Source organism: Pseudomonas azerbaijanorientalis (assembly GCF_019139795.1).
GTDB classification, from domain to species: domain Bacteria; phylum Pseudomonadota; class Gammaproteobacteria; order Pseudomonadales; family Pseudomonadaceae; genus Aquipseudomonas; species Aquipseudomonas laurylsulfatiphila.
The window spans coordinates 2,569,826-3,492,571 of record NZ_CP077078.1 but is presented as its reverse complement, the minus strand read 5'-3'; the positions used below and the strand labels follow the sequence as shown (position 1 = coordinate 3,492,571).

The 922,746-nt window shown below is 58.7% G+C and carries 805 protein-coding genes, 5 tRNA genes, 33 pseudogenes and 2 riboswitches (2 of these 845 only partly in view); of the genes and pseudogenes, 459 read left to right on the top strand and 384 right to left on the bottom strand.

Annotation, left to right across the window (positions count from 1 at the left end; translation table 11 throughout):
- Positions 1 to 729, top strand: partial view of a site-specific integrase gene (locus tag KSS91_RS15550; RefSeq protein WP_217835301.1) — the 3' portion only. 180 nt of this gene lie to the left of the window's left edge; the window shows 729 of its 909 coding nt (coding positions 181–909); the start codon falls outside the window, past its left edge; its stop codon occupies positions 727 to 729.
- A 4-nt stretch (positions 730 to 733) separates the two neighbouring features.
- On the opposite strand, the gene KSS91_RS15545 is transcribed toward KSS91_RS15550, so the two are convergent.
- The 10 genes from KSS91_RS15545 to KSS91_RS15500 all read right to left on the bottom strand — a co-directional run bounded on the left by KSS91_RS15545 (position 734) and on the right by KSS91_RS15500 (position 12,561).
- On the bottom strand, positions 734 to 1,804 hold the full coding sequence (locus KSS91_RS15545) for an ABC transporter ATP-binding protein (protein ID WP_217835300.1): 1,071 nt from the start codon (positions 1,802 to 1,804) through the stop codon (positions 734 to 736).
- Positions 1,801 to 3,399 carry an ABC transporter permease gene (locus KSS91_RS15540; protein WP_217835299.1) on the bottom strand — a complete coding sequence of 533 codons (1,599 nt, stop codon included), beginning with the start codon at positions 3,397 to 3,399 and terminating at the stop codon, positions 1,801 to 1,803. Before KSS91_RS15540 ends, KSS91_RS15545 begins: the two co-directional genes overlap by 4 nt.
- Positions 3,400 to 3,402: 3 nt before the next feature.
- Positions 3,403 to 4,416 carry an iron ABC transporter substrate-binding protein gene (locus KSS91_RS15535; protein WP_217835298.1) on the bottom strand — a complete coding sequence of 338 codons (1,014 nt, stop codon included), beginning with the start codon at positions 4,414 to 4,416 and terminating at the stop codon, positions 3,403 to 3,405.
- A gap of 510 nt (positions 4,417 to 4,926) precedes the next feature.
- The gene (locus tag KSS91_RS15530; protein WP_217835297.1) at positions 4,927 to 5,484 is read right to left on the bottom strand and encodes a PqiC family protein; all 558 of its coding nucleotides are present in this window, start codon (positions 5,482 to 5,484) and stop codon (positions 4,927 to 4,929) included.
- A 17-nt stretch (positions 5,485 to 5,501) separates the two neighbouring features.
- On the bottom strand, positions 5,502 to 7,178 hold the full coding sequence (locus KSS91_RS15525) for a PqiB family protein (protein ID WP_217835296.1): 1,677 nt from the start codon (positions 7,176 to 7,178) through the stop codon (positions 5,502 to 5,504).
- The gene (locus tag KSS91_RS15520; protein ID WP_015095269.1) at positions 7,159 to 7,815 is read right to left on the bottom strand and encodes a paraquat-inducible protein A; all 657 of its coding nucleotides are present in this window, start codon (positions 7,813 to 7,815) and stop codon (positions 7,159 to 7,161) included. The genes KSS91_RS15525 and KSS91_RS15520 overlap by 20 nt, the downstream gene beginning before the upstream one ends.
- Positions 7,812 to 8,408, bottom strand: a complete 597-nt coding sequence (locus tag KSS91_RS15515) for a paraquat-inducible protein A (protein ID WP_095967089.1) — start codon at positions 8,406 to 8,408, stop codon at positions 7,812 to 7,814. The genes KSS91_RS15520 and KSS91_RS15515 overlap by 4 nt, the downstream gene beginning before the upstream one ends.
- 255 nt (positions 8,409 to 8,663) lie before the next feature.
- Positions 8,664 to 9,965 (bottom strand): NAD(P)/FAD-dependent oxidoreductase, encoded by a 1,302-nt coding sequence (locus tag KSS91_RS15510; protein ID WP_217835295.1) that lies wholly within the window; start codon positions 9,963 to 9,965, stop codon positions 8,664 to 8,666.
- The gene (locus KSS91_RS15505; RefSeq protein WP_217835294.1) at positions 9,962 to 11,050 is read right to left on the bottom strand and encodes a polyamine ABC transporter substrate-binding protein; all 1,089 of its coding nucleotides are present in this window, start codon (positions 11,048 to 11,050) and stop codon (positions 9,962 to 9,964) included. Before KSS91_RS15505 ends, KSS91_RS15510 begins: the two co-directional genes overlap by 4 nt.
- A 152-nt stretch (positions 11,051 to 11,202) precedes the next feature.
- Complete coding sequence (locus tag KSS91_RS15500; RefSeq protein WP_217835293.1) at positions 11,203 to 12,561, bottom strand: glutamine synthetase family protein; 1,359 nt, start codon at positions 12,559 to 12,561, stop codon at positions 11,203 to 11,205.
- 162 nt (positions 12,562 to 12,723) lie between these two features.
- On the opposite strand from KSS91_RS15500, the gene KSS91_RS15495 reads away from it, so the two are divergent.
- Positions 12,724 to 13,656 (top strand): helix-turn-helix domain-containing protein, encoded by a 933-nt coding sequence (locus KSS91_RS15495; protein WP_015095265.1) that lies wholly within the window; start codon positions 12,724 to 12,726, stop codon positions 13,654 to 13,656.
- Here the strand turns inward: KSS91_RS15495 and KSS91_RS15490 are convergent.
- Both KSS91_RS15490 and KSS91_RS15485 read right to left on the bottom strand, forming a co-directional pair.
- Positions 13,653 to 14,249: a cupin domain-containing protein gene (locus KSS91_RS15490; RefSeq protein WP_217835292.1), complete on the bottom strand. Its 597-nt coding sequence runs from the start codon at positions 14,247 to 14,249 to the stop codon at positions 13,653 to 13,655. The genes KSS91_RS15495 and KSS91_RS15490 overlap by 4 nt on opposite strands.
- 201 nt (positions 14,250 to 14,450) lie before the next feature.
- Positions 14,451 to 16,412: an oxidoreductase gene (locus KSS91_RS15485; protein ID WP_217835291.1), complete on the bottom strand. Its 1,962-nt coding sequence runs from the start codon at positions 16,410 to 16,412 to the stop codon at positions 14,451 to 14,453.
- 317 nt (positions 16,413 to 16,729) lie between these two features.
- Here KSS91_RS15485 and KSS91_RS15480 point away from each other — a divergent pair, with 317 nt between their 5' ends.
- From KSS91_RS15480 to KSS91_RS15335, 30 genes are all read left to right on the top strand, one after another.
- A complete protein-coding gene (locus tag KSS91_RS15480) occupies positions 16,730 to 17,779 on the top strand; it encodes an ABC transporter substrate-binding protein (protein WP_102673541.1) in 1,050 nt (349 codons plus the stop codon).
- 74 nt (positions 17,780 to 17,853) lie between these two features.
- Positions 17,854 to 18,642, top strand: a complete 789-nt coding sequence (locus KSS91_RS15475; RefSeq protein WP_217835290.1) for a class II aldolase/adducin family protein — start codon at positions 17,854 to 17,856, stop codon at positions 18,640 to 18,642.
- A 208-nt stretch (positions 18,643 to 18,850) separates the two neighbouring features.
- On the top strand, positions 18,851 to 19,498 hold the full coding sequence (locus KSS91_RS15470; RefSeq protein WP_007974341.1) for a TetR family transcriptional regulator C-terminal domain-containing protein: 648 nt from the start codon (positions 18,851 to 18,853) through the stop codon (positions 19,496 to 19,498).
- Positions 19,499 to 19,590: 92 nt separating this feature from the next.
- Positions 19,591 to 20,307 (top strand): response regulator, encoded by a 717-nt coding sequence (locus tag KSS91_RS15465; RefSeq protein ID WP_015095260.1) that lies wholly within the window; start codon positions 19,591 to 19,593, stop codon positions 20,305 to 20,307.
- Positions 20,308 to 20,312: 5 nt separating this feature from the next.
- On the top strand, positions 20,313 to 21,086 hold the full coding sequence (locus KSS91_RS15460) for a substrate-binding periplasmic protein (RefSeq protein ID WP_217835289.1): 774 nt from the start codon (positions 20,313 to 20,315) through the stop codon (positions 21,084 to 21,086).
- Entirely contained in the window at positions 21,083 to 23,338 is a 2,256-nt protein-coding gene (locus KSS91_RS15455; protein ID WP_217835288.1) for an ATP-binding protein, read from the top strand. The genes KSS91_RS15460 and KSS91_RS15455 overlap by 4 nt, the downstream gene beginning before the upstream one ends.
- Before the next feature lie 208 nt (positions 23,339 to 23,546).
- Entirely contained in the window at positions 23,547 to 24,971 is a 1,425-nt protein-coding gene (locus tag KSS91_RS15450; RefSeq protein WP_217835287.1) for an amino acid permease, read from the top strand.
- Between the two features lie 357 nt (positions 24,972 to 25,328).
- Positions 25,329 to 26,120: an enoyl-CoA hydratase/isomerase family protein gene (locus tag KSS91_RS15445; RefSeq protein WP_217835286.1), complete on the top strand. Its 792-nt coding sequence runs from the start codon at positions 25,329 to 25,331 to the stop codon at positions 26,118 to 26,120.
- A 40-nt stretch (positions 26,121 to 26,160) separates the two neighbouring features.
- A complete protein-coding gene (locus tag KSS91_RS15440; RefSeq protein ID WP_007974349.1) occupies positions 26,161 to 27,321 on the top strand; it encodes an acyl-CoA dehydrogenase family protein in 1,161 nt (386 codons plus the stop codon).
- 18 nt (positions 27,322 to 27,339) lie between these two features.
- Positions 27,340 to 29,439: an acetate--CoA ligase family protein gene (locus KSS91_RS15435; protein ID WP_217835285.1), complete on the top strand. Its 2,100-nt coding sequence runs from the start codon at positions 27,340 to 27,342 to the stop codon at positions 29,437 to 29,439.
- A gap of 10 nt (positions 29,440 to 29,449) precedes the next feature.
- Positions 29,450 to 31,057: a 5-guanidino-2-oxopentanoate decarboxylase gene (locus tag KSS91_RS15430; protein WP_217838429.1), complete on the top strand. Its 1,608-nt coding sequence runs from the start codon at positions 29,450 to 29,452 to the stop codon at positions 31,055 to 31,057.
- Between the two features lie 24 nt (positions 31,058 to 31,081).
- Positions 31,082 to 32,272 carry a pyridoxal phosphate-dependent aminotransferase gene (locus tag KSS91_RS15425; RefSeq protein WP_217835284.1) on the top strand — a complete coding sequence of 397 codons (1,191 nt, stop codon included), beginning with the start codon at positions 31,082 to 31,084 and terminating at the stop codon, positions 32,270 to 32,272.
- On the top strand, positions 32,265 to 33,680 hold the full coding sequence (locus KSS91_RS15420; protein ID WP_217835283.1) for an aldehyde dehydrogenase family protein: 1,416 nt from the start codon (positions 32,265 to 32,267) through the stop codon (positions 33,678 to 33,680). Before KSS91_RS15425 ends, KSS91_RS15420 begins: the two co-directional genes overlap by 8 nt.
- An 87-nt stretch (positions 33,681 to 33,767) precedes the next feature.
- On the top strand, positions 33,768 to 34,478 hold the full coding sequence (locus KSS91_RS15415; protein WP_217835282.1) for an NAD(P)H-dependent oxidoreductase: 711 nt from the start codon (positions 33,768 to 33,770) through the stop codon (positions 34,476 to 34,478).
- 320 nt (positions 34,479 to 34,798) lie between these two features.
- A complete protein-coding gene (locus tag KSS91_RS15410; protein ID WP_015095248.1) occupies positions 34,799 to 36,145 on the top strand; it encodes an outer membrane beta-barrel protein in 1,347 nt (448 codons plus the stop codon).
- 87 nt (positions 36,146 to 36,232) lie between these two features.
- Entirely contained in the window at positions 36,233 to 37,543 is a 1,311-nt protein-coding gene (locus KSS91_RS15405) for an ABC transporter substrate-binding protein (RefSeq protein WP_015095247.1), read from the top strand.
- Positions 37,544 to 37,568: 25 nt separating this feature from the next.
- Positions 37,569 to 38,294 carry an ABC transporter ATP-binding protein gene (locus tag KSS91_RS15400; RefSeq protein WP_015095246.1) on the top strand — a complete coding sequence of 242 codons (726 nt, stop codon included), beginning with the start codon at positions 37,569 to 37,571 and terminating at the stop codon, positions 38,292 to 38,294.
- A gap of 3 nt (positions 38,295 to 38,297) precedes the next feature.
- A complete protein-coding gene (locus tag KSS91_RS15395) occupies positions 38,298 to 38,990 on the top strand; it encodes an ABC transporter ATP-binding protein (RefSeq protein WP_102674791.1) in 693 nt (230 codons plus the stop codon).
- 2 nt (positions 38,991 to 38,992) lie between these two features.
- Positions 38,993 to 39,856: a branched-chain amino acid ABC transporter permease gene (locus KSS91_RS15390; RefSeq protein WP_015095244.1), complete on the top strand. Its 864-nt coding sequence runs from the start codon at positions 38,993 to 38,995 to the stop codon at positions 39,854 to 39,856.
- Complete coding sequence (locus KSS91_RS15385) at positions 39,856 to 40,884, top strand: branched-chain amino acid ABC transporter permease (protein ID WP_217835281.1); 1,029 nt, start codon at positions 39,856 to 39,858, stop codon at positions 40,882 to 40,884. Before KSS91_RS15390 ends, KSS91_RS15385 begins: the two co-directional genes overlap by 1 nt.
- 184 nt (positions 40,885 to 41,068) lie before the next feature.
- Positions 41,069 to 41,998: a LysR family transcriptional regulator gene (locus tag KSS91_RS15380; RefSeq protein WP_217835280.1), complete on the top strand. Its 930-nt coding sequence runs from the start codon at positions 41,069 to 41,071 to the stop codon at positions 41,996 to 41,998.
- A 240-nt stretch (positions 41,999 to 42,238) separates the two neighbouring features.
- Positions 42,239 to 42,733 carry a cupin domain-containing protein gene (locus tag KSS91_RS15375; RefSeq protein WP_217835279.1) on the top strand — a complete coding sequence of 165 codons (495 nt, stop codon included), beginning with the start codon at positions 42,239 to 42,241 and terminating at the stop codon, positions 42,731 to 42,733.
- 48 nt (positions 42,734 to 42,781) lie between these two features.
- Entirely contained in the window at positions 42,782 to 43,801 is a 1,020-nt protein-coding gene (locus KSS91_RS15370; RefSeq protein ID WP_015095240.1) for a hydroquinone dioxygenase large subunit, read from the top strand.
- Positions 43,802 to 43,894: 93 nt separating this feature from the next.
- Positions 43,895 to 45,358, top strand: coding sequence for an aldehyde dehydrogenase family protein (locus tag KSS91_RS15365; protein ID WP_217835278.1), 1,464 nt, complete (start codon positions 43,895 to 43,897; stop codon positions 45,356 to 45,358).
- 8 nt (positions 45,359 to 45,366) lie between these two features.
- Positions 45,367 to 46,434, top strand: a complete 1,068-nt coding sequence (locus KSS91_RS15360) for a maleylacetate reductase (RefSeq protein WP_217835277.1) — start codon at positions 45,367 to 45,369, stop codon at positions 46,432 to 46,434.
- A 37-nt stretch (positions 46,435 to 46,471) separates the two neighbouring features.
- Positions 46,472 to 47,344 carry a dioxygenase family protein gene (locus KSS91_RS15355; RefSeq protein ID WP_217835276.1) on the top strand — a complete coding sequence of 291 codons (873 nt, stop codon included), beginning with the start codon at positions 46,472 to 46,474 and terminating at the stop codon, positions 47,342 to 47,344.
- A 3-nt stretch (positions 47,345 to 47,347) separates the two neighbouring features.
- A complete protein-coding gene (locus KSS91_RS15350; protein WP_015095236.1) occupies positions 47,348 to 47,665 on the top strand; it encodes a YciI family protein in 318 nt (105 codons plus the stop codon).
- Positions 47,662 to 48,027: a Rieske (2Fe-2S) protein gene (locus KSS91_RS15345; RefSeq protein ID WP_015095235.1), complete on the top strand. Its 366-nt coding sequence runs from the start codon at positions 47,662 to 47,664 to the stop codon at positions 48,025 to 48,027. The genes KSS91_RS15350 and KSS91_RS15345 overlap by 4 nt, the downstream gene beginning before the upstream one ends.
- A gap of 55 nt (positions 48,028 to 48,082) precedes the next feature.
- On the top strand, positions 48,083 to 48,538 hold the full coding sequence (locus KSS91_RS15340) for a YMGG-like glycine zipper-containing protein (RefSeq protein WP_015095234.1): 456 nt from the start codon (positions 48,083 to 48,085) through the stop codon (positions 48,536 to 48,538).
- Positions 48,539 to 48,821: 283 nt separating this feature from the next.
- Positions 48,822 to 50,438: a mechanosensitive ion channel family protein gene (locus KSS91_RS15335; RefSeq protein ID WP_217835275.1), complete on the top strand. Its 1,617-nt coding sequence runs from the start codon at positions 48,822 to 48,824 to the stop codon at positions 50,436 to 50,438.
- Between the two features lie 83 nt (positions 50,439 to 50,521).
- Here KSS91_RS15335 and KSS91_RS15330 read toward each other — a convergent pair whose 3' ends face one another.
- The 10 genes from KSS91_RS15330 to KSS91_RS15285 all read right to left on the bottom strand — a co-directional run bounded on the left by KSS91_RS15330 (position 50,522) and on the right by KSS91_RS15285 (position 58,768).
- Positions 50,522 to 51,022, bottom strand: coding sequence for an outer membrane beta-barrel protein (locus KSS91_RS15330; RefSeq protein ID WP_095966010.1), 501 nt, complete (start codon positions 51,020 to 51,022; stop codon positions 50,522 to 50,524).
- A 70-nt stretch (positions 51,023 to 51,092) separates the two neighbouring features.
- Complete coding sequence (locus KSS91_RS15325) at positions 51,093 to 52,688, bottom strand: EAL domain-containing protein (protein ID WP_217835274.1); 1,596 nt, start codon at positions 52,686 to 52,688, stop codon at positions 51,093 to 51,095.
- Between the two features lie 240 nt (positions 52,689 to 52,928).
- On the bottom strand, positions 52,929 to 53,945 hold the full coding sequence (locus KSS91_RS15320; RefSeq protein WP_015095229.1) for a helix-turn-helix domain-containing protein: 1,017 nt from the start codon (positions 53,943 to 53,945) through the stop codon (positions 52,929 to 52,931).
- Positions 53,946 to 54,050: 105 nt separating this feature from the next.
- A complete protein-coding gene (locus KSS91_RS15315; protein ID WP_217835273.1) occupies positions 54,051 to 54,383 on the bottom strand; it encodes a hypothetical protein in 333 nt (110 codons plus the stop codon).
- Positions 54,384 to 54,561: 178 nt separating this feature from the next.
- Positions 54,562 to 54,852, bottom strand: a complete 291-nt coding sequence (locus tag KSS91_RS15310; RefSeq protein WP_217838428.1) for a hypothetical protein — start codon at positions 54,850 to 54,852, stop codon at positions 54,562 to 54,564.
- Between the two features lie 180 nt (positions 54,853 to 55,032).
- Positions 55,033 to 55,515, bottom strand: a complete 483-nt coding sequence (locus KSS91_RS15305; protein WP_217835272.1) for a hypothetical protein — start codon at positions 55,513 to 55,515, stop codon at positions 55,033 to 55,035.
- A complete protein-coding gene (locus KSS91_RS15300) occupies positions 55,512 to 56,333 on the bottom strand; it encodes a winged helix-turn-helix domain-containing protein (RefSeq protein ID WP_217835271.1) in 822 nt (273 codons plus the stop codon). Before KSS91_RS15300 ends, KSS91_RS15305 begins: the two co-directional genes overlap by 4 nt.
- Before the next feature lie 763 nt (positions 56,334 to 57,096).
- Positions 57,097 to 57,438: a hypothetical protein gene (locus tag KSS91_RS15295; protein WP_102674799.1), complete on the bottom strand. Its 342-nt coding sequence runs from the start codon at positions 57,436 to 57,438 to the stop codon at positions 57,097 to 57,099.
- 83 nt (positions 57,439 to 57,521) lie between these two features.
- Positions 57,522 to 57,983 (bottom strand): hypothetical protein, encoded by a 462-nt coding sequence (locus KSS91_RS15290; RefSeq protein ID WP_095966019.1) that lies wholly within the window; start codon positions 57,981 to 57,983, stop codon positions 57,522 to 57,524.
- A 104-nt stretch (positions 57,984 to 58,087) separates the two neighbouring features.
- Positions 58,088 to 58,768 carry a DUF3313 domain-containing protein gene (locus tag KSS91_RS15285; protein ID WP_217835270.1) on the bottom strand — a complete coding sequence of 227 codons (681 nt, stop codon included), beginning with the start codon at positions 58,766 to 58,768 and terminating at the stop codon, positions 58,088 to 58,090.
- Between the two features lie 245 nt (positions 58,769 to 59,013).
- Between KSS91_RS15285 and KSS91_RS15280 the strand changes: the two genes are divergently transcribed.
- Positions 59,014 to 59,814, top strand: coding sequence for a transporter (locus tag KSS91_RS15280; RefSeq protein WP_437179755.1), 801 nt, complete (start codon positions 59,014 to 59,016; stop codon positions 59,812 to 59,814).
- Positions 59,815 to 59,848: 34 nt separating this feature from the next.
- Entirely contained in the window at positions 59,849 to 60,241 is a 393-nt protein-coding gene (locus KSS91_RS15275) for a GFA family protein (protein WP_217835268.1), read from the top strand.
- A gap of 118 nt (positions 60,242 to 60,359) precedes the next feature.
- On the opposite strand, the gene KSS91_RS15270 is transcribed toward KSS91_RS15275, so the two are convergent.
- Positions 60,360 to 60,698 carry a hypothetical protein gene (locus KSS91_RS15270; RefSeq protein ID WP_217835267.1) on the bottom strand — a complete coding sequence of 113 codons (339 nt, stop codon included), beginning with the start codon at positions 60,696 to 60,698 and terminating at the stop codon, positions 60,360 to 60,362.
- 293 nt (positions 60,699 to 60,991) lie between these two features.
- On the opposite strand from KSS91_RS15270, the gene KSS91_RS15265 reads away from it, so the two are divergent.
- Genes KSS91_RS15265 through KSS91_RS15245 form a run of 5 tightly spaced genes read left to right on the top strand, consistent with a single transcriptional unit; the run spans position 60,992 to position 66,035 of the window.
- On the top strand, positions 60,992 to 62,458 hold the full coding sequence (locus KSS91_RS15265; protein WP_217835266.1) for a c-type cytochrome: 1,467 nt from the start codon (positions 60,992 to 60,994) through the stop codon (positions 62,456 to 62,458).
- Positions 62,459 to 62,501: 43 nt separating this feature from the next.
- Positions 62,502 to 64,277, top strand: a complete 1,776-nt coding sequence (ctaD, locus tag KSS91_RS15260) for a cytochrome c oxidase subunit I (protein WP_217838427.1) — start codon at positions 62,502 to 62,504, stop codon at positions 64,275 to 64,277.
- Positions 64,274 to 64,966 carry a cytochrome c oxidase subunit 3 gene (locus tag KSS91_RS15255; protein ID WP_217835265.1) on the top strand — a complete coding sequence of 231 codons (693 nt, stop codon included), beginning with the start codon at positions 64,274 to 64,276 and terminating at the stop codon, positions 64,964 to 64,966. Before ctaD ends, KSS91_RS15255 begins: the two co-directional genes overlap by 4 nt.
- 6 nt (positions 64,967 to 64,972) lie before the next feature.
- A complete protein-coding gene (locus KSS91_RS15250; RefSeq protein ID WP_217835264.1) occupies positions 64,973 to 65,704 on the top strand; it encodes a heme-copper oxidase subunit III family protein in 732 nt (243 codons plus the stop codon).
- A gap of 13 nt (positions 65,705 to 65,717) precedes the next feature.
- Positions 65,718 to 66,035, top strand: a complete 318-nt coding sequence (locus tag KSS91_RS15245; protein WP_217835263.1) for a cytochrome C oxidase subunit IV family protein — start codon at positions 65,718 to 65,720, stop codon at positions 66,033 to 66,035.
- A 32-nt stretch (positions 66,036 to 66,067) separates the two neighbouring features.
- Here KSS91_RS15245 and KSS91_RS15240 read toward each other — a convergent pair whose 3' ends face one another.
- Both KSS91_RS15240 and KSS91_RS15235 read right to left on the bottom strand, forming a co-directional pair.
- Positions 66,068 to 66,628, bottom strand: coding sequence for a magnesium transporter (locus tag KSS91_RS15240; RefSeq protein WP_217835262.1), 561 nt, complete (start codon positions 66,626 to 66,628; stop codon positions 66,068 to 66,070).
- Positions 66,629 to 66,748: 120 nt separating this feature from the next.
- Entirely contained in the window at positions 66,749 to 67,039 is a 291-nt protein-coding gene (locus tag KSS91_RS15235; RefSeq protein ID WP_217838426.1) for a hypothetical protein, read from the bottom strand.
- Positions 67,040 to 67,325: 286 nt separating this feature from the next.
- On the opposite strand from KSS91_RS15235, the gene KSS91_RS15230 reads away from it, so the two are divergent.
- A complete protein-coding gene (locus tag KSS91_RS15230) occupies positions 67,326 to 67,874 on the top strand; it encodes a cytochrome b (RefSeq protein WP_217835261.1) in 549 nt (182 codons plus the stop codon).
- A 13-nt stretch (positions 67,875 to 67,887) separates the two neighbouring features.
- On the opposite strand, the gene KSS91_RS15225 is transcribed toward KSS91_RS15230, so the two are convergent.
- Positions 67,888 to 68,697 (bottom strand): helix-turn-helix transcriptional regulator, encoded by an 810-nt coding sequence (locus KSS91_RS15225; RefSeq protein WP_217838425.1) that lies wholly within the window; start codon positions 68,695 to 68,697, stop codon positions 67,888 to 67,890.
- Positions 68,698 to 68,794: 97 nt separating this feature from the next.
- On the opposite strand from KSS91_RS15225, the gene KSS91_RS15220 reads away from it, so the two are divergent.
- Together KSS91_RS15220 and KSS91_RS15215 are read left to right on the top strand one after the other, a co-directional pair.
- Positions 68,795 to 69,751, top strand: coding sequence for a threonine dehydratase (locus KSS91_RS15220; protein ID WP_217835260.1), 957 nt, complete (start codon positions 68,795 to 68,797; stop codon positions 69,749 to 69,751).
- Between the two features lie 111 nt (positions 69,752 to 69,862).
- Positions 69,863 to 70,558 (top strand): tRNA (adenine(22)-N(1))-methyltransferase, encoded by a 696-nt coding sequence (locus KSS91_RS15215; protein WP_302469549.1) that lies wholly within the window; start codon positions 69,863 to 69,865, stop codon positions 70,556 to 70,558.
- Between the two features lie 28 nt (positions 70,559 to 70,586).
- Here the strand turns inward: KSS91_RS15215 and KSS91_RS15210 are convergent, their stop codons facing one another.
- Positions 70,587 to 71,570, bottom strand: coding sequence for a GlxA family transcriptional regulator (locus tag KSS91_RS15210; RefSeq protein ID WP_225923687.1), 984 nt, complete (start codon positions 71,568 to 71,570; stop codon positions 70,587 to 70,589).
- 197 nt (positions 71,571 to 71,767) lie between these two features.
- On the opposite strand from KSS91_RS15210, the gene KSS91_RS15205 reads away from it, so the two are divergent.
- Positions 71,768 to 72,559 carry a cysteine hydrolase family protein gene (locus tag KSS91_RS15205; RefSeq protein ID WP_217835257.1) on the top strand — a complete coding sequence of 264 codons (792 nt, stop codon included), beginning with the start codon at positions 71,768 to 71,770 and terminating at the stop codon, positions 72,557 to 72,559.
- Positions 72,560 to 72,659: 100 nt separating this feature from the next.
- Here the strand turns inward: KSS91_RS15205 and KSS91_RS15200 are convergent, their stop codons facing one another.
- Both KSS91_RS15200 and KSS91_RS15195 read right to left on the bottom strand, forming a co-directional pair.
- A complete protein-coding gene (locus KSS91_RS15200; RefSeq protein WP_263986888.1) occupies positions 72,660 to 73,853 on the bottom strand; it encodes a DUF2252 domain-containing protein in 1,194 nt (397 codons plus the stop codon).
- Positions 73,854 to 74,089: 236 nt separating this feature from the next.
- A complete protein-coding gene (locus KSS91_RS15195; protein ID WP_217835256.1) occupies positions 74,090 to 74,374 on the bottom strand; it encodes a hypothetical protein in 285 nt (94 codons plus the stop codon).
- A gap of 392 nt (positions 74,375 to 74,766) precedes the next feature.
- Between KSS91_RS15195 and KSS91_RS15190 the strand changes: the two genes are divergently transcribed.
- The 12 genes from KSS91_RS15190 to KSS91_RS15135 all read left to right on the top strand — a co-directional run bounded on the left by KSS91_RS15190 (position 74,767) and on the right by KSS91_RS15135 (position 86,178).
- Positions 74,767 to 75,414 carry a hypothetical protein gene (locus KSS91_RS15190; RefSeq protein ID WP_041474871.1) on the top strand — a complete coding sequence of 216 codons (648 nt, stop codon included), beginning with the start codon at positions 74,767 to 74,769 and terminating at the stop codon, positions 75,412 to 75,414.
- Between the two features lie 791 nt (positions 75,415 to 76,205).
- Positions 76,206 to 76,643 (top strand): Ohr family peroxiredoxin, encoded by a 438-nt coding sequence (locus tag KSS91_RS15185; protein ID WP_217835255.1) that lies wholly within the window; start codon positions 76,206 to 76,208, stop codon positions 76,641 to 76,643.
- 78 nt (positions 76,644 to 76,721) lie between these two features.
- Positions 76,722 to 77,174 (top strand): Ohr family peroxiredoxin, encoded by a 453-nt coding sequence (locus KSS91_RS15180; protein ID WP_015095201.1) that lies wholly within the window; start codon positions 76,722 to 76,724, stop codon positions 77,172 to 77,174.
- A gap of 126 nt (positions 77,175 to 77,300) precedes the next feature.
- Positions 77,301 to 77,759, top strand: coding sequence for a MarR family winged helix-turn-helix transcriptional regulator (locus KSS91_RS15175; protein WP_015095200.1), 459 nt, complete (start codon positions 77,301 to 77,303; stop codon positions 77,757 to 77,759).
- Positions 77,760 to 78,103: 344 nt separating this feature from the next.
- A complete protein-coding gene (locus KSS91_RS15170; RefSeq protein WP_217835254.1) occupies positions 78,104 to 79,834 on the top strand; it encodes a cytochrome c3 family protein in 1,731 nt (576 codons plus the stop codon).
- Positions 79,835 to 79,883: 49 nt separating this feature from the next.
- Positions 79,884 to 80,561: a thermostable hemolysin gene (locus tag KSS91_RS15165; protein ID WP_217835253.1), complete on the top strand. Its 678-nt coding sequence runs from the start codon at positions 79,884 to 79,886 to the stop codon at positions 80,559 to 80,561.
- On the top strand, positions 80,551 to 82,032 hold the full coding sequence (locus KSS91_RS15160; protein WP_217835252.1) for an AMP-binding protein: 1,482 nt from the start codon (positions 80,551 to 80,553) through the stop codon (positions 82,030 to 82,032). Before KSS91_RS15165 ends, KSS91_RS15160 begins: the two co-directional genes overlap by 11 nt.
- Positions 82,029 to 82,703 (top strand): iron-containing redox enzyme family protein, encoded by a 675-nt coding sequence (locus tag KSS91_RS15155; RefSeq protein ID WP_217835251.1) that lies wholly within the window; start codon positions 82,029 to 82,031, stop codon positions 82,701 to 82,703. The genes KSS91_RS15160 and KSS91_RS15155 overlap by 4 nt, the downstream gene beginning before the upstream one ends.
- Positions 82,690 to 83,499, top strand: coding sequence for an SDR family oxidoreductase (locus tag KSS91_RS15150; RefSeq protein ID WP_217835250.1), 810 nt, complete (start codon positions 82,690 to 82,692; stop codon positions 83,497 to 83,499). The genes KSS91_RS15155 and KSS91_RS15150 overlap by 14 nt, the downstream gene beginning before the upstream one ends.
- Positions 83,496 to 84,140: a tetratricopeptide repeat protein gene (locus KSS91_RS15145; RefSeq protein ID WP_217835249.1), complete on the top strand. Its 645-nt coding sequence runs from the start codon at positions 83,496 to 83,498 to the stop codon at positions 84,138 to 84,140. The genes KSS91_RS15150 and KSS91_RS15145 overlap by 4 nt, the downstream gene beginning before the upstream one ends.
- Positions 84,141 to 84,151: 11 nt before the next feature.
- Positions 84,152 to 84,814, top strand: coding sequence for a response regulator (locus KSS91_RS15140; RefSeq protein ID WP_217835248.1), 663 nt, complete (start codon positions 84,152 to 84,154; stop codon positions 84,812 to 84,814).
- Complete coding sequence (locus tag KSS91_RS15135) at positions 84,811 to 86,178, top strand: sensor histidine kinase (protein WP_217835247.1); 1,368 nt, start codon at positions 84,811 to 84,813, stop codon at positions 86,176 to 86,178. Before KSS91_RS15140 ends, KSS91_RS15135 begins: the two co-directional genes overlap by 4 nt.
- A gap of 107 nt (positions 86,179 to 86,285) precedes the next feature.
- On the opposite strand, the gene KSS91_RS15130 is transcribed toward KSS91_RS15135, so the two are convergent.
- The 3 genes from KSS91_RS15130 to pdxR (KSS91_RS15120) all read right to left on the bottom strand — a co-directional run bounded on the left by KSS91_RS15130 (position 86,286) and on the right by pdxR (KSS91_RS15120) (position 90,294).
- Positions 86,286 to 87,551, bottom strand: coding sequence for an MFS transporter (locus tag KSS91_RS15130; protein ID WP_217835246.1), 1,266 nt, complete (start codon positions 87,549 to 87,551; stop codon positions 86,286 to 86,288).
- A gap of 51 nt (positions 87,552 to 87,602) precedes the next feature.
- Entirely contained in the window at positions 87,603 to 88,673 is a 1,071-nt protein-coding gene (locus tag KSS91_RS15125; RefSeq protein ID WP_217835245.1) for a sugar phosphate isomerase/epimerase family protein, read from the bottom strand.
- 112 nt (positions 88,674 to 88,785) lie between these two features.
- Positions 88,786 to 90,294, bottom strand: a complete 1,509-nt coding sequence (gene pdxR / locus KSS91_RS15120; RefSeq protein WP_217835244.1) for a MocR-like pyridoxine biosynthesis transcription factor PdxR — start codon at positions 90,292 to 90,294, stop codon at positions 88,786 to 88,788.
- A 341-nt stretch (positions 90,295 to 90,635) separates the two neighbouring features.
- On the opposite strand from pdxR (KSS91_RS15120), the gene potE reads away from it, so the two are divergent.
- Both potE and KSS91_RS15110 read left to right on the top strand, forming a co-directional pair.
- The gene (gene potE / locus KSS91_RS15115) at positions 90,636 to 91,982 is read left to right on the top strand and encodes a putrescine-ornithine antiporter (RefSeq protein ID WP_217835243.1); all 1,347 of its coding nucleotides are present in this window, start codon (positions 90,636 to 90,638) and stop codon (positions 91,980 to 91,982) included.
- Between the two features lie 42 nt (positions 91,983 to 92,024).
- Complete coding sequence (locus tag KSS91_RS15110; protein ID WP_217835242.1) at positions 92,025 to 92,930, top strand: amino acid ABC transporter substrate-binding protein; 906 nt, start codon at positions 92,025 to 92,027, stop codon at positions 92,928 to 92,930.
- Positions 92,931 to 93,095: 165 nt separating this feature from the next.
- Here the strand turns inward: KSS91_RS15110 and KSS91_RS15105 are convergent, their stop codons facing one another.
- From KSS91_RS15105 to KSS91_RS15095, 3 genes are all read right to left on the bottom strand, one after another.
- The gene (locus tag KSS91_RS15105; RefSeq protein ID WP_217835241.1) at positions 93,096 to 94,640 is read right to left on the bottom strand and encodes a methyl-accepting chemotaxis protein; all 1,545 of its coding nucleotides are present in this window, start codon (positions 94,638 to 94,640) and stop codon (positions 93,096 to 93,098) included.
- A gap of 224 nt (positions 94,641 to 94,864) precedes the next feature.
- Positions 94,865 to 95,401 carry a P-loop NTPase family protein gene (locus KSS91_RS15100; RefSeq protein ID WP_217835240.1) on the bottom strand — a complete coding sequence of 179 codons (537 nt, stop codon included), beginning with the start codon at positions 95,399 to 95,401 and terminating at the stop codon, positions 94,865 to 94,867.
- Between the two features lie 629 nt (positions 95,402 to 96,030).
- Positions 96,031 to 97,368, bottom strand: a complete 1,338-nt coding sequence (locus KSS91_RS15095; protein WP_015095184.1) for an MFS transporter — start codon at positions 97,366 to 97,368, stop codon at positions 96,031 to 96,033.
- Positions 97,369 to 97,605: 237 nt separating this feature from the next.
- Between KSS91_RS15095 and KSS91_RS15090 the strand changes: the two genes are divergently transcribed.
- Complete coding sequence (locus KSS91_RS15090) at positions 97,606 to 98,172, top strand: nucleotidyltransferase family protein (protein ID WP_225923686.1); 567 nt, start codon at positions 97,606 to 97,608, stop codon at positions 98,170 to 98,172.
- 73 nt (positions 98,173 to 98,245) lie between these two features.
- On the opposite strand, the gene KSS91_RS15085 is transcribed toward KSS91_RS15090, so the two are convergent.
- On the bottom strand, positions 98,246 to 101,566 hold the full coding sequence (locus KSS91_RS15085; protein WP_225923767.1) for an Ig-like domain-containing protein: 3,321 nt from the start codon (positions 101,564 to 101,566) through the stop codon (positions 98,246 to 98,248).
- Between the two features lie 362 nt (positions 101,567 to 101,928).
- Between KSS91_RS15085 and KSS91_RS15080 the strand changes: the two genes are divergently transcribed.
- Positions 101,929 to 102,090 (top strand): DUF2986 domain-containing protein, encoded by a 162-nt coding sequence (locus KSS91_RS15080; RefSeq protein WP_217835238.1) that lies wholly within the window; start codon positions 101,929 to 101,931, stop codon positions 102,088 to 102,090.
- Between the two features lie 53 nt (positions 102,091 to 102,143).
- Here KSS91_RS15080 and KSS91_RS15075 read toward each other — a convergent pair whose 3' ends face one another.
- Entirely contained in the window at positions 102,144 to 103,466 is a 1,323-nt protein-coding gene (locus tag KSS91_RS15075; RefSeq protein ID WP_217835237.1) for a DUF1329 domain-containing protein, read from the bottom strand.
- A gap of 439 nt (positions 103,467 to 103,905) precedes the next feature.
- Here KSS91_RS15075 and KSS91_RS15070 point away from each other — a divergent pair, with 439 nt between their 5' ends.
- The 4 genes from KSS91_RS15070 (at position 103,906) to KSS91_RS15055 (ending at position 108,375) form a co-directional block, all read left to right on the top strand.
- Complete coding sequence (locus tag KSS91_RS15070) at positions 103,906 to 104,136, top strand: hypothetical protein (protein WP_217835236.1); 231 nt, start codon at positions 103,906 to 103,908, stop codon at positions 104,134 to 104,136.
- A gap of 228 nt (positions 104,137 to 104,364) precedes the next feature.
- Positions 104,365 to 107,301: a sensor domain-containing phosphodiesterase gene (locus tag KSS91_RS15065; protein ID WP_217835235.1), complete on the top strand. Its 2,937-nt coding sequence runs from the start codon at positions 104,365 to 104,367 to the stop codon at positions 107,299 to 107,301.
- Positions 107,279 to 107,755, top strand: a complete 477-nt coding sequence (locus tag KSS91_RS15060) for a GFA family protein (RefSeq protein ID WP_225923685.1) — start codon at positions 107,279 to 107,281, stop codon at positions 107,753 to 107,755. Before KSS91_RS15065 ends, KSS91_RS15060 begins: the two co-directional genes overlap by 23 nt.
- Before the next feature lie 41 nt (positions 107,756 to 107,796).
- Positions 107,797 to 108,375: an eCIS core domain-containing protein gene (locus tag KSS91_RS15055; RefSeq protein ID WP_217835234.1), complete on the top strand. Its 579-nt coding sequence runs from the start codon at positions 107,797 to 107,799 to the stop codon at positions 108,373 to 108,375.
- 108 nt (positions 108,376 to 108,483) lie between these two features.
- On the opposite strand, the gene KSS91_RS15050 is transcribed toward KSS91_RS15055, so the two are convergent.
- The gene (locus tag KSS91_RS15050) at positions 108,484 to 109,767 is read right to left on the bottom strand and encodes an MFS transporter (protein ID WP_217835233.1); all 1,284 of its coding nucleotides are present in this window, start codon (positions 109,765 to 109,767) and stop codon (positions 108,484 to 108,486) included.
- Positions 109,768 to 109,902: 135 nt separating this feature from the next.
- On the opposite strand from KSS91_RS15050, the gene KSS91_RS15045 reads away from it, so the two are divergent.
- Complete coding sequence (locus KSS91_RS15045) at positions 109,903 to 110,361, top strand: winged helix-turn-helix transcriptional regulator (RefSeq protein ID WP_217838422.1); 459 nt, start codon at positions 109,903 to 109,905, stop codon at positions 110,359 to 110,361.
- A 58-nt stretch (positions 110,362 to 110,419) separates the two neighbouring features.
- Here KSS91_RS15045 and KSS91_RS15040 read toward each other — a convergent pair whose 3' ends face one another.
- From KSS91_RS15040 to KSS91_RS15030, 3 genes are all read right to left on the bottom strand, one after another.
- Positions 110,420 to 110,878 (bottom strand): metallophosphoesterase family protein, encoded by a 459-nt coding sequence (locus tag KSS91_RS15040; protein WP_217838421.1) that lies wholly within the window; start codon positions 110,876 to 110,878, stop codon positions 110,420 to 110,422.
- 72 nt (positions 110,879 to 110,950) lie between these two features.
- Complete coding sequence (locus KSS91_RS15035; protein ID WP_126045908.1) at positions 110,951 to 111,406, bottom strand: glycine zipper 2TM domain-containing protein; 456 nt, start codon at positions 111,404 to 111,406, stop codon at positions 110,951 to 110,953.
- Between the two features lie 83 nt (positions 111,407 to 111,489).
- Positions 111,490 to 112,188 (bottom strand): potassium channel family protein, encoded by a 699-nt coding sequence (locus tag KSS91_RS15030; protein ID WP_217835232.1) that lies wholly within the window; start codon positions 112,186 to 112,188, stop codon positions 111,490 to 111,492.
- A 236-nt stretch (positions 112,189 to 112,424) separates the two neighbouring features.
- Here KSS91_RS15030 and KSS91_RS15025 point away from each other — a divergent pair, with 236 nt between their 5' ends.
- The gene (locus KSS91_RS15025) at positions 112,425 to 113,198 is read left to right on the top strand and encodes a ParA family protein (protein ID WP_217835231.1); all 774 of its coding nucleotides are present in this window, start codon (positions 112,425 to 112,427) and stop codon (positions 113,196 to 113,198) included.
- Between the two features lie 57 nt (positions 113,199 to 113,255).
- Here the strand turns inward: KSS91_RS15025 and KSS91_RS15020 are convergent, their stop codons facing one another.
- Positions 113,256 to 114,428, bottom strand: a complete 1,173-nt coding sequence (locus KSS91_RS15020) for an acetyltransferase domain-containing protein (protein WP_217835230.1) — start codon at positions 114,426 to 114,428, stop codon at positions 113,256 to 113,258.
- A gap of 227 nt (positions 114,429 to 114,655) precedes the next feature.
- Between KSS91_RS15020 and KSS91_RS15015 the strand changes: the two are divergent.
- From KSS91_RS15015 to KSS91_RS15000, 4 genes and pseudogenes are all read left to right on the top strand, one after another.
- Positions 114,656 to 115,467 (top strand): annotated as a pseudogene (locus KSS91_RS15015) (ABC transporter substrate-binding protein).
- Positions 115,464 to 116,309 carry an amino acid ABC transporter permease gene (locus tag KSS91_RS15010; protein WP_217835229.1) on the top strand — a complete coding sequence of 282 codons (846 nt, stop codon included), beginning with the start codon at positions 115,464 to 115,466 and terminating at the stop codon, positions 116,307 to 116,309. Before KSS91_RS15015 ends, KSS91_RS15010 begins: the two are co-directional and overlap by 4 nt.
- 37 nt (positions 116,310 to 116,346) lie before the next feature.
- Positions 116,347 to 117,729, top strand: coding sequence for an LLM class flavin-dependent oxidoreductase (locus KSS91_RS15005; protein ID WP_217835228.1), 1,383 nt, complete (start codon positions 116,347 to 116,349; stop codon positions 117,727 to 117,729).
- A 38-nt stretch (positions 117,730 to 117,767) separates the two neighbouring features.
- A complete protein-coding gene (locus tag KSS91_RS15000; protein ID WP_217835227.1) occupies positions 117,768 to 118,604 on the top strand; it encodes an MliC family protein in 837 nt (278 codons plus the stop codon).
- A gap of 57 nt (positions 118,605 to 118,661) precedes the next feature.
- On the opposite strand, the gene KSS91_RS14995 is transcribed toward KSS91_RS15000, so the two are convergent.
- The 4 genes from KSS91_RS14995 to KSS91_RS14980 are packed head-to-tail and all read right to left on the bottom strand — an operon-like array spanning position 118,662 to position 120,488.
- Complete coding sequence (locus KSS91_RS14995; protein ID WP_015095164.1) at positions 118,662 to 118,844, bottom strand: DUF1289 domain-containing protein; 183 nt, start codon at positions 118,842 to 118,844, stop codon at positions 118,662 to 118,664.
- Between the two features lie 2 nt (positions 118,845 to 118,846).
- Complete coding sequence (locus KSS91_RS14990; protein WP_217835226.1) at positions 118,847 to 119,218, bottom strand: hypothetical protein; 372 nt, start codon at positions 119,216 to 119,218, stop codon at positions 118,847 to 118,849.
- A 39-nt stretch (positions 119,219 to 119,257) separates the two neighbouring features.
- Positions 119,258 to 120,193 carry a CDF family Co(II)/Ni(II) efflux transporter DmeF gene (dmeF, locus tag KSS91_RS14985; RefSeq protein ID WP_217835225.1) on the bottom strand — a complete coding sequence of 312 codons (936 nt, stop codon included), beginning with the start codon at positions 120,191 to 120,193 and terminating at the stop codon, positions 119,258 to 119,260.
- 19 nt (positions 120,194 to 120,212) lie between these two features.
- On the bottom strand, positions 120,213 to 120,488 hold the full coding sequence (locus tag KSS91_RS14980) for a metal/formaldehyde-sensitive transcriptional repressor (RefSeq protein WP_007974809.1): 276 nt from the start codon (positions 120,486 to 120,488) through the stop codon (positions 120,213 to 120,215).
- Positions 120,489 to 120,573: 85 nt separating this feature from the next.
- Between KSS91_RS14980 and KSS91_RS28790 the strand changes: the two are divergent.
- Positions 120,574 to 120,678 (top strand): annotated as a pseudogene (locus KSS91_RS28790) (LysR family transcriptional regulator); the annotation flags it as partial.
- Here KSS91_RS28790 and KSS91_RS14975 read toward each other — a convergent pair.
- The 5 genes from KSS91_RS14975 to glnH all read right to left on the bottom strand — a co-directional run bounded on the left by KSS91_RS14975 (position 120,677) and on the right by glnH (position 124,982).
- On the bottom strand, positions 120,677 to 121,582 hold the full coding sequence (locus KSS91_RS14975; protein ID WP_126045891.1) for a MurR/RpiR family transcriptional regulator: 906 nt from the start codon (positions 121,580 to 121,582) through the stop codon (positions 120,677 to 120,679). The pseudogene KSS91_RS28790 and the gene KSS91_RS14975 overlap by 2 nt on opposite strands.
- A gap of 187 nt (positions 121,583 to 121,769) precedes the next feature.
- A complete protein-coding gene (locus tag KSS91_RS14970) occupies positions 121,770 to 122,819 on the bottom strand; it encodes a C45 family autoproteolytic acyltransferase/hydrolase (protein ID WP_217835224.1) in 1,050 nt (349 codons plus the stop codon).
- Between the two features lie 9 nt (positions 122,820 to 122,828).
- Positions 122,829 to 123,551, bottom strand: a complete 723-nt coding sequence (glnQ, locus tag KSS91_RS14965; RefSeq protein ID WP_217835223.1) for a glutamine ABC transporter ATP-binding protein GlnQ — start codon at positions 123,549 to 123,551, stop codon at positions 122,829 to 122,831.
- Positions 123,548 to 124,204, bottom strand: coding sequence for a glutamine ABC transporter permease GlnP (gene glnP / locus KSS91_RS14960; protein ID WP_102700415.1), 657 nt, complete (start codon positions 124,202 to 124,204; stop codon positions 123,548 to 123,550). Before glnP ends, glnQ begins: the two co-directional genes overlap by 4 nt.
- A 34-nt stretch (positions 124,205 to 124,238) precedes the next feature.
- Positions 124,239 to 124,982, bottom strand: coding sequence for a glutamine ABC transporter substrate-binding protein GlnH (gene glnH, locus KSS91_RS14955; protein WP_217835222.1), 744 nt, complete (start codon positions 124,980 to 124,982; stop codon positions 124,239 to 124,241).
- Positions 124,983 to 125,341: 359 nt separating this feature from the next.
- Here glnH and KSS91_RS14950 point away from each other — a divergent pair, with 359 nt between their 5' ends.
- The 3 genes from KSS91_RS14950 to KSS91_RS14940 are packed head-to-tail and all read left to right on the top strand — an operon-like array spanning position 125,342 to position 127,696.
- Positions 125,342 to 126,670 carry an aspartate aminotransferase family protein gene (locus KSS91_RS14950; RefSeq protein WP_217835221.1) on the top strand — a complete coding sequence of 443 codons (1,329 nt, stop codon included), beginning with the start codon at positions 125,342 to 125,344 and terminating at the stop codon, positions 126,668 to 126,670.
- A gap of 12 nt (positions 126,671 to 126,682) precedes the next feature.
- Complete coding sequence (locus KSS91_RS14945; protein ID WP_217835220.1) at positions 126,683 to 127,282, top strand: carboxymuconolactone decarboxylase family protein; 600 nt, start codon at positions 126,683 to 126,685, stop codon at positions 127,280 to 127,282.
- Positions 127,283 to 127,315: 33 nt separating this feature from the next.
- The gene (locus KSS91_RS14940) at positions 127,316 to 127,696 is read left to right on the top strand and encodes a hypothetical protein (RefSeq protein WP_126045886.1); all 381 of its coding nucleotides are present in this window, start codon (positions 127,316 to 127,318) and stop codon (positions 127,694 to 127,696) included.
- On the opposite strand, the gene KSS91_RS14935 is transcribed toward KSS91_RS14940, so the two are convergent.
- Together KSS91_RS14935 and KSS91_RS14930 are read right to left on the bottom strand one after the other, a co-directional pair.
- Positions 127,642 to 128,550, bottom strand: coding sequence for an AraC family transcriptional regulator (locus tag KSS91_RS14935; RefSeq protein ID WP_217835219.1), 909 nt, complete (start codon positions 128,548 to 128,550; stop codon positions 127,642 to 127,644). The genes KSS91_RS14940 and KSS91_RS14935 overlap by 55 nt on opposite strands.
- A gap of 123 nt (positions 128,551 to 128,673) precedes the next feature.
- Positions 128,674 to 128,937 (bottom strand): hypothetical protein, encoded by a 264-nt coding sequence (locus KSS91_RS14930; RefSeq protein WP_217838482.1) that lies wholly within the window; start codon positions 128,935 to 128,937, stop codon positions 128,674 to 128,676.
- A 513-nt stretch (positions 128,938 to 129,450) separates the two neighbouring features.
- Here KSS91_RS14930 and KSS91_RS14925 point away from each other — a divergent pair.
- The 11 genes from KSS91_RS14925 (at position 129,451) to KSS91_RS14875 (ending at position 143,933) form a co-directional block, all read left to right on the top strand.
- Positions 129,451 to 130,719, top strand: a complete 1,269-nt coding sequence (locus KSS91_RS14925; RefSeq protein ID WP_217835218.1) for a cystathionine gamma-synthase family protein — start codon at positions 129,451 to 129,453, stop codon at positions 130,717 to 130,719.
- Positions 130,720 to 130,855: 136 nt separating this feature from the next.
- Positions 130,856 to 132,292, top strand: coding sequence for an amino acid permease (locus KSS91_RS14920; protein WP_015095152.1), 1,437 nt, complete (start codon positions 130,856 to 130,858; stop codon positions 132,290 to 132,292).
- Positions 132,293 to 132,343: 51 nt separating this feature from the next.
- Positions 132,344 to 133,234 (top strand): LysR substrate-binding domain-containing protein, encoded by an 891-nt coding sequence (locus KSS91_RS14915; RefSeq protein WP_015095151.1) that lies wholly within the window; start codon positions 132,344 to 132,346, stop codon positions 133,232 to 133,234.
- A gap of 18 nt (positions 133,235 to 133,252) precedes the next feature.
- The gene (gene thrC / locus KSS91_RS14910; RefSeq protein ID WP_217838420.1) at positions 133,253 to 134,641 is read left to right on the top strand and encodes a threonine synthase; all 1,389 of its coding nucleotides are present in this window, start codon (positions 133,253 to 133,255) and stop codon (positions 134,639 to 134,641) included.
- Positions 134,638 to 135,075: an Lrp/AsnC family transcriptional regulator gene (locus KSS91_RS14905; RefSeq protein ID WP_217835217.1), complete on the top strand. Its 438-nt coding sequence runs from the start codon at positions 134,638 to 134,640 to the stop codon at positions 135,073 to 135,075. Before thrC ends, KSS91_RS14905 begins: the two co-directional genes overlap by 4 nt.
- 115 nt (positions 135,076 to 135,190) lie before the next feature.
- Positions 135,191 to 136,231, top strand: coding sequence for a homoserine dehydrogenase (locus tag KSS91_RS14900; RefSeq protein ID WP_217835216.1), 1,041 nt, complete (start codon positions 135,191 to 135,193; stop codon positions 136,229 to 136,231).
- A 12-nt stretch (positions 136,232 to 136,243) separates the two neighbouring features.
- Positions 136,244 to 137,662: an aldehyde dehydrogenase family protein gene (locus KSS91_RS14895; protein ID WP_217835215.1), complete on the top strand. Its 1,419-nt coding sequence runs from the start codon at positions 136,244 to 136,246 to the stop codon at positions 137,660 to 137,662.
- Between the two features lie 303 nt (positions 137,663 to 137,965).
- Positions 137,966 to 139,183 (top strand): DUF3422 domain-containing protein, encoded by a 1,218-nt coding sequence (locus KSS91_RS14890; RefSeq protein WP_217835214.1) that lies wholly within the window; start codon positions 137,966 to 137,968, stop codon positions 139,181 to 139,183.
- 659 nt (positions 139,184 to 139,842) lie between these two features.
- A complete protein-coding gene (locus tag KSS91_RS14885; RefSeq protein ID WP_007971558.1) occupies positions 139,843 to 140,283 on the top strand; it encodes a CBS domain-containing protein in 441 nt (146 codons plus the stop codon).
- A gap of 565 nt (positions 140,284 to 140,848) precedes the next feature.
- The gene (locus KSS91_RS14880; RefSeq protein WP_217835213.1) at positions 140,849 to 142,570 is read left to right on the top strand and encodes a type I secretion system permease/ATPase; all 1,722 of its coding nucleotides are present in this window, start codon (positions 140,849 to 140,851) and stop codon (positions 142,568 to 142,570) included.
- Complete coding sequence (locus KSS91_RS14875) at positions 142,563 to 143,933, top strand: HlyD family type I secretion periplasmic adaptor subunit (RefSeq protein ID WP_217835212.1); 1,371 nt, start codon at positions 142,563 to 142,565, stop codon at positions 143,931 to 143,933. The genes KSS91_RS14880 and KSS91_RS14875 overlap by 8 nt, the downstream gene beginning before the upstream one ends.
- A 247-nt stretch (positions 143,934 to 144,180) precedes the next feature.
- Here the strand turns inward: KSS91_RS14875 and KSS91_RS14870 are convergent, their stop codons facing one another.
- The 5 genes from KSS91_RS14870 to KSS91_RS14850 form a co-directional block, all read right to left on the bottom strand.
- Positions 144,181 to 149,796, bottom strand: a complete 5,616-nt coding sequence (locus tag KSS91_RS14870; protein WP_217835211.1) for a putative Ig domain-containing protein — start codon at positions 149,794 to 149,796, stop codon at positions 144,181 to 144,183.
- Between the two features lie 326 nt (positions 149,797 to 150,122).
- Positions 150,123 to 150,578, bottom strand: coding sequence for a YeeE/YedE family protein (locus KSS91_RS14865; protein WP_217835210.1), 456 nt, complete (start codon positions 150,576 to 150,578; stop codon positions 150,123 to 150,125).
- A gap of 2 nt (positions 150,579 to 150,580) precedes the next feature.
- Positions 150,581 to 151,015 carry a YeeE/YedE family protein gene (locus KSS91_RS14860; RefSeq protein ID WP_217835209.1) on the bottom strand — a complete coding sequence of 145 codons (435 nt, stop codon included), beginning with the start codon at positions 151,013 to 151,015 and terminating at the stop codon, positions 150,581 to 150,583.
- 51 nt (positions 151,016 to 151,066) lie between these two features.
- Positions 151,067 to 151,465 (bottom strand): hypothetical protein, encoded by a 399-nt coding sequence (locus tag KSS91_RS14855; protein WP_217835208.1) that lies wholly within the window; start codon positions 151,463 to 151,465, stop codon positions 151,067 to 151,069.
- 99 nt (positions 151,466 to 151,564) lie between these two features.
- Positions 151,565 to 151,960 (bottom strand): hypothetical protein, encoded by a 396-nt coding sequence (locus tag KSS91_RS14850; RefSeq protein WP_217835207.1) that lies wholly within the window; start codon positions 151,958 to 151,960, stop codon positions 151,565 to 151,567.
- 519 nt (positions 151,961 to 152,479) lie between these two features.
- Between KSS91_RS14850 and KSS91_RS14845 the strand changes: the two are divergent.
- A pseudogene (locus KSS91_RS14845) lies at positions 152,480 to 152,758 on the top strand (hypothetical protein); the annotation flags it as partial.
- 343 nt (positions 152,759 to 153,101) lie between these two features.
- On the opposite strand, the gene KSS91_RS14840 reads toward KSS91_RS14845, so the two are convergent.
- Entirely contained in the window at positions 153,102 to 153,899 is a 798-nt protein-coding gene (locus KSS91_RS14840; RefSeq protein WP_217835206.1) for a CPBP family intramembrane glutamic endopeptidase, read from the bottom strand.
- Positions 153,900 to 154,109: 210 nt separating this feature from the next.
- On the opposite strand from KSS91_RS14840, the pseudogene KSS91_RS28255 reads away from it, so the two are divergent.
- Positions 154,110 to 154,256 (top strand): annotated as a pseudogene (locus tag KSS91_RS28255) (AbrB/MazE/SpoVT family DNA-binding domain-containing protein); the annotation flags it as partial.
- A gap of 32 nt (positions 154,257 to 154,288) precedes the next feature.
- Here KSS91_RS28255 and KSS91_RS14830 read toward each other — a convergent pair.
- Positions 154,289 to 155,254, bottom strand: a complete 966-nt coding sequence (locus tag KSS91_RS14830) for an endonuclease (protein WP_217835204.1) — start codon at positions 155,252 to 155,254, stop codon at positions 154,289 to 154,291.
- 514 nt (positions 155,255 to 155,768) lie between these two features.
- On the opposite strand from KSS91_RS14830, the pseudogene KSS91_RS28250 reads away from it, so the two are divergent.
- A pseudogene (locus KSS91_RS28250) lies at positions 155,769 to 156,209 on the top strand (hypothetical protein); the annotation flags it as partial.
- 107 nt (positions 156,210 to 156,316) lie between these two features.
- The gene (locus KSS91_RS14825; protein ID WP_217835203.1) at positions 156,317 to 156,775 is read left to right on the top strand and encodes a cupin domain-containing protein; all 459 of its coding nucleotides are present in this window, start codon (positions 156,317 to 156,319) and stop codon (positions 156,773 to 156,775) included.
- Between the two features lie 86 nt (positions 156,776 to 156,861).
- On the opposite strand, the gene KSS91_RS14820 is transcribed toward KSS91_RS14825, so the two are convergent.
- The 4 genes from KSS91_RS14820 to KSS91_RS14805 all read right to left on the bottom strand — a co-directional run bounded on the left by KSS91_RS14820 (position 156,862) and on the right by KSS91_RS14805 (position 162,152).
- A complete protein-coding gene (locus KSS91_RS14820; RefSeq protein WP_217835202.1) occupies positions 156,862 to 158,202 on the bottom strand; it encodes an OprD family outer membrane porin in 1,341 nt (446 codons plus the stop codon).
- A 212-nt stretch (positions 158,203 to 158,414) separates the two neighbouring features.
- Entirely contained in the window at positions 158,415 to 159,599 is a 1,185-nt protein-coding gene (locus KSS91_RS14815; RefSeq protein WP_217835201.1) for a M20 aminoacylase family protein, read from the bottom strand.
- A 4-nt stretch (positions 159,600 to 159,603) separates the two neighbouring features.
- Positions 159,604 to 160,893 (bottom strand): MFS transporter, encoded by a 1,290-nt coding sequence (locus tag KSS91_RS14810; protein WP_217835200.1) that lies wholly within the window; start codon positions 160,891 to 160,893, stop codon positions 159,604 to 159,606.
- A 335-nt stretch (positions 160,894 to 161,228) separates the two neighbouring features.
- Positions 161,229 to 162,152, bottom strand: a complete 924-nt coding sequence (locus tag KSS91_RS14805) for a LysR family transcriptional regulator (protein ID WP_007980464.1) — start codon at positions 162,150 to 162,152, stop codon at positions 161,229 to 161,231.
- Between the two features lie 383 nt (positions 162,153 to 162,535).
- On the opposite strand from KSS91_RS14805, the gene KSS91_RS14800 reads away from it, so the two are divergent.
- From KSS91_RS14800 to KSS91_RS28785, 4 genes and pseudogenes are all read left to right on the top strand, one after another.
- Positions 162,536 to 163,879, top strand: a complete 1,344-nt coding sequence (locus tag KSS91_RS14800; protein ID WP_217835199.1) for an MFS transporter — start codon at positions 162,536 to 162,538, stop codon at positions 163,877 to 163,879.
- Positions 163,880 to 163,898: 19 nt separating this feature from the next.
- Positions 163,899 to 165,110: a benzoate/H(+) symporter BenE family transporter gene (locus tag KSS91_RS14795; RefSeq protein WP_217835198.1), complete on the top strand. Its 1,212-nt coding sequence runs from the start codon at positions 163,899 to 163,901 to the stop codon at positions 165,108 to 165,110.
- 50 nt (positions 165,111 to 165,160) lie between these two features.
- Positions 165,161 to 166,429 (top strand): OprD family porin, encoded by a 1,269-nt coding sequence (locus KSS91_RS14790; RefSeq protein ID WP_217835197.1) that lies wholly within the window; start codon positions 165,161 to 165,163, stop codon positions 166,427 to 166,429.
- A 479-nt stretch (positions 166,430 to 166,908) separates the two neighbouring features.
- Positions 166,909 to 167,310, top strand: a pseudogene (locus KSS91_RS28785) (methyl-accepting chemotaxis protein); the annotation flags it as partial.
- A 21-nt stretch (positions 167,311 to 167,331) separates the two neighbouring features.
- Here the strand turns inward: KSS91_RS28785 and KSS91_RS14780 are convergent.
- Positions 167,332 to 167,559, bottom strand: a complete 228-nt coding sequence (locus tag KSS91_RS14780) for a DUF2790 domain-containing protein (protein WP_217835195.1) — start codon at positions 167,557 to 167,559, stop codon at positions 167,332 to 167,334.
- A 118-nt stretch (positions 167,560 to 167,677) separates the two neighbouring features.
- On the opposite strand from KSS91_RS14780, the gene KSS91_RS14775 reads away from it, so the two are divergent.
- Positions 167,678 to 168,616 carry a LysR family transcriptional regulator gene (locus KSS91_RS14775; protein ID WP_217835194.1) on the top strand — a complete coding sequence of 313 codons (939 nt, stop codon included), beginning with the start codon at positions 167,678 to 167,680 and terminating at the stop codon, positions 168,614 to 168,616.
- Positions 168,617 to 168,673: 57 nt separating this feature from the next.
- On the opposite strand, the gene KSS91_RS14770 is transcribed toward KSS91_RS14775, so the two are convergent.
- From KSS91_RS14770 to KSS91_RS14755, 4 genes are all read right to left on the bottom strand, one after another.
- Positions 168,674 to 169,600 (bottom strand): helix-turn-helix domain-containing protein, encoded by a 927-nt coding sequence (locus KSS91_RS14770; RefSeq protein WP_007980479.1) that lies wholly within the window; start codon positions 169,598 to 169,600, stop codon positions 168,674 to 168,676.
- Positions 169,601 to 169,777: 177 nt separating this feature from the next.
- Positions 169,778 to 170,320 carry a VOC family protein gene (locus KSS91_RS14765; RefSeq protein ID WP_217835193.1) on the bottom strand — a complete coding sequence of 181 codons (543 nt, stop codon included), beginning with the start codon at positions 170,318 to 170,320 and terminating at the stop codon, positions 169,778 to 169,780.
- The gene (locus tag KSS91_RS14760; RefSeq protein WP_217835192.1) at positions 170,317 to 172,212 is read right to left on the bottom strand and encodes an oxidoreductase; all 1,896 of its coding nucleotides are present in this window, start codon (positions 172,210 to 172,212) and stop codon (positions 170,317 to 170,319) included. The genes KSS91_RS14765 and KSS91_RS14760 overlap by 4 nt, the downstream gene beginning before the upstream one ends.
- Positions 172,213 to 172,342: 130 nt before the next feature.
- Positions 172,343 to 173,245, bottom strand: a complete 903-nt coding sequence (locus KSS91_RS14755; protein ID WP_007980482.1) for a LysR family transcriptional regulator — start codon at positions 173,243 to 173,245, stop codon at positions 172,343 to 172,345.
- Positions 173,246 to 173,579: 334 nt separating this feature from the next.
- Between KSS91_RS14755 and KSS91_RS14750 the strand changes: the two genes are divergently transcribed.
- From KSS91_RS14750 to KSS91_RS14730, 5 genes are all read left to right on the top strand, one after another.
- Positions 173,580 to 174,917 carry an MFS transporter gene (locus tag KSS91_RS14750; protein ID WP_217838419.1) on the top strand — a complete coding sequence of 446 codons (1,338 nt, stop codon included), beginning with the start codon at positions 173,580 to 173,582 and terminating at the stop codon, positions 174,915 to 174,917.
- Positions 174,918 to 175,092: 175 nt separating this feature from the next.
- Positions 175,093 to 176,376 carry a salicylate 1-monooxygenase gene (salA, locus tag KSS91_RS14745; protein ID WP_217835191.1) on the top strand — a complete coding sequence of 428 codons (1,284 nt, stop codon included), beginning with the start codon at positions 175,093 to 175,095 and terminating at the stop codon, positions 176,374 to 176,376.
- An 80-nt stretch (positions 176,377 to 176,456) separates the two neighbouring features.
- Positions 176,457 to 177,395, top strand: coding sequence for a catechol 1,2-dioxygenase (gene catA / locus KSS91_RS14740; RefSeq protein ID WP_217835190.1), 939 nt, complete (start codon positions 176,457 to 176,459; stop codon positions 177,393 to 177,395).
- A 48-nt stretch (positions 177,396 to 177,443) separates the two neighbouring features.
- Positions 177,444 to 178,589, top strand: a complete 1,146-nt coding sequence (locus KSS91_RS14735) for an NAD(P)-dependent alcohol dehydrogenase (protein ID WP_217835189.1) — start codon at positions 177,444 to 177,446, stop codon at positions 178,587 to 178,589.
- Positions 178,590 to 178,616: 27 nt separating this feature from the next.
- Positions 178,617 to 180,068, top strand: a complete 1,452-nt coding sequence (locus tag KSS91_RS14730) for an aldehyde dehydrogenase (protein ID WP_217835188.1) — start codon at positions 178,617 to 178,619, stop codon at positions 180,066 to 180,068.
- Positions 180,069 to 180,123: 55 nt separating this feature from the next.
- Here KSS91_RS14730 and KSS91_RS14725 read toward each other — a convergent pair whose 3' ends face one another.
- From KSS91_RS14725 to KSS91_RS14710, 4 genes and pseudogenes are all read right to left on the bottom strand, one after another.
- Positions 180,124 to 181,107, bottom strand: a complete 984-nt coding sequence (locus KSS91_RS14725) for an LLM class flavin-dependent oxidoreductase (RefSeq protein WP_217835187.1) — start codon at positions 181,105 to 181,107, stop codon at positions 180,124 to 180,126.
- A gap of 44 nt (positions 181,108 to 181,151) precedes the next feature.
- Entirely contained in the window at positions 181,152 to 181,958 is an 807-nt protein-coding gene (locus KSS91_RS14720; protein ID WP_217835186.1) for a sugar phosphate isomerase/epimerase family protein, read from the bottom strand.
- Positions 181,959 to 181,973: 15 nt separating this feature from the next.
- Positions 181,974 to 182,763, bottom strand: a pseudogene (locus KSS91_RS14715) (sugar phosphate isomerase/epimerase family protein).
- Positions 182,760 to 183,776, bottom strand: coding sequence for an LLM class oxidoreductase (locus KSS91_RS14710; protein WP_217835185.1), 1,017 nt, complete (start codon positions 183,774 to 183,776; stop codon positions 182,760 to 182,762). The pseudogene KSS91_RS14715 and the gene KSS91_RS14710 overlap by 4 nt, the downstream one beginning before the upstream one ends.
- A 157-nt stretch (positions 183,777 to 183,933) precedes the next feature.
- Here KSS91_RS14710 and KSS91_RS14705 point away from each other — a divergent pair, with 157 nt between their 5' ends.
- Entirely contained in the window at positions 183,934 to 184,815 is an 882-nt protein-coding gene (locus KSS91_RS14705; protein WP_217838418.1) for a LysR family transcriptional regulator, read from the top strand.
- 77 nt (positions 184,816 to 184,892) lie between these two features.
- Here the strand turns inward: KSS91_RS14705 and KSS91_RS14700 are convergent, their stop codons facing one another.
- From KSS91_RS14700 to KSS91_RS14685, 4 genes are read right to left on the bottom strand one after another with little or no spacing between them, the layout of a single operon-like run.
- Positions 184,893 to 185,294: a DoxX family protein gene (locus tag KSS91_RS14700; RefSeq protein WP_008017967.1), complete on the bottom strand. Its 402-nt coding sequence runs from the start codon at positions 185,292 to 185,294 to the stop codon at positions 184,893 to 184,895.
- Between the two features lie 17 nt (positions 185,295 to 185,311).
- Positions 185,312 to 185,983, bottom strand: coding sequence for an alpha/beta hydrolase (locus KSS91_RS14695; protein WP_217835184.1), 672 nt, complete (start codon positions 185,981 to 185,983; stop codon positions 185,312 to 185,314).
- A gap of 12 nt (positions 185,984 to 185,995) precedes the next feature.
- The gene (locus tag KSS91_RS14690) at positions 185,996 to 186,817 is read right to left on the bottom strand and encodes a DODA-type extradiol aromatic ring-opening family dioxygenase (RefSeq protein ID WP_217835183.1); all 822 of its coding nucleotides are present in this window, start codon (positions 186,815 to 186,817) and stop codon (positions 185,996 to 185,998) included.
- A gap of 19 nt (positions 186,818 to 186,836) precedes the next feature.
- A complete protein-coding gene (locus KSS91_RS14685; RefSeq protein WP_217835182.1) occupies positions 186,837 to 187,466 on the bottom strand; it encodes an NADPH-dependent F420 reductase in 630 nt (209 codons plus the stop codon).
- A 109-nt stretch (positions 187,467 to 187,575) separates the two neighbouring features.
- Between KSS91_RS14685 and KSS91_RS14680 the strand changes: the two genes are divergently transcribed.
- The gene (locus KSS91_RS14680; protein ID WP_217838417.1) at positions 187,576 to 188,475 is read left to right on the top strand and encodes a LysR family transcriptional regulator; all 900 of its coding nucleotides are present in this window, start codon (positions 187,576 to 187,578) and stop codon (positions 188,473 to 188,475) included.
- Positions 188,476 to 188,502: 27 nt separating this feature from the next.
- On the opposite strand, the gene KSS91_RS14675 is transcribed toward KSS91_RS14680, so the two are convergent.
- The 5 genes from KSS91_RS14675 to KSS91_RS14655 all read right to left on the bottom strand — a co-directional run bounded on the left by KSS91_RS14675 (position 188,503) and on the right by KSS91_RS14655 (position 192,290).
- Complete coding sequence (locus tag KSS91_RS14675) at positions 188,503 to 189,456, bottom strand: alpha/beta fold hydrolase (RefSeq protein ID WP_217835181.1); 954 nt, start codon at positions 189,454 to 189,456, stop codon at positions 188,503 to 188,505.
- 54 nt (positions 189,457 to 189,510) lie between these two features.
- Positions 189,511 to 190,878, bottom strand: a complete 1,368-nt coding sequence (locus KSS91_RS14670) for an MFS transporter (RefSeq protein WP_217835180.1) — start codon at positions 190,876 to 190,878, stop codon at positions 189,511 to 189,513.
- Between the two features lie 91 nt (positions 190,879 to 190,969).
- A complete protein-coding gene (locus KSS91_RS14665) occupies positions 190,970 to 191,584 on the bottom strand; it encodes a nitroreductase family protein (protein WP_007970836.1) in 615 nt (204 codons plus the stop codon).
- Positions 191,585 to 191,654: 70 nt separating this feature from the next.
- A complete protein-coding gene (locus tag KSS91_RS14660) occupies positions 191,655 to 192,008 on the bottom strand; it encodes a putative quinol monooxygenase (RefSeq protein ID WP_217835179.1) in 354 nt (117 codons plus the stop codon).
- Between the two features lie 84 nt (positions 192,009 to 192,092).
- Complete coding sequence (locus KSS91_RS14655; protein WP_217835178.1) at positions 192,093 to 192,290, bottom strand: tautomerase family protein; 198 nt, start codon at positions 192,288 to 192,290, stop codon at positions 192,093 to 192,095.
- 166 nt (positions 192,291 to 192,456) lie between these two features.
- Here KSS91_RS14655 and KSS91_RS14650 point away from each other — a divergent pair, with 166 nt between their 5' ends.
- Positions 192,457 to 193,359: a LysR family transcriptional regulator gene (locus KSS91_RS14650; protein ID WP_217835177.1), complete on the top strand. Its 903-nt coding sequence runs from the start codon at positions 192,457 to 192,459 to the stop codon at positions 193,357 to 193,359.
- Between the two features lie 268 nt (positions 193,360 to 193,627).
- Here the strand turns inward: KSS91_RS14650 and KSS91_RS14645 are convergent, their stop codons facing one another.
- Entirely contained in the window at positions 193,628 to 194,566 is a 939-nt protein-coding gene (locus tag KSS91_RS14645; protein ID WP_225923766.1) for a LysR family transcriptional regulator, read from the bottom strand.
- 310 nt (positions 194,567 to 194,876) lie between these two features.
- Here KSS91_RS14645 and KSS91_RS14640 point away from each other — a divergent pair, with 310 nt between their 5' ends.
- The 8 genes from KSS91_RS14640 (at position 194,877) to KSS91_RS14605 (ending at position 203,050) form a co-directional block, all read left to right on the top strand.
- Positions 194,877 to 195,392 carry a flavin reductase family protein gene (locus KSS91_RS14640; RefSeq protein ID WP_217835175.1) on the top strand — a complete coding sequence of 172 codons (516 nt, stop codon included), beginning with the start codon at positions 194,877 to 194,879 and terminating at the stop codon, positions 195,390 to 195,392.
- 59 nt (positions 195,393 to 195,451) lie between these two features.
- Positions 195,452 to 196,438 (top strand): ABC transporter permease, encoded by a 987-nt coding sequence (locus KSS91_RS14635; protein WP_007979549.1) that lies wholly within the window; start codon positions 195,452 to 195,454, stop codon positions 196,436 to 196,438.
- Positions 196,439 to 196,495: 57 nt separating this feature from the next.
- Positions 196,496 to 197,446, top strand: a complete 951-nt coding sequence (locus tag KSS91_RS14630; protein WP_217835174.1) for a sugar ABC transporter substrate-binding protein — start codon at positions 196,496 to 196,498, stop codon at positions 197,444 to 197,446.
- Positions 197,447 to 197,469: 23 nt separating this feature from the next.
- Positions 197,470 to 198,969, top strand: coding sequence for a sugar ABC transporter ATP-binding protein (locus tag KSS91_RS14625; RefSeq protein ID WP_217835173.1), 1,500 nt, complete (start codon positions 197,470 to 197,472; stop codon positions 198,967 to 198,969).
- Positions 198,970 to 198,998: 29 nt separating this feature from the next.
- Positions 198,999 to 199,796, top strand: a complete 798-nt coding sequence (locus KSS91_RS14620; RefSeq protein WP_217835172.1) for an SDR family NAD(P)-dependent oxidoreductase — start codon at positions 198,999 to 199,001, stop codon at positions 199,794 to 199,796.
- A gap of 202 nt (positions 199,797 to 199,998) precedes the next feature.
- Entirely contained in the window at positions 199,999 to 201,102 is a 1,104-nt protein-coding gene (locus KSS91_RS14615) for an LLM class flavin-dependent oxidoreductase (RefSeq protein ID WP_217835171.1), read from the top strand.
- Between the two features lie 79 nt (positions 201,103 to 201,181).
- Positions 201,182 to 202,066 (top strand): transketolase, encoded by an 885-nt coding sequence (locus tag KSS91_RS14610; RefSeq protein ID WP_217835170.1) that lies wholly within the window; start codon positions 201,182 to 201,184, stop codon positions 202,064 to 202,066.
- Between the two features lie 3 nt (positions 202,067 to 202,069).
- The gene (locus tag KSS91_RS14605; RefSeq protein ID WP_217835169.1) at positions 202,070 to 203,050 is read left to right on the top strand and encodes a transketolase family protein; all 981 of its coding nucleotides are present in this window, start codon (positions 202,070 to 202,072) and stop codon (positions 203,048 to 203,050) included.
- A 292-nt stretch (positions 203,051 to 203,342) separates the two neighbouring features.
- Here the strand turns inward: KSS91_RS14605 and KSS91_RS14600 are convergent, their stop codons facing one another.
- Entirely contained in the window at positions 203,343 to 204,248 is a 906-nt protein-coding gene (locus KSS91_RS14600; protein ID WP_217835168.1) for an NAD-dependent epimerase/dehydratase family protein, read from the bottom strand.
- 148 nt (positions 204,249 to 204,396) lie between these two features.
- Between KSS91_RS14600 and KSS91_RS14595 the strand changes: the two genes are divergently transcribed.
- Complete coding sequence (locus KSS91_RS14595; RefSeq protein WP_116582741.1) at positions 204,397 to 205,317, top strand: LysR family transcriptional regulator; 921 nt, start codon at positions 204,397 to 204,399, stop codon at positions 205,315 to 205,317.
- A 120-nt stretch (positions 205,318 to 205,437) separates the two neighbouring features.
- Positions 205,438 to 206,220: an SDR family NAD(P)-dependent oxidoreductase gene (locus KSS91_RS14590; protein WP_217835167.1), complete on the top strand. Its 783-nt coding sequence runs from the start codon at positions 205,438 to 205,440 to the stop codon at positions 206,218 to 206,220.
- A 63-nt stretch (positions 206,221 to 206,283) separates the two neighbouring features.
- Here the strand turns inward: KSS91_RS14590 and KSS91_RS14585 are convergent, their stop codons facing one another.
- The 6 genes from KSS91_RS14585 to KSS91_RS14560 all read right to left on the bottom strand — a co-directional run bounded on the left by KSS91_RS14585 (position 206,284) and on the right by KSS91_RS14560 (position 211,987).
- Complete coding sequence (locus KSS91_RS14585; RefSeq protein WP_217835166.1) at positions 206,284 to 207,453, bottom strand: M20 aminoacylase family protein; 1,170 nt, start codon at positions 207,451 to 207,453, stop codon at positions 206,284 to 206,286.
- A gap of 25 nt (positions 207,454 to 207,478) precedes the next feature.
- Positions 207,479 to 208,711 carry a diaminopropionate ammonia-lyase gene (locus KSS91_RS14580; protein ID WP_217838416.1) on the bottom strand — a complete coding sequence of 411 codons (1,233 nt, stop codon included), beginning with the start codon at positions 208,709 to 208,711 and terminating at the stop codon, positions 207,479 to 207,481.
- Positions 208,712 to 208,801: 90 nt separating this feature from the next.
- On the bottom strand, positions 208,802 to 209,578 hold the full coding sequence (locus KSS91_RS14575) for an amino acid ABC transporter ATP-binding protein (protein ID WP_217835165.1): 777 nt from the start codon (positions 209,576 to 209,578) through the stop codon (positions 208,802 to 208,804).
- Positions 209,571 to 210,236 carry an amino acid ABC transporter permease gene (locus KSS91_RS14570; protein ID WP_217835164.1) on the bottom strand — a complete coding sequence of 222 codons (666 nt, stop codon included), beginning with the start codon at positions 210,234 to 210,236 and terminating at the stop codon, positions 209,571 to 209,573. Before KSS91_RS14570 ends, KSS91_RS14575 begins: the two co-directional genes overlap by 8 nt.
- Positions 210,237 to 210,244: 8 nt before the next feature.
- Positions 210,245 to 210,886: an amino acid ABC transporter permease gene (locus KSS91_RS14565; protein ID WP_007979518.1), complete on the bottom strand. Its 642-nt coding sequence runs from the start codon at positions 210,884 to 210,886 to the stop codon at positions 210,245 to 210,247.
- Between the two features lie 117 nt (positions 210,887 to 211,003).
- The gene (locus KSS91_RS14560; protein WP_225923684.1) at positions 211,004 to 211,987 is read right to left on the bottom strand and encodes a transporter substrate-binding domain-containing protein; all 984 of its coding nucleotides are present in this window, start codon (positions 211,985 to 211,987) and stop codon (positions 211,004 to 211,006) included.
- A 260-nt stretch (positions 211,988 to 212,247) separates the two neighbouring features.
- Between KSS91_RS14560 and KSS91_RS14555 the strand changes: the two genes are divergently transcribed.
- Positions 212,248 to 212,712: an Lrp/AsnC family transcriptional regulator gene (locus tag KSS91_RS14555; protein WP_007979515.1), complete on the top strand. Its 465-nt coding sequence runs from the start codon at positions 212,248 to 212,250 to the stop codon at positions 212,710 to 212,712.
- A 90-nt stretch (positions 212,713 to 212,802) separates the two neighbouring features.
- Here the strand turns inward: KSS91_RS14555 and KSS91_RS14550 are convergent.
- From KSS91_RS14550 to KSS91_RS14540, 3 genes and pseudogenes are all read right to left on the bottom strand, one after another.
- Positions 212,803 to 213,291, bottom strand: a pseudogene (locus tag KSS91_RS14550) (proline racemase family protein); the annotation flags it as partial.
- 978 nt (positions 213,292 to 214,269) lie between these two features.
- Complete coding sequence (locus KSS91_RS14545; RefSeq protein WP_217835163.1) at positions 214,270 to 214,539, bottom strand: hypothetical protein; 270 nt, start codon at positions 214,537 to 214,539, stop codon at positions 214,270 to 214,272.
- Positions 214,529 to 214,861, bottom strand: coding sequence for a hypothetical protein (locus KSS91_RS14540; RefSeq protein WP_217835162.1), 333 nt, complete (start codon positions 214,859 to 214,861; stop codon positions 214,529 to 214,531). The genes KSS91_RS14545 and KSS91_RS14540 overlap by 11 nt, the downstream gene beginning before the upstream one ends.
- Before the next feature lie 717 nt (positions 214,862 to 215,578).
- Between KSS91_RS14540 and KSS91_RS14535 the strand changes: the two genes are divergently transcribed.
- Genes KSS91_RS14535 through KSS91_RS14525 form a run of 3 tightly spaced genes read left to right on the top strand, consistent with a single transcriptional unit; the run spans position 215,579 to position 221,182 of the window.
- Entirely contained in the window at positions 215,579 to 217,576 is a 1,998-nt protein-coding gene (locus tag KSS91_RS14535) for an ABC-three component system protein (protein ID WP_217835161.1), read from the top strand.
- Between the two features lies 1 nt (position 217,577).
- The gene (locus KSS91_RS14530) at positions 217,578 to 218,177 is read left to right on the top strand and encodes an ABC-three component system middle component 1 (RefSeq protein WP_217835160.1); all 600 of its coding nucleotides are present in this window, start codon (positions 217,578 to 217,580) and stop codon (positions 218,175 to 218,177) included.
- A complete protein-coding gene (locus KSS91_RS14525; protein ID WP_217835159.1) occupies positions 218,174 to 221,182 on the top strand; it encodes an AAA family ATPase in 3,009 nt (1,002 codons plus the stop codon). Before KSS91_RS14530 ends, KSS91_RS14525 begins: the two co-directional genes overlap by 4 nt.
- 210 nt (positions 221,183 to 221,392) lie before the next feature.
- On the opposite strand, the gene KSS91_RS14520 is transcribed toward KSS91_RS14525, so the two are convergent.
- Both KSS91_RS14520 and KSS91_RS14515 read right to left on the bottom strand, forming a co-directional pair.
- Positions 221,393 to 221,596, bottom strand: a complete 204-nt coding sequence (locus KSS91_RS14520; protein ID WP_217835158.1) for a hypothetical protein — start codon at positions 221,594 to 221,596, stop codon at positions 221,393 to 221,395.
- A gap of 3 nt (positions 221,597 to 221,599) precedes the next feature.
- Entirely contained in the window at positions 221,600 to 222,667 is a 1,068-nt protein-coding gene (locus tag KSS91_RS14515; protein WP_217835157.1) for a DNA-binding protein, read from the bottom strand.
- 196 nt (positions 222,668 to 222,863) lie between these two features.
- Here KSS91_RS14515 and KSS91_RS14510 point away from each other — a divergent pair, with 196 nt between their 5' ends.
- From KSS91_RS14510 to KSS91_RS14500, 3 genes are all read left to right on the top strand, one after another.
- Positions 222,864 to 223,808 (top strand): tyrosine-type recombinase/integrase, encoded by a 945-nt coding sequence (locus tag KSS91_RS14510; RefSeq protein ID WP_217835156.1) that lies wholly within the window; start codon positions 222,864 to 222,866, stop codon positions 223,806 to 223,808.
- Positions 223,809 to 224,160: 352 nt separating this feature from the next.
- Entirely contained in the window at positions 224,161 to 224,382 is a 222-nt protein-coding gene (locus tag KSS91_RS14505; protein ID WP_217835155.1) for an AbrB/MazE/SpoVT family DNA-binding domain-containing protein, read from the top strand.
- Entirely contained in the window at positions 224,382 to 224,789 is a 408-nt protein-coding gene (locus tag KSS91_RS14500; protein ID WP_217835154.1) for a hypothetical protein, read from the top strand. Before KSS91_RS14505 ends, KSS91_RS14500 begins: the two co-directional genes overlap by 1 nt.
- An 85-nt stretch (positions 224,790 to 224,874) precedes the next feature.
- Here KSS91_RS14500 and KSS91_RS14495 read toward each other — a convergent pair whose 3' ends face one another.
- Entirely contained in the window at positions 224,875 to 225,336 is a 462-nt protein-coding gene (locus tag KSS91_RS14495) for an Xre family toxin-antitoxin system antitoxin (RefSeq protein WP_217835153.1), read from the bottom strand.
- A gap of 439 nt (positions 225,337 to 225,775) precedes the next feature.
- On the opposite strand from KSS91_RS14495, the gene KSS91_RS14490 reads away from it, so the two are divergent.
- Positions 225,776 to 226,663: a Fic family protein gene (locus KSS91_RS14490; RefSeq protein WP_217835152.1), complete on the top strand. Its 888-nt coding sequence runs from the start codon at positions 225,776 to 225,778 to the stop codon at positions 226,661 to 226,663.
- Between the two features lie 83 nt (positions 226,664 to 226,746).
- On the opposite strand, the gene KSS91_RS14485 is transcribed toward KSS91_RS14490, so the two are convergent.
- Positions 226,747 to 227,364: a hypothetical protein gene (locus tag KSS91_RS14485; RefSeq protein ID WP_217835151.1), complete on the bottom strand. Its 618-nt coding sequence runs from the start codon at positions 227,362 to 227,364 to the stop codon at positions 226,747 to 226,749.
- 462 nt (positions 227,365 to 227,826) lie between these two features.
- On the opposite strand from KSS91_RS14485, the gene KSS91_RS14480 reads away from it, so the two are divergent.
- The 5 genes from KSS91_RS14480 (at position 227,827) to KSS91_RS14460 (ending at position 236,045) form a co-directional block, all read left to right on the top strand.
- Positions 227,827 to 228,054: an AbrB/MazE/SpoVT family DNA-binding domain-containing protein gene (locus tag KSS91_RS14480; protein ID WP_225923683.1), complete on the top strand. Its 228-nt coding sequence runs from the start codon at positions 227,827 to 227,829 to the stop codon at positions 228,052 to 228,054.
- Positions 228,055 to 228,632: 578 nt separating this feature from the next.
- The gene (locus KSS91_RS14475; protein ID WP_154860029.1) at positions 228,633 to 231,050 is read left to right on the top strand and encodes a tellurite resistance TerB family protein; all 2,418 of its coding nucleotides are present in this window, start codon (positions 228,633 to 228,635) and stop codon (positions 231,048 to 231,050) included.
- Positions 231,047 to 232,342, top strand: coding sequence for an ATP-binding protein (locus KSS91_RS14470; RefSeq protein ID WP_110746292.1), 1,296 nt, complete (start codon positions 231,047 to 231,049; stop codon positions 232,340 to 232,342). The genes KSS91_RS14475 and KSS91_RS14470 overlap by 4 nt, the downstream gene beginning before the upstream one ends.
- Positions 232,317 to 234,560 carry a DEAD/DEAH box helicase gene (locus tag KSS91_RS14465; RefSeq protein WP_217835149.1) on the top strand — a complete coding sequence of 748 codons (2,244 nt, stop codon included), beginning with the start codon at positions 232,317 to 232,319 and terminating at the stop codon, positions 234,558 to 234,560. The genes KSS91_RS14470 and KSS91_RS14465 overlap by 26 nt, the downstream gene beginning before the upstream one ends.
- 327 nt (positions 234,561 to 234,887) lie before the next feature.
- On the top strand, positions 234,888 to 236,045 hold the full coding sequence (locus KSS91_RS14460) for a phospholipase D family protein (protein WP_217835148.1): 1,158 nt from the start codon (positions 234,888 to 234,890) through the stop codon (positions 236,043 to 236,045).
- A gap of 469 nt (positions 236,046 to 236,514) precedes the next feature.
- On the opposite strand, the gene KSS91_RS14455 is transcribed toward KSS91_RS14460, so the two are convergent.
- The 4 genes from KSS91_RS14455 to KSS91_RS14440 are packed head-to-tail and all read right to left on the bottom strand — an operon-like array spanning position 236,515 to position 241,352.
- Complete coding sequence (locus tag KSS91_RS14455) at positions 236,515 to 237,564, bottom strand: hypothetical protein (RefSeq protein WP_154860026.1); 1,050 nt, start codon at positions 237,562 to 237,564, stop codon at positions 236,515 to 236,517.
- On the bottom strand, positions 237,564 to 239,099 hold the full coding sequence (locus KSS91_RS14450; RefSeq protein ID WP_217835147.1) for a hypothetical protein: 1,536 nt from the start codon (positions 239,097 to 239,099) through the stop codon (positions 237,564 to 237,566). Before KSS91_RS14450 ends, KSS91_RS14455 begins: the two co-directional genes overlap by 1 nt.
- The gene (locus tag KSS91_RS14445) at positions 239,100 to 239,906 is read right to left on the bottom strand and encodes a hypothetical protein (RefSeq protein ID WP_154860024.1); all 807 of its coding nucleotides are present in this window, start codon (positions 239,904 to 239,906) and stop codon (positions 239,100 to 239,102) included.
- Positions 239,907 to 239,915: 9 nt separating this feature from the next.
- Positions 239,916 to 241,352, bottom strand: a complete 1,437-nt coding sequence (locus tag KSS91_RS14440; RefSeq protein ID WP_217835146.1) for a hypothetical protein — start codon at positions 241,350 to 241,352, stop codon at positions 239,916 to 239,918.
- A gap of 442 nt (positions 241,353 to 241,794) precedes the next feature.
- Between KSS91_RS14440 and KSS91_RS14435 the strand changes: the two genes are divergently transcribed.
- The 3 genes from KSS91_RS14435 (at position 241,795) to KSS91_RS14425 (ending at position 243,615) form a co-directional block, all read left to right on the top strand.
- Entirely contained in the window at positions 241,795 to 242,760 is a 966-nt protein-coding gene (locus KSS91_RS14435) for an endonuclease (RefSeq protein ID WP_154860022.1), read from the top strand.
- 267 nt (positions 242,761 to 243,027) lie between these two features.
- Positions 243,028 to 243,309, top strand: a complete 282-nt coding sequence (locus tag KSS91_RS14430) for a hypothetical protein (protein WP_217835145.1) — start codon at positions 243,028 to 243,030, stop codon at positions 243,307 to 243,309.
- Between the two features lie 63 nt (positions 243,310 to 243,372).
- Positions 243,373 to 243,615: an AbrB/MazE/SpoVT family DNA-binding domain-containing protein gene (locus KSS91_RS14425; RefSeq protein ID WP_217835144.1), complete on the top strand. Its 243-nt coding sequence runs from the start codon at positions 243,373 to 243,375 to the stop codon at positions 243,613 to 243,615.
- Between the two features lie 75 nt (positions 243,616 to 243,690).
- On the opposite strand, the gene KSS91_RS14420 is transcribed toward KSS91_RS14425, so the two are convergent.
- Positions 243,691 to 247,482, bottom strand: a complete 3,792-nt coding sequence (locus KSS91_RS14420) for a YobI family P-loop NTPase (protein WP_217835143.1) — start codon at positions 247,480 to 247,482, stop codon at positions 243,691 to 243,693.
- Between the two features lie 102 nt (positions 247,483 to 247,584).
- Between KSS91_RS14420 and KSS91_RS14415 the strand changes: the two are divergent.
- Positions 247,585 to 248,073: pseudogene (locus KSS91_RS14415) on the top strand (histidine phosphatase family protein); the annotation flags it as partial.
- Positions 248,074 to 248,193: 120 nt separating this feature from the next.
- Here KSS91_RS14415 and KSS91_RS14410 read toward each other — a convergent pair.
- The 4 genes and pseudogenes from KSS91_RS14410 to KSS91_RS14395 form a co-directional block, all read right to left on the bottom strand.
- On the bottom strand, positions 248,194 to 248,772 hold the full coding sequence (locus KSS91_RS14410; protein ID WP_217835142.1) for a plasmid pRiA4b ORF-3 family protein: 579 nt from the start codon (positions 248,770 to 248,772) through the stop codon (positions 248,194 to 248,196).
- Positions 248,748 to 249,203 (bottom strand): annotated as a pseudogene (locus KSS91_RS14405) (sensor domain-containing diguanylate cyclase); the annotation flags it as partial. The gene KSS91_RS14410 and the pseudogene KSS91_RS14405, both read right to left, overlap by 25 nt.
- Before the next feature lie 378 nt (positions 249,204 to 249,581).
- Positions 249,582 to 250,952 (bottom strand): heavy metal sensor histidine kinase, encoded by a 1,371-nt coding sequence (locus tag KSS91_RS14400; protein WP_217838414.1) that lies wholly within the window; start codon positions 250,950 to 250,952, stop codon positions 249,582 to 249,584.
- Entirely contained in the window at positions 250,949 to 251,620 is a 672-nt protein-coding gene (locus tag KSS91_RS14395; RefSeq protein WP_130209077.1) for a heavy metal response regulator transcription factor, read from the bottom strand. The genes KSS91_RS14400 and KSS91_RS14395 overlap by 4 nt, the downstream gene beginning before the upstream one ends.
- A gap of 145 nt (positions 251,621 to 251,765) precedes the next feature.
- Between KSS91_RS14395 and KSS91_RS14390 the strand changes: the two genes are divergently transcribed.
- The 5 genes and pseudogenes from KSS91_RS14390 (at position 251,766) to KSS91_RS14375 (ending at position 255,631) form a co-directional block, all read left to right on the top strand.
- Positions 251,766 to 252,269, top strand: coding sequence for a GlcG/HbpS family heme-binding protein (locus KSS91_RS14390; protein WP_217835141.1), 504 nt, complete (start codon positions 251,766 to 251,768; stop codon positions 252,267 to 252,269).
- A gap of 10 nt (positions 252,270 to 252,279) precedes the next feature.
- Positions 252,280 to 252,690 carry a hydroxyisourate hydrolase gene (gene uraH / locus KSS91_RS14385; RefSeq protein ID WP_217835140.1) on the top strand — a complete coding sequence of 137 codons (411 nt, stop codon included), beginning with the start codon at positions 252,280 to 252,282 and terminating at the stop codon, positions 252,688 to 252,690.
- A 764-nt stretch (positions 252,691 to 253,454) separates the two neighbouring features.
- Positions 253,455 to 254,228: pseudogene (locus tag KSS91_RS28780) on the top strand (PAS domain-containing protein); the annotation flags it as partial.
- Positions 254,229 to 254,261: 33 nt separating this feature from the next.
- Complete coding sequence (locus tag KSS91_RS28775; protein ID WP_225923764.1) at positions 254,262 to 254,771, top strand: methyl-accepting chemotaxis protein; 510 nt, start codon at positions 254,262 to 254,264, stop codon at positions 254,769 to 254,771.
- 71 nt (positions 254,772 to 254,842) lie between these two features.
- Positions 254,843 to 255,631: an EAL domain-containing protein gene (locus KSS91_RS14375; protein ID WP_217835138.1), complete on the top strand. Its 789-nt coding sequence runs from the start codon at positions 254,843 to 254,845 to the stop codon at positions 255,629 to 255,631.
- A gap of 591 nt (positions 255,632 to 256,222) precedes the next feature.
- On the opposite strand, the gene KSS91_RS14370 is transcribed toward KSS91_RS14375, so the two are convergent.
- Complete coding sequence (locus KSS91_RS14370) at positions 256,223 to 257,152, bottom strand: LysR family transcriptional regulator (RefSeq protein WP_217835137.1); 930 nt, start codon at positions 257,150 to 257,152, stop codon at positions 256,223 to 256,225.
- A gap of 179 nt (positions 257,153 to 257,331) precedes the next feature.
- Here KSS91_RS14370 and KSS91_RS14365 point away from each other — a divergent pair, with 179 nt between their 5' ends.
- The 7 genes from KSS91_RS14365 to KSS91_RS14340 all read left to right on the top strand — a co-directional run bounded on the left by KSS91_RS14365 (position 257,332) and on the right by KSS91_RS14340 (position 263,905).
- Positions 257,332 to 258,402: an alpha/beta hydrolase gene (locus KSS91_RS14365; protein WP_217835136.1), complete on the top strand. Its 1,071-nt coding sequence runs from the start codon at positions 257,332 to 257,334 to the stop codon at positions 258,400 to 258,402.
- An 82-nt stretch (positions 258,403 to 258,484) separates the two neighbouring features.
- Positions 258,485 to 259,615: an MFS transporter gene (locus KSS91_RS14360; RefSeq protein ID WP_217838413.1), complete on the top strand. Its 1,131-nt coding sequence runs from the start codon at positions 258,485 to 258,487 to the stop codon at positions 259,613 to 259,615.
- Between the two features lie 25 nt (positions 259,616 to 259,640).
- Positions 259,641 to 260,129, top strand: a complete 489-nt coding sequence (locus KSS91_RS14355; RefSeq protein ID WP_225923682.1) for a cyclophilin-like fold protein — start codon at positions 259,641 to 259,643, stop codon at positions 260,127 to 260,129.
- 79 nt (positions 260,130 to 260,208) lie between these two features.
- Positions 260,209 to 260,706 (top strand): (R)-mandelonitrile lyase, encoded by a 498-nt coding sequence (locus KSS91_RS28235; RefSeq protein WP_225923681.1) that lies wholly within the window; start codon positions 260,209 to 260,211, stop codon positions 260,704 to 260,706.
- Positions 260,707 to 260,811: 105 nt separating this feature from the next.
- On the top strand, positions 260,812 to 261,444 hold the full coding sequence (locus tag KSS91_RS28230; RefSeq protein ID WP_225923680.1) for a carboxymuconolactone decarboxylase family protein: 633 nt from the start codon (positions 260,812 to 260,814) through the stop codon (positions 261,442 to 261,444).
- 761 nt (positions 261,445 to 262,205) lie between these two features.
- Positions 262,206 to 263,744 carry a cryptochrome/photolyase family protein gene (locus KSS91_RS14345; RefSeq protein WP_217835135.1) on the top strand — a complete coding sequence of 513 codons (1,539 nt, stop codon included), beginning with the start codon at positions 262,206 to 262,208 and terminating at the stop codon, positions 263,742 to 263,744.
- The gene (locus KSS91_RS14340; protein WP_217838411.1) at positions 263,741 to 263,905 is read left to right on the top strand and encodes a DUF2256 domain-containing protein; all 165 of its coding nucleotides are present in this window, start codon (positions 263,741 to 263,743) and stop codon (positions 263,903 to 263,905) included. The genes KSS91_RS14345 and KSS91_RS14340 overlap by 4 nt, the downstream gene beginning before the upstream one ends.
- Before the next feature lie 12 nt (positions 263,906 to 263,917).
- Here KSS91_RS14340 and KSS91_RS14335 read toward each other — a convergent pair.
- The 3 genes and pseudogenes from KSS91_RS14335 to KSS91_RS14325 form a co-directional block, all read right to left on the bottom strand.
- Positions 263,918 to 264,445 (bottom strand): annotated as a pseudogene (locus tag KSS91_RS14335) (IS21 family transposase); the annotation flags it as partial.
- A gap of 244 nt (positions 264,446 to 264,689) precedes the next feature.
- Entirely contained in the window at positions 264,690 to 265,826 is a 1,137-nt protein-coding gene (locus KSS91_RS14330; protein WP_217835134.1) for a nickel/cobalt efflux protein RcnA, read from the bottom strand.
- Positions 265,827 to 265,833: 7 nt separating this feature from the next.
- The gene (locus tag KSS91_RS14325; protein ID WP_128871858.1) at positions 265,834 to 266,127 is read right to left on the bottom strand and encodes a metal-sensing transcriptional repressor; all 294 of its coding nucleotides are present in this window, start codon (positions 266,125 to 266,127) and stop codon (positions 265,834 to 265,836) included.
- Between the two features lie 513 nt (positions 266,128 to 266,640).
- On the opposite strand from KSS91_RS14325, the gene KSS91_RS14320 reads away from it, so the two are divergent.
- Both KSS91_RS14320 and KSS91_RS14315 read left to right on the top strand, forming a co-directional pair.
- The gene (locus tag KSS91_RS14320) at positions 266,641 to 267,378 is read left to right on the top strand and encodes a HupE/UreJ family protein (protein ID WP_217835133.1); all 738 of its coding nucleotides are present in this window, start codon (positions 266,641 to 266,643) and stop codon (positions 267,376 to 267,378) included.
- 12 nt (positions 267,379 to 267,390) lie between these two features.
- Complete coding sequence (locus KSS91_RS14315) at positions 267,391 to 268,026, top strand: transmembrane anchor protein (RefSeq protein ID WP_217835132.1); 636 nt, start codon at positions 267,391 to 267,393, stop codon at positions 268,024 to 268,026.
- A 554-nt stretch (positions 268,027 to 268,580) separates the two neighbouring features.
- Here KSS91_RS14315 and KSS91_RS14310 read toward each other — a convergent pair.
- On the bottom strand, positions 268,581 to 268,796 hold the full coding sequence (locus KSS91_RS14310; protein WP_217835131.1) for a hypothetical protein: 216 nt from the start codon (positions 268,794 to 268,796) through the stop codon (positions 268,581 to 268,583).
- A 413-nt stretch (positions 268,797 to 269,209) separates the two neighbouring features.
- Here KSS91_RS14310 and KSS91_RS14305 point away from each other — a divergent pair.
- From KSS91_RS14305 to KSS91_RS14290, 5 genes and pseudogenes are all read left to right on the top strand, one after another.
- A pseudogene (locus KSS91_RS14305) lies at positions 269,210 to 269,320 on the top strand (NAD(P)H-binding protein); the annotation flags it as partial.
- A gap of 196 nt (positions 269,321 to 269,516) precedes the next feature.
- Positions 269,517 to 269,708, top strand: a complete 192-nt coding sequence (locus tag KSS91_RS28225) for a hypothetical protein (RefSeq protein ID WP_225923679.1) — start codon at positions 269,517 to 269,519, stop codon at positions 269,706 to 269,708.
- 252 nt (positions 269,709 to 269,960) lie between these two features.
- Positions 269,961 to 270,248: pseudogene (locus tag KSS91_RS28770) on the top strand (PAS domain-containing protein); the annotation flags it as partial.
- 342 nt (positions 270,249 to 270,590) lie between these two features.
- Positions 270,591 to 271,532 (top strand): annotated as a pseudogene (locus tag KSS91_RS28765) (methyl-accepting chemotaxis protein); the annotation flags it as partial.
- Between the two features lie 24 nt (positions 271,533 to 271,556).
- Positions 271,557 to 274,289: an EAL domain-containing protein gene (locus KSS91_RS14290; RefSeq protein ID WP_225923678.1), complete on the top strand. Its 2,733-nt coding sequence runs from the start codon at positions 271,557 to 271,559 to the stop codon at positions 274,287 to 274,289.
- 144 nt (positions 274,290 to 274,433) lie between these two features.
- Here KSS91_RS14290 and KSS91_RS14285 read toward each other — a convergent pair whose 3' ends face one another.
- The 3 genes from KSS91_RS14285 to KSS91_RS14275 all read right to left on the bottom strand — a co-directional run bounded on the left by KSS91_RS14285 (position 274,434) and on the right by KSS91_RS14275 (position 278,761).
- Positions 274,434 to 275,474, bottom strand: coding sequence for a GGDEF domain-containing protein (locus KSS91_RS14285; RefSeq protein WP_217835129.1), 1,041 nt, complete (start codon positions 275,472 to 275,474; stop codon positions 274,434 to 274,436).
- Between the two features lie 187 nt (positions 275,475 to 275,661).
- On the bottom strand, positions 275,662 to 277,227 hold the full coding sequence (locus KSS91_RS14280; protein WP_217835128.1) for a GGDEF domain-containing protein: 1,566 nt from the start codon (positions 277,225 to 277,227) through the stop codon (positions 275,662 to 275,664).
- A 601-nt stretch (positions 277,228 to 277,828) separates the two neighbouring features.
- Positions 277,829 to 278,761, bottom strand: coding sequence for a universal stress protein (locus tag KSS91_RS14275; RefSeq protein WP_217835127.1), 933 nt, complete (start codon positions 278,759 to 278,761; stop codon positions 277,829 to 277,831).
- A 1,196-nt stretch (positions 278,762 to 279,957) separates the two neighbouring features.
- On the opposite strand from KSS91_RS14275, the gene KSS91_RS14270 reads away from it, so the two are divergent.
- Entirely contained in the window at positions 279,958 to 280,863 is a 906-nt protein-coding gene (locus KSS91_RS14270; RefSeq protein ID WP_225923677.1) for a patatin-like phospholipase family protein, read from the top strand.
- 136 nt (positions 280,864 to 280,999) lie between these two features.
- On the opposite strand, the gene KSS91_RS14265 is transcribed toward KSS91_RS14270, so the two are convergent.
- From KSS91_RS14265 to KSS91_RS14225, 9 genes are all read right to left on the bottom strand, one after another.
- Positions 281,000 to 281,365 (bottom strand): histone-like nucleoid-structuring protein, MvaT/MvaU family, encoded by a 366-nt coding sequence (locus tag KSS91_RS14265; RefSeq protein ID WP_217835126.1) that lies wholly within the window; start codon positions 281,363 to 281,365, stop codon positions 281,000 to 281,002.
- A gap of 769 nt (positions 281,366 to 282,134) precedes the next feature.
- Complete coding sequence (locus tag KSS91_RS14260; protein ID WP_217835125.1) at positions 282,135 to 285,221, bottom strand: efflux RND transporter permease subunit; 3,087 nt, start codon at positions 285,219 to 285,221, stop codon at positions 282,135 to 282,137.
- Positions 285,218 to 286,336: an efflux RND transporter periplasmic adaptor subunit gene (locus KSS91_RS14255; RefSeq protein ID WP_217835124.1), complete on the bottom strand. Its 1,119-nt coding sequence runs from the start codon at positions 286,334 to 286,336 to the stop codon at positions 285,218 to 285,220. The genes KSS91_RS14260 and KSS91_RS14255 overlap by 4 nt, the downstream gene beginning before the upstream one ends.
- An 82-nt stretch (positions 286,337 to 286,418) precedes the next feature.
- Positions 286,419 to 287,036, bottom strand: a complete 618-nt coding sequence (locus tag KSS91_RS14250; protein WP_217835123.1) for a TetR/AcrR family transcriptional regulator — start codon at positions 287,034 to 287,036, stop codon at positions 286,419 to 286,421.
- Positions 287,037 to 288,575: 1,539 nt separating this feature from the next.
- A complete protein-coding gene (locus KSS91_RS14245) occupies positions 288,576 to 288,719 on the bottom strand; it encodes a hypothetical protein (RefSeq protein ID WP_217835122.1) in 144 nt (47 codons plus the stop codon).
- A gap of 207 nt (positions 288,720 to 288,926) precedes the next feature.
- A complete protein-coding gene (locus tag KSS91_RS14240) occupies positions 288,927 to 289,283 on the bottom strand; it encodes a hypothetical protein (protein ID WP_217835121.1) in 357 nt (118 codons plus the stop codon).
- Positions 289,284 to 289,332: 49 nt separating this feature from the next.
- Positions 289,333 to 289,737, bottom strand: a complete 405-nt coding sequence (locus tag KSS91_RS14235; protein ID WP_217835120.1) for a DUF6957 family protein — start codon at positions 289,735 to 289,737, stop codon at positions 289,333 to 289,335.
- Positions 289,738 to 289,850: 113 nt separating this feature from the next.
- Positions 289,851 to 290,579, bottom strand: coding sequence for a metallophosphoesterase (locus KSS91_RS14230; protein WP_217835119.1), 729 nt, complete (start codon positions 290,577 to 290,579; stop codon positions 289,851 to 289,853).
- Positions 290,580 to 290,582: 3 nt separating this feature from the next.
- Positions 290,583 to 291,086, bottom strand: a complete 504-nt coding sequence (locus KSS91_RS14225; RefSeq protein ID WP_217835118.1) for a hypothetical protein — start codon at positions 291,084 to 291,086, stop codon at positions 290,583 to 290,585.
- A 327-nt stretch (positions 291,087 to 291,413) separates the two neighbouring features.
- Between KSS91_RS14225 and KSS91_RS14220 the strand changes: the two genes are divergently transcribed.
- Entirely contained in the window at positions 291,414 to 291,872 is a 459-nt protein-coding gene (locus KSS91_RS14220; RefSeq protein ID WP_217835117.1) for a helix-turn-helix domain-containing protein, read from the top strand.
- A gap of 421 nt (positions 291,873 to 292,293) precedes the next feature.
- Here KSS91_RS14220 and KSS91_RS14215 read toward each other — a convergent pair whose 3' ends face one another.
- Genes KSS91_RS14215 through KSS91_RS14200 form a run of 4 tightly spaced genes read right to left on the bottom strand, consistent with a single transcriptional unit; the run spans position 292,294 to position 297,410 of the window.
- A complete protein-coding gene (locus KSS91_RS14215; protein WP_217835116.1) occupies positions 292,294 to 293,817 on the bottom strand; it encodes a hypothetical protein in 1,524 nt (507 codons plus the stop codon).
- Positions 293,814 to 294,806, bottom strand: a complete 993-nt coding sequence (locus tag KSS91_RS14210) for an AAA family ATPase (protein ID WP_217835115.1) — start codon at positions 294,804 to 294,806, stop codon at positions 293,814 to 293,816. Before KSS91_RS14210 ends, KSS91_RS14215 begins: the two co-directional genes overlap by 4 nt.
- A gap of 10 nt (positions 294,807 to 294,816) precedes the next feature.
- The gene (locus tag KSS91_RS14205; protein WP_217835114.1) at positions 294,817 to 296,811 is read right to left on the bottom strand and encodes a hypothetical protein; all 1,995 of its coding nucleotides are present in this window, start codon (positions 296,809 to 296,811) and stop codon (positions 294,817 to 294,819) included.
- Entirely contained in the window at positions 296,808 to 297,410 is a 603-nt protein-coding gene (locus KSS91_RS14200) for a hypothetical protein (protein ID WP_217835113.1), read from the bottom strand. The genes KSS91_RS14205 and KSS91_RS14200 overlap by 4 nt, the downstream gene beginning before the upstream one ends.
- A gap of 464 nt (positions 297,411 to 297,874) precedes the next feature.
- On the opposite strand from KSS91_RS14200, the gene KSS91_RS14195 reads away from it, so the two are divergent.
- The 4 genes from KSS91_RS14195 to KSS91_RS14180 all read left to right on the top strand — a co-directional run bounded on the left by KSS91_RS14195 (position 297,875) and on the right by KSS91_RS14180 (position 302,934).
- Positions 297,875 to 298,480, top strand: coding sequence for a class I SAM-dependent DNA methyltransferase (locus tag KSS91_RS14195; protein WP_217835112.1), 606 nt, complete (start codon positions 297,875 to 297,877; stop codon positions 298,478 to 298,480).
- Between the two features lie 291 nt (positions 298,481 to 298,771).
- On the top strand, positions 298,772 to 299,680 hold the full coding sequence (locus KSS91_RS14190; protein ID WP_217835111.1) for a peptidyl-prolyl cis-trans isomerase: 909 nt from the start codon (positions 298,772 to 298,774) through the stop codon (positions 299,678 to 299,680).
- Positions 299,680 to 300,678, top strand: coding sequence for a HupE/UreJ family protein (locus KSS91_RS14185; RefSeq protein ID WP_217835110.1), 999 nt, complete (start codon positions 299,680 to 299,682; stop codon positions 300,676 to 300,678). Before KSS91_RS14190 ends, KSS91_RS14185 begins: the two co-directional genes overlap by 1 nt.
- Positions 300,679 to 300,717: 39 nt before the next feature.
- Positions 300,718 to 302,934, top strand: a complete 2,217-nt coding sequence (locus KSS91_RS14180) for a DUF3604 domain-containing protein (RefSeq protein ID WP_217835109.1) — start codon at positions 300,718 to 300,720, stop codon at positions 302,932 to 302,934.
- Between the two features lie 99 nt (positions 302,935 to 303,033).
- Here the strand turns inward: KSS91_RS14180 and KSS91_RS14175 are convergent, their stop codons facing one another.
- Together KSS91_RS14175 and KSS91_RS14170 are read right to left on the bottom strand one after the other, a co-directional pair.
- Complete coding sequence (locus KSS91_RS14175) at positions 303,034 to 304,935, bottom strand: potassium transporter Kup (RefSeq protein ID WP_015095085.1); 1,902 nt, start codon at positions 304,933 to 304,935, stop codon at positions 303,034 to 303,036.
- Positions 304,936 to 305,128: 193 nt separating this feature from the next.
- Positions 305,129 to 306,004 carry a LysR substrate-binding domain-containing protein gene (locus KSS91_RS14170; protein WP_217835108.1) on the bottom strand — a complete coding sequence of 292 codons (876 nt, stop codon included), beginning with the start codon at positions 306,002 to 306,004 and terminating at the stop codon, positions 305,129 to 305,131.
- A gap of 122 nt (positions 306,005 to 306,126) precedes the next feature.
- Here KSS91_RS14170 and KSS91_RS14165 point away from each other — a divergent pair, with 122 nt between their 5' ends.
- The 9 genes and pseudogenes from KSS91_RS14165 (at position 306,127) to acs (ending at position 317,515) form a co-directional block, all read left to right on the top strand.
- Positions 306,127 to 306,477: a RidA family protein gene (locus KSS91_RS14165; RefSeq protein WP_217835107.1), complete on the top strand. Its 351-nt coding sequence runs from the start codon at positions 306,127 to 306,129 to the stop codon at positions 306,475 to 306,477.
- Between the two features lie 46 nt (positions 306,478 to 306,523).
- On the top strand, positions 306,524 to 307,915 hold the full coding sequence (locus tag KSS91_RS14160) for an FAD-dependent oxidoreductase (protein ID WP_217835106.1): 1,392 nt from the start codon (positions 306,524 to 306,526) through the stop codon (positions 307,913 to 307,915).
- 254 nt (positions 307,916 to 308,169) lie between these two features.
- Positions 308,170 to 309,336, top strand: a complete 1,167-nt coding sequence (locus KSS91_RS14155) for a 2-aminoethylphosphonate--pyruvate transaminase (protein ID WP_015095082.1) — start codon at positions 308,170 to 308,172, stop codon at positions 309,334 to 309,336.
- A 272-nt stretch (positions 309,337 to 309,608) separates the two neighbouring features.
- Positions 309,609 to 310,949: an MFS transporter gene (locus tag KSS91_RS14150; RefSeq protein ID WP_015095081.1), complete on the top strand. Its 1,341-nt coding sequence runs from the start codon at positions 309,609 to 309,611 to the stop codon at positions 310,947 to 310,949.
- Positions 310,950 to 310,988: 39 nt separating this feature from the next.
- Entirely contained in the window at positions 310,989 to 311,816 is an 828-nt protein-coding gene (gene phnX / locus KSS91_RS14145; protein WP_007970212.1) for a phosphonoacetaldehyde hydrolase, read from the top strand.
- 75 nt (positions 311,817 to 311,891) lie between these two features.
- Complete coding sequence (exaC, locus tag KSS91_RS14140; protein ID WP_217835105.1) at positions 311,892 to 313,412, top strand: acetaldehyde dehydrogenase ExaC; 1,521 nt, start codon at positions 311,892 to 311,894, stop codon at positions 313,410 to 313,412.
- A gap of 185 nt (positions 313,413 to 313,597) precedes the next feature.
- Positions 313,598 to 314,623, top strand: a pseudogene (locus tag KSS91_RS28760) (HAMP domain-containing protein); the annotation flags it as partial.
- 144 nt (positions 314,624 to 314,767) lie between these two features.
- Positions 314,768 to 315,481: a methyl-accepting chemotaxis protein gene (locus tag KSS91_RS28755; protein ID WP_437179753.1), complete on the top strand. Its 714-nt coding sequence runs from the start codon at positions 314,768 to 314,770 to the stop codon at positions 315,479 to 315,481.
- A gap of 78 nt (positions 315,482 to 315,559) precedes the next feature.
- The gene (acs, locus tag KSS91_RS14130; protein ID WP_217835103.1) at positions 315,560 to 317,515 is read left to right on the top strand and encodes an acetate--CoA ligase; all 1,956 of its coding nucleotides are present in this window, start codon (positions 315,560 to 315,562) and stop codon (positions 317,513 to 317,515) included.
- A gap of 33 nt (positions 317,516 to 317,548) precedes the next feature.
- Here the strand turns inward: acs and KSS91_RS14125 are convergent, their stop codons facing one another.
- Both KSS91_RS14125 and KSS91_RS14120 read right to left on the bottom strand, forming a co-directional pair.
- A complete protein-coding gene (locus KSS91_RS14125) occupies positions 317,549 to 318,322 on the bottom strand; it encodes a hypothetical protein (RefSeq protein WP_217835102.1) in 774 nt (257 codons plus the stop codon).
- 16 nt (positions 318,323 to 318,338) lie between these two features.
- On the bottom strand, positions 318,339 to 319,157 hold the full coding sequence (locus KSS91_RS14120; RefSeq protein ID WP_217835101.1) for a DUF2092 domain-containing protein: 819 nt from the start codon (positions 319,155 to 319,157) through the stop codon (positions 318,339 to 318,341).
- 350 nt (positions 319,158 to 319,507) lie between these two features.
- On the opposite strand from KSS91_RS14120, the gene KSS91_RS14115 reads away from it, so the two are divergent.
- Entirely contained in the window at positions 319,508 to 320,575 is a 1,068-nt protein-coding gene (locus KSS91_RS14115; protein ID WP_217835100.1) for an alpha/beta fold hydrolase, read from the top strand.
- Positions 320,576 to 321,154: 579 nt separating this feature from the next.
- Here the strand turns inward: KSS91_RS14115 and KSS91_RS14110 are convergent.
- The 8 genes from KSS91_RS14110 to fdnG all read right to left on the bottom strand — a co-directional run bounded on the left by KSS91_RS14110 (position 321,155) and on the right by fdnG (position 331,356).
- Positions 321,155 to 321,886: a hypothetical protein gene (locus KSS91_RS14110; RefSeq protein ID WP_217835099.1), complete on the bottom strand. Its 732-nt coding sequence runs from the start codon at positions 321,884 to 321,886 to the stop codon at positions 321,155 to 321,157.
- 375 nt (positions 321,887 to 322,261) lie between these two features.
- A tRNA-Sec gene (locus tag KSS91_RS14105) sits at positions 322,262 to 322,357 on the bottom strand.
- Positions 322,358 to 322,376: 19 nt separating this feature from the next.
- A complete protein-coding gene (gene selB / locus KSS91_RS14100) occupies positions 322,377 to 324,284 on the bottom strand; it encodes a selenocysteine-specific translation elongation factor (protein ID WP_217835098.1) in 1,908 nt (635 codons plus the stop codon).
- Complete coding sequence (selA, locus tag KSS91_RS14095; RefSeq protein ID WP_217835097.1) at positions 324,281 to 325,711, bottom strand: L-seryl-tRNA(Sec) selenium transferase; 1,431 nt, start codon at positions 325,709 to 325,711, stop codon at positions 324,281 to 324,283. The genes selB and selA overlap by 4 nt, the downstream gene beginning before the upstream one ends.
- A gap of 51 nt (positions 325,712 to 325,762) precedes the next feature.
- Complete coding sequence (fdhE, locus tag KSS91_RS14090; RefSeq protein ID WP_217835096.1) at positions 325,763 to 326,689, bottom strand: formate dehydrogenase accessory protein FdhE; 927 nt, start codon at positions 326,687 to 326,689, stop codon at positions 325,763 to 325,765.
- Between the two features lie 3 nt (positions 326,690 to 326,692).
- Complete coding sequence (locus tag KSS91_RS14085; RefSeq protein ID WP_217835095.1) at positions 326,693 to 327,358, bottom strand: formate dehydrogenase subunit gamma; 666 nt, start codon at positions 327,356 to 327,358, stop codon at positions 326,693 to 326,695.
- Positions 327,355 to 328,290, bottom strand: a complete 936-nt coding sequence (gene fdxH / locus KSS91_RS14080) for a formate dehydrogenase subunit beta (RefSeq protein WP_217835094.1) — start codon at positions 328,288 to 328,290, stop codon at positions 327,355 to 327,357. Before fdxH ends, KSS91_RS14085 begins: the two co-directional genes overlap by 4 nt.
- Positions 328,291 to 331,356 (bottom strand): formate dehydrogenase-N subunit alpha, encoded by a 3,066-nt coding sequence (fdnG, locus tag KSS91_RS14075; protein ID WP_217835093.1) that lies wholly within the window; start codon positions 331,354 to 331,356, stop codon positions 328,291 to 328,293.
- Between the two features lie 356 nt (positions 331,357 to 331,712).
- On the opposite strand from fdnG, the gene KSS91_RS14070 reads away from it, so the two are divergent.
- Entirely contained in the window at positions 331,713 to 332,867 is a 1,155-nt protein-coding gene (locus tag KSS91_RS14070; protein ID WP_217835092.1) for a MalY/PatB family protein, read from the top strand.
- Positions 332,868 to 333,562: 695 nt separating this feature from the next.
- Positions 333,563 to 334,924, top strand: a complete 1,362-nt coding sequence (locus KSS91_RS14065; RefSeq protein ID WP_217835091.1) for a cation:proton antiporter — start codon at positions 333,563 to 333,565, stop codon at positions 334,922 to 334,924.
- On the opposite strand, the gene KSS91_RS14060 is transcribed toward KSS91_RS14065, so the two are convergent.
- The 3 genes from KSS91_RS14060 to KSS91_RS14050 are packed head-to-tail and all read right to left on the bottom strand — an operon-like array spanning position 334,902 to position 340,724.
- Complete coding sequence (locus tag KSS91_RS14060; RefSeq protein WP_217835090.1) at positions 334,902 to 336,821, bottom strand: hybrid sensor histidine kinase/response regulator; 1,920 nt, start codon at positions 336,819 to 336,821, stop codon at positions 334,902 to 334,904. The two genes, KSS91_RS14065 and KSS91_RS14060, sit on opposite strands and share 23 nt — an antisense overlap.
- A 16-nt stretch (positions 336,822 to 336,837) precedes the next feature.
- Positions 336,838 to 339,123, bottom strand: a complete 2,286-nt coding sequence (locus KSS91_RS14055) for an ATP-dependent DNA helicase (RefSeq protein WP_217835089.1) — start codon at positions 339,121 to 339,123, stop codon at positions 336,838 to 336,840.
- Positions 339,120 to 340,724 (bottom strand): VRR-NUC domain-containing protein, encoded by a 1,605-nt coding sequence (locus tag KSS91_RS14050; RefSeq protein ID WP_225923763.1) that lies wholly within the window; start codon positions 340,722 to 340,724, stop codon positions 339,120 to 339,122. Before KSS91_RS14050 ends, KSS91_RS14055 begins: the two co-directional genes overlap by 4 nt.
- Before the next feature lie 259 nt (positions 340,725 to 340,983).
- On the opposite strand from KSS91_RS14050, the gene KSS91_RS14045 reads away from it, so the two are divergent.
- The gene (locus KSS91_RS14045; protein ID WP_217838409.1) at positions 340,984 to 341,208 is read left to right on the top strand and encodes a YgdI/YgdR family lipoprotein; all 225 of its coding nucleotides are present in this window, start codon (positions 340,984 to 340,986) and stop codon (positions 341,206 to 341,208) included.
- A 137-nt stretch (positions 341,209 to 341,345) separates the two neighbouring features.
- Positions 341,346 to 342,017 (top strand): MliC family protein, encoded by a 672-nt coding sequence (locus KSS91_RS14040; protein WP_217835087.1) that lies wholly within the window; start codon positions 341,346 to 341,348, stop codon positions 342,015 to 342,017.
- A gap of 46 nt (positions 342,018 to 342,063) precedes the next feature.
- Here the strand turns inward: KSS91_RS14040 and KSS91_RS14035 are convergent, their stop codons facing one another.
- From KSS91_RS14035 to KSS91_RS14020, 4 genes are read right to left on the bottom strand one after another with little or no spacing between them, the layout of a single operon-like run.
- Positions 342,064 to 343,149, bottom strand: a complete 1,086-nt coding sequence (locus tag KSS91_RS14035) for a polyamine ABC transporter substrate-binding protein (RefSeq protein ID WP_217835086.1) — start codon at positions 343,147 to 343,149, stop codon at positions 342,064 to 342,066.
- A 44-nt stretch (positions 343,150 to 343,193) separates the two neighbouring features.
- On the bottom strand, positions 343,194 to 343,535 hold the full coding sequence (locus KSS91_RS14030; protein ID WP_015095054.1) for a cupin domain-containing protein: 342 nt from the start codon (positions 343,533 to 343,535) through the stop codon (positions 343,194 to 343,196).
- Between the two features lie 43 nt (positions 343,536 to 343,578).
- Positions 343,579 to 344,985 carry an NAD(P)/FAD-dependent oxidoreductase gene (locus KSS91_RS14025; RefSeq protein ID WP_217835085.1) on the bottom strand — a complete coding sequence of 469 codons (1,407 nt, stop codon included), beginning with the start codon at positions 344,983 to 344,985 and terminating at the stop codon, positions 343,579 to 343,581.
- Between the two features lie 52 nt (positions 344,986 to 345,037).
- Positions 345,038 to 345,853, bottom strand: a complete 816-nt coding sequence (locus KSS91_RS14020) for a helix-turn-helix transcriptional regulator (protein WP_102673826.1) — start codon at positions 345,851 to 345,853, stop codon at positions 345,038 to 345,040.
- Positions 345,854 to 346,119: 266 nt separating this feature from the next.
- Between KSS91_RS14020 and KSS91_RS14015 the strand changes: the two genes are divergently transcribed.
- Positions 346,120 to 346,392 carry a DUF1652 domain-containing protein gene (locus KSS91_RS14015; RefSeq protein WP_007970606.1) on the top strand — a complete coding sequence of 91 codons (273 nt, stop codon included), beginning with the start codon at positions 346,120 to 346,122 and terminating at the stop codon, positions 346,390 to 346,392.
- 190 nt (positions 346,393 to 346,582) lie between these two features.
- On the opposite strand, the gene KSS91_RS14010 is transcribed toward KSS91_RS14015, so the two are convergent.
- A complete protein-coding gene (locus KSS91_RS14010) occupies positions 346,583 to 349,057 on the bottom strand; it encodes a UvrD-helicase domain-containing protein (protein WP_217835084.1) in 2,475 nt (824 codons plus the stop codon).
- Between the two features lie 279 nt (positions 349,058 to 349,336).
- Between KSS91_RS14010 and KSS91_RS14005 the strand changes: the two genes are divergently transcribed.
- The gene (locus KSS91_RS14005) at positions 349,337 to 350,032 is read left to right on the top strand and encodes a pirin family protein (protein WP_095966748.1); all 696 of its coding nucleotides are present in this window, start codon (positions 349,337 to 349,339) and stop codon (positions 350,030 to 350,032) included.
- Between the two features lie 174 nt (positions 350,033 to 350,206).
- On the opposite strand, the gene pgm is transcribed toward KSS91_RS14005, so the two are convergent.
- From pgm to KSS91_RS13985, 4 genes are all read right to left on the bottom strand, one after another.
- Positions 350,207 to 351,853 (bottom strand): phosphoglucomutase (alpha-D-glucose-1,6-bisphosphate-dependent), encoded by a 1,647-nt coding sequence (gene pgm / locus KSS91_RS14000; RefSeq protein WP_217835083.1) that lies wholly within the window; start codon positions 351,851 to 351,853, stop codon positions 350,207 to 350,209.
- Positions 351,854 to 351,964: 111 nt separating this feature from the next.
- Positions 351,965 to 353,365: an aminotransferase-like domain-containing protein gene (locus KSS91_RS13995; RefSeq protein ID WP_217835082.1), complete on the bottom strand. Its 1,401-nt coding sequence runs from the start codon at positions 353,363 to 353,365 to the stop codon at positions 351,965 to 351,967.
- A 40-nt stretch (positions 353,366 to 353,405) separates the two neighbouring features.
- Positions 353,406 to 354,896 (bottom strand): hypothetical protein, encoded by a 1,491-nt coding sequence (locus KSS91_RS13990; protein WP_217835081.1) that lies wholly within the window; start codon positions 354,894 to 354,896, stop codon positions 353,406 to 353,408.
- Between the two features lie 565 nt (positions 354,897 to 355,461).
- Positions 355,462 to 356,484, bottom strand: coding sequence for a zinc-dependent alcohol dehydrogenase family protein (locus KSS91_RS13985; protein WP_217835080.1), 1,023 nt, complete (start codon positions 356,482 to 356,484; stop codon positions 355,462 to 355,464).
- Between the two features lie 269 nt (positions 356,485 to 356,753).
- On the opposite strand from KSS91_RS13985, the gene KSS91_RS13980 reads away from it, so the two are divergent.
- From KSS91_RS13980 to KSS91_RS13905, 16 genes are all read left to right on the top strand, one after another.
- Positions 356,754 to 357,668, top strand: a complete 915-nt coding sequence (locus KSS91_RS13980; protein ID WP_225923676.1) for a LysR family transcriptional regulator — start codon at positions 356,754 to 356,756, stop codon at positions 357,666 to 357,668.
- A gap of 182 nt (positions 357,669 to 357,850) precedes the next feature.
- A complete protein-coding gene (locus tag KSS91_RS13975) occupies positions 357,851 to 358,522 on the top strand; it encodes a GntR family transcriptional regulator (RefSeq protein ID WP_225923675.1) in 672 nt (223 codons plus the stop codon).
- Between the two features lie 114 nt (positions 358,523 to 358,636).
- Entirely contained in the window at positions 358,637 to 359,569 is a 933-nt protein-coding gene (locus KSS91_RS13970) for a 4-hydroxyproline epimerase (RefSeq protein ID WP_217835078.1), read from the top strand.
- Positions 359,566 to 360,681 carry an NAD(P)/FAD-dependent oxidoreductase gene (locus KSS91_RS13965; RefSeq protein WP_217835077.1) on the top strand — a complete coding sequence of 372 codons (1,116 nt, stop codon included), beginning with the start codon at positions 359,566 to 359,568 and terminating at the stop codon, positions 360,679 to 360,681. The genes KSS91_RS13970 and KSS91_RS13965 overlap by 4 nt, the downstream gene beginning before the upstream one ends.
- Complete coding sequence (locus tag KSS91_RS13960) at positions 360,674 to 360,910, top strand: 2Fe-2S iron-sulfur cluster-binding protein (protein ID WP_007994312.1); 237 nt, start codon at positions 360,674 to 360,676, stop codon at positions 360,908 to 360,910. Before KSS91_RS13965 ends, KSS91_RS13960 begins: the two co-directional genes overlap by 8 nt.
- A complete protein-coding gene (locus KSS91_RS13955) occupies positions 360,907 to 362,163 on the top strand; it encodes an NAD(P)/FAD-dependent oxidoreductase (protein WP_217835076.1) in 1,257 nt (418 codons plus the stop codon). The genes KSS91_RS13960 and KSS91_RS13955 overlap by 4 nt, the downstream gene beginning before the upstream one ends.
- 74 nt (positions 362,164 to 362,237) lie before the next feature.
- Complete coding sequence (locus tag KSS91_RS13950; RefSeq protein ID WP_217835075.1) at positions 362,238 to 362,987, top strand: AraC family transcriptional regulator; 750 nt, start codon at positions 362,238 to 362,240, stop codon at positions 362,985 to 362,987.
- Positions 362,988 to 363,397: 410 nt separating this feature from the next.
- A complete protein-coding gene (locus tag KSS91_RS13945; protein WP_217835074.1) occupies positions 363,398 to 364,216 on the top strand; it encodes an ABC transporter substrate-binding protein in 819 nt (272 codons plus the stop codon).
- Between the two features lie 10 nt (positions 364,217 to 364,226).
- On the top strand, positions 364,227 to 366,005 hold the full coding sequence (lhpI, locus tag KSS91_RS13940) for a cis-3-hydroxy-L-proline dehydratase (protein WP_217835073.1): 1,779 nt from the start codon (positions 364,227 to 364,229) through the stop codon (positions 366,003 to 366,005).
- Positions 365,998 to 366,663: an amino acid ABC transporter permease gene (locus tag KSS91_RS13935; protein WP_217835072.1), complete on the top strand. Its 666-nt coding sequence runs from the start codon at positions 365,998 to 366,000 to the stop codon at positions 366,661 to 366,663. The genes lhpI and KSS91_RS13935 overlap by 8 nt, the downstream gene beginning before the upstream one ends.
- A 10-nt stretch (positions 366,664 to 366,673) precedes the next feature.
- Complete coding sequence (locus KSS91_RS13930; RefSeq protein WP_217835071.1) at positions 366,674 to 367,324, top strand: amino acid ABC transporter permease; 651 nt, start codon at positions 366,674 to 366,676, stop codon at positions 367,322 to 367,324.
- Positions 367,317 to 368,039 carry an amino acid ABC transporter ATP-binding protein gene (locus KSS91_RS13925; RefSeq protein ID WP_047530195.1) on the top strand — a complete coding sequence of 241 codons (723 nt, stop codon included), beginning with the start codon at positions 367,317 to 367,319 and terminating at the stop codon, positions 368,037 to 368,039. The genes KSS91_RS13930 and KSS91_RS13925 overlap by 8 nt, the downstream gene beginning before the upstream one ends.
- Before the next feature lie 117 nt (positions 368,040 to 368,156).
- The gene (locus tag KSS91_RS13920; RefSeq protein ID WP_217835070.1) at positions 368,157 to 369,185 is read left to right on the top strand and encodes a trans-3-hydroxy-L-proline dehydratase; all 1,029 of its coding nucleotides are present in this window, start codon (positions 368,157 to 368,159) and stop codon (positions 369,183 to 369,185) included.
- Between the two features lie 126 nt (positions 369,186 to 369,311).
- Positions 369,312 to 370,229: a dihydrodipicolinate synthase family protein gene (locus KSS91_RS13915; protein ID WP_095966736.1), complete on the top strand. Its 918-nt coding sequence runs from the start codon at positions 369,312 to 369,314 to the stop codon at positions 370,227 to 370,229.
- Between the two features lie 73 nt (positions 370,230 to 370,302).
- Positions 370,303 to 371,697, top strand: coding sequence for a fosfomycin efflux MFS transporter AbaF (gene abaF / locus KSS91_RS13910; protein WP_217835069.1), 1,395 nt, complete (start codon positions 370,303 to 370,305; stop codon positions 371,695 to 371,697).
- A gap of 153 nt (positions 371,698 to 371,850) precedes the next feature.
- The gene (locus KSS91_RS13905; protein ID WP_217835068.1) at positions 371,851 to 373,431 is read left to right on the top strand and encodes an aldehyde dehydrogenase (NADP(+)); all 1,581 of its coding nucleotides are present in this window, start codon (positions 371,851 to 371,853) and stop codon (positions 373,429 to 373,431) included.
- A gap of 247 nt (positions 373,432 to 373,678) precedes the next feature.
- On the opposite strand, the gene KSS91_RS13900 is transcribed toward KSS91_RS13905, so the two are convergent.
- Positions 373,679 to 374,686, bottom strand: a complete 1,008-nt coding sequence (locus tag KSS91_RS13900; RefSeq protein WP_217835067.1) for an Ldh family oxidoreductase — start codon at positions 374,684 to 374,686, stop codon at positions 373,679 to 373,681.
- Positions 374,687 to 375,146: 460 nt separating this feature from the next.
- On the opposite strand from KSS91_RS13900, the gene mexE reads away from it, so the two are divergent.
- From mexE to KSS91_RS13885, 3 genes are read left to right on the top strand one after another with little or no spacing between them, the layout of a single operon-like run.
- Positions 375,147 to 376,400, top strand: a complete 1,254-nt coding sequence (mexE, locus tag KSS91_RS13895) for a multidrug efflux RND transporter periplasmic adaptor subunit MexE (RefSeq protein ID WP_217835066.1) — start codon at positions 375,147 to 375,149, stop codon at positions 376,398 to 376,400.
- 12 nt (positions 376,401 to 376,412) lie between these two features.
- Entirely contained in the window at positions 376,413 to 379,592 is a 3,180-nt protein-coding gene (locus KSS91_RS13890; protein ID WP_217838350.1) for an efflux RND transporter permease subunit, read from the top strand.
- Positions 379,592 to 381,013: an efflux transporter outer membrane subunit gene (locus tag KSS91_RS13885; RefSeq protein ID WP_217838349.1), complete on the top strand. Its 1,422-nt coding sequence runs from the start codon at positions 379,592 to 379,594 to the stop codon at positions 381,011 to 381,013. Before KSS91_RS13890 ends, KSS91_RS13885 begins: the two co-directional genes overlap by 1 nt.
- A 206-nt stretch (positions 381,014 to 381,219) precedes the next feature.
- Here the strand turns inward: KSS91_RS13885 and KSS91_RS13880 are convergent, their stop codons facing one another.
- The 5 genes from KSS91_RS13880 to KSS91_RS13860 all read right to left on the bottom strand — a co-directional run bounded on the left by KSS91_RS13880 (position 381,220) and on the right by KSS91_RS13860 (position 388,748).
- Positions 381,220 to 382,185, bottom strand: a complete 966-nt coding sequence (locus KSS91_RS13880; RefSeq protein ID WP_217838348.1) for an HlyD family secretion protein — start codon at positions 382,183 to 382,185, stop codon at positions 381,220 to 381,222.
- 4 nt (positions 382,186 to 382,189) lie between these two features.
- Positions 382,190 to 382,390, bottom strand: a complete 201-nt coding sequence (locus KSS91_RS13875) for a DUF1656 domain-containing protein (protein WP_015095039.1) — start codon at positions 382,388 to 382,390, stop codon at positions 382,190 to 382,192.
- A complete protein-coding gene (locus KSS91_RS13870; protein WP_217838347.1) occupies positions 382,380 to 384,515 on the bottom strand; it encodes an FUSC family protein in 2,136 nt (711 codons plus the stop codon). Before KSS91_RS13870 ends, KSS91_RS13875 begins: the two co-directional genes overlap by 11 nt.
- 85 nt (positions 384,516 to 384,600) lie before the next feature.
- On the bottom strand, positions 384,601 to 387,696 hold the full coding sequence (locus KSS91_RS13865) for a hypothetical protein (RefSeq protein ID WP_217838346.1): 3,096 nt from the start codon (positions 387,694 to 387,696) through the stop codon (positions 384,601 to 384,603).
- On the bottom strand, positions 387,615 to 388,748 hold the full coding sequence (locus tag KSS91_RS13860) for a hypothetical protein (protein WP_217838345.1): 1,134 nt from the start codon (positions 388,746 to 388,748) through the stop codon (positions 387,615 to 387,617). The genes KSS91_RS13865 and KSS91_RS13860 overlap by 82 nt, the downstream gene beginning before the upstream one ends.
- A gap of 385 nt (positions 388,749 to 389,133) precedes the next feature.
- On the opposite strand from KSS91_RS13860, the gene KSS91_RS13855 reads away from it, so the two are divergent.
- From KSS91_RS13855 to KSS91_RS13845, 3 genes are all read left to right on the top strand, one after another.
- A complete protein-coding gene (locus KSS91_RS13855; RefSeq protein WP_217838344.1) occupies positions 389,134 to 390,189 on the top strand; it encodes a HEAT repeat domain-containing protein in 1,056 nt (351 codons plus the stop codon).
- Between the two features lie 184 nt (positions 390,190 to 390,373).
- Entirely contained in the window at positions 390,374 to 391,876 is a 1,503-nt protein-coding gene (locus KSS91_RS13850) for an ATPase domain-containing protein (RefSeq protein WP_217838343.1), read from the top strand.
- On the top strand, positions 391,873 to 393,543 hold the full coding sequence (locus KSS91_RS13845) for a response regulator (RefSeq protein WP_217838342.1): 1,671 nt from the start codon (positions 391,873 to 391,875) through the stop codon (positions 393,541 to 393,543). The genes KSS91_RS13850 and KSS91_RS13845 overlap by 4 nt, the downstream gene beginning before the upstream one ends.
- A 4-nt stretch (positions 393,544 to 393,547) precedes the next feature.
- Here the strand turns inward: KSS91_RS13845 and KSS91_RS13840 are convergent, their stop codons facing one another.
- From KSS91_RS13840 to KSS91_RS13820, 5 genes are all read right to left on the bottom strand, one after another.
- Positions 393,548 to 393,925, bottom strand: a complete 378-nt coding sequence (locus KSS91_RS13840) for a response regulator (protein WP_007970583.1) — start codon at positions 393,923 to 393,925, stop codon at positions 393,548 to 393,550.
- Positions 393,926 to 394,002: 77 nt separating this feature from the next.
- Positions 394,003 to 395,184 (bottom strand): hybrid sensor histidine kinase/response regulator, encoded by a 1,182-nt coding sequence (locus tag KSS91_RS13835; protein WP_217838341.1) that lies wholly within the window; start codon positions 395,182 to 395,184, stop codon positions 394,003 to 394,005.
- The gene (locus KSS91_RS13830) at positions 395,178 to 395,771 is read right to left on the bottom strand and encodes a chemotaxis protein CheB (protein WP_015095031.1); all 594 of its coding nucleotides are present in this window, start codon (positions 395,769 to 395,771) and stop codon (positions 395,178 to 395,180) included. The genes KSS91_RS13835 and KSS91_RS13830 overlap by 7 nt, the downstream gene beginning before the upstream one ends.
- Positions 395,768 to 396,601, bottom strand: a complete 834-nt coding sequence (locus KSS91_RS13825) for a CheR family methyltransferase (protein ID WP_217838340.1) — start codon at positions 396,599 to 396,601, stop codon at positions 395,768 to 395,770. The genes KSS91_RS13830 and KSS91_RS13825 overlap by 4 nt, the downstream gene beginning before the upstream one ends.
- On the bottom strand, positions 396,601 to 400,092 hold the full coding sequence (locus tag KSS91_RS13820) for a response regulator (RefSeq protein ID WP_217838339.1): 3,492 nt from the start codon (positions 400,090 to 400,092) through the stop codon (positions 396,601 to 396,603). The genes KSS91_RS13825 and KSS91_RS13820 overlap by 1 nt, the downstream gene beginning before the upstream one ends.
- Positions 400,093 to 400,349: 257 nt before the next feature.
- Here KSS91_RS13820 and KSS91_RS13815 point away from each other — a divergent pair, with 257 nt between their 5' ends.
- From KSS91_RS13815 to KSS91_RS13770, 10 genes and pseudogenes are all read left to right on the top strand, one after another.
- A complete protein-coding gene (locus KSS91_RS13815; RefSeq protein WP_095966718.1) occupies positions 400,350 to 400,712 on the top strand; it encodes a response regulator in 363 nt (120 codons plus the stop codon).
- A gap of 74 nt (positions 400,713 to 400,786) precedes the next feature.
- The gene (locus KSS91_RS13810; RefSeq protein ID WP_217838338.1) at positions 400,787 to 402,091 is read left to right on the top strand and encodes a glycosyltransferase; all 1,305 of its coding nucleotides are present in this window, start codon (positions 400,787 to 400,789) and stop codon (positions 402,089 to 402,091) included.
- 203 nt (positions 402,092 to 402,294) lie between these two features.
- Positions 402,295 to 403,170: a PI-PLC domain-containing protein gene (locus KSS91_RS13805; protein WP_217838337.1), complete on the top strand. Its 876-nt coding sequence runs from the start codon at positions 402,295 to 402,297 to the stop codon at positions 403,168 to 403,170.
- Positions 403,171 to 403,348: 178 nt separating this feature from the next.
- Positions 403,349 to 404,227 carry a phosphatidylinositol-specific phospholipase C domain-containing protein gene (locus KSS91_RS13800; RefSeq protein WP_217838336.1) on the top strand — a complete coding sequence of 293 codons (879 nt, stop codon included), beginning with the start codon at positions 403,349 to 403,351 and terminating at the stop codon, positions 404,225 to 404,227.
- Positions 404,228 to 404,335: 108 nt separating this feature from the next.
- Positions 404,336 to 404,623 (top strand): annotated as a pseudogene (locus KSS91_RS13795) (cupin domain-containing protein); the annotation flags it as partial.
- 204 nt (positions 404,624 to 404,827) lie between these two features.
- Positions 404,828 to 405,328 carry a hypothetical protein gene (locus KSS91_RS13790; RefSeq protein ID WP_217838335.1) on the top strand — a complete coding sequence of 167 codons (501 nt, stop codon included), beginning with the start codon at positions 404,828 to 404,830 and terminating at the stop codon, positions 405,326 to 405,328.
- Positions 405,319 to 406,076 (top strand): annotated as a pseudogene (locus KSS91_RS13785) (FGGY-family carbohydrate kinase); the annotation flags it as partial. The gene KSS91_RS13790 and the pseudogene KSS91_RS13785, both read left to right, overlap by 10 nt.
- A gap of 13 nt (positions 406,077 to 406,089) precedes the next feature.
- Positions 406,090 to 407,034: a carbohydrate kinase family protein gene (locus KSS91_RS13780; RefSeq protein WP_217838334.1), complete on the top strand. Its 945-nt coding sequence runs from the start codon at positions 406,090 to 406,092 to the stop codon at positions 407,032 to 407,034.
- A 289-nt stretch (positions 407,035 to 407,323) separates the two neighbouring features.
- Positions 407,324 to 407,590 (top strand): DUF2790 domain-containing protein, encoded by a 267-nt coding sequence (locus KSS91_RS13775; protein ID WP_217838333.1) that lies wholly within the window; start codon positions 407,324 to 407,326, stop codon positions 407,588 to 407,590.
- A 91-nt stretch (positions 407,591 to 407,681) separates the two neighbouring features.
- The gene (locus KSS91_RS13770) at positions 407,682 to 408,077 is read left to right on the top strand and encodes a hypothetical protein (protein WP_217838332.1); all 396 of its coding nucleotides are present in this window, start codon (positions 407,682 to 407,684) and stop codon (positions 408,075 to 408,077) included.
- On the opposite strand, the gene KSS91_RS13765 is transcribed toward KSS91_RS13770, so the two are convergent.
- Complete coding sequence (locus KSS91_RS13765; protein ID WP_217838331.1) at positions 408,074 to 408,340, bottom strand: DUF1652 domain-containing protein; 267 nt, start codon at positions 408,338 to 408,340, stop codon at positions 408,074 to 408,076. The two genes, KSS91_RS13770 and KSS91_RS13765, sit on opposite strands and share 4 nt — an antisense overlap.
- Positions 408,341 to 408,634: 294 nt before the next feature.
- Here KSS91_RS13765 and eco point away from each other — a divergent pair, with 294 nt between their 5' ends.
- Positions 408,635 to 409,117 (top strand): serine protease inhibitor ecotin, encoded by a 483-nt coding sequence (gene eco, locus KSS91_RS13760; protein ID WP_015095019.1) that lies wholly within the window; start codon positions 408,635 to 408,637, stop codon positions 409,115 to 409,117.
- A gap of 31 nt (positions 409,118 to 409,148) precedes the next feature.
- On the opposite strand, the gene ilvA is transcribed toward eco, so the two are convergent.
- On the bottom strand, positions 409,149 to 410,162 hold the full coding sequence (gene ilvA, locus KSS91_RS13755; protein ID WP_217838330.1) for a threonine ammonia-lyase, biosynthetic: 1,014 nt from the start codon (positions 410,160 to 410,162) through the stop codon (positions 409,149 to 409,151).
- Between the two features lie 246 nt (positions 410,163 to 410,408).
- Between ilvA and KSS91_RS13750 the strand changes: the two genes are divergently transcribed.
- A complete protein-coding gene (locus tag KSS91_RS13750) occupies positions 410,409 to 410,744 on the top strand; it encodes a DUF2834 domain-containing protein (protein WP_217838329.1) in 336 nt (111 codons plus the stop codon).
- 133 nt (positions 410,745 to 410,877) lie between these two features.
- Here the strand turns inward: KSS91_RS13750 and KSS91_RS13745 are convergent, their stop codons facing one another.
- Both KSS91_RS13745 and KSS91_RS13740 read right to left on the bottom strand, forming a co-directional pair.
- The gene (locus KSS91_RS13745) at positions 410,878 to 411,801 is read right to left on the bottom strand and encodes a magnesium transporter CorA family protein (RefSeq protein WP_217838328.1); all 924 of its coding nucleotides are present in this window, start codon (positions 411,799 to 411,801) and stop codon (positions 410,878 to 410,880) included.
- A gap of 7 nt (positions 411,802 to 411,808) precedes the next feature.
- The gene (locus KSS91_RS13740; RefSeq protein ID WP_225923751.1) at positions 411,809 to 413,395 is read right to left on the bottom strand and encodes a RimK family ATP-grasp domain-containing protein; all 1,587 of its coding nucleotides are present in this window, start codon (positions 413,393 to 413,395) and stop codon (positions 411,809 to 411,811) included.
- Positions 413,396 to 413,488: 93 nt separating this feature from the next.
- Between KSS91_RS13740 and KSS91_RS13735 the strand changes: the two genes are divergently transcribed.
- Entirely contained in the window at positions 413,489 to 414,589 is a 1,101-nt protein-coding gene (locus KSS91_RS13735; RefSeq protein ID WP_217838327.1) for a GNAT family N-acetyltransferase/peptidase C39 family protein, read from the top strand.
- 96 nt (positions 414,590 to 414,685) lie between these two features.
- Here KSS91_RS13735 and KSS91_RS13730 read toward each other — a convergent pair whose 3' ends face one another.
- Both KSS91_RS13730 and KSS91_RS13725 read right to left on the bottom strand, forming a co-directional pair.
- Positions 414,686 to 415,837, bottom strand: a complete 1,152-nt coding sequence (locus KSS91_RS13730; protein ID WP_217838326.1) for a PQQ-dependent sugar dehydrogenase — start codon at positions 415,835 to 415,837, stop codon at positions 414,686 to 414,688.
- Positions 415,838 to 415,900: 63 nt separating this feature from the next.
- The gene (locus KSS91_RS13725; RefSeq protein WP_217838325.1) at positions 415,901 to 416,248 is read right to left on the bottom strand and encodes a hypothetical protein; all 348 of its coding nucleotides are present in this window, start codon (positions 416,246 to 416,248) and stop codon (positions 415,901 to 415,903) included.
- Positions 416,249 to 416,441: 193 nt separating this feature from the next.
- Between KSS91_RS13725 and ku the strand changes: the two genes are divergently transcribed.
- A complete protein-coding gene (ku, locus tag KSS91_RS13720; RefSeq protein WP_217838324.1) occupies positions 416,442 to 417,302 on the top strand; it encodes a non-homologous end joining protein Ku in 861 nt (286 codons plus the stop codon).
- 50 nt (positions 417,303 to 417,352) lie between these two features.
- Here the strand turns inward: ku and lpxO are convergent, their stop codons facing one another.
- The gene (gene lpxO, locus KSS91_RS13715) at positions 417,353 to 418,252 is read right to left on the bottom strand and encodes a lipid A hydroxylase LpxO (RefSeq protein WP_217838323.1); all 900 of its coding nucleotides are present in this window, start codon (positions 418,250 to 418,252) and stop codon (positions 417,353 to 417,355) included.
- A 488-nt stretch (positions 418,253 to 418,740) separates the two neighbouring features.
- Between lpxO and KSS91_RS13710 the strand changes: the two genes are divergently transcribed.
- Together KSS91_RS13710 and KSS91_RS13705 are read left to right on the top strand one after the other, a co-directional pair.
- Entirely contained in the window at positions 418,741 to 420,327 is a 1,587-nt protein-coding gene (locus KSS91_RS13710; RefSeq protein WP_033044478.1) for an ABC-F family ATPase, read from the top strand.
- Between the two features lie 269 nt (positions 420,328 to 420,596).
- Complete coding sequence (locus KSS91_RS13705) at positions 420,597 to 421,784, top strand: MFS transporter (protein WP_217838322.1); 1,188 nt, start codon at positions 420,597 to 420,599, stop codon at positions 421,782 to 421,784.
- Between the two features lie 84 nt (positions 421,785 to 421,868).
- On the opposite strand, the gene KSS91_RS13700 is transcribed toward KSS91_RS13705, so the two are convergent.
- Positions 421,869 to 422,906: an alpha/beta hydrolase family protein gene (locus KSS91_RS13700; RefSeq protein ID WP_217838321.1), complete on the bottom strand. Its 1,038-nt coding sequence runs from the start codon at positions 422,904 to 422,906 to the stop codon at positions 421,869 to 421,871.
- 168 nt (positions 422,907 to 423,074) lie between these two features.
- Positions 423,075 to 423,686, bottom strand: a complete 612-nt coding sequence (locus KSS91_RS13695; RefSeq protein ID WP_015095007.1) for an FMN-dependent NADH-azoreductase — start codon at positions 423,684 to 423,686, stop codon at positions 423,075 to 423,077.
- 131 nt (positions 423,687 to 423,817) lie between these two features.
- Between KSS91_RS13695 and KSS91_RS13690 the strand changes: the two genes are divergently transcribed.
- Together KSS91_RS13690 and KSS91_RS13685 are read left to right on the top strand one after the other, a co-directional pair.
- On the top strand, positions 423,818 to 424,726 hold the full coding sequence (locus tag KSS91_RS13690) for a LysR substrate-binding domain-containing protein (RefSeq protein ID WP_217838407.1): 909 nt from the start codon (positions 423,818 to 423,820) through the stop codon (positions 424,724 to 424,726).
- Positions 424,723 to 425,082 carry an MmcQ/YjbR family DNA-binding protein gene (locus tag KSS91_RS13685; protein ID WP_217838320.1) on the top strand — a complete coding sequence of 120 codons (360 nt, stop codon included), beginning with the start codon at positions 424,723 to 424,725 and terminating at the stop codon, positions 425,080 to 425,082. The genes KSS91_RS13690 and KSS91_RS13685 overlap by 4 nt, the downstream gene beginning before the upstream one ends.
- Before the next feature lie 8 nt (positions 425,083 to 425,090).
- Here KSS91_RS13685 and KSS91_RS13680 read toward each other — a convergent pair whose 3' ends face one another.
- Both KSS91_RS13680 and KSS91_RS13675 read right to left on the bottom strand, forming a co-directional pair.
- Positions 425,091 to 425,522: a DUF1294 domain-containing protein gene (locus tag KSS91_RS13680; protein ID WP_217838319.1), complete on the bottom strand. Its 432-nt coding sequence runs from the start codon at positions 425,520 to 425,522 to the stop codon at positions 425,091 to 425,093.
- Complete coding sequence (locus tag KSS91_RS13675) at positions 425,519 to 426,349, bottom strand: undecaprenyl-diphosphate phosphatase (protein ID WP_217838318.1); 831 nt, start codon at positions 426,347 to 426,349, stop codon at positions 425,519 to 425,521. The genes KSS91_RS13680 and KSS91_RS13675 overlap by 4 nt, the downstream gene beginning before the upstream one ends.
- 234 nt (positions 426,350 to 426,583) lie before the next feature.
- Here KSS91_RS13675 and pnuC point away from each other — a divergent pair, with 234 nt between their 5' ends.
- The 8 genes from pnuC (at position 426,584) to fapF (ending at position 432,860) form a co-directional block, all read left to right on the top strand.
- Positions 426,584 to 427,147, top strand: a complete 564-nt coding sequence (pnuC, locus tag KSS91_RS13670) for a nicotinamide riboside transporter PnuC (protein WP_217838317.1) — start codon at positions 426,584 to 426,586, stop codon at positions 427,145 to 427,147.
- Positions 427,144 to 427,668, top strand: a complete 525-nt coding sequence (locus tag KSS91_RS13665; protein WP_217838316.1) for an AAA family ATPase — start codon at positions 427,144 to 427,146, stop codon at positions 427,666 to 427,668. Before pnuC ends, KSS91_RS13665 begins: the two co-directional genes overlap by 4 nt.
- Positions 427,669 to 428,022: 354 nt before the next feature.
- Positions 428,023 to 428,460: a functional amyloid chaperone FapA gene (gene fapA / locus KSS91_RS13660; RefSeq protein WP_496197741.1), complete on the top strand. Its 438-nt coding sequence runs from the start codon at positions 428,023 to 428,025 to the stop codon at positions 428,458 to 428,460.
- Position 428,461: 1 nt separating this feature from the next.
- Positions 428,462 to 429,076 (top strand): fibril amyloid subunit FapB, encoded by a 615-nt coding sequence (gene fapB, locus KSS91_RS13655; RefSeq protein ID WP_217838314.1) that lies wholly within the window; start codon positions 428,462 to 428,464, stop codon positions 429,074 to 429,076.
- Between the two features lie 64 nt (positions 429,077 to 429,140).
- Positions 429,141 to 429,977, top strand: a complete 837-nt coding sequence (gene fapC / locus KSS91_RS13650; RefSeq protein ID WP_217838313.1) for an amyloid-like fimbrin subunit FapC — start codon at positions 429,141 to 429,143, stop codon at positions 429,975 to 429,977.
- Between the two features lie 61 nt (positions 429,978 to 430,038).
- Complete coding sequence (gene fapD, locus KSS91_RS13645; protein WP_217838312.1) at positions 430,039 to 430,719, top strand: fibril amyloid maturation endopeptidase FapD; 681 nt, start codon at positions 430,039 to 430,041, stop codon at positions 430,717 to 430,719.
- A 26-nt stretch (positions 430,720 to 430,745) separates the two neighbouring features.
- Complete coding sequence (gene fapE, locus KSS91_RS13640) at positions 430,746 to 431,507, top strand: fibril amyloid subunit FapE (protein ID WP_217838311.1); 762 nt, start codon at positions 430,746 to 430,748, stop codon at positions 431,505 to 431,507.
- 45 nt (positions 431,508 to 431,552) lie between these two features.
- On the top strand, positions 431,553 to 432,860 hold the full coding sequence (gene fapF / locus KSS91_RS13635; protein ID WP_217838310.1) for a fibril amyloid transporter FapF: 1,308 nt from the start codon (positions 431,553 to 431,555) through the stop codon (positions 432,858 to 432,860).
- 237 nt (positions 432,861 to 433,097) lie between these two features.
- Here the strand turns inward: fapF and KSS91_RS13630 are convergent, their stop codons facing one another.
- A complete protein-coding gene (locus KSS91_RS13630; RefSeq protein WP_217838309.1) occupies positions 433,098 to 434,423 on the bottom strand; it encodes a sigma-54 dependent transcriptional regulator in 1,326 nt (441 codons plus the stop codon).
- A gap of 343 nt (positions 434,424 to 434,766) precedes the next feature.
- Between KSS91_RS13630 and KSS91_RS13625 the strand changes: the two genes are divergently transcribed.
- The 3 genes from KSS91_RS13625 to nhaB all read left to right on the top strand — a co-directional run bounded on the left by KSS91_RS13625 (position 434,767) and on the right by nhaB (position 438,189).
- On the top strand, positions 434,767 to 435,033 hold the full coding sequence (locus tag KSS91_RS13625) for a hypothetical protein (protein WP_217838308.1): 267 nt from the start codon (positions 434,767 to 434,769) through the stop codon (positions 435,031 to 435,033).
- A 285-nt stretch (positions 435,034 to 435,318) separates the two neighbouring features.
- Positions 435,319 to 436,608 carry an NHL repeat-containing protein gene (locus KSS91_RS13620; protein WP_217838307.1) on the top strand — a complete coding sequence of 430 codons (1,290 nt, stop codon included), beginning with the start codon at positions 435,319 to 435,321 and terminating at the stop codon, positions 436,606 to 436,608.
- Positions 436,609 to 436,686: 78 nt separating this feature from the next.
- A complete protein-coding gene (gene nhaB, locus KSS91_RS13615) occupies positions 436,687 to 438,189 on the top strand; it encodes a sodium/proton antiporter NhaB (RefSeq protein WP_217838306.1) in 1,503 nt (500 codons plus the stop codon).
- A 99-nt stretch (positions 438,190 to 438,288) separates the two neighbouring features.
- Here nhaB and zwf read toward each other — a convergent pair whose 3' ends face one another.
- Positions 438,289 to 439,803 carry a glucose-6-phosphate dehydrogenase gene (gene zwf, locus KSS91_RS13610; RefSeq protein ID WP_102673777.1) on the bottom strand — a complete coding sequence of 505 codons (1,515 nt, stop codon included), beginning with the start codon at positions 439,801 to 439,803 and terminating at the stop codon, positions 438,289 to 438,291.
- Positions 439,800 to 440,780, bottom strand: a complete 981-nt coding sequence (gnd, locus tag KSS91_RS13605; RefSeq protein ID WP_217838305.1) for a phosphogluconate dehydrogenase (NAD(+)-dependent, decarboxylating) — start codon at positions 440,778 to 440,780, stop codon at positions 439,800 to 439,802. Before gnd ends, zwf begins: the two co-directional genes overlap by 4 nt.
- Positions 440,781 to 441,053: 273 nt before the next feature.
- On the opposite strand from gnd, the gene KSS91_RS13600 reads away from it, so the two are divergent.
- The 4 genes from KSS91_RS13600 to KSS91_RS13585 all read left to right on the top strand — a co-directional run bounded on the left by KSS91_RS13600 (position 441,054) and on the right by KSS91_RS13585 (position 444,818).
- Entirely contained in the window at positions 441,054 to 441,236 is a 183-nt protein-coding gene (locus KSS91_RS13600) for a DUF6026 family protein (RefSeq protein ID WP_007970071.1), read from the top strand.
- Positions 441,237 to 441,435: 199 nt separating this feature from the next.
- On the top strand, positions 441,436 to 443,172 hold the full coding sequence (locus tag KSS91_RS13595; protein ID WP_217838304.1) for a phosphoethanolamine transferase CptA: 1,737 nt from the start codon (positions 441,436 to 441,438) through the stop codon (positions 443,170 to 443,172).
- A 153-nt stretch (positions 443,173 to 443,325) separates the two neighbouring features.
- Positions 443,326 to 443,535 carry a hypothetical protein gene (locus tag KSS91_RS13590; RefSeq protein ID WP_015094988.1) on the top strand — a complete coding sequence of 70 codons (210 nt, stop codon included), beginning with the start codon at positions 443,326 to 443,328 and terminating at the stop codon, positions 443,533 to 443,535.
- 224 nt (positions 443,536 to 443,759) lie between these two features.
- Positions 443,760 to 444,818, top strand: a complete 1,059-nt coding sequence (locus tag KSS91_RS13585) for an IS110 family RNA-guided transposase (RefSeq protein WP_217838401.1) — start codon at positions 443,760 to 443,762, stop codon at positions 444,816 to 444,818.
- Positions 444,819 to 445,200: 382 nt separating this feature from the next.
- Here the strand turns inward: KSS91_RS13585 and KSS91_RS13580 are convergent, their stop codons facing one another.
- The 3 genes from KSS91_RS13580 to zapE all read right to left on the bottom strand — a co-directional run bounded on the left by KSS91_RS13580 (position 445,201) and on the right by zapE (position 447,525).
- On the bottom strand, positions 445,201 to 445,692 hold the full coding sequence (locus KSS91_RS13580; RefSeq protein WP_015094987.1) for a GNAT family N-acetyltransferase: 492 nt from the start codon (positions 445,690 to 445,692) through the stop codon (positions 445,201 to 445,203).
- Positions 445,693 to 445,809: 117 nt separating this feature from the next.
- On the bottom strand, positions 445,810 to 446,391 hold the full coding sequence (locus KSS91_RS13575; protein WP_217838303.1) for a DinB family protein: 582 nt from the start codon (positions 446,389 to 446,391) through the stop codon (positions 445,810 to 445,812).
- Between the two features lie 15 nt (positions 446,392 to 446,406).
- Complete coding sequence (gene zapE, locus KSS91_RS13570; RefSeq protein ID WP_217838302.1) at positions 446,407 to 447,525, bottom strand: cell division protein ZapE; 1,119 nt, start codon at positions 447,523 to 447,525, stop codon at positions 446,407 to 446,409.
- A 158-nt stretch (positions 447,526 to 447,683) separates the two neighbouring features.
- On the opposite strand from zapE, the gene KSS91_RS13565 reads away from it, so the two are divergent.
- The gene (locus KSS91_RS13565) at positions 447,684 to 448,736 is read left to right on the top strand and encodes an aldo/keto reductase (RefSeq protein ID WP_217838301.1); all 1,053 of its coding nucleotides are present in this window, start codon (positions 447,684 to 447,686) and stop codon (positions 448,734 to 448,736) included.
- 116 nt (positions 448,737 to 448,852) lie between these two features.
- Here the strand turns inward: KSS91_RS13565 and speB are convergent, their stop codons facing one another.
- The gene (speB, locus tag KSS91_RS13560) at positions 448,853 to 449,812 is read right to left on the bottom strand and encodes an agmatinase (protein ID WP_217838300.1); all 960 of its coding nucleotides are present in this window, start codon (positions 449,810 to 449,812) and stop codon (positions 448,853 to 448,855) included.
- Between the two features lie 17 nt (positions 449,813 to 449,829).
- Positions 449,830 to 450,921, bottom strand: coding sequence for a polyamine ABC transporter substrate-binding protein (locus KSS91_RS13555; protein ID WP_217838299.1), 1,092 nt, complete (start codon positions 450,919 to 450,921; stop codon positions 449,830 to 449,832).
- Positions 450,922 to 451,022: 101 nt separating this feature from the next.
- Between KSS91_RS13555 and KSS91_RS13550 the strand changes: the two genes are divergently transcribed.
- The 3 genes from KSS91_RS13550 to KSS91_RS13540 all read left to right on the top strand — a co-directional run bounded on the left by KSS91_RS13550 (position 451,023) and on the right by KSS91_RS13540 (position 454,339).
- The gene (locus KSS91_RS13550) at positions 451,023 to 451,913 is read left to right on the top strand and encodes a LysR family transcriptional regulator (protein WP_217838298.1); all 891 of its coding nucleotides are present in this window, start codon (positions 451,023 to 451,025) and stop codon (positions 451,911 to 451,913) included.
- A 164-nt stretch (positions 451,914 to 452,077) separates the two neighbouring features.
- Positions 452,078 to 453,184, top strand: a complete 1,107-nt coding sequence (locus tag KSS91_RS13545) for an enoyl-CoA hydratase/isomerase family protein (RefSeq protein WP_217838297.1) — start codon at positions 452,078 to 452,080, stop codon at positions 453,182 to 453,184.
- A 3-nt stretch (positions 453,185 to 453,187) separates the two neighbouring features.
- On the top strand, positions 453,188 to 454,339 hold the full coding sequence (locus KSS91_RS13540; protein ID WP_007970104.1) for an acyl-CoA dehydrogenase family protein: 1,152 nt from the start codon (positions 453,188 to 453,190) through the stop codon (positions 454,337 to 454,339).
- A gap of 116 nt (positions 454,340 to 454,455) precedes the next feature.
- Here the strand turns inward: KSS91_RS13540 and KSS91_RS13535 are convergent, their stop codons facing one another.
- From KSS91_RS13535 to KSS91_RS13510, 6 genes are all read right to left on the bottom strand, one after another.
- Positions 454,456 to 455,229 (bottom strand): enoyl-CoA hydratase, encoded by a 774-nt coding sequence (locus KSS91_RS13535; RefSeq protein WP_217838296.1) that lies wholly within the window; start codon positions 455,227 to 455,229, stop codon positions 454,456 to 454,458.
- Positions 455,230 to 455,353: 124 nt separating this feature from the next.
- Positions 455,354 to 456,481, bottom strand: coding sequence for an acyl-CoA dehydrogenase (locus KSS91_RS13530; protein WP_126045725.1), 1,128 nt, complete (start codon positions 456,479 to 456,481; stop codon positions 455,354 to 455,356).
- A gap of 143 nt (positions 456,482 to 456,624) precedes the next feature.
- On the bottom strand, positions 456,625 to 457,818 hold the full coding sequence (locus tag KSS91_RS13525; protein ID WP_015094978.1) for an acetyl-CoA C-acyltransferase: 1,194 nt from the start codon (positions 457,816 to 457,818) through the stop codon (positions 456,625 to 456,627).
- 12 nt (positions 457,819 to 457,830) lie between these two features.
- On the bottom strand, positions 457,831 to 458,592 hold the full coding sequence (locus tag KSS91_RS13520) for an SDR family NAD(P)-dependent oxidoreductase (protein ID WP_217838295.1): 762 nt from the start codon (positions 458,590 to 458,592) through the stop codon (positions 457,831 to 457,833).
- Positions 458,593 to 458,605: 13 nt separating this feature from the next.
- On the bottom strand, positions 458,606 to 460,270 hold the full coding sequence (locus KSS91_RS13515) for an AMP-binding protein (protein ID WP_126045723.1): 1,665 nt from the start codon (positions 460,268 to 460,270) through the stop codon (positions 458,606 to 458,608).
- A 136-nt stretch (positions 460,271 to 460,406) separates the two neighbouring features.
- Positions 460,407 to 461,330: a carbon-nitrogen hydrolase family protein gene (locus KSS91_RS13510; protein WP_217838294.1), complete on the bottom strand. Its 924-nt coding sequence runs from the start codon at positions 461,328 to 461,330 to the stop codon at positions 460,407 to 460,409.
- Positions 461,331 to 461,414: 84 nt separating this feature from the next.
- Here KSS91_RS13510 and KSS91_RS13505 point away from each other — a divergent pair, with 84 nt between their 5' ends.
- The gene (locus tag KSS91_RS13505) at positions 461,415 to 462,323 is read left to right on the top strand and encodes a LysR family transcriptional regulator (protein ID WP_217838293.1); all 909 of its coding nucleotides are present in this window, start codon (positions 461,415 to 461,417) and stop codon (positions 462,321 to 462,323) included.
- 9 nt (positions 462,324 to 462,332) lie between these two features.
- Here KSS91_RS13505 and KSS91_RS13500 read toward each other — a convergent pair whose 3' ends face one another.
- Entirely contained in the window at positions 462,333 to 462,587 is a 255-nt protein-coding gene (locus KSS91_RS13500; RefSeq protein WP_007970091.1) for a hypothetical protein, read from the bottom strand.
- Between the two features lie 164 nt (positions 462,588 to 462,751).
- On the opposite strand from KSS91_RS13500, the gene KSS91_RS13495 reads away from it, so the two are divergent.
- Entirely contained in the window at positions 462,752 to 463,069 is a 318-nt protein-coding gene (locus tag KSS91_RS13495) for an ElaB/YgaM/YqjD family protein (RefSeq protein ID WP_217838292.1), read from the top strand.
- A 139-nt stretch (positions 463,070 to 463,208) separates the two neighbouring features.
- On the opposite strand, the gene KSS91_RS13490 is transcribed toward KSS91_RS13495, so the two are convergent.
- The gene (locus tag KSS91_RS13490; protein WP_217838291.1) at positions 463,209 to 464,249 is read right to left on the bottom strand and encodes an Ldh family oxidoreductase; all 1,041 of its coding nucleotides are present in this window, start codon (positions 464,247 to 464,249) and stop codon (positions 463,209 to 463,211) included.
- 234 nt (positions 464,250 to 464,483) lie between these two features.
- On the opposite strand from KSS91_RS13490, the gene KSS91_RS13485 reads away from it, so the two are divergent.
- Both KSS91_RS13485 and KSS91_RS13480 read left to right on the top strand, forming a co-directional pair.
- Positions 464,484 to 469,310, top strand: coding sequence for a M35 family metalloendopeptidase (locus KSS91_RS13485; RefSeq protein WP_217838290.1), 4,827 nt, complete (start codon positions 464,484 to 464,486; stop codon positions 469,308 to 469,310).
- Positions 469,311 to 469,547: 237 nt separating this feature from the next.
- On the top strand, positions 469,548 to 470,549 hold the full coding sequence (locus tag KSS91_RS13480) for a FecR family protein (RefSeq protein ID WP_217838289.1): 1,002 nt from the start codon (positions 469,548 to 469,550) through the stop codon (positions 470,547 to 470,549).
- 57 nt (positions 470,550 to 470,606) lie between these two features.
- Here the strand turns inward: KSS91_RS13480 and pvdQ are convergent, their stop codons facing one another.
- On the bottom strand, positions 470,607 to 472,955 hold the full coding sequence (gene pvdQ / locus KSS91_RS13475) for a bifunctional acylase PvdQ (protein WP_217838288.1): 2,349 nt from the start codon (positions 472,953 to 472,955) through the stop codon (positions 470,607 to 470,609).
- Positions 472,956 to 473,204: 249 nt separating this feature from the next.
- Between pvdQ and KSS91_RS13470 the strand changes: the two genes are divergently transcribed.
- A complete protein-coding gene (locus tag KSS91_RS13470; protein WP_217838287.1) occupies positions 473,205 to 473,576 on the top strand; it encodes a fe2+ zn2+ uptake regulation protein in 372 nt (123 codons plus the stop codon).
- An 8-nt stretch (positions 473,577 to 473,584) separates the two neighbouring features.
- Here the strand turns inward: KSS91_RS13470 and KSS91_RS13465 are convergent, their stop codons facing one another.
- A complete protein-coding gene (locus KSS91_RS13465) occupies positions 473,585 to 473,773 on the bottom strand; it encodes a hypothetical protein (protein WP_015094967.1) in 189 nt (62 codons plus the stop codon).
- Between the two features lie 156 nt (positions 473,774 to 473,929).
- On the opposite strand from KSS91_RS13465, the gene KSS91_RS13460 reads away from it, so the two are divergent.
- From KSS91_RS13460 to KSS91_RS13415, 10 genes and pseudogenes are all read left to right on the top strand, one after another.
- Positions 473,930 to 474,067: a hypothetical protein gene (locus KSS91_RS13460; RefSeq protein WP_217838286.1), complete on the top strand. Its 138-nt coding sequence runs from the start codon at positions 473,930 to 473,932 to the stop codon at positions 474,065 to 474,067.
- Positions 474,068 to 474,164: 97 nt separating this feature from the next.
- Positions 474,165 to 474,344 (top strand): annotated as a pseudogene (locus tag KSS91_RS13455) (aldo/keto reductase); the annotation flags it as partial.
- A 334-nt stretch (positions 474,345 to 474,678) separates the two neighbouring features.
- The gene (locus KSS91_RS13450; RefSeq protein WP_095966660.1) at positions 474,679 to 475,125 is read left to right on the top strand and encodes a DUF411 domain-containing protein; all 447 of its coding nucleotides are present in this window, start codon (positions 474,679 to 474,681) and stop codon (positions 475,123 to 475,125) included.
- The gene (locus KSS91_RS13445; protein WP_217838285.1) at positions 475,125 to 475,559 is read left to right on the top strand and encodes a YqaA family protein; all 435 of its coding nucleotides are present in this window, start codon (positions 475,125 to 475,127) and stop codon (positions 475,557 to 475,559) included. The genes KSS91_RS13450 and KSS91_RS13445 overlap by 1 nt, the downstream gene beginning before the upstream one ends.
- A gap of 85 nt (positions 475,560 to 475,644) precedes the next feature.
- Positions 475,645 to 476,706: an alpha/beta fold hydrolase gene (locus KSS91_RS13440; protein ID WP_217838284.1), complete on the top strand. Its 1,062-nt coding sequence runs from the start codon at positions 475,645 to 475,647 to the stop codon at positions 476,704 to 476,706.
- A 13-nt stretch (positions 476,707 to 476,719) separates the two neighbouring features.
- Positions 476,720 to 477,673, top strand: a complete 954-nt coding sequence (locus KSS91_RS13435; RefSeq protein WP_217838283.1) for a D-2-hydroxyacid dehydrogenase family protein — start codon at positions 476,720 to 476,722, stop codon at positions 477,671 to 477,673.
- A gap of 260 nt (positions 477,674 to 477,933) precedes the next feature.
- Positions 477,934 to 478,470, top strand: coding sequence for a tetratricopeptide repeat protein (locus tag KSS91_RS13430; RefSeq protein ID WP_217838282.1), 537 nt, complete (start codon positions 477,934 to 477,936; stop codon positions 478,468 to 478,470).
- 66 nt (positions 478,471 to 478,536) lie between these two features.
- Positions 478,537 to 479,019, top strand: a complete 483-nt coding sequence (locus tag KSS91_RS13425; RefSeq protein ID WP_437179752.1) for an RNA polymerase sigma factor — start codon at positions 478,537 to 478,539, stop codon at positions 479,017 to 479,019.
- Positions 479,019 to 479,780 (top strand): anti-sigma factor family protein, encoded by a 762-nt coding sequence (locus tag KSS91_RS13420; protein ID WP_217838281.1) that lies wholly within the window; start codon positions 479,019 to 479,021, stop codon positions 479,778 to 479,780. Before KSS91_RS13425 ends, KSS91_RS13420 begins: the two co-directional genes overlap by 1 nt.
- 124 nt (positions 479,781 to 479,904) lie before the next feature.
- Positions 479,905 to 480,132: a hypothetical protein gene (locus KSS91_RS13415; RefSeq protein ID WP_217838280.1), complete on the top strand. Its 228-nt coding sequence runs from the start codon at positions 479,905 to 479,907 to the stop codon at positions 480,130 to 480,132.
- Positions 480,133 to 480,211: 79 nt separating this feature from the next.
- Here the strand turns inward: KSS91_RS13415 and KSS91_RS13410 are convergent, their stop codons facing one another.
- A complete protein-coding gene (locus KSS91_RS13410; RefSeq protein ID WP_217838279.1) occupies positions 480,212 to 481,510 on the bottom strand; it encodes an ATP-binding protein in 1,299 nt (432 codons plus the stop codon).
- A 4-nt stretch (positions 481,511 to 481,514) separates the two neighbouring features.
- Positions 481,515 to 482,216, bottom strand: coding sequence for a response regulator (locus KSS91_RS13405; RefSeq protein ID WP_007970971.1), 702 nt, complete (start codon positions 482,214 to 482,216; stop codon positions 481,515 to 481,517).
- 294 nt (positions 482,217 to 482,510) lie between these two features.
- Between KSS91_RS13405 and KSS91_RS13400 the strand changes: the two genes are divergently transcribed.
- The 10 genes from KSS91_RS13400 (at position 482,511) to KSS91_RS13355 (ending at position 494,641) form a co-directional block, all read left to right on the top strand.
- Positions 482,511 to 483,668 carry an efflux RND transporter periplasmic adaptor subunit gene (locus KSS91_RS13400; RefSeq protein WP_217838278.1) on the top strand — a complete coding sequence of 386 codons (1,158 nt, stop codon included), beginning with the start codon at positions 482,511 to 482,513 and terminating at the stop codon, positions 483,666 to 483,668.
- Between the two features lie 15 nt (positions 483,669 to 483,683).
- On the top strand, positions 483,684 to 486,782 hold the full coding sequence (locus KSS91_RS13395; protein ID WP_217838277.1) for a multidrug efflux RND transporter permease subunit: 3,099 nt from the start codon (positions 483,684 to 483,686) through the stop codon (positions 486,780 to 486,782).
- Between the two features lie 178 nt (positions 486,783 to 486,960).
- Positions 486,961 to 487,602 carry a DUF1345 domain-containing protein gene (locus KSS91_RS13390; protein WP_217838276.1) on the top strand — a complete coding sequence of 214 codons (642 nt, stop codon included), beginning with the start codon at positions 486,961 to 486,963 and terminating at the stop codon, positions 487,600 to 487,602.
- Positions 487,603 to 487,678: 76 nt separating this feature from the next.
- Positions 487,679 to 488,518, top strand: a complete 840-nt coding sequence (locus tag KSS91_RS13385; protein ID WP_217838275.1) for an AraC family transcriptional regulator — start codon at positions 487,679 to 487,681, stop codon at positions 488,516 to 488,518.
- 53 nt (positions 488,519 to 488,571) lie between these two features.
- Positions 488,572 to 489,180, top strand: a complete 609-nt coding sequence (locus tag KSS91_RS13380) for a LysE family translocator (RefSeq protein WP_217838274.1) — start codon at positions 488,572 to 488,574, stop codon at positions 489,178 to 489,180.
- A gap of 140 nt (positions 489,181 to 489,320) precedes the next feature.
- A complete protein-coding gene (locus KSS91_RS13375) occupies positions 489,321 to 490,346 on the top strand; it encodes a LacI family DNA-binding transcriptional regulator (RefSeq protein WP_302470062.1) in 1,026 nt (341 codons plus the stop codon).
- 145 nt (positions 490,347 to 490,491) lie between these two features.
- Positions 490,492 to 491,274, top strand: coding sequence for a sugar phosphate isomerase/epimerase family protein (locus tag KSS91_RS13370; RefSeq protein ID WP_217838273.1), 783 nt, complete (start codon positions 490,492 to 490,494; stop codon positions 491,272 to 491,274).
- Complete coding sequence (locus tag KSS91_RS13365; RefSeq protein ID WP_217838272.1) at positions 491,267 to 492,295, top strand: sugar kinase; 1,029 nt, start codon at positions 491,267 to 491,269, stop codon at positions 492,293 to 492,295. The genes KSS91_RS13370 and KSS91_RS13365 overlap by 8 nt, the downstream gene beginning before the upstream one ends.
- 48 nt (positions 492,296 to 492,343) lie before the next feature.
- Positions 492,344 to 493,642: an MFS transporter gene (locus KSS91_RS13360; protein ID WP_217838271.1), complete on the top strand. Its 1,299-nt coding sequence runs from the start codon at positions 492,344 to 492,346 to the stop codon at positions 493,640 to 493,642.
- A 21-nt stretch (positions 493,643 to 493,663) separates the two neighbouring features.
- Entirely contained in the window at positions 493,664 to 494,641 is a 978-nt protein-coding gene (locus tag KSS91_RS13355) for a 2-hydroxyacid dehydrogenase (RefSeq protein ID WP_217838270.1), read from the top strand.
- A 126-nt stretch (positions 494,642 to 494,767) separates the two neighbouring features.
- Here KSS91_RS13355 and KSS91_RS13350 read toward each other — a convergent pair whose 3' ends face one another.
- From KSS91_RS13350 to KSS91_RS13340, 3 genes are all read right to left on the bottom strand, one after another.
- Complete coding sequence (locus tag KSS91_RS13350) at positions 494,768 to 495,955, bottom strand: pyridoxal phosphate-dependent aminotransferase (RefSeq protein WP_126045696.1); 1,188 nt, start codon at positions 495,953 to 495,955, stop codon at positions 494,768 to 494,770.
- A gap of 228 nt (positions 495,956 to 496,183) precedes the next feature.
- Positions 496,184 to 497,326: a glycerate kinase gene (locus KSS91_RS13345; protein ID WP_217838269.1), complete on the bottom strand. Its 1,143-nt coding sequence runs from the start codon at positions 497,324 to 497,326 to the stop codon at positions 496,184 to 496,186.
- A 239-nt stretch (positions 497,327 to 497,565) separates the two neighbouring features.
- Positions 497,566 to 498,687 carry a sugar diacid recognition domain-containing protein gene (locus KSS91_RS13340; RefSeq protein ID WP_217838268.1) on the bottom strand — a complete coding sequence of 374 codons (1,122 nt, stop codon included), beginning with the start codon at positions 498,685 to 498,687 and terminating at the stop codon, positions 497,566 to 497,568.
- A 170-nt stretch (positions 498,688 to 498,857) separates the two neighbouring features.
- Between KSS91_RS13340 and KSS91_RS13335 the strand changes: the two genes are divergently transcribed.
- From KSS91_RS13335 to rarD, 3 genes are all read left to right on the top strand, one after another.
- Positions 498,858 to 500,168 (top strand): MFS transporter, encoded by a 1,311-nt coding sequence (locus KSS91_RS13335; protein WP_217838267.1) that lies wholly within the window; start codon positions 498,858 to 498,860, stop codon positions 500,166 to 500,168.
- A 184-nt stretch (positions 500,169 to 500,352) separates the two neighbouring features.
- Positions 500,353 to 501,366, top strand: a complete 1,014-nt coding sequence (locus KSS91_RS13330) for an aldo/keto reductase (RefSeq protein ID WP_217838266.1) — start codon at positions 500,353 to 500,355, stop codon at positions 501,364 to 501,366.
- Positions 501,367 to 501,565: 199 nt separating this feature from the next.
- Positions 501,566 to 502,447, top strand: coding sequence for an EamA family transporter RarD (gene rarD, locus KSS91_RS13325; protein ID WP_015094940.1), 882 nt, complete (start codon positions 501,566 to 501,568; stop codon positions 502,445 to 502,447).
- A 127-nt stretch (positions 502,448 to 502,574) separates the two neighbouring features.
- On the opposite strand, the gene hppD is transcribed toward rarD, so the two are convergent.
- Together hppD and KSS91_RS28210 are read right to left on the bottom strand one after the other, a co-directional pair.
- Positions 502,575 to 503,651, bottom strand: coding sequence for a 4-hydroxyphenylpyruvate dioxygenase (gene hppD / locus KSS91_RS13320; protein ID WP_007979060.1), 1,077 nt, complete (start codon positions 503,649 to 503,651; stop codon positions 502,575 to 502,577).
- Between the two features lie 250 nt (positions 503,652 to 503,901).
- A pseudogene (locus tag KSS91_RS28210) lies at positions 503,902 to 504,033 on the bottom strand (EamA/RhaT family transporter); the annotation flags it as partial.
- On the opposite strand from KSS91_RS28210, the pseudogene KSS91_RS13315 reads away from it, so the two are divergent.
- From KSS91_RS13315 to KSS91_RS13305, 3 genes and pseudogenes are all read left to right on the top strand, one after another.
- Positions 504,024 to 504,314, top strand: a pseudogene (locus KSS91_RS13315) (LysR family transcriptional regulator substrate-binding protein); the annotation flags it as partial. The pseudogenes KSS91_RS28210 and KSS91_RS13315 sit on opposite strands and share 10 nt — an antisense overlap.
- 109 nt (positions 504,315 to 504,423) lie before the next feature.
- Positions 504,424 to 505,956 carry an EAL domain-containing protein gene (locus tag KSS91_RS13310; protein WP_217838265.1) on the top strand — a complete coding sequence of 511 codons (1,533 nt, stop codon included), beginning with the start codon at positions 504,424 to 504,426 and terminating at the stop codon, positions 505,954 to 505,956.
- A gap of 233 nt (positions 505,957 to 506,189) precedes the next feature.
- Positions 506,190 to 506,552: a histone-like nucleoid-structuring protein, MvaT/MvaU family gene (locus tag KSS91_RS13305; RefSeq protein WP_008065377.1), complete on the top strand. Its 363-nt coding sequence runs from the start codon at positions 506,190 to 506,192 to the stop codon at positions 506,550 to 506,552.
- A 163-nt stretch (positions 506,553 to 506,715) separates the two neighbouring features.
- Here KSS91_RS13305 and KSS91_RS13300 read toward each other — a convergent pair whose 3' ends face one another.
- The gene (locus tag KSS91_RS13300) at positions 506,716 to 507,234 is read right to left on the bottom strand and encodes a DUF4946 domain-containing protein (RefSeq protein WP_217838404.1); all 519 of its coding nucleotides are present in this window, start codon (positions 507,232 to 507,234) and stop codon (positions 506,716 to 506,718) included.
- Between the two features lie 144 nt (positions 507,235 to 507,378).
- Between KSS91_RS13300 and gloA the strand changes: the two genes are divergently transcribed.
- Positions 507,379 to 507,900: a lactoylglutathione lyase gene (gloA, locus tag KSS91_RS13295; RefSeq protein WP_217838264.1), complete on the top strand. Its 522-nt coding sequence runs from the start codon at positions 507,379 to 507,381 to the stop codon at positions 507,898 to 507,900.
- A gap of 176 nt (positions 507,901 to 508,076) precedes the next feature.
- On the opposite strand, the gene ahpF is transcribed toward gloA, so the two are convergent.
- From ahpF to KSS91_RS13280, 3 genes are all read right to left on the bottom strand, one after another.
- Complete coding sequence (gene ahpF / locus KSS91_RS13290; RefSeq protein ID WP_217838263.1) at positions 508,077 to 509,639, bottom strand: alkyl hydroperoxide reductase subunit F; 1,563 nt, start codon at positions 509,637 to 509,639, stop codon at positions 508,077 to 508,079.
- 133 nt (positions 509,640 to 509,772) lie between these two features.
- Positions 509,773 to 510,336: an alkyl hydroperoxide reductase subunit C gene (ahpC, locus tag KSS91_RS13285; protein ID WP_217838262.1), complete on the bottom strand. Its 564-nt coding sequence runs from the start codon at positions 510,334 to 510,336 to the stop codon at positions 509,773 to 509,775.
- A gap of 138 nt (positions 510,337 to 510,474) precedes the next feature.
- A complete protein-coding gene (locus KSS91_RS13280) occupies positions 510,475 to 511,413 on the bottom strand; it encodes a site-specific integrase (protein ID WP_217838261.1) in 939 nt (312 codons plus the stop codon).
- A 296-nt stretch (positions 511,414 to 511,709) separates the two neighbouring features.
- On the opposite strand from KSS91_RS13280, the gene KSS91_RS13275 reads away from it, so the two are divergent.
- Positions 511,710 to 512,720, top strand: coding sequence for a DNA-binding protein (locus KSS91_RS13275; protein WP_217838260.1), 1,011 nt, complete (start codon positions 511,710 to 511,712; stop codon positions 512,718 to 512,720).
- Here the strand turns inward: KSS91_RS13275 and gorA are convergent.
- Both gorA and galU read right to left on the bottom strand, forming a co-directional pair.
- The gene (gene gorA, locus KSS91_RS13270) at positions 512,717 to 514,075 is read right to left on the bottom strand and encodes a glutathione-disulfide reductase (RefSeq protein ID WP_217838259.1); all 1,359 of its coding nucleotides are present in this window, start codon (positions 514,073 to 514,075) and stop codon (positions 512,717 to 512,719) included. The genes KSS91_RS13275 and gorA overlap by 4 nt on opposite strands.
- Positions 514,076 to 514,205: 130 nt before the next feature.
- Complete coding sequence (gene galU, locus KSS91_RS13265; RefSeq protein WP_007975949.1) at positions 514,206 to 515,045, bottom strand: UTP--glucose-1-phosphate uridylyltransferase GalU; 840 nt, start codon at positions 515,043 to 515,045, stop codon at positions 514,206 to 514,208.
- 290 nt (positions 515,046 to 515,335) lie between these two features.
- Between galU and KSS91_RS13260 the strand changes: the two genes are divergently transcribed.
- Together KSS91_RS13260 and KSS91_RS13255 are read left to right on the top strand one after the other, a co-directional pair.
- Positions 515,336 to 515,524: a hypothetical protein gene (locus tag KSS91_RS13260; protein WP_217838258.1), complete on the top strand. Its 189-nt coding sequence runs from the start codon at positions 515,336 to 515,338 to the stop codon at positions 515,522 to 515,524.
- A 137-nt stretch (positions 515,525 to 515,661) separates the two neighbouring features.
- Positions 515,662 to 515,943, top strand: coding sequence for a hypothetical protein (locus tag KSS91_RS13255; RefSeq protein WP_217838257.1), 282 nt, complete (start codon positions 515,662 to 515,664; stop codon positions 515,941 to 515,943).
- An 11-nt stretch (positions 515,944 to 515,954) separates the two neighbouring features.
- Here KSS91_RS13255 and KSS91_RS13250 read toward each other — a convergent pair whose 3' ends face one another.
- The gene (locus tag KSS91_RS13250; RefSeq protein ID WP_007975952.1) at positions 515,955 to 516,185 is read right to left on the bottom strand and encodes a hypothetical protein; all 231 of its coding nucleotides are present in this window, start codon (positions 516,183 to 516,185) and stop codon (positions 515,955 to 515,957) included.
- Positions 516,186 to 516,257: 72 nt separating this feature from the next.
- Complete coding sequence (locus KSS91_RS13245) at positions 516,258 to 516,614, bottom strand: hypothetical protein (protein ID WP_217838256.1); 357 nt, start codon at positions 516,612 to 516,614, stop codon at positions 516,258 to 516,260.
- Positions 516,615 to 516,815: 201 nt separating this feature from the next.
- Here KSS91_RS13245 and KSS91_RS13240 point away from each other — a divergent pair, with 201 nt between their 5' ends.
- From KSS91_RS13240 to ada, 5 genes are all read left to right on the top strand, one after another.
- A complete protein-coding gene (locus KSS91_RS13240) occupies positions 516,816 to 517,118 on the top strand; it encodes a DUF1883 domain-containing protein (RefSeq protein WP_007912251.1) in 303 nt (100 codons plus the stop codon).
- Positions 517,119 to 517,155: 37 nt separating this feature from the next.
- Positions 517,156 to 517,323 (top strand): hypothetical protein, encoded by a 168-nt coding sequence (locus tag KSS91_RS13235; protein ID WP_008020806.1) that lies wholly within the window; start codon positions 517,156 to 517,158, stop codon positions 517,321 to 517,323.
- A 117-nt stretch (positions 517,324 to 517,440) separates the two neighbouring features.
- Positions 517,441 to 518,145: a 2OG-Fe(II) oxygenase gene (locus tag KSS91_RS13230; RefSeq protein WP_217838255.1), complete on the top strand. Its 705-nt coding sequence runs from the start codon at positions 517,441 to 517,443 to the stop codon at positions 518,143 to 518,145.
- Complete coding sequence (gene alkB / locus KSS91_RS13225; protein ID WP_217838254.1) at positions 518,135 to 518,815, top strand: DNA oxidative demethylase AlkB; 681 nt, start codon at positions 518,135 to 518,137, stop codon at positions 518,813 to 518,815. Before KSS91_RS13230 ends, alkB begins: the two co-directional genes overlap by 11 nt.
- 87 nt (positions 518,816 to 518,902) lie before the next feature.
- Positions 518,903 to 519,967 (top strand): bifunctional DNA-binding transcriptional regulator/O6-methylguanine-DNA methyltransferase Ada, encoded by a 1,065-nt coding sequence (gene ada, locus KSS91_RS13220; protein ID WP_217838253.1) that lies wholly within the window; start codon positions 518,903 to 518,905, stop codon positions 519,965 to 519,967.
- Here the strand turns inward: ada and acuI are convergent, their stop codons facing one another.
- Positions 519,968 to 520,951 carry an acrylyl-CoA reductase (NADPH) gene (gene acuI / locus KSS91_RS13215; RefSeq protein ID WP_217838252.1) on the bottom strand — a complete coding sequence of 328 codons (984 nt, stop codon included), beginning with the start codon at positions 520,949 to 520,951 and terminating at the stop codon, positions 519,968 to 519,970.
- A 213-nt stretch (positions 520,952 to 521,164) separates the two neighbouring features.
- On the opposite strand from acuI, the gene KSS91_RS13210 reads away from it, so the two are divergent.
- The 8 genes from KSS91_RS13210 (at position 521,165) to KSS91_RS13175 (ending at position 527,137) form a co-directional block, all read left to right on the top strand.
- Positions 521,165 to 522,232, top strand: coding sequence for an NAD(P)H-dependent flavin oxidoreductase (locus KSS91_RS13210; protein WP_217838251.1), 1,068 nt, complete (start codon positions 521,165 to 521,167; stop codon positions 522,230 to 522,232).
- A 124-nt stretch (positions 522,233 to 522,356) separates the two neighbouring features.
- Positions 522,357 to 523,124, top strand: a complete 768-nt coding sequence (modA, locus tag KSS91_RS13205) for a molybdate ABC transporter substrate-binding protein (RefSeq protein WP_225923750.1) — start codon at positions 522,357 to 522,359, stop codon at positions 523,122 to 523,124.
- A gap of 1 nt (position 523,125) precedes the next feature.
- The gene (gene modB / locus KSS91_RS13200) at positions 523,126 to 523,806 is read left to right on the top strand and encodes a molybdate ABC transporter permease subunit (protein ID WP_015094922.1); all 681 of its coding nucleotides are present in this window, start codon (positions 523,126 to 523,128) and stop codon (positions 523,804 to 523,806) included.
- A gap of 3 nt (positions 523,807 to 523,809) precedes the next feature.
- A complete protein-coding gene (modC, locus tag KSS91_RS13195) occupies positions 523,810 to 524,889 on the top strand; it encodes a molybdenum ABC transporter ATP-binding protein (protein ID WP_217838250.1) in 1,080 nt (359 codons plus the stop codon).
- Positions 524,890 to 524,964: 75 nt separating this feature from the next.
- Positions 524,965 to 525,990, top strand: a complete 1,026-nt coding sequence (locus KSS91_RS13190) for a DNA topoisomerase IB (RefSeq protein ID WP_217838249.1) — start codon at positions 524,965 to 524,967, stop codon at positions 525,988 to 525,990.
- A 72-nt stretch (positions 525,991 to 526,062) separates the two neighbouring features.
- On the top strand, positions 526,063 to 526,284 hold the full coding sequence (locus KSS91_RS13185) for a hypothetical protein (protein WP_217838248.1): 222 nt from the start codon (positions 526,063 to 526,065) through the stop codon (positions 526,282 to 526,284).
- Between the two features lie 130 nt (positions 526,285 to 526,414).
- Positions 526,415 to 526,645: a hypothetical protein gene (locus tag KSS91_RS13180; protein WP_007975977.1), complete on the top strand. Its 231-nt coding sequence runs from the start codon at positions 526,415 to 526,417 to the stop codon at positions 526,643 to 526,645.
- 207 nt (positions 526,646 to 526,852) lie between these two features.
- Positions 526,853 to 527,137, top strand: coding sequence for a hypothetical protein (locus KSS91_RS13175; protein ID WP_041474854.1), 285 nt, complete (start codon positions 526,853 to 526,855; stop codon positions 527,135 to 527,137).
- 16 nt (positions 527,138 to 527,153) lie between these two features.
- On the opposite strand, the pseudogene KSS91_RS13170 reads toward KSS91_RS13175, so the two are convergent.
- A pseudogene (locus KSS91_RS13170) lies at positions 527,154 to 527,408 on the bottom strand (TetR/AcrR family transcriptional regulator); the annotation flags it as partial.
- 174 nt (positions 527,409 to 527,582) lie between these two features.
- Between KSS91_RS13170 and KSS91_RS13165 the strand changes: the two are divergent.
- A complete protein-coding gene (locus KSS91_RS13165; RefSeq protein ID WP_217838247.1) occupies positions 527,583 to 527,777 on the top strand; it encodes a hypothetical protein in 195 nt (64 codons plus the stop codon).
- A gap of 122 nt (positions 527,778 to 527,899) precedes the next feature.
- Here the strand turns inward: KSS91_RS13165 and KSS91_RS13160 are convergent, their stop codons facing one another.
- Complete coding sequence (locus tag KSS91_RS13160) at positions 527,900 to 528,505, bottom strand: transglycosylase SLT domain-containing protein (protein ID WP_217838246.1); 606 nt, start codon at positions 528,503 to 528,505, stop codon at positions 527,900 to 527,902.
- A gap of 175 nt (positions 528,506 to 528,680) precedes the next feature.
- On the opposite strand from KSS91_RS13160, the gene KSS91_RS13155 reads away from it, so the two are divergent.
- The gene (locus KSS91_RS13155) at positions 528,681 to 529,739 is read left to right on the top strand and encodes an IS110 family RNA-guided transposase (RefSeq protein WP_217838401.1); all 1,059 of its coding nucleotides are present in this window, start codon (positions 528,681 to 528,683) and stop codon (positions 529,737 to 529,739) included.
- Positions 529,740 to 530,590: 851 nt separating this feature from the next.
- Here the strand turns inward: KSS91_RS13155 and KSS91_RS13150 are convergent.
- Entirely contained in the window at positions 530,591 to 532,138 is a 1,548-nt protein-coding gene (locus KSS91_RS13150; protein ID WP_217838245.1) for a phospholipase D family protein, read from the bottom strand.
- Positions 532,139 to 533,214: 1,076 nt separating this feature from the next.
- On the opposite strand from KSS91_RS13150, the gene KSS91_RS13145 reads away from it, so the two are divergent.
- The 7 genes from KSS91_RS13145 (at position 533,215) to KSS91_RS13115 (ending at position 538,894) form a co-directional block, all read left to right on the top strand.
- On the top strand, positions 533,215 to 533,787 hold the full coding sequence (locus KSS91_RS13145; RefSeq protein WP_217838244.1) for a hypothetical protein: 573 nt from the start codon (positions 533,215 to 533,217) through the stop codon (positions 533,785 to 533,787).
- Positions 533,788 to 534,101: 314 nt separating this feature from the next.
- A complete protein-coding gene (locus tag KSS91_RS13140; protein WP_217838243.1) occupies positions 534,102 to 534,659 on the top strand; it encodes a hypothetical protein in 558 nt (185 codons plus the stop codon).
- The gene (locus KSS91_RS13135; RefSeq protein WP_217838242.1) at positions 534,656 to 534,997 is read left to right on the top strand and encodes a hypothetical protein; all 342 of its coding nucleotides are present in this window, start codon (positions 534,656 to 534,658) and stop codon (positions 534,995 to 534,997) included. Before KSS91_RS13140 ends, KSS91_RS13135 begins: the two co-directional genes overlap by 4 nt.
- Positions 534,939 to 535,679 carry a hypothetical protein gene (locus tag KSS91_RS13130; RefSeq protein ID WP_217838241.1) on the top strand — a complete coding sequence of 247 codons (741 nt, stop codon included), beginning with the start codon at positions 534,939 to 534,941 and terminating at the stop codon, positions 535,677 to 535,679. Before KSS91_RS13135 ends, KSS91_RS13130 begins: the two co-directional genes overlap by 59 nt.
- A gap of 61 nt (positions 535,680 to 535,740) precedes the next feature.
- Positions 535,741 to 536,022, top strand: a complete 282-nt coding sequence (locus KSS91_RS13125; protein WP_217838240.1) for a ParE family toxin-like protein — start codon at positions 535,741 to 535,743, stop codon at positions 536,020 to 536,022.
- Positions 536,023 to 536,049: 27 nt separating this feature from the next.
- Complete coding sequence (locus KSS91_RS13120; RefSeq protein WP_217838239.1) at positions 536,050 to 536,553, top strand: glycine-rich domain-containing protein; 504 nt, start codon at positions 536,050 to 536,052, stop codon at positions 536,551 to 536,553.
- 868 nt (positions 536,554 to 537,421) lie between these two features.
- Positions 537,422 to 538,894: a DNA/RNA helicase domain-containing protein gene (locus tag KSS91_RS13115; protein WP_217838238.1), complete on the top strand. Its 1,473-nt coding sequence runs from the start codon at positions 537,422 to 537,424 to the stop codon at positions 538,892 to 538,894.
- A 379-nt stretch (positions 538,895 to 539,273) separates the two neighbouring features.
- Here the strand turns inward: KSS91_RS13115 and KSS91_RS13110 are convergent, their stop codons facing one another.
- The 6 genes from KSS91_RS13110 to KSS91_RS13085 all read right to left on the bottom strand — a co-directional run bounded on the left by KSS91_RS13110 (position 539,274) and on the right by KSS91_RS13085 (position 545,097).
- On the bottom strand, positions 539,274 to 540,149 hold the full coding sequence (locus KSS91_RS13110) for an SEC-C metal-binding domain-containing protein (protein WP_217838237.1): 876 nt from the start codon (positions 540,147 to 540,149) through the stop codon (positions 539,274 to 539,276).
- Positions 540,150 to 540,153: 4 nt separating this feature from the next.
- A complete protein-coding gene (locus KSS91_RS13105) occupies positions 540,154 to 540,546 on the bottom strand; it encodes a hypothetical protein (protein WP_217838236.1) in 393 nt (130 codons plus the stop codon).
- Between the two features lie 321 nt (positions 540,547 to 540,867).
- Entirely contained in the window at positions 540,868 to 541,083 is a 216-nt protein-coding gene (locus KSS91_RS13100) for a KTSC domain-containing protein (protein ID WP_217838235.1), read from the bottom strand.
- The gene (locus KSS91_RS13095; protein ID WP_217838234.1) at positions 541,076 to 543,007 is read right to left on the bottom strand and encodes an ATP-binding protein; all 1,932 of its coding nucleotides are present in this window, start codon (positions 543,005 to 543,007) and stop codon (positions 541,076 to 541,078) included. The genes KSS91_RS13100 and KSS91_RS13095 overlap by 8 nt, the downstream gene beginning before the upstream one ends.
- Positions 542,997 to 544,196, bottom strand: coding sequence for an SIR2 family protein (locus KSS91_RS13090; RefSeq protein ID WP_217838233.1), 1,200 nt, complete (start codon positions 544,194 to 544,196; stop codon positions 542,997 to 542,999). Before KSS91_RS13090 ends, KSS91_RS13095 begins: the two co-directional genes overlap by 11 nt.
- Before the next feature lie 409 nt (positions 544,197 to 544,605).
- Complete coding sequence (locus KSS91_RS13085; RefSeq protein ID WP_217838232.1) at positions 544,606 to 545,097, bottom strand: hypothetical protein; 492 nt, start codon at positions 545,095 to 545,097, stop codon at positions 544,606 to 544,608.
- A 612-nt stretch (positions 545,098 to 545,709) separates the two neighbouring features.
- Here KSS91_RS13085 and KSS91_RS28625 point away from each other — a divergent pair.
- Positions 545,710 to 546,177 carry a DUF4236 domain-containing protein gene (locus tag KSS91_RS28625; RefSeq protein WP_217838231.1) on the top strand — a complete coding sequence of 156 codons (468 nt, stop codon included), beginning with the start codon at positions 545,710 to 545,712 and terminating at the stop codon, positions 546,175 to 546,177.
- Here the strand turns inward: KSS91_RS28625 and KSS91_RS13075 are convergent.
- From KSS91_RS13075 to KSS91_RS13020, 12 genes are all read right to left on the bottom strand, one after another.
- Positions 546,063 to 548,537 carry an AICE element replication initiation protein gene (locus KSS91_RS13075; RefSeq protein ID WP_225923749.1) on the bottom strand — a complete coding sequence of 825 codons (2,475 nt, stop codon included), beginning with the start codon at positions 548,535 to 548,537 and terminating at the stop codon, positions 546,063 to 546,065. The genes KSS91_RS28625 and KSS91_RS13075 overlap by 115 nt on opposite strands.
- Before the next feature lie 122 nt (positions 548,538 to 548,659).
- The gene (locus KSS91_RS13070; protein WP_217838230.1) at positions 548,660 to 548,881 is read right to left on the bottom strand and encodes a helix-turn-helix transcriptional regulator; all 222 of its coding nucleotides are present in this window, start codon (positions 548,879 to 548,881) and stop codon (positions 548,660 to 548,662) included.
- Between the two features lie 76 nt (positions 548,882 to 548,957).
- A complete protein-coding gene (locus tag KSS91_RS13065) occupies positions 548,958 to 549,614 on the bottom strand; it encodes a hypothetical protein (protein ID WP_217838229.1) in 657 nt (218 codons plus the stop codon).
- The gene (locus KSS91_RS13060; RefSeq protein WP_217838228.1) at positions 549,611 to 550,924 is read right to left on the bottom strand and encodes a tyrosine-type recombinase/integrase; all 1,314 of its coding nucleotides are present in this window, start codon (positions 550,922 to 550,924) and stop codon (positions 549,611 to 549,613) included. Before KSS91_RS13060 ends, KSS91_RS13065 begins: the two co-directional genes overlap by 4 nt.
- Before the next feature lie 160 nt (positions 550,925 to 551,084).
- Positions 551,085 to 551,171, bottom strand: a tRNA-Leu gene (locus KSS91_RS13055).
- A 195-nt stretch (positions 551,172 to 551,366) separates the two neighbouring features.
- A tRNA-Cys gene (locus tag KSS91_RS13050) sits at positions 551,367 to 551,440 on the bottom strand.
- Between the two features lie 47 nt (positions 551,441 to 551,487).
- Positions 551,488 to 551,563, bottom strand: a tRNA-Gly gene (locus KSS91_RS13045).
- 63 nt (positions 551,564 to 551,626) lie between these two features.
- Positions 551,627 to 552,187: a CDP-diacylglycerol--glycerol-3-phosphate 3-phosphatidyltransferase gene (gene pgsA / locus KSS91_RS13040; protein ID WP_015094913.1), complete on the bottom strand. Its 561-nt coding sequence runs from the start codon at positions 552,185 to 552,187 to the stop codon at positions 551,627 to 551,629.
- Between the two features lie 32 nt (positions 552,188 to 552,219).
- Positions 552,220 to 554,043: an excinuclease ABC subunit UvrC gene (uvrC, locus tag KSS91_RS13035; RefSeq protein ID WP_217838227.1), complete on the bottom strand. Its 1,824-nt coding sequence runs from the start codon at positions 554,041 to 554,043 to the stop codon at positions 552,220 to 552,222.
- Between the two features lie 2 nt (positions 554,044 to 554,045).
- Positions 554,046 to 554,687: a response regulator transcription factor GacA gene (gene gacA, locus KSS91_RS13030; RefSeq protein WP_008015884.1), complete on the bottom strand. Its 642-nt coding sequence runs from the start codon at positions 554,685 to 554,687 to the stop codon at positions 554,046 to 554,048.
- 136 nt (positions 554,688 to 554,823) lie between these two features.
- Positions 554,824 to 555,258 (bottom strand): GNAT family N-acetyltransferase, encoded by a 435-nt coding sequence (locus KSS91_RS13025; RefSeq protein WP_217838399.1) that lies wholly within the window; start codon positions 555,256 to 555,258, stop codon positions 554,824 to 554,826.
- Positions 555,258 to 556,016, bottom strand: a complete 759-nt coding sequence (locus tag KSS91_RS13020) for a carbon-nitrogen hydrolase family protein (protein WP_217838226.1) — start codon at positions 556,014 to 556,016, stop codon at positions 555,258 to 555,260. The genes KSS91_RS13025 and KSS91_RS13020 overlap by 1 nt, the downstream gene beginning before the upstream one ends.
- A gap of 627 nt (positions 556,017 to 556,643) precedes the next feature.
- Between KSS91_RS13020 and KSS91_RS13015 the strand changes: the two genes are divergently transcribed.
- Positions 556,644 to 557,723: a 3-deoxy-7-phosphoheptulonate synthase gene (locus KSS91_RS13015; protein WP_217838225.1), complete on the top strand. Its 1,080-nt coding sequence runs from the start codon at positions 556,644 to 556,646 to the stop codon at positions 557,721 to 557,723.
- A 57-nt stretch (positions 557,724 to 557,780) separates the two neighbouring features.
- Here the strand turns inward: KSS91_RS13015 and KSS91_RS13010 are convergent, their stop codons facing one another.
- On the bottom strand, positions 557,781 to 558,845 hold the full coding sequence (locus KSS91_RS13010; protein WP_217838224.1) for a hypothetical protein: 1,065 nt from the start codon (positions 558,843 to 558,845) through the stop codon (positions 557,781 to 557,783).
- Between the two features lie 338 nt (positions 558,846 to 559,183).
- Between KSS91_RS13010 and KSS91_RS13005 the strand changes: the two genes are divergently transcribed.
- From KSS91_RS13005 to KSS91_RS12950, 12 genes are all read left to right on the top strand, one after another.
- Positions 559,184 to 560,065 (top strand): esterase/lipase family protein, encoded by an 882-nt coding sequence (locus tag KSS91_RS13005; RefSeq protein WP_217838223.1) that lies wholly within the window; start codon positions 559,184 to 559,186, stop codon positions 560,063 to 560,065.
- Positions 560,066 to 560,172: 107 nt separating this feature from the next.
- Complete coding sequence (locus tag KSS91_RS13000; RefSeq protein WP_104447325.1) at positions 560,173 to 560,454, top strand: peptidylprolyl isomerase; 282 nt, start codon at positions 560,173 to 560,175, stop codon at positions 560,452 to 560,454.
- Between the two features lie 135 nt (positions 560,455 to 560,589).
- Entirely contained in the window at positions 560,590 to 562,458 is a 1,869-nt protein-coding gene (locus tag KSS91_RS12995; RefSeq protein ID WP_217838222.1) for an extracellular solute-binding protein, read from the top strand.
- Complete coding sequence (locus KSS91_RS12990) at positions 562,458 to 563,519, top strand: microcin C ABC transporter permease YejB (RefSeq protein ID WP_217838221.1); 1,062 nt, start codon at positions 562,458 to 562,460, stop codon at positions 563,517 to 563,519. The genes KSS91_RS12995 and KSS91_RS12990 overlap by 1 nt, the downstream gene beginning before the upstream one ends.
- Positions 563,519 to 564,541 (top strand): ABC transporter permease, encoded by a 1,023-nt coding sequence (locus KSS91_RS12985; protein ID WP_007974697.1) that lies wholly within the window; start codon positions 563,519 to 563,521, stop codon positions 564,539 to 564,541. The genes KSS91_RS12990 and KSS91_RS12985 overlap by 1 nt, the downstream gene beginning before the upstream one ends.
- Before the next feature lie 13 nt (positions 564,542 to 564,554).
- A complete protein-coding gene (locus KSS91_RS12980; RefSeq protein WP_217838220.1) occupies positions 564,555 to 566,132 on the top strand; it encodes an ABC transporter ATP-binding protein in 1,578 nt (525 codons plus the stop codon).
- Between the two features lie 140 nt (positions 566,133 to 566,272).
- Complete coding sequence (locus KSS91_RS12975; RefSeq protein ID WP_217838219.1) at positions 566,273 to 567,688, top strand: sigma-54 interaction domain-containing protein; 1,416 nt, start codon at positions 566,273 to 566,275, stop codon at positions 567,686 to 567,688.
- Between the two features lie 285 nt (positions 567,689 to 567,973).
- A complete protein-coding gene (locus tag KSS91_RS12970; RefSeq protein WP_217838218.1) occupies positions 567,974 to 569,365 on the top strand; it encodes a GntP family permease in 1,392 nt (463 codons plus the stop codon).
- Positions 569,366 to 569,372: 7 nt separating this feature from the next.
- Positions 569,373 to 570,146 (top strand): 3-hydroxybutyrate dehydrogenase, encoded by a 774-nt coding sequence (locus tag KSS91_RS12965; RefSeq protein WP_217838217.1) that lies wholly within the window; start codon positions 569,373 to 569,375, stop codon positions 570,144 to 570,146.
- Between the two features lie 221 nt (positions 570,147 to 570,367).
- A complete protein-coding gene (locus KSS91_RS12960) occupies positions 570,368 to 572,323 on the top strand; it encodes an acetoacetate--CoA ligase (RefSeq protein WP_217838216.1) in 1,956 nt (651 codons plus the stop codon).
- A gap of 191 nt (positions 572,324 to 572,514) precedes the next feature.
- The gene (locus KSS91_RS12955) at positions 572,515 to 575,052 is read left to right on the top strand and encodes a PAS domain-containing hybrid sensor histidine kinase/response regulator (protein ID WP_217838215.1); all 2,538 of its coding nucleotides are present in this window, start codon (positions 572,515 to 572,517) and stop codon (positions 575,050 to 575,052) included.
- A gap of 68 nt (positions 575,053 to 575,120) precedes the next feature.
- On the top strand, positions 575,121 to 575,396 hold the full coding sequence (locus KSS91_RS12950; RefSeq protein ID WP_007898282.1) for a peptidylprolyl isomerase: 276 nt from the start codon (positions 575,121 to 575,123) through the stop codon (positions 575,394 to 575,396).
- 105 nt (positions 575,397 to 575,501) lie between these two features.
- Here KSS91_RS12950 and KSS91_RS12945 read toward each other — a convergent pair whose 3' ends face one another.
- From KSS91_RS12945 to KSS91_RS12935, 3 genes and pseudogenes are all read right to left on the bottom strand, one after another.
- Positions 575,502 to 576,719, bottom strand: a complete 1,218-nt coding sequence (locus KSS91_RS12945) for an amino acid deaminase (protein ID WP_217838214.1) — start codon at positions 576,717 to 576,719, stop codon at positions 575,502 to 575,504.
- Between the two features lie 39 nt (positions 576,720 to 576,758).
- Positions 576,759 to 576,971, bottom strand: a pseudogene (locus tag KSS91_RS12940) (IclR family transcriptional regulator); the annotation flags it as partial.
- An 87-nt stretch (positions 576,972 to 577,058) separates the two neighbouring features.
- Positions 577,059 to 577,448: a RidA family protein gene (locus KSS91_RS12935; protein WP_015094895.1), complete on the bottom strand. Its 390-nt coding sequence runs from the start codon at positions 577,446 to 577,448 to the stop codon at positions 577,059 to 577,061.
- 365 nt (positions 577,449 to 577,813) lie between these two features.
- Here KSS91_RS12935 and KSS91_RS12930 point away from each other — a divergent pair, with 365 nt between their 5' ends.
- Together KSS91_RS12930 and KSS91_RS12925 are read left to right on the top strand one after the other, a co-directional pair.
- Entirely contained in the window at positions 577,814 to 578,545 is a 732-nt protein-coding gene (locus KSS91_RS12930; RefSeq protein WP_217838213.1) for a hypothetical protein, read from the top strand.
- 309 nt (positions 578,546 to 578,854) lie between these two features.
- Complete coding sequence (locus KSS91_RS12925; protein WP_217838212.1) at positions 578,855 to 580,078, top strand: NADH:flavin oxidoreductase/NADH oxidase family protein; 1,224 nt, start codon at positions 578,855 to 578,857, stop codon at positions 580,076 to 580,078.
- A gap of 122 nt (positions 580,079 to 580,200) precedes the next feature.
- Here the strand turns inward: KSS91_RS12925 and KSS91_RS12920 are convergent, their stop codons facing one another.
- The 4 genes from KSS91_RS12920 to cobW all read right to left on the bottom strand — a co-directional run bounded on the left by KSS91_RS12920 (position 580,201) and on the right by cobW (position 586,946).
- Complete coding sequence (locus KSS91_RS12920; protein WP_217838211.1) at positions 580,201 to 580,746, bottom strand: vWA domain-containing protein; 546 nt, start codon at positions 580,744 to 580,746, stop codon at positions 580,201 to 580,203.
- A gap of 119 nt (positions 580,747 to 580,865) precedes the next feature.
- A complete protein-coding gene (locus tag KSS91_RS12915) occupies positions 580,866 to 581,873 on the bottom strand; it encodes a magnesium chelatase ATPase subunit I (protein WP_217838210.1) in 1,008 nt (335 codons plus the stop codon).
- A gap of 150 nt (positions 581,874 to 582,023) precedes the next feature.
- Complete coding sequence (gene cobN / locus KSS91_RS12910; RefSeq protein WP_217838209.1) at positions 582,024 to 585,872, bottom strand: cobaltochelatase subunit CobN; 3,849 nt, start codon at positions 585,870 to 585,872, stop codon at positions 582,024 to 582,026.
- A gap of 3 nt (positions 585,873 to 585,875) precedes the next feature.
- Positions 585,876 to 586,946, bottom strand: coding sequence for a cobalamin biosynthesis protein CobW (cobW, locus tag KSS91_RS12905; protein WP_217838208.1), 1,071 nt, complete (start codon positions 586,944 to 586,946; stop codon positions 585,876 to 585,878).
- 102 nt (positions 586,947 to 587,048) lie between these two features.
- Positions 587,049 to 587,261: riboswitch (cobalamin riboswitch) on the bottom strand.
- Between the two features lie 195 nt (positions 587,262 to 587,456).
- Positions 587,457 to 587,682: riboswitch (cobalamin riboswitch) on the top strand.
- Positions 587,683 to 587,804: 122 nt separating this feature from the next.
- Between cobW and KSS91_RS12900 the strand changes: the two genes are divergently transcribed.
- From KSS91_RS12900 to cobM, 4 genes are all read left to right on the top strand, one after another.
- Entirely contained in the window at positions 587,805 to 587,996 is a 192-nt protein-coding gene (locus KSS91_RS12900) for a CbtB domain-containing protein (protein WP_217838207.1), read from the top strand.
- Between the two features lie 11 nt (positions 587,997 to 588,007).
- Entirely contained in the window at positions 588,008 to 588,715 is a 708-nt protein-coding gene (locus tag KSS91_RS12895; protein WP_007974649.1) for a CbtA family protein, read from the top strand.
- Positions 588,712 to 589,125, top strand: coding sequence for a cobalamin biosynthesis protein (locus tag KSS91_RS12890; protein WP_015094887.1), 414 nt, complete (start codon positions 588,712 to 588,714; stop codon positions 589,123 to 589,125). Before KSS91_RS12895 ends, KSS91_RS12890 begins: the two co-directional genes overlap by 4 nt.
- Before the next feature lie 84 nt (positions 589,126 to 589,209).
- Entirely contained in the window at positions 589,210 to 589,956 is a 747-nt protein-coding gene (cobM, locus tag KSS91_RS12885; RefSeq protein ID WP_217838206.1) for a precorrin-4 C(11)-methyltransferase, read from the top strand.
- 141 nt (positions 589,957 to 590,097) lie between these two features.
- Here cobM and nfuA read toward each other — a convergent pair whose 3' ends face one another.
- Positions 590,098 to 590,682 carry a Fe-S biogenesis protein NfuA gene (gene nfuA / locus KSS91_RS12880; RefSeq protein ID WP_007912592.1) on the bottom strand — a complete coding sequence of 195 codons (585 nt, stop codon included), beginning with the start codon at positions 590,680 to 590,682 and terminating at the stop codon, positions 590,098 to 590,100.
- Between the two features lie 219 nt (positions 590,683 to 590,901).
- Positions 590,902 to 593,199 (bottom strand): fatty acid cis/trans isomerase, encoded by a 2,298-nt coding sequence (locus KSS91_RS12875; protein WP_217838205.1) that lies wholly within the window; start codon positions 593,197 to 593,199, stop codon positions 590,902 to 590,904.
- Positions 593,200 to 593,355: 156 nt separating this feature from the next.
- Here KSS91_RS12875 and metH point away from each other — a divergent pair, with 156 nt between their 5' ends.
- Both metH and KSS91_RS12865 read left to right on the top strand, forming a co-directional pair.
- A complete protein-coding gene (metH, locus tag KSS91_RS12870; RefSeq protein ID WP_217838204.1) occupies positions 593,356 to 597,066 on the top strand; it encodes a methionine synthase in 3,711 nt (1,236 codons plus the stop codon).
- Positions 597,067 to 597,259: 193 nt separating this feature from the next.
- Positions 597,260 to 597,478: a DUF2970 domain-containing protein gene (locus KSS91_RS12865; RefSeq protein ID WP_007980782.1), complete on the top strand. Its 219-nt coding sequence runs from the start codon at positions 597,260 to 597,262 to the stop codon at positions 597,476 to 597,478.
- A gap of 6 nt (positions 597,479 to 597,484) precedes the next feature.
- Here the strand turns inward: KSS91_RS12865 and KSS91_RS12860 are convergent, their stop codons facing one another.
- Positions 597,485 to 598,570: an ABC transporter substrate-binding protein gene (locus KSS91_RS12860; RefSeq protein ID WP_217838203.1), complete on the bottom strand. Its 1,086-nt coding sequence runs from the start codon at positions 598,568 to 598,570 to the stop codon at positions 597,485 to 597,487.
- A 522-nt stretch (positions 598,571 to 599,092) separates the two neighbouring features.
- Between KSS91_RS12860 and KSS91_RS12855 the strand changes: the two genes are divergently transcribed.
- Together KSS91_RS12855 and KSS91_RS12850 are read left to right on the top strand one after the other, a co-directional pair.
- On the top strand, positions 599,093 to 600,751 hold the full coding sequence (locus tag KSS91_RS12855; RefSeq protein ID WP_217838202.1) for a nitrite/sulfite reductase: 1,659 nt from the start codon (positions 599,093 to 599,095) through the stop codon (positions 600,749 to 600,751).
- Positions 600,735 to 601,229: a DUF934 domain-containing protein gene (locus KSS91_RS12850; protein ID WP_007976503.1), complete on the top strand. Its 495-nt coding sequence runs from the start codon at positions 600,735 to 600,737 to the stop codon at positions 601,227 to 601,229. The genes KSS91_RS12855 and KSS91_RS12850 overlap by 17 nt, the downstream gene beginning before the upstream one ends.
- Positions 601,230 to 601,281: 52 nt before the next feature.
- Here KSS91_RS12850 and KSS91_RS12845 read toward each other — a convergent pair whose 3' ends face one another.
- A complete protein-coding gene (locus KSS91_RS12845; RefSeq protein ID WP_217838201.1) occupies positions 601,282 to 605,169 on the bottom strand; it encodes a dermonecrotic toxin domain-containing protein in 3,888 nt (1,295 codons plus the stop codon).
- A gap of 350 nt (positions 605,170 to 605,519) precedes the next feature.
- On the bottom strand, positions 605,520 to 606,542 hold the full coding sequence (gene sohB, locus KSS91_RS12840) for a protease SohB (RefSeq protein ID WP_126045583.1): 1,023 nt from the start codon (positions 606,540 to 606,542) through the stop codon (positions 605,520 to 605,522).
- Between the two features lie 201 nt (positions 606,543 to 606,743).
- On the opposite strand from sohB, the gene KSS91_RS12835 reads away from it, so the two are divergent.
- The 5 genes from KSS91_RS12835 to KSS91_RS12815 all read left to right on the top strand — a co-directional run bounded on the left by KSS91_RS12835 (position 606,744) and on the right by KSS91_RS12815 (position 611,184).
- Positions 606,744 to 607,454, top strand: a complete 711-nt coding sequence (locus tag KSS91_RS12835) for a histidine phosphatase family protein (protein ID WP_217838200.1) — start codon at positions 606,744 to 606,746, stop codon at positions 607,452 to 607,454.
- Positions 607,455 to 607,518: 64 nt separating this feature from the next.
- Positions 607,519 to 607,833: an SCP2 sterol-binding domain-containing protein gene (locus KSS91_RS12830; protein WP_015094878.1), complete on the top strand. Its 315-nt coding sequence runs from the start codon at positions 607,519 to 607,521 to the stop codon at positions 607,831 to 607,833.
- A gap of 159 nt (positions 607,834 to 607,992) precedes the next feature.
- Positions 607,993 to 608,856 (top strand): LysR family transcriptional regulator, encoded by an 864-nt coding sequence (locus tag KSS91_RS12825; RefSeq protein WP_217838199.1) that lies wholly within the window; start codon positions 607,993 to 607,995, stop codon positions 608,854 to 608,856.
- A gap of 106 nt (positions 608,857 to 608,962) precedes the next feature.
- Positions 608,963 to 610,108 (top strand): sterol desaturase/SRPBCC family protein, encoded by a 1,146-nt coding sequence (locus KSS91_RS12820; protein WP_217838198.1) that lies wholly within the window; start codon positions 608,963 to 608,965, stop codon positions 610,106 to 610,108.
- On the top strand, positions 610,105 to 611,184 hold the full coding sequence (locus tag KSS91_RS12815; RefSeq protein WP_217838197.1) for an SMP-30/gluconolactonase/LRE family protein: 1,080 nt from the start codon (positions 610,105 to 610,107) through the stop codon (positions 611,182 to 611,184). Before KSS91_RS12820 ends, KSS91_RS12815 begins: the two co-directional genes overlap by 4 nt.
- 275 nt (positions 611,185 to 611,459) lie before the next feature.
- On the opposite strand, the gene KSS91_RS12810 is transcribed toward KSS91_RS12815, so the two are convergent.
- Positions 611,460 to 611,693, bottom strand: a complete 234-nt coding sequence (locus KSS91_RS12810; RefSeq protein WP_015094874.1) for a DUF465 domain-containing protein — start codon at positions 611,691 to 611,693, stop codon at positions 611,460 to 611,462.
- On the opposite strand from KSS91_RS12810, the gene KSS91_RS12805 reads away from it, so the two are divergent.
- Both KSS91_RS12805 and KSS91_RS12800 read left to right on the top strand, forming a co-directional pair.
- Entirely contained in the window at positions 611,692 to 611,868 is a 177-nt protein-coding gene (locus KSS91_RS12805) for a hypothetical protein (protein WP_217838196.1), read from the top strand. The genes KSS91_RS12810 and KSS91_RS12805 overlap by 2 nt on opposite strands.
- A 43-nt stretch (positions 611,869 to 611,911) precedes the next feature.
- Entirely contained in the window at positions 611,912 to 612,433 is a 522-nt protein-coding gene (locus KSS91_RS12800; protein ID WP_217838195.1) for a DUF4142 domain-containing protein, read from the top strand.
- 175 nt (positions 612,434 to 612,608) lie between these two features.
- Here the strand turns inward: KSS91_RS12800 and KSS91_RS12795 are convergent, their stop codons facing one another.
- Positions 612,609 to 614,720, bottom strand: coding sequence for a hybrid sensor histidine kinase/response regulator (locus tag KSS91_RS12795; RefSeq protein ID WP_217838194.1), 2,112 nt, complete (start codon positions 614,718 to 614,720; stop codon positions 612,609 to 612,611).
- A gap of 220 nt (positions 614,721 to 614,940) precedes the next feature.
- Positions 614,941 to 615,630 (bottom strand): GntR family transcriptional regulator, encoded by a 690-nt coding sequence (locus KSS91_RS12790; protein WP_007973313.1) that lies wholly within the window; start codon positions 615,628 to 615,630, stop codon positions 614,941 to 614,943.
- A gap of 141 nt (positions 615,631 to 615,771) precedes the next feature.
- On the opposite strand from KSS91_RS12790, the gene KSS91_RS12785 reads away from it, so the two are divergent.
- The 7 genes from KSS91_RS12785 to KSS91_RS12755 all read left to right on the top strand — a co-directional run bounded on the left by KSS91_RS12785 (position 615,772) and on the right by KSS91_RS12755 (position 623,148).
- A complete protein-coding gene (locus tag KSS91_RS12785) occupies positions 615,772 to 616,857 on the top strand; it encodes an ABC transporter ATP-binding protein (RefSeq protein ID WP_104448379.1) in 1,086 nt (361 codons plus the stop codon).
- A gap of 1 nt (position 616,858) precedes the next feature.
- Positions 616,859 to 617,776 (top strand): ABC transporter permease, encoded by a 918-nt coding sequence (locus KSS91_RS12780; protein ID WP_015094870.1) that lies wholly within the window; start codon positions 616,859 to 616,861, stop codon positions 617,774 to 617,776.
- Positions 617,773 to 618,561, top strand: coding sequence for an ABC transporter permease (locus KSS91_RS12775; protein ID WP_007995935.1), 789 nt, complete (start codon positions 617,773 to 617,775; stop codon positions 618,559 to 618,561). The genes KSS91_RS12780 and KSS91_RS12775 overlap by 4 nt, the downstream gene beginning before the upstream one ends.
- Before the next feature lie 16 nt (positions 618,562 to 618,577).
- On the top strand, positions 618,578 to 619,660 hold the full coding sequence (locus tag KSS91_RS12770) for an extracellular solute-binding protein (RefSeq protein WP_217838193.1): 1,083 nt from the start codon (positions 618,578 to 618,580) through the stop codon (positions 619,658 to 619,660).
- A gap of 132 nt (positions 619,661 to 619,792) precedes the next feature.
- The gene (locus KSS91_RS12765) at positions 619,793 to 620,989 is read left to right on the top strand and encodes an amidohydrolase family protein (RefSeq protein ID WP_217838192.1); all 1,197 of its coding nucleotides are present in this window, start codon (positions 619,793 to 619,795) and stop codon (positions 620,987 to 620,989) included.
- Entirely contained in the window at positions 620,986 to 622,473 is a 1,488-nt protein-coding gene (locus KSS91_RS12760; protein ID WP_217838191.1) for an amidohydrolase family protein, read from the top strand. The genes KSS91_RS12765 and KSS91_RS12760 overlap by 4 nt, the downstream gene beginning before the upstream one ends.
- A 12-nt stretch (positions 622,474 to 622,485) precedes the next feature.
- On the top strand, positions 622,486 to 623,148 hold the full coding sequence (locus tag KSS91_RS12755) for a flavin reductase family protein (RefSeq protein WP_217838190.1): 663 nt from the start codon (positions 622,486 to 622,488) through the stop codon (positions 623,146 to 623,148).
- 120 nt (positions 623,149 to 623,268) lie between these two features.
- Here KSS91_RS12755 and KSS91_RS12750 read toward each other — a convergent pair whose 3' ends face one another.
- The 5 genes from KSS91_RS12750 to KSS91_RS12730 all read right to left on the bottom strand — a co-directional run bounded on the left by KSS91_RS12750 (position 623,269) and on the right by KSS91_RS12730 (position 629,608).
- On the bottom strand, positions 623,269 to 626,367 hold the full coding sequence (locus KSS91_RS12750; RefSeq protein WP_217838189.1) for an error-prone DNA polymerase: 3,099 nt from the start codon (positions 626,365 to 626,367) through the stop codon (positions 623,269 to 623,271).
- Positions 626,343 to 627,758: a Y-family DNA polymerase gene (locus KSS91_RS12745; RefSeq protein WP_217838188.1), complete on the bottom strand. Its 1,416-nt coding sequence runs from the start codon at positions 627,756 to 627,758 to the stop codon at positions 626,343 to 626,345. The genes KSS91_RS12750 and KSS91_RS12745 overlap by 25 nt, the downstream gene beginning before the upstream one ends.
- Before the next feature lie 7 nt (positions 627,759 to 627,765).
- A complete protein-coding gene (gene imuA / locus KSS91_RS12740) occupies positions 627,766 to 628,383 on the bottom strand; it encodes a translesion DNA synthesis-associated protein ImuA (RefSeq protein ID WP_217838187.1) in 618 nt (205 codons plus the stop codon).
- Positions 628,383 to 629,000, bottom strand: coding sequence for a transcriptional repressor LexA (gene lexA, locus KSS91_RS12735; protein WP_217838186.1), 618 nt, complete (start codon positions 628,998 to 629,000; stop codon positions 628,383 to 628,385). The genes imuA and lexA overlap by 1 nt, the downstream gene beginning before the upstream one ends.
- A gap of 443 nt (positions 629,001 to 629,443) precedes the next feature.
- Positions 629,444 to 629,608 carry a hypothetical protein gene (locus tag KSS91_RS12730; RefSeq protein ID WP_217838185.1) on the bottom strand — a complete coding sequence of 55 codons (165 nt, stop codon included), beginning with the start codon at positions 629,606 to 629,608 and terminating at the stop codon, positions 629,444 to 629,446.
- A gap of 651 nt (positions 629,609 to 630,259) precedes the next feature.
- Between KSS91_RS12730 and KSS91_RS12725 the strand changes: the two genes are divergently transcribed.
- Positions 630,260 to 630,979, top strand: a complete 720-nt coding sequence (locus tag KSS91_RS12725; RefSeq protein ID WP_217838184.1) for an AAA family ATPase — start codon at positions 630,260 to 630,262, stop codon at positions 630,977 to 630,979.
- Positions 630,980 to 631,048: 69 nt separating this feature from the next.
- Here the strand turns inward: KSS91_RS12725 and KSS91_RS12720 are convergent, their stop codons facing one another.
- The 10 genes from KSS91_RS12720 to KSS91_RS12675 all read right to left on the bottom strand — a co-directional run bounded on the left by KSS91_RS12720 (position 631,049) and on the right by KSS91_RS12675 (position 640,544).
- Entirely contained in the window at positions 631,049 to 631,327 is a 279-nt protein-coding gene (locus tag KSS91_RS12720) for a DUF971 domain-containing protein (protein WP_217838183.1), read from the bottom strand.
- Positions 631,324 to 632,286 carry a HEAT repeat domain-containing protein gene (locus KSS91_RS12715; protein ID WP_217838182.1) on the bottom strand — a complete coding sequence of 321 codons (963 nt, stop codon included), beginning with the start codon at positions 632,284 to 632,286 and terminating at the stop codon, positions 631,324 to 631,326. The genes KSS91_RS12720 and KSS91_RS12715 overlap by 4 nt, the downstream gene beginning before the upstream one ends.
- Positions 632,283 to 633,131 (bottom strand): ABC transporter ATP-binding protein, encoded by an 849-nt coding sequence (locus KSS91_RS12710; protein WP_217838181.1) that lies wholly within the window; start codon positions 633,129 to 633,131, stop codon positions 632,283 to 632,285. The genes KSS91_RS12715 and KSS91_RS12710 overlap by 4 nt, the downstream gene beginning before the upstream one ends.
- Positions 633,131 to 633,913: an ABC transporter permease gene (locus KSS91_RS12705; RefSeq protein WP_102699700.1), complete on the bottom strand. Its 783-nt coding sequence runs from the start codon at positions 633,911 to 633,913 to the stop codon at positions 633,131 to 633,133. Before KSS91_RS12705 ends, KSS91_RS12710 begins: the two co-directional genes overlap by 1 nt.
- 138 nt (positions 633,914 to 634,051) lie before the next feature.
- A complete protein-coding gene (locus KSS91_RS12700; RefSeq protein ID WP_217838180.1) occupies positions 634,052 to 635,458 on the bottom strand; it encodes an ABC transporter substrate-binding protein in 1,407 nt (468 codons plus the stop codon).
- A gap of 241 nt (positions 635,459 to 635,699) precedes the next feature.
- Positions 635,700 to 635,945 carry a 4Fe-4S dicluster domain-containing protein gene (locus tag KSS91_RS12695; protein WP_003180418.1) on the bottom strand — a complete coding sequence of 82 codons (246 nt, stop codon included), beginning with the start codon at positions 635,943 to 635,945 and terminating at the stop codon, positions 635,700 to 635,702.
- Between the two features lie 26 nt (positions 635,946 to 635,971).
- Positions 635,972 to 637,702 (bottom strand): fumarate reductase/succinate dehydrogenase flavoprotein subunit, encoded by a 1,731-nt coding sequence (locus tag KSS91_RS12690; protein ID WP_007973338.1) that lies wholly within the window; start codon positions 637,700 to 637,702, stop codon positions 635,972 to 635,974.
- Entirely contained in the window at positions 637,699 to 638,451 is a 753-nt protein-coding gene (locus KSS91_RS12685; RefSeq protein WP_217838179.1) for a GntR family transcriptional regulator, read from the bottom strand. The genes KSS91_RS12690 and KSS91_RS12685 overlap by 4 nt, the downstream gene beginning before the upstream one ends.
- 220 nt (positions 638,452 to 638,671) lie before the next feature.
- Complete coding sequence (locus KSS91_RS12680) at positions 638,672 to 639,640, bottom strand: Gfo/Idh/MocA family protein (RefSeq protein WP_217838178.1); 969 nt, start codon at positions 639,638 to 639,640, stop codon at positions 638,672 to 638,674.
- Between the two features lie 16 nt (positions 639,641 to 639,656).
- Complete coding sequence (locus KSS91_RS12675; protein ID WP_217838177.1) at positions 639,657 to 640,544, bottom strand: Dyp-type peroxidase; 888 nt, start codon at positions 640,542 to 640,544, stop codon at positions 639,657 to 639,659.
- Between the two features lie 279 nt (positions 640,545 to 640,823).
- On the opposite strand from KSS91_RS12675, the gene KSS91_RS12670 reads away from it, so the two are divergent.
- Positions 640,824 to 642,449, top strand: coding sequence for an NADP-dependent glyceraldehyde-3-phosphate dehydrogenase (locus tag KSS91_RS12670; protein WP_217838176.1), 1,626 nt, complete (start codon positions 640,824 to 640,826; stop codon positions 642,447 to 642,449).
- Positions 642,450 to 642,493: 44 nt separating this feature from the next.
- Positions 642,494 to 643,534 carry an FUSC family protein gene (locus KSS91_RS12665; protein ID WP_217838398.1) on the top strand — a complete coding sequence of 347 codons (1,041 nt, stop codon included), beginning with the start codon at positions 642,494 to 642,496 and terminating at the stop codon, positions 643,532 to 643,534.
- A 15-nt stretch (positions 643,535 to 643,549) separates the two neighbouring features.
- Here KSS91_RS12665 and KSS91_RS12660 read toward each other — a convergent pair whose 3' ends face one another.
- Positions 643,550 to 644,443: a DMT family transporter gene (locus tag KSS91_RS12660; RefSeq protein ID WP_015094849.1), complete on the bottom strand. Its 894-nt coding sequence runs from the start codon at positions 644,441 to 644,443 to the stop codon at positions 643,550 to 643,552.
- 136 nt (positions 644,444 to 644,579) lie between these two features.
- Here KSS91_RS12660 and KSS91_RS12655 point away from each other — a divergent pair, with 136 nt between their 5' ends.
- Positions 644,580 to 645,017, top strand: coding sequence for an Lrp/AsnC family transcriptional regulator (locus tag KSS91_RS12655; protein ID WP_095966836.1), 438 nt, complete (start codon positions 644,580 to 644,582; stop codon positions 645,015 to 645,017).
- A 56-nt stretch (positions 645,018 to 645,073) separates the two neighbouring features.
- Positions 645,074 to 645,403 carry a YceK/YidQ family lipoprotein gene (locus tag KSS91_RS12650; protein WP_217838175.1) on the top strand — a complete coding sequence of 110 codons (330 nt, stop codon included), beginning with the start codon at positions 645,074 to 645,076 and terminating at the stop codon, positions 645,401 to 645,403.
- A gap of 60 nt (positions 645,404 to 645,463) precedes the next feature.
- Here KSS91_RS12650 and KSS91_RS12645 read toward each other — a convergent pair whose 3' ends face one another.
- A complete protein-coding gene (locus KSS91_RS12645; protein WP_015094846.1) occupies positions 645,464 to 646,135 on the bottom strand; it encodes a Bax inhibitor-1/YccA family protein in 672 nt (223 codons plus the stop codon).
- Between the two features lie 123 nt (positions 646,136 to 646,258).
- Between KSS91_RS12645 and KSS91_RS12640 the strand changes: the two genes are divergently transcribed.
- Together KSS91_RS12640 and KSS91_RS12635 are read left to right on the top strand one after the other, a co-directional pair.
- Positions 646,259 to 646,346 (top strand) — tRNA-Ser (locus KSS91_RS12640).
- Positions 646,347 to 646,549: 203 nt separating this feature from the next.
- Positions 646,550 to 646,759, top strand: coding sequence for a hypothetical protein (locus tag KSS91_RS12635; RefSeq protein ID WP_217838174.1), 210 nt, complete (start codon positions 646,550 to 646,552; stop codon positions 646,757 to 646,759).
- Between the two features lie 128 nt (positions 646,760 to 646,887).
- Here KSS91_RS12635 and KSS91_RS12630 read toward each other — a convergent pair whose 3' ends face one another.
- The 4 genes from KSS91_RS12630 to KSS91_RS12615 all read right to left on the bottom strand — a co-directional run bounded on the left by KSS91_RS12630 (position 646,888) and on the right by KSS91_RS12615 (position 651,515).
- Positions 646,888 to 648,075: a helix-turn-helix domain-containing protein gene (locus tag KSS91_RS12630; protein WP_217838173.1), complete on the bottom strand. Its 1,188-nt coding sequence runs from the start codon at positions 648,073 to 648,075 to the stop codon at positions 646,888 to 646,890.
- Entirely contained in the window at positions 648,072 to 648,767 is a 696-nt protein-coding gene (locus tag KSS91_RS12625) for a hypothetical protein (RefSeq protein ID WP_217838172.1), read from the bottom strand. The genes KSS91_RS12630 and KSS91_RS12625 overlap by 4 nt, the downstream gene beginning before the upstream one ends.
- A gap of 532 nt (positions 648,768 to 649,299) precedes the next feature.
- Positions 649,300 to 650,439 (bottom strand): hypothetical protein, encoded by a 1,140-nt coding sequence (locus KSS91_RS12620; protein WP_217838171.1) that lies wholly within the window; start codon positions 650,437 to 650,439, stop codon positions 649,300 to 649,302.
- Positions 650,440 to 650,456: 17 nt separating this feature from the next.
- The gene (locus tag KSS91_RS12615; RefSeq protein ID WP_217838170.1) at positions 650,457 to 651,515 is read right to left on the bottom strand and encodes a DNA-processing protein DprA; all 1,059 of its coding nucleotides are present in this window, start codon (positions 651,513 to 651,515) and stop codon (positions 650,457 to 650,459) included.
- Positions 651,516 to 651,957: 442 nt separating this feature from the next.
- On the opposite strand from KSS91_RS12615, the gene KSS91_RS12610 reads away from it, so the two are divergent.
- Genes KSS91_RS12610 through KSS91_RS12600 form a run of 3 tightly spaced genes read left to right on the top strand, consistent with a single transcriptional unit; the run spans position 651,958 to position 653,928 of the window.
- Positions 651,958 to 652,311 (top strand): hypothetical protein, encoded by a 354-nt coding sequence (locus KSS91_RS12610; RefSeq protein ID WP_217838169.1) that lies wholly within the window; start codon positions 651,958 to 651,960, stop codon positions 652,309 to 652,311.
- A 59-nt stretch (positions 652,312 to 652,370) separates the two neighbouring features.
- Positions 652,371 to 653,294, top strand: a complete 924-nt coding sequence (locus KSS91_RS12605) for a DNA-processing protein DprA (protein ID WP_217838168.1) — start codon at positions 652,371 to 652,373, stop codon at positions 653,292 to 653,294.
- Positions 653,287 to 653,928 (top strand): hypothetical protein, encoded by a 642-nt coding sequence (locus KSS91_RS12600; protein ID WP_217838167.1) that lies wholly within the window; start codon positions 653,287 to 653,289, stop codon positions 653,926 to 653,928. The genes KSS91_RS12605 and KSS91_RS12600 overlap by 8 nt, the downstream gene beginning before the upstream one ends.
- A gap of 213 nt (positions 653,929 to 654,141) precedes the next feature.
- Here KSS91_RS12600 and KSS91_RS12595 read toward each other — a convergent pair whose 3' ends face one another.
- The 25 genes from KSS91_RS12595 to KSS91_RS12475 form a co-directional block, all read right to left on the bottom strand.
- A complete protein-coding gene (locus tag KSS91_RS12595) occupies positions 654,142 to 654,936 on the bottom strand; it encodes a DNA adenine methylase (RefSeq protein ID WP_217838166.1) in 795 nt (264 codons plus the stop codon).
- A gap of 202 nt (positions 654,937 to 655,138) precedes the next feature.
- Positions 655,139 to 656,173 (bottom strand): phage late control D family protein, encoded by a 1,035-nt coding sequence (locus KSS91_RS12590; protein ID WP_217838165.1) that lies wholly within the window; start codon positions 656,171 to 656,173, stop codon positions 655,139 to 655,141.
- A 53-nt stretch (positions 656,174 to 656,226) separates the two neighbouring features.
- On the bottom strand, positions 656,227 to 656,433 hold the full coding sequence (locus KSS91_RS12585; RefSeq protein ID WP_217838164.1) for a tail protein X: 207 nt from the start codon (positions 656,431 to 656,433) through the stop codon (positions 656,227 to 656,229).
- Positions 656,408 to 657,265 carry a phage tail protein gene (locus tag KSS91_RS12580; protein ID WP_217838163.1) on the bottom strand — a complete coding sequence of 286 codons (858 nt, stop codon included), beginning with the start codon at positions 657,263 to 657,265 and terminating at the stop codon, positions 656,408 to 656,410. The genes KSS91_RS12585 and KSS91_RS12580 overlap by 26 nt, the downstream gene beginning before the upstream one ends.
- Positions 657,266 to 657,274: 9 nt before the next feature.
- On the bottom strand, positions 657,275 to 659,623 hold the full coding sequence (locus KSS91_RS12575) for a phage tail tape measure protein (RefSeq protein WP_217838162.1): 2,349 nt from the start codon (positions 659,621 to 659,623) through the stop codon (positions 657,275 to 657,277).
- A gap of 142 nt (positions 659,624 to 659,765) precedes the next feature.
- On the bottom strand, positions 659,766 to 660,074 hold the full coding sequence (locus tag KSS91_RS12570) for a phage tail assembly protein (protein ID WP_217838161.1): 309 nt from the start codon (positions 660,072 to 660,074) through the stop codon (positions 659,766 to 659,768).
- 11 nt (positions 660,075 to 660,085) lie between these two features.
- Positions 660,086 to 660,589, bottom strand: coding sequence for a phage major tail tube protein (locus KSS91_RS12565; RefSeq protein ID WP_217838160.1), 504 nt, complete (start codon positions 660,587 to 660,589; stop codon positions 660,086 to 660,088).
- Between the two features lie 12 nt (positions 660,590 to 660,601).
- Positions 660,602 to 661,765, bottom strand: a complete 1,164-nt coding sequence (locus tag KSS91_RS12560; RefSeq protein WP_217838159.1) for a phage tail sheath C-terminal domain-containing protein — start codon at positions 661,763 to 661,765, stop codon at positions 660,602 to 660,604.
- 102 nt (positions 661,766 to 661,867) lie between these two features.
- Entirely contained in the window at positions 661,868 to 662,455 is a 588-nt protein-coding gene (locus KSS91_RS12555) for a hypothetical protein (protein WP_217838158.1), read from the bottom strand.
- Positions 662,455 to 664,764 carry a phage tail protein gene (locus KSS91_RS12550; RefSeq protein WP_217838157.1) on the bottom strand — a complete coding sequence of 770 codons (2,310 nt, stop codon included), beginning with the start codon at positions 664,762 to 664,764 and terminating at the stop codon, positions 662,455 to 662,457. The genes KSS91_RS12555 and KSS91_RS12550 overlap by 1 nt, the downstream gene beginning before the upstream one ends.
- On the bottom strand, positions 664,757 to 665,368 hold the full coding sequence (locus KSS91_RS12545) for a phage tail protein I (protein ID WP_008020742.1): 612 nt from the start codon (positions 665,366 to 665,368) through the stop codon (positions 664,757 to 664,759). The genes KSS91_RS12550 and KSS91_RS12545 overlap by 8 nt, the downstream gene beginning before the upstream one ends.
- Entirely contained in the window at positions 665,365 to 666,252 is an 888-nt protein-coding gene (locus tag KSS91_RS12540) for a baseplate assembly protein (protein ID WP_217838156.1), read from the bottom strand. The genes KSS91_RS12545 and KSS91_RS12540 overlap by 4 nt, the downstream gene beginning before the upstream one ends.
- Positions 666,249 to 666,575, bottom strand: a complete 327-nt coding sequence (locus KSS91_RS12535; RefSeq protein WP_043302559.1) for a GPW/gp25 family protein — start codon at positions 666,573 to 666,575, stop codon at positions 666,249 to 666,251. Before KSS91_RS12535 ends, KSS91_RS12540 begins: the two co-directional genes overlap by 4 nt.
- 13 nt (positions 666,576 to 666,588) lie before the next feature.
- On the bottom strand, positions 666,589 to 666,810 hold the full coding sequence (locus tag KSS91_RS12530; RefSeq protein WP_217838155.1) for a hypothetical protein: 222 nt from the start codon (positions 666,808 to 666,810) through the stop codon (positions 666,589 to 666,591).
- A 57-nt stretch (positions 666,811 to 666,867) separates the two neighbouring features.
- Positions 666,868 to 667,428 carry a phage baseplate assembly protein V gene (locus KSS91_RS12525; RefSeq protein WP_217838154.1) on the bottom strand — a complete coding sequence of 187 codons (561 nt, stop codon included), beginning with the start codon at positions 667,426 to 667,428 and terminating at the stop codon, positions 666,868 to 666,870.
- Complete coding sequence (locus tag KSS91_RS12520; RefSeq protein WP_217838153.1) at positions 667,395 to 667,946, bottom strand: hypothetical protein; 552 nt, start codon at positions 667,944 to 667,946, stop codon at positions 667,395 to 667,397. Before KSS91_RS12520 ends, KSS91_RS12525 begins: the two co-directional genes overlap by 34 nt.
- Positions 667,939 to 668,265 carry a hypothetical protein gene (locus KSS91_RS12515; protein ID WP_225923747.1) on the bottom strand — a complete coding sequence of 109 codons (327 nt, stop codon included), beginning with the start codon at positions 668,263 to 668,265 and terminating at the stop codon, positions 667,939 to 667,941. The genes KSS91_RS12520 and KSS91_RS12515 overlap by 8 nt, the downstream gene beginning before the upstream one ends.
- A gap of 35 nt (positions 668,266 to 668,300) precedes the next feature.
- Positions 668,301 to 668,621 (bottom strand): hypothetical protein, encoded by a 321-nt coding sequence (locus tag KSS91_RS12510; protein WP_217838151.1) that lies wholly within the window; start codon positions 668,619 to 668,621, stop codon positions 668,301 to 668,303.
- Between the two features lie 68 nt (positions 668,622 to 668,689).
- Positions 668,690 to 670,756: a ClpP-like prohead protease/major capsid protein fusion protein gene (locus KSS91_RS12505; protein WP_437179751.1), complete on the bottom strand. Its 2,067-nt coding sequence runs from the start codon at positions 670,754 to 670,756 to the stop codon at positions 668,690 to 668,692.
- Entirely contained in the window at positions 670,719 to 672,269 is a 1,551-nt protein-coding gene (locus KSS91_RS12500; RefSeq protein ID WP_217838149.1) for a phage portal protein, read from the bottom strand. Before KSS91_RS12500 ends, KSS91_RS12505 begins: the two co-directional genes overlap by 38 nt.
- Positions 672,266 to 672,478, bottom strand: a complete 213-nt coding sequence (locus KSS91_RS12495) for a DUF6148 family protein (protein ID WP_116583236.1) — start codon at positions 672,476 to 672,478, stop codon at positions 672,266 to 672,268. Before KSS91_RS12495 ends, KSS91_RS12500 begins: the two co-directional genes overlap by 4 nt.
- A complete protein-coding gene (locus tag KSS91_RS12490; protein ID WP_217838148.1) occupies positions 672,469 to 674,550 on the bottom strand; it encodes a phage terminase large subunit family protein in 2,082 nt (693 codons plus the stop codon). Before KSS91_RS12490 ends, KSS91_RS12495 begins: the two co-directional genes overlap by 10 nt.
- Positions 674,513 to 675,067, bottom strand: coding sequence for a terminase small subunit (locus KSS91_RS12485; RefSeq protein ID WP_008015854.1), 555 nt, complete (start codon positions 675,065 to 675,067; stop codon positions 674,513 to 674,515). The genes KSS91_RS12490 and KSS91_RS12485 overlap by 38 nt, the downstream gene beginning before the upstream one ends.
- Positions 675,068 to 675,228: 161 nt before the next feature.
- Positions 675,229 to 675,969 (bottom strand): hypothetical protein, encoded by a 741-nt coding sequence (locus tag KSS91_RS12480; RefSeq protein WP_217838147.1) that lies wholly within the window; start codon positions 675,967 to 675,969, stop codon positions 675,229 to 675,231.
- A gap of 80 nt (positions 675,970 to 676,049) precedes the next feature.
- Entirely contained in the window at positions 676,050 to 676,373 is a 324-nt protein-coding gene (locus KSS91_RS12475; RefSeq protein ID WP_217838146.1) for a phage holin family protein, read from the bottom strand.
- 691 nt (positions 676,374 to 677,064) lie between these two features.
- On the opposite strand from KSS91_RS12475, the gene KSS91_RS12470 reads away from it, so the two are divergent.
- Positions 677,065 to 679,509, top strand: a complete 2,445-nt coding sequence (locus KSS91_RS12470; RefSeq protein ID WP_217838145.1) for a hypothetical protein — start codon at positions 677,065 to 677,067, stop codon at positions 679,507 to 679,509.
- A gap of 121 nt (positions 679,510 to 679,630) precedes the next feature.
- Here KSS91_RS12470 and KSS91_RS12465 read toward each other — a convergent pair whose 3' ends face one another.
- Genes KSS91_RS12465 through KSS91_RS12425 form a run of 9 tightly spaced genes read right to left on the bottom strand, consistent with a single transcriptional unit; the run spans position 679,631 to position 684,854 of the window.
- Entirely contained in the window at positions 679,631 to 680,020 is a 390-nt protein-coding gene (locus tag KSS91_RS12465; RefSeq protein ID WP_217838144.1) for an antiterminator Q family protein, read from the bottom strand.
- A gap of 4 nt (positions 680,021 to 680,024) precedes the next feature.
- Complete coding sequence (locus tag KSS91_RS12460; protein ID WP_217838143.1) at positions 680,025 to 680,345, bottom strand: hypothetical protein; 321 nt, start codon at positions 680,343 to 680,345, stop codon at positions 680,025 to 680,027.
- Between the two features lie 39 nt (positions 680,346 to 680,384).
- The gene (locus KSS91_RS12455; protein ID WP_217838142.1) at positions 680,385 to 681,662 is read right to left on the bottom strand and encodes a tyrosine-type recombinase/integrase; all 1,278 of its coding nucleotides are present in this window, start codon (positions 681,660 to 681,662) and stop codon (positions 680,385 to 680,387) included.
- A complete protein-coding gene (locus tag KSS91_RS12450; protein ID WP_217838397.1) occupies positions 681,659 to 681,868 on the bottom strand; it encodes a hypothetical protein in 210 nt (69 codons plus the stop codon). Before KSS91_RS12450 ends, KSS91_RS12455 begins: the two co-directional genes overlap by 4 nt.
- A gap of 29 nt (positions 681,869 to 681,897) precedes the next feature.
- Positions 681,898 to 682,398, bottom strand: a complete 501-nt coding sequence (locus tag KSS91_RS12445; RefSeq protein ID WP_217838141.1) for a hypothetical protein — start codon at positions 682,396 to 682,398, stop codon at positions 681,898 to 681,900.
- Positions 682,398 to 683,180: an ATP-binding protein gene (locus KSS91_RS12440; protein ID WP_217838140.1), complete on the bottom strand. Its 783-nt coding sequence runs from the start codon at positions 683,178 to 683,180 to the stop codon at positions 682,398 to 682,400. Before KSS91_RS12440 ends, KSS91_RS12445 begins: the two co-directional genes overlap by 1 nt.
- Entirely contained in the window at positions 683,161 to 684,012 is an 852-nt protein-coding gene (locus KSS91_RS28205) for a phage replication initiator YdaU family protein (RefSeq protein ID WP_225923746.1), read from the bottom strand. Before KSS91_RS28205 ends, KSS91_RS12440 begins: the two co-directional genes overlap by 20 nt.
- A gap of 1 nt (position 684,013) precedes the next feature.
- A complete protein-coding gene (locus KSS91_RS12430; protein ID WP_217838139.1) occupies positions 684,014 to 684,508 on the bottom strand; it encodes a YmfL family putative regulatory protein in 495 nt (164 codons plus the stop codon).
- 40 nt (positions 684,509 to 684,548) lie between these two features.
- Positions 684,549 to 684,854 carry a Cro/CI family transcriptional regulator gene (locus KSS91_RS12425; protein WP_411736617.1) on the bottom strand — a complete coding sequence of 102 codons (306 nt, stop codon included), beginning with the start codon at positions 684,852 to 684,854 and terminating at the stop codon, positions 684,549 to 684,551.
- Here KSS91_RS12425 and KSS91_RS12420 point away from each other — a divergent pair.
- The 7 genes and pseudogenes from KSS91_RS12420 to KSS91_RS12390 form a co-directional block, all read left to right on the top strand.
- Positions 684,849 to 685,631, top strand: coding sequence for a LexA family transcriptional regulator (locus tag KSS91_RS12420; protein ID WP_217838137.1), 783 nt, complete (start codon positions 684,849 to 684,851; stop codon positions 685,629 to 685,631). The genes KSS91_RS12425 and KSS91_RS12420 overlap by 6 nt on opposite strands.
- A 162-nt stretch (positions 685,632 to 685,793) precedes the next feature.
- Positions 685,794 to 686,042, top strand: a complete 249-nt coding sequence (locus tag KSS91_RS12415; protein WP_217838136.1) for a DUF1654 domain-containing protein — start codon at positions 685,794 to 685,796, stop codon at positions 686,040 to 686,042.
- A 322-nt stretch (positions 686,043 to 686,364) separates the two neighbouring features.
- Positions 686,365 to 686,814 carry a tellurite resistance TerB family protein gene (locus tag KSS91_RS12410; RefSeq protein WP_217838135.1) on the top strand — a complete coding sequence of 150 codons (450 nt, stop codon included), beginning with the start codon at positions 686,365 to 686,367 and terminating at the stop codon, positions 686,812 to 686,814.
- Entirely contained in the window at positions 686,811 to 687,014 is a 204-nt protein-coding gene (locus KSS91_RS12405) for a hypothetical protein (protein WP_217838490.1), read from the top strand. Before KSS91_RS12410 ends, KSS91_RS12405 begins: the two co-directional genes overlap by 4 nt.
- Before the next feature lie 65 nt (positions 687,015 to 687,079).
- Positions 687,080 to 687,280: a carbon storage regulator CsrA gene (gene csrA, locus KSS91_RS12400; protein WP_217838134.1), complete on the top strand. Its 201-nt coding sequence runs from the start codon at positions 687,080 to 687,082 to the stop codon at positions 687,278 to 687,280.
- 149 nt (positions 687,281 to 687,429) lie between these two features.
- Positions 687,430 to 687,702, top strand: coding sequence for a hypothetical protein (locus tag KSS91_RS12395; protein ID WP_217838133.1), 273 nt, complete (start codon positions 687,430 to 687,432; stop codon positions 687,700 to 687,702).
- Positions 687,699 to 688,151, top strand: a pseudogene (locus tag KSS91_RS12390) (hypothetical protein); the annotation flags it as partial. The gene KSS91_RS12395 and the pseudogene KSS91_RS12390, both read left to right, overlap by 4 nt.
- 65 nt (positions 688,152 to 688,216) lie before the next feature.
- Here the strand turns inward: KSS91_RS12390 and KSS91_RS12385 are convergent.
- Positions 688,217 to 688,933 (bottom strand): DUF2971 domain-containing protein, encoded by a 717-nt coding sequence (locus tag KSS91_RS12385; protein WP_217838132.1) that lies wholly within the window; start codon positions 688,931 to 688,933, stop codon positions 688,217 to 688,219.
- Positions 688,934 to 689,220: 287 nt separating this feature from the next.
- Between KSS91_RS12385 and KSS91_RS12380 the strand changes: the two genes are divergently transcribed.
- The gene (locus KSS91_RS12380; protein WP_150756586.1) at positions 689,221 to 689,463 is read left to right on the top strand and encodes a DUF4224 domain-containing protein; all 243 of its coding nucleotides are present in this window, start codon (positions 689,221 to 689,223) and stop codon (positions 689,461 to 689,463) included.
- A gap of 1 nt (position 689,464) precedes the next feature.
- Positions 689,465 to 690,514: a tyrosine-type recombinase/integrase gene (locus KSS91_RS12375; protein WP_217838131.1), complete on the top strand. Its 1,050-nt coding sequence runs from the start codon at positions 689,465 to 689,467 to the stop codon at positions 690,512 to 690,514.
- A 254-nt stretch (positions 690,515 to 690,768) separates the two neighbouring features.
- Here KSS91_RS12375 and KSS91_RS12370 read toward each other — a convergent pair whose 3' ends face one another.
- Positions 690,769 to 691,728, bottom strand: coding sequence for a universal stress protein (locus KSS91_RS12370; RefSeq protein WP_217838130.1), 960 nt, complete (start codon positions 691,726 to 691,728; stop codon positions 690,769 to 690,771).
- A 322-nt stretch (positions 691,729 to 692,050) separates the two neighbouring features.
- Here KSS91_RS12370 and KSS91_RS12365 point away from each other — a divergent pair, with 322 nt between their 5' ends.
- On the top strand, positions 692,051 to 692,476 hold the full coding sequence (locus KSS91_RS12365) for a potassium channel family protein (RefSeq protein ID WP_015094832.1): 426 nt from the start codon (positions 692,051 to 692,053) through the stop codon (positions 692,474 to 692,476).
- A gap of 71 nt (positions 692,477 to 692,547) precedes the next feature.
- Here the strand turns inward: KSS91_RS12365 and KSS91_RS12360 are convergent, their stop codons facing one another.
- Entirely contained in the window at positions 692,548 to 693,432 is an 885-nt protein-coding gene (locus KSS91_RS12360) for a universal stress protein (protein ID WP_217838129.1), read from the bottom strand.
- Between the two features lie 261 nt (positions 693,433 to 693,693).
- Here KSS91_RS12360 and fnr point away from each other — a divergent pair, with 261 nt between their 5' ends.
- Positions 693,694 to 694,437 (top strand): fumarate/nitrate reduction transcriptional regulator Fnr, encoded by a 744-nt coding sequence (fnr, locus tag KSS91_RS12355; RefSeq protein WP_217838128.1) that lies wholly within the window; start codon positions 693,694 to 693,696, stop codon positions 694,435 to 694,437.
- Positions 694,438 to 694,522: 85 nt separating this feature from the next.
- Here fnr and KSS91_RS12350 read toward each other — a convergent pair whose 3' ends face one another.
- Positions 694,523 to 695,434, bottom strand: a complete 912-nt coding sequence (locus KSS91_RS12350) for a universal stress protein (protein ID WP_217838127.1) — start codon at positions 695,432 to 695,434, stop codon at positions 694,523 to 694,525.
- Positions 695,435 to 695,659: 225 nt separating this feature from the next.
- Here KSS91_RS12350 and KSS91_RS12345 point away from each other — a divergent pair, with 225 nt between their 5' ends.
- Positions 695,660 to 696,223, top strand: a complete 564-nt coding sequence (locus KSS91_RS12345) for a GNAT family N-acetyltransferase (protein WP_217838126.1) — start codon at positions 695,660 to 695,662, stop codon at positions 696,221 to 696,223.
- Between the two features lie 53 nt (positions 696,224 to 696,276).
- Here KSS91_RS12345 and KSS91_RS12340 read toward each other — a convergent pair whose 3' ends face one another.
- The 3 genes from KSS91_RS12340 to KSS91_RS12330 all read right to left on the bottom strand — a co-directional run bounded on the left by KSS91_RS12340 (position 696,277) and on the right by KSS91_RS12330 (position 698,939).
- Positions 696,277 to 697,200, bottom strand: a complete 924-nt coding sequence (locus tag KSS91_RS12340; protein ID WP_217838125.1) for a universal stress protein — start codon at positions 697,198 to 697,200, stop codon at positions 696,277 to 696,279.
- A 384-nt stretch (positions 697,201 to 697,584) separates the two neighbouring features.
- Positions 697,585 to 697,827, bottom strand: coding sequence for a hypothetical protein (locus tag KSS91_RS12335; protein WP_217838124.1), 243 nt, complete (start codon positions 697,825 to 697,827; stop codon positions 697,585 to 697,587).
- Positions 697,828 to 697,865: 38 nt separating this feature from the next.
- Positions 697,866 to 698,939, bottom strand: coding sequence for an NAD(P)-dependent alcohol dehydrogenase (locus tag KSS91_RS12330; RefSeq protein WP_217838123.1), 1,074 nt, complete (start codon positions 698,937 to 698,939; stop codon positions 697,866 to 697,868).
- Between the two features lie 264 nt (positions 698,940 to 699,203).
- Between KSS91_RS12330 and KSS91_RS12325 the strand changes: the two genes are divergently transcribed.
- Positions 699,204 to 700,124: a universal stress protein gene (locus KSS91_RS12325; protein ID WP_217838122.1), complete on the top strand. Its 921-nt coding sequence runs from the start codon at positions 699,204 to 699,206 to the stop codon at positions 700,122 to 700,124.
- 21 nt (positions 700,125 to 700,145) lie between these two features.
- On the opposite strand, the gene KSS91_RS12320 is transcribed toward KSS91_RS12325, so the two are convergent.
- The 3 genes from KSS91_RS12320 to KSS91_RS12310 form a co-directional block, all read right to left on the bottom strand.
- Positions 700,146 to 701,345, bottom strand: a complete 1,200-nt coding sequence (locus KSS91_RS12320; protein ID WP_217838121.1) for a patatin-like phospholipase family protein — start codon at positions 701,343 to 701,345, stop codon at positions 700,146 to 700,148.
- A gap of 316 nt (positions 701,346 to 701,661) precedes the next feature.
- On the bottom strand, positions 701,662 to 701,943 hold the full coding sequence (locus tag KSS91_RS12315) for a hypothetical protein (RefSeq protein ID WP_217838120.1): 282 nt from the start codon (positions 701,941 to 701,943) through the stop codon (positions 701,662 to 701,664).
- A 598-nt stretch (positions 701,944 to 702,541) separates the two neighbouring features.
- Positions 702,542 to 704,677 carry a calcium-binding protein gene (locus KSS91_RS12310; RefSeq protein WP_217838119.1) on the bottom strand — a complete coding sequence of 712 codons (2,136 nt, stop codon included), beginning with the start codon at positions 704,675 to 704,677 and terminating at the stop codon, positions 702,542 to 702,544.
- A gap of 500 nt (positions 704,678 to 705,177) precedes the next feature.
- On the opposite strand from KSS91_RS12310, the gene KSS91_RS12305 reads away from it, so the two are divergent.
- From KSS91_RS12305 to KSS91_RS12285, 5 genes are all read left to right on the top strand, one after another.
- On the top strand, positions 705,178 to 706,284 hold the full coding sequence (locus tag KSS91_RS12305; RefSeq protein WP_217838118.1) for an acyltransferase family protein: 1,107 nt from the start codon (positions 705,178 to 705,180) through the stop codon (positions 706,282 to 706,284).
- A gap of 268 nt (positions 706,285 to 706,552) precedes the next feature.
- Positions 706,553 to 707,113: a lipid-binding SYLF domain-containing protein gene (locus KSS91_RS12300; protein WP_217838117.1), complete on the top strand. Its 561-nt coding sequence runs from the start codon at positions 706,553 to 706,555 to the stop codon at positions 707,111 to 707,113.
- A 232-nt stretch (positions 707,114 to 707,345) separates the two neighbouring features.
- Positions 707,346 to 708,560 carry a sodium/glutamate symporter gene (gltS, locus tag KSS91_RS12295; protein WP_217838116.1) on the top strand — a complete coding sequence of 405 codons (1,215 nt, stop codon included), beginning with the start codon at positions 707,346 to 707,348 and terminating at the stop codon, positions 708,558 to 708,560.
- A gap of 163 nt (positions 708,561 to 708,723) precedes the next feature.
- A complete protein-coding gene (locus tag KSS91_RS12290; protein WP_263986913.1) occupies positions 708,724 to 709,491 on the top strand; it encodes a helix-turn-helix transcriptional regulator in 768 nt (255 codons plus the stop codon).
- 62 nt (positions 709,492 to 709,553) lie between these two features.
- The gene (locus KSS91_RS12285) at positions 709,554 to 710,675 is read left to right on the top strand and encodes a threonine aldolase family protein (protein WP_367617155.1); all 1,122 of its coding nucleotides are present in this window, start codon (positions 709,554 to 709,556) and stop codon (positions 710,673 to 710,675) included.
- 79 nt (positions 710,676 to 710,754) lie between these two features.
- Here KSS91_RS12285 and KSS91_RS12280 read toward each other — a convergent pair whose 3' ends face one another.
- From KSS91_RS12280 to KSS91_RS12265, 4 genes are all read right to left on the bottom strand, one after another.
- A complete protein-coding gene (locus KSS91_RS12280; RefSeq protein ID WP_217838113.1) occupies positions 710,755 to 711,012 on the bottom strand; it encodes an Atu4866 domain-containing protein in 258 nt (85 codons plus the stop codon).
- 15 nt (positions 711,013 to 711,027) lie between these two features.
- Positions 711,028 to 711,765 carry an SDR family oxidoreductase gene (locus tag KSS91_RS12275; protein ID WP_217838112.1) on the bottom strand — a complete coding sequence of 246 codons (738 nt, stop codon included), beginning with the start codon at positions 711,763 to 711,765 and terminating at the stop codon, positions 711,028 to 711,030.
- A gap of 132 nt (positions 711,766 to 711,897) precedes the next feature.
- A complete protein-coding gene (locus tag KSS91_RS12270; RefSeq protein ID WP_217838111.1) occupies positions 711,898 to 712,821 on the bottom strand; it encodes an NADP-dependent oxidoreductase in 924 nt (307 codons plus the stop codon).
- A gap of 74 nt (positions 712,822 to 712,895) precedes the next feature.
- A complete protein-coding gene (locus KSS91_RS12265) occupies positions 712,896 to 713,336 on the bottom strand; it encodes a DoxX family protein (protein ID WP_217838110.1) in 441 nt (146 codons plus the stop codon).
- A gap of 154 nt (positions 713,337 to 713,490) precedes the next feature.
- Between KSS91_RS12265 and KSS91_RS12260 the strand changes: the two genes are divergently transcribed.
- Complete coding sequence (locus KSS91_RS12260; protein WP_217838109.1) at positions 713,491 to 714,393, top strand: helix-turn-helix domain-containing protein; 903 nt, start codon at positions 713,491 to 713,493, stop codon at positions 714,391 to 714,393.
- Between the two features lie 44 nt (positions 714,394 to 714,437).
- Here KSS91_RS12260 and KSS91_RS12255 read toward each other — a convergent pair whose 3' ends face one another.
- Positions 714,438 to 715,202, bottom strand: a complete 765-nt coding sequence (locus KSS91_RS12255) for an SDR family NAD(P)-dependent oxidoreductase (RefSeq protein ID WP_217838108.1) — start codon at positions 715,200 to 715,202, stop codon at positions 714,438 to 714,440.
- A 246-nt stretch (positions 715,203 to 715,448) separates the two neighbouring features.
- Here KSS91_RS12255 and KSS91_RS12250 point away from each other — a divergent pair, with 246 nt between their 5' ends.
- From KSS91_RS12250 to KSS91_RS12235, 4 genes are all read left to right on the top strand, one after another.
- The gene (locus KSS91_RS12250) at positions 715,449 to 716,366 is read left to right on the top strand and encodes a LysR family transcriptional regulator (RefSeq protein ID WP_217838107.1); all 918 of its coding nucleotides are present in this window, start codon (positions 715,449 to 715,451) and stop codon (positions 716,364 to 716,366) included.
- Between the two features lie 141 nt (positions 716,367 to 716,507).
- Positions 716,508 to 716,927, top strand: coding sequence for a nuclear transport factor 2 family protein (locus KSS91_RS12245; RefSeq protein ID WP_126045534.1), 420 nt, complete (start codon positions 716,508 to 716,510; stop codon positions 716,925 to 716,927).
- 105 nt (positions 716,928 to 717,032) lie between these two features.
- Complete coding sequence (locus KSS91_RS12240; RefSeq protein WP_015094806.1) at positions 717,033 to 717,332, top strand: DUF4189 domain-containing protein; 300 nt, start codon at positions 717,033 to 717,035, stop codon at positions 717,330 to 717,332.
- Between the two features lie 160 nt (positions 717,333 to 717,492).
- Positions 717,493 to 719,232: a dipeptidase gene (locus KSS91_RS12235; RefSeq protein WP_217838106.1), complete on the top strand. Its 1,740-nt coding sequence runs from the start codon at positions 717,493 to 717,495 to the stop codon at positions 719,230 to 719,232.
- 458 nt (positions 719,233 to 719,690) lie between these two features.
- Here KSS91_RS12235 and KSS91_RS12230 read toward each other — a convergent pair.
- Positions 719,691 to 720,219 (bottom strand): annotated as a pseudogene (locus tag KSS91_RS12230) (GNAT family N-acetyltransferase).
- A gap of 3 nt (positions 720,220 to 720,222) precedes the next feature.
- Complete coding sequence (pdxR, locus tag KSS91_RS12225) at positions 720,223 to 721,707, bottom strand: MocR-like pyridoxine biosynthesis transcription factor PdxR (RefSeq protein WP_217838105.1); 1,485 nt, start codon at positions 721,705 to 721,707, stop codon at positions 720,223 to 720,225.
- 116 nt (positions 721,708 to 721,823) lie between these two features.
- Here pdxR (KSS91_RS12225) and KSS91_RS12220 point away from each other — a divergent pair, with 116 nt between their 5' ends.
- Entirely contained in the window at positions 721,824 to 722,588 is a 765-nt protein-coding gene (locus tag KSS91_RS12220) for a sulfite exporter TauE/SafE family protein (RefSeq protein WP_217838104.1), read from the top strand.
- A 176-nt stretch (positions 722,589 to 722,764) separates the two neighbouring features.
- Positions 722,765 to 724,891, top strand: coding sequence for a TonB-dependent receptor family protein (locus KSS91_RS12215; protein WP_217838103.1), 2,127 nt, complete (start codon positions 722,765 to 722,767; stop codon positions 724,889 to 724,891).
- A 46-nt stretch (positions 724,892 to 724,937) separates the two neighbouring features.
- On the opposite strand, the gene KSS91_RS12210 is transcribed toward KSS91_RS12215, so the two are convergent.
- Positions 724,938 to 725,768 carry an oxidoreductase gene (locus tag KSS91_RS12210; protein WP_217838102.1) on the bottom strand — a complete coding sequence of 277 codons (831 nt, stop codon included), beginning with the start codon at positions 725,766 to 725,768 and terminating at the stop codon, positions 724,938 to 724,940.
- Between the two features lie 130 nt (positions 725,769 to 725,898).
- Here KSS91_RS12210 and KSS91_RS12205 point away from each other — a divergent pair, with 130 nt between their 5' ends.
- The 4 genes from KSS91_RS12205 to KSS91_RS12190 all read left to right on the top strand — a co-directional run bounded on the left by KSS91_RS12205 (position 725,899) and on the right by KSS91_RS12190 (position 730,769).
- A complete protein-coding gene (locus KSS91_RS12205) occupies positions 725,899 to 726,810 on the top strand; it encodes a LysR family transcriptional regulator (RefSeq protein ID WP_217838101.1) in 912 nt (303 codons plus the stop codon).
- Positions 726,811 to 726,848: 38 nt separating this feature from the next.
- On the top strand, positions 726,849 to 728,126 hold the full coding sequence (locus KSS91_RS12200; protein ID WP_217838100.1) for a tyrosine/phenylalanine carboxypeptidase domain-containing protein: 1,278 nt from the start codon (positions 726,849 to 726,851) through the stop codon (positions 728,124 to 728,126).
- 172 nt (positions 728,127 to 728,298) lie between these two features.
- Entirely contained in the window at positions 728,299 to 729,849 is a 1,551-nt protein-coding gene (locus tag KSS91_RS12195) for a DUF3300 domain-containing protein (protein WP_217838099.1), read from the top strand.
- Between the two features lie 80 nt (positions 729,850 to 729,929).
- The gene (locus tag KSS91_RS12190) at positions 729,930 to 730,769 is read left to right on the top strand and encodes a DUF2950 domain-containing protein (RefSeq protein WP_049810800.1); all 840 of its coding nucleotides are present in this window, start codon (positions 729,930 to 729,932) and stop codon (positions 730,767 to 730,769) included.
- A 30-nt stretch (positions 730,770 to 730,799) separates the two neighbouring features.
- Here KSS91_RS12190 and KSS91_RS12185 read toward each other — a convergent pair whose 3' ends face one another.
- Entirely contained in the window at positions 730,800 to 731,303 is a 504-nt protein-coding gene (locus KSS91_RS12185) for a GNAT family N-acetyltransferase (protein ID WP_217838098.1), read from the bottom strand.
- Between the two features lie 144 nt (positions 731,304 to 731,447).
- Here KSS91_RS12185 and KSS91_RS12180 point away from each other — a divergent pair, with 144 nt between their 5' ends.
- The 4 genes from KSS91_RS12180 to arsH are packed head-to-tail and all read left to right on the top strand — an operon-like array spanning position 731,448 to position 734,308.
- Complete coding sequence (locus KSS91_RS12180; RefSeq protein WP_126045525.1) at positions 731,448 to 731,795, top strand: metalloregulator ArsR/SmtB family transcription factor; 348 nt, start codon at positions 731,448 to 731,450, stop codon at positions 731,793 to 731,795.
- A 23-nt stretch (positions 731,796 to 731,818) separates the two neighbouring features.
- Positions 731,819 to 733,102, top strand: coding sequence for an arsenic transporter (locus tag KSS91_RS12175; RefSeq protein WP_217838097.1), 1,284 nt, complete (start codon positions 731,819 to 731,821; stop codon positions 733,100 to 733,102).
- A gap of 28 nt (positions 733,103 to 733,130) precedes the next feature.
- Positions 733,131 to 733,601, top strand: coding sequence for an arsenate reductase ArsC (locus tag KSS91_RS12170; RefSeq protein ID WP_217838096.1), 471 nt, complete (start codon positions 733,131 to 733,133; stop codon positions 733,599 to 733,601).
- A gap of 11 nt (positions 733,602 to 733,612) precedes the next feature.
- Positions 733,613 to 734,308 (top strand): arsenical resistance protein ArsH, encoded by a 696-nt coding sequence (gene arsH, locus KSS91_RS12165; RefSeq protein ID WP_217838095.1) that lies wholly within the window; start codon positions 733,613 to 733,615, stop codon positions 734,306 to 734,308.
- A gap of 144 nt (positions 734,309 to 734,452) precedes the next feature.
- Here the strand turns inward: arsH and KSS91_RS12160 are convergent, their stop codons facing one another.
- The 3 genes from KSS91_RS12160 to KSS91_RS12150 all read right to left on the bottom strand — a co-directional run bounded on the left by KSS91_RS12160 (position 734,453) and on the right by KSS91_RS12150 (position 737,272).
- Positions 734,453 to 735,277, bottom strand: a complete 825-nt coding sequence (locus KSS91_RS12160; protein ID WP_217838094.1) for a hypothetical protein — start codon at positions 735,275 to 735,277, stop codon at positions 734,453 to 734,455.
- A gap of 264 nt (positions 735,278 to 735,541) precedes the next feature.
- The gene (locus tag KSS91_RS12155; protein ID WP_217838093.1) at positions 735,542 to 735,928 is read right to left on the bottom strand and encodes a YkvA family protein; all 387 of its coding nucleotides are present in this window, start codon (positions 735,926 to 735,928) and stop codon (positions 735,542 to 735,544) included.
- A gap of 129 nt (positions 735,929 to 736,057) precedes the next feature.
- Positions 736,058 to 737,272: an aldose 1-epimerase family protein gene (locus tag KSS91_RS12150; protein WP_217838092.1), complete on the bottom strand. Its 1,215-nt coding sequence runs from the start codon at positions 737,270 to 737,272 to the stop codon at positions 736,058 to 736,060.
- 303 nt (positions 737,273 to 737,575) lie between these two features.
- On the opposite strand from KSS91_RS12150, the gene KSS91_RS12145 reads away from it, so the two are divergent.
- On the top strand, positions 737,576 to 738,709 hold the full coding sequence (locus tag KSS91_RS12145) for a pyridoxal-phosphate-dependent aminotransferase family protein (protein WP_217838091.1): 1,134 nt from the start codon (positions 737,576 to 737,578) through the stop codon (positions 738,707 to 738,709).
- A gap of 90 nt (positions 738,710 to 738,799) precedes the next feature.
- On the opposite strand, the gene KSS91_RS12140 is transcribed toward KSS91_RS12145, so the two are convergent.
- Positions 738,800 to 739,630, bottom strand: coding sequence for an alpha/beta fold hydrolase (locus KSS91_RS12140; RefSeq protein WP_095966903.1), 831 nt, complete (start codon positions 739,628 to 739,630; stop codon positions 738,800 to 738,802).
- A 247-nt stretch (positions 739,631 to 739,877) separates the two neighbouring features.
- Here KSS91_RS12140 and KSS91_RS12135 point away from each other — a divergent pair, with 247 nt between their 5' ends.
- Positions 739,878 to 740,357 carry a MerR family transcriptional regulator gene (locus KSS91_RS12135; RefSeq protein ID WP_217838396.1) on the top strand — a complete coding sequence of 160 codons (480 nt, stop codon included), beginning with the start codon at positions 739,878 to 739,880 and terminating at the stop codon, positions 740,355 to 740,357.
- A gap of 15 nt (positions 740,358 to 740,372) precedes the next feature.
- On the opposite strand, the pseudogene KSS91_RS12130 reads toward KSS91_RS12135, so the two are convergent.
- Positions 740,373 to 741,106, bottom strand: a pseudogene (locus tag KSS91_RS12130) (hypothetical protein).
- Between the two features lie 599 nt (positions 741,107 to 741,705).
- Between KSS91_RS12130 and KSS91_RS12125 the strand changes: the two are divergent.
- From KSS91_RS12125 to KSS91_RS12105, 5 genes are all read left to right on the top strand, one after another.
- Positions 741,706 to 742,557, top strand: coding sequence for a sugar phosphate isomerase/epimerase family protein (locus KSS91_RS12125; protein ID WP_217838090.1), 852 nt, complete (start codon positions 741,706 to 741,708; stop codon positions 742,555 to 742,557).
- 14 nt (positions 742,558 to 742,571) lie between these two features.
- Positions 742,572 to 743,642, top strand: coding sequence for an isopenicillin N synthase family dioxygenase (locus KSS91_RS12120; protein WP_015094782.1), 1,071 nt, complete (start codon positions 742,572 to 742,574; stop codon positions 743,640 to 743,642).
- Between the two features lie 45 nt (positions 743,643 to 743,687).
- Positions 743,688 to 744,482 carry an ABC transporter substrate-binding protein gene (locus tag KSS91_RS12115; RefSeq protein ID WP_217838089.1) on the top strand — a complete coding sequence of 265 codons (795 nt, stop codon included), beginning with the start codon at positions 743,688 to 743,690 and terminating at the stop codon, positions 744,480 to 744,482.
- A gap of 64 nt (positions 744,483 to 744,546) precedes the next feature.
- Entirely contained in the window at positions 744,547 to 746,094 is a 1,548-nt protein-coding gene (locus KSS91_RS12110) for an amino acid ABC transporter permease/ATP-binding protein (RefSeq protein WP_217838088.1), read from the top strand.
- The gene (locus KSS91_RS12105; protein ID WP_217838087.1) at positions 746,091 to 746,879 is read left to right on the top strand and encodes an SDR family oxidoreductase; all 789 of its coding nucleotides are present in this window, start codon (positions 746,091 to 746,093) and stop codon (positions 746,877 to 746,879) included. Before KSS91_RS12110 ends, KSS91_RS12105 begins: the two co-directional genes overlap by 4 nt.
- Before the next feature lie 173 nt (positions 746,880 to 747,052).
- Here the strand turns inward: KSS91_RS12105 and KSS91_RS12100 are convergent, their stop codons facing one another.
- Entirely contained in the window at positions 747,053 to 748,030 is a 978-nt protein-coding gene (locus KSS91_RS12100) for a LysR family transcriptional regulator (protein WP_217838086.1), read from the bottom strand.
- 394 nt (positions 748,031 to 748,424) lie between these two features.
- Between KSS91_RS12100 and KSS91_RS12095 the strand changes: the two genes are divergently transcribed.
- The 14 genes and pseudogenes from KSS91_RS12095 (at position 748,425) to KSS91_RS12035 (ending at position 763,982) form a co-directional block, all read left to right on the top strand.
- On the top strand, positions 748,425 to 748,754 hold the full coding sequence (locus KSS91_RS12095) for a DUF485 domain-containing protein (protein ID WP_015094777.1): 330 nt from the start codon (positions 748,425 to 748,427) through the stop codon (positions 748,752 to 748,754).
- A complete protein-coding gene (locus tag KSS91_RS12090; protein WP_217838085.1) occupies positions 748,751 to 750,400 on the top strand; it encodes a cation acetate symporter in 1,650 nt (549 codons plus the stop codon). The genes KSS91_RS12095 and KSS91_RS12090 overlap by 4 nt, the downstream gene beginning before the upstream one ends.
- A 173-nt stretch (positions 750,401 to 750,573) precedes the next feature.
- Positions 750,574 to 751,824 (top strand): OprD family porin, encoded by a 1,251-nt coding sequence (locus KSS91_RS12085; protein WP_217838084.1) that lies wholly within the window; start codon positions 750,574 to 750,576, stop codon positions 751,822 to 751,824.
- A 287-nt stretch (positions 751,825 to 752,111) separates the two neighbouring features.
- Positions 752,112 to 753,815 (top strand): AMP-binding protein, encoded by a 1,704-nt coding sequence (locus KSS91_RS12080; RefSeq protein ID WP_217838083.1) that lies wholly within the window; start codon positions 752,112 to 752,114, stop codon positions 753,813 to 753,815.
- A gap of 105 nt (positions 753,816 to 753,920) precedes the next feature.
- The gene (locus tag KSS91_RS12075) at positions 753,921 to 755,429 is read left to right on the top strand and encodes a CoA-acylating methylmalonate-semialdehyde dehydrogenase (protein WP_015094773.1); all 1,509 of its coding nucleotides are present in this window, start codon (positions 753,921 to 753,923) and stop codon (positions 755,427 to 755,429) included.
- An 87-nt stretch (positions 755,430 to 755,516) separates the two neighbouring features.
- Positions 755,517 to 756,407 carry a 3-hydroxyisobutyrate dehydrogenase gene (mmsB, locus tag KSS91_RS12070; protein ID WP_217838082.1) on the top strand — a complete coding sequence of 297 codons (891 nt, stop codon included), beginning with the start codon at positions 755,517 to 755,519 and terminating at the stop codon, positions 756,405 to 756,407.
- A gap of 2 nt (positions 756,408 to 756,409) precedes the next feature.
- Positions 756,410 to 757,498, top strand: coding sequence for an enoyl-CoA hydratase/isomerase family protein (locus KSS91_RS12065; protein ID WP_217838081.1), 1,089 nt, complete (start codon positions 756,410 to 756,412; stop codon positions 757,496 to 757,498).
- An 18-nt stretch (positions 757,499 to 757,516) separates the two neighbouring features.
- Positions 757,517 to 758,668, top strand: a complete 1,152-nt coding sequence (locus KSS91_RS12060) for an acyl-CoA dehydrogenase family protein (protein ID WP_217838080.1) — start codon at positions 757,517 to 757,519, stop codon at positions 758,666 to 758,668.
- Positions 758,669 to 758,734: 66 nt separating this feature from the next.
- Positions 758,735 to 759,505 (top strand): annotated as a pseudogene (locus tag KSS91_RS28750) (cache domain-containing protein); the annotation flags it as partial.
- A gap of 30 nt (positions 759,506 to 759,535) precedes the next feature.
- Positions 759,536 to 760,363: a methyl-accepting chemotaxis protein gene (locus tag KSS91_RS28745; protein ID WP_437179750.1), complete on the top strand. Its 828-nt coding sequence runs from the start codon at positions 759,536 to 759,538 to the stop codon at positions 760,361 to 760,363.
- A complete protein-coding gene (locus KSS91_RS12050) occupies positions 760,360 to 761,043 on the top strand; it encodes a TetR/AcrR family transcriptional regulator (RefSeq protein ID WP_217838078.1) in 684 nt (227 codons plus the stop codon). The genes KSS91_RS28745 and KSS91_RS12050 overlap by 4 nt, the downstream gene beginning before the upstream one ends.
- Positions 761,044 to 761,397: 354 nt before the next feature.
- Positions 761,398 to 761,976, top strand: a complete 579-nt coding sequence (gfa, locus tag KSS91_RS12045) for an S-(hydroxymethyl)glutathione synthase (RefSeq protein WP_217838077.1) — start codon at positions 761,398 to 761,400, stop codon at positions 761,974 to 761,976.
- Between the two features lie 330 nt (positions 761,977 to 762,306).
- Positions 762,307 to 763,116 carry a glycosyltransferase family 2 protein gene (locus tag KSS91_RS12040; protein ID WP_217838076.1) on the top strand — a complete coding sequence of 270 codons (810 nt, stop codon included), beginning with the start codon at positions 762,307 to 762,309 and terminating at the stop codon, positions 763,114 to 763,116.
- 62 nt (positions 763,117 to 763,178) lie between these two features.
- Positions 763,179 to 763,982, top strand: a complete 804-nt coding sequence (locus KSS91_RS12035) for a 2OG-Fe(II) oxygenase (protein ID WP_015094749.1) — start codon at positions 763,179 to 763,181, stop codon at positions 763,980 to 763,982.
- A 366-nt stretch (positions 763,983 to 764,348) separates the two neighbouring features.
- Here the strand turns inward: KSS91_RS12035 and KSS91_RS12030 are convergent, their stop codons facing one another.
- Together KSS91_RS12030 and KSS91_RS12025 are read right to left on the bottom strand one after the other, a co-directional pair.
- On the bottom strand, positions 764,349 to 764,684 hold the full coding sequence (locus KSS91_RS12030; RefSeq protein ID WP_225923744.1) for a hypothetical protein: 336 nt from the start codon (positions 764,682 to 764,684) through the stop codon (positions 764,349 to 764,351).
- Between the two features lie 206 nt (positions 764,685 to 764,890).
- Complete coding sequence (locus KSS91_RS12025) at positions 764,891 to 765,823, bottom strand: universal stress protein (protein ID WP_217838074.1); 933 nt, start codon at positions 765,821 to 765,823, stop codon at positions 764,891 to 764,893.
- A 1,180-nt stretch (positions 765,824 to 767,003) separates the two neighbouring features.
- Here KSS91_RS12025 and KSS91_RS12020 point away from each other — a divergent pair.
- Together KSS91_RS12020 and KSS91_RS12015 are read left to right on the top strand one after the other, a co-directional pair.
- Positions 767,004 to 768,551, top strand: a complete 1,548-nt coding sequence (locus KSS91_RS12020; RefSeq protein WP_015094744.1) for a TerC family protein — start codon at positions 767,004 to 767,006, stop codon at positions 768,549 to 768,551.
- A gap of 379 nt (positions 768,552 to 768,930) precedes the next feature.
- Positions 768,931 to 769,905 carry a TerC family protein gene (locus KSS91_RS12015; RefSeq protein ID WP_302470005.1) on the top strand — a complete coding sequence of 325 codons (975 nt, stop codon included), beginning with the start codon at positions 768,931 to 768,933 and terminating at the stop codon, positions 769,903 to 769,905.
- A gap of 54 nt (positions 769,906 to 769,959) precedes the next feature.
- Here KSS91_RS12015 and KSS91_RS12010 read toward each other — a convergent pair whose 3' ends face one another.
- Complete coding sequence (locus KSS91_RS12010; RefSeq protein WP_217838073.1) at positions 769,960 to 770,895, bottom strand: LysR substrate-binding domain-containing protein; 936 nt, start codon at positions 770,893 to 770,895, stop codon at positions 769,960 to 769,962.
- Between the two features lie 90 nt (positions 770,896 to 770,985).
- Between KSS91_RS12010 and KSS91_RS12005 the strand changes: the two genes are divergently transcribed.
- Positions 770,986 to 771,936, top strand: coding sequence for a DMT family transporter (locus KSS91_RS12005; RefSeq protein ID WP_217838072.1), 951 nt, complete (start codon positions 770,986 to 770,988; stop codon positions 771,934 to 771,936).
- Between the two features lie 47 nt (positions 771,937 to 771,983).
- Here KSS91_RS12005 and KSS91_RS12000 read toward each other — a convergent pair whose 3' ends face one another.
- Genes KSS91_RS12000 through KSS91_RS11990 form a run of 3 tightly spaced genes read right to left on the bottom strand, consistent with a single transcriptional unit; the run spans position 771,984 to position 775,823 of the window.
- A complete protein-coding gene (locus KSS91_RS12000; protein ID WP_126045480.1) occupies positions 771,984 to 773,411 on the bottom strand; it encodes a GGDEF domain-containing protein in 1,428 nt (475 codons plus the stop codon).
- A gap of 23 nt (positions 773,412 to 773,434) precedes the next feature.
- Positions 773,435 to 774,394 carry an alpha/beta fold hydrolase gene (locus KSS91_RS11995; RefSeq protein ID WP_217838071.1) on the bottom strand — a complete coding sequence of 320 codons (960 nt, stop codon included), beginning with the start codon at positions 774,392 to 774,394 and terminating at the stop codon, positions 773,435 to 773,437.
- 16 nt (positions 774,395 to 774,410) lie between these two features.
- A complete protein-coding gene (locus tag KSS91_RS11990) occupies positions 774,411 to 775,823 on the bottom strand; it encodes an NAD(P)/FAD-dependent oxidoreductase (RefSeq protein WP_217838070.1) in 1,413 nt (470 codons plus the stop codon).
- A gap of 476 nt (positions 775,824 to 776,299) precedes the next feature.
- Between KSS91_RS11990 and KSS91_RS11985 the strand changes: the two genes are divergently transcribed.
- Together KSS91_RS11985 and KSS91_RS11980 are read left to right on the top strand one after the other, a co-directional pair.
- On the top strand, positions 776,300 to 776,578 hold the full coding sequence (locus KSS91_RS11985; protein WP_217838069.1) for a DUF2790 domain-containing protein: 279 nt from the start codon (positions 776,300 to 776,302) through the stop codon (positions 776,576 to 776,578).
- 261 nt (positions 776,579 to 776,839) lie between these two features.
- The gene (locus KSS91_RS11980; RefSeq protein ID WP_217838068.1) at positions 776,840 to 777,493 is read left to right on the top strand and encodes a hypothetical protein; all 654 of its coding nucleotides are present in this window, start codon (positions 776,840 to 776,842) and stop codon (positions 777,491 to 777,493) included.
- A 79-nt stretch (positions 777,494 to 777,572) separates the two neighbouring features.
- On the opposite strand, the gene KSS91_RS11975 is transcribed toward KSS91_RS11980, so the two are convergent.
- Positions 777,573 to 777,872 carry a hypothetical protein gene (locus KSS91_RS11975; RefSeq protein WP_217838067.1) on the bottom strand — a complete coding sequence of 100 codons (300 nt, stop codon included), beginning with the start codon at positions 777,870 to 777,872 and terminating at the stop codon, positions 777,573 to 777,575.
- Positions 777,873 to 778,092: 220 nt separating this feature from the next.
- A complete protein-coding gene (locus tag KSS91_RS11970; protein WP_217838066.1) occupies positions 778,093 to 778,734 on the bottom strand; it encodes a response regulator in 642 nt (213 codons plus the stop codon).
- A 348-nt stretch (positions 778,735 to 779,082) separates the two neighbouring features.
- Here KSS91_RS11970 and KSS91_RS11965 point away from each other — a divergent pair, with 348 nt between their 5' ends.
- Entirely contained in the window at positions 779,083 to 783,945 is a 4,863-nt protein-coding gene (locus KSS91_RS11965; RefSeq protein WP_217838065.1) for a response regulator, read from the top strand.
- Positions 783,942 to 785,072, top strand: a complete 1,131-nt coding sequence (locus KSS91_RS11960; protein WP_217838064.1) for an ATP-binding response regulator — start codon at positions 783,942 to 783,944, stop codon at positions 785,070 to 785,072. Before KSS91_RS11965 ends, KSS91_RS11960 begins: the two co-directional genes overlap by 4 nt.
- Positions 785,073 to 785,120: 48 nt before the next feature.
- On the opposite strand, the gene KSS91_RS11955 is transcribed toward KSS91_RS11960, so the two are convergent.
- Together KSS91_RS11955 and KSS91_RS11950 are read right to left on the bottom strand one after the other, a co-directional pair.
- Positions 785,121 to 785,375, bottom strand: a complete 255-nt coding sequence (locus tag KSS91_RS11955) for a DUF1652 domain-containing protein (protein ID WP_217838063.1) — start codon at positions 785,373 to 785,375, stop codon at positions 785,121 to 785,123.
- A 179-nt stretch (positions 785,376 to 785,554) separates the two neighbouring features.
- Entirely contained in the window at positions 785,555 to 791,500 is a 5,946-nt protein-coding gene (locus KSS91_RS11950; protein ID WP_217838062.1) for a peroxidase family protein, read from the bottom strand.
- A 77-nt stretch (positions 791,501 to 791,577) separates the two neighbouring features.
- Here KSS91_RS11950 and KSS91_RS11945 point away from each other — a divergent pair, with 77 nt between their 5' ends.
- Entirely contained in the window at positions 791,578 to 793,065 is a 1,488-nt protein-coding gene (locus KSS91_RS11945; RefSeq protein ID WP_217838061.1) for a sensor histidine kinase, read from the top strand.
- Here the strand turns inward: KSS91_RS11945 and KSS91_RS11940 are convergent.
- Positions 793,062 to 793,766 (bottom strand): response regulator, encoded by a 705-nt coding sequence (locus KSS91_RS11940; RefSeq protein WP_015094728.1) that lies wholly within the window; start codon positions 793,764 to 793,766, stop codon positions 793,062 to 793,064. The genes KSS91_RS11945 and KSS91_RS11940 overlap by 4 nt on opposite strands.
- Positions 793,767 to 794,497: 731 nt before the next feature.
- Between KSS91_RS11940 and KSS91_RS11935 the strand changes: the two genes are divergently transcribed.
- The 3 genes from KSS91_RS11935 to KSS91_RS11925 all read left to right on the top strand — a co-directional run bounded on the left by KSS91_RS11935 (position 794,498) and on the right by KSS91_RS11925 (position 795,942).
- Entirely contained in the window at positions 794,498 to 794,794 is a 297-nt protein-coding gene (locus KSS91_RS11935) for a hypothetical protein (protein ID WP_217838060.1), read from the top strand.
- Between the two features lie 197 nt (positions 794,795 to 794,991).
- A complete protein-coding gene (locus KSS91_RS11930) occupies positions 794,992 to 795,645 on the top strand; it encodes a hypothetical protein (protein WP_217838059.1) in 654 nt (217 codons plus the stop codon).
- A gap of 90 nt (positions 795,646 to 795,735) precedes the next feature.
- Positions 795,736 to 795,942, top strand: coding sequence for a co-regulatory protein PtrA N-terminal domain-containing protein (locus KSS91_RS11925; RefSeq protein ID WP_015094726.1), 207 nt, complete (start codon positions 795,736 to 795,738; stop codon positions 795,940 to 795,942).
- A gap of 815 nt (positions 795,943 to 796,757) precedes the next feature.
- Here the strand turns inward: KSS91_RS11925 and KSS91_RS11920 are convergent.
- The 6 genes from KSS91_RS11920 to KSS91_RS11895 form a co-directional block, all read right to left on the bottom strand.
- A complete protein-coding gene (locus KSS91_RS11920; protein WP_217838489.1) occupies positions 796,758 to 797,300 on the bottom strand; it encodes a hypothetical protein in 543 nt (180 codons plus the stop codon).
- Positions 797,301 to 797,701: 401 nt separating this feature from the next.
- Positions 797,702 to 798,451: a hypothetical protein gene (locus tag KSS91_RS11915; protein ID WP_126045467.1), complete on the bottom strand. Its 750-nt coding sequence runs from the start codon at positions 798,449 to 798,451 to the stop codon at positions 797,702 to 797,704.
- A 102-nt stretch (positions 798,452 to 798,553) separates the two neighbouring features.
- Positions 798,554 to 800,221, bottom strand: coding sequence for a DUF5666 domain-containing protein (locus KSS91_RS11910; RefSeq protein WP_217838058.1), 1,668 nt, complete (start codon positions 800,219 to 800,221; stop codon positions 798,554 to 798,556).
- Positions 800,218 to 801,060, bottom strand: a complete 843-nt coding sequence (locus tag KSS91_RS11905) for a DUF6502 family protein (RefSeq protein WP_217838057.1) — start codon at positions 801,058 to 801,060, stop codon at positions 800,218 to 800,220. Before KSS91_RS11905 ends, KSS91_RS11910 begins: the two co-directional genes overlap by 4 nt.
- Positions 801,061 to 801,391: 331 nt before the next feature.
- Entirely contained in the window at positions 801,392 to 801,823 is a 432-nt protein-coding gene (locus tag KSS91_RS11900; protein WP_217838056.1) for a YMGG-like glycine zipper-containing protein, read from the bottom strand.
- Positions 801,824 to 802,065: 242 nt separating this feature from the next.
- Entirely contained in the window at positions 802,066 to 802,656 is a 591-nt protein-coding gene (locus KSS91_RS11895) for a CGNR zinc finger domain-containing protein (protein ID WP_217838055.1), read from the bottom strand.
- Between the two features lie 129 nt (positions 802,657 to 802,785).
- On the opposite strand from KSS91_RS11895, the gene KSS91_RS11890 reads away from it, so the two are divergent.
- The 7 genes and pseudogenes from KSS91_RS11890 (at position 802,786) to KSS91_RS11860 (ending at position 816,756) form a co-directional block, all read left to right on the top strand.
- A complete protein-coding gene (locus KSS91_RS11890) occupies positions 802,786 to 803,667 on the top strand; it encodes an alpha/beta fold hydrolase (RefSeq protein ID WP_217838054.1) in 882 nt (293 codons plus the stop codon).
- Positions 803,668 to 803,682: 15 nt separating this feature from the next.
- Positions 803,683 to 803,766, top strand: a pseudogene (locus KSS91_RS11885) (aldolase); the annotation flags it as partial.
- Between the two features lie 79 nt (positions 803,767 to 803,845).
- Positions 803,846 to 804,649 carry a 2-oxo-tetronate isomerase gene (otnI, locus tag KSS91_RS11880; protein ID WP_217838053.1) on the top strand — a complete coding sequence of 268 codons (804 nt, stop codon included), beginning with the start codon at positions 803,846 to 803,848 and terminating at the stop codon, positions 804,647 to 804,649.
- Positions 804,650 to 804,701: 52 nt separating this feature from the next.
- Positions 804,702 to 805,157 carry a VOC family protein gene (locus KSS91_RS11875; RefSeq protein ID WP_217838052.1) on the top strand — a complete coding sequence of 152 codons (456 nt, stop codon included), beginning with the start codon at positions 804,702 to 804,704 and terminating at the stop codon, positions 805,155 to 805,157.
- A 206-nt stretch (positions 805,158 to 805,363) separates the two neighbouring features.
- Positions 805,364 to 806,800, top strand: coding sequence for an NAD(P)-binding protein (locus KSS91_RS11870; protein ID WP_217838051.1), 1,437 nt, complete (start codon positions 805,364 to 805,366; stop codon positions 806,798 to 806,800).
- Positions 806,801 to 807,003: 203 nt separating this feature from the next.
- A complete protein-coding gene (locus tag KSS91_RS11865) occupies positions 807,004 to 815,679 on the top strand; it encodes a glycoside hydrolase family 94 protein (protein ID WP_217838050.1) in 8,676 nt (2,891 codons plus the stop codon).
- Positions 815,680 to 816,033: 354 nt separating this feature from the next.
- Positions 816,034 to 816,756: a Crp/Fnr family transcriptional regulator gene (locus KSS91_RS11860; RefSeq protein ID WP_217838049.1), complete on the top strand. Its 723-nt coding sequence runs from the start codon at positions 816,034 to 816,036 to the stop codon at positions 816,754 to 816,756.
- 190 nt (positions 816,757 to 816,946) lie between these two features.
- Here KSS91_RS11860 and KSS91_RS11855 read toward each other — a convergent pair whose 3' ends face one another.
- Together KSS91_RS11855 and KSS91_RS28195 are read right to left on the bottom strand one after the other, a co-directional pair.
- The gene (locus KSS91_RS11855) at positions 816,947 to 817,474 is read right to left on the bottom strand and encodes a hypothetical protein (protein WP_217838048.1); all 528 of its coding nucleotides are present in this window, start codon (positions 817,472 to 817,474) and stop codon (positions 816,947 to 816,949) included.
- A 379-nt stretch (positions 817,475 to 817,853) separates the two neighbouring features.
- Positions 817,854 to 818,486 (bottom strand): DUF6988 family protein, encoded by a 633-nt coding sequence (locus KSS91_RS28195; RefSeq protein ID WP_225923743.1) that lies wholly within the window; start codon positions 818,484 to 818,486, stop codon positions 817,854 to 817,856.
- A 680-nt stretch (positions 818,487 to 819,166) separates the two neighbouring features.
- On the opposite strand from KSS91_RS28195, the gene KSS91_RS11840 reads away from it, so the two are divergent.
- The 3 genes from KSS91_RS11840 to KSS91_RS11830 all read left to right on the top strand — a co-directional run bounded on the left by KSS91_RS11840 (position 819,167) and on the right by KSS91_RS11830 (position 821,218).
- Entirely contained in the window at positions 819,167 to 819,364 is a 198-nt protein-coding gene (locus KSS91_RS11840) for a hypothetical protein (protein ID WP_217838047.1), read from the top strand.
- A 217-nt stretch (positions 819,365 to 819,581) separates the two neighbouring features.
- Positions 819,582 to 819,989, top strand: coding sequence for a hypothetical protein (locus KSS91_RS11835; protein WP_217838046.1), 408 nt, complete (start codon positions 819,582 to 819,584; stop codon positions 819,987 to 819,989).
- 764 nt (positions 819,990 to 820,753) lie between these two features.
- On the top strand, positions 820,754 to 821,218 hold the full coding sequence (locus tag KSS91_RS11830) for a hypothetical protein (RefSeq protein WP_217838045.1): 465 nt from the start codon (positions 820,754 to 820,756) through the stop codon (positions 821,216 to 821,218).
- Positions 821,219 to 821,944: 726 nt separating this feature from the next.
- Here the strand turns inward: KSS91_RS11830 and KSS91_RS11825 are convergent.
- The 3 genes and pseudogenes from KSS91_RS11825 to KSS91_RS11815 all read right to left on the bottom strand — a co-directional run bounded on the left by KSS91_RS11825 (position 821,945) and on the right by KSS91_RS11815 (position 824,015).
- Positions 821,945 to 822,310: a hypothetical protein gene (locus tag KSS91_RS11825; protein WP_217838044.1), complete on the bottom strand. Its 366-nt coding sequence runs from the start codon at positions 822,308 to 822,310 to the stop codon at positions 821,945 to 821,947.
- Positions 822,311 to 822,357: 47 nt separating this feature from the next.
- A pseudogene (locus KSS91_RS11820) lies at positions 822,358 to 822,552 on the bottom strand (transposase domain-containing protein); the annotation flags it as partial.
- A gap of 95 nt (positions 822,553 to 822,647) precedes the next feature.
- Complete coding sequence (locus tag KSS91_RS11815) at positions 822,648 to 824,015, bottom strand: tetratricopeptide repeat protein (RefSeq protein WP_217838043.1); 1,368 nt, start codon at positions 824,013 to 824,015, stop codon at positions 822,648 to 822,650.
- Between the two features lie 314 nt (positions 824,016 to 824,329).
- Between KSS91_RS11815 and KSS91_RS11810 the strand changes: the two genes are divergently transcribed.
- The 3 genes from KSS91_RS11810 to KSS91_RS11800 all read left to right on the top strand — a co-directional run bounded on the left by KSS91_RS11810 (position 824,330) and on the right by KSS91_RS11800 (position 826,279).
- The gene (locus tag KSS91_RS11810) at positions 824,330 to 824,872 is read left to right on the top strand and encodes a DUF3455 domain-containing protein (RefSeq protein ID WP_217838042.1); all 543 of its coding nucleotides are present in this window, start codon (positions 824,330 to 824,332) and stop codon (positions 824,870 to 824,872) included.
- Positions 824,873 to 824,978: 106 nt separating this feature from the next.
- The gene (locus KSS91_RS11805) at positions 824,979 to 825,545 is read left to right on the top strand and encodes a sigma-70 family RNA polymerase sigma factor (RefSeq protein WP_437179743.1); all 567 of its coding nucleotides are present in this window, start codon (positions 824,979 to 824,981) and stop codon (positions 825,543 to 825,545) included.
- A complete protein-coding gene (locus tag KSS91_RS11800; RefSeq protein ID WP_217838040.1) occupies positions 825,542 to 826,279 on the top strand; it encodes an anti-sigma factor in 738 nt (245 codons plus the stop codon). Before KSS91_RS11805 ends, KSS91_RS11800 begins: the two co-directional genes overlap by 4 nt.
- A 47-nt stretch (positions 826,280 to 826,326) precedes the next feature.
- Here the strand turns inward: KSS91_RS11800 and KSS91_RS28740 are convergent.
- Positions 826,327 to 826,473, bottom strand: a pseudogene (locus KSS91_RS28740) (KUP/HAK/KT family potassium transporter); the annotation flags it as partial.
- Between KSS91_RS28740 and KSS91_RS11795 the strand changes: the two are divergent.
- Positions 826,456 to 826,596, top strand: a pseudogene (locus KSS91_RS11795) (DUF1289 domain-containing protein); the annotation flags it as partial. The pseudogenes KSS91_RS28740 and KSS91_RS11795 overlap by 18 nt on opposite strands.
- Before the next feature lie 675 nt (positions 826,597 to 827,271).
- Here the strand turns inward: KSS91_RS11795 and KSS91_RS11790 are convergent.
- On the bottom strand, positions 827,272 to 828,987 hold the full coding sequence (locus KSS91_RS11790; protein ID WP_225923742.1) for a cyanophycinase: 1,716 nt from the start codon (positions 828,985 to 828,987) through the stop codon (positions 827,272 to 827,274).
- A gap of 339 nt (positions 828,988 to 829,326) precedes the next feature.
- Between KSS91_RS11790 and KSS91_RS11785 the strand changes: the two genes are divergently transcribed.
- From KSS91_RS11785 to KSS91_RS11775, 3 genes are all read left to right on the top strand, one after another.
- Complete coding sequence (locus KSS91_RS11785; RefSeq protein WP_217838039.1) at positions 829,327 to 830,103, top strand: ABC transporter substrate-binding protein; 777 nt, start codon at positions 829,327 to 829,329, stop codon at positions 830,101 to 830,103.
- 58 nt (positions 830,104 to 830,161) lie between these two features.
- Positions 830,162 to 831,274, top strand: a complete 1,113-nt coding sequence (locus KSS91_RS11780; RefSeq protein ID WP_217838038.1) for a succinylglutamate desuccinylase/aspartoacylase family protein — start codon at positions 830,162 to 830,164, stop codon at positions 831,272 to 831,274.
- Between the two features lie 69 nt (positions 831,275 to 831,343).
- Positions 831,344 to 832,270 carry a MurR/RpiR family transcriptional regulator gene (locus KSS91_RS11775; protein WP_217838391.1) on the top strand — a complete coding sequence of 309 codons (927 nt, stop codon included), beginning with the start codon at positions 831,344 to 831,346 and terminating at the stop codon, positions 832,268 to 832,270.
- Between the two features lie 357 nt (positions 832,271 to 832,627).
- On the opposite strand, the gene KSS91_RS11770 is transcribed toward KSS91_RS11775, so the two are convergent.
- Positions 832,628 to 833,092 (bottom strand): Imm30 family immunity protein, encoded by a 465-nt coding sequence (locus KSS91_RS11770; protein ID WP_217838037.1) that lies wholly within the window; start codon positions 833,090 to 833,092, stop codon positions 832,628 to 832,630.
- Positions 833,093 to 833,473: 381 nt separating this feature from the next.
- Positions 833,474 to 834,061 (bottom strand): TetR/AcrR family transcriptional regulator, encoded by a 588-nt coding sequence (locus KSS91_RS11765; RefSeq protein ID WP_217838036.1) that lies wholly within the window; start codon positions 834,059 to 834,061, stop codon positions 833,474 to 833,476.
- Between the two features lie 149 nt (positions 834,062 to 834,210).
- Here KSS91_RS11765 and KSS91_RS11760 point away from each other — a divergent pair, with 149 nt between their 5' ends.
- The 4 genes from KSS91_RS11760 (at position 834,211) to KSS91_RS11745 (ending at position 838,173) form a co-directional block, all read left to right on the top strand.
- Positions 834,211 to 835,311, top strand: a complete 1,101-nt coding sequence (locus KSS91_RS11760; protein WP_217838035.1) for an alkene reductase — start codon at positions 834,211 to 834,213, stop codon at positions 835,309 to 835,311.
- 52 nt (positions 835,312 to 835,363) lie between these two features.
- Positions 835,364 to 836,152, top strand: a complete 789-nt coding sequence (locus KSS91_RS11755) for an SDR family NAD(P)-dependent oxidoreductase (RefSeq protein ID WP_126045454.1) — start codon at positions 835,364 to 835,366, stop codon at positions 836,150 to 836,152.
- A gap of 84 nt (positions 836,153 to 836,236) precedes the next feature.
- Complete coding sequence (locus KSS91_RS11750) at positions 836,237 to 837,106, top strand: alpha/beta fold hydrolase (RefSeq protein ID WP_217838034.1); 870 nt, start codon at positions 836,237 to 836,239, stop codon at positions 837,104 to 837,106.
- 68 nt (positions 837,107 to 837,174) lie between these two features.
- Positions 837,175 to 838,173 (top strand): NADP-dependent oxidoreductase, encoded by a 999-nt coding sequence (locus KSS91_RS11745; protein ID WP_217838033.1) that lies wholly within the window; start codon positions 837,175 to 837,177, stop codon positions 838,171 to 838,173.
- A 298-nt stretch (positions 838,174 to 838,471) separates the two neighbouring features.
- Here the strand turns inward: KSS91_RS11745 and KSS91_RS11740 are convergent, their stop codons facing one another.
- Positions 838,472 to 838,909: an NUDIX hydrolase gene (locus tag KSS91_RS11740; RefSeq protein WP_217838390.1), complete on the bottom strand. Its 438-nt coding sequence runs from the start codon at positions 838,907 to 838,909 to the stop codon at positions 838,472 to 838,474.
- Positions 838,910 to 839,131: 222 nt separating this feature from the next.
- Here KSS91_RS11740 and KSS91_RS11735 point away from each other — a divergent pair, with 222 nt between their 5' ends.
- Positions 839,132 to 839,938, top strand: coding sequence for a lytic transglycosylase domain-containing protein (locus tag KSS91_RS11735; RefSeq protein WP_217838032.1), 807 nt, complete (start codon positions 839,132 to 839,134; stop codon positions 839,936 to 839,938).
- Between the two features lie 31 nt (positions 839,939 to 839,969).
- Here the strand turns inward: KSS91_RS11735 and KSS91_RS11730 are convergent, their stop codons facing one another.
- The 10 genes from KSS91_RS11730 to KSS91_RS11685 form a co-directional block, all read right to left on the bottom strand.
- Complete coding sequence (locus tag KSS91_RS11730) at positions 839,970 to 842,528, bottom strand: efflux RND transporter permease subunit (protein WP_217838031.1); 2,559 nt, start codon at positions 842,526 to 842,528, stop codon at positions 839,970 to 839,972.
- Positions 842,529 to 842,557: 29 nt separating this feature from the next.
- Positions 842,558 to 843,634, bottom strand: coding sequence for a WD40/YVTN/BNR-like repeat-containing protein (locus KSS91_RS11725; RefSeq protein WP_217838030.1), 1,077 nt, complete (start codon positions 843,632 to 843,634; stop codon positions 842,558 to 842,560).
- A gap of 169 nt (positions 843,635 to 843,803) precedes the next feature.
- Entirely contained in the window at positions 843,804 to 845,162 is a 1,359-nt protein-coding gene (locus tag KSS91_RS11720) for a DUF1329 domain-containing protein (protein ID WP_217838029.1), read from the bottom strand.
- Between the two features lie 38 nt (positions 845,163 to 845,200).
- The gene (locus KSS91_RS11715) at positions 845,201 to 847,027 is read right to left on the bottom strand and encodes a DUF1302 domain-containing protein (RefSeq protein ID WP_217838028.1); all 1,827 of its coding nucleotides are present in this window, start codon (positions 847,025 to 847,027) and stop codon (positions 845,201 to 845,203) included.
- Positions 847,028 to 847,206: 179 nt separating this feature from the next.
- Entirely contained in the window at positions 847,207 to 848,214 is a 1,008-nt protein-coding gene (locus KSS91_RS11710) for a YeiH family protein (protein ID WP_217838027.1), read from the bottom strand.
- Positions 848,215 to 848,217: 3 nt separating this feature from the next.
- A complete protein-coding gene (locus tag KSS91_RS11705; protein WP_217838026.1) occupies positions 848,218 to 849,492 on the bottom strand; it encodes an MFS transporter in 1,275 nt (424 codons plus the stop codon).
- 61 nt (positions 849,493 to 849,553) lie between these two features.
- Positions 849,554 to 851,134 (bottom strand): acyl-CoA carboxylase subunit beta, encoded by a 1,581-nt coding sequence (locus tag KSS91_RS11700; RefSeq protein WP_217838025.1) that lies wholly within the window; start codon positions 851,132 to 851,134, stop codon positions 849,554 to 849,556.
- The gene (locus KSS91_RS11695) at positions 851,131 to 852,690 is read right to left on the bottom strand and encodes a class I adenylate-forming enzyme family protein (RefSeq protein WP_217838024.1); all 1,560 of its coding nucleotides are present in this window, start codon (positions 852,688 to 852,690) and stop codon (positions 851,131 to 851,133) included. The genes KSS91_RS11700 and KSS91_RS11695 overlap by 4 nt, the downstream gene beginning before the upstream one ends.
- A gap of 65 nt (positions 852,691 to 852,755) precedes the next feature.
- Positions 852,756 to 853,466 carry a GntR family transcriptional regulator gene (locus KSS91_RS11690; RefSeq protein WP_225923760.1) on the bottom strand — a complete coding sequence of 237 codons (711 nt, stop codon included), beginning with the start codon at positions 853,464 to 853,466 and terminating at the stop codon, positions 852,756 to 852,758.
- Positions 853,467 to 853,471: 5 nt separating this feature from the next.
- Positions 853,472 to 853,696: an acyl-CoA carboxylase biotin carboxyl carrier protein subunit gene (locus tag KSS91_RS11685; protein ID WP_126045442.1), complete on the bottom strand. Its 225-nt coding sequence runs from the start codon at positions 853,694 to 853,696 to the stop codon at positions 853,472 to 853,474.
- Positions 853,697 to 853,892: 196 nt separating this feature from the next.
- On the opposite strand from KSS91_RS11685, the gene KSS91_RS11680 reads away from it, so the two are divergent.
- The 10 genes from KSS91_RS11680 to KSS91_RS11635 are packed head-to-tail and all read left to right on the top strand — an operon-like array spanning position 853,893 to position 864,277.
- Complete coding sequence (locus KSS91_RS11680; RefSeq protein WP_217838022.1) at positions 853,893 to 854,360, top strand: acetyl-CoA carboxylase biotin carboxyl carrier protein; 468 nt, start codon at positions 853,893 to 853,895, stop codon at positions 854,358 to 854,360.
- On the top strand, positions 854,360 to 855,769 hold the full coding sequence (gene accC / locus KSS91_RS11675) for an acetyl-CoA carboxylase biotin carboxylase subunit (RefSeq protein ID WP_217838021.1): 1,410 nt from the start codon (positions 854,360 to 854,362) through the stop codon (positions 855,767 to 855,769). The genes KSS91_RS11680 and accC overlap by 1 nt, the downstream gene beginning before the upstream one ends.
- The gene (locus tag KSS91_RS11670; protein WP_217838020.1) at positions 855,766 to 857,160 is read left to right on the top strand and encodes an acetyl-CoA carboxylase biotin carboxylase subunit family protein; all 1,395 of its coding nucleotides are present in this window, start codon (positions 855,766 to 855,768) and stop codon (positions 857,158 to 857,160) included. The genes accC and KSS91_RS11670 overlap by 4 nt, the downstream gene beginning before the upstream one ends.
- Before the next feature lie 3 nt (positions 857,161 to 857,163).
- Complete coding sequence (locus KSS91_RS11665; RefSeq protein WP_217838019.1) at positions 857,164 to 858,663, top strand: hypothetical protein; 1,500 nt, start codon at positions 857,164 to 857,166, stop codon at positions 858,661 to 858,663.
- 7 nt (positions 858,664 to 858,670) lie between these two features.
- Positions 858,671 to 859,087, top strand: a complete 417-nt coding sequence (locus tag KSS91_RS11660; protein ID WP_126045437.1) for a Zn-ribbon domain-containing OB-fold protein — start codon at positions 858,671 to 858,673, stop codon at positions 859,085 to 859,087.
- A gap of 8 nt (positions 859,088 to 859,095) precedes the next feature.
- Entirely contained in the window at positions 859,096 to 860,625 is a 1,530-nt protein-coding gene (locus KSS91_RS11655) for an AMP-binding protein (protein ID WP_217838018.1), read from the top strand.
- Positions 860,622 to 861,794, top strand: a complete 1,173-nt coding sequence (locus KSS91_RS11650) for a thiolase C-terminal domain-containing protein (protein WP_217838017.1) — start codon at positions 860,622 to 860,624, stop codon at positions 861,792 to 861,794. The genes KSS91_RS11655 and KSS91_RS11650 overlap by 4 nt, the downstream gene beginning before the upstream one ends.
- A gap of 8 nt (positions 861,795 to 861,802) precedes the next feature.
- Positions 861,803 to 861,961 (top strand): hypothetical protein, encoded by a 159-nt coding sequence (locus KSS91_RS11645; protein WP_193601727.1) that lies wholly within the window; start codon positions 861,803 to 861,805, stop codon positions 861,959 to 861,961.
- Complete coding sequence (locus tag KSS91_RS11640) at positions 861,958 to 863,499, top strand: acyl-CoA carboxylase subunit beta (protein WP_217838016.1); 1,542 nt, start codon at positions 861,958 to 861,960, stop codon at positions 863,497 to 863,499. Before KSS91_RS11645 ends, KSS91_RS11640 begins: the two co-directional genes overlap by 4 nt.
- Before the next feature lie 43 nt (positions 863,500 to 863,542).
- The gene (locus tag KSS91_RS11635) at positions 863,543 to 864,277 is read left to right on the top strand and encodes an NAD(P)H-dependent oxidoreductase (RefSeq protein WP_217838015.1); all 735 of its coding nucleotides are present in this window, start codon (positions 863,543 to 863,545) and stop codon (positions 864,275 to 864,277) included.
- Between the two features lie 188 nt (positions 864,278 to 864,465).
- Here the strand turns inward: KSS91_RS11635 and KSS91_RS11630 are convergent, their stop codons facing one another.
- The 5 genes from KSS91_RS11630 to KSS91_RS11610 form a co-directional block, all read right to left on the bottom strand.
- Complete coding sequence (locus KSS91_RS11630) at positions 864,466 to 865,785, bottom strand: outer membrane protein transport protein (protein WP_217838014.1); 1,320 nt, start codon at positions 865,783 to 865,785, stop codon at positions 864,466 to 864,468.
- A 163-nt stretch (positions 865,786 to 865,948) separates the two neighbouring features.
- A complete protein-coding gene (locus tag KSS91_RS11625) occupies positions 865,949 to 867,850 on the bottom strand; it encodes an acyl-CoA synthetase (RefSeq protein ID WP_217838013.1) in 1,902 nt (633 codons plus the stop codon).
- Positions 867,850 to 868,806 (bottom strand): fumarylacetoacetate hydrolase family protein, encoded by a 957-nt coding sequence (locus KSS91_RS11620; RefSeq protein ID WP_015094698.1) that lies wholly within the window; start codon positions 868,804 to 868,806, stop codon positions 867,850 to 867,852. The genes KSS91_RS11625 and KSS91_RS11620 overlap by 1 nt, the downstream gene beginning before the upstream one ends.
- A gap of 175 nt (positions 868,807 to 868,981) precedes the next feature.
- The gene (locus KSS91_RS11615; RefSeq protein ID WP_217838012.1) at positions 868,982 to 870,073 is read right to left on the bottom strand and encodes a VOC family protein; all 1,092 of its coding nucleotides are present in this window, start codon (positions 870,071 to 870,073) and stop codon (positions 868,982 to 868,984) included.
- 85 nt (positions 870,074 to 870,158) lie between these two features.
- On the bottom strand, positions 870,159 to 870,773 hold the full coding sequence (locus tag KSS91_RS11610; RefSeq protein ID WP_015094696.1) for a TetR/AcrR family transcriptional regulator: 615 nt from the start codon (positions 870,771 to 870,773) through the stop codon (positions 870,159 to 870,161).
- 348 nt (positions 870,774 to 871,121) lie between these two features.
- On the opposite strand from KSS91_RS11610, the gene KSS91_RS11605 reads away from it, so the two are divergent.
- Positions 871,122 to 872,360, top strand: a complete 1,239-nt coding sequence (locus KSS91_RS11605) for an NADH:flavin oxidoreductase/NADH oxidase family protein (protein ID WP_015094695.1) — start codon at positions 871,122 to 871,124, stop codon at positions 872,358 to 872,360.
- 18 nt (positions 872,361 to 872,378) lie between these two features.
- Here the strand turns inward: KSS91_RS11605 and KSS91_RS11600 are convergent, their stop codons facing one another.
- Together KSS91_RS11600 and mhpA are read right to left on the bottom strand one after the other, a co-directional pair.
- A complete protein-coding gene (locus tag KSS91_RS11600) occupies positions 872,379 to 873,026 on the bottom strand; it encodes a TetR/AcrR family transcriptional regulator (protein WP_217838011.1) in 648 nt (215 codons plus the stop codon).
- A gap of 2 nt (positions 873,027 to 873,028) precedes the next feature.
- Positions 873,029 to 874,687: a bifunctional 3-(3-hydroxy-phenyl)propionate/3-hydroxycinnamic acid hydroxylase MhpA gene (gene mhpA, locus KSS91_RS11595; RefSeq protein WP_217838010.1), complete on the bottom strand. Its 1,659-nt coding sequence runs from the start codon at positions 874,685 to 874,687 to the stop codon at positions 873,029 to 873,031.
- 385 nt (positions 874,688 to 875,072) lie between these two features.
- Here mhpA and KSS91_RS11590 point away from each other — a divergent pair, with 385 nt between their 5' ends.
- From KSS91_RS11590 to KSS91_RS11565, 6 genes and pseudogenes are all read left to right on the top strand, one after another.
- On the top strand, positions 875,073 to 877,970 hold the full coding sequence (locus KSS91_RS11590; protein WP_217838009.1) for an AAA family ATPase: 2,898 nt from the start codon (positions 875,073 to 875,075) through the stop codon (positions 877,968 to 877,970).
- A gap of 114 nt (positions 877,971 to 878,084) precedes the next feature.
- Complete coding sequence (locus KSS91_RS11585) at positions 878,085 to 878,300, top strand: hypothetical protein (protein WP_015094691.1); 216 nt, start codon at positions 878,085 to 878,087, stop codon at positions 878,298 to 878,300.
- The gene (locus KSS91_RS11580) at positions 878,297 to 879,937 is read left to right on the top strand and encodes a TolC family protein (protein ID WP_225923741.1); all 1,641 of its coding nucleotides are present in this window, start codon (positions 878,297 to 878,299) and stop codon (positions 879,935 to 879,937) included. Before KSS91_RS11585 ends, KSS91_RS11580 begins: the two co-directional genes overlap by 4 nt.
- Positions 879,938 to 879,967: 30 nt before the next feature.
- Complete coding sequence (locus tag KSS91_RS11575; RefSeq protein WP_217838008.1) at positions 879,968 to 881,080, top strand: efflux RND transporter periplasmic adaptor subunit; 1,113 nt, start codon at positions 879,968 to 879,970, stop codon at positions 881,078 to 881,080.
- Complete coding sequence (locus tag KSS91_RS11570; RefSeq protein WP_217838007.1) at positions 881,077 to 884,172, top strand: efflux RND transporter permease subunit; 3,096 nt, start codon at positions 881,077 to 881,079, stop codon at positions 884,170 to 884,172. Before KSS91_RS11575 ends, KSS91_RS11570 begins: the two co-directional genes overlap by 4 nt.
- A gap of 255 nt (positions 884,173 to 884,427) precedes the next feature.
- Positions 884,428 to 884,766 (top strand): annotated as a pseudogene (locus KSS91_RS11565) (lytic transglycosylase domain-containing protein); the annotation flags it as partial.
- 124 nt (positions 884,767 to 884,890) lie between these two features.
- Here KSS91_RS11565 and KSS91_RS11560 read toward each other — a convergent pair.
- Both KSS91_RS11560 and KSS91_RS11555 read right to left on the bottom strand, forming a co-directional pair.
- Positions 884,891 to 885,325, bottom strand: a complete 435-nt coding sequence (locus KSS91_RS11560; RefSeq protein ID WP_015094687.1) for a GFA family protein — start codon at positions 885,323 to 885,325, stop codon at positions 884,891 to 884,893.
- Positions 885,326 to 885,396: 71 nt separating this feature from the next.
- Positions 885,397 to 886,338, bottom strand: coding sequence for a carbon-nitrogen hydrolase family protein (locus KSS91_RS11555; protein WP_217838005.1), 942 nt, complete (start codon positions 886,336 to 886,338; stop codon positions 885,397 to 885,399).
- Between the two features lie 103 nt (positions 886,339 to 886,441).
- Here KSS91_RS11555 and KSS91_RS11550 point away from each other — a divergent pair, with 103 nt between their 5' ends.
- The 4 genes from KSS91_RS11550 to KSS91_RS11535 all read left to right on the top strand — a co-directional run bounded on the left by KSS91_RS11550 (position 886,442) and on the right by KSS91_RS11535 (position 889,570).
- Positions 886,442 to 887,143 carry a winged helix-turn-helix transcriptional regulator gene (locus tag KSS91_RS11550; RefSeq protein ID WP_217838004.1) on the top strand — a complete coding sequence of 234 codons (702 nt, stop codon included), beginning with the start codon at positions 886,442 to 886,444 and terminating at the stop codon, positions 887,141 to 887,143.
- A gap of 95 nt (positions 887,144 to 887,238) precedes the next feature.
- Entirely contained in the window at positions 887,239 to 887,691 is a 453-nt protein-coding gene (locus tag KSS91_RS11545; protein ID WP_217838003.1) for a thiol-disulfide oxidoreductase DCC family protein, read from the top strand.
- 113 nt (positions 887,692 to 887,804) lie between these two features.
- On the top strand, positions 887,805 to 888,677 hold the full coding sequence (locus KSS91_RS11540) for a GNAT family N-acetyltransferase (protein WP_217838002.1): 873 nt from the start codon (positions 887,805 to 887,807) through the stop codon (positions 888,675 to 888,677).
- Positions 888,677 to 889,570 (top strand): polysaccharide deacetylase family protein, encoded by an 894-nt coding sequence (locus KSS91_RS11535; protein WP_217838001.1) that lies wholly within the window; start codon positions 888,677 to 888,679, stop codon positions 889,568 to 889,570. Before KSS91_RS11540 ends, KSS91_RS11535 begins: the two co-directional genes overlap by 1 nt.
- Before the next feature lie 254 nt (positions 889,571 to 889,824).
- On the opposite strand, the gene KSS91_RS11530 is transcribed toward KSS91_RS11535, so the two are convergent.
- Positions 889,825 to 890,235, bottom strand: a complete 411-nt coding sequence (locus tag KSS91_RS11530; protein ID WP_217838000.1) for an arsenate reductase ArsC — start codon at positions 890,233 to 890,235, stop codon at positions 889,825 to 889,827.
- Between the two features lie 249 nt (positions 890,236 to 890,484).
- Between KSS91_RS11530 and KSS91_RS11525 the strand changes: the two genes are divergently transcribed.
- Both KSS91_RS11525 and KSS91_RS11520 read left to right on the top strand, forming a co-directional pair.
- Positions 890,485 to 891,270, top strand: coding sequence for a CHAD domain-containing protein (locus KSS91_RS11525; protein ID WP_225923739.1), 786 nt, complete (start codon positions 890,485 to 890,487; stop codon positions 891,268 to 891,270).
- 102 nt (positions 891,271 to 891,372) lie between these two features.
- A complete protein-coding gene (locus tag KSS91_RS11520; RefSeq protein ID WP_217837999.1) occupies positions 891,373 to 891,552 on the top strand; it encodes a hypothetical protein in 180 nt (59 codons plus the stop codon).
- A 479-nt stretch (positions 891,553 to 892,031) separates the two neighbouring features.
- On the opposite strand, the gene KSS91_RS11515 is transcribed toward KSS91_RS11520, so the two are convergent.
- From KSS91_RS11515 to KSS91_RS11495, 5 genes are all read right to left on the bottom strand, one after another.
- Positions 892,032 to 893,228 carry an ABC transporter permease gene (locus tag KSS91_RS11515; protein WP_217837998.1) on the bottom strand — a complete coding sequence of 399 codons (1,197 nt, stop codon included), beginning with the start codon at positions 893,226 to 893,228 and terminating at the stop codon, positions 892,032 to 892,034.
- Positions 893,228 to 894,439 carry an ABC transporter permease gene (locus tag KSS91_RS11510; protein WP_217837997.1) on the bottom strand — a complete coding sequence of 404 codons (1,212 nt, stop codon included), beginning with the start codon at positions 894,437 to 894,439 and terminating at the stop codon, positions 893,228 to 893,230. The genes KSS91_RS11515 and KSS91_RS11510 overlap by 1 nt, the downstream gene beginning before the upstream one ends.
- Positions 894,439 to 895,125: an ABC transporter ATP-binding protein gene (locus KSS91_RS11505; RefSeq protein ID WP_015094670.1), complete on the bottom strand. Its 687-nt coding sequence runs from the start codon at positions 895,123 to 895,125 to the stop codon at positions 894,439 to 894,441. Before KSS91_RS11505 ends, KSS91_RS11510 begins: the two co-directional genes overlap by 1 nt.
- Positions 895,122 to 896,273: an efflux RND transporter periplasmic adaptor subunit gene (locus tag KSS91_RS11500; protein ID WP_217837996.1), complete on the bottom strand. Its 1,152-nt coding sequence runs from the start codon at positions 896,271 to 896,273 to the stop codon at positions 895,122 to 895,124. The genes KSS91_RS11505 and KSS91_RS11500 overlap by 4 nt, the downstream gene beginning before the upstream one ends.
- 897 nt (positions 896,274 to 897,170) lie before the next feature.
- Positions 897,171 to 897,545 (bottom strand): hypothetical protein, encoded by a 375-nt coding sequence (locus KSS91_RS11495; RefSeq protein ID WP_217837995.1) that lies wholly within the window; start codon positions 897,543 to 897,545, stop codon positions 897,171 to 897,173.
- A 539-nt stretch (positions 897,546 to 898,084) separates the two neighbouring features.
- Between KSS91_RS11495 and KSS91_RS11490 the strand changes: the two genes are divergently transcribed.
- The 5 genes from KSS91_RS11490 (at position 898,085) to KSS91_RS11470 (ending at position 905,034) form a co-directional block, all read left to right on the top strand.
- A complete protein-coding gene (locus KSS91_RS11490; RefSeq protein ID WP_217837994.1) occupies positions 898,085 to 899,254 on the top strand; it encodes a PAS domain-containing sensor histidine kinase in 1,170 nt (389 codons plus the stop codon).
- A gap of 468 nt (positions 899,255 to 899,722) precedes the next feature.
- Positions 899,723 to 901,123: a GABA permease gene (gabP, locus tag KSS91_RS11485; protein ID WP_217837993.1), complete on the top strand. Its 1,401-nt coding sequence runs from the start codon at positions 899,723 to 899,725 to the stop codon at positions 901,121 to 901,123.
- Positions 901,124 to 901,232: 109 nt separating this feature from the next.
- The gene (gene gbdR / locus KSS91_RS11480; RefSeq protein WP_437179741.1) at positions 901,233 to 902,345 is read left to right on the top strand and encodes a choline metabolism transcriptional regulator GbdR; all 1,113 of its coding nucleotides are present in this window, start codon (positions 901,233 to 901,235) and stop codon (positions 902,343 to 902,345) included.
- A gap of 92 nt (positions 902,346 to 902,437) precedes the next feature.
- Positions 902,438 to 903,301 (top strand): OST-HTH/LOTUS domain-containing protein, encoded by an 864-nt coding sequence (locus KSS91_RS11475; RefSeq protein WP_217837991.1) that lies wholly within the window; start codon positions 902,438 to 902,440, stop codon positions 903,299 to 903,301.
- A gap of 278 nt (positions 903,302 to 903,579) precedes the next feature.
- The gene (locus tag KSS91_RS11470; RefSeq protein ID WP_217837990.1) at positions 903,580 to 905,034 is read left to right on the top strand and encodes a TrkH family potassium uptake protein; all 1,455 of its coding nucleotides are present in this window, start codon (positions 903,580 to 903,582) and stop codon (positions 905,032 to 905,034) included.
- A 239-nt stretch (positions 905,035 to 905,273) separates the two neighbouring features.
- Here the strand turns inward: KSS91_RS11470 and KSS91_RS11465 are convergent, their stop codons facing one another.
- On the bottom strand, positions 905,274 to 906,209 hold the full coding sequence (locus KSS91_RS11465; RefSeq protein WP_217837989.1) for a LysR family transcriptional regulator: 936 nt from the start codon (positions 906,207 to 906,209) through the stop codon (positions 905,274 to 905,276).
- 116 nt (positions 906,210 to 906,325) lie between these two features.
- On the opposite strand from KSS91_RS11465, the gene KSS91_RS11460 reads away from it, so the two are divergent.
- From KSS91_RS11460 to KSS91_RS11450, 3 genes are read left to right on the top strand one after another with little or no spacing between them, the layout of a single operon-like run.
- Positions 906,326 to 906,745, top strand: coding sequence for an ester cyclase (locus KSS91_RS11460; protein ID WP_217837988.1), 420 nt, complete (start codon positions 906,326 to 906,328; stop codon positions 906,743 to 906,745).
- 3 nt (positions 906,746 to 906,748) lie between these two features.
- Positions 906,749 to 907,837: an SDR family oxidoreductase gene (locus tag KSS91_RS11455; protein WP_217837987.1), complete on the top strand. Its 1,089-nt coding sequence runs from the start codon at positions 906,749 to 906,751 to the stop codon at positions 907,835 to 907,837.
- 17 nt (positions 907,838 to 907,854) lie between these two features.
- The gene (locus tag KSS91_RS11450; protein WP_126045393.1) at positions 907,855 to 908,397 is read left to right on the top strand and encodes a histidine phosphatase family protein; all 543 of its coding nucleotides are present in this window, start codon (positions 907,855 to 907,857) and stop codon (positions 908,395 to 908,397) included.
- A gap of 270 nt (positions 908,398 to 908,667) precedes the next feature.
- On the opposite strand, the gene KSS91_RS11445 is transcribed toward KSS91_RS11450, so the two are convergent.
- On the bottom strand, positions 908,668 to 909,021 hold the full coding sequence (locus KSS91_RS11445) for a BON domain-containing protein (protein WP_217837986.1): 354 nt from the start codon (positions 909,019 to 909,021) through the stop codon (positions 908,668 to 908,670).
- Positions 909,022 to 909,304: 283 nt separating this feature from the next.
- Between KSS91_RS11445 and KSS91_RS11440 the strand changes: the two genes are divergently transcribed.
- From KSS91_RS11440 to KSS91_RS11425, 3 genes and pseudogenes are all read left to right on the top strand, one after another.
- The gene (locus KSS91_RS11440; RefSeq protein ID WP_217837985.1) at positions 909,305 to 910,813 is read left to right on the top strand and encodes a sensor domain-containing diguanylate cyclase; all 1,509 of its coding nucleotides are present in this window, start codon (positions 909,305 to 909,307) and stop codon (positions 910,811 to 910,813) included.
- Positions 910,814 to 911,610: 797 nt separating this feature from the next.
- Positions 911,611 to 912,195 (top strand): annotated as a pseudogene (locus KSS91_RS11430) (3-keto-5-aminohexanoate cleavage protein); the annotation flags it as partial.
- Positions 912,196 to 912,453: 258 nt separating this feature from the next.
- Entirely contained in the window at positions 912,454 to 913,023 is a 570-nt protein-coding gene (locus tag KSS91_RS11425) for a hypothetical protein (protein ID WP_015094646.1), read from the top strand.
- 189 nt (positions 913,024 to 913,212) lie between these two features.
- On the opposite strand, the gene KSS91_RS11420 is transcribed toward KSS91_RS11425, so the two are convergent.
- Entirely contained in the window at positions 913,213 to 913,977 is a 765-nt protein-coding gene (locus KSS91_RS11420) for a tetratricopeptide repeat protein (RefSeq protein ID WP_217837984.1), read from the bottom strand.
- A gap of 859 nt (positions 913,978 to 914,836) precedes the next feature.
- Positions 914,837 to 915,796 (bottom strand): DMT family transporter, encoded by a 960-nt coding sequence (locus tag KSS91_RS11415; protein ID WP_126045387.1) that lies wholly within the window; start codon positions 915,794 to 915,796, stop codon positions 914,837 to 914,839.
- A gap of 184 nt (positions 915,797 to 915,980) precedes the next feature.
- Here KSS91_RS11415 and KSS91_RS11410 point away from each other — a divergent pair, with 184 nt between their 5' ends.
- Positions 915,981 to 916,859 carry a LysR family transcriptional regulator gene (locus KSS91_RS11410; protein WP_217837983.1) on the top strand — a complete coding sequence of 293 codons (879 nt, stop codon included), beginning with the start codon at positions 915,981 to 915,983 and terminating at the stop codon, positions 916,857 to 916,859.
- 139 nt (positions 916,860 to 916,998) lie between these two features.
- A complete protein-coding gene (locus KSS91_RS11405) occupies positions 916,999 to 917,508 on the top strand; it encodes a YkgB family protein (protein ID WP_217837982.1) in 510 nt (169 codons plus the stop codon).
- Positions 917,509 to 917,553: 45 nt separating this feature from the next.
- Here the strand turns inward: KSS91_RS11405 and KSS91_RS11400 are convergent, their stop codons facing one another.
- Positions 917,554 to 918,399 (bottom strand): helix-turn-helix transcriptional regulator, encoded by an 846-nt coding sequence (locus KSS91_RS11400; protein ID WP_217837981.1) that lies wholly within the window; start codon positions 918,397 to 918,399, stop codon positions 917,554 to 917,556.
- Positions 918,400 to 918,523: 124 nt separating this feature from the next.
- Positions 918,524 to 919,480, bottom strand: a complete 957-nt coding sequence (locus KSS91_RS11395; protein WP_217837980.1) for an AraC family transcriptional regulator — start codon at positions 919,478 to 919,480, stop codon at positions 918,524 to 918,526.
- A 199-nt stretch (positions 919,481 to 919,679) separates the two neighbouring features.
- Between KSS91_RS11395 and KSS91_RS11390 the strand changes: the two genes are divergently transcribed.
- Both KSS91_RS11390 and KSS91_RS11385 read left to right on the top strand, forming a co-directional pair.
- On the top strand, positions 919,680 to 920,633 hold the full coding sequence (locus tag KSS91_RS11390; protein ID WP_217837979.1) for a diiron oxygenase: 954 nt from the start codon (positions 919,680 to 919,682) through the stop codon (positions 920,631 to 920,633).
- Between the two features lie 74 nt (positions 920,634 to 920,707).
- Positions 920,708 to 921,142, top strand: a complete 435-nt coding sequence (locus KSS91_RS11385) for an MAPEG family protein (protein ID WP_217837978.1) — start codon at positions 920,708 to 920,710, stop codon at positions 921,140 to 921,142.
- 98 nt (positions 921,143 to 921,240) lie between these two features.
- Here KSS91_RS11385 and KSS91_RS11380 read toward each other — a convergent pair whose 3' ends face one another.
- Positions 921,241 to 922,383, bottom strand: coding sequence for an acyl-CoA dehydrogenase family protein (locus tag KSS91_RS11380; protein WP_217837977.1), 1,143 nt, complete (start codon positions 922,381 to 922,383; stop codon positions 921,241 to 921,243).
- A gap of 12 nt (positions 922,384 to 922,395) precedes the next feature.
- A protein-coding gene (locus tag KSS91_RS11375; protein ID WP_217837976.1) for an acyl-CoA dehydrogenase family protein crosses the window boundary here: on the bottom strand, positions 922,396 to 922,746 show its 3' end. It continues 843 nt past the right edge of the window; the window shows 351 of its 1,194 coding nt (coding positions 844–1,194); its start codon lies beyond the right edge, outside the window — the gene reads right to left on this strand; it ends in the stop codon at positions 922,396 to 922,398.

The window sequence follows — 922,746 nt, the reverse complement described above, 5'->3', positions numbered from 1 at the left end:
CGTTCAGATGGCTATGCGCCGAACACGTCTTCACTGTATGTCAACGCGGTGCGCGGGGTGATGAACGAAGCGTGGCGCATGAGCCTGATCTCGCAGGAGCACCTGTTGAAGATGCGCTCGGTGAAGGGCATCGCCGGTACACGGCTGTCCCAGGGACGCAACCTCAGGCGTACGCTGATCCAGGAACTGATGGCCGTCTGCGCCGCCGATCCGCGGCCACAAGGCTTGCGGGATGCGGCGATCATCGGGATTTTGTACGGCTCGGGAATGCGCAAGTCCGAATCGGTGAACCTGGAGCTGAATCAGGTCGACTTCACCCAGCGCAGCCTGCAGGTGACGGCCAAGGGCAACAAGCAGTTGATCAAGTACGCGCCGGCCTGGGCTTTCGCCAAACTGCAAGCCTGGCTTGAACTGCGCCGCTCCCTGCTCAAGGAAGGCGAAACGGACGATCCGTTCCTGTTCAATCGCATTCGCCGTGGCAGCCATATCACCCGTGAGCGCATCACCAAGCATGCGATCTACTACATCGCCCGGCAACGGGGGGCGCAGGTCGGAGTGAAAATCATGCCCCACGACTTCCGGCGTTCATTCATCACCCGGGTGATCGAAGAGCATGACTTGTCGATTGCGCAGAAACTGGCGCACCACAGCAACATCCAGACTACGGCCAACTACGATGTGCGCGACGACAACGAGCGGCGTCGGGCAGTGGATCGTTTCGACCTGTGAACGATTACAGCTCGCTCAGCACGTGGGCGTGGCCAATGGTCGAGACCTGAACCGCGCTGCCGGCGGGTGGTGCGTACATGCCGGAGCTGCGCACCAGCAGTGATCGGCCCGGTTGCTCGCGGGTGGTCAATGACTGGAGTTCGACCGTCAGCGTGCAAGTGTTGCCGCTGAAATCCCGATCGGTGACCACGGCCCGGCAACCATCGGCTTGCGGGTCGCCGGGAAGGATACCGGCCAATTGCAGCTGTTCAGGGCGCAGCATGATCTGCGCCGAGTTGTTGTTGCGGTGGTTGTTGACCGGGATCCGCCCCAGGTCGCAATGAGCCCAACCGGCCTCGATGCGCGCCGGCATCACCACGGCATCCCCCAGGAACAGGGCGGTCTGTTCGTCTTCGGGATAGCGGTAAAGGTCCAGCGGATGCCCTGACTGTACCAGTCGGCCCTGGCGCATCACCGCCAGCTGGTCGGCGAACGACAGGGCTTCACTCTGGTCATGGGTGACCAGGATGGTGGTGACGCCCGCGTCTTCCAGCAGCCGCGCGACCATCTTGCGCATCGCGGCGCGCAATCCGGTGTCGAGCGCCGAGAACGGCTCGTCCAGCAGCATCAACCGTGGTTGTTGTGCCAATGCCCGGGCCAGGGCCACGCGTTGTTGCTGGCCGCCGGACAATTCGTGAGGCCAGCGCTCGGCCATCTTCGCGTCCAGCGCCACGCTGTCCATCAGTTCGGCGACGCGCTGTTGTTTTTCAGAGCCCTTGGTTGCCAGGCCGAAACCGATGTTCGCCGCCACGGTCATGTGCGGAAACAGGGCGCCGTCCTGCGGCACGTAGCCGATCAGGCGTTGATGGGCCGGTACTTCGTGGGTGCCGTCGACCAGGGTCTGGCCATTGAGCGACAGGCGCCCGGAATCGGGGAATTCGAAGCCGGCAATCATTCGCAGCAAGGTGGTTTTGCCGGAGCCGGACGGGCCGACGATGACCGTGCGACTGCCGCTTGGCACCGACAGGCTGACGTTGTCCAGCGCGCAATGGGCGCCATAGGACTTGTAGAGGGCATTGAGTTCAAGTGTGTTCATCGGCCAGCCGTTTTTTTCGATTGGTGATAAAGAAGTCCGGTCAGCGGCAGCGACAGCACAACCATCAATAAGGCGTAGGGCGCCGCGGCGGCGTAATCGATTTCGCTGGTCATGGCCCAGAATCCGGTGGCCAGGGTGCGCGTGCCGTTCGGGGCCAGCAGCAGGGTGGCGGTCAATTCGTTGGTGATCGCCAGGAACACCAGCGCCGCACCGGCGGCAGCCCCCGGGGCGGCCAGGCGCAAGGTGATCAGCCACAGTGCCCGGGCTGGCGAACGGCCAAGGCTGCGGGCGATGTTCTCCAGTTCCACCGGGGCCTGGGCAATGCCGGCGCGCAGGCTGACCAGGGCGCGGGGCAGGAACATCAGCAGGTACGCCAGCAACACGGTGAAGGTGGTCTGGTAAATCGGCCGGGCAAAATGGATCGTGACGGTGACCAGGGCCAGCGCCACGATGATTCCGGGCAAGGAACTGGTGATGTAGTTGCAGCTTTCCAGCACGCGTTGCATACGGCTGGGGTAACGGATCGACAGCCAGGCAATCGGGATCGCCGCGAAAGTTGTGAGCGCGGCACCTGCGACGCCGAGCAACAGGGTTTGTTCCAGAGCAGGCAACAACTCGGCCATGTCCCAGACTTCCCCGCCGCCGGCGATCAGCCATTTGCCCAAGGTGATCAAGGGCACGCCCAGGGCCAGGGCACAGGTCACGATTTGCAGCGTCAACGAGAGCAGGGTGGACGCCGGTTTCAGGCACACGACCCGTTGCTCCCGGGCGCTCCCCGAACCGACGCGAGCGTAACGTGCCGAACCCCGGGCGGCGGACTCGGCCGTCAACATGGCCAGGCAACACAGCGCCAGCACACTGGCCAGCATGTGCGCCGCTGCGCCGTTGAAGGTCGATTTGAACTGGTCGAAGATCGCGGTGGTAAAGGTGTCGAAGCGGATCATGGCGTACAGGCCATACTCGGCCAGCAGGTGCAGGCCGACCAGCAACGCGCCGCCGCAGATCGCCAGGCGCAATTGCGGCAACACCACACGGAAAAACACTTTCCAGGGTTTGAGCCCCATGGACTCGGCGACGTCTTCAATGGCTGGGTCGAGCCGGCGCAACGTGGCCGCCACCGGCAAATACAGGAACGGGAAGTAGGCGATGACCGAGACCAGGACACCGGCAAACAAGCCGTGAATCGGTGGCACCAGGCTGACCCAGGCGTAACTGTGAACGAACGCAGGCACCGCCAGCGGTGCGGTGGCCAGCAACGACCACCAGCGCCGCCCTGGCAGATTCGTGCGTTCGGTCAGCCATGCCAGTGTCACTCCCAGTGCCACGCACAAGGGAATCGTCAGCAGCACCAGCAACAGGGTGTTGACCAGCAGTTCACCGACCCGAGGGCGGAACACCAGGGTCACGACGGTTGACCAGCCTGTCTGCAGGGACACGCCGATAACGTAAGCGATCGGTAGCAGTGCCAGTAATGAAACCAGCATCGACAAACCGATCACCCATACACCGCCACGCCCGGCAAATAGTCCGCGGGATCGTCGACGCAATGGTGCGGGAGTCGCCTCGGCGACTCCTGCAGGCAGGGTTTCAGGCATCAATTAGAGCAGTCCGGCCTGTGTCATCAGCTCCACGGCTTTTTTGCTGTCGAGTTTTGAAGCATCGACAGTCGGCGCATCGAGCTGATTCAGAGGCACCAGTTTAGGGTTGGATTCAGCGCCTTTGCCGACGGCGTATTCAAACGACTTGCCGTTCTTCAGCACAGCCTGGCCGTCCTTGCCGGTAATGTACTTGAGGAACGCCTGGGCTTGTTCCTTGTGTTGGCTGGAAGCGAGGACGCCGCCGCCGGAGATGCTGACAAAAGCGCCCGGATCCTTGTGCTTGAAATAGTGCAGGGCGGTGTTCTTGCTGTTTTCCCCGGTCTTGGATTGATCCACCAGGCTGTAATAGTGGTAGATCACACCGCTTTCGATCTGCCCGGCATTCACCGCCTTGAGTACTGCGCTGTTGCCACGGTAGCTGGTGTAGTTGGTTTTCATCCCCTTGAGCCATTCCAGCGTGGCGGCTTCGCCCTTTTGTTGCAGGATGGCCGCGACTATGGCCTGGAAGTCAGCACCGCCTGGCGACGCGCCCCAGCGACCTTTCCAGCTTGGGTCGGCCAGGTCCATGATCGATTTCGGCAAGTTGGTTTCCGAGAGTTTGCTCGGGTTGTAGACAAACACCGTGGAACGCGCGGCGATCCCGACCCATTTGCCGTGGGCCGGACGATAGGCCGGGTCGACCTGCTCCTGCGTGGCTTTGTCGACAGGTGCGAACAGCCCGGCGTTGTCGACCAGCACCATGGCCGGGGAGTTTTCGGTCAGGAATACATCTGCCGGAGAGGACACGCCTTCCTGCACGATCTGATTGCCCATTTCGGTGTCATCGCCGTTGCGCAAGGTGACAGGGATACCGGTTTCCTGGGTAAAGCCCTCGACCCAGGCCTTGGTCAGGCCTGCATGTTGCGCGTTGTACACCACGATGCCGACGGAGTCGGCAGCATAGACCTGGCCAACGCTCAGCAAAGCGGTGGCCAGCAGGGCTTTTTTCAAGAACGAAGGGATTTTGGGAATCATTCTGCGGGCTGCTCCTGGTGCATTTTTTGAAAGTCATGCGCATTGAAACGCCAGTTAACCAATGCGAATCATTTGCATATCTGGAATTGCAGGGAATGTAGAGATCCAAATGAGAAAATAACGTCAAAAAAACCGTTAATACATGTAATTTTCATTCAGATTAGCAGCACTGTGCCAGCCGTGGTGCGACTCGTCGATTAAACGATGTCGTCGATCAGAACGTGACGCTGCCCACGACTGCCTTTTTCAATCACCCGATGCCAGTTGCTGCTGGCCCCGCGCGGAGTTCATCGGGGTTGCGAAGCGATAGCTCGGTGATTGCCGGTGTGCCGAGGAACGGGTCGCTGAAACTACTGTAGGAGCCAGCCTGCTGGCGATGGACTCCAGTGCGCCGCGTTCATCCAGCTCACCCGCGTTATCGTTAACCACCATCGCAGGCAAGCCAGCTCCCACAAGGGACCGTGCCCAAGCTGAAACTGTAGGACCCAGCTTGCTGGCGATGGATGGTCTTCAGGACGAAGGGCAGTTCGCCTGGGGGCGGGTGGCCGCCTGGCTGATCAGCGCGGCCAGGCGTTTGATGTTGTTTTGGTGGGCAAGTACCAGTTCATCGACACTTGCGCCTGACGGCGTTTGCAAGGTGCTGCGGCAAATCACCTGGGCCTTGTTGCCGGGCTCGGCACTGCGCAGACGCCATATCACGTCCATTAGCGCGTATTGACCGGGAACAGAGTCAAAACGCTGCACATCGACCCGCACCGAATACCTGCCCTGTACGGGACTGTTGCCCAGTTGATCGGCCAGCGCACTGCTCAATTCGTCGACGAGGGTTGCGCCCCACCAATGGGTTTCGAGGATCGCCAGGCCACTGTTGCCCTCGCGAATGACGATCTGCGCACGATCGACCTGGGGCGGCAAGCTTATCGTCTCGATCTGAATCACTCCGGCGGTGGTCGTGGAATGATTGCCCACCTGGGCCGGGGTCAGGGTATGGAACTGAATCGGGTCACTGCGGCAAGCGGTGAGCAGCAACAACGCGGTGAACACTGTGAATTTCAGCGGAAAAGCCATGGGTGTTGCTCCTGTGCTCAATTGCGCGGTGGCCCTTGCAGATCCATGGGCGGGGCATTGTTCGGGCGGCCGCGAAGCAGCGATTCCGGATGCCGTCCGAGGTAATCCGAAAGATCACGCAAGGATCTCGACGTGCGTCCCAGTTCATCCAGTGTCTGCCCCAGTTTTTCCCGTTGCGGCGAGTCGTCGGCCAAGGTCGAACCGGCGGATTTCAGGGTCGTATTGGCGGTTTCCAGCGTCTTGCTTAAGTCCGCCAGAGTGGTTTGCACGCCGGGCATGATCTTGCCGTTGAATTGCGCCATGCCCTTGCGCAGTTCGACGAGATTGCCATCGAGATTGCCGGCGATTCGCTCGATCGGCAGTTTGTTGATCTTGTCGACCATGGCTTCGAGTTTTTCCTGCAACTGCTCGAGGCTGCCGGGAATGGTTGGAATCATGACCGGACGCGCCGTTGTATCGAAGGCGACTTTTTCTGCCTTGGGGTAGAAGTCCAGGGCAATGTACAACTGGCCGGTCAGGAAATTACCGGTGCGCGCCTGGGCACGCAGGCCGTTTTCGATAAAGGTGCCGATCAGCCTTACGCCACCGGCTTCGTCATTGGGGTCATGATTGAGCGCCTTGAGCATCTTTTCGTGGGCCTTGCCCAGGCGTTGCGGGTAAATCACGATGCCGACGTTGACCGGAAAGGAACGAAGCTTCTCGTCGTAATCCAGATTGACCGACACCACCTTGCCGATTTCCACACCGAGGAATTCCACCGGCGCATCGACCTTGAGCCCGCGCATTGCCTGGTCGAAGCGCATGGCCAGGTACTGCGGCTTGCCGTTTGGCGGGGCGAGGGCGGTTTGCTGGTCGTCGAACAGTTCGTAGGCGTACTCCGCAGCGGCCGGTTTATCGCCAGGGCTGTAGTCGGGTGCGCGGAAGGCAATGCCGCCCACCAGCAGGGAGGACAGCGATTCGGTCTTGACCGCAAAACCGTTGGCGCCGACGTTCACGTCAATGCCGCTGGCGTTCCAGAAACGCGTGTTTTCAGTAACGTACTTGTCGTTGGGGGCGTGGATGAACAGCTCGATGTTCACGCCTTTGCCATCCGGGTCCAGCGCATAGGCCACCACCTGGCCTACCGGGATCTTGCGGTAGTAGACCGGGGAGCCGATATCCAGGGACCCCAGGTCCTGGGTGAACAGGGTGAAACGCTTGCCCGGTTCGCCGTAGGTGATGGGTGGCGGGTTTTCCAGCCCCGTGAAGCGTTTTGCCCGGCCGTTGGCCTGGCCGATATCGGCGCCGATGTAATCGCCCGACAGCAGGGTGTCGATGCCGGATACGCCGCCAGCGCCAATGCGCGGGCGCACGACCCAGAATTGCGAATCCTCGCGGGTAAAGCTTTCGGCCTGCTTGGCCAGCTTGATGGTGGCGTTGACACTCTTCTGGTCATCGCTCAGTTCCACATCCGAGACTTGGCCAATCACCACATTACGGTACTTGACCTCGGTTTTATTCGCCGTCAGGCCGCTCCCTGTCTTGAATGTGACAACGATGGTCGGGCCTTGCTGCAGAATGCTGTGAACCACCAGCGAAATACCCACCAGCACCGCGACGATCGGCACGATCCAGACCAGCGAAACGCTGAAACGGCGGGTCTTGATCGGTGCCTGCCCAGGGGCTTGCGGCCCGTCAGTGGCTTGCGACTTCATCCGTGACCTCCTCATTGTGCGGGTTTTCCCGCTCTTTATCCCAGATCATGCGTGGATCGAAACTCATTGCCGAGAGCATGGTGAACACCACTACCAGACCAAAAAACAGAATGCCCGGGCGCGGCTCGATGTCGGCCAGGGCCTGGAATTTCACCAGCGATGCCACCAGGGCCACGACTATCACATCGAGCATCGACCAGTAACCGATGACCTCGACGAAGCGGTACAGCGTCGAACGCTCTTTGCGTGCCCACGCGCTGTCGCGCTGGACGGTGACCAGCAGCAAGGTGATGGCGACGAACTTGATGCCCGGCACCGCGATACTGGCAATGAAAATGATCAGGGCGATGTCCCAGGCCCCGGCTTCCCAGAACTCCAGCACGCCGCTCATGATCGTGCTGTCGGCACCATGGCCGACCATCTCGGTGTTCATCACCGGCAACAGGTTGGCCGGGATGTAAAACACCAGGGCCGCGATCATGTAGGCCCAGGTGCGGGTCAGCGAATTGGTTTTGCGCCGGTGCAGCGGCGCACCGCAACGCTCGCATTCGTGAGGCTCACCCGTCATGTCGCAAGCCAGGCCGCAGGTGTGACACAGGCACAGGTTGAGCTCGTCGGCGTACGGAGGCGTGCTCATACAATGTCCCATAGTTCGCGGATGTCGCGCCCGGCGATGCGGATCATCATCAGGCTCAACACGGCCAGGGCAAACAACCCGATACCGGGCAGCACATCAAGCAGGCCGGCGAGTTTGATCACGGCGACCATGGCGCCCAGCAGGCAGACCTCGAGCATGCTCCAGGGCCTCAGGGTTTCCAGCCAGCGCATGCAGAACCTGAAGCCCGGTGAGCGTTGCCCGGCGAGTGCGAAGCCCAGCACCCAGATCAGCAGCAACAACTGGAAGATCGGCGCGATGATCATGGCGATCGCCGCCACCATGGCGATGAAGGTAATAGGCCCCAGGCTCAGGGCCAGCACCGAGTCCCAGAGGGTGGCGCTGTGCTTCGAGCCTTTGAGGCTGATGCTCATCACGGGATAGAAATTGGCGAAAATCCACAGCATCAGCGCGGTAAAGGTCAACGCAAGACGCTGCTCCACTGTCAGGCCGTTATAGCGCTGAAGCACGCCGCCGCAGCGCGTACACAGGGTTTTCTGATGTTTGGCGAGCGTCACTTTTTGGTAAACGCTGTCGCAGTGCTCGCAGATGATCAGCTGATCGGTAGTTGCCATGGGTCAAGCTCAACAAGAGGCAGGAAATTCAGAGCACCCCCTCAATATAGAAGTGCCTCGCGATTGAGCAAATCGAAAGTCGAAACAAGGGGATGGGTAGATGAGCGAATACGCAGAACCCTGTGGGAGCGGGCTTGCTCGCGAAAGCGGTGGGTCAGTCGACATCAATGTTGAATGTCCGACCGCTTTCGCGAGCAAGTCGGATCGCCGCACCGCCGCTCCCACAGTAGGCAGGGGGCACCCGGGAGGATTGTGTCAGCCGAGCATTTCCCGCATCCGATACCAGAACATGCCAAGGGCCAGCAGCGGCGAGCGCAGGGCGCGTCCGCCGGGGAAGGTCATGTGCGGCACGGCGCTGAACACGTCGAAGCCTTTGCTGTGTCCGGCATGGATCGCTTCGCCCAACAACTTCGCGCACCAGTGGGTCACGTTCAGGCCATGGCCGGAGTAGCCCTGGGCATAGAACACGTTCGGGTGCTGGCTCAGGCGCCCGACCTGCGGGAAGCGGTTGGCCGAGATGCCGATCATGCCGCCCCACTGATAGTCGATGCGCGTTTTGGCCAGTTGCGGGAACACCTTGAGCATCTGCGGGCGCATGTAGGCGGCGATGTCCGCCGGGTCGCGCCCGGAGTAATGACAGGCACCGCCGAACAACAAACGCCGGTCAGCCGAGAGCCGGTAGTAGTCCAGCCCGACTTTCTGGTCGCACAGCGCGACGTTGTGCGGGATCAGTTGCCTGGCGGCGTCTTCCGACAAGGGTTCGGTGGCGATGATGTAGCTGCCTGCCGGGAGCACCTTGCCGCTGAGCTTCGGTTCCAGCTCTTCCAGGTGGGCATTGCAAGCCAGCACCAGCGTGGCCGCACGCACGGTGCCCCCGGCACAGCGCACCTGCACCGTGCTGCCGTGGATCAATTCCAGCACCGGGCTTTGCTCGAAGATCTGCACGCCAAGGGACTCGGCGACTTGCGCTTCGCCCAGTGCCAGGTTCAACGGATGCAGGTGGCCCGAGCCCATGTCGACCAGGCCGCCCGCGTAAACGCCGGAGTTCACCACCTGCTCGCGGATCTGTCCAGGTTCGATCAGGCGCGTTTCATGGGCGTAACCGGAATCGAGCAATTGGGCGTGTTCGGCCTTCAGCCCGGCAAAATGCGCCGGGGTGTTGGCCAGTTCACAGAAGCCCCAGCGCAGGTCGCAATCAATGCCGTGTTCGCGGATGCGATTGGCCACGACTTGCACCGATTCGACCCCGGCCTGTTCCAGGTACTGCACGCCTTCGGCGCCCACATGTCGGGCAAAGCCGCTGACGTCATGGCCGATGCCGCGTATCAACTGGCCGCCGTTGCGCCCGCTGGCGCCCCAGCCAATCCGCCGGGCCTCCAGCAGGACCACCGAGAGCCCGCGCTGGGCCAGTTCGATGGCGGTGTTGATGCCGGTGAAACCCGCGCCGACCACGCAGACATCGGCCACCAGGTCCGAGGCCAGCGCGGGACGCTGCCTCATGCCCTTGGCGGACGCTGCGTAATAGGAGTGAGTATGTTCCTGGGTGTACTGATTCATTTGTTGGACTTCACTTTGCTCCACGAGCGGGTCATCAGGCGCATGATCGACTGTGGCGGCGTGGTGGAGATGTAGAGTTTGTCGAGGACCTCCTGGGGCGGATACACCTCGGGGTTGCTCACCAGTTCGGGGTCCATGTACTGCTTGGCGGCCGGGTTCGGGTTGGCGTAGCCGACCGACGCGCTGACCTTGGCAATCACTTGCGGATCCAGCAGGTAGTTGATGAAAGCGTGGGCTTCTTTCTGATTGCTGGCGTCGGCGGGGATGGCCAGCAGGTCGAACCACAGGTTGGCGCCTTCCTTGGGAATGGCGTAGGCGATGTTCACGCCGTTGTTGGCTTCCTTGGCGCGGTTGGCGGCCTGGAACACGTCGCCCGAGTAACCGAACGCCACGCAGATGTCACCGTTGGCCAGGTCCGAGACGTACTTGGAGGAGTGGAAGTAGGTGATGTACGGGCGGATCTCCAGCAGCTTGGCTTCGGCCTTCTTGAAGTCTTCGGGGTTTTCGCTGCGCGGGTCCATGCCCATGTAGTTGAGGACCGCCGGGAACACCTCATCCGCCGAGTCCATCATCGACACGCCGCAGGCACTGAGCTTCTTGATGTTTTCCGGTTCGAACAGCACGGCCCAGGAGTCGATCTTGTCGATGCCCAGCACCGCCTTGACCTTGTCGACGTTGTAGCCGATGCCGTTGGTGCCCCACAGGTAGGGCACCGAGTGGGCGTTGCCCGGATCGTTTTTCTCCAGCAGCGCCAGCAGTTTCGGGTCCAGGTTCTTGAAGTTCGGCAACTGCTCGCGATCGAGCTTGAGGAACGCGCCGGCCTTTACCTGGCGGGCGAGGAAGTGGTTCGACGGCACGACCACGTCATACCCGGTGCGACCGGCAAGCAGTTTGCCTTCCAGGGTTTCGTTGGAATCGAAAACGTCGTAGATCACCTTGATCCCGGTCTTGGCCTGGAAGTCGGCGAGGGTGGTTTCGCCGATGTAGTCGGTCCAGTTGTAGACACTGACCTGGGGTTGAGCCTGGGCAACGGCGCTGAACAGAACCGCCAGTGCGGCCGGGACCACGGATTTCAGTAGACGCATATCGATACCTTCTTGGAATTATTGGATTCTTCAGGTGATTCTTTAGTGGTCTGTCGGCCCTCATCGCGAGCAAGCTCGCTCCCACAGGGGAACGCATTTCAAATGTGGGAGCGAGCTTGCTCGCGATGGGGACATTACGGACGGTGAAGATCTCAGACGCTGAGCATCAGAAACTCACGCTCCCACGAACTGATCACGCGCTTGAAGTTCTCGTGCTCGGCGCGTTTGACCGCGACGTAGCCCCGAACGAACTTGCTGCCCAGGTAGCGGCTGATGGTGTGGCACTCTTCCATCTGGGTCAGGGCGTCTTCGATGGTGATCGGCAGGCGAAGATTGCGACGCTCATAGGCGCGGCCCTGTACCGCGGCGCTTGGCTCGATACGCTCGACCATGCCCAGGTATCCGCACAGCAGGCTGGCGGCGATGGCCAGGTACGGGTTGGCGTCGGCGCCCGGCAGACGGTTCTCCACGCGCATGGCGTCCGGGCTGGACGTCGGTACGCGCAGGCCGACGGTGCGGTTTTCTTCGCCCCATTCGACGTTCACCGGTGCCGAGGTGTCCGGCAGGAAGCGGCGGAACGAGTTGACGTTCGGTGCGAACATCGGCAGCACTTTCGGGATGTACTTCTGCAAGCCCCCGATGTGATGCAGGAACAGCTCGCTCATGTTGCCATCGGCATCGGCGAAGATCGGCTGGCCGGTGGCAATGTCCACCACGCTCTGGTGAATGTGCATGGCGCTGCCAGGCTCGTCGCCGACCGGCTTGGCCATGAAGGTTGCCGCCACGTTGTGCTTGAGTGCCGCTTCACGCATGGTGCGCTTGAACACGGTGATCTGGTCGGCCAGGTCCAGTGCGTTGCCATGACGGAAGTTGATTTCCATCTGCGCCGGGCCGTCTTCGTGGATCAGCGTATCGAGGTCCAGGCCTTGCAGTTCGCACCAGTCGTAGACGTCTTCGAACAGCGGATCGAATTCGTTGGCCGCGTCGATGGAGAACGACTGGCGACCGCTTTCGGCGCGGCCCGAACGGCCCATCGGCGCCTTGAGCGGCAAGTCCGGGTCTTCGCAGCGCTGGGTCAGGTAGAACTCCATTTCCGGCGCGACAATCGGCCGCCAGCCTTTGTCGGTGTACAGTTGCAGGACTTTCTTCAGTACGTTGCGCGGCGACAGTTCGATCGGGTTGCCGAACTTGTCGAAGGTGTCGTGAATCACGATGGCGGTCGGCTCGATGGCCCATGGCACCACGTAGACGGCGTCGGCGTCCGGCTTGCAGACCATGTCGATGTCGGCCGGGTCGAGCAGGTCGTAGTAGATGTCATCGTCGACAAAGTCCCCGGTTACCGTTTGCAGAAGGACACTTTCCGGCAGGCGCATGCCTCGCTCATGCAGGAACTTGTTGGTCGGTGCAATTTTGCCGCGTGCAATGCCGGTCAGGTCGCTGACAACGCACTCGACTTCGGTAATCTTGTGATCTTTCAGCCAAGTGAACAGCTGATCGAAAGGGACATTCATAAAGACCTCGTTATTGGTTTTATTAACGCCAGGAGAAGCCGGTTTCATCCGCCGGACACTTCCCCTGTAGCGCGTTGAGGTCTATCTTGGGCGACCCTTGCGGTTCCATCTATCCACTTTAAGCAGCACAAAGCGCACCAAAAGAGTGCGTAAGGTCATCCCATGACAGGTTCCAACGCCCTCCAGGTCCAAGCCTTCAACACCGCCGATGTCGCCGAGCAAATCCGCGCCACACCGGGTTGGACTCAGCATTACCAGCAGATGTCGCCGGGGCATTTCGCGGGGCTGGTGCGCTACCTGGATCTGCAGGGCGTGGAGATTTACGAAGAGTCGATGAATACCCGGGTCGAGCAGAATTTCAGTGCGCCCCAGGGCTCGTTGTCGTTCTGTTTCGATCGCGGCGACAACGCGCTTTACGTATTGAATGGCGAAAGTCGCAACATCTGGATCACCCCGGAGAACTACCAGGAAATCGCCGTGGTGTTCGGGCCGGAGTTTGTAAAACGCCACAGCCTCGACATCGCCCGGCTCGAAGGGCTGTTCATGGCGCCGCTCAACTCGCAGCAGAACGCGCTGTTCTGCCGCTGGCTCAGCGGGACCCTGACGCGGCTGTCGCAGACCTTCGATCCACCGAGCCGCGAAGCGCTGACCCAGCAACTGCTGGAAGATTGTCTGTTCATTCTCGACAACGCCTGTGTCGGCCTCGACCAGGGCGCATTGCAGCGCCGTGCCGGAGAGCGGGCGATCATGAAGCGGGTAGGGGAATGGGCGGCGGACACCCCGGAAGAACACCTCAACCTGCTGGAACTGTCCCAGGTGGCCGGGGTTTCACTGCGCCAGTTGCAGCATGCGTTCAAGACCTACACCGGCATGGCGCCGACCCAATGGCTGCGCCTGCGCCGCCTCAACAGCGCCCGCCGCGAACTGCTGAGCCGCACACCCACGCAAACCACCGTGGCCGAAGTGGCGATGCACTGGTCGTTCTGGCACCTGGGGCGGTTTTCCAGCAGCTATCGCGCGCTGTTCAAGGAACTGCCGAGCGACACCCTCAAGCGCGCGAGTGTCACTCCGTCAATCGGGCGCGGCCGGCGTTAAAACGTCGGCGGTGTAATCACCCAGATCACCACCGCGTCCACATCGCCGGGGTTGCCGTAGCGGTGCGGCTCCTGGCTGGAAAAGCTGAAGCTGTCACCTTCATTGAGCTGGAAATGGCGCTCGCCAACCCACAGTTCGAAGCTGCCGGACAGCAGAAAGCCGGCTTCTTCGCCGTCGTGGCTGTAGCTTTGCTGGCTGTAGGTGCCGGGCGGGAACCGTGAGTGGAGCATTTCCAGTTGGCGGTTGGCTTGTGGCGTCAGCAACTGATCGACGATACCGTCTTCGTAATGCACGTTCAGGCGGCTGTTCTTGCGCACCACGACGCCATCGTCTTCGGGGGCGGTGACCGCTTCACTGGCGAAGAACCACTGGATGGTGACACCGAGGCTGCGGGCAATGTTGAACAGCGCCGGAATCGACGGGTAGGCGAGGTTGCGCTCCAGCTGGCTGATGTAGCCGGCGGTGAGTTCGCTCTGTTGCGCCAGTGCCGCCAGGGTCATGCCCCGGCGTTTGCGCAGGCCGCGAATGCGCGTGCCGAGGAAATGCGGTTCGGCGTTGCCAGGGGCGGGCGGGGTCTTGCTGTTGTTGCTCATGGAAAGTTCCGAACCGGGAAGGGGCTTGAGCGAATGTCTATCAGTTGAGCACAGACCCTGTGGGAGCGGGCTTGCTCGCGAAGGCGTCGTGTCAGCAAATATTGGTGGTGACTGACACACCGCTTTCGCGAGCAAGCCCGCTCCCACAATGGATTGCACTAGACTCACGGTCTTGCATAAAGCCCCGGAGTATAAACAGCCTTAAAGCTCCCACGCGACTTTCAGGCCTTCATAAATCGCTTCTTCGGCGGTGCGCGGCGCCAGGCAGTCGCCGATGCGGCGAAACTCCACCAGCCCTTGCAACTCGGCGCCCAACGTATCCACCGGTTGATGACCCTGGCACAGCACCAGCGTATCGATGTTCTCCATCAGCATCGGCTCGCCGCTGGCGGTGTGTTGCAGGTAGACCGTGTTGTCATCGCAGCCATACAGCCGCGCGTACGGCGTGATCGGCACGCCCAGTTTATGCAGCTCGCCGGCCAGTTGATCGCGCACGTACAGCGGCAGGTTTTCCCCGCAGTGGGTGCCGTTGACCGCCAGTTGCACCTGATGCCCGGCACGCACCAGGCGCTCGGCGATGCCGGGGCCGATCCAGTCGCAGCGCCAGTCGACCACCACCACCGAGCGGCCGATCTGTACCTCGTCGCGCAACACCTGCCAGGCGTCCACCACCTGCAATTCACCGCCGCGCTCGAAGGTTGGCCAGTAGGGCTCGGCACCGGTGGCGACGATCACCATGTCCGGTTTTTCCTGCTCCACCAGCGCCCGGTCGACCCGGGTATTGCGCACCACGCGCACGCCGGCCAGCTGCATTTCCCGCTGCAGGTTGGTGCTGGCGCCGCCAAACTCGCTGCGCCGTGGCAGCAACTGCGCGAGCAACACCTGGCCGCCCAGTTGTGAACCAGCCTCGTACAGGGTCACGTCATGTCCGCGCTGGGCGGCGACAGCGGCGGCTTTCATCCCGGCCGGGCCGCCGCCGGCGATCATGATGCGTTTGCGATTTTTCGCCTGTCGGCGTTCGGCAAAAATCAGCTCGCGACCGGTTTCCGGGTGCTGGATGCAGGAAATCGGCAAGCCCTTGTGGAAGTGCCCGATGCACGCCTGATTGCAGGCAATGCACGCGCGCACGTCTTCGACGCGGCCGGTGTCGGTCTTGTTGGGCATCTGCGGATCGCAGATCAGCGCTCGGGTCATGCCGCAGACATCGGCCTGGCCGCGAGCCAGAATCAGCTCGGCTTCCTGGGGCTGGTTGATGCGCCCGGTGACGAACAGCGGAATGTTCAAACCGGCCTTGAACGTCCCGGCTTCCTTGGCCAGGTACGCCGCTTCGATCGCCATGGGTGGCACGATATGCACCGCGCCGCCCAGGGAGGCCGAAGTCCCGGCGACGATGTGCACGTAATCGAGCTGCGCTTGCAGTGACTGTACGGCGGCCAGGGATTCGTCTTCGGTCAGGCCTTCGGGGTCGCGCTCGTCGGCAGAGATGCGCAGGCCGATGATGAACTGCTCGTCGGTCGCCGCACGCACGGCAGCGATGATTTCACGCAGGAAACGCAAGCGCTGTTCCAACTCGCCGTTGTAACCATCGGTGCGCCGGTTGACCCGCGGATTGATGAATTGCGCCGGCAGGTAACCGTGGCTGGCAACCACTTCGACGCCATCGATCCCGGCCTGATGCAGGCGGCGGGCGGCAGCGGCATAACCGGCGACGATCTCGTCGATCATGGCCTGGTCGAGGGCGCGGGGCATTACCCGGAAACGTTCGTTGGGCACTGACGAGGCCGAATAGGCCACCGCCAGCAGACCATCGCTGGACTCCATGATCTCCCGACCCGGATGGAACACCTGGGACAACACCAGGGTGCCGTGGGCATGGCAGGTTTGCGCCAGTTTGCGATAGCCCTCGATGCACGCATCGTCGGTAGCCATCAGCACATGGGAGGTGTAGCGCGCACTGTCGTGCACACCGGCCACTTGCAGCACGATGAGCCCGGCACCGCCTTCGGCACGGGCCCGGTGATAGGCGATCAGTTGTTCATTGACCAGGTTGTCGGTGGGCATCGAGGTGTCGTGACCGCTGGACATGATGCGGTTTTTCAGGCGCTTGCCACGGATTTCCAGGGGTTCGAACAGGTGCGCGAAGGCAGGTGTCGAGGTCGGCATGGTGCGGGTACTCCAGGCAGGCTGACCTGTGTAGGAGCGAGCTCGCTCGCGATGGACGTCAACGATAACGCTGGGTACCTGACACCCCGCGGCGTTCTCAGGTCCATCGCGAGCAAGCTCGCTCCTACAGAGGTAACAGGTTTTTAGTGCTGTTATTATTGCGCTATAGAAATTTACCTTCAGTAAAAAATCAACTTGTTTTTTTACTGTGGCGTGGAGTAATTTCATTTCGAGCCCGCTCCCGGGCCGTACCTCACAACAATAAAAAAGGGCTGCGCCGGCCTCTGTCCGGGCGGCACCTGCAAGAGGAACCCTTGATGAAATCGCACACGCTCAAGCACGGTTTTTATCCCTTGGTGTTGTCCGTGGCCATGGGCCTGGGCAGCGCTCAGGCAGCATCGGACATGGTGGTGGTCGGATACGGCGGAGCCGGACAAAAAGCCCAGGACGTGGCGTTCTTTCAACCCTTCGCCGCCGTGGATCAAAGCAAGGTGATCCAGAGCGAATACAACGGCGAGATGGCCAAGATCAAAGTGATGGTCGACACCGGCAACGTCGACTGGGACGTGGTGCAGATCGAAGGCCCGGACCTGATGCGCGGCTGCGAGGAAGGCATGTACGAGCGCCTGGACTGGACCCGCCTGGGCCACGCCGACCAGTTGATCCCCGATGCGGCACAGGAGTGCGGTTCCGCCGCACTGGTGTGGAGCGTGGCGATTGCCTACGACACCGACAAACTTGCCCAGGCCCCGACCTCCTGGGCAGACTTCTGGGACGTGAAGAAAACCCCCGGCAAGCGCGGACTGCGTAAACGCGCGGTGTACAACCTGGAGTTCGCCTTGCTCGCGGACGGCGTGAAAACCGAAGACGTCTACACAGTACTTGGCACCCCGCAAGGCGTGGACCGGGCATTCGCCAAACTCACTGAACTCAAGCCCTATATCCAGTGGTGGGAAGCCGGGGCGCAACCGCCGCAGTGGCTGACCGCCGGCGACGTAGTGATGACCTCGACCTACAGCGGACGCATCGCCGACGCCGCGCAAAAAGGCAGTCACCTCGGCCTGGTCTGGCCCGGCAGCCTGTACGGGATGGACTACTGGGCGATCATCAAAGGCTCCAGGCACGTGGATCAGGCCAAGCGATTCATCGCCTTCGCCAATCAGCCGGACGCCCAGGTCAACTACGTGCAGCAGATCCCCTACGGCCCGACCAACATCCAGGCCGCCGCACGGCTGGACGACAAACTGGCGCAATGGGTGCCTACGGCGCCGCAGAACCTCAAGGGCGCGCTGGCGATGAACGTCGGCTTCTGGGTCGATCATGGCGAAGAGCTGGAAGAGCGCTTCAACGCCTGGGCCAGTAAATAAATGCGCATGGCTGGACGTGCCCAAGCGTCCAGCCTTACTGTCTGCCCAGCCGATCAGCCTGGAGAACCACGACAATGAATAAAATCGCCAGCCACCTGGCCCCTGAGCGCAGCGCCACCGAGCAGCGCCTGCGTGAGGAACTGGCGGCCTGCTATCGCCTGATTGCGCACTTTCGCATGACCGATCTGATCTTCACCCACATTTCGGTGCGCATTCCGGGGCCGGAGCATCACTTTCTGATCAACCCCTACGGGCTGATGTTCGACGAAATCACCGCGTCCAACCTGGTGAAGATCGACCTCGATGGCCACGCTGTGGAGCCATCGCCGTACCCGGTCAACCCGGCCGGTTTCGTGATCCACAGCGCCATCCATGGTGCTCGGGAAGACGCGCAGTGCGTGCTGCACACCCACACCAGATCCGGGTGCGCAGTGGCGGCGTTGAAGTGCGGGTTGTTGCCGGTGAACCAGATTTCCATGGAGTTCTACGGTCGCGTTGCCTATCACGACTACGAAGGGGTGGCGTTGGACTTGAGCGAGCAACAAAGGCTGGTGGCGGACCTGGGCGACAAGTCGGTCCTGATGCTGCGCAACCATGGTCTGCTGACCGTGGGCGAGACCGTGAGCCAGGCGTTCCTGCGCATGTACTACCTGGAAAAAGCCTGCGAAATCCAGTTGGCCGCGCAAGCTGCCGGTGAAGTTGTTCTGCCGTCGCACGAGGTCTGCGCGCACACCGAGCGGCAGTTCAATGATCCGGGGCGGCCGTTGGAGGAAGGGGAGTTGAACGATCCGGATGCGATGCAACTGGCCTGGGCGGCGTTGTTGCGGATGCTGGATCGGGTGGCGCCGGGGTATCGGGACTGATCCAGACCCTATGTTGTTTGAACTGGCCTCTTCGCGAGCAAGCCCGCTCCCACAGGGGAATGCATTCCAAATGTGGGAGCGGGCTTGCTCGCGAAGCAGGCGCCGCGGTCCATCTGACTGGAGACAAGGCCCACTCTTGCTGTACAGTCGTTCAGCCCGCCGCCAACCCGCGCCGGCCCAAACGATTGAACCAAGGAGCGTGTCGCCCATGAACCAGGAAGCCCGTTTTTCCCGCATGGAACCTGAGTTGCGCAAAGCCAACCTGATCGAGGCGACGCTGGTGTGCCTCAAGCGTCACGGCTTCCAGGGCGCGTCGATCCGCAAGATTTCCGCCGAGGCCGGGGTCTCGGTGGGGCTGATCAGCCATCACTATTCCGGCAAGGATGAACTGGTGGCCGAGGCCTACATGGCGATCACCGGGCGGGTCATGACCCTGTTGCGCGACGCCATGGAGCAGGCCGCACCGAATGCCCGGGAGCGTTTGTCGGCGTTTTTCCGCGGTTCGTTTTCCGCAGAACTGCTTGATCCGCAACTGATCGATGCCTGGTTGGCGTTCTGGGGCGCGGTGAAAACCGCGGAGGCGATCAACAAGGCCCACGATCATTCCTATGGCGAGTATCGCGCCATCCTGCGCAAGGTGCTGGCGGAACTGGCCCAGGAGGAGGGGTGGGAGAACTTCGACGCCGACCTCGCCGCCATCAGCCTCAGCGCCTTGCTCGATGGCCTGTGGCTGGAGTCCGGGCTCAACCCCGGGACCTTTACCCCGGAGCAGGGCATCCAGATTTGCGAAGCCTGGGTCGATGGTTTGCAGGCCGGTGGACGCCAGCGCTTTTGCGTGCAGACGAGCGACTGTTGATCAGTTGTTCAACACTGGATACTCTCTGGCGCCGATGCAGGAAAACACTCTAATAAGAAACTGGCCTTCGGGCCTGAGCCGGACACCAAGCGATGACTCCTCGGGTACTGATCGTCGATGACGATCCGCTGATTCGCGATCTGCTGCACGCCTACCTGTCCCAGGAAGGCTACGACGTCCATTGCGCCGCCACGGCGGAACTGGCTGAAACCTTCCTCGCCAGCCAGACCGTCGACCTGGTGATGCTCGACATCCGCCTGCCGGGCAAGGACGGCCTGACCCTGACCCGCGAGCTGCGGGTGCGTTCGGAAGTCGGGATCATCCTGATCACCGGGCGCAACGACGAAATCGACCGCATCGTCGGCCTCGAATGCGGCGCCGATGACTACGTGATCAAACCCCTCAATCCAAGGGAACTGGTGTCCCGGGCGAAAAACCTGATTCGCCGGGTACGTCATGCGCAGATACCACAGCCGGCCGTTGCGCAGGCCAAACCGGTCAAGCAGTTCGCCGATTGGGCACTGGACACCGACCGCCGTCGCCTGATCGATCCATCGGGCAACGAAACCCTGCTGACTCACGGCGAATACCAGTTGCTCAGCGTGTTCCTGCGCAACAGCGGCCACACCCTCAGCCGCGACCAGTTGATGGACCAGATCCGCAACCGCGAATGGGTGCCCAACGACCGCTCCATCGACGTGCTGGTCGGACGCCTGCGTCGCAAATTGCACGACGATCCGGCCGAACCGCAGTTGATCATCACCATTCACGGCGCCGGTTACCTGTTCACCGCCGGCGTGGCGGCCTGAACCGGATGGCGCGATGGCTTTGCCTGCTGGCGCTGCTGGTGGCCGGCCATGCCGTCGCGGCGGACAAGGTTCGTTATTGCGATTACCCGGTGTACCCGCCGGTCTCCTGGAGCGATGGCAAACAGGTGCGTGGCCTGGCGCCGAGCGTGGTGAAAAACCTGTTCGGTCAGTTGGGGTACGAAGTCGAGATGGTCGTGCTGGGCAACTGGAAACGCTGCCTGCTGGACGCCGCCGAAGGTCGGGTCGACGTCGTGCTGGCCTACAGCACCGCGCAACGGGAGCAGAGCATGCTGTTCTCGACGGTGCCGGTATTGCGTGAAGAAGTGGCGCTGTTCATCAACCGTCAACACCCGGTGAAATTCGAACAACTGGACGACCTGGCCCATTACCGCGGCGGCCTGTTGTTCGGTGAGAGCTACGGTGTGGAGTTCGATCGCATGGTCGCGCGCAACAACAACATCGAATGGGTGTCCGACAGTCACCAGAACTTCGGCAAGCTGATTCGCGGGCGCATCGACTTCATCACCCAGGAGCGGCGAACCGGCCAGTTGTACGTGGAAAACCTGCCCGGCGGCCAGGACATCGTCGCCTTGCCCAAAGCCTTGAGCGTGGACTATCTGCGGGTTGCCGTGTCGCGGCGCTCGCCCTTGGCCAATCGCATGCCCGAGATCAACGCGCAATTGCAGCGCATGGTCGATGCCGGCGACATCGAGCGCTGGCTCAATGAAAGCGAAGTGACCTACCGCGACATGATCAACCTGCCGGCGGATGCGCAATGATTGGTGCGCGTCCCGGTGGACTGTTGCGACGCCTGTTGCTGTTCATTCTGTTGTTCAGCCTGTGCTTCACCGTGCTGGCCAGCAGCGTGCAACTGTACATCGAGTATCGACGGGAAATGCGCGACATCGATTCGCGCATGGAACTGATCCGCGCCGGCTACCTGGCCAGTCTGGAACGCAGCCTGTGGGACTTGAACCAGGAGCAGTTGAACGTGCAGTTGCGCGGGCTGGTGGACTTCTCCGACGTCGCCCGGGTGCACTTGACCAGTGCCGATTTCGACCTGATACAGGGCAATCCCGAGCCGGTGGGGCCGCTGCGTATCGAGCGCTTTGCCCTGGACTATCAGCCGCCGTCCGGCCCGTTGCGCCACCTGGGCGAACTGGAAGTCAGCACCGACCTGGGCGCGGTGTACCAGCGTCTCTACGCCACCGGTTTGACCAGCCTGTTGTGGATGGCAGTGTTTCTCTGCGGTCTGGCCGTGGCGTTGTCGGGTTTGTTTTATCGCCTGGTGACCCGACACCTGAAAGTCATGGCCGAGTTCGCCCGGCGCATCGCCGCCGGTGAATGGCAGGAACCCCTGCAACTGGACAAGCGCCGCGGCAGCGACGAAATCGACACCGTGGCCCATGCCCTGGACGACATGCGCCGGGCGATCCTGCACGACATCGAGCGCCGGGAAAGCGATCGCCTGGCCTTGCAGGACAACCGCGACGAGCTGCTGAAAATGGTCGAGCGCCGCACCGCCAGCCTGATGCGCGCCAAGGATGAAGCGGAAGCGGCCAACCTTGCCAAGTCGCGTTTTCTGGCGACCATGAGCCACGAACTGCGCACGCCCCTCAACGGCATCCTCGGCATGGCCGAACTGTTGCGCGGCGCGCGCCTGGATGCGCAGGATGGCAAGCGCCTGGATGCCTTGCACAAGGCCGGCGAAGGCTTGCTGACGATCCTCAACGAAGTGCTGTATTTCGCCAAGCTGGAGGAGGGCGTCAGCCATCCCGAGCCGGTGGATTTCTCGCTGCGCCAGTTGCTCGACGAGGTGCTGACACTGCTCGAACCGCGAGCGTTGAATAACGACACGATCCTCAGTTGTCGGGTCGACCAGCGGATCGCCGAACATCACCACGGCGCCGAGCAGTTCCTGCGCCAGGTGCTGAGCAACCTGTTGGCCAACGCGATCAAGTTCACCGAGGGCGGCGAAGTCAGTGTCCAGGTGGCGCTACTCAGCGAAACCGGCGAACAGGCGGGGCAGCGGCTGCGGCTCAGTGTCACTGACGACGGCATCGGCATTGCCCCTGCGATGCAGGCGAAGATTTTCGAACGTTTCACCCAGGCCAGCGAAGAAGTCGCGCAACGTTTTGGTGGCACCGGATTGGGGTTGGCGATCTGCAAACACCTGGTGGAGCAGATGGGCGGCTGCATCGGCGTGGACAGCGAAGAGGGGCGCGGCAGTTGTTTCTGGTTCGAGCTGTCCCTGCAGCCGGCCAGCGGCGTGGCTGAGGCCCCGCCGGTTCGGGCGGCGGGGCCGGCACTGGATATCCTGGTGGTCGAAGACGTGGCGCTCAACCGCGAAGTGGCCAAGGGGTTGCTGCAGCGCGACGGCCACCGGGTGTGGCTCGCCGAAGAGGCGGAACAGGCGCTGCAACACTGCACAACGCAGGTTTTCGATTTGCTGTTGCTGGACGTGCATCTGCCGGGCATCAGCGGTGTCGAGTTATGCCGGCAGATCCGCCACAGCGACGGGCCGAACCGCCATACGCGCATTTTCGCCCTGACCGCCAGCGTGCAACCGGCACTGGTGCGCAGTTATCTGGAGGCCGGCATGGACGGTGTCCTGGCCAAACCCTTGAAGCTGGAAAACCTGCGCCAGGTGCTGGAAGGGCGTACTCAAATCGCCGGGGCGTTGATGAGTGATGAAGCGATGGACTGGCCGTTGTTGCAGACCCATCGCACCTTGCTCGGTGAGCAAAAGGTCCAGGGCCTGCTGGCGGTGCTGCGCGACTCGATCCTTCAACACCGCGATGCGCTGCATGAAGCCATGGCGGCCGATGACTGCACCGAGGTCGCGCAACTGGCGCACCGTCTGGCCGGCAGCTGCGACTCCCTGGGTTTCAGGGCCCTGGCCAGCACCTTGAGGACGCTGGAAACCCTGGCGTTGGCCAACGATGAGTCGGACATCCAGCGCATGAACCCGGCGCTGGATGAGCAATTGCAGCACTCGCTCGATACCCTCAAAGGCCTGTTGCAGAGCTGACGTACAAATTTGTTACGACTTTGTACAACTTCGATCCTTACGGTCAACGCGAACTTACATGGCTTTCCAATAATCGACGCAACCGCCGCAGCGCGGTCTTCGAAGCTTATTGGAGATAATAATAATGAATTGCCGTAAAGCTGATCCCTCCCTGCGCCGTGACGTCCTGTCGCGCGCTGTTCACCTCAACGACTGCTGAGGTGCCGACATGAACGAAAACACTGATCGCAGCACCCATCAAAAAGGCATACAGCTGACCCGCGCCCTCAAGAGCCGGCACATCTTCATGCTGTCCCTGGGCGGCGTCATCGGCACCGGGCTGTTCATGGGCTCCGGCGTGACCATCAACCAGGGTGGCCCGGTCGGGGCGATCCTGGCTTACCTGGTCGCGGGTTTCCTGATGTACCTGGTGATGGTCTGCCTGGGCGAACTGTCGGTGCAGATGCCGGTGTCCGGTTCGTTCCAGACCCACGCCACCAAATACATCGGCCCGGCCACCGGGTTCATGATCGGCTGGGTGTACTGGATGAGCTGGGCCACCACCGTCGGCCTGGAATTCACCGCCGCCGGCATGTTGATGACCCGCTGGTTCCCGGCGGTGCCGATCTGGTATTGGTCGGCGCTGTTCGTGGTGGTGCTGTTCGGCATCAACGCCCTGGCCACCCGCGCTTTCGGTGAAGCCGAATACTGGTTCTCGGGGATCAAGGTCGCGGCCATTCTCGGTTTCATCGTGGTCGGCGTGCTGGTGATCTTCGGCGTGATGCCCCTGAGCAGCGGCGCACCGGCACCGATGGCAACCAACCTGATCGGCGATTCGTTGTTCCCCAACGGTCTGTCCGCCGTGTTCGCAGTGATGATGACCGTGGTCTACGCGTTCCAGGGTTGCGAGATCATGGGCGTGGCCGCCGGTGAAACCGACCAGCCGGAAAAGAGCATTCCCCGCGCCGTGCGCAACGTGGTGTTCCGCGTGCTGATTTTCTACGTGCTGGCGATTATCGTGCTGTCGGCCATTGTGCCGTGGCAGCAGGCGGGACTGATGGAAAGCCCGTTCGTGCAGGTGTTCGACATGGTTGGCATTCCCTACGCCGCCGACCTGATGAACTTCGTGATCCTCACCGCGATCCTGTCGGTGGGCAACTCCGGCCTCTATGCTTCGACGCGCATTCTGTGGGCGATGTCGAAAACCGGCATGGCGCCGAAAAGCCTGTCGCCCCTGAGCAAGCGTGGCGTGCCGCTGCGGGCGCTGAGCATCACCCTGTGCTTCGCGCTGGTATCGCTGATGACCAGCTTCGTCGCCGCCGACACCTTGTTCATGGTGCTGATGGCGGTGAGCGGCATGTCCGGCACCGTGACCTGGATCGTCATCGCCCTGGCGCAATACAAGTTCCGCAAGGCGTTCCTGCGTGACGGCGGCAAACTCAGCGACCTGAAGTACCGCGCACCGTGGTTCCCGGTATTGCCGCTGATGTGCATCACGCTGTGCTGCTCGCTGTTCGTGTTCCTGGCCCTGGATGAAACCCAGCGTCCGTCGCTGTATTGGGGCTTTGGATTTATTGCGCTGTGCTATGGCGCGTACTTCCTGATTCATCGCAAGCGTCAGGGCGTGCTGGCACCGAGCCTGCCGACTGCCTGATTCCTTGAACTAAACACTTCCCCCCCTGTGGGAGCGGGCTTGCTCGCGAAAGCGGAGTGTCAGTCACCATCAATGTTGACTGACAGGGCCTCTTCGCGAGCAAGCCCGCTCCCACAGTTGTTTTGTGGTGGGCGGGAAAGCTGCGGCGCACCGAGTGTCGCCAGTTGTTCGAAGTTGTAACAACACCAGCGGCTTATGCTCGTCAATCTATAAATAATTCAATAAAACCAATGTGTTACAGATTTTTTTGGCTTGTTACAGCCCATTTCCCCACCGATTGCCGCCTTACTGAACACTCGTTTAGTATGGCCTCAAGTCGCATCACCTCAGACCAATCACAATAATTCGAGGATTCCCATGACCACTCAATCGTCGCTGCTCAGCCAGGTCGAAGCAGGCGTTGCCTGGATCACCCTCAATCGCACTGCCCAGCGCAATGCGCTGGACGTTCCGACGCTGAAAAACCTGCACGCTTTGCTCGACGGTTTCAACGTCGATCCAGCGGTGCGTGTGGTGGTATTGACGGGCAGTGGCCGCAGCTTCTGCGCGGGCGCCGACCTCGATGAATGGGCGGATGCCGAAGCCCGGGGCGCACTGGAAACCTACGGCTGGACCGAGACCGCCCACGCCTTGATGACTCGCCTGCACAGCCTGGAAAAACCCACCATCGCCGCCATCAACGGCACCGCTGTCGGCGCCGGGATGGACCTGACCCTGTGCTGCGACCTGCGCATTGCCGGGCAGTCGGCTCGCTTCAAGGCCGGCTATACCAGCATGGCGTACTCGCCGGATGCCGGCGCCAGTTGGCACCTGCCGCGCCTGATCGGCAGCGAAAAAGCCAAGCGCCTGCTGTTCCTCGATGAACTGTGGAGTGCTGACCGCGCCCTCGACGCCGGTCTGGTTGGCGATGTCTGTGCCGACGATCAGTTGCTGACGGTCACCAGCGAACTGGCTGCACGCCTGGCCGCCGGGCCGACGTTCGCCTTTGCCCAGACCAAAAAACTCATGCGTGAAGGCGCCGACCGCAGCCTGGCGGAACAACTGCAAGCCGAACTCGCCGCCGGCTTGCTCTGCGGTCGCAGCGAGGATGGCAACGAAGCCCTGCGCGCCGCCATGGAAAAACGCCCGGCACGTTTCGTCGGCCGTTGATTCCCACACTTCTTTCAGCACACGAACAACAGGTAGCAGCATGAATTTCCAACTGACCCAAGAACAAGAAATGTTGGTGGACTCGGTACGCAGCTTCGTCGAGAAGGAACTGCTGCCCTATGAAGAGCAAGTCGACCGCGCCGACGAAGTGTCCCCGGAGCTGGCGGCGCAGATTCGCGGCAAGGCGATCGCCGCCGGGTTCTACGCCTTCAACATGCCCGAAGAAGTGGGCGGCGGTGGTCTGGACTACCTGTCCCAGGCACTGATCGAACGTGAGCTGTCCAAGGTGTCCTGGGCACTGCACGTGTTCGTCGCACGGCCGTCGAAGATCCTCATGGCCTGCACCGGCGAGCAGATCAACGACTACCTGTTGCCGTGCATCCAGGGCGAAAAAATCGACTGCTTCGCCTTGACCGAGCCGGGTGCCGGTTCCGATGCCAATGCGATCAAGACCCGCGCCGTGCGTGAAGGCGACGACTTCATTCTCAACGGCAGCAAGCATTTCATCAGCCACGCCGGGCATGCCGACTTCGCCATCGTCTTCGCCGTGACCGACACCTACGAACACAACGGCAAAAAGCGTAACGCCGTGACCTCGTTCCTGGTCGACCGCAACACTCCGGGCATGACCATCCGCCGTGGACCCAAGTGCGTGAGCAACCGGGGTTACCACACCTTCGAAATGTTCTTCGACGACTGCCGCGTACCGGCCAGCAAAGTGCTGGGCGAAGTCGGCAAGGGTTGGGACGTGGCCAACGCCTGGCTGACCGCCGGGCGCGTGATGGTCGCGGCCAACTGCGTCGGTCAGGCCCAGCGTGCACTGGACGTGTCGCTGCAATGGGCGGCGGACCGCAAGCAATTCGGCCAGCCGATCGGCACCTACCAGGGCGTGTCGTTCAAGTTGGCCGACATGGCCACGCAGATCCGCGCCGCCGAACTGCTGACCCTGCACACCGCGTGGAAAATGGACCAGGGCACCATGACCGATGGCGAGGCCGGCATGGCCAAGCTGTTCGCGAGTGAGGTGCTCGGCCGTACCGCCGACGAAGCGGTGCAGATCTTCGGCGGCATGGGCCTGATGGACGAAGGTCCGGTGGAGCGCATCTGGCGTAACGCACGGATCGAACGGATCTGGGAAGGCACCTCGGAAATCCAGCGCCACATCATTTCCCGCGAGCTGCTGCGGCCGCTGCTGCGCTGACTGGCCCGGAGAATCCCCATGTCCCAATCCATTCGTGACAACCTCAAACGCATGCTCGCGCCGCAACACGTGGCGTTTGTCGGCGGCCGCAGCATGGCGCGCGCTCTCAAGCGCTGTGCCGAGGGCGGCTACCCAGGGCAGATGTGGCTGGTCAATCCACAGCACGACAATCTTGAAGGTGTGCCGTGTGTGCGCAGCGTTGCCGAGCTGCCTTGCGGCCCGGACGCGGTATTCATCGCCACCAACCGCGAACTCACCCTGACCTGCGTGGCCGAGCTGGCCGCCATCGGCGCGGGCGGCGCGATCTGCTACGCCTCCGGCTTCGCCGAAACCGGCGCCGAAGGCCAGACCCTGCAACAGCAACTGCTCAAGGCCGCCGGCGACATGGCCTTGCTCGGCCCCAACTGCTACGGCCTGCTCGACTACCTGCACAGCTGCGCGCTGTGGCCGGTGGCCCATGGCGGCAAAGCGGTGCAGAAGGGTGTGGCGGTGCTGACCCAAAGCGGCAACTTCGCCTACAACCTGTCCATGAGCGACCGCTCGTTGCCGGTGGCCTACATGGCGTCGGTGGGCAATCAGGCGCAACTGGGCGTGGCTGAATTGATGGACGCGTTGCTCGACGAGCCGCGGGTCACCGCCATCGGCCTGCACCTCGAAGGCCTGAAAAACGTAGCGGGTTTCGCCCGTGCCGCGCACAAGGCGCTGGAGAGGGGCATCCCGATCATCGCCCTGAAAACCGGCGTGTCGCAGATCGGCGCCGAACTGGCCTTGAGTCACACCAGTTCGCTGTCCGGCTCCGATGCGCTGTACGACGCGCTGTTCGACCGTCTCGGGGTGATCCGCGTCAGCGGCCCGGTGAGTTTTGTCGAAACCCTCAAGGCCGCGGCCTGCGGCAACCTGCCAGCGGGCAACAGCCTGATCGCGCTGGCCTGTTCCGGCGGAGACGCCGGCCTGATTGCCGACTACGCCGAACGCAACGACCTGGGCCTGCCGAAACTCGATCAAGGACAGGTCGGCGAACTCGCGCAGGTGCTGCCGAGTTACGCCAACCTGGTCAATCCGCTGGATTTCACCACGGCGATCTGGGGCGACGGCGAAGCCTTGAACCGCATGCTCGACAGCGCCCTGCGCACCGAAGCCGACGCGGCGATGCTGGTGCTCGACTACCCGTCGGAGTTCACCGGCGAGCGCAAGGAGTGCGACCTGCTGCTGGAGCTGTACTGCGCGGCACTGCAGCGCCACGGCAAGACCGGTTTCGTGACTTCGGCCTTCCCCGAATTGCTGCCGGCCCATGCCCGCGAGCGTCTGCACGCGCAGGGCGTCGCGGCCTTGCAGGGCGTGGAAGACGGGCTGGCCGCGTGGGGCCGCATCGCCGGTTATCAGCGCAATCGCCAGGCTTTGCTCGCTCTGGGTGAATCGGCACTGGTGCCGCTGTGCCCGCACGCACTGGAAGGCGAGGGGCGTCTGCTCAATGAATGGGATTCCAAACAGGCGTTGAAAGCCTTCGGCCTGCCGACGCCAAACGGCGTATTGAGCACCCCGGAACTGGCCCTGAAGGATGCCGAGTCATTGGGCTATCCGCTGGTCTTGAAAGCCGTCAGCGCACAACTGCCACACAAGACCGAAGCCGGCGCCGTGGCGTTGAGCCTCAAGGATGGCGCTGCGTTGAGTGCGGCGCTGGAGAAGATGCACGCCAGCATTGCCGCCTACGCCCCGGGCGTAGCCTTCGATCAACTGTTGCTGGAGCCAATGGCCAAACCGCCACTGGCTGAGCTGATTGTCGGCATCAAGCGCGAAAACGATTTCGGCCTCGCGCTGGTGATCGGTGCCGGCGGCATTCTGGTGGAGCTGCTCAAGGACAGTCGCAGCCTGTTGCTGCCGACCACCGACGGCGCAATCCGCAATGCCTTGCTCAGCCTGCGCAGCGCCCCGTTGCTGCAAGGTTTCCGTGGCCGCGAGTCTGCTGACCTCGACGCCCTGGTGACGGCGATCCGCGCCGTGGCCGACTACGCCTGCGAAAACGCCGCGCAACTGCTGGAACTCGATGTGAACCCATTGTTGGTCGGTGCCCAGGGCACGACTGCGGTCGATGCGTTGATTCGCCTCGGCCACGAGTGAGGACATGAACATGCAAAGCAAAACCTTGACCGGCGGCCAGGCCCTGGTGCGCCTGTTGGCCAACTACGGCGTCGATACCGTGTTCGGCATCCCCGGCGTACACACCCTGGAGCTGTATCGCGGCTTGCCCGGCAGCGGCATTCGCCACGTGCTGACCCGCCATGAACAGGGCGCCAGCTTCATGGCCGACGGTTATGCCCGGGTCAGCGGCAAACCCGGCGTGTGCTTCGTCATCACCGGCCCCGGCGTGACCAACGCCGCCACCGGCATCGGACAGGCCTATGCCGATTCGATTCCGATGCTGGTGATTTCCAGCGTCAACCACAGCGCCAGCCTCGGCAAGGGCTGGGGCAGCCTGCACGAGTGTCAGGATCAACGGGCGATGACCGCGCCGATCACGGCGTTCTCGGCCGTGGCGCTGACCGCCGAAGACCTGCCGGAACTGGTCGCCCGTGCCTACGCGGTGTTCGACAGCGAGCGGCCGCGCCCGGTGCACATCTCGGTGCCGCTGGACGTGTTGGCGGCGCCGATTGCCCGCGACTGGAGCAACGAGGTGGTGCGTCGTCCGGGCCGTGGTCCGGCATCCGCCACTGCGCTTGAGCAGGCCGTGGCCAAACTCAAAGGCGCGAAACGGCCGATGATCATCGCCGGTGGTGGTGCACTCAATGCCGTGCAGGAACTGAGCGAACTCAGCACACGTCTCGCTGCGCCACTGTTCACCAGCGTCGCCGGCAAGGGCCTGCTGCCACCGGATGCGCCACTCAACGCCGGCTCCTCGCTGTGCGTGGAGCCGGGCTGGAACCTGATCGCCGAGGCCGACGTGGTGCTGGCGGTCGGCACCGAAATGGCCGACACCGACTTCTGGCGCGAACGCCTGCCGCTCAAGGGTGAACTGCTGCGCGTCGATATCGACCCGCGCAAATTCAACGACTTCTACCCCTGCGCAGTGGCCTTGCAGGGCGATGCACAACAAACCCTCAGCGGTTTGCTTGAGCGCCTGCCATCGGACGCGCGTGATGCCGGCCCCGCGATTGCCTCGGTTGCCGCGTTGCGCGAAGCGGTCAAGGCCAGCCATGGCCCGTTGCAGTCGATCCATCAGGCGATTCTCGAGCGTATTGCGGCGGAGCTGCCGGAAAACGCCCTCATCAGCACAGACATGACCCAGCTTGCGTATACGGGTAACTACGCCTTTGACAGCCTGGCCATCCGCAGCTGGCTGCACCCGACCGGCTACGGCACCTTGGGTTATGGCCTGCCGGCGGGGATTGGCGCCAAGTTCGGCGCACCGCAACGGCCCGGTCTGGTGCTGGTCGGCGACGGCGGTTTCCTCTACACCGCGCAGGAACTGGCGACGGCCGTCGAAGAGCTGGACAGCCCGCTGGTGGTGCTGCTGTGGAACAACGACGCCCTGGGACAGATCCGCGACGACATGCTCGGCCTGGACATCGAACCCATCGGCGTACTGCCGCGCAATCCGGATTTCGCCGCCCTCGCGCGTGCGTTCGGTTGCACGGTGAACCAGCCGCAAAGCCTGGCCGAGTTGCAGACCGACTTGCGCCACGGCTTCAAGCGCAACGGCGTGACCTTGATCGAACTCAAGCATGCCTGCGCGCACTGATCTGTATTTGAAGGGGACGAAGCCATGCGCTTTTCCGATCTGACTCAACGTATCGCCGGCGATGGCGCTGCCGCGTGGGATATTCACTACCGCGCCCTGGCGCTGCGCGAGCAGGGCCAGGACATTTTGCTGCTGTCCGTGGGCGACCCGGATTTCGACACGCCACAGCCCATCGTGCAGGGTGCCATCGACAGCCTGCTGAGCGGCAACACTCATTACGCCGAAGTGCGCGGCAAGCGTGCCCTGCGTGAGGCCATTGCCAGGCGACATCAACAACGCAGCGGCCAAAGCGTTTCGGCCGATCAGGTCACCGTGCTGGCCGGGGCGCAATGTGCGCTGTTCAGCGTGGCCCAATGCGTGCTCAATCCCGGTGACGAAGTGATAGTCGCCGAACCGATGTACGTCACCTACGAAGCCGTGTTCGGTGCCTGTGGCGCCGTGGTGGTGCCGGTGCCGGTGCGTTCGGAAAACGGCTTTCGCGTATTGCCTGAAGATGTCGCCGCGCGCATCACGCCACGCACCCGGGCCCTGGCGTTGAACAGTCCGCACAACCCGTCCGGTGCCAGTCTGCCGCGCAGCACCTGGGCCGCTTTGGCCGAGTTGTGCATCGGCCACGACCTGTGGCTGATTTCCGACGAGGTCTACAGCGAACTGCTGTTCGAAGGCGAGCACGTCAGCCCGGCGAGCCTGCCGGGCATGGCCGAGCGCACCGCGACCCTCAACAGCCTGTCGAAATCCCACGCCATGACCGGCTGGCGCGTTGGCTGGGTGGTGGCGCCACTGTCGCTTGCTGCGCACCTGGAAAACCTTGCGCTGTGCATGCTCTACGGCTCGCCGGATTTCATTCAGGACGCTGCCGTGGTTGCCCTGGAAAGCAACCTGCCGGAACTGGAGGCCATGCGCGAAGCCTATCGCCAGCGTCGCGACCTGGTGTGCGACAGCCTGGCCGATTGCCCCGGCGTGCGGGCATTGAAACCCGATGGCGGCATGTTCGTGATGCTCGATATCCGCCAGACCGGGCTCAGCGCCCAGGCCTTTTCCGACCGTCTGCTGGATCGCCACGGTGTGTCGGTATTGGCCGGCGAGGCCTTTGGTCCGAGCGCGGCGGGGCACATTCGCCTCGGTCTGGTGGTCGGTGCCGAACCGTTGCGCGATGCCTGCCAGCGCATTGCCCGTTGTGCCCGAGAACTGATGGAGGCTCAGGTTCATGCTTAATCACAATGCACTGTTTATTGATGGCCGCTGGCAAAAACCGTCGGGGCAGGGCATCGCCGAGGTGATCAACCCGGCCACGGAAGAAGTGGCTGGCAGCGTGCCGCTGGGCGATGAGCGCGATGTTGAAAACGCCGTGGCGGCTGCACGCCGGGCCTTCGATTCATGGTCACGCACACCCTCCAGCGTGCGTGCCGGTTACATTCGCGCCCTGGCCGGGCAATTGCGTGCCCGTGCTGATGAGATGGCCTCGGTCATCACCAGCGAACTGGGCATGCCGGTGCAATGGTGCCGCTCGGTGCAGGTCGACGGGCCGATCGCTGGCCTTGAGCAGTACGTCGAACTGGCTCATCTGATGGACGAGGTGCGCGAAGTCGGCAATTCGCTGGTGATCCGCGAGGCCGTGGGTGTCTGCGCGTTCATCAATCCGTGGAATTACCCGCTGCACCAGTTGATCGGCAAACTCGCCCCGGCCCTGGCCGCCGGTTGCACCGTGGTGGTCAAGCCGAGCCAGGAAACCCCGCTGCATGCCTTCCTGCTGGCGCAGATGATAGAAGACATCGGCTTGCCGGCCGGTGTGTTCAACCTGGTCAGCGGGCCGGGCTCGAAAGTCGGCGAAGCGCTGGCCAAACACCCTGACGTGGACATGGTGTCGTTTACCGGCTCCACCGGCGCTGGCGTTCGCGTTGCGCAAGCGGCGGCGCCCTCGGTGAAACGGGTGTGCCTGGAACTGGGCGGCAAGTCGCCGCTGCTGATCGCCGAGGATGCGGACCTGGACGCGGCCGTGCGCTACGGCGTGCAGGACGTGATGATCAACTCCGGCCAGACCTGCACCGCGCTGACCCGCATGCTGCTGCCGGCCAGCCGTTACGCCCAAGCCGTGGAAATCGCCCTGCAGGAGACCCTGAGCCTGCGCATGGGCGATCCCCTGGACCCGCAAAGCTTCCTGGGACCTATGTGTTCAGCGGGGCAAAAACGCACCGTGCTCGATTACATCAAGGCCGGCCAACAGGAAGGCGCAAGGCTGCTGTGCGGCGGTGACGCGCCGTCGGCCTTCGAGCGCGGCTTCTATGTCAGCCCAACGCTGTTCGCCGATGTCGACAACCGCATGCGCATCGCCCAGGAAGAAATCTTCGGCCCGGTGCTGTGCCTGATTCCCTACGCCGACGAGGCGCAAGCGGTGCAGATCGCCAACGACTCGCCGTTCGGCCTGTCCAGCGGCGTCTGGGCCGGCAGTGCCGAGCGTGCCTTGCACCTGGGCCGGCAGATGCGCGCCGGCCAGTGCTTCCTCAATGGCGCCGCGTTTAATTACCAAGCGCCGTTCGGTGGCTACAAACAATCGGGCAATGGCCGGGAGTGGGGCGAGGAGGGACTCAACGAGTTCGTCGAAGTGAAGGCGATCCAGGTGTGACGGTTGGCGATTCAGACTGTTCATCACCCACGATGTTGCTACTCCACACCTTCACTCGATACGCTGGAACAAATCTAAGGAACCACCATGAAAGTACTGATCGTCCACGCTCACCCGGAGCCGCAATCCTTCACCGCCGCCCTGCGTGACCAGGCCGTCGCCACCCTCCAGGCTCAGGGCCACGAAGTGCAGGTCAGCGACCTGTACAAAATGAACTGGAACCCGGTGGCCAGCGACGCCGACTTCTCGAATCGGGAAAACCCCGAGTACCTGGTCTATGCCCTGGAACAACGCCTGGGCGTGAAGAGCCAGTCGCTGGCACCGGACATCCAGGCCGAGCTGGACAAACTGCTGTGGGCCGACCTGCTGATCCTCAACTTCCCGATTTTCTGGTTCTCCGCCCCGGCCATGCTCAAGGGCTGGATCGACCGGGTGCTGGTGTCCGGCATTTGCTACGGCGGCAAGCGCTTCTACGATCAGGGTGGATTGGCCGGCAAGAAAGCGTTGGTGACCGTGACCCTGGGTGGGCGTGAGCACATGTTCGGTGAGGGCGCGATTCACGGTCCGTTGGAGGACATGCTGCGGCCGATCCTGCGTGGAACCCTGGCTTATGTTGGTTTTGACGTGCTGGAGCCGTTTGTGGCCTGGCATGTGCCGTACATCAGCGAAGAGGCGCGCCAGCAATTTCTGGTTGATTACGGCCAGCGCCTGCAACACCTGAGTGATGACCAGCCCCTGGTGTTTCCGAAGCTGTCGCAGTTCGATGACAAGCTCTATCCGCTGACCACCAAAGCCTGATCAACACCGCTAACCCTGTGGGAGCGGGCTTGCCCGCGATGAGGGCATCAGCTTCAACATCTATGTTGACCGAGCCTCTGCCATCGCGAGCAAGCTCGCTCCCACAAAGACCTGCATTGTTCTGAATACGCAAACACTGAAGTCGCCGAGAATGGAATTGTTGGTGCAGTGGCGGGCTTGTAGCCTCCATTACGCCGAACACCACGATCCGCCAACGATCGGGTGGAGCTCAAGCCAGGGCTCATCAAGACGTCATACCTTGCTTTCGGCCTCATGCCCCTTCGGGGGATTGGCGCCTAATAAAAATAAGGAAGGCAGGTATGAGTATTCGTGCATGGGTTTGCGCAGCAACCCTGTTCGCGCCCGTTTTGGGTGCCGACGTTTTGTTTCCCTCTATGGCTCTGGCAGCAGACGATCCCATGGGCTCGCTGGTGCGCAATGTCTTCGGCGACAGCCTTGAGCGTGAACACGGGATCAAGATCTACGGCTGGGCTCAGGCCGGAGTGATCTATAACAACAACGGCACGGATGACGTCAGCAAGCAGAGCTTCTTCAATACCGACGAAGGTGTGAACCTCAACCAGTTCGCCCTGGCCGTGGAAAAAAAACCCAAGAGCAATGTGATCGGCCGCGTTGGACCGTTTCCCGGAGCGATGCCGCAAGAAGCTGATTGGGGTTTCAACGTCACGGCGCTGTACGGCAAGGATGCGCGGTTCTTCAAGACCTACGGCTGGGACGAAGACCTGAGCGTCAACCGCGACAACAAGCCTGAAGATCCGGCGTTCACCGTCGCCCAGGCCTACGTCAACTTCTACTTCCCCGTGCTCGGCGGCTCTGAGCTGATGATCGGGATTTTCCACACGCCGCTGGAAAACGAAATCGGTTTCGCCTTGCCATCTCCGGCACCGACTGACTTCTACACCCACACCTATTCATTCATGCACGGCCCGGCCAAACATGCCGGTGCACTGTACTCGTTCAAACTGCCTTCGGAACCGGGCGAAAGCATGCTCGGCTTCGAACTGGGCGTGGTGCAGGGCTGGAACAACCTGCAGGACCCCAATCACTCGCCGGACGTGATCGCCAACGTGCGCTGGCGCTCGGCGGACTTCGGCACCTGGATCGACTGGGAAAACATCTACGGCAATGGCGCTGGCGACAGTTTCGCCGAATGCAGCTGTGGCTCGCCGCTGCCGGCGGGCACCAAGGATGACGACTACAAGCGTTTGGCGTCCTACCTGACCCTGTCGCAAGTGCTCGACCCGAACAACCGCGTGGCGCTGGAGTTGAACTATGGCAAGCAGGAGCAGGGCGCCTTCGCCGGGTTCGCCAACAAGAACGACGCGACCTGGTATGGCACGGACGTGAACTGGTACCACAAGCTCAGCGATAACCTGATGTGGAACAGTCGCGCCGAGTGGTTCTACACCGACGCCCCGGTCCACGTGATGATGGCCAACATCGACCCGAACACCGGGATTCCCGATCCGACCTGGGGCAGTTTCTACGGCGTCACCACCAACCTGGCCTGGACGCCGACACCCAATGTGCGCCTGCGCCCGGAACTGCGCTACGACATTCATTCAGGCCCCGGCCGCGATGCCTATGCCGACGGCGAAAAGGATTCGCAAGTGGTCGCGTCGTTCGACATCAGTTTCTTCTTCTAAACGGATATCCCTGCTTTACCCCTGACCCTGCGTGATGCCCCGGCCACACGTGGTGACCCCGTTCGTCCAGGCTTTTGGAGTACTTACATGACAGACAACAACGATAAAAACCTGTTTGGCCGCGACTTCTCCCGCCGTGATTTCCTGCGCAGTACCGGCATTGCCGCCGGTGGTGTGGCGCTGGCGAGCATGCCGTTCACCTTTGCCATCGGCGGTGAGCGGGTGATCAAGCTCGGCTATGTCAGCCCGCAGACCGGGCCGTTGGCGCCCTTTGCGGCAGCCGACAACTACATCATCGAGTCGCTCAAGCAAGTGCTGAAGAACTCGATCAATGTCGCAGGCAAGGCCTATCGCCTGGAGGTCATCGTCAAGGACAGCCAGTCCAACCCCAACCGCGCGGCGGAAGTGGCGAGCGAGCTGATCCTGTCGGATCAAGTCGACCTGATGCTGGTGTCGTCGACCCCGGAAACCACCAACCCGGTTTCCGACCAGTGCGAAATCAATGAAATTCCCTGTATCTCCACCGTTGCCCCGTGGCAGCCATGGTTTTTCACCCGGGGAGGCAAACCGGATCAAGGCTTCGAGTGGACCTACCATTTCTTCTGGGGCCTGGAAGATGTGATCGGCACTTACAGCACGATGTGGGGGGCGATGCCGTCGAACAAAGTGGTTGGCGGTCTGTTCCCCAACGACGGCGACGGCAATGCCTGGGGCGATCAGAAGCTCGGGTTCCCACCGGTACTGGCGCAAAAGGGCTTTCAACTGGTCGACCCTGGCCGCTTCCAGAGTCTGACCGACGATTTCTCCGCGCAGATCGCCGCGTTCAAAAAGGCTGATGTCGAGATCGTTACCGGCGTGGTCATCCCGCCGGACCTGAGCACGTTCTGGACCCAGGCCCGGCAGCAAGGCTTCAATCCGAAAGCCGTGTCGGTGGGCAAGGCCTTGTTGTTTCCGACGGCAGTCGAGGCATTGGGCAAGGCCGGCAACAACCTGTCGACCGAAATCTGGTGGAGCCCGACTCACCCGTTCAGCTCGTCATTGACCGGCGCCAGCGCCGGCCAATTGGCCCAGGGTTTCACCCAGGCCACCGGCAAGCAGTGGACGCAACCGTTGGGCTTCGTGCATGCCTTGTTCGAACTGGCAGTGGATATCCTCAAGCGCACCGAAGAAATCGGCAACGCCCAAGCGGTCCGCGATGCCTTGCTCAAGACCAACCTCAACACCGTTGTCGGCCCGATCAACTGGAATGGCGGACCGGTGAAGAACGTCGCCAAGACGCCTCTGGTCAGCGGCCAGTGGCGTCTGGGCAAGGACAATAAATACGACCTGATCGTGACCAGCAATGCCACCGCCCCGGCGATTCCGCTGGGCGGCGAGATGCAGGCCATTACGTATTGATCGCACAACAGGGCACGGGTGCACCATGCAACAACCACTTCTGCAAATGATCGATGTGCACAAAAGCTACGGCTCGGTGAAGGTCACGGACGCTATCGACCTGACCCTGCAACCGGGTGAAGCACTGGGCATCATCGGGCCCAACGGCGCGGGTAAAAGCACGCTGTTCAACCTGATCGCCGGTGGCGTGGCGGCCGACAAAGGACAGATCCATTTCGAAGGCCGCAACGTCACCCGCGAACCTGTGTTCAAACGCTGCCAGCAGGGCATCGGCCGTTCCCATCAGATTCCGCATCCGTTCGTGAAAATGACCGTGTTCGAGAACCTGTTGGTGGGCGCAACCTTCGGTGCACGGCTGCGTGACAACGAAGCCAGCCAGTGGTGTGCGCAGACGCTGGAACTCACTGGCCTGATGCGCAAGGCCAACGTGCTGGCCGGCTCACTGACCTTGCTCGACCGCAAGCGCCTGGAAATGGCCCGGGCCTTGTCGACCCGACCGCGCCTGTTGTTGCTCGACGAAATTGCCGGGGGCCTGACCGAACCGGAATGCCTGGCACTGGTGGAAACCATTCAGGGCATCCACAAGTCCGGTGTCGCCATTATCTGGATCGAGCACATCGTGCACGCCTTACTGGCGGTGGTCAGTCGCCTGACGGTGATCAACTTCGGTGCCAAATTAGCCGAAGGCGAACCGCGCAGCGTGATGGCCGATCCTCGGGTACAGGACATTTACATGGGCATCGGGAGCTGACGCATGCTGACCATCGAAAAACTCTGCGCCGGCTACGGCGACTTTCAAGCGCTGTTCGACATCAGCCTGACCCTTGAGGCGGGTGAAACCGTGGCGATCATCGGCTCCAACGGCGCGGGCAAATCGACGTTCCTGCGTTCCCTGGCCGGGTTGATCAAGAACCAGCCGAGCGCCATTACTTTCAAGGGGCAGACCATTGGCGACATGGCAGCCAATCAGGTGCTGGAGCGCGGCATCGCTTTGGTGCCGGAGGGCCGAAAGCTGTTTGCGTCCCTGAGCGTTGAAGAAAACCTGCTGATCGGCGCCTACAGCAAACGCCCGGGACCGTGGACGCTCAAGCGCATCTATCAGCTGTTCCCGGTGCTGGAAAAACTGCGCAAGCGTCCCGGTACCGCACTGTCTGGCGGCCAGCAGCAAATGGTCGCGATTGGCCGGGGCCTGATGGCCAACCCGCACTTGCTGTTGTGCGACGAAATCAGCCTGGGCCTGGCGCCGACGACGATCAAGGACATCTACGCCGCATTGCCCTCGATCAAGGCCGACGGCACCACGGTGATTCTCGTCGAGCAGGACATCAATCAGGCACTGAGTGTGTGCGACCGCTTCTATTGCTTCCAGGAAGGGCGGGTGTCCCTGACCGGTCGGCCTGGGGATGCGGACAAAGCACAAATCAAAGCCGCGTATTTCGGGATCTAGTGATGGAATGGCTCAATACTTTGCTTCAAGGCGTGTTGCTCGGCGGCCTGTACGCGATGTTCGCGGTGGGGCTGTCGCTGATGTTCGGCATCATGCGACTGGTCAACATCGCCCATGGCGACTTCATCGTGCTGGCGTCGTACCTGGCGCTGCTGGTGGTCAATCACCTGGGGTTCAGCCCGTTGGCGAGCTTGCTGATCGTGGTGCCGCTGATGTTCTGTTTCGGCTATCTGCTGCAACGGCTGTTGCTCAACCGCACGCTGGGCACGGACATCCTGCCGCCGTTGCTGGTGACCTTCGGCCTGTCGATCATCGTGCAGAACGTGCTGCTGGAATTCTTCAGTGCCGACAGCCAAAAACTCGCTCAAGGCGACCTGGAGGTGGCCAGTGTCGGCATGGGCAGCCTGAACGTCGGCGTGATGCCGCTGATCGTGTTCTGCAGTGCGCTGCTGATCATTGGCGGCCTGCAATTGCTGTTCTACAAAACCTCGTTGGGCCGGGCGTTTCGTGCCACCTCTGATGACCAGCACACCGCACGGCTGATGGGCGTCAACAACGCGCACATTTTCGGCCTGGCCATGGCGCTGGCGATGGCCGTGGTATCGATTGCCGGCGTGTTCCTGGCGATCCGCACCAGTTTTGACCCTACGGTCGGGCCGGCGCGGCTGTTGTACGGCTTCGAAGCGGTGATCATCGGCGGCCTGGGCAGCCTGTGGGGCACGCTGGCCGGAGGGGTGATTCTCGGCGTTGCGCAAACCCTGGGGGCAAAAATCGATCCCGGTTGGCAAATCCTCGCCGGTCACCTTGTGTTTCTGCTGATCCTGGTCGTGCGCCCGCGTGGCCTGTTTCCCCGGAGTGTCGACTGATGAATGCCTTGAACAATCCCGTACCGGTTTATCGTGTACAACGCACGACCACCAGCAGCACCATCGGCCTGTCGTTGCTGGGCCTGTGCGTATTGATCTTGCTCAGTGCACCCTTGTGGGCCGATCGGGCGAGCCTGCGCCTGGTAGTGGAGTTCGCCTATTACCTGGCGTTGGCGCAAATGTGGAACCTGCTGGCGGGCTACGCCGGCATGGTTTCGGTAGGGCAGCAGGCCTTCGTCGGTCTGGGCGGCTATCTGCTGTTCATGCTGGCGAGCCAGTTCGGTGTGCCGCCCTTGGTCGCGGTGCTGCTTTCAGGCGTGTTGGTGGCGTTGCTGGCAATTCCCACGGCGCTGATCGTGTTTCGTCTGCGTGGCGCCTACTTCGCCATCGGCACCTGGGTGGTGGCGGAGGTCTTCCGTTTGGGCCTGGCGCAGATGAGCAGCCTGGGTGGCGGGTCGGGGCAAAGCCTGCCGGCAGCGATTGTGCGGCAGATCGGCAATGATCGGGACGGACGCGAAACGCTGATCTACTTCACCGCGCTGGCCATCGCCATTGCCGCCGTGGCCGTCGTGTATTTTCTGCTGCGCTCGCGTCAGGGGCTGGCCCTGGCGTCGATTCGTGATTCTGAACCGGCGTCCGGCAGCCTCGGCGTGGATACGTTCCGAACCAAGTTGATGGTTTACGTGCTGGCCGCCGGTTGCACCGGTGTGGTCGGGGCGCTGATCTTCCTGCAAAAGCTGCGTATTTCCCCGGACGCCGCGTTCAACCTGCAGGACTGGACAGCGGTGGTGATCTTCATCGTGATCATCGGCGGCATCGGTACCCTGGAAGGGCCATTGATCGGCACGCTGATTTACTTCGTATTGCGCGGCTGCCTGGCGCAGTACGGCGCGGTGTACATGATCATCCTCGGTGTGGTCGCGGTGGTGATGATGCTCAAGGCCCCGCAAGGGGTGTGGGGGCTGATCAGCGAGCGCCTGGGCTGGCAGGTGTTCCCGATGCAGCGACGATTGTCCGCCCGGCCATGACCTGTAGGAGCGAGCCCGCTCGCGATGGACGTTAACGATAACGCTGGGTACCTGACACCCCGCGGAGTTCTCAAGTCCATCGCGAGCAAGCTCGCTCCTACAGGCAGGTTTTCGCCCTGGAAGTGGAGCGACAGGCTAACCTCGCTGTTCATACAAGAACAAAAACATCCAGAGAACCTGCCCCATGGATCGTTTACTCAGTGTCGAAGCCTTTGTGCGGGTTGCCGAAACCGGCAACTTCGCCAAGGCGGCCCAGCAACTGGGCGTGACCCGTTCGGTGATCACCCACCGCATCCAGCAACTGGAACAGTTCATCAATGCGCCGCTGTTCCACCGCAGCACGCGCCATGTGCGGCTTTCCGAAGTGGGCGAGACCTACTACAAGGAATGCGCGGACATGGTAGCGGGCTTCAACTCGCTGACCGAACACATGCGCGAACTGCGGGCCAAGCCCACTGGCAAGCTACGGGTGCAGATGCTGCCGGGTTTTGCCATCGGTCACTTCGGCCGCATGCTGGCCGAGTTCACGCGGTTGTACCCGGACATCGAAGTGGACGTGATCGTCAACGACCGGGTGGTGGACCCCATCGAAGAAGGTTTCGACGTGGCGTTCCAGATGTTCCCGCCCATGGCCGAAACCCTGATCGAGCGCAAGCTGTTCAGCGTGCGTCGATTGTTCTGCATGTCGCCCGATTATGCCGACGAGTTCGGTGTACCGACCCACCCCCAGGAATTGTTGCAACACAAGATCGCCCTGTACGAAGGCTATCCGTCGCGCAACCGCTGGATCTTCACCCGCGACGACGAGCAAGTGGAGTTGAGCCTGCCGGGCCAGGTGCGCTCCAACTCCGTTCACTTGCTGCGCGATTACGCACAGACCGGTGTGTGCATTGTCTGCCTGCCAACCCTGGTGGCCAGCGACGACTTGCTCAGCGGCCGGCTGATTCCGGTATTGCCGGATTACGCACTGTCCTCGTTCAATTTTTCGGCGGTGTATCCCGCCACCCAGCGTCGGGCCTTGAAAGTGCGTACGTTGATCGACTTTCTGGTGGACAACTTCGGCGATGAGCCATGCTGGGACAAGCCCTTGCTGGAACGTGGCTGGGTCCGCTGAGCCTATACACGAACCCTGTGGGAGCGGGCTTGCTCGCGAAGGCGGTGTATCAGACGACATTTGTGTTGACTGAAACTCCGCCTTCGCGAGCAAGCCCGCTCCCACAAGAATTGCGATTGAGCGATGACGCCAATGTTCGCGTTTCGCAAACACTGTTGTCGCCGGTCCTCTAATTGTTCGCAGAGCGGGTGCGACGTACTGTTGGCTCACTGTTACTACAACAACAAAACGGTGAAAACCATGAGTAGCGCTGCAATCGAAACGGTCTTCGGCTCGCTGGACAACTACACCAAAGGGTCGGTTGAAATCATCAGCGGCCAGGCCAGCCACTACGCCTTTTCCAACATTTTCGAAGTGGCGGATAAATCCCTCCCTTATGAAAAAGTCGTGGTGGGTTTCAACCTCGGCTACGTCGTTGAATCCATCCGTGCCGAAGGCCAGTCGCCCTGGTACACCGCAGCACACGACGAATTCGCCATCGTCATGGACGGTGAGGTTCGCGTGGACTTCCTCAAGCTCGATGCGCCGATGAAAACCGGCGAGGGCACGCATCTGGCCGGTGACGTACCTGCCGGAAAACCGATGGGTTATGTGTTGCTCAAGCGCGGCCATCAGTGTCTGTTGCCGGTCGGCACCGCTTATCGCTTCGAAGCCAGCCGCCCGGGTGTGATCCTGCAGCAGACTATCAAAGGCCCGTTGTCGGTCGAGAAATGGGCCGACATCTGCTTCAAGTGATCTGCCACGCCCGACCGCCCACCCCACAACAACAAGAGGAAATCCGCCATGGCCATGCTTGAAGCCGCTGTTGACACCGCCCACCTTGCCGACGATGAAGTCCAGGCCAGTGCGCCCCATACCGTTACCGGCTACCGCTCGTTCAAACTCGGCGCCTTCGAACTGTCGCGAGACGAGTATTTCGCCCGCATCACCTGGCCGGCCAAGGGCCAGACCCGCTCGCACCTGATTCCGGTCGACGCCTTCCTGCGCGCCATGATGCGTGACGTGGCCTGGGGCTTTTTCTATGGCTGGGTCAACTTTGACCACGTCATCGGCACCCGCAACTACTACGGCAAGGTCGACCTGTACGCCGGCACCTTCAACGGCACGCTCAAGGCGGCCGGGGTCAATTACACCGAAAACTTCGAAACGCCGCTGATCATGGCCACCTTCAAGGCCATCCTGCGCGACTGGACCAATGCCACCTTCGACCCCTTTGCCGCCCCGGAAGAAACCGGCAGCGCATTCGGTCGCAAGAACGGCGACAACATCGAAGCCATCGAGCGCTCGCGCATCGCCACCAAACGCATGCCGGGCCTTAAGGATGACTCGCCGCTGCGTGACGACCTGCCGGTCAACCGCCAGTTCATCGATGTGCCGCAGGACGAACCGGAGGTCCACGCCGCCGAAGGCTTCGAAGGCGAACTGCATGCCTTCAACCTGTTCAAGTACCTGTCGCGCTCCGACGTGACCTGGAACCCGTCGGTGACCTCGGTGTGCAAGGCCAGCCTGTTCTGCCCGACCACCGAGGAGTTCATCCTGCCAGTGTTCCACGGCAACGACCGCATCGAGTGGTTCTTGCAGATGTCCGACGAAATCATCTGGGACGTCGGCGACAAGGACGACGGCAATCCCCGTGCGCGCATCACCATGCGTGCCGGCGACATCTGCGCCATGCCCGCGGACATCCGTCACCAAGGCTACTCGACCAAACGCTCGATGCTGATGGTCTGGGAAAACGCCACGCCAAACCTGCCGCAACGCTACGAAAGCGGTGAGCTCAAGCCGTATCCGATCGAGTTCTAGGACCTGGTGCCCGGCCCGGCTTCGCGCCGGGCAAAGCGTTCAGCAATCACTTCGTCAAACACTGCGCCAGCCGCGCGGTGCGAGGAAACCATTATGCAAAATCAGCTCTATATCGATGGCCGCTTCGTGGATGCCGTCGCTGGCGGCACCATCGACGTCGTGTCGCCCCATGACGGTTCGTTGATCACCCGCATCGCTGCTGCCGAAGCCGCTGACATCGATCTCGCCGTGGCCGCCGCCAAACGTGCGTTCCCGGCCTGGTCGGCGCTGGGCGCCGCCGAACGCGGACGCCTGTTGCTCAAACTGGCGGACAGGATCGAAGCGTGTAGTGAAGAACTGGCGCAGCTCGAATCTCTCAATACCGGGCACCCGATCCGCGATTCCCGTGGCCTCGACGTACCGCGCACAGCGGCGTGCTTCCGTTACTTCGGCGGTATGGCCGACAAGATCGAAGGTTCGGTGATTCCGGTCGAAGCGGGGTTCCTCAACTACGTGCAACGCAAGCCGATTGGCGTGGTGGGGCAGATCGTGCCGTGGAACTTTCCGCTGATGTTCACCAGCTGGAAAATGGGCCCGGCGTTGGCGGCGGGCAACACCATCGTGATCAAGCCTTCGGAAATCACTCCGTTGTCGACCCTGCGCATTGTCGAGCTGATGACCGAAGTCGGCTTCCCCAAAGGCGTGGTCAACGTGGTGCCGGGTTACGGCCATACCGCCGGGCAAGCGCTGGCCGAGCACCTCGATGTGGGCAAGATTGCCTTTACCGGTTCGACCGCCACCGGGCGTCGGATCGTCGAAGCCTCCAAAAGCAACCTCAAGCGCATCCAGCTGGAACTGGGCGGCAAGGGCGCGAACATCGTGTTCGAGGACGCCAACCTGGACGCGGCGGTCAACGGTGCGGCCTGGGCGATCTTTCACAACCAGGGCCAGGCCTGCATCGCCGGTTCGCGGCTGATTCTGCACAAAGACATCGCAGATCAATTCCTCGAGCGTTTCATTGCGTTGGCCAAGTCCATTCGCCTGGGCGATCCGCTGGACCCGGACACCGAAATGGGCCCGCTGACTTCGGCGCTGCATCGCGACCGGGTGATGGCGTACATCGATATTGCCATCGAGCAGGGTGGCAAGGTCCTGGCCGGCGGCAAGGCACCGGATGACCAGGCGTTGGCCAATGGGTTTTACATCGAGCCGACGGTGGTCGAGGCCAGGCCCGGTGACCGCGTTTGCCAGGAGGAAGTGTTCGGCCCGTTTGTGACCGTGGTGCGTTTCAGCACTGACGAAGAAGCCCTGGCGATTGCCAATAGCTCCGAATACGGGCTGGGCAGCGGCCTGTGGACGCAGAATTTGAGCCGCGCGCACAAGATGGCCGACGCGATTCACGCCGGCATGTGCTGGATCAACTGCTACAAACGGGTCAATCCGGGCAGTCCGTTTGGCGGTGTCGGTCAGTCCGGTTATGGCAGGGAAATGGGCTTCGAAGCGATCCACGACTACACCGAAGCCCGTTCGGTCTGGGTCAATGTCGACGCCAACATCCCGCCGTACTACAAGCGCTGAGGCCAGTCATGAATCCCTTTGTCTATCAAAGCCTGCCGACTCGTGTGGTGTTCGGCTGGGGCAAGCTCTCGGCGCTGGCCGAGGAAATCGAACGGCTGGGTGCGCGGCGTGCGTTGATCCTGACCACACCGGAACAGCACGGGCTCGGCGAAAAGGTCGCGGCGTTGCTCGGTGATCGTGCCGCCGGTGTCTATACAAAGGCCGTGATGCACGTTCCACTGGAAGTGGCGCAAGCGGCGCGCCTTGAGGCAGCGCGGCTGGATGCCGATTGCTGCGTGGCCATTGGCGGTGGCTCGACCATCGGCCTGGGCAAGGCGATCGCGATGGATTCCGGCCTGCCCATAGTGGCTGTGCCAACCACCTACGCCGGCTCCGAGATGACGCCGATCTACGGGCTGACCGAAAATCGCCTGAAAAAAACCGGACGGGATCTGCGGGTTTTGCCCAGGAGCGTGATCTACGACCCGCAATTGACCCTGACCCTGCCAGCGCACATTTCGGCCTGTTCGGGCATGAATGCCATGGCCCACGCGGTCGAGGCGCTGTACGCCCAGGATGCCAACCCGATCATCGGCTTCATGGCCGAAGAGTCGATTCGCTCGCTGGCGCAGGCCTTGCCGGGTGTGGTCAACCATCCCGATGACCCCGAGGCGCGCAGCCAGGCGCTGTACGGCGCGTGGTTGGCGGGCATTTGCCTGGGCTCGGTCGGCATGGCCTTGCACCACAAGCTCTGTCACACCTTGGGCGGGACATTCAATCTGCCCCACGCCCAGGCACACGCCATCGTCTTGCCCCACGCCGCGCATTACAACCGCGAAGCAGCGGCCGGGCCTTTGCAACGGGCTGCACGCGCGTTGGGTGGGAGTGAGGCGAGCGAGGTCGGTGCCTTGTTGTACGCACTGAATCAGAAACTGGGTATTGCACTGGCCCTGGCGGACATCGGCTTCCCGGCCAACGGCCCGGCCGAAGCCGCGCAGATCGCTTGCGCCAGCCCTTACTACAACCCGCGGCCGTTTGAACAAGGCCCGATTGAGGCGCTGCTCAACCGTGCTCTGACAGGTCAGGCCCCAGCCTGACCAGCCAGCCACCCTTATCCTCGTCGGAATAACAACAATGACCGATCAACACAAATCCATGGAATCACTGATCTCACGACAGGCAGTGAACAGCTTCAACGACGCGCCGAATGCGCGTTACAAACAGATCATGCAAAGCCTGGTGCGCCACCTGCATGGGTTTGTCAGCGAGGTCGAACTGACCGAACAGGAGTGGTTCGAAGGTATTGGCTTTCTGACCGATACCGGGCACAAATGTGACGGCCTGGTGCGCCAGGAATTCATTCTGCTGTCGGACACCCTTGGCGTTTCGATGCTGGTCGACGCGATCAACCATCGCCACAGCGCAACCGCCACTGAAACGACAGTGTTCGGACCGTTCTACATTGATGGCATGCCGGATCGCGAGTTCGGCGAAAACATGGCCTTCACACCAGGGGAGAAGGCGCTGGTACGCGGGCGCGTGGTCGACATTCATGGCAATGCCCTGGCCGGCGCGGTGCTGGACGTGTGGCAGACCGCCGAAAACGGCATGTATTCCGGGCAGGACACCGAACAGCCTTACGGCAACTTGCGCGGGCGCTATCGCACCGACGCGGATGGCTGCTTTGCGATTCGCACCATTGTCCCGGTGGCCTATCCGATACCGACCGATGGCCCGGTAGGGCGCATGCTCGATGCCGCCAACCGCCATGCGTGGCGGCCAGCTCACCTGCATTTCATGATTTATGTGCCGGGATATCGCAAATTGGTGACGCACCTGTTCAACCACGATGATCCGTATCTGCAATCCGATGCAGTGTTTGGGGTGAAACAGTCGTTGCAGGTGATTTACGAAGACTTGACCTGTCACGACGATGTGTCCGCCAGGCTGGGTATGGACGTGCCGTTCAAGCGTGCGTGTTATGAATTTGTCATGGAATCTGCGTGAATCATGGGTCAGTTCTTTGCAGTGTTTGCCACTGATCATTTGGACTGCCAGGCGCTGCGCCAGCGTCTGCGGCCCAGTCACCAGGCGCATTTGCGTGCGACAGGGGATCATCGGGTCGTCGTGCGCCTCGGCGGCCCGATCCTTGATGATGCCGGCGCGGCGATGACGGGGACGTTGCTGGTCATCGAGGCGGGCAGCCTGCCGGAGGTGGAAGCGTTCATGCGCGACGATCCCTATGTCCAGGCGGGGCTGTTCGCCAGCCTGCAGATTCGCCCCTGGCACTGGAGCCTGGGCAACCCGGAATTGCGCGGTTTTCCATGACCACCATTACCTTGTGCCGACTGGACGACATCGCCGACGGCGGGGCGTTGGGATTGCCACAGCACCAGCAACTGCATCCCGCAGGGCTGGTGGCGGTGCGCCAGGGCGCACAGGTGTGGGTTTACATCAACCGCTGCCCGCATTTCTCGGTGCCGCTGGACTTCAATCCGCAGCAGTTCTGCACCTGGCGTGGCAAGGTCCTGATGTGCGCCCATCACAGCGCGATGTTTCGTTACGACGACGGGCACTGCATCGACGGCCCGTGTAAAGGCGCACAACTGGAGGCCGTGCCGGTACGTTGGGTCGAAGACCAACTGGTCATGGAGATCGAGCCCACCGCCGGTCAGCAATCGGGTGGCTGATGGGGGCTGATCTAAACTCCTGTTGGGGGTGAGCCAGGTTCATCCGGAGGTCATCATGAAAAAATTGTCACCCATCAGCCTATGTCTCGCCTTGTCGGTTTTGAGCGCCCCGGGATGGGCGCAATCGGTGGTGCCGATGAAAGGGCAAAGTTCACAACAAACCCAGGCCGACATCAACGAATGCAACAGCATCGCCGCCAGCCAAAGCACCTCGACGGCTTCCACGCCTTCCGGCGGGCGGATCAAGGGGGCCGCTGTGGGGGCCGCCGCCGGCGCCGCTGGGGCCCAGGTGCGCGGCAATCAACGTGACGAGGTCTATGATCGTGTCGACGATGACACCAAACAGGACTATCGCCAGAACCGCGCCAAGGAGACGGCGGCAGCCGGTGCCGTGGTCGGTGCGTCACGTCAGCGCCAGGAACGCCGGGAGCAATCGAAAACCACCCAGGCGAACACCACGTCGGCTTACACCAGCTGTTTGCAGGGCAAGGGTTACCAGGTCAATCCTTGAATCAGGTACTGAACGGTGCCCCGCGGTGTTCTCCGGTTTATCGCGAGCAAGCTCGCTCCTACAGAGGGCATTGGCCGCTGGCGAAAATACAAACCCGGTAGGAGCGAGCTCGCTCGCGATGGTCGTCAACGATAACGCTGGCTGGCAGGTGCCCCGCGGTGTTCTCCGGTTTATCGCGAGCAAGCTCGCTCCTACAGAAGCACCCATCTGACAACCGTTCATCGGTGGACTACGCTGCGGTACGTACACTCGACCAGAAATTTGTGAAGTAGGGATCTGACAGATGCGGAGCAGGCTGCTCGTTGTATTGTTCACTGTTTTCGGGTTGTTCTGGTCGTTGCAGCTGTGGGCCGAGGATTCACCAAAGGTGGCTGATGCGCCTGCTGAACTGAAAGTGGCCAACCGCAGTGTCATGGTGTTTCGCGCGACCCTCCTCGGTGAAGCCCCGGCCTCGCGGGTCAAACGGGCGAAAGCGGTGATCGGGGAGGCGCTGGACGAGGCCGACGACCTGAAGGTTACCCTCGACCCGATCATGACAAACTACATGGTGCTGCTGGGTTCTCGCCGCGCTTTCATCGTTACGCCCAAGGATTTCGACGCCACCGAATTCGACTCGGTGCAGCAAGCCGCGGAAGCTGCGGCTGAAAAACTGCGTCAGGTGGTGGCCGAAACCCAGGAAGCTCGCAGCCTGCACTTGATACTCCGGTCGGTGGGTGCCGCGCTGCTCGCCACCGGAATCTATCTCGGCCTGCTCCTGGCCATGGTTTTTCTACGGCGCAAATTGCTGAAAAAACTGCCCGACCTGATGCATCGGCATACCCAGGCCCTGAAGGTCGGGCGGGTGCCGCTGATCGACGCCAACTTCCTCTATCCCTTGGTCAGCCGCGTGCTGGAAGTGCTGCGCTGGGTCATCGTGCTGCTGCTCACCTACGAGTGGCTGGGGTTTGTCCTGTCGCGTTTTCCCTATACCCGGCCCTGGGGTGAAAGCCTTAACAACTATCTGCTGGAAGTCGCCGACTATTTGCTTCAAGGGATTCTCGGGGCCATCCCCGGGCTCGGCGTGGCGCTGGCGATCTTCTTCATTGCGCGAGGGGTGACCGTCTTCTCTCGCCGGATACTGCAGCGCATGGCCACGCCCGGCACCTTCAACTGGCTGAACCACGAAACCCTGAAGCCCACCCAGCGCCTGACGTCGCTGGCGATCTGGCTGTTTGCCCTGGCCATGGCTTATCCCTACTTGCCGGGTGCCGGAACCGATGCGTTCAAAGGCCTGTCGGTGCTGGTCGGCCTGATGATCTCGCTGGGTGCTTCCAGTGTCGTTGGGCAGGCGGCGGCCGGGTTGATCCTGACGTACACCCGAACCCTGCGCCCCGGTGAATTCGTGCGCATTGGCGAGCACGAAGGGACGGTCACTGAACTGGGCATGTTCACCACCAGCATTCGTACCGGCCTGGGCGAAGTGCTGACCCTGCCCAATTCGATGATCACAGGCACCGTCACCAAGAACTACTCTCGGGTCGTACAAGGCCCCGGTTATGTGGTCGACACCGTGGTCACCATTGGCTATGACACCCCCTGGCGACAGGTCGAAGGGATGTTGCTGGAAGCCGCCAGACGCACGCCCGGCGTCCTCGAAACCCCACCGCCGCAGGTGTTCCAGACGGCGTTGTCGGATTTCTACCCCGAGTACCGGCTGGTGGCCCAGGCCATCCCCAGCCAGCCGAGGCCGCGAGCGGTGCTGCTGAGCATGCTGCACGCCAACATCCAGGATGTGTTCAACGAGTACGGTGTGCAGATCATGTCGCCGCACTACCTGGGTGATCCGCAACAGGAGAAATGGGTGCCCAGGGACAAGTGGTACATGGCGCCGGCGCAAGAGTCGAAGGATACGTTGAAGTAATGGCAGGGGACTGACAGGGCGAGGACGCGCATTGCGGCAAGTGCGATGAGCGACCGAGGAACGGTCGCTCATTTGTAGCGGTATTAAAAAAGCATATAGGCGGATGCAGTCGTCTGATTCAGGTCGATCTCTCCGACCTCCAGCACTTCGTATTCAGCGCGCACACCGATGTTGCGAAAGACATCGAATTCCACGCCGAGACCGTAGGTCAGGTCAACCCCGGTATCGTCGTCGGTGGCATTACCGTCGGCGTCCCAGGCGTGGGCACCGACACTGCCGAACAACCGCACCCGATCACCCAGCGGAAAGCCGACATGGGCGGCAGCCTGAGCCGACTTGCCGTCGAAATCGATGTTCTTGTCCTTGAATTGACCGAGATCGACGTAGGCACCTTCGAAGGCCAGGTAGCTGTTGACGCGATAGCCTGCATAAACTTTGTAGCTGGTGTCCTCGTCGTCCAGTCGGGATTCTTCGGTCTGGATGCTGCTTACGCCAGCTCCAAGATACAAACCTTTGTCATCAGCGAGCGCCTGGAAAGACAGCAGCGATAGCAGTGAAGCGAAGCCAAGGTTTCGAAGTAGCATGTGTAGTGGAGTCCTTGTACAGGTTTGTCAGGTGTTAGGGTTCGGCGAGCATTTGAGGGGCCATGAGGAGTTAATAGAAGTCATTGATTGATATTTTCGGGTCGTGAGGCGGGCTGTTTGCCGGGCATTGAAAGTAGCGTCTTGCCAACGCCTGGACAGGCAGCGCTTTGGAGAACAACCAGCCTTGTGCCAACAGAACGCCCTCTGAAACCAGATGCGGCAGTTGCTCCGCAGTCTCGACCCCTTCGGCCACGACCTTGAGTCTTAGCGACCTGGCCAACTGGGCAATGTGTCGCCACAGGGCATCCTCGGCTGCGATCTTGTCGCCGGCGATGAACGAGCGATCTATTTTCAGAATGTCGAAAGGCACTGAATCGAGGAGCGAGAGGTTGGAGTAGCCGATACCGAAGTCGTCCACGGCGATGCGATGACCGCACGCCCGAAGCCGTCGCAATTGCATGGCGGCAGGCTTCTGGTCGAGCATGGTTCTTTCGGTGATTTCAAAGGCCATGGCTGAGACAGGCATGTTGTAGGTTGCCAGCACGCTGGCCACATAGTCTGGGAAGTCCGGGTCCTGAATATCCTGGGCGGACAGATTGACCGTGATGTAGAAATCCTTGCACGCCCAAAGGTAAGTGCTGTAATCCTCCGCTACTTGTCGAATCACCGAACGCGTCAGTTTGCGGATCAGGTCAGACTTCTCCGCCACCGCAATGAACACGTCCGCAGGCACAGGGGTGCCGTTGTCGCTCCAGTGAGAAAGTGATTCGGCGCCAACCAGATAGCCTGTCGTCAAATTGACGATCGGCTGATAGTGAACACCCAGCGTGTTGGCTTTCAGGGCTTTGCGAAGTCGTACGGCAGTGGAGGTGTAATGCCGTTGGAAACACCTTGCGAGCAACAGCAGCGCTGCGAACAGGCACGCAAGGCCAATGAATAATTTGAATTTGAGACCTGTCAGGTAACTCGACGGAAGCGAAATGACCGAGATCAGTTCATTTCGGTTGCCTGCAAAGGCGATGAGGACCTTGTCTGCCGAGGCAACCAGTTCTTCAAGATGGAACGGTTTCAGCATCTGCAGGGGCTTGAGGCCTGTAGACGCAATGGGTACTGCGCCGCCGGGGCCGATGAGGTCCAGTTGCAGGTCCTCGGGAAACTTCAAGTTGTCGAGCAGGATCTTCTTGTTTGCCCAGACGTAGGTCGACTGTTCTGACACGATGATAAAGTCGGTGTCCGCAGAAACGGCGTGGCCGGAATCGACCCAATAGGTTCGCCTTCCAACGGAGAACTTGCGCTTCTCATTACCGGCCAGTATCGACGGCAGTTCTTGTCCATAGGAGGAGCAGATCTTGCCATTGGGCAACTGGATTGCCGCTTGATCAACAAATCGCAGGTCTTTGACCAGGTCGGCCAGTTGTGAATACTGCTCGACGGAGCATTCCTGACCTGAGCGATCAAGATCGCCGAGGGCTTCCAGTACCTTGTCGATCTGCGCATTGGGCTCCACTTGAGCCGCACGCAGATCGGCATAAACGTTATTCAACTTCCGTGCAACGACTGACTCCGCCAGACCTGCGGCGCAGAACCATGCGACCCAGCCCGCTGCAGCAATCAGACATACAGTGATTGCGTGCCTTGCAGATAACGCTTTATATACGGCAATCATCGAAAACCCCGAGGTATCATTATTTCACTGTGCACCTTGCAGTCGCGAGTTAAACCTCTTCAGTACCAGTCAATGACCCAGGCCAATAAGATGCCGCTGACATAGGCGGTCATGCACAGCATGATTTTTTGCTTGAGTGGCAGCGTGTTTATTCGATGAAGCATGCTTATCTCCTTGAGTGGGAAAACAAGCAATTGTCGGCATCCGTGGCTAATCAACGGAAATTATTAATCCTCATTTTCAGGGGGTTGATGGAAACGCGCCAACGACCTGGTTGTATAGGGATGAGGTGGTATTCCTGGGCCTGGCTGAGTTGCGCCTGGCCGTTTCTGACGGGGTCTCTCCGTAAGCAGTCTGATAGGCCTTGGAAAAGCGGCCCAGATGATGAAAGTTCCAGAACATGGCGGTTTCCGTCACGGTGGGCCATGTTTTATTGATCAGGTCGCGGCGGGCACTGGCGAGTCTCAAGTTTCTGATGTAGGCGATTGGCGACATCCCGAATGTCTCGATGAAGCCAAAATGCAGGGTGCGGGTTGTAGTCTCAAGTTGCCTTACAAGCGACTTGATGGTGAGCGTTTTTTTGACATTGTCATGAATGTACTCGATGGCTTCTATCGCCACCTTCCGTCTGGTGGGGACTTTACGTTTAAAGCCGCCAGCGGGGGTCAATGATTGCAATACAGACGCAAGTACCGCAGTTTCAATCGTTGAGCGATCTGCTTGAGCGTACTGTGGGGAAGCCGCGTCATTGATGTCGACACAGCAGGCGCTGATGGCTTGAATGGCAGACTGTATGAATTGAAAGTTATCAACCTGGTAGCTGTGTTTTGTTCTGTTCGCAAGTATGTCTTTGACAGGGTGAAGTTGGCGGCACCGGTCATAGTGCTCCAGTGTTGTGGTGATGGTGAACAGTGTTTCATTCGGTTCGCAGGTGTAATGCACCGATTCGTCGCTGTGCAGTACGATAATTTCGTCAGGCCGTAGTTTGTGATTGTTCACGACGGGGCGGCCAATCGGGGCCTGCGAGATGGCGAATGTGACGAATCCGGCGGGAACGGAACTGACCAGGGTGATGGATGAGTCGAACTCAAGGCGACTGCACTGCAGTTCAGGGCTGTGAAAGAGCTTGTGTTGCCGGATGCGCGCCTCATGCTCGGTCGGGATAAGGCTCATTTCCCAGTTGCCTATGGTTCTGTTCAGTTGACTTGGCAACGCAGTAGACAAATGAAAGATTTCATCGGGAGGTGCGATACTCATGAAATTGAAAGCTCACCTGTTGAATGATTAGGGTCAGGCAATGACTGTCCGTGCAGCGATGACGGTCACATGCCGGATGAAGGTACAGCCGCGTCGGGAGGGGTGTCAGAGCCCGCGGATTATTTCCAGCTCCGCTGAAAACGCGTAATTGCTGTGCGATGGTGAGTCGTCCAGCTGCTGTACGTTGCGCGGGTCAACCATCGGACTGAATATTTTCGACTGGGGTTTCATCGGGTCAATGGCTGCCGCTGTAAAGGAATAAAAGTCGTCAATACGGTAACCCGTTTTTACCTGATAGCCAGTTTTCACAGAATCCGGAGCCTTCTTGTTGGTTTCGACACTTGTCAATTTTGCGCTGTAGATGCCCTTGTCGTCGGCCATGGCCTTGAGCGAAAGCAATAAACCAAACGACACGGTGACGAAGTTTTTCAGTAGCATCGAGGCGACTCCCTTATTTACAGTTCATTCAGGCAGAACCTGGTGTCAGCTGTATCTCTGCCACGACGTGGTCTGCAAATAATCTCACCCCGACTGCGCCTTCCAAAGTCAATAACTCATATTTACCAGGTCGTCAGAAGAGGCCGATCGCCGCTTGCGACGGCAAATGCCGCGCTGTTCAAAGTAATATGAGCGAGGTGGCGTAACTCATCCCGGTATCACTTTGTGGCGGAGTAGGGAGGGCTGAATCACTGTCCTGCTCGTCCGCATGATACTCATTCTCACTATGAATTTTCAGATGCGATAGTTTCTGAGTGTCATCCGGGTTTGTTTGAATTTCATAATATTCAATGGTCGTGCTTTCAACGGAGTGTTCGTCGCTCGCCAACGAACAAAAGGGCAGGGCAGACAGAAATAGAACCGCCAGGCATCCGAAGGTCGTCGATTTATTGCTTCGCAGGAAATGCATTGTTTTCACTTGATTCCCCTGTGTAGGGCATTGTCCCGGACGAGAATCAAGCAGGCTCGATTCCAGAGATTATTGGCGGGGGATTTTTTTCCGGGACGCCATCTGATTCAAGTCAATAACTGTTATTTTTATTGGGGGGGATCTTTGATATGAGCCTGTGCCAGGCGAGTGCTGAGTCAATTAATGATTCATGCAGCGCAAACGGCCAAGATCATGTATGTAAAAGCATACGGCGTTTTTATTCTGCGTGGGAATCAATTCGTAGTTCAGAATGGCGCCTTCTTGCAAGACGTATTGGCGTCTAAAGAACAGGTCAGGGGTCTTTTCAATGGCAAAGAGTTCATTGTCCTGGCTGAGCTTGACGTTACTGATTTTGATCTGTACCTGCGTTTTGCTTTCTTTGATTATATTTGCCGAGATGGTTGCATTGCGGATTTTCCCATTCAGGCTTTCCAGCGTTGTCCCAGTGAGTCGACCATGCCCGATAGTGAGATACTCTTCGGTGTTGAGTTGATTGAGATCTTCCAGCCATTGCCGGGCCTTTGTTTGATAGCTGGTATTTTCCATGTAGTGCGAAGGAGAATAAAAAATGGAAAAAATACAGAGTGCATTGATCAAGGCGATAACCGGCCAGTGAGCCGCTTGCGGAATCTCAAACTTCATAAGGTAACTTCCAAGCATTGACGAATCATCATGGCGAGGTCTTTTTCGGCGCTGTTTAATTGTAGATTTGCAGTGCTTAGATCCGGGCGAATGCACGAAACGGAATAGTTGGTTTTATACAGGTTGATCCAGACTTGCCCCTTCAGGTTGGGGGGAAGCTGTTCTGATTGTTTGGCCGATAGCTCCAACAACGCTTGTGCCTCGGCAAGATCATTGCCTACGGCGTGGATGATCAGTCCATTCTTGTCGACGCTGGATATTTCAATTTTTGGCGCTTCGAAGTCGAACTGAAAGACCGTCAAGGCAACGACTGCCAGGGTAACGATATAAGCGATCAGTTGGGCCTTGGTAATGCGGGTGGATTTTTCGGTTTTACTCGAGGGCGCCAGCGACTCATCGCCATCCGGCGGCGGTCGTTGTCCAGGCGTGGCAGCCGGTGGCTGCACAGCTTCTTCTGAGGGAACCGGTACGTCGGCTGCTGCTTCGACGATAAAGTGCCGGTTGAAGCAATATCCCCGGCGAGGAACAGTCATCAGGATCTCGTGATCGCGACTGTCATTCAAAATGTTTCGTAGTGAGAAAACGGTTTGATTCAAACTGCCGGAAGCAACTACGCGGTCATTCCAGGTGTAGTCGATGATTTCATCGCGGCTTTTAGTGACACCTGGCTCCATCAGCAGCAGGTCCAATAGACGCGATTCGGCTCTGCCTAGCGTGGAATTCTGTACATCTCCATGGGGTGTTGTAAGGGAGAGCATGGCGCTGTCCGGGTCGAATATCGCCACGGCGCCATTTTTCAACTTGAAGGTGTAGCTCATAGAAATTTTCCGATCAGGCGGTACTGGCCTGAGTATAGGGGCCGGATTTGGCTCGGTACATTCTGGACTGGGAGGTGAACGAAGATGGGGACCGTGCGCAAGTCGCGCTGTGTGTCGCCTTTACACTGCGGGACCGGCTCGTTTCAGGAGCGTGCAGTGCGGTAAACAGCCCTGCCTGTCAGAGGCATCAGTTGAATCAGACAAAGGAAAAGCATTGCTGGATGACCCACGGTTTTTGATTTTGACAGCATGAATAATGCTTTGAATGGATGTTCTGCGCTATCCGAAAACTGCAAGCTCGGGCGGGTGGGTTTGCGCGGCGACTGGGTCTGAGCGGATTGCCTGCGCAGTCCAGACAAGGTTTTAGTCGCTCCCGAACGGGGCGAGAGTGTTCACAATACAAGTCAATGATTGTTGTTTGTGCGCCCGTTCAACGGCAGATTATTTTTGATTCCAATTAGCTTTGAACCGGGCTCGTTAGCGCTTTTAATGGATCTCGAGGAGCGTTGACACTCATCGCGTTCATGCGCGGCGTAAACGATCCTCACCTCTCGTTCAACGGCTTTTGCCCCGCGCCCTTCATGGAGGACGCGGGGTTTTTTTTGGTTTCGGGAAAATGTAGGAGCTGGCCTGCCAGCGATGGTCGTCAACGATAACGCGTGTGACCTGGATGAACGCGGCGCACTGGAGTCCATCGCCAGCAGGCTGGCTCCTACAGGTTCCCGGGATGCGTGAAGAACCTTTTTTGCGGAGGGTATCGGCGTTACAGGCATTCCTGCGCGGCACGCTCGATGCTCGATGGCCTGAAGGTCGAGGCCAGCAATTGGCGCTCGTACAGATACACCTTGCCTCCATCCTGTGCCCTGTGGGTTTCCAGCACGGTGTCTACGGCAATTTTGCTCGAAACGACAACCCGGTAACTGCGTTCGCTGCCAGATACAACCGGGCTCATCGCGTTGTCCTTCAACTTAGGTACAAGGCAGTCGACATACTGCTCGGGCGATTTGTCCGTTTGCAACGATGAAGTCGGGCTGTTAGGGGAGGCGGCGCAACCGGCCAGGAGCCAGGAAGCGAGGATCACGACTGGAACACCTGCTAGGCGCATCGGTGAAGCCCTCAAATTCGAATCGGTTCGTTGAGTCATGGTGAAGAAGGTCGGCCAATGTTTCTGATCATTGTCGCCGCCGATCAAGGCAAGACATCGTAGCCACGCTGCTGCAGGCAGCTGCTATAGACGGAGTTGTTGGCGGTGACGCTTTGATCGCTCGCCGCATCATTCTGCCGGCGCGCCTGGCGTTGCCTGGAAGCCCCCACCACGGCACCGGCCGCCGCGGCACTGCGCGCGTGGTTCTGGCGATAGTCTTGCCGGGTGTCGTCGTCGATCTGGTCATAGACGTTTTCATGTTGGCGGCCCCGGACCTCGGCCGCGGTCGCCCCGGCTACGGCGGCGGTTGCGGCGCCCTTTACCCGACCACCGGTCGGCACGGTGCTTTGTACCGGATGTTGTGCGTTGGCCTGGGATTGGCAGGCACTGGTGTCCTGTTGGATGGCCTGGGAAGTCTGACCTTTGAGGGGGATCACCGTCACTGCCAGGGCGCTGGTGCTCGGCAACAGCATGAGCACCGCCAGGGTATGGGCCAGTATTTTCATGATGGGGTCTCACGTCAGGCGTCGGCACGGCTGACGGTTTTGTTAGAGAACAAGCGCGGTTCAAACCCCATGCCAGCCTGCGTGCGATGGGGCTTATCCGGGCATCAGTGCTTGAGGAGCAGGGCCTGCATATCGTCTGTCATGCTTTTGAGCGCGACTTTGAAGTCACTGGCAAGCACCGGCTGTTGGGCATTGTCGAGTGTCGCGCCAAACACCTTGCGAACGATCTTCGCGACCGGCATACCGGTCTTGGCATCGATCAGGTTGGCTTCGATGTACATCTCGGCAGTCTGATCCCGATGCCCGGTGGCTGCTTGTGTTGCCCCGACGATGGCGCCGATCGGAACGGCCTCATACCAGTGCATGCCTTCGTTGTTGGCGCTTACATGAGTGATCGCCGCTTGCAGGATCAGCGATCGCGAATTGGTCGGTGCCAGTTGTGGATAAGGGACGATCGCATAGCGGCGGGCAAAGGCTTGCTTGACGCTGTTGCTGGCCATCAATTGCAGGTCCTGCAGGGTCTTCAGGCTGACGCGCGCGGTTGGTTTCGGCGCTGGATACAGTTCCATCTGCCTGAACACCAAAGTGGAGTACGCGCGAGGATCGAACCCCGGCGATACCCAGCGCAGGACCTTCTGTTCACTCGGCGTGGTTTGCTCCTCCAGGCCCTGGTAATTGCCCAGGAAGCCCGAGTATTGCTCCTGTTGCGCCACTTTCGAGACACAGCCGACCTGAAATACACAGCTCAAAGCAATACCCGCAATCCATTTATTCGACATGCCCATGTGTTCGGTTCTCACGTGATGAAAGTTGTCATTCGGGTACAGGTGTTTGCACGCCGGTCAATGCGGGCCGAATGCTGCCTGCAGAAACGGGATAATCCGAATCAATAACTCTCAAAAACCCTTAAACACACGGCCAGCGGGTGGCAGGACCGGGTTGCACATCGATCACAGTTGCCTACGCTAACCCTGTGCGACCCGGCTCTGACCTCTACAGGTGAGTGAGAATGGATGTGAAAGTACGGTGGATGGGTACCGCGTCGACATTCGTCATGATGTTGGGCGTTGTCCCGGTGACTCAGGCCGAGGACTCTGCGGAACTGGCGAAGAAAGCCCTCAACCCGGTCGCAGCGATGTACAGCCTGCCGGTGCAGTACAACTGGGACCAGAAAATGGGGCCGACCGGGGAGGGCATGCACAGCGTGACCAATATCCAGCCGGTGCTGCCGTTTGCCCTGAACGAGGACTGGAATCTCATTTCTCGCACCATTTTGCCGATCATCGATCAGCACGGCCTGGCCCCCGATGGCGCGGCGGACAAATCCGGCACCGGCGATATCACCCAGAGTTTTTTCTTCTCGCCAACCAAGCCGACGGCAAGTGGCTGGATACTCGGTGCCGGCCCGGCGTTGCTGATACCGACCGGCAGTGACGAGTTGCTCGGCAGCGAGCAATGGGGCCTGGGCCCGACGGGGGTGGCGTTGAAACAGTCCAATGGCTGGACCCGCGGCATTCTGGCCAACCATATCTGGGGCCTGGACGACAGCCCGCCGGACGATAAGGAAAAGGTCAACCAGACCTTCCTGCAACCCTTCCTCTCGTACACCACCCATACGCTCACGACCTACGGGGTCAACACCGAGTCAACCTACAACTGGCAATCGCGGGAATGGTCGGTCCCGGTCAACCTCACGGTCACCCAATTGTTGAAGATCGGCGGTCAACCGCTGACGGTGCAGGCCGGCCCGCGCTACTGGCTCGACAGCCCGGAGGACGGGCCGCAAGGCTGGGGCTTTCGCGCCGCGGTGACGCTTCTGTTTCCACGCTGATACGCCGTATCGGACGGCCTGGAGGAGATACCCCATGGACCGATTCACCGGCGGTTGCTTGTGCGGCAAGGTGCGCCTTGTCGCATCGGGGCGTCCGTTTCGGGTTGGCGTTTGTCACTGCCTCGACTGCCGCAAGCATCATGGGGCGCTGTTTCACGCGTCTGCGATATTTCATCAGGATGCCGTGACGATCGAAGGCGAAACACGTGACTACGCCGGGCGGTATTTCTGTCCGCACTGCGGTTCGTCCGTGTTTGCACGCAGCGCAGACGAAATCGAAGTGAACCTCGGGTCGCTGGATGCCCCGGACCAACTGACGCCGACCTACGAGAGCTGGGTCGTGCGGCGTGAGGCCTGGCTGCCGGCGTTTGCGCTCACACGACGCTACGAGCGCGATCGGGATTCCACGGGGCGTTTCGAGGACTAGCGGGCACGCATTGCGGTACGCCAGGTCTTGAGGCTCCGGGTGTCCGGCTCAACGCTCAGTTAGTTTTCAGCACCGCACCGCACCGCACAGAACGATAGATGCAGCGAATCTCTCGCCGCTACTCAAGCAGCTGATCGATCAACACCGCGTTGGTATAAACCAGGCTGCCATCGCTCGCACGATGCCCGACCAGATGAAACTGACCGCGTTCGTGGTGCAGATAGACGCGCATCTGACAGTCGGACAAGGGCGCGTATCCCTCGGGCATGATCAAATCCATCGATTCCATATCGACATCGACCATGGCTTCACGCTCGTGGGTCTTCTGCAGACGCTCTTCGGCCTCTTCCAGACGCAGATGGAGAGGTCCGTCGACGTAGAAATGGACTTCCCCAATCGGGGTGGACTTTTGGTCGCTGCTGGTTTTGCACCAGCCTTCGATCGTCAGGGCACTCATGACGAAACCTCCCATGTGGATTGCTGGACCCTGTGGCTATCGTCCCTGCTCAATGTCACCACATTCGTTTGACGACTCTACAAAGGCAGGGTTCGAACGTTGCCATCCGTCATCAAAAATCAAGTATAGCTGGCAACCGGAACTCCCTTGGCGGCCTCACGGTACAAGCCGATGGCTCTATACTTCTTACTGACTTTAACGCCCGGACGGGTGGTATTTGTCAGCCCTGCTTGGACGTCAGTGGCGATGCTTTTTGCATAACCAATGAACAACAGGAATAGGATGAAGAGCAAATGGCAATAGCAATTGTCTTGATACTCATCGTTATTGCCTCCGTGCTATTCCACATACTAGCGCCCTGGCATGCGACACCGGCAGCGTCCAACTGGGGATCCATAGACACCACCCTGTTCATCACCCTGATCATCAGCGGAATATTTTTCATTGCCATCACGGGATTCATGGCGGTAGCGGTGATTCGGTATCGTCACAAGGCGGGTTCCAGGGCGGCCTACCAGCCGGAAAACAAAAAACTGGAAACATGGCTGATTATCGTTACCTCGGCAGGTATCGCCGGGATGTTGGCGCCGGGTCTGGTTGTCTACAACGATTTCATCCGGGTACCGAAAGATGCCTACGAACTTGAAGTGGTTGGCCAGCAGTGGCAGTGGGCTTTTCGATTTGCCGGGCAAGACGCAAAGCTTGGCAAGTCGGATATCAAGTTTGTCGACTCCACCAATCCCCTTGGTCTTGATCCCAAGGATCCTGCAGGCCAGGACGATGTGCTTGTCATGAATAACGAAGTTCGCCTTCCGCTCGATCGGCCGGTGAAAGTTCTACTGCGCTCTAAAGATGTTCTGCACGATTTCTATGTACCGCAAATTCGCAGCAAGATGGATATGGTGCCAGGGATGGTGTCGTACTTCTGGTTTACGCCGACTAAAACCGGAAAATACGAAGTCCTTTGCGCTGAATTTTGTGGTGTGGGTCATTACAACATGCGTGGCCACATGATCGTGGAAGAGCAGGGCGTCTTCGATCAATGGCTGAAAGGCCAGCCGACCTTTGCACAGACATTGACCACAGCTGCCAAGCCCGGTCGAGACAGCGTGCTGGAAAAAGGCCGCCAGTTGGTCGAGCAGTACGGCTGCAAGGCCTGCCATAGCCTGGATGGCAGTGCCAGTCTCGGCCCGGGATGGAAGGGGCTGTACGGTCGCACCGAACAGCTTGCCGATGGCACCAGCGTGCGGGTCGACGAGGCCTACCTGAAAGAGTCGATTCTCGATCCGAAGGCCCGCCTGGTACAGGGCTACCCGCCGGTCATGGTGGCCTATACTCTCAAAGACGACGAAATGGGTGCCGTCATCGCCCTGATCAAATCATTGGGTGCTGATCAAAATTCGAATGGCGAAGCGTCGAGTCCGGGTGAAGACCTGGTGGCGCAGGGGCAGCGACTGGCCGGGTCGCTTGGCTGCCTGGTCTGCCACAGTGTCGATGGCAACAAGGGCGTAGGCCCCAGCTGGAAGGGCCTGTATGGCAAGACGCAAACCCTTGCCGACGATACGAGCGTAAAGGTCGATGAGGGCTATTTGAAAGAGTCGGTTCTTCATCCCAATGCCCAAATCGTCAAGGGCTATGCAGCCGTCATGCCGACTCTTGCTCCGAGTGACGAGGAGCTGAATGCACTGATCGCTTTTATCAAATCCAAAGCGAATGCTGACGCTGATGCGACCAAGGCGGAGCCAGGGAAACAGCCGTAAAGCAGCCAGAAACACACTGAAACTTCGGAACGAGGATGACGTGATGGCCTATGCGGAGCAAGCCGAAACAGAAGCACTGCACGAGCCCAAAAGCTTCCTGACCAAATATATCTGGAGTCAGGACCACAAGGTCATAGCCATTCAATATTCCTTGACGGCTCTGTTCGTGGGGCTTATTGCCCTGGTGCTGTCCGGCTTGATGCGCATGCAGATCGGCTTCCCAGGCAGTTTGGCGTTCATGGATGCCAGTACTTACTATCAGGCGATGACCATGCACGGCATGATCATGGTCATCTACTTGCTGACGGCCCTGTTTCTGGGGGGCTTCGGCAACTATCTGATCCCGCTGATGGTGGGCGCCCGCGACATGGTCTTCCCCTATGTCAACATGCTCAGCTTCTGGTTTTACCTGCTGGCGGTAGTGGTCTTGCTCAGCAGCTTTTTCGTCCCGGGCGGCCCCACGGGTGCCGGCTGGACGCTCTATCCGCCACAGTCCATCGCCCAGGGGACACCGGGCGTCGAGTGGGGCATTGTCCTGATGCTCGTCTCACTGGCGATTTTTATCGTCGCCGCCACCATGGGCGGGTTGAACTACGTCACCACGGTGTTGCAGGCGCGCACGCACGGCATGACATTGTTTCGCATGCCGCTTTCGGTATGGGGCATCTTCATGGCCTCGATCATGGCCTTGCTGGCCTTCCCGGCGTTGTTCGTCAGCGCGGTCATGATGTTGTTTGACAAGCTGTTGGGCACCAGCTTTTTCATGCCGGCGATGGTCTCGCTGGGGCAGCAGCTCGATCACCAGGGTGGCAGCCCGATATTGTTCCAGCACTTGTTCTGGTTTTTCGGCCACCCGGAAGTCTACATCGTTGCTCTCCCTGCATTTGGCCTGGTCTCCGACCTGATCAGCACCCATGCGCGTAAAAACATCTTCGGCTACCGAATGATGGTGTGGGCCATTGTTGCGATCGGGGTACTGAGTTTTGTGGTCTGGGCGCACCATATGTATGTCAGCGGAATGAACCCGTACTTTGGCTTTTTTTTCGCCGTCAGCACCTTGATCATCGCAGTGCCGACCGCGCTGAAAGTCTATAACTGGGTATTGACCCTGTGGCGCGGCGACATCCATCTGACCGTGCCGATGCTGTTTGCCCTGGCCTTTATCGTCACCTTCCTGGTCGGCGGTCTGACCGGGTTGTTTCTGGGCAATGTGATCGTGGATATTCCGCTCTCGGACACCTATTTCGTCGTCGCCCATTTTCATATGGTCATGGGGGTCGCACCGGTACTGGTGGTGTTCGGTGGTATTTATCACTGGTTCCCGAAAGTCACCGGGCGCATGTTCAACGACACCCTGGGCAAACTGCATTTCTGGATTACCTTCCTGGGCACCTACGCCATCTTCTTCCCCATGCACTACCTGGGTTTCCAGGGCATGCCACGCCGCTACTACGCCTATGAAAACTACGCGTTCATCCCGCAGTCGGCGCAAGAGCTGAATGCTTTCATTACGGTGGTCGCATTGGCTGTCGGGGTTTCCCAGTTGCTATTCGTGTTCAACATGGCCTGGAGTGCATTCAAGGGCAAGCCCGCAGGCAGTAATCCCTGGGGCGGGGCCAGCCTGGAATGGCAAACGCTGCACACCCCGCCGAAACACGGTAACTGGGGAGAGAAATTGCCGGTCGTACATCGCTGGGCCTATGACTACAGCGTACCGGGGATAGAACAGGATTTCGTGCCGCAAACGGTCTCCGCCGAGGAGCTGGAGCAGATGCGGCAACTCAGTGCCGGAACTAAAATAGCGGACGTCAAGACATGAACAGGCTGCTATTGAGAAACGCCGACGGCGCTGACCCCGGCGGCAGTTGGAATCGCGACCCTGAGGGTGTTCAGGCCACCGAGGGTGCCAATAGAAGTCAAATCGCAAGAGTGGGCTTGCGCTTGTTTCTGGTGGTGGTGAGTTCGTTATTCTTCCTCTTCCTGATCGCCTTTGTCGCCCGTTCACAAATGGCCGACTGGCTACCCCTGACGGAGCCTTTGGCGCCGTTAGGCAATCTGCAGCCGCTATGGCTGAATTCGGCTTTTCTGCTATTGAGTTGCATCGCGCTGCAGTGGTCGCGCATGGCTGCCCGAAAGGCTCGGCCGGTCGCAACCGTGATGGGTTTTGCACTGGGGGGCGTCTTTGCAATTGCTTTTCTGGCGGGGCAATTCTGGGTCTGGCAGCAGTTTGTCGCCTGGGGCTACTTTGTCGCCAGCAATCCGGCCAACAGTTTCTTCTACCTGTTGACCGGCCTGCATGGGCTCCACCTGCTGGGTGGACTGATCGCCTGGTGCTGGATCGTCGCCAGATTTGTGCGTCATGTGCCATTGGCGCAATTGAGCGCCAGCGTAGAGCTCTGTGCCATCTATTGGCATTACTTGCTGGGTCTCTGGTTCGTGCTGTTCGCTCTGCTGGCCAGCTCGCCGCAAACCTATGAAGCCATCGCCAGATTCTGCGGCCTGAGGTGAACAGCCATGGCATCGCACCCGCAAGCCCAAGCCCACGCCCAGGTCCAAGCCGAGACCAGTTCGTCCAATCCAACAGGCTCGCCACCTGCGCCGGGATGGCAAGGCATTGCCAGCGACTGGTCCTCGGACAAAGACGCCTTCAAGCAGGTGCCCTGGGGCAAGGCGATGATGTGGATATTCCTGCTCAGCGATACGTTTATATTCACCTGTTTTTTAACCGGCTACATGTCAGTACGCATGACCATCACTACGGCCTGGCCGAATCCGAGTGAAGTGTTTGCATTGACGATCGCAGGAAGGGAAATCCCGCTTATTCTGATCGCCATCATGACCTTCGTGCTGATCAGTAGTAGCGGCACCATGGCCATGGCCGTTAATTTCGCCTATCGCCGTGATCGCGCGAAAACGACTGCCATGATGCTGGCGACCGCTGCCTTGGGTGTGACCTTCGTCGGCATGCAGGCATTTGAATGGAGCAAGCTCATCGCAGAAGGGGTGCGTCCCTGGGGGAACCCCATGGGGGCGGCGCAATTTGGTGCCAGCTTCTTCATGATTACCGGTTTTCACGGGCTGCATGTGTCAATCGGCGCCATCTACCTCAGTATTGTGGCGCTGAAAGTAATGCGCGGGGATTATGAGCGCTCCGGAAACTATCAGAATGTCGAGATAGCCGGGCTTTACTGGCACTTCGTGGATTTGGTGTGGGTGTTTATTTTTGCTTTCTTCTATTTATGGTAGAGGAGCACAGGTGATGGCACATGCTCAGGGACAGCAACATCCAATCAGTTTGTACCTCAAAATCTGGGGGCTGTTATTCGTCCTCAGCACGCTGTCGTACCTGGTCGACTATTTCCACTTCCAAGGTTACCTTCGGTGGTCCCTGATCATCATTTTCATGCTGTTGAAGGCAGGTTTGATTGTCTCCATCTTCATGCATTTGGCCTGGGAGCGGCTGGCGATGGTCTACGCCATATTGGTGCCGCCTTTGTGTTTGCTGGTGCTCGTCTGGCTAATGGCCACCGAGGCCGACTACATTTTCCTCAGCCGGGTCATTTTCTTTGGTCAGTAAGCAGTTTTCGGATGGCCTTGAGTCTCCAGGCGCTAACCCGATATCACTCGCTTGAACTGATGCCATTTGTGCTGCCAGGCCACTGTCCAATGGGGGGCTGCCGCTCCAGTGCCGGCGATCGTCAGCTTTGGATGTTGTTTGATGACCTGATCCAGTACAGATTCCTGGTTCGGCTCAACATCGACAAAGAAGATATGTTTGCCCTCGTTGACTACCTGCTTGAAATTGCGGAAGTGAGTGTTCGGCACCTGGAATCCAAAAAAACCGCCTTCCCAGATGCAGAAGCCCAAAATGACAATGGAAAGGAAGATAAAAGGCATCCAGCCTGCGGCGGATTCGGTCCAACCCATCCAATAGGCGCCACCCAGAACCAGTGCCGCCAGTGGCAAACCGATCACCGCTCCAATCTCACCCGAGTGAACGGCATCCTGTTCCATTAACGAGTTGACCTCGTGCAGGTGATGTTGTTCGACATCAGCAACGTTTTCACTGAGCACATGAATCTGTTCAGAATTGATGCCGCTGGCTTCCAGTTCATATTCAACGGTTTCAAGATCGTTGAGATTGTCACTGATGTAATAGTGCCGATTCATGCCACACCTCCCGACTCGCGTTTGCTGTAGACCTCCTTTGTCCGGCAGCGGTCAACCTGGGTTGCACACTTCATGCAATCTGAAAAAAAGTATAGCACTCGCCTCCCTGCGGGCCGGTCGCTAGTTGATCTGCACTATGACCGGACCTTCCGTCACGATCGGCGGGTTCGCGTGGATATGCGAAGTGTTTTTCTGAATCCACTCGCGCGCAACTTTCAGGCTCGCATCACTGCCGGCCTTGTCCTTGCACACAGTGATCGAAGTACCACCGTCACCCGTATTGAGCAGTGTGTAGCTAACGAGGCCAGGTACTGTGCGCAAGGTCGCTTCGATGTCGACGCGGCGCTCTTCCAGAAGCTCGAATAGCTGCTTGGCTCCAGTACCCAGGTAGGTTCTTATCACCGCATACATGGTCGTCTCCTTTGAGAGTACCGTCTTGATGCCAATACAGATCTCCGTTGAAGTGCGCAAATCCCCGGATTTCAGGTCGCCCTGATTCAATAAGCTTAGCCAAACGCCGACGACAATCGACATGCAACGACCACCGGCCACATGGGGCCGATTTCTGCCTGTCCGATCGGAGGCGAAACACCAGCTACATCGAACATCTCGATGGGTTTAACCAACATTTCACTGTTTTTCCGATAACGCCATGTCGCGATAATTCGCCTTCAAAAGTGACGGGAAGGGCAGCGTGATGGCGAAAGAAGGAAGTTATACCGGTACAGCCAAGTGGCTGCATTGGGGCATGGCCCTGATCTGGTTGGGGGCCTGGGTCATCGGATTTGTGGCGACGCATTGGCGCGACGAATTCAATGCTCACCATGAACTCACCTACGTGCACAAGGCGATGGCCAGCACGCTGCTGTTTCTCATCGTCGTGCGTATCGCCTGGCGATTGAGTCACCCGGCACCGGCGCTACCCGATTCGATGAGCCCGACGATGAAGCGTGGTGCGCTGGTCGGGCATGTGCTGCTTTACGCCGTGGCCCTGATCGGGCTGCCGTTGTCCGGCTGGTACTGGAGTTCGGTCGCCGACAAACCCGTCATGGTGGCGGCGCTGTTCGTGCTCCCGCCAATCGTTGACCCCGATCAGAGCCTGTACGATCTGGCAAAGTCGGTTCATACCTACATGGCGTGGTTGTGTGGCGCCCTGGTAGGTGGCCATCTGCTGGTTGCGCTCAAGCATCACTTCGTTGAAAAGGATGATGTGCTCAAGGGCATGATGCCCGCCCGCGACCGCTGATTTTCCTGGCGTTTCATTGTTGACGCAATTGCACCGGGCTCACACCGAGGCGTTGCCTGAAGGTGGTCGCCATGTGCGCCTGGGAATTGAAACCGCAGGCGTAGGCGATCTCAGCCAGGGTTGCGGTCGAGTCGCGCATCAGGGCGCGAGCCCTGGCCAGGCGCCGGTCGATCAGGTAAGCATGGGGGCTTTTGCCGGTGGCGTTTTTGAAGGCCCGCATGAAATAGCCTTCGGACAATCCAAGCAGGCCCGCCATCGCCGGTACGCTCAACGGGCCATCAAGGCCCGCGTCAATGAACTCATCGAGCAAGCGCATCCGGCTGCCGGTTATCGAGCCATGGGGCGGTGTCGACACGGCTTCGCTGGCCGTCGCCCGCTCGGACAATGCCATTGCCCAGGCCTCCCAATCGTCCTCCACGCGAGCGTGCAACAGTGCGGCGCGCATGCGCCATGCGAGGGCCGTGGCTTGCCGGTCGATGCGATTGTTGAAGGCGCGATTACCCTCCAACGCGATACCGTCGGTGCGTATCACCCGCAGATATTCACCGCCCTTGGGCGATTCGGACAACACGTCACACCCGACCGGAACGAACGCCAGGCCGTTGGGCATGGCATCGAAGGGTTGTACCCGGTCGCTGCCGATCGCGTGCAGGCCTCGCTGGCTGTCGAAGGCAAAGCCGATGCCTGCCTGGGTCGCTACGTATCGGGTCGCGTAGGCGCAGCCGGGGAGCAGTTCGATCGCCCAGGGGCCGGCCTCGATGCGGCGGACCGGTTCGGACAGCGGGGGTGGATGCAGACGGTTTCGATGGCTCATGAGCACCATAGTAGTGAAGAGAGGGCACAAAAGTCAGGTCGGTTTTTTGAAAGCCGGCGTACTGTGCCCCTGTTCAGACTGGGCAAAATCCCGGGGGAGACCACTCATGCACAAACTGACTCGCGACGACATCGAACAGGCCGCACGCAACGTGTACCAGGTCATGCCCGCCACCGCCCAGTACTCTTGGCCCTTGCTGGCCAGGCGGTTGGGTTGCACGGTGTGGGTCAAGCACGAAAATCACACGCCTACCGGTGCTTTCAAAGTGCGCGGCGGCATCACGTTCATGCACTGGCTCAAACGCGAGCATCCGGGCGTGAAGGGCATTGTCAGCGCGACCCGCGGCAACCATGGCCAGAGCCTTGCACTGGCGGCTGGCGCACTGGGTTTGCGGGCGCTGATCGTCGTGCCGCAAGGCAACTCGGTCGAAAAGAACAATGCCATGCGCGGCTTTGGCGCTGAAGTGGTCGAGTATGGGCGCGATTTCGATGAGGCCCGTGAAGAGGCGGCACGGCTTGCGCAGGAGCACGACCTGTTCCTCGTGCCGCCGTTTCACACCGAACTGGTCAAGGGTGTGGCCACCTATGCGCTGGAGCTGTTCAACGCCGCGCCGGATCTGGATACCGTCTATGTACCGATTGGCTGTGGATCGGGGATTTGTGGCGTGATCGCCGCTCGCGATGCACTGGGCCTGGACACCCGGGTGGTGGGCGTGGTTTCCACCGAAGCGGCGGCCGCACAGTTATCGTTCGACACCGGAGCCCTGTGCGAAACGGCCTCGGCGACCACCTTCGCCGACGGTCTGGCCGTACGCAAGCCGGTGCCTGAAGCCTTTGCCGTCTATGCGGCAGGTGCGACGCGAATCGTTGCAGTCAGTGACGCGCAGATAGCCGAGGCCATGCGCGTGTATTACACCGATACCCACAACCTGGCCGAAGGAGCCGGTGCGGCGGCGCTGGCGGCGCTCATGGCCGAGCGTAAGGCCATGTCGGGAAAAAGGGTGGGGGTCATCCTGTCCGGTGGAAACGTCGACAGATCGGTGTATGCGGGCGTGATTGCGTGAAAGGGAGCTGAAACCTGGTCGCATAAATTTGAAATGCACGGCATTGCCCGACACAATCGCGCCCCGATCCGGCCAAAGGCGCCGGACGTTCGTGGTGAGAAGGGGCCGCAGTTGAACGAACAGACATTGTCCATGCGCCTGGAACGCGTGGCGGCGCATGTGCCGGCCGGTGCGCGCCTGGCCGATATCGGCTCGGATCACGGCTACCTGCCGGTGGCATTGATGCGCCGTGGCGCCATCACGGCGGCGGTGGCCGGGGAGGTGGCGTTGACGCCGTTCCGCGCAGCCGAACGCACCGTGCACGACAACGATCTGGAGCAACGGATCAGTGTGCGCCTGGCCAACGGCCTGGCGGCAATCCTGCCTGGGGACGGGATCACGGCTATCAGCCTCTGCGGCATGGGCGGCGAAACGATCCGCGACATCCTCGACAGCGGCAAGGCGTGCCTGAGCGGGCAGGAGCGCCTGATCCTGCAACCCAACGGCGGCGAGCAGCCACTGCGCCTGTGGCTGATGGAAAATGGCTATCGCATCCTCTGCGAGGAAGTACTGCGGGAAAATCGTTTCGACTACGAAATCATCGTCGCCGAGCGCGCCGGGCCGGTGATCTACACCGCTCAAGAGTTGTACTTCGGCCCGTTGCAGTTGCAGGCCCGCAGCCCGGCGTTCCTGATCAAGTGGCAGCGCAAGCTGCGCCAGAAGCAGAAGACCCTGAGCCAATTTGCCGGAGCGCAGCGGGCCGTGCCTGAGGAAAGGGTGCAGGACATTGCGCGCCAGGTCCGGTGGATCAGCCAGTTGCTGGCCTGATCCTGTTGCGCAAGGTACGCGTCTGCGCTTACGCGGGCAATGGATTGCCCTTGTTCCCGGCCCCTTTGGCCAGACGGGCACTGCGACGCAGTTCCTGCGGCGTGCGCCCGACGACTCGCACGAAACTGCGCAGCATGTGATCGGCATCGCCGAATCCGAAGCACCTGGCGATCTCCTCGAACGTCTGGTGCCCGTCTTCGACCAGCGGCCGTGCCGACTCGATACGCAGGCGTTCGATAGCTTTGACCGGCGTCACCCCGACCGATGCCGCGAACACGCGACCAAACTGGCGCACGCTCATATGGGCAACGTCTGCCAGGCGTTCAACCGACAGATCATCACGCAGATGATCGCGCACATAGCTCAGCACCGTTCGGATCCGGTCCGAGCCCGGGTCGAAATCCAGCAGCGAAGAGAACTGGTACTGACCACCCGGTCGCCGATAGTAGACCACCAGCATGCGCGCGACAGCGCGTGACACTTCCTTGCCCAGGTCCTGCTCGATCATCGCCAGGGCCATGTCGATGCCGGCCGACATGCCGGCCGACGTCCAGACATTGCCGTCTTCGGTCCAGATTCGATCACCATCCACGCGCAGCGCCGGATAGCGTGCCTGCAATTGCGGCGCGTAGTTCCAGTGCGTGGTCGCGACACGACCGTCGAGCAGACCGCTCTCAGCCAGCAGGAAGGCGCCCGTGCAGACGCTGGCAGTGCGGCGGGCGCGCGGGGACATCTGCCGTATCGCCGCTGCCATCGGCATCATCCTGTCATCGATCGGGGCGCTGGGGGCGCCGACGATGATGAGCGTGTCGAGCGGGTCGACAACCTGCAGGGCTTGCGTCGCGACTTGCACGCCGCCCGAAGCTTCGATCAATCCGCCTTCAAGGGACGCGACCGTGAATCGATAGCCCGAAGGACGCGCACGGCTGGCGTTGGAGAAGGCTTCGAGCGGGCCACTCAGATCCAGCAGCACAAACCCCGGGTAGACCAGGAAACAGATGTGACGTTGCATGAACGGAGCGCCCAAAGTCTGCATGGGAGGGGAGCCATGGTACGCGCTTGCCGTCTACAAGGTCAGGGTGGGGCATCAAGCCCGTACACCTCACGCGACATGGCTGTGCGTGTCGGCCGAAATCCAGGGATTAATGTCCATTTGCTGATGCCTTCTCGCCGTACCGTACATGCACCCCCCACATTGAGGACGTGCAAATGACCTTCAACAGAATTCAAGCCGCGAGAATGATCTCCTGCGCCACGTTGCTGACGGCTTTCCTGATGGCGCCCGGCGTTGGCTTCGCCGCAGAGAACCCTTACGCCGATCCGGCCAAACCCGCACTCCCGGCATCCACCTTCGAATGGGATTCCAGTCGAACCGCGCTGGTCGTGATCGACCCGCAGATCGACTTCATGAGCCCGGAGGGGGCGGGCTGGTCGGTCTTCGGACAGAGCGTTACCGAGCAAAATCTTGTGCCGAACCTGAACCGGCTTTTCGCGGCGTTCAAGCAGGCCGCAGCGACGGTAGCCATCTCGCCGCACTACTACTATCCCCACGATCATAAATGGGAGTTCGAGGCGCCGGCGGAGACCGTGCAGCACAAACTGGGGCTCTTCGATCGCAAGGGCGCCCTGACGCTGGATGGATTTCGCAATTCGGGTGCCGACTTCATGAAGGAGTTCAAGCCCTTCATCGAAGACGGCAAGACTATCGTCGCCTCACCGCACAAGTTGTATGGCCCGCAAAGCAACGACCTGATGCTGCAGTTGCGCAAGCAGCGGATCGACAAGATCATCCTGGCCGGCATGGCATCCAACCTGTGCGTCGAATCGCACCTTCGCGAGTTTCTGGAGCGCGGTTTCGAGGTGGTTGTCGTACGTGATGCCATCGCCGGCCCGAAGCTGCCTGACGGCGACGGATACGGTAGCGCGCTGGTCAATTTCCGCTACATTGCCAACGGCGTGATGACCACAGACGACGTCGTGAAAAAACTGGAAGGGCGCTGATCTGCGGTATGGCCCATCCGCTGACCAGTCACGGGAGTCCTTGTGGCTTCCGTGCCTGATGACTGACACTGAATGACCCATGAGCGATGGATCGCCCTCATCACTCTTCTTCCCTGAGTGCCTGGATCCGCCCTGACTTTTCTGCTGCCAGCAGCGCGGCATGGTCTTTTGCATTTTGATTGGCATAGGCAATGGAAAATTTTCCGATGGCCTGGTCGAAGGAGTCCGTTTTGCCCAGGTAGCCACTGATGAGCGCGGCATCTCCGGATTTGGCATGGGCGCGGGCCAGGGTTTGCCCGCACCACTCGGCGTACATCTTCATTCTTGCGGCGCAAATCCCTTCGATGGGGGCTGACATTTTCATGTCGCGCAACTGGCGTACAAAGAAATGCCGGCCATTTTGTCCGCGTGTCCAGCCCAGAAAGATGTCACTGGAGGACTGCATCAGCCGCTGACCCGTGACCACACGCTGCCCCTGGTTTTCGTATTCGCTGTCGCCTGCATAAGGCGCCAAGACCGAGGGGCAGGCTTCCTTGAACTGCAGAAGCAAGGGGTGGTTTTCCGCAGAAAAGAACAGGCCGACGAAACAGTAGGTGCCCACGCTGCCAATGCCGACAGCCTTGACGGCAACGTCTTCGAGGCGGTACCGATCGAAGAGCACACGTCGTTCATGGGGCAGCGACAAACGATAATCCTGCAGGGCGATACGCACTCGCTGCTTGAAGCCCTTTTCATACACATGAAAAAGCAAGGGCGGTTGATCGATCAGTCGCCGTCGACCGCCGACTTCGCTGCTGATCTTGGGGTAGAGGTAATCCCCCAGACGCATCTTCGCCTTTGCCACCACTTGCTCGCGAATTTTCCTGATCTGGGCATTGGGCGCCATGTCGATGATCGCCTGGGCATCCAGACGGTCATACCAGACCTCCAGCGGGCCCATTTTCGAGAATTTGCGCAGGCCCTCGCGGTAAGCACAAACGCATTTGACGGCAATGCCCCGTGCCTCTTTATCGGTGAGCCGGTTATCGCGTGCGGCCACGACAAAACTGATTGCCAGGCGTTTGACGTCCCATTCCCAGGGGGCAGGGAGTGTTTCGTCGAAATCGTTGATATCAAAAATCAGATTGCGCTCAGGTGTCGCGAACAATCCGAAGTTCATCAGGTGACAGTCCCCGCAGGCCTGCACCTCAATGCCTGTGGTTGGGGTAGTGGCCAGGTCATGGGCCATCAAACCCGCAGAACCGCGTAAAAAGGTGAACGGGCTGCGCAGCATCCGGCCGTAGCGCAGCGGCACCAGGTTGGGCAGTCGATAGCGGTTGGATTCTTCGAGGCGTTCGATAGGGTCGCGGTGTTTGCCCGGCGGTTTCCATTCGGCGTGAACCGAATGGGGCAAGCGTTCGCGTAATTGCTCACCTGCGAACAGGCGCTCCTTGCGCGAGAGAAAGACTGACTCGTCTGCGCTGTCGTCCGATTGTTTTGCCAGGCCGTCGGCAGACTTGCTTTTGCGGGGGGGCATGTCCACTCCTTTGCTCAACGAAGGCTGACTCCCTCGGGCACAGGATCTGCTAATGCGACTGTTCCATCAGCCTTCAGGGTGACCTGCACTGGTGTTTCGCAAAGAGTCGAAGCCGTTGTTGAAGCGTAGCAGTTCCGTTCCGGGATGCTGTATTGCCAGCATTGAATGGCGTGGCTGCGAGGGAGGCAAAATTCGCTGTTTGCAGCATCAGACGGTGTGCGTTCCGCGGGAAATCCGCTTTTTTTTTCGGCGCGAGAAATGAAACGGTTCAGCCGCTTGGCAACGGTGGTTTCAGCCAATTAAACCGGCCTCCCGAGGCATTAATGGCAGTACCGTTTGTCGTGGTTTTTGTTCGAAAAATGAACAATTGGGGTATTCTGGGCTCTGATCTTCCAGCAGGCGGATCCCTTGAGCTTCGCACTGCACTCCCTAGTAAAATGGACGTATACCTCATCTGCATTGAATGGAATGCACATGGGGATTTTTTTTACCTGAGACCTGGAGTGATATTATGCCGTCATCACTGACTCGCGGGGCGAGTCGCTCTCTCTTGTAATACCCAAACTATTTGAGTTGCTTCAATCAATGTGAACTTTGATTGTGCAGGCGTGATTATTTAATTCACGTGCCTGGGGCATGGTCAATTCACACTGCCGCAATAAGTGGAGATGTAAGCGTGGATATTAATACAATGATCGGCCTGCTTGGCCAGAAAGAATCCATGGAGTTTATGCGTTTAGGAGTGGTTTACGTACACCTGTTGGCATGCTGCGTAGCCATTGGCCTGGTGTTTGCCAGCGATGTCGCAATGGTCAAGGATCTATTGAAAGGCCGTGTGTCGTCCGGGCACGATAATGATCATATGGCCAGTCTCCAGAAGTCTGTTTCCAATGCGTTGTTATTCTTGTGGATCACCGGTGCGGCGATTATAGGCATTGATTACCTTGAAAAAGGGATGACCTATTTTGCCAACCCGAAACTTCAAGCCAAAGTCATTATTGTGTTGTTGCTGACATTCAACGGCATGCTGTTGCACCGCTATGTATTGCCCGCCATGCTCAAGGCCGGTTCCTTGCTTGATCTGCCTATCAATGTGCGAATGTTTGCCCTGTTCTCTGGTGCACTGTCGGGTGTTTCCTGGCTGTATGCCGCGATGCTCGGTGTCGGTCGACCGCTGGCCTGGAAATACTCGCTGACCGAGTTGCTGATGGCCTATCCGGTATTGATCGTGCTCGGCTTTGCGACGATGGTGGCGCTGACCCAGTGGGCGCGCAATCGCAACGCGGCAGCGCCGGCTGAGGAGACTACCTGGCTGTTCGCCGGAATTCCTGCGCGATGAGCTGACGAAAGTCCAGGTAAAGACGGGTGTAACCGTTAGAACCTTGCAAACACCAGACCCCCTCCCAGTGAGGGGGTTTTTATTGGGTGTTCACGCAGTTCCGGGGAACACCGATAACTGTAGGAGCGAGCTTGCTCGCGATGGAGGTCAACGATGATGCGGGGAGCCTGACACCCCGCGGTGCTCTCAGGTTTTTCGTCGGAACGCCGCCCGGAGCAAGCTCGCTCCTACAGAGCCCGCCGCGATCGGCCTCGTTGTTTGGTGGTGCACGTGTTCCCCTGTAGGAGCTGCCGGAGGCTGCGATCCTTTGATCTTGATCTTCAGCAATCTCCAGATCGCAAAATCAAAATCAAAAGATCGCAGCCTTCGGCAGCTCCTACAGATATTTCGCTATCTGTGTTCCCCCCCGGGATTTGTCCATGGCCGAATGTTGTCCACTCATCCCTTGATTCGGCGAGGGGCAGGGCAGCACGCTCGGTCGCGACCCTGCCGTTCATCGCCAAGGCCTAAAATAAACTTTGACATCATTGGGGCTTTGGTTGAGTATTCATTCATCGCATGCGATCTAGTCGAATGCGATAGCAAACAAAACAACCCTTGCCGTTTGGAGATTCAGCCATGAACACCGGAAGCCGCCGCACCCTGTTGATCGCTACCGCTCAAGCTTCCCATGGCCATAACGGCAACAACTGGATCGTTGCACACGCCCATTGACGAACGTTGTCTTTTTGAAGGTCACACACATCGCATGCGATACAATCGCACAAACTTTAAACCCTGAGGAAATCCCCATGAGCAAAATCGAAAAAGTACTGGCAACCGGCAAAACCCACACCACCCGCAGCAATGTCGGCGGTCACGGCAACCTCGATATCGTCCTGTCGTCACCGGGTTCCACCCAGCCAGCCCACGTCTTTGCCGCCACACAGCCGCATCCGAAAGCCGAGCAACTGTTCGCCGGAGCCTGGTCGGCCTGCTACACCGCAGCAGTGGGGCTGGTGGCCCAGGAGCGCAATATCGTTTTGCCGGCGGACATGGCCGTCGACATTGAAGTGGACCTGGGCCAGACTGGTCCGGCCTACTTCCTTCAGGCCCGACTGACCCTGCGCGTGCCCGGGCTGGCACAGGATGTCGCGACCGAACTTGCGCACATCGCCGACTCCATCTGCCCTTACTCCAAAGCGACACGCGGCAATATCGATGTTGCCCTGAACGTGATCACGGCGTGACGTGCGGATTCATCATTAACATCGCATACGATGCAAGCGCATACGAATCTAACTGATTGTAATCCTGAGGGAATCATCATGAGCAAGATCGAAAAAGTACTGGCCAGCGGCAAAACCCACACCACCCATAACAGCGCAGGCAATACGTCGCGCGGTCATAACGGCAACCTCGACATCGTGCTGTCGTCCCCCGGCAACGACACACCGGCACACGTGCTGACCGCCGTCCAGCCGCACCCGAAAGCCGAGCAACTGTTCGCCGGCGCGTGGTCGGCCTGCTACATCGCAGCGGTGGGGCTGGCCGCCCAACAAATGAAGGTGACACTGCCGACCGATACGGCCGTCGACATTGAAGTCGATCTGGGCCAGACCGGCGCGGCTTACTTCCTCCAGGCCCGACTGACATTGCGCGTGCCGGGACTGGATCATGGAGTGGCGACTGAACTGGCCCACAACGCCGATGCAATCTGCCCGTACTCCAAGGCCACACGCGGCAACATTGATGTCGACATCAATGTCTTGACGGCCTGACCCGCTGCACGGCCGGTTCAACGGGAATTTTCCCGGTGAACCGGCCGTCGGTGTTTATGCACACTTCCGATACCATCGTGTACGACGTATAGTTTCAGTCTCGCAAGATTGCCCCTGGGAACGTCCATGAAAAACACCGCCAAGATATCCGCCCTGGATCTCAAACTCTCCGACTTCCTGTGTTTTGCCGTCTATTCCACCAACCTGGCCTTCGGCAAGGCCTACAAGCCGATGCTCGAACGGCTCGGCCTGACCTACACGCAATACATCACCCTGGTCGCGCTGTGGGAAGAAGACAATCAGACCGTCGGCAGCCTTGGCGAAAAGCTGTTTCTGGAATCCAACACCCTCACGCCGATCCTGAAGAAGCTCGAAGCGATGGGTTATTTGCAGCGCCAGCGCGACCCGGAAGACGAACGTCAGGTTCGGATCAATCTCACAAAAGAGGGGCGAACACTGCGTGAAGGCCTGCGCGAAGACGGCTTCCCGCAAACCGGCCTCGATCCTGACGATTTCGTGCAAATGCAGAAGGCCATCGTGAAGTTACGGGGTAATCTCATCCGTACGACGAAAGACAGGGAGTAGGGGGCATCGACTCAAGAGACGCAGTGGCCCCCGATTTCGGTGTGAGCGCCCCCACAAACGGGGCGCTATTCCCCAGCCGTATTCAAGCCTCCATCAGCACGGCATTTCAACTTTCGACGAATGTTTGTAGGGACTTGCCGGCCTTTGCACATATTTTGTTACAGCAATGGCAGGCTAATTGCTGAGTGAGCGTGTCCCGTTCATCAAAGGTGCAGCGTCGGCAAGCTGTGGAGCTGTAGTACCCCATTGAGTGATTGCATGTAACCATCGGTTTGCATCAATACCCCTGGCGACTCAATAGAAGTACTGCACTCATCCTCTGCAAGGCGTCCAGAGGAAATGCCATGAGCCACACCAGACCAACGTGTGCACAGTTAGCGCTGCACGGGCTATCGGCCTTGATTGTTCTATGGACGATCAGCGCCGGGTCTTACATGGCAATGTTCAACGTACCGCCAGGGGTCAAGCTGGCCATTGTCGACTTGAACATTTCCCTGGCGTCATTGTTCATTCCGTTGTCCCTGGCGCTCAAACCTCTGGCTCGCCGTTTACTGTTGTTCCTGGCCTGCCTTCTGACGGTAACGCTGGCGGCGGCCGACGAACCGCAGAGCAGCAACAATCAGGGCAATGACAATCAGAGCAATGAGAAGTGGCTGGAGCCGGCACGCTCCAGGCTCATGCGTGTGACGGGCGGGATGCCGTTCTTCCCGCACCGGGCCAATACCACCGGTAACCTGGTGTTGAATGTGAAGGACTTCGACAATGCCCAGGTCTGTGGCGCTTGTCATACGGAGATCTACAGGCAGTGGCGCTCGTCGATGATGTCCCAGGCCTGGGATGAACCCATCTATCGGGCCTTGCTCAAGCGTGCGAGTGCGGCCACCGAGGGCAAGGTCGATAACTTCTGCACCGGCTGCCATACCCCGATCGGTCTCACGACCGGGCAGATCACTTCGCAAGTCAACCGCTCCTCGATTGAAGACAGTGAGAAGAATCATCCGATGCCCGGGGTCGACTGCGAGACCTGCCACAACATCATTGCCCGCACGGGCCTCGATAACGGGGCCTATGTCATGAGCCCCCGAGCACACGGCAAACCGACCAAGTTCGGCCCGCGCAAAGACGCCGTTTCGCCTTATCACGACACTGTTTACTCGGCTTTGCACACCCGCTCGGATTTTTGCGGCACCTGCCACAACGTCACGCACCCGTTCAGCAGCGTGGCGGTGGAGCGCACCTATGACGAATGGCAGGAGAGTACCTACAGCCTTAACGATATCACCTGCCAGAGTTGCCACATGCCGGGGTTCAAGGGCAAGGCCGCGATCACGGGGCCGGAACGCGAGTCGGTCGCCTCGCATTGGTTCAGCGGGGCCAACGCGATGATGCTCAACCATCTCGGTCAGGAAGAGGGCGCGCAACGGGCTCGCAACATGCTTGCACGCGCGGGGGAAATAACCTTCGAGCAATTGCCGGCAGCGATCGTTGCCGGGCAATACACCTCGGTCGCCGTCAAGGTTTCCAATGTCGGCGCAGGGCACAAGCTGCCGACCGGCTTTCCGGAGGGACGGGAGATGTGGATCGATTTCCGGGTGCTGGATGCCACGGGTCGCGAGATCTACCGGCTGGGTTCGATCAAGGACGGCAAGACTGAAGTCAACACGCGAAATTTCAAAGTGCACATAGGCGACAAGGACGGCAACCCGCTGGACGTCGAGGTCTGGAATGCCACGCAGATTCTCTCGGACAACCGCATTCTGCCCAAGGGCTACGATATCGGGGAGTTCTCCTTCCTGGTGCCGGCCGACGCCGTCGGGCCGCTGACCCTGACGGCCGACCTGAACTACTGGCCGTTTTCGCAGAAGCTGGCCGACTACCTGCTCGGCAAGGACAAGGTGCAGGTGGAAATCACCCGGATGGCAAACGTCACGCAGAGCGTACCCCTGTCGACCCGCCTGCCGGTTGCCGGGGCGGATACGGGTGCAGTGTCGACGCCCGGGCCGGCCAAGGTCATGCAAGGTGACAATCAGAAGGCCACTGAAGAGAATCGTCTTGTCACCTTCAGACTTCGTTAAGAATTGTCTTTGATACTGCTCCCCAATTGATCCGGGGAGATGTTTTTCAATGTCCGATTTCAACTGGAACGTTCAGTTGCCATTGTGCTTTGGCCTGACCGAAGCACAGCAGATGCATCTTGTCAGGGCCTTGCCTGGCGCCCCGCAAAGGGGGGGCTTCGAAGCCTTTATCCAGCAACGGTTTCGCAGGGCCCACGGTGCCGATGTTCGTCACTTCATGCCGCAGCTGTTTGGCATGAGCGATGCGTGCGGCACGCTTTGTGCGGTGGTTGGCGTGCGTCTGGCGAGCGACGGACCGCTGTTTCTGGAAGGTTACCTGGACGAGGCGATCGATGCGCTGATCAGTGCCGCGGCCGACCATACCGTAAGCCGCTCAGCCATCGTCGAGGTCGGGAACCTGGCGGCCAGCGACACCGGCAGCGCACGTATGAGCATCATCGCGATGACTTACCTGCTGGCCATGGGGGGGCTGGAATGGGTCGCTTTCACTGGAAACCTGGGGCTGGTCAATAGCTTTCATCGACTTGGCTTGAAACCCGTGACCCTGTGTGCTGCCGACCCGGCGCGTCTTGGCGAAGACCGCCACGCCTGGGGCAGTTACTACGAAAGCAAACCGTGGGTTCATTTCGGCAATATTCGTTCCGGTTTCATTCACTTACGCAACACGGGCCTGTTCAGTCGCCTGGGTTTGCCGACTTCCATTGAAGGGACCTGCCATGTCGCCTGAAATGGAGCGTTTCAAACAGACCCTGCGTCATCATGCTGAGCAAAAAACCAACACCATTGCCTTGTGGGACGACCATCGCAAGCTCGACTACGCCACGCTCTATGCCGAGGTCAGCTATCGTCAGCAGCGCCTGCGCGATGAAGAGGTCAGGGTGGTCGCCCTGGCACTGGACAATGGTATCGAGGCCATGCTGTGGGACCTGGCCGCGCTGTTCGAGGGTTTGACCTGCGTAGCCTTGCCACCTTTTTTCAGTCCGGCGCAACGCAAGCATTGCCTGGAGCAAAGCCAGGCCGAACACGTCATTGCCGAACCGCCATTGCAGGACGAACTGCAAGCCGCTGGATATCAGAAGTGCGGCGAGTTCTGGCACCGCACGTTCAGTGGCCCGAACCGGATGCCTGACGGCACCGCCAAGTTGACCTTCACTTCCGGCACCACAGGCACACCCAAAGGCGTGTGCCTGAGTGCCGACAGCATTCTGCGGGTCGCTCGCGAGCTGGATCAGGCCAGCAAACCCACTGATCCGCAACACCACCTGGCGCTGCTTCCCCTGGCCATTTTGCTGGAGAACATCGGTTGTTACGCCGCACTGTATGCCGGGGCCACCTTGAGCCTGCCCAGCCAGAAAACCCTGGGGATTGCAGGCGCCAGCGGTGTGGAGGTGCCGAAACTGTTGGGATGCCTGGCCAGCCGCTCGCCTCAGAGCCTGGTCCTGGTGCCGCAGTTATTGCTGATGCTGGTCGGTGCTGCCGAGCAGAAGGTTTTCGATCCACAGCACTTGCGTTTTGCCGCCGTGGGCGGTGCCCGGGTCAGTGAAGATCTACTGCATCGCGCTGAACGCGTGCGCATACCCGTCTATGAAGGTTACGGGCTGTCCGAGTGCGCATCGGTGGTGTGCCTCAATCGCCCGCAAGCTCGGCGCCCCGGCAGTGTCGGACGGCCATTGCCCCATGTGGAGATTCGCCTGGCGCAGGACGGAGAAGTGCTGATCAAGGGTTCAACCTTGCTGGGCTATCTGGGAGAGGCGCCGCACACCGCCCAGTGGTGGCCCAGCGGCGATCTCGGCGAGTTCGACGCCGAAGGTTTTCTCTACCTCAAGGGGCGCAAGAAGCATCAGTTCGTGACCAGTTTCGGGCGCAACGTGAACCCCGAGTGGGTGGAAGCCGAGTTGACTCAGTGCGGGCCTGTCGCCCAGGCCTTCGTCTATGGCGAGGCGATGCCTCACAACCATGCGCTGCTCTGGCCGCATCGACCGGACTGTAGCGACGAACAGCTGGCCACCGCCGTGGCCCAGGCCAACGAAGCTTTGCCCGAGTACGCCCAGGTCCGCCACTGGAGTCGGCTGGACCAACCCTTCACCGCCACCAACGGCTTGCTTACCGCCAATGGCCGGCCCCGCCGTGACGCCATCATCGAGCGCTACCGGCGGCAATTGACCGAATCTGCATTTTCCGAGGAATCCGCACCATGAGCTTTTTTGACACCTTGCAACAAGCCACTGAGCAAGAACGCAATGAGTTGTTCAACCTGCCGATCATCCGTGATGCGCTGCAGGGCGATGTCATCCTGGAAAGTTACCGGGCCTTTCTGGCACAGGCCTATTACCACGTGCGCCATACCGTGCCGTTGATGATGGCATGCGGTGCACGCCTGCCATTGCGCCTGGAATGGTTGCGCGAAGCGGTATGTGAGTACATCGAGGAAGAGTACGGCCACGAACAATGGGTACTCAATGACATTCAAGCCTGCGGCGGTGACAGGGACGCAGTACGGGACGGGCGTCCGTCATTGCCGATCGAATTGATGGTCAGCTTCCTCTACGACCTGATTGCCAGGGACAATCCGGTGGGACTGTTTGGCATGGTCAACGTGCTTGAAGGCACGAGCATCGCCCTGGCGACCCACGCCGCCGGCAGTATTCGCCAGCGTCTGGACTTGCCGGAAAGCGCATTCAGCTACCTCAGCTCCCACGGTTCGCTCGATATCGAACATATGCAGACCTACCGTCGACTGATGAACCGTCTGGATGACCCGCACGACCAGGCCGCCGTCATTCATGCCTCCAAAGTGGTGTACCGGCTCTACGCCGATATGTTTCGTGGCTTGCCGCGTAACGGGGAGAGCCTGCATGCGCCTGTCTGAAGCCCGCGTCGTGTTGACCGGTGCCAGCGGCGGCATCGGCCTGGCCATCGCCACTGCACTCTGCGCCAGTGGTGCCCAGGTGCTGGCCGTGGCTCGCCATCGGGAGCCCCTGGTGCCGTTGCTCGAGCTTTATCCCAATAATCTGTGTTGGATCCGTGCAGACCTGACGTTTCTCTCCGACCGCCGCGAGGTGCTGGCGCGGGCCCAGAACATCGGCGGCATCAACCTGCTGATCAATGCCGCCGGGGTCAACCATTTCGCCATGCTCGAACAGCTCGACGACGGTGAGATCAATTCGATGCTCGCGGTGAACATCAGTGCGCCGATGTGCCTGACAAAACTGATGTTGCCGCTGCTCAAGCAAGCCGACAGTGCCATGGTGGTCAACGTCGGTTCGACCTATGGCTCCATTGGCTACCCCGGCTACGCCAGTTACTGCGCCACCAAGTTTGCCCTGCGCGGGTTCTCCGAGGCCCTGCGCCGAGAGTTGGCGGACACCCGGGTCAGTGTGCTCTACGTCGCTCCGCGAGCGACCCGTACCGGCATGAACAGCCCGGCAGCCCAAGCGCTCAATGATGCGCTCAAAACCAATGTCGACGATCCGCAAACCGTGGCGGCCGCGGTGACTCACGCCATTGCCGGTGACCGTCGCGACTTGTACCTGGGCTGGCCCGAGCGTTTTTTTGTACGCCTGAACAGCCTCCTGCCCCATCTGGTGGACCGTGGTTTGCGCAAACAACTGCCACTGATCCGCCGCCTGAGCCAGAATCCCGACCAGGAGAATCTCGAACCATGAAAAAGATCATCGCTTGCCTGCTGCTGGGCGCATTGAGCCAGGGTGTCTGGGCGCTGGATGCTGCCGACCAGCAGCGTCTCAACGGTATCCAGCAAAGCTGGGCGCACATTCAGTACGAGCTGCCCGAGGGCCAACGCACTGCGGCTTTCGAGAAGCTGGCGGCCCAGGCTTCGAGTTTCAAGCAGGAGCGCCAAGCGGCGGCGGAGGCGTGGATCTGGTCTGGCATCGTCACCAGTAGCTGGGCGGGTGCCCAGGGTGGGCTGGGTGCGCTGAGCAAGGTCAAGGATGCCAAGGCCGATCTGGAAAAAGCCCTGGCCCTGGACCCCAAGGCCCTGCAAGGCTCAGCCTATACCAGTCTGGCGGCCCTCTATGACCGCGTACCGGGCTGGCCCATCGGTTTCGGCGATTCGGACAAGGCCAAGCAGTTGCTCAAGCTGGCATTGCAAATAAACCCCAACGGCATCGACAGCCTGTACTTCTGGGGCGATCACCTCTACCGTCAGAAGCGTTATGGCGAAGCCAGGACAGCGTTGCAAAAAGCCTTGCAGGCTGCTCCCCGACCTGGCCGCGAGAGCGCGGATGCCGGGCGCCGCAAGGAGATCGAAGCGTTGTTGGTGGACGTGAACAAGAAACTCGGCTGACAGGAGACCCTGTGCGTTTATTACTCGTAGAGGATGACGTGGCGCTCGGCGAGGGCATTCATCAGGCCCTGCGCCGTGAAGGTTATACCGTCGACTGGTTGCAGGACGGCAACAGTGCCTTGCACTCGCTGCTCAGTGAAATCTTTGATCTGGCGGTGCTCGACCTTGGCCTGCCACGCATGGACGGTCTCGAAGTGCTCAGGCGCTTGCGTGACAGCGGCTCCAACCTGCCGGTGCTGATCCTGACGGCACGCGATGCCACCGAAGACCGCATCGCCGGCCTGGATGCCGGCGCCGATGACTACCTGATCAAACCCTTCGACCTGGCAGAATTGAAGGCGCGCATACGTGCGTTGCTTCGGCGCAGCGCCGGGCGTGGGCAATCGCTGATCGAGCACGCGGGCATCAGCCTGAACCCCGGCACCCAGCAAGTCAGCTACAAAGGCGAACCGGTGGCCCTGACACCCAAGGAATACCAGTTGCTCCACGAACTGCTCTCGCCACCGGGCCGGGTATTGACTCGCGATCATCTGATGCAGTTGCTGTACGGCTGGAGTGAGGAGGCTGAAAGCAACACGCTGGAAGTGCACATCCATCACCTGCGCAAGAAGCTCTCCACCGATCTGATTCGCACCGTCCGTGGTATCGGTTATCTGGTGGAGGAGCGTCGATGACCTCGATCCGCCGGCGCACCCTGACCCTGATCATTGGCCTGATGCTCGCAGGTCTGGCGGTGATCAGCGTGTTGAACCTGCACGACAGCAACCATGAAATTGCCGAAGTCTATGATGCCCAACTGGCCCAGAATGCTCGCCTGCTGCAAGGCGTCATGCGTATGCCCATGGTGAGCGAGGATCACGCAGATCTGTACAGGGCTTTCAACCAGGCCCTGAACGAGGCGACGCCCAGGGCCGACGGGCATCCGTATGAAACGAAGATTGCGTTTCAGGTCTGGAATGCCAGGAATGAAGTGCTGGTGCATACCGCCAGTTCTCCGTCTTTCAGCCAACCCCCGGTCACACCAGGCTTCAGCGATGTAGTCGACCTGAACAACCGGCACTGGCGCGCCTTCCTGCTTGAAGACAAGCAGAACAACCTGCGTATCTGGGTGGGGGAACGGGACGACGTGCGCACGGACCTGGTGGACCGCATCGTACGCCACACCTTGTGGCCTAACATTCTGGGGAGTTTGATACTGGCCGCCATGCTCTGGCTGGCCATCGGCTGGGGATTGAAACCTCTGGTCAACATGGCTGCGACACTGCGGGCGAGGCATCCCGGATCACTCGAGCCCCTGCAATTGACGCCGCTGCCTACCGAGCTTGAGCCGATGCAGGCAGCCCTTAACCGTATGCTTGCGCAGATTCAGGAAGTCATGGGACGTGAGCGACGTTTTATCGCTGATGCCGCCCACGAAATGCGCACACCACTGGCCGTGCTCAGGGTGCATGCGCAGAACCTGATGGAAGCGGCGAGCGAAGGGGAGCGTCGTGCGTCGCTTGAACACTTGATTGCCGGGGTGGACCGTACCAGCCGGCTGGTCAATCAATTGCTCACCATGGCTCGTATCGAGCCTCAAGCAGGCGCGCAACCGCCTGCACCGATTGACCTGGCAGCCACGGTTCGCGACAGCCTGGTTCAGTTGACACCCTGGTTGTTGAGCAAGGATCTTGAATTGGTTTTCGATGTCGGCAACAACATCGGCCTTGTGAGGGTCGACCCTGCGGCCATCGACATTGCCTTGAACAACCTGGTCACCAACGCGGTGAATTTCTCCCCCCGGCACGGCGTGATCACGGTAAAGCTGGTCGAAAAGAGTAACGGCTACGAACTGTCTGTCGAAGATGAGGGGCCGGGTATCGATGAGCAGGATCGTGATCGGCTCTTCGAGCGGTTCTACAGTCGCGCAAACGATCAGGGGGCAGGGTTGGGGCTGACCATCGTCAAGGCCATTGCCGATCGCCTGGGTGGGCAGATCAGACTGGAGAACCGCATCGCTGGCGGTTTACGCGCCACGTTGGAAATCTGTCGCGTTTGACGTTATGCGTGGTCATGCCTGGTGCATGGCGTCCATGCGGCGGTAACCGGGAGGCACCGGTTACCGCCGCACGGCGTTGCGTCAAGACGCCTGGACGCGGTCCAGGGTCAGGCTTGCGCGGCGCTGACCTGGCCCGTGACCGCGGAATTCTTGCGCACCGCTTGATACAGCAGGCTCGATACCATGAACCCGACAATGGCCAGCAGACTCATCAACGAGAAGACGTAGTTGTAGCCTTGTTGACCCGGGAAGTGGTCGAGTATCGCGCCATAGATGACGTAGGCGAACATGCCCGGCGCATAGCCGATCAGGCAACCAATGCCAAAGGCCGAGCCCGTGATGTGCTGGGGAATGCCGACTTCACCCATCGGTGCCCAGAACACACCGCGCATGGAAAACACAATCAGCGCGAAGGAGAGGGTGGCCGCCATGCCTGCGTAGATGTAATCCGGGCTTTTCGGGATGAGCATGATGACGCCCATCAGCGGCAACAACGCCAGGAATGCCCACTTCAGGTAACGGCTGGAACTCTTGAACTGCTTGTCGGCAATGAAGCCGCCAGCGGGGCCGCCGAGGATCTTGAGGAAGTACTGGTTGATGATGCCGTAGGCGCCCACCAGGGCCACGGGCAGTTCGTACATTTCCTTGAGGTAGGGAATGAAGTAGGTCAGGCCGCAGTACACGATGTAGACCATGAACACGTTGAGGCTGACCAGCCAGATGCCCGGCACCTTGATGGCCTCGAGCAGGTTCGACAGTCCGTTCTTCGGCTTGACGGTCGACTGGGTTTTGCCGCTCTTGAGCAACAGCCAGGTCAGGGTACCGGCAAGAATGTCGATGACCGAGTAGAACAGGATCGCCGACTTCAAACCGTTTTCACCGGAGCCCATGGCGACGAAGACGCCCAGCGCAGAGAAGGCGACCAGAGTATCGATGACGCCACGCCCGCCTTCGAGCAGACCGAACAGGCGCCCCTGTTCCTTATCGTCACCCAGGTTGCGGATGGCCTTGAGCAGCGATGGCCAGAAGAGGCAGTCGGCACACACGGCCAACAGGCAGAACACAACCAGCAGATTGCTGAAGGGCGGAAAGGTCGCCAGGTAAAGTCCCAGGCCCCCGGTACCGATCAGGCCGAGGGGGATCAGCTTGCGCGTGTCGTACCGGTCGGCGAGCATGCCGCCCACCACGAACAGCGCGGTGGCGATGATGGCGTTGGCGCTCAGCAGCACGCCGATTTCAGTGTGGGACAGCCCCATGAACTCCTGCATGGGGATATAGAAGGCGTCCTTGAGGCTCGCCAGCTTGTAGATGGTGCCGCCACCGAGGATGAGAATCAGGAATCTGAGCCATTTGGCCTTGTCTTGGGATGTCATTATTGTTCTCCAGGCGTATTGGGGTAGGCAGTGCCGTTCGGCACGTCAGGTTCAGGCGTCAGCGCAATGGGCCAGGGTCAACTCGGCCAGGGTTCGGAACTCGGCCAGCAGACCTCGTACGTAGGCGACCTGGTTGTTTGCCCAACGGTGTTCATCGGCCAGCATTCGCTCCAGCGAGTAGCCTTGCGGCAGCGCTGTTTCACTCATTTCCCGGTACGCAATGAACGGGTCGGCGGCTTCGTCGAGCTGGCGGAACGCCGGTGCCACGTAATGGTTTTCCTGCTCGAGAATGAAGGCGATCACCTGCGGGGTTGATTCGCCGAGCATCAGCAGTTCGAACAACATGCGAGCGCTGGGCAGGTCGTCTTCGTCGCTGCCTTGCAGCACGCCGTAATGCCCGAAGCCGTTTTGCTCGGGCACGATGCGCACACCCTTGAGGTGCGTCTGGCGTATGTGCGGACCCAGGGTGCGCAGTGCCGCAAGGGGCTGTTCGCAGGCATTGATCATGTTGCCGAAGTCGAACAGGGCGTGCAGGCGCGGGTGGTTCAGCCGGCTCAGCAGTTGCGCGATCTCGCCGCTCTTGAGTTCCTCGTGCTGCTCGAAATCGAAGAACAGGTCGTGTTCCTCTGCCTGTTGCGCGAGGTAGTGCAGGTCCGACTCGATCACGTCCATGACCCGGGACAGCGCCCCTTCGTAGCGTGAGTAGACACGGATGTTGCGGGTACCCAGCGCCTTGGCGATGGCGATCACTTGATCGACATCTTTTTTCAGGGTGCTGCTGATTTCCAGATGCACGTCCAGCCCGAGGGCATTGGCCTTGGCAGCGAACGCCTGAAGCTGCGCGGCTGTCATTTGACTCAGGCTGTTTTCCTCACCGTCGAGCAGGTGCAGGCTCAGTCCCTGGAGTTCATGGCGATAGGCAAAGTCCAGCAGGTCGCCAGGGGTGACACGGCCGTGGGTCAGGTTGGTCAGCAAGGGGTAGGCATGGGCAAACAGACGCAGTTGCCCAAGTCGGTCGAGCAACCGGCGGGCCAGTGCCTCGGTCAGTTGAGGGGGAGCCTCGGCCTCGACAGCCTTATGGCTGAGCAAGGCGTTGAATCGTTCCTGGATCTTATTGTTCATTCGAGTCGTTCCTGGTTCAGACACCGGGTCTACCGGCGCAGCCTTTATCGCGCCAGTCAGGAACTCTCGATAGATCCATTATCAGCTAAATCATAAGACCACTTGCCCGGCGTCAGGTGGCCGGCTGCAGGTAACCCATTTTGTCCAGGGCCAGGGCCAGCTCTTCGACCCGCGCCTGGGCCTGGTCCTCGGGGGTGCTGGCAAAGCCGATCAGCAGCGCCGGCGGCAAGACATGTTCGACGCAGTAGTCGCTCAGGGGGTAGGTATGAATGCCATGTTGGTCGAGCTCCCTGGCCAGGGCATCGTCATCGAGATGCGCAGGTAACCAGGCGATCATGTGCATGCCGGCTTCCACCGGGGTGATCCTGAAGAAAGTCCCCAGTTGTTTCTGTAGCTGTTCGACCAGTACCTGCTGGCGAGCCTGGTACAGGGCGCGCATCCGCCGAATATGGCCGAGGAAGTGGCCTTCGCGCATGAAGTCCGCGGTGGCGGCCTGAAGCAGGGTGGGCGGGCTGCGATCCATGACCGCCCGCAGGGTGCAGAAGGGTTCGACCAGGGCGTGCGGCAGTATCACGTACCCCAGTCGCAGCGAGGGGAAGAGCACCTTGCTGAAGGTCCCGGCGTAGATGACCCGAGCCCACTGGTCCATGGCATAGAGCGCGGGCAGGGGGCGGCCGTTGTAGCGAAACTCACTGTCGCAATCGTCCTCGATGATCCAGCTTTGATTCTGCGCGGCCCAGTCGATGAGTTCCTGGCGTCGTGCATAACTCATGGTGACGCCCAAAGGATGCTGGCGAGAAGGCGTGGTAAACACCAGGCGGGCGTCAGGACACACAGCCAGGCCTTGCCGGACATCGATCCCCTGTTCGTCGATACGCAACGGCACGACCTGGCCACCCTGGGCCTGGAGCGCAATACGCGCCGCGATATGCCCCGGATCTTCCATCCAGAAGCTGTCCTGCGGGTTGAGCAACAGCATGCCCAGCAGGTTGAAGGCTTGCTGGGCGCCGGACACGATGACTACCTGCTCGGCACTGCAATCAATGCCGCGGGCATCGAAGACGTACTCGGCAATCGCCTCGCGCAGGGCCAGCAAGCCCTGCAGTTCGCCATAGCCGAGCATGGCCTTGGTCGGTTTGTGCAGGTGGCGGTTCAACAGGCGCTTCCAGACCGATTGCGGGAACGCATCGTAAGCGCTGTGACTGGGCAGGAACGAGGTCGGGCTGCCGGTCGCCCAGCCGGCATAGGAAACACCACGGAAATGATCGCTGCGCAACGACAGCATCGACTGGCTCAGGTCGGACAGGCGAGGCGGCTGGCGCTTGTGCTCATCGTCTTCAATACCGCGGCCTTCCCATTCATGGCCGACGTAAGTCCCGGCCCCGGTCCGCGACGTCAGGAAACCTTCGGCAATCAGTTGATCGAACGCATTGAGAATGCTGATTCGCGACAGCTCAAGCTCCTTGCTCAGGGTCCGCGTGGACGGCAGGCGCACGCCGCCCTGAATCCTGCCACTGAGAATCTGTTTGCGAATCTGCAAGTAGAGTTGGCGGTACAAGGGGATGGAACTGGCACGATCCAGTTCGATACCCGACAACAGCAAACCTGCGGAGGATTTCATTATTCGTTCGTCCACGGAAAAGGAAGGTGCCTGATCGTCATGTGCATGCCCAAGCGGTCCAGTAAAAAATCAGCAGGAAGTAACAGATTGTAAATTTGAACTATACCCAATAGGGCAATCGCTCCTGGCCTTGGGACATGATGCCTGCCCAGATACTCGTCCCGGGAACTTCAACGTCGGACAGACAGAGAAATTCTGCTTCTGAACGCTTTGAAGATCGCTGCCAGCAATGCGGTGCGTTTACAGGCTCAAGGTCTGATCAAGCATTAGCCCCAGTCCGGCCGCGTGTTGCACGTCGCCAGGCCCAAGTTCAAAACACTGAACAAGGCAAGGAGTTTGCGATGGCTGATTCAAGCAAGAAAATGGGCCTGATGGGGCTCACGACGCTGGTAACGGTCAACATGATGGGCTCGGGCATCATCATGTTGCCCACCAACATGGCTCAACTGGGTGCCGTCTCGCTACTGTCATGGATCTTCACCGCGATCGGTTCGATGGCTATCGCTTACTGCTTTGCCCAATGCGGAGTCTTCTGTTCGCGTTCCGGCGGTTTGTCCGCCTACACAGAAGAGGCCCATTCAAAGTCGGGTTTTTTCCTCTGCTCGTACCTGTACTTCCTGTCCCTGGCCATCGCCAACGTGGCCGTGGCCATTTCGGCGGTGGGCTACATGACCGCCTTCGTGCCCTGGCTGGGCACGGGTGCCATTCCTTTGTGCGTCGGCACCATCGGGCTGATCTGGCTGACCACTTTCGCCAATTTCGGGGGCCCGGGCATCACCGGCAAGATCGGTGCATTCACGGTGTGGGGCGTGATCATTCCGGTAGCGGGCCTGAGCATCATCGGCTGGTTCTGGTTCAAGCCTGATGTGCTGGCCGCCGCCTGGAACCCCAACAGCCTGCCGATTTCCGAAGCTATCAGCAAAGCCATTCCCCTGACCCTTTGGGCCTTCCTGGGCATGGAGTCGGCGGCCCAGGCCACCGATGCCGTGGAAAACCCCAAGCGCAACGTGCCGCTGGCCTGCCTGTTCGGCACCCTCGGCGCTGCCGTGGTCTATGTGCTGTCGACCACCGTCATCCAGGGCATCATTCCCAACGCCGAACTGGCCAAGTCCTCGGCGCCCTTTGCGCTGGTCTACGCGACGATATTCAATCCGATGGTGGGCAATATCGTCATGGCCCTGGCGGTCATGGCCTGTGTCGGCTCGCTGCTGGGCTGGCAATTCACCCTGGCACAAACGGCCAAGATGACGGCTGACCAGAACCTGTTCCTCAAGCTGTTCAGCAAGGTCAACTCGATGAATGCGCCCGTCGTCGGCATGATCGTCTGCGGTGTGCTGCAAACCCTGATGGCCCTGTCGACCATCTCGCCCGACGCCGCCGCGCAGTTCAGCAAGCTGGTCAGCCTGGCCGCGGTCACCAACCTCATCCCCTATATTACTGCGCTGACCGGCCTGCTGGTGATCATGCACAAGGCCGGGGTCTCATCTGCGATTCGCACGCGTAACGTGGTGGTCTTGCTGATTGCCGTCACGTACTCCCTGTACGCCCTGTATGCATGCGGCAAGGACGCGGTGATGGGCGGCACCCTGGTACTCGCTGTCGGCTACCTGCTCTACGGATTCCTCGCCAAGCGCTTCACCGAAGTGCCAGTGGCCAGCCAGGCCAGGGCCGCAAACCCTCAGGCGTAGCCAACAGGACTGCACAGACATCTGCATACAGGGAAACCGGACATGAACGTACCATTTGCCACAACCACCAGACTGCTGCTTACCTTCGCACTCTTGACGCTGCCACTGGTGGCCGGCGCCAACACCCTTGAGCGCGTGCGCAGCAGCCACACCTTTAACCTGGGCTACTTGCCGGACCTGGCGCCCTTCAGCAAGCAGGAAGGCGACAAGGCCAGCGGTTATGCCATCGACCTGTGCCTGAAAGTCGCCGACAAGCTCAAGAGCGAACTGGGCCTGCCCGACCTGCAAGTGCACTACCAGCCGGTCACGGTTGCGAACCAGGTCAGTGCCGTCAGCCAGGGCAAGGTGGATATCCTCTGCACGCCGACCGCGCCCACCCTGGAACGGCGCAAGATGATCAGCTACTCCATCCCGGTCTACACCGCCGGCCTCTCGGTCGTGGTGCGCAACGATGCGGCCGAACCCTTGCTCAATGTGCTCAATGGCAAGGTCGCCACTGCCGGCCCGACCTGGCGTGCCAGCATCAACAATGGCCTGGCCAACCAGACCTACGCGACCCTCGAGGGCGGGGTGACCGAAGACTGGATTCGCGAACGCATGCGCCTGCTCAACGTGATCGCCTCGCTGGTGACCGTGGCCAACAACGACGAGGGCGTCAAGCTGGTCGCCGAGGGCAAGGTCGATGCCTTCTTTTCCGAACGCATGTTGCTGCGAAACGAAATCGCCAAGGAAGGTGCGGCGCAGAACCTGATGATCCTGGACCGCATCTTCGAGTACTCGCCGGTGGCGATGATGGTCGATCGCAACGACGAAGACTTCCGCCTGCTGGTCGATACGGCCCTGAGTGAAGCCTATTACTCGGGCTTTGTGGAAAAGGCCTACGACCAGTATCTGGGCGGGAGCAACCTTACCGTGAAGAGACTGTTCAGGGTCTATGCATTGCCGTAGCTGTGGCGAGGGAGCTTGCTCCCGCTGGACTGCGCAGCAGTCCCTCTTTTTGGGGGCGCTGCGCACCCCAGCGGGAGCAAGCTCCCTCGCCACAGGTGATGCCATTGGTTCGGAGCCGCATCAATTGGCGAGGACCATGGCCAAGCAGGAATCGCCCTGTCGCCACTAACGGTTAAAACGCTCGGCCAGGCTGTGCAGGTATTCAGCCATGACTTCAAGATCCTGGCTGATTGCGGCGCCTTGTTTGGCCTGCCCGGCGCTGTGATCACAGAGCTGGGCAATACGGGTGATCTGCTGATTGATGTCTTCAGCCACGTGACTTTGTTCTTCAGACGCCGAGGCCATCTGCTGGCTCATTCCGGTAATCCGGGTGACGGCCTGACTGATGCCGACCAGCGCCGACTGTACCGCCTCGACACGCTGCATGCTTTCGCGGGACATCTGCTCGCCACGGTTGGCCGTTGATACTGCGCGATCGGCACCGTCGTACAGAGAAGCGATGATGCCGTGGATCTGCTCGGTGGAGGTGCGAGTGCGTTGTGCAAGGGAGCGCACCTCGTCGGCAACTACGGCAAAACCGCGACCTTGCTCACCGGCCCGGGCCGCCTCGATCGCCGCATTGAGCGCCAGCAGGTTGGTCTGTTCGGCAATGGACGTGATGACATCCACGACACTGCCGATCGATTGCGTTTCGCTCGCCAATGCGTTGACCGCCTTGCCGATTTCGTTGACCGCCTCATGCATGGTTTCCATGGCGTTCAGGCTTTGCCGGGCCAGTTCACTGCCCTCACGCGTCAACTGGTCGGCCTGCGACGCGGCATGCGCGGTGCTGATGACGTTCTGGGTGACTTCCTGGATGGCGGCGGCAGACTGATCGGTTTCACTGCGCTGACGATCAAGCGACTGCGCCTGAGAACCGGAGAGTTCGGATGACTGCGCGGCCTTGGCCTTGACATTGACCCCGGCATCGACGAGTCGGCTCAGGGCGGTCTGCAAGCGCGCTTCCTCACTGACCATGGCCATGTCCAGGCGCCCCTGGGGACCATGGTTGTCGCTGTAGGTGAGCGCGACCAATGGATCGGAAAAGGCTTTTGGATGCTCGGCCAGGGTGCGCTCGATGGCTCTGCGATGCCGGGAGTCGATCAAGTACCAGGCCATACACAGGCTTGCCACCATCAGTCCCTGTGCCGCCGCATTGGGCAGCCACTGGTCGGCGAGCAATGAAACTGCGCCAGCGATCAGCAACGGCCAGCCGTGTTGCAGCGGCCGGGAAATCCGCGTGCGCAGCGAAACGATGGGCTTGCCGGCCCGCATCCGTGCATAGAGTGCTGCAGCCCGACGAACCTGGTCGCGGCTGGGCAGCGAACGAACCGACTCGTAACCACTCAGGCGTCCGTTTTCATGGATGGGCGTGACGTAGGCACTGACCCAATAGAAGTCACCATTTTTCGCGCGGTTTTTCACAATGCCCATCCAGGGTTTGCCTTGCTTGATGGTGTGCCACATGTGAATGAATACCCCGGGAGGCATGTCGGGGTGTCGAACCAGGTTATGGGGCTGGCCCACCAATTCGTCGTAGGTGAAACCGCTGATGGCAACAAAGGCCTCGTTGCAGTAGGTGATCCGGCTATCGAGATCGGTCGTGGAGATCAATCGTTGTTCGGCGGGAAATACTCTTTCATGCTCGATTACGGGCAAATTCACGCGCATACGATGCGACCCCTCGGATTATTATTATGATGTTGAGCCTATAGAACAGAACGGGCCCGAAGAGGAATTTATGGAGGGGGGAGGCTGACGGAGATTCATCCGACGACAATTTCTTTTCATTTCATGACAAATTCACGATATCGCTGTGGAATCATGCGTGACGTCCAATTGAGTCGGTTTCGGGGCGCGACGTATAACCTCGGGTGACGGATGTCGCCGCCCCTCTATTCAAGGCAGGTTCCAGGCATTGCGGGCAAGCCATGGAGAAAGGCGGCAATCTCCCGACTATTGCGCAAATGCACCACAGGAATCCGCGGGCCCGTGGCCATGCGCACCGCTTCGATACCCGGGCGGTAGCCTCGATCGAAATTCCACACGAACTCAAGGAACGTCAGGAACGCCCGGTCGAGCTTCTCTGCGCAGCCGGCTGCAAGGTCAGGGCGAGGACGGTTCATGACGCTGCGCAGGATCACCCGGGCGAAGCAGGTGAGTCGCGGCGTATCGAGCCAGATGATCAGGTCGGCCCGGGGCAGGCGAAGGTCGAAGGTGCGCCGGGCATAGTTGCCTTCACAAATCCAGGTATCCGCTGCGATCGCTGTGCTAACCCGCGCGCGGAACTGCTCCGCGTCGGGTTCGATCCAGCCGGGCTCCCAGAACAGGGTATCGAGGTGCACCACGGGCAGCCCCAGATGCTTGCCGAGGGTGCGGGCGAGGGTGGATTTGCCGCTGCCGGCATTGCCCAGAATAACAATCCGTTGCACGAGTGACGTCCTGTCGAAAAAAAGATTCTTTACGCATTCCCGGGGAACTGTAGGCGCCAGCCTGCTGGCGATGGACTCAAGTGCGCCGCGTTCATCCAGTTCACACGCGTTATCGTTAACGACCATCGCAGGCAAGCCAGCTCCCACAAGGGACCATGCCCACGCTGAAACTGTAGGAGCCAGCTTGCTGGCGATGGACTCCAGTGCGCCGCGTTCATCCGGTTCACCTGCGTTATCGTTAACGACCATCGCTGGCAGGCCAGCTCCCACAAAGGACCGTGTCCACGCTGAAACTGTAGGAGCCAGCCTGCTGGCGATGGACTCAAGTGCGCCGCGTTCATCCAGTTCACACGCGTTATCGTTAACGACCATCGCAGGCAAGCCAGCTCCCACAAGGGACCATGCCCACGCTGAAACTGTAGGAGCCAGCCTGCTGGCGATGGACTCAGATGCGCCGCGTTTATCCAGCTCACACGCGTTATCGCTAACGACCATCGCTGGCAAGCCAGTGACCTCCAAACCAGTGAAGGCCCCAAAAACAGCCGGCAATTGTGCAGGGTTTTGCTCACCAGTCAAAGGCCTCTGAGGGAAACCTCGCTGACATGACACCTGCCGGCCCGTTTCGTGTGTCAGGCGGATGCACCCACGCCTTCGGCTTTCTCCTGCGCCGCAACGTCATGCAGGGAAATCCTCGAGGTCTCCGGCAATGCCAGTCCCCCGGCCAGCGCGAGCAATGCGATCGCGATCAGGTAGAACGCCGGCGACAGGTTGCTGCCGGTGGTGCTGATCAGCCACGTCGCCACCAGCGGCGCGGTGCCGCCGAACAAGGTGTACGCCATGTTGTAGGTGATGGCCGAGGCGGTGTATCGAGTGCGGGTCGGGAAGGTTTCCGAGAGCAAGGCCGCCGTCACCACGCCACACAACACCGCGCCAATCGCCAGGAGCATGACGCCGACGACGGACGCTGCGAACGAGCCGGAGCTGGCCATCAGGAACGATGGATACACGACAACGATCAACAGCGCGCAGGCCGTCATCACCGTCATGCGACGCCCGACCCGGTCCGAATACAGCCCGGCCAGGGGGCAGATCGCCGCGGCGAACAGCAATGCAATCAGTGACACCAGCAACGCGGTTGCGCGACTCAGGCCACCGGCGACTTGCAGGTAAGTCGCGAAATAGGTGGTGAACATATAAAACGACAGGGCGGTCAGTGACACGAAGGCCCCCAGGCAACAGATAGCCGCCCCATGGTTGCGCAAGGTGTCCTTGAGCGGCGAGTGGGCGACCGCATGTTCCTGGGTCACCGCCTGGAATGCCGGCGTCTCGTCGAGCTTCCAGCGCAAGTAAAGCCCCACCAGGCCCAGCGGTGCAGCAATCAGGAACGGCAGGCGCCAACCCCAACTGCCCATGGCTTCGGCCGACAATGACGCCTCGAGCGCGTAGGCCACCACGGCTGCCGCAGCGAAGGCGGAAAATGTCGACACCGGGATGAAGCTGCCGTACCAGGCTCGTTTGTCGCTCGGTGCATGCTCCATCAGGTAGGCACAGGCACCTGCGTATTCGCCCCCGGCGGAAAAACCCTGGGCGCAACGGATCAGCGACAGCAGAATCGGCGCGGTGACCCCGATCGCCGCATAAGTGGGCAGCAGACCGATCAGGGTCGTTGCACCTGCCATCAGCAGAATGGTCATCGCCAGGGTTCGCTTGCGGCCGATCCGGTCGCCCAGCATGCCGAAGAAAATCCCGCCAAGGGGCCGAAACGCGAAGGCCACGGCGAACACCGCAAAGGTCTTGAGCAGCGCGGCGCTGGCGTCACCGCTGGGGAAGAACTGCTGGGCGATGGTCGTGGCCAGAAAGCCATAGACGGCAAAGTCGAACCACTCGACGAAATTGCCGATGCCGGCGGCGACAATCACTCTTCTCAGTGTTTGCGGGCTGACTTGTTCCGTATTTGCGTTCGTCATGCTTGACCTCGACAGTTCGTCAGTAAGCTATCGATTATCGGGGCAGGCACGGCGGCGGCTCACTTCAAAAGTGTCATCCACATAGTCAGTACCGACTTCATACCCCCTGAATGTCCCATGATTGGCGCCAGGCTGGCCGATAGTCGCAGGTCGCGAAGGACGGTGTTTTTCGTGAATTTGTAAAGCACCGGGGGTATTGTCGGTCGCCAGGATCAGATCGATAGGGAAGGGATGAAGATGACATTGACTGCCGAAAGCCTGGTCAGGATCGCAATGACCAATCCGGTCAACGCAGAAATTTACACACGCTTGCCCGAGCTTGGTTTGAACCAATGCATGCTCACGGCCGGCTGCCTGTTCCAGGCCGTCTGGAATCATCAGTCACAGCGACCGCCAGAGTGGGGAGTGAAGGATTACGACGTCTTTTACTTCGATGATGATCTGTCCTGGGAAGCAGAGAACGAGGTCATTCAGTCAGCCCGGCAGCTGTTCAACGATCTCGACGTGAATGTTGAGGTCAAGAATCAGGCTCGCGTTCATCTATGGTACAGCCAGCGGTTCGGCGGGGATTATCCCAGGCTTGAGTCCGCCAGGGACGGAGTCGATCGCTACCTGGTTGCCGGTACCTGCATCGGTTGGGATGTCGCCACCGGCGAGGTCTATGCCCCCAACGGCCTGGCCGACACAGAGCACGGGCTGCTTCGAATCAATCCAGGCAATCCCAGGCCGGACTTGTTCGATCAGAAGGCCAGAAGTTATCAGGCTCGCTGGCCGTGGCTCAGGATCATCGCGCCACAAAGTTGAACGGGACCAACCGAACTGACCGATTCGGGCCTCAGATCCTTTGAGGCCCTCGTCGCTAAAGCCAGGTTGAAACTCAGTTCTTCACTACCGGCACCGTCACGGTTTTGCCGAAGGCCGACTTGATGGTCGCCGTCGGGGCAGCCGACGGGCCGCTGCCGACGGTTGTCACCGCTATATTCCAGCGCGCGCCTGTCGGCGTAAGCGTCAGGGTGGCGGTGCCAAGGTTCACCGTGCCGGTTGTGGTCGTGGCCGTCGCCGTGATGCTATTGCCCGCTCCACGCGAGGTGGTGCCGGACAGCACCCAATACCAGCGGCTGCTGCTACGGGCGGTGACGGTGGCGCTGGTGACGATCAGGTTCTCGACGACCCCTGCCGAGACCGCCACGGACACCGTCGCCGGTGCCGACTCCGCGTTCTTCGCATCGCTGGCCCTATAGGTAAAGGTCGCGGTGAACGGCGCGGGGATCGTGGCCGGTGGTGTGTAGATCACACGCAAACCGTCGGTGCTGACCGAGCCCTTGCCGGAGTCCGGTTGCTCCAGACCCACCACTTTAAGCGGCACGTTGCCGTCAGGGTCGCTGTCGTTGGCCAGCACGTTGATGGTCACCGGTTGGCCGGTGTTACTGATGGCGCTGTCGGGGTTGGCGACAGGTTTCTGGTTGGCGAGGTCTTCGACACGTTCATCGCCAGTGCGGAAAGTCGGCAGCGCGGCGGAATTGACGTAGGTGACGCCGTCCCAACCAGGCAGGGGCGTTGGCATCAACTGAAACTGGCCGGGGTGCTCGACATCCCAACGCATCAGCATGGACGTGTCCTCGTGCTGGGTGTTGTGGCAGTGTTCCAGGTAGGTCCCGGCGAACTCGCGGAAGCGGATCGCAATGTCCACGTCCACCGAACTGTCGATGCCTTGGCCGATGTTATAGACGTCCTTGCGCGCCCATTTTTCCCATTCCGGCGGTGCCTTGCCGTCGCGGTTGAGGACGATGCCTTCTTCAAAATGCACGTGCACCGGGTGGTTCCAGCCGTTGCCGCCGTTCCTGATTTTCCACACTTCCAGGGTGCCGTCGCCGGAGAACCCGGCAGGGGTCGGACCGGTGGCCAGTTGCGGAGCGGCGCTGATGATCCGAGGATCCATTTGGTAGCCGAAACCGCCGTCGGTCTTGATGGTCCAGGGTTCTTCGTCGGTACCGTCGGAGCGACCGAAGATGAACTCGCGATGGCGCGCCGCCTTGAGCTTGGCTTGCACCACCGGATCATCGCGGTTAAGGGTCAGCGGGATCATACTTTTACCCACAGGCTTGCCCGGCTTGGCGGGTTCGTAGTCGGCGGGGTTCATGCTCACGTCCTGGCCGGCATAAGGCTGGACCACCATCTGCATGAACTTGCCCACCACCGGGTCGCCGTCCTCCCATCGCAAGCCGGTACTGGTCAGCTTGAGCACTGCCTTGTACCTGCCGGCCAGGACATCGGCCAGGCTCAGCGGCAGACTTTCCGGACCCTTGCCGTCGTGGTGCTCCATCAGGTTGACGAAGTACAGCTTGTCACCGGTCCTGATCCCGTGTTTCGAGAAGTTGACGATGATGTCGAAACGCTCGGCGATGCTCTGGGCGGGCAGGATGGCGTTGTGGTCCTGCACATCGCCGTCGGCGTCCAGGTCCATGCTGCCGTCGAACGGCACGGCGTGTTCCATGAGGTTGCCGTCGTTGGCGATCATGTGGAACGGCACGCGGGTGTAAGACAGGCCGGAACCTGTCGGGCCGGGGAATTCGCCACCGGTGCCGACGACTTCACGCACCAGCGCGATCCTGAAGAAACGTGACACCGAGCCATTGAGGATGCGGAAACGATAGCTGCGCGCCCGCACGTTCAGACGTGGTTGGTACTGCCAGTTGACCAGCATCTGATCGCCGAGGAAGCCGTCGGTGTTGAAGGGGTTGAACCACAGTTGGCCGTTCTGATCCCAGGCCTTGTCGGCCAGCATCAGGTTGACGTCGTAGTCGCGGTTGCCCCAAGGCAAGGCCGAGCCGCTGGGCAGGCGCAGGTTGACGCCGTCCTGCAGCGCTTCGTTACCGCGATCCAGGGCGCTGTAGTAGTTCATCATCGACGCGCTGCCCTTGTAGACGTTCTGCGCGGTGAAATCGAGCATGTGGTCGTGGAACCAGTGGGTGCTCATGGTTTCGCGCCAGTCGCCACGGATCTTGATGGTGCCGTTGTTGCAGGTCTTCAGGCCCGGCGTGGCGTCGTTGACATACAGGGTTTCGCCCGGGGCGCAGGGGAACGCCGCGCGCGGATCCTGCGCGCTGGTGTTGATGCTGTCGTAACCGGCCAACTGGATCGGCCAGCGATAGTCGAAGTACTGCCCCGGAAAGAAAAACGCATTGGCATAGCCGTCGCTTTCGGCCGGGTTGTGGCCGTTGTGTTCGTGGGTGCTGAGGGTGTGCAGGCCAAAACCCATGTTGGCTGATGGATCGATCGGCAGGGCGTTGTAGTGCCGCATCAGCACGCCCTGGCCGTAGCGCACCATTAACAGTTTTGGCGGAAAGGTGCCGTCGAAGGTCCAGAGCGCCTTGTGGTTCTGAATCGGCATGTTGGGGTGAAAGCGGGTGTCGATGCCTTTGGTGGTGCCCACAATGATCGGGTTGTCCGAGGTCTGGTTGTAGAGCCCGCCCGGCCCGAACTCACCAACGGCGTAGTTGTGCAGCTGGCGGCGGTCGCGCATGCCGCCGTTGAGCTTGGCGCCCACTTGAGCGGTCTTGAAGGCGACCTGTGGGTAGAACTCGTTCCAGCGCTGGTGCGACCAGCTTTTTCCTGGCGGACGCCCTTCGGCCGGCGAGCCGACCGGATGGCGGTTGAGGAAGGCTTCTACCTGCGCTTTCCACGGGTTACGGTCCAGCACGTTGGAATACTGTGACGGAAACGGGTACAGCCCGGGCTGGCGCATGAAGGCTTCGAGCGCCACAGCCGAAGGGCCGCTGCGGGCGATGTTGTTCGGGTCCTGCACGGGCGCCGGGCCGACGGTCGGAGGCGGGAAGGTCAGGGTGGGCGGCGGCAGTGTCGGGTCGAGTTTTTCCGTGCCGAATTCTTCGAACAACAGCAATTGCTGGGTGTACGGCTGCGCCCCGAACAACGGGCTGGGCTTGCCGTTGGTGGGGATCTTGAACGATGTCTGCAGCGCTGGCGGCAGCACGTTGTCGGTCGTCGGCGTGGTGCGGGTACCATACACGCCATTGGGCAGGGCGAAGGCACCCGTGTTGGTGGGTGGCATGGCCTCTATGGCATCCACCGCGGCCTGAGGATCGGCCGGCGGATTGGTAAACGCCGAGGGGTCCGTCGGTGGTGGCGGGCCGAAATCATCCAGTGGTGCGGCGTCTGCCGTGGCCAGGGTAAAGAACATCGCACAAGGCAGGCTTGTTTTGCGCAGCCAGTAGAAGGAATTGCCTGGTTGGGTCGTGCGTTTCATGTTTCACCCCTCGCGTGATGTCCCGCCGTCTCCATGTCCGGGACGACTGCTGTTGTGGGCACAAGTGGGCGCGTGCAACTAATGAGCCATCACCCGGGCAAAGAAAAAACCCAGGTTAATGAACAAGTTGCTGGCGGATTTGCATTCGGGAGACGCGGGGAGAAAGGGGATGTTCCTCCAATTTGGTGGTAATTGCCCGCAAGGGTGGGTGAAGTAACCCATTTATGGGGAAGCGGCAGCCCGGCCTGAATGTTTAAGCTGATATCATTCAAGAACCACCGGTTGAGCAGAAAAACATGAATCGTCGCAAGAAAATAAAGCAGCTACTGAAGGCTCACGCGAAAAAGGCCAGTGCCAAACTGGCACCGCAAAAAAAGGATAAATACATCAGCAAGGCTGACCGGTTGAAGCTGGCTGCCGAATCCGTTCAAGACCCGGTTGTTGCCGGCGAAAGCTGATCCCTGCAGGTCCTGCCCCCTTTTTCGATTCGGGGGGCCTTGTCACCATCCACTCAGCGAATACCGGCACCCGCCATGGACTCCGGCACCCACTGTGCCGTCGAGAGCGGCTCGATGTAGCGGATGCCGCCATGAGGGCCGACCACGCCATTGATGTTGTAGGTGCCTTTCGACAGGTCGTACGTCATGAAGGGCGTGGCATCCGGGACTTGCTGGTCATAGCTCTGGCTGAAGAAAGCGAAGGAGCCACGATACAGCTGGCCACGGGTGTCGTATTGGTCGGAGGCCACCGCGGCCCAGGTATCTTCATCCAGGTAAAAGCGGCGCTTGTGGTAGATGTGCTTTGCACCGGGCTTGAGATTGCCCTCCACGACGTAGACCCGGTGTTTCTCCCAGCGAACGAAATCCGGGGCAATGAAATTCGGCGTGGTCAGGGATTTGGCATCGCGAGCGTAGGTGAGCTTGTAGGTGTTGTAGGGCACGATCATTTCCTGCTTGCCGACCAGCGTCCAGTCATACAGCTCGAGCGCACGGGCAGTACCGGGGTTGGGGGTGTCGTAGGCCAGGATCGAAATCTGTTTGACCCGGCGCTGGGCCGGCATGTATTGCCAGGCGCGGCCGGGAAACTCCGTTGCATTGGTGGCGTTCTTGAGCATGATCGACTCGCCGGCTCGGCGCGCAGGCCCGGTATAGGACAATTTCAACTGATAATAAATGTCCGAACTGTTGAACGGCTTGGACATGTTCTCGTAGATCGGGAAGGAGACGAATGCCTCGCCGGTGACCGCAAGGCTCGGTACGCCGGCTGTGTCGACAGTCCAGGAGTCGTACTTGGAATGGATGTTGACGCCCTGGTAGCGCAGCAGGAAGTTCCACATCGCTTCGGCGCCTGATTGCGGGATCGGGAACGGCACTCCGGGCATCACGTTGTCGATGGCGATCCCGCCGTTGAGGGACCTGGCATGGGTGGCATTCCTGCGGCTGTTGTCCAGTACCGCCTGGGGCAGCGATGCCGTGCGGTGGGTCGGATACACGTCGATGCGAAAGCCGGGGTAGCGCCTGGCCAATGCCACGGTGGTGGCGGTGAGCATGCCTTTGAACGAATCGACGTTCTTGCCGTTGATCACCAGCAGCGGTTTTTCGCCCGCAAAGGGGTCCGGGCGCATGCTGTCGCCGGTCTTGAAGCCGGGTGGGGCAGTGGTCAGGCCGCCGTTGTAGGGCGGAATGGAGCCATCGGCATTACCGGCTTTTTCGGCTCCCACCCACGTCAGGCTGCTGCCCAGCCGTGCGGCTTCCTGGCTCGATACATAGGCTTGGGCATCGATGGCCAGCGCCATGAGGGGTACGGCAGCCAGAAGAGTTTTCACGAATTTCATATTGTTGTTCTCCTGCCTGGTGTTCCAGGCAACTCCTTCCCGGAAAACTGTAGGAGCCAGCCTGCTGGCGATGGTCGTTAACGTTAACGCGTGTGAACTGGATTAACGCGGCGCTCTTGAGTCCATCGCCAGCAAGCTGGCTCCTACAGGTATTGCGTTTCCCGGAATTGCGTGAAGAACCATTAAAAGCCCCGCGCATCACAGACGCTTTTCATTCGACGACAGCCCCTTTGCTATTCATGACAGGCCTATTGATGACAGGCCCGGTTGGTCCCAACAGGCAATCAATCGCGCGGTCGCTGAGAGTGACCGTCACTTCTTTGTATTTCCCAGCGGAATCATTGAGTTACAGAATGGTCATAACCCTGTGTGAACACTGCCCGGATGAACGTTTCGAGCAGCCGTGACCCTTCCATAATCCGACATTCAGGACGTTTTCATGAATCGCGCAGTAATCTTGATATTGGCCATTTCCAGCGCCGTGTTGTTGGGAGGCTGCGGCCCGCATTGGGATGATGGAGAACGGTACGGGCGATATCACGATCATGATCATCGCCGTGGTTACGACTGGAGAGGGGACGATGATCAGGGTTATGACCGTGACTATGATCGTCGTGGCTATGATCGCGATCACCGTCGCTACCGTGATCGCGATGACAATGACGACTGATAGGTCACATTGAATTGCAGGGCCTAGTCAGAGCCTGTGCCCGATAGCTCAGACATTCCGTGGACAGCAATACGCAGCGAATAATTTGCAGCCCGTCTCATACCTGGCACTAAAGTGAACAAAACATTGAAAAAAACCGCTATAAGCTTTACATAAATATGAAACTAGATGGCACATTGCTAGCAATCAGTCAGTGAGTTTCGGCAGTTTTTGGCTCAGGGAGCCCTGATGAGTTTTCGTACATTGACCGACTCCCGGCGGCATTCGAGCCATTGCGAAGTGGCCGCGCTCCAACCCATGGTGAATCCGGATGCTGTCGGCATGGCTTACGCCGGCGGCGACGACTCGATCGAACACGTGCTGGACTCAGCGCGCAACTGGACCCACAGCACTGACTGGGTGTTCTACCGCGCCGGCGAACAAATGCATTGGGTCGGGCAAGGCGACCCGCAGGCGCAATGGCCTTCGAGCATTGCCAATGAGGCGTTTGAAGCCTTTTGCCTGACGTCGAACCTGCATCGTTGGCCGACCGGCAGAGGCGAAAGTGAGCTGGGTTGGCTGCTCGCACCCGTCAATGAAGCTGCTGAACCCGCGTTCGCGGACTTTGCCCGGCGCCTGGGCATCGAACTACAGACCAATACCCTGGCCCGTGCACAGATCACCCAGCGTGTGCTGTATGAAATTACTTATCTGGCCAGTTCGACCCGTGACCGTTCTGTGTTCCTGGTGGGGGTTCACCGGCTGCTGGCCAGCCTGATCGACGCCGAGAACTTCTATCTCGCGCTGTATAACCCGCACACCGGCAAGATCGATTACCCGTATTACGTCGACATCATCGACGTCGATGCCCTGGAATCGGAAAACCATGAATACCTTGACCCTTCGCGCCTGTCGTTGACCGGGCAGGTGTTGACCACTGGCCAGCCATTGCTGATCGACGCCGCCGGCATTCTCGAGGCCCAGGCACAAAACCGTTTCCACTGCGTGGGTGATCGTCCCGAGTTCTGGATGGGCGCACCGTTGAAAAATGCTTCCGATGACGTGTTTGGCATGCTGGCGATGCAGGTCTACGACGTTTCGCGCATCTACAGCGCTGAAGACCGCGCGTTGTTTCTGGTGGTCGCCCGTCACGTGGCCATGGCGCTGGACCGGATCCTGCACCGGGAGGACCTGGAAGAAACGGTTATTCGTCGCACCCTGGAACTGTCCGCACTCAACAATGCATTGCGCCAGGAAGTGGCAGACCGGGAGCGCGCCGAACATCTGCAGAACGCGCTGTTCCAGATTGCCGAACTGTCCAGCCAGCCCGGTGACATGGCCGAGTTGTTTGAAACCCTGCATGGCATCGTCGGTGATCTGCTGTTCGCGCAGAACTTCTATATTGCGCTGTTCGACGACGCCACCGGCGAAGTGACTTTTCCCTATTACGTGGATGAACGGCAGACGACCTGCCCGCCGGCACGGCGAGGGCGCAGGGGCCTGACCGAGTATGTGATCCGTCAGCGCCGACCTTGCCTGATTGACGTTGCCGAGGCAGAACGATTGCACGCGCAGGGTGAAATCGAAATCGCCCATGAGTCTGTGCGCTCTTACTCCTGGCTGGGCATTCCCTTGTTCGAAGACGACGCGGTGCGTGGCGTGCTGGCGGTGCAAAGCTATACCTCGCAGGTGCGCTATACCCAGCGTGACCAGGAACTGCTGACGTTCGTGTCGCGGCACATCGACACGGCGCTGTCACGACGCACGGCCGCTGAAGCGATCCATGCCGCCAACCTCAAGCTCGAGGCCCGGGTGCAGAGCCGCACCCGCGAACTCGATCACGCCAATGCCAAGTTGCAGCACGAAAACGCACACGATGCGCTGACCGGGCTGCCGAATCGCACCTACCTGCAACAGCGCCTCAATCTGGCCTGGTCGCGGTTCGGCAGCGAGGGCGGGCACCTGGCGGTGATGTTCATCGATCTGGACCGTTTCAAGATGGTCAACGACAGCTTCGGCCACCACTTTGGCGACCTGCTGTTGATGCAGGCGGCCCAGCGTTTGCGTGGTTGTCTGCGCGAGACCGACATGCTGGCACGCCTGGGGGGCGATGAGTTTTCGGTACTGGCGCCCGAGGCCCCGCTGGAGGTAATGATCGAAATCGCCGAGCGGATCCTGGTGGCGTTCGACCTGCCGTTTTTCATCAATGGTCATGAGGTTTTTTCGTCCTGCAGCATCGGTATCGTCAGCGCCGACAGTCAGTTCCATCACGAACCCGCCGACTTGCTGCGCGATGCCGATGCGGCGATGTACCGGGTCAAGAGTGCCGGGCGCGACAGCTATGCGGTGTTCAACCAGGAAGTGCGCCGTGAAGTCTCGGACCAGGTCGAACGGGAAGGGGCCTTGCGCAACGCGCTCAAGCGTACTGACGAACTGCTGCCGTATTTCCAGCCGATCGTCAGCGTCGAAACCGGCGAGCTGCTGGCCCTCGAAGCGCTGATCCGTTGGCATCAGCCGGGCGGCCGGGTGATCGCGCCGGGCGAGTTCCTGCCGGATGTCGAAGGCCTGCGCCTGATCGGTCGACTGGACCTGTACATGCTGACCAGCATTGCCGCGATCCTCGCGCAGCCCGAGCACGCCAATTGGCCTGCGGTGCACGTCAACTGTTCCAGCTACAGCATGACGCGCCCCGACTTCGCCAGTGAGGTGCTGGAACTGTTGGCGCAGCACCGGGTATCGCCGTCGCGGATCTGCCTTGAACTGACCGAAGGGGCGCTGGTCGCCGAGCCGGCGATTGCCCGACAGACCATGCAGCAACTGGCCGACAACGGTATGTCGGTGGTGCTCGATGACTTCGGCGCAGGGTTTTCGTCCCTGAGCTATGTGCATCAGTACCGCTTCAGCGGTTTGAAAATCGACAAGTCGTTCATCCTCGAGCTGACCACCAGTTCCCGCAGTCGCGCGATCGTCCGGGCGATTGTGCGGATGGCCGAGTCGCTGGACCTGAGTGTGGTGGCCGAAGGCGTCGAGGATGAAGCGACGCTGGAACTGCTTCGTGAAATGGGCGCAGGGCAGGCCCAGGGTTATCACTTTGCCAGGCCGATGGCGTTGAAAGCGCTGTTGGCGAGTGAACTGCTCGGCCGTCAGGGATCAAGCGGACTACATGGCGCAAGCCAATACGGATGAACATTTTTCAAGGGAGAGACTCATGGCATCAGGGCAATGTCTTTGCGGGGCTGTACGCTTTTCGCTGGCGGTTGAACCACGATTTTTCTATCGCTGCCATTGCACGCTGTGCCGCAAGCAAACCGGGGTCGGCCATAATCTCGCCACACTGGTCAACGCTCGCGACTTTCGATGGGAAGACGGGCAAGAGGCGATCACCGGTTGGCGCAAATCCAGCGGGTACAGAAATGACTTTTGCTCGCGATGTGGCTCGACCGTGCCTAATGTTCTTCGCGAAACACCTTATTTCTGGATTCCGCTCGGACTGCTCGATGCCGGGCTGAGCATGGAATGCATTGGAGATTTCTGCACCGATGACGCGATGCCATGGGATGAACAACGCTCGGAAAAAAGCCATTGCGCAGCCCCGGAATCACTGGGGTTTCTGCTGCATGAACTCCAGGTCAATGCCTGACCCGGAACCGGTTCACCACTGTCTGCTGCCCGGAGTGCCGAATGCCGTCCATCACCACGCCCCTGGTGGCGCTGTTTGTGCTTTGCCTGGCGCTTGAAGTGCCGGCCCAGACCAGCGACTGCCCGGCTGGCGAGAGACAGGTGTGCCTGGACGGCTGCATCTGCCTGCCGGACATGGTGCCCGAGGATATCTACCAGATCGCGACGCCGGCCCTGGCGCTGTGGCTGACCCAGGCCCGCGATGAAGCAGCCACCGCCGGTACCCAACCCATTCCTGCGCATATCCGTGAGCAACTGCTGCCCTGGTACGATCCCGGCGTCCTCGATTCCGCGCGCTACAAAATCAGCGACAACGGCCAATTCAGCGCCGCCACAGCCATGCTGCAAAACCCCGATGTCGGCGCCGTGACGCTGATCGACATCATCCTCTTCCGCGACCCTCAAGCCGCAGAAGAGGACGTCGCGCTCTGGGCTCACGAACTCAAACATGTGCAGCAATATCAGGAATGGGGTGTGCAGGGATTTGCCCAGCGCTATACCCATGACTTCAATGCCGTGGAGGCACCGGCTTATGCCATACAGGCTGAGGTCAGGCGGGCGGTGCGCAAAGGGGCTGACTGAAGCCGTCCCGACTCAGCCCCCGTTTTGCGCAGACGATAAATTTGATCACCGAGAAATTCACGCCCCCCATGGCCGTAATCGAAATGGCGAGCAAGAGGCGCCGGGTTTTCATGGGGATCTTCCTTGATCGATCGTTGAGGAATGACAGCTGATCAACCAAAGCAGCAGGGCTGTCGCACTGATCGAGGCGCCCAACAGGCTGACGGCTGTCCAGCCCCATTGCGCATAAACCTGGGTCGCGGCCGCGGCTCCCAGTGCGCTGCCCACCGAGTAAAAGCACATGTAGGCGCCCACCATGCGGCTTTGGGCATCCGGTCGTGCGGCAAAAATGAAGCTCTGGTTGGTCACGTGTACGGCTTGCACCGCGAAGTCGAGCAAGACCACTGCGCCAACCAGCGCGATCAGTGACGTCTGCGCGAACGCGATGGGCAACCAGGACAGCGTCAGGATCACCAGCGAAATGCCGGTCACGCGTTGCCCCAGACCCTGATCGGCCCAGCGACCGGCTCTTCTGGCAGCAAGAGCACCGGCGACGCCAGCCAGACCGAACAGGCCGATGGCCGTGTGTGACAGCGACAGCGGAGGCGCGCTCAATGGCAGCACCATGGATGTCCACAACACCGAAAACGCGGCAAAGATCAGCAAGGCCAGCAGGCCGCGGACGCGCAAGACCGGTTCGGTCATGAACAGCCTGAACATCGAACGGATGAGTGCCGGGTAGGTGTTTCGGTTGCGTGGAGACTCAGTGGCAGGAAGCACTTTCCAGAACACCGCCGCGAGGGCCAGCATCAAGCCCGAGGAAACGAAATACACGGCGCGCCAGCCGGCCAGGTCGGCGATCAGCCCAGAGGTGAACCGCGCCAGGAGAATGCCCAGGACAATGCCGCTGGTGACGGTGCCCACGGCCTGACCCCGTTGTGACGGGGTTGCCAGCACTGCGGCATAGGCCACCAGCACTTGAACCATCACCGCCAGCAATCCGACGATGACCATGGCGCCCAACAGGGTCAGCCATTGCTGCGCTGCACCGACCCCCGCCAGTGCAATCGCAGACAGCAGCACTTGCGTGAGGATCAACCCCTTGCGGTTGAGCAAGTCACCCAGCGGGACGATGAACAGCAACCCCAGCGCGTAACCGACCTGGGTAGCCGTCACCACGACCCCGATCATTGATGAGGCAACTCCCAGGCTCTGAGCCATTGAATCGAGCAGGGGTTGAGCGAAATATACGTTGGCGACTGCAAGCGCGCAGGTGACGGAAAACAACAGCGTAAGTGACGGAGAAAGCCCGGCAGAGCTGTCTGCGCGGGCGCTTTCTCCATCATCCGTATGGGCCAGGCCCGAAGCCTGCGGGGCGAAAGTTTGGGTGGCTGAATCGGCATCGGCTGTCACATGAGCCTCCGTGGCGCTAAACTGGTTTCAATTAAAAACCGGATTGAATTGTTATCGGATCAGGTTTTAATTTGCAACCACTTTGCTCGGGATTGCACGGCAAGCCCGGCAATCCTTATCCAGAAGGTCAATACGATGGTCGAAGACACTTCATCCCACAGCAGCGAATGCCCGGTAGCCAGAACACTGGAGGCCATTGGGGATCGATGGTCGCTGATGATCATCCGCGACGCATTCGACGGCATTCGCCGATTCAGCGAATTTCAAAAAAGCCTCGGCGTGGCCAAGAACATTCTGGCATCGCGCTTGAAAACCCTGGTTGAGGTTGGTGTGTTCGACGTTCAACCCGCGTCAGACGGCAGTGCCTACAAGGAGTACGTCCTTACGGACAAAGGGCGGGAGATCTTTCCGGTGGTGGTCAGCATGCGACAGTGGGGTGAACGTTACCTGTTCAAGCGCGAAGAGACGCGTTCTGTGCTGCTGGACAACGAGCGCGGGCAGACGCTGATGCCGATTGAAGTTCGCTCCTCCAGCGGTCAGAAGCTTGGGCCGTCCGACTGCCACAGGGCCAGGGTGGTTGCCGACGAGTCGTGAATCGATGGGCCATGCGTTCATGACCAGCGCAGAGGCGGGGCGGTGCCAGGCAGATGAATCAGTCGAGCAGTGACACCAGCCGAGGTTCGATGGACTGTGCAGACAGCTCCAGCAGCGCCAGGGTGACCGGCAACTTGAAGCGTCGACGCCCGGCGCTGCCCGGATTCAGGAACAGTCGTTCGCCGCGCCATCCGATGCCTGGTTTATGGGAGTGGCCGCAGATCACCAGGTCGATACGCTCATCTGGATTGATTGCAAGGTCGGCGATGTCATGCACCAGCAGGACTTTCCAACCGTTGAGGTCCAGGCGCAGACAGTCGGGCAGCTCGCGTGCCCAAGGCGCGTCCAGGTCGTTGTTGCCACGCACCCCATACACCGGAGCAATGCCCGCCAATTGGTCGAGGATGTGCGCGCTGCCGATGTCGCCGGCGTGAATGATGCCATCGCAGCCCAGCAGGGCGGCGATGGCTTCGGGGCGGAGCAGGCCGTGGGTGTCGGAGATGACACCGACTTTCATTGCTGGCGGTTCGAGCGGCATTCTGACGGGCCTGTCTGCTGTGCGAACGTTGCCGCCACTAACTTTGCGGCACTAACTTTGCGGCACCACCCGCGCTTCGTTACCGCTGCCCTCGACATAAACCTTCAGGCCTTTTGTCAGCGCCGGATTGATTGGCTGGGTCACCTGAACCAGTACGCCGCTTTGGGTCCGGACGATGATCTGCTGAGCGTCTACGGGCTGATCATATTTTTTCTTTTCTACGTAGTTGCCGCCAACCCCGCCGGCGAGGGCACCGGCAACCATCGCCACATCCCGACCGGTCCCCTGGCCGACCAGGCTTCCCAAGGCCAAACCGCCAAGACCGCCCAATATGGCGCCGACGCCGCTATCGTGATTGGTCTGCATCTGGGTGAGTGTAATCTGCTCGATTTTCCCCGAACGGATCTGCGTCTCGCCAGCGCCTCCGCTCCCGGCGCCGACCGCGGCACAGCCGCCAAGCACCAGCCCAAGGAACGTAACCGACAGCCAGGAAGCGAAAGTTTTCATTGTCGAACTCCATTTTCAGGGGAATAGATCATGCAAACGCTTCAATTCACGTTAGACGAAAAAGCCTGGTGCATTCGGTTCTTTCACCTGGCCTGATTCGATGGATAAAGACCGGCAAACCGCGCAATCACTACACCCACGTAAAAAACGCCGGAAAATTCTTCGACCATCACCAGTGAGCGGGCATGGTTGGTCAACGGGATAAAATCACCGTAACCGGTGGTTGTGAGTGTCGTGAAGCTGAAATAGATCAGTTTGAAGAACGTGCCGGGCTGTGTGAAGTCGAGGTGGCCGGGGCCGAATGAACCAGGGCTGGATACTTCGACCAGGGCATAAACGAAGGACCAGACGAAGGCCAGCATGATGTAACCCGCAAGCGCGCCATGCAGCTTGTCGGCAGAAATTGGCCCGCGCTTCAGAATATAGCGAAGCACTGCGCTAAACGAGACGGCAAGAGACGCCGTATAAGCTATCCCGGCAAGGCCAAGAATCGCGGTACTCCCAGCCAACAACGCCGCCCATTGAAGACCAACCCCAAGCAACGCCAGCCCCAGCTTGAGGATGAACCCCCGCCGAGTCTGCCTGGTGGCGAAAGCACCCACGAGCAGCACGATTGAAAACAGAATGCCAAGCAACGTACGAGCAAATAGACCTTCCTCAAGAAAGGGAAACAGCAGGATCAATCCCAGCAAGAGCAGCAATAGATAGGTGCAGGGACCTTTCCCTATAAGCATCTGAGCTAAACCCTCGTCGGAGTCGGGTTTATCTTGCGGATCTGTCATATCGGTTTCCCAAAGGGCTAAGTAGTGCTTCGGACCTGACGTCGCACGGTTGAAATCAGACTTGGCTTCAGAATAGTCGGCAGTATGATTCAAGTCGTGAATGGGTGTGGAATGCTCTAGTCCGCGCCTTCAGGCAACCCCTGTCGTGAAACTGTAATATTGCAGTCATAGAATTGACATGAGTGATTACATTTATTACAGATGGCCTTTGGCCTTTTCATGGATGAGCAAGCCTAATGCGTCGTGTCGTATTCAATCAAAAAGGCGGCGTTGGAAAATCCAGCATCGCCTGCAATCTTGCCGCAGTGAGTGCTGCCGAAGGGTACCGAACGCTGCTGGTTGATCTCGATCCGCAGGCAAACTCGACTCACTACCTCACGGGGCTGAGCAACGAGCGTATTCCTGCCGGCATAGCCGATTTCTTCAAACAGACGTTGTCCGGCGGCTTCGAAGGCCGGCGCAATCGGGTGTCCATCACCGAGACCCATTACAACAACCTCCACCTGGTGACGGCGAGTCCCGATCTGGCAGACCTGCAATCAAGACTCGAGAGCAAGTTCAAGATCAACAAGCTGCGCAAGTTGCTGGTTGAACTGTCCGAGGATTATGAGCGCATCTATATCGATACGCCGCCTTCACTGAACTTCTACACCTTCAGCGCTTTGGTGGCGGCAGACCGGTTGCTGATTCCATTCGATTGCGACAGTTTTTCTCGCCAGGCGATCTACCGGGTCATCGCTCAAGTGGAAGAGCTGCGACTCGATCACAATGAGTCACTGGAAGTGGAAGGGGTGGTGGTCAACCAGTTCACCGGGCACACCGGGTTACACCAGAATCTCGTCAATGAGCTGCTGGCCGAAGGCTTGCCAGTGCTGCCGGTTTATCTCAGCAGTTCCGTCAAGATGCGCGAGTCTCACGAAGTGTCTGTTCCCATCGTGCATCTGGCCCCGCGCCACAAGCTCTCGCTGGAGTACGCGGGCTTGCTGGATGCACTGGAGCGGGCGGCCTGATAGCGAGTCGCTGTCTACGCACTATTGCAAGCCGCCCGTTACGAACCTGTACTCCGATCAGAAGTATTTGAGCCAGCCGATATCACGACGCCGAGCCTTCAATGCGGCAAACCAGCGCACAGGTAGATACAGCGTTATAGCCAGGAGTGCTGCCGCCAGCCACACCACCCAAATGCTGTCGAAACCGAAGTAGTTGCCCTGATTCAAACCGAACAACGCCACATGGGCCAGATACAGCATTTTCAGCGCGTAAAGATGGAGCAGGTAGAAGAACATCGGCGCTGCGCCGAATACCGCCAAAGTGCTGATCCACTTGCTTTGCCGAGCCCGCTCAAAGCCAAGCAGCAGCAACAGGCCCACCCCTAGCGTCAGCGAGAGGAACAGCAGGGAAGGCGGGTACTTTGTGATGTTGAAGAAACTCATGAGGGTTTGTGTGGTGCTTTCATAGAGCACCCAATGTGCCTCGCCATAACCGTTCACCAGGCGCAGTGCGATGAAACCGGTCAATGCGCTGGCCCCGGCCAGTAACAGATAGCGCTGACGCACGGTGGCCGAGGCTGGGCGTGCGAACCAGGGGCCGATGCAGTAACCCAGGGCGATGACACCGATCCACGGCAGCAGCGGATAGGAAGTGCGCAGGCGCAAGTTGTCGGAGAATTCGATCCAGCCGCGATCATGCAAGATTGCCCAGGGCAGGTGCATCGCTGATCCAGACGGGAAGTGCAGAGAATCGAGCAGGTTGTGCCCGGCGACGATGACCAGGCCCAGAACACACAGGAGTGGCCGGGGTAGCCAGATCAGTGCAGCGAGGGCGGTCATGCTGACGCCAATCGCCCAGATCACCTGCAGGTAGATCACATTGGGCGGGAACTGGAATGTCCAGGCAAAATTCACCAGAGTGAACTCCAGCAGAACCAGGAATAGACCACGCTTGAACAGGAACATCGACACGGCTTTCTTGCCCTGGTGCTTTTCGCCGTAAAGGTAAGCGGACAGTCCGGTGAGCAGAACGAACACCGGCGCACATAAATGGGCCAGAGTCCGACTGAAAAACAGCGCCGGTTCGGTGGTGTCGATGACCATCGGGTCGGCTACCTGGCGGTGCAGAAAGAACGTCTCGCGCACGTGATCGAGCAGCATCAACAGGATCACCAATCCCCTGAGGGCATCGATGGATAACAGGCGTTGGCTTAGGCTCGTGGTGGGCGGAATCTGATTGAAGTTTGTCATCGAAAATCGCAGGCAGGGGGGGGATAGCTCTGCCAGTAGCCACCGACAGATTATGAGTGGTTACAGTATAACATAATATAAACCTGTCCCGCGAACGTTCCGGCCATTGCTTCGATATAGCCTGAAGCGAGTCGTTTATTCCATAAAGAAATTACAAATACGTTTTATAGTGCGTTTTAATCTATTCAAGTTTTTTGAATTGATTGGAGCATTTGTCTTTGAAAACTATGGCGCTTCTACCCTTTGGCCTGGCGTTGCTCGCTACCTGCTCAACGGCTTTCGCGGGTGCGACCCTGGATCGCGTGACACAGAAAGGGGAGCTGACCGGCGTCCTGATGGAAAGTTATCCGCCGTTCTCGTTTCTCAATGAGCAGAACCAACTCGACGGGTTTGACGTGGATGTTGCCAAGGCTGTTGCGCAACGCCTGGGGGTCAAACTCAAGTTGGAAACACCGTCCTGGGATGTAATTGCCGCTGGCCGCTGGAGTGGGCGCTATGACATCTGCGTCTGCTCGATGACCCCGAGCAAGGCACGGGCCGAGGTGTTTGATTTTCCGGTCGAGTATTACCAGTCGCCGGCAGTCATCGTGGTGAATGCCAAGGACAAGGACATCACGGCGGGCAAAGACTTGTCCGGCAAAAAAGTCGGTGTGATCAGTGCGTCGACTTACGAAGCCTACTTGAACAAGGACCTGGTGATCGAGGGCGCCGAGGACAAGCCATTGAACTATCCGTTCGATAACGTCCAGGTGGCCCCTTATGACAATGAAACGTGGCCTTCCAGGACTTGGCACTGGGAACGGGTGTGCGCCTTGATGCCATGGTCACCAACCTCATCACCGCTCGCGAGCGGATTGCCCAGGATCCGCGCTTCAAGATAGCCGGCGACACGCTGTATGCCGAACCGAACGTCGTGGCCATTGAAAAGGGCGACCCGCAATGGAATGCCAAAGTCACCGAGGTCATTACTCAACTCAAGACTGACGGTACGCTGAGCAAGATTTCGCAGAAGTGGATCGGTGCCGACATCAGCCAATGACAGCCCTCAATCCACACCCGGCCAAGGCGACTGCCGCCCCTGCAATCGAGACGCGCCGATTCAGTCAATTTTTTGGATTTCGCACTCGCCTGTATTTGACGTGGGCAGCGTTGTCTGGATTGTGCGTGCTGTTCTTCATGAGCTTCGACTTGAAGTTTTCGATCATCCTGGAGAAATTGCCCAATCTGGTCGGCCTGCACCTTGGGCCAAACGGATTCCTGCAAGGCGCCGCGCTGACGTTGTTCCTGTGCTTGTGTTCGATCTGGCTCTCATTGCTCCTTGGCTTCGTGACGGCGCTGGCGCGACTGTCACGCAGCGCAGTGGCATTCGGTATCGCCAGTTTCTATGCGTCTTTTTTTCGCGGTACACCGCTGCTGATCCAGATCCTGCTGATTTATCTGAGGTTGCCGCAGTTGGGCGTTGTACCCGGTGCAATCAGCGCGGGGATCATTGCGCTTTCGCTTAATTATGGTGCCTATCTGAGCGAGATCTTTCGCGCCGGCATCCTGGCTGTAGCACCCGGGCAGCGCGAAGCGGCGAAGGCGCTGGGCCTTGGGCCGAGGGCGACCTTTGTGCACATCATCTTGCCGCAAGCCATGCGCACGATCATTCCACCGACAACCAGCCAGTTCATTTCAATGCTCAAGGACTCATCGCTGATTTCGGTGATGGGCGTGTGGGAGGTCATGTTCCTGGCGCAGTCCTATGGGCGGTCTTCCTATCGCTACATCGAAATGCTCACCACCGCAGCGGTCATCTATTGGTTGCTGTCCATCGGGCTCGAATTGATACAGCACCGCCTTGAGCGCCACTACGGCAAAGGTTTCAAGAATCAGCGGTGAACCGCCCCGTTTAATGACTTTATTTACAGGAATCACGATGTCCGATCCAAAACCTCTTTTGTTTGCACTCTATGAGCAAGCCAGTGTGGGCTGTGGCGGCGCGCCAAGCCTTTGGACCCATCCCGCTGACGAACGACTGGCGATCAATTCTCTGGGCTATTGGTCGAACCTGGCGCGCATTGCCGATCAGGCTCACCTCGACATGCTGTTTTTTGGTGATGTGCTGGGCTTCTACGATGTGTTTGGTGGCAACGCCGATGCGGCGATGAAGTGGGCGGTGGAAGCCCCGGCGAACGATCCGCTGATGATCATTCCAGCCTTGGCCGCCGCTACGGAGAACCTGGCCTTTGGCGTTACCGTGACCACCAGCTACGAACATCCCTTTACCCATGCCCGACGCTTCAGCACGCTGGATCACCTCACCAACGGCCGGGTCGGCTGGAACATCGTCACCTCATACCTGTCCAGCGCCGCCCGCAACTTCGGCCTGGAGCAGATGATCAAGCACGATGACCGCTATGAACGTGCCGAAGAATTTCTTGATGTGGTCTACAAACTCTGGGAGGGCAGTTGGGCCGACGACGCCGTGGTCGCGGACAAGGCGCGCCAGCTCTACGCTCGGGGCGAGCGCGTGCGGCCGATCAATCATGTGGGTGAGCATTACCGGGTGGCCGGGCCGCATTTGACGTCCCCGTCGCCGCAACGCACGCCTTTGTTGATTCAGGCGGGCTGGTCGGGGCGCGGTCGTGAGTTCGCCGCCAAGCACGCCGAGTTGATCTTCATTGCCAAGTCCAACCCGCAGGAAATTCGCCTGGGGCTCGAGGAAATCTGGGCCAGGGCTCAAGCACGTGGCCGTCAACGTGATGATGTGAAGTCCCTGACAGTGCTGCGTATCGTCACCGCGAAAACCGAGATTGAGGCGCAGCGCAAATACGACGAACTGCAAAGCAACTATCACTTGCAGGCGCAACTGGTCAGTTACGCGGGCGACACCGGCATTGATATCGGCCGCTATGCCGACAGTGAGGCGCTTTCCACCTACACCGAGGGCATGACCTCCTATGTGATGCATCCCGATGGCAGTGGCAAACCCTTGACGGCAGGTGACGTCAAACAGCGTTTTGCCAGCGTCACCCGAGGCAGTGATCTTATTCTCGTGGGCACTCCTCAACAGGTGGCCGAGCGCATTGAGGAACACGCCAGAATATCCGGTACCAGCGGGTACATGATTAATCCGCTGATCAGCCCGGGCAGTCTTGAGGATTTCGTAGAACTGGTGATCCCTCAATTGCAGAAACGTGGTCTATACCGTACACAACCGCAAAGCGGTACCTTTCGCTCGCGGTTACGGGGTGACGGTTCGAACCATTTGCCGGCGTCGGCTTATGGCGCTTCGTTCCGTTTCAATGAAGGCTCGTAGTGCCTGGGACACTGGAACTGGCACGAGAAGGACTGCACATGAGCAAGTATCTTGTCTTGTTTCTTGTTGGCGCCACGGGATTCGCTCAGGCGCAATCCCTATGCTCTGACGCCTGGTACCAGGCGATCGACAAGAGACTGCAAACCGCCGATGCGCAAGGGCACGGGCCGGATATTGGCTCCGACGAATGGAAATCGGTGATCGAATTCAAAGCAGGGGTTCGTGGTGGGGCAAACGTCCCTGAACGAAACTCCGAAAAGTGGTGCATGTACATCGATCAGCAGACCAAGGCGATGCAGGCGACCGGTAGCGACGCCGCAAAACCCCTGACGGTCAATGTTGAACCTGGCCCTTCTTACGATTGCGGCAAGGTGGAGCCCGGCGGTATCGAAGCGATGATCTGTGAGGACAAGGACTTGTCCGCACTCGATCGCAAGCTGTCGCAGGTTTATGCCAGTGCGAGTATCAAGGCCGGCAACGAGCATCCTCCCACGCTGAAAGCAGAGCAACGTGGATGGATCAAGGGGCGCGATGACTGCTGGAAGAGCGATGACGCGGGTGCATGCGTACGCATGGAGTACCAGCGCCGCATCGCCGAGTTGCAGGCCCGGTACCGGCTGGTGTCGGGCACAGGGCCTGTTTACTACGAGTGCGACGGCAACCCGGCTAACGAGGTTACGGCCATGTTCTTCAACACCGATCCGCCGACATTAATTGCCGAGCGTGGCGATAGCGTATCGCTGATGTACCAGCAGCCAGGCGGCAGTGGCATAAAGTACCTTGGGCGCAATGAGACCCTTTGGGAGCATCAGGCCGAGACGATAATCACTTGGGGATACGGTGCGCTCGAGTCGCATTGCAAAAGAAAACCTTGAAACTGCGCGCTCATCGAACGCATTGCCGGCAGGCGATCGCTCGTGGCGCCATGCTGGCTAACCCAGTGCTTTCCTCAGCCCTTTCAAGCGCACATTCGCCCGTTGCACAGCGGCCATTTTTTCAGGCCGCTTCATGCGTTTCCACTTTCTGATGTCTTCCTTGCTTCGCCCGCAACTGACACACAGATCACCACTGAGTTGGCAAACTGCAATGCAGGGGTTTTCGATTTCCTTAGCCATTGTCAGTCACCTTTGGCTATCCGTGATTGAGCCAGGCGACTTTTCCAGTCGCCGCCGTGAGTGCGCTGGCACTCTTGCTCAGAGTCGAAGCGGACATTGCGGTCTGAAGGGGTCAGGTCGATGTTGGCCTCACTCAACGCGATGGCCGTCAACTCAAGGACGCGCGCCTTCGCGTCAACCTGGGCGAGCTGCCTGTCCGCCAGGGTTTCGAACACCCAGGTGACCTTCAGGGTTTCAGCCAACGCATTCAGGTCAGCGGTGTGGGTGAGCCAGGTAAAGCCTTTGATTTCACCTTTTGCGGTTTCGCATGCTTCGGTGAGCGTGGTGATCAACCGGCGCTCGATCCGCGCCAGTTCACGTTTGCCTGGTGGCATCAGGGGTTCCTTTGGAGGCAAGAGTGGGGAGGTGCTTGATCAGGCCGGTCGAAACTCGACCGTCAGGTGGCTGACTTCGTGCACCGGCTTGAGACGTTCACGAATGCTGTCGGCGCTCGCCGTGGCTTCGCCAAGGACGCTGACGATGGCCGCATGGGCTTGCGGCCCGACTCGCCAGACGTGCAGGTCCGTGATGGTGGCATCCCCCGGTTTCTCGACCAATTCGCGGATTTCCTCGGCAACCTGCGCATCGGTCTGATCGAGCAGCACGCCTGCGGTGGTCCCCATCAAGGTCCAGGCCCAACGCGCGATAACGATGGCGCCGACGATGCCCATGACCGGGTCCAGCCATACCCAGCCCAGATACCGGCCGGCGAGCAGTGCAACAATGGCCAGAACCGAAGTCAGCGCGTCTGCGATGACGTGGACATAGGCTGATTTCAGGTTGTTGTCGTTGCCGTGATGGGCATGGGGATGGGCATGGCCGTGGTCCTCATGATCGTGCCCATGACTGTGTCCGTGTCCGTGTCCCAGCAGCAGCGCACTGATGACATTGACGATCAAACCGGCAATCGCGATGAGCGTCGCAGTGCCGAACTGAACCTGCGTTGGCTGCAACAGGCGCATGACAGATTCAACGCCAATGCCCAAGGCGACCATGCCGAGGATCAGCGCCGAGGCGAACCCGCCCAGGTCTCCAACCTTTCCGGTACCGAAACTGTAGCGCTGGCTGTAGGCATGGCGCTTTGCGTATCCGTAAGCGGCCGCCGCGATGCCCAATGCGCCGGCATGGGTTGCCATGTGAAAACCATCGGCCAGTAGTGCCATCGAGCCCGTGATGTACCCTGCGGTGATCTCGCCAACCATCATCACAACGGTCAGTGCCACAACCCAAAGCGTTCGCTTGGCATTTTCGTCGTGCGCCGGGCCAAGGAACACGTGGTCGTGCCTGTAGTTGATGGGGGGGCTGCTCATGATATTTACCTGGATGCGTTCACTTGGAGTAACGGCGAATGGCTTCAAGCAGCTCTTCGACGCCCTTGTTACGCTCTGCTTCGCTCAGCGCAGGGTTCGCGACATGCTCGCGCGCATGGTCCTCGATGATTTCTTCCATCAAGCCGTTGATGGCGCCGCGAGTGGCGGCCACAAGGTGCAGTGTCCTGGCGCAATCGAGATCCGATTCCAATGCGCGTTCAACGGCCTGGATTTGCCCGGCGATACGTTTTACGCGCTTGAGAAGATCGTCTTTGTTTGCTGCGATATGGCCCATTGGATGGATACCCCCCCTACCTATGCTTTGCGCATGATAGGCATACCCCCTATACCTATACAAGATCGGCGGGGGAAGAGATCGGCGCAACCATCGCGGCAACGAACTTCAGACGATTACACCAAAAGGAAACCTGACAGCTAATGACAGCGAATCATTGCTGGTGGCCGTGCGTGCTGATACGGGCCTTACAACGAAGCGTTGAGTTCCTCGATCAAGCTTTCACGATGTTTCAACGCGGAAACGGACGCCTCGCCCAACTTGCTGGCAACGGCACTCAACAACGCCTGCGCCAGCAACATGAAGGCGCACATGCTGTTGCTGAAAAACAGGCTGTGGTTGGGCACATAGAAGCTGTGCAATGCAACCTTGGCCAGCGGCGAGCTGGATGAGTCGGTCAGCGCAATGACCCTGATCCCGTGGCGGGCAGCCACTTCGGCAGTGGCGAGCACGCTGGGGGTGTAGGGGAAGCAGCTGGACACCACCAGCACATCGCCCACATCCAGTTGCGCAAGGGCATCCGCCACACCCTGGCGACTGGAATCGAGCGCCGCCACATCCGGGCGCAACATGCCCAGGCCGTAGGACATGAAGAGAGCCAGCGAATTGAATTGGCGCATACCGTGGATCCGTACCCGGTGGGCACTGGCCAGCAATTCGACGGTCTGGACAAACACGTCGGGATCGACCTGCTCGATCATGCTGGCGATGTTTGCGCTTTCCTGGCGACCCAGGCGAGTCAACTGGTTGAGGATGTCCTTGTCACCGGCATTGACCACCAGTTGCGAGGCCTGGTCACTGTAGAAATGCTTGCCTTCGGTGATCTCCCGGCGAAAGACGTCCTGCAATTTGCTGAAGCCGCCATAGCCCAGGCGTTGTGCCAGCCGGGACAGTGTCGAGGCGTTGACGTCCAGTTGCTCCGCCAGCTCACTGATCGAAGATACAGCGGTGCGTTGCGGCGACTCGATCAGTGCCATCAACACGCGTCGGGAGCTGCTGCCCAAGGCGATATCCACCTCGCGCCGTTCGATGGCTTCGAGCAATTGCTTGAGGCCATTCAAAGTGTCAGGTAATTCTGCCGGGGCAATAGTCATCAGGGGCATCCATAAGCTGTTGGGCGGTCGCCACTCGACCTTGAGTGCTTGGAAAATCGGTGCTGCGACGCGTGAAAACTGCCAATTCTACCGCGCCAGGGGCCATCGCAAAGACTACCCCTGGCGTGATTTTCATCAGAGTGCCCGGGACAGCTTTTCTCCGGGGCCTTCCTGTTTTCTCATAGCGCTAACTTTTGCCGAGAGGGTTGAGTACTACGCCCTCGATATCGGGTCGGCCGGTGTCTGGCGTCGTATGAATCCGCCACTTTACAGCGCTGGCGCTGATCAGGAAAACCCCGGTGGCCAAGGTGTTTTCATCGTCCGGATCATCGGCGGCGGTGCGGTATACAGGCAGGTGCCCACCCGAAGTGTCGCGCAGTATACCCAAAGACAAATCGGCATCCAGCTCGCCAGGTACCTGCTGCAGCTGCTGGTCAACGCATCGTTGCCGGGCGCCTGAGCTGGCGGTGATGCGTTGAGGGACCCGGTTCAGCGACGGCGCGATCAGGTGGTTCGAATGCCCGCCCGGCCTGCGCACCTCCCTGATGGCGCTGCCTTCGGCGCTGGCCTCGACACTGACGACCCGATTGCTCCCGGCCTGGCCGAACGTATGGTGAAACGCACCGGCGCGGTCGGTTCGGGTCACTATCGCAATCGCTTCCTGGAGGGTGTGAGCGTCAAGCGTTGCGCGGCCCAGGATCTGTCGAGGGATGCCGGCTGGAATGCTGGCCGGGCGAATGTTGTTGACGGTCGCCACCAGTCCGCGCTCGTTGACGGCCAGGGTGTGTCCAGGCAAGGAGCCCGGATAGACAAAGCTGCTGAACGCCAGGCCTGACTCGGGTTTGACATGGGCGAATGCGCAGCTCCCCCTGAGTTGTGGCAAGCCGTCCTCATTGTGAGCGATCAGCGTGCCGCCGCCGGCAGGACCGAACACCGTGGTGCAGCCATCCACGCTTTGCGGGTGAACGAAGTCACCCCGGCAGTTCCACATGAACACTTCATTGAACGGCAGCTGCAAGCCAGCGGCCAGTCCTTCGATTTCCTGCCAGTAACGAGGAAACGCTGCTTGCACTGCTTGACGCATCTGCGCGGCGGCTGGCGTTTGTGCCAGCGCAGCCAGGTGTTGCCAGAGTGCCAATGGACGCAAGTGCCGATGCACGGCATCACGACCGAAGACACCGAGGCCATGACCTATTGCGTGCGCGTCGCCTTCAAGATGAATTTGGGACAACGTCATGACGTCTCCTCAGGATACGTGCTGTAGAAATTCCCGCAGGCGCGGGCTGGGAGGGTTGGCGATCAGCGTGGCGGGTGGCCCGTCCTCGGCGATGCGCCCCTTGTCGATAAAGATCAGTCGAGTGGCGACCTTGCGGGCAAAGTCCACTTCATGGGTGACGATCACCATGGTCATGCCTTCCTCGGCCAGCGACTTCATGACGGTGAGCACTTCATGACGCAACTCCGGGTCGAGTGCTGAAGTCGGCTCGTCGAACAGCATCAGCTTGGGCTTGACCGCCAGCGCGCGAGCAATGGCCACTCGCTGTTGCTGACCACCGGACAATTCGGACGGGTAGTGATTGGCCCGCTCGGCGAGGCCGACTTTTGCCAGAAGCCCGGCGGCGATCGCCTCGGCTTCCGCACGGCTGGCGCCACGCACCCGCACCGGGCCGAAGGCCACGTTCTGCAGTGCGGTCATCTGCGGGAACAGGTGAAACTGCTGGAAAACCATTCCGGCTTCCTGGCGAATCAGCCGCTCATCGACCTTGGGGTTGTTGACCTCCAGTCCATCGACGATCAACTGGCCCGCGGTAATCTCTTCGAGCTTGTTGATGCAGCGCAACAGCGTCGACTTGCCTGATCCAGACGGGCCAATGATCACGACCACTTCGCCGCTGGAAATCTTCAGGTTGATGTCATGCAGCACTTGAGTACTGCCAAAGTGCTTGGAGACACCTTTGAACTCGATCATAGGATTTTCAACCTCGATTCCATGCGCCGTAGCACGTAACTCAATACCAGGGTAATGATCAGATAGATGATGGCCACCGCCGACCAGATTTCCATCGCGCGGAAATTACCGGCAATGACTTCCTGCCCCTGGCGGGTCAGTTCAGCGACACCAATGACAATGAACAGTGAAGTGTCCTTGATGCTGACGATCCACTGGTTGCCCAGCGCCGGGATCATCCGCCGGAAGGCCAGCGGCGCAATGACGTAGCGCAGCGTGTCTCTGCCGGATAATCCCAGCGCCAGCCCGGCCTCGCGAAATCCACGGTTGATCGACAGCACCGCACCGCGGGTGATTTCGGCAATGTAGGCGCCGGAGTTGAGCATGATGGTCACCACTGCCGCGCTGAACGGATCGATGCGCACCGGCACCATCATTGGCAAGGCGAAGTAGATGAACATGACCTGCACCATGATCGGAGTGCCACGAATCAGTTCGATGAAAACGAGCGCAACACGGCTGCTGAGAAAACCGCCGTAGGCGCGGGCAAAGCCCGCGACTACGCCGATGATGGCGCCACCGATCAGACCCAGGATCGAGATCCACAAGGTCAGCTTGGCGCCCTCGAGCAGTACCGGCAGCGCATCCCAGATGGCGCTCCATTGGAAATGCATGCTGAATTCTCTTTTTTATTGAAGGGCAGGGGAGTTACTGCGGATCGGTGCCGAACCACTTGCGGTAGATCTGCGCATAGGTGCCGTTGTCACGGACCTTCTTCAGTGCCGCATTGACCTGTTCGCGCAACTCGCTGCCCTTGGGAAACGCAATGCCGTATTGCTGGGCCATCATCTGTTGGCCGACGGCTTTGACCTGGCCTTCACCCGCCGTCTTGATGTAGTACAAAACGTTTGGCGTGTCGTGCATGGCGGCGTCGACGCGGCCGGTGCGCAGTTCCAGATAGGCATTGTCGATATTGGGGAACTGTCGCAGATCGCTGGCCTTCAGATTGGCCTTGGCATAGTCGGCTGCCGAGGTGCCGCTCTTCACCGCCAGGGTCTTGCCGGCGATATCCGCTTCACCCTTGATTGCGGCATTGTCGCTTTTGACCATCAGCAGGAAGCCGCTGTCGTAGTAGCCGTCGCTGAAATCGATGGCCTGTTTGCGTTCTTCCTTGATGGTGATGCCGGCCAGCGCCACATCGACGTTGTGGGTCTGCAGGGCGGGAATGATGCCGTTGAAATCCATCGGTTTGAGCTTGTAGGTGACGCCCATTTCCTTGGCGATCGCAGCCCACAGGTCGATATCGAAACCGACGTATTCGTTGCCCTGTTTGAACTCGAAAGGTACGAACGCCGTGTCCGTTGCCACGAGCAGTTCCTTGCCAGCGGCAAAGCAGCCCGATGCGCCGACCAGTGCCATTACAGCCAGTGATGCCTTCAGAAGGTTTCTCATGCGTGTTTTCTCTTCAGGTGAGTACAAACCCCAGGGCAAGCCCGGGGCGGTTGGGGTAGCGGCAGTTTGTTTTTCGAGTGATCCAAGGCGATTCACTCCACTGTTTTTGTTGTAGGCCCGGCTAGCCACCTGGAGAGGAGGCGCACGAAACGTATGCTTTGATGCAAAATATACGTGCAAAAATGATAAATGCAAATAAATTTTGCGGATGACTTGCCGCCTGTAATTACAGGATCCCACCAGTATTGATTGGCTTTTATGGCTAGGCTGGCAGCGAGTGACCGGATTTATAAGTGCAAAAAAATATTGCAATTGGATTTTATGCACATATTATTTGCGAAAATCATCCGGAGGGGATCATGAGCCACGTCTTTCATCGCAGCCTTACACAAAGCTATCCAACGGCCGTTCAAGGCGATGGCCCCTACTTGATCGACAGCGATGGCCGTCGCTACCTCGATGCCAGCGGCGGTGCTGCTGTGTCGTGCCTTGGCCATAGCGATCCGGAAGTGATTGCCGCCATTCGCAACCAGGTCGGTCAATTGGCCTATGCGCACACATCATTCTTCACCACACAGGTGATGGAGGACCTGGCGGATTTCCTGGTAGCGCGGGCACCTGAAGGGATTGAGTCGGTGTACTTCGTCTCGGGTGGTTCCGAAGCCGTGGAAGCGGCATTGAAACTGGCCCGCCAGTATTTCATCGAAATCGGGCAGCCGCAGCGCAAGCACTTGATCGCACGCCGTCAGAGCTACCACGGCAATACGCTTGGTGCGCTGGCCACGGGTGGCAACGCATGGCGGCGCAAGCAGTTCGAACCCTTGCTGATCAACGTCAGCCATGTCAGCCCTTGCTACGCCTACCGCGAACAGAAAACCGGAGAAACGGCCGAGGCAATGGGCGTGCGCCTGGCTGCCGAACTTGAAGATGAAATTCTGCGCCTGGGTGCCGAAAACGTCATGGCATTCGTCGCCGAGCCCGTGGTCGGAGCGACCTTGGGCGCCGTCGCCGCCGTGCCTGGTTATTTCAAGCGGGTTCGTGAGGTGTGCGACCGCCACGGCGTGTTGTTGATCCTTGATGAAGTCATGTGCGGCATGGGCCGGACCGGGACTTTGTTCGCGGCCGAACAGGAAGGGATCACTGCGGACCTGATCACCATAGCCAAAGGGTTGGGCGCAGGTTACCAGCCGATCGGCGCGACGCTGGTGAGCAAGAAAATCCGCGACGCCATCGCCCATGGCTCGGGGTTCTTTCAACACGGCCATACCTACATTGGCCATGCGACGGCATGCGCAGCCGCGCTGGCGGTGCAGCAGGTCATCGAATCGCGCAACTTGCTGGCTCGCGTCAATCAACTGGGCGATGGACTGCGCACACGGCTGCTGGATCGGTTGGGTAACCATCCCCATGTGGGTGACATTCGCGGGCGTGGCCTGTTCCAGGGCATCGAGCTGGTAGCTGATCGCGACAGCAAGGCGCCGTTCGATCCAGCGCTCAAGTTACACGCCAGGCTCAAGAAAGCCGCCATGGCAGAAGGACTGATGTGTTACCCGATGGGGGGAACCGTCGACGGTCAGTACGGTGATCACATCCTCCTGGCCCCGCCATTCATTCTGCAAGACCATCATCTGGACGAGATCGCCGACAAGCTTCTGCGTGCCCTGAACATTACGCTCAAAGGTCTCTGAGGAATCATCGCCATGGCTATTCAATCGCGCCTGACACCCCTTGACGAAGCACAAATGAACGAGGCCCAGCGCGCCGTTCTCAACGAAATCCTCAACGGCCCGCGCGGCAACCTCGACGGGCCTTTTCTGGCCTGGATTCACAGTCCCGAACTGGCCAACCACGCACAGCGCTTGGGCGCATTCTGCCGTTATGGGACTCGCCTGGAACTGCGTTTGACCGAGCTGGCCATCCTCTACACCGCGGCATGGTGGCAATCCCAGGCCGAGTGGCAGATCCATGAACCCATCGCACGTTCTGCCGGCCTGGCCGGTCCGATCATCGAAGCATTGCGTCAGCAAAGGTTCCCACCCTTCACCCGAGCAGATGAACTGCTGGTTTATCGAGTGGGCAAGTCGCTATACGAGACACGGCGTGTCGACGACCTGCTTTACGCCGACGCTGTTAAAGCGTTCGGCGAGCCGGCTGTCGTAGAGCTCATTGGGGTCTTCGGATATTACGCACTGGTGGCGATGACCCTGAACGTCTTCGCCGTTCGCCGCGATAGCGATGCACCGCTTCCATTTGATGAGCCTGGAGAGGGCAGAAGTGCAGAGCAAAAAACACCGCAATGAGTCCCTCAACGACTGACCGAAAAGGAGTTGATCATGGCGCAACCCAATCCGGACACGGTAAGGGTCGGCGAGTTTCGCCGGCGTTACGAAAACCTGTACCGCAAACTCAGTGATTACTATGCCTGCTGTTCCGCCGATGAGGTTCGCAACTGGAGGCGTGTTACCCGAATCCTTCTGGACGAAGCTTCGGCACTCAAATGTGGTCAAGCATCCCGCGAGGATCTTGATGCGCATCGACAGGTCATTGCTGCCGTAACCGAGTGTCTCGCGAAGGCCGGCCTTCGCATTGAGGGTTACGCAATGAAGGCCGTGGCGAGGGCGGCGCTTCAGGAACCATCAATTGGACTGCACGCCAACGATCAAGCAAAACTCCGCAGTTTTGCTAAATCTCGTGTCGGTGGTGAACCGAACTGACGACTGTATTCGCGAGTGAACTGCGATGGGCTCTCATACCCCACTTGAAATCCAGCGGCTGCGACGTCAAGGCCTTCAGAGATCATGAGGCGTCGCGCTTCGTGAAGGCGAAGTTGCTTTTGATATTGCAGGGGGCTCATGGCCGTTATGGATTTGAACCTGTGGTGGAGCGTCGAGGTGCTGAGATTGACGAGTTTGGCCAGCGAATCGATTTGAAGGGGTTTTGAGTAGTTTTCATTAAGCCACTCAATTGCTCGTGTTACGCGATGCGCCTGGCTGTCAACGATCGCAATTTCGTGCAGCCTCTGGCCCTGCTGGCCACGCAAGAGTCGATAGAATATTTCTCGAATGGCTAATGGCGCCAGGGTGGGAATATCTTCCGGGCTTTCCAGCAGTCTCACGAGGCGCAGCATTGCGTCGAGTAACGACGTATCTATTTTATCCAGGAAAAGGCCACGGTTTTGTGCACCACTGGGCACGCCGATCGGACTTGCATCGGCGATCAGCTGCGTAATTTCGCAGGGGTCAATATCCAGGCGGATGCATAGGTATGGCTCCTCGGGAGAAGCTTCAATCACTTGGCCCGCTAAAGGCAGCGTCACGGAAACGACGAGATAATTCAGCGGATCATAGACGTAGCCTTCATCACGCAGTCGAACCTCTTTACGACCTTGAACAACAATACATAGACCTGGTTTATGAATTGTGTGAATCGCATCTGTAGGAGCATCACTTCTGATGAAGTGAAGCGGGGGCACTGCCGTCTCGAATACCCCATACTCGGGCGCAAAACGTTGAATGATGGACGCCAGCTCGGTTCGACGTTTCGTAATTTCGGCATCGGACTGAATCAAAGGAAACTCCTTGAGAGTTGGTCACGTGTGGCGGGAGTCGGGGCGCTTTTTCGGCAGTACAGCTTTATTAAATATCAAAAAAGCCCAGCTATTGCCGGGCTTTTTGACGGTTTTGATTCTGTGTTAGCCAACTTGCTGCATTCCTGGTGTGCGGTCAGATCCGCCTTCAGCAATACGCATCCCTGGGGTGCGATCCGAGCCGCCTTCGGCAACGCGCATTCCTGGAGTGCGATCAGAACCATCCTGGGCAACGAAGGGGCGCATTGCCTCTTTGCATTGCTGAGCTTCGTTCACTGGCGGCCTGGCGCTTGTGCTTTCCAGCGCAAATACGCTCAGGCTAAGCGCTGTGAAGGTCGCGAAAACAAAGATTTTTTTTGAGGTTTTCATGGCAATGACTCCGGTAATTTGAGTGTCTGGTACCGGTAGGTCAGGGCAACGTTTTTTGCACTGAGTTCCGGTTGCAGGCGAGGTGTTCTCTCTGCATGTGTCCAGACTACGGTGCCGGTGTTTTTTACGTTATTCGGTTCCTGTGAGCTTTTTGCACAATCCTGCACTGCGATGCTGGAGCAGCTGATTTTTTAGCTGTAGATGTGTTCGTAGCAGCCAATTGCCTGGTGCGCGATTCACATCATTGTGAGCAGTGATGATGGTGAGCAGACACGACTTGCCTAAAGCTCCCGTAGAGCAGGCCGTCAGTGTTACTTGACGGCCTGCGTTTGCATTTCTCTGACTGCAGGTGCTCCACCAATGGCGCCTGGGTCGAAAGCGTTTGATCCAGCCATTAAAAAAAGCACCCCTTACTCCCGGATATCATGATTTTTCACAAGCATGAGCCTTCCTTATAGTCCTCCCAAGCCCACTTGGAACACGGTTGTGTTTCCCTTGATGCGAGAGAACTTTATGGAAAACAAGAAACGCGCCGTCCAGGCTTCAGAGGTTGGGATGGGAACTCGGGTCGTATGGGGAGGAGAGCAGGTTCGACATCCCTACAATGCGACCCAGACCCCCATAGTGGTCAGCGCCGCCTATGGCTATGACGATATCGATAAGTGGTATGACGTGGCATTGGGAAAGGAGCCCGGCTTCATTTACAGCCGGATGAGCAATCCCACTGTCTCTGTCTTGGAAGATAAACTCTGTGAGCTCGAGAACGCAGAGTCGGCTGTAGCTTTCAGTACCGGAATGGCGGCAATCAGCGGTGTGCTACACACCTTTCTGTCCTATGGGCAGCGCGTGATATCTACACGTGACAGCTACGGCGGTACGAACAAGATTTTTGAGGAGTTTCTTCCACGCATGGGCGTGGACGTAGCCCTTTGCGATACGCTCGACACTGTGGCGCTTGAGCAGGAAATTGCTAAAGGCTGCAACGTCCTGTACCTGGAAACCCCCACGAACCCGACGCTGAAAATCGTTGATATTCGCCGGCTTGTGGCAGCGGCGAAGCAAGTGGGCGCTTTGGTTGTTGCGGACAATACATTCGCGACACCTCTGAATCAGAATCCGCTCGCTTTAGGTGTTGATGTGGTTGTGCACAGCGCGACCAAATTCCTCTCCGGTCATGGTGATGTACTCGGCGGCGTGGTGTGCGGCGCCGAGCATTTGATGTCTCAAGTTCGCCATTACCGCGAAATCAATGGGGCCTCGCTGGATCCTTTTTCAGCGTATCTGATTATCCGGGGCATCAAGACTCTGGCCCTGCGTCTTCGCCAGCAACAGGCGAGCGCACAACTTCTGGCCGAGTACCTCTGCACCGAGCCGCTGGTTGAGACTGTGAACTATCCAGGGTTGCCTCAACATCCAGGTCATGACATCGCTCGTTCTCAAATGAACGGATTCGGCGCCATCGTCAGCTTCGTACTCAAAGGAGGCATGGACACCGTGACTCGTTTGCTACCGTTGCTCAGATATGCGCATCGGGCGGGTAATTTGGGCGCTGTCGAGACCATTTACGGGCCGGCACGGACGACCAGTCACGTGGAAAATACCCTGGAAGAGCGTCAGGCACTTGGCATTTCCGAAGGTTTGGTTCGAGTGTCCGTAGGTATTGAAGATTCGGAAGATTTATTGGCTGATCTAAAACAAGCCTTCGCTTTAGTGCGAAGTAAACAAGGTGATGCAAACCTTCACGCTGACAGTGCCCAACGTTTCATTGAAGTAGAAGCCTGAATACGAGCAGGACTTTCGATATTCATCTTAAGCCCTTCATGAAGAATGAAAATAATAAAATCCAGCGACGACAAAATTGTACTGCCCAAAAGCCGGTTACAAGGTGTTTGTCCGAACATTTCATGAGAATAAAACTATGTCCACGCATATCGAAGATAATCAGCCCGATCCAAACTCGCGTTTCAAAAAGGAAATGCAAACACGCCACATCGTGATGTTGGCACTGGGCGGTGTGATCGGTACGGGATTATTCCTGACCTCCGGTTACACGGTTAATCAGGCAGGGCCGCTCGGTGCGGTGATCGCTTACATCATCGGTGCGGTGATGGTGTATCTGGTCATGGTCTGTCTCGGTGAGTTGGCTGTGCAGATGCCGGAAACCGGATCGTTCAGTAGCTACGCAACACGCTACCTGGGCCCAGGCACAGGCTATACAGTGGCCTGGCTTTACTGGCTCACATGGGCAGTAGCGATCGGTTCAGAATTTACCGCTGCGGGCATACTGATGGTTCGGTGGTTTCCTGACACACCGGTCTGGATCTGGAGTGCGCTGTTTGCCCTTGCAGTCTTCTTCAGCAATGTTGTCTCTGTCCGGTTGTTTGCGGAGACTGAATTTTGGCTTTCGTTGATCAAGGTTCTGACCGTTATCACGTTCATTGCGATCGGCGCAGCGGCAATTTTCGGCCTTTTGCAAGTACAGAGTTTGCAGGGGGCGGGACTTTCCAACTTCACACGTGAAGGGCTGTTCCCCACCGGGTTCCTGCCCATTGCAATGACCCTCCTGGCTGTTTCCTTCGCATTTTCCGGAACCGAGCTGATCGGAATTGCGGCAGGTGAAGCACAGGATCCACAAACCAGCGTGCCCAAGGCTATCCGCACCACAGTGGTACGTTTGGCGCTGTTCTTCGTGGGGACAATTTTCGTTCTTGCGACGTTACTGCCACGCGAGCAAGCGGGGCTCGTAGAAAGTCCATTCGTCATGGTGTTTGAGCTGATTGGCATCCCATACTCCGCCGACATCATGAACTTCGTCATTCTCACGGCACTGATTTCCGCCGCTAACTCGGGGTTGTATGCAGCCTCGCGCATGCTGTGGACATTGAGCGATCAAGGACATATGCCTAAGCGCTACGCCAGGCTTTCCAGCCGGGGCACACCGGTGAACGCGATCGTTCTGAGTATGGCGGGTGCAGTGGCTTCTCTGCTTAGCAGTGTGTTCGCCCCTGATACGGTTTACTTGGCCCTGGTGTCCATTTCTGGTCTGGCGGTCGTCGTCGTGTGGATGAGCATTGCAGCAAGCCAGATCGCGTTCCGTCGCCAATACGTCGCCAATGGCGGACGAGTTGAAGACCTGCATTTCCGTGTGCGCGGCTACCCATGGGTGCCTATCGGTGCACTGTTGTGTTGTCTGCTGGCCTGTGTGGGTATCGCTTTTGATCCCGAGCAGCGAGTGGCGCTGTACTTCGGCCTGCCCTTTATCGCGTGGTGTTATTTCGTGTACTGGATCACTCGAAACAAGAGGGCAGAGCGGTTGGCTTTAGCCGCAGCTGTTCATTCCTCTGGCACCGCGTGAATTTCTCAGGCAATGATTGTGTATAGATAAAGTCCTGATGAGGTTGCGCCGATGAGTCAAAAGTCACTACCACCCTTGAACTGGTTGAGGGCATTCGAAGTATCGGCGCGTTATTTGAACTTTACCCACGCGGCGCAAGAGCTCCATTTGACTCAAGGGGCTGTGAGTCAGCAGATCCGTCAGTTGGAAAGTCACCTCGGAGTGGCGCTGTTCAAGCGCTTGCCCCGAGGGCTTGGCTTGACCGAGGAAGGGCAGTCGTACCTGCCTGTCGTCCAGGACGCGATCAGTCGCCTTGCCGTTGGCACCAACGAGATTTTCGGCCAGCACAATCGAAGACATTTGAAAGTGCGTGGCAGTCTTTCCTTTCTTCACTATTGGTTGGCCCCCCGACTCGCAGATTTTTCTCGGGAGTACCCCCAGATTGATATTCGATATATCAGCAACATCTGGGTGAAAGAACCGGATGGCGAGGATGACCTGGAGATTCGCTGGGGATGCGGTTCGTGGTCAGGCTTGCACGCTCAGCGATTGACCTGGGACATCCTTCAGCCTGTTTGCTCCCCAGAGCTCATGGCCAGCTCACCCATACATGAGCCTCGCGACTTGATGAACCATTCTCTGCTGCATGTTTTGGGGTACGAAGAGGGTTGGGGTTACTGGTTGAAGCGAGTTGGAGCAGACGACGTCGACTATTCCCGCGGCCTTCAGTTTGACACGCTGATTTCCACGATCCGCATGGCCGAATTGGGGCAGGGCGTTGCGCTGGCACGGTCTTCGGTGGTCGAGGATTTGCTCAAGACTGGGCAATTGGTTGCGCCGTTCAGTCACCGAATCGAGGCCAGCGAATCTTTTTATCTGGTGCACGAACAGAGCGAAGCGCTATCGCCTGATGCCGCAAATTTTTCTACCTGGCTGGTGGCTCAAGCCCATCGCCTTTTGTAATACCGATTGGGAGTGGTCATGGATTATGTAAGCACACGCGGCGGTGACATGCGGGCAGATTTTCGCAGTGTGGTTCTGTCGGGGCTCGCCGAAAACGGTGGTCTCTATGTCCCAGCCAGTTTGCCGGTATTCACTGAGAAACAGATTGCCAGCTGGTCGTGGCTGCCGTTCGATGAGTTGGTTTGGCGAGTGATTTCGCCTTTTGTTGGCTCTTCCATAGATGAAAGTACCCTGCGTGGCTTGCTCAGTGACAGCTATCGACAATTCAAGCACCGCGCCATTACGCCGCTTGAGCAGATAGGGCATAACGAGTGGATACTCCAGCTGTTTCATGGCCCGACCCGTTCTTCCAAGGATTTCGCCGCGCAATTGCAGTCGCGCCTGGTCAAGCATTTTCTTGAGGAGGTCGGTAAAGAAGCGTTGGTGGTCGGTGCAACTAACGGTGATACCGGCCTTGCTGCGCTTGAAGCCTTTACTGACTGCCAGGCCGCCCGCATGGCGATACTGTATCCGCGCGATGGTCTTGCGCCTGAGCAACTCAGTGCCTTGCAGGCAGCCGACCCGCAGCGGGTACAGCTGTTTGCGGTTGACGGTAATTTCGATGATTGCCAGATGCTGGTCTCCCGACTATTGCGTGACTGGCCGTTTGACGCAGTGATGCCGATCTGTTTCAACTCGACTAATTGGATCGGCGTCCTGGCCCAGATCGTTTTTTACTTCCACGCGGCCTTGCAACTGGGCGGTGGCTCGCGTCCCGTCGGCTTTAGCGTTCCAGCGGCCAGCTCGGCCGAAATCTACGCCGGCTACATTGCGCAGAAAATGGGATTACCCATCAATCAGGTGATCATATCGACCAACAGCAATGATGCCCTGCACCAGTTTTTTCATTGCAATCGCTACTCCACCCGGATGACTGATCGAACAGTTTCACCGGCGATGGACTTCTCGTTGTTTTCCAACCTGGAGCGGTTTATCTGGGAGATTTACGAGCACGATGGCTGCTCGACAAAAGCACTGATGGAGCATTTTGAAAGTTGCGGAGAAATGAGCATCGGCAACCAGCAATGGCTGCGTGCCCGAGTGCTCTTCGATTCCTATGCCGTAGACGAATCCCAGGTGCGCGATGAGGTCGTCGAACTGTTCCGCGAGACGGGCTCGGCCATCGATCCTCACACCGCTGTCGGTGTACTGGCTGGCAGGCTTCATCGACGCAGCCTGGGTGCGCCGATGGTCACCTTCGGGCAAATAGCGCCGGCCAAGTCAGCGGCGCTGTTGGCCGAACTGGGCGTCTGGCAAGCAAGCGTTCCGACTACCGTCGAGGTGCTCGCGCAACCACCGTACCTGGCCAAGGGCGATCTGGACGGTCTGTGCCAGGCCCTTTGTCTGGCGCAGCAGAGGCTTGTATGAAGCGCATTCTGGATCCGTTGGATGAACGCATACTGGCCGAACTGACCGCCAATGCGCGAATATCCCATATCGAACTGGGTGCCAAGGTCAACTTGTCGCGCAATGCGGTGCGCCAGCGCATCGAGCGTCTTGAGCGCGACGGTGCGATCCAGGGCTATACGGTACTTCTCGGTGAAACGCGGCGGCCTGCGTCGCTTATCAGTGCAGTGATCTTCGTCTACCGCTACGACCGCATGCGTGGCGAAGCCGTATTGGCTGCGCTGCGCTCCATTCCCGAAGTCGTGCAATGTGAAGTACTCAGTGGTGAGTTCGATTTAATGCTGCGCGTGAATGCCGCCACACCTGAGCGTGTCCATCTTGTGTGGAAGGAAATCGCGGCCATGCCAGGGGTGGAAAACACCGTGACCTCGTTCGTCCTTTCTGCCGTGTTTTAAAGAAAATGTGCTTGGGCAAAATGCCCAACTAATAGAGCAAACTGCCATATTCAACTGCCAAAGCCCGGCACTTAGGATGTTCCTGTCGAACAACATCAATAAAGGAACAGCTTTCATGACCGAGTACAAAATTGCCTTGGTAGGGTTTGGTGGCGTGAACCGTGGCTTCGCCCAATTGGTCGCCGATCGTAATGCCCAGTGGAAAGAGTCCCTGGGCTTCACTATTAAAATTGTCGGTGTCACCGATCTGTTCCTCGGCTCCATCGTTGCCAAAGACGGTCTGGATGCCAAGCAGTTGGTCGCGCTACCGATTGAGAAGGGCGCTCTCGCTCAACTGCCCGGCGGCAATGCCGAGGCCTTCAACGAAACCGTGATCAAGCATTCCGGTGCCGACATCATCGCTGAGGCCACTTTCACCAATCCGGTGGATGGCGAGCCCGCAACCACCTTCTGCCGCTGGGCCCTGGAAAGTGGCATTCATGTAGTGACCACCAACAAGGGGCCTATTGCGCTGCACGGTGCCGAGCTCAAGGCGTTGGCTCGTCGCAACCAGGTCGCCTTCGAGTACGAGGGGGCGGTGATGAGTGGCACTCCCGTGATTCGCCTGGCCAAGCAGGCCTTGGCGGGTGCCAGCGTACAAGGCTTCGAAGGCATCCTGAACGGCACTTCCAACTATGTGCTCAGCCAAATGAAAGACGGCTTGGCGTTCAACGATGCCGTCGTACAAGCGCAACAGCTCGGTTACGCCGAGGCGGATCCAACCGCCGATGTGGAAGGGTATGACGTACGCCTCAAGGTGGTCATCCTGGCCAACGAACTTCTGAATGCACGACTGAATGTCAGTGACGTAGCCTGTTCAGGCATCAGCAATATCAGCGCGCAGGATATCGCTCAGGCAAGTGCCAATGGCGCCAGCTGGAAACTGATTGGCTCAGCCGATCGTGAAGCCGATGGCTCGGTTCGAGCGAGTGTCGAGGCCCGTTTGCTGCCCAATTCGCACCCTCTGGCAGGCATTGCCGGCGCCACGAATGCAGTGTCGTTCAATACCGAGTTGCTGGGAGCTGTCACGGTGTCCGGGCCTGGGGCAGGGCGTATCGAGACGGCCTTCGCATTGCTGTCGGACATCGTCGCCATCCACACCGCCCACGGCAAATAACAGGAGATAGTCATGAGCGTATCCAGCATGGCCAGTATCCAGCTTGTTGAAGCCAAACAGATTGATGTGTTCAGTCCATTCGATGGTCGCTTGGTAGGGAGTGTCCCTTGCCTTGATGCAGCCGCCGTTCCTGGCTTGCTGGAACGCGCGCGAATCGGCGTTCGCGAGAGTGCGGCAATGCCTCGTCACCTGCGGGCGCGCATTCTTGAGGATGCCGCCCGCAGTGTGGAGCTTGAGTCTGATGCATTCGCCAGGCTGATCGTTGCAGAAGCGGGAAAAACGCTGCGACAAGCAGAGAAGGAAGTGAAGCGTTGCGTGAACACGTTGAAGTTATCTGCGGAGGAGGCGCGTCGTAACGCCGGGGAAGTGATTCCATTCGAGGCTTATGAAGGATCGGAATCGCGTCAAGGTTGGTTCACGCGGGAGCCCTTGGGACTTATCGTCGCAATCACCCCCTATAACGATCCGCTGAATCTGGTCGCCCATAAACTCGGCCCCGCAATCGCCGGTGGAAATGCCGTGATTCTGAAACCTTCGGAACTCGCGCCACTGTCCGCTCTCAAGCTCGTTGAGTGCCTGGTGAAAGCGGGTCTTCCACCCTCTGTGATTACTCCGGCGACCGGTGGCGTCGACTTGGGTAAAGCTTTGGTGGAGATTCGCGAAGTTCGGATGATTTCCTTTACGGGTGGTTTTGCAACAGGAGAAGCCATCGCTCGTAGTGCCGGGTTGAAGAAGCTGGCAATGGATCTTGGAGGAAATGCCCCGGTTCTTGTGCTTGAAGATTGTGATATGGAACCGACCGTGGAGTCCTGCGTGTCTGGTGCCTTCTGGGCAGCAGGGCAGAATTGCATCGGCACTCAACGCATCCTTATCCATAGTTCTATTTATGCGGACTTCCGTGAGCGATTTGTCAGCCAAGCGCGCGCCTTGGTAGTGGGTGATCCTCACCAGCGAGCAACGGATGTAGGCCCGATGATTACGGAGCAGGCGGCGCGTCGTACCGAGCAATTGGTAAATGAAGCACTGGCCGAGGGGGCTGTTCTGCTGTGTGGGCACCATCGCCAAGGGGGAAGCTATGCACCGACCGTGCTTGAGCACGTGAGCCATGGCAGTACGATTTGGCAGCAGGAAGTCTTCGCGCCGGTGGTTATCCTGGAGCCTTTTGAGCATTTGGAAGACGCTGTTGCACTGGCTAACGCAACAGAGTACAGCTTGCATGCAGGTCTTTTTACGCGTGACCTTTCCAAGGCTTTGAAACTGGCGCGTCAGATTGAAGCAGGTGGCGTGATGATCAATGATTCTTCCGATTATCGTTTCGATGCCATGCCGTTCGGTGGTTTCAAGTACGGAAGTCTGGGGCGCGAAGGTGTTCGATTTGCGTATGAAGACATGACGCAGCCTAAAGTGGTCTGCATCAGCGAATTGGATTAAACCTGCGAAGTAAATTGCCATTGACTCACAAGGGCCTGAGAGGGCCCTTTTTTGTTGCCCGGATTTCATTCGCAGCCGATCTTGACTTGTACAGTTCCGAGCAAAACCCAAACTCATTTGCATGGGCTGCGACTCACCCAGGGCCGCTCCAAGGGTATTGGTTTGTCACCTGGCCGTGACTCATGAGTTCGCCAAACTGTCCCACCAACAACAGCAATCGATAATGCCCCGAAAAATTCGGCACCAGGCTCGGGTGGGCATTCATCGCACGCGGCAAAAACAACTCCAACATGGCCATACAACATGCACCCGTTACGACAAAGCCTGCACAACGAACTGCACGCGCGCCCGTCACTGTATTTCGATGAGCCGGCCCATGTGTTTCATCTGGCCTTCCTCGGCAGCGATCAGGCGTGCAATGCATTCCTTGAACAATGCTGCCTTGGCACACTCGACCTGAATGCCGCCCAGGGCATTACCCAACTCGATGGCCATGCACTGAAATGGGAGCGCCATGCCGAGTTTTTCACCCTGACACTGGTGGTCACTTCATCCTCTGATGACTTGTCCTGGACAACACTTCCCGAGGTGCTGGCGTCAAAGGTCGAAGTGCATTTACCGGCCCTGATCAACTCGGTGCAGATTGTCGTGCGTGGTGAAACCGGCCTGGATCTGGCCCGGTACGGCTTCAAGGATCCGAGCGGTTCGTGCGTGGGCGGTGGCGATGCCATGGTCTGGAGTGATTTTCGCCTGAGCGAGGAGGGCAACAACCACATGTTGTTCGTCAACCGGCGCCTGAATGCCTACCGCCAGGGCCGGATGATACGTCGCCTGCTGGAAATCGAGACCTACAGGATGATGGCCTCGTTATCCTTGACCACGGCCAAAGACTTGAGCGCGCAGCTCGATGTTTTCGACAAGACCCTGGTCACCCTTTCCGAACGCAACGCCGACCCGCACGGCAGTAATGCGAAAGCCCTGCTTGCGGACATCTCCAACCTTTCTGCGCAAGTGGTGAGCAGCGCGGCGAAAACCCGGCACCGCTTCAGTGCCACGCAAGCCTATGCGCAATTGGTGTTCGAACGTCTGGGTGAGCTGCGGGAAAGTCACGTAGGTGATTGCCAACGCCTGGGCGTATTTATCGAGCGCCGCTTCAAACCTACCGTCAGGTACTGCACCGCCACCGAACAGCGCCTGGAGCACCTGGCCGAAAGCGTGGCCAATCTGGGCGATCTGTTACAGGCACGGGTTCAGGTCGAAATGGAGGAACAGAACTCGGAAATCCTGAAAAGCCTGAATGCCCGCGCCGATGCCCAGATCAAGATCCAGCGCGCAGTGGAGGGGCTGTCGATTATTGCCATTACCTACTACCTGCTCAGTTTGCTCAAGCTGGGTTACTCAGGGGTTCACCTGCTTGGCGTTGAGGTGTCCCCGCGAGAGGCCATGCTGGTAATGGCGCCGCTCGCGATCGGTATTCTTGCGTTGATCGTGCTGCGTATCAGGAAAGTCAAAGAGCATTGAGGTGGTGGCCTGCGATGTCGTTGCAGTGCCTTTTCCACTTGCACATGGCTGCCGCCGGCAAAGGGATGAAACTAATTGCAGGTGTAGCAGCAGGCTTGCCAGGCACCCACCGTGGGTACATCCAGTTGGCGATAAACCAGTCCTCTGCCTCCGTCCTGACTTTGAACTCATGAGCACTAGCATTGTGGAGTCAGCAGGACATGCACTGTTGTAAAGCGCTGCGCTTAACAAAGTGCACCAGTCGGAAGCGACGCGCTGGGCTTTCGCCTCCATTAGCCCAAAGCTCATCGATTTGCTGACCTCGGCAATTCGCTTTCTCGGGATGCCTGCTCATGCCACAGAAACTCGCCTGGATCGCAGTTACCGTGATAACCACCCAAAGCTCGGGAGCCTGGACTTGCGCATAGGATGAAGTGTCTGTGCTGCCGGCTGGCACAAAGACTGCAAGACCTGCATCAGGGTTACCTACCACATATTCCTCTGGACTCTTCCTCGGTCAACGATGATCGATGTACTGAACAGGTCATGAATAAGGTTGGTACCTCAGACAGGAATCTCAGGCTTTAACACTGCAAAAGAACAGGCAAAGGCGCCTGGAACCGAAGGGTTTCAGGCGTTTTTTTTGCGTTTTTTATCCGTAATTATCTTCGGAGCCGTTCATGAAAACAGCCGCACAATTGCTGAAACTGAAGGTCACGCAAAACCAGCAGGTACATAGCATCGCGCCAGATCAGATGGTGTATGAAGCGCTGAAGATGATGGCTGAAAAGAATGTAGGTGCTCTACCCGTGATAGAGGATGGGCAGGTGGTTGGCGTTATCAGCGAGCGTGATTATGCGCGCAAGGTCGTTCTACAGGGGCGATCTTCGGTCGGTACTCCAGTCCGGGTCATCATGAGCGCGCCCGTCGTTACGGCAGACAGTCAACAGAGCATCGAGCGTTGCATGATGGTTATGACCGACAGTCATCTGCGTCATTTACCGGTGGTGGAAGGTGACCAACTGATTGGCCTCCTGTCGATTGGAGATCTGGTGAAAGAGGCCATCGTCGAGCAGGCCGACCTGATCCGACAACTGGAACACTATATCCGTGGACACTGAAACGACCAAGGCAAGGTGGATGCAGGGCGCACAGGCACATGCCGTATTCCAATGTGGCTCTCTCTTGCAGGACAGCCATATTGAATGGCCTCGGGGTTCGTAGACACCACCATGCCTTAAAATGCAGTGCTCCAATGAAACCCGACACCCAATGTTGGACATCAGTTTGAACAACCGACGTCGCTGGTCGTATTGCTCGCAAGGAGAGCTCTTCCTTGATAGGGCGCCGACTGGCGAACACGCGGATCGCTGCAACAATGGCGATACCTGTCGCAGTATTGCCCTGGCGCGGGAAGGCATTGCCTGGCAGCCCGGTCACCCTTGCCATGGCGGCGCGCAATGCGAACTCGCCGTTTTGCAACATACCCGTCCGTCACCCACTTGAAAGCCCGGTCTGCATAACCGGCACTTACCCGAGGCCGCGTTGTCAGTAATTGGCGCCTGTAGCGACGAGGACCGTCTCTGATAGCGGCACGTCAGACTGCATTTAGTGTTTCTCCCCTTGGGCAAACGCTCGCGATGGATTGCGTCCTGAACCGACTCTTTCTTAAGCGAGCAACTTTCTATGGGTTTTTTTCTCGATCCGCGTCATGACATTGACGCCGCGTTATTAAGCTACCGCCGGGTGTTTTGGTCGTTGGCGCTGTTCAGTGGCGTGATTAACCTGTTGGTGCTGGTGCCGTCGCTCTACATGATGCAGGTGTACGACCGGGTCCTTACCAGTCGTAACGAAACTACTTTGTTCATGCTTACCTTGATCGCGCTGGGGTTGTTCATGTTCAGCGCCTTGATCGAGTGGGTGCGTGGCGCGGTGATGATTCGCATGAGCGCGGGGCTCGACGAAGCCTTGGGCGAGCGGCTTTTCGACGCTGCTTTCGCCCGCAGCCTTCGCGAGCACGATGCCAACCCGGCCCAGGTGCTCACCGATCTGGCGACACTGCGGCAATTGATCACCGGCCAGGGCCTGATTGCCTTGCTCGATGCGCCATGGTTGCCGATCTTTTTGCTGATAGCGTTCATCTTTCACCCATGGTTTGGCGTGCTGACGCTGGTTCTGGCCCTGATACTGATCGGCCTGGCTCTGTGGGGGGAATGGGCGACTCGAACACGCCTGGACGAAGCCAATCGGCTGGGTGTGCAGTCGTCGATTTATCTCAACAGCACGTTCCACAATGCCGAAGTCATCCAGGCCCTGGGCATGCTCGGGCCATTGCGTCAGCGCTGGAGCCTTCTGCAGCAGCGCATCGTTGCGGCCCAGGCCCATGCCAGTGACCGTAGTGCGCGTATCACGTCGATGACTCGTTTCGTACGCATTTGCGGTCAATCGCTGGCCCTGGGGCTCGGCGCGCTGTTGGTGCTCGAAGGCCAATTGTCGGCGGGCATGATGATCGCCATGTCGCTGCTATTGGGGCGCGCCCTGGCCCCCGTGGAAATCGCCATCGGCTCGTGGAAGCAATTCAACTCCGGCCGCCAGAGTTACCAGCGCCTCAGCCAACTCCTTGTCCGGCATCCAGGCGAGCGCCTGCGCATGTCGTTGCCGCCGCCCACCGGCGCGGTGCGTGTGGAGCAGTTGTATGTCGGCCCGCCCGGTGCCTCGCAACCGATCCTGCGGGGGATCAATTTCAATTTGGTCAAAGGTGACGTGCTCGGCGTTGTCGGGCCCAGCGCCAGTGGAAAGTCAACGCTGGCCAGGGCGCTGGTCGGGGTCTGGCCAGCCATGGGTGGGTCGGTGCGCCTCGATAACGCCGAGATCAGCCAATGGTCTCACGACGCCTTGGGCCCGCACCTGGGCTACTTGCCGCAGGACATAGAACTGTTCGACGGCACGGTGGCCGACAATATTGCCCGCTTCGGTGAGCAGGACGCCGACAAGATCATCGCGGCGGGGTGTCATGCTGGCATACACGAGATGATCCTGAGGTTCCCCAAAGGTTACGACACGCCGTTGGGCCCCGGCGGGCTTGGATTGTCCGGGGGACAGAAACAGCGCCTCGGCCTGGCTCGTGCACTCTATGGGCTCCCTACGCTGATCGTGCTCGATGAGCCGAACTCCAATCTCGATGAAGCCGGAGAGCTGGCGCTGGTCCAGGCGATCGGTGCGCTCAAGACTGCTGGCAGCACCGTGGTGCTGATTACACATCGGCCTAGTGTACTGGCGGTGGTTGACCACATCCTCGTGCTCAAGGACGGCACTCAACAAGCATTCGGTCCACGGGATCGGGTGCTCAAGGCATTGCTTGCGGGGCCGAGACCGGCAGCGATCAAGGAGGCTGGCGAAGATGCATGATCTGACCCCAGGCACACAGATGTACAGCGAACAACGACCGATCGTACGTGATAAAGCCACGCCGCCAGGTGCCAATACCGACGCGGGCAGCGCGGCACGATATGGCGTGGGCTTCCTGGCCCTGGCACTGGGTAGCTTCCTGCTCTGGGCCTGCCTGGCGCCGCTCGACCAGGGTGTCGTGGGCAGCGGCACCGTGGTAGTGGCGGGCGAACGCAAAGCGGTGCAGTCGTTGGTCGGTGGCGTGGTGGAAAAACTTCTGGTCAGTGATGGCGACCGCGTCACCCAAGGGCAGTTGCTGGTGCAACTCAACACGGTGCAAGCGCAGTCACAACTGGACGTGACCCGGGGCAAATTGCTTAATGATCGCAGCGTCGAGGCTCGCTTGATTGCCGAGCGCCTGGGCACCGCCGAGATCCAATGGCCCCCTGACTTGCTGGAACACGCTGAAGAGCCGCGGCTCAAGGCAGCCATGGCCTTGCAGAGTAAGTTGTTTTCGACCCGCCGTGCGGAATTGGCCAGTCGCTTGCAGATCATCGAACACGAGACCGCCGCATTGCAGCAGCAATTGACCGGCTATGAAGGTGTCAAGCGCAACTACGAAACGCAGATGCGCTTCCAGCAGCAGGAGCTGGAAGGCCTGCGTGTTTTGGCACATGAGGGCTACGTCCCGCGCAACAAACTCTTCGAGGCCGAGCGCAACGCCGCCCAATTGGCCGGGCAGATTGCTTCCGTGACAGGTGATGCCGGCAGGACTCGCCAGTCGATCAATGAAAGTCGGCTCAAGGCCTTGCAGGCGCAGCAGGAATTTCGCCGCGATGCCGAAACCCAGCTCAGTGAAGTCTCCGCCGAGGCGTCAGCTTATGCCGATCAGATCAGTGCCTTTGAGTTTGAAGTCGACAACGGTGCGATCCGCGCGCCGGTGTCCGGACAGGTCATGGACGTGAACATTCATACGATTGGCGGCGTTGCCCAGGCGGGGCAAATCCTGATGCAGGTGGTGCCGTTGGATGCGCCGATGGCGATCACCGCGCGTTTCGAGCCGTTGATGGCCAACAAGTTGCGTCCGGGGTTGCCGGTGCACGTGCATTTCACGGCGCTGCAACGGGTGGATACCCCGACTGTCACCGGGACGGTGACTACGGTGTCGGCGGACCAGTTGATCGATGAACAGACTCACCAGCCGTACTTTTCCGCCAAGGTCGAAATTCCCGCAGATACCGTTGTGTCGCTACAGGCCGCCGGCCTGTCGGTGCGGCCGGGCATGCTGGCCGATGTCACGGTGGTCACGGGCGAGCGTACCTTGATGAACTACCTGATGAAACCTTTGCGCGAACGCTTGCTCGCAGCCTTCAAAGAAGAATGAGTGGCTACCCTCGTCTTTTCGAACGCCACACATTCCGGCAGGAGCGTAATGCTGTTCAGTTAAGCGAGAATGCTCCACTGTAGGAGCGAGCTTGCTCCGGGCGGCGTTCCGACGATGGACTCAAGAGCGCCGCGTTTAGTCAGTAAACACGCGGCATCGTTAACGACCATCGCGAGCAAGCTCGCTCCTACAGAATCCTTAAATGTTAGGAGCGGGCAGGCTTGCTATCACCAATTATGGTCTGGACTCAGGCGGTGAAATCGCTGGCGTGCAACTCCTTGACGCCCAGCAGTGCGAATTCGAACTCGGGGGTGGCGTCGGCGTCGACACTGCCGTAGAGAATGCCATCGGCAAAGCGCACTTGGCCGGTGGCGTTGGCAGGGTCGAAAGCGTTGCTGGCGATGAAGGTGAAGGCATCGACAGTGCCGGTCAACGGGTTGGCGTCCAGGCCGGAGAAGTCCAGATGATCGCCTTCGATGCTCTTGAAACCGTTGAGCACATCACGCGAAGCACCGACGCCCATGTCCGACAGCGCACCAAATGCGTAGGTATCCGCACCAGTGCCACCGGTGAGATTGTCGGTGCCTGCACCGCCGATCAACCGGTCATCGCCGGAACCGCCCACGAGCGTGTCATTGCCCGCACCACCGTTCAGGACGTTCGCGGCGCTGTTGCCCGACAGACTGTCTGCGTAGGCACTTCCCGTCAGGTTTTCGAAGAATTTCAAGGTGTCGAGCCCCGATCCCCCGGTGTTTTGTTGCACTGAGGTCGAGAGGTTGGCGGTGACACCGGACAGAGCGCGTTCAAAAGACACGGTGTCATTTCCCTCGCGCCCGTCCAGCACGTTGTTGCCGGCAGCGGCGAACAGCGTGTTGTCCAACGCGTTGCCCGTGCCATTGGCGGCGCCCGGGTTCTCGATGTACAGATTCTCGACATGGGCGCCAAGGGTATAGGTCCCCAGGCTGCTGCGCACACTGTCGACCCCTCCGGGCAACACGTTGCCCTGGGTCTCGATCACGCTGTCGTCGGCGTTGTCGACATAGTAAGTGTCGTTGCCATCACCACCACTCATGCTGTCGGCCTCTGCGCCACCATTGAGCACGTTGGCGGCGGCATTGCCGGTGATGAAGTTGCGCAGCGCGTTACCGCTGCCGTCGATCTCCGAGACACCGGTGAGAACGAGGTTCTCGAGATTGGCGCCCAGGGTCCAGCTGACTGATGCCTGCACCGTATCGATCTGCGAGGCCGAGGTATTGGTTTCCACCACGCTGTCGGACGCGTTGTCGACCAGATAGATGTCGTTGCCATCGCCACCGGTCATGGAGTCGGCGCCCAAGTCGCCATCCAGTGTGTCATTGCCCGGACTGCCCACCAGGGTATCGGCCTGGTCAGTGCCGGAGATCATGCCGCCCTGGTTCTGAGCGTTGTCGAAAATGTCCTGAACACTATTGTTGTCGTCCGGGTTGCCTTGAAAGCCAAGGTCTGCGGCGATGTAGTCGGCCAGGCGCTGGCCGACGATTTCCGCCGATTCCTCGTGCAGGTGCCAGACGTCATCGGGATACACCAGCGGATCGACTTCGTAGCGCAAGGGCAGGTCAGTGTAGTCCACCGCCAGCTTGACATCGGCACGTTCGGTGGCGATGACTTCCTGGACGGCGCGAACATAGCCTACGCCCTCGACGATGGAGGCTATCTTTTCTTCGGAATAGCCCCGGGCACGTGCCGCATCCTCCTGATAGTGGCCGGTTTCCATGATGTACACGTTGAAGTTGCCGAACTGGGCATGCAGGTAATCGAACACCTTCAGGGTGGCGTCCTTGTAGGCAGCGGCCGCCGCTGTTTTGTCCGTGGCACGCGCGATCTCCTGGGCAGCTTCCTCGCCCTGGCCCCAAATGATGCCCATGGTGACGTTATCGATCGATTGCAGTTCGGCGAGCTGGTCCCCCAGCAACGCGACGGCACGCAACAGTGCAGGCCCTGGTTGGTTGGTGTCAGTCAACCACCAGCACAACTTGAGCTCTTCGGCGCCCAGGGTCGACAGGCCGTTGACCGTGCTACCTCCCACCGCGATGTCGATGCCGTTGCCGTCGGCATCGGTGAACTGGCTGCGTACGTCATAGGGGGTGTAGCGGTCCAGGTCTTTGACCAGCATCGAGGTGCCGGACTGATCGTCATCCTCTGTCATGCGCAGCAGGCGCGCATTGGATTGACCGAGCGTGGGCAGGTAGAGAATGTCCTGTTGGGCGCGCTCGCCAAACACGAAGTCGCTGGCGGTGAGGGTGTTGAGGTAGTTGCCGTTGAGGGCGATTTCAAAACGGTTGCCATTGGCATCCGCGTCGGCGGATTTGATGTAGGTCTTGTCGCCGGCCGCGTTGAGTGTCGTGTACAGCGTGTGATTGCTGCCATCGCCGAGACCGAGAAAGCCCAGGCCCGACACATCGATCTTGTCGACGCCAGCAGTGAAGTCATAAATCGTGTCGGTGGCAGTGATGCCGCCGGCGTCGTAATCGCGGTAACTGTCGAGTGCGTTGGTGTAGCGGAAGTTGTCAGCCCCATCGCCGCCATACAGCGAGTCGCGTCCGGCACCACCGTCGATGATGTCTGCCCCGGTGCCAGCCTTGATCGTGTCATTGCCACCGTTGCCCAGGATCAGGTCAGCACCTGCCGTGCCGTTGAGCGTATCGGCATTATCGGTGCCGACGAGGGTACTGGCTGGCGCATCAGCCACCGTCAGGGCGAAGCTGTCGCTGACCGAGGCACCCGAAGGATCGGTGGCCTTGACCAGTACATTGTAGTTTCCGGCCGCAGTGCTGATCGGCGTGCCGCTGAACGTCAGGCTGGTGGCATTGAAGCTCAGCCATGTGGGCAGGGCGCTTGCGTCGGCGAGGGTCGCGGTATAGACCAACGCATCCTGGTCGGCGTCGGTGAAACTGTCATGGGTCACGGTGTAATTGAACGGCGTGCTTTCGGTGGCGTTCTGGTCGAGCAGGGGAATGGCCACCACTGGCACCGCATTGCCTGGAGTGTTCTGGTCGGCGAAGACAAAATGACTCGCCGTCAGGCTGCTCACCAGATTGCCCGCCATCGACAACTCAAAGCGATTGCCGTTGGCGTCGACGGTGAGATCCTTGAGGTAAGTACGGTTGGTCGACGCACTGTAGGTCAGTTGCAGCGTACCGTTCAGACCATTGCCCAGCGCCGTGTAGCCGAGTGCCGAGACATCGATCTTGTCGGCGCTCACGTCGAAATCGAGGATTTGGTCGCTGACGCTCGTGGAACTGGTGCGGTAACTGTCGAGTTTCGAGGTATAGCGGAACACATCGGCACCCGCGCCGCCGGTGAGCTTGTCCACCCCGGTGCCACCGATAAGGATGTCGTTGCCCGCGCCACCATTGAGCGTGTCATTACCTGCGCCACCTTGCAGTTGCTCGTTGGCTGCGGTGCCAGTGAGGGTGTCGTTGTTCGGGGTACCATTGATCACCGTGGGGCCCGCGGGTACGTCCTGCACGGCGAGGGTGAAGCTGTCGCTGACGGTGGCGTTGCTGCCATCGGTCGCGGTGACCAGGATGGAGTAAGTGCCCGACGCGGTGTCGTTGGGTGTGCCACTGAACGTGCGAGTGGCGGCATCGAATGTGAGCCAGCCGGGCAGGGCGCTGCCATTGGCCAGCTTGGCGGTGTAGCTGAGGCTGTCGTTATCCGGATCGGTGAAGCTGGTGGCCGGGATCACGTAACTGAACGCTGTACTTTCGGTCGCGCTCTGATCCAGCAGCGGCGTGGCCAGCACCGGCGCCTGGTTGGTTGGTGACGACGTGGCGAAGACGAAGTTGGCGCTGGTCAGTTTGTCGAGGTAGTTGCCGGCCAGCGTCACCTCAAAACGATTGCCATTGGCGTCGGCGGTCAAGGACTTGATGTAAGTCTTGGTGCCGGTGCTGTTGAGCACCAGGTACACGGTGTTGTTCTTGCCATCCCCCAGGCCGGTAAATCCGATGGCCGACAGGTCGATCTTGTCGTTGCTGACATCGAAATCGGTGATCAGGTCGCTAAGGTTGGCACCGCCGGTGTTGTAGTTGCGGTAACTGTCCAGGCGATTGGAGAACACAAAAGTGTCCGCCCCGGCGCCACCGGTGAGGCTGTCCATCCCGGCGCCGCCGTCGAGCTTGTCGTCGCCCGCGCCGCCACTGAGATTGTCGTTTCCTGCGAGGCCGAGCAGGGTGTCGGCCGAATCGCTGCCCAGCAACGCGTCGCTGGCGCTGGTGCCGGTGACCACCCGATTGAAAATGAAGTTGCTGGCGGTCAGGGTGCTGGCGAGGTTGCCCGAGAGAATCAACTCGAAGCGATTGCCGCTGGCGTCGGCATCGTAGTCCTTGATGTAAGTGCGGTCGTTGCTGGTGCTGTAGCTGACCTGCAGGGTGCCACCACGGCCATTACCCAGGCCGGTGAAGCCCAGGCCAGCCAGGTCGATCTTGTCCTGGGTGACGTCGAAGTCGGTCACAGTGTCATCGAAGCTTGCGGTTGCATTGCGGTAGCTGTCGGACTGAGAGGCGAAACGGAACGTATCGGCGCCGGTACCACCGGTGAGTTTGTCGATGCCCGCACCGCCCACCAGAATGTCGCCACCGGCCCCGCCATTGATCGTATCGTTGCCGGCCCCGCCGTAGAAAATCTCGCTTTCGGCGCTGCCCAACAGGGTGTCGTTGCCAGCTGTACCTTGCACAGTGGTCATCGGCACCGTGTCGCTGACGTAGCTGCCGTCACCATAGATCAACGTGGCACCCTTGCTGATGTGACTGATGGTATTGCCGATGATGGCATTGCGATCCGTGCCGTCTTCATTGCGTTCTGCAACACCGTAGGTCGAGAGGTTGCTGCCGCTGATGATGTTGCCCTGGATGGTGTTGTCGCTGCCGTTGAAGTACTTGCCTGACACGCCCAGGGTGTCGTCGTAGGACTGGATGATGATTTCCGGTACGGGGCTGACCAGTGAATTGTTGTGGAGCGTGTTGTCGGTGATTTCAACGTGGTTACTGCCGTAGATGCGAATCCCGGCGCTGGCATTGTCGTGAATATCGACGCCGCTGACAGTCACCTCGCTGGACATCTTGATCAGCACCCCTTCGGCGCCGTTGCCGTACACCTCGCCACCGGTAATGGTTATGTTGCTGGGGGAGGGGATGTCCTCGCTGCCGCGCTGCACCACGATGCCATTACCGCCGTTGTTGTAGGCAATGTTATTGGTCAGGGTGAAGTCGTGGGTACTGGTAACGACGTTGAAACCGTGCCGGTCGTTGTCGTAGGCGATGTTGTTTTCAAAGGTGCTGTCGCTCAGGAAATCAGCGACGAAGCCGTCCAGGCCATTGCCGTGGGACACGCTGTTCTTGATGACCATGTTGACGGTCTGCTCGTGGGGGTCGAAACCGTACCCGGAGCAATCCTTGATTTCGACACTGTCGAGGGTGACGTTGGAGTCGTAGCCTTCTTCGCCGGGAATGAAGCCGTTGAACCAACCATCGATCTTGCCCGTTGTGTTGTCACGATTGCCATCGATGGTGAGGTTGCTGACGCCAAAGTCGTGGGTTTCTTCGCCATAAGCGGAGCGAATAACCCCCGTGATCTTGGTATCCGAACCGTCAGCCACTTTGACGTTGGTGATGCCCATGCCGTCGCCGTACAGGTAGACGTTGCTCTTGAGCATCAGGCATCCGTCAGAGGGTTCCGCGCCTGCGGAAACGATATAGGTCCCGGTTGGCATATACACCTGGCCACCGCCAGCGGCAGCTGCGGCATCAATCGCACTCTGTATTGCGGCCGTGTCGTCGGTAATCCCATCGCCTTTAGCGCCAAAACTTTGTACGTTGAAAATCATTAGGTTATCTCCGTATCAGTCTAAATAGCGGCGCACGCCAATATTCCATCGACGAACAGCTTGTTAGGACTCGGAGACGCGCGAAAGTTGTGACCGCATATCGGAAGCACGTCAAAAAACAGATATTACTGATCAGTGGTCTGAACGATCTTTTATGGAAACAACTTTATTTTGACTCTCACCGTGGGCAGTGCCTCTCGGCGTTTTTCCGACCCTGGACCGGAAAAGAGCACTGTAACTATGTGCTGCGGGTCAGGACATGACACGGGAATCAGCGACGGTGAAAGCAGCCCGTAGAGTAGGTATGGTCAGCTTCCAGGTAAAATTCAGGTGGCTTTACCCACGGAAACTGGAGCCGACGACCCACGACGGTTTTGTCGCTCAAACCATTCGAATAGCGCCATGCCGGCCAGCATGGCCATGACAAACACCGCGCCCTTGAAAATGCCCGAGCCCAACAGCACCAGAGAGGGGCCCGGGCAAATCCCGGCCAATCCCCAACCGACCCCAAATAGTAGGCTGCCGATGATCAGGCGTCGGTCGAAGTGTCGAGCTGTGGGCAGATTCATCGGCAAGCCAAGCAGTGATCGCGTTCGTTTTCTTGCCACCCAAAAGCCCAGGGTAGCCACGGCAATGGCACCGGCCATGACGAATGCCAGCGAGGGATCCCACGTCCCGGTCAGGTCCAGGAACCCCAGCACTTTGGCGGGGTTTGTCATGCCTGAAACCAGCAAACCGACCCCAAATATGAGCCCGCAAATCCAGGCGAAGAAGAGTGCCATGATCAATTCCCTCCCAGAAGGTGGCGAACCACAAAGACGGTGACAAACCCGGCACTCATGAACACTACAGTCGCCACCCCTGAACGCGGCGACAAGCGCGACAGGCCGCAGACACCGTGACCGCTGGTGCAGCCAGCCCCATAGCGCGTGCCAATGCCGACCAACATCCCGGCGACAATCAATAGCGGATAACCGGCATCGATTTGCAAATTAGGCAGTGGCGCAATCATGCGGTAAAGCAGCGGAGCCATGAGCAGCCCCAAGACAAATGCAATGCGCCAGGCGACATCACCAGCCAACGGGCGCAGTAAACCGCCGACAATGCCACTGATGCCGGCGATGCGCCCATTAAACAGCACGAACAGGGTAGCGGCAGTGCCTATCAACAGGCCGCCAATCAGAGCGCTCAACGGTGTGAAATGGTTCAGATCGATCATGGCGACCACCTATCGTAAACCGTCGCTACATTGACTACAGACTTGTGCGCGTCACTTGCTCATCGGCATGTTCATCATGCTCGATTGCTGATCCATCATTTTCATCATCATGTTCATCATTCCCATCTCCATGCCGTCTTTGTTGCCGGCCATGCCCATGCCATGACAGTTCTTATGCATCATGGCCATGCTGTCCTTCATCGTCTTCATGCTCTCCTGCATGGCGGCGTGTCGCTCGGCAGGGGTCTTGGCTGCGGCTGCTTTGTCGTGTGCAGCCTGCATTTTTTGCATTTGCTCGGTCATGACATTGTTATGCATCGGCGTAGCTGTTTCGCTCGTCTGGCCAGGCGCGGTCTGCCCTTGCTCCGGGTGATGCTCGTCGACTGCCGAGGCGATGAGTGGGCTGCTGATCAGCAGGGTGGCGAGGATTATTTTCAATGAGGCATGCATGGCAATCTCCAAAGGGTGAGGACAACTCAGGTAATACCAGGCCGCACCAGGTTGGCGCAGTCAGACAATGCGCCGAAGATCGGCGCGCAGAAGGTCGGATTAATCGTTGAAACGGACGAAAATCAGGCGGGCAGGCGGCTTGGCCGGTACAGGGCGCCGTAATGCAAGAAAGGCAAAAGCGCAGGGATTGGCGGGAAACAAAATCAGCAACGCAGGGATCAGTAACAGAAACGTCCAACTGAACAGATCAAATGTTTGAAGATGGAGCGAAGGACTTACAGCTATCGCCGCATCGGCGCAGTGCTGAAGGCAGCCCAGGGCGTGGGCGTCGTGGCTCTCGTGATCTTGCGCAGTGTTCAGTGAGACATGCGCTGTAGCCGGATTGTGGCTGGGCTGTGCCAGACATCCCTGGGTCGCTGCCACACCAAACGCTAACACCCACAGCACGATGGCGAGGCGTATGAACGTTGGTTGACGATGGCGAAACCAGAACATGGAGAATCTCCGGTACTGATTAGCAAGTTTTGATTTATCAACATACAGCACATCGAAGTGCCACGGTTGATCCACATCAATTTATGCAGGCGGGTGTCGGCTCTTGTGATGTGGTCAAAGAGCGCATGTTCGGGAGGCACATAATTTAACAAGTGGGCCATGTCATATACTGGGATGCCCTCTATGAGTCGAAGGCGGGATATGTTGAATGTCTTTTGGCCGTTTTTCTACCTGTAACGGCCTACTGATTTCGACCCACAGCAGCACACAGTGATCGTTCAATTCCTCTTGTACTTTGCTGTTCCAATGTCGACCTAATCACGTTTCCGATAACCAGATCCGGCCGTGAGCGTTTGGCCGTTCAAACTGCTTACTACCATCTATACTGCCGAAGCCGTGTCTTCGAGGTGGAGACAAGTCGTTTCGCCTGGCTTCGGCCTTGTGTGCGCTGTCGCATGACCATGATGCTTGTGCAGTAAGCCCAACCACTCTCAAACGGAAAGAGAACGTCGCATGAATATGAACAGGTTTTTGTTGGGAGCCACCACTTTGCTGTTTGCCACTGTGGCCAGTGCTGATATTCCGCAGCTCAACTACGACTGCCCGACCAATATCGCCGTGCATGCGGATAAGGGCGGGCCGGTGTTCATCAATGGCAAGGAGGCGAAACTGAAGAAATTCAACGACAACGCCTATGAAGCCAAGGGCTCTGGCGTGGCGATTTCCCTCACGCGCAATCCAGATGAGTCATGGGACGTATCCTATACCGGTAAAGGCGGGGCTAACGGGGTTTGCCAGCCAGCGACATCGGGCGCTGCGAGTGCCAGTAACACCAGTGGCACATCTGCCACCAGCAAAGCGGAGAAGGCCTGCCTGGCCGAGGTGGCGAAGAAAACCGGTGTGGCCGTCAGCAAACTTTCGGTGACCGACGTCATGACCGCCGAAGCGGGCATTGGCGTGACGATCAGCGTACCTGACGCGGACGCTCCTTGGTCGTGTCTGTCCAGTGCCAGTGGCAAAGTCCAGGGTGCAAGTTACACCGGGTCTGAAGGCAACCTCTGATGCATCCAGGCGCCCCTTGCGTGCGCGGCCGGCAGACCAACAGGGCTTGGCCCGGCCGACCGCGCAATTCGGCTTGGCCTTAGTGCCCTGGGGGTATGGCGCCCAACAGGGCGATGATGAAGAGCGTCCAGTCGTTGAGTATATGGGCGCCCGTGGAGACCCAGATGTTCTTCGTCATGATATAGGGCAGCAGCAGGACCAGCCGCGCGCTGCCGATAACGACGAACGCCTGCACCATGTTCCAATCATAGGTCGGCAGGTGCGCCGCGCCGAAGAGCAGGGCCGACAAGAGCCAGGCACCGACGATCGTTCCCTTGCGTGACCAGTGCAACCGCGTGTTCAGGAACGTCATCAGTGCAAGGAATGGCAAGATCGTCAGCACCTCCTCGCCCAATAGCTGCGGCAGCGTCTTGAGAAAGAAAAGTAGGTGCTCGACTGGTGTTTGCGTCGCCATCCCTGCGAAAACCGGGTTCGAGTGCGTACCCAGGGTCTTCATGACCACCAGGCCTATGACCATGGTGACCACGATATTGAGCAGCGCGAACAGTATCATCCATTTGATGTCGCGGCCCATGACCCTGCGGAACAGTGCCATCCAATGTTGCGGAGTGATACATGCCAGCGTCGCCAGCGGGATGGCGAAGAACAGGGTTGCGGGAATGAACTGCCCAATGTTTCCCGCAAACAATGGCAACGGCGCTATCAGCACCAGGAACCCGGCCAGCACCCCAAGCATTAGCAGCAGCCATTGTTTGCCTGAAAGGCCCACGGGCTTGCCGTTGTAGTAGGGGAAGTCGTCGTCGAGGTACTCCAGGCAGTGGAAGCGCTCATCCGCCCCGGATTCGTCCTTGCCTGTTGCCTGCTTGCAGTTATCCATAGGTGGCCTCCCTCCGACGTGAAGTACCAAAGGCATGGGAACTCCACGCTGCAGTTCACCGTAGCAGTGCCGGTCCGAGTCGCAAGGCATTTTCGTGCTGGGAGCAACGACAGCGCTTCGCCGCCAATGGAGAGAACCCGCCAGATCGTCATAAGCGACTGCCCGCTGTACCGCACAGCTTGGCTATCATGTAAGTGCTTAATTGCGTAGGTGTCCCTCACGACTATCGCAACTCTCACCTCTAAACGCCAAATCACTATCCCTGTCCAGGTACGGGCTGCTCTTGGCCTGCGTCCAGGAGATGAAATCGAATCCGTCGACCTGGAGAATGGTCAGTTCGCCATTGTGCCGGCCTCGGTTTCGCAAGGCCGGGTTTCAACTAAAAACAACTATTTGCAGTTACCTGCCTTTCGATATCCTGCCGCCTGGGCCTCAGATTCTGACGTGAAGGAGACCTGATTTTTTTCAGACACCTGACCATAGCCAGGGCATCCCAAGGCAAGGTGATAGACCTGGCTCTTTCGGTTACCAATGATAGAGCCTACCCCGCTCGCACTTGCCAGGGTTGGATGGACTGGTGACCGCGCAGGATTGACTGGAACGGCGCTTACCACCCCATCACCAACTGCCCTGTATCCTTGCGACCATTGGCGCTCGCCAGTTACGAATGGATTGGAATGTCCCATGATCGCGGCAATGCGTCGATCTCGCTCTTTCTCCCAAGACGAAACCGGATACTGCTTGTCCCAGGCCATCAGTAGCTGTTGCTGCTGACGAGACATGCTCAGTTTGTATCTGTCGAACATGTAGAAGGTTGTCCTTGCGACTAGCCCCTTGACCTCATCACGTGGTTCGGCTGCTCTTTGATCGAAGTCAACTCGCGTCTTGCACTGGCCATACTGCGGCGCGACCCCGGTGGCCATGCCGTAGTTGAAATTGCTACGGTCACCATTCACCTCCCCAACAGATGGATAGAGGTTGAACAGGTCTGCTTCCATTGCTCGAAACACCGGATCATCGTCCACACAGTGCTCTCTACCACCGTTCTTCCAGCATTGGCGTTGGTTACCGAATGTCCAGGCTGGAACTATGTGTTCCCACTCAGTCCGCTCTGCTCGAATTTCGTGCTTTCTGGCCTTCAGTCCACATGACGCTGCATCGATACGACCACCTGATTTACCGACCCACGTCCATTTGCACCCGCAATACAACTCCCCCATGGAGCTGTTCGCTTGGTCGAGGTAAATCTTCTGCTTTGCGATGACCTTGGCCTCGGAAAAGGTCGAGGGAGGGCTTGAGAAGGCGGGGGTAATTACCGAGAGGGCCAGCGCTACTACGGAAAACAGTTTTTTCATTGGAAAGCTTAAGCACTTGAGAAGAAGCGAAGTATACGCACGACTCCATGTGCACCGAAGAAGAACTACCCAATGCTTAGCTGCACAGCCAAGTCCGTGCAGACTAAGGTGAGTGATGATCCGCTCACTGCTTTCGCAACGACTCCAGTACGCCTTCGACGTCCAACCCTTTCAATAGGCAGTTATGCGCAATTCAGCAGACCCTCATCATCAAACAGGATGAACTCACTGGGTTGAAGTATGCCGAGCAGGTGGGTGTGGTGTTTACTACGCATTGACCTGAGCGCTTCGATGCCCGCGAAAAGGCGGGCTGATATCTCGAGGGAGGGCTGCCTTAATGCACGTGGTCAGATGCATGAGGGCAGACACCGAACATGAAATCTTTTGATCTGCCCGTGGGTAACATCTTCCATCTCATATTTTGCAGCAGCTATTAACTTCTCGGCATCGCACGAGATAAGGCCATTTGGCCGACGGACTCACTGCTCTTTGAATCTTGATCTGCGCATCCGCTCCTCAGGAGTGGCTATTGGATTGATTAACAGAAACATCTGTTTGCAAGATGCCGAGGACGTTTCGTTTGCTGGCCCACTGTACAGAGAAGACCAATGTCCCAGCGAGCAGCAAGCAATGGGTTGAAGTATTTCGCCGGTTGAATTTAGAACTGAGTGTCGAAGCGACTGGTTGCTGTGGGATGTCTGGCACCTATGGTCATGAAGCGCGTAATCAAGCGACATCACGGGTCATTTTTGATCAGTCATGGAAACGAAAGCTTGCAGACGATACGCCCGGCGAGCCGCTGGCTACTGGGTACTCGTGTCGCAGCCAAGTAAAGCGCCTTTCCAGCAGAACCTTGAGGCACCCGCTGGAGGTACTGTTGGAAGTGTATCAAGACATCCAGGCAAACGACCTGACCCATTGTAGTTCCGAGGTGAATCACAACGCCTATACGTGAATTCAATCAAACGGTTCATTCAAAAGGTGCGCAGTATTATTCAATACACTGCTCGGTGCCTCCTCTGAAACTGGCCTCTCAAAAACAATAACAGTTATGAGGAAGTCATGAAGGTACTCAATATTTTCGCCAGCCTGCTTGTCCTTGCGACCACTCTCGCCAGCGTTGCACACGCCGCGGACAAACCTGAAATCAAGGCGAAAGTCGCGTTGAAGGAGAGTGTCTCGTGGGATGGGACGCCTTATGAGCCTTACCCCAAGGGGCAGCCGCAACTCTCGATACTGGAAATTACCATTCCTCCCCACACGGCATTGCCTTGGCATCACCATCCCGTTCCTAACGCGGCCTACGTGGTGTCAGGGGAATTAACGATCGAGGACAGGGCGTCCGGCGCGCATCATAAGGTGACCGCCGGGCAAGCATTCGCTGAGTCGGTGGGAGCAAGCCATCGCGGCGTAACCGGCGATCAGGCGGCTGTCGTGATAGTTACCTACTCGGGTGTCGAGGGCATCCCTCTCTCAATTCCCGACAAAGGCGAAAAGGCTGAGTTCGAACACGTCGAATAAATCGTCAGGTGGATGGACCGCAAGGCCGGTTGTTGCACCTTGCGGTCGTTTCACCATTTCATCGAGCTAACATGTCGCGGGCTGGCTTAGAACACCTTGATCGGTACGTTGACGATAAGCCTGAGCTCATCAAGATTGCCCTCCAGTTGATATTCACTTGCACGGTGCGAGGAATAACTGGTCATCAGGCTGATATTCTTGAAGGTGCCCGATTGCACTGTGTAGCTGGCACTGACACCCACTTCATAATGGCTTTCACCCTGCTGCTTGAGTACCGAGTTGTAGATGCCGTTCGGGCCACCGTCGTAATGGCTGCCGTCGATGCCCATGCCCTTGATGTACCAGAGCGTAGTCTTGAGACCAGGTAGACCATAAGCGACCCAATCGTTGTTGTAGAACACCCCGATCGAGTGCTCATTGGGGCCGTTGAAGAAGGACATCATGGTATTGGGCAGGTTGATGGCATTGGATTCGAAGGGATAATCGAAATATTCGTCACCCTTGATTTTCTGCAGACCGATCTTCAGCGAGTGGTTGCGCCACTTGGGCGTAATACTGAGGCCGTAGGCCTGCTGGTCGATATTGCCACCGATTTGGCGACCACTGGACCGGGTGTTATAGGCATCCAATTGCACATCGACGTTGACCGATCCCCAGTTAGTTTTCTTGCCCAGGCCCAGATACTCGCGATCCCATACATCGTTGAAGCGAGAGACATAGGCGCTGCTGCGCCAGCCAGCGCTCGACAAATAGTCGGCCCCGGCGTAAGCGTTGAAGTCACTGGTGACAACGGGCGAACCGTAAGTGGGACTCAAATCCTGGCTTCCGGCTCCCGTACGCGGCGACCCCTTGTCGAAGTAGCCAGATTTGAGCGTCAACCCTTCGATGTCATGACTTTCCAGGGAGACCCCATTGAACGATGAAGGCAAGGTACGGGTATCGGTGTAGGACATCATCGGTGTCCTGACTTGCTGCCTGCCAACCTTGAGCAGCGTCTCGGCGACCTTGAACTTAAGCGCTGCGATACCGAGTTTGCTCCAGTCATCGACCACATCGCCGTCCTTGTCGACCAACAATCGATTACTGCCGCCTGCCGCCGCCGTCCGGCTGCGCTCCAGCGCCACTGCCGAGAAGGTCGAAAGATCCAGCCCGAACTTAACCGGTCCTTGAGTAAAGCCGGAGACGAAGTCGAGCCTGAAGCCTTCCAGCCAGGCGGTACGGTCACGCAACTTGCGTACTCCGTCTGGTGTTTGCAGTTTGAAATAAGTGGCCTTGTGGCCGACCTCGTGTGAGTACCACTGACGGGTATTGAGCGTCAGGGAGCTGTCATCCAGAAAACCTTGTTCCTGGGCATGGACCTGGGTAGTAGAAATTGCGGCCGCCAGCGTGCCGACGGTGAATAACGCCAAATTATCTGTGCGATACATAGACCTTGCCTGTTGTTGTTTTTAGGGCAGATAAGAAGTAAGTCGCTGAGTCATCGTTATTGAGTTTTTGCGCGGGCAGGACTTAGCCCGACTTGCCCATCAGGCCGTAGTGGCCTGATGGTGGTCGTTCAGTTATTGGGGTGCCGGTTCAGCGGCTCGAGCACTTTGCAGTCATCAACCATCGATGAAGATGTGGACCCAAGCCTGCGACCTCAGTTGAGATAATCCTTCACAAGTTTCAGCCAGCAGTCGGAGCCGATGCGAATCAGCTCGTCATTGAAGTCGTAGTGGGGGTTATGCACCGAGCAGCCATGAAATTCGCCTTCGCCGTTACCCAGGAAGAAGTAGCAGCCGGGCACTTTGGTCAGCATCCAGGCGAAATCTTCTGTCGCCATGATCTTCGCCGCCTGCGGCAACAAGTGGCCTGGCTTGAACAGCGGCGCCAGGCTCTGGCGAAGCATTTCTGTTTCTGTCCCCGTATTGACCAGTGCTGGCGCCAGTTGCGTAGTTTCAAGTTCGATTTTGACGCCGAACGTGTGTTCATGGCCCTGGGCGATTTCCCCCAGGCGCTGATTGATTTTGCCTTCGGTCTGCGCTGTGTCGGTACGTACGCTGATCAGCATCGATGCCGTGTCGGGAATGATGTTGTAAACACTGCCAGCTTCGACCATGCCGATGCTGATCACGGCGTGTTCATCAACGCAGAGATTGCGCGACTTCACTGTCTGGATTGTGTTGATCATGCTGGCTAGCACCGGTATCGGATCGACAGCGCGTTCGGGCATTGCTCCATGACCGCCACGACCTTTGATCAACACACGCACACATTCCGAAGAGGCCATGGTTGGGCCGGCCTGGACCACAGCAGTGCCCAGCGCAATACCCGGCAAGTTGTGCAAGGCAAAAATCGCGTCACAAGGAAACCGACTGAAAAGACCGTCGTCCATCATGGCCTTGGCGCCGCTCAGTCCTTCTTCGTCCGGTTGGAAAATCAGGTTGAGCGTGCCATTGAAGTCGGGCAACTGAGCGATTCGCCATGCGGCTGCCAGCAGGATGGCCGTGTGGCCGTCGTGGCCGCAGGCGTGCATGCGGCCCTCGATCCGACTGGCATGGGCGAAGCAGTTTTTCTCCTGCATAGGCAGCGCATCCATGTCGGCACGCAAGCCCAATCGGCGAGTGCCGCTGCCTCGACGCAGTACGCCGACCACGCCATGTCCGCCGATATTGCGGTGAACTTCGTAGCCCCATTCTTCGAGCTTGCCGGCCACCAATTCGGCGGTCAGCGGGGTGTGCGCGCCCAGTTCAGGGTTCTGGTGGATTTCCCGGCGCAACTGGATAAAAGCGTCCAGGTCCAGTTCGGCAAGGGGCCGGGTTTGGGTTTGGGTCAATGAATTCATCAGGTCACTCCCGACCAGGGTTTTCGGGGAATACAGCCAGGCAAGCCAGACTGATGGCGCCGCCGGCGAGCAGGTACAGTGCTGGCGCCTGGGGGTTATCCAGGACCGCCGTCAGCCATGTGGCGATCAACGGGGAGAAACCGCCGAACAGGGTGACGCCGAAGCTGTAGCTGACGGCGGTACCCAGGGCGCGGCGATTTTTCGGAAAGGCTTCCATGATCAGAGCGAAGAAGGCTCCCGAACCGATACAGCCAGGCAGTACCAGAATCGCGATAACCAGCATCGCTACGAACAAATCGGTGCTCAAACTGAGCAGGTAGAAAGCTGGCCACGCCAGTAGCACCGGCAGGGTGATCGTCCAGGCCAGCAGTTTTTTGCGCAGGCCGTGGCGATCGGCAAAGCGTCCTGCCAGAGGCGTGATGACAGCCAGACAGGCACTTGCCACACAGGCGATAGCCAAGGCGCTGCGTTGCGGGTAACCCAGGGTGACAGTCAGGTAGGCGGGCAAATAGAAAATGAACAGGTATATGGCGATGGTGGCGCTGGCCATAAGGCCGATTGCCAATAGGGTGTGACGCACGTCAATGTGATCGCGTAGTCGACCATCGCGTTTGGTCGGTTCAGCTTCGTGGGTTTCTGGCAGACAGCGACGGATGTACCAGCCAAGCGGTCCGATGAGCAGCCCCAGCATAAAGGGGATACGCCAACCCCAGCTCTCAAGGTCATCTGCGCTCAACGTGCTGTTGAGCAGTAAACCCAGACCGGCCCCAACCAGGGCGGCGTAGCCTTGGCTGGCAGCCTGCCAACTCACATTGCGACAGCGATTTGCCGTAGCGCTGGACTCCATCAGATACACCGATGCAGTCCCTATTTCCCCTCCTGCCGAAAAGCCCTGCATGAGGCGGCCAGCCACCAGCATCAAGGTGCCGAACAAGCCGATGTCCTGGTAGGAAGGCGCGAAGGCAATCATCGCTGTGCCGAAAGTCATCAAACTGATCGTGAGGCTCAAAGCGGCCTTGCGGCCACGGCGGTCGGCAAAGCGACCAATCACAAGAGCACCCACCGGCCGCATGAGGAAGCCGACGCCAAATGTGGCAAGCGACATCAGCAGCGATGCCATTGCCGACTGTGCGGGGAAAAAGTTCTTTGCAATTACCACGGCGAAGAAGCTGTAGATCGTGAAGTCATACATTTCCAGCGCATTGCCTAGAGCGCAGGCGACGGTGGCTTTCCTGGACCCTATTACGGATGGCGCGGTGGTGCGGGGGAGAGGGGGCGCTTGCAGAGTAGTCATCGATATTTCCTGTGACAGTTTTGTTGTGGGCCGAATATCCGGCAAACACTGTCACTGCACACTTGCGCTTTTCTTCGATGATTAACCGTTGGTTATGACCTCCAGCCGCCCCAGTGAAACTCGGCGCCAGATCGGTGCGGTTTCGCCCGATAATCGATCACACGCACTGTTTGACGACAGCGACACAGCCGTCCTGGCAATCAACTCAGGCGACAAACACAGGGTTTGGCTCGATGCTCTTGAAGATAGGGTGGTCGGTCCCAAGGAACAGGGACTGACTTAACCGTTGGACATATCGTTGCGTTTTTCTTAAGTTTCTCGCTTGCCGCTGCGCTCTAGCGTGACGCATCCATAGGCTGGTTCTTCGAGAGCACGCTTCTGATCGCGTAGTAAAGGTCTCGTGCCGTTGTGGTCAGCGCGTGGCGATCAATGCAGACCAGATAGATGGGGTACTCAGGGATGCTTTCTTCGATCATGACCTGCATCAGGTCTTCATTGAGTCCTTTGGGTAACGTGTTTTCCATTCCGGCTTCACTGAGCGTCATGAACGCATCGGCGTGATGTAACAGATCAAGGGCCAACAAGACTGATGAACACTCGGTTATCCGCTGCGGCGGAGGTATCTCGTTGTCTTCAAACATTTGATAGAACTGCGACGAGTGATCGTCGATGGCATCGAGGCTGATCCAGTTTGCAAACTGCAACTGACGCAGCGAATGGGAGTGGCGAAGCGGATTGTTTTTTCGACAGACCACCAGACCCCGCATGCGGCTCAGCGCTTCCCAATCCAGGTTTAGTCTCTGTGTATGCTGCTGCGAAGTAATGGCGAAATCCAGGGTACCGTCCCTAAGTCGCTGTAGCATCTGGTTGGGGCGCAGATTGACCAGGCGGATGCGTACACGCGGATTCTTGGCCTGGAACCCGGCGATGCATTCCCCCAGTCCTTTGAGCACTGAAGTCAGGGACGTGACGCCGATGGTGACTTCACCGACCTGCATATCCTTGATGTTTTCAGCCTCCAGTTGCAGCCGTCGCATGCTCTCGACGGTCAACTGTGCATGGCGAATGATGCGACGGCCTTCGTCAGTGAGCGACATCCCCCTGTGGGAGCGCTGCAGTAGAGCCAGGCCCAGCTCGCTCTCCAGATCCTTGATCGATCGGCTGATGGCGGGCTGAGTGACGTGCAGGATCTGCGAGGCCTCGCTGATGCTCCCGGTTTGGTGGATGGCGACCAGTGCCCTGATTTGATGGAGTTTCACGTACTGACAGGTCCTTGCGGTGCGATGAAGATTCAATCGCTTGCATAGTGTCATGCCTGTCACTGCCGCAACAATGCGGTGGTGTTCCCAAGAGGCCCGGAACCAGGGTCGCAGCCGGATCCAGGCTCCGAAGAGCGGCGCCAGTACATTGATCAGCAGATCGATGCGATATCACCCCCTGCACAAAACGGATAGCGATCTGCGCAAAGCGGATATTGGCCCCCTCGCGCTCTCAATACCCTTGATTTGCATCCTGCGTAACAGTGCTTTGCATGGCAGGCAACAATGCGGCCGCCATCGGTGAACCGTTGCCCGCGCCGCTCACAGCCGCACGCTGAAACGCCCAAACGAACAATAAAAAATAACAACAAGAGACCGATGTCATGCGAAAAATCGATGTACACGAGGTTATCGACAACGCACGTTTCAACCGCTTTCACTGGATGGTTTTGTTCTGGTGCGCCCTGATCATCATCTTCGACGGCTACGACCTGGTGATCTACGGGGTGGTCTTGCCGACGCTGATGAAAGAGTGGGGATTGAGCCCACTGGAAGCTGGGGCGCTGGGCAGCTATGCGCTGTTTGGCATGATGTTCGGTGCGCTGTTTTTCGGGCCGCTGTCGGACAAGATCGGGCGCAAGAAAACCATCACCCTTTGCGTGATGCTCTTCAGCGGCTTCACCGTGCTCAATGGCTTTGCCACAAGTCCGACTACGTTTGGCATCTGCCGGTTCATTGCCGGCCTTGGCATCGGCGGCGTGATGCCCAACGTGGTGGCGCTGATGAACGAGTACGCGCCAAAGAAAATTCGCAGCACCCTGGTCGCCATCATGTTCAGTGGCTATTCGGTGGGCGGCATGCTCTCGGCGGGCCTGGGGATTGTGCTTATTCCCAGCTTCGGTTGGCAGGCTGTGTTCTACGTGGCAGGGCTGCCGTTATTGCTGTTGCCGTTGATCATGTATTTCCTGCCGGAATCGGTGGGTTTCATGCTGCGTCAGGGCCGCAACGAAGAGGCGCGCAATGTACTGCAGCGGGTCGACGCACGCTACATCGCACAGCCCGACGACATCCTGCACATGACTGAGGTGAAGGGGATCGGCACCCCTGTGTTGCAGCTGTTTCGCGAAGGCCGCGCCTTGCGCACCCTGATGCTTTGGTTGGCGTTTTTCTGCTGCTTATTGATGGTCTATGCCTTGAGCTCCTGGCTGCCGAAACTCATGGCCAACGCCGGTTATAGCCTCGGCTCAAGCTTGTCCTTCTTGCTGGTGTTGAACTTCGGCGCGATTTTCGGTGCGGTGGGTGGGGGCGTATTGGGCGATAAGCTCAACCTTCCAAGGGTACTGGCGGTGTTCTTTGCCATTGCCGCGGTGTCGATCACCTTGCTCGGATTCAAAAGTCCACCCCCTGTGTTGTACCTGCTGATCGCCATCGCTGGCGCCACCACCATCGGTTCGCAAATCCTGCTGTATGCCTGTGCTGCGCAGTTCTATTCCATGGCCATTCGTTCCACGGGGCTCGGCTGGGCGTCGGGGATTGGCCGTAACGGAGCCATTGTTGGCCCTCTGTTAGGCGGTGCGTTGCTGGGAATCAGTTTGCCACTGCAACTCAACTTCATGGCGTTCGCCTTGCCGGGTGCGGTGGCTGCCCTCGCCATGACCCTGTATGCCATCAGCAGCGAGCGTAACGCCTCCAGCGTTGGCGAGCCGCTGTCGGCGGCCAAGGCCTGAGTCCGCAAGGAGCTGTTTGATGAAAGGCTTAATGCGTGACTTTTCACTGTCCGCTGCAGTTGCAGGCTTTATTGCCACGGTGATCTCGTATGCGGGGCCCCTGGTGATCATTTTCCAGGCGGCGGACACTGCGCATCTGTCTCGCGAACTGCTGTCGTCCTGGGTCTGGGCGATCTCCATTGGCAGTGCGCTGCTGGGGATCGGCCTGAGCCTGCGTTACCGCGTGCCGATCATCATTGCTTGGTCGGCACCCGGCTCGGCCCTGTTGGTGGCGTTGCTGCCGGGCATTTCGATGAACGAGGCCGTCGGCGCTTATCTGCTGAGTAGTCTGATTATCTTTCTGGTAGGCCTCTCGGGCGCGTTCGACCGCGTTATCAGCAAGCTGCCCGGCGCCATCGCAGCGGCAATGCTGGCGGGAATTCTGTTGCGTTTTGGCACCGGCCTGTTCGTGTCATTGCAAGGCAAGCCCGGGTTGGTGCTGGCAATGTTCACCACCTACCTGGTGTGCAAACGGCTGCTGCCGCGATACGCGGTGATGGCGGTACTGGTGGTGGGCTGTGCCATCGCCATGCTCACCGGCCAATTGCACCGCGAAGCCCTGGTGATCGGCCTGGCGACGCCGGTGTGGATCACCCCCCAGTTCAGCCTGGGTGCAACCTTGAACGTCGCCTTGCCACTGGTGATGGTGGCACTGACCGGTCAGTTCGTGCCGGGCATGGCCGTGTTGCGCGCCTCGGGTTACACCACACCGGCCAGTCCGATCATCGCCTGTAGCGCGCTGGGCACGGCGCTGTTAGCGCCGTTTGGCTGCCACGGGCTCAACCTGGCGGCGATCACTGCCGCCATCTGCACGGGCCGGGAGGCCCACGAAGACCCGGGCAAACGCTATGTCGCCGGTGTCGTCGGCGGCTTCTGTTACCTGGTCTTGGGCATTTTCGGAGCGACCCTGGTGTCGTTGTTCGCGGCCTTTCCCAAAGAACTGATCGCCGCTCTGGCGGGCCTGGCCCTGTTCGCTGCAATTGCCGGTGCCCTGGCCAATGCCATGGCCGTGCCCAATGACCGTGAAGCGGCGCTGGTGACGTTCCTCACCACCGCCTCAGGCATGTCGCTGTTCGGGTTGTCCGCCGCGTTCTGGGGGCTGATTTTCGGCATGGTCGCGCACCTGCTGTCGAGTACGCGTCGGCCACCCCTTGCAACCGCAACCAGCCGCGCCCGGGAGATGACGCGCTGACCCGTTTTCGTAACGCCTTACCTATTCATAACAACAATAAGAGCACACCGATGAAGTCAACCATTCATGCAACTCGTACGCTATTGTCCACGGCTGTCGCCTTGGGTTGTTCCAGCCAATTGATGGCCGCGCAGGGCGGTTTTATCGAAGATGCCACCGCCACCTTGCAAGCACGCAATTACTACTTCAGCCGTGACTATTCGGACATTGTCGGCGCCAACCGGCAGTCGAAGGCCGAGGAGTGGGCCCAGGGCTTTATCCTCAATGCCAAGTCCGGTTACACCCCAGGGCCGATCGGTGTCGGCGTCGATGTCATCGGTCTGCTCGGACTCAAGCTCGACAGCAGCCCGGACCGGGTCAACACCGGCCTGCTGCCGGTGCACAGCGATGGCCGCGCGGCCGATGACTACAGCCGCCTGGAAGGCACGCTGAAGCTGCGTTACTCGAAGACCGAACTGCGCGTTGGCGAGCTGCAACCCAACTTGCCGGTGCTGGTTTTCAGTGACATCCGCCTGCTGCCGCCCAGTTACCAGGGCGCGAGCATCAGCTCCGCTGAGATCAATGGCTTGACGCTGCAAGGCGGCCATCTGAGCTCCACGCACCTGCGTAACGAGGCCGGCGACGAGAAGATGCAGGCCATGCTCGGCTACGTGCCCCAGCGCCAGGTCAGCAGTGACGCCTTCAACTATGGTGGCGGCGATTACGTCTTCAACGACAAACGCACCAGCGTCAGCGCCTGGTACGGGCAGCTGGAAGACATCTACCAGCAAGGCTTCCTGGGCCTGAAACACAGCCAGCCCCTTGGCAGTTGGACCCTGGGCGCCAACCTCGGCTATTTCGACGCGAAGGAGGATGGCAAGAAGCTGCTGGGCAATATCGACAACCAGGCGTTCTTCTCCCTGCTGTCGGCCAAGTACGGCGGCCATACCTTCTATGTCGGCTACCAGGGTATCTACGGAGAAAGCGCGTTCCCCCGGGTATTTGCCAACATCTCGCCGCTGGGCAACGAAGTGCCGACCTATGAATTCGCCTCCACCGACGAGCGTTCCTGGCAGGCGCGCTACGACTACGACTTCGCCGCCCTCGGCGTGCCGGGACTGACCAGCACCGTGCGCTACATCACCGGCAACAACGTCAACACCGGCAAGGGCTTCGAAGGCAAAGACCGCGAACGCGACCTGGACCTCGGTTACGTCGTGCAGAGCGGGACCTTCGCAGGGCTGGGTGTCCGGGTGCGCAATGCCATGGCGCGCTCCAATTACCGCAGCGATATCGATGAGAACCGGCTGATCCTGAGCTACACCTGGACGTTGCTGTGAGTGAGGCGAGTATGAGCAATAAAGTCTGGGCGCAATTGGCCCTGTGTGCAGCGGGTGGCGCAGTTGTGCTGCTCGCTGTCGGCAACGGCATGCACCTGATGTATGCCGGCATTATCGACGTGTTGCTGCTGGCAGCGGCGGTGCTTTATCACCGTCAGCCAGTACGGGTAGTCGAAGTGCCCGTGCAACGGGAACCAGATCTCGTGGAGTCCAGTGCGCCGGTCCCGCTACCGTCGCTGCAAGTGGTCGAGCCCGCTTGGCCGGGCACCCAGGTAAAGGTGGCACTCGAACACTTGACTCAAGTGGTGCAGCAAACCGAAGAAGACATGCGCTTTGCCGACCAGCTGGCGCGTGGCGCGGGCGAACGGGTACAGGCAAGTGCCGTGAGCATGCAGTCTTCGGCTGCCGTGCTGGGGGATCTTGATCAGTATCTGCAGCGCCTGGATCAGGTGTTCGATGAACTGGGCAGCCAGTCGGTACGCATCGGTGCGATTGTCGGCAGCATCCAGGACATCGCTCGGCAGACCAACCTGCTGGCGCTCAATGCCGCGATCGAGGCCGCTCGGGCTGGTGACCATGGCCGGGGTTTTGCTGTGGTGGCGGACGAGGTGCGCAATCTGTCGCGCCAGGCAGCGGACTCCAGTGCGCAGATCCGGCAGATCGCCACAGGTCTGGAAAAGTCGGCACAGGATGCGCGTCAGGGCCTTGAACAGCTTACCGATTCGACGCGTTTGGGCCTGGACAAGGCCGAGGTCGCGTTGCAGTCGATGGGGGAGTTACGCAGTGGTGCGGTCGCCAGGCTGGAAGTGGTCGAGCGCATCATGCAGCGTTTGGCCAGTTTGCACGAGTTGGCACTGCAGGCAACCCGGATAGCGGTCTGAACAACGTGGCTTGCCGGTCTCTCAAACGCCCGAGCAAATGCCCATCACCTTGTAGGTCAACGTGTGCGTTTCACCCTGGTGGTCGATGTAGACCATGGTCGCCGGCACGACGTCGCATGCAGTCGAGGTATCGGTTACCGAGATGACCTTGGCGATATCCAGAGCTGGAGATGTTGTGACCGGGTTGCTTTCGGCGGCCATCACGGCGGTTGTGGTCAGGGCCAACAGTACACTCAACAAGGTCTTCATGTTTTTTCTCCGTGGTGTTTTGATGAGTGAATTTTAATCTTTTACGGGTAGGGATAAAGAGGGCTGTACTTGATGCTGCGTTACATCAGATGCAACAGTCATTGCCGTCGGAGGGCTCATGGATTTGCTTAACAGCCTGCGGGTATTTGTGCGTGTAGCCGACGCAGGCAGCTTTACCACCGCCGCACAGGCGCTGGACTTTTCCACGGCGCAAGTGTCTCGGCTGGTGGCTGATCTTGAGCAGCACGTGCAGGCACGTCTGCTGCAGCGCACCACCCGCCGGTTGAGCCTGACCGAAGCCGGCGAACGCTTCCTGTTGCGGGCGCGGCAAATACTCGACGACATGGCCGAGGCCACCGCAGAAGCGCGTGGCGCTCACCTGGAGCCCAATGGCCGGTTGCGTCTGCACTGTTTGACCGGGCTGGGCGTGCTGATGACGCCACTCATTGCCCGCTACTGCGAGCTCTATCCGGACGTGGTGGTTGAGTTGACCTTGTCGCAACGCAACCCCGACCCCCTTGAAGACGGGCACGACGTGGTCATCTCCATTGCCCAGGAACTGGTGGATTCACAATTCGTTGCCCAAGCGGTAGGGCGCATCTTCAGCATCCCTTGCGCATCGCCTGCGTACATCGCGCGTCGGGGCCTGCCCATCCAACCCGAACAACTGAATGAACACTGCTGCCTGCGCATGATCGACCCGTTGTACGGCGATGAGTGGGTTTTCCGTGATGAGCAGGGCGAGCATTCAGTGGTGCCCGGCAAGACCTTCCAAAGTAACGTTCCCGAGGCGATGGTCAATGCGTCGGAGGCCGGGATGGGCATTAGTCTGCTGCCGTTCTACACCGCAACCCGGTCGCTGCGCGAGGGCACGTTGCTGCGCCTGCTGGGCGACCATCGGCTCAGGGAGCGAAACGTCTATGCACTCTATCCTTCCAAGCGTTTTCTGGATGCCAAGGTGAGGACCTGGGTGGACTTTCTCAAGGCGGAGTTGCCCGGGCTTTTTTCCGGACATGAGATCACAGCGAATGATGTTCGGTATTGGGCAGCAGGCTAGCTGAAAAGACCAACACTCCCGGATGGTGTCTGGGTGATTGGCCGACGCGCTGTTTCGTTACTGCAAGGCCGATGAGCAAAAAAGCCTGGAGGCGTTTTTCTCGCGATACTGTTTGGGTGTCATGAACAGTTTTTCCTGAAACAGTCGGGTCATATGGCTTTGGTCCGAGAATCCACAATCCATGGCCACCGCCTTCAACGGAATGTCGCGCACCGTCGACAGGATCCGCTCGGCCTTTTTCAAACGGCGCGACTGAACGTACTGATGGGGAGAGACCCCGTATACAGCCCCAAATACTCGTACAAAGTACGACGGGCTCAGGTCGACGATGGCGGCCATTTCCTTGACCGAGATGGGGCAGGACAGATGTGAATCGATGTATTGCTGAAGCTGGTCGCGCTTGAGGTTTGTCAGGCGAGACGCTTGATCGCTGTCTCTGAGGTCACACCGCACGTACTGACGCAGCAGATGAATGCACATCTGTATTTCCAGCGTCTGGGCGAAGATGCTGCTCCCCGGTTCGCCACTCAGGCACTCCATTTCATAGGTAGCCATGAGTCTGGAGAGCTTCGCGTCGTTGACGAGCGGGCAGTGGTCGACAAAAACGCCGTCAACATCCTGTTGAAAGACTTCATTGGCGACTTTGGCCATCATGGCTTGCGAAATGTAGATATGACTGACTTCGATATCGTTCATCCAGTACCACCTGGATGATTCACCTCGGGTCAAAATGGTGACGTCGTTATCGCCAACGGACCATTTTTGCCATTGCTTGCCATCGTGGAAGCCCAGATTTGACGTGCCCGATTTCCATCTCACCAGCTCGTAATCGCGCATGCACGGGATGCTGACTTCGGTTTTGTCAAAGCGGTAGCCCCGAATCGACACGCCATTATCAGGTGCGGTCTCAACGGTTCCCTTGATCGTTACTTCACCAGGGATAACGTCCAGCATTTTTTCTGGCGTTAGCAGGATGGCACTCATCACAACTCCCTTTTTATTTGAATTGGCTGTGGAGTTTTTATCAGTACTTAGCGGCTTTTGAGCGTTGAAGGCGTCGAGAACACAGATATAAAAATTAACACATCCTTCAAATTTGTACGCAATACAGGCTTGCCATCGATCGGGGGAGTTTCCACCGCTCGTCTGGCAAGCCGTTTCTTACTGCGCTTGGATTTCGTGGTCACCCGGCCCGGTCAAGTCCGGTCGCCAGCGGCGCAGGTGAGTGTGACGCTCATAGGCTTGCGATGAGGGGTAAGTCACCAATTCAATCGTGCTTCCCCAAGGGGTGCGGGTGTACACGTAGCGATTACCTGGTCCGGCGTCACCACCCGGGAGGTCGCCGGGTCGGCTGAGCAGAATGCCGCCGGCCTTCTCGAGGCGATTGGCAGCGGCATCGATATCGTCAACGTAGATGCAGATGTGCTGAATACCAAAGTCGCTCGGAACGATCGGCTGCAACTGCTGGACGCCAGTGTAGGAAAACAGCTCCAGGTTGGGGCCTTTGCCCAGACGCAGCATCCGGATTGAAGCAATGACTGCACCAGGCGCAATGCCGAGTCCCGCTTCTACCTCAGGCCCTCCCAGGGGCGCGTCGAGCATGTCGTAAAGCTTCTCGGCACCAAAGGCCTCGATGAAGAATCGGGTTGCCGCTTCCATATCGGGAACGGTGATGCCTACGTGTTCAATTGCACGAACATTCATGCCAACTCTCCTATTTTCGCCGCCGCCCAGAAACCGGATTGGGTCGCCTCATACATCCGCCCACCGCGGGACCTTGTACCGATGCTGTGGACGCGAATGTCATCGACCGACTCCTCCAGAACCGTTGAAGGCGCACGGGCGGTCGCCATTACTACGTAACCATTATCAGGCACCTTTGCTGCTGTGTTGATCGAAACGTCCAGATGCTTGAGAAGGCCGGCGAGATGCTCGCGCTGCATATCATTGGTGTCGATACCCACGCTATCGGCGGGTGAAACAAGGCTGACCTTTTTGCCTTGCTCCGCCAGCCATAGGGCAGCGAACATTGCCGCCTCGGTTTCACCAAACACGGTGACCTCGTCCGTTACAGGCAAATTGGCGCTTGCCAGCATATCGGCCACATCCGGCCCGCGATCCTGCGCAACGGTACCGGTCGCAAGCAGAACGGTGTCCCATGGGCTCAGGTCCAAGTCAGCTGCATCTGTATTGAGATGAACGTCGACGCCTACGCGTTCGAGTTCGCTCTCGTAAAACGCAATCATGTTCTTGACCTCCATGCGAAACGGGCTCGCGGCTGCCCACGCATGGAGCTGGCCGCCGATACGATCCGCTCTCTCGACCAATCTCACACTATGGCCACGCTCGGCAGCCAGTATCGCGGCCTCACAACCGGCCGGTCCGCCACCGACAATCAATACTCGCTCCTGTCTGGAAGCAGGGCGGCGAGCATCACTTGCGCGACGTTCCTGTCCGAGGGTCGGATTGATCACGCACTGGGTGCCTTTGCCGTTGAACATCCACCGCGAGATGCATTCATTGACCGCCAGGCAGCGGCGGACACTTTGTGGTTGCCCGCGACGTGTCTTGTTGACTGTTTCGGGGTCCGCCAGGCCCGATCGACCCAGGGCCACAAAGTCGAGTTCGCCGTCAGACACCGCTTGTGCCATCTCGTCGAACAGCCAGGTGAGTCGACCGACACCGATTACCGGGATGGAGACACGCTGTTTCACCAGTTTGGCGTAGTTGACTAATGATCCTGGCGGGACCATCGGCAGCAACGTCATCGCGGTGTCGTAGTTCCCGGCACTGACATCCAGGGCGTCAACGTAAGGCTCGAGCATTTCGCAGAAGGCCAGGCCATCTTCCAGTGAGAAACCGCCCTCGTAAGGCTCCATCACGCTGAGCCGATACAGGATCGGATAATCCGCACCGACCTGTTCGCGAATCCCACGCACGACTTCGAGGGCGAAACGGGCACGGTTTTCCAGGGAGCCGCCCCAGCGGTCGGTGCGTTTGTTTGTGAAAGGGGAGAGAAACTGGCCGAGCAGATAGCCATGTGCACCGTGCAGCTCAACGGCATCGAAGCCAGCGGCCACCGCACGTCGGGCGCCCTGGACATACTTATCGATCAGTCCTGGTATTTCATGATCTTCGATTGCACGCGGTGGGGTACCGAATGCGCTGGTGATACCGGCTGTCGGTGCCAGTGGTGGCTCGTTACGCTCTGTGTTGCTTTGGGAGTTCTGGCGCCCGGTGTGGTGCAGCTGCACGGCAATCTTCGCGCCTTCACCGTGGACCGCGTCGACCAGGTTGCTGAGTGCGCCAATGAACCTGTCATGGTCGATTCGCATCGGGTGACCCGCGGTGCGCCCGACCTCCCAATCGATAGAGGTATTCTCGGTGATGATCAGACCAACGCCGCCTCGGGCGCGGGCTCTATGGTATTCGATGAGCTTATCGTCAACCTCACCGAAGGTGCTGGCGAACTGAGTGAAGATCGGTGCTTGCACGAAGCGATTGCGCAACTGCAAGGTGCCAATACGTCCGGGTTGGTAAAGCGCCGCGGCAGGGCCGTCTGAAATCACAAGGTTTCGGATGTCTGGGTGTGCCATTGCCATCTCCTCATTATTTTTTTTGTTTGAGGTTCAAGCATGGAATGAGTGCCGGCATGAGTATTGAACATTCATGTCGAGGCGTTGAAGAATCCTGCCTTGGCGTCGTAGCGGTACTTGTTCAGGTGGCTTAGTCCGAAAACAACTCGAACATCAGTTGGCGAAGCCAACGATTGGCGGGGTCTTTGTTATAGCGTGCGTGCCAAAACAGGTTGATTTCGATGTTCGGCAGTTCCACAGGCGTCGGTAGAACCGCAAGGCCAAAGGGTTGTTCGCAACTGCTGGCGAATCGTTCAGGCACTGTTGCCACTAAGTTGGTGCGTTGAAGGATGTGGCCAACCGCAACGAAATGGGGGACTTCCAGGCGAATGTTGCGCTCGATACCGGCCCGCGCCAGAAACGTATCGACTTCGCCGTGTCCTGTGTTCGCCGCTACCACGCGAACGTGCTCATAACTGCAAAAACGCTCAAGCGTTAACGGTTCCCGGGTAGCGGGGTGATCCTTACGGCACATGCAGACGTAGCGATGGTGAAACAGGCGCTGCTGAAAAAATCCGGCTTGCAGGTGTGGCAGTAATCCAACGGCGAGGTCGATCGCACCGTTTTGCAACCCTTCAGCCAAGGTATCGGATGTGTTGCGCAGCGTGCTGATCGAGCAGCCCGGCGCGCGTTCAGCCAGCGCGTCCATCAGCCGTGGCATGAAGTAGATTTCACCAATGTCGGTCATTGCCATGGTAAATCGGCGATTGCTGTTGAGCGGGTCGAACGTATCCTGTCGGCTCAGTGCATCGCGTAAGGTCTGAATGGCCAGTGCGACGGGTTCGGCCAACTGCCGGGCATAAGGTGTGGGCTCCATTCCCTGATAAGTACGCACGAAAAGCTCGTCGTTCAAGGCGACACGCAGGCGTTTCAACGCATTGCTGACAGCGGGTTGGGTCAGATCGAGATTATCCGCCGCGGTCGATACCCGCCGGTCAACCAGCAGTTGGTTGAATACCAGCAGAAGATTGAGGTCAAGCTCACGTAATTCCATAACGCCTCGTGCAGATTGTGCGCTCATGAGGGCGATAGATCTTTGCCCGTTATTGGGTCTGAACCGCTCTAAATTCGCCGCTGCAAGGGTCCCAAGCCTAACAAGCGCCTACCATCGCGTCCATTGAGAGATATTCGGGCCTTTTGCTTAACCTCGAGCTTTATTCACGTTCGAAATATTGAGTATTCGCCTGGCTGCATTTATCCCGGTTGTTGGTTTGCCCATGATCGAATCCATGCCCGGTTCTGAACGCTCCGCGTCCATTGGGCAGCTCGCAATTTTCCGGAGGCGTCAGATCCTCCGGCTCTATAACAATGACAAGAAGAGCGAAGCCATGCGTACGATCGATGTATCAGCCCTGATTGACGGGGCACGGTTCAATGCCTTTCATGCGCGCGTACTGTTCTGGTGCGCGCTGATCATCATTTTCGATGGATACGATCTAGTTATCTATGGAGTCGTGCTGCCTTCATTGATGTCCGAGTGGGGCCTCAGTTCGTTGCAGGCGGGTGCGCTGGGCAGTTGCGCACTGGTGGGCATGATGCTGGGGGCGTTGTTTTTCGGTTCACTGTCCGACCGTATAGGTCGACGTAAAACCATCATGATGTGTGTCGCCATCTTCAGTGGCGTCACAGCGATCAACGGCTTGGCGCAGGGCCCCGAGGCGTTTGCGTTGTGCCGGTTTATCGCCGGTCTTGGCATCGGCGGGGTGATGCCCAACGTTGTGGCGTTGATGAACGAGTACGCGCCAAAGAAATCGCGCAGCACCCTGGTGGCGATCATGTTCAGCGGCTACTCGTTGGGCGGAATGCTATCGGCGGGCCTGGGCATGGTGCTGATCCCGCAATGGGGATGGCAAGCCGTGTTCTATGTAGCGCTGATACCTCTGTTGGCCTTGCCTTTTTTAATACGCCAATTGCCGGAGTCAATGGATTTTCTACTGCGCACAGGGCAGTCCGTGAAGGCTCAAAATCTATTGGCACAAGCCGAGCCGTCTTACGTACCCACTCCCAATGACCAGTTGAACCAAATGGTCGCCAAAGGCACGAAAGTGTCGATTGCGCAGCTGTTCCAGGACGGGCGCAAGGTGAACACTTTCATGCTGTGGCTGGCGTTTTTCTGTTGTTTGCTGATGGTTTACGCACTGAGTTCCTGGCTGCCGAAACTGATGACGGCCGCAGGCTATGGATTGAACTCCAGCCTGGCGTTTCTGCTGGCACTAAACGTCGGCGCGATTATTGGCGCAGTGGCCGGTGGGTGGCTGGGGGACCGCATTGGAATCGCCAAGGTCTTGTTCGCGTTTTTCAGTTGTGGAGCGTTAGCCCTGAGCCTGTTGGCGCTCAAGGCGCCGTTACCCGTTCTTTATCTGCTTATCGCCATCGCCGGGGCCTGCACCATTGGTACGCAAATCCTGGCCAACGCTTGCACCGTGCAGTATTACCCCGCGCACATAAGGTCTACCGGGCTTGGCTGGGCAATGGGTGTCGGGCGCACCGGGGCCATCATCGGTCCGTTGCTGGGTGGGGCACTGCACGCTTCATCACTGCCGCTGCAGGCCAGCTTTCTCATCTTCGCCTTACCAGGATTGGTAGGGGCCATCGCTATTCTGGTGTTTCTGATTCAGAACGCTCCAGGCCGTCAGGCCGCTTTATCCCGGCAACCGGCGCAGTAACCCTTGCAGCAAAAGACGAGCCCCGAGAGGGCTCGTCCGGCCGATGCCTGTTCGACCTGGCGAGTAATATTCACACCCATGATGGGAAGTATGGGGGTTGCGGTATTTATCAATAGCGCTCGGATGGCGATGATTTGCTTACTCCAATAACAATCAGCCTCATGGGTAACTTGCTATGCGTACTTCTCAATCCAAACTGCAAATCGGCATTGTTGGCGGCGGTATCGCCGGCGTCGCTCTGGCCTTGGACCTTTGCCGTCATTCCCACCTCGACGTGCAATTATTCGAATCGGCGCCTGCCTTTGGCGAGGTCGGAGCGGGTGTCTCGTTCGGCGCCAATGCCGTTCGCGCCATTGCGGGCCTGGGTATTGCCGAACCTTACCGCAAGATTGCCGACCAGACGCAGGATCCCTGGCAGGACATCTGGTTCGAATGGCGTCGTGGTGAAGATGCCGGTTATCTGGGCGCAAGCCTGGCCGAAGGGGTAGGGCAGTCATCGGTACACCGTGCCGACTTCCTCGATGCGCTGGCCAGCCAGTTGCCGGACGGAATCGCTCAATTCGGCAAGCGCGCCGTCAGCGTGGAGCAGGATGCCGAACAGGCTCGCGTAGTGTTCACCGATGGCACTGAGCATCGCTGCGACCTGTTGATCGCCGCGGACGGTATCAAGTCATCGATTCGTGATCATGTGCTCAACGGTCTTGGCCAACCCCTGGTCGCGCCGCGTTTCAGTGGTACCTGCGCCTATCGCGGGATGATCGACAGCCAACAACTGCGCGCGGCCTACCGGGCCCGGGGTGTCGATGAACACTTGATCGACGTCCCGCAGATGTACCTGGGGCTTGATGCTCATATCCTCACGTTCCCCGTCAAACAAGGCCGGCTTATCAACGTTGTTGCCTTTATTTCCGATCGCAGTCGTCCTGATCCAACCTGGCCAAGTGATGCTCCGTGGGTACGCAATGCCAGCCAGGAAGAAATGCTCTCTGCCTTCAACCATTGGGGAGACGCTGCTCGGGTTCTGCTCGAATGCATTCCATCCCCCACCCTTTGGGCGCTGCATGAACTCGATGAGTTGCCAGGTTACGTGCACGGCCGCGTGGGTCTGATCGGCGATGCTGCGCATGCGATGTTGCCACACCAGGGCGCCGGCGCAGGTCAAGGCCTGGAAGACGCCTGGCTTCTGGCGCGATTGTTGGCCGATCCACAGGTCCTGGACAGCCAGCCACAGGCGGTGCTCGCAGCCTACGACGCCATCCGTCGCCCCCGTGCCTGCCGTGTGCAGCGTACCTCCTGGGAAGCCGGTGAGCTGTATGAAATGCGTGATCCAGCGGTGGCCGATGACGAACAACTGCTGAGCAAAACCCTCGCCGAGCGTTTCGACTGGCTATGGAATCACGACATGCAGTCCGACCTTCAAGAGGCCCGTGCCCAGTTGGGCTGGCGAGCGGTCGCCTAATGATTTGAACCGACACGCACGGAGGGAGCACCGAGCGGCTCTCTTCGTGGGTGGATACCAATAAGATCAGGTGAATCGAAATGACAGTGAAAATTTCTCAACTGCCGCAATTGCAGCAATTCTTCCGAGAAGCCTCTGGGCTGGACAACAATGCAGGCGATCCGCGCCACAAGCAGATCGTCTTGCGGTTGCTGCAGGAAGTCGCCCGAGTGATCGAAGATCTGCAGATCAGCGACGATGAATTCTGGGGCGCGGTGGACTACGTCAACCGCCTGGGCGCCAAAAACGAAGCAGGTTTGCTGGTCGCCGGGCTTGGCATCGAACACTTCCTTGATCTGCTGGCCGATGCCAGAGACGCCGAAGCGGGTCGTACCGGTGGCACCCCACGGACAATCGAAGGCCCGTTGTATGTCGCCGGTGCCCCACTATGTGAGTACCAGACTCGAATGGATGATGGAACCGAGGATGGCACAGCAACGGTGATGTTTCTGGAAGGGCGTGTAACCGACCTGAACGGCCAGCCGATCGCTGGGGCCACCGTGGATTTGTGGCAAGCCAACACCCAGGGCAACTATTCCTACTTCGACAAAAGCCAGTCTGAATTCAACTTGCGTCGCCGGATTCTCACGGACGCCAATGGATGCTACCGGGCTCGCAGCATCGTGCCTTCGGGCTACGGTTGCGATCCAGCCGGCCCGACTCAGGAATGCCTCGATCACTTGGGCCGCCACGGTCAGCGACCCGCGCACATCCATTTCTTCATTTCTGCCCCTGGGCATGAACATCTGACCACCCAGATCAATCTGTCCAATGACAAGTACCTGTGGGACGACTTCGCCTATGCGACGCGTGACGGGTTGATCGGTGAAGTTCGCTTTGTGGAAGACGAGGAACGAGCTGCCGCCATGGGAGTGGCAGGGCGCTTCGCCGAGATGACTTTCAATTTCAGCCTGCGTCCGGCCGCCAGCGAACAAGCAACCCATCGCAGCCAACGCCCGCGCGCGTTGCAGTCTGCTTGACCAACCGATGTTCACTCGACGTCGACGAACCACTTCAAGGAGACAACGATGTCCCGGACTGATGCACAATCGATGAAAATCCGTGCCGCAGTATTGCGTACCTCGGGAGCCCCTTTGCAAATTGAGGATGTCTTGCTCGAGGCTCCTCGGCCAACCGAAGTGCGCGTGCGTGTGGTCGCTACAGGTGTTTGCCACACTGACATGGTGGTGCGTGATCAGCTGTTTCCCACTCCTCTGCCCATTATTCTCGGTCATGAAGGTGCCGGTGTCGTCGATGCAGTCGGTTCTGCCGTGACGACGGTACAACCGGGCGATCACGTGGTCATGACGTACATGTCCTGCGGTCTTTGCCTGCCTTGCGAAACGGGCCACCCGGCGCACTGCACACACATGCACCCGTTGAACTTTGGTGGTGGCCGACTAGATGGCACCACCTCTGCTTGCGCATGTGGCAGCGACCATGCCATCCACGACCATTTCTTTGGCCAATCCTCGTTTTCCACTTACACAATCGCCAATGAGCGAAACGTCGTCAAAGTCCCAAAGCAGGCACCATTGGAACTCTTGGGGCCGCTGGGTTGTGGTATTCAGACGGGCGCAGGATCAGTGCTCAATGCACTCAGGGTTGAGGCAGGATCGAGCTTCGCCGCCTTTGGTGCAGGCGCGGTCGGGCTGGCGGCGGTGATGGCGGCGAAGGTCGCTGGCGCCACGACCATCATTGCTGTGGACGTCACTCCGAGTCGGCTGGAACTGGCTCTCGAACTGGGAGCGACCCATGTCATCAATAGTCGCGAAGAGGACCCGGTTCAACGCATTCAGGCCATCACCCAGGGTGGTGTCAATTACAGCCTTGAATGCTCCGGTCGCTCCGAGGTGTTGCGCCAGGCGATCGACTCAGTCGCAACGCTTGGCACCTGTGGCATTGTCGGCGCTACCAAAGTTGGTACCGAGGTCGCCTTCAATATCAACGATGTGATGATTCCCGGCAAACGCATCATGGGCATCGTGCAAGGCGATGTCGTTGCCAATGCCTTTATTCCGAAGCTGGTTGATCTGTTCCTGCAGGGCCGATTCCCCTTCGACAAGCTATGCAAGTTTTATGAGTTCGATGAGGTGAACCAGGCGATGGCCGATAGCGAGCGCGGTATCACCATCAAACCGATTCTCCGTATGCCAGTCCCTGCTTCGATCTAACTTTTTCGATCTGCCAAGGAACCAGCAATGACCGTTCAAATCGTAATAGACAATCAAAAGCTCGACGCCTCCAATGGCAAGACTTTCCAGCGCATCGATCCGCTCAGTGCCGCGACCGTGAGTGTAGGTGCAGCCTGCAGCGTCGAGGACGCCATCCGTGCTGCCGAGTCTTCCCAGCGCGCTTTTCAAACATGGTCAAAAACCGGGCCAACCGAACGCCGCCGTATACTGCTAGCGGCAGCCGATGCCCTGGAATCGAAAATGGCGCAGTTCTGCTCGGTCATGGCCGAGGAGATTGGCGCTTCGCAACTCTGGGCACAATTCAACGTGGGAGCATCGGCCAACCTGCTGCGTGAAGCAGCAGCCCTGACCACACAAATCAAAGGCGAAACCATACCTACCGACAAGCCCGGCGCACTGTCGATGACGTTGCGCCAACCGGTGGGCGCCGTACTGAGTATCGTGCCTTGGAACGGGCCGGTCATTCTTGGCGCACGGGCTATTGCCTACCCACTGGCGTGTGGCAATACGGTGATCTTCAAGGGTTCTGAAAGCAGCCCACGTACGCATGCGTTGCTGGCCGAAGCCTTTTATGATGCCGGTTTGCCGGCGGGGGTATTGAACTTTCTGATCAGCGCGCCAGAAGACGCGTCTGCGGTGACTGAAGCACTGGTCGCTCATGACGTTGTGCGTCGAGTGAATTTCACCGGTTCGACCAAGGTTGGCCGCATGATCGCCCAGACGTGCGCCAGTCATCTCAAGCGCTGCCTCCTGGAACTGGGTGGTAAAGCACCTTTTGTTGTTCTGGACGATGCGGATATCGACGGAGCAGTCAACGCGGCCGTTTTCGGAGCCTTCCTTTATCAGGGTCAAATCTGCATGTCGACCGAGCGTTTCGTGGTCGATGAAGCGGTTGCCGAGCAATTCGTTTCTCGTTTTGCAGAACGCGTAAAGTCGCTGGAAACGGGCGTTCCATCGACGTCGCCAAGTTGCGTGATAGGCCCGATGATCGGCCAAGGCTCGGTACAACGGATCAATCATTTACTCGACGACGCCATCGGCAAGGGCGCTGTCATCGTGGCTGGCGGCCTGGCCGAAAATGCATTGATGGGTCCGACGCTGGTCGATCGGGTTACCCGTGAGATGTCGATTTACGACGAAGAGACCTTTGGTCCCGTGACAACGATCGTGCGAGTGAAGGGAGCCGAGCAAGCGCTGGAGGTCGCCAACGACACTGCCTACGGTCTTTCCTCTTCTATCTTCAGTCGCGATGTGACACGGGCATTGGAATTGGCCGGCCGACTGGATGCTGGCTGTGTACACATCAATGGCGCCACTGTGCAAAACGAACCGCAGGCCCCGTATGGTGGAATGAAGAAGAGCGGTTACGGCCGCTTCGATGGCAGCGCAGTCATCGAGGAGTTTACCGAGGTCAAGTGGGTCACGGTCGAACCCTCCAACCAGCCTTATCCATTCTAGGATTGAAACCGGCGCGTAATGCGCCGGTTTTTTTCTATCACGTGACGCAGGGACTTCAATCAAGCAGGTCGGAGATGGATTCAGCCGCCAGTTGATAGGAGCGGGAGCGGGCTTCAGGATCATAAATCCGCGCATCGATTATGATCTCGTCTGCCTCGGTGGTCGCGATGAACTGGCGCAGCCAACTTGAAACATCATCTTGGTCGCCTACCGCGGTGCAAGCCATGGCCTGCGCCAGATTGTGGCGATCCACGTCGGCGAGCCTTTCCATAAAACCCTCTTGTGGACGCGGCAGAGCTCCTGCTTTTCCCGCGTACAAATTGCTTACCCAATGCCGATGCGAACTCGCCTGATACTCAGCTTCGGCGCGTGAGGGGGCCGCGAAGACATTGGCGCCAGCGATGACATAGGGGCGGTCAAGCAACATCGAGGGCCGGAACGAGGCGCGATAGTGCGCGATGGCCTGCATCAGGAATCGAGGCGCAAAATGTGAAGCGAAGGCGTAGGGGAGTCCCATTTTTGCAGCGAGATCCGCACTGTTGAGGCTCGAACCTAGCAGCCATAGCGGAACGTCATGGGTTTCAGGGATTGCACGAACCGGCTGATTTCCGTTGTCCGCCAGGTAGTCAGTCAATTGCAGGATATCCTGGGCAAAGTCTCGCTCGGAGGCATCACCGCGCATGGCACGAATAGCCAGCCCTGCCGACCCCGGTGCTCTGCCAATGCCCAAATCGATGCGACCAGGAAACAAGGTATTCAATGTCCCAAACTGCTCCGCCACTATCAGAGGCGAGTGGTTGGGTAGCATGATTCCACCGGAACCGATACGCAGGGTGCTGGTTGCCGCAGCGAGATGCTGGATGAGCAAGGTGGTTGCCGAAGAGGCAATCCCCGGTAGGTCGTGGTGCTCGGCGATCCAATAGCGTTTGTAGCCGTGGGCTTCCACGTGTCGCGCCAGAGTGGCGGCTTCTTCTAGCGTATGGGCGAAAGTTTTGCCTTCGCCGATCATCATGAGGTCAAGCACAGAAAGGGCTGTCATTGCATATTCCGTTTTGAAGGTTAGGTTTGTAACGCAGCAATCCGCTACTTCAGTGGGAACTCTGACCAGGACGGATGGCGCTCCAGGCGTTGATCGATTTCACGTAGCGTCGCCAGGCAGCGTTGGAGCTTGAGGTAAATGTCCCCCCCGTAGTCCCAGCCGAGCACGCCGATGCTGCCGGTGTACCCCACACGATTCAGTGCGGCGATCAGGGCGAAGTTGTCCATCTCCCCGCGGTCGACTGGCTCCATGGTCGCCACGCCGCCCCAGCCCAACTGCGAAAGTGCACTGCCAGAGGTCACCACTTGCATGAGCCAGGGTTTCATCGCCGCAAGGCGCAGTTCCAATTCGCCTTCCTGACTGGCGTACCAGTGATAACCATTGAACGAGGCCCCCAGGCGTGGGTGAGCGAAGAGCTCGCAAATTTGCACGACTTGTGTAGTGGTCTGGGTGACATGATGAAGATGCGGATACAAGGCGATCCGTAATCCGCGCCGCTCGGCAATGGGCAGCAGCGTCTCGATAAACCGCAGAATGGCTTGGGCGCCATTGACTGTGGTCTGAATCGCCAACTCGATCAGCTCTACACCCTCGACGGTTTCGACGATGCGCCGTATCAGGGCATCGTTACGCCCCTCATGTAGCACCACGTAAAGGCCTTCGATGTGCAGACCATGGTTTTCCCGGACGCTGGGCAACAGGCTGAGGTCCGTCAGTGGTGTGCCGCCCCAAGCGGCGACAGTGATGCCGTCGTAGCCGATCTCGGCCAACATTTCGCACTGTGTCTGAAAGGCGTATACGCCCATCGATGAGTAGAAGAAGGAATCGAGTGCATGGATGCGATGAGCCATGATTTATCTCCTGGCTCAGCGGGGCGAGTCGGTCACGACAGCCCACTCGGGGTGGGCAGCCAACCGTTGTTCCATGGACCGAAAGGCGGTGGCCGATCGGCGCAGGTTGCCGTAGACATCGCCCCCCATGCTTTCCCAGCCGAGCACGCCAAACCGTCCGTCAAAGCCACGCCGTTCGAGCGCGCCCAGCAACACGAAGTTGTCCATTTCCCCCTCATCGAGCGGTTCGATGGTTGCAAGGCCGCCCCATCCGAGCGGGGAGCGTCGAGTGCCAGCGATGTTCACCTGGCCACATCGCATCAAGGCGCTGCTCCAAGGCCTGTTCTTCAGTCGCGTACCAGTGATACCCGTTGAACACGATGTTGAGTCGTGGATGGTTGAACTCCCTGCAAAGGGCCACTGCCTCGGTGGTCGTCTGCATGCCGTAGCGGGCGTGCGGATACAGGCTGATCTCCAGGCCTCGGCGCTCGCAGATCGGGAGTAGGCGCTGGATCATTTGGCGGTCGAAGTTGGTGACTTCGTCGCCGGAATGCAGGGCCAGTTCGATGGTGGTGCAGCCCTCGATAGTCTCGAACAGGTTGGTCACAAACGATTCCAGGCCCCTGCGATAAATCAGGTAGACCGCACCGACGTCCAGGCCCCAGGTGGGTTTGACCTGGGCGATCGACTTCAAATCGTTACTCCAGGCAGACATCGTCAATCCCTGGTAGCCAAGCTCGGCGAGCATCTCGCACTGCGCCGCCAGGGGATAGGTCCCCAAGGCTGTCTGAAAAATGAAATCCATGTGATGCAAAGGACGATTCATGAGTGGGTCTGCGCTGTAGTTGGTTTGGCGGGTAAGGACGCACTTGGAAAGTGCGGCAAGAGGTATTCGCCTAGCTCGTCGATGACTTCCGAGGCGTGGCGTCGTTGAGGTTTGAAGTGCAGGGCTACGTGACTGACGCCTTGGTCCTGTTGACGTTTCCAATGTTCGATCAGCGCGTTACGTCCGGCACGCAACACGCGCCCAGTCTGGAGGGGATGGTTCGGATCTCGGTCCAGGTCGAACAGAGTGCCGTAGCCATAGGGCTTGTAGACGTTGTCGCCGCAGGCTGCACGCCACCGCTCGATGATCTGGGGAATCAAGGCTGGGTTGGAAATGTAGGAGAGGATGCCGTCACTGTTTTTGCCAACCCACTCAAACGACTGGCCGGCCTGACCAATGATAAGGGTTGGCATGCGCGAGCCCACTGGTTTGGGAACGAGGTCGATGTCTCCATTCAACTGGCCATAAAACCGAGACGGGTGCACGGCCCAGTGCGTTTCCGAAGCGGCACGAATGATTGCGAGCGCATCACGGAAACGCTCTGCGCGATTGCCGAAGTCGAGTCCGAAGGCCGGGTATTCCACCGGCCGATCGCCTGTGGCCAGGCCCAGAATAAATCGTCCCCCCAGCAGTTGATCGATACTCGCGGCCTGCTTGGCAACAATCAACGGATCGCGCAGGGGCAGGACAATTCCGGCAGTACCGATGGCTATCTGCTTGGTCACTGCAGCGAGGAAACCGGCATAGACCAACGGATCAAGAATTTGCCCCACGTCACCGAAGTTCGGATCGTAAAAGGGCACGTCCCGTAGCCAGATAGCGGAAAACCCCGCTTCGTCAACCTTATGAGCTAACTGCGCGTGATCCTGCAGGGTCGGGCCCGGGCTATCGGGGTAGCTTTCCAGCGGTGCAATAAAACCGAAGGTCAAATGGCCGGGTTGAAAAACCCTCGCGAAGCCGGGGTGCTGTTTGAGCGCCGGTGCGAGTTCAATGGGGGAAGGCATCGAAATCATTCGAGGTCTCTCATGTAGTCAGATGACGTTAACTTCGCGGTGCGATAGAGCGGGTGAAGTCACAATGGCGGTGACTATAAGTTGTATGATTGGAAAGAAAAACAGGATGAAATTACGATCATTTACGAATACAACGCTCAAATACACTGAGGTGACCATGGATCATTTTGGAGCGCTCGGCGCGTTCGTTCATGCCGCGCAAACCCGCAGCTTTACCGAAGCCGGGCGCAGAACCGGCGTGTCGTCATCTGCCGTTGGCAAGGCGGTTGCGCGACTGGAGGAAGAACTGGGTGTGAGGCTGTTTCATCGATCCACGCGGGCCATCACCCTGACGTCCGAGGGCAGCCTGTTTCTGGAGCGCTGCCATCGAATATTTGCCGAATATGAAGTCGCCAAACGGGAGATCACTCAGGCTGCCGGTAAACCCCAGGGAAAGTTGCGCCTCGGTTTGCCGCAGCTGGGGATGAGGCTGATGCCTCACTTGATTGCGTTTCAGCAGGCATATCCCGACGTGGAGCTGGAACTGGAGTTCAGTGATCGGTTGGTCAACGTGATCGAGGAGGGTTTCGATGCCGTGATGCGGATCGGTGAAGTTGAAGACTCGCGACTGATGATGCGCAAGCTCAACGGCTACAGTCACCGCCTGGTGGCATCTGCTGCATATCTTTCACTGCGAGGTGTTCCTTCACGACCCTCGGAACTGTCCAGCCATTCATGTCTGCGTTACCGATTTCCCACCAGCGGTAAACTCGACCCCTGGCCTCTGGTGACGAAAAAGGGGCAGACCAGTGTTGAACTGGGACAGTCAGCTACCGCCAACGCAATTGAACCGTTGATGGCAATGGCTGAGGCGGGGCTGGGAATCGCCTGTCTCCCTGATTTTTTCGTCGAGGACGCGATTGCTGAAGGACGATTGGTGCCGGTACTGGATCGCTACGTTCGCGACCACCGCACGTTCAGCATTCTCTGGCCATCGAGTCGCCATCCGTTGCCCAAGATAAAGGCGTTCGTGAGCTTCATGACATCGCGCCTGACGTGATGACTTACGGCTGAGCTCAAACGAAAACCACCGACGCTCCGGGGCAGGGCGTCGGTGGATGTTGAGCCAGCAGTAACTTACGCGTTGCTGGATGCTTTTGTCGCCATGGCGCCGTCGCCCAGCAACGCGACAACCAGAGCTGTTGCCGCCAGGTAGACAGGATATTCCCAGCCGCCATTGGCGTTAGTGAAGCTCCAGCCATTACCGAAGTGGACGGTAGCGGCCACGAACAGTTGAACCACCGCCAGAGCGGCCACCCAGCGTGCGTAGACACCCAGCACCAGCATCAAGCCGCCGATGACTTCAAAGGCCATGACCGGGTACGCCAGGAAACCCGGGAAACCAATAGACTCAAAAAAACCTGCGGTGCCAGCGGGGGTGAACACCAGCACCTTGGTCAGGCCGTGAGCAATGAACATGATGCCAAGGGCCAGGCGCATAACGAGTGCGGCATACGGAGCGGTACGTGAATCGATCATGGTGCAGTTCCTTTTTTTTACTTGGAGAGAGACAGCGTGTGGTTCAGCCATTGCGAAAAATCCGCCAGTTCTTCAGCGATGATCTCGTGGGCCATGTCGTAAAAATGCGTTTCGTGGGCGACACCGATTCGACTCAGCCAGGCGTCCGATTCTTTCGCCCAAGTCACTGGTAGGACGTTGTCCTGATGACCATGAGCGATGAACGCGCTGACCGACTTGAGTCGCTCGGTGGAAGCGATCCGAGGATCAAGTTCACGCAGCATTCGTCCGCTTAAAATTGCGAAACCGGCAACCAATTCGGGCTCGGTGACCCCAAGGCTCGCGCTCATGATGCCGCCCTGGCTGAAGCCGGCGATCACGGTCGGCAACTTGGGCAGTGCTTCGATAAAGCGTTGCAGCAATTGCCGGCTTGACTCTGCTTGCTCTTGATTGAACGAAGGGCCGTTGCTGGTGAAGTTCACCTGATACCAGGCGAAGCCCTGTGGGCCGACTTGCAGCGGACCGCGTAGCAGAATCACCTCCAGCTCCTCGGGCAACGATGCGGCCAATGAGGCAAGATTCGCTTCGTTTGAACCAACGCCATGCAGCAAAACCAGGCGGCCCTTGGGCGCCGAAGTACCGCACCCTTTGCGGAAAAACAGGCCCGTTTGCGGTTCGCGGGCAGCGTCAGAAAAAATCGTGTCAACCAAAGTCTGTGCGCCTTAACTAGTTTGAATGGATTCAGATCCATCATTGTCGTTCGAGGTAAACAGGTAGCTGTCCATTGCCAGCACTCCGTAGCTCACGCCGCCTTCCAAGACACGCGTTTCATATCGTTCACCCGCCGCACCAAGGGCGATGAGCAACGGCAAAAAATGTTCATCCGTCGGGTGGGCGCGTTCGGCTGAAGGGGCGTGCTGCCTATAGTCCAGTAGCAAATCGGTGTTGCCCGCCTGCAGGTTTTGGGCTGTCCAGGCAGCGAACGCTTTCACGTAGTCAGCCTCATGGCTGGCAGCCCCCCGAAACTCATACAAGTTATGGGTCAGACTTCCGGAAGCCACGATCAACACGTTCATCTTGCGCAGTGGCGTGAGGGCTTTGCCCAATTTCCAGGCCTGGTAAGTGTCAAGGCCGGCAGGCATCGAGACCTGAACGATGGGAATGTCGGCTTCAGGCGCCAGATAAAGCAGAGGCACCCAGGCGCCGTGGTCCAGACCTCGACGGGCGTCAAGCCGAGATCTCCATCCGGAATTCTGTAGCAGACCCACGATATGAGCGGCGAGGGCCGGAGCACCCGGTGCGGGGTAGCGCAGCTGGTATAAGGCGTCGGGAAATCCGCCGAAATCGTGAATGGTTTCAGGGGCGGTGCTCGCTGTAACGCTGATTTCGCCGCGGGTCATCCAATGCGGGGAGATGATCACGATGGCGTCAGGTCGCGGCAGCTTGCGACCGAGTTCGGCCAGACGTTGACCTGCCAGACCAGGCTCGATGGCAAACAGTGGTGCACCGTGAGACACAAACAACAGGGGGAACGAGGTGTTCATAGTGAATGCTCCCCACGGATTACTTGTTAAGCCAGGCAGGGGCGATGGAAGTGCCTAGGCCGGCGCCATAACCGAGGTAGATGTTCAGACCTGCCAATGGCTCCAGGTAGCGGGCATTGATCAGTGCGCCCGCGTCCACCGTGTTCCAGCCAAGGCTGTGTGCCAGGGTGTTCGCGGTCTGCTTGGCGCGCTCGCTGTCGCTGGCGACAAACACACTGCCGCGTTGGTCATTGGCGAATGTCGGACCATCGGCAAGCACTTGGGCAAACAGCGTGTTGAACGCTTTGACGACTTGGGCTTGAGGTACTGCTTTGGCAATCTCTTCGCCAGCGCTCGTCACGTGACCGAGAGTCAGCGACATATAGTCGGCGCTCAGTGGGTTGGTGATGTCTATAACCACCTTGCCCGTCAGGTCGCCCAGGCTTTGCAGGGCTTTGGCGGCATCTTCATAGGCAGTTGCAACGACAACGACGTCGCTGTCACCCAGTGCCTTCGCAGCTGGATAAGCGCTGACATTGTCAAACTGAGCGGCCAGGGTTTTGGCCTTGTCGATGTCGCGGCCGGTGATTCGAACGATATGGCCGACACTGGACAACTGTTTGGCGAACGCCGAACCCATGTTGCCGGTACCCACTACTGTAATTTTCATCGCGGCCTCATTCAGGTTGATGTGCGTTTCGATGGGCTCAGTTTATAGATTGAGAAATCGAGATAAATAAGGCCAAATGCGACTAACCGTTCCACTTATCGAGACAATGATGGACAGAGCACTGGAGATGCAGGTTTTCTGCACCGTGGTCGATAAAGGCAGTTTTGTCGGGGCGGCCGAACCGCTGGAGATGTCCAAGGCGGCCATTTCGCGTTATGTGAGCGGCCTGGAAGAACGGCTCGGTGCGCGGCTGTTGCATCGCACAACCCGCCGGCTTTCATTGACGGAGGAGGGGCGTCAGTTTTACCACCAGGCGCGTGAAGTCCTGGCGCTCATGGATCAGGCCGAGGAGGCCGTATCGTCCACCGCTCCGGAACCCAGTGGCGTTTTACGGGTGAATGCACCGGTCAGTTTTGGTGTGCTGCACTTGGCGCCGCTATGGGGCGACTTCATGAAGGCCTATCCCGACGTCGAGTTGGACATCAGCTTGAACGACAGACTGGTGGATCTTGTGGAGGAGGGCTTCGATGCCGCTGTTCGTATTGCCCGCATGGAAAGCTCTTCACTGATAGGGCGCCGTCTGGCTGGCACGCGGATGTGCCTGTGTGCGTCACCCGACTATCTGGCGAGCCACCCTCAAGTACGCACGTTGGCAGACCTGGCAGAGCACGGAGTGATTGCCTATACCAACTTCGCCAGCGGCAATGAATGGCAATTCATGGGGCCTGATGGCAGCGAAAATGTTCGCACTCGCTCGATTGTTCGCTGCAACAATGGCGATACCTGTCGCAGTATTGCCTTGGCGGGGGGCGGCATTGCCTTGCAGCCCAGCTTCATGGTGGCCGAGGATTTGCGGACGGGGGACCTGGTTGAGATCCTGCCCGAATACCAGTCCGTCGAACTGGGTATCTACGTGGTGTATCCCACCCGCAAGCACTTGGCGACCAAGGTTCGGGTGCTGATCAACTTTCTGGCTGAGCGATTTGCCCATCCTCAATGGGAACAGTAGAGAGGATTTCTCCAGACAGGGGCTGACTCAGCACTTACCCAGAAAGCCTCGCAGGTCGGCCGTGAACTTTTCCGGGTTCTTCAGCGCCAGGAAGTGATCGCCCTGTTCGGCCTTGGTGTACACATGCAGCGCAGATCCCGCAACGACCGAATTCATCCAGCGCTGGCTGTCCAGCCAGTCGCTGTATTCGCCAGTGAAAATGGCAGTAGGAATATCAATCTTTGCCTGGATGACATCCCGCCAATCGTTGGTGACGTGATCGAACAGCACGCGCTCCATAAACGCCATGTCATCCTTCACAACGGCCTGAGCCAGGCTTACTACGTTGTGAAACCAGGGTGAGTCCAGGGCCATGGCACGTTCCAGCACCCGAGTCGCGCTGATCAGTTGATTGGTGGGCGCTCCTTTGGCGTAGGACGCAATCATGCGCTCGGGCGAGGTGGTGAACGCCCCGGCTTGCAGTCGCTCCTGTTCCGTCCAGTCTTCGTGACAATAAACGGAGGGTGCCTGGTCAATGATGCTCAGCGTACGCATGCCTTGTGTGCCGAACAGGTCGATATAGGCCCACAGGATCGACGCCCCCATCGACCAACCGCAGTAATCGGCTTCGGACACGCCCAGGTGATCGGCAAACTGTTTTACGTCCATGGCATGTCGGGAAATTCGGTTGCCAAAGGCTACCTTTTCAGAGAATCCCTGGTTTCTGACATCCAGCACGTACACGTGATAATGCTGGCTGAGGATGTGCATGAGGTGGAAATACAAGGCGCCGTTGGCTGACCACCCCGGGATGAAAATCAACGGCTTGCCAGCCCCGGCCTCCCAATAGGCGAGGTTAACCCCGTCGCTGGTGACAAAGCTGTTGAGTTTCAGGCCATCAAAGTCAGAAACGCGAACCGGTTGGCCAGGTATTTCATGGGGAAAGTGGAAGTCTTGGCCCAGCAGTGAAAGCAGCGATTGATTGTTCAGTGGGTAATTCAAAGTGCAATCCAATCCGGATGAAGAAATGGCGCGGAGGGCAGCCCCCTCCGGGATCTATTGACGTCGAGCGGTGGCCGTATACAGATTGACCGCGATACAAAGCGCCAGGACCAACGCTGAAAACAGCATCGCGCTGGATAGCCCTGCAGAAAAATCGGTTTTGTCCGTATGAGCGATCATTGTGCCGAACACAGCAACACCTATCACGCCGCCCAGTTGCCGGGCGGAGGCCATCAGGCCGGAGGCGATGCCCGCGTCATGCTGCGTGACCGAGGACAGCATCGAGTTGGTAATGAACGGTACTGACATGGCGCTACCGATTCCCACCAGCATCAACGCACCGTTGAGCAGCCAGAGCGAGCTGTTGGATGTGGTCTGCGATAGCGCGATGAACCCGACGATCTGAACCGTGAACCCCGTCGTGATAATGCGAGTGGCACTGAATCGCCGGGCGAACCTCGATGAGAGCATCGTGGAAAGTGTCAGCACCGCTGTCAGCGGGATAAACGACAACCCGGTTTTGAATGCGTCGTAGTGCAGGAAGGCTTGAAAGTAGATGCTGAAAACAAAAACCGTCCCATAAAACGTCAAATTAATCGCAGCGCCAGCAAGCGCCATGCTCCCAAGCACTTTGTTCTTCGCCAGGTGGGTGGGCAGCATGGGATGTTTTACCCGATGCTCAATCAGGATGAATGCCACCGCACTGATCGCGGCAATGGCCAATGCGGTGAGTGTTTCGCTCGCCCAGCCTTTGGCGCTGGATTCGGTCAAGCCATAGGTCAGAGACGCCAGGCAAATCGCGATACTAATTTGCCCTGGCAAATCGACCTGCTTATCAACCCGAGGGGAGGCGGGGGCATAGCGCAGAATCAGCCCGACAGCCAGCAGGCCGATCGGAATATTCAGCAGAAATACGCTTCGCCAGCCGAAGTACTCGATCATCAAACCGCCAATCACAGGACCGGCAGCCAATGCGATACCCCCACAGGCGCCCCAAAGGGCAACAGCGGCACGACGTGCGTCGGGGTCATGAAATGACACGCGAATCAGGGTGAGCGATGTCGGTATCAGAAAAGCTGCTCCGATACCCTGCACGATACGCATGGTGATCAACATGTTCATGCCGGCGGCGGCACCACAGCCAATGGAGGCAAGCGTAAAGAGTGCGAAGCCCGCGGCAAACACGGATTTTGCTCCCCATTTGTCGCCCCAGGCGCCCCCCAGGATGAGAAGGGCAGAAAAAGGCAACGCGTAGCTGTTGATGACCCACTGCAGACCGGTGAGGTCACTACCGAAAGCACTCTTGAGGGCGCCCAGACCGACGTTGACAACACTCACATCGAGTTGAACGACAAGGAATCCCAAACAAGCAGCGATCAGAATCGCCCGTAGCCCGGTGGGTGTGATGGGTTGTTCGGACACTGGTTTACAGTCCAGGCATGTTGTAGGCACGTGTTGATCATGAAAGGCCAGCGCAGGCCAGGGAGTGCCTGGCTCTCGCTGGCAGCATGGCTTACACGAATTGCAGAACTTCGTTAACAGCTTTGCGAGGCTTTTGAGGCCAGTTGGCCGAGCCAGGGTAGCCAACAGTGATCAACATCACCGGGATCTCCGTCGCGCCAAGACCGAACGCTTGTGCCACTGCCGATTGGTCGAAGCCGATCATCGGCGTCGAAACAAGACCTTGACCTTTGGCGGCGAGCATCAGGGTCATGGCCGCCAGCGAGCCCGAGCGGATTGCCTCATCGCGTTGCAACTGCGGGTTTTGCTGGTACATGCCTTGAGCTGCGCCCAGCCACATGTCGTAGATCGACTGGTCGATAATGCCGGCGTCCAGCGTCGGTTTCAGGGCTGAAGGCAGGGTTTCATGGGGATTGAGGGTGCCACAGACAATGAAGGTCACGGCGGCGTCCATGACTTTCTGTTGGCCGTAGGCCAGCGGCAGCAACCGTGCCTTGGCTTCACTGCTGCGAACGGCCAGGAACTTCCAGTTTTGGAGATTGAAGGCCGAAGGGGCGTGTGTAGCCAGATCGATCAGGTCGCTGACCTGTTGGTCGGTCAACTCACGCTCAGTGTCGTAGCTGTTGGCGGAAATTCGGGACTTAATAACTTCAGCAATACCGGACATGGTGGTCTCTGTGCAGGGCGGGAGTGTGCGCAGCCACGGAGGTTACCGTCGGCGTGCGCTGTCAATGGATTTAGCGACTGAAGCCGTCGAAAGGGGTCATGTAGACCGCGCCGAACGGATCCAGGCGTTTGCGCACTTCAGCATCCGGCGTGCCGTAGACCACCAGACTTTTGATGGTGCACAACTCAAGGAAACGTTTGCCGAAGGGGGCGAAGGTGGTGTCTACGTGACTGACGATGGCGTCGGCGTTATAGCGTTCGAGGATGTGAACGGTGCTGTTGTCTTCGTTGACGCTGTATTCGTAAACCAGCGTGCCAGCCTCAGTGCGGGTGGCGGCAACGATGTTCGAGATCAGCGTCTTGAACTCTGCAAACGCTTCGGGTTTTACAGCTAGGGAGAACAGGCAGGAAATATGTGGGTGCATGAGTAGCCCTTGCTTCAGAGGCTTCCTGAAAAGCCTGTTGAGGATGCATCGCTGGCAAAGCCGATGCATTCGATGCCGGTGGGGTCAGGGTTTTTCGGGGGCGTCCCCGAACAGTGTGCCGGCGCCAGCCCAATCCGAAGCCGCCACGTCCTCGAAAATGACATAGATGTAATTGGCGTCCGTACCAGTGTGTTTAACGATGCTTTCGGTGATCTCGGCGGCAACAGCTGCTTTTTGCGCGTGCTCTTTACCTTCGAACCAGCTCACACGTACGACGGGCATGATGATGTCCTTTTTGGGCATTGATAATCGGGAGGAGGTGCGCGACGTGCGATCACGAACCGCACCGTTACATTGCTGGAACTCATCTTACTGTTGCTATTAGTGGCGATAAACGGCCTAAAACTATAATCTGGGTAGATCAAAACTCTACAATTGGCGAATCGACATGGTCCCTATCGAATCGTTTCAAGGCGTCATCACATTCGTCGTGGCGGCGCGTTCGATCAGCTTTACCCAGGCTGCCGAGCGTCTCGGGGTATCAAAATCTGCTGTCGGCAAAGCCATTGCGCGCCTGGAAGAGCGCTTGGGCACACAATTGTTTCATCGCACAACGCGGCGCATTTCCCTGACCGCGGATGGTGAGGCCTATTTCGTTGCGTGCTCTTCCGCACTTGAAGAGATCGGTGCCGCAGAGAGCGGATTGGGGCCCGGTTGTGGCGAGCCCTCCGGACGCCTGCGAGTCGACATTCCTGTGGCATTCGGGCGTCGGGTCGTGGCCCCATTGCTGTTCGAGATCGCCAACAAGTACCCGGCATTGCAACTGAGCCTGACGTTCTCCGATCACCTGGTTGACCCCTTCGAAGAGGGCATCGATTTACTGGTTCGCTTTGGAGAACTGCAAGACACCAGCGGTCTGGTGGCGCGGCGCCTGACCCGACAACGCTGGGTCATTTGTGCCTCCCCTGACTATCTGATGCGCTTTGGCGTCCCGCATACCCTGGAAGACCTGAGCCAGCACCGTTGCATTGTCGGGCATCGACGCGGCCAGCCGCTGTCGTGGCGGGTCAGGCAGACAGGGCAGACCGTACGTTACGCGCCACCTTCGACTCATCAGATTGGCGATGGTGAAGCCATGATTCTCGCGGCGGTCGCTGGCGCCGGTTTGTGCCAGATGCCACGCAGCCTGTTCCAGGAGGATATCCAGGCGGGCAGGCTGGTGGAGGTTCTGCAAGGGTATGAACCCGAAGCTGTCGATGTGCATGCCGTCTGGCCGAAGGTGTCTCACCTGCGACCGAAGGTCAGGTATGTGGTCGATGAGTTGGTCAGGCTCTGTGAGCATTTGCAGTGATGCAGTCCAATAGGCGGAAAAGGCCTCACTTGAAGGTTTTTTGAGTGATAGAAATGACCAGTGCAACACTGGCGACAATGATGATCGCCCAGAAGTACTCCATGCTCGCGACCAGGGTTGATTGTTGGTGCAGGGATTGGGCAAGTGTCGCTACGGAAATCTGACTGGAAAAAATGCAGAAAGGGAGTAATCAAGGGTTCTTGCTTTCAAAGGCGTTTGTGGCTACAGACGGGGCGCTGGCTTTCGCAGGACCGGATGCCAGTGGTAGTCACAGCTTTGCTGATTGCGATCGTGTCGACGCTAAGGTGGGGGGCAGGATGTATCGCGACGGCGTATCGAGCTTTTTGAAGTACTGCACGGCAAAATCGACGAAGGTCTTGACCCGTAACGGCAGCTTTTTTCCACCCTCGGTCAGCAGGTGAAACCCGGTGTTGGGGCATTGATAGTCTTCTAGCAGCGGGACCAACCGTTTGGCTTGTATGTCGTCCGCCACCTCCCAGACTGACTTCCAGATGATCCCCAAGCCTTGAACGCCCCATTGGCGCAAGGTGAAACCGTCATTGGCCAGCCGATTGCCCTTGACCTGAATGCTGGTCGGCACGCCTTTGTCCATGAATTTCCATCGATCCAGTGTGAAATCTGCACTCAGGTGTACCAGGCAGTTGTGATGCTGCAGGTCTTCAGGGCTGAGCGGTGCGCCGTGCTGTTCTAGATACTGCGGAGAACAACAAACTATATGCCGGTCCACTCCAAGGGAGCGGGCGATAAGTGTGCTGTCCGGAAGGTCGCCGAACCTGATCGCAATGTCCGAGCCAGACTCGACAAAGTCCAGTACGCGGTCGGTGAGAAAAAGGCGAATGCGGATATGGGGATTTTCGCTGATGAAGCTATCGACCAGTTGGCTGATCCACTGCCGACCCAGATCGGTAGGGCACGTCAGGCCGATAGTGCCCAGCAAATCGCTGTGGCCGTTTTTGATGATGCTGTCGAGGGTGTCGACCTCCTCGAGAATTCTCTGGGCATTTTCAAACAGCAACTGCCCTTCGGCGGTAGGGCTCAAGCTTCGGGTGTTGCGCTTGAGCAAGCGCAATCCATAGAAGTCCTCCATCGCCTTGAGTCGACCACTCATGGCCGCTGGCGACAGGCCCATTTGCCGACCCGCCGTTGAAAGTGAACCTGTCTGAACGACAAGTCGAAAAAGCCGCATGTCCTGCAATCGATCGACCATGGGGATTTCGCCTCGTGAAAGTTGCTTTTTATAGCTGTCAAAGTATCAGCCAATTATTCAGTAAAAACCATCTAATCAAAGAAGCGACAGACAAGGTGAATAAGTGCGCAAGCGCTTTGGAATAGGGGCTTGAGGGTGCCTGTGAAACGAATTCAAATATGTTTGTTGTTTGATTCATCTTTCAGCTTTAGTGAAGAGTCAATTTCCTAAAATCGAATAGAAAAGTCCGGTTGATTGTTAATAATGCTAGCCAGTGCCTGTGAGTCACAATAAAAAGAGGGTTTATGCTATGCGCGTTCAATATCAAGAGGCCGCCCCTTCGATAGACCTGGCCGGTCAGTTCAAATTGGCAATGGGCCGCTTTGCCTCTTCTATAACCCTGATCACCACACTTGATGACGATGGTCAGCCCCACGGTCTGGCTGCGACTGCCTTTTCCTCGGTGTCGATGGACCCTGCGTCGGCCCTGATCTGTGTCAATCGCAGCGCAAGTGCCTCACCGATCATCAAACGTTCCGGGCTGTTCTGCGTGAACATGCTGCAAAGTCAGCACGAACCGATCTGCAAAATATTCAGCCAGCCCGATCTGCGCGAACGACGTTTTGTCGAGGGTGATTGGCGCACGGGTGTTCACGGTATTCGTTACTTGGCCGACGCCCAGGCGGCGATCTTTTGCGAAGTGGTGCAGGAGATTGAACACGGCACGCACACGGTGATTATCGGCAACGTCATTTATGTCATCACGCAGCCACTGGACGAGCCACTTCTTTATATGGAAGGGCGTTACAGGGTGTTGGGTCGTTAGTTCGTAGTTGGCGCGTATTGCTCGATCTTATAACAATTACATAAGAAGTGGATGTGGGTATGAATAATCAGTTGTTGGCAAAAACAAGACTGCCCGGGTCGGTTCCAAAGTGGGTCGGTCTGGAAAACAGTGTGGCAGGTCCGATGGTCGGGCTTTTATTGTTATGTGCAGTATTAACCTTCTTTACCGATAGTTTTCTGACCTTGAGCAACCTGCTCAATGTGCTGGATCAAGTGACGGTGCTGGGCATCATGGCGCTGGGCATGACGCTGGTGATTCTCATCGGTGGCATCGATCTGTCGGTGGGTGCAGTGCTGGCGGTAGCGATCATGGTCATGAGCTGGCTCGAACAGGTTCTCGGCCTGCCGATGTGGGCGGCCATGCTCGGAGCGATAGCCGTTGGTGCAGCGTGTGGGTCGACCACGGCCTTGCTGGTGGTTAGGGCTGGCCTTCCATCATTCATTGCGACGCTGGCGATGATGTCCATAGCACGTGGCCTGGCCTATATGGTCACGGACGGCGCGCAAGTCAGCGGATTTCCGGAGTGGTTCAGCAACCTCTCGGTTATTCGCTATGGCGGCGTGCTGTCACTCACCGTCAGTTGTTTCGTGGTGCTGGCGCTGGTGTTCTGGTTCGTTCTCAAGTTCACGGTGCCCGGTCGCAGCCTGTATGCCATCGGCGGTAGCAGCAAGGTCGCCAAGCTCGCCGGTATCCGGGTCAAGGGTTACACCAGCGCGGTGTATATCATCTCCGGCATCTGTGCGGCCCTGGGCGGCATCATCATGACGTCCCGCCTGGACACCGCCGGTGCTGGCGCGGGTGTCGGCTACGAACTGGATGTGATCGCTGCCGTGGTGATCGGCGGTGGCAGCCTCAAGGGCGGTGCGGGGAGTGTGGTCGGCACGATCATCGGCGTATTGATCATCGGCGTTTTGCGCAACGGCCTGAACCTGGCCGGCATTTCTCCCTTCGTCCAGCAAGTGGTCATCGGCGCGGTGATCGCTTTCGCGGTGATGCTCGACTTGCTCAAGCGCAAGGCCGACTGATCCCGGGTCATTGACCAACACCCGTACCGTTCCACGCACAATAAAAAGGTAAAAAACATGAACCTGTCTGCTTTTTCGCTTCGTTTTCTGTGGGTGTCATTGCTGGGCTGCCTGATGTCGGCCGGTGCTTACGCACAAAGCAAACCTACGGACGAAATCACCGTGGGGATGTCGATCCCGAGCCTGCAATGGGTGTTCTACCTGATGGTTCGAGACGGTGTCATGGAGCAAGCCAAGACCCTCGGCATCAAGAATGTGCTGGTGGCCGATGCACAGGCCGATCCCGCGCGCCAGGTCAGTCAGATTCAGGACATGTTGAGCAAAGGCATCGATGTGCTGCTCTACACCGCCACCGGTAGCGCTGCTTCGGCCGTACCTGTGCGCCTGGCGCGACAGCAGGGTGTGCCGGTGATCTGCATTGACAACTTTCCGAAAAACGTCGAATGCGATGCCTACATCTCTACCGACAACCTGGCTGCAGCGGGCGAACTGGCCCGGCAAATGATCAAGTTGACGGGCGGCAAGGCTGAAATCGGCCTGCTGCAAGGGACTCTTGGCGACTCCACTGAAGTAGCTCGGGCCAAAGGCCTGGATGCGGTGCTGTCCGAGGCCCCGGAGATGAAGATCATCGACCGCAAACCGACTGACTGGCTGCAGGACAACGGCTTCAAGGTCGCCCAGGACATGCTGCAAAAAAACCCGAAGATCAACGTGTTCATCGGACGTTCCGATGCGCCGGCGCTCGGTGCGGCTCAGGCGGTAAAGGTGGCCAACATCGATCACAAGGTCTGGGTGTTCGGTTATGACGGTTTGCCATCTGCCCTGGAAGCGATTCGCGATGGAAAACTGGACATGACCATCACGCAACAAGCCGTGGAAATGGGTCGTACCGCGTTGCGTACCGCGGTCGATCTGCAGCAAGGCAAACCGGTGACCAAGACTCAGCTGTTGCCAGCCTTCGTCACCACCCGGGAAAACGCAGCAACCTTCCTTGAGCAGCATCCTTGAGACCGGTGAAGGGAGAACAAGTCATGAGTGCGATCAATACCACCCACGCGCCGTTGTTCCGTGCAAGCAACATCGGCAAGTCATTCAACTCGGTCAGGGTGCTGGAAGATATCAGCCTCGATATCGGCTATGGAGAAGTGGTGGCATTGCTGGGGGAAAACGGCGCGGGTAAATCGACCTTTTCCTCCATCGTCGCCGGCGCACTGACGCCGTCCAAAGGCACGATGTTCCTGGCCGGTGAACCCTATGCGCCGAGTGGACCGGGGGCTGCGATGGCGCTGGGGATCAACATGATCCATCAGGAAGTCCACCTGCTGCCTGACCTGAGCGTGGCGGAGAACGTTTTCCTCGGTCATCTGCCGACCCGCGACGGCATCATCGACCGTAAGAAGATGTTCCGTGAAACAGAGACGCAACTGCGGCGCCTGGGTCTGGATATCTCGCCGGATACACCGGTGCGGCAACTGAAAATCGCCGCCCAGCAGCTGGTGGAAATCGCCCGGGCCCTGACGCTCAACTCGCGTCTGTTGATTCTCGACGAGCCGACCGCTGCGCTGGGCAAGGACGAAACCGACCTGCTGTTCAATCAGATCGAGGAACTGAAGAAGGAGGGCGTTTCCTTCATCTACATCAGTCATCGCATGGATGAGATCGCGCGGATCGCCGACAAGGTCGTGGTCATGCGCGATGGTCACCTGATCGCTCGTCACGACAGCGGAGCGGCCGATGTCGGCGTCCTGGTGTCGCAGATGGTGGGGCGCCCGATCGACCGTTTGTTTCCGGAGTTGCCGACCCCAGGGGATGCGCCGGTATTGAGCGTCGAGCATCTGTCAGACAAGGCGGGGCGCTTTCACGATGTGTCATTTTCAGTGAAGGCCGGGGAGATTTTCGGCATTGCCGGTATCGTCGGCGCCGGTCGAACGGAGCTGGTTCAGGCGATCGCCGGGTTGAGTGCGTTGAGCCAGGGCAGGGTGATCCTGGGGGATCGGTCACTGCCAGCCAATAACGTGCTGGCGGCGATCCATGCCGGTGTCGTGCTGATCCCGGAGGACCGCAAATCCGAAGGCGTGGTGCTGAGCCAGACGATTGCCGAGAACCTGGCCTACTGCAATCTGGATAGTCTCAGCTCTTGCGGCGTCATGGCCAATCACCGGGTAGCGGCATTCGCTCGTGAACGCATTGCGACGCTGGGGATCAAGGGCGTGGCGGGGCAGATGCTCGACAAGTTGTCCGGCGGCAATCAGCAGAAAGTGGTGATCGCCAAATGGATCGCGCGCAATCCGAAAGTCATCATCCTCGATGAGCCGACCCGAGGCATCGACATGGGCGCACGCGCGGCGATTTACGAGCTGATCATCAATCTGGCTAAAACCGGGGTGTCAGTGATTGTCGTCAGTTCCGACCTGGAGGAAGTCATCGGTCTGTCCCATCGGGTCATGGTCATGGCGCGCGGCTGTTCCCAAGGCATTCTGCATCGGCCGCAGATTGCCCCCGACAGCATCATGACCCTGGCCACCGCTTGATGACGGGCATTAATCGAGGAGGATCAAACATGTCGAACCCGTACCAGGCACTGCCGTATCGGCCCTTTGCCGAACTGCTGGATTTGTCCGGAAAAACCGCCGTTGTCACCGGCGGCAGCAACGGCATCGGCTTCGCCATCAGTCGGCGCCTGGCCGAAGCAGGGGCCAATGTACTGATTGGCAGTCTGGCGCCGGAGCGCAGCGGCGAACTGATCGAGGCCGGTTTCGCCGTGGACTTTCACGCTACCGATGTCAGTCGTCCGAGTGACATTCAAGGGTTGGCGGACACCGCGATCGAGCGTTTCGGTGGCCTGGATATCTGGGTCAATAACGCTGGCGTCTATCCGCTCCAGGCGATTGATGACATCGATGCGGGTTTCTGGGACGCAGTCCACGCGATCAATACGCGGGCGGTGTTTCTGGGCGCTCAGGCCGCACAACGACAAATGCGCCGGCAGAAAAGCGCTGGCGCGATCGTCAATCTGTCGTCGATTTGCGGTCACCGACCCATGGCCAATCACTGCACCTATGACGCTTCCAAGGGCGCGGTACTGGCTATGACCCGAAGCCTGGCGAAGGACTTGAGTGCCTTCAACATTCGGGTCAATTCGATCTCTCCGGGCTTGACCGCGACGCCGGGAAACCTGGAGCCGGAACTGCTCGAACAGCACCGGCAGAACAACGTGCTGGGCAACATCGCCGTGGGTCGGGCGGCCGAGCCCTGGGAGATCGCCGATGCCGTGCTGTTCCTGGTTTCGCCGCTGTCGTCCTATGTGACAGGCATCGATTTGCTGGTGGACGGCGGCTGGTTGCTGCACGGAAGTTGAAGCACAAATAAAGCATTTGAGGGTGAGTTGTACGCGCTGAAGTCACGCGTCAATTGCCCCGGATATTTAACCCATTCCTTGAACGTTGCGACTTGCAGCGCTGGCACTGGCACGCCTGCGAAACGAGCGCTCGTCATGAAAACGGTGTGCAGCGAAAACAGTTTCGCAGTGCACCGGTCACTGAAAACAGCAGGAGAACGACATGAAACTCGCCATGTTCATGCAGCCACTTCATCACAAGGGCTGGGACTATCACGAGATGTACGATCAGGACATCGCTTGTGCCGTCCATGCCGACAGCGTCGGTTTTGATGAGCTTTGGGTCGGTGAACATACGTCACAGCGCACCGAGCCGATTACCAATGCGCTGCAATTTCTGTCCACCCTGATTCCGCTGACCCAACGCATGAAACTGTGCACCGGAGTGCTGAATCTTCCGCACCATTTCCCGGCGCGAATCGCCGCCGATGCCGCGATGTTCGACCACATGTCCAAGGGACGTTTCATCATGGGCATCGGCCCGGGTGGGCTGGCTTCCGACTTCGAGGTGTACGGCAGCAATGGCAAGGACCGTGGGCAGATGATGGTGGAGTGCTACGAGATGATCCGTGCGATCTGGAACTCGGACGCGCCCTATGATTTTTCCTCGCAGCACTACCAGGTCAGCCTCAAGGACTCGGTGCACCACGAACTGGAAATCGGCTACATGCCGACGCCATTCCAGAAGCCGTTTCCACGGGTAGCAACCACGGCCATGAGTCCGTTTTCCGGCACCGCAAAACTCGCGGGCGCCAAGGATTGGGACCTGATGTCCGCCAACTTCAACCCGACGGCAACGGTGGCTTCCCATTGGCTGGCTTACTGCCAGGGCGCGGAAAGTGCCGGGATCAAGGCCGATGCCAATAATTGGCGAGTGGCCCGTTCGGTGTTCGTTGCCGACTCTCAGGCCCAGGCCGAAGACTATCTGGCGCAAGAGAGCTGCACGCTGCGGCGCTACTTTGACTACATGATCGATAACCTGGCCACCAACCATTACACCAAGATCTTCAAGACCCGCCCCGACATGACCGACGAGGAAGTGACGGTCGACCACTGCATCAAGGAAATGGTGATTTACGGCGACGTCAATTCCGTCACCGAGCAACTGGTCGCGTTCAGTGAGCAGACCGGGCCGTTCGGCACGTTGATGACCACCTTCCACGAGTGGGACGACGAAGCGCTGTGGCGGCGCTCGATGCAGCTGACCGCGCAGCAGGTCATGCCGCGCCTCAACGACTACATGACGCCACGCTTGAAAGCGCAGTAATCGCCCGATTGCGCTGGGCTTATGTGCGGCCGCGTCGCGGATGCGGCCGAAACTCTGGTATTGCGCCTGGACACGACATATGACTGATTTGACGAATTTCCGCGAAAGCGCGGATCACGCTTTTGAACTGAGCGAGAACGAATTGTCTCGACTGCGGGAGAAGGCCCAGTTCATTCGCCTGGAAACCATCCGGCTGATCGAGATCGCCAAGGTCGGCCACTACACCTCAGTGTTCTCCGCCGCCGAGTTGTTCGCCGCGTTGTATTACGACGTGATGGACCTGCGGTTCGCCGAGCCAAAATGGCCCGACCGTGACCGCTTCATGATGGGTAAGGGGCATGCGGCCGTCGGGTTGTTTCCAGTGTTGGTGGAGTGGGGCTTCTTCGCCAAAGAAATCCTCGACAACTACACGCGCCTCGGAAATCCCCTGGGCGACCACCCTGATATGCGCAAAGTCCCCGGTGTGGATTTCTCCTCCGGTTCCATCGGTCATGCCCTGTCCGGCGGCCTGGGCATGGCCCTGGCAGGGCGGATGCTGGGCAAGTCGTTCACCACTTACGTGATGCTCGGCGACGGGGAAATGCAGGAAGGGCAAGTGTGGGAGGCGGCACTGTCGGCGGCCCACCACAAAACTGCAAACCTGGTGGCGATCATCGACCGCAATGGCTATCAGCTCGACGGTAATGTCGATGACGTCATCGGTATCGAGCCGTTGGCGGACAAGTGGATTGCTTTCGGTTGGGAGACCCACGTGGTGGATGGTCATGATCTCGCTGCAGTCACCAGCCTGTTGCGACGCCTCAAAGCCGACACGACGCGCACGCAGCCGGTGTGCGTCATCGCCAATACGGTCAAAGGCAAAGGGGTTTCCTACATGGAAACCGAGCCAGGTTGGCACCTGGGGTATCTCGATCCCGAAGATGCGCAACGTGCTATCGACGAAATCAAAAGCAAGGTGATCTAACTCATGAATACCGCACCTCTGTCGAACAACTCCTGGCAGTACCGGGAACTGAACAGCCAGACACCGAGCTTGAATGCCTTGTCGGATGCCCTGATCGAACTGGTCGAACGGGGCGAGCCGATCGTTGCCGGTACCGCGGACCTTCAGTACTCCAACGGCCTCTCTAAATTTGCCGAACTGCATCCAGAGAAATTCGTGCAGTTCGGTATTTCCGAACAGAACATGGTGTCTGCCGCGGCCGGGATGGCCGCAGTAGGCATGAAGCCATTCGTAGCGACCTTTGCGTCCTTCCTGCCATTGCTGTGCTGCGAGCAGATCCGTATGGACGTTGCATATTCAGCCTTGCCGGTGCGCCTGATCGGTCACCATGCCGGGATTTCCCTGGGCTTCTACGGCACCTCGCACCACGCCACCGAGGACCTGGCGATCATGCGTTCGATTGCCGATATCACGGTGGTTGCTCCAGCCGATGGCAATCAGCTCAAGGCGGCGATCCTGGCTTCGGCCAACTACCCGCAACCGATCTACTTCCGCATCCAGCGCGGGCGTGATCCGGTGGTGTATGAAACCGTTCCGGATTTTGTCTTTGGCAAGGCAACCGTGCACCTGACGGGCGATGAACTGACCATCATCGCGACAGGCTCCACGGTTCACCCCGCCCTTGAAGCGGCGCGAGCCTTGAATGCTGCCGGGCGTTCGGTAGGTGTGATCGATATGACCACCATCAAGCCATTGGACCGTGAAGCGGTACTGACGGCTGCGCGCAACAGCCGGTCCATTCTTACCGTTGAAGAACACAACATCATTGGCGGTCTGGGTGGCGCTGTGTGTGAAGTCATCGCGCAAGAAGGCATTGGCGTCAAAGTGCGACGCCATGGGATTTACGACGAGTACAGCCTCATTGCGCCGCCGACTCACCTTTATCGGCATTACCGGCTGGATGCGGCGGGCATCGAAAGCGTGGCGCTGGAGGTGTTGGCTTAAGCCTTGATATCGGGTGGGAGCGAGCCTGCTCGCGAGGGTGTACCAGTCGCCGATGATTCGACGGATACATCGCTTTCGCGAGCAGGTTCGCTCCCACGTGACTGACCGGCAGTAACGCCATAACGAATTTCCCCTTTAGGCTTAATGGGCCTGGCGTGCAACGAGGGTCTTCATTGACGATCACCCTGGTTGCACGTTTTTTTATGGGTGTGATTTGCCTGGAAACAGCATTCGCCAGCCCATAAAAAAGCTCACCGAAGTGAGCTTTCAGAATCTCGACAGTCAGCGGTTATTACCATTGAACTCCGCTGTTTTCGATCCACTGCAAAATCGATTCGCGCTTTGGCTTCCAGCCAAGCAGAGTACGCGCATTGACTGCCCGCACGCGGCTGTTGGAGCCGATGGCAAAACGCGCCCAATCTCCAAGTTTGGCGATGGCATCATCAGCCGGCCAGCTTTGAATCTCGCCGCCAAAGCCAAGTGATTTGCTGATCGACGTAGCGATTTCGAGGAACGATGCTTCGCCGTTTTCGGCGAAGAACAACGAGGCCGATGGAGCCTTTTCGATTGCAAGGCGATAAAGCTCTGCCAGATCTTCAATGTGCACATTGGACCAGCGATGTACTCCGGCACCCATGTAGGCCCCGGCGCCATATTTGCGCGATTGCGCGAACAGCTTGGGCAGTTGATCGCTTTTTGCCGGCAATCCCAATGATTCACCGTAAATCATGGTCGGGCAAAACACGATGCTGCGGATACCTTGTTCGACACCTGCGCGCCGCACGGTCTGGTTGATGTGAACCCGATCCTTGCGGATGTCCATGGGGGTGAATGGCGTCTCGTCGGTGAAGATCTCGGCACGCTCATAAGCCCCGCGAGCATCGTCTCCTACAACACTTGAACCAGAGGTGTGCAGCAGCACTTTTCCGCTACCGCTCAGAGCGCTGATAAAGGTTTGAACCGAGGCCAGATGATCCGAATTGGCCGCATTCACGACCGCGTCTGCAGCACGCGCCTGTTCGCTGAGAATGAACGCGTCATCCAGGGTGCCGAGCACAGGGGTGATGCCCAGCGCCAGCAGCGCACTGCGCTGTTCCGGATTACGCAGCAGGCCACTGACTTCATGACCCGCATCTACCAGGTATTTGGCAATCGAACCGCCGATGTAACCGGTCACACCGGTAACGAAAATTTTCAATGTTCTGTCTCCTTCGCATCTTGAGTTTGCCCGGCCTCTACTTGAAACAAAGGCGCGGTCATTCCTGGTTAAGGAATCTCTTCACGATACGATGGGGTCCGTTTGTGAGCTAGACTGCTCTAACTACAAGTATCTGTGAATACAGTTCATGCTAAATCTCAAAGACATCAACCGCTCTGGCGAAATGGAAGTGTTCACCCGAGTCGTCAACGCAGGCACCTTTTCCGAGGCTGCCCGGCTTCTGCACATGTCGCCCTCGGCGGTGAGCAAGTTGATCGCCCGATTGGAAACGCGGCTGGGTGCGCGTTTACTTCATCGCTCCACCCGGCGCCTCGAGCTCACGGCCGAAGGCGAGCGATTCAACAATGAGTGCCTGCGGATACTTGAGCTGATTGACTCCGCCGAGCGCGATATTGCCAATGTGGCCAAACCTAGCGGGTTGATTCAGGTCAATGCCAACCTTCCTTTTGGCCTGCATTGCTTGTTACCGCAATTGCCTGATTTTCTGGCGGCTTACCCGGACATCACCCTGAACGTAGAGTTGACCGATACCGTTGTGGATCTACTGGAACGACGCGCGGATGTCGCGATACGTACCGGACCGATGAAGGAGTCGAGCCTGGTTCAGCGTCGACTGGGTGAAAGCCGAATGATCACGGTGGCGTCACCGGCGTACATCGCACGATACGGTCAGCCGAAAACCCTGGATGACCTGCAGCGACATAATCGGCTGAGCTTTGGTTTTCATCGTCATTCGCAGGCCTGGGTTTATCGCGACGCCGAAGGCCAGCGCATCGAGATTGAACCCAAAGGCAATGCCTTGCTCAGTGATGGCGAGAGCATGCGCCAGTCTGCGCTGGCGGGATTGGGTATCGCTCGACTCGCGAGCTTCCATATTAATGCCGATATCGAGTCGGGGCGTTTGATACCCCTGCTGGAGCCATTCAACAGCGGTGAAACCGAGGCGATTCACGCGGTGTTTATCGGCCCGGGACAGCAGCTACCCCATCGCGTCAGGGTTTTTATTGATTTTCTGTTGGAAAGGATTGGCCCGCATCTCAGACCTTGATAACGGCAGGTCAAGCAGCCATTTTCAGAGTTTTGTTAAAGCAGTCTTCTGCAACCCTTGAAAGACTTCAGCCCGAGCCTGGGGCAAGATTTGCGCATAACAACAAACAAGGCAGCATTCATGGATTATCAACTGACTGGCAAAACCGCACTCATCACAGGCGGGGCGACAGGCATTGGCAAGGCCATCGCCCAACGCTTCATTCTCGAAGGTGCAAAGGTTGTCATTAGCGGGCTATTGGCGGACGAAGTGAATGCGGCGGTTGAAGAACTGGGCGACTCCAGCAGGGGCCTGGTTGCCGATCTGACGCAGGACGGGGCGGCGGAGCACCTGGTCAACATGGCCCTGGAGTCCGGCCCGGTCGACTTCCTGATCAATAATGTCGGGATATTCGAGGTCAGGGATTTTTTCGAAACAGACGATGCCCAGTGGTTTCATTACTTCAACGTCAATGTCATGAGCGGTGTGCGCATGACGCGCCTTGTCATGAAGGACATGCTCAATCGCGGGCATGGGTCGATTGTCTTTATCAGCAGTGAGTCCGCCGTCAAGCCACAGCCGTGGATGGTTCACTATGGCGCGATGAAAACCTGTCTGCTGGGTATCTCCAGGGCTTTGGCGGAGTTGACCAAGGGCACTGCGGTGCGCGTCAACTCGATACTCCCCGGTCCTACCTACACCGAGGCGGTCAAGCGCTATCACCGGGAAATCGCGGAAGAGAAGGGCATCTCGGCGCAACAGGTGGTACACGATTATTTTGACGAGACCGAACCGACATCCCTGATCAGACGCATGATCGAGCCCGAAGAGGTGGCCTGCAGCGTCCTGCACCTGGCAGCATCGCCGGCGCTCAACGGCATGGCCATGCGCATTGAAGGTGGAACCATACGCTCGATACTTTAAAGCGGTACCCCCTTTCACGCCCTTGCGAGAGGACAGCACGTCACAGTGCTGTCCTCTTCTTGCCTATCCCGCAGACAGGGCAGTGCGGGCCACCTCAGCGAAATAATGCGCACCGGTGGTCAGTACATTGTCGTTGAAATCGTATTTGGCGTTGTGAAGTGGAACACCACCTTCATCTGCTTTTTCGCCGTTGCCGATGAACACAAAATTTCCGGGGACGACTTGAAGGAATGCACCGAAATCCTCCGAGATCATCATCGGCTGGATTTCAGCATTCACCTTGTCTGCGCCAACGATTTTTGTCGCGGCAGCAACAGCGATGGGGGTGCACTGTGCCCAGTTCACCGTCGGTGCGAACTCATGGGAGTATTCGAATTCGCAGGAAGCGCCGTGGAGCCTGCAAATACCTTCTGCAACTTCTCGCATCCGCGTTTCCAGCATGGACTGGACGTCGGGCGCATAGCTGCGAGTGTCCCCCTTGATCACAACATGGGTTGGAATCGCATTGCGGATTCCATCAGTGATGAACTCTGTGCACGAAATCACCGCCGGAACGCTCGGGTCGAGGTTTCGGGAAATGATGGTCTGCAATGCCAACACCACTTCAGCCGCGATGACGATTGGGTCAACCCCCATGTGAGGTCGTGCCGCATGGGTCCCCTGGCCTTTGATTCGAATAACGAAGTTATCTTCACTGGCCATGATCCCCCCCGAGCGAGTCGCGATCGATCCAGCGGGGAGCCCGGGCATGTTATGAGCACCGTAGATCGCATCAACAGGAAAGCGCTCAAACAGACCGTCGGCGATCATCGCTTTTGCACCACAGCCGTGTTCTTCGGCGGGCTGGAAAATAAAACGCACGGTGCCATTGAAATCGCGACTTTCGGTCAATAGCCGCGCGGCTCCGAGGATCATCGTCATGTGGCCGTCGTGACCGCAGGCATGCATCTTCCCGGCGGATACGGAGGCGTGATCGCGTCCAGGCGCATCTTCAAGGATATGCAGCGCATCCATATCGGCACGCAAGCCTACGACCGCCGGACTATCACCGATCTTCAGACTCGCGACCAACCCCGTGCCACCCATGCCTCGGTGAACTTCGAGGCCCATAGAGGTGAGCGCATCGGCAACGTAGTTTGAGGTCTGCAGCTCTTCGAAGCCGACCTCGGGGTGTTGGTGCAAGTGATGACGCCAGCTCACAAGCTGTGCGTGGAATTCGTCTTGGTTGATCACTGGAGGTGCTCCTTTTCTGTTCGAATCACAGATGTTTTCGTTTCTGCCATTGACGCTGGCGGTCGATCACTGCTTCGTCGGATTCACCCACCAAGCTTTCGTACACTGTCGGTGCAGTAGCGCCTTCGGTACTGATGATCAGGATGCGAGAGTCACTGTTGAGGCCGATTTTTTTGGCGGCTTCTGAATCGCGCACCAGTATTTGAACAGCCGCCAGACCGGCCACCCCCGACTCACCGGCAACGATGGGAATATCGTTTGCGCTCCCTTGAGCGAGCTTGCGCATCGCGGTTACAGCTTCGTGGTCAGCGATGGTCAAAAAGAAATCGATGCTCGGCTCCAGGAATCGCCAGGCGAGGGGAGAGGTTTCACCACAGGCCAAACCCGCCATGACGGAATCTACCGAGCCTGTCGCTTTGGCAGGACGACCCTGAATCGCGCTTTGATAAAGGCAATCAGCTTGCCGGGGTTCGACCATCACGAATGCAGGTCGTTGGTCTTGATAAATTTCCCAGAGATAGCTGCTGATCCCGGCGGCCATTCCGCCAACGCCCCCCTGCAGGAAGACATGGGTAAAGGGGCAGGGCGCTGTGGTATCCCCCGTGGTTTGCTCTATCAGTTCGGCGGCGATGGTGCCGTAACCCTGCATCACATCACGAGGGACAATCTCGTAACCCTCGTATGACGTATCGGAGACGACGGGCCATCCATTCTGTTCAGCAACCTTGGCCGTATGCTCGACAGACTCATCGTAGTTGCCTTCAATGCGGATAATGCGAGCACCGTACGCCGCAATGGCAGCCTCGCGCTCGGCACTCACATTGGCGTGCAAGACGATGACGCATTTGCAGCCGACGCTTTGAGCGGCCGCAGCCAGGGCCCGGCCATGATTTCCGTCGGTGGCACTGATAACGGTGAAGTCACGAAGGCGTTCCCGATACCTGCCGGTAATAAGCCCTTTGGGGTCGAAGGACTCCTGGGGCATGAGACGCAGAATCAGCCTGATCAGCGCGATGGGGGCACCGAGTGCCTTGAAGCTGGCCAAGGGTGAGCGTGTCGACTCATCTTTGACCCAAAACCGGGCGACACCAAGCTCTGCGGCAATGCCGGGAAGCTCCCACAGTGGCGTTGCGTCCTGGCTCAGATGCTCCCAGCTCGATAGCCAGTCTCGTGATTCATGTGCTGAGCCGACGCTCATGACTTCCTTGAGGTCGGCAGGATAAGGGCAACGAGAGGCGCGAGGATTTACGAATAACATACCGGTTCCTTGTAAATCATTGAGAAGTGGCGTGTGGATAGGCGCGGATGGCGTTGCTTTGGGTGCAATGTCAGCGAGTGGCATGGTCAGTCATGCACTAGTCGTTCTGTAGCGCCCTAAAAACTGACGTACACGTTCACTGTCTGAATTCGTGAAGAATTTTTCCGGTGTAGCCCGTTCAATGATCTGTCCTTTTTCAATGAAGACCACTTCATTTGATACGGCGCGAGCGAACTCCATTTCATGAGTGACGATGACCATGGTGAAACCGTCCTCGGCCAGCGAGCGCATCACCGCAAGGACTTCACCGACAAGCTCCGGATCGAGAGCAGAGGTCGGCTCATCGAACAAAATGACTTCAGGGTTCATCGCCAGGGCTCTGGCAATAGCCACGCGTTGTCGTTGTCCACCCGACAAAGACCAGGGGTAGGCATCGTGCTTATGGGACAGTCCTACCTTTTCCAGCAGCGCTACGGCGTGATCGTTGGCATCCTTTCGGCTAACGCCAATGACATGAACAGGGGCCTCGGTAACATTCTGGAGCACCGTGAGATGCGGCCAAAGATTGAAGCTTTGGAACACCATGGCGGTTCGAGCGCGCATGGCTGAAAGTTCGCGGTTTGACATGGGTTTAACCCCACCGCTCTTGACACCCATGCGATCCCCGCCGATGTAAATCTCACCGCCGTCAGGAACCTCCAGCCAGTTGATGCAGCGCAGCATCGTGGATTTACCTGAGCCAGATGAGCCTAAAACGCTGACGGTTTGTCCTCGTTCAACATTGAGATTGATCCCGCGAAGAACCTCGATACCGGCGAAGTGTTTATGGAGGTCACGTATTTCAACGACTGGAGCTGACTTATTCATTTACCAATCCTCTTTTCTGCGCTCGCCGGCCCAGGCGACGTAATAACGCCTCTACACACAATGTGATGGACCAGTACAGAACAATCACAAATATGAAGGGTGCTAGCGGAACGAAATATTTAGCTTGAACTGCAGATGCCGCGGCCGTTAGATCCATCAGGGTGATGATCGATAAAAAGGCGGTGTCCTTTAGCAGGCAGACTAATTGGTTGCCAAACAGAGGACCTGAACGCATCACCATTTGCGGCAGTAAAATTCTCCAATACATCTTGGAGTTGATGAAACCATGAGCGCATGCAGCTTCTGCCTGGCCAGAGGGTAACGAAGTTCTCGCCGCACGGAGGATCTCGGCGAAATAAGCGCCGTGATAAGTAATCAATGCAATGAACCCGGCCGACCAAACATCCATGCTGATGCCCACGTTAGGAAGGCCGTAATAAAGCAGGTATAAAAAAATCAGGAACGGCAACATACGCATGAGATCCAATCCCCCGCGTACAAACCGTCTGGGAATATTGTCCCGTCCTTCTAACAGGAAGGCGATGAAGCAGGCCAACAGAAATGAAAACACGGCCGATACGCAAAAGAGTATGAGTGTGTTCTGGAGGCCAACCGAGAACACATCCAGGTTGTCCCACAGCATTTTAATTCCGTTCATGGGGTCCCCTACATGGCCAGGCGCTTGGCGCGCGAATCTGCGATCCGCTGGAAGCGAACAAGGCCACCAATGATCAAAATGTAAAGAAGGCCTGCCGCGAGGATGGGCGGAAGCGGATCGTAGGTCACAGCAGCAATCCGGTTGGTGACACGGGTTAAATCCACAATGCCAATCATCGCAATCGCCGGACTGCTTTTGACCAATAGAGACATTTCATTTACAAGCCCGGGAAGACTTGTCGTCAGCATCTGTGGAAGCATGATGCGTCGCAGGGTCAATCCCGTGGTCATGCCTGCTGCTTTTGCTGCCTCCAGTTGTTCACGCGAGAAGCTCGTCAGGGCGCTACGCCAGATCTCGGCGTTAAATGCGGTGGTATTGATAGTCATCGCCGCAATGGCGACAACTCTCGCATCGACTTCCCAACCAACAGAAGGTGCTATTACGAACAGAAATAAAACCAGGGTGACCATCGGTGTAGCCCTGATCAAGCTGACATACACAGCGAGAGCCTGACTAACGACAGGGATTTTTGCTGCTCGCAACATCGCAACAACCAGCCCCAGGATAATGCCAAACACTATAGATACGCCGGAAACCCAAATGGTCGTCCAGCCAGCATAAAGTAGAGTGATCCAGTCACTGCTATCCATTGAGTACGTCCTTCGAGCAAGTCTTTTGGCTCTTTGGTATCTACCGAGTCAAAAAGAATAAGTTGCCGACCTGACCATCGTTGACAATTCTTTTTGCCAACGATGGAGGCGCTCGGATTATTTCGCCGTCAACTGTGTAAATTGTTCACCGGAAGTAATTGGGTCGTGGGGAAGTTTGTCGAAAGATTGTCCGAGCCACTTCTTCTGTAGCTCAGCGAGTTTGCCGGTTTCGCGCAAATGGTTAACAAAACCACTCAGGTAATCGAGTAGTTCCTTGTTCCCCTTGGCCACCGGCCAAGCGATATAACCCATGCTTGAAGTGGCCTCGCCAACGGCAAACACTTTTGGTCGCTCTTTCACCAGCATGTTGGCAGGCACGATCGAGTTGACGACGTAGTCCAGCCGATGATTAGCCAGGTCGGCATACGCCTCCGGGTAAGATTGATACTGCACAATCTTGCCTATCGCTCCGCCGGAGGCTTTCAGTTTTGCATCCAGTTGCGTCAATCGTGCCAGTTGGGCACCACCGGCCTGTACACCCACGGTCATCCCCGAAAGGCTTGAAATATTCTTGATGCGGTCGTCATCTGCCCGCTTGATGTAATACGAGACCTCGGGCGCGACCGGTGCAACGAAATCAAAGGCTCCCAACCGCTCCTCGGTAACGCCAGCACCCGTGATTGCAGCGTCGTATTTACCGGATGTGACACCGGCCAGCAGGCCGGTCCAAGGCATAATGTCCTGGTTTATCTTGAATTGTGCGTACTTGCGCAGCTCCGCGATAACGTCCTTGTGGAAGCCGTCCGACTCACCATCCTTGATAAACTCAAAGGGGTAGTAGCTGTCTTCAGTTGCAACATTGAGTGTGCCGCGACTTTTGATCTCTGCCAGGCTGGCCGCATTTGCCATGCTGGTAATACCAAGGGTCGCGCTGAGGATAATACTTGCCGCGCCAATTGCGAAAAGACTAACCGCTTTGAACATGACACTTCGGTCTGTGCTTTTTTCTTGAACGATATGCATCGTGAAACTCCCATCGGATAGGTGGCGGGGCAGTACCAAACTAAAAGCTGCGATTGCTGTTGGGATAGCTTTGATCATGCTTTCTCCGCTCTTATTGTTTTTTGCAGTTGAAGGCGCAGCCCTTGCCTGACAAGCAGGTGGGATAGAAGGATGCTAATGCGCCGGACGCGCACGATTGCTCGAAAATCGAGTCGTCAAATGCATCATCGTTGCGTTTTCAGTATTTTGTTGCGCGGGTTGGGGGAGAGGGTGCGAGAGCGGAGGGGCTTTACGCAACGAATGAGCGTTCAGTGCGCTTTTCTGCTGTAATGGGTTCGCCCAAGCCAAGGAGACTCAAGATGCAACTTGATGCCTATGACCGAAAAATCCTCAGCTTCCTTCAAGAGAACAATCGGATTTCCCAGCGCGAATTGGCAGAAGGCGTGAACCTGTCTCCCTCTGCGGTCAATAGAAGAATCGCAGCATTGGAATCTGCAGGTGTAATAAAATACAACGTCAGTATCGTGGACCCCGCTGCTGTAGGACGCCCCATTACCGTTATTGTCGAAGTCAAGCTCGAGAATGAGCGACTTGACTTGCTGGATGAGATAAAAAAGCGCTTCGTTAGTTGCCCGCAAGTGCAACAGGTTTATTACGTGACGGGCGACTTTGATTTTTTGTTGGTGTTGAACGTCAAGGATATGACTGAGTATGAGCAACTCACTCGTGAACTTTTCTTTTTTGGGAATATCAAGCAGTTCAAGACATTCGTGGCGATGCAGAACAACAAAAGAACTTTTGCGATACCCATGGATATTGAGTGAAATGCAGTTCCATGCAGGCCGGCAGCGCGGATTTGTCCCGCACCACCGGTTCACCGCCCCTCTGTAGGCGGACCTGCAGCTGATGTCCTGTCACCGACCTTCCACAGGCCAGGTGTCGGAGAGGCGATAGCCAGAGGGGAAGGGGTCTGTCGGATAGAGTGTGTGCTGATGGGTACCGGTAATCCAGGCTTGTCCGGAGATGATGAGACTAATGCCAGGCCGGCCGCCAACCTGCAATTCAGAGTCAATGTGACAGTCGAATTCGGTGCCAAGGATCGACTGACCGATAAAGCGGTCTCCTACCTTAATTTGGCCCTTGGCAAGCAAAACCGCCATTCGCGCGGAACAACCCGTACCGCAAGGGGAGCGATCGACCTTCCCGGGACGGATAGCTACAGCATTGGCTGCTGTCAGCACGCCATTTTTCATCTCGCCCGGGTTGGCGATCTGGCAGAAAGAGATGTGGTTCCATTCGGCATTTTCCGGATGTGCGAAGCCCAATTGCTCGTTGGTCGCCTGGGTGATTTTCATGCCGTAGTCGGCAATTTCCCGAGCCTCGTCGGGGGTGAGCGAGAAGCCAAAATACGCGATTTAACATAATATACATTATGCGCACTCATGGGTATTCCACACAGGGCGTCTCCCAGGTACATTTCAAACCCCAGCCACATCCCTCGACCACATCCCCCCAGGAATGAGTCCGCGGAAGCCATTCCGACCCTAATTTCGGAAGTAAACTCACCTAAGCGGCATTTACCACCTATTACGATCCATTTTACTGGTCGGATTGACCGTCCGTCCTGTAGACCCGTTTCGCGATTCTGTCCACTGATGCCATTGGTACGAAATTGCTTCCTGGTGCGGTTTGCCTGGAACTCGGCAGTCGTTCAAGCGCCCCAGATTGCGATGACGGTCTCAAACGCTCTAGACAGAGCTTTAAGCGCGCAGCGAACCATGAGTCATAGGCAACGAATATCCCCGTTCGCTTTTTGATCAAAACACGTTCTGCGGTTTGCGATCGGATTTCTGACCAAGGGTCTAAATCGTCTAATTAGAAGAAATTCCCACCTCATTGCGTTTGGAAGCGATTTAGGGCCGATGGCATCACTTTATCCCATGAACCACAGCAGCCTCCTGATTACACTACCGCTGGACGACGCACCCATCAGGATACGAATTTGATCAAGCGCACAGCGACAGCTGCTTCATAAAGGATAGCCGTGAAGCCTCAAACCATAACCTAGGTTTAATCTCCGGCTTACCAGCCAGCCTGGCGAAGCGCAGTCTGTCACCTCAGACTGCCAGATACCCGCAAATCCAGACACTTTGCCGATCCGATCATGCTCCAGGCTGGTTGCGATCTACCTCGATCCTGTTCGGTTTGGTAAACGAGAATCGCCGACTGCGAAATCCGGGGCAAATGACCTGCGCGCGTTGCACCCCAATGCAACAAATACAAAACTACCCTTCTTTCTGATGTAACTCCGACCCTAACTCAACTAAATGAATATTTAGTTCAGTTAATTCTGTGTGATTTCGGAAATTGACCGCCTCTCCCTATACAGAGTTACCCTTTCGTTGAAAATAGTCAGGATCTAGTAACACTATGATTTCCCTCGGCGAGGCGCCATGCTGCTTCGCCAAGCTGTCCAGATCAGCCAAGAAACGCACCATACTTGCAACCCTGGGTTCTGATAACTCTGCACACGCGTCTGCGTATTCTTTACCAATTACATTATTGATATCGAACAAGCGCGCCACGCTTTCAACATCAAAAAAGCCCTCTTTCACAAGCCCATTCAGGGCTTTATTGCGCTTAGTCGACATTGACATTCACCCAGCCTCTCACCCGAAAAGGCTTTTCCGAGCTGTGGGAAGCCTCCACGTCCTTGAGACCTAGGATGTAACGAAGCTTCAACACGGTCTCAAGGCTCAGGGCTCGTTGATCCAGATCCCCTCTGACCAGCAGGAGCGCAATGACCTCCTCCGAACTGAGCTTGTATTTCTTCATCAGCTTGGCGAGCTTTTCCGAGAAATCAGAGTCAGGCGTGGTGCTCTCACCTTTCTGAAGGACGCTTATTTCCTGCTCCAGCTCACTTATACGCTGCTGAGCGAGGCGGATCGCTTCAAAGCGGTTCGGGGCATTCATGAACTGTCCTCCACCTGCCGGTCTGTTGCATTTTAGCTGACTAAGTTTGACCGTTTGTCTGATCAAAAAACCGATATTTACCAATAGTGTAAAGGTTCAAGTGCCCCCTGATGGTTCGTGGCGGTACTATGCCTAATACGCATAGGCGTGGCCGATAGCCGGCAGGATGGCATCTCAGGCATTGCTAGGCCTCCCTTCAATATTTAGCATAAATTGACAGAGAGCACCGCTTTGCCCTGCCTAGGTGCTGAACAGATCCGGCAATTTATGTGATAAATGTGCGTGCCACTTTGGGTCGGCTGTCGTAAACCTAGCCATCGGCTAGCACCGCCGTCTCGACCCGGTGGGCTTGATCCTCACGCCTGCGCGCTCCGCTTGCCTGATCATGCCCTGGTGGTGGTAGTGAGAGGATGGAGTCAGGATGACGCCGGCTCTGGTACATCGTCGCCCTGCCCCGGTTTCTAATCCTCTACAAACCTCGACTCAATCCCTGCTACCTGTGCTGGCCATGGACAGTGACCGGCGAAAAGCTGAATAGTTAGAATCTCCGCGCCGCGCAAACTCCGGCTACATCAAGGCTACGCATGGCGTTGAATGAATGCGCGTTGTGTCAGATAGGCAGCCGCGTTACGCACGACCCTAGCTGCCCAAGTGGTAAGATGTGGCGAACTGCCAGCGGAGCTGGCCAACACGATGATGAAGTAAAGGGATGTCAGTATGATCAGACGGTTTCGGCTTGAGCAGAAGTCGCTCTACGAGAAGCTAGTCATTGCTCAGCGCGTGGCGGACATGCTGGAGAAGTTCCTCGACGGACGTATCGCTCCGCTGGAAATTGGTGCCGAGACTGGTGGTATCGAAGAGTGGGACGATGTCGTCGTTATCCATTCACGAGACTCTTTCGAGCATCTTCAAATCAAGCGTCAGACGACGGATTTCTGCACCAAAGACCCTGATCTGCAGGAGTATCTACCCAAGCTGGCAAAGCATCGAGCCGCTCGTAAAAAGAAGTCCGTGAAACCTGCGTCCAGCTCCTCGGACTCCCCTGATCCAGACGATTCCGCTTCGGTAGAACTCGCTGGGATTGACGCAGCCAAGGGTAGCCTTTCCGTCCTCGATTCGGCGTTTGCGAGCTTGGCTAAGCATGCCCGCGCCGGCACATTTGCCCAATTGCCCGAGCGGCGATTCCAGCTGACGCTTGTAGGTGCGAACCTGCAGATCAAGAATGACCTTACCGTTAATCATCTGGACGAGCTGTGCAAGCTGTGTCGCCAGGCGGGACTCAATCCCGACGAGTTGGCTCAGCGCGTGGATGGGCCGACAACGCGGGCTCATCTCTGGCTCACAACGTGGTGTGGCTTCGAAAATTGGACGCAGATCATCGACACCCTGAAGCGTGTCACGGTTGTCTGCGTTGGGAATGACGCGACATTGGAGCAGCGGTCAGTCCAATCCCTGGGCAGGCATTTCACGAATCCAGAACGCACGCTCGAACGGCTAATCTCGGTGATCACCGCAGAGACCTCTGACGTTTCGGCCTTGGGGTGTCATGCGATCATCCGCGAGCTTAGAGATGAGCTTCGCCCTGATATCGAAACATGGGCTCAATACCTCTTAGGGGATGAAATTCAGCCTGCCGGCAAGACATGGTCTTTTTCTGGCACCCATGATCTCGGTGCGCTCGTCCCCCGATCAGCACAGGGCGTGGTAGATCACTTGTGGGCTAGCTCTCCCGGGAACCGGAGGCTCAGGGTATATGCACCATACGCACCTCCCGCCGGAGCAACCCTTACGCTTCCATCAGCAATATTGCGTATGGCGCTGCACCTTCCCCACGGCAGTCAAAGCCTGATGCTGGGCGAACCGATCTGGCGCAGCAGCGTTGGCCATGAAGTTGGGCATACCCTCGGCTGCGCCGAGAGTGACCTCAGAGATCTCCCGTGGATAGAAAACGCTGAGCGGCTTGTCTGCACCTTGGATCATGAGTTCAAGACCCAGGGCGCTGCTCGAGCGGAAGCTGCGGCGCTCGCGAACGCCATGGACGACCTGGTGTGGCAACGACTCATTCAAAGCGTCTCTGCAAAGCTTGCGTCCGTAAAAGACCCGGCCCTTGCTGATGCCATGGAAACGATCTGGCTGGAGTGGTTGGACGGCTTTACCAATAATCCCGCGAGCCGCCGTCAATTTCTGGAACAGCTTCTGTATCCGGAAACGGAGGGAAAAAATGCCACGCATGCGCTTCGCCTCGGCCCTCGCACCGTAGACCTATTGGTCACCGCGGTGGAATTATTGTTGCTGGTTGCGGTGGGGGTTGGTGGCACCGGCACTGCCTGGAAGCACTTTCCGGATTTTGGAGAGGTGTTGAGCATCGCTCTCAGGTACTGGTCTGGCCCCGCAAGTGGAGCGCCCGAAGTCCGTGAGCTATCTGACGATCCGTTGATCAACGTTATCGGCCCGTCCCCTGCCCCGGTCGTGATTCTATCAGGCGTGAGCACTCCTCCCTCAGAGCTGTTGAATATCGGAATGGCTGACGATGCAGAGACGGCCACCAGTATGGCGGCAGAACGTCGACCACATCTGCTCGTGACCCGCTCAGGGGTATTCAATCAATTGCGCTTCGGTACGCTAGCCACGGTGCGGCAACACTTTAGTAAACAATTGCAAGATCGACTGCTCGCCCGCCAGTCAGCCATCGATACGAATACGAAAGGAATCTGAAATGCTAACAATCTCGGAGATGGTTGAAGCCATCTCTAAACGTGCCGAAGGTCGCTTTGACGTTTCCTATGCCGATTCGGTGGAATTGCCACCGCCATTGGCTGAGATCGCTACCGCAGGGATGCAGCTCAAACGGGTCAATCAGGAGTATGCGGGCTGGCGGACGATCTTGATCGCAGCCTTTCCCTACGATGTGGCAAAAATCCAGGGGGCGTTTCGGTGGGCTGCGGATGTCCGTGACATGCTTCCAGAGCCGCAAACTGCTGACCTCTACATGTTCATGCTCATTGAAGGTGTCGCGTCTGAGGATGCTGCTCGTCTCGAGACGGACGACCGTTTCTGCAGAAAGGTAGTCGTCAGAGAGGACGAAGATGCCGGTTCCTTTCTCGACCGTAGCTTCCTTGCGACACTTTCGATTCCTGGTAGCTCAGACAGCATTAGTGATCCATTGTCTGCTTCCCTCAGCGCCCTTGTCCTGGCGCATGCCTGGATTGAGCCGCATCGCGATACATGGCGAGACCTGTTGCTGTCTGGACAGTCGGGTAGTGAGATCGCTGAAGCCCTCAAGGTTTCGGCGTTCGGCGGAGAGGACGAGCAATGAAGCATTTAAAGTCCGTCACGCTCTCGAACATCCGCCGGTTTGGCGCTGAAACTACGATAGAGCTCAGCCGCGGGGCAACCATTCTCCTGGCCCCCAATGGCACCGGGAAGACGGCGATCTTTGAAGCCATCGAGTTCGCACTGACTGGCAAGATCTCTCGCTTGGACGGAAATCTTGTCCCGATTATCCGAGACTCTCAATCCATGGCTCGAGTGAGCCTTGATTTCGGCGATCTGCAAGCCAGCGCGCAAGTTACCAACATCGGAGACGTTGAGACATCGGGCGATCTGAGCCCTCTTTTCCCAGGGACAGCCTCTGAAGACATCCCCTTTCTGCTCAGGCTTACCCACCTGCTTGATCAGCGTGAGGGTGAATGGCTGGTCAAGGCAGATCCCAAAGTCGCTGGTTCCCAGCTGGAGCGGTTGCCAATTGGTAAAGATGGCAGCCAGGTAAGCTCTGCCCTTGGCAGCATCCGCCGCGCGCTCACAGAGCAGCTTAAGCACGCGAAAGCCTCACTTGAATCGCTCGAAGCCGAGTTTGCTGAATGGCAGAGCTTGAGTCTCGACCGAGATCAGGCGGCTGCGCAGACGCAAGGGGCGCTTCGCAGCAGGGAAAGCATTGCCGAATCGATATCGGACATTGCGCACCAGGCGCAAAGCTTCGACCAACTGCCCGCTGGCCTGCTCGTACCGCCACTGGGCCAAGATGGGTTGGAAACGGTGCATGATGCGTTGGAGCAATTGGTGCAAATCAAGCTTGAGCGACTTCGTGAGCAGATCAAGGCATTGGCTGAGGTCGACGGCCTCATAGGCCGGTTTGTATCTGAACAAGCTCGTTCCGAGCAGCTCAGTGCCGAATTCATCTCCGCGACGCAGGAGCTGGATCAAAAGAAAGAAAATCGCTCGTTGGCCGTGGCTACACTTGAGCAGCTTCAACGAGAGTTGGTCGCCGCAGAAACTGAGCGCGATACGATTGCTCAGCAGCTCAACCGGTACGTGAATGAGACCAAGGCGAAAGAGGCGGTCGAACAACGCCGGCAGGTGCTTAAGTCCGCAGACGATGCCCTCACCAACACTGAGTTGGAAGCTTCTACGACGCGCAGAGTGCATGAGGGGCATGAGCAGATCCGTGTCCAACACGACCTGATTAATGGACAGCGCAAGACGCTGCTACAGATTGACGCCGACCTGTTCACAGCTCAGGAACTCCTGGATCGCTGGGAGCTAACCCTTCAGCACGTTGCGGAGGTTACCGGCACCATCAGCGGTGAGGAGGTACATGGGGACATCCTCAACGAACAGCTTCGTGTTGCGATATTAGCCAGGGCCGCCGCCGAAGTAGAAGATCAAGCCGCTAAGAGCCATCACGAAAATCTGACCTCGGCGGCTGACTCGATACGCCAAGCCGTTGCATCCATCGCGGCCCACTTACCAAGCGATCGTGGTGATTGCCCATTATGTGGCGAAGAGCATGGCGCGGTCGCATTACATGAGCGTGTTGCCAAGGCGCTGGCGGCTATTGACCCCAATGTCGTCGAAGCTGAACGGCGTTTGAAAAAGGCCGCTAATATACTGCGTGACTGTACAGAAGCGGTAACGGGCGCCGAAGTAGAATTAAGTGCATGCAAGAACAGGATCACTCAACTGGAGTCACAGCAGGCATCCCTGAAAGCGGATATCGCCGAGATCAGCTCCAACATTCTTCTTGGCGGCGATACTGTGCCCTTGTCGAAAGAGTCCATCCGGCTTCGCGTTGGTGCCAATGCTGCTGCGAAGCTGCAGCTGGACGAGAAACAAAGCAACCTGGCATCGCCAGCAACCTCAGAGGTTTTTGAGCAATCCAGGAACGCATACGACGCAGCTGTTCGTGCAGTAGACACCGCGCGGCAGGCCCGGACGGAAGCCAGCACCAGGCTGGAGCAAGCCACTGCGGCGTTGGCAGCAATCACCGCCGACGCTCCGCCAGCGCAATCCTTGGCAGAGCTGTCCACTGCGCAGAACCAGAATGCCAATCAGCTAGTCGAGCTAGGCGCTAAGGTGACTGCCGAGCAGTCCGCCCAGGATCGTCAGCAGGCTCAGTTGACAGATGCCACGAATACGGCAGCTGATCTGGAGACTCAGCTATCCGAGGCCCAAGCTCGATTGGCTACGATCAGAGCGTCCTGGCGTCAGCTCTCATTCGCCGGCGATCCCACTGTCGAGGTTGCGAGCAGTCATGAGACTCAGCTGCAGTCCACCAGCACAGAGCTTACCAGGCACTCAGAGGCGCTTCAGACCATCAAAATAGAGATCGGCGCTTGGAGCAAAATAGAGCAGGCCCGTCTCGCACAGGGCCTTCTGGATCGGCGGCGCGGCGAGCGGTCGGAAGATGAGTTCTCGACTCACCTTCATCAACAAGTGGAGTCGAAGCGGACGGGGATGCAACGTTTGTCGCAGCTATCTGCAGCGATGGAGTCGCTTAATCAGTTCCTTTCCTCCGAAATCGCTAACGTCCAGAAACACGTTCAGGCGGTTATGCCTCGGTGGCAAGCACTGCTCAAGCGCGTGGTCAGAGAGCAAAGGTTCACCGGGACGAACCTGAGTTTCCGAAGCTCCTATCAAAAGCCACGTGCTGAGGTGTCTGTGCCGCTCCACGGGGGCCTAGCCCCAGTACCCTCGATAGCCAGTGAAGCTCAACTGACGGATCTGCAACTGACGTTCCTGCTATCAATGGCGTTGGAGCATCAGTGGTCTCCGTGGCGCGGACTTCTCCTTGACGACCCCACACAGCATCACGACTTGGTGCACGCGGCGTCCGTCTTTGATGTACTTCGCGACTACATCATCGATCATGGCTTCCAGGTCGTCATCGCCACTCATGACGCCCTTCAAGCCCGTTACTTCATGCGCAAACTGCAGAATGATGGGATCGAAGCTCGCATATGGTCACTTGTTCCCACCCCTGATGGAGTGACCGCGTCGGAGACGCTGTGGCCTGGCAGGAGTCATGTGATGGTGAGCGAGTAGCTATGCCCTGAAGATTACGCCTGGGCTCCCCGGGCGTGATCGCCTCCGGAACTCAAACCTATCCATCACTAGGCCATGGATGATGTATGTCCTGAGGAGCTAACGGCCCGCTGTCGTACTGCTTGCACAACCCACAGAGGGTGGAAACCTTACTCAGGCCCGGTAGGTGCCCAGGACGGCTTCCAAGCCGATCAGGGGGATCATGTTCTCTCAATCTCTTCCGGCTCTTCGATATGCCGATGGGACGGACAGCTGTTGATACAGTGTGCTGGCGCCATCCAGCTTTATAATCGGAATCAGGGCGGCGAATGGCTCAACCCTTTCTAAGAGCAGTTGGGAAAGACGCTGATGAGCAAATTTCCAACCTGACGTGCCTTCATTATGGCTACGCGGATCTCCTGTGATCTGATCCATGGATCATCTCCTCGGTCGTTTCGAAGGCTTGGCGTGCCCTGCAATTTGCTTATCCTCTGCCCCTGAAGAGGCATCGCTACCCTCCTCCGAGGATTCATCAATCTCAGCCTGCCGCAGTTGCTCATTCTCTTTTTGAAGCGACGCTACCAGCGCCACCGTTTCTTGCTCTCGCAGATCGGTTACAGCGGCGGCCTTGTGGAGTGCCTTTACCTCATCACGCAGAGCTGAGATTTGCTCCATGAGGTGTTCAGTCACCCCAGCTGACTTGGCCTCACCATGGCGTAGTGCCTGAATTTGGGTGTTGAGAGACTGAATCAAGGCTTCTTGCGTGTGCAGGGCTTTGGTTCGCTGCCTGGCCTCACCGAGCAGGCGTTCATTGTCACGATTCAGTCGCGTCAAATCTTCCTGTTTGACGGCGATGGTCTCCCGCAACTTGCGCTGCTCAACTTGCATCTCATGCAGTTGAGACTCGTGCTTGCGTTGATCCTGATCCCGCTGTTCCTTCGCCGCTTCCCGATAGTGCTCGAGCGCCCCACGGGCCTGAACGTGCTTTTCCTCCAGCGATTGGATGTGCTTGTCCTTCTCTGCGACCAGCGACTCAAGGACGGTACAGCGCTGACTGAATCCCGCGTTACGGGTCAGCTCAGCCTGGAGTGAGGAATGGGTGATTGCAAACTCAGCGTTCTGCGTCTCTATCGCGACCTGTTGGGTGGCCGAATTACGTTGAGCGGTAGCCAGCTCCGATCTGAGCTCGATGATCTGGTTTTCCAGCGAGGCCCGCTGCAAGTCAAAAGCTGCGGTTGCCTGAGAGATTACTTCCTGGCCCTCCTCCATAAGCTGATCTAGCAGTGTTTGCACCATGCCGTTGAGTGTATCGCCCATACGCTCACGTGATGCCACGGGCTCTGGGTTGGAGGGCTCAAGCTCTTTCAGGTACCGCGAAATCGTCGTCTTGGAGCCCGTATTTCCGAGCTCTACGCGCACTGCGTCGATGCTTGGGTTGACTCCTCTGGCAAGCAGCGCCTGACGCGCTTCTTGCACGACAGCTTTATTGATTCCGCCTCGGGCCATGGGAGTCTCCTACGATTTCGTACCGTGTTACATGTCATGTACATACATAACATTTTATAGAGATTTTACGCCGTTTGATCTTGATTTACTAGAAGCCCATAATGGTGCTTTATGGCTTCTTGACTCTTTTTGGCGCCCGGAAAACCTCCGAGAGGCGTATGCAGGCGCAAACGCTCTAATTTTGAAGGCAAATACGATGGAAAAGGCAGATCGGTACCTCAGCGCCGGCACCCGGGAGAACACCCGAAAAAGCTATCGGGCGGCGATCGAGCATTTTGAGGTGACTTGGGGCGGATACCTGCCCACGACCGGCGTGGGCGTCGTTCGCTACCTGGCGGAGTACGCCGACAAGCTCTCCATCAACACGCTGAAGCAGCGCCTTGCAGCCCTTGCGCAATGGCATATCACTCAGGGTTTCCCTGATCCGACCAAGACGCCTGACGTTCGCCAGATGATAAAAGGCATCAGGGTGGTGCACCCCGCACAAGTCAAACAGGCCGCCCCATTGCTGCTGAAGCACTTGGAGCAGGCGGTGACATGGCTTGAAAGGGAAGCTGCAGCTTCCCTTGAACGCGGAGATTACAAATCGTTGGTACGTCACCGTCGCTCAGTGGCGATCATCTTGATCGGGTTCTGGCGTGGCTTTCGGGGCGATGAGTTGGCAAGGCTGACGGTGGAGAACACGAAAGCAATAAACGGTGAAGGGATTACATTTTTCCTGCCCTATACCAAGGGTGACCGCCAGCATGAAGGAACTTCCTTCCAAACGCCGGCGCTCGCCATGCTCTGCCCCGTAGAGGCCTACATCAACTGGATAACAGTAGCCGGGATCGCGAAAGGCCCGGTGTTCCAGAGGATTGATCGTTGGGGCAATCTGTCAGGCAAAGGCATGCAGCCGCATAGCCTGATCCCGGTGCTGCGCCGCATTTTCAATGAGGCAGGATTGCCAGCGGAGCTGTATAGCAGCCACTCGATGCGGCGCGGCTTTGCAACCTGGGCGTCCGCCAACGGGTGGGACATCAAAGGGCTGATGAGCTATGTGGGCTGGAAGGACATGAAGTCGGCGTTGCGATATGTCGACTCCGGTATGTCGTTCGGAGGGCTTGCCGCCCGGGCTAGCGTACAGTTGGAGAGGCCGTGATTTATCCCCGCTCACGCATGCCGAGGTTAGTGATGTCAGCTGTAGGCTTGATCTGTAGCCATGGGAATACTTAAAGAATTGAGCACTGACAGTAGGGCCAAGCGTGCTTTAAGATCTAGTACTAAGTGACCGCAAGCTGGGCCCCGGGGCCCGAAATCACGATTTTCTAGATAGTTTCAGTCCTCCTGCCCTGTAGTCCGTCTCATCCATCCAAGCAGCGCAAAGGAGCGGATCCTGTCGACCTATTGAGTGCCCGGTAGCATGAGCAGCTCGAGCGTCTGTTCGCCGCGCTCTAAGCCTACATTCAAAATGCGCGTTAACATTGCCGACATACAAGCAATGGAGACCACGCGTGAAAAAGCCACCTATGAAAATCATCATCGAAGAATGGGATGGCGACGGGGCAATTCGAATTCCTGATGAGGCGTTGCAGGAGCTCGAACTGGATGTCGGCGACGCTGTGTACTTGATAAAGGAATTTGTCGGCAACATACGCTGCCTTGTTCTATTGAAAAAACCTCACATTGCGGATCGAATAGACGAACTCACTGAGGCCTGGAATGGCGGAAAATAATGATGAACGACGCGAATCGTCTATGGCAACGCGAGCGCAAACGGCGCGACGCTTTATGGGATTTAGAAAGGCTGCAGCCTGGATCTGATCGAGCGATTCAGTACCTGGCGATTCTTGATGAAATTGAGCGCGAAGATCGAGATGACCCCATTGGTGATGCCGTCGCCATGTCGGTTGAGGAGCTACAAGAACGCGTACCAGAAACCGAAATCGTGGGAGTCAGCGGATCCCACTTCGTAGTCGTGCTTGACGAACACATACCAGAACCTTGGAAGACGCGTTTCGAAGAAGCGAGCTTCGGATCTACTCGATTACGGCAAGGCTGCTATGCGGGTGATTGGCGCCGTTTTTTACGACTATGGACAGCCGAGATGCAGCACCTCGTGGCGCATAGAGAGATGCGTTAGAGCTTGATTGGGTGATTCGTAAGTATCAGGATTGTCAGAGTGTGCCAAGGGGCTGGCACCGATCAAATAGTCCATCAGACGGGTCTCACACAAGCACTCCCCTCTCCAGTCGGCCGATAACATCGAAGACAGCCTTCGTTTCCACCCTCGTCCTCAGCATGTCGATTGGACGCTTCGACCCGAGCCCTCGAACCGGCGAGCTCATCCATTCCGTTGCTGCGGTCTTATCGTTTTCGAAGAGAGAAAGCGCTTCGTCAAACAGAACTACCAATGCAACCAAGCGGTCGCTTTCTACGGTGTCGAACCGCCCTGCTTTCTCCCTACGGGCCATCGTTGTGGGAGACATGCAAATAGCTTTGGAGACAACCCCTCGCGGCACCTGCAGAAAGCTTGCTATCCGCTCGAGGTATTCGAAAGGCAGTCCTTCGTGAACGAGGTCATGAAGCCTGGTGCCCCGTGACGGCAGACCGAGGGTCATCCAAATGCTCGGTGGGATCTGCGGCCCTGGTTGGTATTCCTTGATCGATGACAGCACTTTCATCTCCATCTGAAAAACCTACCACCAAGCCGGGCCGCAGGGCCCGAACCAGCGACATCTCCATTGCCCCGCTGCGTAGGTCTACAGACCCGAGAAGACGAGATGTCGATAGGTAGCGAAATCATCCTAGCCTTTCACGAAATGGTATCCACTCATAGCCTGTTTCGAGTCGACCGGAAACGAATATTGGGGGTTTTATCTCCTGCCCTCCATCAGGAGCATCCCTGGCCTGTTCAGCGTGCAACGAACTAGGATTTCGACATAGGACACCGGAACTTTGTGTACGCCGAGCGGAATTCGCTGAGCGCTTCCTGGCCGAAGCAACCACCGGAACTTCGTGAGCGGCCCGGTTTACGTGGCCCGCAGCCGGCCCAAATCGAATATCGACCCAAACTCATCGGTGATGGCGGATGATGAATGAAACAATATCCTTTTATAGATATCTCAGATGACCACTGATCAATGGCTTATTCCGCCCCTGCCCGATTCGATTCCTCCGTCGATACTGTCGAAAGCAGACGTGCTTGTAACGAAAACAGCTTTCCTTGCCGGCCTGCTCGCACCTGAAACTGCAGCATGCTTGAGCAGACAGCTGAAGATCTCTGACGCTGACTACTCGAGGATCATCGACGGGCACAACACTGACCTGGAGGTGCTAGAAGACGCAACCAACTTGGCTAGCACGCAGTCCACGTTGGGGGAAATCACCGAGCTTCGTCGACGTCTCATTGCGGCGCTAGCCCACCACTATCACCTTGTACAGACTCAACCGCTTGCTGATGGTAATGGGGCTATGGCGAGGCTGGTCGTTCATATGCATTTCGCTCAGATCGGATTGCATCCGCAGCTGTGGTCGTTATCTCGCGGTATAGCACGTAGGCAGGAGAAGTATCACGCTGCGCTCGGCATAAATGATGTCACGCAAGAGAGACAATTTGCTGGTGCTTTCCAGCGATCAGAGCAAGCCTCGCTCTCCTTCATTGAGCTCATGCTTGATGTCTGCCATGAAGAGGTGGACTACATGACTACCGCTCTGAGTCGTCACCAGCTTCGTAAGTCCGTTGCCCATGCGTACAGAATAAACTCGCGATTGACGGACGCAGGCGTCAGCCCAGAAACGATGCCGGCGCTCCTGGCGCTGTTAATCCAAGGCTCACTACCTCGCACCGAATTCGTAACCTTTACGGGTCTTCCGCCCGAAATAGCGAGCGACCAGCTCAACCGGCTGATCAACCTCGGCATCGTGATGAGCCCGCCATTCAACTTCCAAAGGCTCGAGGTAGGCTTACCGGCCTGGTTTGCCCAGGTTCTCCTTCCCGATTGTCATTTGGCATGAACTTGACGGTAAGCCGGGCTAATAGCCCGGAGGAGCGATAACGGTCATAGCCTCAATTAGGATTGCCGGGGTTATCCTAACGTTCAAACAAGCCCATGGTGTTTTAGTACCGCCAGCGGCACGCAGCTCACGTTACTCATGCTAGTAGTTTCCAGAACATCCAAAGGCTCACCTCCTGAGGCTTCCATCAAACTGTTAGCTAGCCAAACCGCGTCAAGCATGCTGAACGAATAGCACATGAACTCGAAGACAAGCTCTGCTCCACCGTCCTCAACTGTGTAGACGCCCACTAGCTCAGTTGTATCATTCATATCTGTTGGGAGCTCGACAGAATAGACCGTACTTTCGGATCCGTGACAACTGAATTTTCCGTCGGCGGTGTAACTCCAATCTCCGGATACTCTTTTATGATATTTGCGCTCAAACATACTGTCCCGTGCGGCTGGCGTTGGTACAAACCCTGCCAGATTTCCTACGGTAATGAGGACAGCATCGTAAAGACAGCGTGCGATCTCTTCAGCCACGGAGCTGGCGAAAACGATCGATACGATATCTAAATTTAGATTGACAGTATTCTCGTCCTGCCTGGAAACCTGACATGGGTATTGGTCGTTGTACTCACGATCGCGCCAGCATGTAAAATCGCGAGCTACGAGAAACATTCCTGACTGCCTTTCATCTTTACCCACAAACACCGCCATAAACCATGATTCTTAAAATCAAATCGGATGGTTTTGGGTCAATCTTTAACGTTGAAGAGAAATAATTTTCCGTAACAACGAATTTTGTTTAAGACGATTGCAACATAGCGCTTCTCCCGTGGCAGCGTGGTCGGGCCCAAGAACCCATAAAATTAAGACGTCTACCGTGCTTGCGGAGCTTGTCTTTGAATGGGAAGAACGGCTTGCCCATCTTCATAAACAGCTTCGCATCGTCTGAGCGAGCGATCACATAGCCATCATCGCTCAATGCCATCATGTGCTTATTCCGCACATATCGGCCGAATAGGGACACCTGAACTCTGCCAGTACGACGTATCTGATCCCGTCGATCTATTGAGTGCCTGGGGAGCGTGAACAGCTCCAACGCTTGCTCGCCGCGCTCCGAGCCTGTACACCATTGCCGACTCAAAGCAATGGAGACCACACGTGAGAAAGCCACCTATGAAAATCATGATCGAAGAATGGGATGGTGACGGTGCGATTCGAATTCCCGATGAAGCATTGCAGGAGCTGGAGCTCGATGTTGGCAACTCGGTGTATCTGATCGAGGAATTTGTCGGCAACACGCGATGCCTTGTCCTATCAAAAAAGCCTCAAATCGCGGATCGAATAGACGAGCTCACTGAAGCCTGGGGTAGCGGACAGCCTGGCAACGCCCAGGAGAAATGAGACAGCCGCAATGCGCTTCCTTGAAGCGGTCAGGCAGACACAATTGCGGAGTGAGTCGCTCGGGCCACATAACCTGAAGACGTGATGCTGAGCCGGGCTTAAGCCCGAAGGAGCGACAGCCATTGACGTTTTAGTACCCAGCAGTAAGAGCTCTGGCCTTGGCTTTATAGTCGACTATAGAGCGATTATAGAATCGCATCTTCAGCAAGCCTCCTCAGCACCAACCTCCACTTCTATCTGGTGTGAGCCCATCAGGTGAGCGACGTAGAAGCTCGCTGATCCGTCGTACCTTTCGGCCCGCGCTCAAGGAGTTGATGGGGAGTGATGAGTAGTGTTGATGTCTTGCAATTCGGACTATTTTTTCGAGAGATCAGAACTGCGGACGTGAGCGTTCTCAGTGGTTATGAGCTATAGCTCGATCAGTGCGTATATGCGACCAGCATCATGGGCGGTGTTTTTGGCGTCCATCTAGAAGGCATTTTTCCGATCAATAGCTCTGCGAGCCCCATGGCTCAAGCCATTTAATTGTCGGATACTGCCATTGCGCCAGCCCCCATCTTTCAAGGTTGAAATGACTCATGGCAAGGAAGAAGGCAAAAAACTCCAGCGGCACCGGCATCCTGATTATTATTGCACTGGCTTTTGGTGCACTCGCTTCGATCCCGAAGAACGCCTGGATCGCTGTTGGCATCGTCGCGTGCATCGGCGCCATTATGTGGTTTTTAGCCACTCGCACTAAACGACAGCTTGAACAGCTGCAAAAGTCTGCTTCAGTGACAACGCACCTGCGGGAGGCGCGAAGCAAAGACGTAACCTTCTCCATGCATGAGGTGTCGTTGAGCAATATGTCTGAAGAAACTTCCGAATTTTATACCGTCCAACTCGGCTCCCCCCCTTCCCCTTCCTTTAAGATTCCAGATGCAAGCAAACAAAAATCCGATACTCGCTGGGTGCCGGCGGGCGAATCGGTCACTGTGTCTGGTTTTTCACTTCCCGGCGGAATGCTCTATGTAGGAAGTGCGTTGGGTCGATACGATTCGCAAGAGCCGTCACTGATCAATCCCAAACTGCGGATAGCCAAGTCGTACGTCGACATCGAAGAGCGGTTGATGTCCTATTGGCCGAGTTTTCACTCCATCTCGCCAGAGGCTCGGCGCGGATACCTGCAGTGGCTAGAGGGCGGACGTAGTGATCCGCTGGCAGACACCGGCTATGTCTTTTTGTTTTTCTATGGCCTTGAGCGCCGGGCTCTCGTTGATGCTGTAAGCGATCCGCAGTTGAAGGCTGAGATTCCTCTGATCGTCAAAGAAGTCCAACGACTGCTGAGTATCTATGGGGACAACAGGTCATTCAGGGGATATGCAGAAGGCTTTCTGGATTACCTGAGTAACACCACGGTTGATCCAAATCTTTACCTTGGCCCGCCTCCTAAGGTTGCTGCTTACAGCTACGAAATGCCACTGCCGCTGCGCATAGGTTTGGGGCAACACGCGTCCAACAAGCGACCACTCGGCGCCGATTGGGCATTGGCATGGGCACTCGCCGACCCCAACATCAGCAAGCGCACCCCGGTGACACGCTGTAAAGAAGTCTTTTCAAGGCTGTTCAAGCTGAAATACGAAAGCTCCCACCCTGCCGGTCTCATCCTGGCGCAGAACAAGACCAAGCTTAAAACCAGCTATCGCGCAGCCTCTGCTGTGCTAATGGCCCCCTCGCTTAGCCTGGGTGATATTCCTGATGTCATGGCCACTTCGGGAACACGTAAAATCCTGCAATTGCTGGTGGAGCTTTGCACTAGTGAGCTTGAACCCTTTAGCCGTTATCTAGGCCGAAACCCTGAGAGCGCAGAAGCCCTTGAGGGTCTGTTACAACTTCCGGTCACCCTTTGGCCAACCGTAGCCCGTACGGAGCTGGATGAGCTTCAAACCAAAATCGGTGACGATCTGATTGTCATGAGCTTTGGCGAACTCGCGGGTCGATTCAAGAGCGCTGGTGCACTGTCTCGTGACAAGGTTCTCGCCCTTGCCCGTGCACTGGAATCGCTTCATATCGGCATGGAGCCCGATGTGCTCGCTGGCAGTAGGACTCCGAAAGCTGAAGATCGTATCGCGTTGTTCGTAACCCACCCCGAAGACGGAACATTGCGGGCCTCAGCAGCCTACAACGCGGCCTCAGTCACACTTGATCTGGCCAGTGCAGTCGCATCTGCGGATGGCGACACCTCCAATGAAGAGGTCACATTACTTGCTCAGCACATCGACTCCTGGAGTCACTTGAGTGTTGCCCATCGCAAACGTCTCAAGGCGCACCTGCAAATCCAGATCCAGCAACCACCAACGCTTGCAAGCCTGAAGAAAAAGCTCGACCCATTAACTGTCGAAGCCAAGCGCACGATTGCCAGCTTCCTGGCTCACCTGGCGCAAGCCGATGGCATCGTCAGTCCATCGGAAGTGAAGCTTCTTGAGCGAGTTTACAAGGCGCTGCAACTGGATAGTCAGTTGCTGTACAGCGATCTTCACTTGGCTGCATCCGGAACGAATATTACCCCTGCGAAACCTGCAACAAGCTCCTCTCTATCCGAGCCCGGAATAGTGTCAGCTGCCAGTGCGAAGCAGGGCTTCGTGCTCGATCACGAGCGAATTGCTGAGTTGCAACGTGAAACGGCAGAAGTCTCGGCCCTCCTCGCCCAGGTATTCACTGACGACCAGGTTGATGAACCGGAAGAGTCATTTGAGGCTGTGGAATCGGCGACAGAAACGAGCGCTGACGTTGCCGGCCTCGATCTGGAGCATTCTGCGTTCCTGCGCTTGTTAATCTCGCGTGCCGAATGGAGCCGATCCGAACTTGAAGCCGCCGCCAGCGACATGGAACTGATGCTCGATGGTGCTCTGGAGCAAATCAACGACATGGCTTTTGAACGTTTCGACATGCCCGTCACCGAAGGTGATGATCCCATCGAGATCAATACAGACATTCTGGAAGAGTTAGCCCTATGAGCACTATCAGAGCCAAGGATCGCGACGCGGTCATCCAATCATTGCGTGCTGGCGTTGTTCCTCGCGTCGGTCAACACTTGATTCAGGTCGGCCGGGTGGGCGAGCTCGATGCACTGATCAAAGACGTCAATCGCCTCGTCGAAAGCGGATCGGCATTTCGAGTAGTGATTGGCGAATACGGTGCAGGCAAGACGTTCTTTCTGAACTTGGTTCGAGCCATTGCCATGGAGCGAAAACTCGTAACCATGCACGCTGACTTAAACCCAGATCGCAGGCTGCATGCCACCGGCGGCCAGGCACGCTCGCTTTACTCCGAGCTGGCCAAGAACATGTCTACACGCACGAAGCCTGACGGTGGGGCCATGCAAGGTATTGTTGAGAAGTTTATCTCGCAGGCCAAAACCGAAGCCAAGGCGGCAGGAACAGACAGTGAAACTGTCATCCGAGCACACTTGGCTGAGTTGACCGAGATGGTCAACGGCTATGATTTCGCCGAAGTGATCGCTGCGTATTGCCGAGGTTTCGAGGAAGGCAACGAGCAACTTAAGGCTGATGCGATTCGTTGGTTGCGTGGCGAGTTCACCACCAAGACTGATGCCCGAGCGGCCCTGGGTGTACGAACCATCATTGATGATGCCTCCGTCTACGATCAGCTCAAGCTGCTATCGAGATTCGTCAGGCTCGCAGGTTTCGGCGGTCTGATGATCTGCCTTGACGAACTGGTCAACCTCTACAAATTGGCCAACACACAGGCACGCAATGCCAACTATGAACAGATCCTGCGCATCCTTAATGACTCACTGCAGGGATCCGCTGAGGGGCTTGGATTTGTCCTGGGTGGCACCCCCGAGTTTTTGATGGACACTCGCCGAGGGCTGTTTAGCTACCCTGCCCTGCAATCGCGACTGGCCGAAAACTCGTTTGCCAAATCAGGACTGGTGGATCTTTCGGGGCCGGTCATACGCCTCACCAGCCTCACACCAGAAGACTTCTACGTGTTGCTTCAGAAGCTCCGTCACGTCTATGCCGGCGGCGATGCTGAAAAGTACTTACTGCCTGACGAAGCGCTTCCATTATTCATGGCGCACTGCAACCAGCGCCTGGGTGAAGCTTACTTCCGTACGCCGCGCACGACGATCACAGCCTTCATCAACCTGCTGGCTATTCTGGAGCAAAACCCTGGAGCAGATTGGCGCACCCTGCTTGGGGCTGTCGAGGTGGCGAAGGACTTGGGCGGTGACGAGGATACAAAAGTCGACGCGGACGATGAACTTGCCACCTTCACACTCTGAATCATCGGGCTTCGACCAGCTAGAATCCCGAATCCAGCGATGGATTTGGGCTGAAGGCTGGACGTCCTTGCGCGACGCCCAAGAAAGGGCTGTGCCTGTGCTGATCGATGCCGATCAGGATGTCATTATCGCCGCAGCAACCGCGGCGGGGAAAACCGAGGCCGCCTTCCTTCCCATACTCACCAATTTACTCAACATCAATGACCCGCCCGGTTCGGTGCTGTACATCAGCCCGCTCAAGGCCTTGATCAATGATCAATGGGACAGGTTAGGCCGACTCTGTGAGCAGCTTGAAATTCCTGTAGTGGCTTGGCATGGAGACATTTCATCGAGCAAAAAACATCGCTTCCTGAAGTCGCCTGAAGGGGTGCTACTGATCACTCCAGAATCGCTTGAGGCGCTGTTCGTCAATCGAGGCTCGAGTCTTGCCGGGGTGTTCCAGAATCTGCGCTATATCGTCGTGGACGAACTGCATGCGTTCATTGGAAGTGAGCGAGGCAAACAGCTTCAGTCCCTGATGCACCGTGTAGAGCTCGTTGCCGGGCGTCGACTCCCCAGGGTTGGGCTTTCGGCCACACTCGGCGATATGACGTTGGCGTCAGAGTTTCTGCGCTCAGGAGGCGTCGACGGGGTGACTGTCATTGAGTCCAAAAACTCAAACCAGACACTCCAGGTGCAAATTCGCGGCTACATCCAGCCGCCCATGAATGAGCTCAGAAAGGCTCCCGTCCAGCCTTCTAATGAGGAAGGCGATGAAGACGAAACGGAAAACAAAGCAAGCCCAGACTTCGCTATCGCTGATCATCTCTACAAGGTATTGCGCGGCAGCAATAATCTGATTTTCCCAAACAGTCGGCAGCAGGTTGAATGGTATGCAGACCAATTGCGTAGGCGCTGTGAGAATGATGGTTTGCCCAATGAGTTCTGGCCTCATCACGGCAGCCTTTCGAAAGAACTGCGGGAGCAAGCTGAGCATGCCCTCAAGGCAGGTAATCAGGCGGCATCGGCCATATGCACCACGACGCTTGAGCTTGGAATAGACATCGGCAGCATCAAGACAGTGGTGCAAATTGGCGCTCCACCATCGGTGGCGAGCTTGCGCCAGAGACTGGGCCGTTCGGGCAGACGCCCGGGGGAAAACGCGATCTTGCGCGTTTACTGCAAGGAGTCTCCACTCAAAGATGGATCGAGCATTTCAGATCAGCTGCGCCAGGGATTGGTTCAGACCATTGCCATGGTTCGTCTTTTAATTGGAGGGTGGTTTGAACCTCCCCGGGCTCAGGGTATTCATGCCTCCACTCTCGTTCAGCAATGCCTCTCCATAATTGCTCAGTGCGGTGGCGCTTCCGCTGCTGATCTTTGGAAAAGCCTTATCGCTGAAGGAGCATTCCAAAACGTCGAGAGGTCAGACTTCATCAAGCTGCTCAAGTCGCTAGGGGAGCATGAACTCATCGTTCAGGAAAGTTCCGGATTGTTGCTTCCAGGGACAGTTGGAGAGCGCCTGATCAACCACTATGAGTTCTACAGCGCATTCACCAGTGATGAGGAATTCCGACTGGTGTGCGACGGGAAAGCGCTTGGTTCAGTACCCGTAAGCCGGCCGCTGACCAAAGATCAACGCATTATCTTCGGAGGCCGGAGGTGGCAGGTTCGTGATGTTGATCTCCAAGCCAAAGTCATCATTGTTTCCGCCGCACGAGGTGGTGCCCCTCCTCAGTTCGATGGTCTGGGTGCGATGGTGCATGACAACGTGCGCCAAGAAATGCGAGCCGTCTTGGCAGATCCTGTCCCCTGCCCATTCATTGATCGCGATGCCCAAGCGTTGCTTGACGAAGCTCGCAAGACGTTTAACGCATTAGGCCTTGGTGAACGCTACGTCATTGAGTCCGGCGGTAAATGCTATCTAATCAGCTGGCTGGGTGATTACGCCAACGATGCACTGCGCCTGTTACTCAATCATGTAGGCCTTTCGTGTGACAACGCGGGCTTGGCGATTGAGGTTGACGCCAACATCCATCGGACACTGGCTGCACTCAAGGATGTAGGTGACCTGGACGCAAACAATCTCGATTCGATTCTCGCGGATGTAGAGAATATGCTGCGGGAAAAATGGGATTGGGCATTGCCGGAGGCGTTATTGATGAAGTCGTTTGCTTCAATATCACTGGATATCTCTACCGCAATCGGTTTCGCGCAGAATCTGACTTTGGCTAAGTAAATTGATAGGCCTTGAAAGTATGGAGACGAAAGCTTCCAGTACCCGAGTACCACTGGAGGTGGTGAACTTAAATCGTTCAAGTGCCTCACTGACCAAGGCGAAAAATTCGGGGTGAACAAGCCATCCATGGGCCAAGCGTTTAACACCGAAACCAATTTCTACGCGAAAGCATTTTTGAGCATGCTCCAGGTCGTCGTTGGTCAGCAGCAGCAAGAGGTTGCGGAGCTGGCCGTGGAGAGCCCGCACACTGCGACTGTATAGACCGCACCAAACCATCGGCATTTTTTATTACTTTCTGTGTTACCGCTCTCGCGCTTAGGACTGGCTATGGAACTCATACTGCTGCCTCAAAACTCGGGCACTACCCTTCGAGACATCTACAAACGTGCACTTCGCAAGTCGGTCGAGTTGTATATGGTTAGCGCCTATCTCACCCACTGGGACATTGAGGAGGAGCTAGGAGACCAATGCCAGTCATTCATGTTCATTGTCGGCAAGGATTTCGGGATCACTCGAAAGTCTGCATGTGAGAAGGTTCTCAAGTGGATTCCGCGCCATCGAAAGGCTCAATTCTTAGCAGCGGAGCTTATCGACGGCTTTCATCCCAAGGCACTGTACTGGCGTGAGCTGGACGGTGATTGCTATGCCTTGGTGGGTTCGTCCAACCTCTCCAAAGCAGCGTTCTCGACAAACCATGAAGCCAACGGGTACTCGAAAATTTCACACGAGGCATTCGCATCAGCCGCCGATTGGGTCTTGCGGCTATCGAAGTGTTGCGTGACCCTGGATCAAAATTGGTTGACGTTGTATCGCGAGGCAACCCAGCCTAAAGCACCTCCCAGATCGAACAAACGCGCATCTAAAGAGCAGGTGCTTGACCTGCAACTACCCTCCCCCAGTGAGCTGCCAGGGCTGAAAAAGATTTTGCGGGAGCGACGAGAACAGATGCGTCAGTTTCAGCAGACAAAGATCGCACTAGAGAGTCTGTTCAGGACGGCCGCTGCGACTCCTCGTTGGAGCGCTCAGCGCAATGAGGCATTTTACGATGGTCTGAATGCGCTCTGGTCTATCGGCAGAGGCAACCGTTTTCAGGGTTCTGGCTGGGAGCGTCGGGGCAAAGGTAGCGACTTTAGAGAGTTTGCGAGAAGTCTCATACGCGTCTTGGATGCTGAGAACATCAGTCGTGACGAGGTCGTGACCAGAGAGATAGATCGACTTGATGTCGTTGGGGTTTCGACCAGAGGCGCTCTCTTTTCAGAGATGCTGTGCCAATTCTTTCCTGCTAGTTACCATCTCATCGACCGCCCGATCTCCGACTGGTTGAGTGAGACCGGTGTTGCGCCTAGTGGTGGAACCGAAGGCAACAGGTACCTCCAGTCCGCTCGGCTGTTGCGCGTTGCGCTGCAGAGCACCGAGGACTATCCAGCCAAGAATCTCGCTGAACTCGACGTGATCATCTGGCTCGATAGGAACCGCGAGCACTAGTTGTAGTAACGGCAGCAGCTAGCCGGCCTAACTCGCATGCTACGTCAGCCACCGCAGTGCATCGTGCCCATAGGCATTCAATAGCCCTGGGCCAGGGGCTCACTGCGAAACTGCGAGAACTAGGTCGACTGGGTTCAAGTTCGATTCAATTACTCTTGAAGTAGTGGTAGTGCGGCAAGGGTTTCACTGTCGAATTCGAACAGGTCACTGCATACTGCCCAGCCCTGTCATCTGGTCAGTACCGGGTGCCGGTACGCGTCAGGGTGATTCCCGATTCGGTGTAGGCTGCAAAAGGTTGCCATCGCTCCACCTCCCGCATGTTTTCCCAGTGCGACTTGGCTTCACCAAGCCGAAGCCTAACTTCTGCGGCATATACCAGAAGGCCGCCCTGAAGATCCGGTACTATTCCAGAAACCTCCGTTAAGCTGGCATCATAGAGCACGGTACCTGGCGCATTCTACGCCCGCTCCTAACGTCTGACTTCAACCTTGTAGAACAGATTTTCTATCATTAAACGACGTCGATCGGACATCACCGCCCCCTGAATTTGACTCGACAAACGCACATAAAATTTACACTCTCGTTGATTGGCCAGATCGGAAATGGGGCGTGCTGCCTGAAGAAAGTCCTCGTATGTCCGAGTGGTATTTGTCATCAGTGCAGAGAAATTTGGAAGCGCTTCGGCATCAGTCTTACGGGTCGGGGGCCAGGCTGGCTCAAAACTCACTGAGTCTTCCTTCAGATATACCGTGAGGAACATCTCTGCCTTGCCTGCCTCATTTGCCCAGCACGGTGGTAGATCACCGCCTTTGCCCTTGTTGAGCCTGTTCTGCAGAAACTGAACCTGTCCTTTCAAATCACTGTTGGTTTTTTGCAGTGTTGCCGGATTAGTACCTTGCTTCTCGGCTTGTGCATAGGCTTCAGCATTCTTGACGATCTCCGAAATCTGCTCAGATGTGGGAATACCCTCTTGCCCTAACGCGGTCTTTAGCAACTGCTCGGTTGCTTGGAGAGCGCCAATTCGCTTGATAACGTCCGTTGGCTGAGCATCCTTTGCCTCGTCGGGATCGACCACCAGCTTTTTGAGCTGGTCATAGGACATCATCGTTTCTAAGATCAGTCGCTTAGCGTCCTCGCCCTTATTTTTACTACCCGCCTCCTGCAGAGCCTTATCGATAGCGGCTAGCGCCGTGAGTTGTTCATCTTTCTGAGTCAGAAGCACCTTGAGCCGTCCGGTTTCCTCTTTCGCTTTAGAGGCGTCGACGAGCTTCGAAATGATTTCGTCCGGATTTTTCACACCAAGGGAAGCCATGCGGGTTTTGAGTTCATCACTCGCAGACTTGATAGCTTGCTCACGCTCATCGAAATTTTGGAAAGTAGCAATCCTATCCGCCATCTCCTTATTTTTATGCGTGAGCTCCCAAACCTTGTAACCCATCAGGAGCAGCAGAATGAAGCATAAGATGATCCAGATTTCCGTAAGCGATAGCTGAAACACCTGATCATTTTTGGAACTCATCAGGCAGTTCTCACATCAGCTACTTCATCGAGTGCTGGCGCCGCATCGGGTAAAGGTTCGGTTTTTGGCGGTACGATGGCTTCGTTAACGGCAGATGGAAGCACATTGAGATTGTTGATGTGTTCGATCTTGTCTATCAGCTCGTCTAGCTGCGAGTGGGCAACCTCGACGGTTCGGTCGCTCTGATCCACACGTGCCACGAGAGATTTGTGCGTGTCATTGTTGGCCACGACCGCTTCGACTAGAGGCGTCAGCGTCGAACGGATACTTTCAGCAAGGGCCTCATTATTTTTAATACCTGCATCGTTGATGGCATTCAGCGCACGGCCCACCTCATGAGTGATACGGTCATTAGAGCTGTCGTCTCTCACGATCGTACTCAGCTCTTCTAGTTTCTCGACGATCTTGGCGATTATCTGGTGGTTAGCTTTCATGTCTTCCATGAAGTCTTCCCGCTGATCATCTAGAGACTCTAGGAACTCTTTCTGAGTACGTTCCACGCCTTCCATCGCGTCTTTGGTCTGCGACTTCATCGCGCCTACAAGTTGCTCTTGGCTCTCCACTATGGAGCCCACCGCAGCAACGGCTTCCCCTATTGACTCAGTTTTGGTGTTTAAGCCACGAATCGCGGTACCCACCATGCGAGCCGCTGTCTTAACATCGGTAGCCAGTGTCGAGACGCCTTCATTGAGGCTGTCTGTGGTACCAGATAGCGTTTCAATTGCCGGCTTGAGTTTTTGTGCAAAAAGGTCATCCGGGAACAAGGTCTGCTCTAGCCGCTCCTGCGCTTTTTTGCCGAAGTCGAGGGCATGATTTTCCATAAGATCGAGCGTTTGCTTACTCTTATCAGAAAGCCCATTGATGGTAGTGAGTAAGTCCGCGCTTGCGTCGCTGGCTTCCTTAAGGATGCGCTCGAAAGCTAGATTGCTTTGAGTAGTTGCGTTGGCAAAAAAAGCATCCATCGCATTGGTACTGTGCTTTGAGATGGCAGTTATCTGCTCATGTACGCTTTGCACCGCCTCCTTGGAAGCAGCCATGACTTGATCTCGGAAAACCTCAAGCTGTTGGCTGGCGGCATCAAAAGACATAGCAAGGTTTTCGGCAGACTGAATCGCACGTTCCTCGACACTCTTGACTGCATCATTGGTGTCTACCCTGAAGCCAGTGTGCAGCACCCTGGCCAGCATGCCAATTGCGGTACTCACCATCGCGGCCCCGAACCGTATGGCCATACCATTAAGACTGTCGCCAATAGAGTTAATGTCGAGCAGGCAGATGATGATGCTGGCAACAGTGAACAAAAAGCCTAGGTAGTACACCGAGTCCGCAAACTTGGCGAGGGTAAGCTGTGTATTCCATTTGTCTCGGACGCGAAAACCGATAGCCCAGTAAGTAAGCATTACCAGTAATGGCAGCACAAAACCAAGCAAGAAAGGATCGGCCGCTTTCAGGCTCGCCGCCGCAAGCACGATCTTCAGAGCTACCGCGATTATGAAGTAAGTCTTAACCTTCTTGAATAGCGACTGCAGATCCACTTAGAGCCCCTCCATAGGTTCGATAGCTTCGAGCGAAGCTCCATTGGCTTCAAAATACTCGGCCCAGAACTGGGTAAGCTTAGGGTAGGGAACTGTTTTCTGGTCGGCTGCCAACAGGTTGATCGTTACACTTGCGCCTTCAAGGCCAGGAGCGACGGAAAGGTGGCCATAGGGTGTTTTTCGGAATTCGGCATAGGCCGGCAACGCACCTTTGTACATGCTGAATTGGGGCATGTTGGCCATCATGTCGGAATAGACAATCAACTTTTTGTCGCCTTGGACGTTGCCGTGCTGGAATCCGTGAATGCCCGCTAACTGAAGGATTTCGAAGACTGGCGAGTTCTTACTCCGCTCCTCCAGTGAGATCTTGTGCACGACCGCATCGAGCGGCTTGGCAAATTTCTCATTGAAATCATGCGTGACGAATTTTTTCGAGGATGTGTACTTCTTATCCTCACCCCACTGACCAGGATTGCATTTCTCGAAAATAGGACTTTCGTTGAGCTTGTAGTCCTCGCCCAGTAGGAAGACAGACAGGAGGTAACCTTCCGGTATCTCGTTCAAGACCATGTTTTTAAGGCGTTGCGCCAATGCGGCTTTTTGCGTAAACGGGAACGGAGAGGTGTTGTCAATTAGCACAACATACTGCCCACGAGCCCCTTTGCTCGGGCACAGCGTGATCTTATCAATGGTTTCTTTGGTATAGGCGGCGTAGCCGAACCAACCCGCCGCAATTACAGCCAGGGTGAACAGGAGAAAGGCCCCCAGGCGCTTCCCGGTACTGCGCTCTTCTTCGTACAGTGACATGGTGTTTCCTTACATCGAACTCTGCAGAGGTTGCAGCTGATCAAATTTTGAGGTGAAAGATGACTGGACGCGCGCGCGAATGGGCTCGAGGTTTTCAATCATGTCGCTCAACAGCCTTTCCTGCACCAGCAGTCGAGCCTCGTCATGATCGATGGCGAAGTCCGGCATTTCGACATCGGGGAACTCGATAGGCTGATCGAAATAGTCCGGTCTAGGAGAGCCCTGAGGCCGCTTTAACCGGTTCTCATATCGGTAATACTGAGTCAGCGCCTTCAACGTCTCGTCCGCCATCACCAAGGACTCAGTCACCTTCTTTTTGATGATCGACTTCTGCCCCATGTTGTATTTGAAGACCTTGATATCCCCTTCAGCTTTTTTAACGTTTTCATCTATGAGCTGCAGAGTTCGATTTTTTTGATCGTCGAGGCTTTTTCGGAGGCTTGCGACGAGCCCCACGTACCTTCGGTGCGACTCAGCGTAAGCGGAATAGACTTTGGCATAGCCTGGGTAACGATCGGTAAAGATGTAACCTTCGATTATCGCGAATACGCCACAGATGATCGTCACCGCAAACAGGGCGCAAGATTCAAAATCCTGAAACGGGATAATGTGGGCCTTGAAGCTTTGTGTGATGAGCACGATTGGGCTCTGCGTTCCCTCTTCCAGTAAAGGCAGGGAGTACCGGCAATAGGCTACAACGACGCCAAGCACGAAGGTGAAGCACAATCCGACTACCCCTGAAAAGTAACCGAGCACCGTGCGACTGACTTTGACGTGGTTCTTGTTGGTGTAAATACGCCCTGCCCAAAAGCACACGAGGATGTTGAGCAATGACAACGTGAAGGCCAAAAAGAAACCATCGACGAGACCTCCGGCCATACCAGAGGCGAAAAAATTGGCGTTGACGAATCCTTCCGCCACACAACATGCAGCCAACATGGCTATCTTGAACAGTTTTCCGTCTGAATTGATCCTTTCGGCTGGGGTATCTGGGAGTCTGTTATCAGTGCGAAACGCGTCGAGCAGCGCTTTCTTCGACTTCGCTTCGCGTTCAGCCTCTTTTCGGCGCCCATCCTGTGCCGAGAGAATCTGGTCAGCAGTACGCTCAAACTCTTCACCCTGCTGAATGGTGCGATTTATTTCACGGGTGATGTCGATCGAGTCCATCCGATGCTGAATTTGTCGGATAACCTGCTGGCCATACTTGACCGTGGCTTCACGTTTCTTTCCGAGGGTACCTCTAATCTGGTGTTCCACATCTGTCAACTGAGTGTCGTTGGAGGCAGGAATACCTGCGGCCCCATGGGCTTGAGCGATCTCTAAAATCTTGAGCTCTTTTTTAAGCTTTTCAGGATCAATTTTCGGCAGCAGTGGTTCACTGTGTTCAGATTCCTGGCTGGAGAATAGTGCCTTGATACCCGCAATGATGCTCTTCAGGAACGACATCAAAATATCCATAACTTTTGTTTTTAAGGGGTTCCTGACATTCCGCGAGCATACCGAGGGTGCCGGCTCATCCCACTTCGCAGACTAGATGAGTCCGGTTCAAGGAGGGCTTTGTCAGTAAAGCGTGGCTGAAATCAAATGACCAAAAATGGTGGCAAAATGATGACTTTATCGCCCCCTAGAAGCAAGTGGCTATCAGTGTCACTCATCGTTTAATACTCATCTGTCCTCCATCGCACCGAAGCGTAGAGCGAAGGGCAAATGAAGAGAGTTTGAATGAGTTGGCCAAAGTAGCCCTGAATAGCCCAACACTGCGTATGCCAAGCCTTGGGTGCTGACCTTCAACCGCAAGCGTTTGAGGTATGAGCACTAGACGGGTTTCCATAAATAGACGTGGAGCCCATGCGTATAATGCACGCCCCAAAACTGCTAATGTTTTCCAATGAAAAAGCTGTTTACCGTAGTAGCGCTCGCCCTCTCAGTAATTTCCCCCGCCTTCTCGAGCCCTCCATCGACCTTTTCCGAAGCCAAGGTCATAGCAAAGCAGAAAATCTACCTTGACCAGGCTAACAGTGCCTTTGGTGAATTGTATTGCGGTTGCAAATGGACATGGGTTGGTAAATCGGGTGGCCGGATCGATGCTGAATCTTGCGGCTATCAAACCAGGAAACAGCAGAACCGTGCTGAACGGACTGAGTGGGAACACATTGTCCCTGCCTGGACATTCGGTAACCAACGCCAGTGCTGGAAGAACGGGGGGCGCGAGCACTGCGTGGATGATGATCCCGTGTTTCGAGCAATGGAGGCAGACTTGTTCAACCTCTACCCATCCGTTGGGGAGGTGAACGGCGACCGTAGTAATTTCAACTACGGCATGGCCACCGGGATAGCGCCTCAGTATGGGCAATGCAAGACACGGGTTGATTTCGATCAACGCGCTGCGGAACCGCGTGACGAGGTTAAGGGGCTGGTCGCCAGGACAACCTTTTACATGTTCGACCGATACAACCTGAGCATGTCTCGTCAGCAGCAACAGCTACTGATGGCTTGGGACAAGCAATTCCCGGTTTCGGCGTGGGAAAAAGAGCGAGATGGTCGCATTGCGGCAATCATGGGGCACTCCAATCCATTCGTAACTGGCGAGCGTCGATGGTCGCAAGGATACAAGGCGGTTGGTGATGGGGTAGTTAGTGCCGTTCCTGATAGGCCTACGCGAGTAGCAGCCCAAACCACTCTAGCAAGTGCGGCCGGTGTAGGCACGATCATAGGCAATAGGAAAAGCCAGGTGTATCACCTCGCCTTGGGATGCCCTGGCTATGGTCAGGTGTCTGAAAAAAATCAGGTCTCCTTCACGTCAGAATCTGAGGCCCAGGCGGCAGGATATCGAAAGGCAGGCAACTGCAAGTAGTTGCTTCTTGTTGAATGCCGGCCTCGCGAAACCGAGGCCGTCTCCCAACGGGAGGCTGAGACATGCGTCCTGTATTTGCCATTTTCACACTTGATAACGTCATTCACCACAGGCGGTTGCTGCTAAGGCTTGGTAGGCTCACCATGCTTGTTTGGCTGCAAACCAATTATTGCAATTCAACAAATTATATCGACGAGCCGTCGCTCACCTTCCAGCCAATGAGCCAATCGAACACTCAGTTCCTGACTGCCAACTAGGAGTACCAAATTGCTTAACCGTCCGGACAAAGACGCGCTACGTGCGATGCTGGAATCTCAAGTTCAAGAAAAACTTCAGCACGACCCAGACGCGGTAACGACTTATGCAGCCAAGCCTGTTCCAGAACGAAAACCGTACACCAGCAAACCCACCGTTCAGGACAAAGCATTTCACAAAGAGCTTGAACAGATGCGCGCAGATGCTGAAGCTGGAGTGATACATACGCCTAAGCGCGAGCCGGAGGACGGGGCTAATCCTAGCCTTAGGCTTGATGATTATCCGGATCTGTAAAACGTACCACAGAGAATCTACAGGCAGGAGCAGCTTGCCGGTTCAATGCAACGGAGACCACACGTGAGAAAACCACCGATGAAAATCATCATCGAAGAATGGGACGGCGACGGCGCAATACGGATTCCAGATGAAGCACTACAGGAGCTGGAGCTTGATGTCGGCGACGCTGTGTACCTGATAGAAGAATTTGTCGGCAACACGCGCTGCCTTGTCCTATCGAAAAAGCCTCAAGTCGCTGATCGAATAGACGAGCTCACTGAAGCTTGGAATGGCAAACAGCAAGGTAGCGCCAAGGACAAATGAGGAGTCAGGAAAAGGGTAGATCCCTACTCTGTATCAGACCGATGCGCCCCTCTTCCTGCCCCTTACAGTCGCTTCTCAAATCATTCCTGACGGCTTACTGAACGCCTCAATGTAGTCCTTGCCATTGTTGAATTTGCCCACAAAACCTCTGAGCTGTAGCGCATCCACCACGCTAGCATCCAGACTAGAAGTGGGCAGGCGCACCGAGCGTTTCTTGGCTGCTAGGTCTCCGTATCCACCGGCCAACGCGACCAGGATTGGTGAGGTAGTTGCCCAGTCTAAATTCAACTTCAGCGCCTGAAGCAGAAGCTCCTTTCGTTCCTGCTCAGAGTTATTCGCATCGTTCGCTGTGCTAACGATTATAGAGAGGCAGTTGCGTGAGAGAACGACACCTTCAGTATTGGCCCGGGCGCACACGCTACTCAAATGCTTGAGAGTTTCTGCATCGCTTGCCATTTCGCGCTCGACCAGCCCTTCCCACATCCTAACGACATCGCCGACTGGGATGTTTGGGGCTTCACTCAGTGAGACAACGATGTGCGGGGCTAGCTTCAAAAGCTCCAGCTCTTCCCGTGCTGTCTCCCACCGATTACGTAGGTAGCTAATTTCAATATCCGCCCCTTGATTGGCAAAGATCGTATGAGTTGCGGCATCGAAAGGAACAAAGGAAGCGGTGGCCAAAAACACCCAACGATCAGGTGAGATTCTCGCACCCTCTATTGCAGTAGCCCCTACCGTAGTGCTGGCAAACACATCTTCAAGGGTATCGTCATCGAAGAGATCTGACACGATGAGACGGGTCTTCAGGTCTTCGTTCTCTGGCCGCTCTTCATCCCAAAGCTGTTGAGCAGCAATGGCGTTTCGCGTAATAAAATGGGCGAAGACGTCTTCGAGATAGTTCATTTCATCGGAGGTAGGTGTGTTGCTAGGAAGCTCTGTTGGTCGAATGAGCATGTGATTGAAGAACGCCCATGCAGCTTCTGGGACTGACTTTACGCGATCCAACTGAAGCGCTTTAATCCAGATGTTGTCCGGGAAGCAGCTCAGATCTTCTATCGCACAATCAGTTCGCTGGAACAGCTGGTCTTGTAGGTCGGGATCGTCGTTGATCAGGGACAGGACATACTTCAGCGAATTGGAGTCTTCCTCAATAATTCCTGTCTGCTCCATCAAGGCTAGAACGAACTCTCTGGGCGCGTGCTCGATCATGGCGTCCAACCCGCCGAGATTCAAAGCCAGCAGGCCGCGACAGGAAACATTACCCTCCTCCCCGTCCAATTTGCGGCAGAGCAGCAACATCATGGATAGGTTTAGCTCCAGGCAATTCCACTCCACCAGGCGCCTGAGCGTCTGCTCATCGGTGCCAGGTTCGAGACTTCTGAATCTTACCAGCTCGTGAAGAAGCCACGGCCAGCCATTCGCTTTGGTTTCCATACCTGAGATGAACGTCGTCGCATCTGGCAGTTCTTCAATGATGTTTAGGAGTAGACCCTGACCTTCCATTCCTTCAATCTGCTTTTGATTCAGGGTGTCCAAAAGGCCGAAAATAAAGTCCAGCCGGATGTCTGAGCCACTGAATTGGTCTGTTTCAAGCAACTGGGTAAACAGGCGTGGCTCAATCGCAAACATTGATCGGATGAAGTCTGATCGAGCTTCTCCAGCAAGGATGATGCGAGCCGCATCAGCAAACCTGTCCAGATGCTGCTGCGCACTCCGCAAAACAATCTCTAGCTTTTGAGTTCGAACATCACCGAGATCACTGAGGCTCGCAGACATGGAGAGCTCAGCAATCAGCGCTGCAATAATGCCGCCACCGCCATCTAGCGAACCGTGTTCGAGTTTCCCAATCACTCGCTCAGGATTTCTAATTGGCGTGGCAACGTCCAACACGGCACGACGCCGAAGCGCGAGAAGCAAATTTTGATCGTCGTGGGTCAGAGAGCCTTCGTAGAAGAAACCGAGGTAGTCCGTGTAATCGGTGTCGAGGTAGCCGCTACGCAGTAAGTACACGATAACTTCCATGCTGGTGAGCTGCTGCGCAATCACGATGCCGTAATTTCCACGTGCTGCTTCGCGAAAAGAGGCCGTTTTAAGCTTGGTGATGTCCCTTTCGGTAGCTCCTATCGCATCTTCTACCGCCTTAATTGGGGTCTGGATATGATTTGCCCGTTTCTCGAAGGATGCTCGCGCAAGGGCATCTTCTGGCCTGACGAGATGCCCTTGTGGGATGTGATTTGTAAACTGGGAAAACAAAACACTCCGCCACTGTCCCGCGTGGCAGAGTTGCTCGAAAGTCTCATCCTGTAGGAAATCGTTCAGGCTAAACCTTTGACCACTCTCACTCTGAATATAGTTAGCTCCTTCGACCCCGCTCGCCTTCAGCGTTTCGTACCAGACGCGGATTCTCACATCGACCATTTGCTCCTCTTTTAGCAAAAGGCGCTGGGATTTTTCTTCGCGTAGGCACTCCAGTCGAACAGCTAGCGCCTGGCTTTCGTTTTCCAACCACTCCGACAATCCAGTCAGTAGGGAGTGCACCTGACCTCGGCGCCTGCTCAATAGCGCGAACTCTTCAGGATGCAGATTTCTAATCACCACAATCGCGAACAGCTTGTTTTGGTCTAGATCCAGACCACCATGGGAGAGCAGGTTCGCAAATATGTCGTATTCGTTGACGATATTTTTGATGAGCCGCATCTCATCAATGTAGTAGCAGGCCGTTTCCACCAGGATACGGTCGAGGCTTGCTCCCAGTGGCTTGCCATTCACTGTACGAGTGCCCATTAGCTGGTACAGCTTTTCTCGAGAGTTTTCCGAGTTAACGACGGGGATCACAGGGATGATCAAGTCGAAGAATTTGGTCTTGTCAGTGACGGTGAAGAGTTCATCGCGGATGGCGTAGATGAAATGAACAGGTCGCTTGATCTGAGGCGAGCGACGGATTGTAAAATTGATCTCCCGGAGCCTGAAAAACACTTCCTGGGCTCCGAAGCGATCCAGATCTTCAATCACGACTACGCGAATATCACTGCGCTCGAAGCAGTAGATAATCTCGTCCACGTTCTTATGCAGAACAGAGCCATGATGCATAGTTTCGAGCTTGCCACCTTTGAGCGTCAGACCGTCGATGCTAAACATCGATAGGAATTTCAGGCTGGCGTACAACGCATACAAACAGCCAATGCCTACGCCAAAGACTGCGAGCCAACCTGGGATCAGCATGAAGCCTTGGAAGATCCAATCTGGATCAAAAGCCGGCAGCTCTTTCACCGTGGGGATATACAGACGAAGGCAACCGATGATGAACACAGCGCAGGACACGGTGCGCATGAGAATTCGCCGACTAGACGCCTGTACGATGCGTTTCAATCTCGTCTTAGGCAGCTGCTCCGCCGGCACTGCGTAGAGGAGTTGCTGAACAATGGTCTCCTCGATTCGGACAATCAAATCTCCTGGCAGAGAGTTTTCTGCAGAGCCGTCAATGGAGCGTGCTCTCTTGGTTGTGGCATCAGAAGTTCGCTCATTGTCGGAAACCGGCGCGTCCTTGCTAAAGGTGGCAAGCGATACGTATGCAGCTTGAAATTCCGGGTGTCGATCAAAAAAAGTTTTGATGACGCTACTCTTGCCCGCTCCGTAGCCGCCCGTTAGGGCAATGTTCAAAATCTCATCGTTATTGAGCGCCCCTTTCAGCTCACGCTCATACAGTTCGAATTGATCGTCCGCAAGCAAGACTGGCGTGAGTGGTTCAAATGACCCAGGAGGCGTTGAAGGGCTAAGCAGTGAGTCGAATACACGACGCCCTTCCCTGCAAGCCGTGATGAGTGCAGTCCATTGCTGCTTGACGCGTGTGACGATTCCGTTAGGCATCGATAATCCTGTCGACTAGACATCCATGCCATCGTTTGGCATAGGAATACGCTAAGAGCATTCAAAGACCGAATTAACCGGCACATTTCTCATAGCGGCTATATGCCACAGATCTCGCTCTGGGGGATAGTTCCGCTTCCAGAGATTCTCGTGCAAATCAAAACCGAGGCCTCAATGAAAATCGTAAGGTTGATCCGGCACGCGGAGAGCGCCGCTAACGCCGGTCTAGCCACGGCAGCACCGGACTCAATACCACTGACTGAAAACGGCCTTCAGCAAGCTCGTGAACTTGCTGAGTCCATAACGTGCACGCCCGACCTGATCATCTCATCCCCCTTTGAGCGCGCTATCGCAACCGCACTACCAACCACAGGGCGCTTCCCTGACGTGTCATTCGAAGTGTGGCCGGTCGAAGAATTCACGTATTTGAGCCCAAACCGCTTCGCCGGCACTACACAGACCGACCGTAAACCACATGCGGAAAGCTATTGGAAAAATGGTGCCACGGAGTTTACTGGTGGGCCTGGCGCTGAGTCGTTCGATCATCTGCTCGAGCGCGCAGATACGATGCTGGCCAAGCTTGCGGATCACGATGCTCAGAACATCCTGGTCTTTAGCCATGGGCAATTCATCAGAGCTGCCGCTTTGCTGATCAAGTATGGTAGCCACGCTCGTTCATACGTAAGCGTCCGAGCTACACCGCCTTGCGGCTCAAACTTTAATCCGTTTAAACCACTGGTTCACGCGCTCGCACTCAAATGCCGCTGGATCAAAAACATCTCCATGCCATTCAACCATCGCGTCATGCTCTGGATGATCGGGGTTGGCCATCGCCTCTAGAAAGTCCTCGTAACCAGGCCCGCCACCCACGTCTTCCGGGGGACACGCATTGGCGCCGTCTATGCAATACGGAACCTGAGGACAGGCAATAGCGGGGAGTGTTTTTTCGACCTTGATACGGTGATGCCAACTGTCACCAAAGTCATAGAGATAATTGAATGTCCGCTTTCCGCTAAGTGCCTTGATCAGCGTTTTACGGGCTTCCGGGTTTACCGTCGGGCCCCAACCTTCAGGGTCGGGCATGCCGTAATTCTCACCGGCAATTTCAAACTCATGCAGATGGCTATCACCCCAACCCATCACGACCTGGATGACATGGTGCAGTTTGCCCAAGGTAATGTTTTCAGGCACCGCGAACCGACGCCAGATCGTCGGAGTGATCCACTTCAGCTCAATGTGCAGCAGCAACAGATCGGTGGCGGGTTTGGGTACATGAACAATACAGGCCAAGTCTCGTTGAGATACACCTGATGTTGTGCAGGTTGATGAGTGAGGCTGGGAAAGTCCTTGAGTTCAAAGTCTGGCCGCCAAGTACGACGCAATAGCTCTTCGAACGCAGCCTGTTCACCAATGGGTACCGCCCTCGCCGCCTCAAGCATGTAAATATGAGGGTAAGCGGATAAAACGGCCGCTGCATAACGGGCCGCCGCATCCGTATCGCTTTGATCGACAGCCTGCAGAAATGCCGAGAAACCGGCCAACACAGCCTCATTGGTATCAAGCTGAATGCGCACAATGCCGGAAATATTCTGCACGTACTCCGAGAAACGCTTTTCTGTACGTTGAGCCTCGGACTTCAGCAGTAACAGGGCTGAAAAGCCAACCAATCCGACAGCGAGGATAATGAACCCTGCCAAGGAGCTGCGCCGCTTAGTAAACATCACTTTAACGTTTCCAAGGCACAGAGGGAGAACCGTGCCTTGGCAACCAACGTCGAAGCCAAAAGAGATAGGTGGCGGGCGACCGATGAAATGCCGATTTGAAGGTCGCTGAGTATTGAAAACAACTCCCAGGGGGTCACGTCCGATTCGCATATTTGCGACTCAAAAATGATGCTGGGCAAGGTTCCCTCCCCAAAAATGGCGTAGTAGGCTTTCGGATTCAACCTAAGCACTGCGTCTCCCCTTTCGAATGTGCCCGAAAGACAACTTTTCTAGCTACATTTGCATGCTTCCTAGGTGGGCACCACTGCAACAAAACCCAGTGTAGGGCAATTTGCCATCGCCCGCCGTGTCAGGTGCAATTCCTTCGGTTCGAGTTCAGGTGTTTTTAAGAGGAAACTCCAAGCGAAAGCTTGTACCTGCTTCAGTGCTATCAACGCTTACACAACCACCATGCAGCTGCATGATTGAGCGCACAATGGCCAATCCCAGACCACCAGAATCGTCGGGCTGATTACGTGATGGGTCGCACCGGTAAAAGCGCTCAAACAATCGCGGTAGATGTTCTGCTGCAATCGGCTCGCCGTGGTTGTGCACCGTGATTTTGAGCGTGTCGTCCGATATCACGCTGCTGATCGTCACTACAGAGGTGGGAGTTGCGTAGCGCAGCGCATTGGCCAGCAAATTAGCCAAGGCTCGACGGATCAAGCCTGGATCACCCCGCAACTGATCCCGGGTCTGGTTTATCAGTTGCACATCTCGCTCTTGCGCCACGCCTTCGAAATACTCACATAGCTGCTCAATCAGATCGTGCAGGTCGATGTGCTCGAATTTTACACAAGCATTTGGCTGCTCGGTACGAGCAAGAAACAGCATGCTGTCGATCATTCGTGCCAGCCTTTCATACTCTTCCTGATTGGAAACCAGCAGGTTTTGATAGTCCTCGATTGAGCGACTGCGCCTCAGGGCTTGCTGAGTATGTCCCATCAGGTTGCCAAGCGGGGTTCGCATCTCATGGGCGAGGTCTTCCGAGAAGCGTGATAGCTGAGCGAATCCGTCCTCAAGGCGTGCAAGCATCTGGTTAAGGGCACTAGAGAGCAGTTTGAGCTCATTCAGCTCATTGAACTCATCCAGTCGCAGATGCAGATGCTGCACATCGATTCCGGCAGCACGCTTGGCCAGCAGGCGCACTGGGTGCAAGCCTCGTTGACTGACCCACCAGCCGAATGCGAAAGCCAGCAGCGCCCCCACTGACATGGCCAGCCAGAGCTTGAGTCGGTAAGCCCCCAGCATCTGGTCGCGCTCCCCCAACAACTTGCCAGCAATCAGGGTCAAGCCGCGATCATCCTGTGTGACATCCTGCCAGGCAAGCCGCACTGACTCGGTAGAGTGATCGTCAACGAGGCGAGCCTGGGGTGCAGCGATCAACGTTGGCAATGTCATATGCACTGGGTTGATTTCGATTAACACCTTGCCAGTGTCATCGACGATCCATAGCAGACTGTCGCGATTGCCCAACATGTTTTCGTAGAGCTTGGGCCGACCTCGCAGTTGCTCGATGCTGTCGCTATCGCTGATCAATGCTTGCATTCGCTCCAGGCGCCCCAGCAAGGCCTGGTCATCGCGCCAGGCAATCTCTCGCTGCAACGATTGATAAAGATAAAAACCAATGGAGCCCAGTAACAGCGTGCTGACCAGTGCGAACATGATCGCCAGGCGCAGGCTCAGGGTGCGCGGAAACAGTTTCAGGATTGCACCTCGAGCATGTAACCGATACCACGCACTGTGTGTATCAACTTAAGTGAATATGGATCGTCAACCTTGGCCCGCAGTCGCCGGATAGCGACATCGACCACATTGGTGTCACTGTCAAAGTTCATTTGCCAGATCTGTGAGGCAATCAGCGAGCGCGATAGCACCTCCCCTTCACGACTGAGCAGCAGATGCAGTAAGGCAAACTCCTTGTTGGTCAGAGTGAGGCGCTCGCCGTTGCGCGTTACCCTGCGTCGCAACAAGTCCAGACTAAGGTCGCCAGCCACAAAATGCTCAACCTCACGAGGCGGGCCACGGCGCAGCAAAGTGCGCACGCGTGCCAGTAACTCGGCATAGGAAAAGGGTTTCACTAGATAATCATCGGCCCCCAACTCCAGCCCTTTGACCCGATCATCCACCGAATCACGTGCGGTGAGAAACAGCACCGGGGTCTGCCACTTGCGCCGGATGATTTGCAGCAATTGCCAGCCATCCAACCCGGGCAGCATGACATCTAGAATGATCAGATCGAACTCACTCTCCTGTGCCAAATGCTGGCCATCCAGCCCATCAAGGGCGACCTCTACGACATAGCCCGATTCAGTAAGGGCTTTGCGCAGGTAATCCGCCATTTTCGTTTCATCTTCAACCACCAGGATACGCATTTTTTCCTCCAGGACTGGAGCACAGGCTAGCCCGCTTCGTTGATTTCTCACATTACATATTGGTAATCAGGAGGCAATCATTCTGACGGGGTGCGCTGTTCATGATGTCTGGCATTGACTCAGCCAGACTCAACAAGGAAACAGCATGCGTACAAGCCTATCGACTTCATTGCTGATCACACTCGCAATGAACTCTGCATTCGCCGTTGCAGCCCCGGATCAAGTTGCGCAGCGCAAGGACGTGTCACTGGCAATGGCCAACGATTTGCTTAATGCCGCGCTGACAGCCTGTCACGCCGATGGCCGCACAGCCGTTGCCGCCGTTGTTGACCGAGGTGGCAATCTGGTTGCCGTGCAACGCGATGACAATGTCGGCCCGCACAACACGTTAGCCGCGCAACGCAAAGCCTATACCGCCCTGTCGACCAAGACTTCGACGCGGTTGTTAGCTGAACGCGCTCGCGCGAATCCGGATGCGGAAAACCTCAACACCCTTGATGAACTGTTGCTGCTCGGCGGAGGCGTGCCATTGAAATTCGATGGTCAGGTCATCGGCGCCATCGGAGTGGCCGGTGCAGGCGGTGCTGCAAACGATGAAGGTTGTGCAGAGCTCGCTATCAACAAAGTTTTACCTGCGGCTAAAAACTAAGGACATCACCATGACTGTATTGAAACGTTTCTTCGCTGGCGCTGTATTGAGTGCCCTCTCTACCCTTGCATCAGCGACAGCAAATCCATTGAGCGTGCACGTACTCAATTTGCAGGATGGCCTGCCCTCCCCTGGAGTGAATGTCACGCTGGAAAAACAGGATGGGAAAAACTGGGACATGCTCAACAGCGCGGCAACCAACGAACAAGGTCGTATCACCGGGCTGTATCCGGAAGGACGGGGTCTGGAGAAAGGTACCTACCGTGTCACCTTCAAAACCGGTGAGTGGTTCAAGGCGCACAAAACGTCCAGCTTCTTTCCGGAGGTACCCGTCATTTTTGAGGTGGACGGAACCGTCCCGCACTACCACATCCCGTTGCTTCTCAGCCCCTATGGCTTCTCCACCTACCGAGGAAATTGATGCTTAAGCAGTACTAAATGGATGCCGCTCGAAGGTGAGGACAGCCGCCCTACTCGAAAGGGCGGCACTGTCGCTTAACTTTTCGGTATCAAAACCGTCAGCAATAGCACGCTCACTCCTTAGGCTTGATTCACGTTACAGGGGGGTGATGCCGGTGACAGCACCTTTCTGATCCTTGACCATGAATTGCAGGCCGCTTATCCCCCCGATTAGTCATGCTGAGATAAGGGCATGCGGTCGATTTCACGGTGGAAAGAATAGCGCCCATCCTCAGTCTGTTCCTGGGCGTACTTGATAAAAACCTATACAAGATCTTGTCATGCGCATAAGACTGATCAGAAGTCGGTGACACTTTACTTTGACGACGAATGCCCGCTCTGCGCTTAGAAATCGATGTCCTGCGCAGAAGCGCCAATCAGTCCCTACCACGATTTGTCGACATCTGTCGTGATGGACTTGAAGCCGCGCTTTGGAGCTAGCGCACTGCAAGCTTCAGGGATTGCGGCTACTAAAATGACTTAAGGCGCAATCCGTGCGCCCCTTTCAGTCGGACATAGAGTGCTCTGCCGATTATGTGACAGCTGCGTAACCCGACAGTCAATTGCCGATACTCAATCCCCCACCAGATCAACGCATTACTCCGCGATCAACATGCACGCCTCGTGCTTGACATCGAAAATTCTTGTACAGAGAGTCTTGCTTTGTATAGGTTTTGCGTTAACTTGATAGACGTGCCATGCAGCCCCATATCCACTGAGGTACGTATGTTCAACTCGCAAATCAAAAAAGAATTGGCCGTCAGCCAGCAGCGCTTGGCTGACTGCGAAGCTACCCTCGCAGCATTAGGTGGCTCCATGGCTCTGATTGAGTTCCAACCTGATGGCACGATCCTCGGCGCCAATAGCAATTTCCTGAGAGTAATGGGCTATCGCCTTGAGGAAATCCACTCCCGGCATCACCGCATATTCTGTACACCGAAATACGCCAACAGCGTCGCTTATGAAGGTTTTTGGTCACGCCTGGGTAATGGTGAGTCCATAAATAACCGCTACCTGCGCCTGGACAAACAGGGGCGTGAGATCTGGTTGGAGGCCAGTTATAACCCTGTTCGCGACACCTCTGGACGGGTGATTAAGGTCGTCAAGATTGCTGCTGATGTAACTGCCCGGGTGCAGAAGGAACAAGAGCAGGAGAGCCAAATCAAAGCAATTAACCGTTCCATGGCAACCATTGAGTTCAACCGGCAGGGAGAAGTCATCAGCGCCAACGAAAACTTCCTTGCAGTGATGGGTTACCGCCTCGATGAGATTGTTGGCAAGCACCATCGTCTGTTCTGCGAGCGTAGCGAAAGTGAATCCAACGAGTATTGCCAGTTCTGGGAGCGCCTGAATCACGGCGAATTTTTCTCCGGTAACTTCAAGCGCCTCAACAACCAGGGACACACCGTCTGGTTACGTGCGACTTACAATCCGGTGTTCGACGCCAACGGCAGCCTTTACAAAGTAGTTAAGTTTGCGAGCGATATCACTGCTCAGGTTCTCCAGCAGGAAACTGAGTCACGAGCCGCACGCATGGCCTATGAGACCTCACTGAAAACCGACGATACAGCACACGAAGGTGCCCGAGTGGTACAGGAGACAGTGGATGTCATGCAAAGCCTGGCTGGCGAATTGAATCACGCCGCCGAAGGTATCAATGATGTCAGTCAGCAGTCGGAAGTAATCAGCAGCATCGTGCAGACCATCCGTGGCATCGCCGAACAAACGAATCTTCTAGCGCTAAACGCAGCCATCGAAGCGGCTCGTGCGGGAGAGCAGGGTCGTGGTTTTGCAGTGGTCGCTGACGAAGTGCGCAATCTGGCTTCGCGCACAAGCCAAGCCACCATCAAGATTGTCGAGGTGGTGCAGCACAATCGTGAATTGGCCCAGGGGGCAGTGGCCAGGATGGAGGCGAGTAAAGACAAGGCAGAACAAGGCGTCAAATTAGCCGGTGAGGCCGGTCAAGTGATCCTAGATATTCAGGATAGTGCTCGCCAAGTCGTACACGCGATCAGCAATTTCGCGTCGACATTAGCACGATGATTCAGCCTTGCAGCATGTGCAAAATCTTGGTTTGATCGACACATTGATAGTTATTGAAAAATAGGTTTTGAATGAACGAAAAATCACGACCAGTCCCTCCTTGTAGTTCCTGTAGAGAGGGCAAAGAACTGGATTTTGAGTTCAGTATGGCGTTCCAGCCAATCGTAGATCTGCGTGACAACAGTATTTTTGCCTACGAGGCTTTGGTACGTGGCTGCGATGGCAGTGGTGCCGCTGCCATTCTTGGAAAGGTAAACGAACAGAACCGTTATGCCTTTGACCAAGCATGTCGAGTCAAGGCTGTTGAGCTTGCTTCACGCTTGCAAATACCCTGCTTTGTCAGCATCAACTTCTTACCCAATGCGGTATATCAAGCAGCCACGTGCATTCGTGCGACGCTTGAAGCTGCTCGCAGGTTTGGATTTCCCACAGAAAGGCTGATTTTTGAGATCACCGAAAACGAAGAACTGGTGGACAAGGAACATCTAAAAAGCATCATTCGAGAATATCGCCTTAAAGGCTTCAAGACAGCCATAGATGATTTCGGTGCTGGATACTCGGGGCTCAATCTGCTGGCAGAGTTTCAACCCGACATCATCAAATTGGACATGGCACTGGTACGCAGCATCTGCACTGACCCGGTAAGACAGGCGATCGTCAAAGGCATCCTCGGTGTATGTATAGCGCTCAATATTGACGTGATTGCAGAGGGCGTAGAGACCAATGCTGAACTACAGCAGTTACTAGCCCTGGGCATTAACTTCTATCAAGGCTATCTGTTCGCAAAGCCCGAATATGAAACGCTGCCTAACGTGAGTTGGCCAACCCCGACCGTTGGCCATAGGGCGTCCTCGACTTGAATAAATAGGCGACGCTCCGGTAAAACGCGAAGCCTTAATCTGATTCAATGGATAAGTACCGGAAAGCCGAGCCATCATCACACCCACGCTGGCTCAGTTCGCATCGACAATATCTACCAGGCAGCAGCACCCGGTCGAGCGCTTGGCACCATCGTCACGTTTGGACTGTATGCTCGGGAATGCGAAAAAGATGGTAGGTCTGTAAACGTCCATGTGGACGGTCAGCTCGTTTTTGGAACTGCCTCACTTATTTTGTTGGGTGCTCGATCAGGTCAAGGCCTCGTACATCTCCCTGAGGAGCAGGTGAAATTGGATATCGAACTTGGAAGCTTTATTCGTCCTTGACGACTGGTGCCCGCCGTTTTCTGGGTATCACCTCTACTACCCAAGTCGACGCCAACCCACCCAGGCTTTCAGCCTCCTTGTGGATGCGTTGCGCTATCGTGCTTGACACCATTTGGCAGCGGGTCGTTACGGAAGCCAATGCATCTTCTTCCTGTGCGATGCGCCGCCCATCATGAATGGCCTTGATTACTTGCATTTCTTGCAAACGCCAGGCGTTACCCCGAGTGCTCGCCCGAATCGTCGTGGTCACGCATCCGTGGCAGTCAGGCTGTCATCTGGTGGCAAGCGATCCACCCGTAATGCATCAACGACCAGCGAAAATGCCTGGGAAGGTTGCCGGCGGCTGGGGTAGTACAGGTGAAAACCGCCGAAAGGCTCACACCAGTCTTCCAGCACCCGAACCAGCTGCCCTTGAGCCAGTTGCAAGGCAAACTCGTCCTCGGGCAAGTAAGCGATGCCCAGCCCGCTCACCGCTGCATCGGCGATATGGGTGGTGGAGTTAAATACCAGTTGGCCGTCTACCCGCACTTTCAGTTTCTTGCCCTGGCGTTCGAATTCCCACGCGTCCATGCCGTCATAGGTGGGGAAACGTATGTCGATGCAGCGATGTGCTGCCAGATCGCGAGGGTGTTCAGGCACATGGTTTTGTGCGAAGTAGCTTGGCGCTGCCACTACTGCCATTCGTATAGCCGGGCCAATGGGCACGGCAATCATGTCTTGGGCGACCGTCCCGCTGAAGCGCACACCGGCATCGAAGCGGTCGGCGACAATATCGCGAAAGCCATAGTTGATATCGAATTCCAGCTTGATATCCGGGTACATCTGCAGCAGCGGTGTCAGCTTGGGTAGCAGCGTGGTCTTGATGATGTTGTCACCGCAGGTAATTCGTACCGTGCCGGCCGGCTTGTCGCGCAGCTCGGTCAAAGCTTGCACTTCGGCTTCGATTTCATCAAAGCGATGGCCCACCGCTTCCAGCAGCCGCTCACCCGCCGTAGTCAGAGAAACGCTGCGCGTGGTGCGGGTAAGCAAGCGAATTTTCAGACGTGCTTCCAGGGCCGAAACCACCTGACTCACTGCCGATTGGGTTACCCCAAGTTGCACCGCAGCGCGGGTAAAACTGCCCACGCGCGCCACGACCACAAAGGCCAGCAGATCGTTGAAATTGTGTTTAGCCATAGAGATAGCACTCCAACGATTGATTAGGCCTCCTTATATCCGCATTAAGCACTCATAAGCTAATCAAAATCTCGTTACTGGGCAACAATAGCTGGCATCCCAACCCCTCTGCCTGAAGAGGGCCGAGCCTCATGCTAATAGCCTGCGTCGCCGTTAGCTTCCGCTGAAAAGGACACCCCATGAAAAGACTTCTCGTAATGCTCGGGTTTCTACTCAGTTCATTCACCGCGTTAGGAGCCGATATGTCCAACGGTGCAGACAATTTCTTCAAAAGTGACAAGGTGACCGTGCAAAAGGTCAGCTTCAAAAATCAGTACCAACTCAATGTGGTGGGTAATCTGTTCATCCCTAAAGGCCTGGACAACGCCGCTCGTAGCCCGGCGATTATCGTGGGCCACCCGATGGGCGCGGTGAAGGAGCAAAGCTCCAACCTGTATGCGCAAAAACTTGCGGAACAAGGCTTCGTCACCCTGGCGCTGGATTTGTCGTTCTGGGGCGAAAGCGAAGGCATGCCACGCAATGCGGTGCTGCCGGACATGTACGCCGAGGACTTCAGCGCCGCCGTGGATTATCTCGGCACGCGGCCCTTTATCGACCGTCAGCGCATCGGCGTGCTGGGTATCTGTGGCAGCGGTAGCTTTGTGATCAGCGCGGCCAAGATCGACCCGCGCATGAAAGCCATCGCCACTGTCAGCATGTACGATATGGGCGCCGCCAACCGCAACGGTCTCAAGCATTCGCAAACGCTTGAGCAGCGCAAGCAGGTCATCGCAGCTGCGGCCGAACAGCGTTATGTGGAATTCACAGGCGGCAAGATCGAATATACCGGCGGCACCGTGCAGGAGCTCAATGCCGACACCCACCCCATTCAGCGTGAGTTCTTTGACTTCTACCGCACCCCGCGTGGCGAATTCACCCCGACAAACTCCACATCCCAGCAGACCACCCGCCCGACGCTGAGCAGCAGCACCAAGTTCATGAATTTCTACCCATTCGTAGATATCGAGAGTATTTCGCCCCGCCCGATGTTGTTTATCACAGGTGAAAACGCCCACTCCCGCGAGTTCAGCGAAGAGGCGTTCCGCCTGGCGGGTGAACCTAAAGAGTTGGTCATTGTGCCCAACACCGGCCATGTCGATCTGTATGACCGGGTAGATCTGATTCCTTTCGCCAAGCTGACCCAGTTCTTCCAGAACCACCTGAAGCAACCGGCAGGCACCCCCAAGGCTAATCAACCCCACGATGAATAACACTTGCGCTGATACCCGCTTGGGCGCCACCTCAGCCAGCGAAACAGGCACGCGTGCTGGTCACTGGGGCGGCGTTTATGCGATGACATTGTGCGTGTTCGCACTGATCGCATCGGAGTTCATGCCAGTCAGCCTGCTGACTCCATTGGCAGACGACCTGCAGGTCAGCCAAGGCTTGGCGGGCCAAGGGCTTGCCATCTCTGGCGCGTTTGCAGTGTTGGCCAGCCTGTCCATCAGCTGGATCGCCGGCACCGTAAATAGAAAGACGCTGCTTCTGGCGCTAACTGGCTTGATGGCTGTATCGGGCGCCGTTGTGGCACTTGCACCGAACTACCTGATCTACATGGTTGGGCGTGCCCTGATTGGCGTGGTGATTGGCGGTTTCTGGTCGATGTCGGCAGCCACCGCGATGCGCCTGGTTCCGGCCGCTCAGGTGCCCAGGGCGCTGGCTGTTTTCAACAGCGGCAACGCCCTGGCGACAGTGGTGGCAGCGCCACTGGGCAGTTATCTGGGTTCAGTAGTAGGTTGGCGTGGTGCATTTTTCTGCTTGGTTCCGGTGGCGCTGATTGCCCTGGTCTGGCAATGGATCAGCCTGCCAAGTATGGCAACGCAGGAGCGCTCGCCAGGTGCTGGCAATGTTTTCAAACTGCTGAAAAATCGCACGGTGGCACTGGGCATGGCCGCCAGCGGCCTGTTTTTTATGGGCCAGTTTGCGCTGCTCACTTACCTGCGCCCGTTTCTGGAAACAGTCACCCTGGTCAACGTGCCGACCCTTTCTCTGCTGCTATTGGTGATCGGCATAGCTGGCTTTTGTGGCACGACGATGATCGGCGTGGTGCTGAAACGCAGCCTGTACGGAATCCTGAGTACTATCTCACTGCTGATGGCCGTGATTGCTTTGGCGCTGATTCCTGCTGGCACTTGGGTTATCGCCGTGGCGGTGCTGCTGGGGCTTTGGGGATTTATCGCGACGGCAGCGCCAGTCGGCTGGTGGAGTTGGATCGCGCACGCTTTGCCAAATCACGCCGAGGCGGGCGGTGGACTGATGGTGGCAATCGTGCAGCTGGCCATCGCAGTGGGTTCCATCGTGGGCGGCGTACTGTTTGACACTCTCGGCTACCAGAGCACTTTCATCGCCAGCGCAGCGCTACTGATGCTAGCCGCCTTGTTGACCTTTCTGACCTCCCGCTCGCCGGTGCCGCATACCCGGTGACCCATCCACTCGACGGAGCAAGGCCATGCATACGCCTAGTCTGAGCACCGATTACTTTCAAGGCTGGAAGGGCTTCTGCCTGGCGGCAGTGATGCCATTGGCCCTATCTGCTTCACCCCTCGCCGCCGCTAGGGATCTCATAGGCCCACCAGTAAGTATGGAGAACACTACGATGTGGATGACCGTCGGCCAACGGCGTTTCGCCGTAGCCCTTGAAGACAACCCGACCACTCGGGAGCTTGTCGCCCGATTGCCGCTTAGACTGGACATGATCGAGCTGCACAACAACGAAAAGTACGCCACATTGGAGCAGCCGTTACCCACTCAAGACCACAGGCCAGGCACCATCCACACCGGCGATTTGCTCTTGTACGGCGCCGACACCTTAGTGGTCTTTTATAAAACCTTTACCTCGTCCTACTCCTATTCCCGACTCGGTCAAATCGACAACTCGTCAGGCCTTGCCAAGGCCCTGGGCAGCAAAGATGTACGGGTGACATTTTCCATTGACTAGGGATGAAAGTTAACGCGACCAGAACTACTCAAGCGCTGCACGTCAGACCCACACTTGAACTTTGATACAGGAGTTTTCAATGACGCCCAAACGCTCCGCTTCAACCCTCGCTGCACTGGCGCTGTTCACTGGCACGTATTTCGGGCCAGCCGTCGCGGCCGAGCAGAACCCGACTGGTCAGCAAATCACTCGTGCGGGAGAGCAAGCCTCGATGACAGGGCCTGCTGATTATTTCACTGGCCGCGTTCGGGTTGACCCATTGACTTCCGTAACCGCCGACCTCAACACCTCAGCGGTCTACGTCACCTTTGAGCCTAGTGCTCGTTCGGCTTGGCACACGCATCCTGCCGGACAATATCTGGTCGTGACAGCGGGGGTAGGACGTACTCAGGAATGGGGAAAAGCCGTGCAGGAATTACGTCCAGGTGATGTGCTGTGGTGCCCGCCGGGGGTTAAGCACTGGCATGGCGCCGCGCCATTGACTGCCATGACGCACATGGCTATCACCGGCACGAAGAACGGCAACAACGTCAGTTGGATGGAGAAAGTGAGCGATGAACAGTACCCAGCCAAGTAAGCGCTGCCACGTCAGGTTGGGGCGCTGACCGTCGTAATCCTAACCAGTTTCGCCTGGGCCCAGGTATCCAGCGCCAATACCTCCCATAAACCGGAGCTACAAATAGTGCGTGAGCAGACTTTAACCACCAAGCAACAGGCCATTGCTCCAATTGGCGCCAGCATGGCGGTCGGCGATATGCCCCGTTTGCACGACGCGCTCAATCGTGGTCTCGATGCCGGGCTGACGATTAGCGAGAGCAAGGAAATCTTGGTTCAACTCTATGCCTATGCCGGGTTCCCGCGCAGCCTAAATGCCCTGTCACTGTTAATGAAAGTCCTGCAAGAGCGCGTCGCTCGGGGCGTTCATGATGCGCCGGGGCGCGATCCTGGCCCTGTTCCCTCGGGGCGCGCTTTGCTCGATCTAGGCACCGACAATCAAACCCGTCTGTTGGGCGTGCCGGTGTCAGGCCCGCTGTTCGACTTCGCCCCGGCCATTGATCAGTTTCTGAAGGGCCACCTGTTTGGCGATATTTTCGCACGCGACAACCTTGAGTGGGCTGATCGGGAACTGGCCACGGTAGGAGCCATCGCCGCTATGCCAGGGTTAGAGCCGCAGCTGGAGTCGCATCTGAAGATCAGCATGAATGTTGGCCTGACAGTACAGCAGCTGCACCAAGTGGCTAGCGAACTGAAGTCAGCCGGTGAACCGGATGGAGCTAAGCGTATTTTAGTGGCCTTGGAAAAAATCAGCGGCTGAACGCGGTATCGGCAGGTAGCGATTGATGAGATGACTAATTATAGCGATGGCCGTTTAACTGTAAGCGTCGGGTAAACACGACTTCCTGACGCCATCGCCCTTGTAGTTTAGATCGGGCAGCTGACTTCGCCAGACGCTTACGCGGAATCGCACCAGGGGTCGAGATAGGGTGGAAGCTGCATTTAAGGTCATATACGCAGGGTGTGAAATTTAGACGCCCACAAAAAACGGGCCCTTTCAGGGCCCTTGTTGTTCAACACATTTTATTTTGCAGCACACCGTATTGAGCAAATTCCAGCGAGTAAGGTTCGCCGTCTTTTTTGGTGCAAATGTGGGTGTAATCCATTGTGTTTCTCATTGTGTCGTATAACGCGAAAAAGTCATAAGCCGATGAACAACGCTCGCAAAAAACTATACAAGATACTATGGTTGTATAACTTATCTTCGACCTTTCGATCACCATGACTCCCTCAGAACGACTCGTCACTTGGCACAAAAATTGGTGTCTATCACAGGGCACTATCACGTGCAGGTCATGCAGGGCGATGCAGCCTGAGCTCGATAGAGGGAACGATTTTCCTCACAATCCCAAATGCCCCTCAATGCTGGCCGGATATCGTCCTTGGAACGAGCTCGATGAAATCCGACTTGCCTCCCCCACCGCTCAACGCAACTGAAATACCCTATCAACGGCTACTTGACGGTTGAGAGTGTAAAGCTTTGGGTCTTTACGAGCGACCGAATCAAATGGACTCTGATTGATGAATGCGACTCAGCGTTTGTGCCTTGTCTTGGGCGACCAATTATCTTTCGACCTAGCCTCCCTGCAAGGCCTGGATATCGAGAGCGATACAGTGCTTCTGGTCGAGGTGATGGAGGAGGCCAGCCATGTACCCCATCATCCGCAAAAAATCGCCCTGATCTTCAGTGCCATGCGACATTTCGCCGAGGCTCTCCGCCGGCGTGGAGTCCGAGTGCACTACGTCACGCTGACTGATCCGAACAACAGAGGATCGGTGCCGAGCGAGTTGCATCGCTGGCAAGTACTTTTGAAGCCAAGTGAAATATACATGACAGAGTGCGGTGACTGGCGCTTGGAGCAATCGCTCAAGGAATGTGGCTTACCGATACAGTGGCATAGCGATGCTCGCTTTCTATGCACTCGTACCGAGTTCTCAAACTGGGCGAAAGGCAAAAAGCAGCTGCGCATGGAGCTATTTTACCGTGAGATGCGCCGCAAGAGCAGATTGTTACTCAATGGCGACGGCAGCCCGGTAGGAGGCGCGTGGAACTTTGATGCGGAAAACCGCAAAGCTCTACCTAAGGGGGTGAGGCCTCCATCACCCGCCTGTTTTAAGCCAGACGCAATCACCCAGGATGTTATTGCCTTGGTGGCCAAACACTTCTCCAGCCACTACGGCGCCCTCGACACGTTCGACTACCCGGTAAACCACGCCGAAGCTCAGGCTCTATGGGATTACTTCCTCGACTGGGGCTTGGCAGCCTTCGGCGACTATCAAGACGCCATGGCTAGCGATGAGCCTTTCCTGTTTCATGCCCGTATAAGCGCTGCGCTAAATATTGGACTACTCGATCTTCGTCAGCTTTGCAGCGATGTGGAGTCAGCGTACTGGTCGGGCAGCATTGCACTCAACGCTGCTGAAGGCTTTATTCGACAACTGATCGGCTGGCGAGAGTACGTCCGTGGCGTCTACTGGCTTAGGATGCCTGGCTACGCCGAAGGAAATGTGTTCGGTAACACCAGGTCGCTTCCAGAGTTTTACTGGACAGGCGAAACGCAGATGAACTGCATGCGCCAGGCAATAGGTCAAAGTCTTAAGCATGCCTACGCTCACCATATCCAAAGGCTGATGGTGACCGGTAATTTCGCCCTGCTCGCTGGTATCGCACCAAGCCAAGTATGCGAGTGGTACCTGGCGATCTACATGGATGCATTCGACTGGGTGGAGCTACCCAATACATTGGGTATGGTCATGCACGCAGATGACGGTTACCTGGGCTCCAAGCCTTACTGTGCGAGCGGCCAGTACATAAAGCGCATGTCCGACTATTGCCGTGGCTGCGCCTACAAGGTTAGCGAAAGCACCACAGATGACGCCTGCCCGTTCAACTCGCTCTATTGGCACTTCCTGATGCGTCACGGTGACCTTCTGCGTGGTAATCAACGCATGAGCATGATGTATAAAAACCTCGACCGCATGCCTGAACCCAAGCAGCAGGCGCTATGGCAACGCGGCCAATTGTTGCTCGCCCAATTAGATGAAGGTGAGTCGTTTTGAAAAAGATTGAGCTCCCAGTCAAAACCTGCCTGACTTGCGGTCTTCCCTTCACATGGAGGAAGAAATGGGCACGCTGCTGGGATGAAGTGCGCTACTGCTCGGAGCGCTGCCGGCGCAGTAAAAGCGGAACCAACATAAAGACCCTCGGAGAGTACCGGTAATACTTGGCAAGCATGAGCATCGACCAACATCTCATGACCTTGGCTGGGGTACGCAACCAACCAAAATGCGCGACTGGCGCACAGCTTTATATGGGAGACCCGGATGCGTCGGAACAGGCCGCCGATCAGCAGACCTTCTTCGCTCCAGTCGAATTGAAAGGCCTCGCCGAGTGCAAAGGTCAGCAGTACGAAGGCCCGAAACGATTTGCCTTGCTCACCGCGCCACGAGCGTATGAAGGCGGTGAGCTGGCGGTAGCCGCCGTCGTAACCCTCGGCCTTGATCTGTTCGAAGAGTGCTTTGGCGCTCCTGCGGTTGTGCTTTGCCCGAAACGAATCGGCCTTGAGCGCCTGCTCCAGCGTCTGGTGAAATGGACTGAGTATGTTGAAGGTTGCGCACCGTTGGTACGCCGGCTGAGTGGCTTCGGGTGCTCTGCCCCATTTTCGAATGGTGTTTCTCGACAGCCCGGTACGCTTAGCTATCTGATGCAGTGACAGCTTATCGCGGAAGTACATCCGCCGAATTTCTCCCATCATTTCCATGCTGATCACCCTGTGTTCTCCTGCTCGGAAAGTGAGCAAAAGCAGTTGAACACCTGGGTCAGTTTTCAGTCGGCAGAATAGCCTCTACTGGGTCAGTTTTCGGTCAGCGGCAACACTACCTGTTCGAGTACTGATTGAGCTGGGTGAATTCGCAATCTAGGAATATCTTCAACGCCCTATCCTTTTCAACGAATTGTTAGCGTGGCCTGCCATCGGAGCCGTGTTCGCCTTTTACTCAAATACCTTATGCGTTCAAACCGATCCAACCATGGAAACCCACGTACAGGCCTACTCCAATGATCAACACGCTGGAGAGGTACGGTGCACGACGAGCCACAGTGCCCAGCCAAGGCCACCGATTGGAGGCCTGTTTAGCACCAATAGCTGCCGCAGCACCGACAGTGACCAAAGTGAGCGCCAAGCCGATGCTGAAGCACAGAACGAGCATGCCTCCAAGCGCGACTTCTTTAACCTGAAGACATAGCAACAGAACGGTGATAGCAGCCGGACAAGGAATCAGACCGCCAGTCAGGCCGAACATGACAATCTGGCCTGTGGTGACGTCGCGGTTGGTGAAGCGCTTACGGATATCGTTGGCATGAGCACGTCCGTGCGCATCCTGATAGCCGTCAATCGACAATTCCAGACCTTCCAGTTCGGGGTGCGAATGCCCGTGATCATGCTCCAAGTAGTCCAAGTCATAATCATGGGAGTGCCCCGCATGCCCAAGACTCAGGCGAGCACTGAATTCATGAGGCTCCGGTATATCGACTACCGACTCCAGGAAACCTTCGCGTTTGACGAAGGAGAACGATTGGGTGCTGCCGTCTGGACGCGTAGTGATCAGGCGAACATCTGAGGCTGCCCACGCGTGCCCGGTCAATGTCTTCAGGCGCCAGTGCGGTGGCACGCCTTCTTCGAAGATCGACAGTTCAACACGACCATGACCAGTATCGATTCGATGGGTCTCATCATGATGGCCATGGTCATGCTCGCCGTGGTGGTGATCATCACCTTGCTCGAACTTGAACATCTGCTCACCGCGCCAGGTACGCCACAGCATCCACAGCGCAATTAGGATGATCAGTGCAGAAGACGCAAGCTGGAAGTACGGCTCGGTGGTTTGCGCGTCCAGGCCTTTGCCCAAGTACATGCCACCGATGGCGACCAACCAGACAACTGCGGTGTGCGACAGCGTCGCGGCCAAGCCCAACAAAACGGCCTGTTTGACAGAACCACGAATGGCTACGATGAAGGCCGCCATCATGGTTTTTGAATGGCCCGGTTCCAGGCCATGCAAGGCACCGAGCAGAATAGCGCTCGGGAAATACAGCCAGGCGTGAGCCCCGCCTTGTTGTAGCAGTTCAGCGAAGTTGGGCATGTCAGACCTAGAGGTACTTGGTGATTTGCTTGAAAGCTTCCAGCGGCGCACGCTCGCCGTTGTTCAAGGCCGAGACAGTGTCCTCCAGGCAGTGATCGATGTGATCCTGAATGAGCGTGCGCTTGGCTTGGCACACGGCTTTTTCAACCGCATGCAGCTGTTGGGCGATGTCCACGCACTGACGCCCCTCTTCAATCATGGTGATGATGCCGCGTAAATGGCCGTCCGCCCGCTTGAGACGCTTGATGATCGCCTCATGACTTTGGTGGGTATGGGGATGGTTGTGTTCGTGCTCACTCATGACTTGAGCCTCAGGCCTCAATGAATTACGCTGGCATCCTATCCCCCCCATGGGGATATGGTCAAACGCATCAAAGCCCTACAAAACGAGTTGAATCCAGAACGCTATGTTCAGCAGAACACTGACAACCACGGTGGTAATCGCGCTTGTTCTCGCCATGCTTGTGGCCTGGGCCGGGCATACCTATACGTTGTCAGTGACATCGAAACAGCCTGCTTGGGAGATTGCGCAAAACGCTCATCACTCCCATGAACAGCAAGCCGAGATGTCGTGTGCGAGCTGCTCGGATCACTATCACTCGCCGCTGACCCCTGACCATCAGCACGAAACGCCACAGCTCACCTCCACGTTGAGTTTGGCCGCGCAGCCGAAGCTCTCTATGCGGGTCGATGCGCCACGCTATTCCGTTCCCCGTCCGCCGATTTTCTTGATCGAGCGGCCACCCCGTCCTTCGTTCGCATCCTGACCATGGCCGCCCTGCGGCCTTTGATCCCTGCAACGTAGGATTGATCTATGCATTCGCACTCGATGAGCGGCGTTGACGCACTTACTGCGCCCTCGCGTCGCCTGCTACTGCTGCTGTTTTTATTTGTCGCGTCACTTTTCCTCGCAATGCCCGAGGCGATGGCTCATGCCGTCGCCGAAGGTGACAAGGGATTCATCCAGGAAAGCTCCGGCGTCATGTTGCTGCCCTTCATCTACATGGGCGCTAAGCACATGATGACGGGCTACGACCACCTGCTGTTTCTGTTCGGGGTGATCTTCTTCCTCTACCGCCTGAAAGATGTGGGGCTCTACGTCACGCTATTCGCCGTAGGCCACTCGGTCACGCTGCTGCTTGGCGTGCTGGCTGAGGTCAGCATCAGCTCTTACATCATCGACGCCATCATCGGTTTCTCGGTGGTGTACAAGGCGCTCGACAACCTGGGCGCATTCCAGCGTTGGTTCGGTTTCCAACCCAACACCAAAGTGGCCACGCTGATCTTCGGCCTGCTCCACGGTTTCGGTTTGGCGACCAAGATCCAGGAATACGAAATCTCGCCTGATGGCCTGATTCCGAACCTGATCGCCTTCAACGTCGGCGTCGAAATCGGCCAATTGCTGGCCCTCAGCGCGATTCTCATTCTGATGGGGTATTGGCGACGTACCAGCAGTTTCTGGCGGCGCGCCTATACCGCCAACGTCGCCATGATGAGTGCGGGTTTCCTCCTGATGGGTTACCAGATCACCGGCCTGTTTGTCTCCGCGTAAGGAATTCTGACCATGTTCAATACTCCGCTTCCAACTGTTAATGAATTGCCTAGCACTCGCAAACTGGTGCGTTCGACTGTCATTGCATTGCTGACTGCGGTCGGCTTACTGGTGACGGTTGTCATGCCTTCGGAGTACGCCGTTGATCCAACCGGTGTGGGCCGAGCACTGGGGCTGACCCAGATGGGCGAACTGAAGGTCATCCTTGCCCAGGAAGCTTTGGCAGATGCCGCGCCACCTCAACCAACAGCTCCAGCTCCAGCTCCAGCTCCGCAGCTTGCGCAAGTCCAACCTGTTGCTCAACCAGTGGCGGTACCTGCCCCTGCTCTGAAGACCAATCAAATGACCGTCACGCTCAAGCCAGGTGAAGGTACAGAAATCAAACTGGAAGTGCTGAAGAACAAGACTGTTAGCTATGAATGGACAGCGGTTGGGGGGCCCGTGAACTACGACACCCATGGCGAGCCATACAACGGTGAAAAGGGTTACTTCCACAGCTACAACAAGGGCAAGCAGGTCAAAAGTGATAAAGGTGAGTTCACCGCCATTTTTGACGGCACCCACGGTTGGTTTTGGCGTAATCGCAGCAAGAACGACGTGACCATCTCACTGAAAACGACCGGCGATTACTTGAGCGTCAAACAGTAATCCGAAGCGGCGATGGCTGTTCTACTGCCGAAAATGCAGTGTTCAGCCTGAGCACAGACCATTTATTTCACCCATTTCTTGAAGAGTCTTCCCATGAAAACCCCAACCACTCTGATTCGTTCGATGCTCTTGATCTGCTTCCTTGGCCTGATGACGGCATGCGGTGGCGGCGAGAAAGGAGAATCCTCCGAGAACGCTGAGCACGGACACTCACACGAGTAACACCCTGAATAGAACAAGGCCGCATTTGCGGCCTTGTTTGCTTATGCACGAAAATGAATGACTGCTTTGGGGTGGTGGACTCCACCGGTCTCCAACATGACGCTTGCGGTACTGATGACGTCGGAGTGATCTGGTCGCCCCTTCACCGTGGATGATGCGAGTCGAGTAGGCGAATCGTGGTTCAATTGAGGTCTCAAGTGCTTCAAGTAGAGCTGAAGCCACCGACAGCTTGAAGCGTTACCACCCAGTACTACCTAGATTGAGATAAAGCTGGTCATCGCGCCACCTAATGCGTGGCTTAGACGAACGAGCTTAAAAGTAGTGGGCGCGGGTCACGCGAGCTTGATGGCTCCACCTTGGATTTCGTCCCGCGCCATTCGCAAGTCATTGGCGTCTTGGTGGAGCCTATGAATCAGGTTGAGCAATCGTTGGCGCAACACCTCATCTTGGAGCTGCTCAGCAGCAGGCATCACATCAAGCGCCGCTACCTCATTGTTGGTGGCAACGGCGTCGAGTTGTTTGCGCATGCTTCTTGATGGCCGATTCATCTCCAACCCTCCTAGGTTTCGGTGACGCAAATCATATGCCCGGAATGTTTCGTCAGTGTTTCAGTTGCACGAACTGGTTTTAAATCACCGGCTCAGGCTGGTTTGACGCTTGCTAGAGGGGTGACCCCCTGAGGGGTCGATTGCGCTTCAACCCATCCGTGATGAAGCTAGGTTGAGGGAAGAAAATGGTGGATTAGTCTCAGTACTTGGTCGCTCCCCGACCTCTGCAGCATCAATATCGTGGTCTACCCCCTATTGTTCAATTCTGGCGCTCCTCGAGCCGGTGAAGACCCTGTGTTGCCACTTACGACATGGCCTGATTCCAGCGCTTGACTCTGTCCCTAAGGACAACCCGCACCCTGCCTTATCTGTTTCAGATTCAGCGGATAAGGTATTCCATGAACACGCTATCAATGGTCACCGGTGCCAATGGGCATTTGGGCAACACCTTGGTTCGGGCACTGCTAGCCCGAGGGCAACAAGTACGCGCCGGCGTCCGTGACCCGGCCCGAAGCGCTGCCTTGATACGGATGAACTGACGCTGACCTTCGGCATGGTGTCCAGAAGTGACACCGAAATCGCCTTGCTGACGCGCTCCATGTCGGAAATCTTCGTGGAACTGGCCGCAACTATTGAGGCGCCCCCTCAGCATGTGCAAGAGGGCGTGCAAACCCCGCACCTGTGGCGCCCAAGAATCCCAACTCATGGGACGATCCGCTGGTGCGTATCCATTCGAGCATGCAACGGCCTGCCGATGCGTATGCAGCGGTGCACTATCGTGACTATTGGTTCTGGATCGATGACCGCGATATGAAATCCAAAACGGAGTTTTTGTTCATTCTTGTGCTGTTCTCGCTTGCCGAAACGGGCGTGGCACCGCAGGCGCCTGTGATTACTGTACCAGCGAATTGAATTGGTATTAATTTGTCTACCGGAGTACGGCTAGATTAAAAGAGCTACATCGAACTGACCATCAAGCTACCTAGCTCAGGTTTTTCCATGTTCGAGAACTTGGAGGTAGTACTAATAATGTCAACCATTGCCCTTGGCACAGGAATCAGCAAGGTGACTGGGCTGGACACTGCAATCATTAACCATAAGAAAACTACGGCAATAGCAACAATGATGGCATAATGGTCATATTGCATACTTTTTTTGTAGGAATTGACCTTGCGCACCACACAACCGATTACGACTGTCGAGCAAATTTTTCCCGCTCAGCAGCGTTTAATCTCAGCTACTGATGCCAGCGGTAACATCACCTACTGCAATGATGAGTTCACGAAAATAAGCGGCTACTCCCGTGAGGAGCTGGTCGGAAGCCCACACAATTTAGTTCGCCATCCCGACATGCCAACTGCTGTTTTTGGGATGATGTGGAGCTATCTAAAGGCCGGCAAAAGCTGGATGGGAATAGTAAAAAATCGCTGCAAGAATGGCGACTATTACTGGGTCAATGCGTACGTCACTCCCATTCTCGAAAATGGCCATCTGGTAGGCTTCGAGTCCGTCAGGGTCAAGCCGACTCGCGAGCAGATTGAGCGTGCACAAACACTGTATGAGCGGTTGCGGGCTGGCAAACAAGCCGTTTCGAAAAGGCGCTACTGTGCCGCTTTTATTGGCAGGCTGGCCTTGCCCGCAATTGCAGCGCTGATCGCTATCGGTGTGGTCAACACGCTGCCGAACCTGCCGGCCCAAACGATAATCGCCATCCTCTTCCTAGCCATGGGATGGTGGTCATATACGCGAGAGGAAAATCAACTCAATCGAATAATCAAAGGCGCTCCTGATGCTTTTAGTGATTCGATTAGCGCCCTTACCTACAGCGACATATACGGCCCTTCGGCGCAGCTGGAAATGATATTGATCAGTGAGGATGCGCGACTTAAAACCGCCCTCACCCGGCTCAGCGATCTGGCTAGCCAAGTGGCTGAAGCTGCTGCCGATTCCTCCTTGCTCTCTAACCAAACTGAACATGCGTTGTTGGAGCAGCGAGCCGAAACGGACATGACCGCAGCCGCGATGACTGAAATGGCTGCTTCAATCAGTGAGGTGGCGGGACATGTTCAACAAACCGCCACTGAGGCTCAAACAGCGAATGAACTGGCCGAACAAGGCGACAAAGTCGCCGGTACCACGAGAGAGGCGATTCAGCTGCTGGCTAACACGGTAATTAACATCAGCACAGCAGTGGACAACCTCGCCAATGAAACGCAGCAAATTATGACGGCTGCCGGGGTGATCCAATCTATTGCGGATCAAACCAACTTGCTGGCCCTCAATGCGGCAATTGAAGCGGCCAGGGCTGGTGAACAGGGTCGAGGTTTTGCTGTGGTCGCTGATGAGGTTCGCGCTTTGGCCAGTAAAACCCGTGTGTCTACCCAACAAATTCAGAGTGTTATTGAAACCCTTAAAAAAGGTGCCGATGAGGCGGTGAGCATTGCCAGACTTGGTATCCGCGAGGCAGATCAAGGCGTGCAACAGGTCATAGAGGCGCAGGGTGCCCTTCAAGGTATACGCGAGGCGGTCGAACGCATCAGTGGCATGAGTCAGCAAATGGCCGCCGCTTCAGAAGAACAGGCGCATGTCGCCGAAGATATAGCTCGGCAGATCAACAACGTCGCAGGAACTGTTGATAGAACAGCTAAAAATGCTAACGCAGCGGTCGCTCGTGGCAGTGAGCTTGAAACTACATCCCGTGGTTTACGGGCTCTGGTTGAACGCTTCAACAGGTAACCAGACCTAAGGGAGAGGGTCGTCTTGATTATCAGCCTAATTAATGGAGCGGCATTGCTTTTGGCCTTGTGCTGGCTGCACGCATTCATTACGCGCCGCTGGGACAGGGACAGCATAGCCATACAGTTGGTGTTGGGCCTGCTATTCGGGGCTATTTGCGTGATTGGCATGCTAAATCCCATCTCGCCAGAGCCCGGAATATTCTTCGATGGCCGCAGCGTAGTTCTGAGCATGGCCGCACTATTTAACGGGCCACTCGTAGCCGGCGTTGCCGGCCTGATCGCGGGTATTTACCGAATATGGATGGGTGGCAGTGGTATGGCGTTTGGTCTAGCGGAGATCTGCCTATCCATACTGTTTGGCCTGTTGTACCGCCATGGTTCCTTAAGCGGTAAGCTCGCTATCGGCCCTTGGCAGCTTTGGTTTTTAGGCCTGTTAATGCAGGTTTTGGATATGCTGTTGTTGCCCGCAGCACAAGCAGCATCCAGCTTGGAACAGACAGCTGTTCCCTTGCTGCTGGTCATGCCAGTTGCGACAGTTGTACTGGGTTTGATGCTCAAAGAGATCGAGCAACGCCAACGAACCGAGCTCGCCCTGCAACTCAGAGAGTCGCGCCTACGCGCAATCACCGAGGCGATCCCTGACACCCTCTTGGTGCTGGATGAAGATGGACTCTACCTTGAGGTGACCCCTTCCAAGAAAGAGGCGCACAACGATGTCCTGACCGCACGTATTGGCCAAAGCGTGCACGATGTATTGCCACAAAGCGAAGCCGAGCGTTTTATGGAGTTCATACGGCAGACCCTGGCCAGCGATCATCCGCAGCTCATTGAATACACTCGGCAAAATGCAGACGGAATTAAGGTGCTTGAGGGGCATGCCCAGCGCCTTGATATTCAACTCAATGGCAAGCAGGCAGTGGTGGTACTCGCCCGCGATATAACCCAGCGGGTCGATGACGAACATGAATTGCGGATCGCAGCCGCCGCGTTCGAAACGCAGCAGGGCATGATTATCACCGACGAATTTAACCGCATCCTGCGGGTCAATCAGGCCTTCAGCACCATAACCGGTTACAGCCGCGAGGAAGCTGTTGGGCAGAGAACCAGCCTGCTCAGCTCTGGACGTCAGAGCTTGGCGTTTTATCAGAGCATGTGGCAACAGCTCAGGGCGGTAGATCGCTGGCAAGGCGAAATCTGGAATCGGCGTAAAAACGGAGAAATTTTCCCCGAATGGCTGTCAATCAGCGCAGTGCGAAATACCCAGGGCCAGGTTATCAATTACGTTGCATCAATTGACGATACCTCCGAGCGTAAGGCGGCCGAGGAGCGTATCCAACGCCTTGCCTTTTTTGATGGGCTAACCAATCTGCCCAATCGGAGCCTACTCCTTGATCGCTTGCAGCACGCATTGGATGGCTGTGTGCGTAATGGCGAGTGTGCCGCGCTGATGTTTCTCGACCTCGATGGGTTTAAGAACATTAACGATCTGCATGGGCATCATATTGGTGACAAGGTCTTGTGCCTGGCCGCTGCACGACTCAATGGCGCAGTACGGGTGAGTGACACTGTGGCACGCCTTGGCGGCGATGAGTTCGTAGTGCTGCTTGAGCATCTCAACAAGCAACCAGAACAGGCTGCCATGCAGGTCGAGCACGTAACCACATTACTGCTAACGACACTGGCCGCACCTTACCAAGTTGACGAGCTAGAACTGCGCAGCAGTGCGAGTATCGGTGTAACACTGTTCAACGATGGGTCTTGCTCAATAGATGAACTAATGCAGCGCGCTGACCTGTCGATGTACGAGGCCAAAGCTGCGGGTAAGCATACGGTGCGGTTCTTCGATCCGCGTATGCAGGAGGCTGTTAGCGAGCGCCTAAATCTGGAGCAGGACATCCGGCGGGGACTATTGTCCGAAGAGTTCATCCCCTACCTGCAACCGCAGCTAGATGACACAGGTCGTCTGGTTGGCGCGGAAGTATTGGCACGCTGGCAACACCCTAAACGCGGCCTGCTTAGTCCAGCTGCCTTTGTTGAGGTGGCTGAGCACGCCGGCTTGATTGAGACGCTGGATTTGCAAATGCTGCAGAAGGCTTGCCATCAGCTAGCGATGTGGCGCCGCCAGTCGGCCACCGCATCGCTTAGTTTATCCGTCAACCTAAGTGCACGGCTTCTCTATCAGACAAACTTTGTCGAGCGCGTGCTCCAGATTTTGGGGCAAAGTGGCGCAGATCCGCACAGACTGAAACTTGAGCTTACCGAAACGCTACTCCTTGACGACTTGCCAGGTGCCGTTATTCGGATATGTGAACTCAAGGCCTATGGAATTCGTTTCTCAATCGACGACTTTGGTACTGGTTACTCGTCGCTGGCCTACTTGCAGCAACTATCGCTAGATCAATTGAAGATCGACCAGTCTTTTGTTCGCGAGCTGCCGGGTGATTCAAACAGTCTTGCAATTGTCCGAGCCATCTGTGCCTTGGCCAGTAGTCTGCAGCTTGAGGTTATTGCCGAAGGGGTGGAGAGTCATGAGCAATACGTCGCTCTGCAGGAGCTCGGCTGCCGGAGCTTCCAGGGCTACTTGTTTGGCCGGCCAATGCCACTGATCGAGTTCGAGCGCCTACTACCGACGACTACTGTAAAAGTCGAGAGTGAGGGCTCTATGTTGTTCGCCACGCCAAGTGCAATGGGCGAAACCGAGCACATCGTCAACACACCTATTACAAATAGGTGTCAGAACATATTCGCAGATTAAGACTGCCTCTATTGCTCCCCCCTGCCCGAGCGGTGAGCGATGCGTCATTTGCTCTGGCAAAGCCCCTTGCTCGCCCCGGCCCTCCCCTCTTAATCGAAGCCCATTTCTTTGGCGAGCGATCAATGTTCTGTAGGATTGGTCGATTTACCGATGTACTTGATTGCGACCACTACGCTTGGCTTGGTAGAGCGCATCATCAGCACGAGTCAGAATCGTTTCCAGGTTGTCGCCAGCTTCGAAAAGTGCGATACCGAAAGATGCCGTAATCGTGTCGAGCATCCTGTCGCTGCTACGAACTCTTATCCGCAACGACTGGATTTTCACGCGCAGTTGCTCAGCGAACGCATGGACACTTTCGAGATCGGCGCAACCCTTCAAGATCACACAAAACTCTTCGCCGCCATAGCGGGCCGCCGTGGCGTGCGGTGGTAGCAAGTTACGCAGCACCTGACCAACGTGTTGCAGCACGCGATCACCTAACGGGTGACCGTACTGATCATTAAATTGCTTGAAGTGATCGATATCCAACATGACCAGCGCCACACCATCGGGGGCGTTGTTTAGTGCTTGCTCCAGCAAGCGATTGAACGTGGCACGGTTGAATACTTGGGTCAGGCCATCCAGCATTGCTGCCAGGCTGGCCTCCTCCAGTTTGTCACGCAAGGTTTTAATCTCATTTTGCGCGGCGCGCAGCTGGTAGAGAAAAAGTGCTTGCTGATCCTGCATCACCTGAGCGCTCTGCTGTAGCTCATTGAGGATAGTCGGGAGACTATTGTCATCCGGCGCCTCAAGCATTTCCATGTAGTGTCCAAGGCTGACCTGAAAATTGAGATTGCCTTTCACGCTACGCGAAACGTCGTGTTCCATACCATCTATCAATTTGATGGCTTGCTGCTGTCCGATGCGGGCGTCCTCCAGCTCATCACGGATGATGTACTCGCGAAAAAGCTTTGCAGCGGACTCCGGAGGAAAACAGTCGAAGTCTTCGACTAGCCTATCCAGATGGCGATTGAGTTCCGGTTCTTGGCCTTTGCTGTAGGTGTACCAGAGGGCGTACTGCACAGGGTTGGCTGGAATGTTGTGACGCACCATCAGCGGTACCGCTTGCTTCAGCAGTGTCGCTGCTTCGAGGGCGTCCTCTGGGTACAGCGCCAAGGCAGTCGCACGCATCTCTGATGGGTTCATATATTCACTGTCGTTATCGATTATTGTTGGCGAATGTACAACAAGAGACGTATGGCCACACTGCATAGCAATTAGCCATCACCACGATAGCCCCCCGCACATGAACTTGTCGCAGAGCTAGTTTAACCATAGCCTAATATGCGACCGGTTGAATCCACAGTCGAATGCGCCTGCTCGGAGTCAGCACTCAAACGCAGGCTTGAACCCGTTTTGCGTTTTGCTGACGACGGCTCTGCTTGTTTGCATACATAGAAGCATCGGCACAAGCAAGTAGCTCCCCAAGAGGCTTAAGCTCCTTTGGCGAACACCCAACAGCGCCGATGCTTAACCCAATGGGATAACGACAGCGTTCACTACCATTGAATTCATCGACCAGTGCTTGCACACGAGCAGAGAGGGCATCCGACGGCTCCCCCGCGTCGACAGCCAGAACAACGAACTCATCACCTCCGATCCGAGCCACAACATCGCTTTGCCTAAACGCGGCTGTGAGTACCTGCGCGGCAGCGATGATCGCCAAGTCGCCAGCCTCGTGGCCGTGAACATCATTAAGTTTTTTCAGACCGTCGAGATCAATAAAAAACAGCAAGCAGAATTGATCATTGCGACGAGCTGAGCGCATTAGCTGGTCAGCCAAAAGAAAAAAACTGCGGCGATTATGCAAGCCAGTCAGCTCATCCGTCAGCGACAGTCGGCGCACCTCATCTTCGACCTTTTGTCGCTGCGATATTTCCCCCATCAGCGTTCTGTTCACCGTTTCTAGCTCACTGGTTCGCTCAACCACCCGCAATTCAAGTGCCGCATTCAGGGTTGCCAGTTCCGCCTCGGCATTCCCTCTCGACCTATCGACTTGCTGGAGATGCCTCGCAGTTCTCAGTATTACCGCAACAAGCGTGGCGATGCTCAAAGTCGCCATCCACGCTAAGCTGAACCGATCGTCGTAGTAGCCCAGCTTTTCTCCGGCTAGTAGCGCGCCGCCGATGCTGAGAATTACCACTGGGATACTAGCCAGTAAGCTTCTCGCTACCTCGCCACCCGCAGTATCGCTTGTCAGCAACTCGACGAATTCCGAGCGCTGTTGGATAGCCAGCAGTCCGGTATTGAACAGGATCAGCGCAATAGCCGTATGGATGGCCATAGAGCTGTACAGGCCGACCGAGTAGAGAGCGCTGGCGTCGAACAAATAACCAGCAAGAGCTATCAGGCTTATAAATAGTGTTGAAGACGCAAAATATTGCGGCAGTGACGGCCTGCCCTCAAACATCAGGCCGAAGCCAGAAAGCAGAAGGCACAGGGCCGTAGCGGGAGCCATTCGCCCTGGAAAAGTAACGGGTTGGCTGCGTTGAAGCTCGAAAGGAAGTAGCAAATCAAGCGCTAGATCAACCGACAAGACATATTCAATGAGGGTCAAACCACCAACCAGTATCGCCAATACTGCGCAAAACCGCCTGATCAAGCTTCCGGCCAAGGAAGCTTTGAACGTAGCGCACCACAGTCCAATTCCGAGGGCAATGAACATACTGGCGGTATTGACCATCATTGCAGTCCAGCCAGGAAGCACTGTTCTTAGCATGGGCACATCAAGCAGCCAGCCCGCCAGCACACATATACCGACTACCGTCACAGTGAAGGCGGCCAATCGGGCATAGATTATGAACTGACGCAGCCTTTTTACCTGGCTGACTTCGTGCTCTAGCCTCATCGTCGTCTCCGTTAATGCACCACCAAACGCCATCATTATGATGGCACACATTGAATCCCGCCAATGAAATGCGGCCTCTGCACTGCGTCAGGTGCGTGCTGGCAACAATTTCGATCTGTCTATCGGTGAAATGAGCATTAAGCTTCACGATGCATAGCTTATGGTGACTGTTAGTCAGACAGCGTTTTCTCCCTGAATACTGGTTTTTCAGGGGTACATCGCGAATGGCCGGTTTCTGCCGCTGGTGAAGGGCAGCAGCCGACCGATTCTTTTGAAAAAGTCGGTCTGCCCAAACTGCCTGATCATTGACTGGTGAAAACGCCTTTTTTTGCACGCTGTTACGTGAAATCCGAGTCCGGAAGCCTCTGCCAAAAATAAAGACATCAATCTCGGACGCGTACTTTTCTGATGCGCAAACCATGGCCGACTTTTTCAACAGAATCGACCCAAGGCCGATGATCACAAGCGCCAACTAAACACGTGGCAATCCATCCTGTTGTCATGTTTGCTAGCTGATTCCGGTGCGAGCTGGCCCCCAGTCTTCTTGGCGCTGACTATCAGGACGGCAGGTCTTGCTCACTGAGTGAATCTGCATGGTTGATCTGAGGTGCTATGCCAAGGCAGTTGGTTGGCCGGTGCAGTTGACTAACTCCTAAGTATGTGGCCGATGATTATGGTGGTTATATGGCCAAGAGGATGCCGCAGTATCTGCCGATGTACTAGGTGATGGGGCGGCCAGTTCCTCCAGGTGGGTAATAATGTCGTCCGGTTTGAGCACCAGTACGTCACTGTCCAAGGTGTCCAGAATCATCTCGGCGGTATTGCCAATCAATGCGCCGGACAGTCCGGTACGGGCCACGCTACCGATCACCGTGAGCACGGCTTCGAGCTTGTGCGCGATGTACGGGATCAGCACATCGGCCGAACCTTCCTCGATATGCAGGCGTTCGTCGCTGACGTCGAATTCGGCCTGGAATGTCTTGCACAGTTCGCGATAGAGAGCCTGAATACTCTCCTTGAGTTGGAGTACGGGGTCGGCCGCCGACAGCATGGGATAGGGGTGGGCGCTCATCATGTGCAGAGTGCCGCCAGCCAGTGCGGCGATGTCATAGCCGTGGCTGACGATGCCGGAATGCAGGACGCGATGCTCCATATCACTGCTGCCAGCATCGATGGCCGCGAGAATGGTGCCACCGGCCCAGGGTCTTGCGGTTTTTACTATAAGCACCGGGCAGGGGCAGTATCGCAGTAGCTTCCAGTCCTCGGGGGTGAGAAGGGACTTCATCAGCGGGGTGTCTGGCAGGTGCTGCTTGATAACTAGGCCACAGCCCTCCTCCCGTTGGGCGGCGATGATGGTCTTGTGTGAACTCCCATGCCAGCCCTGCTGGGCGCTGACGCTATAACCCTCCTTTACCAAGCCGTCTTGCATGTCGCTCAGGTAGGAGGAATGGTGGTGTCCCTTGTCGCAAGCCAGCAGATGCAGGTGCGACTGGGTGGCGCTGGCAATCATTTTGGCTCTGTTTAGGATCAGTTCCTTTGACTGCTTCGAATCCACCACCACCAAGGTGTTGCGAATGGTGTGCATGAGTGTCTTCCTGTGCGTGAGTACAGTTTTTGTGTGGGGAGGCGCTCTTGGCCTATGCCCCTTCGGCGGGTTGTACGCGTTACTGGCCAACCCTTGCCCGCCCGTCAACCGGAAGCTCACTTACCGACATCATGCACGCGACAGCTAAAATCGAATTCTGCCAGCTCAGTCCGATTGTTAACGCTTGAATCGAGCTGGCTTTAATTACCGGTACGGGTGCTGATCGCTCATGCAACTGCGCAAGCTGACTCCACAGCGCTGGCAGGTTTGCCCCATTGCATCTATATTGAGTTGTAACGCGGCCGGTACACTTGGCGCCGGATGAACTGCGTTACTTCTTGCTGGTTGCGCTGCTGGCAAAGAAAGCGCGTGAGCGTCTGCCGCTTTCAATGCCGTACTAGCCTGCGCCTATCCGCCTGCGCTAATTACTACGCTTAGGTGGATACCCCCGACCTTGGTGGAATAAATCGAGTCGCTCTCTTGCGGGCGTTTTCTCCGCGCTCAATTCAATGGCTAAGTATGGTGGCTATTCGGCTTAAAGCTTAAGTAATTGGTCGACTGTGTTAGTTGATTTTCACCTAAGGAAACTCTGAGCAAGCCCCATTCGATCTGATGAAAAGCACCGTTTTCGCTGGCCGAGACGCCTGAAGCAGATTACCTTTTTCGATGCCGAGTACGCCGAAAAACGCAAGAAAACTCGTCGCGAGCGCATCCTGATTGTGATGGCTCAGGTGGTGCCATGGACTAGGCTGGTTGCTTTGTTCAAGCCCCCCATTATCCGAAGAGACAACGCAGTCGTCCGGTGTAACCGCAATTTGAACTTGCCTGAACGTCAGCTTTTGGCTAATTCTGTTGAAAAAGTCGGCCATGGTTTGCGCATCAGAAAAGTACGCGTCCGAGATTGAAGTCTTTACTTTTGGCAGAGGCTTCCGGACTCGAATCTCACGTAGCAGCGTGCAAAAAAGGCGTTTTCACCAGTCAATGATCAGGCAGTTTGGGCAGACCGACTTTTTCAACAGAATCGGCTGATTACTACCTGTTGCGAAGGGCAGCAAAGCCCATAACTGCAATTCATTTCTGTATGCGCCTCTGTGAACACTATTACTTGTTGGCGCTGATTGAAAGTTGACCCAGCCGGCTGATTTTGACTGCCCCCCATATCCACCCTCTGAAATCCCGCGCTAGCCATTGAAGGGGTGAGCGCAACCAGTGCCGGCGCGATGAATGCCACCGTGCTGGCCTACGGTATGCTGCAAGGTGGCGAGGCCGGGGCGCGCCAGGCGCTGCACGATTTCTGGTACGCCGTGGCGCAGTCCGCCGAGCGTCATAACCCGTTGCGCTGGATGCCATGGTTGAAAGGGACACACAGCTTCGGTCTGGACTATTCACCCATGTATACGTTCGCGGACATGGCGCTTCGAATATTTTCGCCGTACCAGTTCAATAGCCGCAACTTGAGCCCCTTGCGGGACGTGCTGGATAAGCAGGTAGATTTCGCAGCCTTACGAAGCCAATGCCCGTTCCACCTCTATCTATGCGCGACCAATGTGGAGACGGGGAAAATACGCATTTTCACGGGCGAGGACGTCTGCGCCGAGGCAGTGCTTGCTTCGGCCTGTGTGCCGACCTTGTTCCAGGCGATCACAATCGATGGGCAGCACTACTGGGATGGCGGTTACATGGGCAACCCGGCCATTTTCCCGTTGATCTACCACTGCCATACGCGCGACGTGGTGATTGTCCACATCAACCCACTCGTCCGCCCGGGAGTGCCCATTACAGCCGCCGACATCCTCAATCGCATCAGTGAAATCAGCTTCAATTCGTCGCTGATCCGCGAGCTTCGCACGATCGCCTTTGTCACCGACCTCATCCAGCAAGATAAGGTCGATCGCAAGGAGATGAAGGAGATGCTGATCCACTCCATTAAATCAGATGCGACGATGTGCGCACTCAGCGTGTCCAGCAAGTACAACGCGGACTGGGACTTCCTTTGCGGGCTGCGCGACAACGGACGCCGCGAGGCCGAGACGTGGCTCACGGAGAACTACCGGAATATTGGTGAGCGGTCGAGTATCGACATCCGTAAGGAGTTTCTTTGAACGCCATAGTGATGGGCTGAATGGTTTTTTCAACACAAAAACAAACGCCCCGAATAAGTCGGGGCGCTGTTGGCAGCGTAACTAGTGTGTTTTCACACAATCTGTCGAAGGGCCACTTCTTGTACTCAAACCAAACTCACTTGGTCAGCCAGGACTCAACGGTCGCGGAGCCGTGCTCAGCTTTCCATTCCTTCAGCGTTTTGTGATTCCCGCCTTTGGTTTCGACTACTTCGCCGGTATTCGGATTTTTGTAGATCTTCACCTGACGTGGCTTACGGCTGCCGGATTTGGATTCGGCTGCTGGAGCGCGACGACCAGTCTTCGGATCAAGCAGGTTGATCACGTTCGGCAGGCTGTAGCCGTACTCGGCAAGCAGAGCGCGCAGCTTGGTTTCAAATTCGATTTCTTTCTTGAGGCCAGCGTCGCCTTTCAGGGCTTCGAGAGCCTGGAGCTGTTCGGCAAGGTGTTTTTCGAGCTGGCGGAATTCGGCGAGTTTGGACATGTTAGTTCTCCATGTAGTTAGTCTCCTAACGATACACCATAAATTAAAAATTTAAATTAGAAGTTGCCGCCATATTTGGCCTTCCACCGATAATTTGAATGATGCAGGTGGTAAATGGTCATCATTTAGGGGAGCGAGAAGACGACAAGCAAAGGAGAGATACATGAGCCTTGCAATGACTATCTTCAGCATGGTTGCCGCTTGGATGGCGGTAGCCATCGCTATGTTGTGGGGAATGTTGTGAATCGCACAGCGGCACCAACCGTTGGTTCAGAAAATGGTCGTGTCTGATGTGAATGTGCAGAGGCACCATCCACCGCCTCCTTCCTTGTCGTTCAAACCATCGCCAATCTGAATTCCTACCGACCAGTCCACGAGAAGGCACCTGAAGAGTTTCAACAATGAAACCCACGATGCCTGATGGTCGTTACTTTGTAGTCAAAGGGTAGCTGTGGCGTTGCACCAACCCCTCGCTGAATGTAGATTCGCGGCAGCGTCTCTTCGATGTACTCATGGCCGCGCGTCGTGAGGTAGAGGCAGCGAAAGCCTCTAACGATCTTGGGCGGCTGAAGTTGGCCAGGGCGAACGTCCAAAGAGCGGAGTGGCGCTCAGGGAGCGAGGCCCGTTGTAGTGGAGCGACGGCAGCACAGATTTGAACCGGTTTCAGGTACCCATCAGCAAGACCTCGAAGAGATCGCGCCGATACCATAGGAGTTTCGTTATAGGGTCAAAGTCAGTGCGGCGGGATCGTCCCGCCGCACCTTCCGGTTTATGCGGGCTGCGCTATAAGGGCGCGGCTACTGACAGGCTTGATCCTGAACCAAATGGAATACATAGCCGGCAGGAACACCAGAGTCAGTACCGTACCCGCCAACGTTCCTCCGATCAGCGTGTAGGCAAGCGTTCCCCAGAACACCGAATGAGTCAGCGGGATAAAGGCCAGAATCGCCGCCAGTGCGGTCAGGATCACCGGCCGGGCACGCTGTACGGTCGCCTCGACCACTGCATGAAACGGAGCAAGTCCCGCCCGCTCGTTGTGATGAATCTGCCCAATTAAAATCAGCGTATTGCGCATGAGGATGCCAGACAGCGCAATAAGGCCAACCAATGCGTTAATGCCGAATGGCTGCTGAAACAGAATCAGCATCGGTACTACACCGATCAGCCCTAACGGACTGGTCAAGAAGACCATGACCATGGCAGATATCGAGCGAACCTGCAGAACGAGAATTATCAGGGTGATTGCCAGCATAATTGGAAAAAGCGGCAACATCGCTACCGTCGCTTTACCGGACTCCTCGATCGAACCCGCTTGGTCGATGCGATAGCCCTTCGGCAGTTTCTCAATGACAGGCTCTAACTGTTCGGAAATCCTCGTTGATACGTCTGGCGGCTGCAGGCCTTCGGCGATATCGCCACGCACAGTGATCGTTGGCACCCGGTCGCGCCGGCGCATGACCGGCTCTTCCATGCGGACATCAACCTCGCCGAGTTGCGACAGCGGGATGCGTTGCCCGTTTGCACCAGCCAGCGTGAAGTTCATGACCATTGCCGGATCGAAGCGATTGCCTCCTGCCGAGCGGGCCACCACTTGCACCGTGCGGATGTCCTCTCGCACGGCGGTCACCGGCACGCCGCTCAACAGGAATTGCAATTGTTGCCCTACCGCGCTGGAGGTGAGTCCAAAGGCTTGCAAGCGATCCTGCTGCAAGGTGAAGTGCAGAGCAGGTGCGCGCGCCCCCCAGTCGCTATTGACTGTGCGCATCATCGGACTGGCAACCATGACTTGCTGCACCTCAGCGGCAATCTCACGCAACTTAGCCGGATCTGGCCCAGTAATCCGGTATGCAACCGGGAATGGCGAATATGGGCCGAACACAAGTTGCGTGACTCGCACCCGTGCCTGTGGAGCCAAGCCCTCGGAAATCGCCTCCCGCAACCGATGCTTCAACGCCTCGCGCTCTTGCTCGTTGTCCGTACGAATCACGATCTTGGCGAATGACGGATCAGGTAGCTCCGGCCCCATCGCCATGTAAAAACGTGGAGCGCCCTGACCGATGTACGCTGTAACGATCCGGGCTTCTTTCTGCTCTGCCAGCCAGGCTTCCACTTCTGCAATGGCGGCGCTGGTTTGGGTGATTGATGTGCCGTAAGGCATCTGAACTTCCAAGAGCACTTCAGGGCGGTCGGAGACTGGGAAAAACTGCTTCTTGACCAATCCCATTCCGAGTATGGCCGCCACGAAAAGACTTACTACAGCACTCGCGACCAGCCACTTATGCTCTATGACCCTTTGCAGTAACAGGCGAAAGCGGTTGTATCGCGGCGTAGCGTACATCGCGTCATGAGCACCTGCGACCTGTTTGATATCGGGTAGCAGCTTAACCCCAATGTAGGGTGTAAACACCACGGCCACTAGCCACGAGGCTATCAAAGCGACACCAACGATCCAAAACATATTGCTGGTGTATTCGCCTGCCGTAGAGCGAGCGAAACCATTGGGCGTAAAACCGACAGCAGTAACCAGCGTGCCTGATAACATCGGAGCGGCAGTATGGCTCCAGGCGTAAGCAGAAGCGGCGATGCGGCTGTAGCCCTCCCCCATTTTCACAACCATCATTTCGATGGCGATGATGGCATCATCCACCAGCAGGCCCAGCGCCAAAATTAGCGAGCCCAGGGTGATACGGTCAAAGTTTTTGCCAGTCGCTGCCATCACCACGAAGACCATCGCCAAAGTCAGTGGCACGGCCGCTGCGACCACCACGCCGACGCGCCAGCCCATGCTAAGAAAGCTCACTAGCATCACTACCAATAACGCGACGAAGAACTTGATCATGAACTCATCAACCGCTGAGCTGATGTTGACTGCTTGATCCGTCACCTTGGTCAAGCTCATTCCCAGCGGCATCTCTGCGTTGATCCCCTCTACCTCGGTGTCCAGCGCCTTCCCCAGATCCAGACCGTTCCAACCATCGCGCATGACAATGCCCAGCAACAGCGCCGGCTCACCACCATTGCGGATCATGAAGGTTGCCGGGTCTTCATAGCCACGCTTGACGGTGGCGATGTCCGACAACTTCAGCGTAACGCCTTGCGCGATGATAGGGGTGTCACGGATTTTCGACATTTCATCAAACGCGCCATCCAGACGAATGAACACTTGGGGCCCTTGAGTTTCCACGGAGCCGGCCGGTGTCAGAACGTTCTGGCCGTTCAGCGCGGCGAACACTTCTTGCGGGCCTATGCCCAGCGTCGCCAAACGCTCATGCGAAAATTCGACATAAATGCGCTCGGGTTGCTCGCCGATAATATTGACCTTCTTCACCCCCGCTACATGCAGCAACCGCTGACGCAGTTTCTCCGCGTCACGTACCAGCAAACGCTGCGGCTCCCCTCTGGCCTTGAGCGCGAACAGGGCAAACGTGACATCCGAGTATTCGTCGTTAACCATTGGCCCGATCACACCGGCCGGTAGCTCCTTCGATTCGTCACTGACCTTCTTGCGCGCCTGGTAGAACTCTTCGGCCACCTGCGATGGTGGCGTGCTGTCGAGCAGCAACAGGGTCGTAAAGGCGAGGCCGGGGCGCGTGTAGGTTTCGCTGCGGTCGTACCAGCGCAGCTCCTGGAGGCGCTTTTCGATTTTTTCCGCCACCTGATCCTGCATTTCCTGCGCCGTTGCCCCGGGCCAGGCTGTGACGATAGTCATCACCTTCACCGTGAACGCCGGATCTTCCGCCCTCCCCAGCTTGAAGAATGCTACAAGCCCGGCCAGAGAGATCAGGCACACCAAGAACAGTGTGACGGAGCGCTCGCGTACCGCGAGTGCCGACAGGTTGAAGCGACGCTCACTCATCGACGAACCCCTTCGGTAGTCGCGACGTTACTTTGCCCCGTCACTCGAACTTGCTGGCCTTCCCGCAGCAGGTGGGCGCCGAGCGCGACGATTTGCTGACCTGGCTTTAACTCACCGGAGATTCGCGCGAGTTCATCATTAAGTTGTTGAACCACAACTGGCTGCCAGTGAACTTGCGTCGGCTCTCCCCTTATGAGCCATACTCCCGGGCCGTCGCCGGAGTCGTACAGAGCGCCTATTGGTACCTGCACACCTACTGCCTGGGTGGAAGAAAATTCATCTGAAATTTGCAATGTGATGGTGGTGCCCAGAGGAGCAATTGCCTGCTCGCCGTCCAGCACGTAGCGCGCTTCGAACGTTCTAGTCAGGCTGTCCGCAACATCCGATAACTGCCGCAACTTCGCAGCCACACTGGGGCCTTCTTTGCCGTAGAGCGAGGCCTGTGCAATCGAGCCGATTGTAGGTCGCAGGGTTTCCGGCAATTGGATCAGCGCTTCTCGCGGCCCAGCATGCGCTACGCGTACCACCACCTGTCCGGCATTCACCACCTGACCTGGTTCGACCAGCGTGTCCATGACGATGCCATCCGCATCCGCACGCAGTTCTGCATATTGGATGGTGTTAAAGGCCACTTGCGCCTGAGCCTGAGCAGCGCTGAGCTGAGCCCCGGAAGAATCCGCCGCAGCCTTGAATTGGTCGTAGGTCGAGGCTGATATCGCGCCCGTTCCACGCAGCACACGGTAACGTGCTTCGTCCTGAACTGTTTGTCGCGCTCGCGCTTGCGCAACTGCAACTGCCTCGCGTTGCGCATGTGCGGCCAGTTTCAAATCGACCGGGTCGATGCGCATGAGGGTTTGGCCGCGCTTCACGGTTTGCCCCGTATCAACCAGGCGTTCCAGTACTTTACCGGAGACTCGAAAGCCCAGGTCACTTTGAACACGAGCCGCTACGATGCCGGTGAAGGTGCGTGGCGTTCGTGTTGCCGCTTGAGCGATCGCTACACGCACCGACGGCGATTTGGTGCGTGGATCGTTTTGCGCTGTTTCGCCGCAAGCGACCAACGCAAGTGGAAACAGGCAAATGACAATAGGTAATACAAAGCGGCGCAGGCGCATGAGAGTCCCATACAAAAAAGGATCGGGACGCCCACCTTGTATCCAGTGACTAATTTAGTCAATAGTCACCATCACATTACAATTACGACGAAAGGCTGCGTAGCACCAGACTGGACAATTTACTGGGCGCCTCATCGATGTAATCGAAGCCATGCTGCAGGAGCAGCGGGTTAAGGTATGGCCGAATGACCAGATAAATCGACATGACGGTTTCATCTAAAGGTGTCTTGCGCTCGAAGTCTCCGCTTTGGCGACCTTCCTGCAGAACGTTTTGAAGCAATTCGCGGATGCGCTCCTCATAATCGATCGTCACCCCCCAGCGCTCGGACGCTGCTGAAGTGGCAATCTCGTAGAGCTTGCGATCCTGTGAGAAAAGGCGAAGGCTCGCCTCGACTATCGCCTTGAACAGCCGCCGTAGCTTCTCCGGTGGGTGATCGGTTTCATTGACCGCTGCCCTCACCTCGGCCTCGATTTGGTTCAGGCAATTGGCACAAATCATCTCTCCAATCGCCTGCTTGGATTCGAAAAACTTGTAGATGTAAGCCTTGGAGAAGCCGATTGATCTAGCGAGATCGGAGACGGTCGTCTTCTCGTAGCCATAATGACTGAAGTGCTCGGTGGCGGCGGCTACGATCTGAGTGCGTACATCGTGGTCGGCCGGGCCGCGAGCCGGTGCTGAATTATTGACTGTTTGACCCATGATTTACCGCTCACCGTCTGCCATAGAAGTTGACAATTAGTGACTTATTTTCTTTTTGGTTACAAGCGTGATGACCATATCTTTGGCTTTGGGGGGTGCTCATTCAGGATGAGAACATCTGAGATGAATCCAACTACTCCTGACGGTCTCTACTTTGTAGTCAACGGGCAGCTGTGGCGCTCCACCAAACCATCGCTCAGTGAGGATGTACGGCAGCTGTTGATCAACGTTCTCATGGCCGCGCGACGTGGCCATCAGAGCCGGATCCCGCCCGCTTTTCGTTGTGCTGCCGGGGCAGCAATGCAGTCGCCTCTTCGCGTAAGCGGCTAGCCGTGCGAGTTGAATTCCTGGCTAATGCGGTACGTAGCATCTGGGCTCAGACAAATATCGAGGGTTTCATCTCTCACCCAGTGGCGCGGGCCGGATCGGCTGGCTGAAGCGAATATCGGCTGTTTCATCTCCCGCCCCCAGGCAAGGGCAAGATCGGCTCGCGGCAGCAAATATAAGCGGTTTCATCTCCGGGCTCCGCTGGCCGTTCCGCCCAGCAAGCACGGGCGTTTGAAGATTATCGGGGGGTTTCATCTCCCACGCCATGTCACGGGTCGGATCGGCTCACGGCAGCAAATATAAGCGGTTACATCTCCGGCTCCGCTGGCCATTCCGTCCAGCAAACACGGGCGTTTGATGATTATCGGGGGTTTCATCTCCCACCCCATGTCACGGGCCGGATCGGCTCGCGGCAGCGAATATCGACCGGTTCATCTCCCGGCCGTGCTGGCCATTCCGCCCAGCAAACACCGGCCTTTGGCGAATATCGGGGGGTTCATCTCCCACCCCCTGGCGAGGGTCGGATCGATTCGCGGCAGCGAACATAAGCGGTTTCATCTCCCGGCTCCGCTGGCCGTTCCGCACAGCAAACACGGGCCTTTGATGAATATCGGGGGGTTCATCTCCCACCCCATGTCACGGGCCGGATCGGCTCGCGGCAGCGAATATCGGCGGTTTCATCTCCCGGCCCTGCTGGCCGTTCCGCCAAGCAAACATGGTAATGGTCGAAGTCGAGACCGCTACTGACGTCTTGTGCGATGTATGCCGTTGCGCCGCCTGCTTGGGTACTGGCCGGCATCAGTTCGGAACTCTACACACTGGGGTAATGGCACTGCCCATAACGGAGAGTTCTACGAACTGCACCTGTGTGAGGGTTGCTTCTTCAAAATTCCCTGACCTGGCGCAGCAATAGATAATTTGTTCACCGAGAGCACAATTTGCAGGTTGGCCATGAGTTCGTGAGGGTTGAGCCCTGACCGCTTTTCGCTGTGTCGTTGGCATTGCTGCAGTCGCTCCTCCGCGTCAGCGGCTAGGCCGTTCGGGTAGGGCTGAGTTCAATCAGAAAGGGGCTTTAGTAATATTCCAGTTAGCATCCGGCCATATAGTGTACGCATGATAGCCTCCTCTCAGATGCCAACGTCGTGAGAACCCATCTTGAGAACCACCAGCGCACCTAACGATTTCGATGCACTGATCAACGCACCAAAATTTTCAGATGACCCTGCTGGGCGCCGTCAAAAGCAGCGGTGGCAGCTCATAGCTGGCGACATCTACAAAAGCACTTCCATCGAAGCGTTGCTCGAAGCCAGGGGCAAAGCTGAGGGCTACATCCATGGCTTGGTCGATGCCGGTCATTTATCGACGAGAGACTCCGACCGGGATTATTTAATCCTGAGCATTGTTCAGCGGCGACGTGAGTTTCTACAGAGGTTGCTGGATCACTACGGATACAGAACGTAGCCTACTTATTGAACATGGCCGAGATCTCATATGCATGGTGCGACAGTACCTGCTTGCAGTGATCTCACAATCGCCACATTGGAGCGTTGCCGAATTTGCCCCTCAGCAACGCTCACCTGACTGAAGCATCTCAAGAAAACTTCGCCGTCCAAAATCGCGCATAAAGCTACCGATGACGTAATAGCCATCTCGCGTTTCAAGTAGCCAGAAACGCCCTTCTTTCCGTGCAGAATGTATTTTTCCTGTTCGAAGGATAGTGCCATCCGCATTACGGTAAGCATCGTCGCGGGCAGAGTGACCGAACGAAATGCCCACGCATGTATCCTCAGCGATGAAAGCATCACTGATGAAAGCAGTAATGGGCACACTGTATTTTCGATGGCTCGCTCGCACCAAGCGACTCAGCTGAAAGTCACTCACATCCTTACCGTATAGCTCTACTTCGATTGCATCAAGCATCCGGCCAAATCTCCAAAATGACTCAATATGTGTTTGCGGTGTTCACCGCTCACGCGGGCGACATCGAAAACGCGGCACCCACAGTGGCCGATTTTCGTTGGCCTGGGCCCCATAGAAGGTAGACGGTATTCTTGGTTTCAAACATGCAGTCGTAAATGAAAGATACTCCAAAATTACTGCGCACCCACATGCCTGGCTGAAAGCGCCCTCTGCTGTCCACGACTATCTCGTGAGCGAACAGCGTCATGGGAAGCAGACCGAGGTTCGTAAGTTTTTCCTTTTCATCAGGCGTCACGGTGAGGTCGACCAAGATCCATTGCTTCACTAGGCAGAACGCTTTGCCGGGGAACACCTTTCCCGCTAAGGAAATCATGTCCTCTTGGGAGCCAGTCCAACCCGAAGTCTCCCCGTCGGTTCCGTAGAGTAGCTGAGCGATTTCATCCAGCGTGACCATATCAATTTTCTCATTGGCTTTAAGGTTCAAAGCGCACGGGTAGCCGTGTCCCCCGCCGCGCCCTACGCATGAACATTACGCTGTGACAAGAACTCGTCATTAGTCTGGATCACTCATATCTCGATCAAAAAATCCGGATCGAAACCTGTTTTTTGATTTGGATACCCGCGTGGATTGGAAACCACACGGCAACCATTCTTGAGGAAATCGGCTGCGACGTGGGTATGCCCGTAGACCCAAAGATCCGCCTTACCCAAGAGCTCTGGCCAGTCGTTGGCATAGGCTGCAATCAGGCTTTCAGGATGCTCGTCACCCACGTGATCCAACGCCGGTGCATGGTGCGTAACGACGACTGTTTTGCCTTCAAATGGCTTTTCCAACTCTTGTGTTAGCCAGGCATAAGCTGCTTTAGATTTAGCGATCAAGTCATCGGGACGGAGGCGACGGTAACTCTCATCTGTTCTGATGACGGTATAGTCGCTCATCCATTCCCAAGCGGCGCGTTTCGCGGCAACGACATCTCCGGTCGACGAGTAATCTGTCCACGCTGTAGTGGCCAAATACCTAGTTTGGTTCAGGATCAAGGTTTCGTTTTCGAGGACGTGGACATGAGGCGCTGCCGCCTCTTTCATTTTGCGGAGAGTGCGCTCGGTGTGGCCGCCGTAAAACTCGTGATTGCCACACACATAGATCACGGGGCGCCCGAACACCTCGCTCGCCCATTTCACGCCGCGTGATTTGATATCAATGTCGCCGGCGAGAATGACTACGTCCGCGTCGCTTGGGACGGGATCGAACCGAGCGAACCCGAGGTGCAGATCTGAATAGATTTGGATCTTCATGGATTAACCTGCTGCCGTTGTAGTGGCAGAGCGATTCGGGGTCTGATAGTTGGTGCAATGGAAATGCTTCCCGGCGGCAGTCATGGCGTCGTAGATCGTTCGAATATTGCTGAGCAAGCCTGCGTCGATCACGCCGGGCGAGCTGCTGTAGATTGCTCCGCTATCGACTTTATGAAGCAGTACGCACTCACCGTTTCCGTCATAGCCAACGATCACACTTATCAACTTTTCCATCCGGTCTAAAGAGCCCCCATTAATGCAAGCGGGAGTCACAACCTGAACCGCCTCAATCGTGTGCTCTCGGCTCCGCTGAGAGATTAGGTGGGCCAACATAGAGGGGTCTGTTGGCATCAACTTTTTGAACCGAACCCCTGCTTCTTCACAAATGCGAAAGCGAACGTGATACCAAAAATCTTCCGAGTTTCGCTCGACCATCCGCCAAGCCGTGCGGCCAAGCCCGGCAAATCCCGGTAGGCCGACAAGACAAGTTTCATCTGAAATAAACATGATGGTTATATCCGTGACATCAATATTTTGGTTTTGAGAGCTCTTAGAGCGTGAGTGACACCACCCGCCATAACACGCTCTGCGGCGCTTTTTCTGCATTCGACGAGCCCGGGAATGTGGCTTCGGACAAAAAGGAATGAGTCCTTGCCGGCTTTTTGCGTCCACTCGCCAGGTGTCAATTTATGCCTAATGTTTTTTGTTGCATCCTTTTTGAAAGTATGCATTAAACAAGAAGGTGATCACGATACCAGACCCACAAGCTCGATGTACAGAGTAGCCGGGTCAATAATTTGCTGGCCTTATCCTCCGTTTTGAGGACAAGTCGTCATGCTGGCTCAGAGTCTCGCGGTGGTGCTTCGCGCGCTACGAAAAACAAGAGAGCTCACTCAGGAACGACTCCCCTCTAGTAGGAGCTACGCCTTTGCCCTAGAGGCAGGCACGCCGAAAAATATATCGCTAGGCAAGCTACTGGAGCTTTCAAAGAGCCTTGAGATCACGCCCCTGGCGCTTATGGTGTTGTGCGAGTCTATCGAGAGTGAACAGGACTCTCTGGATGTCATAGGCAAGCTGAAGGAGGAGCTTCGTCATCTCCGCTCGATCGGCCTAGATGAGGAAATACGCGAGGAGCAGCTAAGCTCCAGCCTCGTATCAAAAGCTAAGGCTCGCGAAATCGCTGACAGCAAGAGACTCGCTGTTAAGCGTCTCAAAGAGGAAGGTAAATCAAGAAAGGAAGTCGCCGAAGCCCTAGGTATTTCAAAGTCTTCTGTCCAGAGATTCTGGGTTTGATTGATTCCAGCTACTCACCTGGGCTCAAGTCATCGCTGGCAAGATCCGCTGTGTTGAAACCAGTAGCGGACAAAAAACGCGAATTGTCTCTGGGATGTAGGGCGATGCTAAAAATACGGGTATGTCTACGAATACATGCGTGGGTTAGAGTGCCGCAACGATCCGGGTAGTCCGCTCGGTGCGCGGGCTGGCATGCGAAGACTTGGCGCCTGTCACCGCGCCCACGAATATCAGTGCGCTCGAACGTGGAAAATTCAACATCACCGTTGATAAATTTCGAGCTATCCACGCCCCCGAAGCTTGACCCTGTGGCCCTTCTAGCCATCAGCATTTCTTTGCGCAAAGGTGAGCTCCCCGAAGCGGCTTTGGAACGAGCCCATGTCGAGCTGGAGATTTTCCGATCAGAAGGAGTAACTCCCCGCTAAAGATCGAGACGGCGATTACTGCTTGATCCAAAGTTGTGCAGGGCACAGAGGATGTTCTGGTTGTTTTTCAGCGCCGAGTAGTAATAGCGATCAAGCCTCACCTGCAGCGGATACCTGCGACGAATAGCGCAGTCTGGGATGCTGCCTGCGAGCACAAACTCTGGATCTTCCATGAACAAGATCGCATCCCAGTAGATATAGTCTCGGTACCGGCGTGCGGTTTCGTAAATCATCGGAACTACAAAGCTAAGCAGACTGCCGTCATGCCTGTAATTCAGCACAAGCGTGCGACAATCTATCTCCCGAAAGTGGCGGAGTATGCTCCACATCTTGTAAAAGTTGCCAATCAACCTATACATCCCTAGCTCACTCTCGCACTGTAGGGTTTCCCCGTGCAAATCAGATCTCATAACGTACGAATGCAAATGGCTTATTTTTATATGCAGCATATCCCAGGGCGAGACACCCCAGCGCCGAGAAAAGACAATCAAGTAAGCCATCACGCAGGGGCATATGGTATCAAGATTGAAAGCATACCAGTTTCCCGAAGCCGTACGAACAAGGCGCGCAAAACATTTTCTATGCAGGCGTATATAGCGACGATATATATACCTACGAATAGACTTGGTGGTTGATACAGAATCTTCGATATCAGCGTGTGGCTCCGCTTTCCGTATGGCTTCATGCCACATGGCACATTCTTCGCTAAGAGAACTGAGGATGTGATAAAATCTTATTTCCCAGGCGAGCTTTGAAAGAGGAATTTTCAGCATTGAAGCTGGCACTTCAGCGTTAGATGCAAAATATCCAGGCGATGCACGATCTGCTAGGAATTTGAAAAAGACTTCTTTATCTTGCAGTTTAGACGGCTCTGCCGCCACTACCTCATAGATGTCCTGCCCTACCAAACGCAATCCACGCTTGATCCAATCTTTGAGCCCGTCACACCAAGCGATTACTTCGACTTGAAAATCTTTAGGCGTCTCTTCTGACGATAAAACATCAAGGATAATTCCCAAATGCTTGCATCTCTCTGAAGCAGCTGCGATCCCTTCCTTTCCGCGCCATTTCTTTGATAACACATCCGAGCATTGCTGGCAGTCTTCAAGGGCTTCATGATGCCAAGGAAAATGCGTAATGTGTTCGAAGTAGAATACTACCGAATGATATCCCATCTTGATGCATTGAGGGCAGTGTCGGATTCTGGGTCGAGGCCTCATTTCTAGGGTTCCACACTCCCAATATCCGGGCAAGGGAAACCAGCCATCTAAAAACGAATATTTAAGCTCGTTGCGCATGAGTCCACATGCGTCCTCCACTCTTGAATGAGGAACTTGAGCACCGTCCCACCAACGATCGAACTCCTCGGGTTCGGAGCCACCAACCTCCAAAAGTTCGCGAATCTCATGAAAAGCGCGAGAGTGGTTCCATTTCATCACATGGAGAAATATTAGCCAGGAGGAAGTGTATTTGAACGGAGGCCTAAGAAAGATTAGATGCACTGGATTCGACGATTTCATAACACGCCGCTCTGTTTCAGAATATCTGCATAGCTGCTCAGCCCCGACTCTAACGTAGCAGATTCTATAATTTTTTGAGTCACAGTAAACTCAGGGGCGTCTCGCTTCATTGAGCGAATCAAAATAAGCCTGAACACCTCAAATACGAATGCGGTGGGAAGCAGAGGAAGATTATATATTTTCACAGCCTCAGACATTACCTGATAAATGTCTGAGGCCTTGCTGGCAAGCCGAAAGCCAGCGGCATATGCTTGCGGAAGAAAAAACTGTGTGTAGGTGCAACCGCTTCCGGCGGGATAAGTAAAATCCTCATCGTACCCTTTCATAGTTCCAGTCATCCAGGCATGGTCTGTGCAATACGGAAGATCCCATACTTCGCTAAGAAACCGGGCAGTCAACTCCGCACGTTTCTGCTCTTTAAGTAATTTAATGGCATAGCTAATTTGTGTTTGGCTAAAGCCAATGAGCGTTGTGTCAATATTAGCCACGGCTAGTTGATTTTGGATATACTGTAGCTGCTCAAAATCCTCTATCGTAAGCGTTTGCAACTCATCTAAGAATAGAACCCAGTGCCTTCCCCCCCTGTTTCGCAGGGTGCTTTCTATATCATTCAGTACATCTACTCGCAATACCCCGATATCTATTCTCTTAGGCAGTCGGAAACCCAATGACCTGGCCAAATTCTTAACGATATTTTCCCGACGTTTCCGATCACCGTTTGTATCCGCGGAGACGTGCGTCAGAAATCTGTCCTTGAATGCAGGATGACTATTCAATGCGCTGATCACGAAATTACATGCCGTAGTTTTCCCCATCCGGGGGAAAGCCTTAAAGACCAGGCAGGTCTTATGAAGCATTACACAGTCCATGACTATCCCGAGCACCTGCGGCATGCTAGGAGTGAGTGCGACATAGTTCTTTGTCACTAACGGGTGGTTCCACAGGAGCGTCTCTTGCTGCTCGGCGTCGTACGGGTCATAAGTGTTCATAAGGCCCCTCTTAGAGCTTTTTGACCAATTCGATGAGGTCTAAGCTGCTAGGTGGAACAAGAAACTCGCGCTCCGGTATAGGAGCCTGCGGAGTCAGAGGGGGGGCTGGCTGTTGCAGCGCTACATGTTGAGCATTATTCGCAACCTCGGAAGCGCTACGAGATTGCTCAGTTCTCAGCCTATCAAGCTCCGATGCCGACCTTCGATCTTGATTGTTACTCGCCGCAGCTGCTTCCAGATTTGCTTCCAGATGTCGCTTGTAGGTCGCAATAATGCTAACACCACTCGTACGAAATATGACCTTCCGAAACATCAGTGAGTTGATCTTGTCACGGGTTCTAAGGCTATGAGGGAGCTCAGCCCAGTCCCCCTGTACCGTGAGAGGCCCTATAGGAGCGCCATTTTCTAGAAACCCTTGTACGACTCGAATGTCCGACTCGTTGACTTCAATGATTATTTTTCCCCCAACGAGATCGGAACTATCCATCAATCTGGTCGAGGTATATCTGGCTCGCTTAAAGTTAATATAAGGTCGATGACCATCTTTGACTCCACCTTTGACTGTCCGCGTGCTCTTTACGCTGACAACGCCCAATGATTGACGCATATCAAGTGGTGGCCGCCTCGGTATATAATGATCGTTCCTTACCAACTGTGCGACCGCTTCAAGTGGGGACAAATTCCGCAGGCCCTCGGTCGGCTCCGCATTCAGGTTAGCGAGATACGCGTAGACCAATTGATCGAGTTCATCACTGGTGACCCGGAACTGATTAGCAGCTCGTTCGGGATCAATGGCTCTGCCTTTATCAGGGCCTGCACCCGTAGTATTTGGAAAGCGTTGAATCAAATCCGCAGCCAGAAGCTTAAATTTATGTTCGATGTTCGGTCGTCTTTCCGGGCGGCCAGGCACACCATATTCATTTATGCATCCAGTTTGCATTCGGAGCGTACTGATCTTATCACTTAGGTGTGCTAACGCATTATCAAGTCGAATGATCGACGGCTCTACCTGCGTCATCTCAGGAATGACCTCTGCGGGAAACCCCGCACCCGGGTTTATATCCAAATCCTTGATTGTAAACTCGGGTCTTGGGAGCTTAGCGCTAAGCATTTGGCGTAATAGTGCCACGACATCTTCAGCAGTCACGTCGTCACCATGAACGACATAAAACCAAAGCACTGCAGAAGTCAGTGACTCGACTGCTGCAAGGAGGTGCAACTTTTTCAAATTATGATAGGTTTCAATCCCATATTCATGTTGAAGTATCAAGATGAATAATGCATCGACTGTATACGAATCAATCTCAATAATCTCCATCAAGCCCCTTGACTTGGTCAGTGAGGAATGCCCTGTACCGACAGGTATATGCGCTATCGCACCACGATCACCAGTAATATGAACAGCCCGCTCAAAATTTTGATCTCGCACTTTGCTCACATAGGCCGTCAGGGTTCTAATGCCGCGATGCTTTGTGTTAAATGGCCACTTCGCTGTCGGGTGCCCGTTGTCGTTTAGAATATTTATAAAGGCCACGTGAAGATCTTTGGGCCGCATTTCGAACTGCACTTTTTTATTTTTTCCTTTGGGCTTCCTCTTCAAGATAAGATCTTGAAGTTTCGACTCAAGTTTTGGGTAAAGCGTGAAAGTCGCCCCTAGAACGCCAGAGAGCCCAGCGCCCGATTGCCACAGGGACGCATCAACTTCCTTCGTACGCCTGTAGGATTTTATTGCAATATGAGGCAAGAGTGCGCGGTAACCATAAACAGATCGATCAGGTGCTAACAACAGGCAGCGCTTTATCATTTTCTTTAAGTAGCTGCCATCTATGTTGGTGGCATGCTTGATGGATTCGATCGTACTTCCAATCATGTACATCTCAAGCGCCTGTTTCCTGTGCCGGTAGATGTAGGCACAATTCGGCTCCAAAGATTGCACAGAGACTTCTTCCCAAGGCATCGTGGCCTGGATAAGCTCGATGATTTGCGAGCGAGAGCGCCTGCTCATAGTGCGCGCCAGACTGTGTTGTAACCAAAGCCGTTTTTGCCAACCTCAACCATCACAGATCCAGCAATGATCAATCTGCAGATAACACCCAGCGCGATGGCTTGATCTGAGATATCCACGTCATCAAGGAGAGACCGGATCGTCCCCTCCTTCATCAACTGAACTTGGGTGCCCACCAGCTCAGTTTCATGGTCAAGTTCGTAACTCCTCACCTGCGATGCCATAGCAATCACTTTCAGCCAGAAGCCCAATTGATAGGCGACTAATGCGAGGTGGGCGAACGTAATCGAAACGAGCTGAGCGTGGTGAACGACCTGATCAGTGAGTCGATAACGAATGGGCATTGATTTGAGGTCTGGGTCGAGCTTCTCCTCGGCGTCTATCTGATGGAGCGCGACCGAGCCATCCCGGCGCTCAACCCATATCCCTCTGAGCTTCGTAAAATCATCGGTGTCATCCGCATTCAAGCTGATATCAACATCCTCATCGAACCTGTAGGCCAGCACGCTTGAGCTGGTCTCAAGCTCAGTAGCCCAATGGATGATTTCCAGGTCGCCCAAGATGATGAGATCAGCATTCATTTTCGGGCTATAGGTCATCCAGAGACTTCGATTGTGACCGCTCGTCTTCCTAATAGCCGTTAGCTGTTTTCGGCGGTGACCTTTCATTGTCGCCATGGGACTGGATCTCGCTGGTTGCAGAGGTTCGAAATCGCTTCCCAAAATTTTACTACGACAGACGGCGCCTTCTAGGACTTATTGGAAACTTCAATCAGCATACAAAGATCGGTAAGATATAAAGGTTAGGTGGTCTCAATGATTTTATGTGCCAACCGCCTTGTAATCTGCATTATTATGTGAATTTTATTAGTTAGTGATTCACTATGGATACAATTACTTCTTAGTGATGCTATGGGTACGGAATCACTTCCCAATATTAGAAGGGACTTTGACCATATCGACTGAGCAATCGCGGAGTGGATTTTGTTAACTTCTTGATTAGGCTTGCAACTGGGCGCTATGGGGATAGGGTCATCGTTTCTTCTGAGTACTGAATGTCCCTCATGCATGAAGCAGCCCATCAGATCATCGATCTCTACGAACGTCACGCTCAAACATGGGATCGTGTTCGCTCGCGGCGTCTGGTCGAACAATCCTGGCTGGATCGTTTTCGCCAGGCCATGCCGGTTGCGGCTGGTCATGTCCTCGATATCGGCTGTGGCTGTGCCGAACCCATGGCTGGTTACTTGATCGGCGCGGGACACACTGTGACTGGCATTGATTCGTCCATGGCGATGATCGCCTTGTGTCGGCAACGTTTTGCCCAGCACGATTGGCATGTTGCCGACATGCGCCAATTGGCGCTTGAACAGCGCTTCGCTGGCATTCTGGCGTGGGACAGTTTCTTTCACCTGACGCCTGAGGATCAGCGTCGAATGTTCCCGATTTTCCAGGCCCATGCCCAACCTGGTGCTGCGCTGATGTTTACCAGCGGAACGGCCCATGGCGTTGCGTTGGGCAGCTTCGAGGGTGAAACGCTTTATCATGCCAGCCTGGACCACGATGAATATGTTGCGCTGCTCGATGCCCATGGTTTTAGCGTCGTTGAGCAAACAACGGAAGATCCGGCTTGTGGTGGACATACGATCTGGTTGGCTGTTTTCGGTTAGATTTTTGGATAGAAACGTCCCTTTGCCCTGCTCGCTCATATAAGTAATTCATATAACTCGACTAAACAACCATTTAGTTGAGTTATGTTCAGGCGAAGTTCGATCGTATTCGACCAGCGTGACCACGCTCCTTCCAACCGCCCTCTCCCTCCATAGCGTAAAAATGGATTACTCCGATTACGACTAATGCTTAGTGCTTATCGTGATTAACCTCAGTGGAAAGTTCCGGCCCAGCAGCAATACTCCACTCTGTTTCGAAAACCATTCGAGTATAGCGTGGGGCAATAAGTCATGAACTTGAGCGTCTGCGAAGCGAAAGAATCTCGACTTTCGTTAATCAAGCGATGCCTGCGCCAGCCGTTACTGCACTTCTTAGTTGCCGGTTTTGCACTCTTCGTACTGTACGGAGGTTTGCACCCTTCAACGGTCAATCAAGATCCGCAACGCATCGAAATTACCCCTGAAGTTGTTCAGCGGCTTGCGATTTCCTGGCTGGCACGTTGGCAACGCCCCGCCTCGGAGCAACAGTTGCAGGCCCTGATTGATGACTATGTGAAAGAGGAAATCCTCTATCGCGAAGCACTGAAACTTGGCCTGGACAAAGACGACACCATCATTCGCCGCCGACTGGCGCAAAAAATGGATTTCCTCGCCGAAGATGTCGCTTCACTTCGCGAACCGGCCCCGGGTGTACTGGAGGCTTGGTACAACCGGCATCAGGACCAATATGCCCCGCCCCCTCTGGCGACCTTCCATCATGTGTTTTTCGCCCTGGACAAACGCGGTGCGGATGCGCAGGCCCAGGCTCAAGCCGCGCTAAGAGGGCTGACTGACAGGAACAGCGGCGAAGGCGATGCCTTCGTGTTTGAAAGCGCCTACACAGAGCAATCACAGGATCAAGTGGCGCGGGTCTTTGGTTCTAAGTTCGCCCTTTCGTTGTTCCAACAAACGCCGGGTAGTTGGGTGGGCCCTGTGGAGTCAGGTTTTGGCTGGCATCTGGTGTGGATCGACACGCTGGCCAAGCCACCGGCACCGCCTTTCGAAACCGTGGCCCAGCAGGTCAAGTCCGATTGGTTGTCCGAGCAACGCAGCGAATCGAAACGGGCGAATTTCGATGCGCTCAAAGCACGCTATGAAGTCGTGGTGATGATGCCTGCTGCCGCCGCTGACGTTGCCGCTATCCAGACGGAGCGGCCGTGATGAGGCGCAGGGTCTGGCTGCTGTTACTGCTCGGGTGCATGGGGCTGAGCGCCATGGCCCATGAGTCGCGCCCCGCTTATCTGGAACTCAACGAAACGGCTGCCGGGCGCTATGACGTACTGTGGCGCACGCCGGTGCTGTCAGGCATGCGATTGCCGATTGCGCTGCGGTTTGCCGAAGGTGTGCGCACTGTCGTTGACCCGGTGGAAAGCCAACTGAACGATTCGCTGATCGAACGCCGGGTCATTGAAGCTGGTCCCGCCGGGCTGGTCGGGCAGCGCATCGAGTTTGTCGGCCTGCAAGCGAGCATCACCGATGTGCTAGTGCGTGTCTCGCGCCTGGACGGCAGCCTGACCACCACCCTCGTCCACCCCGCGCAACCCTGGATGGAAATCGCTGCCACGCCGGGAATGTTCTCGGTGGCCGGTGCGTTTCTGGTCCATGGCATCCAGCACATCCTGGGGGGCTTCGATCACTTGCTGTTCGTCTTCGGTCTCCTGCTGCTGGTGGGTAATGGCTGGATGCTGGTGAAGACCATCACCGCGTTTACCCTCGCCCACTCCATCACCCTGGCACTCGCAGCATTGGGGGCGGTGCGGCTTGCCGGCCCGCCTGTGGAAGCGACGATTGCCCTGAGCATCCTGTTGCTGGCGGTGGAAATCACCCGCAAGAACCGTGGCGACGTCAGCTTCACAATCCAATGGCCATGGGTGGTGGCGTTCTGTTTTGGCCTGTTGCACGGTTTTGGTTTTGCCGGTGCGCTGGCGCAAATCGGCTTGCCCCAGCGCGACCTGCCGCTGGCGCTGTTCACTTTCAATGTCGGCGTCGAAATCGGCCAGTTGATGTTCGTCGCCGCCGTGCTGTGCCTGCGAGCGCTGTTGCTGCGATGTCGGCTGCCACGGTCCGCGCGCCTGTATGCCCGACCGATTGCGGCCTACGGGTTGGGAACACTGGCGGCCTTCTGGTTTTTCGAACGAGTCTCGAGTTTCTGGGCCTGAACTTCACCCTGTCACTGCCGTATTCCGGAGACGTGGAATATGAAAACCCCTACACACTTCACCGCGCCGTCACTGCTCGGTTGCGCCGTGCTCACTGTCAGCTCATTGGCAATGGCAGAGGGCAATCCGGACCGCGAGGTTTACTTTGGCCAGACGCACTCGCACAGCTCCTGGTCGATCGATGCCTACCTGATCGGCAACCACCAGGTCGATCCCGAGCAAGCCTACCAATACTCGCTTGGCATGCCGGTCAAGCACCCGATGGGGTTTGAAGTGCAGCTCAAAGGCCGACCGCTGGATTTCCATGGCGTCACCGATCACTCGGAATACGTCGGCGTGATCGCCCTGGCCAACGATCCGAAGTCAGACTTCAGCAAACTGCCCATCGCGCAAAAACTGATGGTCAAGACTCCGGAAGATTTCAACCGGGTGTTCAAATGGATCGCCGGCAGCTTGAACAATCCCATCAAGGAACTGATTGATCCGAAGGTGGCCGGCAACATCTGGCAGCAGAACATCGCCATCGCCGACAAGTACTACAAGCCCGGCAAGTTCACCACCTTCGTCGCCTATGAATGGACCTCGGCACCGAACAATCAGAACATGCACCGCAACGTGTTTTTCCGTGACTCGAAGAAGGTGCCGGACCTGCCCTTCACAGCACTCGACTCGAACAAACCCGAGGACTTGTGGAGCTGGATGGACGATCAACGGAAAAAGGGCAATGAAATACTGGCGATCTCCCACAATGCCAACCTCAGCAACGGCCTGATGTTTCCGGTGGACGTCGATGACCGTGGCCGGCCCATTGATGCCGCCTGGGCGCAAGCGCGGATGCGCAATGAATCCCTCACCGAAATTCACCAGGTCAAGGGCACTTCCGAAACCCACCCCGAACTGTCGCCAACCGATGAATTTGCCAATTATGAAATCATGAGTTTCCTGCTTGGCATCGACAACAGTACGTCGAAAATCAATGGCAGCTACATCAGGCAGGCTTGGCAAAATGGCATGGCCATGCAGGAAACCCGTGGGTACAACCCCTATAAAATGGGCGTAGTCGGTGCCAGCGACTCGCACAACGGTGTGATTCCCTATTTGCAGAGCAACAACTTCGGCTCCCACGGATTTACCGACAGCACCCCGGCCGCGCGCCTCTCTGGCAAAGACAACTCGGGCATGGTCGCTTTGCAAACCAGCACCTCCGGCCTGGCCGGCGTCTGGGCGGAAGAAAACACCCGTGAATCGATCTTCGATGCCATGAAGCGTAAAGAGGTCTACGGCACCAGCGGCGTGCGCATCCCCGTGCGCATGTTTGGCGGCTGGGGCTTCGACAGCAGTCTGTGGAACGAAAAAGACTGGGTGCATGCCGCCTACGCCAAGGGCGTTCCCATGGGCGGCGACTTGCCGGCAAAACCGGGTAAGCAGGCACCGTCCTTCGTCGTATGGGCAGTCAAGGATGCCGACGATGGCAACCTCGACCGAATCCAGATCATCAAGGGCTGGACCAAAAACGGCCAGACCTTCGAGAAGATCTACGACGTCGCCTGGGCCGGTGATCGCCAACCGGATCCGGTCACCGGCAAAGTCCCTGCGGTGGGCTCGACCGTCGATGTTTCCAAGGCGACCTACACCAATACCATCGGTGCCACGGAGCTGAAAAAAGTCTGGGTCGATCCGGACTTCGATCCGGCCCAGCACGCGTTCTACTACGCCCGCGCGCTACAGATCCCGACCCCGCGCTGGAGCACCTATGACGCAGCCAAGCTGCAAGTACCGCCACCGGCCGACGTCTCGCCCACCGTCCAGGAGCGCGCGTGGACCTCACCGATCTGGTACACGCCGACAGCCGAGGACAGCAAGACTGTCGCTGGCGGCAAAACCATTGACCAACTGAAAACCGAAGGCGCCAAAGCGCTCACTAACGAGCAGTTGCAAACCTTCGTGGTGGGCAAAACCATCAAGGTGCGCAATACCGTCACCGGCCAGACATTCGAAATCGTCTATGGCACCGACGGCCAACGCCTGGTCGCCAGCGTCGATGGCAAGGCGCCCGCCGAGGGGGAATACCTGAACATGCTGCATGGCGGGCAGTTCGGCGTACCGGCCAAGTATGAAATCAAGGACGGGCACCTGCTGACAACACTCGGCGGCACGCCCTTCGAGGCCACGGTGTTCGAGCAGAACGGCAAGTACGTGGCGGCTCGCAGCAACGAATTCGGCTATGTGAATTATGAGGTTGAAGCGGTCAAGTAGCGCCGAGGCCAGCACCGATGTTCTGCATCCATCGGTGCTGGCAAATTAACGCGAAAGGATAGGCATTACCGCAGGCCCAAAAAGCCAGCCGATGACTCTTTACATCTCAACCTGTGTGCCCAATTCTATTACCCGATTCAATGGCAACTTGAAGTACTTTAGATTGCTATTGGCATTTTTCAGCAAAAATGCGAACAGGCTTTCTCGCCAACGGGCCATACCGATGCGCTTGGTCGGGATCACCGTTTCCCGGCTGAGGAAATAGGTCGTGCGCATCGGACTGAAGTCCAGTTCGGTCAAGTGACAGAGACTCAACGCCAAGGGCACATCGGGCTCCTCGATAAAACCAAAGTGCAGACTGACCCGGAAGAACCCTTCACCATAGGCCTCAACCTCGAACCGCCGATCAGCACTCACGCGAGGGCTGTCTTCAGACACTACTGTCAGCAATACCACTTGCTCATGCAAAACCTGGTTATGCAGCAGGTTGTGCAGCAGCGCATGAGGAACAGCATCGGTCCTGGCCGTCAGGAACACCGCCGTGCCTTGTACACGATGGGGTGGTTGCGTACGGATGCTGCTGATGAACAGCGGTAGAGGCAGCGCCGATTCATCCAGCCGCTCGACGATAATCTTTCTGCCGCGCTTCCAGGTCGTCATCAAAATGAACAGACCAATGCCGGCGATCACCGGGAACGCACCGCCCTGGAAAATCTTCGGCGCATTGGCCGCGAAATACAGACTGTCTACGAGCAAGAAGCCGAGCAGCATGGGAATGGCCAGCCAGCGCGGGGTTTTCCATAGGAGCAGGACGACTGCCGAAGACAGGATCGTTGTGATCAGCATGGTTCCGGTCACCGCGACGCCATAGGCTGCGGCCAATGCGCTGGACGACTCGAAACCGATGACCAGCAGGACAACACCGACCATCAGTGCCCAGTTAACCGTGCCGATGTAAATCTGCCCCTGCTCCTGACTGGAGGTGTGCTGGATAAACATGCGCGGGATATAACCCAATTGAATGGCCTGGCGAGTCAGGGAGAAAGCACCGGAAATCACCGCTTGTGAAGCGATGATGGTGGCCAGGGTGGAGAGCGCGACCATCGGCAGCAGTGCCCAATCTGGCGCCAGCAAATAGAACGGGTTACGCACAGCCTCCGGGTTTCCCAGGATCAACGCGCCCTGGCCGAAGTAATTGAGTGCCAAACCGGGCAGTACGAGCATGAACCAGGCACGGGAAATCGGCTTTCGACCAAAGTGCCCCATGTCGGCATACAGTGCTTCAGCACCGGTCAATGCCAACACGACAGCCCCCAGAATCGCCACACCGATGCCCGGATGAACCACGAAGAACTGCACTGCCCAGACAGGGTTGAGAGCTTGCAACACTTCCGGGCGCTGCAAAATCCCGTAGATGCCAAGCGCGCCCAACACCACAAACCACAGCACCATGACCGGACCAAACAGGATGCCGATTCGAGCCGTGCCATGTTTTTGTATCAAGAACAGCGCCACCAGCACGATCACTGACAAGGGCACAACCCAGTGCTCGATCCCGTCAAACGCCAGCTGTAGTCCTTCAACCGCAGAGAGCACCGAAATAGCCGGGGTAATCATGCTGTCCCCGTAAAAAAGTGCCGCGCCAAACAGGCCGAGCAGTACCAGTACCTTGCTCATGTGCGGATAAGGTGCTGCCGCGCGGCGGGCTAACGCCGTCAACGCCATGATGCCGCCTTCGCCCTGATTGTCGGCTCGCAGGATGAACAACACGTACTTGATCGAGACCACCCAGATCAGCGACCAGAAGATCAACGACAGAATGCCAAGCACCCCGTCGTGATTGACCTGAACCCCGTAGTGGCCGGAAAAGACTTCTTTGAGCGTGTAGAGGGGGCTGGTGCCGATGTCCCCGTAAACCACACCAACGGCGGCGACGAGCAAGCCCGCGCCAGACGTTTTGGATTGGGAATCTGTTTGCGCGCTGATTACATTTTCACTCAAGGGTCGCTTCTCTCAAATTGCGGGGGAGGAAGTTCTCGCCATCCTTGGGCAATACGGGGCCAGCGTCATTGGAAATGCAGGCGGACGCATGGATGGACTAAAAAATCGCGGCCAGTATCGTTGGGGGCAAAACCGCCTACCGTAAAGAAAGCGTAAAAATTTATACGGCAGCCTCCAAACGTTCTGATAAACCTCACCCGTCCAGGCCTTCTCGAACCATGTCGAGGAAGGTCGTCAGAATACGCCGCGAGCTCTGTGCGCGCAGGCACACCAATGTCTCGGTGAAATGCCGCTGACAGTCAACGATCGGCAAGCCGCGAACCCGTGAATCCGAGCCCAGTTCGGCGGCCGAGACGACCCCGACGCCCATGCCGATCGCCACCGCCTCGCGCGCGGCTTCACGCCCCTCCACTTCGATGGCCTTGCGGATGTGCAAACCCGCCGCAGCCATCTCCTCCTCCAGGGATAAGCGCGTGACCGAGCCCTGTTCGCGCAAGACCATGGGCGTGTCGTGCAGGTCGGCCAGGCAGATGGACTCGCGTTGTGCCCAGGGGTGGTCCTGGGCGACGAAAGCGAGCATGGGATCGCTGCGCAGATGCAGCGACATCAAGCGGTCGTCTTCGATGTTGCGCCCCAGCAGAGCGATGTCGGCCTGGTGGCTGAACAACCGCTGCAGGACCTCATCGGTATTGGCGGTTTCGATCTTCACATCGATACCGGGGTAACGGCTGCAGAAGCGTGAGACATAGGGCAGGACGTGCACCGGTGCATCCACGGCAAGGTTCAGGGTTCCGGTCGACAGGGTGCGATAGTCCGTCAGCATGTCGTGGGCATCGACACTGATATCGAACAGGCGCTGGGTCAGGCCGAACAGCCGCTCACCCACCTCAGTCAGGCGCACCAGGCGCTTGTCGCGGTAGAACACCATCACCCCGTAATAATCCTCGAGTTTGCGCACCTGGTCGGATACCGCAGGTTGCGACAGGCACAGTTGCTCGGCCGCCCGGGTGAAGCTGCCATTCATGGCGACGGCGTGAAACGCCTTGAGTTGGGTATGGGAAATCGTCATCGGCACACCTTGCTATAGGTTCAACTTATTCGTTCATACGATAAATCGATTTTATTTATAAAAAATGAACTGCAAGCATGATTCTCACAAGTGCCGCCCTCGTATCCCTCCAGGAATGCCCTATGGAAATTGAACGTTTCGCTGTGACAAAACGCCGTTCGGACATGGTCCGGTACTACAACCATCTCTATATCGGTGGCCAGGTTGCCACGGACCTGCAGGGTGATATCCAGGCGCAGACCCGCGAGGTGTTGGCCTCTATCGAGCAGCTTTTGCTCAGTGCCGGCAGCTGCCGCGAGCGGGTGCTTTCGGTGCGCATCCTGCTCGCCCATCGCGAAGACTATGAAGGGCTGAACCGGGTCTGGGACGAGTTTTTCCCTGAAGGCCATGCCCCCACACGCGCTTGCACCCTGGCGCAGCTGATCGACCCCGGTTGGCGCGTGGAAATGATCGTAGTCGCCGCGTGCGGCTGATTGCGCCCTCAACCCTGCCTCGAACCGATCCAACGGAGATGACCCCATGCGCCCCTACTGGCTGGACCAGGCCCTGAAAAATCAACCCGCTGCGCCCTGCCCTGCGCTGCAACAGAACACCCGCGCCGACGTCTGCATCGTCGGCGGTGGCTATACCGGTCTGTGGACCGCCATCATGCTCAAGGAACAGAATCCCGAGCTGGACGTGGTGATCGTCGAAGCCGACATCTGCGGTGCCGGTGCCAGTGGGCGCAATGGCGGCTGCGCGCTGTCATGGTCGGCCAAGTACTTCACCCTCGAGCGCTTGTTCGGCGTCAAGGAGGCGATACGCCTGGTCAAGGAATCGGAGCAGAGCATCTACGCCATCGGCACCTTCTGCGAAAAGTACGCGGTAGATGCCGATTACCGTCTCGACGGCACGCTCTACACGGCGACCAACCGCGCCCAGGTCGGCTCGACCGACGGGGTGATCGCGGCACTGGAGCGCCATGGCATCAACTCTTTCGCCAAATGTGCGCTACCTGACGTGCAACGCATGGCCGGCTCGGCCCGGCACATCGAGGGCTGGTTCTCGCCGGCGGCTGCCAGTGTGCAGCCGGGCAAGCTGGTCCGCGGGCTGCGCCGGGTAGCACTGGAACTGGGCGTACGGATTTTCGAGGGCACGCCGATGACCGGTCTGGAAGAAGGCATGCCCGCCAGCGTCAATACACCGAACGGCAAAGTGACCTGCGACCGGGTCGTGTTGGCGATGAACGCCTGGATGGCCCGTGCCTTTCCACAGTTCTCGCGTTCGGTGGCCATTGTCTCCAGCGACATGATCATCACCGAGCCGCGACCTGACTTGCTCGAGCGGATCGGCCTGACCAGCGGGGTCACCGTGCTCGACTCGCGGATTTTCGTGCACTACTACCACAACACCCCGGACGGCCGGATCATGCTCGGCAAAGGGGGCAACACCTTTGCCTACGGCGGTCGCATCTTGCCAGTGTTCGACCAGCCATCACCCTACGCAGGGCTGTTGCGCAACACGCTGACGGAGTTCTTCCCGGATTTTGCCGACGTCGGTATCGCCGCCACCTGGAACGGCCCTTCCGATCGCTCGGTCACCGGCCTGCCTTTCTTTGGCCGCATGGGCGCGAGCGGCAACGTCTTCTATGGCTTCGGCTATTCCGGCAGCGGCGTGGGTCCGTGCCACATGGGTGGGCAGATCCTGTCGTCGCTGGTGCTCGGGGGGGACAACCCCTGGACGCGCTCGCCGCTGGTGCAAGGTCCACTTGGGCATTTCCCGCCAGAGCCGGTGCGCTACCTGGGTTCATTGATGGTGCGTAACGCCATTCGCCGCAAGGAGCATGCTGAAGACCACAACCGGCCTCCCCGTCGGCTTGACGTGCGGCTGGCGAAATTCGCGGCGGCCGCCGGCAAGGCGGACAAGGGATAGCCGCCTCGCCCTCCAGGCGAAATTTCACGCTGACCCACAGAAAACCCCGCGCGGTCATGCACCGCGCGGGGCTAATCCACTTCCTGTCAATTCATGCGTGCAGCGTACGGCGCGTGCTCCGGCCAAGTGCATTTCCACTTATAAGCTCAGCTTGTTTGTGACATGTGATAAATCGATTTCAGTTATTTCTTGCCAAATGTTTTTATCAACCCATGCATCACTCCCCCACAAAAACAACACCGCCGGAGAAGATCATGACCAAAGCCGAATTCCCGACTACCCAGCCACTGGCAACCCCAGCCCTGGGTGAACCCTACCTGCTGACCCCAGGCCCGCTGACCACCTCCAAAGCCACCAAGGAAGCCATGCTGCGCGACTGGGGATCATGGGACGGCGCCTTCAATCAGGTGACCGCTGAAGTTCGCCAGAAACTGCTGGGCATGGCCGGCGTAGAGGATGACAGCTTCGCCTGCGTGCCACTGCAAGGCAGCGGCAGCTACTCGGTCGAGGCCGCCTTGGCCACCGCCATCCCCCGTGACGGCAAGGCCCTGGTGCTGATGAACGGCGCCTACGGTCAGCGCGCCACCAAGACCCTTGAGTACCTCGGTCGCGCGTTCATTACCCTGGACAAGGGCGATTATCTGCCGCCCCAGCCCGAAGAAGTGGACGCCCTGCTCAAGGCCAACCCTGACGTCACCAACGTCTTCGTCGTCCATTGCGAAACCAGCTCCGGGATCCTCAACCCGCTGCGTGAAATCGCCGATGTGGTGAAGGCCCACGGCAAGAGCCTGATCATCGATGCCATGAGCTCCTTCGGTGCCGTGCCGCTGACGGTGAATGAAATAGCCTTCGACGTGGTGGTGTCCTCCGCCAACAAGTGTATCGAGGGTATCCCGGGCTTCGGTTTCGTGATCATCCGCCGTTCCGTGCTGGAAGCCGCCAAAGGCCGCGCTAACTCGCTGTCCCTCGATCTCTTCGAGCAATGGGCCTACATGGAACGCACCGGCCAATGGCGCTTCACACCGCCGACCCACAGTGTGGTGGCGTTCCACAAGGCACTGGAACAGCACAGCGACGAAGGTGGCGTGCAGGGTCGACTGGCGCGCTACACCCGCAACCGCGACGTGCTGGTTGCCGGCATGCGCGAACTGGGTTTCAAGACGCTGCTGGAAGACCGTTGGCTGTCGCCGATCATCACCACGTTCTTCAGCCCTGAACATCCCAACTTCGATTTCACGCGCTTCTACGAAGAACTCAAGGCCCGCCAGTTCATCATCTACCCCGGCAAGTTGACCGTTGCCGAGAGTTTCCGCATCGGCTGCATCGGCCAGATCGACGAATACATCGTCCACCAGTTGCTCCGCGCAATCGCGGACAGCCTGGTCGCCATGGACGTGGACATGCTCAAGCCCGCGGCCTGATCGACCCTTTTCAAGGTCTCTGCCGATTCGAGCGAAGGTGCAATGGGTAGCACCTTTGGGCAGGGATCTTTTTTTAAACCATGGATTCGATGACGTACCGCTCGGCAGCGCCGGGCAGGAGTCAGCGATCGCGTAATTCATGAATCAAAGCCTGATGCCATTGGCACGTTCATCAATCGATGTCGTGCGAATGGACAGACTTGTGCACCGAAAACAAAAACAAAAACCGACCAATTTGCGCTGTCTGGCACCACATACGGGATCAGTACACCATGAACAACACGACAAGCCCTCTCGCAACCGGCTGGAAATCCCTCCAGCGTTGGCGCGTGCAGATTTTCCTGATCACCTGGGTGGCGTATGCCGCCTTCTACTTCACCCGCAAAGCTTTCTCTGTCGCCAAGCTGGGTATTGGCGAAGACCCGAACTTCGTACTTGAAAAGTCCATGATGGCCAATCTCGACGCCCTCTACCTGATCGCCTATGCCGTGGGTCAGTTCCTCTGGGGCAATTTCGCTGACCGCTTCGGGCCGAGGGTCGTGGTACTCAGCGGCCTGGTCATCTCGGCCCTGGCGGCGCTGCTCATGGGCACCTATGCCACCTTGCCGATTTTCGTCTCCTGCATGTTGGTACAGGGGCTTGCGCAGTCCACCGGTTGGTCAGGCCTGTGCAAGAACGTCGGCAGTTTCTTCAGCACTGGCGAACGTGGCCGTGTACTGGGTTATTGGTGCACCTGCTACGCCTTCGGCGGTCTGGTAGCCACGCCGTTTGCCGGCTGGTGGGCTTATCAGGCCTATCACGACTGGCGCATCGCGTTCATCAGCAGTGCCGTTGTCGTGCTGGTGGTGGCGGTGTTGTTCTATTTCCTGCAGCGCAACCGTCCGGAAGACGTGGGCCTGCCTGCTGTCGAAATCGAGATCGAACCCGTCAGCGGCGTCGTGGTTCCCCGCGAAAGCATGTGGGCCGGCTTACGGACCGTGATGAAAAATCGCACCGTCCTGATTCTCGGCCTGGCCTATTTCATGCTCAAGCCCGCGCGCTACGCCATCCTGCTGTGGGGCCCGGTGATCATCTACGAACGCATGCCCGAGATCGGCAAGGTTGCCTCTGCCATCGTCCCAACCTCGTTTGAACTGGCAGGTCTGGTAGGCCCCATCCTCATCGGTATCGCCTCAGACAAATACTTCGGCGCTCGCCGCATACCGGCCTGCGTGCTCAGCCTGGTGGTCCTCACCGTCTGCCTGGGACTGTTCGTTCCCGCCATGCAAAGCGGCAGTCTGTACATGGTGGTCGGCCTGCTGTTCATGATGGGCCTGACGCTTTACGGGCCGGACTCGATGATCAGCGGCTCGGCGGCCATCGACTTCGGCAGCAAGGACGGGGCTGCCTCCGCCGCAGGCTTCGTCAACGGCTGTGGTTCGGTCGGTGCGGTCCTTGGCGGCCTGCTGCCGGGTTACTTCGACACCATCACCGTGTTCCTGGTGTTCACCGGCGCCGCACTCCTGGCCAGCCTGATGTTGGTGCCTTTCTGGAACAGCCGGCCGAAAACACTGGAAAACCCGCTGTTGGTATCGACCCCGGTGCAACCGGTCATTGTCGGCACCACGCCCTGAATTCGTACTACCCACTCACCTTTCCCTGGAGCAATCATCATGCAATACAAACAACCTTCCCAACTGCAAGCCGTGGTTCTGGACTGGGCGGGCACCGTCGTTGATTTCGGTTCCTTTGCACCCACGCAGATTTTTGTCGAAGCCTTCGCCGAGTTTGGCGTAGCGGTCTCCCTGGCAGAAGCCCGGGGCCCGATGGGCATGGGCAAGTGGGACCACATCCGCACTCTGTGCAACGAGCCGCAGATCGCCGCACGTTACCAGGCAGCCTTCGGACGCCTGCCGACGGATGACGATGTCACCGCCCTTTATGAGCGCTTCATGCCCTTGCAGATCGAAAAGATCGCCCTGCACTCGGCGCTGATTCCAGGGGCCCTGGATACGATCGATGCCTTGCGCGACAAGGGTCTGAAAATCGGCTCGTGCTCCGGTTACCCGGCCGTGGTCATGGAGAAAGTCGTCGAGCTGGCGCGCAAGAACGGCTACGTCGCCGACCACGTCGTGGCCACTGACGAAGTACCCAATGGCCGCCCGCACCCGGCCCAGGCCCTGGCCAATGTGATCGCTCTGGGCATCAGCGATGTGGCCGCTTGCGTCAAGGTCGACGACACCTGGCCAGGCATCCTTGAGGGCCGCAGTGCCGGCATGTGGACGGTCGCATTGACCTGCTCCGGCAACGCACTGGGGCTGACCTATGACCAGTTCAGGGACTTGCCCTCGGACAAGCTGGCCGAAGAGCGCGCCCGCATCACCAGGATGTTCGAAGGTTCGCGCCCGCATTACCTGATCGACACCATCGTCGATCTGCCGGCCGTCATTGAAGACATCAATGCACGCCTGGCTCGTGGCGAAACCCCTCAGGGTTCCTGACCCTGCGCCGCTTGTGCACCTGACAGTGACCGTCCCACGGGCGGTCACACCCAAGAACAACAAGAGAACCCGATCATGAACTACGCCCACCCAGGCACTGCCGGTGCCATCGTTTCCTTCAAGTCCCGCTACGGCAACTACATCGGCGGCGAGTTTGTCGCCCCGGTCAAAGGTCAGTACTTCACCACCACCTCGCCGGTGAATGGCCAAACGATTGCCGAATTCCCCCGCTCCACGGCCGAAGACATCGACAAGGCCCTGGACGCTGCCCACGCAGCTGCCGATGCCTGGGGCAAGACCTCGGTGCAGGACCGCTCGCTGGCGCTGCTGAAAATCGCCGACCGCATCGAGCAGAACCTCGAACTGCTGGCCGTCACTGAAACCTGGGACAACGGCAAGGCCGTGCGTGAAACGCTGAACGCCGACATCCCGCTGGCGGTGGACCACTTCCGCTATTACGCCGGTTGCATCCGTGCCCAGGAAGGCAGCTCCGCTGAAATCAACGAACACACCGCGGCCTATCACTTCCATGAGCCGTTGGGCGTGGTCGGCCAGATCATCCCGTGGAACTTCCCGATCCTGATGGCCGCGTGGAAACTCGCCCCGGCACTGGCTGCTGGCAACTGCATCGTGCTCAAACCCGCCGAGCAAACCCCGCTGGGCATCACCGTGCTGGTCGAACTGATCGGCGACCTGCTGCCACCGGGCGTGCTGAACATCGTGCAAGGCTTCGGCAAAGAAGCCGGCGAAGCCCTGGCCACCAGCAAACGCATCGCCAAGATCGCCTTCACCGGCTCGACCCCGGTCGGCTCGCACATCATGAAATGCGCCGCCGAAAACATCATTCCGTCCACCGTGGAGCTGGGTGGCAAGTCGCCGAACATCTTCTTCGAAGACATCATGAAGGCCGAACCGTCCTTCATCGAGAAAGCCGCCGAAGGCCTGGTGCTGGCGTTCTTCAACCAGGGCGAAGTCTGCACCTGCCCTTCCCGCGCGCTGGTGCAGGAGTCGATCTACGACGAATTCATGCAAGTGGTGATGAAGAAGGTCCTGCAAATCAAACGCGGCGACCCGCTGGACACCGACACCATGGTCGGCGCCCAGGCGTCCGAGCAGCAATTCGACAAGATCCTTTCGTACCTGGAAATCGCCAAGGGCGAAGGTGCCGAGTTGCTGACCGGCGGCAAGGTGGAAAAACTCGAGGGCAACCTGGCGAGCGGCTATTACATCCAGCCGACGCTGCTCAAGGGCACCAACAAGATGCGCGTGTTCCAGGAAGAAATCTTTGGCCCGGTGGTGAGCATCACCACCTTCAAGGACGAAGCCGAAGCCCTGGCCATCGCCAACGACACCGAGTTCGGCCTGGGCGCCGGCCTCTGGACCCGCGACATCAACCGCGCCTACCGCATGGGTCGCGCCATCAAGGCCGGCCGTGTGTGGACCAACTGCTACCACCTGTACCCGGCGCACGCCGCGTTCGGCGGGTACAAGAAGTCCGGCGTCGGCCGTGAAACCCACAAGATGATGCTTGATCACTATCAGCAGACCAAAAACCTGCTGGTGAGCTACGACATCAATCCGTTGGGCTTCTTCTAAGCAGCGGGGAATGTAGGAGCTGCCGCAGGCTGCGATCTTTTGATCGTTGCTTGTCGGTGGCTCCCATTGCCAGATCAAAAGATCGCAGCCTGCGGCAGCTCCTACAGGAGCGAGCCTGCTCGCGAAGGCGTCCTCACTGACCTGAGATTTTTCTGTTCCCCTTGATCGCCCCTTTGGAGCCCTCGATGAAAATCCGTTACAAGGTGAGCCTTGTGGCTGCTTGTGTGCTGTTGGTGACCACCAGTCTTCTATCGCTGGTTCAGGTAGAGCAGATCCGTAGCATTTTGCGTCACCAGGTCGAGGCGAGCATTGCCGAATCGAGCAATGCGGTGGCACGTCAGATCGAGAACTGGCTGAACGGCAAGCTTCATTTGATGGACCTGGCCTCCCAGGCGATCGATCGCCAGTACAGTGTGCAAACGACCCAACGGATCATCGACTCACCCATTCTGAAAGACGAATTCAAGCTGGTGTTTGGCGCCCTCGAGGCTGATGGAAAGCCCATCAAGAATACGGCGGCGTGGAATCCGAAACCCGATTATGACGGCCGCACCCGTCCCTGGTATTCGACGGGAAAGACCGGCAGCCAAGCCGTCCTGACCGAACCCTACAAGGACTCCACCACGGGTGAAATCCTGATTTCGGCCGTCGCCCGGATCAGCGACGCGGGGCAGTTGCTCGGGGTGTTTGGCGGCGACATCCGCCTGACCACGGTGGCCGATGCCATCAATACCCTGGATTTCGGCGGGGCCGGTTACGCGTTCCTGCTCAGTAAAAGCGGCAACATCATTTCTCACCCGGACGCCGAACTGAACGGCAAGCCCTACAGTCAGCTTTTTGCCGGGAGCGCCCTGCCCCTCGACGCTCAGCTTCAAGAGGTGAGCAGCGGCGGGAAATCCCTCCTGGTGTCCTTCATCCCGCTCTCCGGTCTCAAGGGTATGGATTGGTACATCGGCGTGGTCCTGGACCAGGACATCGTCATGGCCGCCGCCCATACCCTGAGTTGGCGAGCCGTGATCGGTACCGGCCTGGGCGTGCTGCTCAGCCTGTTGGTGTTGGGCCTGCTGGTCAGGCGACTGCTGCGGCCACTGGAACAACTGAAGGACTCGCTGGCAGACATCAATCGCGGTGAAGGTGACCTGACCCGCCAGCTGCCGGTGATCGGCAATGATGAAATTGCGCTGGTCGCCGGGGAGTTCAACCAGTTCCTGCACAACCTCAAGGCGCTCATTGGCGACGTGAAAAACAGCTCGCAACAGGTCCGCGAGAGCACCACCGCGACCTCATGCGAAGCGGATCAGGCCGCCAACCGCGTACAGGTGCAATTGCAGGAACTGGATCAACTGGCCACCGCCATGACCGAGATGGCCTCGACCGCCGAGGATGTGGCGCGCAACGCGCAAACCGCTGCCGAAGCGGCCATCGCGGCTAACGAAGAAACCGCCGACGGCGTCGCTCTGGTTTCCCGGTCTACCGGGGCCATCAAGCGCTTGGCCGAGGAGATGGACGCCACCGGTCATGCGATCAATGACTTGTCCACCCTCAGCCAAAGCATTGAATCGATTGTGGCGGTCATCACCAGCATCGCAGACCAGACCAATCTGCTCGCCCTCAATGCCGCCATCGAGGCGGCCCGTGCCGGCGAATCGGGACGCGGATTTGCGGTCGTAGCCGATGAGGTGCGCTCCCTGGCCTCGCGCACCCAGCAATCCACCCAGGAAATACGCGAGATGATCGACCAGCTGCAGACCGGGGTAAAACATGCCCAGGCACGCATGCAGCAGAGCCGCGACACGGCCAGCAAAACGGCTGGCGATGCCAAGGCCGCCAATGACACCCTCGAACGCATACGCCTGGCCATTTACCGCATCAATGACATGAACCTGCAGATTGCCGCAGCCGCAGAAGAACAAAGCGCCACGACCGAAGAAATCAACCGCAACACCACCAATATCCGCGACATCAGTCTTGAAGTCTCCGGCAGCGCGGACAAACAGGTTCGCCAGTGCCTGGTCATGGTCGACCACGTCGGCCAGCAAGACAAACTACTGAGTCGCTTCCGGATTTGAATGTTGCATTTGCCCGAATGCTTGAGCTGCAACCCCGTAACAGATCACAAAAACAACTATTCCACCGAGGTAAGAAAGATGAGTGCGGCTTCCCTGTATCCCGTTCGTCCCGAGGTTCTGGCCAACACCCTGACCGACGAGGCGACCTACAAGGCCATGTACCAGCAGTCGGTCGTCAACCCGGACGGCTTCTGGCGCGAGCAAGCCAAGCGCCTCGACTGGATCAAGCCTTTCACCACGGTGAAGCAGACCTCCTTCGACGACCACCATGTCGACATCAAGTGGTTCGCCGACGGCACCCTGAACGTGTCCTACAACTGCCTCGACCGTCATCTGGCCGAGCGCGGCGACCAGGTCGCGATCATCTGGGAAGGCGATGACCCTGCCGAAAGCCGCAACATCACCTACCGCGAGTTGCACGAACAAGTCTGCAAGTTCGCCAACGCCCTGCGCGGCCAGGACGTGCACCGCGGCGACGTGGTGACGATCTACATGCCGATGATCCCCGAAGCCGTGGTCGCCATGCTCGCCTGCACCCGGATCGGCGCGATCCACTCGGTGGTGTTCGGCGGGTTCTCGCCGGAAGCCCTGGCCGGTCGCATCATCGACTGCAAATCCAAAGTGGTGATCACCGCCGACGAAGGCATTCGTGCCGGCAAGAAGATCCCGCTCAAGGCCAACGTCGACGACGCGCTGACCAACCCGGAAACCAGCAGCATCCAGAAAGTCATCGTGTGCAAGCGCACCGGTGGCGACATCAAGTGGAACCAGCACCGCGACATCTGGTTCGAGGACCTGATGAAAGTGGCCGGCACCGTGTGCGCGCCCAAAGAGATGGGCGCCGAAGAAGCGCTGTTCATCCTTTACACCTCCGGCTCCACCGGCAAACCGAAGGGCGTGCAGCACACCACCGGCGGCTACCTGCTGTACGCCGCCATGACCCACGAGCGCGTGTTCGACTACCGCCCGGGCGAGATCTACTGGTGCACCGCCGACGTCGGCTGGGTCACCGGCCACAGCTACATCGTCTACGGCCCGCTGGCCAACGGCGCGACCACCCTGCTGTTCGAAGGCGTGCCGAACTACCCGGACATCACCCGGGTGGCGAAGATCGTCGACAAGCACAAGGTCAACATCCTCTACACGGCGCCGACCGCGATCCGCGCCATGATGGCCTCGGGCACCGCCGCTGTTGAAGGCGCCGATGGCAGCAGCCTGCGCCTGTTGGGTTCGGTGGGCGAGCCGATCAACCCGGAAGCCTGGGACTGGTACTACAAGAACGTCGGCAAGTCCCGTTGCCCGATCGTCGACACCTGGTGGCAGACCGAAACCGGCGGCAACATGATGAGCCCGCTGCCGGGCGCCCATGCCCTCAAGCCGGGTTCGGCGGCGCGTCCGTTCTTCGGCGTGGTGCCGGCCCTGGTGGACAACCTGGGCAACATCATCGAAGGCGAGGCCGAGGGCAACCTGGTGATTCTCGATTCGTGGCCAGGCCAGGCGCGTACGCTGTTTGGCGACCATGACCGCTTCGTCGACACCTACTTCAAGACCTTCCGCGGCATGTACTTCACCGGTGACGGCGCCCGTCGCGATGCCGATGGCTACTACTGGATCACCGGGCGCGTGGACGACGTGCTCAACGTCTCCGGCCACCGCATGGGCACCGCCGAGATCGAAAGCGCGATGGTCGCGCACCCGAAAGTCGCCGAGGCGGCGGTGGTCGGTGTGCCGCACGACATCAAGGGACAGGGCATTTATGTCTACGTCACCCTGAAAAACGGCGAGGAGCCGAACGAGCAGCTGCGCCTGGAACTGAAGAACTGGGTGCGCAAGGAGATCGGGCCGATTGCCTCGCCGGATGTGATCCAATGGGCACCGGGGCTGCCGAAGACTCGTTCGGGCAAGATCATGCGGCGGATTCTGCGCAAGATTGCGGCGGCTGAGTACGAAGGGTTGGGGGATATCTCCACTCTGGCAGATCCGGGCGTCGTGCTGAACCTGGTCAACACGCACCGCAGCATGAACGTCGCCTGACAGTTCTGGCCCCATCTATGAGCCGCCAGGGGCTCAAGGCATCGGCACAACGGTGTAATAAACGCCGTTGGCGCCAAAGGACGGTCGCAACCAGGAATTGCCGCACTGGTAGTACGTGGTATTGGAGAAACTTATCAAGCCACAGCCTTGGGGCAGTGAGGCGTACGTCGCACCCATGGGCATTGTCGGTGGGGCGGAAGCCACCATGCCGGCGTTGTAGCTGGCGTTCTGGTCGGCGACCGTCGCTGCTGCTTCACCGGCGACCACGCCCGCCGCAGCGGCAGCGGCCGGATTGACTCCCTCGTTATAGCCACAGTTGTAGCAGCCACTGCTGGCAATCACGGCGGTTGGCGGATGGTAGTAAGCGGTCCCGTAAGGCACGGAGCGGTAGGCGGTTGTGCCATAAACAGGGGGGCGGTAAGCCGTCGTGCCATAGCCATCCGCGTGATAGCCGGCGGCGGTGGCGCCATTTACACCCTGCGCATGCCAGGCACCTTCGCCACCCGAAGCCGTTCCACCTTCCGCGCCCGTGCCGTGCCAGGAGCCCTCGCCACCGGACGCCGTGCCGCCGCGATAGCCTGTGCCGCTCCAGCTCCCATCGCCTCCGGAAGCCGAGCCGCCGCGATTGGTTTCGCCACTCCAACTGCCGCCACCGCCCGACGCCGAGCCGTATTCACCCGAATGACTCCATGAGCCCCCTCCTCCGTAAGTACGTCCGAAGCCGGAAGCGTGGTACCAGGCCGCTGCCTGGTCGCAAGTGAGCACAGCGACAAGCAGGCCGGCGAATTTCAAGGTAGATCTGTTCATGGGTCAGTCTCCTTGTTCAGGGTTTCGCCACGGGCTCTTTTACCCCCTGCGGGGCACGAAGATCGGGCGGTGGGGCAAACTGAATGCGGTGGGCCGTTTCGATGTGGTCAGGTCTGAAAAAATCGACAGGCATCGCCGACTGGAGCTTCCAGTCACTGAAATCGACTTGATGCCGGGATCGTGTCGGATCATCGAGAAACACGGCGCGCAACCGGCGTGGCAGCTTGTCCTGCACGCCGATCCACGCCTGGACGAACACGCTGTCGCTGGTGTAGGCGATCACATCGGTGGTGGTATCACCGACCACCGTGCTTTGGCCGACGTAAAACGCCACACGCAGGTCCCGGGACAAATCCTGGTAGGGATCGGCGACGATCACGTCGGTGAACGGAAAATAGATCGCGGCACGCTGGTACGCGGCCTCCAGGGTCGCATCAATGGTAGGCGGCGCGTCCGCCTGGGCCAGCAAGTTACCTTTACGTTCGAAGGCATAGGCTTTTTTGCCGTCGTAGTAAAACTCGGTGGCCGGGCCGTCGCCGGAAGTCAGCACACGAAGGCGATCCGGTCGTTGCACGTTGACCAGGTCCACCGTGCCATAGGCCAGGGGAGGCCCTAGCCGGCTGGGCTTTTCGTAGGTCGTGACGGCTTTGAAACTCATGCCCTGAGTGCCCGCGAGCCTGGCACTCATGCCCTTTAGAACCTCCAGCGCCCTGGGTTCCAATTGCACCGCAGGCGGATTGGCAGAGGGAGCTTGTGCGGCGTGCAGCGGGATGGTGAACAGACCTATGGCTAGACCGAGACCGAACAACCGGACAGGCGTTTGGAAGGTAGGCATCGATTGTTCTCCACGGAAACCTGCGGGGCGATCACGGGTCGTCAGAGTCATTAGAAAAGCTCAGTTACAGGGTGATTGCCATGCATTCGGGAAAATAGTTTGAACAAATCCGGTCAGAAACCCGCGCAAAGGCTACAGCAGCGCGAACCTCGCGAGGCGTACGCTCGGCAGCACGCCCCACGCATGACGCCGCTGTGTATCACACTGTGTCAGTGCGACTTCCCGATACATAGACTTTCACCCGGCCGGCGCCTGGACACAGGCCGGATACGTTGCCGCGTTTCAATGCAAGCAAGGTTTGCAGGGGCTCAGACCGATCCCTGCCCCATGGCTGGTAATGGAGACATCCCATGAAGATGGCACTGCGCAACAGCAACACCGGCAAGACTCGCCGCCACCTGGTCGGCCCGTCGATCCTCGCACTCACCCTGTTCGGTGTGCTCGGCGCAGCTCATGCGCAAACGGCCGCCACCGTGCAGCCGGCTGCGCCCCCAGCCCAAACCACTAAGGCGACGCCCTCGCCGTTCGGCCCGCTCAAGCATGTCAACGCCGGGCTGCTGGACGTGGCGTACGCCGAAACCGGCCCGGCCGACGGACCGGTGGTGATCCTGCTGCACGGCTGGCCGTACGACATTCACAGCTATGACGAAGTCGCGCCGTTGCTCGCCGCCAAGGGCTACCGGGTACTGATGCCCTATGCGCGCGGCTATGGCGATACGCATTTCCTGTCCGACAAGACCCTGCGCAATGGCCAGCCGGCTGCGCTGGCCAGTGATGTCATCGACTTCATGGATGCCCTTAAGATCAAGCAAGCGGTGCTCGGTGGTTATGACTGGGGTGCGCGTTCGGCCGGCATTGTCTCGGCGCTGTGGCCGGAGCGGGTCAAGGCGCTGGTCTCGGTCAGCGGTTATCTGATCGGCAACCAGGCGGCCGGCAAGAACCCGCTGCCCCCCAAGGCGGAACTGCAGTGGTGGTATCAGTTCTACTTCGCCACCGACCGCGGTCGCGCCGGTTATGCGAAAAACACCCACGACTTCGCCAAGCTGATCTGGCAACTGGCTTCGCCGAAATGGGCGTTCGATGACGCCACGTTCGACCGCAGCGCCAAGGCGCTGGACAACCCCGACCATGTCGACATCACCGTGTTCAACTACCGCTGGCGCCTGGGCCTGGTCCAGGGTGAAAGCCGCTACGAAGCGCTGGAGCAGAAACTGGCCACGGCGCCGTCCATCAGCGTGCCGACCATTACCCTTGAAGGCGATGCCAACGGCGCACCGCACCCGGCCCCCGAAGACTATGCCAAGCGCTTCACCGGCAAATACGAATTCCGGCTGATCAACGGCGGCATCGGCCACAACCTGCCGCAGGAAGACCCGCAGGCGTTCGCCAAGGCTGTGATCGATGCGGATCATCTTTAACCTTCGCGTATTTATCCAGTAGCAAACGCGGTGCGCTTGAGTCCATCGCGAGCAAGCTCGCTCCCACAGTTTCAGCGTGGGCACGGTCCCTTGTGGGAGCTGGCTTGCCTGCGATGGTCGTTAACAATAACGCGTATGAGCTGGATAAACGCAGCGCGCTTGAGTCCATCGCCAGCAAGCTGGCTCCTACAGTTTCAGCGTGGGCACGGTCCTTTGTGGGAGCTGGCTTGCCTGCGATGGTCGTTAACAATAACGCGGGTGAACTGGATGAACGCGGCGCATTGGAGTCCATCGCCAGCAGGCTGGCTCCTACAGTTTTAGCGCGGGCATGACCCCTTGTGGGAGCTGGCTTGCCTGCGATGGTCGTTAACGATAACGCGTGTGAACTGGATGAACGCGGCGCATTTGAGTCCATCGCCAGCAGGCTGGCTCCTACAGTTTCAGCGTGGGCACGGTCCTTTGTGGGAGCTGGCTTGTCTGCGATGGTCGTCAACGATAGCGCGGGTGAACTGGATGAGCGTGGCGCGTTTGAGACCATCGCCAGCAGGCTGGCTCCTACAGTTTCCTGCCATTGGTTTGCTACGAGTAATGGATCTCGCTCAAGTCGATCGACACCAGCAACGCCTCCTTGTTGACCTGCCCATCGGCCTTGCGCCGATAGGCTCGCCGCTTGCCCGGCATGCGCAAGCCGTCGGCCTGGACGTAGTCATAAACCAGTTGGGCAGCGGGCATGCCACCGCTCACATCGACGTTGTAGTCGTGGCGGCGCAGCAGAAAGTCATCGCCGAAATAGAAGTCCTGGATGGCGCTGTGGGTTGCGATGCTGTCGGGGAAGTGCACCCGCAAATGCCGCCACAGCTCGGCGCCCTCTTGCAAGGGCTCGATTTCCTCGCTGGTTACGCCCGGCAAGGTGAACAGGAAGGGCATGGTCAGGTAGGACCACATCGCATAGCCGTTGAAGTAGGCCCGGTGCAACGGGTCCCAGGCCGTGTGTTCCCCGTGGCCCTTGAAGGATGCCCGGGGTGCCTGGCGCTCGGCAATCACCTTGCCCGCGGTATTCTCGATGGCGATCCGGTTCGGCGTATAGGCCGTGAATTGCCCCGGTGCACCGAAGGGTGTCACCGAGGCTCTTTGTTCATGCAGCCACACAGTCATCTGGCGTGGCGCGCTGTCCTGGGTCAACCCTTTCATGCCCCAGAGCGAGCCGCCGGTGACGAGCGTGGCGCAGACCTTATTGAAACTGTTCCAGCGTGCCAGGCCGCCATGAGCGGTCAATATCCGGTCCAGCAGTTCGCGATCCTGGGCAGGCATGATTGCGTCACCTCCTCGTCCGTTAGCGCTTGCATCAATATCAGAATAATGGATAGCCGGCCGCGTGCCGGACCGGCCGATGGACAGCCGGATTGAGACGAGCGCATCGTTGGTCCGGCGTTGTCGGCGATTGACCAGTCTGTAGGAGCGAGCTTGCTCGCGATGGTCTCAAGAGCGCCGCGTTTAGCCAGTAGAAACGCATTATCGTTAACGACCATCGCTGGTAAGCCAGCTCCCACAGAGGACCTCGTCTGTAGGAGCGAGCCTGCTCGCGATGGTCTCGAGAGCGCCGCGGTTACCCAGTAAACAAGCGTTATCGTTAACGACCATCGCGAGCAAGCTCGCTCCTAAAGAGTCAGCAAGCCTGGGAGTGATTGGCGGAAGGCAGCCGGAGTCGAACCTGCCCGGGAACGGATGCCGTCCCCAACCGGGTTTGAAGCCCGGCCGCGCCACCGGGCGCGATTGCCTTCCTTGAAATCCTGCCCCTGAATCAGGGCTCATTGCGCTGGGCCAACGCATTGTCCGGGCGAACCAGGCGACGATCGCCAAAACGCCGGGTCAGGCCGATGCGGTCGAAGTATTCCAGTATCTGGATACTGCGCTTGCGCCCCAGGCCCACCGCATCACGAAACGCCGTCACCTGGATCACCGGGTTGGTGTCCGCCAGTTGCAACAGCATAGCCGCCAATCGGCGAATCATGCTGTCGGTATAAAACAGGTCGCGCACCACTTGATGCATCAGGCCCAGGCGCGCCATTTTACGCAGCAGCCCGCGCACGGCCGCTTCCTCATGCCCCAGGTCGCGCACCCACGGCGGGTCGAATGCGGCCTGTTCGAACAGCGGCTGCAATTGCAGCCACAGGGCTTCGTCCTCTTCGCTCAAGCGCACCTGGTGCCCGGGCAGATGCAACCACGGGCCACTGCTGGCGATGTCGCCGCTGGCCAGCAACTCGTCGAGCAGGCTGATGAATGTCCCGCGTTCTTGAGTGCTGCCGGCAAATCGGCGCAAGCGATCGCGGTCCGGCCCCATCTGGTCCGGCTCCAGTTGATGAAAGCGTGCGAGCTGTTCCAGCACGGCGGCCTTCAAGCCCTGCCAACGGCTGGCACTGAACAGCAACGCGCCCTGGCGGGTGTCGATCAAGCGCACGTCAGCGGGTAATACCCAACGGCTGCGCGGTCGGTTGAACTGCCGCTCCAGGCGCTGCGGATCGAGCCCGGTGTCGCTGTGGGCCAGCAATGCCGGTAAAACATCCTCCAGCCTGGTGCTGCTCGCCAGCGCCGTCAGCTGCGCCACGCGTTCGGGGCTGCGGCGTTGCCGGGTCGGTGCGAACGGATCGAGTACCCGACCGCCGCCCAAGGTACGTTGGGCACTCTGGTCGCGCAGGATCAGCCGATCGCCTTTCACCGCGTGCACCGGCGTATTGAGCAGCAGTTGTGCAAACATCCGCCCACCGGGCGCCAGGCTGGCGCCTTCAAGCAAGGCGACTCTGCCGGTGACGTCCTGGGTGCCGAGGTGCACGTGCACCGGTTGAAAGTGTTCGAAGGCCCGGGATTCGCCGGCAAGCAACTGCATGTCGATGTCCAGGCGTTGGGTGGGCGCGTACAAGCCGTCGGCGAACAACCAGTGACCGCGGTGGATGTGCTCCAGCGCCAGCCGTTCGGCACTCAGGTTCAACGCCACGCGCTGGCCGGCACAGGCGTGTTCGGCGGCCTGGTTTTGTGCATGCAGTCCGCGAATGCGCACCGGTTTGCCTTGTGGTCCCAGTAACAAGGTATCGCCCACCGCGACCTGGCCGGACAGCGCCGTGCCGGTCACCACGATACCGGCCCCGGCCACGCTGAAGGCCCGGTCGATCGCCAGGCGAAAACCACCTTCGGTGTTGCGTTGCGACACTTCACGCTGGGCATCGAGCAACGCCTTGCGCAAAGTTTCGATGCCCTCGCCGGTCACGCTCGACAGTGCAATCAGCGGCGCATCGGCATAGGGTCCGGGCGCCATCAAGGTACGGATCTGCTCACGCACGTCTTGCACCCTGGCGCTGTCGACCCGATCGCACTTGCTGATCGCCACCAGCGCCCGCGGGATGCCGAGCAACTCGACGATCGCCAGGTGCTCGCGGGTCTGCGGCATCACCCCGTCATCGGCGGCCACCACCAGCAACACCAGATCGATGCCCTGTGCCCCGGCCAGCATGTTGTGGGTGAAGCGCTCATGACCGGGAACGTCGATGAAACCGGTCAGTGGCTCCTCCGGCGCCAGCGCGGCATACAGGTAGCCGAGGTCGATGGTCATGCCGCGCTCACGCTCCTCCCGGCGCCGATCGCCCGCCTGCCCCGTGAGCGCCTGGAGCAGCGCCGTCTTGCCATGGTCGATGTGTCCTGCGGTGCCGACAATCACCCTGCCCGGCCCTCCACGTGCAATTGATCGAGCTGCGTCAGCCAGGCCGGTTCGTCGTCCAGTTGCCGCAGGTCCAGCCACAGGGCGTCATCGTCAATGCGCCCGAGCACCGCAATCGGCAAGGCGCGAAAGGCCTCTTCCAGATTCAGCAAGGATCGCCCGCGCAAACGCTTCGACGTGAGTGGGCGAATGCACAGCGCCGCGCTGGCCAGCCGCGCCACCGGTTGGCTGCCGCTGCCGATCATGCCCAGTGACGGCATGGCGCTGACGCTCCAGCCGTCACCCAACATATGGGCCAGCGTCGGCTGCAAGCGCTCAGCCTGGGCGAGGATATCGGCCTGTGGCCGGGTCAGCAGGCGCAGGCTCGGCAAGCGCTCGGCCAGCCGGTCCGGGTTTCGGTATAGACCCAGCACCGCTTCCAGGGCGGCCAGGGTCATTTTGTCGACCCGCAGCGCACGCTTGAGCGGGTTTTTCTTGATCCTGGCGATCAGGTCCTTGCGACCGACAATCAGCCCCGCTTGCGGGCCGCCGAGCAGTTTGTCGCCACTGAAGGTCACGATGTCCGCGCCATCCAGCAGCGCCTGGCGTACTGTCGGCTCGGCGGGCAGCCCCCAGCGGGTCAAGTCCAGCAGACTGCCGCTGCCGAGGTCTTCGAGGAACGGCAAGCCGTGCCGGTGAGCCAGTTGCGCCAGTTCGGCGGTCGGCACACTCGTGGTGAAGCCTTGAATGCTGTAGTTGCTCGCGTGCACCCGCATGATCAAACCGCTGCGCGGGCTGATGGCAGCCTCGTAGTCGCGGGCATGGGTGCGGTTGGTGGTGCCCACCTCGACGAGCTTCACCCCGGCGCGGGCCATGATGTCGGGAATGCGGAAGGCGCCGCCGATTTCAATCAGTTCGCCCCGGGAAATAATCCCCTCCTTGCGCGCCCCCAGGCTGTTGAGGGTCAGCAGGACCGCGGCGGCATTGTTGTTGACCACGGTCACCGCTTCGGCGCCGGTCAGTTCGCGGATCAAGCCTTCGATCAGGTCGTCGCGATCGCCGCGCTTGCCGCTGCGCAGGTCGAACTCAAGGTTGAGCGGATAACGCGCGGCCATTTGCACCGCCTCGATCGCCTCTTCGGGCAACAACGCCCGCCCGAAGTTGGTGTGCAGCACCGTGCCGGTGAGGTTGAACACCCGCCGCACATGGCTGCGATGCAAGATGGCCAATCGCTCGCCGACCCTGCCTGCCAGCACCTCGGCGCTGACTTCTACAGGTTCGAGCAAACCCTGCCGTGCCCCTTCGCGCATCTCATCCAGCAAAAGCCGCAAGGCACCCAGCAAGGCGTCGCGTCCATGCCGCTCGGCCAGCGGCCGGCACGCGGGGTGACGCAACAGACTGTCGATGGAAGGTAGACGCAGGGATTGGCTGGCACCGCGTGCAGACATCTGGCACTCCTGGAAACGAATGACCCTCGCGCCAGAGTGTAGACGCTGCGTTTATTCGTCTCCCGGCGCCAGCAGCAGATTCGGCGCCAGGCGCTGATAACCGTCCTGGGCCAGGCGCATGTCGAGCATCAGGCTGGACAGGTCTGCCGACAACGCTTCGGCATGCGCGTCGTTTTCCAGGTAGAGCAACTTCAGATAGCTGTTGCAACCGGGGCAGACTTCGGCGCGCAACGGCGCCTGGTTGGCGGCATGGCGATCATCTTCAAGGCTGAGGTATTCCAGGCCCTTGCTCTGCTCGCAATACACGCACTTGACCCGCACCACGTGCCACTCGCAGGCACACAACGAACAGACCAGATAACGCAAGCCATTGTGCTTGCCGCGATGGCGGATGACCCCGGCCATGGCCGGCGAGCCGCAGGCCGGGCACTGGCTGAGGCTGTCGCCGGGAGTCAGTGCCAGGTTCGGCGTACTCAACAGCCAGTGGCTCCAGGCCGTTTGCAGCGCCGCACCGAGAAACGGCACCAGCGCCGCCGGTACCAGAGAATACTGGCCGCTGACCAGTGCCACCGCCCAGGCGCGGCGTTGCCCGGCACCGGCCAGGCGCAAGGTGTCCACGGCATCGGCCACGGCGGATTGTGGCGGTGCGCCATAGCGCTGCAACAAGGCATCGAGGTAAAGCTGCCAGTCGTCTTCGCGCGCCAGGCTGTCGGCCGCAAAGGGCGGCAAGCCGTGCTGCTGGCACAATTCGATGCGCTGCCGGTCCAGAGGCTCGCCAGGCGGCGGGTCGTCCAGCACCTGTTGCTGCACCCGGCACAACCCGGCAATCAGGCGCAGGTAATCGGCCAGCGGATGCCCTTCGGCCAGCGATTCCAGACGTTGGGCGCGCAGACCGAACAGGTTTGTCGGTGGCATGTACAGAAACGGCGGCGAACTGGCCGCCGCTTCGATTTCTCCAGGTTCAAGGATGGTTGGCAAATGTCAGCCCTTTTTGGTGATCGGTCGCGTAGGCGCTTCGTCGCGGGTCTCATCTTGAGTCACTTGGCGATACCAGAGTTCGTGGTGTTTCCTGGCCCAGCCGCGGCTGACCCGGCCGTGCACCATGGCGCTGACCGAGCCTTTGATCCAGATACCGGCGTAGATGTGCACGATGATGCTCAGGATCAGCACAAACCCGGCCAGTGCATGCAGCAACATCGCCCAGCGTATCGTGGTGATGCCGAAATACTCGCTGAAGTAGGCACGCCAGATCACCAGTCCGCTGAACAACAGCACCAGCATGCACAGCAGTAAAGTCCAGAACAGTAGCTTCTGCCCGGGGTTGTATTTGCCGATGGGCGGGACGCCCTCCTCTTCATTTTTCATCACCCGGTCGATGCGCTTGAGCCACAGGCGGTCGTTGGCGATGAAGTAGTTGGCGCGCCAGAAGCGAAACACCAGGCCAAGAAACAGCAGGAACATCAGCACGCCCATGAACGGGTGCAGGATGCGTGTCCATGGCCCGCCGCCGAACAGGTTGCTCAGCCAGAACAATGCCGGGTGGAACAGCGCCAGACCGGACAGCCCCGCCATGAGGAACAGAATCGCCACCAGCCAGTGATTGGTGCGCTGGTTGCTGGTGTAGCGCAGGATCGTCTTGTTGCTCATGGCCTGCCCTCCCCACGGGGATCGAAGGTATGCACCGACGGATCGACTTCGTGCACGGCGTTGTCCGGTGGCTCGGGATGTTCATCCTCTTCGACGATTTGCGGGCCGACCCGCACGTAGTGGAAGAACCCGGCCAGCACCGCCGCGCCCATGGCCAGCAGCGCCAGGGGTTTACTGATGCCTTTCCACAGCCCTACCAACGGGCTGATCGCCGGGTGATCGGGCAAGCCCGCATACACTCTTGGCGTATCGGCATGGTGCAGCACGTACATCACGTGGGTGCCGCCAACGCCTTCGGGGTCGTACAGGCCGGCGTTTTCAAAGCCGCGGCTTTTGAGATCGACGATGCGTTCGGCGGCGTGCTCCTTCATGTCGTCTTTGGAGCCGAACACGATGGCACCGGTCGGGCAGGTTTTCACGCAGGCCGGTTCCAGCCCGACCGCCACCCGGTCCGAGCACAGGGTGCACTTGTAGGCCTTGTGATCCTTTTGCGAGATCCGTGGAATGTTGAACGGACACCCGGTGATGCAGTAGCCACAACCGATGCAGTGGTCCTGATCGAAATCGACGATGCCGTTGGCGTGCTTGATGATCGCCCCGGGGCTGGGGCATGCCGCCAGGCAACCGGGCTCGGCGCAGTGCATGCAGCCGTCCTTGCGGATTAGCCATTCCAGGTTGCCGGCATCGGTCTCGTGCTCGGTGAATCGCATCAGCGTCCAGGTTTCCGCGCTGAGGTCCTGCGGGTTGTCGTAGGTACCGTGGTTGTGGCCGACCTCATCGCGCAGATCGTTCCATTCCGAGCAGGCAACCTGGCAGGCCTTGCAGCCAATGCATTTGGTGGTATCGATCAGCTTGGCGACTTCCTCCATGCCGCGCACCGAGGGCGCGGGTGTGGTGGTGGCCGAGCGGGCAATGATGTCTTGGCTGGCCATTTAGACTTTCTCCACGTTGACCAGGAATGACTTGGATTCCGGGGTCTGTGTGTTGCCATCGCCGAGGAACGGCACCAGGGTGTTGGTCAGGTAACCGTGTCGCGTGAGCCCGGTAAAGCCCCAGTGCAGCGGAATGCCGATCTGGTGCACCACCTGGTTGTTGACCTGCAGCGGACGAATCCGCTTGGTCACCACCGCTACCGCTTCAATGAAGCCACGCTTGCTGCTGACCCGTACCCTATCGCCTGCGACTATGCCTTTTTCCTTGGCCAGCACTTCGCCGATCTCGACGAATTGCTCCGGTTGGGTGATCGCGTTGAGCTTGCAATGCTTGCTCCAGAAGTGGAAATGCTCGGTCAGCCGGTAACTGGTGGCGGCGTACGGGTAATCCTTGGCCACGCCGAGGGTGTCCCAGACCGAATCGAAGATCCGCGCTGCCGGGTTGCTGGTGGCTTTCTTGTTTTGCGGGTGCAGCGGATTGATGCCGATCGGTGTCTCGAACGGCTCGTAGTGCTCGGGAAACGGACCTTCGTTCATCTTGTCGACGGCGAAGAATCGCGCCACGCCTTCGGGGTTCATGATGAACGGGTTCATCCCCGCTTCCGGCGGCACGTCGGCCTTGTAGTCCGGCACATCGGTGCCGGCCCAGGCTTTGCCGTTCCACCACACCAGGCGTTTTTTCGGATCCCACGGTTTGCCTTGCAGGTCCGCCGAGGCGCGGTTGTAGAGAATCCGCCGGTTGGCCGGCCAGGCCCAGGCCCAGCCCTGATGCTGGTGCATACCGTACGGGTCGTTATTGTCGCGGCGGGCCATCTGGTTGCCCAGTTCGGTCCAGCTGCCACAGAAAATCCAGCAACCGGAGGCCGTACTGCCGTCATCCTTGAGCTGGCCGAAACCGGCCAGTTGCGCGTTGGCCTTGATCGCCGCGCCGGTGGCGTCGGTGAAGTCGGTCGTCGCCGAGCCGTTGATCTCCTTGGCCAGTTCCTCCGGCGAAGGTTCGTCGGCGATCTTGTACGGCCACGTCAACTTGAGCAGCGGGTCGGGATACGCGCCGCCATCGGCCTGATAACGCTGGCGCAGACGCAGGAACAATTCGCTCATGATCCGTACGTCGGTGCGCGCTTCGCCGGGGCCGTCGGCGCCTTTCCAGTGCCATTGCAGCCAGCGGCTGCTGTTGACCAGCGAACCGTCTTCCTCGGCAAAACAGGTGGTGGGCAGGCGGATCACTTCGGTCTGGATGTCGGCGCTGTTCACGTCGTTGTACGGCCCGACCTTTTGCCAGAACTCGGAAGTCTCAGTGGCCAGCGGGTCCATCACCACCAGCCATTTAAGCTTGGCCAGCGCCGCCATCACGCGGTTTTTATCGGGCAGCGCGGCGATCGGGTTGAAGCCCTGGCACATGTAGCCGTTTACCTTGCCTTGCCCCATCAGGTCGAACACCTTGAGGATGTCGTATTGAGGGATGTCCAGTTTCGGCAGGTACTCGTAAGCCCAGTTGTTCTCGACGGTGGCGTTGGCGCCGTACCAGGATTTCATCAGGCTGACGTGGAACTTGCTGTAGTTCTGCCAGTAGGACAGTTGCCCCGGGCGCAACGGCTTCTGCGTACGCTTGGCGATGTAGGCGTTGTAATCCTGTTCGGCATCGCCAGGTAGCGTGAGGTAGCCCGGCAGTGAATTGGACAACAGCCCCAGGTCGGTCAGCCCCTGGATGTTGGAGTGCCCGCGCAAGGCGTTCACGCCGCCGCCCGGCATGCCGACGTTGCCCAGCAGCAGTTGCACCATCGCCGCGCTGCGGATGATCTGCGCGCCAATCGAGTGCTGGGTCCAGCCCAGCGCGTAGAGGATGGTCATGGTCTTGCCCGGTTGCGAGCAAGTGGCGATTTCCTCCCAGATTTTTTGCATGGCATCGACCGGCATGCCGCAGATCTGGCTCGCCAGTTCCTTGGTGTAACGGCTGTAATGCTGCTTCATCAACTGATAGACGCAGCGCGGATCCTGCAGGGTCGGGTCGACCTTGGCAAAGCCGTCTTCGCCGATTTCGTAGCCCCAGCCGGATTTATCGGTGTAGAGGCGCTTGGCCGCGTCATAGCCGCTGAAAATCCCGTCCTCGAAGCCATAGCCGGCTTTGACGATGAACGACACGTCAGTGTAGTTGCGCACGTACTCGTGCTGGATCTTGTCCTCGGTCAGCAGATAGTTGATCAGCCCGCCCATGAAGGCGATGTCGGTGCCGGTACGGATCGGCGCGTAATAGTCGGCCACCGAGGCCGTGCGGGTAAAACGCGGGTCGACCACGATCAGCCGCGCCTTGTTGTGCGCCTTGGCTTCGGTCACCCATTTGAAGCCGCACGGGTGCGCTTCTGCTGCGTTGCCGCCCATCACCAGAACCAGATTCGCGTTGGCGATATCGGTCCAGGTATTGGTCATGGCACCACGGCCGTACGTCGGGGCAAGACTTGCCACCGTCGGGCCGTGTCAGACACGCGCCTGGTTATCGAACCCCAGCATGCCGAGGCTGCGCACCACCTTGTGGGTGATGTAGCCCGCTTCATTGGACGCCGCCGATGCCGCGAGGAAACCGGTGGTCAGCCAGCGGTTCACCGTTTGCCCCTGCTCGTTCTTCTCGATGAAGTTGGCGTCGCGGTCGGCCTTCATCAGGTTGGCGACGCGATCGAGGGCTTCATCCCAGGAGATGCGCGTCCACTCGGTGCTGCCGGGCTTGCGCACCTGCGGGTATTGCAGGCGGCCGGGACTGTGAATGAAATCCAGCAGGCCCGCGCCTTTGGGGCACAGGGTGCCGCGGTTGACCGGGTGGTCGGCGTCACCTTCGATGTGGATGATGTTTTGCGCGACATTCTTTGCCGTATCGCCCTGGCTGTACATGATCAAGCCGCAACCGACCGAGCAATACGGGCAGGTGTTGCGGGTTTCATGGGTGTGGGCGAGCTTGAAATGACGCACCTGTTCGGCAAAGGCAAGCGTCGGGGCCATGCCCAACGCACCCAGGCTAGAGCCTGCAAGGCCGATACCGGCGACCTTGAAGAACTGACGACGGCTGAGATCCATCGTGCACTCCTGATCAGGTGGAACCCGGTACATGGCCGGGCTTTTTCGAACAACCACGGTAGCGGCAGTCTGGCTGCCGACAGTTGAACTTTAGTCAATGCTGTCGAATCTGCGATGGAACCCGACCGTCGGGCGTTAGTCGGCGCGCCCGGCTATTGGCACAAAACCTGTGGGAGCGGGCTTGCCCGCGAAAGCGTAGTGTCAGCCAACACTCGTGCTGGATCTGCCGGCCCCTTCGCGGGCAAGCCCGCTCCCACAGGGGGTGTGGTGTCAGTCATCGCGAGCAAGCTCGCTCCTACAGGGGGTTGGCGCTTATCATGGTCGGCATGATTAACCGGCCTTTACGAGATTTGCGCATGACTTTCGATTTTGATCAGGTGTTCGACCGCCACCACACCGGCAGTACCAAGTGGAGCCGCTACCCGGCGGACGTGTTGCCGATGTGGGTCGCCGACATGGATTTCGCCGCGCCGCCGGTGATCATCCAGGCCCTGCAAAAACGACTGGAACACCCGATGGTCGGTTACAGCGTGGCCCAGGATGACCTTCGCGAGGCTATCGTTGCCGACGTCTGGAACAAATACGCCTGGCGTGTCGAGCCCCAGGAGCTGATTTTCCTGCCCGGCGTCGAGTCGGGCTTCAACATGGCGTTGAAGGCCCTGGTGCAATCGCAACAGAACGTCGTTGTGCAGGTGCCGAACTACCCGCCGCTGCGCCACGCACCCGGACATTGGGGCCTGAACAGGGTCGAGCTGAATTTCGATGCGCAAGCCGACGGCACCTACAGCACGCCGCTGGATACCCTGAGCCAGTCGCTGCAAGGCGGTGGTGCACTGCTGCTGAGCAACCCGCATAACCCGCTGGGCAAAGCCTTCCCCCGCGCAGAGCTGCAAGCCATTGCCGACATTTGCCTTGAACATGATGCCTGGATCATTTCCGATGAGATCCACGCCGAGTTGTGCTTCGACGGCCGCCAGCACATTCCGATGGCCACGCTGAGCCCGCAAGTCGCCCAGCGCACCATCACGCTGATGTCGGCGAGCAAGGCCTACAACATCGCCGGCCTGAAGACCTCGTTCATGATCATCCAGGACCGCCACCTGCGCGAGAAGGTCAACCACGCCCGTTGCGGCATGGTCGACAGCGTCAATCCGCTGGGCATGGAAGCCACCCGCGTCGCCTACAGCGAAGCTGCGCCATGGCTGGCCGAACTGAAGGTCTACCTGCAAGGCAACCGCGATTTTCTCGCCGAAGCGGTACGCACCCGCCTGCCGGGCATCACCATGAACCTGCCGCAAAGCACCTACCTGGCGTGGCTCGACTGCACGGCACTGGGGCTGGACGACCCGCAGCAGTTCTTCCTCGAACAGGCCAGGGTCGGCTTGAGCGCCGGCCTGGACTTCGGCGATGACTGCAAGCAGTTCGTGCGCCTGAATTTCGGCTGCCCACGCTCGCTGCTCGAAGAAGGTATCGCGCGGATGGAGCGCAGCTTGCGCCACCTCAAGGCCTGATCCGCCCCTCAACAACCACCCGGATCCCTGTGGGAGCGGGCTTGCCCGCGATGAACGCCAGCGCAACGCGTTTATTCAGACAGAACGCGTTATCGTTTACGTCCATCGCGAGCAAGCTCGCTCCTACAAGTACTCTGCAAGCAGTTCGTGCGCCTGAATTTCGGCTGCCCACGCTCGCTGCTCGAAGAAGGCATCGCGCGGATGGAGCGCAGCTTGCGCCACCTCAAGGCCTGATCCCCCCCTCAACAACCACCCGGATCCCTGTGGGAGCGGGCTTGCCCGCGATGAACGCCAGCGCAACGCGTTTATTCAGACAGAACGCGTTATCGTTTACGTCCATCGCGAGCAAGCTCGCTCCTACAAGTACTCTGCAAGCAGTTCGTGCGCCTGAATTTTGGCTGCCCACGCTCGCTGCTTGAAGAAGGTATCGCGCGGATGGAGCGCAGTTTGCGCCATCTCAAGGCCTGATCTCCCCCTCCTGCCATACCTATCCCCCTTGTGGGAGCGAGCTTGCTCGCGATGGCGTCCTGTCGGTCGGCAATGTCGTCGCCTGACACCGCGCCTTCGCGAGCAGGCTCGCTCCCACAGGGCGGCAAGCCGATTCTGTGCCTCTCTGAAAAATTGAACCGACCCAAGCCTGCGATGCTCAACAACCTATAGCCCTGCACTGGCGGTTGTTTTTTGGGATCCGGACCATGAGCTTCATTACCTGGGTGGCGGTGTTGGGGGCTGTGTTGCTGACGCTGGCACTGACTTCGTCGTACCTGCGCTGGATGCCGGTCACCACTTCGGCGGTGTGTCTGGTACTGGGCGTCGCCATCGGTCCGGCGGGCTTGGGTTTGCTCAGGCTGGATATCAAGGATGCCGCCTTCTGGATGGAGCATCTATCGGAAGTAGCGGTACTGTTTTCGCTGTTTGTCTGCGGGTTGAAGTTGCGCCTGCCCCTGGGCGATCGCCGATGGCGGGTGGCATTTGCCCTGGCGGGACCGGTGATGATCCTGACCATTGCCGGTGTAAGCCTGTTGCTGCATTTCGGGTTTGGGTTCCCGTGGGGGCCATCGCTATTGATCGGGTCGATTCTGGCGCCCACCGATCCGGTCCTGGCCTCTCTGGTACAGGTCAGCGATGCCAGGGATTACGACCCGGTCAGGTTCGGGCTAACCGGTGAAGCCGGTTTCAACGATGGCATTGCATTCCCCTTCGTGATCCTCGGCTTGTTGTTTCTGCAACACAGCGACAATACAGGTGCCTGGCTCGACGACTGGATCCTCAAGAGTCTGCTATGGGCCGTGCCCGCCGGACTGCTGACCGGTTACTGGATGGGGCGCGGCATAGGCCGCCTGACCTTGTTCATGCGCATCAAGAACGCCGACAGCACCTTCTCACCCAATGATTACCTGGCCCTGGCCCTGATCGCACTGGCCTATGTCGTGGCCGAAACCATTCAGGGCTACGGGTTTCTCTCGGTGTTTGCCGCCGGCCTGGGCTTGCGCCAGGCCGAGGTCAAGACAAGCGGTGACACCCAGGCACCAGCCGAACATCTGGTCCAGGCGGTGGTCGGTCACCAGCATGTCGAACCCGAAGCGGCCGTGGCCGGCAATGTGGACCACCTGGAAGACACGCAAGTCGCTGCCGGAATCATGATGGGCGACATGCTATCGTTCGGCAGCCTGGTGGAACGGGCCATGGAAGTGTTTCTGGTCACCTTGCTCGGGGTCGTGCTGGTTGCACACTGGGACTGGCGGGCTCTGGTGCTCGCACTGGTGCTGTTCGGGATGATTCGCCCGCTAGCAGTCTGGCTGATGCCCTGGGGTTCGCTGCTCAATTGCCCGCAGCGCTGGTTGATCGGCTGGTTCGGCATTCGCGGCATCGGCAGTTTCTACTACCTGTTCTACGCCTTGAACCACGATCTGTTGCCTTCGGTGGCCACCTTGTGTACCGACTTGACGCTCTCGGTGGTGGCCCTGAGCATTCTGGTCCACGGCATCAGCACCCAGCCAATGCTTGCCCGCTATGAACAGCACAACCGCCACGTCACTTCATCGCCAAGGCAATGATTTCCACCAGGTTGAGTTGGGTAAAAGGTTTCGGCAAACGCGGCAGATGAGCGGCAAAGCCTTCCAGCCGCTCGGCATAACCGGTGGCGAGGATGATCGGCACGTCCGGTCGCATGCTCCTGATGGCATTGGCCAGTTGTGCTCCACTCATCTGTGGCATGGCCATGTCGGTGATGACCAGATCGATCTGCGGTTCACTGTTGAACAGTTCCAGCGCCCTGGCACCGCAAGGCGCACTGATGACCCGATGCCCGAGGTCCTCGAGCAGCAGGCAGGTGCTGGTCAACACCAGGCTGTCATCGTCCACCACCAATACGCTCAGGCCAGGCCCCGTCACGGCCGGCGTTTCGGCGACCGGTTGCACGGGCGAATCACCGGTGGCGACCGGCAACCAGAGTTCGGCGGTCGTGCCATGGTCCTTCTGGCTTTTGAGGATGAACCGTCCGCCCAGTTGTTCAATAAAACCGTGAACCATCGACAACCCCAGGCCCGTGCCTTTACCCACGCCCTTGGTGGTGAAAAACGGGTCCATCGCCGAGACCAGCGTGATTTCATCCATGCCCTCGCCGGTATCGGCAATGCTCAGGCAGACGTAGCACCCCGGGGCCAGGGATGAGGTGGCTGTGTCGGTCACTTCACGGTTTCTGGCGCTGAAGCTGATGGTTCCGCCATTGGGCATGGCGTCACGGGCGTTGGTGGCCAGGTTCAGTACGGCCAGTTCCAGCTGATTGAGGTCCGCCAGCACCGGTTCGAGATCTTCGGGAAAGCGCGTTTCGATTTTCACCGAAGGCCCCAGGGAACTGCGCAACAGCCCGGAAATGCCTTCCACCAAGGCCGGTATCCGCACAGGTTCCGACTTGAGTTCCTGGCGTCGGGCAAACGCCAGCATGCGCTGGGTCAGGGAAACGCCGCGCAAGGCACCCTGGGTAGCGTTGTCGATCAAGCGGGTTAATTTGGGGTTGTCCGTCACCCGTTTGCGCACGATTTCCAGATTGCCGAGGATCACCGTCAGCAGGTTATTGAAATCGTGAGCGATGCCACCACTGAGCTGGCCGATGGCCTGCATTTTCTGCGCCTGGAACAAGGCCTCCCGGGTTTGCTCCAGCACCTGCTGCGCTTGCGTGACGTCAGTGATATCACGGGTAATCTTGGCAAAACCGAGCAAGGTGCCGGTGTCGCCCCAGATCGGATCGACGATGACGTGGGCGAGGAACCGCGTACCGTCCTTGCGCATCCGCCAGCCCTTGTTTTCAAAGCGCCCTTCACGCACGGCGATGTCCAGCGTCCTTTGTGGCTCGCGGGCTTCGCGATCCTCCGGGGTATAGAAGATCGAAAAATGCTGGCCAATGACTTCTTCCGGCAAGTAACCCTTGATGCGCTGGGCACCAAGGTTCCAGTTGCTCACGCGTCCGTCCGGCGAAAGCATGTAGATCGCATAGTCGGTAACGCTCTGCACCAGCAGGCGGAACTGCTGCTCGCTTTGCTTGAGGATTTCCTCGGCCACCCGGCGATCGGTCAGGTCGCGGGTGATCTTGGCGAACCCCAGCAAGGTGCCCGATGGGTCGAAGATCGGATCGATGACCACATGGGACCAGAAATGGGTGCCGTCCTTGCGCACCTGCCAGCCTTCGCCCTCGAAACGCCCTTCACCAAGCGCCGTGTCCAGTGTCTGCTGGGGCAAGCCGGCACGGCGATCGTCATCGGTGTAGAAGCGCGAGAAATGCTCACCGAGGATCTCGGCCTCCTCATACCCCTTGAAACGCCTGGCGCCGGCATTCCAGCTGGTAATGATGCCGTCCGGATCAATCATGTAGATCGCATAGTCGATCACCGCATCGATCAATAGCCGGAAACGACCGTCTTCGATGGCACTGACCTTGGTTCGATCTTCGCTCATTGATCCCACCGCCTCATTATTTCTCTGGAGTATGCGTCATACCGGGAATTTGGACAGCCCACCAACGCGGCAACAATTGTTTGACCTTGCTCTCGCCAAAACGGTCATCGATCAACATCACTACTCCTTGATCCTGTTGCGTACGGATGACCCGTCCGGCGGCCTGCACCACTTTCTGTACACCGGGAAACAGATAGGTGTAGTCGTAACCGGCGCCAAAGATAGCGGCCATGCGCCGTTTCAGTTGCTCGTTTACCGGATTGAGTTGGGCCAGCCCCAAGGTGGCGATAAATGCGCCGATCAACCTGGCACCGGGCAAATCGATGCCTTCACCAAAGGCCCCTCCCAGTACCGCAAAGCCGACCCCCTGGCCGTCGGCGTGGAATTGGTCGAGAAACTGCTGGCGTTGCGCCTCACCCATGCCTCGGGACTGCGACCACAGGCTGATGTGCGGATGTTTCTCGGCGAGTAGCTGCGCCACCTGCTGCAAGTAATCGAAACTGCTGAAAAACGCCAGGTAATTGCCGGGGCGCTTGCAGAACTGCCTGGCGATCAGGTCCACGATCGGTTCGAGAGAGGACTGGCGGTGCACGAACCGCGTGGAGATCTGGTTGACGATGTGCACCTGCAGTTGATCGGCATGAAACGGCGACTCGACGTCGATGCACACCGTGTCCGTCGGTGTCCCCAGTAAATCGGCGTAATAGTGCCGGGGGCTGAGGGTCGCGGAAAACAGCACGGTGCTGCGCGCGGCAGTCAGGCGCGGGCGGATGAACCCTGCGGGTACCACGTTGCGCAGGCACAGCTGCGAGAGATTGCGCTTGCGTTCGAGGTCGCGCTTGCTGATGTCGAACAGGAACTGCTCATCGAACAGTTCGGCCACCCGGCAGAACTGCAGCATGTCGAAGTAGAAGCCTTGCAGTGCGCTGTCCAGCCCTTGCGGGTGATCGTTCAGGTAGTCACCGATGCTGGCGCTGCACGATGACAGTGCCTGAAGGAGCTTTTCCGGCGCCTTGTCATAGGCTTGATAGGCGCCGGTTTGCGCGTCATGCAGGGCATTCCACTCGCGGTTGATTCGCTGCATCGGCTTTTTCAGCACCTCGGGTGCGGTTTTGCGCACAGCGTTGAAGGTCGCCTGATCGAGGCTGGCGCTGTACATCTGTCGACCGCGCTCCACCAGGTTGTGGGCTTCGTCGACCAGCACCGCGACCTTCCAGTTATTGGCCTGGGCCAGACCGAACAGCAAGGCGCTGAAATCGAAGTAATAGTTGTAGTCGGCAACCACCACGTCGGCCCATCGCGCCATTTCCTGGCTCAGGTAATAGGGACAGACATCGTGTGCCAGGGCAACCTCGCGCAAGGCGCCCTGGTCCAGCAGGCTCAGTTGACTGGCCGCCTGCCGTGCGGCCGGCAGGCGATCGTAGAAACCCCGGGCCAGCGGGCAGGACTCACCGTGGCAGGCTTTGTCCGGATGTTCGCAGGCCTTGTCCCGGGCAATCATTTCCAGCACCCGCAACGGTGGCGCATCGGCGCTGGCCAACAGCACTTGCGCGGCGTCCAGGGCCAGCTTGCGTCCCGGGGTTTTCGCCGTCAGGAAGAACACTTTGTCCAGTTGCTGCGGTGCCAGAGCCTTGAGCATGGGAAACAGGGTGCCCAGGGTCTTGCCGATTCCCGTGGGTGCCTGCGCCATCAGGCAGCGTCCTGTGCTGACGGCCTTGAATACCGACTCGGCCAGATGGCGCTGCCCCGGCCGAAAATCGGCGTGGGGAAAGGCCAGGCGCTGCGACGCGAGATTGCGCCCGTCACGGTGGACGACTTCCTGTTGCGCCCAATGCAGGAAGCGCGCGCAATGCTGGTCGAAGAACTGTTGCAGCTGCGCGGCCTCGTGGGGCTCGACCAGGCAGGTTTCCTTTTCGCTGACGATGTCGAAATACACCAGCGCCAGGTTGATCCGGGGCAGATCCAGTTGGCGGCACATCAACCAGCCGTAGATTTTCGCCTGGGCCCAATGCAACTGACGGTGGTTGGCCGGTTGTTTGCTCAAGTCACCGCGGTAGGTCTTGACCTCTTCCAGGCAGTTTTGCCCCGGATCATAGCCATCCGCCCTGCCCTTGACCGTCAAGGTCTGAAACCGGCCCTCAAGGGCGACTTCGCTTTGGTAGCCCTCGCTGCGCCGCGAGGCCACCGTGCGGTGCCCGACAATGCCCTCCAGCGCAGTGGGCGACGGCGTGAAGCGCAGGTCGAGGTCGCCGGCCTTGGCGGTGAACTCGCACAGCGCCCGCACCGCAATGCTGTAGCTCAAGCGTCCTGCTCCGCCCATTGCACGTAGCACACGGCGATGGGCATCTGGTGTTCGTGACAGAACTCCAGCCAGCGCAACTGGTTGTCCTGCAGGCGATCGCCCGGGCCCTTGACTTCGATCATGCGGTAGGTCTTTTGCTGCGGCCAGAACTGGATCAGGTCCGGCATGCCGGCGCGATTGGCCTTGATGTCCAGCAAGAGGCGATTGAACCAGTGCTTGAGATGCTCGGCGGGGAGGCAATCGAGGGCTTGCTCCAGCAACTCTTCGCTGAGCACACTCCAGAACACGAACGGCGACTGCACGCCCCACTTGGCGGCATAACGCTGGCGGATGGTCTGCCGGTAGCGCCCGTCTTCGAGTTCGGCCAGGCACGCCTGGAACAGTTCGGTCCGGCGGGCCTGGAAGTCTTCGCTGAGCAAATCCACTGGCCCGCGCTGGAACGGGTGGAAGAATGCCCCCGGCAAAGGCGCGAAAATCGCCGGCCAGCACAACAGGCCGAACAGAGAATTGATCAGGCTGTTTTCGACGTAGTGGATCGGTGCCGAATCCACAGCCAGATGCGCCTGAACGTAAAACTCGACCGACACTGCCGGATCGACTCTTGGCAGTTGCAGGTCCAGACGCTGCATTTCCCGAGGCGCCGCCCGCTTGATGGGCGGCCCGCCGAGCTTGCGCCGCAGGCGCGGCAGCACGCGGAGCAACTGCTGATGTTCGGCGGCACTCTCCGGTGCCTGTTCGGCCTGCTCGGCCAGATCCAGCGCCAACTCGAACTCCCCGCTGCGCTCCAGCACGCGAATGAGTCGCGCACGCGCACCCGGATAAGCGCATTCACGGTAGAGATCCAGGGCCATGGCGAAATCCGCGATGCGTTCGCAATACTGGCCCATCTGGAACAACAGCTTGCCGCGCCGGCGTTGCAACCAGGGATTGTCCAGCGCCAGGCCCTTGATGCGCCCGGCCACCTCTTCCAGCGCTTCACCGGCTTCGAATTGTTGCTGGTACGCGTGCAGGAGGACACAGGCATCCACGTCTTCGCGGCTGCGCAAGCCGCGGGACTCGGCGCTGAATTCGACTTTTTCGTAGGTGTAGATACCCAGGTCGGCCAGCACGAACTCCGACCAGTCCTGATACAGGTTGCCGAAGAACATCAGGCGCAGGCGATCGCACAACTCCATGATGGTCAGGCTGAGCAGGCGCTCATCGAGCCACGGGCACCAGTCGTTGAAGCTTTGCGCCTGGGGAAATTGTTCGCTCAGCGCTCGCAGCCAATCGGATTTTCTGCCTTTGGGTTGATCGATGACGGAGCCAAAAGTCTGGAGAATTTCACCCTTGAGCAGCAATTCGAACAGTTCCTCGACCGCCAGCGGCATGCGCTCATCGACCCAACCGAGTGTCAACAGCGGGCCGACGGCGCTGAGGATATCGCCGATTTCCTCGTAATGCAGTTTGCCGGCCCTGAAATGAATGCCCTTGCGCATGACCATTCTGACCAGCAGTGCCTGCGATTCACGGGGCAACCGCTTAAACTCATTAATGAAACGCAACTCGTCGACGCTCAGTACATCGGCAAAGCGCTGCTCAAGCCAATCAAGCACTTGCATGAAGTTGTTCAAGTAGTAGAACGGATCGTCGAGGGGATTTGCGGTCACAGGAAATGGGCCATGGCGAGCGAATACTGGTTATGCGTACAGATACCAGTTCCACCCTGCCCGGCGCAATCGGAAAAGGATAAATGGAGGCGCTGTACGGAATATTTCCCCGGCAGTAGAACTTTCTGCCCCCTGGCGGCACCAACCGCCATAGGCATGCAGTGACAGGCGCGAATGGATGGCACTGCTTCACAACGAACGGGAGGTGATCATGGATATCAAGACATTGGGCTTACCCCTGGCCGTCGCGGCCCTGCTGATGCTGACCGGCTGCTCGACGCCAACGGTGGTGACCCTGCAGAACGGCACTCAGTACCTGACCAAGGACATGCCGAAGACCAAAACCAAGGACGGATTCTTTGAGTTCGAGGACATTTCGGGAGCGATGGTGAAAGTCAGGGCCGACGAAGTGGCGACGATTCGCGAGGAAGACTGACGTTTCTCCTGGCACGATGTGGCAGGTTTCGAGCACTGCCTTACACTCGATAGACCCCGTGCGACCGAATGAATGTGCAACGCCTGGACACAGGCGTTGCAATACGGGCATCACGCATAGACTCAGGTGACGCCGAAATGAAAATGGTCATGCCACTTCTGGCCTCTGTGCTCGCCGTCAGCGCGTGCGTGACGGCGAGCCTTTGTGACGCTGCGACAAAGGCAAAGCCAAAACCCTTGCCAACTTACAAAACCAGTTTCGATTGCACCACGCCCCAGGCATCCACCGAAAAGCTTATCTGTCACGACGCTCAGCTGGCGCGCATGGACCTGGAACTCGATCGTCTTTATCGCCTGGCGCTCACCGACGAACATTCAGTGCCGCGCCCGAATAAAGTCGAGATTGACCAGCGGTTCTGGATTGAGTCCCGTAACCAGTGTGGCGCCGGACCGCAAGCCAAGACGTGCGTCATCGCAAGTTATGCCGAGCGTGCGTTCCAACTGCGCCAGGGTTCGGCCATTGCCAGAACCAAGGACCCGAGCAGGCTCTCCGAAGGCCCCTTGGCTTATCGTTGCGCAGGGTTCAACGCATTGGTTGCCGCGACCTTCTTTACGGTCGAACCGGGCGTGGTATTCCTCAAATGGGCCAACTCCTCGGTAACGCTGAACCAGGTGCCGAACAATTCCGGAACCCAGTACAGGGGCAAGGATTACAAAGGCAGCTACAGCTTCTGGCAAATCGGCGATGAGGTTTTTTTCCAGATACCCGGCTCAGGCCAGATGAGTTGCGCAGCCGAGCCGGTCGGCTGACAAGGATGGCAACGGGACATCCTGTCCCGATTGCCTGACCAGGTCTTCAGCTGCCGGTGCGAATCTTGTTCCACACGCGTGTGCGAACCCGGTCGATGTTCAATGGCATGGCTTCCAGGGCAAAGAGTTTCCCCATCATTTCCGGGCTTGGGTAAACCTTGGTGTCGTTCTTGATCGCCGGGTCGATCAGGCTGTCTGCCTGCTCGTTGCCATTGGCGTAATGCACGTAGTTGCTGACGCTGGCCATGACGTCCGGGCGCAGCAGATAGTTCATGAAGGCGTAACCGGCCTTTTCGTCCGGAGCGTCGACCGGCATCGCGACCATGTCGAACCAGATGGCGGCGCCTTCCTTGGGAATCGCATAACCGATATCGATACCATTGTTAGCTTCCCTGGCGCGGTTTTCCGCTTGCAGGATGTCGCCGGAGAAACCGACCGCGACGCAGATATCGCCGTTGGCCAGGTCACTGGTGTACTTGGACGAGTGGAAATAGCTGACATAGGGCCGCACTTTCAACAGCAAGGCTTCGGCCTTTTTGTAGTCTTCCGGGTTCTTGCTGTGAGGCGCCAGCCCGAGGTAATTCAACGCGGCCGGCAGCAGTTCGGGACCGTTATCGAGGATGGCCACGCCGCACTTTTGCAACTTCTGCATGTTCTCGGGCTTGAAAATCAAGTCCCAGGAGTCCACCGGGGCGTTGTCGCCCAGCACCGCCTTGACCTTGGCAATGTTGTAGCCGATGCCGGTGCTGCCCCACAGGTACGGGAAGCCGTGCTCGTTGCCCGGATCGTTGGTCTGCAAGGCCTTGAGCAATACCGGATTGAGGTTTTTCCAGTTCGGCAACTGGCTCTTGTCGAGCTTCTTCAGGGCGCCGCCCTCAATCTGCCGCGCCATGAAGTGGTTGGACGGAAACACCACGTCGTACCCGGATTTGCCGGTCATCAGCTTGCCATCGAGGGTCTCGTTGCTGTCGTAGACGTCGTAGGTGAAGCCGATGCCGGTTTCTTTCTGGAAGTTTTTCGTGGTGTCCGGCGCGATGTAATCCGACCAGTTATAGATTTTGACGGTTTCGGCCGCCTGACTGATCGATGCAACCAGCAGCAGCGGAGCCAGGGTCAGTGTCTTTCGGAGCATGAGTCGATTCCTGTAGGTTGTTTTTGTTGGCAGGCAATCAAGGATCAGAAAATCAGGACGTAGGTCTTGCGCACGGTTTCCTGGATATCCCAGATCCCGAGGCTGTTGGCCGGCAACATCAGTGCGTCGCCCGCTTCTATGTGCAGCGGTTCGCCGCCGTCCGGGGTGAAGGTGCAGCGCCCCTGGATGAAGTGGCAGAATTCCTGGGCGACGATCTGCCGCCGCCAGCGCCCCGGGGTGCATTCCCAGACGCCGGTCTCGACGCCGTCGTCGCGTTCGACGCTGGTGGTCGAAGCCACGGCCACGGGCGTGCCGAGGGGCACGGCGACCGGGTTGGATTCCTCCAGCTTCAGGGTTGCGGTGTGCTTGAATTGCGTGATGCTCATGGGATTACCTGTCGATATGGCCTGTCGATGAAGAGCGCGCCGTTTAGTGCATGAAACCTTCCATGAAACCGGCCACCCCGCTGGCCAGCTTGCGCCGCCAGGGCGCGGTAGCCGGGTTGGCCAGGGTCTGGTCCTCATGGACAAAGCTGCGGATGATTGCGTTGTAGCCAAGCCAGCGGATCGGTTCCGGCTCCCAGGCCCTGAGCGCGTCGAGGCCCCGCTGCGGGATGACCCACGGCTGGCGCACCAGATCGGTGTCGCGCCCCAGGATCAGGTCGGCCAGCGTGCGTCCACCGAGGTTGCTGGCGCCAACGCCCTCCCCGCCGTAGCCGCCAGACAAGGCGATGCCTTTGGTCCGGTCGCAGAGCATGTGCGGCTTGAAGTGCCGGGACATGCCCAGGTTGCCGCCCCAGGAATGAGTGATCTGCACGTTCTTCAACTGCGGGAACAGTTCGCCGAACAGGTAGCGCCGCAGGTCTTTTTCATCCGTGGTCAGCTCGAAGTCATGGCGCAGCTTGCCGGCGAACTGATAGCCGCCACGGGCGCCAAAGATCAAACGGTTGTCAGCGGTGCGCTGGCCGTAGGTCACCTGGCGACTGGCCTCGCTGAACGCCTGGCCACGGCTCAGGCCGATTTCATCCCAGGTGGCCGCAGACAAGGGCTCGGTCGCGACGATCAGGCTCTGTACCGGCATCTGATAACGCCCCAAGGGCGGCAAGGTGACGGCGTAGCCTTCTACTGCCGGAACGACCCAGTGACAGCGCACCGACGCTTTCGCCGTGCGCAGGCTGCCGGATTGCCAATGGGTGACCGGGCTGTTTTCGTAGATCCTGACCCCCAGGCGCTCCACCATCCGGGCCAACCCGCGTACCAGCCTGGCCGGGTGGAGGGTCGCCACGTGTGGCGCATAGATGCCGCCATAGGGTTTGGCGACGCGGATCTGCTGCGCCAGTTGTTCCGGGCTCAGCCAGCGATAGTGGTTGTCGTCGAGGCCCTGGCGATGGAGATCGTCCAGGTGGTGACGCAGGCTGGTCGCCTGCTCCGGATAACGCGCAGCGCAATACAGCACCCCGCCTTTACGGAAATCGCAGTCGATGCCCTCACGTTCGAGGACAATCTCCACTTCATCCGGAATGCCATGCAACAAATCATAGGAAGCGCGGCGCTCTTCGACCGGCAAACCGGCCAGCAGACGATCTTCACCCAGCAAGTTGCCCATCAGCCAGCCGCCATTGCGCCCCGACGCGCCGAAACCGGCGGTCTGCGCTTCGACAATGGCGATGTTCAGCTCAGGTTTGTGCTGCTTGAGGTAGTACGCGGTCCAGAGACCGGTGTAGCCCGCGCCGATGATCGCCACGTCCACATCCAGGTCCCGCTCCAGCGCCGGACGCGCCAACAAAGGCTCGTCGAGCTGGTCCATCCACAAACTGATAGTGCGCCACGCCGGCATGCAAGACTCCGCCACTGAAAAACTTCGATGGCGTCGATCCTAGTGCGTGGGCTCAGGCGCTGTCTTGCGCGCGTGCACGCAAAGAAATTTGTTTGACGTAAGCCTTGGGTGACTGACCGGTGTGCTGACGGAAACAGCTGTAGAACGCCGACAGCGAATTGAATCCGGCGGCGAACGCCAGTTCATCGATACGCAGCGGTGGCGTGGCGTCATCCAGTGCCGCGAGCAAGTGTTGCAGGCGCGCCTGGTTGACGTAGCGGTAGAAACTCTGGCCCAGCACCTGGTTCAACAAATAGGAAATCTGGTTACGACTGTAACCGCACTCCTTGGCCACCCGTTGCAGGTCGAGCTCCGGGTCGAGATACGGCTGCTGGCGCTGGAAATACTGCTGCAGGTCATCGGCCATGAAGCTCAACTGGCGAGGCGACAGGCCCAGCCGGCTGACCGCCGGGCGTTGGCTGTGGGTGGCTTTGCTGACGGGTTGCTCATGCACCAGCGAAGCGTATTCATTGACCCGCCAGATCAGCCCGTCCTTGACGGTGATCGCCTCGCTGGCGCGGAACGACACCAGTCCTTCACCACCGCGCAGGGTGATGCGGTACTGAATGAAGGCGGTGTTGCCGTCCAGTCGAATGCGGTCGGAGTGCTCCAGCGCTTCATCCGGATCCCGGGGCATGCTGCTGCGCACGTAGTCGCGCAATTCGGCCAGGCCCATGACCCGGTTCTGGAAAAAGTCGTTGTACTGGACTTCAGGGTGATAGAGCGCCATGACGCCGTCCAGATCCCGGTGTTTCCAGCGCAAGTGATAGCGCATGACCGTCTCGCCCGTGGCCTGGGTTTGCAGCGGGCCATCATCCTCGGCGTGCATTGAAAATCTCGATACAAAAAACCGAGCTTGCCCAACTTCCGCTTTGTCTTCAATGACTAAACGGGTGCGGGTTTCGGGCCGCCAATATCAAGCAAGCGTGACCTGAATCAAAAAAAGGGGGGGCAATCGCCAAACGACCTGAAAAAACCCCATTCTTTTTCACATTCGGATGCTACTTTTAAAGACTGTCACCGGTTGAGCCATTGAAGGTTCTTCCCTCCTACCATGAGCTAAAGGAAGCGCTCGATACTGAAGGCGGGCAACACATGAATAGAGGGTTCAGTAAGGTCACGTTTCCAAACGCCTGCCAGCTGATGCGCTGGCATTTTCATCCCATGGGTTTCGAGGCGAGCATGGACGCGCCGGGCAGCATGATTGCCCGTCTTTTCGATCGTGCCACTGGCGAGACCATGATCGCCATTGCCGGTATTCCTTGCGCTACCGTCATGAATGCCGCGGATGTAGAACGAATAATCGAAGCGGTGGAGGATGAACTTGAAGCCTTCGTTCCACCCCAGGCCCTCAGGAGTTATGCCTGAGACCTGTCCACTCCCAAAAAAGCCCACATCAAGTGGGCTTTTTGTTGAGCGATGTTCCTTGTAGGAGCGAGCCTGCTCGCGATGGTCGTTAACGATAACGCGTATTTACTGGCTAAACGCGGCGCTCTTGAGTCCATCGTCGGAACGCCGCCCGGAGCAAGCTCGCTCCCACAAAGTGTCGATTCAGAAGTCAGGCGGTGGTTTGGCTTTTACGATGATCGACAAAAAACGCCTTGCCCTTGCCGATCCGGTCGGACGCCTTGGGCATGTTCGCGGCCTGGGTGTCTTGCGCATCGACGTACCAATAGCAATGGCTGACGGCACGGGTAATACCCACGTAGGCCAGGCGCAGGATCTCGTCCTTCTGGGCATTGTCGTAGGGTTCGCTGTCACCGGCCTTGCCCAGGCCCGCCATCCGGTAAACCTGATTCTTGTAGGGCGAACTGGTCAGGTGTTGGCAATCGCCCAGCAAAAACACCGCATCGGCCTGGAGGCCCTTGGCACTGTGATACGTCAGTTGCTTGAGTCTGCGAGCTTCATGGGGCAAGCTCGAATCAAGATTAACTATTGGCTGAATATGCTCTTCTATCAATGACTTATCGCTACTTTTTCGATAAAGCATCAAGATTGAATCACCCTTTCGGTAATGCTCCATCAGGCGCTGCGCCATGCCCTGGTCATCTCGATCAAGGACGTTCACCGGCAGCAATGCCTTGGGCTCACCGCTGGCCTTGGCTTTCTTCCCGGCAATCGCCGGTGCTGCGCGCACGATGTGCTCGGCGGCATCGATGATGTGCTGATGGCTGCGGTAGTTGTCGCTAAGCATGACCTTGGTGGTGCTCGGCGACGGGAACTCCTTGTTGAACTCCATGAAGTAGCTCGGCGAACTGCCGCGCCAGCCATAGATGGATTGCCAGTCATCGCCCACACAGAGCAGCGAGGAACGCTGGGCACCGCGCCCGACGTGCATGGCTGGCCCGCGACTGCGGATCTCCGCCAGGCTGGCCCTGATCCACGAGACGATCTGCGGCGAGACGTCCTGGAATTCGTCGATCATCAGGTGTGACAACGGCCGCAGCAGCTCATCACTCAGCAGCTTGAGGTTTTCCGGCGAATGCTCGCTGAACAGGGCGAACATCCGATTGTAGGTCATGATCGGTGGTTTCTGATCGAGCAAATGATCTTCCAGCGCCCGCCAGTAAAGGCTCAGGGCCTCGAAGAAGAACCCGTCGGGATCGTCCTTGGCGAAACTCATCTGCCCCACGGCACTGGGCACATCCAGCCCGAGGTTTTCGATGAACCCGGCGGCGGCGACAAAGCAATCGAGCAACGGCGCGGAGGCGAGCTCGCCCTTGACCTTGTAATCGAAGCCCGGCCCGGCGCTGGCATCCCCCGCCAGCGAGGCCAGAACACGCCTTGATGATTCGTAACTGTCTAGCCATATCAATGGCTTACGACAGAAAGCTTGAAACAGGGTGCGCTTTACTGCCCATTCTGCGCGCACCGTCAGCTTGGCGTTGGGCCGCGTGACTTGCGGGTTCTCCCGAGGATCGAACCCCAGCACCACCCAGGCGTCCAGCGTCGGGATGTAGCCGTGACAGTGGAATTTCGAACCGTTGATATCGAACGACTGGCGATTGGGTTCGATGCCCTTGATGGGCCAGGCACCGGCGCGAAACCACAGGTCTTCAATGACGTCACACAACTCTTCATCACGCTTGGCCGCCAGTTCGGTGACGCCCATGCGTTTCTGCACATCGGGGTGATCCCGCTCCAGCTCCTTGAGTTGCAAGGCATGCCGGGACAATGGCTTGATCAGCTCACGAAAGCGCTCGTCGTTATTGTGCAGACGGTGATAGCAGGCGTTGAGCTGTTGACGCTGAGCGTCGTTGATGCGCAGGTCGAACGGATTGCTGTCGACCTCCTCGTCACCCTGTGCAGCCCGCAGGCTGAGGTTCTCGAAGGCCTGCAAACGCTCGAAACCCGGAAGACTGCGCACCATCGGCAGGATCCGCGAGTGGAAGGTGCGCACCAGGTCCCGCGCCTCCTTGAAACTGATCGCGCGGCCCCAGAGCGCAAACAGTTCAATCAGCTTGTTGATGAAGTCCTTGCGCGACTCGCGGGTGAAGGTCACCACCGTCATCGAACTCAGCTCGAAGCCCAGGTAATGGCTCAACAGCAATATACGCAGCACCAGCGTGGTCGACTTGCCTGCGCCGGCACCGGCGATCACCGAGGTGGACGGCGTGTCGCTGAAGATCATTTTCCACTGTGCGGCGCTGGGCTGGGCATGGGCCGGCAGCAACCGGGCCACATCTGCCTTCATGCGCTTCTTCAACTCGGCGCTCAACGGCAGGCGCCAATCGTCGAACAGCAGGTCATCGACATTCGGTGGACGGTGTTCAGTAGAGCGCGAGTCGCGGATCAGCAGGACCTGCCGACCCTCCTCCAACCCCTCGAGCTTGCCTTCCCTGTAGCCGTAATCGACCCCGGCACTGTGACCGCTGCGAAAACCGTCGGCCTGGCCATGCAACCACGATGCACGATGCTGTGCGTGCAGGCGGGTCAGGCTGTAGCCGAAGAACCGGGCGAGCAGGCGCTTGATCAGCGGCATCTCGGCCAGGGGGCGAAGTTCAGGCGGAAGATCGGGGGTGTGTTGCGGCACGCGGACTGACTCCAGGGTGTGAGGCTGTTGAGCGCTATGGTGTCTGCATTTGCCATTGAGTTCTAGTGAATTGCTTATGACTCATTGGCTTATGCGATGAAGTGAAAGTTGGATGAGAAAATTTCGAGCCTATTTCATATCAATTGATTCGATGGGAATGCCGCATTTTTTACGCTTTTTATCGATTGTTGCCTGATGGATGATGCCCGTCATCAACCACCGGGCTCGCTTCGTGGCTCTGGCGCCCCGCCCCATGACGAACCTTTTCTGGAGACGATCATGCTTGAACTCAGACCTTTCAAAACCCTTGGCGGTGCTCACCACGGCTGGTTGGATGCGCATCACCATTTTTCGTTCGCCGAATACTACGATCCACAGCGCATGAACTGGGGCAACCTGCGGGTCTGGAATGACGACGTGATCGCTCCCGGCACCGGCTTCCCGCAACACCCGCACCGGGACATGGAAATCATCACCTATGTCCGTGAAGGCGCCATTACCCACCAGGACAACCTGGGCAACAAGGGCCGGACCGAAGCGGGCGACGTCCAGGTCATGAGCGCCGGTACCGGGATCGCCCACAGCGAGTACAACCTGGAAGCGACGCCGACCCGGATTTTCCAGATCTGGATCATCCCGAATGAGACCGGCCTGGCACCGTCCTGGGGCGCCAAGCCGTTCCCGAAAGGCGATCGCGAAGGTTTTGTCACCCTGGCCAGCGGTAAACAAGGCGACGAGCAGAGTCTGCGGATCCGAGCTGATGCCCGGCTGGTGGCTGCCAATCTGAAGGCCGGTGAAACGGCTGAATACCTGTTGGACAGTGGTCGTCGTGCCTACCTGGTCCCGGCCACCGGGGTCATTGAAGTCAACGGCTTGCGCGCACAAGCTCGAGACGGTGTCGCGGTGGCCGATGAGCAGGTGCTGCGGGTGACTGCCATTGAGGACAGTGAGATTGTGTTGGTGGACCTGGCGTGACCTGCTGAGGGCAATCGCAAAAAAAGGGGCGACCGTGTTGGTCGCCCCTTTTTTATTGTTGCAGCGAATCCTTTGTGGGAGCGGGCTTGCTCGCGAAGGCGGTGTTTCAGTCAGCATTGATGTTGAAGCTGATACCGCTTTCGCGAGCAAGCCCGCTCCCACAGGGTTGTGTGTTTATTTCGCGGAGATGGCACCATCCACCAGCGTTTGCGCCTCGGCTACCAGTTGCTTGAGGTGGTCGTCGCTGACAAAGCTTTCGGCGTAGATCTTGTAGATGTCTTCCGTGCCCGACGGACGCGCTGCGAACCAGCCGTTTTCGGTCATGACCTTGAGACCGCCAATGGCCTGATCATTGCCCGGCGCATGGCTGAGGATGCTCTGGATCGGCTCGCCGGCCAGTTGGGTCGAGGTGACCTGTTGCGGCGACAGCTTGCTCAACAGGGCCTTCTGCTCCGGGTTGGCCTTGGCGTCGACCCGTACCGAGAACGGCTCACCCAGTTCATCGGTCAAGGCACGGTACGCCTGGCTCGGGTCGCGACCGGTCCGGGCCGTCATCTCGGCAGCCAGCAGGGCCGGAATCAAACCGTCCTTGTCGGTGCTCCAGACGCCGCCGTCCTTGCGCAGGAACGAGGCACCGGCGCTTTCTTCGCCACCGAAACCCAGGGATCCGTCGAACAGTCCGTCGGCAAACCACTTGAAGCCCACCGGCACTTCGTACAGGCGACGGCCCAGGCGTTTGGCCACGCGATCGATCAAGCCGCTGCTGACCACGGTTTTGCCTACGGCGGCATCGGCGCGCCATTGCGGACGATTCTGGAACAGGTAGTCGATGGCAACGGCGAGGTAGTTGTTCGGTGCCAGCAAACCGCCGGACGGCGTGACGATGCCATGGCGGTCATGGTCAGGGTCGCAGGCAAACGCCACGTCGAAGCGCTCTTTCAGGCCAATCAGACCTTGCATGGCATGGCTGGACGATGGGTCCATGCGGATCTGGCCGTCCCAGTCGACGGTCATGAAGCGGAAGGTCGGGTCGACCTGTTTATTCACCACATCCAGGTCCAGACGGTAATGCTCGGCAATCGCCGACCAGTAGCGCACCCCTGCTCCACCCAGCGGATCGACGCCCAGGCGCAGCTTGGCTTCGCGAATGGCGTCGAAGTCGATCACGTTGATCAGGTCGGCGACATAGGTGTTGAGGTAATCGTGACGATGGGTGGTGCTGGCCTTGAGTGCCTGCTCGTAGCTGATACGCTTGACGCCTGCGAGCTTGTTGGCCAGCAATTCGTTGGCCTTGGCTTCGATCCACTTGGTGATGTGGGTATCGGCCGGACCACCGTTGGTAGGGTTGTACTTGTAACCACCGCTTTGTGGCGGGTTGTGCGACGGCGTGATGACGATGCCGTCCGCCAGGCCACTGGTGCGACCACGGTTGTAGCAGAGAATCGCATGGGAAATGGCCGGTGTCGGGGTGTACTCGTCGCCAGCGGCGATCATCACGGTCACGCCGTTGGCCGCCAGCACTTCAAGAGCGCTGGCACCGGCCGGCGTGGACAGCGCATGGGTGTCGATACCGACAAACAGCGGGCCATCGATGCTCTGAGCTTCGCGATACAGACAAATGGCCTGGCTGATCGCCAGCACGTGCCATTCGTTGAAACTCAAGTCGAACGAGCTACCGCGGTGCCCCGATGTGCCGAAGGCAACGCGCTGGGTCGAAATGGCGGCATCAGGCTGGCCGGTGTAATAGGCCGTGACCAGTCGCGGGATATCGACCAACAGTTCTGCCGGTGCCGGTTTACCCGCAAAAGGACTGAGTGTCATGCAAAACCTCTGGAATCGAGTGGTTCAGGAATTGAGTCGCAGTTTACTGGCAGTTTGACCGCAACGCGATGGGATCGATCCCACACAGTGGAGGTTGTTATTTTTTGTCACTCACTCGATCGATTCCAGGCGCAGCGCATCCCCCAGCAGTCCCAGCGCGGCCGCCAGGTTGTGATCGCCGCCGAAGGTATGACTCAGGCGCAAATGCTGCCCGTGCAGACCGTGGAGGCTGAACAGTTCGCCCGGCGCGATGACCACCTGTTGCGCCAGCAGGCGCTGGAACACACGGCGCACATTGACCCGGCGCAACGAACGCACCCAGATCGTTGCACCGCCTTGCGGCTCGACTAAATGCAAGGCATCTCCCAGTCGCTCCTGCAACAACTGGGTCATTTGACTCTTGCGCTCCTTGAGTAGCCTTCGCAGCACCAGCAGGTGTTGATCGATGCGACCGCTGCCATACAAACGGGCGATGGCTTTCTGGCGAATCGGCGACAGTCGAAACGAACGCAGCAGGAAGTGCCGTTGCAGTTCGGCGCTCAAGTGCCTTGAAAGCAGGTAGCCGTAGGGCGCTTCCGGTCCAATGATTTTCTCGAACGCGGAAAACACCATCAGCCGTTCAGGGTCCAGCAAGTCGCGAAAGCGCAGGCCGCCCGGGTCGAATCCGAGCTCGCCATAACAGTCGTTTTCCAGCACCCAACTGTCATGCGTGGCCAACAGCCGGGCAATGGCCTGCCTGTTTTCCTCAGGCGCCAGGCTGCCACGGGGCATGTTCAGGGCCGATGACAGCATCACCAGTCGTACCGGCTCGGTCTCCAGCAACGTTTTCAGCCGGTGCGGATCGAGGCAACCATCGGCTTGCACAGGCCACTCGATCACCCGCACACAGGCGGCTTGAAACAAACGCAGGATCGTCCAGTCGCACGGCGACTCAACCACGACCGTGGCGTCTTTCAAGCCCAGCACGGCGATGAGGATTTCCAGGACGCCGCGCAGGTCGGCACCGATGTAGACATCATCGGCATGCCAGTAACGCATGGGAGACGTGGTGTAGCGTGCGGCCAGGGCGGTGCGCAGCTCGAGCTCGCCGCAGGGTTGCGAGGGCGACTGCGGCTGCCTTGGATACTGGCGCAGCATCTCTCGCTCCAGCAGTAACAAGGGACTGTCGAGCGGCTGCAACAAAGCCGGCTCATCGGCGCTCAGGACCAGCATCCCCGGACGCCTGGCATTGACATAGACAGCTTCGAGCAGATCGCTGCCGCTGTCCTGCGGGTTGAAAGACGACACTGGCAACGCGTAATAACCCGACTTGGCCACCGAAAACACGCGCCCTTCCTTCTCCAGCAGCGAATAGGCGTACTGAATGGTCGAGATCGACACATTGAGGCGCTCCGCCAGCTGCCGCAGCGACGGCAGGCGGATGCGTGAATCCCCTTCGGACTCATTGATCAGGCTGCCCAGATATCGATAAACGGCCTGATAGGCGAAATCCGTTTCTCGTGGACCTTTCATGGCTGAAGGCCGATCGCACTGGCTGATAGTCCGCTCACCTTCAGTGACCCGCTGACCATTCATCCACCAAGGTGTTGCCGGTGTCAGGATCGCCCACTGCCTCTTGCAACGCGGCGCACTGGATCTGTGCTTCGGGCGCCCCGTCATCGCTTCCTGGCGCCCGCTCCATGCGATAAAGGCGGCCAATCAGGCTGACTGGCAACCCGCTGACATCAGTCATCCATTGCATGATCTGTTCGGCGACCGGCTGCCCCTGCATGGCCCGGTGCAACTCGGGCATGGCCACCAGCATGCCCGGATGGCACTGACGCAAGAATCGCTCAAGCCCCGCACCTTCTTCGATAAACGGCGCAAAAAGCAGACACACCAATTGTGCTTCGCTCAGGCCCAGGTTCTTTTGCGCTTCGGCCGCCGCTCGGGCACGCTGATCGCCCAGTGTCGCCGGGTTGCCGAACACCTCGATGGCCTGCTCGCACAAACGCTCGGGCAAACGCTTGCGGCGCATCATCACCAGGGCGCGTTGCAGGTACTGCGCAACGCCTGACTCATAATCGCGTCCCTGCACGAAGCTCGCTTGCAACCCACGTACGTGCGCCGAGATCGACGCGCTGACGAATTCGTTGTCGCTGATCTGCGCGGACAGTTCGTCAGGCTGGAAGCCGAGAAATTCAGTCAGCAATGACCAGCGCTCCTCCAGGTTGCTGACCAGCAGGTCGTGAATCTCGATGCAGGTGCTACGACGGCAGGTTTCAAAGCGCTCTTCAGGACGCCATCGGGCCTGGCCGTCATCGGCATAGAACGCCTGATAACAGTCGCTGCCCAGCTCATCGAGCAATGCAAACAACCCCGCGTGGCCGGCCTCGCCCACGGGCGAAGGCTTGAGCCCTGCCTTGGTGGCGGCACGCTTCAAGCCGTCGATGAACTGTTTCTGCTGACGCGGCGTGTCACTGACGAGCAAAGCGTCGACACCACCGTCCCAGCGGGCGATTTGGCCGTAGAACTCGCCCGTGGCCAGATACCCGTCATCCCACAGGTCGAACCCGCCCTGCCAAGCCCGGCGATGCCCGATCAGCAGCAGGTTCAGGCGGCTGGACTCGCGGCCAGCGTCGGAGATCCGCGTCAGGTGATCGAACGGCAACACTTCCCGATCATCGACCATCAGCACCTCGACCCGTGGATCGTCATACACAAACAGTGCGCTGTTGGTCCGGTGCATGTTTTCCACGGCCGCCCGGCTTGTCCCGTTCAACCGCAACGAGGCGATGCGCAACTGAAATGTCGCCGGCGCCCGCGTGGCGATGGTCAATTGCGCCGCACGCAACAGCGCCAGGCTGTAGCAGTTGTCGCGGGCCCCGGACTGGACCGCCAACACCTTGTAATCACCAATACGCTCCATGCCTCCCGCCGCCACTGCCAGACGCTGAATCAACAACTGCAATGCAGTGCGCTCGGCACGGGAGAAGAAACCCAGCAATCGCTGCAGCACTTGTTGATAGACATAGTTCATCGCTTGGTCATGGATGCTGGTCATCTTTATTTACCTGGTACTCGTAAGTTCAATATCGCGCGGACAACACATTCCGCTGGACTGTCTGCACAAATGGAGTCGTCGACTTTATTGCCAAATGCTAGCACTTGAATTTTCTGGCAATCATTTGAATTGATCGTAACAGCCCTGCTTGCGCAAACTGCAGACATGACTGTAACGCACGGCTGGCAAGGGTTTTATCAATTGGAGACAGCGTCCTAGGAAGCGTCCTACAACGTCCCACAGACACTTATCACAAGAAATAAGGAAAGAAGTTGTTGCTGTCTTTCTGGCTACTACACAACAACTAACTAAATTGGAAGCGTGCACCAAGGGCGCACATTGAAAAGTTTTAGCCTGACACCCAGCCATGACTCATTCCTTGAGATGAAAGTAATCATTCAATTATCAGGGCTTAGTGGCTGATTAGAAGCTACAGATTACGGGCAAAAACCAGTTCAGTTGCTGGACCGGCCTGCGGATCGACAGGTTTGGGGGGCACAAACGAAAGAGTCCGTGCGGGCACGGACTCTTGGGGGGGCTTTTGCGTCGGCACTTGTGACGAGTGCTACGCCGGTTCGACTTGCAGGGCGACCCGCTCGCGACAAGGGCATTCGTCCATGTAGCGGTGTGCTTCGACCACCTCGGCAAACGGGAAGACCCGAGTCTTGAGCGGCAGCAGCACGCGGTCAGCGGTCAACTGGTTGATGTCGCGCAAGGCACGTTGCAGGGCGACCTGGTCCTGGGTGATGCCCAGTTCCGGCTTGCCGGTGAAGTTGCCGATGCAGTGCACGAAGAACTGAATGTTCTTCTGGAACGCTGCGCAGGCCGGGAATGGCGTCTGGTTGCCACCTTGCAGGCCGTACAGCACCAGGCTGCCGCGAGGCGCCAGCACATCGCCCAGCAACGACATCTGAGGACCGCCCAAACCATCGAAGACCACATCCACACCGCGGTTTTCGGTGATCTTGTTGATGCGTATCAGCAGATCTTCTTCCTCGGTAACGATGACTTTTTCGGCGCCCAGCGACAACAGATACTCACGTTCCTCTGCTGACTTGGTTGCGGCAATCACACGAACACCCAAGGCCTTGCCCAGTTGTACGAACGAAGGTCCGGCGCAATGGCTGGCGTCGGTCACCAGGGCGAATTGCCCGGGCTTGACCCGTGCCAGGTCGGCATAAGCAAAATAGGCGACCAGCAGCGGCGTGTAATGCACGCTGGCTTCGATCGGGCTCAGCACGTCCGGGTAACGGGTCAGCGACGAGCGCGGCAGGACAATCAGTTCTCCGTAGACCGGATAGTCGTTCGGGCTTTGGGCCGGGAAACTGGCGACCTTGTCACCGATCGCCAGGTCATCCACACCCTCACCGACAGCCGTGACGAAACCGGCCATTTCCTGGCCAAGGCCCGAAGGCAGACGGGCGTGGGACGACGCCAGGTTCTGGCGCCAGAGAGTGTCGTACCAGCTGATGCCAATGGCCTCGACGCGCACCTGCACTTCGCCCGGTGCAGGCAGAGCCGCCGCATGCTCTTCGCATTTGAGCACCTCGGCTGGACCAAACTTGTGAAAACGGATCGTGCGGGACATCACAAACCTCGCCAAATGAACCTCTAATGCCATGAACTCTAGCTGGGCTTTCAACCCAACACTATCAGTGGGTATTAATAGTCGACATGCCTGTCATTGATTCCGCAGCGGCGGCGACATTGTCAAATGCCGCAAGAAACCGAACCCTCCTTTGCAGGAAATCTGAATTACCCGGTGCAGAGTACCAGCCTTTCCCCTTAATATTCCTGCTGGCCATTGTTCTCATATGGCCGCCCACGTCAAGTTTGCTGACTCTGCCAGGACTCCAGATGAATCGTAATGACCTGCGTCGTGTCGACCTGAACCTGTTGATCGTTTTTGAAACATTGATGCACGAACGCAGCGTGACCCGTGCTGCGGAAAAACTGTTCCTCGGCCAGCCGGCCATCAGTGCGGCGCTCTCGCGCCTGCGCGGGTTGTTCGATGACCCGTTGTTTGTGCGTACCGGCCGCAGCATGGAGCCGTCCGCCCGGGCGATCGAGATTTTCGCCCTGCTCTCGCCGGCTCTGGATTCGATTTCCACCGCAGTCAGCCGAGCGGCCGAGTTCGATCCTGCCACAAGTACCGCCGTGTTCCGCATCGGCCTTTCGGACGACGTCGAATTCGCCTTGCTGCCCATGCTGCTCAAGCGCCTGCGCGCCGAATCACCGGGGATTGTGCTGGTGATACGCAGGGTCAACTACATCCTGATGCCAGGGTTGCTGGCCTCCGGTGAGATCTCCATCGGCGTCAGCTACACCACCGACCTGCCGGCCAACGCCAAGCGCAAGGTACTGCGCCGCAGCCAGCCCAAGCTGTTGCGCGCCGACACCGTGCCGGGGCCATTGAGCCTGGATGATTACTGCGCGCGCCCCCATGCACTGGTGTCGTTCGCCGGCGACCTCAGCGGCTTTATAGATGAAGAACTGGAAAAGCTCGGGCGCAAACGTCATGTGGTGCTCGCGGTGCCGCAGTTCAACGGCCTTGGCACCTTGCTGGCCGGCACTGACATCGTCGCAACCGTGCCGGACTACACGGCCGATGCGCTGACGGCCGCGGGCGGTGTGCGCGCGGAGGATCCGCCGTTGCCGGTGCGCAGCTTTGAACTGCACATGGCGTGGCGCGGGTCGCAGGATAATGATCCGGGGGAGCGCTGGTTACGGTCTCGGATTCAGATGTTTTTTGGGGATCCGGATAGTCTCTGAGAAGGATTGGCTGCCTGATCGGCTATGCAGCGGGCAATCCTTCCAGCGTAAATCATGGCAAACGGTGAAATGGGCGCGGCGCAAGCCTGAATGAAAACGGGTGCACCGACGTCGAACCGGGGGAAGATCAGCAAAAGAATTTCGTATACCCTAGCGCTATCTCACTCCAAATGACCGCCGCCGTGAACCTACCCAAACTCAACGCCCCCGACCTTGGTAACACGCCTTCGACTTCGGAAATCATCACCCGCCATCTGCGGGATGCGATTGTCGCCGGGCATTTTGCCGAGGATGAGCCGATCCGCCAGGACGACATCGCCCGCCAGTTCAATGTCAGCAAGATCCCGGTGCGCGAAGCCCTCAAGCGCCTGGAGGCCGAAGGGTTGGTGATGTTCCAGCGCAATCGCGGGGCGATGGTCACGCGGGTTTCCGATGCGGAGCTGGCGCAGATGTTCGAAGTGCGGATGTTGCTGGAGGACAAGATTCTGCGCCTGGCCATTCCGAACATGACCGAAGAGACCTTCGCCCGTGCCGAGCGCATCTGTCAGGAGTTCATCGGCGAGGACGACGTGGGGCGCTGGGCCGAGCTCAACTGGGAGCTGCACTCCTGCTTGTACGAGCCTGCGCAGCGACCGTTTCTGGTGAGTCTGATCCGTTCGGTCAACGACAAGCTGGAGCGTTATCTACGCATGCAGATGAGCTTGTCGGCCGGTAAAGAACGGGCCGATCACGAACACCGCGAGATCCTGGCGGCCTGTCGCGCCGGGGATGTGGACCTGGCGGTGAAGCTTCTGGACGAGCACATTGCCGGCGTCTGCACGACCCTGTTCGAGCACCTGCCCCACAGCCACTGACAGCGACGGATGCTGTGCCGATTTCGTCATCGCCACAGACTAAATCCATCAAGCCGACACCCCGCCGCACGGGCCACTCTTGCGTTCACTCAACCGAATGGACGTGGCCCTCCCATGAAACGCATCTCTGTGATCGACTCCCACACCGGCGGCGAACCAACCCGCCTGGTCACCGCCGGCTTTCCTGACCTGGGCACTGGCAGCATGGCCGAACGGCGCAAGGTATTGGCCGAACAGCATGATCAATGGCGCGCCGCCTGTATGCTGGAACCACGGGGCAGCGACGTACTGGTGGGCGCCCTGCTCTGCACGCCGGTGGACCCTGGCGCCTGTGCCGGGGTGATTTTCTTCAATAACACCGGTTATCTGGGCATGTGCGGCCACGGCACCATCGGCCTGGTGGCGTCGTTGGCGCACCTGGGCAAGATCGGCCCCGGCGTGCACAGCATCGAAACGCCGGTGGGCACAGTGCGGGCAACCCTGCACGAAGACCATTCGGTGAGTGTGCGCAACGTGCCAGCCTACCGTTATCGCAAGGCGCTGGCGGTGCAGGTGCCGGGCATCGGCCAAGTGGTCGGTGATATCGCTTGGGGCGGCAACTGGTTTTTCCTGGTCGCCGAGCACGGCCTGCGGGTGTCCGGCGACAACCTCGAAGCGCTGACCGCTTACACCTTCGCCGTGCAGCAAGCACTGGAAGCCCAAGGCATTCGCGGTGAAGACGGCGGCTTGATCGATCACGTCGAGTTGTTCGCCGATGACGATCACGCCGACAGCCGCAACTTCGTGCTCTGCCCCGGCAAAGCCTACGACCGTTCGCCCTGCGGCACCGGCACCAGCGCCAAACTGGCATGCCTGGCGGCCGACGACAAGTTGCAACCGGGGCAGATCTGGCGCCAGGCCAGCGTCATCGGCAGCGAGTTCGAGGGTTCCTACGAACTGCAGGGTGAGCGCATCGTGCCGACTATTCGTAGTCGCGCGTTCATCAGTGCCGAGGCGAGCCTGATCATCGAACAGGACGACCCGTTCGCCTGGGGCATTCGTCCATGAACGAGGGCCAGGTGGCCGATGTGATCGTGATCGGCGCCGGCATTATCGGCGCCGCCTGTGCCCAGGCGCTGGCCCGTCGCGGCTTGCAGGTGCTGGTACTGGACGCCGGTCTGCACGGCGCCACAGCCGCCGGCATGGGCCACTTGCTGGTACTCGACGACAACCCCGCCGAACTGGCCCTGAGTCAATATTCGTTGCAGCGCTGGCGCGAACTGGGCGCGGACCTGCCCGACAGCTGTGCCTACCGCTGCAACGGCACGCTGTGGCTGGCGGCCAATGCCGAAGAAATGGCGGTGGCCCACAGCAAATTCCTGAACCTGCAAGCCCAGGGCGTGGCTTGCGAACTGATCGGCGCCAATGCCCTGCGCCAGCGCGAACCGGAACTGCGCGAAGGACTGGAAGGCGGCTTGCTGATCAATGGCGACGGCATTCTATACGCCCCGGCGACGGCCGGATGGATGCTCGAAACACCGAACATCCGCCAGCGCCGGGCACGGGTCAGTGCGGTCGATGGCAACCGTGTCTGCCTCGATGATGGTCGTTGGTTGAGTGCCGATGCCGTGGTGTTGGCCAACGGTATTCAAGCCAACGAGTTGTGCCCGGAGTTGCCCATCGAGCCGAAAAAAGGCCACTTGCTGATCACTGACCGCTACCCCGGCAGCGTCACCCATACGCTGGTCGAACTGGGTTACGTCACCAGTGCCCACAATGCCACGGGGCCGTCGACCGCCTGCAATATCCAGCCGCGCCCCACCGGGCAACTGTTCATAGGCGCCTCGCGGCAATTCGCAACCACCGACCCGCAGGTCGAAGGCTGGATGCTCGCGAAGATGCTCAAGCGTGCCGCCGAGTACATGCCGGGGCTGGCCCGGCTCAATGGCATCCGTGCCTGGACCGGCTTTCGCGCCGCCAGCCCCGACGGTTTGCCGCTGGTGGGCCAGCATCCACAACATCAAGGCTTGTGGCTGGCAGTCGGTCACGAAGGACTGGGCGTAACTACTGCCCCCGGCACCGCCGATTTACTGGTTGCCCAACTGTTCAACGAAACCCCGCCACTGGCCGCACAACCTTATCTGCCCCAGCGTTTTCTCGGAGAACCGGTCTATGCCTGAATTGTTGCTGGACGGCCACGCCCTGAAAGTCGCCGAAGGCACCAGCGTCGCCGCTGCCCTGGCGTTGGCCAGTGACGGCTGCACGCGCACCTCGGTCAGCGGTCAGCGCCGTGCGCCGCTGTGCGGCATGGGCATTTGCCAGGAATGCCGGGTGACCATCGATGGCCGGCGTCGCCTGGCTTGCCAGACACTTTGCCGTGATGGCATGCAGGTGGAGACTCGCCCATGAATGAATACGCTGATCTGTTGATCATTGGCGCGGGCCCTGCCGGGATGAGCGCCGCCCTTGCCGCCGCCCCCAGCGGCGCCCGCATTGTCATGCTCGACGACAACCCGCTGCCGGGCGGGCAAATCTGGCGCGACGGACCTCAAGCCAACGTGCCCGGTCAGGCCCGGCACCTGCACAAGCGTCTGGCGTCGTGCAACAACATCCGCCATCACGCCGGTACTCGGGTGATCGCTGCCCCCGGCGCGAAACAACTGCTGGTGGAAAATGACGACCATGGCTGGTTGATCAGCTACGACAAACTGATTCTGTGCACCGGCGCCCGTGAATTGCTGCTGCCCTTCCCCGGCTGGACCCTGCCGGGTGTCACCGGTGCGGGTGGTTTGCAGGCACTGATCAAGGCTGGTTTGCCGGTGCAGAACGAGCGCGTGGTGATTGCCGGCAGCGGCCCGCTGTTACTGGCCAGTGCCGCCACCGCCAAACAGCATGGCGCGCAAGTGCAACGCATCGCCGAACAAGCCAGCCGCAGCGCCCTCGCCGGTTTCGCCGCGCAACTGCCGCGCTGGCCCGCTAAATGGCTGCAATCGTTCAGCCTGCTCGACCACCGCTACCGCACCGCCACCCACGTATTGGCGGTGCTTGGCACCGACCGAGTGGAAGGCGTGCGCCTGCAACAACAAGGCAACATCGTCGAACTGGAATGTGATCGGCTGGCCTGTGGATTCGGGTTGATTCCGAACATCCAGTTGGGTCAGGCACTGGGTTGCGCCATCGAAGATCAAGCCATCGCGGTGGATGCCTGGCAGGCCAGCAACCGCGCCGATCATTATGCGGCGGGCGAATGCACAGGGTTCGGCGGCAGTGAGCTGGCCTTGGTGGAAGGTGCGATTGCCGGCCACGCTGCGGTTGGCAATCAGCAAGCCGCCAGGCAATTGTGGCCGCGCCGGGCGCGCTGGCAGGGTTTCGCCAAGGCGCTGAACAGCGCGTTCGCCCTCGACCCGCGACTCAAGTCCCTGGCCCAACCCGATACCCTGGTTTGCCGCTGCGAAGACGTGCCCTACGCGGCATTGACCGGTCACTCTGACTGGCGCGAAGCCAAACTCGCCAGTCGCTGTGGCATGGGCGCCTGCCAGGGCCGGGTGTGTGGCGGCGCAGTGCGGCATTTGTTTGGTTGGCAGCCCTCGGCACCGCGCCCACCCTTCAGCCCGGCGCGGATCGAAACCTTGATGTCCCTGGACGATACCCCGCCGGCGTGATGACCACGCCTGGGGTTTCGGCCACGCTGCCGAGCCTCTATGATCCCGGGGGTCACCCTCAGACTCCCGGCGCCATGTATCCATCGCTCACCACCTTCAAACCTTGCGATCTGCCGGCGCTGCTGAACAGCCTTCAGCCCATCGCGCCGTTGCTCGATACCTTGTCGGACGTGGTGTTTTTCATCAAGGACTGCGAGGCCCGCTACGTCTTCGTCAACCAGACCCTGGCCCGGCGTTGTGGTTTCAAACACAGGGACGAGCTGCTGGGGCGCACCGCCGAAATGGTCTTCCCGGAACGCTTCGGTCCGCTGTACACCGAGCAGGATCGGCGAGTGCTGTCCAGTGGTCGCGAACTGGCCGATCAGCTGGAGTTGCATTTGTATTATGGCAATCAGCCGATCTGGTGCCTGACCCACAAACTCGCCCTGAAGGATGAACAGGGTCGGATCGTGGGCCTGGCCGGTATCTCCCGCGACCTGCAATCGCCACAGTCGAACCATCCGGCGTTCCAGAAACTCGCCGCCGTGGATGCCCATATCCGCCGCCACTTCGCCCGCTCCATCAGCCTCGCCGAACTGACCGCCATCGCTGGCTATTCCGTGGCGCAATTGGAGCGGCACTGCAAACGGGTGTTCCAGCTGACCCCACGGCAAATGATTCACAAGGCGCGCCTGGAGGAAGGTTCGCGGTTGTTACTGCACACCGAATTGCCGATTACCGAGATTGCCTTGCGCTGTGGTTACACCGACCACAGTGCCTTCAGCCGGCAGTTTCGGGCGCTGACCAGTCTGTCGCCGAGTCAGTATCGCGATAATCAGCGTTAGGCGGGTGATGAAGAGTGTTCTTCCGGTCCTCATCGCGAGCAAGCTCGCTCCCACAGGGGATCGCATTTACCTTGCGCACGCGGTCAATTGTGGGAGCGAGCTTGCTCGCGATGAGGCCAGTCCATCCACCACAAAACCTGCAATGAACCGATAAGCAGGCACGCACCTCTCACCTGCCAGTGTTTCTTAAAGGTGCGTCCACACACCCATTGCTCCCATCTGTAACACTGCCATCGTTTGCCCAGGCTTCCACTCTCCCGCTCGTTGCTCCCCCGCAAGACCTCTACTTCAAGGCCTGACGATTTATTCACCGTCAGAACTGGAATCGGGCACGTTGATTGCTATTGTTAATATCGTATACGAAATCCCCAATACGATATTCAACAGCACTTCACATCAACGAGGCCTCTATGAAAAACCCCGCATTTGCCGTAGCCCTCAGCGCTGTTCTCAGTACCTCCTTTATCGCCACTGCCCAGGCCGACAAGCTCGACGACATCATCGGTTCGGGCAAGCTGCGCTGCGCCGTGACCCTGGACTTCCCGCCCATGGGCTTTCGCGATGCCAGCAACTCGCCGGCCGGCTTCGATGTGGACTATTGCCGCGACCTGGCGAAGATCCTCGGGGTCGAGGCCGAGGTGGTGGAAACGCCGTTCCCGGATCGCATTCCGGCACTGGTCTCCGGCCGGGCTGACGTGATCGTCGCGTCCACCTCCGACACCCTCGAACGCGCCAAGACCGTTGGCCTCACCGTGCCCTACTTTGCCTTCCAGATGGTGGTGCTGACCCGCGACGACACCGGCATCAACGGCTTCGACGACCTCAAGGGCAAAGCCGTGGGCAACACCAGCGGCACTTATGAGGCCATCGCCCTGGAGAAAGACGTGAAGAACTGGGGCTCGGGTAGCTTCCGAGCCTACCAGTCGCAAAACGATACCCTGCTGGCCGTCACCCAAGGCCACATCGATGCCACCGTGGTCACCAACACCGTGGCCGCCGCCACCCTCAAGTCAGGCAAATACAAAAACCTGAAAGTCGCCGGTAACGCCCCGTACGTCATCGACTACGTGTCCCTGGGCGCCAAGCGCAGCGAGTACGGCCTGCTCAACTACCTCAACCTGTTCGTCAACCAACAGGTACGCACCGGTCGCTACCAGGAGCTGTTCGTTAAATGGGTCGGCACCGAGATCTCGCCGACCAACCTGACCGTGCCTCAGGTCTACTACTGAGATGTCCGGCATGCCTGGGCCAATGTCTCTGACCGGGCGCAGCCTGGTGGCGGGTGCTGCGCAAGGCGCCCTGCTGTTCGCCGATGTCGGCTTGAGTTTCTGGGGCGGAGTCGATCCCTGCACGGGTGAAGTCATCGACCGCCATCACCCGCTCAGCGGCCAACACCTGGCCGGCCGCGTGCTGGCGATTCCCAGTGGTCGCGGCTCGTGTACCGGCAGCAGCGTGTTGATGGAACTGATCAGCAACGGCCATGCACCGGCGGCATTGGTGCTGGCCGAAGCCGACGAGATCCTGACCTTGGGCGTGCTGGTGGCGCAGACCATTTTTGCCCGTTCCCTGCCGGTGCTGTGCATCGGTCGGGAGGCCTTCGCCGCCTTGCGCGGCCAGGCCTTCGCCCGGGTCGAAAATGCAACGCTGAGCCTGTTCGATCACCTGCCGGGCGACGCCTGGCAGGCGCTCGACAGCCCATTACCAGTCACTCACAGCACCGCCACGATCAAGCTCACCGAGCACGATCGGGTGCTGCTCGATGGCCGGCATGGCAAGGCCGCGCAAATGGCCATGCAGATCGTCCTGCGTATGGCCGAACTGCAGGGTGCCGACCAGTTGGTGGATGTCACTCAAGCACACATCGACGGCTGCATTTACACGGGACCTGCGAGCCTGCGCTTTGCCCGGCAGCTGGTGCAATGGGGAGCAAAAGTGCGAGTGCCCACCACGCTCAATTCAATTTCCGTCGACCAGCGCCGTTGGCGCGAACTTGGTATCGACCCGACACTGGGTGAACCGGCCAGTGCCTTGGGCGATGCCTATATGGCGATGGGCGCACAGCTCAGTTTCACCTGCGCGCCGTACCTGCTCGACACTGCACCGAAGGCTGGCGAGCAAATCGTCTGGGCGGAATCCAACGCAGTGGTCTACGCCAACAGCGTGCTCGGTGCACGCACCCTGAAATACCCGGATTACCTGGACATCTGCATCGCCCTCACCGGTCGTGCCCCGCTGATCGGCTGCCACCTGGACGCGCAACGCAAGGCACGGTTGCAGATCGAGTTGCCTGCCCTCGGTGAACTGGACGATGCCTTCTACCCGCTGCTGGGTTACCACATTGGTGCCCTGGCCGGCAGTCGCGTGCCGCTGGTGCTGGGACTGGAAAAACGCAAGCCGAGCCTGGACGACCTCAAGGCCTTTGGCGCGGCCTTCGCCACCACCTCTGCGGCGCCACTGTTCCACATCGCCGGGGTCACGCCGGAGGCCATTGACCCGGCGCAGGTGCTGGATGCGGACATTTCCATTGCCGTGGAAAAAATCCGCCTGAAGGACCTGCTGCCGAGTTGGCGCGAACTCAACAGTGCTCGTGATAACCGGGTGGATGTGGTGTCGCTGGGTAACCCGCACTTTTCCCTCAGCGAGTTCGCTCACCTGGCACGCCTGTGCCGGGGACGACAAAGACACCCGGATGTGGTGCTTGCCATCACCTGCGGCCGTGCCGTGTTGGAGCAGGCCCGTGAGGCCGGGTACATCGCCGTGATCCAAGCGTTTGGCGCGACCCTGGTCACCGACACCTGCTGGTGCATGCTCGGCGAACCCGTAATCCCCCTGGCGGCTGAAAACCTGATGACCAACTCGGGCAAATACGCCCACTACGCACCGGGCCTGGTCGGCCGCAAGGTGCACTTCGCCAGCCTTGCCGAATGCGTCGACGCGGCCTGCACCGCAACGGCCAGCGGACGTTTGCCGGCCTGGCTAAAACCTGCTGCCCTACTGGAGAGCCCTGCGCATGTTTGACTACAGCTTCCAATGGCGTTCCGCCCTGCGCGCCCTGCCGGACATGCTTGCCGGTGCCATCGTCACCTTCGAAACCGCCGCGCTGTCGATGATCTTCGGCGTGCTGATCGCCCTGGCCCTGACAGTGATGCGCGAGGCCAAACATCCATTACTGCGCGGGTTCGGCAACGGTTGGGTATCGATTGCCCGCAACACCCCGTCGCTGTTCCAGATCTACATCCTCTACTTCGGCCTCGGCTCGCTGAACCTGCACGTCAGTTCCTGGTTCGCCCTGCTGGCCGGGATCACCTTCAACAATGCCGGGTATCTGGCGGAGAACTTTCGCGGCGGCCTCAAGGCCGTGCCTCACACGCAGGTACGTGCGGCGCGTTCCCTCGGCATGAGTGCCTTCCAGGCCTACCGCATGATCATCGTCCCGCAACTGCTGCGGATCGTGTTCTACCCGCTGACCAATCAGATGGTCTGGGCGGTGTTGATGACGTCGCTGGGGGTGATCGTCGGACTAAACAATGACCTGACCGGTGTGACCCAGGAATACAACGTCAAAACCTTCCGCACCTTCGAGTATTTCGCCATCGCAGCGGTGCTGTATTACTTGATTGCCAAGGCGATCGTCGCGGCAGCCCGGCTGATGGCCTGGCGGTTGTTCCGTTACTGAGGAGCTGTCCATGTTTTCCACCGATTTTTCCTCGAATGACCTGATGTTCCTGCTCAACGGTGCGTGGGTCACGATGCAACTGACGTTCTGGTCGATCATTCTCGGCTCCATGGCCGGGTTGTTATTCGGCCTGCTGCGGGCCTTGTTGCCACGGGCCAGCCTGCCGTTGGCCTGGGTGCTGGACGTGTTTCGCAGCGTGCCGTTACTGATCCAGTTCGTACTGTTCAACTCACTCAAAAGCATCATCGGCCTGAACATCAGCGCCTTCAGCGTCGGCTGCATTGTGTTGGGGGTTTACGCTGCGGCGTACTTCACCGAGATCGTGCGGGCCGGCGTGCTGGCGGTGCCGTTCACCGTGCGCCGGGCCAGCCGTTCGCTGGGGCTGAGCTTCTTGCAGGACTTGCGCTGGATCGTCCTGCCGATGGCCACCCGGGTAGCGTTCCCCGGCTGGCTGAACCTGGTGCTCGGTGTAATGAAAGACACCGCGCTGGTGATGTGGATCGGCATCGTCGAACTGCTGCGCGCCTCGCAAACCATCGTCACCCGCATCCAGGAACCGTTGCTGGTGCTGTGCATCGCGGGCCTTATCTACTACGTCATGAGCCTGGTGGTCGCACGCCTGGGCGCTCGTCTGGAAAGAAGGTGGCAAGAAAATGATTGAGATCGACAACGTACATAAATCCTTCGGCAACCTCGAAGTGGTCAAGGGCGTCAACCTGACGGTGAACAAGGGCGAAGTGGTGTCGATCATCGGCGGCTCCGGCTCCGGCAAATCGACCTTGCTGATGTGCATCAACGGCCTGGAACCGATCCAGAAAGGCAACATCCGCGTTGACGGCGTCGAGGTCCATCACAGCGCCACCGACCTCAATCGCCTGCGGCAGAAAATCGGCATTGTGTTCCAGCAATGGAATGCCTTCCCGCACCTGACGGTGCTGGAAAACGTCATGCTCGCGCCGCGCAAAGTGCTGGGCAAAAGCAAGGCTGAAGCTGAAGAACTAGCGGTGAAGCAACTGACCCACGTCGGCCTGGGCGACAAGCTCAAGACCTTCCCTGGCAAGCTGTCCGGTGGCCAGCAACAACGCATGGCCATCGCCCGCGCCCTGGCCATGTCACCGGACTACATGCTGTTTGACGAAGCCACCTCGGCCCTCGACCCGCAGTTGGTCGGTGAAGTGCTGGACACCATGCGCATGCTCGCCGAAGACGGCATGACCATGGTGTTGGTGACGCACGAAATCCGCTTTGCCCGGGACGTGTCCGACCGTGTGGCGTTCTTCCGCAATGGCCTGGTGCATGAGATTGGTTCGCCGGATCAGGTGATTGGCAATCCGGTGCATGCGGAAACTGCAGCGTTTCTGAAATCAGTGAAATAGCGACTGGCCTCATCGCGAGCAAGCTCGCTCCCACAGGGTTTGATGGTGTACACAAAATCAGTGTGGGAGCGGGCTTGCTCGCGAAGGGGCCCTAACGGACAAAACAAGGATCAAGTCATGCGTTCATCAAAAGTCATTCATGTAGTCAGCTGCCACGCCGAAGGCGAAGTCGGCGACGTGATCGTCGGCGGTGTCGCCCCGCCGCCCGGCGCCACCGTGTGGGAACAGTCGCGCTGGATCGCCCGGGACGAAACCCTGCGCAACTTCGTCCTCAACGAACCCCGCGGCGGCGTGTTCCGCCACGTCAACCTGCTGGTCCCGGCCAAGGATCCACGGGCGCAGATGGCCTGGATCATCATGGAACCGGCGGACACCCCGCCGATGTCCGGCTCCAACTCGTTGTGCGTCGCCACCGTATTGCTCGACAGCGGCATCCTGCCCATGACCGAGCCGCAAACCCGCCTGGTGCTGGAAGCGCCCGGCGGCCTGATCGAAGCCGTGGCCGACTGCCGGGATGGCAAGGTGCAGCGGGTGGAAGTGAAAAACGTGCCGTCCTTCGCTGATCGACTGGATGCCTGGATTGAAGTCGAAGGCATCGGCTCGCTGAAGGTTGACACCGCTTATGGTGGCGACAGTTTTGTGATTGCCGATGCCAAGGGCCTGGGTTTCTCCATCCGCCCGGATGAAGCGGCCGATCTGGTCGCGGTCGGGCTGAAAATCACTCGAGCGGCCAACGAACAACTGGGCTTCGTGCATCCGCTGAATCCCGAGTGGTCGCACATTTCCTTCTGCCAGATCGCCGCGCCCATCGTCCATGAGAACGGCATCGCCACCGGCGCCAATGTGGTGGTGATTCAGCCGGGCAAGATCGACCGCTCCCCCACCGGCACGGGTTGCTCGGCGCGCATGGCGGTGTTGCAGGCTAAAGGTTTGATGCAGGTTGGCGAGCGCTTTGTCGGCCGTTCGATTATCGGCTCTGAGTTCCACTGCCGCATTGATTCGCTGACCGAAGTCGCCGGCCGCGCCGCGATTTACCCGTGCATTTCCGGCCGGGCGTGGATCACCGGCACCCATCAATTGCTGCTCGACCCAAGCGATCCGTGGCCACAAGGCTATCGCCTGTCCGACACCTGGCCCGGCGCCTGATCACGCCATCCCTGCCCCCCAGACCAAAGGCCAGCAAAAACCCCTGAAAAACCCAAAAAAGCACTAGCCGAGCATTGTCATTTTAAATATCGTATACGATATACAATTAACGAACCGGAGGCAACAATGAGCAAGCGCATTAACTGGAGTGGCGTCTTCCCCGCGGTGACCACTCAATTCAACGATGACTTCTCCATCAACCTGGAGAAAACCCATCAGGTGATTTCCAACGTGATCCGCGACGGCGTGTCAGGCCTGGTGGTCTGCGGCTCGGTGGGTGAAAACACCTCGCTGACCGCCGAAGAGAAAATCGCCGTGACTGAAGTCGCTGTCGATGCCGCCCGTGGTCGCGTACCGGTGATTTGCGGCGTGGCCGAGTTCACCAGCCTACAAGCGGCCAAGGTCGCCAATGCCGTACGCCGGGTCGGCGTCGATGGCGTGATGCTGATGCCGGCGCTGGTCTACGGTTCCAAGCCGTTCGAAACCGCCGAGCATTATCGCTACGTGGCGAAAAACGCCGACGTGCCGCTGATGGTCTACAACAACCCGCCTATCTATAAGAACGACGTCACCCCGGACATCCTGATTTCCCTGGCCGACTGCGACAACGTGGTGTGCTTCAAGGATTCTTCCGGCGACACCCGCCGCTTCATCGACGTGCGCAACGAAGTTGGTGACCGTTTCGTGTTGTTCGCCGGCCTCGACGACGTGGTGCTGGAAAGCATCGCCGTGGGTGCCGAAGGTTGGGTCTCGGGCATGTCCAACGTGTTCCCGAAAGAAGGCGAAACCATCTTCCGCCTGGCCAAGGCCGGTCGTTTCGCCGAAGCCATGCCGATCTACGAATGGCTGATGCCGATCCTGCACCTCGATGCCCGTGCCGACCTGGTGCAGTGCATCAAACTGTGTGAAGCCATTGCCGGTCGCGGCAGCGCCTTGACCCGTCCGCCACGCCTGGCCCTGCCGGAAGCCGACCGCGTATTCGTCGAGCAGATCATGGCCAAGGCGCTGGCCAACCGCCCGGAACTGCCGGACGTCGGTCTCTGAGTGATTGCCGGGCGGGCCTTTACTGGCCCCGCCCGGCTGCCCGTTTTTTTGCGTCTTAACAAGGTACGTCAGCATGTCGAATCCTCAACACACGCAAAGCGCAACCACACCCTCGGGACTCAAACGCGTGGTGGCCGCCGCCATGGCTGGCACCGTCGCCGAATGGTATGAATTCTTTCTCTACGGCACCGCCTCGGCATTGGTTTTTGGCAAGCTGTTCTTCCGCCAGACCGACAGCCCCATCGACGGCATCATTGCCGCCTTCGCCTTGTACGCGGTCGGCTTTCTCGCCCGGCCGTTAGGCGGCTTGGTATTCGGTCACTACGGTGACAAATTCGGCCGCAAACGTCTGCTGCAACTGAGCCTGGTAGTGGTCGGCATCACCACCTTCCTGATGGGTTGCCTGCCTGGCTTCGACCAGATCGGTTACACAGCGCCGGTGCTGCTGGTGCTGTTGCGGTTGATCCAGGGCTTCGCTTTCGGTGGCGAATGGGGCGGCGCAATTCTGCTGGTGTCCGAACACTGCCCGGACAATCGTCGGGGCTTCTGGGCCAGTTGGCCGCAAGCCGGGGTGCCGGCCGGCAACCTGGTGGCCACGCTCGCCCTGCTGCTGTTGTCGTCGAACCTGTCAGAGCAACAGTTCCTTGCCTGGGGCTGGCGCGTGGCGTTCTGGTTCTCGGCGGTAGTGGTGTTGATCGGTTACTGGATTCGCACCAGCGTCGATGACGCGCCGATCTTCAAGGAAGCCCAGGCCCGTCAGGCCCAAACCAAACAGCAACAGCTCGGTGTGGTGGAAGTGATGCGCCATCACTGGCGTTCGGTGCTGGTGGGAATCGGCGCTCGCTTTGCCGAGAACATCCTCTACTACACCGTAGTGACGTTCTCGATTACCTATCTGAAACTGGTGGTGCACAAGGACACTTCGCAAATTCTGCTGCTGATGTTCGGCGCGCACCTGGTGCACTTTTTCCTGATTCCCCTGATGGGCTATCTGTCGGACATCGTCGGGCGCAAGCCGGTGTACCTGACCGGCGCGGTGCTCACAGCGTTCTGGGGTTTCATCGGTTTCCCGATGATGGACACTGGCAACAACTGGCTGATCATGGCCGCCATCACCCTGGGCCTGGCCATCGAGTCGATGACTTATGCGCCTTACTCGGCGCTGATGGCTGAACTGTTCCCGACCCACGTACGCTACACCGCTCTGTCCCTGTGCTACCAGGTGGCGCCGATCTTCGCCGGTTCCCTGGCACCGCTGATCGCCATCACTTTATTCAACAAGTACCACAGCTCGACTCCGATCGCCTGGTATCTGGTGGGCGCCGCGCTGATTTCCGTGGTGGCTGTCGGCCTGACCCGCGAGACCCGTGGCAAGTCATTGCGCCAGGTGGACGCCGAGTCGGCGGCGCGGGTTGCTGCGCTGGACCCAGCCTCGACTAGCCCACGCCGGGCCGATTCTCTGGCCTGAGTAAATCCCTGTGGGAGCGAGCTTGCTCGCGATGGACGTTAACGATACCGCGCTGATCCTGGATAAACGCGGTGCCTTTGAAACCATCGCGAGCAGGCTCGCTCCCACAAAGGTTTTGTGTTGCAAACCCATTTTTCGACAGGAGCTTTTTCGATGCCTGAGATCCTTGGCCACAACTACATCGGTGGCGCCCGCAGCGCAGCCGGCAACATCATCCTGCACAGTCACGACGCCAGCACCGGTGAAATTCTGCCGTTTTCATTCATGCAAGCCACCGCGCAAGAAGTCGACGCCGCCGTCCAGGCCGCTGCAGCCGCCTATCCAGACTTTCGTAATTTACCGGCGACGCGCCGGGCGCAATTTCTTGAAGCCATCGCCGCGCAACTGGATGCCCTGGATGACGAGTTCGTGGCCCTGGTGACCCGCGAGACCGCCCTGCCCAGCGCCCGGATTCAGGGCGAGCGCGGCCGCACCAGCGGCCAGATGCGTCTGTTCGCTCAGGTCCTGCGTCGGGGCGATTTCTACAGCGCGCGCATCGACCGCGCCCTGCCGGAGCGTCAGCCGCTGCCACGGGTTGACCTGCGCCAGTACCGGATCGGCGTCGGCCCGGTGGCGGTGTTCGGCGCCAGCAATTTTCCGTTGGCCTTTTCGACTGCCGGCGGCGATACCGCAGCGGCCCTGGCCGCTGGTTGCCCGGTGGTGTTCAAGGCCCACAGCGGGCACATGGCAACCGCCGAATGCGTGGCCAATGCGATCCTGCGCGCCGCCGAGCAGACCGACATGCCCAAGGGTGTGTTCAACATGATCTACGGAGCTGGTGTGGGTGAAGCGCTGGTCAAGCACCCGGCGATTCAGGCCGTCGGTTTCACCGGCTCGCTCAAAGGTGGCCGTGCCCTTTGCGACATGGCCGCTGCACGGCAACAACCCATCCCGGTGTTCGCCGAGATGAGCAGCATCAATCCAGTGTTGGTATTGCCCGAAGCCTTGCGCGCGCGGGGCGAGAAAATCGCCGGTGAACTGGTGGCATCGGCGGTCCAGGGCTGCGGGCAGTTCTGCACCAATCCGGGGTTGGTCATTGGTATTCGCGCCCCTGAATGGACGGCGTTCACTGCGCGCCTAAGCAACCTGATGGCCGAGCAACCGGCGCAAACCATGCTCAATGCTGGCACCCTCGGCAGCTATGAAAAAGGGGTGCGGGCCTTGCTCGAGCATCCGGGCGTGACGCACCTGGCGGGCCACGACCAGCAGGGCAATCAGGCGCGGCCGCAACTGTTCAAGGCTGACGTCAGCCTGCTGCTCAACGGGGATCCGCTGCTACAGGAAGAAGTGTTCGGGCCGACCACCATTGTCGTAGAGGTGGCGGACAAGGCTGAGCTGCGGCAGGCGTTGAACAGCTTGCACGGGCAACTGACCGCGACATTGATTGGCGAAGCATCGGATCTTCAGACCCATGCGGACCTGCTGGTACTGCTGGAACAAAAAGTCGGCCGGGTACTGTTCAATGGTTACCCCACCGGGGTCGAAGTCTGCGATGCCATGGTCCATGGCGGGCCTTACCCTGCAACCTCCGACGCCCGTGGCACGTCGGTTGGCAGCCTGGCCATCGAGCGATTCCTGCGTCCGGTGTGCTACCAGAACTGCCCGGACGCCTTGCTACCCGACGCCTTGAAAAACGCCAACCCACTGGGGATTGCACGGCTGGTGGATGGCCGCAGCCAGCACGACCCAATCTAGAAACCACACAAATGACTGTAGGAGCTGCCGCAGGCTGCGATCTGTTGATCTTGAAAATCAACAGCAAAAGATCGCAGCCTTCGGCAGCTCCTACGCAAAATATGTGATCACCACCAATCAAATGTGGGAGCGGCGGTGCGGCGATCCGACTTGCTCGCGAAGGGGTCATCGAGTCCAACATCTTGGTTGATTGACACACCGCCTTCGCGAGCAAGCCCGCTCCCACAGGATTGAGCACTTGACTCAATCAGGCGAGCAAGGCTTTGAGGTCGTTGTACAGCGCCTCGGGAATTTGCACGCCTTCCACCAGGCTGCGTGCCCGCGCCGCGTATCGTCGCTGCGACGGTAAGCGTGCGCCCTGCCCTTCAATGCCCTGGAACAACGTTTCGGCCCGAGCCAAATGCTCTTCAGTGGCGTCCCCCAGAAAGCGCCGAGGGTCCAGGGCGATGATCAACTCGCCATGGTACGGCGACGACTTGCTGCCCCCGTCAAAGGCCAACGACTCGGCACTGGTCAGGTCACCGATCAGTGGCCCGGCAATCAACTCCACCATGGCCGCCAGCGCCGAACCCTTGTGCCCGCCGAACGTCAGCATCGCGCCGCTGTCGAGCACCACGTTGGCGTCGGTGCTCGGCTGGCCTTGGGCGTCCACGCCCCAACCTTCGGGAATCGCCTTGCCGGCACGCCGGTGCAGTTCGATATCACCCCGGGCAATCGCGCTGGTGGCGAAGTCGAACACAAAAGGATCTTGCCCCGCACGCGGCCATCCGAAGGCAATGGGATTGGTGCCGAACACCGGCAGTCGTCCTCCAGCCGGCGCCACCCAGGCGTGGCTCGGATTACACGCCAGTGCCACCAGACCGGCAGCCGTCAGCTGCTCGATCTCCACCCACAGCGCCGAGAAATGTACACAGCGGTTGATTGCCAGCGCCGCTATGCCGTTGGCCCGGGTTTTCTGCGCCAGCAACGGGAGCCCCGCCTGAAACGCCAACTGCGAAAACCCACCGCCAGCATCCACCCGAACAATCGCCGGTGCCTGGTCGATCACCTGTGGCTCGGCATCGGCTGACACCTTGCCAGCGCGCAGGGAATTCACACACCCCAGAATCCGGTACAAACCGTGGGAGGCACAGCCATCACGTTCGCCAACAACCACCGTCGCCGCCACCGCTTGTGCATGGGCCAGATTAAAACCGTTGTACAACAAGATCGACTCGGCCAACTCACGAGCTTCGATCAGGGTCAGTCGGATCATGGTCATCTCCTTGGACAGACCGGTCAGGGTGGTCTATCCGAGGCGTCATGGCTTGATGGGTTTGGGCATTGGCGATGACGAAATTGGCACAGCGCAGGCCGTTGCCCCCCGTTGAACCAATGGCTGATGACGGGTCCCTGATCCTGATTGTGTAGAAGGCTGCTGGCCTCTTCGCGAGCAAGCCCGCTCCCACATTGGTTCTGTGGTGTACATGATCCCCCTGTGGGAGCGGGCTTGCTCGCGAAGGGCGCAACTCGGTCCCAAGCCTGATCTTTGCAGACGAGGCAACACAGATTTGTCATCAATCCAATTGATCGCCGATTAATCAAAGGCGCAATCTAGAGGGCTGGCTCGGGCCTTATATCATTCCGAATGATAGTTACCTTCGCCCCATTCGATTCGTGAGATACAAACCCGCCGCGCATCATTCGCCAATCTCAACACATTGGCGGATGCATCCATGGAACAGTCATTCAAACATTTGCGCTTCCCTTTGGCTTTGTTGGCCGTAGTGGTGATCAGCGCTTGCGGCAAGGCCCCGGAAACCGCCGCCACTATGCCAGCAGCCAAGGTCAGCGTGGCCAAGGTGCTGGAACAACCGGTCAACGAGTGGGACGAATTCACCGGGCGCCTGGAAGCGCCGGAAACGGTCGAGATTCGTCCACGGGTCTCCGGCCAGATCGATGAAGTGGCATTCACTGAAGGCGCCCTGGTCAAGAAAGGCGACCTGCTGTTCCAGATCGACCCGCGTCCGTTCCAGGCTGAGGTCCGCCGCCTCGAAGCCCTGGTTGCACAATCGCGCGCCAATGCCACCCGTAGCGAAAACGAAGCCCAGCGCGGTGAACGCCTGCGCATCAGCAACGCCATTTCCGCCGAGCTTGCCGATTCGCGCACCAGCGCCGCCCAGGAAGCCCGCGCCGCCGTCGGTGCGCTTCAGGCACAGCTCGACCTGGCCAAGCTCAACCTGAGTTTCACCCGCGTCACCGCGCCGATCAGCGGCCGTGTCAGCCGTGCGGAAATCACTGCCGGCAACCTGGTGACCGCCGACACCACGCCGCTGACCAGCGTGGTCTCCACCGACAAGGTCTATGCCTACTTCGACGCGGACGAGCGTGTGTTCCTCAAGTACACCGAGCTCGCTCGCCAAGGCAAACGCGGCGCCACCACCCCGGTGTATATGGGCCTGTCCAATGAAGACGGCAACCCGCACCAGGGCGTGATGAACTTCGTCGACAACCAGGTCAACCCCAAGACCGGCACCATCCGTGGCCGCGCCGTGTTCGACAACAGCGATGGCAGCTACACCCCGGGCCTGTATGCACGCCTGAAACTGGTGGGCAGCGGCACCTACAGCGCCATGCTGATCAACGATGAAGCGGTCGGTACCGACTTGGGCAAGAAGTTCGTGATCGTGTTGGACGGCGACAACAAGACCGCCTACCGCGCGGTGGAACTGGGGCCGAAGATCGAAGGTTTGCGCATCGTGCGCAGTGGCCTGAACAAGGACGACACCATCATCGTCAAGGGCCTGCAACGGGTACGTCCCGGTTCACCGGTCACCCCTGAAGTGATTCCGATGGCCAGCGAACAAACCCTCGCGGCACTCGCACAACAACGCCAAGCGCTGGAAGCCAGCAACCTGCCCCAAGTCGCGCCCGCCAGGGTTGCACCGGGCACGGCTGTGAAACTGGCTGCCACGACCCCACGCGGTTAAGGGATTTTTACGATGAATTTTTCCCAATTCTTCATTTCGCGGCCGATCTTCGCAGCGGTGCTGTCGCTGCTGATCCTGATCGCCGGTGCGATCTCGCTGTTCCAGTTACCGATCAGCGAATACCCGGAAGTCGTGCCGCCGACCGTGGTGGTACGCGCCAACTTCCCGGGTGCCAACCCCAAGGTCATCGGTGAAACCGTGGCCGCTCCGCTGGAGCAGGCCATCACCGGCGTCGAGAACATGCTGTACATGTCCTCGCAGTCGACCGCCGACGGCAAGATCACCCTGACCATCACCTTTGCCCTGGGTACTGACCTGGACAACGCGCAGGTGCAGGTGCAGAACCGCGTGACCCGGACCGAGCCGAAACTTCCCGAGGAAGTGACGCGCATCGGTATCACCGTGGACAAGGCATCGCCCGACCTGACGATGGTGGTGCACCTGACCTCGCCGGACAAACGCTACGACATGCTCTACCTGTCCAACTACGCGATCCTCAACATCAAGGATGAGCTGGCGCGGCTGGGCGGTGTCGGTGACGTGCAGCTGTTCGGCATGGGCGACTACTCGCTGCGGGTCTGGCTCGACCCGAACAAGACCGCTTCGCGCAACCTGACCGCCACAGACGTTGTCACCGCCATTCGTGAGCAGAACCGCCAGGTGGCCGCCGGTGCATTGGGCGCGCCCCCTGCCCCGAGTGCCCAAAGCTTCCAGCTGTCGGTCAACACGCAGGGCCGCCTGGTCAGTGAGGAAGAGTTCGAGAACATCATCATTCGCTCTGGCGACAACGGTGAGATCACCCGTCTCAAGGACATCGCTCGCGTCGAGCTGGGTTCCAGCCAGTACGCCCTGCGTTCGCTGCTGAACAATCAGCCGGCGGTGGCGATCCCGATCTTCCAGCGCCCTGGCTCCAACGCCATCGAGATCTCCAACGAAGTCCGGGCGAAAATGGCCGAGCTGAAGAAGAGCTTCCCCGAAGGCATGGACTTCAGCATCGTCTATGACCCGACGATCTTCGTGCGCGGCTCGATCGAGGCGGTGGTTCACACCCTCTTCGAAGCACTGATTCTCGTGGTGCTGGTGGTGATCCTGTTCCTGCAGACCTGGCGCGCCTCGATCATTCCATTGGTGGCTGTGCCGGTTTCGCTGATCGGTACCTTTGCCGTGATGCACCTGTTCGGCTTCTCGCTCAACGCCCTGTCGCTGTTCGGCCTGGTACTGGCCATCGGTATCGTGGTCGACGACGCCATCGTGGTGGTGGAGAACGTCGAGCGGAACATCGAACTCGGATTGACCCCGATTGAAGCCACCAAGCGCGCCATGCGTGAAGTGACCGGCCCCATCATTGCCACGGCGCTGGTGCTGTGTGCGGTGTTCGTTCCGGCGGCGTTCATTTCCGGGTTGACCGGGCAGTTCTACAAGCAGTTTGCCCTGACCATTGCGATTTCCACGGTGATCTCGGCCTTCAACTCCCTGACCCTGTCGCCGGCGCTGGCGGCGGTATTGCTCAAGGGCCACGACGCACCGAAAGACCGTTTCTCCAGGGTGCTGGACAAGATGTTTGGCGGCTGGTTGTTCCGCCCGTTCAACCGTTTCTTTGAAAAGGCCAGCCATGGTTATGTCGGCACCGTTGCCCGTGTGATCCGTTCAAGCGGCATCGCCCTGCTGCTGTACGCCGGCCTGATGGTCCTGACCTTCTTCGGTTTCTCCAGTACCCCGACCGGTTTCGTACCCGGCCAGGACAAGCAATACCTGGTGGCCTTCGCCCAACTGCCGGACGCCGCGAGCCTGGACCGCACCGAAGACGTGATCAAGCGCATGTCCGACCTGGCGCTGAAGCAGCCTGGCGTGGAAAGCGCGGTGGCCTTCCCTGGCCTGTCGATCAACGGTTTCACCAACAGTCCGAACGCCGGCATCGTGTTCGTGACCCTCAAACCGTTCGACGAGCGCAAAGACCCGAGCATGTCCGCCGGTGCGATTGCCGGTGCCTTGAACGGCCAGTACGCGAACATCCAGGAAGCCTACATGGCGATCTTCCCGCCGCCGCCAGTTCAAGGCCTGGGTACCATTGGTGGTTTCCGCCTGCAGATCGAAGACCGGGGCAACCTGGGTTACGACGAGCTGTACAAGGAAACCATGAACATCATCGCCAAGAGCCACAACGTGCCGGAACTGGCCGGTCTGTTCACCAGCTACACGGTCAACGTGCCGCAGGTCGATGCCGCCATCGACCGGGAAAAAGCCAAGACCCACGGCGTGGCTGTCAGCGACATCTTCGACACCCTGCAGATCTACCTGGGTTCGCTGTATGCCAACGACTTCAACCGCTTCGGGCGCACCTATCAGGTCAACGTTCAGGCCGAACAGCAGTTCCGCCTCGAATCCGACCAGATCGGCCAATTGAAAGTGCGTAACAACAAAGGCGAGATGATCCCGCTGGCGACCTTCATCAAGGTCAGCGACACCTCGGGCCCCGACCGCGTGATGCACTACAACGGCTTCATCACCGCTGAAATCAACGGTGCGGCAGCCCCCGGCTACAGCTCCGGCCAGGCCGAAAAAGCCATCGAGAAACTGCTCAAGGAAGAACTTCCGAACGGCATGACCTACGAATGGACCGACCTGACCTACCAGCAGATCCTGTCCGGTAACACCGCGTTGTTCGTGTTCCCGCTCTGCGTCCTGCTGGCGTTCCTGGTACTGGCGGCGCAGTACGAAAGCTGGAGCCTGCCACTGGCGGTGATCCTGATCGTACCGATGACCCTGCTGTCGGCCATCACCGGTGTGATCGCCTCCGGCGGTGACAACAACATCTTCACCCAGATCGGCCTGATCGTACTGGTGGGCCTGGCCTGCAAGAACGCGATCCTGATCGTCGAGTTCGCCAAGGACAAACAGCTGGAGGGCCTCAACCCGCTGGCCGCGGTACTGGAAGCTTGCCGTCTGCGTCTGCGGCCGATCCTGATGACCTCCTTCGCGTTCATCATGGGGGTTGTGCCGCTGGTGTTCTCCAGCGGTGCCGGTGCCGAAATGCGTCACGCCATGGGTGTGGCGGTGTTCTCCGGGATGCTCGGGGTGACCTTCTTCGGTCTGTTGCTGACGCCAGTGTTCTACGTATTGATTCGTAACTTTGTCGAGCGTGGCCAGGCGCGCAAAGCCGCCAAGGTCGCCCTGAAGCTGGAGTCGCACTGATGAGTTTGAAAGCCTTCCTGCCGAGCCTTCTGGTCCTGGCCTTGAGTGCCTGTGCCGTGGGCCCGGATTACCAGACGCCCAACACCGAGGCGGCCAACATCACGGCCGCCACCGATGGCGCCGCCGGCCAGAAGAACTTTGACCGTTCGCGTTTCGAAGGCATCTGGTGGCAGCAGTTCGAAGACCCGACCCTCAACCAGTTGGTGACACAATCGCTCAAGGGCAACCGTGATTTGCGCGTCGCTTTTGCCCGCTGGAAAGCCGCACGGGCGATCCGCGATGACATCAGCAACGACAACTTGCCGGTCGTCACCAGCCGTGTCAGCAGTGACCTGGGCAAGGGCCAGATTCCGGGCCAGACCACCGACCGGGTCAACAGCGAACGCTACGACCTGGGCCTGGACATGGCCTGGGAGATCGATCTGTTCGGCCGCATCCAGCGCAACCTGGAATCGGCGAATGCCGAGCAACAGTCGCTTGAAGCCGATCTGTACCAGCTGCAGGTGAGCATGATTGCCGAACTGGTGGATGCCTACGGTCAACTGCGCGGCGCGCAACTGCGGGAAAAGATCGCCCTGGCCAACCTGGAGAACCAGCAGGAGTCGCGCAAGATCACCATCAACCTGCGTGATGCCGGCGTCGGCGATCAGCTCGATGTTGAACGTGCCGATGCCCGCCTGGCGTCTGTCGAAGCCAGCGTGCCGCAATTGCAGGCCGAGCAGGTTCGGCAGAAGAACCGTATCGCCACGCTGCTGGGCGAGCGTCCGGACAAGCTGACCGTGGACCTGAGCCCGAAAGACTTGCCGGCGATTGCCAAGGCTTTGCCGATCGGGAATCCGGGTGAGCTGCTGCAACGTCGCCCGGACATTCGCAGTGCCGAGCGCCAATTGGCGTCAGCCACGGCGCGGATCGGCGTGGCCAAGGCCGACCTGTTCCCGCAAGTCAGCCTCAGCGGCTTCCTTGGTTTCACCGCCGGGCGCGGTTCGCAAATCGGTTCCTCGGCGGCCAACGCCTGGGCGCTCGGCCCGAGCATCACCTGGGCGGCGTTTGACCTGGGCAGCGTGCGCGCCCGTTTGCGCGCCGCCGACGCCGATGCCAAAGGCGCCCTGGCAACGTACGAGCAGCAAGTGTTGCTGGCCCTGGAAGAATCGGAAAACGCCTTCAGCGACTACGGCAAACGCCAACAGCGCCTGATTTCGCTGATTCGCCAGAGCGAGTCCAGCCGTTCGGCTGCCGATCTCGCCGAGATTCGCTACCGCGAAGGCACCGCCGATTTCCTCGTGCTGCTGGACGCCCAGCGTGAACGCCTGGCGGCCGAAGACACCCAGGCCCAGGCCGAAGTCGATCTGTATCGCGGCATCGTCGCCATCTACAAGGCCCTCGGGGGCGGCTGGCAGCCTGAGACGGTCGCCAGCAATTAACCCTATGGTTTAAAGCGCTCCTTTGGTTGGCCGCAACCAACCAATTCCTTTGCCCTGCGTCTCATTCGGTCGCGGGGCTTTTTTTGCCTTTTCAACGGTAATGTAGATCCCTTGTGGGAGCGGGCTTGCTCGCGAAGGCGGTGTGTCAGGCAATGCAAATGTCAAATGACACACCGCATTCGCGAGCAAGCCCGCTCCCACAGGGGTTATTGTTGGTCTTTGGATTTTTGGCTTTCCTGGACGGTCACGGTGGCCGTGGTCCCCGCCCTGAGTTTGTCTTTACCGGCATAGTCGGCATCGATCTCGATCCGCACCGGCACCCGCTGCGCCAGTTTGACCCAGGTGTAACTGGGGTTGATGCTGGCCAACAGGCGACCGCCCGGCAGGTTTTCCCGGTCGGCAATGGCAAAGGCAATGCTCTGCACTTTGCCGCCGAAGGTTTCGCCACTCATCAACTCGATCCTGACCCGGTCGCCCTCGCCGATCCGCGGCAACTTGGTTTCTTCAAAGTAACCGCTGACATAGAACGAATCGCTGTCCACCAGCGCCAGCAGTGGCCCCCCGGCCGAGGCGTAGTCGCCCTCCCGGGTCAGCAGGTTGGTGACATAGCCCGTCACCGGGGAGACGACATGGGTGCGCTGCAAATCAAGCTCCGACTGGGTCAAGGCCGCGATGGCCAATTGCACGTTGGCCTGGGCCAGCACCAGATTGGCCTGGTTTCGCAGCAGATCCGCCTGGGCCACCGACACATCGGTGTTGGCTTTTTCCCACTCTTCGCCGGAAATCGCCGAACGGTCCTTGAGCGTGCGCCGCCGTTGCTCCTCGCTCTGACGTTGTTTGAGCAAGGCCTCGCTGGCGGTAATGGACGCCTGGGCCTGCCCGAGCGAGGCTTTCGACACCTCGACGGCACGCTTGGCATGCTCCACCGCCAGCCTGTAACGCGCCGGATCGATCTCCAGCAGCGCCTGGCCCTTGTTCACATGCTGGTTGTCCTGCACGGCCAGGCTGACGATTCGCCCCGAAACATCGGCGGACAGGGTCACCACATCGGCACGCACCCGGGCATCCCGGGTCCAGGGGGCACGGGTGTAATGCTCCCAGGCGAACCAGCCCAGGATCAAGGCCAGCAGTACCACCGCCAGCGTCGTGAGTCGGGGAAGGATGTTCTTCAAGGCATCAGACTCCCATCACCAGTATCAACGTGGCGCAGACGCAGACGTACAACGCGCCTTCGAACAAGGCTTCATGCCAGACGAATTGCAGCACACCGAGGCGGCGCAGCACCCAGTCCAGCAACAGGAAAATCGGCAAGCCCAGCAGCAACGCCTGGGCAATCGGGGGCAGATAGGCGCCACCCACTTCCAGATCAATGGGCAAGGACAGGGTCTCCTTCAATGCCGGAGGGTTGAAAGTAGCCGCGATAACGCTCGACGAACGACACCACGATCAACAGCGCCACGCGCATACGGAACACTGACCACAGGCGCTCATGGACATCGGTATGCAGGGCATCCAGTTCGTCGCCCAGGGCGTGCAGGCTATCGAGTACCCGGGTCACTTCGACCCCGGGCCGGCCGGCGACCAGCCTGCCCGTTTCCCGGACGGTGGAAAACAGGCGACTTTGCAGATCCGGACTCAACAATGCGTTGTTCTGCCCCTGCTGTCTGAGCTGATTCAAGGCAATCCCCAGTGCCATGCAGGCCAGGCTGACTTGAAACCGCTCATGGGATTGTGGCTCCTGCGTTGCCGGCAGCAACCCCAGCATCATGGTCAGGCGATCAACCATGCGGCTCTCGAAAGCAAATTGCTGTTCATCGGTCGGCGCGGTTTTCAGCAAGGCGTACACCTGCTCGCAGTTCTCTTTATAGAGCCGTCTCATGCGCAAATCCGGTCTGAACGGAAAGATCAGCGCATAGACGCTCAACGCCAGCACGGTCGCGCAGGTATAGGCCCCGGCAAATTCGAACCACTGGATGGCGGTGTTCTGACCGATCCCCACGTTCAACGGACCGAGCAGCAGAAACGTCGTGAGCCCCAGACCAATGCCGGTGCCTGTCGTGGCCGGACTGGCCAGCCCCACCGCAACGGCATAGAGCAAGGGCGCCAACAGCAAGGCAAGCATCTCGAAATTGCTGACCATCGGCACGAACAGAAACTGCAGGAGCGCCGAGGCCACCAGCGCCAGCCCGAATCCCCTCGCGTAGCTTTGCACGGCCAGCAGCGGTCTTGGAAAGGTCGACATCAGCGAGCAAAGGATGCCCACCAGCACCATCCCGCCTCGCGCACCGTCCCAGCCGGTTTCGATCCAGATCAGGCCGCAAATCAACAGCGCGGAAAAAGCCCGGATGGCATTCATGGTCGCCAGGGTGAAGTCCAGATGCAGCGGATTTTCCCGCCCGCGAAACACGCTGCTGGCCGGTCGCCCGCTCTGGATGGCGTCACTCAATTCCAGAATCTGCTCCAGCTGCTGCAGCAGGCGAGCCTGCTCCCAGCGCAGCGACCAGGCCAGCGAGCGCAAGGTGGCCGGCAACGGCTCGGTCAATTGTTCGGCCCTGTAGGCCAGCTCATCAAAGCGTTGTTGCAACGACGTGAAGTGATGGCGCTTGTCACTGGAAAGCGAACGCCCTTCCCGCGCCAACTCATCGAGAAACGCCAGTTCTTCGGCCCGCAAACGTTGAATTTCCTCGGGCAACTCGCCCTCCCAACGCTCGGTCAACAGCAGCCGCTGGTGGCGCAGGGCTGTCAGCCGCGCGGTCAACAACACCAGTTGGTTGCCCAATAGTTGCACCAGGCCGTTGGCACTGCGCAACCGCGGCGCATCGAAGTACATGTGCCGGCGCACGCCCTCCAGACCGCTGATCTGGCCCAACAGCTGCATTTGTCGCTGCTGGAAATCGGCTTCGCTCTCTTCGGTGCGGATGACGGCGCTGGCATGGGTGGCCAGCAACCGGGTGATCTGGTCGATCCTGGCGAAGTAGTCACGGGCCACGGCTTCAGGCCTGGCGGTCAGCAGGCTGACCAGACACACGCAGGCCACCGCCAGCAAGGTCTCGGTGACGCGGGTCACCGCCAGCAGAAACATGCCGTCCTGATCCGGTACCGCCAGTAAGGCCACCACCACGGCGGTGTATCCGCTGAGGACAAACGCCTGGGAACTGGTATAGCGCAACAAGGTGCCACCGGCGGTGCATAACGCCAGCCACAATGCCAGGGTGGTGATGAACGGCAGCGGAGCCTGAGGAAAGATCGCCATGATCAACACCGCCACGGCTGCGCCCGACGTGGTGCCGATCACCTGGCCGAAACTGCGGGCCAGCACCATGCCCCCCAGTGGCTGGCTGATGATGACCACGGCCATGATCGACCACTTGGGTTGGTCCAGATCGAACAAAAACGCCAGGTACAGGGTCAATAACCCCGCCGCGATGGTTCGCAAGGCAAACAGCAACACCCCGGGGCCGGGGTTGAGCATCGCCTTGAAGTATTGCAGTAGCGCTTGCATGGGAAAGCCTGTCGGACTGTCTCCAGCAAGCGTAGTCATTTGTGCGGCGCCTCGACAGGAATCCCTGCCGAGGCGATATTCAGGTTTACTGGTTGGCCCGCTCGCCGCTCAGAGGGAAAGCAATGCCTGTACTATTAGTTGCTGCGTTCTGATTCGGAACTTTAACATTTGATCCATGTTTAGGAGTGCTTAGTGCAACACTTCTGCCGATAGCTGTTGGGTTGGGGGTGAAGATCCCTTTAGCGTCATAAGCGCCTAGTATTTTTTCAGGAGGAATGTCATTTGGGTAGTTGATCTCGTAGGGCCTTTGCCCAAGTTTTGAACCGGGATTGGTTGCCAGCTCTTTATTATAATACATATGAAAACCTTCTATATCTCGACCATCAACAACATACGTGCATCCTTTTCTGTCGCCCCCATAATAGAACGCCCCCTCACCAGCATCCTTGTAATAAGCAGAGGTTGATATCCCCTTCCCGTCCAGACCAAGTGCATTTGCATCTCCGCCAAAACCACCCTGCATTCCATTAATCTGCTTTATATCCGTATATTCCTTGCGCAACTTGAAGCCCTCCTCAAAAATTTCGCTTGGCGGGCGCATATCCCCTCGCATGACGACCCCCCTATACACATAACCCTTTGATGGCCCACCAAAATACGTCACCCCCGTTCTATCCATTAACTTTTGCGCCACCTGCGGCCCACGATTCAAACGCATAAACTTGTTTGCAGTTCGATAATTTATAAACTTCCAGTCAACCTTTGAAAGTATCTCAAGGATATCCTTCTCCACAGGAGCGACCCATCCAGGTATTTTTTTTACTGCTTCCTGTATGGGATTTTTTGGGGTTTTTATCGGTAAGTATTTAGCTATATCAGTTGACACACGCCCTGACGAAGCCATCCGTTCGATGACTTCATTACCAATTTTTTTGTATGAAGACTTGGGAATAGCTTTACCAGCCACTTTCCCTATAAATGGCCCGACAAGTTCGAAAATGGCTCCACGTAACGCATTGGCCTTGTGTTGCGCTGCCAGGCCCGGATCATCCTCCAGTTCACCTCGTGCATAAGTTGCCCCTACCGAGCCAAAGCCGAACAACATCGACAGTCCCGCTGCTACAGCACCAGGGCCAGGAATGAATGCGGTGCACATCGACAGCATGACAAGTGCTTCGGACACGAAGTTCAAAATGGCATCTGTTATGCGCTCGGCTGTGGTTGAGGTCAACGTGTCTATCGCAGCCTTGACCTGATCACCTTGCCTTTTGAAAAGCTCCTCATAAATCGGTTCGACATCACTGTCTGCCCATCCAAATAGAATAGGTTCATAGGGTAACTTCCCATCTATCTTTTTTGCGACAGAAAAAGGAAGAAACACGTTAAAAATATCTAATGGTTCAAATTTTAATTTTTCAGGATCAACAAAACCAAGGCTGTGCTTGAAGCCATATTCGCCACGCCCTAAAAGTTCATCCAGAGCAATTCGCATGGACAAATTACCTCGCAACTCTGGAAACTGTTCGATTGACTTCGTTCTTTGTCTCAATTCGGGAGGGCGCTCGATAACCGTGCTGTCCCCCCCCAAAAAAACGAACAAACCTCCCGAATTACTCCAGTCTTGCAAATAAACGGCGTTACTCACCTTGTGAGGAGTACTGAGACTATCATCACGAATCGAGATCGTTTGCGCCTTGATCTTGCCATCAAGAAACTTCTTTGCGATAACCTTGTTTTGCGCAGAGCCCTTACCTTCCCGCAGGAATACTTTCAGGGCGCGCTCCAGTTCTTTTTGCTTGCCAATCTTCCAAAAATCAAAAACACCTAGCTGTGAGAATACTTCCTGCGATTGCTCTTTGTACAATTCCTGAAGATTCATCTCGTCAACTTGCGCAATAAACTGCGACGTGTAACGATCAGGCCACGATATGAAAATTGATTTGCTCGCAGCTTCTTTTTTATGTTGCCCCGCAAATAACTGTGCCAGATCAAACTCTTTGTTAACAATCTCTGTAGGCCCGTGCGCCACTGCCAACGCTCGAAACTGAACTTTGAATTTGGTTTTATAATCCAGCGTTGACTTTATGTCCTCCGGCAGATTCGAACCAGCAATGGTGTCCTCGATGACTGTCCGTATAAAAACTGAAGGATCGGAAACCTTTTGCAGGTCTTCAAGCGCATTGATGAATCTGTCAGCTGCCTGACCAATCGTCATACCAGGAGCGATTTCCTCGTCCGGGCGACCTGTTGCGCGAGCGTTCAATGATTGTTGTCCCGCCTCGACTAGCCAACGAGCAGAAGCATGTGCGTATACGCCATTTATTTGTATTTTTGCTTCAATGTAAGGCAAACCGTCCAGGCTTCGTTTCCTGCGCACGCCACCATGGATGTCATCAGTTTCCACCTGAGCTGAAGCATGCTCCGTGGTTGAACCTCCTCCTGAATATTCCTCGAACTCCTCGAATTCTTCGTGAGCATCGGCAGCCGCCAACTGGATAATTTCTTCGAGATAATCCTGGTAAGTTACATCGGCACTACCGTGGACCGTCTGTTTTAAAAGCGCCTCGATATCTTCTATTAGCTGTGGATCGTCGCCCGGATCAAGATATTCGGATTCGCTGATACGCTGTAGAACCCTATCTGCAAATTCTGGCTGTTCATCAAGGAGCTCAGTGATGCCCTCTATTGTATTTTCATGAACAACAAATGCTTCATCAGGTTCAAAGTCAGGTTTTGAGTTCGATTGTCTTGCTTCGGCAGTTTCGTCATTGGCAGGCAGAAACCAACAGCTGTAAAAGTTGCTGATCGCCATGTAGGCAGCAAAGACTCCCACGGAACCACGTGGATTGCGCTCTATCAAGTCTCCCGTTCGGCTCAGGACCGCGACGCCCGTGCTGAGCAAACGCCCACTCATTGCACTCAGCCAATTGCCCAGTTGCTCTCCCAGTGCGTCCATGTCGGACATACGGGACCAGAATGAATCGGAGGGCAGAGCTTCGGTTGTCGGGCTGTAGACTTGTTCATTCAGCAGAACTTTAACCTCATCCAGCTCTTCGGCATAAGCGCTGTTCCAGGGCGTAATGCTGTTGATGACCCGGGTTAAAACGCCGTCCAACTGCGCGGCAAACTGTTCGAACGAATGGGAGGCGGCATCGGGTTGATGTCCCGACAAATCAGCCAAGGATACCGGCAGAACTTCGGTTGCCCACCTGCTCGTTTGGTCGTCTTGTGTGTCGAAGAAGGTCGACCGATTGCAATATGCCTGCTGTCCAATCTCAACGCCCCGAACGAATCCAGCACATTGCAGACCCACAAAAGCCTGGCAGCAAAACCCTCGGGAATGCTCGAACCTTTTGTGCTGACGTTCAAGTAAAAGTCGGCGTTGCGCTCGAATGCCTGCAAGGTCGATAGCAGGGGCGTGGATTTCTCGGAGGTTGGCTTTGCATCTTGCGCGGGTTCCGATGAGTTCATCGGCGTTGAAAATGAATTCGGTGGCTCGAGCGGGCTTTCCAGCCAGCGGGGGTCGATCAGCCACTCCTGCCAAGTCTGTTTATCCTCTTCAGCGGGTTTAAGCTGATTGCAGATCGCCTCGACCTGTATCGCAAAGAGGTTCGGCCATCGCACTCGCTCGCTTTGTAGCGGCCTGCGCAGTTCATCAAGGAACTTGACCAACTGCTGATGCGCGTCCTTGGGAGAAGGCCGAACAACGCACGCGTCTTCAAGCATCATCAGGGCGCTATTGAGCACGCTTTCACTTGAACGACGAATATAGGTCCGGGCTTGCTGTGTAATTTGCTTGAGGGCCGCCAACTGAGAGTCTGCAAGCAATTCGTTGTTTGCTATTCGTTCATTCAGCAGCGCTGTTGAACGATCCAGCTGTGACTGGATAAAGCCAGTCACCCGCTCGGTGTTTTGTCGACTCGTAAACCCAATGTTTTCACCCAGCTCCAACTGCCATTGGCCGGGCGGCAAATGACAAACCACATCAACTATATATTTCAAACGATCGTCGGTCGTCGACCCCAATGGTCGGATCGAACGTAACATTGCGGCTGCAAATAGATCGGCAATGGCTTTGCCAGTGTTCGTTTGCAAAATACCGCTTCTCAGAACAGCTAGTATTTCTTGCTCGGTAAGAGACGCCGTCTGCAATTGCGCCTTGAGTTCTGACCACTGCTGTTCGAGATCATCCTGACTGGTGAAGCGATCTTCGAAGGCGTTGCGTGCGAGCATTGGGGGTGAACTATCGACACTAGCGCCCGTGGACCTTGCAGGTGCACGACCGGACTTGTGCAGAACCAGGGGCGTGTTCTCGGTATGCCGGACCTCGTCGGAAACCAACGTTCTATTCATTTGATCGCAGGTTAAAGAGGTTGTGGATGGCGCATGAATGATGCTTGTGACGCTAGGAGGGAGAGGCACTCGGGATTTTCCGTTTCAGTTGACTCAGTTCTCGCGAGGCTACGCACTGTCACGGTAAACGACTTGTAAAAAACGCTACTGAAACGCCCACCAGGAACATGGCGACGGCATCTCAGAGCCACGCAGGTTTGACTCCCTTCCCAGACTGATCGAAGCTGACACTCTTTTGCTGATGCCTCATCTCCCGGATTTTTGCATGCCCCAGTCACGCCGCTATCTGTTTATCAGCCTCTTCGCCCTGCTCGTCACCGGCCTTGCATGGTTTTCCCTGCGCGATACCACCCCGGTGGTTCCCGAAGCCATCAAGCACGGTTACAGCGAAGCGCTGGCAGCGGCCCGGGGCGGTCAACCCGGTGCCGCGCGGGTGCTCTATCAGCAGTTGAAGCGTCCGGACCTGTCCCCCAAGCGCCGTGTCTGGCTGCATGCCGAGCTGCCCAATTATCCAAGCTCGGTGGCCCTGAAACTGGCGGATGCCGACTTGCAGAACGAGTCGCCCGAAGTGCGTATCGCCGCAATCAGGAGCGTCAGCGCCCTGGTACCCAACGGCCAGCGCAGTCTTTTGCTGGGGCCATTGCTCGATGACAACGATCAAAGCGTGCGGCTGGCGGCAATCAATGCGCTGCTGGGGTTGTCCCCGGATGAACTCGGCTTGTATTTCGGGCCGCTGGAGCAAGCCATCGATGCCTGGGAGCTCGTGCTCAAGAGCGAACCGCAAAGCGCCGAAAACCAATATCAACTGGCCCGGCTGCACCTGCACAACGCCGAACTCAAGCAAGCGCAACAGGCGCTGGACAACACCCTGCGCCTGGCCCCGGACAACCTGCCGGCGCTGGTGCTGCAAATCGAAGTGCTGGACAAACAGGGCCAGAACGACGCCGCCCGGCAACTATTGGCCAGGCAACTGCAGGCACAGCCCAACTCGGCCTATCTGCAACACGCCTTGGGGCTCTGGCTACTGCATCACGACCAAAGCGAATTCGCCCTGCTCGGCCTGTCCAAGGCCGTTGAGCTTGAACCCGATAACCGCGATTACCGCTACGACCTGGCGACCACGTTGCGCGGTGAGCAGGAGCTCGAAGCGGCGCAGATACAGTTGCAGGAAATCGTTCAGCGCCATCCGAACGATCGCAAGGCACGGGTGCTGCTGATCAACTACTGGAAGGAAAGCGGGCAGCTGCAAAACGTGCAGATCCTGACGGCACAGCTCGAACAAATGAACCCTGATGATCCGTCGTTGCAGCAGGGGCTCTGAAAGCAAAAGATCGCAGCCTTCGGCAGCTCCTGCAGGGTAGGTGTAGGAGCTGCCGCAGGCTGCGATCTTTTTGCGTTAAAAAAGGTTGAACGCTCGTCCGGGCCAGGGGTCAAGTGAAAAGGCAGACCGTTGCGGCTCTTCGAAGTGGCTGCCTCATTGTTCCTGGCCACAAGAGGACTCTTATTTGTCTCTAACCAACGAATTGAACCGTACCAAAGCCGCCACCGGTATCGAGGGCCTGGACGATATCCTCGATGGAGGATTGTCCCGCGGTCATGTGTTTTTACTCGAAGGCGAGCCGGGAACCGGCAAGACCACGGTGGCGCTGCACTTCCTGTTGGCTGGCGCGCAAGCCGGCGAGCGTTCCTTGTACATCACGCTGTCTGAAACCGAACGCGAGCTGCGCCAGGGCGCCTTGTCCCATGGTTGGGAGATGGACGACAACGTCCACATCTTCGAACTGACGCCTCCGGAAAACCTGCTCAATGGCGAACAGCAGCAGACGTTGCTTTACTCCTCCGACCTTGAACTGGGCGAGGCCACCCGCCAGATTTTCGAAGTGGTCGAACGGGTCAAACCGACCCGCGTCGTCCTGGACAGCCTTTCCGAAATTCGCCTGCTGGCACAAAGCTCGCTGCGCTATCGCCGGCAGATCCTGGCCATCAAACATTATTTCGTGCGTTATGACGCCACGGTCTTGCTGCTCGACGACCTGACCACCGAGTCCCTGGACAAGACCGTGCACAGCGTCGCCCACGGCGTGATTCGCCTGGAAGAGTTGACGCCCAATTACGGTGCCGAGCGACGGCGGGTGCGCGTGGTGAAGTACCGCGGCCAGAAATACCGGGGCGGCTTTCACGACTTCACCATCACCGGCGACGGCGTGCATGTATTTCCGCGTCTGGTGGCCGCCGAACATCGCGGTCAATACCTGCGCCAGCAATTGACCAGTGGCATCCGGGAAATGGATGCGCTGTTGGGCGGCGGTATCGAAACCGGGTCCAGCACCTTGATTCTCGGTCCGGCCGGGACCGGCAAATCGCTGATATCCATGGTGTTCGCCGCCGCGGCGGTGGCCCGGGGTGAAAAAGCCGCGCTGTTCATCTTCGATGAAGAGCTGGGGTTGCTGTTCGAGCGCATGAAGAACATCGGCATCGATTTGCAGGCCCTGCAAGACAGCGGCAATTTGCTGGTCGAACAGGTGGACGCCGCCGAGCTGTCTCCCGGAGAGTTCTCCCACCGGGTCCGGCGCTGTGTCGACGAAGGCAATATCAAGACCGTGGTGATCGACAGCATCAATGGCTATCAGGCGGCAATGCCGGAAGAGAACGCCCTGGTACTGCACATGCACGAGCTGTTGCTGTACCTCAATCGACAAGGCGCCGCGACCTTCATGACGGTTGCCCAGCATGGCCTGGTCGGCGACATGCAGACCCCGGTCGACATCACCTACCTGGCCGATACGGTGATCCTGCTGCGTTACTTCGAAGCCCTGGGCAAGGTACGCCGGGCCATTTCGATCATCAAGAAACGCACCGGCAGCCATGAATCGACCATCCGTGAATACCGCATCAGCGCCCAGGGCATGACCATCGGTGAACCGCTGGAAGCTTTCCAGGGCGTACTGCGCGGGGTGCCCACCTATCTCGGGGCCAGCAACCCCTTGCTTGCGGAAGATATCCGGTGACTGCGGTGCTGGCGACACCCGAGCGCACCCTCATCCTTGCGCCGCGAGGGCGTGACAGCCAGATTGCCTTGATGATGCTCAACGAAGCCGGGTTTCACGGGGTGATCAGCCAGGACCTGCCCGGACTGTGCGCCGAGTTGGAACTCGGTGCCGGCCTGCTACTGATTTCCAGCGAAGCACTGCTGGGCAGTGATCTCGAACCGTTGATCCGGCTGATTGAACAACAGCCCGCGTGGTCGGACCTGCCGATCGTGTTGATGACGCACCATGGCGGCCCGCAACAGAATCCGGCATCACGTTTCGGTCCGCAATTGGGCAATGTCACCTTCCTCGAACGGCCCTTTCACCCGATCACACTGATCAGTCTGGTCACCACCGCCTTGCGCGGACGGCGACGACAGTACGAGGCCAGGGATCGGCTGATCGACCTGAGCCAGAGTGAATTGCGCCTGCAAAACACCCTCGAAACCCTTGAGCAGCAGGTGGAAGAGCGCACTGCGCAATTGCGTCACAACGAGGAAGCGCTGCGCCAGTCGCAGAAAATGGAAGCCGTCGGCCAGCTCACCGGCGGCATCGCCCATGACTTCAACAACATGCTGACCGGCATCATCGGCAGCCTGGAATTGTTGCGTCGACGCCTGGCCCGCGGGCGTACCGAAGATCTGGACAGCCTGATCGATCTGGGGGTGACTTCGGCCAACCGCGCGGCGGCCCTGACTCACCGCCTGCTGGCGTTTTCCCGCCGCCAGTCGCTGGATTCCAAACCCGTTGAGATGAATGCCCTGGTGATCTCCATGGATGAACTGCTGCAACGCAGCATCAACGAAAGCATTCGCCTGGACATGCAACTGGACCAGCAACTCTGGGTAGCCGAAGCCGACCCCAATCAACTGGAAAGCGCCCTGCTCAACCTGGTGATCAACGCCCGCGACGCCATGCCCAATGGCGGCAGGCTGGTGGTCTCGACCTCGAACCGGCACCTCGACGAGGACTTTGCTCAGTCCCAAAGCAATCTCGATGCGGGTGATTACGTCGTGCTCAGCGTGACCGACACCGGTTGCGGCATGGCGCAAAGCATCGTCAACCGCGCCTTTGACCCCTTCTTCACCACCAAGCCCATCGGCCAGGGCACCGGGCTGGGTTTATCCATGATCTATGGCTTCAGCAAGCAGTCAGGCGGTCATGTCGTCATCCACAGCGTCGTGGGCGAAGGCACCACGGTGAGTCTGTTTCTGCCACGCTTCGGGGGTGATCTGCCTCAGGAGCATCCGGTCAATGTCGAACACTCGCCCTTCACCAACAATGGCGAGACCGTATTGATCGTCGAGGACGATCCGGCGGTGCGGGTGCTGGTCAGCACGGTGTTGAGCGATCTGGGTTATGCCTTCGTTGAAGCCTGTGATGGCGATAGCGCGGTGCCGATACTCGATTCGACCCAGCGCATCGACCTGCTGATCAGCGATGTCGGCCTGCCCGGCATGAATGGCCGGCAACTGGCGGAAATCGGCCGGCAACTACGGCCCGATCTCAGGGTGCTGTTCATCACCGGCTACGCCGAGCACGCCGCAGTGCGCGGCGGGTTCCTCGATCCGGGCATGCAGATGATCACCAAGCCGTTCACCTTCGACCTGTTGACAGCGAAGGTGCGGGAGATGATCAGCGCCTGAATGCTTACGAAAGCATGTCCTGCATCAGTTCCTGCAACTTATCCAGATCGAATGGTTTGTCCAGGATCGGCGCCTTGCGCGTGATCGGGCTGTCGGTCTCACGGATTTCCTGGGCATAGCCGCTGATGAAGATCACCTTGAGTTCCGGTCGCAGCTTCACGGCGGGTTCGGCGATCTGCACGCCGGAGATTCCACCGGGCAGGCGGAAGTCAGTGATCATCATGTCCAGGTGGGGTTTGCTCGCCAGGATTTCAAAAGCCTGTTCGCCATTTTCGGCCTGCAGTACGCGATAACCCTCGCCCGACAGATAAGCGGACAGCACCATCAGAATCGAGGGATCGTCCTCGACAACGAGTACTACGTCTTGTGCATCTTCGCTCATGGGAAGCCTTTGTTCGGTCAATTGCTGCTGATACGACCGTGGGGTCGATCAGAGGTTGCGTTTATCTGGCTGTTTTCCTACAGCGGCAGACAAACGCGAAACAAGGCGCCCTCGCCAATCCGGCTCTGGACGGTAATTGTACCGCCATGGGCGGTCACGATCTGTTCTGAAATAAACAATCCCAGGCCCAGTCCGGCGACGGCCTGCCTGGCCGATACGCGCTCGAACTGCTGGAATATGCGCTTCTGGTTTTCTTCGCTGATCCCGATCCCTTGGTCGCGCACGTCTACCAGCGCCAGGCCTCCTTCACTGTATACCTTCACCGAGACCGGGCTCTTGGCCCCGTAGCGCAAGGCATTGGTCAACAGGTTGGATATGACCTGCTCAATCCGAAATTCATCCCAGTTTCCGATCACCGGTTGCTCGGCATCGAGGGTGACCGACGTCTCGGCGGCGTCGATCTGCCGGGAAAAGTTGTGCAGCAAATCGCGAACCAGCGTCGAAAGATCGAACCGTGTCGGCCGGATCGACAGCTTGCCGGTGCGAATGCGCGAGACATCGAGCATATCCTCGATCAGGCGAATGAGGCTTTTGATCTGCCGCTCGTCGCGGTCGACCATAGCGTGCATCTTGTCGAGGGTGAAGGCGGCGGCGTTGTCCCGGGCCAGGTGCATCTTGCGCAGCTGGGTTTCAAGGATCAGGCCGTTGAGCGGTGTGCGCACTTCGTGGGCGACGATGGACATGAAGTCATCGCGCATGCGCACCGCCTGCTCCAGTTCCAGCTGGGTGTTCTGCAGTTGCTCGAGCAGGGCTTCCTGTTCGCGGCGACTTTGCTCAAGGGCCAGCACTTGTTCCTTCATCGCCTTGCTCTGGCGATACAGGTCGACGAACACATTGACCTTGCTCTTGACCGCGTGGATGTCCAGTGGTTTGTGCAGGAAGTCCACGGCGCCGCTTTCATAGCCCTTGAACGCGTAGTTCATTTCACGCCCGGCGGCGCTGACAAAAACGATCGGGATGTTCTTGGTTTTTTCGGTACCGCGCATCAACTCCGCCAGCTCGAAGCCATTCATGCCAGGCATCTGCACATCGAGGATGGCCATGGCGAATTCGTGCTGCAACAGCAATGACAAGGCTTCGTCGGCGGACAGCGCCTTGTACACAATCCGGTCCTCACGCCTGATCAGCGCTTCAAGCGCCAGCAGATTCTCCGGCAGATCGTCCACGATCAGCAGTTTGGCCTGGATATTACTCAGCATGCGATTCGTTCCATCTCGACAAGCAGACGGCCGATGCCGCGTACAGAAAGTATGTGGTCTGGCCGGTGCATATCCAGCGCAGCCTGGGGCATGGTGGCGACTTGAGCCTCTTGCGGGTCTTGCACGATGGTGATGCCACCGCGCTGTTTGACCTGGGCCAGCCCGTGCGCGCCATCGCGGTTGGCGCCTGTGAGCAGGACTGCAGCGAGCCCGGCACCGTAGGCATCGGCAGCCGATTCGAACAGGTAATCGATGGCGGGGCGCGAATGATGCACTCGAGGCTCCAGGCTCAGGGAAAAGCTGCGGTCCCGCTCCACCGACAGGTGATAACCGGGCGCGGCGAAATACAGCGTGCCGGCCTCGACCGCGGTCTTGTCGCACGCCTCCAGCACCGGCATGGCCACCCGGCGGGCAAACACATCCGCCAGCTGGCTGCGGCGTTCGTCCGGCAGGTGCAGCACGACAATGATCGGCAACACAAATCCTTCGCGCAGCGGTCCGAGGATGTTCAACAGCGCCTCAACGCCACCGGCGGAGGCACCGATCACGATCGCTTCGATAGCTGGCAGGCTCGTTGCACTGTTCATTTTTTTCGATAGATCCGTTCTTGTTTGACCAGCGGCTCGAACTCATCGCCAAAAGACGAGAAATCCGGGGTTTCCTTGCTGCCCAATACCAGGAAACCGCGATGGCAGAGGGACTCATGAAACAGTCCTAACGCCCGATCCTGAAGTTTTTTATTAAAATAAATCAATACGTTACGACATGAAATTAATTGAGTTTCGGAGAACACACTGTCCGTCGCCAGGCTGTGATCGGCGAAGGTCACGTTTTCGCGCAGTGTCTTGTCGAAAATCGCGTACCCATAGGCCGCCGTATAGTAGTCGGCAAACGAACACTGGCCACCGGCCTGCTGGTAATTGGCAGTGTAGGCGCGGACGTTCTCCATCGAGAAAATCCCTTGCTTGGCTTTTTCCAGAGAGTGCGGATTGATGTCGGTCGCGTAGAGGATGGTACGGTCGAGCAAGCCCTCTTCGCGCAACAGAATGGCCATCGAATACACCTCTTCCCCGGTGCTGCATCCGGCGATCCAGATCTTGATCGACGGGTAGGTTCGCAGCAGCGGCACCACTTCCTTGCGGATGGCCAGGAAGTGCGAGGGGTCACGAAACATCTCGCTGACCGGAATGGTCAGCAATTGCAGCAATTGCATGAAAGCGGCCGGATCGTGCAGGACCTTTTCCTGCAGCGCCGAGATGGTCTGGCACTCGAACTGACTCAACGCATGATTGACCCGACGCTTGATCGACGCGCCGGAGTAATCGCGAAAATCGTAGCTGTACTTGAGGTAAATCGCCTCGATCAACAGGCGCAATTCGATTTCACTGCTGCGCTCCCCTGAAATATGGCGCTCCACTAGATGCGTTCCATCTTCGGCAACCACACGCGAATCAGCGAAAACAGGCGGTCCAGGTCGATGGGTTTGGCCAGGTAATCGTTGGCGCCGGCTTGCAGGCAGCGCTCCTGATCGTCCTTCATGGCCTTGGCCGTCACCGCGATGATCGGCAATTTGCGCCAACGCGGGACCTTGCGGATTTCAACAGTGGCTTCAAAGCCATCCATTTCCGGCATCATCACGTCCATCAACACCAGATCGATGTCCTCCACTTCATTGAGTCGTTCAATCGCTTCCCGGCCATTGCGACCAATGACCACGACTGCGCCCTTTTGCTCCAGCGCGCTGGTGAGGGCGAAAATGTTGCGCACATCATCATCCACCAGCAGCACCTTGCGCCCTTCGAAGACCCGGTCGCGACTGCGGGCGACCTTGAGCATCTTCTGCCGGTCATGGGACAACCGCGATTCGACTTTGTGCAGAAAAAGTGTCACCTCGTCCAAAAGCCGCTCCGGCGAGCGCGCGCCCTTGATGATGATCGAACGCGAATACTTGCGCAGTTCAGCCTCTTCATCGCGGGTCAGGTTGCGCCCGGTATAGACGATGACGGGCGGAAAGGAGCAGATGTCTTCGGTGGACATGCGCTTGAGCAGGTCGTTGCCGAGCATGTCAGGCAGCTTGAGGTCGATGATCATGCAATCGAAGACCGACGCGCGCAGCAGGTCCAGAGCCTCCTGCGCCAGGCCAACGGCGGTGATCTCTATGTCATCGTCGCCGATCAGGCGGGCAATGCTGTCGCGCTGCAGGTCGTCGTCCTCGACCAGCAGTACACGTTTGACCTTCTGGGTCAGCTTGGCCTCCAGGCGCGCAAATACGTCCTTGAGTTCCTCGCGCGTGGTGGGTTTGACCGCATAGCCAATGGCGCCCATGTGCATCGCCGCTTCGACCCGGTCCTCGACCGAAATCACATGCACCGGGATGTGCCGGGTTTCGGCGTGCTCCTTCAGGCGTTGCAGCACGGTCAGGCCGGAATGATCCGGAAGCCGCATGTCCAGCAGGATCGCGTCGGGGATGAACGCCTTGGCCAGGTCGTAGCCTTCGTCGGCGCCATGGGCCACCAGGCACTGATAACCCAGCTCATGGGCAAGATCGTAGAGGATGTGCGCAAAGTTCGACTCGTCCTCCACCACCAGAATGCAGCGGCTGGTGAACGGCCCCTTGTGGCGATCGTCGTCGAAACGCGCAATGTCGACTTCGGCCACCAATGGCGACAGCGTGGGCGGCACTGCGTTCGGCGCAGCCGCCACCGCAACGGCCCTCATCGGTTCGACAGGCTCCTCGCCCGGTTCCACGTACTGCTGCGGCATGACCAGGGTAAACACACTGCCCTGCCCCGGTTTGCTGGTCACGCTGATGGAACCGCCGAGCAGCGCGGCCAGATCGCGGGAGATCGACAAGCCCAGCCCTGTGCCGCCGTAGCGCCGATTGGTGGTGCCATCGGCCTGACGGAAGGCTTCGAAAATGCTGTCGTGCTGATCCGCCTCGATGCCGATCCCGGAATCGCGGATGCTGAACGCGATGCCGTCATTCGGCGCCGCGGCGACGGACAGGCTGACGCTGCCGCTTTCTGTGAACTTCACGGCGTTGGACAACAGGTTCTTGAGCACTTGCTCCAGGCGCTGGCGATCGGTGAACAGCATCTGCGGCGCGCCGTCCTGCAAGTCCACCTGGAAATCCAGTTGCTTGTCCATGGCCAACGGCTGGAACAGGCCCTGCAGGCCATCGACCAGGCGTGCCACGCTGGTGTTCTCCGGACGGATTTCCAGCTTGCCGGCCTCGACTTTGGAGATGTCCAGAATGTCGTTGATCAGGTTGAGCAAGTCATTGCCGGCGCAGTAGATCGACTCGGCGAACTTCACTTGCTCGGCCGTGAGGTTTTCTTCCGGGTTTTCCGCCAGCAGCTTGGCCAGGATCAACGAGCTGTTGAGCGGCGTGCGCAGCTCGTGGGACATGTTGGCGAGGAATTCGGACTTGTACTTGCTCGAACGCTGCAATTCCAGCGCGCGCTCTTCGAGCTGGATCTGCGCCTGATTGAGTTCGGAGTTCTTCAGGTCCATGGCGTCGCGTTGCTCGGCCAGCACTTGTGCCTGCTCGGCGAGTTGTTCGTTGGTCTGCTCCAGCTCCACCTGCTGGGTTTCCAGGTGCGCCTGGGACTCCTTGAGCACCCGCGACTGTTCTTCGAGTTCTTCGTTGGCGGTCTTGAGCTCTTCCTGCTGCACCTGCAACTCTTCATTGAGCTGCTGGGTTTCGGCCAACACTTCCTGCAAGCGCTGGCGATAGCGTGCGGACTCGATGGACGTGCCGATGTTGCTGGCAATCAACTCCAGCAATGCGACATCGCGGTCATTCAGCGGACGCAGGAAACCCAACTCGATCACGCCATTGACCCGGTCGTCGTCGCTGGTCGGCACCACCAGTACACTGCGCGGCAATCCGTCACCGAGGCCGGAGCTGACCTTGAAATAATCCCCCGGCACCTCGTCCAGGCGAATCAGCCGCGCCTGCTGCGCCACCTGGCCGACAATGCCTTCATCGCTGTAGATCTGCTGCTCGCGCTCTTCCTGTTCGCGGGAAAAACCGTAGCTGGCGATGCGTCTGAGACCGCCGTGGTCTTCGCGAACATAGAGCGCCGCCACGACGGTACCGAGGTACTGCGCGCAAAACTGCAGGATGTTGCGGCCCAGCAGGTTCAGGCTCAACTGTCCCAACACCTGCTCGGCGAGCTCGGTCTGACCGTTGCGCAGCCAGGCCTGTTGCTCCAGGCGCTGGGCACTGGCTTGTTGGGCTGCGAGATTGACACTGTAGCTTTGAGAAAGGCTGAGCAAATCGCGACGCCCGACATACGCCAGCAAACCACTGACGCCGGCAATGAACAACAGATAGAGGCTGATACTCCAGACCGTGGTGCGGCGCACCTCATCATTGCGCGTGGTGCGCAACTGTTGTTCGGAGTCGATCACCTCCTCGAACTGTTTGCGAATTTCATCAGTCAGGCGTTTGCCCCGCCCGGCCTTCACCACCGAGCGATAATCACCGCTGCTGCGCTGCAAATCGATCAACGATTGCGCATAGCTGGCCCACTCCTGTTGCAATGCCTGCAATCGCAGCAAGCGGTCAGTCTGCACCGGGTTGTCGGCGGTCAGCTCGAGCAAGGTGTTGAGGGCCACGGCAATCCGCGGCTTGGCGGTTTCGTAAGGGTCGAGGAAATGCTCGTCGCCACTGAGCAGGAAACCGCGCATCCCGGTTTCCAGGTCCACGGTCATCTTGACCGCTTCATTGGCGTTATTGATCACCCGGTCGGTGTGTTCCACCCACTGGATCGTCGACAGCAGATAGGTGATCAGCGAAACGAAGAACACCGCGCTGATAAGGCCCAGCCCCAACGGCAGGCTGATATTGCGGCTCAGGAGTTTACGAAATCGTTGCTCATCAACCGAGGACGCAGAGGTCATGGGGCAGGCCTTGTCGAACTGTCAGAATGCAAGGAGTTTGCCCCAAAACTGGCACATGGATCCATTTTTCTGACATGTTTTCGCGCATAGGCCTACATTCCTCTGCGCCCACGCTAATCGGCGGGTTATCCTTGCTGATCTGCGTTGCATGCTTTTTTGCGCCACCTCGGGAACTTGTCTGGATCTGCCACTTACTGATGCTAGAGTCCGGTGATTTCCAGCGACCGGCAATGTCAAACTTATTCAGGAAGTCGACTATGTCATCCGCCAACGCCTACACCATCCTCGTCGTCGAAGACGATGCCATCGTGCGCATGCTGATTGTCGACGTACTGGAGGAGCTGGAGTTCAAGGTGCTGGAGGCTGACGGCAGCGTACAGGCGCTGGAGACGCTCGGGGACTCGAAGCAACGCATTGACCTGATGATGACGGATGTCGGCCTGCCGATCATGGATGGTCGCGAGCTGGCCAAAGAAGCACGTGTCTTGCGTCCTGCCCTGCCCATTCTGTTTGCCAGCGGTTATGCCGAAAGCATCGACGTCCCCCCCGACATGCACGTGATCGGCAAACCCTTCTCCATTGATCAGTTGCGCGACAAGGTCAAAGGCATTCTCGGGTGACCTGGCGATCCACTGTGGTTTAATGCGCGCCGTTTTTGTCCCTGCCCTGTCTTCGCTTCAAGGAAATTCCGTACATGATTGAGCCCCGCGCAACCAAAGTCCTGGTCATTGGTTACGTCTGGCCCGAGCCCCGTTCTTCGGCGGCCAGCGGGCATGTCATGCAGATTCTCGAGGTTTTCCTGCAGCAAGGCTGGGACATCACCTTCAGCAGCCCGGCAGGTTTCGGCGAACAGCGCGCAGACCTGACGGCGCTGGGTATTCGTGAAGTACCCATCGAGCTGAACAACAGCAGTTTCGACACCTTCATCAGTGAACTGGCGCCGGACATCGTGTTGTTCGATCAATTCATGATGGAGGAACAGTTCGGTTGGCGGGTCGAGAAGTATTGTCCCGATGCGTTGCGCGTGCTGGAAAGTTGCGACTTGCAAAGCCTCAGGCAGGGTCGGCATCAACGCCTCAAGGAGCGCTTGAAGGCCAGCGAGGACAACAATGACTTCAGCGGCCTGTTCGCCCCGGCGTCGCGTGAAGAGTTTGAACACATGGCCAATACCGATCTGGCCAAGCGCGAGATCGCCTCGTTTTATCGTTGTGATTTGACGCTGATGGTTTCCGAAGTGGAAATCGAATTGCTGGTCGAGCAGTTCAGGATCCCGCGCAGTCTGTTGCACTGGTGCCCATTGATGGTCGATCTTCCGGCCGGCGCGCCAGTAGAGTACGAAGATCGCGCGCATTTCCTGCACATCGGCAACTTTCGCCATGCGCCCAACTGGGATGCCGTGCTCTGGCTGAAAACCGCGATCTGGCCGCTGGTTCGCGCGCAACTGCCTGATGCGCAGTTGCACATCTATGGCGCGTACACCCCACCCAAGGCCACTGCCCTGCACAACGCGGCACAGGGCTTTCATGTGCTTAACTGGGCAGAAGATGCCTTGCAGGTGATGTCGAAGACTCGGGTGTGCCTGGCACCGCTGCGTTTCGGCGCCGGCATCAAAGGCAAGATCGTCGATGCGATGCTCTGTGGAACACCCAATGTCACCACGCCAGTGGGCGCCGAAGCCATGCACGATCAAGAGCCCTGGCCCGGTGCCATAACCCGTACGGCGCGCGAGTTCGCCGACAGCGCCGTGCGGCTTTATCAGGACAAGGCGCAGTGGCTTGTCGCCCAGGCCCAGGCCCGTCACCTATTGAGCAGCCGCTACCCGCAGTCCACCCATGGCCCTGCGTTGATCGAAAGGCTGATCGAATGCCAGAGGCATCTGCCACAGATCAGGCGCGATAACTTTACCGGCAGCATGTTGCGCCATCATCAACACAAAAGTACCCAGTACATGGCGCAATGGATCGAGGAAAAAAATCGCAATCAAGCACACACCTTGTAGCGCTCGCCCATATCCCCATCAAAACGCCGACAGGATACTCACTGAATTCCGTCGGCGTTTTGCATTTCAGGGTGGCTAACCTATTCAAGGCTCCGCGACGCTGTAGATAAGTAACACCACTTCCTTTGTCACTCCGGATAGTTTCGGGCTGCCTTGAACTTGAAGCCTTCAGGTTGCCAGTGCATTCAGACAAAGGAGAAACCATGACAGTCAAAAAAACGGAATTTATCTACAAACAGAACTGGATGAGCAACATCCTCGACGTAGACAGATTAAGACTCACCGATATTGTCTGGCCCTGCACCCATAACGCCGGGATGGACAAAAAAGCACCTGATTTTGATGATGTGACCGGTAACTGGACCACTTGCCAGAGCGATTCATTTGCCTGGCAACTGGCCAATGGCGCACGGGCCTTGGATATTCGCCTCGAATACGCGGAAGATCCGCAAGCGGTTTTTTACTTTCAACACAATGGCCATCGCTCGGGTCGGGTACTGGACGAGTTGATCGAGGCAGTGCTGTCGTTTCTTGATGACAACCCGGATGAATTCCTCGTACTGGACTTTCATGAACTCAGGGATGGCGGCAAGCCTTTCGATTACAAGAAGCTCAACGACCAACTAATGCGGCGACTCGGGATGCGGGTCATACTTCCCGCCAACAGGCATGCCACCGTGGGCGAACTCAAGCGCTCCAGTACAAGGCGGCGAATTGTCATGGCGGCGCAGTTCAGGTCTGGTCTGGACGATAACTATTTCTGGCCGCGTATCCCCCACAAATGGCGCGACAGTTCATTCACCAGTTCCGGCGATCTGCGGACCTATATTGCGAAAACCCTGAAAAATGCGTCTTACGACACATTTTTTTGGTCATTGTCGGCAACTGCCTACACGCTATTTGGCGGGCCAAGGAATATCAAAGAAGAGATCAACGACTGGTTCAATACCACCGCAGACTGGGTGACGCGTTGCAGCATCATCAATACCGACTTTTTCGACACATCTGAAATTGTCCGTTACTGCTGGAGTGCCAGCAGCATGAAGGCCGTTTACGGCCCCTCACTGCACAAAACATGATCGAGGCGAGCAAACAGCAAAGTGCGCACAACTCGCGCTCGCTGGCCTGCCGCTACCCAACATCCCGTATGAAGTTGATGATTGACCGCGCGCGTCCCACGACAAAATACTTGACCGCATTCAATCAACACTACTTTGGCGCAACTTATTATTCACCAATCAATGCAAGGACGCATTTATGAACAATACGACCCGAGACGATTACGCACTCAATAACTGGATGAGCGCTACACCGGCAATCGATAACCTCTCGCTTGGTGAACTTACGCTACCCGGCACACACAATGCAGGGTGCGACCGGCAAGCGAGCTATCCACTGATCCCCGGCGCGCACTGGCTGGCCTGCCAGCACGATTCGTTCGCAGCTCAACTCAACAACGGTTCACGCGCACTCGATTTACGACTGGACTTTGACGGCCCGGCCACAGAGTTTGAAAAATTCCGGTTCCAGCACAATGGCTATCGCTCATCTCGTAACCTGTTAGCTTTATTTGCTGCAGTGAATCTGTTTTTGCGCGATAACCCTGACGAGTTTGTGATTCTGGATTTTCATCAACTCAAGGACGGGCAACAATCGTTCGACTATGCACTCTTCAACGAGATGATGCTCCGTTATCTTGGCGAGAGAATAATCCCTACCGGCAATAGAGGCCTGCCACTTGGCGAGCTTAAGAAAATCAGCGGCAAGCAGCGAGTTCTGGTAACGGCCCAACAACATCCGGAGTTAAATCCCGCCTGGTTCTGCGAGAAAATCGAACACAAATGGAGCGGAATTGGCGACACAAGTGTCAAGGAACTGGAGCAGCACATCATCAACGTGTTGAGGACGCCACCTCCCCGTACCAGCTTGTGGTCACTGTCCGCCACAAGCTACTCAAAGGTTGGAGGCCCCGTCGATATCCATGATGAACTGGATAACTGGTTTGACCCCACCACCCACGACCTAAGCGAAAGGTGCAACATTATCAATGTCGATTTCATGGAGGAGTCGCAACTGGTTGCCTACTGCCGTAGCGCGAGCTTGATAAATGCCAGAAAAGCCAGAAATCCCGGATAGTACCGAAAGCCGAGAAGGCTCCTGTCAGGTTTCGCAACGTCGACAACTGGCATTAGCCCCCGCACAAGAGGCATGATCAGGACGCGATAACAAGAAAAGTGTATCGACATGCCCCGTAATGCCAGAGTCACCGATCCTTCCTACGAATTGATGGACGACCACAACGGCTTGTCCATCATTTACCGCCAGCATGGTTTCCCCTGCCCGCTGGTGCGCTGGCATTTCCACAAGGAATACGAGCTGCACCTGATCGTCGCCAGTTCCGGCAAGGTATTCATTGGCGACTATATCGGCAACTTCTATCCGCAAACCCTGTTCCTGACCGGCCCCAACCTGCCCCATAACTGGATCAGCCAGGTGGCCGAGGACGAAGTGGTGCCCAAGCGCGACGGGCTTCAACAACATTTCCAACTTCAACCGGCGCTTCCAGCAGCTCAAGGGCATGACGCCTTCGCATTACCGGCGATTGGTGGTGCAGCGGCTGACCGAGCAAAACCAGGGATAGCCGCTGGTCGCAACTGGCAGTTTTGACAGTGGTTTGGCCGTGATGGGTTATCCATGCTTGCAGCAACCCTGTCATCCACATCGAGACCTCAGACCATGAGCCCCGATTCCTCGCAAGATTCCATCACCCCAACAAACATCGACGAATACGCACGCTTCGACACACCGGGAGACACCCAGGGATGGACGGGCGGAGGTGAAATAAAACAGGATGACACCGCCAACAAAAACTGCTGGTTTTCAACCCGCGCCCGGCGGGATTTTGGGCAGCAACTTACGCCGTCGATTGACGTCCGGGTGCTGATCCGCCTCCGCGGTCTTCTTCCCGGCGAAACATTGATTGCTGAGCATCCCGCTGGTGTCCACGAGATTCAGGGGCTGCCTTCTCGTCAGCACAGCTCGTACCTGATTACAGGTGCAAAAGCCGATGCGGATGGAAAATTCTTCGTGCAGTTTAAATTGGCCACCGGACAAACCATGTCGATTGAGTCAATCCAGGTACAAGCGCCCGTGCGGCGACGCAAAGTATGGACTCGCATTTCAGCATTTCTCCATCAGTGCAAAATAGTATCAGCCAAAGTGCTGCCAACAACATGATGGGGGCCATCGGCACCGGCAATATCCGGCCCGGTGCAATCACCATGAGCCTCGGCTCGTCAGGCACGGTGTACGCCTATGCCGATCAGCCGAATGTCGCGCCCCGGAGGCCGCAGTCACCACGTTCTGTTCTTCCAGTGGCGGCTGGCTGCCATTGATCTACACCATGAACCTGACCAACGCCACCGGCCTGATTCGCGACCTGCTGGACCTCGACATCGATCAGTTCAACGCACTGGTTGCCAAAGCCCCCATTGGTGCCGAAGGCGTGAGCATGCTGCCGTTCTTCAACGGCGAGCGGGTACCCGCCCTGCCCCATGCCAGCGGCAGCCTGTCGGGCCTGACCATGAGCAACCTGACCCGGGCCAACCTGTGCCGCGCGGTCGTCGAAGGCACGACGTTCGGTTTGCGTTACGGACTGGACCTGCTACGCCACAATGGCTTACAAAGCCGCAGCATTCGGCTGATCGGTGGCGGTTCGAAAAGCGCGGTGTGGCGGCAGATCGTCGCCGACATCATGAATACCCCCGTGATCTGCACGGAACAAAGCGAGGCCGCGGCCCTGGGTGCGGCGATCCAGGCGGCCTGGTGCGTATCCTGGACAAACGGAAACGGACTCAGCCTGGCGGACTTGTGCGAGCGTTGCGTAAAACTCGACCCGGCCGGTGAAACCCTGCCGGTCTCCGACAATGTACAAGCCAGTCAGCAGGCTTATGAACGCTATCGACAGCAAGTCGCAACCCTTTGAAGAGTGAACAACTATGTACCTGGTGTGTGGCGAAGCGCTGTTCGATTTTTTCAGTGAAGACGACGCCGGCGGTCTGGCGTCCAAAGTGAATTTCAAAGCCATCGCCGGTGGCTCGCCGTTCAACGTGGCCGTGGGATTGCGCCGGTTGGGCGTGGATTCGGCGCTGTTGGCCGGGTTGTCCACCGACTACCTGGGCCGACGCCTGTTGCAGGTGCTGCAGGATGAAGGTGTGCGCCAGGACTTCCTGCTGGATTTCGCCGCGCCGACCACCCTGGCGATGGTCGCCGTGGGCGCCAATGGCTCGCCGCAATACAGCTTCCGTGGCGAAGGTTGCGCCGATCGACAGTTGAAACCGGAGCACCTGCCTGCACTCGGGCCTGAAGTGCGCGGCCTGCATATCGGATCGTTTTCCCTGGTGGTGCAGCCGATTGCCGACACCCTGTTGTCACTGGTTCGCCGGGAAAGTGGCAAACGCCTGATCAGCCTCGACCCGAACGTGCGCCTGAACCCGGAACCGGACATTGAACGGTGGCGTAAACGGATCGCGACGCTGGTGCAATTGGCCGACCTGATCAAGGTCAGCGACGAGGACCTGCATCTGTTGTACCCAGGCCAGGACCCGGCGCAAGTGATCGAGGGTTGGATGCAGCATCGCTGCCAGCTGGTGTTCCTGACCCGGGGCGGCGAAGGCGCGACCGTGTTCAGCCGGGTTCACGGCTCGTGGTCGGCTCCGGCCTGCGCGGTAAAAATCGCCGACACCGTGGGCGCGGGCGATACCTTTCAAGCGGCGTTGATTGCCTGGTTGACCGAGCAGCAACTGGATTCGGTGGAGGGTGTGAAGCAACTTGGCCGCGAGCAGATTGACGGCATGCTGAAGTTCGCGGTGCAGGCGGCGGCGTTGACGTGCAGCAAGACCGGGCCGGATCTGCCTTATCGGGAGCAGCTGGATCTGCGCTGAATTCGAGGGCCACTTCGCGAGCAGGCTCGATCCCACAGGGTTGCGGGTCGTTCATCACATTTGTGTCGACGCTTGGGCAATGTGGGCGCGAGCCTGCTCGCGATGGTCTTAACTGATAAACAGGATCGCGCCTTCGCGACAGGCGGCGTTCAGCCGGGTTAACCCTCGTTTAACCGTGCGGTCCAACACTTCACTGGACCGCACGCCCTCAGACTTTTCTGACGCCCGGTGCGGCAGGTTCGACAGGCCACACATCGAACTGACTTCCCGTACGCACTGGAGATCGCTGATGAACACTCACATCTTGCTGGTTACCGTCGCCCTCGCCTGCACCGCGTTTACTGGCCTGGCCCAGGCCAATGACACCGCTACCTCTCAGGCCGTGCCCTATCACTACGGCATGCCATTGCATGTCAGCAAAGTGATTTCGCTGACCGAGCCAGACACCCTGGAGTGCAAAGTGGTGAAGGCTGACATGAAGTACATCGATGACACGGGGAAACCCGCAGAAATCACCTACCGTAAACTTTCCGACGCCTGCGAGAACCAAGGCTGACCGAAACGTCTGATTTGATACCTGGCAGTATTCCTTTGAGGGCTGCGGCGCTATGCTCTAGCGCCCCCCTCACTGCCCGCAAGGATTGGCCATGCAGTTTTCGTTTCGCACCTTGTCGATGTTTACCGCCGCCTTATGCCTTTTATTGAGCCTGGTCTGGGGTTTGGCACCTCAATGGCTACTGTCGCTCTGGGGTATCGAATTTTCATTCGTGGCAGGATTGGTCGCGCGCCGCACCGCCGTGCTGTTCGCAGCGTTTAGCGTGCTCTCTTACCTGGTTCGCAACGCCCCCCCTTGCGCAACCCGCAATGCGCTGAGCCTCGGCTTCGTCGTCGGCTGCTGGGGATTGGCCGTGCTGGGTTTTGCCGAATGGCTCGCCGGCCATGTCGGGCCGGGCATGTTGCTGGCTGTCGGGCTTGAACTGGCGCTGGGCCTGGCATTCTTCCAGACCCGGCACGTGTCGGTGGAACTCGAAACTGCAGGTTAAAGCGCTTTGCACAGTATGGAGTGTGGCTCGACTTCTACGTGATGCTGTCCGGAACGCAATTGGGTAATCAACTCGTTTATTTCCCGACAACCATTGAGTCCGGAGGCATCGATGCCGGTGACATTTAGATCGAGATGATCGGTTTGCCCGTCGGCATAAACCTTCACGGTCATCAACAGATCCGGTGACAACGTGCACTCGCAACGCTTGGGTAAAAAGCTGGTTTCGATGATACGGCGAAGTTCCAAGGCAGAAAGAAACATGGCGACCCTCTCCTTTGTGAGACTGCCAATCAACATCAACGCTCGCTCGTATGCTCTCTCATATAAAAGCCCGGCAAGCTTCAAGGACAGCTACAGCATAAAACATACCCCGGATTTCGGAGTGCAGCTCATCGGCAATTCAAGGGTTTAGGTCAGTCACCTGTAAAACCTGCCGTGCAGTTTGCAATATACGCCCCTGGCGCCCCCTGCAGTTTGCACGTTGGGCGCCGCGGGTTTGCATTCGTGCCACACGACAGTGAAAATGCCGCCCTTCACTTCAAGCAAGGAGGCATCATGAATTCTTTGGCCGTTAACGCTGGCGCTGCGCTGTTCGCACTGGGGCTTGCCAGCGTGGCGCACGCCGCCAAACTCGAAGACACCGCGCCCTATCCGAAAGCCGAGAGCGGCTTTACCCGCCAGGTGATTCACCTGGCGCCACAGCCCCGGGAAGACGACTTCCAGGTCGAGATCCTGGCCGGCAAAACCATGACCGTAGATTGCAACCGCCCTCGTCTGGGCGGCATTCTCGAAGAGAAAAACCTCGAGGGTTGGGGCTACCCCTTCTATCGCCTGGAAAAAGTCATTGGCCCGATGAGCACGCTGATGGCCTGCCCGGACGGCACGAGCAAACAGGGTTTTGTGCCAGTGGTCGGTGACGGCTTCCTGCTGCGTTACAACAGCAAGCTGCCGCTCGTGCTGTACGTGCCCAAGGACATCGAAGTGCGCTACCGAATCTGGTCGGCGTCGAACAAGGTCGAGAAGGCCATTCAGGAATAACCCGGGCATCTGTTATCGGCCTGCACCAGAGTCATGCCGGCGCGCTGCTCAACGCGGCGCGCTCGGCCACATGCCCCAGGCTGTCAAAATTGATGTTGGCACCGGAGTCGATGGCGACCAGCGTCTGGCCGCGTATCCCGCTGCGTGCCACGTACTGTTTGATTCCGGCCACGGCCAGCGCACCGGAAGGTTCGGTGATCGAGCGGGTATCGTCGTAGATATTCTTGATGGCGGTGCAAAGCTCATCATTGCTGACCGTCACCACCTCATCAACGCAAAACCGGCAAACCTCAAAACCGTAAGCGCCGATCTGCGCCACCGCCACCCCATCGGCAAAGGTGCCGACCTTGGGCAGGATGACTCGCTCACCGGCCAGCAACGCGGCTTGCAGGCACGCGGAATGCTCCGATTCGACGCCAACGATGCGCACCTGCGGCCGCAAGTATTTGATGTAAGCGGCGATGCCTGCGATCAGCCCCCCACCACCCACCGGCACGAAAATCGCGTCCAGCGGCCCTTGATGCTGACGCAGGATTTCCATGGCCACCGTGCCTTGGCCCGCGATCACATCCGGATCATCAAAGGGCGAAACAAAGGTGCGCCCGCTTTCCCCGGCCAACTCCAATGCATAGGTCAGCGCAAACGGAAAACTTTCGCCATGCAATACCGCATCGGCGCCCCGGCTACGAACTCCGATCACCTTCAATTGCGGCGTCGTGCAAGGCATTACGATAGTGGCGCTGATTCCCAACTCCCGCGCAGCCAGCGCCACACCCTGCGCATGATTACCGGCAGAAGCCGTGACCACGCCGCGAGCCTTTTGCGAATCGCTCAGTTGCACCAGCTTGTTGTAGGCGCCGCGGATCTTGAAGGAAAAGGTCGGTTGCAAGTCTTCGCGCTTGAGCAGGACCTGGTTGCCCAGTGCCTCGGACAAGGCCGGTGCCGCTTGCAAAGGCGTGCGCACCGCCAGTTCATATACCGGCGCGGCAAGGATTTTTTTGACGTAGCGTTCAAGCAAGGCTTGCTGGTCGGTTGTAAAACTCATGGTCGTCTCCTGACATTGATCGGGCCCGGGAGACAGAAAGTAAAAACCCGCCTCGAGGGCGGGTTGGGTGCTGCAGTCGTGAGCTAGCCCGCCAAATGAGGAATGGCGGTAATAATGCTTGGCTGGCAGCGCAATACGGTGGAAGTCATGGTTCGAAATTAGCCGGGCGTTGATGGCAAGTCAATGGCAAATTTGTGCAGATCCCTCTAGGCTGCCGATTCCAGTCATTGCCCAAGGAAGGAACACATGAATGCCATTGCCCTGCCCCTTATCGTCCTGGTCGCCTTTGCCGGCTATACCGTTTCGGTGATGCTCCAGGCCGAACAGTCGCTGATCGACTTCGGCATCAGCCTGATGTCACGTCCCGATACTGCGCAGGTGGTGATCGATCTTTACTTGCTGGCGACGCTGGCGGGTATCTGGATGTACCGGGATGCGCGAAAGCGCGGGCTGTCGACGCTTTCGGTGTTGCCCTATCTATTGATCACCGCTGTGTTTGTGTCGGTTGGGCCATTGTTGTATCTGGTGGTTCGCGGTGTTCAGGATCGCAAGAAATTGCCTGCCGCGACTCGACAGTTGTAGAAACCTTGAAATTGCTTTCGCGAGCAAGCCCGCTCCCACACTTGTCTTGCGCCCACTGAAATCCCCTTTGGGAGCGGGCTTGCTCGCGAAGGGGTCATCAGATTCGACATCATCATTGCCTGACTCACCGCCATCACTTCGCCAACCGCTTGAGCCCCACTACCATCGCCCCCGCCCCGATCATCATCGTCGACAGCAGCAAGGGGTACGATACCCACCACGGCGTTCCCGCTGTCACCATGCTGAACTCGGACATGCCGCCGATGCTCGCAATCAGGTTCAAGGGCAAAAACACCACGTTGATCAACGTCAGCTTGCGCAGCAGGTTGTTCATGCTGTTGTTCATCAGGTTGCCCCGGGCGTCAATGAGGCCGGAGAACACCGTCGAATAGATTTCCGCCTGCTTGTAACACTGGTTGTTTTCGATGATCAGGTCATCGATCAGGCTGATGGCCTCGGCGTTGAAGCCCTGCTTTTGCGCATGATTGCGCAGTCGGTTCAGCACGGCGCCATTGCTGTGAATCGCATTGATGTAATAGATCAGGCTCTCGCTGAGGTTGAACATCTGGATCAGATGCTGATTCTGCATCGAGGCGTTGAATTTCTGCTGCAATTCCCGGGCGATCAGCTTGATCACCTTCAAGTGCCCCAGATAGTGGTGGATGTTGTTGAACAGCAGATCGAGCAGGACATCCAGTGGCGTGTCTAGCGCCTGGCGCTTGCCGAGCCCGTTGAGCGGTGCGTCATCGGTGGCGATCACCAGCAAGCGCCCCGGAGAAAACAGCAGGCCACAGGACGACACCTGGAACCCCAGGTTGTCGGCGCCGGAGTAACTGTCCGGACGCTTCCAGATCAGGAACAGGTTGTCGGGATGGAACTCGATACGCGACACCTCGTCAGGGTCCAGCGCCGAGGCCAAGGCGTGTTCGTCGAGTTTGAAATGACTGTGCAGCAGGTCGCGCTCGGCCGCATCGGGGTGACTGAACAGCACCACCTCGGCATCCAGTCGCTCGACGGCCTGCAGCGTTCCACCGCTCAACTGAAAACTCTTGATCATCGCTGCTTCACCAGGCCTGGCCGCGACGTTTAAGCTCCAGACGCCGAACGAACTCTTCCAGCACCAATGAATACAGATCGTCCTGCAGGTAGGCGTCTTCGATGCCGGCGTCCATGTTCGGGTTGTCGTTGACCTCGATCACCACCACTTTGTCGCCGGATTGTTTGAGGTCGACCCCGTAGAGGCCGTCGCCGATCAGGTTGGCCGTCTTCACCGCCAGCTCCACCACCGCGCGCGGCGCTTCGTGAACCGCCAGGGTGCGGCATTCACCGTTGATGTCCTGGCCCTTGGCCTTGTGGTTGTAGATTTGCCAGTGGCCCTTGGACATGAAGTACTGGCAGGCAAAGATCGGTTTGCGGTTGAGCACGCCAATGCGCCAGTCGTACTCGGTGTAGAAGAACTCCTGGGCCAGCAACAGCACCGAATGTTCGAACAGTTCGGCGGTAGCTTCGAGCAACGCCTGCTGGCTCTCGACCTTGATCACGCCCCGGGAGAAACAACCGTCGGGGATCTTCAACACCAGCGGAAAGCCCAGTCGTTCGCCAACCCGCTCAAAGTCTTCCGGTCGCTCCTTGTAGAGGATTTCAGTGGCGGGCATGCCCAGTTGATGACTCTTGAGCAGGTCGGTCAGATACACCTTGTTGGTGCAGCGCAGGATCGATGTCGGGTCGTCCATCACCACCAGCCCTTCGCTCTCGGCTTTCTTGGCGAAGCGATAGGTATGGTTGTCGACGCTGGTGGTCTCGCGGATCAACAAACCGTCGTATTCGGCAATCCGTGCATAGTCCTTGCGCTCGATCAAGTCGACATCGATGCCCAGGGTCCGGCCGACCCGGACGAAGTTGTCCAGCGCCCTGGCATTCGACGGTGGCAGGGCTTCCTCGGGATCGTGCAGGATGGCCAGGTCGTAGCGGGCCAGCCGCCGTGAGCGCGGCTGGCGCCAGATCTTGCGACTGAAACTGTCGAGGGAGTGGGCAAACTGATCTTCCTGATCCTCCCGCAACTTGTGCAACGCACCCGACTTGATGCCTTCGATATGCCAGCCGTTAGTTCGGCGAAATTCAACTAACAAGATCGGACAGGCAAACACTTCAAATAATTGTCTGGCTAAATCCTGCAAGGGTTCAATATTGGTCTTGCCGAAATACAGCGTCAGGGTAAACCCTTCGGTGTCACTGTAAGCATGATGACTGAGGGCTTTTTCCAGGGTTTTATCCAGGTCGTCAAGCGCCAGGCCATAGAGGGATTTGCGGGTCAGTTCGCTGATGGTTCGCACCGACGGAATGACCTTGTGCCCACGGGCTTCAGCCAGCAGCGAGCAGTAATAACCGTGCCCCAGGTACTTGTAGCTGCGGCACAGGTTGATGACCTGCACGCGCTTGCCCTGCTCATTGTCGCGGGTTTGTTCCAGATACTCCTGGGCCGTGACGATGTCCTCGCTGGGAAAATAGGAGGCCCAGTCTTCCTTGCGTTCGACGATGATAATCAACTGGCTGGAAGTTTTATTGGAATCATTTAAATAAGTTGCCGAAGTGATTGCTGTCGGCAAAGTTTGCTCGGATACTTCGCGCCAATGACCTTGTACCGCTGACATAGTGATTGATCCGTTGGAGAACAAGACCTTTCCTATTAAGCACGAACTTTTTCGAAAGTCCCGTTTCGTTACGCAACTTTTACGGTGGTCAGTATGAATACAGTTTTTCGTTTGGCGGTAATAGAAGACTTACCCGCACTGCTGCAACTTGAAGAGCAGTGCTTTACCACCGATCGGCTCAACAGTCGCAGCTTTCAATGGATGATCAGCCGCGCCAACGGGCAACTGCTCGTGGCCCAGCGCGGCGAGCATCTGCTGGGTTACGCCCTGGTGCTTTTCCATCGAGGTACGTCGCTGGCGCGTCTCTATTCGATAGCCATCGCGGCTCAGGCGCGGGGCAATGGCCTGGGCAAGCAACTGCTCGATCGCACCGAAGCCATTGCCCTGGAACACGATTGCGCCTATCTGCGTCTGGAGGTGCGTATCGACAATCCGGCGGCGATTGCCCTGTATGAACGTAACGGTTACCGGCGCTTTGCCCTGATCCACGACTATTATCAGGACCACGCCGATGCGTTGCGCCTGGAAAAGCGCATCCTCCAGCACCGCGAATCACGCAACATCCAAGTACCCTACTACCCACAGACCACCGATTTCACCTGCGGTCCGGCCTGCCTGCTCATGGCCATGGGCGCGTTGCAGCCGGGGCGTTTGCCGGAGCGGCGTGAAGAACTGCAAATCTGGCGCGAAGCAACCACCGTGTTCATGACCTCCGGCCACGGTGGCTGCAGCCCGCAAGGCCTGGCATTGGCGGCCTGGCGCCGCGAATTTCGGGTGCGCCTGCAACTGAGCAAGGCCGGGCCGTTGTTCCTTGACGGGGTGCGCGATGAGCATAAAAAAGACGTAATGCGTCTGGTGCACGAAGAGTTCACCGCGCAGCTGCTTGCCAGCGACGTCGTGTGCGAGATCGGCGGGCCACTGAATCTTGCGCAACTGCTGGAGCATGGCGGGCAACCGTTGGTGCTGATCAGCAGCTATCGCCTGACCCGCTCCAAATCGCCGCACTGGGTGATAGTGACCGATTGCGATGAAGAATTTGTCTATCTGCACGATCCCGATGTGGACCACAGCCAGCATCGCCAGGCCATGGACTGCCAGCACCTGCCGGTCAGCCATGGGGAGTTCGAGAAGATGTGCAGCTTTGGCCGGGACAAATTGAGGGCGGCTGTGATTGTGTATGGACAGAAGCAGTAGCTGCTTTTGTGGTCGCTCCAACAGCCTTCGCGATCCCACACTTGAAATGCATTCCCCTGTGGGAGCGGGCTTGCTCGCGAAGGCGGCGTGTGAGTTTCACTTCAATCCGACCTTATACAACGCACCATCCTCTTCATCGGTCAACACATACAAATACCCATCCGGCCCCTGCCGCACGTCGCGAATACGCTTTCTCAACGCCCCGAGCAAGCGCTCCTCGTGAACCACCTTGTCGCCATCGAACTCCAGGCGGATCAGCTCCTGGCTGACCAACGCGCCGATGAACACATTGCGTTGCCAGGCCTTGAATCGATCGGCATCGTAGAACGCCATGCCGCTCAGTCCCGGGGACTTTTCCCAGACATGGTTCGGGGCAACGGTGCCTTCAAGGGTTTCACCCCTGGCTTCGGGAATCGGTTTACCGGAGTAATTGATGCCATGGGTCGCCAGTGGCCAGCCGTAATTCCTGCCGCGCTGGATGATGTTGATTTCATCGCCGCCCAGAGGGCCATGTTCGTTTTCCCACAGCGTACCGTTCCACGGGTTGAGCGCCGCACCTTGCGGGTTGCGCTGGCCGTAGGACCAGATTTCCGGGCGCACGTTGGCCTGACCGACAAAGGGGTTGTCCTTGGGCACCGTGCCGTCCGGGTAGATTCGCACCACCTTGCCTTGCAGCTTGTCGAGGTCCTGGGCGGTCGGGCGCTCGTTGTTTTCCCCCAGCGTCACGAACAGATAGCCGTCTCGATCGAACACCAGCCGCGAACCGAAATGGTTGCCTTGCGAGAGTTTGGGTTCCTGGCGCAGGATCACCTGGAAGTCCTTGATTGCCGTCAGATCGTCGGAGAGCCGGCCGCGCCCCACCGCAGTACCGGCCTTATTGTCCTCTCCACCCCCTTCGGCATAGGACAGGTAGACCATCCGGTCCTTTCTGAAATCGGGTGACAACGCAACGTCGAGCAAGCCGCCCTGCCCCTTGGTCCAGACCGTTGGCACGCCATTGAGCGGTGCCGACAGCTTGCCATCGGCGGTGACCAGCCGCAGGTTGCCGGGCCGCTCGGTGACCAGCATGCTTTTACCATCCGGCAGGAATGCCAGCGCCCAGGGGTGCTCCAGTCCCGTCACGACAGGGGTCACCTCAAGTGTGCCCTCTTCGCTTTTCATCGTCTGGGTGGGCGCGGCAAGCACAGGGACTGTGGCGGTGATCAATACGCTGGTACAGAGGATTGCCAATGAGTTTTTACGCAACATGCAGACTCCTTTTCTGATGATCATGAGGACGGAAAAAACCTGGGCACACGTCATGCCGGCCGCTCAACGGTTGCCGGTGCCGGTGTCTCGTGGCGCAGGATTGGGAATGAATGTCGGTGGGCTGGCGGGAGCGCTGCGCTCGGGATAGCGATTACCGATGCCGCCGTTGTCCAGTGTCGGCGGGCGCGGGACCGGCACGGTATTGGGCCCGCGAATGGCCGGGGCGCTGGGTCGAGTGCCTTGCATGCTGTTGGGGTTGGCCCGGTTGATCGGGCTGCTGTAAGGATTGTTGTTGGTGTTGCCCGGCAGATTCTGGGCCATGCGCAGCGAAGCAGAGGTATCGGCCTCGACCATTGGGCCCAGTACAGCACTCAGGGCCAGCGCAATGGCGCCAGACACGTATCGGTTCATGGCGGTGCCTCGCTACGTCACGTGGATAAGGACTTCGATATCACGCTACGCCCGGGGTTCGTATTTGTTAACAAAAACCTCCCCGGCAAGATGTAACACGACGTTGATCCGGTTAAAGGAACGGCCCCAAAGACCACGGAAACTTTTGCTCGAGGCCGCAGGTCACCTGAACATCACTCGCGAGTAGACGACCATGGCACGGGCAATCTGGAAAGGCGCAATCAGCTTCGGACTGGTGCATATCCCCGTGGCGCTGGTCTCGGCAACGTCTTCCCGGGGCGTCGATTTCGACTGGCTCGACAGCCGCAGCATGGACCCGGTGGGCTATAAGCGTGTCAACAAGGTCACGGGCAAGGAAGTCACCAAGGAGCACATCGTCAAGGGCGTGCAATACGAAAAGGGCCGGTACGTGGTGCTCAGTGAGGAGGAGATCCGCAGCGCTCACCCGCTCTCGACCCAGACCATCGACATTTTTTCCTTTGTCGACGGCGAGCAGATTCCCTTGCAGAACATCGACACGCCCTACTACCTGGCGCCCGACAAGCGCGGCGGCAAGGTCTATGCCCTGCTGCGCGAAACCCTGAGCAAAACCGGCAAGGTCGCCCTCGCCCATGTGGTACTGCATACGCGACAGCACCTGGCCGCGCTGATGCCGCTGGAGTCGGCGCTGGTGCTGGTGATGCTGCGCTGGCCAGCGGAAGTTCGCAGCCTCGATGAGTTGGCGCTGGGCAGCGAAGTGACCCGGCCGGAACTGGCCAAGGGCGAACTGGACATGGCCAGGCGCCTGGTGGAGGACATGAGCGCCCAGTGGTCGCCGCAAGACTATCGGGATGGTTTCGAGGACAAGATCATGGCCCTGGTGGACAAGAAGGCCCATGAAGGCAAGATCGAAGACGTCGAGACCGCCTCTGGTGAAGAGCTACGTAAAACGGCGGATGTCATTGACCTGACCGAACTGCTCAAGCGTAGCCTGGGCAGCAAGGGTGCGGGGAAGGCAACGGCAAAGCCCAAGGCGAACAGCAAACCGGCCGCGAAGAAGAAAGCCGGTCAGTGATTGGCTGGATGTACCGGCCTCATCGTCTGGACGCCGCCCGGACATACCACTCAGATCAGAATGATGACCACCAGCAACCCCGCGAAGATCGACCACTTTTCGAGGTAGTAAAGCTTGCGGTTGCGTTTTTTCAGTTGTTTGCCATGCAGGCGAACCTTGTAGATCTTGCCGAACAGGCGGTTGAGGCCGCCGGTCCTGTCGCCCGCCTCGTTTGGCGCACCCGCCGCCGACATGACATGACGACTGAACCAGCGATTGAATGCTGCTGCCCACCTGTATTTCATCGGCCGCTCGACGTCGCAGAACAAAATGATACGGTTCTGCTGCGTGGTGTTTTCTGCGTAATGAATGTAGGTCTCATCGAACATCACCGCTTCGCCATCGCGCCAATGATAGTCCTGGCCATCGACATTGATGTAGCAACCCTCGGCGTTGGGGGTTTCCAGACCCAGGTGATAACGGTACGAACCGGCATACGGGTCGCGGTGACGCACCAGTCTGGACCCCGGTGGCAACTCGGCGAACATTGCCGCCTTGATCGAACCAATGCCCTGCACCAGTTCGGTGGTGCGCGGGCAGAGCTTCATGGCCGATGGATGGCTGTCGCCGTACCACTTGAGATAGAAGCGCTTCCAGCCGGTCTTGAAAAACGAGTTGAAACCCACGTCATCGAACTGGTCCGAACGCTTGATCTGGCCGGCCCGAAGCAAATTCTGGCCTTCGGCACGAATTTCTTCCCAGTGCGCCTGCAGCGGACTCAGGTCGGGGAAGTCGGCCGGGTCGAGATAGGGCTTGTTGGGGATTTTCGAAAACAGATAAAGAAAGCAATTGATCGGCGCCAGAAACGTCGAGTGATCACTCAACTGGCGGCCCAGCTTATGGCGCACTTGGCCACGCAGGTGGACATACGCAATAGAGACAACGTAGATAACGGCAATGATCAGTTTCACGGAAATCGTCACACGTCAGAAGAAAACAAACTGCGCCCTTTACCGGAATGCCGGTCTCCGGGTCTTGTGCAGCGGCTGAAAACGAAACAGCGGCCCTGTAGCACCATTGAGCTACACCGACGATCGGCGCTTGGCCGACAGATGGCATTTTAGCCACAGTTTGTAACCAATAGTTAACCTGTAACTGTGAAAAACTGTCCACAAAATCCGCCGAAACGTCACTGCGGCCTCAACGCCCTATCGTTTAAAGAGCCAGACCAGTACAATCGCCGCCAAACTTTACGCGCCACCAGGTTGAAAGCGGGAAATTCCCCTTTCAGCGCACATCGACTCGGGCCAGGCGCGCCACATGCTGCTGTCCACTTAATGCCAGATTGAACTTCCACTGCCGATCGGGATGAATGTCCCGCGGACCGGACAGTGGAAACGGGTACTGAACCGGTACTGCCGCAACCCTAGCTACTCTGAATGCTTCGCAGGAAAAACCTTTGATTTCTACAGCTAACATCACGATGCAGTTCGGCGCCAAGCCGCTCTTCGAAAACGTTTCGGTCAAGTTCAACGGTGGCAACCGTTACGGCCTGATCGGCGCCAACGGTTGCGGCAAGTCGACCTTCATGAAAATCCTCGGCGGTGACCTGGAGCCGTCCGGCGGCCAGGTCATGCTGGAGCCGAACGTGCGTCTGGGTAAATTGCGCCAGGATCAGTTCGCCTACGAAGAATTCACCGTGATCGACACCGTGATCATGGGTCACGAAGAGCTGTGGAAGGTCAAGGCCGAGCGCGACCGCATCTATTCGCTGCCGGAAATGAGCGAAGAAGACGGCATGGCCGTGGCCGAGCTGGAAACCGAATTCGCTGAAATGGACGGCTACACCGCCGAATCCCGCGCCGGTGAGTTGCTGCTGGGCCTGGGTATTCCCCTGGAACAGCATTTCGGTCCGATGTCCGAAGTCGCTCCGGGCTGGAAGCTGCGCGTATTGCTGGCCCAGGCGCTGTTCTCCGACCCGGAAGTGCTGTTGCTCGACGAACCGACCAACCACCTGGACATCAACACCATTCGCTGGCTGGAATCGATTCTCACCGTGCGTAACAGCACCATGATCATCATTTCCCACGACCGTCACTTCCTCAACAGCGTCTGCACCCACATGGCCGACCTGGACTATGGCGAGCTGCGCCTGTTCCCGGGCAACTACGACGAATACATGACCGCGGCGACCCAGTCCCGCGAGCAACTGCTGTCGGACAACGCCAAGAAGAAAGCCCAGATCGCCGAACTGCAAACGTTCGTCAGCCGCTTCTCGGCCAACGCCTCGAAAGCCAAGCAGGCCACTTCCCGCGCCAAGCAGATCGACAAGATCCAGCTGGCCGAAGTCAAGCCATCGAGCCGCGTGAGCCCGTTCATTCGCTTCGAACAGACCAAGAAACTGCACCGCCAGGCCGTGACCATCGAGCAGATGTCCAAGGGCTTCGACGGCAAGACCTTGTTCAAGAACTTCAGCTTCACCGTCGAAGCCGGCGAGCGCGTGGCGATCATCGGCCCGAACGGTATCGGCAAGACCACCCTGCTGCGTACCTTGATGGGCGAGCTGACCCCGGACGCCGGTTCCGTGAAGTGGACCGAAAGTGCGGAGCTGGGCTACTACGCCCAGGACCACGCCCATGACTTCGAAGACGATGTCAGCCTGTTCGACTGGATGGGCCAGTGGACCCAGGGCGAGCAGATCATTCGTGGCACCCTGGGCCGCATGCTGTTCTCCAACGACGAGATCCTCAAGTCGGTCAAGGTCATTTCCGGTGGTGAGCAAGGCCGCATGCTGTTCGGCAAGCTGATCCTGCAAAAGCCGAACGTACTGGTGATGGACGAACCGACCAACCACCTGGACATGGAATCCATCGAGGCGCTGAACCTGGCGCTGGAAAACTACCCGGGCACGCTGATCTTCGTCAGCCACGACCGTGAGTTCGTATCGTCCCTGGCCACCCGCATCATCGAGTTGAGCCCGAACGGCGTGACCGACTTTAGCGGCACCTATGACGACTACCTGCGTAGCCAGGGTGTGGTGTTCTAAGGGCAGCTATTGGTTTCAAGCCGCAAGCTGCAAGTTGAAAGCCCTGTCCATGTGACGGGGCTTTTTGTGTTTCATGGCCAGGATTTTGTTGGGTACCGAATCCTTCGCGAGCAAGCCCGCTCCCACATTTGGAATGCATTTCCCCTGTGGGAGCGGGCTTGCTCGCGAAGAGGCCCTCGATACCAGCAATAATTAGTTAGCCTGCTTCCTTTTATCAATGTCCCGCGCCATGATGCAGTTCTCCCACCGCCGCCCGCGAACGAGCCCTCATGTCTGTGCAGCAAGTGCCCCCGCAAAGCTCCATGGCGATCACCCTGCAGATCGTCTCCATCGTGTTCTATACCTTTATTGCCTTCCTCTGCATCGGTTTGCCGATTGCGGTATTGCCGGGTTATGTCCACGAGCAATTGGGGTTCAGCGCCATCGTGGCCGGGCTGACCATCGGCTCGCAATACCTCGCCACCCTGCTCAGCCGCCCCATGGCCGGGCGCATGTCGGACAGCGTTGGCACCAAGCGGGCGATCATCTATGGCTTGTCCGGGATTGTGCTCAGTGGCCTGCTGACGCTGCTGTCGACCCTGTTGCAAGGCATGCCATTGCTCAGCCTGCTGATCCTGATCGCCGGACGCTTGTTGCTGGGCATTGCCCAAGGCTTGATCGGTGTCGGCACCATCAGTTGGTGCATGGGTCAGGTGGGCGCCGAGCACACCGCGCGGTCGATTTCCTGGAACGGCATCGCCTCCTATGGTGCGATTGCCATTGGTGCACCGCTGGGCGTGGTCATGGTGCAACAACTCGGTTTCGCCAGCCTGGGCATCGCCCTGTCGCTGCTGGCCCTGGCTGCGCTATTGCTGATTCGCAACAAGCCCTCGGTGCCGGTAATACGCGGTGAACGCTTGCCGTTTTGGGCGGTGTTCGGGCGCATTGCGCCGTTTGGCGCGAGCCTGAGCCTCGCCTCCATCGGCTACGGTACCCTGACGACTTTTATCACCCTGTATTACGTCAATCGCGGCTGGACCGGTGCCGCCTATTGCCTGACCGTGTTCGGGGTCTGTTTCATTCTGTCGCGGCTGCTGTTCATTTCCGCCATCAGCCGATTCGGCGGGTTCACCTGCGCCATTGCCTGCATGTGCATCGAGACGGCGGGCCTGGTGCTGCTGTGGCTGGCCCCGTCGACCGGGTACGCGCTGATTGGCGCCGGCCTGACCGGCTTCGGCCTGTCGCTGGTGTACCCGGCGCTGGGTGTCGAGGCCATCAAACAGGTGCCCAATTCCAGCCGGGGCGCGGGACTAAGTGCCTATGCGGTGTTTTTCGACCTGGCGCTGGCGATCGCCGGCCCCTTGATGGGCGCGATCGCATTGAACATGGGGTATTCGTGGATTTTCTTCAGTGCCGCGTTGTTGTCGGTGATCGGCCTGGGACTGACCCTGCTATTGAAACACCGCGCCATGGCTTGAACCTCTGTAGGAGCTGCCGCAGGCTGCGATCTTTTGACTTTAGGATCAAAAGATCGCAGCCTTCGGCAGCTCCTACAAAGAAATCTATTGATCAGCCGTCTGCATCCCGGCCCGGGTCGCCCTGCCCAAGGTGCGCGAGAAGAAACTTCCGGCTTCAGAGATCAGATTGCGGTGAATGTCTTGCCGATCGACGCCATCGGCATCGGTACACAGCGCGGGCATGATCGCGATCTGCTCGTCATTGCACGGCGCCATGAAGACGAAGTGCCCTGCTCCCGCCAGTAACTTGAAGTCAGGCGCCGTCGGCAACTTGCGCGCCAGTGCCGCGGCATTCTTGTCCACCGCCACCAGCTTGTCGCCATCGCCGCTGTAAAGCAGCACCGGCACGTGCACATCAGCCAGGGTGTGGCGACCGAACTTCAGGCTCAACGGCGCCATCAGCATCAAGGCGTGCACGCGTGGGTCCGCCACCGGTTGCAGGTCGTCGCGGTCGACAATCAATTCACCCTGAGTGTTGCAGGCGTCGCGGTCGTCCGGACGTTCCTGGCAATAACGGCGCAGGCGATCCAGGTCCGGCGTGGCGCCGGACAGAATCAATGCGGTCTCGCCCCCGGCCGAATAACCAATGACGCCAACCTGATCGGCGTTGACGAAGGGGGACAACATGCGGTCGCCCAGGGTGGCCGTGATGGCTTCGGAAATCTGGATCGGTCGGCCGTACAGGTTACTCAAAGTACCGAGGCGGCTGTGGTCCGTGGAGTTGTCACCGGGGTGGATCACCGCCACCACGACGAAACCTTTGCGTGCCAGCGAGGTGGCGAGGTCGTGCAAGGCCAAGGGGGTTCCGGTGTTACCGTGGGACAGCATCAGCATCGGGAACCGGCCAATGGCGACCTTGGTGTCCTCCCCGGCTTCGACGGTATAACCCTCGAGTTTGCTGGTGTGCTCCCAATCACTGGAAGGATAGAAGGCGATGGCACGCATCGGCTGCAGGTCCAGTGGGTCGAGAAACGTCATCTCATGGAAGCCGACGCTCCAGTGCGGATGCGGTGCAGGCGCGGCGTGCACTGTATTCAGGCTGCTGAGCAGGCAAATCAGTAAAGTTGCACAAAGACGCACCATGAGATGCCCACCTTGTTACCGGACTTGAGACGTACACCCCGAACTGCATAAGTCGGGCCACCCCCCCGAAACGACCAGAAACAAAAAACTCCGTAGCTGGTACTTGCGTAGCCAGAATACAGAGTTTTTTGGGCTTTACCTGAACGGTTGCGAACTTTTACACAGGCCTTACGCAGCGGCGAACAACTGCTCGCTGATTTGCGCGTGAGCAGCGCTCATGGCTTTGCTGCGGACGTCGTCACCGTAAGCCAGGCCTTCGGCGCGGACGATTTCGATGTCGGTGATACCGATGAAACCGAACAGCAACTTCAAATATTCTTCGTGGGCAACTCCGGTTGCCTGACCGGCGTGCATGCCGCCGGAAGTCGAAACGATCACCACTTTCTTGCCGCCGCACAGGCCTTCAGGGCCGGCTTCGGTGTAGCGGAAGGTCTGGCCGGCGACGGCGATGCGATCGATCCAGGCCTTCAACTGAGTCGGGATGGTGAAGTTGTACATCGGTGCGGCAATCACCACGGCATCGGCGGCCAGGAATTCGGCCAGGGTCGAGGCGCTCAGTTCGGCTTCGTGCTGTTGTGCGGCGTTTCGCAGTTCAGCGGTGGTGCCGGCGGCGACCAGGGTAGTGGAAGAGAAATGGCTGATGGCATCAGCGGCCAGGTCGCGGTAGGTCACTACGGCGGTTGGCTCGGCGGCTTGCCAGGCCTTTACGACTTCACCGCTCAACTGACGGGAAGCGGAGTTGTCGCCCAGGATGCTCGAATCGATATGCAGCAGTTTCATGTGGGATCTCCAAGTGAGGATCGCCCACAAGGGCGATCTGATGGGACTAATCCTACAGACGAAACCAATAGCTGATTAGTCGGCAACAATGCGATAGTTCGTCCCACAGATAGAACAATCGGATGCACATCATGCAAGACCTCAACGACCTGTATTACTTCGCCAAAGTCGTGGAAGCCGGCGGATTCGCGGCAGCCGGACGCTTGCTGGGCATCCCCAAGTCCCGACTGTCGCGGCGCATCGCCGAACTGGAAGAACGCCTGGGTGCACGTTTGCTGCAACGCACCACGCGACAGCTGAAACTGACCGCTGTGGGTGAACGCTACCTCAGGCACTGCCAGGCGATGCTGCTGGAAGCGGAAATGGCCGACGAGGCCGTGGCCAGCATGTCCAGTGAACCCCGCGGGCGTTTGCGGGTGTCCTGCCCGGTCGGGTTGGCCCACGAAATATTACCGGGGGTGATCAGCGACTTTCTCGAACGCTTTCCGCAAGTCCAGCTGGAGGTCATGCTGCTCAACCGCCGGGTTGACCTGGTGAACGAAGGCATTGACGTTGCCCTGCGTGTGCGGGAGCTAGGCGATGAAGACCCGCTGCTGGTCACCCGCCGCCTGCGTCAGGCGCAGATGGTGATGGTCGCCAGCCCCGGTTTCCTCAAAGGTCGTGAGATCAATCACCCCGAAGATCTGAAAAGCCTGCCGGTGCTCGGCGCACTGGAAGCCGACCGCATGGTGCACATCCGCCTGCTGGATCAAAACGGCAAGAGTTGTGAACTTGCGCTCGAGGCCCGGCTGGGCATCGATGACTTTATCGTGCGCAAGGCCAGCACCCTCTCTGGCATCGGCTTTACGATGCTGCCCATGATGTATTGCGAACAGGAGCTGGAAAACGGCTCGCTGGTGCAGCTGTTGCCCGAGTGGTCCCTGCCCGGTGGCTGGCTGCAGGCGGTCTATCCTCATCGACGCGGGGTAATGCCGGCGGTACGCGCCTGGATTGACCACCTGGTCGAATCCTTCAATGCCTGTGGGGAACGATTGTTATGAAAGCTGGACGGATGAGCGAAGAGGACGTCGCGAAGTTCTGCCTCGCCCTGCCCGGTGCACGGGAAGATTATAAATGGGGAGGCGTGCGGGTGTTTTCGATTGCCGGGAACAAGATGTTCGCCTTGCAGGGCCTGAGGGGTGATTCCCTGGCCTTCAAGGTCGACAAGGATCTGTTTCTCGGCCATTGCGACCGTCCCGGGATTCATCCCGCGCCTTATCTGGCGCGCGCCCAGTGGATCATCATGCAAACGCCCTACCCGCTCGGTGGCGAAGAACTACAGGGATTGCTGCAGCGTTCCCACCAGTTGGTGGTGAGCAAACTGCCCAAGCGCACTCAAGTCGGACTGTTGCTGTAGGGCGTTGTTTATCGGGTCAAGGCGAACAAATGTGCGCCGAGAAACAGGCGATCGATCCAGAACACTTGGTGCAACAGCACTATGATCCAGAACACCAACTGGTACGAGACTTTGCGGGTTTTATGGCGAAACGCCTGCTGAGCCAGCAATGCACCGGGCCAGCCGCCGGCGAGCTCCAGCGCATGCAGGACGTTCTCCGGCGTACGCCATTGCTCGGCGCGTGCCTTGCGCTTGTCGCTCCAGTACAGGAAAAACGTCACGACGCTGACGATGCCGTAGGCCGCGAGGGGAATCAGCGACACCCCGTGCAGCCATAACGACAGCGAACCCGACAGCGGCAACGCGCACAGGACTGCAAACACCAGCCACTTCAACCGTGAATGGCGGAACTGTCCCCCGGACGGGCGTCCGGGGGTGTTGCGCGAGCGCGAGTCACTCACGGCTTGGCCGCGCTCCAGTCGACCCAGCCGAACTGCCAGGTCGCCAGGATGATCAGGCCGAACACAATGCGATACCAGGCAAACGCTGCATAGCTGTGGTTGGCGATGAACTTGAGCAGCCCGCGGACCGCAATCATCGCAAAAATGAATGCCGTGACGAAGCCGATGGCGAACACCGGGAAATCCGCCGGGACAAACAGTTCACGGTACTTGTAGCCCGAGTACACCGCTGCGCCGACCATGGTGGGCATCGCCAGGAAGAACGAGAACTCGGTAGCGGTCTTGCGCGACAGGCCGAACAGCAAACCGCCGATGATCGTCGAGCCCGAACGCGAAGTGCCCGGAATCATCGCCAGGCATTGGGCGAAGCCGACTTTCAAGGCATCTTTCCAGGTGATGTCATCCACGGATTCGGCGTGTACTTCATGCTGGCGGCGCTCGGCCCACAACATGACGATCCCGCCCACGACCAGCGCCGTTGCCACGGTGATGGGATTAAACAGGTAATGGTGAATCAGGTCGGCGAAGATCACGCCCAACACCACGGCCGGCAAGAACGCGATCAACAGGTTCGCGGTAAACCGCCGGGCGCCCGGCTGGGTTGGCAGACCGATGACCACGTCGAAGATCTTGCGTCGAAACTCCCACACCACCGCCAGGATGGCACCCAGTTGAATAATGATGTTGAACGCCATCGCCCGTTCGCCCCCGAAGCCGAGCAAGTCGGCCACGATGATCTGGTGGCCGGTACTGGAAATGGGCAGGAACTCGGTAAGTCCTTCTACAACCCCAAGAATCAATGCCTGAAAGGCGGTCCAAAGATCCATCAATCCCCCAAAAGGCTTTGCACGCCGGCATGCCCCGTTAATATTTTTTCAAATGCTTTTTGCGATCAGCCTGGCTGAGGTCTCCCGCGCATCAAGGATCACCACAGAACCGTTAAAATCCTGTGAAAAAACCACCTTGAATCAGCTTTACCCGTGCGGGGGGGCGAAATCCTATCAGACAAGTCCGATCGGCGGTTACAATCCGCCTCTCTTCGATTTCCCCAAGGTATCTCCATGTCCGGGCTTGAACTGTTTGCCGCCGCCCTCGGTGTCATTGCCGTCTGGCTGACGGTCAAACAGAACCCCTGGTGCTGGCCTATCGGCCTGGTCATGGTGCTGCTCTACAGTTGGATCTTTTTTGAGGTGAAACTGTATTCCGACATGCTGCTGCAAGTCGTGTATGCCGCCTTGCAGCTTTACGGCTGGTGGCAGTGGACACGGGTTGGCGACACGACCCATGGTCGCGAAGTCAGTCGCCTCGACGCTCGAACCGTGGTGTTGAGCCTGGCCATTGGTGCCGTCGGCAGTCTGTCGCTGGGAGCGGCCATGGCCCACTGGACCGACGCTGCACAGCCCTGGCTTGATGCGGCACTGACCGGGTTCAGCCTGGTGGCGCAGGTCTGGATGGCGCAAAAACGTGTCCAGTGCTGGCCGTTGTGGATCGCTTTGGATGTGATATTCGTCGGATTGTTCGTCTATAAGGACCTGTACCTGACCGCCACCCTGTACGGGTTGTTCGCCGTCATCGCCGTACAGGGCTGGCGCGAATGGCGTGCCGACCCGGCATTGCGCGCATGAAAGTCCTGGTCCTCACAGGCCCTGAATCCAGCGGTAAAAGCTGGTTGGCAGCCGAGTTGCAACAGCGTTTCGGCGGAATGCTGGTTGACGAGTACGTGCGCTGGTTCATCGAGCAGAATCCGCGGGACACCACGTTGGCCGACATTACGCCCATCGCCCGCGGTCAATTGGCATGGGAAGACCAGGCGCGGGCGCAACAGCCACCTTTGCTCATCCTCGACACGCACCTGCTGAGCAATATCCTCTGGAGCCAGACCCTGTTTGACGATTGCCCCGCCTGGATTGAACAAACGCTACTGGCCCGGCATTACGATTTGCACCTGCTGCTGTCACCGGAGCACGTCGAGTGGACGGATGACGGCCAGCGTTGCCAGCCCCGATTGAGTGAGCGCCAGGCATTTTTCGAGCAGACCCTGGCCTGGCTTGAACGCCACGCACAACCGGTTCAAGTGCTGCACGGAGATTGGGCAGAACGCCGAACCCAGGCACTGAACGCCGTGACCCGATTGCTCGGCGCCTGACCGGCGTTTGGGGCATTTTCCCCATCCTCCCCCTGCTGTGGGGGGGGAGTGTCCGATCCTGAAACAACCTCCCTGCCTGAAACTACCCGTTTCAACACCCCTCATCGTTTGCCCACAGGATGTGTTAAGACATTGTTACAACAGCGCTAGAACCCTTGTTCCAGAGGGATTGGTCGGCAATTACGGGCTGCCTGCGCAGGGATTCGTCTCACCCTTGGTACACCCTCGACATAGGGTTCCCGAACCAAGTCTGTAAACCATTGAATCAACTCGATATTCAAAAGGCGGCACAGCTTTCGCTCTATTCCTCACACAGCTGACCGGGGCCAGCTTACAAATGAAGGAATGAATGTCGTGGAGATATTCAAAAAAAAAGGCTTGATGTGCCTCCTGCTGATCGCGAGCGCTGCGGGCACTGTTCTCAGTTTGAACGTTCAAGCCGAAGGCAACGGTGTCATCGTGCTTGACCGTACCGTTCACCCAACGCTCATCGGTCGCAGCGGCGGCAGGGATCCGAACCCGGCCACCATCAGCGCCAACCCTTCTGCCCGCGTCACCGGCGAACTCAGCGACGCCGACATCGCCGGGGTAACCACCGGAACGGCCCCTCATAACAGCTTCGGGCAAAACCCGGGCGGCATGCACGGCCTGAATGTCATCACCAACCCCAACGGTTTGCCCGGCATGTCCGTCGGCCACGGTGGCGGCAGCGGCGCCGCCATTTCCGGAACCATCAACCGCGCCATGAGCAGCGGCCTCAGCCCACTGAGCAGAATCACGGGGGGGCAATGAGATGGATCGTTCCCTTTTTTTAACTGCCCTTTTACCTGCCCGGATACCTGCCCTGTTACTTGCCCTGCTCGGCGGCACCAGCGTGATGGCCGATTCGGGCGTCAGTTCGGTGAACAACGCCACCCTCCTGGATTCCGGTACCCAATACCGAGGCAACTTCAGCGTCAACCAGGCGGCGGGTGATCAACAGCAGCAGGCCAACGTCCGCGCGATCGCCATTGGCACCGAAACCGGGGCGACCACCAGCGTCAGGCAGAGCATCACCACGCCGGCCAATCCGTCGATGGATGCGACGGCCAATATCGGTGGCACCTCTTTCAGTAATGGCAACGGCGTACTGGGCGTCAACCAGAGTGCCGGGGCGAACAACCAGATGGCCAACGCCCTGCGCATCAGCATCGGCGCTGCACCGCAAGCCATCGACGACAGTGCTCTTTCTCAACAGAACGTGGCGTTGCTACCGAGCTCGGGAGCAACTGGCACCCCAATCGGCAGTCGCCAGGTCGTGACAAGCGACCAGGCCTTTACCGGCAGCCGGGGCGTGATCCAGGTGAACCAGAGTGCCGGGGTGGGGAACCGAATGGCTAACACCCTGAGTATCCGGGTCTCTGACTGACCCCGATACAGTGCGAATGGGGAAGTATCAACACTTGACCAACTAATGAGCACGGAGAATCACCATGAACCCGACAACTGCTCTCAAACCACTGGCTTTCGCCCTGGCAGCAGTGATGGCATTCGCAGCCCAGGCAGCCGGTGTTGATGATCCCGAAGGCAATGGACAAGGCAGCAACCAACAGCCTAATGGCCCGTCGCTGGAACAGATTCTGCAGATTACCGCAGGTGCCGGGGCCGCCGTGCTGGACACGCAGGAAAGCAGTGACAGCAGAGTAGTGAACCGGGGCACCCAAAACGACGCCAAAATCGATAACTCCCTGAACACCTCCAACGGCAACATGGGCGCCAACGTTGCAGCCGGTAACGGCAACCAGCAAGACAACGCCGCCGCCCTTGCCACGGCTGACGAAGCCTTCATCTTCGGCAGCGCGGTCGCCGTCTCCAGCGCGACTCAGAGGAACACCGGCAACACCGCCAGGAACCGCTCCAACACCAACAACACAACGCTCAATAACGCGGGCAACAGCGGTTCCGGCAACATCGGCATCAACGTGACCACCGGCGACTTCAACCAACAGAAAAACAACCTGGCAATTGCCGTTTCCGGCGGCCGTGTAGCGGTAGCCGCGGCGGCGGCCAACCAAAGCACGTCCGGGCTGAACGTCACCAACAACGCCAGGACTGAATTCGTACCCGTGGGTGTACTCGGTCTGTCCGGCATAACCACTCAACAAGTGATGACGCCAGAAGGCTGGAGACCTCCTGTAACCAACAATGCTTCGATCACGAGTTCGATGAACAACTTCTCCGGCAACGGCGGAGCCAACGTATCGTCCGGCGTCGGCAACCAGCAAAGCAACTCGCTGTCCATCGCCGCAGGCTGTAAATCATGCCCATAATCGCGACCGCCATGAAAGCCCCGGCGACGGCGCTTTTCCTTGGTTTGAAGGCGTATCGTCCATGCGTAAGACGGCCCTTTTCGTTCTGCTGTGCCTGTCTGGCCTGACCCAGGCTGCACAGATGCCGGTTGCCGCCCTGCCGGGCGGCGTGCTGGTGTACAAGCACGTACAAAGTTTGCGTGAGCGCAAGTTCAGCGACATCGTCGAACAGAAAACCGATTTCAGCTGCGGCGCCGCCGCGCTGGCAACGATCCTGCGCCAGGCCTATTGGCTCGACGTCGATGAGGAGTACATCATCAAAGGCATGCTGGACTTCGCCGACCAGGATCTGGTCCGTACCCAGGGTTTTTCCATGCTGGACATGAAGCGCTACATAGAAAGCATCGGCATGCGCGCCCGGGGTTACAAGATCCCGCCTGAACGACTCGATGCCGTGACGATTCCGGTGGTAGTACTGATGGAAACTCGTGGCTACAAGCACTTCGTGGTGTTGCAGCGGGCGGACAAGAACTGGGTCTACATCGGCGACCCGGTGCTCGGTCACAAACGCTACTCCCATGATGACTTTGTCAAAGGCTGGAATGGCATTGTCTTCGCTATCATCGGTCCCGGTTACGACAAGACCAATGCGTTACGCAGTCCACCGGAACCGCTGACTGCCAAGAACAAGATGGATAATTTCAACCCGGTCAAAGATGCTGAATTGATGGAATTTGGTTTCATACAGAGCGACTTCTTCTAATCGCCAATAAGATGACAGGGGGCAGGATGCTCCGGGAGCAGCAAATGAAAACCTCGTATTGGGTGGTCACTGCCTGTCTGGCAGCGACCACTTCAGGTTTTGCTGATGAGTTCAGACCCATCGAAATCAAGGACCAGGAACTGGCCGAGTTGCGTGGCCGGTATGTGATGCCGGGGCGGATCATCAGCTTCGGTGTTGTCATGAGCAGTACCTGGCGCAACGCCAGTGGTGATCTGATCGGGGCAACCACCTCGATGCGTCTTCAAGCCGCAACGGTCAAGCCCGAGTTCTACGTATCAACCATCAAACACAGCGGTAAAGGCGGTTCGCCCAACTCGGGCACCGGTCGTGTAACGGGTGGCGCCGGACTGAGCACCTCTCAGGGCATTACCCAGGTCACACGGGCTGCAGGCGATGGCAACCGCTCAAACAACAAGATCGCCATCAACGTCAAAGAGGCCAGTACGGCCCCTGCGCCGGTGCCTAGCCGGGGCCAGGCGCTGATAGCCGGTCAAACCATCACCGGCAGCAATGCTGCAGGGAGTGTCGCCGTGTCCGCGACCGGCGGCGGTGTTCAGCTGGCCATTACCGCCAACAACAACCAGGGCTCAAGCCTGCAACAAGTCGCCCAGGGCGGATTACTTCAAGACACCCGGTTGCTGGGCAGCAGCAATGTGGTCAACAACATGACTCGACTCAACGTCGTGCTCGACAATAAAAGCCCGAGTGCTGGTGCATTGGGCTACAACCTGAACCAACTCACTGCATTACGAACCTTGGGGTATTGAACTACGCTGAATCACGACCATTGGGCACAAATGGACGGCTTTTTCATGTACCGATCGGTATCACTGCGTACAGTTATATGCTTGTGTACTCTACTCCCGGTGGCGTTGGTGCAGGCAGCACCTGACCCGGAACTGGAGGCTCTCAAACGAGAGCTTCTGGAGTTGAAACAACGATACGAAGTCCAGCAAAAAGCTCTGGCGGTTCTCGAACAACGGGTCCGCCAGGTCGAAGAACAGCCCGCTCCCCCCCCTCCCAAACGCCTGGCCAAGTCACCAGCGGACTTGAAGGGCAATCCAAACGTCGCCACCGGCACCGGTGCCGCGGCGGCTTCAGGGGGGGCCGCCGGAGGCAGCGGCAGTTCGTATGGACAATCGCTGGCCGAAGACTCACAACCGGCGCAAAGCGTTTCAAACCTGTATGACGAGGCCAGCGGGTTCTTCGGCGGTGGCAAGTTCAGCGTCGAAACCGGGATAACCTACTCCAGGTACGATACCCGCCAACTGGTCCTCAACGGTTTTCTCGCCCTGGACTCGATCTTTCTCGGTGCCATCAACCTGGACCGGATCAAGGCTGACACCTGGACGCTGGACCTCACCGGCCGCTACAACTTCAACAATCGCTGGCAGTTCGACCTGAACGTGCCGGTGGTCTACCGCCAGTCCACGTACCAGTCCGGTGGCGGCAATAGCGGTGCCGCCAACGTCACGACCGAAGACACCGTCAAGGAAGACCCGGCCATTGGTGACGTCAACTTCGGTATCGCCTACAAATTCCTCGACGAGTCGGCCAACACGCCGGATGCCGTGTTGACCTTGCGCGTCAAGGCTCCCACCGGCAAAGACCCGTTCGGCATCAAGCTGGTTCGGGTGGACGCCAATTCCAACCTGGCCGTGCCTGAGTCCTTGCCTACCGGTAACGGCGTCTGGTCGATTACGCCGGGGATCTCTCTGGTCAAGACCTTCGATCCGGCAGTGCTGTTCGGCAGCCTGTCGTACACGCACAACCTGGAAGAATCCTTCGACGACATCAGCTCCAACCCGGCGCTCAAGACGCCGGGCAAAGTACGCATTGGTGACAGTTTCCAGATTGGCGCCGGTATTGCGTTCGCCTTGAACGAAAAGATGAGCATGTCGTTCTCGGTCTCCGACCTGGTGCAACGCAAAAGCCAGCTCAAGGAAGATGGCGGGGATTGGCAGTCGGTGGTGTCCAGCGATGCCAACGCCGGTTACTTCAACATCGGCATGACCATTGCGGCCACCGACCGCCTGACCATCGTACCCAACCTGTCCATTGGCATGACGGACGACGCCCCGGACTTCCAGTTCAGCCTGAAATTCCCTTACTACTTCTGACCAGGCTCTTCACGCAATCCAGGAAAACTGTAGGAGCCAGATTGCTGGCGATGGACTCGAATGCGCCGCGTTCATCCAGGTCACACGCGTAATCGTTAACGACCATCGCAGGCAAGCCAGCTCCCACAGGGGGCCATGCCCACGTTGAAACTGCAGGAGCCAGCCTGCTGGCGATGGACTCAAGCGCGCCGCGCCAGCAACTTCCATTGCAGCGGTCTTTTTGTTTGAAGCAGGAGTTCAACGAATCTGATGCTTGTGCAACAACCGGTAGAAAGTCGGGCGCGACACGCCCAATACTTTGGCGGCGACACTCAGGTTATCGCTGTGACGGTTCAATACATCGCACAACGCCTGGCGTTCGGCCCGGGTCTTGTATTCTTCGAGGGTGCCCATCGGCGCGGCAATTGCGTGTTGACTGATCAACCCCAGGTCGCGGGCCTCGATCTGCCGGCCTTCGGCCAATACCAGTCCGCGACGAACGCGATTGGCCAGTTCACGCACATTGCCTGGCCAGTCGTGTTTGCCCATGGCAATCAAGGCGTCTTCGCTGAAACTGCGGGGGCGACGTCCGGTTTCACGGCTGTAGAAATGGGAAAAGTGATTGGCCAGCATCGCTAAGTCGCCATGGCGCTCGCGCAGCGGAACGGTCAGCACTTGCAGTACGTTCAGGCGGTAATACAAGTCTTCGCGAAAGCGTTTCTTCGCGATAGCGGCTTCAAGGTCGACATTCGTCGCCGCCAGCACCCGCACATCGACCGGAATCGGCTGACTGCCGCCCACCCGCTCGATGTGCTTTTCCTGGAGGAACCGCAGCAGATTGGCCTGCAACTCCAGCGGCAGGTCACCGATCTCGTCGAGAAACAGGGTGCCACCGTTAGCGGCTTCTATTCGTCCGACCTTGCGTTGATGTGCGCCGGTAAACGCGCCTTTCTCATGACCGAACAACTCGGACTGGATCAAGTGTTCGGGAATCGCACCACAATTGATCGCGATGAAGGGTTTGCTGTGACGCTGGGACAGGCGATGCAGGGTTCGTGCGACCAATTCCTTGCCCGTGCCGCTTTCACCGCGAATCAATACCGGAGATTCGGTCGGGGCCAGTTTACTCAACAGTTTTCGCAGTTCACGCACAGGTTTACTGTCGCCGAGCAATTCGTGCTCGGACTGGTCAACATGCACCGTACCCTGCCCACGCAACCGCACCATGCCAAATGCCCGGCCCAGCGTTACCTGAACCCTGGACACATCGAATGGCAAGGTATGAAAGTCAAAAAACCATTCACAGACAAAGTCGCCGACATTTTTCAGTCGCAGCACTTCCTGGTTGAGTACGGCTATCCACTCTGCGCCACTGCGGCTGATCAACTCCTTGACCGGCTCCGGGTGCTCAAGGTGATACGGCTGCAGGCGTATCAAGCCCACGTCACAGGTTCGCTCAGCGGCGTGCTCCAGCGTGCAGCTGTCAACCTCCCAACCGATTTCGCGCAGTCCAGGGAGCAGACGATAGCAATCGTCACAGGGGTCCACCACTAATAGACGTCGTGAAGCTGGCACATCGCTCATGACTGTTCCTTGGCGCCAAAATTTTAGAAAATTTATTAAAAACAATCATTTGGCAGACCTGGCTGTAACGTTAGCAAGAACTTGACAGCCCCTTGTACCGTTTGACTATAGGACTGCAATAAATGCAGTTATAAGAAGCGCCTTTGATAGTTACCTAACGACTCTTTCCTTTCATTCAGCTTTCAATGCCGGACTCATTCTTGAGCCTATGAAATAAAGTCGAAATTTCTTTTGATTGTGTGTGACCCGGACCCCGGTTGCGGGCATCAGTACAAGTAACCAGCCGAACGGTAAGCCCAACCGACGGCACATCACTTGATTGGGCATACAGAGAGAAGATCCTATGAACGCCCCGCTCCGTATCAACGAAGCACTTCTGATTGCCGACCGCGCATTCAAACCATTCAAATGCGTGGCCTGGGCTCCACAAGACGGTAATGGCGAACTCAGCCTGACCGTTATCGATCGCACCAGCACCAGCATTGGCCGCAAGCAGATCCCAAGCAGTGCTTATTCCGATCCCGCACAACTCGAACAGCTGCTGGAACAGGCTCGCGCCGAATTGAGCGAGGAAGGTTACACACTGCAGTCGTGGTCGATGCCGCACTGATCGTTTTGCGGATTACTCCGGGGTAATCCGCGCCCTCCCCCCGCCTTTAGTTGGGCTGATGGTTCTCGACCATACGCACTCATTGCCCCGTTAGTTTGAACTTTTGTGTGCCTGATACTTTGCAGGCTTGCCATTGGTTCGAAAAGACACTGTTGTGGCACACAGCGACTCTCCGTCTGTTAGTTCATACCGTTGTGCATCTCCCCATTCAGGGATTGAATGTTCTCCTTATAAAGTCGCCACCCAAACTTCTGGATAAGGACGACTCGCAAGGAGATGCGGTTCATGCCAATCCAGTCCGCCATTGCCCGCCCCGCCATCCGGAACACTGCCGGCGCTCTCGATACGACGTTTGCAGGCAACGGTAAAACCCAGGTGTATTTCGCCGACAGCCTTTGCAGCATGGCCAACGACGTCGCAATCGATGCCCGAGGCCGTGTGCTGGTGGCGGCAAAGGTCGCCATGGCCGAGGGCAGCCGCTTTGGCCTGGCCCGCTTGCTGGAGGATGGTTCGGCAGACCTTGCGTTCGGCAGGCAAGGCAGCGTCATCGGGCAATTCGAACCCGGATTCGAAGCCATGGGCGCCAGGGTTCTGGTCATGCCCGACGGCAATATCCTGTTGGCCGGCCTGCAATACGATAACGCACACCGCACGCTCCCGGGTCTGGCACTGTTCGATCAAGAGGGGCGCCTGGTTCGAAGCTTTGGCGATAATGGCCGCCGCGTCGTGCGATTGCCTGGTGGTCTGTCACTCGGTATGCGCGATATCTGGCTGCCTCCCGGCGTGCCGGGCGCTGAAGCCTGCGATGTGGGCGTACAGCGAGACGGCCGGATCCTGATCCTGGCCAACCATCACTTCGAACAGGCCGATCACGTGGGCCTGTTGATACGACTGGATGTCGAAGGCTCGCTGGACTGCTCGTTCAATGGCCGTGGCTTTGTGGTGGTCCGGCACCTGCTGATGAATACCTGGCTCAGCAGCCTGACGGTACAAGGTGACGGCCGGGTTATGGTGGGTGGGTCGATCAACTTTCCTGAAGAAGGCTTGCTGGCGCGCTACCACGCCGACGGCCGCCTCGACGACAGTTTTGCCGTGGATGGATTCCTGACGTTCAAGGCGCGTGGGCATGGCGCCCGGGTCAGTCAGGTGGTCCAGCAAATCAACGGCGACGTCTTGTGTTTTGGCAGCAGTCGCGAACCGATGCACTGCCTGACATTCAAGATGCACAGCAACGGCCGCCCCGACAACCACTGCAACGGCGGCCAGCCGCAGCGTCTGGTAATTGGCCACAACGGCTGCCAGTGGAATACCGCGCAGTTACTGCCCGATGGCGGTGTGCTGACGGCGGGCGCAACCATCGGCGGCATCGAAGCAGACTTCATTGTCGGGCGATACCTGCCCAGCGGCCTTCCCGATCGCCGTTTCGGCAAAGGCAGCGGCTATACACGAACTCGCCTGGGCCCGAGCCTGGATACCGCCACCTGTGTCGCGGCGCAGGCCGACGGAAACATCGTCGTCGGCGGCTATTCACTGCATGGAAACTACAAGGCGGTCATCGTTCGCTATCACGGGTAGGCGCGTGCATTTTTCCTGCGCTTGATCTTCTCACCCGCTTGCGGCAACTTGCGCGCTTCTTAAAACAAGGAGCAGCCGATGTCCGGTTCAATGGCCCAGGCGTTCGCGCACAACTTTCTCGGGCATTCGCCCCGTTGGTACAAGGCCTGCATCGTCGGCTTTCTGATTCTCAATGCCCTGGTAATGTGGACCGCAGGCCCGGTGGCGGCCGGCTGGCTGCTGGTGCTGGAGTTCATTTTCACCCTGGCCATGGCGCTCAAGTGTTATCCGCTGATGCCCGGCGGCCTGTTGCTGGTCGAAGCCCTGCTACTGAAGATGACCACGCCCCAGGCGCTGTATGACGAGTTGCTGCACAACTTCCCGGTGATCCTGCTGCTGATGTTCATGGTGGCCGGTATCTACTTCATGAAGGACTTGCTGCTGTATCTGTTCTCGCGCCTGCTGTTGGGGGTTCGCTCAAAGGCCGCGCTGGCCCTGATGTTCTGCTTTTTGTCGGCCTTCCTTTCGGCGTTCCTCGATGCCTTGACCGTGACCGCCGTGATCATCAGTGCCGCCGTAGGCTTTTACTCGGTGTATCACCGCGTCGCCTCGGGTAACGACCCACGCCAGGACAGCGAGTACAGCGACGACAAACATCTGCCGACCCTGCATCAGGGCGATCTCGAACAGTTCCGCGCCTTTTTGCGCAGCCTGCTGATGCACGGTGCCGTAGGCACCGCACTGGGCGGTGTGTGTACGCTGGTCGGCGAGCCGCAGAACCTGCTGATCGGCCATGAAATGGGTTGGCATTTCTACGAATTCTTCACCAAGGTTGCACCGGTATCCCTGCCGGTACTGGTTGCAGGCCTGGTGACATGCGTCCTGCTGGAAAAGCTGCGCTGGTTCGGATACGGCACGCTGCTGCCGGATAACGTCCGTGCAGTGCTGGCCAACTACGCCGCCGAAGACAATGCCGAGCGCACCGCCCGCCAACGTGCCGCGCTTGTGGTACAAGGCGCTGCCGCATTGATTCTGATCGCCGGGCTGGCGTTTCACATCGCCGAAGTGGGCTTGATCGGCTTGATGGTGATCGTGTTGATCACCGCGTTTACCGGCATCACCGACGAACACCGCCTCGGCACCGCGTTCAAGGACGCCATGCCGTTTACCGCCTTGTTGGTGGTGTTTTTCGCCGTGGTCGCGGTGATTCACGACCAGCAATTGTTCTCGCCGTTGATCCAATGGGTACTCGCACTGCCGGCGGACCAACAACCGGGCATGCTGTTCATTGCCAACGGCCTGCTGTCAGCCATCAGTGACAATGTGTTCGTCGCGACTATTTACATCACCGAAGTGAAGCGCGCATTCATGGCGGGTGAGATGACCCGCGAACATTTCGAGACACTGGCCATTGCGATCAACACCGGCACCAACCTGCCGAGCGTGGCGACGCCCAACGGCCAGGCAGCGTTCCTGTTCTTGCTGACCTCGGCGATTGCACCGCTGGTGCGTCTGTCTTACGGGCGGATGGTCTGGATGGCGTTGCCGTACACCGTGGTCATGGGCTTGCTCGGGTGGTATGCGGTGAGCTACTGGCTGTAATCCCCCGCCCCTGTGGGAGCGATCTTGCTCGCGATGGCGTCGGCACATTCACATCCAAGTGTCTGACAGACCGCTTTCGCGAGCAAGCTCGCTCCCACATTACCCGAGTCGGTGCCAGACGCGACCGTCACGGGTGAGCAATTCTTCGCCGGCCTTCGGGCCGTTTTCCCCGGCGGCATAGCTCTGCACGCTGGCGTCCTGCTGCCAGGCATCGAGGAACGGCTGTACGGCGCGCCAGCCGTTTTCGATGTTGTCGGCGCGCTGGAACAACGTCTGATCGCCGGTCAGGCAATCGTAGATCAGGGTTTCGTAGCCCGTGGACGGCTGCATCTCGAAGAAATCCTTGTAGGCAAACCCCAGTTCGATGTTGTCCATTTTCAGGGCCTGACCGGGACGTTTGGCCAACAGGTCGAACCACATGCCTTCGTTCGGCTGGATCTGAATGCGCAAATATGTCGGCTGCAGCTCATCGACCTCGGTGTCGCGAAACTGCGCATAGGGCGCAGGCTTGAAACAGATGACGATCTCGGTGTCACGCACGCTCATGCGCTTGCCGGTGCGCAGGTAGAACGGCACCCCGACCCAGCGCCAGTTATCGATCATGACCTTGAGGGCCACATAGGTTTCGGTATTGCTGTCGGGCGCGACCTTGTCTTCCTGGCGATAGCCCGGCAGCACCTTGCCGTCGATTTCACCCGCGGCGTACTGGCCGCGCACCGAGTTGGCGCGGGCCTCCTCGACTGTCCAGGGCCTGATCGCGCCGACGACCTTGGCCTTCTCGCCGCGCACCGCATCGGCGCCAAACGCGGCGGGCGGCTCCATCGCCACCATCGCCAGCAACTGGAACAGGTGATTGGGCACCATGTCCCGCAGCGCGCCCGTGTGCTCATAAAAACTGCCACGGGTTTCCACGCCGACGGTTTCAGCGGCGGTGATCTGCACGTGGTCGATGTAGTGATTGTTCCAGAACGCTTCGAACAGACTGTTGGAGAACCGGCTGACCAGAATGTTCTGTACGGTCTCTTTGCCCAGATAGTGATCGATCCGGTAGATCTGCTTTTCCGTCATCACCTTGAGCAGGCAGGCATTCAAGGCCTCGGCCGTTTGCAGGTCGGAGCCGAAGGGTTTTTCGATCACCACCCTTCTGAAGGCCTCGGGGGTTTCTTCCAGCAAGCCGGCGGCACCGAGTCGGCGCGCCACCTCACTGAAGAAACGCGGCGCGGTGGCCAGATAGAACACCGCATTGCCGGTTCCGCTGTCGGCGATTTTCGCCGCCAGCGCTTGATAAGTGCTGTCGTCCAGGAAATCGCCCTGGACGTAGCTGATGCCTTTGGCAAGTCTGGACCAGACCGCTGGATCAAGGGTGTGATCGCCCTTGCCAGCCATCTCGTTGCGAATGAAGTCTTCGAGCTTTTGCGCAAAACCTTCATCGCTGATGGCGTTGTGGTCAACGCCAATGATCCGCAGTCCATCCCCGAGCAGCCCGTTGCGCTTGAGGTTATACAGCGCCGGCACCAACAGACGCTTGACCAGGTCGCCATGGGCGCCAAACAGAAACAGCGTCGTCGCGGGTGCAGGCTCAGCCTTGGATTTCCTGCGGATCACGTGGGTCATTTTTTCGAGGTCTCCACATGGCCGCCGAAGCCGAAGCGCTGGGCCGAGAGAATCTTGTCGCCAAAGGTGCCCTGGCCGCGCGAGCGATAGCGGGAAAACAGCGAGTTCGACAGCACCGGCACCGGCACCGCTTGCTCCATCGCCGCTTCGATGGTCCAGCGACCTTCACCGCTGTCGGCCACCGACCCGGAGAAACCGTCGAGCTTCGGATCACTGGCCAGGGCGTCGGCCGTCAGGTCGAGCAACCATGAGGACACCACGCTGCCACGACGCCAGACTTCGGCGATGTCGGCGACGTTCAGATCGAAACGCTGGTCGGCTGGCAAGCTCTCGCTGTTTTTGGTTTGCAGAATGTCGAAGCCTTCGGCGAAGGCCTGCATCATTCCGTATTCGATGCCGTTGTGGATCATCTTCACGAAATGCCCGGCGCCAGCTGGACCTGCGTGAATGTAGCCACGCTCGGCACGATCGTCGTCGGACTTGCGGTCCTTGGTACGCGGGATGTCGCCCATGCCCGGGGCCAGGGTTGCGAACAGCGGGTCGAGACGCGTAACGGTCGCGGCATCGCCGCCGATCATCATGCAGTAGCCACGCTCCAGGCCCCAGACGCCGCCGGATGTACCGACGTCGATGTAATGCAGGCCTTTTTCCGACAGGGTCCTGGCCCGACGGATATCGTCCTTATAGAAGGTGTTGCCGCCGTCGATGATGGTGTCGCCAGCTTCGAGCAAGGTGCTCAGGGTGTCGATGGTCTCTTCGGTCGGCGCGCCTGCCGGCAGCATGACCCACACCGCACGCGGCCTGGCCAGGCCAGCGACCAGCGCAGGAAGATCCGTGACGCCGGTGGAACCCTCAGCGGACAGGGCTTCGACAAAGGCGGTATTGCGGTCGTAAACAACGGTGGTGTGCCCGTTGAGCATCAGGCGCCGCGCAATATTGCCGCCCATGCGGCCCAGTCCAATAATCCCGAGTTGCATGTGCTGATGCTCCCTACTACAAATAAAAAGTGTGTCAAAGGTTATAGCCCAACGCGACTCATGAGGTTAGTCCAGAGCGTTGGCGTGAAGTTTCCGGGCATTGTGCCCGATCCTGATGGATAACGTCGGGAATCAAGCCGAAGACACAACGACAATGAAAAATAAAAAAGTTCCCTTCCGGAGCAAAAGAAATCAAAATCGGCGCCGATAGTAGATCAGCCGTTGATTTCGACGCGGCTCTACAGTTGAGACACGCCATTTGCGAGGTGAGCAATGGGCACAGTACATACCGCACTGCCAGCACAAACCCTTTACGTCACTATCCGTCGCGATGAATTGCGTCAGTTGAAGGACGAACGCGATCAATTGAAACAGGAACTGGCGCAGTTGCGACTGCTGCTGCAAACGGGTCAGACGCAGCCCCTGGCTGCGGTGCAACGCGCCCCACTCGCCTGATTCCCCCGTCTCAAGCGGGAGCGGTCTGCACTGCTTCCGCACCGGCTCGCGCCCTGCCATCTGCGGCAACTCACGAAATTTTCACAATTACCCCACGATAATTACTCGTTTCAGGCCGCCCGGTTCCGCGCGGCCCTCGTTCGTCGTCCGCGATTTCCAAGTCCCGGCGGTGGTAGTGAATTCTCGGCTGGAGCGCTGAATGTCTTTGTTCGAACGCAGCAAAACGACTGCGGCAGGTTTTGATTGGGCCGGATTCGTCTGGCTGTTTGTATTCTTCTGGTACTTTTCCGGCATTACCCAACTGTTGATCCAGCTGACGGGCACCTCCGGGTTTTCCGGATTCCGCCAGGCCTTCGTCATGAGCGCGATCTGGCTGGCACCGATGCTGCTGTTCCCCAAACAGACCCGTGTCATGGCCGCCGTGATCGGCATCGTGCTGTGGGCGTGTTCCATGGCGAGCCTGGGCTACTTCTTCATTTATCAGCAGGAATTTTCCCAGAGCGTCATCTTCATCATGTTCGAGTCGAACGTGGCTGAAGCCGGCGAATACATGACCCAGTACTTTGCCTGGTGGATGATCCCGGCGTTCCTGGCCCACACAGCATTTGCCTATTTCCTGTGGACTCGCCTGCGCCCGGTGTACCTGCCCCGTGGCAAGGCCATCGTGGCGGCGCTGGGCATTGTCGTGGCAGTGGTCGGTTATCCGCTGATCAAGCAAACCTTGCGCACCGGCAGTTTCGCCGAAGGCTTCGACAAGTTCGAAACCCGCATCGAGCCGGCGGTGCCATGGCAGATGGCCGTGGCCTATCACCGTTACCTGGAAACCCTGGCCGGCATGCAGGACATGCTCAACAGCGCCAGCAGGATTGCGCCGCTGCACAACCTCAAGGACGCCATGGCCAACACGCCTGCGACCCTGGTGCTGGTGATCGGCGAGTCCACCAACCGTCAGCGCATGAGCCTGTACGGTTACCCGCGGCAAACCACGCCGGAACTGGACAAGCTCAAGGATCAACTGGACGTTTTCGACAACGTCATCACCCCGCGCCCCTACACCATTGAAGCGCTGCAACAGGTCCTGACCTTCGCCGACGAAGAAAACCCGGACCTGTACCTGTCGACGCCATCGCTGGTCAGCATGATGAAACAGGCCGGTTACAAAACCTTCTGGATCACCAACCAGCAGACCATGACCAAGCGCAACACCATGCTCACGACCTTCTCCGAACAGGCCGACGAGCAGGTGTACCTGAACAACAACCGCAACCAGAACGCCGCGCAGTACGACGGCGACGTGATCGAGCCGTTCAACAAGGCCCTGGCCGACGGGGCACCGCGCAAACTCATCGTCGTGCATCTGCTCGGCACGCACATGAGCTACCAGTACCGCTACCCGTCGACCTTCGACAAGTTCCAGGACCGCAATGGCGTACCGGCCGGCGTACGTGACGATCAGGTGCCGACGTACAACAGCTATGACAATGCCGTGCTGTACAACGATTTCGTGGTCTCCAGCCTGATCAAGGACTACGCCAAAACCGATCCGAACGGCTTCCTGCTGTACCTCTCCGACCATGGTGAAGACGTGTTCGATTCCGCGGGTCACAACACCCTGGGGCGTAACGAGAACAAGCCCACAGCACCGATGTACACCATTCCGTTCATGGCCTGGGCTTCGCCGAAATGGCGGGCAAGCCATGACTGGAACCTCACCGGCGATCTGTCGCGTCCTTACAGCAGCTCGCACCTGATCCACACCTGGGCCGATCTGGCAGGCCTGAGCTTCGACGAACTCGATCGCAGCAAGAGTGTGGTCAGCGACAGTTTCAAGGCCCGGCCATTGATGATCGGCAACCCCTATGAGCGTGAGCAGCGCGCGTTGATCGACTTCAGCCTGATGAAGCCGAAAACGTCACCCGCGGTCGTTAAGCAGTAATCCTTTCAGGGGCCGATTGCGGCCCCTTTTTCATGGGGCGGCCAGCGGTGAAGTTAATTCCCATTTAAGCGAATCGGCGGATAATGCCATTTCGACACTGCTTCATTGATTCATGGACGAAAGGCATCCGACAACTTTAGTGGGAGGCATACCATGAAACGCACCGCCGTGATCCTCGCCGGCCTGATGGCGCTGGGTTCGACCAGCGCATTCGCCGAAGGTGGAGCCGAACGCATGCGCTATTACTTCGAAAGTCTGCGACTGGCCCAGCAAGAAGCCCTCGGCCATCCGATCCAGAGCACCGAACTACGGGTGCCTGACGATCAAACCGCACAAATGACTGAAACCTACAGACCGAAATGATCCTCTGACTGCGGCTCTACAGTCGCAGAAGACCGTTTGGGCGTCCTGATGGACGCCCTTTTTTGGGCTCTACACACATTTCCGGGACACTGACACTGTAATTAAATGGACTCGCCCAAGCCGAGGCGTCTGTGCGCCGCGGTGGCATTCTTATAGAAGCCAACGACAGCGAGGGCGAGGCCATGAAAAAGCATACGATGTTCAATCAGTCTTTGTCAGCCGACGTGTCGGCGTGCACGACCGTTGCGGTAGATCTTGCAAAAAAGGTCTTTCAGGTCGCCGGGGAGGATGCTCTCGGCCAGGTAAAATTCGAGGATCGAATCAAGTCCCGCGAGGCCTTCCAGGTATTTCTGCACAAGCTTCCCGAGAGTGTGACGGTCTTGGTGGAAACCGGGCCAGGCGCTCAGGCGTGGGCGCGGTTACTGCAAATACAGGGCAATCCGGTCCGCATCCTGCCGGCCCAGCTTGTTGCCAAACATCGCTGTGGCCCGAAAAATGATCACAACGATGCGTTCGCTATCCTACGTGCAGGCCGCGATAGCACGATTTCAGCCGTTCCGGTCAAGAGCCCGGCGGCGCTCGCGATGCAGGCACTGCACCGAGCTCGACAGGGATATATACGGCGACGCACGGCGGTGGGCAATCAGATGCGCGGTTTGCTGCTGGAACATGGCGTGGCTCTGGCGCAGGGCGAAATGGCGATCAGCCAGCTCGTGCCTCGGATATTGGAAGATGTTACCCAGCCATTGCCCGATCTACTGCGCGAGCTGATCGCCGAACTGCTGGGTGAATGGAGTCAACTGGGTGAACGCGTCAACGTACTGACCGGCCGACTGGAAACGGCGGCGAAAGAGAGTGAGATAGCGAGGCGGCTGATGACTGTGCGCGGTGTTGGTCCAATCATCGCCACGGCGCTGCTGGCCAAGCAGACCGAGCCTGAACGCTTCGCCAACGCCCGGCAGTTTGCCGCGTACTTCGGGTTGGTGCCCAACCAGCACAGCAGCGGCGATAAAATCCGACTGGGCAAGATGTGCAAACATGGCGATGCCTACTTGCGCAGTCTGACGATCCAAGGAGCCCATGCTGTTTTAAGGCAGATACGATCTGACTCACAGCAGCCGGACGACCAACGTCTACAGCGTTGGATCTCCCGCCTGGGGCGCAAGGAGGCGGCAGTGCGATTGGCCAACCGCAACCTGCGCATTCTCTGGGTACTACTACAAAACGATCAGACTTATCATCGCCGGCCGGGAAATGGCCCCGAGGTGGCGATGAGTCACTGATCAATAGCGTTCTGCCACCGGGGCGTTAAGCCGCTCCAACCCATGCTAAAAAACATTGACCCCAGGTCAGACCGTCGCGGATTGATGCCTGGGCTCCTACCGGCCCTTGAGGCCTCACTGTAATCGGCATACCGCGCGCTTATCCAATGTTGGCCAGAAGCCGTTCAAGGCTTCCTCGAACAGGCCTGATACATAGATGCAACCGGGCAGCAGTGTTTAGAAGCAGGTTGAAAGTGGGGGCGAGTCCATACATAGGAGCCAGCCTGCTGGCGATGGACTCAAGCGCGCCGCGTTCATCCAGTTCACCCGCGTCATCGTTAACGACCATCGCTGGCAGGCCAGCTCCTACAAGGGAGTGCAACCAAAAAAACCTACTGTCGTGTTAGAGGCTCTTGGTCCAGAACAGCATGCGTCCATGGGCCGGGTCGAACATGCCGGCGGCGAAACCGGCTTTTTCATACGAGCCCTGCGCCACGGCATTGCCTTCCAGCACTTCCAGGGTGAGCTTGCAGCAACCACGTTGACGCGCGATGTCCTCGACCTTTTGCAGCATCTTCTGGCTCAAGCCCAGGCCGCGAAATTTTTTCACTACCGACACGTCGTGCACATTGACCAACGGCCGGCAGGCAAAGGTCGAGAAGCCCTCGAAGCAATTGACCAGCCCGGCCGGCTCGCCCCCGACAAAGGCCAGCACACTGAAAGCGTGGGGACGCCTGGCAAGCTCTGCCGGGAGTTGCTCCAGTACATGGGCCGGCAACGGCTGGCCGCCGCCCATCGGGTCCTCGGCGTAGTGGTTCAACACCAGACAAATAGCCTCGGCATGCACCGGATTGGTGTAACTGGCCTGAAGCACAAGAATTTCTGCGGAGTCCATTTCCATCCTCGATCACACATGAAGTAGCCCCCAGCCTGTATTTCACGCTGAAGTACCGGCGGACCATAGCGCGAGCACCCGGGTATCTACAATCACCACCGCGCAATTCTTTGGCGTTCAAACGCCCCAGATCAACGCTTCCGTCCACCCCAGCTCGGCAAAATCCTCGGCCCGCAAGTGCGACTCGCCGGCGCAGAAAAACTCGTCGAGTTGCGGTGGCTTGACCGAGGTGCCGCTGAGCATGGCGTGAACCTGACCACGATGATGGATCTGGTGTTCGAACAAATGGGACAGCAGGCGCAAACGGCTGTCGTGTTGCGGCGTGTCGCGGGCGATGGTCACTATTTTGCCAAGGCTGGCGTCGCGCAGCTGTTCGCAGTAAGCGATCAATCGGCGGTCGACATGGGCCTGTTCACGAACAAGGTCCGACGCGATGAGGCAGGGTTCGTCTTCCTTGAAAAACAACCGGCAATCGGGATGCGGATCGTCACCGCGCATTTCGCGCTCCAGCGCATCCACATAAAACCAGTCGCAGGTGAGAATGTGGTTGAGGGTCGCGCGGATACTGGGGAAGAAGCTGACCCGGGCGGCGATCAACTCCTGCGGACTCAACTGCCTCCAGGCCTTGGCCAATCGGTGGTTGGCCCAGGCATTCTGATAAGCCATGGTCAGCAGGTGGTGCGACAGGGGCTGATTCATGTGTGCTGCTCCCGATCAGACTTCGGCAAACCGTTGCAACTGCATTTCCTGCAATCGACTGAGGGTGCGGCGGAACGGGAATTCCAGATAACCCTCGGTATAAAGCGCTGCCATCGGCACTTGGGCCTCAACGTACAGCGGCACCTTGCGGTCGTAGCACTCGTCCACCAGCGCGATGAAACGTCTTACGCCGTCGTCATGCACCGACAATTGCGGCAGCTCGCGGTCCCCCGCTTCCACCCGCTCGACACCGTCCTCGGTACCGCGGGCGATGCGCCCGGCACGTTTTTGCGCGCTGAGGTTGGGTACGCCCCCCAACAGAATAGCGTCGTAGGTATCGCACAGGGCGATGAAATCCATGGCCGCGAAGGGTTGCTCGCACAGCGCGGCGTAACGGGTCCAGAGCACGGTCGGGCTGGCCTTGACCACTTCCAGCGAGCGGTAACCGACCGGGACCGGCTCGCACGATTCCGACTGGCCGTCGCTCAACGCCTGGAACACCTCACCCAGCGCACCGGGCTTGCCTGGTTCAGCCACCCAATAGCGCTGCGAAACGGCCCCCGGATGCAGGCGATGGTCTTCTGCGCCATTCACCGCGATCACATGCATGTGTTGCTTGATCGCGGCGATGGCGGGCATGAAACGGACACGATTGAAACCGTCGGCGTACAACTGGTCCGGCGGCAGGTTGGAGGTGCAGACCACCACTACGCCCTGCTCGAACATCACCTGGAACAGGCGCCCGAGAATGATCGCGTCGCCGATGTCATTGACGAACAACTCGTCGAAACACAGCACGCGCACGGCTTCGGACAACTCACGGGCCAACGCCTTGAGCGGGTCGGCGGTGCCGGTCAGTTGAAACGAACGCTGGTGCACCCAGCCCATGAAGTGGTGAAAGTGCTGGCGCCGCGCCGGTACTCGCAGGCTTTGGTAGAACTGGTCCATCAACCAGGTTTTACCCCGCCCCACCGGCCCCCACAGGTACACGCCGCAAACGGGAAAGCGGCCTTCATGCAGCGCTTCGTGGCATTTTTGCAGCGCCCACACGGCATGCTCCTGGGCCTCGTCCTGGACGAAGCCCTTTTGCTCGATCGCGTGCTGCCAGGCGCTTAAGGGGGATTCGATAGTCATGGGCGGCAGTATGCCATTGCGCAGTGATGACGTGACCGGCTATCGGCGGTTTTGTGCTGGAAAGAAATGCACCTTGACGATTTAAATTATCACTATCATATTTAATGCATGTCATGCATCATTTATAAATCCTGCCGTCATCCCTCTGGAGTTATCCCATGCATTACAAAGTTTTTGGTCGTAAAACCGGCTTGCGAGTGTCCGAACTGGCCCTGGGCGCCGGCAATTTCGGTACCGGCTGGGGCCATGGTGCCGAGCGTGACGAAGCCAGGCGCATTTTTGATGGTTACCTGGAAGCCGGCGGCAACTTCATCGATACCGCCAATGGTTATCAGGGCGGGCAGTCCGAGGCCATGCTCAGCGAATTCATCCAAGCGGAACGGGATAGCCTGATCATCGCCACCAAATACACCCTGGGGACTACACCGGCGGCCGGTATTTCCCACACGGGCAACAGCCGCAAGAACATGGTGCGTGCCGTCGAAGAGAGCCTGAAACGACTGAAGACCGATCACATCGACCTGTTCTGGGCCCACATGAGCGACGGCGTCACCCCCATGGAAGAGATCCTGCGCGGCTTCGACGACCTGGTCAGTGCCGGCAAGATTCACTATGCCGGGCTGTCGAACTTCCCCGCGTGGCGCATCGCCCGCGCCGACCTGCTGGCCGAAGTCCGTGGTTTTGCGCCGATCGCTGCGATCCAGGTCGAGTACAGCCTCGCCGAACGCACCGCCGAGCGCGAACAACTGCCGATGGCCGAAGCCCTTGGCCTGGCCGCGACGCTGTGGTCGCCACTGGGTGGTGGCTTCCTCACCGGTAAATATCGCAACAGCGAAGGCGACAACCGCGCTAACAAGCTCGGCGTGCTGATTCATGCTGAAAAAAGCGACCGCGAAACCGCCCTGCTCGACACCTTGATCGACGTCGCCGCAGAACTCGACGCCAGCCCGACCCATGTGGCGATTGCCTGGTTGCGGGAAAAGGCCAAACGCTCAACCACGGCGCTGATTCCGATCCTCGGTTCGCGGACTCGTGAACAGCTGGACGCCACGTTGGGGGCGCTAAATGTGCAGTTGAGTGCTGAGCAAATGGCGCGACTGGACGGTGTCAGTGACGTAGCCAAAGGCGTTCCGCACGAATCCATTGCCGGTTCGTTCGCGCGGTTCAGTGGTGGTCAGGTGCTCGACTTGCCAATCGTGCCAGTCGCCTGACACAAATCCAAACTGTGGGAGCGGGCTTGCTCGCGAAGGCGTCTGGTCAGTCGACATTGTTGTTGGCTGACACACCGCTTTCGCGAGCAAGCCCGCTCCCACATTTCGACCCTGTACTACTTATCAACCTTATGCCTGGCCGCATACAGACACAGCATCTCCATCGCCAATGTCGCCGCCGCCAGTGAGGTGATCTCCGCACTGTCATAGGCCGGGGCCACTTCCACCACGTCCATGCCCACCAGATTGATTCCGCGCAGGCCGCCGAGGATCTCCAGCGCCTGCACCGTGCTCAGGCCGCCGCACACCGGTGTTCCGGTACCGGGAGCGAATGCCGGATCGAGGCAGTCGATGTCGAAGGTCAGGTACACCGGGTTATCGCCGACCCGCGCGCGAATCGCCTCGACAATCGCTTCGCAGCCACGGCGATGCACCTGCCGCGCATCCAGCACTTGAAAGCCCTGATGATCGTCATTGGTGGTGCGCAAGCCAATTTGCACCGAGCGCGACGGATCCACCAGTCCTTCCCTGGCCGCGTGCCAGAACATGGTGCCGTGGTCGATGCGCTTGCCCTCTTCGTCCGGCCAGGTGTCGCTGTGGGCGTCGAAGTGGATCAGCGACAACGCCCCGTGCTTGCGGGCATGGGCCTTGAGCAGCGGATAGGTGATGAAATGGTCGCCGCCAAAGGTCAGCATCGCCGTGCCGGCATTGAGGATGTGCTCGGCGTGGGCCTCGATGCATTCCGGCGTCGATTGCGGCGAACCGTAATCGAAATTGCAATCGCCGTAGTCGATCACCGCCAGATGGTCGAACGGGTCGAAGGTCCACGGCCAGTGCCGTTCCCAGGCGATCCCGGCGGAGGCGGCGCGAATGCCCCGTGGTCCGAAGCGTGCGCCGGGGCGGTTGCTGGTGGCGGTGTCGAAGGGTACACCGCTGACCGCCACGTCGACCCCGCGCAAGTCACGGCTGTAGCGGCGACGCATGAAACTGGTGATACCGGCGTAGGTACTTTCGGCGGCCGTGCCATAGAGGCTGTCACGGGTAAGGGCTTGATCGTTCTGCATCGGGACGTCCATTGAAGGCTCCTTTTTTGTTATTGGCGACTACGGAAAGTGGTCCACAGGCGGGTGCGCTGACGCAGGTCCTTGAGGTTCATGCTGCGGTCGGCGTACAGCCGCTCACGTACATCAGCCAGGGGGTAGATGTCCGGATCGGTGCGCACCGCTTCATCCACCAGCGGCGTGGCGGCCTGGTTCGCCGTGGCGAAGAACAGGGTGTTGGTCAGTGCCGCCACGGACTCGGGGCGCAACATGAACTCGATAAAGGCACGGGCGGCTTCGGGGTGCGGCGCGTCCTTGGGAATCGCCAGGTTGTCCTGCCAGACGAGGGTGCCCTCCCTGGGAATCCGGTAGGCAGTTTCATAGGGTTTGCCGGCCTTGCGCGCCTGGTCGGCAGCCATGCTCGCGTCACCGTTGTAGGTCAATGCCAGGCACACGCTGCCATTGGCCAGGTCGCTGATCTGCCGTCCGGTGGCGACGTACAGCACGTTCGGCTGCAGCTGATGCAACAACGCCTCGGCGGCTGACAGATCGTTCCTGTCGGTGCTGTAGGGATCTTTACCCAGGTAATGCAGAGCGAGTCCGATCACCTCCTGGGGCGAATCGAGAATGGCGATGCCGCAATCTTTCAACTTGCTCGCGTACTCGGGTTTGAACAGCAGGTCCAGGCTATTGAGCGGTACGTCCGGCAAGCGCTGCTTGAGCGCCTCGACGTTCATGCCCAAACCCAGGGTGCCCCAGGTATAAGGCACGCCGTAGCGGTTGCCGGGATCGACGGCGGCGAGCTTTTCCAGCAAATCCGGATCGAGGTTGGCGTAACCCTTGAGGCCTTCGTGGGGAATCGGTTTCAGCGCCCCGGCCGCAAGCCCCCGGGCCAGCACGCTGGAGGACGGCACCACCACGTCATAACCACTGCCGCCGGTGAGCAATTTGGTCTCCAATACTTCCGAAGAGTCAAAGGTGTCGTAGCGCACATGGATGCCGGTTTCCTGCTCGAACCGTTGCAGGGTTTCGGGGGCGACGTAATCGGCCCAACTGTACAGATTGACCACCTTGTCCTCGGCCTGGGCCGATGCGGCCATGGCAAGGAATAACGCGGGTAAACACAGCTTGAACATGGGAGCCATGACGAACACCTGACCAGAGGAAGTGGTTGCAGGATGCGTCGTCGGTTACATTGATAAAATATCAAGTTAATTAACCTGACTTTATTACGGAGTAATGTTTGATGCTCGGCCAACTGCATGATCTGGACCTGCACCTGTTGCGTCTGTTTGTCAGCGTGGTGGAGTGCGGCGGGTTCAGCGCAGCACAGGGCGAGTTGGGGTTGAGCCAGTCGAGCATCAGCCAGCAAATGGCCAAGCTGGAAACCCGCCTCGGCTATCGGCTGTGCAGTCGCGGTAAAGGCGGGTTCAGGCTCACGCCCAAGGGCGAACAACTCCTCAGCGCCACCCGTGGCTTGTTCCAGTCCATCGAAGCCTTCCGCCATCAATCCAACGGCGTGGCCGGGCGCCTGATCGGCGAAGTGCGTCTGGGCCTGTCCGAGGCGCTGGATCAATCGGTGCTGCAGCGGGTGGCCGAGGCGATCCGGCACTTTCGTGAACGGGACGAGTCGGTGCGCATCGAGCTGATCAGCGCCATGCCCGGCGAGATGGAGCGCTTGCTGCTGCAACAGCGGCTGGACCTGGCCATCGGCTACTTCTCGCAGGTGCAAAGCGCGTTTGACTACCGCGAACTGTTCATTGAAACCCAGCACCTGTATTGCGCCCCCGGCCATCCGCTGTTCACCAGCGCGCAACCGGACGATCAGGACCTGCAGGCCAGCGACCGGGTCGATCACCCCTACCGTTTCCTGCGCAGTGACGAGCCTTTTCAGGGCAAGCGCTGTTCGGCGCGTTCGGAACAGGTCGAAGGCACCCTCGCCTTCATCCTGTCCGGCAAGCATATCGGTTATCTGCCCAGCCACTTTGCCCGCACCTGGGAAGACAAGGGATTGCTGCGATCGGTGCGCAGCGACATGAGTTTCGACGTCGCGTTTCACCTGGCCCGGCACCGGGCACAGGTGGCCGGGGATGCGCAGAAGGCCTTCGAAGAGGATCTGCTCGCGGCGTTTGCCTGAATCCGCCGTGGTCTACGCTGTAACAACGCCGAACATCTACATGCAAAAATGCACAGATGACCTGCACTTATCCGGCTTGTACACGGCAAATTTGCACTGTTACGATCCGCCATCGCTCGCGCGCGAGCATCTCGATAAAGAACAATAAAAGCAGGGAGTTAGTGATGACTGCTCAGGTTACATCGAATGGGCCGCTGTCCATGGATGCCATGCAAAACGAAGTGCTGGCCGAGGTTCGCAACCACATCGGTCACCTGACCCTCAACCGCCCCGCCGGCCTCAATGCCCTGACCCTGGACATGGTGCGCAACCTGCACCGCCAGCTCGACGCCTGGTCCCAGGATCCGCAAGTCCATGCCGTGGTCCTGCGCGGTGCCGGCGAAAAAGCCTTCTGCGCCGGCGGCGACATTCGTTCGCTGCATGACAGCTTCAAAAACGGCGACACCCTGCACGAAGATTTCTTCGTCGAGGAATACGCCCTCGACCTTGCGATCCACCATTACCGCAAACCGGTGCTGGCGCTGATGGACGGTTTTGTCCTCGGCGGCGGCATGGGTCTGGTGCAAGGCGCAGACTTGCGCGTGGTCACCGAAAAAAGCCGTCTGGCGATGCCGGAAGTCGGCATCGGCTATTTCCCGGACGTCGGCGGCAGTTACTTCCTGTCGCGCATTCCCGGTGAACTGGGGATTTACCTGGGCGTCAGCGGCGTGCAGATTCGCGCCGCCGATGCGCTGTATTGCGGCCTGGCCGACTGGTACCTCGAAAGCGCCAGGCTGGGCACACTGGACGAAAAACTCGACCAGCTCGAATGGCACGACACACCGCTCAAGGACCTGCAAAGCCTGCTGGCGACACTCGCCGTGCAGCAACTGCCCGACGCTCCGTTGAGCGCGCTGCGTCCGGCCATCGACCACTTCTTCGCCCAACCCGACGTGCCGAGTATTGTGGAGCAACTGCGCCAGGTCACGGTCGCCGACAGCCATGAGTGGGCCGTCAGCACCGCCGACCTGCTGGAAACCCGCTCGCCGCTGGCCATGGGCGTCACCCTGGAAATGCTCCGTCGCGGACGCGAGCTGCCCCTTGAACAATGTTTCGCCCTTGAGCTGCACCTGGACCGCCAGTGGTTCGAGCGCGGCGACCTGATCGAAGGCGTGCGCGCCTTGCTGATCGACAAAGACAAGACACCACGCTGGAACCCGCCCACCCTCCAGGCGCTGGACGCCGAACACGTGGCGAGCTTCTTCAGCGGGTTTGACCGGAACGAGGGCTGAGCCATGCACGATATCGAATTGAGCGAAGAACAAGTGATGATCCGCGACATGGCCCGGGATTTTGCCCGTGGCGAAATCGCGCCCCATGCCCAGGCCTGGGAAAAGGCCGGCTGGATCGATGACGGTCTGGTGGCGAAGATGGGTGAGCTGGGCCTGCTGGGCATGGTGGTCCCCGAGGAATGGGGCGGCACCTATGTCGACTACGTGGCCTATGCACTGGCGGTAGAAGAGATTTCCGCCGGCGACGGTGCTACCGGCGCTTTCATGAGCATCCACAACTCCGTGGGCTGCGGGCCGGTGCTCAACTACGGCAGCGAAGAACAGAAACAGACCTGGCTGGCGGACCTGGCCAGCGGAAAGGTCATTGGCTGCTTCTGCCTGACCGAACCCCAGGCCGGTTCCGAAGCGCACAACCTGCGCACCCGCGCCGAACTGCGCGACGGCCAATGGGTGATCAACGGCGCCAAGCAGTTCGTCAGCAACGGCAAGCGCGCCAAACTGGCGATTGTATTTGCCGTGACCGATCCGGACCTGGGCAAACGTGGCATCTCGGCGTTCCTGGTACCGACCGATACCGCCGGTTTTATCGTTGACCGCACTGAACACAAAATGGGTATCCGCGCATCCGACACCTGCGCCGTCACCCTGAACAACTGCACCATTCCCGAAGCCAATCTGCTGGGTGAACGCGGCAAAGGCCTGGCCATCGCCCTGTCCAACCTCGAAGGCGGTCGTATCGGCATCGCCGCCCAGGCGCTGGGCATCGCCCGCGCGGCGTTCGAAGCGGCGCTGGCCTATTCCCGTGACCGGGTGCAGTTTGGCAAGACGATCAATGAACACCAGAGCATCGCCAACCTGCTGGCCGACATGCACATGCAACTGAACGCCGCACGGTTGATGATCCTGCACGCCGCGCGCCTGCGCACAGCTGGAAAGCCCTGCCTGTCGGAGGCATCACAGGCCAAGCTGTTTGCGTCGGAAATGGCGGAAAAGGTCTGTTCGTCCGCGATTCAGATTCATGGCGGGTACGGGTATCTGGAAGACTATCCGGTGGAGAAGTACTACCGGGATGCTCGGATCACGCAGATCTACGAAGGCTCGAGCGAGATTCAGCGGATGGTGATTGCCCGTGAACTGAAGAACTATCTGGTTTGACTCGGTAAAAATCAAAAGCTTCGCGAGCAAGCCCGCTCCCACATTGGATCCCGGCGTTTATGAGATCCCTTTGTGGGAGCGGGCTTGCTCGCGAAGGCGTCAGCAAATACGCCGCATTACTTACCGACGAACTCCGCCTCACGCTTGGCAATGAACGCCGCCATGCCTTCCTTCTGATCCTGCGTCGCAAACGCCGCATGGAACACCCGACGCTCAAAGCGCACGCCTTCGGACAGGCTCACTTCAAAGGCACGGTTGACGCTTTCCTTGACCATCATTGCAATCGGCAGCGACTTCCTGGCGATCAACGCTGCGACTTTCAGTGCTTCGTCCAGCAGCTCATCGCTTGGCACGATCCGCGCCACAATGCCGCAACGCTCCGCTTCCACGGCATCGATCAAACGCCCGCTCAGGCACATTTCCATGGCCTTGGCCTTGCCCACGGCGCGGGTCAGGCGTTGGGTGCCGCCCATGCCCGGCAACACGCCCAGGTTGATTTCCGGCTGGCCGAATCTGGCGTTGTCGCCAGCCAGGATGAAATCGCACATCAGCGCCAGCTCACAACCGCCACCCAAGGCAAAACCGTTGACCGCCGCGATGATCGGCTTGCGGCGGTTGGCGACGCGGTCGCTGTCGCTGAACAGGTCGTCGAGGTAGATCTGCGGGTAGGTCAGCTCGGCCATTTCCTTGATGTCGGCACCCGCGGCAAACGCCTTTTTCGAGCCGGTCAGGACGATACAGCCGATGTTCGCATCCGCCTCGAAACCATCGAGGGCCTGGTTCAGTTCGCTGACGATCTGCGCGTTCAACGCGTTCAATGCCTGAGGACGGTTGAGGGTGATCAGGCCAACGCGGCCGTGGGTTTCCAGCAAAATCGTTTCGTAGCTCATAAACAACTCCTGTTTCACATAAGGCCAGATCCCTTGTAGGAGCTGCCGCAGGCCGCGATCTTTTGACTTTGATTTTAAAGATCAAAGATCGCAGCCTGCGGCAGCTCCTACAGGGGTCTGCTTTTTATAAGTTGCGCGAAATGACCATGCGCTGAATGTCGCTGGTGCCTTCGTAGATCTGGCACACCCGCACGTCGCGGTAGATGCGTTCCAGCGGGAAGTCGTTGAGGTAACCATAACCGCCGAGGGTTTGCAGCGCCGATGAGCATACCTTCTCGGCCATTTCCGAGGCGAACAACTTGGCCATCGACGCCTCGACCAGGGCCGGCTTGCCGCTGTCGCGCAGGGCCGCGGCGTAGTGCACCATTTGCCGCGCCACGGCGATCTGGGTGGCCATGTCCGCCAGGCGGAACGCCACGGCCTGATGCTCGATGATCGGCTTGCCGAAACTCTCGCGCTCACGGGCGTAGTCGCGAGCCGCTTCAAACGCGGCACGGGCCATGCCCACCGATTGCGAGGCGATGCCGACGCGGCCACCTTCCAGGTTGGCCAGGGCAATCCTGTAGCCTTCGCCCTCCTCGCCCAAACGGTTGGCCACCGGCACCTTCACGTCTTCGAAAAGGATCTGGCAGGTGTCGGACGCGTGCTGGCCGAGTTTGTCCTCGACCCGCGCGACTTTATAGCCCGGCGAATCGGTCGGTACGATAAACGCGCTGATGCCACGTTTGCCGGCGTTCGGATCGGTCACCGCAAACACAATCACTATCCCGGCATTCTGCCCGGAGGTGATGAACTGCTTGCAGCCGTTGAGCACGTAGTGGTCGCCTTCCAGACGCGCACGGGTTTTCAGGCCGCTGGCGTCGGAACCCGCCTGGGGCTCGGTCAGGGCGAAAGCGCCGAGCATCGCGCCGCTGGCCAACGGCTTGAGGAAGCGCTCCTTCTGCTCGTCGTTGCCGTAGTTGAGGATCGGCACACAACCCACGGAGTTGTGCACGCTCATGATGGTCGAGCAGGCGCCATCGCCGGCGGCGATTTCTTCCAGCGCCATGGCGTAGGCCAGGTAACCGGTGTCGCACCCGCCCCACTGCTCCGGCACCAGCATGCCGAAGAAGCCCAAACCGGCCATCTCGCCAATGGCTTCCTTGGGGAAGCGGTGTTCGCGGTCCCACTCGGCGGCGAAGGGTTTGAGCCGTTCCTGGGCAAAGTCCCGGGCCATGTCGCGGATTTGTTGTTGGTCGTCATTGGGGATCATGGTGAATCCTTAAAAAAATCGTGCTGAATGCAAGAACCTGTGGGAGCGAGCCTGCTCGCGAAGAGGCCGAGTCAGTCGACATCATCGTCAGATGACAAATCGCATTCGCGAGCAGGCTCGCTCCCACATTGGAAAGCATTGCCTCAGTACAGGCATTCCACGGCCATTGCCGTCGCTTCACCGCCACCGATGCAGATCGCCGCGACGCCGCGCTTCAGGCCTTTCTGGCGCAGGGCCGACAGCAAGGTCACGAGAATCCGCGCACCGGACGCCCCGATCGGGTGGCCCAAGGCACAAGCGCCGCCGTGCACGTTGAGTTTCTCGTGGGGGATTTCCAGGTGAGTCATCGCGGCCATGCCGACCACGGCGAAGGCTTCGTTGACTTCCACCAGATCGACGTCATTGAGCGACCAGCCGGTTTTCTTCATCAATTTCTTGATCGCTCCGATTGGCGCCACCGGGAACAGGCCCGGGGTGTCGGCGAACGCGGCGTGGCCATGGATCACCGCCAGCGGCTTCAGGCCTTGTTTCTGTGCCTGGGACTGGCGCATCAGCACCAATGCCGCCGCACCGTCGGAGATCGAACTGGAGTTGGCCGCCGTCACCGTACCGCCTTCACGGAACGCCGGTTTCAACGAAGCGATCTTGTCCAGTTTGGCTTTTGGCGGCTGCTCGTCGTTGCTGATCACCACTTGCTCTTTGCCGACCGTCACGGTCAGCGGGACAATTTCGGCCTTGAAGCTGCCGTCCTTGATCGCCTGTTGCGCGCGGGTGGTCGAGGCGATGGCGAACGCGTCCTGGGCTTCCCGGCTGAAGCTGTTGGTTTCGGCGCAGTCTTCGGCGAAGGTGCCCATCAGGCGGCCCTTGTCGTAGGCGTCTTCGAGGCCGTCCAGGAACATCGAGTCCTGCACCCGGCCATGGCCCATGCGGTAGCCGGCACGGGCACGGTCCAGCAGATAAGGCGCGTTGGACATGCTTTCCATGCCACCGGCGACTACCACGTCGGCACTGCCAGCCACCAGCATGTCGTGGGCCAGAATCGCCGCCTCCATGCCCGAACCGCACATCTTGTTCAGGGTGGTGCAGCGGGTCGATTTATCCAGCCCGGCACCCAGTGCCGCCTGGCGCGCAGGGGCCTGGCCAAGTCCGGCCGGCAGAACGCAGCCAAACAGCACTTCGTCGATGCTGTCAGTGGAAACGCCGGCACGCTCAACGGCGGCCTTGATTGCGGCAGCACCCAGTTGCGGCGCGGTCAGGCTTTTCAGTTCGCCCTGGAATCCCCCCATGGGGGTGCGGACGGCGCTAACGATTACAATCGGATCGTTGGACATTGTCATGACAAATCCTCCTTATTTGGCGGCCATGCGCAAGGCACCGTCGAGACGGATCACCTCGCCGTTGAGCATGCTGTTTTCAATAATATGCCTGACCAGTCCGGCATACTCGCCCGGTTTGCCCAAACGCGGCGGGAATGGCACGCCAGCGGCCAGGGAGTCGCGAACTTCCTGGGTCATGCCGGCCATCATCGGCGTCTCGAAAATGCCCGGGGCGATGGTCATCACGCGGATGCCGAAGCGCGCCAGTTCACGGGCCGCCGGCAACGTCAGGCTGACGATCGCCCCTTTGGACGCCGAGTAGGCCGCCTGACCGATCTGACCGTCATATGCCGCGGCAGACGCGGTGTTGATGATCACGCCGCGTTCGCCATCGGCATCCGCTTCGGTTTGCGCAATCGCCGCTGCCGCAAGGCGCAGCATGTTGAAGCTGCCGATCAGGTTGACGTTGATCACCTGGCTGAAACTGGACAGCAAGTGCGGACCGTTCTTGCCGAGAATCTTCTCGCCACGCACGATGCCGGCGCAATTGACCAGGCCATTGAGGCCGCCAAAGGCTTCGACCGTCGCCTGCACGGCCGCTTCGGCCGCCGCTTCGCTGCTGATGTCCGCCACCACGCTATGCGCGCCAAGGCGCTGGGCCTGGGCTGCAACGGCCTCGGCATTCATGTCCACCAGCATCACTTTCGCGCCTGCGGCGACCAGCACCTCGGCCGTCGCTGCGCCGAGGCCTGAAGCACCACCGGTGACGATAAAAATCTTGTTCTGGATCTGCATCATTGTTTCCCTTTCAAGCTGGAAGGTTCTTCGCCGCAGCCTCTTGAGCCTTGGCGATTTCCTGGTTGCGCAAGATAAAGCGCTGCAATTTGCCGCTTGGGGTTTTCGGCAACTCGCTGACAAATTCGATTTCACGGGGGTAGGAATGCGCCGCCAGGCGCTTGCGTACGTGCTGGCGCAGCTCTTCGGCCAACGCAGGTTCTGCGCGGTATTGCGGGCTGAGCACGACGAACGCCTTGACCAGTTCGGTGCGCTCCGGATCGGGTTTGCCGACCACGGCGGCCTCGACCACGGCCGGGTGTTCGATCAGCGCACTTTCCACATCGAACGGGCCGACCCGGTAGCCGGAGGTGGTGATCACGTCATCGCTGCGACCGACGAAGCTGATGCTGCCGTCCGGGTTCCACTCGACGGTGTCGCCACTCAAGTAGTAGTTGCCGACAAAGGCCTTGGTCGGCCCGCCTTCGTAGCCGGCGAACCAGCACATCGGCGACTGGCTGCGGTCGATGGCCAGGATGCCGGGCTGGCCAACGCCGAGTTCCTTGTATTCGTCATCGAGGACCGCAATGCGGTGGCCCGGCGAGGTAAAACCGGCGGCGCCCATGTGAATCGGGTGTTCAAGGCCATGGTGGTTGCACAGCACCATGCCCAACTCGGTCTGGCCGTAGTGGTCGTGGATGACCACGTCGAGGTTGTCGGCGAACCAGCGGATCACTTCCGGGTTCAGCGGCTCGCCGGCGCTGCTGACGATGCGCAGCTTGCCCTTGATCGACCTGGCGAACTCATCGCCGCCGGCAATCAGCAAACGGTAGGCCGTCGGGGAACCCGCGAGATTGGTAATCCCGTACTTGTTGATCACCCGGCAGGTGCTTTCGAGGGTGAACGGGCCATCGTAAAAGGTGATCGGATGCCCCATCGACATGGGCCCGGTGACACCGTAGTAAATGCCGTAGGCCCAACCCGGATCGGCGACGTTCCAGAAAGCGTCTTCCGGGCGCAGGTCAACCGCGTCGCGGATGTAGCTCTGGAACGCAACGATGGCCTTGAGCGGCACCGACAGCGCTTTCGACGGGCCGGTGGTGCCCGAGGTGAACATCATCAGGAACGGATCTTCGCCAGTCAGCAGCACGGGTTCGCAGTGGGAGGAATGGTTGGCCAGTTCGGCCCAGAAACTGCTATCGCCACGCACCAGGCCCTGCCCTTTGGGGCCGGTGACGGTAACGATGGTCGGGCAGTCGGCGACTTCGGCGAGTTTTGGTCGGTTCACCGCGTCGGTCACCACCACTTTGGCGCCAGAGCAGCTCAGGCGGTGCTCGATGGCTTTGGGGCCGAACGCGGTGAACAGCGGTTGATACACCGCGCCGATGCGCCAGGCGGCAAACACGGTGATCAGCAATTCGATGTTGCGTGGCAGCAGGCCGGCGACCTTGTCGCCCTTCTTCACGCCCTGGGCCAACAGGTAATTGGCGAAACGCGCGGCCTTGTCCTGCAAATCAGTGAAGGTGTAGGTCGCACTGGCGCCGTCGCGCCCCTCCCAGAACAGCGCGATGCGACCCGGCAAGGCATGCCGGTCACAGCATTCGACACAGGCGTTTAGTGCCGTCAGATCGCCTGCGAGTGTGGCGTCGACTGTGTGCTGATAGTTGAACTGATCTGTAGCAGACAAGTAATCGCGCATTGCCAGAATCCCTTTGTGTTTCTTATTAGGTTGGGGGGAACCGTAATCAACAGGGAAATACTCGCTCTGCGAGGGGTGGCGGGCAATGGTCAAAGTTATCAAGTTGCCTGACTGCTTTGGCCAAGGCCCTCAGGCATCAGGAAGTGAAGCGCACCCCCGGTTTAGCGCGCTCGTCCACGGTCAGCTCGAACACATCCGGGCGAGCGTAGTGACCGACCACGTCATAGTCGTAGCGGGCACGCACCAGGTCGTCAGTATCGATCTGCGCGGTCAGAAGACCTGCGCGATCTCGCATCGGTCCGGCGAGGATGTCGCCCATGGGTCCTACGATCACGCTGCCGCCAGCGATCAACGGCCGATCCGCCGGCCAGTTGGCGATGTCCAGTCCCAGGGCCTGGGGCGATGCCTGGACCTGACAGGCGCTGACCACGAAACAACGCCCCTCATGGGCGATGTGGCGCATGCTGACCTGCCACATCTCCCGTTCGTCCACGGTCGGCGCGCACCACACCTCCACGCCCTTGGCGTACATCGCCGTGCGCAGCAGCGGCATCATGTTTTCCCAGCACACCACCGCACCGATGCGCCCGACCTGGCTGTCGATCACCGGCAGCGTCGAACCATCGCCCTTGCCCCAGATCAGCCGTTCGGTCCCGGTGGGCATCAGTTTGCGGTGTTTGGCCACCAGCCCGGCCTGCGGATCAAAGTACAAGGCGGTGCAGTACAAGGTGCTGCCGGCGCGCTCGATGACGCCGATCACCAAATTCGCCCCGGTGCGTGCGGACAGCGCCGTCAGCGCCTCGGTTTCCGCGCCGGGCACGTCGATGGCGTTGGCAAAATAGCGCGCAAAGGCTTCGCGACCTTGCGCCAGCCGAAAACCAAGCTGAGTGCCAAAACCCTCGCCCTTGGGATAACCGCCCAGCAGCGCTTCGGGCATTACCACCAGCGCAGCGCCGGATTCGATGATCGCGTGTTCATAGAACAGGATCTGTTCCAGGGTGTCGGCCTTGCCACCGGGCAAGGCGCCAATCTGCAAGGCCGCAACGATTGATTTGGGCATCACGAAAACTCCATTCGCATCAGGGGTTGCTCATTCTCCGGCGCCACGTGATCATCAATAAAGACCGATTCACTGCTGAATGATATGAACCAGATGAATATCACCAACATCGACCTCAACCTGCTCAAAGTCTTCGAAGCGCTGCACGAAGAGTCCAGCGCCAGCCGTGCCGCCTTGCGCCTGGGCGTGACGCAATCGGCGGTCAGTGCAGCCTTGCGCCGGTTGCGCGAGGTGTATGGCGATCAACTGTTCGTGCGCACCGGGCGCGGCCTGGCGCCCTCGCTCAAGGCCAATCAGCTCAAGCCGGTGGTCAGCGAGGCCCTGAACAAATGCCGGCAGAGCCTGGCGATGGTCGACCCGGCTGCGCAGCAGTACGAAGGTCGCTCGGTCACCGTGGGAATGTCGGATGATTTCGAAATTGCCTACGGCCGGCGACTGATCGAGGAAATCGCCCGGAGCGCGCCGAAGTTGCGGCTGATTTTTCGCCAGACCCACAGCCAGATCGTTGCCCAGGCGTTGATGGAGCGCAGCATTGACCTGGCGATCACCGCGGGCGGGTTTGCCGAACGGCTGCTCAGCCGCCAGGTGCTGGGAGAAGGTGGTTATCTGTGCCTGGCAGACCCGTCGAGCCTGGCCGAGGGCCAGCACAGCATGAGTCTTGAGGAGTTTGTGGCCCGCGAGCACATTCTGGTGTCGTCCGGCGGTTTTATCGGGATTACCGATGAAGGATTGGCGGCGCTGGGCCTGAGTCGGCGGGTGTGCGCCTCGACCACGCATTTTGCCGCGCTGCCGCATTTGCTCAAGGGCAGCCAGGCCGTGGCGACCATTCCAGCCCATGCCGCCCGAAGCATCGCGACGCTCAGCGGCCTGGCACTGCTGCCCTGCCCTTTGGCCTTGCCGCGCTACCCGATCGAACTGGGCTGGCGCACCAGCACCCAGCTTGACCCGGTCGTGTTGAAAGTGCGCGAGGCGATTGTCGCGAGTTTCGCCTGACAGCCGATGTTATTTGTTGGCCGCCATCAGGCGATTGACTTCACTGCGCACCATGTTGGCGTATTCCGGGGGCGACATACCGTCCAGTTCGGCGCGCACCCATTCGGCCCACTTGCCTTTGCGCTTGGCCCGTTCACCAAACAACCGTGCGGCCTCGCCCTTGGCTTTGCCCAGGTTGTTTTGCCAGAGTTCGAACAGACGGGATTTCTCGTCTTCAAGCGCAGCGCGCTCGGCGAGGGGTTTGTCGGCCAGATTGAAGCTCATGGGAATTTCCTGCTGCGTAAAATTGGCGACATCTTACACTGTAGGGCGAAATGTCCTGCGCCGGTTTTTCAGCGAGATGACCTTCCCGGGCAAAATAGCTGCAACTTTTCCGACGACCGCAGACTCCATTGTTCACTGTCCACTTACCCGCAAGGAGTACTTCAATGGCCCGCAAAACCGCCGCGCAAGCTGCCGAAGATCAAATCAAGGATCAAGCGTTCAGCGAACTTCAATCGTTGATCGAAGAGTCGGAAAAACTGCTGAAAAGCAGCGCCTCACTGGTTGGGGAAGAAGCGGACACCCTTCGCGGACAAATCGCCCTGAAACTCCAGCAGGCCAGGGATTCGGTGAACAGCGTGCGCAACCGCACCCTGCCCGCGGTCGAGGCCACTGAAACCTATATCGGCGGGCATCCATGGCAAACCGTGGCGATTTCCGCCGGGTTCGGTCTGGTGGTGGGGTTGTTGCTGGGGCGTCGCTGAACACTGGCAAACACTGGAACCCTGTGGGAGCGGGCTTGCCCGCGATGGACGTGAGGGCACCGCGGGGAATCAGATTTCCCGCGTAATCGTTAACGACCATCGTCGGAACGCCGCCCGGAGCAAGCTCGCTCCTACAGGATCACTCCCCCGCCAGCTCCCGCAGGTTCGCCAGCGTCCGGGCATCCAGTTCAATGCCATTGGCCAGCGACTTGGCGCGCTGATGATGACGCCGGTCACCCGGCAAACGCTTCAGGCCGACACCGTGCATTTGCCGCACCAGTTCCTGGCTGCGTTCGGCAAAACTTTGCCCCGCTGCCTTGTCCGGATCAATCACAATCAGCAATTGGCCCGTCCAGGGCGTCTTGGCGCCTGGGTGGTTGTTCCAGTCGAACTCGAAGGAAAAATTGCCGCCGGTCAGTGCCGCCGCGAGCAACTCGACCATCATCGACAACGCCGAGCCCTTGTGTCCGCCAAAAGGCAGCAACGCGCCGCCCTCAAGAATTGCTTTCGGGTCGGTAGTCGGCTGGCCGAGGCTGTCCACACCCATCCCTTGCGGCAAGCTTTCACCCTGGCGTGCGGCAATTTGCACGTCGCCATGGGCAATGGCACTGGTGGCGAGGTCGAAGACAATCGGTTCGCCGCCAGCCCGTGGCGCGGCGAAGGCAATCGGATTGGTACCGAACAGTGGTCGGTCGGCACCGTGGGGCACCACGCAGGTCATGCTGTTGACCACGCTCAACGCTACCAGCCCTTCATACGCGAAGGGTTCGACATCTGGCCACAAGGCCGCGAAATGGTGCGAATTACGGATCGCCAGCACCGCAATGCCGGCACTTCGGGCTTTCTGCACCAGTAATTCGCGTGCCGCCGCCAGGGCCGGTTGCGCAAAACCGTTATTGGCGTCGACCCGCACAAACCCCGAAGCCACATCTTCGACCACCGGAACGGCCTGGCCATTGACCCAGCCGCTTTGCAGCGTCGAAACATAACCCGGGATCCGGAACACCCCGTGACTGTGGGCGCCATCGCGCTCGGCGCCGGCACAGTTTTGCGCCAGTACACGGGCAACCTCGGCCGAGGTGCCATGACGCAGAAAAATCTTTTCCAGCAAAGCGCTCAGCGCTTCGAGTGACAGGTATGACGAGACGGCAGTAGAGGCGTGATCGTGTGGCGCAGACATCTGAAGCTCCAGAATGATTATTGGAGGGAACAACAGCGTACAAAGACCCGCCGATTAACAACGCGTGGCGAGTGACCTGTCAACCTTTCGCTCAGGGGCGACGAGGTAAATCCGTGTCACCAATGCCCACGCCCCGTGCGTTATCTATTTACCACCTGCATCCGCGCACCCGCTTTTAGTCTCGATGCTCAACCCACAGGCGCCCTTGAGTGGCACCTTGAGCGAGACTCGACGATGTCTACACCCGTAACTCCGCTGTTTTTCCCCGAAGCACTGTCGTTGCCCGGCCTCTGGCGAGAGCTGGGCCAAACCCACGGGCTGACGCAAAAGGATTTCCAATGGTTCAGCCATATCGAACTGGCCAGCCAGGCCCTGCGCGATGAGCAGACGCCGCCCATGCTGGCGAAAAAAATCCTTTTGAAGATCCCTGGCCAGGAGCCCGTGGCACTGGCCGGCAGTTTTTTGCTGACCGCGACGCCGGATGAGAACGGCGTGATTCTCTACACCCCCTACGCCGGCATACAGAAATTCACCAGTCGTTCGGCCCTGACCGAACATCTGACGGCACGCCTCAAAACAGCCAACGAAGACGATGAACTGCTGGCCTTCATGGCGCTGGCACAACGCAAGGCCGTGGTGGCTGCCGACGATATCGGGCTGGAGTTTCAAACCATTGAAGGAGACGTGTTCGAGGACCAGCGCAACACCCTCTCCCGCCATCAGCAGCTCAACGACCAGGCCCTGCTCGATGAACTCAAGGCACTACCGTCCCTGACGTCGCTGCTCGATGCATTGCTGGCTGCACAACTGACCGCGTCTTTTCCCGACGTGGATCAGAGCCAGACCCGGGTGAACTTCTATCTGGCAGCGACTGACGGGAACGAGGATGCAAGCCGTCCGTCGCGACCTTGGGTCAATTCCCTGTCGCTGAGTGATGCCGTGCTCCTGCACTATCGCCATCAGCGTTGGCCCTCCGGGCAGACCCATGAATTTTCCCACCCGAAAAAGTCCCTGCTAAACGCAGACCAGGGGCACTGGGAGACGGCGGTCACGACTGTCTCGCGCAAACTGGTCAGCCTGCTGATCGGGCAGCTCGAACAATACTGGGACGCGGCGAGCGCCAATGGCGCCTCGCGTCGCGCACTCTTCGGCCGGGCCATCGCCGATCAGGCGCGCGTGCAGCTGCTGCTCAAGCGCGAAGCCGGGATCATCACCCCGAAGCAAAGCCAGGACCTGCACGCGTTGATCTCGACAGCCAGCCGGACGAACACATCAATGACGGTCGAAACCGTGCGCCTGTGGGAGTACCCGGCCAATTACGTCGAGCTGGCCGGTTCACTGATGGTCAGCGCCAGTCATGCGTTTCTCTACACGCCCACCGAAGGTTTGCAGGTGCTCAAGGACTATCAGGACTTGCGCGATACCGTGCGCAGCAAGTTCGGCGCGGCCGGTCACGAGGACGAACTCTATGGCCTGCTGAGCCTGGACGAACGCCAGCGATTCATTGGTTTTGACCGGCCGAATGTGACCGGGGAAGCGATTTCCGGCGCGATCTTCAGCAAACTCTTCGACGCCATCGTCACCAAGCAACTGCAAAACACGGAATACAGTCTGCAGGTGTTCCGCCACAGCGACGGCGCCGTGGACATCCAGGCCCTGTTCGACAAGGCGCTGGATATCCGTTCGATGATCAACGAGCGGCTGCTGAAGCTGGAGACTGACGGACGCTGGAGCACTCGGCCGGTGTTGTCCGGCGACCAGCATCCATCCATGGTGCTGGCCGATACGGCGGCAGCGTTCGTCAAGAGCTTCAGTGACATCGAAACGCTGATCAACGCCGACTTCGCCGCACAACCGATCGCTTCACTGGCGTTGCAGCGGGTCTACCTGGAAAACCTGCAGCCGCGCCTGGCCCATGCACTTTCTGTCGGCATCCGCGGCGAGGCAAGCCTGCGCACCCTCAGCGCGACATTGACGGATGCGGACCGGGCCATCGTCGATACAGTGTTCAACCCGGATCAGGCCGAAAGACATAACCGTCGCTCGTTGAAGGGCTTCCGACCCGATGCCTATTCACTGACCCTTGAGTGCTCCGGTGTGCGGGATGTCCTGCCGCTGGCCCATTGCCTGCTCCTGACCGAGCGCGGCGGACTCGATCCCTCGCATTCCGGCCGAACGATTCTGTGGACGCCCGCCGAGGGGCTGGAGGTGTTTGACAACATCAGCCGTGCCAGGCAGGAACTGAACCGGCGCCTGCTCGACCCGCAACAACGCATGGCGCTACTGGAAAACCTCACCCCGAGCCAACGCCAATTCCACCAAAGCTACTCGCTGGGTGCGCTGCGGCTGATTGAAGGATCAGTACTGGAGCAAGTCGCACGATCATCCATCGATCACTTTCTGGCTCGCTGCGAACACGCGCGCAGCCTGGAACTGAGCGACACGAAGCAGAAAAAGGCGCTGAAAGCGCTGACCACCGCCGGGATCAACACCCATTTGCGCAGAGCCACCTCGATCGCCCGGGCGATCACCCTGCAACAGTCACTGCCCACATGGCTTGGCATGGCCCCGCTGGAAGATCAGCGGCTGCACGTTGAACTGCTGGAGCAATACCGCAACAGCGTCGAGGAGGACAAAGACTACCTGCACGGGATCACTCCCCTCAGGTCGTATGTGCATGAACGGCTGACGACGTTGCTCGGCAATCGCTTCCCGGACATTACGCTGGACCCCGACGATATTCAAATCATCCCCGACCTCAACCTGACCGGTCCCGCCCGCAGCCTTACCGAGTTCGCCCTGAACCATGTCAATGCCGCGCAAGGTTCCGGATTCCAGGTTTCCTCGACAACTCCTCAGGCGCTGCCCGAGGGGCTGGACCAGGCCGCGGTCCGTCAACTGCTGCAGTCATTGAACATTGTGCAAAGCTACGCAGTACAGGTAACGCAGACGTTGTCCGGTGCAACGGCCGATGCTCAAAGCCGGATGCAGCGCTTCGTCAAGCAACTGCCCTGGCAACTGCTGCAACACGCCCACGAGCTGAAGCTGTTGCAAAGGCTATCCAGCAGCGCGTTCGATTTGCTTCGACAGGTGCTCGACATGCCGGACGCCAGGGCCCGGGCAGCCGTACAGGGAGCACACGCGATTGCCCGACCTCTGGAGCTGATCAAGACCACCGGCGCCGCCGGGGTCAAAGCGTTGGGCCTGTACCTGGTGAGCCCCGGCAACGCAAAGGCCGGGCCGCAGGTCCTCTATGCCCCTTACCACCCTGGCGGCTCGCCTTTTATCGAATTCGACACTGAGGCCAGTCTTGTCTCGGCGCTGAACACGCCGGGCCCCTTGCAGGACATGTTGCTACGGCGCCTGCCGGACAGCGAGCAGTCCGCCTTCCGCAACCTGTTCAGCTCGACCGTTGGGCAATCGAGTGAGATCACCCTCGCATCCAGCCCCATCGACGGCAACTTGCTCACCCAGCTGTTCCACGACAACACCCGACTGCTGTCGCAAATGCTTGGCAGCCAGTTACACACGGCAAGCCAGGCGGACTGGGAGGCCGTCAAACATCTGTTCGGCGCCAACATCCACCGCATACTTGGCCTGTTGCCGGGCAAACTCGCTTATGCGCAGTTTCTCTGGAACGCCTACAAGGATGCCCTCAACTCCGCAGAAGCCCTGCAGGATCATCACTGGAAAGTTGCACTGGAGGAGTTCATCGCCGGTGCGGCGCAACTCATCTCATTGGGCAGGCTGTCGCTCGAAGGATGGACCGACACGGCCCAGGCAACCCAGGAAAACCCTGGCGCACCGATCGCCACACCGATCATCGCGCCAAAGTGGTCCGAGATCGATTCGACGGCACCGCTGCGCACACGGCTGCAACCGTTCGAAACCACGGTCGAACTCAAGAACCTGACGAAAAACAGCGCTGACGGCACCTACCTCGATGCGGCGAGCAAAAAAACCTATGCCCCCATCGCCGGCAAGGTGTACGGCGTAGACAAGACCGGGCCGGCCTGGCGAATGATCAGGGACAAGGAACAGGGCCCGGTACTGCTGACCGCGCCAGACAAGCGACTGGTGATCGACCCGGACATCCATACGGTGCACTTCGGCAAGGCCATGTCGAAAATGCACAACCAGTTGGCCCATGCCCATGTCGCCAGCGAGGTGCTGAATATCGAGGCCCGGGGGATGGAAGACATTCGCGCCAGGCATCCCGAAAAAGCCCGAATGATCGTGCAGGCCATCGACATGGCGCGCTATTACGCGTTCAACAGCCTGCACAACATGACGCAACTGCGCAGATTCGTCCCCGGTACCCGGCTGGACACCTTCCTCAAAGATTTCTTTGGTGTCGGCCAGGTCAACGCAGCGCTGCTCGACAAGATCAAGGACGCCATCCTCCCCATCTGCAATGCGTTGGTCGACCCCGATGAAGACTGGATGAACTCCCATCGTTTTATCGTGGGCTCAAATCGGGACCCGCAGGACAACTGCATCGCGTTTGTCCTGGACAAGGATCTACAGCGCCACGTGCATTTCACCGAAAGGTTCTTCGATCAACAGCTCGACTGGTACAAATCCTGTCTGACCGAGCCCTTCAACGTCGACGGCCACAGCCAGGCCGCCACGCTGATTCACGAGTTCGCTCACCTGTTTTCCGCGGCCGAGGACATTGCATCCCTTGAAGCCCGGCGCCCTTTCAGCGACCTGGTAGAGCCGATCACGGCCTACGGTGAAGCCATGAAAGAGTCCCAACTGAAATTCCAGCGAGAAGCCTTGTCGCTGAACACGCCGAAGGAGGAACTGTTTGCGCGTTGGAACAGCGGCCTGCAATCGTGGATCAGTCTGGATTCGATCCCGGCGGCCTATCACGTTGGCAAGGCCATTCTCAGGTTAACGGGCAGCACGACCATGGAAAGGGCACGGGAAGCATTCCTGGACGGGCAAAATGCGAACTTCAGGGCTGACGTCATTTTGCACAATGCCGATTCGCTCGCGTTCCTGATCTGCGAAATGGGCCGGCAACTGGACCCGGTGCCGGTCACACCGGCCTCCTGAACCTGATTCTGACATCACAAAGCGCAGATCCCGGATCTGCGCAGCACATCGGCCGCAATGGCTCTGTGATGATTTTTTTGATCTTTTTTTCACGCGCCCTATGGATACTGCAAGCCGACAACAGGCTATCCAGGGGCGGAGCGTTGAAAAAAAGTTACACATTGATAGTTAAATGCCATGACTGATGTTCTCGCAGACTGCCCCCAAGGTTAGAATGCACGAAATCAGGATGAGCCAATGACCGACCCCACGCTCTCGGAAGCCGAATACGACGCCATCACCGATGCCGCTGCGCATTGGTGCATGCGTCTGCACGCCAATGACTGCACAACGCAGGAGCGCCAGGCGTTCGAAGAATGGCGTAATGCACATCCGCTCCATGCCTTCGAGTACGAAGCGATGCTGGAAATATGGGATGTGGCCGGCGACCTGCCCCGCCCCGCGCCCGTCCTGCCGCTGGTTCGCCCCCAGCCCGAAGCCCCGTGGCGACGCCTGGCCATTGCCGCGGCAGTCTGTGCCCTGGCGCTGCCTTTGGCCGGATATGGCGGCTGGCACCTGGGCTGGGTACCGAACGCGTACCAGCATTTCCAAGCCACCGACAATGTTCGTACGGTCACTTTGAAAGATGGCAGCCAGGTGGAGCTGAACCTGGGCAGCGAGCTGACGTACAGCAACTACAAGGATCAGCGGCAAGTCACGCTGAAAAAAGGCGAAGCGTTCTTCAGGGTCAGCCATGACACCCGCCACCCTTTTGTGGTCAAGGCCGCCGAAGGCCGGATTCGCGTGACCGGCACCCAATTCAACGTCTGGATGTATGAAGACCAGGTCAAGGTCAATCTGATCCAGGGTTCGGTACTGGTCAGCAGCAACACTGACCTGCCCGGCGACGGTTTGCGTCTCGACCCGGCGATGCAGGCCAGTTATCGTCGCGGCGACTTCACTCCCCGCATCAGCCAGACCTATGAAAATGACAGTTCGCTGGCCTGGCGCCAGGGCAAGCTGGTGCTCGACGATCTGGCACTGAGCGATGCGCTGCCATTGATCAATCGTTACCTGGACAAACCGTTGATGGTCGCCGACAACAGCACCGGCTCGATCCATATCGGCGGCATCTACAACATCAAGGATATCAACGGCCTGGTGAAGTCCCTGCCGCGGGTCCTGCCGGTCTACCTGACCCGCAATGACAACGGCAATCTGGTGGTCAACGCGATCCCGCAAAAGCCCCCGAAAAACTGAAAAGGCCGCCACCCTTGCGGGGTGCGGCCTACAGTGTTCCCGTAAAACTCCATTACCTCAATGCGCGACGACCTTGGCATCCTGCTGGCGGATCGTCCGTACCTGATACTGCGGATCGGACGTGATCTGTTGCTCGGTGAAGGGCAGCACGCTCCATTGCTTCTGCGAAAAGGCCTGCGTCTGATCCCGTGAAAATTTCGAAGCAGGGTCACTCGACAACGAAAACGCCAGCAGCCCCTTGGCTTGCGGTCCTTTTTCGTCAAAGGTCACCACTTGCAGGTAACTCGTACCACTGACCACCTCGCGCTTGCCATCGCTGCGCGGCACGCTCTGGATAGCGTTGTAGACCCCCAGCGTACCCGGCCCGCCATGGATCGGCGTCTGTTGCCCGCCGCTGCTGACCACCTGGATGTCACCCCAGCGAGTGTCCGGCTTGAGTCCTGACGCCTTGACCTGCTCAGCCGAAGCCAGCATCGCTGTGCGCAGCGCCTTGGCCACTGGCGGGTGATCGACGGCGAGTCCACTCGGGGTGTGTTGCGGATCCTGCGGATCGAACGCCACGCGCCATACGCCCGGCACCGACTCCAATGCCTCCATGACATTCTGGAAGTGCACAAAACCCAGACCGCTGCCCAGGTTGGCCTTGCGGTCCCAGGCCTTGAGGCTGGCACACAGTGGCGCGAGCGTTTTGGCATCGGCACCGAGACCCGCCGCGCAGAATTGCAACAGGTCCGGCATCACTTGAGCCGCCTGATAGACCTGATCATCCATGACCATGTTCTGCAAGTCCGCCACCGCGACCTTGCCGGCCCCGGTCAGCGCACTCAAACGGTCCAGGGCAAAGCGTGAACGCAGGCCCAAAGGCTGGCCATCCTGGCTGATCAGCGGCGAATAACCGGTCAGCGGTTGCGCCGGATTGGCCATCCACGCCGAATCGTTGGAATGCTGGACAAAATCCTTGCGCAGCAGCTGCGGCAACTTATCCGCTGCATAGATGCCCTGTTGTGGCGCCTGCGGGTCGATGTCCCAGGCACAGGCACTGTTGGAGCCGTCAAGAATGATCATCTGCAGGCCGATCCGCGGATCGCTGCATTGTGCCAGCTTGTCGACGCTGACGTTGGGCACCACCGAGAGGTTCATGTACAGCGTCTGCCCCTGATCGTCCGCCGCCAGCGTGTTGACCCACGGAATGCCCTGGATCTTGTGCACCGAGTCCTGGAAATCCTTGAGGTTTTCGGCGCGGTTCATCGCGTACCACTGCTGCAGGACGCGATCGTTATCCAGGTTGGCGTCGCGCAGGCTGAAGGCGTACTGATGATCCCAATCCAGTTTTCCCGGCCATTGCACCACCGGACCGAACTTCGAGCTGTAGACCACACGGGAAATCGCCTTGACCTGCCCGTCCGCCTGCCTGACGTTGACGGTCACAGTCTGCTGGTCCATCGGCAAGGACTGGCCGTCGAGCAGATAACGGGTCGAATTCTTGGGATCGAGTTGCAGGCGGTACAGCGTGAAATGCCTGGACGAATCCACGGTGTGGGTCCAGGCCAGATGTTGGTTGAAACCGATGTTGATCAGCGGCAGGCCGGGCAACGCCGCGCCCATCACGTCCAGTTTGCCGGGAATGGTCAGGTGCATCTGATAAAAACGCATGCCGCCCACCCACGGGAAGTGCGGATTGGCCAACAACATGCCGCGTCCGTTAAAGGAACGTTCGCTGCCGATCGCGACCGCGTTGCTGCCGCGGTCCAGGGCAAACCTTTGCATGCGCGTGGCGGCCACCTGGAACGCTGCCTGGCCGTTCGACGCCCGGGCCACGGCTTGGGGTGGCGTGGCACCGGCCAGGGCTTCGGCGAACTGGCCGACGCCACCTTCGACCAACAGGCGCCGGGTCAGCTTGACCAGATCCGACGGGGTGATGTCCCGCACCCAATCACCCTGGCACTGTTGCGGCAGACCCTGGGCACGACGTTCGCTCAGGAAACGGTTGTACCCCGCTACGTAACCTTCAACCAACTCACGCACTGGCGGAGTCTGGGCCTGCCAGAAACCGGCGACGGCTTGCGGGGTGTTGAGCCAGGTGAAGAACAGATCGCTGACCAGGTTCTCACGCGCCTCGACGGTGAACTGATCCGGTCCGAAATAGCGCGAACGCTCGCCGTTCACCGTAGTGATCTCGTTCGCCAGCAGGCACAGGTTGTCCTGGGCGTAGGCATAGCCGATGCCGTAGCCCAGCCCGCGCTCGTTGTCGGCGCGGATATGTGGCACGCCGAAACTGGTTCGGCGGATATCCGCGCTCGTTTGCGCAAGCGTATCGCTCGCGCTCGCCGCAAGGCTCAGCCCCAGGCTCAACCCCAGAGTCACACCCGCCAGGCTCAACCTGGTTAACTGGCTGGAAATAATCACGCTCGCTCCTGATCGAAAAAACGATGGCCGCCGTTGCGCGCACCCACGCGCGCAGTGCCTCCCTGTAGGGACGAAGCTCACATCAATAATTTAGGGTTTTGCCGCGCATTGGCGTGCGAACTGACAGGCTGATCACACGACGTCGACAAAATTTCTACATTCGAGCCTTCATGATTTGGGCAGCTCATACGTCTAAACTTGTAAGAGCGCCCCATTTTTCCTGATCAGGCTCTGAAAAGGAGTTTTGCAATGTACAACTCGCAACTACCAACGGACGGTATCAACGCGCCAAAGGGTACTTCCATGGGAGTCGGCGTATTCGAGCCGCGTACCGATCGCCACGGCAACGAGCGGATCCGGATCCTGCTCAAAAGCTATGGCCTGCGCACCAGCCTGATCCGCCTTAAAGTCATCGATGCCCTGCTGACGGCCGCCGAAAGCGAGCGCAGTCTTGGCGTGCGCGGGGTGCACAGCCAATTGCTGGACCTGGACATTCCCCTGTCCTTTCTCAGCGTGCGCGAAGTGCTAAAGCGCTTGTGCAGTGAAGGCGTGATTGTCCTCAACCCCGACAAAAGCTACAGCCTGCATCCACAGGCTGCCGCCATCCTGCGCAACCAGTGAGCGAATGATCAGGTCTTGACCTTGCGGCGCATCACGCCATTGATGACGACCACAATCACCGCCACGCCAATGGCGATGTACTGGAACATTTTTTCGCTGATGACGCCGGTGTTCTGCAACCAGGAAAGGCCAAACATGATCCCCAGCACCACCAGGGAGATCAGAATCGAGTATTTCAAACGTTGCGACTGAGTCATTGCGGGTTCCTGAATCTGAAAATGTATCCGGTTTGTATCAAGACGCTTGCCAGGCACTTACCCTGTTCCCAGGATAAGCGGCCACAAGCGGGGTCACATGTTACAGCCGATGAAGAGTTTTAGCTTCATTGCGGCAATAACCATGAGGACTTTCAAATGTTGCGTCGAATCACATTGCTGATTCCCCTGCTGGCCATCCTGACCCTGAACGGTTGCATTGTTTTCCCCCATGGGGGCTGGCATCACGATCACTACTACGACCATAGCGGACCGGGTTACTACCCACATCGTTAACCGCTGTTCAACGTCCTGAATCCTTCCGGTAAAAGTCATTGCCGGGCTGGGCACAGAGTTCCACCAGCCAGTCGCCGGGATAACTGACGCTGGCGTGGGTGACTACCTGATTCCGATTCCGGGCACCAAGCAACGCAAATACCTGGAAGAAAACGTGGCCGCTCTGCAGGTGAGGCTGAGCGCTGGTGAACTGCAGGCGCTGGAGTCGGTCTTTGCGGCGAATGCCACCGCTGGCCTGCGTTATCCGGGGGAAGTCATGAAACTGCTCGACCGATGAGATAACGAAATATCTGTAGGAGCGAGCATGCTCGCGAAAAACCTGAGAGCACCGCGGGGTGTCAGGCTCCCCGCATCATCGTTGACCTCCATCGCGAGCAAGCTCGCTCCTACAGGTATGCGTGAAGAACCTTTTTTGACCCGAGGATCACGTAAACACGCGCCTGCGGCATTTCAACCTGACGATTTTGTAATGTCCCCCTCATCTGCCTGACAGCTCTGATCTACCATCATCGAACAGCCGATCTTTGTAGTACTTCGAAACACTCCTTGAATGCCTGACCGGAAAAAAGGGTCAGAATGCGTTTTTTTGCCCGTTAGCCGAGACGAATCCCATGCGAAACCCTCTGCGTCTGATCGCCCTGAGCGCCCTGTTCATGTCCTCTCTGGTCCAGGCCGCCGACCTCATTCCGATCGAGGTTCATCGCGACGCCAATTGTGGTTGCTGCAAAAAATGGATCAGCCATCTTGAGGCCAATGGTTTCAAGGTCGAAGACCACGTCGAAGCCAACATGAGCGAATTCAAGCAACAGCACGGCGTGCCGCCACGCCTGGCGTCGTGCCACACCGCGTTGATCAATGGCAAATTCGTCGAAGGTCACGTCCCGGCCGACCAGGTCCTGGCCTTGAGCAAGCGCGACGATCTGTTGGGCGTCGCGGCCCCCGGCATGCCCATGGGTTCGCCCGGCATGGAAATGGACGGCATGAGCGATGCCTATCAGGTCATCGGCCTGAAAAAGGACGGCACTGACGTGGTGGTTGCGGACTACCCCGCCCATTGATGCCAGGCGCGTACCTTGGGCTGTTTTTCGCGGCATTCGGTGCCGCCACGCTGCTGCCGTTGCAATCGGAAGCCGTGCTGGTCGGCCTGTTGCTCAGCGACCGCTCCTGGCTCTGGGGACTGCTGGCGGTGGCGACGTTCGGCAACGTTCTGGGGTCGCTGCTCAACTGGTGGCTGGGGCGCGGGATCGAACGGTTCCGCGAGCGGCGCTGGTTTCCAGTAAGCCCCCGGCACCTGGAAAAAGCCCGGCTGCATTACCAGCGCTACGGCCATTGGTCATTGCTGCTCAGTTGGCTACCGGTGATCGGCGATCCGCTGACACTGGTCGCCGGGGTCATGCGCGAGCCATTGGGACGCTTCCTGTTGATCGTCACCCTGGCCAAAGGCGCCCGCTACGGCGTATTGGCCGTCGCGACGCTGGGCTGGATGGGTTGAACCATCGAGGGCGGCGATTGCCTGTGTTTAATGCCGCCCTAATCGAGCCGATCCAGCATCGGCGGATTTTCCATGGAGCTCACCCATGTCGCGCCACTTCCCCCGCTGGTTACCTGGCCTGTTGTTGACTGCCGCCCTGCCCGCCATCGCCCACGCCGAAGCCCACACCCAAGCCCAAGCCCAAGCCCAAGCCCAAGCGCCGGAATACGGCCCTGAGCTGCAAGGGTTCGACTATCCCTACACACTCAAGCATTTCGCCTTTGAATCCCAGGGCCAGTCCCTGCAAATGGGCTATATGGACGTCGCCGCACACGGCAAGGCCAATGGACGCAGCGTGGTGCTGATGCATGGCAAGAATTTCTGCGGCGCCACCTGGGACAGCTCGATCAAAGCCCTCAGCGACGCCGGCTATCGGGTCATCGCCCCGGACCAGATCGGCTTCTGCAGCTCCAGCAAGCCAGCGCACTATCAATACACGTTCCAGCAACTGGCGACGAACACCCAGCAATTGCTCAAGGCATTGGGCATTCAGAAAGCCACCCTGCTGGGGCACTCCACCGGCGGCATGCTCGCCACTCGCTATGCCTTGCAATACCCCGAACAGGTCGAGCAACTGGCACTGGTCAACCCCATCGGCCTGGAAGACTGGAAAGCCCTCGGCGTGCCCTATCGCACGGTAGACCAATGGTATGAACGCGAACTCAAGCTCAGCGCCGACGGTATCCGCAACTACGAACGCACCACCTACTACGGCGGCCGTTGGAAGCCGGAATTCGATCGCTGGGTCGACATGCTCGCCGGCCTCAACAAAGGCCCGGGGCATACGCAAGTCGCGTGGAACTCGGCGCTGATCTACGACATGATCTTCACTCAACCGGTGTACTACGAATTCCAGAACCTGAAGATGCCGACCCTGCTGTTGATCGGAACGTCCGATACCACCGCCATCGGCAGTGACATCGCCCCGCCCGAGGTCAAGGCGAAGATCGGGCACTACGACGTCCTCGGCAAACAAGTGGCGAAGTTGATTCCCCGGTCCACGCTGGTCGAATTCCCTGGCATGGGCCACGCGCCACAGATGGAAGAGCCGGCACAATTCCACCAGGCCCTGCTCGCCTGGCTGAACAAGACCAACCCCGTGCGTTGAAGAGGTAAGGCTGATGCCTGTGCAGATTGCAGTGCTTGATGATTGGCAGGATGTGGCGCGGGATGTGGTGGACTGGTCAGCGCTGGACAGCGTCGGCCAGGTGAGTTTCCTCCATGACTATCCCGCCGACAACCAGACGCTGGCCGAGCGTCTGGCCGGGTTCGAGGTGATCTGCGTCATGCGCGAGCGCACGCGCTTCGACGAAGACCTGCTGCGCCATCTGCCCAGGCTCAAACTACTGGTGACCGGCGGCATGCGCAACGCCGCCCTGGACCTGAAAGCCGCCGCCGCGCTGGGCATCCAGGTCAGCGGCACCGACAGCTACAAACACGCCGCACCGGAGCTGACCTGGGCGCTGATCATGGCCGCCACCCGCAACCTGGTGGCCGAAGCCAATGCCTTGCGTGCCGGCCAGTGGCAACAAGGCCTGGGCGGCGACCTGCACGGCAAGACGCTGGCGATCCTCGGCCTTGGCAGCATCGGCCAGCGTGTCGCGCAATTCGGCCAGGTGTTCGGCATGCGCGTCATCGCCTGGAGCGAAAACCTCACCACCGAACGTGCGGCGCAAGCCGGTGTGACCCGTGTCAGCAAGCAGGAGTTGTTCGAACAGGCCGACGTGCTGTCGGTGCACCTGGTGCTCAGCGACCGCAGTCGGGGCCTGGTGGACGCACAAGCCCTGGGCTGGATGAAGCCCACGGCACTGCTGGTAAACACCGCCCGCGGACCGATTGTCGATGAGGCGGCGCTGATCAAGGCACTGCAGAAGCAACGACTGGCCGGTGCCGCTCTGGACGTCTTCGAGCATGAGCCGCTTCCCGCCCACCATCCATTCCGAACCCTGGACAATGTATTGGCGACGCCCCATGTCGGGTACGTGAGCCAACAGAACTACCGGCTGTTTTTCTCGCAAATGATCGAAGACATCCAGGCCTGGGCGGCGGGTACACCGATTCGTTTGCCGGGTTGAACGAAAATCCCCTGTGGGAGCGGGCTTGCTCGCGAAAGCGGTGGGTCAATCAACATTGATGCTGCCTGACACTCCGCCTTCGCGAGCAAGCCCGCTCCCACAGGGATCTTCAGCGCGCACAAAACCATGCCCGTTCGCAATCGGCCACCAGGGCACAATGAATAATTGTGCATGCTGGGGTGTTCTCATTACATCAACCTTGCACTGCGTCTGGCGGGACGCGTCCTGATCTGAACCCATGAAGCTCTGGAGCAAAGCCCATGAATATTCGTTTTGCAGTTCTGATGCCCCCGTTGTTGCTGACCGTTGCGTTGTCCGGTTCCCTCGCCCTGGCCAACGGCGGCGATGACGAGCCGCCCGCCAGACCCAACTACCCGAAAGGACAGGTGCTCGATACCCGGTCGCAGCGGTGCGTCAAACAGACCAGCAGCCTGGTGCCTGACGAAGACCGCACCAACTATGCCTATCAACTGGCCAAGGACGGACGTTATGAAGAGGCCCTGGCCCTGCTCGACACGCTGAAACAGCCAAATACCGCAAAAGCGCTGAACTATCGCGGCTACGCCACGCGTAAACTGGGACGCACCGACGAAGGCATCGGTTATTACCTGCAATCGGTAAAACTCGACCCGCAATACGCGCAAGTCCGCGAATACCTGGGCGAGGCCTATGTGGTCAAGGGCCGGCTGGACCTTGCACAGGAGCAACTGCAGCAGATCAAATCCATCTGCGGCAATACCCAGTGCGAGGAGTACCAGGACCTGGCCGAAGCCATCAACGGATCATCGAAAACCTGACAACCCGAGCGGACGGAGGTCGCCATCGCCAGCGATCAGGCAATACGAACGGAACTGAACCAGCATCTGGCGCGTTTATGGCGCTACGGCCTGCTGTTGTCCCGGCAACGGCATATCGCCGATGACCTGGTACAGGCCACCTGCGTGCGGGCGCTGGAGCGGGCCGGGCAATACGAGCCGGGGACGCGCATGGACCACTGGCTGCTGAGCATCCTGCATTCGATCTGGCTCAACGAAGTCCGTGCCCAGCGGGTGCGGCAAGGCCAGGGCCAGGTGGATGCCGACCAGGCCTTGTCGTTCGATGGAGAGTCGGTGGCCCAGACCCACGTGTTGGCGGCACAGGTCATCCGCCGCGTCGATGCATTGCCCGAGGCCCAGCGTGAAACGGTATTTCTCGCCTACGTCGAAGGATTGTCCTACCGCGAAGTCGCCGACGTGCTGCAAGTGCCCATCGGCACGGTCATGAGTCGCCTGGCCGCCGCCCGGGCGAAACTGGCCGAATATCCACCGTTGCACACGGTGCCCCACCCTTACCGAGGAGAACATTGATGAACACGAAACCCTCGGACGAACAACTGGTGGCTTATCTCGACAACCAGCTCGATGCCGAGCAGCGCTCGCGCATCGACGCGGCCATCAGCGCCGACCCGATGCTGGGCCTGCGCCTGCAATGGCTGGATCGCAGCAGCCTGCCGTTCAAGGACGCCTACGATGAACTGGCCCGGCAGGCGCCGGTGGATCGCCTGCAAGCCATGCTCGCCACACTGCCCTCACCCGCCCGGCCCGGGCTCAGCCGACGCTGGTTCCTGGCCGCCGCGGCCGGGTTACTGGCCGGCGGCGTACTGGCGGACCGTTTGTTCCTCGGCTGGCAAGCGAGCCAGCAGACTCACAGCTGGCGCGGTCTGGTGGCCGATTACATGGCGCTCTACGTGCCGGAAACCCTGGATCACATGCCCGCAGATGAAGCCACCCAGCGGGCCCAACTGCGGACCATCGACGCGCGCCTGGGCCTGGACCTCGCGCCGGCAAAACTGAGCCTGCCCCGTGCCGAGTTCAAGCGGGCGCAAATCCTCGAGTACGACGGCGCCCCCATCGCCCAGATCACCTACCTCGATCCGGTGCACGGCCCCATGGCGCTGTGCGTGACCCGCTCCAACAGCGGCAGCCGCCATTTCGCCCGGGAACAGCGGCGCGAGCTGAACATCGTGTATTGGGCGGACATGGAGCACGCGTGGATGCTGATCGGGCATCAGCCAATGGCGGATCTGGAAGAGATGGCCAGGCTGTTGCGGGGCCGGTTGAGCGCTTGATACGCAGGCACAGGTTTGCGGGGGCGTAAAAAGCCGCCGCAAGCCATCATGTTGTTCTGCGGCCGACCCCGACTTCTCAAGGTCTTGTACCCTTTGCGGCACACCATCCACCCCGCTCGTCATCGTGTATCTCACCGCATCGCCGACAAGAAAACAGGCGTTACCCTCTGCGGTCATGTTCGGCCCAATCCGGATCGCCAAGGTGCAACACCCGCCATCAGGCATGACCATCGCAAACTTTGTCGACAGGCTTTCGACCTTGACTTCCCTGATTGCACTGATCGTGCCCTGCCCGCTGGTTTTTATTATTGGCGTGCCCATTCGTCCCTCCAGCCTTGCCGCCCTGTATTGACTTCGCAGGCTAATGAAACCCGTAAGCGTGGCACCTTGCTACTGTCAAACCTGACAGATGATGCGGCCGTTTGTCGAAATCAGACCGGCAATGGCAACCACAAGCGAAACCGCGCCCCGCCCAGCGGCGAGGCTTGCACCGTCAGCGTGCCGCCCTGGGCTTCCAGGGCGCGGCGACTGATCGCCAATCCCAGTCCGAAACCACCCGTGGCGCGGTCTCGGCTGCGGTCGAGACGGTAGAAGGGTTCGAAAATCCGTTCGCGCTCGTCATCCGGAATGCCGATGCCGTCATCGTCGACCCAGATTTCACAGCCACCGGCACAGACCTGCACACCGATCTGGATACGCTTTTCGCAGTAGCGCATGGCGTTGCGCAGCAGGTTTTGCAAGGCGCGGGCGGTCAGGCGCGGGTCGAGGTTGAAGCGTTCGAGCTGGCCGTGGAGCAATACGTCGATGACGATGTCCGGGGATTGTTCGTCGTCGATGCTGCCCAGAATGCTGTCGATGAATTCGTCAAGCGACACTTCGACCCGCTCCGGTAACCGCGCCGGGTTTTGCAGACGGCTGTAGGACAGCAACTCAAGCACAAGCTCATCGAGCTCACGGATGTGATCGACCAGCCCTTGCAGGCGTTCGCGACTGGTGGCCGGCAAGTCGTCGGACAGGGCCAGCGCCAGGCCAAAATCCAGCCGTGTCAGCGGTGTGCGCAGTTCATGGGAGACTGCGTTGAGCAGATCGCGCTGCTGGTTCAACAGGTTCTCGATGTCGCCGGCCATGGTGTCGAAGACGTTGGCCAGACTGCCGATGTTTGAACTCGGGGCAATCTGCGTGCGCTCGCTCAAGTGGCCCTTGCCGAAGCGTTCCGCCGCGCTTTTCAAACGTTCCAGGTCGCGCCAGTGCGGGCGCAACCACAGCAACAGGCACGCGAGCATGGTCGCGCCGATCAGCACGTTGATGCTCCAGTACAACAGGCTGACATCCATCGGGTCCGGCGGCACGACCATTTGCACCACGGTGCGCTCGTTCAGTGGTGCCACTGCCAAAGTGCGCCAGCCCCAGTCGCCGATCCGCACAACGTTCTCGCCGCGCTGCAATCGCTGCTGCTCATCAGACGTCAGGCTGCTGTCATCGTTACCGCTGAGCACGATGTGCAGCGGATTGAAGTCCTTGTCCATTTCGGCGGCCAGGGCCGGCCACTGTTCGGCCGGGGCCGCGTGAAACTGTTTGACGATCAGCGTTTGCAGGCCACGGGAGTAATCGAGGTTGTAGGTGACAAAGCGCTCCTGGAACACCTTGATCACCAGATCCGGCACCAGATAAATCGCCGCGCTGAACGAGACGATGGTCACCAGGTACAAGCGAAAGAGGATTCTGAACATCGGCTCAGCATTCCCACTCGGAACGGCTGAACAGGTAGCCCTTGCCCCACACGGTCTTGATCTTGCGCGCCTCGCCGGCGTGGTCGTCGAACTTGCGCCGCAACTTGGAAATCGCCACGTCCACCGAACGGTCGGTGCCGTTGAATTCGATGCCACGCAGGCGTTGCAGGATCTGGTCGCGACTCAGCACCTCCCCGGCATGCCGGGCCAGCACCACCAGCAGGTTGTACTCACCGCTGGACAAGTCCACCAATTGCTCGCGCCAGGTCACGGTGCGTTCGGACAGGTCGATGCACAGGTTGCCCATCAGAATGCGGTCGTTGGCGGTCTGCGGTTCGCTGAGGCTGCTGCGGCGCAACAGGGTCCGCACCCGCGCCAGCAGCACCCGTGGCTCGCAGGGTTTGGTCACGTAATCGTCGGCCCCCATTTCCAGGCCCAGTACCTGATCGTGGCTGTCGTCGCGGGCGGTGAGCATCAGGATCGGCAAGGTCGCCGAGTCGGCGCGCAGCAGGCGACAGACCTGCAGGCCGTCGAGGCCGGGCAGCATCAGGTCGAGGATCACCAGGTCCGGCGGATTGAGCCGCGCACGTTCGCGCACATGGTCACCGCGACCGATCACGCTGACGGAATAACCGTTGCGCTCCAGGTAGCTGGCAATCAGTTCGGCGAGGGCGGTGTCGTCTTCGACCAGGAGGATGTTGGGCATGGGGTGTTTCCAGAAAAAAGCAGTGGCGCCTGCATTGGCCTCTTCGCGGGCAAGCCCGCTCCCACAGGGATTTGAGGTGAACACAAATGATATGAACACTACCGACCACTGTGGGAGCGGGCTTGCCCGCGAAGGCGGCCTGTCAGGCGCAATAAAATTCAAGGACTGAAGGATATACGCCCTCACTCGTCTCTGAGTAAAACCCTTACACAATTTCACACAGCACCAACAAAGCTTCACCGCTACCCTCGCCTGCGCCCAGTAGCATGCTGGGAGTCTTTATTGGGGTATTACATGTCGAAGAATCTGCTTGCCAGGCTCAGTCTGATTGCTCTGGCGTTGACACTGGGGGCGTGCGACAAGGCCTCGAACGCCGAGGAACAGGCGCCGCTGGCCACGGTTCGCATCGAGACCATCGAAGCACAACCACTGACCATCAGCAGCGAACTGAGCGGACGGATTGCCGCACCGCGCATGGCCGAAGTTCGCGCCCGCGTGGCCGGCGTGGTCCTGCAGCGAACCTTCCGTGAAGGCAGTGATGTAAAACAGGGCGATGTCCTGTTCCGCATCGACCCGGCACCGTTCAAGGCCGATCTGGACAGCGCCGAAGCAGCGCTGCGCAAGGCCGAGGCCAACGCGTTCCAGGCCCGGTTGCAGGAACAGCGCTATGCCCAGTTGATCGACGACAAGGCCATCAGCGCTCAGGACTACGACAACGCCCGGGCCAACGTGCGACAGACCGCCGCCGACGTCGCGGCCAACAAGGCTGCGGTGGAGCGGGCGAAACTCAACCTCGGCTACGCCACCGTCACCGCGCCGATTTCCGGGCGCATCGGCCGTGCGCTGGTCACCGAAGGCGCGCTGGTCGGGCAGAACGAAACCACGCCGCTGGCACTGATCCAGCAACTCAATCCGATTCATGCCGACTTGACCCAGTCCACCCGTGAGCTCAACGAACTGCGCCGCGCCTTCCGTTCCGGCCAGTTGCAGCAGGTCGGCCAGGACCAGGCCAAGGCCACGCTGATTCAGGATGACGGCAGCCTCTACCCGCTGCCGGGCAAAATGCTGTTCAGCGACATCACCGTCGACCCGGGCACCGGCCAGATCATCCTGCGCAGCGAGTTCCCCAACCCCGACCTCGACCTGCTGCCCGGCAGTTTCGTGCGCGTGCGCCTGGAACAAGCGGTCAACCGCCAGGGCATCAGCGTGCCGCAACGGGCCATCCAGCGTGACAGCGCCGGCATCGCCCAGGTGCTGCTGCTCGACGCCGAACAGCGCGTCGGCCAGCAACCGGTCGAACTGGGCGCCGTGCAGAACGATCGCTGGATCGTAACCGGCGGCCTGAAAGCAGGCGACCGCATCGTCATCGAGGGCCTGCAGCACGCCCGCCCCGGCGAGAAAGTGCAGATCGACGACTCCCCTCTTCCACTTGCCCAGGTGACTGGTCAGTAAGCAGGACGCTTTTTTATGCCGCAGTTCTTTATCGACCGCCCGGTGTTTGCCTGGGTGGTCGCGTTGTTCATTCTGCTGGCCGGTGCCCTGGCCATTCCACAGTTGCCGGTGGCGCAATACCCCGACGTCGCGCCGCCGCAGATCGAAATCTATGCCGTGTACCCCGGCGCTTCGGCGCAAACCGTGGACGAAAGCGTGGTCAGCCTGATCGAGGAAGAACTCAACGGCGCCGATCACCTGTTGTATTTCGAATCCCAGAGCAGCCTCGGCAGCGCGACCATCAAGGCCACTTTCCAGCCGGGCACCAACCCGGAGCTGGCGCAGGTCGATGTGCAGAACCGCCTCAAGGCCGTGGAGTCGCGCCTGCCGCAAGCGGTCATCCAGCAAGGTTTGCAGGTGGAGAAAGTCTCCTCCGGTTTCCTGCTGTTGATCACCCTGACCTCCAGCGACGGCAAACTCGACGACGTGGCGCTCAGCGATTACCTGGCGCGCAACGTGATGAACGAGATCAAGCGCCTGGACGGCGTCGGCAAGGCGCAGCTGTACGGCGCCGAGCGGGCGATGCGGATCTGGATCGACCCGCAGAAACTGCTCGCCTTCAACCTGACGCCAGCGGACGTCAACGCCGCCATCGTCGCGCAAAACGCCCAGGTGTCGGCCGGCAGCATCGGCGATCTGCCAACCCGCACCACCCAGGAAATCACCGCGACCATACTGGTCAAGGGTCAGTTGTCGACCCCCGAAGAGTTTGCCGACATCGTCCTCAAGGCCAATCCGGACGGTTCGACCGTGCGCATCAGCGATGTGGCGCGGGTCGAGATCGGTAGCCAGGAATACCAGTTTTCCACGCGTCTGAACGGCAAGCCGTCCACCGCCGTCGCCGTGCAGTTGTCGCCTGGCGCCAACGCCCTGAACACCGCGACCCTGGTGCGGGCGAAGATGGATGAACTCAAGCGCTACTTCCCGGCGAACGTCGAGTACTCGATCCCGTACGACACCTCCCCCTTCGTCAAGGTCTCGATCACCAAGGTGGTCTACACCCTGGGCGAAGCCATGCTGCTGGTGTTCGCGGTGATGTTCCTGTTCCTGCAGAACATCCGCTACACGCTGATTCCGACACTGGTGGTGCCGGTAGCGTTGATGGGCACCTTTGCGACGATGCTGGCGCTGGGGTTTTCGATCAACGTGCTGACCATGTTCGGCATGGTGCTGGCCATCGGCATTCTGGTGGACGACGCCATCGTGGTGGTGGAGAACGTCGAGCGCATCATGGCCACCGAGGGCCTGTCGCCCAAGGAAGCCACGCGCAAGGCCATGCGGCAGATCACCGGGGCCATCATCGGCATCACCCTGGTGCTGGTCGCGGTGTTCATTCCGATGGCGTTCATGCAAGGCTCGGTCGGGGTGATTTACCAGCAGTTCTCGTTGTCGATGGCCACCTCGATCCTGTTCTCGGCCTTCCTCGCCCTGACCTTGACCCCGGCCCTGTGCGCGACGCTGCTCAAGCCGATTGCCAAAGGCGAGCACCACGAAAAGAGCGGATTCTTCGGCTGGTTCAACCGCCGCTTCGAGCAACTGACCGCGCGCTACCAAGGCTGGGTCGCTTATGCGTTGAAACGCACCGGGCGCTACCTGCTGATCTACGGTGTGCTGCTGATTGGTCTGGGCCTGGCCTTCAGTCGCCTGCCTTCCTCGTTCCTGCCGGTGGAAGACCAGGGTTACACCATCACCGACATCCAGTTGCCACCGGGCGCAAGCAAGAACCGCACGGTGCAGGTGGCCGAGCAGGTGGAAGCACACAACGCCGGCGAGCCGGGCATTCGCGACAGCGTGGTGATTCTCGGATTCAGCTTTTCCGGCAGCGGGCAGAATGCGGCGCTGGCGTTTAGCACGCTCAAAGACTGGTCCGAGCGCGGCAGCGACGATTCGGCCAGCTCGATTGCCGACCGGGCCAACGTCGCCCTCAGCCAGATCAAGGACGCGGTGACCTTTGCCGTGCTGCCACCACCCGTGGATGGCCTGGGTACGTCCAGCGGCTTCGAGTTCCGCCTGCAGGATCGCGGTGGTCTCGGCCATGAGAAGCTGATGCAAGCGCGCACCGACTTGCTCGCGGCCGCCGAAAAAAGCCCGATCCTGATGAACGTGCGCGAAAGCGCCCTGGCCGAGGCGCCGCAGGTGCAGCTGGTGGTCGACCGCAAGCAGGCCAACGCGCTGGGGGTGTCCTTTGCCGACGTCGGCAACGTGCTGTCCACGGCCGTGGGCTCGGCCTACATCAACGACTTCCCCAATCAGGGGCGGATGCAGCGCGTCGTGGTGCAGGCCGAGGGCGACCAGCGCAGCCAGGTGCAAGACCTGCTGAAGATCCACGTGCGCAACACCCACGGAACAATGGTGCCCTTGTCAGCCTTCGTGCAGGCCAAATGGACCCAGGGCCCGGCGCAGTTGACCCGCTACAACGGCTACCCGGCGATCAGCATTTCCGGTGAACCGACGCCGGGTCACAGCACCGGCGAGGCCATGGCCGAGATCGAGCGGTTGGTGGCGCAAGGCCCGGCGGGCCTGGGCCAGGAATGGACCGGGTTGTCGTTGCAGGAACGCCTGTCCGGCAGCCAGGCGCCGATCCTGCTGGGGCTGTCGCTGTTGATCGTGTTCCTGTGCCTGGCGGCGTTGTACGAGAGCTGGTCGATCCCGACCTCGGTGCTGCTGGTGGTGCCGCTGGGTGTGCTCGGCGCGGTGCTGGCCGTGACCTTGCGCGGTATGCCCAACGACGTGTTCTTCAAGGTCGGGCTGATCACCATCATCGGCCTGTCGGCGAAGAATGCGATCCTGATCATCGAGTTCGCCAAGAGCCTGTACGACGAAGGCCACGACCTGGTCGACGCCACCCTGCAAGCGGCACGCCTGCGGTTGCGGCCGATTGTCATGACTTCGCTGGCGTTCATCCTGGGCGTGGTGCCCCTGGCGATTGCCACAGGCGCCAGCTCGGCGAGCCAGCAGGCCATCGGCACCGGGGTGATCGGCGGGATGATCACGGCGACGCTGGCCGTGGTGTTCGTGCCGGTGTTTTTTGTGGTGGTGATGAAGCTGGTGCGCAAACGCCATAAAAGCACCTGAAAAAACACTGGTCCCTGTGGGAGCGGGCTTGCTCGCGAAGGCGGCGTGTCAGTCAACAGGGATGTTGAAGGTGATGGCCTCTTCGCGAGCAAGCCCGCTCCCACAGGGATCTCCGTGGTTTCAAGACTGGGGGCAACTGGGCTAAGGTGATTGCATCGCCCCAACCCGTCGAGCCTCCATGCCCTACCTCACCCACACCCACCCTCGCCTGTCCGCCGCCACGACGCTCGGTATCGCGGCGGGCATCCTGGTTCCGGCCGATTCGGTGATCAGCAAAATCCTCATCGGCTGGAATGCCGGAGTCTGGACTTACCTGATCCTCATGTCCTGGCTCACCGTGCGTTCAAAAGCGACCGACGTAAAACGCATAGCCGAAATCGAAGACGAAAATGCCGGGCTGGTTCTGTTGGTGGTGTGCATCGCGGCACTGGCCAGCCTGGCGACCATCACTTTCGAACTGGCCGGCAGCAAAGACCTGGAAACCACGCGCAAGCTCCTGCACTACGGCTTCACTGCATTGACGGTGATCGGCTCGTGGCTGCTGATCGGGGTGATTTTCAGCGTGCACTACGCGCGCCTGTTTTACACCTGGGAAGGCAAAGAGCCGGCGCTGCGCTTTGCTGAAGGCCTGACGACGCCCAATTACTGGGACTTCCTGTACTTCTCGTTCACCGTCGGCGTGGCGGTGCAGACCTCGGATGTCGGCGTGGCGACCCGTGATTTGCGCAAGATCGTGCTGGCGCAATCGTTGATCGGTTTTCTGTTCAACACCGCCATCCTTGGATTCTCAATCAATATTGCGGCGGGCCTGTTCAACTGATGCCTGCACAAACGTTCTAGTCATCGCACTTGCAGCAGGCGTTAAATAGCTCGGTTATCCGTCCCGCAGGTGCAACATGAGCGCTCACAACTGGATCGACCTGTCCCAGGATGCCGACACCGGCATCGAGACCCTGCGTGCGCATTTCGAAGGCCACGCCTACGACCCGCACTGGCATGACAGTTATCTGGTGGGCGTCACCGAGCAAGGGGTCCAGCAATTCAATTGCCGACGGGCCAGGCACCAGAGCACGCCGGGCAAGGTGTTTTTGCTCGAGCCCGGTGACATCCATGACGGTGACGCACCGACCGCCGACGGTTTTACCTACCGCATGCTGTACCTTGATCCGCAGTGGTTGCAGCGCGAACTCGGCGCCGTGTTCGATCATGCCCCCGACAACAGCCAACTGAGTTTCGCCGCCACCCTGGCCTGCGATGCGCGCCTGGCCCAGGCCACCAGCCTGGCGTTTGAAACCCTGCATCGCGGTGAGCTGAAGATCGTCCGCCAGACCGCCCTCGACGCGTTGCTCGAGCGCCTGACCAGCCACTTGCATTGGCGCGCCCGCGATGGCCAGGACCCGCGTCTGCCGCGCGTGGCGCAGAAGGCCCGGGACTACCTGCATGCCAACGCGCAGTACGACATCGGCCTCGATCAACTGGCCGCCGTCACAGGTGTCGACCGCTTCCGCCTGACCCGTGCGTTCAAAGCCGCTTACGGCATGGCGCCCCACGCGTATCTGGTGCAATTGCGCCTGGCAACCGCACGGCGAATGCTGGCCCGTGGCGAGCAACCGGCGGCGGTGGCGATGGCGCTGGGCTTTGCCGACCAGAGCCATCTGGGCCGCTGGTTCGTGCGCGCCTACGGCCTGACACCGGCGCTGTACCGCAAGCGCTGCTCAAATCTTCCAGACAAGTAACGCCAGGGATTGTGAAGATCGGTCTCACTGATCTTTACCGGAGTTTGCCCTCGATGCTGTCCTCTTTTCCGACGTTACTGCCCTTCTTGCTGTTTGCCTTTGTGGCATCCATCACTCCTGGACCGACCAACATTCTGGTGCTCAGCAACAGTGCCCGATACGGCTTGGGCGCAGCCCTGCCGATTATCTTCGGCGCCTGTGCCAGTGCCGCGACGCTGGTGTTGCTGGTGGGCATGGGCGTTGGTTCGTCACTGACGGCCTGGCCTGCGTTGCAAAGCGTCATGCAATGGGCCGGCGTGGCGTGGTTGAGTTATCTGGCCTGGCAGATTATCCGTTCGCCGGCCGAAGCCATCAGCACGCAGAAATCCGGAGCTCGACTGGGATGGGTGGGCGCCGCCAGCCTGCAATGGATCAACCCGAAAACCTGGATGATGGCGCTGGCTGTGGTCAGTGTTTTCGCCGGAGCGGGGGAAGATCGGCTCATCCAGGTGATCAATCTTTCATGGGTGTTTTTCCTGATCTCCTTGCCCTGCCTGGGTGCCTGGGCGCTGCTCGGTGCCGGGGCGAGTCGTTGGTTGAGCTCGCCCCGGGCCGTGCAACGTTTCAATCGCTGCATGGGCCTGGTGCTGCTGGGTTCAGCGTGGCTGAGCGTGCTGGCCTGAACGCCACCGGTCGGTGTTTTTTCGACAATCGACAATCCGGGGCTTGACGGCGAATTGGCTTTTGGTGTCTTCTGAAACCGGTTTCAGCGCTATCTCACGAAGCGCTCGACCTTATAAATCCAATAAGAAGGTTTCAGACCGTGAACGATTTCTCCGCCGCCCAGCGCAGCCGCGTGACCATGCTCGACGTGGCCGAACACGCCAAGGTCTCCAAGGCCAGCGTTTCGCGGTTCATTGGCGAAGACCGCGCCCTGCTCTCCGATGCCATAGCCCAGCGCATCGAGCAGGCGATTGCGGAACTGGGCTATCGCCCCAACCAGATGGCCCGCGGCCTCAAGCGTGGGCGCACCCGCCTGATCGGCATGCTGGTGGCCGATATTCGCAACCCTTATTCAATCGCCGTGATGCACGGGGTGGAAACCGCCTGCCGTCAGCACGGCTATAGCCTGGTGGTGTGCAACACCGACCGCGACGACGAGCAAGAGCGCCAGCACCTGGCCCTGCTGCGCTCGTACAACATCGAAGGCCTGATCGTGAACACCCTCGGTCATCACCGTGACGAATTGCACGAACTGCACCGGGAAATGCCCCTGGTGCTGGTGGATCGCAAGGTCGAGCACCTTGAGAGCGACATGGTCGGGCTGGACAATCCGGCAGCCGTTGAAATGGCCCTCGCGCATCTTGAAGAACGCGGCTACCGCGACGTGTTGATGGTGTCCGAACCGTTCGATGGCACCAGTTCACGGATCGAACGGGTCGCCAGTTTCAAGGCGCAAATTGCCCTGCGCCCGGCCCTCCATGGCAGCCTCATCGAAACCGGCAGCGAACTGACCGCAAAACTTGCAACCTTCCTCGACACGCCCGGCCCCGGCCCGAAAGCGCTGTTTTGCGCGAACGGCATTGCGGCGCTGGCCTGCACCCATGCGTTGCGTGAACTCAAGTGCAACCTGTTCGAGGATGTGGGCTTGATCGCCCTCGATGACCTGGATTGGTATCCGTTGGTGGGTAGCGGGATAACTGCGCTGGCCCAGCCAACAACCGAGATTGGCGCCAGTGCGTTTGAGTGTTTGCTCAAGCGGCTGCGGGGGGATGACGGGGCGGTGCGGACACTGGATTTTTCGGCGCGGTTGATTGTTAGAGGATCGACCCTTGGACATTCTCGGTGAATGTTCCGGCCTCTTCGCGGGCAAGCCCGCTCCCACATTTGGAATGCATTCCCCTGTGGGAGCGGGCTTGCTCGCGAAGGGGCCATCAAGATCACCCACTATTTTTTTGAACAAAAATGAAACCGGTTTCAGAGGTAAAACAACAATGAACAAACCCGCCGTTTCCATCAGCCTTTCCAGCTACGGCGCCGACCTGGTGCGCCAGCGCGGCCAAGGCAGTTTTATCGAAGTACTGGCCGCCGCCGGCGCCACGCGCATCGAGTGGCGCGAAGAATTACTGACCATTGAAGACCCCGTTCAACTGGCCAATGCCACTCAGGCAGAAGGCCTGGATAGCGTGTATTCATCGCCAATGGAACTCTGGTTGGCCGGACAATCCAGGCCCAATCCAGAACTGATCACCGCCCTGCAACGCGCCCAGGCGTTCGGTGCCAAATGGCTGAAAGTGTCGCTGGGCTATTTCACTGACAACTGCGACCTGCACTTCCTCGCCCGGCTGCTGGACGCCAGCCCCGTGCAGTTGCTGGTGGAAAACGACCAGACCCTGCACGGCGGGCGCATCGAACCCTTCCAGCGCTTTTTCACTGAGGTCGAGCAACACCACTTGCCGATCAAGATGACCTTCGATATCGGCAATTGGCACTGGCAAGACCAGTCCGCCGCCAGCGCCGCGCGCCTTCTCGGACGCCACGTCGGCTATGTGCACTGCAAAGCGGTTACCCGTCGCGCCGACGACAAGCTGGTCGCCATCGCGCCGACCGCCAGCGACTTGCAACAGTGGGAACAGCTGCTGGGGCACATGGCCCAAGGCGTTATGCGGGCCGCGGAGTATCCGCTGCAAGGTGATGACCTGGTGCAGCTGACCCGCGAACACGTGGCAGCCCTCGCCCGCCTCGGCCAGGCGCAACGGGAGAGTGCTCATGTCTGAGATCGATATTCTGTCCTTCGGCGAGACCATGGCGATGTTCGTCGCCGAGCAGGAAGGCGACCTGGCCAGCGTTGGCGCCTTCCACAAACGCATCGCCGGGGCTGACAGTAATGTGGCGATCGGTTTGTCCCGGCTTGGCTTCAACGTGGCATGGCTAAGTCGGGTCGGTGCCGATTCGTTGGGCCGGTTCGTGGTCGACACCCTGGAAAAAGAAGGCCTGGATTGTCGTCACGTCGACATCGACACCGCCCACCCGACCGGTTTTCAACTCAAGTCCCGCACCGACGATGGCAGCGACCCGGTGGTCGAGTACTTCCGCCGTGGTTCGGCGGCCAGCCACCTGTCGCCGCACTCGATCGTGCCCGAGTTGCTCAAGGCCCGACACCTGCACGCCACCGGCATTCCCCCGGCGCTGTCGGAGTCGGCGCGGCAGATGTCGTTCGAGTTGATGACCCGCATGCGCGAGGCCGGGCGCAGCGTGTCCTTCGACCCGAACCTGCGCCCGAGCCTGTGGGCCAGCGAACGACAAATGATCACCGAGATCAACCGCCTCGCCGCCCTCGCCCATTGGGTGCTGCCGGGCTTGAGCGAAGGTCGCTTGCTGAGCGGTTTCGAAGACCCGGCCGACATTGCCGCCTTCTACCTCGACCAGGGCGCCGAAGCCGTGGCGATCAAGCTTGGGCCGCACGGTGCTTACTACCGCACACATCTTGATCAGGGTTTCGTCGCTGGCGTGCCGGTGGCAACGGTGGTCGATACGGTGGGCGCCGGCGATGGTTTTGCCGTCGGCATGATCAGCGCGCTGCTGGAAAACCATAGCTTTGCCGAGGCCGTGAAGCGTGCCAACTGGATTGGCAGCCGTGCGGTGCAGAACCGGGGGGATATGGAGGGGTTGCCGACCCGATCCGAAATGGATGTCGAATTTGCGGCCGTCTTCGCGGGCAAGCCCGCTCCCACAGGTTTTGCGTCTGTGGGAGCGGGCTTGCTCGCGAAGGGGCCAGCACAGTCACTGAAGATCTAAAAACCGTTACCTGCTGCAACAAAAACAACAAGCTCAGGAGCACCACTCATGAAAACCGCAACGCTCGCCACCCGCCGCTGGTGGTACATCATGCCCATCGTGTTCATCACCTATAGCCTGGCGTATCTGGATCGCGCCAACTACGGGTTCGCCGCCGCGTCCGGCATGGCGGCGGACCTGATGATCACACCAGGCCTGTCGTCAATGCTCGGCGCGCTGTTCTTCCTCGGCTACTTTTTCTTCCAGGTACCCGGCGCGATCTACGCGCAGAAACACAGTGTGAAGAAGCTGATTTTCGTCAGCCTGATCCTCTGGGGCAGCCTGGCGACCTTGACCGGGATTGTCTCCAATGCCTACTGGCTGATCGTCATTCGCTTCATGCTCGGCGTGGTCGAAGCGGCCGTCATGCCGGCGATGCTGATCTACCTGTGCCACTGGTTCACCCGCGCCGAACGCTCGCGGGCCAACACCTTCCTGATCCTCGGCAACCCGGTGACCATGCTCTGGATGTCGGTGGTCTCGGGCTACCTGGTGCAGCACTACAGCTGGCGCTGGATGTTCATCATCGAAGGTTTGCCGGCAGTGTTGTGGGCATTCATCTGGTGGCGCCTGGCCGATGATCGTCCGTCACAGGCCAAGTGGCTCAACGATCAGGAAAAGCAGGATCTGGAAAGCGCACTGGCCGCCGAACAGGTCGGCATCAAGGCCGTGAAGAACTACGCCGAAGCGTTCCGGTCACCCAAAGTGATCATCCTGGCCCTGCAGTTTTTCTGCTGGAGCATTGGCGTGTACGGTTTCGTGTTGTGGCTGCCGTCGATCCTCAAGGCCGGCGCGCAGATGGACATGGTCCAGGCCGGCTGGCTGTCGGCGCTGCCGTACCTGGCGGCGGTGATCGGCATGCTGCTGGTGTCCTGGGGTTCGGACAAACTGCAAAAACGTAAACGTTTCGTCTGGCCGCCACTGCTGATTGCCTCGATCGCCTTCTATGGCTCCTACGCCCTGGGTGCCGAACACTTCTGGTGGTCCTACACCCTGCTGGTGATTGCCGGCGCCTGCATGTACGCGCCTTACGGCCCCTTCTTCGCGATCATCCCGGAGATCCTCCCGGCCAACGTCGCGGGCGGCGCCATGGCGCTGATCAACAGCATGGGCGCCCTCGGCTCGTTTGGCGGTTCCTATCTGGTCGGTTATCTGAACAGCTCCACCGGCTCGCCGGGTGCGTCGTACCTGTTGATGAGCGGCGCGTTGATGTTCTCGGTGGTACTGACGATTTTCCTCAAGCCCGGCGCCAGCGACCGGGAGCGGCCCTCGGCCACGTTAACGCGCGCCGCCACGGCACATTCCTGAACTGAAATCGAGATCCCGAAGATGAAAAAGCAGGTCGTCCTCTACAAGAAACTCTCGCCGCTATTGATGGCTCGCTTGCACGAGCAGGCCGAAGTGACGCTGATCGAAAACCTTGATGCCGAGGGCCAGGGCAAACTGCGCGAGGCCCTGCCCCGCGCTCACGGTTTGCTCGGTGCCAGCCTGAAGCTGGATGCCGAACTGCTCGACCTGGCGCCCGACCTACAAGCCATTGCCAGCGTCTCGGTGGGCGTCGACAACTACGACATCGACTACCTCACCGAACGGCGAATCCTGCTGAGCAACACGCCGGATGTGCTCACCGAAACCACCGCCGACACGGGGTTTGCACTGATCCTGGCGACCGCCCGGCGGGTGGTGGAACTGGCGAATCTGGTTCGCGCCGGCCAATGGAACCGCAACATCGGCCCGGCGCATTTCGGCAGCGACGTGCACGGCAAAACCCTGGGCATCATCGGCATGGGCCGTATTGGCGAGGCCCTGGCGCAGCGCGGGCATTTCGGGTTTGGCATGCCGGTGATCTACCACAGCCAGTCACCGAAACCGGCAGTGGAACAGCGGTTCAATGCGCGCTATCGAAGCCTGCCGGAACTGTTGCAACAGGCCGATTTCGTTTGCCTGACGTTACCGCTGACCGCTGAAACCCAAGGGCTGATCGGCGCAGAGCAGTTCGCCCAGATGCGTCCCGAGACCATCTTCATCAATATTTCGCGGGGCAAAGTGGTAGACGAAGCGGCGCTGATCGAAGCCTTGCGCACGGGCCGCATTCGCGCGGCGGGGCTGGATGTATTCGACCGCGAACCCTTGAATCAGGACTCGCCGTTGCTGCAGTTGAACAACGTGGTGGCCACACCACACATCGGCTCGGCCACCCATGAAACACGGGAGGCCATGGCCAGGTGCGCGGTGGACAACCTGTTGGCGGCGCTGGCCGGTGAGCGGCCGGCCAATCTGGTGAATGTTGGGGCGTGGAAGGGCTGAGGTATTCGGTGCCTGTCAGGCAGCCTTCGCGAGCAAGCCCGCTCCCACACTAGATCGTGTACAACCGAGATCAAATGTGGGAGCGGGCTTGCTCGCGAAGAGGGCAGCACAGGCAACACAAATCCTTCAGGCCCGCCGCACCTCCAGCAAATCCGTCGCACACAAAGCAATGCGCCGGCATGCATCAGCCAGCTTCATCTGATCCACCACCAGACCGATGCGGATATGCCCCGCCGCACTCGGCCCGAAAGCTTCACCGGCCAGCACCGACACGCCATAACCTTCCAGCAGTCGCTCGGCGAAGCGCTGGGCCGATAACCCGGTCTGGCGCACATCGACCATCACGAACATTCCGCCGTCCGGGCGTATCGGCTTGAGCCCCGGGCATTGCCCCAGACTTGCACACACCAGGTCGCGGCGCTGGCGATACTCTTCACGCATCGAGGCCACTTCCGGCAGGTCCCGGTCCAGCGCCAACTGCGCAGCGTTTTGCACGAAATCCGGGATACCGAACAACATGCTCAGCGACAAATTGACCAGGTGACCCGCCATGGGCTTGGGCCCGATCACCCAGCCCACCCGCCAACCGCTCATGGCGTGGGACTTGGACAGGCTGTTGATCGTCGCGGTGCGCTCGGCCATGCCCGGCAGGCTCGCCGGGCTGATGTGCTGGCCTTCGTACAGCAAGTCGCTGTAGACCTCGTCACTGATCAGCCACAAATCGTGACGAATGCACAGTGCCGCCAGCTCTTGCCAGATGGCCAGTGGCAAACTGGCGCCGGATGGATTGTTCGGACTGTTGAGCAGTATGGCGCGTGTCTTGGGCGTGATCCGCGCCGCGACATCCAGCGGGTCGACGCGAAACCCGTTCTGCGGGCGCACCGGCACCGGGACCACGGTGGCCGCACACGCGCCGATCACGCCTTCATAGGTCACGTACATCGGCTCGGCGACAATCACTTCATCGCCCGGGTCGAGCAGGCATTGCGCCACCGAATACACCGCGCACTGCGCCCCTGGAAAGACGATCACGTGTTCGCCATCCACCACCTGGCCATTGCGTTGCCGATGCCGGCGGGCAATGCTGTCGCGCAGCCCGCGACTGCCGCGCACTTCAGGATAGTGCGTATCACCGGCCAACAAGCTGGCGATGGCGGCCTGGACAATGGGTTGCGGCGTATCGAAGTCGGGGTCGCCAATGGACAACAGCAGGACGTCGACGCCCTGTTCGCGCAAGTGCAGCGCTCGATCGTGAATCTGCCAGGCCGCCGCACCGTCACCGGCGATTCGTTGGGTCAAGGCTGAGTAGCGCATGTTGTTCTCCTGTCGCGCGGGTACTCCAAGCCACAACCCTATCTCAAATCACGAAACGCGCCAGCATGGCGTTCAAATCCACCCTCGAAATTGCCATCGGAGCTTTTGTGGCGAGGGAGCTTGCTCCCGTTCGGTTGCGCAGCAACCGCCGAACAAGGGGGGCCGCTGCGCAGCCCAACGGGAGCAAGCTCCCTCGCCACAAGGATGTCGTTGATTGACAGGCATCGTTCAAGGCTTGCGAACAGCCATCCGCCAGACACGCGCGATGTCGGTTGCCCGCTCACGCAGCAAGCGCGGCGCTTCGGCGCAGGCCTGTTCCAGGGTCATCGGTCCGCTCGCCAGGGCAAACGCAGCGTCGATGCCGTGCTCATAAAGCGCCTGATACCCCTCGCCCAGGGTGCCGGCGATGACGATGACCGGCACGGCGTGTTGCCTGGCCACACGCGCCACACCGAATGGCGTCTTGCCGCGCAGGGTTTGCGCATCGAAACGCCCTTCGCCGGTGATCACCAGATCGGCGCCTGCAACCGCCTCGGCCAGACCCACCAGTTCGCCGACCACCTCGACCCCGGCCTTGAACTGCGCACCCAGGAACGCCTTGGCGGCAAACCCCAGGCCACCCGCCGCGCCACTCCCCGGTTCGTCGCGAACGTCGTTGCTCAAAGCGGCCGCGCAATGGTCGGCAAAGTGCCCCAGCGCCCGGTCCAGTTGTTGGACCTGCACGGGCGAGGCGCCTTTTTGCGGGCCGAAAATCGCCGAGGCGCCGTGGGGGCCGCACAGCGGATTATTGACGTCGGCAGCGATGTCGAAGCGCACCTGCGCCAGACGCGGATCGATATCGCTCAGGTCCACCCGGGCCAATTGCGCAAGGGCGAGTCCGCCCGGTGACAACGTCTGTCCCTGAGCGTCCAGCAACTTAACGCCCAAGGCCTGCATGGCACCGGCGCCGCCGTCGTTGGTCGCGCTGCCGCCAATCGCCAGGATCACCCGTTTTGCACCGGCATCCAGTGCGGCACGGATCAATTGCCCGGTGCCGAAGGTGCTGCTGATGCACGCATCCCGCTGCGCCACCGGGACCAACTGCAAACCGCTGGCCTCGGCCATTTCGATGATCGCGGTGTGGCTCTGCGGCAACCATCCCCAGGCGGCATCCACCATGGCCCCCAGCGGCCCGCGAACCAGGGTGCGACGCAGTTCGCCTTCGCACGCGGCAAGAATCGACTCGACAGTCCCTTCCCCGCCGTCGGCCATCGGGCATTTGACCAGTTGGGCATCAGGCCAGACCTGCGCCAATCCCAAGGCAATGGCGTCGGCTACGCCTTGAGCGCTGAGGCTGTCCTTGAACGAGTCGGGGGCGATTACGATTTTCATGGGAATTCTCCAGTTCCAATGCCCACATGCTGCCAGCCGCCATGAACAATAACGCCGGTCCGCTGCACAAGCGGTGTTGAGGATTATTGTTCATTTCCACAAAACCCGAGGCAGACGTTTCACCTGTAGGAGCGAGCTTGCTCGCGATGGAGGGTAACGATGACGCGGGAAATCAGACTTACCGCGGCGTCCTCTGTTTTTTCGCGAGCAAGCTCGCTCCTACAGGGGGATTTTGTCGCTCACGAAATTGAGTCCGGCTCGGGCAGCAGTTGCACGCCCAGATACAGCGCGAGCATCCCATCAAGCCGCAGCGGATCGACGCCGCTGAGCTCGGCAATCCGTTCCATGCGATAACGCAGGCTGTTGCGATGGATGCCCAGCGCCTCGGCGCAGGCCTGGCTCTGGCCGTCGTGTTCACACCAACTGCGCAGGGTCGCCAGCAACTGACCATTGCTGTCCTTGGCAATGACCTTGCGCAGCGGGTTGAGCAATTCGTCGAGGGCGTCGTCGTTGCGGTGGCGCCAGAGCATCACCGGCAGCCGATAGCGGTTGAGCGTCAGCAATCGGGAGTGCGGCAACACTTCGCGACCGTAGGCCAGCAAGTCACCGACCCGGCGATAGCAGCGACGCAACACCGCCAGCCCATCGGCTTGCCCACCGACGGCAATGCGCAGGATGTTCCAGCCGAGGCCGTCAAGCTTGTCCAGCAAACGCTCGTTCTCGATCGTCTGGCTGGCCGGACGGCACCAGAGCAACGAAGTTTTGGCCGAGCTGACGCACCAACTGTCCGGGTGGCGAGTGGTCAACCAGGCACTCAGTGCCTCGACGGTTTGCCCCGCAGCATGTTCCAGGCCCAGTTCGAACAGGTACGGCACCCGGGTCATTTGTGGCTTGAGACCCAACTGCTGCGCCTCATCGATCAGTCGCGGAGAATCCCCGGCTTCGCTGAGCAGCAGCGCCAGCAGATCATCGCAGCGCTGGCGCCGCCATTGCTGTTCGGCCTGCTGGTTGCGCTGGCCCACCAGCATCTCGGCGGTCATGCGCACCAGTTCGGCATAGGTGCGCAGTTGCTCGGGTTCGCCGGTGATACCCAGCACGCCGATCAGGCGCTGATCGAGCAACAGCGGCAGGTTGATGCCCGGCTGCACACCCTTGAGATGAATCGCCGTCTGCGCATCGATCTCCACCACGCGGCCGTTGGCCAGGACCAGTTGCGCGCCTTCATGCCGGGTGTTGACCCGTTCCGGTTCGCCACTGCCCAGGATCAGGCCCTGGCTGTCCATGACGTTGACGTTGTACGGCAGGATGGCCATCGCCCGGTCGACGATGTCCTGGGCCAGGTCGTGATCGAGTTCGAACATGCAAGTGATCCTTGAAGACGGTGATGGAACGGGTTGTTCACCCGCACAGGCCTTGGTTGCAAACCCTGTGCTCAGGCACAAAGACAGCCACCCTGAGGGTGGTCGAGACTCTCTGGGCGATCAACGTTACCCTTTGCATCGCAAAAAATCATAATAAAGAGAGAGCCGCCATGACACAGAGCGCCGTAGCGTCCGAGGCCATCGCTGACGACAAAAACGCCGTCTACAAACGCATCACCCTGCGTTTGATCCCCTTCATTTTCATCTGCTACCTGTTCAACTACCTCGACCGGGTCAACGTTGGATTTGCCAAGCTGCAGATGCTCGACGCGCTGAAGTTCAGCGAAACCGTGTACGGCCTGGGCGCCGGCATCTTCTTTATCGGTTATGTGCTGTGCGGCGTACCCAGCAACCTGGCCTTGACGAAATTCGGTCCTCGGCGCTGGATCGCGCTGATGATGATGACCTGGGGCACGCTGTCGACCTGCCTGCTGTTCGTCACCACGCCGACCGAGTTCTATACCCTGCGCCTGTTCACCGGTGCCGCCGAAGCCGGGTTCTTTCCGGGCGTGGTGCTGTATCTCTCGCAGTGGTTCCCGACCTTCCGCCGTGGCCGCATCATGGCGCTGTTCATGTCGGCGATCCCGGTCTCCGGCCTGCTCGGCAGCCCCTTCTCCGGCTGGATTCTCAACCACTTCGCCGCGGGCCAGGGCGGTCTCGCCGGTTGGCAGTGGATGTTCCTGCTGCAAGGCATTCCGACGGTGATCCTCGGTGCGCTGGCTTACTTCCTGCTCAGTGACAGTTACGCCAATGCGAAATGGCTGACCCCGTTCGAGCGTTCGGTGCTGGAAGCGGACCACGCTGAAGACCTGGCCAACAAACCGAAAACCACCACTGATTCGCTGCTGGCGGTGTTCAAGAACCCGGCGATCTGGGCCTTCGGCCTGATCTACTTCTGCATCCAGAGCGGCGTGTACGCGATCAACTTCTGGCTGCCCTCGATCATCAAGAACCTGGGCTTTGGCGATAACCTGGTGATCGGCTGGCTCAGTGCGATTCCGTACCTGCTGGCGGCGGTGTTTATGCTGATCGTGGGTCGCTCGGCGGACCTGCGCAAAGAACGTCGCTGGCATCTGGTGGTGCCGATGCTGATGGGCGCGCTGGGGCTGCTGATCGCGGTGAACTTCGCCGCCAACCCGGCCATCGCGATTCTCGGCCTGACCATCGCCACCATGGGCGCCCTCACCGGCCTGCCGATGTTCTGGCCGGTGCCGACCGCCCTGCTCAGTGCCGGCGCTGCTGCCGGTGGCCTGGCGCTGATCAACTCGATGGGCCAGATGGCCGGATTCCTCAGCCCGTACCTGGTGGGTTGGGTCAAGGACAGCACCGGTTCGACCGATGCGGCGCTGTACCTGCTGGCGGGGGTGATTGTCTGCGGCAGTCTGCTGGCGTTGCGCATGACTCGTACGCTGCGCACCTGATCCCCACAAATCAGGTGTGGGAGCGGGCTTGCTCGCGAAGGCGGAGTGTCAGACAACAATATTGTCGACTGATACACCGCCTTCGCGAGCAAGCCCGCTCCCACATTTGATTCGATTTGCGTTTGCTCCAGGGTGCAGTTCTGGTATCTGATTGAGCCTTTCCCACCGGTAAAAGGATTTGCTCATGAGCTATCGCACACTGGGTCATTCGGGCCTGCAGGTGTCCACCCTGACCCTGGGCACCATGATGTTCGGCGAACAGACCAGTACCGAAGACTCCCTGCGGATCATCGACAAGGCCTGGGACCAGGGCATCAATTTCATCGACACCGCCGACGTCTACACCAACGGCCGTTCCGAGGAAATCGTCGGCGAGGCCATCGCCAGCCGCCGTCATGAATGGGTACTGGCCACCAAGGTCGGCTTCGGTCCCGTGGACGGTATCCCCAACCGCAGCGGTCTGAGCCGCAAGCATCTGTTCAACGGTCTCGACGCCAGCCTGAAGCGCCTGGGCACCGACTACCTCGACATCTACTACCTGCACCGTGAAGACCACAACACGCCGCTGGACGTCACGGTATCGGCCATCGGCGACTTGATTCGCCAGGGCAAGATCCGCTATTGGGGCCTGTCCAATTATCGTGGCTGGCGCATCGCCGAAGTGATTCGCGTGGCTGACAAGCTCGGCGTTGACCGGCCGGTGATCAGCCAGCCGCTGTACAACATCGTCAACCGTCAGGCTGAAACCGAGCAGATCACGGCGGCGCAAAACTATGGTCTGGGCGTGGTGCCCTACAGCCCGCTGGCACGCGGGGTGCTCAGCGGTAAATACGCGCCGGATGTGAAACCGGACGCCAACAGCCGTGCCGGTCGCCAGGACAAACGCATCCTGGAAACTGAATGGCGCGTCGAATCCCTGCGCATCGCCCAGCAGATCCAGCAGTACACCCAGGAGCGCGGCGTCGGCATCGTCGAGTTCGCGATTGCCTGGGTGCTGAACAACAGCGCCGTGACCTCGGCCATTGTCGGGCCGCGTACCGAAGCGCAATGGGACGCCTACACTAAGGCGCAGGCGGTGAAGATCACGGTCGAGGACGAGGCGTTCATCGATGCGCTGGTGACACCGGGGCATGCGTCGACACCGGGGTTCAATGATGTGAGCCATTTTGTGTCGGGGCGTAAACCGCGTAGCAACTGAGTGAACAGATAACCCATTGTGGGAGCGGGCTTGCTCGCGAAGGCTGCTTAACATTCAACATTGATGTTGGCTGGAAAACCGCTTTCGCGAGCAAGCCCGCTCCCACAGTTGGACCGTGTTGATTGATTGGTCAATATTCGGCTCGAAAACCACGTATCCTCCGCACCCCCCGTTTCACCTTCAACCTCGCGAGGACAGCTTGTCTAAAGGTATCGCTCTATCGGTTTCAGCCTCGGTGCTGTTTGCCGTCATGTATTACTACACATCGCTGCTCACACCCTTGAGCGGCGTGGAAATCTTCGGTTGGCGCATGCTGCTGACCGTGCCGTGCATGACCGTGTTCATGGTGGTGTCCGGCGAGTGGAAGCGCGTGCTGGAGATCGTACGGCGCGCCAAGGCCGATCCGAAGCTGATTGGCGCGCTGATCGCCTCCTCTGCCCTGCTCGGCGTGCAATTGTGGCTGTTCATGTGGGCGCCGCTCAACGGTTACAGCCTGGATGTATCCCTGGGTTACTTCCTGCTGCCGCTGACCATGGTGTTGACCGGGCGGATCGCCTATGGCGAACGCCTGTCGTACCTGCAAAAAGTCGCCGTGGTGTTCGCCTGCCTGGGCGTGGTCAACGAGGTGTATCAGGTCGGTGGTTTTTCCTGGGCGACGTTGCTGGTCTGCATTGGTTATCCGGCCTACTTCGTTCTGCGCAAACGGCTGGCAGCGGACAACCTCGGCGGCTTGTGGCTGGACATGGCGTTGACGCTACCCGTGGCCTTCTGGTTCGTTCAGAGCGGTGCACAGGGTTTTCTCGTGTTTGACCAGCACCCATGGTTGTCGCTGTTGATCCCGCTGCTCGGCGTGATCAGCGCTTCAGCGCTGGTGGTCTACATCATTGCCAGTCGCCTGCTGCCGTTCAGCCTGTTCGGCTTGTTGAGCTACGTCGAACCGGTGCTGCTGCTGGGCGTGGCGCTGCTGTTGGGAGAGAGCATCAAGGCCGGCGAATGGCTGACCTACATCCCGATCTGGATGGCGGTGCTGGTGCTGGTGTTCGAAGGGTTCAAGCATCTGGTGCGGCAGCGCAGGCCTTAACCACACCCAAAACAAATGTGGGAGCGGGCTTGCTCGCGAATGCGGTGTGTCAGCCAGCTTAGATGGCGACTGACACACCGCTTTCGCGAGCAAGCCCGCTCCCACAGTTTTTTACAGCGTCAACGGTTTAGTCAGTGGAGAGAACACCACGACGAACCTGGTCACGCTCGATCGATTCGAACAGCGCCTTGAAGTTGCCTTCGCCGAAACCGTCATCGCCCTTACGCTGGATGAACTCGAAGAACACCGGCCCCATCAGGGTTTCCGAGAAGATCTGCAACAGCAGACGCTTGTCGCCCGATTCGGACGAACCGTCCAGCAAGATGCCACGCGCCTGCAGTTCGCCGACCGGCTCGCCGTGGTTCGGCAAACGGCCTTCGAGCATTTCGTAATAGGTGTCCGGCGGCGCGGTCATGAAACGCATGCCGATGCTTTTCAGGTGGTCCCAGGTCTTGAGCAGGTCATCGGACAGGAAGGCAACGTGCTGGATGCCCTCGCCGTTGAACTGCATCAGGAACTCTTCGATCTGCCCGGCGCCCTTGGACGATTCTTCGTTCAGCGGGATGCGGATCATGCCATCGGGTGCGGTCATGGCCTTGGAGGTCAGGCCGGTGTACTCGCCCTTGATGTCGAAGTAGCGGATTTCGCGGAAGTTGAACAACTTCTCGTAGAAGTTGGCCCAGTAGGCCATGCGACCGCGATACACGTTATGGGTCAGGTGATCGATGATCTTCAGGCCGGCACCGACCGGGTGACGGTCAACGCCTTCGATGAACACGAAGTCGATGTCATAAATCGAGCTGCCTTCACCGAAACGGTCGATCAGGTACAGCGGCGCACCGCCAATGCCTTTGATCGCCGGCAGGTTCAGCTCCATCGGGCCGGTTTCGATGTGGATCGGCTGGGCGCCGAGTTCCAGGGCACGCTTGTAGGCTTTTTGCGAATCCTTGACGCGGAACGCCATGCCGCACACCGACGGGCCGTGCTCGGCCGCAAAGTACGAGGCGACACTGTGGGGTTCATTGTTGAGGATCAGGTTGATCGCGCCCTGACGATACAGGTGCACGTCCTTGGAGCGGTGGGTCGCCACCTTCGTGAAGCCCATGATCTCGAAGATCGGCTCCAGGGTGTTCGGGGTCGGCGATGCGAGCTCGATGAACTCAAAGCCCATCAGGCCCATCGGGTTTTCGTATAAATCTGCCATGGTTGGCGCCTCATCATTTTTTATCAATTAACTAAGGTTAGTTGTAAGCAATGCTGAGACCACTGGGTGGCGCACAGGAGATGCCCCGCACGCTGCGGGCGAGAAAATCACCGTAGATCAGTTGAAACCCGAATATCTTCATTGTCGACCCAAGGCTCTTGCGGGCGAGGCTTCTGCTGCCAGAAGACGATTATTATTGTATGCGTAACCTGATTCTACACAGCGTAAATAGATTTGTCCGCCTTCTGTATCAAATCCCCTTTTTCCTTACCCGCGCAAGGGGTTTGTTGCAGAGGAAAATCCCCGCCAGTATCAGCCCGCCGCCCAGGCACATGACCAGCGTCAACGGCTCATCGAGCAACAGCGCTGTAAAAGCGACGGATCGACATCGGCTTTGTGGTGTTGCCCGAGGAGCGTTTCAACACGGTCGCGCTGTTGCCCGCTGACCACCCGCTGGCGGTTCACGACAGTCTGAACCTGAAGGACCGTTGCGACTTCCCGTTTGTGCTGACCGAGGCCGGGTCTTCGGAGCTGGTTTCACGCCTGTTCACCGCGGCCCGACTGACGCGCAACATCCGTTATCGCTGCTCGCAGCTGATGAGCACCCTGGATGTCGTCGCTCGTGGCGACGGGGTGACGGTCGGCGCCGAAGGTTCATTGCCAGCATAACTACCAAGGGCCAACTATCATGGCCATTACCCGAACTCTTTATGGGAGGCGTATTGCCCTGCCAGCTGTTGAGAGCCTTACTTCTTCGTGACGGGATTCGCGAATGCCGCTGAAAGCCAAAACCCGCAGTCGCAGCACAAAAGTTGCTGTCACCCTGATCAGCGGATTGCTCCCGGTGCTGCTGGGGGCCATCATTCTTTACATGCAGGCAGGGCGTGTGCTCAAGCAAGACAGCGAAAAAACCGCCGAGGAAGCAGTTCGTCAGTTCGACTTGATGCTCGACAACGCCGCTCAGGCCGCACGCGAACTGCTGCCGATGGCTGGCCAAAGTTGCGGTGACGTCAAACTGGCGCTGCGCGAGCAGGTCACTCGTCGCCCATTCGTGCGCTCGACCAATCTGGTGTGGGACAACAACCTCTATTGCAGCTCGCTGTTCGGCGACTATCAGGAGACGGTCAGCCCCGGCGACTACACCCAGGGCGCTTTGTGGCTCATGAACGGCAATCCGGTGACGCCCAACACCGCCTTGCTGGTTTACCGCCTGAGCGAAGGAAAAAAAGGTGCGCTGACGACCCTCTATGGTTATCACTTGGGCAACGTTCTGCGCTTGATCGGCCGCCAGACCTTGCTGGTGCTGCAAGTTGGCCCGGACTGGATGTCCGCCGATGGCAAGGTTCACACAGGTGCCGCGCCTGAACTACCCGTTGCGCAGAGCCGCTTGACCTCCGGGCACTATGCTTTTGCCGTGCAAGCCGGTTTCCCCAAAGGCGAAACCTGGCGATACATGAGCAGCGAGTATCCCCCCCTGTTCAGTCTGCTGATTTTCTTCGGCGTGATTGCCGGGTCAATTGGTCACTTCCTGCAAAAGCGCTCATCGGCCCCCACCCAGGAAATGCAACGGGCACTGGAAGCCGCAGAGTTCATTCCGTACTTCCAGCCCGTGGTGCATGGCGACAGCAAAAGCTGGTCCGGCGCTGAAGTGCTGATGCGCTGGAAACATCCGAAGGAAGGCCTGGTGCGTCCGGACCTGTTCATCCCGTTTGCCGAGCACTGCGGACTGATCGTACCGATGACCCGTTCGCTCATGCGACAAACCGCCGCCCTGCTCGCGCCGAAATCCGCCGGATTCAACAAACCCTTTCACATTGGCATCAACATTACCGCCAGCCATTGCCAGGACCTGGATCTGGTCAAGGATTGCCGCGAGTTTCTCGATGCGTTCGAGCCGGGCTCGATCTACCTGGTACTGGAACTGACCGAGCGCGAACTTATCGAGCCAACGGCGATCACCCTGCAACTGTTCGAGCAACTTCGCGAACTGGGCGTGAAGATCGCCATCGACGATTTCGGTACGGGTCATTCAAGCCTTGGCTACCTGCGGCAGTTCAATGTCGACTTCCTGAAAATAGACCAGAGTTTTGTCGCCATGATCGGCATCGACACCCTCTCCAGCCACATCCTCGACAGCATCATCGACCTGGCCGTGAAACTCGACCTTGCCATGGTGGCCGAAGGTGTCGAAACCCGTGAGCAGAGTGATTACCTCAGCGCTCGTAAGGTCAACTTCCTGCAGGGTTATCTGTTCGGCAAACCCATGCCCGGGGCGGAATTCATTAGTGCATTAAGCAACCATTAACTCGAAAATTTAATCGATAAAACAACGACTACAGGCATAAATTTGAATCAAGACACTACCAACGTTACATGAAGAAAAAGACAGGATTTACTCTTGGCCAATTAACTACTACAATTTTTCCTGCCTGCGCTAATTTGGCAGGTGAGCCACTATCACCGAGTCGCTTCAAGGCTCTTGGCTTATAGCTTTGTTTGCGGTTGGTATCAGCCAAACACACTATTGGAGTAAAGATATTGTCCAGACTCGCTGAATTTCGTGCAGCCGAAAAGGCCCTTCAAGAACAGCTCAAGCAGTTGGAATCCCTGAAGAACGATGCCGGGCTCAAGAAAGAAATCGAATTCGAAGAGAAGCTCCAGGGCTTGATGAAAACCTATGGCAAGAGCTTGCGCGACATCATCGCCATTCTCGACCCTAACCCGGCAAAATCCGGCCTGCAGCAAGCAGCACCGAAAACCCGCCGTGCTCGTGTGGTCAAGGTTTATCAGAACCCGCATACCGGCGAGCTGATTGAAACCAAGGGCGGCAATCACCGCGGCCTGAAAGCCTGGAAAGAACAGTACGGTGCAGCCACCGTTGACTCCTGGCTGCGCGGCTAACTCTCGCGGCGACAAAAAAGCCCTGCTTATGCAGGGCTTTTTCATGGGCTATCTAAATGCCCCCGGCGAGCACAAGACAACTACCTGGCCGCCAACTACTTTGTGCTTAATCCATTTGGATATCTAAAATTTTTATCATGCATCGAAAAAGCACTGTCGCCAACTAAAGTTTCAAGCTGTTACGGGCTGCGTCTATTTCATCCTGGCTCGCCTTATAAGCCTCGGCCTGCCCTGCATAGGAAAAAACATAGGCCTTATCGGCATCCACCGCGGCCACCAATGTTTGCGAAAGCACATGCCTGCCGTTTTGCGTCACGGTGCAGGTTGTTTCCAGCGCGGCCAATCGACTCAAGGTAGTCGAATGAATTCGCGTACAGACACTTTGATACCCACCCTGAAAGAAGTCTTTTTGAACCGACTTGCGCATCTCCAGCAATACGCCTTCGAGGTTTACCTGATGATCGCTTTGCACCGGGCTCATGGTCAGCTCCATCACCAGGAGCGGCGATCCGTCCTTATCATTTTTCACCGCCCGCTGGCGACTCACCCCCGCCGCAGAGTCAGGGACAGCTTCGATCTGCCAGCCTTGCGGCCAGGTCACCACTGGCGCATCGGCACGAGCAGCGCCAGCCAGCGAAAACACACTCAGCAGGATAAACAGCAGGTTACGGAATCGAATCATTGCAATCGGCACTCACGGATCAAGCCGTAAAGTCTGGGCCCAGGCCGGCTGTCAGGCAATAGCCGACTGTTTGGGTTTGGTGATGTCCGTACCCTTGCGTATCATTGTCACCATTCGTTAGCCCACATATTTTCCGGAGGGCCCATGAGCCTGCACGAATTGAACACCTTCCCCGGCGTCACCGCCCAACCGGACACCGCCACGCAGAAATTTGTCTTCAACCACACCATGCTGCGGGTCAAGGACATCACCAGGTCCCTGGACTTCTACACACGCATCCTGGGCTTTAGCCTGGTGGAAAAACGCGACTTCCCGGAAGCCGAGTTCAGCCTGTATTTCCTGGCGCTGGTCGACAAAAACCAGATCCCGGCCGATGCCGCCGCGCGCACCGAGTGGATGAAATCGATCCCCGGTATTCTCGAACTGACCCACAACCATGGCACAGAGAACGACCCGGACTTCGCTTACCACAATGGCAACACCGACCCCCGCGGTTTTGGCCATATCTGCATCTCGGTGCCGGACATCGTCGCCGCCTGCGAGCGCTTTGAAGCACTGGGCTGCGATTTCCAGAAACGCCTGAGCGATGGCCGCATGAAGAGCCTGGCATTCATCAAGGACCCGGACGCCTACTGGGTCGAGATCATCCAGCCAGCGCCGCTGTAAAGCCCACCACACATCCCCTGTGGGAGCGGGCTTGCTCGCGAAGGCGGAGTGTCAGTCAACAAAAATGTCGTCTGATACACCGCCTTCGCGAGCAAGCCCGCTCCCACATTGGTGATGTGCAAGGCACAAAAAACCCCATTATCGCTCATGGGGTTTTGTGTTTTCAGCGCCGGGTTTTATGCCGGGGCGGACGTGCGGATCAGGTGATCGAAGGCGCTTAGCGAAGCCTTGGCGCCCTCGCCCACCGCAATCACGATCTGCTTGTACGGCACAGTGGTCACGTCGCCGGCGGCGAACACACCCGGCACCGACGTTTCACCGCGAGCGTCAACAATGATCTCGCCACGGGGTGACAGCTCAATCGTGCCTTTGAGCCAATCGGTGTTGGGCAGCAAACCGATCTGCACAAAGATCCCTTCCAGCTCCACGCTGCGCACTTCGTCGCTCTGGCGATCCTTGTAGCGCAGGCCGTTGACCTTCTGGCCGTCGCCGGTGACTTCGGTGGTTTGCGCACTGGTGATCACGGTGACGTTCGGCAGGCTGTGCAACTTGCGCTGCAACACCGCATCGGCGCGCAACTGAACGTCGAACTCCAGCAGCGTGACGTGGGACACGATGCCCGCCAGGTCGATGGCCGCCTCGACGCCGGAGTTACCGCCGCCAATGACTGCCACGCGCTTGCCCTTGAACAGCGGGCCGTCGCAGTGCGTGCAGTACGCCACGCCTTTGTTGCGGTATTCCTGCTCGCCCGGGACGTTCATTTCACGCCACCGCGCTCCAGTCGCCAGAATCACGCTTTTGGCTTTGAGCGATGCGCCACTGGCGAAGTGAATCTGGTGCAGCTCGCCATTTTTGCCGGGCACCAGTTTGTCGGCACGTTGCAGATTCATGATGTCCACGTCGTACTGTTTGACGTGTTCTTCCAGGGCCACGGCCAGTTTCGGCCCTTCGGTTTCCTGCACCGAGATGAAGTTTTCGATGGCCATGGTGTCCAGCACCTGACCACCAAAACGCTCGGCCGCGACACCGGTGCGAATGCCTTTACGAGCCGCATAGATGGCCGCCGAAGCACCGGCCGGGCCACCGCCGACTACCAGTACGTCAAAGGCGTCCTTGGCGCTGATTTTCTCGGCCTGACGCTCAATGCCGCTGGTGTCGATCTTCGCGAGGATTTCTTCCAGGCCCATGCGGCCCTGACCGAAATTCACACCATTGAGGTAGATACTTGGGACCGCCATGATCTGGCGCTCATCGACTTCAGCCTGGAACAGTGCACCGTCGATGGCGACGTGGCGAATGTTCGGGTTCAGTACCGCCATCAGGTTCAGCGCCTGGACCACGTCCGGGCAGTTCTGGCACGACAGCGAGAAGTAAGTCTCGAAGTTGAACTCGCCTTTGAGCGAACGGATCTGTTCGATCACCTCGACACTGGCCTTGGACGGATGACCGCCGACTTGCAGCAAGGCCAGCACCAGCGAAGTGAATTCGTGGCCCATCGGGATGCCGGCAAAACGCAGGCTGATGTCGGCTCCCGGGCGATTGATCGAGAACGATGGCTTGCGTGCATCATCACCGTTGTCGAGCAAAGTAATCTGGGTGGAAAGACTGGCAACGTCTCTCAACAGTTCGAGCATTTCCTGGGATTTCGCACCGTCGTCGAGGGAAGCAACGATCTCGATTGGCTGGGTGACCCGTTCCAGGTACGATTTCAACTGGGCTTTAAGATTGGTGTCCAACATACGGGCGATTTCCTTTTTGCTTTTGCGAAGACATAAAAAAACGCCCGAGCGAATCTCGCCCGGGCGTTTTTATTGGGCGGTGCAGCTTGCTTAGAAGGTGCGGAAGTCCGCCCTGATGAAGCGCGTCACAGACTTAGATCTTGCCGACCAGGTCCAGGGACGGTGCCAGAGTGGCCTCGCCTTCTTTCCACTTGGCAGGGCAAACCTGGCCCGGGTGAGCAGCGACGTACTGGGCAGCCTTGATTTTGCGCAGCAGCTCGGAAGCGTCACGGCCTACACCGCCGTCGTTCAGTTCAACGATCTTGATCTGGCCTTCCGGGTTGATCACGAAGGTGCCACGGTCAGCCAGACCTGCTTCTTCGATCAGCACGTCGAAGTTGCGGGTGATGGCGTGGGTCGGGTCGCCGATCATGGTGTACTGGATTTTGCCGATGGCTGGCGAAGTGTTGTGCCAGGCAGCGTGGGCAAAGTGAGTGTCGGTGGAAACGCTATAGATCTCGACGCCCAGTTTCTGGAAGGCGTCGTAGTTGTCAGCCAGGTCTTCCAGCTCGGTCGGGCAGACGAAGGTGAAGTCGGCCGGGTAGAAGAACACTACAGACCACTTGCCTTTCAGGTCAGCGTCCGAGACTTTTACGAAGTCGCCATTTTTGAATGCGTCAGCTTTGAACGGTTTAACTTGGCTGTTGATGATAGGCATCGTTGACTCTCCGTCAGGGGTTAAGAAGTTGATGGAGAGAACTTTACCCACTCGACGAACGGAAGGCTCATTGGCAAACCTGATGCTGCTGATTGGCTTTAGCTATTAGCCGACTGTATTTATAGAAGAAAACGATCTCTAGGACTCAATCGGCTTTTCCGTGAGGCGCGCCATCCCCAGGAACGGACTGGCTTCGATGTAGCGCATGGCCGACTTCATGTCCTTCCAGCCCACATAACTCATCAGCGACTTCAGATCCCAGCCACTTTGATGCGCCCAGGTCGCAAAGCCACGGCGCAAGGAATGGCTGGTGTAGAGTTCGCCGGCAATGCCTGCGCGCTCCAGCGCCTGGCGCAATAAGGGAATCACGCTGTTGGCGTGCAACCCCTCCTCACCCAGATGCCCCCAGCGATCGATGCCACGAAACACCGGCCCACGAATCAGTGCCGCTTCGGTGATCCATGCGATGTAAGCCTGCACCGGGCACAACCGCTGCAAGGCCGGCGTCTGATAAGTCTTGCCGAGGTTGTCGCGATCACCCTTGCTGCGCGGCAGATAGAGGCTGATGCCGGAACCGGCGCTGGCCTGCACGTGTTCAACCTGAAGCCTGCACAACTCGTCGCTGCGAAAGCCGCGCCAGAAGCCCAGCAGGATCAACGCCATGTCGCGCCTGGCCCGCAGCAATCCCGGTCGGTCGCCTTCGGCCTTTGCGATTTGCACTTCCAGCTCCAGACGACTGACCACCTGCTCCAGGTGTTGAAGCTGCAAGGGTTCGGCCTGTTTTTCCTGGGCCGGGTGCAACGCGCGGATGCCCTTGAACACCTTGCGCACCACCGGCGCCTTGGTGGGGTCGGCAAAACCCTGGCTGTTGTGCCACTGCGCCAAGGCCGACAAGCGCAGTTTCAACGTATTGATCGACAACACCCCGGCATGCGCCACCAGATAACGCGCCACGCTGTCGCCGGTTGCCGGCAGAAACCCGCCCCACGTGACTTCGAAGTGTTCGATGGCTGCCCGATAGCTGCGACGGGTGTTGTCGCGAGTTGCGGCTTGCAGATAGCGATCCAGATCGCTCATAGGGCATGAACCTGTTTTGACCGACTGACTGTAGGAGCGAGCTCGCTCGCGATGATCGTTAACGATGACGCTGGTTGGCAGGTGCCCCGCGGCGGTCTTGGGGTCATCGCGAGCAAGCTCGCTCCTGCACGTGTTTGTGTACGGAAATAGCGCGAGGAATACCTCGAAACTGCTATCACACGGGGTAATACCAGTATATCCCGTGTTAATTGCATTCAGTATTTAACTTTATAAATTGAATGGTACAATATGTATTTTCGTGGTACGTACCACATTATCAAAACCCGGGAGATCTCATGGCACGCGGCGGTGTAAATAAAGCGGTGGTGCAAGCCGCTCGGTTGGCGATCCTCGCCCGCGGCGAAAACCCCAGCATCGATGCCGTACGGATCGAAATGGGCAATACCGGCTCGAAAACCACGATTCATCGCTACCTCAAAGAGCTCGATGACAGGAACGAGACGGTTGAAGCGCCAGCGGAACCGATTGACGACGAACTGATGGCGCTGGTGGCGCGGCTCGCACAACGGCTCAAGGAGCAAGCGCAGGAACCCATCGACCAGGCGCGCACGCAGTACGAGGAACAACGCAAGGCGCTGGAAAAACAGCTCGACGAAGCGCAAGAGGCCAACAGCGAACTGCACCAGCAATACGAGTTCCAGAGCCTGGCACTGACTCAGGAATCCGAGGCCCTGCAAGAAACCCGCGCCATGCTGCAAACGGAGCAAACCCGTAACGCCGGGATGAACCAGGCGCTGGCCGATTTCGAATTGCGCTTGAAAGACAAGGACGAGCAGATCCGCTCCCTTGAGGAAAAGCACCTGCACACACGCGACGCACTGGAGCACTACCGCAATGCGGTCAAGGAACAGCGCGAACAGGAAATGAGTCGCCACGAAGGCCAGGTGCAACAGCTACAGATGGAACTGCGCCAGGCACAACAAAGCGCACTGGTACGCCAGGATGAAATCACCCAGTTGCACCGCGACAACGAACGCTTGCTGACTGAAAACCGCGGCACACTGCGCGAGCTGAGTCTGCTGCAGGAACAGCTCAAGCAAAGCAATACCCGCCAGGATCAGTTGCTGGAACAGGCCACCCGCGTCGACGGCGAGCGCACCCTCCTCCAGGAACGCCTGCGCGTCGCCTTGCTGGAAAGTCAGGCACTCAAGCAGAACGTCGATGAGCAGTCGCAGCTCAGCAAGTCACTGGAAATTGAACTGACCAGGACCCGGACGGATCTGGAAGAACGCGTACGTCTGGCCGCAACCCTTGCGGCAGCGGCAGACGCAGCGAAGGACGATTAACCGGCGACCGGCGTGCGCATGGTGACGAACTCTTCGGCGGCCGTCGGGTGCACGCCGATGGTTTCGTCGAAGTCGCGCTTGGTGGCACCGGCCTTCAAGGCAATCGCCAGGCCCTGGACGATTTCACCGGCCTCGGGGCCGACCATGTGGCAACCCAATACCTTGTCGGTCTTGGCATCCACCACCAGCTTCATCAGCGTGCGCTCCTGGCACTCTGTCAGGGTCAGCTTCATTGGCCGGAAGCGGCTTTCGAAGATCTGCACGTCGTGGCCGGCTTCGCGGGCCTCTTCTTCGGTCAAACCGACGGTGCCGATGTTCGGCAGGCTGAACACTGCCGTCGGGATCATCTTGTAATCCACCGCACGATACTGCTCAGGCTTGAACAGACGTCGCGCAACCGCCATGCCTTCAGCCAGCGCGACCGGTGTCAGCTGAACACGACCGATCACATCGCCCAGCGCCAGGATCGACGGCTCGGCGGTCTGATACAACTCATCGACCTCGACAAAGCCCTTCTTGTCGAGCTTGACCCCGGTGTTTTCCAGCCCGAGATTGTCCAGCATCGGACGACGCCCGGTGGCGTAGAACACACAATCGGTTTCCAGCTGGCGGCCGTCCTTGAGCGTGACTTTCAGGCTGCCATCGGCCTGCTTGTCGATGCGCTCGATGTCCGCATTGAATTGCAGGTTCATGCCACGCTTGGTCAACTCTTCCTGCAAGTGCTTGCGCACCGAACCGTCAAAGCCGCGCAGGAACAGTTCGCCGCGATACAGCAACGTGGTCTCGGCACCCAGACCATGGAAGATCCCGGCGAACTCGACGGCAATGTAGCCACCGCCCACCACCAACACCCGCTTGGGCAGCTCTTTGAGGAAGAACGCCTGGTTGGAACTGATGGCATGCTCGTGCCCCGGAATCTCCGGAATCTGTGGCCAGCCACCGGTCGCGATCAGGATGTTCCTGGCGGTAAAGCGCTCGCCATTGATCTCGACCTGATGCGGATCGACGATCTTCGCGTGCCCCTCATGCAAGGTGACGCCGCTGTTGACCAGCAGGTTGCGATAAATGCCATTGAGGCGATTGATCTCGCGGTCCTTGTTGGCGATCAGCGTAGCCCAATCGAACTGCGCTTCATCCAGGCTCCAGCCAAAACCGGATGCCTGCTCGAAGTCCTCGGCGAAGTGCGCACCGTAGACCAGCAATTTTTTCGGCACGCAGCCGACGTTCACACAGGTGCCGCCCAGGTAGCGACTCTCGGCCACCGCCACTTTCGCGCCAAACCCGGCGGCAAACCGCGCAGCCCGCACACCGCCGGAACCGGCACCAATCACATAAAGGTCAAAATCGTAGGCCATTTTCAATCTCCTCGGCAGGTGACCAGCATACCTGCGGACATTTGTGGAGCAAGCGCTGAACACGATATGAGGCCGGAAAATGAAAAAGCCACCCGAAGGTGGCTTTTCGATACAAACAGGTCACCAGCTATCAGTAAGCCTTGCCCGTCTTGTAGAAGTTCTCGAAGCAGAAGTTGGTCGCGTCGATATAGCCTTCAGCGCCACCGCAGTCGAAACGCTTGCCTTTGAACTTGTAGGCAATCACGCATCCATCCTGCGCCTGTTTCATCAGGGCGTCGGTGATCTGGATCTCGCCGCCTTTGCCTGGCTCGGTTTGTTCGATCAGGCTGAAGATGTCCGGCGTCATGATGTAACGACCGATGATCGCCAGGTTCGACGGGGCATCTTCCGGCTTTGGTTTCTCGACCATGTTGCGCACGCGGTACAGGTCGTCACCAATCAGGTCGCCTGCAATCACGCCGTACTTGCTGGTTTCCTGCGGGTCCACTTCCATGATCGCGACGATGGTGCAGCGATACTGTTTGTACAGCTTGACCATTTGCTTGAGTACGCCGTCTCCTTCCAGGTTGACGCACAGGTCATCCGCCAACACCACGGCGAACGGCTCGTCGCCGATCAGCGGGCGACCGGTCAGGATCGCATGACCCAGGCCTTTCATTTCTGTCTGGCGAGTGTAGGAGAACGAGCACTCATCCAGCAGGCGACGGATGCCGACCAGGTATTTCTCCTTGTCGGTGCCCTTGATCTGGTTTTCCAGCTCGTAGCTGATGTCGAAGTGGTCTTCCAGGGCGCGCTTGCCGCGACCTGTGACGATGGAGATTTCGTTCAAGCCGGCATCCAGTGCTTCTTCGACGCCGTACTGGATCAGTGGCTTGTTCACCACCGGCAGCATTTCTTTGGGCATGGCTTTAGTCGCTGGCAGGAAGCGAGTACCGTAACCGGCTGCTGGGAACAAGCATTTCTTGATCATAAAAGTCCTTGAAAGGGCTGTGTGTACGAGTTTCGGCGCAGTCTAATCAGGCGGCGTGCACCTTACAATGCCCCCGCGCTGGCTAACTGATGCCAACATAGAGAATTATTCTGGCGGATAGTTCCCTGCGAGGTTGCACAGGCGATTGCACAGCCTCTTATGCATAGCAGAGACTGGCGCAAATGCACGGTTTTCTACCGCCCGGAACCCATCACCATACGCCCATCGGCCCCCGTTGCGTGCGTTTGCCGGTATCATGGCGCGATTGAACCAGACAACGAGGCAAATAGATGTCGCAAGAAAAAAGCGTCAACGGATTCCTGATCAACAAGGTGAAAGACGGCCAATGGTGGGTGGCCAGTGTCACCGGTGAAAATATCGCCGGGCCTTTCCCTTCCGAAGCCTTGGCAATCGAAGTGGCCTCGGTGCTGGAGCTTGAGCATCCGGAACCCAAGCGACGCGGCAAGGACAAGAGCTGATCGACGTACGATGCGAAAAGCCCTGCCATGGCGCAGGGCTTTTTTATGAACTCCGAAAAAGAAGTGGCCTTTGGCTATAACCTTTTGACTCCGACGCTGTCTCAGCCTTAGCCCACCCCCCTGACGATGATCAAACCATGAATAAAATTTTGCCTTTGCTAGCGGTATTGGCCCTGAGCGGCTGCGCAACGTCGAAAGAAACCTACCTGGGCAACGGAGAGCAGGGTCTGACGATCGACTGCTCGGGAGAGGCGAATTCCTGGGCCGCCTGCTACGAAAAGGCCGATGCCTCCTGTGCAGGTACCGGCTACCGGATTGTCGGTACCGACGGCACGCCAGCGCTCAAGGTCAGTGAAAAAACCCTCGGCGCCGATATCGGCAATTACAAGAACCGCAGCGTCGTGGTGGTCTGCAAATAGGGCGCCCGGCCCTACAGATGAATTTCGGCGAACCTGATCCCGAGTCCGCGCACCGTTTCAATCAGATCGTCGAGCTTGCCGAAGGACTCGACTTCATCATTGTCATCCACCAGGAAATAGCTGCGCCCGGCGCTTTTCTTGAAAAACACGATCCACTCCCCCAGTTCCGCCGGATTCTGGATCACATGGGTGGCAGAGATAAGTCCCTCTGCATGGCGCTCCCGGACCTGCTCTCGTTTCATAGTCGACTCCAGAAATGACGATGCCGCCAAAAACAGGCTTTGGCGGCATCGGTGCTGTTGGTCGATAGTTTATCAGCCGGAAATGCACTCGGTGGCAGCCTTCTGTACATCCTTTGGACGCACCGGGACGTTGGACATGCTTTCGTGCAGCTTGATGCTGCTACCACCCGAGCGCTCTTCAATGTCGAATACGGCTGACGGCCCCGTGGAAAACTTGAGCGGCACAATCACACGCAGGCCATCCTTGTGCGGCTCGACTTGCAAGGCGCCACGGCTGTCGGTCAGTTTTTCGCTGAGGCATTGCGCATATTCATGGGGGTTCTTGCCAGAAATCACGCTCATGGTCGGCAGTGACTCATTGATGTCAGAGACGTTCGCACAACCACTCACCAATGCCGCCAGCGAAACAACCCACAAACCCCACTTCATACAAAACCTCCGATAAAGAGGCTCGGACAACGCAGATGCGTTTTTTCTCCGAGGCAAACTGCTTTATCGCTCATCAAAGGTGAAATTAGCGTTTTTAATTGTCAAAGCGACCGGATAATAAGGCCTTCAGGCTGATAAACTGCGCCCATCGCCCATGCTATCGTTTTGATTTTGTAGAAAAAGCCCTTCTGGAGGCGCCCCATGAAATTTATCCATCAGCGCGAGCACCTCAATGAAGACGACATCGTCGTCATTCAATGCTCCCAAATGTGCAACATCCGTTTGATGAACGACGCCAACTTCCGCAGCTTCAAGAATGGCGGCCGTCACACCTATCACGGCGGAGCGTTCGACACGTTTCCGGCGCGCATCACCGCCCCCAGCACCGGTTTCTGGAACATCACGATCGACACCGTCAACCGCCGCGCTATCAGCGTGACGCGCAAGCCCACCCTGACGCATTCGATCAAAATCATTCGCCGTTCCAGCACGAAACTGAGCTGATCAGCACACCCGAAACACAAGACAGGCAGATACGACCGTGGCCCAAACGACCAAGTACGTAATCAAATACAAACTCAACGGTGAGCGCCGCTTCGAGTTTGCTCAGCTTGAAAACGGCACCGCAGAAGAAGCCAAAGCGGCGCTGGACGCCATTCATGGACCGGACGACGTCATCAGCGAAATCAGCGTCAGCAAAGCGCTGTAACTCAATCCGGAGCGACAATGGACGTCGGCTCCCGTTCGCAGTTCGACCGCAAGCGCCGGAGTGCCTGCTCCATCAATGTCTTGCAGACTGGCCACCTCAACCACAAGAGGCCCGGCAATGAGCGAGCAGTATCTGGACCGGCTGGACTGGCCCCGGCTGGAACAGCAACTTGACCTGGACGGTTACGCCGTCATCCCTTCACTGCTGAGCCACAAGGCTTGTGATCAGGTCAGCGCCCTGTACCCCCGGACCGAACCCTTTCGCTCGCACGTGGTGATGGCTCGTCACGGCTTCGGCCGCGGCGAGTACAAGTATTTCAGCTACCCGTTGCCGGACCTTGTGACTCGCTTGCGCAGCGCGCTCTACCCGCGCCTGGTGCCCATCGCCAATCGCTGGCATGAACAAATGGGCTTGCCGCAGCGTTTTCCTGACACTCACCCCGCCTTCCTCGAGCGCTGTCATGCCGCTGGTCAGAACCGTCCGACACCCTTATTGCTGCAATATGGTCCGCAGGACTACAACTGCCTGCATCAGGATCTGTACGGTGAGCATGTTTTCCCGTTGCAAGTGGCGATTCTGCTGTCGGACCCCGACCAAGACTTCACCGGCGGCGAATTTGTCATGACCGAACAACGCCCGCGCATGCAGTCACGCCCGATGGTCATCGACCTGAAGAAAGGTGACGGGCTGATCTTTGCCGTCAACCAGCGGCCGGTCAAAGGCACTCGCGGTTACTACCGCGTGACCCTGCGCCACGGCGTGAGTCGCCTGCACAGCGGCAAACGGCATACCCTTGGAATCATCTTTCACGATGCGACATGAGTCCATGTACCCGCTGACTTTCGATCTGTTTGCCGATGCAGAGCCCGAGCAAGAGCCCCGGCGCGAGCAGATCGGCGAACAATCCTGGGTGCTCAGAGGTTTTGCCCTGCCCTGGTTCGAGCGTTTGCTGCCCGCGCTGGAGGCGGTGCTGGCGGCCGCGCCGTTTCGGCAGATGGTCACGCCCGGCGGCTTTACCATGTCGGTCGCCCTGAGCAGTTGCGGCACATTCGGCTGGACCACGGACCGCACCGGATACCGCTACACCCGTCACGATCCTCAGACCGGTCAGCCCTGGCCAATGATGCCCGAAGTGTTTCTCCAACTGGCACAAGCGGCGGCACTGGCAGCGGGTTTCAGCGGTTTTGTGCCCGATTCCTGCCTGATCAACCGCTACATCCCCGGGGCAAAAATGTCATTGCATCAAGACAAGGACGAACATTCCTACGCAGCCCCCATCGTTTCGGTATCGCTGGGCTTGCCGGCGATCTTCCTGTTCGGCGGCTTTGCACGCAGTGACAAAAGCCAGCGCATCCCCCTGCTGCATGGTGACATCGTGGTCTGGGGTGGCGTGGATCGCCTGCGTTATCACGGCGTATTGCCGATCAAGGACGGCCTTCACCCAAGACTGGGCGAGCAACGCATCAACTTCACCTTCCGCACCGCCGGATGAAGACTTCGAATTTGACCGCAAGCGCCGGAGTGTGTGGGAATTGCCCCATGGTTAATGTGCAGGCAACTCCTCAAAGGACGTGACGCCATGACAACCCGATCGACCAAGATCACCACCGAAAACGATCCGCGCTGGGCCGCCGTGGTCGCGCGCGATCCCAAGGCTGACGGGCAGTTTGTCTATGCCGTGAAGACCACAGGCATCTACTGCAACCCCAGCAGCCTCGCGCGCCTGCCCAAGCCACAGAATGTCGAATTCTTCGATAGCGCCGAACTGGCCCGGGCCGCGGGTTATCGTCCGAGCAAGCGCGCGGCAAAGGATCAGAGCGAACTCGCTGCGCAGCATGCCGCCACAGTGGCCGCTGCCTGCCGCCAGATTGAAAGCGCCGAAACGCTGCCCACCCTGGGCGAATTGGCCGAAGCTGCGGGATTGAGCAGCTTCCATTTCCATCGTGTGTTCAAAGCCGTCACCGGCCTGACGCCCAAGGGCTACGCCGATGCCCATCGCTCACGCAAGGTGCGCGAGCGCCTGGCAGACGGCGGCTCGGTGACCGATGCCCTGTATGACGCCGGCTTCAACTCCAACAGCCGGTTTTATGAAGCGGCAGACCAACTGCTCGGAATGAAGCCCGGGGACTACCGCGCTGCCGGGCAAAACAACGACATTCGTTTTGCCGTCGGCCAGTGTTCGCTGGGGGCGATTCTGGTGGCGCAGAGTGAACGCGGGGTTTGCGCGATTTTGCTCGGCGATGATCCGCACCAACTGGTCTGTGATCTGCAAGACAAGTTCCGGCGCGCCAATTTGATTGGCGCCGATCAGGCGTTCGAAGCGTTGATTGCCAAGGTCGTCGGCTTTATTGAGGCCCCGGCGATTGGCCTGGACCTGCCATTGGACGTGCGTGGCACCGCATTCCAGGAACGGGTCTGGCAAGCGCTGCGGGAGATTCCTGTCGGCAGCACGGCGAGCTACGCCGATGTCGCGCTACGCATCGGTTCGCCCAAAGCCGTTCGCGCCGTCGCTCAAGCCTGCGGCGCGAACAGCCTGGCCGTGGCGATCCCGTGCCATCGCGTGGTGCGCAGCGATGGCAATCTCTCGGGCTATCGCTGGGGCGTCGAGCGCAAACGCCAGTTGCTGGAGCGCGAATCGCGCTAATCAGCGATTCACATCCACCACCACGCGCCCGCGCAACTGCCCGGCAAGCAAGCGCGGTGCGGCCTCGATGGCTTCGCTCAAGCCAATTTCGTGACTGATCAACGGCAACAGGTTGAAGTCCAGGTCCTTGGCCAGGCGACTCCAGGCCTCCACGCGTTTGGCTTTGGGCTGGGTCACGCTGTTGATGCCGGCCAGGGTCACACCGCGCAGGATGAATGGCGCAACGGACGCCGGAAAGTCCATGCCCTGCGCCAAACCGCAGGCCGCGACGGTGCCATTGGCCTTGGTGCTGGCGCACGCATTGGCCAGGGTGTGGCTGCCGACCGAATCGATGACGGCCGCCCAGCGCTCCTTGGCCAAGGGTTTGCCCGGCTCGGACAAGGTGGCGCGATCGATGATTTCGCTGGCGCCCAGTTGCTTCAGGTAGTCGTGCTCCGACGTACGTCCGGTGGACGCGACCACCCGGTAGCCGAGCCTGCTCAACAACGCGATGGCGAAACTGCCGACGCCACCGTTGGCGCCGGTGACCAGGATTTCACCCTGCCCGGGCGTCACACCGTTATGTTCCAAAGCCATAATGCACAACATGGCCGTGTAGCCCGCCGTACCGATGGCCATCGCCTGGGCGGCGGTGAATGCCTTGGGCAGCGGGATCAGCCAGTCACCGTTCAGACGAGCTTTCTGCGCCAGGCCGCCCCAATGCCCTTCCCCTACGCCCCAGCCATTGAGCAGGACATGGTCACCGACCTTGTAGTCAGGATGCCCGCTGACCTCGACCACACCGGCCAGATCGATGCCCGGCACCATCGGGAATTTGCGCACCACCGGACTGCTGCCGGTGATCGCCAGGCCATCCTTGAAGTTCAGCGTGCTATAGGCGACACGCACCGTGACATCGCCCTCGGGTAACTGATCGTCCTGGATCTCTTGCAGTGTGGCCCGGTAACCGCTGTCGTCTTTGTCGATCAAAATACCTTTGAACATTAAGGCCTCTCAATGGAATCAGTCGGGTTGTGGTGCATTTGAAATAACACATGGCAACGGATTGTCGTACCCGACTTTAAGCCAATCAACCGACCCGTCGGGCACCGAAGAAAGCCCGGTGAACTCAAATGACGACTGGCCTTGCGCCAATCGTTGCGTTACAAATCCTGTTCTACCGTCCCTGCCCTGCTTCAACGTCGGAGAATACAGCACATGAACCAATGGCCAGATACCCGCATTCTTGACCTGCTCGGGATCGAACTGCCGATCATTCAGGGGCCGATGGCCGGTGCCACAAACTCGTCCATGGTGATTGCGGCCTGCAATGCCGGCGGCCTCGGCTCGATGCCCGCGGCGATGCTCAGCATCGATCAACTGCGCGAAGAGCTGAAAACCATCCGCCAACACACCCGGCGCCCGATCAACGTCAATTTCTTCTGTCATCAGCCTCCAGCCCCTGATGAGCAACGCGCGCAGGACTGGAAAAACCTGCTGCAGCCCTACTACCAGGAACTCGGTGCCGATTTCGCTGCGCCAACCCCCGTGTCCAATCGGGCGCCGTTCGATGACGCGGCCTGCCAAGTGATCGAAGAGTTTCGCCCTGAAGTGGTGAGCTTTCACTTTGGCCTGCCGGAAAAAACCCTGCTGGACCGGGTCAAAGCCACCGGTGCGAAAGTGTTGTCCTCGGCCACCACTGTCGAAGAAGCCGTGTGGCTGGAGCAGCACGGTTGCGATGCGATCATTGCCATGGGTTTTGAGGCTGGAGGCCATCGCGGGATGTTCCTCAGCGATGACCTGAGCAGCCAGGTGGGCACGTTCGCCCTGGTGCCACAAGTCGTCGATGCAGTGAAAGTGCCGGTGATTGCCGCTGGCGGCATCGCTGATGCACGAGGCGTCGCCGCCGCCTTCATGCTGGGCGCTTCGGCGGTACAGGTGGGCACCGCGTACCTGTTCACCCCGGAGGCCAAGGTCAGCCCGTCCCATCACAAAGCGTTGCGCACCGCCAGGGAAAGCGAGACGGCGGTTACCAACGTGTTCACCGGTCGCCCGGCCCGGGGCATCCTTAACCGGGTGATGCGTGAACTGGGGCCCATGAGCGCCAAGGCTCCGGCCTTCCCTTTGGCCGGTGGCGCGTTGATGCCGTTGCGGGCCAAAGGTGAAGCGGACTTCAGCAACCTCTGGGCCGGCCAGGCATTTACTCTCGGCGTTGAATTGACCACCGAGGCGCTGACTCGAAAACTGGCTGAAGAAGGACTGGCGAGGCTGCTGGGTCGCCCCTGAGCTTCACTTTCGTCAAAATTGTATACAGTTCTTTGGCAATACATTCCGTTAAAAGGCAATTCGCTATATATTTATGTACATAACGATTTACCCTTGCTGCAATTGCCTTTAACGGAGCCGTTTCATGTCCATTCGCGTCTCACGTTTTGCCCCTGCGTGCCTCACGAGCCTGCTCGCCATATTTGCCTTCGGCTCAGCCCAGGCGGACGAAGTCCAGGTGGCTGTCGCTGCCAACTTCACCGCGCCCATCCAGGCCATTGCCGCTGGTTTCGAAAAGGATACCGGGCATAAACTGGTCACCGCCTTTGGTGCCACCGGCCAGTTCTACACCCAGATCAAAAACGGCGCGCCGTTCGAAGTGTTCCTCTCGGCAGACGACAGCACCCCGAAAAAACTCGAGGCTGAAGGCGACACCGTCAAGGGTTCGCGCTTCACCTACGCAGTCGGCACCCTGGCGCTATGGTCGGCCAAGGAAGGCTACGTCGATGCCAAGGGCGATGTGCTGAGAAAGAACGAATACCAGCACCTGTCCATTGCCAATCCGAAGGCTGCGCCTTACGGCCTCGCGGCAACCCAGGTGCTGGCCAAAGAAGGTCTGACCGACAAGGTCAAGGACAAGATCGTTGAAGGCCAGAACATCACCCAGGCCTATCAGTTCGTCTCCACCGGCAACGCCGAGCTGGGTTTTGTCGCCCTGTCGCAGATCTACAAGGACGGCATGATCACCAGCGGTTCGGCCTGGATCGTTCCGGCCAGCCTGCACGACCCGATCAAACAGGACGCTGTGATTCTCAACAAGGGCAAGGACAACCCGGCCGCCAAGGCATTGGTTGACTACCTCAAGGGCCCGAAAGCGGCAGCTGTCATCAAGTCCTACGGCTACGAAATCTAAAATGTCGCTATCGAGTGCCGATTTTTCCGCCATCTGGCTGACCCTGAAACTGGCGTCCCTGACGACCGTCATCCTGCTGATTGTCGGCACTCCGATTGCGCTATGGCTTTCGCGCACCCGCTCCTGGTTGCGCGGCCCGGTAGGGGCGATTGTCGCCCTGCCCCTGGTGCTGCCACCAACCGTGATCGGTTTTTATCTGTTGCTGGCGCTAGGCCCTCACGGGTTCATTGGCCAGTTCACCCAATCACTCGGCCTTGGCACCCTCACGTTCAGTTTTGCAGGGCTGGTCATCGGTTCGGTGTTGTATTCGATGCCCTTTGTCGTCCAGCCGCTGCAAAACGCTTTTTCCGCCATTGGCACGCGCCCCCTCGAAGTGGCCGCGACGCTGCGGGCCAATCCCTGGGACACCTTTTTCAGCGTGACGCTGCCCCTGGCACGCCCCGGTTTCATTACCGCCGCCATTCTCGGTTTCGCCCACACCGTCGGCGAGTTCGGCGTAGTGCTGATGATCGGTGGCAATATTCCCGAGAAGACCCGCGTGGTCTCGGTGCAGATCTACGATCACGTCGAAGCCATGGAATACGCCCAGGCCCATTGGCTGGCCGGGGCGATGCTGGTGTTCTCGTTTGTCGTCTTGCTGGCGCTGTATTCCAGCCGAAAAACCAAAGCGGGCTGGAGCTGACCGATGATTTATATGCGCCTGAAACTGGATTACCCGGGCTTCGCCCTGGACGTCGACCTGCAACTGCCGGGCCGTGGCGTCACAGCACTTTACGGTCATTCCGGTTCGGGCAAGACCACTTGCCTGCGCTGCATCGCCGGCCTGGAACGAGCCGATCAGGTTTTTATCCAGGTCAACGATGAAGTCTGGCAAGACAGCGCAAACAAGGTTTTCGTCGCGCCGTACAAACGCGCGCTGGGCTACGTGTTCCAGGAAGCCAGTCTGTTTCCTCATCTGTCGGTGCTGGCCAACCTGGAGTTTGGCCTCAAGCGCATCCCGAAGCCGCAGCGTCGGGTCGACATGGCCCACGCCAGCGAGTTGCTGGGCATCAGCCATTTGCTGGATCGGCGCCCGCAACACCTTTCGGGCGGCGAACGACAGCGCGTCGGTATCGCCCGCGCCTTGCTCACCAGCCCGAAACTATTGTTGATGGACGAGCCACTGGCCGCGCTGGATGCCCAACGCAAAAGTGAAATCCTGCCCTACTTGCAACGCCTGCACGACGAACTCGACATTCCGGTGCTGTACGTCAGCCACTCCCAGGATGAGGTCGCGCGGCTGGCCGACCATATCGTGTTGCTCAGCAACGGCAAGGCACTGGCCAGCGGCCCGATCGGCCAGACCCTGGCGCGCCTCGACTTGCCTCTGGCCATGGGGGACGACGCCGGCGTGGTGATCGAAGGCCGCGTCAGCGCCTATGACGCCGACTATCAATTGCTGAGCCTGCAATTGCCCGGCACCAGCCTCAACATTCGAGTACCGCATACGCCCATGGATGCAGGCCAGGCACTGCGTTGCAAGGTCCAGGCGCGGGATGTCAGCCTGAACCTGCACAGTGCCGGGCAAAGCAGCATTCTCAATCGCCTGCCGGTCACCGTGGTCAGTGAAATGAACGCCGACAACGCCGCCCATGTGCTGATTCGCCTGGATGCGGCCGGAACGCCGCTGCTGGCGCGGATCACGCGTTATTCCCGTGATCACCTGAACATCCACCCTGGCCAGCAACTCTGGGCACTCATCAAAGCGGTCGCGGTGCTGGCGTAAATCCGCCGGCACGACTGCAGCGGGGCGCGGTCCATGGCTGTAACGCCCCGTGATTCCTCGCCCTGGACGCCTATCATGCCCGACGCACTGCCACCTGACCTGCATTATGTCGATGACACTCAGCCGGGCATCACCCGCAGGAAACTGCGCGGAAGATTCGCCTATTTCAACCCGGCGGGCCAGCGCATCACCGACCCGGAGGCGATCAAACGCCTCAACGCACTCGCGGTGCCACCCGCCTATACCCAGGTGTGGATCTGCGCCGATCCATGCGGGCACCTGCAGGCCACCGGCCGAGATGCCCGGGGTCGCAAACAATACCGTTATCATCCGCGCTGGCGGGAGGTGCGCGACGCCGACAAATACTTGCGCCTGCGTGAGTTCGGGCTGGCCTTGCCGAAACTGCGTCAGCGACTGGAAGCCGAATTGGCGGCACCGGGATTCAGTCGCGACAAAGTCATGGCCACGGTCATCACCCTGCTGGACACGACGTTGATCCGTATCGGCAACAGCCAATATGCCCGGGACAACCGCTCCTACGGCCTGACGACCTTGCGCAGCCGCCATGTGGAGATCAACGGCAGTGCCATCCTGTTCCAGTTCCGCGGTAAAAGTGGCGTCGAACACCAGATCACCGTGAAAGACCGAAGACTGGCGCGGATCATCAAACGCTGCCAGGACATTCCCGGGCAGAACCTGTTTCAGTATCTGGATGAAAACGGAGACCGGCACACCGTCAGTTCATCCGACATCAACAGCTATTTGCAAACCCTCACCGGCGCCGATTTCACCGCCAAGGATTACCGCACCTGGGCCGGCAGCGTCCTGGCTCTGGCGATGTTGCGCAAACTGCAGTGGGAGCCTGAAACAGAAGCCAGGCGGCACCTGGTGGAAATGGTCAAGAATGTTGCCAGGCAGCTCGGCAATACCCCGGCGGTGTGCCGCAAATGCTATATCCACCCGGCAGTGCTGGATGGCTTTGTTCTCGGTGATCTGGCGCAACTGCCAAGGACCAGGGCGCGCAAGGGGCTATCGGCCGAGGAGGTCGGGCTGGCGATCTTCCTTGAGAGAATGCCCGCCGCGCCTGAACCGACGAATTGACCTGCCTATTTTTTGCACGATCACCAATGACTTCTATAGTTGAACTGAACACGAATCCGCTGCGGAGACGCCATGGAAGACATTTTCGTCGTGAAGCGTTGTAACAAGATCATCATTCATGGCCGTCGTGCGGGTGAAAATGACCATCTGCCTCCGGATGCCGCAGTCTGGTATCGCATCGCCGATACCCGCACCCAAGGTTTTATCGGAGATGGCTACGACACTGAAGAAGACGCTCTGCGTGTTTGCCGGCAGTTGAACGCCAAATCACAAGTGACAGCCCGACAAAGTTGAGGGGCCTGTCACCATTTTTTAACGGGTCTATACTGAAATGGCTGAAGGAACAGCGACCCCAACGGCAGAAAGCTCGCTCCCGGCGGGCTTTTTGCTGCCACTCCAGGTTTCTTGAACGGAGGTGTCTCCCATGTCCGAAAAAGAGTCCATCACCACCCTGCTCACCTTGCTGGACTCCCGTCAGGCGCGCTTGGCTGCGGCCTGCAAGGAAATCGCCGACTGGGTCGATCATCAAGGCGGACACCCCACCGCCCTCAGAATTCGTGATCGCCTGAATGACATCGAGAAGGACACGCCGCTGATCCGGCACACGCTATCTTCTCTCCAGCCTGTCGACCGGCCTCTGCCTCGGTTCAGATGATCCGCCACGGATTCGCGGTAAGAGGACAGGCCCGATTCGGGCAGCATGACCGGTGGCACTGACGCCTCCGGACAGCTGGCTGCCTGCCGAGTTTTCACCCTCTCTTGAAACCCGACCTCGTGCCGGGATTTTTTGTTGCGCAAAACCAATCGAACGTCACCGCTCACGTGGGGTCAACCGATCACACGTCACCAAGGAGACGTTCCAATGGTCACTCATTTCAAAGTCAGCGGGCACCTGGCCTGCGGTCACCACGGCAACAACCTGGTATCGACCCGCGAACTCAATCGGGTGAAATGCAGAAGCTGCCGAAACACCGACGCCTACAAAGAAGCCCGCAAGACCGAACGCAACGCTGCCCGCCGCGCAGCACGCAAAGCCAAAGCCGTGCACACCGCCGATAACTGGCGTTCAGCCTGGACCGAACGACTGACCGCGATGGCCGGTCTGCAACGACTGCCACGGGGATTTGCCGGCCAACCTTTCGTTTAGGCAGCTTTTACTGCGATCAGATGTCCCTGCACGCTGGCTCCATGACCTCGCGCAGGGACATGCGCTTGAATGCCTCGACCAGCGCGCGCCCTTCCTCTGGCATACAAGTGACAGCCAGCCGCATGGTCGCCTCGCCCAGGTGCCAGATCAAAAGCAACTGCCAATAGGCGGCCTGCAACCCCTGGGCATCCTCGACAGCCTCCAATCCCTGTTCAATGCGATGACGGCTCTGAGCGTTGTAGCGTTCGGCGAGCGTTCGGATGACGGAGTTCGACGGACGGCCCGCGATTTCAGCGACTACGTGCAGCGCACGGCGGCTGCGGGCATCTGGGGAAATGGGCGTACGATGTAATGCATTGGCGAGAACAGGGTTCGTCGGCTAGGGTCTCTTGCGTATCGAACTGCGGCGCCTTAATTGGCAGGAGCCTGATCAAGGAGAAAACGCATGTCACTCAATCGTAGTGCCGAACAAACCTACCGCCAGTGGTCCACCCCGATCCTGCTGGAACTCAAGGAGCGAGAGGATCAATTGACCCCGTCAGACCGCCAGGCGTTGGAAAACGTGTTGCAGGAAAGAAGGCTGAACAACACCGGCAACCCGACCGGCAACGATCGTCGCAAGACCGGCCCGGCTTCCTGAAAAAAATCCGGCAACCACCATCAAGAAAGAAATGATGGCGCAGAAACCGCAAGGGCTTGCATCGGCTTTCGCTGGCAAGCCCTTGATCCCGCATAACGCCCGCTAGCGGAGTCTCTGCCGCGCTAGAACCACCCACCGCGATCATCTTCCAGCGCCTGGCGACACTGCTTGAGTTGGGCGTTGTAAATCTCCGATTGCTTTTGCACTTTCCGGGCAACCTGCATCAGCCACGGCTTACTGCGATAGGAGTTGCGGCTAAAGCCCCCACGCCCCTCGTGATAAGCCAGGTACTGATTGTAGGTGTCCCATTTGGAGATTCCGAGCTGACGTTGCGTGCCAGTGGTGTACCAGCCGATAAACATGATCGCGTCGTCGAAACTGTCACGTGAACCGCCGTTGCCAGTACTGTCCTTGTACTCACCCCACACCGGGTCCTGAGCCTGCGCATAACCATAGGCCGAACTGACTCGCCCCCAGGGAATCACCCAGAGCAGGTAGTCACGCGGCGGCAATGCGTCCGCCACGTAGCTGCTTTCCTGCTTCATGATGGCCATGGCCACATGCAGAGGCGTCCCATACTCACTCTGCATTTCCAGCGAGTCCTCGTACCAGTCTGGATATTCACGGTAAATACTGCAGAGATTGTCTTGATCCTTGGGTGGAGTCGTTGTGCAACCTGTCAAAAACATGAACAACAAAGCCAACAGCAAAATATTTCGTTGTGTCATTCATCACGCTCAAAAATAAGGTTTTTCGCACAATCCCGGGTAACTACTGTAATTAAATGGACTCGCCCAAGCCGAGGCGTCTGTGCGCCGCGGTGGCATTCTTATAGAAGCCAACGACAGCGAGGGCGAGGCCATGAAAAAGCATACGATGTTCAATCAGTCTTTGTCAGCCGACGTGTCGGCGTGCACGACCGTTGCGGTAGATCTTGCAAAAAAGGTCTTTCAGGTCGCCGGGGAGGATGCTCTCGGCCAGGTAAAATTCGAGGATCGAATCAAGTCCCGCGAGGCCTTCCAGGTATTTCTGCACAAGCTTCCCGAGAGTGTGACGGTCTTGGTGGAAACCGGGCCAGGCGCTCAGGCGTGGGCGCGGTTACTGCAAATACAGGGCAATCCGGTCCGCATCCTGCCGGCCCAGCTTGTTGCCAAACATCGCTGTGGCCCGAAAAATGATCACAACGATGCGTTCGCTATCCTACGTGCAGGCCGCGATAGCACGATTTCAGCCGTTCCGGTCAAGAGCCCGGCGGCGCTCGCGATGCAGGCACTGCACCGAGCTCGACAGGGATATATACGGCGACGCACGGCGGTGGGCAATCAGATGCGCGGTTTGCTGCTGGAACATGGCGTGGCTCTGGCGCAGGGCGAAATGGCGATCAGCCAGCTCGTGCCTCGGATATTGGAAGATGTTACCCAGCCATTGCCCGATCTACTGCGCGAGCTGATCGCCGAACTGCTGGGTGAATGGAGTCAACTGGGTGAACGCGTCAACGTACTGACCGGCCGACTGGAAACGGCGGCGAAAGAGAGTGAGATAGCGAGGCGGCTGATGACTGTGCGCGGTGTTGGTCCAATCATCGCCACGGCGCTGCTGGCCAAGCAGACCGAGCCTGAACGCTTCGCCAACGCCCGGCAGTTTGCCGCGTACTTCGGGTTGGTGCCCAACCAGCACAGCAGCGGCGATAAAATCCGACTGGGCAAGATGTGCAAACATGGCGATGCCTACTTGCGCAGTCTGACGATCCAAGGAGCCCATGCTGTTTTAAGGCAGATACGATCTGACTCACAGCAGCCGGACGACCAACGTCTACAGCGTTGGATCTCCCGCCTGGGGCGCAAGGAGGCGGCAGTGCGATTGGCCAACCGCAACCTGCGCATTCTCTGGGTACTACTACAAAACGATCAGACTTATCATCGCCGGCCGGGAAATGGCCCCGAGGTGGCGATGAGTCACTGATCAATAGCGTTCTGCCACCGGGGCGTTAAGCCGCTCCAACCCATGCTAAAAAACATTGACCCCAGGTCAGACCGTCGCGGATTGATGCCTGGGCTCCTACCGGCCCTTGAGGCCTCACTGTAATCGGCATACCGCGCGCTTATCCAATGTTGGCCAGAAGCCGTTCAAGGCTTCCTCAAACAGGCCTGATACATAGATGCAACCGGGCAGCAGTGTTTAGAAGCAGGTTGAAAGTGGGGGCGAGTCCATACATAGGAGCCAGCCTGCTGGCGATGAACTCAAGTGCCCCGCGTTCATCCAGTTCACACGCGTTATCGTTAACGACCATCGCTGGCAAGCCAGCTCCCACAAGGGACCGTGCCCACGCTGAAACTGTAGGAGACAGCCTGCTGGCGATGGACTCAAGCGCGCCGTGTTTATCCAGTTCACACGCGTTTTCGTTATCGCCCATCGCTGGCAAGCCAGCTCCCACAAGGGACCGTGCCCACGCTGAAACTGTAGGAGCCAGCCTGCTGGCGATGGACTCCAGTGCGCCGCGTTCATCCAGCTCCCCCGCGTTATCGTTAACGACCATCGCTGGCAAGCCAACTCCCACAAGGGACCGTGCCCACGCTGAAACTGTAGGAGCCAGCCTGCTGGCGATGGACTCAAGCGCGCCGCGTTTATCCAGTTCACCCGCGTTATCGTTAACGACCATCGCTGGCAAGCCAGCTCCTGCAAGGTGCCTGAGTCAGGCAGGTGCAGGCAAAAACGTCAGAAGACCTCCAGCTTGATCACGTCACGCTTATCGAACGGGTTCTTTGTAAATCCCTGTTGCACGACGAGACCAGAGGGGGACTCCGGGTTTCGATTCAGAGCATCTTCTCCAAACCGACCTTGTCGCTGAGCCAGGCTTTGAAGCTGCGCCATTTGCCGCCGGGTTCCTTGCGCAAGGTATGTTGGCGGCCGTCGTCCTCGGTGAACCAGACGACTTCGCCGTTTTCCAGTCGGGCCTGGTAACTCATGGCCGGCGCCATGCCCTCAAGCGCCGCCTGGCGCACGTAGCCGGCCAGTTCGGGACTGTCGACCAGGACCCCGACTTCAGTGTTCCAGAACACTGAACGCGGGTCGAAATTGAACGAACCGATGAACACCTTCTGCTTGTCCAGGATCATGGCCTTGGTGTGCAGACTGGAGTCCGAGCCACCACTGAATCCAAACGAAGAGCTGCGGCCGGGATCGTCCGGCTGACGCCGCAGCTCAAAGAGTTTCACGCCATGTTCGAGCAGCGTCTTGCGATACGGTGCATAGCCGCCATGCACCGCCGGCACATCGGTGGCTTCCAGTGAGTTGGTCAGCAGGCGCACATCAACGCCGGCATCGGCACGACCCAGTAGATAGTCCATGCCCGACTTTTGCGGGACGAAGTAGGCCGACATCATGATCAGCTCGTTGCTGACGCCATCGAGTTCAGGCCGCAGTTGTGTGGCCATCAATAACGCGCGTGCCGGTTCGCCGTCAGCCAGGACCTTGCTCGGAGCGTCCCACATCGCCGTGCTATGGGCCCAGATCAGCTGCTTGCGCCAAGTCTCGAATTGCGGTCGAGTCTGGTAGGTCATGAGATGGTTGTACAAAGCCCTGTGCTCGGTACGTGAGGACTGGAGCGATTGCTCCAGACGTTGGCGGCTCTCGAGCAAGTCCTGTGCTGTCGGCTTGTTGATCTGGAAGTCACTGATCGACTGGCTCAAGGCGCTGTTCCAGTACTGATCGAAGCTGTGCCCCAACTGCTCGGCGACCGGGCCGATGCAAAGCAGGTCCATATCGGTGAAGTTGAGATCGGGCTTGGCGTCGAAATATTCATCCCCCAGGTTGCGTCCGCCGACGATGGCTGCGCTGTTGTCAGCCAGCCACAGTTTGTTGTGCATGCGTCGGTGCTGCTGGGAGAGATCAAGCAAGCGACCCATGGTTCGAGTCACCACGGTGCTGCGACCCAGATGCAAAGGGTTGAAGACGCGGATATGGATGTTCGGGTGCACCGCCAGGGTAGCGATGACTTCTTCCTGGCCGTCGGTGGCCGTGTCATCGAGCAGCATACGTATCCGTACGCCGCGATCGGCAGCCAGCAGCATTTCATTAACCAGTGCCCGGGTGCTGAGACCGTTATGCACGATGTAATACTGCAGATCGACGGATTTCTGCGCATTGCGGATCAACTCGGCGCGCGCCCGGAATGCTTCACTGCTGTTGGGCAGCAAGCGAAAACCCGAGCGCCCCTCATGCGCGGCGGCCTGAGCCTGGATCGAACGCCCGAAAGCCGATTCGCTGGCGGGGATCGCCTCGCTGAAGTCATGGGGCAAGCGCGTGGTGGCGCAGCCGACTAGCAACAGCGCGAACAACATGGCGCAGAGGAACCGGGACATGGGCTGGCCCTCAACATCGACGGGTGTAGATAGGGACCCGGCATCCAGCCAGTACCGGCTGCCGAGAACATGCAGCCCTCGATAATCCGCACGACTTTTTCCAGTAAAGCCCGTTTCAGGCAGCGTGTCGAAATTTACCGGTTCCCTGCAGAGCATGCAGCCGGGCAGTAGCGAATTGCGAAAAAGTTTTTTTGATGGCGGAAAAAACTAAGGGCCTGCATGAGGTATCTCTCGCAAGCCCTTGATATTCATGGTACCGAAGCCGGGGTCGAACATACCGTCTACAGGCCTCTATTTTACTGGATTTATCTATTATTAATCTCAGTATGTATACCTAAACGTATACCTAAAACGGGAAGTACCCTTATCTTCTCCGCCTCCAGCCGGTCGCCTGTCGTGCCGACACCCTCCCACCGTATTGCCGTCGCCAAGTGACGCTTGTGATCATCATTACTCTCCCCGTTTTGGGATGGAAGAGATGGAAAAATAGTTTGGGCGTGGGGGCGCCGATACCGCGAACGCTAATACTTTTGACGCAGCACCTCCAGCATTCCCCCAAATTCCCCCAAGACGGCGATTTCCTAAAAAACTACGAATTAATGATTGAAACGGGCAGGGAACGGTCGTTGGGGCGACGGCTCCAGACTTTTGACCTGCCCCCTCCCTAATGACTTTATCGAGTAGCAGGCACCTCACCCGCGTCCTGTCCGTCTGACGCCTGGAGCACGACTCTCGATCGCGGGCTGACGACCTATACCTACAGGAGTTCGAACTGTAAGTAATGTTCGATCCGGTCGCAGTGGTCCAGCTTTTCATAGCAAAGTGTTTGCTACTGGAAGGTTGTCCGCATTTCGTCTGCATTGCATGCGGACAAATTTTGGATAGTTGGCGGACCGTATTCCGTTTGGTGTCTTTTCGATACGCATTCGGTCGACGAAGAACTAGAGGGCTATAACGTCGAGACAGTCGACGACCTCATCGGTTTTCCAAGTTTCGCCCGCTCGATAATCGAAGTCGGCTGGTTAGTCGATAACGCTGGAGCCATTGGGCTACCACGCTTTGAGGACCATAACGGGGTGTCGACTAAGCGCCAGGCGACGGACTCGGACCGCAAAGAAACGTCCGCAATCTGTCCGCATCCCAAAGTGTGGATGATCGCCGACCTTATCGGATCGTCGCGGGACATCGGTCGGCGCCTACCAACCGACCATTCCGGTGTGCTCGACGATATGGTAACGCGTGACGTAACGCTTTCGGCGCTGTTACGCGTGTGGTGTGCAACGAACGAACACACCGAGGATGGTGTGTGGTACATGAGCACGCTCGACACGCTCGACAACGCTGCCGGCATCGTCGGTTTTGGGGCGGCGATGGCGGCCGTCGAGTGGGCCATTTACGACCCGGAAAAACACACTGTCACCTTGCCCAACTTCACGGAATACAACGCCCCGAGCAAACACAGCGCCCGCTCGACAGGGGTCAAACGTCAGGCCAGATACCGGGAGAAATTGAAAGAAAGTGACGCGTCACATTACGCGTCACCAACCGTCACGGGTGACGTCACGGGTGACGTTAGAGAAGAGAAGAGAAGAGATATACAAACACTAGCTAGCGCTTTAAGCACTGCCACGCCAAAGACCAATAGATAGATTGCATTCATCTGACCGAAGATGTGGAACTCCAGAAGTACGGCGGGGTGGCAGACCGGTCGCCCGAGTACTAGATTATCTAGCGTGCGCATCCTCCATTGCATTGGACTTGACCAGCACGCATTGCAGATTGATGCCGATATTCACTGGTGAGCTGCCCGATGCTTTTCGGAGTAGTTCAAATTTTAGAGGATGCCACTCTGTAACCAACTCAAGGCCTGCTTCAGCCAGACTCGTCAGATGCATCAACACCTGACCAATGCCATGGTCGAGCAGACCTTGGTCTGATTTCCATTTATCGACAAGGACGTTCCATGCGGGATAACCCGAAACTCTCCCCGTTCGCCCAAGTCGATACCGGCTTGACACGCTTTGTCTGTGGCCTGCTCGGCGGGCTGAAGCACTTGGCGCTCTGGATGCTGGGGCTAATCGCCGTCGCCGACTTCTTCGCCCTGATTTTCGAGTATGGCGAAGGGCTGGCCGATATGGCCCTGCATGAATGGGTCTTTATGCTACTGGTGCTGGCGCTGACCTGGCGACACTGTCATTACGCGCGGCACTTCGGTTACGGCTTCTGGCGTGGTTTGGGGCGCTGGCTGACGGCGCAGGGCGTTCTACTCGCCATAGAGCTGGCCGCCCTCGGGGTGATCGTCTGGCCAAGCCTGGAGTTTGCAGGATACGCAAAGCCGCTCGATTCGCTGGACCTTGTCAACAAAGAGGAAGAAATACTGAGTCTGGCCTTCGCACTACTGGCCCTGTACCTGGGTTCACCGACGAAACCACGTATTGCCGAACAACCCCGACCGGTGACGGAGAACGCACGTCAGGTGCCCAGCACTTCCCCGACTCCAGACAAGGCGGTCAGCCCGTGAAAACCCACGCGTCCCTGCTGACCCTAACGCTGCTGAGCCTGCCGATTCAACTCAGTCTGGCCAGCACCGATCCGGCCCGGCTTATCGAGAGCTGTACCGAGCTGGTTAATATCTACGCCAAGCACGACCAACTGCGCTTTGCCGCCGCGCAAACAACCTCGCTTTCCGAAGCCATGCGTGCCGGCTATTGCCGCGGCGTGCTCGACGAGTACCAACGCAACTACCAGTGCAAAACCCGTGACTGGCGCGAGCAGGCCAACACCATCGCTAAGGGCGCACATGAACAGCCCGGAGCACAGGATGTCGACCACTTACTGGCAACAGCTTGTGGCTATTGAACAAGGGCTGACCCTGCCACAGGCAGTGGAGCGCCTGTTTGGCATCCCGCTCGCCCGCCACCCGGCCCTACGCAACGCGGTGAATACGCTGGTCAAGGCGATGAGCCAGGCCGGGGTGCTCCAGCTAAACGAGGAAGATATCAGCTTCACGGAAGGCGGACGCAAGCGCTGGTCACTACCGCGCAGTGAGCTGGACGGCCTGCACAATGCCATTGTGTTGCATGGCATCTTCGGCGAACCCAAGACGGTGATCCGCCTGTTCACTCATCCGGCGCTACGCCGACAGCATGCCGATTGGGCCGCAAGCCTGCTGCTGGAGCGGCAGTCAGTGGCCAGCCTGGGGCTGATCAACAAGCAACTTGTGGACCTGCTCGGTGTGCTCAAATCGACGGCCGACCTCAAGCTGGGGCGTTTGCCAAACCCTTTCGACAGCGCGCTGCCGCAGATGGGCCTGAGCGACTACGGCGGCAATCTGCTCAAGGCCATGGCCTGCCAAACGGCCGCGCTGTCGATGGGCGACAGCATGATGGTGCATTACCTCAACGGTGAACTGGAGCAGGCGCACACCATGGCAGCAACCCTGCAAACCGAGAACACGCTGCTGCTGCAGTATCGGCAGATGATCCTGACCGCCTATGAGGAGGCAAGGGCCTTCGACGACCTGCTCGACGCCTGGCGATGAAAGGTCTTGGTAGTGGAATCAACAAATAAATACTGGCTCCGTCATCACATAGGAGCCAAGCATGAACACCATCGAACACATCCTCGCGAACTGCCCACATCAAGTAAGTCCATGCCACCAAGGCAAGGCCATCGAAATTGATCAGGCCCTGCGGGCCGGTATTCCCTTCACCGCTCTTGGCGGCAAGCGCGTGCGCTGCCGCAACGGACTGGTGCGTTTCAAGCTTGGTTGCGACTGGCGCCTGCTCTACCTGACCAGCGTGTACGGCTACTCGCCGTATAGCTTGGTCAGTCGCCAGTGTTTCGAGCGTGAACTAAAGCGAAGGCGGGCTCTCAAGCCCTGATTCCTTTAATTCACTGGAGACACACTCATGACTGCAATTATTGCCCTGAACCAACCTCTGCTGGCCGCCAACGGCCTGGAAATGCAGGTCAGCCAGCTGGACTTCCTGCGTCTCAAGCACAAGTACACCGCTTCGTCCGAAGCCGAAATGAGCGCAGAACAATGGGACGCGTCGGAGCGGGAATATCGCCGTTTCCTGACTCTCAAGTGCCTGTATCCGACGGTCTCGTTGGTGCCGAGCAAGCAGGTCGATGCTATCTGGCATGCACACATCCTGGACACCCGTGCCTACCGCGAGAACTGCCTCCAGGTGTTCGGCCGCTTCATCGACCACTACCCGTACTTCGGCATCTACGGCCAGGACGACTACCAGGAACTGAAGAGCGCCTTCGCTCACACGGTAGCGCTGTACGAGCAACACTTCGGCGCCTACCCCGATGGCGGCTGCGAGGTACAGGCCATGCGCTGCAAGGACCACGCATGTCACGTCCCCACCACTTGCGCCTGCCGAGTCGAAGGTGCCTGCAAGTAAGCGGGCAATTCATAGCCAACCAAACTCTGGAGAAACTCAAGATGAACAAAAAACCACAAGCCCCCAGCCGTCCCTCCCCCGCCCCACGCCCGGCAGTCCCCAATCTACCGAGCACGACCGGCAAAAAGTCAGGTGATGGCCGCGGTAACTACCCTCCGAAAAAATCGTAACGCGTTAGTCGAGTGCGGCGGTCTGCTCAGTGCGGTCTGCCGCACTCGTCATTTATCCAAACTCCGGCATCGGACTGTTTGCTATCTGATCGCCTAGAGCAAGGCTCGACATTTCGATACCGCTAGATGGCTGCGCTTGGCCGATTTCAGTCGGCCCTAACCGATTGCTTTGAGTCCAGGCTGTGTGAAAACGTTTGGGAGCGAATTTGACAGTCAGAATTGGAGCGAAAATCGCGCTCCTACGTAAATTCTTAGTCTGCCGACTAACCTATTACCGACAGATCTTACGTAGCAACGCAGACTATAAAACGGCGCATGCGTTTTCACACAGCCTAGGTCGGTTGCAGCCCTTTGCGACAGGCGACAATCGGCCATCAGCTGCCGCGCTAAACCTTACCGCCCTCTGCCGGAGCGAGAGAGGCATCGAGGCGCTTCACTCCACCTAGCTCAAGCGCAACCGGAAAATTGTCTTCCAGATCACTAGCTTTAAAGATGGGATGTTGCTTGTCTGGCATGGCCCGACGCACTCTTTCGCAGACGTGATTAAACACCTCGAAGACATTCCGCGGCGTTTGGGAAGAAGTCCATCAGCTGTGCTAGGTATTATGGCAAAATGCTGGCAACCGCCAAGAAATTACCGGATGCTGGACTGTGCATACAAAGCTTTCAGGATATCTAGAGATAGGGAGGGGTAGCACGTGAAGCACATAAACATCATATCACTGATACAGGCGAACGATTCACTAGAAGACGATGACTTCGATAATCTGATGAAGCTGCATGGAATTAAGCTTAGAAAGGGAGAGATCAATGATTTAATAGAGTTGATCAATGAGTTAGAACATTTGCCGAGCAATATAAATCTTTTTGATACATTTTATGTCGACTACAAAATCCCTCAAATCGGGAAAGAGTTTGATCTACTAAGATTCTCTGAAAAAACCATTATCAATATTGAACTAAAAAAGACCTGCACTAAAGAGAAGGCCAGAGGCCAACTACTCCGAAACCTATATTATTTAAATTTTACCGGCAGAAAGGTTCACGCATTTACATACGTTTCAGATGATGCAATGCTCTATCATCTTGATGATGATCAAAGACTTGTTAAGGTAGACCCTAGCATTCTGAGAGCCTTACTAAAAAAACAAAAACCAAACCAAACAGAAAATATAGATAATTTATTTGACCCTTCAGACTACTTGGTTTCTCCATTCAACTCCACTAATAGATTCCTAAATAACGAATATTTCCTGACACATCAACAGGAAGAATTTAGGAGCCTGATTTTAAGTTCAGTCGACAAACCTAAGGCAGCGAGATTTATTTCGGTGACAGGCGGTGCGGGCACTGGAAAAACTTTGCTCATTTACGATATTGCAAAAGAGTTAAAAAACACCGAAAAAAATCTGCTAATCATTCATTGTGGATATCTAAACAGCGGGCAAATAAAACTAAATAGCAAAGGGTGGGAAATCATCGAAATAAAAGACTATCACAACTGCAATCTCGCTGATTATGACACAATCATCATTGATGAGGCACAGCGCATATACACAGAACAGCTGGAGGATATCATTCAAAAAGTCAAGAAGGCGCGCGGGAACTGCATTTTCTCCTATGACAAAGCACAAACTCTTTCCAAGCGAGAAGAAAAAACCGATATAGATGCTGAAATCAACAAAATAAAGACACTTACAAGCTACCGCCTTTCAGAAAAAATAAGGACCAACAAAGAAATCGCAGAATTTATCAAAGCCCTATTTAACAACAAAAGAAATCACTCACTAACAAATAAAAGCAACATTGAAATAAATTATTTTGATAGTGTGGAAGATGCTAAATCTTATCTCTCCGGACTGGATCAAAGCGAGTGGGAGGTCATACGATTCACACCGTCGCAATACAATATCGAACATCACGAGAAATACTTCAGCCAAACTGGAAATACTTCACACCAGGTCATTGGTCAAGAGTTTGATGGTGTTGCCATACCGATAGATCAATTCTTTGGGTATGACACGAATGGAGATCTGCATTACAAAGGCAGAGCCTATTATCACGCTGCCAAAATGCTGTTTCAGAACATCACTCGTGCTAGAAAAAGGCTTAAGCTAGTGATTATCAAGAATACAGAAATATTAGGCAGGTGTGTGTCCATCCTGCAATAGGGGGTTGAGAACCAGGACATGATTGCTCCACACAGTGAACCGGGTATCGGGGTTTACTGACCTCGCTACCCCGAAGCGAAACGAGTACCAAGTGGCTGTACTAGCCCGCTAATCCGCGATGCTGGCACGAAATACTGAGGCCGGTATCGACCGAGGCTGTGTAAAAACGTTTTAGAACACGTTGACAGTCGGGACTGGTGCAAAAATCGCGCTCCCAAGCAAATTTCCGGTATGCTGATTACACAGGCACCAGCAGATTTTACGTAGCAACGCAGACTTCAAAACGGCGCATGCGTTTTTACACACTCTGGACCCAAAGCTGTCGTTCGCTGACGGTAGTCACAGCAGTAGCCTTTAGTGCTTTTAAGCCCGCAACCTATTAAACCATAAGGCTTTTTCTTGACCCATCTAAATATTTAAATACATGACCCGGATGAAAGTCGACATGAATCTGTTTTATTTGTGGCTCTAGCAAACAACATTTTTTGAACTTTTTCCCACTGCCGCACTGACAGATTTCATTCCTTCCTGATTTGTTTTTTGTATCTTTATCCCTCATGAACTCATAGAGCTTGGCGTGCGTGAACCCTAGAGGTGAGTTCTGGTTGCTCCCAAAATGCGAGACGAGCTTAATAAAAATATCGAACTGCCTATGGTCGTCCCCACCTGTGACAGCGAGACGTTTATTTTTTGGATTTGTAACAAATGCGAAATGATCAATATCTTTTATTTTATTCGCTATAGCAGTAGCCATTTCGCCGTCGTACAAGTCACCAATAAAATGCTGGCATTCATCTCCGTCTATATCTTTTCCGCAAATACTGCAATCGTAGTGCTCTACAATAAACCCAAGGCTGGAGAAAAGCTTGTAGGGATAAAGCTTTTCAAGGGATATGAATTGAATTGTTATGAACTCAATAGGTCTGTTGGGCTGTTTATAGAATTTTTTAAGGCAGCGGAGGTCGTCTAAGACATCATGCAAGCGCCACCATGAGTCATAATACGCTTGCTGCTCAATACACTCCCAGTATCGCGCAACATTGTAGAACATGCTGAAAAAGCAGTCATAAATATAAGCCTCATTTTTTAGCTTGTCATCAGATGCGTTAGACTTAATTTGCGCGATTTTCTCTTGGGCTTCTATCGCTTGGGTTTGAGCCTCTTTGTATTTTCGAGCATCAATTAATTTTATTGCATTTGATACATACTCATCTGCTGATTCAAACAGCCCATTTAGCAAAGCCAAAGCATACATGCTCTTACTCCATGAACTTATTGAGATCGAATTTTTTGACGGCTGCATTTAATGTTTCTTGACTACCCTTGAAATTAAACTCTTTCTTTATACCTTTTTCATTGTCATGATAGATGACGCTCATCTGAATCTCGTCGGTTTCCCCTTCAAGCTTATTACTTGTTGCTGCTTTAACGTATTCCACTACAACTGCCAAATAGTTCTGTAGCGACATATCACTTGCCAGGCTAACCAAGGGCATGATAATAGAGTAGTCATGTAGATCATATTTGCTTGCGTCGTCGGGGATAGTAACTTCAATTTCTGGATGATGGATTCGCATCCACTTCTTGAAACGTCCAGCTTCGTGTGAAACACAACCTTCATAATACCGGTCAGTTAATATTTCGATCTTCATGATGGTGATCGTTCCGCAGCATATATTAATGTGGAGTTCGGAAGACCCAAAATGTTTGGGTCGTCGTTATATATAGACTGGCTTGGTGCCTGTCAAGTGGAGTGACCCAGCTGCCTGAAGCCTCTACATGTAGAGACTTCAGTCTAAAGAGCGCCGCCCTTGGCTCGTACCGTTCAATATCCCCGCACTACGCTCAAGCTCTAAGCTGGTTCAAGCTTTGCACAAGCAAAGATCAGACATATTGACGAATTATGATGCGCTTCGATAAGTTTGCTAAAAGTTACGCGGCCGTCCACCACTGGAACTTAATTAGATTGCTATTCACGCTCGCGAGTAGCGATATTGCTGCTTCACGTTCTGAGCAAGAAATTGACCTCTGGACGGTGCAGCCCGCATCGCTTCGTAAATATGCTGAGGCACATCAAAATAATGATACGTCCCCGTTGTTTTGAACTCGACAATCAGAATAAGCGATTCATCATCAAAGCCTACTCTCACTATTGTTGACGACTCTGGACTTTCAAAAAAATCAATCATCTGTCGACTCCACTCCTGCATTCCCTTGGGGAGCCACCACAATTGCTGGCTCATGTTCGTAACGAGAAGACTGTTTGCGCCACTGCTTCACTAGTATTGAGTAATCAGATACGCCAACCACTTGAGCCCAGCCTCCAGGCCCTTCAAAGAGCTGAATCCCCTGATCATTAACCCGTCTAACTACTACTTTCGGATCGACGCTGTCGGGTCGCTGCCCGACGGGCGGCGGCGTAATCAACGCTCGAATTGGTAGGCTTACGGCTTCCCCCACCACAATTGCCTCCCCTGTACGTAGTACAGGCAGCATCTCAAATAAACCTTTTAGATTATCAGCTGCGGCGCTAGCTATATGTCCACGGTCACTATCGTTTGCCAGTCGGAGCGCGAACAACGTCCCACATTGAGAGAGAATTGTGGTATCGATCTCTGCTGGACGCTGGCTAACCAGCATCATACCAACCCCATACTTTCGCCCTTCTTTTGCAATACGTCTTACAACTGCGGAAGCGGAGCCTTCGTTATCGCGAGATAGATATGCATGAGCCTCCTCCAATACAATCAGAAGTGGACGCTCCCGCCCACCCTCCGGCAAGTTCCGAGCCCAAAAAATTGCGTCGTATAGAACTCTAAGCATTGCGCCAATCAGATCACTAAGAATGTTCGATGGAATACCCGAAAGATCAAGAATTGAAACTGGTCGGTCTGAACCAACCCAGTCGCACAGCAACTCATCGACATCTTTAACGACGCATCCATCTAACGCTGGTGACCAATCGCCCGGACGAAACAAAAAAGCCAGCCTAGGATCACGCAACTTGGACGCCAGCGATGCAAGCTGAGCACGTATGCCAATCGTTCCCGCCCCCAATTGCACACGTTCTTCCGGTGGGCCTGATGTTTTAACCGTTCGGTATAACGGAGAGCGCACGCTCATAGCGTCGCCCAAGTCCTGTGGTTGCCCTGCACCGTCTAGTACATATGCATGATCAACTTCACCTGCCGCTGCGCCCGGCTTAGGAATGAGTGTGTGATGCTCCCGTCGATGAAGCTCAAACCACAATTTATGAATGCAAAAAGGGATAGGGGAATCGACTGTAACATCCTCAACCTCGACCCCCGTACGAGGGTAATTCATTAACGCTTCGCGCTTCAGATCAACAATTGAGTCAGACACTGCCGAAGCTTGGGCATCATTTAAACGCCCGAATGCGAACGGCACTAACTCATCGAAGCTTAGTGCCCAAAACGGGATGTTCAGTGATTTCTGACCCTGCACAGAATCGGCAGAAACACGAAAAACGGTAGATCGATTCGAAAGCGCCTTCGCGTACTCACCATGGATATCCAGAACCAGAATTCTTGCAGCTGGATATCGAGCTGGGTCTGAAAGCGCATTCAATAGCCCTGCGACAGTTGTTGATTTTCCTGAACCTGTCGTACCAACTACAGCACTATGCCTGGTGATCAACCGATTGATGTTCACCAAGGCTGGAATAGCCTCAGCACTGGCAAGATGCCCAATAGGAACATAGTCCTGTGGATCAACGGCCCCATAAATAGCCGCCAAATCTGCGTGTGTTACTACATGAACACGGTCGTCAACAGTCGGATGCTGTGAAATTCCACGCTCAAAACGACCACCCCGCTGCCCCTCACCGACCATTTGGACTTTTATCCAACGGTTTCCGTAAGCACGTCTTTCGTCTCCCGAATCAGGGGCTGCTCCCGCCCCCACTTGCGAAACGACCCCATATAGGTCGACAAAGCCAAGGGGAATTCGCACAAAACTACCAACTTGACCAATGCGATAACCCTCACCACCAACGAAACCAAGTCCTGTGGCTGTATCGTCATTTAGCTCAACCGTTACCGTAGAACCAAAAACGTCTTGGACAACACCTATGAAGGTAGGATCACGCTTCATGGCTAGCGCCTGCGTCAGTATTTTGATTGAGTTGATGAGCAAGGAACTGACCTAGCTTTTTGAAATCGCCCAACCCGAACTTACATCGATCTACATCATTCTCGGTCACACTGCTAACAGCTACGCCGTGCAATGAATGGCTATCCTGTAAAGTAGAACTCCAATTTCTATCGAGCGTACCAAGAATAGCCCCATCCTCGGCAAGAATGCTGAGGTTTGGCTGCCGTGTAGCGCAGCGGATTGCTTCAGGGTACTGTGTTCTCGCCCCATAAAGCAGACCAAAGCACATGGCTGTCGGGTTGCTACGCAAGCCATTCATAACAACTTCATTGAGATGCTGATCTGCGAACGAGTAGCCACAGCAGACTAATATCGCTTGGCCGCGCCCCAAAAAATCACGTAGCCGATCTAGCATTGCCAAGTAAGGAAGACGCCTACTCTGGTCATATTTCAGATGTGACGGATAGATCATCTGCCGGTCTTCACCTTCACCACTATTCTTGCGAATAACGTCATTCTCAGATGTGCGCCACCAGTTTATCGACCCATGCAACTTCCAAACCCGAGCCCAACGGGCAGGTAAAATGTCCGTTTCCATAGAAGAAAGATCAAAGAATGCCTCTCGGGCACCTACAAACCCATCGAAATAAGGAACCTTGTGCGACTCTAAAGCCTGCTCCATGAGCAGGTCATAATTCGGCGTAAAGACCTCAACAGAATGCGCCCTAGCAATACCACTCATCCATGCAGCAAGATTGTGGTACGGGGTTCCCCCCCCGGGAAGGGGTACGCCCACAACATTTGCAGTGATTTGACAGATTCGCTTATCCAGGGCCTGAAGCTTGAGTTTCGTCAGGCCATTGATGTCACCGTCTCGAACAACATCAATGAGAGCCCTTAAATGGCTAAGAATTTCTTCAATGTTTGGGGACGACTCCACACCGAAACGTGCAAGCAGGGATGCATAATCATCACGAAGCTCAGCATCCGTATTAAGCGCCGTTGATACCAGCGCCGTTAAACCTGCAATATCAGGAATCAGGGGAGAGGTGCTTCCATCACCGGCATCAACACGAATGGACATCGGACAGCCAGCCCCTAACAAAAATGCAATTCGCATTTTATTTGGGGCAAGGGCTTGTTGCAGGAGGGAGGATTGTCGGTATGGGCAGTGAGAAAAGCCAGGCATGAACGCTCATCCTTGATCTTCAAAATGAAGTCAACTGGCTTCGGCTTCTCGCTCCGAACTCAGCAGTGATAGCTATACGCTACCGCCCAAAGTAGCACGCTGTCCACTCCCCTCTTTCCCCGACAAGATGTGCCCATGTACCTGAAGCGGTTCTGAACCGAACATTCGCACATGGCCCGGACTCGCACATCAGGCGAAAGTCCGCTATTGGCCGACTCTGTTGAAAAAGTAGGCAATGGTTTGCGCATCAGAAAAGTACGCGTCCGAGATTGAAGTTTTTGCTTTTGGCAGAGGCTTCCGGACTCGGATTTCACGTAGCAGCGTGCAAAAAAAGGCGTTTTCACAAATCTATGATCAGGCAGTTTGGGCGGACCGACTTTTCAACAGAATCGGCCAAAACGCCCCTTCACTAGCTACGCTTCTTCGCCTGAACCCTCTTCTCCTTGATCGCTATTTTTTGGGTTCGCGCTAGAGGCTGAATACACTGAGTCCAGAATTTTTGGTCCGACTTGAGGAGGTGGGCATCAATAACCTGACCATCGTACGTGACCGAAAATTTGGCCTCTTGGAAACCACCTTGTGGGCCTGCAGTCACTTGAATTGGCCCATGAATTTGAGTCGCTGATTCAAACTCCTGGAAAGACTGGAATCTACCGATGCATACTAAATCGTTTGAATAATGCTTGGAGTTTGTCCCGTCATCCCATTGAACGACACAGAGTTTATCGTCGTACGTCGAGTACGGTTTTGAAGCGTTCGTGATCACTCCTCCGATCTTGGAAGCAATGTCGACCTTCGGGCCTTCAATTGGCCCGTGCTCCAAGTATCCGCTGCCACTCCAGACTCTGCTCCCGACATCAGGTTTAGGGGGAAAGCCAACCCTTTCTATGTTGCTATTCATGGGTACATCCTTTCGATGTTTTGGTTGACTAACGTTAGGTTGAGACTCTGATCTTAGCCAGCGAACTGGCTTCCTATCGTTAAAAATTTTTTGAATGGTTGCTACTATCCGATTCTGCTGAAAAAAATCGGAGTAATGACTGCGGATGGAGGTTCAGACTAGTAAGTCCATCATTTACGCGCGGGTACGAAAATTTTGTATCTGGTTTTGCCGATCAAAATTCGGCAGGTCTCAATCTACGTTGCACGGCTTTTTGCTGCGACGACTGCAGCGGACTTTTTCACCAGAATCGGCGGCTAGCTATCGATCACGTTCGCCCGGAAACGGCCGATGCTGTGTAAGGACGTTTTAGAGCAGGTTTGAAAGTCAGAATCGGAAACGAAAATCGCGCGCCTACACAAATCTCAGGGCTGGCTGATTAACCAAACGCTGGCAGATTTCATACAGCAAGGCAGACTCCAAATCAGCGCCTGCGTTTTTCAAACCGCATGGACGAGAGCCAGCCATTCGAAATCTCGCCGAATAGCCGCTTCACGTCAGAGTCCATATCGATAATTCGGGTTGAATGTACCGACAACGTACTAACCTTGGTTTGAGCTCGACATTTGCAGCATGCTGCAATATTTGCTCCCCATCGGACTGTTTGGCCATCAAGGCAAAGGAAAATGCAAAATGCCCATAAGGCTCCGTAAATCAATCAAACTACCCCCTGGTATTCGCATGAACCTGAGTGGTTCGGGGGTTGGCTGGAGGCTTGATCCGCGGGGTGCATCTATAGGAATCGGAAAACGTGGGGCCAGATTGAATTCCAGCTTCATGGGCTTCTCTACAGGCCAGAAACTTTCTGGCCCTGCATGCTCCACAAAATCCCCCACAGCAAAGCCTGTGCCCACTGAGGTCTCGCTCGCGGTTACCCACCACCTTGGCACTGAACCCGTGATCACGGAGATAGCCGATAACTTTCATCAGAAGGCCTCCGCGTCGGATTCATCGAAGACCATGTCCGGCGAAGTACTGGCGGTGTCGGGGGATAGTTGCCGACTCGAAGTCCTGCAAGTCCTAATGTCCTGCTCGGGGTGATCGTCTGGCAGGACATCAGGACTTGCAGGACATTGCTTCGATAACTTTCCCCCGATGGCCCACTTCACGGTCCCTCCAGTTTTACCTAGGGGCTTGCACTCGATGCCTAACTGCCGAAGAGCTGGAGCGGCACGTCGCAGGGCGTCCCCTAGCCCCTTCGCAGAACGCGGCCACGAATCGCAGCCGGTTGGACGGTACTGTTCCAGGGTACGCAGAATCTCCTTTACCGGGGCGGTCACTCCGTGCGGACGCGCCTCGACCAGTTCCACTACGGCGGCAGCTACCGGGCTAGCGTCAATGGTGCGAGCCAGACTTTCCTGCCGACTGGCGTTGAACTCGCGCAGGAAGTCCTCGGGCTCATGTCCTGCTGCGGCGGCGACAGCCATACCGAGGCGAGCGAATTCAACCAGCCGCGGACGCTCGTCAGCGGGGATGTGCATCTGCGGTGCTAACTCCAACGCCTTGGCGAAAATATCCAGCAGCGCCCCCAGCAAACACGGACGCTCGGCTTCGTACTCCCGCCAAAGGTCTGTCACTTCCAGCCGCTCGCTGATAACCGGCGTCTCGATGGTAATCGTTCTGTCCACCAGATCTTGCGCCGTGACTGCCGCAGATATGCCGTTCAGCACGACGGGGCGCTTCACGCTGATAACACTTTCGTCGGCATCCGAGTACAGCTTGCGCTTGGCAAAGCCGCCTCCGGTCGCCAATACGCACATGGCATCCTGAGTTGACGCGGGCAAGTGCGAGACATTCTCCAGGCTCACTACTGCGCACACACCAGCAGAAACGAATAGGTCCTCCGCCGACTTCGGTGCGCTGCGCAATGGGCAGGAATTCGGATCAATAAGCTGGCGCAATGCTGTTTGCGTTGTGCTCTTTGCACTCCCCTGCTCGCCCAGCAGCTCCAGCACTGGATAAGGCGTATCAGGACGCAGGCATTCGATCAGCCAAGCCAGGGCCAGCAGACGGGAGTCCCGCGGGATGTTCGCCACGTGCCAAAGTTGCTCGATCGATCCACCTGGAACTGGAGCCGGAATCGGCTGCATGGATTCAGGTCGAACGAACATAACCTCGGGTGACTCTACGATCTCCCACTTACCCGATCGGATACGAACCGCTCGGCTACTGCCCGGCCCAGCCAGGTCGAGAAAGTAATCACCAGCAGCACCAGCAGTGCGCAGGTGTACCTCCTGACAGTCTCCATGGAATCGGCCCAGGCCGGCCAAGGTGCCCAGTGCCTCCCGGACCGATTGATCTCGGGGCGCCTTTCCGCTGTCGGAGTAAAAGCCGGCGACCAGTGCATCTCGGAACTGGCGCGCGGCTAGATTACGCACTTCGCCCGTCGTGCGATCCCGGGCGAAGACGTCCTTGTTTTCATCGTGGAACAACTCGAAGCGTTGCTCCACGAACTTGACCAGCAGTGAAGCTTGGCTCTGCTTTTCGTCAGCATCATCACCGGGCTCGAAGTGCTCCTCGACTGACTGCTGATCGTCGAATTCGAACTGGTGATTGTCGGGAGCGTCCACCATTTGCAGCAGTTGCTCGACGGTGCCACCCGCGTCCAGCCAGTCGGATACGTCGCCCTTCGGCGGCAGCCCTGGAAGGCTCAGTACGCGAACTTCTGTCTCGGCCTTACTCAGTGCCCGACAAACCTTGTCGGCGTGTTGATGTCCCGGCTCGTCGTTATCCGCCAGAATCACTACCCGACGGCGTGCGAAGGACTCATTGAGCGCATCAGGCCACTTGCCAGCGCCACCGGCATTGCAGGTTGCGACCAGCCCCAGCGACTCCAGACGCAACACGTCCTTCTCGCCCTCCACGACAAACACTGGCGTACCCCAAGGTGCGTGCAGCAACTGCGGCAGACGGTAGGGAACCTGACGCACGCCCTTCACCGACCACACCCAGCCGCCTTTGCCGTCTGGGCTGCGCTGGCGAAAGTCCTTTGGTTCGTAGCGGACAACTTGAAACAGAACGTTGCCGTCTTCGTCGGTGTAGTCATAACGAGCCGACATGCGACGGTTGGCCGGTAGGGAATGAGGACTTTCAGGGCATGGCGCCGGCTGCTTTTCTTTTAAGCCGTGCTGTTCAAGCCAGCCCATTTGCTTGGCCCGACTTGTGATACCGGTTATCCAGGCAATCAAATCCAATACGCCGCCACCGCTTCCGTCTTCGTGCGAGTGCCATACCCCCTTTTCCAGATCAACGGATAACGAGCCATGCGCTCCGAATCGAAGCTCGGTCGGCTTGCTCATTGCGGTATTTGGCTCGCCAAGAAGGTACCGGGCTACTGGCCCAATCATGGATTTCAGCCAAGCCGATCCCGTCGGCGCATTGGCGCCGTTTTGACTTTTCATGGGTTACACCCCGAGCTGCTTGGCTTTGCGCCAGGACCAGAGAGAGGAAGACTGGGAGGAATCAGCGTGCGGGGCGGCCATTACGCGAAACTTCCAGGACGCTGTAAGCGATGATGAATGGCTCATACTGCATCCCTCGCTTCGATCTTGGCGCGCAGCCATGCATCCACCTCAGCCACGACGTAATACGCAGCAGCCTGGCGGGTGTCGCCGTCTTTGATCGGCTTCGGGAAGGTCGGGTCTTTCTTGCGGAGTTTGTCTAGGCCGGAGCGGGACAGGTCCAGCCATTGACAGAGCGCTGGCTGACGGATAAGAGCTTTCGGGGGATTTGTTACTGGTTGCATTTGAGCGCCTCCGTATCGGTACGGAGCCATTTTTGTTGAACCCCCGATTGCTGTCGCAGTGCTCAAAAGAGATTAGTTAGAGGCTTTTTTTCCCCCTTTTTGCACGTCTGATCAGTTTTTCAATTTCGACAATATCCTCTGGCACCTCTACTCCTGCGGCAACGAGAAGCCCTCGGGCGAGTTCTGCAGCTCTGCGTTTGGTCATCTTCGCTAAGGATGACTGCCGTAGCTTGTCTGCGGTATCAGCCAGCAAAGCATCTCGCGGAAACTTCGGCTTCACGCCCCGAATAGTTGGAGCGGCCTCCAACTTCTGCTCGGTAATATCCAACACATCGGACACCACGGTGGCCTTCGCCTCAAGGTCAGAAAGCAAGCCACCACTGAAAAAGCACCCATGGCTACGCCAGCTGGCCTCGTTGATGAGACCCTCGACGAAAGGAGAGAAATTGCTTAGCCGCTGTAGCGCTTCACGAAGACTCAGGTTCGCCTGCTGTATTTCGCGAATTTCTTCGTGGCGCGCGGGTCCTTTTTCCGTTTCGCGGGTGACCGCTCTGTAGGACCCAAGCCTTTGCTTTAACCATTCCTGAAGATCGCCGTCGTGATGTTCGGCCAAGTCAGCGATAATTGCCTGCGCAGCATCAGACAGGCTTTCATCGACCAAATCACCTGTACCCCACTCGAGTTGATTGTCGAATACTGGAAGTGCCTTTGATCGCTTGCCTCGTTTCGTCATGCGTGTAACCCTCGTTTCATGCTCACAACATCAGTGTCCCGGTGTGCAAAATCATAGGGCGTGATGTGCTTTTCCCGGTTGGCGTCCAGGTAGTCAGCCCACCACGTCATCATCAGTCGGCGCTCTTCCAGGTGCTCAGCCTTGTGGATATAGGCCGCGCGCACGCCGTTGCGCTCTTGGTGGCTCATTTGCCGTTCAACCGCGTCACGCGACCACAGGCCGGACTCGACCAACGCGGAACAGGCCATAGTGCGGAAACCGTGCCCGCAAATCTCTATTTTGGTGTCGTACCCCATGCGGCGCAGTGACTTGTTTACGGTGTTCTCCGACATTGGTCGCCAGTGGCGGTGATCGCCTGGCAGCACCAGATCAAAACGCCCGCTAAGCCGGCGTATCTGCTCTAGCACTTCAAGCGTCTGGCGTGACAACGGGACAAGGTGCGGAGTCCCCATCTTGGCTCCTCGGTGCGACCTCTTGACGCCCTCGATTGGTGCCCGTTCGCCGGGAATCGTCCACATGCTCCGGGTAAAGTCGAACTCAGACCAGCGGGCAAAGCGCAGCTCACTAGAACGAATGAACACCAGTAGAGCGAGGCTTACAGCAAGACGGGTAAGCGGTCGTCCGGTGTCAGCCTCGCAGCGTTGCAACAACTCCGGCAACCGCTCAAGGGGCAAGGCCGGGCGGTGTTTGGTCTTGCGGGTGGCAGTCCCCCCCACCAGATCAAGCGCCGGGTTGTATTCGATGAATTCGCGCTGAACGGCGATTCGCATGATTCCGGCGATGCGCTGGCGCAGTCGCCCAACCACATCAAGCGCGCCGCGCTTCTCTACCGCCTTCAGACAGGCCAGCAGGTCGCGGGTTTTCAAGTCGGATACGGGGCGTTTGCCCAGCATGGGGAAAAGATCGACCTCGATCTCTTTCAACACCCTGACCGCGTGATCCTTCGACCATTTTCCGGACATGCTGGCGTGCCATTCCAGGGCCAGCGCCTCAAAGGTGTTCCCAGCCTCATTGGCCGCCTCGATCTTTGCTTGCTTAGCGCTCTCGATGGGGTCTTGGCCATGCGCCAGCAACTCGAGTGCATCGGCTCGACGCGCGCGGGCGGCTTTCAGGGTGAGGGCCGGGTAGTTGCCGAACGTAGCCAGACCGGGTTTACCGCTTGGCTTTTTATACTTGAAGCGCCAGACCTTGGTGCCGGTAGCCTTTACAAGCAAAAAAAGCCCTTGCCCGTCGAACAGGGTGTAGTCCTTTGCGCGGGGCTTGGCGGCCTCGCATTTGGGGTCGGTAAGGGGGGTTACGGTGCGCGCCATAGGTATACGCCTCAATATCGAACCGATATATACCTAAACGTATACCTAAATCTTGGGGCTGTACAGGAACATACGGGGATATTCAGACACAAAAAAACCGGCTATAAGGCCGGTTTCTCTAGGTTTCAGATGTTTACGGGAACATCTGAAATCATACTGTTGGTGCCCGAAGCCGGAATCGAACCGGCACGCCCTTACGAGCGGGGGATTTTAAGTCCCATGCGTCTACCAGTTTCGCCATTCGGGCGGTAGCGCGGTGAAGCGTCCAGGTTGTGCCAAATAACGATCTGGCAATTCTGACGCCTGTGCAGCAGAGGTGGAAATATATACATCCCGCCCGGGTGAAGCAAGTTCGCAAATACCCTTTTCAAGACTAAATCTTGCAGGCTACTGCAAATAAAAAAGCTCCGTAAATCATAGATCTACGGAGCTTGTTTATTAGTGGAGGCCGAGGTCGGAATCGAACCGGCGTAGGCGGATTTGCAATCCGCTGCATAACCATTTTGCTACTCGGCCTCAAAACATTTGATATCTAGTAGCGCGACATCAAATGCGTACAAACTTGGAGCGGGAAACGAGACTCGAACTCGCGACCCCGACCTTGGCAAGGTCGTGCTCTACCAACTGAGCTATTCCCGCGTCTTGGTGTGGCGCATTCTATAGAATCCAGAAGCCCCGTCAACCCTTTGATTCAAAAAAGTTTTATTTCTTTTCAACGTCGGTCTTCAGATGTGGCCAGGCAGCCCGCAGGTACTGGACCATCGACCACAAAGTCAGGCCGGCCGACACCATCAGCAGCGTATAGCCCAGTAAGACCCAGAAACTGAAATCCTTGGGATTGGCCAGCAGGATCACCAGCGCGAGCATTTGCGCGGCGGTTTTCCATTTGCCAAGGTTCGATACGGCGACGTGGGCACGTGCGCCCAGTTCGGCCATCCATTCGCGCAGGGCCGAGACGACAATTTCTCGACCGATGATCACGGCAGCCGGCAGCGTGAGCCACAGGTTTGCGTGTTCCTGCACCAACAGTACCAGTGCAACCGCGACCATCAGCTTGTCGGCAACCGGATCGAGAAAAGCCCCGAACGGTGTGCTTTGTTCCAGGCGGCGGGCCAGGTAGCCGTCCAGCCAGTCGGTGGCGGCAGCAAAGGCGAATACCGAGGCGGAAGCCAGGTAGCTCCACTGGTAAGGCAGGTAGAACAGCAAAATGAAGATCGGAATGAGCAGAACGCGTAGAACGGTAATCAGATTAGGGATATTCATCGGCACAACTGGCTACGAGGTGAGGGGGCATTCTACTCGCTGTGCAGATTTGCATAAATCAACTCTGCGAGCTTTTTACTGATCCCGGGGGTTTTGGCAATTTCTTCGATGCTTGCACGAGACAGCTCCTGCAATCCACCAAAATGTTTCAACAAATCCCGCCGACGTGTTGGACCGACGCCAGCGACGCCTTCCAGTGTAGACGTCCGACGGGTTTTTCCACGCCGGGCGCGGTGCCCGGTAATGGCAAATCGGTGGGCTTCGTCGCGAATCTGCTGGATCAGATGCAGCGCGGGAGAATCGCCGCGCAAGGTGAATTCATGCGCGGCGTCGTTCAGGTACAGGGTTTCGAAACCGGCCTTGCGCGTCGCGCCTTTTGCCACGCCGAGCAGGATCAGATCAGGTACGGCCAGTTCATCGAGCACGTCACGGGCCATGGACAACTGGCCTTTACCACCATCCACCAGCAGGATATCCGGCAGCTTGCCCTCCCCGTCCTTCAGTTTGCTGAAACGTCGGGTCAATGCCTGGTGCATCGCCGCGTAATCATCGCCGGCCGTAACGCCTTCGATGTTGTACCGGCGGTAGTCGGACTTGATCGGGCCTTCGGGGCCGAAGACCACGCAGGACGCCACTGTCGCCTCGCCACTGGAATGACTGATGTCGTAGCACTCCAGGCGTTGTGGAGGCTCGTCTAGCTTCAGCACCTCAGCCAATGCATCGAAGCGCGCCGTAATGTGCTGACGATTCGCCAGGCGCGCATTCAGCGCCTGCTCGGCATTGGTCACGGCCAATTGCTGCCAGCGCGCTCGCGTACCACGCACGCGATGGCTGATGGTCAGTTCACGACCGCGCAGCTCGTCGATGGCCGCGATCAGTGTTGGAAAGTCATCGTGGACCACATTGACGATCAACTCGCTGGGCAAGTCGCGTTCAGGGCTGCTGATGAAGTATTGGCCAAGAAACGCGGCCATGACTTCAGAAACATCTTCTTCAATGCCGACTTGAGGGAAGAAGTTCTTGCTGCCCAACACCCGCCCGCCCCGCACACTGATCAAGTGCACACAGGCACCGCCCGGGTTGACGAACGCGGCGATCACATCGACGTCCCCGGTCCCGCCTTCCATGCTCTGCTGGTCCTGGACCCGGCGCAGCAACGCAATCTGGTCCCGCAGCTCAGCCGCTCGCTCGAACTCCAGATTGATCGCCGCTTCTTCCATCCCGGCAGACAACTCGTCAGTCAGCGCGTTGCTGCGTCCCTCAAGAAACATCACCGAGTGACGCACGTCTTCGGCGTACACCTGGGGCTCCACCAGCCCGACGCAGGGTGCCTTGCAGCGTTTGATCTGGTACTGAAGGCAAGGACGGGTGCGGTTCTTGTAATAGCTGTCTTCGCATTGACGAACGAAAAACGTCTTTTGCAGCAGGCTCAGGCTTTCGCGGATCGCGCCGGCGCTGGGGTAAGGACCGAAATACTTGCCCTTGGCCTTTTTCGCACCGCGATGAATGCTCAGGCGCGGAAACTCTCCGTCGGAGAGATAGACATAGGGGTAGGATTTGTCGTCACGCAGCAGGATGTTATAGGGCGGGCGCCATTCCTTGATCAGCGTCTGCTCGAGCAGCAAGGCTTCGGTTTCGTTGGCGGTGATCGTCGTTTCGACCTGGGCGATACGTGCGACCAGTGCGGCGGTCTTGGGGGCAAGCCCGGTCTTGCGAAAGTAACTCGACAGGCGATTCTTGAGGTTTTTCGCCTTGCCGACGTAAAGCAACCGCGCTTCGCTGTCGAACATGCGGTACACGCCGGGGCGCCCGCTGACGGTCGACAGAAAGGCGCTCGGATCAAAGGTTTCGGTCATTTTCAGAGGCTGGCGTCGACCATGCCATGACGCACCGCCAACAGCGTCAACTCGACATCACTGCTGATCGAAAGCTTTTCGAAGATGCGGTAACGGTAGGTGTTCACGGTTTTCGGGGACAGGCACAATTTGTCGGAAATGATCTGTACTTTCTGGCAGCCGACTATCATCAGCGCGATCTGGATTTCCCGCTCGGACAGGGCATCGAAAGGCGAGTCGTTGGTGGGCTGGAAGGACTTGATCGCCAGTTGCTGGGCAATTTGCGGGCTGATGTAGCGTTGCCCGGCGAACACCAGGCGGATGGCCTGGACCATTTCCGGCAAACCTGCCCCCTTGGTCAGGTACCCTGCCGCACCGGCTTGCAACAGCCGCGTAGGAAACGGGTCCTCTTCACACACGGTCACCGCGACGACCTTGATATCCGGATGACTGCGCAATAATTTGCGAGTGGCCTCAAGACCGCCGATACCCGGCATCTTGACGTCCATCAACACCACATCGGGTTTCAGCTCACGCGCCTTGAGCAGGGATTCTTCACCCGACTCGGCCTGGCCGACTACTTGCAGGCCATCGATGTCAGCCAGCATTCGTGTAATGCCTGTACGAACGAGATCATGGTCATCGACTACTAGCACCCTAATCAAGCAGACACCTCGCGATATGGTCTTATTGGGTTGCCAGACACCTTAGCAAAAAGCATCTGGCAGACCTAGCGGAAAGCATCAGATTAAAAGTTTCAATTCATCTTGAAAGGCCAGTCGCAAACGCGTTGCGCCAATGTCATGGATTGATATCAAGCTGCATTCTCAGGAAACATTCATCCTTACCCACCACCGTGAATCCCTTGCGCTCGTACAACGCCCGCGCCGGGTTATTTTCAAAAACCGTCAAGCGTAGCGCCGGTCGCCGCTCCTGGTACGCGACTGACAGTACCTGATCGATTGCCCAGGAACCAATGCCCTGCCCGCGAAACGCTTCGACGACCTGCAGTTCGCGGATGTACAACGCTCTGGCATCACGGCTCAAGCTCACATAACCCGGCAACTGATCGCCGCTTGTCAGCATGCGGTTGTCCCGCCCTGACCAGGCCACGTCAAAAGCTTCGTCCAGCCATATCAGGTCGTGCCGAATGTAGTAGCGCAGCATGTTTTTACAGGTCAGGTGGCGGGCGAAGGCCAGGTCCTCTGGCGTGGCCGCACGCCATGCGCAATCCATCACACCGGCTCCACGGCGACGACTTCCCCACTCCAGCCCTCGCTGTTGCGCCGGGCCACAACCAACTGGCTGCCGGTACCGGTGGCGGCCGCAATCAACAAACCGTCCGACGCCCAGATCGCGCTGCGTCCTGCCGACGTCCAGCCACCTGTCGCGCCACCATGATTGGCCATCAACACCACCATGGCGTGCTGCGCGGCATAGCCTTGCAGCAACGCGGTATCCTCGACGTAGCCGTTTTCCGTGATCAGCACGCCTGCGGCGTAGACATCTGCACCCTGGCACGCTGCAGCAGCGGCATGGCTGGAGTGGGAAAAGTCGGCGCAGACCGCCAGAGCAATAGTGTCTGTCCCGATGGTCAGGGGCTCCCCTCCGGCGCCCGGTGCAAACGCCACTTCTTCCCCGGGATGCAGATGCTGCTTGCTGAAGATCCCAAGCGAACCATCGGCCCCCAGCACCAGCGCACCGATCAGGACCGACTGGTTATCCGGCAGTCGAATCGGCATACCGACAACAGCCGTCACACCGACTGCCCGGGCGACGTCTCGCAGCGGTTGCAGAAGGGCGTCATCCGACACAATGGCCAGCTCGGCCGCGAGCCCGCGCTCGTAGCCGGTCAGCGACAATTCAGGGAACACCAGCAACTGCACGCCCTGCTCCGCGGCTGCCGCGATGAAGCGTTGGTGCCTGGCGATATTGCCGGCAAGGTCTCCGGCGATAGAGATCGATTGGGCTGCAGCGATGGTCAGCGGTAACATGAAGCGTCCTTGTGTCGATGTGCTTTTGAACAGACGCAGAGTTTGTCACAACCCTCAGGCCACTCAAGCGATAGAAAACCCTGTCGCCGGCCAATAGCATTTTCTGATTGAATCTGCGCACCGGCCTCTAGTAAGCTCGACCCATCCATCGGAGACAGACCATGTTCAGCACCCTCTCACAGCTTCGTACCGCCAGCGCCCTGCGCTCGGTTGCGGCTGCCCGGGTGAACGACGTCTGTGCTCCGGTCAGCTTTTATTTTGGGTATTGGTTTAGCCACTGGCGCGCCTGATACCCACACGGCGCCCACTTTAAACGGGTCGCCACCAGAGATTTCTCAACCCCCGGTCGGCCTCCCGACCGGGGGTTTTGTTTTTTCAGCCCCAACACTTTTAGCGACACACCAGACATTCAGAGGATTCACCACATGAACTACGCCACTTATTACCGTTACGACAGTTTTACCGCCTGGCGATTTACCACCCTCCGCTCGGGACAGCCTGCCGCCTCCGATCGGTCACCCACAGGTGGCAAGCACACACACACAGCCAGCCTGGCCAATTGTCGAACACCCCAGTAGGGCCGAGCGCGCGGGCACGAACCCGCCACCAGCCCAGGAAGCCTTGAACATGAACTCGTCCGTCTCCGCACTGCCGCTGTCCACCTTGAGCCCTGCCAATGAAGCGCTGACCCTGCGTCTGCCCAGCTCATTGCAACTCAAACAGCAATTGCCCCTCGGCAACATCCTGACCCAGCAAGTCGCCACCCACCGCCAGGCGGTTCGCGCGATCCTCAATGGTGAAGACTCCCGTCTGCTGATCATCGTAGGCCCATGCTCGATCCACGATCCGGAATCAGCCCTCGAATACGCCAGCAACCTTGCCCGCCTCGCCACCGACGTCAGCGACGAAATGCTCCTGGTGATGCGCGCCTACGTCGAAAAACCCCGTACCACCGTTGGCTGGAAAGGCCTGGCCTACGATCCGCACCTGGATGGCAGCGATGACATGGCCGCCGGCCTGACGCTGTCCCGCGAGCTGATGCGCGAAATGCTCCGCCTGGGTTTGCCCGTCGCCACTGAACTACTGCAGCCGATGGCCGCCGGCTACTTCGACGACCTATTGAGTTGGGTGGCGATTGGCGCCCGGACCACGGAGTCGCAGATCCATCGGGAAATGGCCAGCGGCCTGGGCATGCCTGTCGGGTTCAAGAACGGGACTGACGGCGGTGTCGCTGTCGCCAGCGACGCCATGCGTTCCGCCGCCCATCCCCATCGCCATTTCGGTGTCGACAGCCAGGGCCACCCGGCGATCATTCAAACCCCGGGCAATGCGGACACTCACCTGGTATTGCGCGGCGGCCATCGCGGGCCGAACTACGACAGCGCCAGTATCGCCCGGGTGAACAGTGACTTGGCCCGGCTCAGGATTCCGGCCCGCATCATGGTCGATTGCAGTCACGCCAACAGCGGCAAAGACCCGTTGCGCCAGCCGGCCGTGTTCAACGATGTGCTTGAACAGCGTCTGCAAGGTGATCGTTCGCTGATCGGCATGATGATCGAGAGCCATTTGTTCGAGGGCTGTCAGCCGTTGAGTTCGTCAATGCAATACGGTGTGTCAGTGACCGATGGCTGCCTTGGTTGGGCCGGGACTGAACAGCTGTTGCTTGAAGCGGCAGATCGGCTGCGAATGCAAGACAACGCCCAATAACCGGCATCATCTGTCCGCCCTCCGGCCTTCATCTGAAGACTGGAGGGCAAATGGCGATCAATGCCCCATCAGGGATTGCACCTTGACCAGTGTCACCCCGGATTGTTGAGAGCTGTCATCAAGGCGCTCGACCGAACAGGAAACACGGATCGCAGAATCTCGATGCTCCCTCCAGAACCGGTAGGGAACGATGAATATCAACGGCTCGCCCACGGTGTTTCTGGTGATTTCGCGCTCGTCACAGTGATTGAATTTCTCCCCGTCGCACCTCAGGCAAACCAGCTCCCCTTTTTCAGCCCTGGGGTTTTCGATGACGACGGTCACCCCATCCTGCACGTCCTGCAGATCCACCCAGCCTTCGTCGGCTTCCAGCACAATAGGTGCTGGCAGTGGCCCCCGCTCCATCTTGCCAATCATCAGTGTCGTTACTTCAGCGTATCGAGGGCCATGTCCTGCCTGCTTGACGCAATAATCGACGGAAACAAATGACCCCAGATTGGGCGCAATGCACTCCGGGCTGACCCAGAACGATAACTCATTGCCCACAGCAAAGGACTCGACCTTGAGTGCATCACTGAAGCTTGCTTCGAGCGAAACACCCGTCCAGGTCAGCAACACCCAGTCGCCCGCCGTCATGCGCGCATAGGGTTTGATTGTAACGATCGCCCCTTCCCTGACCCGATCCGGATCAAGCGTTCTGCCCACCACGTCGTCCACCGTCGCGGGTAACAGGTCTGATTGCACATCACCCACACACAGCTGTAAACGATGGGAATGCACGATCCCGGAAAAACGACTGCTCAAGAGCGAGTAGCTGATTTCGAGTGAACCACCGTCGAGCGCCTCGATATAAGCGCTACCCACAGCAAAGATCATGTCCTCGCCGACCCTGTCGTCACTGACGAAACGCGTCACCTGATGATTGCAGGCGAGGCCATCGGCATCCAGCCCCGCCCAATTCAAAAGCAATTTGTCGCCACAGGTCATGCCTGGGTAAGGTCGGACCCTGATCACGGCTTTTCGGTCAGAGGGGTTCAGAACGCCGTTTTCCGCCTGCTCCAGTAAGGGCGGTGGCAATGGTCGCTGTACGAGATTCAGGGTGTCGGGTTCATAAACAGTCATTCATTCGCTCCAGTCCTTGGAATAAACACCGAACGGGTGGCCGGCTTGGGGTGACGTGTATTTAACCTCACGACTACCCGCCGTGATGTCGGCCTCTCACTCAGCCTCGCTCGGAAAGTCGATACATACGAAGTAGGTCTTTGATCAAGAGCAACCTGATTTCCGTGAAAAATCATCAAACGATTCCGACTAAAACCTCAGCAAATCTTGAGCATTCACACTTGCACTATTCCGCTTTCCGGAGGTTTCGGCGGACTTTTCATACATCGCGCCAACCTCGAGTGTTTTAGAGTGAAACGCCATGCAGTCCCGACGAACTTCTGTGCAAAGGTGTGAATATGCAAAGGAATGCAAGCACTCGTTATCCAATACTGCTGATCCACGGCCTTTTCGGCTTCGAAAGAATCGGCAAGTTCGAGCTGTTTCACGACATCAGGCAGGCGCTGAGGAACGCCGGAGCAAGGGTGTTCGTTCCCCACTTGTCAGCCATCCATGACAACGAAGTAAGCGGTAAACAATTGCTCATGCAGATCGAGCGGGTACTGGAAGGAACCGGTGCCTGCAAAGTCAACCTCATAGGCCATAGCCAGGGTGCACTGGCCGCACGTTATGCTGCAGCGGTTGCACCAAACAGTGTGGCATCGGTGACTTCCGTCAGCGGGCCGAACCATGGCTCGGAGCTCGCCGATTTCCTGCGCAAGGCATTGACACCGGGCCGTCTGCCGGAGCATGTGGCCGAGACGGTGGTGAACCTCTTCGCCGACTTCCTCGCGACCCTGAGCGACAACCGGTACCAGCCGCGGAACGCCATTGCCGCCCTCAATGCACTGACCACCGAGGGCGTAGGCGCCTTCAATGACAAATACCCGCAAGGGCTGCCCGCCACCTGGGGTGGCAAGGGTAACGAACGGGTCAACGGTGTTCGTTACTACTCGTGGAGCGGCATAGTGCCTTCGAATGTGCTCAAGGAGGGGCTCAATGCGCTCGATCCGCTCAACGGTTTCTGTCGGCTCCTTTCCGGGTATTTCGTCACGGAAGCCGGGCAGAACGACGGTTTGGTCGGTCGCTTCAGTTCTCACCTGGGCACGGTTATCCGCTCCGACTATGCGCTGGATCACCTGGACACCCTTGGGCAGCCGGCAGGCCAGTTGCGCACAGGCGTCGACCCGGTCGAACTGTATGTCCAGCATGCCGAGCGCTTGAGAGCCGCCGGCCTTTAAGCGGCTACCTGCCGCGAATCCCGCATGGAACGGAACTTTGAGGAGAAATAGCTCACTGAATCCGGTAGGCTGCGCATTTTACCGAATATTGAAAGGAGTATTTTCCCATGGCCAAAGCCACTGCCCGTCACATCCTTGTTGCCTCGGAAGCCAAGTGCAACGAACTCAAGACCCAAATCGAGGCTGGTGCCGATTTCGCCGAAGTTGCCAAGGCAAACTCCACCTGCCCTTCCAGCCGCCAGGGCGGTGATCTGGGTTCGTTCGGTCCAGGCCAGATGGTCAAGGAATTCGACACCGTGGTTTTCAGCGCGCCGCTCAACGTGGTCCAGGGCCCGGTCAAGACCCAGTTCGGTTACCACCTGCTGGAAGTGACCAGCCGTCAGGACTGATCGACGCTTGAGCTATTCACACAACGGCCCGCCTTTTGGTGGGCCGTTGTGTTTCGCACGCGTAATTCGGCTGGCGAGGGACGCGCCGCTAGCGTACAAATTGTCGTTAACGACTACCCGGCTCTAAGGCTGACAATGCGACTGGCTTTCCCTACCTTGTTGTTCACGGCCGTGGCCCTGATGTCGGGTGCCGCGGGTGTGAATGCGGCACCGCAACCGGCAATGACCGTGTACGGCGAACCGGCAAAATATCCTGCCGGCTTCAGTCATTTCGCCTACACCAATCCGCTGGCCCCCAAAGGCGGCACGATGCGGCGATCGGCGATCGAAATCGGGCAGTTCGACCATGTCTTGCCTTACATCGACAAAGGCATCGGCGTCACACAGATCGACGGCTTGCTCTATTCGCCGCTGGCCCAGCGCTCGCTGGACGAGCCGTACACCGTGTACGGCCTGGTGGCAGAGAAGATGGAGCGTTCCGAGGACGGCCTGTCACTGCGTTTTTACCTCAACCCCAAGGCGCGTTTTGCCGATGGCAAAGCCATTACCGCCGAAGACGTGCGCTATACCTTCGACCTGCTGATGACCCAGGGCAGCCTGCGTTACCGCACCCAGTTCGCCGACGTCAAAGGCGTGGAAGTGGAATCTCCTCTGACTATCCGCTTTGATTTCAAGAACAACGAAAATCGCACTCTGCCGCTGGATATCGCAACCCTGCCGGTGTTTCCCGAACACTGGTGGAAGACTCGCGATTTTGCCGGTGGCGGCGGCTATGAAGCGCCGTTGGGCAGCGGCCCCTATAAAGTGGGCAAGATCGATTCCGGGCGCAGCATCACCTTCGAACGCAATCCCGACTGGTGGGGCAAGGACCTGCCGGTCAGCCGTGGCCTGTACAACTTCGATCATTTCAGCATCGAGTACTTCGGCGATACCGACGTGGCGCGCCAGGTCCTGCGCGGTGGCGCCTATGACTACAACCGGGAATTTTCCGCCACCGGCTATTCCATCGGCTATGACAGCCCGGCCCTGAGCGATGGTCGCCTGCAAAAGGCCCACCTCGCCACCGAGGCGCCGCAGCCGGCCCAGGGTTTTGTGTTCAATCTGCAAAAGCCCATGTTCCAGGACCGACGCGTGCGCCAGGCGCTGGTGATGCTGTGGGACTTCGAGTGGAGCAACCGGCAGATGATGCGCGACATGTACATCCGCCAGCAGAGCTTTTTCTCCAACACCGATCTCGCCGCCCGGCAACTGCCGGATGCCGGGGAGCTGGCGATTCTCGAACCGCTGCGCGGGCAGATTCCCGACGAAGTCTTCACCCAGGTGTTCGAGGCGCCGAAGACCGATGGCAGCGGCGTGATTCGCGACAAGCAGTTACAGGCCCTGGACTTGCTCAAACAGGCCGGCTGGAAACCCGATGGCGACCAACTGGTCAATGCCGACGGCGAGCCGCTGAGCTTCACGTTCCTGGTCAGCCAGAACGGCATGGACCGTCTGCTGTTGCCCTATAAACGCACGCTGAAACAGATCGGCATCGACCTCAATATCCGCCGCATCGACTCGTCCCAGTACGTCAACCGCCTGATGAGCCGCGACTACGACATGATCGTCACCGGCTACCCCGTCACCACTTCTCCAGGAGGCGAACTGCTCAATTACTTCGGTTCCGAGGCGGCCACCGACCCGGGCTCCAACAACTACATGGTGTTGAAGAACCCGGCAGTGGACACCCTGATCACCGGGCTGATCCGGGCCAACACCCAGGCTGACATGCTGCATTACGCCCATGCCCTGGACCGGGTGCTGCAATGGAATTACTACTGGATTCCCAACTATTACCCGCCGGGCACCTCGACGGTGTGGTGGAACCGCTTCGGCATCCCGAACGTGCAAGCGAGCAATGACGAAGCCATCGAGAGCTGGTGGGAGATGAGCACCACGCCATTGACCAACCAACAGATGACGGCCGAGCGTATCCGCCGTGGCAAACCCGGAGGGCCGCACTGATGTGGGCTTACATTCTGCGTCGCCTGCTGCTGATCATTCCGACGCTGGTGATCATTCTTCTGGTCAACTTTGTCATCGTTCAGGCGGCACCGGGCGGGCCGGTCGAACAGGCCATCGCACACTTGCAGGGCATCGGCGGTGCAGCGGTCGGCGGCGGCTCCGGCGAGCCCATGAACGGCAAGTCCCGGGCCAGTCGCGGGCTCGATCCGCAGCTGATCAAGGACATTGAAAAACAGTACGGCTTCGATAAACCGGCACACGAACGCCTCTGGCTGATGCTCACCAGCTACGCGCGCCTGGACTTCGGCAAGAGTTTCTTCCGCGGCGCCACCGTCACCGATCTGATCCTCGAGAAAATGCCCGTGACCATTTCCCTCGGGCTCTGGGCGACGCTGATCACTTACCTGGTGTCGATCCCCCTGGGCATCCGCAAGGCCGTGCACCATGGCAGCCATTTCGACATCTGGAGCAGTACCGCGATCATCATCGGCTATGCCATGCCGGCGTTCCTGTTTGCGATGTTCCTGATCGTGATGTTTGCCGGCGGCACTTCGCTGAACTGGTTCCCCGTTCGCGGACTGGTCTCGGACAACTTCGAATCGCTGTCGACCATTGGCAAAGTGGCCGATTACTTCTGGCATCTGGTGTTGCCGGTGACCGCGCTGGTGATCGGCGGCTTCGCCACGCTGACCATCCTGACCAAGAACTCGTTCCTCAATGAAATCACCCGCCAGTACGTGGTCACTGCCCGGGCCAAGGGTTTGAGTGAACGACGGGTACTCTATGGACACGTGTTCCGCAATGCCATGCTGCTGGTGGTGTCGGGCATTCCCCAGGCGTTCATCAGTGTGTTTTTTGCCGGTTCCCTGCTGATCGAAGTGATCTTCTCCCTCGACGGTCTGGGCCGCATGAGCTACGAAGCGGCGGTATCACGGGACTATCCGGTGGTGTTCGGCTCGCTGTTCATCTTCACCCTGTTCGGCCTTTTGATAAAACTGGTCGGCGACCTCTGCTACACCCTGGTCGACCCGCGTATCGACTTTGCCGCGAGGAACGCCTGATGCTCAAGCTTTCACCGCTGGCGCGCCGGCGCTTCGAGCGTTTCAAGAAAAACCGTCGGGGCTGGTGGTCTCTCTGGCTGTTTGTCGGCCTGTTCCTGATGACCCTGGGCGGCGAACTGATCGCCAACGACAAACCGCTGATGGTCAGCTATCAAGGCCAGTGGTACTTCCCGGTATTCAAGCGCCACACCGAACAGGAGTTCGGCGGGCAACTGCCGTTCCAGGCCGACTATCGCAGCGACTACGTGCAGAAGCTGATCAAGAAGGATGGTGGCTGGTTGCTGTTTCCACCGATTCCATTCAGTGACGACACGCCCAACTATGACCTGAACAAACCCGCTCCAAGTCCGCCCACCAGCGTCAACTGGCTGGGCACCGACGACCAGGCGCGGGACGTTCTGGCCCGGGTGATCTTCGGTGCCCGGGTGTCGATCCTGTTTGCCTTGATGTTGACGTTTGTCAGCGCGCTGATCGGCATTGCGGCCGGTGCCCTGCAAGGCTATTACGGGGGCTGGGTGGATTTGCTCGGCCAGCGCCTGCTGGAAGTCTGGTCCGGGTTGCCGGTGCTGTACCTGCTGATCATCCTGTCGGGTTTCGTCGAGCCGAATTTCTGGTGGCTGCTGGGAATCATGGCACTGTTTTCATGGCTGGCCCTGGTGGACGTGGTGCGCGCCGAGTTCCTGCGCGGGCGCAACCTGGAATACGTCAAGGCCGCGCGCGCGCTGGGCCTGACCGACCGCAAAGTCATAGTCCGGCACATTCTGCCCAACGCCATGAACGCGACCTTGAGCTACCTGCCGTTCATTCTCACCGGGGCGATTTCCACCCTGACGGCGCTGGACTTCCTCGGCTTCGGCATGCCCGCGGGCAGTGCTTCCCTGGGCGAACTGATCGGCCAGGGCAAGCAGAACCTGCAAGCGCCGTGGCTGGGCCTGACGGCGTTCTTCACCCTGGCGCTGATTCTTTCTTTACTGGTGTTTATCGGCGAGGCGTTGCGAGACGCCTTCGATCCGAGATCTTGAGCGGACGGCTGCAATGACCAACCTGATCGAAATCCGTGACCTCAGCGTGGCCTTCAGTGGCCAGACCGTGGTGCGCAATCTGTGCCTGGACATCCGCCCCGGCGAATGCCTGGCGCTGGTGGGCGAGTCGGGATCGGGCAAGTCGGTGACGGCCCACTCTATCCTGCAACTGCTGCCGCAAACCGATACCCGGACAACGGGCAGCATCCGCTATCGCGGGCAGGAACTGGTGGGTGCCGATGCCGGCAAGTTGCGACAACTGCGCGGCAATCGCATTGCGATGATCTTCCAGGAGCCGATGACGTCCCTGAACCCGCTGCACAGCATCGAAAAACAGATCGGCGAAACCTTGCTGGTGCACAAAGGCCTGGCAGGCAAAGCGGCGCAAGCGCGGATCCTTGAACTGCTGCACCTGGTGGGCATCCAGAAACCCGAGGAGCGCCTCAAGGCCTATCCGCATCAACTATCCGGCGGCCAGCGCCAGCGGGTGATGATTGCCATGGCCCTGGCGTGCGAACCGGAACTGCTGATTGCCGACGAACCGACCACCGCGCTGGATGTGACGGTGCAGCGCAAGATCCTGCTGCTGCTCAAGTCCCTGCAACAGCGGCTGGGCATGTCGCTGCTGCTGATCAGCCACGACCTGAATCTGGTGCGCAGCATCGCCCAGCGCGTGTGCGTGATGAAGGCCGGGGAAATCGTCGAGCAAGCGCCGTGCGAAACCCTGTTCACCGAACCAAAGCACCCTTACAGCTGCGTATTGCTGCACGCCGAACCCGAGGGCGAAGCCTTGCCCCGGGACGAGCGCGAAAACGTACTGGAGGTGAACGATCTGCAGGTGCGGTTTCCCGTCAGTGGCGGCCTGTTCCAACGCAAGACCTGGCTGCGTGCCGTCGATGGCATCAGCCTGAACATACAGCGCGGCAAGACCCTGGGCATTGTCGGTGAATCCGGTTCCGGCAAGTCCACGCTCGGTCAGGCGATCCTGCGCTTGCTCGATTCCGAAGGCGGCATCCGCTTTCAGGGCCAGGCGCTGGACGGCCTGACGCAAAAACAGCTAAGGCCGTGGCGCAAGAAAATGCAGGTGGTGTTCCAGGACCCCTTCGGCAGCCTCAGCCCGCGAATGTCGGTGGCGCAGATCATCAGCGAAGGCCTGGAAGTACACAGCCAGTTGAGCCCCCAAGAGTGCAACGCCGAAGTGATCCGCGCACTGAGCGAAGTCGGCCTCGACCCGCAAAGCCGCCATCGCTATCCCCACGAATTCTCCGGTGGCCAGCGCCAGCGCATCGCCATCGCCCGGGCGCTGGTGCTCAAACCGGCGCTGATCCTGCTCGACGAACCGACCTCGGCGCTGGACCGCACGGTGCAGAAACAGGTGGTCGCCCTGCTCCGTCAACTCCAGGAAAAGCACGGCCTGACCTACCTGTTCATCAGCCACGACCTGGCGGTGGTGCGCGCCCTGGCCCACGACATGATCGTGATCAAGGACGGCAAGGTGGTGGAGCGTGGCGCCAGCCATGAGGTGTTCGATTCGCCACAGCACCCGTATACAAAGGAGCTGTTGGCGGCGGCGTTGCTCGGGCAGGCATAATCTTGCCGTTGGACCGCGGCGCGGCCTTCGCGAGCAAGCCCGCTCCCACAGGGGATTTGTGAGCGACACAGATCGAGTGTGGGAGCGGGCTTGCTCGCGAAGAGGCCGGCACAGGCAAAACATAATCAGGATCAGCCCCCATGAACACCACCGAAAGCCTCAAGGACTACCAGCGCGTTCGCCAGCTGGCGATCCGTTCATTGTTCGAAATCATCGAGCAATCGAGCGAGGGAACGGTGATTGTCGACCGCGATGCCAACATCGTCTGGATGAATGAGCGCTATGCCCGGCGCTTCGGCCTGCAATCGGCGCAAGTGGCGATCGGCAAGCCCTGCGAAAGCGTGATCCCCGGCAGCCTGTTACGTGAAGTGGTGCGCACCGGCCGGCCGATTCTGCTGGATATGCAAGACACCCCAAAAGAGCCGCTGGTGGTCATGCGCCTGCCGATTCACGACGATGCCGGCGTGGTGATCGGCGCCATCGGTTTTGCCCTGTTCGACGAACTGCGCAGCCTGTCGCCGATGCTCAAGCGCTACATGAGCATGCAGGAAGAACTGGCCTCCACCCGCTCGCTGCTGCGGGCGCGGCAGACCAAATACAACTTCGCCCATTTCATCGGCACCAGCGCCGCCAGCCTGGAAGTCAAACGCCGTGCCCGGCGCAGTGCGAGTACCGAATCGCCGGTACTGCTGCTCGGCGAAACCGGCACCGGCAAGGAGTTGTTGGCCCAGGCCATCCACAATGCCTCGCCCCGTGCGCACAAGGCATTTGTCAGCATCAACAGCGCAGCGATTCCCGAATCATTGCTGGAGGCCGAATTCTTCGGCACCGCCCCTGGCGCGTTTACCGGTGCCGACCGCAAGGGCCGCGCCGGCAAATTGCAGATCGCCCAAGGCGGCACTTTGTTCCTCGACGAAATCGGCGACATGCCGCTGCCCCTGCAAAGCAAACTGCTGCGCGTGCTGCAGGAAAAGGAATTCGAACCGGTGGGGTCCAATGAAGTGATCCAGAGCGATGTACGGGTGATCGCCGCGACCTCGACCGACCTGGAAGCGGCGATCAAACGCGGCGAGTTCCGCGCCGACTTGTACTACCGGCTCAACGTGCTACCGATCCAGGTGCCGCCCCTGCGGGACCGCCTCGATGACGTACCGGCGCTCAGTGAAGCGATTCTCGAGGAACTGCGCAGCCAGCATGAGCTGCACCACGAAGCCCTCGAATTGTTGGGGCAACACGCCTGGCCGGGGAACATCCGCGAATTGCGCAATGTGCTGGAGCGCGCGGCGCTGCTCAGCGATGACTTGCGCCTGACGGCGGCAGACATCCGCGCGGCGATTGGTACGTTCACCCGGGTTGAGCGCGTGACGCCCTTGGCCCAGGAGCCCTTTGCCCATGAAACCTTCAGTGCGGCGCGAGAGCGATTTGACCGGCAACTGATCGAGACGACCCTTGCGCAATGCGGGGGCAAAGTCATTGAGGCAGCGGCGCGACTGGGGCTGGGGCGGTCGACGTTGTACAAGAAGATGGTGGCGTTGGGGATTGCCGAGTCTCCATAACGAGACATATATCTCCGTTATTGGACAGACCTTCGCGAGCAAGCCCGCTCCCACAGGAGAAGGCATTCCCCTGATCAATTCGATCAACTGTGGGAGCGGGCTTGCCCGCGAAGAGGCCGGCACTCCCAGTACAAGTCTCAAACAAGAGACAACAATCCCGAATCAGCTCACCACCATCAGAATATATCTTTATATTTCAACAAGTTAAGTACTTGGCACAAAACCCGCTATACACCTCTGCTACCCAGTTCCACCCTACAAAAATAACAACCCAGGAGACACACCATGAGTGTGATCATTGCCTTGGCAGCCCTCGCGCTGCTGATGCTGGCTGCCTACCGTGGCTATAGCGTTATCCTTTTTGCCCCGATTGCCGCCCTCGGCGCCGTCCTGCTCACCGACCCCTCTGCCGTCGCCCCCGCTTTCACCGGGGTGTTCATGGAAAAAATGGTCGGTTTCATCAAGTTGTATTTCCCGGTGTTCCTGCTCGGCGCAGTGTTCGGCAAGCTGATCGAACTGTCCGGCTTCTCACGCTCGATCGTCGCCGCGGCGATTCGCCTGCTCGGCACCCGCCAGGCGATGCTGGTGATCGTGCTGGTCTGCGCCTTGCTCACCTATGGCGGCGTGTCACTGTTTGTGGTGGTGTTCGCGGTCTACCCGTTTGCCGCTGAAATGTTCCGCCAGAGCAACATCCCCAAGCGCCTGATCCCGGCGACCATTGCCCTGGGCGCGTTCTCGTTCACCATGGACGCCCTGCCCGGCACGCCACAAATCCAGAACATCATCCCCAGCACCTTCTTCAACACCACTGCGTGGGCGGCGCCGTGGCTGGGCGTGATCGGCACGATCTTCGTGTTCTGTGCCGGCATGCTGTTTCTCCAGCGCCAACGCAACAAGGCACAGCGCGCCGGTGAAGGTTATGGATCCGACCTGCGCAACGAGCCGGAAACCGCCCCCGACCTCAAGCTGCCCAATCCGTGGCTCGCGCTGTCGCCACTGTTGGCGGTAGGCATCATGAACCTGCTGTTCACCCATTGGATTCCGCAGGCGTACGGCAAGACCCACAGCCTCGCGCTGCCAGGCATGGCCGCGCCAGTGACCACGGACATCGCCAAGCTCACGGCGATCTGGGCGGTACAGGCAGCCTTGCTGGTCGGCATCCTCATGGTGCTGGTGTTTGGCTACAAGGCGATCAGCCGCAAACTCGCCGAAGGCAGTAAAAGCGCAGTCAGCGGCGCGTTGCTGGCGGCGATGAACACCGCCTCCGAATACGGTTTCGGCGCGGTGATCGCGTCCCTGCCGGGCTTTCTGGTGTTGGCCGACTGGCTCAAGAACATTCCCGACCCACTGGTCAACGAAGCGATTACCGTGACCCTGCTGGCCGGCATCACCGGTTCCGCCTCGGGTGGCATGAGCATTGCGCTGGCGGCCATGTCCGAGCAGTTCATCAGCGCCGCCCATGCGGCGAACATTCCGCTGGAAGTGCTGCACCGGGTCGCCGCGATGGCCAGCGGCGGCATGGACACCCTGCCGCACAACGGCGCTGTGATTACCCTGCTGGCAGTCACCGGGCTGACCCACCGCGAGGCTTACAAAGACATTTTCTGTATTACGCTGATCAAGACCCTGGCGGTTTTCGTGGTGATCGGCACCTTCTACGCTACTGGCATTGTGTGAGGTATTCATGACGACTCTTTCGGGTAAGACCGCACTGGTCACCGGCTCCACCAGCGGCATCGGCCTGGGGATCGCCCTCAGCCTGGCCAAGGCCGGGGCCAACCTGATCCTCAACGGCTTCGGCGATGCCTCCCAAGTGATCGCCGAAGTGCAACAGTTCGGCGGCAAGGTCGGCCATCACCCGGCCGATGTCAGCGATCCGGAACAGATTGCCGACATGATCGCCTACGCCGAGCGTGAGTTCGGCGGCGTCGATATCCTGGTCAACAATGCCGGCATTCAACACGTGGCAGCGGTGGATGAATTTCCGGTGGAGCGCTGGGATTCGATCATCGCGATCAACCTGTCGTCGGTATTCCACAGCACCCGCTTGAGCCTGCCTGGCATGCGCGCCAAGGGCTGGGGCCGGGTGATCAACATTGCCTCGGTGCATGGCCTGGTCGGTTCGGTGGGCAAGTCCGCCTATGTCGCCGCCAAGCACGGGGTGATCGGCTTGACCAAGGTGGTCGCGCTGGAAACCGCGACCACCCAGGTCACCTGCAACGCAATCTGCCCAGGCTGGGTACTGACGCCGCTGGTGCAGAAACAGATCGACGATCGTGCCGCCAGCGGGGTCGACCCACAGCAGGCACAGCATGACTTGCTCGCTGAAAAGCAGCCATCGCTGGAGTTCGTGACACCGCCGCAACTGGGTGAACTGGTGCTGTTTTTGTGCAGCGACGCCGGCAGCCAGGTGCGTGGCGCGGCGTGGAATGTGGATGGTGGGTGGTTGGCGCAGTGATCAGCCGCTAACCCTGTGGCGAGGGGGCTTGCCCCCGCTGGGTGGCGAAGCCGCCCTATAAACTCACAGACGATTAAGGTTGTCTGATTTTACGACTGCTTCGCAGCCGAACGGGGGCAAGCCCCCTCGCCACACAAGCTCCCCTGCAACACAGGCTCCCCTTTCACAAAAGCCTGCTCCACATCAGCTTGTATGAAGGCATAAACAAGAAGAGGCAAACCATGTCCGACATCCTCTGGCAACCCGACGTCAAACGCATCGGCAAGACCCGCATTGAGGCCTTCCGGCGCTTCATCAATCAGCGGTATCACCTCAAGATCGACGACTACCCTGCCCTGCACCAATGGTCCATCGAGCAACGCCCGGATTTCTGGCAGGCCATCGTCGATTTCTTCGACATCCGCTTCCACGAACAGCCCGACGCCGTGCTGCTCGAAGGCCCGCAGATGCCCAGCGCCCAGTGGTTTCCGGGCGCCACACTGAACTTTGCCGAACATCTGTTACAGCGCCGCGATGATGCTATCGCCGTGGTAGCCGTTGGCGAAAACGGTCAGCGTGAACACTTGACCTGGGCCGAGCTGGCAGAGCATGTCGCCGGCTTTCAAAACGGCTTGATCGCCGCCGGCGTCGGTGTGGGTGACCGGGTCGCCGCGTGCATGCCCAACACCTGGCAAACCCTGGTGGCCATGCTCGCCACCACCAGCCTTGGCGCTGTCTGGTCCTGTTCTTCACCGGACTTCGGCACCCAAGGGGTGGTTGACCGTTTCGGCCAGATCGAACCGAAAGTGCTGGTGACCTGCGCCGGCTACCGCTATGCCGGCAAAGAGATCGACCAGACCGCCAAGATCAACGAGATCCTCCAGCGCCTGCCGTCACTGCAACAGCTGATCGTCGTGCCTTACGCTCGCCCACAGGCGCACATCGAACACTTCCACAGCCCGGCCAACGTGACGCTGTGGGACGATTTCTACGCACCCGGCGGCGAGCCGGATTTCGTCCCGGTGCCCTTCGCCCATCCGCTGTACATCCTCTACTCCAGCGGCACCACCGGCGTGCCCAAATGCATCATCCACAGCACCGGCGGCGTACTTCTGCAACACGTCAAGGAACACGGCCTGCACTGCGATCTTGGCCCCGGCGAGCGCCTGTTCTACTACACCACGTGCGGCTGGATGATGTGGAACTGGCTGGTCTCGGCCCTCGCGGTAGGCAGCGCGGTGGTGCTGTACGACGGCTCGCCGTTCCACCCTGACCCGCAACGCCTGATCGACCTGATCGACGACGAAGGGATCAGCGTCTTCGGCACCAGCCCGAAATACCTCGCCACCCTGGAAAGCAGCGGCATCAAGCCCCGTGACAGTCATGACCTGGGTAGCCTCAGGACGTTGCTGTGCACCGGCTCGGCGCTGTCGCCGCAGAGTTACGACTTTGTTTATCGCGACTTCAAGGCTGACGTGTGCCTGGCCTCGATGTCCGGCGGCACCGACATCATCTCTTGCTTCGTCAACGGCAACCCTGTGTCGCCGGTGCGGCGCGGCGAAATCATGGGCAAGAGCCTGGGCATGGCCGTCGAGGTATGGAACGACGCCGGTCAGCCGGTGATCGGCGAAAAAGGCGAACTGGTCTGCACCCGGCATTTCCCGGCGATGCCCGTTGGCCTGTGGAACGATGCCGATGGCGAGAAACTGCGCCAGTCCTATTTCAGCCTGTTCCCCGGCGTCTGGGCCCAGGGTGACTACGCCGAACAACTGCCGCATGGCGGGATGATGATTCACGGCCGCTCGGATGCCGTGCTCAACCCCGGCGGTGTGCGCATCGGCACGGCGGAAATCTATCGCCAGGTGGAAAAGATCCCGCAGGTGCTCGACAGCGTGGCCATCGGTCAGCAATGGCAGGATGACGTGCGGGTGGTGCTGTTCGTACGCTTGCGCGACGGGCTTGAGCTGGACGAGGCGCTGCAACAACAGATCCGCCAGACGATTCGCGCCAACACCACGCCGCGTCATGTGCCGGCGAAGATTGTCGCGGTCACCGACATTCCCCGGACCATCAGCGGCAAGGTGGTTGAACTGGCGGTGCGCAATGTGGTGCATGGACAGAAGGTGAAAAACACCGATGCCCTGGCAAATCCCGAAGCGCTGGAGCAATTTCGAGACCGGCCCGAACTCATGAATTGAAATGGGATTACCTGTGGGAGCGAGCCTGCTCGCGATGGCGTAGAGTCAGGCGACATTGACTTTGAATGTACCGCCCTCTTCGCGAGCAGGCTCGCTCCCACTTTTACCGCTCAGGCCTCTGAATCAGTCGGCGCCTGCCACCTGTGCAAGAATAGACGCCAGCTAAAGCGACTCAGGCGCAGGAATCCCGGATGAACGCAATACCCACCGCCAGCGATGCCCAGGCCCTGATCGCCCGGATCGACTGGGCAAGCAGCCCGCTGGGCGCCGCCAGCACCTGGCCACAGAGCCTGCGAACCGCCGTGGACATCGTCATTCACTCACCGATGCCGATGCTGCTGCTATGGGGCCCGCAACTGACACAGATCTACAACGACGGCTTCGCCCTGCTCGCAGGAAGCAAGCATCCGCAGGCTTTCGGACAACCGACACACCTGATCTGGCCAGAGCTGAAAGACTTTACCGACCCGATCTACAGCGCCGTCCTGCAAGGTCAGGTACGAACCTACAGCGAGCAGCGCTTTACTCTGCAACGTGAGGGCCAGGAGTCCGACTTCTGGCTCGACCTGACCTACAGCCCGATCCGCGACGAAGGTGCCGAGGTGGCGGGGATCCTGGTCACCGCCATCGAAACCAACGAACGCCGGCGCATCGCCCTCGAACTCGAACAACGCTCGGCGGCCAGCCTCAAGGCCCAGCGTGAAACCGAGGAGCGCCTGCAACTGGCCCTCGCCGCCACCGATGCGGTTGGCACCTGGGACTGGGACATCAGCGAGGACCGTTTCATCGCCGATGTGCATTTCGCCCAGCTCCACGGCGTCGACCCGGCCATGGCCAACCAGTTGCCGATCAGCGAATACCTGCATGGCGTACACCCGCAGGACCGCGCCCTGATCGCCCGCAGCATCAAGCACTGCATCACCCACGGCAGCGAATACGCCGAGGAATATCGCCTGTTGCAAACCGACGGCCAGATGCGCTGGGTGTTTGCCCGCGGTCGCTGCTACAAGGACCATCACGGCCGGCCGATCCGATTCCTCGGCGCCGCCCTGGACCTGACCGAGCGCAAACACACCGAGCAAGCCCTGCGCCAGAGCCAGACCGAGCTGCAACTGATCATCAACGCCATGCCGATCCTGATCAGCTACGTCGACCGCGAAGAACGCTTTCGCCTCAACAACGCGGCATACCTCGACTGGTACGGGCTGACGCCGCAAGAGCTGTATGGGCGAACCATTCTTGAAGTACTCGGCGAAGAAGCCTACGCGCTACGCGCCCCGTACATCACCGAGGCGCTGTCCGGCCGGCCCTGCTGTTTCAGCATCAGCACGCCGCACCGCGACGGCAGCATGCGCCAGGCCTTGATGAATTACCTGCCGCGCCACGGTGCAGATGGTGCAGTCAACGGCTTCTACATCTTCGTGATCGACGAAACCGAACGCAAAATGACCGAAGAAGCCTTGCGCAACCTGAACGAAACCCTTGAGGAACGGGTGGCCGCCCGCACCCGACAACTGGCCGAGGCCAACGAGCGTCTGCAAAACGAGATGTTCGAGCGTGAGCGCGCCGAAGACGCCTTGCGTCATGCCCAGAAAATGGAAGCCGTCGGCCAGCTGACCGGCGGTATCGCCCATGACTTCAACAACATGCTCACCGGCATCATTGGCAGCCTCGACCTGATGCAGCGCTACATCGCCGAAGGCCGCGCCAGCGAGATCGGCCGGTTCACCGAGGCGGCAGTGTCCTCGGCCAACCGTGCCGCCGCCCTCACCCATCGGTTGCTGGCGTTCTCCCGGCGTCAGTCGCTCAATCGCACGCCGCTGAACCCCAACGACCTGATTCGCTCGCTTGAGGACCTGCTCAGTCGTACCAAGGGCGACCACATTGAACTCAAGCTGCAACTGGCCGAGCACACCTGGCGGGTCAACACCGATGTCAGTCAGTTGGAAAACGCCCTGCTCAACCTTGTGATCAACGCCAGGGACGCCATGCCAGGCGGCGGCGAGTTGCAGATCGAAACGGCCAACGTGTACCTCGACGGCAGTGACATCACGACCCTGGAACCGGTCAAGGCCGGCGACTACGTGATGATTGCCGTCAGCGACAACGGCACCGGCATGACGCCCTCGGTGCTGGCCAAGGCATTCGACCCCTTCTTCACCACCAAGCCCATCGGCCAGGGCACCGGTCTGGGCTTGTCGATGATCTACGGTTTTGCCCAGCAATCGGGGGGCCACGTCAGCCTGTTCAGCCTGCCCGGACGAGGCACCAGCGTGCGTTTGTACCTGCCGCGCCTGCATTCGACCGAACCGGAAAAAGTCCTGTCACCCGTGGTCGGCGAGGCGCCAGCTGCGATTGCCGGCGAAACGGTGATGCTGGTCGAGGATGATGCGGCGGTGCGCATGTTGGTGCTGGACTTGCTCAAGGAACTCGGTTATCGCGCCCACGAAGCCGAAGATGCCAAAGACGCGCTGCCGGTGCTGGAGTCGGACCTGCGGGTGGACCTGCTGGTGACCGACGTGGGGTTGCCGGGCATGAACGGCCGACAACTGGCAGAAATCGCCCGCCAGCATCGTCCCGGACTGAAAGTGTTGTTCATGACCGGTTACGCGCAGATCGCTGCCGAGCGCCAGGGTTTCCTTGAAGAAGGCATGGACATGGTGACCAAACCGTTTTCCATCGACCTGCTGGCCAACAAGATTCGCACGATGATCGGTCAACCGGACTGAGTTGAGGCATAATCGCGCGCCCCCCGCTGCCACCCACATAACCAGCATCGTTGCAAGGTAACCGCCCCATGAAAGCTCAAGCCCGCCATATCCTGGTGAAAACCTCGGAAGAAGCCGAGCAGCTCAAACAACGCATCGCCAAGGGTGAAGCGTTCGATGTGCTGGCCAAGAAGTATTCGACCTGCCCGTCGGGCAAGCGCGGCGGCGACCTCGGCGAAGTGCGGCCGGGGCAGATGGTTGGCGTGATCGATGCGGTGATCTTCAAAAAACCGCTGCGGGTGGTGCATGGGCCGATCAAGAGCAAGTTCGGGTATCACCTGGTGCAGGTGTTTTACCGGGATTGATGCCGTTGGCTTGGGGGCCCTTTCGCGAGCAAGCCCGCTCCACAATGAAACGCGGTCAACTGTGGGAGCGGACTTGCTCGCGAAAGCCGCGCCGCGGTTTCAATCTTAGAAACAGGTTTCCATGGTCTCGATGACGTTCAACTGCTCATCGACAAGACAGCCAACACGCCACTTGTCGAACGTCAGGCACGGGTGCGAAGTGCCGAACGAAATGATGTCGCCCACCCGCAGATCAACCCCCGGCGCCACGGTCATGAACGCATGCTGGTCCATGACCGTGGTGACTTTGCAGGCACTCACATCATCGCCGCTGGCCGGCACCACGCCCGCCTTGTAGCGCCGCAACGGCACCGGCAAACCGGCGTCGTAGGCGACGTCGCGTTTGCCCAGGGCAATCACCGCAAACCCTGGCTCCGGCAACGACTGCACGTGCGCCCACACTTCCAGTGCCGGGCGCAGGCCTTCGTGCAGGTCGCTGCGACGGTCGAGCACGCAGCACTGCGCTTGCTTGTAGATACCATGGTCGTGAGCCACGTAACTGCCGGGACGCAGCACGCTGAGGAAGCGTCCAGCGGCGTTCTGTGCTTCGAAGGACTCGGCAATCAGGTCATACCAGGCCGACCCCGACGCGGTGATGATCGGCTTGGCAATGGCGAAGGCGCCGCTGCCCTGCAACTGCACGGCCAGGCGCACCAGCGACGCGGCGAAATCACGAATGCCGGTCACGGCGTGATCGCCATGGATCACCCCCTCATAGCCTTCGATCCCGGTCAGGGCCAGGGCCGGTTGCGCGGCGATGGACTTGGCCAGGTCGAGCACTTGCTGTTCGCTGCGGCAACCGCAACGCCCGCCGACCACGCCGTATTCGATCATCACGTTCAGGCGCACGCCACGGGAGGCGAAGTAGGCACCGAGGTCGGCGACGTTGTCCGGGTGATCGACCATGCAATAGAAGTCGAACGTCGGGTCGGCCAGCAGGTCGGCGATCAGTGCCATGTTCGGCGTGCCGACCAACTGGTTGGCCATCAGGACACGGCGCACGCCATGGGCGTAGGCAGCGCGGGTTTGCGTGGCGCTGGCCAGGGTGATGCCCCAGGCACCGGCGTCCAGTTGGCGACGGAACAGCGCCGGGGTCATGCTGGTCTTGCCATGGGGCGCGAGTTCCGCTCCGCTGTCGCTGACGAACGCCTGCATCCAGCGGATGTTGTGTTCCAGCGCCTCGCGATGCAGTACCAGCGCAGGCAGGCTGACATCACGCACCAGGCTGGCACCGATGGGCGCCGCACCTTTATCCACGTTGGCAGTATGGGGGGCAGAAGACATGGTCGAACTCCTCGTTCACGCGGCTGCAGACAGCCGCTGTTACTCGTTGATGCGACGGGCCAGGCTATTGGCGCTTGCGATCAGCACCCGGCGGTAGTCGTTGTAGTTTTTCTTCGCATCGGCCCGTGGGGCGACGATGCACAGGGTCGCGATGGCCACGCCGTCGGGGTTTTTGACCGGCGCGGCGCAGTAATGGGTAAAGGTGTCGTCGACGCTATCGAAGGAAAAGAACCCCTCGATACCGGCCTGACGGGGCCGCCTTCGCGAGCGAGCCCGCTCCCACATTTGGAATGCGTTCCCCTGTGGGAGCGAGCCTGCTCGCGAAGAGGGCACCTCGGTTCAAGCCTTTTTCTTGTACGCAATGCAGTCGATCTCGACCTTGCAGTCGACCATCATGCTCGCCTGCACACAAGCCCGCGCCGGGGCGTGCTCGGGTTTGAAGTACTCGGCGAAGACCTTGTTGAAGCTGGTGAAATCCCGCGGATCCTCCAGCCACACGCCAGCACGCACCACATCTTCCAGGGCATAACCGGCCTCTTCGAGAATCGCGATCAGGTTCTTCATGGTCTGGTGGGTCTGTTCGACAATGCCGCCCGTAATAATCTCGCCGTCCACCGCCGGCACCTGCCCGGAAACGTGCAGCCAGCCATCGGCTTCAACGGCGCGAGCGAAAGGACGAGGCTGACCGCCAGCGGCGGTACTGCCGGTGCCGTAACGAGTAATGCTCATGAGTGTTTCTCCTGATTGAAAATTGAAGGATCAAAAACGGGTGCTTTTGAGAAATTCCGCCAGTCGTGGCGATTGCGGGCGTTCGAACAGGTCCTTGGGGGGCTGGCCGTTTTGAGCATGATTTTGTGCATGGTTTTGAGTCTGAGTCATGGCAAAGCCATCTTCCCGTCAAACAAGTGCTAGCGATAGCTACAGGGTGAAGTGATAACGCTCAATCAGTGTGCACATGACCACGACATGCCACAGGTCCATCTGCGTCCAGGCCGGCTGTCACCACTGTCAACTCTGACAGTAGACCCGCGCAAGACATGTAGAAATACTGGAGTCTCATCTGACTCATACCCCCCAATTAAAGGGAATGTGAAATGAAGACGCCAAAAGGATTAGTTTTCTGTGCCGTACTGGGAGTTGGATTAGCAGGCTGTAACGTTCAACAGGACACGTCTGTGACCTCTGTAAACGAAGAATGCAAATATCTGGTCAACGGAAAATTTATCGGCCAAAACGGTCCGGAAGTTTGCGTCACGACACCGCTGTCAAAAAGCGCCACATCGATTACGGGAACTATCGTTGGTACCGGAACAACGGGGCCGTTCATGGTGACTGCATTAACCAGCGATGGAACCATCCTTAAACAGGTCACCACCCTCGCCAACGGTGACTTCACGATGACCCCGCTAAACCTGCAGAGCCTGCCTGGCAAGGGGATTTCAATCTCGGTTTTTGTTAACGATGTCAGTTCGCCTCCCACCAAACTGGTCGTTGGGCAAGAACCCCCGGCGAAGTGCAGGCAAGGCACCCCCGGGTTTCCACTGTGCGGTACTTACCCTGGCGCGATTTTCTTCCCGATAAAAACGTCCATCACCACAATATTCTTGCTTCCCCCCGGAGACGTCTTTGGGGGCGCAACGCTTGTCCCGAATTTTATGGGGTTGAGTTTTATTAACTGGAAGCCGGACAGAACCATTGCATATCAAATGTCCGTCGCTCCGTTACAGCCTGGAGATGAACCTAGTGTTTATGCGGAGAACAAAAACAACGAGTCGTTTGCCTACCTCGTGTCGCAAACAGTTCTTGCCAATAAAAAACAAGAATGAAAAATCGAGGTTTCCAAGACAAAAGACATCTGGATAGCTGGGGCAACTCTGGAAAATATCGAGTCAATTCAGCCGTGGAGCAAGGTCGGTGATGTACAAAATCATTGAAGACGAAGTGTTGAAAAAAATCGGCGCCGGCTGAGGTTAAAGCCGAGTTTTCCAGCATGAGTTTGATCGGCTACACACCTATTGCCTATTGATCTACTCAACTGCGCCAATTCACCAATTTCCATTGCGGCCTCATTTTCCCGCTTGACATTAAAGTTAACTTTAAGCTTAGCCTCTGCTCATCAGTATGAGGAGTCAAGCATGTCACCCTTCCGAATCTTGAATTTGCCCAACGGCCAGACCATCGGCAATCGCATTGCCAAAGCCGCGATGGAAGAGAACCTCGCCAACACCGATCAAGTACCCGATCAGGCACTGCTTCGCCTGTATCAAGCCTGGGCCGAAGGTGAAGCCGGTTTGCTGCTGACCGGCAATGTGATGATCGACCGCCGCGCCATGACCGGCCCTGGCGGTGTCGCACTGGAGGACGAGCGGCATCTGGAACGCTTCCGCCAGTGGGCCAGTGTCGGCCGGGCCGGTGGTGCGCACTTCTGGATGCAACTCAATCACCCTGGCCGCCAGACCATGGCCAACCTCGGCCAGCAAGCACTGGCGCCGTCGGCGGTTGCGCTGGATCTCGGCCAGTTCTCGAAGATGTTCGCCGAACCCAAGCCCATGGGCGAGGACGACATCCAGGAGGTGATCCGACGTTTCGCCACCAGCGCCGCACTGGCGGAGAAAGCCGGTTTTACCGGTGTGCAGATCCACGCCGCCCATGGCTATCTGCTCAGCCAGTTCCTGTCGCCGCTGACCAATCGACGCACTGATCGCTGGGGTGGTTCGCTGGAGAATCGCGCGCGCCTGCTGTTGTCCGTCGTCGAGGCGGTTCGCCAGGTGGTATCGCCGCAATTTTGCGTGTCGGTAAAGCTCAACTCAGCGGATTTCCAGCGCGGTGGCTTCGATGCCGATGATGCACGGCAAGTGATCCAGTGGCTCAACGAGCAACCGATCGACCTGCTGGAACTCTCCGGCGGCAGCTACGAAGCACCGGCCATGCAAGGCGAAGCGCGCGACGGCCGGACCCTGGCCCGGGAGGCGTACTTTCTGGAAATGGCCGGCGAACTGGCCAGCGTGGCGCGCATGCCGGTGATGGTGACAGGCGGGATCCGGCGTCTGGCAATCGTCGAACAGGTCCTCGACAGCGGCATCGCCATGGCCGGCATCGGCACCGCCCTGGCCGTGGAGCCGCACCTGGTCAAGCATTGGCGCGAAGGCAAGAACAGCCACCCACAACTACCGCCGATCCGCTGGAAGCGCAAACCCCTGGCGGCGCTGGCGAGCATGGCGGTGGTGAAGTTCCAGCTGCATCGCTTGAGCCGTGGGCGCAAAACCCGACCCGAGGTTTCGGCACTATGGGCGTTGATTGTCGACCGGTTGTACATTGGCAAGCGTACCCGGCAGTACCGTCAGGCGATGGGTAAGTAATCCAGAATTGATGTTGGCTGATCCACCGCCTTCGCGAGCAAGCCCGCTCCCACATTTGGAATGCGTTCCACCCTGTGGGAGCGGGCTTGCTCGCGAAGAGGCCAGCCTGGGCAAAGGAGAATTCAACCAGGCAGCAACTCGTCAATATGCCGATACTCAGCCTGCAACTGCGCCGCCAGCACCCGGCTACGCCCAAGCCGAATCGGTCCGCGCTCGATGTCGATCAACAGCCCCGGACACGCAAGCGTCGGCAACAGCGACCAGTCCTTCAGCCTGCCATCGGTCACCAGCAGCAACCGCTGCTGCTCTGCCGGAAAACGTTTCTGCCGTGCGGCAAGCCACTGCCCTGCTTCGCTCAATGCCGCCAGCAGCGGCGTGCCGCCACCGGCGCCAAGGCCATCGAGCCAAAGGCGCAACCCCGTTGAGGCCTTCAATCCCTGCACTTGCCACCTTGGTGCGGCACCGCTGGCCGTGAGCAAGGCCAGGCGTGCGCGCTGGCGATAGGCATCGTCGAACAACTGCGCCAGCAAGCCCTTGGCATCACTCAATGCCTGATGACGGCGGGTCGATGCGGAGGCATCGACTATCACCAGCCACAGTTCATGGGGCGAACGCGTGCGCAGTTGAAACATCAGGTCGTCGCGCTGACGCGGCCGGCCATTGAGCAAGGTGCCGGGCCAGTTGACCGAGCCACTGCGGGCTGCGTGACGCTTGCCCTGTTTGCCATGGTCCAGTCGCCCGGCTCGGGGTCTGGCATTCGCCCCCGCGTCGCAGCGAGGGCGAATGCCTAGGGCTTTTTTGGCCAGCTCGGCACTTCACGTCGTGCGCCGGTCGCCAGCGCCTGGGCAGGCAATTCGCCCCACTGGCCCTGCCCATCGCACGGATTGGCGTTTTGCGGTGCGCAGGGTTGCGTTGCGTGGGATGGCTGAGGCGCCGCAGCCGAATGCTCGCGACGGCGATGGCGCAAGGCGAACTCGGCAACGGCGTCGATATCTTCCTCGGCGATAGCGTTCGCCCCGCGCCAGGCAGCGTGAGCCCGGGCGGCACGCAGCCAGACCAGGTCAGCGCGCAAACCATCGACGCCAGCGGCAAAGCAGCGCTCGGTAATCCGGTCCAGCGCCTGGTCGTCGAGAGGAATACTCGCCAGGGCGTTGCGTGCGTGCTGGCAACGTTCGCGCAGTGACGCCTGCGCCGATTCCCATTCGGCGCAGAAACCTTGCGGATCGCTGTCGAAATCCAGGCGACGACGGATGATCTGGCCTCGTTCGGCCGGCGCTGTGTGACCACCAAGGGCGACATTCAGGCCGAAACGGTCGAGCAGTTGCGGACGCAGCTCACCCTCTTCGGGATTCATGGTGCCAATCAGCACGAACTTCGCCGAGTGCCGATGGGAAATGCCGTCACGCTCAACCAGATTGGTGCCGCTGGCGGCCACATCGAGCAGCAGGTCAACGAGGTGATCAGGCAACAGATTGACCTCGTCGACGTAGAGCACGCCACCGTCTGCCTTGGCCAGTACGCCGGGGGAAAACTGAGCCCGACCTTCGCCCAGCGCCGCGTCGAGATCGAGGGTGCCGACCAGGCGCTCTTCGGTGGCGCCCAGCGGCAGTGTGACAAACTGACCGCTGGCCAGCAGGTCCGCCAGACCACGGGCCAGGGTCGACTTGGCCATGCCGCGCGGACCTTCGATCAGGACTCCGCCGATTTTCGGGTCGATGGCGGTCAGGTACAGGGCCAATTTCAAATCGTCGGCGCCGACCACGGCGGAGAGCGGGAAATGCGGGGTGTCGGTCATTGTTTTATCTCGGTCATGGTCGGTGATCTCACAGGCGCCTCAATCCTTGTGGGAGCGGGCTTGCTCGCGAAAGCAGTGTCTCATCCAACCTATACGGCGACTGACACGACCTCTTCGCTAGCAAGCCCGCTCCCACAGGTTTTGCGGTGATTAGCTGTCTTCTTCTATATCCAGCAACAGATTCTCCAATGCCTCGCGGTAGGCGCCCGGCTCCTTCCACATCCCGCGTTGTTGCGCCTCGAGCATGCGTTCAGTCATGTCGAGCAAGGCATGGGGATTGTGTTCACGGACAAAATCCCGGGTTTCAGGGTCGAGCAAATAGGCGTCGGCCAGCAACGCGTACTGGTGATCGTCGATCAACTGCGTGGTGGCATCGAAGGCGAACAGATTATCGACGGTCGCGGCCATTTCGAACGCCCCTTTGTAGCCGTGGCGCTTTACCCCTTCGAGCCACTTCGGATTGGCCGCCCGGGAGCGGATGACCCGGTTCAGCTCTTCCTTCAAGGTGCGAATCTTCGGCAGGTCCGGCTGACTGTGATCGCCATGATAACTGGCCGCCGCCTCGCCTTTGAGGCTTTCCACCGCCGCGAGCATACCGCCCTGGAACTGGTAGTAATCATTGGAGTCGAGCAAATCGTGCTCGCGGTTGTCCTGGTTTTGCAGCACCGCCTGTACCTGGCTCAGGCGCTGGCTGAACTGTTCACGGGCGGCGGTGCCTTCGTCGGAACCGCCGTAAGCGTAGCCGCCCCAGTTGAGGTAAACCTCGGCCAGGTCCTCGCGGGTTTGCCACAGACGACCGTCAATGGCGCCCTGCACGCCGGCGCCGTAGGCCCCGGGCTTGGCCCCGAAAATCCGCCAGCCGGCCTGCCGTCGCGCAGCGTCTTCATCCAGTCCGGTCTGCAACAAGGCTGCACGCTCGGCACGCACCTTGGCCGCCAACGGATTGAGGTCGTCCGGCTCATCCAGGTCGGCCACCGCTTGCACCGCCGCGTCAAACAGGCGGATCAGATTGGCAAAGGCATCGCGGAAGAAACCGGACACGCGCAAGGTCACGTCGACCCGAGGACGGTCGAGCAAACTCAACGGCAGTATCTCGAAATCGTCGACCCGCTGACTGCCGGTGGCCCAGACCGGACGCACACCCATCAACGCCATCGCCTGGGCGATGTCATCGCCGCCAGTGCGCATGGTCGCGGTGCCCCACACCGACAGGCCGAGCTGGCGCAGATGATCGCCGTGGTCCTGCAGGTGCCGCTCCAGAATCAGGCTGGCCGACTGGAAACCGATGCGCCACGCCGTGGTGGTCGGCAAATTACGCACGTCCACCGAGTAAAAGTTACGCCCGGTGGGCAGCACGTCCAGACGACCGCGACTCGGCGCACCGCTGGGGCCGGCCGGGACGAAGCGACCGCTGAGGGCATCGAGCAGACCGCGCATTTCCGCTGGGCCGCAGGCGTCCAGGCGCGGGGCAACTACATCGCGAAGGCTGTCGATTATGGCACTCACTTCAGCCCAACCTGCCTCCTGTGGGAGCGGGCTTGCTCGCGAAAGCGGTGGGCCAATCGACATCAATGTTGAATGGTCAATCGCTTCGCGAGCAGGCTCGCTCCCACAGGGGTCATTCAACACGCCCGAAATCAACTGCGCTGCATACAGTTCCAGGCGCTCGCGGGTATCGCCCGCCGTGCGCCAAATCTCGTCACTGATAAGCAAAAGAGACTCGGGACGCGGCCCGGTCCATGGCTCGGCCAGCGCACAATCCAGTGGGTCAAACCCCAACGCAAACGCCTTGGCCAGCGCCCGCAGCAGACTCGATTGCGCACCGCGTCCATCGCCCCGTGGAATGCGCAACAACGCCAGCAAGGTGTCGATACGCAAGCGACCGGTGGGTGATTCGCCGAACACGTGCAGGCCGTCGCGGATCTGCGACTCTTTCAAGTCGCACAGGTAAGTGTCGAGTCGCGGCAACCAGATCGCTGCGTCGGTATCGCTGTCGAGTTGCTCGTCCAGCTGCAGTTCGCGGTCGATGTGCGAGTCACGCACCAGTTGCAGGATGTCGCGCTGCAACTCCCGTGCGCGACGCGGATCGAGCAACTGCGCTTCGTAATACTCGTCGGCCAACAGTTCGAGGTTGCGCAGCGGGCCATAGGTTTCGGCGCGGGTCAGCGGTGGCATCAGGTGGTCGATGATCACCGCCTGGGTGCGCCGCTTGGCCTGGGCGCCCTCGCCCGGGTCGTTGACGATGAACGGATAGATGTTCGGCAGCGGCCCGAGCAGTGCATCCGGCCAGCAGTTTTCCGACAGCCCCACGCCCTTGCCCGGCAGCCATTCGAGATTGCCGTGCTTGCCGACGTGGATCACGCCGTGGGCACCATAGGTGTGGCGCAGCCAGAAGTAAAACGCCAGGTAGCCGTGGGGCGGCACCAGGTCCGGGTCGTGATACACCGCGCTCGGATCGACCTGATAACCCCGCGCCGGTTGGATGCCGACGAAGGTTTGGTCAAAGCGCAGGCCGGCGATCATCATCCGTGCGTTGCGGCACATTGGGTCGTTTTCCGGCGCGCCCCAACGTTCCAGCACCGCCGCACGATTGGCTTCGGGCAGGGCATTGAACATCATCAGATAATCATCCATTGCCAGGCTTTGCTGGCACGGACGCAGGTCGAGGGTATCGAGATCGTTGCTGACACCGCCCAGCAACTGCTGGATCAGCGCGGTTCCACTGTCCGGTAACTCCGCCGGCAACGGATAACCTTCGGCATGCAGCGCCCGCAGGATATTCAGTGCAGCAGCCGGAGTGTCGAGGCCGACCCCATTGCCGATGCGCCCGTCGCGAGTCGGGTAATTGGCGAGAATCAAGGCAATGCGTTTTTCCGCATTGGGCACCCGCGCCAGTTCAACCCAACGTCGCGCCAGTTCAGCAACGAAGTCCATGCGCTCCGGTTGCGGCCGGTAGCAGACCACATCCGACTGACTGCGCTCACTGCGCCACGCCAGGTCCTTGAAGCTGATCGGGCGGCTGATGATGCGCCCGTCCAGCTCCGGCAAGGCAATGTGCATCGCCAGATCGCGCGGGCCAAGCCCCTGTTCACTGGCGCGCCAACCCGGTTCGTTGTCCTGGGCACAAATCGCCTGGATCACTGGAATATTGCGACGGAACGGTCGCAGGTGTGGCGCTTCGGGGCTGGACTGGGCGAAGCCGGTGGTGTTCAGGATCACCGAGACGCTAGCCTCATCCAGCCAGTCCTCGACCGCGCCCAGGCAGCCGGACTCCTTCAAACTGGCCAGCGCAATCGGCAACGGATTCAAACCCGCTGCCTGCAAGCGTTGGCAGAAAACATCGATGAAAGCGGTGTTCGCCGCCTGCAAATGCGAGCGATAAAACAGCACCGCCGCCACCGGTTGATCGGCGCGCCAGTCGGCTTGCCAGTCGCTCAGTGCGGCAGAATGTTTGCGCGGATGGTAGATCGCCGTGCGCGGCAGGGTTTGCGGCTCACCCCAGGTGTAATCGCGCGCCAGCCAGCGGTTGGCCAGGCAGCGGAAGAAATCCAGGGCGTTGCCCATGCCACCCTGACGCAGAAACTGCCAGAGCCGGTCGCGGTCCTCGGCGCCGACGGTGCTCAGGTCGCTGAGCTCCGGGTCCGGGCGGTCATCGCCCGGCACCAGAATCACCTGCACGCCGCGCTGGGACAGCTCGACCAGGCGCTCGATGCCGTAACGCCAATAGGCGATGCCGCCGTGCAGCGAAATCAGGATCACCCTGGCGTGACGCAGCACTTCATCGACGTACAAATCGACCGAGGCATGGTTCTGCACCTGCATCGGGTTGGCCAGGCGCAGGCTCGGGTAATCCTCGGGCAACTGCTGCGCCGCCTCGGCGAGCAGCGCCAGGCTGGAGTCGCCGCTGCACAGGACCACCAGCTCGGCGGGGGTTTGTCCAAGGTCGGCGATATTGTCATCCGACACGAAACCGCCGGGCTGGGTCCTGAGCAGGTGCATGGGTTACACGCTGAGCGCAGCGCGCAATTGCGCTTCGAGCACGGCGGCGTCCAGTTCCTGGCCGATCAGCACCAGACGGGTGATGCGCGCCTCTTCGGCGCCCCACTGGCGGTCGAAGTGCTTGTCGAAACGCGTGCCCACGCCCTGGATCAGCAGGCGCATCGGTTTGTTCGCAACGGCGGCGAAACCTTTGATGCGCAGGATGCCGTGCTGGACCACCAACTGGGTCAGCGCGTCCATCAGCAGGCTTTCGTCGGCTTGCGGCAGTTCGATGGAGATCGAATCGAAGGCGTCGTGATCGTGGTCGTCATGATCATCGTCGCCATCGTGATGATGGTCGTGGTGACTGTGGCGGCTGTCGATGTGTTCTTCGGAGCCGGCACCCAGGCCAATCAGCACGTCCAGCGGCAGGCGACCGCTGCTGGCTTCGATGATTTTCACCGCTGGCGGCAATTCTTCGGCCACTTCCAGACGCACGCGGGCCAGGTCGGCCGGATTGATCAGGTCGGATTTGTTGAGAATCACCAGGTCGGCGCTGGCCAGTTGGTCGGCAAACAGCTCGTGCAATGGCGATTCGTGGTCCAGGTTCGGGTCGAGTTTGCGCTGGGCATCGACCTGGTCCGGGAAGGCGGCGAAGGTGCCGGCGGCCACGGCCGGGCTGTCGACCACGGTGATCACCGCGTCAACGGTGCAGGCACTGCGGATTTCCGGCCACTGGAAAGCCTGGACCAGCGGTTTTGGCAGGGCCAGGCCCGACGTTTCGATGAGGATGTGGTCGAGATCGCCGCGACGAGCCACCAGTTCACGCATCACCGGGAAAAATTCTTCCTGGACGGTGCAGCACAGGCAGCCGTTGGCCAGTTCATACACACGGCCGTTGGCTTCTTCTTCGGTGCAACCGATGGAGCACTGCTTGAGGATCTCGCCGTCGATGCCCAGCTCGCCAAATTCGTTGACGATCACAGCGATGCGGCGCCCCTGGGCGTTGTCGAGCATGTGCCGCAGCAGCGTGGTTTTACCCGAGCCAAGAAAGCCTGTGACGATGGTGACGGGAAGTTTGGCCAGTGTTTTCATCGGATGCCCTATGGCTAGGTGGCGGGCATACGGGACGACGACCGGCAACGCAGATGTGCGTGCCTGAAGAGTTCGCCACCGGATCACCCCGCCCGGTTGAAAGTGAGAATCTGTGTCGAGGCAGGTCTCCTGGCTGACGGTGTGCCGGCCTTGAGCCTGGCATTCGCTGCGCCTTCCCGCCGGCCTCATGGATTGGGCCTGCAGTGGCGTGGCAACGAACATCACCGTTCACAGTTGCGGGGGCAGCCGCGGCATTGACCGCGTTCCCTTCTTAGCTTCGACAAACGCCGAAGAACCTCGAAAGCGCAAGGCTACGCATGGTATTGGGGCGGGTCAATGTTCACGTGACTTCTGCGGTGTGCCCTTCGCGAGCAAGCCCGCTCCCACATTTGATTGGGTTCTTTCAGAGGAAAAGGGTCAAGTGTGGGAGCGGGCTTGCTCGCGAAGAAAGCGACTCGGTTTCCAGTTGAGAACCCTTGCCAATTGACGCCCAACCCTCGCCCATGCTCTCCTACGCATCTTGTTACGGGTGCCCTTCACAGGGTGAAACGGGAAACCGGTGAATCATGTGCTTTACTCTAAAGCCATGTCAGTCCGGTGCTGCCCCCGCAACGGTAAGCGAGCGAAGCATCAGATCCACTGTGCCACTACGGCATGGGAAGGTGATGCTTGCAGGATCAGGCCCAAGCCTTTGCCCCTCGTGAGCCCGGAGACCGGCCCGCAACATAAAGTGACCATAACGATCACTGAAACAACAAACCCGCGGTGGGCGGGCGCTGTTTGAAACCCTGCGCGCCTGGTCGTGCAGGTTTTTGCATGCGCTCTTGATTCCCCGCTGACAGACCAGAGGGAAACGCCATGTCGATCATCAGCAGCACCGGCCACACTACAGCCAGCACCACTTCTACCCTGACTCAACGTCTGACCGCCGCCGTCTGCGCGTCGATCCTGGGCGCAAGCCTTGTGTATTTCGCCGGTTTCTCGCACATCGAAGCGGTGCACAATGCTGCCCACGATACCCGTCACAGCTCCGCGTTCCCGTGCCATTGAGACCTGCTGACATGATCAAGCGTATTGCGCAAACCGCAGGTTTCACCGGGTTGCTCGCCGCCCTGTTGCTGACCCTGCTGCAAAGTTTCTGGGTCGCCCCCCTGATCCTGCAGGCCGAAACCTACGAAAAAGCTGAACCGGCGGCCGTTGAAATGCATGAACACGCCGATGGCGCGATGGCTGCCCACACCCACGACGCCGAAGCCTGGGAGCCGGAAGACGGCTGGCAGCGCGTGCTGTCGACCACTGGCGGCAATCTGGTGGTGGCCGTCGGTTTCGCCCTGATGCTGGCCGGCCTGTACACCTTGCGTGCGCCGACCAAAACGTCCCAGGGCCTGCTCTGGGGCCTGGCCGGCTATGCGACCTTCGTGCTCGCGCCGACCCTCGGCCTGCCACCTGAACTGCCAGGCACGGCCGCCGCCGATCTGGCACAACGGCAACTGTGGTGGATCGGTACCGCCGCCTCTACCGCCGTCGGTATCGCACTGATCGTATTCAGCCGTCACTGGCTGATGAAAGTCCTCGGCGCGGCAATCCTTGCCGTTCCCCATGTGATTGGCGCACCGCAACCGCAAGTGCATTCGATGCTCGCTCCGGAGGCACTGGAAACCCAATTCAAAATCGCTTCGCAACTGACCAACGTGGCGTTCTGGCTGGCCCTGGGCCTGATCAGCGCCTGGTTGTTCCGTCGCAAAAGCGATGGCCAATACCACGCATGACTGACGTCAGCACTGCGCCGACCCTGGTGGTCGGCCTGGGCTGTCAAAAGGGCTGCCCCGTCAGCACCTTGCTGGCGCTGCTCGACCAGGCACTGGAGGCGCACCAGATTGCGCGCCATGAAATCAAGGCCCTGGCCAGCATCGATTCGAAGCGCGACGAACCTGCACTGATCGAACTGGCCCAGCAGCTTGGCCTGGAATTGATGTACTTCAGCAGCGAGCAACTGGCCCCCTATGAGCCGCAACTCAGCCATCAATCGCAAATAGCGTTTGAACGCACCGGTTGCTACGGCGTGGCGGAAAGCGCCGCACTGGCCCTGGCCGAACAACTGGCACAGGCCCCGGCAAAACTGCTGATTCCCCGACAGAAATATGCCCAGGCAACCCTGGCATTGGCCGGCGCGGCATAAAATCCCCGATAATCCCCGTCTCGATCATGAACATTCTTCATCTGAAGCCCTGTTCAGCCCCTTTTTTCCCTACAGGAACCGACGATGACCGTCTACTTCATTGGCGCAGGTCCCGGCGACCCCGAACTGATTACCGTCAAGGGCCAGCGGCTGATTCGCAGTTGCCCGGTGATCATTTATGCCGGCTCGCTGGTGCCAGCCGCGGTACTGGAAGGTCATTGTGCCGAGCAGGTAGTCAACAGCGCCGAACTGCACCTCGAACAGATCATCGACCTGTTCAAGGCCGCCCACGCCAAAGGCCAGGACGTGGCCCGGGTACACTCCGGCGATCCGAGCCTGTATGGCGCCATTGGCGAACAGATTCGCTATCTGCGTGAGCTGGGCATTGCGTTCGAAATCGTCCCGGGCGTGACGGCCACCGCCGCTTGCGCAGCGCTTCTGGGTGCTGAACTGACGCTACCGGACGTTTCACAAAGCGTGATCCTGACTCGCTACGCCGACAAAACCGCCATGCCACCCGGAGAGGAATTCGCCAGCCTGGCGCAGCACGGCGCGACCATGGCGATTCATTTGGGGGTCAATCACCTGCCGAAGATCGTTGAGGAACTGCTGCCGCATTACGGCGCCGATTGCCCGATTGCGGTGGTTCACCGCGCGAGCTGGCCGGATCAGGACTGGGTGACGGGAACGCTTGAGGACATTGCCGGGAAGGTTGCCGCCAAAGGGTTTCGGCGCACGGCTTTGATACTGGTGGGACGGGTGCTGGGCAGTGATCATTTCAGCGAATCGTCGCTGTATCGCGCGGGGCATGCGCATCTCTATCGCCCATAAGGCCCCTTCGCGAGCAGGCTCGCTCCCACATTGGAATATGGTCAACTGTGGGAGCGAGCCTGCTCGCGAAGGCTTCAGCGAATTTAACTCATAAAAAACGGCGCTCACGGGGCGCCGTTTTTTTATTTCGCAGCGAACACCTTAGTAGTAGGCGTTTTCTTTCTGCGTGTGGTCGGTCACGTCGCGAACGCCCTTGAGCTCGGGAATACGCTCAAGCAGGGTACGCTCGATGCCTTCCTTGAGCGTCACGTCGGCCTGGCCGCAGCCTTGGCAACCACCGCCAAACTGCAGGACGGCGATGCCGTCTTCGACCACGTCGATCAGGCTGACCTGACCGCCGTGGCTGGCCAACCCAGGGTTGATCTCGGTTTGCAGGTAGTAGTTGATGCGCTCGTTGACCGGGCTGTCGGCATTGACCATCGGTACTTTGGCGTTTGGCGCCTTGATGGTCAGCTGGCCGCCCATGCGGTCGGTGGCGTAGTCGACAACGGCATCGTCCAGGAAGGCTTCGCTGAAGTGGTCGATGTAGGCGGTGAAGCTTTTCAGCCCCAGCGCGGTGTCTTCGGGCTTTTCTTCGCCCGGCTTGCAGTAGGCAATGCAGGTTTCGGCGTACTGGGTGCCAGGCTGGGTGATGAAGACGCGGATGCCGATGCCCGGGGTGTTCTGCTTGGAGAGCAGATCAGCCAGATAATCGTGGGCGGCGTCGGTAATGGTAATAGCGGTCATGGAAACTCCTCGCAGGCTTGGGCGCAGTTTACGCCAATCGGCGCGCCGGACAAAGTCCCAGTATTTTTGTCAGGAAAGAATTGTGGGAGCGGGCTTGTGTGGCGAGGGGGCTTGCCCCCGTTGGGTCGCGAAGCGGCCCCAGAAAATGGGACTGCTGCGCAGTCCAACGGGGGCAAGCCCCCTCGCCACAAGCCCCCCCCACAGGGGATCAGCGGTGTTTCAGAGGTTCTCGAAGCGGTTCATGTCCAGCACGCCCTCTTCCACCGGATCGGTCTCCTGGATGTAGCGGCTCAGGTCATGGAAATACAGCCAGAATTGCGGATGACTGCGGCGTATTCCCCAACGTTCGACGATTTTCTCAAAGCTGTCGCTATCCTTGGCGTTCTCCATCGCATCCACAAACGCCGGCACTTGCCCGGCCGGAATGTTGAACATGAAGTTCGGGTAGCTGCTGAGCACACCCGGGAAAATCGTAAGGGTATCGAGCCCCGGCTGATAGCGCAGCGATTCGCCAAGCAGGAACGCCACGTTGCTGTGGGCCCGGTTGCGCAGCAGGCTGTAAACCTCTCGCTTGCCGCTGCCGGTTTCGATTCGCAGCATGGTCGCTTCCGGCAGTTGATCAATCACTCTCAACCCCGCCGCCGGACGCGAGGTCAGGCGGCTCAACACCTGCTCGGCATTTTGCAGATCCGGATCAATGTTCGGCCGCGAGCAGTAGGCGCCGTCGCAGCGGTTGATCGGGTCGGGCCTGGCATTGAGGTCGCCATATCGGGTCAGCAATTGCCGGGCGAAATCGCGCTTGGGATCCTGCGGATCAAGCTTCAGCGCGGTCGGTTTGTCATCGTCGATGGACTCGTAGTCCAGCCACATCTTGAATTTTCCACTGTTCTGATACCAGTCGTCGAGGTAACCCTCCCGCGAATCGGCGGGCATCAGACGCAGGAAATTCTGCTCGGCTCCGTTACGGATCAGGTCGAAATACAAGCGCGTCTGGGCCTGATGGGACACGTTGCCGAACACATCGAAATTGACTGCCAGTTGGTAGTAGGTGCGCTCCAGCAGCGGATAGTCGAACAGCCACATCGTCTGCGGCACTTCGCCGATCAGGCCTTTGGTCACTGAGGCGCTGTCGAAATGGCGAAAGATGCTCAGCAGTGCGTTGTCGTTGCCGGCCCACAGGGTCGACCAACTCGGCGCGGGCAAGTCTGCGTAACTATCGCGGCGCAGGGCCTCGTATTCGTTGCGTTTGTCGCGGTAGTCATGCCACAGGGTCAGGACGCTGCCGACATCATCATTCTGCCCCGGCATCGCCAGCAGGGGCGTGGCTTGCCCGCGATAGTTCGGGTCGGTGATGTAGAGGTCGTGTTCAGGTGCCTGGAACAGCGCCCAGAAGTTATCGCGAATCACGTCCGTGGCGATCTGCCCACGACAGACTGGCCCACGGATAAAGGTGCGCACGAAGTACTCGGCGTTATCGAGCATGAACTGGTAGCGCGCCTGGGCCGGAATCGCTTCGAAGGTGGTAAAGGGGTTGGCCCGGCTCTTCGGCCCGTAGCCCGGCAATGCATTGGCCTCCCAGTTGCCGCTGTAGAACAGGGATTTGACACGCGCCAGCTTCGCCGCACTCAGGGGATAGGAGATATGGGTCTTGTGCACGATCACGCCCTGCACCGGCCACAAGCGGTAGTAAAACTCCGAGCCTGGATCATCGTTGGGACGCCGGGTATTGATCAGGTCAATCGGCTGGCCGGTCGGCGTGCGCGAACGCACCCACTGGAAGAAATGCCCGGGCTCACCCTCCTTGAAGTAAAGATGGGCGAGGAACCAGTGCTCATACAGCCAGCGCCCCACCAGGCTTTGCCGGGCGCCCGGCGAATTGAGCAGGTTTTCCCACTGGATTACTTGCAGCGCTTCTTGCGCACTCGGGGCCAGGGCCTGCTGATCGATAGGTGCGCCTGCGGCCAGCCAGCGTTGCAGCGTCTGGTACTGCTGGTCGGTCAGCCCGGTCACCGCCAGCGGCATGCCTTCTTTCGGGTGCGAAGCGGCGTAGCCATCGAACTGCGCGGGCATGGAACACATGTTCTCCCGGTTCAGACCCAGGACGATGTCTTGCGGCAGCCTGGCGTTAGGTTGCAAGGGGGTGTTGTGGCCCAGTTCCAGCATCCGTGCCATCAATGAGGCCTGGCTGCCCTGGGCATCAAGCACCGAAAAGAAGCCCTTTTGCTGCCAGGCGGCTTTGCCGGAGGCGTCCAGAAACAGCCGCGTCGGCGCCACCGCTTTAGTACGGTCACCGTCGTAAACCGGGACTTTCGTCGCGCCGCGTGCCGCGCCTTCGCCGCTGCCCAGGTTGAGCTGACAGGCGGCGTCGTTGCAAGCGTGGCAGGCCACGCACTTTTCAGTGAAGATCGGTTGAATGTCTCGACTGTAGGAAATGGCAGAGGAGTTCGCCGGACTTTGCGCCGCAGCGCCCCAGCTTAAAAGCATCAACACACTGCTGATGACGAAGCGATAAGACATGTCCCTGGTCCCGGATCCTGAAAAAACGCCGCGATTCTACCGGTCTGCCATGCCTGCCAACATGAACGATATTCATGCAAAACCGAGTCATGCTCTAAAAGCGCACAGGTTTGCTATCATCCCGGCCCTTCGTCATGGTCTTACCGAGTAGTCCAAATGTCCGATCGCAGCGTTCGCCTTCAAGCTCTCAAGCACGCCCTCAAAGAGCGCATCCTGATTCTCGATGGCGGTATGGGCACGATGATCCAGAGCTACAAGCTCGAAGAGCAGGATTACCGTGGCAAACGCTTCGCTGACTGGCCGAGCGATGTCAAAGGCAACAACGACCTGTTGGTACTGACTCGTCCGGACGTGATTGGCGGCATCGAAAAAGCCTACCTCGACGCTGGCGCCGACATTCTGGAAACCAATACCTTCAACGCCACCCAGATCTCCCTGGCCGACTACGGCATGCAAGGTCTGGCGTATGAATTAAACGTAGAAGGCGCTCGCCTGGCACGCAAGGTCGCCGACGCCAAGACCCTGGAAACCCCGGACAAACCGCGCTTCGTCGCCGGCGTGCTCGGTCCTACCAGTCGCACCTGCTCGTTGTCCCCGGACGTGAACAACCCCGGCTACCGCAACGTGACCTTCGATGAACTGGTGGAAAACTACACCGAATCCACCAAAGGCCTGATCGAGGGCGGCGCCGACCTGATCCTGATCGAAACCATCTTCGACACCCTCAACGCCAAGGCCGCGATCTTCGCCGTACAGGGCGTGTTCGAAGAGCTGGGCGTCGAACTGCCGATCATGATTTCCGGCACCATCACCGACGCTTCGGGCCGCACCCTGTCGGGCCAGACCACCGAAGCCTTCTGGAACTCCGTGGCCCACGCCAAGCCGATTTCCGTTGGCCTGAACTGCGCCCTCGGCGCCAGCGAGTTGCGCCCGTACCTCGAAGAGCTGTCGAACAAGGCAGGCACCCACGTGTCGGCGCACCCGAACGCCGGCCTGCCGAACGAATTCGGCGAGTACGACGAACTGCCGTCGCAAACCGCCAAGGTCATCGAAGAGTTCGCTCAAAGCGGCTTCCTCAACATTGTCGGCGGCTGCTGCGGCACCACGCCGGGCCACATCGAAGCCATCGCCAAGGCCGTGGCCGGCTATGCGCCGCGCCAGATCCCGGACATTCCCAAGGCTTGCCGCCTCTCGGGCCTGGAACCCTTCACCATCGATCGCAGCTCGCTGTTCGTCAACGTCGGCGAGCGCACCAACATCACAGGTTCCGCCAAGTTCGCCCGGCTGATCCGCGAGGACAACTACACCGAAGCCCTGGAAGTCGCCCTGCAGCAGGTCGAGGCTGGTGCCCAGGTGATCGACATCAACATGGACGAAGGGATGCTCGATTCGAAGAAGGCCATGGTGACCTTCCTCAATCTGATTGCCGGCGAACCGGACATCTCCCGCGTACCGATCATGATCGACTCCTCGAAGTGGGAAGTGATCGAAGCCGGCCTCAAATGCATCCAGGGCAAGGGCATCGTCAACTCGATCAGCATGAAAGAAGGCGTGGAGCAGTTCATTCATCACGCCAAACTGTGCAAGCGCTACGGCGCCGCGGTCGTGGTGATGGCCTTCGACGAAGCCGGCCAGGCCGACACCGAAGCGCGCAAGAAGGAAATCTGCAAACGCTCCTACGATATTCTGGTCAATGAAGTGGACTTCCCGCCGGAAGACATCATCTTCGACCCGAACATCTTCGCCGTGGCCACCGGTATCGAAGAGCACAACAATTACGCCGTCGATTTCATCAACGCCTGTGCCTACATCCGTGACGAGCTGCCGTATGCGCTGACCTCCGGTGGCGTGTCCAACGTATCGTTCTCGTTCCGTGGCAACAACCCGGTGCGTGAGGCGATCCACTCGGTGTTCCTGCTCTACGCAATCCGCGCCGGGCTGACCATGGGTATCGTCAACGCCGGGCAACTGGAGATCTACGACCAGATCCCGGTGGAACTGCGCGACGCCGTTGAAGACGTGATCCTCAACCGCACCCCGGAAGGCACCGACGCCCTCCTCGCCATCGCCGACAAGTACAAGGGCGACGGCAGCGTCAAGGAAGCCGAGACCGAAGAGTGGCGCAACTGGGACGTCAACAAGCGCCTGGAACATGCGCTGGTCAAAGGCATTACCACCCACATCGTCGAAGACACCGAAGAATCGCGCCTGTCCTTCGCTCGCCCGATCGAGGTGATCGAAGGCCCGCTGATGGCCGGCATGAACATCGTCGGCGACCTGTTCGGCGCCGGCAAAATGTTCCTGCCACAGGTGGTGAAATCCGCTCGCGTGATGAAGCAGGCCGTGGCGCACCTGATCCCGTTCATCGAACTGGAAAAAGGTGACAAGCCTGAAGCCAAGGGCAAGATCCTCATGGCGACCGTGAAAGGCGACGTGCACGACATCGGCAAGAACATCGTCGGCGTGGTGCTCGGTTGCAACGGCTATGACATCGTCGACCTCGGCGTGATGGTCCCGGCGGAGAAAATCCTCCAGGTAGCCAGGGAGCAGAAGTGCGACATCATCGGCCTGTCCGGCCTGATCACCCCGTCGCTGGATGAGATGGTCCATGTTGCCCGCGAAATGCAGCGCCAGGACTTCCACCTGCCGTTGATGATCGGTGGCGCCACCACCTCCAAGGCGCACACGGCGGTGAAGATCGAGCCCAAGTACAGCAACGACGCAGTGATCTACGTCACCGACGCCTCCCGCGCCGTGGGCGTGGCGACCCAGTTGCTGTCCAAGGAGCTCAAGGCCGGTTTCGTCGAGAAAACCCGCCAGGACTACATCGAGGTTCGCGAGCGCACCGCCAACCGCAGCGCCCGCACCGAACGCCTGAGCTATGGCGCGGCCATCGCCAAGAAACCACAGTTCGACTGGGCGAGCTACACGCCGGTCAAACCGACTTTCACCGGCACGCGGGTGCTGGACAACATCGACCTCAACGTTCTGGCCGAGTACATCGACTGGACGCCGTTCTTCATATCCTGGGACCTGGCCGGCAAGTTCCCGCGCATCCTCCAGGACGAAGTGGTCGGTGAAGCCGCCACCTCGCTGTACAACGATGCAAGGGAAATGCTGCGCAAATTGATCGACGAAAAGCTGATCAGCGCTCGCGCAGTGTTCGGCTTCTGGCCGGCCAACCAGGTGCATGACGACGACATCGAGCTCTATGGCGATGACGGCAAGCCAATGGCCAAACTGCATCACCTGCGCCAGCAGATCATCAAGACCGACGGCAAGCCGAACTTTTCCCTGGCCGACTTCGTCGCGCCCAAGGACAGTGAAGTGACCGACTACGTGGGTGGTTTCATCACCACCGCCGGCATCGGCGCCGAAGAAGTGGCCAAGGCCTACCAGGACGCTGGCGACGACTACAACTCGATCATGGTCAAGGCCCTGGCCGACCGCCTGGCCGAGGCCTGCGCCGAATGGCTGCACCAGCAGGTGCGTAAAGACTATTGGGGCTACGCCAAGGATGAAGTGCTGGATAACGAAGCGCTGATCAAGGAGCAATACACCGGTATCCGTCCGGCACCGGGTTATCCGGCCTGCCCGGATCACACCGAAAAAGCCCAATTGTTCGCCCTGCTCGATCCGGAGGCCGAAGAAATGCGTGCAGGCCGCAGCGGCGTGTTCCTCACCGAACACTACGCCATGTTCCCGGCGGCAGCGGTCAGCGGCTGGTACTTCGCTCACCCGCAGGCGCAATACTTCGCCGTGGGCAAAGTTGACAAGGACCAGGTGCAGAGCTACACCTCGCGCAAAGGCCAGGAGTTGAGCGTGACCGAGCGCTGGCTGGCACCGAACCTGGGTTACGACAACTAAGCGGCTCTATTGGCCACGATATTGTGGCCAACACATACCTCTGTGGGAGCGAGCTTGCTCGCGATGGCGGACTGACAGTCGCATGGATATCGACTGTTACGGCCTCATCGCGAGCAAGCTCGCTCCCACATTTGTTTTGTGCATGCTGTGTATTGTCTATGCTTGCCTCACACACATTCGTGGCGAGGGTTTTATGGACGATCCGGCCGACAACAAGCCGCCGAGCTTCTGGCAAATGCTGCACAGCGTCATGGCGGCGGCGTTCGGGGTGCAGAGCGGGAAGAACCGGGCCCGTGATTTCACGCACGGCAAGCCCAGTCATTTCGTGATTCTGGGGATCCTGTTCACGGTGGTGTTTGCCTTGACGTTGTTCGGCATCGTCAAGCTGGTGCTACTCCTGGCCGGGGTTTGACGCGGCTCAGTGCATCAGGGTTTGCAGGGTGAACGGGTAACGCCAGGACGCGGGACGCCCCTTGGCCGAGAGTTTGTGAAAATCCACACCGAAGTCCTGGGTGGCCTCCATCGCCAGCAGTCGCCTGGCCTGTGCCCGGTCGATCAGCTGCAGCAACGGAATCTGGCGGTCACGGCCGCCGTACTGGCTGATGTCCACGCCTTCATCGTAGTCATGCAATTGCACCAGCGCCCAGCCACCCAGAGTGAAGTGCCCGCCCAGCAACACACTCAGGCGACGGTCCAGCAGTGCCTGCAAGGCCGCGGGTGAATTGTTGATTGCGCCGAACAGCACGCCTTTGCCCGGCACACCGCCGGCCTCGACATACGCCTGCATCACACCTAGCGCCATCTCGTCGTTCGCGGCCCAGACCAGCGACGTCTGCGGGTAGCGCTTGAACAACAGCCTGGCCTGCTCGTAGGCGCGTTGCCGGGTCCAGCCGCCGTACACCAACTGGCGCAAACGCACTTCTGGGTGCTCGGCCAAGGCGCGCCGCAGGCCTTTTTCGCGATACTGCGCAGACGGGGTGATCTTCAAACCGGAAAAGGCCAGCAGCTCAATCGTCTGGCCGAGGGCCACCGGACCGTGCTGCCGGATCAATTCCTTGAGCATCAGGTAGCCGCCCTCTTCGTCATTGGGCACCAGGCTGCCGAGCAAATCGGGATACTTGTCAGGCCGCGCGCCAATCAGCTTCATCTGATCCGCCGTCAGGGCGTTGTTGACCATGAACAGTTTCACCCCGCTGCCTTTGGCCAGCCGCAGGATCTCGGGGGCGATGTATTGCTCGTTGACGAAGATCAGGTAGTCGGGACGATGGTCGCCCTGAAGGGCTTCACGAGCCTGGCCAATGGTGTTTTCGGAGACGCGGTCGGAATACTGGATACGCAAGTCCATCCCCAGGTCCGTCGCCGCAGCCTGCATGAACTGGGAGTAACTCGACCAGAAAGCTTCCGTTGGGGTTCCCGGATTCAGGAACAGTACTGACGCCGCTTGGGCGCAAGGTCCCACGACCATGCCCAGCGTCAGCAATACGCCATACAGAAACTTCAACATTGGTCGTCCGAGCCCCCGGAAATTCGCCGCGCATTATAGCCAGCGAACATCCGTAAAACGGCGATTTTTCCGGTTTTTGTCGGACAATCGTCGGAACCGGGCCCGGACGGGTCGTTTATTGGTGGCTGACCCAGAAAACCGCCGTCCCCACGACCAGCATGATCAGGAACAAGATTGCCCAGGCATCTACGGTGCTATCGCTTTTCCGTGCTTTGGTTGGGTTGCTCATTGCATCGCCTCTTGTCGGTTTTATCGGTGATTGCATAAAGACTCGAGCAGAGTAAAGACGACGATTGCCCGCATCACAAACAGGGTCTTTGCCACAACGATTCTCATTAGGCGATTTGGTTCTTTACATATGCTCAAACATCACTTTTACGCATAACTGCAAACTGGTATCTTGCCTCGGCTCCGTAGGGAGTGCGCGGCCGTGCGCGCAGAATTGCCGAGGTTTTATCGGACGCCAGCCAGCCAAAAAACGCCGCTGTTTCCGACCGGCCCAAGCCTGAGAACAGGACTTATATGTACGTATACGACGAATACGATCAGCGGATCATCGAGGACCGCGTCAAGCAGTTCCGTGATCAGACCCGACGCTATCTGGCAGGCGAGCTGAGCGAAGAAGAATTCCGCCCCCTGCGCCTGCAAAATGGCCTTTATATCCAGCGTTTCGCGCCTATGTTGCGAGTCGCGGTGCCTTACGGCCAACTGACTTCGCGGCAAATGCGAATGATGGCCAAGATCGCCCGTGACTACGACAAGGGCTACGCCCACATCAGTACCCGGCAGAACGTGCAGTTCAACTGGCCGGCCGTGGAAGACATTCCGGACATTCTCGCTGAACTGGCCACCGTGCAGATGCACGCGATCCAGACCAGCGGCAACTGTCTGCGCAACGTCACCACCGACCAGTTTGCCGGTGTCGCCGCCGACGAACTGATCGACCCGCGCCCATGGTGCGAGATCGTGCGCCAGTGGACGACTTTCCACCCGGAATTCGCCTACCTTCCGCGCAAGTTCAAGATCGCCGTCAACGGTTCGACTTCCGACCGCGCCGCCATCGAAGTCCATGACATCGGCCTTGAGCCGGTGCACAACGCCGCTGGCGAACTGGGTTTCCGTGTGCTGGTCGGTGGTGGTCTGGGCCGTACGCCGGTGGTGGGGGCATTCATCAACGAGTTCCTGCCATGGCAAGACCTGTTGAGCTACCTCGACGCCATCCTGCGGGTCTACAACCGCTATGGCCGTCGTGACAACAAGTACAAGGCGCGGATCAAGATCCTGGTGAAAGCGCTGACGCCTGAAGTCTTCGCGCAGAAAGTCGACGCGGAAATGGAGCACCTGCGCGGTGGCCAGACCACGCTGACCGAAGCCGAAGTGCAGCGCGTCGCCAAACATTTCGTCGACCCGCACTACAAGGCCCTGGACAACCAGTCCGCCGCCCTGGCCGAGCTCGACCTGCAGCACCCGGGCTTCGCCCGCTGGCGCGCACGCAACACCCTGGCCCACAAGAAACCGGGCTACGTGGCCGTGACCTTGTCCCTCAAGCCTACCGGCGTTGCACCGGGCGACATCACCGACAAACAGCTCGACGCCGTGGCCGATCTGGCCGAGCGTTACAGCTTCGGTCAACTGCGTACCTCCCACGAGCAGAACATCATTCTGGCCGACGTCGAGCAGGACAAGCTGTTCGTCCTGTGGGGCGAGCTGCGCGAGCAAGGCTTCGCCACGCCGAACATCGGCTTGCTGACCGACATCATCTGCTGCCCGGGTGGCGACTTCTGCTCCCTGGCCAACGCCAAGTCGATCCCGATCGCCGAATCGATCCAGCGCCGTTTCGACGACCTGGACTACCTGTTCGACATCGGCGAGCTGGACCTGAACATCTCCGGTTGCATGAACGCTTGCGGCCACCACCACGTGGGCCACATCGGCATCCTCGGGGTGGACAAGAAAGGCGAAGAGTTCTATCAGGTTTCCCTCGGCGGCAGCGCCAGCCGTGACGCCAGTCTGGGCAAGATCCTCGGCCCGTCCTTTGCCCAGGAAGCCATGCCTGACGTGATCGAAAAGCTGATCGACGTGTACATCGAACAACGTACCGAAGACGAACGCTTCATCGACACCTATCAGCGTATTGGTATCGACCTCTTCAAGGAGCGTGTCTATGCAGCGAATCATTAAGAACAACGAGGTCGTCGACGAGACCTGGCACCTGCTGCCCAAGGACTTCAGCATCGACGAGATCACCAACTGCGACGACTACATCGTCCCCTTGCAGTTGTGGCGCGAACACAGCCGTATGCTCCTGGCCCGCGACGGCGGCCTGGGCATCTGGCTTGACGCCGATGAAGAAGCCGAGGAAATCGGTGAAGACGTCGCGCAGTTCCAGGTCATTGCCCTGAACTTCCCGGCATTCACCGATGGCCGCAACTACTCCAACGCCCGCCTGCTGCGTGACCGTTACGGTTTCAAGGGCGAATTGCGGGCCATTGGTGACGTGCTGCGTGACCAACTGTTCTACATGCATCGCTGTGGTTTCGACGCGTTCGCCATTCGCCCCGACAAGGATCCGCACGAAGCCCTTGAAGGCCTCAAGGACTTCTCGGTGACCTATCAGGCCGCGACCGACGAACCGCTGCCGCTGTTCCGTCGCCGCTGACCGTCACCCCTTGAACCCCGGCCCCGGGGCTCAAGGGGGTTTACCCTTCGCGCTAGAACACCGGATGTTCCACCAGCGGAATCGGCCGCCCCATGGCCACCCAGTCACGGTATAACCGAACTCGTTCTTCCAGCACCACGAACATCCTGAACGGGTTTTCTGCATCGCCAACCCGCGATTCGATACTCTGACGCAACCAGCCCCACAACTCCTCTGACGTATCCGCTTCGTGCAGCAAGTGCCACACACGCGCCTGCAGCGACAGATAGCCGACCTGGAAATCCGCCGTCAGGCGCAATCCATCCATGACCCGCAGCAATGTACTGCCCGATGGCTTGACGGCCAGTCGTTGCCAGATCTGTTGCCGCGCCTCGCGCAGGCTTTCATCGCCCTCCTCCAGCCAGGGCGTCGCACTGCCGTAATCGGCACCCGGTTCACTCAGCCACAGATTGATGCCGGTACGCTCGCGATGATCGACCAAGCGCAGCAAGGTATCTTCATCCGTCAGCGGATTACCCCACAGTTTCACCCGGTCCCGGGAGACCGCCTGATTCAGTATCGATTGGGGAACCCGGCTGATCCGGTTGCCTCGCAAGTCGAGCGAGGTGAGGTACGGCTGATCGGCGATGCCCACCGGACAACGGCTGATCCCGGTGTTTCTCAGGTTCAATACACGCAACTCATTGAGCCCCAGGACAACGGGCGGGACGGTCAAAGGGTTGTCACTCAGGTCCAGCGCTTGCAGGCTCACCAGATCACCCAACTGTGCAGCCGTGTTCTCCTGAAGCTGCAGCAAAGTGGCGCTCAGGTTCAGCGTAGTGAGACGGGTCATTTGCCGAATCGGTGGAGTCAACACACCTTCCAGTACGCCGTTTGCGTTGAGTCGACGCAGGTCGACACGCTCCAGGCTCAGGGAACGCAGGTTCGGAAAGCTTTCGAGAAAGGCGCTCAGGCTCTCGCGCTCGATCAGGTGCAGGCCCAGCATCGATAACTCGACGACCTCATTGAAGCGTACGTTCATCGTCGGCAACCGATGGTAGTCCTCGAAAGCCAGGTCCAGCCTGTACCCGGAAAACGTCTCACCCGACATCACTCTATTGATCCGGGGCGCGCATTTTTGCCAGATGCTCATCAGTTCATCGCCCAGTTCGGTCCGAGTTTCACGCTCGTAATCGATCACGGTTTGCAGCAGTTGGACATTGTGCGCCGCCACCTGCCCCAGGGTCATGCCCTCTGCTTCATCATCGCCAACGGACAGAAAATCGATGTCCATGTCATCGGCATCCAGCACGGACTGGTCGATCCACTGACGCAGATCGGCATGCAACTGCTGCATCTGCGCTATCAGGCGATCCACCAGCGCCTGAGCCCCGGCACCCGCTTCAATCAGCAACTCATCCGCCTGGGCATCGGTGAAATCCGGATACAGATCCTTGATCTGCAGACGCATGACACCATGGGTCAGCGCTGCGGCCTGTGGCGTGTTCGGGAAACCGCCACCGCGCAATCCCAAGGCTTCGAAAGGCAACCGCGAATCCATTCGATTCAAGCCAAGTATCAACTCGGAACGGGCCAAGGCATGACCGCCAATGCGCAACCGCAACTCGCTGGCAGCATCCGGCGAGTGAAGCGACATCGCCGTACGCTCCTCCACAGACAAGAGGTCGAGCAGCGCGGTAAACAGATCCGAACCCTCGCCGTCGGTAGCCGCCACCGCGGTATATCGATAGCGCTCACCGACCTTGATCAAACGCCGGCAATCCGTGGAATCGAGCGGACCGCAGCGGTCGAGGACACGGCCACTGATTGCCCCGTCGAGTACCTCGATGCGCAGGCCTTGCGGCCAGTCGGGCAGGCGATGCAGGGAGTGCAGTGCCAGGACATCGGTTTCCGGATGCAGGACCGAACGCAAGTACAAGCCTTCATAGGCCCGGTTGAGTCGTACATGCTGTTGGTAGTCCCGCGATTTGTTGTCCAGTCGCTTGAGCAATTGCAGCGCCTCGTCAGCGTCGAAGGGCCGATGGATGTCGACTCCCGACCGGTCGAGGATTTGCTCCACGGCGCCTTTCGGCAATCCTGGGTATTCGCGCTGAAACAGGCGAACCCATTCCCGCTCCGAGTGCTGGAGCGCCTGATAGCGGGCGTTGAACAATCCGGCCCGCGCTTGCGCATCGGCGACGGCTTCGAGTTCCTGATCGAGCTTGAAGCGTGTGATGGTATCGGCCAGCAACGGCGTTGGTGGGCGCCCCGCCTGCATCAGGCGCAGCATATCGTCGTCGACCGTGCTGACCCGGGCGATCTGCCCCAGTACCTCATCACTGAAGGCAGCATGGGGTGCGCACACCTCACGCAACAGCTCTATGCGAGTCGACACCGACGCCGGAACCGATCCGGCTACGGGCTTGGCCAGCGTGCCGGGATGCGGCTCGCTCGAGGGCTCCCCAGGCTCGTGCAGGGTTCCGGCGATTTTTTCTTCGCCCTTGAGTGCCACCACAGCCCCGACCAGCGGGAGCGCATTGAGCAAGCCGAACACGGTGCGCATCACGCCCTCGGAGCGCTGCTCCGGTGTCTTGCCGTTGATGGCCTGATCAAGGCCATAACCGGCGTCGATCAGGCCGGCCAGCACCAGGACACCCTCGCCTCCCGGAATGAACAATGCCAATGGCCCCAGCCGGTTGATCCAGCGCACCAGCGGTTCCACCACCGCGCTCAGGTTATCGCGATTGACCTGGGCATCGTCACGGATGGTTTTGACGCTGGCCATCGAGGCCTGCTTCATCGTCAGCACCAGTTGCGCGAACGGATCGGTGTCGGAGTGAGCTCGCTCAAGATCTATGTAATCCTGCGGGTCCCAGAAACCGTCGTCGTTGAAGAGCCCGGCGCTCCTTTTCAGCCAGTGTTCGTTCGGGTAAACCGCCATGCCCTCCAGCGCGGTCGACACGCCCGCATGGAAAGTGCCGTCTTCCCGATCGTTCTCGGCAAAATGCGCGAGCAGCGCCTGGCGTGTGGCCGGCACCTGGCCCTGGGCCACGATCCATTGGCGCAAGTGTCGCCAGTCGGTGAATTCATGCAAGGGAGAGGAGTTGCCCGGGATATTCAGCAGGACCCGACCGCTGTGACGGTGGCGATAACACCAGATATCGTCCGAGGTGTAGCGATAGATCGTCAGCCGACCGGCCTCGATCAGTGCGCTGACACGAGTCGGCGCCTGTAGCTGATCGATGGTCAACGCACTCCACGCCTGCTCCGCCGGCAACCCGGCGGCCTGCATGGCCAGGGCCAGGCCTTCCTGACTCAAACTGCCCTCCTGGTGTTGCAGGCAGGCGCTCATGATAAAGGCGGCCTTGGCCGAGGTTCTCAGGTCGTAAGGCTGCGCCTGGACGATTCGCTTGTCAGAGGGCCAGGTGCGATCAAGGTAAGCCTGATAGCGGGTTTGCAAATCCAGCTCCCACACCCACTGTTTGAACGCCGCCGGCCTGAGGGCAATTTGCGTTGTCGGCCCATACACCTGGGGCGTGGTCTGGCGGTAGATGCCTTCGTAGGTATGGTGATTGCCATTACCGTGGTCGGCGAACTCATCGACATGTTCCACGATGCGAATGGACGGGCCGACATCGGGCGGTGTGTAAAAGCCAAACACGCTTTCGGCGAAGCGCCCGTCGCCGACGGTCTGGTAATTCTCCAGCAACGCCTGGACCAGGGTTTGGGTGCTTGCCACCTGCCCCTGCTCGATGCCGTCCTGCGGCGGGTGCCCGCGGTAGTGGTAATCAAGAGTGACTAACAGCGCAGTGTGCGGGTCGATGTCTTGCCCCCATTTCTCCCTGATCAACTGCGCACCGAACTGCTCGGGAGATTGCGGTAAAGCCGCGCTCACCACAGATTGCAGTGTTTCGCGCAGCGGCACAGGCTGGGGATTTAGCGGTGTCTGATGGTCATTCATGTGCATTCCATGGCAACTGTTTTTGGAACACCAACATAACCAGCCGCCGCGTTGCCGAAAGCAGGAACGATCGCCTGACGCCTTCAGAGATTTCGCCGTGCCGTGGAAGACATCGGGCAAGCGTTCGCAGGCAAAAAAAGGTTCCCGGGAACCTGTAGGAGCCAGCCTGCTGGCGATGGACTCAAGTGCGCCGCGTTCATCCAGTCCACACGCGTTATCGTTAACGACCATCGCTGGCAAGCCAGCTCCCACAAGAGACCGCGCCCGCGCGGCCTCCAAACCACTGAAAACACCAAAAAAAAACCGGGGCAAATACCCCGGCTGGATGTTTGGCAATATTTCCTGGCCCGTTACCAGAAACGTTGCTGGGTCAAACGGCTCCACCAACTCAACAGCACGCGGTCGACCGAGCCGCTGGCGGCCATGCCGATGCGCTCCGGCAGACTTTTGCGTTCGGCGTAATGCAAGTGATAGAGCTCGGACTTGCTGGCGCGCTCAGCGAGGTATTCATCGCTGGTCTTGAGTTCGTCGACCAGGTGCTTGTCCAGCGCCGCGACGCCGAGCCAGATTTCGCCGGTGGCCACTTCATCGATCGCCAGTTGCGGACGGTAGCGCGACACGAAGTTCTTGAACAGTTGATGGGTGATGTCCAGGTCTTGCTGGAACTTCTCCCGGCCCTTCTCGGTATTTTCGCCAAACACGGTCAGGGTGCGTTTGTATTCACCGGCGGTCAGCACTTCGAAGTCGATGTCGTGCTTTTTCAGCAGGCGATTGACGTTGGGCAACTGCGCCACCACGCCAATCGAGCCGAGGATCGCGAACGGTGCGCTGATGATTTTCTGGCCGATGCACGCCATCATGTAGCCACCACTGGCCGCGACCTTGTCGATGCACACGGTCAGGGGCACGCCGGCTTCGCGGATACGCGCCAGTTGCGAGGAAGCCAGGCCGTAGCTGTGAACCATGCCGCCGCCGCTTTCCAGGCGCAGGACCACTTCGTCCTTGGGCGTGGCGAGGGTCAGCAAGGCCGTGATTTCGTGGCGCAGGCTTTCGGTGGCCGAAGCCTTGATATCGCCGTTGAAATCGAGCACGAACACCCGGGGTTTGACCTCGGGTTTTTTCTTCTGCTTCTTGTCGGTCTTGGCCTGGGTTTTGCGCAGGGCCTTGAGCTGGTCCTTGTCGAGCAAGGTTTGCTCCAGGCGTTCGCGCAGCTCTTTGTAGAAATCATTGAGCTTGCTGACCTGCAACTGGCCGGACGACTTGCGCCGCCCCTTGCTGCGCAGGGCCGCAAAACTGGCCAGGACCACCAGAATGGCGATCACCAGGGTCACGGTCTTGGCCAGGAAAATGGCGTACTCGGAAAAAAACTCCACGGGGACTCCTCAAACGATGCGCGGCTTGAACGCGCGCGGGATACCTCCAGCATACCCATGCGCCGACCTTGCGACCAGCCGTGAAACCTCTGGCAACGGGCCTGTAACAAGCATTTCAAACAAGCGTATGTTTTTTCATTGACAGCTCACCGCCATCCTCATAACCTCGCCAAACCTTCAACGTACCGGGATGACGCGGACGTGGGCAGTATCTATTTGATTCGACATGGCCAGGCCTCCTTCGGTGCAGACGACTACGACGTCCTGTCGCCGACCGGCATTCGTCAGGCTGAAATCCTTGGCCGGCACCTGGCCGAACTCGGGATCAGCTTCGACCGCTGCCTGGCAGGGGATCTGCGCCGCCAGCAGCACACGGCCAACAGCGCGCTGGAGCAATTCGCCGCGGTGGGCCTGCCGGTGCCGCTGCTGGAAACCGACTCCGCCTTCAACGAATTCGACGCCGACGCGGTGATCCGCGCGCTGTTGCCGGCCATGTTGCCGGACGAACCCGAAGCGCTGAACATCTTGCGCAACGCCGCGCAAAACCGTGGTGAGTTCCAACGCATCTTCGCCCTGATCATCGAGCGCTGGCTCACCGGTACCTACGACACACCGGGCCTGGAAAGCTGGCTGGGGTTTGTCGAGCGGGTGCGGGGCGGCTTGCATCGCATCCTCGACCAGGCCGACAACACCCAGAAAATCGCCGTGTTCACTTCCGGCGGCACCATCACCGCCCTGCTCCACCTGATTACGCAAATGCCTGCCCGGCAGGCCTTTGAATTGAACTGGCAAATCGTCAACACCTCGCTCAACCAGCTTAAGTTTCGTGGTCGCGAGGTGTCGCTGGCTTCCTTCAACAGTCATGCGCACCTGCAACTGTTGAAGGCCCCGGAGCTCATCACGTTTCGCTGAGTCCGGACTATTGTGACCCTGGCAGTAATCACCCTGCTCTTATTACCCAAGAAAGGATCGAACCATGACCTCCGTAGCAGACGCCGTACAAGCAATGAAAGCCAAGTTCAACCCAGCCGCTGCTGCCGGCCTGGACCTGGTCTTCGGTTTCCGCATCGACGACACCAAGAACTTCTCGCTGATTGTCAAAGACCAGACTTGCGAGCTGCAGGAAGGCGAGAACCCGGACGCCCAGGTGACTCTGGTGATGGACGGCGAAACCCTGGAAGGCATCGTCGACGGTTCGACTGACGGCATGCAAGCGTTCATGGGCGGCAAACTGCGCGCTGAAGGCGACATGATGCTGGCCATGAAACTGTCCGAGCTGTTCCCGTCGTAAGCACCTGACTCCCGGCCTTCGGGAGCGTGCCTGCTGCAAACGAATCCCGCCCCTAGTGGCGGGATTCGTCGTTTTTGTCTGCCCTGTGGCGAGGGGTATGAGTGGTGCCTGTGAGGTTTGTGCTCTTACAATGCCTCAATCTCCCACACCGGCCACCCCATGGACATCGACCTCGCCCGCACCTTCCTCGAAATCGTCCGCCATGGCAGCCTGGCTGCCGCCGCGCAAAAGCTCCATGTCACCCAGACCGCGATCACCGCACGGGTGCAGAAACTCGAGAGCCAACTGGGCAGTACCCTGTTCGTGCGCAATCGTGCCGGTGCTCGCCTGACGCCCAACGGTGAAGCGTTCGTGGTGTACGCCAACCAACTGGTGCAAACCTGGGACGCCGCGCGGCGTGATCTGCCCTTGCCCGAGGGTTATCGCGATGTGCTGCACATCGGTGGCGAGGTGAGCCTGTGTAACCCGCTGATGCTCGGTTGGGCCGGCGAAATCCGCAAGCACATCCCCAGCCACGCCCTGCGCATGGAAATCCATGAGGGCGAAAACCTCCTGCGCCAACTGGAGTTGGGCGTTCTGGATGCTGCGCTGGTGTATCAGCCCGAGTATTGGCCGCGTTTGCAGGTCGAGCAGGTACTCGAAGAAAAACTGATTCTCGTGCGCCTGGCCGACAGGCCCGATCCTTATGTGTACATCGATTGGGGCGCCGAATTCCGGCGCCAGCACGATGCCGCCCTGCCGGAAAAAGCCAAGGCGGCGCTGAGTTTCAATCTTGGCCCGTTGGGCTTGCAGTACCTTCTCGAAAACGGCGGTAGTGGTTACTTCCGTACCCGTGTCGTGCAGAGTTATCTCGATAGCGGTGCCCTGGAACGGGTGCCCAAGGCTCCGGAATTCAGCTACCCGACCTATCTGGTCTACTCCCGCGATCGTGACTCGCCGACGCTGCAACGCGCCTTCGACCTGCTGCGCGAGGTGATCGATTCCGACGAAGACTGGTCGCAACGCTGGGACCCGCTGACCTGAAACCGGTTTGCACCGGATCATGGCCGTTGTGTCCTCAAGGTTCGCCCCGCCAGAACAGCGCAATCGACTAATCTGCAGGAGATAACAACAACGACAGGTGATTGCAGTGAGGCAGACCACCGAAGGATTCCGCAGCCGCTACCGCGCCGCCATTCATCCGCTCTACAACCCTTGGCTGCACGGCGCTTTTGTCCTGTTGTTCGGTGCGCTGGCGATCAGCGTTTTCTGGAGCAACGTGCATCAGGTACAGCCGGCGCAATGGATTGCAGTGCCGGTCACGCTGCTAGTGTTCAACCTCGGCGTGTACATGGTGCATCGCCACCTGGGGCATCATAAAAAGGGATTCGCCCGGCTGTTTTATGCCCGTCACGCCGGCGACCACCACAGCTTTTTCACCCCAGGCCACATGACCTACGACAGCGCCCGCGACTGGCGGGTGATCCTGTTTCCGGCATGGCTGATCGTACTGCACACACTAGTCGTGGCCCTGCCCCTCTGGTGGCTGCTCAAGCACATCGATACCAACGTCGCCGGACTGGTCGGCGGCGTTCTTGTACTCGGCTACCTGACTTATGAAGTGTTCCATGCCTGCGAGCATCTGCCACCGCACAATCCGCTCACACGGCTGCCGTGGATCCGCCAGATGCGCCGCCTGCACGAACTGCACCACCGCCGCGAACTGATGCAGGAGCGCAATTTCAACATCGTTTTCCCGCTGATGGACTACCTGTTCGGCACCCTCTATTGGGAGCCGGAGCCCGTGCCGCTCAACCCGACGAGAACGCCCATGACCCGCATGCAGCATCAGATTGTCATTGCCGGACACCCGATCGATGTACTGGCCTACGCCAGCACCGTGACCCTTTGGCCGCAATGGCACCCGTCGTCGCTGCACATCGATGGGCCCAAAGGTCCATTGCATGCCGGCGCACGTTTCGAGGAGGACATCCGCGCCGGCGGCCGTGAAGGACACTTGCGCTGGGAAGTGGCGCAGTACCTGCCCGGCCAGCGCTGGAGCGCGCGTGCCCAGGGTGACCATGGCCTGTCGCTGGTGGTCACCTACGAATGCGAAGCCCTGGGCAAGGACACACGTTTCGTCCGCACCCTGGAGTACCAATTCAGCGGTCTGGCGATGCGGCTTGCCAACCGGTTGTTGCTCAAGCGGCGCATCGACCGGGAATCGGCGGCGTCGATGCGAGCATTGCGCGAGATGGCGCAGAAATACCTGGTGGCAACCGGAGTCAACGCGTGAACAAAATCCTCAAATGCCTGCTGCTGGTCGTTGTCGTCATCGGCGCCTTCCTGTTGCTGATGCCGACCAAAGTACGACCGGTGGCCTGGACGCCACAACCCGCGCCGTCCCTCGCCAGCGGAATCTACGCCGACAATCAGCGCCTCAAAGGCATGGAACGCGTCGGTGCCGCCGACATCGACGGGCCGGAAGCCCTGCTGCTGGAAAACGACACGCTGATCACCGGCCTGCACGACGGGCGCCTGATCCGCACCAGCCTGGATGGCAAGACCACCAAAGTCCTGGCCGACACAGGTGGCCGGCCACTGGGCCTGGCCCGGCATCCCAATGGCCTGCTGGTGATCGCCGATGCCGTCAAGGGTTTGTTGTCTCTCGACGCCCAGGGTCGCCTGGTGGCCTTGACCACAGAGGCCGGCGGCGTTCCCTTCGGTTTTACCGACGATGTGGTCATCGACAAACCTGGTCACTACGCTTACTTCAGCGATGCTTCGAGCCGCTTCGGCTATGGCCACGACGGTGAGGCCGTGCTCGAACACGGTGGTGATGGTCGATTGCTGCGCTACGACTTCCAGACCGGCAAAACGTCGGTTGTGCTGGACAAGCTGGAGTTTGCCAACGGTGTGGCCCTGGGACCGGACGACGCCTACGTGCTGGTCAATGAAACCGGCGCCTACCGCATCAGCCGCTATTGGCTCAGCGGCCCCAAGGCCGGCACCCAGGACCTGTTCATCGACAACCTGCCGGGCCTGCCGGACAACCTGTCGTTCAATGGTCACGACCGGTTCTGGGTGGCATTGTATGCCCCTCGAAATGCCCTGCTAGATGGCACGGCGGCGCATCCCTTCGTGCGCAAGATGATCGTGCGAGCCATGACCGTCCTGCCCAAACCGGTGGAAAAGCGCGGGTTCGCCCTGGGCCTGGACCTTGAAGGCAAGGTCATCGCCAACCTGCAGGACGGCAGCAGCGACAACTACTCACCGATCACCACAGTGCGCGAGTATGGGGACTGGTTGTATTTCGGTTCACTGAAGGCACAGAACATGGCGCGGTTGCCTTTGAGCAAGGCGTTGCAATGATCGGTGCACCTGCCTGAGTTCACCGTAGAACCCCTGTGGGAGCGGGCTTGCTCGCGAAGGCGTCAGCACATTCAACATCGACATTGACTGGCAGGCCCCATTCGCGAGCAAGCCCGCTCCCACAGGGGACAGCATTCAGTTCACCGGGATATTCGGGCTGGGTCATGAGGCACCTCGTTGAGAGCCGTAATATCGGTCTCTGAGCATTCGAGGTGCCGGTTCTGGTGGCCCTTCCAACTTTCCAGTCACCGATCGTCGGTGGCAGGCACGCTGGATCAGGACCGCAACTGGAGTTGTTTGACGATCTTGTCCTTGACCTCCAAGCGCTTCGCCTTGAGCTTCGTCACCGCGTCATCGCTGGATTTGGCTTCCTCCGCTTTCACCACTTCGGCATCAGCCTGGGAATACTTGTTGATCAGTGAATCCAGTAACGGATCCTTGGTGCGTTTCTGCTGGATTTCTTCCTTTGTGCAACTCAGATCCTGAAAAAGGTCATGGGGCACCGGCATGGAACACCTCCGTTTGTTAATCGGTAGCAAACGCCGACTGATTGCGTTCACCAACTATCAGAATGGCCTCGGTTGGCCCGTTCTGTCGACCATCTGTCAGACCAGCGGTGCCCGTTCGTCGTCCTGTCGCAAATGCGATAAAACCTTTGTCTGCGCCGCCGCCTCCACCGGTTAACGATCACTCGATCACCTTTGAAAACCTGTGTGGAGAATCACCGATGGACAGACTCAACGTACGTCAACTGGCCCTGGTTATCGCAATGAGCAGCTGCATGGGCAGTGCCCTGGCTGCTACTTCCAATGACTTTGTCGACAAAGCGGCCGCCGGCGGCATCGCCGAAGTCGAGACCAGCCGGCTGGCCCTGGAAAAAAGTGCATCAGCCGACGTCAAGAAATTCGCCAACATGATGATTACCGATCATTCCAAGGCCAACGATGAACTGGCCGCCCTGGCGAAAAAATTCGACATCGAAGTGCCGGACAGCACGACGCTGACCAAACAAGCCAAGGAAAAAATCCTCGACATGCGCGACGAATCCTTCGACGCGGCCTATGCCGACAACCAGGTCAAGGCCCATGAAGAAGCCATCGACCTGTTCAAGAAGGAAGCCGATACGGTGACGGACGACCAGGTCAAAGGCGCCACCGAGCTCAAGGGCTTTGCGCAAAAAATGCTGCCGGCGCTGGAAAAACACCTGGAAATGGCGAAAAAACTCCAGGCCGCCCATCCGAGCAAGTAACTGTGCCATCCATGGTACTGATGGGAGAGTGTTTGCCTGTAGGAGCTGCCGCAGGCTGCGATCTTTTGATTTTGATTTTTGACAATGTCGAAGGGGGCGGAAGATCAAGATCAAAAGATCGCAGCCTGCGGCAGCTCCTACAGGCCGAGCGTTAGCTCGCCCACAGGGAATTTTGTCAGCCGCCAAGAACGGTCCGCACCATTTGCGTCAACGCTTCAGGACTGTAGGGTTTGCTGAGCAAATGGGTATCCGGGCTAAGCTGATGATTGCGCGAGATGATGTCGCGGGTATGCCCCGAAGTGAACAGCACCGCCACCGGCGGCTCCTGCACTTTCGCCCAGGCCGCCAGGTCCGAACTCTTGATCAGGCCGGGCATGACCACGTCGGTGAATATCAGGTCCACCGTCACCCCTTCCAGCAACATTTGCATGGCAGCGTCTGCGTTGGTGGCCGTGAGGACTTGATAGCCCTCCTCGCACAACAACTCCACCGCCGACACTCTCACGGCCTCATTGTCCTCGACCACCAGGATGCGTTCGTGCCCACCCCGTTGCGGCATATCGGGGCCCGGCGTTTCACTGGGTACCGCGCGCAAGGTGCGCGGAAAGTACAACTGCACCCGGGTCCCCCGCCCCACGTCACTGGCGATTTCGATATGACCGCCACTCTGCTTGACGAAGCCAAACACCATGCTCAAGCCCAATCCGGTGCCCTGTCCGTCGGCCTTGGTGGTGAAGAATGGCTCGAACACCTGGGCCAGCACCTGCGGCGGCATGCCGACACCGGTATCCGTCACGGACACCCGCACATAGTCCCCCGGGGCAATGCCCCTACCGGCGCAAAACTTGCGATCGAGGACGATGTTCTCCGCGCACAGGTCAATCCTGCCCTCGCCTTGAAGGGCGTCACGGGCATTGATCGCCAGATTGAGAATGGCGTTTTCCAGTTGGTTGCGATCAACAAACACATTCCAGGAATCTTCCGGTGCCGTCATGTGAACCTGAAGGGTTTCACCCAGGGCACGCAGCAACAACTCCGCCAGGCCATCGAAAATCTGCCGCAATGTGAAGACCGCAGGCGACAAGGGTTGGCGGCGGGCGAATGCCAGCAATTGCGAGGACAGCTTGGCACCGCGCTCGACAGCGGCAATCGACGCCGAGACCCGGCGCTGCACATTGGCGTTACCTCGCTCATGGCGCGCCAGCAAGTGCAGGTTACCGGCGATCACTTGCAGCAGGTTGTTGAAGTCATGGGCCACACCGCCGGTGAGGCCGCCGATGGCTTCCAGCTTCTGTGACTGGCGCAATTGTTCTTCCGCCGCCAGCCGCGCCTCGACCTCGTCGGCCACCCGGTGCTCCAGGTTGCGGGTGAACTTGAGCAGGGACTCTTCGGCGGTCTTGCGTTCGTGGATGTCGATCAGCACGCCGGGGAAACGAAACGCCTCGCCCTGTTCATTGAACTCGCAACAGCCACTGGCGAGTACCCAGAGGTAACTGCCGTCGGGGCGCCGAATCCGGTATTCGACGTTATAGGGCTCGCCCGTCTCCACCGACAATTTGACGCGTTCCCGGACCCAGCTGCGGTCGTCTGGATGGATGCGACTTTCTGCGATTTCCTGGGACAGGTTTTCCAGGTCTTGCCCGAGGGGATAGGAAAACGTGCGGGCAAAACGCTCATCGCCCGACAGCACGTTGGCCTTGATGTCCCAGACAAAAGAGCCGAGCAATGCACCGGCGTTCAGCGCCAGGCGCACCCGTTCGTTGTCGGCACGGTAGGCGTTTTCAGCCGCCTGTCGCCGACGTTCGGAGATCACCCGATCCGTGGTTTCCACCACCATGGCCATGACCCCGGCCGGGCGTCCGTCATCGTCGGCTACCGGGCTGTAGTAGAGGTCCATCCAGACATCTTCCGGAACCCCGTCACGCAGCAGCACCAGTTCTTTGTTGCGATAGGACAAGGTGCCGCCCGCCAGGCAGGTGTCGACCACGTGGCGATTGAATTCGGCGACTTCTGGCCAACCCAGTTCCACGGCGGAGCCGAGCAGGTACGGATGACGCCCACCGGCAAACTTGGAATAAGCGTCGTTATAGATCATGTACCCGGACTGGCCCCAGAGCATCACCATCGGCAGCGGCGAGGCGAGCATCAACTGCACCGCGCTGCTCAGGCTCCTGGACCATGAGTCGAGCGGGCCCAGTTCGGTCCGGCTCCAGTCGAACGCACGAATGCGCCCGGCCATTTCGCCGCTCCACCCGGCACACCCGTGGCTATCCGCTAGAAACTGCATCGGCTGGCTCTATCCCGGTAAATGGCACCCGTTTGTTTCGAGCATCCCGGGCGCGATTCGTTTCATAGAGGTATAGCTGATTCTGGCGGGCTACCGGAGATCCCCTGTGGGAGCGGGCGTGCTCGCGAAAGCGGTGTGCCATTCAACATATTCGCCTGCTGATACACCGCTTTCGCGAGCAAGCCCACACTTTGGTCCTCAGTAACCGAGAGACCGTGCACTACACCTCAATCAAATGCTTGAGCGGGTTGTAACTGCTTTTCAGGGTCGCCGCGACATCGAGAATGGCTTTCTCGATGCCATTCAAATGCATGCAGGTCAGCTCGATGGCCGCGCTCTGGTTGCCCGCTTCGATGTACTCGATCAACCGCAGGTGTTCATCGTCGCGGCAGGCTTCGTGGCTGTCGTCATCCAGTGCGGCGGCATACAGCGAGGCCCGGGAAATCAGCTTCTGGAACCAGTCGAGCAATACCGGATTGTTCAGGCTGCGGGCCAGTTTGATATGGAACTCGCCGAGCAGGTGAATCAGCCGTTCGTGATCACCGCTTTGATGTGCTTCATCTTCCAGCAGCAGGTGATCGCGCAGATCCTGGGTCACCGCCGTATCACGGCGACGGCACAGTTCACTGACGATACCGATCTCGACCAGACGCCGGGTTTCGAACAGCGAGCGGATCTCCTCGTCACTGGGCAATGACACCGATGCACCTTTATTGGGCTCGGTGGTGACCAAGCCATCGGCCTCCAACTGCTTGAGCGCAGCCCGCACAGACGTGCGGCTGACGTTGAACAACTCGGCCAGAGAGGCTTCGCCCAGCTTCATCCCCGGACGCAACGAACGCTTGCTGATCGCCTCGTAAACCCCTTGGTAGACGCGGTCGACCGTGGTTTCCAGTTTCTTTTCCGTCATTCATCAACTCCTTGCGCCCTGTGCAAACAACCCTGGCGAATGGTCAGCCTTTTGAAAAAGGGGCTTGCACGAGCAGATTAATCCGGGTATTTCTAAATTGCATCCAGATTTTGCATACAATAATTAGAGGAATGCACCATTATGGGTCATCCAGTTGCAATTGAAGTGCGAAACGTCTCCAAGCGATATTCCGACGACCCTGGGCTGGCGCCAGCCCTCGACAATGTTTCTGTCGACATCGCCGACAACGAATTCTTCACCCTGCTCGGCCCCTCGGGCTGTGGCAAGACCACCCTGCTGCGCACCATTGCCGGCTTCGAGCACGTCAGCGACGGTGAGATCCGCCTCGCGGGCGAGCCGGTCAACGATTTGCCGCCGTTCAAGCGTCGGGTCAACACGGTGTTCCAGAGTTATGCGCTGTTTCCGCACATGAGTGTTGCGCAGAATATCGCCTTCGGCCTCGAGATGCAGGGCCTTGATCGCAAACTGATCCCGCAGCGGGTCGAGGAAATGCTCGCGCTGGTGCAAATGCAGCACCTGGCCAAACGCAAACCGGCCGAACTGTCCGGCGGTCAACAGCAACGGGTGGCTCTGGCCCGGGCCCTGGCGCCGAAACCGAAAGTGCTGTTGCTCGATGAGCCGCTGTCGGCGCTGGACCTCAAGCTGCGCAAGGAAATGCAGGTCGAGCTAAAGCGCGTGCAAAAAGAGGCCGGGATCACCTTCATTTTCGTCACCCACGATCAGGAAGAAGCGCTGACTCTGTCCGATCGCATTGCCGTGATGTCCGCCGGCAAGATCCTGCAAATCGGCACGCCCAACGAAATCTATGAGCGCCCGCAGCACCAGTTCGTCGCGCAATTCATCGGCGACATCAACTTCCTCCCCGGGCATCTCAAGCGTGGCCAGCAGAACGAAAAGCTCTTCGTGCCCAACGGCATGCCCGTGGAAATCCCCTGCCCGGCCCAGGGCTTTGACGGCAGCAAGGTGCAACTGGCGTTCCGCCCCGAGCGTTCGCAACTGGTCGAGCCGTCGCAGCCCCATCACCTGCGCGGCGTGATCGAGGCCGTGCTGTACGTCGGCACGGCCACGCTCTATCAGTGCCGCCTGAACAACGACATCAAGGTCATGCTGCGCGAGAACAACGAAGGCCTGAGCCACGGGCGGGTGGTGGGCGATCGCGTCGCGGTCAACCTGCCGCCCCACGCCTGCCTGTTGATGGAGGCCTGAGATGAGCGTCAGCAGCACTTCCCCGGCCCTCAACCGCGCGCTGTTGCTCAGCCCGGTCGTCCTGACCCTGCTGGCCCTGATCGCCATTCCGCTGGGCATCATGGGCTACATCAGCCTGTTGCCGCGCAACGTCTATGGCGGCGTCGACTGGCAGGCCGACTGGCAATTGCAAAGTTATGTGCAGCTGTTCTTTCAGGAAGGTTTCGACGGCGAACTGGAGCTGAACTGGGTCTATGCCCAGGCGTTGTTGCGCTCGGTGTTCCAGGCCGGCGGCACCACGGTCCTGTGTTTCCTGTTCGGCTTCCCGGTGGCGTTGTGGATGTCGAGCCTGACACCGCGCCGACGCAACCTGATGGTGTTGCTGATCACCATCCCGTTCTGGACCAACCTGCTGATTCGCAACTATGCCTGGCTGATCATCCTGCGCGAACACGGCTGGGTCGCCCAGAGCCTCAACGCGCTGTTCCCCCAGGCCGGTGGCATCACCCTGCTCTACAACGACTTCGCGGTCAGCGTCGGCCTGGTCTACAGCTTCCTGCCGTTCATGATCCTGCCGATCTACTCGACCCTGGAGAAACTCGACTGGCGCCTGGTGGAAGCCGCCTATGACCTGGGCGCCAATCGCTGGCATGCCTTGCGGCGGATCATCCTGCCACTGTCGATGCCGGGGGTGATTGCCGGTGCCTTGCTGGTGTTCGTGCCGAGCCTGGGTGCCTTCATTACCCCGGCGATCCTCGGTGGCGGCAAGACGCTGATGATCGGCAACCTGATCCAGCAGCAGTTCGGCACCGCGCGCAACTGGCCGCTGGGCAGTTCGCTGTCGTTCCTGCTGCTGGGGATCATGTTGCTGTCCCTGGTGCTCTACGCCCTCTATAGCCGCAATGCCGCCAAGACCCAACGCCCAGGAGCCCAAGCATGATTGCCCTGCACCTGAAGAAACTGCCGCTGACCCGTGAAGTCAGCCTGTTGATGCTGGCCTATCTGTACCTGCCGATCTTCGTGCTGATCGCCTACAGCTTCAACGCCAACCGTTCGGCGACGGTGTGGACCGAGTTCTCGTTTGCCTGGTACGGACGCATCCTGGCCAACCCGTCGATCCAGACCGCGGCGTTGAACTCGATCATCGTCGCCAGCATCGCCACGGTCTGCGCCACGGCGATTGCCCTGCTCGCGGCGCTGGCGACGTACCGACCGTTCTACGGACAGAAAATGGTCGAAGGCGGGATCAACCTGCCGCTGATCCTGCCGGAGATCGTCACGGCCGTGGCCACCCTGCTGCTGTTCATGGCACTGGGAATCAAGCTCGGCCTGCTGACGGTAATCGTCGCCCATATCGGCTTTTGCATCCCCTTTGCCTACCTGCCGATCCGCGCGCGGCTCAATGACCTGGACAAGAGCCTGCTGGAAGCGGCGAACGACCTGTACGCCAACCCCTGGCAGGTGTTTCGCCGGGTGACCTTGCCGTTGCTGTGGCCGGCGGTGCTGTCCGGTTCGGTACTGGCGTTCGTGGTCAGCCTCGACGATTTCATCATGACTTTCTTCGTCGCAGGTCCCGGTTCGACCACCTTGCCGGTGTACATCTTCTCGGCGATCAAGGCCGGCGTGACGCCGGAGATCAATGCAATTTCAACGCTGATGCTGGTGATTTCCATCGTGCTGGTGGTGCTGGCCTTCTGGCTGGGACAGCGCGGCAAACAACAATGAGCCTGGAGACTTCTTTATGAGCAAGAAAGTGAAAAGCCCCCGTTTTGCTGCTGCCGGTTTCGCCGTTGCCGGTCTGGCCTTGAGTTGCTTCACCGCACTCACCACGTTCAGCGCCCAGGCCGCAGAGCCCAAGGAGCTGTTCTTCTACAACTGGACCGATTACTACCCGGTCGACCTGCTGGCCAAGTTCGAAAAGGAGACCGGCATCAAGGTCACCATGGACGGCTACGACAGCAACGAAACCCTGCTGGCCAAATTGCAGGCCGGCGGCGCGGCGTACGACGTGATCGTGCCGTCGCAATCGATCATGCGCACCCTGATCAACCAGGACCTGCTGCTGGAAATCGACGCCTCGGCCCTGCCCAACTTCCAGTACGTCAAGCCGGCGTTCCGCGACCCAAGCTTCGACCCGGGCCGCAAGTTCTCGGCACCGTACCTGTGGGGCACCACCGGGTTCTCCTATGACAGCGCCCGGGTGCCCGGCGGCAAGCTCGACGACTCGTGGAAAGAGTTCTTCGAGCCGCGCAAGGAACTGCAAGGCCAGCTCGCCGCCCTCGACACTTCCAGTAGCGTGATCAACGCCGCCAGCCACTACCTGAATGTCGACGAGTGCAGCGAAAACCCGCAGGACGCCAAGCGCATCCTCGAACTGCTGCAAAAACAGAAACCCTTCCTGAAGATGTACAGCTCGGACAACACCGTCGACCGCATGGCCTCCGGCGAAGTGATCATGATGCAGAACTGGAACGGCTCCACTGCCCGCGCCACCCTGCAGAAGAGCACCATCAAGTACGTGTATCCGAAGGAAGGCCTGGCCATGTTCCAGGACAACTTCGCCGTACCCAAGAGCGCGCCACACCCCGGCAACGCGAAGATTTTCATCGACTGGATGATGAAACCGGAAAACGCCGCCGCCGTGTCCAACGCCATCGCCTACGCCAACGGCATCCAGAGCGACAAGCTGATCGACGCCAAATGGCGGGTGATGGATGCCATCAACATGCCCGACGAATTCGCCTCGCGCCTGCGTCCTGAAAAGGAATGCAGCAACAAGGCGCGTGAACTGCAGGACCGGATCTGGGCGAAGCTCAAGGGCTGATCCGAAACCGAGTCGCGGCCTTCGCGAGCAAGCCCGCTCCCACAAGTGATCTCCAATGTTCACACGGACAATGTGGGAGCGGGCTTGCTCGCGAAGAGGCCGGCCCTGACAACATACAACTTGAGGTTTGCAATGACCCAACCCCGCTGGCTGCGCAACGTGCGCCCCTACGGCACCCACGCCGAAGACCTGCTGATCGAAAACGGCCGGTTCACCCAACGCCGTCCGGCTTCGAACGAGGCCCTGGCCGCCACCGACATCGACGGCCAGAACCAGTTGCTCACCCCCGCCCTGGTGGAAAGCCACGTACACCTGGACAAAACCCTCTGGGGCCAGCCCTGGCGCCCCAACAGCGCCGGTCCGACCCTCAAGGACTACATCGCCAACGAACGGCGCATCCTGCGCGAAGTCTCCACCCCCATCGCCCAACGGGCCGGCGCCCTGCTGGAAAACTGCATCGCCCGGGGCTCACTGACCATGCGTTGCCACGTCGACATCGACCCGGAATTCGGCCTGCGGCATGTCGAGGCCATGCAGCAACTGCGCGAACAATACCGCGACCTGATCGACCTGCAACTGGTGGTGTTCCCGCAAACCGGCCTGATCAGCCGCCCCGGCACCGCCGAACTGATGCGCGAAGCCATGGCCCTGGGCGTGGAGAACGTCGGTGGCCTGGACCCGTGCGGCATCGACAACGACCCGATTGCCCAACTGGATTTCGTCTTCAAGCTGGCCAGCGAATTTGACCGTGGCGTCGACATTCACCTGCACGACAAGGGTGAGCTGGGTCTGTGGCAGATCGCGCTCATCGCCGACTACACCGAGCGCTTCGGCCGCCAAGGCCGGGTGATGATCAGCCACGCCTACTGCCTCGGCATGCTCCCATGGAGCCAGGTCAAACCGGTGGCCGAGCGCCTGGCGACACTGGGTATTTCGCTGATGAGTTCGGCCCCGGCCGATTGCGCGGTGCCGCCGTTCCTGGCCCTGCGCGAAGCCGGCGTGAATCTGTGCCTGGGCTCGGACGGCATTCGTGATGCCTGGTCGCCGATGGGCAACGGCGACATGCTGGAGCGCGCGATGCTGCTGGCGTTCCGTTTCGATTTGAACAAGGACGAAGAACTGGCGGCGGCGTTCGAGGCGGCGACCGTCAACGGCGCCCAGGCGCTGGGTTGCGCAGCCAATCGCCTGCAGGTCGGCCAGCCGGCGGACTTCCTGCTGATGCCCGTGCAAACGCTGGGTGAGGCGGTGGTTTCGCGACCGCCGCGTCAAGTCTATCGCGCGGGTCGTTTGATCGCTGCGGGCGGTCGTTTGCTGGAAAGCCGTCTGTGAAGCGCATCGGCTTGCGAGCCAGTTGCGTGGTCGGCTTCGACGGCACGCAACATGTGCTGTGGCGCGACGGCGAAGTGGTGTTCGAAGGCTCGCGCATCGAGTTTGTCGGGCGCGGTTATCCGGGTCCGGTGGATCAGTGGATCGACTACGGCAACGCGCTGATCGGCCCCGGTTTCATCGATCTGGATGCCCTTGGCGATCTCGACTCCACGGTACTGACCCTGGACAACGGCGACGAGCGCGACATGGGCCGGATGTGGTCGGCGCAGTATCTGGCGCGCGGATCGCGGGAAAGTTACAGCCCCGAAGAAGAAGTCTTCAAATACCGCTATGCCTTTACGCAACTGATCCGCAACGGCATCACCACGGCCATGCCGATCACGTCGATGTATTACCGCGAGTGGGCCGAGACCTACGACGAGTTTGCGGCGGTCGCCGGCGTGGCGGCCGAGTTGGGACTGCGCACTTACCTGGGCCCCTGCTACATGAGCGGCATGAGTTACTGGCGCGCCGATGGCACCCTGGCGCACCACTGGGACGAAGCCCGGGGCATGGCCGGCCTCGATGCCGCCGAACGGTTTTTCCGGGATTTCGACGGCGCGAACAACGGCCTGATTCGCGGCGCGTTGCTGCCCGATCGCATCCAGACCTGCACCCCGGCACTGCTGCAACGCACCGCCGCGCTGAGCCGGGAACTGAACGCACCGATGCGCCTGCACTGCTGCCAGGGCCTCGGTGAAATGGCGATGGTCGAGCAACTGCGCGGCACCTCGCCGCTGGGTTGGTTGCAGCAACTCGGGCTGCTGAACCCGCGCAGCCTGCTGCCCCACGGCATCTACACCCAGGGTGATGACGATCTTCAGCGAGTGGTGGATGGCGGCGCGAGTCTGGTGCATTGCCCGGTGGTGTTTGCCCGGGACGGCGAGGCATTGAATTCGTTTGGCCGCTATCGGGCCAAGGGCGTCAACTTCGCCCTCGGTACCGACACCTGGCCGGCGGACTTGCTGGACAACATGCGTCAGGGTCTGAACATCGCCCGGCTGATGGAGAGCGGCAACTCACTGACCAGCACACTGGATATGTACAACGCCGCGACCCTCGGCGGCGCCAGGGCCCTGGGCCGCGACGATCTCGGCCGACTGGCACCGGGGTGCAAGGCCGACATCAGCGTGTTCAACCTGCGCGGGATGCACCTGGGGCCTTTGTTCGACCCGCTGAAAAATCTTCTACTGGCCGGTCGCGGCGACGACTGCATCGCCAGCTACATCGATGGCCGCTGCGTGATGCAGGACGGCCAGGTCGAGGGCGTCGACTACCCCGCCCTGCAACGCCAGGCCCAACGCCAATTCGAAAAACTGATGCGCAGCCACAGTGACCGGGCCTTCGGCCAACCGGACTGGAAAAGCCTGTTCCAGCCGGCCATCCCGTTCGCCGACGACTACAGCGCACAGTCGCCACTGAGCGCGATCGAGCCTCTCCTTTAGGGAATTCTGCCTATGCAAAGCTTTGACTTCAGCACACTGAGTCCACGGGACAAATACAAGATTCTGATCGGCAGCGTCGTGCCACGACCGATTGCCCTGGTCACCACCGTCGACGGCGAAGGCCGGATCAACGCGGCGCCGTTCAGCTTTTTCAATGCGCTGTCGGCCGATCCGCCCATCCTCGCCCTTGGCGTGGAAAACTACGGCGACCAAAGCCCCAAGGACACCACCCGCAATATCCAGCTCAATCAGGAATTCACCGTGAACATCGTCAGCGACGCGCTGGTGGAGGCCATGAACGTCTGTGCCGTGCCCTTCGCCCCCGGCTTCGATGAACTGACCGCCGCCGGCCTCACCGCCATCCCCGGCACCACGGTCAAATGCCCGCGCATCGGCGAAGCCCCGGTGGTGCTGGAGTGCCGGCGGATGATGGCGCTGTCCATCGGCCAATCCCGGGAGATCATCTTTGGTGAAGTGCTGATGGCGCATGTGCGTGACGAACTGATCGACCCGAAAACCCTGTACATCGATCAGTTGGGGCTTGATGCGATCGGCCGCATGGGTGGGCATGGCTATGCGCGCACGCGGGATTACTTCGATTTGCCGACTCGCTCGTTACAGGCGTGGACGGATGCACCGGGCGGTGGCGAGCGGTTTTGGCCACTGGCCAAATAGCAGGCATTAACACAAACCCTGTGGGAGCGAGCTTGCTCGCGATAGCGGTCTGTCAGGCAGCGCAGATGTTGACTGTAAAACCGTCATCGCGAGCAAGCTCGCTCCCACAGGCTTGCGGCGTCAGTGAAAATCCCGGCTACGCACAGTGATGCCATCGAGCAACGCACTCAGGTCACTCAAGCGCCCGGCTATCAGATGCCGGACCTCGCCCTCCTTCTCCCAGCGCCCGTCGACCTTGAGCAACTGCGAGCCGACCAGCACCTGGCGCTGGCGCTCGGCCAGGTCGCGCCACACCACCACGTTGACGTTGCCGAATTCGTCCTCGAGGGTGACGAAAGTCACGCCGCTGGCGGTGGCCGGGCGTTGCCGGCCGGTGACCAGCCCGGCGACGCTGACCGGCCGACCGTGCTCGACGTCCAGCAGCTCTTTCGAACTGCGGCAGCGCCGCGCCTTCAACTCACCACGCAACAGGGCCAGCGGATGCGGCCCGAGGGTGGTGCCGACACTGGCGTAATCGGCTTGCAGGTCCTCGCCCACGGTGGGTTTGGGCAACGCCACCGCGTCTTCCTCCTGGCGCGGCAGGCCGGCAAACAACCCCAGCTGCTTTTGTACCCCGGCCACTTCCCAGCGTGCCCGGTGGCGGTCGCCGGCCAGGCCACGCAGCGCGCCGGCATCGGCCAGTTGCTCCTGGGCGCGGGCATCGAGCCGCGCCCGCTCGCCGAGGTCGGCGATGTCGGCGAACGCGCCTTGCGAACGGGCCGCTTCGATGCGGCGGGCATCGTCCTCGCGAAAGCCCTTGATCATGCGTAGCCCCAAGCGAAGCGCCGGTTGCGTACCGCTGATCGGTTCCAGGCTGCAATCCCAGTCACTGGCGCGCACGTCCACCGGGCGAACCTGCAAATGATGACGCCGAACATCCTGCAGAATCTGGTCCGGGCTGTAGAACCCCATCGGCCAGCTGTTGATCAGCGCACAGGCAAAGGCCGCCGGCTCGTGGCATTTCAACCAGCAACTGGCGTAAGTCAGCAAGGCAAAGCTGGCGGCATGGGACTCGGGAAAACCGTAGCTGCCAAAGCCCTTGATCTGCTCGAAGATCTGCGCGGCGAACTCGGCGGTGTAGCCGTTTTTCCTCATGCCGGCGGCCAGCCGCTCCTTGTGCGGCTCGAGCCCGCCGTGGCGTTTCCATGCGGCCATGGAGCGGCGTAGCTGATCGGCCTCGCCGGGGCTGTAGTCGGCGGCGACAATGGCGATCTGCATCACCTGCTCCTGAAACAGCGGCACGCCAAGGGTGCGCTTGAGCACCACTTCCAGTTCCGGCGACGGATACGCCTCCGGCTCTTCCTTGTTCCGTCGCCGCAGGTACGGGTGCACCATGCCGCCCTGGATCGGCCCCGGCCGAACGATGGCGACCTCGATCACCAGATCGTAAAACGTCTTGGGCCTGAGCCTCGGCAACATCGACATCTGCGCCCGGGACTCGATCTGGAACACGCCGATGGTGTCGGCCCGACCGATCATTTCGTAGGTGGCCGCATCCTCGGGCGGGATGGTCGCCAGGCTCAGGTCCAGACCCCGGTGCCGGCGCAGCAGATCGAAACATCGACGAATCGCGCTGAGCATGCCCAGCGCCAGGATATCGACCTTGAGCAGGCCCACTGCGTCGAGGTCATCCTTGTCCCACTGGATGATGGTGCGCTCGGCCATGGCGGCGTTTTCCACCGGCACCAGACTGTCCAGCGGCTGCTCGGAAATCACGAAACCACCGGGGTGCTGGGACAAATGCCGGGGGAAGCCGATCAACTGCCCCGTCAGGCTCAGTACCCGGTGCAGCACCGGGCTCTGCGGGTCAAAGCCACCTTCACGCAGGCGTTCGACGGGGGGCGTTTCATCGCTCCAGTGACCGCAGCAATCGGCCAGGGCGTTGATCTGGTCCGGCGGCAAGCCCAATGCCTTGGCCACATCCCGTACCGCACCGGCGGCGTGGTAAGTGCTGACCACCGCCGTCAGCGCGGCGCGGGCCCGGCCATAACGCAGGAACACGTACTGCAAGACTTCTTCGCGGCGTTCATGCTCGAAATCGACGTCGATGTCCGGCGGTTCGTTACGTTCCCTGGACAGAAAGCGCTCGAACAGCAACGTGGTGCGATCCGGATCGATTTCGGTGATCCCCAGGGCGAAGCACACTGCCGAGTTGGCCGCAGAACCACGCCCCTGACAAAGAATCTGTTGCTGGCGGGCAAAGCGGACGATGTCGTGGACCGTCAGGAAATAACTTTCATAGCCCAGTTCGGCGATCAGTTGCAGCTCTTTATCGATCTGCACCAACACTTCGTTTTTCGGCCCTTTTGGCCAGCGCCACTCGATGCCTTCCTCGGTCAAATGACGCAGCCACGAGGTGGCCGAGTGCCCTTGCGGCACCAGTTCGCGGGGGTATTGATAACGCAACTGGCCGAGGTCGAAGGTGCAGCGCTGGGCAATGACCAGCGTTTGCGACAGCAAGTCTGGTGGGTAAAGCGCCTGCAGCACATCGAGACTGCGCAGATGGCGCTCGCCGTTGGGATGCAGGCGCAACCCGGCATCGGCCACCGGCAGGTGGTGACGGATCGCGGTCATGGTGTCCTGCAAGGCCCGGCGCCCGCGTGCGTGCATGTGCACATCGCCACTGGCCACGGCGGGAATTCGCAGTTCCCGAGCCAGTATGAGCAAATCGTTCAGGCGTTGCCCATCGTCCTGACCGCAATGCAACTGCACCGCCAGCCACAGGCGTTCGCCGAAGACCTGCTTGAGCCAGTGGCCCTGTGCAAAGGCATCGACAGCGTCCGGCACCCACAACGCCAACAGCCCCGGCAACGGTTCGCCGAAATCTTCGCGCAGCACCTGATACTGGCCTTTGTGCGTGCGGCGCCGGGCGCGGGTGATCAATCGGCACAGCGCCTGATAGCCCTCGAGGCTCTCCACCAGCAGCACCAGTTTCGGACCGTTCTCGATGCGTATTTCACTGCCGATGATCAGCGGCAACTCCACGGACTTCGCCGCTTGCCAGGCACGAACGATGCCCGCCAGGGTGCATTCGTCGGTGATCGCCAGGGCTTGGTAACCCTGTTTTTTCGCGCGCTGGAACAGCTCGAGGGCACTGGAGGCACCGCGCTGGAAGCTGAAGTTCGACAGGCAGTGCAATTCGGCATAGTCGCGGCTCATGCGAACCAGCCCTGCAACCACAACGGGCCTTCCTCGCCGACCGCCCGGTAGGCCCAGCCCTGTTGGCCGGCACGGGTTTCGATCAGGTAATAGTCACGGCGTACGTCGTCACCGTCCCACCAGCCGGACTCGATACGCTCCGGCCCCATGAGGATGCGCGCCGAGCCCTGGTGCACGGCCAGCGGTTCGGTCAGCAGCCAGCCCGGCCGCTTCACGGCGCCCAGCGCTGCGCACGGCTGGCTGTCGGCACTGGCCTGCCACGCGCACTCGGGGCGATGATCGGCCTGGAAGCGCAAGCCATGCACCGCGTCATCCCCCAGCCGTGCGCGCAGGCGTTCGCGCAGTTGCTCCCAGGGCAAGGACTGCTGCGGGCGATCGTCGAACAGTTCCTGATGCTGGGGCACGAAGGTCGGCAAATCCTCGGCACACAGGCGAAAACCGCGCACCGGCGCCTCGACCTGGACTTGCTCCAGCCGCCCCCGGGCCAGCTCGAAGAGCATCGCCGGATCACGCTCGGCGCTGAGCAGGCCGACCTTGATCAGCGTGTCCGGCAACCCGGCGTGCTCCAGATGCAGGTCGAAACGCTGTACGCCGCTGTCGCGACCGCAGAGGAACGCCGACAGGTCGCCCGTCAACCGGCGCAACGGAAACAGCAGGGCTTGGTGGGACTGCACATCGAAATTGAGCTCGATACGCACATCGAAGCGGTCCGGCGGCAGGTAAAACGCCAGCGCCAGCCGCCGCGTGCCAAGCAACGCATCCAGATGCTTGAGCACCTGGGCCTCGAAACGCCGGGCCAGGCTCTGCCGGGGCAACGCCTGCACCTGGCTCAAGGTGCGCAGGCCCATGCGCGACAAGGCCGTGGCAACCTGTGCTTCGAGGCCGATCCGCTCGACGGGCATCTGCCCCAGGTGATGCTGCAAGGCTTGATCATCCGCTACCACCAGGCCGTCATAGGCATTGGCCAGCACCCGCGCCGCCACCGGGTTGGGCGCGGCCACGATGCGGTGCCGAAACCCCAGTTCGCCGAGCTCACGGCGCAAAAGCGCTTCGAATTGCGGCCAGGCGCCGAACAGGCCGAGGCTGGACTCGATCTCGAACACCAGGGCCCGGGGGTAATGCACGCTGACCTGGGAACTGAAGCGATAGGCCCAGGCGGCGAGAAACTGCTGCCAGCGTTCGATTTCACTGGCGTCGTATTCAGCCGTGGCAAAACCCTTGCTCAAGGCCTGTGCCGCGCTCATGGACTGGCCGGGACGCAAACCCAGCGCCCGCGCCGCAGCGTTGACGGCCTGCAGCACCCGGCGCTGGGCCGGGCCGGTCAGCAACGCCAGGGGTTCATCGGGATCGGCGCGCTGACGCAATACCGCGTCCAGCGCCAATTGCGGGAAAACAATGCAGACCCAGCGCATGGCAACCTCAATGCCCCACGGCGAAGGCAATCGGCGCCGAACGGGCCAGGCCGCCGCGGCACTTGAGCACGCGCAGTTGTGCCGGCCGGGCATCGATGGCGATGCGCAGGGCCGCCGGCGAAGGGTTGATCGCTTCACTGAGGGGACGATAGGCGAAGGTCAGGGTCTGGCCGGTTTCCGCCGCCACCTGCAAACGGCGCAAGGCGCGGTCATCGGCCTTGTACGGCCAGCACAGCACCGCGCCGCAACTGCCCGAACGCAGGCATTGTTCCGCGGCCCACAGCGCATCGCGCTCGCTGGCCCGGATGATCGACAACTGACGCAGATCGACCCCCGCGCCCTGCCACGCCTGGGGATACGGCACATAAGGCGGCGCCACCAGCACGATGCGTTCGCCCGCCGCCGACAGCCGTGCCAGCGTCGGCCACACCAGTTGCAACTCGCCCACGCCCTGCCCGGCCAGCAGGATTTCCGTCAACGCCGCCTCCGGCCAGCCGCCGCTGGGCAATGCCGCGTCCAGCGCGGCGTGCCCGGTAGGCTGCGGGCTGGCGGCCGGCGGCGCAGGCCGGCCCCTCCAGACCTGGCCGCCATTGAACAGCGTATCCAGCGCAACGACGGCACCCATCAGCCTTGCCTCACCAGGCCACAGAACACACCTTCGATGGCCAGGTCCTGATCGGCGTTCACAATGATCGGCTGGTAGGCCGGGTTGCGCGGCAGCAGGCGAACCACCTCACCGACCCGCTCGAAGCGCTTGATGGTGACTTCACCGTCGAGACGCGCCACGACGATCTGGCCGTTGAGCGCCTCGGGGTTGCGGTGCACGCCTACCAGATCGCCGTCGAGAATACCGTCCTCGATCATCGAATCACCTCGTACCCGCAACATGTAGTCCGGCACCCGCGAGAAAATCGACGGATCGAGCAGCAAGCGGCTATGGATTTGCGCATCGACCCCGATGGGCGCACCGGCCGCCACCCGACCAAGCACCGGGATGTCCAGCAACTCGGGACGCGGCGGCTGCCCGAGCAGGCGAATGCCCCGGGCCTGATGCGGGTTGACCTCGATAAACCCGGCTTCGGTCAGCGCCAGCACATGCTTGCGCGCCACGCTGCGGGAGGCGAAACCGAACGCCTCGCTGATTTCAGCGAGGCTCGGAGGCTGACCGTGCTCGGCGATGCGATCGCGGATGAAAGTCAGGATGGCGGTACGGCGGGGAGTCAGAGTCGTCATGGAGTACATTTGTACTCTTTTGGCTTTTTCCTGGCAAGGACTTGCAGGAGCTGTCGAGTGAAACGAGGCTGCGATCTCTTGGGACCAGAGCAAAAAGATCGCAGCCTGCGGCAGCTCCTGCAGGAGGCAGGTTCAGCCAGTGAGTCCACGGATAAAACCTGCCGCTCGTCGCCTTTCTAAAAAAATCAGCATTTGAAGAAAATAAAAATCCATAAAAAAGTACAAAACGCGCACTGACTCCGACAGAAATATCTCACTCAACATAGCAAGATCATTTCTCTGTGCCGAAAACTAAAACACCGTTTCAAAAAGGAATTCCACGAATCCACATTTGAACCCACTTCCACTAAAAGCAAACCGAACCATTAAGCGTCCTAATCACATGTAGGAAACATCTTAAAAAACCATAAGAACCCCCCTACCACATCACTTGCACCCAACGCCAAAATCAACTAATCAATGCCAGACAGCAAACCACAAACGAAAGCGAACTGAAAAACAACAACCTCAGGGCGATACCATTCAATGACTAAAAACATTTTACCCAGAGTATTCTCCCTAACCTCCATATTCATCAAAGAACAACTAAAAGAACCCATCGCCTTTTTCTGGATCATGATATCCCCTTGTGCAATGTTCTATTTTTTCGCAACAACCAGGCAAGACCCCAACTATTTCTCCAGCAATTACATTACGACTTCGGCATGGTTTTATGCCTACATATCTTCAAGTGTCGCATTATTCGGATTCGCCTTTTACATAATTGGAAGAAGGGAAAGCGGATTCACCCGATCATTTATTTACTCCAGGGAATCAAAACTGATTTTTCTTTTATCCCACTTCATTGCCTACTCGCTAATATCAATATCTTATTGCACAACCTTTTACTTGACGACCAAATTTCCATTTGGAAACTACGCCTTCGATGAACTACTGAATCTCGCACTACGCTTTTACATCTGCTTTATCATGTTTTGCACTCTCGGGGCTGCCTTCTCATTGCTACCGATCAATTTTCAAAACTCGAACACTTTGCTTTCCATTTTTTCGTTCTGCATGTTGATCCTCGGAGTAATGAGTGCCAGCAGACCAACCCCCATCACCGACGTATTGAACCTCGCAAACCCACTGACACTTGCAAGCCAAATAATGGAACAAGGCCTTGAATCCAACAAACTCATCACAGCCGCAATAGTTCTTTTGTTTATTTTTGCACTGTACAAAACGTTCAAACACCTAAGAATCAATCCCGTATGGAGCCGGTACTGATGAAAAAATTCACGGCGCAGAACATTGACTTCTCCTATACAGACACTCCCCTCTTAACCCAAGCATCTCTTGAGGTTGCTCAAGGTGACATTGTCGGCATTCTGGGGCCCAACGGTTCTGGAAAAACAACTTTTTTCGATATCGTCTGCGACCTTAAAAAAGCAAAATCCGGCTTCATAAAAAACGACTTCAGTCGTTTTTTATACCTTTCCCAAATCATCTCCACGCCCCCACCGCTGCGCATGCGTGACATCTTTAAGATGGTATCTGCGCTGTCATCAAACGAGCCCATGACGCAAGATAAAACCCTGAAAAAACTAAGTACCTGGAGCCCAGCGATAGTTGACCGATACCAAGACATATGGAACAAAAAATCATCGCTATGCAGCTACGGAGAGACACGCTGGTTCTTTACTCTTTCTCTTCTTTCAATATCTGCAGACTTTGTGATTCTCGACGAACCTACTGCCGGTGTAGATCCAGAATTTCGCCACTATATTTGGCAATGTCTTCACGGCGCTGCCAGGGAGGGCACCGCCATTCTGGTTTCCTCGCACAATGTTGAGGAGATAATCAACCATTGTGATTATTTTTATATGATCAGCCAGAAACGCTTCAATCGCTTTAACAACGGCAGAGAGTTCATGCAAAAGTATGGAGTAAAGACTGTGGACGATGCGTTTATCCGAGCCGTTACTGAACCTGTATTCGCCACATAAGCCACTGGAAGCGCAAACGGGGGAGCTGCCGCAGATCGCGACAACTGCCGATGAGGAATGGAATTCGATTCAGTCGGTAAGTCCAGCCAGATACGCCCACGGATAAATCCCCCGCTCATGCCCATCGCTGAAGACCAGTTGCAGGCCATAGCCCTGCGGGTTCAGTTCGATTACCCGCACCCGGGCATCCACCATCGGCGCCATCCCCCGCAGACGAAAGGCCCGGCACTGCGAACATGGGCACTGACGACGCAGTTCGGCGTGGTCCAGCCACTGTTCGCGACCATCGGGCCAGTTCAATCGCAGCTGCTGCCTACTCTGCGAATTACCCACCGCCAGCGGATTCATTGCAGTTGACTCAAGGCAATGCGCACGGCCTTGCGCACTTCAGGGTCGCCGTCGTGTTGCGCGGCCTGCAATGGCGCTATGGCCCGTGGGTCGCTCAGGTCACCGAGGGCCAGCGCGGCTTCCTTGCGCAGGTTGCTGATGCGATGGCCGAGGGTGTCGATCAGCGCTTCGAGCGCCGGTCCATAACGCAAGCGACCGAGGCTGCGGGTGGCGCGCAGACGCACCTGCCAGTAATCGTCGCCCAAGGCGTCGACCAGGGCCGGGCCGGCGTCGGGGTGGCCGACTTTGCCCAGGGTGGTGGCGGCTTCTTCGCGGACTTGCCAGGCATCGTCCCGCAAGGCCTGACGCAGGGCCGGCAGCACCTGGGCGTCAGACGCCAGGCCCAGCGCCCCGGTGGCGGCCCGCCGCACGTCGGTGTCCGGGTCGGCGCTGGCCAGTCGCGCCAGTGCCGGCAAGGCATCAAGTTGCTTGAGCCAGCCGAGTACGCCCACCGCCTCGCGGCGCACGCTGGCGCTTTCATCGTCCAATGCAGCGGCAGCTGCTGCGGCGGCATCGGGGCAGCGCAACTCGCGCAACGCCCGGAACGCGGCAATGCGTACGCCGCTGTCGGCGTGCCCGGTCCACGGCAGAATGACCCGGCCCGCCGCTTCGCTCTTGAGCAGGCTGAGGCTTTGCGCAGCGGCCGCCTGCACCGCCGGGGATGGATCCGTCAGGGCTTGGCACAAGGCTTCGACCACGGGCGCGTCCTCCCAGGCTTCCAGCAACCGGGCGGCTTCGGCGCGAACGTCTGCACTCGGGTCTTCGGCCAGTCGATCGATCAACCACTGCAGGCCGTCCGGCTCCTCGAGATCGGCCAGCTCGATCAGCGCGATCCGGCGCACGCCGGGGTCGTCATCGGTCAGGCGCGGTTGCAGGGCAAGAATGTCGTCGTTATCGGTTACATCGAATAGTGAGGTCATAGGGCAAATCGCGGCAGTTTGTTTTCAGGGGGAAGTCCGAGCGGGTTCAGGCGCGGCAGTTGCCGGCCGTCTTCGTGCCGCAGGAGTTCGAGGCAATGGCGCTTCAGATGCGAAAATTCAGGGCGGGTCATCAGCTCCGTGCTGCGCGGCCGGGGGAAGTCCAGGCGCAGGTCTTCGATGATTCGCCCGGGGCGCGAGCTCATGACCAGCAAGCGGTCGGCGAGGAACAGCGCTTCGTCGATGTCATGGGTGACAAACACCACGGTGGTGCGGATGCGCGTCCAGATGTCCAGCAGCAGTTCCTGCATGTTCAACCGGGTCAGGGCATCGAGGGCGCCGAAGGGCTCGTCCATCAGCAACAGGCGCGGACGGTTGACCAGCACCCGGGCGATTTCCACCCGCTGCTGCATGCCGCCGGACAGTTGGTCGGGCCAGCGCCCGGCAAAACCTTCGAGGCCCACCAGGGCGAGGATTTCATCCGCTGCCTTGAGCCGTTCGACCTTGCCGACGCCACGCATTTTCAGGCCGAACGCCACGTTGTCACGCACCGTGCGCCAGGGAAACAGTGTGTGCTGCTGGAACACCATGCCCCGTTGTGGCGATGGCCCCGACACCGGCGCGCCATCCACGCTCAAGCTGCCGGTGCGCGGTTGCAGGTGGCCGGCCAGCGCGCCGAGCAAGGTGGATTTACCGCAACCGGACGGCCCGAGGATGCACACGAACTGCCCCGGCTCGATCTGGCAGTCGAGGCCCTGCACCGCTTCGAAAACCCCGTGGCCCTCGCCCAGGCTGATCGACAACCCGCGGATATCGATACGTCCTTCCAGGTGTTGAAAAACGCTCATCAGGCTTTTCCTCGTGGTCGATGCCAAGGCGTGAACAGCCCGCCCAGGCGCTTGATCAACAGGCTGCTGCCCATGCCGAGCACGCCGATCAGCAACATGCCGACGACGATGTCGGCGTAGTTCTGGATGGTGTAGGACTCCCAGGTGTAATAGCCGATGCCGAATTGACCGGAGATCATTTCCGCCGTCACCAGGCAAAACCACGAGGTGCCCATGCCGATGGCCAGGCCGGTGATGATGCTCGGCGCCGCGCCCGGCAGAACGACCTCCAGGAGGATGGCCCGGCGCCCTGCCCCGAGGCTTTTCGCCGAGGCGATCAGCCGTGGGTCGACGCCTTCGACGCCATGCACGGTGTTGAGCAGGATCGGGAACAGGGCGCCGGTGAAGGTGATGAACACCATCGACAGTTCCGACGAGGGAAACATCAGGATCGCCAGGGGAATCCAGGCCACGGCCGGAATCGGCCGCAGGACTTCCAGGGGCGGCAGCAACAGATCTTCGGCCCATTTCGAGCGACCGATGGCCAGGCCCAGGGCGACGCCTATGATCAGCGCCGCGAGGTAGCCGGCGAATACCCGGCCGAGGCTGCTGCCCAGATGCTGGGCGAGTTTGCCCGAGTCGCCCAGGCCAAGGGCGGCTTCAATGACCGCCAAGGGTGTCGGGACGTTGGCGAAGGTCACCAGGCCGAGGTTCCAGTGGTGGCTGGCGGCGAGTTGCCAGAACAGCAGGCAGAGCAGCAGTGAAGCGGCTCTGGGAATCCAGCGTAAAAATGATCGGTACACAATTCTTCCTCACAACCCTGGACCCTTGTGGGAGCGGGCTTGCTCGCGAAAGCGGTCGGACATTCAACATTGATGTCGACTGACCCACCGCTTTCGCGAGCAAGCCCGCTCCCACATTTGATCGAGTCGTTCTAGGTATTAGCGGGCGGCTACGGCCTGGGTCGTGGCATCGGTGAAGTCGAATACCTTGCCGCCCTGCGCCGTGGCGAACTGTTGGGCCTGGCCTTTAAGCAGGAACGCGCTTAGCCGCCCTTTCCCGTCGGTGGCAAACCACGCCTGATCCGCCAGCAGCTTGATCCCGCTGTCGCTGGCCTGGGTGTACACCGCGCGGATGTTCTTGCCTTCCTGTTTCAACGCCGTCAGCGCGGTAAATGCCGACTCCGCCGAGGCGTACTGACGGACCTTCGGCTCGCCACGCACCCAGATTTCCGCCACATGGCTGAAGTCGGTGATGGCTTTGCCGCTTGCCGCATCGACGGCCTTGAGCGGCGTCTGCTGGTAATTCCCAAGCTGCGCGCTGTAGTCCAGGTTCGAGGCTTTGAAGGCGGCACGGATGTACTGGTCGTCGATGAAGGTGTTGAGATCGAGACCGCGATCGGCCTTCTTCAAAAGCTTGAGGGTATCGATAGCGGTTCCCACGGCCTGACGGTATTCCGGCTTCCAGCTCAGGTCGCGGGTCTGCACGCCGAGGGGGCCATGGAACAGATAGTTGACCTCGGCATCGACCCCGGTGACCTTGGCGATCAACTCGCTGTATTTCTCCGGTTCAGCCGCCAGCAACTGGTTGGCTTCCATGCTCGCCCGCAGGTAAGCGACGACGATTTCCGGATACTTTTTCGCATAGGCCTGATCGACCAGCGCACCGTGGAAGGTCGGCGCATCGGCCTGGGAACCGTCATAGATCTTGCGGGCGAAACCACGGCTGGGGAACAGCTCGGCGAAGGGTACGAAGTCGGCGTGAGCATCGATCTTGCCGGCCTGCAGCGCGGAGCCGGCGACTTCCGGCGGCTGGGCGATGATGTTCACGTCCTTGAGCGGGTCCCAGCCCTGGGCCGCGACGGCGCGCAGCAGCATGCCATGGGCGGTGGAAGCGAACGGCACGGAAATGGTCTTGCCCTTGAGTTCGGCCAGCGACTGCACGCCCGATGCACTCGGCACCACGATGCCGTTGCCACTGCCCTTGGTGCTGCCCGATAACACGCTGATGAACAAACTGTGCTTGCCCGCCGTTTCGAAGGCCACGCCGTTGAACGCACCAGGGAAATCGGCCATGGCGCCAAAGTCGAGTTTGCCGGCGACCATCTCGTTGGTCAGCGGTGCGCCGCTGGTGAAGTTTTTCCACTGCACCTCGTATTGGGCGTCTTTGTAGGGGCCGTCGTGGGGCAGGTATTTGTCCAGCAGGCCGAGTTCGCGAATCAACAGGCCACCGGCGGCGCAGTTGATGGTGGTGTCCTGGGTGCCGATGGCAATGCGGATGGTTTCGGCCGAGGCCGACTGGGTGAAGGAAGCCAGTACCAGACCGGCCAAAGCTGCACGCAACATCATGAGTGTTTCCCCTCGAATCATTTATTGGATGTTCGTCTCCGCCACGATCAGGGCGTGGTGGGAAACGAGGGGTTTTGTAAAGCAAGCGTCCGGTGGTGGCCGGATGGCTTTAAATATTATTTGAACTGTCCACGATCCCTTGTGGGAGCGGGCTTGCTCGCGAATGCGTCCGTACAGTCAATGGAGATGCCAGCTGTGCCGGCCTCTTCGCGAGCAAGCCCGCTCCCACATGGACGGTATTTCAGCGCAGCAGGTAGGGGATCTCCACTTTCACCGCCCCGGTCGGGCAGTCCTTTTCACAGGGCATGCAGTACCAGCATTCGTCGAACGCCATGTAGGCCTTTTGCGTGGCCGGGTTGATCGCCAGCAGGTCCATCGGGCAAACGTCGACGCACACGGTGCAGCCTTTGTGGGCAATGCATTTGTCTTCATCGACCGTGACCGGTGCGTTGGAGCGAAAGAAGATTTCCTGGGGTTGGTAAGCCATGTTCGGTCTCTCTCTGGTTGTCGGCATCAAGCCGCATCGGCACCGACCCGCAGCCGGTCGTAGGCCTGCATCTCGTCGGCATCCAGCGGGATGATGTAAGGCTCGACGGCTTTCCTGAAACTGCTCATCAAACCGTTTTCGTCCTTCTTCAGGTGGCAATGGCAGAACCAGTCGCGGTCATTGCGTTGTGGGTGATCGACGCGATGGTGGTAAAGCCCCCAGCGGCTTTCGGCGCGGAACAATGAAGCGCGGGCGGCCATTTCGGCGCAGTCGCGGATCATGCTGACTTCCATGGCGCGCATCAGCTCGTGGGCGTTGTGGGCCTTGATCTGGTCGAGATCGCGCTGGATGTCGCTGAAGCGTTGCAGGCCGATCTGCATCTTCTTTGTCACTTTCGGCGGTTGCAGGTAGTCGTTGACGAAGCGCCGCAGCTTGTACTCGACCTGGGCCGGTGGCAGGCCGTGTTCGCGGTCCAGCGGTGCATAGACCCGCTGTTTTTCGCTTTCGATCTGCGCGGCATCCAGCGCGGAAAACTCGCGACCGGCGACAAAATCCGCCGCGTTGTTGCCGGCAAACCAGCCATAGGTGAACGCACCGAGCATGTAGTTGTGCGGCACCGCCGCCATATCCCCCGCCGAGTACAAGCCCTTGACCGAGGTCTCGGCCTTCTCGTTGACCCACACCCCCGACGCCGAATGCCCGCTGCAAAAACCGATTTCCGAGATGTGCATCTCGACCATTTGCGTGCGGTAGTCGGTACCGCGATTGGCATGGAACTGGCCCCGGCTCGGACGCTCGTTGCTGTGCAGGATCTCTTCGATATTCTGGATGGTTTCCTCGGCCAGGTGATCGAGCTTGAGGAACACCGGACCGTTGCCGCTCTCCAGCTCCTGATGGAACTCCCACATCATCTGCCCGCTCCAGTAGTCACACTCGATGAAGCGCTCGCCCTTGTTGTTGGCGGTGTAGCCACCCAGGGGGCCGGTGACGTAGGCGCAGGCCGGGCCGTTGTAATCCTTGATCAGCGGGTTGATCTGGAAGCATTCCAGGTTCGCCAGCTCGGCCCCGGCGTGGTAGGCCATCGAGTAGCCGTCGCCGGCATTGGTCGGGTTTTCGTAGGTGCCCATCAGGTAGCCCGAGGACGGCAGGCCCAGGCGTCCGGCGGCGCCGCAGGCGAGGATGACCGCCTTGGCCTTGATCACATGGAAGTCCGCCGTTCGGCAGTCGAACCCCATCACGCCGTTGACCGCGCCCTCTTCATCCGTCAACAAACGCGTGCACACCAGGCGATTGGTGATGCTCACCCGCGCGCGCTTCAACTGGCGGTACAGGACTTTCTTGATGTCGTGCCCCTCCGGCATCGGCAACACGTAAGCGCCCATGTGGTGGACCTTTTTCACCGCGTAGTCGCCGGTTTCGTCCTTCTCGAACTTCACGCCCCAGCGGTCCAGTTGCTCGATCGTCTCGAAGCTGTGGGTGGCATAGGCGTACACCGCCGCCTGGTTGACGATGCCGTCGTTGGCGATGGTGATTTCCTTGGTGTACTGCTCCGGTGTCGAGTGGCCGGGAATGATCGCGTTGTTCAGGCCGTCCATGCCCATGCTGATCGCACCGCTGCGCTTGACGTTGGCCTTGTCGATCAACAACACCCGCAGGTCGCGGTTGCGTTCCTTGGCCTTGATCGCCGCCATCGGGCCGGCGGTGCCGCCGCCGATCACGACGATGTCGTATTCCTGCTCCAACGTGCTGCGCGTCATGCCTGATCCCCTTTTTGTCGGTCGATCCGCAGGCGGTACTGGAAGGCATCGCCACGGTAGTAAAGGTGTTCGAAGTCCAGCGGCCGGCCTTCGGCGTCGTGGGTCAGACGCTCGATGCGCATGATCGGCGAGCCGGGTTCGACGTTCAGCGCCTGGGTCAGGTCGCTGTCGGCCAGTACCGCATCGATGGCCAGGTCAGCGTGACCGAGTGCCAGGCCGCAGTCGTTTTCCAGGATCAGAAAAATGTCGCGGGTGACCAGGTCGGCCTTTTCCAGACGCTCGCCAACAGCCTTGGGCAGGTAGGTGATTTCCAGGGAAATCGGCTCGCGATTGATCAGGCGTACCCGTTTGATCTGCGCCACGACCTCGCCTTCGTCGACCTGCAAACGCTCGGCGACCAGCTTGTCGGCAGCAATGAACCTGAAGCTGCGCAGGCGGTTGATCACCTCATAGCCACGACCGGTCATGGACTCGGCCAGGCCTTGCAGGGTGCTGACGTTCTGGAAGGTTTTCGGCTTGGCGACGAAAGTGCCCTTGCCGTGGATCTTGAAGATCAGCCCTTCCTTTTGCAGGTCACCCAAGGCCTGGCGCACGGTGATGCGGCTGACCTTGAACAAGGCGCCAAGCTCGCTTTCGGAAGGCATCTGGCTGTCTTGCGGGTATTGGCCGTCGAGGATGCGGGCGCGCAGCACGTCTCGCAGCTGGGTGTGCAGCGGGACGCTGCTCAGGGATAGAACGTTATCGGTCATGGCAGATCACTTGTTATAACGAGTTATGACGTGATCTTAGAGAGGTTATGACACGCTTGAGAAATACCGAATGCGCATAAGGTTAGATGCGCGACGCAAGAACAAATGTGGGAGCGGGCTTGCTCGCGAAGGCGATGTGTCAAACAACATTGGCGTCGACTGACACTCCCTCTTCGCGAGCAAGCCCGCTCCCACAAGGGGATACGTGTGATCTGAAGGATCAGTGGCGCTTGAGAATCTGGTCCATCACCCAGTCGGTCTTCAGCGCCTCTGCGGCTACCGCCGGATGCTGCGCCTCACCACGAATATGCGCATTCATGCCCAACACGTGGTGCCACTGAATGTGCGCGTGATGCTCGATGGTCAGGCTGAGGTTTTCGTCGGCGTGCAACTCGACCGGGTGCTCATCGAACATTGAAAAGCTGATCCGGCCTTGACTGCCAATCACTTCGACCCGGTCTTCGCGGCGATCGGCGACGAAGTTCCAGCAGCCCATTCCCAGTGCCCCGCTGGCAAACCGCCAAGTGGCGCTGACGGCATCTTCGGCCGCGTACAAACCGGCCTGCCGTGCAGTGAGCCCGGCGACTTCGACGATATCGCCGAACAGGTACTGGAACAGGTCCAGGCCATGGCTGGCCAGATCGGCGAAGTAGCCACCACCGGCAATCGCCGGATCGGTACGCCAGTTGTTCGCGCCACCCAGATCCGCTGCCGACGGGGCTTTGGTGAGGGTCCAGCTCAAGTGCCGGACCTCGCCGATCCGCCCCTCCTCCAGCCATTGCCGCACTTGCCGGAAGCGTGGCAGCGAACGCCGGTAATAGGACACGAACAGATGCAACCCGGCATCGGCAAACACCTGTTGCATCTCGCGACTTTGTCCGGCGTTGAGCGCCATCGGTTTCTCGACGCAGCAATGCTTGCCGGCGGCGGCCACCTGCAAGGCATAGGCGTGATGACTGTCGGGCGGTGTGGCGATGTATACGGCGTCGACCTCGGGATCGTTGATCAACGCTTGCGCATCGGTATAAACCCTCGCGATGCCGTGGCGCGCGGCGTAGTCGGTGACGGCTTCCAGGCGCCGCCCCATCACCGCCACCAGCGCCGATCCGGGCGCCTTGTAGAAGGCCGGTGCGCTTTTGCGTTCAGCGACACTGCCACAACCGATCATGCCCCAGCGCACCAGGTTCATAGGCTCTCCTTGCCGTTCAGTCGATACGCAATGCGCGCAGGTCCAGTCGACCGTCCTTGAGCGGCGGGCACCAGTAGTAGCCACCGGTGACCGGACGGCTGATGCGGTACAGGCCGTCGGTGATGCCGTCTTCCAGGCCACTCATGCGGCGCAGCTGGGCTTCGAAGGCGTCGAGGGAGAAACCGAAGGCCAGGAACATCAGGCCGGCACGGTCACCTTCGATCCACGGCATCGAGCGGCGCACCACGAAGGCCTCGGGCGCAAAACTTTCCTGGGCGGTGCGTTTGACGTGGGCGGAAACCGGCGCATCGTCGATCTCTTCGTTATCGCTCAGGCGGCGGCCCATGATGTTGTCTTTCTCATCCGCCGACAGCCCATGGAAACCTTTCAAGTCATGCTGCCACTGCTGGATCGCGGCGAAGCTGCCACCCACCAGGCCGTCCGCGCCTTCAGCCACCAGTGCAGCAGCCACTGCGGCTTCGTCGTGGGGGTTTTCGGTGCCATCTTCGTAGCCGGTCAGGTCATGGCCGGTCATGTGGCGGAAGGTTTCGTTCATCTGCACCAGGCGCAACGCCGGGGCCAGTGCCGCTGTGATGGCGTTGCTGCGGTTGAGCAACTCGCCACGGTCCTCACCGTGCAGCCAGCACCAGAGCGCGTGTTGGGTCGACGGATTGTCGACGCCGACGCCCGTCAGCGCCGGGAACGGCCGCAGACCGTCGATCTGCCCGTCCAGCGCCTTGACCAGGGACTCGCCGAAGCCGGCCACCACCGACTTGCCGTCCACCAGCCCTTGCAGGTTATCGAGCGCAGCCGGCAGTGCAGCGGCGGATTCGAGCGCGAAGAACATATGGCGGGCTTGAGGTGGAACGGGGGTGGCGAGAATGCCCGGCTGGTAATGACTCATATGAACTCCTTGAAAAGAGCATGGAGTTTAACCGGTGTGTGAGGTTTTGTGTGCCGTCGGAGGCCAGGAACCTGTGGCAAAGGGGCTTCGGTGGTAAGTGGACTAATATGGCAAGTGGCTTCTGTGGCGAGGGGGCCAACAAGGGGCACTTCTGAGGCCATGACGCAGGGCACCGATAAACCCGCGAACGGCAAAACGCTGAGATGAGTCATGACAAGGGTTGCTGAGGTCTGCTAAAACGATTCATCAGTGCATCACCCAATCCAGAGGGGTAACGACATGACCACAGCCAATATTCTCCAGAACCTGTTCCCGAGCCCCGCCGACGTCCCGGAAAAGTATCGCCTTGAAGGCCAGACCGAACAGCGTGAGTACCTGGTCGATGGCGTCCTGAGAACCTGGAACGGGCCACTGGCCCAGGTCCGCAGCCCGGTGTACTTGACCGGTGCCAACGGTGACGAGCAAGTGATCCTTGGCAGCACGCCGCTGCTCGATGCCGACACCGCATTGACCGCCCTCGACGCTGCCGTGCGCGCCTACGACCGCGGCCAGGGATTGTGGCCGACCATGCGCGTGGCCGAGCGCATCCAGCACGTCGAAACCTTCCTCGGACGCATGCGCGAGCAGCGCGACGCCGTGGTCAAGCTGCTGATGTGGGAAATCGGCAAGAACCTCAAGGACTCGGAAAAGGAGTTCGACCGCACCTGCGACTACATCGTCGACACCATCAACGCGCTCAAAGAGCTCGATCGCCGCTCCAGCCGTTTTGAACTGGAACAGGACACCCTCGGCCAGATCCGCCGCGTGCCGCTGGGCGTCGCCCTGTGCATGGGGCCTTACAACTATCCGTTGAACGAAACCTTCACCACGCTGATCCCGGCGCTGATCATGGGCAACACCGTGGTGTTCAAACCGGCGAAACTCGGCGTGCTGCTGATTCGCCCGTTGCTGGAAGCCTTCCGCGGCAGCTTCCCGGCCGGGGTGATCAACGTCATCTATGGCAGCGGCCGCGAGACGGTCAGTGCGCTGATGGCCAGCGGCAAGATCGACATCTTTGCCTTCATCGGCACCAACAAGGCCGCCAGCGACCTGAAAAAACTCCACCCCAAGCCCCACCGCTTGCGCGCGGCGCTGGGCCTGGATGCGAAGAACCCGGGCATCGTCCTGCCGGAAGTGGATCTGGACAATGCGGTCAGTGAAGCGGTGACCGGTTCGCTGTCCTTCAATGGCCAGCGCTGCACCGCCCTGAAGATCCTGTTTGTCCACGAAGACGTGGTCGAGTCCTTTATCGACAAATTCAATGCCAGGCTCGCCAACCTCAAGCCCGGCATGCCCTGGGAAAGTGGCGTAGCCCTGACGCCCCTGCCGGAATCGGGCAAGGTCGACTATCTGCATGCACTGGTGGCGGATGCCGAGAGCAAAGGCGCCAGGGTGGTCAACCCCAACGGCGGCGAGGCCCGTGCGTCGTTCTTCTACCCGGCGGTGCTGTACCCGGTTACGCCGCAGATGCGGGTTTACCAGGAAGAACAGTTCGGCCCGGTCATCCCCATCGTGCCGTACCGCCACCTGGATACCGTGATCGACTACGTGCTGGAGTCGGATTTCGGCCAGCAGTTGAGCATCTTCGGCACCAATCCGGTGGCGGTCGGCCGGCTGGTAGACACCTTTGCCAACCAGGTCGGGCGCATCAACCTCAATGCCCAATGCCAGCGCGGACCGGACACCTACCCCTTCAATGGTCGCAAGAACTCGGCCGAAGGCACCCTGTCGGTGCATGACGCACTGCGGGTGTTTTCGATCCGCACGCTGGTGGCCACCAAGTTCCAGGAGACCAACAAGGACCTGATCAGCGAGATCATCAGTGGTCGCAGTTCGAGCTTCCTGACCACCGACTACATCTTCTGAGGAGAGCCAGCCTGAGTACATCCAGAGCCGATCGACTGCCACCGCTGCTGCGCCGATTGCTGCGTCCGTTGCTGGACCCGTACCGGCGCTACCGCCACGCCCGGGTGATCCATGCGGTGCGGGTGTCACTCGGCTTGCTGGCGACGATCCTGCTGACCACCGGGATCAAACTGCCCCACGGCGAATGGGCGTCGGTGACCATGCTGGTGGTGATCGGCGGCTTGCAGCACCACGGCAACATCGGCAAGAAAGCCGCCGAGCGCGCCATTGGCACCCTGATCGGCGCCGGTGTCGGCCTGGCGCTGGTGCTACAACAGGCCTGGCTAGGAATGCCCTGGCTGACCTATTTCGCGATGTCGGTGGTCTGCGGGTTCTTCTCGTATCACGCCATCGGCAAGGGCGGCTACACCGCGCTGCTGTCGGCGATTACCGTGTTCATCGTCGCGGGGCATGGCGACAACCCGGTCACCGATGGCTTGTGGCGCGGGGTGGATATCCTGATCGGCATTGCCCTGGCCCTGGCGTTTTCCTTCGCCCTGCCCCTGTATGCGGTGTATTCCTGGCGCTACAACCTGGCCGATGCGCTGCGTGATTGCGCGAAAGTCTACGGGCGCATCATTGACGGCCAGGCCATCACCGCCGACGAACACCTCAAGCTCATGACGCGCCTGAATGCGGCGATGGTGCAACTGCGCTCACTGATGCCGTCGGTGTCCAAGGAAGTGAAGATTTCCATGACCGAGCTCGATGCCATCCAGCGCAACCTGCGCATGTGCGTCAGCACCCTGGAAATCCTTGGCAATACCCGACCCGATGCCAATGACCCCGAGGCGATGACGCTCCTGCAAACGGCATTGAAAGCAGAGCATCGGCAGATTCGCGTGCAATTGATCGGCATGGCCCGGGCGTTGAAATCAGGCGCCGCCCAGCGCCTCGATCGGCCCATGGAGGTGCCGCTGATCAGTCTCGATGCACCGGTCTACAACACACTGGACGGCTATCGCCTGCTGACCCAACAACTGGCTGCCAACATCGGCGAGATGCGCCAGCGCCTGGCCAGGAACGCGCCGCGCTGGAACATCTGACGCCGGCGAGATGGGTTACGGCGTCACCGTGCGCCGAAACTTGAGTGACCAGCCTTGCTGCATACCGGCAGCGGCCAGCAGAATCGCCGCGACGCCGATCCACTGCAGCGGCTCCAGGCGATGGCCGAAGGCAAACCAGTCGACGAAAATCGCCGCAATCGGGTAGATGAAGGACAGCGCCCCCGTCAGCGCAGTCGGCAGTTTTTGAATGGCGCCGTACAGCAACACATACATCACACCAGTGTGCACCATGCCCAGTGTCACCAGGCTGGCCCATGCGCTTGGCGCCTGCGGCAGTGTCGAAAGATTCGCCAATGGCGCGAGCAACAACACGCCGGTGCTGACCTGGATCAGCGCAATCAGGTGCGGTGGCGTACCCGTCAAACGCTTGATGATCAGCGCAGCAATCGCATAGAGAAACGCCGCGCCCAACGCCAGGGCAATGCCCGTCAGGTAATCGCTGCCGCTCTCGCCCTGGCTGCCATGGGCACTGACGATGGCCAGCATCCCGAGAAACGACACACCCAGCCAGAGCATTTTCTGCGCGGTGATCTTTTCGTTGAGAAACAGCGCCGCCAGCCCGACCAGCATGAACGGCTGAACGTTATAGACGGCGGTGCCGATGGCAATCGACGCCCGGGAATAGGACGCGAACAACAACACCCAGTTACCGACGATCGCCACCCCGCTGAGCACCGCAAGCAAAAACGTGGTGCGGGTCAGAATGCCAGGGCGCAGAAAGCCGAAGGCGGCGCAAATCAACAGTAAGGTGCCGGCACCGAACAGGCAGCGCCAGAACACCACATCCAGCACCGGTTGCCCGGACACCAGCACGAACCAACCGATGGTGCCGGAGATCAGCATGGCGGCCGTCATTTCAAACGAACCGCGGCGTAGGGTTTTGTCCATCATCAGACTCCTGTGTTTGTGGCCAAAGTATGCCAATGCAGCCGGGGGCTACTCCATAGCAGAAAGCAGGCTAAACTCTGAATCTGCCTTTTTTATAAAGGCGGTTTTGAAAAAATGCCTAACAGAGGGTTTCGCCATGACCGATGACATCGACCAAGTGCTGATCACGGCCCTGATGCAAGACTCGCGACGCTCGCTCAAGGCCCTGGCGCAAATCAGCGGCCTGTCCTCCCCCAGCGTCGCCGAGCGCCTGCGCCGCCTGGAAGAGCGCGGTGTGCTCAAGGGCTACACCGTTGAAATCGACCCGAAAAGCTTCGGCTATCAACTCCAGGCCATCGTGCGTATTCGCCCGTTGCCGGGCCAGTTGCAAGAGGTGGAACGGCAAATCATGGCCATTGCCGAATTCACCGAGTGCGACAAGGTGACCGGCGACGACTGTTTCATCGCACGCCTGCACGTGCGCTCGATGGAGCAACTGGACACCCTGCTCGACCGCCTCAACACCCACGCTGAAACCAACACGGCCATCGTCAAGAAAACCCCGGTCAAGCGCCGGTTACCGCCCATGGCGTGAGTGATATTTGTTTCAGGCTGCAGTAGATTGATGGTTTCCGGCGAAGGATTGACGGTATGAAAACTCAGGCAATGCTACTGGTGGCTATGATGCTTGCGGGTTGCGGCACGATTCAGACGGTTGTGCGCAGTGATGAAGTAGCGTCGAAAAGTCTCAAGGAACAAAAGAGTTACTGCGGCGCGGTACCGCGAATCTACAGCGGCGTGACCTACGACTTTTGCATGCTGAACGCGCCCCTCGAAAACGGTCGGGATGCGCAGGTACATGGCCCCGCCCCCGCCATCGTGTTACTCGATGCGGTCGTGTCCGGCGCGATGGATACCTTGCTGCTGCCCTACACCATCTACCGCCAGCAAGCTGACGGCAGCATTGTCATTACGGAATAACCCTGGATTCCAGGCAATAAAAAACCCGCCTGAGCGGGTTTTTTACTTCAAGGCCGACGATCAGTCATCACGGCTCATGATGCCGAACAGCTGCAACAGGCTGACGAACAGGTTGTAGATCGATACATACAGGCTGATGGTGGCCATGATGTAGTTGCGCTCGCCGCCGTGAATGATGGCGCTGGTCTGGAACAGAATGCAGACCGAAGAGAACAGCACGAAACCTGCGCTGATCGCCAGTTGCAGGCCGCTGATCTGGAAGAACAGGCTCGCCAGCGTCGCACCCAGCAGCACAAAGAAGCCTGCCGTGATGAAACCGCCGAGGAAGCTCATGTCCTTGCGGGTAATCAGCACATAGGCCGACAGGCCGCCGAACACCAGCGCGGTCATCGCGAAGGCCGAGCTGACCACTTCAGCGCCGCCCTGCATACCCAGGTAACGGTTGAGGATCGGACCAAGCAGGAAACCCATGAAACCGGTCAGGGCAAATGCCGACACCAGGCCCCAGGCGGAATCACGGAGTTTGTTGGTGAGGAAGAAAAGGCCGTAGAAGCCGATCAGCACCACGAAGATATTCGGGTAGCCAACACGCATCTGCTGGGCAACGTAAGCCATCACACCACTGAATGCGAGGGTCAGGGCGAGCAAGCCGTATGTGTTGCGCAGGACGCGGCTAACCTCTAGCTGCTCAGCCTGCACGCTGTTATTAACTGCGTAATCCTGTTCGCGCATGGCGACACTCCTGTTGGTTTGAAACGTTCAGTCGCAAAGATCATAACAGACACTCTGTAACTAGCTATGCAGAGAGTTTGACAGTGTGTTTCATTCAGGTATTATGGCGCCCGCAACGCAAACGGAGGTGTGGCCGAGTGGTTTAAGGCAACGGTCTTGAAAACCGTCGACTGTAACAGGTCCATGAGTTCGAATCCCATCGCCTCCGCCATCTTTATACGACAAAGCCCTGATTATTCAGGGCTTTGTCGTTTCTGGGGTTTGGGAATCGGTGCTGCTTTTCAGAGCCGTTACAAAACTATTCGGTAACCGTTACAAAACTTTCCGGCTTTCCCCCTCCTCCAGCGTCCTGTCGATCGTTAATATCCTTCATGTAACAGGCTGCTACGCTGACCTCATAGCCGAGGATTCGCGATGCCAAATTCAGACCTGCTCCCTTCCCTGCTCTTCAAGATCAACGAAAATCAGCTCGCCCTAGAGGCTGCCATCATGGAGCTCACCCTATGGGTCGAGCAACGCGGTTCGGCAGATGTCGCCGCAAACGTGCGCGGCGCACTGGTCACGATCGACCGGAATGAAGAGTTCATCAAGATGTCGCTCGCCGTGCTGATGGCCCCGGAGTGACTGCAATCGCTGATGAGGTGAAGGCGGAAAGAAATATACGGGGCATACTATGGAGAATGCTGCACTTCTATATTAGCTCGCGTATTTGAGTTGAGGCGCAACAAGCACCCCAACCCCGAGACAGATAATTAATCTTTCTTTTTGAATTCGAATATATTAGAGCGAGAAACTTCTTGGGCACTCTTAAGTTTAGGAAGAGGATTGTTAATTACACTTGGCTGGAAGGCGAGAAAACCATCAGTCAGGCCACAAAGCTGCTCAACATCCCTTACAGGCATCATCAGATCGCGAACTATTGAAGCCTTTGTTTTTATTTTCGCCTCTAGAAGTGCATTTATAGCCCTCGGCATTAATCGAACGTTCTCTAGCTGAGAGTCGTTGTCGAGCGGTTCCCCCTTCATCCATCCACGAGCGGAGTAGCTCTTCCTAAGCCTTAAAGCCTCTTGCTCGCCAATCAACAACAACTTTTCAGCTCTGTAAATGATTGCCGCAACAGAAACTTTCCAGCGTCGCTTCAATGAAAGCAAATTTTCTAACGATGGATATCTTGGAAGTTCTACAGACAGAAGCTCCTCAGGAAGTAACAAAGAGCTCGCAAAATAGTTTGCCTGCCTTTCAATTTCTTTGAGATGCAAAATATCAAATGTTTTGATACTCTTGTGAAGAACCACATGACCTATCTCATGCGCAAGATCGAATCTAGAGCGATAGTAATTACTTTTGTCATTCGAAAGCAAAATAAATGGTCTTTTTTGGGACTCGTCCCACTGGGATAGTCCGTCCATTTTTGTATTACCTTGTTGGACGTGCGCACAAATTATCCCCGCCCCCTCCGCTGCCATGGAAAGATCGGTGATTGGGCCCAGACCAAGCCCCCACATCTCCCGGCACTTTAATGCAGTCCTCGCTATTTCCGGAAAATCAAGCTCTCGATGATCGGTGATATCATGGGTAGGTAAATTCAAATCTGGCCAATCTAGCCAAGTAGAAAGATACCCTGCAATTTCCTGCAGCCAATCCATCTTTGTACCTGCTTTTCCGCGCAGATCGCTGCTCGTACTAGCCAATGTTCTATAGAAAACGGGCGATAGCGGTTTACTTGAGATCGGGCGAGTAAACCAGGCTACTGGAAAACCGAGGACAAAAGAGATGCTTTCGAGAGCCTCTGACTCGGGAGCGCTCTCACCTTTCTCCCATCGAGAAATAGAAGAAGATGATTTTCCAATGCGCTCGCTCAAATCAAGCCTAGTCAATGACGCCAGTACTCGCGCCTGGGTGAGGCGAGCAGGGACAAAGCCCGAAACACCTACTCTCATAACTTATCTCTGGATTCCGATGCTTCGATTTCACTAATAACTTCTTTCAATCTAATTACCGCCTTATCTGTCGGAGCGACTGACTCTTCTACAGCCGAGATCTCGGAATATTTCATAAGGACTTTCGAGCATGGCTGAAGATAGTGCCACCCTGATAGATCGCTATAAGGAACGCCAACTTGAAGATCTATCATTCGATCTTGATCGAGATTCTGTTTAGGATTAACGTTGACCAAAAGCAAACCAAGCGTACTTGAAGGAAGCATATGCACAGTTGGAGAAAACAAGTCGTGCGTCACTCCCTCCAGCCTTGCATTTAATGCGGCAATCAAAGCTCGATGCTTGGCACCTCTAGGCAAGGAGCTACCTTGATTCACGCCAATTCGACCAAGTTGAAGAGGTCCGGATCGTAGTACAACGTAGTTTTCACCCGAGTTATCTGCCTTTAGATCTAGCACTTCGAGGCCTGACGACTCAGCAATGGTTCGCATAGTCGAGCTAAGCTTGTAGTGCCGAGCCTGAGGCAGAGCTCTAACAAGCTCATGCTTATGAAGCTGCAAGCGTGCGGTCATGGTGTCATAAGCCATACCATATGCCGCATGTAGATCGTCCAGAGCCCTCACCCAAAAATCTCTCGGGAAGTGAGCTACCAACAAGCTTTCAACTTCTTCCTGAATATCAATCTTGCTCATATTTTGATCGATTCCCGCAATCTGGATTTTTGTGTTTTTTTCACCGTTAAGCGATCATAGCATGCCCCAACGCAGCGACAAGTCGTCATCCAAAATTTCGTACCGGCGAGAGGGGCCCGACTCAGCGCCAGGCTTGTCGAATTCCCTCTCATGTCTTCGTCACACCGACCAAGCACAATGAGATCAGCCAAAGGGATTTGACCCACCTACAGAGAGCCCAACCAATGTGCTGGGCTTTTTCGTATCTACGACAAGCTTTTCACGAAACGCTCACAGAATGGAGCGCAGATTGAACAGACAACAGAATTTGACGCCGTACAGAACGCCTGCCGCTGAGCGGGCTTTTTGTTACCTGCTGCGCTTTTCTTAGTGCCCCATAGGATTTAGCTCTGGACCCTTATAGGAACATCTAAAAAGTCTACACACGCGACTGGCATAAAATCGCTAGCCAGTTCGCGAGCCACGCAACAGCTGTTGGTATGAGCATTCACGTGAATCGAATACGATATTTTCTCATACTTTTTCGAGGTACCTACATCACCAGACTTATCAGCGTTTTCTGGGCTCTTAAATCATTGGTACCTAAAAACTGCGAGTGGGAGTGCATGACGTATCCGTTACAATTAACAGGACTGAATGGATCAGCGGTGATTTCAATATCGAAGTACTTTAAAGTGTTGCCAAATTTCCCAAGCGCCACACCTTTCACTGATGCAGCTCCAGCAGCCCGGAGAAATGCTGCTGCCACTCCAAATGAAAGCCCGTGCGTAGTGCAGTCGTCGACTACAATAACGTTCCGACCTCGAAGCTTCCCCTTATACTCAGGGTTCAGATGAAGTGTCTCGACCTGATTTTTCGGATCGGTTCTATCGGCATTTCGATTAGCAGACCGCTTGTCAGAATGTGTATGTCGGATGAAGAGAGGTTCGTTTCTTTTGCAAAAATGCGCCTGCGATACGGTCGTGCGGAGCCTATGTGTGAAATCACTAAGCACCTCCGTATCATTGTTTTGACTCTTGGATGACGGATACACGCCCCAGCAAAGCTGTTGGGTTTCGTATATCCCATCGATAAGAAAAGACCTGGCCGTCGCTAAAAGCAAAGCAGTGATATGAGTGCCACCATTTTTTACAGTCTGAGTTAACTTGCTAGCAAATGCTTGCTGAGTCTGGGTAATATTATTACCGTACCCTGATAGATCTGCCAACGCGTTTGCATTGTAGTTTTGTCCGCGCCCCTCAAACCACCAGTGGCCGTCCCACCCTCCTGCAATTTTCAGAAGCTCATACAACTCAGCTCCAGATGCAATGGATATTCCAAGGTTTCGGACAACCCTATCCGTGATCCAGCCCGCCGCAATTAGCAACGCTCGCCCATTCTTGGCCATTTGCATGTCTTCGCTTTTCACGGCTAGTACTAATACGTCAAAGGTAGCAATATTAAGCTGCTGGGCGAGATCTCGAACGACCCCGCCATTCTGCCTAGTATCTGTTTTTATGAACTGGACACCAGACCCTGCAAAGGCTTGATCAAACCAACCGGGTTTGGCCTGATTCGATGTCAAACCTACAAAGGTCCCAGTCCCGCATATGTTCTTCAACGTCTGAATCCCCGCTGGGTTTACGGCCCCATTGGTAATCAGCGCATAAGGCGAAGTAAGTAGAGCGAGCATCCATTCTCCTCCCCTTATTAAAATAAGGGCATCTGTGGGGTTTTAGGCATATCTGGATTGATGAGCTCATCATCCGAGACAGAAATGGGTTCGTGACTGACTGACTCGGATTTCAAAATAGGAGTTTGAGACTCCGAAAATTCTCTTGGACCATTTAATAGAGTAAACGATAATTCAGCGATCATCTGGAGCAAAAGTCCAGTTTCGCTTGGAACCTCCAGCGAAACTGCTCCATAGGTATCTCGTGCGAAAGCGAGTTCCGGACGAATTTCCTGAGTTGCAGGCAAATACAAGTTTACAATTTTCTTTCCATATTTATGCGCAAATTTTACGGTATGGGCTGTTCCACTCTTGATCTTCCACTCTGTTGGGAAAAGAACATCACCAAGCCCTGCTTGCAACCTGTTGCGTCTAACGAAGTTCTCACTACTATAAGACTCGCAAGGAAGATACTCGCTCAGAACGGTCCCCCCTTTCGCGATAATTTCTGCTCTTAACCCCTCAGAACCTCTAGGGTAATTTTCAAGGATTCCAGTACCTAATACGGCCACTGTTGGAAGGCCATACCGCAGGGATTCTAGGTGGGCCGTTTGATCAATACCAACCGCGAGGCCGCTTACAGTTACAATTTTCGATTTCGCTAACGCAGCGACCATATATTTTGTCAAAAAAATTCCGTCAGCGGAGGGTTTACGTGTCCCAACGATTGAGGCGGCAGATTGCTTGAGGTTCTCAATGCTACCTTGAATAAATAGCCAATAAGGGGCGTCAGAAATTTCCTTAAGCTTTCGAGGAAAGGTCGCCTCACCATTGAAGAGCAACACAATCCCCATGGCTGCGAGCTTTCTGGCCTCCTCAATCCCTAACTCCCACAGTCGCTGCTGGCCTTCCAGGTCCGAAAAACCAGCGTCACGAATCACTCTCTCCAGGCTGGAGGCTGACGGGTTGCGAAGGGTATGATTGAAACCTTCGTCGCTGGCGGCGATTTTATGTAGGGTACGAAAGCCCACTCCCTTCAAAGTAGTTAGCGCCAAGAACGCGATTTTTTCGTGCCGCCAGAAACCTCTGTCATCCATCTATTCGGTGCCTTGTAGAATCTTGCTGGCCGTCGTCCATTTGGCTCCTGCAAATGTCGGTGCATCCATCTCAGTGCCCACTCGTATGCATCTGATAGTCTCAGGCCGCCTGCCGCTTACGTCAATGTTCATGTGCATTTTAAATCGCCCGTCCTAGTCAAACCAGCGCAACGGCCTCATAGACCCACGATTACAGGCATTAAGTAGAGACTGAAATGCGAGCCTGACATGGACCTAACCTCAACACGCTGAGCCCGGCGAGCCCACAAAAAGACGCACCTTACTGAATCCGTTACGCCTCGACTCTTGGGCTTTCAGCTGCTATTAGTAGCTGGTAAGTCAAGGAATCAACTGTGACTGGTTTAACACAGTCCCATATGGTACACATTGGCCAGGAGAGGACAATCAAGTCGATCACCTGCCCTCCACACCTGAGGTTTAAATGGATAAAAACACTGAGCACTGCATCGACACTCTTACTCTCAATGCAGAGCTAAAACTTGAAGGTAGTACTCGAAAGGTCACAATCGAAATTTATGACGATGGCCACGACTTGGTACTCTTTGCTAAGGGTGACGTTCAAACGGACATACAATCAGCGATAGAGCTATTTTCTAGCAAAGAACCGCTGACTGCCCACCTAGAAACCGGTAGTACGATTGAAGGTGACGAATCGAAAATTTTTTACTTAACTCAGAATCCCACTCGTGACGCGATGCGGATCGCAGTAAATTTCACTGTGACAGAATTAGAAAAACAGGGCTTTAGCACTAAGGTAATTGACGACTGGGATTAATTTTTAAAACGGAAACACTAATAATTCAGTCAGAAAAGATATCAAGGAGTTGAGCTTTGATGGACTTTACGGCGACCAATACGAAAACTAAACTTTTCAAGCCAATCACAGACATATTCAGTGATAAGCCTATCGTACCTCTTGAGGAGGTATGTGCATACGAATCCTTATGGCTAAATCAAGGCGCCTGGTTTGCAAATCTGGCTAAGCTTTTCAATCAAAATCCAAACGCCATACCGTCTGACCTAGTCGATAATGAAAGCATTGAGAAGACGCTACTTCGATTCGTCAACGAGGTAGGCCTCGAATATTTTTCCACTATCGGAATTCGAGTGCACGGTGCAGGTGAGTATCCGCAAAAATTGAGGGACGCAGATCATCCAGTTGAACTCCTTTACTACCAAGGGAACTGGGAGTTGGCTGATAAAAAAAGCATTGCAATAGTAGGCTCCCGATCCGCGTCTGAAGAGGGTATATTTAACGCTGGAGTCATTGCACACAAACTATCAAAATCAGGATATACAATAGTTTCGGGGTTGGCAAAAGGCATCGATACGGCAGCGCACAACGCTGCTATCGCAGCTGGCGGCGATACCATAGCAGTGATAGGCACTCCGCTTAACTCATATTACCCCTCCGAAAATCGCGACCTTCAAGACCGCATTGCGAAAGATCACTTGATTATCTCTCAAGTACCTTTCCTTAGGTATAGAGATCAAACACCAAAAACTAATAGGTTATTTTTCCCTGCGCGAAACGTTACCATGTCAGCACTGACTAAGGCGACGATAATTGTTGAGGCGGGCAATACGTCGGGAACCTTAATCCAAGCACGAGCGGCACTCGCGCAGAATCGAAAATTATTTATTCTAGATAGCTGCTTCAGAAACCAAGAACTTACTTGGCCTGCCAAATATGAAAAATTAGGCGCCGTGAGAGTAAGTAATCTATCTGACATTACCGGAAACCTGATGGATGAATAGGCTTACGAGACTCGACAACGACTCTTATACATATTTTTCGGACGATGATGAGTGCTACCACTATGGCGAGTACACTTCAGGCGGCGGTTATAGGGTTAGCGTCACCAATGACAAAATATTTAGCCTGAAGACAAAACCTACTGCTTCGAGCGGGGCTCTCTACCATAAAGGCCAGGCGATTGAGTATTGGGGATCAATTATTTCTAGCACCATAAATATTGCTGCAATTGTGGGATCGACTACATTTGTACCTATGCCATGTTCTAAGTCGGACGATCATCCAGATTACGACGATAGAATGCTGAGAGTTTTAAAGGTACTTAAGCGCACCCATCCTACAATCGACATCAGGCCGGTTTTGACGCAAACGATTGCCAGACCCAGTCAACATCAAGGGGGGCGACTTAGACCTTCTCAACTAATGCAGAGCATGGAGCTAAACAAAGATTTCTTGAAAAACCCATTAAATAAAACCGTCATAATTTTAGATGATGTAGTGACCATGGGCGCGTCATTCAACGCTGCAAAAACTATAATTTCAAAACGTCCGGAGGTGAAGAAAATAATCGGTCTGTTTTTAGCCAAAACGGTTTGGCCGAGAAGCGAACTTGATGACCTATTAGACTCCCTATAACTAATACGAGCTATACTACTTACCACTTATTCCTACCGCCAAGTAAACTACAACGATTAACAGGCCCTGACCCGATCTTGGCCTGATATCTAACTGTGACATGAAAATTAAGAGTCGGATGTGCTCAGTCCTTGTGATTTCAGAAGAACGAGCGGCACCTTTGGCCGAACTCTGTCCTTGCTGACTCTCAGCTATGGGTTGAAGTCGCTCACCTTAAAACAACCCTCCAAGTGCTGCGGGTTCCCAGTTCATGATCACCAGTTCACCGCTGATTTCTCCCTTGCCCTGCCGCTGGTTGCTCGTGGTGTAGCGAATATCCAGCGTTTCAAAGTGAAAGCCTTCAAACACCCGGCGGATGTCTGGGTGGTCGTTGATACTGACCATCACCCTGCCCTTGCAGCGGCGCATGAAGTTGGCCATCCGCTCGTAGTTCTCGAATGGAAAATCCACACCATAACCGGCGGTCTGCCAGTACGGCGGGTCCATGTAATGGAAGGTATGCGCCCGGTCGTAGCGTTCAGCGCATTCAAGCCAGGGCAGGTTCTCCACGTAAGTGCCAGACAGACGCTGCCACGCGGCTGAGAGGTTTTCCTCGATGCGAAGCAGATTGATTGACGGGGTGGTGGTGGCGGTGCCGAACGTCTGCCCGGAGACCTTGCCGGCGAAGGCATGGTGCTGCAGGTAGAAAAATCGCGCTGCGCGCTGAATGTCGGTGAGGGTTTCCGGGCGGGTCATCTTCTGCCACTCGAACACCTGGCGCGAGCTGAGCGCCCATTTGAACTGGCGCACGAATTCTTCGAGGTGGTTTTGCACCACACGGTACAACGTCACCAGGTCGCCGTTGATGTCGTTTAGCACTTCGACGGGCGCTGCCTGGGGCCGCATGAAGTACAGCGCGGCACCGCCGGCAAAGACTTCGACGTAGCATTCATGCGGCGGAAACAGCGGAATAAGGCGATCGGCCAGACGGCGTTTGCCGCCCATCCAAGGGATGATAGGGGTAGACATGGATAGCAAGACCTTTACTGTATAAATAAACAGGTGATAGGCTCGCTCTGCTTTGTGCACAGAGCAGGAGCCTTGGCGGGACTTGCAGGGACAATCTGCGGGGACGGTGGCCAGGCTGGATGTTGACGCATTCAGACTGGCCGCTCCTTTTACTTCGGGGTGAAACCCTCTTTGACCCGGGGCGACTCACATACCCGGAAAATCAAACCGGCACTTCGAGCACGACTTTCTGCGGCTTGCCGGACGCCTTGGCCTTGCCCTCCTTGCCGCCATTGCACTCTACCGACACCGTCCACCCGGACGGGGTGAAGGTGTGATCCACCGACTCCACAAGGTATTCGCCATCGAGGCCGCGCTTGAAGCCTTGCGCCTCAATTACGATTTCGGCAAACAGGTCGGTCCGCCCCGGCAGGTCGAGACGCACCGAGGCGGTGGATCGGTTGAACGCCGCCAGACGCGCCTTGGCCGCTTCGTCGGCCGCCGTGCGGTCCGGATAGATATGGCGATCGGTATGCACCGGCGGCAGGCCTTCGGGCACGTTAGGGTTGTCCAGGTGCGAGATGAGTAACTCGCCGCTGGCCGGGTCCTGGTACTGGGTGCTGACGCCCTGATGCGCACTGCGATCGCTCAAGCGAAACTGCCAGCGGGTGACATCGCTGCGCTGCAGGTTGATGACCGCCAAGGCCTTGCCACTGGCGCTCTGCCCGCCTTGTCGCGGCAAGACCAGCAGCTTGCCGTCGGCCACCTTGGCCGTGCAGTCGTGCTTCTTGGCCACCCGGGTGATGAAGTTGAAGTCGGATTCATTGAGCTGGTCCATGCGCGGCACCCGGGTGTCGACCGGGCACGACGGCTGCCAGCCATTGCGCGCGGCCACGTCGCCAACGATCTGCGCCAGGCTGACGTCCTCCCAACTGCCGCTGCGCGTGGTTTTGCCACTGCCACGCATGTCGCTGGCCTTGCCGCTGATCACCAGCGTGTCCGGTGGGCCGGAAACCGCCACCTCGTCCACGGTGTAGCGGCCCATGCGCGTCAGGTCGGCGCCGGCATAACCCAGGTAGACTTCGATGCTCGCGCCACGAACGGGCAGCGACACCGCGCCGTCACGATCGTCGATGCGCAACTCAATCGAATCGGAGGCCATCCCGGGCCGGTCGGCCAGTTGCAGCGACACCAGCCGATCGTTGATCAATGTGGTGATGTCGGCGCCGTCGGCGACGATACGAAACAGCGGTTGCATCGTGGTACTCCAGGCAAGAAAAAGCCCGCACTGAGCGGGCTAGGGTAATGGGATCAATCCCAGAGTGAAATCACGCTGTCGGGCTCGATCACCAGATCCGGCAGCGTGATCAATACACCCGCCCGGAACGGTTGCGGCTCATCGGCCAGTCCCTGATTGGCCGCCAGCACCGCCTCGACACTGCGGTTCAGGTGGCCGTAATAGTGGTGGCACAGGGTATCCAGCAGATCCCCCTCAGCCGTTCTGCAGGTCATCGCCATAACGGACAAACTCCAATGAAAAGCCCTGCTTGCGCGGGATGGCCCCGGGCAGCAAAGCGCTTTGTTCCTCTTCGATATTGGTCAGGCACCAATTGCCCAGCACCTCGCCGTAACCGGTGGTCAGGTTCAGAGGCAGCAACTTGGCGCCGATACTGCGCAGAGTATCCAGCTGCTTCAACCCACCCTTGAAGCTCGGGTAGATCGCGCCCTTGATGGTGATTTTCTCCTCGCCTAGCCCCACGGCCTGTTGCGCCGGCCGCCGGGTCAGGCGCTCCTGCGCGGCCCAGCGAAACGACGTCTGCCGGCGTAACTCGTCAAACGCCGCCGTGTCCAGGTTGAAGTAATACGGCCGCTCATTGGCCTTGAGCGGGTAGATGATCAACAGGTGCGGGAATGGCTTCACCGCATCGGGAATCGGCGTCATGTCGCCGGCAAACCATTCCGTGGGGAAAATATTGCCCAACGCGGCATTGGCCTTGCCAGCGACCTTGTTGAAAGCCGCGCCAAAGCGGCTGATCTGTTCGGTCAGGGCGGAAAAGTGCTCTTCAAACTGCGCCAACGCGCGCTGGGTCTGGTTGTAGTAGCTGGCAACCTTGCCGATCTTGGCCTGCGCCGAGTTGATCGCATCCTGCAGACGCCGGGTCTTGTCGCTCAGGTCCTCGCTGATAGAGGGCAAACCTTCCAGCGCATCGGCCGCCCCGCTGATTTCATTCAGTGCGCCATTCATGGGTCCGGTCATGGACTCCAGGTCAGTGCGCCCGGCCTCCCCCGCGTCGACCATGTACTTCAACCCGCCCTGCAGGTGCTGCAAGTAAGTTTTTTCATCCGCCATTTCACGTCCTCAAACCACATGGGGTGCATCAAACAACTGGCGGTCGCGCGCTTCCCGAGCGAAGTCGTCAAACTGGCGCCGCAGGTACGGCATCATTTCCTGGACGAACTGCGCCGGGTCTTTCACATCACCCTGCACCTGAAAAACCGGGGCCGGCGCGAAGGTAAATTGCTGATCGACCTTCGGCCACTCGGGTGTCTTCGCTGCCGTGCTCGACATTAATACCGCCGCCGTGACCGGCGCGGCGGGGGCGTTTTCCATCGAGCGCACGACCGCGCCCACCCCCTGGCCGGCGGCCATGGGAACGATGCCGATCGGTGCTTTGGCAGGCGTGTCCGGCCCGCCAAACAACGCCTTGCCCATGGTCGCCCCTATCTCGCCCCCGCCCCACGCCCCGAGCATGCCGCCGATAATCCCGCCAATGGCGGTACCGACCACGGGGACGATCGAGCCTAAAGCCGCACCGGCTGCCGCGCCGCCGAGTACGCCCCCCATGAGCCCACCTACCGCGCCACCGTAGCCTTCGGCCTTTTCATCACGGGTGGTGGCGTTCTGGTAAGTGTCCAGCATCTGAACGCCGGCACCGACCACCGCCAGCGCCCCGCCCACTTTCATGCCACGGGACATCCGACTTGCAGGGCTTTTGCGCTTTCCGCCCTTCCCTTCTTTGCCGTGATCCAGCCTGTCGTCATCGCCGTCATTCGCGTTGGTCACGAACACCCGCTGCACGATATTGGACCGGTCGCCGGCCGAACCGCGCGCGATGTTGGCCAGCCCCCGACCGATTTTCAGTGCGGCCCAGGCTTTGCCCAATACCAACGCACCAGCAGTGAGTGCCGCCAGGCCCAGCACGGCCTTGGGCGTTTCCTCGGACAAAGCGGTCAAGCCACGCGCCGCCGCGCCAATCCCGATGGCCAGCGCATCCGTCGCCGGACGCAGGGCATCACCGATGGCACGCAACGAATCGTTGAACGCCTGACCGGTTTCGGCCCAGCGTTGTGACGAGGCTTCGCGACGCTCGCTCAGGTTCTTGTCGAGAATGTCCTTGCGCGGGCCGTTGGGGTCCGAGGCGCCTTTTTTCAGGTCCGCGTAGAATTTTTTGTTCTGGGTGTACGCCATCAGGGCCGTCTTGACCTGCATGTCGGCAAACAAATCGCCGGTACGCAAAGTGGCGGCCAAGGCATCGGCCATCGCTTGCGCCTTGGCCGGGTCCGTCTCCTGGCTGATCTGGGTCAGCCCCTGATTCAGCTGCTTGGCCTTTTTCGGATCGGTCTTTTCCACGTACCGGCGCGCCAGTTCGAAACTGGCTTCAAAGGTCGACAGGCCCTTGCCAATGGCCGCGTTCATCGAACCCTGATAGTCAATCCCGGCATCGGCATAGCCTTTAACGGTTTCCCCCGAGCCAATTTTCGCGACCCAGTTTTTCAGGTTGTTCGCCGCCTCATCGGCACTGCCGGCGCTCTTGATCTGCACCTGCAGCATGGCGCCCAGCTGGGTCACCGCATCCTGACCGGTGATGCCGCTGCTGGCCATCTGCGCCAACAGTTCCGGAAACCACTTGGCCATGTCGGCCGCTTCGAAGCTGCCTTGCTGGCCCAGCAACGCGACCGACGCCAGGGCCTGTTCCATTTTTTTCGGGTCGGTGATCTTGGCGTTGTTCTGCATCGCCAGAATCATCTTCGCCGTATCGGTGCCCGACGCGCCCTGCCCGACTGCAAACTTGGCGGCCACCGGGGCGTACTTCAGCGCTTCGGTCAGATCCATACCGCCGCCAACCAGTTGGTTCACCAGCTCGGCCACCTGGGTGTTGGCCATGCCGGTGTCTTTTGAGGTCTGGACGATGTCGCGGGCGGTGTTCACTTCCTGCTGGGTGTTGGCGGTACCGGACTTGATCGCGATGTCACGAATAATCGCCTGAAAGTCCGCGCTGACCTTAGTCGGCACGGCCGCCAGGGTGGTACCGGCTACCGCCGTACCGAATCCGCTGCGCAGGCTCTCCCGCCCCTCTTCCACCTGCCCCATCCCTTTGGCCTTGAACTCGGCACTGCGCACCACCTTGCCCAGCGCCAGGTACTCCTGACGCAGCCGACCGACTTCGACACCCTGCTTGCGCAGGCTGTTGGTGTTGGTTTCCAGTTTGCGCAGCAAGGCATCGGCGTTGGCCGCCCCACTGTCGTGGGCTTTTTTCCATTCATCGCGCAGACGCATGGTCTCGCCGATGACTTTCTGCAACCCCTTGGCGCGTGTGGTTTGCGCCTCGAGCTTTTTCATTTCGCCGCTGACATTCTTGAAGGCGGCGCCCAGGGATGAATCGACGGCGCCGCCAATCACCAGCCCGAGCGAGAGTTTGTTCGCCATGCAGGGTACCTGTGTGCAAAGGGGATGGGCTCAATCCGTGAGCCACCAGACCATCTCGGAAAACGACAGCCCCTGAATCTCGGCCGCCGAAAAGTTCAGCTCGACGGCCAAGCGTTTAGCCAGGGCTTTTTGCAGCTTGGGGTTAAACCCCGTCATCTGCTCCCACACGAAAATAGGCGGTCTGCAGACGACGATAATCACGCATCAGCAGCCCCTCCAGATCCGCGCGGCCGATGCTCGCCAGACTGCAGAACAAAACCATTTCCTGCTCTTCTTCGTTGCTACCGCCCTGCAAGGTGGCGGCGCGCATCTCACGCACCGTCGGTTCACGCAGGGTCAGCTTGTCGACCTGAATGCCGTTAGCCTCGCTCGGCCGGGACAGGGTTACGGTGGCGATGCCGCTGCCCAGTTGCAGCCATTTCGGCAGGACGTTGTCTTTCGCGTTGTTCATGGTGTTGCTCCTTACATGCCCAGGGCGGACCGCACGGCGGCCAGTTGATCGGTACCATCGACGAAACGGATCGAGTTGAGGGGATCGATTTCAAACATCACGCTGCCGTCGATTTCCAGCTTGTAATAGGTCACCGCAACGGCGTACTTGAACTCGCCCTTTTCACCCGGCTTCCAGTCCCCGGGGTCGACTTCCTTGAGGCTGCCACGCAGGGTGGCGATCACCGCCTTGACCGAACCTTTCTGGCCCTTGAAGGCTCCGCGAAACGAGGCGTTGAATGCGGTCAGATCAGCCTGACCAAAAAACTTCAGCACCTCGCGGCGCACGCCATTGGTAATGAAGCTGGCCTCCAGTTTTTCGGTGCCCATGTCGATCTCGACCGGCGCGTCCATGCCGCCGGCGCGGTACTCGTCAGTCTTGAGGGTCAACTTGGGCAGGGTCAGACTCGGCACATCGCCCTGCAGGCTGATGCCGTCGACAAACAGGTTGGTGTTGTAGAGCACTTCCGGAATCATAAAGCGGCCTCCTTAGGCAGCGGTGTCCAGCACTTCAGTGATCCACTGATCGGTCACCTCCACGCGGAAGTTCGGGTTTTCGGCCGGTGGCACGTCAGTGAACCGAATGTTCCAGTACACCTTGCCGTCGCTGAGTTCGCTGGAGGTGTTCAGCTCTTCGTCGGCATACACCTCAAAGTTGATGATCGCGCCCTGATTCTTCAGGTCGCGCATGAACGCCTGCAGGCCTTCGGTCACGTCCTTGACGTAGGTCGCGGTGATCGAGCGGTCAACCGCCCACTTGTGCGCGTAGAGGATGGCGTCCATGACGATATCCAGCGTGCGCACGCGGGTGACGAACTTCCATTTCGGGTCACTGGACAGTGTGCGGTTGCCCCACAGCCGGTACCCGTCATCCCGAATGATCGTGGTGATGTTCGCGTTGTTCAGCACGTTGGCCCGGCAGGAGGGATCACCATCAAGAAACTCGATCGGCCGCGTGGTGCCGGTAACGCCGACAAACTCCTTGTTCGACGGCGAGGCCCAGAAACCGTAGGTGGCATCGGTCCAGGCAAACAGGCCGGCGGTCCAGGCCGACGCCGGCGCGTTGACCGTGGCACTGATTCCGGTGTCCCAGAACTGCACGCCCGGATCGACCATGTAGGCGTGTTTGCTGCCGAAGTTTTCGACATAAGCAATCGCGGCTTCGTCGGTGGTGTTCGGTCCGTCGAGGATGGCCATGGCCCGCATCTTGTCACCCAGTGCCACCAGTTCGGTGGCCACTGCCAACGTCGCCGAATACCCCGGAGTCACCAACAAGCGTGGCTGGGCGTTGAACTTGCTTTTGCCGTTGAGCAACGCCTGCATGCCAGTACGGCTGCCGTCGGCCCAAACCCCGCCGATGATCGCGGACAACTGCTCGGCCGGGTCGTCCAGCAGCGGCACACCGACAGCGACAATCACCGCCTTCGACCGCTTGAAAATCGCTTTGCAGTCCTGGGTGATGGCCGCGTCCGGCCCCCAGGCGGCCACCGCTTCGCTTTCGCGGGTGATCAGCAGCAGTTCGTTGGCTGCAGCCGTGGCCGGCGGCCCCACGGTGAAGGTGTTGCACAGGCCGATGATCGACGCGGACGGGGTGGCGATATGCCGGGCGCCGGTGTCCACCAAGGTCACGGTGACGCCGTGAAAAAAACTCATAGAGTGATGCTCCAGAAACGAAAAAGCCCCGCTTAAGCGAGGCCGAGGGGATGGGCGGTGACGTGCAGCATGGAAAAGAAAACGCCCCGGCAATGCGGGGCGTCAGGACGCGGTGCTGGTCATTCCGTCCGGCTTTAACGGCCGTTTATCACTGGCTGGAAAGTCTGGCGAAAGAGGCCAGGCCCGCAGTTCATTGCGGTAGGTGCGCCAGGCGAGTTCGGTGTTCAGCGCAGCCGGATCAGCATCCAGATGCTTGTCGATCTCTCGGCCAGCCCAGTGCAGTTCATTTTCGATCCACGATCGTTCTCGACGGTTTTGCATTGCCAGATCGAGCGCGGCATCGAGCACCCAATCGAGACCGTCCCAGAGATGGGCCGCACTCGGTCGCGGCAACGCCGTCAGTTCGGCCGGTAACTCGCCCGGCATCGAGTGCGTCACCTCGGCACCATCAGTGGTGCGGAAAACCACACCACGATAGTCAGGCACCACGCCCCATGCATTCTGTTGCCTGACGACCACCTGCTGCTCCGGGGCTTCAGGCGGCGCCTCCAGCGTTGCGCCAGCCGGTAGACCGCAGCCGCGACTCACATAGATGTCGTGCTGTCCGAGGAATTCACCGGTGGTTTCACTGAAGGTGTAAACGTCAATCCAGCCACTCTCATCAAAAAAACCATTCACTAAAGTAGTCATCAATACATCCTGCAGATGTAGTTGTAAGCGACGTTGCGCATCCGGGTTTCTGGACTCACGCGGACGACGGCTGAAGGATTGAAAGTTACCGACATGTTGCCCGTTGTACTGACTCGTGGTGCAGCGGGTATATCACTCGTCATGTAACCAGTAGCCGTAAATACGCCGGTCGCGGTATTCACCAGCAACATTGAATCGTCATCTTGCAGCCTGAGTTCACCCGTCATGTTTTGTAGCGCGTCGAGTTGAAGGCTCAACACAGGGCGCCCATAGTCGGGATCGATTCCGCGCCCGCCATCCAGACCACGAATCGACTCGGCGCGCATGTCTGGCAGGAAGCCGCTGGGATACACGGCGGCCAACGCCGGGAAGGCCGTCACGTCGAACGGCTGCCCCCCCATCAAAACGCATTTGTCGGGTGGCGTAGCGGTTGGCCATGGAAACGGCACGCCGACAGGGACGGCAAATATGGAAGCAGGATCAAAATTGCTTTCGGTCCAGATCTTCCCGAAGTCGGATGCATCAACCTGTAACCCCACGTCGCTCGAGGCGGGTCGATAACCAATGTAGACCTTGTTCGACTCTTGACCCGCACCACCGCCTTGCTGCACGGGAGTGAAACCCAACGCAGGTTGGTACGCACCAGGGTCAAAGTTACTCGTGTTCCAACCCGTTACCCACGCACTGAATACATATCCCTCTGGGGTCTGAACTGCGCCTCGGGTATAGGTTGTACCGGAGTTATAGCTGGTGATTTGTTGCCAGAGGGTGTCTTGACTGACTGCAACCAGCATGGGGGAAAATTGACCGCCGGCAGGCATGTTCAGGCTGGTGTTCACCCGGTAAATGCCCACGGTGGTGATTGTGTTCAGATCAGTGCCGTCGGGAAGGACAATCCCCCCGTGACCGATGCCATAAGCACCCGTGAGCAATACATGACCTGGGGTGTCATCTTGGGGAGAGGTTTGTTTAACCAGATTGGTTGAGTCCCAGGTGCTTTCCCATTCGCCCCAAACACCGGCCGTCAAGGCCCGGCGGTGTAGGGTGTGGTCGGCATTCCCATAAATCTCCTGGAAGGCGTATTGACCTGGTGTAATCGCCGAGACGCGAACCCAGCCCTCATAGATCCCACCTCCTGGCCCTCCTATGCCATTGCTGATGAAATAGAGGGCCGTCTCCGCGTTCAAGCCACCGATGTCAACATCACTGACCGCATAGGCGGGCCCGCCCCAGCCGAACGCTCCGACCTTCATCAGCGCATCAACTGTTGCGTCGTGCAGATCGACCTGCACAGCAGCGGTCGCGGCGGTGCCCAGCCCGAGGTTATTCCGAGCCTCGACTACATCCGCAACATCGCCCAGGTTTTCGCTGACTGCCATGGCATCGGTGATGCCGTAGCCGGCCAAGGTGGTCGGGTTGGTGCCAGCGATCACACGCCCAAGGGCATCGACGGTGACACTGCGAAACGTGCCCACACCGACCCCGCTACCGCCCGCGATCATTTCAAACTGCAAACCGGTGCTGTCGAGGGTGATCGGCGCGTCGGTGACCAGTTGCCAGAGGCTGTCGCCGTTGGTCGTGCCCTGCTCGACGTGGATAAACAACCCCGGGGTCACTTCCAGGCTGTTATCGGCATCGGCGGCCCGCGTCCAGCCTTCGGCACTGACGACATAGAGGCCATTCTCTTGGGGCAGCGCCTGCGCGGTCACCAGCACGCGATCACCGACGACCACGGCCACGTCATCGATGGTCTGTAGATTGCTCAGGGCAATGGTGGCGGTCGCCACCACCCGCGCTGACTGTTTGTGATCCAACTTGGCCAGCGCTTCGCTGATCGCGAGGTCCACGTATTCGCGGGTGGCCAGCACCACCGCCGGATCGATCTTCAGCACGATGTTCGCCGAGCTGCTGACGATGAAGTTCATCCGCACGACCTGGGTCTTGCCACTGCCTTGGTCCAGCAACGGTTTGTAGCTCGGTGCGCAGTTGGCCACCGCCACCAGGTCGCCGTCGACATCGTACAGGCCGATCTCGCGAATCCACTCACCGCCCACTTCGGGCGGAATGATCTGCTCGGTGATCACCGTGTTGGGGTTGGCCGGATCGACGCGGATCTGGTTGATCGGCGCCCGGCGCCATTCGTTGATCAACTGGGTCTGCAGGCGATCGGGAATCGGGTCGGTGCCGTTGGCATCGCCCAAGCCCATCTCGGTGAACATCCAGTCCAGGCCCATGGCGATGGCATTGGCGTGTTTGGCTTCGCCGACTGCCGTGAGAATGGCAAAAAACTGACTGGTCTTATCAATCATAGGGATAAACGTCCAAAGTATCGGTTTCATCGACGCAGAGCGCCGGGCCAAAAGTGCCGGTCACGTCGATGTCTTGCGGGGCCGGGGGGTACACGTCGATCTCTTCGCCCTCTTGCACGCACACGGCAATGCCCAGCACCCCCTCGGTCTGCAGACTGAGCGCCAGGTTGGTCATGTGCCGGCTGACCGGGCGGGCGTCGTCGATCAACCACGCCAGTTCCTCGTACAGTTCCTCGGTGATGCCGGCGTCATTCAGGCCGACCTCCAGAGCGAAGGTGCCGGGCACGCCTTCCGGCACGGTGTCGAACCATTCCACGACATCGATCAGGTAGCCCAAGGGCTCGACCACCCGACGCAGCGCACCGATGGTGCCTTTGCGCGCATGCACGTCGTACGCCGAACGGATCGCCGTGCGCTTGGCCTCCTGCGTCCAGTTGTTGTTCCAGCGGTCCACCGACCAGGCCGACGCCAGATACGGCAACAGGTGTTCGGGGCAGGTGTCGGCGTTGTACAAACTGCGCAGCGGAATCAGCGTGTTTTCGTAGTTGGCCGCTTCCACGGCCAGCTCCAGCGGCGTGCTGTTGAGGGGTAACTGACTGCTCATGTCAGACTGGCTCCCAGCACCACGTTGTAGCCCGTGCAGTACGCTGCCTCGGCCTTGCTTGGTCTGATGTCGGCCCAGTCCAGCAGCTCGACCCGGGCGATACCGGGAACGTGCAGCTGCGCATCGACGCCTGAACGCGCCACTTCCAGCCCCAGCCGGCGACGCGGGTTGATCCACTCGCTCAGACGTTTCTGGCTTTCGGCCAGATAGGCTTCGTTTTCCGGCCCCGGTGCCTGCGGGTACAGCACCGCTTCAATGTGGTAATCGATGACCACGGCGCTCTGCACCGTGAGGCGGTCGGCTACCGGCCGCACGTCCTCGTCATTGAGGTGCAGCCGGACCTCTTCCAGCAATTCCGGCGAGGCGGCGCCGCTGCCTTCGAGGCTGAGCACGGTGACCACCACCACGGCCGGTGACGGACTTTCCGCCGTGGCATCGGCCACCAGGCCCGAGGCATTGCGCGCATGCAGGATGTAGCTGTTACGCGGCCCCGCCGTGGTCAGCCCCTCATACGACAGCTGCACCCGTTCGCGCAGGGCATCGTCCTCTTCGAGCACCTGCGGCGTCGGCGGCACCGTGCTCGGATCTCCGGCCTGAATCACCAGGCGTTGCAGGTTGACGTTGGCCGCCAGGTGATCGAGGTCGGCCCGTTCGGCGTGGGCCAACAGCAAGGCCTTGCCCGCGTCGTTGACCCGCGCCCGGTTCTGCAAGGCGCCATACGCGGCCTGCTCGATCAGCTTGAGTACCGGATCACTCTCCAGCTCTGCGCTCCAGTTGTCGCCCATGCTCAGGCGGAAGGCTTCCAGCTTCTCCTGGTAGACCACTTCAAAGTCGAGGTCTTCCAGCACTTGCGGCGGCGGCAGGGCCGCCAGTTCCATGGTCATGCGGACACCTCCAAAGTCACGTCGCTGCCCAGGTACTGCCCGGTCAGTTCAAAGGTGATACGCCCGTCGAGGATGGCCACGGCGCGCACCCGGCCGAGTTTCAGGCGAGGCTCCCAACGCCCGAGCGTGCTGGCCACTTCCGCCTGCACGGCACTTTTCCAGCCGTCATTGACCGGCAGGTCGACAAAGCGCCGCAGCTTGCTGCCGTACTCCGGGCGCATGCGTCGGCTGCCCAAGGGCGTCGACAAGATGTCCTCGATGGACTGGCGCAGGTGATCGAGGCCGGAAATCAGCTGGCCGGTGCGGCGATCCAGTCCGATCATCCCGATCATTGGATCAACCCTCGACCGCGACAAAATCCTTGCGACCCTGCAAATACTCGATCGCCACCATGTCATCCGAGGCCACCGCAACCTGTCCTTTTTCCACTTTCAAGGTGCGCCCGGCCTCCAACAGGATCAGCACCCGCGAGGTGTAAAGGGTGTCGCGAAAGATGCTCAACGTGGCCGGCGCGGGCGCATCCGTGGTGACCGGAACCGCCTTGGTTTTACTCGTCATGCTTTTTCTCCAGACATGAAAAAGCCCGCGCGCGGCGGGCTAAAGGTGAATGTTCACTCAATGCGAGTGATTGCTGCTGTTGCCCCCCGCGTCCATGATCGTGCCGGCACCGCTGATGTCGCCGGATACACTCAGCACGCCGTCGATGCTCACCTCACCCGCCAAGGTGATCTGGCTGGCCGTCACCCGGACTTGAGCCGGCGTCACTTCAAACTGCGAGCCACCGACCGTGATAGTCGCGCTGCTGCCGTCGGGTAACGCGATGCTGTAGCTGCCGGCTTCCCAGTCGTAGACCAGTGAGCCGCCATCGTCGAAGTGCCAGGCCTCGACGTGATCGCGGTTGTCCGGCGGCGTTCCGGCGTTGCCATACAGCCCCGGGATAAACGTGCCCATGGCCGGATCGCCGCTCGGGCTGAACAGCGCGCCCTGCTCATTCAGACTTGGCGCGCGCCAATGGCGGGCCTTGCCCGCTGCCAGGCTATGCCAGCGCACCCAGGCACTCACCCAGGTACCGGCCTTGACCCGCACCCGGCCGGCCATCAGATCGATGCCGACTACCACACAGGGCATCAGCATGGCGGCGATCATCCGGTCGTGTTCAGCGCTGGCGTATCCCATGCCAGATCCTCCGGCTGAAAGTAGTGATCTTCATTGCCGGTACCGGTGCAGCCATCGACGTTCAGGTACAGGGAACCGGGCGGTTCGACTGGCCATAACCATTCGGTTTCGCCGATCTGGAACACCTGCTTCCACTCAACGATCCACACCACAAATTGCGCCAGCTCCGGCATCGAGTCATCCGGGAATGCACGGACGTCCTGCACCTCTTCTACAAAATCCAGATCCCAATACTGCCCGCGCAGGATTTTGCTGATTTCGGCGGCCAGGATCGCAGCCTGCAAGGCCGCTTTACTGATCGTGGAATCAACCATGATGCACACCTGAAAGCGGCCGCTCAGGGAGGTTTTGCCGCTGCCGTTGTCGGGTGCTTCACCGATTTCCGTCAGGGCAAACAACACCGCCGGCAGACCGACTTCAGCATCCAGTTCAGGGAACGCCTCGACGCTCACCACCGACGGTAAGCCGGCGCGGAACGTCGCCTCGATCGCATTGTGTAAGGTCGTCAGCTCATCCATTGTTCAAACTCAGTATGAAAGTGACCATGCCAGCGCCGTCCGGCTCGCGCTTGCTGACCTTGTAACGACCACCACCCTGCTCCACCGGTAGATCGACGGTAAGAAAGGTATCTTTCTCGATGCCCATTGCCTCCACCACACGAGCCGTGAAGGTCGGCGCCAGAACGTTATCCGTCACGATGGCATTGCCCAGGCGCACGCTCTTCGATTTGCCGCCGACATCCGCACCGACAAAGGGCGAGAGGAACGCACCGAACAGCGGCAGGCCGTCCGGCTTGATGGCGCGATCGCCGAGGCGATCGACCAACACTGCATCCATTCGGGCCGTGACGTCACGAAAGCGGCCCAGCGTGGTCACTGGATCAACAACGCTTCGGCAATACCGCCGACCGGAGCGCTCATCAGCTTGCCGAATGGCACCAAATCACCGGTGGCCGTGAGCGGATCAACCAGCACGCCGGCTTGCAGGGCCACCTTTTGCCCCTGCAGCAGCGCCGCATCAGCGGGCAAGCGCCAGACACCACCGATATGACCGACCAACACGTCACCCTCGACGCCACTGGCAATCGGGATCACCACCAGATCGACCAATACCAGCGGCACACCCGCTGTTGCCCCACCAACCGGGGCAGCGAAGGTCACCGTTTGGCCAGCACCCGAATAATTCTTGGACATACACATTTCTCCTGTGCAGAAACAACAAACCCCGCACGCGGCGGGGTGTATAGGGATATCAACAGCTGTCAGCGGGCTTTAGTTGTTGCCGCACCGATCGACTTGTTCAGGCCGCGATAGTCCAGCGCCGCGACCCCGGCGTCGATTCGAACCTTGCTCGTCACGCCGTCAATGGTGAAGCCCTGTTGCTGCTCCATGTATGGCTGCTCAACGCCGTCCAGGTAGGCGACTTCGATGGTGTCGGCGCCTTGGCGAGCTGCCTGATACCAGGTGGTCGCGGAATCATCGTCAAGGCGTGGCTCGGCGATCACCGTGGCGAAATTGCGAATCGGATTGTCGATGCCGGCATTGGTATCGACGCCGGGCACCGAGGCCGAGCGAATCAATTGATTGGTCTTGTCCTCCAGTGCCACCGGCACCAGGACAAACGCCGGGCGAATGTTCAGGGTGCGGGGCTTGCCGCCCTCGACCTGAGTTTTCTGCAAAGCCATGGCGGTCTTGGCCTTGCTCAGCGCTTCGATCGACATGTTCGCGCCGGTACCGGTGAACAGGTTGTTGCGTTCGGCATCGAACAGCTCTTTGCCGTCGCTCATTACCGGCGAATGGATCAGCGTGTCATAGACCAGATCGCCGATGGTGCCGCGCGCGGCCAAGCCCATGTTGTAAGGCACGGTGCTCAGTTGGTCGAGGTCGTCGTTGATGATCGCCTGACGGGTGATGCTGAACATTTCACCGTAGGTGGCCAAGCGGATTTTTTCGCCACGGTCATTGGTGGTGATGTATTTGTATTCCGCTCCTGGGCGAACTTCACGCAGACTCGGGAACGCACCCATGCCGACCCGCGATGCCACCTTGAAGTCACTCAAGCGGCCTTTTTTGGTCCACAGGTGATAGGTTTCCGGCGCCTCGTCCCAACCGAGCAGCACCGACTTGGCGGCGCTATCCACCAGAATGTTGCCGAAGTCGCTGGAATCATGGGTAAACGCCAGACCGACCATGGCCATCGGATCAAGGGTCGCCACCAGGATGCCGCGATCATGCAGCGAGGCGCGGGCCAGCTCGCGCAGGCTCATGTGGTTATAGGCGTTGTCTTTCTGGTTTTCCGCCTGCCCCAAACGACCCGCCAGCGAGGCACGCACCGAATCGCCGACCAGGTTGCCGTTGCTGATGTGGCCATGGTGGTGAGGTCCACCCGTTGGGGTGGTGGTCGAGCCCAGCGCAACCAGCAGTTTTTCTCGCGCCATCTCGGTCGTACAGCTCAGGTCATTGAGGCAGTTGTTGAGCAGCTCGGTGTGGCTGGTGACCAGCGAGCCACAGAACGCGGCGTTGATCGCCTTACGGCGAGCACCATCCGCCGCCATGACCTGGGCGCGCATCTGATCCAAAGTCAGCGCAACCGGCGCCGATTCGACAGCTGGTGCAGGCGTTGGAGTCGGAGCTGGGGTTGGAGCCGGTGCTGGGGTTGGAGCGGAAGCGCGCGGATTGAACAGATTTTGTGCCGAGGTAGGCATGTTGGTGAACTCCTGCATGCGTTTTGAAGTGAGTTGAGCGGCCGCCTTGAACGGATCGAGCACCTTGTCAGCGAAACCGGCCGCCACCGCTTCGTTGCCATCCATCCAGGTTTCCGCCTTGAGCAGCGCCTGAATGTCCTCGATCGCCTTGCCAGACTTGCGCGTATACGCCTGAATCAGCGTGCTCTCGACCTTGTCGAGTAGGTCGGCGTACTCGCGCATGGCATCGGCATCACCTACCTGACCACCCCACGGCTTGTGAATCATCATCATGGCGTTAGCCGGCATGTTGATTTCATCGCCAGCCATGGCAATCACGCTGGCCATCGAAGCGGCGAGACCGTCGATGTACACCACCACCCGCGCCGAATGCCCACGCAGTAGGTTGTACATGGTGGTCCCTTCAAACACGTCGCCACCCGGCGAGTGGATGTGCAAGTTGATCTGAGACACGTCGCCGATGGCGGCCAGATCACGGGCGAACTGTTTGGCGGTAATCCCCCAGGCGCCGATCTCGTCATACAGCATCACTTCGACCACCCCGCGCTGCTGCGCAGCACGGAGCGAGTACCAGCTTTCGCCGGGCTTATTCGTCGGGGTTATCGAGGCCCTCGGCCTCATCATTGGCAGGCTTAGCTTTGTTTTGCTGTTCATTGTTTTGCGTTTTTCCATAGGTCTCGTGATAGAAGTCCGAGCTGAAGACCAGTCCCTGTTCCCGGTTGGTTTTGATTTCCGAAGCCCGGGAACGCTTGAGCTCCTGCGGATTGCGCTGCCGCGCCCGCGCCACTTCCGATTCATCGGAAAAGCCGGCCTCGACCAGAATTTTCCAAGCATTGGCCTCGTGGATTGGGTTGATCCAAGGCATCACCGGTCCTTGGTAAATCGCGCCAAACACGGTGTCCGGATCGACGTCGACCGGCACCTGGATTACCCCACTGGCAATCGCCATGTGCAGCCATTCGCGATAGACCGGGCGACTCCAGTAGTCGATAAATTCGTGTTGCAACAGGTCATAGCCCGCTTGCCCCTCGACCAGCTCCTGGCGCTGTGCGGAATAGGTCCCGTCATAACTGCGCGCTACGCTGGAGTAAGTGCCCCGGGTACCGGCGGCCACAGCCTTGAGCTGGCCGTTGCGGAAGCCTTCGAGAAAAGGGTTGGGTCGATTGCTTTCGATCATGCCGACGTCTTCGCCGGGCAGCAGGCCGTCAAACACCATGCCCGGGCCGATGGGAATGCTGCGAGCAGCGGCAGCCTGACCATTCACCGCCGATGGTGTGGTGTAGTCGTCCGGTGTGCCTTTTTTGATGTACATGGCCAGTGCCGCGCTGATACGTGCGGCAACCCGTTCGCTTTCCTCGTAATCCTTGATGTCTGCCAAGCGAATCAGCACGGCATGCAGCAGAGGTTGGCCGCGGTTTTGACCGATGCGCTTCCGGTGCGCGATGTGAATCATCTGTTCGACCGGCACGCGCTTGGTGGTCAAAGTCAGCTGAAAGCCGGCGGCATGCCCGGGGTGATGCTTGACCAGGTGATAGGCCCGGACCCGCCGCCACTGATTGCGCTCGATCCCCTGCACAATGCCCTTGGCTTCATCGTTGTATTCCCACGGAAGGTAATCCGGTTCCAGCAACTCCAAAGCGAAGGGCACCACGCTCAAATGCTCATAGCTGGGCACACGCCCTTTGAGCTTCTGCGCCAAGGCTTCGCCATCGCGCAGCCAAGTTCGGCACACCTGCCGCTCCATCTGCGGTCGGGACAGCTCGCCGGACGTTTCCGGGCGCAACGACCACTCGGCCCAGCGGGCCTTGATCTGCGCCGCAAACTCCAGATGCACTTCCCCGGCGTAACTCAAGGGAAACGGCTCGACCGCGATGCCCATGCCGCCCACCACTCGCTCTTCCAGACGATCGAACAAGCCAGTGACGATGTCGTGGTCTTCGTCCAACTTGCGGCACTGCTCGCGCAAAGAGCGCGCCGAACGCTGCAGCGAGCGGTCCGCGCTGGCCGATTGTTTTTTGGCTTGGTGGGTTCGGGTCGCCTGCGCCGCTTCAAAGGCCATGATCGTGCTACGGGCGCGCAGACGGTCAGCCACCAGCCCGGGAAACACCGGGGCCAGCACGCGATCCAGCAGGTTCATCGGAATGTCGCCAAGGCGTACGGCGGCTGCCCCGCCGCTGCTGCCTGTTGTGCTCGCAACCGGCGCTCCCATTCCAGCCGGCCGGCGCGGATTTCTTCCAGATCATCCATGATCAGTTTGCGACCATTGAAGAGGATTTCTTTGCCCTGCAGGATGGCCAGTTCGGCCTCCAGATAACGGTCCACCATGTCTTGAGCGGTTATAGCCATGCGCCTTGCCCCGTATTAAGCCAGCCACCCGACTCGGCGGGCTGGTCGGATGATTGTTCAGGCTCTACCTCAGGCACCGACACCGTGGCCGGTGTCAGAGCGGCAACGGTGGCCCGTTTGCTTTCCTGCTCGTGACTCATCGGCACAGCCCAGGTGCCTGACGGCAACTGCTGTGCGAGCAGGTCGAGATTCATGCCAAAGCGCTGCTGCGTTATGCGTAACGCCGCCAAGGCGTACACCAGGCAATCGAGCGCTTCGTTTCGTCGCCCGCCGGCGTCCCAGCGCTGGACGCGCTGGTGTTTGACGATCACCCACTTGCGGCGCTCGGCAGTCAGTTGCCGCAACTCGTCTTCGCCGCAAATCATCTCGTTGGCCGGCAGATGGATACAGCCAGGCACAGGCGAACCCGAACCGTCCGGCTGCATCTTGAGGCGGCCATAGATCAGCTCTTTGGCATTGTCGGTACCCACTTCGACCAGATACGCACGTCCGCCTTTGACCTTGGTTTTCTTACGCGGCCAGGTCGCAATCGGCTTGCCGTAGGTCGAGGCACCGAACACAGGGATCACCCACTGGGTGCCGTGCTTGATGCATTCCTCACGCACTTCATCGCAATAGTGACCACCTTGGTCCCAACACCAACGCTCGACGCCCATCACCGTGCCATCCGCCCGGGTGAAGGTATTGTGGATCTCGATGCCGACTTTGGCCCGTAGCTCGATGCTGCCTGGGTCACCTTGCAGCACGAACTTATGGACCAGCCACGCTTCCTCACCTGCGCCAAACGCCCAGACCCGACCTTCATAGCGGTCATCCTGGGTATCAATACCGCCGAACAGGGCAACCGATTTAGGAGGCACTTGCGGGTATATCTCCCGGCGCGCGTGCAACTGCTGCCATTCCAACTGTTCACCTTGGTCCTCTTCCCACGCTTCGCCCAAGGTGGTGTTGACGAAGGTTTTGAGCTTGCCCCGATCCTTCTTGATCTTGAGCCATTCCGTGACGACTTCAGCCCAGGTCACAAACTCCGAATACACCGTCCAGATATGGAAAGTCACCGAGCGCGGCGACGGCATTGAAGTGTCCACCTCGGTGAACCAGTCCATGCCGTCACGCGTCCAGATACCAGTCCGCTCGCAGATGTAACGACCGTTCACCGATGCCGCGACCATTTCGTGGTATTCGAAGGTACAGCCATGGCCGGACTCGCACAGATACCAGGCCTTGATCACCTGCCCCAGCTCATCCACGGCCCACTTGATACCGAACGGCGTAGCCGGGTCGCCCCACTTCAGGTACTGCTCGGTCCCACAGCACGGGCACTTGATGTTGAAACGTAGAAAGTGCGGGGAATCATTGGCCGCCCGCGTGATCTGGCAACCTTCCCCCGAGGTTTCCTCATTGTCGTCAGCGACAACCACTGTCGTCGGGGTCGATCCGCGTATGGACTTTTTGAACGTGGCACCTTCCAGGCGCTTGTCACCAAGAATGGTCGGAGCCCCCTCACCCTCGATGTCCGCATTGAACTTCGACAGCTCGTCATAGATCACTTCATCCGGGCTTTTCTCCCGGTAGTTTTTTGCCGCCGTACCACCCAGGCACCACAGCATCTTGGCGTTATCGAAGCGCTTTTCATCCAGCGTGTTATCGCGATGCTTCACCCCATACCAAGGCGCCAAAGCGCGCACCACAGGACTGTCACGAATCATCGTTTCGATGTGCCGCTTCATCATCCCGTCAGCGTCACCATCGGTTGGGCACCAGACGATGACGTTGCGTTTCTTGTGCTGGACCTTGTAGCCCATGTTGGCTACCAGCATTTTGGTGTAGCCAACCCGCGCCGATTTCAACACGTTCACTTCACGGATCAGGTCGTTGCCCATCGCGTTGAGAATCGCGACCTGAAAAGGCGCCGTCGTCCAATCGCCCTCTTGATAGGACGACTCAGACGACAGATAGAAATGCTCATCAGCCCACTCAACCGCCGTGCGCGGCGGCTCTTTGTAAAGCCCGGCGAGTCCCTTGCGGACACCCTCAACCAGCGCCCTCATCCAAGGTGTCGACAAACTCATCAAGCAACTCCGGCAAAAGATCAGCCAAGCCGACCGCATCATTACGCGTCACGGCGACTTCGCGCTGGATCGCCTCAAGGTGGCGCACCTCGATGTCGGGGCACTTGCGTTTAACTTTCAAATGCACGGTGTCGAGGGTTGACCCGAGCTTTGCGCTCAGGCGCGACAATGCGAACAAGCAAAAATCAACCGGTACCAGCTTCTTGGCCTTCACCTTGTTGCGCATTTCCTGAGCGTCCGCCTGCTCAGTTGTCAGCCGCAATTTTTGCTGCGCCTGTTTGTATTCAATGAGCGGATCAATCGGATCACCGTTGTCGTCGACAGGTTGGTCTTTTGTCACCTGATGCTTGAGCCGGTTATCCAGTACCGACCGGACGTCGTAGAAGACGTCGCGGCCGATCTTCGCAACAGGCTGCACGCCCCATTTATCAAAGGCCTGAGTCGTGATGCCGAGGCTCGTAGCCATACGCGACTTGTTCAGCCAATGAGGCTCGCGGGAGATGGTCGGATTGGCCATGGACTAAACAACAACCTCGATTCAAAAATGGGTCATATATAGCGAAGCAGCGGGGCCCGAATTACCCCCTAGTCCCCACCCCCTCGGGAGGACCCGTTAAATTCGTGCAGGGCAAACAAGTCAAGCAATACAGGCACAGAAACAGCCTTTCTTGCTCTCTATCAGGGCTTGGCGGTGGTCATTGCATCGGCAAATGCATCGCGGAACTCAGCGCTGTAGTTGGCCTTGACGATGTTGTTCGCGATCTTGAAGAACGGGAAGATCGTGCGGTACATCGGCGCGCTGCGGCTGAACACAAACACCGGCCGGACTGCATCGCCGAACGCGGTTTCTTTGCGCTCCCACACCCCGGCCGTGCCATCGACAACGCCGGAAAAATAGCTGCGGGCATTGCCCTTGCGCTGGCTGCGGTTGCTGCCGGTGGCATTGGCTTTATAGCCGCGTCGGCTTTCTGCCGCACCGAGGCCGGATAGGATTTTGTTCATCAAGCCACGCGATACGTTGCCGTGCTTATCGAGGACATTCGGACTGGGAATAGCGTATTGACCAGCCTTCATCAGGCCGTTCGAGATCAGCGATTTTTCAAAGCGCTTATGCGGACGTGGCCCGCCCCGGACGGTCTGCTGAAGATAGGTATCAGCGGGAATACCTGAGGTCCAAGAGTCCTTGAAAAAGACTTCAGCCGGTTTACTTTTGGTGGCCATTTTCACGAACAGGCTATTCATGGTGGTCCGCGTTGGCCTGTCGAGGCGCTGCGCCATAACGGCCAGTTCACCCTTCTTGACCCGTTTGGCTAAGCGGGTTGCAGTCAAAACAAGGACGTGCGGAACGTGCTTTTTCTCAAGTTCTAACAACGCCTTAGACACTGGCAGCATGTCAGGAGTGATCGTAATGTTGACCAATTAGTTTGTCCGGATAGCCGAGCTTTAATGTGAGTCGATCTGTGGAAGACGCCATCACTGCTCCACGATGGTATTCCTCGCTATGAATTTTGAGATCTGATACCAGCTTTCCTCGCCAAAAACTGGGTGTACAAACCTCCGGTTACATCAGCACCGATGACCGCAATTACGATGCCCAAACCGGCTGCGAGATAAAAATTGCTCCACAACGCCATCGCTAGTAGCAAGGTAGCCATACCCAAAAGACCAGACGCGAGAAAACGCAGCGCTACACGCTGGAGGATCTTTCGAAGGCTCAGATCAGTTCCTGATGCTCTCAACATCTCCCCAGACAAACCGGCCATGCTTAACAATATCAATAGCCAAAGGGGTACATCGGCGAGAGCCTGGTGCTCTGTGTTCATCTTTAGTCCTCGAAGGTCCGGCTCCATGTCACTGTCATCCGCTCGGAGCAAAGAGGCAGGCATAGGGCCGAATACGAAAAAGCCCTGCTCGATGGCAGGGCTTATAAATGAGTACAAGGCCCGACTCAATGATCGGGTTCCTGAAACGCGTTTCGCTGCGTACACAGCAACCCACGCTGCTATAAAAGCAGATCTATTCCGTGCGGAAAAGGGCTTTTTACAAGGATGAAAATTTTCCTATAACTTGAATGCGCGTTCATGCTTCCCATGACCAATCAGGCTTGAAGTCATGACAAAGAAAGGACTGCGCACTTCTGTCCTCTTCGGCAGGCCGCAACCGGCCAAAACAGCAGCCTTATAAGGCTGAATGCGCTTTTCGGAGTACGTAATAGCTAATTGGCTGAATTCGTAAAGTGAAGGAATTTACGCTTAAAGAAAAATGCAGATGATGGCACGCTTAAAATTTACGTCTATACTCGATTTCAACGTGACCTGTAATAATATAGCGCAAAGTCATGCAACCAAAAGACCTTAGATAGATACACGCTATCGGTGCATCGAGAGTTGATCACAATTGAGGACTCTGCGAAGTCTCCACATGGATAAGAATTAAAGGAGCGGTTGACGAATAAGGTGAGAAAATTTAGCGCCCCATCATTGCCACTCACATCAAAACTTAAGAGAATATATAATGAATAGGGCGCTTTTTGTTCTTGTAGCTCTTCCGATGTTTTCAGAAGGCAGCACACTTTCCGTCACAGCGACTCCAGTGCAAGCACCGGCAAGCTGTCATATCATGGCATATAAGAGCAATGTGGTCACGGGGGGACAAGCAAAGCCGTATTTTTCCTCGATAAATGAAAACTACAGAGCGGATATCGTTTGTATCGGTGACACACTTGAAATCAACGAACCAATTTATAGTAATGGTGGCGACGTAGTAATTTGGGCGTCGACGGTAAAAATAAACGCACCGATAGACACGCGCGTCCACATTGATCATGCCGGCTTAGATTATTTTGAAAATGGAGAATTCCCCGCAAACCCCCCTAGCGTTTTTCCAACAGACATAATGCTTCAGCCGAAACCTAGGGAAGACGCTCGATATATGAAATCCTTTATTGAATATTACACCCGCTGCATTGATTGCATCAACATATCAAAGAGCGTTTGGATTCCACGAGCTCCTTCAGGGATTGTGCCAGGGTACGCATTTGATTTAAAAGTCAAAGATGGATTAAAAACTTTTGATAAAGACTTGAATTTTGACACCTTGAAATCCGGCAACACATACATTATTTCAAGCAATGTGGAAATTTCAACAAACCTGAAAACCCCCATCCCTCCTCCTAATTTGCCGGCATGCAACACAACAGAGAAAATTAATTACGTACCTTATGCAGTGAACGCTAAAGGTATAACTGGTGGGAATGGTGGTGCCGGCTCACCATCCACTTGTACAAATTATCTTAAAAGAAAATTCGACTGCTTCTCACATTATTTTTTAGAGTCTGGAAAAAGCGGTCCAGGCGGCAAAGGTGGTAATGCTGGAAATATAAACTTTATTAAAATTGGGTCGCCATGGGGTAGTTCAGAAATAACTGCTCTTCAATCTGTTTCATCAGTAGCGGGAGGCGATCCTGGCGAACGAAAAAGCTACTTTTCTCCTACCGCACGAGGAGACTATTCAGCTACCGGTAACTACTGTGATTTCAGACGAAAAACTTCTATTGACTACCCTGCCTCTGAAACGGGTCAGTTTGGGGTTTTGAGCTTTAGCTCAATGGACGCAGGAAGTGCTCTGAACTTTGTAGGACAGCTAATATCAGTGAAAGATGCCCGATTTGACTATGACCTGGGCGAGTTAGCCAAAAGAGCGTCACTTGATAAAGGGATCTCCAATGTTACATTCGATGATTATCTGGTGTCTCGCCTCGGTGACCTTCTCGGGAAAGCAGAGTTGAACTTGGTAGAAGCGCTCCGCGCTGTAGTTTTAAATGACACCTTCCCTCCGGAAAACTCATTTAGCCCCGCTAGTTTTCAGATTATGGACACTGAAGAAATTTCCACGATGCGTCTATCTGGCCGAGCTAAGATTATCTCCAGGCAGCTATCTAATTTTTCACCACAAGAAAACCAAATGAACATCTTAACTTCCTACTTGATGGCAGTTGGAGGCATATTAAATATTAGTGACACAAACCCTCTAGAAACATTTAGATTTCAAGCATTACGAACTGAAATCTCCACTCAGACAAAAATCCTAGAAGATTTACATCTGGAGTTGAACGGTATCGGTAAAACACTAGCAGAAATCGATATCAGATCAGAAAAAAAAGAGCGAATGACTGCCCTAGCCGGGTTACAAAATCAAGTACGGGAAGCATCCGAACTTCTAGAGCAACAACATGAACTTGAAAAAGTAGGACATTTGGGTAAAATTTTAGGGCAGGTTGGCACCTCAGCAGGGAAAGTTTATGCGAGCTACCAAAGTGGTGCACCTACACTCCTCGTGGAAAGTATAGGGGGGCTTGCGTCATCAATGGACCAGCTGAGAGCATATTTGGTCGACAATAATAGTGACTCTCAGAGTTTGGCGTTACTCCAGAACAAGCTGAAAATATTGCAAAAAGAGTATGAAGATTTCATGGGGGATATTTCCAACACGAGACGTTCACATAACGAGTCGAGGATAATGACTCTGGAGTCCTCACTGTTAGCTAGGGGGAATCTAGCAGGAAAACTAGAGAGTCGTCATATTCAGTTTAATAATCTCTTGGGTGCGTCCTATGCGTCTTATTTAGAGAACCCTACAAGCGCAGGAAAAATTAAATTCGAGAACAACTTAGATAGCTTGAAAGTATTTATAGAGCAATACCCCATGAAGGAGCCAGCATTTGACATCAGCAGCATCAATATTGACTGCGGAAAAAAACCATTATTCTTTAGAAAAGGTAACTGGAGATGCACTGAACTTTCCATGCAAACATATTCACAAGCGATCGTTCATCCACACTTACTAACCTCTGGAACTGTAGTTGATATTCCTCTTTACGTTTTATCCTCCAGAAATTCAGGACGCTATGTTACGTTCAAGCTTCCAGTAAATATTAGACCTTTGGACTATAAAAAATAGGTTTCAGGCGCTCAAACGAATTAGCAACGTGCTGAGATAGGGCTGGAGGCCGCCCTATACTCAGCTGAGAGTTTTGCATTTATCGCGAATCAATGTTTAGCGCTACAGGTCGGCCAGTCGATCAAGCAGCCTGCCGCATTGTGTCGACAGCACAATCGATCCACGCGACCCCTGCTCTCGCCAATTCCCGTGTCTTCCCTTCACTTATGCCGTAGTGCTTGCCAACCCGAACCATGGGCCATTTTGCGCCGTAGTAGAGCCAAATAATGTCCCCCATTTGACGATCACGGTGTGAGAGCCGCGCAACTGCGCTATCAATAGCGCAGGCCCATTCATCTGTAATGCAATAGCTTTTGCTCCCCGACACTTGGGGCATCGCCTGACGTATTAATGCAAACGTCGGCGAGATATAGGAAGGGACGCCGGCCCCATCCATCCGCCACCACCCCCACTGTTCCAGCAGGTATTCGGTATCGCCCAAAGGTCGGCCTGCCGGCTTTCGAATCATCATGTTCTCAATCCCCTGTGTAATTTGTTCCGCCGGCACCGCGACGGTTGTTCGTTTCGTAGTACTCGGCCTGGCCAGATGTCGACGAGGCCATCTGGAGCAGTTCAATGTCGCGCTGAGCCTGCTGCAATTTGAAGCTCAACTGCGTGACTAACTCGTCCGAAGAAAGCACCAACCTACTCCCCCAAATAACCCAACCTGAGCCGTTGCAAGCAGTACAAATCAGCTCATAAAACAGCCCTTTCACTACCGCTTTGCCCTTGCAAGTTGGGCAAGGTTCTAGCTCGATCAGTTGCCTTTTAAAGCCATGCCCCTGCCCTTTCTGCATGTTTGAATCCTCTTGTAAGATTAATTTCTGTTTTCGGCTTCAGGCCAACCAGCCCGAGGGGTCCAGGGCAACCGGCTTACTCGCGCGTCTTGCTCCTGTCTTGTCCTGCAATGCATCAAAACCCTGTGCGTCCAACCACCCGTGCCACCGCTCCAGGGCGTTGCGCTTTACCACCTCGCCCATCGCCTGAAAGTAGGTGCGCTCCAGTTCGGTCAGGGCGTGGTTGAGTAGTAGTTTTCCCACCAGTGAATCGACACCGAGGTTGGCCCAGATGGAAGGCGCCAGTTTGCGCAGGTCGTGACTGGTCCACTCGCCCGCTCCCAATCGGGCAAAAATGGCAAAGGCCTGGCTGCGTGACATCGGGCGCCCCGCACGTGAAGTCGCCGGAAACAGGTACGCCCCGTCGTAACCCTGGGCCCGCTGCTGCGCACGGTAACGTTCCAGAAAAGCCACCGCCTGCATGGTCAACGGCAACAGGTGGTCGCGCTTGGATTTAGTGTCATCGGCCGGGATGAACCACTCCCCCGCATCCAGGTGGATGTTTTTCCACTTGGCCAGACGGGTTTCGGTGATTCGCGTGGCATGGGTCAGCATCAACACCAGCAGCGTCACGGCCGTCGGTTCCGTGGTGAACGCTTCACTCCATTCGGCCAGCAGGTCCACCACGGCAACGTGTCGCAAGCGCGCACCCTTGGGCTTGATTTTGGCCTTGGTGAAGTGACTGAACGACACCCCAAGCAGTGGATTCACAGTGATCTTTTTCAGCGTCAAGGCGGCACCGAACACCACCTTCAGTACGTCCAACACCGACTTGACGTAGGACAGGCTGTACTCCGCCTGCATGTGCCAGACCAAGTGTCGGTCCAAGGTATCGGCATTGAGTTTGCACAAGGGCAAATCACCCAGAGCGGGCAACAACTGGCAGCGGATCGCGGACAACGACGATCCCCGGCGGCTTTTGGACAAACTATTATCGGTGTCCAGGCGCGCGGCATACCACTCCAACACCTGCCCGACCCTCTCCCAGCCATCCACCGTGGCAGCAGCTGACGGATCGGCCAACAACCGGGCCTGCACTACCGGCAAGCTGTCGAGCATGACCCGCGCTGGCACGTCGGGCCAGTTGGCAGCCTTTTTCCATTTGGCGCCCTTGTCGAAACGCACCAGGTGCCAACTGCCTTTGCTGCGGTCGTGACGGTAACGAAAGCGCAACGGGTGCCGAGGATCCTTCAGCTCGGTAATGGTCGGGTCGATGGCATGCTGTTTGATGACGGCATCAGACAGTTTCACAGTCAGGGTTTTCAAGGGAGCAGTCATTGGTCATCGCCCCTTTTGCCAAGCAGGTCGACCACTTCAAATGTCGAGGGCCACATCCAGGCGCCGTAGCGCTCGGCCATTGCCTGGTCAACGAACAGCGCCAATGCGTGATCGGGGGTGCTGCCCAAGTCCACCTTGTACGAACAGCAGAACACGGCAAACCGATAGTTTGCCGAATCTGGAATAGCCAGGCGGCGATCAGGCATCTCCACGCTGATCCCCATGCGCTTGCCCATTAGCCCCCCTTCAACAGAGATTGCAGGAGCTTGAATTTGTCGAGTGCTTCAGCATTGACCTCGCGCTCTGCCTCAACGGACAACGCCACTTCCTCGATACGCGCGGCGAGCTTTTTCATGCGCTGACCGACCTCCTCGGCAAAGCTGATGACTTCGCCAGACAGCACCGCCAATGTATCCAGAGCGCTACCCTCGGGTTTCTTGGTGGTAGCCACGGCCGGCTTGGTTTCTTTCGACATGCTCTGTTCTCTCTGGGGCGTAATGGTGATGGCGGTGCGCTGGAAGTGTCCGTTAACGGGTTCGCGAATGAGACCTGCGTCCTTCAACTCGCCCAGGCCGCGACGTACGGCCGGAAACTGGGCACCCGTGGTTTCGGCAACCATCAACGAATTGAAAATATCGTGAGCACTCCAGCGCTCCTGGATTGGCACGACCTGGAATACTTTGCGAGCGAGCGACGATTGCCCAGCGAGCATGTTTTGTTGCTTGGCCGCGTTCATCAGAAACCCTCCTTACCGCGTTGAGATTCCCACTCGAATGCCACACCAATGCAGCCGTTTTCGCGGATACGGTCGACACAGCGCGTACCAATGGCGTCGTTCAGTTCGGTGGGAGACAGGTTGCTGACGATGATCGTCGGACGGCATTGCTCGTAACGACCATTGATGATGCTGAACAGAGTGGCCAGCTCGAACTCGCTCTGCTTGGTTGCACCAACTTCATCGAGCACCAGCAGGTCCGCGCCAATCACCTCACGCAAGATGTGCGCCTCGGACTCGCCTGAGCGATCATTGAACGTCGCCCGAATCTCGCCGATGAGCGTGCCCACCGTTCGGTAAATCGCCTTGACCATGCATTCGTTGATCAGGTGACTGGCCGAGGCAATAGCCAGGTGGGTCTTGCCGGTACCGACCGTCCCCAACAGCAACATGCAGCGACCTTCCCGGCGATGCTTCGAAAAGTTGTCGACGTAGTCGGTGCACGCATCCAGGGCAATCTGCTGGGCCGGATTCGACACGACGAAATCGGCGAATGTCTTTTCCGCGAAACGCTTCGGAATCCGGGCGCTTGAGTGCTGAACTATCCGAAACTGACAGCGCTTGCGCTCGAGCTCTTGCATGTCGCGCTTGTTGCTCGCGCAGATGGGACACCCAGACACGTTGCCACCCTTGAGGATGACCGCCGAGTATTCGCCATGATCGAAGCAGCTCGCTGGCTGACGGCCGATGACGCCGAATTTGCGGTCCATGTGAGCGCCGAAGTTAGAGACGGAAGGTGCCATTGGCGTTCTCCTTGGTACCGGCCTTGTAATCGCGAGTGTCAAAGCCGGAATGGCGACTGGTCGGAGGTGGTGCGGGGATGACTGCTTTGTCGGGGAAGATCCCCGTCCATCCGTTGCTGATCGAAAGGGCCAGAACGGAATCGGGGGCTGGATGGTTCGCCAAGGCCTTGGCCTGTTGTTCACAGCTCTTGGCGGTGAGGGGTTTGTGGATTTCCTTGCGGTGCTGGCACCAGTCGGCCCAAACCTCGACGCTGACGTTTTCCGGCTTGGCGGTCAGCGGGTCGAACTTTGGCGATTTGCCTGGCGCGTTAGCGCCCTGCTTCTCCTGATTACTGGTTACCTGATTGGTACCCTGATTACTGGTACCCTGATTTGTCGGAAATTTTTCCGACCCTCCTCGGATTTTTTTCCGACCCTGTTCGGATATTTTTCCGACCTTGCTCGGAGATTTTTCCGAGGTAGATCGGATTTTTTTCCGACCCTCAAACACCTCAGAGGTCGGATATTTTTCCGACCCATCCAACTTGCGATTCCACTCTTTGGCCTTTTCGGTCAAACGAAACAAACTGATGTTGGAAGTGTGGGATAGCTCGATCAGCCCGGCGGTCTCGAGCCCTTTGAGAAGTCGGTACGCTGTATCTGGTTTGTCGGTGAGCAAGGGCAATTCCTCCACGATCTTTGCCTTGCTCAAGGCAAAGAAAATCCCGTTATCGGTCTTGATTGGCCTTGCCCAGCTAGGACACTCGTAGACAAACGAAAACAGCAGCGCCTGCTGGGAGTTCAACCCCCACTCCAGTGCTTTCACCTGGTTGATCGTGATCGTGAACTGCATATCAACCCTTCCCGGTTGACGGTCGGGATTGGCGCTTCGATTTGTGCAACTCAATCAGTGCGGTCACCTCCTCGTGCCGGGCAGCCAAGTGCTTTGCATGCAAGGCTAAAATCTCCGATGCTTCCACGGCGGTGATTTCGCCATCCTCCAACGCCAGGGCAAGAAACTGGTCAACCCGGCCGCGCTTCACAGAAGTACGCAACGAGCGCTGGTGCATGTCGACATTGTCCAGATCGCCAACCTCAGGCAGACGAACAAATACGCCGCCGTACATCGCGCAGATGTAGTCCGGTAGGCGCGTGGTGCCCTGCTCGCTTTCGAGGACGTAAACCTCCTCATCGCTAAGAGGAACAACACCGCCACTCTCATAAACCTGATTCTTAAAACGCTTCAGATCGAGACTGAGGCGAGCTGAAGCGCATACCTGGCCGCCTGGGTATTTCTTTGCGACCTCGATCACCACTGCGCGACGGGTTTCTAGTACTGGCGATTTCATTTTCTAGTTTTCTCTCGGCGCCGTTGCGCTCAAAGTTTGCTCATGAAATGGGCAGCATCCGGCGACGCGACCTTTTTGCGCTTTGGACCGGGAATGGTCTGAGCTCTTCCGCTGTGAAAGAGCCGTCTGCGTGCTCCGTAACAAAAACGTCACGCCCTGCCTGCAGAGCTTTATTTACTGAACTTTGGGTCATGCCTAACAAAATTCCGGCCTTGGTCTGCCCCTTCTCGGTAGCAAATTGGCTGAGGGTGATTTGACGCACTGTCCGATCTCCGGTGGTGTATCTGAGGCGATAATATCTCCCATGGAGCTTTTTTAAGCAACTCCAAAGGAGATAGCAATGCATCTCCACCGGGAATATCCTTCGGAAATGAAAAATGACAGACGACCATTACTTGAATGGGAAAAGACGGAGTGCGCCGCATTAAAAGCGGAGCTGGCTTCCTACAATGCGCGCGCCCCTAAAGGCGAGAAGCTGACTCAAGAAGAGATCGCGCTCTCCGTCGGCATGAGCCAAGGCACGCTGAGCAGTCACTTGAATGGTAACCGTGCGCTCAACAAGGAAATGGCAGCTGAGATAGCCAAAATGCTTGGCATACCCGTAGAGCGGTTTAGCCCCCGGATCGCAAAAGAAATCTCTGATTTAGCGATTGCTGCCAATGCTGTTCCACTAGTCAAACCGTTGCAGTCAAACGTTGAGCCAGGCCCGCCAATTACCAGCGCTCCCCGTCGAATCGATATTGTTGGAACAGCGCAACTCGGTCACGAAGGTTATTGGACGAGTCTTGACCAGGCTGCTGGCTGGGTTGAGACCTACTCCAGAGATGAGGACGCCTATGCACTCCGACTTAAGGGTGACTCGATGGCTCCGGCAATTCGTAGTGGCTGGATCGCCGTTTGCGAGCCCAATCACCGCCTAGTACCGGGCGAGTATGTGATGATTACTACTACCGACGGCCAAAGCATGGTCAAAGAACTTCTCTTCGAAACCGATGAAGACGTCAGCCTCATGTCGATAAACACGGCATACGGTGAACGACTGACGATCGCTCGGTCTGATATCGAGAATATTCACTACGTAGGGGCAATCCTTGCCCCCAGCAAGGTGCTGGGCAGAATCTAAATTTGAGCCCTTCGATTTGTCTGTAATCCTCCTTAACACCTCCCTCCTGAAGCCCGCAGATTGCGGGCTCTTCTCTGTTAAATAATTGTTTTTAATCATTAATATTTAGCGCTAACAAGGCAAACCGCTCAGTGTATATCCATACACAAATGGAGCAGTGCTATGGCAAAGCCACAGAACAAACCAACATTGCCGGACTCATTTGAGCGTCTCGGTCTCCGCATCCAAAAAATTATTAGCGCCCCAACCGCCCAGAAACGAAAGACAGCCGTCATTCGTAAAACCTCAGATGAATGCCCACGAGATTGGAAGCGACTCCTTGAGGACATAGCCGATACCGAAAACGTTACGTTGAGCCCAGAAGAAGACGACGCGATCCGTGTCTCCTGGAGACTGCCAGCCAATATTTGATAGCCATAAAAACTCGCGCAATGCGGGTTTTTTTATGGCCACCGGAATATTTATCTCCTATGGAGTTGACTTATAAAGCTCCACGGGAGATATTTGAGTCGTTGCCACGAAATAGATCGGCGACGCGGGATCTCCCGCCGCTCTTTAACAACCTCACCGATACAAGGCTGTTACCAGCAAAAAGACCAACGCACCCGGCGTGAGCGACTGCCACCTAAGTGCGCCATATCTGAGTCCCGCTGACAGCCCAATTAGATTTCACTTCATAGCCTTGGCAGCAGGGCTATGTGGGAAATCCCCTCCCCTGCAATGAGGAAACACCATGTTCGGAATGAAAAAACTCTTCGGAAAACAAGTCGGCAACGCCCAGGCCGAAATGAAGAAAGTCGTTAACCGCGACTTGATGCAGGCCATTGTCGGTGGCGGCCTATTGGTCGCTGCGGCTGATGGTGAGATTGGAGCCAGCGAGGTTTCCAAGCTGGATGAGTTGATTCACTCCAACCCGAATTTGACGCACTTCGGCAGCGAGATCACCGAAACCATCAATCGTTTTACAGGCCAGTTGAACGCCAACTTTCAAGTAGGACGATTGGCGATCAAGCGGGAACTGGCCGACATCAAAAACTTTCCGGCCGACGCGGAGGAAGCCTTCGTCAACATTCTTGCCGTTGCCCAGGCTGACGGCCAGATCGGGCCAGCAGAGTTGGTGGTGTTGAAGGAAATAGGCATGCACTTCGGTCTACGCTTGGCTGACTACGGTATCGAGGCGTGAAGTACGCGACAAAGGTTCTGCTGATCCTGCTGACACTGATCGTGGGCTGCATGTTGCTGAGTGGTCTTGCCTCACGGGCCACTTGCTCTTACTACGGCTTCCAGACCGATCGAGAGACTCGCTACGCCGCCTTCGTTGGCTGCATGGTGAAGCTCGACGGTGCGTGGTTCCCTCGTAATGAAATCCGCGTAATGCAGTGATGTTTCACTGATGCCGCTTCTTGCAAGGCGGTATTGGGAAACCCACTCACGCAAGGAAATGGACAATGCTGATTTTGACTCGCAAAGAAGGCGAAAGCATCAACATAGGCAACAACATCACGATCACCGTGCTGGGTGTGAGCGGCAAACAGGTACGTATCGGGACTAGCGCACCCAAGGATGTCCCGGTGCATCGAGAGGAAATCACGCAGCGCATTCAGACGGGTTTGTCGAAGCCCGCGATGGCAACACCTGCGATCACTTAAGCAGGTCTTTTTGACACAAACAATGGCCCGGTTCCGATCGGGCTTTTTTACGCCTGCCTTTTATCAATCAGCCCCTTTCCTGCCCAATGGCCACCAGCAGGTGGTCGGAGTGCTGATGAATACACCTAACCTACTCCGAGGGATCAACCATGCATCCATCATTTCAAGAGCGCATCGATGAAGTCGGTGAGCTGCTGCAACGAACAAAGGTCGCCCGCTCCGGGTTCTACAGTCGTATTGATCGACGAGCCCCAGCCAAACCGGTGCGCTACCAAGTCGCCGGCGGAAGCTTCGGCATGTACCAGATTAAAGACCGCACCACCGGCAAGACTCGCGCCTTCCGTGCCGACTACAAGGCCGCTCACGACCTTGCCATGCAGTTTGAAGCCAAGGCCAATCGCCAGATTACGGTGGCGCAATGAAAAAGCGAAAGCCCAACAACATGCGTACCCGGATTGAGCGAACGAGCCGGGCCCTGCTCAATGCTAATCACGTCGCGGTGGTCCACATCGACCCCAGTGGACACCAAGGGATGATCAACAGGAAGAACTGCAAGAGCATCCCGCCAGGACAACGCATGGCCGAAGCAGTCTGCGACGTTGCCCATCGCTGGACCATCTATGTCAGTGTCCAGTGTCGCGATCAGCGCGGCCACCGCTACACCAAATCGGTAGAGGTCGCCCCTCAAGGCAATTATCTGGCCGCCCACCTCGAAGACGTGATCGAGGACACCTACAAAGCCCTGGTCGCCGAGAGCAATCCGAATCATCGGGTCGCGTCGGGCTGGATCGCCATTCCCGCCGAGGTTTCACTGACTGAAGAACAGGCCGCCCGGATGTTCGACGCCGTGGGCGTTTGGAATCAGCAGAGGCAGCATGAGACAGATAAGCAAACTGATCAGCGCTCGGAGCGGGCCAACCTGGCTGAACTTAATAATCATAAAGCACGATACGGAATATTCGACATCACGACATCGATCTTATGATCGATATTTCCAAGTTCCGAAACACGTCTATATCGCAATGACGAGACAAACGCCTTCATCGCCGTAAAAGCCAACTCTTGATTTCTCATCGGCCCAATATGAATGGCCTTAATAGCCTCAAATGGAATTTTTTCTACCACGTAGGGAATCAGCACCCCACTTTTCTCGCGAAACTTTAATAGATCACTTGGAAGCAACACATCAACTAGACACCTTACTTCTTTCTCCTCATTAAAACTTTGATTTTTAATTGTTGACGCTACTCGCACCAAAGTTTCCAGATACTGAACTGACTCTGGGCCAAATGCTCCCTCATTATCTATACACTCGGCAGCCACACCATAAAGAGCAGAAGACACCATACTTTCTATTTCTCTTCGCTTCCCGCCCTCATCATAAATACATTGAAATAATGCAATATCCATTATTTCAGAATCAAACTCAATGGCGTAATCACCGTACGCTCGCCACTGACTAAGTGCATCCCGAGCCTGGCTGAAAGAGCAAACAAATGTAGGCTCGATATTTACATAATGGGAAACGTGGACTCCCATTTCCGAGAGTAGCATTTCTCGTGCACCTTCTAAAAACCCCTCATTATAGCTATCAGATGCTAGCTCCTCCAAAACATGAGCCACGCCTTCATTAAGCTCCTGAGAGTCATTCAAGAACCTGATATCTGTGAGCCACAACTCACATTTCTCTAAAATGGATCTAACGGCCCCTACATCGGTGTAATGAAATAAGTTTCCATACATTGCAAGTTTTACTCCGTCACCAAAATCGATAGGCGGCAATATACAGCCGAGGAGCAATCATGCCCATCACTTACGGAAGCGTTTGCAGCGGCGTCGAGGCTGCGGCAATGGCCTAGCATCCGCTAGACATGTGCCTCCGATTGAAACGCAATCAAGTTTAACCACCTTCTGCCACCACGCGCGGCATGGAGCATCACATGGAATCCGAAATTCTTTCGGACGAAGAATTGGCGATTATCACCGGCTACAAGGCCAGGGCTTCCCAGCGACGCTGGCTGATCGACCACCAATGGGTCTTCATCGAAAGCCGAGGCAAGCGCCCGTTGGTTGGTCGGCACTATGTCCGCATGAAGTTGGGCATGGTGTCACCTACCGCTCTCAACCCGCCCTCCACTCCCGCGGCGCCAGCATGGACGCCAGACTTCTCACGAGTGAACTGATATGCGTCCCCGCAATGCCGAAACACGCAACTTACCGCCAAGGATGTATCAGTGGACACGTCCCCGAAAAAGCGGAAAAACCTGGATTGCTTACTACTACTTGGATATGTCGGGAAAGGCGATACCGCTAGGCAAAGACCTCGACAAGGCCAGGATCAAATGGGCTGAACTCGAAGCCAAGGAGGCGCCTCTCGATCTGCGAACCATGAAGGGCATCTTCGATAGATACATTCGCGATATTGTCCCCAAAAAAGCAGCACGCACCCAGAAGGACAACCTCTCAGAGATCAAGCAACTACGACCAATGTTCGACAGTGCACCTATCGATGCCATAACACCTGCAGCAATTGCCGGTTACAGGGATGCACGCTCGGCGAAAGTACGGGCAAATCGCGAAATCGCCACCCTCTCCCACGTATTCAACATGGCACGAGAATGGGGTCTAACCTCAAAGGAAAACCCGTGCCAAGGAGTCCGTAAAAACAAGGAAACCCCACGCGATTACTACGCAAACGATACTGTCTGGAATGCGGTGTACCAGAAAGCAGGTCAAGAGCTGAAAGATGCCATGGACCTGGCTTACCTGACGGGTCAGCGGCCAGCGGACGTACTAGTAATGCGCAAGGACGACATCGAGGGAGGATTCCTGATGGTTCAGCAAAACAAAACCAGCAAAAAAATTCGAATACAGACGACCACTGACGGCTCTGCAAACAGCTTGGGCTTGCTGATTGCCCAGATCGCCAACCGTAATGCGCAGCATCTGTCGAGCTATCTGATAGTTAGTCAAAGAGGAAAACGGATGACGGCTACGATGCTGCGTAAACGATGGGATGAGGCAAGAGAGAAGGCGAAGCAGGCGGCACTTGATAATAGCGACACACCCTTGGCGAGCCGGATTGCAGAGTTTCAATTCCGAGACATCCGTCCTAAAGCGGCATCAGAGATCACGGATATTGGTGAAGCCAGCTTGCTGCTAGGACATACCAAAGGCGACATTACCGAGCGCGTTTACCGTCGTGTCGGCGCCATTGCTAAGCCCTCAAAATAGCCAAAAAAGTGTTACAAAACCCTAATACCACCCCTTGTAGAATGCGGCCTGTAGAGGTGGCAAAAAAAATTCGTATTAGAACGAAAATGAGCTGCACGCCGCAGAATAAAGGAACTTGCATATCGGACTTGAAAACCGTCGACTGTAACAGGTCCATGAGTTCGAATCCCATCGCCTCCGCCATCTTTATACGACAAAGCCCTGATTATTCAGGGCTTTGTCGTTTCCGGGGTTTGGCGAACATGCGACCACACTCAAAGCGTGACAAAACCATCCCGTATTCCCGCCTTCCTACATCCTGCCCCCGATAATGGTTTGACGATCATCAAACTGCACGGTGCCCGGTTCAACACACTCTCGGCGGTATCGCCGATAAAGCCCTCAGGCCCATGGTGATAAGCCGTGCCCAGCACCACCATGTCGAAAGCATGCTGTTGAGCGAACCGCGCGATTACCTTGTGGGGGGAGCCCGTCAATAAATGTCGGTGGGCATCCTTGATGCAGTAGCGCTCGGCAAGCACATCGAAAGCCTCTTGTTGGGCATCCTCGATAGCGTCTCTCAAATTCTCATCAAGACTGCCTGTCGGTACACTCATCGGCGCATCGCTTATCTCTGACCAACGACTGACATTAAGCAAGTGCAACTGCGCACCGCAACTGGCCGCCAGAGTAGAGGCCAGGTCGAGTATTCGGTCATTCAATCCCTGAGTGAGTTCCTCCAGATGGGACAGATCGATCGCCGCGAGAATTTTCAAGGGTTTGGGATTTTTGGCGCTGGTCACCAGGTGCAGGTGGGTCGGACACTCGCGAAGCAGTCGCCAGTCCACAGGCCGGTGAAAGGCACGGTCAAGTGCCGGCACATAATGGGTGTCCTTGATCACCAGGTCCGGAAGAAAGTCGTTCACGTACTCCAGCAGGTTTGTCAGGCTCGACTTGGCCCAGACCACTTCGGTGGTCACCTGTATGCCGCCGCATCGTTGAAACCGGGCCTGCTGCTCCAGCCAATGACGGTGAACCTGCAGATAGCCTTCTCGTGCCTGTGCCATCGCGTCATGGTCAAGCAGACCGGCTACCGCCAGGGCCTGGACATAATCGAACGCGACAATGTGCAATAAGGCACCGGTTGCACCCGCCAAGGCATGTGCACGCTCAAACGCCGGGGTCAGGGTCATTTCGCTGGGGGCTATCAATAGAATGCGTTTGAGCTTGAGCATCACATACCTCGCCCTGAAACCTGCCTGAGTGCAAACCCGCCTGGCTGTCGAGCCTTGAGTCAAGCGTTTGTTACTTCGAGCGAACTCGTGACTGCAGCCAGCAAAAAGTCCTGTCGACTTGTTGCGACTGGAAAGCGGCAGTTCGATTATTTGGCGTTATGCCGTGGGAGATCTGACTTTTATCAACTAATCAACAGCTATCGTTAACCGAACGACTGGCTTTCGATTACTTGAACCTTTGTTGATTCAGTTCAACGATTCTCCGGCTTCCTGGCGTAGAAGTACTCTGATGCACCACCTCCCCTAACGCTGGAGATTTGCCATGCTGGCAGTCACGCTGATCAATACGCTGGTGGTCATCATCGTCGTAGCGATCCACTACGAATGCCTGTTACGCCTGAATGACTGGCTACCCCGGCTCAAGGTGTGGAACCGCTTCAGAATCGTGGTTGGAGTATTCGGCGCCCTCCTGGCCCACGCCATAGAGGTCTGGTGCTTTGCGCTGGTCTATTACCTGATGGTGCACTCAGGGAAATGGGGCAACCTGACGGGTAACTTCGACGGTTCGCTGATGGACTGCGTGTACTTTTCCTTTACGACGTACACGACAATCGGCTTCGGCGATATTTCGCCAGTGGGCAACCTCAAATACCTGACCGGTCTACAAGCCCTTACCGGGCTGGTGCTCATCACATGGACCGCATCCTTCCTGTTTCTGGAAATGCAAAAGTACTGGAAGCGCAAATAATCCCCTTTCTGACTCATATCAGACTCAACTATCGAACTGACGTTCTGGATCAAGCCTTGTACAGACAGGATCTAGACCGCCAGAACGCAGCATGGCACCTGATACAGAATATGCTCGGTCGTGCTGCCTAGAAGCTTGCCCACACCATGGGACTGGACTCTGCCCATCACGATCACATCCACATTGTGTTCGTTGGCAAACTCGCTCAACACCGTGACCGGGTTTCCCTCAATCAAATGTCGACGATCGGAGGGCACTCCGAACCGATCTGCCAACTCAATGAAAGACTTTTCCAGGTCTCTGCGAAGTTCTTTGGTCAGGTCAGCCAGTGTCAGGCCGCCCATCTCCGCCAGAAAAGCGGCCGAGATATCGCAGGCATACAGCAAATGCAACTCGGCGCTGCACTGCATCGCAAGGCTGCAAGCCTGCTTGATGATTCGGTCGTTCAGTTCATTGTCGGTAGACTCGATATCCGATACCTCGACCGCTGCTACAACCTTGCGAGGCAAAACGAAGCTGCTCCCGCCCACCAGAAAAACCGGCACCGGACAGTGACGCAACAAGTGCCAATCCAGCGGGGTGAAGAAGGCCCGCTTGAGCACGGACTCATGCTGAACCTCCTTGATCAACACGTCGGGCTGCATGTCCGTGACGTGTTCAATGATGTCTTGCTTCATGTCCTCGGCCCAGGCCACCTCGGTGGTCACCTCTATTCCCCTGCCACGCAAATTTTCGGCCTGAGCCTCAAGCCAGCCGCGATGGTCCTGCAGGTAGCGCTCCCGACCCGATTCTCGATCGCCCTCTTCAAGCAGCGATAACCATTTGAACGAAGGGATAAGCGCCGCGATATGCAAACTTGCACCGCTGGCCTTGGCCAGCGCCGCTGCATGACTCATGGCTGGAGAATGGCGCAAGGCCGGGTTGATGATCAGTAACAGGCTTTGATACTGGCTCATGATAAATCTCCTGTGGGGTGGAAATTCGACGCAGGCGGACTCTGTGTAGACGAAAGCACTTGGCCATCAATGGCCATTGCCGGCTCAGCCTGGACATCATGTGCCTGCAGTTGCCCGGCACTTGGATGATTGCTCATGGGAGCCAGCCGACGGAGCGGTTTTTTACCCGTTTGTCTGTTACATCCACAATAGTTCGGAACAACCGGTGGTTTGGGCAGGTAGCACCTATGCTAAGCCCATCCATACGGGGGCATTTAGATCATGTCTGAAGCCAGGCCGTTTCAAATTCAAAACCTCAAGTCTGCATGTTCCAACTGCAGCGTCCTGGAACTGTGCCTGCCGCTTGGCCTGACCGGTCCGGAAATCGAACGTCTCGACACACTGATCGTGCAACGACTCAAGGTCAAAAAAGGCGCGACGCTTTACCGCGCAGGCGACCCGTTGCGTTCGCTGTATGCGGTGCGAATCGGTTCGTTCAAGACCAGCGTGCTGTCGGTCGATGGTCGCGAGCAAGTCACAGGGTTCCAGATCCCCGGCGAAATGCTCGGTCTGGACGCCATCAGCACCGATCTGCATGCGTGTAATGCCGTTGCTTTGGAAGATAGCGAGGTCTGCCCCATCCATTTTGCTCACCTGGAAAAACTTGCCCGGGAACTGCCTTCGTTGCAGCACAACTTGAACAAAATCCTCAGCCGGGAAATCGTTCGCGATCACGACATGCTGATGATGCTGGGCAATATGAACTCGGATGAACGCCTGGCCGCTTTTCTCCTCAATTGGTCGCAGCGCTTGAATACCCGCGGTTATTCGTCCACCAGCTTTGTGTTGAAAATGCGTCGGGAGGAAATTGGCTCCTACCTGGGCCTGCGCCTTGAAACCATCTGTCGGGGCATCGCGCACCTGCGAGACCAGGGACTGGTGGAAATAAACGGCCGCGACGTCAAGATCCTGAACATGGACGGGCTCAAGCAACTGAACGTGGGCTGCCATCGTAACCTCCACTGACACCTGCAGCCTGGAGAATCTTCATGCGTGCCATGGTGCTGGCTGGCGCTGTTGCGCACAGGTCGGTTCAACGGTGCGATAGTACTCATTCCCTGACATGCGACCTGACCACCAACAGACTGCCCGGCACGGAGTACAGCGCCCGCTCTGTATTGCTGCCGATCAACCGGTCGAGCCCCACCCGATGCGCAGTGCCCATCACCACGACATCGGCCAGGTATTGCTCGACAAACTCACTGATCACCGGCACCGGCAGCCCCATGACGAAATGCCGTCGCTCCGGTGGCACCCCGTAGCGATCCGCCAGTGCAACAAACGCCTGGTGCAAGGATTGACGCAGCTCTTCGCTCAGATCCACGCCCCAACCGCCCCCGGCCAATGGCGCGTCGCTGTTGAAGGCAGGCGACAGGTCATAGGCGTAAAGCAGGTGTAGCGGCGCATCGCATTGCAGGGCCAGGGCATTGGCGGTCTGAATGATGGTGTCGTTCAAACCGCTCAATTGTGTCGATGGATCGAACGGATCCACTGCCGCCACGATTCGGTGCGGCAAGCTGTAACGAACGTGGTTGACCAGATGCACGGGGATCGGGCATTCACGCAACAAGTGACAATCAAGCGGGGTGATGAACACTCGCTTGAGCACAGGTTCAAGGGTTACATCCTTGATCAACAGGTCGGGCTTGAGATCCTCGACCGTCTTCAAGATATCCAGCAGCGCATGGGTGGTGAAGACGGCTTTGACCGTCACCTGCAGGCCCAGGTCGCTGAGTCGATCGAGCTCTTCGGCCTCCCAGCGACGGTAGCGACGCAAATACCGCTGTTGCTCTGCGTCATCGACTTTTTCTTGCCATAAATGCACCACCGGTGCCGGTTCGACAAAGGCCCGCACATCCAGTACGGCCCCGGCTGCCTTGGCCAATGCGACGGCACGCAACTGGGCGGGAGACTGATGCAGGGTTTGGTCAGCGATCAGCAGAAAACGTTGATATTGACCCATCACACACCTCCGTTCGACTCCGGCCATACAGTGCCGGCATATTTTCAAGACTGCGCTCTATCACCTGGCGCGGTTTGATTTACATCAAGCACGCACGAATCAACGCCGCCGACACGGGTGTCTGATCCAGATCAGATTCAAGCATCGACAGCGGTGTAGAAAAGGATTCAAACGCGGTTCTTTTGCCGTATGCCAACCTTTCAAGCCGCACTGGAGGAACACCCCATGCTTACCGTCAAAGACCACAATGATCGGGCCGCAGCCACCTATGCCGCGGTTGACGGCCAATACTGGATCGAAGCGCTCAGGGACGGTCGACACGTGCTAATTCGACCACTGGAGGAAAAGGATCGCGACAGGGAATACGCGTTCATCAAACGGCTGTCTCCCGAATCCCGCCACATGCGTTTTCTCGCGCTGATCAAAGAACCCAGCACTGCGATGCTCAATCAGTTGATGGACACGGACAACAAACAGCGTGTGGCCTATATCGCCCTGGTCCATGACAACGGGCAACTGGTCGAGATCGGTATCAGCCGTTACGCGGCCACCCGCGAGCATGAGTGTGAATGTGCCGTTACGGTCGCCGATGAATGGATGCATCTGGGGCTGGGCACGTTACTGATGGACCATCTGATCAAGGCAGCCCGCAAAAACGGCTTTCGCCCGATGTATTCGGTGGACGCCTCCAGCAATGCCCCCATGCGCGACCTGGCCAAGGCGCTCGGATTCGAGACGCACAATGATCCCGACGACAGCCGTCAGGTGATCCATCGTCTTTACCTTTAGACAATCGCTGCGCGATGTTCCGGCCACCGGCTCGTCGCGGGGCGATCAAGCCCTCAGGATTGCAGCATTCTTCCCGGCTTGATCGCCAGCACACTGCACGGTGCCCGATGCAGGAGTTGCTCGGCGGTGGTTCCGAGTAATTTGCTCAGGCCCTTGTGCTGTACCGTGCCCATGACAATGACATCGCAGCGGTGCTTGAAGACAAACTCACAAATACTCGGTACGGGTGCCCCCAACCTGAAGTGACGATGCTCCGGTGACACGCCGTGGCGTTCAGCGATGGCAGCAAATGCCTCATGCTGAGCCGCTCCCAACATTTCATGGATCCCGCTGGCCAGCGGCAGTGCGCCAATGCCCATGTCCTGTACGTATACAGCCGTCCAGTCATACACATGCAGCAACTCAAGACTGGCGTCACAGACTGAGGCCAGTTTCGCCGCGGCGTCGATAACCTGGTCGTTGAACACGCGGTCCTGATCTTCATCGCGCAACACATCAATGATGGCCAGCACGTTGCGTGGTCGGGCATTCAGCGCAGTAGTCACCAGATGCACCGGCACAGGGCAATCGCGCAGCAGCTGCCAATCCAGCGGAGTAAAAAATACTCGTTTTAATGCCGATTCTTCCTCGGCGTCCTTGATGATCAGCGTTAGCGGCATCTCATTGATGAAGTTCAGAATCTCCTCATAAGGATGCTGTACCCACACCACTTCGCTGGTGACCTCGACTCCCTGCTTGCTCATCAATCCGGCCTGATCCACGAGCCATTGGCGATGGGTTTGCAGATAGCCATCCCGAGCCCGGCTGAATTGTTCCGGGGCGAACAACCCGGCCACCGCCAGGGCCTGGGAATAGTCGAACGCCACGATGTGCAACGGCAATTGCATCGCGATCGCGAGCGCAGCAGCCCGGTCGAATGCCGGTGTCCGGGTCATGGCGGCAGGAGCGATCAAGAGTAAACGCTGAGATTGCGACATGGGGCACCTCGGCACACGGCCATTTCAATCCAGGAGTAGAACGACAGATTGATTACTCCTTGTTCCGACCACTTGATTTTTATCAGTTGCGCACGCGATATCCATCAGAACACCCCCATTCCCGTCCTCAACGCCAGGGTCAGCAATACCTGGCCCGGAATCAAGTAAACGGCGAAGCGGCGCCCGCCGCTGACCCAACAACGCCTTAATGGCGAACGTCCGTAAACCGGCACAAGCTCGGGTTTCGCCCTGACCCTTGTGCCGTTGGAGTTCAAGACCGATGAGCATGCCAATCCCCAGCGCTGCGGCTGCGCCTGTCAGCCCAATGGCTCCGTTCACTGGATCGTTATCTGGTTGAACTGCGCCCCGCACTGGTCCACGTTGTTACTCCACGCGGTCGATGCAGACCCGCTTGCCATTGGAGTAAGCCGTTTGACGGTCAGGCATCGGTCTTGTGCCGTCTGCCCGGCAGGTAACACTTGGCCAGACATGTGGCGCCTCGATACGCGCCTTGAGTTGGCCAACAAACGCCTGCGCTTCTCCCAGCGTGTAGAAGTTCACTTGCAAGGCATCCATGCACACGACCCAGCAATGGCTTGCCGGTCTTTCCGTGATATCAATGATCATAGAGACCTCCGTACAGCTTCGAGTAAACGAGGACACCCTCACGGGGTGATCGCGACCTTCATCACTCCGTCCCGTTGGTGCGCAAACAATTCATAAGCCGCTTCAATATCATCGAGTTTGAAACGGTGGGTCACCAGCGGCGACAGGTCCACTCCACCGCTTTGCACCACTGCCATCAAGCGACGCATGCGCTCTTTCCCGCCCGGACACAGAGAGGTGACAATGCTGTAGTCCCCCAGCCCTGCGGCAAAGGCGTCCAGGGGAATGCGCAGATCGCTGGAGTAAACACCGAGGCTGGACAGTCGACCACCCGGACGAAGTACGCGCAGGGCAGATTCGAAAGTGCCCTGGGTACCCAGTGCCTCGATGGACACATCGACACCGCGACCATCGGTAAGCGCCATGATCTGCTCGACTACGTTACCGTCCTTGAAGTTGACCACATGGGTCGCACCCAATTGTCGTGCGACAGTCATCCGCTCGGCCACGGCATCCACGCCAATGATCGTCGTCGCGCCTTTGAGGCGCGCACCCGCGACCGCACACAGGCCGATGGGGCCAAGGGCAAACACGGCAACGGTATCGCCGATATTCACCTCGCCTCGTTCGGCCCCCGAAAACCCGGTAGACATGATGTCCGGGCACATCAGAACTTGCTCGTCACTGAGCTCGTCAGGAATCGGGCATAAATTGGCAAGGGCGTCCGGCACCAGCACGTACTCGGCCTGGCAGCCATCGATGATGTTGCCGAACTTCCAGCCGCCGGTTGCGCGAAAGCCATGGCGGGTGTCTGGTCCGTCTTGGGAGCCGCAGCCACACAGGCAGGCATAACTTTGCCCGCTGGGCGTGATGGCACCGGCAATCACCCGTTGCCCTTCGATAAAACCGCGTACCTGCGACCCCAGCCGCTCAATGACGCCCACCGGCTCGTGGCCCACGGTCAACCCTTTGGCCACAGGGTATTCACCGCGCAGGATGTGTACGTCGGTGCCACAAATAGTTGTGGTGGTGATACGGATCAATGCGTCCAGCGGTCCGACTTCAGGGACGGGCTTGTCTTCCAGTACGATTCGGTTCTTTTCGACGAAAACAGCCGCTCTCATGGTTGCCATGGTGATCCTCCTTTTCTTATGTAAGCCAAGGTCTGTAAGAGCCCAAAGACTGCGCCGGGGAGACGGATGAAAGATTGATAATGGTCAACAATTTGGTCATGGGTTGAAGCCTGGATTACCGCACGTCGGGCAATACGATCCTTTCCCTTCGATTTGACAAAGATCAAACCCGGCGCTCTGAACAGTGGCAGGCTAGGTTCAAGGCTTCACTGCCCAATAACACCGCAGCCATCGGGGCAAGCGATTACCTACCGGAGATCTGTCATGTCCGATCAATTACGCTTCATGCTGGTCGTTTCGCCGTTGATGGAAAACAGCCCCGCCTTCGACCGGGCCGCTGCCTTGGCCAAGGCTTCAGGTGCTGCCCTGCACATCGTGGCGTTCGATTATCTTGAAGGGCTGGCGACTGCCGGAATGGTCAACGAACAGGCGCTGGAACAGATGCGACTGGGCTATGTCGAGCGCCATCGTCAGTGGCTCGAAGACCAGGCCCGCCCCTTGCGCAAGATCGGTGTGCACGTCACCACGGAAGTTGTCTGGGTCGAAAGGCCTTTGCAGGAGATCCTCATTCATCTCAAAGAACAGCCGATGGCCGTATTGATCAAGGCGCTGGAACACGAATCGCTGCTGTCACGCCTGATGTTTACGCCATTGGATATCCACCTGCTACGTGAATGCCCGGTGCCCCTGCATTTTGTCAGTCATTCGCACAACACTTTACCGCGCAAGATCGTCGCCGCCGTTGACCCTTTTCATTCTGATGAGCAATACGAAGGCTTCAACGACAGTATTCTGCGCGAGGCCTCCAAACTGGCGAGCACCTGTAATGCAGAACTGGACGTGATCTACGCCCATGACCTTTCCAGCATCAGTGCGGACGAATTCGGTTTCAGCAATGGATCGGCGTTTTTCTCCTCGGGAAAAGCCAAGTCGCTGTTCGAGGCGCAGGCTGATGCGTTTCGCGAACTTTCTGAGCGCAACGGTATTCCGCCGGCGCACCAGCACATGATCATGGGCAATCCGGTCAAGGTGCTTTCCAGCTACGCGCAGACTTATGACATCGATGTGATTGTCATGGGTCGCATTGGTCATCGCGGCATGGAGCGGCTGGTTGGCAGTACGGTGGAACATCTGCTGTACAAGTTGCCCTGCAGCGTGTGGGTGGTTTCTCCGGAAAAAATCTGAATGTTCGATGACGCGCTTGTTTCATCGTTTAGCGTTTTCCAGGTACGGCAATTTATGCCACGGATAGCCCTTCGCGCTGAGTTGAAAGGCGTAATCGAATAAACGCTTCATGTACTCGCCATCGAATTTCCGATCGTGCGCAAAGTTAAAGTCGGAGCCAATGTACGCAAGATTGAAATCCGCCCCATCCTGTTGCGCCATACGGTAGATGCGCTCCAGATCGCTGATCCCCTGGGTTTGAATCAAGGCACTGATGGCTCGACCGCCGATGCTCAATGTGCGGCGCTTGGTCCCGGACCACTGTGGCTCCAGTGTCCCGTTACGAATGACATAGAAATGGCGGTCGAATCGCAACGGTGCTCCGGTGGCTTTGCTCAGCGCCATCACGGTGCTGGGTGGGTAAAGAAACACTTGGGTGATAACCCCTCCGTCCACGTGCATTTCCTGGAACTGTTTGCCGTCCACGTCCACATCAATCATGACGGGTGAGACTGCACCGGGAATGCTCATTGACGCGAGCATGATGTTGCGAAAGAGATCGAGCGCTCCCGGTGCCTGGCTTGCAGCAATCGCGCCCATGTTCCAGGTGACTGGCCGGCCGGAATCAAGGTCTGTTGTGCCGATCAGCAGGATTCGTCCTTTGGCGTACTCCGTCGCAATTGCCTCAAGAGTCTGTGCCGTGACGTATTTTGCGATGAGCCGCGACAGTGGCTTGCTGTCCGCTATACCGTCGCTGGCAAAACGGGTTAATACGTTTCGCGAATGAAAAATGTCTTTGGGACCGATTGCGTTGGAGACATACCGAATCACGCCGTCGTAATCGGACCCCAGGTAAGCGAACGGGGCGACCAAGGCACCCGCGCTAATGCCTGTGACGACCTTGAACTGGGGGCGAGTCCCATGCGTCGTCCATCCCGCAATCAATCCAGCTGCGAAAGCGCCCGCATCGCCGCCACCGGAAACCGCCAGCATATTGGCCAGCGGAAGGATATGGTTCGGCTTCCCGGCCTTGGCGAGCACCTCGCTCTCACGCTTGTTGGACTGAACCGCATCCTCAATGAAAGGCGTCAGGTCGTGGTCCAGCCTGTAGCGAGCATTGGGAATGCCGGGGATGACCGCTTTTTCCGTCAAGGTTGGCGGAACAGCGTCACGACGTGGCAGACACGCTTGAAGAAACATGTCCAGAGTTGAGGCGCCTGGTCTGAGCGGGAATGGTTTCAAAGCGCGTCTCCAGCCCTTGCCGTCGTCAGCAAGCGCTCATCATCGCCGAGAGAGTCCCTACCCCCTGCTGCTCGAGATGACTACACGCCCGCCCCGCCTGCGGCACTTCATTCGAACGCCGGGCTGCTCATTCTGCGCTCCTTTACCTGATAAAAAAACTCATTGGCCGCGCGCGCCAGGGTTTATGCGAAAGCTGTTGGGCTCACCAGGTTGTAATATTCAACAAGCCGGGTTGGAGCGCCGGATGAAAGAGCATGGCTTCAATAACCAGCAGAAGATGCATCAGAACTTCTAGCTCACGAGTGACAACCCACTACTAGAACAGGACGTGGTATTTATTACTGGCGATATTCAGTGTTGCCATAACCCTGACAGAACTATCGGCGTAGAACTTCCGGACAATACCGTCATATACACAAAGTACAACCCCTTCACCCGACACGTATGAACTACCGTTATCCACCAACTTCAAATTGTGCACGCCGTAACTACGAGTGATATCTGGCTTGAGTTCGTCGCAAATGGCCAGGTGATCAGGTTCGCCAGCAATGGCGATAAGGGGTGCAAGCAGGGTCAACAGGATGAGTGACTTTTTCACTTTGGCTCGCCTTGACGCACATTGAGTTTGAATCTGACAGGCTCGGCATTCAGCAATACTGCAGGTACAACAGCACATGAATATATATTTACACCCGGGTGTCGGAGCAAATGCAAGATACCCGTTATTAGCTGCCTTAAAGCTCATGATGCCGGATGGTAGTTTTGGCTTGACTACCTGTCAATATGCGATATCTGCTAGATTTTTATGCAGTATCGGATCCCGTCAAATGCAAAAACCGACTGTTTAACTATTGGAACATCAATAATAAAACCGACAAGCCAACCAGGTTAATACTGAGTTTCCATCGTTAAGATCAGCGATATGCAAGGCACCCAAGTTATCTCGTGCTTGCAACCGGTCCTGGTGGTGACGCTCAGCAACTGTCGCAGGTGCTCATCGAGAAGCGTGCTACCCGAGCTCCTGGGCAAGTCCGATGAGAATGCCTTCGGGGCCCCGGATGTCGATGTCTTCTACAACGATGCCGATGTTGTCCATGCGCTTGACCGTCATGATGTCTCCCTGGCGCTTGAAGGTGCCCGACGCAGGGCCTGAGGCATGCTCACGCCCTCCCCAGGCGTGAGCATGCGGCGATCACTCAGGTAAAGGCGAAGTCCGACTCGGTGATGGCGGCCTGCGGCACGCCGCTCAAGGTGATGGTTCCCACCTCCGGCTGGCCCGTGACGCTGATGACGGCCTCGCCGAACTGTTCTCCTACGGTGAGGTTGGCGAAGGTCAGACCGCTGGCGCTCAGGTCGATCAGGTCAGTGCCGTCCTCGAAGTCGGCGATGGTGTCCGTTCCCCAGAGGGCACCGAACTGGAACCTGTCCGCATCGAGGCCGGGTTCGAACTGGGCGCTGCCGACCATGAAGTCATCCGCCGCGCTGCCCACCAGCCGGTCGTCCCCCGTGCCACCAATCATGAAGGCGCCTGCGCTGCCCGATTGCAGTGTGTCGTTGCCTTCATTGCCCTCAAGGGTCGTCTGGAAGGCGAACGCGGCGCTGCTGCCGATCACTAGGTCGTTGCCGGCTCCACCGAAGGCACTGCCGAAATCCTCGATGGTGAGCGTGTCGTTACCCTCGCCGCCGAACAGATTATCCAGGCCTGTGCCGCTGAGCAGCACGTCGTCACCCGTACCGCCATCGAGCAGGTCCTCCCCTGCCTCGCCGAACAACTGGTCGTTGCCGCCGAGGCCGAAGATCTTGTCGTCGCCATCGGTACCGACAATGATGTCGTTGCCATCGGTGCCCGCCGTGACAAACTCGGTATTGTTACCGAAGTCGCCCACCGTGAAGTTGTTGACGCCGAGGAACTTCGCCGTGAAGTCGGTGTTGTCGAGCCGGCCGTTGTCATCGTCGTCCGCTATCAGCCAGGTGTTGCCCTGGCGGACCGTGTAGAACAGATCGGTGATGCCGTTGCCGCCGCCGACCAGTGCCGCGCCAAGCTGTGGATTGAGCGTGACCTGGCCACGAAATACGAACTCATCGTTCAGCTCGAGCGTATCGCCGCCGGCCACACCTGCACCCTGGAAGTCCTGGACCGTATCGAAGGTCGCGAAGGTCGAGCTCGGGTTGAACGAGCCAAGGAAGAACTCGAACTCGTCATTGCCGGCGCCGCCGTTCAACTGGTCTGCCCCGGCGTCGCCTTCGAGCGCGTCGTCACCATTGCCGCCGAACAACTGGTCGTTGCCGGCATCGCCGAACAGTTCGTCGTTGCCGTCTTCGCCGAAGATCTGGTCGTTACCCTCGCCGCCAAAGAAGTCGTCGTTACCGACACCGCCGAACAACTGGTCGTTACCGGCATCGCCGTCGAGGGTATCGTTGCCGGCACCACCATTGACGATGTCAGTGCCGTTGCCGCCGGAAAGCGTCGTGTCATTGCCTGCGCCACCATCAATGATGTCGTTGCCGTCGCCCCCCGTGATGAGGTCGCGGTCATCGCCACCGTTGAGGATGTCATTGCCCAGCCCCCCGGTAAGCCGGTCGATTCCCGCGCCACCGTTGAGGATGTCGTTGCCGGCGCCGCCGTCGACGATGTCATTGCCGTTGCCGGCGTTGACCACGTCGTTGCCACCGAGCGCCAGGATCGTATCGGCGTCCGGGGTGCCGTTGATCACGTCATTGCCCTCGGTGCCACGCACGACGAAGGCCGTGGTGCCGAAATCGGCTTTTGTGAGGTTGTGCTGTCCCGTCAACTGTACGGAGAAGTCACTGGCGTCGAGCACGCCATTGTCGTTGGAGTCCGCGAACAGCAGCGTGCTGGCGGCACCTACGGCATAGAACACCTCGGTAAAGCCGTTGCCGCCGAAACCGAGCGAAGCGCCCAGCGTCGGCACCGTGGGGCGAGCCCCCTCGAAAACCAGGCGGTTGCTCGCGGAGAGAAGCAGGTTGTCACCACCGGCAACGCCGGCCCCCTGGAAGTCGGTCACCGTGTCGCGGGCCAGGGAAGTGGAATCCGCGCCACTGCCGACAAACCAGTTGAAAGCGTCATTATCCGCACCCCCGGTCAGGGTATCGGCACCGACACTGCCCGTGAGACTGTCGAGTCCGGCGCCACCGCGAAGGAGGTCATCGCCGTCACCACCGACGAGTTCATCGTTGCCGTCACCCCCTTCTATCGTGTCGTTGCCTCCCTCACCCAGGATGAAGTCGTCGCCGCCAAGGCCGAAGATCTGATCATCCTCGGGGTTGCCAAATATGAAGTCGCCTTGTTCAGTCCCATTGATTACAGCCATGGTACTACCCTCCATTAAAGGAAATGGTAAGCGTTAACTGCGTTACAGCGGGTTGAAGAAAATTGGACAAGCCCAAGGGGTCACAAGTGCGCCATTTCGGCCTTACCGTTTATCGCGAATGCAGACGGATGTTCTGGAGCCTTCGCCAACCTTCCAACGTCACCACATGGCTGGTTCGGGGGTTCCAGGGCAGGAGGGTTTGAAAAGCTGCGATCCCCAGGCGACGGGAAGAAACATTAGGAAACACTAAAGGTTTCCCCTGCGTGAACTTTTGACAAGAGATCTACCGCATACCTGCTCACTTTTTCAACGCACGATTTGACGCCGACCAGTGGTGCAAAAAGTGGTATGAAATTCGCCTATTTTCGACGTCCTCATGATTGTCAGTAACAAGCACAAATCAACATGATGGCCAATTGTATGCTTTGTAACAAAGCTGTGATTTAATCGCCGCCCTCCCTGCAGGCTCAACCTGCCAGACAACCGCAATGGAGTGCTTGATGCGCGCCGTACACATACAAAACCTGACCGGGCTACGGGGATTCGCTGCCTTGTCAGTCCTGCTGCTTCACATTCGATACGGGGACCTCGCCAATGCCTACGGCGGCCTGGCATTTCTCTTCCAGACGAGAGGCCTCGGGGTAGATATATTCTTTATCCTCTCCGGTTTCATTCTGGCTTATGTCCACGGGAAAGACTTTGCAGACGGCCTTCGCCCTAAAGAAGCTATCAGTTTCTGGGTGGCCAGGCTTGCCCGGATCTACCCGGTGCATTTGTTTATGCTGGTCATTACAGCGTTCATTCTGCCGATGCATCGTTTGTATGAATGGTCGCCTGTCGATACCGCCTACACTTTCTACGCGAACCTGTTTCTGGTGCATGCGTGGGGCGTAACCCCCAACCTGACGTTCAATCAGCCGTCCTGGTCGATCAGTTGCGAGTGGGCGGCCTACCTGACCTTTCCGTTCGTCGCCTACCTCACAAGAAAGTGGGGAAAGATTTCGTTCTCACTCCTCTTGATCGGCCTGGCACTTTATGCGCCCTTCCTGCAACCGAACTTGCTTGCCAATGGCATCTGGACCATCAAGTGCATCGTCTACTTTGTTGCCGGGTACTGCACCTATCAGGTATGCCATGACCTGCCGGACTCCAGACTCTGGAGAGTCACCGCAATCGCAATTGCCCCTCTGATCCTACTGATGTTCTGGGCAACCAGCATCCAGTACTACTTCGACATGGTTTTCCCGTTCCTCGTGATCGTGATGATTGCCAGCCTGTTCCGTGCAGGACCGATTTGGGCTTATTCCAACCCGGTGTCGGTTTACCTTGGGAAAATCAGTTTCAGCCTCTACATGTGTCACATCATGGTGTTGTTCGTAGAGCGCAAGATGTTTGGCATGATGGATCTCAAGTATGAGATTCCCCTGATCCTGGCCTTCTCGATGTTCCTCTATCACTGCATTGAAGAGCCGGCGCGGAAAGTGATCCGCCTGGTTTCCGAAGGTCGTCACCGCGAACTTCCGCAAAAAAGCTTCACCGATAGCTACGCATTGCCAACTAAGGCAGCGCAGCCGGAACCACAGAAAGAGCGCCAGACTCTGGCGTAATAAAAGAAGGCCCGCCCAATCAGCGGGCCTTTTTTTATTCGACAAAAACCCAAAGAAAGGCCTGGCGAACGAACACCACCATGACGCAGTGGTCACAACATCTGATGGCATCGCAAATGACAGGTGGTCAAGAACCTGCTTCATACAAAAGCAATGCTTGAATTCACACATTTCAGGGTGCGCCGGATAACCTCAGCGGATTCAGTTCCTGCCAAATGCAGGCGCCTGCCGCTGCTCTCATCCAATGCTCCCTCAGCGGAGTATGCAAATGACTCAATCAATGCGGTTCTTCCTCTCGTTTTTCCTCGCCACTGCAACATTGGCATCGACCGGTTTCCTGAACAGTGCAGGAGCGGCCACCGCCGAGGATCTGAATGCCGATGCCAAACAAGCCTTGCAATTGCTTTACAAGGCCCATCCTTTTGCCGAAAAAATCTCGCACGAAGCCAAAGCGGTGCTGGTTTTCCCGAAAATCATCAAGGCGGGCCTTGTGTTCGGTGGCAGCTACGGCGAAGGCGTCATGATGAAAGGCACCAAAGTCGAAAATTACTACAACTCCGTCAGCGGTTCATGGGGGCTGCAGGCCGGCGCCCAGTCGTACGGCTATGCGGTTTTCCTGATGACCGATAAAGCCGTGAAATATGTCGCCGAAACCAAGGGCTGGGAAATCGGTGTGGGGCCAACGGTTGTCGTGGTTGATGAAGGGGTGGCGAAGAACCTGTCCAGTTCGACGCTGAAAGACGACGCCTACGCGTTCATTTTCGACCAGCAAGGGCTAATGGCGGGGGTCAGTATCGAGGGGACGAAGATTTCCCTGATCAAGCGCTAAGCCGCGCTGTTGGATTGACCATCGCAAGCATGATGGCAGCCTATGCCAATACTGGTGGGTTTTCCCATTCAGGCTAGGCTGTCCTCACTGCTGGCGCACAGGCGCAGCTGATGATCGGAGCTGTCTGGCGAGCAAGGCTGGAAGTGGCTGTATCGACCATTCATTGATCCAGGTCCAAACATTGAATGACCGGATCCTGATAATGATTTTTCAGTTTTCAGGTAGGCCTTAAATGACTTCACAGCTCTTCCAGGTTCACGGCCTCGTGAGTTTTACCCTTGCCATCCTCCTGCTTTTCCTCGGCAAAACCCTCGTCCAGCACAACGCCTTTCTCCGTCAGTACTGCATCCCCGAATCGGTCGTCGGCGGCTTCGTCTGTGCGGCGGTAACCTCCCTGCTCTACTTCGGCCTGAATATCCAGGTCGAATTCGACCTGCAGGTTCGCGACACCCTGCTGCTCTATTTCTTCGCCGGCATTGGCTTGAAATCGGACATGCGCCAACTGCTCAAGGGTGGGCGCCCGCTACTGATCCTGCTGTTACTCGCCGCTGTGTTCATTCTCCTGCAGAACTCTCTGGGCATGGGTGTGGCCCAGGCGTTCGGGCTTGATCCCAAGGCAGGCTTGATGGTGGGTTCCATTTCCCTCACGGGCGGAGTGGGTACCACCCTGGCCTGGGCACCGCTTTTCGTCGAGAAACTGGGCATCAGTAACGCCCATGAACTGGGCATCGCCAGCAACACCGTCGGCCTGATTGCCGCTTGCGTCATCGGCGGCCCTATCGCCAACCGACTGATACGTCGTTACCGACTGACGCCGTCCAGGGATGCGGAGCTGGAAGTCGGCATTCTCGAGCAACAACCGAGCAAGGCGCTGGACTACTACGACGTGCTCTGGGCGTGGATGTGGCTCAACCTGACCCTGATGCTCGGCTATGGACTCAACCTGCTGCTGGTCGATGCCGGCGTCACCCTGCCCAAGTTTGTCAGCTGCCTGTTCGCGGGCATCGTCATTCACCACCTTGTGCTGGCCTTTGTGGGTGATCAACGCCTGAAAAGCTGGAGCGGCGCCAGCCTGGGTCTGTCGCTGATCTCCGATATCTGCCTGGGCATGTTTTTGACCATGGCCCTGATGGGGCTTCAGCTATGGCAGCTCAGCGGTGCGCTGTTATTCATACTGTGTGCGTTGACCCTGCAAATTCTGCTGACGATCGCCTATACGTATTTTGTGGTCTTCCGCTTCATGGGGCGCGATTACGAAGCCAGTGTGATTGCTTCCGGATTCGGCGGGATCGCCCTCGGCTCCACGGCGACAGCCATCGTCAACATGTCGACCGTGACACAGAAGTACGGCGCGGCGCACCAGGCTTTCCTGATCGTGCCACTGGTGTGTGGTTTTTTCATTGACCTGGTCAATGCCGTGATCATCAGCCTGTTCAGTGGCCTTTAGCGACCGCGGGTGCCTCAGTAACCACCTCCGATACTGGCACCCCATGGATCCAAACCGCGTGAGCATCTAGACTTTGGGCGCCCCTGCCCTCCTCGCCGATTGTTGAACGGGTCCCATGACTGAGCATGCCAAGTACCATCACGTACCCGAAGTACCAGGCCTGGTGTTGGGTTCCGCACGTTTTGCGGATGTCGGTTTCGATCGCCATTACCACCTCGATTTCCACATTGGCTTTGTCACCGAAGGCATCCAGCGTCATCGTTCGAAGGGCGAGTCGTTTCTTTTGGGGCCGGGACGTATTGCCCTGATGCCGCCGGGCGAAATTCACGATGGTGCGTCTGAAGGCGGCGGCGCCTATACGCTCAAGACGTTCCGTCTGTCGCAGGCACTGATCGCGGACATGACCGAGGAGATCAGCGGTCAACCAAGAGAACTTGAGTTGACCAGTGTGTTGCTGGAAGACCCGCGGCTTGTCGGCAACCTGCGCGCCCTGCACGAAGCGATGCAGCAGGCCGTTGGACCGGGCAGCCTAGCGCTGCAGACGCAATGGTTCACCCTGCTTGAACGCCTGTTGTGCCAGTCACGGACAATCACGCCCGAAAGCATTCCCGGATCGCTCTCAGCCCTGCAATGGTCGCGCGTCAGGGACTATTGTTTCAGCCACATCGATCAGCGCATCTCGCTCGATGATCTTGCCGGATTGTGCGGTCTGGGCCGATTCCCGTTCCTCAAGCAGTTCAAGCGGACCATCGGCATGACGCCGCACGCATGGCTGCTTCGGCTGCGTCTGGAACGGGCGTGTGGCCTGCTATCGCGCAGCGGGCAACCGATCGTCGATGTCGCCCACGCCGTCGGCTTTTACGATCAAAGCCATTTCAACCGCGCCTTTCGCCAGGCATTCGGCGTCGCACCCTCGCGCTACAGGACTTAGGGCGTCGACCATCAGGCGAGCGTCAATTTTTTACAAGCGCGACAACCGTCCCTCTCCCTAGGATGCGCCCATCCAGGCGAAACACCTTCGCCTGCGCAGCCGAGAGTTGGATGATGAACGGTGAAACAAGCAGACCGCCCGCCCTGGGTTTTTCAAGTGACAACATCGCAGGCGCATCGCCTGAGGTGGCACACGCCATGGTGAAACACAGCACGGGCCAGGCGGGCCCCTATGGCAGCGACGAGTTGACGGCGCAGGTCCAGCGCAAATTCAGCGAGATCTTCGAGCGCGACGTGGAGGTCCTTCTCGTGCCCACCGGCACAGCCGCCAACGGCCTGTGCCTGAGCGCGATGACGCCCCCCTGGGGCAATATCTATTGCCATCCGGCCAGTCACATCAACAACGACGAATGTGGTGCGCCGGAGTTCTTCTCCAACGGCGCGAAGCTGATGACCATCGACGGTCCGTCGGCCAAGCTGGACATCACCCGACTGCGTGAGCGCACCCGCGAAAAACTGGGTGACGTGCACACGACCCAGCCCGCTTGCGTCAGCATCACCCAGGCCACCGAAGTCGGCAGCCTCTACACCCTGGACGAAATCGCGGCTATCGGTGAGGTCTGCAAGTCGGCTTCCCTTGGGTTCCATATGGATGGGTCCCGATTCGCCAACGCCCTGGTATCCCTGGATTGCTCGGCGGCAGAGATGACCTGGAAGGCCGGCGTGGATGCCCTGTCGTTTGGCGCCACCAAGAATGGCGTGCTGGCGGCGGAAGCCATCGTCCTGTTCAACACCTCGCTCGCCACCGAAATGAGGTACCGCCGCAAGCGTGCAGGTCACCTCTTCTCCAAAATGCGTTTTCTTTCGGCGCAGATCGATGCGTACCTGAGCGATGATCTCTGGCTGCGCAATGCCCGCAAGGCCAACGATGCCGCCCAGCGCCTGGCGCAGGGGCTTGCCGGCCTGAGCGGCGTTGAAGTGCTGGGCGGCACCGAGGCGAATATCCTGTTCTGTCGGCTGGACTCTGCCGTGATCGATGCACTGCTGAAGGCCGGGTTCGTCTTCTACCATGATCGCTGGGGCCCCAACATCGTGCGTTTTGTCACCTCGTTCGCCACCACCGCCGAGGATGTCGATCACCTGTTGAGCCATGTGAGGCGAGTGGTGAGGTCGGTACACGAATAACGGGCGCAATGCTCGATGACGGATGGCGGCGGTGCTCACTCTTTGTCGAATGAGCACCCGCCACTGCGGCGTCAGGCGTCTACATCTGGCGATAAAGAATCATGCCCGCGTGGTACAGGATCCCGTCGAGGAACTCCCCGTCAGCCGTGAAGCCGGTGTCGTCGACGTACTCGATATGGTCACCCTCCAGCCAATACCGGCCCTGGTAGGCACTCGTCTTGCGGCCCCGGGCTTCATCGTACCGGCCACCGGGTAACAGCTCATGGCGGATGAGCCCGTCTGCCGTGACCCACAGACCGACGTACTTATCCTGATCAGCGGATTTTTTCATCGTCATGTTCAAGTCCTCCGTTCAGAACGCACTGGCGGTCGGGCGGACAATCAGCTCACTGACGTCCACATCGGCAGGCTGTTCAATGGCGTAAGCGATCGCACGAGCGACCGCCATTGCAGGGATGGCGATCTTGCGGAACTCGCGCATCTCGGCCCGCCCGCCTTCATCGGAAATGCTCTCGGCCAATTCGGACTCGGTAACGCCCGGGGAAATCACAGTGACACGGATGTCCCCGCCGACCTCCTGGCGCAAGCCTTCCGAGATGGCGCGCACGGCAAACTTGGTCGCGCAGTAGACCGCCGCCGTCGGGCTGACGGTGTAGGCACCGATCGAGGCGATATTGATGAACTGGCCTGATTGCTGTTTTTGCATCAGCGGCAAACCGGCCGCGATACCGTGCAACACGCCGCGAATATTGACGTCGATCATCCGGTCCCACTCGGAGACTTTCAGCGCCTCGAGTTTCGACAGCGGCATCACCCCGGCATTGTTGACGATCACATCGACCCGGCCATGCAGCTTCAACGCAAAGTCCACAAACCCTTGCATGTCGTCTCGGCGGGTGACATCCAATGCCTGAAAGTGAGCGACTCCACCGCTCGCGTTGATCTCGCCACAGAGTATTTCGAGGCGCTCGGTACGACGCGCCCCGAGTACGACATGCGCCCCCTTGCTGGCTAACAGGCGCGCTGTCGCCTCGCCTATGCCACTGCTCGCGCCCGTGATCAGAACGACTTTTTTCGAGATGTTCGACATGACCTAATCCCTCACTTGAGTGCCTGGTGACGCGAGATCGGTGTCTCGCTGCCAGTCCAGATTAGGGATAACGGCGGTCGGCCAGTTAGTCAGATCCTTCTGACAACTTGCCTGATCCTGTCGGGGAAGCCCTTACTTCGTTGTGTCGAGGACAAGCCTGCCCTGTAAATGCCGGCCCATGCTTTTCTCGATCGCCACTTTCGCGTCACTCAACGGGAATGCCTCGACGTCGACCCTGAGGTGTCCCTTGTCGAACAGTTCGGCAATCAGCGAAAGCTGCCGGCCATCGGAGCGAGTGGCAAAGTTGGCGGGGGTCACACCGTAGTCGTTGGCCAGTGACATGTTCGGCAGGCTCACGGGCGATACCAGCACGCCGTGTTTTTTCAGCACCGCAAAGGAACGGGTCTGTGTGTCGCCGCCCACCAGGTCCAGTACCACATCGACACCGGACACCAGCTCGTCGAATGCCTGGGTCCTGTAGTCGATGGTGTAATCAGCGCCGAGGTCTTTCAGGTAAGCGTGATTATGCGCGGAGGCCGTTGCGTAGACTTCGGCACCCAGGTACTTGGCGATCCGCACGGCCATGCTGCCCACGCCACCGGCCGCGGCGTGGATCAACACTTTCTGCCGACGTTGCACACCCGCGTGTTCGGTCAGGGCCTGCCAGGCCGTCAGGGCCGTTGCGGGGACAGCGCCGGCCTGCAAAGCACTGAGTGACTTGGGTTTCAGCGCCAGTTTTGCAACCTGGGCGACGGCTTTGGTCGCATACCCCCCGACGATGTTGATGAAGCCAAACACTTCATCGCCAAGGCTGAATTCAGTGACGCCCTGCCCCAGCGCGATCACGGTACCGGCCACTTCAACCCCCGGGGTAAAGGGCAGCGGCAAAGGGATGAACGCTTTCATGGCACCGGAAAGGATCTTCCAGTCAATCGGGTTCACCCCGGCTCCGGCGACATCGATCAGCACTTCACCGACACCGGCCACCGGGTCGGCAATGTCTTCCAGACGTAAAACTTCAGGGCTGCCGTATTCGTACACGCGTATGGCTTTCATGGAGGTCTCGACTATTAAAAAAGAAGGGAGAAGAACATTGCGCTGCGAGGGGCTGGCCTTCGCAGCGCGGGGTATCAACGACGGCGAGCGTCGAGGCTGAAACGACCGGCACCGAAGGCCACGACCTGCAACAGGCCACCGGCCATCGCGATGTTCTTGAAGAAGTGGATGAACTGGTTTTGATCGCCCAGGGCGTTATGGAAGGCCAGTGCGGTAAACACGCTGAACACAGCCAGCACAGCGGCAACGGTGCGGGTGCGGTAACCGGCGATCAGTGCCAGGCCACCACCGATTTCAACGACGATCGCCAGCGCCAGCGCCAATTGCGGAAGGGGAAGACCTACAGAGCTGATGTAGCCGACCATCATGGCCGGAGCGGCCAGTTTCGAAAAACCGGAGAGGATGAAGATTGCGCTGAGCAGTACGCGGCCGATCAACGAGGCCGAAGCCTGGGTGACGTCGGAATGGCTCTGTTCAGCGGGGGCGGAATGAGCGATGTTTGCGGAAGTCGTCATGAGGCATTTCCTTCAATGGGGGTGCGATTCGACATGAACCGCCCTGTTGAGGAAATGTTGCTCTCGGCCAGCTCATCTGAATAGCCGACTAATTTAGATCATTTGATTCGATAAAATAGACAAGCCAATCACCCCATCGATAGGGAGCTCAATCGTGCAAACCGCTGAGCGAACGTCTGCAACAGGCCTGGAGGCCCACATTCGCGGTCAGCGCCTGGCCGCCTCCGACGAGGTTTTTTCCAACGATGTGCTGGTGCAGATCTTTACCCGTGAGCGGATCGAGCAAAGCGTTATCGTTCCCGCCGTGGCTGAGCCGCTGATTGTCTGGGTACTTTCCGGGAGCGCCACCATTGAGGAACGGGAGACTGGCGAAGCGTGGCGGGCGAGTGAAGTGACAAAGGGGGATTTTTTCCTCACCACCAGCGCCGTGCCCTACGAAATGCGCTGGCAAGTGACCAGTGCGGAGCCCTTTGTGGTGATGCACATTTACCTCGGCCTGCCCCTGCTGGAACGAGCGATTCAGGAAACCGGCAAACACGTCACGGGTTCGATTGGTCTGCGTGAGATATCCGGGGGGCGTGACGAGACTTTATCGTTGTTGTTCGAACAGTTCAGAGTCGAACTGCAATCCCGGGGAGAAACCAGCCCGCTGCTGATGCAAGGCATCGCCCAGTGCATCGCCGTGCACCTGGCGCGCCACTATCTGGATGCGCAAGCCGATAACATCGTTCAGCGCAACGCCCTGCCGGCCTTCAAGCTCAAGCGTGCGGTGACTGCAATGGAGGCGTCGCTGGGCGAGACGTTTTGCCTGGGGGATCTGGCCACCGCAGCCGGGATGAGCGAGTACCACTTCAGCCGCCTGTTCAAACGCGCCACGGGGCTTTCCCCCTCGCGCTACTTCATCAGGCTGAGAATGACCAAGGCCAGACAACTGCTGATTGAAACCGACATGAGCATCATCGATGCGGGACTTGAGGTCGGCTACAGCAGCGCCAGCCATTTTTCCCAGGCATTCAAACGGGAGGTCGGCGTTCCGCCCAGTCATTACCGCAAATGAAAACGCGGCACGGCGCTCGCCGTGCCGCAAGTACAACCGGCCAATCAACTGCCCACGGGAATGCTCATGCCGCCATCGGCCATGACGACCGAGCCGACAATGAAACTGGCGCGCTCGGAGGCCAGGAATGCCACGATCTCGGCGATTTCATCGGGCGAAGCGGCACGGCCGATCGGTGCCGACTTTCCGTGCTCTTGCAGGAAGCCCGGGCCGTCCTCCATGAAGTGATTGAGCAGGTTGGTGACCACGTCGCCCACGCCAATCGCATTGACCCGAATGCCGTGCTCTATCGCTTCCAGCGCCTGGGTTCGGGTCAGTTGCGCCAGAGCCCCTTTCGACGCCGTGTAGGCCGCGATGCCCGGGAACGCGAAGTAAGAGGCATAGGACGCGATGTTGACGATGGCGCCTGACTTTTGCTTCATCATTTCCTTCGCCGCTTCACGGGAATGAAGGAACGCGCCCGTCACGTTGGTCTCCATCTGCCAGCTCCAGTCCTCGCGCGTCATTTCCACCAGAGGCTTGTAGATGATCCGCCCCGCATTGTTGACCAGCACATCGAGCTTGCCGAAGTGCTGAACGGCCAGGGCAACCGCTTGTTCCGCCGAGCCATCGACCGTGATGTCGGCCACGAATGGCACCAGGCCCGGGCGCTCGAGGGTGTTCACTTCAGGGTTGATATCTTCGGCAACGACCTTGGCGCCACGGGCATGGAACAGCTCGGCGATGGCACGGCCGATACCACTGGCGGCGCCCGTCACAATCACGACTTTGCCGGCGATTTCGTTGGGGGTAGGCATAAAATCAGTCATTTCGTTTCTCCTTTCCAGAGAGCAGCTGAACCATTCCAGCCGCTGCGCATACGCCGTATGCGGGTGTCGCTTTCGACGACTCAACTGTCGCCGATCACGGTTCGCCACTCTTTAGGAGCCTTGTTCAACCTGTCGCGGTTTTGCGCTTATCTGCCTGGTGTTTCATTTTTCCAGCACACCGGGCAGATGCATGACTCTATACGTTGTACCGGGATAATATTGGCCATTACGTTCGAGGAAACAGGCATGATCTCTGACCCCGGAACACCGACACTGGACCAGCTGCGCGTGTTCCTGACGGTCGTGGAAGTCGGCAGTTTTGCCGCAGCGGCCAGAAAACTGCACCGGGCCACCTCGGTCGTCAGTTACTCGATCGCCAACCTGGAAATGCAGCTCGGCGTGTCGCTGTTTGACCGTCAGACCACCCGCAAACCCCAGCTCACCGATGCCGGCCGCACCGTGCTGGCCGAAGCCAGGACCATCGCCAACGGTATTCATGGATTACGCGCCAAAGTGAAGGGCCTGCTCCAGGGGCTCGAAGCCGAGGTTCACGTGGTACTCGATGTAATGCTTCCGCCCGAACGCGTGGTGGACGCACTCAAATCCTTTCGCGAAGCGTTCCCGACCGTTGCCCTGCACTTGCATATGGAAGCCCTCGGCGCCGTCACCGAGCTGGTGATCAACCGTGGCGCGATCATCGGCGTCAGTGGGCCCATGAATGAAGGCATCGACGGTATCGAAAGAATGGGCGTCGGCAGTGTCGAGTTGATTCCGGTGGCAGCCCCGAATCATCCTCTGGCATCGAGCGACTCGAATGTTCCGGGCGCCGGGCGAGAGTTCACGCAACTGGTGCTGTCCGACCGTTCGGTGCTGACCAAGGACAAGGATTTCGCCGTGCTCAGCAACCGCACCTGGCGGCTGGCGGACCTGGGCGCCAAGCACATGCTGCTGCGTGAAGGCATCGGCTGGGGCAACATGCCGGCCCCGATGGTCCAGGAAGATCTGGAGAGCGGCCGACTCGTGCAACTGAACATTCCGGAATACAAAAGCGGTCAATACTCCTTCGACGTCATCTACCGCACGGATGTGCCACCGGGGCCGGCGGCGCGATGGTTGATTGAACGCTTCGTTCAGCAAGGCTCGGCGCAGGAGGCATTGGCTTGAGGACGGTACTTGTCGATTTTCTGGAACCTGGCGATCGAATTTAACCGGGTTTTTCCGAACAGCGTTCCGTGGGACATTCTTTCGACCAGGCCGTGAGTAGCCGTCACAGCACACCGGCCATCACAACCCCGGAGGCGAAAGATGAACCAGGCTCAAACATTGCTACAGGCGCACTTCGACACTTTTGTCGCCCACCCCGAGAAATGGAAATCGCTGATTTCCGACGACATTGTCTGGGAGCTTCCCTACGCCCCGGGCCTGGGGCATCCGACCCGTTTGTCGGGCCGTGATGAGGTGTTGGGTCATGTCGGCTGGTTTATCGCAGCGGTGCAAGATTTTCGCTTTTACGACCTTCAGATCGATGCCTTGGCCGACCACTCAAAAGCCGTCGCGCAAGTAAAGGCCGAAGGGACAATCAAGACGACGGGCCGAATCTACCGGCAGGCCTACGTTTTGTTCGTCGAAGCCGAGAACGGCAAGCTCAGGTTTATCCGTGAATACTTCGATCCGATCCAGGCAGCCCATGCGCTGGACGAAGAGATCAAGCTGCCGACCCGATGACAAACGGCTGAGGCACAGGAACTCTATGGAGCGTGTCCAAGGAGTGCGGCGTCTATACTGAACAGGCACGACCTTGAGCACGCCTCTTGATACAGGGGAACCGCAATGACGGGACATACAGCACGCCAAGGCTCGTCATGGATCCTGCTTTCCCTGCTCGCCGCCAATCTGGCGCTGCTGGCCGGATGTTCAGGCAAAACCACCACGGCTCGCCCTGCAGCCTCAAGCATTGGCTCAACCTGCTATGCAAAGGCACTTCCCACTGTCGGCGAAGGAGGCCTCGCTTGGGGCAACACCTTGAACATCGCTCGCCAGAAATCCCTGGCTAATTGCAAACGCTATGCCGGCCGATCGGGTGGCACGCCGGATACCTGCCAGGTGGTGTTGGCGGAATGTAAACACTGAAAGAGCGTTTTTTCGTTTCTGCGTCGCTTTTGCATTTCTGTGCGACAGATCCCACTTCAGGGACTCCCGTTTCACAGGCTCATGGTGTTAGTTTTGAAATGTTTCTGATCAAACGATCAGATATTTCTTACAACCCGCCTGCAAAGGAATGCCCCCAGCAATGGATTTTTCACTCAAGCACCTGGCTGCGACCACCCTGATGCTCGCCAGCCTTTCGTCGTTCACCAGCGTTGCCCACGCCAACATCACACCGCAACAGAGCGCGATCATCCTCAAGACGTTCAATGATGCTTCGGTCAAGGATTTCCGCCAGTTCCTGCAAACCCTGGCCAAGAGCGATGTCGCCAAAACCGACGACCTCGGCCCGGCCATCGGTGCCTTCCTCGACAACAAGGCGCTGTCCGCTGAGCAGCAGAACGAAATCCATCGTTTGCTGGGTCTTTATGCCCGGGTGAAGTACGGCAGCGCGGCCACCGAGACCCTGAAGGAGTTGGTGGCCATTCCGACCGTGCGCGTGGACGGCGTTGACCAGCACGACAATCCCGAATTCCTCAAGATTGCCGAGAAGATCAAGGGCCTCGCCCAGGCGTTCAACCTGAACTTTCGCAACATCGACAACCGCGTCTACGAGATCTCCCTCGAAGGCAAGGGCGATGAAGTCGTCGGCATTCACGCCCATGCCGATGTGGTGCCGGTGACGCCGGAGAACTGGGTTCTGCAGGACGGCACCCGCCTCGATCCGTTCAAGGTCACCCTGGTCGGCGATCGCATGTATGGCCGCGGCACCGAAGATGACAAGAACGGTATCGTGGTGGCGCTCTACGCCATGAAGATCATCAAGGAAGAGCAACTGCCGCTGGCGCGCAACTTCAAGCTGCTGGTCGACACCACCGAAGAAACCAGCGGTGACGCCATCCCCTACTACTTCGAGCGCAACCCGACGCCCAACTACAACCTGGCGCTGGATGGCGGCTACCCGGTGGTGATCGCCGAGAAAGGCTACGGCACCGTCATGGCCAGCTTCGCCAAGCGCGCAGGCGAAGGCAAAGGCGCGCAAATCATTTCGATGACCGGCGGCCTGGCCACCAACCAGATTCCATCGACATCGGTCGCGACCCTGGTGACCGACAAGCCCGCCGAACTGGCTGCCAGCCTGCAAAAGGCCGGCACTGAGTACGCCATGCAAAATGGCGGCAACTTCGAAGTGGCTGCCAAGGTCGACGGCAAGGACGTCAAACTGACGGTCACCGGCGTTTCCGCCCACTCCTCCGAGCCCGAGTCCGGCGTCAACCCGGTGGCCAGGATGCTCGACTTCATCAATAGCCTCGACGGCAAGGTCGCGCTCAAGCACAACCAGATCACCGACGCCGCCCGCTACGCCGCCGACAACTGGGGGCTGGACTACCTGGGTGGCAAGCTGGGGGTCGGTTTTGCCGATGAGTTCATGGGCCCGCTGACCACTTCCCTGACTTATGTCGGGATGGATGACAAAGCCTTCAAACTCGCCGTCAACCTGCGCGTGCCGAAGGGCAAGACGCCGGAGGTGCTCAAGTCCGAAATCGCCACCAAGCTGGACGCCTGGAGCAAGAAGACCGGGATCGCACCGACCTTCGACCTGTCGATTGCCGAACCGATGTATCGCAACCCCGAGGGCGAATGGGTCAAGGCCCTGCTCGCGGTAGCCAGCGAAAACCTCGGCATGGAACACAAATTCGGCACCTCCGCCGGCGCCACGTCCGTGCATGAACTGCCTAACGGCGTGCAATTCGGCCTGGCCATGCCGGACGTCAAGTACACCGGTCACAACGACAACGAGTTCAAGACGACCGAGCAGTTCCTGCTGGACTTGCAGATCGTGACCGAGATGATGGGCCGCATCGGGCAATTGCCGACGCTTTGATCGGTTCTTTCGCTGGTTTGAACTCGGACACCGTCCCCTGTGGGAGCTGGCTTGCCAGCGATGGTCGTTAACGATTACGCGTATGAGCTGGATAAACGCGGCGCATTTGAGTCCATCGCCAGCAGGCTGGCTCCTACAGTTTCAGCGTGGGCACGGTCCTTTGTGGGAGCTGGCTTGCCTGCGATGGTCGTTAACGATAACGCGGGTGAGCTGGATCAACGCGGCGCACTTGAATCCATCGCCAGCAGGCAGGCTCCTACAGTTTTTTTCTGTGTGGACGCGGTCCCCTGTGGGAGCTGGCTTGCCTGCGATGGTCGTTAACGATAACGCGGGTGAACTGGATGAACGCGGCGCATCTGAGGCCATCGCCAGCAGGCTGGCTCCTACAGTTTTCCGGGAATGTGTGAAGAAAATCTCCCTTCGGACCCGCCCTCCCGGCGGGTCCGGTTTGATGCCGGCTACGGGACCTGGGGTACCCGCCACGACATGGCGCAGCGGCTACCGGGCTCAAAAACGCAGCCGTACTCTTGTGCCAGGATGTCTGCAAGGCGCTTGCCCAGAGTTGCCCCAGCGGTGACTTCAAACCCCAGCCGCCGGTAAAAGGGCGCGTTCCACGGCACCTGTGTGAAGGTCGTCAGCGTGACACAAGCCAGCTGATTCAAGCGTGCATATTCCATCGCCGTTTCAACCAGTCTTCGTCCCCAGCCCTGCCCCTGCACGGACTGTTTGACCGACAGTTCATGGATATGAAGATCGCTGCCGTGGCGTTCTGCACTCAGGAAACCCATGGGCCGAGCTTGCGCGTCGACAGCCACCCAGCAAGTCGATAACGCGATCAACTGCCTGTGACGGTCGACTGTCATGGTGGCAGCGTCCGCCAGCCAACCCAGCTCATCGATCGAGCGGAATGATTGAGCGGCGCAACGCTCAACAGGGGGGCAGCAACGGTGCATCATCGGGTACAGCCAGGCGAATGTGTGCAGGCATGAGTTAGCTTTTCTCCTCGACGTCCCGAATCACGGCAGCAAGAATGCGGACCCCGTCATGAACCTGCTGCGGTGTCAGACCGGCATAGCCCAAAATGAGTCCTGCGGGTCGCTCATGCTCTGCGCACGAGGGGTTGGCAAACAGCGGCGAGAGCGGATAAACGCCCACCCCGCGTTCGAGCGCCAGCGCCTGTAGCCTGGGCTCATCCTGAGCGCGCAGTGCCGATAACAGCAGTACGCCATGCAGGCCCGCCGCCATGCCGACCAGTTGCCCGTGCCCCGCCAGATGTTGCTCGACAGCCTCCAGCAAAGCTCTTCGCCGCTGCTCATTCTCCCGGCGCAGACGGCGTACGTGGCGCTCATAGGTGCCACTCTCGATCAACGAGGCGAGCACGTTTTGCTCCCAGCGCGGTGAGTGGCGATCGGTCAGCCGCTTGGCTTCACGGAAAACATGCACCAACTCCCGTGGCAGCACCAGATAGCCCAATCTGAGCTGCGGTGAAAGTGCCTTGGAGAAGGTCCCGACATAAATGACGCGGGCTTGCGCGTCCATCGATTGCAGCGCGTCGATGGGTCGCTGACCGTAACGAAACTCACCGCCGTAATCGTCCTCAATGATCCACGCGCGGTGTCGACTCGCCCACCCCAGCAGTTCCAGTCGACGTGCGACAGGCAGCACCGCCCCCATGGGAAACTGGTGCGACGGCGTCACATAGGCCAGGCGCACGCGATCATCTTCCGGCAGGGCGGCTGTATTGAGTCCAAAGGTGTCGACGGACAGGGGCAGCGCCACGGCGCCCACGGCCTCAAAGCAATATCTGGCCATGCGGTAACCCGGTTCCTCGAAGACGAACCCATCGCCGGGGTTCAACAAAAGCCGGGCACACAGGTCAAGTCCCTGCTGCGAGCCATGCACGACGAGGATTTGCTCCGCATCGCACGTCAGGCCTCGTGCCCGTTGCAGATAGCCTTGCAGGGCGCTGCGCAAACGCGCCTCCCCTTCGGGCTGCCCGAACGAGAGGCTCGGCTGACGCTTGACCAGTTCGACACGATAGGCGCGCTGCCAGCCCAGGGCCGGAAAGTCCCTCGATGCGACCGAACCGTAGCGGAAATCGATGCGCGCACCCGGCGATGCCATGCTGTAGGGCTTCAGGTCGGCAACACGCTGCCCGTACAGGGAAAGCGCAGGTGGCAGCGCTTTGTGCCGCACTAAGTTCCCCCTGGCGTGCCCGGACGAGGGACTGATCATGCTCGCGACCGTGGCAGCCTTACCCGTCGATGTCGCGACAAAGCCCTCGGCCGCCAGTTGCTCATAGGCCGCCGTCACCGTGGTTCGCGACACGCCGAGCTCGGCCGCCAGTGCCCTGGTCGACATCAGCTTCGTGCCCGCTGCGAGCGTACCCTCTTCGATCTGCGCCCGCAGCCTGGCATAGATACGGCGCTGCGCACCGCGCAAGGATGCATCCGGCCCATCTGAAAACTGGCCCATGGAAAAACCTCAAAACTGGCACTTTCTGTGAAGCAGGTCGTGGTCGACATTATGGATACCCGGCCACCCGGAATGAAATCCCCATTTTCAACCGACAACGGCAAGGAGACCGCCCCTTGGAACTGGAACTGACCGCCACCACACTCCTTGTCACCTTCGCCGGCGTCTTTCTGATCTGCTTCATGAAAGGCGCGTTCGGTGGCGGCTTTGCCATTGTCGGCATTCCGCTGCTGTCGCTGGTAATGGACCCGATCACTGCCGGCGGACTGCTCGCGCCGCTGTTCATCGCCATGGACTTGTTCGGCCTGCGCTACTGGAAGCCGTCTACCTGGTCAAAACCGGACCTTGGGCTGCTGGTCCCTGGCCTGGTCGTCGGCATTGGCGTCGGCTATTGGCTCTTTCGCGTGATGGACCACCGCGCGGTCGTCATCGTGATGGCAGCGATCACACTGATTTTTGTCGGTCTCTGGTTCAAGGCCGGTGGAGAAGTCCGCGTACGCCCGCGCTCATCGCCCAAGGCGGTGGCCGCGGGCGTCACCTCGGGCATCACGACCATGGTCGCGCATTCAGGTGGACCACCCTTGGCGATGTACCTGTTGCCGCTGGGTCTGAGCAAGCAACTCTATGCCGGCACCACCAGCATGTTCTTCACGGTGGGCAATCTCCTCAAGGCGGTGCCCTGGCTGCTGCTGGCCAAGCCCACCGGAAACGTGCTGAGCCTGATGCTCATTTGCCTGCTCGCCGTTCCCAGCGGTGTCTGGCTTGGCTGGCGTCTGCACGCCAGACTGGATCAACGCCAGATGTACCGCGCCTGTTACGGCTTGCTGGTGGTCACCGCCGTGAAGCTGCTTTGGGATGGCATCGGCGGCTACATCGCCTGAGACTGTCCCGCCATCTGAACGTATTGCTCAGCCTGACCCGGCCCCGGGCGTTGCAGTGACGTCAACGCCACTGGAAATATCCGGAGGGCAAAAAACCAAATTGCCATGTGTTCCCTTCGTTCATTCTTGCGTCGCACTGTTCATTGCCCGTTCCCTGTACGTCTGGAGTTTCCCCAATGCCCTCGCCTAATTCCTTGCCCGCCGCGCTGCTGGGCCTGGCCCTTGTTTGTCCGGCCATGACCCAGGCTCAGGGCCTTGAACTGGGGCAAGTGCTGATCGGGGCCGAGGACCTGAGTGACGAAGACCAGGGGATCGAGGACGCCAAGGCCCGGCTGGCCCAGGTACCCGGCGGTACCAATGTGGTCGACATGCGCCGTCCGCTGCAGGGCCGTGTGGCGAGTAACCAGGATGTGCTGGCTTATCAGCCCGGGATCTATGCCCAGTCGGCGGGCAATGAGGGGGTGAAGATCTCGATCCGCGGATCGGGCATCAACCGTGCGCCGGGTGCCCATGCCTCGGGGCTGTACGCCATGCTCGACGGTCTGCCGCTGACCGGCCCTGGTGGCACGCCCTATGAACTGCTGGAGCCGCTGTGGCTCGACCATGTGGAAGTGTTGCGCGGCGCCAACGGTTTCGACCGCGGTGCCCTGGCCCTGGGCGGGGCCATCGAATACGTCAGCCATACCGGCTACAACGCGCCGAAGTTGCAGGTACGCTATGCAACCGGCAGTCACGGTTATCAGCAGCGTCAGGTCAGTTCCGGACAGGTGCTGGGTGACTTCGATTACTACGTGGCCATGACCGACGCAAACGCCGATGGCTACCAGGACCACACGGCCAGCGAGAGCCAGGGCGTGATCGCCAACTTCGGTTATCGCTTCAACCCGAACCTGGAAACGCGCTTCTACCTGCGCCATCGCCAGACCGACAACGACCTCGCGGGACGCGTGACCAAGCACTCCATCGAGCACGATCCACGGGCGGCCAACCCCGCCTACGTGGCGCGGGACGATCGCCGCGACGAGCCCGGCAGCACCTTTATCGGCAACAAGACCACCTGGTACCTCGATGACGATTCGAGCATCCAGACCGGCCTTGTCTACCACGACTACCCCATGGACTTGCGTGAGGGGCCCAACCGCCTGAAGGTGGCGTACACCGACGTCAGCGGGACGTTCGACTACAAGCGCCGCGACACCCTCTGGGGTCTGCAAAGCCAGAGCACGCTGGGTCTGCGGGTGACCAAACACCTGCCCAACGCCGGCGCCAGCGAGTTCGTGCGCATCCCCACCGGCAACACCGCCGGTTACGCACCGGGCACACTGATGCGCAACTTCACCTACCAGGGCTCGGACACAGTCCTGCATGTCGGCAACGACCTGGAGATCGCCGACGACCTGTGGCTGACCACGGGCCTGGCCGCCATTTACACCCGCCGCGAAAGTGACGTCACCTATCCGCAGGAAGGCGGCAAGACCAGCCTGCACGACTGGGACTATGCCCCGCGCGTGGGCTTGCGCTACCAGCTGACACCTGACCTGCAACTGTTCGGCAATCTCAGTCGCTCGGTCGAGGCGCCGCACCCCTGGTCGCTGATCTATAGCTCCAACATTCGCTTCCCCGCCGGCAGCGGCCCCGCCACAGGCGCCCAGCGCGATCCGGTCAAGCTGCAAAACCAGACCGCCACCACCCTGGAAATCGGTGGTCGTGGTGACAGTAACCTGGGCCAGTGGAGCCTGGCCTGGTACTACGCCCAGGTGCACCATGAACTGCTCTCGGTGTTGCCGGACGCCAACGCCACCACGCCGTACGAGCTCAACGCCAGCCCCACCGTGCACCAGGGCGTCGAAGCCAGCCTGCTGAGCCCGCTCTGGTCGCCGGGCGATGGCGGCCAGTTGAGCCTGCGCCAGAGCTACACCTTCAGTGACTTCCACTACCGCGACGATGACCGCTTCGGCGACAACCGCCTGCCGGGCCTGCCGATGCACTATTACCAGGGCGAACTTCGCTACGACTGGCCACAAGGCTTTTTCGCCGCGGTCAACACCCAATGGGTATCCAAGGTGGCGGTCGATTACGCCAACAGCTACTACGCCGATCCCTATGCCATATTCGGCGCGACCCTGGGCTACAACGCGCCCAAGGGCGACTGGCAGACCTGGCTGGACCTGCGCAACCTGACCGACAAGCACTATGCCGCCACGGTCACGCCGGGCTACGACGACAAAGGGCTGGACGCGGCCCGCTCCACCCCTGGCGAGGGCATGGCGATGTACGTCGGGGTGTCGTGGAGCCTGCTCTGAGGCCGCGTTGGACAGGCTTTGAACCTCCACACGGCCCCTGTACGCGTCAGACCTTGAAGTCGGTGGACAGCGCCAACGCTTTCCACTCGCTCAACTCCGCATCCACAAAGCGGTTTTTCGCCTCGATGCGTGCAACAGTGTCGCTGCCCAGCGCCAGGCGTTGTGGCGGTTTCGGGGCGTTGACCAGCGCGAGCATCGCTTCGGCAAACTTCACCGGATCCCCAGGCTGCGCATGGTTGGCGCCTTCGGCAAACTGGCGCATCTTGCCGACGGTTTCCTCGTAGTCCGGCAGTTCCAGGGCGGTCTTGATCAGCGACTGCTCGTCGAGGAAGTCGGTGCGGAAGAACCCGGGTTCGACAACCGTCGCATGGATGCCCAGAGGCGCCAGCTCCTGATGCAATGCTTCGGTAATGCCCTCCACCGCAAACTTGGTGGAACCGTAGACGCCCCAGCCCATGTAGGCCTGATAGCCGCCGATCGACGAGATATTGATCACATGACCGCTACGCTGGCGGCGCATGTGCGGCAGTACCGCGCGGGTGACGTTGAGCACGCCGAACACGTTGGTGGCGAACAGGCGTTGGGTTTCGCTGGCGCTGGTCTCTTCCACCGCGCCCAGCACGCCGAAGCCGGCATTGTTGATCAGCACGTCAATGCGCCCGAAACGCTTGATGCCTTCGGCGACCGCCTGATGCGCCTCTTCCTCGCGGGTGACGTCCAGCCGCACGGCGAGCAGGTTCGGGTGATCGCCCAAGCGATCAGTGATGTCTTGTGGTTGACGAGCGGTGGCAATCACAGCGTCGCCGGCACGCAGGGCGTGTTCTGCGATGAGGGTGCCAAAACCACGGGAAGCGCCAGTAATGAACCAGGTACGCATTTCAACTCCTCCTGCCTGCGACCCGAGCGTTGTTGCCGGGCCTTCTCGATGAGTTGATGCCACTTTAAGGCTGTGCTACTGATGTGATAATCCCAACAAATTTGCATGACTTTGTGAAAGGTATTCACAAATGAAATCCCCCTCCACCGCCGACCTGTCGATCTTCCTGTGCATCGCCCGGCACCTGAACTTCAGCCGGGCAGCGGTCGAACTGGGTCTGACGCCCTCGGCACTCAGTCACTCATTGCGAGCGCTGGAAAATCGCCTGGGCGTACGCCTGTTCAATCGCACGACGCGCAGCGTGGCGTTGACTGACGCCGGGGAGCGACTTTTCGCACGGCTGAAACCGGCCTTCCGAGACATCGATGATGCCTTGGAAGACCTTAATAGCTTTCGCGACAAGCCCTCAGGGAACCTGCGCATGACAGCAGGGCGACAGGCCTGTGAGTTGGTGCTCTTGCCGATCGTCAGCCAGTTCCTCAAGGAGTATCCGGATATCCGTCTTGAGATCGTCGAAAGCGACGCATTGGTCGACGTGGTGGCTGGCGGTTTTGATGCGGGGGTACGTTTCGGCAACCGTCTGGAAGCCGACATGGTCTCGCGACCTATCGGGCCGAACATGCGGTCGGTGGTCGTGGGCTCGCCGGCATTCTTCGAGCAGCATGCCGCCCCCCGAAAACCCGAGGACTTGCATGGCATCCCATGCATCCGCCATCGCTTCCCCAGCGGCTCGATGTACCGCTGGGAATTCGAACGCGGCGCGATCACCCAGGAAATCGACGTCAGCGGCCCGCTCACGCTCGGCGATGTCAGCCTGATGATCGGCCCGGCACTGCAGGGTGTGGGCCTGGCCTACGTGTTCGAGGACATGGTCAGCGGGTATCTGGCCGATGGCCGCCTGATCCAGGTGCTGGCCGATTGGTGCCCCTTTTATCCGGGCCTGCATCTGTATTATCCCAGTCGCCGCCATGTGCCCGCAGCGCTCAAGGCCTTCATCGACTTTGCCCGTACGGCTCAACACGCAGCCGTCCGCGACGACTAAGCTTTTGTAACGTCACCTCGTCCCTCGAGGAGCTATCCATGAGCGCCGCTGCCCTGTCCGAACTCGATGCCGCCCTGCCCGGCCTGACCCGCAAGATCCGCGTGCTCGATGCGCTGTCCTGGCCCGATGGCGTCGAGGAGGACTTCCTGGCGAAATGGCGCAGCGGGCGTGCCACGCTGCCCAATGTCAAGTTGCAGCCCCGCGACCACAGCGTCGACATCGCCGCCCTGGAAACCTTTATCAGCCATTGCGATGTGGGACATCCGGCCGGCAACCACCTGGCCCTGACCGCCCGTAGCTATGCCACGGCCGGGCACATGCTGGGGGCCGTGGGTACTCCCGCCTTTACCCAATACTCGTCAGCGCTGTACCGGCGTCCGGACTTCCATTACTCGCGCCTGCAACTGAGCATGCTCGACGCGGCCCGATTTTTCCTCGACACCACCGACGCCCTGCTCGGGGGGGCACGAATTCCACCCAGCCCCGCCGAGATTCCGGCCAAGGTGTTCGCCGCCTGGATTCAACCGGAACTGGACCGTTTCTTCGGCATCGGACAGATCACGGTGGTGCTCGATCCGAACCTGGCCGCCAAAGCCATCGCCGGATCGAGCCGCATTCGCCTGCGGGCCAGTGCGCTGTTCACGGAGCTGGACAAGCATCAGCTGTTGCAACACGAGGCCTTCGTGCATGTCGCCACCGCACAGAACGGCGCGCGGCAGCCCAACCTCACAAGCCTCGGCCTGGGCGCTCCGCGCACAACCCAGACCCAGGAGGGCATTGCCACCCTGGCCGAACTGTTCACCGGCAGCATGGACATCAACCGCCTGCGTCGCCTGGCCCTGCGCGTGCTGGCGGTCCAGCAGGCGCTGGAGGGCGCCGACTTCATCCAGGTGTTCGAAGGTTTTCTGGCTGCCGGGCAGACGCAAGAGGAATCCTTCCGCTCAACCCAACGGGTGTTCCGCGGCGCCGATCTGCGGGGCGGTTCGGCGTTTACCAAGGATGCCGCTTACCTGACCGGGCTGCTCGGCGTCCACACCCTGCTGCGCATTGCAATCCGCGATAACCGACCGGAACTGATCGGGCATTTGTTTGCAGGGCGCCTCAGCCTGGCGGACACGGTACGCCTGGCGCCACTGTTCGAGTCCGGCTGGCTCAAGGGACCGACCTACCTTCCGGCCTGGGCCTCTGATCTGCGTCTGCTGGCGGCCAACCTGGCCTTCTCGGCGTTCATTTCCCGAATCAGGCTGGATGTGCTGGACCTGGACGTGTTCATGGCATTTGCCGAAGAACACGAAAGCGATGCCAGCGCACACTGATCAGAATCAGGACCTGGATCACAGCGTTTCAAAGCCAGCCTGTCTCCTCCAAATGAGCTGCTACCCTTAGGGAGCGGTGTCGAGGCACAGCTCTGTGGCTTGCAGAGTCGGCTTTCACCTGCCGGGGATTGATCCACTCATTTCAAGCCTGCCTGACCACATGGGGGGTGCAATGCACATTCCATTTTTTTACGCATTGTCGGCCGTACTGTTATTGAGCGGATCTTCCAGCCTGGCACTGGGTGCGGATGAGACCGCTGTCGCACCGGCCCCGGTTCCGGCACCCGCCGCCGCTCCAGCAAGCGCGGCCAATGCGGCGCCCGTCGCCCCGGTGGCCAAGGATCCGGTGTTCAACCAGGAACAGCTGGATCAGATGCTGGCGCCCATTGCGCTTTACCCGGACCCTCTTTTTGCACAGGTGCTGATGGCCACCACCTACCCCGGGGAAGTCGGCGAGGCCGTCAGCTGGTCCAAAGCGCATCCGGACGCCAAGGGTGACGACGCGGTCAAACAGGTGGCGAACCAGCCCTGGGATCCGAGCGTGCAAGCGTTGGTCGCCTTCCCGCAGGTTCTGGCAACGCTGGGGCAGGATCCCGTCTGGGTCCAACGCCTGGGTGATGCCTTCCTGGCGCAGCCCGACGATGTCATGGAAAGCGCGCAACGCCTGCGTCGCCAGGCACAGGCCGCCGGCAATCTGCAGAGCAACCAGTATCAGAACGTGACGATCCAGAATGTCGCGGCGCCCGCGCCTGCAACCACGAATGCGGCACCGGCTCCTGCTCCTGAATCGGCACCGGCGCCGGCCAGCAGCTCCACCATCATCATCCAGCCTGCCGATCCGCAGGTGGTGTACGTCCCCACGTATAACCCGACAACTACCTACGGCACATGGCCCTACCCGGCCTCGCCGCCCGCGTACTATCCACCGCCACCGGCCTATTACCCGGGCCAGGCCCTGATGGCCGGACTCGCGTTTGGCGCCGGCGTGGCGATCATTGGATCGTTGTGGGGTGAATGTGACTGGGGCAATAACGACATCGACATCGACGTCAATCGCTACAACAACATCAACGCCAACAACCGGATCACCAACAACAAATGGCAGCACAACCCGGTGCACCGCAATGGCGTGCCCTATCGAGACAATGCGAGCCGCGCACAGTACGGCCGCCAACTCAACGGTGCCAGTCAGCGTGAAGCCTATCGCGGGGACACTGCCCAGCGCGCCCAGGCCCGTGAAAATGCCCGCAGTTCAATGGACAGGCACGGTATCGAACGACCTGCCACCAGCAACCGCGAAGCCCGTGATCAAACGCGCAAACTCCAGTCAGCCGCCGCGGACGGCAATCGGTTACAGGGCGGTGCGGACAGGCCCAAGGCGGCTGACAGAGGCCAGGGTACCGCCAGAAATACCCGGGAAAATCAGCAGCCGAGGACCCAGGCCCGCCAGGAACCCAGAAACCAGACCGCCCAGTTGAACCAGCGCAGAGAAGGCTCCGCGCAGACGCGGCAAGCGCCCAACAAACGGCCCGCCGCCAGTTCCGGCAGTGCCCGCAACAATGCGTTCGCCGGCGCACGCTCACCGTCCCAGGCCAACGTCCAGGCCAATCGTGGCCGGGCCAGCCAGGCATCCGCCCATCGCCCCAGTGCCGCCCGTTCGGCCGGTCACCAGGTCAGTCGGCCGTCCAATCCACCAGCGCGTCAAAGGGGGGGCCGTCGTTGAAAAACCATCCTCGAGTGAAAGGATTCACGGGCTTGCTGCCTCATGTCCTTGCGGTAGCTGCCGGCTTGTTGTGGTCGTGCATGGCGACGGCGCAGCAGGCCTTTCCAACCCCGGAAAAGGCCGCAGAGGCCTTGGTCCAGGCGCTGGGTACGGAACACGCCGACCAGGCACGCCTGACGGAACTGCTCGGTAGTGACTGGCACAATTACATCCCGCGTGAAGGCGTGCAGCGCAAAGACGTCGATGCGTTTTTGCAGCAGTACCGCGAGCAACACCACATTGAAAAAATCGGCGACCGCAAGGGCATCCTGGCGGTCGGCCCCGAGAATTGGACACTGCCTATCCCCTTGGTAAAGGTTGCGAGCGGCTGGCGCTTCGACTTGAAGGCCGGCAGTGCTGAGATCCGCGCACGCCAGATCGGCCGCAATGAACTCGACGCGGTGCAGTCGGTGCTGGCCTATCACGACGCCCAGATGGACTATGCGTCAGTCGATCGGGACGGTGATGGCGCACTCGAATATGCGCAGAAAATCTTCAGCACCCCCGGCAAGCACGACGGACTCTATTGGGCACAAGACGATAGCGGCCAGATCAGCCCGCTGGGGCCTTCGTTCGGCAAAGCCATTGCCGACGAAGAATGGCATGGCTACCGCTTCCGCATTCTTCACGGCCAGGGGCCTTCGGCACCGGGTGGTGCCTACAGTTACCTTATCGGCGACAAGATGAGCCGCGGCTTTGCCCTGATCGCCTGGCCGGCGAAATACAACGTCACCGGGGTGATGAGCTTCATGATCAGTCACGAAGGCCAGGTGTTCGAAAAAGACCTGGGGCCCGAAGGTGAAAAACTGGCGCAATCGATGAAGCGCTTTGACCCGGATGACAGCTGGCAAGAGGTGGCGGCAGATCAGGATCAGGAGTAGCCCGCAGCAACCTGCTGCGGGCTTGCAGAACTATTGAAACGACAGGACGAATCGCTCTTCGCTGCCCGGGCTGTCATCACGGCAAGGTTGCTCAAGCTTGAATCCGCACCGCTCCAGTACCTTTCTGGAGCCCAGGTTTTCCTTGAAGGCATAGGCCACCAGTTGCGCAAGTCCCCAGCGCACCTGTGCCTGCTGGATCAGATGCCTCAACGCCAGTGTTGCCAGCCCCTGCCCGCACACGCGCTGATCGATCCGATAACCCACTTCGGCAGACCCCATCGCCAGGTCGATGCTTTTCAGATTGGCTCGACCAACGATTGCCTGGCTTGAGTCCTCGATGACAAACGGGTGCCAGGCGCCGATGGCCAAACCCGACAGATAGCTGTCGATATGATCGGCGACCCCGCGCAACGAATAAAACGCAGGTTCGCGCGCATCGATATGCGATTCGAACCATTCACGGTTGCGGATTTCGAACGCCAGTAAAGCTTCAGCGTCAGTGGTTTTCAGCTCGCGAACGTTAAACGATTCCATGCGCTGCATCTCCTTTGCCTTGCGTCGAAACCGTTCAAGTCTATCGCATACCTGAACAACTCTGCCCTTCCTGAGTCCGAGCGGCTTGCACGAAACATATGGATAAACGTATATTCGCATGACCATATGTACAGAGCCCTGCCAATGCTCAACCCTGCCGCCGTATTCAAATGCCTGTCCGACGAAACCCGCGCCCGGGCCACTTTGCTCATCGCCCGTGAAGGCGAGTTATGCGTGTGTGAGCTGGTCTGTGCCCTGGACGATAGCCAGCCGAAAATTTCCCGCCATCTTGCCCAGCTTCGCGGATGCGGCCTGCTTCTGGACCGCCGCCAGGGGCAATGGGTGTATTACCGGCTCAACCCTGATCTGCCCGCGTGGGTGCGTGATGTTCTGCAGACCACGCTGGCAGCCAACGCCGACTGGCTCAAGGACGACAGCACCCGCCTGAACGCCATGGGCGACCGCCCTCTCAACACTGCCGCCTGCTGCTGACCCTTCAACCGTCGAGAATCCACATGCTGACTGCGTTTTCCATTTTCCTGCTCACCATGGTGTTGGTCATCTGGCAACCCAAGGGTCTGGGCGTCGGCTGGAGCGCCTCCCTGGGCGCCGTTCTGGCCCTGCTGGCAGGCGTCGTGACGCTGCAGGATATTCCGCTGGTGTGGGCCATTGTCTGGAACGCCACCGCGACCTTCATCTCGCTGATCATCATCAGTCTGTTGCTCGATGAGGCCGGGTTCTTCCAGTGGGCCGCCTTGCATGTGGCGCGCTGGGCCAAGGGTGACGGGCGACGCCTGTTCGTCTTCACGATACTGCTGGGGGCCGGCGTCTCCGCGTTGTTTGCCAATGACGGCGCCGCCCTGATCCTGACCCCCATCGTTGTTTCAATCCTGCTCGCACTGCGTTTTTCGCCAGCGTCCACCCTGGCGTTCGTCATGGCGGCCGGCTTTATCGCCGACACGGCGAGCCTGCCCCTGGTGGTGTCCAACCTCGTCAACATCGTTTCGGCGGACTACTTCGACCTGGGCTTCAGCGAGTACGCCGCCATCATGGTGCCGGTCAACTTCGTTGCCGTGGCGACCACCCTCGTGGTGCTGTACTGGTTTTTCCGCCGTGACATTCCCCGGCACTACGCGCTCGATGACGTGATGGATCCGCGACGCGCCGTGCGTGATCCCCTGACCTTCCGCGTCGGCTGGATCGTTCTGGCCCTGTTGTTGGTCGGGCTGTTTGCCCTGGAGCCCCTGGGCATTCCGGTCAGCGCCATCGCAGCGGTCTGTGCCGCGATGCTGTTCGCCGTGGCGGCGCGCGGGCATGTGATTTCCACCCGCCGGGTGCTGCGTGAAGCGCCCTGGCAGGTCGTGATCTTTTCGCTGGGCATGTACCTGGTGGTGTACGGGTTGAAAAACGCCGGACTGACCACCTACATGACAATGGCCCTGAACCGCATGGCCGAGTTCGGCATCTGGGGCGCTGCATTGGGCACCGGCCTGCTCACGGCCTTGCTGTCATCGGGCATGAACAACATGCCCACGGTGCTGGTGGGCGCACTGTCGATTCAAGCCAGTGACGCCACCGGCGTAGTGCGCGAAGCCATGATCTACGCCAACGTCATCGGCTCTGACCTGGGCCCCAAGATCACCCCCATCGGCAGCCTGGCCACCCTGCTCTGGCTGCATGTTCTGGAGCGCAAGGGCATCCGCATTACCTGGGGTTACTACTTCAAGGTCGGCGTGGTCCTGACCCTGCCGATCCTGCTCATCACCTTGTCTGCCCTGGCCTTGCGCCTGAGCGTATAGCCCTGTGCGACCGCAAAGAGGAGTCACCATGCGCGTTCTGTTTATGTGTACCGCCAACAGTTGTCGCAGCATCCTGTCCGAAGCCATGTTCAACCATCTCGCGCCAGAGGGCTTTGAGGCAATCAGTGCCGGCAGTTTCCCCAAGGGACAGGTGCTGCCCCGCAGCCTGCACACCTTGCAAGAGGCCGGCATTGCCATCGACGGCTTGAGCAGCAAAGGCAACGAGGCTTTCGAAGCCAACCCGCCGGACATCGTCATCACGGTCTGCGACAAGGCTGCCGGCGAGGCATGCCCGGTATACTTCGGACCGGCACTGAAAGCCCATTGGGGCCTGGAAGATCCCTCGGACATAACGGGGGATGAAGCACGGGTGACAGCGGCGTTCCACTCAACCCTGGCGCGCATCGAAACGCGCTGCCGGGCATTCCTCGAACTGCCTTTTGCACAACTTGACCGCGATGCATTGAAGCGCGAACTCGAACGCATCGGCACGCTTTGACCGGAGCCCTTATGACCCATTCCTTGCCCAATCTCGACACGGCACTGACCCAACCCATCGCCAATGGACGCAACGACCAGCACAAGCCGCGCATCCTGTTGTTATACGGCTCGACTCGTGCGCGCTCGTTCAGTCGCCTGCTGGTCGAGGAAGCAGCCAGGTTGCTCGAACACTTCGGCGCCGAGACGCGGATCTTCAATCCATCCGGCCTGCCGCTACCGGACGACGCGCCCTCCGACCACCCGAAAGTCCAGGAACTGCTCGAACTGATGCAGTGGTCTGAAGGACAGGTCTGGTGCTCGCCAGAGCGCCACGGCTCGATGTCTGCGGTGTTCAAGGCGCAAATCGACTGGGTGCCGTTGGCGTTAGGGGCCATTCGCCCAACCCAGGGTAAAACCCTTGCGGTCATGCAAGTCTGCGGCGGCTCCCAGTCCTTCAATGTGGTGAATCAGCTTCGTGTGCTGGGACGCTGGATGCGCATGTTCACCATCCCCAATCAATCTTCGGTGCCAAAGGCTTTTCTGGAGTTTGACGACGCCAATCGCATGAAACCCTCATCGCTGTACGACAGGGTGGTAGACGTCATGGAGGAACTGGTGAAATTCACCCTGCTGCTACGGGATCGCCCCGACCTGGTTGACCGCTACTCGGAACGCAAAGAGTCCGCGCAAGAACTGACTCAGCGCGTGAATCAGCGCTCGCTCTGACTGTAGAGACCTGGCTCGATAGCCGAAAAAAAGTCGCAAACCCCATGACGTTCCAGGGCTTGCGACTCTTTGCCGATACGTCCCTCAAGCTCCCGGGACGTTTTCTACGGTATGCCTGCCGTGTTCATTGCCGAACGTGCAGGCTCAGTTCTCTACCTCCATCGCATCGAAATCCGGTTCGTCCGGGGCGTCCGCCATATCCTCTCTGACGTCCTTCGCCTCAACTTTGGCGGCCTCTCTGGCTGCCTTCGCCTCGGCTTTGGCGGCGTCCCTCGCGGCATCCGCGGTAGCCCGGGCAGCATCCCTGGCGGCATCTGCTTCGGCCTTGGCGGCGTCCCGAGCTGCATCCGCAGCGGCACGGGCAGCGTCTCTGGCGGCGTCTGCGTCTTCGTCCGCTACGCCAGCCGCTTTTGCGGCATCCCGGGCGGCATCTGCTTCAGCCCTGGCGGCGTCCCGGGCAGCATCTGCAGTCGCTTTTGCCGCATCACGAGCGGCATCAGCAGTCGCTCTGGCCGCGTCACGGGCTGCATTGGCATCAGCCTTGGCAGCGTCCCTGGCTGCATCGGCGGCATCGTTGTCAGCATCATGATCAGCGTCGTCCGCGTCGTTGTCATGGGCGTTGCCCGGGCCTTTGTTCCCGGCTACACCACCATGGTCAGCGTCGCCGCGTCCCGGGCCTCCATGACCGTCACCGTCATGGCCAGCAGCCCCATGATCGCCACCCTCTCCTCCATGGCCACCGGTACCGTGACCGCCGTCACCACCACCGTGACCACCGCCACCGTCACCACCACCGTGACCACCACCGCCGTTACCGCCACCGTGACCGCCACCACCACCGCCTCCACCGCTGCCGCCATCCTTGGCATACACGCTGGAGAAACTACCGATGTAATCGGGCACCAGGACAGTCGATGCCGACAGGACTCCACCGATTGCCAGAGCCAATAAACATTTCTTGAGCAGCATGATGCACCTCCGCATGGAGTTGCGAACTCATCTCCGTATCGAACGCAATGTCCAGTGAGTTCCCGGCCGCCCATTGGAGCAGCCGGCCAACCGGCACGGCCATCAATCTGCAACATTGATGAGCTACTGCGGTATACGCACGATCCCTCAGAGCCAGTTGGCATCGTTGCGTGGGAAACATTCCCACATATTGTTTGGAAAAGTGCTTTCAGCCCGAGTTCAAAAAAATCTGGACTGACGCATGGGTTGAGCAACAACTTCAACTCACAGCAAGCAAGCCACCAGACTGCCCGCAGCAACGAGCCAGACCACTACAACGATCACCGCAGCAAATCTGTTCACTGGCCGCTTCCTGTGGTTTTTCTCCCACTCACTCGCTTTGATCCGACAATCTTCGAGCACCTGTGCAGGCATCAACCGAATAGCGAGCAGAATGCCAAGCGGCAAAATAATCACGTCGTCCAGATACCCAAGCACAGGAATGAAATCGGGAATGAGGTCGATTGGACTTAGTGCATACGCGACGACAAAAACCGAAATCCACTTGGGTAACCAGGGTGTTTGCGGATGCTGAAAGCAAAACCAGAGAACCATCGTTTGCTGTTTGAGCTTTCTGGCCCAGCCACGTAAACGATCAAGCAGGTGTTTCATATCGGCATCGTCTGTAGTTGAAGGCGCGTGCCTGCGAGCGTAGCGCCTTGGGTGATTGACAGCCATGAGTCAAGAGCTGGCAAACAGCAACAGACTGGTGCGATCAGCGAAGCAACGCTCTAGCCGGTGTCACCCCTTGGTCAGATCAACCAACGGCGTCTGCCGCACCTCAGTCTCCCGCCCGCCCTGAATCTCGTTCACCTGCTGCAAGGCCTTGTCCACAGCCGCCTTATCCGCCAACAAGCTGTAGCTGATGCGGAACTGCTTGTGTTCCTTGGGCCCAATTGTCGGTACCAGGTTCAGTGGCCGTTGATAACGGCGGTTGTAGGAAAAACTTGTCCCCGGCTCCAGCCCCGTGACATAGCCCTGGCCTTGGGTGTCGGTGTTTTTCCATAGGGAAAACACGGGCAGTGTCTGAGTGTTGAAGCCGACCGAAACGCCCAGGCTGCCGGCCTTGTTATGCAACACGGTCAATGTATCGCCCTTGGCATCGGCATAGGGCACCACGTTGTAAACCGTTTCGTCGTAGTCCCTGGTCGGTGCGCGGTACGTTTGCCAGTCAGGCAGATCGCCCTTGGCCTTGTCGTTGAACGGCGACACCTGTTTCACCGGCGCGGCGAACCGGGCGCCCTGTTCCAGGAACGGGGTGCTGAAGTTGCTGTGGTACAGCGCCTGGTATTCCTTCGGATAGTCGCCGTTGTTGGTCAGGGTGTCGTTGAGGGCGAACACTACGCTGCCGGGTTCGGTGACCAGTTCGGTCGCGACGGAGAAGTCGACTTTCTTGAACGCCTGCTCTTTCAGCTCGCCGCGCAGGGTGATGGCGTATGGCGGTTTTTCATCGATGTGCAGGGTGACTTTGTTCGCGGGGATATTGGCGGCGCGACCGTGCAGGGTCAGCAGTTCGCCGTTGTCGATGCCGGGGTGGCCGACCCATTCGTAGCCGCAGCGAGTGACCAGTTCGTTGAAACCTTCCAGCCAGCCCAGGCCACCACGACCGTTGAGTTCGATGAAGGATGGATTGACCACTTCCTTGACCGGTGAATCCCAGCCCATGCGCACATCGCCGACTGAGGCTTGCAGGACGTTCATGCCTCGAGTCGGCACTACCGAAAGTTTCATCGTGCCGTTATCGATGTCGACGATGCTGACGCCCTCCTGCCGACCGCCGTGCAAGGTGCGCAGGGTAACGCTGAAGGGTTTGGCGGTTTTTATGCCGAGTTGCTGGCTGGTGATCTGCCAGTTCCGGGCGGCCTTGTCGGTGTCGAGCAGAACGTAATCCCAGGCCATGGCGTGGGAGGCAGCGGACATTGCGCCGAGGGCAACAAAGAGTTTGAGCGGGGTCATAACAGCAGCCTTTCTTGGAGTTGTGCCGTTTTTATAGACTTGATGAAACGTTTCAGCAAGCTTGAAAAGCGAAAAAACGCCGGCAAATGCCAAGACAAATCCGGGAGCAACCGGAAAATCGAGGCGATGCCATCGCGAGCAGGCTCGCTCCCACATTCACCTGCGAGCATTGCTACGTCCATAATCGACATGATGATGCCAACCGCTCGACAGAAGTCGCCATTCAATCCCGGGCAATCTTGTCATTTGCCAAGGCTTGGCGCAGGGTCGATACCACTGAGATCTCTGCCAAAGGAGTCACCTATGTCAAAGCTATATCCCAGTATCGATCCCGAGGGGCTGGTCGAGTACTCAGTGGTCTACACCGACCGCTCGCTCAACCACATGTCGCAGTCATTTCAAGGTGTGATGAAGAACATTTCCAGGACCCTGAAACAGGTCTACAACGCCCAGGCTGTTGCGGTGGTCCCGGGCAGCGGTACATTCGGCATGGAAGCGGTGGCGCGACAGTTCGCCACCGACCAGCAATGCCTGGTGATACGCAACGGCTGGTTCAGTTATCGCTGGAGCCAGATCCTTGAGATGGGCAACATCCCGGCGGCCACCACGGTGCTCAAAGCCCGACCGGTCGACACTGCTCGCCAGGCTGCCTACGCCCCACCCCCTCTGGACGACGTGCTGGCAGCCATTGCGGCTTCGAGGCCGCAGATTGTCTTCGCCCCCCACGTTGAAACCTCATCAGGGATTATCCTGCCCGACGAGTACCTGCGGGCCGTCGGCGACGCCGTGCATGCGGTGGGTGGCCTGTTCGTGCTGGACTGCATCGCCTCAGGCACGCTTTGGGTTGATATGCACAAATGCGCAGTCGACCTGCTGATCAGCGCACCGCAGAAAGGCTGGAGCGCCTCCCCTTGCTGCGCCCTGGTGATGTTCAGTTCCCTGGCCCTCGAGCGCATCGAACAGACGCAAAGCAGCAGCTTCGCCTGCGACCTGAAAAAGTGGCTTCAGATCATGCAGGCCTACGAACAGGGCGGACATGCCTACCATGCGACCATGCCCAGCGATTCCCTCGCGCGATTTAACGAGGTGATGAAAGAGACGCAAGCCTACGGTTTCGACAAGGTCCGCGACGAACAACAGGCGCTGGGCGATCGGGTGCGCGCAATGTTGACCGGCAAAGGTTTCAAAAGCGTCGCTGCAGCCGGCTTTCAGGCCCCTGGCGTAGTGGTGAGCTACACCGATGATGCCGACATCAAGAGCGGCAAGAAATTTGCCAACCACGGCCTGCAGATCGCCGCCGGAGTGCCGTTGCAATGCGACGAGCCGGCCGACTTCCAGACCTTCCGCATCGGCCTGTTCGGACTCGAAAAGCTGCACAATATCGAGCGCACGGTCAGCACCCTCGAGCGGGCACTGGACGAGGTAATGGTTGACTAAGGCTTCATCTTGCCCGCAGCACATGCCGAACTTGTGAATTGCAGGCCTTGAAGAGGGGTAAGGGCGGGATTTTTACCCGCCCTCCATTGTTTAGCTCCGCACGAATGCCAGCAGATCGGCGTTAATCGTATCGGCGTTGGTTGTAGGCATTCCATGCGGGAAGCCCGGGTAGATTTTCAGCGTACTGTTTTGCAGAAGTTTTGCTGACAGAACCCCGGAATTTTCATAAGGCACGATCTGGTCATCATCACCATGCATCACCAGAACGGGGATCTTGATGCTCTTCAAATCTTCGGTGAAGTCGGTCTGAGAAAAAGCCACGATCCCGTCATAGTGTGCCTTTGCACAACCCATCATGCCTTGCCGCCACCAGTTCCAGATGATGCCCTCAGACGATTTTGCACCTGGGCGGTTGTAGCCGTAAAAAGGTCCCGCTGGAACGTCGTGGTAGAACTGTGCACGGCTGGCCTTCAGTTGTGCCTGCAAGTCGTCGAAAACTGACTTGGGCAGGCCGCCAGGATTACTCGGGGTCTGGACCATCAGCGGTGGGACGGCACTGATGATGGCGGCCTTCGACACTCGGTCCTCGCCGTGGCGCGCGATGTAGTGAACGACTTCACCCCCGCCGGTGGAGTGGCCGACATGGACTGCGCCTTGTACGCCGAGGTGATCAACCACGGCCGCGACGTCGTCAGCATAGTGATCCATGTCGTGTCCGTCCCAGACCTGACTGGAGCGCCCGTGACCACGTCGGTCGTGTGCAACAACCCGGTAGCCGTTGGCCAGGAAAAAGAGCATTTGCGCGTCCCAATCGTCCGCGCTCAGTGGCCATCCATGATGGAAAAAGATGACCTGGGCATCGCGCGGCCCCCAGTCTTTGTAAAAGATCTCGACACCGTCTCGCGTAGTGACATACCCCATGTTCGCATCTCCTGAATGAAGTGAAGGCCTGAACCGAATCCTGTTTCGATCAAGGCCCTGAATGAACAAAGTGCAGCCCATCCAATAGGCGGTTCAGAGGGCGTGTTTCAGGATCGGCTTCCGTTTGCCCCCCCTCCCCCAGAGCTCCATGACGGCTGAGCCACCCATTGCACCCGAGCCGCTTGGCCGCCCGAAGACTTTAGGTTTAAAGTCAACTTTAAGGTCAATGGGTTTTTTGAGGTGGAATATGAGAATAGGCGAACTGGCGAAAATCAGCGGGTTGGCGCCTTCACGCATCCGCTTCTACGAAGCGAGCGGCCTGATCAAATCGGTCGAGCGTAAAGCCAATGGCTATCGCGATTATGCGCCTGACACCCAGTGGGTTCTGGAGATCATCACCGGCGCGCAGGCGGCGGGCTTTTCATTGGAAGAAATCCGCCAATTGATGCCGATGAATGCGAGTGGTTGGCAGCACGAAGAGTTGCTCAGTGGCCTCAAGCAAAAGGTTCAGGAAATCGAAGTCCTGCAGCAGCGGTTGGCCCAGAACAAGGCGCAACTTCAGCAGGTCATCAAGGGCATCGAGGGTAAGCCCGAGGGCATGGCGTGTGCGGACAATGCGCAATTGCTGTTGCATCGTCTGCGCGATGAGGGCGTGACAGCCACTTCAGGCCGCCGTGATGCAGTGTCTTCCAGGAAAAAAACAGCCCGTCAGGTTTCCGAGGCCTGACAGGCGCAACTGGTTTCAGCGCTCGCCAACCAGGGTGGCAAGTGGTTTTGGCGCATAGAGCGCGCTCTGGAACTCAGGCACATATTCGTACTTCATCATTTTCCCCAGCTTCAGGGAGCGGAGGTAGTTCGACAGACTGCCGTCGCCCAGCGTGAGGGTGGCCGAATCCGTGTCCCGGCTGGAGCCATGGCTGAGCTGGCGGGAAACAGCGTACCCATAGGCCGGTTGGCCCTGGTGATCGAGATTGGTGAAACTGCTGGTGACGATATCGACATCGCGGGACAGGTCGTCGAGCTTCTTCGCTTTGAAGGACACGTCCAGTTTGCCGGTCTGGCTGTCGGTAATGTCATACACCACCGATTGCGCATCCTCTTTGCGGTCAATGCCGGTCAGCCATTTCGGCAGGTTGTAACCGACGACACCACGCACCCTCGCCAGCTCGGTATTCACCGGCAGCTTGAGCACATAACCCCAGAAATCTCCAGACATCGACTGGCCAATCAGCGTGAACGGCCCCAGATTGGCTTTGCCGGGTTTGTTGGTGATGATCGACACGGCCACCTCGTTGTAGGCATCGTTATCGCAGTGCTCATAGCCGGCCGCTTCCACCACATCGGTGAAATGCGTCAGCTCGGTATCTGGCGATCTTGCGCAACAACCGTGGAAGGGGCCGGCCCGGCATTTGCAAAAGTCATGAATGCACCGCCTATCAATACCAACGCACAGGAAATAAAGGTTTTCAACATCATCCAGGGTCCGACAGTCATGCAGGTCCGTGCATGCTCACCTTAAACCTCACTTTAAGGTCAACCCCCGCTGCTGCAAAAAATCGCCGCGCCTGTTCGCCCACATCACACCACCGGCATTGCCAATATTGAAGTGTTCATATCGGGGGTTCTGCCGGCATGATTCGCGGTGCCAGAGTTGCCAATCTGATTCGTCCGCTGCCGGGTTTGTCGTTCGTCATAAACCTTTCAAGTTCAAATCGCCTCGCGGCCCGATGTCGCTTGGTAGTCTTCAAAATGATGTCGTAGTAAAGGCACCCCTCGCCAACACCCAGCGTAGACACGCATTCCCCCACAAAACCCCTTCTTGCAAGCGTGATAATTAGCCAGCTATTGGTTAATGAAAGTCTGAAGTATTCATTTGAACTTTCAGATTCTTCCGCTGCGCAGCCTGTGCCTAACATCGGCTCCACAGCGAACCAGCCTCGGCATCGCTCAGTGGCATCAGGTTACGCAGGGACCCGGATTCGAAGTCCTCTGCCGCCACCGACCATTGATCGCTTGGCCGCCTGGTGCCGTCGAAGTGCTTTTGCAGCAGGCCCTGGGATTTTTGAGGATCACCGATGAAGCTGGAAATTTTCCGTACGCTGTGGGGTTACACCGCCAGCAAGGCTCAGGCGCTCGAGGAGTTGCTGCAAGCGGGCTTTGATGGCATGGAAGCGCGCCTGCCACTGGACGCCCGCGAACGGGCTGAGTTTGGCGCCTTCCTCCAGGCCAACCGCCTGGGCTATATCAGCACCGTCTTCAGCGCCTACGACGTGCTGCCGGATCAGTCGGCAACGCCTGCCGTCCACCTCAATGACCTCGACCAGAAGCTCGCCTGGGCCGCTGAACTCTCCCCGCGCTTCGTCAACGTGCTGGCGGGCAACGACCGCTGGTCCTTGGCGCAACAGGTGGAGTTTTTTGGCCAGGCGCTGGAGCTGGCGCGCAAGCACGGTCAGGTCTGCAGTTTCGAAACCCATCGCTCGCGTTCGCTGTTCAACCCCTGGGTGACCCTGGAGTTGATCCGGCAACTGCCCGATCTGCTGTTCACCAGTGACATCAGCCATTGGGTCGTGACCTGCGAGCGCCTGTTGAATGATCCGGCCGACGACCTGAGCGCGTTCATCGAACGCGTTCACCACATCCAGGCCCGGGTCGGTTATGACCAGGGGCCGCAGGTTCCGCACCCGGCGGCGCCCGAATATGCAAAAGAACTGGCTTTCCATCAGCAGCACTGGGAAAGCATCTGGCGCTCGCAGCAGGCCCGCGGTTACCAGGTCAGCACCCTGACCCCGGAATTCGGTGCCGACGGCTACCTGCATCACCTGCCCTTCACCAATGTCCCGGTCGCCGACCTGTGGTCGTTGAACGTGTGGATGGGCCAGACCGAGCGCAAACACTTCGAGCGTTTCCACCACTCAAGCCATCCTTAGGGAGCCGATGCGTCATGCCTGACAATAAAAACAACAGCGCCAGCACTGACACACTCAAAGCCAACTTCAACAGCATCCCGGTGATCAACATCGCCGGTCTGTTCAGCTTTGAACTGGAACACCGCCTGGCCGTGGCCGAACAATTGGGGCGCGCCGCCAGCGAAGTCGGGTTTCTCTACATCACCCATCACGGTATCGACCCGCAACTGATCGCCAACCTGCGCAAGGCGGCCAAGGACTTTTTCGACCAGCCCCTCGACACCAAGATGCGCCACTACATCGGCACCTCGCAGACCCACAAGGGTTTTGTGCCCGAGGGCGAAGAGGTTTATTCCAAGGGCAAGCCGGACCACAAGGAAGCCTTCGACGTCGGCTTCGAAGTCCCGGCCGATGATCCGCTGGTACTGGCCAATACCCCATTGCTGGGGCCCAACGACTGGCCGCAGCTGGCAGGCTTCAAGGCATCGGTGCAGGCCTACTATGAAGCGATTTTCGCCTTGGGCCGGCGTCTGTTCAGCGGCTTCGCCCTGACCCTGGGCCTGGAAGAAAACTACTTCGACAGCCTGGTCACCCGTCCGCCGTCCAAGCTGCGCCTGATCCACTACCCGTTCGACGGTGCCGCCCATGACGCACCAGGGCTTGGCGCCCATACTGATTACGAGTGCTTCACCATCCTCCTGGCCGACAAACCAGGCCTTGAGGTGATGAACAATCTTGGCCAATGGATCGATGCACCACCGATTGCCGATGCCTTCGTGGTCAACATCGGCGACATGCTGGAGGTGATGACGGCAGGCGCATTCGTTGCCACTGCGCACCGGGTGCGCAGCGTGAAGGAGGAGCGTTATTCCTTCCCGCTGTTTTATGCCTGCGACTACCACACCCAGATCAAACCGCTGCCCGGATTCGCCCAGGCCGGCAATGACTATGAAGAGATCACGATCGGCGAACACATGTATGGCCAGGCGCTGCAGACCTATCAGTATCTGCGCCAGAGGGTGGCCAACGGGGAAGTTCAACTGCCAGGCAAGGCACGCAAGCCCGCCAGTTTCGGACATTTGAAAAATCAGGCGCAACCGTCCTGATTGAAGTTTTCAGCTAACCCCTACCTACGCCGGAGTCAGTAAATAATGAAAAACAATAAAATGAACCTCTTGAGCCTGGCTGTATTGGCAGCCGGCATGTTCGCAGCCACGGCGAGCATGGCCGCGGCAGAATCGTTCAAGGTCGGCATGGAGATCACCTACCCTCCTTTCGAGTCCTATGACAAGGACAAGAATGTGGTGGGTTCGGACCCCGAGCTGGCAACGGCACTGGCCAGGCACATGAACGCCAAGGTCGAGTTCGTCGACACCAAGTTCCCGAGCCTGATCCTGGGCCTTAACTCCGGCAAGTACGACGCGATCATTTCCGGCATGTACATCACGCCGGAGCGCCAGACCCAGGCCCAGACCATTGCGTACGCCAACACCGGCGCCGCGGTCATGGTGCCCCAGGGCAGCGAGATCAATGCGAAAAAACCGGAAGACCTGTGCGGCCTGAAACTGGGCCTGGAACAGGGCACGACCTGGGTCAAGCAATTCAGGAAGCTGTCCGACGAATACTGCGTGCCGAACAACAAAGGCGCCATCACCGTCAGCGAGTACCCTTCGGCGCCCGAAGTGACCCAGGCCTTGCTGTCCAGGAACATCCAGGCCCAGGTTGAAATCGCCGGTGCCGCCAAGATGATCGCGGAAAAGACCAATGGCCGGGTCGTGATCACCACCGAGCATCCGATCTATCAGCAAACCCTGGGCATCTTCGTCAAGAAAGGTAACGACGAAACTTACCAGGCCGTGCAGAAGGCCTTCGAGGAGACGAAAAAGAGCGGAGAATACGCAGCAATCCTCAAGAAGTATGGCCTGGAAGAACCGACCGCCAACTAAGAACCTGCCCTTGTAGTCTGGTTATCTGCCGTCCCTGCGCGGGGGCGGCAGATCGAGGTGTCCCATGCAATTCGATTGGTCGTATTTCTTCTCCCTGTTCTCCCTGCCGGACTTCTGGAATGCCTGCGTCACGGTCATCCAGCTCAGTGCCCTGGCCTGGTTCATCGGCATGCTGCTGGGCTTTGTCCTGGCCACCGCCAAGCTATCCCAAACGCCCTTGCTGCGCATTCCCGCAGCGGTCTACATCTGGTTTTTCCGCAGCATCCCGTTGCTGGTGCTGGTGGTGTTCGTCTACAACCTGCCGCAGTTGTTTCCCGGTAGCGGACCGATTCTGTCCAACCCCTTCTACTCCGGCCTGCTGGCCCTGGTGGTCACTGAAGCGGCGTACATGGCGGAGATCCATCGTGGCGGCCTGATTTCCGTGGCCAAGGGCCAGAAGGAAGCCGGGCGCGCACTGGGTGTCGGCGTGCTCGGCATGCAACGGCTGATCGTGATCCCCCAGGCGTTCCGTATTTCGTTGCCCACCCTGATCAATGAATACATCACAGTGGTCAAGCTGACTTCGCTGGTCTCGGTCATCTCCCTGACCGAAATCCTCACGGTCGGCCAACGCCTCTATGCCACCAACTTCCTGGTCATGGAAACCCTGGCCGCGGTGGGCGTCTACTACGTGTTGATCGTCACCGTATTCGGCTATTTCCTGCAGCGCCTGGAGCGCTACCTGGACCTGAACTTCCGCAAGCCGCACACACTCGACGCCGCCACTATTGCCAAGTTCAAGGCCAGCGCCGAAGCCTTGCCTGACATTGCGCGCAAAGCCGCAGGCAACAACACAACGCCGATCCTGCAACTGAACAACATCCAGAAAAGCTATGGCACCCACAAGGTGCTGCTGGGTATCGACCTGAGTGTCGATTACGGCCAGGTGGTCTCGATCATCGGGCCATCGGGCTCCGGCAAGACTTCGCTGATCCGTACGGTCAACGGCTTGGAAAGCATCGATACCGGCGACATCAAGTTGTTCGGCGAAACCTTCATCGAAGCCTCGGACAAACCCAACAGCTCGCGCCTGCGCAAAGGCGTGCGGCACATCGGCATGGTGTTCCAGAACTTCAACCTGTTCCCGCACCGCACCATCCTCGACAACATCACCCTGGCACCGCGGTACCACGGCCAGCCGGGCGAATTGAGCGAGCATCGTGCCTATGCGCTGCTGGACAAGGTCGGCCTGCTGGCCCATGCCCACAAGTACCCGCACCAGCTCTCCGGCGGCCAGCAGCAGCGCGTGGCGATCGCCCGGGCCCTGGCCATGGAGCCGCAGATCATGCTGTTCGACGAGCCGACCTCGGCCCTCGACCCGGAGCTGGTCAACGACGTGCTCAACGTGATCCGCGACCTGGCCAGGGAAGGCATGACCATGCTGATCGTGACCCACGAAATGGACTTTGCCATGTCGATCTCCGATCGGGTGATTTTCATGGAAAACGGCAATGTTCAACTCGATGCCGCACCTGAGACCATTCGCTGCGAAGCTGAAGGTGAGAGGGTACGACGCTTCATGGGCATCGGTGCCCGATCGACAAACCTGTCTGCAGCGGTGGATCACGCATGAATCTTGGAATTGCAGGACGCTGGGCGCTGGTGTGCGCCGCCAGCAAAGGCTTGGGTAAGGCCTGCGCACAGGCACTCGTCACCGAAGGCGTGAACCTGGTGATCACCGCACGGGGCGAAGACACGCTGAATGAAACAGCCCGTCAGCTGAGGGCGATAAATCCTGAAGTGACGGTCATAGCCGTAGCCGGAGACATTTCCACCGCCGAGGGTCGGGCGGCAGCGCTCAAGGCCCATGAGCATTTCGATATCCTGATCAACAACGCCGGCGGCCCTCCTCCCGGGGATTTCCGCGAATGGAATCGCGACGCCTGGCTCAAGGCGCTGGATGCCAACATGCTGACCCCTATCGAGCTGATCAAGGCAACCGTGGACGGCATGGCGGCACGCGGATTTGGCCGGATCATCAACATCACCTCGAGCGCCGTGAAGTCCCCGATCGAAAGCCTGGGCCTGTCCAACGGCGCGCGCAGTGGCTTGACGGGGTTCATTGCTGGGCTGGCCCGGCAGGAAAACATTGCCAGCCGCAATGTGACGATCAACAACCTGCAACCCGGCTCGTTCGACACCGATCGACTGCGCGACAACCTGGTCGCCGCTGCCCACGAAATGGGGCAAGACAGTGAGGCATTCCTTGACGAATGCCGTCGCGAAATTCCTGCCAGACGCTTCGGCTCACCCGAGGAGTTCGGTGCGCTGTGCGCCTTCGTCTGCAGCAGCCATGCGGGCTACCTGACCGGGCAAAACCTGTTGATTGACGGAGGGGCTGTTCGCTCCAGCCAGTGATGACGGCAGGCACCCCCATGCCATTGGTCAGCGCCATTTTCCTGTAGGAGCTGTCGAGTGCAACGAGGCTGCGATCTTTTGATTGTTTAAAAGCAAGATCAGAAGATCGCAGCCTGCGGCAGCTCCTACAAGTAACCACTCCATCTGAATGTGATCGCTTGCTACCCATTCCCTCAGGGCGACGGCAAGTAGTGCATCGTATGGGACTCCCCCATCAACAACGGACGATTCAGCTGCGCACAAGCGCGCAGATAGTCGGCTACCAGGGTGACCCGTTTGAGCTTGCGCAAGTCCTCGCTGTAATACATCCAGAACTGTCGCGTGACTTCCACTTCCCCCGGCAGCACTTCGCACAGGCGGGGATCGGGGCCGGCGAGGAAGCAAGGCAGGATGGCCAGCGCCCGCCCTTCCAGGGCTGCATGGTAATGGGCGACCACACTGGTGCTGCGCAGGCGGCAGTTGGCGCCAGGCATCAGGTCGTTCAGGTAGAGCAGCTTGAAGCTGAAGGCCAGGTCTTCGACGTAGGTCACGAACGGGTGGCCGGACAGGTCTTCACGACATTCGATCAACGGATGATTGGCCAGGTACTCCGGCGTCGCATACAGGCGCAGGCGGTAATCGCACAGTCGCGAGCACACGTATGGACCGCGTTCAGGCCGTTCCAGGGTGATGGCGATATCCGCCTCGCGCCGTGACAGGTTTATGAAGTGCGGGACCGGCAAAATATCCGCCGAGATATTCGGGTAGTGCTCGAGGAAATGGCTCATCTGCGCCGTGATGAAACAGGTTCCGAAGGCTTCCGTGCAACCAATGCGCAGATGCCCGGAGAGCCCCCCTGTGGTGCCGAAAACCTGTTCGCAAGCCACCAGCAGCGTACTTTCCAGGCTTTCGGCGTGGCTGACCAGACGCTGCCCTTCCACGGTCAGGACGAAACCTGAGGTTCGCGATTTCTCGAACAGCAGGGCGCCCAGGCACTGCTCCAGGGCACGGATGCGCCGCGACACCGTGGTGTAGTCCACTCCCAGGCGTCGAGCCGCACCGCTGGCGGTGCGAGCACGGGCAACTTCGAGGAAGAAACGCAAGTCGTCCCAGTTCAGCGGGGGCTGCGTTGTGCGTTTTTGCATATCCATCGAGCTTTTCTGCCAATACATATGGGAAATATGCCCTTATATACTCGCATCTCACCCAACTTGGCCAGCGTCGTTTTCCGGCCAGGAAAGTCCCCTCCCCAATAATAAATAACGAGGGCTGACAGCATGAGCGCATGGATAAACGCCGGCCTGCACGCCGGACACAAACAGCTGCGCAACAGCGCAATCGCGACCACGGTTCTCGTCTGCCATTGGCCCGATCCTCTGCTCGCCTCGCAGCCGATCAGGCCCGCCCTCCTGCACCGCCCACTCTCCTTCGCAAGATCGTCCAGGCGGCAATAACTCCAGCACATCAGCATTCAGGTGGCGTCCCGCATCGGGTCGCTGCCCGGGTACCCGTACGCCCCTCAAAAGGCCGAACAACAAAAACAACTAGAAAAAGCGGAGCCTCACCATGACGACTGACCATCCGAACCACACCCAGACCTGTGCACGGGTCAGGGCCAACCCCAAGTTCCAGCGCCTCACGCGCCAGCGTGCGCTGCTGGCCTGGACACTGAGCGGCGCGGTCCTGGCGATCTATTACAGCTTCATCATGGTGGTGGCTTTCGCTCCCGCCTGGTTGCACCTGCCGCTGTATGACGGCAGTCACCTCAGCCTCGGCATGCCAATCGGCGTGACGATCATCCTGTTGTCCTGGCTACTCACCGCCTGGTACGTGCACAGCGCCAACACCCGCTTCGACGTGCTCAGCTCGCAGATCCTCCAGGAGTCCCGCGCATGAAACGCCTGTCCGCCCTTCTCGCCCTCAGCCCTGTGCTGGCTCATGCCGATCCCATCATTGCGCAGAAGCAAGCGCTCAACCTGCACGCCATCGGCATGTTTTTCGTCTTCGTCCTCGCCACCCTGCTGATCACCTGGTGGGCGGCACGGCGCACCCGCTCCGCCGCCGATTTCTACAGCGCAGGCGGCGGTATCACCGGCTTTCAGAATGGCCTGGCAATCGCCGGTGACTACATGTCGGCCGCCACGCTGCTGGGCCTGTCGAGCCTGGTATTCGCCAAAGGTTACGACGGCTTCGTCTACATCATTGGCTTCTTTGTCGGCTGGCCGATCGTCACCTTCCTGATGGCCGAGCGCTTGCGCAATCTGGGCCGCTACACCTTCGCCGACATCGTCTCCTACCGACTCGATCAAACCCGCGTGCGCAGTTTCGCCGCCCTCGGATCGCTGACCGTGGTGTGCTGCTATCTGGTGGTACAGATGGTCGGTGCCGGCCAATTGATCAAGCTGCTGTTCGGTCTCGACTACCGCACGGCGGTGGTGGTGGTCGGACTGTTGATGCTGGTCTACGTGATCTTCGGCGGCATGCTCGCCACCACATGGGTACAGATCACCAAGGCAGTCCTGCTGCTGGCGGGCGGCACCACCCTGGTGCTGATGGCCCTGAGTCGCTTCGACTTCAGCTTCGAGACGCTGGCGGCCCAGGCTGTGGCGGTACATGCCAGCGGCGTGCAGATCATGGGCCCGGGCACCTTGCTGGCCGACCCGATCAACGCAGTGTCCTTATCCCTCGGTCTGGTCTTCGGCATTGCCGGCCTGCCGCACATCCTGATGCGCTTCTTCACGGTGCCCAATGCCAAGGAGGCGCGTAAATCGGTGCTGTTCGCCACGGTGTTCATCGGTTTCTTCTTCCTGGTGGTCTGCGTCCTGGGCTATACCGCCATCGTCATCGTCGGCACGGATCCGCAGTACTACGTCGATGGCAAGCTCGGCGGGGCCATGATCGGCGGCGGCAACATGGTGGCCATGCACCTGGCGAAGGCAGTGGGTGGCAACCTGTTTCTCGGTTTCCTCTCTGCCGTGGCTTTCGCCACCATTCTCGCCGTGGTGTCCGGTCTGGCCCTGGCCGGTGCCTCGGCCATCTCACATGACCTTTACGCCTCGGTGTTTAAAAAGGGCTGCGCCGACGAGAAACAGGAAATGCGCGTGTCACGCATCGCCACCGTTTGCCTGGGCATCGTGGCGATTTCCCTCGGCATTCTGTTCGAAGGCCAGAACATCGCCTTCCTGGTCGGCCTGACGTTCGGTATCGCCGCCTCGGCGAATTTCCCGGTACTGATCATGGCCATGTACTGGGGCGGCCTGACCACCCGCGGCGCCCTCTACGGCGGACTGACCGGCCTGGTCAGCGCCCTGGCCCTGGTGATCGGCTCGCCGTCGGTGTGGGTCGGCGTACTGGGGCATGCCCAGGCGCTCTTCCCTTACGACCAGCCAGCGCTGTTCTCCATGCCACTGGCCTTCCTCGTCATAGTGGTCGCCTCCAGGCTTGACCGCAGCGAACGCGCCGACCGCGAACGCGCTGCCTATGCCGACCAGTTCGTCCGTGCCCAGACCGGCCTTGGAGCGGCCATGGCCAGCAGTCACTGACGCTGATTTTTCCGGGGCTTTCGCCCCGAGCGCGAATCCGCTCCTTTGCTTCGCGCTTTTTTACACCCGCCCTGCGCCGCTCGGTGCAGGACACCCCCAATAGCGCCCTCCCTCGCCAACTCCAAGTGGCGCGGGAGCGGCTCGTCGACAACAAAAACAACAAAAGGCATCCAATGAAACCCACCACCCTCACTCTGTTCCTGGCCGGCAGCGGCCTCGCTGCACAGGCACAAGCCGACTTCCTGGCAGACAGCACGGCCAGGCTGGAGATGCGCAACTTCTACTTCAACCGCGACTTCCGCCAGGCTAATGCCACCCAGTCCAAGCAAGAAGAATGGGCCCAGGGATTCCTGCTGCGCTACGAATCCGGTTATACCGATGGCACGGTCGGTTTCGGTATCGATGCCCTTGGCCAGCTCGGCGTCAAGCTCGACTCCAGTCCTGATCGCGCCGGCACCGGCCTGCTCAAGCGCGACAGCCAGCCGCCCAGGCGCGCCAAGGACGAGTATGGCGAACTGGGCCTGACGGCCAAGTTCAAAGCGTCCAACAGCGTGCTCAAGCTCGGCACCCTGGCCCCGAAGCTGCCGGTGCTGCTGGCCAATGACTCGCGCCTGTTGCCGCAAACATTCCGCGGTGGCCAGTTGAATGTTCAGGAGATCAAAGGCCTGAGCGTCGACGCGGGGCGCGTGGATCGGGTCAACCAGCGCGACTCCTCGGACTACGAGAAAATGACCATCACCACCACCGGCGCCAAGGGCATTGTCGGTGGCCAGGCCCGCAGCGACGCCTTCAATTTCGCCGGTCTGGCCTACCAGTGGAACGAGCGGCTGAACACGGGCTACAACTATGGCGGCCTGGACGACTTCTATCACCAGCACCAGTTCAGTCTGGTCCACGTTCTGCCGCTGGGCCCAGGCCAGACGCTCAAGAGCGACCTGCGCTACGCCCGCTCCACCGACGATGGCCACAGCAACATCGACAACAATGCCTTCGGCGCCATGTTCACCTATGCCCTCGGCGGCCATGCCTTCGGTCTCGGTTACCAACGCATGAGCGGCGACACCGGCTTTGCCTACGTCAATGGCACCGACGCCTACCTGGTCAACTTCGTGCAGATCAACGATTTCGCCAACAAGGACGAACGCTCCTGGCAGGCGCGCTACGACTACAACTTCGCGGCCCTCGGCGTTCCCGGCCTGACCTTCATGACCCGCTACTTATCCGGCGACAGCATCGACCTGGGCGTCGGCAAACCCGACGGCCACGAATGGGAGCGCGACACCGACATCGGCTATGTGCTCCAGAGCGGCCCGCTGAAAAACCTCGGTCTCAAGTGGCGCAACGCTACGGTGCGCACCGCCCACTTCGGTAACGACCTCAACGAAAACCGCCTGATCCTCAGCTATACCCTGGCACTCTGGTAAGTCCCAGCACAAGGCGGGCGCTGCCTGCATCGCTTGACGGTGCCGGCAGCGCCCGCCTTGTGCATTCTGTCGATTCAACGATGCAGCAGGCCCATGCTTTTTTGCACAACATACGGGATTTTTTGAGCATTCTTATTTGATTTATGCCTGCCTATACTCGATTCAACCACCTGGCCATGAACCCGGTCAGTCCCAATAAAAATAAATAGGGCACCCACCGTGAAGCTATCCTTGCTTGCCGTCGTCTCCCCACTTTCAGGTACCCGCGCGCGTCTCGGGAGCCTCCAATGAACAACCACTGCCAACCCTTCCTGGCCGCTCGTGACTTCCTGCTGACCCACCGTACCGACTACGCCACTGCCGTACGTGACTTCCGCTGGCCGCAGCTGAACGAATTCAACTGGGCGCTGGATTACTTCGATGCCATGGCCGAAGGCAACCAGGCCAACGCCCTGTGGATCGTCGAAGAGGACGGCAGCGAACAACGCTACAGCTTCCAGCAACTGGCAGCGCGCTCCAACCAGGTGGCCAATCACCTGCGTGCCCTGGGCGTGCGCCGCGGCGAACGCATCCTGCTGATGCTCGGTAACGATGTCGCCCTGTGGGAAACCATGCTGGCCGCCTTCAAACTCGGTGCCGTGGTCATTCCCGCCACCGCCCTGCTGACCCCCGATGACCTGAGCGACCGCATCGAGCGCGGCCATGTTCGCCATCTGGTGGTCGGTAGCGCCCATGTCGACAAGTTCGACGGGCTGGGTGAAGGCTGCAGCCGCATCTGCGTCGGTCCGTCCCCCGCCGGCTGGACCCCGCACAGCGCCGCCAGCGAGCATTCCGAGCAGTTCGAATCAGAGGGTCGCACGCTAGCCACCGACCCGATGCTGCTGTACTTCACCTCCGGCACCACCTCCAAGCCGAAGATGGTGTTGCACAGTCACCAGAGTTACCCGGTCGGCCACCTCTCGACCATGTACTGGATTGGCCTGCAGCCGGGCGACCTACACCTGAACATCTCGTCCCCGGGCTGGGCCAAGCACGCCTGGAGCTGCCTCTTTGCACCGTGGAATGCCGGTGCCTGCATCTTCATCCACAACACCGCACGCTTCAGCGCGCCAGCCCTGCTCGGCGTGCTCGAGCGCTACGGCGTCACCAGCCTGTGCGCGCCGCCTACCGTGTGGCGCATGCTGATCCAGGAAGACCTGGCCAGTTACAAGACTCGCCTGCGCCTGCGCGAACTGGTGGGCGCCGGTGAGCCGCTCAACCCGGAGATCATCGAGCAGATCCTGCATGCCTGGGGCCTGTTGCTGCGCGACGGCTTCGGCCAGTCGGAAACCACCGCACTGGTCGGCAACACCCCTGGCCAGCGGCTCAAGCCGGGCTCCATGGGCCGTCCGTTGCCGGGCTACCGGGTGACCATGCTTGATCCCGATGGCGTGCCGGGTAACGAAGGCGAAGTGGCCCTGCCGCTGGACGTACGCCCGCTTGGCCTGATGCTGTGCTACGAGGACAGCCCGGAAAAGACCGCCGAAGTGATGCGCGACGGTTACTACCGCACTGGTGACACCGCACAGATCGACGACGAGGGCTACATCACCTTCGTCGGCCGTGCCGATGATGTGTTCAAGGCCTCCGACTACCGCATCAGCCCCTTCGAGCTGGAAAGCGCGCTGATCGAGCACCCGGCGGTGATGGAAGTGGCCGTGGTGCCAAGCCCCGACCCGGTGCGCCTGGCAGTGCCCAAGGCCTATCTGATCCTGGCCCATGACGCACAGGGCAGTCACGAACTGGCCGGCAGCATCCTCGCGTTCGCCCGCGAGCACCTGGCGCCCTACAAGCGGGTACGGCGCATCGAGTTTGTCAGCGAGCTGCCCAAGACCATCTCCGGAAAAATCCGCCGGGTGGAACTGCGGCAAATGGAAGTGCAGCGTCGCCAGGGCGACGCACGTGGCCCGCAGGAATACTTCGAAGAAGACTTCCCGCAACTCAAAGGCTGACCCCTGGGGCCGGCATGCCGGCCCCTCCCGAATCCAGACCCGACCACTCGGCCAACCACGCCGAGGGGACTCATTCGCCCTAACAAAAGCAGGCAGGACCCTTAAATGACCTCTTCCATCGTTCCCAGCGTCAAGCTTCTGATCAACGGCGAGTTCGTCGAATCGCGCAGCACCCAGTGGCGCGACGTAGTCAACCCGGCCACCCAGGAAGTCCTGGCCCGTGTGCCCTTCGCCACCGCAGAGGAAATGAACGCCGCCGTGGCCAGCGCCAGGCAAGCCTTCAAGACCTGGCGCAAGACCCCGATCGGTGTCCGTGCCCGTGTGTTCCTCAAATACCAGCAGTTGATCCGCGAAAACATCAAGGAACTGGCCGCCCTGCTTACCGCCGAGCAGGGCAAGACCCTGCCGGATGCCGAAGGTGACGTGTTCCGCGGCCTGGAAGTGGTCGAGCACGCCGCCAGCATCGGCAATTTGCAAATGGGCGAATTGGCCAACAACGTGGCCAACGGCGTCGACACCTACACCCTGCTGCAGCCGCTGGGCGTGTGCGCCGGCATCACCCCGTTCAACTTCCCGGCGATGATCCCGCTGTGGATGTTCCCGATGGCCATCGCCACCGGCAACACCTTCGTTCTCAAGCCATCCGAGCAGGATCCGCTGGTGACCATGCGCCTGGTGGAACTGGCGCTGGAGGCCGGGGTACCCAAGGGCGTGCTCAACGTCATCCACGGCGGCGTCGACGCGGTGAACCTGATCTGCGACCACCCGGACATCAAGGCCGTGTCCTTCGTCGGCTCGACCAAAGTCGGCACCCACGTCTACAACCGCGCCACCCAGAACGGCAAGCGCGCGCAGTGCATGATGGGTGCGAAAAACCATGCCATCGTCCTGCCCGATGCCAACAAACAACAGACCCTGAACAACCTGCTGGGTGCTTCCTTTGGCGCTGCCGGCCAGCGCTGCATGGCCCTGCCCGTGGTGATCCTGGTGGGTGAAGCGCAGACCTGGCTGCCGGACCTGATCGAACGAACCAAGACCCTCAAGATCAATGGCGGCACCGAGCCGGGCACCGACATCGGCCCGGTGATTTCCTGCGCCGCCCTGGAGCGTGTCAACGGTCTGATCGCCAGCGGCATCGAAGAAGGCGCCAGGCTCGAACTGGATGGGCGTAACCCGAGCGTGCCGGGCTACCGGGATGGCAATTTCGTCGGCCCGACCATTTTCTCCGGCGTCACTGCGCAAATGTCGGTGTACCGCGAAGAGATCTTCGGTCCAGTGTTGTGCGTCATGCACGCCGCCAACCTGGACGAGGCGATCGAGATCATCAACGCCAATCCGAACGGCAACGGCACTGCCCTGTTCACCCGTTCCGGCGCTGCCGCGCGGCACTTCCAGGAAGAGATCGACGTTGGCCAGGTCGGCATCAACGTGCCAATCCCGGTACCGGTCCCGCTGTTCTCCTTCTCCGGTTCGCGCGCCTCCAAGCTGGGCGACCTGGGTCCCTACGGCAAGCAAGTGGTGACCTTCTACACCCAGACCAAGACGATCACCCAGCGCTGGTTCGACGAGGACGACACCGGCGGCGCGGTGAACACCACCATCACCCTGAAATGACCTTTGCCGGCCGACGCCCTGCGTCGGCCTACGACAAGCGCGCAGGGTTTCCTGCGCCACTGCCCCCTATCGTAAAAGGTAGCCAACATGCATATCGGATTTCTCGGCCTGGGCAACATGGGCGGCCCAATGGCCCGCAACCTGCTCAAGGCCGGCCACAGCCTGACCGTCTTCGATCCCTTCCCCCAGGCGGTCGCCGCGCTGATGGAGGCCGGCGCCAGCGCCGCCGACTCACCCGCCGCCGTGGCCAAGGCCAGGGTTGAGGTGATCATCACCATGCTGCCGACCGCCGAGCACGTGAAGCAGGTCTATCGCGGCAAGGATGGCCTGCTGGCCAATATCGGCCCGGGCGTGCTGTTGATCGACAGTTCGACCATCGACCCGCTGAGCACCCGCGAGGTGGCCAAATACGCCCTTGCCCAAGGCAACCCGATGCTCGACGCACCGGTATCCGGCGGCACCGGAGGTGCGGCGGCGGGCACCCTGACCTTTATGGTCGGTGGCCCGGACAGCGTGTTCGACCAGGCCTTGCCGATCCTCTCGGCGATGGGCAAGAACATCGTGCACTGCGGCGCAGCAGGCAACGGCCAAGTGGCCAAGATCGCCAACAACATGCTGCTCGGCATCTCCATGGTCGGCGTCGCCGAAGCCATGGCCCTGGGCGTAGCCCTGGGCATGGACGCCAAGGTCCTGGCCGGGGTGATCAATACCTCCACCGGTCGCTGCTGGAGCTCGGAAATCAACAACCCGTTCCCGGGCGTACTGGAAAACGCTCCAGCCTCGCGTGGTTACAGTGGCGGCTTTGGCAGCGACCTGATGCTCAAGGACCTGGGCCTGGCCACTGAAGCGGCCAGGCACGCGCGCCAACCGGTCGCGCTCGGTGCCGTAGCCCAGCAGCTGTACCAGACCTTCAGCCTGCAAGGTAACGGCGGCCTGGACTTCTCCGCCATCATCAACCTGTTCCGCGGGGAAGCCTGAGCATGAGCGAGCAGCAAGCCCCGGTGCTGGCCAGCGTACGCAACCGTGTCGGCCACCTGACACTGAATCGGCCAAGCGCGTTGAACACCCTGGACCTGCCCATGGTGCGTCTGCTCTGCCGGCACCTGTGGGCGTGGGAGCAGGACCCGGAGATCGTCGCCGTGACCCTTCGCGGCGCCGGTGAAAAGGCCTTCTGCGCCGGTGGCGATATCCGCATGCTGTACGACAGCTACAAGGCCGGCAACAACCTGCATGAGCTGTTCCTCGAGGAGGAGTACGCCCTGGACGAGTACCTGCATGGCTACACCAAGCCAGTGCTGGCACTGCTCGATGGTTTTGTCCTCGGTGGCGGCATGGGCCTGGCCCAGGCCGCCTCGTTGCGGGTGATCACCGAGCGCACGCGGATGGGCATGCCGGAAGTCAGCATCGGATTTTTCCCCGATGTCGGCGGCAGCTATTTCCTGCCGCGCCTGCCAGGTGAACTGGGAACCTATCTGGGTATCACCGGCTGCCAGGTGCGTGCCGCCGATGCCCTCTATGCGAACCTTGCAGACTACTACCTGCCCAGCGAACGGCTGGCCGAACTGGATGCCTGCCTCGACCACCTGAACTGGACCGCTGCGCCCGTCGAAGACTTGCAGGACCTGCTCGCCGACATGGCCACCGAGCGACTTGCCGGTTCCGAGCTCAAGGCCTGTCGCCAGGCGATCGACGAGTATTTCGCCCTGCCCGATGTCCCGGCCATTCGCGCCGCGCTGCAGCGCGAACAACGCCCCGAGCTGCAAGACTGGGCCGAGCAGACAGTGAAGCTGCTCGACAGCCGCTCGCCATTGGCGATGGCCACGACGCTCGAGTTGTTGCGCCGTGGTCGTTACCTGAGCCTGGCCGAGTGCTTCGCCCTTGAGTTACACCTGGACTACCAGTGGTTCGACAAGGGCGACCTGATGGAGGGTGTGCGCGCCCTGATCATCGACAAGGACAAGTGCCCACGCTGGAACCCGCCAACCCTGACAGAACTGGTACCTGCCCGGGTGCAAGCCTTCTTCAACGACTTTGAACGCGCCTCCGGCAAGCCCGTACGCACCGCCTGATCGGCAGGAGACTTTGCAATGCACGATATCGAATTGACCGAAGAACAACGCATGATCCGCGACATGGCGCGCGACTTCGCCCGCAGCGAAGTTGCGCCGCATGCCCAGGCCTGGGAGAAGGCGGGCTGGATCGATGACGCCGTGGTGGCGCAGATGGGCGAGCTGGGCCTGCTGGGCATGGTCGTACCGGACACCTGGGGCGGCAGCTATACCGACTATGTGGCCTACGCCCTGGCCGTGGAAGAGATCTCGGCCGGCGACGGTGCCCTCGGCGCGCTGATGAGCATCCACAATTCGGTGGGCTGCGGCCCGCTGCTGAAATACGGCACCCCCGCGCAACAGGACAGCTGGCTGCCGCTACTGGTCAGTGGTCAAGCGATCGGCTGCTTCTGCCTGACCGAGCCACAGGCCGGCTCCGAAGCGCACAACCTGCGTACCCGTGCCGAACTGCGCGACGGTCAGTGGGTACTCAATGGTGCCAAGCAGTTCGTCAGCAACGGGGAGCGGGCAAAGCTGGCCATTGTCTTCGCCGTCACTGATGCGCAACTGGGCAAGAAAGGGCTGTCGGCCTTCCTGGTCCCCACTGACAACGCCGGATTCGTGGTCGACCGACGCGAACACAAGATGGGTATCAAGGCCTCAGATACCTGCGCGGTGACCTTGAACAACTGCACCATTCCCGAAGCCAACCTGCTGGGTGAACGCGGCAAAGGCCTGGCCATTGCCCTGTCCAACCTCGAAGGCGGTCGTATCGGCATCGCCGCCCAGGCCCTGGGAATCGCCCGCGCCGCCTTCGAGGCTGCCCTGGGCTATGCCCGCGAACGCGTCCAGTTCGGCAAGCCGATCATCGAACACCAAAGCGTGTCCAACCTGCTCGCCGACATGCACACCCGGCTCAACGCCAGCCGCCTGATGGTCCTGCATGCCGCGCGCCTGAAAAGCGCCGGGCAACCGTGCCTGTCCGAAGCCTCCCAGGCCAAGCTGTTCGCCTCGGAAATGGCCGAACGCGTGTGCTCCAGTGCCATGCAGATCCATGGCGGCTACGGCTACCTGGAAGATTACCCGGTGGAGCGCTACTACCGAGACGCACGCATCACCCAGATCTACGAAGGCTCCAGCGAAGTCCAGCGCCTGCTGATCGCCCGCGAACTGAGCCACTACGCACTCTGACCCCCTCGAGCCGGACGCAACTGCCGCCTCCGGCTTTCACCTGCCTTCCCACTCGCGGAGTTGCCCATGCCCGGCTTGCGCAATATTTCCATTAGCCGACGTCTGTGGCTGATTTTGCTGACATCCATCCTGATGCTGCTGATTCTCGCCGGCCTGATGCTCAAGCAAAGCCATGACGGCCTTTATGCGGCCAAGGCGCTGAAAACCCGCCACGTGGTCGAGACCGCCAGCGGCATCCTGCGCCACTTCCAAAGCCTGGAAGGCCAGGGCCTCAGTCGTGAGCAGGCGCAGCAGCAGGCCATCGCAGTCATGCGCGACTTGCGCTACGACGGCGAGGACTACTTCTGGCTCGAAGACCTCGACACGCGAATGGTCATGCACCCCAATGCCAAGCTTGAGGGCAAGCGCATGGCCGGTACACTCGATCCGGACGGCAAGGCGCTGTTCGACGAAATGGTCGCCACGGCCAAACGCGATGGCGCCGGGCTGGTGCACTACCGCTGGCCCAAGCCGGGTTCCGACGCGCCGGTGGAGAAGGTTTCCTACGTCGAACTGTTCAAGCCCTGGGGCTGGATTGTCGGCTCGGGCATCTACATCGACGACGTGCAGGTCGAGTTCCGCCGCCAGCTGCTCCAGGCTTTCGTCATATTGCTGACGATCACCCTGATGCTCAGTGCGCTGATCCTGTTGATTGCCCGCAGCATCGCCTCGCCACTGGCGCGGGTGGTCGATGCAATGGAGAACATCGCCAGCGGCGAAGCCGATTTGACCCGTAATCTGGATAACCGCTGGCGCGATGAACTGACAGACTTGAGCGGTCATTTCAACGTGTTCACCAACAAGCTCCGTGGCGTGATCAGCCAGTCCATGCAGTCCGCCGACAGTCTGGACCAGGCTTCGAAGTCCCTCGGTGAAATCGCCGCCGATAGCCAGAACCACAGCCAGCAGCAATCGCAGCAGATGGAGCTGGTCGCCACCGCCATCCATGAGGTCTCCTACGCCGTGCAGGAAGTGGCCAGGAACGCCGAGCACGCGGCCAACGAAGTTCGCCAGGCCGAAGAACAGGCACGCCGGGGCCAACACAACATTGACAGCAGCCTGCTCCAGATCGACCAGTTGTCCGATACCATCGGCCAGGCCGTCGAGGTAATCCAGAGCCTGGCCCGGGAAAGCACCCAGATCGGCAGCGTGCTGGAAGTGATCCGCGCCATCGCCGAGCAGACCAACCTGCTCGCGCTGAACGCCGCCATCGAGGCGGCGCGAGCTGGCGAGCAGGGTCGCGGCTTCGCGGTGGTGGCCGACGAAGTGCGCCTGCTGGCACAGCGCACCCAGCAGTCCACCGCGCAAATCCAGGACATGATCGAGCGCCTGCACGGCAACTCGGAAGCTGCTGTGGATGTCATCAATGCCAGCAGCCAGGCCGCTCGACAAACCGTGGAACAGGCCCACCAAACGGCTGAAAGCCTGCACCAGGTACTCGGCGCGCTGCGCAATGTCACTGAACTGAACGCCTCGATCGCCAGCGCCACGCTGGAGCAGTCACACGTGGTCGAAGACATCAACCAGAATGTGACCCGAGCAGCCTCTCTGGCCCACGAAAACGCCCAGGCAGCAGACCGGTCCAACGCGGCGAGCCAGGAGCTGGGCCAACTGGCGGGTCAGCTCAATCGGCTGTTGGGGCAGTTTCGCGTATGAGGTGGATGAGCAACATGCAGCCCTCCAAATCCCTTTTTGCCGTACCTGTCGACGAAGAGCGCAACACGCGCTACCTGGAAACTCGGCACAAGGCAGTCGAGCTGTTCGCCAGGCATGGTTTCAGCCGGGTCAGCATGCGCGACCTGGCCACTGGCCTGGGGATCACGGCCGGCTCCATCTATAACCACATCGATAGCAAAGAGGCATTGCTGTTTGAACTGATTGAGGAGCTCTACGAAGCGTTGCTTGATGGCGCCCGCCTGGTGACCCGGCGCAAATCCGCCCCCACTGCCCGACTGCACGGCCTGCTTGAGGCGCACCTGCGGCTCCACGAGCGCATGGCCGCGCATTTTCGCCTGGCTGAGTACGACCTCCATTGCTTGAGCTGCGAACAGCAGGCCTCGATCCTGACCCTGCGCGGGCGCTACGAAGAGCACCTGGTGGAGGCCATAGAGCAACTCACCGGTAAACCGGCTGGCACCACCCTGCGCGCGACCATGACCGGCATCGTTTCCCTGCTCAATCAACTGCCGGCCTGGGTCGGGAAGCCCCAGGCCGGCATTGGAGCACGCCGCAAGCTGCTGCATGAGATGGTGATGAGTACGCTGCAGGGTGCATTGCGTGCAACTCAGGCCGCAGACCTTGCGCACCAGGAAAAACCACCGCTCCAGCGCTTATGAAGCATGCAGTGGCCAAGCGAAGCCTTGGCCATCTGCCCTACGACCTTGCAGCGACGGCATCCCTGTCGATCAGCCTGTGAACCGAACCAGAGCTGCCAAAAAACTGTTCTGGAAACACGGCGCACTCGGCCAAAAAACAAGACCGCGCGCTATTTGAAACCTTGCGGCTGCGGTGAGGTAACCCTGGCCGCGCTCAAGGCGTCATCGCAGACTATTCTTGATCTGGGTAACCAACCGGTCGCACCGAAGGAGGTCACTCGTTTATGCACTGTGTCCTTTTCAAAACCCGATGATCCAACGGTCTGGGGCACCGCCCCAGGCACCTTTGCCTGCCCCTGAAACGGAGACGCCAGCATGAGCACCTTGCAACTTCACCCTGCGCTGGACAATGGTATCCAACCCGCAGCCGCGAATTTCACAGGCGGCACCCTGCAATGCCTGTGTGCGACCGACAAGGTCGAGGTGAGGATCGACGCACAAACCCTGCATAACCACGCATGCGGCTGCAGCAAATGCTGGAAACCACAAAACGCGATATTCGCTGTCATCGCCGTGGTGCCTCGAGATAAGGTCAGCGTCATTGCCCACGGCGAAAAACTGGAGATTGTCGACGCAGCCGCCACCATCCAGCGCCACGCCTGCAAGCAGTGTCACGCCCATCTCTTCGGGCGCATCGAGAACAAGGACCATGCGTTTTATGGCCTGGACTTCGTCCACACCGAGCTTTCGCCACAGAGTGGATGGGCGGCGCCAGGATTCGCGGCGTTCGTGTCCTCCATCATCGAAACCGGCACACCGCCAGGGCAAATGAAGGCGATCCGCGAGCGCTTGCGCTCGATCGGCCTGGAACCCTACGACTGCCTGTCCCCGGACTTGATGGATGCACTGGCCACCCATGTCGCCAAACAGAAAGGCCTGCTGCCCACCGCCTGATTGATTGGTCGCCGCGGTTTCTTTTCCGGACCGCGGCTCCGATTCACCTTGAGATTGAATCCCCCCCCCCCCGGAGGCTCATCTGACCCGCCGTCCGATGTAACGAACTATTTCGTGGATATTTACCTATAGAGTGGATCCTTATACGATGAGGCCCAAATCCACTGTTCTCCATCAGGCGCGAGCAAGCCATGTAAATTTAGTGCATGACAAAGCGACTTAAAGATCGAGCTTATAGATACGAAAAACCTTGCGCGGGCAAATACGCGAAACCGGATATGGACTCAGTCGCCCCCACATATAAATACAATATCATTGAGCACCCGAACAATGAACAGTACTAGCCCTCCGACTGATTTCCCCAATAACTTCAGCATCGTCATCGTGAATTACAAAACACCGGAAATCACCAAGATATGCTTAGAGTTATTGCACCAGCACGTGGGTGACAAGAACGTCCCAGTCTGGGTGGTTGACAACTACTCGGCCGATGAAAGCACTCAATATTTGCGAACACTTGACTGGATCAATTTAATCGAACGATCCGTTTCCGAACCGGAAGCAGGCCATATCGCGCACGGCAAGGCACTCGACATGGTGCTGGAGCGAGTCGACACCGATTACTTAATCCTGATGCATACCGATACGTTTGTGTTCGATAAAAATATTTTTCCGATGATACTGAACAAGTGCATCAATAATAAAAAAATCATAGCCGTCGGGTGTGTAGAGCAATTAAATCGTGGCACCGCGAGAACGCTTTGGCGCTTTAGCTCGCGCCTGTTCAAACACCACTACAGACGCCTAAAAATCTCCATGGGACTACGTTCTAGAGAACCAAAACCCTACAAAGAAGTCTATTTGAAGAGCTTCTTTACATTGTGGAACTGCAAACTCGTCAAACAGCACGGCATGCACTTTTCGATGGATGATCGCGTTCCTGGATATACCCTTCAAGACCAGATGACCCAGCTTGGTTATGTCGTTGAAACTTTATCGCCACGTAAAATCTTCAGCTATCTTGATCATATCCAGGCGGGCACTGTCGCAGCGACTGGCGGCTATGGAAAGACTCATAGACGAACCAAAATGTACAATAATATACTTAAACGCCTGAACAAGGGTGACGGCAAGGCTTAAGCTACGCCTACACGTATGAGCCAGTCACCCACGGGTCGTTATATCAAGTTATCGGAGCAATAATGGCAGTCATCACTCAGGCACTACCCATCACCCTCTCACCGGAGCTTGATTTCGACCAGAACGACGCCAGCGCCTTTGGTGAGTCATTGACCAGCCAATATGTTCAGGCTACGCCATTTCCGCACATAGTCATCGACAACTTCCTGCACGAAGACCTGATTGCAAGCATTTGCTCGAATTTCCCGGTTGAGCCAACCAACAACGAAATGCTCTACGAGCGCGGTTATAAAGGGCAACGAAAACGTCAAATCAGTCCCAACGAATGCTCGCCGTTTTTAAAGACCGTTTTCAATGCTTTCAATTCGGCACCCATGTTGCAGTTTCTAGAAAAGTTAACAGGCATCGAAGGCTTGATACCTGACCCCTACTTCACCGGTGGCGGCTTGCATGAAACGAAAAGCGGAGGCTTCCTGGGGGTACACTCGGACTTCAGGCTCAACAAAAAGCTTAACGTCGAGCGCAGACTGAATATCATTATTTATCTGAACGAAGACTGGAAAGACGAGTATGGAGGCAACCTGGAACTTTGGGATGTCAAGATGAAAACCTGCCTTAAAAAGGTCTTGCCCATTTACAATCGCTGCGTCATTTTCAATACAGACAAAGACAGCAATCATGGGCACCCGGAGCCTTTAACGACCCCAGAGCACATCACTCGCAGGTCTATAGCGCTTTATTACTACACCGCAGGCACCTTGGCGATCGATCCCGCGCAAAGAAACAAAACCCACTACAAACCGAGACCCAAAGATCGTTTCAGTCTCAAGTACTACATGAACAAATTAATCAAGAAGAAAAACTAAGCCATACCGCCAGACGATTGAGCTCGTGCTTTTCAGGCTTTAGCTCGGCGCCCGGTCGCGACCAGATCCGTCGAGCATCAGCACCTTTTGCATGGTCGCGCGCCGGCAAGCCGATAACCTCTGGATCGCTCCTGCTGCAAGGGTAACGGAACGGAAACGCGAACGAGGGTGTCAGCTGTTTAGACACCCCTGTTTCTTCCCTCAACCCAAATGAAGCGGTGAAGTCATGAACAACATCATCTACCTCGTTGGCGCCGTCGTGATCATCCTGTTTATCCTGTCGTTTGTCGGCTTGGTCTGAATCAGACTGCCAGATGCCAAAGGTAAAAAAGCCCGCTCAAAGCGCGGGCTTCGTAATCGGCTTTTTTATGGCGCGTGGCTCAAACTCTTGCGGAAATCGTCCTCCAGCTTTCGACAAACCTCTGCGATTATGCTTTTTCCGACTGCCGGGCCGGAGTAGCTGTCTACTTCCTCGCGGCACCGTTCGGCGGCATCATGGGCCTGCATGCTTTCCTTGTCTTGCGATGTATTGCTGACATAAAAGCCGACTGCCAGGTACAAGGTGATTGCGATAGTGATGCCGACGACGATCTTGCCGACCCGGCCAATTTTCTTTTCTGACGGTATTGGCCACCCGGGCGGGATTCGTATTTTTTGCCTGAGGTCAGATTGGCAGTGTTTACATAAAATGGCTTCAGCCATGATGACTTCCGCGCAATAGGGACAGCTCTTTTTTCCAGCCTCCACAGATGAAACTCCTTTTTCAAAACCAGATTCTATCCTGAACAGCTCTCAGATTCTTCGTCCTGCGATAGATCAGCGATGCCTTGGTTCGCCGTGGTGTGTGAGTACCGCACACGGTTGGGTCAAGGCCAATGGCTGTCACCCGCACTTTAGTTGACTAACGCCTAATTGTGTGGCCGGTGGTTATGGTGGTTATAGGGCCAGGAGGAGACCGCAGTATCTGCCGATGTACTTGCTGATGGGGCGGCCAACTCCTCCAGATGGGTAATGATGTCGTCCGGTTTGAGCACCAGTACGTCACTGTCCAGGGTGTCCAGAATCATTTCGGCGGTATTGCCGATCAACGCGCCGGACAGGCCGGTACGGGCCACACTACCGATCACCGTGAGCACGGCTTCGAGCTTGTGCGCGACGTACGGGATCAGAACATCGGCAGAACCTTCCTCGATATGCAGGCGTTCGTCGCTGACGTCGAATTCGGCCTGGAATGTCTTGCACAGGTCGCGATAGAGAGCCTGAATGCTCTCTTTGAGTTGGAGTACGGGGTCGGCCGCCGACAGCATGGGATAGGGGTGGGCGCTCATCATGTGCAGAGTGCCGCCAGCCAGTGCGGCGATGTCATAGCCGTGGCTGACTATGCCGGAATGCAGGACGCGATGCTCCATATCACTGCTGCCAGCATCAATGGCCGCGAGAATGGTGCCACCGGTCCAGGGCCTCGGGGTTTTTACTATAAGCACCGGGCAGGGGCAGTATCGCAGTAGCTTCCAGTCCTCGGGGGTGAGAAGGGCTTTCATCAGCGGGGTGTCGGGCAGGTGCTGTTTGATCACCAGGCCACAGCCCTCCGCCCGTTGGGCGGCGATGATGGTCTTGTGTGAACTCCCATGCCAGGCCTGCTGGGCGCTGACGCTGTAACCCTCCTGTGCCAAGCCTTCATGCATGTCGCTCAGGTAGGAGCAATGGTGTTGTCCCTTGTCGCAGGCTAGCAGATGCAGGTGTGACCGGGTGGCGCTGGCAATCATTTTGGCTCTGTTCAGGATCAGGTCCTTGGACTGCTTCGAATCCACCACCACCAAGGTGTTGCGAATGGTGTGCATGAGCGTCTTCCTGTGCGTGAGTACAGTTTTTGTGTGGGGAGGCGCTCTTGGCCTATGCCCCTTCGGCGGGTTGTACGCGTTACTGGCCAACCCTTGCCCGCCCGTCAACCGGAATCTCACTTACCGACATCATGCACGCGACAGCTAAAATCGAATTCTGCCAGCTCAGTCCAATTGTTAACGCTTGAATCGACCTGGCTTTAATTACCGGTACGGGTGCTGATCGCTCATGCAACTGCGCAAGCTGACTCCACAGCGCTGGCAGGTTTGCCCCATTGCATCTATATTGAGTTGTAACGCGGCCGGTACACTTGATGCCGGATGAACTGCGTTACTTCTTGCTGGTTGCGCTGCTGGCAAAGAAAGCGCGTGAGCGTCTGCCGCTTTCAATGTCGTACCTGCCTGCGCCTATCCGCCTGCGCTAATTATTACGCTCAGGTGGATACCCCCGAACCTGGTGGAATAAATCGAGTTGCACTCTTGCGGGCATTTTCTGCGCGCTCAATTCAGTGGCTAAGTATGGTGGCTATTCTGCTTAAAGCTTAGGTAGTTGGTCGACTGAGTTAGTTGATTTTCACCTAAGGAATCTCTGTACAAACCCCATTCGATCTGATGAAAAAGCACCGCTCTTCCTCAGGCTCAGGGTAACCGTCCGGCCAACTCATCTTCCTGTCGCCGATTATTGAAGTGATGGGCCAGGAAGATGTGTTGGCCGAATGGTGTTACGAGTTCCTGGAGGACAAATTCGATGCACAGCCATACCCAACATCCACTGCCACTCTGTCAAATTTTGTAATAACTCGTCTTGTATGAGGTGTCCCGAAACATTGTAGGATTTCATCCCCAATTTTTTTCAGGTCTATATGAGCACCCTCCTGGAGCCTCCCAGTAGCTTTTTTCAATCCACACCTTGTATCAGTTCGTTCTCCGCTATCAGGCGTAGAACTCGTTTTTCAAGATCGCTTAATCTCGAAATCTCGTCTGTAGATTTCTCGGCGATTACCTTCCCCAAGACGAACGGTGTCATCTCCAAAGCTTTACCTCCTTGCATACGCTTGGGGAAGCCTTTCTCTCTTGTGCCTTTTGCCCTGAACATCAATTCCGCTCCGCCGAGCGGGAGTCCGTGTTTTCGTGCAATTTACTCATTCGCCCTGACTCTTCGAGAGATTGAATAATCCCTATGGAATGGATTGCTGACCCCACGGCATGGCTTGGCCTGCTGACCCTGATCGTGCTGGAGCTGGTGCTCGGCATCGATAACCTTGTATTCATTGCCATCCTGGCTGACAAGCTGCCGCCAGAGCAGCGAGATCGTGCGCGTGTCATCGGCCTATCCCTTGCGTTGTTGATGCGTCTTGGCTTGCTGGCCAGCATCTCCTGGATGGTCACCCTTACCGAACCTTTGTTCGAGGTCTTTGCCAAGACGTTCTCGGGCCGAGACTTGATCATGCTGTTCGGTGGTGTGTTCCTGTTGTTCAAGGCAACCATGGAATTGCATGAGCGACTCGAAGGACATGTGACAGAACGTTCAGGTAATGCGGCCTATGCGATGTTCTGGCCTATCGTTGCGCAGATTGTGGTGCTGGATGCAGTCTTCTCGCTGGACGCTGTGATCACTGCTGTGGGTATGGTGGAACACCTGTCGGTCATGATGATCGCTGTGATTTTTTCCATTGGTCTGATGATCATCGCAAGTAAGCCGCTGACTAACTTCGTCAACGGGCACCCAACCGTCATCATGCTCTGCCTGGGCTTTTTGATGATGATCGGCTTCAGCCTCACCGCTGAGGGCCTGGGCTTCCACATTCCGAAAGGCTATCTGTACGCGGCAATTGGTTTCTCGATCCTGATCGAACTGTTCAACCAGTTGGCTCGCTCACGTCGCAAGAAGAGCCTGCATGGTCTTCGCCCCATGCGTGAGCGTACTGCGCATGCCGTGATGCGTTTGCTGGGTGGTCACAAGTTGGGGGCAGATGAAGTCGGCGAGGAAATCGCTGATATGCTGTCAGGCGCAGATGCCGATCAGGTTTTCCACCGACGGGAACGCGTAATGATCAGTGGTGTGCTTCAGTTAGCGGAACGCCCGATACGTGGTGTTATGACCCCCCGTGCAGAAATCGACCACATTGACTTGGCCGACTCTCCAGAAGAAATCCGCACAAGGCTGATGCACTCGTCGTACTCCAGGTTGCCGTTGATCCGGGAGGGACGCGTTGATGAGCCGTTGGGGTTCATCCACAAGAAGGAGTTGCTCAAAGAGCTGTTGGCAGGTAACCAGCCCAATCTGGAAGCCATGGCCCGCAAGGCTTTCAACTTGCTGGACAGTTTCACGATCCTGAACGCGCTGGAACAGATGCGTAAGGAATCGACCCACATCGCTTTTGTGGTGAACGAGTTCGGTGACTTCATTGGTCTTCTCACCATGACCGACATTCTGGAATCTATTGCAGGTGAACTGCCGGATGCCAGTGAAATCGAAGGCCCGAACATCGTTGCCGAGGATGGAGGTTTCCTCGTCAGCGGTGCACTGAATCTCAGCCAGATTCGCGAACACACCGGTTTCCAGGCGAAAGCGACCGATGACTACCAAACGCTCGCAGGGTTGGTCATGAGCTTGCTGGATCGCTTGCCTATCATTGGAGACAAGCTCAATTGGCAGGAGTGGAGCATGACCGTTGTCGAGGTTGAAGAGCGCAGAGTGACGAGGGTGCTGTTACGTAAAGAGTGAGAATAAAAAACAAGGCCGCATTTGCGGCCTTGTCTGTTTTCAGGGTATTACTCGTGCGAATGTCCGTGAACAGCGCTCTTGGCCATTGCCGGTAGTTGAGCATCCGAATCAAATACTTCGTAAAAAACGAACAATTCAAAACGAATAAACGATTTTTATTGATGCAACATGCCCCTTAGCATGACCTCTTGCAGCATATTGCTGCGCCATGCGGAGACAGTCATGCAGATGGCCATTCAACGCCGCGGTTTCGAACTAACCGAGGTTTTGCACGGTTACCTCAAAGCGCCTGGCCTACAACTCAAGTCACGGCGCCCCCCGCATTGGGGCGGGTGACCGTGCGGCGCCACATGAATATCGACCAACCCTGGATACTTAAATGACCGCCATCAGCGTCGGCCAATCCTGGATGTGGGCCGCCTTCATCGGGTTCGTCCTCGCCATGCTGGCGCTGGATCTTTTCGTCTTCGGCGGTCGCAAGGCGCATCGTGTTTCGGTACGCGAGGCGCTGGCCTGGGTCATCGCCTGGACCAGTTTGGCGTTGGTCTTCTCCATACTGCTCTGGTGGTATCTGCGCAGCATGTTCGGCGCCGAAGTGGCCCAGCGTACAACGCTCGAATTCCTGACGGGTTACCTGATCGAACAGTCGCTGTCGATCGACAACATGTTCGTTTTCGTGATGATCTTCGGCTATTTTGCCGTGCCGCCAGAGTTGCAGCGCCGTGTCCTGCTCTATGGCGTGCTCGGCGCCATCATCATGCGCGCCATTATGATTTTCGCCGGTGTCTGGCTGGTGCAGGAGTTTGCCTGGCTGCTCTATGTCTTTGGCGCTTTCCTCGTCATCACCGGCATCAAGATGCTGATCTTCGCCAACCAGCAGCCAGACCTCGAAAAGAACCCTTTGCTGTGCTGGCTGCGTAGCCATCTTCGCATCACCGACGGTTTTCACGGCGAGCGCTTCTTCGTGCGCCAGAAAGGCCTGCGCTGGGCGACGCCGATGTTCCTGGTGCTGGTACTGATCGAGGCCAGCGACCTGGTATTCGCAGTCGACAGCATCCCGGCTATCTTCGCCGTCACCACCGACCCCTTCATCGTGTTCACCTCCAACATTTTCGCCATCATGGGCATGCGCGCACTGTATTTTCTACTGGCCGACATGGCTGACCGCTTCCACTTGCTCAAATATGGTCTGGCCATCGTACTGGTGTTCATCGGCGGCAAGATGCTGGTCGCGCCGTGGTGGCACATGCCGATCCAATGGTCGCTGAGCACAGTCGGCGGCATCATCTTGATTTCGGTACTGTTGAGTCTGACTTTGACGAAGAGCAAGGCACGGGTTACGAAAGAACAATGATGAATTTGAGAAAAGAACGGGCAATGACGGCACCGACGCTAGCCGCCTTGCTCATCAGTCGCCCATCGACCCCAGAAGCCACTGGCGAAATATCTCGGCAGAGGCAGAACGCTTGCGATGCTTGAGCGATACCAGGAACTCGCCATTGCCCGTCACGCATTCAAAAGGCGTAACCCGCTGCAATTCTCCCTTGGCCAGTGCCTCATCCGCCATGAACGACCATGCCAGGCCGATGCCCATGCCTTGTTGAACGGCCCGATACGCCAACGTCAGTTGGTTGAAGACCGGGGCTTTGTCCCGCGCGACGAAGTCGATACCAAAGTGGCCGAACCATTGATGCCAGTCCAGGCACTGCCAGGCGCAGGTGTCGATCTGCACCAGGTTGGCTTTCGCCAATTGTTCCAATGTCTCAACCCCCGAGACATCCAGTGAAGGATGAGCCACGGCATAGACGATTTCCGGCAGCAGGAAATCGCTGTCAAGCGACGGCCATTGGCCGCAACCATAGAGTACGCCCACGTCGAAATCATTGAGGCTGGCCTCATCGAACTCATTCATCGCGTGAACGTGCACGGCGATGTCGGGGTACGCCTTGTTGAATTCGATCAGTTTCGGGAACAGCCAGAATTGGGCCAGGGCATGGGTCGCCAGCACCGAGACGGCGTTGGACTGATGAACGTTGCGAATTCGCGTGACGCTTTGGTACATCGTGGTGAGGAGCACGTTGACCGTCATCAGCAGTTCATCCCCTGCGCTGGTCAACTTGACTCCTCGTGGCTTGCGCTCGAAGAGCGGGACGCCCATGCAGTCCTCAAGCTGGCGCATCTGTTTGCTCACGGCGCTCTGGGTCAGAAACAATTCGCCGGCGGCGCCCGTGAAGCTGGCGTGTCGTCCCACGGCCTCGAACGTGATCAGAGTCTCCAATGGGGGCAAGGTACGCAGATAACGGTTAATGACGGTTCTCCGGGACTGGCGATTGCTGCAAGACATTCCCCTGCGGAATGGGTGACCAACTTTATATCGCAGGTGGCGCTTATCTGCCATGGCTAGAATGCGGCTAAACAGCCTGCCAGAGCCGAGATGATGAACAGTGGAGTTGTATTTGCGATATTGGCGGGTGCCATCTGGGGTGGCGTGATTATCGGCCCTTCGTTGCTGCCGGAATTCAATGCCGTGCTGATCAGCAGTGTACGGTTTGCCCTGTATGGGATGATCTCGCTTCTCGTGGCCTTGCCCATCGCGTCTCGCCTGCTGTCGCGTTTGACGCGCAACGATGCCTGGATGCTGTTGCGTCTGTCACTGACCGGAAATATCCTGAACTACGCGCTCCTGGGCGCTTCCGTACAGCTGAGCGGGGTGACCGCGGCCGCCCTTATCAACGGCATGATGCCGCTCGCCATCACCTTTCTGGGGCGTAGCGATGCAGGGTCCCTGCCCCTGACCAGGCTCAAGCTCCCCCTGCTGCTGGTATTCCTGGGCATCGTATCGGTCAGCCTGGAACATACGGGTGCGCAGGCGGCGAGCACCTCGCTGCCTTCCCGGTTGCTGGGCCTGGCCTGCGGGTTCAGTGCTGTGGCCTGCTGGTCGTGGTACGCCACCCACAACGCCCGGTACCTCAAGCAAAGCCATTTCAACAGCAGCGAATGGTCGACGCTGACAGGCATCGTGACGGGCATCGTGGCGATCGTGTTCGGCATCGCAGCCTTGATGCTGTTCCCGAACCTGGTGCCCTCTGAGGTTGAAAGCAGCCGCTGGACGACTTTCCTGTGGGTTTGCCTGTTCCTGGCGCTCTGTGGTTCATGGCTTGCCAATGGGCTCTGGAATGCTTGCTCGCGCCGCATGCCCGCGTCGTTGAGCGGCCAGATGATCGTGTTCGAAACGCTGTTTGCCTGCGTATACGGTTTTCTGTTCAGCCAGCGAATGCCTGGCTTGATGGAAGTGGTCTCGATCGTGCTGCTGGTGAGCGGGGTCGTATGGGCGGCGAAACGTCATCGGATAATGCCGGTGAAACAGGCGCAACCCTGCGAATGACAGTCAATACTGTGGCGCAAACGCTTTCGGCGACTTCAAGACGACGCTCAGGGCAGAGGTTGGAGGCTGGTTTTGAAGGCAGTGACCACACGGTTACGGCCTTGGTGTTTAGCGTGATACAGGCGTTGATCGGCTGTACGCAGAATGGCCTCGATGGTGTCGCCATCGCGACCGGATTGCGATACGCCGATGCTCACTGTGACCACGGTTGACCGCTGCAGGCCATGAAAAGAACTATTGGCCACGGTGCTTCGCAGACGCTCGGCGATTTCATGCGCGCCTTCAAGTGAAGTCTGAGGCAGCAGTATCATGAATTCTTCTCCGCCCACTCGGGCCACGCCGTCATACGGCCGGATCGAATCGAGGCATTTCTCCACGAAACTCTTCAGGATGTCATCGCCAACCTGATGCCCGAAGCGATCGTTGATGGACTTGAAATTATCCAGATCCAGTGCCAACACGGAGAATGGCGCATCGCCGCGTTTGGTCCGGCCAATTTCGCCTTCGACCCGCTCCATGAATCGGCGCCGGTTATCAGCGCCTGTCAGTGGATCGGTCGCCGCAAGGTGCCCGAGTTCCTGATTGGTGCGCTGGAGTTCCTGCAGGGCGTTCTCGGCATAAGCCATCGCTTCGGCAAGACGCACCATCAACTCCTCCTGGCTGTAGATCCTGGAAAACGACCGCGTGGTGAGGAACGCTTGCACCACCCCATAGCTCAACATGAAGAATCCACCGGCGAAGATCGCGTGAGCGAGCCACCACATATGGTTCCACGGACGCGCAAGGATGAAGGCAAGGGAGGACAGCGCGAACGCGGTGACCGAGATGATGAAAATGGTCATCAACGGCGAACGGATACGGCGCAGCAGGAGAATTGTCACGGTCAATATGGAAAGAACGAGGGCGCCCCCCTCCATCGAGAGGCGCACCGCTAGATTGCCGGCGATCGGCGAATTCGCGACGTACGCCACTGCCACGTCAACCAGCAGGAACAGTCCTATCCAGGTCAACCAAGGGCGGGCCGTCATTCGTTGGTCCGCGGCATCTGGTGGGCGGTGGTACGACAGCATTGCGACTAACAGCAAAACCGACATGACCAGTCGAGAGGCCGGTCCATAAAGCAGGAAGAGCCAGATATTGTGGTGCGCAAGCCCGGTGAACGCACCATGCAACGCGTAGATCACTACAAAGCCGAGAAATCCAAGCGTCATCCATCGCAGCAGCGGCTCTCCCGATGACTGATAGCAGCGCCACGTGACGTAAGTAACAAACAGGCCTGCCAGGGTGGCTGCCGTGATCGCAATGATATGGAACAGGTGATTCTCGAATAAAAGCGTGGAGTCCTGAAAAAAGTACAAGTAACCAATCAGATAGGCCGGAACAAGCGCAAACCCCGCAAGCAGCAAGCAGGCGTAAACCTTGACCATGAGGCGAACGGCTTCAGGTGGCTCGTCGGTGGCAATGAAGTTGCTCATGGGTCCCTCCAGTTTTGATCCATTCAGAGTTTTTTCAGGAAGCCCAGTAGCAGCTCATTGACCTCTGTCGCGCGCTCTTGCTGTATCCAGTGGCCGGCACCTTCGAGGATATGACAACCGCGCAGTTGCGGCAGTGTCTGCGCGAAAGCTTCGATCTGCCGCGGGGAACCGGGAAACTTCAGCACGCCGTCGCGACTGCCGGCAATGAACATCGACGGCTGCAGGATTTTGCAACCGCGCCAGGGTGCCAGCAGCGCCCATGAGCGCGTCATGTTGCGGTACCAGTTCAAGCCACCGCGAAATCCGCTGCGGGTGAATTCACGGGTGTAGCAGGCAATATCCTCCAGGCTTAGCCAGGCTGGCAGGGTTTCGGGCTCGATCATCGCGCCCAGGAAGCCCTGATCCGGCTGCAGCCGCCCGAACACCGGCCAATCGGGTCCGTCCCCCGAACCACTGAAGTAGATGCGCCGGATCGACGATTCGACGTCCCTTTCCAGCTCGGCCTCGGCCACACCCGGCGTCTGGAAATACTGGATGTAGAAGTCGTTGATACCCCGCGAGGCCAGCGCGCTGAGGAGTTCCACGCGCGCCGGTGGCGAGAAGGGAACGCTCATGCCGACCACGGCGCGGAACAGATCGGGTCGCATCATTGCTGCGCTCCAGGCCACCTGCGCGCCCCAGTCATGGCCGACGATCACGGCTTGCTGTTCGCCGAGTGCGTTGACCAACTCGACCATGTCGCCTACCAGGTGGAGCGTGGTGTAGGCGTCGGGTTCGGCCGGCGCATCTGTGCCGCCATAGCCGCGCATGTCGGGTGCTACCGCCCTGTAGCCGGCGGCCGCCAGCGCAGCGAGCTGGTTGCGCCACGAGTACCACAGCTCCGGAAAACCATGGCAGAGCAAGACCAGCGGGCCGCTTCCTTGCGTGGCTATCTGCATGCGGATGCCATTGATCTCGAGCAGTTCCAGGTGTGGCTCGTTCATGTGCGCTTCCTGCGATTCAATCGATGGCCCCCAGCAACCGTGGCAAGCTCGCCAGAGCCTGTTGCCTGCTGACAGAGAGCCGATGCAGCTGTGCGAGTTTCTCGGTGTCGGTTTCCGTAAGGCCCCTGACCACCGCTGTCATGAAGAACAAACGCGACTGCCTGATCCAGCGGGCCAAACCTTCATGCTCTCCCCAGCGTAGCTGGTTACCCAGGTAGACCGCCCAGATTCTGATCCAGTCCGTGGGGACGTGAGGCGGCGGGACCATCATGCACAGCGCGTTCATTTGCGCTTGATCGACCAGGTGGCTTTCCACATAGGCGATCAAGGCCGCGCTGAACACGGGTTGGCAGCTGCTGACCATCAACAGGTTGATCTTGCCGCCGTCGAACACCTTCATTTCAGGCAGTCTCGGGATGGCACTGGCGCTGCAATCAATGTGCAGAGCATGTGGGCTTGTGGCGATGCTGCCCTGCTCGAGCACGATGCGCGTTGGCTCGATAACGCGCACCCTCCCCTGGCGCACGACGTTGTCGATGCGTCGCAGCTCACGCAGTTCCGCCTGTGTGACGGTGGCGCAGCGGTAAGCAGTGGGTTCGACGGACTTGTCCAGGCGCAGGAGCTGGCCTGTCGCCTCAAGCCTTAAGAACAGGTCCGGGATCGAGTCCGCGGCGGCGATAGCCTCGAACTGTGCCGTGAGACCGCCGATTGTTCGTTCGAAGCCGTCGAGGCCGGGTTGCAAGTTGGCCCGGTCGATCAACCACGGATCGTTCGGCATGATCCAGCAGATTTTTTCGGGCGCAACACCGTTTTGCAGCAACCACAGGCAAGCGTCGATCCCTGTCTTGCCCGCCCCCACCACTACGTAGCTGGAGTATGGGTGGCGGATTTTCGGCAAGTCGTTCAGTGGCACGCATTGCACGCCGGGTTCCACCCTGTACCTGGGCGGGTGGGTCGAGGGCACTGCTGTCTGGGCATGGGTGGCGTCCACTACCTTTCTGTGCACCCGCACCTGATGGTCTGCGCCGCTGACGAGCGAGGTAAACCGGTGGTCGTCAATCCGGTCGCCGGTGTAGTTGCACATGGGGAAGTAACGGACTCGACCTGATGGCAGGAACTGCTGATTCATCACCTGATCGAAGTAGCTCACCACCTCCGCGCCGGAGGCTAGCTCATACAAGCCCTCGTTCAGTGCCGTCGTATCTTTCGTTCCGCTACCCAGTTCCCGTGAGTTGACGCCATAGAAGGCCGAGGGCTGGTGCAACCGTACAAAGGGGTAGGCATCATTCCAGTGCCCGCCAGCTCGTTCGTGTCGGTCCACCATCACGATGCGTGCATTCGTTTCCTTGAGTAGCGTATCGACGAAGGCCATGGCCGTCGCGCCAGCACCGATGACCAGGTAATCGGTTTCGATCGGATTTTCGTCCATATGGCTGCACCGCCCTGAAGGTTGCCCCCTTAACCTCCGTAGATTAGCCACCTATGCCGCGCTCAATAGAACGAATGCTGCTCACCTCCATAACCAATGGATTAATGGCTGCAGCCCGCGCGCCAGACGGACGCCCCGTCAACCTCCGGGCTCGATTGTGGTGATCACCGGTCGAATCCATAGCCCATTGCTGCCTGTCACGAAGGACTCGGTCGACTGGCTTGAAGGCACTGATTCACCCTGCGTAAAAATCCGTCATGACATGTTATGACCTCCCTGAAAAACGGACTTTAACCAGCAAATTCAGGGGTTTTAGGACGAATGGTCGAGAGGCGTCAAGCGCGGGGAATTGCAGGGAGTTTGCAGCCACTACAGGCTTTTCAGATGGGCACGTTCGTCGTGGTGAAGTGAACTTCACTTTCATGGCGTGTCACATTAAGTCCTTGTCAAGTGAACTTCAGTGGAGGTACAGCCTTATGAGCATGGCCACGATAGTCAGTGCCGTGATTTCCAGTCTCGCACCCAGTGTCTTTGACCAGAACAACCTGCAAGACCCCGGCGCGCATGTCTCAGCCGTCGAATACCACTACGGTATGGACATCGATGTGAAACGGGTACTGCAGCGCACCGATACATCCGACAAGACCGGCGTAGTACCGGTGACCCTGGTCTACGAAGACAGCGCGGGCGAGATTCACAAGATCCGTTTCCTCGAATGGGGTGGAAGCCCTGCCGACCCCACCAGCATTGCCTGATCCGCACGTCGATCGGGTTCCCCAGAAGCGGAAGTTAAACCTCCTGTGCACTCAGTGCGATTGAGGTTTTGTGTTACCTGAAAATGGACATATTCGAATGAATGAAAGTTCATTCGCGAAACTCACTATTATCTTGGAGGTGTATTGCCCCAGGATTAATTGATAACAATGGCTGGATCTAATTGGCAGTCAGCAACGGTAAATTCCAATCAAACCGTGCCGAGAGCCAAGTTGATTCACTATTTAATAAAAGAGGTCACCATGGAACTTAGTATGTTTTCTTCGTCCACCGTGGAATATGTGCGTTTGGGCGTTGTCTATTTTCATCTCATCGCCTGTTGCGTGGCAGTCGGGCTGGTCTTGACCAGTGACATTGCAATGGTCAAGCAACTCCTGAAGGGGGATGCGTCAGGTCACCACGATGACGCGCACATGGAAAGCCTTCAAAAAACCGTATCGCTTGCACTTGTAGCGCTTTGGATTACGGGCATTGGTATCGTCGGGATCGATTATGCCGGTAAGGGGATGGAGTATTTCCTCAATCCAAAACTGCAAGCCAAAATCGGCATCGTTGTGCTGTTGACCTTTAACGGCTTCCTGTTGCATAGCGCTGTATTGCCGGCGCTGAAAAAAGCCGGTTCTTTACTCAAGCTCTCCTTCAGCCTGCGCATGCTGGCGCTGTTCTCCGGTGCCCTCTCTGGCGTGTCCTGGTTCTATGCCGCGATGCTCGGTATTGGTCGTCCGCTGGCCTGGAAGTACTCGCTGGTGGAGTTGCTGGCAGCCTATCCGGTTCTCATCGTCGGCGGTTTCGGGATGATGGTCCTGCTCACTGCCTGGGCAAAAGACAGAGACACCGAAACGCGTATGGAGCAAGGCTTCAGGACTCCAGGAAACGCCGCCCTCGCTGGATGGTGAAACCAGACTGAACAAGGAAGTTCAGCTTCAGCCAATAAAGCCTGCTGTCAGCCGTTCGAAAACGGTGCTGCTAACGCCTCTATCGCTTCCCCTTCATGCAGACTACGGAAAGATAAGCCCCCCAAAGGACACCACACAGGGCAAGTATCAACTCCGGATTGAAAATACTCTGATCGACCGGTGCCACCAGGATTTCGCTGTAAAGGCACATGGCGCCCGCGATCAACGCAATAAAGTAGCCAGTCCGTGTTCTGGTCCGGCGCAGCAATAGAACCTTTTTCAGACCCTCTTCTTTCCATTCCTGACGGGGCATGAGTTGGATCTCCTCCAGCAGCACCACGCCCCACAGTAATGCGCATAACCCATAACCTATCATCATGATGCCCTCCAGAATTCAACCTGAATGCAGCCTGCACTCAGCGCTCAACTTGTGAATATCCATTGCGGAGTCTTTTCTGGCTCGTTGACGATTGAGCGGACGATAATTTCCGAGGGGTCAATATGCTTGATTGGGACGCCCCCCGCTATCGACGTTAGCAGGAGTTCTTTGTGGAGATATCAGCCAAAAGCTTGTAGTGATTCCACTACAAGCAGCCACTCTAGGTTAACAAGCCATTTTCGAGTGCATAGCGGGCCAGTTGCGCGTTGCTGTCCATCCCGGTTTTTTCCAGGATGCGTGCCCGGTACGTCGTGACGGTGCTCGGGCTCAAGTGCAGTATCTGGGCGATACGGACAATTCTTTCGCCTGCAGCCAGGAGCTTCAGTACTTCAAGCTCCCGGTCGGAGAGCGCTTCGTGGGGTGCCTCGTCGCCTCTGCCGATCGCGTTGACCAGTTTTTCCGCCAGTTCAGGACTGACGTGCTTGCCGCCTGAGGCCACCTTGCGAACGGCCGCCACCAGGGTGGCTGCGCAAATATCCTTGGTGAGGTATCCCGCTGCGCCGTGCTTGATTGCGCGTAACGCATAGGCCTCGACCGAATGCATGCTCAACATCAGAACGGCGAGCTTGGGCTTGTGCGCACGCATGAGCTTGAGGAGTTCGAGGCCGTTCTTGTCGGGTAGCTGAATATCGACCAGCGCCACGTCGAAATCCTGTTCGCGGACCAGGAGCATGGCGTCTTGTGCGGTCTCGGCTTCACCCGTTACGTCGATCTCGCCGGCAGTCTCCAGCATGCGACGCACGCCGCTACGCACGATGCTGTGATCATCCACCAGCAAGACTCTGATTTTGTGGTCAGTCATCTGTCTTTTCCATTCGCACCCGCAAGGCCCTGGCCGTTTCGTGTCTCGATGTACAGATGATGTTGAACCCGCCGGCCACACCGCTACACAGGCGTGCGCTCATGCTTTTCCACACCAACCCTGCGGCCAGTGGCCAGCAAGCTATTGAATCTGCTGCCGGGTTCTACGTTAGCAGGTCGGGATTGCACTGCAAGATGACAATTGCCCCCAGGATCCGGGGCATTGCGTCAACCTTGCTAGTATTTCGTAAGTCAACGCACCGTTTTCAACAGGCTAAATGCTGCAATGCCGGCTCCTGCGGCAAGGGGTAATGCCTTGCCCGCGGCATCATTCTGACTGGACACAGACATGGCCACAGTGACGACACCGACCGAAGTATTGGACATGAAGACATTGCTGGCAGCGCTGAAGTCGTTGCGCAAAGGTGACTTCACCACCCGTATGCCGGAAGACTGGACCGGCATGCCGGGCAAGATCGCCGACACGCTCAACGAGATCATCGACATGGCCGCCGAGACCACCACCGAATTCGAGCGCGTGGCGCAACTGATCGGCAAGCAGGGCAAGGTCGATGAGCGTATCCAATTGCCGATGATGAAAGGCTCGTGGCAAAAGATCGTCAACTCCAGCAATGCGCTCACCAGCGACCTCATCAGCCCGATGAACGAGATCATTCGCGTGGTCGGTTCGGTGGCCGAGGGTAATCTGAGCCAGCAGGTACCGCCGGTACTCGACGGTCTGAAACTGCGGGGCCAGTTCCTCAAGTCCGCCGAGATCGTCAACACAATGGTGACGCGACTGGGTTCCTTCGCTTCCGAGGTCACCCGCGTGGCGCGCGAAGTCGGCACTGAGGGGATTCTCGGTGGGCAGGCCAATGTCAAAGGGGTGTCCGGCACCTGGAAAGACCTGACCGACTCCGTCAACGACATGGCCGCCAACCTGACCACCCAGATGCGCAACATCGCTTACGTGACAACTGCAGTGGCCAAAGGCGATCTGGGCAAGACGATTACCGTCGAAGCCCGGGGTGAGATTCTCGAACTGAAAAACACCATCAACACCATGGTCGGCCAGCTCTCGAGTTTCGCGGCTGAGGTGACCCGCGTGGCGCTGGAAGTCGGTACCGAAGGCAAGTTGGGCGGCCAGGCGGAAGTGCGCGGCGTATCAGGCACCTGGCGCGACCTGACCGAATCGGTCAACGGCATGGCGGCCAACCTGACCACCCAGGTGCGCAACCTCGCACAGGTGACGACGGCGGTGGCGCGCGGCGACCTCGGCAAGAAAATCACCGTTGAAGCCAAGGGCGAGATTCTCGAACTGAAAAACACCATCAACACGATGGTCGACCAGCTCTCCAGCTTCGCCTCGGAGGTGACCCGCGTCGCGCTGGAAGTCGGTACCGAAGGCAAACTGGGCGGACAGGCCGAAGTGACCGGCGTGTCCGGTACCTGGAAGGACTTGACCAATTCGGTCAACGGCATGGCGGCCAACCTGACCACCCAGGTGCGCAACATTGCCGACGTGACGACGGCGGTGGCCAACGGCGACCTGTCGCGCAAGATCACCGCCGAAGCCAAAGGTGAAATTCTCCAGCTCAAGGAAACCATCAACACCATGGTGGACCAGCTCTCGACCTTTGCCGACGAAGTGACGCGCATGGCTCGCGAGGTGGGGACGGACGGCAAACTCGGCGGCCAGGCCAAGGTGACGGGCGTCGGTGGGACCTGGAAAGACTTGACCGACTCGGTCAACAGCATGGCGGCCAACCTGACCAATCAGGTGCGCAACATCGCCGACGTGACGACGGCCGTGGCCAAAGGCAACCTGGGGCGCAAGATCACCGTGGAAGCCAAGGGCGAAATCATGGAGCTGAAGAACACCATCAACACCATGGTGGACCAGCTCAACAGCTTCGCCGCCGAAGTGACGCGGGTGGCGCGCGAAGTCGGCACCGAAGGCAAGCTCGGGGGGCAGGCACAGGTGCAAGGCGTGTCTGGCACCTGGAGGGATCTGACCGAAAACGTGAACTTCATGGCGGCCAACCTGACCAGCCAGGTGCGAGGCATCGCGAAAGTGGTGACCGCCGTCGCCAACGGCGACATGAAGAAGAAGCTGACACTGGAAGCCAAGGGCGAGATTGCCGAACTGGCCGACACCATCAACGGTATGACCGATACGCTGGCGCTGTTCTCCGACCAGGTGACCTCGGTGGCGCGTGAAGTGGGCGTCGAGGGCAAGCTGGGGGGCCAGGCCAACGTGCCGGGTGCTGCCGGCACCTGGCGCGACCTGACTGACAACGTGAACGGTCTGGCGGCCAACCTGACCAACCAGGTGCGTGCAATTGCCGATGTGGCGACGGCCGTGACCAAGGGCGATCTGACCCGTTACGTGGAGGTGGAAGCCAAGGGTGAAGTGGCGGAACTGAAGGACAACGTCAACGAGATGATCCGCAACCTGCGCGAAACCACGCGGCAAAACGCGGAACAGGACTGGCTCAAGAGCAATCTGGCGAAGTTCAACCGTCTGCTGCAGGGCCAGCGCGATCTGGCGGCAGTCTCCAAGATGGTGCTGTCTGAACTGGCTCCGCTGATCAACGCCCAGCACGGTGTGTTCTACATGATGGACGAGAACCCGCCGGATCCTGCGAAACTCAAGCTGCTGTCCGCTTATGCGTACAAGGGCAACATCAATGTGAACGATGAGTGGCGGCTCGGCGAGGGCCTGGTCGGGCAATGCGCCTACGAGAAACGGCGCATCCTGTTGACCGATGTACCGGCCAATTACGTCGCGATTTCATCCGGTCTGGGTGCTGCCGCCCCGCTGAATATCATCGTGTTGCCGATCCTGTTCGAGAACAAGGTCAAGGCCGTCGTCGAAATGGCTTCGTTCACGCGCTACAGCATCATTCATCAGACCTTCCTTGATCAGCTCGCCGAATCGATCGGTATCGTGCTCAACACGATCGAAGCCAATATGCGTACCGAAGAACTGCTCAAGCAGTCGCAATCGCTGGCGCACGAACTGCAAAGGCAACAGGAGGAATTGAGACAGACCAACGAGGAGCTGGAGGACAAGGCCGGACTGCTGGCGGAGCAGAAAGCCGAAGTCGAGCGCAAGAACCGTGAAGTCGAAATCACCAAGCTGTCGCTGGAGGAGAAGGCGGAGCAGCTGACGCTGACCTCGAAGTACAAGTCCGAATTCCTCTCCAGCATGTCCCATGAGCTCAGAACGCCCTTGAACAGCTTGCTGATCCTGGCCCGGCAGCTCAGCGACAACGCGCAACACAATCTCACCCCCAGGCAGGTCGAATATGCCAAGACCATCCGCAGCGCGGGCAAAGACCTGCTGGAGCTGATCGACGAGATTCTCTACCTGTCCAAGATCGAGTCGGGTACGGTCACACTGGATCTGAATGAAGCACGGTTCGCCGATCTGCACGACCAGATCGAACGCACCTTCCGGCCGGTCGCCGAAAGCCGCGGCCTGACCTTCACGATTGAACTGGCACCTACCCTGCCCCCCGTCTTGTGGACCGACGAAAAGCGTCTGCTGCAGGTGGTCAAGAACCTGCTGTCCAACGCCTTCAAGTTCACTGAACAAGGCAGCGTCAGGATCAGCATCGAGCCCGTTGTGTCCGGGTGGAGTGTGGATCACAGCGAACTGAATCGCGCCGATGCGGTGGTCGCCTTCGTGGTCACCGACACCGGCATCGGCGTCTCGGCCGGCAAGCAGAAGCTGATCTTCGAGGCGTTCCAGCAAGCCGATACCGGAACCTCACGAAAATACGGCGGCACCGGCCTCGGCCTGTCGATCAGCCGCGAGCTCGCACACCGGCTGGGCGGTGAGCTGCGGTTGATCCCCGGTGAGATCGGCAAGGGCAGTACTTTTGCGCTGTACGTGCCCTTGCGAACACAGGATGCCCAGCGTCAGATGCTGGACGAATCAGTGACAGAGACAGTACCTGGCCAGGTCAGGCGCGACCTCCTGTCAGGCCCGACTGCACAGATACTCGACGACCGCGAGTCGATCCAACCCGGCGACCAGGTGCTGCTGATGCTCGAGGGCGATGCCCGATTTGCCGGCATCCTGCTCGAGGCCGCGCACCAGGAAGGGTTCAGGGCTATCGTCACGACCCGTGGCGCGGATGCGCTGGAGCTGGTCGAGCGCTTCAAACCCGCCGCGATCACGCTGGACCCGGGCCTGACGGACATCGATGGCTGGTTGCTGCTCGAGCAGTTGAAGGGGAATTTCGCCACGCGTCACATCCCGGTCCAGATCATCTCGAACGCTGACGACCGCACACGCGGGCTGCGCTATGGCGCTTTCGACTATCTGCTCAAGCCGGTCACAGCCGACGAGATTCAGCATGCGCTGGTCGGCATCGTGGCTTTCGCAGGGCGCAAGACCAGGAACCTGCTGCTGATCGACGGCGACGAAGCGAACCGCGCCCGCATCCTCGATCTGCTCGGCAACACCGACGTCAAGATCGAAACGACCGCCAGCGGCGCTGAAGCCTTGAAGAAACTGGCAAATAAACGCTACGACTGCATGGCAATCCATCTCGAACTGCCCGACGCATCCGGCATCAAGCTCCTCGAGGCGTTGCAGCAAGACCAGGCCATGCGTGAATTGCCGATCGTCGTCTATGGCGCAGAGACACTGACCAAGCCGCAACACGAGCGTTTCAGGACACTGCTGGGCAAGGGCGTGATCAAGGCTGTTCAATCCCCCGAGCGCATACTCGACGAAACCGCACTGTTTCTTCACCGTGTCGTCGACAGGCTGTCGCAGACCCAGCGCAGGATGCTGGAAAAACTCTATGAGGGCTCGGACAGCCTCGAGGGTAAAAAGGCCCTGGTGGTCGACGACGACGTGCGCAATATCTTTGCCCTGACCAGCGTGCTCGAGAGCAACAACATGCGGGTGGCCACGGCCGAAAACGGCCGAACCGCCATAGAACTGCTGCAGCAGCAGCCCGATACCGACATCGTGCTGATGGACATCATGATGCCCGAGATGGATGGCTTTGAAACCATGCGCCAGATCCGTACCTTCAAACGATTTGAAGCCTTGCCCATGATTGCGCTGACGGCCAAGGCGATGATGGGTGACCGTGAAAAGTGCATCGAGGCAGGCGCCTCGGACTATGTCAGCAAGCCGGTGGATACCGACCAGCTGCTGTCACTGATGCGCAAATGGCTCTATCGATGAAGCAACCTCCGGTATTCAATGAAAGAGCCCAGGTGCGGCACCCGGCCCCGCCTGATGGCGTGCCAGCATCGGTGTTGCTGGTGGATGACAACCCCGCCAAGCTCACCGCGCTCGCCGCAGTGATTACCGACATGGGCCTCGATGTCGCCACGGCGACTTCCGGACGCGAGGCGCTGCGCCTGCTATTGCAACGCGACTTCGCCGTCATTCTGCTCGACGTGAAAATGCCGGCGATGGACGGTTTTGAAACCGCTGCACTCATTCACGGCCGCCCGAAGTCGGCCCATACACCCATTATCTTCGTCACCGCGGAGGCCGACACCGACTCCGAGCGTTTCCGCGGTTATACGTCCGGCGCCGTGGATTACATCTTCTCGCCGATTGTGGCCGAAGTGCTTCGCGCCAAGATCCAGGTGTTTGTCGACCTGTACTACTTGCAGCGCAAACTGACGATGCAGGCCGAAGAATTGCTGCAATCGAAGCGGCAGCTGCGAGAACTGGCGTCCTATCAGGAGCACATCAAGGAAGAAGAGCGAAAGCGCATCGCACGCGACATCCACGACGAGCTGGGACAGAGTCTGCTGGCGTTGCGAATCGATGTCTCCATGCTGCAGGCGCGCACCCGTACCATGCACCCCAGGCTCAACGAAAAGGCCAGCGATGCGCTGAATCACCTCGATACGGCCATCCGCAGTGTGCGCAGCATCATCAATGATCTTCGACCACCCGTACTCGACCTGGGATTGCAGGCCGCGATCGAGTGGCAACTTGAAGAGTTCCGGCAGCGCAGCGCGATCGATTGCACGATGTCGGCCAAAGACGAAAATTTCCGTTGCGACCTGAATGAAAAATCCGCCACGACGCTGTTCCGCATCGTGCAGGAATCACTGTCGAATATTGCCCGGCACGCGCAAGCGACACAGGTGCATATCGAACTTTCCAGGGAGGGTCGCCGGCTTTACTTGCAGATCAAGGACAACGGCGTAGGCATGACGGATCGCAAAAAACTGAACTCGTTCGGGCTGGTGGGCATGAAGGAACGCATCAGCATGCTGGGCGGGGAATTCACGATCGACAGCGCACCGGACAAAGGAACGAGACTGACGATATCGCTGCCCATCGACTGACCTGGATGGTGCTGAAAGTGCTATGGCCCGTGCCCATGACCGGGTGTGCTATATCGTTAACACCACAGTGCCCATTGCATGGTGCTCTGCCATTTCAGAGCGAAGCTCACCAATCAGATTGGCAATGGCACGGCTGGAGTTCAGTTCGCTGGTCATGGCCGCAGTGACCAGCAGATCAATCCGCCCGGATATCGAATCGAACACTTTGATCATCAGTGATCCATCCGGGTTTACCGTGCAGGTACACGAAAGAGGTTGAAATTCATGTTCAATAATATGACGAAACTCAGGCGTAGAAATCATGGCTCACGTCCATAGGGTCGGGGATCTGGATGGCTACCGTTCTTCGATTGGGGAACGAAAACCGGCTTCAATCGTATTGATGGCATCTGACATGTGCTGGGTGCGATGGTCTGAACGCGCACCTTCATCATAAAAAACGGCGCCCCTTTCAACGGAGGGCGCCGTTTCGGTTTAAAGCCTTACACCACGCCGACAAAATCACTCGCGGTGAGGGCCACATGACCGACCAGGTCAATTTGGAAGTCGGCGCCATTACCGTTGTTCACGTTGCCCTCCACATAAGTGTGATCGACCCCGCCGACGTTGACGAAGTGGTACTTCAATTGCGCCTGGTTGTTGAACTCGTTGCCCACTCCGCTCCAGGCGCCGAGGAAGTTGAAGTCCTGATTACCGCCTGCACCTGCACCGGACGTCCGGGCATCGATCTGGGTCAGATCGATATGATCGGTGCCCTGTACAAAGTCGGTGATCACGTCACGGCTCGCATTCGAGGTGCCCGAATCGTTGATCGAACTGAACATGAAAATATCTGACCCGGCGCCGCCGGTCAGCGTATCGCGGTTGCCATTACCGGTCAGCGTATCGTCACCGCCACCGCCGCTCAGGGTGTCGATACCACCCTGCCCCGTCAGCGCATTGTTGCCGTTGTCACCGGTCAGGCTGTTGGTGCCACTGCCGCCGACAACACTCTCGATACTGATCAACGTGTCATTGCCCGTCTGAGCGCTACTGGCCAGGCCGGTGGACAGATTGACCGTTGCATTGGCCGATGTCCCCGAAAGGTCATAGATGTCGGTGCCGCCACCGCCATCGTAGGTGTCATTGCCATCGTTGACCGACGCGACAAAGGTGTCATTGCCAAGACCACCAGACACGTTGTCCAGGCCCTGCCCACCCACTACACGGTCATCACCGCTGCCACCGTCAATCCAGTCATTGCCGCCCTGACCTTGCAACAGGTTACTGGCCGCATCGCCTTGAATGTGATCGCTACCCGAACCGCCGATGACGTTCTCGATGCCCGTCAGCAGATCACTACCGGTCTGTGCACTGCTGGATATGCCCGCTACCAGATCGACCGTTGCTGCCGCCGAAGTGGAGGACAAATTGTAGGTGTCGACTCCCGAGCCACCGTCATAGCGGTCGTTGCCGTCGTTCAGCGATGCCAGCAAAATATCGTTGCCGGCATCGCCGAAGATCACGTCATTGCCCGCCTGGCCACTGAGCTGGTTATTGCTGCCATTGCCGTGGATGACATTGTCCAGAGCGTTACCGGTACCGTTGATGTTGCTGGAACCCACCAGAGTCAGGTTCTCGACGTTCGCGCCCAGGGTGTAGCTCACAGAAGACATCACCGTATCGGTGCCCTCGGCAAAATTCTCCTGCACCACATCGCCATTGGCATCGACCATGTAGATATCGTTGCCAGCATTACCTCGCATCGTGTCGTTGCCGCTACCACCATCCAGCAAGTCGGAACCCAGGCCACCGTTGAGGACATCGTTGCCCGAATAGCCCATCAGGATGTCCTGATAATTGGTGCCATTGAGCGTGTTACTGAAGAAGTTGCTGCCTTCAATGAAGCGCCCGACTGCCTCTGACGGGGCCGACGTCAGTTGTTCCACTGTCCCGCTGTTGTCCGTATAAGTTGTAACCACACGCAGTTGCTGGCCGAACTGTGCCGAGGTGGGCGCAAAGGTCGAAACATTCGCTCCGGCGATGCTCAGCCAGGTCGCACCCACCAGTGCTTGCCATTGATAGGAGAAACCGCTTGGCCCAGGCAAACCGTCTGCGTCCTGGATAGCCGAAGTGTTGGCCGTCAGCCGATATTGGGTCGGCACCGGGCGACTTGGGGTAGACGGTGCGGTGGCAAAGCCAGACAGCACCACATTACCGGTCGGCAGTTGGTTAGTGAGACTCAGGTTGATCGTACGGTCGGCGAAACGCAGTTTTTCCACCCCCATCACGATGTCGGTGCCGTCGACGTTAGCCGCGCCAAGTCGCAGGTCCACCACTTTGAATGCCGTGATCAGTTCTCCCCCCGGCCGGGTATCGGTGAACCTGGTGATGCTGTAGTCGGCAAAATTGCCGCTGAACAGTGCCGCATCTGCTGCGCCGTCAGCCGTACCGGAAGCTGCGTGGTTGTCACCCAGTATGAAATCCGCCCGGGTCGCTTGCAGGCCCGTAAAGTGTTGAGCAAAACCCTGGCTGGCGAGCAGGTGGTTCAAGTCGGCGAGATGGATCGAATCACCGACGATCACATCATTGCCGCCGTTCCCCTGAGAGACGTCATCGCCACTGCCTCCAATCAGCCAGTTCTCTGTGGCATTGCCGATCAGGCCTGCCAGAGGGCTGGACGGGGTCGCCACATTCGGACGGCTGTCACTGAAGCGTGAGCCGATCAGTCCTTCTATGTCCGTCAGTAAGGCGTTGAACGGCTGGAACAACACTGCAGTGCCTGGTGCAGCCACGATGTTTTGGTTATTGAGGTCTGCCGCTGCGTCCAAGGAGATGTTCACATCGCTGAAGGCAGCAATATCGAAACCCACGTCGCCCAAGGCCTCATCACCGTCCCCTTGACCCGGTGCACCACCCAGGCCTGGCAACAGAATGTCGTCACCGACACCGCCGAACTCCTGGTCGCCGGTGGAGCCACCGGAAATGATGTCATCACCGTCTTCACCGAACAGAATGTCCGGGCCGTCGCCACCGTAGATCTCATCGTTACCGTCACCGCCATGCACCAGATCAGTGTCGCCGCCTGCATCGATGTAGTCATTGCCGGCGCCGCCATACAACTCGTCGATACCCGCTTCACCGTAGAGGTGATCGTTACCGTTACCGCCAATCACCACATCCAGGGCACCGGCGCTGGTCCCGGCATAGATAATGTCGTCCCCTTCCCCGCCATCGAGGAAATCTTCGATATCACCGCCGTAGATCACATCGTTGCCGTCACCACCGTAGATATGGTCGGCACCGGCCTTGCCATCAAGGATGTCATCACCACCTTCGCCGTAGATCGTATCGTCACCGTCACCAGCGTCGAGCCAATCGTTGTAGTCGGTGCCAGACAACACTTCGTGGGAGTTGTACCCCACCGCCGCGGTGCCATCAGGGTTCTCGCCCTGATCCGGACGGTAGTCACGGATATAGGCTTGAGCGATATGCGTTTCCGGGTTGGTCAGGCTGACCAGTAAACCGTTACCGCCAATTCCGCCCGCGCCACCGGTCGAGTAAACACCTACGTGGTTTGCCGCAATCAGCGTGCCGTACTTGTGCTCGCTTTTGTACGCAGTGGCACTGGCACCGGAGTCGGTATTGTTCAGTTCGATGTAGCTGTCGGCATAACCGAACACATCGCCGGCCAGGTGGCGGGCGTCGGTGGTGCGCTCGATGATGTCCTTGAATTGTTCGGTCACCACCTGCTCGTTGAGGTTGGTCATCGCTGGCAAGCCCAGATCCAGTCGGAACAGGTAATAGAAGCGGTCACCGTCCATCAACCGCTCCATCTGGTCCTCGAAGATGGCATTGAAGGTGGTGCCCAATTGCCCGGTGTAAACATGTTTTTCCGCCAGGCCACCGATCCACAGGTCGATCGCGTTGTACCCGTCATAGCCGGCCACATGATTGCCATTGGCATCGGCGGCGCCGGAAAGAAAATACGCCGCCTCTTCGGCCGTGACGCTTCCGCCCGCGTAGTTGACCGTGACACCTGATACATCGGCATCAATGATCGCCTGGGCATGGGCCTTGTCTCCGTCAAAAGAATACGCGGCGATGAAATTGACCAGGGATTCGGGGTGGATCATGTTGTTGGCGAAGTCACTCCAACTGGTATAGGGCGTCAAGGCGTCCACGATCAGGTTGGTGTGGTGCTGAGCTCCTGCCGGTGACTCCCGCTCGGCAATCAGCGCATCGTGAATCTGCTGACGCGGCTGGTTCAGTGTGGGCAGTCCCAGGTCACGGCCACGGGCCAGGTTGATGGTCGCCAGGTCCAGCGGCTGACCGAGCAGGCCTTGTTGCAAGGCCGGGGTGACGAATTCGTCGATTTCATTGCTGAACTGCCGGGTCATGCCCAAGGCAATGGCCGTCGGCCCAACCTCGGCAAAGCCGCCGGGATTGAGGAATGCCTGCTCCAGCGCATAGTGGGTGATCGCGCCGGTCAGGTCATAACCACCACTGGCATTTTTCTCCAGGGCATCGATGGTTTCGCGCAGTTGCGAGTGACCGAAACGGAATGCTGCCTGGCCGTATTCGAGCGAAATATTGGCGTTGATGCCCGAGTCATAGGTCACGAACTCTGGCAAATCCGGAGTGATCAGCCGGGCGTACTGATCAATCGCAACGTGCTGGTATTCCATTTCCACGGTCAGTTTGGCGGCGTAGAACAGCTTGTCCTGGTCCCAGGACACCGTCAGGCCATCAGCCAGGGTGAAGTTGCCGCTGGCATCGGAATAAAAACCACCACTGCCATCGCTGACCTGAACCTGCCAGTTGTGCCGCACGTTGACGTCAGTCTGCGCCAGCACCTCATTTTGCAGGTTAATCAACTGCACGTTGTGGTCTTCGTGGAAGACATGGTGGATCGCAGTCAGGCCAAAGTTTTCGTTCACCCTGCCGTCACCGGCAATGTAGTGGTCGCCCACCGATTGCAGCAGCAGTTCGTTGGCCACCGCGTAATCGGCACTGCCCGCAGCGGCACTGATGGAGAAGTCGGCAAAATTGACAAAGCTGAACAGGTTTTTCGGTCCGGAATTATCGTAGTTGATGACCATCCCGAAGGGGTTGTTCGCGTCGAAGGTAATACTGGTGATATGCGCATCCAGAGACATCAGTTTCGCTTGGTCGATATGCAAATCATCGAAGTGCGGATTCATGTCCAGCAGGATCGCCTCACGGGTATACACCGCTTGCACGCCAGGCGTGCCGGGGTCGGCATCCAGCACATGGCCATTGGCATCGCGCACGCGAAAGTTGGCGATGTCATCCCAGGTCAGATCGTCACGGCCGGTCGCCAGCACATGGGCGCGCAGTTCGCTCAGGGTGGGCAAAGTCTGGTGGGTCAACACGCCATTGAGGGTCCAGGCCGCGTCGTCACTCAAGGTGGTGCCATCGAACAGCGCTGCGCCAGCAATGAACTGCCCTGGATGATTTGGATCCGCCACCCACTGACGCAGCAATTGCGTCACCGCGTCATTGGAGCCATAAGTCTGGTTCTGATCGATATAGGGCGAGTCAAGGTTGACGTATTGCGCCTGTCCCTGCCCGTCCACTTCGCTGACGGAGGCCCGGTGTACCTTGATCGAGTACACAGGCTGCCCATCCGGGCCGATCGTGCCGTATAGCGGGTCGTCCGGCGCAAGGGGAATAGTGATCGTTGCGTTTTGGTTGGGCTTGTTGATGAAGTCCAGTCCATGGTCAAAAAACTGCCCGAACAGTGTGAACCAGCCAGTAGTCGACGGGTCACCGCTGACAGTATTCTGGTTTCGGATGTAGTACTGGCCGGAGTCCGGCGACGTGGTATCGACTTCGCCAATGGTGCTCAGGATCCCCGGATCCGTAACGATCGCAACGCCAGTGGCTGTGTGCTGTATGTGCCCGCTGGCATCGGTGGCAAACGTCACTCCACCACTGACGATGGTCTGGCTGATCATCCGTGGCGTGTAGTCCACCAGTGAAGCTGTCGGATCGCTATACAGTGAACTACTGTCAATCATGGGCGTAGCGCCCACAGGTACACCCGCCCCCGTCAATGCGGAATTGCTCAGGTTCTGTTGGACGTAGTGCGTGTAGTCCGAATGGGTCAGGCGTATGAAGTTTTGGCCGAAACTGCCCCAGGCCTGCCCATCCAGGGTCATGTTATTGAAGTGCCCCGAGACGTTGCGCAAGCCGATCGGGTCGCGGGCACCGTTGTACCAAATGGCTTCACCAAGAGGCGCGTCAAGCGGATTGAAACTTCCCAGCACGCCGAGCACATGGACACTACCATCCGAGCCCTGATAGCCGTAGAGCGGATCACCGGCGGTGTTGTAACCGACGACATGAATGGTCGGAAAGGAAACCTGCTGGTCAAGAAACGAAATATCGTTTTGATTGAGGGTGAAGCGCTTTAGCTCATACATGATGGCAATCTCCGAATGACCTTTGAGTTGCAGGGTTTACCAACCGACTTGTCACCTATGTTCAGGGAATCAAGGCCATGGCAAAAGATGCAAAGGTCGAATCAAAAAACGAGACTTTTATCGCAGACGAGCCTGAAACTTTGGTCGGACCTGCCTCTGTTTCCAATGTCGATGGCAAGGGAAATTGGCGCACCCGGATAGCGGCCCAGACGCGCAAGCTGAGTCGCTCGACCCAGTTTGTCATTGCCGCCGCACTGATCCTGGGACTGACCATGTTCTTCGTCGGCAAACTGGTGAGCACACGAATAGAAAGCGCCGCGGTACAGAGCGCGGCAGAAGCGGGCGCCCACTACATGGAAGCTTTTCTGGAGCCCTATGTGCAGGAGATGGGGCGGGACAACAGCCTCTCGGCTGAAAGTATCCAGTCCCTGGACCGCCTGATGGAAAGTCGTTCGCTAAATCAGCACATTGTCTCGATCAAGATCTGGCGAGCGGATGGCACGGTGCTCTACAGCACGAACAAAGCCATCACCAACCGCAAATTCCCGACAGACGAGATAAGCGAGGCGCTCAAGGGAAATGTGGTCACCGACCTTGAAGAACTGGACCAGGATGAAAACGTGTTCGAGCGCAAGCTCAACCTGCCGCTCTATGAGATCTACGCGCCCCTGCGGGACTTCGACTCCAGGAAAGTCATCGCGGTAGGCGAGTTTTATGAAAGGGCCGACAGTCTCAAGCGCGAGATCAATCGGGTCCGACAGCAGGTATGGATAGTTGTCGGCACTGCGACACTGGCCATGCTGACGCTGCTTTTCTTCATCGTGCGACGCGGCGACAAGATTATCCAGCAACAACAAGTGGCACTGCGCGTACGGCTGAAGGAGCAAACCCGCCTGCGCATCGGCATTGCCGCGCTCCAGCGCAAGATGGCGACGGCTACCCAAGAGTTTTCCCGGGTCAACGAACTCACCTTGCGGCGCATTGGTGCGGACTTGCACGATGGGCCGGCGCAGTTATTGACTCTGATCCTGATCCGACTCGACGATCTGGTGGAAAACTGCTCGGCTGTCGATCAAGAGTCGCTGGAAACCATTCGTGGTGCCGCCACCGACGCCTTGCGTGAAGTCCGCGATCTATCACGGGGCCTGGCGCTTCCGGAAATCAACGATTTGAGTCTGGTGGAAGAGTTGCAACTGGTGGCGCAACGGCACGAGCAGCGCACAGGCACCAGGGTCACATTAACCCTGGGGTCGCTACCGGAGGCCGCGCCGCTGCCGCTCAAACTCTGCTTGTACCGTTTTGTGCAAGAAGCCCTCAACAACGCTTACCGGCATGCCAACGGCGAGGGTCAGGTCATCCAGGCTCAATACGTTGATGACGTATTGGACATCAGTGTCCGGGACAGTGGTCCGGGCATGGCGGCGGACGCCATGCTGCTCGAGAAATCCGGTAGAACCCGATTGGGGCTTGCCGGTTTGCGTTATCGCATTGAAGCGCTGGGCGGGTTGTTCAGCATCGACTCCAGCACCTCGGGTACTTCGGTCAATGCACAGTTCAAACTCTAGTAGTCAGGAGCCGCTCCGGGCATCCCTTGTGTTGTCCCTGCGCTGATGTGAAGTCGCCCGACAACTTCGCGCTCCCGGTAATGCCGCAAGGCCGTGACCGCTTCGACACGATTTCGAGCGTGCAGCTTCTGCATCACGCAAGTCATGTGGTGCTTGACGGTTTTTTCGCTGATCAACAGCTTTGACGCAACTTCCTTATTGGTCAGCCCCTTTGAAACTTCACGAATGACCTGCTCCTCGCGATGGGTCAGATCAATCTTGTGAATCTCCGCTGCGCGCTTCTTGAAGTTACTCAGCAGCTTATTGGCAAACTCGGGGGTGATATACGTCTCACCCTTGGCAACCGACCTGATCGCAAAGACCAGTTCCGGTCCGCTGACACCTTTCAAAACATACCCGCGCGCGCCGGCCTCCAGTGCCGAATAGGCGTGATCTTCGGATTCTGAAACCGTCAGCATCAGCACCTTCACATCCGGTAATTCAGTGGAAATGAACCGCACCGCGGCGAAAACATCGCCCGGCATATTGACGTCCATCAGCATCACGTCCGGGAGCGCCCTCTGGGCAATATCCCTGGCATCCTGCGCATTGACGCCCTGCTCCACGACCTGAAGATCCGCCCGTTTTCTCAACGTATTGGCAACGCCCTCACGCAACAACGGATGATCGTCGGCAATGCCGATGCGAATGACTGGATTCATGAGACGCTCCCGAAAAGATAAGCACTCGAACATTGATTGATTAATAGCAGGTTACCGGGGATGACGCGGGTCACCGGTCGTAAGTCCAAGTCTCCGGGGCGTTCGGAAATAAGACTTAAGTCGCACGAAATCCGTTCGTCAAAAAGCAATCGCCCTCACATCAAGCTGAAGTTTTTGACGTTAACCTATTGTTTTATATTAGCTATAAAATCGTCAAAAACAAGGCACCCTCATGAAGCCCCGATCCATCATTTTTCCGACCAACAGTCGATCTCCTGCTTATATATAACAACCTCACTGGCTCTCCCGCCGGATAGACAAAACCTGCGACGCTCCAGGTTAATCGAAGCGGTCGCGCAGGCGACCTCGTTCAGGTCAGGCATCGCTCAAGGCGCGGTAACGGGTTCGTTCGCGGGTTGTAATCGTCACAGGCCGCGTTGGGAATTTCCGTCAGTCGCGCACGCACGCTTGATTCGCGCACGGCCTTCTACTACGGCTACACGTCACCGGCGGCCGCCCCTTTGAGTCGTTCTTCACGAAAGAGTGGCGCCCGAGCGAGGTCGAACGGGTTCGGTAAGACAAAAAACGGGTCAGTCAGCAGCACCTCCCAGGCGGTGTTGACCGCTCTGTTAATGCCGACGCAATCAACTGTCCGGAATGTGCTTTTTCGAGGGGAAAAAATGTCAGTGCATTAACCTGGTTTTTTACCCCGACCAGGGCTTTTTTGATGGTTGATTGGCTTACAACCGCCGATTTTCACCCTGGAATATGCAAAAAAACACGAAAAAATCGACGGGGCTCTCATCCGCCTCCCGACCCGCCGAAAGCCAGTGGTGCTGCTGGCTGCACCCTCTGGCGATAGCAATATGAAATCAATTTCGGTACTGCCGTTGGTCAGCAAAATTGATCAAAAAATGAACGGAGACGGCTTTTTTCGTTCAGAATACGCAACAGGTCACACGGGCTCCGATGCTCAGCTGACTCAAGAAGCGGAAGTTAAACCTCATATAGACGCCCAGTGCGAATGAGGTTTTTTGTTACCTGAAAATGGAACTAATCGAATGATCAAAAAGTTCATTCGCTAAACTCGCTTTTTTCTTCGCAGCACAATGCCGCAAGATTAAACAATAGAAATTTCTGGATCCTGACTGCAGTCAGTAACGGACAAATTCAACTAAGCCGTGCTGAAGTCATGTTGATCCACTAAGAGTACAAAGAGGTAATCATGGATCTTGGTATACTGACTTCGCCAGCCGCGGAATATGTTCGCTTGGGCGTTGTATATTTCCATCTTATCGCCTGCTGCGTTGCAATCGGGCTTGTGTTGACCAGTGACATTGCCATGGTCAAGCAACTCCTGAAGGGGGATGTGTCGGGTCACCATGATGACGCGCATCTGGAAAGCCTTCAAAAAACCGTATCACTTGCACTTGTTGCTCTTTGGATTACGGGCATTGGTATTATCGGAATAGATTATGCCGGCAAGGGGATGGAATATTTCCTCAATCCAAAGTTGCAAGCCAAAATCGGCATCGTTGTATTGTTGACCTTTAACGGTTTCCTGTTGCATAGCGCTGTATTGCCGGCGCTGAAAAAAGCCGGTTCGATACTCAAACTCTCCTTCAACTTGCGCATGCTGGCGCTGTTCTCCGGCGCGCTCTCTGGTGTGTCGTGGTTCTATGCCGCCATGCTCGGTGTCGGTCGTCCGCTGGCCTGGAAATACTCGCTGGTCGAGTTGCTGGCAGCCTATCCGGTTCTCATCGTCGGTGGCTTTGCAATGATGGTGCTGCTCACTGCCTGGGCGAAAAACAAAGACGCTGAGGGCCGTATGGAGCAACGCACCTGGGGATCCAGAAACGCCGCCCTGGCTGGCTGGTGAAGCCAGGTTGAACAAGTCCGTTCAGCCTTGGCCAATAAATTGCGCTTTTCACTGTTTACCCATTTCACTTTCTCACTTGAGGATATCCAAATGAAATCCATGAAAGCTCTCTTCGTAATTGCCGCTCTTACCGCTTCTTCTCTGGCGATGGCCACCGGTGGTGGTGACAAGACGTTCAATCGCATGGAGTCGGCCCGCAAGGTCTCGATGGAAGCCTTCCAGGTTGCGCAGAAGCAGAAGGCTGAAGCCGCTGTAGCTCAAAGCAAGGCCAAGGCAACCAATCGCACCAACGGCTGATCCGTGTAGCGCGTGCGCAGGCTGACAAGCCGGGATTGATTGCTCTGGCATTTCGGGGCACACAAATAACGAAATATCTGTAGGAGCTGCCGCAGGCTGCGATCTTTTGATCTTGCTTTTGCGATCTGAAAATTGCTGAAGATCAAGATCAAAAGATCGCAGCCTGCGGCAGCTCCTACAGGGGGAATGCGTACACCACCAAACAACGAGGTCGAGCGTTAGCTCGCCTCGCGGTATTTTTGCGGTGCTCGCCCCCTCGAGAGGCCAAGCGCAGGTTCTGCGCAGTGGGCCCAGTAGGAGCGAGCTTGCTCGCGAAAAACCTGAGAGCACCGCGGGGTGTCCGGCTCCCCGCATCATCGTTGACCTCCATCGCGAGCAAGCTCGCTCCTACAGGTATCGGTGTTCACCGCAATTGCGTGAACAACCAAAAAAAAGTCGCAAACCCTGCAGGGTTTGCGACTTTTTTTTCGATACGCCCTTCAAATTCCCTGGACGTTTTCTATGGGTATGCCTGCCGTTGTGTAGCGTGCAGGCCTAGTTCCGTGCCTCAACCACGTCGACATCCGGCGCGTCTGGGGCATCGGGAGCATCCGGGGCGTCTGGAGCGTCCGGGGCATCCGCCACATCCTCTCTGGCTGCCCTCTTATCGGCCTTGGCCGCCTCTCTGGCCGCGTTCGCATCAGCTTTTGCGGCGTTCCTGGCAGCATCTGCAGCAGCCCTGGACGCATCTCTGGCTGCATCTGCGTCTGCCTTGGCAGCGTCCCTGGCGGCATCTGCAGCGGCCCTGGCAGCATCTCTGGTTGCATCTGCACCCGCTACACCTGCAGCTTTTGCAGCGTCACGGGCAGCATCAGCCGCAGCTCTGGCGGCATCTCGGGTTGCATCTGCATCAGCTTTCGCAGCGTCCCGGGCTGCGTCTGCATCAGCTTTGGCAGCGTCTCTGGCTGCATCTGCGGCATTGTTGTCAGCCCTATTAGCCTTGTCGGCTCTATCGGCCTTGTCAGCCTTGTCAGCCTTGTCAGCCTTATCGCCACGGGCATTGCCTGGGCCTGCGTTTCCGGCAACACCACCATGGTCAGCATCGCCGCGCCCCTTGCCGCCATGTCCTGCGGCACCATCACCGCCACCATCGCCATGGCCGCTGCCAGCGTTACCGCCACCGCCACTACCACCGTGACCACCGCCTCCGGAACCTCCACTGCCGGAGCCACTGCCACCACCGCTACCACCGTGGCCGCCTCCGCCGTCACCACCATGACCGCCGCCTCCGGAGCCAGAGCCTCCACCGCCACCACCGTGACCGCCACCGCCTCCGCCTCCGCTGCCGCCACCACCACCGCTGCCGCCATCTTTGGCATAAGCGCTGGAGAAGCTACCGATGTAATCGGGCACCAGCACAGTCGATGCAGACAGAACTGCGCCAATTGCCAGAGCCAACAAACATTTTTTTAGAAGCATGATGCACCTCCGCTTGGAGTTGCGTAGTCATGTCCGTATCGAACGCAATGTCCAGTGAGTTCCCGGCCGCCCATTGGAGCGGCCAGCCAACCGGCACGGCCATTAATTTGCAGCAATAACAAGCAACTGCGGTTTCCGAACGATCCTTCAGAGCCAGTCGGCATCCGTGCGTGGGAAATATTCCCACACTTTTAGATTAGGCCTGTCAGCCCGTGTGTCAACCACCGACCATCAGAACCGAAGCAGGCGAAGGCCTGGGTTGAGACGACGAAACCCATCGGGGCCAGGAAACTGGCGGGTATCAGTAGGTGTGGGTGAACACCAGTCCAGCCTCGCCATCCGGGCTGGCGTCGGAAAACCCCTTGACGGCATATAACTGAAACTTCCAGTTCTGATTGAGCTTGTGCGTGAGGAAGAGGGTGAGTTCCTTGATCTGGTCGCCCGTGGAGACGACCTTCTGCCGCCAGTCGTAGGACACCCCCGCCGAAGTGCGCGCGAACACGGGCATGGCGAAGCCGAGGCCGGCGAATATCGGGTTGTCGAAGTCGGAGCCCGACGGATCGCCGAATTTTTTCCAGCCCAGCGTGGCGAACCCGGTCACCCTGCCGAAGGCTTTGGCGACATCGACCTGGGCGGAATAGTCGGTTTTTCCGGTGCCCAGGCACTTGTCTTCGTCGGCTGTGGCCAACTTGACCTTGCCGATCAGGTCCACGAACAGCCCGCCAATACTGCCGTCAAGCAAGGCATAGTCGGCACCGGCGACAGTGTCGCCCAAACCGCTTTCCACTTTGTCGCAACCGCCGGGCAACGGCTCGCCGTCAGGGCCGACCGAAGGATTGGTGATGCGCAGCCAGGGCACAGTGAGCTTGTAGGTCATGGGGCCGGTTTCGTATTTGCCCACCAGCGGGACGTACCAGGTTTCGGAAGTAGTGCCGGTGCCATAATCGCCCCGGGAGTAGTCGGTTCCGATCGAGGTCGAGAAGGTATCGGCCAGGGCCGGCAAGGCCAGGCTGGCCAGCCAACCGACGAGCAGGATGCGCTTGGGGTCCATGTTCACCTCGTGTCTTGCGTCATCGAAGTTCACACGCAGGCTTTGTTGCGTGACTTACACAGCCTAGTGACTTATGGCGCAAGTGCATCATGCCTTCACTGTTTAACCCGACTTGCCAGAGCGGTCGACTTTTTCAACGGTCTCCACTTTTTCGACCTTTTCGACTTTTTCGACTTTTTCTGGCCGATCAACCTTGTCTACTTTCTCAACCTTTTCTGGCCGATCGACTTTCTCGACTTTCTCCGGACGTTCAACTTTTTCGACTTTTTCGACTTTTTCGACTTTCTCTACCCTCTCTACCTTCTCTACCCTCTCCACTCTCTCGACTTTGCCGGATTGCTCGATCTTCTCGACACGCTCCGACTTGCCGGACTTGTCCACGTCCACGTCCACGTCCACGTCCACGCGTTCGATCCTGTCGCCACCACCATGACTGTCATTGCCCCCGTGGCGAGTATCGTCGACGACGCTGCCACCGCTCTCGGAACGGCCGCTCCTGTCACTGCCCGAGTTCCCCGAATCCCGCGAGTTGCCGGAACTGTTGGAGCCGCTCGAGTCGCCGGCGCTGTTGAAATCGTCCGAGCTGCCCGAATTGCCCGAGCCGCTTGAGTCGTCCGTGTTTTGCTCGCTGTTTCGAATCCGCCCGTGCTGGTTGCCGGCTGGCGAATCGGAGCGCTCGCGGGGCAATTCGATACGCGTGGCCTGTACCTCCCGTGCGCCGCTGAACACGCCGGTGACCCGCACGCGTCGATCCAGCGTCAACTGCGATGACTGCACACCGACAAACACGGTGTCGCGCGCCATCGTCACTTTAAAGCCGCCCACCACCAGGCGACTGTCCTGCCGGCCCTGTACCAGGCCCTCGATCACCGCATTGTGTGCACGGCCAATGAAAGGCAGGCTCGGGTCGGGGCGACTTTGGCTCACCTCCAGCTCGCGGCCCGACCACTGGCCGCGCACCAGCATTTCCTGCGCCGGTCCCGGATGGTTGCCGAGTTTGAGGCCCTGCAGATAACCGCTGCGATCGATCGGGCCGATGGCGCTGGCCTCCTTGAGGCCGGGCGCACGGTCGATGCGGCTGGCCACCACTTCACCCCGGGCATCGCGCAGCCCGCTGACCCGTACGGGATCACCCGCACGCAGGCCGGGAGCGACTTGAGCACCGTTGGCCAGGCGCACCGGTTGGCCCATGACCCGCATGGGCATGGAGTCTCTGGGCAGGGCTGTCAAAGGGCCTTCGTAGACATGCAGGATAGCAATGCGCCCGGCCTCCAGACCGCGCCGGGAATTGAACGCTTCCACGGCAACCACCTGGCCAACTGCCAGACGGGTGCTGGTGGCGGCAATGCCGTTCTCGCTGACAGGGACGTTTTTGTTGAAGTGCACTTCCATGCCATTGACGCAGATCGAGGCGAACCCGGTGATGGTGCCGACAATGCCGGTGCCACCGATCCCGCCGTTGTCGTTGTTGATGCCCGTGCCACCCACGCCGCCGGCAACGGCACCGGTGCCGCCAATGCCGCCGGGGCGTTTGTTCAGCGGTGCGCCGGTACCGCCCACTCCGCCATTGTCGGTGCTGATGCCAGTACCACCCGTGCCGCCAGGCGCCGCGCCCGTACCGCCGGTGCCACCCGGAGCCTGGATAAGAGGCACTTCACTGCTGCCCGCGTCATTCTGGCTGACACAGGTCGGCGCGGCTTGCAACACAATCGCAAACCCGAGGCCCAGAGCGAGGGCGGCTGCTCGAATCAGGCGCAGATTGATGGTCATGGCTTGGGAGCCGTCGGTGAGTTGGGATCGCAAGCTTCAGTGTAGAAGTACAGGCCGACCGTGATGCGCTGGCGCGGTTCGAGGCTGGGCAGGTCGCGAAATTCCAGCTCGGCGGCGAGTCGGTTGAAGCTCAACAGGGCCTGCATTCCCTCGCTGGCAACGGCCTCGCGCAGCGCCTCGACGCTCATCGGGGCCAGTGCGTCATAGTGGACGCTACGTTCAAAAAAGGCCGGGGCTTCGCCGCTCAAGTTGTGTACCGCAGCGCAGGCATGATCGTGCAGGTTATGCCCCAGGTAAGCCGCTTTCTCATCGAAGCCCTTTTGCGGCACGAAGGCCTGGGCTTCGAGGTGCACACGCTCTTGTTCGTCAAGGCGCACGACGCCCAGGCGCAGCCATTCGTCCAGCACCACCCGCGCCCGGATGTCCGTGCTGACCTTCGCCACCAGAGCATCAAAGGAGCGGTCGCCGCCGACACTGGCCAAGCGAGGCAGCGGCAATGGCTGGCCGGCGTCGTTGCAATAGGGTGCACTGGTCCAGGCGTTGACCAGTTGCGCACCGAAGGTGATGTTTTCCGGAAGCGTGGAAGTGGCAGGGTCGCCGCTGTTACGCAAACGCCGTACGTCCTTGCGGTGCACGCCAGTGAGCAGGCTGATGCGGCTGTCGGTCGGTGCCTTGTCGTCCAGACGGAACTCACGGTCCGCCACATCGACGAAAACCTCCTTGAGCAGGTCGGCGAAAACCAGGTACGTGACGCCTTTGCGCAGCATCAGGCGTACCAGCGGCCGCATGACATGGCGCAAGGCTTTGAGGAGCGAGGTGGGCAAGGTAGACGATTGCATTCAGCGCATTCCTGGACAGTTAACCCCAGTATAGCTGCGTGGGAAATATTCCCATGAATGCAGGCAGTATCTTTTGCGTGCTCCCATGCGGAACCGGTTCCCCCGCTTCTGCATGGATACCCACTGCGACCTGTGGCGAGGGAGCTTGCTCCCGCTGGACTGCGCAGCAGGCCCATTTGTCAGGGCCGCTTCGCTGCCCGGCGGGAGCAAGCTCCCTCGCCACAGGTTCAGGGTCTCGGCTTAGTCTCGGCTTGACTGATCGGCATTAAGCGCCATGCCCACTCGCCTTTTTTAAACAAAGCATTCCGAATGCTCTGCCTCGCACCCGCGATCAGTCGTGATGTTTGTGTTTATGTTTGTTCTTGTGTTTATTCTTGTGCTTGTAGCCGGAATCGTGGTGGTCGTCGTCATCGGCCATATTGTTGCCGATCGCACCCCCTGCTGCGCCGCCCAGACCCGCGCCGATCAGACCACCGGTGGAACCACCGACACTGTTGCCGATGACCTGGCCACCCGCTGCACCGAGACCTCCGCCAATAGCGGACTCGGTCTTCTTGCCACTCTTGGCGGTCATTGCGCCCCCGGCCGCGCCACCGACGCCGGCTCCGATTGCAGCGCCAGTGCTACCTCCAACAGCCTGACCGACCACGCTGCCAAGGGCGCCGCCGACACCGCCACCGATAGCCGTATTGGTGGTTTCGCCAGCGAGGGAGTACTGCGATACAAGAAGGCTTAATGCCACGACAGTGAATGACTTACGCATCAGACAGACCTTTAGGAATACACAAAAGACGGAAGTCTGTTGGTACGAAACAGTCCGGTCAACAGATATTCGCCGTGCATGGGATTGGATCAGCCAATCGGTGGGTAGCAGAACCGCCTATCGATCAACTCCCCTGTCCCGGGGCTCAAGCGGCGCCATCAGGATCACTCGAAATCCTGATGTCAAAGGACTCGACTCCGGAAACCAATCAGCCCCGCCAATACCGCGCAGCGTTATGCCCTTCAGTCCGCGACACCCTGGCGTCGCTTGCGGAATTCGGCGACCTTATGCCGGTTTCCGCACAGCGCCATGCTGCACCAGCGTCGTTTGTGGGATTTGGTGCGGTCGTAAAACATCAATGAACATTCGGCGCTTTCGCATTTGCGTACCAGGCTGAAATCGCCTTCGGCCAGTAACTGCGCAGCAGCGTAAGCGAGCCTGCCCAGACGCTGGTGGCCGGCATCGCCCTGGTGCAAGCGATCCAGCACCGGCGCGCCCGCCTCCTCCCACACCAGTTGCGGCACGACCCGCAGCAGAAAGGCATTGAGCGCTTCCGGATCCGCCACGCGATTCTCTCGACGGGCAGCGAGCAGGCTCTCGATGCAGTCGCGCAGCTTGCGCAATCGGGCAAGCAACTGCCCGTCACCCTCCGCCACGTCCGTCGCCAGACCGAAACCGATCTGCTCCAGCCAGCGCGCCGCGTCGGCATCGCTGTTGAGCAGGTCACGCCGCAGGCCTTCGACCACCATTCGGGTGTTCAGCAGATCCAGCGCCGGATGGTCGGCCAGCACCAGCGGTACGGGCAAGCCAGGCGTGGTGACGGCGTCAGTCATGGAGATCTCCCGGGAATCAATACACGGATTGTAACCCATAAAAAAGAATTGACCAGTTACAAAGTCCGTGCAAAATAAAAACAGGTAACCCGTAAAAACAAATTTAACAAGTTACACTGGAGATCCGTCATGACCACGCTCCCGCACACCACCGTAGTCTGCAAATTCGTCGAAGCCGACGGCATCAGGGTTTTCTACCGCGAGGCCGGTGCTGCCGACGCTCCCGTACTCTTGCTGTTGCACGGCTTTCCCAGCTCGTCGCACCAATTCCGGGACCTGATCCCGCGGCTCGCCGACAAGTACCGCCTGATTGCGCCGGATCTGCCCGGTTTCGGTTTCACCGAGGTGCCCGCCGAACGCCACTACGTCTACACCTTCGATGCCATCGGCGAGACGATCCGCCAGTTCGTCGATGTGCTGGGCCTCAAGCGTTATGCGATGTACTTCTTCGACTATGGGGCGCCGGTCGGCCTGCGCCTGGCGCTGGCGTACCCGGAGCGGGTCAGCGCGATCGTTTCGCAGAACGGCAATGCCTATCTCGAAGGCCTGGGGGATGCCTGGGCGCCGATCCGCCGGTATTGGGACGAGCCGTCACCCGCCAACCGCCAGGTGATCCACGATGCCATCCTGCACCTGGAAGGCACGCGCTGGCAGTATGTGGAAGGTGTGAGCAACCCCGATCTCATTGCACCCGAGGGTTATCATCTGGACGCGCTATTGCTGGAACGACCCGGCAACAAGGACATTCAGCTCGACCTGTTTTATGACTATCAGAACAACCTGAAGCTGTACCCGGCGTTCCAGCAATTCTTGCGCGATGCCCAGGTGCCGACGCTGGCGATCTGGGGCAAGGGCGATCCGTTTTTCATTCCGCCTGGTGCCGAGGCCTACAAGCGTGACAACCCCGATGCGGTGGTCGAGATGCTCGATACCGGCCACTTCGCGCTGGAGACCCACGCCGTGCAGATTGCTCAGCGGATAGTCGAGGTGGTGGGCAGCCATCTCGACTGAGAGGTGCGCAGACGAGGCGTGGTCCACACCCACTCGAGCCACCGGGTGGCATTGACGCTGGCCGGTGTCTGGCACGAGGATGACATCCTGCCGCCGCTGCCCCAGGCGCTGGATGAATTGCACGAAGCCTTGGGTGTGCAGTGGCAACCCACAGATTTTTTTGACCGCTGGAGTCTTCATGCCTCGTTTCGCTGCCAACCTCAGCATGCTCTACCCCGAACATGACTTTCTCGACCGTTTCGCCGCAGCCGCCGCCGATGGTTTTCAGGCAGTAGAGTACATGTCCCCCTACGACTACAGCCCACAGCAATTGAAACAGCGGCTCGACGACAATGGCCTGGTCCAGGCCCTGTTCAACGCACCGCCTGGCAATATCGCGGCTGGCGAAAAAGGCACCGTGTCCTTGCCGGGCCGTGAGTCGGAGTTCCGCGCCGGTTTCGACCAGGCCCTGGAATACGCCGCGGTACTGGGCAACGACCGCATCCATGTCATGGCCGGGCTGCTGGCCAACGAAGCGGATCGCGCCAGGCACCAGCAAACCTACCTGGAAAACCTCAGCCACGCAGCGACACAAGCGGCCAAGGCTGGCATCACCGTATTGCTGGAGCCGATCAATACCCGCGACATGCCGGGGTTTTTCCTCAACCACCAACATCAGGCCCAGGCTATCTGCAAAGCGGTCGGCCAGGCCAACCTCAAGGTCCAGTTCGACGTCTACCATTGCCAGATCGTCGAGGGCGACGTGGCGACGAAGCTGCGACGGGATATCGCCGGCATCGGCCATATCCAGATCGCGGGCGTGCCGGATCGCCACGAACCGGACATGAACAACGAGCTGAACTATCCCTACCTGTTCGAGCTGATCGATCAACTGGGGTACAGCGGTTGGGTGGGTTGCGAGTACCGGCCACGCGGCGACACCTCCAAAGGCTTGCAATGGCTGCGCGATTGGCAGGGTCGGTCAAGCCAAGGCCAGGCATAGACGGCTTTTCATTCATGGGTCACCAGGACGCCGGGGCAGCAGGAGGCATGCAATGGAACTGAAGTTCAGTCACATCGATGTACTGGTCAACAATCTCGACGAAGCCTGTGCTTACTACGCACAGATCCTGAACGCCAGGATCTCCAGAACGCTCGTCTGGGAACGAGGTGGCCTGCACGTGCGCTACGCGATTGCGCTGATCGGCCAAGAGCGTTTCATGCTGGTACAGCCGCTGGCCGGGAACCTGAGGGAGCTACTGGACGCCTCGGGTGAAGGGATGATTTATCGCCATTGCTATTCGACGCCGGATATCGAGAAGGCCTATGACGAACTGATGGCCGCCGGTGTTCAGCCAGAAGATGAAAACGGCAAGCCATTGGCCCGCGCGAACCTGCAATCCCCGTCCGGGACAAGCATTGTCTGGTTGCCCAAGCGCTTCGGGCACTTCTCTATCGAAATCCTGGAAGACAAGGCGCTAGAGGCATTTGTAGAGGCTGCATTTGCCTGAGTGACTGGGCGATGAACGCCTGCTTGCGGCTGTGGGTTCTTTCAATTCGCCCCTTTGACAAACAGGCAGATTAAGTGTCATGGGTTCTGGAGAATCTTTAAACCTGTTGGCTATGTAGACAAGGAGCAACTGTTCTTTTACGACGAGCGAAAAGAACTAGCCTGATTCGATGGAGGAGTACGTTCAACCTTCATTAGGGCGTTCCAATGAACACAACCACCCTGGAGACGGACTATCTGGTGATCGGCGCGGGGGCAACAGCCATGGCCTTCGTCGATACGTTGCTCGATCAATCGGATGCGAATGTGCTGATGGTGGATCGACACGCTCAACCGGGTGGACACTGGAACGATGCCTACTCGTTCGTCCGCTTGCACCAGCCGTCTGCCTTCTATGGTGTCAACTCCTGCGAGTTGGGGTCTGGGCAAAAGGACGAATCCGAATGGGGCGGTGGCTTATATGAATTGGCCTCAGGCAGCGAAGTTGTCAGTTACTTCGATCAGCTCATGCATCATCGATTCTTGCCGTCAGGTCGGGTGCACTATTTTCCGATGCACAACTACGAAGGTGATCGCAGCGATAGTCATTGCATCACCTCCTTGCTTACCGGCGAAAGCAAGGCTGTCCGGGTACTAAGGAAGCTGGTGGATGCGACTATGGCACAGACAGCCGTTCCTTCGACCCATCCACCGCATTACCGGGTAGAGCCCGGTATACGGTGCATACCGCTCAACGACTTGCCAAGGATCGGACAGCCTTGCTCGCGTTACGTGGTGGTGGGAGGAGGAAAGACCGGCATCGATGCCTGTCTGTGGCTGCTGCACAATGGCGTGGCACCCGACAGGATCCAATGGATTGTTCCAAATGCCCCCTGGCTGTTGGATCGCGCCAACTTTCAACCCGGCCAGGAGAATGTTGTACGAACGATCGGTAGTCTCGCGAACCAGTTCGAAGCGATAGGTGCTGCAGATTCGATCCCGGACCTCTTCCTCAGACTCGAAAGTGCCGGCGAACTGTTGCGCATCGATCAAGCTGTCGAACCCACCGCCTTCCGCGCTGCGACCATTTCACAGGGGGAATTGCGTGCGCTACGGCGCATAAGCAATGTCGTACGCCTGGGGCGGGTTTTCGCGATTGAAGCCAGCCGTATATCCCTCGAAAAGGGCAGCATCGCTGCAGATCCCGACGCCCTTTACATCGACTGCAGCGCCAGCGCTGTCCCGATTATTCCTGAGGGAAGCGTGAAAGCGTTTGATGGCAATCGTATCAACCTGGTGACAGTCAGCAGTTATCAGATCCTGTTCAGTGCCGCAGTCATCGCCTACGTGGAAAGCCACCTCGACGATCAAATGCAGATGAACAAACTATGCGGGTTTGTCCCATTGCCACGCTCACCGGTGGACTGGGTCAGGATGTGGGCCGCTTATCTTGGCAATCAACGGCAATGGAAGCACCATGCGGGGCTGTCCAACTGGCTTGCGCAGTGCCATTTGCACCTTTTGCCAACCGTGTTGAGAAGCCTGCAGGAGGGGGATCCTGAAAAGCTTGCAGTGTTGAACCGGTTTACTGAAGCCAGAAAAAAAGCCCTGGAAAACATGCCCCGGCTCTTGCAGGCCGTAGCAGGTTTAGCGCAGGAGTCCTGAGCGACTGTACACCCTGAGTGGCCCAGCCCCCGCGTTTGACATGGCCTATGTTCGCTAGCGAACAGACTTCGCCGCGATGAATCCTCCACACTCGTCGGTGGAATGCAGCGCCCGGCGGCGCAATGCCCCGCACACCTGGCCTGGCGTAGAACCGCCTTCATTCCACAAGCGACCTGCCCTGCGCGGGTCGTACGAAGGAATTCATGCAAAATATCCTGACTCGCACGCTGTCCAGCCTTTGGCGCTCACCGGCCATCTGGCTCAGGTGGAGTGCAGCACGGCACAAGTTCGAGTACGAGCCCATCCTGCGTGCCGACCTGTTCAATGCGCAGCAGATGGCAGACCACGGCATCGTGCTGGCACGCCAGCATTTGCTCGGGCGCCTTTCAAAAAAGGATGCCTTGCTGGGCCGTCTGACTGACAACCAACTGCTTCTGGAACGTAGCTGCGCAGCGCTCAAGACCGTGCAATTGTCCAGCCGACGCCTGACCCCTGCGGCGGAATGGCTGCTGGACAACTTCTACCTGATCGAAGAAAACATCCGTACCGCCAGGACCCACCTGCCCGACGGCTATAGCCGCGAGCTGCCACGCTTGGCCGAAGGCCCTTCGGCAGGCCTGCCGCGGGTCTACGACATAGCCCTGGAAACCATCGCGCACGGCGATGGCCGGGTCGACGCGCCAAGCCTGAACTGTTTCATCGCCTCTTATCAGACCATCACGCCGCTGACCCTGGGCGAGCTATGGGCGATCCCGATCATGCTGCGCCTGGCGCTGATCGAGAACTTGCGGCGCGTGGCATCCCGGGTCATGGCCAACCGGGATGACCGTAACCTTGCCGATGACTGGGCCGATCGTTTGATCGAAATGGCCGAGCGCGACGCCAAGAGCGTGGTATTGACCGTTGCCGACATGGCGCGATCGGCGCCGCCGATGACGCCACCCTTCGTTGCGGAACTGGCGCGCCGACTGCACGGACAAAGCGCCGCGCTGATATTGCCCATGGCGTGGATAGAACAAACGCTCGGTGAGTCCGGCCTTACGGTCGAACGCCTGGTGCAGATGGATGCCCAGCAGCAATCCGGTGATCAGGTGTCCATCAGCAACAGCATCGCCAGCTTGCGCTTGCTGGCAGCGACCGACTGGCGCGAGTTCGTCGAGCTGCTCAGCCATGTCGAACAGGTATTGCGCACGGACCCGGCAGGCGTCTATGCGAAAATGGACTTTGCCACCCGTGACCGTTACCGCCATGTGGTCGAACGCCTCGCCCGGCATTGCGTGCACTCCGAAACCAGGGTGGCACAAGCCACCATTGAACTGGCCGCGAGCACACAGCCCACGGCCCATGTAACCGGGCATGTGGGCTATTACCTGGTGGCTGACGGGTTGCTCAGCCTGGAGCAGGCGCTGCACGCCAGCATGCCGCTACACGAGCGATGGAAGCGACTGCTGCAGAGCGCGCCGTTGAAGTTCTACCTGTGCCCTTCCCTGCTGCTGACACTGCTGCTGGCCTGGCCATTTCTCGGCAGTGCCTATCACAGCGGCACGCCATTGTGGAGCCTGGTCCTGCTCGCCGTGCCCGCGTTATTGATGACCAGCCGCCTGGCGATCGGGCTGGTCAACTGGCTGGTGACGCTTACGGTAGTCCCGTCGCTGTTGCCGCGCCTGGATTACAGCAAGGGCATACCAGCCGAGGCGCGAACGCTGGTGGCGGTGCCGACGATGTTTGCCAACGCCGGCGACATCGAGGCCCTGGCGGAAGGCCTGGAAGTGCGATTCCTGGCCAATCGCGATGCCAACCTGCATTTTGCGCTGCTCAGTGACTTCATGGACGCCCCTGCCGAGGTGATGCCCGAGGATGCCGAATTGCTCGCCCTGGCGCGCCAACTGATCGAGGCGCTCAACCACAAATATGCCGATGGCCAGGTCGACCGGTTCTTCCTGCTGCACAGGCCCAGGCACTGGAACGCGACCGAGCAGGTATGGATGGGGCATGAACGCAAGCGCGGCAAGCTCGCCGAGCTCAACGCGTTGCTGCGAGGTAAAGGACAGCTGCGCTTTGCATTGATCGTCGGTGATGTCGCGCCACTGGGTTCGGTGCGCTTCGTCATCACCCTGGACACCGATACCCTGCTGCCCCGGGATGTCGCGCGCCAGTGCATCGGTGCGATGATGCACCCGCTGAACCATCCGGTATTCGATGAACAAAGCGGCAAGATCGTCAGCGGTTACGCCATCCTCCAGCCACGCGTGGGGATCAGCCTGCCCAGCACGGCACGCTCGACCTACGCCCGCCTGTTTGGCAGCGATGCCGGTGTCGATCCTTATACCCGTGCCGTCTCCGATGTTTATCAAGACCTGTTCCAGAACGGTTCCTTCATCGGCAAGGGCATCTATGCCGTCGACGCCTTCGAACAGGCACTCGAGGGCTGCCTGCCCGACAACCGCATTCTCAGCCACGACCTGATCGAAGGCTGCTATGCCCGCTGCGGGCTGCTCAGCGATGTACAGCTGTATGAGGAATACCCGTCTCGCTACAGCGCCGATGCCAAGCGCCGACACCGCTGGATTCGCGGGGACTGGCAAGTGCTGTACTGGGCCTTGCCGTGGGCACCGAAACCCCAGGGAGGATTTGCGCCCAACCTTCTTTGCAACCTTGCCCGCTGGAAGATTTTTGACAATCTGCGCCGCAGCCTGGAGCCAGGCGCCTTCCTGGTCATGCTGACATGGGGCTGGCTGGGTTCGAGCGAGGCCGTCTCCTGGACATTGGCGGTGGTCATCCTGGTATTTCTCCAACCCTTGCTGCAGTCGGTACTGGCGCTGGTACAGAAAGCTGCCGATATTCCATTGGGGCAACACCTGAGTGCGGCATTACGGACTTCGGGCCAGCATTTCATGCGCGCGCTGTTGTCGCTTGTCTGGTTGCCGTCCGATGCGTTGTTGAGCTTCGATGCGATTGCCCGCTCACTGTGGCGCATGCTGATCAGCAAGCGCCGCCTGCTGCAATGGCAACCGTCTCGTGAAGTCGAGCGCTCCAGTGGCAACGATCTGTCCGGCATGTATAAAAGCATGTGGATTGCCCCTGCGCTGGCGCTGATTCTATTCGTGGCCCTGCTCCCCTCTCTTCATGTACTCGCACTGGCGGCTCCCTTGCTGCTGGTGTGGCTGGTAAGTCCGGCGATTGCCTGGTGGATCAGCCTGCCGACAACCCCGGCGGGGTTTGACCCGTCAGTGCAAGAGCTGCGCTTCCTGCGCATGCTGTCACGCCGGACCTGGGCGTTCTTCGATCGGTACGTGGGGCCTGAGGACAACTGGTTGCCGCCGGACAACGTCCAGGAGATACCCAAGCCAACCATTGCCCATCGCACCTCACCGACCAACATGGGCATGGCCTTGCTCTCGCACCTGGCGGCCCACGATTTCGGTTACCTGAGTACCGGGCGCCTGCTTGAACGCGTCACTGCCACGCTTGAGTGCATGGCCGGTCTTGAGCGACACCATGGGCACTTCTACAACTGGTACGACACCCAGTCACTCCTGCCGCTGGCACCTCGGTATGTGTCCACCGTGGACAGCGGCAACCTGGCGGGTCTGCTGCTCACCCTGCGGCCGGGGCTGCTGGGGTTGGTCGACACGCCCCTGTTCGATCAACGCACCCTCAGCGGTCTGGGCGACACCCTCGATGTGCTGCAGCAGGCGTTACAGGACGGCAACCTCGATGACCGCGCCGTGCTTGAACTGCGCGCGAAGGTGACCTTGGCCATGACCCAGGACACCCCGGACAACCTCCTGCAAGTACTCGATCTGGTGGATGCCTTGGCAATCGACACCGCTACTGAAGAAGCACACTACTGGCTGCAGGCATTGCAGGCGCAGTGTGCGGATCTGCGGGCAGAACGACTGCGCTTCGAGCTGCCATTGGCACCCGCCCGGGCACCAGCACCAGCACCAGCACCAGCACCAGCACCAGCACCAGCACTCAGCCTGCGGCAAATGGCCGAGCTCGATTGCACGCTGTGGCAGCCTGCCGATCAGGCGCAAGTGCAGGCGGTACAACGCCTGGCGCGCGCACGAATCAGCCACCTTGAGCGTCTGGTCGAACTGTCCGCGTCACTGGCGAGCATGGACTTCACCTTCCTCTACGATGCTCAACGTGACCTGTTCTCGATAGGCTACAACGCAGACGAGCGCAGGCTGGACAACGGTTATTACGACCTGCTCGCGTCAGAGGTTCGCCTGACCAATTTCGTGGTCATCGCCCAGGGCCAGCTGCCGCAACAGGCCTGGTTCACCCTCGGACGCTTGCTCAGCAACAATCGGGGGGTACCGGTATTGCTTTCCTGGTCCGGATCGATGTTCGAGTACCTGATGCCCAACCTGGTCATGCCCAGCTACGAAGGTACGCTGCTGGAGCAGACTTGCCGCGCGGCCGTAGCCTTGCAGATCGAGCATGGCAACCTGTTGGGCATCCCCTGGGGCGTGTCCGAGTCGGGTTACAACACCCTGGACGCCCACTTCAATTATCAGTATCGGGCGTTCGGTGTTCCTGGCCTTGGCCTCAAGCGCGGGTTGGCCGACGATACCGTGATTGCGCCGTACGCCAGCGCCCTGGCGCTGATGGTCGAGCCGCAAGCGGCCTGCCGCAACCTGCAACGCCTGGCGGCCCAAGGGTCGGCCGGCCGCTATGGCCTGTACGAAGCGGTCGACTACACCGAGGCACGCCTGCCACGCGGCCAGCGCTATGCGGTCGTGCGCTCGTTCATGGCACACCATCAGGGCATGAGCCTGCTGGCCTTGACCAGCCTGCTGCTGGACCGGCCCATGCAGCGACGCTTTGAGTCGATCCCGGCCTTCCAGGCGACCATCCTGTTGCTGCAGGAACGCGTCCCCAAAACCGCCGCACCTTACCTGCATGCAACCCTGGCACCTGCCACAGATGAAAACGGACGCGCGCAGGAAACCAGGCTGCGAGTGTTCGCCGATCCCGGGCGCAAGCGCCCCGCCGTCCAGCTACTGTCCAACGGCCGTTACCACGTCATGCTCAGCAGTGCCGGCGGTGGTTACAGCCGCTGCAACGACATCGCCGTGACCCGCTGGCATGAAGACGCGACCTGCGACAACTGGGGCATGTTCTGCTACCTGCGCGATGTCAGCAGCGGCGTGTTCTGGTCCTCGGCCCACCAGCCGACCCGGCACAAGCCAGAAAGCCATGAAGCGATTTTCAGCGATGCCCGGGCCGAGTTTCGTGTTCGCGAGCTCGACTTCGATACCCACACCGAGATCGTCGTGTCTCCCGAAGACGATATCGAACTGCGCCGGCTGCACATCACCAACCGCAGTCGCGTGCGCCGTAGCGTGGAGCTCACCACCTACGCCGAGGTGGTCCTGGCCCCGGCAATCAGTGATGCCATGCATCCGGCCTTCAGCAACCTGTTCGTGCAGACCGAATTGTTACCGGCGCTGCAGGCCATCGTCTGCACCCGCAGGCGGCGCTCCAGTGAGGAAGCCGTCCCCTGGATGTGCCACCTGCTGGCCGCCCATGGCGTGGACATCGACGCCATTTCCTACGAGACCGATCGAGCGCGTTTCATTGGCCGCGGACGCAACGTTGCAGCACCGGCGGCGCTCGATGGCAATGTCGAGCAGTTGTCCGGCACCGCAGGCTCGGTGCTGGACCCGATCGTGGCCATCCGCTGCCGTATCACCCTGGAACCCGGACAAACGGCGACCATTGACCTGGTGACCGGCATCGCGGACAGCCGTGAGGACTGTCTGTACCTGATCAATAAATACCGCGACCGGCACCTCGCCGACCGCGTCTTCGACCTGGCATGGACCCACAGCCAGGTGTTGCTGCGCCAACTCAATGTCTCGCCGGAAGATGGGCGCCTGTTCGAACAGATGGCCTCTTCGATCCTCTACGCCAATGCTTCGTTACGCGCGGAAAACAGCGTCCTGATGGCCAACCGACGCAATCAATCGAGCCTCTGGGGCCAGGCGATCTCCGGCGACCTGCCTATCGTTCTGCTGCAGATCGCCACCGTCGACAACATCGAACTCGTGCACCAGATGGTCAAGGCCCACGCCTACTGGCGGCAAAAGGGACTGATGGTGGACCTGGTCATCTGGAACGAAGACCAGGCCGGCTATCGCCAGCAACTCCAGGACTTGATCATGGGGGTGGTGACGTCCGGCAGCGAAGCTTCGCTGATCGACCGTCCCGGAGGCATTTTCGTGCGTCCCGCACAGCAGTTGTCGAACGAGGACCGTACGCTGATCCTATCGGTGGCGCGCCTGGTGCTGAGCGAAGGCAATGGCAGCATTGCCGAGCAGGTCCATCGGCGTCACGCAAGCCCGGCCTACCCGGCATTCGTGCCCACGCTCAAGCGCCAGGTAAAAGCGGCCGCTACCCTGCCCGCCATCGAAGGTTTGCTCCTGGGCAACGCCTATGGCGGCTTCAGTGCCGATGGCAGCGAATATGTCATGACCTTGCAGCCGGGCAGGCCGACACCGGCGCCATGGGCCAACGTGTTGGCCAACCCGCACTTCGGTACGGTGATATCCGAAAGTGGGGGCGCTTACACCTGGATGGAAAACGCTCACGAATTCCGCCTGAGCCCCTGGCATAACGACCCGCTCACCGACGCCAGCGGCGAGGCGATCTATGTGCGCGATGAAGAAACCGGGCATTTCTGGTCGGTGACGCCACAGCCTTGTCCCGGTACTGGCGCGTACCGCACCCGGCACGGTTTCGGCTACAGCGTCTTCGAGCACGATGAAGACGGTATCCACACCGAGTTGTGGGTGTACGTGGCGCTGGATGCTTCGATCAAGTTCTCGCACTTGCAGATTCGCAACCGCTCAGGGCGCGCCCGGCGCCTGTCGACGACCTGCTATGTCGAGTGGGTGCTGGGCGACTTGCGCAGCAAATCGGCGATGCATGTGGTGACGGAAGCCGACCCCAGCAGCGGAGCATTTTTCGCCAGGAACGCCTATTCGATCGAGTTTTGCGAACGGGTGGCGTTCCTTGATACCGACTCGACCGCCACCAGCATCAGCGGTGATCGCACCGAGTTCATTGGCCGCAACGGCAGCCTCAAGGCGCCTGCCGGACTGCAGCAGGCACGCCTGTCGGGCCGAACCGGTGGTGGCCTGGATCCCTGTGCGGCGATTCAAGTGACCCTCGACCTCGACAACGGAGACGACCAGGACGTGGTCTTCCGACTCGGTGCCGCCAGGGATACCACCTCAGCCCTGCGCCTGGTTCAACAGTACCGTGGCCTGGGGGCGGCCACCGCAGAACTCGAGGCGGTACGCGAGCATTGGCGTTCGCAACTGAGCGTGATTCAGGTCCAGACCCCCGACCCGAGCATCGATGTCATGGTCAATGGCTGGCTGATGTACCAGGTGATCGCTTGTCGCTTCCAGGCTCGCAGCGGTTACTACCAGTCCGGCGGGGCCATCGGCTTTCGCGATCAACTGCAAGACAGCATGGCGATGATCCATGCCGATCCCGCCAGCGTACGTGGCCATTTGTTGCTGTGTGCAGCCCATCAATATGCCGAAGGCGACGTGCAACATTGGTGGCACCCGCCGCTCGATCGGGGGGTGCGCAGTGGCTGTTCGGACGATTATCTGTGGCTGGCGTTGGCGACCAGCCACTATGTCAGCGTCACCGGCGACCTCAGCGTGCTGGCCGAACCCGTGGGATACCTTGAAGGCCGACCGCTCAATGCCGGGGAAGAGTCTTATTACGACCTGCCGGGCAAATCACACCTCGAAGAAAGCCTCTATCAGCATTGTGTACGCGCCATCGAAAACGGCCTGCAGCGCGGCAGCCACGGCCTGCCCTTGATGGGCACGGGCGACTGGAACGACGGAATGAATCGGGTCGGCCATTTGGGCCAAGGGGAAAGCGTGTGGCTGGGCTTCTTCAGCTTTGATGTGTTGCAGCAGTTTGCCATCACAGCCCAATTGCATGGCGACCCTGCTTTCGCACAGCGTTGTACCCGGCAGGCCGCCTTGCTGCAAGCCAGTCTGGAAGAGCATGCCTGGGACGGTTCATGGTACCGGCGCGCCTGGTTCGACGACGGCCAGGTCCTGGGCTCGGCCAACAATGACGAATGCCGTATCGACTCGATCTCGCAAAGCTGGTCGGTACTGTCGGGGGCCGCCTCGCCAACGCGGCGCCGCACGGCCATGGCTTCATTCGAGCAGCATCTGGTACGGCCCGACACAGGCGCGGTCCTGCTGCTCGATCCGCCCTTCGACACAGGCTCGCTCGAGCCCGGCTATATCAAGGGCTATGTGCCGGGCGTACGGGAAAATGGCGGCCAGTACACCCATGCCGCCGTCTGGGCCGGAATGGCGTTCGCCGAGCTTGGCGACAACGTCAGCGCCTGGCGCTTGCTCAACATGATCAACCCCGCCGGCCATGAAGTCGCCAAGCGGCTCGAAACCTACAAGGTCGAGCCCTATGTCATGGCTGCCGACGTCTACGGCACGCCGCCCCATGCAGGCCGTGGGGGGTGGACCTGGTACACCGGGTCGGCCGGCTGGACGTACCGGTTCATCGTCGAGTCATTGCTCGGATTGCAGCGGGTCGGGACTGCATTGCACATCTTGCCGCTGCTGGCGCAGGGCTGGCCCGGCTACACGCTGCGCTACCGCTATGGGGCGACGCATTACCATATCCATGTACGCCCCGGCACGAGCACTACAGCTTCGATCACGCTGGACGGCGAGCTGCTGGGCAACGACACGCTGGAGTTGCTCGACGACGGCACAGAACATCAGGTCGTGGTGACCTGCCCGGTAAAAGCGCAGCAACCCGAAACCCCAGGGTGGGATAGAACCGTCGAAGCCGATCTTGAGCGCTGAGAGGCAGCGCTCTAGGCGGGCCTGGATTCAAACTGGATGACTCGGGCCCTGGTGGTGCGGCTGCAAGGCCTCGCCCAGTTTGATGTGTACGGGAGGGTTGGCAGCCTGCCCGGGCTTGTCATGCAGGGGGACCGGCGTGCTCTGTGGCTGTTTCGCAGTGGGCTTGCCAGGGCCCTGGCGAAGATTCGGGTCAATGTGCTTGCTCATACAACCTCCAACGTTCGGCGCTGCAGAGGCAGCGTCGCTCCCTTGAGCATCGCAGATGGCAGCAACTGCTTCGGTGCGCTGCCCCGCATAGCGCGCTTTGGAGTAACCTGTCCCCCTCAGGGAATTCTCCCTCGAAGGGTGGCTGATATGTTTGCTGTACCCAAGCCACAACAGAACTACCTGCTGGCGGCGCTTCCGGCGCCAGCGCTGGAGCGCCTGCTCCCCCACCTCGAACTGGTCGAGCTGCCACTGGGCAAAGTGCTCTATGAGTCCGGCGGCGCCCTGCGGCATGTCTACTTCCCCACCGACTCCATCGTGTCGCTGTTGTATGTGATGGAGAACGGTGCCTCGGCCGAGATTTCGGTGGTCGGCAATGAAGGCCTGATCGGCGTTGCAGTCTTCATGGGCGGCGAAAGCACACCCAGTCGCGCCGTTGTGCAAAGCGCCGGGCATGCCTACCGGTTACCCGGCCAGCAACTCAAGGACGAGTTCAACCGCCATGAAGAAATGCTGCTGCTGATGCTGCGCTACACCCAGGCCCTGATCACGCAAATGGCGCAGACGGCAGTGTGCAACCGCCACCACTCCATCGACCAGCAGCTGTGCCGCTGGTTGCTGTTGTCGCTCGATCGCCTGCAAGGCAATGAACTGACCATGACCCAGGAGCTGATCGCCAACATGCTGGGTGTACGCCGCGAAGGCGTGACCGACGCCGCGGGCAAGCTCCAGCGCCTGGGTGTCATCGAATACAGTCGGGGCCACATCAAGATCCTGGACAGGGCCCGGCTCGAGGCGCTGAGTTGCGAATGCTACGCCGTGGTCAGAAAGGAAACCGAACGATTGCTGCCCTACTTTCCCTGGGCGACGTGACCCGTGAAGGCCTGTCGGGACGCCCCCCCGGTCAGGCCACGACGACCGCTTTTTGCTCGATTTCTGTCAGGTGTAACGGGGAGGAGTCGGCCAGAAGCGGATCACCCGGCGAAAACTTTCACCTAAAAAAGGACTCCGCAAAAAAACAATCCAAAACTTCTAATACATGCCAGCGCTTACTACGACCAGACTAACTTTTAAATGCTTCGACCGCTTCGCACCAAGGACCATTTTCAAAATGCGGCTTTGTTTGTTTAACCTGCCTTGAATTTAACTTTACTTTTTGTATTAAAAAAACCGAAGCATCTAATACGTCTCTGCGAACCTCAAAATCACAGTTGTTATACACATTTTCCAGAATTACAGTGTATGCATCAGACTCATCCGCCCGAAATGTATACGTAGCATTGCAACTGCGGGGATAAAAATTCACTCCATCGAATGCGCTGCCCAAATACTGAAATGAAATAGTTTGATAGGGCTTCTTCTCTAAAGTCAGGGTGATATTTTTTTGCGTTGAATTGGTAGCAATTGGTTTAATATTGAAACAGTCGTAACTTTCTTCAAAATAAACAGCAGAAAGTTTATCTTTTGATGAGCGATTTATGATATCGACAGTAACCATATCTTTTGTTTTGCTTGTAGTATTACTGGGTGTAGTGCAGCCAGCCAAGCCAAGAAAAAGCGCCACACAGATGTACATGACTCTCATATTCATGACCCACCATTTATCGTAATATTTTTAGAAATCAAGATCAGTTAAAACCAGCCAATGTGTGCTCGTTCATTCTATTGGATAGTGCGGGATGATACTATTTAGCCACTACCCTGTCATCTGTTGTTTTGCTCAGCCGCAGTCGCTTTGGTGATGGATTGGAACAGATATCCATAAAGCCCTTTAAGACAAAGGGTTACACCAATTTTCTATTCCGCTCGTACCAATCCTGTACTACCCAACTCTCTCAACCCACCTTTTCGCCATGGCTAACTGCATCTACATCGGGCAGATAACGGCCAGAAGAGTTTGTATCGCTTCTGATTTCCTCGACACGTGCGGCTGCCTGATTTGGGTCGGGTGCCGTCGGTGGCCATAGGTCTCAGTCAATGACTTCGGGAATCTGATCCGGTAAAACCTGATGGTGCTTTTCCTGCACGGCTCTCACAGTACCTGACAGGCACGGGTCACCCGTAAGAATCACTCCGAGCTGAAGTGTCATGACGTTAAGCCCATTGCTATTCTGGATGCCACTCTGAATCAGCTCAGGTGGATAGCCTTCGGAGTGTCGGCGCAGAGGGTGAATACCGCTGTGTACGAACGAGTTCATGGCGTGATAATTCACATCCTTGAAATTCATTAGCATGCTCGATGCCTGCACAGGAGCCCTTTCGACGATCTCATGGAGCATCTGCGAGAACATCGGGAGTTTCTTTGCGCTGTGTTCGGCTTCCAGTGTGAGTGCTGCCGCGAGGCTTTCGACCTGCTGATCCTTAGCCGCATACAGAAGCCAAACGGCTCTTGTAAGGGCTTCATATTGCAAACGCAGCATCGCCAGAGCTGACGTGTAGCATTGAGTTCTTACCAACAGGCGCAGACTAAGAGCGTGTTCCAGCGCCATGTCGCAAGCCACCATTGCGACCTCATGCCGTGTGCCGGGGAACGGAGTAACTCCCTTCAAAAGGTGAAGGATCTCTATATGAAGTTCATCAGATCTATTCAGAAAATCTTCCATCACCCCGTCTTTCCTTATGTTTACGTGCAAGTTCATTTGGTCACAGTGAAGGCGTTCATACCTGAGCCTAAGCATGCAGTCGATTGCAGCCTGTCGCGAAGGGGAGGAAACGGCGAGTAGCAGACAGTGAGTACCAGCAGAAATCGATGAAATATGCCACAGCAGACTGGCTGCTATATTCAATGCACCTGTCCGCTCACGTTGCTCACCGACTAAGGAGGTAATGATTGATTTACTCCTCGCTATTCTGAACCTCTTAGGCCTGATTGATTCTGAGGCTGGAACAGATGGCCCATCCACGTGGCCTCGACGTCATCGAAAATTAATCCGAGTGGCGCTCATCATTTGCTCGGCTCCCGTCTGCGCAGGGCTTTTTATTCTCTTTGTCCAATGGCTGAGCGGCCTGAGCCCCGTGGCACAGAGGGTGGTTATAGGAGTGGGCGCAATCCAGCTGATTGGTTTTTTCGTCTTGCTAAATCGCCGGAACAAAGACTAGGCGCTCATTTTTTACACACTCCCGGGCCATCGGTAGCTTGCCTTCAAGAGCGCAAATCCTTCCAAGGCTTGACGGTCCACTTCACTTGGGTCGGTTGCAGCCCTTCGAGACAGGCAGCAATCGGCCAGAATAGTCATTCGGGTGTGTGCGTAGAAAAACCGACAAGGAAATACGAGGATCAAAAATGGAGCTCATCTCAGACATCGTAATCAACCTGTTGGCTCATCGCATCGGCGTTTGCGTGCTGGGCTTGATTACTGGCGGCCGATTTAAAGGGGAAAGCGGTTTTGCCTGGGGCTGCGCCGTTGCCGTAGGCTGCGTGGTACTGTTCGCTCCTTTCGCGGCTTTCATAGCCTGGCTCATCTATACCGATGGCCGGTGAGGTGATGTCCGGTATGGGTAGGTTTCAGCCCATCGCAACAGACCACAATCGGCCAGAAGTGGACATTCAACGCCAAAATCGTGCCCCCATGAGCAAACGGTCCATCCTGCCGCTTCTCGTCGCAATTACTGAACTCAGGTAGCAAAAGATCAGAAACCCGCTATTACGTTAGTAATTGCCCTTCATTCATTGCAGATCGTCACAGGTACGCCCCACGATGCGAAATCCACTTAAGCATTCGCGAGTTCGTTTTGTTTTCTTACTGGGTTTTATCTCATTGGGGCTGACCGCTTGCAGCAGCGACGAGAACTATATTGCATCGACTAAAGAAATCACCCGACCACCTGTCGATGACAGCGACACTTCGTCTGTGCGAGTCACGACCAGTTGGCTAAAACACTCACTTAGCCAAACTGGCTGCCTGGAGCACGCTAGAGCGGCTCTAAAAAAAGCGAGATATTTTGTTGAAGCAGGAGAAAGATCAGTCTATGGGTTGCGTGAAGGTATGACTTTTTCGATTCGCTGCGACTACGAAGGCGTTGCATTTTTTGCAGTTGCTTATCGCCACAGGCCAAGTACTCAAACCCAGGATCGGATCCTGAATGAAATCACCAGGTTATTTTAAGGACTCCAGGCAGGAGGCACGGGGCTCGCCCGCAGCGAGACCAATGCCGGATCTCCTCTCTGAAACAAAGACTTGGTCTTTCCCCTCCCAGGCGGTAGCCGGAATACGCGTTCGAGGGACAAGCCAGAAGACATTTTTCCTGTTTCTTCCCTTACGTCACCCACAGGCAGCAATCGGCCGATTCTGTTGAAAAAGTCGGCCATAGTTTCCACGATAGAAAAGTACGCGCTTGAGATTGAAATCTTTACTTTGAGCAGAGCAATTCCGGGCTCAGATTTCGCGTAGCTGCGCGCAAGCTAATCTGCGATCAGGTGGCTCCTGGAGCACCAAGAGCAAACATCAACGACTACAAGGCCGTTCTCTTGCAAGCGCTACCAGACCTTCCTTATACCGATGTCTTTGTCCCTCGTTACGGGTTGTCATACCGTCCATGGTCTAACTGGGAGGGCGATAAAAACCCAGACTGGTGGCGAAGTTACAACAACGTGAAACATGAGCGAGACACGCACTTTAACGAAGCAACACTCAACAACTCGCTGAATGCTCTTGGTGCCTTGCTCGTACTTACCGTCCACTATTACTCTCGAAAGTTGGCTCCAGAGTATGGACAGGTATTGAGGCCGAAGGACACAACGCGGCAGCTAATACCAGAATCGACGCTGCTTCGTCTTCAGGATGACAACTACTTTTCACACCTCATTGTGTGAACTCTCGGGAGCGGAGCGGTTACTGGGGTCTATTTCAAGTTGGCCAAGGGATACTTCATGAAAAAAGTGTTGATTTTAATGCTCGCGACTCTGATCGCTGGATGCTCTACGTCAGGAACATCCATTTTGATCGGTGAAGGTGGTGCGCTTCCACCCACAGACCCAAGCTCGATCTCATTGCTCTTGGGGCCACCGCAGAAGAAGCACACGGTCGTTGCCCTGGTTGAGGGTGTCGCGGCAACAGACGATTACTTCACGAAAGCAAAGACTGAAGCCGCTGCGATTACGGCCATGAAGGAAGAAGCCGCAAGGATTGGCGCAAACGCCATTGTGCTAACCGGTAAGGGCACTCAGCCTTATGGCCAGGTAACGGTTGGGAACAGTACTGGCTCGGCGTACGGTTCCGCAACGGCTACTGGCTTCAACACCAACTCTTATGCAACAACTGTCAGCTCTGCTATGGGCTGGGAAAAGATTACCTTTAGCGGCACAGCAATCCGATACACGGATGAGTCTGAGTAGACTGCTTTTCGCACTTCGTGCGCAAAACGCACCGGCCTCCGGTTATCAAAGGCGTTAGGGGATTTCATGAGAAAGCTGCTGGCTGTTTTCACAATTGTGCTTTGTGGGTGTTCAGGCTCGAACTCGGACTGGACCGCCTTCGTATACCCCGATGTAGAAAGCATTCCTGGCCCCGACCAAGTCCAGAATTACACCATAGGAAACTACAGTTCCTTTGAGGAATGTCAGGTTGCAGCCATTGATCGCTTGCGAAGAAATGATGCACAAAGCGGGAAGAGCGGTGATTACATGTGTGGCTATGAATGCAGCCACAGAGAAAACCCAGGTGGGTTACTGGTTTGCGAAGAAAAGCGCAAATGATCCTCCCCCTAACAACTCGTTAAAGGCGGACGCGCGCCGCGCCGCCTGCCTGAATGTCTGCAACGGGTTGAAGACGGTCGCTTGTGAGTGGCTGCTTTTGGCCCAGAGTGTGTAAAAACGCTTCGTCAAAATCGAGGTGTGCGTGTCTACGTTAAATCTGAAATTTGTCGGCACGTCAGAGATGTGGATTTCGCGTAGAAGCGCGATTTTCAGTCCGGTTTTGAGTACCTGCCGCGCTCAAAAACGTTTTTACACAGCCTCGGCCGATTTCTGCCCGTCACAAAGGGCTGCAGTCCAACGCAGCCGCTCGCCTAGGTGTACTTTCGGTACTTCCTGAACAGTGAGCCAACGTCGTCATCAGCCTATTCAAATCCCCCCCTGGCTGTTGAGGGAAGCCATTGCTCGCTGCTCTGAAATCGGCATAAGCACAGGATTTGTGTCCTCGACATGGATGTAGACAAACCAGCGATCCGGCGGGCAGTGAAGAATCCTGTGGGCATCGAACAGCCTTTTCCCGACTTTGCCACGGGCCCCTAACATTGTGTGATCCTGTCGGATTTCCACATTTTCAATACCGTGCTGCGCCATGGCTTTGCGAAACGCTTCGTCGATTTGTTTTTTGTTGCTGCGCTGATAGGTCACATGCGTGTGGTACATCACATAGCAAAAAAGTACGCTGAACGTCATCAACATCAGTTCGAGGCTAAACCTGCTCCAGAAAGAATCGCCCATGCCAGATAGTCCTGAGATAGTCCTTGGGTTGTACTGTCTGTAAACGTTTACCTACCATCCCTGCGTATGTTGATCAGACGTCCATTTATGTTATGCGGGAGCAGCTCGGCAATGTCATTTGCCTGCTGCGTCGGCAGACACCTGAGCACGTCCTTCAAAAAAGCATACGAACCATGCCCGTTGAGCCGTGCTGACGGGATTCGACTCAGCATAGCAGCGGCTCGCTGGCCGTTGCTTAGCGACGTTTACTTCTGCTCGAAAGCAGCTTTGGATCGAACGTCCGCTGCTGGCCGTTTTCTGCCTGTGGTGACCGGCTGAAACCGACCCATAGCGGTCATCAGTAAGCGTCGTCCTGTAGTAGACGGTATCCCGCAGGCAGCGACTGTAATTGATCAGTGCGCATTTTCCAGGCGCGGTTGATCGGGCTCTCAGGCTTTAATGCAAGGCGCTCGGCAACCAGTGCCTCGGCAAGTGCGCGGTTGCCAAGGCGAATAGCTGCTTCGGTCAGCGTCCATGAGAAGACATCACGCTGCGCGTGACTACCGCCGAAGCGGTTAGCTTTGGCGCGTAGAGGCATCAACGAAGCTATAGCTTGGGCGTAATCCCCACGACCAAACGCCACCAACCCTTCGCACGCTGGCACACCAATCTCTCTACTCATCATGGCTTTGGTACCACTGCCAGCAGCGGCCCGCCTCAGGGCATCCAACTGCTGAGCTTGTGCGCGACTGTTTCCAGTACCCACGAATGACATCATCGCGTTCACGTCGTTAAAGGCGTAGAAGCCGTCTTCACAACGGGACTCCCATTTTTTGGCCAGTCCTTTCCACCGGTCTCCAACGTCATGACCGAGCAGGGAGAGTCTCCAGAGCAGCGCTGATCCATCAAGTAGCTCAAGCGCTTGACCAAATCCACCAGCTGAAATGTCCTCATCAAAGAGACGAAGCGCGCCAGCCACGTCATTTGCCTCAAGGAGGAATAGCGCTTTGTGCCACCACAAGTGGAAGGCAAACATGCTATTGGGAGCCCAGGCATTGGCGCTGGATGAAAGGTACTTAGCCCCCTCTTCGCTACGGCCCTGCATTTCCATGACATGAGTGACGGCATGCACTGCCCAGCCATCCTGCGGGTTCAAGGCAACAGCCTCGCGACCCTGCTCTTCGGCCTGCCGGTAATCACCTGCCTCTTCCAGGCCAAAGGCATACATCCCTTTCACAAAGCCAAAGCCGGGAACGTCGTTATCCCAGCGCGACATCACACGAGCCACGCGATCACGTAGCATGTGCGAGTAACCTAGATAGAAGTCGCCCAAATGGGCGTATTGCAGTGCCAGCAGATCGCGGGGGTGCTCGATCGAAACACGCCCCCAGATTTCGATTGCCCGCTCCCAGTCGCCGTCGAACCAAGCGCGTACTGCATGGATATGCTGCCGCTCGCGATCATTCGCTTTCGGTGCCAACTGCTCTGCCACGTCCAAGCTCTTGAACAGCTCTGAGTCAAACGCTTTGTCGGTCGCAGTCGCAATCGCGCCAGCACGAAAGGCGTAGGCCAGCGCAAAATCCGGGTGCTCCGCGATAATTTTGTCAGCCGCAGCCAGAGGATCGGCCTGGTAGGCATGCAGCAAGTCGCAAGCTCTATCCAGAGCATCGATTGCCTCCTGCGAGCCATAGGAAACAGGATTGCCACGCTTGTCGCGTTTGCTCATGGTTTCCTCCTGACCACGCCCTGAGGGCATAAATGATCGAGATGTGAAGATCGCTCTCGATTGTCTCCCCGAATTTGGCTCAGAGACACTTTTCCGACGAAACGTGAATGGCTGCTTCTGGCCGATTGTAGCCCTTCGTGACCGGCAGAAATCGGCCAGAAGCAGACACTCACACAGTCGAGCGATCAACCAGTAACGCTACAACCCTTTCTCCAAAGATATTTTTTCAATCAGCTGCATCCAGATAATTCTCCCGCGGGTAGTACAGGCAGTAGCCATTGCTGCTGAACTGATTACTTTCTGGAGAGATTTGCATGAACGCTAAACGATTTCTGTGCATTTTCAGTAGTACGCTTGCAACTACCTGCTTGTTGGCCACAGTGCCAGATGCCTATGCGCAAACAGATCTGCCCGACAGTATCAAGGTCCCGGACGGTCATAAGATCGCGCTGGAGACCGTGGGGACGGGCGAAATCACGTATGAGTGCCGCGAAAAGGCTAACTCCGCTGGCCAGACTGAATGGACTTTCGTCGGCCCCAAAGCGGTACTTAATGATCGCAACGGCCAACAGGTCGGCACTTACTTCGGACCGCCTGCTACCTGGCAAGCTAAAGACGGCTCTAAAATCACCGGGACACAACTGGCAGTTGCCCCCTCAGGTACCGGCGACCTCCCCTATCAGTTAGTCAAGGCCAACCCAGCTGAAGGTAAAGGCGCGATGAACGGTGTCAGTTATATCCAGCGGGTGGCCATTAAAGGCGGTGTAGCGCCTATGACCGACTGCTCCGCCGCTAACAAAGGTAAACGGGAGATCGTGAAATATCAGGCCGACTATATTTTTTGGGCAGCCAATTAAGCCAACGATCCAGAGCAGGTTGTTTGCGCGCAAGTCGTCTACGCTGCTTCGATGGAACTCCAGCCCTATGGCTGGAGTATTTACAACCTGCTGATGGCTGAAAACCTTGTCCTTGCCTGAGCCCTGTTTTGACTATGAAGCCTGCCTGATTGCTTGCACCCGAGGCGAGCAGCAGGCACTGCGAGACTTGTATGAGCAGGAAAGTGCTCGTCTTCTAGGGGTTGCCAAGCGCATCGCCCGTGATAACGCCCTGGCCGAAGACATCGTGCACGATGCCTTTATCAATATTTGGACCCGTGCCGCCAGTTTCGATCCAGCGAGAGGCTCTGCGCGGGGCTGGATTTTCAGCGTAACGCGGCACTTGGCGCTGAACTTCATGCGAGATAGCGCCAGGGAGGTACAGGTCAGCGAGCAACAGGAAACGGCACTGCACGCTTCCGCGTCACTGGAAGCATCACAAGAGAGTGTGGACACCTTCGATTATCAAGCCCGTTCAGGGCGGATCTATAGGTGCCTCGAACAACTGGAACCGGCGCGTCGCAATTGCATCCTGCATGCGTACGTCGACGGCTATTCGCATTCGGAAATTTCACAGAAACTGGGCGCACCGCTGGGGACCGTCAAAGCCTGGATCAAACGCGGTCTGGCAGCATTGCGGGAGTGCATGGGATGACCATAACCCCACATGATGACAGCCACGACAACGACAACACTGAAGAGGTGGCGAGTGAGTATGTGTTAGGCACATTGTCGGCAGAGCGTCGCATCGAAGTACAAAAGCGTCTTGCTCAGGATGCCGATTTTCGAGCAGTTGTGGATACATGGGAACAGCGTTTGCTTGCGTTGACCGAACTGGCTGAACCGCAATCACCTACGGCATCACTCTGGGGACGTATCGAGCGCAGCTTGAACAGCATTGACCGGCGAGCACCACGAGTGACGGCCACCGCGCAGCCAATCTCATGGTGGAACCTTCTTCCGCTATGGCGTGGGCTGGCGGGGACAGGTCTTGTTGCAACGTTGTTGCTCGGAACAATGCTACTGACACATACAACTCCAGTGAGTCCGACCACCTACCTGGTCGTTCTGGTGGCTCCGCAGAACCAGGCGCCCGGCTGGGTGATACAGGCGAGCAGCCCAAGAGAAATCCAACTGATACCATTGGGGGTCGCGCAAATCCCAACCGATAAAGCACTTGAATTCTGGACCAAAGCGGACGGCTGGCAAGGTCCAGTATCCCTTGGACTGGTCAAACCTGGGCAAACGCTTTCTGTCCCCTTGGATAGATTGCCGCCGCTGGAACCCAACCAACTCTTTGAGTTGACTCTGGAAAACCCCAATGGATCGCCGACTGGCAAACCCACAGGACCGATTCAGTTCATTGGACGGGCCGTTAAAGTGATCTGAGCGAGCGCTTTGGATGAAAAGGCCGCAGAGGCGGCCTTGTTCGCCCCTCACATCTCTACCTGAGAAACCAGTTCAATCACTCTGTTCAGTGGCAATTTGAAATACTTCAGGTTGCTGTTGCCGTTCTTCAGCAAAAGCGCGAAAGGACTCTCCCGCCAGCGCGGCATCCCAACGCACTTGATGGGGATCCGTGTGTGAGTTGCGGGCGAAGCAAGGAAGACATCGGAAAATGGAAACGCATGAAGCGGTCTGGAAAAATTGCCGCTGTGCAAAGGGCGAATGTGCGTTTTAAAGAACTGAAGAAAGTACATCAATAGTCACTTGCCCTGAATGACTGGTTTGGGTCGACTGCTGCCCTTCGTGACAGGTAGAAAACGGCCTGGACAAAAAACCCGTCGACATTGCCCCGGCAATCCTCAAAGACATCCGAGTGTTACAAACGATCAATGACGGCGAGACCGTCGATGGTGCCAAAAATGAACATGCGTTTATGAATCCTGAGCGCGTTTAGTCAGATGTTCGCTCGCAACGGTTTTTGTCACTTTGACCTGAGCGCCTGATATCCCGGATGCTAACTGCTGTAATGTACTTTAAGCGCAGATCGCAAGACACAATTGCTCGGGCAACAACTCCGAAGGCCATCCGCCCGAACAACTGAACGCTTCCAGGCACATAGTCCGGTTGTCTTCGTACCAGCAGACAAAGACGCCCCGCTGACTCAGGGAGGCATGATTGAATGTCCAGCACCGCTCCTTCACTTCATTTGCCCATCGCCCCTCTAGCGAACACTCAATGATCGAGTAAAAGCCAGCGTTGGTTTTCTCTCGCGCAATCACTCGAAACATTCGGTTATCACACCTGGCTGAGGCCGAGCCTATTTCCTCACCGGCAAACAGGTTAGAGAGCGCGAAAATCTCAATCTGGTCGAGGGGCATCTGAGTCAATTCATTTAGTCAGCGCGCATGGACTGCGCTGCAGAGTAACAGCCGACTTCAAGATTTATCTCCAAGATCGTAAGCCCGGGCGATCAGTTCGGCCACTTCATCACGGCGTACGGTCGAAGCCTTACTCGAGTCAGGTATCACCGTTGTGACACGACCTTGCGCAACCAAAACCTTGGCAGCTTCAACCCACTCTGCCCGGGTAACCGGTTTGCTCGCTTCGAACGCAGGTCCACTTTTCATCCAGCCATTGGAAACCACAATCCGGGCTTGATCAAACAATGGGGAATCCGCCGGCAGATCCGTGAAGCCAGCGCGTTTGTCGACCTTCATCTCACCGGCCAACGTCATCTGCAACGTGTTGGCTAACTCGCCTCGGGTAATGGCACGCGCCGGCTCAAAGGCATTTGCTTCGTTACAGGTCATCAGCCCGCGGAAAACTACTGCCCGCACCGCATCGGATGCCTGATTGGCCGGGATGTCGGCGGGTACGTTTTTTTGCGCAGGTCTCAATCTCGCATCAACCGGCGTGACATCCAGACTCACGCCCTGTGCGGTGTAGTTGGTCAATGAGTCATAAGTCTTGCTGTGTGCAACAAAACCTGGGGCCTTGGTGAAATCAAACCGGTACCCGTAATGGTATCCATTGGCAGGATTGTATCGAGTCATCAACCCCGATTGACGGGTAGCTGTATTGTCCGCCAGACCATACAGCACCGCCCGGCGCATCGCCGCCACTGCCGATAGGTCTGTAATCAGTTGGTTACCCACCAGATACTCATCGCCCGGCTTGATGACCTCCTTGCCTTCAGCCGGTAAGACTGCATTTGTCGAAAGGTTGTAATGATCGCCGTTGCCCAGCATCGCGAGCTGCACGTTATGCAGTTCAGTGCCGTAGACGCCGAACCGCTTGGTCGCATGGCTGGCATCCATCACCGTCAAATAACCCTCGCCAATGACCTCGATCTGACCGTCAGGCTTCACCCACATGGCGGTGTTGGTATCCAACCCGAAGCCCTTGCCGCGTGGGCCGCCGACCAGATAACTGGCCATGCGCGCGGTTCGCCCGGTACTGGTTTCTTCGAGCTGATCCAGGTGCTGATCGATTATCCCGGCCTTGAACAGGCCAGAGCCCTTGAGCAATGCCGCACCACGCTGCCCGGCAGACTTCGCTACACCGAAGTCCAGCGTGTCCATGACAACCCCGTAAGCCGTCGGCATATTTGCGCCGAGAATACTCGCCCCCGCGCTCGTGCCACCAATGACTCCGCCCCGCTCATACACTTTGCGCACGGCTTGCATCGCCAGCGAATCACTGCCATCAGCGTTAAACAACGCTTTGGCAATTCGCGCTTGATCGCCACCCACAAACCACACGGCACTTGCCTCAGTGATCGGCCTGACGGCTTCGGGATCATTCATTGTTTGTGCGTAATTTTTGCTGTCGATCGACGCAATCGTGACGTGAGAAGCCGGCACACCCAACGCCACCAGCTCGGCTTGAAAGCGCTTACTTGAACCCAGGCTTCCACTCGCAGTGGGGAAAATCACAATCCTCGCCGCACCAGACCCGCCCGCCAGATCCACGAATTTGTGATACACGGGCAAATTGCTGGCCCTCAGCATGCCCCCCACCGCCAGTAAATGGCCATCCGCGAGCACCGACGTCGCTGAAGAAGCGATAGCCAACGCGACCAACACCCTGCCCTTTCTCACTTTGCTCATCCGCATTTGCTCTTTTTGTGGGGAGAACATCACTGGCTTCACAGCCGATCCTTACAGCGCCGATCTGAAAATTTTTCTTTCAGACTTATGGCGGATGAAAGCTTATACACCGCATATTTTGGCTGATCAAGGGCTTTGATCAGAGCTTAAAAAACCGATTTCAGGCCACAAAATCTAATTTAATCGTTTTATTTCAACGTCTTATAAAATTTACAAGATCAGTTTTTTGCCACACAGAATGATTTTATTATTTTCCTATTTTACATTTCATGAAAATAATCGTTTCATTGCCGTCATGGTGGCTCCCGATTCAAGTCAAGCGCCATACGTGCTCGTCGACCAGTTCTACTTACCCTGATACCCGCTATAAGGAGTCGTACAATGAAAACAATCACACTTCTCGGCGCTGTGGCGTTGACCGCCATGAGCGCGTTCGCGATGGCAGAAGAACAGACGCTGCGCATCGGTATCGAAGCAGCCTATCCACCCTTTGCGTCCAAGACAGCAGACGGCGCGATCTCCGGTTTCGATTACGACATCGGCAATGCGCTGTGCGAAAAAATGGCGGTCAAATGTGTATGGACTGAGCAGCAGTTCGACGGATTGATTCCGTCCCTCAAGGTACGCAAGATCGACGCAATCCTGTCCTCCATGTCGATTACCCCCGATCGGCTTAAATCGGTCGATTTCAGCAAAAAGTACTATCACACCCCCGGCAAGCTGGCGATGAAGGCCGGTACCGTTATCGACGACCCGCTGATAGACCTGAAAGGCAAGCGGGTGGGCGTTCAGCGAGCGTCTACCTACGATCGCTATGCCAGTGACAAATTCGCCGCAGCGGGTATTGAAGTCGTGCGCTACGGCTCTCAGGGTGAAGCGTTCCTGGACCTGGCATCCGGACGCCTGGACGCCACCCTTGCAGACATCGTCAACATCGATGAAGGTTTCATCAAAACCGATGCAGGCAAGGGTTTCGCATTGGTAGGCCCGGACTTCACCGATAACAAATACTTCGGTAACGGCGCGGGTATTGCGGTACGCAAAGGCGATTCCGCGACCGCTGAAAAACTGAACGCCGCCATCGACGCCGTTCGCGCAGACGGTACCTATCAGAAGATTCAGAACAAGTACTTCAGCTACGACATCTACGGCGGCTGATCACTTGCGCAGGAGTCGTGTTTTAGCGACTCCTGCCTGCCTTTTTCAGGAACTCTCCATGCAACACATTGAGCACTTGCTACCCTGGGGCAGCCCGGGTATCGAACGACGTCTGTCGGTTTTTCGTTTTGGTAGCGGCCCTCGCAAAGCCTACATTCAGGCGTCGCTGCACGCGGATGAATTACCGGGCATGCGCGTAGCGGTCGAGCTGAAAAAGCGCTTGCGCGAGTTGGAGCAAGAGGGTCGGCTGAACGCAACGATTGAACTGGTTCCAGTGGCCAATCCCATCGGGTTGTCACAGATGTTTCAAGCCACTCATCAGGGGCGATTCGACTTTGCCAGCGGCAAAAATTTCAATCGGGATTTCCCGTCACTCGGGGAACCGGTGGCTGCTCGGGTTACCGGGCGCCTGAGCGGACAGGCCAAGGATAATGTGGCGGTCATTCGAGCAGCCATGCACGAAGCGCTAAACGAACTGCCTCAAGCGACCTCAGCGCTTGAAGGGTTGCAACGCCTTTTGTTGACTCACGCCTGTGATGCCGATGTGGTACTTGATCTGCATTGCGATTTCGAGTCAATTCTTCTGCTTTATAGCCTGCCGCAGCTTTGGGACTCACTTGAGTCATTGGCAAACCGACTCGGCGCCGGCGCGGCTTTACTGGCCGAAGCGGCCGGCGGCGATTCCTTTGACGAAGCATGCTCCACTCCTTGGCTCCAGTTGGCCAGGCAATTTCCAGACGCATCCATTCCGATGGCTTGCATGGCGACGACCATAGAACTGGGCGGTATGGCGGACACCGGTCACGTCGCTGCCCAAGCCCATGCAGAAGCCATTCTGGCGTACCTGGGCGACCTGAAGATGATCAGCGGCGAATGGCCAAAAGTCCCCCCCTCCTATTGTGAAGCCACGCCATTTGCAGGGGCGCAGTATGCTTATGCCCCACACGCCGGGGTCGTTTCATTCCTGGAACCGTTGGGTGCACGAGTAAACAAAGGGGACGCGCTCTTTGAAGTCTTCGATCCAATCACTGACCGTCATACACGGGTTTGCGCTACCACCAACGGCGTGCTTTATGCCCGTGAGCGCCTGCGATTTGCCCAACCCGGCCTGTGGCTAGCCAAGGTCACAGGCAGCGACCCCATTCGTCATGGCCGACTCTTGACCGATTGAGGCGGCACTCCCGTGATTTCGCTCGCTTCAGATACACTGGGGCAACTGATCGATAGGCCGACCCAACTTATGCTTCAACCTCCTCGCAATGCCACCGTTTATACAGCGCCCATCATGCGCAACCTCGCCGAGGCTGCACCGGATTTGCAACCGTCACTGCGCAAGGTGGCTGACTTCATCCTGCGTCATCCACTGAAGGCCGCGACCCTGACCATCGAAGAGCTGGCCCAAGAGTCTATGACTTCGCCGGCAGCAGTCAATCGGCTTGCTCGGGCGATAGGTCTGAAGGGCTACACGCAATTGAAAGTAGAGCTGGTCGCTACGTTGCAAGACATGGTTTCGCCCGTCGACAAGTTGCGCAATGAGATGGCCCACCGGCCCTTGGGGGAATTCGGTTTGACCGAGCAACTTCAAATCGCAACCAGCAACCTGAGCACGACCAACACCAACAATTCCTCAGAAGTGTTCGAAGCCTTTGTCAGTGCACTCATCCAGGCGCGTAAAATCTACATCCTTGGTTTTGGAAACAGTGCCTACATGGCAGGACTTGCCGCTTCCAACCTGATTCCCTTCATTGCCGATGCGCAGGCAATCAGTATGGAAGGTGGCAACGAGAACGCAGCCTATCGATTGGCATCCATCACGCCCGCCGACGTCCTTCTGGCGATCTCGCTGCCCCGTTACTCCCAAGACACACTGCAATTAGCGAGATTTGCCAAAGAACGGGGAGCCTCGGTGCTAGCCATCACCGACTCGCCAGCATCGCCTTTGGCCAACATCGCGCATCACGCACTGTTTGCTGCGGCGAACCATCCAGTACTCATCAGCTCAAACTCGGCTGTTTTGGCGTTGATCGAGGGTTTGGTTGCCGCCGTCATGACGCGAAATAAGGAAGCAGTCAGACTCTCTGCCGAGCTAACTGAAAGCGTGCTGTCCTACCTGCATGTTTCTGCGAATAGCAAGCCAAGCTCGAAGAGAAAGCCGCTCAGCCGTTAACACCTGTGAGAAATGGCCGTCGCGGCACAGTTGACGCTCAGCAATGTAACTTCAGTGGCGAAAGCTCGGCGAGTGAATTGGTCGCGATAGCGATGACAGTTAGGATCAGGTCGTTTGTGCGCAATTGCATGGACTTTACCACTCATTTGCATTGATGTTGACCAACCGTTTGCGTTCGACTTGACCAGAGCAAACAGTAGTGACATCCGGCAAAGAACGACACTCTTCAGCCCTTCGCGACAGGCAAAAATCGGCCAGGAACAATCGTTCGGTAGTTGGAGGGGTAAAGGGGGCGGATTTATTTACCTAGGCAGCGGAAAATAAATCCGTCCCCTTTTTGCTACGGAATTTCTAAGATTACGCCGCAGCCAAAGTCACCGGCACCGTCTTGCTCAAGAATTCCGGGCTTACTTCGTTAATTCGAACGCACATGACGCGAACTGATTCCTTTACCGGTGCTGGAGCGCTACGGAGTTGGCGGACTAGCTCCTGTCGGCTCGCATCGCCATTCATCAAGCGCATGAGAATGATGGATGCCCAACGTGGCGACGAAGTAAAAAGCGCTGGAAATACCGACAGCAGTGCCGACACATATGACGCATACGGAGCTACATCGAGTGATTCAGCCGCGTGAACAAGCGTAAACATCCCTTCATCATATTCAGCCTTGTCGGAAAGCATTGAGAGCAAATCTGCTGCTAAGTTCTTACCGCCTTCGGCCAGCATGGCGTCGACACGCGCGTCGATTACCGAGGGGCGTGCGCCCTCCGTTTCAATCTCGCGACGCAGTGCTTGAAGTTCGCTATCGTATTTTGCGTTCATCGTCTTCACTTCGCAAAAATGGTGGGGTAGTTAGTCTTATTCATCTGTATCAAGTCTTGCAGGGCAGCTCGGATTTCAGTAAGAGCTTCGTTGGCGCATGGAAATCCTGGCGATTAAGGGTGATCGCGTCCGCTTAAAAAACGCGGACACCATCGCCCTTAATGCTGGCGTTCGGAAGATGACTTGGCCGGACGCTTACTCATTGGTTATTGCTCCATCCACCGGTTGCTTTTGGCCGTTTTCTGCCTTTGGTGACCGGCAGAAATCGACCAAAATCCGTCATTCGTGAGCCGCAACTTTCGCCCCCCCCCAAATTGACGTTCTGGTCCGAGCATAAAATCGAACTTCAACCGAAAACCACGCTTTGAATAATCCGCCCTTCTAAACCGCTTCCACATCATCGTTCGGCAACGAAGCAAACATTTCAGCGCGGCACACTTCAAGGATCTCATCCGCCAGCGCGGAATCATCCGGGCAGGCTCGCGACAAAATAATCGCGCCGACAGCACGTGACAGCAGGTCGATCATTTTCTTTCTCCCCTCACCCTCCGCGGCATCCGGCCCCGTTGGATATTTTTCCCCCAGCGTTTGCAGGGTGTATTCGATCCCTTCGGCAAAGGTCGTTTTCAAATCATCCGATTGACGCGCCGCGTCGCCACACAACGCGGCCATGGTGCAACCGCTGTCGCGTCCGTCCCGGTGTTCCCTCGTCACATAGACGTCGATGAAGCCGGGAACGTCGAGCGCTTTGGCACCTGCCAGCGATTTGGCAAGACTGCAGGCCGAGGCTTCGGCCATCAGGGCGGCCTTCGAACCGAAATGCTTGTAGAAACCTCCGTGGGTGAAACCGGCAGCCGCCATGAGATCCGACACACCCACGCCGTCAAAGCCACGCTCACGGAACAGCCTGGATGCCGTCTCGACGATGTGTTCTCGATTGGCCTGCGCCTGGGCCTTGGTCACTCTCACGTGCAATACCTCATGTTCACTGGGAAATCATGCGGCCAAGCATACATAGATGCTGATCATAATCAAAGCCGTTGACAGTTTAGATTAAGATCATCATCCTAATTGCACACACCACCGATCTCCATCAACGGGCACGGAAGAAATACCAGATGACCGATCAGAATCTGTTCACCCCTTACACGCTTGGCGCCCTCACGCTGTCGAACCGCATCGTCCTGGCGCCGCTGACACGTAACCGCGCCGGTCAAGGCTTTGTCCCCAGCGAGTTCGCGGCCACTTATTACAGCCAACGTGCCAGCGCAGGCTTGCTGATCAGCGAAGCCACGCAGATTTCCCGGCAAGGCCAGGGCTATCAGGACACCCCCGGGATCTACACACAGGCGCAGATTGACGGCTGGCGCACAGTGACCGATGCCGTCCATGCCAAGGGCGGAAAAATCTTTCTGCAGCTGTGGCATGTCGGCCGCGTGTCGCACGTTGATCTGCAAGAAAACGGCGCCGCACCCGTGGCCCCTTCTGCGCTGCGCGCCGCCACCAAAGTATTCGTCAACAACCGCTTTGAAGACGCTTCCGAGCCGTGCGCGCTGGACATCAGTGAGCTGTCAGGGATCGTCTCCGATTTCCGCCACGCCGCGGCAAACGCTGTCGCTGCCGGATTCGACGGTGTGGAGATTCACGGTGCAAACGGCTATTTGCTGGATCAATTCCTCAAGGACAGCGCCAATGTGCGCACTGATGCTTACGGCGGTTCGATTGAAAATCGAGCGCGTCTGTTGCTCGAAGTGACGGCGGCGGTCGTCAATGAGATCGGCGCGGATCGCACTGGTGTGCGCTTGTCTCCGGTATCGCCGGCCAATGGCGTATCCAGCAGTGATCCGCAGGCGCAATTCGATTACGTCGTGGAGCAACTCGACGCCCTCGGCGTGGTTTATCTGCACGTCGTCGAAGGCGCGACCGGTGGCCCGCGTGACGTGGCGCCATTCGATTTCGGCGCCCTGCGCAAGCGCTTCAAAAACACCTACATCGCCAACAACGGCTACGACCTGGACCTGGCGACTTCAAGGCTCGCCGAAGACCTGGCCGATCTGATCGCATTCGGTCGCCCGTTCATTGGCAATCCGGATCTGGTAGAGCGCCTCAAAAGCGGCGCGCCGTTGTCCGCTCTCAATCCCGCCACGCTCTATGGCGGCGGTGCAGAGGGCTACATCGACTACCCGACATTGGCTGAATCGAGCGCCCCCGCAAGCTGAGTCATCAGTGATCACGCTTTCTGTTTAACACATCCTCAAAGAGAGATAACCCATGAGCACTCGTCCCGCTGTTCTCATCACCGGCGCCTCCACCGGCATTGGCGCCGTCTACGCCGAGCGCTTCGCGCAACGCGGCCACGATCTGGTATTGGTCGCCCGAGACCAGGCACGTCTGGACGCACTTGCAACCCGATTGCGCAACGCACACGGCGTCACCATCGAGGTGATTGCGGCGGACCTGACCCAACTCGGCGATCTGACAACCGTTGAAAGCCGCCTGCGCGACGACGCCCGTATCGGCATCCTCGTCAATAACGCCGGCGCCGCGCTGTCCGGTCACTTTATCGACCAAAGCACCGACAGCGTCGCGCAACTGGTTGCCCTCAACACCACAGCGCTGGTGCGCCTGGCCAGCGCCATCGCCCCACGCCTGGCCAAGGCAGGCGAAGGCGCGATCATCAACATCGGTTCGGTGGTGGGTCTTGCTCCGGAGTTCGGCATGTCGGTCTACGGTGCGACCAAGGCATTTGTGCTGTTCCTTTCCCAGGGCCTGAGCCTGGAACTTTCGCCTCAGGGCGTCTACGTGCAGGCCGTGCTGCCGGCAGCCACCCGCACGGAGATCTGGGATCGTTCCGGCGTCGACATCAACACCTTGAACGAAATCATGGAAGTGGACGATCTGGTGGATGCCGCACTCGTCGGTTTCGATCGTCGTGAACCGGTGACGATCCCGCCGCTGCACGAAGCTGAACGCTGGGATGACCTGCAGAGCGCACGTCAGGGCTTGCTGGGGCAAATCCGCCAGGCTGCGGTTGCCCAGCGCTACCAATCCCAACAGTGATCTTTTGGTAGCGAGCGTTCGCGCCGGATTCGATGCAGGCGCGCCAGACACTGCATCGAGTCAGGCTCGCTGTCCGGAGTAGAAATGAATCCAACGAAGACAAATACCCCCTCGGGTTCGCAGACGTCGTTCATCAACGCGGCGAACCAGTCGATCACGGTCAACGGCATTCCCTTCGCCTACCGCGACACCGGCCCCACAACCGGTGTGCCTCTCGTACTGTTCAACCATTGGGGCGCGGTGCTGGACAATTTCGACCCCGCGATCATCGATGGCCTGGCACAAACCAGGCGCGTCATTACCACCGACTATCGCGGTATCGGTGGCTCAGGTGGAACCGCACCACTGACAGTCGGCGAAATGGCTGACGATGCCATCCAACTGATGCAGGCACTGGGCTTCGAAACCGTTGATTTGCTCGGTTTTTCGCTCGGCGGTTTCGTCGCTCAGGACATCGCCCTGAAGGCGCCTGAACTGGTTCGCCGTTTGATTCTGACCGGCACCGGGCCGGCCGGCGGCACCGGTATCGACAAGGTCGGCGCAGTCACGTGGCCATTGATGCTCAAAGGCTTACTGACCTTTCGCGATCCCAGGTTCTACCTGTTCTTTACTTCGACGCCCAACGGCCGTCGATCCGCCTCGCAGTATTTGCAACGCTTGAAAGCGCGCAAGAAAAATCGCGATAAAGGCCCGACGCCCTGCGCTTTCCTGCGGCAGTTGAAAGCCATCACCGCGTGGGGCAATCAGGCGCCGCAAGACCTCGGGCGCTTGCAGGCGCCGACGCTGATAGTCAACGGCGACAACGACATCATGGTGCCCAGTGTTAACTCGCTGGCGCTGGCCAACCGCGTCCCCAACGCACAGTTGGTTATTTATGAAGATGCCGGGCACGGCGGAATTTTCCAGAACTACGCTGACTTCGTGGCCAAGGCACTGGCATTCCTCGATGCCTGACAACGCGGCACATCAACACCGAAAACGTACCGCCCACCCTCCCTCCAACCGACAAGAGCCGCACCACGATGAAGGCATTTCTAATTGATCGCTATGGCAAGAACAACGGGCGCATTGGCGAAGTGCCCGTCCCTGAAGTCGGCGCCCACGACGTCTTGATCGAGGTACACGCCAGCAGCGTCAACGTGCTGGATTCGAAGATCAGCAAAGGCGAATTCAAACTGATCCTGCCCTATGCATTTCCGCTGGTGCTGGGCAATGACCTGGCCGGCGTAGTGGTTCGGATTGGAGCACAGGTGACGGGGTTCAAGCCGGGAGACGAGGTCTACGCTCGCCCGCCTGAAGCACGGATCGGAACGTTCGCCGAATTGATCGCTGTGGACGAAAACGCGGTCGCACACAAACCCGCCAATACCACCATGGCACAAGCCGCGTCCCTCCCCTTGGTTGCACTGACCGCCTGGCAAGTGCTGGTCGAAACCGCCCAACTGAAAAAGGGCCAGAAAATACTGATCCACGCCGGCTCCGGCGGCGTCGGCACGCTCGCCATCCAGCTCGCCAAACACCTCGGCGCTTTTGTCGCGACCACCACCAGCACCGCGAATGTCGAATGGGTGAAGGCACTCGGGGCCGATGCAGTGATCGACTACACACAGCAGAACTTCGAGAGTGTCCTGTACGACTATGACGTGGTGTTGAACAGCCTCGGCGCCGATGTACTGGAGAAGTCACTCAAGGTCCTCAAGCCCGGCGGCCAGCTCATTTCCATCTCAGGTCCACCCACTGCACAGTTCGCGCAGGAACAAAGGTTGTCCTGGCCATTGCAGCAAGTCATGCGCCTGCTGAGCCTTGGCATTCGTCGCAAAGCGCGCAAGCAGGATGTCAGCTATGCGTTCGTGTTCATGCGGGCCAATGGCGCTCAACTGCAACAAATCACCGCGCTCGTTGAGGACGCAATCATCAAACCTGTGGTTGATCGCTCCTTCACCTTTGAATCAACGGCAGAGGCGTTGAAGTACGTCGAGCAGGGACGCGCCAAGGGCAAGGTCGTTGTTACGCTCAAATGACGACGCCACAGATCGATGAGCTAACCGCAGGGGCTGAGCAATTTTCACTGCCTCAGCAGTCATCATCCGGGGTGACCTCGCCAGAGTCGCGAAAACAGCAAGGGCCGCAACCGGACGTTGTGTTCATTGAACCGCCAGTGATCGTTTGGCGCAGTTTGATGCTTGAGCAGCAGGAAACCGGTTGCATGAAGGGGGCGCGAGCAAGGCTGGCTCCAACTATCGCTAACGCCGACTCACTATCCGAGGGCGGCAGAATCGGGTGACGCTTCCAGCCAAAAGCAGTCGTTCGTCAGCTGAATCAAGGATGCTTGTCCATCAAGTGACCACGCGCCTCTAAGACCTCACACAAAAAGACCAGCGCTCGACGAAAAACAGGGTGGCAATCTTCATAAGGTAAACGGTCGAGCGAAGCCCAGAAAAACTCGAAGAGGTGGCCATGGTCATCGAGCGTCTGGTGTGACCATTGTTCAGGTAGTGGTCCACCCGCGTGGCAAAGTTGAAACGACCAGATCTGACCGTGATGACCGGACTCCCAACATCCTAGATCGTCTTCGATTGCGGCGGTGCTTATACCCGATTCTTCCGCCAGTTCACGCAGGGCTGCTTGACCCGGTGCTTCTCCCTTTTCAATGGTTCCCTTCACCAGTTGCACCCCAGCCTGAGGATGACGGAACAAAAGGATTCTGGGGAGCCGCGCGTAAGAAAGCACTACTGAGCAGGCCTTGTCGGGAAGCATGGCGATTTCCTTATCGGTAATGAAGCTCAGCATCATACGCTTTCAGCTATTGCGCAACGGGTGCGGGATTGCATCGTGATTGTCAGCCTGGGTCGCAAGCAGCCCGTACGTCAACGCAAGTTCCAAGGCCGGTAACAAGGGGTATAACTATCAGAACAAAAGGCGGGTCACCCGGGCCAGGCGCCCCAAGCCTGATCGGCGCCTGCGGCGCGGAGCGATGTGATGAGTTCCAGTGAATGGCGATGGGCTCGCAAGAGCCTTCTTGGCTGCATCGAGCTGACCTTGCTGGTCGCTCCACTGTGCGCCAGCGCCATGTACAAGTGCCAGGCCAGGGACGGAGCCATCAGCTACAGCAGCCAAGCCATCGCCAGCGCCCGCTGCACTCGCCTCAATGGCATGGCGGGCGCTGGTGTCGGCGCCAAGGCAATGGCCCAGCCACGGCTTGTGCGGGACGACAGCTCGGGCGCGGTGCGGGTTCGGGTGTTCACCTTCATCCACAGGGGTGTTCGTCAATATGTGAGCCGGCGCCCCGTCGGGATTTCCGCACGGGTCGATGTCATTGATCTCTATTACATCAAGGGCTGCTATCTGTGCAGGGCGCCGAAGGATTTCAAGGTCGCCTCACTGCGCCTGGACACCCAATCCTATCGGCGGGAGATCGAAGCCGCTTCGGGTCTTTATGGTGTCGACCGGGCGCTGGTCCGCGCAGTGATACATGCCGAATCGGCGTTTCGCCCCTACGCCATTTCCGAAGCCGGCGCCCAGGGACTGATGCAGTTGATGCCCGCCACCGCCGAGCGTTTCGCCGTGGACGATCCGTTCGACGCACGACAGAACATTCGTGGCGGTGTGCGCTACCTGGCCTGGCTGCTCAAGCGCTTCAACGGCAACCAGGTGCTGGCGTTGGCAGGTTACAACGCCGGCGAAGCGTCCGTGGTCGAGTACAACGGGGTGCCTCCCTACGCCGAGACGCAATCCTACGTCACCCTCGTGCAGTCCTTGACCGAACGCTATCGCAACCATCGCTAGTGCCCTGGGGCGCATAACCCGGTATATCCCTTTACTCCACCCGACTGACGGGCATCCTGCCCTTACCCGCCTGTTCAGTTTCGCAGTATCCAAGCCCTTGCGACGCCTCGGCACCTGACACCTCCAACGTCATCTCGTCCGTTTTTTTGCCAAGGACGTGATGAGTACGCAAAAGAAAATGCGACAGCGCCGGGATCAATATCAATGCACCCAACATGTTCCACAGGAACATGAAGGTCAGCAGCATGCCCATGTCGGCCTGGAACTTGATCGGCGACCAGACCCAGCACACCACGCCGGCGGCGAGGGTGATGCCCACCAGGCCGACCACCCGGCCGGTAAAGGAAACGGCGTTGCGGTAGGCGTGGGACAGCGGCAAGCCCTGGCGCTGGTATTGCAACTGGACGCTGAGTAAATACAGCGCGTAATCCACGCCGATGCCGACACCGAGGGCGATCACTGGCAGGGTCGCAACTTTCACGCCGATGCCCATGGCCACCATCAAGGCTTCACAGAGGATCGAAGTCAGCACCAGCGGCAACAGCGCCACCAGCGTGGCTCGCCAACTACGGAAGGTGATCAGGCAGAACAGCGTCACCGCCGCGTAGACGTACAGCAGCATGGTGCGATTGGCCTCGCGCACCACGATGTTGGTCGCCGCTTCGATACCGGCGCTGCCGGCGGCGAGCAGGAACTGGCGATCCTCGGTGCTGTTTTCTTTGGCGAATTTGTCGGCGATGGCGACCACCGCATCGAGGGTTTCGGCCTTGTGATCCTTGAGGAAAGCGATCACCGGCATCAGCGAGCACTCGGTGTTGAACAGCTCCGGGGAGTTGACCGAGGCTTGCTGCGCGGCGTAGTTGAGCACGTCCTGGTTGCGCTGGATGCTGTTGAGCTTGGGGTTGCCTTCGTAGGTGCCCGCGGTGATCTGCCGTACTGCGTTGACCAAGGACGCGGTGGCCTGCACGCCCGGATACTGTTGCAGCTCCCAGGCCAGGCGGTCGGCGAGCACCAGGGTCTTGTAGTTCAGGCAGCCTTCCGGCGCGGTCTTGATCATCACCGCGAACAGGTCGCTGGACAGTGCGTAATGCTGGGTGATGTAGGCGTTGTCGCGGTTGTAGCGCGAGTCGGCGCGCAACTCCGGGGCGCCGCTTTCCAGGTCACCGATCTTCAGGTTGAGGCTGACCACATAGCCGCCAATGCCCATCAGCACCGCGACCAGCACGGCACCGGTGGCCCACTTGGCGGTGGTGAAGCGGTCGAGCGCGTCCCACAACCGGCCGAAGCCTTTGTGCTTTTCGGCACGGGTGTCGATTTTCAGCGCGCGCTCGGCGGCCTTGGCGCCAACTCCGATATAGGACAGCGCCACCGGCATCAGCAACAGCGAGGTGAAGATCAGCACGGCGACGCCGATGCTGGCGGTGATCGCCAGGTCCTGGATCACCGGAATGTCGATCAGCATCAGCACCGCAAAGCCCACGGCATCGGCCAGCAATGCGGTGACGCCGGCAATGAACAGGCGGCGGAAGGTGTAGCGCGCAGCGATCAGCTTGTGGGTGCCACGGGCGATGTCCTGCATGATGCCGTTCATCTTCTGCGCGGCGTGGGACACGCCGATGGCGAAGATCAAAAACGGCACCAGCACCGAGTACGGATCGATGGCGTAACCGAGCCAGGCGACGATGCCCAGTTGCCAGACCACCGCGACCAGCGAGCAGCCAACCACCAGCAAGGTGCTGCGCACGCAACGGGTGTAGGCGTAGATGATGGCCAATGAAGTGACGACGGCCAGACCGAAGAACATCATCACCTGAATCAGGCCATCGATCAGGTCGCCCATGAGTTTGGCGAAGCCGATCACCCGCACCTTGTAATGGCCGGTGCCTTCTACCCCGGATTTACGCGCAGCGCTGTCGCCGGCGTATTCGATCTTGTCGCGCAACTGCTCTTCGAGCATCTGCGAGAACGCGTGATAGTTGATGCCGTTCCCCGTGGCCGAAGCCTTGTCCAGCAATGGCACGATCAACATGGTCGACTTGAAATCGCTGGCCACCAGGCTGCCGACGATGCCGGCGCGGTTGATGTTCTGGCGCAGCTGCTCGATATCGGAGGGCGAGCCCTGATAACTGTCGGGCATTACCGGGCCACCCTGAAAGCCCTCTTCGGTGACCTCGGTCCAGCGCACGGCCGGGGTCCAGAGCGATTTCATCCAGGCGCGGTCGACGCCTTCGGTGAGGAACAGCTCATCGTTGACCTGCTTGAGCACGTTCAGGTATTCGGGGTCGAAAATGTCGCCCTGGGTGTTCTCCACCACCACGCGCACCGAATTGCCCAGGCCGCGCAACGAGTGGCGGTTCTCGAGGAAATTCTGAATGTACGGCTGGCTCTGCGGGATCATTTTTTCGAAGCCTGGGCGCAACTCCAGACGGGTCGCCGCCATGTAGCCCAGCACCAGGGTGGCCAGGGTCATGAGCACGATGAACAGCGGACGATAGTTGAACACCAGCCGTTCCAGCAGGTTGCCGGAGCGCCGATCAAAGTCGCGCAGGTCGCGGATCACCGGCATGTTGTCTTGCTTGGTAGGGGCCATGTCTGAGTACTCGCTCTATGTTCTGGCTCTTATTCTTTGAGAAGCGCACGTGCGCCACGCGCACCCACCACGACCAGCGAACCATCGACGGCCAGGGTGGCACCGGCGACCGGTGACGGGTGCTGTTGCGGCATCAAGTGCAATTGGGCGTTGTCACGCTGATCGGCGAGCATGTGCCCCGCCTGGGTGAACAGGCGATAGTGACCCTGGGCATCAATCGCGGCGGCAGTGACGCTGACCTGCAGGCCAGTGTCGAACGGCGTCCAGCTCGACCCGCCATCGGTACTGCGCAACGCGTTGCCACGCAGGCCGTAGACGACGACTTCCCCAGGCTTGCCGACGACGCCGAAAAAACTGCCCTGATAGGGCGTGGCCAGGGCGGCGAAACGCTGCTGCGCCGCCTCCCATTTCAGCAGCAGACCCTGCTCGCCGGCGATGTAAAGCGCATCACCGGTCGAGGCGATGGCATTAAAGTGAAAGTTCTGCGGGTTGTCGGTACGGTCCTGGAACGGCGTCCAGCTCTGGCCGCCATCCTCGGTACGCAGGATCAGGTTGAACACGCCGACCACGTAGCCGACCTTGTCGTCGGCAAACCAGACGTCGAGCAGCGGCTTGTCGGCGCCCTCCTCGACCAGCCGTTGACCATCAGCGACCAACAGCGGCCACTGCTCATTGGCCGGCTCGGCAGTGGCCAGCGTCGTGTAATGCCTGACCAGCAACGCGCCGATCTGTCGACCGTCCAGTTGCTTGTTCCAGGTCACGCCGGCGTCGCTGCTGTGCAGGATCACGCCATCGTTGCCGACGGCCCAGCCCTGCTGCGGCGAAGCAAAATACACCGCACTCAAGTCACTGCTGACCGGTACACTCGCCTGCTGCCATTGCCGGCCGCAATCGTCGGAATAAAGAATGTGCCCGCGCTGCCCGACCGCCACCAGCCGTTGCCCGGCATTGGCAACATCCAGCAACGGGCTGCGCACGGCCAATGCACTGGCCCTGGCGGGCAAGTCCAGCACATCGACGTAATCGGCCGCCTGGGTGATGCCCTGCGACAGGCCGAGCACAACGCCTAACGCCATACGCAAAATATTATTTTTATACGAACACATGCTGCGTCCTCCTCGGAAAACCGCGTCGTGCAGGTCATGTGGGAGCGAGCCTGCTCGCGATGGACGTTAACGATGACGCGTGCTTTCTGGATGCCCGCGTCGCCCTCTGGTCCATCGCGAGCCAGCTCGCTCCTACAGTGGATCGTGCGAGCGCTTGCTTGCGGTTGGCTTAGCGAACACCGTTACCGGCCAGCGCATCCGGCGACCACTGCGCCTTGGAGAGCGGCGCGATGTACTTGATGCCGCCGTAGGCGCCCGACAGGCCGTTGATGTTGTAGGTACCGCCGACCAGGTCGTAGATCACGTGTGGCGTGGTGTTGGGCGTGGTCACGTCATAGCTTTGCGAGAGGAAGCTGAATGAACCGCGATAGAGCTGGCCACGGGCGTCGTACTGATCGGAAGCCAGAGCGACCCAGCTGTCCTCATCCAGATAGAAGCGGCGCTTGGCGTAGACGTGACGGGCACCGTCCTTGAGCGTGCCTTCCACCACCCACACCCGATGTTTTTCCCAGCGCACGAATTGCGGCGCCAGGTGGTTCGGCGTGGTCAAGGCTTTCGGGTCCTTGATGTAGCTCAGCGCGTAGGTGTTGTACGGCACGATCATTTCCTGCTTGCCCACCAGTTTCCAGTCATAGCGATCCAGCGCACCGTTGAACACATAGACGTCGTCGTAAGTACCGGAACCTGCGGTCCCCGGGTTCGGCGTGTCGTAGGCCAGGGTCGGTGCCAGTTTCACCCGGCGCTGCCCCGGCAGGTACTGCCAGGCACGACGGGCCTGGGCCAGCGGGTTGGCGGCGTCCTTGAGCATGATCGCCTCACCGGCACGGCGCGCCGGGCCGGTGTAGAACAGACGGGTCTGGAAGTAGGTGTCCTTGCCATCGATGACCTTGCTCGGGTCTTCGAAAATCGGGAACGAGTTGACGATTTCGCCGCTGGTGGCGAGGTTTTGCGCGCCCGAGGCGTCGACGTTCCACGAATCGTACTTGGTGGAGTAAGCCACGCCCTGATAGCGCAACAGGTGGTTCCACATGGCTTCGGCACCTGACTGCGGAATCGGGAACGGCACGCCAGGCAGCACGTTTTCGATCGCGTTGCCGCCTTCCAGCGACTTGGCACCGGTGGCGTTTTTCAGAGTGTTGTCCAGCACGCTTTGCGGCAGCGCGACGCTGCGGTGGGTCGGGTAGACCTCGACGCGGAAGCTTGGAAAACGCGTGGCCAGTTCGACGGTGACGGCGGTCAGCTGGTTTTTGTACTGCGCGACGTTCTTGCCGTCGATCACCAGCAAGGGTTTCTCGCTGGCGTAAGGATCCGGGCGGAAGGTATCACCGGCCTTGAAGCCAGCCGGCGGGCTGGTCAACCCGCCGTTGTAGGCCGGAATGGAACCGTCGGCATTGCCCGCCTTCTCGGCCCCGACGGCGGTCAGGTTGCTGCCCAGTTTGGCGGCATCGGCGGCGGGTACGGCGGCCTGGACCAGACCGGCGAAGGCCAGCGCAACCGAGGTGGTCAACAGAGTGTGCATGCATTTCATTGTGTCGTTCTCCTGACTGGGTTTTAAGCAATCGCGAATCAGAAAGTTGTCTTGAAGGTGGCCGTCACCATGCCGCGATCCTTGAGCTGGGCCGGAGTACCGCCGAAGGCGGTGGTTTGTCCTGGAGTGCAGTTGTACTGTCCGTTCACACCCGGTGCGGAGCCGTCGCCCTGACTGCCTGCACTGCCCGGCGAGCTGCAGGTATCGAATGGACCGAAGTTGTCCACGTATTTCAGGTCGAAGCGGTATTGGTTGCGAATGTCGAAGCCGACGCCGACCGAGTAGCTGCCGGAGTCTTCGTTGCCGCCCAACTGCACGGCGGAGTTGCCATTGAGGCCGACGTTGTAGGTCATCGGCATGTACATATCGACGCCGGGGAACACCTGGAACCAGGTCGGGTTGAAGTTGACGCCGACGATGTAGTTGTCGCGGGTGACCTTGTCGGTGCCGTGATACCAGTCTTCGCCCTTGAACAGCTGCTTGTTGTCGGTCACTTTCAGCCAGCGGCTGTAGCCGAGCTCGACCAGCAACGAGGAACTGTCCCACAGCGGCGTGTCGCCGAAAGTCGTCAGGCCGTTAAGCACAGCGTGCATGGTATTGCCGCGCGCCACGCCGTTTTCTCCGTTGAAGCTGCCGATGAAGCCTGGTACTCCGGCGGCGGCCGCCGCTGCATTGACGGTGCCCGGCACACTGGCCAGCGGCATGTTTTCGCGGTAGTTCAGGTCGAATCCGACGCTGACATCGCCAACGCTTTTCGACAGGCTCAGGCCATAGATATCGATGTCATCGACGTAGAACTGGTTGTAGCTGCCAATGTTGCCGGAGATCAGCTGCGCCGGGCCGACAGCGGTCGGTTGCAGCACCAGGTTGGGCAGGATGTCGGACGTCTTGCGGTAGTAGACACCGAGCGTGCCGTCCAGCCATTGTGGGCTCCACTTGGCCATCAGGCCGAAGTCGCCGTGCTTGTCCGGGGTAAAGGTATGGCCATTGCTCAGGCGCAGGAACTGGTTCGCTCCCAAGGGTCCGGGCGTACCGAAACGCGGGTTCAAGCCACCGATAAGCGACAGGTTGTGCCCGCCGTTCTGAATGCCGTCGTTGAAGCCCAGATAGGTCCCGGATTCCGGCAGTCGTGAAGCGTCCCAATCGAGGAAATACTGCGCACCCAGCGTCAGCTCCGGGTTGACCGTGAAGCTCATCGACAGCTGGTTGCGCGGGATGAACAATTCCTTGGCTTCGGTACCTGGCACCGTAAGCGCCTTGGTGATGTCCAGGCCGGACTGGCCGTAGCTGTTGCCATGGGCAAAGGCCAGGACACTCTCGCCCCAGTACTGGGTGTGCTTGCCGAGCTTGGCGCTGAGGATCGACTCGTCACCGATTTCCGCACTGCCGAAAACGAAGGCATCGAGGATTTCCGCCGACGGCCCGTTGTAATAGCGATCGACATAGCCGCTGACATGGCGCGAGTCCGGGCGACCATTGTTCAACTGGTTGGTCGCCGCGTTGTCACTGCCGACATTGTCGTAGGCATGGTCGTACCAGCTGTTGGTGCTGACGCGAAAACCCATCTTCTTCTGGTAGGCCACATCCAGTTCCGAGAGCACGTCCAGGCGCTGGGACACCGCACTGCCCGAAGAGAAGTTACGGTTACCGTCGTTGTTGTTCCATGACCGGGCCAACTTACTGTTGGGACTTTCCACCCGCTGGGCATAGTTGAACTTGAAGGTGTTGTCGAAACGTACCGTCCAGTCTTCATTTCCGGTATCGAGTTCAAAGGCATGAGCCGCCGGCACTGCCGCGATAAATAGCGCAGAGGCCAGCAGTGTTGGCTCCCACACACCCACACCGAGTTTTTTGTTGATCCGCATACGTTGGCTCCGATCTTTTCTTGTTGTTGTTTTATGTTCATGAAAAAACATCTGGCCACCCGATTCGGGCGCGACAGTGCTCACCACTCTTATCCCCATCAGGGGAGTGTTCGATTCATTCAAGTAACCCGATCAATACCGCCGGGCTCAGCATCCTGCGCGCTATGGAACGACCCGACTCAACCGGCGAGTCGTATCAACAGCAACACCAGCCCCAGCAGGAACACAGTTTCACCGACCATCAACACAATGGGTTTGAGCCCCACCGTGGCCAGCTCCTTGAGCTGGATTTTCATGCCCAGCGCGCTGATAGCGACCACCAGGCACCAGCTCGACATCTGATTGCCCAGGTTCTGCACCGCCGCAGGCAACCAGCCGAAACTGGTGACTGTCGCCAGCACCACGAAGGCCACGGCAAACCAGGGCAGCAACGGCGGCCGCTGACCGGTGTCGTTCCCGCCCTGGGAGCGGGTGATCAACACCGCGCAGACGATCACCGGCAGCAGCATGGCGATGCGCATCAGTTTCACCACCGTGGCGGTATCGCCGATGTCATGGGACATGCTGTACCCGGCGCCCACCACCTGGGCGACGTCATGGATGGTGGCACCGAGCAACACCCCCGCCTGCAGCGGGTCCAGACCGAGCGCCCGGGCAATCACCGGATAGACAATCATCGCCAGGGTCGAGAGGCTGGACACGCCAATCACCGTGAACAGCGTCGCGCGCTCCTTGGCATGATGGGCCGGCAACGCCGCCGCCAGGGCCAGCGCCGCCGAAGCGCCGCAAATGGCCGTGGCACCACCGGACAACAGGCCGAACAGCACGTTGAAACCCATGGCGCGCGCCGCCAGCATGGACACCACGATGGTCACCACCACCGACACCACGACGATCAGCACCGGATGCCAGCCCAATGCCACAATCTGCTCCAGGGAAATGCGCAGCCCCAGCAGCGCCACGCCCACCCGCAGGATTTCACGGGCGCTGAAGTCGATACCCGGCTTGCTCGGCCCCGCCGCCAGGAAATTCATGGCCATGCCGAGTAGCAGCGCCAACAACATCACCGGCGCGTGGTATTGATCAGCCAGAAAGCGCGCGGCAATCGCCACGACAACGCTCGCCAGCACACCCGGCAGGTATTGGCTGACAACCGACTGAAACTGAATGACGGCGGACCTGGACATAAGCTAGGCCTTGATTTCCATGGCCGGCAGCGCACGCGTGCTTTCGCGCTTGATCCGTGCCGCCACGTAAAAGAACAAGCCACCGAGCAGCAGCGCCAGAATGTCGCTGACCAGCAACACACGGCTCAGCGGCGAAGCCACCCCGGCAGTCGTCAGCACATCACTGATCCAGCCCACGACAAAGGTGCCGAGCGCTACCGAGAACAGGTTCAGCAGCAACATCGAGCAACCCATGACCGTCGAACGCATGCGCACAGGCACTGCGCCCTGGATCGCGGTGGTCGCGCAACCGTACAGCGACATCAACATGAAAATGCCCACCGCCATGCCGACGTAGAACAGTGGCGAGTCCGTCGGCACCAGGCGATAAGCGATCATGAACGGCGCACTCACCAGCACCAGCAGTACCAGCACACTGGCGGGGCCACCCTTGAAACGCGGGGCCAGGCGATCGCTCAAGACGCCACCGGCCAATGCGCCCAGCGAACCGAAGACAATCTGCATGACGCCCATGGTCGTGGCGATGGTCGCCGGGTCCATGCCGCGCTCGCGAGCGATCCACAATTGCGCGAACGAAATGCCCGGATAGACCAGATGCGCCAGCACGAAACCGGCCACCGTGTAGCGCACCACGCGGTTGCTGCGCAGCTCCGCGAACACTGCGGCCATCTGCGTCGTCAGGGACGCGCCGCGTTCTTGCACGGCGTGGCAGCTGCGTTTGTCGCTCATCAACATCAACGGCAGGCCGATGACAATCCCGGCAAGCCCCAGGAAGTGGAACGTGGTGCGCCAGCCATGGGCGGCGCCAAGCGTACCCGCCAACAAAAAACTGCAACCGATGCCCAGCGGAATGCCGAGGTAGAACAGGCCCATCGCCGTGCCCCGGCGCTTCTCCGAGAACAATTCCATCAACAGTGCCGTGGCGGCAGGCACCAACGCGGCTTCACCGGTGGCCACGAGAAAACGCGCCGCCACCATTTGCTCGAAGTTCTGCACGTAGCCTGAGGCAATCGTGCAGGCGCTCCAGACCAGCATGCCGGCACCGATCACCCGTGGCCGGCTGTGTCGGTCGGCCAGCGCGCCGAGAAACACCGCCATCACCCCGTAACTCAGGACCCAGACCGCGCCGACCAGAAAGCCGTACTGGGCGTTATTGATCGCCAGTTCGCCGGTGATTTGCGGGGCGAAACCCAGCAGGATATTGCGGTCCACCTGGGCCAGCAGGTGAATCACCATCAGCGTTGCCAAAACGGCGCAAGGACTCTTTTTCCAGAACATCGTCTGTACCTTTGAGTTGTTGTTATGAAGGTAAGGCCGGATGCCACTCGTCCCGCCAGGACTAGCGCATGGTCCGCCGCTTCGGCCCAAGGGAAAGTGCGGTGATGCGATAAGCGTCACCCACCCAGTTGCACAGCAATGGACGCGTGCTGTCCGGCTCGATGATGTCGATCACGCCAAAACGCTCGGCGGTACGCAGCGGTGAAGCCAGGGCCTGGTAATGGGCCTCCAGTTCCTTGCGCCGGGCCAGCGGGTCGTCCGCGGCAGCGATTTCCTGCTTGTAGGCGGCGGCCACGCCCCCCTCGATCGGGATCGAACCCCACTGCGCCGAAGGCCAGGCAAACCGGTGCGGCAGGGCGGTGCCCGTCGGGCCGTGCCAAGGGCTGACCATGGCACCGGCGAGGCCGACACAGCGGCGCAGCACAATGGTGATGACCGGCACGCTCGCCTGTTCGATCGCATGCACCGCCTGCATCGCCGCAATCAGCGTGCCTTGCATCTCGGCTTCCTGGCCGGTCATCACGCCGGGCTGGTCGACGAGGTAGATGATCGGCAGATGAAAGGTGTCGCACAGGTCGATGAAACGGGTCTGCTTGAGCGCCGCCGCACGGGTCAGCGCACCGCCGCCGACGCGCGGGTTGTTGCATATGATCCCGACCGGGTAGCCGTCGAGACGGGCGAACGCGGTGATGGTCGACGCGCCGAAATCCGGGGACATCTCGAACAGGCTGTCCTTGTCCACCAGCGACTTGAGGATCTTGTGCGGGTTGAAGATCTTGCGCCGGTCATGGGGAATCGCATCGTTGAGCCAGGCGTCGCGGCGACCGGGAGAATCGGTCGATGTCGCACGCGGTGGCTGCTCCCAGACATTGCCCGGCAGGAACGACAGGAAGCGCTTGGCCAGGTCCAGCGCCTCGGCGTCGCTGTTGGCCGCGAGGTTGATCATGCCGCTGTGGCGATGCACCTGGTCGTATCCGCCGAGGTCGTTCTTGTCGATATCGACGCCGAACGCCTGCTTCACCACTGGCGGGCCGGCCGCGAACACCTGGCTCTGACCGCGCACCATGATCGACAGATGCGAGGCAGCAACTCGCAGCGCACCGAGGCCGGCACAAGCACCGTGGGCGATACCGACGACGGGCACGGCGCCCAGCAGGTTGGTGATCGGCAGCAAGGCATAACCGGGGATCTTGGTGTGGCCAAGCTTGTCGAGCAGCTTCACACTGCCGCCGGCGCTGTCGATCATGCGAATGATCGGCAGCTTGTATTCCCAGGCGTAACGGTCGGCGTAGATCCACTTTTCCGCGACCGCCGCCTCCGACGAACCGCCGCGAATGGTGAAGTCGTCCGCCGCAACCACGGTGCGTCGCTGCTCGATCTTGCCCACGCCAACCACCGCCGTGCTCGGTGTGGCGGAAGCGATCTTGCCCTCGGCGGTGTATTTCACGGCACCGGCGAGGATGCCGAATTCCTCGAAGCTTTCGCCATCGAGCAGGTGGCCGATGCGTTCACGCGCCGTGAGCTTGCCCTGGGCATGATGCTTCTCCACTGCTTCCGGGCCGCCCAATGCATAGGCAACTTCGCGGCGAGCGCGGATGTCGGCGAGTTCCCGGGACCATTCAGGGGCAACAGGCGTGCTCATGACGATTTCCTCTGCAGGCGCGCGAGATAGTCATCGCGCAGAATGTTTTTAACCACCTTGCCGGCGTTGTTGCGCGGCAGGGCGTCGACGAATTCGATCAGGCGCGGTTTCTTGTAGCCGGCGATCAGTGCGGCGCAGTGAATGCCGAGAGCTTCGTTGTCGACGCTGGTGCCTTCGCGGCGCACGACGAACGCTGCGATGCGCTCGCCCCACTCCGCATCGGGCAAACCAAGCACCGCGACTTCAAGCACCTGCGGATGGCTTTCCAGGGCGTCCTCGACTTCCCGCGCATAGACGTTGAAGCCACCGGAAATGATCATGTCCTTGTTGCGCCCGACGATATAAAGGAAACCCTGCTCGTCGAGGTAGCCCAAATCGCCCGAGTAGTACCAGCCATCGCGAATCGCCTCGGCTTCCAGATCGGGACGGCGCCAGAACGCCACTTCACCGATGCCATCGGTGGCGATGGCGATCTCGCCGATTTCCCCCGCCGCCATCTCTTCACCCTGGGCATCGCGCACCGTGATCTGCACGTTGGCAGTCGGTTTGCCGCAGGAGCGCAGCACGCCATCCTCTGCGTGTTCGTACGGATACAGCACCGCCAGCGGCTGCACTGCCTCGGTCATTCCGTACTGCTGGCGCATCACCGGGCCGAACCGCACCATGGCCCGACGGATCAGGTCGACGGAAGTCGGCGCGGTCCCGTAATGGATGCAACGCAGCGACGACAGATCGGCCGCGACCCCGCTGTCGAGAGTGTCGAGCAAGCGCGTGAGCATGGTCGGCACGCACATCATTTGCGTGATCCGCTGGCGTTCGATTTGGCGCAGCGTTTCCAGCGGCTCGAACTTCTCCAGGATCACGTTGCGCGCACCCCGCAAGTAGCACGGCAACAGGTGCACACCGGCGGCATGGGTCAAGGGGCCGACGTGCAACATCGCATCGGTCACGCCCAGGCTGTATTCCATGGCGTAGAAATGGTTGGTCAGGCGCTCGTACCAACGCTTGACCGTATAGGTGACGCCCTTGGGTTTGCCGGTCGTGCCGGAGGTATAGGCGATACGCAGCAAGGCTTCGGGCGACACCTGGACGTTGGGCGCACAGGCCGGCATCGAGGCGAGTTGCTGGCGGTAATCCAGCACTTGCGGTGCCTGCCAGTCGAGCGCCATGACATGACGCAGACTCTCGACGCGACCCATGACCCCCAGGCTGATCTCGCGAAATTCCGGCCCCGCCACCAGCAGGCTCGCGCCGGCGTCGTCGAGGATCGCAATCTGCTCGGCCAAGGTATGCCGGGCGTTGAGCGCCACGTAGACCAGGCCGGCCTTTTCTGCAGCGAAAACGCTTTCTATCGCCTCAGGCGAATTGTCGAGCAACACGGCGACGCGCTCCCCAACTTGCAAGCCAAGGGAAATCAGGGCGTGGGCGAGCCGGTTACTGCCCGCCTCAACCTCGTCGTAAGTCAGTGCCGTGTTGCCGAAGATAAGCGCGGTGCGGCCGCGGTGTTGCCGGGCTGCCCAACTGAGCATGAATCCTGCGGTGCGTTTTTTTGTCATGATATTTTGTCTTATTGTCGACAATTAGACACAGCACTAGGGAGTGTTGTGCCCCCTGTGTGCGGTTATTCCAAGTGGTTCAATGCCGCTTGATGGGAAGCGTTGATCAGCTCGACCATCAGGTTGCTGGCGGCGCTACTGTTGTTCTGCCCTAGTGCCTCGACCAATCCGCGCCAATAAACGGCAGAAGCCTGGCGACGCTCCGGTGAACGCAAGCCCAAGCGGGTGTAGCGTGCAGTCTGGATAGCCAGTGCACCCATCAGTTCTGCCAACTGCTTGTTGCCGCAGGATTGGAACAACACCGTGCTCAGGCGATAACTGCCCTGGGCATACTCGTCCAGTGCATCGGCTTGCCCGGCGATCAGTTCAAGCCGGGTGACGATGGCGTCCATCTGGTTGACGACCGCTGCATCGAGATCGGCCAGGTACTTGGCCAGCAACCCGGCCAGCACGGCGCGGATCTCGAACAGGTTGTCGATTTCCTGCCTGCTCAATGAAGTCACATGCGCGCCACGCTGCGGCACGATGGTCACGACGCCGACCTTCTCGAGAATGCGCAGGGCTTCGCGGATCGGACCACGGCTGACCTGGAAGTGATCGGCCAGCTCCTGCTCACGCACCGAATCGCCCGGCCCGTATTCACCGCGCAGAATCGCCAGCGTAATGCTCTCGGCAATCTGCTCCGGCATCGTCAGAACGCGCTGGCGACCGGCCCGCGTGATACCTATTGCACTACCGCCCTTGGCGGCCGACGCCGAACCTGCATTCATTGACATAGACTTCAATCGCACTCCATCAGCAAAACATCCTGGCCATCTTTCACTACGTCGCCTTCGGCAACGAGGACACTCACTACTCGACCCGACTCGATCGCCATCAAGGGGATTTCCATCTTCATGGACTCCATGATGACCAGGGTCTGATCTTCTTCAACGATATCGCCTTCGCGGACATGGATCTGCCACACCGTACCCGCGACATCCGACTTAACCGCGATTGTACTCATTCTCGCCCCCTCCAAAACACCACTGTTTTCTGAAATAGCCAGGCCTCTGGCCGTCGCGGGCTACGCTTTTTGTATCCAGCGCTGTGCGAACGCCTTGGCTCACGAACTGCAAATTACATGATTGTACGATTGTTGACAATCCTACGTTTCGATGTTTTTATCCGACCAGGCAATTCGAACAACAAGAGGCCGAGGCATGTCGCTCACACATAAAGAAGCACGAAGAATCCTGGAGATCCTGGATCACACGACCCATCTGGACTTCCTTGAAGTCCGCGTCGGTGACACCACGCTGACCGCCAGCAAATCAGGCACGATCCAGCGCTCGCTGGCGCCTGCCCAAGGCGCCGCACCGGCACTGACCGCATCGGCCGCCGCCCCTGCGGCAGCCGCGAGCGAGCCTGAAATCGCCGAGGGCCAGGTGGCCGTGCGGGCGACCATGATGGGCACCTTCTATCGCAAACCCAGCCCCGACCAAGCGTCGTTCGTTGAAGAAAACTCCCTGGTCGAAACCGGCGCGCCGCTGTGCCTGGTGGAAGCCATGAAGCTCTTCAACACCCTCGCCTCCCCGGTGAAGGGCCGTGTGGTACGCATCGTCGCCCAGGACCTGCAGATGGTTGAGCGCGACCAGATCTTGATGATTATTGAACCGGAGGCTCGTTGATGAGCAGCATTCCCGTGGCAACCCGTGACATTCGTCGGGTCCTGATCGCCAACCGTGGCGAAATCGCCGTTCGCATCGTGCGAGCCTGCAAAACCCTGGGTATCGAATCGGTGGCGGCGGTGTCCGTAGCCGACAGCGACAGCCTGGCCGCCCGCCTGGCCGACCAGTGCGTGATCATTGGCCCGCCGCCCGCCGCGCAAAGCTATTTGTGTGCCGAGTTGCTGGTTCGTACGGCCCTGGAGCATCGCTGCGACGCCATCCACCCCGGCTACGGCTTCCTGTCCGAACGCTCGCATTTCGCCCAGGCCTGCGAAGACGCCGGTCTGGTGTTCATCGGTCCGTCGGCACAGATCATCGATTCGATGGGCGACAAGATCACCGCCGTCGGTCTGGCGGAAAAAGCCGAAGTGCCGCGCGTCCCCGGCTCCGATGCGGTGGCCGATGCCGAGACCGCACGCGGCATCGCCAGCGCAATCGGCTATCCGGTGCTGTTCAAGGCCACCGCCGGTGGCGGCGGGCGTGGCATGCGCATCGTGCGCAGCGATGAAGAGGCCGAGGCGGCATTCCGCTCGGCTTCTTCGGAAGCCCAGGCGGCCTTTGGCGATCCGACCCTGTACGTCGAGAAGTTCATCGAGCTGGCGCGGCATATCGAAATCCAGATCATGGGCGATCGCCACGGCAACGTGGTGCACCTGGGCGAACGCGAGTGCTCGACCCAGCGTCGCCACCAGAAGTTGATCGAGGAAGCCCCCTCCCCGAGCCTCGCCGCGCAAACCCGTGAGCAAATGGGTGAGTGCGCCGTGCGTCTGGCGAAAAACGTCGGTTACTTCGGCGCGGGTACCATCGAATTCGTGGTCGATGACCGCGACGGCACGTTCTATTTCCTGGAAATGAATACGCGCATCCAGGTCGAGCACCCGGTGACGGAAATGATCACGGGCTTCGATCTGGTGGCCGAGCAGATCCGCATCGCCGCCGGCTTGCCGCTGTCGTTCACTCAGGCCGACGTAAAATTGAGCGGTCACGCCATCGAATGCCGGATCAACGCCGAAGACCCGGACCGCAATTTCCTGCCCAGCCCCGGCCTGGTGAGCGAGTGGCTGGCCCCCAAGGGCCAGGGCGTGCGCGTCGATACCCACTGCTTCAGCGGCGCCACCGTGCCGCCGTTCTATGACTCGCTGCTGGCCAAACTGATCGTGCATGCACCGACGCGCAGTGAAGCGATCGTGCTGATGCGCAAGGCGCTGGAGGACATGAAAGTCGTCGGACTGTCGACCACCGCCAGCTTTCACCATGCCGTGCTCGAGCATCCGGATTTCGTCGCCGGCCGCGTCACCACGCGCTGGGTCGAAGACGTATTCGTACCGGCCCGCAAGCAGGCGTTGAAACAAGCCAGGGAGCGCGCATGAGCATGACTACTTTGGTCGATGTCAGCCTCAGTGACGGCCAGACCGCCGTCTGGGGCGGTGCCGCCAGCACCGCGATGTTGCTGGGGACGATGAACTCGCTGGGGCTCGCGCGTCTTGCCGCCATCGAAGTCTTGAACCCGGCGGTGATCGCCCAGTGCATCAGCCGTGAGGAAAATCCGCTGCAACGCGTTGCTGCGCTGCGCGAGCGCGCCAACGGCACGCCGCTGCGCGCCACGGTGAATCTGCTTGCGACCCATGGCTATATCGATGTGCTGTCGGGCGAGGCACTGAACACCTGGCTGCGAATGCTCGCCCGGCATGGCATCAGCGAGGTCGTATTGATCGATCCGCAGCTGGATTTCCAGCGTCTGGACAGCGCCGTGCAAATGGCCTTGGCCAACGGCCTGAGCGTCATCGCCGCCCTGCCCTACGTCGACGATGATGAACACAGCGACGCTCACTATTCAGCAGCGGCTGCACGGCTGGTCCAGTCCGGTGCACAGCGCATCATGTTGCGCGACGAAGCCGGCCTGCTGCATGTCGATCGCCTGCCCGGGTTGCTTTCAGCACTGCGCGAAGGCCTGGATGGCACACCGCTGGACCTGCACATTCGCTGCCACACCGGGCTCGGCCCGCAGGTTGCGCTGGAGGCGATTCGACTGGGCATCGAACGTCTCGATGCCGCTCTGCCTTGTGTCGCCAATGGTGCATCGACGCCTGCGCTGCCCCTGCTGGTGCGCTCGGCGGCGTTGCTCGAACTGTCGCTGCGAGCCCCGGACCCGGACCGTATAAAAGAAGCCGAGGCCCAGTTCGCCGCCGTGGCGGATCAGCAAGGTTTCCCCGAAAGCCAGCCCTGGGCATTCGGCCTGGCCCCTTACGAACATCAACTGCCAGGCGAAGTCGCCGCCGACGCCATGCAGGCCTTGCGCTCGCGCGGACGCCTGGCGGATCTGTTCGGGTTTTCCCGTGAGTGCACGCGCATACGCCAGGAGTTGGGCAACCCGCCGATGCTGCCGCCCTTCGCACAGGCGATTGCACGACAGGCACTCGAACATCTGGATGCCGAACCACGCTATGCCACGCTGCAACCCGCCTTGCGCCGCTGGCTGCAAGGTTGCTACGGCCCGATCGACACGTCACTGAGCAGCCTGCAACAACGCATCGGCGCCGTCGCGACGCCGTGCCGTCCGATCAATCTGTCCACCGATGATGCGTTGGCCGCTCTGGTCTGCGGCTGCCCAGCACTGCCGCCGTTTCAGAGGCTTGAGTATGAAATCCGCACCCCCGAGCAAGCCCTGACCCAAGGGCTGCTGCAACGCTGGCCCGGCTACACCGTACTGAGTGTCACAGGCCCGGGCCTGTCCATCCATCTCGAACACAGCAAGGGGTGACATGTGCTGAATCAACTACGCGAAAAAGTGAATGCGGAGTTCATCCGCACCGGCAAACGTCGCCGTATCCAGCTGGTCGATGCCACCCTGCGTGACGCGCACCAGTGCCTGTGGGCCACGCGCATGCGCACCGAGCACATGCTGCCGATGGCCGAGCGTCTGGATGCCCTGGGCTTCGATGCGATAGAAGCCATTGCCCTGGTGCAGTTCGACGCCAGCGTATTGTTCCTCAACCAGAGCCCGCTGGAACGGCTGCGCCTGTTGTCCGAGCGCATCCGCCACACGCCGCTGCGTGGCATCGTGCGCAGCAACATGCTGCGCAGCTTCTACCCCGAGCCGGACGATCTGAGCGAGTTGTACGTCGAACGCCTGGTCGCCAACGGCGCGCGGGATATCGGCTTCCTCGACTCCCTGCATTGCTGGGACAACCTCGTCCCGGCCATCGCCACCGCCAAGCGTCTGGGCGCCACGACCACCCTGGCGATGATCTACAACCTGGCACCGGGCTACGACGCAGCGTTCTACGCCGCCAAGGCGCGCGAGGCGATCGAGCGTTTCGACATCGACGCCTTTGCCTTCGGCGACGCCGGCGGCAGCATGACCGTCGAGCAAGTGCGCAACATTGTGCCGGCGATCAAGGTCGTGATCGGCGACCGCCCGCTGGAAGTGCTCACCCATTGCCTGAATGCCACCGGTTCGCTGGTGGCCCTGGAGGCGGCGGTGCACGGTGCCGACCGCCTGCTGTGCTCGATCGATCCGCTGGCCAACGGCAACGCCGGGCCGTCGGCACAGATGCTGGCGCGCAACCTGCGCGAGATCGGCTTCGAGGTCAGTTTCGACGACCGCGCGGCAGACGAAGTCGGTGACTACCTCGCCGGCATTGCCGAAGAAAACGGCTTCCCCGTGGGCGTCCCGGCGGAATACGACCCGGCGCACTTTGTCACCCAATACGCCGGTGGCGCCATGTCCAACCTGCAATCGCAGCTGCAACTGGCAGGCATCGCCGACAAGCTGCCAGTGGTGCTCGAAGAGATCGCGCGCATCCGCGTCGAACTCGGCTCGCCGGTCATGGCCACGCCCTTCCCCGCGATGATCGCCGCGCAAGCAGTGATGAACGTGCTGAGCGGCGAGCGTTACAAGGTGGTGCCGGATGAAGTGAAAAAGTACGTGTGCGGCTACTTCGGCTCCCTGCCACTGCCGGTGGACCCCGACGTCAAGGATCGTGTGCTCGCCAACGGTTCCCGCGAAATCGCCATGCAGCCACCACTGTTGGCACCAAGGGTTCCTGAGCTGCGTCGTCGCTATCCCGGCCTGTCGGACGATGAACTGCTGCTGCGGGCCATGTACGGCGACGAAAAAATCACCGGCCTGCTTGCGACCGTGATCGACGACACCTTCAGTGTGCGTCGTCCGCTGAACGAGCTGATCGCCGGTCTGGCCAGGCTGCCGGAACAACGTCATGTGCATATCGCCATGGCCGGTTTCGAATTGCGTACTCGTTGAGGCTGCCATGTCGACTCCCATCCCGCCACGCCCCCTGCCGCAACCCACCGCCGAAACGGCCGTCTATTGGGCGGCCGCGCAGGAGCAACGATTGGTCATCCAGCGTTGCGCGAGTTGCGGCAACTGCCAGTTCTACCCGCGCGCGTTCTGCATCGGCTGCCTGTCCGAGCGCATCGAGTGGATCGATGCCCGCGGCCAGGGGCGCATCTATTCCTGGACGGTTAGCCGCATTGCCCCGTCGCCGGCCTTCGAGGCCCGGCTGCCTTATGTCGTCGCGCTGATCGACCTCGATGAAGGGGTCCGGCTGGTCGCCAACATCCTCGACGCCGACCTTGAGCGCGTGCGGATCGGCGCCGCCGTCAGGGTCTGTTTCGAAACCGTCAGCGAATCCTGCACGCTGCCCCAGTTCACTCTTTTGGATTAGCCGTCACCATGGAAATGATCACCGACTACTTCGATACCGGCGCCAATCGCCATCCCGATAACATTTGCCTGCAAGGCACCGGCTTCAGCCTGACCTACGCCCAGGTGCAGGCCGAATCCCACGCGATCGGTCATGCCCTGTCCCTGCTGCGCCTGCGATCGGCCCATGTCGGCGTGCTGGCGCCCAATCACCCGCTGGGTTTCGTCGCCATGCTGGGCGCGTTGCGCGCGGGGGCGACTTTCGTGCCGCTCAACGCCCGCGACTCGATCGACAGCCTGATCTGGTTCATGAGCTTCACCCAACTGTCGGTGCTGGTCCTGCATTCCCAGTATGCCGAACATGCCGAACGCATCCGCGCAGGCGTGCCGACGCTGACCACGGTGATCGGCCTGGACCAGCCCATCGACGGTTTGAGCATCGCCGACTGGTGTCGCGAACACGCCGGTCAGCGCTGCACTGTGCGCAATTCGCCGGACGACACCGCCCTGATCAAATCTTCGGGCGGCACCACCGGCCGGCCGAAAGCAATCATGCAAAGCCACCGTGCGCTGCTGGCCTGCTACCGCATCAGCAACCAGTTCATGCCGCCGGCGAAAAGCCCGGCGCATCTCGTTGTCGCGCCGCTGACCCACGCCGCCGGCGCGACCGCCATGGCGCTGTCGATTTTCGGCACGCGCAACGTCATCGCAGCGTCCGCCGATCCCGGCACCGTCCTGGAAACCATCGAACGGGAGCGCATCACCCACCTGTTCCTGCCGCCGACCCTGATCTACCGACTGCTGTCGCACCCGGATGCCCGGACCCGCGACTGCTCCTCACTGGAATACGTGATCTACGGCGCGGCGCCGATGTCCGTGGACAAGCTGCGCGAGGGCATTGCCCTGTGGGGACCGGTGTTCATGCAGGCCTACGGTCAATCCGAAGTGCCTGGGGTGATCACTCTGCTGACGCGCGAAGACCATATGCGCGACGGCAAGCACCTGGGCTCGGCCGGCCGCCCCACCGGCGCCTGCGAAGTGGCGCTGATGGATGAAGAAGGACGCTTCGTCGAGCCTGGCGAACGCGGCGAAATCGTCGCCCGTGGCGAGCTGGTAGCGCCGGGTTACTACGACAACCCGCAAGCCAATGCCGAGGCCCGCCGCTTCGGCTGGCATCACACTGGCGACATCGGCGTGTTCGACGAAGGTGGCTATCTGTATATCGTCGATCGCACCAAGGACATGATCATCTCCGGCGGTTTCAATATTTACCCGAGCGAGATCGAGCAAGTGATCTGGGCGCATCCGGCGGTGATGGATTGTGCGGTGGTCGGACTGCCCGATGCCGACTGGGGCGAGAAAGTCATCGCCGTGATCGAACTCAAGGCCGGCGCCAGCGCGACCGCCGAGGAATTCGTCGCGATCTGCCGCGACAAACTCGGCAGTCTGAAAACGCCCAAGCAAGTGTTGTTCTGGGAGAGCCTGCCGCGCAGTCCGGTCGGCAAGGTATTGAAGAAAGACGTGCGCGCGCAACTCGTCGCCCAGGAGGCGCAAGCATGAGCCACGACCCTTCCCGCCTGGCAGGTCGCTACGCCATCGTCGGTGTCGGCGAGGCCGGGCTTGGCAAGGCGGCGCCGGGCGACACCGCGCTGTCGCTGCAATGCCGCTCGGCCCGTGACGCCCTGCTCGATGCCGGCCTCACCCTGGCCGATATCGATGGGGTTTTCGCGCACTGGGACGACCGCGCCAACGCGCTGCTGGTGAGCGAGTACCTGGGTATCACACCACGCCATGTCGACAGCACGGTGGTCGGCGGAGGTTCTCCGCTCACCCATTTGATCCACGCCATGGCCGCGATCGAGGCGGGGTTGTGCTCGGTGGCGCTGGTCACCTACGGCAGCACCCAGCGACTGGATCAAAGCCGCAATCGCGGCGGCGTCATCAACGACCCGCGCTCGCCGTCGGGACAATTTGTTGCGCCTTACGGTGTACTGAGCCCGATCAGCTGGTACGCGATGCTCGCGCAGCAGTATCTGCATCGTTATCAGGCGAGCGAGGAAGACCTCGGCGAGGTGGCGATCAACGCACGACGCTGGGCACAGTTGAATCCACAGGCGACGCTGCGCAAACCGCTGACTATGGAGGAGTACCTGGCGTCGCCACTGATCTCGGACCCGCTGCGCAAGGCCGATATTTGCCTGGTCAGCGATGGCGCCGGTGCGTTGATTCTCACCAAAGCCGACCGCGCACGCACGCTGGCGAAACCGCCGGTGTACATCCGCGGCTTCGCCGATAGCTATAGGCATCACGTCACGCCACTGGTCTCGACCGACTGGCTCGCCCCTGGCGTCATCGCCGACTGCGCCGAGCGTGCGCTTTGCATGTCCGGCATCGCGCGCGACGAATTGAGCATGGTGCAGATCTACGATGCGTTCACCATCAACGTGCTCGTCGCGCTCGAAGCCATGGGTTTCTGCGCACCCGGGCAAGCCGGCGCATTCTTGCACAGTGGCATTGCCGCGCCCGGCGGTGCATTGCCGGTCAATACCTCCGGCGGCGGGCTGGCCTTCAACCACTCCGGCCAGTTCGGCATGCAATTGATGATCGAATCCGTGCGTCAGCTGCGTGGCGAATGCGCCGGGCGCCAGGTCGCCAATGCCAGCAGTTGCCTGGTCCAGGCCAGCGGGCTGTTGATGTCGGCGTTCATGACCCTGGTTCTGGCAAATTGAGATCGACCATGAAGACGACAGTCCCGATCCGAACCCTGCAGGCCTTTCGTATGCTCGACTGGCGCGATGGCGCCCGTCTGTGCGAAGTGCCGCTAGTTCTGCGCACATTGCGTCACGGCGAAATCGTCGGACGTGCCGTCACAGTTCCCAATGAGACCTCACGATGACCTGCGAACACCCATCACCGGAACAGCAACTGCAGGCCCGCCGCGAAAGCACCCTGCAAATGGGAGGCGAGGCCAAGCTCCAGGCGCGCCGCGAGGCTGGCGTGCTCAATGCACGCGAACGACTGGAGGGCCTGCTCGACCCGCAGTCGTTCAGCGAAATCGGCATGCTCGCCCACTCCTCCCGGCCCGAGGACCGGGACAGCACGCCGGCGGACGGCAAGATCACCGGTTTCGGTCGCATCGATTCGCGTCGGGTGGCCGTGGTCTCCAACGACATGACGGTCAAAGGCGCGTCATCCTCATGGATCAATGCACGCAAGATCGCTTACATGAAGGAATGCGCCACCCGCAATGGCATGCCGCTGATCTTTCTTGGCGAATCGTCCGGCCAGCGCATGCAGGACGCAATGGGCGCTGCGAGCATGGCCAGTGCCGGCCAGGATGCCCAGCAATACTGCCGGCGCCGCGAAACCCCGTGGGTCAGCGCAGTACTGGGCCCGTGTTTTGGATCGGCAAGCTGGTACTCGTGCCTGGCGGACTTCACCGTCATGCGCAAGGGTGCATTACTCGCCGTCTCCAGCCCCAAAGTCACCTCTGTGGCGATCGGTGAATCCTCGGACGTCGAGGAACTAGGCGGCTGGCGCATGCATGCTGAAATCACCGGGCTGGCCGACAAGGTGGTCAACACTGACCAGGAAGCATTGAGCGCGATCCGGCAGTTTCTCAGCTACCTGCCCTCTCACTCAAATGAGACACCCGCCCTCCTGCCCTGCGGACCCGAGGATCGACCTGACCCGTCGGGCCCGGAAACCATCGTCCCGGTGGAGCGCAGCAAAACCTACGACATGCGCAAGCTGCTGGCGACGCTGGTCGATCGCGACAGCCTGTTTGCGCTCAAGGACCGATTCGGCCGCTCGGTCGTTACCGCTCTCGCCCGCCTTGAAGGCGCCAGCATCGGGATCGTCGCCTCCAATCCGCAATTCAAGGGCGGAGCGCTGGACGCTGACGCCTGCCGCAAGGCCACCGGCTTCATCGCCATGTGCGACTCGTTCAACATTCCATTGGTGTTTCTTGTCGATACGCCTGGCTTCCTCGTGGGCATCGAAGGCGAGAAACGCAGCGCACCGGCGCACATCATGAACATGATCCACGCCGTACAACTGTGCTCGGTACCCAAGCTCTCGGTGATCGTGCGCAAGAGTTTCGGCCAGGCCTATCTGAATTTCGGCGGTGGCCGCAACAGCGACCAGTCGGCCGCCTGGTGCTCGGCCGATGTCAGCTTCGTCGACCCGGGCGTGGCGGTCAGCGTCGTGCATGACGTGACGCGCGAGACGGATCCCGAGCGCTACGAGTGCCTGTACGCTGAATTCTCAAAAGACACCTCGGCCTTTGCACTGGCCGGTGCGCTGGGCACCCACGAGGTGATTGCACCGGGAGAAACCCGTCGTTTTCTCGTCGAGGCACTGGCGGCACAGCGGCGCGCAATCAATAACGGTATCGGGCGCCACGAAATGCGCACATGGCCCACCTACTTTTGACCGGCGCGCTTCACGCAGCCCCTCCTCTATTCAAGGAATCGCCATGAATGTATTCATCGTACATGCCCATCCCGAGCCAAGATCCTTTACCGCCGCCTTGCGCGACCAAGCGGTTGAGACCCTGCAATCCCAAGGGCATCAGGTCCGGGTATCCGACCTGTACGAAATGAACTGGAATCCGGTAGCCGGTGCCGGGGATTTCCGCGCCCGGGAAAACCCCGAGTATCTGGTCTACGCACTTGAGCAACGACGCAGCAGCAAAGAACAGACACTCGCCGCCGATATCCAACAAGAGTTGGACAAACTGTTGTGGGCGGACCTGCTGATCCTCAATTTTCCGGTTTACTGGTTCTCGACGCCGGCCATCCTCAAGGGCTGGATCGATCGGGTTCTGGTATCCGGCATTTGTTACGGCGGCAAGCGTTTCTACGATCAGGGCGGCCTGCGCGGCAAGAAAGCCCTGGTGACCGTGACCCTGGGCGGGCGCGAACACATGTTCGGCGACAACGCCATCCATGGCCCATTGGAAGACATGCTGCGCCCGCTACTGCGCGGAACCCTGGCCTATGTCGGAATGGACGTGCTGCAGCCATTTGTCGGTTGGCATGTGCCGTACATCACTGATGAAGCTCGACAGGACTTCTTGAAGGGGTACCGCCAACGCCTGGAAAACATTGGCGAGGATCGCCCCCTCGCGTACCCGCGCTTGAGTCAGTTTGATGATCGACTCTATCCCCTTGGAATCGCTCCCGAAGAGCCGGGCACCATCTGCTGTTGATGCCAGATTGCGCAGAATAATCCCGAGGCCGTCAAGCTTCGACTAAGCAACAGGCCCTTCAGGGGGTGGGTGAGCCGATGCTCAGCGACGGCTTTCGGGTAGAAGTGGCACTTGCTGGCAGACCGCAATCGACTATGGATTCAACCGGTCGTGGCAACACAAATTCATTAAAAATGGAGTCGTGTCGCTTAGTACCGATAGGTTGCCTGCACTGAAACGCCATGCGCACTATTTTGGTAATTGGCACTGTATTGCGGTTGAAGACCGGAGTTGTTCGACTGTTTCACCGAGACTTTGGAATCCCAGAGATAACCGTAAGCAAAGTCGATCGTCAGATCTGGACTCGGCGAGTAAGCCCCCCCAAGGGTCACGGCCTGGCGATTGCCAACCGGAACGCGCACGCTGCGATCGGCATTTCTGATGGGCGAAGGATCATAGGCGTAGCCCGCGCGCAGCAGCCATTGTTGGTTCAATTGATACGAGGCGCCAACGGCGGTGCTCCAGGTGTCCCGCCAGTTCATTTCTTCGATCACATGTCCCAGGCCAGCCGCCTGGCCCAAGGGGGTAAGACCGCTGTTGACTGCCTCGATCTTCTTGATCCGGCTCCAACGTTTCCAGGTGGTCCCCAGGTAGCCCGTCCAGCGACTATTGAAATGATGGGTGATAGACGTGTCCACGGATTCGGGCATCGTGAGGTCTATCTTGTTGTCATAATTTCCGTCCAGCGGAATAACGCTCGGGGAGCCAGAAACCTCAGTATGCCCCTTGAGTTCATAGTCCACCTTCGAGTGGTAGTTGATTCCCCAACTGGTTGCCTCAGTAAAGTCGACCAGGATGCCGACGTTGTAGCCTAGTGCCGTGTCATCGCCTTTGACGGTGACCAGTGTGTCCTCGCCGTTGTTCAGGGCGCCGGTGGCCAGGTAATTCTGAAGCTTTGCATTGAAACGGTTTATGGTCGGTCCGCCACCAATGGACACGTAATCATTGATCCGCCAGGCAATGGTGGGCTGCAGGGTGACTTCTTTGGTCGTGCTATAGGAACCATGGTAGCGGCCCTGAAAAGAGCCCTCGTAATCATTGATCAGGCCACTCGGCGCATAGAGGCCCAAACCAATCGAAAAACGATCATCAAGTGGCGTCGACATATAAGCGAAGGGCACGACCCCCAAAGGTACCGAGTCCCCCTCATTCGTTCCTGGGGCGCTGCTCTGCGCATCACTGATATCGTCGCTCACCGAGACGACCGCGGCTCCGCCGGAAATCTCACTACGCTTCAACTTGGTCAAGCCCGCGGGGTTTCCAAAAATGGTGCTGGCGTCCAGCGCGGAAGACGACCTTCCCGCATAGGCAGTTCCTGCACTGCTTGCACTTTGTTCGTTCAGGGCAATGCCATTGGCGCTTGCAATGGTGGAGGCGCTGAGTAGTGCGATGGCACTGCTGAATTTAATCCAGACAGCACACTTACGCTGTGCAGAGAGACACGGGATCACGCGGCTATTCAGTTTCATTATCCACCTCTTGTTTATTGTTTTTGTTGGTTGCACGCAGGCAAGGCTTCGCCGTCCCGTGCACTTCTTAGTGCCGGTTGGAGTTGATTGATGTTGTGTAAAACACCCTGACTGAACAGCGCCAGGGCATGTCTGCCGGACTTACAGATTACAAATCAGGAACTCAATTGATCCACTCCACATGAAAGCTGTAACGCCCCAGGAGCGGAGCCAGCACTTGCTGGCCAGTGCCGGCCCTGACGCAGGCGACCTGCCCACGACGATTGTCCTGCACGACTTCAACAGCAATATCCGAAAGCCCCAGTCGTTCCACTTCCTGCTGAACTACTTTGGCAATTTCGCGCTGCTGCAAAGCGGGCTTGAATATCTTGCCCACGGCAGTCAGTGGCAGTGCTTCGAGGATTTCAATTCGCTTGGGAACGGCTGCCCGCTCGCTGATGTTGAGATGAGCGAACGCCTCAAGTTCTTCGGCATTGCACACTTGCCCGGGGCGTAGTTGAACGTAGGCGACCGGCACCTCGCCCGAGTAGGCATCGGGACTGCCGATAGCGGCGGCCAGAGCGACGGCGGGATGCGCCTGAAGCGCCTCCTCGATTTGCTTGGGATCGATGTTGTGGCCGCCACGGATAATCAACTCCTTCTTGCGCCCGGTCAGCCAGAAATAACCCTGCGCATCCTGGCGACCCAGATCGCCCGTATTCAGCCAGCGCTGACCGTCGATGTCGATCCAGAGGCCGTGGTTATGACGCTCCTCCAGATAACCCTCGAAGAGGTTCGGACCGCAGATTGTGATCAGACCGATCTCATCCACGTTGGCGTCGCGCAGATACTCTCCCGAATCATTGAGCACGACCGCGCGCATATTCTGGTAGGCGATCCGTATCCCGATAGAGCCAATATGGCGCTCGCCATGGGGCGGATTGATTGATGAGACGCAGGCGCCCTCAGTGAGGCCGTAACCTTCAAGGATTTTTACCCCGGTACGGTTCTCGAACTCTCGGAAAAGCTCAGCCGGCATGGGTGCGGCGCCACACATGGCAAAGCGAAGACTGGACAGGTCGCGGCCCTGCCATTCATTTTGCAGAAGTGCGGCATAGACAGTTGGCACGCCGGAAAAGAGGTTGATACCGAAGTGCTCGACCATCTCCCAGAATCGTGGGATCACGCCCTCGCCACGATACCCTTGAGGCGTGCCGAGAATCACATGGTCGCCTTGAGTCCAAGGCATCAGCCCAGTCACCAGCTGGCCATTGACATGAAACAGCGGCAGGCCACAAAAGATAACCTGGCCACCATTGCGTGGCTGCAAGTGAGCGGCCACGGCCCATGCATTGAATACTTCAGAGCCATGGCTACGCGCGGCGATCTTGGGAAGTCCCGTGGTGCCGCCCGTACAGATGTAGGAGGAGCACTCATCCTGGCGAATTTGCCGTCCGCTCTTGAGGTGCGTGTGCGGCTGGGCATTCATCAGCGTTTGCCAATCGTGGATCGCAATATCGCTGTGTAAGTCTCGTTCCTTCAGTGCCACGGCTTTCAGGGCCCCACGCACTGGTTCGTCGACATAGGGCGCCATGCCGACCCAAACGACAGACCTGATCCCGGGCAACTGATCCAGCTGCGAAGACAGTTTCGGCCACAAGTCGCTGCCTGGAGTCGGCGCGAGAGTCACCACCACCGATGCCTTCGCGGCATTCAGCAAGCCAGCCATCTGCTTGGCCTCAAGCAGAGGATTGATCGCCATGACGATCCCTGCCGCCTCCCCGCCCCATATCGTGAAATGGGTTTGCGGCAGGTTGGGCAGGATGAAGGCAATCACCTCGCCCGGTTTTATGCCCAGGTCATGGAAGGCATTTGCCGCGCGGGTGATATCCGCCAAGAGTTGGGAGTAGTTCCACTCGTGGGTGCGCTTGAAATCGGCGGCATCGACGAAGAAACTGAGCGCCGGTGCCTGAGGGGTGCGCTCGGCTGCCTGACGCAGCGCTTCATAAGTGCTGCAAGCCAGACCACGCTCCGACAAGGGGACTCGTTCGAGGCTTTCGATGTCATTCAGGGTCTGCACGACCATCAGGCTTCCCCCACGACTCGGTTGCGTTGTACGCCGAGGTCGACCACACCATCGGCACTGCGAATACGCGCCTCGACCACGTCACCGGCGTTAAGGTACTGCGTCCGGCCCTCTTGTGCCTTGAGGAAGAGTTTCCATTTGGTGGCTTCGGGCAGCAGGGCTGCTATGCGCATTTTGGCGGGTGAAGGGATCGTCAGGGCACAGCCGGCAGGCGTACCGGTGGCGATCAGGTCTCCAACGGCGAGATCTTGCAAGGCAGAAAGTTCGGTCAGGGTTTCAGCGGGGCCGTAAACTAGGTTGGCCGTGCTGTCGTCCTGTCGCACCTGGTCGTTCACCGTCAGGCGTAGCTGCAGTTCCTTCAGGTAATGAATGTTCGAGGCATCCAGAAGGCACAGGTACGGGCCGACCGGACCGAAAGTGCGGTAGCTCTTACCCTTGTAGAACTGCATCTGGGGAATCTGAATGTCACGCGCCGAGTAGTCATTGACAATGACGACACCTGCAATGAACTCATGCAGATTGGCGTCGGTGACAGCAACAGCGCCGGTGATCGAGCGCTTCATCACAAGGCCCAGCTCGATCTCGTAGTCAAGGAAGCGCACGTGGCGCGGCTTGATCAGGTCGCTGTCAGCCGCCACCAGGCAACTCGTCGCTTTGGTGAAGATCATGTTGAATTTCTTCGCATCAGGGTCCATGCCAGACTCGATCATGTGCTGACGGTAATTGGCACCCTGGCAGACAAACTGCTGGTTACGGGTCACCGGCGACAGCAGTTTTACTTCGCCCGCCTCCAACTCCGAACCTTTCAGTTGAGCGAGGTCGTCGAGACTGTTCTGGCTAATGAAGTCACCGGTGGTTTCGAAAACACCAGGGACAATTGTGATACGGCCCTGGCGAAGCACGCCCCAGTGGATACCGTTCTGATATTCAAAGCGGACTACGTGTACAGCAGACATTGAAGGTACTCCTGGAGCGGCGTTTGTCCCGCGTTCGGTGGCGCGGGAACTGTGGTGTTGTTCTGAAGGCGGGCTGGAAACGGTGTACACCCACGCACCGCCAGCAATCAAAGCGCCGGCTTTAAGCACGTCCCGCCGGCCAAACCGGGTTGAGTTGTCCGACATGTCGGCAGCTCTACCCAAACATCCGCATGAGTGTTATCAGCTTGCGAATGGTCAGGTCCGGGCTGCGTCGCAGGTTGCGGATCAGCAGCAGCACATTGGGTAGGGTCAACTTGGGTTTGGTAAAGCTCTTGGGCATGCGCTGCCCCCACTGCGCCATTGCCTCGGGACTCACCGGATGAATGCCGGTAGGCCGAGTGGCCGTGAAAACATCTCCGTCGCAGTAATGCTCGTGCTTGTCGCCCCAAGGGTCTTGCCAGTAATCGAAGATCTGACTGCCCAGAATGTGCCGGCCGATGCCCCATGAGTGCGCCCAACCCCGCTCCCGCAGGACGCGCTGCCCCATGCCCACGGCGTCTGCATCGACAACTTCATAGGCGCTATGGCTGTAGGTGGCCATGAACCCTTGCGCAATCGCGAGCGTATGGTGAGCCGCGGGAATGTCACCGAGATCAAGGCGCATGAAAGTGACGATAGGCGTGCCGTCGTGGAGTACCTGCACATCGCTGGGAATAAACCCGAAATGCTGCGTATACCATGCACAGGTCGCTTGATAGTCGGCCACTTCAATGACGATGTGACCCAGTTTGAGGACTTCAGGGGGAGCAATCGGCGGACGCTGCGTGGCGTTGATCCGCGGTTGTTCCTGCGCCTGATTCCAGATGAGAGGAGCTCTGTGTGCCAGCGTCTTGCCCGGCGTCTGATCGCAGACGGCTTCCACAATGAAACCGGACGGATCCGTCAGTCTGACGCAATACCCTTTACCGGGATGTTCCGATTTCTCGACCGATGACGCACCCGGGATTCGAGTGAGCTTTTCCAGATCTTCCAGGGACTGCACGGCAAGTCCGAACCCGATAAAGCGCGCATGTTCGCCACGTTGGACACGGTAACAATAGGCAGTGGCTTCGGTGGCCCGCATATAGAGCGTATCGGCCTCCTGCCGACTGACCGTCAGGCCGAAGTCAGTCAGGAAACGCGCCGCCTCATTCAAGTCCGGCCGCTGGAAGATCAGGTGAGTCAGATCCTGGGCCTTTACCGTCGGCTGCGGATGCCGCGCAGGGTGTGGTGTCGTCAACCGGTGCAATTCGTTTTTGTTGTTCATTGTTTTTGTTTTCCGGGTTTTTAGGGCAAAGCTGTCCCGCCCCCCTGAAAAATCGGGGGTTTATCCAGTCAAATCAGTTACGGACTCAGTCGAGAGTAGGCAGTACCGGCAACTCCTGGATCGCCAACAGACGAGCCTCCTCTGGTGGCACACCCAATGCCCGCAACACCAGCTCAGCGGTGTCAGAGCCCGATTCGCGCCACGTTTTGTGACCTTCCAGTACCAGGAAAATCGAGCCAAGCACGCTGCTCGATATCAGCGTCAGTACCGAGAGCAATTGCTCCTGCGCAAACGTGTAGCGCCCAGTAGTAAGCCCGCTCAGAAGATCCTTGGTTGCCTGGCTGCTGAACATTTCGCGCAACGCCGAATTGCTCATGGCGAATTTATGGATGAACGCGCCCCACTGGGAGTCTTCATGCGCACGGCGAATGAAGAATCGAATGCCATTGGCAAGGCGATGAGCGGGATCCGAGAGGGAATCGAAGCTCTTGTTGATGCGCTCATGCATTTCCCTCGCGAGATGGCTGGCGACCGCCTCGAACAGGTTTTCCATGCTGTCGATGTTGCTATAGACCGTTCCGCGCGCTACGCCTGCCTCTTGTGCGAGATCGAGGATGTTCACTTGTGAGGTGCCTCTCTCGGCGAACAGGCGAAAGGCAGCTTGATGAATGCGGCGCTGTGTTGCACTCAGGGATTGCACGGTTCTCTCTCCAGGATTACCTCATGAATACATTGAACACTTGTGTTCACTTATCGTCAACCGCATTTTTATGCATGTTGGATTTTTCGTCTGAATATGGCATTTAACCCTAATAATCTAGATACCCTGATCGACGTCGCCGGATCAACACAAGCCCTTCACATTGACATAATTGAACACACATGTTCAATTATGTCACGATCTGGCTCGCCCTCTCGGCAGCCTTCAAACCGGCCCATCGATGGAATGCAGGAGCTCAACCTCTGAGCAAGTACTGTGCATACAGCGCTCAAACGGTATGACCCTCAGCGATCGCTGGCCGACTTTTCATTAGCTGAAGGACAGAACATGACCGGCTCAAATATCTTCAAACCGCTTCGATTACCCAACGGCACGGTGATTCCAAACCGAATCGCCAAGGCTGCTATGGAGGAGAACCTTGCCAATGAGGAACACGCTCCAGGCGAAGCGCTGATTAAGCTCTACCAGCGTTGGGCGGAGGGTGGAGCCGGCCTGATCATCACTGGCAACGTAATGGTTGACCGCCACGCCTTGACCGGCCCAGCTGGCGTAGTGCTTGAGGACGATCGGGACCTGGGTAAATTCAAGCTATGGGCAGACGCTTGTCGCAGCCGTGGAGCCCAGGCCTGGATGCAAATCAATCATCCCGGACGGCAGCTCTTGGCTTCAATGGGGCAATCGGCAAGGGGCCCCTCCGCTGTTGCGGTCGATATTCCCGGACTTTCAAAAGCGTTTGTGCTGCCCAGGGCTTTAGAAGAGCAGGAGATCGAAGAGCTCATCGGGCGCTATACTCAAGCGGCGGTGCTGGCGGAGCGTGCCGGATTCACCGGCGTGCAGATTCATGCCGCGCATGGCTATCTATTCAGCCAATTCCTTTCGCCCTTGACCAATCGGCGTGATGACTGCTGGGGCGGTAGCCTCGAAAATCGTGCAAAAATCCTATTGAAAACTATCGACGCAATTCGCCAGCGAGTGGCGCCAATCTTTTGCGTCGCTGTGAAGCTCAACTCGGCGGACTTTCAGCGCGGCGGGTTCGATGCCGAGGATGCGGCTCGCGTAGTGGAAATGCTTAACGCCAAGGCGGTCGACCTGGTCGAGTTGTCGGGTGGCAGCTACGAAAGTCCGGCCATGCAGGGGCAGACCCGCGATGGCAGCAGCCTGGCTCGAGAAGCCTACTTTCTCGAGTTCGCAGAAAAAATTGGAGAAATAGCGCGCATGCCGTTGATGGTCACCGGCGGCGTGCGCAGAAAGGAGGTCGCGGAGCGTGTGGTGAGCGGCTCGGTGTCGATGGTCGGACTTGCCACTGCACTGGCAATCGAGCCAGCCCTGCCGAAACAGTGGATGGCAGGTCGGGACATCAAGGTGGAGCCCATCGTCGTCCGCTGGAAGAACAAGACGCTGGCATCGCTGGCAGTGGCATCGGTGATCAAGAAGCAGCTCGGCTTGCTAAGTCAAGGGAAACGGACAAAACCCGGGACGTCGCCACTCATGGCATTGATCGGCAATCAGTTGAAGGCCCGTCGCCAGGCGAAGAGCTATCGGCAATGGATCGATCAAGCCAGGTAGATCAAGAACGATATCGGATCAGGCCGGTAGCGGCTTGCTGGCGATTTCCCTGGCTCTGGCAGGTGTGACGCCCAGAGCCTGGAGAACCATTTCGGCGACCCGTAGATCGTGCTCCACTACTGCCCGCCCCTCGACAACCGAGCGCATTGCTCCGGTTGTGCACGACAATACAATATCCAGGGCGACCCCTTCGTCCTCGTAAGCAAGCGCGCCCGCACGCAGCCCCTCACGCAGATCGCCCAGTACATGGTCAGCCAGACGCGAGCGCATCGCCTGGTCGAAATGGATGATACGCAGCAACGCATTCGCCCATTGGTGGTCGGCAGCGGCCCGGCACACAAACATGCGCACACCGATCGAAAGCCGCTGTGCTCCGCAGTGCACATCCGCGTTCAGGACGGCAATGGCGTCGGAGAACTCGGCGGCCATGGCAATGCCCACTGCTTCGAAGACTTCGTCGCGCGTTCGGAAATAGTTGTAGATGGTGCCGTTGGATACCTCTGCCTCCGCGGCTACCTCGAGCAGTGTGATTTCCCCCGCCTCCTTACGTGCGACAAGGCGCAATGCCGCGTCCATCAGGCCACGACGGGTGCGCTCACGCTTCTTGTGCCCCCGAGTGAGAGGTTCTGGTACAGCAGCTTCTAAAGGAGGTGTGGAGGAATGCATGATCAAGCTCGTAATCTAATCGGCTCGTTGATGGTAATGGAAGCGCTGTCAGCAGTGGCGTCATCACTCATCAGCAGGTCCCGGCAGTCTTGAAGGAGTCTGCTGGCCTCTGTGCCAGGGGCGTGGTGCATGATGATACGGTCAGGACGAACGGCGACCAATGTTCCTTTTGCAGCCAGCGACAGGATCTCATGGTTCATGTCTTCAATGAAGTCACAACGGCCGTCGGAGCGTAGGCCACGGGGTCTGACTTCCAGGAAGTGGCCGCCCATCTTTTCCCAGGCAACGATTTGATCAGTGGTGAGCAGTGATAAGGGGTCGACACCGAATCCAACCAGGGTCAGGTTGTCGCCCAGCGCATCGTCGCTCAGCGTGATCTGCTTTTGCAGGGTGCGAACCCAAGCCTGGGGAAACAGGCTGCCACGTACCAGCTTATCGCCGCGACGATGTGGCACGAACAAGCCTTTCTTGAAGGTGTTCTTCGGCTTGATGTCCAACTGCTCGAAGTACCTTCTGGTGGCGGGGGTCAATCCCAGCATGCGCATCAAGCCGTGGATAAAGAACGCTGCGATCTTGTTCTTGGGCATGACCAGGCGACCCATGAGTTTCGCCAGATTAATCATGGCCTGAGCATGTGGTCGCCGCTCTACGTCATAAGTATCGAGTATCGCCGGCGCGGCATGACCACGAAGAACCCAAACCAGCTTCCAGGCCAGGTTGGCGCCGTCACGAAGGCCCGCTACGAGACCTTGTCCCACAAAAGGGGGGGTGATGTGTGCGGCGTCGCCGACCAGGAAAGTACGCCCCTTACTGAATCTGTTGCAGCAACGCGCGTGGAATCGATAGACCGCCTTGCGCTCGATTTCCAGTTCCTGCGGATTGACCCATGGCGCAATGAGCCGCGCGATGCTTTCCGGGCTTTCCAGCTCCTCCCGGGATTCGCCGGGCTGCAGCATGAATTCCCAGCGTTCCCTGCCACCGGGGGCGGGCATGTGCGGCGTGGGCCGCCGCGGATCACAGATAAACTCAATGTGATCAATGGCTGACTGATGCCGGTTCCTGGCATCGACAATCAACCAATCCTCAGCATAGGTTTGCCCTTCAAATTCCTGGCCGATCAGCGCCCTGACCCGGGAGCTGGCACCGTCTGCACCAATCAGGTACTGGGCGCGAACAGCATGCGACTGCCCATCTTCACCCCGCACGGTGGCAACCACGCAATCCGCTTCCTCAACCAGACTCTCCAACTCGAAACCACCCAGGCTGGTCACTGATTTCAGTCGGGAAACCTGGCCACGCATCGCGCGTTCCAGATCGGGTTGATAGAAGGTCACAAGCTTGGGATGGCCGTCGATGCATCCTTCGGTATTGGCGCGACCAAATTGCCCGAGGACCGGAGAGTGCATCTTCACTTCAGGGATAACGATCTTCTCGAAAGCGTCCTCCGACAATCCGGCGAGTTGCAGGATGCGCAGGGCCTCGTTGTCCAGAGCAATGGCACGAGGCATCAGTACGATTTCATGGAGCTTGTCCAGCACCAGGGTCGTAACCCCGTAGCGGCCGAGCAGCGCCGCGATTGTCGCCCCTACCGGACCGTTACCGACGATCAGTACATCGACGGTGGAGGTAGGCAATTCGGAAACGTTCTTGTTGTTGTTCATCTCGAGCCCTTGTTGTGATTGAAGTCGTGAGGCGCATAGGTCTCATCGTCAGGCGGAATCAAGATAAGCAAAATTGAGACATATTTCAATATTGATGATTTTGTCATATTTTTTTGAGATAATTGAAAAGCCGTGATGTGGTCGAACGAACCAGCGCAGAGGCCAGGTGTCACTGCCCGCGTTTAGGCAAACAAGGCTCGTGGCATAAAGTTTTGGGTACGCCAGTTTCCGACCGACGACGCTTGGCGTCAGGGTCGATCAGGGGTGTCATGGGAACAGTGGCCCATGACTAAAGCGCGTCACTGCGAGGGACCGAGGCTAGATCGAAGACGATCGATACCGTGCGAATTTTCAGCACCACGTTTTAAGTTTTTAGGAATTACCCGTGGCCCGTCCGCAGCCCCATCCAACCCCCGTCCTGCTGAGCTTCGGCGAGTTCGAGCTCGATGAGGCCAACGCTTGCTTGTTCCACGCTGGGCAAGCGGTGGCTTTGGCGCCGACCCCTTTCCTGTTGTTATGTGTGCTTGCCCGCCAGCCGGGGTCATTGGTATCCAAGGATTCTTTACTGGATGCGGTGTGGGGGCATCGGTTTGTCAGTGATTCAGTCCTGAAAACGGCCATCAGTGACCTGCGCAAGATATTGGGCGATGACCCCAAGCACCCTCGTTTTATTGAGACGGTGTCGCGGCGCGGCTATCGCTTCATCGCCGTCTCGTCTCTTGCTGCTTCGGTGCCTCCTGCATCTACGGCAGTCCCGGAAGCCGGCTCACCTCAATTGCCGACATTCATCGGTCGCATTGCCGAAGTCGCCAGGCTGCAACGGGCGTGGGAACGGGTTAGTGGAGGCCAGCGGGCCGTAGTTTGGCTGGCTGGAGAACCGGGGATCGGCAAAACCACATTGATCGAGCATTTTCTTGCCGGTCTTGGCGGCATCGCCTGCGCCCGCGGCCATTGCATGGAGCACTTCGGCACCGGTGAACCGTACCTGCCGGTACTGGAGGCGTTGGCCGATCTGTGCCGCAGCGACCCGACCCTGCCGGCGTTGTTGCGCGAAGTAGCACCCACCTGGCTGTTGCAATTGCCGTGGCTGAGTAGCACGCAGGAACGAGACACATTGCGGCGCGAGCTGGCCGGCGTCGGCCCGGAACGCATGCTGAGGGAATTTGGTGAATTGTTGGACCGCTTCACAGAACTGCGCCCGCTGTTGCTGGTAACCGAAGATCTGCACTGGAGCGACCGGGCGACGGTTCAGTTGATTAACTACATGGCGCGACGCCGTGGCCCCGCACGGCTCATGTGGCTATCAAGCTTGCGTCTTGCCGAAGTGGTGGCTCTCGAACATCCACTCAGCTCATTACGTCACGAACTGCGTCTGCAACGCTTGTGCGAGGAAGTAGTACTCGACCCGTTTTCCGAAACCGAGGTCGCCGACTATGTGGCGTTGCGTTCAGCCTCACTGGCATGCAATGAAACCTTCGTGCGCGCCCTGCACGAACGGACCGACGGCGTACCGTTGTTCGTTTCCTCAATCATCACTGAAGTGATGGATGTAAAAGAGGACGAAACCACCATCGAAGCTCGGCTGGCGGATCTGGTGGTTCCCGAGAACCTTGCGGCCATCATCGATCACTACATTGCCAAGCTGGCTCCCGAGCAACGAACACTTCTCTGCGCGGCTGCGGTGTGCGGGTCCGATTTCCGGATTGAGACGGTTTCGCTCGCCCTCGAGCGCAATCTCTCTTCGGTGATCGGGGCCTGTGAGGAACTGATGCGTGAGCAGGTATGGCTCACACAATCGCGGACACCCGATATTGACGAAGCGGTAGAGCGGCCTTACTCGTTCCGCCATGCCCTTTTTCGTCAGGTGCTGTACGAACGCACGCCTCGTCCGTTGCGCATCGATCTCCATCGCCAGGTTGGCACTGTCCTCGAACGCGAGCGCTCGACCGGTGTGCCGGTTGCGGCCTCGGAACTGGCGATGCACTTCGACCGTGCTCGGCTACCGATGATCGCGCTGCGCTATTACGCCGAAGCGGCAGAAGCCGCGCTACTGCACTTCAGCCCGGACTTGTGCATCGGCCTCACTGAGCGCGCCTTGGCCCTACTTGTGCAGGCCCCCGAAGGAGCGGAACGCGATACGCTCGAAATTACCTTGGCCACGTTGCAGGGGGTTTCGGCTTTCCACATGTTCGGTGTCGGCAGCAAGGCAAAGGGCGCTTTCGAGCGGAGTTACACTCTGCTAGTGGAAGTCCCCGAGCACCCCATGCGCGGTCGCCTTTTGCACGGATTCGGCTATCTACTCGGTCTACGCGGCGACTATTTGCAGGCGTTGGAAGTGGCAGAGCGTGCTGAAGCTCTCTCCCTTAACGCAAACGACCAAGAGCTCATGCTGGCGGCATGCATCGTTCAGGGCGAGGTGCATCACCTCCAGGGCCGCACGAAAATGACACGCAGCTGGTTAGAGCGCGCCCTCGCGATCGCCGAGCCGCTGGGCATAGGGACAAACGAGATCTTTGCGGCAGATCCCCAGGTCATGCTGCACGGCATGCTGGCTATCGAGCTGGTTCGGTCTGGTCTGATTGAGCAAGGGCGAACCCATATGCAGCAGGCACGAACCCGCGCGCATACGCTTCGACAACCTATGACATGGCTGGTCGCTACCTGGCAGGAGGTGTTGATCGAGGTACGACTGGGAAACTCTGTGCGGGTGGCAGCGCTGGCTGATGACATGCACAAGCTCGTCGATGAATATTCGCTCGCGCTTGGGCGCACGGCTTGCCGCTGGTGGCGCGGCTGGGCCGACGCGCGCAACGGTGCCCCCCACGACGGCTACCGTCACATCCGTGAGGCCTACGAGGAACACACTGGACTCGGTATGCGCTCCGGTGCCAGCGAGGTACTCGGCTACGCCGCCGAGGCGCTGCTACTGACAGGCGATTACGACGCAGCGCACGTTGAATTGCAGGAAGCCCTCCGGGTGGGAGAGGAATTGGGCGAACGCGTATACCTGCCGCAACTGTTGCTGTTGGAGGCCGCGATCGCTCGAGCTCAGGATCGGTCGGATGCCAGTAACGCGGCGGTACGGGCCGCGATTGAAGAGGCACGCGACCAGGAAGCATTGTGGCTGGAGCTGCTCGCGCTGGTTGAATTATGTGAGTGCCACGACGCCGTACCAGCGGATCGCCAAGCATTGGTGATGCTGATTGATCAGTTACCCGAAACGCATGCAACCGAACAGGTCAAACGTGCACGCTCGCTGATTGAGGCTGCTAAACGGGCTTGAAGTGACGGTTGTGGGAGCGGAGGTCATCCGACCGAAGTCTGACCTTTTGCTTACGACTCGAACCAGGGGGACGGCTTACGCTGGCATCGAACCTTCTAGAACCCCAGGTCTGCGATGAGCCTTAACCCTGAATCCAAATACCCGAGCCGCCGCGCATACGTCGTCAAGCTGCGCAGTGATGCCGGACCGGAGGCCCTGATGGGCCGACTCGAAAACCTGGTCACCGGACGTCAGCGCGAGTTCTCGTGCGCCGAAGAGTTGCTGGAGTCGATTGGCGAGGATCTGGCGACAGCAGTCGGTGAGCAGGCGATAGAAAGCGATGGTGAATGATCCTTTCCAGCATCGACAGACAAAGCGCATGGCGACCGAACGCTGACGGTTCGCTGACGACTTTGCGCACGCAGTCCCCCTACGCTGACGCCACCTCGAACTACACGAGTCCATTTCTAATGCCGCGACTTTCAATCCCCCATCCGCTGCCTTGCCATGCCGGTGGGGCAACTTTGCAACGTACCAAGTGCCCGACCGCGGTTGTCATGGCGGCGGCCTTGGCCACGTCGATCGCCTTCGCCCTTTCTGGCTGCTCCACACCGGTCGCCAAACCCTCGGTCGACGTGCCAAGCAACTTCGCCGCGAGTACGGCGTCCGAGATGGAACCCGAGGCGGCCTGGTGGGAGGTCTACCACGACCCATTGCTGACGGATCTGGTCCGTCGAGCCGCGCGGGAGAACCGCGACGTCAAGATTGCCGCCGAACGGTTGCGTGCCGCGCGTGCTGGAGAAACGGTCAGCCAATCCTGGCTACTTCCGAGCGTCGGTGCGTCGGTCTCCGGCAGTGACCGCAGCACCGGCTTCAATTCGGCCATAAAGCAGGGGTATCCGGATATCAAGAGCGCCAGTGCGGGCTTGGACGTCTCGTGGGAACTCGATCTGAGTGGCCGCCTTAGAGCCGGCGCGGCGGCGGCTGACGCCGATGCGCTAGCCGCGGAACACAGCATGCGGGGAGTACGCCTGCTGGTGATGAGCGATGTCGTCAGCAACTATTTCACACTGGTCGGCGCGCAACGCCAGGTCGCAACGCTACGAGCAATCTCGGCGATGCAGGATGAAACGCTGCGCTTGGTTACCGCACGTCAACAGGTGGGGCTGGCATCCGCCTTCGACGTCGAGCGCGCACAAACCGACGCCTTGTCGGCGCGGGCGCAGATTCCGCCGTTGGAGACCCAAGTGGCGGTGGCCCGCCACCGTATCGCGGTGTTGATCGCCGACCAGTCTTTCAACAGCACCAACATTCAGCCCTCGAGCGGCGATATGACGGATGTGCCTGAGGCCAAGCCCGGACAGCCGGCCGAATTGCTGCAACGCCGACCTGACGTGCTGGCGTTGATGGCTCAACTCGACGCTGCCAATGCACGTCGTCAGCAAGCGAAAGCTGAGTGGTTCCCGCAACTTTTTCTCGGTGCGTCCTTTGGACGCCAGGGTCTGAACCTGAACGGAGCCGATCTTGGTGCTGCGCGCTTCACCAATGTCGCGGGTCTGCTGGCAATGCCGCTCTTCAACGCGGGGCGTACGCAAGCAATCAACGATGCGGCCGAAAGTGCTCAACAAGAGGCCGTACTACGTGCCGAAGACGGCATCGTGCGTGCGCTTGAGGATGTGGAAAACGCCTTGGTCACACTTGCGCAGGAACGCCGCCGTTCCGGGTCGCTGCAATTGGCCGCCGCTTCCGCAGAGACGGCGCAAAGTCGCGCCCAGTCGCTCTATAACCGCGGACAGATCGACCTGTTGCCACTGCTGGACTCGCAGCGCGCGCGCCTGGCGGCACGCCTGAGTTCCAACGAAAGCAACACCCGCCTGCTGCTTGATAGCGTGCAGCTCTACAAGGCACTGGGCGGGGGCTGGCAGGTGTTCGAACAACCCGCCACTCCAACCGCATCCACCAAAGCCGAACGGCCACCACTTTCCTAAGAATCTGTCGTTTTCCAAAGAGGAACCGTCTTGAAGAATTCCCTTACTGCGGCCGGCATCTTGGCCGTAGCGGTCATGCTGTCCGCGTGTAGCCCCGACCAGCCCTCTGTGCAGGCACCACGACCGGTGCGCACCGTTGCAATCAGCTACGACAATGCCCGCGACATCAGTCGCTATGTGGGCACCGTACAGTCGCGACATGAGGTAGACCAGGCCTTCCGCGTGGGTGGCAAGGTAGACCAGCGCAAGGTCGATGTAGGCCAGTTTGTGCGTGAAGGCGACATCCTGGCTGTGCTGGATGATAGCGACTACCGCCTCGCTGAGGAAACGTCGCGACAACAGTGGTCGGTTGCCGTCGAGCAGACTCGCCAAGCCGACTCGGACAATCAGCGCCTGTCCGCGCTAAAGACTGACGGCTCGGTCAGTGCGGCCGATGCCGAGCGCGCGCATACCAATGCCCAAACCGCGCATGCGACCGCCGAGGCCGAAGCGCGAAAGCTCGAACTCGCGCGCAACCGGCTCAAGTACACCGTGCTGCGCGCCTCGCGTAGCGGCGTCGTCACGGCTGTGCGCTTTGAGGCAGGGCAGGTCGTGCCGGAGGGTCAACCGGTTGTCTCGATCGCGAACCCGGGCGAATCCGAGATCGTCATCGACGTGCCCGAGGATCAACTGGCTGTCTTCAAGGACGCGCGCTTCAAGGCCTCGCTGGCCAGTGCGCCGAACGAGATCTTCGATGTCACGCTGCGCGAGCTGTCGCCACAGGCGGCAGCGCAGACACGCACCTATCGCGCGCGGCTCAAGCCGTTACAGGCACTGCCGCTGGGCGCCACCGCCACGGTGATGGCCGAGCGAGTCATGACCAGTGTATCTGTGGCGGCAGTGCCAGCCACGGCATTGACGCAGAACGGCGGTCAGCCGGCGCTGTGGGTGGTCACGCCCACGGGCAAGGACCCCGTAGGCATCGTCGATCTGGAGCGTGTGGCAGTTTGGGGTTACCGCAACGACCAGGTGCTCGTCTCCGGGCCGCAGGCTGGCGCATTGATCGTCACCGCCGGTGTCCAGAAGATGACGTCCGGACTGAAGGTCGCGCTTCCCGGCGCGGCGATTGTTGACGCAAATACCACGCAGCAGGCCACTCGATGAACAATTTCAACCTCACCGACTGGGCGCTGCGCCATCGCGCCATCGTTCTGTTCATGCTCCTCATTGTCGCGGTGGCCGGCGCCTTCAGCTTCACCCGGCTCGGCCAGCTCGAGGATCCGAACTTTTCCGTGCCTTCCATGACCGCCATGGTCATCTGGCCGGGCGCCACTGCCCAGCAGTTGCAGGACCAGGTCCTCAACCGTATGGAGAAGAAATTCGAGCAGATTGACAACTTCGAGAAGGTTGTCACCTATGCGCGGCAAGGCTATGCCGGCATGACGCTCACCGTGCGCGGCGGCACTTCCAAGGCTGACCAGCGCGAAGCCTGGTACCAGGCGCGCAAGAAACTCAACGACCTGAGCCTCGAGATGCCTGACGGCGTGATCGGCCCGATCCTCAACGACGAGTACGGCGACGTGTATGGCTTGATGTACGCGGTCAAGGGCGACGGTGTCGGCCACGCCGACCTGTCGGACGCGGCCGAGGACATCAAGCGCCAGATGCTGAAGGTGCCGATGGTCAAAAAGATCGATCTGATCGGCAAGCAGGCCAAGCGTGTCTACGTCGAGTTCTCACACGAACGCCTGGCAGCGCTGGGCATTACACCGCTGGCCATCGCCGAAAGCCTCAAGAGCCAGAACGCGATGTTGCCCGCAGGCCAGATCGACACCCGAGGCGACCGCGTCATGGTGCGCGTGAGCGGCCAATTCGCCAGCGAAGAGGCTATCCGCAATGTGCCCATCTCCGCGGGCAGCCGGCTGATCAAGCTCGGCGACGTCGCGACCGTTACCCGTGGCTTCGAGGATCCGCCGACCTACACGGTACGTCACAATGGCCAACCCGTACTGATGCTCGGCATCACGATGACCAGCGACGGCAACATCGTGGACCTTGGCAAGGCGATGGACATGGCAGTCGCCAAGATCCAGTCGGAACTTCCGCATGGTGTGGAGCTGGAGCTGGTGGCCGATCAGCCCACCACGGTGAGGGATGCAATCCTGGACTTCGGGCGCGCGCTAGTCGAGGCGCTGGTCATCGTGATTGCGGTAAGTCTGGCCAGCCTGGGCTGGCGCGCAGGCCTCGTTGTCGCAGCCACGGTGCCGCTGGTGCTGGGCGGCGTGGCGCTGGTGATGCTCGCGATGGGCTGGAACCTCGAGCGCATCTCGCTCGGCTCACTGATTATCGCATTGGGACTACTGGTGGATGACGCCATCATCGCCATCGAGATGATGGTGGCGAAGATGGAAACCGGCATGGACCGCGTGAAGGCCGCCGCCTTCTCCTATCAGTCCACCGCCATGCCGCGCCTGACCGGCGCGCTGATCACGGTCGTGGGCTTTCTGCCGATCGGCCTGTCGAAGTCCACCACCGGCGAGTACGCGGGGGGCATTTTCTGGATCGTCGGCGCCGCAGTGCTGTTCTCGTGGATCTGTTCCGGCATCTTCACACCGTACCTGGCGGTCAAGATGCTGCCCAACGACTTGGGCACGCACCAGCACGCTGATCCACACGACACCAAGTTTTACCGCAGCCTGCGCCGCCTGATCGACGCCGCCATCGAGCGTCGCTGGGTGGTCATCGGTGCGACGGTGGGCGCTCTGGTGCTTGCTCTGGCCTGTATCAAGCTGGTGCCGCAGCAATTCTTCCCCAACAGTTCGCGTCCTGAACTGGTCATTGACCTGCGTATCAAGGAAGGCTCCTCGTTCGCCGCGACGACCGAGCAGGTCAAGCACATGGAGGAGATCCTGGCGAAAGACGAGGACGTGCGTTTCTATACCGCCTACACCGGCGCCGGCGCACCGCGCTTCTATCTCTCGCTCAACCCCGAGCTGCCCAATCCGGGTTTTGCCCAGTTCGTTGTGATGACCAAAGATCTGGAGGCACGCGAGCGAGTACGTGCGCGGCTGGTGGCCTCGGCTGACCAACAATTCCCGCAGACGTGGGTGCGCGTGACCCGGCTCGAGTTGGGGCCGCCTGTCGGCTACCCGGTGCAGTTCCGCGTCGTAGGCCCCGATACCCAGATGGTGCGCAAGATCGCCCGCGACGTAGAGAAGGTAGTGGCGTCCAATCCGAAGGTGCGCGACCTCCAGCTCGACTGGAATGACCCGGTACGAACACTGAAAGTGGAGCTTGATCAGGACAAGGCGAGCGCGCTTGGCCTCACGCCGGCCGACGTGTCGCTGGCGACCCAGACCGTGATGAACGGCGCAACCCTGTCGCAGCTGCGTGAGCGCGAGGACCTGATCGACATCGTGGCCCGTGCCGTGCCAGAGGAACGCTTGAACCTCGACACACTGAAAAACATCAACCTTTACACACGCCAAGGCACGGTGGTGCCGTTGTCGCAAGTCGCCCAGGTGCGCGCTGAACTGGAAGAGCCTGTACTGTGGCGCCGCAACCGCGACATGGCGATCACTGTGCGTGCCGACGTGAAGGATGGTGAACAGGGTGTATCGGTGACGCAGGAAATCCAGCCGTTGCTCAAGGACATCGAAGCCAAGCTGCCGACCGGATACCGCATCGATGTAGGCGGAGCGGTTGAGGAAAGTGACAAGGCCAACAAGGCGCTGCTCGCGGTAGCCCCGTTGATGCTGGTCACTATCCTGCTATTGCTCATGCTGCAATTGCAGAACTTTTCCCGCATGTGGATGGTGATGCTGACCGCACCGCTGGGCTTGATCGGTGTGGTGCCGGCGCTGCTGGTGTTTCAATCGCCGCTAGGCTTCGTCGCGATCCTGGGCATCATCGCACTGGGTGGCATGATCATGCGCAACGCGGTGATCCTGATCGATCAAATACAAATCGAGATCGCTGAGGGCCGCGCCCCCTGGAATGCTGTGCTGGATGCCGCCATTCACCGAGCGCGTCCGGTGATGCTGACGGCGCTGGCCACCGTTCTTGCGATGATCCCGTTAACGCGCAGCGTGTTTTGGGGGCCGATGGCGATCGCGATCATGGGCGGCCTCACTGTGGCGACGCTGCTGACGATTTTCTTCGTCCCGGCGCTATACGCCGCATGGTTCAAGGTGGATCGCCAGACGACCACTGATACCCAAAAGGTACGGGGGAAGGCCACGCTTGCTTCTGAGTGATGAGTGCCGTGACTTTTGTCCCCGGCCCCACCGCTGTTAGAGAAGTTTTTTCAGCACGGTTTCTGAAACAACCGAGGTCAGCGGTGGGGGGGGCCTGCGAAAATTCCTTTTCTTTCGCACTTCGCGGCTCACAGGCAAGGCTGATGGCCATAATAGCTGCTGACGGCATAGCCCACGATCAGCATGCGGATCATCAGCTCAGGGTCAATCGAAGGACGCCCAATTGGGCTTTAAAAATCGGCGAGGTAATGGCGCAAGTCGCTGGTCCGCGCAGTGATACATGCCGAATCGGCGTTTCGCCTCTATGCCATTTCCGAAGCCGACGCCCAGGGACTGATGCAGTTGATGCCCGCCACCGCCGAGCACTTCGCCGTGGACGATCCGTTCGACGCACGACAGAACATTCGTGGCGGCGTGCGCCACCTGGCCTGGCTGCTCAAGCGCTTCAACGGCAACCAGGTGCTGGCGTTGGCAGGTTACAACGCCGGCGAAGCGTCCGTGGTCGAGTACAACGGGGTGCCTCCCTACGCCGAGACGCAATCCTACGTCACCCTCGTGCAGTCCTTGACCGAGCGCTATCGCAACCATCGCTAGTACCCTGGGGCGCATAACCCGCAACAGGTAATACGCCGGGCGGGGAATGGCTCAAGCGAACTTTCACGCTCACCGGTGGCTATCGACCCATAGCGACCCGTCACAGCGTCTGGAAAACCTGACGCTACTCGTCCACGCTGACGCCCGATCCGCCTGATTCGCAGGGGACATCCTTCAGCTTGGGCAACCCGTCCTTGATGCGCAGCCTGGCCTCCTGATAGTGAACATGAACGCCTGGCGAATACACGAGATCCGGGATGACGGCGGCATACACGTCGATGAGCCCCATCCCCGGGTGTTCGGTGAAGAGGTGCCCGCCGCAACGCTTGCACCACTTGCGATAACTCTGCGGTGTCTTGTTGTAGGTGCCAATGTTGTCAGCCCCCCGGGTTACTTGCACCGCCTCGGGTTTCCACAGCGTGAAGGCATTGACCGGCGCTGCTGACCAATGTCGACACGACTCGCAATGGCAATAGCCCATTGCGGCCGGCTCACCGCTGACGGTGAACTCGACTGCGCCGCAAAAACAACTGCCTTTGTAAGACCTTTGAATGCTCATGGAATGACTCCTTCATCAGTTGTTACGCATACCGTCGAAGTTGAGATGGATCGCCTGAGCGTTGGTGACTTTCACCCGTCGATATAGCGCACCGCTGTCGCCGGCGTGCGTCGAACCTGCAGTTCGAAAATGTCAGGGCGCGCATAGTGCCCGGTGACGTCGAGCGTGCGCCGCGCTGGCGCCACGAGTGAGACGTCGATGTCCGCATACAGAATGCCTGTCTCTCGGTGCAGTGGACCGGCTGTGATCCGGCCTTGAGGGTTGACCACCACCGAGTCGCCGTCGTTGATCCACTCTTGCGGATCGGGAAACAGTTGCGTGCGAGCCGGAAAGTCATCGGGAATGTCGCTGCCGCGCAGTGAGGTACCACTGCCGAGCACCCAGCATCGACCTTCGAGTGCAATGTGACGCATCGTGCTGATCCAGCCCTCGCCGGTGTCGTACGTGGGGGCGACGTAGATTTCCACTCCCTGGGCATACAATGAATAGCGCGCCAGGGGCATGTAGTTTTCCCAGCAGATGAGCGTACCAATGCGGCCGACAGGTGTATCGACCGTACGCAACCCTGACGCATCACCGAAACCATGGACCATGCGCTCGGGGTTCGTTGGCATCAGCTTGCGATGCCGGTTGAGCACTTCGCCGTCCGTACCGATAACGACTACGCTGTTGTAGAGCGTGCCGCCTCCATTACGCCGTTCGCATTCATTGATCCCGCATACGATTGTCACGGCGTTGGCGCTGGCGACCTCGCACAATGGGTTCAGGTCACCGTTCGCGATATCGACGGCGTTGGCCAGCAGACGCGTGTGCAACTGGCCCATTAAAGCTCCGTCTTTTCCCGCCGCCAGCCGCCAGATCCACGACGGATAACCTGGAATGAACGATTCGGGTAAAACAATCAACGAGGCTCCCGCCGCCGCGGCCTCAGCGACCGATTGCACGGCTCGGGCGATCGTCGCGCTGCGATCGAGCAGCACTGGCGGCCGCTGAATGATTGCTATCTTGGTCATGACGTTCTCCTGAGACGGTGGATTTCGCAGGTTTGAGCGTGCACGTGGCGAAGTCGCGAGACTAGTTCAGAAACTGAAGCGTTGTAGTTGCGGAGTACAGGCGATGGACGAAAGCTACGGTCAGTTTTGTACGGTCGCGCGTGGTGCTGAAGCACTGTGCGAGCGCTGGACGCCTTTGGTCGTGCGCGAGCTGCTATGTGGCAGTAAGCGCTTCAATGAACTGCACCGCGGCGTACCGCGAATGTCCACCAGCTTGCTGGCACAGCGGCTGCGCCACCTGGAAGATATCGGTGTCGTACATCGCACAGCCGCAGGCAAGGTCTGGGAGTACAGCCTGACCGAGGCAGGCGAGGAATTGCGCCCCATCATAATGGCGCTAGGCCATTGGGGCGCGCGCTGGATAGGTAGCCGCCTTCGCGATAACGAACTCGACGCGGGCCTGCTCATGTGGGACGTGCGCCGGTTCGCGCGCATCGAGATGTTCCCGTCCCGGTCGGTGGTCATCCACTTCAGGTTCCGCGACGCGCGCTCCGGCGAGCAGGAGTGGTGGCTCGTGGTCGAACATGGCGTGGCAGATCTGTGCCGCGATGACCCCGGACGCGAACTCACGCTCGTCGTAGACTCTAGCGTGCGCGCGTTGACAGAAGTGTGGACTGGCGACCGCACACCCAGGGAGGTTCTTCAGTCGCGGGAGCTGCGTGTAGACGGCGCTGTGCAGGATGCGGAAAACTTGTGGCGCTGGCTTGGCACGAGTGCGTTCGCCGGTTCCCGGAGCGCTGCAATCCAGCCTTTGCAATCGCCATAGAGAACTGTCCGCTTGTGGCCATCAGCCAATTGCAGACTTCAACGCCGGCGCACGGTTATGATCGCGGAGACCCAGGCGCCCTTGGACCCACGCTCATGCCAGCCTCGAAAATCCTCCCCTCCCCCGCGCCGCTGCTCAAACCCGGAGAGACGGTGGTGTTGTTCGACGGTGTCTGCAAGCTGTGCAATGGCTGGGTGAGGTTCGTGATTCGCCATGACCGCCAGCGGCGCGTACGGTTGGCGGCGGTTCAGTCACCCGAGGGGCAGGCGCTGCTCGCCTGGGCAGGTTTGCCCATGGATCAATTCCACAGCATGGCGGTGATCCGCGACCGATACTACTGGGAGCGTTCGCAAGCATTTTTCGAAGTCTTTGCCCAGTTGCCCGCACGCTGGTGCCCTGTGAACCTGTTGCGCATCTTCCCTCGTCAACTTCGAGATTGGGCCTACGACCGCATTGCACTCAATCGTTATCGGCTCTTCGGGAAATACGACACCTGCCTGTTGCCGGATCCGGATCATGAACAGCGCTTTTTGAAAGCGCCCCGGTGAACGCCTTAGGGCGACATCACGAGCTGGATCATTACCCGGCTTGAAGCTATACCGAAAGGGTTCCGGGCGGAGATGGACCACAGGCTCGATTAGCGACTGAGGAGAATTTCACGGTGTCGAATCAGCTGGTCATACGCAACATGACCCGTCCCGAACTGGACGAACTCGTCGAGTGGGCTGCCCGTGAGGGCTGGAACCCCGGCCTTCACGATGCCGAGCTGTTCTGGGCCACGGACCCTGCCGCCTTCATCGCGGCGTCCCGGGGTGAGGAATTGATCGGCGGTGGCGCCATCACCTCCTACCATGGCGAATTCGGTTTCATGGGTTTTTTCATCGTCCGGCCTGAGTATCGCAGCCAGGGCCTGGGCAATACCCTCTGGCACGCACGCCGCGAGCGGCTCCTCGCCCGCCTGCGCCCGGGCGCGAGCATCGGCATGGACGGCGTCTTCACGATGCAGGACTACTACGCCAAGGGTGGTTTCGTCTTCTCCCATCGCAACCTGCGTTTTCGTGCCGAAATCACCAAACGCCCGACGACCTCCCAGGCGGACGACCAGGACATCGTCCCATTGGCCTCCTTCCCGTTCGATCAGGTGCTCGATTACGACCGCACCTGTTTCCCCACCCCGCGCGCAACCTTCCTGAGCGGGTGGATTGCCCAGGCCGATGCACTCGCCGTAGGTTGCCGGCGCGAGGGCAGGCTGAGCGGCTATGGCGTGATAAGGCGCTGCCGGGAAGGCTGCAAGATCGGCCCCTTGTTCGCCGATGACGCCCTGGCGGCCAATGCCCTCTACGCGCGCCTGGCGGAATTTGCGCAAGGTGGCCCGCTGTTTCTCGATGCCCCGGAGAACAACCCTGCCGCCATTGCGCTCGTGCACCAACAGGGCATGACCGAGGTGTTCGGCTGCGCACGCATGTACCTCGGCCCTCCTCCGGCGATCGCGCACGAACGTGTGTTCGGCGTCACCACCTTCGAGCTGGGCTGATGTCCGCCCGCGACCTCATCGGTTATGGCGGCCGCCCACCCCACCCGCGATGGCCCGGTGAAGCGCGCGTCGCGGTGCAGTTCGTACTCAACATCGAAGAAGGCGCGGAATCCTGCCTCCTCAATGGCGATCCCCAGTCGGAGGCCTGGCTTCACGAGCTACCCGGCCGCCCGCCGCGTGTGGGGGAACCGGACTTGAGCGTCGAGGGAATGTACGAATACGGATCGCGCGCAGGAGTCTGGCGCATCCTGGAACTGTTCGGCGCCCGAGGCCTGCCGCTGACCGCCTTCGCCGTCGGCCGGGCACTGGAACTCACCCCGGCGATCGGCCATGCGCTCTGCGCGGCCGGGCACGAGATTGCCGGGCATGGCTACCGTTGGCTGGACTATCGCGACATGCCTGAAGACCAGGAGCGGCACCATATCCGCCTCACCCTCGACGCGATCGAGCAGGCCTGCGGTAAACGCCCCGTCGGTTGGTACACAGGAAGGGTCAGTCAGAACACCCGTCGCCTGTTGCGTGAGGAAGGCGGGTTTCTCTACAGCTCGGACGCCTACAACGATGACCTGCCCTATTGGCTCCCGGGCTCGCCCGCTCACCTGGTGATCCCCTACACACTGGTCAACAACGACGCCCGCTATCTGCTGCCGAACGGCTTCGCCTGCGGTGAAGACTTCTTCCGGCTGCTCAAGGACGCGTTCGACCTGCTGTGGCAGGAAGGCGCGCAACACCCGAAGATGATGAGCGTCGGCCTGCATGGGCGGATCAGTGGCCATCCCGGTCGTGCGATGGCGCTGGCGCGATTTCTCGATTACGTGCAAGGCCACGACGCGGTGTGGATCTGCCGGCGCGAAGAGATTGCCAGGCACTGGATAGCCCGGTTCCCCGCCTGAGTGGGGTTCGCAACGGCCTGAGCCTCGCAGGCTTGTCAAAATCCCCCGTTGTGCATCAGGCGCCCTGCTCCTCCTTAAACATCGCCGAGGCGTTGCCTGTCACTGATGTGCGTTTTTGGTCCGGTTTCAGCCGAACATGGAAGGCAGAAACCGACCCAAAGCTGATGGTGGCGACAGGCAGAAATCGGCCAGGAGCGGTCATTGGAATTCAAGTCTAAAAACAGCTCGTAGTGCTGATCACGGATCCAATTTCATTACCTTGTCTTCACTGTGACGAACATTTTGATGCGGTCGTGAATCTCTTGGAGCGCATGGCGAAATGGCTCATGCCTCTCACTGCTCACCGGGTCTTCAAAATTCCACACGATTACCTCGCCTGAGGACGGCATATGTGAGGCTTCTTCGGAAGACTTGTCACACAGTGTGATCAAGTAATGAAACTCCTGCCCTTCAAACTCATTGATCGATTTACTGCGTAGGCCGCTAGTCTCTATACCTATGTGTTCGAGAGACTCCAAGGTTCGAGGATCAACTTCGCCAGGTTCGAGGCCAGCACTGAATGCTTCGAAATTTAATGAGTCGGTGTGGCGAAGCAGTGCTTCGGCCAGTAAAGAACGGACATCGTTTTTAGCGCAGACAAACAGAACCCGCATTTTGTTAGACATTCCTTTCTCCCTTGCAGCACTGATCTGTGAAAACGGCATAGTTCAGTTAAGCAGAGTGAAGTGACCGCCCGATTTCCCTCCAATGAATTGTACTGTTTCGAAATTTTTCACTGCCCACATCACCGTTGGCTCCGCCCCCCAGCGGCAAGATGAATTTTTTATTGCAGTGCCCGTGCGCAAACGGCTGCACCGAACAATAGCTCTGCTACGCTCTGCTACGCTCTGCGAACCCCCTCACGAGCGAGGACGATGATGTCTTTTGTCGACGATTTTGTGGCCCAGATCATTTCCCTGGAAGTCTCTCTCTACCACGCGCGCGCTCGACTAGAAGCCAACAGCGACGGCGAAGCCCTGCATGATCTGAGGATCGCGGTGCGGAAAATACGCACCCTTTTACGTCCGCTGCGAAACATGCCCGAGGTCGCAGCGTTGAATCAATCTGCAGCCGAAGTCGGTAGAGCGACTACCCCCACAAGGGATCTGGAGGTTATCGTTGGTGAGCTGCAGAAAATGGGCCATCCCCGCCAAGCGGCGAGCCGAAGCGCAGTCCTTACAGAGCAGTATCGGAAGATCACCGCCAGCCCAGTGCTCGATAAACTGTTTGTCGAACTGGATCGATGGCCAGAGATGTTCAGGACAGCCGAGAGAGCCGGCGAGCTGGTCGATGTAAAAAGACAGATTGAGAAAGCCCTGAGGAAAAGAATCAATCAGTTGATCGCCGGACTTCGAGACAAACATTTTGATCGGCACAAGCTGAGGATCATCGTGAAAAACGCGCGATACCTCTCCGAAGCTTTTCCAACACTGTCACCGCTAAAGGCAAAATCCAGAGCTCAGCTGAAGTCGGTACAGTCGTCACTCGGCTCCTGGCACGATCATCACCAATGGTGCCTGCGGGCCGAGGCCGAACCTGATTTGCTAGAAATCGCACCGTACTGGGAAGTCGCGTCAGAACAGGCGCTGGCTGATGCCGAGCTGAAATTGGCGTCACTTCTCGCTCACCTGGAGAAAGACCTGGCGATGTCCAAAGACTGATATCAAATCGCCTTGAAACACCCTATTTAGAGCCTCTGATTCATTGTGAATGATCCAAAAAATGCGCTACCCTCCGCCGCCTCAACAGCAAAGGGTTTGCCGATGAAAATCACTATTGAAACAAATGAGCAAGGTAGCGGTTGCAAAGTGTGGCTTGGCGAAACGGGCGTTTCGTTCCTCAACCTGGAGGACGCTCAAACCTACATTGCCCAGCTCGAGGAGCGGATAGAGGCTGCCTCTCATACATTTGCCCAGGATTCTGGCAGCCCGGAGGTCAAGTAAGCATCTCGTGAGAGGTCGCCTATGAGGACAGCCTGCATACGCGACCGGTTTACCCGACGAGACTGAGCGTTACCCAACCTGGTCGTTCCTGAAGTAGCGCGCAAGGCGAACGCTTCTAATGTTCGTCGTTGCGCTCGACAACGCCCCCCACCAGTTTTCCCTGCCGACTGCCCTGATTGGAACATTCCCAGACGGCCCTTTTTGGTCGTTATCTATCTTGGGCGAAAGGCCGCTTTGGGTCGGTTGCAGCCCTTCGTTACAGGCCTCAACCGACCCTAAGCGATCACTCGAAACATTGATCAACGTAAACCCGTAGAAATTTATCCTCTAAGGACACTCTGAATTCCGAGGACTTGCTGCCGGAGTTTTGCACTCGGTTTTTGCCGCCGCCACCCCATTAAAATCACCAGCCCAGCGCCGGCGTTTTCGTTATCGTCACGCAGCGTACAGCCCGCCCGTCAGGCTCATTGGCCTGGCTGCTATTCACTGCGCAGAGCCGCCACCGGATGCAGGCGGGCCGCCCGCAGTGCCGGCGCCAGGCCGGCGAGAATGCCGAGCACCGCCGCCAGCAGCAGTGCCAGCAGCAGAAACAGCGGCTGCAGCGCCAAGGGCAGGCTCGGCATGGCCAGGTGCAGTAGCCCGAGCAGCAGGCCCATCAACAGCAAACCCAGCAGACCACCGGCCAGGGACAGCAGCGTCGCTTCGGCGAGAAACAGCCCGAGCACCTGCCGCGGACTGGCACCAATTGCCCGCAGCAGGCCGATTTCCGCCGTGCGCTCGCCCACAGTGGTGGTCATGATGGTGAGAATGCCGACGGCGCCGACCAACAGGGAAATGCCCCCCAAGGCACCGATGGCCAGGCTCAGGGTGCCGAGAACGCGGTTGAAGCTGCGCAACATGTCGTCCTGGGTGCTCAGGCTGAAGTCCTCCTCGCCGTGCCGTTCGCCGAGCACCTGGCGAATCTGCTGACTCAACGCCCGCGAAGTGGTGCCGGCGCCGAACACCACATGGACTTTGACCACCCCGGTGCGGTTGAACAGGCTTTCGGCCCAATCTACCGGGATGTAGGCGATATCGTCGAGGTTGAAGCCGAGCAACTGGCCCTTCTGCGCCATCACGCCGATCACCCGGAAACGCACGCCGCCGACGCGGACCAGCTCGCCCAGCGGATTGCGTGCACCGAACAGCTCGACTCGCAGCTGATGGCCGAGCACCACATAAGGCGGCGAACGACCGTCACGGGCCACGGGCAGGAACTCGCCCATGCTCAGCCGCATGCGCCAGGCCTGCGCCAGCTGATGGCCGCCACCGAGAATGTCGCTGCGCCGGCTCAGTTGACCGAACTGGATATCCCCGCTGCCCGGAATGATCGGCACCGCCGCCTCGACATGCGGCAAGCGCCGCAGGGCGTCGGTATCACTGATGGTCAGTGGCCGTACGCTGCCGAGCAGACCGCCGAGGCCGCTGGTCTGGGTCTTGCCCGGGCGCACGGTGATGATCCGCGTACCAAACTGCGAGAAGTTCTCCAGCACATAGCCGCGCACGCCTTCGCCTATGGCCGTGAGCAGCGCCACGGCGGCTATCCCGATCGCTACCCCGAGCAGGGTCAGCAGGCTGCGCAAGGGGCGACAGGTGAGCGCCGAGCTGGTCAGCCGGAAACCATCTTGCCAGCGCATCAGTGCGCTCCCGGCGGGCGTAGCGCCGCCACCGGCTCCAGCGCCGCGGCCCGAGCGGCCGGCAGCCAGGCGAATAGCAGCGCCGTGACGAGTGCCAGCAGCACCGCGCTAGCCCGCGCCCACCAGGGTGCATAGAGCGGCAGATCGAACGCCAGGCGCCCCAGCCAGAGCAAGGTTTCGGCCAGCAGCAGCCCCGCCAGCGCCCCCGCCAGGGCGAGCAGCGCCGCCTCGCCGAGGAACAGCAGGCGCAACTGCGCCGCCGTCACACCTATGGCTTTGAGCAGGCCGATCTCGGCGCTGCGCTGGCTCACCGCAATCCAGGTCACGTTCATGATCAGGATGCCTGCCACCAGCAGGCTGATCGCGGCAATCCCGGCCACCGCCAGGGTCAGCACCGTGAGTATCTCGTCGAAGGAACTGAGCAGGCTGTCCTGGCTGATCAGGGTGATGTCTTCCTCACCCTCGTGGCGCTCCTTGAGCGCGGCGAGTATCAGCCGCTTGCTGCGCTCGAGAAAGCTCGGTCCACGCACCTCGACAAACACCCGCAACAACCCCTCGCGATTGAACAAGGCCTGGGCACTGGCCACCGGGATGATCAACATTTCGGCGAAATCCATTCCCAGGGATTCGCCCCGCTCACTGAGGATACCGACCACCCGAAAGCGCCGGTCGCCGGCGCGCAACCATTCACCCAGGGCCGGGCGCGCACCGAATAGCTCGCGCCGGAGTTTGCCGCCGATCACGCAGACGGCCTCGGCCTGCTCAGGGTCCAGCTCCGGCAGGGGTTGGCCCTGGACGACCGTCAGTTGGCGAATGGCGAAGAAGTCTCGCGTGGTGCCCAGGGTCAGCACCTCACGATTGCGGTTACCGACTATCACCTCCATCTGCCCGGCCTGCATCGGCGCGACCCGGCGGATGCCCGGCAACCGGGTGATGGCCTGGACGTCCTGCAAGGTCAACTCGTGCGGCGTCAGTCCGGTGAGTGGCGGCATGCGCCCCGTGGTTTCCTTGCGGCCCGGGAAAACGATCAGGATGTCGCGCCCAAGCAGCGAGAACTCGTTCAGGACGAAGGCCCGCGCGCCCGCGCCGAGACCGGTGAGCAGATTGACCGCAACCACCCCGATAGCGATGGCCAGCAGCAGCATCAGGCTGCGCGAGCGATGCCCACGCAAGGCGCCGAGCCAGAAGGCCAGGGCATCGGCGGCGCGCATCAGGCCAGCGCCTGCTGCGACGCAGCACTGTGGATCCGCCCGTCACGCATGTGTAACTGGCGGTGCGCGCGGGCGCCCAGGCTGGCGTCGTGGGTCACCACTATCAGGGTCAGCCCCTCGTCGTTGAGCTCCTCCAGCAGGCTGAAGACTTCGGCGCCGGCCTGGCTATCGAGATTGCCGGTGGGCTCGTCGGCCAACAACAGCGCCGGTTGCATGACCATCGCCCGGGCGATGGCGACGCGCTGGCGCTGTCCACCGGACAGCTCGCCCGGGCGGTGGGCAATACGATCGCCCAGCCCCAGGCGCGCCACCAATTGGCTGCTGCGCTTGTGCCGTTGCGCCGCGCCGATACCGGCGAGGACCATCGGCAGTTCGATGTTCTCCAGCACCGTCAGCCGTGCGATCAGGTGGTAGGACTGGAACACGAAACCTATCAGTTGGCTGCGCAATTGGGCGCGCCGCGCCTCGCTCAGCGTCGCCGTGGCCTCGCCCTGCAGCCAGTATTCGCCAGCGCTCGGCGCATCGAGCAAACCGAGGATGTTCAGCAGGGTCGACTTGCCCGAGCCCGACGGGCCCATCACCGCCATGTAGTCACCGGCGGCGATGTCCAGATCCAGGCCGTCCAGCCCCATCACCTTCTGCTCGCCCAACTGGAAGCTGCGGCTGCCGCCGCGCAGGCGGATCATTGCTGAGTCTCCGACGCATCCACCGGTATCACCGACACGGTGTCCTTGAGCCCTTCCTGCTCGAGGCTGGCGACTATGCGCGCGTCCTCGTCCAGCCCTGCGAGCACCTCGGTCCAGCGCCAGTTGCTCAACCCGGTTTGCACCTCCACCTCGCGCAACACCCGGGCGCTGGGGTCATAGCGCAGCACGCGCTGCCCCTCCAGCAGGGTCTCGGTGGGGATACGCAAAGCACGTTCGCGCTGCTCCAGGAGGATCTCGACATCGGCGCTATAGCCAGTGAGCAGAACCAGATCGGCCGGCGGCTGGTCGAAGCGCACCTCGACATCGACGGTACGCGCCTGCTTCTCCAGTTCACGCACATAGGGCGCGATGCGGCTGACGCGGCCAGCGAAATGCTGCCCACGGAAAGCATCCAGGCTGATCCGCACCGCGGTTCCGGGGCGAACCCGGGCAGCGTCCACCTCATCGATCGGCGCCTCGACATACAGGCAGCTGTCGTCGATCAGGTCGACCGCCGGCGGCGTGGGAATACCCGGCGGCGAAGGGGTGACGAACTCGCCGAGTTCGCCGTTGATTTCTGCGACTATGCCAGCGAATGGCGCACGCAGGGTCGTCTGCTCCAGCAGTGAACGCTGCAACTGCAGGCTGGCGTCGGCCTCGCGGATCAGCACGGCACTGGCACTGCACATCAGCTTCGCCAGGTGAGCCTTGGTTTCGGCCTGATCGAGGCGATCGGCGGCAACCAGTTTGCGGTCGGCCAGTTGGCCCAGGCGATCGAGGTCGCGCCGGTCCAGATGAGCCTGCTGGCAGCGCTGTTCGCGGGCGTTGCGTTGGGCCTCCAACCGCGCCTCGGCCTCCTGCAACCGGGCCTGCTGCTCGACCTGCCGCAAGCGCATGAGCACCTGACCCGCCTGGACCCGCTGGCCCTCGGCGATCAGCAACTCGGCAACCTGGCCGCCGACATTGAAGGACAGATGCGAGCGCCGACAGGACTTCAGCGTACCCGCGCGGGTGTTGGCAACCAGCGTCTCCACCGGCCCGCGCTCAACCTCCAGCAGCCTGACCGGCAACGGCTGTGGTCGACTCAACCAGCCGCCCAGCACCACCAGACAGGCCAGTATCGACGAGCCAATCAATAATTTGCGCATGGACTTCACCTCCTCCCCACATGGCTTGAGCCTAGGTCAGGAAGGTGAAAGAACAACGCAAAACGTCATTTATCCGACGCTTTTCAGACGAGCGTCAGACGAGCGCCAGATAAATGGCGAATGAGATTTATTTCTCTCGCAACGGCTGTTTGCCAGCCATGCCAACTCAATAGAAATCCTTGCCGCGGCAACGCTGCGACGTCGAAATATCTCCGGAAACTGTGCCACGCTTTGCCCATACCCGAATGTCTTCTCGCGGTTGTGGGTTCAACCGCTCGACGCAACACAACTAAATTCTGTGTAAGCAGAAGGAAAGCTGCAAACCCCGCGACGCTTAAGGGCTTGCGACTCATTGCCGATACGCCTCTCATGCGAGCCGGTTTCTACCGGAAGGCCTGCCGTGTTCATTACGGAACACGCAAGCCTATTTGCTTACCTCAGGCGCATATCCGGGGCGTCTCGGGCGTCTGCCAGATCCTCTCGGGCATCTTTCGCCTCAACTTTGCCAGCCTCTCTGGCATCTTTCGGCCGGACTTTGCTCGACTCTCTGGCAAATTGCCTGAACTTTGGCGTCCCGGGCTGCATCTGCAGCAGCTTTGGCAGCATCTCTGGCTGCATCTGCGCCTGCCTTGCCGGCGTCCCTGGCTGCATCCGCAGCGGCCCTGGCAGCATCCCTTGTGGCATCCGCGCCCGCTACGCCAGCAGCTCTTGCTACGTCCCTGGCTGCATCCGCCTGAGTTCTGGCGGCGTCCCTGGTAGCATTTGCAGTAGCTATTGCCGAATCCCGGGTTGCATCCGCTTCAGCATTGGCAGCGTCCCGGGCTGCATCTGCGTCGTTCACGGCAGCGTCTGCGCCATTGTTGTCTGCGTCGTTGTCATGCGCATTGCCATTGCCTGCTACACCATCATCACCTGCCGCATCATGATCGCCTGCTGCACCATCATCGCCTGCCGCATCATGATCGCCTGCCGCACCATGATCACCACCCTTTCCATCGCCTCCTGCTCCATGATCGCCACCCTTTCCATCGCCCCCTGCTCCATGATCGCCACCCTTTCCATCGCCTCCTGCTCCATGATCACCACCCTTTCCATCGCCTCCTGCTCCATGATCACCACCCTTTCCATCGCCTCCTGCTCCATGATCTCCACCCTTTCCATCGCCTCCTGCTCCATGATCGCCACCCTTTCCATCGCCTCCTGCTCCATGATCACCACCCTTTCCTTGGCCGCTGCCACCCTGACCACCGTCGCTGCCACCTTCTTTGGCATACACGCTGGAGAAACTGCCGATGTAATCGGGCACCAGTACAGTCGATGCCGACAGGACTGCGCCAATTGCCAGAGCCAATAAACATTTATTGAGCTGCATGTTCCAACCTCCGGTTGGAGTTGCGTAGTCATGTCCGTATCGAACGCAATATCCAGTAAGTTCCCGGCCGCCCATTTGGGCGGCCAGCCAACCGACACGGTCATCAATCTGCAGCTTTAACGAGCAACTGCGGCTTGCGCATGATCCTTCAACACCAGTCAGTATCGCTTCGCGGGAAATATTCCCACGTATAGGTTAGATGAGTGCTTTCAGCCCGAGTTCAACAAATCAATCTCAGGACCAGGACATGCGTTGAGCGGTACGCGTTATCGTTAACGACCATCGCTGGCAAGCCAGCTCCCACAAGGGGCGGTGACCTCCAAACCAGTGAACGCCCCAAAAAAAACATCGAGGTCTGAAAAGGGCAAGTTCTGAGTGCCCTTGCGCAAGCCGTGTCTATAATTTTCCAGATATCGGCCCCTTTGGTCAGTGAATACAAATGTCCGAAGATGAAAATTCGCAGCCCGGTTCTGACGTTCTCTTCGACGAAGCTGACTGTGGATTGCTGCTGACCGCAGAAAATGGCGAGATCGCACGGGTCAACCTCACGTTCTGCCGCTGGTTAGGCTTGCGGCGAAAAGAGCTGCTCGGGCGTCACATCCAGGACTTGATGAGCCTCGAGGGAAGGACGTTCCACAAGATGTACTGGGCGCCCCTCATGCAGATTCAGGGCGTCGTTGCTGACGTGAAGTTCGATCTCGTTCACCACAACGGAGATTTCATTCCAATGATGCTCAGCGCCATCAGCTGTGAGCATTCTGCTGGCATATTTCATGAAATGACGCTATTCAAGGCCGCGGATAGCCAAAGGTACGAGCGCGAACTGCTCAATGCCCGAATGCTTGCCGAAAGGCATTTGGCGAAACACCTCAAGGACCAACGCGTACAGGACATGACCCAGGACAAGTTGCGTATCACGTACGCTGCGGCGGAGGACAGGGCCCTGTTCGCCGAGCAACTGATCGGGATTGTCAGTCATGACCTGCGCAACCCGTTGTCAGCCATAAAAATGGCCACGGAACTGCTGGGCCGCAAAGAGATGGATGCCAAACAGGTCCAGATACTTGGCCACATCACCCATTCGGCCGAGCGTGCGCAGCGCTTGGTGGCCGATCTACTGGATTTCACCCTGACTCAGGTCGGGCGAGGTATCTCGGTCCTGCCCAAACCCGTCGATTTACACGAACTGATAGCCGATTGCCTGGACGAGTTGAGCCTGGCTTTTCCCGGGCATACGTTGACCCATCTGCGGTATGGGCAAGGTGCTTTCTCTGCAGACAGCGATCGGCTTTATCAGCTCATCGGCAATCTGGTCGCCAATGCAGTCGCCTACGGTGCCAACGATAGCGAAGTCACCGTTTCCACACGCTTTGAAGATCAAGTTCTCGTTATAACCGTGCACAACTTCGGCACCCCTATACCTGAGGCGTTGCTTGGGGATTTGTTCGAGCCGATGATCCGAGGCAGTCATGACAATGCCGAACTCAGAAGTGTCGGGTTGGGTCTGTTCATCGTTCGGGAGATCGTTAAGGCGCACTGCGGCGAAGTGGCTGTAACTTCTACTCTCACCACCGGTACAACATTCACTGTAACCTTTCCTCGCACCTGATATTTACCTGGATTGCCCTTCACTCCCCCTCCATTACTAGCCGACGATAGCCAGGCATGACTGGCCGCTTCACGCCCCGAGGAAGTCAGTCAACCCAAATAGAGGTTCTTGAGGAGCGGTGAATTTATTCCTTATAGGCAACGAGTCTCGCTACCTGATTAAAAGCACTCTCAATGAACCGGGATGATTACCCTTGGCCACGTAGTGACTCGCTGGTTTCCATCGCGAACACAATAACTTCCTGTGTCGATATCAGACACGGATGTGGCGTGATCAGATAACTGAATCATCGGACAAGCCGGGTAAGGTGGCGCACCTTTTCATCGAAACAACCACGTCACGATGATGGGCTTGATAAGAACTGCAGCGTTTGAAGGGTGCTTCTTTCAGGAAGCCCGGCAGGCAGCAATGATGATCTGTTGCCCTATCCATCCGCTTAAATGTCGATCGGCAGAGAAAAAAAAACCAATGATTAGCCCGAGCTCCAAGGATTCGAGTGGCCAATTGGCGCAGGGCTTCAAGCCTCGTCACGTAACAATGCTGTCTATCGCCGGTATTATCGGCGCCGGTTTGTTCGTTGGCTCAGGACACGCCATTGCGGCGGCTGGCCCGGCGGTCCTGCTGGCCTATCTATTCTCTGGCCTGCTCGTCGTCCTGGTCATGCGCATGCTCGGTGAAATGGCGGTGGCCAACCCGGACACCGGCTCTTTCTCCACCTATGCCGACCAGGCCATCGGCCGTTGGGCCGGCTTCACCGTCGGTTGGCTCTACTGGTGGTTCTGGGTGCTGGTGATCCCTATCGAAGCGCTGGCCGCCGGTCATGTATTGAACCAATGGTTTCCGCAGATCGATGCCTGGCTGTTCGCCCTGGTGTCGATCATTGCACTGGTGGTGACAAACCTGTTCAGCGTGTCCAAGTACGGCGAATTCGAGTTCTGGTTCGCCATGGCCAAGGTCGTGGCGATCATCGGTTTCATCGGCGTGGGCTTTGCCGTGTTGATGGGCTGGATTCCCGATCGGGAAGTCAGCGGATTGAGCGGCCTGATGGCCGAGCACGGCGGGTTTGCTCCAAACGGGCTGTCGGCGGTAGTCGGCGCCTTCATCACCATCATGTTCAGTTTCATCGGTACCGAAGCGGTCACCATCGCCGCCGCCGAATCCGACAATCCCTCGCAGAACATTGCCAAGGCCACCCGTTCGGTGATCTGGCGCATCGGGGTGTTTTACCTGCTGTCGATTTTCGTGGTCATCTCCGTGGTGCCCTGGAATGACCCGCTGTTGGCTTCGGTAGGCTCCTACCAGCGGGCCCTGGAAATCATGAACATTCCCCACGCCAAGTTCATGGTGGACGTGGTGGTGCTGATCGCCGTGGCCAGTTGCATGAACTCCTCGATCTACATTGCCTCGCGCATGCTGTACTCGCTGGGCCGTCGCGGTGACGCGCCGAAGGCGCTGAAGGCGACCTCCTCCGAAGGCGTGCCGCGGGCAGCAGTCATCGCCAGCACCGTGTTGGGCGCGGCGATCACCGTGTGGAGCTACTTCATGCCCGCCGGGTTGTTCGAGTTCCTGCTGGCCAGTTCCGGCGCGATTGCCCTGGTGGTGTACCTGGCCATTGCAGTGTCGCAGCTGCGCATGCGCCGGATGTTGCGTCGGCAGAACGTCGAGCTGACCTTTCGCATGTGGCTGTTTCCATGGCTCACCTGGTTGGTGATCGTGTTCATCTGCGCGGCGCTGGCGGTGATGATGGCCTCCCCTGAACACCGTACCGAAGTGAGCACGACCATTGGCCTGGCGCTGGCGATTTCCTTTATCGGCCTTGTGACATCGCGTCACACTGCGCAGGCTGCGAGAGTGACATCGGCGGGATAAAACCAGGGAGGTAGTTGCGCCGAACCTGATACCCCCTTCGCCAGGACAGGGGGTATTACCCGCCCCTGTGTCACAGGCCGTCATCGCTTTTTGTGAGGACATGACCACGATGTCATCGAACTCCACCGTGTCCGACGGGAAGACTCAATCCGTCGGTTTTCTGCTGCTGGACAAATTCACACTTATTTCCCTGGCGTCCGCAGTAGAACCACTGCGCATGGCCAATCAGTTGTCGGGGCGAGAGCTATATCGCTGGCATACGTTCAGCCCCGGTGGAGAGCCTGTCTGGGCCAGTGACGGCGTGCAGATCACTCCGGATGCTTCGTGGAACAACCCATTGGTGGCGGACACTGTAATCGTGTGCGGCGGCATTGGAATCCAGAGCGTGATTACCCGCGAGCACATTACCTGGCTGCAAGCCTTGGCGCGTCAATCCAGACGCTTGGGAGGTGTGTGCACCGGCAGCTGGGCGCTCGCAAAAGCCGGGCTGCTCGACGGCTACGAGTGCAGTGTGCATTGGGAATTTCTGGCCGCCATGCAGGAAGCCTTCCCGCGAGTCAGCATCAGCGCGAGCCTGTTCACCCTCGACCAAAACCGCTTTACAAGCTCCGGCGGAACGGCCCCCATGGACATGATGCTGCACCTGATCGGTCGCGATCATGGTCGTGAATTATCGGCAGCCATTTCTGATATGTTCGTTTACGAGCGCATACGCAACGAACAGGATCATCAGCGCGTTCCACTCAGGCATATGCTCGGAACTCATCAGCCCAAGCTGCAAGAGATCGTCGCGTTGATGGAGGCCAATCTCGAGGAACCGATCGACCTCGATAACCTTGCAGAATACGTTGACCTGTCACGTCGACAGCTGGAGCGGCTATTTCAGAAATACCTTCACTGTACGCCGTCACGCTACTATATGAGGTTACGTCTTGTTCGAGCACGACAACTGCTCAAGCAAACATCATTGTCGATCATTGAGTTGGCGTATGTATGCGGTTTCGTGTCCACACCGCATTTTTCCAAATGCTATCGCGAGTACTTTGGTGTTCCACCCAGTGAGGAGCGTTCCGGCTCTGAAATGAATCGCAAATCGGCAACGCTTGCGACTACGCAACAGTCATTGACCAAACCGCTTACAGCGCTCGACCAGGCGCGAAACGAATCGACGTTTGCCAGTGTTCGCATGATGGATCGTTCCGGTTTGATGGAGTCGAGGTGATCGGCGATTTACGCGCTGCAAGCCCTCCTGGCAGGGCAAGCTTATTGCAGTGAATCGCTCCAGCCCTACCACTTCTGCCTGAGTCGTTAATCATGGATGAAGCCACTAACATGCCCTCGGATGATGTACCTGACCTTCAACCTATAGTGCAGCGCAAACTGGGGCGCTGCCTGTTGCGCTTGCAACAATACGAACGGCAGCTGAAAGCACTTGTCGCGCATGGCGAGCTGAGCGGTCCTGCGGATCAGCTGTCTACCATCAGTGAGCAGAAAATCGCAGGTGCCCAGAAAAAGACCATGGGCACTTTGATAGGGATGTTGACCGAAAGCTTTCTGACCCCGCCGCACACAAATGAAGAAGCGTCACAGTCCGAACCCGATATCGGTGACCAGATCGGGCTCAGGCATCGATACCGTTTGGAAATGACTGCCGAGCAATATGAGGCACTGAAGGCCGACCTTAAGGAGCTGGTTGACCTGCGCAATAAACTGGTTCACCACTTCATTGAGCGTTTCGATCTCTGGACTGAATCAGGCTGCCAGGCGGCGGATGGTTTTCTGGAGGAAAGCTACGAAACCATCAATCGGCATTGTCTGAATCTGCAATCCTGGGCCAAAGCCATGGATGAGGCACGAGCTAAAATGGCTTTGCTTGTGCAGAGCCAAGCATTTGAAGATATGTTCGACGGTATCCGGGCGGATGGCTCAATCGATTGGCCTGACAGTGGGATATGCAGCTGTTTACGTGAAGCAGAAACCAAGCTTGCCGAAGGTGGCTGGACGCGACTGGAGGCAGCCGTCCGCTGGATTGGCAATACCTATCCAGAGCAGACACCCAAGCGCTACGGTTGCAGTAGCTGGAGGCAGGCCCTGCGCGAATCACGGCAATTCGAAATTCGAAAATTCCAGGCTGAGAATGAACCTACTGCCGCCTGGTATCGCAGCAAGGTAAGTTGAATGGGAAACTGAATCGTCCCTCCTCTTGCAAGCGCGCTGACTGACTGCTCCTGGCCGATTTCTGCCTGTGGTGACCGGCTGAAACCGACCCGAAGCTGCCCTTCGTTTCTGCATGCCTTGACGAAGTACCGTTGCTCGTCTGTGAGCACGATTGACTCATTGAAAACCCTCTGACGTACGCAGCCTGAGGAATTGCCTGTAGAAATTTTACGTAAAATTTACGGAGTCTTGAGGTTGGGTATCCAATACTGCGCGGTGCTAATTTGGAATGCTCTGTTATGTCCCTCGCAGCAATTCGGCTTATCGGCTTCATCTTAGGCATTTTTCTGATCACGCTGGCCATAAGCATGGCTATTCCCATGATCACACTGGTGGCCTATGAGCGTAGCGACGATCTGTCGGCCTTTCTCTGGTCGAGTTTGATTACCTTCATCTGTGGCTTGCTGTTGATTGTGCGGGGGCGCCCGGATACTGGCCAGCTTCGCCCGAGGGATATGTACCTGCTGACTACTGGCAGTTGGGTCGTGGTGTGTACCTTCGCAGCGTTGCCAATGGTGTTCATCAGCGATATCAGCTACACCGACGCATTCTTTGAAACGATGTCTGGTATCACAACCACTGGCTCGACTGTACTCACCGGCTTGGATACCTCATCTCCCGGCTTGTTGATATGGCGCTCCATGCTGCATTGGTTGGGAGGTATCGGTTTTATCGGCATGGCTGTGGCGATCCTTCCACTGTTGCGAGTAGGCGGCATGCGTCTGTTCCAGACAGAGTCCTCAGACTGGTCGGAGAAAGTGACGCCACGTTCCCATGTTGCAGCCAAGTACATCCTTTTGCTCTATCTGGGGCTTACTGGCATCGGAGCTCTGGCGCTCTGGCTCGCAGGAATGACGCCATTTGAAGCGGTCAACCACGCAATGTCGTTGATCTCTACTGGGGGGTTCTCAACGTCGGACGCCTCACTTGGGCATTGGACGCAACCCGCGATTCACTGGGTGGCAGTGGCCATCATGATTCTGGGCAGCCTGCCTTTCACCTTGTACGTCGCGACATTGCGGGGCAATCGGCGTGCGCTGATCAAAGATCACCAGGTACGCGGATTTATTGGATTCTTGATCGTCACTTCGCTGACTGTGGGTACCTGGCTGTGTTTTCACAGCGATTACGGATGGTGGGATGCGTTTCGTATCGTGGCAGTCAATGTGACCTCGGTCGTCACGACCACCGGAATTGCAGTTGGCGACTACACCTTGTGGGGCAGCTTCGCTGTCTTGCTGTTTTTCTATTTGACCTTCGTGGGTGGATGTTCAGGCTCCACTGCAGGCGGTCTCAAAATCTTCCGTTTTCAGGTTGCTGCCGCTCTACTGGTCAGTAGTTTGAAGCAGTTGATCCATCCTCGAGCCGTGATTCAGAAGAAATACAACGGTCATCCCATTGATGAGGAGATCTTGCGCTCGCTTTTAACCTTCTCGTTTTTCTTCACCATCACCATTGCGGCCATCGCCTTGGGCCTGGCTCTCATTGGCCTTGATTGGACAACCGCATTGAGCGGTGCCGCTACTGCGGTGTGTAACGTCGGGCCGGGGCTTGGCACGATCATTGGGCCGGCCGGTAATTTCTCATCATTACCTGATGCCGCCAAATGGCTACTGACCGTTGGAATGCTTCTGGGGAGACTGGAAATCCTGACGGTGTTGGTACTCGTAACTCCCGTTTTCTGGAGATATTGACCCACTTTGCAGGGCTCTGAGTCTAAGAGGAGTGCATGGGTGGCAGGCGAATGGCTTGCCGCTGGTTTACGTAATCTCGCCAGCGACAATGTTGAGTTTTAGAAACGCGGTGAAGACATAGTCACGACTGACCGCTATTGGCCGAACGCTGCCGTTGTTCACCGGCAGCTATGGGTCGATCTCTGCCGGTCATGGTTTCATTGGTAACTTCGTTAGCTGATGTCATGACTGAACCAATCTCAATTATTTTGGCTAGCGCCCCCATGCACCCATTTCAGGTCGCCCCCCAAGAGGTAACCTTCCACATTTTCTATGGAAAGGGCTTCAAGCAGCACCTGCTCCAGGATTGCAAAAAAACATTTAATGTGAGCCTGTTTCAATGCCTGAGGCCGGGTCACCAGATAGACTTCCATATCTGAAAGTTGGAGATCCGGGAACACCTTGATCAGGTCCTTCGCCAGAATACGGGGCAGTACTGCCACACCCATTCCTCGCCTCACCGATTCGAGCTGAACCGCGAACGAGTTCACGCTGATCTGCGCGCGTTCCAGACCCGCGGCCTTTGCCGCACGCATTTGCGGCAACATGTCCAGCGGAGGAAGCAAGGCAATATTAACCGCAGTGGCCGGAGTCACCCCTGGACACCGTTTCAGATAACCTGCATCGGCGAATACACCGTAAGCGAGCCTGCCTATTGGTCGATAAATCAGCGACGGTTCGCCTAGATGAGCTGTACGTACCGCAATGTCTGCCACGCCGCGGACGATCTTGTGAAAGTCGGCTGTGACCATCAGCTCCACCGAGCAACGCGGGTGCAGAGAAGTGAAGCGACTCGCGGCCTCCAGCACACAAGACGAGAAACCCTCTCCTGCACTGACCATGACACTGCCAGATAGCTCTGTGTGCAGCTCGGATTTGCCAACAGCGGTTTGACGCCTCAAGCCCGCTTCCGCAGCCAGGGCAACTTCCACGAGGGACTGGCCCCGCGAGGTCAACCAGCATCCTTCAACGCCCCGCTCGACGAGTGGCTCGCCCAGTGCGACCTCAAGTTGGGTCAGGCGGCGGGACACGGTAGACGCCGCGATACCCAGCAACTGGCCAGCTTGAAGGAAGCTGCCACGCCGCGAGACTGCCAACAGCAGACGAAGATCGTCCCAATTTGCTTGCAACGCCATGCGTCCTGTCCTCCCTGGTCTGCATATGTGCAAATCCATTATGCAGTAGTCGCTGTTTTTCGGCAGAGGCCTCAAAGGTATATCTACAGGCCCTCGAAACGAATGGAATGGATTATATGACTACTGGCCCCAACGACTATGCGGAGCGCGCCTCAAGAGCCTTCAATCGCCGTGATGTGGAGGCGATGCTTACGCTGGTTTGCGAAGACTTCATCTACCTCGATGGTATGGGGATTCAAACCGGTCGCGAATACATGCGCAAACGAGAGACTGCGCTGTTCGAAGCGTTCCCTGATGCCCAAGTGACCTTCACCCCATTCATGGTCGCTGACGATCGTTTGGCGCTGACTGCCTTACTGACCGGCACCTTCGCCGCACCCTTGGTGCTGCCAGGCCGGGTGATTGCACCTCATGGACGCCACATTACCGTGCACTACGCCGCACACTTCACCTTCAGAAACGGGCTGGCCATCCGTGAAGAGGCCTTCTTCGACAGTGCGGTGTTGATGCCGTTAGCCGAACAGGGTGAGGGTTAAGCCATGCGCAGTGCATTTGTTACTGGAGCAACCGGCTTGCTGGGCAACAACCTGGTGCGTGAATTGGTCGCTCGTGGCTACACGGTCAAAGGCCTGGTCCGCTCAAGAGCCAAAGGTGAACAGCAGTTCAACAATCTGCCAGGTGTGGAGTTGGTCGTGGGTGACATGGCCGATGTCGACGCATTCGCAGCATCGCTGCAAGGTTGCGATACGGTGTTTCACACCGCGGCGTTCTTTCGCGATAACTACAAGGGCGGCAGCCACTGGAAAGAACTCGAAAAGATCAATGTGTCTGGTACGCGGCGCCTGCTTAACCAGGCCTACCGCGTCGGTATACGACGGTTCGTCCATACGTCTTCCATTGCTGTGCTCGACGGCGCACCTGGCATGTCCATCGATGAGACATGTCTGCGGGCCGACGCCGACGCGGATGACTATTACCGCAGCAAGATCCTCGCCGACCGTGTCATCTTGTCGTTCCTGGAAGCACATCCCGAGATGCATGCCTGCATGGTCCTGCCCGGTTGGATGTGGGGTCCTGCCGACATTGGCCCAACCTCCTCCGGACAATTGGTCAACGATGTCGTGAACGGCAAGTTGCCCGGGCTGATCCCTGGCACCTTCTCCGTTGTCGATGCCCGTGATGTGGCAGGGGCGCTGATTGCTGCCGCCAAACAGGGCCGGCGAGGTGAGCGCTATCTCGCGGCGGGCCGGCATATGACAATGCGTGAGCTGGTGCCTATGCTTGGACGTATAGCGGGCGTCAAGACACCCGTTCGACAACTACCGCTCACCTTTCTATATACATTGGCGGCTGTGCAGGAGATGTATGCGCGTATTACCAGCAAGCCCATTCTGCTGAGCATGGCCACGTTGCGCCTGTTGGTACGAGAGAAGGACCGCACCTGTTTCAACCACAGCAAGAGTGAACAAGAGCTTGGCCTGAGTTTCCGGCCACTAGAGCTGACAATCACCGACACGGTGGCGTGGTACCGCGATCACGATTGGTTTGAGAGTCAAACCTTAAGTTCCCGGAACCGCACTCCTTCCACATTGACCGCACACCTGAACAAGGACGTAAACATACAGTGAGTAGGGAAATAATCCTGATGCGTCACGGCCAGCCAAAACTGGTCGCAACCGACAAAATGTCAGCGCTCGATATGAAAGACTGGATCGAGCAATACAACCGGTCCGAAATTACCAACCAACCCGTCCCGGATGCCAGCATGCAGCTCGCTGCAACCGCCAAGGTGATTGTCTCAAGCAGCGCGCCTCGTGCGCTGACCTCCGTCCAGGCTCTTGGCCTGAAGCCCGCCCTTGTCGACGCGCTTTTCTGTGAAGCGCAACTGCCTTATGGTCACTGGAAACTGCCACGGCTATCGTCGTTTACCTGGGCATTTATCCTTCGAGTCTTATGGTTGTGCGGTTACTCACGCAGCGTCGAATCCGCCGCAACTGCGAGGATACGCGCCAGCACGGCAGCTCGACGACTTCAGTCCCTTGCCAACGAAGGACCGGTTCTGCTGCTCGGTCATGGCTTTATGAATCGAATGATCGCCAAACAACTGGTGGCCGATGGATGGGTTCGCCAAAAACGTAACGGCAGCCAGTATTGGAGTGCGACGGTGTATCAATATAGCGGTGTTTAAAAGTGCCATCTGGCGCGGAGATTAAACGAAGGGGAAGTTCAGGTTGGTCGTTCATTTGTAGAGACTTCTTTGGGACGCGAAAACCACGTTTTTGGTTGACTGACTTCCTCAGGGCGTGAAGCGGCCCTCCGTGAGGGGCAGAAACCGACCATGAGCAGCCAGTCGGAAATATCCACGAAACCATGGGCGCTTCACTCTGGGACACATAGGCATTGAGCTTCCCTCCGCTCTCGGTTCCCGACTGGGAGCGCGGCGCCTATAAAGTTGCCATTATGATTTGTCGTCCATCTTTTTTGACGATTGTGGCCGGCGTTCAGTGCTCTCTTCGGCGTTGGGCGCTTCTGGAAAACTCCCTGGCGTGAACACATGGGTCTGCAGGTCGCTGGCATCGACTTCGGCGACACCATGAACCGAACGGGCCAGATCAATGGCCTGTTCACACTGTCTATGAGTGTTGACGCGGCCGCTTAACCCCACTATGCCCGCATGGGTTTTGACATTGATATGCAGACTAAGGGTCGGATCGGAAAATGCCAGGGCCGACTTCACCTTGGCGGTAATCCATGCATCGTGAACGGCCATTTCCAGACCATGAGAGTAATGCTGGAAGGAGTGAATTTTCATGGCTGAACCCTCTCTCGCGTACTCAGACGTATTGCCCATCCCTTCTGCTGTGCTGCCCTCTGCCTGTGAGGTGAACGCTATGGATACCTGATTCGTTTTGGAGCGCTCGCCACACAAACATTGACAGAAATTAATTATAGTACGGCCGTTGCCTGCGGTCAGAGCGCTGCAACTATGCGTAACGACTTGTATCCTTATTCAAGACAAGGAAAAACAGCTGCCGTTATGGCCTTGGCCCAACAGTAGCTGGAACGGAAAACTGGACTTTCCATAAGGTAGTGACGTGAAGCGTGATACCCACCTGGTTGTACTTTTGCTGTTGTTTATCGGCTGTTCCCTGGCATCACTGACTGTCTGGAAGGTGCTGGCCTCCCGAGATCGAGCGCTGGAGGATGTGAATGTCCACGGATTGAATCTCACTCAGGCGCTCGCTACCTACTCCGAAGGCATTGTCCGCCAAAGCTCCTTGCTCTTGCTCGGGCTTGTCGAACGCCTGGAAACTGAAGGTAGTGGCCCCATACAGATCCGGCGGTTAAGTGCGCTGGTCAATCGACAGCAACCCCTGATGCCACAGCTCAGTGGTATTACCATCTACGACAATCAGGGACGCTGGTTGATGTCTTCCAATCGGCCGATTCCGGCCGGGGCGAACAGCAGTGATCGTGCCTATTTCATTCATCATCGCGACGATCCATCCCGTGAGATCCTTATCGGTCCGCCAATCCAAAGCCGTTCCAATCAGGAGTGGGTGATCACCGTCAGCCGGCGCTTCAATGATGCTCGCGGAGAATTTGCCGGGGTGGTGGCGGTAACGTTGGGGATAGAAAACTTCCTGCGGCTGTTTGGAAAGATCGACGTAGGGCAAGAGGGTGCCATCGGGTTGTCCTATACCGATGGTACGTTGTTAGCTCGCTATCCCTTCCGCGAGCAGGACATGGGGCGCAACTTTTCGAAGTCGCCGATCTATGCGAAGTATCTTGTGGACCGATCCGTCGGCACCGCGTCGTTCACCTCCAGCCTGGACGGCGTGGAAAGGCTCTATGCATTCCAAAAGAGTGACAAGCTGCCGCTGATAACCACCGTCGCTCTCGGGAAGCGAGAAGCGCTCACTGCGTGGCGAATGGAGGCACTGCTGTCGGCGGTAGTGGTGACGGGGCTGCTAGGGCTCACCGGCCTCATCGGTTGGCTTTTGATCCTGGATATCCGTCGGCGTACCAAGGTAGAAGGTCAGTTGAGGGGCACTCAGGAGCAATTGCTCTCATCGAATCGGCAACTGGAGCTACTGGCGATGAAGGATGCCCTAACCGGTTTGGCGAATCGGCGCTATTTTGATGTGACATTGGCCATGGAGGCGCGACGAGCACAGCGCGAGGGGACGTCTTTGGCACTTCTGATGATTGACATCGACTATTTCAAGCTGTTCAACGATTCCAAAGGACATGTTGCCGGCGACTTCTGTCTGCAGAGCATTGGTAAGGTCGTGGAGGAATGCGTACGCCGACCATCGGATCTAGTGGCGCGGTATGGTGGTGAAGAGATGGGCGTAATCATGCCTAATACGGACATTGATGGTGCGCAGGTTGTGGCGCAACTAATCCTGCGCCGGTTGAAAGAAGAGAGTATTTCCCACGAAGCCAGCCCATTGGGTCGAGTGAGTGTAAGTATAGGGATTGCCACTGCCGCGGGTTCCCGATTGGACCAATTGCAAAGTTTAATCGAAGCCGCAGATCAGGCGCTGTATAGCGCCAAGACACTTGGACGAAACCAGTTTGCGACGCACTGTAAAGGATGAGGGTTCGCAACTGGAATCGCCTACCAAATTGAATCATCGCGGATTATTTGTTCCGCAAGTTTTCGGTTCTGTTCGGTGCATTCATCATATCAACCTGGATTATCGACGTTTAGGGAAGCCTTGAGTTTCCGCTTCTGGCCGAATTCAGGCTGCCTCCACCGTCAATGGGTCGCAGGACGAAGAACCTGAGAGCTGTCCAGTTCCTGCCTGGTCATACGAAGCTTGAAAACACCGTCAGATACCTGGGAATCGAGGTCGGTGATTGACCGTCGCTATCCGGCCTGAAGTAGACGACCAGAGAAATGCTGTTCATAGCCCATCAGCATCTTGGAAAGACAGATCAAGAATGTTTTATCAGCACAGGTTTCAAGCTGCGTTTAACTCGGCGCACCCTATTTGACTCAGATATGAAACACCTTGGCATTGTATTAAAAACCCCCTGAATTACTTCAGTTGACACAACACTGATAGTTCCTATGCTTGCTTTGTCGGTTTTAGATCCGGTGGAAAATAGAGGCTTCACTTAAAGTATCAGCCAACAGTTCCCGGACAGAAGAAGGATGAGTACAACTTACGAAAATAGTGTTCCTGGCTTCGCTTTCTCCCGGATGCCACCGCGCGTGACGACTCGATTGCGTGACGGTGACCACTGGCACAACCTTGTGGAACATTACCCAGGCCTTTCAACCGGGTGACGCGCAAGGGACTCACTTGGCCGATCCTACAGTGGCAGCCGCCTGGAGCGGCATGGTCGTCGATTCGACTCCCGCGTTTTACCTTGACATCTCAAACGACTCTCCGCGAACAAGATCCAGCCTTACTTCGTACCCGCTACGGTTCACCAGCTTGAAATCATCGAGCGGCTGCTGCGCGCCGGGGTGTACAAGGGCCCGATGAATGTCGCGTTGTGCGGCTATGGCGGCGGCACAATGGGGCGCAATCCATTCGACTGGATGGAGATGCTGCGTCGCACGTCGCACGGCGCCTCCAGTGTGACGTTCTGGAGCAGCATGCGCGGCAACATCGCGATTCAGCAGATGGCGACCATCCTGGGTGTCCACGTACGCGTTGGCAACGAAGACAACATCTGGGACATGCACAAGCAGCGCTGGCCGTCGGTCAAGCAAGTCGAATGGGCGGTCAGGCAGAGCGAGCAGTTCGGGCGCAAAGTGGCCAATGCCGACGAAGCGCGCAAGATCATGAAGATTGGCGTTTGGTACGAGACAGTGGAAGAAACGCTTTTCCACCTCGGCCTGCCACCGAACCGGCCCCAAGGCTACAACGGCTTCATGACCTACGACACCGGCGGGCGCCGGCGAAGGCGGCGCAAGTATCGTCAAACCCCACCAGCATCCTGTAGCAGCCTCGTAACCCGTCAATGAACTTGTCGATCGTCTGGTCGCCATTGAGTAGGGGCAATCGAAATGCTTGTAACCAGGCGATGCAGTCGTTCAGATACTGAATCGAACCCCTAAACTTGCAGATACCCGAATGGATCCAACCGACATGTACAGATAATCGCCAAAAATGCTGATTCGATTACTCTGAAACTTGTTGTTACAAGCAGGAATACGTATCATTAATATTCAAGCTCAGGACGCAGGGAGTGCATTGTCCATACAATAAGGTCAATAAAAATAATGCTTAAAATGCTCCTCGTGTACGTTCATCTGCTCGCCAGTTGTATTGCCCTCGGCAGGGTATTGCTTGCCGATCACAAGCTTTGGAGTTGGCGCAAGGAAGCGCTGGATCAGGCGAAGCTTGAGTATCTGGAAGAAACCAGGAAAATCGCCACTCTCGCGTTACTGGCCCTTTGGGGCAGTGGTCTGCTGTTGGTCCTTCAGGGGTATCTCCTCGAGGGCACTGCGTACTTGCTCAACCAGAAGCTCTGGGCCAAGGTGGCGGTTGTCGCGCTGCTGACTCTGAACGGAGGTCTGTTGCATCGCGTCGGCTTCCCGTTGTTGCAAAAAGCCCCCTTCGTCTTGTTACCGGGTTCCGACCGCGGTCGCCTTGCACTCTTGGGGGCGTTCTCCATGAGTGGCTGGCTGTTCGCCGCTTTCCTGGGGGTGGCTCGAGCCTGGAATCATGTCATGCCATGCTTGCATGTGATGGGGGTTTTCACGGCATTCGCATTGCTGGCTTGTGCCGTGGCGCTTGTGGTCGCCAGCACGGCGGGCACGATACGTGGTGAGGAGCCTACGGTTTCATAGTGGGTGTAGCACAAACTCAAGCGTGGATAGCATGAGACCTCCCTCGGCACAGGAGTCCACTCAGGCATCCACGCTTGAGGTGGTGGTTTCGTCCGTGCCAGGCCACTGGAATCACTGGCAGACACAATGGGTCGAAAGAAGCCCTTCGTGACAGGCAGCAGTCGGCCAAAAAAGAGGACACCCGGAAACTCACCCGCGCACCAGATAGGCCCCTGCGGGAACCCGATATCGCAGCTTCTTGCATTTACCGGGTTTAGGCTGATGCCCCGGCGGACGATCAGGAAACCAGATTCGGCATTTGCCCGGAGGCGGCATATGGCCGCGGGGAATCTCGACCTCGGCGTACGCCTGCTCTGACCCGACATTAGCCATTTGCAATTGACCTTCGGCCCCTACTCTGCCCGCCGTCGGTACATCCGAAACCCGATTTGCCTCTGCAGTAATGAAGTTGCCAGCCTCACGCCCGGTGTCCGCAGTGGATTGCCCGACAACCGCCACTTCCGCTTCGCGGCGCCTTTGGGTCTCCTCTTCCAGCCCCTTCTGTACGGCGACCACGTCCTCCTTGGCATTGGGTGGGGTTCCCGAAGATTGGGCCTGCTGCGCCGCCTGGATCAATTGGAAGTTGCGGTTGCGCAACTGGACATTGTTACCAACCCGCATGTTCGAGCGCGCCGCCAAGGTTTCAGCCTGCTGGTACTGCCCCTGCTGAAGACGCAACACACCGAGGTAATGCAGCGTCGCGGGATTGTTCGGCTGGATATGCAGGGCACGCTCAAGCGTGGCGGCGGCCTGGTCCAGTTGGCCGTTTTCATACTGCCGCGAGGCTGCTTCGATCAGGGTGGTTGATGCGTTGTTGCTTTGCGCGGGCGCTCTTCGCTCGGCAGCGACAGCACTAAACGAGGCGACAGCGCAGAACACCAGGATGAGGACCGGCGGAAAACTCTTGTTTGGCATCGGGGGCGGACTCGACTGAACTCGGACGGCACTGCCGTAAAACAGACCACAGCGCTGCTCGGCACTTCCGATACAGGGCCGCTATAGACCTGGCCAACACCCTGAAGTTCCTACTGCAACGGCCGTTGCCACCGCTTCTGTTTGTTATCAGCCCACGACTGAAATCGTTGGCTATTTAAGCAACGGCCCCCTAGAACTTTTTCCTATTTACCGGTCTATGTGGATAGGCACATGCGCTCGGTAAGCACGCCCCCTGCAAGCTTCCCGCCGCCATATAGCCACACGTCCAATTGTCCATCAGAGGTTGTCTTCGCTCATGAAATTCCATGTCCCACGGATGGTGCTCTTCGGCCTGTTCGCGTTCGCGGCAGTGGGCTCGGCATCAGCCACACAGATGAAGGATTCAACCCCTGTTTCTGCAACTCAAGCCCCAGCCATCCAGACGCCCGTCCAGGCCGCCGGCAACCCTTGGCCGAACTTGGCCAGTGTGGCCGGCAAGCAGCCAGGGCCGTTGCTTGCCCATGACGACCGATACTGGCATGACGGCCGTTGGCACGATCATAGAGACGATTGGCGCCGAGACGACTGGCGCAGGGATCAATGGCGTAGAGATCAATGGCGTAGAGAGCAAGCCCGCCGGGAAGCCGAGCGCCGTCGTGATTGGGAGCGCCACCAGGATCGGGCCATGCGGCACCGTTACGAGGACGATCGCCGTTACTATCGTCGCTAGTGCGAAGCTCCGGAACAGCTGCCTGCAACACGGGCGATTCTGCGCCAACCTCCAGGATTCAAACCGGTCCGCAATAGCCGCGTTCGCCCACCCGGTGTAGAGATCAGGCAGATCCTCACCGACAAGCTCTCAAAGAGCGACGGCGGTTTTAACGGTGCTGCCATGGAACACGCCGATCGCTTTAACAACGCCCACGACAATCAACGCGATGCCCATCGTTTCAAACGCCGTAGGCCACCGGTAGCAAAACAGCAGCCCAAGGCAAGTAGCGAAGACCATTTCCAGTGACAGCAACTGGCTGGCAAGTGTCATGGGTAGACGTTGGGATGCGATGGTCCAGGCCCACGCGCCGCCAATCGACGCAACGGCCGCCAGGACAAATGCCGGCACGTAAAGGTGGCTGATAGCGCCTTGCCCGAAACCGAGCGTGGGGGCCTGGAATAAATCCAGGGCATCCCCCGCCGGGAGGAACATGAGCGTTTGCACGCTGCCGCCAATCATCATCATGGCGGTCCAGACCCAGGCATTCATGCCGGGCCTTTTCATCAGTGCCTTTTGATTGGCCAACCCGAACCAGGCCCACAGGGCGACCGCCGCGATGGATGCGCCGATTCCGATGGCCAGGGTGGTGAATGACTGGCCCTCGAACCGGGCGATGCTCTGGCCGTTGACCAGGAGCAAACCGAGCGCGGCCAGTGCAAAGGGCACTTGAAGCAAGCGCCAGGACATCCCGCCGTGAACATTTGCGCTGATGGCCAGCACGACAGGCACAAGGCCTAGAAAGGCAGGCGCGATGACGGGGCCGGCGTAGGTGGACGCAATGATGACGGCGATGAAGTAACCCACGTAGCCGATAAAGCCAAGCCCGGCGGCAACCAGCCAATCATTGAGGGTCAGGTGTCGCCAGGCTTTGATATTGGCAATCAGGATCAGGGCCCCGATCAGCCCGGCGATGATGAATCGGCAGGCGGCCAAGTCATAAATCGAATACTTGCCAATGACCAGAGGGGCAACAAAATTCATCGACCATGTCAGGGAGGCCGCTACCGCGGCACTGATACCTGTAATGGATAAGGTTGAGTCTTTCATCGCCGACCTCCAGAGGAATGAGTCACCGGGTTGGCACTCCGCTAGAACAGAAAGGAACAAGACGCGGGCTATGCCTTCGCAAGGATTCTCAAGGATGGAAAAGCAAAAGGGAATTCATTGCTTTTGACCAGTATCTGTTCCATAACGGAACAAAAAAGAGGCATATATGGACAGGTACAGCGATATGGCGATCCTGCTCGCCGTGGTGGATGCGCGCGGCTTTTCGCCTGCTGCGCGCAAGCTGAGGATGACCCACTCGGCCATCAGTAAACGGGTTCAGCGCCTGGAGGATCGGCTTGGCACACAGTTGCTGTTGCGCACGACGCGAACCCTGTCGCTGACGCAAACCGGCGAACGGTATGTGCAATTGGCTCGACCGATCCTGGAGGATATTCAGGCGCTGGAAGCTGCAGTCGTCCATGAGTCCGAGGCGCCGCGAGGGACCTTGAAAGTGTCGGCGCCCAATGCGCTCGGCCAGTACCATGTGGTTCCGGCGCTGATCGACTTCATGCGGCTCTATCCGGCGATAAAAATCGATTTGACGCTGAGCGACGCCATTATCGATATCAGGCACGAGCGCATTGATGTGGCGATCAGAAGCGGGACGTTAGCCGACCCGAGCCTGGTTGCTCATAAACTAAGTGCCAACGAGCGCCTTGTGTGCGCCTCCCCGGCATATCTTCAAGCACACGGTGTTCCTGCCGAACCTGGCGAACTCGCTGACCATTCCTGCCTGAAACTCAATTTTGAAAGCCGGTTCAACGACTGGGAGTTTCGTTCGTCCACCAGTAAGGCGATTCCCATCGAAGGTGCTTTTACCTGCAATAGCCTCGACGCTATTCGCACGTTATGCCTGGCCGGTACGGGCATTGCTCGACTGCCCAGGTACATGGTGAACGAGGATGTGCAAGCCGGGCGGCTGATACCGCTGCTGCAGGCGTTTTCAGGTCCGAGCACCTCTGGCATTTATGCGCTCAGGGTGGCTGGCGATTATGTTCCGGCCCGAACGCAGATGTTCATCGACTTTCTTTGCGAACGCCTGCTCTTTCAAGACCTGCCATGAGTCAAGACGATCTGCACTGAACGCAATACGTTCAGACGCCACGAGCGTGGAATCAAAGGCAACACTGTCTCCACTCCCAACGCACACCGCGCCGGGTTGCTGATTAGCGTTCCTCACCCTACTCCTGGAAGCCTTGATCATGAAAACCTTAAGCATCGAGAACTACAAGACCAACAACGCACAACACCCTTCCACGCTGGGTATCAAAACCATGGCGCTCGGCACTTACGGTGCCTACTTTGCACTGGCCGTCATTTACTTCTGGTTCGGCGGGATGAAGTTCACGCACTACGAAGCTGCCGGGCTGGTGCCGCTGGTGAGCAACAGCCCTTTCCTGGGTTGGGTTTATGACATTTTCAGTGTCGATACCTTCTCCAGTTTGCTCGGGGTTCTGGAGGTGTCGATCGGTATCCTGATTGCAGGTCGCTTGCTGTCACCCAAGCTTTCATTGATCGGCGGTGTGCTGTCTGCCGGACTGTTCTTCACGACCTTGAGCTTCATGATCTCGACCCCCGGCGTGATTGAACCCGGCCTCGGTTTTCCAGCCATCACGGTTGCGCCGGGCCAGTTTCTGCTCAAGGACATCGGATTGCTCGCTGCTTCGATATTTGTCGCCGGCCATTCCCTGACTGAGCTGCAAAGCCGTTAAACCGATGATCGACCTCTCGCGATGGCCTGAAGCAGTTCGATGCTTTCAGGCCATTGCCCCGTCATCTTCTCCTGCCAGAACTTTCATCCAGTCCCGAGGGCTGTAGCCCGTCTTGCGTCGAAACGCGCGTGCCAGTGCCGAAGGGCTCTCATAGCCGACCTCGGCGGCGATCAGCGTTATCGACCGCCCTTCACGCAGACGCTTCTGCGCCAGGCTGATGCGCCAACTCAACAGATAATCCGCCGGCGTCTGCCCGATAACGGCGCGAAAATGCACGGCGTAGGCAGCGCGAGACATGTTCGACTCGCTCGCCAGTTCCGCAATCGACCAGGCTCGATGAGGCGCGTTGTGGATCTGCACCAGAGAGCGCGCCAGCCGCGGATCGGCCAGCCCAGCCATAATCCCCGTACGCAACTGGTGATGGTCCAGCAGGTGCCGGAACAACAAAATGATCAACAATTCGAACAACCGATCCAGCGCGGCCTCCCTGCCACAATGTCCACCTGCCGCCTCGGCGAACATCCATTTCAGCGTTTCGGCCAGCATTGGCAGCTCATCCAGGGACAACACCAGACAATCGGGTAACGAAGCCGACAACGGGTTATCGACCCCTCCCTCAAACTCCATTGACGCACACAACAGTTGAGCGCCCTCGGACTCACCGGCAAACAGTTGATGCCGGCTGGGGCGTGGCATAAAAATCAGGCTGGGCCGGGTCAGCAGCAAGTCCTTGCGATCGGGTCCCAGCAAGTTGACGCTACCAGCCTGCAGCAGATGGATATAACCACGTCCCTCAGCGCCGTTGTAGGACGCCAGCCCGCAAAGTCTGCCGTTGTAAAACAGGTTTGCGCGCACGCCGAACTGCGACAACAAGGTAGACAAGCGATCCATGGGCAATCTCTTGGCGAGATATAGACGCTCAGATCATAACACCGCCGGTTTGCGCTTCGACGGGGCTCAAATGCTGTACCAATTGATTGGCCATGATCGGTCCGTCCTCAGGCACCGGCCCTTCTCATGCCGATTGTCTGCGCCAGGTGCCGGGTGATGTGCCGAACTGGCGTTTGAATGCGCGACTGAACGCAGCTTCGGATTCGTAGCCCACTGCAAAGCCGATTTGCGCCACATTACCGCGACCTTCGCGCAGGTGTTGAGCCGCCACGTGCATACGCCACAGCGTCAGGTATTGCATCGGTGGCTGCCCGACCAATGCCGTGAATCGCTCCGCGAATACCGAGCGCGACATGCCCACTTCAAGCGCCAGGGCTTCTGCCGTCCAGCCTTCGGTTGGACGGGCATGGAGCAGCGCCAGTGCGCGCCCGATATGCGGATCGCGCAGCCCCGCCAGCCACCCGCGCCGTTCAGGGGGGAGGTTCGCGACATACTGGCTGACGGCTTCGACGAACAGCAGTTCGGAGAGCTTGGCGATGACCGTTGCCGAGCCGACGCGCCCCGCCGCGATCTCACTGACGGCGAAACGGAAAGAGCTTTCAATCCAGGCGCCCGAAGCCGTCGCGCGCACATCCAGCTTCAACAAGGATGGCAGCGACGAAAGCAACGGGCTGAACGGTGTTTCAGAACCGAGGAACCCGCACAGCAGCTGTGTAGCCTCGCCGCCCCCACCGCACTTGATTCGTGATATGCCGCCGACTTCCGGCGGCTGAATGACTTCGCGTGCCGACATGGGCGCAACGCCCAGATCACTGCCAAAGGTATGAACGTCGTTGCGAGGAAGCAGAATGAGTTCGCCTGCCCGCACGTCGAGGGTGGCACCATCGTCGACACGCAATTGCATGTGCCCCGCCGCGACAAAATGCGAGGCGATGACATGTCGAGGGGCGGCCAGGAACGGTTTGCAATCGTCGGCCGAGATTCTTCCGCTCAGACACCAGGGCGCAGTGAACTCCGCCTCGAGGAAGACCCCTCCAGACAGCCGGATCACCCGCAATACATCAGATAGCGCATCCAGCAATTGCCAGCCCTCCTTTCCGGAGTCCCGAGCATGTAATCAGGCGCACTGGTCATTCGCCGCCTGAACGGCGAGGCCTAGATTAGCACCAACGCGGACTCAGTGATCGAGACGATCCCCAGACGCTTCACCGACTGTCATTGACTCCCGCGCTAACCGTAATTGGCCCATTCTAACTCGACCACGCAAGCCGGAGATCAGTATGAACATCGCCGCTACCCTGCCCCGCCCGGACTCGCGCAACGCCGCCCGTTATGCGCAACTTGTCAGATCCTCGAAGAAAGCGGAATGGCAGATCGATCGCGACTTGCTGCAGGAGCGCAGCTTCGACTTCTCGCGCAAATTCTTGCCCGACGGCCTATCGCATATCGACCGCCTGACCTTCCTCGGCGCAGACGAGGCACGCCTGCTCAGCCAGATTCAGGGTCGAACCTATGCGTACATTTTTGGCCTGGTCGAGCGCTTTATCAGTGCCAAGATGCTCGACCAGGGTCGGGCCCATGTATTTGACGATCAACTCGCACTCGAAGCGCTGGTGCGTTTTTCCAACGACGAGATCAAGCATCAGGAACTGTTCCGGCGCATCGAGACGATGATGGGCACTCGATTGCCGGCGGGATACCGTCAGGTTGCCGATCCGAACGATGTGGCCCGCGCGGTTCTGGCGGCCAGCACCTGGGCAGTACTGGCGCTGACCTGTCATATCGAGCTGTTCGTTCAGACGCACTACGTGCAGAGCATCGCCCCGCGCGAGGAGTTGTGCCCACTGTTCAAGGACGTCTTCAAGTTTCACTGGAAGGATGAAAGCCGGCACGTCGTCCTCGATGAACTGGAGTGGGAGGCGGAGCACGCGAAACTCACGCCAGGCGAGCGTGACCAGGCCGTGAACGATCTGATTGCGCTGGTGGCGGCCGTCGACGCCATCCTGCAGGCACAATCGGCAGCCGATGCCGACTACTTCATGGGAAATGCTTCACGATCGTTCCGTGCCGATGAGACCTTGCAAATCAAGGCCTGCGTGCTGAGCGCCTACCGCTGGCAATACATTGTCTCGGGCGTGCAGCATCCACACTTTGGCCGGCTGCTTGCGCGCATGACAACCCCGTCACAGATGTCCAGGGTCCAGACCGCACTGGCACCGATCATGGGCCAGTGATCGACAGGGGGCGACCGACCGCGTGTCGGTCGCGCGACAGTGGTGCTGAAACTGATTGATTGAGGAGGGCCGCCATGACGATTCCGATGTGGATGCTGCTTGGCTTTGCGACCTGGACCTTACTGTTGTTGATGGCAACCGTCGGGGTCTATCGCTGGGTCAGAATCCTGTTCTCGAATGTGCCGATCGCTTCTTTCCGAAGCGATCAGCTCGAAGGCGAGGATTGGTACCGGCGCGGGACAAGAGCACACGCCAACTGCGTGGAAAATCTGCCGGTCTTTGGCGTCATCGTGTTCGTGATTTCAGCCCTTGGTGTCGACGGCCCTGCGGTGAGCTACTTGTCCATGATCGTCCTGATCGCTCGTGTGTGTCAGTCTCTGGTCCACGTATCCCATGTGCAGACCGACAGGTTCGTGGCGGTTCGGTTTACCTTCTTTTGCCTACAATTGATCTGTTTTCTCGCACTCATTGTCATCGCCGCTGGTTACGGCGCAGGAATACTCAAATAGCAGCGCCGACCTGCTGAACTCGATCAGCTCGCTCAGGGAACGTGCTGATCGCCGGTTACAGCCGCAGCGGGCGGCGATAGCCACCGGTTGGGTATGCCTCACGCCACCTGCATCAATTTCGCGTAAGCCTGCAAATGGTGATCGTCATCGCCAAACTGACGCGCCACCATCAGCAAATGCCTGGCGTGGTGCGACAGCATGTATTCCCAGGTCAGGCCGATACCGCCGTGCAACTGGATGCCCTGATCAGCGACAAAGCGGCTGGCGCGACTGACGATGAACTTGGCGGCGGCGAGGATGCGGCTGCGTTCGGCGCTGTCCGCCTGATCGGCCACGCAGGCCGCGAGCAGTGTCATGGACGTGGCCTGGTCCAGTTCGATGCGCATGTCCACCATACGGTGTTGCAGCACCTGGAACTTGCCGATGGGCTGACCGAACTGCTGGCGGGTTTTCAGGTAGTCGAGGGTCAACGCGCACGCCGCTTCCATGCTGCCGACGGCCTCGGCGCATTGCGCGGCGATGCAACGGCCTTGCTGATAACGCAGCGCCGGCAAGGCCTGCCCCACTGCGCCAAGTACCGCACTACTTTTGACGAACACATCTTCCAGGTACAGCTCACAGGCCATCCGCCCATCCTGGGTGGCGAAGTCGCGTCGACCGACGCCGCGGTCTTGCGGGTCGACCAGAAACAGCGTGATGCCCTTCTCGTCCCGAGACCCGTGGCTGGTGCGCGCCGACAGCAGAATCAGCCCTGCGCTCTGACCGCCGATGATCACCGACTTGCGGCCATTGAGCTTCCAGCCGCCGCTGACCGCCTCGGCGGTCGTCTGAACATCGTGCAACTGGTAGTGACTCTGCGGCTCATCGAGGGCGACGGCCAGTTGCAGGCTGGCGCTGCCGACCTGCGGCAACAGCGTGTCTTTCTGGGCGGCGGTGCCCAACTGGTCGACCAGGCCACCGGCGAAAATCACCGAATGCAGGAAAGGTTCCAGGCACAGACCGCGGCCCAGCTCGGTCATGATCAGCATGTTCTCCACACCGCTGCCACCATAGCCGCCATAGGCTTCGGCAAAGGGCACGGCGCAGAGGCCGAGGTCGCCCAGTTGTTGCATGAACGGGCCGCTGAAGCCGTGTCTGCTCTGGCGGTATTGCTCGCGACGCTCAAAACCATACACGTCACGCACCAGACGCGCGGCGGTTTCCTGCAGCATCGTTTGCTCTTCTGTCAGTTTGAAATCCATGATCGGGGCGCCTTACAGTTCGAGGATCATTTTCGCGATGATGTTCTTCTGGATTTCGTTGGCGCCGCCATAAATCGAGGCCTTGCGCGCATCCAGATACTGGTAGGTGGCCGCGCTGCTGTAGTCGGTGTACAGCAAGGGTTCGCTGCCGTAACCCAGCTCATCCTCAATGAACGGCAACGCGTACGGCCCCACGGCCTTGCTGATCAGGTAGGTAATCGCCTGCCGGATCTCGGTGCCCTTGATCTTCAGGAACGAGCTTTCGGCGCCGGGGACTTCGCCGTTTTGTGTAGCCGCCAGGGTTCGCAGGCTGCTCATTTCGGCCGCCATCAACTGCATCTCGACTTCAGCGATCTGCGTGCG

Excerpts from the sequence above, each read along its gene's own strand:
- KSS91_RS14510 (WP_217835156.1), top strand. The coding sequence starts at position 222,864 with ATGGAAAAGGCAGATCGGTACCTCAGCGCCGGCACCCGGGAGAACACC.
- galU (WP_007975949.1), bottom strand. The coding sequence starts at position 515,045 with ATGATCAAGAAATGCTTGTTCCCAGCAGCCGGTTACGGTACTCGCTTC.
- KSS91_RS11770 (WP_217838037.1), bottom strand. The coding sequence starts at position 833,092 with ATGAACGCAAAATACGATAGCGAACTTCAAGCACTGCGTCGCGAGATT.
- KSS91_RS12465 (WP_217838144.1), bottom strand. The coding sequence starts at position 680,020 with ATGATGATTCGAAAGCCGGCAGGCCGACCTTTGGGCGATACCGAATAC.
- KSS91_RS14330 (WP_217835134.1), bottom strand. The coding sequence starts at position 265,826 with ATGCCCAACTTCGCTGAACTGCTACAACAAGGCGGGGCTCACGCCTGG.
- KSS91_RS13230 (WP_217838255.1), top strand. The coding sequence starts at position 517,441 with ATGAGCGAGCAGTATCTGGACCGGCTGGACTGGCCCCGGCTGGAACAG.
- KSS91_RS14245 (WP_217835122.1), bottom strand. The coding sequence starts at position 288,719 with ATGACCGGCATCGACCAAGCCATGGATGTAGCCCTCAGCTTTGCCCCT.
- KSS91_RS12865 (WP_007980782.1), top strand. The coding sequence starts at position 597,260 with ATGGACGATCCGGCCGACAACAAGCCGCCGAGCTTCTGGCAAATGCTG.
- fapF (WP_217838310.1), top strand. The coding sequence starts at position 431,553 with ATGTACCGATCGGTATCACTGCGTACAGTTATATGCTTGTGTACTCTA.
- zwf (WP_102673777.1), bottom strand. The coding sequence starts at position 439,803 with ATGACCCACGTGATCCGCAGGAAATCCAAGGCTGAGCCTGCACCCGCG.
- KSS91_RS11890 (WP_217838054.1), top strand. The coding sequence starts at position 802,786 with ATGACCACGCTCCCGCACACCACCGTAGTCTGCAAATTCGTCGAAGCC.
- KSS91_RS14930 (WP_217838482.1), bottom strand. The coding sequence starts at position 128,937 with ATGAAAACCTCAAAAAAAATCTTTGTTTTCGCGACCTTCACAGCGCTT.
- KSS91_RS15315 (WP_217835273.1), bottom strand. The coding sequence starts at position 54,383 with ATGCTACTGAAAAACTTCGTCACCGTGTCGTTTGGTTTATTGCTTTCG.
- KSS91_RS12575 (WP_217838162.1), bottom strand. The coding sequence starts at position 659,623 with ATGGCGAACAAACTCTCGCTCGGGCTGGTGATTGGCGGCGCCGTCGAT.
- KSS91_RS15495 (WP_015095265.1), top strand. The coding sequence starts at position 12,724 with ATGACAGGTTCCAACGCCCTCCAGGTCCAAGCCTTCAACACCGCCGAT.
- KSS91_RS11875 (WP_217838052.1), top strand. The coding sequence starts at position 804,702 with ATGGAACTGAAGTTCAGTCACATCGATGTACTGGTCAACAATCTCGAC.
- KSS91_RS12560 (WP_217838159.1), bottom strand. The coding sequence starts at position 661,765 with ATGAGTTTTTTTCACGGCGTCACCGTGACCTTGGTGGACACCGGCGCC.
- KSS91_RS11710 (WP_217838027.1), bottom strand. The coding sequence starts at position 848,214 with ATGTCCAGGTCCGCCGTCATTCAGTTTCAGTCGGTTGTCAGCCAATAC.
- KSS91_RS15055 (WP_217835234.1), top strand. The coding sequence starts at position 107,797 with ATGCCGTCCATCACCACGCCCCTGGTGGCGCTGTTTGTGCTTTGCCTG.
- KSS91_RS12670 (WP_217838176.1), top strand. The coding sequence starts at position 640,824 with ATGACCACAGCCAATATTCTCCAGAACCTGTTCCCGAGCCCCGCCGAC.
- fapC (WP_217838313.1), top strand. The coding sequence starts at position 429,141 with ATGAACCCGACAACTGCTCTCAAACCACTGGCTTTCGCCCTGGCAGCA.
- fapB (WP_217838314.1), top strand. The coding sequence starts at position 428,462 with ATGGATCGTTCCCTTTTTTTAACTGCCCTTTTACCTGCCCGGATACCT.
- KSS91_RS13930 (WP_217835071.1), top strand. The coding sequence starts at position 366,674 with ATGTTTTCCACCGATTTTTCCTCGAATGACCTGATGTTCCTGCTCAAC.
- KSS91_RS12350 (WP_217838127.1), bottom strand. The coding sequence starts at position 695,434 with ATGGGTCAATATCAACGTTTTCTGCTGATCGCTGACCAAACCCTGCAT.
- KSS91_RS15090 (WP_225923686.1), top strand. The coding sequence starts at position 97,606 with ATGACATTGACTGCCGAAAGCCTGGTCAGGATCGCAATGACCAATCCG.
- arsH (WP_217838095.1), top strand. The coding sequence starts at position 733,613 with ATGACCCATTCCTTGCCCAATCTCGACACGGCACTGACCCAACCCATC.
- KSS91_RS11895 (WP_217838055.1), bottom strand. The coding sequence starts at position 802,656 with ATGACTGACGCCGTCACCACGCCTGGCTTGCCCGTACCGCTGGTGCTG.
- KSS91_RS12795 (WP_217838194.1), bottom strand. The coding sequence starts at position 614,720 with ATGCAGTTTCTAGCGGATAGCCACGGGTGTGCCGGGTGGAGCGGCGAA.
- KSS91_RS11605 (WP_015094695.1), top strand. The coding sequence starts at position 871,122 with ATGACCGGCTCAAATATCTTCAAACCGCTTCGATTACCCAACGGCACG.
- KSS91_RS15175 (WP_015095200.1), top strand. The coding sequence starts at position 77,301 with ATGAAAAACACCGCCAAGATATCCGCCCTGGATCTCAAACTCTCCGAC.
- KSS91_RS13460 (WP_217838286.1), top strand. The coding sequence starts at position 473,930 with ATGTTGCGTCGAATCACATTGCTGATTCCCCTGCTGGCCATCCTGACC.
- KSS91_RS13965 (WP_217835077.1), top strand. The coding sequence starts at position 359,566 with ATGAACGAGGGCCAGGTGGCCGATGTGATCGTGATCGGCGCCGGCATT.
- KSS91_RS11910 (WP_217838058.1), bottom strand. The coding sequence starts at position 800,221 with ATGACCATCAATCTGCGCCTGATTCGAGCAGCCGCCCTCGCTCTGGGC.
- KSS91_RS13260 (WP_217838258.1), top strand. The coding sequence starts at position 515,336 with ATGTCGCAAGAAAAAAGCGTCAACGGATTCCTGATCAACAAGGTGAAA.
- KSS91_RS12470 (WP_217838145.1), top strand. The coding sequence starts at position 677,065 with ATGAATAGGGCGCTTTTTGTTCTTGTAGCTCTTCCGATGTTTTCAGAA.
- KSS91_RS13160 (WP_217838246.1), bottom strand. The coding sequence starts at position 528,505 with ATGACACAACGAAATATTTTGCTGTTGGCTTTGTTGTTCATGTTTTTG.
- KSS91_RS12460 (WP_217838143.1), bottom strand. The coding sequence starts at position 680,345 with ATGCAGAAAGGGCAGGGGCATGGCTTTAAAAGGCAACTGATCGAGCTA.
- KSS91_RS11560 (WP_015094687.1), bottom strand. The coding sequence starts at position 885,325 with ATGAGCATTCAAAGGTCTTACAAAGGCAGTTGTTTTTGCGGCGCAGTC.
- KSS91_RS13190 (WP_217838249.1), top strand. The coding sequence starts at position 524,965 with ATGCCCGACGCACTGCCACCTGACCTGCATTATGTCGATGACACTCAG.
- KSS91_RS14240 (WP_217835121.1), bottom strand. The coding sequence starts at position 289,283 with ATGCTTGATGCAATCGAAGTAGAGCTATACGGTAAGGATGTGAGTGAC.
- ilvA (WP_217838330.1), bottom strand. The coding sequence starts at position 410,162 with ATGAGTTTTACAACCGACCAGCAAGCCTTGCTTGAACGCTACGTCAAA.
- KSS91_RS13020 (WP_217838226.1), bottom strand. The coding sequence starts at position 556,016 with ATGTTACCGCTGACCATCGCTGCAGCCCAATCGATCTCTATCGCCGGA.
- KSS91_RS14635 (WP_007979549.1), top strand. The coding sequence starts at position 195,452 with ATGAATAATCAGTTGTTGGCAAAAACAAGACTGCCCGGGTCGGTTCCA.
- KSS91_RS12210 (WP_217838102.1), bottom strand. The coding sequence starts at position 725,768 with ATGCGTACCTGGTTCATTACTGGCGCTTCCCGTGGTTTTGGCACCCTC.
- KSS91_RS14850 (WP_217835207.1), bottom strand. The coding sequence starts at position 151,960 with ATGTTCTGGTTTCGCCATCGTCAACCAACGTTCATACGCCTCGCCATC.
- zapE (WP_217838302.1), bottom strand. The coding sequence starts at position 447,525 with ATGACTATCGAATCCCCCTTAAGCGCCTGGCAGCACGCGATCGAGCAA.
- acuI (WP_217838252.1), bottom strand. The coding sequence starts at position 520,951 with ATGTTCAAAGGTATTTTGATCGACAAAGACGACAGCGGTTACCGGGCC.
- KSS91_RS14250 (WP_217835123.1), bottom strand. The coding sequence starts at position 287,036 with ATGGGTCAAACAGTCAATAATTCAGCACCGGCTCGCGGCCCGGCCGAC.
- KSS91_RS12215 (WP_217838103.1), top strand. The coding sequence starts at position 722,765 with ATGCCCTCGCCTAATTCCTTGCCCGCCGCGCTGCTGGGCCTGGCCCTT.
- KSS91_RS12610 (WP_217838169.1), top strand. The coding sequence starts at position 651,958 with ATGGATAAAAACACTGAGCACTGCATCGACACTCTTACTCTCAATGCA.
- KSS91_RS12105 (WP_217838087.1), top strand. The coding sequence starts at position 746,091 with ATGAATCTTGGAATTGCAGGACGCTGGGCGCTGGTGTGCGCCGCCAGC.
- lhpI (WP_217835073.1), top strand. The coding sequence starts at position 364,227 with ATGCCTGGGCCAATGTCTCTGACCGGGCGCAGCCTGGTGGCGGGTGCT.
- KSS91_RS12370 (WP_217838130.1), bottom strand. The coding sequence starts at position 691,728 with ATGCTCAAGCTCAAACGCATTCTATTGATAGCCCCCAGCGAAATGACC.
- KSS91_RS11725 (WP_217838030.1), bottom strand. The coding sequence starts at position 843,634 with ATGTGTTCGTATAAAAATAATATTTTGCGTATGGCGTTAGGCGTTGTG.
- KSS91_RS14470 (WP_110746292.1), top strand. The coding sequence starts at position 231,047 with ATGAGCACTATCAGAGCCAAGGATCGCGACGCGGTCATCCAATCATTG.
- KSS91_RS12160 (WP_217838094.1), bottom strand. The coding sequence starts at position 735,277 with ATGCTGCTCAAGAAATGTTTATTGGCTCTGGCAATCGGTGGAGTCCTG.
- KSS91_RS13525 (WP_015094978.1), bottom strand. The coding sequence starts at position 457,818 with ATGACAATGTCCAACGATCCGATTGTAATCGTTAGCGCCGTCCGCACC.
- KSS91_RS14065 (WP_217835091.1), top strand. The coding sequence starts at position 333,563 with ATGAGCTTCATTACCTGGGTGGCGGTGTTGGGGGCTGTGTTGCTGACG.
- KSS91_RS15210 (WP_225923687.1), bottom strand. The coding sequence starts at position 71,570 with ATGCAACGTCACATCTGTTTCCTGGTCTACCCGGGGTTTGTGCTGCTG.
- KSS91_RS14435 (WP_154860022.1), top strand. The coding sequence starts at position 241,795 with ATGAAAAAGCTGTTTACCGTAGTAGCGCTCGCCCTCTCAGTAATTTCC.
- KSS91_RS12970 (WP_217838218.1), top strand. The coding sequence starts at position 567,974 with ATGAGTGTGATCATTGCCTTGGCAGCCCTCGCGCTGCTGATGCTGGCT.
- phnX (WP_007970212.1), top strand. The coding sequence starts at position 310,989 with ATGCAATACAAACAACCTTCCCAACTGCAAGCCGTGGTTCTGGACTGG.
- KSS91_RS12155 (WP_217838093.1), bottom strand. The coding sequence starts at position 735,928 with ATGAAACACCTGCTTGATCGTTTACGTGGCTGGGCCAGAAAGCTCAAA.
- KSS91_RS11980 (WP_217838068.1), top strand. The coding sequence starts at position 776,840 with ATGGAACTTAGTATGTTTTCTTCGTCCACCGTGGAATATGTGCGTTTG.
- KSS91_RS14705 (WP_217838418.1), top strand. The coding sequence starts at position 183,934 with ATGGATCATTTTGGAGCGCTCGGCGCGTTCGTTCATGCCGCGCAAACC.
- KSS91_RS11420 (WP_217837984.1), bottom strand. The coding sequence starts at position 913,977 with ATGCCAAACAAGAGTTTTCCGCCGGTCCTCATCCTGGTGTTCTGCGCT.
- KSS91_RS12890 (WP_015094887.1), top strand. The coding sequence starts at position 588,712 with ATGACTGACGTCAGCACTGCGCCGACCCTGGTGGTCGGCCTGGGCTGT.
- KSS91_RS12570 (WP_217838161.1), bottom strand. The coding sequence starts at position 660,074 with ATGAACAACGCGAAAGACAACGTCCTGCCGAAATGGCTGCAACTGGGC.
- KSS91_RS15040 (WP_217838421.1), bottom strand. The coding sequence starts at position 110,878 with ATGAAAGTCGGTGTCATCTCCGACACCCACGGCCTGCTCCGCCCCGAA.
- KSS91_RS15355 (WP_217835276.1), top strand. The coding sequence starts at position 46,472 with ATGACCGATCAACACAAATCCATGGAATCACTGATCTCACGACAGGCA.
- KSS91_RS15280 (WP_437179755.1), top strand. The coding sequence starts at position 59,014 with ATGGGTACCGCGTCGACATTCGTCATGATGTTGGGCGTTGTCCCGGTG.
- KSS91_RS14375 (WP_217835138.1), top strand. The coding sequence starts at position 254,843 with ATGAACGAAAAATCACGACCAGTCCCTCCTTGTAGTTCCTGTAGAGAG.
- KSS91_RS13420 (WP_217838281.1), top strand. The coding sequence starts at position 479,019 with ATGAACACGAAACCCTCGGACGAACAACTGGTGGCTTATCTCGACAAC.
- KSS91_RS12410 (WP_217838135.1), top strand. The coding sequence starts at position 686,365 with ATGTTCGGAATGAAAAAACTCTTCGGAAAACAAGTCGGCAACGCCCAG.
- KSS91_RS11995 (WP_217838071.1), bottom strand. The coding sequence starts at position 774,394 with ATGAACGAGCCACACCTGGAACTGCTCGAGATCAATGGCATCCGCATG.
- KSS91_RS15385 (WP_217835281.1), top strand. The coding sequence starts at position 39,856 with ATGAATGCCTTGAACAATCCCGTACCGGTTTATCGTGTACAACGCACG.
- KSS91_RS13870 (WP_217838347.1), bottom strand. The coding sequence starts at position 384,515 with ATGCAAGCGCTACTGCAATACTTCAAGGCGATGCTCAACCCCGGCCCC.
- glnQ (WP_217835223.1), bottom strand. The coding sequence starts at position 123,551 with ATGATCGAGTTCAAAGGTGTCTCCAAGCACTTTGGCAGTACTCAAGTG.
- KSS91_RS12980 (WP_217838220.1), top strand. The coding sequence starts at position 564,555 with ATGACCAACCTGATCGAAATCCGTGACCTCAGCGTGGCCTTCAGTGGC.
- KSS91_RS13855 (WP_217838344.1), top strand. The coding sequence starts at position 389,134 with ATGCCCCAGTCACGCCGCTATCTGTTTATCAGCCTCTTCGCCCTGCTC.
- KSS91_RS13395 (WP_217838277.1), top strand. The coding sequence starts at position 483,684 with ATGCCGCAGTTCTTTATCGACCGCCCGGTGTTTGCCTGGGTGGTCGCG.
- KSS91_RS13995 (WP_217835082.1), bottom strand. The coding sequence starts at position 353,365 with ATGAAAGGTCCACGAGAAACGGATTTCGCCTATCAGGCCGTTTATCGA.
- KSS91_RS14725 (WP_217835187.1), bottom strand. The coding sequence starts at position 181,107 with ATGACAGCCCTTTCTGTGCTTGACCTCATGATGATCGGCGAAGGCAAA.
- KSS91_RS13340 (WP_217838268.1), bottom strand. The coding sequence starts at position 498,687 with ATGTTCGAACTCGATCACGACCTGGCCCAGGACATCGTCGACCGGGCG.
- KSS91_RS12100 (WP_217838086.1), bottom strand. The coding sequence starts at position 748,030 with ATGTATTGGCAGAAAAGCTCGATGGATATGCAAAAACGCACAACGCAG.
- KSS91_RS12595 (WP_217838166.1), bottom strand. The coding sequence starts at position 654,936 with ATGTCTACCCCTATCATCCCTTGGATGGGCGGCAAACGCCGTCTGGCC.
- KSS91_RS15395 (WP_102674791.1), top strand. The coding sequence starts at position 38,298 with ATGCTGACCATCGAAAAACTCTGCGCCGGCTACGGCGACTTTCAAGCG.
- KSS91_RS28775 (WP_225923764.1), top strand. The coding sequence starts at position 254,262 with ATGGCCTATGAGACCTCACTGAAAACCGACGATACAGCACACGAAGGT.
- KSS91_RS14475 (WP_154860029.1), top strand. The coding sequence starts at position 228,633 with ATGGCAAGGAAGAAGGCAAAAAACTCCAGCGGCACCGGCATCCTGATT.
- KSS91_RS11835 (WP_217838046.1), top strand. The coding sequence starts at position 819,582 with ATGCGAAATCCACTTAAGCATTCGCGAGTTCGTTTTGTTTTCTTACTG.
- KSS91_RS13580 (WP_015094987.1), bottom strand. The coding sequence starts at position 445,692 with ATGGACTCCGCAGAAATTCTTGTGCTTCAGGCCAGTTACACCAATCCG.
- KSS91_RS11760 (WP_217838035.1), top strand. The coding sequence starts at position 834,211 with ATGACCGATCAGAATCTGTTCACCCCTTACACGCTTGGCGCCCTCACG.
- KSS91_RS12265 (WP_217838110.1), bottom strand. The coding sequence starts at position 713,336 with ATGACGACTTCCGCAAACATCGCTCATTCCGCCCCCGCTGAACAGAGC.
- KSS91_RS12900 (WP_217838207.1), top strand. The coding sequence starts at position 587,805 with ATGTCGATCATCAGCAGCACCGGCCACACTACAGCCAGCACCACTTCT.
- csrA (WP_217838134.1), top strand. The coding sequence starts at position 687,080 with ATGCTGATTTTGACTCGCAAAGAAGGCGAAAGCATCAACATAGGCAAC.
- KSS91_RS12950 (WP_007898282.1), top strand. The coding sequence starts at position 575,121 with ATGAAAGCTCAAGCCCGCCATATCCTGGTGAAAACCTCGGAAGAAGCC.
- KSS91_RS15065 (WP_217835235.1), top strand. The coding sequence starts at position 104,365 with ATGAGTTTTCGTACATTGACCGACTCCCGGCGGCATTCGAGCCATTGC.
- KSS91_RS15335 (WP_217835275.1), top strand. The coding sequence starts at position 48,822 with ATGCGGAGCAGGCTGCTCGTTGTATTGTTCACTGTTTTCGGGTTGTTC.
- KSS91_RS11505 (WP_015094670.1), bottom strand. The coding sequence starts at position 895,125 with ATGATCCGCCTGCGCGGCGGCAGCCGCAGCTTCCAGTTGGGCGAGCAG.
- KSS91_RS15130 (WP_217835246.1), bottom strand. The coding sequence starts at position 87,551 with ATGACATCCCAAGACAAGGCCAAATGGCTCAGATTCCTGATTCTCATC.
- KSS91_RS12650 (WP_217838175.1), top strand. The coding sequence starts at position 645,074 with ATGAAAACTCAGGCAATGCTACTGGTGGCTATGATGCTTGCGGGTTGC.
- glnP (WP_102700415.1), bottom strand. The coding sequence starts at position 124,204 with ATGCATTTCCAATGGAGCGCCATCTGGGATGCGCTGCCGGTACTGCTC.
- ctaD (WP_217838427.1), top strand. The coding sequence starts at position 62,502 with ATGGCCTATGCGGAGCAAGCCGAAACAGAAGCACTGCACGAGCCCAAA.
- KSS91_RS11600 (WP_217838011.1), bottom strand. The coding sequence starts at position 873,026 with ATGCATTCCTCCACACCTCCTTTAGAAGCTGCTGTACCAGAACCTCTC.
- KSS91_RS13385 (WP_217838275.1), top strand. The coding sequence starts at position 487,679 with ATGAGCGCTCACAACTGGATCGACCTGTCCCAGGATGCCGACACCGGC.
- ada (WP_217838253.1), top strand. The coding sequence starts at position 518,903 with ATGACAACCCGATCGACCAAGATCACCACCGAAAACGATCCGCGCTGG.
- KSS91_RS11510 (WP_217837997.1), bottom strand. The coding sequence starts at position 894,439 with ATGCGCGCCGCCGATGCCCTGGCCTTCTGGCTCGGCGCCTTGCGTGGG.
- KSS91_RS14005 (WP_095966748.1), top strand. The coding sequence starts at position 349,337 with ATGCTTGAACTCAGACCTTTCAAAACCCTTGGCGGTGCTCACCACGGC.
- KSS91_RS11380 (WP_217837977.1), bottom strand. The coding sequence starts at position 922,383 with ATGGATTTCAAACTGACAGAAGAGCAAACGATGCTGCAGGAAACCGCC.
- KSS91_RS13250 (WP_007975952.1), bottom strand. The coding sequence starts at position 516,185 with ATGAAACGAGAGCAGGTCCGGGAGCGCCATGCAGAGGGACTTATCTCT.
- KSS91_RS11500 (WP_217837996.1), bottom strand. The coding sequence starts at position 896,273 with ATGCGCAAATTATTGATTGGCTCGTCGATACTGGCCTGTCTGGTGGTG.
- KSS91_RS14445 (WP_154860024.1), bottom strand. The coding sequence starts at position 239,906 with ATGTCACTGTACGAAGAAGAGCGCAGTACCGGGAAGCGCCTGGGGGCC.
- KSS91_RS12825 (WP_217838199.1), top strand. The coding sequence starts at position 607,993 with ATGGACATCGACCTCGCCCGCACCTTCCTCGAAATCGTCCGCCATGGC.
- KSS91_RS14525 (WP_217835159.1), top strand. The coding sequence starts at position 218,174 with ATGAAGCATTTAAAGTCCGTCACGCTCTCGAACATCCGCCGGTTTGGC.
- KSS91_RS14610 (WP_217835170.1), top strand. The coding sequence starts at position 201,182 with ATGACTGATTTGACGAATTTCCGCGAAAGCGCGGATCACGCTTTTGAA.
- KSS91_RS14775 (WP_217835194.1), top strand. The coding sequence starts at position 167,678 with ATGGATTTGCTTAACAGCCTGCGGGTATTTGTGCGTGTAGCCGACGCA.
- KSS91_RS13685 (WP_217838320.1), top strand. The coding sequence starts at position 424,723 with ATGAAAGCTGGACGGATGAGCGAAGAGGACGTCGCGAAGTTCTGCCTC.
- KSS91_RS13550 (WP_217838298.1), top strand. The coding sequence starts at position 451,023 with ATGCTCGGCCAACTGCATGATCTGGACCTGCACCTGTTGCGTCTGTTT.
- gabP (WP_217837993.1), top strand. The coding sequence starts at position 899,723 with ATGATTAGCCCGAGCTCCAAGGATTCGAGTGGCCAATTGGCGCAGGGC.
- KSS91_RS11495 (WP_217837995.1), bottom strand. The coding sequence starts at position 897,545 with ATGCCAAAGAAGGTGGCAGCGACGGTGGTCAGGGTGGCAGCGGCCAAG.
- KSS91_RS12375 (WP_217838131.1), top strand. The coding sequence starts at position 689,465 with ATGCGTCCCCGCAATGCCGAAACACGCAACTTACCGCCAAGGATGTAT.
- KSS91_RS15465 (WP_015095260.1), top strand. The coding sequence starts at position 19,591 with ATGACTCCTCGGGTACTGATCGTCGATGACGATCCGCTGATTCGCGAT.
- KSS91_RS13955 (WP_217835076.1), top strand. The coding sequence starts at position 360,907 with ATGAATGAATACGCTGATCTGTTGATCATTGGCGCGGGCCCTGCCGGG.
- KSS91_RS12030 (WP_225923744.1), bottom strand. The coding sequence starts at position 764,684 with ATGGCTGAAGCCATTTTATGTAAACACTGCCAATCTGACCTCAGGCAA.
- KSS91_RS13630 (WP_217838309.1), bottom strand. The coding sequence starts at position 434,423 with ATGAGCGATGTGCCAGCTTCACGACGTCTATTAGTGGTGGACCCCTGT.
- KSS91_RS12875 (WP_217838205.1), bottom strand. The coding sequence starts at position 593,199 with ATGTCTTATCGCTTCGTCATCAGCAGTGTGTTGATGCTTTTAAGCTGG.
- KSS91_RS14030 (WP_015095054.1), bottom strand. The coding sequence starts at position 343,535 with ATGAGCATCACGCAATTCAAGCACACCGCAACCCTGAAGCTGGAGGAA.
- KSS91_RS14790 (WP_217835197.1), top strand. The coding sequence starts at position 165,161 with ATGAAGTCAACCATTCATGCAACTCGTACGCTATTGTCCACGGCTGTC.
- KSS91_RS15095 (WP_015095184.1), bottom strand. The coding sequence starts at position 97,368 with ATGACGAACGCAAATACGGAACAAGTCAGCCCGCAAACACTGAGAAGA.
- KSS91_RS11930 (WP_217838059.1), top strand. The coding sequence starts at position 794,992 with ATGGATCTTGGTATACTGACTTCGCCAGCCGCGGAATATGTTCGCTTG.
- KSS91_RS12445 (WP_217838141.1), bottom strand. The coding sequence starts at position 682,398 with ATGAACGCGGCCAAGCAACAAAACATGCTCGCTGGGCAATCGTCGCTC.
- KSS91_RS14530 (WP_217835160.1), top strand. The coding sequence starts at position 217,578 with ATGCTAACAATCTCGGAGATGGTTGAAGCCATCTCTAAACGTGCCGAA.
- KSS91_RS12455 (WP_217838142.1), bottom strand. The coding sequence starts at position 681,662 with ATGACTGCTCCCTTGAAAACCCTGACTGTGAAACTGTCTGATGCCGTC.
- potE (WP_217835243.1), top strand. The coding sequence starts at position 90,636 with ATGGCTGATTCAAGCAAGAAAATGGGCCTGATGGGGCTCACGACGCTG.
- KSS91_RS11990 (WP_217838070.1), bottom strand. The coding sequence starts at position 775,823 with ATGGACGAAAATCCGATCGAAACCGATTACCTGGTCATCGGTGCTGGC.
- KSS91_RS11815 (WP_217838043.1), bottom strand. The coding sequence starts at position 824,015 with ATGAGCAAACGCGACAAGCGTGGCAATCCTGTTTCCTATGGCTCGCAG.
- KSS91_RS15330 (WP_095966010.1), bottom strand. The coding sequence starts at position 51,022 with ATGCTACTTCGAAACCTTGGCTTCGCTTCACTGCTATCGCTGCTGTCT.
- KSS91_RS15110 (WP_217835242.1), top strand. The coding sequence starts at position 92,025 with ATGAACGTACCATTTGCCACAACCACCAGACTGCTGCTTACCTTCGCA.
- KSS91_RS15515 (WP_095967089.1), bottom strand. The coding sequence starts at position 8,408 with ATGGCAACTACCGATCAGCTGATCATCTGCGAGCACTGCGACAGCGTT.
- KSS91_RS14150 (WP_015095081.1), top strand. The coding sequence starts at position 309,609 with ATGAACAACACGACAAGCCCTCTCGCAACCGGCTGGAAATCCCTCCAG.
- KSS91_RS14360 (WP_217838413.1), top strand. The coding sequence starts at position 258,485 with ATGACATTGTGCGTGTTCGCACTGATCGCATCGGAGTTCATGCCAGTC.
- KSS91_RS11400 (WP_217837981.1), bottom strand. The coding sequence starts at position 918,399 with ATGGATCGCTTGTCTACCTTGTTGTCGCAGTTCGGCGTGCGCGCAAAC.
- KSS91_RS13920 (WP_217835070.1), top strand. The coding sequence starts at position 368,157 with ATGCGTTCATCAAAAGTCATTCATGTAGTCAGCTGCCACGCCGAAGGC.
- KSS91_RS14060 (WP_217835090.1), bottom strand. The coding sequence starts at position 336,821 with ATGAGCGAAGATCGAACCAAGGTCAGTGCCATCGAAGACGGTCGTTTC.
- KSS91_RS12985 (WP_007974697.1), top strand. The coding sequence starts at position 563,519 with ATGCTCAAGCTTTCACCGCTGGCGCGCCGGCGCTTCGAGCGTTTCAAG.
- KSS91_RS11870 (WP_217838051.1), top strand. The coding sequence starts at position 805,364 with ATGAACACAACCACCCTGGAGACGGACTATCTGGTGATCGGCGCGGGG.
- KSS91_RS11385 (WP_217837978.1), top strand. The coding sequence starts at position 920,708 with ATGACGATTCCGATGTGGATGCTGCTTGGCTTTGCGACCTGGACCTTA.
- KSS91_RS14480 (WP_225923683.1), top strand. The coding sequence starts at position 227,827 with ATGAAAATCATGATCGAAGAATGGGATGGTGACGGTGCGATTCGAATT.
- KSS91_RS15535 (WP_217835298.1), bottom strand. The coding sequence starts at position 4,416 with ATGATTCCCAAAATCCCTTCGTTCTTGAAAAAAGCCCTGCTGGCCACC.
- KSS91_RS12040 (WP_217838076.1), top strand. The coding sequence starts at position 762,307 with ATGAACAGTACTAGCCCTCCGACTGATTTCCCCAATAACTTCAGCATC.
- lexA (WP_217838186.1), bottom strand. The coding sequence starts at position 629,000 with ATGTACTCCATGACGACTCTGACTCCCCGCCGTACCGCCATCCTGACT.
- KSS91_RS11405 (WP_217837982.1), top strand. The coding sequence starts at position 916,999 with ATGAAAACCTTAAGCATCGAGAACTACAAGACCAACAACGCACAACAC.
- KSS91_RS14190 (WP_217835111.1), top strand. The coding sequence starts at position 298,772 with ATGAACTTGAGCGTCTGCGAAGCGAAAGAATCTCGACTTTCGTTAATC.
- KSS91_RS12720 (WP_217838183.1), bottom strand. The coding sequence starts at position 631,327 with ATGAATCCGCTGGCGGTGGGTAATTCGCAGAGTAGGCAGCAGCTGCGA.
- KSS91_RS14900 (WP_217835216.1), top strand. The coding sequence starts at position 135,191 with ATGACCGAGTACAAAATTGCCTTGGTAGGGTTTGGTGGCGTGAACCGT.
- KSS91_RS13085 (WP_217838232.1), bottom strand. The coding sequence starts at position 545,097 with ATGAATAGCAACATAGAAAGGGTTGGCTTTCCCCCTAAACCTGATGTC.
- KSS91_RS13925 (WP_047530195.1), top strand. The coding sequence starts at position 367,317 with ATGATTGAGATCGACAACGTACATAAATCCTTCGGCAACCTCGAAGTG.
- KSS91_RS13705 (WP_217838322.1), top strand. The coding sequence starts at position 420,597 with ATGTCTGTGCAGCAAGTGCCCCCGCAAAGCTCCATGGCGATCACCCTG.
- KSS91_RS11735 (WP_217838032.1), top strand. The coding sequence starts at position 839,132 with ATGAGTTCCAGTGAATGGCGATGGGCTCGCAAGAGCCTTCTTGGCTGC.
- KSS91_RS12995 (WP_217838222.1), top strand. The coding sequence starts at position 560,590 with ATGCGACTGGCTTTCCCTACCTTGTTGTTCACGGCCGTGGCCCTGATG.
- KSS91_RS14485 (WP_217835151.1), bottom strand. The coding sequence starts at position 227,364 with ATGGCGGTGTTTGTGGGTAAAGATGAAAGGCAGTCAGGAATGTTTCTC.
- KSS91_RS15540 (WP_217835299.1), bottom strand. The coding sequence starts at position 3,399 with ATGCCTGAAACCCTGCCTGCAGGAGTCGCCGAGGCGACTCCCGCACCA.
- KSS91_RS11535 (WP_217838001.1), top strand. The coding sequence starts at position 888,677 with ATGTCCGCCCGCGACCTCATCGGTTATGGCGGCCGCCCACCCCACCCG.
- KSS91_RS13065 (WP_217838229.1), bottom strand. The coding sequence starts at position 549,614 with ATGACGAAACGAGGCAAGCGATCAAAGGCACTTCCAGTATTCGACAAT.
- KSS91_RS12075 (WP_015094773.1), top strand. The coding sequence starts at position 753,921 with ATGACCTCTTCCATCGTTCCCAGCGTCAAGCTTCTGATCAACGGCGAG.
- KSS91_RS13060 (WP_217838228.1), bottom strand. The coding sequence starts at position 550,924 with ATGGCGCGCACCGTAACCCCCCTTACCGACCCCAAATGCGAGGCCGCC.
- KSS91_RS14115 (WP_217835100.1), top strand. The coding sequence starts at position 319,508 with ATGAAGATGGCACTGCGCAACAGCAACACCGGCAAGACTCGCCGCCAC.
- KSS91_RS13470 (WP_217838287.1), top strand. The coding sequence starts at position 473,205 with ATGTACAACTCGCAACTACCAACGGACGGTATCAACGCGCCAAAGGGT.
- KSS91_RS14165 (WP_217835107.1), top strand. The coding sequence starts at position 306,127 with ATGGAAATTGAACGTTTCGCTGTGACAAAACGCCGTTCGGACATGGTC.
- KSS91_RS15070 (WP_217835236.1), top strand. The coding sequence starts at position 103,906 with ATGAATCGCGCAGTAATCTTGATATTGGCCATTTCCAGCGCCGTGTTG.
- pgm (WP_217835083.1), bottom strand. The coding sequence starts at position 351,853 with ATGACACTCAGTCCTTTTGCGGGTAAACCGGCACCGGCAGAACTGTTG.
- KSS91_RS11940 (WP_015094728.1), bottom strand. The coding sequence starts at position 793,766 with ATGAATCCAGTCATTCGCATCGGCATTGCCGACGATCATCCGTTGTTG.
- KSS91_RS12810 (WP_015094874.1), bottom strand. The coding sequence starts at position 611,693 with ATGCCGGTGCCCCATGACCTTTTTCAGGATCTGAGTTGCACAAAGGAA.
- KSS91_RS13210 (WP_217838251.1), top strand. The coding sequence starts at position 521,165 with ATGAACCAATGGCCAGATACCCGCATTCTTGACCTGCTCGGGATCGAA.
- KSS91_RS14440 (WP_217835146.1), bottom strand. The coding sequence starts at position 241,352 with ATGTCGTTCCTGAAGAGCATCATTGCGGGTATCAAGGCACTATTCTCC.
- KSS91_RS12635 (WP_217838174.1), top strand. The coding sequence starts at position 646,550 with ATGCCAAATTCAGACCTGCTCCCTTCCCTGCTCTTCAAGATCAACGAA.
- KSS91_RS14085 (WP_217835095.1), bottom strand. The coding sequence starts at position 327,358 with ATGAGCAACAAGACGATCCTGCGCTACACCAGCAACCAGCGCACCAAT.
- KSS91_RS15275 (WP_217835268.1), top strand. The coding sequence starts at position 59,849 with ATGGACCGATTCACCGGCGGTTGCTTGTGCGGCAAGGTGCGCCTTGTC.
- KSS91_RS11840 (WP_217838047.1), top strand. The coding sequence starts at position 819,167 with ATGGAGCTCATCTCAGACATCGTAATCAACCTGTTGGCTCATCGCATC.
- KSS91_RS13350 (WP_126045696.1), bottom strand. The coding sequence starts at position 495,955 with ATGCGCTACTCAGCCTTGACCCAACGAATCGCCGGTGACGGTGCGGCG.
- KSS91_RS12580 (WP_217838163.1), bottom strand. The coding sequence starts at position 657,265 with ATGGCGGATGAAAAAACTTACTTGCAGCACCTGCAGGGCGGGTTGAAG.
- KSS91_RS12140 (WP_095966903.1), bottom strand. The coding sequence starts at position 739,630 with ATGGGGTATGTCACTACGCGAGACGGTGTCGAGATCTTTTACAAAGAC.
- cobW (WP_217838208.1), bottom strand. The coding sequence starts at position 586,946 with ATGAAAACACTGGCCAAACTTCCCGTCACCATCGTCACAGGCTTTCTT.
- KSS91_RS15500 (WP_217835293.1), bottom strand. The coding sequence starts at position 12,561 with ATGAATGTCCCTTTCGATCAGCTGTTCACTTGGCTGAAAGATCACAAG.
- KSS91_RS15480 (WP_102673541.1), top strand. The coding sequence starts at position 16,730 with ATGAAATCGCACACGCTCAAGCACGGTTTTTATCCCTTGGTGTTGTCC.
- KSS91_RS14915 (WP_015095151.1), top strand. The coding sequence starts at position 132,344 with ATGAGTCAAAAGTCACTACCACCCTTGAACTGGTTGAGGGCATTCGAA.
- KSS91_RS11470 (WP_217837990.1), top strand. The coding sequence starts at position 903,580 with ATGTCCCTCGCAGCAATTCGGCTTATCGGCTTCATCTTAGGCATTTTT.
- KSS91_RS14040 (WP_217835087.1), top strand. The coding sequence starts at position 341,346 with ATGAAAATGGTCATGCCACTTCTGGCCTCTGTGCTCGCCGTCAGCGCG.
- KSS91_RS11650 (WP_217838017.1), top strand. The coding sequence starts at position 860,622 with ATGAGCCACGACCCTTCCCGCCTGGCAGGTCGCTACGCCATCGTCGGT.
- KSS91_RS15530 (WP_217835297.1), bottom strand. The coding sequence starts at position 5,484 with ATGGCTTTTCCGCTGAAATTCACAGTGTTCACCGCGTTGTTGCTGCTC.
- KSS91_RS11900 (WP_217838056.1), bottom strand. The coding sequence starts at position 801,823 with ATGCGTAAGTCATTCACTGTCGTGGCATTAAGCCTTCTTGTATCGCAG.
- KSS91_RS14500 (WP_217835154.1), top strand. The coding sequence starts at position 224,382 with ATGATGAACGACGCGAATCGTCTATGGCAACGCGAGCGCAAACGGCGC.
- KSS91_RS28195 (WP_225923743.1), bottom strand. The coding sequence starts at position 818,486 with ATGGAAGATTTTCTGAATAGATCTGATGAACTTCATATAGAGATCCTT.
- KSS91_RS15420 (WP_217835283.1), top strand. The coding sequence starts at position 32,265 with ATGCTTAATCACAATGCACTGTTTATTGATGGCCGCTGGCAAAAACCG.
- KSS91_RS15300 (WP_217835271.1), bottom strand. The coding sequence starts at position 56,333 with ATGAGCTACACCTTCAAGTTGAAAAATGGCGCCGTGGCGATATTCGAC.
- KSS91_RS14885 (WP_007971558.1), top strand. The coding sequence starts at position 139,843 with ATGAAAACAGCCGCACAATTGCTGAAACTGAAGGTCACGCAAAACCAG.
- KSS91_RS12715 (WP_217838182.1), bottom strand. The coding sequence starts at position 632,286 with ATGACCTCACTATTCGATGTAACCGATAACGACGACATTCTTGCCCTG.
- selA (WP_217835097.1), bottom strand. The coding sequence starts at position 325,711 with ATGTCTGCACGCGGTGCCAGCCAATCCCTGCGTCTACCTTCCATCGAC.
- KSS91_RS12585 (WP_217838164.1), bottom strand. The coding sequence starts at position 656,433 with ATGGCGATGACCTGCAGAACGGCTGAGGGGGATCTGCTGGATACCCTG.
- KSS91_RS12255 (WP_217838108.1), bottom strand. The coding sequence starts at position 715,202 with ATGACTGATTTTATGCCTACCCCCAACGAAATCGCCGGCAAAGTCGTG.
- KSS91_RS14125 (WP_217835102.1), bottom strand. The coding sequence starts at position 318,322 with ATGAACAGATCTACCTTGAAATTCGCCGGCCTGCTTGTCGCTGTGCTC.
- KSS91_RS14880 (WP_217835213.1), top strand. The coding sequence starts at position 140,849 with ATGGGTTTTTTTCTCGATCCGCGTCATGACATTGACGCCGCGTTATTA.
- KSS91_RS14280 (WP_217835128.1), bottom strand. The coding sequence starts at position 277,227 with ATGTGTGCCATCATAATGATGGCGTTTGGTGGTGCATTAACGGAGACG.
- pdxR (WP_217835244.1), bottom strand. The coding sequence starts at position 90,294 with ATGAAATCCTCCGCAGGTTTGCTGTTGTCGGGTATCGAACTGGATCGT.
- KSS91_RS13950 (WP_217835075.1), top strand. The coding sequence starts at position 362,238 with ATGTATCCATCGCTCACCACCTTCAAACCTTGCGATCTGCCGGCGCTG.
- KSS91_RS11690 (WP_225923760.1), bottom strand. The coding sequence starts at position 853,466 with ATGTCAATGAATGCAGGTTCGGCGTCGGCCGCCAAGGGCGGTAGTGCA.
- KSS91_RS12005 (WP_217838072.1), top strand. The coding sequence starts at position 770,986 with ATGATGAACAGTGGAGTTGTATTTGCGATATTGGCGGGTGCCATCTGG.
- KSS91_RS15470 (WP_007974341.1), top strand. The coding sequence starts at position 18,851 with ATGAACCAGGAAGCCCGTTTTTCCCGCATGGAACCTGAGTTGCGCAAA.
- KSS91_RS28745 (WP_437179750.1), top strand. The coding sequence starts at position 759,536 with ATGCAGTCCGCCGACAGTCTGGACCAGGCTTCGAAGTCCCTCGGTGAA.
- hppD (WP_007979060.1), bottom strand. The coding sequence starts at position 503,651 with ATGGCAGATTTATACGAAAACCCGATGGGCCTGATGGGCTTTGAGTTC.
- KSS91_RS14840 (WP_217835206.1), bottom strand. The coding sequence starts at position 153,899 with ATGGATAACTGCAAGCAGGCAACAGGCAAGGACGAATCCGGGGCGGAT.
- KSS91_RS12440 (WP_217838140.1), bottom strand. The coding sequence starts at position 683,180 with ATGGCACCTTCCGTCTCTAACTTCGGCGCTCACATGGACCGCAAATTC.
- KSS91_RS13565 (WP_217838301.1), top strand. The coding sequence starts at position 447,684 with ATGCATTACAAAGTTTTTGGTCGTAAAACCGGCTTGCGAGTGTCCGAA.
- KSS91_RS13240 (WP_007912251.1), top strand. The coding sequence starts at position 516,816 with ATGAAATTTATCCATCAGCGCGAGCACCTCAATGAAGACGACATCGTC.
- KSS91_RS13990 (WP_217835081.1), bottom strand. The coding sequence starts at position 354,896 with ATGACCAGCATCCATGACCAAGCGATGAACTATGTCTATCAACAAGTG.
- KSS91_RS14645 (WP_225923766.1), bottom strand. The coding sequence starts at position 194,566 with ATGCGGCTTTTTCGACTTGTCGTTCAGACAGGTTCACTTTCAACGGCG.
- KSS91_RS11520 (WP_217837999.1), top strand. The coding sequence starts at position 891,373 with ATGAAAATCACTATTGAAACAAATGAGCAAGGTAGCGGTTGCAAAGTG.
- KSS91_RS14640 (WP_217835175.1), top strand. The coding sequence starts at position 194,877 with ATGCGCGTTCAATATCAAGAGGCCGCCCCTTCGATAGACCTGGCCGGT.
- KSS91_RS15435 (WP_217835285.1), top strand. The coding sequence starts at position 27,340 with ATGTCCCAATCCATTCGTGACAACCTCAAACGCATGCTCGCGCCGCAA.
- KSS91_RS14765 (WP_217835193.1), bottom strand. The coding sequence starts at position 170,320 with ATGAATGTTCGTGCAATTGAACACGTAGGCATCACCGTTCCCGATATG.
- KSS91_RS12090 (WP_217838085.1), top strand. The coding sequence starts at position 748,751 with ATGAAACGCCTGTCCGCCCTTCTCGCCCTCAGCCCTGTGCTGGCTCAT.
- KSS91_RS15180 (WP_015095201.1), top strand. The coding sequence starts at position 76,722 with ATGAGCAAGATCGAAAAAGTACTGGCCAGCGGCAAAACCCACACCACC.
- KSS91_RS13775 (WP_217838333.1), top strand. The coding sequence starts at position 407,324 with ATGAACACTCACATCTTGCTGGTTACCGTCGCCCTCGCCTGCACCGCG.
- KSS91_RS14310 (WP_217835131.1), bottom strand. The coding sequence starts at position 268,796 with ATGAATCGGCCATCAAGAAGCATGCGCAAACAACTCGACGCCGTTGCC.
- KSS91_RS15010 (WP_217835229.1), top strand. The coding sequence starts at position 115,464 with ATGACAGCCCTCAATCCACACCCGGCCAAGGCGACTGCCGCCCCTGCA.
- KSS91_RS11530 (WP_217838000.1), bottom strand. The coding sequence starts at position 890,235 with ATGTCTAACAAAATGCGGGTTCTGTTTGTCTGCGCTAAAAACGATGTC.
- ku (WP_217838324.1), top strand. The coding sequence starts at position 416,442 with ATGGCACGGGCAATCTGGAAAGGCGCAATCAGCTTCGGACTGGTGCAT.
- KSS91_RS12285 (WP_367617155.1), top strand. The coding sequence starts at position 709,554 with ATGCGCCCATCCAGGCGAAACACCTTCGCCTGCGCAGCCGAGAGTTGG.
- KSS91_RS15325 (WP_217835274.1), bottom strand. The coding sequence starts at position 52,688 with ATGATTGCCGTATATAAAGCGTTATCTGCAAGGCACGCAATCACTGTA.
- KSS91_RS15000 (WP_217835227.1), top strand. The coding sequence starts at position 117,768 with ATGAGCAAGTATCTTGTCTTGTTTCTTGTTGGCGCCACGGGATTCGCT.
- KSS91_RS14035 (WP_217835086.1), bottom strand. The coding sequence starts at position 343,149 with ATGCTCCGAAAGACACTGACCCTGGCTCCGCTGCTGCTGGTTGCATCG.
- KSS91_RS12365 (WP_015094832.1), top strand. The coding sequence starts at position 692,051 with ATGCTGGCAGTCACGCTGATCAATACGCTGGTGGTCATCATCGTCGTA.
- KSS91_RS13555 (WP_217838299.1), bottom strand. The coding sequence starts at position 450,921 with ATGGCTCCCATGTTCAAGCTGTGTTTACCCGCGTTATTCCTTGCCATG.
- KSS91_RS28235 (WP_225923681.1), top strand. The coding sequence starts at position 260,209 with ATGACGCCCAAACGCTCCGCTTCAACCCTCGCTGCACTGGCGCTGTTC.
- cobN (WP_217838209.1), bottom strand. The coding sequence starts at position 585,872 with ATGCACCTGCTCAGGACCCAGCCCGGCGGTTTCGTGTCGGATGACAAT.
- KSS91_RS13490 (WP_217838291.1), bottom strand. The coding sequence starts at position 464,249 with ATGTCTGCGCCACACGATCACGCCTCTACTGCCGTCTCGTCATACCTG.
- KSS91_RS13435 (WP_217838283.1), top strand. The coding sequence starts at position 476,720 with ATGCCTGTGCAGATTGCAGTGCTTGATGATTGGCAGGATGTGGCGCGG.
- KSS91_RS13860 (WP_217838345.1), bottom strand. The coding sequence starts at position 388,748 with ATGCTCGCACGCAACGCCTTCGAAGATCGCTTCACCAGTCAGGATGAT.
- KSS91_RS12475 (WP_217838146.1), bottom strand. The coding sequence starts at position 676,373 with ATGAACACAGAGCACCAGGCTCTCGCCGATGTACCCCTTTGGCTATTG.
- KSS91_RS12060 (WP_217838080.1), top strand. The coding sequence starts at position 757,517 with ATGCACGATATCGAATTGACCGAAGAACAACGCATGATCCGCGACATG.
- KSS91_RS13970 (WP_217835078.1), top strand. The coding sequence starts at position 358,637 with ATGAAACGCATCTCTGTGATCGACTCCCACACCGGCGGCGAACCAACC.
- fapD (WP_217838312.1), top strand. The coding sequence starts at position 430,039 with ATGCGTAAGACGGCCCTTTTCGTTCTGCTGTGCCTGTCTGGCCTGACC.
- KSS91_RS15505 (WP_217835294.1), bottom strand. The coding sequence starts at position 11,050 with ATGCGTCTACTGAAATCCGTGGTCCCGGCCGCACTGGCGGTTCTGTTC.
- KSS91_RS13530 (WP_126045725.1), bottom strand. The coding sequence starts at position 456,481 with ATGATCCCCAATGACGACCAACAACAAATCCGCGACATGGCCCGGGAC.
- KSS91_RS12280 (WP_217838113.1), bottom strand. The coding sequence starts at position 711,012 with ATGACGATGAAAAAATCCGCTGATCAGGATAAGTACGTCGGTCTGTGG.
- KSS91_RS14820 (WP_217835202.1), bottom strand. The coding sequence starts at position 158,202 with ATGTATCGCACAGATAATTTGGCGTTATTCACCGTCGGCACGCTGGCG.
- KSS91_RS12590 (WP_217838165.1), bottom strand. The coding sequence starts at position 656,173 with ATGCAACCGCTGTTTCGTATCGTCGCCGACGGCGCCGACATCACCACA.
- KSS91_RS12425 (WP_411736617.1), bottom strand. The coding sequence starts at position 684,854 with ATGCATTGCTATCTCCTTTGGAGTTGCTTAAAAAAGCTCCATGGGAGA.
- KSS91_RS13125 (WP_217838240.1), top strand. The coding sequence starts at position 535,741 with ATGAACACCATCGAACACATCCTCGCGAACTGCCCACATCAAGTAAGT.
- KSS91_RS15245 (WP_217835263.1), top strand. The coding sequence starts at position 65,718 with ATGGCACATGCTCAGGGACAGCAACATCCAATCAGTTTGTACCTCAAA.
- KSS91_RS13780 (WP_217838334.1), top strand. The coding sequence starts at position 406,090 with ATGTACCTGGTGTGTGGCGAAGCGCTGTTCGATTTTTTCAGTGAAGAC.
- KSS91_RS12235 (WP_217838106.1), top strand. The coding sequence starts at position 717,493 with ATGGATTTTTCACTCAAGCACCTGGCTGCGACCACCCTGATGCTCGCC.
- KSS91_RS13430 (WP_217838282.1), top strand. The coding sequence starts at position 477,934 with ATGAATATTCGTTTTGCAGTTCTGATGCCCCCGTTGTTGCTGACCGTT.
- KSS91_RS11905 (WP_217838057.1), bottom strand. The coding sequence starts at position 801,060 with ATGCAATCGTCTACCTTGCCCACCTCGCTCCTCAAAGCCTTGCGCCAT.
- KSS91_RS15545 (WP_217835300.1), bottom strand. The coding sequence starts at position 1,804 with ATGAACACACTTGAACTCAATGCCCTCTACAAGTCCTATGGCGCCCAT.
- KSS91_RS11545 (WP_217838003.1), top strand. The coding sequence starts at position 887,239 with ATGCCAGCCTCGAAAATCCTCCCCTCCCCCGCGCCGCTGCTCAAACCC.
- KSS91_RS12710 (WP_217838181.1), bottom strand. The coding sequence starts at position 633,131 with ATGAGCGTTTTTCAACACCTGGAAGGACGTATCGATATCCGCGGGTTG.
- KSS91_RS13800 (WP_217838336.1), top strand. The coding sequence starts at position 403,349 with ATGAACAATACGACCCGAGACGATTACGCACTCAATAACTGGATGAGC.
- KSS91_RS13360 (WP_217838271.1), top strand. The coding sequence starts at position 492,344 with ATGAAAACCGCAACGCTCGCCACCCGCCGCTGGTGGTACATCATGCCC.
- KSS91_RS12945 (WP_217838214.1), bottom strand. The coding sequence starts at position 576,719 with ATGTCTTCTGCCCCCCATACTGCCAACGTGGATAAAGGTGCGGCGCCC.
- KSS91_RS11415 (WP_126045387.1), bottom strand. The coding sequence starts at position 915,796 with ATGAAAGACTCAACCTTATCCATTACAGGTATCAGTGCCGCGGTAGCG.
- KSS91_RS14940 (WP_126045886.1), top strand. The coding sequence starts at position 127,316 with ATGGCGCAACCCAATCCGGACACGGTAAGGGTCGGCGAGTTTCGCCGG.
- KSS91_RS15190 (WP_041474871.1), top strand. The coding sequence starts at position 74,767 with ATGATCGGCCTGCTTGGCCAGAAAGAATCCATGGAGTTTATGCGTTTA.
- KSS91_RS12110 (WP_217838088.1), top strand. The coding sequence starts at position 744,547 with ATGCAATTCGATTGGTCGTATTTCTTCTCCCTGTTCTCCCTGCCGGAC.
- KSS91_RS15185 (WP_217835255.1), top strand. The coding sequence starts at position 76,206 with ATGAGCAAAATCGAAAAAGTACTGGCAACCGGCAAAACCCACACCACC.
- KSS91_RS13835 (WP_217838341.1), bottom strand. The coding sequence starts at position 395,184 with ATGCTGAGTAATATCCAGGCCAAACTGCTGATCGTGGACGATCTGCCG.
- KSS91_RS12620 (WP_217838171.1), bottom strand. The coding sequence starts at position 650,439 with ATGCTCGCTCTACTTACTTCGCCTTATGCGCTGATTACCAATGGGGCC.
- KSS91_RS15380 (WP_217835280.1), top strand. The coding sequence starts at position 41,069 with ATGGATCGTTTACTCAGTGTCGAAGCCTTTGTGCGGGTTGCCGAAACC.
- KSS91_RS15170 (WP_217835254.1), top strand. The coding sequence starts at position 78,104 with ATGAGCCACACCAGACCAACGTGTGCACAGTTAGCGCTGCACGGGCTA.
- KSS91_RS14855 (WP_217835208.1), bottom strand. The coding sequence starts at position 151,465 with ATGCATGCCTCATTGAAAATAATCCTCGCCACCCTGCTGATCAGCAGC.
- KSS91_RS15365 (WP_217835278.1), top strand. The coding sequence starts at position 43,895 with ATGCAAAATCAGCTCTATATCGATGGCCGCTTCGTGGATGCCGTCGCT.
- KSS91_RS11525 (WP_225923739.1), top strand. The coding sequence starts at position 890,485 with ATGATGTCTTTTGTCGACGATTTTGTGGCCCAGATCATTTCCCTGGAA.
- speB (WP_217838300.1), bottom strand. The coding sequence starts at position 449,812 with ATGGACGTCCCGATGCAGAACGATCAAGCCCTTACCCGTGACAGCCTC.
- KSS91_RS12960 (WP_217838216.1), top strand. The coding sequence starts at position 570,368 with ATGTCCGACATCCTCTGGCAACCCGACGTCAAACGCATCGGCAAGACC.
- KSS91_RS13140 (WP_217838243.1), top strand. The coding sequence starts at position 534,102 with ATGCGGGATAACCCGAAACTCTCCCCGTTCGCCCAAGTCGATACCGGC.
- KSS91_RS12000 (WP_126045480.1), bottom strand. The coding sequence starts at position 773,411 with ATGAGCAACTTCATTGCCACCGACGAGCCACCTGAAGCCGTTCGCCTC.
- KSS91_RS12755 (WP_217838190.1), top strand. The coding sequence starts at position 622,486 with ATGCAAAGCTTTGACTTCAGCACACTGAGTCCACGGGACAAATACAAG.
- KSS91_RS12535 (WP_043302559.1), bottom strand. The coding sequence starts at position 666,575 with ATGATCGGACTGGATCGCCGCACCGGCCAGCTGATTTCCGGCCTCGAT.
- KSS91_RS14230 (WP_217835119.1), bottom strand. The coding sequence starts at position 290,579 with ATGAAGATCCAAATCTATTCAGATCTGCACCTCGGGTTCGCTCGGTTC.
- mhpA (WP_217838010.1), bottom strand. The coding sequence starts at position 874,687 with ATGAACAACAACAAGAACGTTTCCGAATTGCCTACCTCCACCGTCGAT.
- KSS91_RS14285 (WP_217835129.1), bottom strand. The coding sequence starts at position 275,474 with ATGAACCCATCAGAGATGCGTGCGACTGCCTTGGCGCTGTACCCAGAG.
- KSS91_RS12895 (WP_007974649.1), top strand. The coding sequence starts at position 588,008 with ATGATCAAGCGTATTGCGCAAACCGCAGGTTTCACCGGGTTGCTCGCC.
- KSS91_RS11585 (WP_015094691.1), top strand. The coding sequence starts at position 878,085 with ATGAGCCTTAACCCTGAATCCAAATACCCGAGCCGCCGCGCATACGTC.
- KSS91_RS14395 (WP_130209077.1), bottom strand. The coding sequence starts at position 251,620 with ATGCGTATCCTGGTGGTTGAAGATGAAACGAAAATGGCGGATTACCTG.
- KSS91_RS14365 (WP_217835136.1), top strand. The coding sequence starts at position 257,332 with ATGAAAAGACTTCTCGTAATGCTCGGGTTTCTACTCAGTTCATTCACC.
- imuA (WP_217838187.1), bottom strand. The coding sequence starts at position 628,383 with ATGGGTGCCGTCGTTGCGCTGGATACGCTGTTCAATGGCGGCCAGGTC.
- pdxR (WP_217838105.1), bottom strand. The coding sequence starts at position 721,707 with ATGGGCCAGTTTTCAGATGGGCCGGATGCATCCTTGCGCGGTGCGCAG.
- KSS91_RS14185 (WP_217835110.1), top strand. The coding sequence starts at position 299,680 with ATGAGGCGCAGGGTCTGGCTGCTGTTACTGCTCGGGTGCATGGGGCTG.
- KSS91_RS14735 (WP_217835189.1), top strand. The coding sequence starts at position 177,444 with ATGTCCCGGACTGATGCACAATCGATGAAAATCCGTGCCGCAGTATTG.
- KSS91_RS15085 (WP_225923767.1), bottom strand. The coding sequence starts at position 101,566 with ATGTTCTTTACCCTGGCCACGGCAGACGCCGCACCACTGGATGATTTC.
- KSS91_RS15225 (WP_217838425.1), bottom strand. The coding sequence starts at position 68,697 with ATGGTGCTCATGAGCCATCGAAACCGTCTGCATCCACCCCCGCTGTCC.
- KSS91_RS11855 (WP_217838048.1), bottom strand. The coding sequence starts at position 817,474 with ATGAATATGAGAGTCATGTACATCTGTGTGGCGCTTTTTCTTGGCTTG.
- KSS91_RS11460 (WP_217837988.1), top strand. The coding sequence starts at position 906,326 with ATGACTACTGGCCCCAACGACTATGCGGAGCGCGCCTCAAGAGCCTTC.
- KSS91_RS11570 (WP_217838007.1), top strand. The coding sequence starts at position 881,077 with ATGAACAATTTCAACCTCACCGACTGGGCGCTGCGCCATCGCGCCATC.
- KSS91_RS14590 (WP_217835167.1), top strand. The coding sequence starts at position 205,438 with ATGGATTATCAACTGACTGGCAAAACCGCACTCATCACAGGCGGGGCG.
- KSS91_RS13985 (WP_217835080.1), bottom strand. The coding sequence starts at position 356,484 with ATGTCCCGCACGATCCGTTTTCACAAGTTTGGTCCAGCCGAGGTGCTC.
- KSS91_RS14700 (WP_008017967.1), bottom strand. The coding sequence starts at position 185,294 with ATGATCGATTCACGTACCGCTCCGTATGCCGCACTCGTTATGCGCCTG.
- KSS91_RS13695 (WP_015095007.1), bottom strand. The coding sequence starts at position 423,686 with ATGAAACTGCTGCATATCGATTCGAGCATCCTGGGCGACAACTCCGCT.
- KSS91_RS13280 (WP_217838261.1), bottom strand. The coding sequence starts at position 511,413 with ATGAGCGATCTGGATCGCTATCTGCAAGCCGCAACTCGCGACAACACC.
- KSS91_RS12025 (WP_217838074.1), bottom strand. The coding sequence starts at position 765,823 with ATGCACACCATTCGCAACACCTTGGTGGTGGTGGATTCGAAGCAGTCC.
- KSS91_RS14990 (WP_217835226.1), bottom strand. The coding sequence starts at position 119,218 with ATGCCACCAGGCAAACGTGAACTGGCGCGGATCGAGCGCCGGTTGATC.
- KSS91_RS14570 (WP_217835164.1), bottom strand. The coding sequence starts at position 210,236 with ATGAACGGAATTAAAATGCTGTGGGACAACCTGGATGTGTTCTCGGTT.
- KSS91_RS12380 (WP_150756586.1), top strand. The coding sequence starts at position 689,221 with ATGGAATCCGAAATTCTTTCGGACGAAGAATTGGCGATTATCACCGGC.
- KSS91_RS13095 (WP_217838234.1), bottom strand. The coding sequence starts at position 543,007 with ATGAAGCGTGATCCTACCTTCATAGGTGTTGTCCAAGACGTTTTTGGT.
- KSS91_RS14565 (WP_007979518.1), bottom strand. The coding sequence starts at position 210,886 with ATGGATAGCAGTGACTGGATCACTCTACTTTATGCTGGCTGGACGACC.
- KSS91_RS12845 (WP_217838201.1), bottom strand. The coding sequence starts at position 605,169 with ATGAATGACCATCAGACACCGCTAAATCCCCAGCCTGTGCCGCTGCGC.
- KSS91_RS15060 (WP_225923685.1), top strand. The coding sequence starts at position 107,279 with ATGGCGCAAGCCAATACGGATGAACATTTTTCAAGGGAGAGACTCATG.
- KSS91_RS11800 (WP_217838040.1), top strand. The coding sequence starts at position 825,542 with ATGACCATAACCCCACATGATGACAGCCACGACAACGACAACACTGAA.
- KSS91_RS14320 (WP_217835133.1), top strand. The coding sequence starts at position 266,641 with ATGCATTCGCACTCGATGAGCGGCGTTGACGCACTTACTGCGCCCTCG.
- KSS91_RS14210 (WP_217835115.1), bottom strand. The coding sequence starts at position 294,806 with ATGAACACTTATGACCCGTACGACGCCGAGCAGCAAGAGACGCTCCTG.
- KSS91_RS12790 (WP_007973313.1), bottom strand. The coding sequence starts at position 615,630 with ATGACGGAAAAGAAACTGGAAACCACGGTCGACCGCGTCTACCAAGGG.
- KSS91_RS15320 (WP_015095229.1), bottom strand. The coding sequence starts at position 53,945 with ATGAGTATCGCACCTCCCGATGAAATCTTTCATTTGTCTACTGCGTTG.
- KSS91_RS14120 (WP_217835101.1), bottom strand. The coding sequence starts at position 319,157 with ATGCCTACCTTCCAAACGCCTGTCCGGTTGTTCGGTCTCGGTCTAGCC.
- pgsA (WP_015094913.1), bottom strand. The coding sequence starts at position 552,187 with ATGAATATCCCTAATCTGATTACCGTTCTACGCGTTCTGCTCATTCCG.
- KSS91_RS12245 (WP_126045534.1), top strand. The coding sequence starts at position 716,508 with ATGAACCAGGCTCAAACATTGCTACAGGCGCACTTCGACACTTTTGTC.
- KSS91_RS14390 (WP_217835141.1), top strand. The coding sequence starts at position 251,766 with ATGCGTACAAGCCTATCGACTTCATTGCTGATCACACTCGCAATGAAC.
- abaF (WP_217835069.1), top strand. The coding sequence starts at position 370,303 with ATGTCGAATCCTCAACACACGCAAAGCGCAACCACACCCTCGGGACTC.
- pnuC (WP_217838317.1), top strand. The coding sequence starts at position 426,584 with ATGTCCGGGCTTGAACTGTTTGCCGCCGCCCTCGGTGTCATTGCCGTC.
- KSS91_RS13770 (WP_217838332.1), top strand. The coding sequence starts at position 407,682 with ATGCAGTTTTCGTTTCGCACCTTGTCGATGTTTACCGCCGCCTTATGC.
- KSS91_RS12185 (WP_217838098.1), bottom strand. The coding sequence starts at position 731,303 with ATGGAATCGTTTAACGTTCGCGAGCTGAAAACCACTGACGCTGAAGCT.
- KSS91_RS12850 (WP_007976503.1), top strand. The coding sequence starts at position 600,735 with ATGCAGCGAATCATTAAGAACAACGAGGTCGTCGACGAGACCTGGCAC.
- KSS91_RS13310 (WP_217838265.1), top strand. The coding sequence starts at position 504,424 with ATGCCGCTGAAAGCCAAAACCCGCAGTCGCAGCACAAAAGTTGCTGTC.
- KSS91_RS14050 (WP_225923763.1), bottom strand. The coding sequence starts at position 340,724 with ATGCAAGTGCTTGATTGGCTTGAGCAGCGCTTTGCCGATGTACTGAGC.
- KSS91_RS11750 (WP_217838034.1), top strand. The coding sequence starts at position 836,237 with ATGAATCCAACGAAGACAAATACCCCCTCGGGTTCGCAGACGTCGTTC.
- KSS91_RS13330 (WP_217838266.1), top strand. The coding sequence starts at position 500,353 with ATGAGCTATCGCACACTGGGTCATTCGGGCCTGCAGGTGTCCACCCTG.
- KSS91_RS15520 (WP_015095269.1), bottom strand. The coding sequence starts at position 7,815 with ATGAGCACGCCTCCGTACGCCGACGAGCTCAACCTGTGCCTGTGTCAC.
- KSS91_RS14225 (WP_217835118.1), bottom strand. The coding sequence starts at position 291,086 with ATGTTTATTTCAGATGAAACTTGTCTTGTCGGCCTACCGGGATTTGCC.
- KSS91_RS14870 (WP_217835211.1), bottom strand. The coding sequence starts at position 149,796 with ATGATTTTCAACGTACAAAGTTTTGGCGCTAAAGGCGATGGGATTACC.
- KSS91_RS12770 (WP_217838193.1), top strand. The coding sequence starts at position 618,578 with ATGAGCAAGAAAGTGAAAAGCCCCCGTTTTGCTGCTGCCGGTTTCGCC.
- KSS91_RS14180 (WP_217835109.1), top strand. The coding sequence starts at position 300,718 with ATGAAAACCCCTACACACTTCACCGCGCCGTCACTGCTCGGTTGCGCC.
- KSS91_RS13005 (WP_217838223.1), top strand. The coding sequence starts at position 559,184 with ATGCAAAGGAATGCAAGCACTCGTTATCCAATACTGCTGATCCACGGC.
- KSS91_RS13300 (WP_217838404.1), bottom strand. The coding sequence starts at position 507,234 with ATGATTCGATTCCGTAACCTGCTGTTTATCCTGCTGAGTGTGTTTTCG.
- KSS91_RS13575 (WP_217838303.1), bottom strand. The coding sequence starts at position 446,391 with ATGAATCAGCCCCTGTCGCACCACCTGCTGACCATGGCTTATCAGAAT.
- KSS91_RS15340 (WP_015095234.1), top strand. The coding sequence starts at position 48,083 with ATGAAAAAATTGTCACCCATCAGCCTATGTCTCGCCTTGTCGGTTTTG.
- KSS91_RS11715 (WP_217838028.1), bottom strand. The coding sequence starts at position 847,027 with ATGCGGATCAACAAAAAACTCGGTGTGGGTGTGTGGGAGCCAACACTG.
- KSS91_RS13805 (WP_217838337.1), top strand. The coding sequence starts at position 402,295 with ATGACAGTCAAAAAAACGGAATTTATCTACAAACAGAACTGGATGAGC.
- KSS91_RS13510 (WP_217838294.1), bottom strand. The coding sequence starts at position 461,330 with ATGCCCAAATCAATCGTTGCGGCCTTGCAGATTGGCGCCTTGCCCGGT.
- KSS91_RS13830 (WP_015095031.1), bottom strand. The coding sequence starts at position 395,771 with ATGAACAGTGCAACGAGCCTGCCAGCTATCGAAGCGATCGTGATCGGT.
- KSS91_RS13480 (WP_217838289.1), top strand. The coding sequence starts at position 469,548 with ATGACCGACCCCACGCTCTCGGAAGCCGAATACGACGCCATCACCGAT.
- KSS91_RS15265 (WP_217835266.1), top strand. The coding sequence starts at position 60,992 with ATGGCAATAGCAATTGTCTTGATACTCATCGTTATTGCCTCCGTGCTA.
- KSS91_RS11660 (WP_126045437.1), top strand. The coding sequence starts at position 858,671 with ATGTCGACTCCCATCCCGCCACGCCCCCTGCCGCAACCCACCGCCGAA.
- KSS91_RS13105 (WP_217838236.1), bottom strand. The coding sequence starts at position 540,546 with ATGAAGATCGAAATATTAACTGACCGGTATTATGAAGGTTGTGTTTCA.
- KSS91_RS12990 (WP_217838221.1), top strand. The coding sequence starts at position 562,458 with ATGTGGGCTTACATTCTGCGTCGCCTGCTGCTGATCATTCCGACGCTG.
- acs (WP_217835103.1), top strand. The coding sequence starts at position 315,560 with ATGAGTGCGGCTTCCCTGTATCCCGTTCGTCCCGAGGTTCTGGCCAAC.
- KSS91_RS13000 (WP_104447325.1), top strand. The coding sequence starts at position 560,173 with ATGGCCAAAGCCACTGCCCGTCACATCCTTGTTGCCTCGGAAGCCAAG.
- ahpC (WP_217838262.1), bottom strand. The coding sequence starts at position 510,336 with ATGCCTATCATCAACAGCCAAGTTAAACCGTTCAAAGCTGACGCATTC.
- KSS91_RS13790 (WP_217838335.1), top strand. The coding sequence starts at position 404,828 with ATGAGCCCCGATTCCTCGCAAGATTCCATCACCCCAACAAACATCGAC.
- KSS91_RS11680 (WP_217838022.1), top strand. The coding sequence starts at position 853,893 with ATGTCGCTCACACATAAAGAAGCACGAAGAATCCTGGAGATCCTGGAT.
- KSS91_RS12975 (WP_217838219.1), top strand. The coding sequence starts at position 566,273 with ATGAACACCACCGAAAGCCTCAAGGACTACCAGCGCGTTCGCCAGCTG.
- KSS91_RS14465 (WP_217835149.1), top strand. The coding sequence starts at position 232,317 with ATGAACTTGCCACCTTCACACTCTGAATCATCGGGCTTCGACCAGCTA.
- KSS91_RS14970 (WP_217835224.1), bottom strand. The coding sequence starts at position 122,819 with ATGACGTTGTCCCAAATTCATCTTGAAGGCGACGCGCACGCAATAGGT.
- KSS91_RS15360 (WP_217835277.1), top strand. The coding sequence starts at position 45,367 with ATGAATCCCTTTGTCTATCAAAGCCTGCCGACTCGTGTGGTGTTCGGC.
- KSS91_RS15020 (WP_217835230.1), bottom strand. The coding sequence starts at position 114,428 with ATGACAAACTTCAATCAGATTCCGCCCACCACGAGCCTAAGCCAACGC.
- KSS91_RS15155 (WP_217835251.1), top strand. The coding sequence starts at position 82,029 with ATGAGCTTTTTTGACACCTTGCAACAAGCCACTGAGCAAGAACGCAAT.
- KSS91_RS13600 (WP_007970071.1), top strand. The coding sequence starts at position 441,054 with ATGGGCACAGTACATACCGCACTGCCAGCACAAACCCTTTACGTCACT.
- nhaB (WP_217838306.1), top strand. The coding sequence starts at position 436,687 with ATGTCCGGTTCAATGGCCCAGGCGTTCGCGCACAACTTTCTCGGGCAT.
- KSS91_RS13345 (WP_217838269.1), bottom strand. The coding sequence starts at position 497,326 with ATGAAAATCGTAATCGCCCCCGACTCGTTCAAGGACAGCCTCAGCGCT.
- KSS91_RS15445 (WP_217835286.1), top strand. The coding sequence starts at position 25,329 with ATGACCACTCAATCGTCGCTGCTCAGCCAGGTCGAAGCAGGCGTTGCC.
- KSS91_RS12510 (WP_217838151.1), bottom strand. The coding sequence starts at position 668,621 with ATGTCCAAGAATTATTCGGGTGCTGGCCAAACGGTGACCTTCGCTGCC.
- KSS91_RS12520 (WP_217838153.1), bottom strand. The coding sequence starts at position 667,946 with ATGGATGAGCTGACGACCTTACACAATGCGATCGAGGCGACGTTCCGC.
- KSS91_RS12200 (WP_217838100.1), top strand. The coding sequence starts at position 726,849 with ATGAGCGCCGCTGCCCTGTCCGAACTCGATGCCGCCCTGCCCGGCCTG.
- KSS91_RS13840 (WP_007970583.1), bottom strand. The coding sequence starts at position 393,925 with ATGAGCGAAGATGCACAAGACGTAGTACTCGTTGTCGAGGACGATCCC.
- KSS91_RS11945 (WP_217838061.1), top strand. The coding sequence starts at position 791,578 with ATGGCAAAAGATGCAAAGGTCGAATCAAAAAACGAGACTTTTATCGCA.
- KSS91_RS14875 (WP_217835212.1), top strand. The coding sequence starts at position 142,563 with ATGCATGATCTGACCCCAGGCACACAGATGTACAGCGAACAACGACCG.
- KSS91_RS15345 (WP_015095235.1), top strand. The coding sequence starts at position 47,662 with ATGACCACCATTACCTTGTGCCGACTGGACGACATCGCCGACGGCGGG.
- KSS91_RS13100 (WP_217838235.1), bottom strand. The coding sequence starts at position 541,083 with ATGATTGATTTTTTTGAAAGTCCAGAGTCGTCAACAATAGTGAGAGTA.
- KSS91_RS12050 (WP_217838078.1), top strand. The coding sequence starts at position 760,360 with ATGAGGTGGATGAGCAACATGCAGCCCTCCAAATCCCTTTTTGCCGTA.
- KSS91_RS15310 (WP_217838428.1), bottom strand. The coding sequence starts at position 54,852 with ATGCATTTCCTGCGAAGCAATAAATCGACGACCTTCGGATGCCTGGCG.
- KSS91_RS13625 (WP_217838308.1), top strand. The coding sequence starts at position 434,767 with ATGAACGCCCCGCTCCGTATCAACGAAGCACTTCTGATTGCCGACCGC.
- KSS91_RS12300 (WP_217838117.1), top strand. The coding sequence starts at position 706,553 with ATGACTCAATCAATGCGGTTCTTCCTCTCGTTTTTCCTCGCCACTGCA.
- KSS91_RS14605 (WP_217835169.1), top strand. The coding sequence starts at position 202,070 with ATGAATACCGCACCTCTGTCGAACAACTCCTGGCAGTACCGGGAACTG.
- KSS91_RS13335 (WP_217838267.1), top strand. The coding sequence starts at position 498,858 with ATGACACAGAGCGCCGTAGCGTCCGAGGCCATCGCTGACGACAAAAAC.
- KSS91_RS11635 (WP_217838015.1), top strand. The coding sequence starts at position 863,543 with ATGAATGTATTCATCGTACATGCCCATCCCGAGCCAAGATCCTTTACC.
- KSS91_RS12515 (WP_225923747.1), bottom strand. The coding sequence starts at position 668,265 with ATGGATGCAGTGTTGGTCGATCGCCTCGGCGATCGCGCCATCAAGCCG.
- KSS91_RS13520 (WP_217838295.1), bottom strand. The coding sequence starts at position 458,592 with ATGCAGATCCAGAACAAGATTTTTATCGTCACCGGTGGTGCTTCAGGC.
- KSS91_RS14665 (WP_007970836.1), bottom strand. The coding sequence starts at position 191,584 with ATGTCCGGTATTGCTGAAGTTATTAAGTCCCGAATTTCCGCCAACAGC.
- KSS91_RS12205 (WP_217838101.1), top strand. The coding sequence starts at position 725,899 with ATGAAATCCCCCTCCACCGCCGACCTGTCGATCTTCCTGTGCATCGCC.
- KSS91_RS12655 (WP_095966836.1), top strand. The coding sequence starts at position 644,580 with ATGACCGATGACATCGACCAAGTGCTGATCACGGCCCTGATGCAAGAC.
- KSS91_RS13405 (WP_007970971.1), bottom strand. The coding sequence starts at position 482,216 with ATGCCCAACATCCTCCTGGTCGAAGACGACACCGCCCTCGCCGAACTG.
- modA (WP_225923750.1), top strand. The coding sequence starts at position 522,357 with ATGTCCATTCGCGTCTCACGTTTTGCCCCTGCGTGCCTCACGAGCCTG.
- otnI (WP_217838053.1), top strand. The coding sequence starts at position 803,846 with ATGCCTCGTTTCGCTGCCAACCTCAGCATGCTCTACCCCGAACATGAC.
- KSS91_RS15005 (WP_217835228.1), top strand. The coding sequence starts at position 116,347 with ATGTCCGATCCAAAACCTCTTTTGTTTGCACTCTATGAGCAAGCCAGT.
- KSS91_RS13535 (WP_217838296.1), bottom strand. The coding sequence starts at position 455,229 with ATGAGCTACGAAACGATTTTGCTGGAAACCCACGGCCGCGTTGGCCTG.
- KSS91_RS12485 (WP_008015854.1), bottom strand. The coding sequence starts at position 675,067 with ATGGCCAATCCGACCATCTCCCGCGAGCCTCATTGGCTGAACAAGTCG.
- KSS91_RS13410 (WP_217838279.1), bottom strand. The coding sequence starts at position 481,510 with ATGTTCAGAATCCTCTTTCGCTTGTACCTGGTGACCATCGTCTCGTTC.
- KSS91_RS11925 (WP_015094726.1), top strand. The coding sequence starts at position 795,736 with ATGAAATCCATGAAAGCTCTCTTCGTAATTGCCGCTCTTACCGCTTCT.
- KSS91_RS15415 (WP_217835282.1), top strand. The coding sequence starts at position 33,768 with ATGAAAGTACTGATCGTCCACGCTCACCCGGAGCCGCAATCCTTCACC.
- KSS91_RS12035 (WP_015094749.1), top strand. The coding sequence starts at position 763,179 with ATGGCAGTCATCACTCAGGCACTACCCATCACCCTCTCACCGGAGCTT.
- KSS91_RS14420 (WP_217835143.1), bottom strand. The coding sequence starts at position 247,482 with ATGCCTAACGGAATCGTCACACGCGTCAAGCAGCAATGGACTGCACTC.
- KSS91_RS14460 (WP_217835148.1), top strand. The coding sequence starts at position 234,888 with ATGGAACTCATACTGCTGCCTCAAAACTCGGGCACTACCCTTCGAGAC.
- KSS91_RS28205 (WP_225923746.1), bottom strand. The coding sequence starts at position 684,012 with ATGCAGTTCACGATCACGATCAACCAGGTGAAAGCACTGGAGTGGGGG.
- accC (WP_217838021.1), top strand. The coding sequence starts at position 854,360 with ATGAGCAGCATTCCCGTGGCAACCCGTGACATTCGTCGGGTCCTGATC.
- gnd (WP_217838305.1), bottom strand. The coding sequence starts at position 440,780 with ATGCAACTCGGGATTATTGGACTGGGCCGCATGGGCGGCAATATTGCG.
- mexE (WP_217835066.1), top strand. The coding sequence starts at position 375,147 with ATGGAACAGTCATTCAAACATTTGCGCTTCCCTTTGGCTTTGTTGGCC.
- KSS91_RS14345 (WP_217835135.1), top strand. The coding sequence starts at position 262,206 with ATGAATGCGACTCAGCGTTTGTGCCTTGTCTTGGGCGACCAATTATCT.
- KSS91_RS14630 (WP_217835174.1), top strand. The coding sequence starts at position 196,496 with ATGAACCTGTCTGCTTTTTCGCTTCGTTTTCTGTGGGTGTCATTGCTG.
- KSS91_RS12615 (WP_217838170.1), bottom strand. The coding sequence starts at position 651,515 with ATGGATGACAGAGGTTTCTGGCGGCACGAAAAAATCGCGTTCTTGGCG.
- KSS91_RS11670 (WP_217838020.1), top strand. The coding sequence starts at position 855,766 with ATGAGCATGACTACTTTGGTCGATGTCAGCCTCAGTGACGGCCAGACC.
- KSS91_RS12505 (WP_437179751.1), bottom strand. The coding sequence starts at position 670,756 with ATGATGAGGCCGAGGGCCTCGATAACCCCGACGAATAAGCCCGGCGAA.
- KSS91_RS12500 (WP_217838149.1), bottom strand. The coding sequence starts at position 672,269 with ATGAACCTGCTGGATCGCGTGCTGGCCCCGGTGTTTCCCGGGCTGGTG.
- KSS91_RS14615 (WP_217835171.1), top strand. The coding sequence starts at position 199,999 with ATGAAACTCGCCATGTTCATGCAGCCACTTCATCACAAGGGCTGGGAC.
- KSS91_RS13025 (WP_217838399.1), bottom strand. The coding sequence starts at position 555,258 with ATGGATTGCGCATGGCGTGCGGCCACGCCAGAGGACCTGGCCTTCGCC.
- KSS91_RS12495 (WP_116583236.1), bottom strand. The coding sequence starts at position 672,478 with ATGGCTATAACCGCTCAAGACATGGTGGACCGTTATCTGGAGGCCGAA.
- KSS91_RS14800 (WP_217835199.1), top strand. The coding sequence starts at position 162,536 with ATGCGAAAAATCGATGTACACGAGGTTATCGACAACGCACGTTTCAAC.
- KSS91_RS14920 (WP_015095152.1), top strand. The coding sequence starts at position 130,856 with ATGTCCACGCATATCGAAGATAATCAGCCCGATCCAAACTCGCGTTTC.
- KSS91_RS14810 (WP_217835200.1), bottom strand. The coding sequence starts at position 160,893 with ATGACTACTCTGCAAGCGCCCCCTCTCCCCCGCACCACCGCGCCATCC.
- KSS91_RS14680 (WP_217838417.1), top strand. The coding sequence starts at position 187,576 with ATGGACAGAGCACTGGAGATGCAGGTTTTCTGCACCGTGGTCGATAAA.
- KSS91_RS14455 (WP_154860026.1), bottom strand. The coding sequence starts at position 237,564 with ATGAGTTCCAAAAATGATCAGGTGTTTCAGCTATCGCTTACGGAAATC.
- KSS91_RS12860 (WP_217838203.1), bottom strand. The coding sequence starts at position 598,570 with ATGTTGAAGTTTCTGTATGGCGTATTGCTGACGCTGGGCATGGTCGTG.
- KSS91_RS14945 (WP_217835220.1), top strand. The coding sequence starts at position 126,683 with ATGGCTATTCAATCGCGCCTGACACCCCTTGACGAAGCACAAATGAAC.
- KSS91_RS14110 (WP_217835099.1), bottom strand. The coding sequence starts at position 321,886 with ATGCCTGCCCAGGATCGCGAACTGCTGGACCGGATATTGACCGCTCAT.
- KSS91_RS11410 (WP_217837983.1), top strand. The coding sequence starts at position 915,981 with ATGGCGATCCTGCTCGCCGTGGTGGATGCGCGCGGCTTTTCGCCTGCT.
- KSS91_RS12125 (WP_217838090.1), top strand. The coding sequence starts at position 741,706 with ATGAAGCTGGAAATTTTCCGTACGCTGTGGGGTTACACCGCCAGCAAG.
- KSS91_RS13075 (WP_225923749.1), bottom strand. The coding sequence starts at position 548,537 with ATGAAAAGTCAAAACGGCGCCAATGCGCCGACGGGATCGGCTTGGCTG.
- KSS91_RS11975 (WP_217838067.1), bottom strand. The coding sequence starts at position 777,872 with ATGATGATAGGTTATGGGTTATGCGCATTACTGTGGGGCGTGGTGCTG.
- KSS91_RS14690 (WP_217835183.1), bottom strand. The coding sequence starts at position 186,817 with ATGAACACCTCGTTCCCCCTGTTGTTTGTGTCTCACGGTGCACCACTG.
- KSS91_RS12240 (WP_015094806.1), top strand. The coding sequence starts at position 717,033 with ATGACGGGACATACAGCACGCCAAGGCTCGTCATGGATCCTGCTTTCC.
- KSS91_RS14215 (WP_217835116.1), bottom strand. The coding sequence starts at position 293,817 with ATGAAATCGTCGAATCCAGTGCATCTAATCTTTCTTAGGCCTCCGTTC.
- KSS91_RS14315 (WP_217835132.1), top strand. The coding sequence starts at position 267,391 with ATGTTCAATACTCCGCTTCCAACTGTTAATGAATTGCCTAGCACTCGC.
- ahpF (WP_217838263.1), bottom strand. The coding sequence starts at position 509,639 with ATGTTGGACACCAATCTTAAAGCCCAGTTGAAATCGTACCTGGAACGG.
- fdxH (WP_217835094.1), bottom strand. The coding sequence starts at position 328,290 with ATGGCCAGCCAAGACATCATTGCCCGCTCGGCCACCACCACACCCGCG.
- KSS91_RS12310 (WP_217838119.1), bottom strand. The coding sequence starts at position 704,677 with ATGGCTGTAATCAATGGGACTGAACAAGGCGACTTCATATTTGGCAAC.
- KSS91_RS14795 (WP_217835198.1), top strand. The coding sequence starts at position 163,899 with ATGAAAGGCTTAATGCGTGACTTTTCACTGTCCGCTGCAGTTGCAGGC.
- KSS91_RS13090 (WP_217838233.1), bottom strand. The coding sequence starts at position 544,196 with ATGCCTGGCTTTTCTCACTGCCCATACCGACAATCCTCCCTCCTGCAA.
- KSS91_RS11390 (WP_217837979.1), top strand. The coding sequence starts at position 919,680 with ATGAACATCGCCGCTACCCTGCCCCGCCCGGACTCGCGCAACGCCGCC.
- KSS91_RS13730 (WP_217838326.1), bottom strand. The coding sequence starts at position 415,837 with ATGTTGCGTAAAAACTCATTGGCAATCCTCTGTACCAGCGTATTGATC.
- KSS91_RS14995 (WP_015095164.1), bottom strand. The coding sequence starts at position 118,844 with ATGGCTAAGGAAATCGAAAACCCCTGCATTGCAGTTTGCCAACTCAGT.
- KSS91_RS15035 (WP_126045908.1), bottom strand. The coding sequence starts at position 111,406 with ATGAAAACTTTCGCTTCCTGGCTGTCGGTTACGTTCCTTGGGCTGGTG.
- uraH (WP_217835140.1), top strand. The coding sequence starts at position 252,280 with ATGACTGTATTGAAACGTTTCTTCGCTGGCGCTGTATTGAGTGCCCTC.
- KSS91_RS11475 (WP_217837991.1), top strand. The coding sequence starts at position 902,438 with ATGGATGAAGCCACTAACATGCCCTCGGATGATGTACCTGACCTTCAA.
- KSS91_RS28625 (WP_217838231.1), top strand. The coding sequence starts at position 545,710 with ATGCTGCAATATTTGCTCCCCATCGGACTGTTTGGCCATCAAGGCAAA.
- KSS91_RS11455 (WP_217837987.1), top strand. The coding sequence starts at position 906,749 with ATGCGCAGTGCATTTGTTACTGGAGCAACCGGCTTGCTGGGCAACAAC.
- KSS91_RS15285 (WP_217835270.1), bottom strand. The coding sequence starts at position 58,768 with ATGGGCATGTCGAATAAATGGATTGCGGGTATTGCTTTGAGCTGTGTA.
- KSS91_RS14220 (WP_217835117.1), top strand. The coding sequence starts at position 291,414 with ATGCTGGCTCAGAGTCTCGCGGTGGTGCTTCGCGCGCTACGAAAAACA.
- KSS91_RS14830 (WP_217835204.1), bottom strand. The coding sequence starts at position 155,254 with ATGAAAAAACTGTTTTCCGTAGTAGCGCTGGCCCTCTCGGTAATTACC.
- KSS91_RS12930 (WP_217838213.1), top strand. The coding sequence starts at position 577,814 with ATGAAGACGCCAAAAGGATTAGTTTTCTGTGCCGTACTGGGAGTTGGA.
- KSS91_RS14890 (WP_217835214.1), top strand. The coding sequence starts at position 137,966 with ATGCACCCGTTACGACAAAGCCTGCACAACGAACTGCACGCGCGCCCG.
- KSS91_RS12195 (WP_217838099.1), top strand. The coding sequence starts at position 728,299 with ATGCACATTCCATTTTTTTACGCATTGTCGGCCGTACTGTTATTGAGC.
- KSS91_RS13900 (WP_217835067.1), bottom strand. The coding sequence starts at position 374,686 with ATGATCCGACTGACCCTGATCGAAGCTCGTGAGTTGGCCGAGTCGATC.
- KSS91_RS13980 (WP_225923676.1), top strand. The coding sequence starts at position 356,754 with ATGAATCGTAATGACCTGCGTCGTGTCGACCTGAACCTGTTGATCGTT.
- KSS91_RS11780 (WP_217838038.1), top strand. The coding sequence starts at position 830,162 with ATGCAACACATTGAGCACTTGCTACCCTGGGGCAGCCCGGGTATCGAA.
- KSS91_RS13070 (WP_217838230.1), bottom strand. The coding sequence starts at position 548,881 with ATGCAACCAGTAACAAATCCCCCGAAAGCTCTTATCCGTCAGCCAGCG.
- KSS91_RS11695 (WP_217838024.1), bottom strand. The coding sequence starts at position 852,690 with ATGACAAAAAAACGCACCGCAGGATTCATGCTCAGTTGGGCAGCCCGG.
- KSS91_RS15375 (WP_217835279.1), top strand. The coding sequence starts at position 42,239 with ATGAGTAGCGCTGCAATCGAAACGGTCTTCGGCTCGCTGGACAACTAC.
- KSS91_RS15430 (WP_217838429.1), top strand. The coding sequence starts at position 29,450 with ATGCAAAGCAAAACCTTGACCGGCGGCCAGGCCCTGGTGCGCCTGTTG.
- KSS91_RS14200 (WP_217835113.1), bottom strand. The coding sequence starts at position 297,410 with ATGACCTATAGCCCGAAAATGAATGCTGATCTCATCATCTTGGGCGAC.
- KSS91_RS13545 (WP_217838297.1), top strand. The coding sequence starts at position 452,078 with ATGACTGCTCAGGTTACATCGAATGGGCCGCTGTCCATGGATGCCATG.
- KSS91_RS13745 (WP_217838328.1), bottom strand. The coding sequence starts at position 411,801 with ATGATCAAGAGTTTTCAGTTGAGCGGTGGAACGCTGCAGGCCGTCGAG.
- KSS91_RS14495 (WP_217835153.1), bottom strand. The coding sequence starts at position 225,336 with ATGGAGATGAAAGTGCTGTCATCGATCAAGGAATACCAACCAGGGCCG.
- KSS91_RS12695 (WP_003180418.1), bottom strand. The coding sequence starts at position 635,945 with ATGGCTTACCAACCCCAGGAAATCTTCTTTCGCTCCAACGCACCGGTC.
- KSS91_RS14540 (WP_217835162.1), bottom strand. The coding sequence starts at position 214,861 with ATGAATGCCCCGAACCGCTTTGAAGCGATCCGCCTCGCTCAGCAGCGT.
- KSS91_RS12530 (WP_217838155.1), bottom strand. The coding sequence starts at position 666,810 with ATGACGAGTAAAACCAAGGCGGTTCCGGTCACCACGGATGCGCCCGCG.
- KSS91_RS11960 (WP_217838064.1), top strand. The coding sequence starts at position 783,942 with ATGAAGCAACCTCCGGTATTCAATGAAAGAGCCCAGGTGCGGCACCCG.
- KSS91_RS15475 (WP_217835290.1), top strand. The coding sequence starts at position 17,854 with ATGAATAAAATCGCCAGCCACCTGGCCCCTGAGCGCAGCGCCACCGAG.
- KSS91_RS12395 (WP_217838133.1), top strand. The coding sequence starts at position 687,430 with ATGCATCCATCATTTCAAGAGCGCATCGATGAAGTCGGTGAGCTGCTG.
- KSS91_RS12935 (WP_015094895.1), bottom strand. The coding sequence starts at position 577,448 with ATGAGCATTACTCGTTACGGCACCGGCAGTACCGCCGCTGGCGGTCAG.
- KSS91_RS11620 (WP_015094698.1), bottom strand. The coding sequence starts at position 868,806 with ATGTCTGCTGTACACGTAGTCCGCTTTGAATATCAGAACGGTATCCAC.
- KSS91_RS15485 (WP_217835291.1), bottom strand. The coding sequence starts at position 16,412 with ATGCCGACCTCGACACCTGCCTTCGCGCACCTGTTCGAACCCCTGGAA.
- dmeF (WP_217835225.1), bottom strand. The coding sequence starts at position 120,193 with ATGAGCAGCCCCCCCATCAACTACAGGCACGACCACGTGTTCCTTGGC.
- KSS91_RS12330 (WP_217838123.1), bottom strand. The coding sequence starts at position 698,939 with ATGGCAACCATGAGAGCGGCTGTTTTCGTCGAAAAGAACCGAATCGTA.
- KSS91_RS12135 (WP_217838396.1), top strand. The coding sequence starts at position 739,878 with ATGAGAATAGGCGAACTGGCGAAAATCAGCGGGTTGGCGCCTTCACGC.
- KSS91_RS11755 (WP_126045454.1), top strand. The coding sequence starts at position 835,364 with ATGAGCACTCGTCCCGCTGTTCTCATCACCGGCGCCTCCACCGGCATT.
- KSS91_RS11920 (WP_217838489.1), bottom strand. The coding sequence starts at position 797,300 with ATGCCAAAGATGGCGGCAGCGGTGGTGGTGGCGGCAGCGGAGGCGGAG.
- KSS91_RS12545 (WP_008020742.1), bottom strand. The coding sequence starts at position 665,368 with ATGAGCAGTCAGTTACCCCTCAACAGCACGCCGCTGGAGCTGGCCGTG.
- KSS91_RS11655 (WP_217838018.1), top strand. The coding sequence starts at position 859,096 with ATGGAAATGATCACCGACTACTTCGATACCGGCGCCAATCGCCATCCC.
- KSS91_RS12645 (WP_015094846.1), bottom strand. The coding sequence starts at position 646,135 with ATGCGCGAACAGGATTACGCAGTTAATAACAGCGTGCAGGCTGAGCAG.
- KSS91_RS13485 (WP_217838290.1), top strand. The coding sequence starts at position 464,484 with ATGTCTACACCCGTAACTCCGCTGTTTTTCCCCGAAGCACTGTCGTTG.
- KSS91_RS15150 (WP_217835250.1), top strand. The coding sequence starts at position 82,690 with ATGCGCCTGTCTGAAGCCCGCGTCGTGTTGACCGGTGCCAGCGGCGGC.
- KSS91_RS12305 (WP_217838118.1), top strand. The coding sequence starts at position 705,178 with ATGCGCGCCGTACACATACAAAACCTGACCGGGCTACGGGGATTCGCT.
- KSS91_RS12550 (WP_217838157.1), bottom strand. The coding sequence starts at position 664,764 with ATGATTGATAAGACCAGTCAGTTTTTTGCCATTCTCACGGCAGTCGGC.
- KSS91_RS11965 (WP_217838065.1), top strand. The coding sequence starts at position 779,083 with ATGGCCACAGTGACGACACCGACCGAAGTATTGGACATGAAGACATTG.
- fapE (WP_217838311.1), top strand. The coding sequence starts at position 430,746 with ATGCTCCGGGAGCAGCAAATGAAAACCTCGTATTGGGTGGTCACTGCC.
- KSS91_RS11625 (WP_217838013.1), bottom strand. The coding sequence starts at position 867,850 with ATGGTCGTGCAGACCCTGAATGACATCGAAAGCCTCGAACGAGTCCCC.
- KSS91_RS12175 (WP_217838097.1), top strand. The coding sequence starts at position 731,819 with ATGCTGACTGCGTTTTCCATTTTCCTGCTCACCATGGTGTTGGTCATC.
- KSS91_RS13935 (WP_217835072.1), top strand. The coding sequence starts at position 365,998 with ATGTTTGACTACAGCTTCCAATGGCGTTCCGCCCTGCGCGCCCTGCCG.
- modC (WP_217838250.1), top strand. The coding sequence starts at position 523,810 with ATGATTTATATGCGCCTGAAACTGGATTACCCGGGCTTCGCCCTGGAC.
- KSS91_RS12145 (WP_217838091.1), top strand. The coding sequence starts at position 737,576 with ATGTCAAAGCTATATCCCAGTATCGATCCCGAGGGGCTGGTCGAGTAC.
- KSS91_RS14865 (WP_217835210.1), bottom strand. The coding sequence starts at position 150,578 with ATGGCACTCTTCTTCGCCTGGATTTGCGGGCTCATATTTGGGGTCGGT.
- KSS91_RS13505 (WP_217838293.1), top strand. The coding sequence starts at position 461,415 with ATGAACCAGATGAATATCACCAACATCGACCTCAACCTGCTCAAAGTC.
- KSS91_RS12830 (WP_015094878.1), top strand. The coding sequence starts at position 607,519 with ATGACCTCCGTAGCAGACGCCGTACAAGCAATGAAAGCCAAGTTCAAC.
- KSS91_RS14625 (WP_217835173.1), top strand. The coding sequence starts at position 197,470 with ATGAGTGCGATCAATACCACCCACGCGCCGTTGTTCCGTGCAAGCAAC.
- KSS91_RS11515 (WP_217837998.1), bottom strand. The coding sequence starts at position 893,228 with ATGCGCTGGCAAGATGGTTTCCGGCTGACCAGCTCGGCGCTCACCTGT.
- KSS91_RS15075 (WP_217835237.1), bottom strand. The coding sequence starts at position 103,466 with ATGAAATTCGTGAAAACTCTTCTGGCTGCCGTACCCCTCATGGCGCTG.
- KSS91_RS11865 (WP_217838050.1), top strand. The coding sequence starts at position 807,004 with ATGCAAAATATCCTGACTCGCACGCTGTCCAGCCTTTGGCGCTCACCG.
- KSS91_RS13945 (WP_217835074.1), top strand. The coding sequence starts at position 363,398 with ATGAAAAACCCCGCATTTGCCGTAGCCCTCAGCGCTGTTCTCAGTACC.
- KSS91_RS14760 (WP_217835192.1), bottom strand. The coding sequence starts at position 172,212 with ATGGCACACCCAGACATCCGAAACCTTGTGATTTCAGACGGCCCTGCC.
- KSS91_RS15350 (WP_015095236.1), top strand. The coding sequence starts at position 47,348 with ATGGGTCAGTTCTTTGCAGTGTTTGCCACTGATCATTTGGACTGCCAG.
- KSS91_RS14780 (WP_217835195.1), bottom strand. The coding sequence starts at position 167,559 with ATGAAGACCTTGTTGAGTGTACTGTTGGCCCTGACCACAACCGCCGTG.
- KSS91_RS12270 (WP_217838111.1), bottom strand. The coding sequence starts at position 712,821 with ATGAAAGCCATACGCGTGTACGAATACGGCAGCCCTGAAGTTTTACGT.
- KSS91_RS14860 (WP_217835209.1), bottom strand. The coding sequence starts at position 151,015 with ATGATCGATCTGAACCATTTCACACCGTTGAGCGCTCTGATTGGCGGC.
- KSS91_RS14545 (WP_217835163.1), bottom strand. The coding sequence starts at position 214,539 with ATGTCGACTAAGCGCAATAAAGCCCTGAATGGGCTTGTGAAAGAGGGC.
- KSS91_RS15240 (WP_217835262.1), bottom strand. The coding sequence starts at position 66,628 with ATGAATCGGCACTATTACATCAGTGACAATCTCAACGATCTTGAAACC.
- KSS91_RS15490 (WP_217835292.1), bottom strand. The coding sequence starts at position 14,249 with ATGAGCAACAACAGCAAGACCCCGCCCGCCCCTGGCAACGCCGAACCG.
- KSS91_RS15525 (WP_217835296.1), bottom strand. The coding sequence starts at position 7,178 with ATGAAGTCGCAAGCCACTGACGGGCCGCAAGCCCCTGGGCAGGCACCG.
- mmsB (WP_217838082.1), top strand. The coding sequence starts at position 755,517 with ATGCATATCGGATTTCTCGGCCTGGGCAACATGGGCGGCCCAATGGCC.
- glnH (WP_217835222.1), bottom strand. The coding sequence starts at position 124,982 with ATGAGAAACCTTCTGAAGGCATCACTGGCTGTAATGGCACTGGTCGGC.
- KSS91_RS15105 (WP_217835241.1), bottom strand. The coding sequence starts at position 94,640 with ATGCGCGTGAATTTGCCCGTAATCGAGCATGAAAGAGTATTTCCCGCC.
- KSS91_RS12450 (WP_217838397.1), bottom strand. The coding sequence starts at position 681,868 with ATGCCTGATCGCCGCCTGGCTATTCCAGATTCGGCAAACTATCGGTTT.
- KSS91_RS12765 (WP_217838192.1), top strand. The coding sequence starts at position 619,793 with ATGACCCAACCCCGCTGGCTGCGCAACGTGCGCCCCTACGGCACCCAC.
- KSS91_RS14950 (WP_217835221.1), top strand. The coding sequence starts at position 125,342 with ATGAGCCACGTCTTTCATCGCAGCCTTACACAAAGCTATCCAACGGCC.
- KSS91_RS12360 (WP_217838129.1), bottom strand. The coding sequence starts at position 693,432 with ATGAGCCAGTATCAAAGCCTGTTACTGATCATCAACCCGGCCTTGCGC.
- KSS91_RS11745 (WP_217838033.1), top strand. The coding sequence starts at position 837,175 with ATGAAGGCATTTCTAATTGATCGCTATGGCAAGAACAACGGGCGCATT.
- KSS91_RS13700 (WP_217838321.1), bottom strand. The coding sequence starts at position 422,906 with ATGGTGCGTCTTTGTGCAACTTTACTGATTTGCCTGCTCAGCAGCCTG.
- KSS91_RS11705 (WP_217838026.1), bottom strand. The coding sequence starts at position 849,492 with ATGTTCTGGAAAAAGAGTCCTTGCGCCGTTTTGGCAACGCTGATGGTG.
- KSS91_RS11830 (WP_217838045.1), top strand. The coding sequence starts at position 820,754 with ATGAAAAAAGTGTTGATTTTAATGCTCGCGACTCTGATCGCTGGATGC.
- KSS91_RS13620 (WP_217838307.1), top strand. The coding sequence starts at position 435,319 with ATGCCAATCCAGTCCGCCATTGCCCGCCCCGCCATCCGGAACACTGCC.
- KSS91_RS15030 (WP_217835232.1), bottom strand. The coding sequence starts at position 112,188 with ATGACAGATCCGCAAGATAAACCCGACTCCGACGAGGGTTTAGCTCAG.
- KSS91_RS12775 (WP_007995935.1), top strand. The coding sequence starts at position 617,773 with ATGATTGCCCTGCACCTGAAGAAACTGCCGCTGACCCGTGAAGTCAGC.
- KSS91_RS15450 (WP_217835287.1), top strand. The coding sequence starts at position 23,547 with ATGAACGAAAACACTGATCGCAGCACCCATCAAAAAGGCATACAGCTG.
- eco (WP_015095019.1), top strand. The coding sequence starts at position 408,635 with ATGAATTCTTTGGCCGTTAACGCTGGCGCTGCGCTGTTCGCACTGGGG.
- KSS91_RS15235 (WP_217838426.1), bottom strand. The coding sequence starts at position 67,039 with ATGTATGCGGTGATAAGAACCTACCTGGGTACTGGAGCCAAGCAGCTA.
- KSS91_RS12605 (WP_217838168.1), top strand. The coding sequence starts at position 652,371 with ATGGACTTTACGGCGACCAATACGAAAACTAAACTTTTCAAGCCAATC.
- KSS91_RS12115 (WP_217838089.1), top strand. The coding sequence starts at position 743,688 with ATGAAAAACAATAAAATGAACCTCTTGAGCCTGGCTGTATTGGCAGCC.
- KSS91_RS14070 (WP_217835092.1), top strand. The coding sequence starts at position 331,713 with ATGACTTTCGATTTTGATCAGGTGTTCGACCGCCACCACACCGGCAGT.
- KSS91_RS15460 (WP_217835289.1), top strand. The coding sequence starts at position 20,313 with ATGGCGCGATGGCTTTGCCTGCTGGCGCTGCTGGTGGCCGGCCATGCC.
- KSS91_RS14755 (WP_007980482.1), bottom strand. The coding sequence starts at position 173,245 with ATGGAATTACGTGAGCTTGACCTCAATCTTCTGCTGGTATTCAACCAA.
- KSS91_RS13445 (WP_217838285.1), top strand. The coding sequence starts at position 475,125 with ATGCCAGGCGCGTACCTTGGGCTGTTTTTCGCGGCATTCGGTGCCGCC.
- gfa (WP_217838077.1), top strand. The coding sequence starts at position 761,398 with ATGAGCACCTTGCAACTTCACCCTGCGCTGGACAATGGTATCCAACCC.
- KSS91_RS11730 (WP_217838031.1), bottom strand. The coding sequence starts at position 842,528 with ATGGCCCCTACCAAGCAAGACAACATGCCGGTGATCCGCGACCTGCGC.
- gorA (WP_217838259.1), bottom strand. The coding sequence starts at position 514,075 with ATGGCCTACGATTTTGACCTTTATGTGATTGGTGCCGGTTCCGGCGGT.
- KSS91_RS14265 (WP_217835126.1), bottom strand. The coding sequence starts at position 281,365 with ATGTCCAAACTCGCCGAATTCCGCCAGCTCGAAAAACACCTTGCCGAA.
- KSS91_RS15080 (WP_217835238.1), top strand. The coding sequence starts at position 101,929 with ATGAATCGTCGCAAGAAAATAAAGCAGCTACTGAAGGCTCACGCGAAA.
- KSS91_RS15455 (WP_217835288.1), top strand. The coding sequence starts at position 21,083 with ATGATTGGTGCGCGTCCCGGTGGACTGTTGCGACGCCTGTTGCTGTTC.
- exaC (WP_217835105.1), top strand. The coding sequence starts at position 311,892 with ATGAACTACGCCCACCCAGGCACTGCCGGTGCCATCGTTTCCTTCAAG.
- KSS91_RS12675 (WP_217838177.1), bottom strand. The coding sequence starts at position 640,544 with ATGAGTCATTACCAGCCGGGCATTCTCGCCACCCCCGTTCCACCTCAA.
- KSS91_RS14025 (WP_217835085.1), bottom strand. The coding sequence starts at position 344,985 with ATGCCGGCGTGGCGCACTATCAGTTTGTGGATGGACCAGCTCGACGAG.
- KSS91_RS15440 (WP_007974349.1), top strand. The coding sequence starts at position 26,161 with ATGAATTTCCAACTGACCCAAGAACAAGAAATGTTGGTGGACTCGGTA.
- KSS91_RS12660 (WP_015094849.1), bottom strand. The coding sequence starts at position 644,443 with ATGGACAAAACCCTACGCCGCGGTTCGTTTGAAATGACGGCCGCCATG.
- KSS91_RS11425 (WP_015094646.1), top strand. The coding sequence starts at position 912,454 with ATGCTTAAAATGCTCCTCGTGTACGTTCATCTGCTCGCCAGTTGTATT.
- KSS91_RS11860 (WP_217838049.1), top strand. The coding sequence starts at position 816,034 with ATGTTTGCTGTACCCAAGCCACAACAGAACTACCTGCTGGCGGCGCTT.
- KSS91_RS12800 (WP_217838195.1), top strand. The coding sequence starts at position 611,912 with ATGGACAGACTCAACGTACGTCAACTGGCCCTGGTTATCGCAATGAGC.
- KSS91_RS13915 (WP_095966736.1), top strand. The coding sequence starts at position 369,312 with ATGAGCAAGCGCATTAACTGGAGTGGCGTCTTCCCCGCGGTGACCACT.
- KSS91_RS14205 (WP_217835114.1), bottom strand. The coding sequence starts at position 296,811 with ATGAGCAGGCGCTCTCGCTCGCAAATCATCGAGCTTATCCAGGCCACG.
- KSS91_RS14160 (WP_217835106.1), top strand. The coding sequence starts at position 306,524 with ATGCGCCCCTACTGGCTGGACCAGGCCCTGAAAAATCAACCCGCTGCG.
- KSS91_RS12625 (WP_217838172.1), bottom strand. The coding sequence starts at position 648,767 with ATGAGCAAGATTGATATTCAGGAAGAAGTTGAAAGCTTGTTGGTAGCT.
- KSS91_RS12325 (WP_217838122.1), top strand. The coding sequence starts at position 699,204 with ATGTCCGATCAATTACGCTTCATGCTGGTCGTTTCGCCGTTGATGGAA.
- nfuA (WP_007912592.1), bottom strand. The coding sequence starts at position 590,682 with ATGACCGCTATTACCATTACCGACGCCGCCCACGATTATCTGGCTGAT.
- modB (WP_015094922.1), top strand. The coding sequence starts at position 523,126 with ATGTCGCTATCGAGTGCCGATTTTTCCGCCATCTGGCTGACCCTGAAA.
- KSS91_RS15390 (WP_015095244.1), top strand. The coding sequence starts at position 38,993 with ATGGAATGGCTCAATACTTTGCTTCAAGGCGTGTTGCTCGGCGGCCTG.
- KSS91_RS14370 (WP_217835137.1), bottom strand. The coding sequence starts at position 257,152 with ATGGCTAAACACAATTTCAACGATCTGCTGGCCTTTGTGGTCGTGGCG.
- KSS91_RS12095 (WP_015094777.1), top strand. The coding sequence starts at position 748,425 with ATGACGACTGACCATCCGAACCACACCCAGACCTGTGCACGGGTCAGG.
- KSS91_RS12275 (WP_217838112.1), bottom strand. The coding sequence starts at position 711,765 with ATGTCGAACATCTCGAAAAAAGTCGTTCTGATCACGGGCGCGAGCAGT.
- gbdR (WP_437179741.1), top strand. The coding sequence starts at position 901,233 with ATGTCATCGAACTCCACCGTGTCCGACGGGAAGACTCAATCCGTCGGT.
- KSS91_RS15160 (WP_217835252.1), top strand. The coding sequence starts at position 80,551 with ATGTCGCCTGAAATGGAGCGTTTCAAACAGACCCTGCGTCATCATGCT.
- KSS91_RS13500 (WP_007970091.1), bottom strand. The coding sequence starts at position 462,587 with ATGAGCTTCAATCTGGCCGACAAACCCCTCGCCGAGCGCGCTGCGCTT.
- KSS91_RS12180 (WP_126045525.1), top strand. The coding sequence starts at position 731,448 with ATGCTCAACCCTGCCGCCGTATTCAAATGCCTGTCCGACGAAACCCGC.
- KSS91_RS14015 (WP_007970606.1), top strand. The coding sequence starts at position 346,120 with ATGAATAGAGGGTTCAGTAAGGTCACGTTTCCAAACGCCTGCCAGCTG.
- KSS91_RS11950 (WP_217838062.1), bottom strand. The coding sequence starts at position 791,500 with ATGTATGAGCTAAAGCGCTTCACCCTCAATCAAAACGATATTTCGTTT.
- KSS91_RS14560 (WP_225923684.1), bottom strand. The coding sequence starts at position 211,987 with ATGATCAAAGCTATCCCAACAGCAATCGCAGCTTTTAGTTTGGTACTG.
- KSS91_RS14685 (WP_217835182.1), bottom strand. The coding sequence starts at position 187,466 with ATGAAAATTACAGTAGTGGGTACCGGCAACATGGGTTCGGCGTTCGCC.
- KSS91_RS13365 (WP_217838272.1), top strand. The coding sequence starts at position 491,267 with ATGTCTGAGATCGATATTCTGTCCTTCGGCGAGACCATGGCGATGTTC.
- KSS91_RS14170 (WP_217835108.1), bottom strand. The coding sequence starts at position 306,004 with ATGACGATTTCCCATACCCAACTCAAGGCGTTTCACGCCGTCGCCATG.
- KSS91_RS12730 (WP_217838185.1), bottom strand. The coding sequence starts at position 629,608 with ATGATCCAGAAAAAGGCGATGGGTTCTTTTAGTTGTTCTTTGATGAAT.
- KSS91_RS14770 (WP_007980479.1), bottom strand. The coding sequence starts at position 169,600 with ATGAGTGCCATCCTGCTAACGCCAGAAAAAATGCTGGACGTTATCCCT.
- KSS91_RS11955 (WP_217838063.1), bottom strand. The coding sequence starts at position 785,375 with ATGATTTCTACGCCTGAGTTTCGTCATATTATTGAACATGAATTTCAA.
- KSS91_RS13735 (WP_217838327.1), top strand. The coding sequence starts at position 413,489 with ATGAATACAGTTTTTCGTTTGGCGGTAATAGAAGACTTACCCGCACTG.
- KSS91_RS13380 (WP_217838274.1), top strand. The coding sequence starts at position 488,572 with ATGCTGTCCTCTTTTCCGACGTTACTGCCCTTCTTGCTGTTTGCCTTT.
- KSS91_RS15400 (WP_015095246.1), top strand. The coding sequence starts at position 37,569 with ATGCAACAACCACTTCTGCAAATGATCGATGTGCACAAAAGCTACGGC.
- KSS91_RS14720 (WP_217835186.1), bottom strand. The coding sequence starts at position 181,958 with ATGGCTCATCGCATCCATGCACTCGATTCCTTCTTCTACTCATCGATG.
- KSS91_RS12120 (WP_015094782.1), top strand. The coding sequence starts at position 742,572 with ATGCCTGACAATAAAAACAACAGCGCCAGCACTGACACACTCAAAGCC.
- KSS91_RS15270 (WP_217835267.1), bottom strand. The coding sequence starts at position 60,698 with ATGAGTGCCCTGACGATCGAAGGCTGGTGCAAAACCAGCAGCGACCAA.
- KSS91_RS13370 (WP_217838273.1), top strand. The coding sequence starts at position 490,492 with ATGAACAAACCCGCCGTTTCCATCAGCCTTTCCAGCTACGGCGCCGAC.
- KSS91_RS12925 (WP_217838212.1), top strand. The coding sequence starts at position 578,855 with ATGTCACCCTTCCGAATCTTGAATTTGCCCAACGGCCAGACCATCGGC.
- KSS91_RS14535 (WP_217835161.1), top strand. The coding sequence starts at position 215,579 with ATGATCAGACGGTTTCGGCTTGAGCAGAAGTCGCTCTACGAGAAGCTA.
- KSS91_RS11740 (WP_217838390.1), bottom strand. The coding sequence starts at position 838,909 with ATGCTTCCCGACAAGGCCTGCTCAGTAGTGCTTTCTTACGCGCGGCTC.
- KSS91_RS14730 (WP_217835188.1), top strand. The coding sequence starts at position 178,617 with ATGACCGTTCAAATCGTAATAGACAATCAAAAGCTCGACGCCTCCAAT.
- KSS91_RS13015 (WP_217838225.1), top strand. The coding sequence starts at position 556,644 with ATGAACTCGTCCGTCTCCGCACTGCCGCTGTCCACCTTGAGCCCTGCC.
- KSS91_RS28755 (WP_437179753.1), top strand. The coding sequence starts at position 314,768 with ATGACCGAGATGGCCTCGACCGCCGAGGATGTGGCGCGCAACGCGCAA.
- KSS91_RS14275 (WP_217835127.1), bottom strand. The coding sequence starts at position 278,761 with ATGCACACCATTCGCAACACCTTGGTGGTGGTGGATTCGAAGCAGTCA.
- KSS91_RS12010 (WP_217838073.1), bottom strand. The coding sequence starts at position 770,895 with ATGTCTTGCAGCAATCGCCAGTCCCGGAGAACCGTCATTAACCGTTAT.
- KSS91_RS13130 (WP_217838241.1), top strand. The coding sequence starts at position 534,939 with ATGAACAGCCCGGAGCACAGGATGTCGACCACTTACTGGCAACAGCTT.
- KSS91_RS14650 (WP_217835177.1), top strand. The coding sequence starts at position 192,457 with ATGGTCCCTATCGAATCGTTTCAAGGCGTCATCACATTCGTCGTGGCG.
- KSS91_RS15205 (WP_217835257.1), top strand. The coding sequence starts at position 71,768 with ATGACCTTCAACAGAATTCAAGCCGCGAGAATGATCTCCTGCGCCACG.
- KSS91_RS12965 (WP_217838217.1), top strand. The coding sequence starts at position 569,373 with ATGACGACTCTTTCGGGTAAGACCGCACTGGTCACCGGCTCCACCAGC.
- KSS91_RS15220 (WP_217835260.1), top strand. The coding sequence starts at position 68,795 with ATGCACAAACTGACTCGCGACGACATCGAACAGGCCGCACGCAACGTG.
- KSS91_RS11915 (WP_126045467.1), bottom strand. The coding sequence starts at position 798,451 with ATGGACCCCAAGCGCATCCTGCTCGTCGGTTGGCTGGCCAGCCTGGCC.
- metH (WP_217838204.1), top strand. The coding sequence starts at position 593,356 with ATGTCCGATCGCAGCGTTCGCCTTCAAGCTCTCAAGCACGCCCTCAAA.
- KSS91_RS13110 (WP_217838237.1), bottom strand. The coding sequence starts at position 540,149 with ATGTATGCTTTGGCTTTGCTAAATGGGCTGTTTGAATCAGCAGATGAG.
- KSS91_RS12700 (WP_217838180.1), bottom strand. The coding sequence starts at position 635,458 with ATGATGTTGCGTGCAGCTTTGGCCGGTCTGGTACTGGCTTCCTTCACC.
- KSS91_RS13590 (WP_015094988.1), top strand. The coding sequence starts at position 443,326 with ATGAAACGCACCGCCGTGATCCTCGCCGGCCTGATGGCGCTGGGTTCG.
- KSS91_RS12725 (WP_217838184.1), top strand. The coding sequence starts at position 630,260 with ATGAAAAAATTCACGGCGCAGAACATTGACTTCTCCTATACAGACACT.
- KSS91_RS12065 (WP_217838081.1), top strand. The coding sequence starts at position 756,410 with ATGAGCGAGCAGCAAGCCCCGGTGCTGGCCAGCGTACGCAACCGTGTC.
- KSS91_RS15045 (WP_217838422.1), top strand. The coding sequence starts at position 109,903 with ATGGTCGAAGACACTTCATCCCACAGCAGCGAATGCCCGGTAGCCAGA.
- KSS91_RS11685 (WP_126045442.1), bottom strand. The coding sequence starts at position 853,696 with ATGAGTACAATCGCGGTTAAGTCGGATGTCGCGGGTACGGTGTGGCAG.
- KSS91_RS13515 (WP_126045723.1), bottom strand. The coding sequence starts at position 460,270 with ATGCGCGATTACTTGTCTGCTACAGATCAGTTCAACTATCAGCACACA.
- KSS91_RS14925 (WP_217835218.1), top strand. The coding sequence starts at position 129,451 with ATGGAAAACAAGAAACGCGCCGTCCAGGCTTCAGAGGTTGGGATGGGA.
- KSS91_RS13665 (WP_217838316.1), top strand. The coding sequence starts at position 427,144 with ATGAAAGTCCTGGTCCTCACAGGCCCTGAATCCAGCGGTAAAAGCTGG.
- KSS91_RS13885 (WP_217838349.1), top strand. The coding sequence starts at position 379,592 with ATGAGTTTGAAAGCCTTCCTGCCGAGCCTTCTGGTCCTGGCCTTGAGT.
- gltS (WP_217838116.1), top strand. The coding sequence starts at position 707,346 with ATGACTTCACAGCTCTTCCAGGTTCACGGCCTCGTGAGTTTTACCCTT.
- KSS91_RS14255 (WP_217835124.1), bottom strand. The coding sequence starts at position 286,336 with ATGCGCCTGCGCCGCTTTGTATTACCTATTGTCATTTGCCTGTTTCCA.
- KSS91_RS15410 (WP_015095248.1), top strand. The coding sequence starts at position 34,799 with ATGAGTATTCGTGCATGGGTTTGCGCAGCAACCCTGTTCGCGCCCGTT.
- KSS91_RS11720 (WP_217838029.1), bottom strand. The coding sequence starts at position 845,162 with ATGAAATGCATGCACACTCTGTTGACCACCTCGGTTGCGCTGGCCTTC.
- KSS91_RS11630 (WP_217838014.1), bottom strand. The coding sequence starts at position 865,785 with ATGAAACTGAATAGCCGCGTGATCCCGTGTCTCTCTGCACAGCGTAAG.
- KSS91_RS14595 (WP_116582741.1), top strand. The coding sequence starts at position 204,397 with ATGCTAAATCTCAAAGACATCAACCGCTCTGGCGAAATGGAAGTGTTC.
- KSS91_RS12955 (WP_217838215.1), top strand. The coding sequence starts at position 572,515 with ATGAACGCAATACCCACCGCCAGCGATGCCCAGGCCCTGATCGCCCGG.
- KSS91_RS12415 (WP_217838136.1), top strand. The coding sequence starts at position 685,794 with ATGGCAAAGCCACAGAACAAACCAACATTGCCGGACTCATTTGAGCGT.
- KSS91_RS11490 (WP_217837994.1), top strand. The coding sequence starts at position 898,085 with ATGTCCGAAGATGAAAATTCGCAGCCCGGTTCTGACGTTCTCTTCGAC.
- KSS91_RS12685 (WP_217838179.1), bottom strand. The coding sequence starts at position 638,451 with ATGACCGATAACGTTCTATCCCTGAGCAGCGTCCCGCTGCACACCCAG.
- KSS91_RS12170 (WP_217838096.1), top strand. The coding sequence starts at position 733,131 with ATGCGCGTTCTGTTTATGTGTACCGCCAACAGTTGTCGCAGCATCCTG.
- KSS91_RS13185 (WP_217838248.1), top strand. The coding sequence starts at position 526,063 with ATGGAAGACATTTTCGTCGTGAAGCGTTGTAACAAGATCATCATTCAT.
- KSS91_RS14490 (WP_217835152.1), top strand. The coding sequence starts at position 225,776 with ATGACCACTGATCAATGGCTTATTCCGCCCCTGCCCGATTCGATTCCT.
- KSS91_RS15255 (WP_217835265.1), top strand. The coding sequence starts at position 64,274 with ATGAACAGGCTGCTATTGAGAAACGCCGACGGCGCTGACCCCGGCGGC.
- KSS91_RS12490 (WP_217838148.1), bottom strand. The coding sequence starts at position 674,550 with ATGAGTTTGTCGACACCTTGGATGAGGGCGCTGGTTGAGGGTGTCCGC.
- KSS91_RS11775 (WP_217838391.1), top strand. The coding sequence starts at position 831,344 with ATGCTTCAACCTCCTCGCAATGCCACCGTTTATACAGCGCCCATCATG.
- KSS91_RS12690 (WP_007973338.1), bottom strand. The coding sequence starts at position 637,702 with ATGACGCGCAGCACGTTGGAGCAGGAATACGACATCGTCGTGATCGGC.
- KSS91_RS12250 (WP_217838107.1), top strand. The coding sequence starts at position 715,449 with ATGATCTCTGACCCCGGAACACCGACACTGGACCAGCTGCGCGTGTTC.
- KSS91_RS12805 (WP_217838196.1), top strand. The coding sequence starts at position 611,692 with ATGGAACACCTCCGTTTGTTAATCGGTAGCAAACGCCGACTGATTGCG.
- KSS91_RS11550 (WP_217838004.1), top strand. The coding sequence starts at position 886,442 with ATGGACGAAAGCTACGGTCAGTTTTGTACGGTCGCGCGTGGTGCTGAA.
- KSS91_RS15510 (WP_217835295.1), bottom strand. The coding sequence starts at position 9,965 with ATGAATCAGTACACCCAGGAACATACTCACTCCTATTACGCAGCGTCC.
- KSS91_RS13725 (WP_217838325.1), bottom strand. The coding sequence starts at position 416,248 with ATGAACCGATACGTGTCTGGCGCCATTGCGCTGGCCCTGAGTGCTGTA.
- KSS91_RS11445 (WP_217837986.1), bottom strand. The coding sequence starts at position 909,021 with ATGAAAATTCACTCCTTCCAGCATTACTCTCATGGTCTGGAAATGGCC.
- KSS91_RS12680 (WP_217838178.1), bottom strand. The coding sequence starts at position 639,640 with ATGAACCTGGTGCGCTGGGGCATGATCGGTTGTGGCAGTGTCGCTGAA.
- KSS91_RS15250 (WP_217835264.1), top strand. The coding sequence starts at position 64,973 with ATGGCATCGCACCCGCAAGCCCAAGCCCACGCCCAGGTCCAAGCCGAG.
- KSS91_RS14555 (WP_007979515.1), top strand. The coding sequence starts at position 212,248 with ATGCAACTTGATGCCTATGACCGAAAAATCCTCAGCTTCCTTCAAGAG.
- KSS91_RS14895 (WP_217835215.1), top strand. The coding sequence starts at position 136,244 with ATGAGCGTATCCAGCATGGCCAGTATCCAGCTTGTTGAAGCCAAACAG.
- KSS91_RS15125 (WP_217835245.1), bottom strand. The coding sequence starts at position 88,673 with ATGAACAATAAGATCCAGGAACGATTCAACGCCTTGCTCAGCCATAAG.
- KSS91_RS13960 (WP_007994312.1), top strand. The coding sequence starts at position 360,674 with ATGCCTGAATTGTTGCTGGACGGCCACGCCCTGAAAGTCGCCGAAGGC.
- alkB (WP_217838254.1), top strand. The coding sequence starts at position 518,135 with ATGCGACATGAGTCCATGTACCCGCTGACTTTCGATCTGTTTGCCGAT.
- KSS91_RS15405 (WP_015095247.1), top strand. The coding sequence starts at position 36,233 with ATGACAGACAACAACGATAAAAACCTGTTTGGCCGCGACTTCTCCCGC.
- uvrC (WP_217838227.1), bottom strand. The coding sequence starts at position 554,043 with ATGACCGAAACCTTTGATCCGAGCGCCTTTCTGTCGACCGTCAGCGGG.
- KSS91_RS12780 (WP_015094870.1), top strand. The coding sequence starts at position 616,859 with ATGAGCGTCAGCAGCACTTCCCCGGCCCTCAACCGCGCGCTGTTGCTC.
- KSS91_RS11645 (WP_193601727.1), top strand. The coding sequence starts at position 861,803 with ATGAAGACGACAGTCCCGATCCGAACCCTGCAGGCCTTTCGTATGCTC.
- KSS91_RS13010 (WP_217838224.1), bottom strand. The coding sequence starts at position 558,845 with ATGACTGTTTATGAACCCGACACCCTGAATCTCGTACAGCGACCATTG.
- KSS91_RS14045 (WP_217838409.1), top strand. The coding sequence starts at position 340,984 with ATGGATATCAAGACATTGGGCTTACCCCTGGCCGTCGCGGCCCTGCTG.
- KSS91_RS14325 (WP_128871858.1), bottom strand. The coding sequence starts at position 266,127 with ATGAGTGAGCACGAACACAACCATCCCCATACCCACCAAAGTCATGAG.
- KSS91_RS12555 (WP_217838158.1), bottom strand. The coding sequence starts at position 662,455 with ATGACTACTTTAGTGAATGGTTTTTTTGATGAGAGTGGCTGGATTGAC.
- KSS91_RS15305 (WP_217835272.1), bottom strand. The coding sequence starts at position 55,515 with ATGAAGTTTGAGATTCCGCAAGCGGCTCACTGGCCGGTTATCGCCTTG.
- catA (WP_217835190.1), top strand. The coding sequence starts at position 176,457 with ATGACAGTGAAAATTTCTCAACTGCCGCAATTGCAGCAATTCTTCCGA.
- KSS91_RS14620 (WP_217835172.1), top strand. The coding sequence starts at position 198,999 with ATGTCGAACCCGTACCAGGCACTGCCGTATCGGCCCTTTGCCGAACTG.
- KSS91_RS12020 (WP_015094744.1), top strand. The coding sequence starts at position 767,004 with ATGGAATGGATTGCTGACCCCACGGCATGGCTTGGCCTGCTGACCCTG.
- KSS91_RS13450 (WP_095966660.1), top strand. The coding sequence starts at position 474,679 with ATGCGAAACCCTCTGCGTCTGATCGCCCTGAGCGCCCTGTTCATGTCC.
- KSS91_RS14520 (WP_217835158.1), bottom strand. The coding sequence starts at position 221,596 with ATGGATCAGATCACAGGAGATCCGCGTAGCCATAATGAAGGCACGTCA.
- KSS91_RS14355 (WP_225923682.1), top strand. The coding sequence starts at position 259,641 with ATGCATACGCCTAGTCTGAGCACCGATTACTTTCAAGGCTGGAAGGGC.
- cobM (WP_217838206.1), top strand. The coding sequence starts at position 589,210 with ATGACCGTCTACTTCATTGGCGCAGGTCCCGGCGACCCCGAACTGATT.
- KSS91_RS12150 (WP_217838092.1), bottom strand. The coding sequence starts at position 737,272 with ATGACCCCGCTCAAACTCTTTGTTGCCCTCGGCGCAATGTCCGCTGCC.
- KSS91_RS13690 (WP_217838407.1), top strand. The coding sequence starts at position 423,818 with ATGCAAGACCTCAACGACCTGTATTACTTCGCCAAAGTCGTGGAAGCC.
- thrC (WP_217838420.1), top strand. The coding sequence starts at position 133,253 with ATGGATTATGTAAGCACACGCGGCGGTGACATGCGGGCAGATTTTCGC.
- KSS91_RS14655 (WP_217835178.1), bottom strand. The coding sequence starts at position 192,290 with ATGCCCGTCGTACGTGTGAGCTGGTTCGAAGGTAAAGAGCACGCGCAA.
- KSS91_RS12745 (WP_217838188.1), bottom strand. The coding sequence starts at position 627,758 with ATGCGCTGGGTCTGCATTGTTTTCCCGCAATTGGCGCTGGACGCGGTA.
- KSS91_RS14235 (WP_217835120.1), bottom strand. The coding sequence starts at position 289,737 with ATGGTCACGCTGGATGAAATCGCTCAGCTACTCTACGGAACCGACGGG.
- KSS91_RS12015 (WP_302470005.1), top strand. The coding sequence starts at position 768,931 with ATGACCGCCATCAGCGTCGGCCAATCCTGGATGTGGGCCGCCTTCATC.
- KSS91_RS13750 (WP_217838329.1), top strand. The coding sequence starts at position 410,409 with ATGAATGCCATTGCCCTGCCCCTTATCGTCCTGGTCGCCTTTGCCGGC.
- KSS91_RS13820 (WP_217838339.1), bottom strand. The coding sequence starts at position 400,092 with ATGACCTCTGCGTCCTCGGTTGATGAGCAACGATTTCGTAAACTCCTG.
- KSS91_RS12085 (WP_217838084.1), top strand. The coding sequence starts at position 750,574 with ATGAAACCCACCACCCTCACTCTGTTCCTGGCCGGCAGCGGCCTCGCT.
- KSS91_RS15425 (WP_217835284.1), top strand. The coding sequence starts at position 31,082 with ATGCGCTTTTCCGATCTGACTCAACGTATCGCCGGCGATGGCGCTGCC.
- KSS91_RS13175 (WP_041474854.1), top strand. The coding sequence starts at position 526,853 with ATGGTCACTCATTTCAAAGTCAGCGGGCACCTGGCCTGCGGTCACCAC.
- KSS91_RS13440 (WP_217838284.1), top strand. The coding sequence starts at position 475,645 with ATGTCGCGCCACTTCCCCCGCTGGTTACCTGGCCTGTTGTTGACTGCC.
- KSS91_RS14905 (WP_217835217.1), top strand. The coding sequence starts at position 134,638 with ATGAAGCGCATTCTGGATCCGTTGGATGAACGCATACTGGCCGAACTG.
- KSS91_RS11700 (WP_217838025.1), bottom strand. The coding sequence starts at position 851,134 with ATGAGCACGCCTGTTGCCCCTGAATGGTCCCGGGAACTCGCCGACATC.
- KSS91_RS12630 (WP_217838173.1), bottom strand. The coding sequence starts at position 648,075 with ATGAGAGTAGGTGTTTCGGGCTTTGTCCCTGCTCGCCTCACCCAGGCG.
- KSS91_RS11580 (WP_225923741.1), top strand. The coding sequence starts at position 878,297 with ATGATCCTTTCCAGCATCGACAGACAAAGCGCATGGCGACCGAACGCT.
- KSS91_RS15135 (WP_217835247.1), top strand. The coding sequence starts at position 84,811 with ATGACCTCGATCCGCCGGCGCACCCTGACCCTGATCATTGGCCTGATG.
- KSS91_RS12565 (WP_217838160.1), bottom strand. The coding sequence starts at position 660,589 with ATGATTCCGGAAGTGCTCTACAACACCAACCTGTTTGTCGACGGCATC.
- KSS91_RS12340 (WP_217838125.1), bottom strand. The coding sequence starts at position 697,200 with ATGTCGCAATCTCAGCGTTTACTCTTGATCGCTCCTGCCGCCATGACC.
- KSS91_RS14575 (WP_217835165.1), bottom strand. The coding sequence starts at position 209,578 with ATGAATAAGTCAGCTCCAGTCGTTGAAATACGTGACCTCCATAAACAC.
- KSS91_RS13245 (WP_217838256.1), bottom strand. The coding sequence starts at position 516,614 with ATGAAGTGGGGTTTGTGGGTTGTTTCGCTGGCGGCATTGGTGAGTGGT.
- KSS91_RS14710 (WP_217835185.1), bottom strand. The coding sequence starts at position 183,776 with ATGATTTCGATGCCTTCCCCCATTGAACTCGCACCGGCGCTCAAACAG.
- KSS91_RS14515 (WP_217835157.1), bottom strand. The coding sequence starts at position 222,667 with ATGGCCCGAGGCGGAATCAATAAAGCTGTCGTGCAAGAAGCGCGTCAG.
- KSS91_RS15370 (WP_015095240.1), top strand. The coding sequence starts at position 42,782 with ATGGCCATGCTTGAAGCCGCTGTTGACACCGCCCACCTTGCCGACGAT.
- KSS91_RS12915 (WP_217838210.1), bottom strand. The coding sequence starts at position 581,873 with ATGACCGACACCCCGCATTTCCCGCTCTCCGCCGTGGTCGGCGCCGAC.
- KSS91_RS14975 (WP_126045891.1), bottom strand. The coding sequence starts at position 121,582 with ATGACTATTGCCCCGGCAGAATTACCTGACACTTTGAATGGCCTCAAG.
- KSS91_RS11615 (WP_217838012.1), bottom strand. The coding sequence starts at position 870,073 with ATGAACAACAAAAACGAATTGCACCGGTTGACGACACCACACCCTGCG.
- KSS91_RS11810 (WP_217838042.1), top strand. The coding sequence starts at position 824,330 with ATGAACGCTAAACGATTTCTGTGCATTTTCAGTAGTACGCTTGCAACT.
- KSS91_RS13540 (WP_007970104.1), top strand. The coding sequence starts at position 453,188 with ATGCACGATATCGAATTGAGCGAAGAACAAGTGATGATCCGCGACATG.
- KSS91_RS13120 (WP_217838239.1), top strand. The coding sequence starts at position 536,050 with ATGACTGCAATTATTGCCCTGAACCAACCTCTGCTGGCCGCCAACGGC.
- KSS91_RS13390 (WP_217838276.1), top strand. The coding sequence starts at position 486,961 with ATGCCCTACCTCACCCACACCCACCCTCGCCTGTCCGCCGCCACGACG.
- KSS91_RS13810 (WP_217838338.1), top strand. The coding sequence starts at position 400,787 with ATGATTGAGCCCCGCGCAACCAAAGTCCTGGTCATTGGTTACGTCTGG.
- KSS91_RS13890 (WP_217838350.1), top strand. The coding sequence starts at position 376,413 with ATGAATTTTTCCCAATTCTTCATTTCGCGGCCGATCTTCGCAGCGGTG.
- KSS91_RS12540 (WP_217838156.1), bottom strand. The coding sequence starts at position 666,252 with ATGACCATGGAACTGGCGGCCCTGCCGCCGCCGCAAGTGCTGGAAGAC.
- KSS91_RS14155 (WP_015095082.1), top strand. The coding sequence starts at position 308,170 with ATGACCAAAGCCGAATTCCCGACTACCCAGCCACTGGCAACCCCAGCC.
- KSS91_RS11640 (WP_217838016.1), top strand. The coding sequence starts at position 861,958 with ATGACCTGCGAACACCCATCACCGGAACAGCAACTGCAGGCCCGCCGC.
- KSS91_RS13255 (WP_217838257.1), top strand. The coding sequence starts at position 515,662 with ATGAATAAAATTTTGCCTTTGCTAGCGGTATTGGCCCTGAGCGGCTGC.
- KSS91_RS12080 (WP_217838083.1), top strand. The coding sequence starts at position 752,112 with ATGAACAACCACTGCCAACCCTTCCTGGCCGCTCGTGACTTCCTGCTG.
- KSS91_RS13400 (WP_217838278.1), top strand. The coding sequence starts at position 482,511 with ATGTCGAAGAATCTGCTTGCCAGGCTCAGTCTGATTGCTCTGGCGTTG.
- KSS91_RS13165 (WP_217838247.1), top strand. The coding sequence starts at position 527,583 with ATGTCACTCAATCGTAGTGCCGAACAAACCTACCGCCAGTGGTCCACC.
- KSS91_RS11985 (WP_217838069.1), top strand. The coding sequence starts at position 776,300 with ATGAGCATGGCCACGATAGTCAGTGCCGTGATTTCCAGTCTCGCACCC.
- KSS91_RS13595 (WP_217838304.1), top strand. The coding sequence starts at position 441,436 with ATGTCTTTGTTCGAACGCAGCAAAACGACTGCGGCAGGTTTTGATTGG.
- KSS91_RS14260 (WP_217835125.1), bottom strand. The coding sequence starts at position 285,221 with ATGAGTGAGCGTCGCTTCAACCTGTCGGCACTCGCGGTACGCGAGCGC.
- KSS91_RS13675 (WP_217838318.1), bottom strand. The coding sequence starts at position 426,349 with ATGGATCTTTGGACCGCCTTTCAGGCATTGATTCTTGGGGTTGTAGAA.
- KSS91_RS13765 (WP_217838331.1), bottom strand. The coding sequence starts at position 408,340 with ATGTTTCTTTCTGCCTTGGAACTTCGCCGTATCATCGAAACCAGCTTT.
- KSS91_RS15295 (WP_102674799.1), bottom strand. The coding sequence starts at position 57,438 with ATGCGCCTAGCAGGTGTTCCAGTCGTGATCCTCGCTTCCTGGCTCCTG.
- KSS91_RS13150 (WP_217838245.1), bottom strand. The coding sequence starts at position 532,138 with ATGTCCCGGTTCCTCTGCGCCATGTTGTTCGCGCTGTTGCTAGTCGGC.
- KSS91_RS15145 (WP_217835249.1), top strand. The coding sequence starts at position 83,496 with ATGAAAAAGATCATCGCTTGCCTGCTGCTGGGCGCATTGAGCCAGGGT.
- KSS91_RS11555 (WP_217838005.1), bottom strand. The coding sequence starts at position 886,338 with ATGACCAAGATAGCAATCATTCAGCGGCCGCCAGTGCTGCTCGATCGC.
- KSS91_RS12190 (WP_049810800.1), top strand. The coding sequence starts at position 729,930 with ATGGCGACGGCGCAGCAGGCCTTTCCAACCCCGGAAAAGGCCGCAGAG.
- KSS91_RS12600 (WP_217838167.1), top strand. The coding sequence starts at position 653,287 with ATGAATAGGCTTACGAGACTCGACAACGACTCTTATACATATTTTTCG.
- KSS91_RS12335 (WP_217838124.1), bottom strand. The coding sequence starts at position 697,827 with ATGATCATTGATATCACGGAAAGACCGGCAAGCCATTGCTGGGTCGTG.
- KSS91_RS13495 (WP_217838292.1), top strand. The coding sequence starts at position 462,752 with ATGGCCCGCAAAACCGCCGCGCAAGCTGCCGAAGATCAAATCAAGGAT.
- KSS91_RS12345 (WP_217838126.1), top strand. The coding sequence starts at position 695,660 with ATGCTTACCGTCAAAGACCACAATGATCGGGCCGCAGCCACCTATGCC.
- KSS91_RS14825 (WP_217835203.1), top strand. The coding sequence starts at position 156,317 with ATGAAGGTACTCAATATTTTCGCCAGCCTGCTTGTCCTTGCGACCACT.
- KSS91_RS12855 (WP_217838202.1), top strand. The coding sequence starts at position 599,093 with ATGTACGTATACGACGAATACGATCAGCGGATCATCGAGGACCGCGTC.
- KSS91_RS11465 (WP_217837989.1), bottom strand. The coding sequence starts at position 906,209 with ATGGCGTTGCAAGCAAATTGGGACGATCTTCGTCTGCTGTTGGCAGTC.
- salA (WP_217835191.1), top strand. The coding sequence starts at position 175,093 with ATGCGTACTTCTCAATCCAAACTGCAAATCGGCATTGTTGGCGGCGGT.
- KSS91_RS14980 (WP_007974809.1), bottom strand. The coding sequence starts at position 120,488 with ATGGGCCATATCGCAGCAAACAAAGACGATCTTCTCAAGCGCGTAAAA.
- KSS91_RS13355 (WP_217838270.1), top strand. The coding sequence starts at position 493,664 with ATGAAAAAGCAGGTCGTCCTCTACAAGAAACTCTCGCCGCTATTGATG.
- gloA (WP_217838264.1), top strand. The coding sequence starts at position 507,379 with ATGAGCCTGCACGAATTGAACACCTTCCCCGGCGTCACCGCCCAACCG.
- KSS91_RS13905 (WP_217835068.1), top strand. The coding sequence starts at position 371,851 with ATGCCTGAGATCCTTGGCCACAACTACATCGGTGGCGCCCGCAGCGCA.
- KSS91_RS15230 (WP_217835261.1), top strand. The coding sequence starts at position 67,326 with ATGGCGAAAGAAGGAAGTTATACCGGTACAGCCAAGTGGCTGCATTGG.
- KSS91_RS14020 (WP_102673826.1), bottom strand. The coding sequence starts at position 345,853 with ATGCACGCCGAGGATGATGGCCCGCTGCAAACCCAGGCCACGGGCGAG.
- KSS91_RS15290 (WP_095966019.1), bottom strand. The coding sequence starts at position 57,983 with ATGAAAATACTGGCCCATACCCTGGCGGTGCTCATGCTGTTGCCGAGC.
- KSS91_RS13465 (WP_015094967.1), bottom strand. The coding sequence starts at position 473,773 with ATGACTCAGTCGCAACGTTTGAAATACTCGATTCTGATCTCCCTGGTG.
- fnr (WP_217838128.1), top strand. The coding sequence starts at position 693,694 with ATGTCTGAAGCCAGGCCGTTTCAAATTCAAAACCTCAAGTCTGCATGT.
- KSS91_RS12785 (WP_104448379.1), top strand. The coding sequence starts at position 615,772 with ATGGGTCATCCAGTTGCAATTGAAGTGCGAAACGTCTCCAAGCGATAT.
- KSS91_RS13180 (WP_007975977.1), top strand. The coding sequence starts at position 526,415 with ATGTCCGAAAAAGAGTCCATCACCACCCTGCTCACCTTGCTGGACTCC.
- KSS91_RS14660 (WP_217835179.1), bottom strand. The coding sequence starts at position 192,008 with ATGCACCCACATATTTCCTGCCTGTTCTCCCTAGCTGTAAAACCCGAA.
- KSS91_RS13815 (WP_095966718.1), top strand. The coding sequence starts at position 400,350 with ATGTCATCCGCCAACGCCTACACCATCCTCGTCGTCGAAGACGATGCC.
- KSS91_RS14815 (WP_217835201.1), bottom strand. The coding sequence starts at position 159,599 with ATGAATTCATTGACCCAAACCCAAACCCGGCCCCTTGCCGAACTGGAC.
- KSS91_RS12525 (WP_217838154.1), bottom strand. The coding sequence starts at position 667,428 with ATGGGATACGCCAGCGCTGAACACGACCGGATGATCGCCGCCATGCTG.
- KSS91_RS12420 (WP_217838137.1), top strand. The coding sequence starts at position 684,849 with ATGCATCTCCACCGGGAATATCCTTCGGAAATGAAAAATGACAGACGA.
- KSS91_RS11970 (WP_217838066.1), bottom strand. The coding sequence starts at position 778,734 with ATGACTGACCACAAAATCAGAGTCTTGCTGGTGGATGATCACAGCATC.
- KSS91_RS11785 (WP_217838039.1), top strand. The coding sequence starts at position 829,327 with ATGAAAACAATCACACTTCTCGGCGCTGTGGCGTTGACCGCCATGAGC.
- KSS91_RS14195 (WP_217835112.1), top strand. The coding sequence starts at position 297,875 with ATGCATGAAGCAGCCCATCAGATCATCGATCTCTACGAACGTCACGCT.
- KSS91_RS14750 (WP_217838419.1), top strand. The coding sequence starts at position 173,580 with ATGCGTACGATCGATGTATCAGCCCTGATTGACGGGGCACGGTTCAAT.
- KSS91_RS11825 (WP_217838044.1), bottom strand. The coding sequence starts at position 822,310 with ATGGGCGATTCTTTCTGGAGCAGGTTTAGCCTCGAACTGATGTTGATG.
- KSS91_RS15165 (WP_217835253.1), top strand. The coding sequence starts at position 79,884 with ATGTCCGATTTCAACTGGAACGTTCAGTTGCCATTGTGCTTTGGCCTG.
- KSS91_RS11450 (WP_126045393.1), top strand. The coding sequence starts at position 907,855 with ATGCGTCACGGCCAGCCAAAACTGGTCGCAACCGACAAAATGTCAGCG.
- KSS91_RS13275 (WP_217838260.1), top strand. The coding sequence starts at position 511,710 with ATGGCACGCGGCGGTGTAAATAAAGCGGTGGTGCAAGCCGCTCGGTTG.
- KSS91_RS12430 (WP_217838139.1), bottom strand. The coding sequence starts at position 684,508 with ATGAAATCGCCAGTACTAGAAACCCGTCGCGCAGTGGTGATCGAGGTC.
- KSS91_RS13740 (WP_225923751.1), bottom strand. The coding sequence starts at position 413,395 with ATGTCAGCGGTACAAGGTCATTGGCGCGAAGTATCCGAGCAAACTTTG.
- KSS91_RS14580 (WP_217838416.1), bottom strand. The coding sequence starts at position 208,711 with ATGTTATTCGTAAATCCTCGCGCCTCTCGTTGCCCTTATCCTGCCGAC.
- KSS91_RS15025 (WP_217835231.1), top strand. The coding sequence starts at position 112,425 with ATGCGTCGTGTCGTATTCAATCAAAAAGGCGGCGTTGGAAAATCCAGC.